This is a genomic window from Symbiobacterium turbinis (genome assembly GCF_055383075.1).
Window position 1 is genome coordinate 57,672 of sequence record NZ_AP042433.1, and the last position, 918,770, is coordinate 976,441.

Genomic DNA, 918,770 nt, shown 5'->3' on the forward strand with positions numbered 1-918,770 from the left:
TTCGGCGCCAACGACATCGACGGCACCGTGCGGGAGGAGCGCATCTACCACATGGCCGGGGCGCAGACCGCCCAGTACACCGAGCTGCAGCAGCTGCTGCGCATGATCTGGGAGGCCGGCCGCATCCCCGCCGAGCGGAACACCGTGTACGAGGTGATCCGGGAGTTCCCGCCGGAGCCCGAACCCGAGCTGGTGGCCGCCGGCGCCATCCACGGGTACACCGCCGAGACCGTGCACCTCTCCCTGGCCGAGCGGGCCATCGCGGCCGGCACGTTTCACCGGGGCGGGCGGAGGCGGCACGGCGCCGAAGGGAGGTCCTGAGCCATGGAGGAGATGGATCAGCTGGAGCAGGTCCAGGCCGCCCTGGCGCGGCCCGAGCCCACGCCGGCGGTCGAGCGCATCCTGCACAAGGCCCTGGACGGCCACCGGCTCAGCTACGAGGAAGGCTGCGTGCTGATGCGTGAGGGCGATCTGGGATCGCTCGGCCTGGTGGCCGGGGAGATCACGCGCCGGCTCCACCCCGAGGGCATCGTGACCTTCGTCGTGGACCGGAACATCAACTACACCAACGTCTGCGTCACCGACTGCAAGTTCTGCGCCTTCTACCGGCACGAGCAGGATCCGGACGCCTGGGCGCTGAGCCACGAGCAGATCCTGCAGAAGGTGGGCGAGCTGGCCGCCTCGGGCGGCACGCAGGTGCTGATTCAGGGCGGTCACCACCCCAAGCTGCCCTTTGAGTACTACACCGAGATGTGCCGGCTCATCAAGCGGCACTACCCCCAGATCGCCATCCACTCCTTTTCGGTGTCCGAGATCCGCCACTTCGCCCGGGCGTACAAGATGCCGGTGCGGGAGGTGGTGGAGCGGCTGCGGGAGGCCGGCCTCGACTCGGTGCCCGGCGCCGGCGGCGAGGTGCTGGCCGACCGGCCCAGGCGGATCATCGCCCCCCTGAAGGACCCGGCCCGCGCCTGGCTGGAGACCTACGAGATCATCGCCGACGTCGGGCTGCGGGGCTCCTCCACGATGATGTTCGGCCACGTGGAGACGCTGGAGGAGCGTGTGGAGCATCTCCTCAGGCTCCGGGAGATCCAGGACCGCACCGCCGAGAAGCACGGGCAGGGCGTCTTCTGGTCCTTCATCTGCTGGACCTTTCAGCCCGGCAACACCCCGCTGGTGGCGGAGGGGCTCCATAACGGCGTGACCACGTCCAGCTACGAGTACCTGCGGACCCTGGCGGTGGCCCGGATCTTCCTGGATAACATCGAGAACATCCAGGCCTCGTGGGTGACCCAGGGGGTGCGCATCGGCCAGATCAGCCTGGACTGCGGCTGCAACGACTTCGGCGGCACGATGATGGAGGAGAACGTGGTGGCGGCCGCCGGCACCGTCTTCTACGCCACGCCGGCCGACGCCATCCGCCTGATCCGTGACGCCGGCCGGATCCCCGCGAAGCGGAACACGTTCTACGAGATCCTCGAAACGTACTAGGAGGGCGAAGCAGCATGGGTGACCAGCGATTCAGCGCCGGCTCCGGCCTGCCGGCCGGGCGCCGCACCGGCACCGCGGCGCCGGAGGCCCCTCCGGTCCGGCTCGGTTACATCGACTACCTCAACTGCCTGCCGGTGTACTTCGGCATCGAGCAGGGCGCGGTGGAGCTGGACGTCACGGTTGAGAAGGGGCCGCCGTCCGTCCTCAACCGGGCTTTCCTGGAGGGCCGGCTCGACGTCACGCCCATCTCCAGCATCGAGTACGCCCGGCACGCGGAGGACTGTGTGATCGTCCCCGGGCTCTCCATCAGCGCCGATGGGCGCGTGGCCTCCATCCTGCTGTTTCACCGGCGGCCGCTGGAGGAGCTGGACGGCCGGCCGGTGGCGCTCACCGCCGCTTCGGCCACGTCGGTGGTGCTCACGCGCATCATTCTGGAACTGCGGTACGGGGTGCGGCCGCAGTACCGGATCACGCCGCCGGACCTGGAGGCGATGCTGGCGGAGCACGACGCCGCCCTCCTGATCGGCGACGACGCCCTGTTGGCGGCAGCCAGGCGCCCCGAGATCCCGCACGTGGACCTGGGGGCCGAGTGGAAGGCCCTCACCGGCCACCCCATGGTCTACGCTCTCTGGGTGGCCCGGCGCGAGCTGGCCGACGCCGACACCGCCGCGTTGCGCCGGCTGACGCGGGTGCTGCACGCCTCCCAGGAGTACGCCTGGGACCACCGGCCGGCCATGGTGGCGGAGGCGGTGGCCCGCAGGGGGCTTCCGCCCGCCGTGGTCGACGACTACTTCGACCTGATCCGGCACGAGTTCGGGCCCCGCTACCGCCGGGGGCTGGTCGCGTTCTACGAGCACGCCCGCCGCGTGGGCGAACTCGAGGCGGTGCCGCCGCTCCACGTGTGGGGCGAGGACTGAACATGGCAAGTGGAAATCCCCCTCCGGTTGGAGGGGGATCGCTCAATGATCACTTACTTGTCGCTGTGCAGGAGGGTCAGCGTGCCCTCGCCGCTCTCACCGCTCCACTGGACCGAGACGATGGCCGAGTGGGTGTCGGATTCGGCGGCCATATAGATGACGCGGTCGTCGTCGATCTCCATGTCAGTGCGCGCAACCTCGAATCCGCGCTCCTGCAGGAGCTGCTCGTAATAGTCGGCCAGCTCCGTCGCATCGCCTTCAAATGCGAACGACGCGCTGTAGGTGGTCTTGCCGTTGGCCGTCAGCCGGCCCGAATCGTCCACCGTGAGCCGGCTGTGGACCGGGAGCGGAAAGCCCTCCACCAGCCTGCCCTCCTCACCGGCGCCGCTGATGGTCACCGTCTCGCCGTCCTCGCTGGTGAAGGTGATGGCCCCCTCGTTGGTGTCTACCTTAATCCCCGTCGCCTGTTCCACCAGATTTTCGGTCGCCCTCTGCACCGCCTGGTCGACCGCCCGGTCGACCGCCCGCTCGGCCAGCCCGCACCCCGTCAGGGTCAGGACCGCCAGGGCGGCGGCGAGCAGCGTTCGCCATCGCTTCATGACACTCGCCCTCCGTTTCAACAGAACCATCCTATGCTTCCAGAAGAGTATGATGCTCTTTCCTTCCGCCGCACAGGGTGGTACACTGGCGATTGACTATCTCACTTATCCGAATTGCCTGGACCGGAAAGGAAAGAGCCATGCGGATTCACGATCTGATTCTCGAACGGCAGCGCAGCCTGTTCGTCGGCCGGGCGCGCGAGCTGGCGATGCTCCGCGACCTGGTCAACCAGCCCCGGGAAGACTGGCACCTGCTGCATATTCACGGTCCGGGAGGCATCGGCAAGAGCACCCTCCTGCGCCTTGTGGCCGGGCGACTCGGCGGCAGGCGGGCGATCCTGGTGGACGGGAGCTGGGGCTTCGCCCGGCCGGAAGATGTGCTCGCGCGGGTCCGGCAGGAGCTGGCCGCCCGCGGCGCGGCGGTCGCCGACTGGGCCGACGGCGCGCCGGACGACGTCACGCGCGCCCTCAACGCGTACGCCGCAGCGCAGGGCGGCATCCTCCTGGCGCTGGATGCCTTTGAGAAATGGGGCCTCGTGGAGGACTGGCTGAGAGACGAGTGGCTGCCCGGCCTGGACCCGCTGGTGCGGGTCTGCACCGCCGGGCGCCAGCGGTTGGTGGGCCCGTGGCAGGCGGGCGGCTGGAACCTGCTGGTCCGGCAACTGGAGCTGGCGCCGCTCTCCCGGCGGGAGGTGGCCCAGTACGGCCAGCGCATCGGCATTCTGGACGAGGGCGCTCTCGAAGACCTGAGGCGCATCTCCGGGGGCCATCCGCTCGCGCTGTCGCTGGCCGGTCCGCTGATCGCCCGCCACGGGCGGCTGGGCGGCGTGCAGAGCGAGGCCCGCGCGCTGATGCAGCAGCTCATGGGCCAGGTTCTGGCCGACGTGACGGACCCGATGCTGCACCGCTGCATCGAGGCCGTCTCGGTGTTGCGCCGCTTTGACCAGGAGCTGCTGGAGGCGGCCCTGGGCGAGCCGATCCCGGCCGAGCGGTTCAGGGCGCTATGCGGTCTGCCGTTCATCACCGGGTACGGCGAGTACTGGATGCTGCACGATTCGGTGCGCCAGTGGGCCCTTGCCGACGTGAAGGCCCGCAGGCCCGAGGCCTACGCGCTGTACCGGGCGCGCGCCCGGCAGGTGGTTGACGCCCGCATCGCCTCCGGCCCGGTCCAGCCGTCCGAGTGGCTGTTCGACCAGCTCTACCTTTCCGGCAGCGACTTCATGCACGGCCTGCTGTTCGGGCAGGGGGACGAGGTGGAGATGCACGGCCTCTCCGCGCGGGAGGCGGATGAGGTGGAGCAGCTGTACCTGCGCTACCTGCAATCGACGGGCAGGCCGGCGCACGATCGCGGCGTGTTCGCACTGATCCGGCCGCTGCTGGCCCTGACGCTGGAGTGGTTCGGCACCCTGCGAAAAGGGGGCCGGATCCTGGCCTTCTGCGCGGTCGTCCCGCTGACCGAGAAGACGGTGCCGGTACTGGCCGCCCATCCCGTTGCCGAAGCCGCGGCGCGTGTGTACGCGCCCGGGCAGTCCCAGTACTATCTGGGGCTGGGCGGCTACGATCCCGACGGGGCCAGCGGGCTGGACGCGCTCATGGCCCGCGACCTCCTGCGCCTGCTCCCCCAGGAGGGGCTGGTGCTGAGCCAGCTCGACGAGGCCCGGTGGGGAGGGTTTCTGAGGCTGATCGGGTCTGAGCGGGCGCCGTGGCTGGACGTCGCACGCCCGGATGGGACGGTCTACCAGGGCCACGTGCTGGACCTGCGCGCCGAGCGGCTCCACACCAAGGTGCTCCACCTGCTGGGGGCAGCCGACACCCTGCCGGCCGGAGCCCCTCCGCCTGAGCGGAGCGCGGAATCCGCAGCGGATCTATCCGTCGCCGCGCTGGCCCAGCGGCTCCGGAAGGCCCTGCGCCACTTTGAACGGCTGTACGCCCATCCCGAACTGGTGGAGCCGCTGCGCTTCCTGGTCGGCGATGCAGCGGAGGAGGAAGCCGGCGGCCCGGCCGCCGCGGTGCAGGGGCGGATCCGCCGCGCCGTGGCGCAGCTGGAGACGGGAAGCGAGGCGGAACGCCGGGACGGGCTCATCCTGCGCCGCGCCTTCCTGGAGAAGCAGGGCAGTCACGAACTGACCGCCGAGCGCCTCCATCTATCGGTTCCCACCTACTACCGCCACCTGCGTCTGGCCGTCCACCGGCTGGCGCAGGAGCTGCTCCGGACGGGACCCTCATGATCGTCGCGCCCGATGCGGGGTGTCGCAATATCAGAAACCTATCGAAAACGTTTCGGTCTGCGGCGGCTCGCCGGAGGGACGCCTCTGTCGTCTGGAGGCCGCGCCCGCCGGCAGAGGCCGCGGCGGCGCCTGCCAGATGTCAGAAGAGTAGGAAAAACAAAATGTGAAGAGCGGCACATTCCACGCCGCTCTAGCATTTCGTCGATTTTACCGCGACAACTCGGTAATTCGCCGAAATCTCTTCGATTTTGGCTAGAGGAGTTTTTGCTCCCCCAGAGAATATACACTAGCTAATATACGGGGAATCCCGTGACAAGACAGACGAGAGGGGAAACAGAGGAGGGGGTCAGCATGAAGCGCCTACTGGTTGGACTTCTGGCGGTTTCCATGCTTGTGCTCGCGGCTTGCGGGGGCACGCAGGCTCCGGGCAGCTCTTCGGGACCCACGTCGAGTTCGTCGGGCACCGGGTCCGGCTCCGGTGACAAGGTGATCAAGATCGGCCTGATCGCGCCGCTGACGGGCAACGTCAAGACCTTCGGCGAGTCCAGCAAGAAGGGCTTCGACCTCGCGCTGGAGCAGGCCGGGTACAAGGCGGGGGACTGGACCATTGAGGCCGTCTCCGGCGACGACAAGGGTGACTCCACGGAGGGCGTGAACCTCGCCACCCGCATGATCACCCAGGACGGCGTGAAGGCCATCATCGGCTCCGTCACCTCGGGCGTCACCATTCCCGTGGGTCTGGTGGCCAACGAGAACAAGATCCCCATGATCACCGGCACCGCGACCGCCGAGGGCGTGACGGTGCACGAGGACGGCACCCGCAAGGAGTTCGTCTTCCGCGCCTGCTTCATCGACCCGTTCCAGGGCCAGGTGGCGGCCCGGTTCGCTCTGGAGGACCTGGGCGTGAAGACGGCGGCCGTCTTCTACGACAAGGGCAACCCGTACACCGTGGGTCTGGCTGAGGCCTTCCGCGCCGAGTTCGAGGCGGGCGGCGGCCAGATCGTCGCCTGGGAGTCGTACGCCGAGGCCGACACCGACTTCTCCGCGGTGATGACCAACGTCGCAGCCCTGCAGCCCGAGATGCTCTACCTGCCCGACTACTACAACAAGGTCTCGCTGCTGGCCAAGGCGGCCAAGGAGAAGGGCCTCGACGTGCCCATGCTGGGCGGCGACGGTTGGGACTCCGAGGACCTGGATTTCGAGGCGCTGGCGGGCAACTACTTCACCGCCCACTACTCGGCTGACGACCCGAGCCCGGCGGTGCAGAAGTTCGTCCAGGAGTTCGAGGCCAAGTACGGCCACAAGCCCGACTCCTTCGCCGCGCTGACCTACGACGCCACCAACATCTTGCTGGAGGCCATCCGGCAGGCCAACACCGACGACACCGACGCCATCCGGAAGGCCATCCAGGATCTGAGCGGCTTCCAGGCGGTCGGCGGCTCGATCTCCTTCGACGACAAGGGCAACCCGATCAAGGCCGCGACCATCCTGAAGGTCAGCGCCGACAAGTCCTACGAGTTCGTCACGACCGTCAACCCGTAAGCAGCGAATCAGGTTCGTGCCAGGGCCCGGCCGAAGGCGGCCTGGCCCTGGCGCACCGCATTGATAAGGAGGCGGGCCTATGGGCCAGTTGCTAGAACAGGTGGTCAATGGCCTCCAACTCGGATTTGTCTACGCCCTGATCGCGGTGGGCTACACCATGGTCTACGGCATCATCAAGCTGATCAACTTCGCCCACGGAGACGTCATCATGGTGGGCGCCTTTGTCACCTTCTTCGGACTGGTCCGGGGCATTCCCTGGCCCGTCGCCATCCTGATCGGCATGATCGTCTGCGCCGTATTGGGCGTGGTGATCGAGCGTCTGGCCTACCGGCCCCTCCGAGAGAAGGGGGCGCCGCGCATCGCCGCGCTCATCACCGCGATCGGCGTGTCGCTGTTCCTCGAGAACTTTGCCAGCCTGCGCATCGCCTTCGGCCCCGACTTCCGCCAGTTCCCGGCAATGGTCGCCCGCGCGCAGTGGAACATTTTCGGCGTGACCATCAGCAGCATCCAGGTGCTGATCGTAAGCATCACGATCCTCCTGGTGCTCATCCTGCAGGTGGTCGTCTACCGTACGAAGATCGGCAAGGCGATGCGGGCGGTATCCATGGACATGGACGCCGCCCGGCTGATGGGCATCAACGTCAACATGGTGATCGCCTTCACCTTCGCGATCGGCTCGGCCCTGGCGGCGGCAGCCGGCGCCCTGTGGGCGGCTGCCTACCCGCAGATCTGGCCGTACATGGGCATCATGCCCGGCCTGAAGGCCTTCACCGCCGCCGTGCTCGGGGGCATCGGCTCCATTCCCGGCGCACTGCTGGGCGCGGTGCTGATGGGTCAGGCTGAAGTGCTGACCGCGGCCTACCTGACCACCGACTTCAAGGACGCCGTCGCTTTTGCCATGCTGATTCTGGTGCTCTTGATCCGTCCGGCGGGCCTGCTCGGCAAGGCCGGGCCGGAGAAGGTGTAGGGGGGTGGCGACCGTGCGGAGAAACAGCATCATCTCGGCCGGGCTCATCGTCGCCCTCTTCATCGTGCTGTACGTGATGCGGCAGCAGGGCCTCATGTCCGCCTACTGGGCCATGATTCTCGATCTGGCCTTGATCACCACGACGTCCGCCATCGGGCTCAGCCTGATCTATGGCTTCACCGGCCAGTTCTCGCTGGGGCACGCGGCCTTCTACGGCATCGGTGCTTACGTCGCGGCGTTCATCACCAAGTCATACGGCGCCACGACGCTGAACTTCACGCTCGCCCTGCTGGCCGGCGCCCTGGCCGCGGCCGTGGTCGCCTTCCTCGTGGGTCTGCCCATTCTGCGCCTGCGGTCGGACTACCTGGGCATCGCCACGCTCGGCTTCGGCGTGATCGTCAAGGTCTTCTTCGACAACAGCGACAAGCTCTCCAAGCTGCTGGGCGGCTCCATGGGCATGACCGGCATCCCGCGCATCACCACCTTCCCGTGGGTCTTCTGGTCCGCGGTGCTCGTGATCCTGGTCGCCCGCAACCTGGTCAACTCCAGCCACGGGCGCGCCTGCATCACCGTGCGGGAGGACGAGATCGCCGCCGACATCATGGGCATCGACACCACCCGGTTCAAGATGCTGGCGTTCACCCTGGGCTGCGCCATGGCCGGGCTGGCCGGCGGGCTCTACGCCCACCTGTACGCCTTCCTGCACCCCAAGAGCTTCGAGTTTCTGAAGTCGTTCGACGTGCTCCTGATCGTGGTGCTGGGGGGTCTCGGCAGCCTCACCGGAACGGTGGTCGCCGGCATGGGCGTCGTCTTCCTGCAGGAGGCGCTGCGGGACGTGCTGGGCCAGGAGTTCCTGGAGTGGCGAGGCGTGGTCTACGCCCTGCTCTTGATCGTGCTCATGATCCTGCGCCCGCAGGGGCTCATGGGCGGCTGGGAGTTCAGCCTGGACCGGCTGCTGCTGCGCCGGGGGAAGGGAGGGAAGGCCCGTGGCGCTGCTTGAATGCCGTAACGTCTCCCGCCACTTCGGCGGCCTCCGGGCCCTGGTGGATTTTGACCTCGCCCTGGAGAAGGGCGAGCTGGTCGGGCTGATCGGCCCCAACGGCGCCGGAAAGACCACCGTCTTCAACGTGATCACCGGGGTCTTTCCCCCTACGGCCGGCGAGGTGGCGCTGGAGGGCCGGGTGATCAACGACCGGAAGCCCTACCAGATCACCCAGATGGGCATCGCCCGCACCTTCCAGAACATCCGGCTGTTCAAGGAGATGACGGTGCTGGAGAACGTGATGGCCGTCATGCACCCCCGGTGCGGCTACGGCCTGATCGACGCCTTCGTCCGTTCGCCGCGCTTTTCCCACCGTGAGCGGGCCCTGCGGGAGGAGGCCGAGGCCCTGTTGGAGCCGGTCAACTTGGCGGACCGCCGCCACGAGAAAGCCGGATCCCTGCCCTACGGCGCCCAGCGCCGGCTGGAGATCGCCCGGGCCCTGGCGACGCGGCCGAAGGTGCTCCTGCTGGACGAGCCGGCCGCGGGCATGAACCCGTCGGAGGTGGGCCAGCTGGTGGAGCTGATCCGCCAGGTGAAGGAGCAGTTCGACCTGACCGTGCTGCTGATCGAGCACCAGATGGGGCTGGTGATGAACCTCTGCGAGCGGTTGGTGGTCCTGGACTTCGGCCAGATCATCGCCAGAGGCACGCCGGCGGAGATCCAGTCCAACCCGCGGGTGCTCGAGGCCTACCTCGGAAAGGCGGTGGGCGGATGATCCTGCAGGTGGAGGACCTGTACGTCGCATACGGCAACATCGAGGCCCTGCACGGCGTCTCCCTGGAAGTGAACGAGGGGGAGATCGTGACGCTGATCGGCGCCAACGGCGCCGGCAAGTCCACCACGCTCCGGGCGATCTCGGGGCTGAACCGGCCCCGCAGCGGCGCCATCCGGTTCCAGGGCGCCGACATCACCCGCGCACCGGCCCACAAGATCGTGGCGATGGGCATCGGCCACGTGCCCGAGGGGCGCCGGGTCTTCCCGGACATGTCGGTGCGGGAGAACCTGGAACTGGGCGCCTACATCGCGAGCCCGGCCCGCTTCCATCAGAACCTCGCGGAGGTCTTCGAGCGGTTTCCGCGCCTGAAGGAGCGGGAGAACCAGCGGGCCTCGACGCTCTCCGGCGGCGAGCAGCAGATGCTGGCCCTGGGCCGGGCGATGATGCTCCAGCCGAAACTGCTGCTGCTGGACGAGCCCTCGATGGGTCTGGCGCCGCGCCTGGTGCAGGAGATCTTCGAGATTGTCGCGGAGCTGAACCGGCGGGGCACCACCATTCTGCTGGTCGAGCAGAATGCGGCGATGGCGCTCTCCATCGCCCACCGGGCCTACGTGCTGGAGACCGGCAGGGTCGTGCTCTCGGGCCCCGCGGCCGAGCTGCGCTCGCATCCGGCGGTGCGGGAGGCCTACCTGGGCGGTGCTGCCCACGCAGACTGAAAAAAAGCGGGACGGGCCATCGGCCCGTCCCTGTCATACTTCTGCTTGCGACCTTCTGCTTGCAACAAGTAGTAAATTGTTCCTCTATCTGATGATTTTGTAGGCAAAAATAACTATATTTCGCAGAGGAACACCACGCGTTATTGGCGAAGCTTACCCGAAATTCAGTGGAAAGGAGTGAATACACGATGTACTCCCGTCGCATTGGCGGCTTGTCGATCGCCGTGCGGATCATCCTGATCACGCTGCTAGCGGTCGCCGTGCCGGCCGTCGGCCTGGTGGCGACCAGCGCGTATCTGAACCACGCCGTCAGCCGGGACATCGAGCGGCAGGCGGACACCGCCTTGCAGCTGGCGATGCAGGTGCACCAATCGGTTATCGAGGGCCGGCTGGAGGCGTTGTTTGCCTCGGCCTCCACGCTTTCCGCCAACGACGCCCTCGTCCTCGCAGCGGCCGGCGGCGAGGCCGACCTGAGGGCCCTCGACCGGATGGGCCAGTCGATGCGGGGGCACGCGGATGTTTTCCTGGTGCTGGATCAGCAGGGGCGCGTTCGTTACCGCTACGGTGGCTCCGGCGGCGACCGCATCAGCTTCGGGGGGCTGGTCGACGCGGTGCTGGCGCAGCAGCGCGTCCTCTCGTCGCCGGTACGGGTTGCAGGGACCGACCTGACCCTGGAGCGCGCCGAGGTGCGCCAGCAGGTCCTGATCGATGTTCAGGAGACCCCGAATGCCACGCACGAGCTGGCGGACAGCCAGCTCAGCGACGCGCTGGCCCTGGCCGCCGCGGCGCCCCTGCGCAGCGCTGAAGGCCGGGTGGTGGGCGCCGTGCTGGTGGCGGACATCCTGAACAACGACCCGGCGATTGTGGACGAGGTCCAGCGGCGTTCGCCGGACGGCACGCCCCTCACGGCGACCATCGCGCTGGACGGCATACGCATCACTACCAACGTGCGCCGCCCCGACTCTGTGGAGCGGGCCGTGGGCACCATCTACTCCGATGCCGTGATGGAGCGCATTCGCAACGGCGAGCCTTACCAGGGCCGGGCGATCGTGGTGAATGAGTGGCAGAAGACCATCTACACGCCGATGACGGACCTGAACGGCCAGGTCATCGCCGCGCCTTACGTGGGCATCCCCGAGTCGCACTTCGAGCAGGTGGCGGGCGCGTTCCGCATCGCCACCACCGCCGGCATCGCCCTCGGCATCGCCGGTCTCCTGCTCGGCGCCCTGCTGCCCTGGCTGCTGGCGCGGCGCGGGGTCAGCCGGCCGCTGCTCAGCTTCGCCGCGGCCCTGGACGCCGGCGATCTCAACACCACCTTCACGGCGCCGTCGCGGGATGAGGTCGGGCAGATGGCTGAGAGCCTGAACGGCCTTCTCGAGCGGGTCCGTCAGGCCACCTTCCGGGTCAGCGGGGCGGCCCGCGATGTGGCCCGCCTCAGCGCTTCCCTGGCGGCTTCGGCCGACCAGACGGCGGCCCTGGCGGAAGCCGTGGCCGAGCGCACTGAGAGCGGCGCCGCCATCGCCACCGAGGTGAAGGAGCAGTCGGCCCAGGTGGCGGAGGGCATGGGCGACCTGGCCCGGGCGGCGGAGGGAATCGCCCGCGGCGCGGAGGAGCAGGCTACCCATATCGACCGGGTGACGGTCATGGTGAGCCAGATCGACGAGAGCCAGGGCGAGAGCCTGGCGCAGGGCGATGCGGCGCGCCGGGCGGCCGAGCGCACGTTCCAGCTGGTGCGGGAGGGCGACGAGGCCCTGCGAGCCACCCTGGAGGGCGTGCAGCGCATCGCCGAGAACGCCGACCGCTCCGTCGCCCTGGTCGAGCGGCTGGGCGAGCACTCCCGGTCGATCAGCGACATCTCCTCGGCCATCTCCGAGATCGCGGAGCAGACCAACCTGCTGGCCCTGAACGCGGCGATCGAAGCCGCCCGGGCGGGCGAACAGGGGCGGGGCTTTGCGGTCGTCGCCGAGGAGGTGCGGCGGCTGGCGGAGCGCTCCAGCCAGGCGACCCAGGAGATCGGTCAGCTGATCAGCACGACCCTGAGCCTCATCGACCAGACGGTGGCGGCCATGCGAGAGGCCCGGGCGCTCGCCCAGGAGGGCGTGGAGTCGGGCAGCCAGGCCCGGGAGCGGCTTGACCAGATTCTGGCGGCCAGCCAGACCGCGGCCTCGGCGGTGGACCAGATCGTCCGGGAGGCCATCGAGGCCAACGCCGAGCGGGTGCGCGACATCGCCGGCGCCATGCAGAACGTGGCCGCGGTGGTGGAGGAGAACACGGCGTCCTCCGAGGAGATGGCCGCCGCTGCCGAGCGGGCCCTCGAATCGGTGGAGACCATCTCGGGCGGCATCGGTGAGGTCTCGGCGATGGTGGCGGAGATCCGGGACCAGATGGGCCAGGTGGCCCACGCCCAGGCCGAGTTGCGCAACCTGGCCGTGCGGCTCCAGGAGGTTTCCGGCGATCTGGCCGAGACCATCGCGGCCCTGGGCGCGGATGCCGTGCCCCTGCAGTAGGCCCGCCTAGTTGGCCAGGAAGCTCTCGATGAACTCACTCACGCCGTCCTCGTCGTGGTGGGCAAAAACCCGCGGCACCGCGGCCAGCACCGCCTTATGGGCATTGGCGACGGTCGCGCCGAGGCCGGCCCAGGTGATCATGGACAGGTCGTTGCGCCCGTTGCCGATGGCCGCCACCTGCGTGCGGTCGATGCCCAGGCGGGCGGCCAGGGCCCGGATGGTCTCGCCCTTCGTGGCGCCCGGCGCGGTGAGTTCGACCAGCGTGGGCTCCGAGCCGGTCACCTCAAGCCGGCCCGGCCACCGCTTGCGCACCTCCGCCTCCAGCGCGGGCGTCACGGTCTCGTCGGCCATGAGCACGATCTTGGCGGGGGCTTCCTTCACCGCTGCAGCCAGCACCGGCTCATGGCGGCACTGGGCGCCCAGCCTGCGCATGAAGGCGCGCGTCCGCTCCGTCAACTGGTTGACCAGGGCGATTTCGGTGAAGTAGACCCTCGCCGAAACGCCCTGGTCGTCGATCCACGCGAGCACCTCGCGCGCCAGGGCCAGGTCGATGGTCCGTGAGAGGAGCGGCTTCTCTTCGCCGGGTGCGAAGAGCTGCGCACCGTTGCTGGGAATCAACCAGATCGGCCTGCCCGGCCAGTACGCGAGGTAGGGCGTCGCCGCCGGGTAGAAGCGGCCCGTGGCCAGGACCACGGTGATGCCGCGGTCCAGGCAGGCCGCCACTGCCGCCTGGTTGCGGGGCGAGATGGTGAGGTCCGACCGGAGCAAGGTGCCGTCCATGTCCAGGGCCAGCATGCGAATATCTGTCATCATGTATGCCTCCTCACAAAGACCAGTCTATCTGTCGGGTCTGCCGGGGGTCAACCGGTGGGCCCGTTGGGGCGGACGGGTCCGCTGGGCCTGTGCGGAAGGAGGCGGGCCCGGCCGGGCAGAAGCAAGTTGAGGATGTAGCGGTTGCGCGTGCATGGCGCGGCAGAGGCGCAGTGGCTGCGTATGTGAGGCGCAGCGGTTCCGCATACGTGGCGCCGCGGTGGTGCATGTGTGACGCATGCGTGGCGCAGTGGCTGCGCATGTGAGGCGCAGTAGTGGTGCATGCGTGGCGCAGCGGTTGCGTATGTGATGCTCAGCAAGGAGGCGGCGTGCGTGAACGAGAGGAGATCCCAGCGGTTCACCGCGGTGCGGCAGGCCCTGCGGCAGCAGGGGATGGCGGCCGGCGTGGTGACCGCGCCGGTCAGCATGCGCTACCTGACGGGCTGGTCCAACCCCAGCAAGCGGTTCGCCGGGCTGGTGATTCCGGCCGACGGTGATCCGACGCTTCTCCTGCCCGCCCTGGAGGTGGAGGAGGCGCGTTCCGCCTCTTCCATCCGGCTGGTTGCGTGGCACGACGGCGAGGACCCCTTCGTCGCGCTGGCAGGGCTCCTGCGCGCGGCCGGGGCCGACAGCGGCCGCATTTCATTGGAGGAAGCCGATCTGCCTGTGGGCCAGCTGCGGCTCATGGCAGGCGCGCTGGGGCTGAAGCCCGCCGCCCTGATCGATGCAGCGGCCGACCTGACCCCCGTGCTCTCGGCCATGCGGGAGTGCAAGGACGAGGACGAGGTCGCCCTGATCCGGCAGGCCGCCGACATGCTGAACCCGGCCCTGGATGCCGCCCTGGCGTCGATCCGCCCGGGCGTGACCGAGCGGGACATCGCCCGCGTCCTGGAGGAGGCCATGCTGGCGGCCGGGGCCGACGGGGTCGCCTTCGAGACGCACGTGCTGTTCGGGCCTGCATCTGCCCTGCCCCACGGCTCCACCGGCGGGCGTGTCCTCGAGCGGGGCCAGGTGGTGCTCATGGACTTCGGCGCGCAGTACCGGGGCTACCGCTCCGATATCACCCGCACTGTTTGCTGCGGGCCGTGGCCGGACGAACTGGCCCGAGTTTACGAGGTGGTGCTTGCGGCCAACCTCGCGGCGATCGCCGCCGTGAAGCCCGGGGTTGCTCTAGACGAGGTTGACCGGGCCGCCCGGCGGGTGATCGAGGAGGCCGGATACGGCGAGTACTTCATCCACCGCACCGGCCACGGCCTGGGGCTGGAGATCCACGAGGAGCCCTACGTGGTGGCCGGCAATGGGAAAGTGCTGCGCCCCGGCCACGTGATCACCATCGAGCCCGGCGTCTACCTGCCCGGCGTGGGCGGTGTGCGCATCGAAGACGATGTGGTGGTCACCGAAACCGGCTGCAGCGTGCTGACCAGCTGGACGAAGGAACGGCTGTCGGTGGGGTAGTCTGACGGGCCTTCCGCGCTCTGGAAAGGGGTTGACGAGCGCGGCGTTTCGGGTTTAGGATGGTTTCAGAACCCGTACCCCGTAGGGGTACACTCATGTGCAGAGGGAGCGTGTGAAGCGGATGACCACGGTCAAGATCGCCGGAATGAGCTGCGGCCACTGCGTGATGGGCGTGAAGAAGGCCCTCTCGTCCATCCCGGGCATCGAGAACCTGGAGGTTGAGATCGGCGAGGCCCGGTTTGAGGGCAACGCGGACATCGAAGCGGTGAAGCGCGCGATCGAGGAAGAGGGTTACGAGGTCGTGGAGGTCGCCTGACCGGCGGCCTGCGAACCGAATCGAAAGACGGCCGGGCCCGGTGGTATAACCACCGGGCCCTCAAGCGTTGTCGGCGGTTGCCGGCCGGGGGTCCGAGGTTCGGCGCCGTTTCACTTCCGCTTCGCTGCCCAGGTCGAAAACTTACGGTTCCAAGTAGGCGGAGTATCCGCGATTGGTCCACCCCCCGTCCCGTGGGTGCGTTACGTCAACCTGCGAGCCGACTTATGTCACCACGACTGCACTCGGCGGCGGGCTCTGGGGCCACGGTCGTCCGTGAGCGCCTTGACTCTGTCTCCGCCATCTCGGAACCGTCGCTTTTTCACTTCCGCCCCCGGACCCGAAGTCGAAAACTTACGGTTCCCAGTCGGGGGAGTACCCGGGATCGGTTCGATCCCCGCCCCGTGGCGCGTCAGGTCAACCTGGTAGCCGACTTATGTCACCTAGACCATGCTCGTCGGCGGGGCTCTGGGGCCACGGTCGGCAGTGCGAGCCTTTGACCCCGTTTCCGCCATCTTGGAACCGTAGCTTTTTGACTTCCGTCCCCGGGACCCAAGTCGAAAACTTGCGGTTCACAGCCTGAGGACCGTCGGGAATCCCTGAGGCACGCCAGGCCGCAGCGTTACGTCAACCTGCGAGCCGACTTATGTCACCGCGACTGCACTCGGCGGCCGGGCTCAGCGGCCACGGTCGGCAGTGCGAGCCTTTGACCCCGTTTCCGCCAGGTCGCAACCGCAGCCTTTTCACTTCCGCCTCAGGTCGCAAGTCGAAAACTGACGGTTCCCAGTCTGGGGAGTACCGGCGAGCGGTCCAATCGCCGCCCCGTAGGCGCGTTACGTCAACCTACGAGCCGCTCTATGTCACCCAGACCGTGTTCGGCGGCAATACCCTGGCGCCACGGACAGCCGTGTGAGCTCTTGACCCCGTCTCCGCCAGGTCGCAACCGCAGCTTATTCACTTCAGCCTCCGGCTGCAAGTCGAAAACATGCGGTTCCGACTCGGGGGAACAACGGGAGTCCCGCAGGATCCCGCCAGGTTGCCGCGTTATGTCAATCTACGACCCGGCTCGTTCACCAGGACCACGCATGAATGCGGCGCTCGTGCCCCCCGGGGCGGCCACGCCGCACCCGAGCCCGATCGCAGGCCTCGTAGACCCGCAACTTTTCCACCTTCACCCGTGCCGCCGAGTCGAACCCGTGCGGTGCCGGCCACCCAGCATGCGAACACACCAGACGCGCTGTCTCCGCAAAAGCTGAGGCCCGGTGGAGTGACCACCGGGCCTCAGCGCATTTCCTCAAGCCTCCACATGAACCGGCACCCGCAGCGGCCGGAAATCGGCCCGAAGGCGGCGCAGCGCGTCAATCCAGACCACCTCGCCCTCCTGCACCAGGGCCACGGGGTACTCGGCCTCCCGCAGGAACTGGCTCACCCGCGGGTCTTCCAGCGACGCCGCGATCCTCGGATCATCGCGCTTGAAGAAAGTCTCCAGCACCACGCGGCGGCCGCGGCGCCACCGGCCGAACTCCACGGTGTGCGGGGTCTCTGCCACGTAGCGCCAGCTGCTGAACCAGGGCACCACCCGCGCCCGCAGGCTGCCTGCGCGCAGCAGCCCGTGCAGGAGCCGCCGCGCCGTCAGGTGCCGCTTGGCCACGTAGAGCCACATGGCCGCGAACGAGGCGCCCACCCACCGGGCCGGCAGCACGCCGGCTTCCGCACCGACCGCAGGCACGCCCAGCAGCAGCAGGATCCAGGGGTCCGTGATGTGCAGAATGCCCAGCTCCACGGTGCGCGGGCTGAGCGGCCAGAAGGGACGGGCGCCGAACAGGTTGAGGCAGTCCACCGCCAGGTGGGCCAGGGCCCCCAGCAGGGTCCAGACAAACAAGGGAGCGAGGGCCGTCCCGGGAAAGGCGGCCCGGAGCACAAACGCTGAGGCCGCGGACAGCGCCGCTGCGCCGAACAGGGTGTGGGTGTAGGTGCGGTGCAGCTGAATGCCGCGCCGCAGGAGGAGGCTCAGGGGCACATCCACGTCTGGCAGGGAGTTGCCCAGGAACGCGGCCCAGTAAACGGCAGGGCCGGCTTCCGGCGACACCGCCGCAGCCAGCGCACCCATGGCATGCCCCATCAGGACATGGGTAACCGAGTCCACGGACAACACTCCGATCGTGATGATAGATCATTTCAATTGTAAGAGGGGGCAGCCTGGCCGCGCCATGATCAATTCCTGGGTGTCGCGGCGGCTGGGCGCCGCAGGGCGGGGCTTGACAGCGTTGGGCCTGCACGGTATCTTAATACCGTACCGGGTATGGAGTAAGCGAAGGGTGGGAAGCCGGTGGATCGGCGTGACCAGACCTGCACCAGCGGAACCTGAGGCGCGCCCAGGAAGGGCAGGCGTGGCCTGCCGCCGGTGTGACCCGGGGTTATCGTGTGGCTCCTGGTAGGAGCCCTGTGGCTGTTGCAGTCGTTCTTCCAGAGATGATTCGAGAGAGGTGAAGACGGGTGCCGTTTTATCGCTTTGAATGCGAGAAGTGCGGTCACCGGTTCGAGGAGCTGGTGTCTTACAGCAAGCGCAGCGAGGTGACCTGTCCGACCTGCTCGGGCAGCACTCGGGTGCTGGTCTCCGCCCCTGCTGCGCAGGTGAGTGGCTCCGGGTCTTCGACCTCCGCCCCCGTGCCGCGCTTCACCTGAGCAGGCTGCTAACATATCGGGCCGTGCGCCCGATCTCGGAAACAGCGAGGCCCCTGGCAAACGGCCAGGGGCCTCGACTTATTCCACGCCGCCCTCGCTGGCGACGGCGAGCCTCAGCAGCGACTCGGTGACCGGCGATGGTGCGACGCCCAGGTGAGCTGCCAGGGCCGTCTTGCAGGCCCTGTACTGATGGCGCACCCTGTCGGTCTGGCCAGCTCCGAGATAGATGCGCATCAGGGCCTGATGGGTGGGCTCGTGGTACTCCTCGATGGCGAGCCGGCGCTGGAAGATCTGAATCGCCTTTTCGGGAGAGGCCGCGTTGAGCCAGTAATAGTAGCCGAGCCAGTCCAGCGCCTCTGTGCAGCGTTGCCGCCAGAGGTCGCGCAGGTCGCCGAGCGCGTACGGGTCATCGGCCAGCAAGTCGCCCTTGTAGAGCCGGCACGCCTCCTCCAGAAGGCGCGCGGCCTCCTCCAGGCGGCCCGCGGCGCGGGCGGCATCCGCCTGCTGCAGCGCCGTGCGGAACCGGTCAAGATCCACCGATACTTCCGGCTGCCGGCTGAACCAGATCAGGCCGCCCTCCGCCTGGATGTAGCGTGACCGGACCCTGCCGCCCAGATGCGGCTCCAGCAACCGGCGCAGGTGGTGGAGGGAGACCCGCAGCGACGTGTCGGCGGCGCTGGGGCTCAGGTCGGGCCAGAGCCGCTCGATGATCTGCTCCCGCGGCAGCGGGCCGTCGTGCGCAAGCAGGAGGGCCAGGAGCTCACCGCTCTTGCGCCGCTTCAGCGCCCGCACGTCCACGGGGGTGTCGCCGAGTTTGACGGCCAGGTGGCCGAGCAGCTGGATGGTCACCGGCGTCGGCCCCGAGGCCAGCACAGCCACCCGCTGGCGCTGCTCCGCGGTCAGCAGTGCGCCGAGCGCGGCCCTTCCGGCCTCGTCAGGCAGGGCCTGCCACGCGGCCGGAAGGGCGCGCAGCTCGCTGCCTGACAGCGCGATCCCCTGCTGCCGGACCGCCGGAGGGAGTTCCTCGGCCATGCGCCGGATCAGGTTCAGACAGTAATCCGGCTCTACCTCGTACGCCAGGCCGTAGATGACCACGGCGAGGGCCAGGTGCCACTCGTGGAGCACGAAGAAGTCGGCCCCGCGCCGCCGGCACTCGACCAGCCCCTGCTGCAGGGTCTGCACGGCCTCCGGCCGCGACTCGGAGCGGCTGATGCGAAACCGGGCCACCGCAAGGCTGAGCGTGAGGAGCACTCGCTCCAGGGCCGTGGCCTGCCCTTCGGGCGAGGCCAGGCCTTGCTCCGCAACCTGCGCGGCGGCGTGTGCGTCGCTTGTGGAGAACAGGTGGAGCAGGACCGCCTCGAGGCGGGCGGGGACGCGCGTGTGCCCGTGATCAAAGCCGGCGGCCACCTGCAGCGCCTCGTCGACGAAAGGCGCGGCCACCGACGCCTGGCCCGCCAGCCGGTAGAGCGACGCCAGCGCAACGGTGAGCCACGCGCGGAGGTGCGGAAGGTCGAGCTCCTCCACCAGCGCGTTTGCGGTGGGCGCCAGCGCCGCCGCCTCCGCGAACTCACCCAGGCGTATGTGGGCGTAGAGCAGGCAGAGGAGGGCGTACGCCCTACGCATCGCCCGCCGGGACGCCGTGGCGAGTGGCCGGCTGAGGCGGCACGCGTCGCGGAACCGGCCCACCTCGATGTACGCCCAGGCCAGGTTCAGACCCGTCTCGTGTTCCGGCAGGCCGGCGGAGCGCAGCGCGTGGGTCGAGCGCTCCAGCAGCCTGAGGCCGCTGCGGTAGTCGCCCCGGCGAACCCGCACGAGCCCCAGCATATCCGAAACCTCGGCCTCGCCGATGAGGTCGCCGGCTTCCACGTAGAGCGCGAGTGCCCGGCGCAACTCCGCCTCGACACCCTCGGAGCCCGTCCCGGCTATGAAGGCCAGCCCCGCACGCTTCAGGGCCAGGAGGGCGGCATCGTGCCGGAACCGGGGCACCAGGGTCTCGGCTGCTCGGTTCAGCTGCGCCTCGCTTTCGTCGAAGTCCTGGACCAGAAAATGCGCGTCGCTCAGCAGAACCCTGGCATAGAAGACGCCGCGCAGATCTCCGGCACGGTGGAAAGCCTGCAGGGCCAGCCGGCCCATGCCCAGCGCCCGTTCGGCCTGGCCGGTGCTCATCAGGTAGCGGGCTTCGCACAGGGCCAACCAGGGATACTGGGCCTTCTGCGACGGCGGCAGCTGCTGGACCACACGGCTCAGCCGGCCGGGCTCGGGGTCTGTGAGCCAGCCCGGCACCAGGCACTGCCGGCTCAGCCGGTTCAGGACCTCTGCCCCCCGTGCCCGCAGGTGCTCCAGCAGGAAGCGTTGAAGTAATGGGTGGTAGCGGTACGCCCCCGGAGCCACCGGGAGGAGAAGCCGGCAGACCCGGGTCAGCTGGTTCAGCATCTGCTCGCCGTCTTGCCGGCCCAGAATGGCCTCGCACGCCGCGGGCGTCACCACGTCGAGGATGGCGCTCTCCTCCATGAACGACCGGAAGCGCGGCTCGAGGCCGGCCACCACCTCGTCGGTGAGGTAGGCGATCAGGTCCTGCGGCAGGGGCGTGGCCAGGTCATCTGCAGTGGGGATGGCAGACAGCCCCCCGGCCCGGAGGGCGGCGGTGGCGAGCAGGACCAGGGCCGCGGGCCAGCCCTCGGTCAGCTGTTCCACCCGGTCCAGCACCTCGGCGGAAGGCGGCTCACCCGTGAGCGCGGCCAGCCATGCGGCGGCCTCTTCCCGGGAGAAGCGGAGATCTGGTTCGGCCACCTCCAGGGCGGCCTGGCTCACCTTCAGCCGGGCGGTCGGAAAGGGCAGGGCGCTGCGCGAGCAGATGAAGAAGTGCGTCCGCCTGCCTGCAGCCTCCACCAGCCGGCCGATCAGTTCGGCGAGCGGTGAGTTCCGGGGAACCCGGCCGAGGTCGTCGAGTACGATCAGATGGTCGCCGGCGATGGCGTTCAGGTCGGAGAGCAGGAGGGGGAGAGGGTCGTCGGGGAGCCGGCCGCCGTCGAGGGCGCGCAGGAGCGAAGCCCCGCCGCCCAGTTCCCGGGCGGTTCCCCGGGCCAGCCGGTGGAGGAACTGGCGCCATCCCATCTCGGCGGGCCTTTCCAGCCAGAGGGCGGGGATCTCTGTCTCCCGCACAAACTCCGCGAGCGCAGTCGTCTTGCCGTACCCCGGGGCGGCCAGGAGCACCGTCAGGCGCCGGGAGAGCCCCTCGCGCAGCAGGGCGGTGAGCCGCGGCCGCGGCAGCCTGATGCGGGCGGTCCGTAGCTCTTGAGTCTTCACGTCGACCCCCCTCGCAATCCGGGATGACGAACACCAGGTGTCCGCGAGCACGTCCGCGGTAATCTATCACAAAAATATTATAGTCAGATTATCGCCGTCTGAGCATATCCGGAAGCACACCGTCTGGCCCTGCTCACCGCCTCGCCGCCTTGGCATAGGCATATAAGAACGGTTCGAACGGAGGTGCTCCCCGATGGAAGAGATCCGGCAGCGAAGCCTGGCGACGCGCTGCATCCACGCCGGACAGCGTCCCGATCCGGTCACGGGTTCCATCGCGCCCCCCATCTATCAGACCTCCACCTTTGCCTTTGCCAGTCTCGAGCAGGGAGCTGCGCGGTTCGCCGGTGCGGAAACCGGGTACATCTACACCCGGCTGGGCAACCCGACGCAGGCGGCCCTGGAGGAGAAGATCGCCGACCTGGAGGGCGGAGAGGCCGCCGTGGCGTTCGGTTCCGGCATGGCGGCGATTGCGGGTGTGGTGACGGCGCTGGTAGGCGCCGGCGACCACATCCTTTTCGGGAGTCCGATCTACGGCTGCACGTACGACCTCCTGATGGACGTGATGCGCCGCTTCGGGGTGGAGGCCACGCCGGTGGACGCCGCCCGCCCCGAGCAGGTCGAGCGGGCCATCCGCCCGAACACCCGGCTCCTGCTGTTCGAGACGCCGTCCAACCCGACCCTGCGGCTGGCCGACATCCGGGCCCTGGCCGACCTGGCCCACCGGCACCAGATCACCGTCGTGGTCGACAACACCATCATGTCTCCCTACCTGCAGCGGCCGCTGGAGCACGGCGCGGATATCGTGGTGCACAGTGCCACCAAGTACATCGGCGGCCACGGCGATGTGGTGGCGGGGCTGGCCGTGGGCCCGGCCGAGATCATGGCGCGGGTGCGCAGCACCACCCTGAAGAACTTCGGCGGCATCATCTCGCCGTTCGATGCGTGGCTGCTCCTGCGAGGGCTGAAGACGCTTGCCGTGCGCATGGAGCGGCACAGCGAGAACGCGCTGCGGGTAGCCCGTTATCTCGAGCAGCACCCCTTAGTGATGAGGGTCTACTATCCCGGCCTGGAGTCCTCACCCCAGTACGAACTGGCCAGGCGACAGATGGACGGATTTGGGGGTCTGCTCTCTTTCGAACTATTGGGAGGCATTGAGGCAGGACGGACGCTGCTGAGCGCCGTACAACTGTGTACAGTGGCCGTCTCTTTGGGCGACACCGACACCCTGATCCAGCATCCCGCTTCCATGACCCACGCTGTGGTGCCGGCTGAGGCCCGCGCGGCAGCAAGGATCAGCGACGGCTTGGTAAGACTATCTGTGGGGCTGGAGGCTGCCGACGATATCATCGCCGACCTGGACCAGGCGCTCGCTGCGGTTGGACGGTCGCAGAGAATCGGTTGATACCACAACGAGGAGGTTGGCAAGATGCAGCAAACCCGTATCGAACGAGATCTGCTCGGAGAGAAACAAGTTCCGGCCGATGCCTATTATGGCATCCAGACCACCCGTGCCCTGGAGAACTTCCGCATCACCGGCCTGAAGCTGCACCCCGCCCTGGTTACGGGGCTGGCCCAGGTGAAGAAGGCCGCGGCGCAGGCGAACCACCAGTTGGGATATCTGCCGGCGAACGTCACAGACGCCATCGTGCAGGCGTGTGACGAGATCATCGCCGGCCAGCTGGCCGATCAGTTCCCTGTCGACCCGGTCCAGGGCGGCGCCGGAACCTCAGCCAACATGAATGCCAACGAGGTCATTGCCAACCGCGCCATCGAGCTCATGGGCGGCCAGAAGGGCGACTACAGCCTGGTCTCGCCCAACGACCACGTAAACTTCGCCCAGTCCACCAACGACGCCTTCCCGACTGCCCTGCGGCTGGCGATCATGGAGCGCGTGGACGTGCTGCTGGAGAGCCTGCGCGGGCTGGAGGAGGCCCTGCATGCGAAGGCGGTCGAGTTCGACGACGTGGTGAAGATGGGCCGCACGCACCTGCAGGATGCCGTGCCCATCCGGCTCGGACAGGAGTTCGAGGCCTGGCATACGGCGGTGCGGCGCGGGCGCCGGCGCATCGAGCAGGCCATGGAGGGTCTGTACGAGATCAACATGGGCGCGACCGCGGTGGGCACCGGCCTGAACGCCGACCCGGCCTACCCGCCGCTGGTCATCAAGCTGCTGAGCGAGAACACCGGCCGCGATCTGCGGGCGCCCGAAAATCTGGTGGACGCCACCCATAGCCTCGACCCGTTCGTCAGCCTGAGCGGCAGCCTGAAGGCTCTGGCGGTCACCCTCTCCAAGATCGCCAACGACCTCCGGCTCATGGCCTCGGGCCCCCGCTGCGGCCTGTACGAGATCCAGCTGCCCGAGATGCAGCCCGGCTCCTCCATCATGCCCGGCAAGGTGAACCCGGTCATGGCCGAGGTGCTCAACCAGACCTGCTTCCTGGTGATGGGCCTCGACCTCACGGTCACCCTGGCTGCCGAGGCCGGCCAGCTCGAGCTGAACGTGATGGAGCCGGTGATGGGCCATGCGCTCTTCACCAGCATCGATTCGCTGGCCAACGTCATCCGGCTGTTCACCGAGCGGTGCATCACCGGGATCAAGGCCAACCGCGAGCGCTGCGAGGAGATGGTCAGCAACTCCGTCGGCCTCGTGACCGCGATCAACCCCATCGTCGGGTACAAGAACGCCTCGGCGGTCGCACGCGAGGCCATCCTCACCGGTCGCCCGGTGCGCGAGATCGTGCTGGAGAAGGGGCTGCTGACGGAGGAGGAGATCGACGAGATCCTCTCGCCGAAGGCGCTGACCAGCATGGGCATCGCGAAGCGGAAGCAGGGCTAGTGAAGCCGCCTGTCTGAGAGCAACATAACGAGAGACCGTCGGGCCTGTGTTCAGCCCGACGGTCTTCACGTTTCGGAGTCAAGCGGAGCCCCGGCGCCCGAGAGCCACCGCAGCCCCTTAGGGTAGTGGTTCTTCAGGATTCCGCCGGACGCCTTGGCCCATCCCAGGGGAAAGCCCTCCACCGTGACGAGCGTCCAGCCGGATTCCCCGTCAGCCGGCAGGGTTTCTCCCCGGAGGTAGGCCAGCACGGCCGGGGAGTCCGCGGCCAGATCGCGCACCTGCCGGACGTGCTCGGGCCGCAGCGCCAGGGCCAGGGCGTGGGCCGGTTCGAACCGACCCTTGCGCGCACGCCCAAGCTGAAGGCCGGCGCGCGCCACGCGCAGCCCGATCAGCACGCTGCTGTCGTCGGGGGGAGCGAAGAGCCACTCTCCGTGCTGGCGCACCGCCGGCTCGGGCGGCAGCGCAGCCTGTGCGCCCGGGGCCAGCGCTTCGCGGCAGAAGGCACGGAAGGCGGCCAGGGCCTCCCGCGAAGGCTGCGGCCAGTCCGCATCTTCAGACGGGTGCCTTGCGGCTCCGTGGGCCTGGGGCCTCGCCGGTTGGCGCGCCTGGGGCCCTGCCGGTTCGTGCGCCGGAGGCGACGCAGGCCCTGAGGCTTTCTCCAACACCGCCACGAAGTGGCCCTCGCCCCGCACCCTGTGGGGCCAGAGCCGCCCGGCCAGCCCGATTCCCAGGGCGGCCGCGCGCGGCGGATCGCTCGTCCACTCCGGGCGCCCGGGCGCCAGCCCGGGAAGGGGGGGCAGGGGAACCAGCCGGAGATCGGGCTGGCAGGTGAGGAGGCGGAGGAGGACCTCCTCGTTCTCCTCCGGCGCGAAGGTGCAGGTGGAGTAGACCAGCCGCCCGCCGGGGCGGAGCATGGCGGCGGCGTGGGTCAGAATCTCCCCCTGCACGCGGGCGCAGGCGAGGGGAGCATCGGGCCGCCAGTGGCTCCGGGCCTCGGGCAGCTTGCGGAACATGCCCTCGCCGGAACAGGGGGCGTCCACCAGGATCCGGTCGAAGAACGCGGGCAGCCGGGCGGCCAGCCTCTCCGGCCGCTCGTTCAGCACCACGGCGCAGGTGGTGCCCATGCGCTCGATGTTCTCCACCAGGGCGCGCGCCCGGCCGGGATGGACCTCATTCGCCACCAGGAGCCCGCGGTTGGCCATGTGCGCTGCGAGCTGGGTCGCCTTACCGCCCGGGGCCGCGGCCAGATCCAGCACCCGCTCGCCGGGCCGGGCCCCGAGCAGCGGCGCGACGGCCATCGCGCTGGGCTCCTGCACATAATATAGGCCCGCGGCGTGGTAGGGATGGCTCCCGGGACGCAGCGACTCCGTATAGTAAAGGCCGTTCGGGTTCCAGGGGACCGGGTCGGCGGTGATCTCCAGGCGGGCCGCCAGCGCCTCCGGTGTGACCTTGAGGCGGTTGACCCGCAGACCTCTGGCCTGCGGCGCCTCGTACGCGGCCAGGAACGCCGGGAACTCGTCCTGCAGCAGGTCGGCCATGCGTGCGATGAACGCTTGGGGGAGCGCGTGACCCTCCAGGTGATTCACCCCCTTGCCAGGCGATTCGGACAACCATATAATAACAGCACAGGGAATGCGAGGTAAGGGGAGGCGTGATCGAGATGGCCCAGGCAGAAGAGGCTCTCAACAGCGTCGCGGAGCGGGCCCGGCGCGCACTGCGTGATAACGAGGCGGCGAACCTGCAGGCGCAGACCCAGCCGGAAGTCGCGAGGCCGGCCAGGGCGTCGGCAGCAGGCTCGCCGGCAGATCTCATCGCTCAGCGCATCCAGGCGATCGCCCGGGTGAAGGAACTGGAGCCCAGGCTGGCCAGTGCGCGGGCGCGGGCGGCGGAACTCTCCCAGCGGCTCACAGCCACGGCCACGGATTCGGTCCACTACGCCGAACTGCTCCGCTGGCTGGCCGAGGTGCACGTCCAGCTCCGGCAGCTGGAGGCGGAGTACGAGGAGGCCCAGCACATCATCCGCAACAGCGCCTGGGTCATGCAGCTTCTCGAGGATCCTGTTTCCAGGTGAGTCCGGGGCGGCCGGGCGTGCTGCGTTCGTGCGCTTGCGCCGGCCACCTGCGGATCCTGAACTGAGCGGACCGGAATGCGCCCACGCCTGGCTGTCCCGGTCCGCTTCTGCTTCCTAGATGCGGCGAAGCACGCCGCGAACCAGCTTCTGGAACACGGGCTTAGTGCGCTCGGCCGTCTCGAGAACCTCCTCGTGGGTCAGCACGACGGGGGCGTCGGGCAGCGCCATGTCCGTGATGCAGGCGATCCCCAGGACCTTCAGGCCCATGTGGCGGGCCGCGATGACCTCGGGCACGGTGGACATGCCCACGGCATCGCCGCCGAGCCGCTGCAGCATGCGCAGTTCGGCGCTGGTGTTGAACGACGGTCCCGAGATGGCGGTATAGACCCCCTGCTGCAGCGAAATGCCGATCTCCCTGGCGGTATCGAGGGCCAGCTCGCGCAGCTCCGGCGTGTAGGCGCCGACGATGGCGGGGAAGCGGGGGCCGAGCTGCTCCTCATTGGGGCCCCGCAGCGGGTCCTGCCCCATGGTGTTGATGTGATCGGTGATGAGCATGAGATCGCCGGCGGAGAAGGCCGGGTTCAGTCCGCCCGCGGCACAGGTGACGATCAGGGTCTCAATGCCCAGCGCGCGCATCACGCGCACGGGGAAGATCACCTGCTCCATGGTGTAGCCCTCGTAGAAGTGGATGCGCCCCTGCATGGCCACGACCGGCTTCCCTTCCAGGTACCCCAGTACCAGGCGGCCGGCGTGCCCGGGCGCGGTGGATACGGGGAAGTGGGGGATCTCGCGGTAGGGAACGTGCACAGGAGCCTGCACCTGGTCCGCCAGGTCGCCGAGTCCCGAACCCAGAATCAGCCCGATGGCCGGCTTCACGGCGCTCCGCTGGGCCACGGCCGCACGGGCCTCCTCGATGCGCTTCAGCAGGTCTGACACGGGTCAACACCTCACTTTGTAGGGTATCTGGCCGGCAGCCGGCTGATACGCCTGCGCCTGGCCAGCAACAGAGGATGTGCAACTTCTGTAGAGGAACCTAACAAAGGTTGCCTTCCCAAGAAGGAGATACCGCATCGGCGTGACGAATACCTGCAATTGTGCAGAATCCGGGGTCTGGCGCGCGGTCAGCCGGCGGGAAGGCCAAGGGGCATACTATGGCCAGTGCCCGGCACTGGAAGCGAAAGGACGAAGGGGGCCCGAACCCGGTGTGGACGGTCATCTATGTGGCGCCATCTCCGGAAGTCGCAGAACGGTTGCAATCCGTGCTGGCGCAGGAAAGCATCGCGGTGAAACTGCATCCCACGGGCCTCTCTTCCAGCGGGGGTGGGCCCAGCATCGAGCTGCTGGTCCCCCGGACCGAGGCGCGCGAGGCCGCAGAGGTGCTGAACCGGATGCTGGTGCGCATGAACAAGCGGAAGTAGCCGGGAGGGACGGTGAGAGAGTGCCCTTGATTCGCAAGATCGGCGTTCTGACCAGCGGAGGCGACGCGCCGGGCATGAACGCGGCGGTGCGCGCCGTGGTTCGCCGCGGGATCTCGCTGGGCGCGGAGGTGGTGGGCGTACGACGGGGTTACGCCGGGCTGATCGCCGGAGACTTCATGGAGCTCACGGTCAGTTCCGTCGGCGACATCATCCACCGCGGCGGCACCTTTTTGCAGACGGCCCGCAGCGACCACTTCCTCACGGAGGAAGGGCAGCAGGAGGCCCTGGCCTCGGCGCGGGCGGCCGGAATCGACGGCCTGGTGGTGATTGGCGGCGACGGATCGTTCCGCGGCGCCTTGCAGCTCACCCGGATGGGGCTGCCTTCCGTCGGCATTCCCGCCACCATCGACAACGACATCGACGGCACCGACCGGACGATCGGTTTCGACACCGCCGTCAACACCTGCCTCGACGCCATTCGCAAGATCCGGGACACGGCCACCTCGCACGAGCGCACCTTCGTGCTCGAGGTGATGGGCCGCGACTCGGGCTGGATCGCCCTGGCCGCGGGACTGGCGGGCGGCGCCGAGTCGATCCTGCTCCCGGAGCGGCCGCTGCCGATGGACGAGGTGGTGACCCGCCTGAAGCGGGGTGTGGAACGAGGCAAGCGGCACACCCTGATCATCGTGGCGGAGGGGGCCGGCTCCGGCTTCGAGGTGGGACGGGAGATCCGGGAGAAGACCGGTTACGATACGCGCGTGATGGTGTTGGGACATATTCAGCGGGGCGGTTCGCCCACCGCGCTGGATGCCATGCTGGCCTCGCGCATGGGGGCGAAGGCGGCGGAGGTGCTGATGGAGGGCCGGGGCGGGCTTTTCATCGGCGTGAAGAACGAAGAACTGGTGACGGCGCCGCTGGAGCAGGTGCTGGGCCGGCGCAAGGACATCCCCGACGAGCTGGTTGACCTCGCGGAGATTCTGGCGATCTGACTGGATGAGGTGAGTGCCCAGATGCTGCGCAAGACGAAGATTGTGGCGACCATCGGTCCCGCCAGCGAACAGCTGGACGTGCTGACGCGGCTGATCGAGGCCGGTGTCGATGTGTGCCGGCTCAACTTCAGCCATGGGACCCTCGATGAGCACAGGCAGCGGATCGAGAACATCCGCGAGGCCGGCCGGCGGGTCGGTAAGGATGTCGCGATCATGATGGACCTGAAGGGTCCGGAGATCCGCATCGGCACGTTCGAGCACGGCAAGATTCAGCTGCGGGAAGGCGATCTCTTCACCCTGACCACGGAGCAATGCGTGGGCAATCAGGAGCGGGTCTGGGTGCAGTACGAGGGGATTGTGCACGACGTATCCCCTGGCGGCTACCTGCTGCTGGACGACGGCAACCTGACGTTCCAGGCCGAAGAGGTGACGGCCACCGAGATCCGCTGCCGGGTAATCGTCGGCGGCACGCTCTCCGACCGGAAGAAGGTGAACCTGCCGGGGACCAAGGTCTCGCTGCCCGCGCTCTCCGAGAAGGACATCGCGGACATCCGCTTCGGGGTGGAGATGGGCGTCGACTTCGTGGCCGGCTCGTTCATCCGGAAGGCGCAGGACGTGCTGGAGATCCGGCGCATCATCGAGGAGGCGGGCGGCCACCAGCAGATCATCTCGAAGGTGGAGTCCCAGGAGGGGTTTGACAACCTGGAGTCCATCCTGCAGGTGTCCGACGGCCTGATGGTGGCGCGCGGGGACCTGGGGGTGGAGGTGCCCACCGAAGAGGTGCCGCTCATGCAGAAGCGGATGATCGAGCGGGCCAACGCCATGGGCAAGCCCGTGATCACCGCGACGCAGATGCTGGAGTCCATGGTCACCCGGCCCCGTCCCACGCGGGCCGAGGCCTCCGACGTGGCCAACGCGATCATGGACGGCACCGACGCCGTCATGCTCTCGGCCGAGTCCGCGGCCGGCCAGTACCCGGTGGAGGCAGTGCGGACCATGGCGACGATCGCCCGCCGGACCGAGGCTGCCCTGGACCATTACCAGATGCTGACGAGCCGCGGCCGCTTCGGCCGGATGGACAGCGTGACGGAGGCCATCTCCCACGCCACGGTGACCACGGCCCACGACCTGGGCGCCGCGGCCATCATCTCGGCCACGACCTCGGGCTTCACCGCCCGCATGGTGTCGAAGTACCGCCCGGCCTGCCCGGTCATCGCGGTGACCCCCGATCCGGCGGTCGCGCGGCAACTGCGGCTGGTCTGGGGGGTGGTTCCCATCGTGCGGCCGGAGGCCACGGGCACCGAGGACCTGACCCAGCGGGCCGTCGAGGGGGCCCTGATCTCCGGTCTGGTGAAGAACGGCGACCTGGTCGTGATCACCGCCGGCGTACCGCTGGGGGTCAAGGGCACCACCAACCTGCTGAAGGTGCACACGGTGGCCGACGTGCTGGCCCAGGGCACGGGGATCGGAAGGCAGCCGGTCACCGGGCGGGCCCGGGTGGTGCGGTCGGAGGCCGACCTGGAGCGGGTGCAGGAGGGCGACATCCTGGTCACCCGTTTCACCGACGCCGAGTTCATCCCCGCCATGGAGCGGGCCGGGGGCATCATCACGGAGGAAGGCGGCCTGACCTCCCATGCGGCGGTGGCCGGCATCTCGCTGGGCAAGCCGGTGATCGTGGGCGCCGAGGGTGCGACGGAACGCATCCCCGACGGCACGGTCGTCACCCTCGACGTGGCCCACGGGCTCGTCTTGCGCGGGGAGGCCACGGTCAAGTAAACTGGATGGTAACGGCGGCGGCGCTGGACACGGCGCCGCTTCCGCTGTGTCAGCAAGCGGTCCGAAACGGAGGCGGCCGAGTTGGTGAAGACGCAGGTGCGGGTACGCTACGCGGACACCGACGCCATGGGCGTCGTCTACCATGCGAACTATCTGGTCTGGTTTGAGGTGGGCCGGAACGAGCTGATGCGCGCCTGGGGGGCGCCCTACGTCGACTTCGAGCGGCGGGGCGTCCTGGTGCCGGTGACCGAGGCGCAGGTGCGGTGGGTGCACCCGGCCCGCTACGACGACCTGCTGGAGGTGGAGACGCGGGTTGAGCGGCTGACGCCGGCCCGGATCGTCTTCGCTTATCGCATCGTCCGGGCGGAGGACGGCAAGCTCTGCTGCGAGGGAAGCACCACCCACGGCTTCCTGGGGCCGCGCGGCCGGCCCGCCGCGCTGCCGAAGCTGGCGCCGGATCTGTGGAAGCTGTTCAGCGACCGGTTGCAGGCTGGAGCTTGATCCCGTGTTCAGGGCGGCGTTTGTCCCCGTATTCAGGCAGGCGCCGGTGGCCGTACTTGCGGCCGGTGTGTGTCTCGTATTCAGGCAGGCGCCGGTGGCCGTACTTGCGGGCGGTGTGTGCCCCGTATTCAGGCAGGCGCCGGTGGCCGTACTTGCGGCTGGTGTGTGCCTCATGTTCAGGCAGGTGCCGGTGCCCGTACTTGCTGCCGGTGCCGCCACGTCTAAAGGTTGTGGCGACGTGTGACCGGCGTCACGCCGTGCCTGGCTGAATCCGGGTATGCTGTTAGGTAGTGTGTTGACGAATTGCCCTCATCGGGCCCCGGGAGGAGAGCGAACAGAATGGCGATTACCCGTGAGCAGGTACTGGATGCGTTGAAGGTCGTCAACGACCCCGAACTGCACAAGTCCATTGTCGAACTCGACATGGTGAAGGATATTGAGATTGACGGCGGCCATGTGACCGTGACCATCAATCTCACGGTGCCGGGGTGCCCCCTGAAGCACCGGTTTGAACAGGACGTCGCGGCCGCCCTGAAGGACGTGCCGGGCGTGGAGCGGGTGACCACCCGCTTCGGCGCCATGACCGACGCGGAGCGGGCCGCCGTCGCCGCGAAGGTGCGGGGCAGCAGTGCGCCCCACGCCGACGCGCGGCAGTCCACCATGGCCCTGGCGACGCGCACCACCATCATCGGCATCGCTTCGGGCAAGGGTGGTGTCGGCAAGTCCACCACCACCGTCAACCTGGCGGTCGCCCTGAAGAAGCTGGGCTACAGCGTGGGCATCATCGACGCGGACATCTACGGCTTCTCGATTCCGCGCATGATGGGCAACATGTCCCGCCCGCAGGCGCTGGATGATCAGATGCTGCTGCCCGTCTGGGCGCACGACATCCCGTTCATCTCGGCCGGCAGCCTGGTGAACGAGGACCAGGCCATCATTTGGCGCGGCCCGATGCTGGGCAAGATGGTCGAGCAGTTCCTGCTGAACGTTCAGTGGGGCAAGCTTGACTACCTGCTGATCGACCTGCCGCCCGGCACCGGCGACGTGGCGCTGTCGGTGTCGCAGATGCTGCCTGGCACCGACCTCGTGCTGGTGACCACGCCGCAGGCCGCGGCCTCGCAGGTGGCCGCGCGGGTCGGCTCCATGGCGGAGCGCACCAAGCAGCGCATCGTCGGCGTCATCGAGAACATGGCCTACTTCCTCTGCGACCAGTGCGACAAGAAGCACTTCATCTTCGGCAAGGGCGGCGGCCAGGCCCTCGCCGCCAGCCTCGGCTGCGAGGTGCTGAGCGAGATTCCGCTCACGGCAGACGTCCGCCTGGGTTCCGACGTCGGCGATCCCATCGTCGCCGACAAGGAGAACCATCCGGCCGCGCAGGCCTACCTGGAGGCGGCCGGCAAGCTGGCGCAGCTGGCGCCGCCCAAGGTGTGGAGCGACGAACTCAGGGTGCTCTAAGGGGAAATGGGAGGGGGCGTTGCGCCCCCTTCTTGCGTGAGAACCGGGGAGGGGGGATATGCCCCCCTCATGCATGAGGAGCTAGGGGGGCGTGTTGCCCCGCTCTTGCGTGGGACGCAGACGGCGGGCGTCTTGTCCCGCTCTCACGAGCAGTAAGGAAGGCAGTCGCTGCGCCCGCTCTTGCATGGGAAGCAAGGGCGGGCGTTCTGCCCAGCTCTTGCACGAGCAGCGAGGAAGGGAGTCCCTGCGTCCGCTCTTGCATGTGAAGCAGAAGGGGGCGTTTGGCCCCGATGTTGCACGAGCAGCAAGGAAGGGAGTCGCTGCGCTCTCTCTTGCATGGGAAACAGAAGGGGGCGTTTGGCCCCGATGTTGCACGAGCAGCAAGGAAGGGAGTCGCTGCGCTCTCTCTTTCATGGAACCAAGAAGAAGGCGTCTTGCTCCCCTCCCACATGCGCGGGCAGGAAGGGCATATCGTGGGTCGAAGAAGGAAGTGTCTGACATCGAATGCACCCCGGGGGGTGAGCCCATGCGCTGTGAGATCCGATACCAGCCCAGCTACTCGCTGGCGGTTGTGCATCTGGAACCGGGCGAGGAGGTTCAGGCCGAGGCTGGGGCCATGGTGGCCATGAGCAGCAACGTGGAGCTGGAGACAGAGATGAAGGGTGGCTTCTTCGGCGCCCTGAGCCGGTCGGTGCTGGGCGGTGAGTCGTTCTTCACGTCGAAGTACCAGGCGCGGGGCGGCCCCGGTGAGTTGGCCCTCGCGCCCACCCTGCCCGGCGACATCGGCTACATCGAGCTGCAGGGCGAGACCTTCTATCTGAAGTCCGGCGCGTACCTGGCTGCAGACGCCGATCTCTCGATCGACTCGCGCTGGGGCGGCGCCCGCGGCTTCTTCGGTTCCGGTGGCCTCTTCCTGCTCCGGGTGCAGGGCACTGGCGGCCTGCTCTTCAACTCGTACGGTGCGCTTCACGAGAGGGAGCTCGCCCCCGGAGAGCAGTACAAGGTGGACACTGGCCACGTCGTCGGCTTCAGCGACGGCCTGAGCTTCAGCGTGCGGAAGGCCGCCAGGGGCTGGTTCTCCACGGTGGCCAGCGGCGAGGGGCTGGTCTGCGAGTTCACGGGGCCTGGCAGGGTCTACCTGCAGACCCGCTCGGAGGAGGCGCTGGTCAACTGGATGGCGGCGCGCATGCCCAGTAAGAAGGACTGAACGTGAGGACCCCGGCGCATTCCCGCGCCGGGGTCGACTTTTGAAAGTACATACCTACCCCTGACTCAACCATGTCCCGAGCACCGCTAAACCGGCGCTCGGGACCGGTGTTCTTTCACCTGGGTTTCCTGCGCCAAGTCGAATACTGCCGGTGGTCAGTCCGGGGATCAACTGGGATGCCGCAGCCCCCCGGCTCACCGACGTGTTACGTCAACCTGCGAAACGTCACCTGGACCGCGCCCGGAGGCGGCTCTCTGGCGTCGGAGGCGGCCACGCAGCCCTTCAATTCCACCGCAGCCATCTCGCATCAGGCGCTTTTTGATTTTCGCCTTCACGCCCGAAGTCGAAAACGTGCGGCTCCCAGACGGGGGAACAACGGGGCTCACGTAGCCCCCTGGCCAGAGACGCGTTACGTCAACCTGCGAGCCATCTTATGTCGCCAGGACGTCACCTCTACCGTGCCCGGAGGCGGCCCTCTGGCGTTGGAGCCGGCCACGCAGCCGTTCGACCGCACCGCAGCCGCCCTGGGTCCGGCGCTTTTTCGTGTTCGCCCTCGCGCCCGAAGTCGAAAACCTGCGGTTCCCGGACGGGGGGAACAACAGGGCTCACGCAGCCCCCTGGCCAGGGACGCGTTACGTCAACCTGCGAGCCATCTTAAGTCGCCAGGACGTCACCTAGACTGCGCCCGGAGGCGGCCCTCTGGCGTTGGAGCCGGCCACGCAGCCGTTCAACCGCACCGCAGCCGCCCCGAGTCCGGCACTTTTTCATTTTCGCTTTCACGCCCGAAGTCGAAAACCTGCGGTTCCCAGATGGGGGGAACAACAGGGCTCACGCAGCCCCCTGGCCAGAGACGCGTTACGTCAATGTGAGACCATCTTATGTCGCCAGGACGTCACCTAGACTGCGCCAGGCGACAGCTCTCCAGAGTCGGAGCCGGCCACGCAGCCGTTCAACCTCACCGCAGCCATCTCGCATCAGGCGCTTTTTGATTTTCGCCTTCACGCCCGCAGTCGAAAACCTGCGGTTCCCCCTGCGCCGGCGTACGTCCGGCGTGCGCTGACGAATGCGTCCAGCATGCGCAGCGCCGCCACAACAGACGCCTCTGCCCCAAAACCAAACCCCGGCGCCTCAGGCGCCGGGGTCGACTCTTCGCAGCGATTCGCGATTCGGCATTCGCCAGACCATCAGGAACGCGTCCACCTGGTCCCAGAAGGCCTCCGTTCCCATCGCGGCCTCCCGGGTGTCGTAGGAGTTGGGGCGGCCGATGCCGCCGCCACCCACGTCGATGATCTGCCCGTCCCGCAGGGCCAGGGTCAGGTACTGCACGTGGCGCGGCGTAACGGCCAGTCCCGTGCGGTCTGCCAGCCAGTTGGCAATCGTCTCGTGCGTGGCCACCAGCTCGCGGCGGCCGGCGGCCTTCCGCTCCTGGATCAGGTCGATGAACGCGTGCAGCAGCAGGGCCTCCAGGTCATCGCGCATCGCTCACGCCCCCCAGTCTTACGAATCGACCTTCCAGGCCGGGAAGCTGACGATGAAGCGAGACCCCCGGCCCGGCTGGCTCTCCAGCCGCAACTCGCCGCCGTGCTCCTCCACCATCGTCCGCACGATGGGCAGGCCCAGGCCGGTGCCGCCCACTTCTCGGACGTAGGGGTGTTCCGCCCTGTAGAACTTCTCGAAGATCCGCTTCTGGTCGGCGGGTGAGATGCCAATTCCCGTGTCCGTCACCTCGATCTCCACGCGGTCGTCGGCGGCAGAGACCGAGATGGTGACACCGCCTTCCCGGGTGTACTTGACGGCGTTGGAGACCAGGTTGGCGATGATCTGCGTCAGCCTGTCCTGGTCCGCCCGGATCGGCGGCACATCCTCCGGCACGTTGACCGTGAAGGAAAGCCCCTTCTGTTCCGCCTGCACCCGGAAGGTCTCCGCCACCTGCGTGACCACGCTCGCGAGCGACGTGGGAGTGAGCTGGACGGGTATCCGGCCCGACTCGATGCGCTGGATGTCGAGCAGGTCGTTGATCAGGTTGGCCAGTCGGTTGGTGTTCCGGGAGACCACCTCCAGGAACTCCCGCTGCTGCTCCTGCAAGGGGCCGGCCGTCCCCGCCAGCACCAGGCTGAGGTAGCCCATGATGGAGGTGAGCGGCGTGCGGAGTTCGTGGGAGACCGTGTTGACGAACTCGGACTTCAGCCGGTCCAGCTCCGCCAGTTCGGTGACGTCCTGGAAGGTGAACAGGCGGCCGACCCGGCTCTGGCCCTTGCCCACCGGCGCCGAGGACCACTGCAAGGTGTAGCCGGTGGTAAGCCGGAGCTGCCCCTCGGCCACGGCCTGCGGGTCGTGAATGAGGTCGCGCACGGTGTGGGGGAAAGGATCGCCCTCGGGCAGGACGGCGGCGATCTGCGCCAGCATCTGGTCCAGGGGCTCGTCGGCCACGGTCTCGCCGAAGAATTCCTGGAACATGGAGTTGGAGACCAACAGGTTGCCGCCGGTGTCGCAGAGCCAGGCGCCTGCCGGCATGGTCGAGACGATGGAGAGGTAGATGTCAAGCTGCGCCGCGGCACGGTCCCGCTCTTCCTCCAGCTGGGCGTTGAGGATCTCGATCTGCGCCGCCTGCTCCTGCAGGGCCGCAAAGGCCCGCTTCACCTCCAGGTGGTTCTGGGCGGCCGCGAGCGCGACGGAGGCCTGTCCGGCCACGGCGTGCCAGAGGGCCTCGGCCTCGGCGGCGGGCTCCGTGGGCTCAGCGAAGGCGATGACGACCACACCGATGGCCCGGCCGGTGTGGACGAGGGGAACGTAAACCTCCTGCGCCACCGGCATCTGCTGGAGCCAGACCGAGAAGCGGGTCTGCGTGTTCGGATAGCGGGCCACGACCACCTCGCGGAGCTCGACGCAGCGGGCGACGGGCCCCGACCGGGGAATGAACTGGCCCTTCAGGTCGGGCGAAAGCCAGCGTTCGGCCACCACCTTCAGGCGGTCGGAGTACTCGTCGACCATGAGGAGCGCGCCGGCCACGCCCCCGTACAGATCCAGGTACTCGTCGAGGATCAGCTTGGAGAGCTGGTCCATTTCGATGGAGCCGACCATCTTGCTGGAGAGGCTGTGCAGCCGGCTCAGGTGGCGCTCCTTCCGCTCCAGCTCCGCGGCGTGCCGCTGGACCGACTCCTGCTGGGCGAGCAACTCCTCGTTCTGGGCGATCAGCTGCTCCTGCTGGGCCTGAAGCTGCTGCTCCTGCTCCGCCAGTGTGACCGACATCTTGGCGAAGGCGTCCGCGACCACCTGGAGTTCGCCATCCAGGGGCGCTTCCAGCACCACGCCGCGCTCGCCCTGGGAGATCCGGTTGGCTGCATCGGCCAGGGCGGCCGTGGAGCGGGTGACGCCCCGGGCGAACACCAGGAAGCCGCCCAGGGCCAGCGCCGCCGCCAGCGAGATCGCCAGCCACGTGATGCGCACCACCTGGTCAGAGGCCAGTCTGGCCCTGGCCACGTCCTGATCCATGCGCACCGTCTCCGCATGGATGAAGTCGTCCCGGTACTTGTTGATCCGCTCGGTGTAGCTGACGCCGTCGTTCATGAGCAGGATGCCCACCTCGGATGACCCCTGCCGCATCATCGCGATCTCCGGCTCCGCCACCTGGATGCGCCAGGTCTCAATCAACTGCTGCAGTTGGTGGACCCGGCCGACCTGTTCGGTGTCGCCCGCCACGCTCTCTTCCAGCTCCGAGAGCAGCAGGCGCAGGTCATCCATCTTGGGGCCGTACGGCTCCAGCATGGCCTCGTCGCCGGTGACCAGATAGCCCCGCAGGGCGGCCGTCAGTTCGGCGTACAGGGTGGCCACCTGCTCCGCGCGCCGCACGTTCTCCTGGGTGAGCCGGGCGCGCTCCTGGAAGTTGTTGAGCTGGGTGAAGGTGAAGGTCAGGATAAGCCCCAGCCCCACCAGCAGGGAGAGCAGGAAGAGCAGCAGGCCGAAGACGCGCAGCCGCAATCCGGTATCCCAGCGGTAAGGCGACTGGCTCATCCGACCGCCTCCTTGACCGTGCGGATCAGGTGATCCAACTCGAAGGGCTTGACCAGGTAGGCCGCGGCGCCGGCCGCGATCCCGGCCTGCACGTCGGCCTGCTGGGCCCGGGCGGTCATGAGCACGACGGGGATGCCGCGCGTGGCCGGGTCGCCCTTCAGGGCCGTGAGGCACTCCAGACCGTCCATCCCTGGCATCATCCAGTCAAGAAGAATAAGGTCGGGCGACGTCTCCCGGGCGCGGGCCAGGGCCTCTGAGCCGTCGTGCGCCAGGGTCACTTCATAGCCGCTGTGCTTCAGCTGGAAGGCGACCAGTCGTGCGATGTCAAGGTCGTCGTCCGCGACCAGAATGCGTGCCATGCCTCTATCCCTCCATCTCAGGCGAGCGGGAGGCCCCTGAATGGTATACAGGGACCATGTCTTGAGTGTACCAGTATCCAAGGCATTTGTGTGGATATGTTTTGATCTACGGTCCGGACCTGATAGACCGTCACCGCACGAAAGGTCCGGCGCGGCATATACATAGGCGAAGCGGGCTGTAGGGGGAAAACCCTACAGCCCGCCTGCAAGCTGGTGCCGAAGGCGGGACTCGAACCCGCACGGGGGGTTACCCCACTCGATTTTGAGTCGAGCGCGTCTGCCATTCCACCACTTCGGCTTGAGTGCTTCGTTATGATAGCACATTGCGTGACTGGCTGGCAAGAACAGACGGTTGGCGAATCGTGCCACAGAAGCCCTGCGCGCAGGGAAACGTGATGCGTTTACCGAAGTATCCTCGCAGGTGTGCACCTGTACCCTGCGGCGTTTGCAGTATAAACAGTGTGCACGTTATAGTATTGGGTTGGAACTTCGTGCCCCACGACAGCGTTTGGAACATTGCCCCGCACAGGGGGAGGAGTGAAGTTGGTGTCCAAATCCCTCGACGAACTCCTGGTAGAGAGGGCCAAACGGGGGGACGTTGAGGCGTTTGAGAAGCTGATCAGCCAGCACGAGAAGACGGTGTACAATATCGCCTTCCGGCTGACCGGCAATCACGAAGACGCCTCAGATGTCGCCCAGGAAGCCTTCATTCGCGCATATAGTTCGTTGGCCGACTTCCGGGGCGACTCCTCCTTTGCCACCTGGCTGTACCGCATTGTGAACAATGCGTGTCTGGACGAATTGCGCCGGCGCAAGCGGCAGAAGGTCACCTACCTCGACCAGACCGTCGAAATGGAAGACGGCGAGGTATCCCGGCAGATCGCAGATCCCTCGGACGGGCCCGAGCAGGCCCTGGAGCGGGTGGAACTGCGGCGTGCGGTTCAGGAGAGCATCCTGCAGCTTGACGAGGAGTACAGGGTCGTTCTGGTGATGAGGGAGCTGCTGGGGTACTCATACAATGAAATCGCAGAGGCGCTTGACCTCAACCTGGGTACGGTGAAGTCCCGGCTCAGCCGGGCGCGGGGCGCCCTCAAAGAAAAGTTCATGAGCCTGGAACTTTTGTCGCCGAAAGTCGTCTACAGCCCTAGGAGGGGAAAAGCCCATGAACTGTGACGGAGTTCGTCCGCTCCTGTCCGCGTACATCGATCAGGAGCTGTCCGGCGGAGAGTTGCTGCGCGTGGAGCGGCACCTCCGGCGGTGCCATTGGTGCGCGGCGGAAGTGGACGCCCTCCGGCAGACGGTTGCACTGGTCGCTTCCCTGGATGAGGTTGAGCTTCCTGCCACGTTTCACGCAGAACTTCACCAGCGCCTGATCTCGGAGGATCCGCCCATCGCCAAGGCGCGCAGGGCGGGGCGGGGCCGCTCCCGGCTGCCTTCCTTCCGGCGCTGGGCGATTCCTGCGGCTGCAGCCGCAGCCCTGGTCATCGGCGTTGCCGGCCTGAACCGGTTGGCGCCGCCTGAACCGCAGGCAGAGCCGCGACACGGGGATACCGTCGCGGTTGTACCCGACGATCACGTGGCCACGGAAGAGGTGCCGGGCACGGTTTCGCCGCCCGACACATCGGACGTCACTGAACAACCGCATCATCCGGTGAACGGTCCCGAAGAACAGCCGCCGTCTAGCACCGGAGGAGTGAATAACCAGTCGGATGATCCGTTGACCGAACAGCCGGAGCCGGGCGCCCCCGGCGCGGGGGAGACCGACCTGCCGCCAGCTTCCGGTGAAGAAGGTCCCGCAGATCCGCCCACACCGCTGGGGCCCACCCGGCCCGGCAGCGGCGTGACGACCGCCTCAGTTTCCGGTGAGACCGGGGAGCAGGGCGAACTGCCGCCTGAGCCGCAGTTTTCCGCCATGGCCGAGGTGACGGTGGCCAACCCCGGCGCCGAGGCCGAGCAGGTGCGCATGCGGCTCGCCCAGTGGCGGGTACAGGAGAACGGGCGGATCGGCACCGTCGAGTTGCAGATCTTCGTTCCTGCAGATGACTTCCAGGAGGCCGTGGCGCTGGTGAACAGCGAGCTGTCGGCCTACGGCGCCCAGCTGGCGGTGCAGGAGAAGGATGTGGCCAGCCAGCTCGCCGAGACGGCTGAGCGTATCGCGGCGCTCGCGGAGGAGCGCGACGCCCTGGCAGCCCGCCTGGAGGGCGAGGGCGGTGAGGACCGCCTGGAGGAGCGCGAGCTGGCTGAACAGGAGCTGGCCGAGCTCGAGCAGCAGCTCGCCACGGAGCGCACCAACTACGAGAATCTGCGGGAGGCGGTGGAGACCAGCGTGATCGTGCTGACCTTCAAGCCTCAGCCCGCACAGTAACACCAGAAGAATTGAAGGGCTTCCGCCGGTGCGGAAGCCCTTCACGGTGCGTCTGCGGCGCATGCAAGGCGCCGCACATGAGGGCCCCGGGCGGGCCCTCATTCTTTCCTTCCCGACCCGGCCCGGGAGCCGGAAGGACTCACGGAAGGCCGCATTGAAATAAGTGCAGGCGCGCCCGGTGAAGCTACGAGGGTGCAGCAGAGAGGTGACCATCATGTCCAAGCCCGAGAAACTGCTCCTGTTGGACGGGAACAGCCTGGCCAACCGGGCGTTCTACGCCCTGCGGCTCTTCTCCACCAGCGACGGGGTGTACACCAACGCCGTCTACGGCTTCCTGACGATGCTGTTCAAGCTCCTGGACGAGGAGAAGCCCGAATACGTGGCCGTCGCCTTCGACAAGGGGCGGCAGACCTTCCGCACCGCCATGTACGAGGAGTACAAGGCCACCCGCAAGGCGCCGCCCGAGGAGTTCCGGCCGCAGCTGGACCTGCTGCGGGAGGTGCTGACCGCGCTGAACATCCCCTGGTTCCGGGTGGACGACTACGAGGCCGATGACATCCTGGGCACTCTGGCCCACCAGGCCGCCGAGCAGGGGCTGCAGACCCTGATCGTCACCGGGGACCGGGACGCGCTGCAGCTGGTCAGCGATCAGGTGACGGTGGTGATGACGAAGAAGGGCATCAGCGAGACCGTCCGCTTCGACCCCGAAACCCTGAAGGCGGAGTACGGGCTGGCGCCGGAGCAGGTCATCGACCTGAAGGCCCTCATGGGCGACGCGTCCGACAACATCCCCGGCGTGCCCGGGGTCGGCGAGAAGACGGCCCTGAAGCTGCTGGCCCAGTACGGCTCCGTCGACGGCGTGTACGCGCACCTGGACGAGATCAAGGGGGCGCTGCACAAGAAGCTCAGTGAGAACCGGGACAAGGCCGAGCTCTCCCGCGAACTGGCGACCATCGCCCTGGACGCCCCGGTCCGGTTCGACCGGGAGGAACTCCGCCGGCGGGAACCCAACTACGCGGAGGCCTACGCGCTGTTCCAGAGGCTGGAGTTCAAGTCGCTCCTGAGCCGTGTGACCCCGCCGGAGGGCAGCGCGGCGGCAGAGGCCATCGCGGAGGCGGCGGAGGCGGCCGCGGTGGAGGTCGTCACCGCTGAGGTGGTGGACAGGCCCGGGGCCGTGCGCCTCTCCGGCGACGCGGCCGTGCTGGCGCACATGACCGTCGACCCGGGCAACCCCGGCCGCCCGCGCCCGGTGGGCGTGGCCGTGGGCGATCCGCCCGCGTGGGTGGAGGGAGAGGCCCTGGCGGATCCCGCGGCGCTGGTGGATCCGGACGCCCGGCTCACCGGCCACGACCTGAAGCCCTTGTACAACTGGCTGTACGCCCGGGGGGCCGAGCCGCCCGCGCCGGCCTTTGACACGGCGCTCGCGGCCTACCTGCTCGACCCCACCCGTTCGACCTACGACCTGGCCGATCTCTGCCGGCAGCACGGTCTCGGTGAACTGCCCCCGGCGGAGACCCCCGACTTCTGGGTGACCCGGGCCTCCGTGCTGCCGGAGCTGCGCCGGCGCCTGGAGGCCGAGCTGGCGGCGCAGCGCATGGACCGGCTCTACCGGGAGGTGGAGCTGCCGCTCATGCCGATCCTGGCCGAGATGGAGGCCGTCGGCGTCGGAGTTGACCCGGCCGCGCTGCACGAGATGTCGGTGGAGCTGGAGCGGCGCATCCTGCACCTGAGCCAGGAGATCTACGAGCTGGCCGGGACGCAGTTCAATATCAGCTCGCCGAAGCAGCTGGGCGAGGTGCTGTTCGTGCAGCTGGGCCTGCCCCACGGAAAGAAGACGAAGAGCGGGGGATACTCCACGGACGCCGAGGTCCTGGAGGAGCTGGCGGTGGAGCATCCCATCGCCGCGCGGGTCCTGGACTACCGCACCCTGACCAAGCTGAAGGGCACGTACGTGGACGCGCTGGGTCAGCTCATCGCCCGGGACGGCCGCATCCACACCACCTTCACCCAGACCGTGGCCGAGACGGGCCGGCTTTCCAGCAAGGATCCCAACCTGCAGAACATCCCCATCCGCATCGAGGAGGGGCGGCGCATCCGCAAGGCCTTCGTCGCCCGCCCCGGGCACGTGCTGCTCTCGGCCGACTACTCGCAGATCGAGCTGAGGGTGGTGGCCCACTTCTCCGGCGACCCGGCCCTGCGGGAGGCCTTCCTGCGGGATCAGGACATCCACACCCGCACGGCTGCCGAGGTCTGGGGGGTCCCCATGGAGGCGGTCACCCCCGACATGCGACGGCAGGCCAAGGCCGTCAACTTCGGCCTGATCTACGGCCAGACCGACTACGGCCTGGCCCGTTCGGTGGGGATCACCCGCGCCGAGGCCCGGGCCTTCATCGAGACGTACTTCGCCAAGTTCGCGGGCGTGAAGCGCTATATGGAGGAGAAGAAGGCGGAGGCGCGGGAAAAGGGCTACGTGACAACCCTGGACGGCCGCCGGCGCCCCCTGCCCGAGATCACGCACCGGGTCTTCAACGTCCGGCAGAACGCGGAGCGCATGGCGATCAACACGCCGATCCAGGGCACGGCGGCCGACCTGATGAAGCGGGCGATGATCGCCGTCCGGCGGGCCATGCGCGCCGAGGGGCTGTCCGCCCGGATGATCCTGCAGGTGCACGACGAGTTGGTCTTCGAGTGCCCCACCGAGGAGCTGGACCGGCTGGCGCGGCTGGTGCGGCGGGAGATGGAGGGGGCCATGCAGCTGGATGTGCCGCTGAAGGTCGAGGTCAAGGCCGGGCTCGACTGGTATTCGGTGGAGCCGTACGAGGTGCGCCAGGATGCCTGAGCTGCCGGAGGTGGAGACGGTCCGCCGCACCCTGTACCCGCGGGTGGTGGGGCGGCGCCTTGAGCGGGTGGAGATCCTCACAGAGCGCCAGATCTTCCACCCTGATCCCGGGACCTTCCGCGCTGAGCTGGAGGGCGCGGTGTTCGATGACATCGAGCGGCGGGGCAAGTACCTGCTCTTCTCGCTGGGGCCCCTCCTGCTGGTCGCCCACCTGCGCATGAGCGGCCACCTCTTCGTCTGCGGGCCGGAGGCGCCCCGCCAGAAGCATCTGCACGTGGTCTTCCACCTGGACGACGGCCAGGAGCTGCGGTATGTGGATCAGCGGAAGTTCGGCGGTTTCCACCTGCTGGGCCCCGACCGGCAGGGCATGCCCCGGGGGCTGGCGAACTTAGGGCCGGAGCCGCTTTCGCCGTCCTTTACCCCGGATGTGCTGGCCGCTGCCCTGGCCGGACGGCAGACCTCGGTCAAGGCCGCCCTGCTCAACCAGGCCCTGGTGGCGGGGCTGGGCAACATCTATGTCGACGAGGCCCTGTTCTGCGCCCGCATCCACCCGGCCAGGCCGGCGGGCACGCTGACGGAGGAGGAGGTGGCCCGCCTGCACGGCTGCATCCGCCGGGTGCTGGCACGGGCGGTGGAGAAGCGGGGCACCACGTTCTCCCTCTATCGGGACGGGGAGGGCAACGAGGGCGACATGTACGACGAGCTGCAGGTCTTCGACCGGGCGGGCGAGCCCTGCCCCGCCTGCGGCACGACGATTCAGAAGGTGGCGGTGGCCCAGCGCGGGACCCACTTCTGCCCCCGCTGCCAGCCTGCGCCCGAGGGCGTCGCGCTCACGCCGGTGCGCGCCCGGCCGGGCAGGCGCGGCCGGAGCGTGCGGGTGGCGGCGGAGCCGCCGGGTACGTACGAGTGAGTCTTCCGGGGCCGGCCATCTGCCGGACGAGTATCGCTGAGTCGTCCGGGGGCCGGCGCAGCGGCGGCGTGCGGGTGGCCGCCGACGTTTCAGGCCGTACCGCTGCGCAAGTATAAAGCGGAGGGTGAACCCTGTGCAGTATCTGGTGTTCGAGTTTCCGAGCGAAAAAGAGATGCGCGATACCGTGAAGAAGCTGTGGGACGGCTACAACGTCTCCGGCGAGATGGCGATCAAGCCGCTGGGCGGCGGCAAGTGGCGGGTGGAGATGTACACGGAGAAGGAGCTGAGGGAGTCCACCCTGGACAAGTTCGCCGATTACCGCATCGAGGGCGACTAGAATGCGTATCATCGGGCTGACTGGCTCTATCGCCAGCGGCAAGTCCACCGTGTCGGCCATGCTGCGGGAGATCGGCGCGGCCGTGGTGGACGCGGACGCCATCGTGCACGACCTGCAACGTCCCGGGACGCCCGTGCTCGGGGCGATCGTGCGGGAGTTCGGGCCGGGGGTGCTGCGTCCCGACGGCTCGCTGGACCGCCAGGCGTTGGGGCGCATCGTCTTCGCTGACGCCGGCCGGCGCCGGGCGCTGGAGGCGATCGTGCATCCTGCCGTGCGGGCCGAGATGCGGCGGCAGATCGAAGAACACCGGAGGGCCGGCCGCCCTGCGGTGGTGCTGGACATTCCGCTGCTTTTCGAGAGCGGCTGGGACCGCATGGTGGATGAGGTCTGGCTCGTTTACGTGGACGGCGCGACGCAAAAGGCGCGGCTGATGGCCCGCAGCGGCCTTTCGCCGGAGGAGGCGGAGGCCCGCATCGCCGCCCAGATGGACCTGGAGGAGAAGGCGCGGCGGGCCGACCGGGTCATCGACAACCGGGGTTCCCTGGAGGAGACCCGGGCGCAGGTGCTCGCGGCCTGGCAGGCTGTCACGGAAAGGAAGGGCAGTGGGACGTGAGGCGGAGGGGCCGCATCCGGCGGCGGCTGATCGCCCTGCTTGCCCTGCCGTTGCTCGTGCTGGGGGTCAGGGCGGCGCTGATGCAGGGGTATCCGATCGCGTACCGGACCGTGATCGCGGACTGTGCGGAGGAGCACGGGCTCGATCCGTACCTGGTCGCCGCCGTGATCCGGGCGGAGTCCCGCTTCCGGCCGGAGGCGACATCTCCCCAGGGCGCCCGGGGGCTGATGCAGATCATGCCCGACACGGGGCGCTGGGTGGCAGAGCAGATGGGACTGCCCTACGACGATGCCTACCTCTACGACCCTGTCTATAACATCCAGTTGGGCTGCTGGTACCTCGCCGCCCTGCTCCGGGAGTTCTCCGGCGACCCCGTGCGGGCCCTGGCAGCCTACAACGGCGGCATGACGAACGTGTACAACTGGCTCAACGACCAGCAGTGGACGGGCGAGCGGGACACGCTCGGGCAGATTCCCTTTGCGGAAACCCGCCACTACGTGGCCAACGTGCTCCGGGATCAGAGGCGTTACCGCCTCATCTATGGCGTGTGGAAGCCAGCGATGACGGGAGGCGATGAAGATGCGTAACTCAAACACCGACGAACTGGCCCGGCGCAGGGCTGCCCGCGCCGGCCTGGCAGACGAGGAGGACCTGCCTCGGTTCACCTGGACCGACACGCTCGCGATGATCATCGCCGCCTACCAGGTGCTCATGCCCGTCGTCCTGGTGATGATCGGCGTGCTGCTGGCTGTTTACTTCCTGTTCCGCCTCGTCTTCATGTGACCGAAGACCGCATCTGTCTGCCCCGGTCGCGCAGAGGCCGGGGCTCTTCTGCGCCCTACTGTCCTCACCCTAGTCTGAAGAAGGGGCTTCCGGTGAGCAGCGTATTGAACCCCTTAGGCAATCGCACTAAACTCGAATTATCCCTATTGACTGTCGGTTTGGGGGGAGGGGGATTCTGGGGTGCGTACGCGGTCTCGCGACTGGCGTCCGCTGCTGTTCATCGTCCTCGGCGTGGGCGCCGTGCTGGCTTCACATTTCTTCCTGCACACCTGCCAGGATCACGGCCACATGGTGGAACTGGCGAACGGCGGCTTCGCGCCGATGCGCTGCCACTGGTCTGAGCGGGCGTTCCAGGGAGTGGGGGTCCTGGTGGCCTTCGCGGGCCTGGCCATGTATTTCTTCCCGGATGCGGCGCGCGGGCTCTCGCTGGCCGCGGCGGGCGCCGGCATTCTAATGATCATCATCCCGATGTGGCTCGTGCCCACGTGCGACATGCCCGGGATGGTCTGCAACCTCAGCTTCAAGCCCGGGGCTTACCTTACCGGCGGCATCACGACGCTCGCCGGGCTGATCGGTACGCTGCAGCTGCGCCGGCTTGATGCGGCGGGGGGAGAGCGGAGTGCGGTTTAGCGACAGACCGGGAATCCTTCGGCTGGCGGCCCGGAACCTGCTGCGCAACCCGGGCCGCACCCTGCTGGTGCTGCTCGGGGTCATGGTGGTGGCCGGCACCGCCTTCGCGGGCGGGCTGATCGGCCGCGGCGTGGCCCACGCGGTCGGCCTCGGTCTGGAACGGCTCGGGGCGGACCTCATGGTCGTGCCCGAGGGCGCGGCGGAAAAGACCCACACCGCCCTGGTCATGGGGCTGCCCGCAGCTTTCTACATGGAAGGCGCGTCCCGGCTGGAGGCGATTCGGGCGGTGGAGGGCGTGGAGGCGGCCTCGCCGCAGATCTTCGTGGAGACCCTGGCCTCTTCGGCCTGCTGTACGGGCCACCTGATGCTGGTGGGGTACGATCCGGACACCGACTTCACGGTGAAGCCCTGGCTGCGCCGGAACCTCAACCGTGAACTGGCCCCCGACGAAGTGCTGGTGGGCAACCACATCCTCGGGGTGACCGGCGATCCCCTGATGTTCTACGGCTCCACCTTCCGGTTGGCGGCCCGGCTCGACCCGACGGGCATGGGGATGGACGAGACGGTCTTCCTCCCGGCGCCGGCGGTCTGGGAGATCGCCGCGCGCTCGCACGAGCTGGCTGACGAGCCCCTGGAGATTCCCGACGGCCACGTTTCGGCGATTCTGGTGAAGCTCCGCGACGGGGCGAATGCGACCCAGGTGGCCGCGGAGATCGCGCGCAGGCTGGATGGCGTCACGGTGATTACCGCCGGTGAGATTGCCCGGTCGGTGGCCGACGATCTGGCCCTCCTCATGGCCAGCCTCCTGCCGGTCACCGTCTCGTTGCTGCTGGTGGCCGTGCTTCTCTTCGTGATCCTGTTCTTCGCCATCGCCCGGGAGCGGACCCGGGAGATCGGCCTGCTGCGTGCCATGGGCGCCACCGCCGGGCAGGCTACCGGCGCGCTGGTGCTGGAGGCGACCTTGCTCAGCGGTCTGGGCGGCGCCGCCGGGGTGCTGGGCGGGTCCGCGGTGTATGGACTGTTTAAGGAGGCCATCATGGTCTCGTACACCCTGCCGTTCCTCTACCCGCCCTCCCGCGAGCAGGCGATGCTGGCGGCGGCGGTGGTGCTCGTCGCGGCCGTGGGCGGTGCCCTGGCCGCTGCGCTGCCGGCCCGGCGGCTGGCCCGGCTGGAGCCCCACGAGGCCATCCACGCGCGCTAGAGGAGGAAGATGCCCCGTGATTCAGCTCTACGAGGTAACAAAGACCTATCAGACCCGAGCCCAGCGCGTCGTGGCCGTGGCGCCGCTCAGCGGCCGCATCGCGCGCGGCGAGTTCGTAATTGTGACGGGCCGTTCCGGGGCAGGCAAGTCGACCTTGCTCTCGCTGATGGGCGGGCTGACCCGGCCGGATGAGGGCAGGGTCACCGTGATGGATCAGGATCTCTGGGCGCTCTCGGACGCGGAGCGCGCCCGTTTCCGCGCCCGGCACATCGGCTTCGTGTTCCAGTTCGCCAGCCTGATTCCGACGCTCACCGTGCTGGAGAACCTGCTGGTGCCTGCCTCCTTCCTGCCCCCGGGGGAGGGGGGCGACCGAAAGCGGGCCCTGGAGCTTCTGGAGCGGGTCGGGCTCCCCGATTGCGCCGACCGGCTGCCGTGGCAGCTCTCCGGCGGGCAGCAGAAGCGGGTGGCCGTGGCCAGGGCCCTGCTGAACCGGCCGGAGCTGCTCCTGGCCGACGAGCCGACGGCCGACCTGGATGAGGAGACGGAGCGGGCCATCGTCGACCTCTTCCTCGAGGAGAACCGTGCCGGCACCACCGTGGTGATGGTGACGCACAGCACTGAACTGGTCCCGCTGGCCAGCCGCCACCTGATCCTGAGCCGGGGGCAGGTGCACCTTGCGTCCTGACATTCGACCGCCCGGGATGCGCGACCTGATCTGGGCGGGGCTGCGCCGCTCCCCGGGGCAGGCGGTCGCCGGCCTGCTGGCCGGCGTCCTGGCCGCACTGGCCCTGGTGGGCGGACTCAGCCTCTTCCAGGGGATGGCGCGCATGCTGGAGCGGGACCTGGAACAGCTCGGCGCGGACATGGTGCTGGCCCTGCCGGAGCACAGGCCGCTTGTGGAGCAGTGGCTGGCGACGGGCACCACCGATCCCATTCCGGCCACCATCGACGTGGCCGAGTGGCAGAGGGGCATCGACAACGCGCTGATTCTCGGGCTGATCGGGGTGGAGGCGGTGGATCTTTCCGCCGGGGGCCGGGGCGTGCCGGCCGGCGAGCGTGCGTCGGTCCTTGTGATGCGGCTGGAGTTCTGGGATTCGGCGATGATGGCCCGCGCGGCCCTGGCGGACGTGCTGCCGGAGGCCGACGCTGTGGTCGGCGAGCAGGCGACGCGCCATGTGCTGACGGACCTGCAGCCGTTGGTGCGCCACCTGGGCCGGGCGGCGGCCGTGGCGGCCCTGGGGTCGGCGCTGGTTTCGGGTCTCCTGGCCTCCATCCGGGTAGGCCAGCGGCGGGCGGAGCTGGGCATGCTGCGCGCCATGGGCGCCACCCGGGGGTATCTGGTGGCTCTGACGCTGGGGGAGACGGCCGCCCTGGCCCTGGGCGGCAGCCTGATCGGCGGCCTGCTGGCCGCCGGGGCGCTCTGGCTTATCCCGGCCACGGGGGAAGTGCTGCGGCACCTGGGCATCGCAGTGGTGCTCTCGCTGGTCGTCCTGGCGGCTGCGGCGATCACCCTGCTGTCGTCCGCGGCCTCCCTGCCCCCGGCCCTGCAGGCAGCCTGGCTGGACCCCCTGGAGGCGGTCCGGCGCCATCGGTGAGTGCGGCGCGTGTGGTTTGGTCGGTACCGTGAGTGTGCAGCCCGCGGCTTTGCTGCCGCGGGTGTCTGCTCTTTCCGGGGCAGCGCCGTTCGACCACGCACCTTAACCCCTGGCGGCTGCCCTCCGGTACCACTCTGCCCGCTGTTCGAGAAAACGGATGACGTGCCAACGCTCCTCTCTCATGCCTTTGAAGCGGAGACGATGGCCCAGCGCGCGCACGATTCCTTGACAACTCAGGTCTTTGGCCCAGAGGGGGATCACTTCAATGCCCTTCTCCTGGCACAGTCCCCGCTTGATGAGGTCCCGTTTCCGCCGTGCGTGGAACTCCTCGACGCTGGGGTAGCGTTCGGTTGGGCCCGCGTGCTGGTTTCCCTGAAACTCCACGCCGAGTTTGTGTGCCGTAGCGTACACATCGATCTGGAGCCGCCCACCGGTCTCGATGTTGTCGACACCGGTTATTTCTGCATTTTCGATAATCTCCACTCCGGGGAACAGCTCCCGAATCATGCGCGCGAGGATGTATTGGCCCTGCGAATAGCCGGGGGTATTCCTGGCGACCCGCAGACCGCGCTCCAGTTCACGCAGTTCCTGCGCACGCCCGATCGCGTGCGGGTTCGCTCCGCGAACCGAGTAGACCACGCGCCGCGCCTTGCGCTGCGGCCCGCCCACCAGCCACCGGTGCGCGAGCAACTGCCTGACGTGCTTGCTCAGGGTGTCCTGGCTGTACCCCGTGGCCCTTCGCAGGTCCCGGTACTCAAACCTGCCGCGCATGCGGAATATGAGCCCCCACGTCCAGCAGGCTCCCCGGGGGAGACGGTGGTCGAACAGGATGTCCGACGGCAGGACCAGGCGGGGCCCGGCCTCAGGCTGGACGACCTGGCAGCGGACGACCCGAAGGCTCACCCGCTCATATACGAGCCATCCGTGCCGGGACAGCACGGCCAGGTACTTGTGCAGGCTCGGGAGGCTGATGCCCGCGCCGCTGTACAGCTCCTTCAGCGTGAACTCGCTCCGGAGGTGCGTCAGGGCGGAAATGTAGCACCAGACCAGCTTGGCGCCTTCGGGTATCGCACGATCGGCCCAGAGGCGATCCGGAACCGTGACGAGCCGCAAACGCATGCCGATCACCAGGAGGGAATATTCGCCAGATCTGGTGCGAATTCCTTCTGCGTTTCGAGCGCGTGTTCGATTTTCCGGCGCTGTGTTCGGGCTGATTTTGTTCAACTGTTGATTATCTGTGCGATCATCGTGTCCAGGTTCCAACCGCTTACTGTGTTCCTTCGCGACCGGCCGAATTTCGTGTTCCTGTTCGGCGCGAAACTGGAAAACCCGCGGATGCCGCCACGGCGATGTGTTGTTCAAGCTCCGTTTGTGTCGCCCTGAAAGCGCGCGGTGCCGGTGTTCGGGTGTTGCGCAGCGACAGAATGTTGCCGGTAACCTGGCCGGTGAGCCCGTGTCGGCGCCGGTGTATGTTGGGTCGCCGTTGCAACCGTCCGGATTCGACTTCCTCGGTTCGAGCCAACTCGAAAACCAACGGACGCGACCACCTCGGTGCGTCTCGAAGCCCGGTTTCGCGTCGGCCTTCAAAGCTTCCCATTCGACCTGGCAGACGCCGTCTGAGGACCCCACGCGCGTCGGTTCCACCGGCTACAAGAACTCGTCCGCTTCGCGATTCTGTACGCAAACGATCAAAAACAGAATCGGGGCTGCCCCGGCAGATTGGGCGAGCCCCGCTGTTTCATCAAATACCGTACTTGGACCATCCCCACGGCAGGATCTTGAAATAATAACTGGGGATGAACTTCGAAAATCCGGAGAGCTTGGTGGCCGGAAACTTGGACCCGTAGAACATGTGGGGCCACCTCCTTCACGGGGCGTCGGCAGGATGCGCCATTGCAGTTTATGCTCCCACCCACCCGGTGGTCACCGCGGCAGGATGACCGCGGTGCGAGTCTGATCAGGGTCCGAGGTGGTGCGCGAGTTCGTCCCAGGCTGTCGCCGGCGGGGAGCACGTGAAGTTGCGGCAGACGTAGGCGGTGGGGCCGTTCGCGGCGCTCTTCCCGGCCCAGATGGGCGCGTCGTCCCGAGGCCCCGGGATGCAGGTCAGGACCAGGTTCGGCTCGTACCGACGCCCCAGCTCTGCCAGCCAGACCTCTGGCGCGTCGCCGACCAGCGTCACCTCGGTGGGGCTGCTCAGGTAGAGGTCGAGGGCCTGCAGCAGGGTGGCCATGCCGCCGGGGGCCCGGGCCATCAGGTCGCGGTGAGCGCGGAAGACGGCCTCGGCCACCTGGCGGAACTGGTCATCGCGGCGGTAAGGCTGCAGCCGGAGCAGGTTCATAACGGCCACGGCGGCGCCCGACGGCACCGATGCGTCCATGATGTCGCGGGGACGGTGAATCAGTGGCTCGGCCCCCGTCTGCGTCAGGTGGAACGAGCCATTGCCGTCGTAGAAGCGGCGCAGCGTCTCCTCGGTCAGCCGCAAAGCTTCCTGCAGGTAGCGCTCGTCGAAGGAGGCCTCGTACAGGTCAATCAGGCCGGCGGCCATGCAGGCGTGATCCTCAAGGTAGCCGGGGATGCCAGCCTGGCCGTCCTTGTACCTGCGCAGTAGCGCGCCCTGGCCGTCGGCGAGGTGCGCAAGCACGAACTCGGCCGCGCGGCGGGCGGCCTTCGTGTACTCCGGCCGCCTGAGGGCCCGGCCGGCCCTGGCCATGGCAGAGATCATCAGACCGTTCCAGCCGGTGAGGATCTTCTCGTCCCGGAACGGCGGCACGCGCAGGGCCCGTGCGGTCAGCAATCGGCGCCGGCCCTCGGCCAGCTGGCGCTCCACCTCCTCCAGAGGGAGGTTCAAGCTGGCTGCCAGGACCTCGGCGGGCTCGGCGATGTGCAGCACTGTCTTGCCGGTCCGCTCGAAGTTCCCCGCCTCCGTCACGCCATAGTGGCGGCAGAGAAGCGCGCCCAGGTCAGGGCCGAGGATGGCGATCACGTCCTGCCGGTCCCAGACGAAGTACCGGCCCTCCTCGCCCTCGGAGTCGGCGTCGGTGGCGCTGAAGAAGCCGCCATCGGGGTGGGTCATGTCCCGGATGACGTAGTCCAGGGTCTCCTCCACGATGCGCCGGAAGAGAGGCTCGCCGGTGGCCTGCCAGGCCGAGAGGTAGAGGGGGGGCAACAGCGCGTTGTCGTAGAGCATCTTCTCGAAGTGGGGCACGGCCCAGCGGGCGTCCACGGAGTAGCGGTGGAACCCGCCGCCCAACTGATCGTAGATGCCCCCTTCGGCCATCTTGCGCAGCGTGAGCGTGACGAGGCTCAGGAAGAGGTCGTCTCCGGTGGCCTTCCAGTGGCGCAGCATCAGCTCCAGGGCTGCTGTGTTGGGGAACTTGGGCGCGTCGCCGAAGCCGCCGTGCTTCCGGTCGACGCGTTCGGCCATGGCGCGGGCCGCATCGGCGATGAGCCGGCGGTCGGGAACCGGGCCGGTGGGGGGAGGCACGGCGTCCATCTGGACGATGCCCTGGGTCCAGTTCTCGGCAACCTGTTCGACCTCGCCGCGCTTCTCCTGCCAGGCCCGGGCGAGCGCGAGGAGCACCTGCCGGAAGCCCGGCCGGCCGTAACGCTCGGCGGGCGGGAAATAGGTGCCGACGTAGAAAGGCTTCTGGTCAGGGGTAAGCCAGACGGAGAGCGGCCAGCCCCCGGAGCGGGTGACCAGCTGGCAGATGGTCTGGTAGACGTCGTCGAGATCTGGCCGTTCCTCCCGGTCTACCTTGATGCAGACGAAGTGCCGGTTCATGATGTCGGCGATCTCCGGGTCGTCGAAGGATTCTCGTTCCATCACGTGGCACCAGTGGCAGCTGCTGTAACCGATGCTCAGGAAGATGGGTTTGTCGTCCCGTTTGGCCCTTTCCAGGGCTTCAGTCCCCCACGGGTACCAGTCGACGGGATTGTACGCGTGCTGCTGGAGATACGGCGAGGCCTCATGAATGAGGCGGTTGGGCTTGGCAGTCAGGGCGATCATACCCCCTCGTTGAGCGGTGGGCGGCGGGAAGTGAGATCTGAGCCGTGGGAAGTGTGAAGTGGGAAGTGGGAAGCGGCGTGTGAGATGCGGTGGTCAGCCGTTCGCAGTGTGCAATACGCCGCGCACGGGTCTGTCGGTAGCCCTTTAGACGAAAAAATGAGGCCAGTCGGTATTGGATTCCCTTGTCTGGTGTTCCAGTAAATAGAACCCGTTCGTGGCAGTGGCGGACGCCGGGAGCGCCGCCACTGCCGCTCCTATTCTGTGCAGCGGTACAAGAGCATCATCCATGGTCCACGTTGGGGCGGTGGTCGCGCACCGAGGGTGACGGTGTTGTGGGAGGGGAGTGGGCACGAAGCCGCCACAGCAACGCGGCCGCTGCAGTTCACATAACGCAGCAGGCTGGCTACGTACAGCCATCTCAACCGACCGTGCGACGTGCACCCGGAGGGTTTCGACTTCTGCAGCGACGCGGAAAGTGAAAAAGGACCGGTTCGGTGATGGAACACGGCCCCGTTACCCCCGCTCAGCTGCCCACGGCGGGCGTTTGACCCTTGCGTAGTGGCCCGAAGTTTACATAACGCACCTTCTGAGTCGGCCACTCATGGCCATCTCAGCAGACCGGCCGTCCCGCATCCGGCGGTTTTCGACTTCTGCGGCGACGCGGAAAGTGCAAAGGGGCCGGTTCGGCGATGGAGCCAAGCCCCGTTACCCCCGCTCAGCTGCCCACGGCGGGCGTTTGACCCTTACGAAGTGGCCTGGAGTTTACATAATGCACCTTCTGAGTTGGCCACTCAAGGCCATCTCAGCAGACCGGCCATCCCGCATCCGGAGGTTTTCGACTTCCGCGGAGACGCCGACGTAAAAAAAGGCCGGCGAATGCAACCGGCCTGCATCCTCGGGCGTGGCTGGCGGGCGCATCCCAGACCGGCTCTGCGCCGGTGAAGCTGATTGTTGGCCCATTAACGCGCGTCCGCTTACGCCCACGTATGCGCGCGCCTTCGCCACCTGCCCCCCGCCATTCACCGAGTCCGTTCCCCGCGGCATACCATAATACACACGCCCACGGGGAGGAGGGGAATGCCATAAGCCGCATCAAGACCACACGAGAGGACCTGGAACTGATGGCGCGGTTGATGCGGGCGGAGGCCGAGGGCGAAGGCGATCTGGGCATGCTCATGGTCGGAAATGTGATCACGAACCGCATCTTCGCCAACTGCGCCGAGTTTCAGGGGTTGCGCTCGGTGCGGGACCTGATCAATCGCGATCTGGCGACGCAGTGCGCAACGGGGTTTGAAGCGGTGTGCAAGCCCTACTTCTGGCAGGGCGCTCGTGAGCGCGACATTCGTCTGGCGGAGCGGAACGCCAGGGGTGAACGGCAGCATCCGGCCACGCATGCGCTCTGGTTCTTCCGGCCGCCGGGCCAGGCGTGTCCCGCCACCTGGTGGGGCAGGCCACTGGTCGGCCAGTATAAGAACCACTGTTTCTACCTGGCGGATCCCCAGGTGTGCCCACGAGTCTTTTCGTAGATGAGGAGGATTGTTCTGAGCGGAATGATGCCGATGGGCGGAATGGGTCAGATGGGTCAACCGATGATGCCCTACGGGCGGCCGGGCTGGCCGATGGCACCGCAGATGATGATGCCGCAGGGCCCGCCCCCCGAGCTGATCTTCGGCGGCCAGGTAGCCTTGCCGCAGGAGCAGAGCTACCTGGAGAACATCCTGCGGATGAACCGCGGCAAGATGGCGACCATCTACACCACCAACGACAACAACCCGGAATGGGCCGCCAGGGTGTTCAGAGGCGAGGTGGAAAACGCGGCGCGCGATCACGTCGTGCTGAGCGATCCGCAGACGGGTATGCGCTATGTCATCCTCATGGTGAACATCGACTACCTCACGTTCGATGAGCCGCTGCGCTACCCGGAAGAGATTTATCGCCCTCCGGGCGGGTACTGAAGCGAAGGAACCGACAAACGTCCAGCGGGCACCCCCGGGGTGGTGGGGGGTGCCCGCTGTGTTCCGTTATGCTCCGATAAGCATAACGCTTGCTCACATCATACTACGGCAGATGAGCCCGGTCAAGGTCCGTGAAGGTTGAGCTGTTCCCGGACCAGCGCGCGCTGCTTTTGGAGCAACGCGATAGCCTCCCCGCTGATCTCGTCCAGGTTCTCGTAGAGCTCCCTGGCCTCACGGGGATCGGCCTCCGCGCCGGACATGATCTGCTCGACGACCTCCCGCCGCTCATGACCGAGCCGGCGCAGCTCCTCGCCGATCTGTTCCAGCCGGTCCCAGCCCATCGGGTTCCCTCCTCCGCTACTGGAGCTTGCTGTCGGGGGGCATAGGCCGGTTGCCGGCCATGTCGTTCTGCCCGTCCAGAAGGTGCGTCATGCCGCGCACCAGAGTGTCGTCCTCCAGGACACTGTACAGGTGGTAGGCCAGGTCCTCCCGCTCGACCAGGATGTCCTCCAGCACCTCCACCGTGCCCCAGTCGCCCAGCTCGTGAGCCCTGCGGATCGTCTTGCGGAGCATCTCCTGGATCTTCAGCTCGTGCTCCAGGTCGTTGCGCAGGAAATCGCGCATTGTGAGACGGCCCTCGACCTCGTGCTTGATGTACGAGAGCTCGTGCTGGGTCACGGGGTGGGCGGTGGGCACGCCGCCCAGCCGCGCCACGCGCTCGCCGATGTCGTCGATGTGCTTGGACGTCTTCTCGATGTGCTCGTCCAGCAGGTGGTGCAGGCTGTGGAAGCCCTCGGCGCCCTCGCTCATCCAGTGGTGCTTGCGGTACTGGTGCAGGGCCACGTTCAGGGCGCACTGGTGGTCGTCGAGCTGCAGCGCCATTTCGAGCCTTGTCTCGTAGGGGAGCCCAATACCGGCGCCGATCTGCTTGACCGTGCGCGGCTGCTGGCGAACGATCATGTCATGGTTGGTGCCATGCCCCGGCATGTTCGGGTTGTAGCCCGACTTGTCGAGGTTGAACTGTCCCTGGAAGTTGGCCAGGTTGGTCATCGTGGCGGTGAGCTGTCCCGCCGGCGTGTTGGGAAGCTGGAGTTTGTTTGGCATCGGCTGTCCTCCTGTCGTGTGCTGCATCCTCCCCTATTGTGGGCGGACAGCCGCTTCCATATGTGGGCGGACAGCCGCTTCGGTATGTAGGCGGACAGCCGCTTCCGTATCCCGGCGCGGTTACGTAACGACAATGTTACAGAAGGAAGTACGTTACAACTGGGGGTAATGATCGTATGGATGCACAGGTGAAGAAGCAGGTACTGCGGAAGCTCACGTACGGCCTGTATGTGGCCACCGCCAAGCAGGGCGACCAGGCCGCGGCCGCCACCGTCAACTGGCTCTCCCAGGCCTCGTTCGAGCCGCCCCTCGTGATGATGGCCGTGAAGAACGACAGCGGGCTGCACGCCCTGATGCAGCAGGGGGCCACCGTCGCGGTCAACATCCTGGGCGCCGATCAGAAGGGCATGGCCGAGACGTTCTTCCGGCCGACCAAGCTGGAGGGCAACACGCTGAACGGCGTGCCGTTCACCGACGGCGAGACCGGTGCGCCGCTTCTTGAGGGCGTTCCCGCCGTGTTTGAGGCGAAGGTGGTGCAGACCGTTCCCGGCGGCGACCACACCGTCTTCGTGGTGGAGGTTGTGGCCGTGCACCTCCGCGACCCCCAGGCCAAGGTGCTGGAGATGTGGGATACCGGCTGGTTCTACGGCGGCTAGTCGGAACGGCCGGCAGCGGGTCACACCAGCCGCAGCATGCGGAACAGCATGATGACGCTGACGGGGATCAGCAGCAGGTTCTTCAGGGCCAGCAGCAGAGCCTGGCGGGCGCGCAGCGGGTCCAGCGCATCCAGTCCCAGTGACGACAGCAGTGCCTCCACGTTGGCCTCCCGCAGCACCGCGGCAAACAAGAGGTTCATCAGGCCGAGGACCAGGGCATAGCCGAGGAGTTCCCACAGAAACGCCTGCAGCGTCATGCGGCCGGCTCCCTGCAGGATCTCGATCCACGTGTCGCGGGAGCCCATCGCCCGCAGGGTTTTCCCGGCGCCGATTGCCAGCACCAGGACGTACTGGAGGATCCGTCCGCCCTCCACGAGCAGTTCTGCGGCCATGAAGGGCAGGCTCCATGCTGCTGCTTGGTAGCCCTGCCACATCCGCAGGAGCGCCACCGGCACCGAGAGCGCCCACACGGCCGGGTGCCGGAAGTAGAAGCCGAAGCCGAACGCCGCGGGCCCCATGATCCGCTGAAGCAAGGATATCTCCTCCTCGTTCGGGCGCTGCCGGCGTGCAGAGCACGCCACCCACTCATATGACCGTGCCTGACAGCGCCTTCACGCCAAATCGCCACGGGCTGCCTTGCACCAGCCCGTGGCGATTTGCGTGTCCTGCCCGCGCCCGCGCGTCCTGCCCGCGCACCCTAAGTCGTCCGCATGCCTGCCCGCAGGAGCACCCGGTTGCTGAGCAGGAGAAGGCCCTGCACGGCCATCAGCGCGCCGGTGCCCACCAGCATGGCCTCGATGGGGAACAGGTCAGCGAGCGGTCCGAAGACCAGCATGCCCAGGGGCATCATCGCGCTGGCGAGCATGTTCAGCACGCCGAAGACCCGGCCCAGCATGTTCTCGTCCACGTTCTCCTGCAGCAGCACCGTGGCCGGCGTGTTGAAGAGGGGCATGGTCACACCGCTGAGCCCCATGAACGCCAGGTAGACCCAGAAGTCCGGCACGACCCCCAGCGCGAAGGTGCACGCGCCGAACAGCAGGGTCGCCAGGGCCATGGTGTGCACCCGGTTCCGGAAGCCGCCCCACGCCGCGGCCAGCCCGCCGCCCAGGATCATGCCGACCGAGAATACCACCTCGATGGCCGTCAGGTGCCACACATCCCCGCCGAAGCTGCGCGTCACCTGCAGCGGCGTCAGGAACGACACGGGCGCCGCCAGCACGAAGAAGAGCGCACAGAAGGCGAAGAAGGCCTTGATATACGCCTGGCCCGCGATGTAGCGGAAGCCCTGCGCCATGTCGGCGAAGTAGCCGGTAGCCTGCGCCTCCCGCGCCTTGGCGTGCACCGGAACGTGAACCAGCGCCAGGAGGATGGCGATGGCGGCGGCGGCCGTCACGACGTCGATGAAGAAGATGGCCTCCAGCGGCGCCTGGGAGAACAGCGCCCCGCTGAGCATGGGCGATACGAGCGTCACGAACGCCTGAATGCTGCTGTTGGCGCCGTTTACCCGGGTCAGCTGCTCCTGCGGGACGATGTCGGGGATGAGGGCGCCGACGGCCGGCCCCTGGACGCCGCTGCCCACGGCCCGTATGGCCGACATCAGGTAGAGCAGCCAGAGCGCGTCGTACCCGGCCATGAAGAGCAGGGCGAGCACGAGCGTCGTGAGGGCGATGGCGGCATCCGACAGCGCGATGAGCAGCTTGCGGCTGTACCGGTCGGCCCACACCCCGGCGAAGGGGGAGAGGAAGAAGGTGGGGAGGAAGCCGCAGATGATGGCCACGGTCATCGCGGAGCCGGACTGGGTGGTCAGGGTGATGTGCCACAGGATCGCGTACTGCACCAGAGACGAGCCCAGCAGCGACAGCGTCTGACTGCCCAGGAACAGCACGATGTTCCGTCTCCAGCTGGTCTGCACCGCCGTATACATTCCTCCCGAAAAGAGTTCCCGGTCGCAACAGCGGGGCTGCCCCCAGGGGCAGCCCCGTTCACGCCATCACGACACCTGGATTCAGTGCACCGCCTCAAAACCGTTCTCTGCGAGCAGCGCATGAAACAGGCCCTGCAGCCCCTCTCCGGCGCGGTCGCCGAGATACTCCTTGATCTTCTCGGCGTCAAAGAGCGTTTCGGGCACCGGGTCGGAGGAGTAGGTGATCTCGAAGGAGTCCGGCCGGTCGTCGCACATGGAGAACCTGGCCAGGATGGTGCCCTTGCCGCGGCCGGCGCTGGCGCGGACGCACCACCTCAGGTTGGCTTCGTCCAGCCGCCGCTCGTACTCCTCAGTGGAGATGCCGGGCTCCCAGAGGGGGGGCTGGTCCTTATCCACCGGCTCCATGACCGGCTGGATGACCCAGCGCGACGACTTGGTGGGCTGTTCGGCCCTGAAGGGCTGCAGCCACTCCCGCACCATGGCCGAGGCCACCTTCCTGAGGGTCCAGCCTTCCGGCAGCTGATACGTCATGGTGGACCGGATGCTCATTCGGCATTCTCCCCTCTCCAGGACTTTCATAAGCGCACAAGACGACCTGATGCGTCGGCATCAGGTCGCAGCGTACACCGGGCGATGCTCGTCTTCGGCCATTGTACACTACCCCGGGGGGAATCGCAAGCAATGGAAACCGGCGGCCCGGCCGGGGGCACGGGCCGTCATAGACAGCCCGTCCGCGCATACCTCTTTCACATGAGGGAGGGAGGCGTGTGCACAGGGCACAGGTGGCTTGGGTGCTGTTCATGTTTGTGGTGGTGCTGCTGCTCAGGACGGGGCCGGAGGTGGTGAGCGCCTTCGTGCCTGCGGGAGACCACGCCTCCGTTTTCTGCGACGCGCGCCCGGTTCCCGGGCAGCCCCCCCTTCTGGCCATCGTCATCGACGACCTGACCACCGGGGCGGCGGGGCTGGAGGAGATGCTCGCCCTGCCGTATCCCCTCACGTTTGCTGTCCTGCCCGACCGGCCCGATGCCGGGGCCCTGGCGAAGCGCGTGAGCGCCCTGGGCCATGAGGTGATCCTGCATCTGCCCATGGATGCCGGGCAGGTCGACCCCCAGTGGTACGTGGGCCGGCCGATTTCCGGCCAGCAGTCCGATGCGGAGATCCAGCGGCTGGTGGCGGAGTGGCTGACCGCCGTGCCCGAGGCCCGCGGCATGAACAACCACATGGGCACGGTGGCCACGCAGGACGAGCGCGTGGTGCGGGCGGTGCTGGAGGTGGCCCGCCGCCACGGCAAGTACGTGCTGGACAGCCTGACCACCGAGAACACGGTCATGCCCCGGGCAGCCGCGGAAATGGGCGTGCCCTGCATGCGGCGGTCACTCTTTCTCGATCACGTGAACGGGAAGGAGGAGGTGGCCGCCCAGCTCTACAAGCTGGCCGACTGGGCACAGCGGCACGGCGCCGCCATCGGGATCGGGCATGTGGGCGTGGGGCGGCAGGGCACCGCCGAAGCCCTTGCGGAAGTGCTGCCCGAGCTGGAGGCGCGGGGCATCCGCCTGGTGACGCTTTCGCAACTGCTATCCTACCAGCAGGGAAATTAGACAATTTAGGTCGAACCATTTGGGCAGCCGGACGGATCCTATGGACAGGAGCTCCAAAACCGGTGCTTCTGGATCCCACACAAAGGAGGTCTGCGATGTGAACGTGGGGCAGGTCCTGCAGCGCTACTTCAACGACTGGCAGAAGTTTGCGCTGGTAGGATTGGGCGCGCTGCTGGTTGAACTGGCGTGGGGAATCATCACATTCTTCCTGAGCTTGCTGATGATCGGTCCCGCCGTGGTTTCGATGCTCCGTATGGACTATTACGGCCTCGAGTACGGCCCCGGCCAGGTCTTCGGCATGCTGGGGGCCCTGGGCGGGGTCGCGATCGTGGCCCTGATCGGCGGCGTTGTGGCCGTGGGCATGGCTAACGGCGGGCTGGTGGGGTCGGTCGTGGCCTACCGCCGGGGCGAGGACGTGGGCCTCAGCACGTTCTGGTCGTACGCCACCCGCTACTTCACCAAGATGATCCTGCTCGGCATCATCCTCTTGGCCATCATGCTGGTCAGCGCCATCGTGAACATCATCCCCATCCTCGGACAGCTGGTGTACGTTCTCTGGGCGCCCGTCGCGTTCGTGACGCTGGGCATCTATCCCGCCTACCTGGTCATCAACGACGGCTACAGCGTGGGCAGCGCCGTAGGACAGGGCTTCCAGATCCTGAAGTCCCAGTTCGGCCCGAGCGTGCTCGGCGGCCTCATCGCTCTGCTGTTCGGCGTCATCTTCGCGCTGGTCGGCTGGGTGCCGGTCATCGGCTCCCTCGTGGTCGTCATCTTCGGCCAGCCGCTGTTCCTCTACTTCTTCGTCGAGCGGTTTGAGCACGACGTGCGCCCGCACCTGGCTGCCTGATCCAGCTCAGAGCGCAAGGCGGCCCTCCCGGTGAACGGGAGGGCCGCCTGCGCGTCTACGTGCGCCCGGCCGCTGCAGGGCCCAGCGCGGGCGCCTTCCGCTTCCAGCGGCCGGTGGCGTAGTAGCCCAGGTGGAGCAGGAAGCTCACGACGGCCGAGATCAGGATGCCGGTCCAGATGCCCGCCGGCCCCATCCCCAGGTTCCGGGCCAGCAGGTAGGCGGCGGGCACCCGCACGACCCAGAGGCCGATGATCGTGAGCACCAGGGTGGCCATGGTGTCGCCCGCGCCCCGCATCACGCCGCCCAGGACGAAAACCAGGGCGAAGAAGATGTAACTCCAGCCGTTGATGCGCAGGTAGAGGCTGCCGGCCGCCAGCACGTCGGCCTCCCGGTTGAAGAGCGAGATCAGGATGGTCGGCTTCAGAATGGCCACCAGCGTCACCATGCCGGTGATCGCGACGCCCAGGGCGGCGCACCATCTGACGGCGGAGGCCACCCGGTCCAGCTTCCCCGCGCCCAGGTTCTGCGCCACCACCGAGGTGACCGCGAGCCCCATCGACATCGAGGGGAGGAAGGCGGCCTGGTCCAACCGCTGCGCCGCGCCGAAGGCGGCCACCACGTCGGGCCCGAAGCTGTTGATCAGGGCCGTGACCGTGACCATGCCGAAGGAGACCACCGCCTGCTGCAGGCCGGCGGGCAGGCCGATCCGGAAGATGCGGCCGGCCAGGGTCCAGTCGATCCGCCAGTAGTCGCGGCTGAGCCGGAGCAGGTCGGTCTTCTTCAGGATCCAGCGCACCAGCCAGACGGAGCTCGCGCCCTGCGCGATCACGGTGGCGATGGCCACGCCGGGCACGCCCATGGGGGGCAGGGGGCCCAGCCCGAGGATGAAGACGCCGTCGAGCACGATGTTGAGGACCGTCGCCAATGCCAGGGCGATCAGCGGCGTCGTGGCGTCGCCCAGGCCCCGCAGGATGGCCCCCAGGGTGTTGTAAAGGAACAGGGCGAGGATTCCGCCCATGAAGACGCCCAGGTAGGCGGCGGCGTCGTGGATGATCTCCTCCGGCGTGGCGATCAGTCTCAGCAGCGGGTAGCGGAGGATGATGCCCAGCACGCCCACCAGGGTGCCGAGGGCCGCCAGCAGGATGAGCGAGGTGCCGATGGTCCGCTGCACCAGCTCCTCCTTGCCGGCCCCCCGGTACTGGCCCACCAGGGTGGTCGTGGCCATGGTGAGGCCGATCACCAGCGAGATGAGGGCGAAGATGAGGGGCTGGGAGACCGACACGGCGCCGAGGGCGTGCTTGCCGATCACCTGGCCCACCCAGACGGAGTCGACGACGTTGTAGAGCATCTGCAGCAGGTTGCCGGCGAACAGCGGCAGCGAGAACATGATGATGTGGCGGGGAATGGATCCCTGAGTGAAATCACGCTGGGAACCGCGACGCATACTGCGCCTCCTTTGCCAAAGTCTGCCGGGGCGGGCGCCTTGCAGGACCTTCCCCTGCAGTGGTCCATAGAGTGGAGCAGACAGAAGTCCAGCCAGTCGGGAGGGCCGAAGACGCCAGATGCATAGGTGGTTTGCGTTACTCCTGGTTGTGCTTCTGCTCGCCGGCTGCTCGGCCAGGGGGGAGGGGCCGGAGCAGCCGGGTGCGCCGCCGGGTGAAGTCCGCGTCGGCTACATGCCCAATCTGACTCATGCCCAGGCGGTGCTCGGCGTGGCCGGGGGCACGTTCGCGCGCTACATCGGCGCCGAGGTGCGGCCGCGCCTTTTCACCTCGGGTTCGGCGGCGCTCCAGGCGCTGTTCGCCGGGGAGGTGGATTTGCTTTACGTGGGTCCTGCCCCGGCCGTAAGCGGCTACCTGCGCTCAGACGGCGCCGCGCTGCGGGTGATCGGAGGGGCGGCCTCGGGCGGTTCGCTCTTCGTCCTCCGGCCGGAGGTTGACCGGCACGATCTGCGCGGCCTGCGCCTGGCCACGCCCGGGATCGGCAACAGTCAGGACGTCGCCCTGCGCCACCTGCTGGCGCAGGAGGGCTGGCGCACCAGGGAGCGGGGCGGCGACGTGACGCTCTCGCCCATGGCTCCTGCGGAGATCCTCACCCTGTTCGAGCGGGGCGAGCTGGACGGCGCCTGGGTCGCCGAGCCCTGGGGAAGCCGGCTGATCCTGGAGGCGGGGGGCGTTCTCGCTATTGACGAGCGGGATCTCTGGCCCGAGGGGAGGGTGCCCACCACGCTGCTGGCGGTTCGCCCCGATTTCCTGAGCCGGCATCCGGAGACGGTGCGCCGCTTCCTGGAGGCGCACGTGGCCATCACCCGGGAGATCCAGGCGGACCCTGAAGGCAGCCGCGCGCGGGTGCAGGAGGCCCTGGCCGAGCTGCAGGGACGCCCCCTGAACGATGAGGTGATCGCATCAGCCTGGGCGCGCATCGACTTCACCATCGATCCCATGGCGGACGCCGTGGCCGAACTGGCCGACCGCGCGTTTGCTGCCGGGCTGCTCGGGGCCCGCCGGCCGGACCTCGCCTCCCTGTACGACCTGACCCTGCTTCAGGAGGTGGCTCCATGAGACAGCCGGCAGTCCAGCCGGTGCCGCCAGAGCTGACCCTAAGCTCGGTCACCAAACATTTTGAGACCCGCCGCGGGCGGATGAAGGTGCTGGACCGGGTGAGCCTGAGCGTGCGCAGGGGGGAGTTTCTCTGCCTGCTCGGCCCCTCGGGATGCGGGAAGTCCACCCTCTTCAACATCATCGCCGGACTGGAGGAGCCGGATTCAGGGGAGGTCCTGGTGGAAGGAGAGCCCATTTCCGGGCCGGGGCCCGACCGGGTGGTCGTCTTCCAGGACGGCGCCCTCTTCCCCTGGCTGACCGCCCTCGGCAACGTCGAGTTCGGCCTGAGCCTGCAGAACATTCCCCGGGCAGAGCGGCGCGAGCGGGCCATGGCGGCCCTGGAGATGGTGCGGCTTGCGCGCTTCGGCGACGCGTACATCCACGAACTGTCCGGCGGCATGCGGCAGCGGGTGGCCATCGCCCGGGCCCTGGCCCTGGAACCGAAGCTCCTGCTGATGGATGAGCCCTTCGCCGCACTCGACGCCCAGACGCGCAACCTCATGCACGAGGAGCTCCAGCGCATCTGGGCGCGCACGGGACAGACGATCATTTTTGTGACGCACAATGTGTCGGAAGCGATCCGGCTGGGCGACCGGATTGCCGTGCTCTCGTTCCGGCCCGGTCGCGTCCGGCGCGAGGTGACCATCCAGCACCCGCGCCCCCGCAAAGCCGACGACCCGCGCCTTCTGGAGATCCGCACCTTCCTCGTGCGCGACCTGCGCAGTGACGTCGAGGCGGCGGTGGAGGAGGAGCTGGGCGATGGCTAGGTGGAAGGCCGGCCTGGTTTCGGCAGCGCTGCTCCTCCTCTGCTGGCAGGGCCTCTGCTGGGCCGGCCTCTGGCCCCGCTACGTGGTCCCCTGGCCCGCGGACGTCGCGGCGACCCTGTGGCGGCTCATCTCCACGATGGAACTGGCGGTGGCCTTGCTTCACACCGTGAAGCGCATCGGTCTCGGTTTCGGCCTCTCGGCCGCGGGAGGCCTGCTCCTGGGGCTGGGTCTGTCACGGTCCCGAACGCTCAGCGACCTTCTGGGCCCCCTGGTGCAGGGGCTGCAGTCGATGCCCTCCATCTGCTGGTACCCGCTGGCCATCCTCTGGTTCGGCTGGAACGAGGGCGCCCTGCTCTTCGTCACCACCGCGGGTGCGCTCTTCGCCGTCGCCTCCGCCGCCGAGTCGGGGGTGCGGAACATCCCGCCGGGGTACATCAGGGCGGCGGCGACCATGGGCGCCCGGGGCTGGCGGCTCTACACGCGGGTCGTGCTGCCTGCGGCCCTGCCCTCGCTGCTGACCGGGCTCAGGCTGGGCTGGTCCTTCGCCTGGCGCTCGCTGATGGCGGGTGAACTGCTCTTCCTGAACCTGGGGCTGGGGCACCTGCTGGCGATGGGGCGCGACCTGGGCGACGCGGCCCAGGTGATGGCGGTGATCGTGGCGATTCTGGCCGTTGGCGTGCTGGTGGACCGCGCGTGCTTCAGCCGCGCCGAGGCCGCCGTGCGCCTGCGATTCGGGTTCGACAAGGCAGCATGAAGAATGGGCTGCCGCTCCTTGTGGGGCGGCAGCCGAACGCTTTTCAGGCCTTCTTTACGCTGTCCTTCTCTATGCTGTTCTTCTCCCGGCTATGTTGGCGGAACCACTGTGCAAGCTCTTGCAGATCGATCTCTCTCACCGCGAGGGCCCAGGCTGTCTGCTCCAGCTCCTGTTCCGATGCGGTGATCTCACGGCCGTTGAGCATCAGGAACAGGCACCCCGCCGCGATGGCCACCCGCTTGTTGCCATCCACGAAGGGATGGTTGCGGGAGATGCCCTCGGCCAGTGCGGCGGCCTTCTCCTCGAGGGTCGGGTAGAGCGCCCGACCGTCGTAGGTACGGAACGGGCGGGCCGCAGCCGACTGCACGCCGCCGCGGTCACGAACACCGTGAGGGCCCCCGGTTTCGGCGATGATCCGCCGGTGCAGCCCGATGAGGTGATCCGCGGTCAGGCAGATCAGCATGTGCCCAGCCGCTCCAGCACCCGGCGGTAGCGCTCGAAGAACGCCTCCACAGCGGCCTCCACCTCCTCGTCCGTTGCCGGCCGCATGTCGCGCTCGCCGGCACCCTGCGCCGGGGCTGTGTCTGCACGTGGCTCAGTCCCCCACACCACGGCAATCCCCCTTTCCCCTTTCCAGCGCTGTCTCAATGCTACCATCTGCGCGCCTGCCCCCTCAAGCGCACCCGTCACTGCCTGTTCCTAGTGAAAAGCCCGGCGGCGCTGCCCTGCGTGAGCGGCCACGGGTCCACCGGGGTGTTGCCCACGGTGGCCGTCCAGTGCAGGTGCGGGCCCGTGGAGAAGCCGGTGGAGCCCACGGTGCCGATCAGCTGCCCGGCCTCCACCCAGTCGCCGGGCTGCACATGGATCTCCTCACAGTGGTAGTACGCCGTGAAGAGGTTGAGGCCGTGGTCGATGACGATGGTCCGGCCGGAGACGATGAACTCCTCGGCGAGGATCACCTTGCCCCGGGCCGGCGCGTAGATGGGCGTTCCCAGCGGCGCGCCGAAGTCCATGCCGCTGTGCCGGCCGGTCTCGACGCCGTTGACGATGCGGATCTCGCCGAAGTAGGTGGTCACCCAGAGGTCGCCTTCCAGCGGCGGCCGGAAGACGTCGCGCCAGAGCGGTTCGGGTTCGCTGGTGGACCGCAGCCGGTACAGCTTCTCCCACTGCTCGGCCTGCCGGGGATCGTAGTAGATGTCCTCCTGCTCCTCGGTCACCTCCAGCCGGTCGACGGTGAAGTCCTTCTTCACGACTTCGATGGCGCCCTCCCATTCACCGCCGTCCCAGGTGAGTCGCACCGGGTAGACGCCCACCGGGGCTGCCGCGGGAATGCCGATGAAGGCGGTGGGCTGCCGGTCCAGCAGGAACAGCTTGGGCTGTTCGGCGAGGCCCTCCACGTGGAGGGCCGGCTCGCCGGGCAGCGGCTGGTCGACCCGCAGGACGGCGAAGTCCCCCTGCAGCACCTGCCGGGGCTGCAGGTCAACGACGGGGGGAGAAGCTGGGATTTGCAAAGTCTCCGCAGGGACAGGGCGGGGCCCCGTCGAAGTCTCCCCTGTGTCCACTGGGGCGGGGGCGCATCCGGTCACCAGGAGCGCGGCCAGCGCCAGCGACGCGGCCAGCGCCTGGCGCGCGGCGCATCGGTTCATGTTCATCGTTCTTTCCCTTCGAAGCGGGCGATCTGCGCCCGCAACTCTTGTGGAATGGGCACGGGGCGCTGCTGTTCGTAGTCGAAGTGCACCAGCACCGCCCGGCTGGTGGCGACCAGGCGCCCGCTGGTCTTTTCGATGATCTGACCGTCGATGACCATACTGGAGTTGCGGATCTCACTGACCCGCAGACCGATGAGGAGCCGCTCCCGGAGGTAGGCCGGCGACTTGTACGTGATGGTCAACTCTGCGAGGATGAAGGAGAATTGCTCCGACAGCTCGCGGGTGAGCTCGTGGAGATACTCCACCCGCGCGGTTTCGAAGTAGGTCGCGTAGACGGCGTTGTTGACGTGGCCCAGCATGTCAATATCGCGGAAGACGACCTGCTGCTCCATGACAAAGGGGAAACCCTCCAAACCGATGACCCTCCCTCTCGTCTCTCTCCACTCACTTCCATCCCGCAGTTGACAGATCCTGCCCAGAACCATTACAACGAAAAGGTCAAGGACTGACGCGGACAGGGGGGCTTTCCTGTGATCTGGTTCCTGTTGGCTGCAGGCTTGCTGCTCATCGTTCTCGGCGCATGGGGCGGACCCGCGACGCGCCGGCGCCCGGAGAAGGCCGAGCGCATTCCCCGGGAGGCCACTGTGCAGGAGGCATGGGATATTCTGACCAGCCCGGTAGAGTACGATGACGAATTGATCAAGATTCCCGATCACCGGCCGTGGTTCCTGCCGGGCAGCGACCGGCGCTTCCAGCGCGGGGTGCTGGTGGGCCTGGGCGCCGGCCTCTTGCTGTCTGCCCTTCTGATGCCCCTCTTCGTCCGCCCGGCGGCGCCCGACGTTCCGGAGCCCGGGGAGAACCCCGGCGTGGTGCAGGGCCCGGGGGAGGAGGAGCCCGGTGCTTCGCTGCCTGACCCCACGACCCCGCCGGCTTCGCAGCCCGAGGATGAGCCCGAACCCGGGGCAGGTGACGAGCCCCCCGCCGGGTCGGAGGAGGAGCCTGAGCCTCCCGAGGAGCCGGTCACCGTGACCGTCACGGTCGAAATGGGCTCGAGCTCGCAGGAGATCGCGGCCCTGCTCCGTGAGGCCGGTCTGATCGAGGCGGAGGAGGACTTCCTCGCCGTGGTGGCCGAACTGGGCGTGGAGACCCGGCTTCAGGCCGGCACTTTCGTCATCCCGTCGGACGCGACGCCCATCGAGATCGTTAACCTGCTGACGCAGTAACGGCGGCGCTGCGCCGGCGTGATCGCAAGCTGCTGACGCAGTGATGGCGGCCCTGCGCCGGCGTGATTGAGGCATCTACGGCGGCCCGCCGCTGTCGCGAGGAGCCTGCACTCCCACTCTTGCGGGGGTGCAGGCTTTCCGTTTGCATCAAAGATGCTCGGAACGCCGGCAAGAATGCTCGGGGAACCGGCCGGCAGGCTGGCCGCCGACCGTGCCCGTGCAGATCGGGTCTGCGAACAGGTGGCTCATTCCCCGTCCGCCAGCCGCTCGAACCGGGTGATCACGTAGTCGTGCTCGTGTTGCTCGACCTTTGCGAGAAACTGCGCGCTCCCCTCGGTGACGAGGAAGGCGCCCGGGGTGCCCTCCATCGGCTTTATGGAGTCCGGGCCTGTGTACCCGCCGGCGTGGAGCTCCTGGAGGAGCCCGAGGACCCCCTCCGCGGTTGCTGGATCGCGGAACATCGCCACAATGTCGGCCTCCCGGAGGAGCGGCGGACCCATGAGGCGGCGGATGAAATCCATCTCAGACCGCGCCCGGAACACCTGCTCTTCCGCCGGATCGGCGCGCATGGCCTCCCCGTCGAAGCGATAGACCTGGATCCGGGTGGGGTATCCGAGGAAGTCCTCGTGATGGAAGGCGCCGCCCGGTCCCCATCCGCCGTCTCCCGCCACCGCCTGCACTGTGCCGGCCTCCGACACCCAGTCCAGTTGCCGGAAGCGCCCCTCCTCCGGGTCGTACCGGAAGGCGGTGAATCGGTAGATCCCCCAGGAGCCCGGGTACAGGGTGTGTGCCAGCAGGTCGTGTTCGCCTGCGTCTGCCCAGTCGTACCAGCTTCGCCAGTAGACGTCCGGCGCACGGAAGAGCTCCTGCTTTCCGTCGAGGGTGGTGATCCAGTATTCGTCTCCGTCATCCCAGAGGAGCGCCTGCATGCCCGGCGCCAGCCGGCCGATGACGGCGGGCAGCTCCGGCTCCAGCATCAGCTCCCGCTCCGCGCGCCAGGAGAAGGACCCGTCGGTGTAGCCCACCAGGCCGTAGCCGGGCACCCACCACTCCGTGCCCGCGGACCAGCCGTTGCGCGTCACTTCGATGCGCGCGGCCTGCCGCACGCCGCCGGGAGTTTCCACCGGCTCGATGGCCGCCACGGTGTAGGTGTAGCCGTCGCCCATCGGGCCTGGAATCCGGACCGTCCAGATATCGCCGACCTGCACGGGCAGACGATGCAGAAGCGCCGGCTCCGCCAGAAGGCTGAACCCGCCCCTTATGCTGTTGACGCCATGCAGGTAGACGGCGTCGCCTTCCACCCGCACGTACGCCGTTCCCTGCCGCAGCCGCACGGGCTGGAGCGTCGTCCCTAACAGGTCAAGGGGGGCGTAGGCGAAGGCGGACCCGCGCCTCCCCTGCTCCCGCACCAAGTGGAGCCCTGGTTCGCCCCAGAGGGGGAGAGCGGGCAGCTGAGCGGGCGTGTTCTGGGATGGGTTGTTCTTCCGCTCCGCCGTCGCCGGTTTCTTCTCGGGCGGGGCCGTTCCCAGCTCGGCCGGAGCCGGTTTCACGGGTCGGTGGCCGGGGGGCGTTGCTTCGTGTTCGGGAGGCGTTGGTTCCTGTTCGGGAGACGCGGATTCGTGGCCGAGAGAAGCGTAATCCCCGCCGGGAGACGCAGATTCCCGCCCGGCAGCAGTTCCATACTCAGCTGCGCGGCAGCCTCCGGAGAGAACGGCGGCGGTCAGGAGGCAGGCGATGAGCTGACGGCGCATCCTAAGACCTCCTACAGGAAGATACTTCCAGTTTGCTTGCTATGACGTCTACGTACGGCCCTCGGTTGCGCCGCTCCAACCTGGTTGGCAGTTTCGCCGACCGTGGCTGTGCGAACAGGCGGTTATTGACTTTGGCGCAGGCGATGAAGCAAAAAAGCGTCGGTTGCGAGGTCGGGTGGGGCGCTTGTCCAGGTGTGGGTGCACGCCATCGCCCAGAATCTTACCCCGTGCCCGACGCTGACCCCCGTGTTACCCCGCGAACGGCGGTCGTCGGTTGACATAACGTGGCTTCTGGTCGAACAGCATGCCCATGTGCCGGACCGCAGCTGTGGGAATCGGAGGTTTTCGACTTTGGCGGAGGACGGCGAAGTAAAAGCGTCGGTGGCGAGGTCGGGTGGGGAGCTTGTCCCGGTGTGGGTGCACGCCATCACCCGAGATTGCTACCCCGTGAACGGCGCTTGCGCCCGTGTTGCCCGTGAACGACGCTCGCCACTTGACATAACGTGGCGTTCTGGTCGAACAGCATGGCTATGCCGTCGGATCCAACTGTGGGAACAGGTGGTTTTCGACTTTGGCGGAGGACGGCGAAGTGAAAAGGCGTCGGTTGCGAGATCGGGTGGGGAACTTGTCCCGGTGTAGATGCACGCCATCACCCGAGATTGCTACCCCGTGAACGGCGCTTGCGCCCGTGTTGCCCGTGAACGACGCTCGCCACTTGACATAACGCGGCGTTCTGGTCGAACAGCATGCCCAAGCCGCAGGACCGCAGTTGTGGGAATCGGAGGTTTTCGACTTTGGCGGAGGACGGCGAAGTAAAAAAGCGTCGGTTGCGAGGTCGGGTGGGGAGCTTGTCCCGGTGCGGGTGCACGCCATCGCCCGGGATCTTACCCCGCGCCCGACGCTGACCCCCGTGTTACCCCGCGAACGGCGGTCGCCGGTTGACATAACGTGGCGTTCTGGTCGCACAGTACGCCCATGCCGCCTGCCCGCAGCTGTGGGAATCAGAGGTTTTCGACTTTGGCGGAGGACGGCGAAGTAAAAGCGTCGGTGGCGAGGTCGGGTGGGGCGCTTGTCCCGGTGCGGGTGCACGCCATCGCCCGGGATCTTACCCCGCGCCCGACGCTGACCCCCGTGTTACCCCGCGAACGGCGGTCGCCGGTTGACATAACGTGGCGTTCTGGTCGCACAGTACGCCCATGCCGCCTGCCCGCAGCTGTGGGAATCAGAGGTTTTCGACTTTGGCGGAGGACGGCGAAGTGAAAAAGCGTCGGTGGCGAGATCGGGTGGGGAACTTGTCCCGGTGTAGATGCACGCCATCACCCGAGATTGCTACCCCGCGCCCGACGCTGACCCCCGTGTTACCCCGCGAACGGCGGTCGCCGGTTGACATAACGTGGCGTTCTGGTCGAACAGTATGCCCATGCCGCCGGACCGCAGCTGTGGCATTCGGAGGTTTTCGACTTTGGTGGAGGACGGCGAAGTAAAAAAGCGTCGGTTGCGAGGTCCGGTGGGGCGCTTGTCCCGGTGTGGGTGCACGCCATCGTCCGGAATCTTACCCCGCGCCTGACGCTGACCCCCGTGTTACCCCGCGAACGGCGGTCGCCGGTTGACATAACGCGGCGTTCTGGTTGATCAGCATGGCTATGCCGCAGGACCGCAGTTGTGGGAATCGGAGGTTTTCGACTTTGGCGGAGGACGGCGAAGTGAAAAAGCCTCGGTTGCCAGGTCAGGTGGGGCGCTTGTCCCGGTGTGGGGGTATCCCCTGGCCTGGGATCTTACCGAGTGACCGGCGCTCTCCTCCGCGCTACCCCGTGACCAACGCTCGCCACTTAACATAACGCGACGTCCTGGACGACCAGCCGGCGCATTCTGCTCGATCGCGGCTGTGGGACCAGGCAGTTTTCGACTTCCTCCCAGACGAGGAAGTGAAAAAACGCCGGCTCCAGATGTAGCGCGGGTGCAGGCGGCTCCGGGCTCGTGATTTCATGAACTTAGAGGAAATTGAATATAGTCCGAAGAAACAAGCTACTGACTTACCGGAGTAATGGGGGGAGGGTGCAACTGTATGGATGCGAAGCAATTTGCGGCGCTTCTCACGGAGGACCGGCGTTTTCCGCCGCTGCCTGAGTTTGCCGCCAGGGCCAACGTGGCGGACGAGAGCCTCTACGAGCAGGCCGCACAGGATCGGGAGGGCTTCTGGGCCGCGCAGGCGGAGCGGTTGCACTGGTTCCGGCGGTGGGACAAGGTGCTGGAGTGGAACCCGCCGTTCGCGCAGTGGTTCATCGGGGGCAAGCTGAACGTCGCCTACAACTGTATCGACCGCCACTTGCAGAGCGCCACGCGGACCAAGGCCGCCATCATCTGGGAAGGCGAGCCCGGCGACGAGCGGGTGCTCACCTACCTCGATCTGCACCGGGAGGTGAGCCGCTTTGCCAACGTGCTCCGGCAGATGGGCGTCGGCAAGGGCGACCGGGTGACCATCTACCTGCCGATGATCCCCGAGGCGGCCGTGGCCATGCTGGCCTGCACGCGGATCGGGGCCGTCCACTCGGTGGTCTTCGGGGGCTTCTCCGCCGAGTCGCTGCGCGACCGCATCAACGACAGCCGCTCGAAGGTGGTCGTCACCGCAGACGGCGGCTGGCGCCGGGGCAACATCATCCGTATGAAGCAGATCGTCAACGAGGCCGTGGTGGACTGCCCGTCGGTTGAGAAGGTCGTGGTCGTCAAGCGCATCGGCCACGAATCGCTGGTGGAGCACGGCTGGCACCCCGGGCGCGACCACTGGTACCACACCCTCATGCGCAACGCCCCGGTGACCTGCGAGGTCGAGGAGATGGACGCGGAGGATCCCCTCTTCATCCTCTACACCTCCGGATCCACCGGGAAGCCGAAGGGCGTGCTGCACACCACCGGCGGCTACCTCACGCAGGTGGCAGCCACCGCCAAGTACGTCTTCGACCTGAAGGATGAGGACGTCTACTGGTGCACCGCCGACATCGGCTGGATCACCGGCCACTCCTACGTGATCTACGGCCCCCTGGCCGTCGGGGCCACGACCGTGATGTACGAGGGCGCGCCGGACTACCCAGACCGCGGCCGGTTCTGGGAGATCGTCGAGAAGTATCGCGTTAACATCTTCTACACTGCGCCCACCGCCATCCGCTCCTTCATGCGCTGGGGCGAGGGCTGGCCCGCGAAGTACGACCTCTCCTCGCTGCGCCTCCTGGGCACCGTCGGCGAGCCCATCAACCCGGAGGCCTGGATGTGGTACCACAAGCACATCGGCGCCGAGCGCTGCCCCATCGTGGACACCTGGTGGCAGACGGAGACCGGCGCCATCATGGCGACGCCCCTGCCCGGCGCGATCGCGACCAAGCCCGGCTCCATCACGCGGCCGTTCCCCGGCATCGAGATGGCCGTGGTGAACGAGGAGGGGCAGGAGGTTCCGCCGGGCACCGGCGGCTACCTGGTGATCAAGTCGCCCTGGCCCGCCATGCTGCGCACGCTCTGGGGCGACCCTGAGCGCTACGTTGCCACGTACTTCAGCCGGTTCGGCGCAAACGTCTACTTCACCGGCGACGGAGCGAAGTGGGACGAGGACGGCTACTTCTGGATCATCGGCCGTGTCGATGACGTCATCAACGTCTCCGGCCATCGCATCGGTACCATGGAGGTGGAGTCGGCGCTCGTGGACCACCCGCTGGTCGCCGAGGCGGCGGTGATCGGCCGGACGCACCCGGTGAAGGGCCAGGCCATTGCCGCTTTCGTCACGCTGAAGGAGGGCCGGCGCGGCACGCCCGATCTGGCCAACGAGCTGAAGCAGCATGTGGCCGCCAAGATCGGCGCCCTGGCCAGGCCGGAGGAGATCTACTTCGCGGCCGACCTGCCCAAGACCCGTTCGGGGAAGATTATGCGCCGGCTGCTGCGGGATATCGCAGAGGGCCGGGCCCTCGGCGACACCACCACGCTCGCCGACCCGGCGGTGGTGGCGCAGCTTCGCCAGCAGTACGAGTCGGCGGAGGCCGGATAGCGCGAAGGGGAGGGGGTAACCCCTCCCCGTATCTTTCTCACCGGGCACGACGCAGGCGATCTGCCCGATGCCACCTCGCCGGGACGCCGATGATCTTCCCGATGCTCACCGGGCCGGGACGCAGATGATCTGCCCGATGCGCAGGTTGCGCGGGTTGACCCGGTTCATGCGCAGCAGGTTGGCCACGCTGGTCCGCCTGCCGTAGGCGATGTCGCCCAGGGTGTCGCCGGGCTGGATTTGGTAGGGCTCCCAGCCCCGGGGGCAGGGCCGCCGCGGCGGGACCGGGGGCGTCCGGCGCGGTATGCACAGGGGCTGGCCGATCCAGAGCGCCCAGGAGTTGGCCCCCGGGTTGGCCCTTGCGATGGCCTGGGGCGTCGTGCCGAAACGCCAGGCCAGGTTCCAGAAGTTATCGCCCGGCTGCACCGTCTACTGCCAGGATCCTGGTGGGCACTGGGGCACTGCGCTCACCTCGCATGATGGTCTCACCACCAACCTATGTTATGTCGAATGTAGCGGCCCCCGCGCCACCGGAAACTGCGCGGGCGTGCCGTCCGGGTCTCTGCCGCGCCGAGTTGGCGCCTGACGCTGCAGGAGAGATGTTCTAGATGAGGAATATACGACTATAGAAGCATTTCGATGAGTCAGCCATCGGTCGCTGTTGCCTGTGAACAGGGGTGAAGCCAGTGCTGTGGTGGAAGCGCGCGAAAGAGGGGGCTCCCGAAAGCCCCGGCAACCCCGGCGTCGCACAGACGCTGCCGGAGAAGCCCGCCGTCCCGGCCGCGGCGCCTGAGGAGCCTGCCGGGCCGGCCGCGGCGCCTGAGGAGCCCGCCGTCGATGTCGCCGTCGAGCCCGCCGATGAGGAGCCGGACTGGGACGCTGTCAACCGTGCACTCGACCACCTGGTGCAGGGAGACTGGATACGGGCCCGGGAGGAAGCCGAGGCCGTGCCTGAACCGATCAGGGATGGCATGGCGCGGCTGATCCGGATGCTACAGGGGGCCATGGCCGAACTGGTGGTCTCGGCTTCCGCCGCCATCGAGCAGGGCGCGCGGCCGCTGATTGCCGCGGACGAGCTGGTGGAGGCCACCCGGGCGCAGGCCACCGAGGTGAACCAGGTGGCCGCCCTGGCCGAGGAGCTGGCCGCCTCGGTGGAAGAGGTGGCCGCCTCGTCTGACGCCGCGGTCAACACCTCGCGCGAGACTATGAAGCAGGCCGAGGCGGGAATCGTACACGTGCGCGGCGCTCTGGACGGCATGACCTCCATCGCGGAGGGTATGGCATGCCTGCAGGAGAATGTCAACCAGCTGCTCAGCACCGTGGAGCCCATTCACCAGGTACTGGAGCTGATCGAGGAGATATCCGGGCAGACCAACCTGCTGGCCCTCAACGCCGCCATCGAGGCAGCCCGCGCCGGCGACCAGGGCCGGGGCTTCGCCGTGGTGGCGCAGGAGGTGCGGCGGCTGGCCGAGCGCTCCCACAGCGCGGTGCGCGACGTCCAGGAGCAGATCTCCACCCTGAGGCAGGGGGCCAACGCCGTCTTCGAGGCGACCGACCGGCTCGCCCGGCAGATCAGTGAGAACATCGAGCTGGCCACCAAGGGGCAGTCGGCCCTGGAGACCATCCGGACCTCCGTGGAAGAGAGCACGGCGCCGATGAGCGAGATCGCCAAGGCCGCGGAGGAGGAGGCGCAGGCGGTGCAGGAGACGGCCGCCAGTGCCAACCAGATCGCCGGCGCCATGACGAAGGTGCAGCAGGCGACTTCTGATCTGGCTGTGATGGTCTCTGACCTGCAGCGCGCGCTGCGCAGCACCCGCGCCCTCACCGAGAAGTTCCGGGTCGAGCTTTCGGATGTGGAACTGCTTCAGGCCGCCCGGGGAGACCACGTGCTCTGGGTGCAGCGCCTGCACGAGATGCTGCTGGACCGCGAGCAGATCTCGCCGCAGGATGTGGCAGATCACCGCTCGTGCCGGCTCGGTCAGTGGTACGAGCGCAACCGCGCGGCGGGCCAGTCCGTTCCCGCGTTCAACGCGCTGGAGCGGCCCCACCAGGAGATGCACGCCGTCGCCCGCCGTGCCGTGGAGTTTTACAACCGGGGGCAGTTGGAGGAGGCCAGGAAGGCAGTCCACCGGGTCATCGTGCTGTCGCAGGAGATCCTTTCGCTGCTGGGCGAGTGCCAGCAGGCCTGGTCGGGCCGCTGAAGCGGGTCGCCCAAGCGGACTGCGGAATGCGGACTGCGGAATGCGGACTGCGGAATGCAGACTGCGGGAGCCCGGCCGGAAGGAGGCCGGGCTCCCGCTTCGCTGGAACGGGCCGGGCCCGTCCGGCGTCCTACGGTTGAGAAGAGTCATTCCAAGGAGGGGGTTTGCTTGACCCTCAAGCGCCGCCGCTCGGTTGTCTGGTGCGTCCTGGCCCTCTTGCTCCTGGTCGGCTGCAGCGGCCGGGCGCAACCGGGGGATGCCATCGCGCCCCCGCCCCCCGGCGAGGAGGTGCAGTTGCCCGGTTCCCAGTCGGCCAGCGCGGAGCCCACCGCGCCCGGGGCGGAACCCCGGCCGGGGGCGGAACCCGGAGCAGGGGCGGAACCCCGGGCAGGGACGGAACCCCGGGCGGGGACGGAACCCCCGGCGGGGACGGAACCCGGACCCGGGCCGGGGCGCAGGCCGGAAACCGGGGAGATGGAGGCGTCCGACCCGGCGACCCCTGAGCGGCAGACAGCCCGCCTGCTGGCGGTGGGCGACCTCCTCATGCACCTGCCCCTGGTGTACGCATCGGCGCTGCCGGACGACCAGTGGGACTTCACGCCGCTGTTCGAGCCCGTCCGTCCCTGGATCGAGGCCGCCGATCTGGCAGTTGCCAACCTGGAGACCACCCTTACCGGGCCGGACTACCCCTGGGCCGGCTATCCCAGCTTCAACACTCCGCCCGAGCTGGCCCGCGATCTGAAGGCCGTCGGGTTCGACGTGCTGACCCATGCCAACAACCACTCGCTCGACTACTCCAAGCTCGGCATCGAAAAGACCCACGAGGCCCTGGAGCGGTACGGGATGCCGCACACGGGCACGGCACGCACCCCAGAGGAGCGGGAAGAGGTCCTGGTCGTGGAGCCGGTGCCGGGCATCCGGGTGGCGGTGCTGGCCTACACCGCGTCGACCAACTGGATCCCCCTGCCGGAGCCCTGGTCGGTCAACCTGGTGGACGATGAGCAGATGCCCGCCGACATTCGCCGGGCCCGGTCCCGGGAGGACGTGGACTTGGTGGCCGTCGCGCTGCACTTCGGCGAGGAGTACGCCCGGGAGCCCAGCGAAGAGCAGCGCTACTACGTGGACGTCGCGCTGCAGGCCGGAGCCGACATTGTGCTGGGCAGCCATCCCCACGTCATCCAGCCCATCGAGGTGCGCCAGGTCCGCGACGAGTTCGGGCGCGACCTGCCCCGGGCCGTGATCTACAGCCTGGGCAACTTCATCTCCAACCAGGAGGGGCTGTACCGGGAGGCCGGCCTCATGTTGCTCATCGACGTGGCGAAGGAGGACGGCGTCACCCGCATCGAGCAGGTCTCGTTCGTGCCCACCTGGGTGCACGGGTACCGGGTCGACGGGCAGCAGAAGTACCGGGTGGTGGCGGTGGAGCAGGCCCTGCGGGACTACGAGGCGGGCCTTGACCCGCTCCTCACCCCGGCAGACTACCAGCGGCTCCAGGAGGTGTGGGCGGACACGACCCGGCAGGCGGTCGGCAGCCCCGAGGTCTTCGTCTGGTCCGTCGACCAGCCCCGGCAGTACCCGGGCGCACAGGCCGCCGCTTCCGGAGCGTCATAGACTGGGGGAGAGTTCTGCGGGACACATAAGGGGGTAGGCGTTCTTGGCCGAGGCGAGACAGATGCGGTCAGAGGCGGACATCGAGGCGGTGATCGCGGCATCGCGGGAGCGGCCGGTGCTCGTGTTCAAGCACTCCACCCGCTGCCCCATCTCGGCGGCAGCCCACCGGGAGTGGCGGGCCTTCCTCGCCAGCCCGGAGGCCGCGCGCGTGGAGCATTACTGGGTGCGGGTGATCGAGGAACGGCCCGTGTCGTTGGGCCTGGCCCGCCGGCTGGGGGTGGTCCACCGGTCGCCGCAGGTGCTGCTGGTGAGAGATGGCCGGGCCGTCTGGCACGACTCGCACCGCGGCATCACGGCCCAGCGGCTGAAGGCCGCGGTCGCACGCTGAAACGGGCTGAAGAACACGCTAAAAAGCTGTCCAACCCGGGCCCCCCGGAGGCAACGCCTCCAGGGGGCTCGGCGCGCCTACAGCGAGCGCGGGTCTGCGGCAAAACTGGCCATACTACATGGAGTCGTTGATACGAAAAGGAAGGGATTCTGCCTTGAACGGGTCCGACAACCTCCACGCCTTGATCGGCGTGATCGCCGACGACCTGACGGGGGCGAACGCCACCGGGGTCCTCCTGCGCAAGCGGGGCTTCCGCACGGCGGCCCTCACCGGCATGGAGTGGCCCTCAGGCGGCCTGGCCGGCTATGACTGCGTGGTCATCAACACGGAGTCGCGCGCCGCGCACCCCCGGGTTGCCTACGACCGGGTGCTCCGATCCGCGCGCCTGATCCTGGCCAACGACGGCATGCCGCTGGGGAAGCGCATCGACTCCACCCTGCGGGGCAACCTGGGCCCCGAGATCGAGGCCGTTCTCGCCGCCCTGGGTCGCACCTCCATGGCCGTGCTCACCGGCGCCTTCCCGGCATCGGGCCGCACCACCCGGGACGGGGTTCACTACGTGAACGGCGTGCCGCTGGCCGAGACCCCCGTGCGGGACGATCCCCTGATGCCGGTCACCGAGTCGCACGTGCCCACGCTGGTCGCCGCCCAGACGGACCTCAGCATCGCGATCCTGGGCCTCGGCGCTCGGCGCCCATTCTGAACGACTTGGGGGTCAACCCGGTCTTCGCGGCGCAGGCCGCCGCCATGGGCGCCTTCGTCTTCAGCTACTTCAACGACTCCCTCTTCTGGGTGGTCAACCGCATGCTGGGCATCGAGGAGGCGAACGAGCAGATCATGACCTGGTCGGTGCCCACGACGATCATGTGGGCGACTTCGGGCATTCTGCTTGTCATCGTGAACGCGCTCTTCGGCTGATGGTCCCGGGGGTGCCCGGGCGATCCGGTCCCGGCGGCGCGCCGATTGGCAGTCCCGCCCTTGCGGCGAGACCGCCTATCCCGCGACCGCGGGCCGCCCCCGGAAGACCGCCTTCAGGAGCGGCGGGGTGAGCAGGGTCGTGCCCAGGCTGACGAAGACCATCGCTGTGTAGAGCTCCGCCTGCAGGAGCCCCTGGTCGAGGCCGATGGTGGCGATGATCAGTCCGACCTCGCCGCGGGCCATCATGCCCACCCCCACCGCGGTGGCGTCCCTCACCGGGAAGCGGGCCAGCAGCGCGCCGACGCCGCAGCCGGCGATCTTCGTCACCGCGGCCACCAGCACCACCAACAGCACGAAGAAGAGGAAGGGGCCGGTCATGCCGGCGAACGTGGCCGAGAGCCCCACGTTGGCGAAGAAGAAGGGCACGAAGAAGGCGTAGGCGATGTGCTCCACCTCGTGCATGATCTTCTCCCGCAGTTCAGTGAGGCTGAGCATCAGCCCGGCCAGGTAGGAGCCGATGATGCCCGCCAGCCCGGCGAACTCGGCCGCCCAGGCAAAGGCCAGCGCCACGCTGATGGCGACGGTGAGCAGCGGCAGGCTGCCTTCCATGCGGGCGACGGGCCGCATGAGCAGGGGCAGAAGCCAGTAACCCACGAGGATCGCGACCGCGAAGAAGCCCGCCATCCTGCCCAGCAGGAGCGGCAGAGGTGCGGCGCCGTGGCCGCCGTCTGCAGCCCCCAGGCTGCCCAGCACGACCGAGAGCACCACGATGCCCAGCACGTCGTCCAGCACCGCCGCGGCCAGGATCGTGACGCCGGGCCGGGACTGCAGGTAGCCCAGCTCCTTCAGGGTCTGGGCCGAGATGGAGACGCTGGTGGCCACCAGCAGCACACCGGTGAAGATCGCCGTCGTCGGATCGAATCCCCACAGGGTGGTGATCAGCCAGCCGCCGACGAAGGGGAGCGCGACCCCCAGGACGGCCACCAGCGTGGCGGCGAAGGCGTTGCGCTGAATGTCCTCGAAACGGGTCTCGAGGCCTGCGATGAACATGAGCAGCACGACGCCGATTTCCGCAATCTCGCTGATGAGCTGGCCGGGCTGCAGCCAGCCCAGGAGCGCGGGGCCGAAGAGCACCCCTACCAGCAGCTGGCCGAGCACGGCCGGCTGGCCCAGGCGCTGGCTCACCCGGCCGGCGGCCAGGACGCCGATCAGGATCACGCACGCTTCCAACAAGAAGTTCAATTTCAGACCTCCTTTGCAGTATTATGTGCAAAAGCCTCCGGCCCCTCGCCGCTGCGAGGGGCCGGAGGCTGCTGTATAATGCGGCGCGATCCGTCCAGTGAGGCTGGCTATTTCTCCAGGATGCAGACCACGGCCTTCATGAAGAATTCCGGGGCCAGCGCGGCCAGCGGCCGCAGGAAGGCGCGCAGTGGCACCAGCCGCCAGTGGGCGATCTTGAAGGGCGACTCCTCCACGATGTGCCGGAACCGCTTGATGGTCATGCGGTTGATGTAAGTGATCCTGGTCGTGTTGGTCTCGGGGTCGCCCAGGCGCAGGCGGAGCCGCATGTCGGCGTCGGGCAGCTCTTTCACCAGCTCGCGGTAGGCCTCGATCAGCACGGGCTCGCTGAAGAGGGCGTGGACCCAGGGAATGCCGATGACGTCGGAGAGGTGGGCGCCGTAGGGGTGGAAGTACGGCGGGAAGTTGGTGAAGAACCGGCCGCCGGGTTTCAGCACTCGGTGCGCCTCCCGCAGCACCGCCTCGGGTTCGGCGACGTGCTCCATGACGTCGTTGGCGATGATCACGTCGAAATAGTCGTCTGGAAAGGGCAGTGCGGTGGCGTCCCCGGTGAGGAACTCGGCCCTGTCGGTCAGGTTCTTCTCCGCGGCCATGGCCCGGGCCTCGTGCTCGTAGTGGGGAACGACGTCCACGCCGTAGATCTTCTTCACGCCCAGGGTGGCGTAGTAGAGGGTCTTCCCGCCCGCGCCGGATCCGATGTCCAGCACGGTCTTGCCCTTCATGATCTCCTCAGGCTCCATGAAGGGCCGGTAGTGCTCCAGGGTGAGGTGCCCGCGCTCGAACTGCCAGTCGGCGTAGCGCATCGTGCCCTGGTTGGCCAGGTTGAACGGGTGCACGGGCGGGGGGAAAAGCTTGTTCATGGCGAGCAGTGCCCTGGTGGCCAGTCGCAAGTGCGTCGTCACTCCTCTCTGTCCTTGGCCGGTTACGGCCGGAGCCTGGGTGCTCTCGCTTCCAGCGGGGGGGGCGTGCCTGATTCACGGCCGCGGGCGCGTGGGCCGCACCAGCGACAGCAGGGCGCTCAGCGCCGCCAGCGCCACGCCGACCGAGAGCGTCCCGCGGAAGGCGGCGAGGAAGTCCGTCTGCAGCCGCAGGTGCGCGAACAGGGTGCTGGCGATGGTGACGCCGGTGACCATGCCCACGTTGCGGGCGGCGGCCAGGAGCGCCGCCGCGACCCCCTGCCGGTCGCGGGGCGCCGCCCCCATGATGGAGCTGTTGTTGGGCGCGGTGAAGAGGCCGGCCCCCAGGCCGATGACGGCCAGGAAGGCTGCCACCTGTCCTGCGGACGCCGCCGGGCCCAGGCCCGCGACCGCCCAGAGCCCCGCGGCGATGGTGGCCATGCCCACCGTGGCGGGGATGCGGGTGCCGATGCGGTCGGAGAGCCAGCCGGCAAACGCGGCCAGGGCCACCATGGCGGCCGGCTGGGCCGTCATCACCGCGCCGGCCGCGGCCGGGCTGAGGCCGCGGTACTGCTGCAGGTAGAAGGGCAGCAGGAACGAGAGCACGAAGACCGCGGCGTACTGCAGCCAGGCGGCGGCCACACCGCCGGTGAAGGCGGGCTCGCGGAACATCCAGAGCGGCAGCATCGGCTGCCGGGCCCGCCGCTCCTGCCAGAGGAAGAGCAGGAGCAGCAGCGCGCCGCCGGCCAGCAACAGCCGGGTGCGGGCGTCGCCCCAGCCCCAGGTCTCGGCCTGGCTGAGGCCCAGCAGCAGGGAGGCCAGCCCGGATGCGAACAGCAGGGCGCCGGCGAAGTCGAAGACCTGGTCGCGCCGCCTCTCGGTCGGCCGGAGCTTGGCGAAGGCCAGCGCGGCCCCGATCGCGGCCACCGGCAGGTTGATCAGGAAGACCCACTGCCAGCCCCACTGGCCGGAGATGAAGCCGCCCAGGCTGGGGCCCAGCGTGAGCCCGGTGTAGGTGAGGGTGGCCTGCAGGCCCAGGGCGCGCCCCCGCTCGCTGCCGGGGAACGTGGTCGTGATGAGCGCCGGCGAGAGCGCCATGAGGATGGCGGCGCCCATCCCCTGGATCACCCGGCCGCCGATCAGGGCCGGGAGGGTGGGGGCGAGGCCGCAGACGAGCGAGCCCAGGCCGAAGACGAGGAATCCGCTGCCGAAGACCCACTTGTACCCCCACATGTCCCCGAGCCGGCCGACGGAGAGCAGGAGGGACGAGATGGTCACCAGGTAGGCGGCGGAGACCCAGCTGATGTCGCCCATGGTCGCCTGGTACTGCCCCTGGATCTGGGGGATGATGATGTTGATGATGCTGCCATCCAGGGCCGACATGAAGGCGCTGGTGCCGGCCACGATCAGGACGAGCCACCTGTAACCCTCACTGGCGGCCGCCCGGCCCTGCCCGGCCCGGGCGGCGGCCTGTTCCCTTGCCGTCACGTTCAACCTCCCCAAATCGACCTCTAGCATCATCCTGTTCGCCCCGCTTCCGCCGAATTCCCGCCTGCGGCAGGCGATTTCTGGCTTGCCGGCGCCAGCCCACCGGCCTTAAGATGAGGACAGTGCCTGTAAGCGAGGTGTTCGCTGTGCGCATCGCCATCTTCTCCGACGTTCACGGGAACCTGACGGCGCTGGAGGCGGTGCTGGCCGACATCGATCCCGAATCGGTGGATGCGATGGTCTGCCTGGGCGACCTGGCCTTCAAGGGTCCGCAGCCCGCCGAGTGCATCCGGCGGATCCGTGAGCTGGGCATCCCCTGCATCCACGGGAATACGGACGTGTTCCTGCTGATGGCCGCCGGCCGGAAGCCGAAGCGGCCGCTTCCGGGGGGCTTTTCGCTGCCCGATCCGCTGCCGCCCGCCATCGCCTGGCCGCTTCAGCATCTCACCGACGCCGACCTGGACTACCTGGCCGGACTGCCCTTCTCCCACCGGCTGGAGGCCGACGGACAGTCTGTGCTCTTCGTGCACGCCTCGCCGCAGGACGCGGCCACCGGCATCGTGCCCACCATGCGCCCGGACGAGATCCGGCCGCTGCTCAGGGGCGAGCAGGCCGACTGGATCATCGCCGGCCATGTGCACCAGCCGTACGCCTTCCGCTTCGGGGGGCGCTGGCTGGCCAATCCCGGGGCTGTGGGCTTCTCGCTGGACGGCGACGGCCGGGCGGCGTATGCCGTGCTGGACACCGAGCGGTCCCGGTTCGAACTCAGGCGGGTGGCGTACGACGTGGACGCGGCGGTGGCCGCGGCCCGGGCGCGGGACTTCTACGCCGATCCCGAGCGGTACGGCGCGGCGCTGCGGGCGGGCACCTGGCCGGCGGACCTGTAGGTGCGGGAACGCGGGGCGTGACCCTGCGGCAACGTGACCTCGCGGCGCCGACCTGTGGCGTGACCCTGCGGCAACGTAACCTTTCGTCGCCGACCTGTGGCGTGACCCTGCGGCCACCTGACCTTGCGGCGCCGACCGGTGCGCCGGCCTGAAGCTTTGCGAAAGGGGGCGATGGAGGCGTGGCTCACCTGACCGGCCCCGTGCTGACCCGGGCCGAGGCCGAACTGGGCAGGCCGCATGTCCTGCGCTGGCGGTACCCCATCGGTCCCGCGGAGATGGACATGGTGGTCTCCTCCACCCGCGGCCAGACTCGCCTGCACGACGTGACGCTGTTCATCTTCAACCCGGCGGGGCAGATCGCGCTGATCCGCAAGCACAACTACCCGCCCGGCATCTGGCGCGCCCCGGGCGGCGGCGTGGACCCCGGCGAGGAACTGGCCGCCGGCGCGGCGCGGGAGGCGCTGGAGGAGACCGGGCTTTCGGTGCGCATCACCCGGTACCTTCTGCGGGTCCATGTCACCTTCACCGACGGCGACCGCGAGCAGCCCTGGACCACCCACGTGGTGCTGGCCGAGGCGGACGGCGAGCCGGCCACCCGCGACCCCGGGGAGATCTCCGCCGTGGCCTGGGGCTCGCTGGATGAGCTTTCCGGCCCCATCGCGACGGCCATGCTGGCCACACCCCGGGGGCTCTTCACGTACCGCGCCGCCCTGCACCGGGCGGTGGCGGAGCGGCTGAAGTCCATAGGATGAGCGGAGTCCGGGAGCGTCCCTCACCGTGGTCGGGGGCGCTCCCTTTCGGCATTTTGGGGGTGCGTCTCTTTCCCGTGGTCGGAGGCGCTCCCTTTCTACATTGGGGAGCGTCTCCTTCGCGTGCTCGGGGGCGCTCCCTTTCTGCATCTGGGAGCGTGTCCTTCCTGTGCTCGGGGGCTTGCTCGCTTTCCGGTGTCCATATCGGATGTCCACTTTGGGCATCCGGCGAGTGCCCGCCTTTCTTTTGTGTCTATAGCACGTTCGAACAGGGGTCGGAGCATCGGACCGTACCGTTATGCCTATCCAAGGATGGGGGAGAGGTCGCGTTGACCGCCATCGCCTCGACGGTTGAAAATATAGGAGTAAGAAGTATTCTGCAGGTACCTTGAGTGGCGGGAACGGAGACGAGGTGTTGTCCATGGAGCTGCAGGGAACCGTCGTGCAGTGGCGCAGCGGGATCGCAAAGGTGCAGATCGCGGTGAGCGCCTGTTCCGCCTGCACGCACAACTGTTCAGCCCGGCTCGGAGACGGCGGGCGCTACCTGCTGGCGGAGGCGCCGTCGCCGCTGCTGCCCGGGCAATCGGTACTGGTGGACGTGGCCCTGCCCTCTCCGGCCCGTGCGGTGGCCCTGGCTTACGTGCTGCCGCTGGCGGGCTTCATGGCAGGGCTTTTCATCGGAAACGCCGCGTTTGGCGGCGCCCCTCTTCCGGCCCTGGGCCTGGGCCTAGCCGGGGGCGCGGTGGCCTATGGCGCGGTGGCCTTCCTGGAACGCAGCCGGCGCGCCCGCGTGGTTTCCACCGGCGTCGCAGCCGGCGCAGCCTGTCCGCGCGCAGCGGAAGAACCGGCCGATGACCCCTCCTGATACGCACGAGCATTCATCGTCCGTTCGAGTCACCGACACCTACGTAAGAGAGGGAGGCGTAACTCATGAATCTGTGGGCCCGCTTTCGCGGGGGAGTCCATCCCGATGCCCGCAAGACGACCGCGCAGTGCGCGACGCAGCCGCTGCCGCGCCCCGAGCGGGTAGTGCTCCCCCTGCGGCAGCATATCGGCGCTCCCTGCCAGCCGCTGGTGAAGAAGGGCGACGAGGTGGCCCTGGGCCAGCCCATCGGCGACGTGGACGCCCCGGTCTCGGCGCCGGTGCACGCCAGCGTCAGCGGCAAGGTGGTGGCCGTGGAGCCCCGGCTCACCCCCGGCGGACGCACGGAGCAGGCCGTGGTCATCGAAGCGGCCCCTGAGGATGTGCCCTGGGAGGGGCTTCCGGAAGGGCTTGGCTGGGACCTCGACCCCGAGTCGCTGGACCCGGCCTTCATTCGTGACCGCGTGCGGCAGGCGGGGCTGGTGGGCATGGGCGGCGCGGGCTTCCCGGCCGCCGTCAAGCTGACCCCGAGGCCGGGCTCGGAGCCCGACGTGGTCATCCTCAACGGCGCCGAGTGTGAGCCGGCCATTACCTCGGACCACCGGCTCATGCTGGAACAGCCCGAACAGGTGGTGCTGGGGCTCCGGCTCTTCATGCGGGCCTGCGGCGCCAGGCGCGGCGTCATCGGCGTTGAGGCCAACAAGCCCGACGCCGCCGCGAAGCTCTCCCAGCTGGTGGCGGGAGACCCCGCCCTTTCGGTGGAGGTCCTGCCGGTGCGCTACCCGCAGGGCGCGGAGAAGATGCTGGTCTGGGCCCTGCTCCGGCGTGCGGTGCCGGTAGGGGGCATCCCGCTGGATGTGGGCGTGGTCGTACAGAACGTGGCCACGGCCGCCGCGGCGGCGGTCGCCCTGGCCGAGGGCCGGCCGCTCACCCACCGCATCGTCACCGTCAGCGGCCGGGTGGCCAGCCCGGGCAACTGGCGGGTGCCGCTCGGCACTTCCTTCGTGGACCTGATGCAGGCCGCAGGCGGACTGACCGGCGCGCTGGCACGCGTCATCGCCGGCGGACCCATGATGGGCATCGCACAGCCCGACCTGGACGTCCCGGTGATCAAGACCACGGGCTCGGTGATCCTGCTGGGCCCGGAGGACCTGCATGAGACCCCTGCGGGGCCGTGCATCCGCTGCGGGCGCTGCGTGACGGCCTGTCCGATGGGCCTCCTGCCCGCCCAGCTCTGCGACGCCGCCATGGCCTCCGACTGGGCGAGGGCGGAGCGGTTCCACGTGCGGGCCTGCATGGAGTGCGGCAGCTGCAGCTACGTCTGCCCGGCCCGCCGTCCGCTGGTCCAATCCATCCGGCTGGCCAAGTCTGAACTCGGGCGCCGCGCCCGTGGAGGGAGGGGATAACGTATGGCCAAGACCGAAAGCGGTGAACTGCTGGTCGCATCGAGTCCGCACCTCTGGGCCGGCGTGTCCACCAGCCAGATCATGCGGGATGTCCTCATCGCCCTGGCGCCGGCTGCCCTCGGGGCGGTCTACTTCTTCGGCTGGCGCGCGGCGCTGGTCATCGCGCTCAGCATGGGCGCCGCCGCCCTGACCGAGTGGGGCTGCATGCGGCTGATGGGCAAGCCCTCCACCCTGGGCGACGGCTCCGCCCTGGTGACGGGCCTGCTACTCGCTCTGACCCTGCCGCCGGCCTCGCCCGTCTGGCTGCCCGTCCTGGGCGCCGCCTTCGCCATCGCCGTGGTGAAGGTGGCCTTCGGCGGCCTCGGGCACAACTTCGTCAACCCGGCCCTGGCCGCGCGCGCCTTCCTGCTGGCGGCCTTCCCTGCGGCGATGACCACCTGGACGAGCCCCTTTGACGCCGTCACCACCGCCACGCCGCTGGCGGTTCTCCCGACTCCCTTCGCCCCGGACGTGCTGGCGGGTCCCCTGCCCTCATACCGTGACCTCTTCTTGGGTACCGTGGGCGGCTCGCTGGGCGAGACCTCCGCCCTGCTTCTGCTGATCGGGGCGGTCTACCTGCTGGTGAAGCGGGTCATCGACTGGCGCATCCCCGTGGGCTTTCTGGGCACCCTGGCCCTGCTCAGCTGGGCCCTGGGCGGGCAGGCCGGCCTCTTCACCGGCGATCCGCTCTACCACCTGCTGGCCGGCGGCGCGATTCTGGGCGCGTTCTTCATGGCCACCGACTACGTGACCGGGCCGATCACGCCGCAGGGCCGCTGGATTTTCGCCGTCGGCTGCGGCCTGATCACCGTCCTGATCCGCCTGTACGGGGGCTACCCGGAGGGCGTGCTGTTTGCCATTCTGCTCATGAACGTGGTGACGCCCTTGATCGACCGGTTCATCGTTCCGGCGCCTTTCGGGGGGGTGAAACGCCGTGCGTGAGGCGTTGCGCATGATCCTGACGCTGTTAGTGGTCACCGTGGTGGCGGGCGGCGCCCTGGCCGGGGTGAACGGCTTGACGGCGCCGATCATCGCGGAGATGGAGGCGAGGGCCCTGCAGGCGGGGCTGGCCGAGGTGCTGCCTTCCGCGGCGTCTTTTGAGGAGGTCCCGGCCGAGGCGCTGGCCGGGGCGGGTGCGCCGGTGCAGGCGGCCTGGCGCGGGCTTGACGCCGCGGGCGAGCCCGTGGGCGTCGTCGTGCAGGCGGCTCCCGGCGGCTACGGCGGCCCGATCGTGATGCTGGTGGGTGTCGAGCCCGGCGGAACCGTGCACCGGATGAAGATCCTGAGCGCCGCGGGCGAGACCCCCGGCCTGGGCACCAAGGCCACCGAGCCCGCTTTCGTGGAGCAGTTCCTGGGGCTGAGCCCTTCCATTGAGCTCGTGCGGAACCGGCCCCCCGCCGGCAATGAGGTGCAGGCGGTCACCGGCGCCACCATCTCGTCCCAGGCGGTGCTCGACGGCGTAAATGCGGCGCTCGATGCCGCGCGCCAGCTTCAGACCGGGAGGTGAAGGCCGTGAACGAGTCCACTTCCAACGCCACGTTCGTCGGTGTCTTGCGAGACGGCCTCAGGCAGGCGCCGCCGTTCCGCCTGCTGCTGGGCCTCTGTCCGGCGCTGGCCGTCACCACGGCCATGGAGAACGGCTTCTGGATGGGCATGGCGGTGATCTTCGTCCTGGCCTGCTCTGAAATGCTCATCAGCCTTCTTCGCAAGGTGATTCCGGACCGGGTGCGCATACCGGTCTACATCGTGATCGTGGCCACGTTCGTCACCGTGGTCGACATGGTGATGAAGGCCTACCTACCCGAGATGCACGCCATCCTGGGCATCTTCATCCCGCTGATCGTGGTGAACTGCGTCATCCTCGGGCGGGCGGAGGCGTTTGCCTCCAAGCACGGCCCGCTGCTCTCGGTCGCGGACGCCGTGGGCGTGGGCGCTGGCTTCACCGTGTCGCTCATGGCCATCGGCGGCGTTCGGGAGCTGCTGGGCACTGGCAATCTCAAGCTATTCGGCTTCGCTCTGCTCGGGCCCGGGCTCCCGCTGGAGATCGTCGTGATGCTGCTGCCGGCCGGCGCCTTCTTCGTCATCGGGTTCCTGATGGCGGGGCTGGCGTGGATGCAGAATCGGCAGCAGGAGCGGGCCCGCCGGGCACAGGTCGGGGCCTTTGCGGGGGCGGGCGGCGCAGGGGCTGCCGGCGGCCCTGGTGGCCCCGGTGCCACCGGCGGTGCCGGAGGCGGAGAGGAGGCGGCTGTGTAAATGGAGTTCATCGCCATACTGATCGGCGGCATCCTGATCAACAACTACATCTTCTCCCGCTTCCTGGGGCTCTGCCCGTTCTTCGGGGTCTCCAACAAGCTGGAGACGGTCTACGGCATGGGCGCTGCCGTCGTCTTCGTCATGACCCTGGCCTCGGCCATCACCTGGCCCCTGCAGCACCTGCTCCTGGAGCCTCTGGGTCTGGGCTATCTGCAGACGGTGGCCTTCATCCTGGTCATCGCCGCCCTGGTGCAGACGGTGGAGATGGTGATTCAGCGGGTGAGCCCGCCACTTTACGCCGCGCTGGGCATCTACCTGCCGCTGCTCACCACCAACTGCGCGGTGCTGGGCGCGGCCCTGCTCAACATCACCCAGGACTACAGCTTCATGGCGTCGGTGGTGAACGGCTTCGCCTGCGGCCTTGGATGGACTCTGGCCACGGTGCTCTTCGCCGGCGTGCGGGAGCGGATCGAGGGCCTGCACATTCCGGAGGCGATGAGGGGTATGCCCATCGCCTTCGTGGCGGCCGGACTGATGGCTCTGGCATTCATGGGCTTCCAGGGTCTCTTCCGCGGGATCCTCTTCTAAGCGAGGTGTTTGCGCGATGATGACAGCAGCGCTTGTACTGGGAGGCACGGGTCTGGTGCTGGGTGCGGGCCTGGCCTTCGTCGCCGTGAAGATCGCCGTCCCGCCCGACCCGCGGGTGGCGGCCGTGCGCGAGCGGCTCCCCGGCGCCAACTGCGGCGCCTGCGGCTATCCCGGCTGCGACGGCCTGGCCGCCGCTCTGGTCAAGGGCGAAGCGAAGCCCAACGCGTGTTCGGCGGGCGGCCCGTCCACCGCTGCGGCAGTGGCCGACGTGCTGGGGCTGGAGGCGGAGGTGGGCGAGCGGTTGGTCGTCCACGTCCACTGCGTGGGTACGGACGAGAAGGCGAGGCGATCCTACGAGTACCAGGGCATCGACGACTGCCGCGCCGCGGCGATCATGCCCGGCGGGGGTCCGAAAGCCTGCTCTTACGGGTGCGTCGGGCTGGGCACCTGCGTGAAGGCCTGCCCCTTCGACGCCCTGTCGATGGACGATGCGACCGGCCTGCCCGTGGTGGACCGGGAGAAGTGCACCGGCTGCGGCATCTGCACGCAGGAGTGCCCGAAGGGCATCCTGGCCCTGGTGCCGGCCTCCCAGCCCACCGTGGTCTCCTGCCGGAGCCTTGACCGCGGCCCGCAGGTGCGCAAGGCCTGCACCGCCGGCTGCATCGCCTGCGGCCTCTGCGTGCGCCAGTGCCCGCAGAAGACCATCTCGATGGTGAACAACGTCGCCTACATCGACCCCAGCGGCTGCGATGGCTGCGGCGTCTGCGTGGAGAAGTGCCCGACCAAGTGCATCGTCGCCACGCAGGATGTGCCGGTCGTGCAGGCGGTGTAGAGGGGGAATCTGCCGTGCGTCGCAAGTGGGGGGACCGGCCAGCTCAGTCGCCGGTGGCCCGGTCGACGGCGGCCCGGTTGACGGTCGCCCGGTCGGCGATGGCCCGGTTGACGGTGGCCCGGTCGGCGATGGCCCGGTCGGCGATGGCCCGGTTGACGGCGGCCTGGTCGACGCTGGCCAGGTCGACGGTCGCCAGGTCGCTGGTGGCCCTGCTCGCGGCCACGGCTCTTCTGCTTGCACTCGCCAAGGTGCTCGGACCTGCGCTCGGGCATAGCCGGCTGGAGCGGGTCGAGCGAACGGCCCTGCTGATGGACACGCCGGTCAGAGTGGTGGTCTACGCAGGCCGCCGCGAGGCCGGGGCCGCAACTGACGCGGCGATCGAGCAGATCGCCCGGCTCGAGTCGCTGTGGCACCCCGGGCGGCCGGACAGCGATGTGGCGCGGGTGAACGCTGCCGCCGGGACCGAACCGGTGTCCGTCGCCCCCGAGACGCTGGAACTGGCGCAGATCGCCGTGCAGGTGGCCCGGGAGACCGGCGGCGCCTTCGACCCGACCATCGGCCCGCTCTCGGCGGCCTGGGGATTCGGCGAGGGCGGCAGGGTCCCAGGTGCGACGGAGCTCGCCTCCGCCCGGGCCCTCGTGGACTGGCGCGACTTGCACGTGGACTCGGAGGCCGGCACGATCTTCCTCGCCCGGCCCGGGATGCAGGTGGAGTTCGGCGCGGTGGCCAAGGGCCTGGCGGCCCGGCTGGTGCGGGATAATCTCGCGGAAGCGGGCGTTTCGGCGGCCCTCGTGCAGCTGGGCGGCAGCATCGCGCTCCTGGGGGAGCGGCCACAGGGCGGCCCGTGGCAGATCGCCGTCCAGCATCCGCGCGATCCGCAGGGCTTTCTGGCCACGCTGTCGCTGGAGGAGGGCTTCGCCGACACGGCGGGGGATTACCAGCGGTTCTTCGAACATGACGGCGTGCGCTACCACCACATCCTGGACCCCGCCACCGGCCTGCCGGCTGCGGGGATGGCCAGCGTCACCGTGGTCGCGTCCCGCGGCGAACTCGCCGATGCCTACGCCACCGCCGCCTTCGTCCTGGGGATGGAGGAGGGGTACCGCTTCCTCCTGGAACACGGCGTGGAGGGGCTCCTGGTGAGCGACTCGGGCGAGGTGCGCATGACCCCGGGCATGGCCCGCCTGGCCCGGGTGACGCCGGGGGAGTGATGGAGGGTTCCGTCAGGAGAACCCAGGCCGGGTTCACCAGGGTGAGTGGTTCATCACAGGGAGTGGGGGGTGGCCCCGCTGGATCGGAACTCGAACAATAGGCGAGCACAGACGGGGCGCCCCGGCACCACCTGCTCCTCCCAGTCAGGGCGCCACGACACCTGCTGCTCCACTCAGCCTGGGCACCACGATACCTGCTGTTCCACCCAGCCGGGGCACCACGACACCTGCTGCTCCACTCAGCCGGGGCACCACGACACCTGCTGCTCCACTCAGCCAGGGCACCACGACACCCGCTTCTCTACCCAGCATGGGCGGCCCAACACCCGCCGGTTGACCCGGCTGGGACTCCTGACGGCCGTGGGTCTTGCCCTTGCGCTGCTGGAACGGCAGCTTCCGCCGCCGGCGCCCGTGCCCGGGGTGCGTTGGGGGCTGGCCAACGCCGCCACGCTGGCCGCCCTCGCCCTGGACGGGCCGGGGGCGGGTTTTGCCGTTTGGGCCGCGCGCTTCGTTCTGACCCAGATCTTTGCCGGCACGCTCTTCGGCCCCGCCTTCTTCGTGGGCGGTTTGGGCGGGCTGCTGGCGTGGGCGGCCATGGCGCTCTTCGCCCGCAGCCGGCGTTTCGGGCCCGCGGGGGTCAGCGCGGCCGGCGCCGTCGCCCACCATGTGGGCCAGCTCGCCGCAGCCGCTGCGGTTACCGCCACCCCGGGCGTGTTGCTCCTGCTGCCGCTCCTGCTCGTGCTGGGCCCGCCGGTCGGGCTGCTGACGGGGACGCTCGTCGGCCTCCTCCTGCGGCGACTGCGGTCTGCCGGGGTCTTGGGGAGCGGCGAGGGCGCTGGGCGGGCACGACCGTGGATGATTCGTCCCGCCGACTTCGTGTTGGCCGGCGGGGTCGCAGCCCTGGCGCTGCTCCTCGTACTGGGCAGGACCTGGGGGCCCGCGGCCCGGAGCACGCCCTCCCAGGCCGTGGTCAGCGTGGGGGGAAACGCCTGGCGTACGCTGGATCTGCGCCGGGACGGCGTCTACCCCGTGGAACTTTCGGGCGGCCATCTGGTCGTGGAGGTGGCCGGGGGCGCGGTGCGGGTGCGCGAAGCTGACTGCCCCGATCAGGTCTGCGTGCTGACCGGGTGGATCTCCGTCCCCGGCGACATGATCGTGTGCGTGCCGCACCGGGTGGTGATCCAGGTTACCGGCGACGCCGCCGGTGGACCGGACGCGATACTGCGGTGACGCCAGGGCCTGGGCCCTGGCCTTATCGCCGGGGCCTGTGCAGTTGCCACGGTGACTGCGGGAGAGTTATGATTTGACCTGAACATTTCTTGTACCGTAGGGGAGGGAAGTGGAGATGGGGCGCATTCCGTTTCGTGAGGTCATCGGGGCGGAGGTGATCGAGGCCGGGCACGGCAGGAGCACCGTCCGCATGCCGGCCAGTGAGCACACGCAGAACAACCTGGGCATGGCGCACGGCGGGGCGCTCTGCACGCTGGCTGACGCGGCGCTCGGCACGGCCCTGCGCAGCGCGCTGAAGCCGGGCGACGCGGTGGCGACGATTGAGATGAAGGTGAACTTCATCGCCCCGGGCCGCGGCGATCTCCTGGCCCATGCGCGGGCCTTGCACGTCGGGGGCACCACCGCAGTGGGCGAGGTGGAGATCGAGGACTTGAACGGAAAGCTGGTCGCCAAGGCCCTCGCAACTTTCTACGTGAAGCGCGGGGCTGTGGAGCCGCGCCCCGGGGTGCGCACGGCGATGATCCCGGAGGTGGACGGGCCGGAGCCGCAGCCATAGCGGGCACAGGCCATCATTCAGACCGCCATCTTGCTCCGGGCTGTCGCCCGGTAGCGCTCCGAATGGCGGTACAGCGCCTGATATACGTAGCGTTCTTCGTCCGGGATGCTTCTCAGCGGCACCCCGGCAGCGCGCAGGAGTTCCGCGAGGCGGTCGAAGCTCAGGTCCTGGGGGAAGACCTCGATGAGCGTGATGCCGGCTTCCGCGCTTAACCGGCGTTTCAGCTGGTCCCGGCGCTGCTGCGCCCGCAGCGCGGCCTCGTCGGGGAACCGCTGCGTGACGCGGGTGTGCTGTGGACCCTGAAACTCGAGGGCCACACTGTATTTGGGTAAGAACAGATCGAACTGCATACGCCCACCGGTCTCGGGGTTGTCCAGGCAGCTGGCGGCCCCGTTTTCGATTACAACTGCGCCGGTGAGCATCTCGATCTTGCGCGCCAACAGGAACTGCCCCATCGAGTACGCCTTCCACTGCTCGATGACTGCCTTGCTCTTCTCGAATCTCGCCAGAGCTGCGAGCCGTCGGTGTTCCGCGGGGTTTGCGGGTGTGAGATCGAACGCCTTTCGCCTTCCGACTCTGCAGGTGAGCCCCGAAAGATATCCCTTTTCGCGAAGTATACGTAAGTACTTGGTCAGGCTGTTATGCGAATACCCGGTGTGCTTCATCAGCATCGCATAACTGAACCGCCGGCCCAGGCGGCGGATGACACCCCACACCCACCTGGCGGCGTGCGGAAGGCTGTGATCGAGCAGCAGGTCGTCGACCAGCACAATCCACCGGGAGGACTTCGGCCAGAGGGGATGCACCTCCACGGTGCGGCCGGAGCGGGAGTACCTCAGCCAGTCCTTGCGGGCCAGCGCGTTGAGGTGGCGGAGGAGGCTGTGCTGGCTGAGCCCGGTCCCTTTCCGGAGTTCCGCGAAGGTAAATCTGCTGCAGATGTCGCGCAGCATCCAGAGGTAGCACCACAGGTAGCGGGCTCCCTCGGTCAGGCCGCGGTCTTTCCAGAGGAGATCCGGAACCCGGACCTCCAGCGGCTTCTTCTGATGCAGGCGCAGTCTCGCCAACGCCTCCACGGCCATCCCTCCAATATTCTGAGTTCGACGCCGAACATACAAACTCCTCCTGTTCTGGGCTTGTTTGCCTGTTTGTTGCTTCGTCGACCTCTGGGCGAAACGCGCAAGTAGTTGGAGGTAGACCAGGCGGAGGCGCCGTCGAGCGCCTCCGCTGGCACGAAATCATGCGAATTTCGCAGGAACTGCTCGCCGCCGGGGCTGTTTACTGGCGGGTCGCAGCGGCAGGCTGGCGCGGGAGCGGCCATATGGCTCAGTTGCGGGGTTGGCAGGGGCGCCACTCGGGCTGTGACTCACACGAGTTGCGAGTTTTGGCCGTCGTGGTCTTGCGCCATGATCCAGTTGAAGCCCACGCAGAAATTGGGGCAAGGGGAACGTCAGCGGCACGCGATCTGCTGCGGCGGGGATCTTGTTCCGACGCTGGGGAGTCCATCGGGAGTTGGTTGCGGGCTCGGATGGAACTCGTCTCGGATTTGGCGAGGGTGGCCTCTCGGGGAAATGCGGGGGATGGTGGGGGAATGACGGGGGGATGGCGGTGGGAGGGCGGGGGGATGGTCTGGAAGCGTCGGGAAAACTCGCAAGTAGTTGGAGGTAGACCAGGCAGAGGCGCTGTCGAGCGCCTCCGGCGGCAAGAAAGCATGCAGATTTCGCGGGAACTGCTCGCCACTGGGGCTGTTTACTGGCGGGTCGCAGCGGCAGGCTGGCGCGGGAGCGGCCTTTTGGCACAGTTTTGGGGGCGGCAGGGGCGCCACTCGGGCGTTGACTCACACGAGTTGCGAGTTTTGGCCGTCGTGGTCTTGCGCCATGATCCAGTTGACGCCCACGCAGAGATTGGGGCCGGGGGGAACGTCAGCGGCACGCCATCCGCTGCGGCGGGGATTTCGTTCCGACGTTGGGGAGTCCATCGGGAACAGGTTGGGGGCTCGGATGGAACTCGTTTCGGACTTGGCGAGGCTGCGCCCGCGGGGGACTGGCGGGAGAAGACGGGGGAATGACGGGGGGATGGCGGGGGATGGTCTGGAAGCGCCGGGAAAACTCGCAAGTCGTTGGAGCCAAACCCGGCGGAGGCGCTGTCGAGCGCCTCCGCCGGCGTCAAATCGCACTGTTTTCACCGGAATCGCCCTGCGCGAGGGTCGGAGCACACAGACTTGGCGAAAAATCTGTGCCTGAGGGCCAGTGTCACGTAGACCCCACAGCATCAAGGGCGCCACTCCCGACGTAGCCTCACACGATTTGCGAGTTTCGCCCCGACCCGCACACGGCGCACAGAGCAAGACCCCCGACCGGAGCCTTCCGGTCGGGGGTCCTAACTCCTACAAATACTCCGCAAACCACTCCGCCAGCATCCGCAGCCTGTGTACCCGGTGCCAGGGCTTGCCCGTGCGGCTCATCCCGTGGAACTCCCCCGGGTACCTTACAAACTTCACGGGCTTCCGCTGATATTTCAGCGCCGCGTAAAGCTGTTCCGCCTGGTCGATCGGGCAGCGCAGATCATTCTCCTGGTGCTCGATGAGCAGCGGCGTGTTGATGTGAGACGCATGCACCAGCGGAGACTGCTTCAGGAACGGCCCCAGGTTCTCGACCTCCCACCAGTTCTCCACGCCGAACTGGCGCAGGCGGTTGTAGCCCAGATCGGATGTGCCCATCGCCGACCAGCGATTGACGACCGAACGCATCGTTACGGCTGCCCGGAAGCGGTTGGTGTGGCTGACGATCCAGTTGACCATGAACCCGCCGTACGACCCGCCGGCAACCCCGAGCCGGTCGCCGTCCACGTACGGAAAGCGCGCCACCGCCGCCTCGATGGCGGCCATGACGTCGGCGTAGTCCCGGTTCCCCCAGTCGGCCCGGATCGTGCGGCAGAAGTCGTGACCGTACCCCTGCGATCCGCGCGGATTGGAGTAGACCACCGCGTACCCCTGCGCCGCCAGCCAGTGGAACTCGAAGAAGAAGTTGGCGCCGTACATGGACATGGGCCCGCCGTGAATCTCCAGCACGGTGGGATACTTCTTGCCCTCCTCACGGTCCACCGGCGGCAGGATCCAGGCGTCTACGGTGGGTTCGCCCTCGCCGGCAGTCACCTGGAAGCGCTCGGGAACCGTCAACTCCAGTTCACCGAGCAGTTCGTCGTTGTGCGCCGTCAGCCGCACCTCACTGACGCCGCCGCCGCGCAGCACGGTGCCCGCGGCCGGCACGGACGGGGCCGGGGTCGGCTCGTCGAGCCGAGCAAGATAGATGTCTCCGGGTGAATGCGGCGTGGCGAAGGCCAGGGCGGCGCGGCGGCAGTCGGGCGTGAGGGAGAACGCATGGATCACCCGGTCGCCGCCCGTCACCGGCACGACCGCGCCCGTGGCGGCTCCGACCCGCACCAGATGTACCTGACCGCCGTCGGAGACGGTGCCGTAGATCCACCGTCCGTCAGGAGACCAGTAGAGCCGTCCCCCGCCCGGCGCGACCAGATCTGTCGACGCCTGGTTGCCGAAGGAGCGATCGAGCTCCGCCGCCAGTCGGCGGAGCTGGCCCGTGTTCCGCTCCAGCACGTAGAGGCCCGTGAGGCCGTAGCCGGATTCGGCGGGGTCGCTGGCCAGAAAGGCGATCGAGTTGCCGTCGGGAGAGGCGACGGGGCCGCTGCAGGTGAGGCTGCCGTCACCCGGGGTGAGGCGCACGGGTTCGCAGGCCGAACTGAGCGACTCGTTGTCGCCGCGGTGTACTGTCTCGTCGCCGTCCAGGGGAAGGTACCACAGATCGACGTGCCCCGGATACCAGTCCCGGTCCTCGCGTCGGTTGGCCGCGAACAGCAGCCCGCGCCCGTCGGGGGTCCAGCTGACGTCAAGATGGTTGTAGTCGCCGAAGGTGAGCTGCCGGGGCTCTCCGCCGTCGATGTCCACGACGCAGACGTGCCTGCGCTCATCGGTGTAGAAGCCCACGCCGTCCATCTTGTAATGGAGCCGGGTGATCACCTTAACGTCCTTGGTGAACTTCTTGTACAGATCCTGCTCCTCTTCGTCCTCACCCTCCGGCTGCAGACCCGCCTCCGTCAGGTTGGCCGTAAAGGCGATGGTGCGCCCATCAGGGCTCCAGACAGGGTTCTGGGCGCCGCCCTTCACCCGGGTGAGCTGGCGGGCCTCACCCCCCTCCAGCGACAGCAGCCAGAGCTGGTTTGACCCGCTGCGGTTGGAGACGAACACCAGGTGCCGGCCGTCGGGCGACCATCGGGGCTGCGTGTCCTTCGGCCCGCCCGTGAAGCGCACGGGATCGGCTCCCTCCCGTGCCAGCCAGATCGCTGAGGTGTACTCATTCTTCTTCCTGTCTATCTCCTGTAGCACATAGGCCACACGGCTGCCGTCCGGCGAAATCTGGCAGTCCCCGGCCAGTTTGATGGCGAGCAGATCTTCCGCCACAAGCCTCCGGCGGGTGGTCACGTACACTCCCCCTCGCAGTGCTTCGTTTCGCTAACAGTTGGCTGGACCGGTGTGCGATTCCTGCCCAGCCGGAGGCGAGGCATGCATCCGGCCCGGCTGGGGAAGGGAAGAGGAGCGGCACCCGGGCGGGACCGGCGCGCAGAAGTGCAGGGAGCCCCGCGTGCGGACCGCGTGCAAAAGCGAGAGCGAAAATGAAACGGGACGGCCTGATGCCCCCGTCTGACTGGGTGAAAGGCCCGCTGAGGCAGGTGCTGAGCAACTGAGTGGCGTAAACCTTCGTCAAACAGAGGATTCGATCCACGCGAAGGGAGACGCCTCGATGTCGCAGTCCGATAGGGCAGCCCTGCCGGCCGATCGAACGGCCGCGATCGACCACCTGATGCGGGAGTACGGCACCAAGGTACTCCATCTTGCCTATTCGTACCTCAAAGACCGGCATCTCGCCGAGGACGTGGCCCAGGAGGTCTTCATCAAGGCCTACCGCAACTGGGACTCGTTCCGGGGCGATAGCTCGGCCTATACCTGGCTGTACCGCATCACGGTCAACCTGTGCCGCGACAAGGCCCGCAGCGCGTGGTGGCGGCGGCTGCTGCCGACGGACGATCCCAGGGCGGCCGGAACGCCCGTCGAGCCTGACACCACAGGGGATGATCCCGAGGAGGCGGTCGTCCTCAGCGACCAGCGGGAGCGGCTGATGAATTACGTGATGCAGCTGTCCGACGCGTATCGGGAAGTGATTATCCTGTACTATTACCACGACCTCACCACGGTGGAGATCGCCGAGGTGACGGGCCAGAACGAGAACACCATCAAGACCCGGCTCTTTCGGGCGAGGAACATGCTGAAGCAGATGCTGCAGAAAGGGGGTGTGGCCCGGTGAGCGACTTCGACAAGGAGTTGCGTCAGCTCATCAAAGAAGATTTCGATCGGTCGCTCGCAGGCTGGACCTTCACCCCGGCCATGCGCCAGGCTGTTCTGGACCGCGTGACGAGGGAGGGCGAGCCCGAGGCCACTCCTGTCTCCACCCTGCCTAGACGTCTCAGGCCGGCTTACTGGGTCGCCGCCGCGGCCGCGGCCTTCGTGCTGGCCTTCAACCTCTGGCCGCGGGTCGCCAGCGATGGGCCCTCGTCCGGGTATGCGCCGGGCATGGCCTCCAGGGGGGCGCCCGAGAGCGCACCTCCCGCCCAGGATCCGTTGCCCGAGCCGACCGGGGGGAGTGAACTGCATGTGCTCATGACCGCGCCCACGGGGTCCGAGACCGGCGACGCTGCCATCGACCCCGCATCGGCCGACGCCGCAGATTTCGACACAGACCACGGAACGGCGCCCGAGGCCGGTGGCGAGGCCGGACCCGGCACCGTCGCCCTCGCGCCCGTGAAGCTGGTCCTCAGGGCGAGCGACCTCGCCGCCCCGGCGGAGGAGACGCGGGTGTCAGCGATGACCGCTCACATCACCGACACAAGCGGCCGTGAGCTCGGCGATCCCCAGGCTGAGGGGGAGCCGGTGGTACGCCTGATGGGGGCGTCGGCACCCGAGCCGCTGGACCTGAACCCCCTGCCCAACGGCAACGTGGTCGTGTACTACTCCACTTCGGTACAGGTGGTGGATGCGCACGGCGCCACGGTCCGCGAGGCGCCGCTGGAGCAGGCTCCCGCCATGGTGGCGTTCGGGCCGTCGGGCGAGTCGGCCCTGGTCACCGCCGGCGCCGTTGCCCGCTTCACGGCGGAGGGAGAGCGAGCAGGCTCGATCCAGGTGGATGAGATGCCTGCGCTGGTCACGGTCAGCCGCGACCGCACTGCCCTCGCCTATGCCAACACCGTTGAGGTGTACCACGCGGATGACCGGGTGCTGGCGCTGGAGGGGCTCCGGCCGCACGCCATGGCCCTCGCGCCGGACGGCGCCCTCGCCCTGCTCACGGGTTCGCCCCCGGATGCCCGGCTGCTGTTGTACGACGCAGATGGTGAGCTGCTCCTGGACCGGCCGGTAGTCCCGGACGGCGAGGGGTTCGGCTTCCTCGCTGACGGACGGAATGTGGCGGTGGGCAGCGCCGTGTACGACCGGGCCGGGCAGTCGCTGTGGCGGTTCCCCATCGCCCCTGCCCGCATAAGCGCACTGGCGGATGGCGAAGACGTGCTGGCCTGGAACCTGCAGCAGGCCGCGCTGGTGAAGGCAGATGACGGCACGGCGCGCTGGGCGGCAGAGGTGGAAGCGGGGAGCATCCTGCAGGCATCGGGCCCTGCCCGGGGCGATGGGGTTGTGCTCCTGACCTCGGATGAGGAGGGCGCCGCACTCTGGGTCATCGACGAGTCGGGAACGAAGCGCCACTCCGAGCGCCTGTCCGATGTGCCGGTGGACGCGGCAGTGTCCGGCGAGCAGCTTTTGCTCCTCACCGCCGAAGGGCTGAAGGTGCGGCCCCTGGGTGCCCTTGACCCGCTGGATTAAAGGCTCGCCTCCTGAAGCGTCGGCTGCCTGACGATGCGTGCCTGAAGCGCCCCCGCACCTCTGATGATACGTGCCTGAAGCGCCCCTGCACCTCTGATGATGCGTGCCTGAAGCGCCCCTGCGCCTCTGACGATGCGCGCCTCAATCGCCCCCTGCACCCCTGCCGGGACCTGGGGCTTGCCAAAGCGGCGGCTCCTGGGGGAGAATAGAAGCGCAACATGCGAATCTCCGGCGAGTAGGGGGGCTTCCAGTGAACTTCTGGCTGTGGGTCATCGGCTGGATCGCCGCGTCGGCGCTCGTCTTCTTTGCCCTGTCGATCAACGGGAAGACCGAGGACGCCCTCGACGACGGCCACGCGACAAGCCAGCACTAGGAACGCAGACAAGCAGCCCGCCGTGACAGTCGTGCCACGGCGGGCTTGCGTAACATTCCCCGGCCGGGTGGGAGGGCATTTCATGGAAGTGATCAAGATTACCCCGCGGGGGTATTGCCACGGGGTCGTCGGCGCCATACAGATGGTCCGGCGGGTGGCCCGGGATCCGAATGTGCCCAGGCCCATTTACGTGCTCGGACAGATCGTCCACAACCGCCACGTGGTGGAGGAAATGAATGAGCTGGGCGTGATCACGCTGGACGGCGAGGACCGCCTCAGCCTGCTGGAGCAGATCGATTCCGGAACCGTCATCTTCACCGCCCACGGCGTGTCGCCCGCGGTCAAGATCCGGGCCCGGGAGAAGGGCCTCCACGTGGTCGACGCGACCTGCCCCGACGTCACAAAGACCCACGAACTCATCGCCGAACTGGTGAATCGGGGGTACGAGGTCATCTACATCGGGAAGAAGGGGCACCCTGAGCCAGAGGGTGCCGTAGGGGTGGCCCCCGGGCGGGTGCACCTGGTGGAGCGGGAGGAGGATCTGGACGCCCTGACGTTCAGTCCCGCGCAGAAGCTGGCCGTCACTAACCAGACGACGCTCTCGCAGTGGGATACGCAGGCCTTGATGGCCAAAGTCAGGGGGCGCTGGCCCCAGACGGAGGTCTACAACGAGATCTGCCTGGCCACCCAGCAGCGGCAGGAGGCGGTGGCCAGGATGGCGCCGCAGGCCGATCTGGTGCTGGTGGTGGGCGACCGCCGTTCGAACAACTCCAACCGCCTCGTTCAGGTGGCCCAGGAGCTGGCAGCCCGCGAGGCGCACCTGGTGGACAGCGTGGATGAGATCGATCCGGCCTGGCTGAAGGGGAAGCGGAAGGTCGCCGTCACCTCGGGGGCCTCGACCCCGACGCACATCACCCGGGCTGTGATTCAGTTCCTGGAGCAGTTCAACGTCGAGGTGGAGGAGCGCTGAGGCATATGCGTACCGAAGGTGAGCTCCGCGCGCTGGTCAGCCTGCTCGCCGATGAGCAGGAAGCCGTCGCGCGGGCAGCCTGGGACGAGCTCCTGGCGGCAGGCGCGGCCGCAGTCCCCTTCCTGGACGCGGCGTTCGATGACCCGGACCCGCGCCTGCGCGGGCGGGCGCGCGCCCTGCTGGAGGAGCTGCGCATCGCCGCAGTGGAAGAGCAGTGGCGGCGCCTTGCCCGGCAGGACGACGAAGCCATCGGCCTGGAGGAAGGCTGTCTCCTCCTGGCTGCGCTGGGCGGGGCGGAGGGGCGGGAGCGCGCCGTGGCCTCCTTCCTGGATGCCGTGGCCGGCAGCGTGCGAGCGCACATGCCGTCTGTGGGCGGGCTGCGCGCGATGGGCGATGTGCTCTTCGAGAACCTTCGCTTCCGGCCGGGCGACCTCACCAACCCCGAGCATCACTTTCTGCCCAGCGTCCTGGAGCGGCGGCGCGGGGTGCCGATCGCGCTGGCCGCAGTGTACATCCTGGTCGGGCAGCGGGTGGGCCTGCCGGTCTACGGCGTGGCCATGCCCGATCACTTCCTGGCCCTTTACGCGCAGGCCGATCAGCCGGCGTACGTCGACTGCTCCAACCGCGGGCAGGTCTACCGGCACGAGACGCTCAGCCGGCTCCTGCACCGCCGGGGAGTGGTTGCGCCCGACCGCGTCCTCGCGCCGTGCAGCACCAGGGTGATCCTGTACCGCATGCTGAACAATCTGGAGCGGCTGTACACCAGGGTCGGCCAGGAGCGGCTGGTCGAGCGGGTGCGGCGCTGGCGCGAGCTCCTGGTGGTGAAGGGCAGGCAGTGATCGCGCGATCCTTCTGGGATCATCCATAGGAGACTGTTAAGGCGCCCCTGTGGACGGCCGAGGAGGCCGGCCTTCCCCGGGGGCGCTCGGCATGTGCGACCGGGCGCCTCCGCCGGGACGTTGGGCTTGTGTGGTCGTGCGCCTCAGCCGGGACGTTAGGCTTGTGTGGCCCTGCGCCTCCGCCGGGTATCTGGTGCGGAGCCCCAGGCGTCCAATATTCAATGGCCGGTGGTGGAGTCAGGCGAACAGACCACCGGAGGATTCAAAGCGGGTTTCCGGGAAATATTAGGTAAAGAGGGGCGTGAGCCCGTGCTGAAAAACCGGTTTCGCAAGTTGATCGGCCTGCTGGTCCTCGCGCTCTTTGGAGTCGCTGTGGCCCAGTATTTCCGGCAGATGGCGGGCAACCCTTACGTGCTGTCTGCCCTCGGATCTGGGATGTGGATGCTGCTACTCCTGGCCGCGGTCCTCGCTGCCGTCTGGTGGGCCGACCGGCGCTCCCGGGTCCGCGGAGAGTAGAGGAGGGGGTAGATGGGCTACCAGATCGCACCCACCCACGTCGCTGAGCTGCCCAACGGTTTGAAGGTGTACGTCCGGGAGATGCGGCATGCGCCCGTCGTCACGTCGATGGTCTGGTACGGGGTCGGCAGTCGCGATGAGGGCCCCGGGCAGACCGGACTCTCGCACTTCCTGGAGCACATGATGTTCAAGGGCACACCCCGCTTCCCGTACGGCGTGCTGGAAGAGGGGGTAAAGCGGCGCGGGGGCATGTGGAACGCGTTCACGTCGTACGACTACACCGCCTACTACGAGGTGCTGCCCGCGCAGCATCTGGAGTTCAGCTTCGAGGTCGAGGCCGACCGCATGGCGGGCATGACCTTCGACCCCGACCTCACCGTGCGTGAGCGGGGCATCATCGTGAGCGAGCGGGAGGGCAGCGAGAACCACCCGTCGTTCTGGCTGAGCGAGGCCTTCATGGCCACGGCATTCCAGGTGCTGCCATACCGGCACGCCATCATCGGCAGCAAGGCGGACATCCGCGCGACCACCGCCGAGGCCCTCACGGCGCACTACCGCCGCTACTACCGGCCGGACAACGCGTCGCTGGTGGTGGTGGGCGATGTGGAGACAGAGCGGGTGCTGCGCCTGGCAGAGCGCCATTTCGGCCCCCTCCCGCCGGGAGGGCCGCTGAGCCCGTTCACGGCGGTGGAGCCCGAGCAGGAGGCCGAACGGCGCGTGATCGTCAGTCGGCCGGGCCCGCATCCGATTCTGCTCGCGGGGTACCGGATCCCGGAGGCGGCGCATCCGGACCATCCGGCCCTGACGCTGCTGGCCACGCTGCTCTCCGGCAGCCCTGTCGGCGCAGGTGCGGAGATGGGCCGCTCCAGCAGGCTGCACCGGCGGCTCATCGACACCGGCCTGGCGGTGACGGCCCTGGCCTACGTGCGGGCGTTCCAGTACGCGGGGCTCTTTATGCTGTCGGCCACGCCCGCGCCCACCGTGAGCCTGTCGGCCCTGGAAGAGGCCCTGTTCGACGAGGTGGAGAAGCTGCGGGCCGGCGAGGTCAGCGCGGAGGAGTTCGCCCGGGCGAAAAAGCAGGTGCGCGCGAGCCTCCTGTACACGATGGAGTCGACGATGAACCAGGCCGTCCAGCTGGGCATGACGGCCCTGACCCGGGGTGTGGAGCGCTTCGACCGCGCCCTGGAAGAGCTGGAGGCCGTGACCCCGGCGGATGTGCTGCGGGTCGCCAGGCAGTACCTGGACGAGCGCCGCCGCACGGTCGCCCACTTCGTTCCGGAGGATGCAGCACCCGCGGGCAGGCCGCAGCCGGCCGCTTCGGCTGCGCCGGCGCAGGCAGAGAGCGGAAGCGGGCAGGCGCAGGCTGGGGCTGTGGAGGCCGGGAGCGGGCAGACACAGGCTGGGGCTGCGGAGACCGGGAGCGGGCAGACGCAGGCCGCCAGCGGGCAGGCGGAGGCCGGGAGCGGGCGGACGCAGGCCGGGGCTCGGGAGGCGGCCGGGGGGAGCACACCCGACTACCAGAAGCCGGCCGACCGGCCAGTCCCCAGGCCTGACGGAGGGCCTGCGCGCCCCGTGCTCACGGCGGACCGCGTCGTGCGCCGGCAACTGGAAGGGGGCGCGGCGCTGCTGATCCTGCCGGCCCACTCGGTGCCCAGCGTCTTCGTGCGTGTGCAGATGGAGGCCGGGGCTGTCCACGATCCCCCGGGGAAGGCGGGCCTGGCCCAGCTGGTCGCCGGGCTGCTCACCCGGGGCACCGCCGCCTACAGCGCCCAGGAGCTGGCCGTCATCACCGATGCGCAGGGGATGTCCCTGCGGGTCGACGTGGGCCGCGAGACGGCCGTCGCCTCGCTGAAGTGCCTGCCCGAGGACCTGGTGCAGGGTCTGGAGCTGCTGGCCGAGGTGATCCGCCGGCCCACCTTCCCGGCGGACGAGATGGAGCGGCTGCGGACCCAGATGCTGGTCGCCTTCCGGCGGTCGGAGAACGACACCCGGGCCGTTGCGGGCCGGCGGCTGATGGAGCGGCTCTATCCCGAAGGGCATCCCTTCCGGCACCCCATCGGCGGGACGGAGACATCGCTGACGGGGCTGCAGGCGGAGGACCTGAGGCGCTTCCACGAGACGTACTACGGGCCGGTGGGGACCGTGATCACGGTGGTCGGCGACGTCGATCCCGACGCCGTTGCGAACGCGCTGCAGGAGGCCTTCGCCGGGTGGAGCGGCGGGAAGGGGCGGGCGGCCATCCCGCCGGTGTCGCCGCCTCAGGGAGGCAGGCTGCACGTGCCCCTGGCCGGCAAGACCCAGACCGACATCGCCCTCGGCTGGCCGCTGGTGGAGCGGAGTCACCCCGATTACCTCGCGCTGGACCTGCTGGCCACCCTGTTCGGCGGCAACGGCACGCCGGCCAGCAGCCGTCTGTTCCGGGACGTGCGGGAGCGCCACGGCCTCTCCTACTACCAGTACACCCGGTTCAGCGGCACCAGCGGGCCCGGCTCGTGGTCGGCCCACCTGGGCGTGAATCCCGCCCGGCTGGAGTTCGCCGTCGAGACGGTGCTGGCCGAGCTGAGGCGCCTGTCGACCGAACCGGTGCCTGTACCGGAACTGGTGGCCCTGCAGGACTTCCTGACCGGCTACCCGGCGGTGCAGCACGAGTCTCCGGAGCGCATCGCGGCCCGGCTGGGCGAGATCGAGCGCTTCGGCCTGGGTCTGGACTGGCTGGAGCGGCTGCCGCAGGAGTTGGCGACCCTGACGCCCGAAGCGCTGCTGGAGGCAGCGGCCCGCCATCTGGTGCCCGAGCGGCTCACCATTGTCACCGCCGGACCGGCAGCATCTCCGGTAGACCTTTCGACGTCGTAGAAATTGAGAAGAGAGGGGCCTGAGGGGCCCCGGTCAAAGGAGAGTCTTTCATGAGCCCGCTGATTCCGATTGTCATTGAACAGACGAGCAGGGGCGAGCGCTCGTACGACATCTACTCCCGCCTGCTCAAGGACCGCATCATCTTCCTGGGTACCGGGATCGACGACCAGGTGGCCAACGCCGTCACCGCTCAGCTCCTCTTCCTGGAGAGCGACGACCCCGACAAGGAGATCAACATGTACATCAACTCCCCGGGGGGCGTCACCAGCGCCGGTCTGGCCATCTACGACACCATGCAGCACATCAAGCCCAAGGTGAATACCTACGCCATCGGCATGGCCGCCTCCATGGGCGCCGTGCTGCTGGCCGGGGGTACGGGCACCCGCTACGCCCTGCCCCACGCCCGCATCCTCATCCACCAGCCGTGGGTGAAGGGCGGCATCGGCGGCCAGGTGACGGACATCGAGATCACCGCGAAGGAGCTGCTCCACACGAAGGAGAAGCTGGCGGAGATCATCGCCAAGCACTCCGGCCAGCCGTTGGAGAAGGTGAAGGAAGACTCGGAGCGCGACCGCTGGATGTCGGCCGAGGAGGCCAAGGCGTACGGCCTGGTCGACGTGGTGGTCCAGCCCCGGGAGCGGAAGAAGGCGTAGCCGACCGAGGCGCGCAGAAAGGGGGCCGCTGGAGCGGCCCCCTCGTCTTTACGAAGCGATAAAGTGCCGGTACAGGATCTCGACGGCGCGGCCGACGGCCAGCACCCCCTCGTTGTCCTCCACCCGCCGCTCATCCTTGCAGTCCTTCGTCATCACGCTGTAGACGAAGCCCCGGCCGCCCTTCCAGACGGCCCCGACCTCGTGGCGGCAGCCGGTGACGCTGCCGAACTTGGCCGCGATCGTCGGCCCCTCGGGCAGCCGGTCGTACTGCGCGGCCCCGGGCAGGTAACGGGCCGCGTAGGGGCTCTGCACCCGCTTCATCACCGACAACATCTCGTCGCAGGCCGCAGGGGTCAGCACCTCGCGGCGGACGATCAGGTCCATCAGCTGCCCGAGCTGGGAGGGCACGGCCGAGTTGACCGGGTGGCCGGGCAGCGCCCTGAAGAACTTGAACCGGAGCCGCAGCCCCGTGAGGCCCAGCGCATCCATGGCCGGGTTGACCGATTCGAGGCCCACGGCGTCGATGCACATGTTCGAGGCGGTATTGTCGCTGATGGTCATCATGAGCGTCGCGAGATCCCGCAGGGGGAGCCGGATTCCCGGCGTCAGGTCGCGCAGCACGCCGCAGCCGGGCACCTTCTCCACTTCCTGCAGCTCCCGCATCTCGTCCAGGTCCAGCCTCCCCTCGCCGGCCTGGCGCATCATCTCGTAGAAGATCGCCAGCTTGATGGTCGAGGCGCTAGGGAAAGACTCGTCGTGCGCCCCGGCCTGAATGACCTCCCCCGTCTGCAGCGACCGGCCCCACACCCCGATCGTGCCGGAGAAGCCTGCCGCCAGGGACTCCAGCGCGCGCACAGGATCTGCCATCCTTTCGCCCACCTCCTCCAAGCTTCCGGCTCGCGTGATTCGCCGCGGCTGCCCCGAACTCCTATGCAGAAGAGGAGGGGGGTGACCCCCTCCTCGCAGATTCGTGTGGAGTTCATTCGTTCAGCGGCTCGACGCGGATCGCCGCAGGCTCCAGGATGCAGTGCTCCTCGCAGAGCCCGCAGCCTGTGCAGACCTCCGGGTCGACCACAGGCCGTATGGCACCCTCCAGCACCAGCGCCTCGCCCCGCAGCGGGCAGGCGTTGAAGCAGCTGCGGCAGATGTCGCCGTGGTGGGCCAGGCACCGCTCGGCGTCGACGACGGCCGTGCCCATCCGCACCGGCTCCCCGGGCTGCAGGTGGAGCGCCTGCGTGGGGCAGACGGCGGCGCAGGCAGGCTCCGCGTCGCCGCAGAGGTCGCAGGCTGTCTCCCGCGGGTTGATGTAGGGGGTGCCCATGGCGAACCCGTGCTGCAGCCCGCCCATCCGGACGGCCGAGCGCGGGCAGGCCTGAACGCACTGGCCGCAGCGGAGGCAGAGCCCCAGGAAGAACGCCTCGGGCAGGGCGCCGGGCGGGCGGAGCAGATGCCGCTCCGCAGGGGCGGCCAGCAGCGGCCGGGCCACGCTGACGCCCGCCACCACTACCGCACCTCCCAGGAGACCCAGCGCCTGACGCCGGTCGTACCCCGCTGTCCGGGCCGGCTTCTCCGCCTTCTGCACCGCCCAGGCGGGGGTGAAGGCGAGGCTGCCGCTGGGGCAGGCGTCGATGCAGCTGCCGCAGTTGGAGCAGATCCACGGATCGGCCTGCGCCGGCCCGCGTCCGGCGACCGTCTCCAGCAGCGTCTCCCGGCCGTTCATGGGGCAGGCCTGGATGCACTTGCCGCACCGGTCGCAGGAGGCGCGGTCGTGGCCCACCCGCAGCAGGGCCCAGCGGCCCAGGATGGAATAGAAGGCCCCGGCCGGGCAGACCGAGCGGCACCACCCCCGCCGCAGCACGAACAGGTCGAAGAGGAGGGCGGCGGCGACGAGGATGAGCTGCAGGCCGAGGCCAAACAGCAGCGAGCGCATGAGCGTAGCCTGGGGCGAGACCCACTCGAAGAGGGCCTGACCCGTGAGGGCCGAGAGGAGCAGGAGGAGGAGCGCGACGGCCCAGCGGCTCCAGCGGGGCCAGACGGCGCGGCGGGCGTGCCAGCGGTTTGGCAGGAGCTTCCCGCCGATCCAGTCCAGCCCCTCCAGCAGGCTGCCCAGGGGGCAGACCCAGGAGCAGAAGGCTCTCCCCAGGACCAGGTAAACCAGGCCCACCAGCAAGAGGCCGAGTGCGGCCGCCGCTGCCAGCCACGCGCCCCCGGCTGCCAGCACCTGCGCCGCGGCGAAGGGGTCCGTCAGCGGGAAGCTGAGGAACCGGGAGCCGACGTAGGTGCCGCGGAACCAGGGGAAGCCGATCAGGGGCAGCAGGAAGAGCGCCCAGAAGAGGGCCTGGGTGGCGAGGCGTAGCCTGCGCCACCCTATCCTTTTCAGCACGGCCCTCACCGCCTACGCCTTCTCAACCCGCACGGCGCAGATCTTGTACTCCATCTGCTTCGAGGTCGGGTCGACGGCGTCATTGGTCAGGAAGTTGGCGAGCCGCTCGATGCGGTCGTCGTGCATCAGCAGCATCACCATGCCCCTCTGCGGCACGGCGCGGCCCCCGATGCGCGCGGTGGCGATCACCTGCCCGCGGCGGGAGGTCAGCCTCACCTCGTCGCCGGTCTTGATGCCCAGCCGGGCGGCGTCGTCCTCGTGGATCTCGCAGTAGAACTCGCCCGCGCCCTTCATGATCTCGGGCACCCGCTTGGTCATGGTGATGGTGTGCCAGTGCTCGAGGATGCGGCCGGTGGAGAGGAAGAAGGGGTACTCGTCGTCGGGCATCTCGGCCGGATCCTGGTGCGGGCGGGCGTAGATGACCGCCTTGCCGTCGGGCTTGCCGTAGAAGTAGAGGCCCGTCCCCTCGGGCACGAAGGGGTCGTCGCCCTCGACGTAGCGCTGGCCCGTGCCGTTGGGCTGCTTGTCGTTCACCGGCCAGCGGATGCCCCGCTCCTCCTTGTAGCGGGCATAGGGGGCGTAGTCGTAGCCGGTGTTGCCGCCGCCCATCTTGCGGAACTCCTCCCAGATCACCTCGTTGGAGGTGTAGTGGTCGAAGTACTCGCCGTAGCCCATGCGCTTGGCGATCTCCAGCAGGATCCAGACGTCGGGCTTCGCCTCGCCCTTGGGCTCGATGGCCTTGGCCATGTGCTGAGTCCGGCGGTCGGTGTTGCCGTAGATGCCCTCCTTCTCGCACCAGAGGGCGGCGGGCAGGACGACGTCGGCCAGCTCGGTGGTGCGGTTGTGGAAGGCGTCGATGACGACCAGGAAGGTCTTCTCACACGAGGCCCGCACCGAGTTCAGGTTGGGCAGCGAGTGGGCCGGGTTGGTGCAGGAGACCAGCAGCGCCTTGACCCGCCCGTCGCCCGCGGCCCGGAAGAGCTCGATCGTGTGGTAGCCGACCTTGTCCGACATCCGGGTGTAGTCGACGCCCCAGACGGCGGCCACTTCCTTGCGGTGCTGCTCGTTGGTCACCGAGCGGCCGCAGGGGAGCAGGTGGGCCAGGCCGCCGCCCTCGCGCACGGAGCCGCAGGCCGAGGGCTGGCCGGTGAGGGAGAAGGGGTTGTTGCCCGGCTGGCAGATCTTGCCCGTGAGCAGGTGGAGGTTGTAGATGGCGTTGTTCAGCCAGGTGCCCACGGTGCGCTGGTTGATGCCCATGCACCAGAGCGACAGGGTCTTGCGGCCCCGGGCGCCGATCTCCCGCGCGGCGGCGCGGATGTCCTCGGGCGAGAGGCCGGTGATGGGGGCGACCTTCTCCGGGGTGTAGTCCTGCAGGAACTCGACATACTGTTCGAAGGTGATGGGGCCTTCGCCGTCCTGGAAGTTGGTGTGCCGCTCGATGAAGTCGGGGTCGTGCAGCCCCTCCTCGATGATCACCTGCGCGAAGGCGTTCAGCAGGGCCAGGTCGCTGCCGGGCCGGAAGGGCAGGAAGATGTCGGCGATGTCAGCCACCCGGTGTCTGCGGGGGTCGGCCAGGATCACCTTGACGTCCTTGCCCGTCTGCTTCCGGGTGGTGATGCGGGAGTAGACGATGGGGTGCGCCTCGGCGGTGTTGGAGCCGATGATAAAGAAGGTGTCGGCGTGCTCGATGTCGTCGAGGTTGCCCATCGGCTCGTCCTTGCCGAACGTGGAGGCGAAGCCCGCCACGGCAGAGGCCATGCAGGTGCGGGGGTTGCCCTCGACGTTGTTGGTGCCGATGCAGCCCTTGAAGAGCTTGTTGGCGATGTAGGTCTCCTCGGCGTGGTTCTGGCCGGAGCCGTAGAAGCCGACCGAATCGGGCCCGTACTGGTCGACCGCCTCGCGGAACTTCGTGGCCACCAGGTCCAGGGCTTCGTCCCAGGAGGCCTCGGTGAGCTGGCCGTTCTTGCGGATGAGCGGCTTCAGAATCCGGCCTTCCTCGGTGTTCATGATCCGGTCCAGGTAGTAGCCCTTCACGCAGAGGAGCCCCTTGTTGACCGGATTCTCCGTATCGCCCTTCACGGCCACCACCCGGTTGTCCTTGGCGGCGACCATGACGCCGCAGCCGACGCCGCAGTAACGGCAGACGGTCTTGTACCACGTGGCACCTTCCGTTTCAGGGTTCTCCTTCGGGGCAACGGGCTTCGGCGTACACCCGGCCGCCGCCAGCGCCGCGGCGAGGGCCGACGCCTTTACGAAAGAACGGCGGGAGAGCTGCATTTCCCATCCTCCTCAACGGCGTGAATGTAAGTCGGCATCACAGCGTAGACGCCCGGAATGGATCTCAGGCGGTGGAGCGTCTGAACCGACGCCTCGGTGCTGGGGGCTTCCAGGACGGCGGCCAGGTATCCGGGTTCGCCTCCCGGTGTGACGTCGGACAGCTCCGGCACGGCAGCCAGCTCGGCCGCGATGGCCTCGATCCGGGTGGGATCGCACTGGAAGACCAGACCGCTGATCACCATCTCCGGTCCTCCCTGACGCCGTGAGGGTCGTCGAAATGGCAGTTCAGACAGCCGCGGTTCTCCGGCGCTTTGACGTGGTCGGTATGAATGTGGCAGGCGATGCAGTTGTCCAGCAGGATCTGCTCGTCCTCCGGTTTCAACTCGATGTTGGCGTCGCCCGTTATGGTGGCCCACACGTGCTTGATCCCCTTCTCGTACTTGGCCGGGATGGAGGCGGCCCCGTGGGGCAGGTGGCACTCGGAGCAGGAGACGGTGGCGTGGACCGACTCAGCGTGGGTCGCGCGGAACTCTTCCATGCTGTGGCAAGTGGCGCAGGTCGCCGGTTCCGCACCGGTTGCGGTGAGGACTGACGGCCCTGCGAGGAGCGCGATGACAATCAGGGCTGCGATGGTGCTGATGATCCACCAGCGCTTCGTCACACAGATCCCTCCCGATGGCTGACTCTACACTCCAGGGTAGCAGGGAAGGATTGCACAGAGCTTACACGGATCTTGCGAGAACCTTGGAAGGGGTCAGAGAAAGTATCGAAAAAGGACGGGCCGATGGTCTACTACCTCCAAGTTCTGTGAATACTTATATCTAGTAACTCATCTTCATATTTCATGGATGTCGCGAGGGAAGGGATCCGCCTGAGAAGCAGCGAATGTAGACTTTTGAGCTATCGACACGGGTTCGACAGGCATCTGGTCAGGCGCCTGACCTAAGGTGCCGCTTGTATCCCCCGACCGATGGCGACAGGAAAGGGTGAGCGATGTGACACAGACACGAGAATACGCACCGGAGGTCGCGGAGGCATAGATGCGGCTGCTCTCGTACCTGCACAGCCGGACCAGCCTGTTCACCAAGGTGCTGGTGGCCAACGCGGCGATCGTCGTGCTGGGCGCGATCGGCGCCGCGCTCATCGCGACCCACTTCTGGCACAGTCAGGAGCACTCGCCCACATGGGAATTCGGCCTCATCGCCGTCGGCCTCGCCGTGTCGCTGGGGGTGAACTATGCCCTGCTGCGGGTGGCGTTCCGGCCGCTCTTCACCCTGCATGCGACCCTCGACAAGGTGCGGCGGGGCGACTTCTCCGCCCGGGTACCGATGGTGCCGGGCGACCCCGACATCGCCCGGCTGACCGAGATGGCCAACCTGATGCTGGACCGGCTGGCGGAGCACCGGAAGGCCGTGGCCGCGCAGATCCTGCGGGCGCAGGAGGAGGAGCGGAAGCGCATCGCCCGGGAACTGCACGACGAGACGGCCCAGTCGCTTACCTCGATCGTCGTCAACCTGGTGGCCGTCGAGCAGCTGGCGGGAGCCAGCGGTATCGATGAACCGCTGCGCGAGCGGCTCCGCCTCACCAAGGAGGTCGCGCAGCGTACGCTGGATGAGACGCGGCGGCTCATGATGGACCTGCGCCCCTCCGTGCTGGACGACCTGGGCCTGGTTCCTGCCCTGCGGTGGTTCATCAACCACCGGGTGGTGCCCGCCGGCCTGGAGGCCGACCTGCAGGTCTCCGGACTGAGCGACCGGCTCCCCGAGGAGCTCGAGACCGCTCTGTTCCGCATCCTGCAGGAGGCGATCACCAACGTGGTGAAACACGCCAACGCCAGCACCGTCATGGTGCGGCTGTACCGGGACAACGGCTCGATCACCGGGCTGGTGGTCGATGACGGCCGGGGGTTCCATGTGGTGCAGACCGTGGGACAGCCGGTGCGGGACCGGGGGCTCGGGCTCTTCGGCATGCAGGAGCGGGCGGCCCTGGTGGGGGGCAGGGTCGTCGTGGAGTCTGCACCGGGCAGGGGAACCACGGTGCGCGTGACGGTTCCGGATCGCATAGGGGGGGACGCACAATGAGTCCGATTCGTGTGCTGCTTGTGGACGACCACGCCATCCTGCGGGAGGGCATCCGGTATCTGCTCTCCGCCAGCGGTGAGGTGGAAGTGATCGGCGAGGCCCAGGACGGCATCGAAGCCCTGGAGATGGTAGAGCGGCTGAAGCCCGACGCGGTGCTGATGGACATCGCCATGCCGCGCATGAACGGCATTGAGGCGACCACGGAGCTCAAGAAGCGCCACCCCGACCTGCCTGTGCTGATCCTTTCGATGTATGACAGCGAGGAGTACGTTTTGCCCATTTTGCGGGCGGGCGCCGCGGGCTACGTCCTGAAGCGCGCCGCGGCGCAGGAACTGGTTTCAGCGCTGAAGGCGGTGACCTCGGGCCAGGTCATCCTGCACCCGGACGTGGCGCGCACGGTCATGGACAACCTGCAGGAGCAGGGCAGCGGGCCGGGCCCGGGACCGGCGCCGCGCGGCGCGGCGGAGGCCCAGGCGCAGCTGGCCCAGCTCACGGAGCGGGAGCGGGAGGTGCTGACGCTCATCGCCCACGGGCTCACCAACCAGCAGATCGCCGAGAGGCTGTTCATCTCCATCAAGACCGTGCAGGCGCACCGGGCGAACCTCATGGAAAAGCTCGACCTGCATGACGCGGTCGAGCTGACGAAGTTCGCCATCAAGAGCGGCCTGCTGCCGCTTGACGAGATCTGACCCGGTTTGCGGGACAGAGAGGCGCAAGTGGCAGCTGGCCACTTGCGCCTGAGGAGCGCTGTTCAGCGCGAGAGGCCGGGAGCCGTGCTGTGGACGGTGAACCGGCGCTGGGGCCGGACGTCGTAGACGAGCCCCTCGTAGAGCACCGTCAGGTTGCCCAGCGACACGGCGCGCAGTCCCGGCAGGAACTCCAGATCGTCCACGTCAAACCCCGGTTCCACGTGAATGGAGATGGTGCGGCCGTTCAACAGCTTGAGCTGCAGTTCCGTGTACACTTCTCCGCCTCCTCCCATGCAGAGCAGGGTATACGAGGACACCGAGGACACGGTTCTGTGCCGCGCGCGTTCAAACTCGCGGCCGGCCAGGGTGACATGAACGTCTGCGCCTAGTATCCCCCCTTTTCGTCACGCGGCCCGCGAGTAGCGCACTTACAGAATGGGTAAGACTAGGCTATAATAGTAATTGAACTAGCCAAGAGGGCTTGCCCGTAACTTTCCGACTAGGGCGTGGGATCGGTTGCCCGGTATTCCCTGTCATGATAAAGTTCTAACTGGAGAGGAGGGCACCCGAACGATGAAAGTCTTGATCGTAGATGATCACCTCATGCTTCGGAAGGGTGTACTGAGTGTCCTTTCGAATAGCGATCTTGAGGTCGTCGGCGAGGCATCGAACGGTCAGGAAGCCTTGGAGCTGGTCCCCAAGCTGAAGCCTGATCTCGTGTTGATGGACATCAACATGCCGGTGCTCGATGGTGTGGAAGCTACCCGGAAGCTGAAGCAGCAGTACCCCGACATCAAGGTCGTCATCCTTACGGTTTCGGAGATCGACAAGGATCTCTTCGAAGCGATTAAGGCCGGCGCGGATGGCTACCTGCTCAAGAACCTGGGGCCTGAGGAACTGGTCTCCTCTCTGCGCGCGGCCGCCTCGGGCGAGGCGCCCATCTCGTCGGTCATGGCGGCGAAGATGCTCAAGGAGTTCCGCCAGCCGCGCGCCACCACCGCAGGCAAGCAGCCTGGGCAGCAGCTCTCTCCCCGGGAGATCGAGGTGCTGCGCCTGGCCTCCACCGGCCTTACCTATAAGGAGATCGCAGCCAAGCTCTACGTGGCGGAGTCCACGGTCAAGAACCACATGCGGCACATTCTCGAGAAGCTGCATCTGCGCAACCGGTCTGAGGCCGTGGGGTATGCCATCCGTACGGGACTGGCCGGCGATCCCCCGCCCCGGTAATATAGATCAAGCGGACCACCTGTGCAGACAGGTGGTCCTTTTCTCTCTGTTGTGACTTGGCTCAGTCCGGAAATTAGTCTACATTAGAATCAGTCCAATGAACGATACCGGTCTATCCCCCGGCACGGCTATGATTCAGACAGGAGGATTGTGCTGTACCGGTGGGGAGCGGCACCCCGACGGTTTACATGGAGGAGGCGATGGGTCGTGAAAAAGATTCTGCTCGCGACCGACGGCAGCGAGAGCTCCCTGCACGCCGCCCGGGTGGCGGGTGAGCTGGCCTCGCTGAAGAATGGGCAGGTCATCGTGCTGTACGTGGCGCATGTTCCCCGCGCCTACTACGCCACCGATGAGTTCGGCAACAAGGTGACGCCCGAAGTGCCGATGGATGTGCTGATCCGCCGCACCGGCGAGCCCATCCTGCGCAAGGCCGTGTCCGCACTCGGCCTGCCGGAGTCGCAGGTGGTCACCGAGGTGCAGGTGGGCGAGCCGGCGGAGGAGATCGTCGACTACGCCCGGCTGGAAGAGGTCGACCTCATCGTCATGGGCAGCCGCGGCCTCAGCCCCATCAAGGAGCTGCTGCTGGGCAGTGTATCCGACAAGGTGTTGCGCACCGCCCCCTGCCCGGTGCTGATCGTCCGGTAGTTCCCTCATACAGGCTCACCCCGGCCGCCGGAGAAGCGCTGGCGGCCGGGGTATCCGTGTTGATACGAGGTACACTGAGGCAGGGGAGGTGCATCACAGTTGCAGCCCCAACACATCTACGCGCGCCGCGAGGCAGCCTACCGGCGGCTGGGCGACAGGCAGCGGCAGGCGGCCGTAAGGCTCAGCAACGCGCGCCTGGGGGTCGCGCTCGCCGGCCTGCTGCTGGCCGTGCTTCTGTACCGTGCCGTGGGCCCCCGGGCCGCGTGGGGCGCCGCTGCTCTGTCCGCCATCCCGTTTGCCTTTCTCGCGCGCCGCCACGGGCGGGTCCTGCGCCGGCTCCGGTACACGGAGACCCTGGCGGAGATCAACCGCACGGGGGTGGAGCGGATCGCCGGCCGCTGGGGCGCATTCCCGGACACCGGGGCGGAATTTGCGGACGACGAGCACCCCTTCGCCTCCGACCTGGACCTGTTCGGCCAGGGTTCCGTCTTCCAGTGGCTGAGCGCGAGCCACACCGCGCCCGGGCGCGCCGCCCTGGCCCGGCTGCTGACCGGGCCGCCCCCGGAACCGGGGGAGATTCAGGCGCGGCAGCAGGCGGTGGCGGAGCTGGCGCCGGCCCTGGGATGGCGCCAGCGGCTGGAGGCCGAGGCGCTCCAGGCCGCCGGGGAGCTGGGGCCTGTGGAGCCGCTGCTGGAGTGGGCCAGGCAGTCGCACCCGCTCTACGCGCACCCGCTGGTTCGGTTCGGGGCCTGGGCCCTGCCCGGCGCGGCGCTTCTGGTGATCGGGCTCTCCTTCCTGGGCCACCTGACCTGGCAGGCCCCTGTGGCCATGCTGGCCCTGCACTTCCTGCTCCTGCGCACAGGTGGCGCGGCGCGATCGCAGGCGCTGAACGCCGTCTTCCGGCAGGAGCGTGAGCTGAGGACTTACGCCAGCATGCTCCGGCACCTGGAAACGCGGACGTTCAGCTCCCCCTGGCTGCGGGACCGGCAGGCGCAGCTGCGGAGCGGAAGGGGAGAGGCGGCCCACCTGCAGGTGCGCCGCCTCTCCCGGATCGCCGAGCGCATCTCGAACCGGGCCAACGCCATGTTCCTGATCCTCAACATCGTCCTTCTGTGGGACATTCACTGCATGATCTCCCTGGAGGCCTGGAAGCGGGAGTCGGGGCGGCTGCTGCCGACCTGGCTGCGCACCCTGGGCGAGGTCGAGGCGCTGGCGAGCCTGGCCATCGTCCGCTTCGAGCACCCGGACTGGGCGTTTCCCGAGATCGCGGAAGGCCGGCGCGCCGGCATCACCGGGGCCGGGATGGGCCACCCGCTCATCGGGGACGGCCGCGTGTGCAACGACTTCGCGCTGGTCGAGCCGGTGCGCGTCGCGGTCATCACCGGCTCGAACATGTCGGGCAAGTCCACCTTCCTGCGCACGGTCGGCGTCAACCTGGTGCTGGCCTACGCCGGCGCGCCGGTCTGCGCCGCCCGGTTCGCCTGCCCGCGCGTCCAGCTCTGGACGTGCATGCGGGTGGAGGACAACCTACAGCAGCGCATCTCCGCATTCTACGCCGAGATCCTCCGCATCAAGCGCATCGTGGAGGCGGTCCGCGGCGGCGCCCGGGTCTGCTTCCTGCTGGACGAGATCTTCAAGGGCACCAACTCCCGCGACCGGCACACCGGAGCCAGGGCCCTCATCAGCCAGCTCCAGCGGGCCGGGGCGATCGGGCTCGTCTCCACCCACGACCTGGAGCTGGGCGAGCTGGAGCGCGAAAGCGGCGGGCGCATCATCAATTACCACTTCAGGGAGTACTACGAGGGGAACGAGATTCGCTTCGACTACAAGCTGCGGCCGGGGATCTCGCCGACCCGCAACGCGCTCCACCTGATCCGGATGGCCGGGATTGAGCTGGACGAGGAGGGCGCCCCCTAGCCCCAGAAGTCCCGGACGGCTCCGGTCAGCTCCCCGCCCTGGCGGCGCCCGGCCGTCAGGGCTTCAAATATGCGGGCGGGGTCCATCAGGTTGTCGCCGAACACCTGCAGGGTGGCCGCGTCGGGCAGCACCACCATCACCCGGGAGCCGGCGGCCTCCAGCTCGGCGCGCTCCTTCTCCAGCATTTCGTGTCCCAGCGGGTACTTCGGACCGCCCATCGGCGCGACGATCAGCACCCGGTCGTAGCCCAGCGCCTGGTCGGCGTGTGTGCCGGAGCGCGCCCCGCCGTCCAGGTACTGCCGCCCGTTGATGGTGACGGTGGGCAGCAGGTTGGGCACGGCGCAGCTGGAGGCCAGGGCCCGGGCCAGCGGCACCCCGGAGTCGCAGGTCCACATCACCGGCTCGCCCGTCTCCACATCCACGGCAGAGATGCGCAGCGGCTTCTCCGGCCAGGGCGCATCGCCCAGGGGGGCCTGGAAGATCCCGACCCACTCGTCCTCGGTGAGGCCGACGCCCGTTGCCACCTTGGCCACGGCGCCCGGCGGAAGGCCCATGCCGGCTTCCACCAGCGCCGTCAGCTGGGTGGGGTCGACCCCGTACCGGATCAACGTGCCGACCACCGAGCCGGCAGACGTGCCCACCACCAGGTCTGCCTGACCCAGGTCCACGTTCCCTTCCTTCAAGGAGGCGGCCAGCCCGACCATCCAGGCGATGCCCAGCACGCCGCCGCCTCCCATCACCAGCGCTCTCGTTGTCATGTCGACAAACTCCTTTCCCCAGCAGCAGTATGGCAATGATCAACAATGGAGATACTGGATCTGGCGCCGCGTATGTCGATAGCGCTGGGTCCTGTCTTGATAAAGTCGTAACTTTCAAGACGTAACCCAACTCATGTTCGCAGCGTCTCAATAACCGGAGTCCCTTAGATTGATTCTAAATATCAAGGAGGTCTTTGCTAGATGCGACTGGTTGGCAAGCCGGCTCCTGACTTCACGATGCTGTCCACCAAGGACCTGGAGAAGCTCGATCAGACGGTGAGCCTGGCCGATTACCGGGGCAAGTGGCTCGTGCTGTTCTTCTACCCCGCCGACTTCACCTTCGTGTGTCCCACCGAGATCACGGCCTTCAACGATCGGGTGCAGGAGTTCAAGGACGCCAACTGCGAGATCCTCGGCGTGTCGGTCGACTCTGTCTACTCGCACCGGGCCTGGATCAAGACCCCGAAGGAGGAGGGCGGCCTCGGCCCCGTCAACTACCCGCTGGCCTCCGACATCACCAAGGAGGTCTCCAGGGCCTACGAGGTGCTGATTGAGGAGGAGGGCGTTGCCCTGCGCGGCCTCTTCATCATCGACCCCGAGGGCATCGTCCGCTACCAGGTGGTCCACGACAACAACATCGGCCGCAACGTCGATGAGGTCCTGCGCGTGCTCGAGGCCCTGCAGGCCGGCGGCCTGTGCGCGGCCAACTGGAAGCCCGGCGAGTCTCTGCTCCAGGTTTAGCGAAGGAGGCCTGCTTCATGCCCATGCGCCTTGGCAGCCCGATGCCCCGGCTGGAAGGGGCGACCGGGTCCTATAACGCCGAAGGCTTCGACCCCAAAGCGCTGAACGGTCACCCGACGTTGGTGCACTTCTGGGCCGTCTCCTGCCACATCTGCCACGAGGTCATGGATCAGGTTTCGCAGTACCGCGACACCTACCAGCCGAAGGGGCTGAAGGTGGTGGCCATTCACATGCCCAAGGAGGAGGGCGACCTGGACACGGCCAAGGTCGAGCGCGACATCGAGCAGTACGGAATCACGCAGCCGGTGCTTCTCGACCACCGGCACGCCCTGGCGCAGGCGTTCCAGAACCAGTTCGTACCTGCCTTCTTTCTCTTCGACGCCCAGGGAAACCTTTTCTTCCGGGCCGCGGGAGACAAGGGACTCCAGAACCTCGGCCCCAAACTGGAGCAACTCTTGGGCTGATGCTTTTGGGCTATGGCGGCCGCCCCTTCGGGGGCGGCCGCTACTGTAACGGGCTTAGGGCAGCCGCTCCAGGGCGGCTGCGGCCGAATCGTTACGGGCACCGATGGGAGGCGGCGCCGGGTACGGGTATACTGACGCCAGGAGGGTGCGCGACGAGGGGGCGAGACGGGCCATGGGTTGGAAGACGGTGCGCGATCTCCTGCCGGCGCTGGTGCTGCACGTGGCCGCCGCGGCGGTGCACGTGGCGAGCACCGTGGGCCTTTCCGGGCGGCCGGGCGTCGTCTATGAGGTGGCGCTGGCGTTCCTGATGCTGGTCGTGCCCATGTCGGCGGTGCTGGCGCTGCTCTCTGGCCTGCGCCGGCTCGGCGCAGCACTATTCTTCCTGTCCTACCTGGGCGTCGCCGCGCTGACGCTGGTGGGTTACCTCGGCCTCAACTTCCTGGTCGTCGCGTTCTACGCGGACCATTCCGTCTCCCGGACGGCCTTCTTCGTCAGCGCCCTGATCATGCCGGTGATCCAGATCCACGGCATGCTGGAGGCGCTGCGGACGTGGGGGCTGATTGCCGAGCCCCAGCGCAACCGACTGTCGACCAAGTGATTGCAGGAGGCTCCCACCGCCGGGGTGGGGGCCTCATTGCGTCTTGTGACCCGCATCACCGGGCTGATCGATCGAATTGAGTTAGTGTTGTAGAAAAGCGCACGTCCTGACAGGAGGTCAACGCTGATGCACGCGGCCAGTGTCCTACTCAGCGCCTCAGCCCGTTGGCTGACGGTGGTGCTGCCCCTGGGCGTTCTGCTGCGCTCGGCCTTCGTGTGGCTGTACAACCCCGGCCCCTTCTACTGGGGGAACCTGATCCATGCCCACAGCCACACCGCCTACTTCGGCTGGGCGGGGCTCGGGCTGATGGGGCTCATCCTGCACGTTCTGCCGCGCTTCACCGGCCGGCCCGTGGCCGAATCGCGCCCCCTGATCTGGCTCCTGCGCCTCGCGCCGTGGGCGGTGGGCGGCGCCCTCGTCACCTTTGCGTGGTGGGGGTATGCCGGCCCTTCCATCGCCTTCGCCACGCTGAACGAGGCGCTCTGGGTGCTCTTCGCCATCGTCTTCTGGCGGGAGGTGCGGCAGGCCCCGGTGGCCGCGTGGCCCGCTCCGCTGCGGTTCATCGGTGCGGCGGTGCTGCTCCTCCTGCTCTCGATCTCGGGCACGACGCTGGTCATCGTGTCAGAGGCGATTCTGGACTCCGCCTTCCCCCTGCTCTACCAGGCCGGCGTCTACCTCTTCCTGCAGCTCTTCGGCGACGGCTGGCTGGAGGTGGGGCTGATGGGCATCGTGCTCGCCCTGGCAGGGGTGCGGGACGAGGCCAGGCCCCTGCTTACCCGCCTCGCCGTGGCTGCCCTCCTGCTCCAGGCCCCGGCTGCCCTCCGCATGCTGATCCCGCGGGGGCTGGAGGGGCCGCTGGTACCCGCCTCGCTGATCGCAGGGGCCCTGCAGGGGCTCGTGCAGCTGGCGTTCCTCGCCTTCGCGCGGAACCTTCAGCTGCCGGAGCACGCCCGCCCCTGGTGGCGGCTCGCGGGGCTCAGCCTGGCCGTGAAGGCCGCGCTGGAGTTCGTGCCGCTGCTGCCCGCCTGGTCCGGCCTGGCGCTGAACCGCAGCCTGGTGATCGGCTTCCTCCATCTGAAGCTGCTGCTGGTGGTCTCCGGCGCCCTGCTGGGGGCAATGGCGCAGGTGCGCGGCCCGGCCGGCCGGTGGGCGTTCCGGCTGTTCGCGTCGGGCTCCGTTGCCATGGTCGCTTTCCTGTTCGCGCACGGCCTCCTGTTCGACCGGGCGCCGGCCACCAGCCTGCCCCTCTACGCGCTCGCCTTTGCGGCCGCCTTCCCCGCCGCTATCGGCGGCATCTGGGGGGCCGCGCCGGCCGCCGCAGAGCGGCGAGCGCGCCTAGTGCACCGGCTCCAGCGGGTCCTGTCGCTCTGGTAGGGAACCGCCCGGCGGCTCCGCCGGGGGGAGCCAGCCGGGCTGCCACCGGCCCGCAAGCTCGGGAAACAGGCGCTCTTGCCGATCGGGCGCCACCAGCCCCAGCTGAACACCGGTGGCCCGGGCCAGCACCGGGTCGAGGGCGCAGAGGTCGGACTTGTTGATGTCCGCCAGGGCCGTGCGGCCCAGCGAAACCGCCACCATCTCCATCTCGGTGACACAGGCGTTCAGAAACCGCTGCAGGCTGCGCGCCGCCCGGTCCTCGTCCAGCTGATCGGTCAGCTTCCCGGTGTAGACCACCATGCTGGTCGGGGGTTCAAAGGGCAGGGCCTCCACGGCCTGGTCGCCGATGAGGGCGATGACGGCCGCGGTGCCGATGTAGACGGCATCTGCCCCCAGGGCCATGGCCTTCAGCATCTGCCCGGGGGTGATCAGGCCGCCGGCGGCGATCAGGCTGACGCCGCCGGCGGCCTTCTGGCGCACAAGGTAGTCCCGCGCCCGGGCCACAGCGTACAGCGTCGGCAGGCCCATGTCGTCCTGCAGCGTCGGGGCGCCGCCGTGGGTGCCGCCCTCGGCGCCGTCCACCGTCACGAAGTCGACCCCGGCCTCCAGCGCCACCGCCAGCTCGCGCTCCAGGTGGTGGGTGGCGGCGATCTTCAGCCCCACGGGCACGCCGGTTTCGGCCCGCAGCCGCCGCACCAGCCGGATGAACTCCTGCTGCGAGTTGACGCCGGGCAGGCGGGAGTGGATCACGGCGTCTTCGCCCTCGGCCAGGCCGAAGACCTCCCGGTAGTCGGGGCCGATGTTCCTGGCCCGGGTGCGCTGCGGGGTGGAGCCCTGCGCACCCTGGCCCAGCTGAAGCTCAATGGCGTCCAGCTGCCGGTACTGCTCGGGCGCGTTCAGCCATCCGCCCCGGTTGTACTGGCCGATCAGCAGCCGGGCTGCGGCGCGCTCCTCCGCCAGCAGGCCAGCTTCGCCCGTGTTGGTGGCCGTGCCCACGGCGGTGGCCGCCCGGGCCAGCGCGATCTTCGCCCGCTTGCTCAGGGCGCCGCCGAACGACATGCCGGCGATCAGGATGGGGATGGCCACCGTGAGCGGCCGGCGCGCCCGGGGGCCGATCGCCACGGCGGTGGCGACCGGCACGTTCTCTGGCGTCGGAAAGCGGCACAGATGCACCGGGTTGAAGAGGAGCTGCTCCCAGGGCGAGAACCGCTGGGGGCTGCCCAGCGGCCGGGGCGCCGGCGCGCCCTGCGCCGACCGCATGAGCAGCTCTGCGAAGCGGACGCCGCCCACCTTCTGCAGGGAGGGGAGCATCTCGGCGATCGATTCGGGATACTGGTCGCGCACAAGCCGGGTAAGCGCCTTGTCGACCGTCTCGTTGATGGCCGAGCGCAGCCAGTTCTCAATGAGACGAAGCATGCCCGGTCTCCCCCTGGCGTCCGACTGCCTGCTGGATTTCCGCCATCTTCTGAACCAGCTCTCCACAGACCTGCTTGACCATGCTGAGCTGTCGGGCGGCGCTCTGCTCCTCCACCGCCACGTCCAGCAGCTCCCGGTGGTCGAACCGGTTCAGGGTGTCGTAGTGCTCCCGCTCTATCATGGCGAGGGTTCCCGCCACCGTTTCGATGCGATTCAGCTCCGAGATGATGTAGGCGCACGCGTGGTTCAGATCCTCGTGTTGCATTGGGCTGACCTCCAGGCGATGTTCTGCAGCCTCAGTTTGCCCAACCGGAGCCCGCGGCAGTGGGCCGGCGGCCGTAAAGGAAATCCCCCTCCCGGCGCCGAATTCTGCCGCCAGGAGGGAGGCGCTGCCAGACATGGAACGGATCCTGCGCATAGACATGACAAGAGGCGAGGCACACCTGGAGCCGCTGCCGGAGGCGTACCGGCTTCTGGGCGGGCGGGCGCTCACGTCGCGGATCGTGGCGGACGAGGTCGACCCGCTGTGCGACCCGCTGGGCCCCCACAACAAGGTGGTCTTGGCCACCGGCCTGCTCTCCGGCACGGCGCTCTCCAGTAGCAACCGGCTCTCTGCCGGGGGCAAGTCGCCGCTCACCGGCGGCATAAAGGAGGCGAACGCCGGCGGCAACACCGCCCTGAGGCTGGCCCAGTGGGGAATCCGCGCCGTGGTGGTGGAGGGCGCCCCGCCGGACGGCCAGTGGCGCATCGCGGTCGTCGGGCCGGAGGGCTGCCGCCTGGAACCGGCCGGGGACCTGGCGGGGCTGGGAAACTACGCCGCGGCCGGGCGGCTGCTGGCCCGGTTCGGCGCGCGGGCCGCCCTGGCGCTCATCGGCCCGGCCGGCGAGATGCGCATGAACGTGGCGGGCATCGCGAACACCGACCCGGAAGGGCGGCCCAGCCGCATCGCGGCCCGGGGCGGGCTGGGCGCCGTGATGGGCGCCCGTGGGCTGAAGGCGCTGGTGGTGTTGGACCCGGGCCCCGGCGCCGGACCCGGCATGGCCGAGCCGCGGCGCTGGCGGGAGCACGCCCGGCCGTATCTGCAGGAGCTGAGGCAGAGTCCGGCCATCGCCCGGTACCGGAACTACGGCACCGCTTCCACCCTGGAGCTGGTGAACAAACTCGGCGGCCTTCCCATCCGCAACTTCTCCAGGGGGCAGGATGCGGCCACCGAGGCGATCACGGGCATCCTGATGGCCGAGATGATCGCAGAGCGGGGCGGCATGGTCAGCCATGCCTGCATGACCGGCTGCGCGATCCAGTGCTCGAACACCTGGGCAGGCCCCGACGGCCGCGAGGTGACCTCGGCCATGGAGTTCGAATCCAACACCCTGCTCGGCGCGAACCTGGAGATCTTCGACTTCGACGCGATCGCCCGGTTCGTGAGCGAGTGCAACGACCTGGGCATTGACACCATCGAGACCGGCGCGGCCATCGGGGTGGCCATGGCGGGCGGCCTCGTGCCGTTCGGCGACGTGGACGCCGTGCTCGACCTCTTCGCACAGATGCGGCAGGGCACGCCGGTCGGCCGGCTGATCGGCGCCGGGGCGGCCACGGTGGGCCGCGTGCTCGGCGTGCGGGAGGTGCCGGTCGTGAAGGGGCAGGCGATGGCCGCCTACGACCCGCGCACCATCAAGGGCAACGGTGTGACCTATGCGACCAGCCCGATGGGGGCGGATCACACCGCGGGCAACTCCATCGGCGCGAAGGTGGACCACCTCGATCCGGCCGGCAAGGTCGCGCTCAGCCGGGAGTTGCAGATCACCGCGGCCCTGCTCGATTCGCTGGGGATGTGCAGCTTCTCCCGGGCGGCGTACGCGCCCAACGAAGGCCACTTCCTGGAGCTGCTCAGGGCCCGGTTCGGCGCTGAGGTGACGGCGGAGGACCTGCGCGCCATGGCGCTCGCCACCATCCGGACCGAGGTGGCCTTCAACCGGCGGGCGGGCCTGGGGCCGGAGACCGACCGGCTGCCTGAGTGGATGCGGGAGGTGCCCCTGCCGCCCCACGGCGCGGTCTTCGACGTGCCGCAGGAGGAGCTGGATGCCATATGGCAGGAGGCGTGACCATTCACCTGGAGGTCTACGTGCCGCTGCGCGGGGCGCGCCGCTGGACGGGCACGGAATCGGTGCCCGCCGGCACCACGGCCGGAGAGCTGCCCGGCCTGCTGGGGCTGGACGAGCCCGAGCTGGCCGTGCTGGTCAACGGCCGGTACGCGCCGCCCGGCCGCCTGCTGGAAGAGGGGGACCGGGTGGCGATCCTGCGCCCGTCCGAGGGGGGCTGACCCTCCGCCGCTCCCAGTGATAACCATTCTCACCCAGAAAACAGCACTGGAAGCCTTGACTGCTAAGTGCTCGAACGGTATCCTTATAGTGTGTTTTGGATAACCCACATCGGGTTTGAGGGGCAACGTAACGATTCTGGCAGCACACCAACAGTAATGTCGGCGTGCGCCTCAAAGGAGGAGAAGAGTCCGTGGCCGTCAAGATTATCGATACTTGTATCTCGTGCGGCGCCTGCGAGCCGGAGTGCCCCAACGAGGCGATCAGCCCGGGCGACACCATCTACGTCATCGATCCGGAGAAGTGCACGGAGTGCTACGGCTTCTACAGCGAGTCCCAGTGCATCGCCGTCTGCCCGGTCGAGTGCATCATCCCCGATGAGGATCACGTCGACGACGTCGAGAGCCTGACGGCGAAGTTCAACAAGCTGCACCCGGGTGCGGAGCTGAAGAACACCGACAGCTGGGTGAAGCCCGGCTCCTAAGGTTCACATCTGCACGCGAAGGGGGCGGTCGTGACGACCGTCCTCCTTTTATATTTTGTGTAATCAGAATACTCCGTATATAACCGCATCCCCTGCGCCGCCCGCGGCGTCTGATGATTGAGAACGCGGTCAAAGGTGGGCAGAACGTGCGGCGTGCAGTGATTGCGGGAGTGCTGTGGGGCGTTGTGGGGCTGGCGGCGACGGCCGGCGGCGTCTGGCTGCTGGTCCGGTTGGCCGCGCCTGCGGCCGTGGTGGCGCCGCCGCAGGCAGAGGCGGCGGCGCTTGCCGAAACCGGGCCCGTGACGGCGGGACATGCGGGAGCCGGGCTCGTAAGGGCGGAACATGCGGGAGCCGGGCCCGTAAGTGCGGAACGTGTGGAAACCGGGCCAGTAATGGCGGGACATGCGGAAACCGCGCCGGTAACGGTGGGGCAGGAGGAGGCGGAAGCTGCGGAAGCCGGGAGCGATACGGCGGGCCAGCCGGACGCGGGGTCGGCGGAAGCACGATCCTCCCTGCCGCCGGCGACGCATCCGGTGGCCGACTACCAGCCGATGCACGTGGAGGCGGTGGAGCCAATCCTTCCAGACCCGCCGCCCGCAGTTCCCGACGAGTGGCAGCGGCTGCACGAAACGGTCTGGGCCGTGGCCTCCGAGTACCCGGGCCGCCTTAGCGTTGTGGCGGTGGACCTGACCACCGGAAGCCGGTATGAGTTCCGGGCAGGCGACCCGTACCTGCCGGCCTCCACCTTCAAGCTGCCGGTGACCCTCTGTGTGCTCCAGGCCATCGACGCCGGGGAGCTCACCTGGGACACCCTCATCACCTACACCGAGGCGGACTGGGAGCCGGTGGGGGCGGGGTACTTCGCGGAGGCCGCCTTCGGGAGCCAGTGGAGCGTGCGGAACCTGGTGGACCGCTCGCTCATCTCGTCCAACAACGTGGCGGTCAAGATGCTGGCCCGGACCCTCACCTGGGACGGGCTGCTGCAGTGCACGACGGAGATGGGAGGGCCGGTCACCCGCACGGAGGAGGGCTCCACCCCGGTCACGGCGGCGGATGAGGCTGCCTGGTGGCTGCGCCTCTGGGAGCTGAGCCAGGAGCGGCCGGAGCTGGCGGAGCAGCTCCTGGGCCCGCTCCGCCGGGTCACCTACCACGGGCGCATCCAGGCCGGCACCCCGCGCCCGGAGCTGGTCACCCACAAGTTCGGCACCTACGCCGGCTACGACCACGACGGCGCGATCGTCTGGGCCGAGCGGCCGTACGCGCTGGTGGTCCTGACCTACGGCGGGGGCGAGTACGCGGCCGACGTGGCGATCGCGCGCATCGCGGCCGCCGCCTGGGAGTCGCTCATGGGCCCGTGAGCCTGCGCAATTTCTGGCCGAAATGCCGCCCCTCTACGCAGGAATATGTAACTTAGGCGTAGTATCTCCTTTTTATCTCACTACTGTGGGAAAGTCGATGATTCGGTCGTTGGGGAGGGGCTTTCGGTCATGTGGAAACGTCTGAGTTCCAAGGTGGCGCTGCTTCTGGTAAGCGCCATGATCCTGGCCGCATGCGGGAGCGGGGCTCCTGGCGGCAGCAGCGCCGGCGGGACGGCCGATGCCCCGGGCACATCGCGGGGCGGTGCGCCGGCCGCGGGTGGGGGTTCAGGCGGCGGGCAGGCGCAGGATCCGATCAAGGTGGGCGCGATCTTCATCCTCTCCGGTCCAAGCTCGGGCTACGGCATCTCCCAGCGGACCGGCGTTGAGCTCGCGGTGGCCGACATCAACGCCGCCGGCGGCATCAACGGGCGTGAGGTGCAGGTGATCTTTGAGGACAGCCAGGGCAGCGGCGACGAGGCCATCAACGCCGTGCGCAAGCTGATCGACCGCGACGAGGTGGTGGCGGTCATCGGGCCCACGCTTTCCACGGAGATGTTCTCCGCCGGTCCGGTGGCCAACGACAGCGGTGTGCCGATCCTCGGGGTCTCCACCACTGTGCCGGGCATCACGGACATCGGCGAGTACGTCTTCCGCAACTCGCTGCCCGAGGCCAAGGTGATCCCGCACACGGTCGCCCGCTCCGTGGAGAAGTTCGGCATCAAGCGGGCGGCAGTGCTGTACGCCAACGACGACGACGTGTCGAAGGCGGGCGCCGAGATCTTCAAGGCCGAGCTGCAGAAGAACGGGGTCGAGATCGTCGAGGAGGCCACGTTCAGCGTGCAGGACACCGAGTTCGGCCCGCAGATCACGAAGGTGCTGGCGGCCGACCCGGATGCGTTCTTCATCTCCACCCTCTACAACTCCGCGGCCCTGCTCATGGTGCAGGCCCGGCAGGCCGGCTTCACGGGCCACTTCATCGGCGGCAACGGCTTCAACTCCCCGGCCCTGATCGAGGTCGGCAAGGACGCGGTGGAAGGGGCCGTGGTGGGCTCGCCCTGGTTCGCCGAGCGGAACGATCCGAAGGTGCAGAAGTTCGTGAGCGACCACATCGCCAAGATGGGCAAGGGCCCCGACCAGTTCGCGGCGCAGTCCTATGACGGCATGATGCTCATCGCCGAGGCCCTGCGTGCGGCCGGGTCCACCGATCGCGACGCGGTGCGCGACGCCCTGGCGGCCATCCGCGACTACGAGGGGGTCACGGGCGTGTTCTCCTTCGACGAGAACCGCGACCCGGTGATGACGCCGTTCATCCTGCAGATCAAGGACGGGAAGTACGTCGAACTCGACTAAGCCGCGGGCGGGGGCAGACGCCCCCGCCCTCATCGCCGGAGGGAGGTCCTTCTCCAGGTGTTTCTACAGCAGATTCTGAACGGCATCACCCAGGGGGGCACCTACGCCCTGGTCGCGCTGGGCTACACCCTCATCTTCGGCGTGCTGGAGATCATCAACATGGCCCATGGCGACCTGTTCATGATGGGGGCCATGGTGGGCTGGGCCCTGGTGACCCTGCTGGGCTGGTCGCTGGTGCCCGCCCTGATCGGCGGGATGGTGGGGGCGGCCCTGCTGGGGGTCGTGCTGGAGTTCACCGCCCTCAGGCCGCTGCGGCGCAAGGGCGGCACCAACCTCTCGCCGCTCATCTCCACGATCGGCCTGGGCATGGTGATCCAGAACCTGATGGTCCGGGCGACCAACGGCCAGCCGCTCTCCTTCCGGGTGCCCCTGAGCGAGGGGGTCATCAGGCTGGGCCCCCTGCAGATGACCACCGCGCAGCTGGTGGTGCTCGGCGTATCGATTCTGTTGATGGCCCTGCTGCAGTGGACGCTCTCCCGCACGCGCCTGGGCCGAGCCGTGCGGGCGGTCTCCGAAAACCCCGAGACGGCGGCCTTGCTCGGCGTGAACGTTTCGGGGGTGATCCTGGCCACCGTCATGCTCGCCGCCGCCCTGGGCGGGGCGGCCGGGGTGCTGGTGGGCCTCTCCTTCGTCTCGGTCTCGGCGACGATGGGGCTGCCGTACGGGCTGAAGGGCCTGGCGGTGATTATCCTCGGCGGCCTGGGCAACGTGAAGGGCGCCGTGGCCGGCGGGCTGATCATCGGCGTGCTGGAGGCGCTCACCGTCGCCTACGGGGGGGCGGGCTACAAGGACGCGGTGGCCTTCGGCTTCCTCTTCCTCATGCTGCTCCTGCGCCCGCAGGGGCTCTTCGGCATCAGCGCGGCAGCGGTGAGGAGGTCGTGACGTGGCGGTCCTGCTGAACAACTACTACCTGCAGGTGGCGACCTTCGTCAGCGTCAACGCGCTGCTGGGTCTTTCGGTCTACCTGGTGCTCTCCACGGGCCAGCTCACCCTGGGCAACGCCGGCTTCATGGCGCTCGGGGCGTACACGGCGGCCCTGCTGGCCACCAAGGCCGGGGCGCCGGTCTGGCTCACGCTGCCCGCGGCGGCTCTCGTGCCCGCCATCGTGGCGATTCCCCTGGGCTACGCCAGCCTCAGGCTGCGCGGGGTCTACCTGGCGATTGCTACGCTGGGCTTCACCGAGAGCGTGCGGGTGCTCCTCCAGAACTGGGAGTTCGCGGGCGGCGCCCTGGGCATCAAGAACATCCCCAGCCTGGGCCGCATGGTGCAGAACGGGCTGAAGGCCGCCCAGATCGCGCCCCCGGCCGGCCTCACGCACGCACAGCTGGCGAATCTGGTGGTGTTGCTCTTCGTCCTGCTGGTGCTGGGGCTGGCCCTGGCCTTCATCTACCGGCAGGCCGGCGGGCGAGTGGGGCGGGCCTACGCCGCCATCCGCATCGACGAGATCGCGGCCGAGGCGATGGGCATCAACATCACCTACTACAAGGTCCTGGCCTTCGTGCAGGGGGCCATGCTGGCCGGCCTGGCCGGCGGGCTCGTGGCCCACATCAACTTCTCCGTCAGCCCGTCTGAGTTCGCCTTCGGCCGGGCGGTGGAGATGCTGACCCTGGTGGTGGTGGGGGGTTCCACCACGCCCCTGGGTCCCGTGCTGGGGGCGGTGCTCCTGATCGGGCTCTCGGAGGGCCTGCGCGACTTCTCGCTCTTCGGGGCGCGCCTCTCCGACTACCGGCTGATTCTCTACGGGCTCCTGCTCATGCTGGTGGTGGCCCTGCGGCCGCAGGGGCTGCTCACCTTCGCGCCGCGGCGGAAGGGGGCGAGGGCATGACGCAGGAGGCGTCTCCGATCCTGGAGGTCCGGGGCCTCACCCGCACGTTCGGCGGTCTTGTGGCCGTCTCGGAGGTGGACCTGACGGTGCCGGAGGGGGCCATCTTCGGCCTCATCGGCCCCAACGGCGCCGGCAAGACCACGCTCTTCAACCTGATCACCGGCCTCCTGCCCCCCAGCGGCGGCTCGGTCAACTTCGCCGGCCGGCCGATCACCGGGCGGAAGCCGCACGTGATCACGCAGATGGGCATGGCCCGCACCTTCCAGAACATCCGGCTCTTCGGCGCTCTCTCGGCCCTGGAGAACGTGGTGGTGGGCACCCACTGCCGCACGAGCAGCGGCGTGTGGGGCAGTGTCTTCCGCACCCGAAGGGCGCGGGCGGAGGAGGACGAGGCGTGGGCGAGAGCCCGGGCGGAGCTGGAGTTCGTCGGGCTCGGCGACCTGATGGACGCTCCGGCCGGGGGCCTGGCCTACGGGCAGCAGCGCCGGCTGGAGATCGCCCGGGCCCTGGCCACGGGTCCGCGGCTGCTCTGCCTGGACGAGCCGGCCGCGGGCATGAACGAGACCGAGTCGCAGGAGCTGATCGACCTGGTGCGGCGGATTCAGGCCCGCGGCATCAGCGTGCTGATCATCGAGCACGACATGCACGTGGTGATGAACCTCTGCGACCGCATCGCCGTGCTCAACTTTGGCCGCAAGCTGGCGGAGGGGACGCCGGCGGAGATCCGCGCCAACCCCGACGTGATCGAGGCTTACCTGGGGAGGGACGACGATGCTGCGGATCAGGGGGCTTGAGGTCGCCTACGGGGCGGTGGCGGCGGTGCGGGGCGTCGATCTGGACGTGGCGGCCGGCGAGATCGTCACCCTGATCGGCGCCAACGGTGCGGGCAAGTCGTCCATCCTGCGCGCCATCTCCGGGCTGGTGCGCCCCCGCGCCGGGACCATCGAGTTTGAGGGGAAGCGCATCGACGGCCTGCGGCCCGACCGGGTGACGGCCCTGGGGGTGGCGCAGGTGCCCGAGGGCCGGGCGGTGCTGGCCCGGATGACGGTGCTGGAGAACCTGCTGATGGGCGCCTACCCCCGGCGCGACGGGGAGGTGCAGGCGGATCTGGAGCGGGTGCTGGCCCGCTTCCCCCGGCTGGCCGAGCGGCGCAACCAGCTCGCCGGCACGCTGTCGGGCGGCGAGCAGCAGATGCTGGTGATGGGCCGGGCACTCATGGCCCGCCCGAAACTGCTGCTGCTGGACGAGCCCTCCATGGGGCTGGCTCCGCTGGTCGTGGCGGAGGTATTCCGGCTAATCCGGCAAATCAATGAAGAGGGCACCACCGTCCTGCTGGTGGAGCAGAACGCCCGGCAGGCCCTGCGCATCGCCCACCGGGCCTATGTGGTGGAGACGGGCCGCATCCCGCTCTCGGGGGCGGCTGCAGATCTGGCGCAGGACCAGCGGGTGGCAGCGGCGTACCTGGGCGGGCGGTAGCCACGTTCGGAGGGAGGGTATCGCATGCTGGCCTTTGACCTGTACCGGCACTGGGAGACCGATCTGCGTCCGTTCACCGTAAGCGCCCTGCGCCGCATGACGCCGGAGCAGCTGGCCTGGAAGCCGCCGGGCTGGCACTCCAGCGCGTGGGAACTCGCCGAGCACATGGTGCTGGCCGAGTGGATCTGGATCTATCGCAACGCCCTGAAGCTGGCGCCGTGGGAGCAGCGCTGGGAGTACGGCCGGTTTGCGGACCTTGAGAGCCTGCTGGCGTACTGGGCCGAGATCCACAAGGTTACCGTTGAGTGGCTGAAGGACACGCCGGTCAACCAGCTGGGCCAGAAGCTGCCCATGCCCTATCCCGACATGCCCTGGGCGACGATGGACTGGGTGATCTACCACGTGATGGAGCACGAGATCCACCACCGGGGTCAGATCTTCATGCTGATGCGCATGCAGGGGATCGACCCGCCCGAGATCTGACGAGTCAAGGGGCCTCCTCACGGAGGCCCCTTGTCGTATGGGCGGGCTGGGTGGGGGAGGGGGCTGCGCAGGCTAACGGCGGCGTCAGTGCGGGAGTTACAGCCGGAGTGTTTCAATGGCGGGCGCTGTTGCAGGGGTCAACTCGGGTGGTGGGATGGGCCGAGACGGGGAGAAGCGCCGCACGCGACCTGGGAGCCGTCGCTTTTTCACTTTGACGTTGGGGGCGAAGTGAAAAAGCGTCTGCTCCCACTGTGGCGGTCGGGCGGGGTGGGCATGCAGGTCGACCAGAACGCCACTTCAAGCGTGGCGAGTGGGCGAATAGTGTGCGTCCACCGTGGCGGGTGTATGATAATGTATTGAAGTCCGGCGGTCCCGGGCAGGGACCGCCGGAACGCCCGTGGAGGAGGTGACCGCATGCGATCGCGCGCCCGGATGCTCGGCCGGTACGCGTCCTTCCTGGAGCGATTCCGGGGCCGGTACGACCTGGCCGAGACGTACTACCGGGGAGCACTGGCTCGGGACCCGGAGGACGCCCGCACCCGTTGGAACTACGCCGTGTTTCTGGAGACCGTGCGCCGGCGGTACGACGAGGCCGAGAAGCACTACCGCGCCGCGCTCCGCCTGGCGCCCAACAGTGCGGCGCTGCTGGGCGACTACGCCGACTTCCTGGAGCACGCCGCGGGGGATGTGGACCGGGCCGAGCGCTATTACCGGCGAGCGCTGGAGCGCGATCCGTTCCACCCGGGCAACCTGACCAACTACGCGACCTTCCTCAGTGAGGTGCGGGGGGAGCACGGGCGGGCGGAGGCGCTCTACCAGCGGGCCCTGGAAGTTTCGCCGCTCCATCGCAACGCCCTGTTCAAGTACGCGCTCTTCCTCACCGACGTGAAGCGCGCCTACGCCGATGCCGAGGCGCTGTACCGGGTGGCCCTGGAGGCCTACCCCGGCAACGGCGCGATCATGGCCAACCTGGCCGGGGTGCTGTTCCTCCGCGGAAAGGCGGCAGAGGCGCTCGCGCTGCTGGAGGAGTTCCTGGAGCACCCGGCCCTGCAGCGCCCCACTGCCGACGCCGCTGAGTGCTGGTTTTACCTGGTCGTTCACGGCGCTGACGACGAGCGCCCTGCGGCCCTGGCCGCCCTGCGCCGACTGCTCAGCGCAGGCGTACGGTCGCTCGGCTTTCAGCTGGGTCCGCACGTGGCCATCGCCCGGGAGCAGGGTCATCCCTGGGCGGAGTGGCTCGGGCCCCTGGCGGCGGTGCTGACAGACGAAGAAGCACCCGACGTGCTGGACGGCTGGGATGCCTGGGCGGCGGCCAGGCCAGACCCGATCCATTAGCCCCACCACCAGGCGGTCAGGCCCTGACCTCGACCCCCAACACTTCCTCAGCCGCGCCCCGCGACCGACCCCGGCAGTGCCGCAGCTGCGCCCCGTGCTCGACCCTCGAACAGTTCAGCGGCCGCCTCCCCCGGTTGGGGAAGGCGGCCGCCGGCGCTACCGGGCCGACCCGGGCAGATACGCCGTCGCCTGAATCTCCACCTTGGCGCCGAAGTGCAGCTCCTTCACGGGAACGATACAGCGCGCCGGCGGCACGGGAACGGCTCCCAGGACCTCCTGGTAGACCGCGTTGACCTCGGACCAGAGGGCGATATCGGCGATATAGATGGTGACCTGAACGACGTTCCCGAGGTCGCCGCCGGCCGCCCGCAGGATGGCCCGGATGCTCTCCAGGACGAACCGGGTCTGCTCCGCAGCGGACTCGGCGACCACCTGCCCTTCCCTCACCGGGAGCTGGCCGGAGACGTAGAGCATGGGACCGGCCTGCACGGCCTGTGAGTAGAAACCGTTGGGGGGCGGGGCATCCGGGGTCAGGATCGCTTGCTGCACGGGCAACGCCTCCTTCATGGCTGAACTGCCTCGCCGTCGTCAGTGCCCAGGTGTTCGATGAACTTGTCGGTGGCCTTGAGGCCCATGCCGGTCAACGCGACCACCACGCTCGACCCGGGACCCGCCAGGCCCAGTTCCGCCAGTTGCCTGACGGCAGCGGGGGCCGCAGCGGCGGTGGGCTCGACGTAGATGCCCTTCTCGGCCAGTGTGCGGGCCGTCGCCCAGATCTCATCCTCCGCCACGGTCAGGACGACGCCTTCGCTGTCATAGATGGCCTCCAGGATGCTCCTGCCCTTCACCGGCCGGGCGATGACGATGCCCTCGGCCGCGCTCTCCTGCTTGGCCACGGCCGGGACGTCGTCCAGCCGCTGCTTCCACGCATGGTAGACCGGGGCGCAGGCCGCCGCCTGCACGGCGGCGATGCGGGGCATCCGGGAGATGAAGCCGGTCCGCAGCAGGTCGCGGAAGCCCAGGTAGAGCCCCAGCACCAGGCTGCCGCCGCCGACGGGTGCGACCACCCAGTCCGGCGCCTGCCAGTTCCGCTGTTCGCAGATCTCGTAGGCGAGGGTCTTCAGCCCGACGACGAACCAGGGGCTCCAGTTGTGGCTGGCGTAGAAGGTCCGGCTGGCGGCTTCCAGGGCGGCCTGGGTTGTATCCTCGCGGGAGCCGGGCACCTTGACGAGGTTCGCCCCGTACATGCGGATCTGCGCCGTCTTTCCGGCCGACGTGTAGGCCGGCACGAAGATGCGCGCCGTCATGCCCGCCCGGCGCGCGTAAGCGGCGACCGACGCGCCCGCGTTGCCGGAGGAGTCCTCCACGATTTCGGTCACGCCCCACTCCTTCAGCTTGCTGATCATCACCGCAGAGCCGCGGTCCTTGAACGACCCCGTGGGGTTGAGGAAGTCCAGCTTCAGGAGGACGGGCTGGCCGAACAACGAGTCCGGGATGAGCGGCGTGAAACCCTCGCCCAGCGAAACCGTACTCTCGCTCCGTTCGATGCCAAGCGCCTCATGGTACCGCCAGAGGGTGGGGGGCCGGTGGTTCAGGGAGTCCCGGCTGAACATCCGGTCAGATTGCAGCAGCAGATAGGCCCCGCACTCGCAGCGCCAGCGCGGTTCGGCTTCCGGGTACGTCTGGTTGCAGCGACTACAGGCGAGCATGTTGCCACCTCCTGCCCCCAGTATAGGTGTAACCATTTCGTGGGTACAACAATACGTTCAAGCGTTGCGGTCGGAATCCTGACTGCTGCCGGGCCGGCCGTCGGCACCGGCAGCGCGCGCCGACCCCCAGGCCCGGCGGGCCCGGGGGTCGCAACCGTGTTCGAGCTGTCAGTCGTCGCCGCCCTGGGCTGGAGTAGCCGCCGAAGATCATGGCGCGGCCGATGCCGAAGGCCATGGTGAGCCGCACGCGGGCACCGGCTGCGCGTCAGGCCCGAACCTCCACCCCCGTGAGCTTTTCAAGCGGGCGGATCAGCGCGGCCTGGTCCTCGCCGCCGTGCCCGGCGGCCCTGGCTTCCTCCAGGAGTTGCTGCGTCAGGGCCCCGAGGACCATTCGCACATTCTCATCCTTCCCCAGTTCGACCGCCAGCGCGACATCCTTGTGCAGGTGATCGATGGAGAAGGCGGCTTCGAACTTGCCGGGGAAGACGAACTGCGGGATGTTGCGCTCGATCTGCGCCGAATGGCCGGTGGCGCCGGAGATGATCTCGTAGAGCGCCCTGGGGTCGAGGCCCGCCTTGGTGCCCAGCACGAAGGCCTCGGCCATCGCCGCGGTGTGGATGCCCACCAGGAGGTTGTTGCAGAGCTTGGCCACGGTGCCGGCGCCCACCGGTCCCAGGTGGTGAATCTGCTTGCCCTCGATCTGGAGGTAGGGGAGGACCGCCTCGAAGGCCGACCGGTCGCCGCCGCACATGATGGTCAGGGTGCCGGCCTCGGCGCCCCAGGGGCCGCCGGAGACCGGGGCGTCGATGAACTGGACGCCCTTCTCCGCGCACATCGCGGCGATGCGGCGGGCGTCGCTGACCCCGATGGTGGAGTGGTCGACGAAGATGTCGCCGGGCTGCGCCCCCTCCAGGGCCTGCCGCAGCATGCTCTCCACCACGTCGGGCGTGGAGAGGCAGGTGAAGAGCACCCGGGCGTTCCGGGCCACCTCCGCCGGGCCCGCGGCCCGCTTCCCGCCCTCGGCCGCCAGCTCGTCCACCGGGGCCTGGCTGCGGTTGAACAGCGTGACGGTGTGTCCGGCCTTGATCAGGTTGCGCGCCATGTGCCGGCCCATGCGCCCGAGTCCGATGAATCCCAGGTTGGCCATGTCTGCATCCTCCTCTGCCAGAACTGCAAGTCCATCCTATCACATCCGGGGCGACGCATGCCGCCGAATGTGGTACAGTGCAGGGGACGGGGGGAATCCTGAATGGCTGTTGACCTGCGCCTCATCGCCGAGGCCCGCCGGCTGCTGGCCGACGTGACGCCGCTGTCCTTTGACTGCGGCACGCTCTGCGGCCACCGCTGCTGCACGGACTTCGGCCCCGATGAGGGCGTTTACCTGGTTCCCGGCGAACTGCCGCTCTTCGACGGCAATGAGGAGTTCACAAGCTGGCAGTTCCACCGAACCGACGAGTACGAGTTTGCCCCCTCGTGGGAGCGGCGGTTTGACTCCGTACCCTTCCTGCAGTGCACGCGGCTGTGCGACCGGGCGAAGCGCCCGTTCGAGTGCCGCACCTACCCGCTCATGCCGTATCTGCGCCCCGACGGGGAGCTGGAGATGCGCTACTCCTTCCTGGCGCGGGGGCTCTGCCCGCTGCCGGAGCGGTACCGGGTGGACGAGCTGGATCCGGCGTTCGTCGACGCCGCCCGGAGGGCCTGGGCGGTGCTGATGCAGGACGAGGCGATGCGGGAGCACGTGGAGTGGCTCACCAGGCAGTTTGACGCCCTGGAGCTGCCGCCGCTGGACGATGACGGCGCCGGCGATGACGGTGAGGCCGGCGGTGAGCCGGCGTGACCCGGGCGCTGCCTGACTACCTGGCCCCGGGGCTGCGGGTGGTCTTTGTCGGCTTCAACCCCGGCGAGACCTCGGCGCGGGAGGGGCGCTACTACGCCTACCCCGGCAACCGGTTCTACTGGCTGCTGTGGCAGGCCGGGCTGACCGACCGGCTCTACGCGCCGCACGAGGACGAGACCCTGCTGCAGCTTGGGTACGGCCTGACCGATCTGGTGGGCCGGTCGACCCGATCCAGCGGCGACCTCAGCGCGGCGGAGCTGCGGGCCGGGCGGGAGGAGCTGCTGGGCAAGCTGGCCCGGTATCGGCCGCGGGTGGCCTGTTACAACGGAAAGGGCGTCTACGCGGCGCTGACGGGCCGCCGCAGGGTGGCCTACGGCCTCCAGTCGGCGTCGGTGGTGCCCGGGGTGCTGGACTTCGTGGCGGCATCGCCCAGCGGGCGGAGCCGGGAGCCCCTGGCGGAGAAGCTGCGGCTTTACCGCGAACTGCGGGCGCTGATTGCGGAAGGGGGATGAGGATGGGCGACTGGGGTGAGCACGTGCACGCGGTCACTGCGCAGATGGCCCTTTACCGGGAGTCGGCCCGCCGCCTCTGCGAGCTGGCGGAGCTGCGGCCCGGGATGACCGTGGTCGACCTGGGAGCCGGCACCGGGCTGACGAGCCTGGCGGCCCTGGATATAGTGCCCGCGGGGCTTCACCTCACGGTGGTGGAGGCCAGCCCCGCGCTGCTCGCCGCCGCCCGGGCCCGGATCGGCGAACGGGCGCTGGCGTACCACGCGGCCGATGCGGCCGCAGCCGCCGACCTGGTGCCGGGGAAAGTCGATCGGGTGCTCTGTAACCTCGCCCTGCTCTCGTTCCGCGACCCCGAGGGCGTACTGCGGGCCTGGCGGGGGAAGATCAAGCCCACCGGGCGCTTCTGCTTCTCGCTGTCGGGCACCTGGTTCAACGCCCTGCGGGACCAGGTGACGCCGCAGTACGTGTTCCTGCAGGAGCTCCACCGCCAGGGGGCGCTGAGCCGGCGGCCCCCCGGCGTGGACCGGCTGCCGAACCGGCGGTCCGTCGAGGGAACGCTGAAGGGGGCAGGGTACAAGCCGGACGGTTACGAGGTGCAGGAGATCCCCACCACGGCGCCCGAGACGGAGCCGGGGGGCGAGCTGTACAACCTGATGCGCATCCGCCCGGCGCTGCCCGGGCAGGACCACGCAGACGCGGTGGCCCGGACGCTGGCCGCCCTGCCCGGGGCTGCGGCGGCGATCGAGGCAGCGGGCGCCCGGTGGCGGGTGGTGCACTTCACCGCGCAGCCCGCCCTCACGCCGGAGGAGATCCTGCTGGAGCGGTTCGGCGGCAGGCTGCCCGGCTAGAGGTATCGCGCCCGCAGGAGCCGGTCCAGCTCCGCAGCAGCGCGGGCCGTGCGTTCGTCCCAGCCATCGGCTGTGCCGCGGCGGCGGACCGCCAGGGCCGCGTCGATCACCGGGTGCCAGCGGGGCTCAACGGTCCGGCGCGCCCATTCGGCGCCCTGGGCCTTCGTGGTGCGTTTGCCCGTCTCCAGCGCGCACAGGGAGCGGAGCAGGTCGAGCAACTCGTCGGCCTGCTCCTCGGGCCGTCGGGCGGGCTTCGGCTGTTCAGCCAGCATCGCTCGCACCGCAGCGCGCACCTGGTCGGGGCTGACCGGGGGAAGTACTTCCATGGGCGGCGGGCTGGCGAAGGCGATGCCGTTCTCCCGCATATTGCAGATGTTGTCGGCGGAGAGCATGATCGCGCCCACCTCCGGCACGAAGACGCCTCGCTTGCACCTGGGCACCGGGACCGTCGTGCCCTCGGGGATGAGGTACTCCCGCGGCGCGTAGTCGCCTTCCAGCCTCCGGGCCGCGGGGTATGCCGCCAGGAACTCCCGGTGGAAGACCTCCAGCGCCTGCAGCTCCTCCGGGGAGAGGCGCCCGGCGGTGACGACCAGGAAGTCCAGGTCGCTGCTCTCCTCACAGTAGTCGCCGAGCGAGATGGACCCGCCCAGGTAGACGCCCACCAGCCGGTCGCCCAGGACCCATCTGAGGCCGGAGGCGAAACTCTGCATGAGTTCTGCGACATCGGGGGGCAGGGGCCTGTTCATGTTCATCCTCCTTGGCAGAAGTTGTGCATGAGTCGGTGCTCGTCCAAATTGGACGGAGGCAGGCGCACCCCCTGTTTCAGCCGCCGACCGGGCCGCCAACTGGCCCGGCCTCCGGGTGCTGGGTTATAATGGGTCCCGCGATAGGAGGCGATTACATGAACCTGAAAGAGCTGGACCTGCGCCATCTGATACACAACGAAGTTCGCTTCCGGGACCTGGCCCGGAAGGGGACGACGGTCATCACCCGCGCCGAAGGGTCGACCATCTACGACATCGACGGCCGGGCCTACCTGGACGCGCAGGCGGGAATGGTGCTGGTCAACATCGGTTACGGGCGCCGGGAGCTGGGCGCGGTGGCCGCGGCCCAGATGGACCGGCTGATGTACTACCATACCTACTTCCAGTACTCCAACGAGCCGGCGGTGCGGCTCGCGGCGAAGCTGGCCAGCATCGCACCGGAGGGGCTCGGGAAGGTGTTCTTCACTTTGGGCGGGGCCGAATCGGTGGAGACCGCGGTGAAGATCGCCCGGCTCTACCAGCGGGCGCGGGGCCGGAAGGACGGCCACAAGGTCATCTGCCTCGACCTTGGCTACCACGGGAACAGCCTCGGGGCGCTCTCGGCGACGGCCTTTGAGGCACACCGGGCGTACTACGGGCCACTGGTCCCCGGGTTCGTGCACATCCCTTCGCCGGATACCTTCGAGGGGCCCTACCGGGCCGACGACCCGGAGGCCGGCAGCAAGTACGCCGCCCTGCTGGAGGAGCGCATTCTGGCCGAGGGGCCGGAGACCGTCGCGGCCTTCCTGGCCGAGCCGATCCTGGGGGTCGGGGGCATCATCGTGCCGCCAGAGGATTACCTGAAGCACGTGCGGCGGATCTGCGACAAGTACGGCGTGCTGCTCATCCTGGACGAGGTGATGACCGGCTTCGGCCGTGCCGGCACGATGTGGGCGTGCGAGCAGTTCGGCGTCGTGCCGGACCTGATGTGCGCCGCGAAGGGGCTGACCAGCGGCTACCTGCCGCTGGGGGCCGTGCTCGTGGGCGACCACATCATCGAGGGCATCGCGGAGGCCGACTTCCCCTTCGAGCACGGCTTCACCTACGCCGGCCACCCGGTCTCCTCCGCCGTCGCGATGGAGAACATCGCGATCATCGAGCGGGAGCGGCTGGCCGAGCGGGCCGCCCGCATGGGCGAACGGCTGAAGCAGGCCCTGATGGCCCGCGACAACCCCTACATCGCCGAGGTGCGCGGCCGGGGGCTGATGGTGGCCGCCGAGCTTGTGCGGGACCGGGAGACGCGGGAGCGGTTCGCCGAGGGGGAGCAGGCATTTCGCTTCGCCGTGGAAGCCGGATGCCTCCGGGAGGGCGTCATCACCGGCATCGCCCCGTACCGGGACACCCTGATGATCACCCCGCCGCTGGTGATCACCGAGGAGGAGATCGACCGGCTCGTGGACGTCTACGACCGGGTGATCCGCCAGGAGGGCGACCGCCGCAGGGGGTAGGGCGGGCTCCGACCGCCAGGGATAGGCTCAGGGTGTGCAACAGGATGGCCGCTCGGCATGAGCGGCCATCCTTCATGATCGCTTCTCCCTGCGACCGGTGATGGTGCCAGATCCTAGAACGGGGTCTTCAGGTCATCTGCTGTGTATCCGCTATTTTCAGGGTTCCATGCGATAAACAAGATGGGGCTGGCCGCCCGTCCATACTCATTCACAGCAACGGCATAGAACCCTGCGGTATCTCCGCCACTGGAGATTCCAGTCAACGCCCAGACATTTGGATTCTCTTCCGAATGTACAACCGGGCTGTACTCTCGTGAGTGCAAGTAGCCGTCATCGTCCGGGTTTGGAGTCTCTCCAGGATCAAAAGCCTGGAAGTAGACTTCATCAGCACCCTCGACCTCAGCTACCAACTTGTAGTTGATTTGAGGCACAATATACCACCCATTATGGAAGTCGAAATGGGAAATCTCCAGACGGCGAAAAACCGGCCGCTTGTCGGGATCGCCGGTGTTCCACTCAGACATGTCAGGCGCAGGAGGTGCTGGATTCTCCCACGCGTAAGGATCGGACTCCTTCCGTAATGAGCACCCGACAGCAACGAGTATCAACAACACGGTCACGGCGGACCGGATGAGTCGCCTCAACATAAGTCGCCCCCCTTTAGTCCCACTTGGTTGCCCCCTTTGTCCCACCCGGCGTTCAGCCCCGGTCCGGCAGCGGGCACCCGTTTTCGTCACACTGCCCCACAGGAACGATGGCCCGCCGGCGCGCGACGAAGTCATAGACGGGCTGCCCCAGACCGCTGAGCCCGGCCAGGGTCACCAGCGGCCAGAACGGCCAGAGGAGGGGGATGCGGGCGGTTATGGCCGCCACCGCCCAGATGCCCTCCGCCCAAAGGCCGGTCCGGGGCGAGTGCACGTGGAGGCGGGCCGCCAGCCGCTCAGGCGACACGCCCGCTCGTTCGGCCACGCCCTGCTCCCGGATGGAGACAAACTCCAGCCGCCCCAGCCAGTCCAATCGGGTCAGCCGCTCCCGGGCCTGCGTACACCGCGGACACCACCCGTCGTGGAACACGGTGATCGGCCCCACTGCCCGCACCTCCCGGTGTCGCCCAAATTCTCAGCCTTTGTGCCATTGTACACGCCGCGGCGCCGGGCGGCCAGCCCCGTCGCATGCACTTGCCGAGGCTGTGCCGGTGGAACTCCGCCACTCCGCCGCCCCGTCAAAACATTCAGAAGGGGTGATGGAGATGCGGAGGTCGGTCGCAGGTCTGCTGATTCTCCTGACGGCGGTCATGGCCGGCTGTGCGGGCCGGCAGGCGGCGGCACCGGATCCTGTGCCTTCCGGCGAGGAACTGCCGGCAGCGCAGGGTCCCGCGCGCCTGCCGGGCGCGGATAGCAACGCGGAGGTCGACAGCTCGCCGGACTCGGGCACAGGTGACGCCGGGGACGTTGGAGCCAGCGGCGAGGGGAGCGGCACACCGGCGCCTGTGCCCGCTCCGCCCGAGCTGGTGCGGGAGGAGATCCCCGGCGGCTTCCGCCTGGGTCCGTTCGATTCGGCGGGGCAGGTGTGGTGGTTGAACCCTGGAGTCGTCTGGATCCACGCCACGGCCGGAGGGGAGCACCACTACGGCATGGTGGCGCTGGAAGGGGGCGGGTTGGAGGCCGGCGCCGAGCACGACCCCGAGGGCATTCCGTATTGGGACCCCTGGCACTTCCTGCTGAGCCCGGACGGTGCGCGGGCGGTGCACTATGCGGGCAGGGCCGGCGCGCGCACCTTCATCAACCGGGAGACCGGGGCCGCCCGGGAGCCGGAGGCGCCGCGGTTCTACGGCAGCAACATCTTCGACTCGTGGTCGCCGGACGGCGCGCATTTCCTCGTCCAGTCCAACCGCACCGATCCGGTTCCGGGCTTCTACTTCCTGGACCGCGACGGCAACCCGGCGGGCACCTTTGCGGAACCCGGCCACTTCAGCCACTGGGGCGCCTGGTCCCCTGACGGAACCCGCGTCGCCTTCCTCTCGGTGCCGATGGACCTCCACTACGCGCGCAGCCCGGAGGAGTGGGAGGAGCCGCCCTACGGCGAGCGCATGGGGGTGCTGGACCTGAGGACCGGCAAGGCGACCTACTTCGGCCTGGAAGGGCAGACCTTCTTTGGAACCCCGGTCTGGTCGTCCGACGGCGCCCGGCTGGCCGCGGTGTGCGGCGAGCGGACGGTGGTTCAGAACAGCCACCCATTTGAGGAGTACGAGACGACCCGTCTCAGGGAGCCCCGGCCGTGCCTGGTGGATCTGGAGGCGGGCACGGTGGCGCCTGTCGGCGACGGTCGCAGCGGCGACGTCTTCCTCGCGGTTCTGGGCGTGACCGACGAGGCTGTGCTGATCGAGTACTTCGACCGAGGGGAGGGCGAATGGGGGTATGGCTGGACGCCCCTGGGCGGCGGCCCGCTGGTGGAACTGGGGGGAGAGCACTGGCAGGGAGCGCCTCAGCTCGTAGCAGGCGGCCGCGCCGCGCTGGTTTCGGAGCTGCTGCCCAACCGGCTGGCGCTGTTCGACCAGCGGGGTGAAGCGGAACGCATCCTGGCCGAGGGCACGATCGATGGGCTGGTGGCCAGCCCTGACGGGCGGCACCTGGCCTTCTACCACAACCGGTACCTGACGGTGCTGGAGGTACCGGAAGAATGACAGCGGGCCCGCCCCCGGATGAGGGGGTGGGCCCTTGCGGTGAGGTACTAGTTACGCCAGTTCGATGGGGATCTGCCTGCCGCCCCGGCCCTTCGCACGGGGCAGCCGGATCTCCAGCACCCCGTGGTGGTAGCGGGCCGTGATCTTGTCGGCGTCGACGCTGGGCGGGAGCGTCATCGACCGCTCGAAGGTCGCGACGCCCCGGGCGCCACCCTCGCCCTGGCCGGACACCGGGACCGAGCGGTGGATGGCACGGATGGTCAGCACGTTGCCGTCTACGGTAACGGACAGGTCCTCGGGGCTGATCCCCGGCACCTGGATCCGGATCACAGTGTCCTGCTCGCCCTGCTGCACGTCCATCTGCTCAACAGAGGGTACGGCAGGCCAGGCGCCACCCAGGACGTGCTGCTGCCACTGCGACATCATCCGATCGAACAGCTCGAACGGATTCCACTGACGCATCGGGTAGAACATCATCGCCATACCCCTTTCTCTTGTGTAGTTGGCGTGGGAGGGAAACGTTCCCACTGTTGGTTCCAGCACTATTCTAGCACCAAAGGTCAAAGAAAGTCAAGATCAAACCGGGTGAGAGGAACCTGCGGCTTTCCCCGTGGTGCGGGCGCGGGGGAGGAGGGTCATAGATTGGAGCGGGAGGTGAGCCCGGCATGGTGAAATCCGGAAGAGGAGGCGTGCCGGCGCCGCGAATGGTGACCGGCGGCGACGTGATCGTGGTGCGGCCCCGGGCCAGGCGGGAGGAGTCTGCGGCGCCGCAGACGAGGGCTCCGGCGGTGGGGCCGGGAGGAACGATTCGTACCGACGCAACCCGGGCCGGGGGGACCGCGGCCGCACCGTATACATCGGCCCCGCCTGTGCCGGAGTACGAGTTCGGTACCTGGCGGCGGCTGGGCGGGGAGGAGGGCTGATTCTCGAGGGGGCAGGCGGCTGCCCCCTTCTTGTTCACAAGGTAACTTGACGAAATAGCCAATTCGGTATTGACACACGTGAATGATCCAGTCAACACTATCGACAAGTCCCCGAGTTCCGCGGAGTTGTCGGAAAATCTGAGGGAAGGAACGGGGGCGGAGCGATGCTTGGTGGGTACATGGGGCGTATGCTGTGGGTGGACATGACCACCAGGGAGCTTCGTGAGGAGCCGCTGGACGAGCGACTGGCCCGTGACTACGTGGGTGGATACGGACTGGCCGCACGGATTGCCTACGACAGAATGCCGGCGGGTGCGGACCCCCTGGGTCCTGACAACATCCTCGGCATCGTGACCGGTCCGCTCACCGGCACCCCGACGATCGAGGGCAACCGTTTCATGGTCACGGCCAAGTCGCCGCTGACGGGCACCTGGGGAAATGCCAACTGCGGCGGCCGCTTCGGCCCGCATCTGAAGATGGCCGGATACGATGCCATCTTCGTCACGGGCCGGTCGGAGGAGCCGCTCTACCTGTACATCGATGAGGGGAAGGCCGAACTGCGGTCGGCCGCCCACCTCTGGGGCAAGGACACCATCGAGACGGAAGAGACCCTCCAGGCTGAACTGGGCGCCGACACGCAGGTGGCCTGCATCGGTCCGGCCGGCGAGAAGCTGTCGCTGATCTCCGGCGTGTTCAACGACAAGGGCCGCGCCGCCGCGCGCTTCGGCGTCGGCGCGGTAATGGGCTCCAAAGGCCTGAAGGCCGTCGCCGTGCGGGGGAAGCTGCAGATCCCCATCGCCGATCCCGAGCGGGCCAGGGCCTTGCGCCGGGAGTACATGAAGCGGAAGACCCCGGCCTACGACTTCCTCTCTCCCGGGACCATCGCCGGCACGGGCGTCTCTGCCCTGAACGGCGACTCGCCGGTGCGGAACTGGGGCGGCGTCGGGGAGGTCGAGATTCCCACCGCCGGGCAGAACCTGTCCGCCGAGCGCATCCTCAGCTACCAGACGCGGAAGTCGGGCTGCTGGCAGTGCACCATCGCCTGCGGCGGCCACGTCGAGGTGAAGGACGGCCCGTTCAAGTCCAGCGGCCACAAGCCCGAGTACGAGACCGGCGCCGCGTACGGCGTGATGTGCCTCATCGACGACTTCGAGGTCATCAACAAGTGCAACGAGCTGTGCAACCGGTACGGGCTCGACACCATCTCCGCCGGCACCGCGGTGGCCTTTGCCATGGAGTGCTACGAGCACGGCCTGATCACGAAGGAGGACACCGGGGGCATCGAGCTGGCGTGGGGCAGCGGGGAGGCCGCCGTCGCCCTGACGCAGATGATGGGCGAGCGCAGGGGCATCGGCGACCTGCTGGCGGACGGCGTGAAGCGGGCGGCCGAGCGCATCGGACGGGGGGCGGAGCAGTTCGCCGTGCACGTCGTCGGCTGTGAGCCGGGCATGCACGACCCCAAGCTGGCCCCGACCTACATGGTTTCCTTCGTGCTGGATGACGCCCCCGGCACGCACATGCAGGCCCTGTACGCCCCCGGGCTGTTCGCCAAGGGCATCGACCCGGCCCCGCCCCGCCAGGAGATGGCCGGCACAGGCGAGTTCCACCGCACCCTGATGGCCCTGGGGCACGTGGTGAACTGCGCCGGGGTCTGCGCCTTCGGCTACATGAGCTACGAGGTGGACTTCATCACCGACTTCCTCACGGCGGTTACGGGCGAACCCTGGGGCTTCGAGCGCTGGAAGCTGGCGGGCGAGCGCATCGCCAACATCCGTCACCTGTTCAACCTGCGGGAGGGGCACAACATGGCCGAGTGGACGGTTCCCGGCCGCGTGGCCGGCTCCCCGCCCCAGCAGGCGGGCCCCCATGCGGGCTTCACGGTGGATCTGGAGACGTTGCGGAAGGACTACTTCGCGGCCATGGACTGGGATACGCAGACCTCCCGCCCGTCGGCCGAGCGGCTGCGCCGGCTGGGCATGGAGGACCTGATCGACGCGATCGGGGCCGACTAAGGGGTGTGCAGAGATCGGGACACGACAGAAGGCAGGAGCGCTGCCCGGGGGCAGGCTCCTGCCTTTTGCTGAGAGGGCGAAGCCGTTTCTAGACCTTGAAGCGCTGGACCTCTGTCTGCAGGTTCTGCGCGGTCTGCGCGAGCTCCTGGGCCGAAGCCGCCACCTGCTCCGACGACGCATTCAGTTCCTCCACGGTGGCGGAAACCTGCTCGGCCGCGGCGGCGTTCTCCTGCGAGACCAGGGCGATGCGCCGCACGGCCTCGCTGACCTCGACCGCACTGGCTGCCATCTGTTCCGTGGCGGAGGTGCTCTCCGCCGTCGCATGGGCGACCGTCCGGAAGGTATCCAGGGCCCGGCCGGCGCTCCCCTGCACCTGCTCCACGTTCGCGGCCAGCCGCTCCATGGCGGCGGCCGCATCCTGGACCACGGTCAGGATGTCCTGCAGGGCCTGCCGGGCCTCGGCGGTCAGCCGGCTGCCCCGGGCGGCCCGCTCGGTTCCCGCCGTCATGGATTCCACCGCCGCCGCCGTCCTGCGCTGGATGCGGCCGATCAGTTCGGTGATCTCTCCGGCCGACGCGGCGGAGCGCTCGGCCAGCCTGCGCACCTCGTCCGCGACCACCGCGAAGCCCAGGCCGTGCTCGCCGGCCCTGGCTGCCTCGATCGCGGCATTCAGGGCGAGGAGGTTGGTCTGGTCCGCGAGCGCGGAGATGGTCTCGCTAATGCTGCCGATCTGGCCTGAGAGCTCCTCCAGCTCGCGGATCCGCTCTGCCGCCGCAGCCACGGCCTCGCCGATCTGCGCGGTCTCCTGCAGCGTGCGCTCCAGAACGTCCGCGCCGCCCAGCGCCCGGTGCGCTGCCTGGGAGGCCTGCTCGGCCGTGTCGTGCACGTCGCCTGCCATGCCGGTGAGATGCCGGGACATCTCCGCGAGCAGGTTCTCTGCCTCCTGAATGTCCTGCGCGGACCGGGTCGCCGCTGCGGCGATGCGGTCGATGGCGGCCTTCAGCTCGGCGACCGCCTCGTTCACCGCGGCCGTCTCCCTTGCCTGCTCCCCGGCGCCCGCGGCCACCTGTTCGATGGCCTGGGCCGTGCCTGAGGCGGCCTGTGCCATGGCCTCTGCGGCCTCTGTCAGCTGCTCGGAGGACGAGAGCACCGATTGCGCGCTCCCGCCGACCCGGCGGACCACGTTTTTCAGGCTCTCGAGCATGTGGTTGAAGGCGCGGGTGGTGTCTGCGACCTCGTCGTTGGCGGTGATGGCCAGCGCCTCCTGGCGCAGGTTGCCGGAGGCGATCTCGGCTGCGGCGGCCGCCATCCGCTGGATGGGCCTGCTCAGGCTACGGGCCATCCACAGGGCCACCGCCACCCCCAGGACCGCCGCAGCGACGGAGGCCGCGATGATGATCCGCTGCATCTCCTGCGTCCGGGCGACCGCATTCTTCAGGTCGATCGCGGCCATGGCGTCCAGGGTGTTCACCAGGTCGGAGACCGACTCCGTCATCCGCCTCGTGGACTCAAGCCCTGCCGTGCGCAGGAGATCCACGGCTTCGTGGTGCCGCTGGCTGTAGGCATCCGCCTGCACCTGCCCGAGCAGGGCCATGTAGCTCTCCTGCTCCGTCTGGATGGCGGAGAGATGGGCGCGCAGGGTCATGTCGCTGGTCATGGCCAGCAGCTGTTCGACCTGTGATGCGAGTTGCTCGCTGGCCTCTTCCAGGGCCGTGATGTACTCGGAGTCGCCGAACAGCATGTAGTTGCTGATGGCCGCAGACTGCTGCAGGAGGTCTGCCTGGATCTGCTGCGCGCCTTTGACGATCGCGTGACTCTGGTTGATCGTGTCGAACTCGGCCATCAGCGTTTCGGTGGCCAGGTAGCCCACCCGGCCCACCGCAATCAGCAGGAGTGTCAGGATGATGGGTGACGACAGAAGCTTCAGCGAGATCTTGATCCGCAAGCGTGTACGCATGGTTGGGCCCCCTCGTGCGTCGCTATTTCGAGAACTTCTGCTGCTGTGCTGCACACTCTGCGACGGCGCTTTGCTGTTTGACTTACAAGAATGATTGTTGGACATTGCCGCTTCATAACCTTCTTTGACTGGCGAAAAATTATCGTGCCGGACAATTTTTGAGCAGGAATAGCACCGCGGCGAGTCGCCCTGGGCTTGCTCGCCCCATCTGTGCGTCGAATTATGTAACCTAATCGACCCCCGCCATCATAGAGTGGGTTGGGCCCGCGGTGAGTGCCGGCCGCACAGCCGCAAGGGCCCGATTCTTGCCGCGGGGTGATCGGTGTGTCTGAGCACAAGCCCCGTAAGCCCATGTTCGACGGAGCCGATTTCCTTTCCGGCGACCTGACCAGCGACTCGCTCGGCCTGGCCCGGTTCTACGCCTGGTGCTGGCAGGCGCCTGAGGCCGAGCGGGTGCGGTCCCTGATCCCCCGGCTCTGCCATGCTGACCCGGCGCAGCCGCTGCTGATCCTGGAGCTCCTGCCCGATGCGGCGCCCCTGTGGCGGCGCTACCAGCAGTCCGGCCCCGAGGCGTTCCCGACCGGCGCGGCGGCGCAGGTGGGCCGGGCCCTGGCCTTTGTTCATGACGCCTTCCGGGGGCTCGACCCGGTAGGAGACCCGGCCCTGGCGTGGCTCGGCCGGGCCTTGCCCTGGAGCTTCACGCTTCACCGTCCCCGTCTGGAGACGCTGGCCGGCATGAGCGCCGCCAACCGGGAGATGGTCCGGCAGATGCAGGCGAGGCCGGAGGTCTTCGAACGCCTGGACGGCCTGCGCAGCCTCTGGCGGGCCGAAACGGTGATTCACGGGGACGTGAAGATGGACAACTGCCTCACGATCCCGAACGGCCGGGGCGGCGAGCGGCTGCTCCTGGTCGACTGGGAGCTGGTGCAGGTCGGCGATCCGGCCTGGGACCTGGCCGGCGCCCTGAACGACTTCCTCTTCTTCTGGGTGGTCTCCATGCCCCACGAGCGGCCGCTGCCCGAGATGGTGGCCGGCGCGCGCTTTCCGCTCCCGGTTATCCAGCCGGCCGTGCGGGCCCTCTGGCTGGCCTACGCCGCCGCCCGCCGGATGCCGGCGGCCGAGGCGGAGGGGCTGCTGGACCGGGCCGTGCGCTTCGCGGCCGTGCGGGCGCTGCAGACCGCCTACGAGATCGCCGGCCACTTTCCGGTCATGCCCGTCCCGTCGGTGCTGCTGTTCCAGGCGGGCATGAACCTGCTGGCCGACCCGGCGCGGGGCCGGGCGGAGCTTTTCGGACTGGGGGATCCGGCATGAGGGCGGCACAGTATTGCGCGGACATCAGGGCGGTGGCCGAGGCCGCCGAGGTGCTGGGGCCCATGCGCTTCGCCCTGCTGGGGGAGGTTCGCGACCTGACCCGGAACCCGGTGGTGGACCCGTCAGGCCGGGAGGTGCGGGATCCCCTTCTGCAGGCGCTGGAAAGCGAACTTTACCGGCGGCTCTACTGCCGGCCCCGGCCGGGCGGCGCCCCGGCGGGGACCGACCCGGCGGAGGAGCGGGCGTTCATCGGGGCGCTCTCCCGGGCCAACCAGGGCAGGGGCACGTGGGAGTCGGGCTGGCGGGTGGCCGGGGTCGAGCCGGACGGGCAGATCGCGGTGACGAAGGACCAGGTCACCTTCTGGGCCCGCCCTTCGCAGGTGCGGGTGAGCGGCGGCGCCGGGCCGCAGGGGCATGCGCCAGGTGCGCCTGAGCCTGGTGCGCTGTGTTCCGTCCGCCTGGGCAAGGAGATCCGCCACCTGTTCCCGGCGTTCTACATGGCCCTGGGCAACGCCCTCCCCGAGGGCCGCCCGCTGCTGCGCCTCTACTGGCACCTGACCCCCGAGGCCGCCGTCCGCTACATGCGGCTGGTGACGGAGGGGCTGGGCGGCGCGGGCATCCCCTTCAGGACCAAGGTCCTGTCGCACCCCCGCCAGTACCTGCGCGCGGACGCGGGGGTGCTCTACCTCGCCCGTTCGGACTTCGACCGGGCCCGGCCGGTGATCGCCCGGGTCTACCGCGAGATCCGGGCCCTGCTCCATCCGGCCGTGCCGCTGTTCACCCGGCCGCTGGCCCCGGGCCTGGGCCTGGCGGAGGATCCGGGAGGCGGGCTGAGCTTCGGGCAGTCCCGGTGCCGGATCGCCGCCGAGGGGCTGGTGCGGGCCCATGCCGAGGGCGCACAGTCGCCGGCCGCGCGGGCGGAGCGGATGGCGGCGGCCTTCCGGGAGCGGGGGCTGGACCCCCTGTGCCCCTACCTGGAGCCGGGGTCCCGCGACACCTACACGTTTGAGCCCGATGGGTGAGAGGGGGAGGGAAACGGGTGAGCACCTCACCGGATGTGCGGGCGGAACTCCTGCAGGGCGCGGCGGCCATCGGCCGCCGGCTGTGTGCGGAGGCCTGGTTCGACGCAGCGGGGCAGCAGTGCAACTGGATGGGGCGGCACGACATTCAGGACGGGCTGCTCGCGCGGTACTCCGTACGCTCGGCCGCGGTGGGGCCGGAGCTTTACGGCGGCAGCGCCGGCATCGCCCTGTTCCTGACCGAGCTCTACCGCCTGACCGGCGAACGGGACTGCCTGCGGACCGCGCGGGCAGCGCTCCGGCGCTCGGTCCGCTTCATGCAGGAAAGCCCCACCGGGGCCTCGCCGCTCTCCTTCTTCGCCGGCCATCTGGGGATGCTCTACGCCGCATGCCGGCTGGCCGACGCGGACCCACCCGCCGGGCCGGCCCGGGAGCCGGCTGGGCCGGCGGGGCTGGCCGGTGAGGTGGCCTGGCTGAGGGACGCGGTCCTGCGGGGGCTGGAGGGCGACCACACCCTGGACGTGATCAGCGGCAATGCCGGCGCGATCCCCGTCCTGCTGGCATTGAAAAAGCGCCGGGGCCTGGAGCCCTTCGGCGCCCTGGCGCTGGAGTGCGGCGAGGAGTTGCTGCGGGAGGCCCGGTGGTCGGGGGAGATGTGCTGGTGGGAGGCCAGCCGGCTGAGCGGCTCGCACACCGTGCCACCCGCAACCGGGTTCTCCCACGGCGCGTCCGGCTGCGGGCTGGCCCTCCTGCTTCTGTATGCCGAAACCGGGGAAGAGCGGTGGCTCCGGGCCGCCCGGGGCGCCTTCGCCTTCGAGGACTCGCTGTTCAGCCCCGCGGCCGGCAACTGGATCGACACCCGCTTTCCCTACCGAAAGGAGGGGGGCGGCCTGCGCGGGACCTTCCAGCGGGGCTGGTGCCACGGGGGGCCCGGCATCGCCATCGCCCGGATGTTCGCCGCCCGCCTGGACCCCGACCGGGCCGATGCGCACAGGCGCATGGCAGAGGTGGGGGTGCGGGTGGCGCTGTCGGCCATCGCGGCGCGGATGGCGGAGCCGGGTGGCGATGCGACGCTCTGTCACGGCATCGCGGGCCTGTCGGAGATCGTGCTGATGTACGGGGAGTGGTTCGACGGCGCGTACCGTGCGAAGGCGGCGGCGACCGCGCAGGCGCTGCTGCGGCGCTACGGGGCGAAGGGCGACTGGCCTTCGGGGGTGAACGCCGGGGGCCCGAACCCGAGCCTGATGATCGGCACGGCGGGCATCGGCTACCACTTCCTGCGGCTGTGCGATCCGGGGGTGCCGCCGGTGCTGGCCCTGACGGCGACCCGCTAAATCCTGAACCGCTTCACCTGCGCCTGCAGCGACTCCGCCGTCTGCGCCAGCTGCTGCGCCGCCTCGGCGACGTTCCCGGCCGAGGTGTTCATCTCCTCCACCGCGGCGGCCACCTGCTCCGCGGCCGCGGCGTTCTCCTGCGACACCTGGGCGATGCGGTTCACCGCGGCGGTGACCTGCGCAGCGCCCGAGGACAGCTCCTCGGTGGCGGCGCTGTTGGACTGGACCGCCTCCGCGACCGCCTCGAAGTTGGCCAGGGCCTCGGCGGCCATCGCCTTCACCTCGTCGACCGCCCGGGCCGCGTCCTCCATGTCGGCCGTCGCCTTGCGCATGGCCTCGAGGATCGCCGCCAGGGAGCCGCCGGCCTCCCCGGCCAGCTCGTTGCCGGCGGCCAGACGGGCCGTGCCGGCCTCCATGGCCGCGACGGCGTCGGCGGTGCCCTGCTGGATGCTGAGGATGAGCTTCGTGATCTCCTCCGCGGAGGTCGCAGACCGTTCGGCCAGCTTCCGCACCTCCTCGGCCACCACCGCGAAGCCGCGGCCGTGCTCGCCTGCCCGTGCCGCCTCGATGGCGGCGTTCAGAGCCAGGAGATCGGTCTGGTCGGCGATCTCGCCGATCGTCTCGCTGATCGTGCCGATCTGGCCGGAGAGCGCCTCCAGCTGCTTCAGCCGCTGCGCCGCCCGGGCCACCACCTGGTCGGCTGCCGCCATCTCCTGGAGCGTCCGCTCGACCACCCGGGCGCCGGACTGCGCCTGCTCCTCCGCCAGCGAGGCCCGCTCCGCCGTCTTCCAGACCCGCTGCGCCATCTGGTCGAGTCCGTCGGTCATCTGGTTCAACAGCGCCGTCGCCTGCCGGATGTCGGCCACCGACCGGGCCGCCGCGTCGGCGATGGAGCGGATGACGGCCTGCAGCCGCTCGACCGTGGTGTTGACCTCGGCCGTCTCCTCCGCCTGCTCCGAGGCGCCGGACGCCAGGTGCGCGATCGCCTGCGCGGAGGATTCGGCCGCCTCCGCCGACGAGCGGGCAGAGCCGGACAGCTCGGCCGAGGCCGCCATCACCGCTTCGGCGCTCTGGCTCACGCGGTGCAGGACGTCGTGCAGGTTCCGGGCCATCTGGTTGAACGCGCGGATGGTGTCGCCGATCTCGTCGCGCGAGGTCTCGGCCAGCTCCTGCCCGCGCAGGTCGCCGCCGGCGATCTCCGCCGCCGCCGCCGCCAGGTGCCGGATGGGCTGGCTGAGCCGGCGGGCCATGTACTGGGCAACCGCGAAACCCAGGATCACCGCCGCCGCCGAGGCGGCGATCACCCCGATGTCCATGATGCGCGCAAGCCTCCGGGAGCCGGAGAGGTCAGCCGTGGCCGCCTCCGTGAGCGACTCCACCAGGCTGTTCACGGCGGAGGTCATCTCCGTCATGGCGGGGACGGCCTCCATCCGCATGATGACGACCGCCTGGTGCTCGTCGCGGCCCCGCAGCTCCTGGCGAATTCTGTCCACCGTGTCGACGTAGGCCGCGTGCATCTCCTGGACTTCGCGGAACTGGTTCCGGGCCGCCTCATCCTCCACCGTTTCCAGGAGCATGGTGAGGGTAGCGGCCACCCGCTCGCGAGCGGTCAGGTACTGCGCGATGTCGCGCGAGTCGCGGTAGAGCACGTAGTTGCTGATGCCGCTGGCCTCCCGCAGCAGATCGGCCTGGAGCGACTGGGCCCCGATGGCTACCGAATAGCTGCGGTCGATGGCCTCCAGCTCGCCCAGCACCGTCTTGGTCACGAACCTGCTCACGAAGCTCATGCCGATGAGAAGCACGATCAGCACGAGGGGGGAGGCCAGCAGCTTCAGAGCAATGCGTGATCGGATCTTCCTGCGCATGGTGGTACCTCCAGGTGCTGTGTTGCGAGATGGGACTTGATCCTATTATGCCACGAGATGCGTACTATTTGGATGCTTAATGTCATATTACGCACCGTCCAGGATGACCGGCAGCGGCCCACCCAGGGTGGCGCCCTCCGGCGTCACGTGCATGACGAAGGCGTGGACCTCCACCCCGGCCCGTGCCACCTCCCGCAGGGTCTCGCCGAAGACCGGGTCGATCTCATCCCACGGCCCGAACGCCTCCGCGTCGTCCCGCTGCGCGATGAAGCAGACCGCCGCCCGGAAGCCCTCCCGCACGGCCCCGGCCAGCGCGCCCAGGTGGCGGGCGCCGCGGGCCGTGGGCGCGTCGGGAAAGCGGGCCACCCGGAGCCCGTCCGCATCGGGCAGCACGGAGGTGACGGACTTCACCTCCACCAGGCAGGGCGGCCGGTCCGGGGCCGTCAGCAGGAAGTCGATGCGGCTGTCGCCGTAGCGGTACTCCGGCCGCACCCCGGCGTAGCCGGCAAACGGGGGGCAGGCCCCTTCCGCCACCGCCCGGTGGAAGAGCTTGCCGGGAAGGGAGGTGTCCACGGAGACCCAGGTGGAGCCGGTGCGGACCATCAGCAGCTTGCCGGCGGTCTTGCGGCCCGGCTTGGGCGTCTCTGCCGGAGGCTGTCCCGGAGCCGGGGTGCCGGTGGCTGATGGCTCCGGTTCGGGCGCGTCCTCCCGCAGCGTCACGATCACCGGCGCTCCCGGCAGGAGCAGCTCCGCCATGCGCCCCGAGGAGGCCACGTGCACCGGCACCTCCCGTCCGTCCTGCAGGCGGACCCGCGCGACGAAGCGGTTGGGGCGCTCCAGGAAGGTTGCGGGGAATCGTCTCTCCGTCACGAGCAGTTCTCCTTTCGTCGTGCCCTCTGGCAGGAATCGACACCATCGGCAGGCACCATATGCCCATGCGACTTCGACTTCATGCCGCCCCATCCCTCTGCCGGTGCCGGCACCGCCGACGGATGCGCCCAGCACGGGCAGGGAGCGAGGGCCCCTCTGTATAACAGAGAGAGGGAGTTCCCGACAAAGGAGGATGCCACCTTGTCCGCAGCGAAGCGTCGGCTGATCCCGGAGGACCTGTACAAGTTCGTGACCGTGAGCGACCCGCAGATCTCGCCCGACGGCGAGGTCGTCGCGTTCGTGCGTACACACACCGACCCCGAATCCAGGGAGCCGCGGTCGCACATCTGGCTGGCGCCCGCGGGCGGAGGCACGCCCGTGCCCTTCACCCGGGGGCCCAAGAACGACAGCTCGCCCCGCTGGTCGCCGGACGGCCGCACCCTGGCCTTTGTCTCCGACCGGGGCGGCGACCGCCAGATCTGGCTGATCGACCGGCACGGCGGCGAGGCCCGCCAGCTCACCCAGATGCGCCACGGGGCGGGGGATCCGGTCTGGTCGCCCGACGGGAAGCACATCGCCTTCACCTCGGCCGTGGGGCCGGGGGACCGGCGGGAGCTCCTGACCCGGGCTAAGAACGAGGCGGACAAGAAGGCGGAGGAGAAGAAGGCCAGGGACGAGGCCCGCACCTTCACCGTGATGCGCTGGCGCAGCAACGCCGCGGGCATCAGGCCCGAGCGCTGGGCGCAGATCTGGGTTGTGCCGGTGCCGGCCCCGGACGAGCCGATGCCGAAGCCCATCCAGGTGACGTGGGGCAACTACGACCACGGCGGCGCGACCTGGTCGCCCGACGGGCGGCTGATCGCCTTTGGCGCCAACCGCACCGAGGATGAGTCGTTCCGGGTGCGCGACATCTTCGTCACGCCGGTGCCGGATGCCGACTCGCCCGCTGCCCGTGCCTCCGTGGCCCCGCCCGAGCCCGGGGCAGAGGAGCCGGGGGAGGAGGAGGCGAAGGCCCTCTCCGAACGGCTCCGGAAGGCCGCGGAGGAGGCCGAGGCCGCGTTCCGGCCGCAGAACATCACGGGCGGCATCGGCGCGTTCCAAATCGCCCGCTTCTCGCCTGACGGCGCGACGCTGGCCGTCATCGGCCACCAGAACGAGTTCCACAACGCCACGCTGCCCCGGATCTACCTCTACCCGGCAAGCGGCGGCGAGCCCCGCATCCTGGAGCACCGCGACCTGCAGATCGGCAACAGTGTCGGCGCCGACGTGCGGCCCGGCGGCCTGGGGATCGAGGCCACCTGGTCGCCGGACGGCCGGCGCATCTACGTGCCCGTCGTGCGGCGCGGGGCCTGCTCGGTCTACGCCTTCCCGGTGAGCGGCGACGAGCCGGAGCAGGTGGTCGGGGGCGAGCGGGAGATCTACGCCGGCACCTTCGACCGGAGCGGCGAGCGGCTGGCGTTTGCGGCCGGTTCCATGTTCGAGATCGGCGACGTGTACGTGCGGGAACTGGCCAGCGGCGAGGAGCGGCGGCTCACCACCGTGAACGAGAAGCTGTTCGCCGAGATTGAGTGGCCCGAGGTGGAGGAGCTGAACTTCAAGGCCCGGGACGGCTGGGACCTGCACGGCTGGCTCATGAAGCCGGTGGGCTTTGAGGAGGGCCGGAAGTACCCGCTGGTGCTCGAGATCCACGGCGGGCCGCACACCTGCTTCGGCCACGCCTTCTACCAGGAGATGCAGATCCTGGCTGCGGCTGGGTACGGCGTGCTGTTCATCAACCCCCGGGGCTCCACCAGCTACGGGCAGGTCTTCGTGGACGCCGTCCGCGGCGACTACGGCAACCGCGACTACAATGACCTGATGGACGCGGTGGATCACGCGCTGACCTTCGGCTGGGTGGACGAGAAGCGGCTGGCCGTGACCGGCGGCTCTTACGGGGGCTTCATGACCAACTGGATCGTCACCCAGACCGACCGCTTCGCTGCCGCCATCACCCACCGGTCCATCTCCAACTGGGTCTCCTTCAGCGGCACCCCGGACTTCGGGCCGTTCTTCAACCAGATCCAGCACAAGGTGGACGACCCCTGGTCGCCGGAAGGGGTGCAGGAGCTCTGGCGCATCTCGCCGCTGGCCTACGTGAAGAACGTGAAGACGCCGATCTCCATCATGCACTCCGAGTTCGACTTCCGCTGCCCCATCGAGCAGGCGGAGCAGTTCTACATGGCGATCAAGTTCTATGGGCAGGCGCCGACGGAACTGGTGCGCCATCCCCGGTCCAACCACGACCTCACCCGGCAGGGCCCGCCCGTCCTGCGGGTCGACCGGTTCCACCGGATCCTGCGCTGGTTCGGGAAGCACTGCCCGGCCAACCAGGGCTAGTGCGCGCGAAACTGGATAAACGCTAAGGCGGGGCCGGGTTCGGCCTCGCCTCGTGCGCAACATGGGGGTGATGGACACGTACCTGCGGGAGGTGTCCCTGCGGCGGGATCTGGTCCGCGACTGGAACGTGTACCCGTACGACATTCCGGCCATCCGGCATCTGGACCGACTGCGGTTCCGCACCAACGTGGTCTTTTTCGTGGGGGAGAACGGGTCAGGCAAGTCGACGCTCCTGGAAGCCATCGCCGGCCAGTGCGGCTTCAGCCCCGCGGGGGGAGGACGGTCTGACCTGCTGCGGGTGGAATCGGCCGAGAGCGCCCTGAGCGGCACGATCCGCCTCTCCTGGCTGCCGAAGATCAGCGAGGGTTTCTTCCTGCGGGCAGAGACCTTCTACCACTTCGCCTCCTACCTGGATGAGCGTGCCCGGGATCCCCTGAGCGGGGGCAGGCGCGTCTACGACCGCTACGGCGGGAGATCGCTGCACGAGCGCTCCCACGGCGAGGCGTTCCTGGCGCTCTTCACCCACCGCTTCGGCCGGAAGGGGCTCTACCTGCTGGACGAGCCCGAAGCCGCGCTCTCTCCTGCCCGGCAGCTGGCCTTCCTGCGGCTGATCCACGACCTGGGGCCGACCGCCCAGTGGGTGATCGCCACGCACTCGCCCATCCTGCTGGGATATCCGGGTGCGCAGATCATCTCGTTCGATGCGGCGCCGCCGGCGGAGATGGCGTACGAGGAGACGCCCCATTACCAGATCACCCGGCACTTCCTGGAGCGCCGGGAGCGGATGCTGGCCGAACTGTTCCGCCCCGACGGTGAGTCGTGAGCCGCCCGGCTTCCTGCGCATACCGGCAGCCCGCATGGGTGAAACTGGTCTCGGGTTCCGCGCGGACCAGACCCTGCCATGAACGGGATGTAGGAGGCGCGAGAGTGGTCAGAATCGCGATCATCATCGGCAGCACGCGGCCGGGGCGCAACGGCGAGGCGGTGGCCCGCTGGGTGTACGAGCACGCCAGCAAGCGGACCGACGCCCAGTTCGAGCTGGTGGACCTGAAGGACTTCAACCTGCCTGTGTACGACGAGCCGATGCCGCCGTCGTTCGGGAAGAACTACCAGCACGAGCACACCAGGCGCTGGTCGGAGAAGATCGACTCGTTCGACGGGTTCGTCTTCGTCACGCCGGAGTACAACCACGCCACATCGGGGGCCCTGAAGAACGCCATCGATTACCTCTACCTGGAGTGGAACAACAAGGCCGCCGGCTTCGTGGGTTACGGCAGCCTGGGCGGCGCGCGGGCCATCGAGAACCTGCGCGCCATCATGGCCGAGCTGCAGGTGGCCCACGTGCGGCAGCAGGTCTCGCTCTCGCTCTTCACCGACTTTGAGAACTTCAGCGTGTTCAGGCCCAACGAAGAGGTGCACCTGCCCGCCCTGAACACCATGCTGGATCAGCTCGTCGCCTGGAGCGCCGCGCTGAAGCGCGTGCGCCAGGAGGCCACCGGAGCGTAAGAGACACTGTGGCGCAGTGGCGGGCGTTCGGCCTCATCTTCGGGCTGATCCTGATCAACGCGTTCTTCGCGGCCGGCGAGATCGCCGTGGTCTCCTCCCGGCCTGTGCGCCTCCGGCAGCTGGCCGAACAGGGGAACCAGGCGGCCTGGGCGGTGCTTCAGCTCATGAAGGACCAGAGCCGCTTTCTGGCGACCATCCAGGTGGGCATCACGCTGGCGGGCTTCCTGGCCAGCGCCTCCGCGGCGGTGGGGCTTTCCGCCGACCTGGGGGCGGCGCTTCAGCGGCTGGGGCTCAGCCCGGCGGTGGCCGGCAGCGCGGCCGTGGTGGCGGTGACCCTGCTGCTTTCGTACCTCACCCTGGTGCTGGGCGAGCTGGTGCCGAAGCGAATCGCGCTGCAGTCCCCGGAGCGGGTCGCCCTGCTGGTGGCCCGCCCGGTGGTGTTTATCGCGCGCCTCACCCGGCCGTTCGTCGCGCTGCTCACGGCGTCCACCAATCTGGTGGTGCGCCTGCTCGGCGGCCAGGTCGAGCAGGCCGAGCAGGGGATCTCGGAGGAGGAGCTGCGGCTCTACGTCGCCGAGAACACGGGGCTCCAGGAGGCGGAGAAGCGCATGATCGCCGGCGTCTTCTCCTTCGGGGACCGCACGGTGCGCCAGGTGATGGTGCCCCGCACCGAGATGGCCTGCCTGCATCAGGACGCGCCGCTGCCGGACGCCCTCGCGGCGGTGCGCCGCCACGGCTTTTGGCGCTATCCGGTCTACCGGGAGGACTACGACGACATCGTCGGCATGGTCACGGTAAAGGACCTGCTGCGCCACGTGGACCGGCAGCGCGACGGCCCCCGGGTCGCGGAGGTCATGCGCCCCGCGTGGTTCGTGCCGGAGTCGAAGCAGGCCCTGAGCCTCCTGAAGGAGATGCAGGCCGCAGACGAGCAACTCGCCGTCGTCGTGGACGAGTACGGCGGCGTGTCGGGGCTGGTCACGATGGAGGATCTGCTGGAGGAGATCATCGGCGAGATCGCGGAGGAGCCGCTGCAGCCGGGGGCGGAGCAGGGCGAGATCGAGCTGGACGCCGGCGAACCCGTGGACGAGGTGGCCGAGCGGCTGCGCATCCCCATCCCCGGGAGCCCCAACTACGAGACCCTGGCCGGGTACATCCTGCACCACCTGGGCGCCATCCCCGCCGAGGGCGACGAACTGGCCGTCGGCGGCTGGCGCCTGCGGGTGGAGCGCATGGACGGCCACCGCATCGACGTGGTGCGGGCGGTGCCCGACAGGCCGGACGCGCCGGGCGCACCGGAGGTGCAGGAGCCGCAGCAGGAGACCCGGCCCCCGGCCCCGCCCGGCTGAGCCGGGGCCTGCCGGTCGGCCAAGGCGCTCCCGCCCTCGGCGTCGCCGGGTTGAGCAACCGCCCGCCCTACCTCCCGACAGGGGGCCAGCGGTCGGGCCGCATGTCCGTCCGCAGCCATCCCGCGGGCAACGGTGTGTAGGGGGTAAGCGCCATCAGCCGGCCGTCCCGCCACCTGGCCGCCCCGGCCCGAAGCATCTCCGCCACCAGGGGTTCCACGAACTCCTCGGGCTCCCGCTCGAAGACCCGGCGGCTGGCCTGCACGAACCAGGGGGCGTTCAGCAGGTACTCCCTGATCCGCTCCGCATCCATGCCCTCCTCCAGCATCAGGGCGTAGCCGAAGATGCGCTTGCACGCGTGCCAGCCGATCTTCTGCGGCTCCCGCTGCCACTTCTCGTAGCGGCGGCGGGCGGCATCCAGGGCTGCGGGGAAGTCCGTGATGCGGGGGCCGTGGCCGGAGCACGCCCAGTCCACCCGCAGGGCGGCCAGCCGGTCCAGAGTGGCCAGCATCCGGCCCAGGGGATCGGGTCCGTCAGCCATGAGGTTGAGCCAGGCCACGTCGTCCCGGTGAAAGACGTCGCCCAGCAGGAGCACGCGCTCCTCCGGCGCGTAGAAGGAGAGGTGCCCCGGTGTGTGGCCCGGCGTGGCCAGGACCGTGAGCACCACGGCGCCCGTGTCCAGCTCGTCGCCCTCCTGAAGCACCTGGCTGACCTGGTAGTGGCCTACCGGGTGGTCCAGGAACCAGGCGTCGCAGGCGTTGAAATGCCGGCCGTTCACCCGGGCGGCGTCCTCCGCGCCGGCGGCGACCGGGATGCCGTAGGCCTGCTGCAGGCCGTGGTTGCCGCCCGCGTGGTCCACGTGGGCATGGGTGTTGACGATGAGGCGCAGCTTCCATGGCGGCACGCCGAGGTCGGTGAGCAGCCGCTCGGTCTCGGGCAGGTCGCTGCCGAAGCCCGTGTCCACCAGGATCGGCCGCGGGCCTGTGACCAGCGCCATATTCGCGCTGGGAAACCGGCGCTGCAGCATGTGAATGCGGGGGTTCACCGGCATGGCGCTACCCCGGCGTGACGTCCGGCCCGTTGCGGACCGTCATCATCGTTGCCGACATGTTGACGATCAGCTTCTCGCCGTCCTCGCTCAGGGCGAAGACCTCGCCGTGGCACACGGAGAGGGTCTTGCCCGCCTTGACGACCGTTCCCCGCGCCCGGAAACGCCGGCCCCTCGCCGGCGCCAGGAAGTTCACCTTGAACTCCACCGTCAGCACCGACGCGTCCGGCGGCATCAGGGTGTAGGCGGCGTACCCGCACGCCGTGTCGACCACGGTGGTGACAATGCCCGCATGCATGAAGCCGTGCTGCTGCGTGAACTCGGCGCGGAAGGGAAACTCGATCTCCACCACTCCGGGCTCGACCCGCAGGAGTTGGGCCCCGAGGGTTTCCATTGTCTTCATGCGGTCGAACGTCGCTCTCACCCGCTCGCCCAGCTCAACCGGCATCGTGCCCCTCCTCTGCTCGCTGCAGTATCGCCTCTATTGTAAGAATAGTTATAGCTTAAGGTAAAGGAAGAAATGCGGATCGCAGCAACGGCGGCCCTGGCCCGATTCCGCTAACCCGGGCCCCCGGATGAACCGGGAGCCACGTTTCAGCGCCAGCACTGGGTTGGCCCGCGGGCCACCGCCTCGCTGCTAGCGCCCTGCGCCCGGTTTTCTTCTGTCGATTGCCGGGAGCACGGCGGCGTAGTCGGCTAACTGCGGCGAGTTTCCACTTCGCCCGTCTGCCAGGTGGAAACTCGCCGCTGTTCGCGCTGCTGCGCGCGTCGTTGCTTGACATAACGTGGCATTACGGTTGACCAGCGATCATCCCGCAGGACCGCGGCTGTGGGAGCAGGCGGTTTTTCACTTCGGCGCAGAGGGCAAAGTGAAATAACGCCGGTTCCGAGATCGCTGGCGAGGGTCCCGGGCGGTTGCGCGGCGCGATTGCCGCCGCAGCCTGCGGCCGACTCAGCCTCACTGTGAAGCGGTCCCCTCCCGCCGTGGGAGGGGACCGCCGCGTCTATGGCAGGGGACGAGCCGCATAGAGAGGGGTAGAGTCGGACTGCCCGGGAGGTGGCTGGCCGTGCGTGAGCCCGCACTGCCGCTGAAGTGCCTCTGGACCCTGCTGTTCGCCCTTGGTCTGGGACTGATTCTGCTGCTGCTCTTCGCCACCCTGGAGCCCCGCCCGCTGGATGGAGAAGCCCTGAACTACTTCCCCGCCGCCATGCTGGAGCAGGGACGCCGCTTCGCCAGGGAGGCCCGGCTGGCCGCCACCCTGAAGGCCCTCGCCTCCCTGGGCGCCCTGGCCGTGCTGTGCTTCCATCCCGCCGGCGCCCGCCTGCTCACCTGGCTGGAGGCCCGCGGCCGGGGCCGCTGGCCGCGGCAGGTCGCGTGGGTGGCGGTGGGGGTGGGGGCCATGGCCGCCGTGGTGGAGCTGCCTTTCGCCTACTACCTCGGCCACGCCCACGAGCGGGCGTACGGCCTCACCCGCCAATCGGCCTGGGCCTGGTTGGGCGACCACCTCCTGGGGGCGGCCGTGGGGCTGGTCTTCTCTGCGCTGCTCTGGCTGGCGCTCTACGCCCTGATCCGGCGGAGCCCGCGGCGGTGGTGGGCGGGCGCCAGCCTGGTCATGGCCGGGTACAGCCTGCTCCTGGCGGCGCTCTACCCCGTGCTCCTGCTGCCCCTATTCCACCAGGTGCGCCCGGTGGATGATCCGCAGGTGCTGGCGATGATTCACAGCCTGGCGGAGCGTGCCGGCGTGCGGGTGGAGAAGGTGGCCGAGCTGCGGGTGGGGGACGAGTCCAGCCGGCTCAACGCCATGGTCGCCGGGCTGGGGCCCACCAAGCAGGTGCTGCTCTACGACACCCTGCTCCGCGAGCTGTCGCCGGCGGAGGTGGAGGCGGTGCTGGCGCACGAGCTCTCCCACGCAGTGCACGCCGACCTGTTCCGGGGCTGGGCCCTGCAGGCGGCGCTGAACGCCGCGGCCATGTGGCTGGCCGCCTGGATGCTCCGCGCGATGCGGGGCGTCTCGCCGCTGGGGCTGCCGGCGGCCCACGCGCCCCGGGGCCTGGCCCTGCTGATGCTCTTCCTCAGTCTCTGCGACATCGCCGGCACGCCGGCGCAGGCGGCGCTCTCCCGCCGGGCGGAGGTCAGGGCAGACAAGTACGCCCTGGAGCTGACGCAGAACCCCAGGGCGCTGGTGCAGAGTTTCCAGAAGCTGGCCAGGGCCAACCCCGGCGATGTTGCACCGCCGCCTCTGGTGGAGGTGCTCAGCCACTCCCACCCGTCGATCATACGCCGCATCCGGGCGGCCGAGGGGCGCTAGGCGAAGCGGCGGAAGGCGAGCGACACGTTGGTGCCGCCGAAGCCGAAGTTGTTGCAGAGTGCCGCCTCCACGCCGCGGACCTCCCGGGCGGCGTTGGGAACGTAGTCCAGGCGGCACTCGGGATCGGGCTGCTGCAGGTTGATGGTCGGCAGCAGCACCTGATGGTAGAGGGAGAGGACGGTCAGAATCGCCTCGATGGCCCCGGCCGCCCCCAGAAGATGGCCGTGCATGGACTTGGTGCCCGAGACGGCCAGCTGCCGGGCGTGGTTGCCGAAGACCCGCTCAATGGCCAGGCTCTCCTGCACGTCGCCCAGGTCGGTGGAGGTGGCGTGCGCGTTGATGTAGCCCACGTCCTCCGGGTTCAGGCGGGCGCTGCGCAGGGCGCTCTTCATCGCCAGGACGGCCCCCAGGCCCTCGGGATGCGGGGCGGTGATGTGGTAGGCGTCCCCCGACATGCCGGCGCCGGCCAGCTCGGCGTAGATGCGCGCGCCGCGCCGCTTCGCGTGCTCCAGCTCTTCCAGCACCAGGCAGCCGCCGCCCTCGCTCATGACGAAGCCGTCCCGGTCCACGTCGAACGGGCGGGAGGCGCCTTCGGGATCGTCGTTTCGGGTGGAGAGCGCCTTGGCAGAGTTGAAGCCGGCGAAGGCCAGCTCCATGATGGTGGCCTCGCTGCCGCCGGTGATCATGACGTCGGCATCCCCGCGGCGGATGATGTGCATGGCGTCGGCGATGGCGTGCCCGGCCGACGCGCAGGCCGACACCGTGCCGTAATTCGGCCCGTGCACGCCGAACCTCATCGAGATCAGCCCGGCGGCGCTGTTGATGATACAGCGGGGCACGAAGAAGGGCGAGATCCGCCGGGGGCCGCGCTCCTTCAGGATGTGCGAGTTCTCCTCGATGCTCTCCAGACCGCCCATGCCGCTGCCGAACACGACGCCCGTGCGCTCGGCCAGCTCGCCCTCGAAGGTGAGGCCCGCGTCCTGCACGGCCTCCACCGCGGCGGCCAGGGCGTAGTGGATGAAGGTATCGTACCGCCGGGCTTCCTTCGGATCCATCACCGTCGCGGGGTCGAAGTTGCGCACCTCGCCCGCGAACCGGGTCTGCAGGCGCGAGGCGTCAAAGCGCGTGATCGGGCCGATGCCCGAGCGGCCGGCCACCGCCGCCTCCCAGTTGGCCTGTACGCTGTTGCCCAGGGGTGAGACCAGCCCCAGGCCGGTGACCACTACCCTTCGCTCCATTCGGTTCACTCCTTCAATAAGGGTTCAGGAAGCAAATAGGACCGGAGCATCGCCACCAGGCTCTGCCCCATGGCGTTCAGCTCGACGTCCGGCGTACCGGTCACCCAGTAGACCGCCACCCCGTCCGCCATGGCCAGCAGCAGGGCGGCCACGGTCTGCGGGTCGGCGTCCTGCCGGAAGCGCCCACGGGCGATGCCCTCAGCGATAATGCCCGCGACGTATTCCACCAGCCCGGCGAAGCGGTCGTGCAGCCCCTGGCGGATCTCGCCGTGCTGCACCGCCTCGGCCATGGTGACCAGCAGCAGGCGGCCAGTGCCCGGGTGGCGCACCCGCAGGGCGGTGGTGAACAGCTCCACGCAGCGCACCAGCCGTTCCCAGGGGTCGTCCACGCTGCGGGTCATCCGGGCGAAGAGCTCCGGCGCCCGGCCGAGCCGCTCGCGCACGAGCGCGAGCATCAGGTCGGCCTTCGTGGGGAAGTACCGGTACAGGGCCCCGACGCTGAGCTGGGCCTGCTGGGCGATGTCGCCCACGGTGGCGACCTGATAGCCCTTGGTGATGAACACCTCCATGGCGGCGTTGAGGATGGCCTCGCGCCGCCGCTCCTTGTGCGCCGGACTCACCTTGGGCATGGTGATCAACTCCTCCGATTGCGGCCTGTCCTGTGACGTCATGGGCGGCTTCGCCGGCCCGACCCGTGCCACAAACGTCCCCGCCGGCACGGGGTGGAGGTGAGGAGGGGGCGGGAGCCCCTCCTCACTTATAAAAAAGTGAGCGCTCATTCATTTATAACACGCCGCCGGGGACGCGCGCAAGCGCGCAAAGGCACCGGCTGCGAGCAGCCGGTGCCCTGCGCGGATCCCGTTACTGGCCTGACTTCTGGGCCGCACGCTGCATGGAGGCGGCGTTGCGCTTCTGGGCATGCTGGGCGCCGCTGACCCCGGTAATGTTGTTCCCCGAGAGCTGGGCGCCAGACTGCTGGCCGGCGCCCATGGCGCCGAACTCGTAATTGGCCTGACCGGCCTTGCCGGCCTTGCCGGCCGCCCGCTGCATGGCCGCAGCGTTGCGCTGCGCGCCGTGCTGCGCACCGCTCACGCCCTTGATGTTGTTCCCACTGAGCTGCGCACCCTTCGCCATCCTGAAACTCCCCCTCACATGCGATGTGTGGAGTCTCACCGGGACCGGTCTTAGTTTGAGCCGCCGCACCCGCAGGCAATCTGTATGTTGCCTGGGACTCTTGGAGGAATTTTCACCCGGCGCCCGGCTTTTGCTTCTGGGCAAGACTAAGGACAGATCATCTGGGCGAAGGGGTGCGCACCGTGCCCGAAACGACGGCAGATGCGAGCAAGCGAGTTGTTGTGCTGGGGGCGGGCTACGCCGGGCTGACCTGTTTCCTGGAACTGCAGGACCGCCTGCCCCAGGGCCACCAATTGGCGCTGGTCAGCCGCGACCGCTTCCACTGGTTCACCACGGAACTGCACACCTATGCGGCCGGTCACGAGGCCGACGCGGTCCGCATTCCCCTGAAGCGGCTGGTCGCCCCGCCCGGCCGGCTGATCATCGACCACGTGTCTGGGCTGCACCCCGCTCAGCGGCAGGTCGAGCTGAAGCTTTCCGGCAGCTTGGAGTATGACCTGCTGGTGTTCGCCCTGGGCAGCGAGCCCGAGTACTTCGGGCTGCCCGGCATTCCCGAGCACGCGCTCACCATCGGCAGCCCGCATGCTGCACGGGAGGTGCGGGAGCGGGTCCTGGCCCTGACGGACCGCGACAACTACACGGGGCATGTTCTGATCGTGGGCGGCGGCCTGACCGGCGTGGAACTGGCGGCGGAGCTGGCCGACGAGTACCCCCGTAAGCTGCGGGTGACGCTCCTGGAGGCGGCCCCCGAGATCATGGGCGGTTTCCACCCCGACCTGGTGAAGGTCGCCCGGCAGATCCTGGAGCGGAAGGGCATCCGCATCATCACCGGCAGCCCGATCGTCACCGCCGACCAGTACCAGGTCACTCTGAAAGACGGCGGCGAGATCGCCTACGACCTGCTGGTCTGGGCCGGCGGCGTGCGCGGCCACTCGCTGCTGGCCGAGGCGGGGCTGGAGCTGGGCGGGCGCGGACGGGCCAGGGTCGACGAGTTCCTGCGCAGCGTGAGCGACGACCGCATCTACGTGATCGGCGATTCGGCCTCCTTCATCGACGCCGCCTCCGGCCGCGAGATCCCGCCCACGGGCCAGGCCGCCGTGCAGATGGGAAGGGCGGCGGCCGACAACATCCTGCGCCGGCTCACCGGCCGCCCGGAGCGGCCGTTCGTGTTCCGCATGCGCGGTCAGTTTGCCTCGCTGGGGCCCCACGAAGGCGTGGGCATGCTCGGCCAGGAGGGGCTGGTGGGCCTGCCCGCCATGACGATCAAGCACTTCATCGAGGGTCTCCACGCGTGGGAGGTGGGGGGCGGCGTGATGCCCCTCGTGCGCAAGCTGCTCGCCGCGCCGGTGAACTACCTGCGCGGGCGGCGGCTCAGGGCTCGTCGGCGCCCGTACCGCGAGCTCAGGGAGCCGTCGCCTTGATGAACATGGTGGCGTACGCGCCCCTGGGCAGGGTGAAGCGGAGCGAGACCTTCTGGCAGCCGGGGTAGCGCTCGTCCGGCTGCGGCCCTTCCACCTGGACCGAGCTGGGCACCACCCAGGCCTCTCGGGGCGAGCTCTTCAGGAAGAGGCCCGGCAGCAGATCGGCCTCCAGCTGGCCGGGACGCAGGCGGCGCTCCCAGAGCACCTCCTCCAGGACCAGGCCGGCCTCGGGTGCGGGGAAGCGCATGCCCCGACCCGGCAGGGGGATGACCAGCTGCTGCAGCGCCGCCGTCGGCCGGACGAAGCGGTACGGCCCCGCGACGCCGGCCGCTTCCGCGGGCGGCTCGCCCTCCGGGGCCGCGCGGGCGATCAGGCGGCGCAGCACCTCATTCCACAGGAACGCCTGATAGGCCGAGAGCCACATCTCCAGCTCCTCCCGGCGGGCGGTGGCCAGGGCCTCGCGGAAGGCGCCGGGACGCTCCTGCAGCATGGCAAAGCAGCGCCGCTCGAAGGCGGTCTCCGCCAGGCTCAGGCAGGCGGCCCAGTCGCCCCAGACCTCCAGCAGCCGGCGCTTCCGCGCCTTCGCCTTGCTCTTCTCTCCGGGGTAGATGTGGGTCAGGGCGATCTGGATCGCCTGCTCCCAGCGGCCCCGGGCCATCTGCTCGGCGATGAACCCGCGCTCGCGGTCGTAGCTGCCGAAGCGCTGGTCGTCGAAGTAATTGGGGAAGCCCTCGGCGGCGACCCGCCGGGCCCCGCGAGCCAGGCGGGCGGCGGCCTCGGGCCTGAGCTCCCGCACGGTCACGGCGAAGTGGTTGGCCAGCACCCGCCCGGGCCCCATGGGCTCAGTGGCGTAGCCGATCGCTTTCAGCCGGTAGCCCGGGGTCTCCAGCGAGTGGTCGGCCTGGTGGTCGATGGTGACGTACTGGAAGGTGTGGCCGTGACGGTCCTTCTTCCCCCCGTAACGGATGCGGGAGAGCGGAAGGCGCCGCTGCCGGGCGATGGCGGCCACCGCGTCGGCCGTATTCCAGCCCTTCTTCTCCAGCAAATAGACCCGGTAGCGGGCCGGCTTCTGGCGGATGTGCAGGTTCACGGCCTCCCGCACCACGAAGTCCTCGGGCGTCGTCTTCAGGCGCACGTCTCGTACTTCCTTTCCTGGCTGTTCCGCGAAAATAGGGTACCCCGCGCCGGCCGTGCTGGCAACGGGTGGCTTGGCGGCGAGCGGCAGGCAGGCGGCGAGTGGCGGGCAGGCGGCGAGCGGCAGGCAGCCGCGGCGACGGAGGCGTGGGGGCAAGCGCCCTGCATTAGCAGAGACGCAGGCTCCCCACCGCCTCGTAGGGAGCCTGCGTCCTCGCTGCGGGGGCGCACCCCGCTTACTTCTTCCGCTGTTCGGAGCTGTGGCCGGGGAAGGCGGCCGAACCCGGGTCGATGAAGGCCTTGGCGTTGTTGACCGCGGTGGCCACCTCGCCGAAGCCCGTCGCGATCAGGCGGATCTTGCCCGGGTACCAGGAGATGTCGCCGGCCGCGTAGACGCCGGGGATGTTGGTCTCGCCCTTGGAGTTCACGACGATCTGCCGCTTGTTCTCGATCTCGAGACCCCACTCCAGCATGCTGCCCAGTGAGGCCTTGAAGCCGGTGCCGAGGATGACGTAGTCGACGTCGATGGTCGTCTCTTCGCCCGTGCGGTTGTCGAAGATGGTGGCCTTCTTCACCCAGTTCCCGTCGCCCTCGACCTTGCGCAGCTCGTAGTGCGTCTTCACGTGCACCCGCGAGGCGGCCAGCTTCTTCAGCGACTCCTCGTGGGCCCGGAAGCCCTCGCGCCGGTGGATGAGGGTGACCTCCTCCGCGATCGGCTCGACCATCAGGGCGTAATCGACGGCCGAGTCGCCGCCGCCGATGACCAGCACCCGCTTGCCCTCGAACTGGGGCAGGTTCGTCACGCTGTAGAAGACGCCCTTGCCCTCGTACTGACGGGCGGACTCGTTGGGAATGCGGTTGGGCTCAAAGGCCCCGATGCCGGCAGTGATGACGACAGCCCGGCTGTAATGCTGTTCGCCGGTGTGGGTGATCAGTTCGAAAGTGCCGTCCTCCAGCTTGTTCAGCCGGTCGACCCGCTGGTTGAACACGTAGGTGGCGTCCGGGTTGGCCAGGTCAGCCTGTTCCTTGCACCGTTCCACCAAATGCTTGGCGCTCACCCTGGGGAAGCCTGCGACGTCGAAGATGTCCTTTTCCGGGTAGAGGGCAGCCAGCTGACCGCCCACCTCGGGCAGGGCCTCGATGATCTTGGTCTTCATGCCGCGCATGCCTGCATAGAACACCCCGAACAGTCCCGTCGGCCCTGCACCGATCAGGGTCACGTCGTAAAGCTCTTTCGTACCGGACACGGTTGCCGTCATCCCCCTATCTGCCTAATCACTTGATGCCTGTTTGTGGTTCGGGAACAGGACCTTTGTGCCTATCCACAAGCGAGTATAACACAGACATCGCATCATTGGGCAGATACTTCAGAGTAAGTGTAATAACTCCCGGCGAATGGTCGGATTTTCGCGGCGGGCCGTCAGGCGGGCGCCGAGATGGCGGCCCCCAGCCAGTGAGCCAGCCGGCGCAGCAGGGGATGGTCGGGGCGCATCTCCTCATCGGGCAGGTTATGCCGGTCGACGATGAGGTAGACGGCGCCCTCAGGCGTCTCCACGACGATCAGCTGAAACTCGCTGCCGCCCATCTCGTCGAGGGTTCCGGCGATGCGGGGGAAATGGGGGTGGCTGAAGTCGAGACTGACCTGAAGCAGGACGTAGCGGTATCCCTTGATCTCCGTCAGGTCAGAGAGCCGGATGACGGCATCGAACGGGGTCCCTTCCAGGGCGGCGAGGTACTCCACCACGGCCTCTGCACGCTGCTGTTCGACCACGGCGGCCGTGGCTCCCCACTTGGAGGGGCGCTGGTCCGGACGGAAGCGCACGTGCTCACTCTCCTTTCCCGATTCGGGTTCGTGCCGGCGGCTGCCGGTTCCTGCAGGATGGCCCTGCCCCGGCGTGGAAAGCGTACGTGAGAGGAGGTCTGGCGCACGTGATCAAGGCGCTGTTCTTTGCCCCGCAGGCCCTGGCCTACGGGCCCGACGAACCGGACCTGCTGGCCGGCATCCTGCAGGGGGAGCGGATCGCCGCAAGCCGGGAGGAGGTGGCGGAGGCCCTGGCCGGCCTGCCCGCCGAGGTGCGGCAGGCGGGGCAGGCGGTGCGCACGCCGGAGCAGGAGCGGGCCTGGCACCGCACCCTGTGGTCGGCGCTGCTGCCCCTTCTGGGCCATGGCCGTCCGGACCCGGCCCTGGTGAACCGCCTGGGCGAGGCCCGGGACGAGTACGCCGCGTGGTGGTCCCTGCACGCCGAGACCCTGCCGGTCCTGGCCGAACTCCGCCGCCGGGGCTTCACACTGGGCGCGGTGGGCCGGTGGGCGCCGTCGCTGGCCCGGTTCCTGGCCGAGTTCGAGATTGCAGGCTACTTCCAGTTGATCCGCCCCTCGGCGGCAGCAGGCGCGTCCTGGCCGGACCCGGCCTTCCTGCGTGACGCCCTGGCTGAGACGGGCTGCGCCCCGGCCGAGGCCGTGTACTGCGCCGCCTCGCTCCGGGACGACGTGCCCTGCGCGCAGGCGGCCGGCATGGCAGCAGTCTGGGTCAACCGCACGGGCATCGCCACCGGCCACGAGGTCGTGGCCGTCAGCGACCTGCGCGGCCTCCTGGTGCTGCTGGGAGAGGGAGGGAGCGGCGCATGACGGCGGCGGAAACCCGTGAGCTTGCCGCGGCGACCCAGAAGCCTGCCGCGGCGACCCGGGAGCTGGCGGGCCAGGCGGCCCTGGTGACCGGCGCGTCCCGGGGCATCGGCCGGGCCATCGCCCTGGAGATCGCCGCCGCGGGCGCCGCGGTGATGGTGGCCTACCACCGGCAGCGGGAGAAGGCGGAGGCCGTGGCGGCGGCCATCCGCGCGTCCGGCGGTGAGGCGGCGCCCTTCCAGCTGGACGTGCGCGACCCGGCCGCCTGCGAGGCCGCGGTGGCGGCGACGGTCGACCGCTTCGGCCGGATCGACGTGCTGGTCAACAACGCCGGCACGGCGCTGGAGAAACTGCTGGTGGACACCACCCCGGCGGAGTGGGCCGACCTGGTGGCGGTGCACCTGACGGGGATGTACGCCTGCACCCGGGCGGCGCTCCCGCACATGGTGGCGCGGCGGTATGGTCGCATCATCACCATCTCGTCCATCTGGGGCATCACCGGGGCCGCGGGCGAGGTCGCGTACTCGGCGGTGAAGGCCGGTCAGAACGGTTTCACCCGGGCCCTCGCGCAGGAGGTCGGCGCCTTTGGCGTGACCGTGAACGCGGTGGCCCCGGGCGCCATCGACACCGAGATGAACAGCTTTCTACATGGGGATGACCTGGAGGAATGGCTCAGGCGGGTGCCGGCGGGGAGGCTGGGCACCCCGGAGGAGGTGGCGGCGCTGGTGCGCTTCCTCGCGGGCCCGCGCGCGGGCTTCATCACCGGCCAGGTGATCTCGCCCAACGGCGGCGCCGTGGTCTGACCTGGCAGCGCGGCGCAGCACATTTTCCCACTTCGCACATTGCGCAAACGAACCGACTGGGGACTCCGTCATGTGGACGGGAGGTCTGCATGACGATGAAACATCTGAAGCGCACCGCCGCGACGCTCGCGGCGCTGGCCGTTCTTGGCCTGGTGACGCCGCCCGCCACGCAGGGCGCCGCACTGTGGGACACCGCCGGCCACTGGGCGCGGGCCCAGATCGCCGCCGGCGTGTCTGCGGGATACCTCACCGGCTTTCCCGACGGCAGTTTCCGGCCGGACCAGCCAATCACCCGGGCCGAGTTCTTCACGATGCTCACCGGCGCGCTGGGGCTGAGGCCGCGCCCCGGCGACGCGGCGCCGTATGCGGCGGGCCACTGGTCGGCGCGGCAGGGCCACGTGCAGGCCGCCGTGGCCGCCGGCCTGCTCGATCCCACCAGTGATTACAACGGCTGGCTCGAGCCGGACCGGCCCATCGCGCGCCGGGAGATCGTGCTGGCCGCCGTGCGGGCGCTCGGCCACGCGGACCTGGTGGGGCAGCGCGCGCTCGCGGCCCCCGACGCCGCCTCGTACCCGACCTGGCTGCAGGCCTGGGCGGCGGAGGCCGTCCACCTCGGCGTGCTGCAGGGCTACGAGGACGGATCGGTGGGCCTGGAGCGCACCGCCACGCGCGCCGAGGCCCTGGTGATGGTGCAGCGCATCAGGGACCAGTTGCAGATGGACGCGGCTCCGACGCAGGACGAGCCTGCACCGGAGGCCCGGCGCTGGCCGGCTCCGGGCGAGCCCACCTGGACGGTCGACCGCACTTCCCCGAACCGGCCCCTCTTCTCCGACGGGCAGAGGGGCTACACGCTCGGCGCGTTCGAAGGCTACACGATCCTGCCGGCGCCCGGCGGGGCGGCCTGGGTGAACACCGTGGACGAGGGCGGGACCTACCGGCTGTACCGGCTGGCGGCCGGCTGCGCCCATGAGGTTGCGGCGGGCGCGGCGCCGATCGTCGCCCTGGCCGTGGGCGACGACGGCCGGCTCTGGTTCAGCCGGGGCGCCGACCTGGTCGCGGCCGCGGGCGACGGCCGCGTCCTGGAGCGGCACGCCCTCTCCGGGCAGGTGAGCCACGCCGCCCTCGACGAGAACGGCGTGCTGTGGGCCGTGGACGCAGGCCGCCTCTACCGCATCGCCGGCGGCCGGGTGGCGAGCCACACCCTGCCCGCGCAGCTGCTTTCCCGGGTGCGCTACGTGGCGCCGGCGCCGGACGGCTCCGTGTGGCTGCTCCTGCGCGGGGAACAGCCGGGCCGGGGGGTCGGGGCCGTGCGCATCCGCGCCGGCCGTGTCGTGCAGGAGGTTGCGGTCGTGGGCGGCGGGCCGAAGGGCGAGGCCGAATCCGTGCAGGCGGCCCTGCTGACCGACCGGGGAGATTCGCGGCTCATCCTGGTCACGGCGCCCGAGCGGATGGTGATCCGGTTCGACCTCACCACCGGCGCCGCGGCGCGCCTGGTGCCGCCCGCGGAGGCGGGTGACTGGGCGCAGGCGCTGCCCGCGCCGGACGGCGGCGCGCTCCTGGTGGACCGGCAGGGGCGCCGGAGGCGCATCGCTGACTGACGCGCGGTTCAGGAAGATTGTGGAATGAGGGTATTGGGCACTTCAGGCGACATAAGATGGGGATGGCTGGAGTTCCGTAAAGCCTTCCGGAGGTGTCGAGCGAGGTGACCATGCCCATGCCCATGGGAGGCCCGATGCGGCTTCCCGCGCAGGTGGCCGGTTCCATGTCCCGCATGCAGGGCCTGCTGCAGGCGGCCCAGCCCGAGATTCAGTCTGCTTACGCCGCCCACTGGCTCGCCGCCCGTCAGGCCGCGGGCGCCCCGCACTTCCAGGACCTGAGCCAGCACATGATGATGGGGCTGTACGGCACCACGGCGCTCGGCGGCCTGCTCCGCTATGCCCTGTCGGGCCGGGCAACGCCGGAGGTGGTCGGCGGGATCATCGACCAGGTGCAGCTGATTCAGCAGAGCTACGAGGGCGCCCAACAGGCTCTGGAGCGGTTCCTGGAGGAGGAGGACGTGCGGCAGCTGAGCGGCGTTCAGCTCATGGGCCGGACGCTCCCGCACCTGGACCGCTTCTACCAGCAGATGGAGCAGCCCGCTCAGGCGGTACTCAGTGGGGTGGACTGGCAGGAATCCGGACCGGTTCAGGGCTGGCCGGTGCGGCGGGCCGAGGTGGGCGGTTCAGGCCCTGGATGGCAGCCGCCCGTGCCGCGCTGGGAGTCGCCGGACGAAATGGACCGCATGGGCGGCGTGAGCGAACTGCCGCCGCCCGATGCGGACGCGCAGGAAGAGGGCTGATTCGCCAGGGGCCCGGGACGCGTTCCCGGGCCCTTCCGCGCACACGCGGGCCGAATGTCGGAAAGAGGGTGTGCAGGGCGGCGCGGCGAACCTCATGACGCAGCAAAGCGGAGGGAGCAGATGCACATGGAACAGATGCCGTACACCGGTGGCACCTTGATGGACGCGCTGGGCATCGTGCTGGAGGAGATGTCGCCCGGACGGGTGACCGCCACCATGCCCGTCGATGACCGCACGCGCCAGCCGTTCGGCCTGCTGCACGGCGGCGCCTCCGTGGCCCTGGCCGAGACCGTGGCCAGCATCGGCGCGGCGCTGAACGCCGGCGAGGGGCGCACGGTGGTGGGGATGGAGATCAATGCGAACCACATCCGGTCCAAGCGGGAGGGGACGGTGCGGGCGGTGGCCACGCCGGTCCACATCGGCCGCAGGAGCAGCGTCTGGGAGGTCCGCATCACCGACGAGGAGGGGCGGCTGGTCTGCATCTCCCGCTGCACGCTGGCGTTCATTGATCTGAAGCAGTAGCCAGGGAAGCAGAAAAGGGCGGAGGCTGGGGAGCTGTGCTCCTCAGCCTCCGCCGCGTCCGGGCGATCCCTGATCCGGCGGCAGCAGCGCCGCCGTGACCGGACCGAGCACGAGAAACGTGATCAGGAGCCCCGCGCCGGGGAGCAGTTCGACCGTGCTGTGCGCCCCGGGGGTGAGCGTCAGCAGGTAGTGGACGGTGAGGCCCGCACAGAGCCACGTCCCCGCCAGCAGCCCGACGCGGAGCCGGCGCTGCACGATGGCCGCCCCGGCGGCGCCTGCCGCCGTTCCGATGAGCGGGTAGAGCAGCATCAGGATCACGGGCATCTCGGTCAGCGCCCAGGGGCCGAACGCCACCATGCCGATGACCGTGACGATCACGCCGGCCGGCCAGACCAGGCGTGACAGGGTCGAGACGCCGCCCGCGATCACGACAATGAGAAGCCAGAAGACGCCGGAGGCTAATGGATCGGACCAGCTCAGATGGAGCAAGCGCATCCCCCCGACCGCCGGCGGTCCCGCCCGGCAGGACGGGACCGTGCCGGTTCATGCTACGACGTCTCCCCTTCGTCCCAGCGGCGCTGCAGCTCCTGGTAGGTTGCGGGGAACTCGGGCGTGTAGCGCAGGAAGGCGGGAATCGGGTAGCGCACGCCCCCCTTGTGCGTGCCCTCCAGCCCCTCCAGCAGGTCGCCCACCTGCGACCAGGGGATGGTGAACGCCATCTCGTGGTCCTGGGTCTGGCCGAAGATCCGGTCGCCCAGGCAGGGCAGGATGAACTGGGGCTTCCCCTCCCGGGCGGTGCGGATGACGATGTCGGCGCAGTCGGCCCGGGCCGTGGTGGTGGAGGTGAGCGCACCGCCGGTTTTCCACAGCGCGCCGGTGACCGCCCGCATCACCTGGGCCGAGTTGCCGTAGATGAGCAGGGTTTCGGGTTCGAACGTGCACCGGGCGAGCGGCGCCACCACCACCGTGCCCGCCTCTTCCGGCGTGAACTTGGGAACCTCCTGCTCCGTGAGGGCGCCCAGCCCGCACGTTTCCACGTACATGCCCGCCGCGAGATTGCCCTCGGTGTAGTAGGGAATCGCCGGCTGGAAACCGAAGGCTACCTGTGCGATGGGGCAGCTCAGATCCTCGGGCCCCATGGCGACCGCCCAGCCGTAGCGCCGGGCCATGCCGATGCCCTGGCAGATGGCGATCTTGATTCCCATATCGCGCCATGGCCGCCGCACCCGGTCGGGCAGCGGCTCGGCCCCGCGGAAGACCCGGATGCCCAGCGGGAACGTGTCTGTGCGCAGATGCCGGTCGAGCGCCGCAGCCACCTCACGGCAGTCCGGCACCCTTGCCGCATCCCCCATCGTGATCCCCCCTTTGACCCGGCAGTCTTCTCTATACTTATGCACATTTCCTGCAGAACGGCGGGGATTTATGGAAGGAACGGGAGGTGAGGAGGGAGAACAAGAAAACAAGAAAGTTTCGGGAGGTCACTTCGATGTTGCTGTTTTTCCTGATCGCGGCGCACGGCCTGATGCGCTGGATCGTCCTGATCGGTGCGGTGGCGGCGCTCGCCGGGGCCCGGCTGGCCGGCGACCGGGGCCTGGACGGGTGGGGCGGCCGGGCCGGCCTGTTCTATACGGTGGCCCTGGATGTGCAGGTGCTGATCGGGCTCCTGATCTGGGTGCTGGAGACCGGATGGAGGCTCAATGCCTTTTTCGCCTACGTCCACCCTGCGACGATGGTGCTGGCCCTGCTGGTGGCCCATTTCGGCCGCGCCCGGCAGAAGCGGGCCGTGCCCGCCTCCGGCTTCTGGGCCTTCGCCGCATCGCTGGCGCTGGTGGTAGCGGGCATTCCCTGGAAGGCGTGACGGGTTTTTCTCATAAATCCCCCTTCCAACGTGAAGGGGGTCTTTTGTCATCAACGTCGTACTTTCATAGCATAGGTGAACGGTTTCACCTTTTGGCGAACCATTCAGGCCCATGAACTGGTCTCACAAAAGGAATTGGCAGGGGAAACCTGTTCCTATTCTGTTTCGTCGTATAGGAGGTTGAGAGCGTGAGCGAGTCCATGCTGAACAGGAGTGGAGAACCGCGCATTTCGCCCTGGCGGGCCGTCGTGCGCGTGTTGACGGATCCGGCGGCGACCTTCCGGGCCATGGCTGCACACCCGCCGGTGCTGGTTCCCTACCTGGTCCACATGCTGGCGGGCGTGGTGTTGATGATCCTCGCCTTCGGTCCCACGCTGGAGATGACCGAGATGGTGCAGATGCAGACAATCAGCGCGATGTCTGCGGGCGAGGAGATCGACCTGGAACTCGCGCGCACCATGGCGCGCTGGAGCGTGGCGCTGACGCTGGGTTTCAACGCGCTGATCGGTCCCTGGCTCGCCGGCTTCTTTGTCTCTCTGGTCGCGATGTTCTTTGGTCAGTTCCAGGGGGGCGGCGTGTCGCTCAAGTCCTACATGGGGATGGTCGGCTACGCGCGCATGCCCCTGGCCATTCACAGTCTCCTGGCGGGGGTCTTCTCGGGCATCACGGGGCAGCAGCTCAACCTGAGCGCCGCGGCCTTCCTCCCCGACACGGCCAGCCTGGGGCTGATCGGCCTGCTCGGCGCAATCAACCCGCTGCACATCTGGTACTACATCCTGCTCGGCATCGGCTTCGCCGCCCTCTTCGACCGCGAGCCCCGCAAGGGGTGGGCCCTGCCGGTCACGCTGTTCGTGGTGACCACGCTCTTCAGCGCGGCGTCCGGTGCACTGGGCAGCGCCTTTATGACGATGAACTAAGGAGGAGCGGGCGTGAGACGTAAAGGATTGATCGCGGCCGCGCTCCTCGTGGCGGTGGCCGTGCTTGTGGCTGTCAACCTGAAGAACCTGCCTGCGGCGGGCGGAGGGCGCGGCTCGCAGGGGCCCGCCGGCGCCCCGCTTGTGCGGGTGCAGACCGTGCAGAAGGGCAGCCTCCAGCAGGAGGTGGTCGCACCGGGGATTCTCGAAGCCAGGGATGTGCATGAGATCCGGGCGCCCTTCGCCACCAAGTCGGTGACCCTGCAGGTGGGCATTGGCGACCAGGTGTCGGCTGGTCAGGTGGTGGCGATCCTGGACGCCACGGATCTGGCCCTTCAGGTCTCCGCGCAGGAGGCCCAGGTGGCCCGGATGGAGTCGTCGCTGGCGGCCCTGAGGCTGCAGCAGCAGGAGGCGCCGCTGCAGCTGAATCAGCGGCTGGCCCAGGCGCGGGCGCAGCTCCTGCAGGCCGAGGACAACCTCGAGACGGTTCTGCGGCAGGACGACCTGCTGCGCACCCGCCTGGAGCAGGCGCGCGTGAACCTGACGACGCTGCAGAATCGCAGCGCCGAGGGGGCGGAGCAGGTCGCCGCAGCGCGGGCCGCTCTGCTGGAGGCGGAGGAGGCCTTCAAGGCCGATCCCGCCAATCCGAGCCTGCGCGCGGCTTACGAACGGGCCCGGGCGGCCTACGACGAGGTCCTGCGACAGAGCCAGGAGGCGGCTTCACAGGCCGCTGCGCAGCTGCGGGCGGCGTATGACGAACTGGCGGCCGCGGAGGCCGAATACGCCCGGGTGAGCGGCGACAACCCGGTGGCCGTTGAGCTGGCCGCCAGCCAGGTGGAGGCGGCCCGCATCGCCCTGCAGCTCGCGGAGATGGAGGCCGCGAGCGGCGGCACGGTGGCCGAGCAGGTGCGGGCGGCCGAGATCGAGCTGCAGGCGGCGCGCGAAAGCCTGGCCGCCATGCAGGAGAAGCTGGCGCAGGCAGAGCTGACCGCCCCGGCCGCGGGCACGGTGCTGGCGGTGGCCATTCAGGACGGCCTGCCGGCGCAGGAGACGCAGCTTCTCCTCACCATCGGCGACCTGGATGCCCTGAAGGTGACGGCCCACGTGGATGAACTGGATATCACCAAGGTGCAGCCGGATCAGCCGCTCTCCGTTGAGACCAACGCGGCACCGGGCGAATGGTTCGAGGGGCGGGTGACCCGCGTGGCCGCGCAGGCGACGATGACCGGCGGAGCCCCGTCCTTCCAGGTGGAGGGCGAGGTGGCCAACCGCGACCGGCTCCTCCGGGCGGGTCTGAACGCCGAGGTGATCATCGCCACGGCCGAGCGGCATGACACGATCGTCGTCCCGGCGGCGGCGGTGCGCAGCGATAACGGCCAGCTGAGCGTACTGGTCGTGGAGGACTTCACCGTGAAGGTGAGGCCGGTTGTGGCCGGTCTGCGCACCGATGTTGAGGTCGAGATCCTGGAGGGGCTCGCGGAGGGCGAGCAGGTCATCGTCAGCCCCTTCACGCTGATTAACTCCCTGAAGGAGGGAGACGCGGTTCGGGTGGAGGAGGTGGACGAGACTTGGGGGAAAGCCCGATGATCAAGTTAGTCGAAATTACAAAGGTCTATAAGATGGGCGACAGCGAGGTTCATGCCCTGCGCGGGGTGAGCCTCGAGATCAACGCCGGCGAACTGGTGGCCATCATGGGCCCTTCCGGTTCCGGCAAGTCGACGTTGATGAACATCCTCGGCTGCCTGGACCGGGCCACCAGCGGGACCTACGAGCTGGACGGGCGGAAGATCGCCGCCCGGGACGAGTCGGAACTCGCCCGCGTGCGCAACCGGCAGATCGGCTTCGTCTTTCAGACCTTCAACCTCCTGCCCCGCATGACGGCGCTCCGCAACGTGGAGCAGCCGCTGCTCTACGCCGGCGTCGGCGCCCGGGAGCGCCGGCGGCGGGCGCGGGAGGCCCTGGAGCGGGTGGGCCTGGGCGAACGCATCCACCACCGCCCCAACGAGCTCTCCGGCGGCCAGCGGCAGCGGGTGGCCATCGCCCGGGCCCTGGTTACCCGGCCGTCGATCATCCTGGCCGACGAGCCGACCGGAAACCTGGACTCCCGCACGGGCGAGGAGATCCTGGCCCTGTTTCAGGAGCTCCATGCTGAAGGGGCCACCGTGATCATCGTCACGCACGAGCCCGACGTGGCCGAGCACGTGAACCGCATCATCCGCCTGCGGGACGGCAGGATCGTCAGCGACGAGCCCGTCGCCAACCCGGTGAGGGCGGTGGACCGCCTCGCGCAGATGGGAGGGCCCGAGGAATGAACATCCTCGAAACCCTCCGGGTCGCGTGGGAGGCCCTGCTCGCCAACAAGATGCGGTCGATCCTCACCATGATCGGCATCATCATCGGCGTCGGGTCGGTCATCGCCGTGGTGGCGATCGGCCGCGGCACCGAGGCGGCGGTGCTGGGCGAACTCCAGGGCCTCGGCGCAGGCACCTTCTACGTCATGCCGGGTTCGGCCTCGACCAGCGACGTCCTGAGCCGCGTCGAGCCGTTCCGGGAGCGGGACATGCGGATGCTGGAGTCCATGCTGCCCGACATCGAGGTCGTGGTCAGCGGCGACACGGTGGGCATCCGGGCGGAGTGGCAGAAGGAGACGCTCTCCACCTACGCCTACGCCGTCTCCCCCGGCTTTGACCGGGTGGTGAACGTGAAGGTCCTGGAAGGCCGCTGGTTCACCGAGGAGGAGATGGAGGGCGGCGCCCGCGTGATCGTCCTGTCCGAGGACGCGGTAACCCGGCTGTTCGGCGACCGCAACTACAACCCGGTCGGCGAACGCGTGAAGATCAACGGGCTCACCAACCAGGTGATCGGCGTCGTGGGCAACACGACGGGCGCGCTGTCGCAGAGCCTGGGGATGCAGGATCCCGCCGTCTACCTGCCGGTGGAGGCGGTGCACCGCATGACGGGCAGCACCGACAGCTGGATGATCATGGCGAAGGTGCGCCCCGGGGCCGACGTCCAGGCCGTCATGAACGACGCCGTCGCCCTGCTGGAGAAGACCCACAGCGGGGCGGGTTACATGGGCTTCAGCATGGAGATGATGACGGCGGCCCTGACCGCCGTCACCGGCCTCCTGACGGGCCTGATCGCCTCCATCGCCGCGATCTCGCTGCTGGTGGGCGGCGTCGGCATCATGAACATCATGCTGGTCTCGGTGACCGAGCGCACCCGTGAGATTGGCCTGCGCAAGGCGATCGGGGCGACCTACGGCAACATCATGACCCAGTTCTTGATTGAGTCGGTGGTGATCTGCATGGTGGGCGGGGCCATCGGCGTGGCGTTCGCTGCGGTGCCCGTCTGGCTGGTCGGCCGGCTGATGGGCGTCTCCATGCTGATCGATATTCCCACTGTGATTCTGGCACTCGGCTTCTCCGCCCTGGTCGGGGTGATCTTCGGCGTCTATCCGGCCTCGAAGGCGGCCCGGCTCGACCCCATTGAGGCCCTGCGCTATGAATAAGGAGGATGAGCGCGTGAACGGTTATGGTAGGAGAACCGCCGGGGCAATCCGGCGGAAGGCTGTGGCCGTGCTGACCAGTCTGCTTCTCCTGGCCGCGGTGGTCATGCCGGCGGCGGCCCAGGAGGCAGTAACTGAGGTGCTGCTGCGGGTGGCCGACGCCGCCGGGCGGCCGGTGCCCTCGGCCACGGTGGAGGTATACGAACTGGGCCGCGGGCTCGTGGCCCTGGACGAAACCGGTGCGGACGGCCTGCTGCGGGTGCCGTACGCGCCGGGGCGGACGCGGCTCTGGCAGGCCCGGGCCACCGCCCCCGGCTACGAGGTGCAGGAGACCGGCTGGTTTGACCCGGCCCAGGGCGGTGTGCGCACGATCACCCTGGAGCCGGTGGGCGGCGAGCTGCAGATCTACATCCGCGACGCCGACGGCCGCGCCGGCGCCAGCGTGACACTCCTGAGCAGCGCCGGGCGCATCGTGGCCCAGGGCACGGCGCAGGCCGGACGCTGGGTCGCCCGCGACCTGGCCCCAGGCGCTTACAGCGTGCTGGTCTCCGCCGACGGCAAGGCGCCGGTGGAGCGGGACGTCACGGTGAGCCGCGGACGGGTGACGGTGGAGGCCATCTCGCTGGCGACGGGCACCATCACCGCCACCGGCGAGGTGGTGGACGGCGCCACGGGCTCGCCGCTGCGCGGGGCGACGGTCGAGCTCGTGCGGGGCGACAACGTGGTGGTGGGCAAGGCCGAGACCGGCGTGACCGGCCGCTTCACCATCCGCATGGACCTGCCGGAGGACAACTACCGGCTGCGGGTCACCATGCCCGGCTACACCCCGGTGGAGACGGAGCCGCAGTCGGTCGCGGCCGGCGGGCTGCTTGACCATTCGGGGCTTAACCGGATCAAGATCTTCCGCACCACGGGCACCGTGGAGTCGGTGCTGACGACCATCGGCAACCGGCCGATCCGCACGGCGGAGATCGTCCTGGTCCGGAAGGGGCTGGGCGAGGTGGCCACGGCGCGGGTCAACTCCAACGGCGAGGTCCGCTTCGAAGGCGTGCCGGCCGGTGACGGCATCCAGTACCAGCTCATGGCATACAACGCCGTCGACAGCCTGACGGTGGATCACATCGACCTGGCCATCTCCGACTGGTTCACCGTGAAGCCCGGCGGTACCGTGCAGATCCCGCTGGTGGCGCAGCAGTTCAACGACCAGTCGCTGGTCCGGTCGACGGTCACCGGCACGGTGGTAGGCCCCACCGGCCTGCCGATCGAGGGCGCGACCGTGGAGCTGATTCGCCGCAGCCACGTGGCGTACAAGGCGACCACCGATGCCGAGGGCAAGTTCATCATCGAGCACGTGGACGCGAGCCAGGACGGCGGATCCGTTCAGTCACCCTACATGCTGCGGGTCAGCAAGGAAGGGTACGTGACCTCTCGCGAGGTCGTCGTTTCAGGCACCTCGACCACCACGTTCCACGTGCCCGGAGGCGGCCGTCTGACCCTGCAGGCGACGCTTCACCCGGCCCTGGCCACGGTGCAGGGGCGCATCGTCGATTCCCTGGGCCGTCCGGTGTCGGGGGCTGAGGTGAAGATGGTGCTGGCCGACGGCCGGGAGGTGGGCCGCGACCGCACGGACGGCGGCGGCTGGTACCGGCTCGGGTCCGTTCCCACGACCACGGGCTGGGCGGCGCTCTCCGTGACCGCGGAAGGCTACCTGCCCACGGGCCTCATCGACATGACGGCGGCGCTGAACGCTGGGGACGCGCTTCCCACCGTGCGGCTGATGCCCGCCGACACCACCCTGGACGGCGTGGTGGTCGACCTCCAGGGCAGGCCCGTGACCGGGGCGACGGTGCAGCTTCACCTCGACGGCGTCAAGGTGGCCGAGAGCCGGTCCGAGAGCGACGGCTACTTCGCCGTGAAGGCCGACGTGTCATCCGCCTCGCTGGGCCTCCTGCTGGTGGAGCGCGAGGGCTACAGCCAGGGCGGTGTGGTGCTCCGTGAACTGCCGAAGCCCGGCCAGACCCTCACGCAGGCCGTGATGATCTATGAGGAGACCGCCGCGATCGAGGGTCGGGTCCTGGATCAGAACCGGCAGCCCGTGGCCGGCGCCCGGGTGGAGCTGGTGATCGAGGGCAGCGGACAGGTCGCGTCGGTCCTGACCGACGCGGAGGGCCGCTACCGGCTGGAGCAGGCGCTGCCGAACGGGGCGACGTGGGCGTGGCTGCGGGTCCGGCCCGAGTCCGGCACCTTCGGCGGTTCGCTCACCCACTCGATGGACATGGCGCCCATCATCCGCCTTGCGCCGGGAGACACGGTGGTCACCGATCTGCTGGTTGACCGGTAGGTGTGAACGCGATATGGGGAAGGCCGCGGGCAGGAGCCCGCGGCCTGTGCGCTGCAGAAACGGACGCATTCTGTGTGCGCACATCGTCTGTGTCCGGACGCCGCACGCCCGACGCACCGGGTCTACAGTTGGCCGCCCGGGCGCGGCTCTCTTGTGCTGAAACAACCCTGCTGGGGGCTGCGTAGCTGGCGAACTGAGAGAAAGTTTCACTTCGCCCGCCCGACAAGTGGAGATCTGCCGCACGACAGGACCTGCGCCCGTCTCTCACAGAATCCTGATGATCACCTCCGTTGGGAACCGCAAGTTTTCGCTTTTATGCTGGGAGCGGAAGTGAAAGTGTGTCGGCTCCGAGAGGTAGTGGAGAGGCGCGCTCTTTCTGTTTGCGCCTATAACGGAAGAATCTAGAAAGAGGTAGAATGGAGGCAGCGCGATGGTGTGACGGAGGGAGCGGGGTGGGGGAAGGCTGGCTGAGATGGGTGCGGGCGGGGCTCTGGCTGGTGCCGGGGCTGCTCGTCCTCGGGGCGGTGGCGGCGCTCCTTTGGGGCGGCCCGCGTGCAGCGGGCTCGGCCGCATCGGGCTCCGCCGCTGGGGTGTGCGCACCGCTGTCGGGCATGGAACCCGTGGCGGTGAAGATTGAAGGAGAGTCTGGAAGCATACATGAGGCGACCGGCTACGCAGCCCCGGAAGGAGAGGTGCTGGTGCCGCTGCGCGGGCTGGTGGAGCACGCGGCGCCCGTCTACTGGGACGAGTTCGGTCGGACCGTGAGCCTCCTGGGACCGCAGGATGTGCTCTCGGTGCACTTCCGCGGGGACCGGGTGGAGACCCGCGCGGCGGTGCTGAACGGCGAAGTGATCGCGACGCGTGCGGTGCGATGCGAGAGGCAGGTCTACCTGCCGGCAGAGCTGGTCTCCGCCGTGCTGCACCTGGAGGTGGTGCTGCACCCGGCGGCGGACCTTCGTCTCGCACCCCGCGGCGGACCTTCGTCTCGCCCCCGCTGAGCGGCTGCGCTGAAAGGACCCCTTGCCAACGGCCTAACCTTGAAATTTCGCGTACCCCGATGGTATACACAAGGTGGAGAATTAAATCTGAACCTTGTGTTTGAGGATGGGGAAGGCGTATGGCAGGTTACAAGCCCAGAGGTACGTTCCACGTATTCCGCCTGCTGCTGATCCTCGCGCTGGTCGCCAGCCTGCTGGCGGCCGCCGCGGAGCTGCCGGCGGCACCTGCAGTGCCGCCGGCTCAGCACGGCGACCCCGGGGCGGAACAGGGACAGACGGCAGCCGCCGACCGCGTTCCGCAGACAGTGGAGGAGGAGCCTCAGCAGACAGCCGAAGTTGCAGAGCCTGACACCGCCGACCTGCGCCCATCCCATGCCCGAAACGCCGAAATTCCAGGGACCACCGGTGCCGCAGAGACCACCGGTGTCACAGAGACCACCGGCACTTCATCGTCCGCCGAGACTGACCAGGAACCGGAGATCCCGTCCAAACTGGATGCGGCGTCGCAGCGCGCTCCCCGGGTCTGCACAGCCGCAGTCCCGCTGGCCCGGGCGGCCGCGGCCGGCGACGCGCTCCCATACATGGCAGCCCCGGCCGAACCTCAGCCCGGCGCCCTGGCCGGGCTTGAACAACTCCTGGAGGCCTATCTGGCCACGCTGAACGGTACGTACGGGGTGGCCGTGACCGACCTGACCACGGGTGCGACGGCCGCCGTGCTGGGCGACCAGGTCTTCGTGGCGGCGTCGACCTTCAAGGTGCCGCTGGCCATGTACGTCTTTTCCCTGGTCGAAGCGGGCGAGGCCGACCTGGAGGAGCCGGTCTACTACGCGCCGGAGGACTGGGAGGGCGGCGCCGGCGTCCTGCACGGGGCGATTCCGGGCGACTGCTACACGGTGGCCGAGCTGGTCAACCTGGCGCTGACGGTGAGCGACAACATCGCCACCAACATGCTGCTGCGCCGGTTCGGGGACGAGAACGTCTTCGGGTACATGCGGGAGCTGGGCGGCACCGTGACCAACCTGGAGACCGGCCGCCGGGCCACGACGCCCCGGGACATGGCTCTGTACATCGAGCTGCTGTACCGCTGGGCCGCCCGTGAGGACGGCGGGCTGTACCGCACCCTGATGGGGCTGCTGACCCAGACCGCGTTTTCCGACCGCATCGCCGCAGGCGCCCCGGCCGGCGTGCCGGTGGCGCACAAGATCGGCACTTTGCCCGCGATGGTGCACGACGTCGGCATCGTCTTCCTGCCGGACCGGCCCTTCGCGATCGCCATCCTCAGCGCGGGGGTGAACGAGCAGGCGGCGGCCGCAAGGCTGGCGGATATCACCCGCATCGTCAGTGCATATCTGTCCGGTGAGGCCCAACCCGAGCCGGGTCCCGACGCCCCGGATGACCCCGACTCCGGCACGGGCGGCGGAGCTCCCGGTGTGCCGTCGGAGCCTGAACCCGGGAGCGATGATCCCGCTGAAGCGGGGGTCGAGCCCGGCCCAGAACCATAGAGAGATGACCAGAAAAAGGATGTCCAGTCCCATACTTTCTACAGTAGTGTAAACTAGAAAGTTGGGGGTGGTTGTCCATTGGATCTTCGCAGCAATTCGTTCCCCAGACCGGACTGGCGTCAACTGATTGCGCCGGTCCGGTTCTCTGATCTCTCCGTACTCATCCTTCTCGCACTGGTCATGCTGACCGGAGGCCTCACCGCCTTTGCGGTGCGCCTGTTCGAGTGGCTGGTCGACCGCCTGTTCACGCTGGGGTATGCGCAGATTCCGGAGTGGCTCGGCGCTGCCGGCCTGCCCGGCTGGTCCGCGTTCCTGTTCTTCCCCGCCCTGCTGGGGCTGTTGCACGCAGGGGTCAGGCGGCTGACGCCCCGCGCCGACCGGCACCACGCGATCCCGCTGGTGATCCTGACCCTGGCCCGGCGGGACGGTCGGCTCCGTCCGCTCTCGACGTTGCTGAAGACGGCCGCGTCCATCCTCACGCTGGGCGCCGGGGGTTCGCTGGGGCGGGAGGGGCCCGTGGTGCTCCTGGGCTCCGGCATCGGTTCGGCCCTGGGGCAGGCGGTCCCCATGCGGGCGCAGTGGCGGCGGGCACTGGTCGTCGCCGGCGCCGCGGCGGCCATCGCCACCGCCTTCCAGGCCCCCATTGCCGGCACCTTCTTTGCGATGGAGATCGTGCTGATCCAGTTCTCCTCGCGCGCCTTCGCCCTGGCCGCGCTGGGCGCGACCGTCGCCGCCGTGCTGTCCCGCTACCTGTCCGGCGGGCCGCCGTTTCCGATTCCGGCGTACTCGGTGGAGGATCCCTGGCAGATTCCCCTCTTCCTCGGGCTCGGGCTGGTCATCGCCCCGCTCTCGCGGCTCTACATTGCCGCCATCTACGGCAGCGAGGAGGCGGGCCACCGCCTCCCGCGCATCCCGCAGAGCCTGAAGCCCGCCCTGGGCGGCATTCTGTTCGGGCTGGTGGGCCTGCTCCTCCCCCAGACGCTGGGCGCGGGCCTCGACACCATTCAGGAGGCGCTGGAAGGACGGCTGCCGCTGCTCATACTGGCCGCGCTGCTGGGGGGCAAGCTGGTGGCCATTGCCCTCACCAGCGGCAGCGGCTGGACGGGCGGCACCTTCACGCCGGCGATGTTCCTCGGGGCGATGGCGGGGGGCGTGTACGGCCACCTGGCCGCGCGGGCCGCGCCCGGGCTGGGAGCCCAGCCCGGAGCCTACGCGGTGGTCGGCATGGCGGCGATGATCGCCGGGGCCACGCAGGCGCCGCTCACCGCCCTGGCCCTGATCTTCGAGATCACCCGCGACTACCGCATCGCCCTGCCCGCCATGCTGGCCTGCGGCGCCGCCGCCGTGCTCAGCCAGCGGATCAACCCCTACTCCGTTGATACTCTTCACCTTCCGGAGCAGGGCGTGCTGCTGCCGTGGCAGGTTCAGGACCTGCGGGATGTGAGGGTGGGGGAGGCCATGGCGCAGCAGGTGCAGGTAGCCAGGACCAGCATGTCCCTCAGGGAGGTCATCGCCCTGATGCGGGAGACGCGCCACGGCGGCTACCCTGTGCTGGACGAGGAAGGCCGCCTGGCGGGGATCATCACGCTGAAGGACGTGCGCGATGTGCCGCTGGAGCGGCGGCTGGCGACCCCGGTCAGCGAGGCGATGACGCGCTCCCTCATCACGGTGACGCCCGACCAGACCATCGCCGAGGCCGCCCTGCTGATGGTGCAGCATGGCGTCGGCCGGCTCCCGGTGGTGGCACCCGACGACCCCACACGCCTGGTCGGGGTGCTGAGCCGCACAGATATCCTGCGGGCCTACCCCACGCTGGCGCACGAAGGTGAAGACGCATAAAGGAGGCCCACCGGCAGCACGGCCGGTGGGCATATTTCGCATGCGTTCACTGGCTGTCGCCGAGCAGCATGCCGGCAAAGACGAAGAGCAGCACGGCCAGGGAGATGAGCCCGTAGACCACGTCGCCGAGTCTCAGGTAGATGACCATGGCTGCCGCCACCCGGAGGAGCGGCGTGCAGACGAGGGCGATGATCCCGGCCGTCACCAGCTGCGGACCAAACCCCACGGGCAGGTGGAAGAGGATCACCGCAAGGCCTGAGGCGATCAGGGTGGCCGCGACGGCGGTGCCCAGCCGCAGGAGGCGCGCGACGGCCGTCTCGACCCGTTCTACATCCTGGGAGACGGCTTGATTCCGGGTTTGCAGGCTGTCCACCTAGTAGGTCACCCCTTTCCAGGCCATCTGCAGGGCCACGTAGGCCAGCAGCGGGACGAACAAAAGCCGCAGGGTCTTCGCCTTCAGTCGCACCATCAGGCGGGAGCCCAGCAACGCCCCGCAGAGCACGCCCAGGGCCACCGGGCCCGCCACCAGGGGCTTCACGTCACCTCGCACGAAGTAGATCGTGGCGGAGGCGGCCGCCGTCACGCCGATCATGAAGTTGGACGTGGCCGAGGACACCTTGATCGGCAGCTTCATGACCACATCCATCGCGGGCACCTTGAACGTGCCGCCGCCCACGCCCAGCAGTCCGGCGAAGGCGCCGGAGACGTACATGAGCAGAAGGCCGGGGATGGCACCGGTGGCGTGGTAGGAGACGGTGCGGCCGAGGGCCTGGTCGTAGTACGATCCGCTGAGCTGCAGCCGCCGCGACAGCCTGTCGGGCACCACATTTTCGGGCAGATCCATGTTGCGGGCCCGGAACATGGACCAGGCCGAGTAGGCCATGAGGGCGGCGAAGAGGAGGAAGAGGAAGCGGGCCGGCACGTACCCGGCGATGAACGCTCCGGTGAGCGCGCCGAGGGTGGAGCCGATCTCCAGGAACATGGCGATGCGGGTGTTGGTGATGTGGTCTCGCAGATAGGCGACGGCCGCCCCTGTGGAGGTGGCGATGATGGCGACCGCGCTGGCGGCCACCGCCGTGCGGAAGTCGTACCCGAACACGAGCGTCAGGGCCGGAACGATGATGATGCCGCCGCCCAGCCCCAGCATGGAGCCCACCAAGCCCGCGACCAGCGAGGTACCGAGGATGGCGAGCGTAAGTGTGATGGGAGTCATGGTCATCTCCTTCGCTGGCGGGGTACTGACAAGCCAACTCTAAATATACACCTGAAGAGCATGCGGGGAAAGGCAGCTGGTCCGAAACGGGCAGCCATGCCCAGAGTTTACAGAATTGAAGGGAAATCACGAAGCGTGTCGAAACATCCTCCTATCCGCCTGGGGGATCCGCGGCAAGCGGGAGTGGATCCCCGGGTGAAGTGGGGTGGGAGGAGGTCGCACATGAACCGCAGGCGTTTACTGACGTGGGCACTGGCCGGGGTGATGCTGCTGGGCACTGCGTTCCCCGCGGCCGCGCAGTACACCGAACTGGTTCCGGATTCGAGCCGCGCGATACCGGTGGAATGGCCGGATGAGATGGTAGACGAGTCTCCGCGCGCCTGGTTTGTGGAGTTCACCGGTGCGCCGCTGGCCGACGGCGGCAGCGCGGCCACCGTGCAGAGCCAGCGGGCGCAGTTCCGGGCCGAGGCGGCCAGGCAGAACATCCGGTTTCAGGAGCGCTTTACCTACGACTCCCTGTTCAACGGCGTCTCCATCATGGCCGATGCCTCGCAGATCGGCGCCCTCAGCCGCCTGCCCGGCGTGAAGGCGATCTACCCCGTCATGGAGATCGCCCGGCCGGAGGTGGAGGAGCCCACGGATGACATCGACATGGTCACGGCCCTGGCCATGACCGGCGCGGACATCGTCCAGTCCGAACTGGGCTACACGGGCAAGGGCATCCGGGTGGCGGTCATGGACACGGGCATCGATTACCACCATCCCGACCTGGGCGGCGGCTTCGGCCCCGGCTACAAGGTCGCGTTCGGTTACGACTTCGTCGGTGACGACTTCAACGCCGATCCCACGCATCCTGGATACAACCCCGTGCCCGTGCCCGATCCCGATCCCGACGACTGCGCCATCGCCGGCCACGGCACGCACGTCGCGGGGATCGTCGGCGCCAACGGCCGCATCAAGGGCGTGGCGCCCGACGTGACGCTGGGCGCGTACCGGGTCTTCGGCTGCGAGGGCAGCACCACCGCAGACGTCATGCTCGCGGCGATGGAGCGGGCCTACAAGGACAAGATGGACATCCTGAACATGTCCATCGGTTCGGCCTTCCAGTGGCCCGGCTACCCGACGGCCGCTGCGGCAGATCGCCTGGTGAAGAAGGGCGTGGTGGTCGTGGCGTCCATCGGCAACAGCGGCGAGTACGGCCTGTACTCCGCGAGCGCGCCGGGCGTTGGGGCGAACGTCATCGGCGTTGCCGCCTTTGACAACTCGCACGCCACTCTGCCGATCTTCAGAGCGGCCGGCATGGCTATTGGCTTCACGCCCGCCAGCGCATCGCCCCGGCCGCCTACATCGGGTACGCTGCCCATCGTCAGCGCGGACGTGGGCATCGGCAACGATGAAGCCTGCGTTCCGCTCCCGCCCGGGAGCCTGAGCGGTGCGGCGGCGCTGGTGATGCGGGGCAACTGCACCTTCTATGAGAAGGCCCTCCACGCCCAGAACGCCGGGGCGGCCGCAGTCATCCTGTACAACAACACGGCGGGACGGGTCAACCCGACCGTAGCCGGTGACGAGGTCATCACCATCCCCGTCGTGGCCATCACCCAGGAGGACGGCCTGATGATCCGTGAGCGGCTGGAGGCCGGTGACGAGGTGACCCTGGAGTGGACGGACGAGCTGGATTCGTTCGAGAGTCCGACCGGGGGGTTGATCTCCAGTTTCAGCTCCTACGGGCTCGCCCCCGACCTGTCGCTGAAGCCTGACATCGGCGCGCCGGGCGGCGGCATCTACTCCACGTACCCGCTGGAGGCCGGTGGCTACGCGACGATCGGCGGCACGTCGATGTCCGCGCCCCACGTGGCCGGCGCCGCCGCGCTGCTCCTGGAGGCCAGGCCCAAGACCAAGCCCGCCGAGGTGCAGGCGCTGCTGATGAACACCGCTGAACCGAAGAACTGGTGGGGCAATCCGGGCCTCGGGTTCCTGGACAGTGTGAACCGCCAGGGCGCCGGCATGCTGCAGATCGACAAGGCGATCCTGTCCGGCGTGACCGTGGAGACGCCCAAGCTTGCCCTCGGTGAGACCACCGGCAAGGGGGCTTCCCACACCCTGACGATCCGCAACAACACCGGCCGGCGCATCACCTACGCACTGAGCCATGTGGAGGCGGTCTCCACCGGAGGCAACACCTACTCGCCCTCCTTCTACATCGGGGAGGATCAGGTCACGTTCCAGCAGAACACGGTGACGCTGTCGCCCAGGGGCGTCACGAAGGTGAAGGTCACCATCACGCCCGATCCAACGCTGCCCGACGGAACCATCTATGGCGGGTACCTCGTCCTCACGCCGGTCAACAACGACGGCCCGGTCCTGCGCGTGCCCTACGCGGGCTACAAGGGCGACTACCAGGAGAAGGCTGCGCTGACCCCGACGCAGTACGGCTTCCCGTGGCTGGCCCGGCAGGTCGGCGACACCTATTACAGGGAGGACGAAGGCGCGGTCTTTACCATGGCTGACGGTGACGTGCCGTATGTGCTCTTCCACCTGGATCACCAGTCCAGCCGCCTGCGCATCGGCGTGCGTCCGGCGGACGGCGGCGCCGTGACCTGGTTCGTCGACCAGCAGTTCCCCCGGAACTCGACGCCCACGGGCTTTTTCGCCATCGCCTTCGACGGCATCGTGATGCAGGGCAAGAAGGAGCGGCTGCTGGCCGACGGCGACTACGTGCTGGTCATCGAGGCCCTGAGAGCGCTGGGCGACTCCCGGAACGACGACCACTGGGACAAGTGGACCTCGCCCGTCTTTACGATTCAGCGTTCGGAGTAGGAACAGGCCGCACCGCTACCGCAGCCCGGGTCGTCTCAACAGGTGCAGGGGAATTCGGGCGATTCGCGGCGCGAGCGCAGATTGTTGACGCGCGGTGGATCGCACATGTTAAACTAGGAGACATGGGAGCAAAGGAGGGAACCACCCGTGAACATCACCCTGACCGAGAAGGCTTCGACCCGGCTGAAGGAGATCATCCAGTCCAAGGGTGAGAACCTGGCCCTGCGGGTGCTGGTGCGTCCCGGCGGTTGTTCGGGCTTTGAATACGGCATGGCTCTGGAGCGCAACCCGCGCCCCGACGACAACGTGGGCGAGTTCGACGGCATCAAGGTCGTCATCGACCCCGGCAGCCTGCCCTACGTGGACGGCTCGACGATCGACTACGTGGACAGCCTGATGGGCGGCGGCTTCGCGATCAACAACCCGAACGCCGTCACGAGCTGCAGCTGCGGCCAGTCGTTCCGCACGGCCAGCGCCGGCGGCGCCCCCAGGTCCTGCGGCAGCGGCGGTTGCTCTCACTAGAACGGCACCGTGTAGGGCCGGCGGAATACTCCGCCGGCCCGTTTCCATGCGCACCCGGCGCCGTCGCGCGAGCGGCCTCCGGGCACGTGCGCCGGCTGCGTGCCGGCGTGCCGTCGCCCGGGAGGCTACGCGAGGGCCCGGTAGCGCATGCCCTCCTTGCGCAGGCGCCCCTCCTCACACAGGTAGACCAGGTGCGCGAGCGTCTCCGCCATGGCGAAGCGAATCTGGTGGAGCGTGAGCGCATCGACCGGGAAGATCCGGCGGCAGATCTCCCATGCGGTGGCCCCCTCAGGGGCTGCCGAGGCGGCGCCGGCCACCCTTGCCAGCCGGTCGTCGTGGTGCGCGATGATCTCCCGCGCCCTTCCCGCGACGTCGCGGATGAGCGCCCGGTGGCCCGTCAGCGCCAGCCTGGCGCCCAGGGCCGCCATCCGCTGAAGCGACGACAGGTAGTCGGCCAGGGGGTTCGGGCGGCTGCCGGGCCAGACCGACACGTTGGGCGTGATGCCGGCCAGCAGCATGTCGTTGGCCAGCAAGATCGACCGCTCGGCGTTCCAGAAGACCGCCAGGCCGTCGGAGTGGCCCGGCGTCCAGATCACCTCGTAGGCGCCGTCGCCCAGGTGGATGCGGCTGCCCTCCGGCAGCGGCTGCAGTTCGGGCAGCGGCCGGACCCGCTCCACCTGCTGCAGGTGGTGCCTGCCGAGGGCCCGGGCGGTGGCGTCGTCCATGCCCTCCGCGCGGAAAAGCTCCGTGAGCCGCCGCGCCATGTCGCCCGTTTCGTCCGCCCAGAAGCGCTGGAACTGCTCCATCTCCGTCTCGGGCAGGAACGCAGGCGCGCCCGTGAGCTGCTGCAGCCAGCCGGCTGCGCCCACGTGGTCGGGATGGTAGTGGGTCAGCAGGATCTGCTTGATGTCCTGCGGGCGGATGCCCAGGTGCCGGAGGGCGCGCGACCAGGCGCCCATGGCCAGGCTGTCGTGGAAGCCGGTGTCGACCAGAGTCCACCCCGACGGGCCCCGCAGCAGGTAGCAGTTGACGTAGCGCAGGGGAATGGGAATCGGGATGGGCACCAGGAAAATGCCGGGGCTCACCTCGGTCGGCGGCTGCCAGGCAGGCGGCTGGCAGGCCCGGGGCTTGGCGTGCACGGTCTCGCAGTCCTCCTCTCGCGGGGCCGGCAGGCAACGGCGGAATCAGGGAGAATAGAGTCCTGTAAAGGTTATGTTCATTTTGACGATACACCGCGAGGGAGCGATATCCCCCGGTCCGCCGCCCTCCCGGCCGGGGCGGACGGCTTGTCGATGAGAGGTGAACGTGGGTGAACCGAAGGACGCGGGCGCTGGTGTTCGCCACACTGGCGGTGAGCGGGGCCATCCTGGTCTGGCTGGTGTGGGCGCGCCCGCCGCAGGCGGTGCTGTGGGCGGCCCTGGTCGTCGCGGCACAGGTGATCCTGGTGGCCGTGCTGCTGGGGAGGCACGATGACGAGGACGACCTGGCCCCGGCGGTCCTCGAGTCGATCACCAGTTTCGACACCTCGCTGCGCATCGGCGAGGAGACGATGCCCTACCTGAAGCAGGGCCTCAACTTCGAGTCGGCCCAGAAGATCTGCGAGATCATCCGGCAGATCACGGAGATGGATGCCGTGGCCATCACCGACGACAAGGTGATCCTCGGCTTCTCGGGCGTGGGATGCCGGCGGCACCAGCAGGGGGGCCCGATTCTCACGGGGGCCACCCGCTATGTGCTGGACACCGGCGAGGCCCGGGTGGTCAACGATCCGCGGGTGCTTACCTGCGATGAGCCCGGCTGCCCGCATCCGCTGAAGGCCGCCGTCGTCACCCCGCTGAAGTTCCGGGGGAAGGTGGTCGGCACGTTCAAGCTGTACCGGGCCACCAACGCGCCCCTGCCCACCTATGTGGTGCGGCTGGCCGCGGGCATCGCGGCGCTCCTGGGCATTCAGATGGAGCTGGCCGAGTCGGAGCGGCAGCGGCAGCTCGGGGTGAGGGCGAGGCTGGAGGCGCTTCAGGCGCAGATTCGCCCGCACTTCCTGTTCAACGTGCTGAACACCATCATCATGTTCTCGCGCACCGACCCCGAGAGATCCCGGGAGCTGCTGGTCAACCTGGCCCAGTTCTTCCGCCGCTCGCTCACCACCCGGGGCAACATGAACACCTTCCAGGATGAGCTGGAGTACATCAACATCTACCTCTCCCTGGAGCAGGCCCGCTTCGGCGAGAAGCTCCAGGTGAAGCTGAAGGTGGACCCCCGGGTCACCGGCGCTTCCGTCCCCGTGCTGACCCTCCAGCCGCTGGTGGAGAACGCCATCGTCCACGGCCTGGCGCCGAAGGAGGACACCGGCGTGCTGGGCATCCGCGCGCGGCAGGTCGGCGATCACCTGCATATCCTGATCGCGGACAACGGGATCGGCATGGACCGGGAGACGCAGCGCCGGGTCTTCGAGGAAGGCTTCGGCACCAACATGGGGCTCGGCCTCACCAACGTGAATGAACGCCTGATCTCCCTCTACGGCCCGGAGTACCGGCTGCGCATCCGCAGCTCGCCCGGGCGGGGCACGGCCATTCGGCTGCGCATCCCGCTGCAGCAGGCAACTCAGGGGGATTGAGCCGCGTTTCACGTGACATCTCTTGGCGTTCACCGGTCCGTCGTCTACAATGGTGAGGAAAGAGTCCCTGCTGAGAAGGAGCGTAGGTTGCCAATGGTGCTGAGGGCCCTGATCGTTGACGACGAATACCCGGCCCGGATGGAACTGCGGTACCAGCTCAGCCAGTTCCCCGACGTCGAGGTCATCGGTGAGGCGACCAACGCTCGCGAGGCAATGACCCTGATCAACGCGCTGGACTACGACGTCATCTTTCTCGACGTGCAGATGCCGGGCATGACCGGCCTCGAGCTGGCCAAGAGCCTGAAGGGTCGCCCTGTCGTGCCGAAGGTCGTCTTCGTCACCGCCTATGAAAACTACGCGGTGTCGGCCTTTGAGATCCCGGCGACGGACTACCTGCTGAAGCCGATCGAGGCCGAGCGGCTGGCCGAGACGATTCAGCGGCTGCGTGAGGCCAAGGAGGGCGGCGCCGGCGACGGCCGGGGGGAGGCGGGCGATTCCGCGGACCGGTCCGCCGCCGAGAGCAAGCCGCAACTCACGTTCCTCATGTGCGAGAAGGATGAGAAGCAGATCCCGCTGCCCCTCAATGAGATCGTCTACATCTTCTCCGAAGGCTATAACGTATACGTTCAGACCTACTCCGAGCGTCTTCTGACCCGCCACACCCTTCAGGAGCTGACGGAGCGGCTGCCCTCGTCGCAGTTCTTCCGCAGCCACCGTTCCTACTTGGTGAACATCTATCAGGTGAAGGAGATCAGTCCATACTTCAACGGAGCGTATATCCTAAAGCTGAAGGACAAGGAGCACTCCGAGGTGATCGTCAGCCGATCCAACGTCAAGCGCATGAAGCAGCTCTTTTCGATGGGCTGATGGGACATACGGGCCTGTTCGGTTCCCCGCGCGCCCTCAGTTGGGCGCGCGCATTTGGCCGTTCGGACCGGCAGGAGGAACGCAAAGTTTGGCGAAAAAGACCATGCCGAGGTGCGGAGAGGAGAGATGAACGTGGCCTACTTCGAGCGCCTGACCCCAACCCGCTGGCCGGCCGACGCGCACATCCAGACGCCCTGCGATCCGCTGGTCGCAGCGGCCGAGTTCAGCTATGCCAACCCTGACTTTTCAGGCCTTCTTGAGGTCAGCGTACAGGGGCTGGTAGGGGGGCGCCCGGTGCTCACGCCCGTTCTGGTGCAGGTCGACGGCCCTGGGCGCTGTCGGCTGGCTCCTCCCGACACCGGCGTCGTCGTGCCCACGCACGAACTCGTGTGAACACGAAAACAGCCGCCCTCCCACGCTGCGGGAGGGCGGCTTTTCTCATGCCCTATTTCAGGAGCCACGACTGGTCAGCCAGGACGAAGCCGTGATCCATCAGGCTGTAGGCCTCGCTGTACAGCCCGCTCCGGCTCTCGGCGCCGAGCAGCACGAGCAGCACCTCGCGGCCGTCGCGCCAGGCCGAGGCGACCAGCGTGTAGCCGGCCTTCTCGGTCCAGCCGTTCTTCACGCCCGTCGCCCCCGGGTACCGGAGCACGAAAAGGTTGCTGTTGGTGAGCAGCCGATTGCCGAAGGGGCCGGGGATCGTCCACTGCGGCGGGTACATGTAGGACCGGAACAGCGGGTTGTGGAGCCCCGCCAGGGAGATGATGGCCAGGTCCTCGGCGGTGGAGTAGGGATCCACCCAGTCGTCGAGCCCGGAGGAGGTGACGAAGTAGGTGTCGTGTGCGCCCAGCTCCGCGGCGCGCCAGTTCATGCGCTGGGCAAAGGCTTCCTCGGAGCCGGCGAGGTGTTCGGCGATGGCGACGGCGGCGTCGTTGCCCGATACCAGCATCAGCCCGTAGAGCAGCTCGCGCAGGGTGCGCTGCTCACCCGACCGCAGGTAGACGCTGGTGCCGGGCTGGTTGGCGGCGTTCCAGCTGACCGTGACCACCGCGTCCGGATCGCCCTGCTCGACCGCCAGGAGGGCGGTCATGATCTTGGTGGTCGAGGCGATCGCACGGGGGGTGCGGGCGTTGTGCTCGCTGAGCACGGCGCCGGTGGCCACATCCACCAGGATGAACGCGGGCGCGGCCACATCGGGCACGCAGGTGGTGCCGCCGGCGGAGCCCAGGGTGGCTGTGCGGGTGGCATCGGACCAGGAGAGGGGCACACCCAGGAGGTCCGCCACGTCGCGCGCGGCCACCAGCGGCCGGCCGCCGACCAGAAGCGGGGCGGCGGTGAGGGGGACCGGCTCATCGTTCAGGGTGGCATTCGTGGAATCCGGCGTGAGGACGAGCCTGCGGCCGCCCAGCTCCGCGGCGATCGCCGTGCCGTCGCCGGCGCGGCTGACCGAGCCGCCCAGGGCTTTCACCGTCTCCACCAGCGGAACGAAGGTCAGGCTGTTCACCAGCGGCACAGCCCCGATACAGCGCCCGCCGGCCTGAAGGTAGACCCGGTCCTCCAGCAAGTGGAGCAGCGGCTGAACCACCGGCTGGGTGTCCAGCGTGCGGGTGTAGCGGTTCGCGACCCAGCCGCGAACGCCGCCGGGCAGCGCCACCTCCGTCCACTCCGACCCCGGCTCCTCGCTGAGGATGTCGAGCCGGGTGCCCAGGGGCACCGTCGTCAGAATCGGGGCGGAGGTGCTGGGCTCCTGGCGCACATTCAGCGGTCCGTCGATGACCTCCAGCTGGCCCGGGGGCTGAGTCTTGACCGTGACGGTGCGCGTGGCGCCGTCGTAACCCACCTCGGCCCCGAGTCCTTCGGAGAGGAAGCGGAGGGGGATGTAGGTGCGATCGGCGATGAGCTGCGCCGGAACGTCCAGCGGGACCTCCTGCCCGTCCACCTGCGCGGTCATCTCACCGATCCTCAGGGATACCGTGCGCTCGCCCAGGGTGGCCGTGACCAGGTTGGGCGGCTCCCAGCCCACCTCCGCGCCGAGCGACTCGAGGTAGGCCCGCATGGGCACCAGCACGCGATCGTTCTGCAGAATCGGGGTCTGCGGAAGGTAAAGTTCCCGTTCATTCACATAGAGCGAGAGCGGCTGCGCGTCGGCCGCGAGGGCCGGCGCTCCGTTTACGAGCAGGGCCGTCGCCGCGAGCAGCGCTGCCACCTTATTGCGTATCGGCAAGGTGTGTCACCTCAATAACCATATCACTATGTGATTGGACGGGACGTGCCATATTTGGGTTCCGTCACTTCCGCAGGGTATTGGTGGAAAGGAGAAATCCTCCGCAACCGGCAGGTCGCGGAGGATTTCCTACACCGTGCCTCGGATGAGGGCCATCGCCTCGGCCCGGGTCGCTTCGCTGGTCTGGAACACGCCCCTCACCGCCGATGTGATGGTGGAGGCCCCGGGCTTGCGGACGCCCCGCATGGTCATGCACATGTGCTCGGCCTCCACAACGACGAGGACGCCCATCGGGTTCAGGTGCTCCATGAGCAGGTCCGCGATCTGCGAGGTCAGCCGCTCCTGGAGTTGCGGCCGCCGGGAGAAGTCCTCGACGATGCGCGCCAGCTTCGAGAGCCCCACCACCCGCCCGCTGCGCGGGATATACGCCACGTGCGCCTTGCCGAAGAACGGCAGCAGGTGGTGTTCGCACATGGATTCAAAGGAGATGTCCCGGACGATGACCATCTCCTCATGGTCCTCGTTGAAGATCGCCGAAAGCCGCTCAGCCGGGTCCCGGTGAAGCCCGGCGAACACCTCCTCGTAGAAATCGGCTACTCGCCGCGGCGTCTCCAGCAGCCCCTCCCGGTCCGGGTCCTCGCCGACCGCTTCCAGGATCATCCGTACCGCCTGCTGAATCTTTGCCTTGTCCACGGCCACCCGTGGTCACCGCCTTTCCGTGTCACGACGTCGCCGCCTGCCGGGGCGCGTTGAGGGCGGACTGCAGGGGTCCACCTCATCTTTGGACGGACGCTCTGTGTTGAGTGGTACTGCCTACATGAATGGTTCGCCTCCAGGAGGGCCCGGAGGCACCAAGTGTTTGACTTCTTCCCGTCTCACTCCGTATAATGCGCGTAAACGGGCGGCGCGAGCGCCGAGGGAAGGTGGGGATGAGTGATGGGCAACCGCTACTATACGCCAGCAGAAGTGAACCGTCTCATTCCCGAGCTGGAGCGCATCATCGCGTACCTCCGGCGCCTGGATGCCGAGATTCAGGAGAAGGACTGGCGCCTGAGGCAGCGGAAGGTGGAAGCCCGGCGGCGGGACGACAAGATTGACACCTACACCTTCCTGAAGGAGGAGGCTGAACTCGACTTTCTCAGGATTCTCTCCCGCGGTCAGTGCGACCGGATACGGGAGCTGGGTGGCGAGTTGAAGGGGGGCTACCTCGTGGACTTCCCGGCCATCATAGACGGGCAGGAGGTGCTGCTCTGCTGGCGGCCGGGCGAGCCCGAGGTGCGCTGGTACCACGGCCTGCACGAGGGGATGATGGGGCGCAAGCCGCTCCCGGAATATGTGGAGGAATCGCCGGAGGATCCGGAGGAATAGACGGCGGTCCCGCCTTGCCCGGCGGGACCGCCTTTTTCGGAGTCTCCCATGACCCGGCCGTCACGCCTCTTCGCCGGCGGGCGCGGCCTTGCGCACCGCCTCGGCGACGACGTCGGCGATGTGCCGCACCTGCACCTGATCGGCCAGGCCAGCCCGCTGGATGCCCTCCAGCATCTCCAGGTGGCACGGGGTGTTGGCCACCACCAGGGTCGAGGCGCCGGTCTCGCGGACCTTCTCGCTCTTGTCGTCCAGGATCCGGTCCGACATCAGCGCCTGCGTGATCATGTAGGTACCCGCAGCGCCGCAGCAGCGGTCGGCCTCAGGCAGCTCGACGAACCGGGCGCCGGGCAGGGCCTTCAGCAGGTTGCGGGGCGGGGCGGCCACCTTCTGCACGTTGCGCAGGTGGCAGGAGTCCTGGTACGTGTAGGTGCCCGGCATCTCGCCCATCGGGACCGGGCCCAGCTGCTCGACCAGTTCGGAGAAGTCGCGGCAGCGGGCGGAGAAGGCGCGGGCGCGGTCCGCCCAGTCCGGGTCGTCGGCCAGCAGCTTGTCGTACTCCCGCAGCGCGGCGCCGCAGCCGCCGGCCGTGCTTACGATGAAGTCGTAGCCGCCCGCCTCGAACGCAGCGATGTTCCGCTTGGCCTGCTCGACGGCCATCGCGTGCTCGCCGGCGTGGCTGTGCACGGCGCCGCAGCAGCCCTGGCCCGCGGGCAGCTCGACATCGCAACCCAGCCGGGTGAGCACGTCGATCGCGTTCTGGTTGGTCTCGAAGAAGACAATGTCCGAGAGGCAGCCCAGGAAGAAGGCGACCCGGTACCTGCGGGCGCCGACGGCGGGGTAGGCTGGCTTGCGGGCGGCCCGCTGCGCCGGCGAGGCCACCGGCGGGATGACCTTCTCCATGTCGGCCAGCCCCTTGCCGCCGATCTTCTCCACCAGGTTCAGGCGGCGGACCAGGCTGCTCAGGTGCAGCTTCTGGTAGAGCCACAGGGCCCAGGCGGAGAACTTGATGCCGCCGGGCGTTCCCAGGAGCCAGCGGTACGCCCAGCGCACGACGCCGGGCAGGGGCCTGACTTCGGCCAGCTGCGCCCGGCCCTGCTCCAGGATGGCGCCGTAGGTGACGCCCGCCGGGCAGGCGGGCTCGCAGGCGCGGCAGCCGAGGCAGGCATCCAGCGGATCGGCGATGTCCAGGATGTCCAGCTTGTCCTCCATGACCGCGCGCATGAGGGCGATGCGGCCGCGCGGGCTGGCCGACTCCACCTGCTTCTCCCGGTAGGTGGGGCAGGCGGGCAGGCAGAACCCGCAGCGCATGCAGTTGAGGACCAAGTCCTCTGAAATCTGCACCTTCACTGGCGCACCACCACCCGCTTCCGGGTCTCGCCCGCGAAGAGCTTGCCCGGGTTCAGAATGTGGTGCGGATCGAAGGCCTTCTTGATGTTCTTCATGAGTTCGATGCCCACAGGCCCGACCTTCCACTCCAGGTAAGGCGACTTCGCCTCGCCCACGCCGTGCTCGCCGGTGATGGTGCCGCCCAGTTCCAGCGCGGCGGCGAAGATCTCCGCAAACGCCTGCTCGACGCGCTCCAGCTCTTCCTTATTCCGCTCGTCGGTCATGCAGGTGGGGTGGAGGTTGCCGTCGCCGGCGTGGCCGAAGGTGCAGATATCCAGCCGGTACTTCTCGGCGATGCGCTGGATTTGGGCCACCATGGGCGCGATCTGGCTGCGGGGCACGGTAGCGTCTTCAAGGATGGTGGTGGGCTTGCGCCGGGCCAGGGCCGAGAGCGCCCACCGGCGGGCCTGCATCAGCCGGTCCTGCTCGGCCGGGTCGCTTGCGTGCTCGACGTTGGTGGCGCCCTCCTGCCGGCAGATCTCGGCGATGCGGGCGATGTCGGCGTCGCACACCGACGCCGGGCCGTCCTGCTGGATCAGCAGCAGCGCGGCGGCGTCAGTGGGCAGGCCGAGGCCGACGTATTCCTCAACGGCGCGGATGGTGCCGTTGTCCATGAACTCCAGGGTGCAGGGGATGATGCGCGCGGCGATGATCTTGCTGACTGCCCGGGCGGCGGCCTCCATGTCGGGGAAGGCGGCCAGGGCAGTCCGCTTGGTCTCGGGCATCGGCAGCAGCTTCAGGGTCACCTCGGTGACGATGCAGAGCGTGCCCTCAGAGCCGCAGATCAGCTTCACCAGGTCGTAGCCGGCCACGTCCTTCACGTTCTTGCCGCCGGCGCGGAAGATGCGGCCGTCGGCCGTCACCGCCGTGAGCCCCATTACGTAGTCCTTGGTCACGCCGTATTTCAGACCCCGCAGCCCGCCGGCAGACTCCATCACGTTGCCGCCCAGGGTGGAGGAGGTCATCGAACCCGGGTCGGGCGGGTAGAAGAGGCCGACCGCCTCCACGGCCTTGTGGAGGTCGGCGGTGATGACCCCGGCCTCCGCGGTGGCCGTGAGGTTCTCCTGGTCGATCTCCAGGATCTTGTTCATACGGTTCAGGGAGAGGACGATGCCGCCTTCCGCAGGCACTGTGCCCGCGGCCAGGTTGGTGCCGGCGCCCCGGGTGTGCACGGGAATGCGGTGCTCATGGGCAACCCGCATGACCGCGGCGACCTCCTCGGTGGTCCTGGGCAGAACCACAGCGTCGGGGAGCCGCTGGTAGAGCGGTGTGGCATCGTAGGAGTAGGCCACAAGGTCTGCCTTGCTGGTCAGGCACCACTCTTCGCCGACTGCCGCCTGAAGCGCGGAGAGGATTTCCGGCCTGAGCATGGTCTCGCCTTCCTTTCACGTGGGAGTTTACGAGTGCCACCGGTCTGATGGTCGGGCCTCTTACAGGCTAATCATAATACATGGCACGGTTCCTGTCCCGAGAAAAATGAAGAACGAGGAGCGTTCGGCTCCTCGTCGCTCGGGGGCTACTCGGCCTGCCCCAGGGACTTCTTGGCCAGATACGCGGCCATCATGCGGTCGAAGGTCGCCTGGCTGTATGGGTACGAGACAACGGTCATCAGGATCACGTCTCCACCGCTGCGCTGCAGGTGCGCCGTGTCGCACTGGGATCCGTCGGCCAGATCTTCCAGAAACGCCTCCATGACCGTCGTCGCCGCTTCCTCGGTGAACGGCTTCTCCAGCCCCATCTCCTGGCAGATCTTCTTGTACTGCTGCTCAGAGAGCTTCAGGTCCAGGTACTGCTGGATGTAAACCCGCGGTTTTCCCCGCTCGGTCGTGACGCCCTTCCAACGATCGCCGGCCACAGCGCAGGACCCCCTTTCCCCCTCAGTATAATGGCCTGCCGGACCCATCTCAACTCGAGTTGCGCAGGCCGGAGTCAGTTGAAGCGTTGCAGGAGCCGCAGTCGGCTCGGGCAGAGCATGAGGAATCAGCCCGGGCTGCGCATGAACCGGGCTCTGCCCCCGGCAGCGCACGAGCGGGAGTCAGCCCAGGCGGCGCAGGATCTCGGCTGACGGCATGCAGAGCAACTCGCGCATTGCAGATGTGCCGTACCGCTCCAGGAAGCGGCGGCAGAGCGAGTAACCCACCCAATATCCGCTGATGGGCGCGTCCACGGCGAAGTAGCGGGTGAAGGCGGCCATACCGCCCGTACCGAACTCCCGGGCGGCGGCGGCGAGAACCGCGGCATCGTGCGCCCGGTGCCAGGACAGCCGGGCCGGGTCCATGAACGTCGCCAGGGTCTCCCTGCCCAGCAGCAGGTCGGTGAAGAGCAGGGCGGTTCCCTCCAGCATCACCATGTCCAGCAGGCTCAGGCCCTGAGGGGAGGGGGGCAGGCCCAGGGCTTCCATCCGCACGGCGTGCGCCGCCTCGTGGGGCAGCATCTCCTCCACCTCATCCGGGCGGTACCAGTACCGGGGGCCCGGGGGCGGCGCGGGCGAGAAGCGCTCCAGGCCCAGGGCGATGGCGGGCCGCCCGCCGACCGAGATCGTCGCGGCGGGCGCGACGAAGAAGAGCGTCGCCAGGTAGACATCCGGCAACCGCCCGGGGAGCAGGGGCCGCAGCCTGGCCATGATGGACCGGACCCGCTCCTCCATGCGGTAGCCCGGGGCCGGGCTGAGGGCGAGGTGCAGGGCAGGCGCCAGGCGGGTGACGAGTGCGGGCAGCCCCTCCCGCCCCAGCAGAGCAGGTCCGTAGGTCTCAGCGAAGCCGTCGAAGTATTCCCGGTGCGGGCGGTAGGCCAAGTGGTGGAAGGCCGGCCACAGGGGTGACCCCCGCGCCGCCGCCTCCAGGCTGCGCAGGACGTCGCAGTACACGGGCGTGATGCGCACGCGGACCACCTCGGGCCCAGCCTATGCGGGGAAGGGGGGTGGCGCCCCCGCGGGTCGATCATGTGCCCTAACCGGATATTGATACGCTGGTGCCGTGCCGCGGGGAAGCAGGTGTGGTAAGGTGACACTGAATACTTCGCGGCGAAAGGAAGATACGCGGCATGAAACGTCGTCTGGTTGTCCTCCTGGCCGTGCTGCTGGTGGCTGCGGGCTGCGGCCAGCGGGGACCGGCGGGACCCGGTCCTGCGGACAGCGGCCCCGGCGCGGACCCCCGCAGCGGGGGTGGCGCGTTCCCCGGCGGCGGTGGCGGCGCGGCCCGCACGCTGACCGTCGCGGCGGCCTCAGACCTGCACTTCGCCTTCGCAGAGATCGGAGCGCTGTTTGAGGAGCAGACGGGGGTGGAGGTGACGTTCACCTTCGGGGCCAGCGGCAACCTGGCCAGCCAGATCGAGAACGGCGCCCCCGTCGACCTGTTTGCCGCCGCCGACACGAGCTACGTCGACCGGCTGATCGAGGCCGGGGCGCTCCTCCCCGAGACCCGGCGGGTCTACGCCCTGGGGCACCTGGTGCTGGCATCGAGCATCCGGGCCGGCGCGGAGGCGGACGAGCTGACCGACCTGCTCGACCCGGCGATCGTGCACGTCGCCATCGCGAACCCGGGCCACGCCCCGTACGGCCGCGCCGCCCGGGAGGCGCTGGAGAGCGCCGGGCTGTGGGAGGCCCTGCAACCGAAGCTCGTGCTGGGCGAGAACGTGCGGCAGGCCCTACAGTTCATCGAAACCGGCAACGCCGAGGCGGGACTGGTGCCGCTCTCGCTGGCCGATGTAGCCGATATCACCTACGTGGCCGTGGATCCGTCGCTCTACACGCCGCTGGAGCAGGCCCTGGCGGTGGTGGCCGGCAGCCCGAACGAGGCCGACGCCCGCCGCTTCGCCGAACTGGTCACGGGGCCTGAGGGGCGGGCGGTGCTGGAGCGGTACGGCTTCGGCCTGCCACCGGAGTGATGGCCGTGGCGGACTTCCGTGCGATCGACTGGTTCCCGGTGCTCCTCTCGCTGCGGGTGGCCTTCCTGGCCACCCTGTTCGCCGCGCTCCTGGGCGTGCCGCTGGCCTACGGCCTGGCCCGGCGGCGCCTTCCGGCGCCGGGGCTCCTCTCGGCGCTGACGACCCTGCCTCTGGTCCTGCCGCCCACGGTGCTGGGCTACTACCTGCTGCTGCTCATCGGTCGGCAGAGCCCGCTGGGCAGGCTGCTGGAGGGGTGGGGCATCAGCCTGGTCTTCACCTGGCAGGCGGCGGTGCTGGCGGCCACGGTGGTCTCGTTCCCGCTGGTGGTGCGTTCGGCGCAGGCGGCCTTCGAGTCGGTGGACCCGGCTCTGGAGGCGGCCGCGCGGACCCTGGGCCGGTCGGAGGCGGCCATCTTCTTCACGGTGACGGTGCCGCTGGCCTGGCGGGGCATCCTGGCCGGGGCGGTGCTCGCCTTTGCCCGCGCCATGGGCGAGTTCGGCGCGACGCTGATGGTCGCGGGCAACATCCCCGGCCGGACCCAGACGCTCTCCGTGGCCATTTACGACGCGGTGCAGGCTGGACAGTACTCCCTGGCCAACAACCTGGTGCTGCTGATCAGCATGGTGAGCGTGGGTGTGCTGGCCTTGCTGGCGCGCATTGGCGATGGGAGGGGGCGGTGAGGTGCTGACCTGTCAGATTGAGAAGCGATTCGGGCCGTTCCACCTGCAGGTGGACCTGACCGTGGGACGCCACATCACCGCCCTCTTCGGCCCCTCCGGCTCCGGGAAGAGCCTGACGCTGCAGGCGATCGCCGGGCTGGTGCGGCCTGACCGGGGCGTCATCCGGCTGAACGAGCGGACCTTGTTCGACGCCGCCGCCGGCGTCAACCTGCCCCCACAGTCCCGCCGGGTCGGCTACGTACAGCAGCACTACGCCCTCTTCCCGCACATGACCGTGCTACAAAACGTCGCCTACGGGCTGCACCGGCTGCCCGGGAATGAACGGCTGGAGCGGGCCGCCGCCGCCCTGGCCAGCGTCGGTCTGGCGGGCTTCGAAGGGCGGCGGCCGGCCGAACTCTCGGGAGGGCAGCAGCAGCGGGTCGCCCTGGCCCGTGCCCTGGTCACCCGACCGGAGGTGCTGCTGTTGGACGAGCCCTTTGCCGCGCTGGATGACGTGACGCGCCGGTCGCTCCACAGTCAGCTGCTCTCTCTGTTGGGGGAGCTGCAGATTCCGACGCTCCTGGTCACGCACCAGCTGCAGGAGGCCTACGCGCTCAGCCGGAGCATCGCGGTGTATGAGGCGGGCCGGGTCGTGCAGGTGGGGCCCCGCTCCGAGGTCTTCCAGCACCCCGCCACCCTGGGCGCGGCGGCCCAGATGGGCTTTCACAACCGGCTCAGCGGCGTGGTGACTGCGGCCGATCCGGCCGGCACCCGGGTCCGCGTCGGCGGCCACGTGCTGCTGGCCCCCGCAGGCGATCTGCGCCCGGGGCAGCACGTCGTCTGCGCCATCCGCCCGGAGCACATCATGTTCGTGCGGAAGGACCGGCCGCTCCGGGAGCCGGCGGAGAACCTGCTGTCGGGCGAGATCGTGGACGAGATCGACTACGGTGGCGACGTGGTGCTGTTTTTCCGTTCAGACCCGCCGGGGGTTGACTTGCAGGTGAGCCTGCCGGGGTACGTGTACGAGCGGCTGAACCTGGCGGAGGAGAAGCGCTGGGAAGTGGTGCTGCGGAGGCGGTATTTGAGGATTTATCGGGTGTGACGTGTGGGCAGTGGGCTGTGGGTTGCTCGCGGCTGATTGGGCCGTGGGTGTGAGCCGTTTGCGGTAAGAGGTGGGTTCAGCCGTAGGTGAGCCGCCCCCTCGAAGCGCGTCCGTAGACTCAGGGCCTCCGCAGGGCCGCTCGGAACCGTCACTTTTTCGCTTGCGATTTCTGGCCAAAGCGAAAAACTTGCGGTTCCCATCCGGGGGATCGCCCGGGGTGTCGCCCGCCCCGGCCCCGCCGCCGCGTTACGTCAACTCAGGGGCGATCTTATGTTACCTAGACGCTGCTTGGTCTTGTTGGTCTTGCTCTGCAGGCGGCGTCGGAGCCCTGCAGCCTCGCCTGAGTCACCTGGGAACCGTCACTTTTTCGCTTGCGATTTCTGGGCAAAGCGCAAAACTTGCGGTTCCCATCCTGGGGATCGCCCGGGGTGTCGCCCGCCCCGTCCCCGCCGCCGCGTTACGTCAACTCAGGGGCGATCTTATGTTACCTAGACGCTGCTTGGTCTTGTTGGTCTTGCTCTGCAGGCGGCGTCGGAGCCCTGCAGCCTCGCCTGAGTCACCTGGGAACCGTCACTTTCTCGCTTTCGATTTCTGGGCAAAGCGCAAAACTTGCGGTTCCCATCCAGGGGATCGCCCGGGGTCTCGCCCGCCCCGGCCCCGCCGCCGCGTTACGTCAACTGGAAGGCCATCTTATGTCACCATGACGCCGCTCGGCGTCGGCGTTTTCGAGTTGCAGGCAGCGTGGGAGCCCTGCAGCGTCACCGGAGCCACCTGGGAACCGTCACTTTTTCGCTTGCGATTTCTGGGCAAAGCGCAAAACTTGCGGTTCCCATCCTGGGGATCGCCCGGGGTGTCGCCCGCCCCGGCCCCGCCGCCGCGTTACGTCAACTGGAAGGCCATCTTATGTCACCATGACGCCGCTCGGCGTCGGCGTTTTCGAGTTGTAGGCGGCGTATGCAGCCCCTCAGCCCACCAGAGCCACCTGGGAACCGTCACTCTTTCACCTTCGCCTTCCGCCAGAAGTGAAAAATTTGCGGTGCCCAACCCAGGGGTCGCAGGATCCCACTGCCCGCCGCCAGGCTCCGCCCGTGACGCGTGGTCTACAGGTCATCCTCTGTTACGAGGTGGTGCCCACAACTCACACTGCAGACAAGGAGGGGGACTGCGCCCCCTCCTCGCGGCCTACCTATTGGGATTTCTGCCCGGGGTAGTTGGAGTAGTAGTGCTGGGTGATAGGGACCGTGCGGCGGACCTTCGTCATTCGCAGGTTCCCTTCCACTTTCTCCACGTCCACCGGGTTGTACCGCTGCCGGATCTCCCACTCTTCGATCTCTTGCCTGACTTCGGGTGGCAGAATCTCGGACACGACTGGCACCTCCCAATGAGAGTGAGGCCATGCATTAGCATGCCCCTGCAGCCCGCGCAGGAACGCCGGGCCGCGCCGCCGAAAAGACTTAGACATCTTGATATTGCGGGAAGAGGAGCGAGCAGCCATGCACAGACCTGCACCGGATCCGAGCCGCCGTATGGACACCCTGGCCGCGCACGCAGGCGACGATCCTTTTCGCTTCATGGGCGCCGCCGCGCCGCCCATCTTCGAGACCTCGACGTTCGTGTTCCAGTCAGTCGCCGACGCCATCGCCGCCTTTGCGAATGAGCAGGAGCACTATGTCTACACGCGGCGGCGGAACCCCACCGTGCGGGTGGTGGAAGAGAAGCTGGCGGCGATGGAAGGCGCGGAGGAGTGCCGGCTGTTCGCTTCCGGTATGGCAGCGATCTCCGCCGCGATCCTCTCGTGCGTCAGGGCGGGCGACCACGTGGTCTGCGTCGACACGGCGTACGGCCCGGCGAAAGCGTTCATCACCGGTTATCTCAGCCGGTTCGGCATAACGGCCACGTTGGTGGACGGCCGCGATCCGGCCGAGTGGGAGGCCGCGGTGCGGCCCAACACCCGGCTGTTCTACCTGGAGTCGCCCTCTTCCGGCCTGATGAAACTCCAGGACCTTGCCGCCGTGACGGCGGTGGCCCGGCGGCACGGCATCGCCACCATCTGCGACAATTCGTACTCGACCATGCTACTGCAGCGCCCGCTGGAACTGGGGGTCGACCTGGTCGTCTACTCGGGCAGCAAGTACTTTGGCGGCCACTCCGACGTGCTGGCCGGGGCCATCCTGGGCCCAGCGGAGCGGGTGCGCCAGGTCGGCGACGCTGAGATCCCGCTGCTGGGCGGCGTCATCGGTCCCTTCGAGGCCTGGCTCATCGGCCGCGGGCTCCGCACCCTCCCCGTGCGCATGCGGCAGCATCAGTTGAACGCTGCCAAGGTGGCCGAGTTCCTGGCCGGCCACGACCGGGTCGCCCGGGTGCATTACCCCGGCCACCCGTCTCACCCGCAGTACGAACTGGCCCTCAGGCAGATGCGGGGGGCATCGGGCCTGCTCTCCTTCGAGTTGGACACCCGGGACCTGGAGCAGGCCAGTCGGTTCGTGGACGCGCTGCGCGTTTTCCGGCTTGGGGTCTCCTGGGGCGGGTATGAGTCGCTGGTCTTCTTGCCGATCATCGGCGCGATGCACAAGGCGCCAGAGGCCAACTGGCCCAGCCCGGGCCTCGTGCGCATTCACGTGGGCCTGGAGGACGTGGCCGACCTTATCGCAGACCTGGACCAGGCCTTGCGGGCACTCTAGACCCGGTCCGGAGCGCACCAGCTCCAGACAGCGCGCCCTCAAGACCAGGACAGTGCACCCTCAAGACCAGGACAGTGTGCCCTCAAGACCAGGACAGTGTGCCCTCCAGACCCGGACAGCGCACCCTCCAGACCCGGAGAGCGTGCACTTCGACCTGGATAGCGGGCACAGCATTGTGCCCTGCCCACTCGCACGCAGCCGGGCCCCCTCGCTTCCGCCGGCGCATACTAGAGCGGAAGGGAGGGGGCCCCTTGGCATCCAGCATCTCCGGGGACAGGCGTCAGCAGCTCATCAACCGGGCGGGGCTGCTGACGATCGCCGTCAACGTCAACCTCACCGTGGCCCGCGGGATCGCCGGTTTTCTCGCCGGCTCCACCGCCGTCCTGGCAGATGCGGCCAATTCCGGCACCGACATCCTGGCCACGCTGGTGGTGATCGGCGGCAGCCGGATCGCCGCCCTGCCGCCCGACTTGAACCATCCCTACGGCCACGAGAAGGCCGAGCCGGTCGCGGCGAAGTTCGTGGGCATCATCGTGACCTTAGCGGGGCTGGCGACCGCCGCGGGCGCAGTTCAGGCGCTGCAGGCGGGGGGAGAGCCGGTCGGCCTGCTCGCGGCCCTCGTGACGGTGGTCTCCATCGGCGCCAAGGAGGCGCTGGCCCGGTACCTGACCGGGCTGGGCCGGCGGCTGGGCAGCCAGGCCGTGCTGGCCGACGCGGCGAACCAGCGCACGGACGTGATGGCATCCGCTGCGGCCCTGGCCGGCGCCCTGGGCGGCCGCTTTGGGCTGCCCCTGCTGGACCCGCTCATGGGGCTGCTGGTTTCGGGCCTGATCCTGCGTATGGGGCTCGGCCTGTACTGGCAGGCGGTTCGCGACCTGATGGACCGGGCGCCTGACCGGGAGACTATGGTCGCCATGCGGCAGGCGGCCCTGCAGGTGCCCGGCGTGCAGGTGGTGGGGGAGCTGAAGGCCCGGGTGTTCGGCCCCGGCATCTATGCGGAGTGCAAGGTGAGCGTGGACGGGAACCTGACCGTCGCCCAGGGCCACCGGATCGGCAAGCGGGTGAAGGGGGCCATCATGCGGGCTGTGCCCGAGTGCCGGAACGTGCTGGTGCACGTGAACCCGTACCCCGGGCTGCCGGAAGAGGAGGCGACTGCGAACGAGAGCGGCGAGATGCGCGGCGGGCCCCACCCGTCGGGCGGTGGGGAAGCGTGGGGCGGCGAGACCGATCGCCCTTGTTGACCTATTGTGCTATCATACAGGGCAATCAACCGATGACGAGGTGTTCCCCTGTGGCCGACTTCTCGTTTGATGTGGTATCGAAGGTGAACATGGCGGAGGTCGTCAACGCGGTCGACCAGACCCGGCGGGAGATGAAAGCCCGCTACGACTTCCGCGGCTCTGCCTCCACGATCAGCCTGGATGAGAAAAAGGGCGAGATCACCATCCTCGCCGACGACGAGATGAAGCTGAAAGCCATCATCGACATCCTGCAGACCCGGCTGGTCCGGCGCGGCGTGGGGCTGAAGGCCCTGGACTACGGGCGCGTGGAGGATGCCGCCGGCGGCATGCTGCGCCAGGTGATCGCGCTTCGCCAGGGCATTCCGCAGGAGAAGGCGAAGCAGATGACCGCCGCCATTCGGGCCTCCAAGCTGAAGGTGAAGGCCGAGATCCGCGGCGATGCCATTCGGGTCTCAGGCCCCAAGAAGGACGACCTGCAGGCTGTGATTCGGCTTCTGAAAGGACAGGACTTCGGGCTGGAACTGCAGTTCGTGAACTATCGCTAGGCCGAACCTCGCCAGCAGCCACGGCGAAGGCATTCGAGGATATGCAGCGCGCGGAAGGCCGGTGCGGCGGTGGTCGAGACCGTTCGGGCGGCCAGGCGCCGTTGCCTGAAGGGAAACGCTCCCATACATGTGAAAGGGGCTGTCACGGCAGTCTGCTCTGCCGTGACAGCCCCGCCGTTCTTACCGTTTACTCGGGCGGCAGCCTCAGATCCTCGGGCATGTTGAGCACCTGAATCCGGTTCTGCAGTTCGTAGGTGAGCGGCTCTTCCCCGGCCAGGGCCTTGAAGTGGTCAACCAGAGCGTCCAGCAGGACGATGCCCAGATCGACCTGCCTGTCCACCAGCTCCGCCAGGATGGCGAGGCCGTCGCCGCCGGAGGCCATGAAGTTGTTCACGACCACCTTGTAGGTGGCATCCGGGTCGACCGGCGTGCCGTCGGCCAGCTTCAGTTCGACCACCCGCTCACCCTCGGGCTTGCTGTAGTCCCAGGTGAAGGTGATGCCCGACACCTGCAGCGGACGGGGGCCGCCCTCGTTGTGCAGCCGCTTCACGTAGCCCTCCAGCCCCTGCTCCAGCAGGACCTTCAGCTCGCTGCCGGTCATGTCGACCAGCACCAGCGTGTTGCCGAAGGGGCTGGTGGTGTAGAGGTCGCCCCAGGTGATCATGCCGTTCTCGTCGGGGGTCAGGTGCGCCCGGATGCCCCCGCCGTTGGTGACGGCGATCTGTGCCCCGGGTGCGCCGGCCAGCATGGCGTCGGTGGTGAAGTCGCCCAGCACGCTCTCGCCGGACTGCTCATAAGTGCGGGAGAGCTGGTGGGCCAGCTTGCCCACCGGACGGGCCTTGATCGGCTCGATCTCGGCGGCCCACTTCGCGACCAGGTCTGCCGCCCAGGGGGTCGGGGCCAGCGCCTGGCTCGGGTTCCACACGTCGACGGCTGCCTTGGTCACCTGCTTGTCAGCCCGGTTGATGTAGAGGTCGATGCGGGCGAGGCCCGTGCTGTGGGCGCCCGACTGCACCGCCGGCACCTGGTTGCCATTGGCATCCAGCACATAGCCCGCGGCCATCTCGTGCGAGTGGGCGCCGGTGATGGCGTCAACCTGCTCCGTCACCTGGGCCATCCAGTCGGCGACCTCGCTCACGACCTCGAGCGGCTCCTCGCCCTGGTTGGCCGCACCGTGCGTGACCACCACCACCAGGTCGGCGCCCGCCTCCCGCAGGGCCTTCGCCTCGGCGTTGATCACCGGAGCGGGATCGGCGAACTCGAGTCCCTCCACGTTGGCCGCCAGCACGATGCCCTTCGTCTCGGGGGTGGTGATGCCGATGAAGCCGATGGTGTAGCCGGCCACCTCCAGCGTCGCGGTGGGAACCACCCATTCAGGCCGTTCCTGCGTACCCTCGACGAAGATGTTGGCGGAGATCACCGGATGCTCGGCCGTCTCCAGCAGCCCCAGCAGGGTCGGCACGTTCCAGTCGAACTCGTGGTTGCCCAGGGTGCTGATGGCGACGCCGACCTTGTTGCGCCACTCCTGCACCGAGGCCCCGTTCACCAGATTGGAGATGGGGGTGCCCTGGAAGGTGTCGCCGCCGTCGATCAGCACCGTGTTCGGGTTCTTCAGAAGCTGGCCGGCGATGGCGGTGGTGAAGCGGGCGGCGCCCAGTTCGGCTCCGTTCGGCTCCAGCCGGCCGTGGAAGTCGCTGTACACCAGGAGGCTGATCTTGTCGGTGCCCTCGGGCAGGACCTCCGGCAGGGCCAGGCTGATCAGCTTGGCAGCCTCACCGAAGGTGATCGGGGCGTCCAGGTCCAGCTCGCCCGTGTCGCGGCCCAGCACCACGCCGCGGAGCAGCAGGAACGCCAGGGCCGTGCGGGTGGCCTCGTCCGCCGCCGCTGCGTCGGCGTAGCCTTCCAGCACGCGCAGATCCGCGCCGGCCAGATCCTCACCGGCCACGGCCTGCGCCAGCATCCGCATGGCCTCGCCCCGGGTAAGCGGTCCCTCAGCCTGATCGGCCAGGGATGCGCCGGCCCGCTCCAGCAGCGCGCGGAAGGTCGGCGCGGCCAGTTGGGCGTTCAGATCGAGGTCTGCTGCGTCTTCGGTCGCGATGATGCCGCCTGCAATCAGCTCGCAGGCATAGGGTGCTGCCCAGTGGTCGCCCAGATCGCAGTCCGTGGCGGCTGCGGGCACCACCGGCGCCGCGTGCGCACCGGCGGGCAGCGCGAGAACCGAGACCATCAATGCAACGATTCCCGATGTGAGGAGCCGCATCAACCGGTTCATGGTATGCCTCCTTCTCCAGCGCCTGAGGCGCGCTGTATTGACAATGGATTGATACCACGGGAACGATTCCGACTCCTGCAGATCTTCCACTTCTACCCTGAACAGGTCCTTCGGGACGTGCCCGCGGGCATAACCTGTACTTCTGTGCCATAAGTAAGATCTGTGCCGGGCCGCTGGCGCCCGGGGCGTGGAAGGAGGCGGGGTACGGATGATGGAGCGGATTGCAGTGATCGGGGGCACCCCGGCGGGGGTGGAGATCGCGGCGCTGATGGTGCGGGCCGGATACGCCACCTGCCTTCACGAGTCCGATCCGGCGGGCCTGGCCGAGGCCGGCCGCCGTCTGCAGGACCGGCTCCAGGCGCTGGAGGGCGGGGGGAAGGCGGCGGTGGCACAGCTTTCGCGGGTGCGGCTGGAGCCCGCCCTGGAGGTGGCGGTGGCCGACGCCGACCTCATCCTCGAGGCCTCGTCCGTGGACCTGCCGGGCAAGCGGGAGCTGTTCGGGCGACTGGACGGGCTCGCGCCCGCCCACGCCATCCTGGCCACCTGCTGGCCCACCATCTCCTCGGCCTACCTGGCGGCGGCCACCAGCCGGCCCGACCGGGTGATCGCACTGGGTTTCTTCAGCCCGCCCCTGGCGCCGGAGGCGGTCGCCGTGCTGCAAGAGCCGCACCTCGCGCCCGAGGTGGTGGCGGCCGTGGCCGAGGTGGTCTGGCGGACGGGCCGGGAGCCGCTGCTGCTCCGGCGGGGCCGGGAACCCGAAGGGGTGGCCTGAGGCGCGCACGGAAGCGAAAGGGCGGCGCCCCGTGTTCCGGGGACGCCGCCGCACTACTCTTCGCCGATGTCTGCGTTCGTATACACGTTCTGAATGTCGTCGTGCTCTTCCAGGAGCTCCAGCATCCGGAGAAGCTGATCGGCCTCCTCGCCGGACACGGCCACCGTCGTGGTGGGCACCATGGCCACCTCGCCCTTCTCCACCGGAACCCCCGCCGCCTCCAGCTCCTTCAGCACCTGGTTCAGCGTTTCAGGCGCCGTGTAGATCTCGTACGTATCCTCTGCGGTGACCACATCCTCCGCCCCGGCATCCAGGGCGATCAGCATCAGGTCGTCCTCATCGATCTGACTCTGGGTGCGGTCGACCTCAATCACACCGCGCTTGTTGAACATCCAGCCGACGCAGCCCGTCTCTCCCAGCGAACCGCCGTGCTTGGAGAAGATGTGGCGCACTTCGCCGGCCGTGCGGTTCCGGTTGTCGGTGACGATGTTCATCATGATGGCCACACCGCCGGGGCCGTAGCCCTCGTACACGATCTCCTCGAAGCGCTCCGCGCTGTCGAGGCCGGCTCCCCGGGCGATGGCCCGCTGGATGTTCTCATTCGGCATGTTCGCCTTGCGGGCCGCGGCCACCGCCGTCTTCAGCAGGAAGTTGGTATTGGGATCGGGCCCGCCCTCCCGGGCGGCCTTCATGATGTCCTTGGTGATGCGGGAGAAGGTCGCCCCTCGCTGCTGGTCCAGCTTGCTCTTCGAACGCTTGATGTTCTCCCATTTTCGGCCCAAGGGTGAAACCCCCTCCGGTAAAATTCACATAGGACATTGTAGCACGCTGCCCAATGACCCGACAAGGCGCATCTGTAAATTGTGGCCCATTTATCCCCTTTCCTGGCACCGCGCGGAAGCGCGGATGACGGATCGCGAAAATGCGTCTATAATAGAGAGGAAGGAGGTGATGTGTATTGGCGCGTGCGGACATGATTGAGGTGGATGGTGTAATCGTCGAACCCCGGTCCAACGGCTTTTTCACCGTCAAGCTTGATCTGGAAAACCAGCCGGAGGTGATCGCCCACCTGGGCGGCAAACTGCGCCGGCACTATATTCGCGTGGTGCCCGGCGACCGGGTGACGGTGGAGCTCAGCCCGTATGACCTTACCCGGGGCCGCATCGTCTACCGCTACCGGAACTAAGAACCAGCGCAGAACCGACGGCACGAACCCATCGAATGGCGGTGCTCTTCGAACCGCCGGTTTTGCCCTGGTTTGCACAGGGGGAGCCTGATTGGGCTCCCCCTGTGCGTGAGCGGTCAACGGAACGTCAGAAGTTTACGCTGTCGATCTGGTCAATGCGGGTGGCACGGGCCACCCCGTTGGTATTGACCGTATAAACGACGCCGTTTTCGAAGGCCACCACCTTCTGATTTTCGATCACGACGCCATCCACGATCAGGCTTGTGTTAAACCCGCCGCCCCGCAGGTCCTCCAGCAGCTGGCGGATGGTCCTGTTTTGAGACATGTCCCGTCTCCTCCTCAGGCATGGGTTGAGCGAGCTACGGCATAGCTCTCCCATGTTTAGAGTATGCGTCCCTGCCCGCGGGTGTCCGGGATCGGGACGGGAAACGGGGGTGCACCCGGGTGGAGAACGCCTGCCGCTTCGTGCAGAGGAGGGTGCAGGTCGCGCCGTGGCGCGGGGGGCCCGCGCGCGGGCGGGCCGATGACGACAGCGGGTCACTCGCGGATGCCACCCGCCGGGCCGGCGTCGGTGCGATCCGCAGGGGCGGTGGAGATGCGATCCGCCGGGCCGGCGTCGATGCGGCACGCCGGGGTGGCGGAGATGCCATCGCCGACCTGCTGGCGGGGCTCAGGGGGCGGGAGGTGACTCTCCAGGTGGGGGAGCGGCTGCTCACCGGCAAGCTGCTCCTGGCCGACCCCGTGGTCCTCGTGGACGGCGCGGGCCGCGCCACATTCGTGCGGCCGGGGGCGGTCCTCGCCGTCACCTTCTGACTCCGGCCCGGGTTGGCCCCAGGTGAGCTCGGTCCTATAATGCGGATAAGGAAAACTATAATCTGGAGGCGATCCCCTTGACGTCTTCGCTGCGGTTTGCCATCTCGCCGTCCGCGGCCGGTCCTGAGCCCCATGAACTGGCGTACCAGGCAGAGTCCGTCCGGACCGCCCACCGGATGCTCCACGAGCGGACGGGGCCGGGGGCGGAGTTCACCGGCTGGCTCGACCTGCCCCGGCGCCACGACCCTGAGGAGTTCCGCCGCATCAAGGAGGCGGCCGCACGCATCCGCAGCGACTCCGACGCCCTGGTGGTCATCGCGATCGGCGGTTCCTACCTGGGGGCCCGCGCTGCGGTGGAGGCCCTGGGACACGCGTTCCACAACCTGCTTCCACCGGAGCGGCGCGGAGGCCCGCAGATCTTCTACGCCGGCACGGACCTGAGTCCGCGCTACCTGACGGAGCTGTTCGAGGCGCTGGAGGGCAAGGAGGTCTCGGTGAACGTCGTCTCCAAGTCAGGGACGACCACCGAGCCGGCCATCGCCTTCCGGCTGTTCCGCGCCTACCTGGAGCGCCGGTACGGGAAGGAGGGCGCCCGCCGGCGCATCTACGCAACCACCGACCGGGCCCGGGGCGCGCTGAAGCATCTCGCCGACGCCGAGGGGTACGCCCAGTTCGTCATCCCCGACGACGTCGGCGGCCGGTATTCGGTGCTGACCGCGGTGGGGCTCCTGCCCATCGCCGCCGCCGGCATCGACATCGATCAGCTCATGGCCGGCGCGGCCGATGCCGCGGCCGAGTACAGCGAGCCCGACATGGAGAGGAACCCGTGCTACCAGTACGCCGCTGCCCGCCACGCCCTGTACCGCAGGGGGCTGACGACGGAGCTGCTGGTGACCTACGAGCCGGCCCTGCGGGCGACGGCCGAGTGGTGGAAGCAGCTTTTCGGCGAGTCGGAGGGGAAGGACGGCAAGGGCATCTTCCCCGCCGCCGCCGCGTTCACCACCGACCTGCACTCCATGGGCCAGTACGTTCAGGACGGCAGGCGGATCCTGTTCGAGACGGTGGTGCAGGTGGAGCGGCCGGCGGTCGACATCCCGCTGACCGGCGGCGACGGGGCCGACGGGCTGGGGTTCCTGGAGGGGCAGACGCTCCACCGGGTCAACCACATGGCCTTCCTCGGCACGCGGCTGGCGCACACGGAAGGCGGGGTGCCCAACCTCACCCTCACCCTGCCGGAGCTGACGCCTTACCACTACGGCCAGATGCTCTACTTCTTCCAGAAGGCCTGCGCCATCAGCGGGTACCTGCTGGGGGTCAATCCCTTCGACCAGCCCGGGGTCGAGGCCTATAAGCAAAACATGTACGCCCTGTTGGGCAAGCCGGGGTTCGAGGCCCGGCGGGCCGAGCTGGAGGCGCGCCTGCGGGGCTAGGGGGCGCTGATTGTGGATCGCAGCGGCGGCTGGATGGCAGGCTTCCCGTGGCTGACCGCCGGACTGACGGCAGCCATGGTCGTGATCTGGGGTGCCATGGCGGTCACGGGCGGCGGGCCCCGGGCCACGGAGGACGCCGAACTGCTCTACCGGTGGGGGGCGGCCGCCCGGCCCCTCCTGATCGAGGAGGGGGAGCACTGGCGGCTCCTCACGGCGGGCTTCCTGCACATCGGCCTGCCCCACCTGCTGATGAACAGCTTTTCCCTCTGGTGGGTGGGGCAGGTGGCGGAGCCGCTGTTCGGGCGCGGGCGCATGCTCCTGATCTACCTGCTCGCGCTGGTGGCCGGCTCCGCCGCCAGCCTGGCGCTCGGCCCGCCGGTGGTGCTGAGCGCCGGCGCCAGCGGTGCCATCTTCGGGCTGCTCGGGGCCCTGGTCTGGTACCGGCTGGCGGCGCCGGAGCGGCACCGCCTGAGACACGTGCCCCTGCTGGCCGTCGTGCTGCTCAACGTGGGCTACGGTCTCCTGAACCACGACGCCATCGACAACTGGAACCACCTGGGCGGGCTGGCGGGCGGGTTCATCGCCGCGGCCGCGGTCGGCGTGCCCGGTACGGGCCCTGGCCGCGGACGGCGGCTGCTGCACGGGGCGGCCTCGCTGCTCCTGGCGCTGCTCGCCGCGGCCGCGGTCAGCGGGGCGGTCTCGCCGCCCGGCCCGTCGCAGCGGCTCGTCGAGGCCCTGGAGGCCTGGGAGGACGGGCGTCTGGACGAGGCGGCTGCGACGATGGAGGGCATCGCGGCTCGCTACGCCGACGTGCGGTTTGAGCTGGCCCTGGGCTGGATCTACTTCGAGCAGGGCAGGTTCGACGAGGCCGAGCGCGCCGCGGGCCGGGTGCTGCGGACCGATCCGGGCAATCCGGAAGCCCTGGAGCTTCTACATGCCATCCGGTACTTCACCGGCGGCGCCGACAGCGGCTGACAGAGAAGCGGCGCCCCCGCACAGATTGGGGGCGCCGCTGTGATTGTCGGTTTGAGCTTTACGCGCGAGCCGGACGGCTCTGGGCCAGGTTAACGGTCAGAACACGGCCGTTGTACAGCTGGCCGTTCCAGGCCTCGATGGCCTTGGCGGCCGCCTCCTCCTCCATGTCGACGAACCCGAACCCGCGGCTGCGGTTGGTCTCGCGGTCGAGGATGATCTTCGACCGCATCACCTCGCCGTAAGGCGCGAAGAGCGCATGCAGATCCTCATCAGTGGTAGCCCAGGGAAGATTCCCAACAAAAATGCTGACAACGGCCAAATCAGACAGCCTCCTAAGAAAGAGTCACGGACCCGGCATTACCTTTTCGCTCTCTCCGGTCAGAACCCTGCCGCCCTGGAAAATATTTTCGCAGACGCCCGGCCCGGGCCTAGCGCAGGAAGAACGCGCCGATGACCAGCGAGGCGACCACGCCGTAGATGGGGGAGAGCTTCAGGTAGTGGACCGAGATGAAAAACGCCGCAGCGATGCCGAAGGGCAGCCAGCTGAGCAGCCCCGTGCCCCTGGGCTGGAAGGCGAAGCCCGCAAAGTCCATGGCCAACATCGCCAGCATGACGAAGACCACGGGCCGGATGCCGTTGACCATGCCCTTCAGGATCGGGCTGTCCTTGAAGCGGAGCATCAGCCCCGCCAGCGCGATCATGATCAGGCCGACGGGCAGGGTGACGGCGATGAGGGCCACGATCGCCCCCGGCCACCCGGCCACGCGGTAGCCGATGTACATGGTCAGCTTGGTCGCGATGGGACCCGGCAGTGCGTTTCCAATGGCCAGCGCCGTGCCGAACTCCTCCCGGGTCACCCAGTTGAAGACCTCCACGGCCTCGTGCTCGTACAGCGGAACGATGGACGGCCCACCGCCGAAGCCCAGCAGCGTCGCGCGGCTGAAGCCAACGAACAGATCCAGCAACGTCTTCCACAACATCGCGACCAACCCTGCCTTTCACAGCTTTCAGGTACTCTGGGGACTGAAGGAAGCATATTACACCAACCCATTTACATTCCCTGCAGGTAAGTTTCAGGCCTGGAGCGAAGTTCTCCTGTCGATGCGAGGAGGAATGCAGCATGGGCGACCTCTGGGCGGTGCTTGTGGCCTTTGCCTACGTGGGCGCTGTGGTGGTGGTGGGAGAGGCAGGTTACCGGCTCGGCCTGCCGCGGCCGATCGCCCGCAAGGTGGTGCACGTGGGCGCGGGGCTCTGGATCATCGGCACCCTGCTGGTGTTCGAGAGCCGGTACCTGGCGGCGGTTCCGCCGGCTGTGTCGGCCGCCGTGAACTGGTTCGTGCACCGCCGGCGGCTGCTGGGCTCGGTGGAGGCCGACGCCGACAACCTGGGCACCGTCTGGTTTGCGGTCTCGTTCGCCCTGCTGGTCCTGCTGGCGTGGGAGCAGCCGGCCGCCATGCTGGGCGGTGTGCTCGCCATGACCCTGGGCGACGCCACGGCTTCCACCGTGGGCCTGCGCCTGGGCCGGCGGCAGTACGCCACGCTGGGAGGCCGCATCAAGAGCCTGGAGGGCTCGCTGGCCATGTTCGGCGTGACCCTGGTCACCCTCCTCGTCGTGCTCCGCCTCAGCGCTCCTGAGCTGGCGCTGCCGGCGCTTGCGGGCCTGGCCGCACTGGCCGCCGTGGCGGCCGCGTGCGCCGAGGCCCTGGGGATCAAGGGGCTGGACAACCTGTGGGTGCCCCTGGGCACGGGCCTGGCGCTCTGGGCCGGCCTGAACCTCCTCACGCCCTGGCTGCCCGCCCTGGGGCTGGGATCCGTCCTCGCGGCCCTGATCGGGCTCGTGGCGTGGCACAAGGGATCGCTCACGCCCAGCGGGGTGCTCGGGGCCATCCTTACCGGCACCGCGCTCTTCGGGCTGGGCGGATGGCCGGGCGGGCTGGCGCTGGTGGCGTTTTTCGTTTCGGGCAGCGTGCTGGCCAAGCTGTTCCGCCACCGGAAAGCCGCGGTGGAGGCCGACTTTGCCAAGACCGGCACGCGCGACCTTGGCCAGGCCCTCGCCAACGGCGGTGTGGCGGCCGCAGCGGCGGTGGGGTATTCGGCCACCGGCGAGGCCGCCTGGATGGGCGCCGTACTGGGCAGCCTGGCCGCGGCGGCCGCCGATACCTGGGCGACCGAGCTGGGGGTGCTCGCGAAGGCGCCGCCCCGCCTCATCACCACCCTCCGGCATGTGCCGCCGGGCACCAGCGGCGCCGTCTCACTCCATGGTACGCTTGCCGCCGTGGCCGGAGGGCTCTTCGTCGGGCTGGTGGGCGCCCTGGGCGACCCGATCTGGTGGCGCTTTCTGCCGTGGGTGACCCTGGCCGGCCTGGCCGGCTCGTTTCTCGATTCGCTGCTGGGGGCGACCGTGCAGGGCGTCTACTGGTGCCCCCGCTGCGAGAAGGAGACGGAGCGGCGGCTTCACGGCTGCGGCAGTCCGACCCGCCTGCACCGGGGGCTGCAGGCGGTGAGCAACGACCTGGTCAATTTCCTCGCCACCCTCGCGGGCGGCGCGGTGGGCTTCCTGATGGTGCAGGGATGACCTGCTGAAGGACATGCCGGGAGGGGGGCAACGGCGGCCCCCCTCCCGGCGTTTTTCTCGTGCGTTGTCAGAACAGGTCGATGACCGCGATGGCGCCCGTGGCCACTGCGCCGACCAGCAACCCGGCTACCGCAACCCCGACGGTCATGGCGACCGCCGTGAGCTGGACCGGCATGCGCATCAGGTTGGCCAGGGCGGCGCCCGTCCACAGGCCGGTGCCGGGAATCGGGATGCCGATCAGGAGGGCCAGCCCGACCCAGCCGTAGCGGCGCACCTGCGCCTGGTGCCGCTCCGCCGAGCGGTCGATGCGCTCCAGCACGCGCGCCGCCCAAGGCACCTGCTGGGCGATGCGCCGGAGCATGTACATGATGAAGATGATCAGCGGCACCTGGAGCATGTTGCCCACGACGCCCAGGGCGATGGCCCAGGCCGGCTGCAGCCCGCTCACGATGCCGACGGGAATGCCCACCCGCAGTTCGAGGAATGGAATGGCCGATATGCCGAGGACCTTCAAGGCAGCGGTCCAGTTGAACACCAGGAACCCTCCCGGGCTGGACTGGGTCGACCGCGGCGCCGCCGCGGTTACGAAACTACTTTACCAGCGGCTGCGCGTTCCGTCAACGCGGGCTCGGCGCCGCACCTTCCCTTTAGACGGGGTTGGCGGCGGCGCGGTTGCGCGCCTCCGGAGAGGCCTAACGCAGGACCCGGATATGGCCGTTCATGTCCACACCGTAGGTGCGGATCAGCTCGTCCAGCAGGAGGAAGCGGTAGCCCTGCTCCCTGAGGGACCGGATGATGGCCGGCAGCGCCTGGTCGGTCTGCTTGCAGGAGTCGCTGGCGTGCATCAGGATGATCGCGCCCGGATGCGCCAGCCGCACGGTGCGGTTCACGATGCGGTCGACGCCCGGGTTCTTCCAGTCGAGCGAGTCCACCGACCAGATGACGGTCGCGTAGCCCAGGTCCTTGGCCGCCTGCACCGAGGCCTCGTTGAAAGCGCCGTTGGGGGGCCGGATGTAGGTGGGATCGCGCCCCGTCAGCTCCTTCAGGATCTCGTGGGCCGCCGCGATGTTCTTGGCGGCGCCCTCTCGGCCCAGGGTGTTCAGGTCGACGTGGGCCTGGCCGTGCGACTCGATCTGGTGGCCGTCGGCCTGGATCTGCTTCACGAGCTCCTCGTGGTTCTTCGCCCAGGGGCCCGAGAGGAAGAAGGTGGCCGGCACCTGTTCCCTGCGCAGCACCTCCAGCACCTTCGGGGCCATCTGGTTGCCCCAGGAGATGTCGAAGGTGAGGGCGACCACCTTGTCGTCGGTCTTTGCGGAATAGATCGGGCGCAGGTTGGGCTGGAGCGAGGCGCTCACCGGCGCGGCGTCGTTGCGCTCCACCACGCGCGCCTGTGCCCGCGCTCCCGGGTGCAGCGCCAGGGCGGCCGTCAGCAGGGCCAGCGCGGCCAGACGGGCGCCCCTGCGGGTCCACGTGCGGTGCATGTCCATCCTCCTTACTTTGCAGCCTTGCCCAGAGTGTGCGTGGGTCGCATCTGCACCATACCCGGCCGCCTGCAGCGAATGTTGGCAGGTCTGGCAGGGTGCGGACAGGAACGGCGCAACGCGCGCAGAATAGTCAGTCCTGTACGAAGGTTGAAAGGGGAGCAGGAGATGAGCTTTGGTCATGCGGGGAAGCTTGTGGCCCGGGCGCTGCGAAACGAGGGGGTCGACGTCGTGTTCACCCTCTGCGGTGGTCACGTGATGTCCATCTACGACGGCTGCCTGGACGAGGGGATCCGGGTCGTTGACGTCCGGCATGAGCAGACCGCGGCGTTTGCGGCAGATGCGTGGTCCCGCCTGACCGGCCGGGCGGGCGTGGCCATTCTCACGGCCGGTCCGGGCGTGACCAACGCGGTGACCGGCATCGCCAACGCCTTCCGCGCGCAGTCGCCGCTGGTCGTGATCGGCGGGCAGGGCCCGAGCCACCTGTCTGGCAAGGGCGCGCTGCAGGAGATGGATCTGCTTTCCGTCATCCGGCCCATCACCAAGGGGCAGGTCTCGATCACGGACCCGGCCCGCATTCCGGAGCTGGTGGCCTGGGCCTTCCGGACCGCGATGTCCGGGGTGCCGGGGCCGGTCTACCTCGAGATGCCGCTGGACCTGCTCTTCGCGCCCTGGGAGACCGGAGGCCCCCGCCTGCCGGCGCCCTATCCCGGGCGGCCGGCGATGCCGGGGGATGCCGGCCGGGTGGCCGAGGCGGCCGCGCTGCTCCGGGAGGCGGACCGCCCGGTGGTGCTCATCGGCAGCCAGGTGCGCTGGTCCCCCAACTGGGAGGTTGCCCGGGAGTTCGCCGAGAAGGTGGGCGCGCCCGTCTACGTGTCGGGCATGGCCCGGGGGCTCCTGCCCGCGCGCTGGGTGCGCTCCCGCAAGGCCGCGCTGGCAGAGGCCGACGTCGCCCTGGTCTTCGGCACGCCGCTGGACTTCCGCCTGGGCTACGGCGGGGCCCCGGTGTGGCATGAGGACTGCAAGCTGATTCAGGTCGACCTGGACCCGGCGGAGCCCGGCCGCAACCGGGACGCGACGGTGGCCATTCCCGGCGACAGCGGGACGGTCATGGCCCAGCTCCTGGCCCAGGGCGACCTGGGCGCCGACCGGCCTGCGCGCCGCGAGTGGCTGGAGCGGCTGGCGGCGGTGGAGGAGAGCCGGCTGGCCGCCATGCAGCCTGAGCTGACCAGCGAGGCTGCGCCCGTCAATCCGCTGCGCCTGTGCGCCGAGATCGACCGGGCCCTGCCCGACGACGCGATCGTCATCGGCGACGGCGGCGACTTCGTGGCGACTGCCGCCAACGTGTTGCGGGTGCGCCGCTACCCGGCGGGGTGGATGGATCCTGGCCCCCTGGGTACCCTGGGCGTCGGCATGGGCTTTGCCATGGCCGCCCGGCTGGCGTACCCCGAAGCGCCCGTGGTGCTGCTGCTGGGCGACGGCACCGCGGGGCTGAACCTGATGGAGGTGGAGGCGGCGGTGCGGCAGAACCTGCCCTTCGTGGTGGTGATCGGCAATGACGCGGGCTGGACCCAGATCCGCCGGGGCCAGGTGCAGATGTTCGGCCCGGAGCGGGCGCCGGCGACCGCGCTCGACTACACCCACTACGAGCGGGTGGCCGAGGCCCTGGGCGCCCACGGGGAGTGGGTGGAGCTGCCTGAGGAGATCGGGCCGGCCATCCGGCGGGCGCTGTCGGCCGGTCGGGTGGCCGTGGTCAACGTGAAGATGGGCAGCAGCGACTTCCGCGCCGGGGCGATCAGCGTGTAGGCGCGGTCGCGGGCAGTGTGGCCCCCGTCCTGCTCCGGAGGACAGGACGGGGGCCTATTGCTTCGGTTTGAGGTGGCTCTATAGAAGTAGAACTGTTCTAAAGTACTATTAACGAATGGTCGTAGTTGTACTATTATAGGGTCTAGTAGGAAAGGAGGTGACCCCTGTGCCTGAAGCTGTTTCCTGCGGAAAGCGGACCCCGGGAATTGGGGTGATCCGGCCCGAGACGCGCGCTCCGGAAATCGAAGAGAAGTCCGAGAGGAGGAGTGACGTGACGACTGCGAGAGTGGGCCACGAGGCGCCCGATTTCAAGGCTGAGGGTTATTTCGACGGCGAGTTCAAGGCGTACCAGCTTTCAGAGTTCAGGGGGCAGTGGGTCGTCCTCTGCTTCTATCCCGGTGACTTCACGTTCGTATGACCGACCGAACTGGCGGCAGTTGCCGCCCGGTATGACGAGCTGAAGGAGCTGGGCGTGCAGGTTCTGGCGGTCTCCACGGATTCCCATTTCGTCCACAAGATCTGGCACGAGGAGGAGCTCTCCCACATGGTGGAGGGCGGCATCCCCTACCCGATGCTCTCGGACGCGAGTGGGGCCATCGGTCAGGTCTACGGCGTATACGACGAGGTGGGCGGCGTCGACATTCGCGGACGGTTCATCATCGACCCCGATGGCATCATTCAGGCTGCGGAGATTCTGACTCCGTCGGTGGGGCGCAACGTCGACGAGCTGATCCGCCAGGTGAAGGCGTTCCAGCACGTGCGCGCCTCGGGCAACACCGAGGTCTGCCCGTCCGGCTGGCGCCCCGGCGGCAAGACCCTCCGGCCGCGTCCCGACCTGGTCGGGAAGGTCTGGAAGGAGTGGTCGCCGAAGGAGGACCTGGTTCACGCATAGCGCGACATATCGAAATTGGCGAAGTTCACGGGAGCGGCCCGTCACATGGCCGCTCCCTTTTCTCATAGACATAGTATATAATATTCTGTAGCGTACGACGGTACTTGACCCTGCCTGAGCCCGCCACCGGTACCACCGTGGCGGGCTCCGCTGCTCCGGGGGAGGCGGTCGTGTGAACGAGCTTCAGCTGCTCTTTGAGGCTGTGACCCCGCTCCTGCCTGAGGCCATCGTGTCCCGGGTGCTGACCTACGCTGCGGTCACGACGGCCCTGGTGGCCTTGCTCAGGCGCATTCCGTGGTTTGAGGAGCGCAGGAAGGTGGCTGCGCCGGTCGCGGCCCTCGCGATCGGGCAGGGGTTCGGCTGGGTGGCCGTGGGATTCGACCCCGCCCAGTGGGCGACGGCCATCGGCGCGGGCCTGGTCATCGCCCTGGCAGCCGTCGGCGGGTACAGTGGTACGAAGAACGTGGCGCAGCGCGCACGAAAGGCCGCGTAGCGGGGCGCGCCGTGTCGCGCGCACGCGGCCGGGCGCGTCGCCGCGGGGAGAAACTGGAGGGAAAGAGACGCAAGATGGGCCGTCTGTTCCTTGTAAGGCATGCCAAGCCGATCATTGACCCGACCCGGCACCACTTCGAATGGGGCCTCGATCCCGCGGGCGAGCCGCTGCTGGAGCAGCTCGCCGGCCTTCCGCACTGGGCGTCTGCCTACCGGGTCGTCAGCAGCACCGAACCCAAGGCGTTGAAGACGGCGGAGGCCATCGTCCGGCGGCATCATCTGCCCGCGCCGGAGCCGATGGCGGCCCTCTGTGAGCTGCGCAAGGGGTCGTTCGTCTCCAATCATGCCGAGGTGGTGGCCAGGCTCTTTCAGTTTCCGGATGAACCGGCGGCTGAGGGGTGGGAGACCGGGAGCGCGGCGCTGGCCCGCTTCAGCGAGGCCGTCACGCAGCTCATCGAGTCCGCCCGGGGGCGGGACCTCATCGTGGTGTCCCACGGCGTCGTGCTCTCGCTCTACCTGAGCCGCCTGCAGGGCCGGAGCCGGGTCGATCCGGCCGAGTGGGCCGCCATCCGAATGCCAGATTACTGCATCGTCGACACGGGTACGATGCGCCTGGTGCAGCCCTTCGGGGCCTGGTGAGCGGTCGGCGACGGTGCGACGGAAGGGGGTGGAGACGTTGCCGCAGGATGTCCGGGTTCACGTCGAGCTGGCCCACCGGCTTCAGCAGGAGGGGCGGTGGGCCGAGGCGCTGCACCACGCGCGGAGGGTCATCGCGCTGTCGCCCGGCGGCAGCGTCCTTCACCTCTGGGGTTACGCGAAGGCGGCTACCATCGCTGCAGATATGGGCCGCGCTTCGCTGGTCCAGCGGTTCGCAGCCGCTTACCTCGCGCAGGCCGAGGGTGTTTCCGGCGTGGAGCAGTACACCCCCTGGGTGAAGCAGGCCCTGGGAATTGCCTGCTACCAGCGGGGGCGCTTCCAGGAGGCCATCGCCTGGTACCGACGGGCGCTGTACGGGTTTGACCGGTGCGGAATGCGCGAAGAGGCCGCCGTGGCCTCGTCGATGCTGGCCTTCAACCTGGCTCGCACCGGCAGACCCCAACTGGCGCGGGCCTGCCTGTCTGAACGCAGCGATTTTCCCAGCAACCGCTCGTACCTGTACGAATCTGCGATGACGGCGATCCTCATCGCGGAAGGGGACCTGGAGCAGGCAGTCCGGACGGGCCGCCGGGCGCTCGCGGCCTCCGGCAGACAGTCCTTTGACTTCGCTGACGCGGCGGCAGTCGCCCTTCTCGTCTCCCAGGCCCTTCGGGCCCTGGGCGAGAGGGGCGAGGCGACCGCCTTCATCCTGTCCGCTGCAAAGTTTGCGGTCCGGCAGCGGTGGCTAGTGCTGGTGTACCTGCTGCCCAATCTGGACCAGGGAGGAGGTGACTCCTCCCGTGAAGCGGCGGTCTCTCGTGGTCGCGGCAGTGCTGATCCTCGTGATGGCGCTAGCCTCTGCACTGGGTGCGGATAGCGCGAGTGCCTGCAACGGCGGCAGCGGTGGGCCTCCACCGCCTACCGGCAGCGGCTGCTAGCACAGAACGGGGCGAGGAGCCGTAGCGATTTCCTACGGCTCCCGCCGAGCGTTCTCATCACGAGGACCCCCGCGAACTACCGCTTTTCGCAGACTTCTCACCACAGACCTTCGCGGGGCCGATGCCACGAAGGAGGTCGCCCCAAGCAATGATCAACGCGCTGACGCGTGAGCAGATCGCCGGGTTGCGCCCTGCGGAACTGCAGAGCTACGAGGAGCCCTTTCACGAGATCGGCATTCGCCCGCTGGACGTGGAAGCGCGGGTTCCCCACCGCAAGCTGACCAGCCTCGAGGCGGCGCACCTGCAGGCGGCGTGTTGGGAAGCGGAGCAACACTTCGGTCGGGAGTTCGATGAAGTCTACCGCACCTTGGATGAGCTTCGGCAGCGCACGGAGGCGCAGGGCCCGCTGAACGAAGAGTGGCGCAGGGCCATTGATGCGGCTTTCAACCTGCACTACAACTTCGCACGCGCGCTGGGCGTTCTGGCCTTCCTCGCCGGGCAGCGGGAGGGCTTCCGGCTCGGGGCCGCCGCTGTGACCCGGGCGGCGCATGATCAGGCGATCGCGTCCGCCGTCATGGGCGCGCTCGTGGATGACAGGCAGCTGGACCGGCTGATCGGTCAACTGGCCACGGGCCGTGAGGACCCGGAGTACATCATCTGAGGTGACCGGACTAAAGTAACAGGGCGCTCCCCAGGGGGCGCCCTGTTGTTGGTGCGTTTGGGTTCCATCAGCCGCTCACTCGAAGCCGGCAGCGGCAAGGCTGTTGAGGGCCAGCCGGGCCCGCCGGGCAGCTGTGAATGCCTGCACATGTTCGCGATAGGCCTCCCGGCTCACGCCGGGCCAGGCTGCAAGGTCCGGCTGTTCGCTGTAACGTCGCAGTGCGGCGTCCCCGCTCTCCATATGGCGGGCGGCCGCCCCGAACTGGCCGGCAAACCACGGAAGCTCCGCGATGGGCTGTTGTAGGCGTCCTTTGCCGGCCCGATACCAACCACGCATTCATCCTTGCGCTTCTCCAGCGTTTCGACAACGATGTGCTCAGCCAGATTCCCGGTCCTGCGCGGTGCCCGGCTGGAGGCAGCGTCACGGATCGGCTCAGCCACCGCATGAAGCACGGCTTCAAGGATGTCGGCCTGCCCGACACCTTCGAGGGCCTTGAACCTGCGCTGAAGCTCTTTATCGCCCAGCACTTCCACGTTCACACCGCCCTTAGCCATCCGTCACCACCTCCCGGACCATCAACTGCAGTTCCTCATGCCGTTCCTCGGGGTCGATCACGGCCTGAATGTCAAAGACCCGCTGCCCGAAACGAACCCGCATCGTGGGCACCACGCCCGGCATGTAGCGAATCCGAATGCGCCCCGTGACCTCGGCGTTGTCCTGCGAGGCGCTGAAGAACTCCCTGCCCTTTAACGGCTCCACCGCCGCCCAGACCGTCGCTACCGGCTGCCACGTGACCAGCTCACCGCCATAAGCGTCACGGTTTGCTTCCTTTCGCTCCAGGGTCACGCGGTGCCGCAAGTCACCTGCTCGCATAGCCGCTCCCTCCTACCTCAGAAGGCGGTCCTGCCAAAGCAGGGCTTCAGCGGCCATGGGAAGCCGGTTCGCCACCGTTGCGACAACCACGTCTTCCCGGTTCGCGTACCAGTGCCCAACGATCAGCAGAATGGCCTGCTTGACCTTGGCTGGCACCTTCGTTGCGTCACCGTAGCCTGCCCGGTAGCGAATCTTCACGCCTCCGACCGGGGCCAGGGTGACGGCGGGCCATGATGCGCCATAGGCGAGTGCCAGCCTGCCCGAAGGAGCGTCCACAACGTAGCTGGAGGGGTCAACCGTGATTGTGGAGCCGTCGGCCAGAGTGCAGGTGATCGACTCCACGGCCTGGATGGGCGGCCTCGGCAGTTCGATCTCGCCCGAGATGGGGAAGCAGTCAAGCGTGAGTTCCAGCGTCTGCGTGACGAGTGCCCGCTGCTGGAATCCCTCCGCGTACTCACGGGCCGCGGTGATGAGGGCTGCGATCAGGGCGTCTTCATGATAGCCGTCAACGCGTAGGTGCGCTTTCGCCTCCTCCAGGGAGACGGGCTCCTCCTCGGGCGGAACCACCACGCGAACAAGCATCACCGCACCCCCCGGCGCTTGCTGCCCCGCACGGTCGCCGTCTCGAGCTGCACAACCGCCGCGTACTCGTCCCGCTCCTCGACCGCGAACCCTTCCGCCAGCAGTCGGTTAGCCGTCTCCGCGTCGATGGTGCGGCCTACGTGCAGGACGACACCTTCCGGCAGGATGCGCTCAGGCGCGTTCAGGGGCTTCACCATGCGTAGCTTCACCTAGATCACCCCTTCGAGCAGGAGGCGAGCCCGGTCTTACCCAGGCTCGCCCCTGTCGTCCCGTTGTGGTTACTCGGCCTTGTAACGTTGTGCTCCACGAAGAAGCGGTCGGCTTCAGAGTCATCGAACATGGTCGCGTTGATCGCCTGCTCGATGAGCACCAGCCAGGGTCGCAGGGTCTCAGTCAGGAAGGCGATCTGCTGTTGCTCGATGGACGCGTAAGAGGCGCCCTTCTCGACCAGACCCAGCTTGTGCGGGGGCATGTTGAAGAACCGCGCAACTTCTCGAATCTGGAACTCTCGCACCTCGACCAGCTGTGAGTTAGCCGGGCTCAAACCAATAGGCGTGAACTTCGCCCCGTTGCTGAGCACCAGGATTTCGTGAGCCTTGCTCAGCCCCTTCACCTGGGCAGCTATGTCCTCCGCCAACTGGCGCTTCTGTTCCGTGGTCAGGGGCATATCGGTTGTGACCACGCCGCCAGGGTTGGCCCCGCTACCGAAGAAGCGAGCCGCGTAACCCTCTGCGGCCATGAGCAGGCCCAGCGTCTCCCGAGCCTGATGCACCACCCGAAGGCCGTCCACACCGTTCAGGGTAAGCCCCGTGATGTGGAGTACTTCGCTCTGCCGCAGTCGCCGCACTGTGCCGTCCGGCAGGGTCGTGTCATACAGGAGTTGACCGCCGACCGCTACCGTGCGCGTCCGGTTGGGGAGGAGGGGCCAGAGGGCCTTGACCGTCCCGTCGCGCCCCCACTCGATGTGCGCAAATGCTTCGTTCCAGATTGCCAGGTGAAGCATCAGCGCCATGCGGGCCGTCGCAGCAGTCATCCATGGGTTGGCCCTGCGGTTCAGCACTCTGTACAGCGGGTGCTCGGTCGCCCGGCGCTTACCTTTCTCCAGCCGCTCATAGACGGGCAGGGGCAAGGTTCCGACGTTGTTCGCCAAGATCGCGGCGCACTGGTAGACCGCTGCGGTCTGAAGGGCCGTCTGCTCAGTCACGGTGATGCCTGAAACGCTCACCTTACGCGAAAGAAGCGCCGACAAGACCGAATCACTGGCCAGACTCGTCCGGCGCTCCCATAACTGGCTCAGCACACCCATTAACCTTGATCACTCCCACCCGTGCGCTTGCCTGCCGTCGCCCTGCTTGCCCAGACACCGAACCCGGCCAGAAGAGAGCCGGTGATGATCAAGGCCCACGGGGGCGACAACCACCATACACCGACGAAAACCATGATCAGCCCGAGAAGGGCCGTCACATCGAACAGATCAGGTTTCATGACTAGTAGACCTTCACCCCCGCTGCCTCCAGCACTTCAAAGCTCCTGGACTGCGCCTTCGTATGCCTCATGGCCCGGTCCAGCGCCATTACCAGGGCGACTATGCCGTCGATCTTCTTCTGCCGGGTCCTCTTGCTGGGCTTGAGGTCGCCAGCGGCGTTGCGCTCGACCTCAAGGTTGTCGAAGTTCCACCGGAGAATCGGGTTGCCGCCGTGGTGGACCTTGCCGGCCCGCAGTCGCCACTCGAACTCCTTCATCGGCATCGCCATGGACATGAACCCGAGCCCGAAGGGAACCGGGGTAAGCCCTTCTTCGGCCAGTTCCTGCATGAGCTGGTGCGCCTGGAAGAGCCGGTCAACGTTGAAGTCAACCAGGTTGAATGTGCTGGCGTCCTGGAGAATCTGCCGCTTGATGAAGCTGTAGTCCAGCACGTCGCCCGGCGTCGTCTGAAGGAAGCCTTCCTTGGCCCACTTCACATACTGCTCACGGTAACGATTGTGGCGGTCGTACAGCCTGTCTTCCGGCACCCAGAAGCGCGCCAGAACGTCGATCTCCTCCGGGTCGTCCTCATGCGGGAACACCATCACCCACGCGGTCAGGTCGCTCACGCTGGACAGGTCCAGTCCGCCGAAGCAGGTCCGGCCCTTCAGTTTCTCCTCAAGGATGATTCCCGGGGCCATGTCCCACACCGATAACGGCAACCACTTGGTTTCGGTCTGCACCCACTGGTTCAACCTGAGTTGGCGGAACAGATTCTCCTCCACCGGGTTGCCCTTGGCCCGCAGGTAAGCCTCCCGAACCCGTTCAAGGGTGATCGTGTGCCCCATGGACGGATTCGCCTTGATCCAGATCGCTTCGGACTCCCAATCGTCCTCATCACCCGCCGCGTAGATCACGGCCAAGAGAGAGGGGTCGTGCAACGTGCCATTGAGCACCTGCACGGCCCTTTCATGCAGTTCCCAGCCGATCCCTTCCCGCTTGTCACCCGCTGTCGTGATGGCGAACACCAAGGGTTGCCGCCGAGCATCGGACGCCCCAGCCGTGAGTACGTCCCAAAGGTGCCGGGTCGGCTGGGCGTGAACTTCGTCGAAAATGACCCCGTGGGGGTTGATTCCGTGCTTGTTGCGGATTTCCGCCGACAGGACTTCGTAGAAGCTGCCGGTATGAGGCACCACGATTCGCTTCTGCGAGTCGATCACCTTGCAGATTGACCGCAGCTTCTTGTCCTGCCTCACCATCTCCGCGGCGACGTTGAACACGATGCTCGCTTGCTTACGATCCACCGCGGCCCCGTAGATTTCCGCCCGAGGCTCGTTGTCGGCCAGGAGCAGCTTCAGGGCTATAGCCGCCGCCAGCTCGCTCTTGCCGTTCTTTTTAGGAATTTCGCAATAGCAAAGACGGTACTGGCGAGTACCGTCACTCCGCAACGTCCCGAACAGGGGCCGGATGATGTCGTGCTCCTGCCAAGGAAGTAGGGTGAACGGCACGCCCTTCCACTGGCCTATCGTGTGGCGAAGGCGTCTGATGAAGCGGACGGCCTTTTCTGCTTCCTGCTCGCTGAACGGCATCAATCAAGCAACCCTTCCCAGCCGTCGTCATCGTCCAGCCCCGGCACCGTGATGCGCCCTCGGCTGCTCGGCGTCATGCCGAACTCCGAGCAAAAAGCCCGAATCTGCTTCATCGCGTTGTTAGCGATGGAGACTTCGGGCTTCTGCTGCTCGTACCCGTTCGGCGTCTTGAAGGTTAGGCCGTCCTTCAGGGCCTCACGTGCTCGCCGGTAAGTCGAATAGGCGTCACAGTACAGCGCCAGGGCCATTCCGTCCGCTTCAGTGAGCAGCCCCAGCCGGTGAAGCATCGGGGCCACCCGCTCCCACTCGGCCTTGCCGTCCTCATCCAGCCAATCAGGGCATTCAGGCATGATCGGCGCGGGTTTCGGTTCGTTCTCAGGGAGGGGCCGCTTACCAGGGTTCCCCTCCAGCACCTTCAGATGAGTCGGCTTCGGCTTCCGTCCCGGAGTTCCCATGGTTCGAATCCCCCCCGTTCAATTCTGCGGAGTCTAACGCGGAGCCGCCGCCCCGGTCTCCAGGCCGCTCCCCGGAGACTTTCTGACCCCCCTACCCCCTACTGGTATCCGCCATCAAGTCCATCGTCTGTTTCAGATGCGGCAGGGGGGAGGGGGCGTTTGGTGCTCATTCTGTGTCTGCATCAACACATAACCGCTCTCTACTCCGTGACCACAACACGCTGCCGTCGCTCCTGGGATGTGCCCAAGGCATGGATCATAACCTTCGCGGGTTGGCATCCTGTTGCACTTGACGCACGGACGCTCAACCGTGACCGGGCTATCGTCATCAGCGTACAGCCACACCCTCTGAGTGGGATCGAAGTAGATGGGGTGGCCCCGATGGTGCGAAGTGAACAATCGTCTCACCTCCCGACCTTTGGAGCAGGACTATTCGCACCTATCAGGAACTAAAACCCGGAGGAGGTGAGACTATGCCGACTACGGGTGAGAAGCCCGGCAAGGGCCTCTACCAGTGCACCAAGTGTGGACAGACGGTGTATCTTGACAACCATGACGATACGCTGCCTCCGTGCCCACGGTGCGACGGAACGGACTTCCGAAGGATTGGCTGACTCTGCACCCCGCGAACGAGCCCAAGGCCAGCCTTGGGTCTCTTCGCGTATCGGGCTAGGAGCCTGTCTGAGTAAGCCAGTTCTGTAGGAGCAAAAGGGTTCGGTGTCCAATGTCTTCAGCATGAGCAAGAAGGCGTATCGACCGTATGAGCCCAATCAGCTGTTGCTGCTGCCCCCTGCCCTGCAGGACTGGCTTCCGCATGACCATTTCGCTTACTTCCTGAGTGATGTCGTGGACTCACTCGATTTAAGCCAAATCGAACAGACGTACGAGCGAGAGCTACGAGGTTACCCACCGTACCATCCGCGGATGATGGTCAAGGTGCTGCTGTACGCCTACTGCAACGGCGTCTACTCCTCTCGCAAGATCGAACGCCGGCTGCAGGAGGACGTAGCCTTCCGCGTCCTTGCGGCCAACAACCAGCCCGACTTCCGGACGATCAGCGATTTCCGGAAGCGGCATCTAAAGGCCCTCTCCGACCTGTTCCTGCAAGTGGTCAAGATCTGCAAGAAGGCCGGACTGGTTCGCCTGGGTCATGTGGCCTTGGATGGCACCAAGATCAAGGCCAACGCCTCCAAGCACAAGGCGATGAGCTATAGCCGGATGGTGGAGGAAGAACAACGCCTGAAGGCGGAGATCGCAGAGCTGCTCCAGAAAGCCGAGCAAGCTGACCAGGCCGAGGATCACCGCTTCGGCCCACATCGTCGTGGGGATGAACTGCCCGAAGAACTCCGCTTCCGTGAGCGGCGGCTGGCCAAGATTCAAGAAGCCAAGGCTGCTCTGGAAGCCGAAGCGCGCCTGAGGGCCGGCGCTGACGAACATGAGCCTCCCGAGGAGCCGGGACCCAAGGGGCCCAAGGGCGGTCGTCGGCGGAAGCGGCCGAAGGCAGAACCCGCACCAACAGCGCAGCGCAACTTTACGGATCCCGATTCCCGGATCATGAAAGGCTCTGATAAGCAGTTCATCCAGGGGTACAACGCCCAGGCCGTCGTCGATGCCGATACGCAGATTGTCGTCGCTGCTGCCGTAACAAACCAGGCGGCAGATGCTCCGCACTTGATCCCCATGATGGAGCAGGTCGAAACCAATGTCGATGAGATGCCGGAGGAGGTTTCTGCCGATGCAGGTGTGTTTGATAACCTAAAAGGGAGCCATTTGGGGGCCATTTGATCACGTAAAAGTGAGCCACCTCAATCTTCCAAACCTGTAAACTGGGATGTACCGCATTTCCAGTTTGCAGGGGTGAAAGGATTGAAGATCGAGATGGCTCATGTTGAGCGTATCAGATGGCTCCTTCATGTGGAAGGGAAATCGCAGCGACAGGTGGCGAAGGCGCTCGGAATCTCTCGGAAAACAGTCGCCAAGTACGCACAGCTGACTGAAATCCCGCGATACCAGCGGCAGAAACCGGCTCAGCCCGTGGTGCTGACCCCGGAGTTTCAGGCAGAGATCGAGCGGCGACTCGCGGAAGACGAGATTTTGCCCCGTAAACAACGGTGGACCGGAAGGACTATCTACGAGGACCTGGTTGCCCTGGGCTACCAGGGCAGCGAACCTACCGTCCGGCGTTACATCGCCAAGATCCGGAAGCTGAAGCGAGTGCAGCCGGCCTTCATCCCCCTCGCCCACGACCCCGGTGAGAGCATCGAGGTGGATTGGGGTGAGGCGGTAGTGGTCCTCGACGGTGCAGAAGTCACAGTCCAGATCCTGTGTGTCCGCTTACGTTGGAGCGGCATGCCGGTTGTGATTGCGTATCCGACTCAGCGGCAGGAAGCCATGTTCGACGGCCTCCGGCGGGCGCTGGAGCGCTTGAGCGGAGTTCCCCGCCGTATGACCCTGGACAACCTGAAGCAGGCGGTGAAACGAATCCTGGAAGGCCGCAACCGGGAAGAGCAGGATGCCTTCCTGAGCTTCCGCACCCACTACCTCATCGACAGCAACTTCTGCAACCCGGCTTCCGGTAACGAGAAAGGCTCGGTAGAGAATCTGGTCGGTCTCGCCCAGCGTTACATCGTCGGGCCACACCGGGAAGCCAGAACCTGGGACGAACTCAACGCCATTCTGTGGCAGCGGTGCCTGGAGTATGCCAGGCGTATCCCCCAGGGCTCGACGCAGTCCATCCTGGAGCGCTGGGAGGAGGAGAAGAAGTACCTGCGCCCTCTCCCTGCCCGGCCATTCGATTGCTGCAAGGTGGCGCTGGTTTCCAGCAACAAGGTGTCCTGCGTGACGTTCGAGACCTGCCGCTACTCCGTACCGGTTCAGTATGCGAACCGGCCACTGCAAGTGCGGGCCTACTGGGACCGGATCGACATTTACGCCGGGCAGGAGAAGATTGCCAGTCATCTCCGTTGCTACGAGCGCAACCGGGAGATCCTCGCTCTGGACCACTACCTGGAACTCCTTCACGTAAAGCCAGGGGCGCTGGAGCAGGCGAAGCCCTACCGGATGGCGCAGCTTCCGCCCGTTTACCACCAGTTCCGGGCCGAGATGCAGGCGCAGGGCCGCAGTGACCGGGAGTTCATCGAGATCCTCATGCTGCACCGCGCCTATTCGGTTTCAGAGGTAAGTACCGCTCTGGAGCTGGCCCTGGCCCAGCGAACGGCTTGCTACACGGCTGTCAAGCAACTCCTTGCTGTTCAGCCGGATCTTGGAGCCGAGGCATCGACCTCCACCGCCGGGGAACTGGCCGGCATTCGGGTCCAGCAACCCTCACTGGCCGAGTACAACCGGCTCCTGAAAGGGGGTGTGGTGCATTGAGCCAGGAACTCCTGCTGGACTACTACCTGAAGCGCCTGAAACTCCCCACAGTCCGGCGGCTGTACAAGGAGCTGGCGCGGGATGCAGCAGAGCACAACAAGACATTTGAGGAGTACCTACAAGCGCTCATGGAACAGGAGGTGATCCATCGGGAAGACAACCAACTCCAGCGCCGTCTCAAGGCTGCCGGCTTCCCTGTTCCCAAAACACTGGAGTCCTTCGACTTCACGGTCATGCCGTCCGTGAACAAGGCCAAGATCCTGGCGCTGAGCAAGAGTGAGTACATCCGGGATCGGGAAAACATCCTCCTTGTTGGAAACAGCGGGACAGGTAAGACTCACCTAGCTACAGCACTCGGCATCGCAGCGTGCCGGCAGGGCTACCGGGTTCGCTTCTGGCGCGTGGGCCAGTTCGTTGCCGAACTGCAGGAGGCGCAGAACGAGCACCGCCTCAGCCGCCTCGAAAAGCAGTGGCTACGGTTCGACCTCGTCGTGCTGGACGAGCTTGGCTATGTGTCCCTCAGCCGCCCGGCCAGTGAACTGCTCTTCCACTTTGTCGCCGCACGGTACGAGCGGGGCAGCCTGATCATCACGACGAACCTGGAATTCTCGGAATGGCCGCAGGTGTTCGGGGACCAGAAGATGACAGCAGCGTTGGCAGACCGTGTGACTCACAAGGCCCACATCATCGAGATGAATGGGGAGTCGTACCGGTTCCGTGAGACCCTTCGACGGCAGGAAGCTTTGAAGCACCACCCGGAAACACCGTAAGCCCCGCAGGTATAAACTGGCAACCCGCCAACTGGAAACCGCAATGGAAGCAAAAACAGCCCTGTAGGGCTGTCAGGTGGCTCACTTTTGGATGATCAAAGTGGCTCCCAATCTCTTGATCAAACACATGCAGGGTACTTCAGTGAGCAAAACGTTCAGTGGCTCTTGCAGCGGCGAATCAATCCCTACATTCCTCCGGAGAAGCAGCGGCACAGCGAACGTCGCCGTGCGAAATCACCACGCGGCCCGATTCCCAAGGGAGCAACGCTTCGGGATCGGATGCGGCGGAAACTGCAGCTAAAGCGACACGCCGAGCGCTACCGAAAGCGAGAGCAGAGCATTGAGCCGGTCTTCGGGCAGATCAAGGAGGCTCGTGGTTTCCGGCAGTTCCATCTCCGTGGACTGGAAGCAGTCAACGGGGAATGGCTTCTTGTGTGCCTTTGCCACAATCTCTTGAAGCTCTACGCTTTCAGCCAGGCCGGATAGACCCGAAATCTGCCTTCAGACAGCGCATGAAGAAGTAGGCACGATCGTTGATATCCAATCATTGGGAGTCTGCCCCTATCTCACGTGCGGTTACCCGGACAGGCTCCTAGGCAAATTAGCGACAGCCCAACGAAACCGTATGTCGACGATCCGAAGTATACGGATCCGGTCGAGAAGAAGTGCAAGAACGACTATTGCGGTGACTTTAAGAATAACGACCCTTCTAACTGGGCTGCGCGAACATCGTGGTAACCCAGATGGATCTGTTTCAACAGAATGCTCTGCTGGAACAGATCCTTACTATCTTCCTGGTGACCGGCACGTGCTCTCCTCTTCGCTCTCTGGCCTTACAAATACCCACGCGTACCGCGGGTTCTTGGGTATCCGTCTGCCTTCTCTACTCGTTATAGGAAGACGGGAGGGATTCAAAGTGGCTTTCCGCAAGCGGTTCTACCTGTTGCTACTTGTGCTGACTATCCTCTTGAGCGGTTGCACAAACTCAGAGGCAACCGACGGCCGCAATGTGTCTAGTGTGGAATCTGATCAATCAGAACACACCACCTCTGAGCACTCTATTCCGCCCGGCGTTTTCCATGCGTTAGCAAAGTACACGTTTTATGAGTTCAAGCAGGGCCGGATTCCGACTGATCTCATCTGGGCTGAGTCAGACAAAACCTACGCCTTCTTTGTTGGCCGTGAAGAACAGTTGCAACGTAGTTCCGTATTATGGGATGATGTCCAATTCGATTCCATCTTGGATTGGTTTCGAGCCCATCCTGACACAGATGTCAAATCCATTGAGATGTCGCCCGGGTCAACAGATAAGCGGGTTGTCATGAACATCGAGAGTTCCGATGGATTTTATGCCCGAGTGTCGTTTGTGGACTACGAATTGCGTGCATTCTTCATCTTTGAAGATCCGATTCCTTGGGAATAGTGTCATTGCCCTTCAGCGAACGGTATGGGCTAGGAGCCTGTCTGAGTAAGCCAGTTCTGTAGGAGCAAAAGGGTTGGGTGTCCAATGTCTTCAGCATGAGCAAGAAGGCGTATCGACCGTATGAGCCCAATCAGCTGTTGCTGCTGCCCCCTGCCCTGCAGGACTGGCTTCCGCATGACCATTTCGCTTACTTCCTGAGTGATGTCGTGGACTCACTCGATTTAAGCCAAATCGAACAGACGTACGAGCGAGAGCTACGAGGTTACCCACCGTACCATCCGCGGATGATGGTCAAGGTGCTGCTGTACGCCTACTGCAACGGCGTCTACTCCTCTCGCAAGATCGAACGCCGGCTGCAGGAGGACGTAGCCTTCCGCGTCCTTGCGGCCAACAACCAGCCCGACTTCCGGACGATCAGCGATTTCCGGAAGCGGCATCTAAAGGCCCTCTCCGACCTGTTCCTGCAAGTGGTCAAGATCTGCAAGAAGGCCGGACTGGTTCGCCTGGGACCGCAGCAGCCGACCGTCTTCGCGCCGGATGAAGCCCGGCGAATCCTTGAAGCTGCCCAGGAGGAGAGGCTGCACGCTTCGTTTGTGATAGCGATATATCTCGGGCTGCGAATCGGGGAACTGCTGGCGCTGGAATGGGGCGATGTGGATTGGGACGAGAAGACGATCACCATACGTCGGCAATTCAACGATGCCAACGGCAAGCTGATCCGGCAGGACTTCCCGAAAACGAAGTCCGGTTACCGAACACTCGACATGCCTGACGCTGTTGTCGCCGCCCTTCGCAAGTGGCGAGTGGAGCAGGCCAAGGAAAGGCTCCTAGTGGGCGAAGCCTGGGTGGAACCGAACTTGATCTTCACGACGCAGATAGGCACCCCTTACTTGCCCAACAACTGGCGGAAGAGGGACTATCGAAGGGTCTTGGAACGGGCCGGCGTTCCCTATCGCAAGCCGCACGCCCTGCGCCATACAGCGATCACGGCGATGGGAGCAGCCGGGCTTCCTGCGAGGACCGCGCAGGAGCTGGCCGGGCACAGTAATATCGGTGTAACATTAGGAATTTACTCGCATGTTTTTCGAGACGACAAGCGGGCAGCGGCGAAGGCACTCGACCAGTTCTGGGGGAACACGAAAGAAAGCCGGGGAAGTTAATCCCCGGCCTTCTCTTTGGCTGAAGTCTACTCCTGACACGTTCCTGACAGAAGCCTTGTTCCTATCAGTCGTCAATCGCTCCAGCCCTTGTGCTGTCTGGCGCGCCCGGGAGGACTCGAACCCCCGACCAACAGTTTAGGAAACTGCTGCTCTATCCTACTGAGCTACGGGCGCATGTGACTCATCCATTATACGGGCTCAACCGCATCTGTGTCAACTGTAGCAGCGCGGTGTCAGAACCTGCCGCGCCGCCTGGGGTCGTTGTCCACCAGGTTGCGGTCGTAGATGCCCAGGCCCGGTCCGTCCGGAGTCATCACCCAGTCGATGATCACGCCGTCCAGCATCCGGAGGGCGTGCGCATCGGCCTCCACCGGCACGCCGTTGACCACCATGGTCGAGAGGCCGCGCGGCACCAGGGTGAGCCGCCACTCGCCGCCGGTCACCGCCGGATCCGCGACGATCGAGAGCGCCAGGTTGCCGCCCCGCTCCTGCATGATCTGGTTCAGCTTCTGGGCCGCCTGGGGCGTGAACGTGAACACCGGTCTCACCGCCTCGTGATGACATGTTTCGCCACGCGGCACGCGATTTCCTCATGGACACCCTAAACATGACGAGAGAAAAAGGGGGGAGACGCCCGTGCGCCGCGCCCCGGTGTGGGCTCTGGTTGTGGCCGCGCTCGCGGCGCTGGTGCTCGTGCAGGTCCAGCGGCCCCGGCCGGAGCCGCAGTCCTCGTTTCAGGCGCCGGCGGCGGAGATGGCCAGGGACGCGCTGCCGGAGGTGCGGACGCCGGACCCGACGGTCGACCGGACCGGCTGGCCGGTGATCGTGGCCTTCGGCGACAGCCTGACGGCGGGGCACGGCGTCGAGCCCGACCAGAGCTACCCGAGCCAGCTCCAGGCGGTCCTGGACGGGCGGGGATACCGCTACCGGGTGGTGAACGCCGGCGTCTCGGGGGAGCTGACTGCGGGCGGTCTCAGCCGGGTGGACGCCGTGCTGGCCCACGGGCCCGAGATCGTCATCCTGGAGCTGGGCGCCAACGACGGCATGCAGGCGCGGCCCGTGGACGAGGTGCGGGCCAACCTCGCCGGCATCATCGCCCAGCTGCAGGAGGCGGGGGTGACCGTGGTGCTGGCAGGCATGCGGGCGCCGCCCAATCACGGCAGCGACTACGAGGAGGCCTTCGCCAGGGTCTACCCGGAGCTCGCGGCGGAGTACGGCGCGCCGCTCATCCCGTTCTTTCTGGAGGGCGTGGCCGGCTCGCCCTACCTGAACCAGCGCGACGGCATCCACCCCACCGCGCAGGGGTATGCCATCGTGGTCAGAACCGTTCTTGCAGTGCTGGAGCCGCTGCTGCAGCAGCCCTGAGCGGCAGTTCGGCGGTCACGCTGGTGCCCCGGCCCGGCTGCGCCTGCACCGTTACCTTTCCGCCGAAGGCGGCGGCCCGCTCCTGCATCCCGGTGATCCCCCGGCCCGGGCGCCCGGGCCGGCCGTGGCCGTCGTCCCGCAGGGTGAGCCGCACCCGGTCCTCGCCCAGCTCCAGGCGGACCCAGACCCGGCTGGCGTCGGCGTGCTTGGCGCAGTTGTTCAGGGCCTCCTGCTGGATGCGGTAGAGCGCCACCGCCATATCCGCCGGCGGCTCCGGTCCGGGGCTGAGCTCGTAGGAGACCTCCACGCCGTGCTCCTCGCCCCAGTCGGTGAGGTAGGCGCGCAGGCCCTCCGCCAGCCCCATCTGCTCCAGCAGGTGCGGGTGCAGGTTCTCCATGAGCCGCCGCAGCTCGGCGTGGGCGCGGCGCAGCGAATCGGCCGCCTCCTCCACGTGGGTGCGGCAGCGGTCGAGGTCGGACTGCCGGGCGGCAATCTCCAGCCGCCTGAGCGGCGCGATGATGCCCGTGCCCAGCCAGTCGTGAATATCGTTGGCGATGAGCCGCCGCTCGGCATCGCGCGCCTGGACCAGCTCGCTCACCCGGCTCTGGGCCAGGGCGACCGCCCGCGCGTGCGACTGGCGCTCGCGGGCGGTGGACCGGTCGACCACGTACGCCACCAGGAAGATCGTGCCGATGCGCATGAAGAGCAGTCCCCAGTCCAGCGGCGCGCCGAAGGGGTTGAGGAAGAGGTAGATCAGCCCGTAGGCGGTGACGTTGACCCCGAGCAGGATGTACGGCGCCACCCTTCTCAGCACCACCGGGGCGGTGAGCGACATCAGGATGTAGGCGGGCCAGACCTCGGAGCCCCGCCCGCCGGTAACCACCACCATCGCGGTCAGAAGCACCGACCACACGATGCAGTCGTACCAGAGGAGGTGCGGCCAGCCGCGGCTGCGCAGCCAGAGCTCCAGGAAGGCGGCGGCCGCGGAGAGGGCGAAGACGGTGATGACCGGCGGTGTGAGCAGTTCGGGCCGCCGCTCGGCGAGCAGGTAGATGACCACCAGCGCGCCCCAGGCGATCTGCGCCTTGTTCTCCACCGGAACGTCGGACCAGCGCATGGTCTGGTTGACCCCCTCATGTTAATATGATGTTCAGAACCATTTTACCGCTGTTCTGACGGCAGTCGGACGCGCGGCCTGCGCGGGCAGGCTGCAGGAGGTGGACGCATGAAGCTGCGGATCCTGCTGGTGGAAGACCAGACCGTGGTGCGTGAGGGGCTCAGGCAGCTCATCGAGAGCGACGCCGACATGCAGGTCGTCGGCGAGGCCGCCGCGGTGGGCGAGGCGGTGGCCCTGGCCGAAAGGCTGCGGCCGGATGTCATCCTGCTGGACCTGAAGCTGGCGGACGGCAGCGGGCTCGACGCTGCACGCCAGATGCTGCAGGGCAGCGACCCGCCGGCCGTCGTCGTGCTCTCCACCTACGCCGACGCGGCCCTGGTCCGGTCGGCCCTGGCGATGGGCGCCAGCGGATACATCCCCAAGACCGCCTCCTTCGCCGAGATCGCCTCCGCGGTGCGCACCGCGGCCCAGGGCGGGGTGGTCATACATCCCTCGCTGGCCGGGAAGCTGGCGGGCAGGGGGGAGGAGGCGCTCCGGGAGGAGGAGATCGCCATGCTCCGGATGCTGGCCGAAGGGGCATCCTACGCGGAGATCGGCAACCGGCTCTACCTGAGCGAGCGCACCGTCCGCCGGCACATGAACCTGCTCTTCGACAAGATGGGCGTGCAGAACCGCACGCAGGCGGTGGCGGAGGCGATGCGCCGCGGACTCCTGAACTAGGAGGATGGTTCTTGGTCCTTCGGCTGGGCTACGTCGGCATCAACCTCACGCTTCAGGGCCGCAAGGGCGGGCCGCGCCTGCGGTCCATTAGCGCGAAGCGGCTGGAGCCGATGCCTCCCCGCGAGCGGAGGCCGCTGCTCTACCAGGTGGCCCGCAGCAACCTGAAGACCCTGGAGGCGGTGCTCCGCTGGAACCACGAGCAGGGCATCCGCCTCTTCCGCATTACCTCGGACCTGGTGCCGCTGGCGACCCACCCGGTGGCGGCCGAATGGGACTGGGAGGCCGACCTGGCCGCCGACTTCGCCCAGGTCGCCAGGCTCGCCCGGGAAACGGGCATCCGCCTCACCCTGCATCCGGGCCAGTTCGTGGTGCTGAACGCCCCGGACCCGGCCGTGGTGGCCAAGTCGATGCAGGACCTGAGTTACCACGCCCGCATTCTCGAGCTGCTGGAGCTCGGCCCGGAGTCGGGGCTCGTCCTGCACATCGGCGGCGGGTACGGCGACCGGGCCGCCGCTGCCCGCCGCTTCGTCGCCAACTTCCACCGGCTGGAGCCGCGCATCGCCGGGCGGCTCTGGGTGGAGAACGACGACACGACCTGGGAGACCGAGGCGGTGCTCGCCATTGCCCGGGAGATTCGGCGCCCGATGGTCTTTGACCTGCACCACCACCGGGTCCTCAGGGAGGACGACTGGCTCCCCTGGCTGGAGCGGATTCTGCCCACCTGGGAGGGCGTGCGGCCCAAGCTGCACTTCTCTTCGCCGCGGGACGGCCGCCGTTCCCGCCACCATGCCGACTACATCGATCCGGCGGATTTCCGGTCGTTTGCCCACCGGGTACCCGACCTGGAGGCCGATGTGATGCTGGAGTGCAAGATGAAGGACAAGGCCCTGCTGGCCCTCCGGGAAGCGGTGCCGGGGCTGAAGTAGACAGAAAGGCCCGGGACGGGGAAACCCCCTCCCGGGCCTCACGATTCCGGCATGGCGATGGTCAGATTCAGCAGCCCCGATTCCGCGCTGAACGAGCGGATCTCGATGCGCCGGCCCAGGGCCTGGGAGATCATGTCGCTGATCGGCAGGACAAAGGCCGCCTGCCGGGCGTCGTATCCTCGCCACTCCGGCCGAATCAGATGGCCGGCCAGCCGGATCAGCCCCGGCGACACGGGCACCCTCCCCAGGTAGGCGCGGGTGATGCGGAAGTGGATGACGCCGGTCTCCGCGACCTCGGGCGCCAGTCTGAGCCGGAGTCCGACGGGCCCCGCGAGCCGCCGGGGAACCCGGTCGGCCGGCGGCTGCAGCACCGCCTCCACCAGGATCGCCCCGTCGTCCACCCCGCCGCGCACCCGCGCCAGCGGGCCCTCCGGCGAGCCGCCGCTCAGCAGCGCCGAGGAGAGCATGCCGCTCACCTCGGCCGCGTTCAGGCTGAGGTGCACATCGCCCTCCGTCCAGAAGGCGGCGGACTGGGCCCGGATCTGCGTGGCCACGGTCACGTACGCCTCGGTTCCGCCGGGGCCCTGCTCGAAGTCGGCCACCGGGGCCAGGAGCCCCGGCGCGCTCCACCAGAGCAGCAGCAGCGTGGTACAGAGGAGAGCCAGAGCGGGGCGCACGAAGGAGACCCCGCGGGAAACTCTGCGCCGCCGCTCCTGCGCAGCCGCGGTGGTGGCCTGCAGTGTCATGGCATCGACTCCGTTTCACGAGTTAAGTATACACATTAATTATATGGCCTTATAAGCTAAGGGTTCAACGTACAGACCCTGGTTCTCGTACGCCTCCCTTCCCCGGCGAAAAACATTGTGTATCCTGTAGGAATTCGCGGCAGAGCGCAAAAATTGTTTATGTAAGACTTGGGGGAGGTAGGTGAGCGGATGTCGGATTACGTTTGGCAGCCCGATGAGGCCTGGCTGACGAACTCCCGCATCGCGCGGTTCATCGCCGCCTGCGGCGTCGCCGGCCTGAAGGAGCTGCAGGACCGTGCGGCGGCCGATCCGGCCTGGTTCTGGGGGGAGGCCGTGAAGGACATCGGCATCGAGTGGTACGAGCCGCCGCAGCAGATCCTGGACATCTCTCAGGGTGTGCAGTGGGCCACCTGGTTCCGGGGGGCGCGCATGAACCTGGCCCACGAAGCCGTCGACAAGCACCTGAAGGCACGGCCGCATCAGTTGGCTGTTATCTATGAGGGTGAGGAGGGGACGGTCCGCACCTGGAGCTACCGGCAGCTCTGGGCGGAGTCGAGCCGGCTCGCAGCCGCCCTGCGCGGGCTGGGGATCGGGCGGGGCGACCGGGTCGGCATCATGCTGCCGCTCATCCCCGAGGCGGTGGCGGCCATGATGGCCCTGGCGCGGCTGGGCGCCATCTTCACCCCAATCTTCTCCGGCTTCGCGCCGGGGGGAGCCGCGAGCCGGCTGGCCGACTGCGAGGCGAAGCTCCTGATCACAGCAGACGGCTTCTACCGGAGGGGCAGGCTGGTCAATCTGAAGGCGGTGGCGGACGACGCGGCGGCGCAGGCGCCCTCGGTGAAGCACATGCTGGTGGTGCGGCGCACCGGCGCCGACGTGGCCTGGTCCCCGGAGCGGGACCGCTGGTACCATGAGCTGGTCGCCGGCCAGCCGGCCCGCTTTGAGACGGAGCCGATGGATCCGGAAGACCCCTGCATGATCATCTACACCTCGGGCACCACCGGCCGGCCGAAGGGCGCCGTGCACGTGCACGGCGGCTTCCCGGTGAAGGCGGCGCAGGACATGGCCCACTGCTTCGACGTGGGGCCGGGCGACCTGGTCATGTGGTTCACCGACCTGGGCTGGATGATGGGGCCCTGGCTGATCTACGGGGCGCTCTTCCTGGGCGCGACGGTCTACCTGTACGACGGCGCCCCCGACTATCCGGCGCCCGACCGGCTGTGGGACATGGTCGAGCGGCACGGCATCACCCACCTGGGGCTCTCGCCCACCGTCATCCGGGCGCTCGCGCCGGCGGGCACGGAGTGGGTCACCCGCCACGACCTGTCGAGCCTGCGGGTGCTCGGCGGGACCGGCGAGCCCTGGAACCCGGAGCCCTACCGCTGGTTCGTCGAGCACGTGGGCGGCGGCCGCTGCCCGATGATCAACTACTCGGGCGGCACCGAGATTTCCGGCGGCATCCTGGGCTGTGTGCCCATCCGGCCGATCAAGGAGTGCTCCTTCAACGCCGTCGTGCCCGGCATGGCGGCCACGGTGCTGGACGAACAGGGCCGCCCCGCGCCGCCCGGGCAGGTGGGGGAGCTGGCGCTCACTGCGCCCTGGGCGGGAATGACCCGCGGCTTCTGGCGGGACCCCGAGCGCTACCTGGACGCCTACTGGCGGCGGTTCGAGGGCTTCTGGGTCCACGGCGACTGGGCGTCGGTGGACGAGGAGGGCTTCTGGTACATCCACGGCCGCTCCGACGATACCATCAACGTCGCCGGCAAACGGGTGGGGCCAGCGGAGTACGAGTCGGTGCTGGTGGGCCACCCCCAGGTGCAGGAGGCGGCGACCATCGGGGTGCCCCACCCGGTGAAGGGGCAGGCGGCCATCTGCTTCGTCGTGCCCCGGCCGGACGCCGCGCCGGACCAGGCGCTCGCCGAGGAGCTGAGGGAGCTGATCGCCCGCGAGATGGGCCGGCCTCTGCAGCCCGAGGCCGTGCTGTTCGTGGGGGCCCTGCCCAAGACGCGGAACGCCAAGATCATGCGCCGGGTGGTCCGGGCGGCTTACCTGGGCCTGGAGCTCGGCGACCTTTCGGCGCTGGAGAACCCTGAGGCGGTGGCGGAGATCCAGCGTGCCCGAGGTGCGGCGGCGTCGGGCTGAGCTGCGGCGCTGGCGAGGGTGTGCGGCGTCAGCTCAGCTCCGGTGCCTGCGAGGGAGTGCGGTCTCGGGCTGAGCTGCGGCGCCGGCGAGGGTGCGGCGTCGGCGCAGGTGCTGTGCCGGGTTGAGTCGGCTGCCCGTGTGCAGCTGTGATATCATGAGCAAAGGGCGAGACCGGCTCACGAGGGAGGGAGCAGCGTTTGCAGTACACGTGCTGTGACACCAGTTTCGGCCCCATCTACGTCGCCTGGACCGCGCACGGCATCGCCTGCCTGTCGGGCGAGGAGCGCACCGACGAGGCCTTCCGGGCGCGCTGCCGGACCTGCACCGGGCAGATCCCGGACCGCGACGACAGCCGCCGGCCCGAGCTGCAGCGGATGCTGCAGGGGTGGCTGGAGGGCGAGCCTTACCTCGGGCCGGTGGACCTGTCGTCTCTCAGCCCGTTCGCCCGTGAGGTGCTCGCCGCCTGCCGGGCCATCCCCCGGGGGGAGGTGCGCACCTACGCCCAGCTGGCGGCAGCCGTGGGCCGCCCCCGGGCCGCCCGGGCGGTGGGGAGCGCCCTGCGCCGGAACCCGGTGCCGCTCCTGATCCCCTGCCACCGCGTGCTGCGGGGGGACGGGACCATCGGCCAGTACAACATGGGCGGGCCCGAGGTGAAGCGGCGCCTGCTGGAACTGGAAGGGGTTTTCTGAGGCCGCGCGGCGGTCTTGACCCTGAAAAAACTGGGCACACTATCCGTGCGCCCGGTGGTGTCGATCTTGAATGGTTCAAGATTAAGTAGTAAGATGATCCTGGTAGATGCTTTTCCACCGGGTACCAGCAGCAGAAAGGAGCTGAGTCGCAGTGAAGATGGAGTTCGTGGAGAAGGAGCTGAAGGGCTGGGGCGAGATCATGATCGTCACCTCGGCCGGCCAGAAGTTCGAGATTCACATCGGCGACACGGAGTTCGACTACGACGAGCGGGTGATTCGGCTGAAGACCCCCAATTCGCTGTTCGTCATCGACGGCGATTCGGTGGAGAGCATCGAGAAGCACTACGGTCACCTGGACTAGTTGACCGTCGGCCACACTGCGCAACCAAACAAGCGCGAGAAGGGCGAACCCTTCTCGCGCTTGTCTTCGTTTCTAGCCCAGCAACGCCTTCAGGTCTGCCTCCGGGGTGGTGGTCAGCCGCAGGTCGAACTGCTCCTGCAGCACCTTCAGGACGTCCGGGGTGATCCAGGCGGGCGGCCTCGGGCCCAGGTAGATGCCCTTGATTCCCAGCGACAGCAAGCTCATCAGCACGGCCACGGCCTTCTGCTCCATCCACGAGAGGACGATGGAGAGCGGCAGGTCGTTGACCTCGCATTCGAAGGCCTCGGCCAGGGCCGCCGCGATCTTGATGGCGGAGATGGCGTCGTTGCACTGGCCCAGGTCGAGCAGGCGGGGAATGCCGTCGATGGCGCCGAGGTCCAGGTCGTTGAAGCGGAACTTGCCGCAGGCCAGGGTGAGGATGATGCTGTCGGACGGGGTCTGCTTGACGAACTCCCGGTAGTAGTTGCCCAGCGAACCGGGCGCATCGCAGCCGCCGACCACGAAGAAGTGCTTGATCTTACCCGCCTTCACGGCCTCCACGATCTTGTCGGCCATCGGTAGGATGTTGGTGTCCGCGTAGCCGGTGGTGAGCGTCACCTCACCGGGCTTCTCCTCGCAGTGCGGCAGTGAAAGGGCCTTCTCGATGACCGGGGTGAAGTCCCAGTTCTCGATGTGCGGCACGTCCGGCAGCCGGCTCGCGCCAACCGTGAAGATGCGGTCCTTGTAAGCGTTCAGCGGAATCTGCACGCAGTTGGAGGTGCCCACGATCGCGCCGGGGAACTCGGCGAAGAGCTTCTTCTGGTCGCACCAGGCGACGCCCAGGTTGCCCTTCAGGTGGGGGAACCGCTTCAGACCGGGGTAGGCGTGGGCCGGCAGCATCTCCGAGTGGGTGTAGATGTTGATGCCCTTGCCCTCGGTCTGCTTCAGCAACTCGTAGAGCGCCTTCATGTTGTGGCCGGTGATGACGATGGCCGGGCCGGCGAAGGTGCCGGTGGGGACCGCGGTGGGCACCATCTCGCCGAAGTGCTCGGTGTGCGCCTTCTTCAGCATGGTCATGGCGCGCAGGGTCATCTGGCCCGCCTTCATGTTGAGCTCCAGAAAGTGGTTCAGGTCGAAGCTGACGTTGGTCAGGGTGGAGTAGAGCGCCTCGGCGAAGAAGGCGTCGATCTCGGGATCGGTGTACCCGAGCTCCCGCGCGTGGTAGGCGTACGCCGCAATCCCCTTCAGGGCGTAGATCAGGTTATCCTGAAGGGCCTGGATGTTTTCGTCCTTGCCGCAGATGCCCACCTTGGTACAGCCGGTGCCGTGGGCGGTCATCTCGCACTGGTTGCAGAACACAGGACCTCAGCTCCTTCGTGAAGAGATCGCTTTTCGGTTTCCTACGTTCGCACACCGGCCGGGCCGCGGCATGTGACGTTTTTCACAGTCTACGGGAGAATGAGCCGTTGGTGTGGGGGATGGGTGCGCGCGATAGTCCTTTTGTGCCAGCAGAGCATCGGGTGGCGGACCGGAAGGAGGGCCGGTGGTGCACAGAAGAGGCTCCGGGCGTGCCGAAAGGGGACTTCCCGGCTTCAGGCGGACAAGGTTTTGGGGTGAGCCGTCGAAACATGTAAGCGATGGAACCTGACGGATTAGGCTCCGTCTATTTTGGTATAAAGCTATTGAGGAGTGTCGGGCTTTGAAGCGAGTCGCCGCCGCGGCGTTCTTGTTGGCATTTATGTCGTCTGTGTCCGCAGAGGCTGCCACCCTGCGTCCCATCGACCATGACGGCCTCAACGTCCGGTCCGGTCCGGGAACCGAGTACGCCATCGTCGGGGGGCTCGGCTACGACCAGTGGGCCACGGTGCTGGGCCGGGAGGGCGACTGGTACCGGATCAGGCTCGAAAACGGCGTGGAGGGCTGGGTGGCGGGCTGGTTCAGCCGGATCCTGCTGGAGGACGAGCTCCGCTACGCCATCGTCGACACCGACATCCTGAACGTCCGGGGGGAACCGGGGCTGGATGCCCCGGTGCTGACGCGCATCTATCAGGATCAGTACGTCCGGCTGCTGGAGATGAACCCGGAGTGGTGGCGCATCCAGCTGGACGACGGCACCGAGGGCTGGGTCTTCGCCCAGTACGTCCGCCAGGCCGAGGCCCCGCCGCCGGAGGGCGAGCCCGGCCCGGACCCCGGTGCGCTCCCGGCGCCGGACCCGGGCCTTCCGCCTGTGGCTCAGCCGCCGGCGGCGCCGCCCGGCACCGTCCCTGACCTCACGTTCCCCCCGCCTGTCCACCCGGCGCCGCATCCGGGGAAGCAGGTCTCCGTGACCCAGGAGACCGGCATCTTCGCCGGCCCCAACCACGAGGCGCGCCGCACCGACACGGTGAGGCCCGGCGAGCCGCTCCGGCTGCTGGACGCGCGGGGCGGCTGGGTGCGCGTGGCGTCGCCGCGGGACCGCTGGGGGTGGGTGCGTGGCGAACTGGTGCAGGTGGCCGACGGTTCCCTGCGCATCCGGATGGATGAGTCCGGCTGGAGCATTGAGCGGCCGGCCGTCCGGCAGCCGGCTGCCGCGGCGCTGACGGTGGGCGATGCCGTGGTGGGGGAGCACGGCGCGACCCTGCATCTCATCCCGGCGACGTCGGCGCGGGTGCTGGGCGAGCTGGCGCCCGGGGAGCCGCTGGAGATCCTGGACCGGGATTCGCACTGGGTCAAGGTGCGGCTGGCCTCGGGCCAGGTGGGCTGGACCCGGGCGGCCCATCTGGAGCAGCCGGCTCCGGCGCCTGAAGAGAGCGCGCCGGGGCCCGCTGCAGCCGACGGCGGCTTCACGGTGAGCATGCGGCAGAGCGCCCCCGGCGTCTACACGCTGGAGCTGAACGCGCCGGGTCGGCGCTACGGCGCGCCCGTGCTGCAGGACGGCGCCCTGTGGGTTCCCTTCGCCACCGGGCTGGAGGCGGAGCGGTCGATGCCGCTGCACCACCTGGGGGTTGACGAGGCCGTGCTGACCGGAGAGGGGCTCCGGCTGAAGCTCGCCGGCGAGCCCCACGTGGAGGTGGAGTCCGATCTGAACGGCACGCTGCTGATGGTCCTGCGGCCCGTCGTATCATCGGTCCGGCAGGAGACCGTCGCCGACAAGGGGGTCGTACGCTTCGGCGTGCGCGGCGCGGTGGAGCCCCGGGCGCGGGCGGAGGGCGGCCACATCATCGTGGAGTTCCCCGGCGCCGTGCTGGGGGCCGCGGAGATTCCCGCCGGCGTACAGGTCCAGGAGACCGCCGTCGGGGTGCGGGCGGTCGTGCCCAGCAACCGGCCGTATGCCCTGAAGCGGTGGGACGGCGGGTACTACCTGGTGACCTACCCGCCGGGGCTGGCGGGCAAGGTGATCATGCTGGATCCCGGCCACGGCGGCGAGGACGGCGGCGCGGTGAGCAGGGAAGTGGGCGTGGTCGAGAAGGAGGTCAACCTGCAGGTGGCCCTGCGGCTCAGGGCCCTGCTGGCGGAGCAGGGGGCGATCGTCTACATGACCCGGGCTACCGACGTGCGGGTCGCGCCCGAGTCCTTCCTGAACAGCGTGAACGGCGAGCCCCGCGACCAGCTGGACCTGCAGTACCGGACCATGCTGGCCAATGAGCTGGGCGTCGACCTGTTCCTCTCCATCCACCACAACGCCGGCGAGCGGATTTCACAGGGCACCGAAGTCTACTACACCGGCCGGGCCCTCAACGGGGAGCGCTCCCTGGAGCTGGCCACGCTGCTGCAGCAGGAGCTGGTGGGGGCCCTGGGCACCCGGGACCGCGGCGTCTTCGACGACACCTTCTTCGTGACCCGCAACACCCTGGCGCCGGCCGCGCTGCTGGAGCTGGCGTTCGCCAACAACCCCGCGGAGGGCCCCCGCACCAAGGACCCGGCCTTCCAGGAGGCGGCCGCGCAGGCCATCGTGCGGGCCCTGGAGCGGTTCTACGCCGAGCGGTAGCTTCCCTGCAGTGCTTTCCAGCACTGCAGAAGAGGTGTATACTGCCTACTGAGGTATGCATACCCAGTAAGCAGGCCCAGCCGAGAGGAGTGGAAGCACCATGCGTCTGTCCGCCCGTGCCAGAACGCTCACGCCGTCGCCGACCATGGCGATCGACGCCAAGTCGAAACAGATGTTGGCCGAGGGCATAGACGTCGTCAACTTCTCGGTGGGGGAACCCGACTTCGACACGCCGGAGTCGATCAAGGCCGCAGGCATCGCCGCCATCCAACAGGGAAAGACCAAGTACACCCCTGCCGCAGGCACCCTGGAGTTGCGCAAGGCCATCTGTGAGAAGCTGGAGCGGGACAACGGCCTCCGGTACCGGCCCGAGGAGATCGTGGTCTCCAACGGCGGCAAGCAGTCGCTCTACAACGCCTATCAGGTACTGCTGGATCCCGGCGAAGAGGTGATCATCCAGGCGCCGTACTGGGTCTCGTATCCGGAGATCGTGCGTCTGGCCGGAGGTGTGCCGGTGGTGGTGGAGACCGACGAGTCCACCGGCTTCCGCATGACGGCCGACATGATCCGGGAGAAGCTGACCACCCGCACCCGGGTCATCAACCTGAACAGCCCCAGCAATCCCACCGGGGCCGTCCTCTCCCGCAAGGAACTGGAGGAGATCGCGGCCCTGGCCGTGGAGCACGACCTGATGATCGTCACCGACGAGATCTACGAGAAGCTGCTGTACGACGGCGCCGAGCACGTTTCGATCGCGTCGTTCGGCGAGGAGGTCAGGCGGCGCACGATCACGGTGAACGGCCTCTCCAAGGCCTACGCCATGACCGGCTGGCGCATGGGTTACACCGCCTCGGAGGCCGTCTTCGCCAAGGCGATGGCCGCCCTGCAGTCGCAGTCGACCTCGGGCCCCTCGTCGATCTCCCAGGCAGCGGCCGTGGAGGCGCTGAGGGGCAGCCAGGAGCCCGTGGAGCAGATGCGGCAGGAGTTCGACCGCCGGCGCAGGCACATGATGGAGCGGCTGAACCGGCTGCCGGGCTTCTCGGTGAAGGTGGCGCCCGAGGGGGCGTTCTACCTGTTCCCCAACGTGTCGGCCCTCTTCGGCGAGACCATCGCCGGCCGCAAGATCACGTCGGCTGACGACCTGGCGGGGGTCATCCTGGAGCGGGCGCACGTGGGCGTCGTGCCCGGCACGGGCTTCGGCGCTCCCAACTACATCCGCTTCTCCTACGCCACATCCATGGAGCGCATCGACGAGGGGCTGGACCGCATCGAGCGGCTGCTGAACGAGGGATAGAGGAGCAGGCGGCCCGACTGCCGGTGGACGGGCAGAGGGCCGCCTGAGCGTCGGCTGAAGGACAGAGGAGCGCACGGCAGGAGGTTGGCCGGAGTGAAGCTGCAGGAACGCGCGGTCGTCGTGGGAATCGGAATTTCCAACCTGGCGCTGATTCGGTACCTGGTGAAGCGGGGCGTCCGCGTCACCGCCTGCGACCGCCGCCCGGCCGGCCAGCTCGGCGACCGCGCGGCTGAGCTCGCGCGGCTCGGGGTCCCGCTGGTGACCGGAGAGCAGTACCTGGCGCCTCTGGCCGACCACGACCTCATCTTCCTGACCCCCGGCATGCCGAAGCACCTGCCGGAGATCGAGGCCGCCCGCCGGCGGGGGGCGACGATTTCCGGCGAGATCGGCCTGGTGCTCGACCTCTGCCGGGCGCCGGTGATCGGCGTGACGGGCAGCGCCGGGAAGACCACCACGACGACCCTGATCGGCGAGATCATGCGGGCCGCCGGCCGCGAGACCTACGTGGGCGGGAACATCGGCACGGTGCTGATCGAGAAGGCGGAGGCGATTCCGCCGGAAGCGGCGGTGGTGCTCGAGCTCTCCTCCTTCCAGCTGCAGCTGGTGCACCGCTCGCCGCAGATCGCGGTGGTGACCAACATCAGCCCGAACCACCTGGACGTGCACGCCAGCATGGAGGAGTACGTGGAGGCCAAGAAGGCGATCTTCCGCCGGCAGTCGGAGACCGACTGGCTGGTGCTCAACGCGGACGACCCGCAGGTCGCCGCCTTTGCCCGGGAGGCGCGCAGCCGGGTGGTGCTGTTCAGCCGCCGGGGCGACCCCGGGGGCCGCGACGCGGCGTTCGTGCGGGATGACCAGGTGGTCTGGCGGCGAAACGGCCGGGAGCTGCCGACCCTGCTGCTGGAGGAGATCAAGCTGCCGGGGCTGCACAACCAGGCGAACATCCTGGCTGCCATGGCGGCCTGCTACCTGGCCGGCGCGCCCCTCTCGGCGGTGCGCGAGGTGATGACGCAGTTCACCGGCGTGGAGCACCGCATCGAGCCGGTGCGGACCCTGGACGGTGTGAAATGGTACAATGATTCCAAGGCCACGTCGCCCGCGGAGGCGGTGGCCGCCCTGTCCACCCTGCCCGCGCCGATCGTGCTGATCGCCGGCGGGTCGGACAAGGGCATCCCCTTCGACCCCATTGCGCCCCTGGTGGCCGAGAAGGTCAAAACCCTGATCCTGATGGGGCCCACCGCCCCCAAGATCGAGGAGGCGGTGCGCAGGGGGGGCTACGCCGGGCCGATCCAGCGCGCCGCCGGCATGGACGAGGCGGTGGCCCTGGCCCGCGCCGCCGCTGCGCCGGGCGACTGTGTGCTGCTCTCGCCCGCCTGCGCGTCCTTCGACGCCTACCGGAATTTCGAGGAACGGGGGCGCCACTTCAAATCGCTGGTGGAGGCGTTGCAGTGAGAACGGACCTCTGGGTGATTCACCTGGATATGGACGCGTTCTTCGCCTCGGTGGAGCAGCGGGATAACCCGCGGCTCCGGGGAAAGCCCGTCATCGTGGGGGGCTCCCCCAGTTCCCGGGGCGTCGTCTCGACGTGCTCCTACGAAGCGCGCCGCTTCGGGGTCCGCTCCGCCATGCCCTCCCGGGAGGCCCTGCGGCTCTGCCCGCAGGCCGTTTTCATCCGGCCGAACCACGCCAAGTACGCCGCGGTGGGCCGCCAGGTGCGGGCGATCATGCGCCGGTTCACCGACGTGATTCAGCCGCTCTCGATCGACGAGGCGTTCCTGGACGTGTCGGGGCAGGACGCCGTGAAGGTGGCGCGGGAGCTGAAGGAGGCCATCCGGTCTGAGCTGCAGCTCACCGGCTCCGCCGGCGTCTCCTACTGCAAGTTCATGGCCAAGCTGGCCTCAGACATGCAGAAGCCGGACGGGCTGACCGTCATCACCTGGGAGCGGGCGCAGGAGCTGCTGCCGACGCTGCCGGTGCGCAAGCTCTGGGGCGTGGGGCCTGCCAGCGAGCAGGCCCTGAACGCGCTGGGCATCTACACCTGCGGCGATCTGCTGGCCTACGACCCCGACACCCTGCGCAAGCACTTCGGCAAGCGGGCCGACGAGCTGCGCATGCTCGCGCAGGGCATCGACCCCCGCCCGGTGGTGCCGCACCGCGAGGCCAAGTCCATCGGCGAGGAGAACACGTTCCCGGTGGACCAGACGGACCGGGAGTACCTGAACCAGCTGCTGGAGCGGTACGCGGACCACCTGTCCGCGGAGCTGAAGCGGCAGGGGATGGCCGCCCGCACGGTGACGGTGAAGATCAAGTGGAACGTCTTCGTGGAGGGCGGTCCCCGGGGCGGCGACTTCCTCCAGATCACCCGGAGCCAGACCCTGCCCATGCCCACCAACGACGCCCGCACGATTGGGCGGGTGGCCCGCGAGATCTTCGCCCGGGTGGAGTGGGAGGGGCGGAAGGTGCGCCTGCTGGGGCTCTCGGTGCACAACCTGGTGAAGAAGGGCGAGCTGTTCCAGGCGCATCTGCCGATTTAACCCAGTTGTCTGAGCCGGGCGCACCATGCTGCGGTTCCATCAGTCTCGGGGGGATCAGGCGGCGCTGCCGCCTCGACTGTATCAAGACTGAGGCGAGTGTATCATCTGAGCCACTGAACACATGCAAGGCTGGTGCTTGTTATGCACCAGCCTTGCACGTCGCGCGTGGCACCCCTGCAACAGGGGCAGCAGGGGCCGGCCTGAGCGCCGCGACCGTGCTCATCCCCGCTCCAGGAACGCCCGGATGATCCGGTTCGTCTCCTCCGGCGCGTCCTGGTTGGCATTGTGCCGGGCTTCGGGGATCACGTGCAGCGCGACGCCCTCGCTCCGGCCCCAGGCCGTCATCGCCTTCTTGATGTTCCCCGTCCGGTCGTGCTCGCCGAGGATCAGCAGGGTGCGGTCGGGGTAGCGCAGCTCGGGCCTGCACTGCACGAAGTCGGAGACGCGCACCATCACGTTGCAGAAGCGGGCCTTGCCCATGCGCCGCAGGCACGCCCGCACGTACTCCTGCACCTCAGGCCGGTGGGAGCACGCCCTGGCCGACGCGTCCACCAGCCATGCGAACGGCGTGAGCCGCAGCAGGGGCCCCGCCAGGGCCAGGCTGGCCGCCTCAAGCGCCGACAGCCGCTGGTTGTTGCGCGTCGCGTCGATCACCACCAGGGCCTCGACCCGGTCGGGGCGGCGCAGGGCGACCTCCTGCGCCAGGTTGCCGCCCATCGACTGGCCGATCAGGGTCGCGCGGTGCAGCCCCTCCCGGTCCATGACGGCCAACAGGTCCTCGACCAGCAGGTCCGCGGAAAAGCCCTCCACGCCCGCAGACCGCCCGTGGCCGCGGGCGTCCCAGGCGTAGAGGGCGTAGTCCTGATCGAATGCCCGATACTGCTCTGCGAACATGCGGTGGTCCAGCCCGGCGCCGTGGAGGAAGAAGAGGGGCCGGCCGGACCTGCCGTTGGTGAAGTAATACAAGGTACCGCCTTGGACTGTGAGGGTCCGCTCCTGCATCGGGTGCACCTCCCGTGCTTCCACCCAGCTGCTTCCGTTGCAAGGATTCCCTTCGGTACTGTGGTGCCGCCCTCCTCCAGGGCGGCCTACACCTCCTCCCGCAGGAGCCGGTCTGCCCGCAGCAGGCCGGCGCCCTGTGCCGACACGTGGATTTGGGGCAGCCACTCGGCGGTGTTCTTCAGGTGAGCCCGCACGGCGGCGGGGGTGAGCTCGGGGCGGGCGGAGAGCAGCAAGGCGGCCGCGGCCGTTACGTGCGGGGCGGCCATGGACGTGCCGCTCATGTAGCAGAACTTGCCCTTCGGGGCCAGCGAGAAGAGGCCCGTGCCCGGCGCCACCAGGTCGACCTCGGGCCCGCGGCTGGAGAAGCGGGCCAGCCGGTCGCGCCGGTTGATGGCCGCCACTGCCAGCACCTCGGGGTAGAGCCCCGGCGTATCCACCCCGCCGCCGCGGCCGTCGTTGCCGGCGGCGCCCACGAGGAGGATGCCGTTCTTCTCCATGGTGCGGATGGCCTCCGCCAGCTGGTCGCTGGCCCGGCGGTCGGTGCCGAAGCTCAGGTTGATGATCTCGCAGCCCTCCGCGAGGCACCAGGTGAGGCCCGCCACGATGTCGCGGATGCGCCCGTACCCCTGCCGGTCGAAGATCTTCACCGGCCGGATGCGCAGGGGCGGGGGCCAGATCGGCCGCTGCCCGCAGACGGCGCCTGAGGCCACCGCCAGGATGCCCGCGATGTGGGTGCCGTGGCCGTGCTCATCCTGGGGCGGCTCGCCCGGCGAGAGCAGGTTGATGCCGGGGCCGAGCAGGTCGCGCAGGTACGGGTGCGTGAGGTCCACCCCGCTGTCCAGCAGGCCGATTTCGACCGGCCTGCGCCGCCTCCGGCGCAGCCGCAACAGCCGCCAGGCTTCCGGGAAGCCGGTCCGCCGGATGTGCCAGGGGGGTGACCGCCAGATCGTTCGGCCCATGCAGATCGCTCCTCCCGCCGGAGTCTCAACCATCATTACGGCAGGAGGGCGGGGACTGCTACTCCGCACCTTTACTTTTTATGGCATCGCTCGTATAATAGCAAAGTTGGAGTTCACGTGGTGGGCTCTCACTTTCGTGGGCACACTTCGCCTGAGGAGCGCGATGAGATATGAAGCGGACGGACCTGCGCAATGTGGCGATTATCGCCCACGTCGACCACGGCAAGACCACCCTGGTCGACGGCCTGCTCCGCCAGTCCGGCACCTTCCGGGCCAATGAGCAGGTCGCGGAGCGGGTCATGGACTCGCATGACCTGGAGCGGGAGCGGGGCATCACCATCCTGTCGAAGAACACGGGGATCACCTACAAGGGCGTCCGGATCAACATCGTGGACACCCCCGGCCACGCCGACTTCTCCGGCGAGGTCGAGCGGATCATGACGATGGTCGACGGCTGCCTGCTCATCGTCGACGCGGCCGAGGGGCCGATGGCCCAGACCAAGTTCGTGCTGCGCAAGGCCATGGAGGCGGGCCTGCAGCCGGTGGTGGTGATCAACAAGATCGACCGGCCCGACCGGCGCATCGCCGAGGTGGAGGACATGATCCTCGACCTGTTCATCGAACTGGGCGCCGACGACGATCAGCTGGAGTATCCGGTGCTGTACGCCTCCGGTCGCAAGGGCGTTGCCACCTGCCGGCTGGAGGAGGAGGGGAAGGACCTGCAGCCCATCCTCGACACCGTCCTCGAGCGCATCCCCTGCCCGGAGGGCGACCCCGAGGCCCCCTTGCAGGCCATGGTGACCTCGCTGGACTACGATGAGTACGTGGGCCGGGTGGCCATCGCCCGGGTGCGGCAGGGCACCGTGCGGGCCGGCCAGCAGGTGGCGGTGGCCAAGCTGGACGGGTCTGTGGTCAAGTTCCGGGCGGCGCAGCTCTTCGGCTTCGAGGGGCTGAAGCGGGTGCCGATGGAGGAGGCCTCCGTCGGCGACATCATCGCCATGACCGGCCTGGAGGACGTGAACATCGGCGAGACGATCACCGACCCGGACCAGCCGCAGCCGCTGCCGCCGATCAAGGTGGACGAGCCGACGCTGCAGATGACCTTCCGTACCAATGATTCGCCCTTCGCCGGCCAGGAGGGCAAGTACGTCACCTCCCGCCACCTGCGGGCGCGCCTCTTCAAGGAGCTGGAGCGGAACGTGGCCCTGCGGGTGGAGGAGACCGACTCGCCGGATGTCTTCATCGTGTCCGGCCGGGGCGAGTTGCACCTCTCCATCCTTATCGAGACCATGCGCCGGGAAGGGTACGAGCTGGCCGTCTCCAAGCCCAAGGTGATCTTCCGGCACGACGAGGCGGGCAACCGGCTGGAGCCGCTGGAGCACCTGATCGTCGACGTGCCGGAGGAGTACATGGGCACGGTGATGGAGTCGCTCGGGACCCGGAAGGCCGAGATGACCAACATGATCAACCACGGCAACGGCAACGTGCGGCTGGAGTTCATCATCCCGGCGCGCGGGCTGGTGGGCTTCCGCTCCGACTTCCTCACCATGACCCGGGGCTACGGCATCATGCACCACGTCTTCCACGGCTACGGTCCCTACCGGGGCGACATTCCCACCCGCCTCCGCGGATCGCTCGTGGCCTCGGAGGCCGGCACGGCCACCCAGTACGCCCTGTACCAGATTCAGGAGCGGGGCACGCTCTTCATCGAGCCGGGCACCGAGGTCTACGTGGGCATGGTCGTGGGCGAGAACAGCCGGGGCCAGGATCTGGACGTGAACGTCTGCAAGACCAAGCACCTCACCAACATCCGGGCGGCGGGAGCCGACGAGAAGCTCCTCCTGGAGCCCCCCCGGAAGCTCACCCTGGAGGAGGCCCTGGAGCAGATCGGGGACGACGAACTGGTGGAGATCACGCCGAAGTCGATCCGGCTGCGGAAGCAGTACCTCGATCCGGTGATCCGGGCCCGGGTCGCCAAGGGCAAGGAGATCAACGCCGAGGTGCTGCAGCGGCTGCAGCAGGGCCGGTAGCGGCGGGAACAAGGGCTGGGAACAAACGATTCAGACATGCGTAAGACCGCACCAACCCGGTGCGGTCTCAACTCTTTGGCGGGCGGCGCACACCTACAGACTGAACTCCCAGACGGCCTCGCCGTAATCGGGATGCGTGAAGGTGTAGGTGTAGGTGCCCTCCATCTTCTTGGCCAGGAACCCCAGCCAGCCGGTGACCGACTCGCCCTGCTTCAGGGTCCCCTGAAGGCGGGGAGAGCGCACGGCCGTTGCCTGCAGGTTGTACGGCGCGTTCTTCTCCTCGGGGGTCTGCACCTTGTGCTGTTCGGTGGGGTTCACCGTGTAGGCGGCGGCGCCGCTGTTCTCCACCGTCAGTTCGACCAGGACGTAGGTGTACCCGGGCGCCGGGGCCTGGTCCACGGCCTCGATCTTGCTCACGGTGACGGTCAGCGGTCCCACCTCAGCGGTGTCGCCCACCGCCAGAGGCCCGAGCTGGACCTTTTCGGCCGGTTCCGGCGCGGTCCCGCCGTTGCTCGGTGTATCCTGGCCGCCGCCCGCCGTACCGGTGGAGCCGGAGGCTCCGGAAGCGGGGGCTCCCGGGCCGGTCTCGTCGGCGTGCTTACCGCAGCCGGCCGCCACCACGGCCAGCAGGACCGCTGTCAGCCAGATCAGGAGCTTACGTTTCCTCACAGATATCCTCCTCTGCCAGCTACTGCTTCAAGCGGGGGTCGAGCGCGTCGCGCAGCCCGTCCCCGATGAAATTGATGGAGAGCACGGTCAGGAAGATCATCAGACCCGGCGGCAGCCACGTCCATGGCTTGGTCTGCAGTACGGCCATGTTGTTTGCCTCGCTCAGCATGTTTCCCCAGGTGGGGACCGGCTGGCTCACGCCGAATCCAAGGTAGCTGAGCCCGGCCTCCGCGAGGATGATGCCCGCGACCTCCAGCGTCGCGTTCACGATCAGCGGCGCCATCGCGTTGGGCAGCAGGTGGCGCAGGACCATGCGGAAGGGACCGACCCCGGCGGCCCGGGCCGCCTCAATGAAGTCGCGCTCGCGCAGCGAGAGGAACTCGCCGCGGACGAGGCGGGCCGGCACCGGCCAACTGAGGAAGACGATGGCGAACACCAGGTTCGAGACCGATGGGCCGCGGATGGCGACGATGGTCAGCGCGAACATCAGGAATGGGAAGGATTGGATGACGTCGACCAGCCGCATCAGCACGTTGTCCACCCACCCGCCGAAGTAGCCCGCGACAGAACCCACGAGGATGCCCAGGGTCATGTAAACGACGACCGAACCCAGGGCAATCGCCAGCGAGACCCGTCCGCCGTAGAGCAGGCGGGTGAGGTTGTCGCGGCCGGCGCTGTCGGTGCCCAGCGGGTGGCGGGCGCTGGGTGCGGCCCGTATGTACCGGATGTCGATCTCGTCACGCCCCCAGCCCAGCGTGGCCTGGGTGATGACCGGGGCGAAGAGGGAGACGAGGATCAGGATGAGGAGGATGGCCGCCCCGATCATGGCCGCGCGGTTGCGGACGAACCTCCGGAGGACCATCCGGGCGTACGAGGTCTCGTGCGGCACCAGACCGTCAAACTGGGGCTGGTTCGGATTCGGTTTTGGATGGGTGAGGGCCACGGGAGAACCTCCTTAGGCGTACCGGATGCGAGGGTCGGCGATGGCATAGAGGATGTCCGCGAGGAGATTGCCGAGGATGACGAGCAGGGCGAAGAACAGGTTCGTGGCCATGAGCACCGAGTAGTCGCGGTTGTTAACGGCCTCAAAGGTCAGAAGGCCCATGCCCGGGAAGGTGAAGACCTGCTCGATGATCACGGCCCCGCCGAAGAGAGCAGGCAGGCTGAAGCCGAAGAGGGTGATGACCGGGATGAGGCTGTTGCGGAACGCGTGCTTGTAGATGACCAGCCGTTCCGCCAGCCCTTTCGCGCGGGCCGTGCGCACGTAATCCTGCCGCAGCACCTCCAGCATCGAGGAGCGGGTGAAGCGGGCGTATGAGGCCATGTCCCGCAGCCCCAGGGTGACGGCGGGCAGGATCAGATGGTGGAGCACGTCCCAGAACCCGCCCCCTCCCGGGGTGTGGATGCCGTTCATGGGGAAGATGGGGAGCTTCACCGCGAAGAAGTAGATCGCCAGGAGGGCGGCGAAGAACGAGGGCAGGGAGATACCCATGAAGGCGAACGTAGTGGCCGCGTAGTCAATCAGCGAGTACTGGCGGGTGGCGGAGATGACCCCGATGGGGATGGCGATGGCCAGTCCGAACAGGAACGAGCTGCCGGTAAGCAGCAGCGTCCTGGGGATGGCCTGGGCCAGCATGTTGATCACCGGTTCCTGCGTGCGGATGGAGTATCCCAGGTTGCCGCTCAGCGTGGTCTTGAGCCAGCGGACGTACTGGACCGGGATGGGGTCGTTGAAGCCCATCTCTTCCATGAGCCGGGCCCGCAGCGTGGGGTCGATTCTCGGGCCGAAGAGGTACGCGTAGGGGTCTCCCGGTGCAGAGTGGATGATGACGAAGACGATGATGCTGACGCCAAAGAGAATCGGGATCGTCTGAAGCAGGCGCCGCAATAAGTACCGGCCCACCTGTCAATCTCCTTTCTTCCCTGCGGCGCGCGGCCCGGGGGATTCAGCCCCCCGGGCCGCCTGCCACAGGGTAGTCAGCCGATTACTCGGAGAGCCAGATTTCCTCGATGTTCCACAGGTAGCCCTGCGGGCCGGGCTTGAAGTTCTGCAGGCGCTCGTTGGCCGCCAGCAGGGTGTTCACGGCGTAGAAGATGTAGGCGGGAGTCTCCTCGGTCCAGTGCCGTGCCCACTCATGGTAGATCTCGATGCGCTCCTCGATGTCGTTGGTGGCCTTGCCGGCGGCGATCAACTGCTCGGACTTTTCAGTCCACCACTGGCTGTCGTTGAAACCTCCGGGCTCCGTGGCCGCCTTGTCCCACAGACCCGTCGGGTCGGGGTCGGAGTTGCCCAGCGAGAAGCCGATGAAGTACATGTCGAAGTCGCGGGCGGCGCGCTTCTCGTCCAGCGTCGGCCAGTCGTAGCCCTCCAGGTGGACCTCGATGCCGACCTCCTTCAGCCACTGCTGCACGACCGGCGCGGTGGCCTGGCGGACCGGGTTGCCGACGTTGGGATACAATAGCCGCAGCGACAGCTTCTTGCCGTCCTTGTAGCGGTAACCGTCGCTGCCGAGGACCCAGCCGGCCTCCTCCAGCAGCGCCCGGGCCTTGTCAGGATCGTACGGGTACTGCTCGACGTCCTCGGTGTAGGCCCAGGTGAGCGGATGGATCGGGCCGTACATCGTGGACGCGTGGCCGCCCATCAGGTTGTTGATGATCGCCATCCGGTCGATGGCATGGTTGATCGCACGGCGCACCCGCACGTCGGTGGTCGGGCCCATCTCGCCCTGGGCGTTGGGGCCGGTGTTGTAGACCATCTCCTGGAAGACCAGGTCGGCGAACTCGTGGATCTTCACGTGCGGCATGGCCAGGTACGCGTCCATCTCGTTGGGGCTGAACTCGACGTAGTCCAGCGTGCCGCGCTCCATCTCGCCGACGGCGACCTCCGCGGCGACGACGCGCCACACCACCTCGTCGATGTACGGCCGGCCTGCCCAGTAGTTGGGGTTGGCCTCGAGAATGGCGTACTGGCCGTCAACATACTCCTTCATACGGAAGGGGCCGTTGCCGTTGGGGTAGATGTTGTACGGGTCGTTGGCCGTGCCCCAGTCCTGCACGGGGATGCTGCCGTACTTGCTGCTGTCCAGGATGCCGTAGGCGAGGTTGTACAGGAACGGCGCGTTGGGCTGCTTCAGCTGGAACACGACGGTGTAGTCGTCTTCCGCGTAGAGGCCGGGCAGGTTGCCGGTGGTCACGATGCCCCGTTCGAAGTTCTCGGGCGTTTCGCCGCTGATGCCGTTGGCGTACTCCTCGTACCCGAGCACGTCCTCAAAGCCGGCGTCGCGCGGGCCGATGTACTTGGGATGCCAGATCGCCTTGTACGTGAAGACGACGTCCTTGGCCGTCACCGGGGTGCCGTCGAAGAACGTCACGCCGCGGCGCAGGTAGAAGGTCAGCTTCGTGTTGGTGTCGTCCCACTCCCAGTGCTCAGCCAGGGCGGGCACGGGAATGAAGCGCTCGTCGTACTTCCAGAGGCCCTCGTACAGACGGTCGGCGATGTTGGCGCCGTAGGTGTCATTGACGATGATCGGGTTGAAGGCCCCGATGGGCTTGTTCCACATGGCCAGGTTCAGCCTGCCGCCGCGGCGCGGCCAGTTCGGGTCGACGATGCTGATCGCCGTGGTGGCGGCATCGTACTCCACCTCAGCGCCGAAGGCCTCGCTCACGAAGCGCAGGGGAACCAGCGTGCGGCCGTCCTGAATGAAGGGGGCGGCGTCCAGGGTGCGGGCCTGCCCGTTCACGCGGGCGGTGGTGCTGCCGATGACCAGCTGGACCGTGGTGTCCCCCCGGGTGGCCGTGACCGTGCGGGTTGCCTCATCCCACGCCACGTCCGCGCCCATCTTCTCGAAGATGGCCCGGAAGGGAACGAAGACGCGGTCATTCACGTTCACGGGCTCAACGTCGAACGTGACCGGGTGGCCGTTGAACGTGACCGGGTATTTCACCTCCGGGCGAGCAGCCAGCGCCGGCATGGCCGCTGTCAGGACCATCACGGTGGTAAGAATGAGAACCAGGAATCGCTTCACGCAACCCATACCTCCTTCACGGTTTTTTGTGATCGGAGCCAACTGCGGGCAGACTTCCTTATCTCGATCTTGCGCCTTTCACCTCCAGGCGTGTATGGTGAGTCTTACTATTCGCACTCAATGACAAAAATCCTCTATTCGCCCACGACGGAGTAAACACAAAACTCTACGGCGGCGTGGGAGTGCGGGTGGCACGAACAGGAACCCGGCAGCCGGCAGTCGAAGAACTCAGAGGGCGCACCGATGCCGAAGGAGGAGTCAACCCGTGCGCGCGTACGACATCATCTACCGCAAGCGGATGGGCGCGGAACTCACCACCGAGGAGATCCGGGCCCTGATCAGCGGATACGTTTCCGGCGAGGTGGCGGACTACCAGATGGCTGCCTGGGCGATGGCCGTCTGCTTACAGGGCATGACGCCGCGGGAGACCGCCGACCTCACCATGGCCATGGCCGAATCCGGGGACCAGATCGACCTCTCGGCCATTCACGGCCGCAAGGTCGACAAGCACTCCACCGGCGGCGTGGGGGACAAGGTGTCGCTGGTCCTCGTGCCGCTGGTCGCGGCGTGCGGCGCGCCGGTGGCGAAGATGTCGGGCCGGGGGCTCGGCCACACCGGCGGCACGATCGACAAGCTGGAGTCGATTCCCGGCTTCCGGGTGGAACTCACCCCGCAGGAGTTCATCGACCAGGTGAACCGCGTCGGCTGCGCGGTGGCGGGGCAGAGCGGCAACCTGGTCCCCGCCGACAAGAAGCTGTACGCCCTGCGCGACGTGACGGCCACCGTGGATTCGATTCCCCTGATCGCGTCGTCCATCATGGCCAAGAAGATCGCCGGCGGCGCCGACGCGGTCGTGCTCGATGTGAAGACCGGCGCCGGCGCGTTCATGAAGGACCTGGATGAAGCTTTCCGCCTGGCGGAGATGATGGTGGCCATCGGCCGCGAGGTCGGCCGGGAGGTCGCGGCCATCATCTCGAACATGGACCAGCCGCTGGGCCACGCCGTCGGCAACGCCCTCGAGGTGGCCGAGGCCATCGAGACCCTGCGCGGCTTCGGCCCGAAGGACCTGGAGGAGATCTGCCTGCACCTCGGCGCCCAGATGCTGCGCCTGGCCGGGGTGGCCGAGGACGGCCAGTCCGCCCGGAAGATGCTGCTCAGGGCCCTCAGGGCCGGTCATGGCCTGAACAAGCTGATCGAGATGGTGGAGGCGCAGGGCGGCGACGCCAGCTACATCCGGCAGCCCGTCAAGCTGCCCCGGGCGCGGAGGATCGTGCCGGTCGTCTCCCCCGGGGAAGGCTATGTGCAGGCCATCGACGCGCTGGAGGTGGGGGTGGCCGCCCTGCTGCTCGGGGCGGGCCGCGAGACCAAGGAATCTGCAGTCGACCTGGCGGTGGGCGTCGTGCTGCGCAAGAAGGTGGGCGACCCGGTGGCGGCCGGCGAGGTGCTGGCCGAGCTGCACGTGAACTCGGAGAAGCGGCTGGCTGAGGCCGAGGCGCGGCTCGCAGGCGCCTACCGCATCGGGAAGGAGCGCCCGGAAGAGCCGCCGCTGGTCTACGGACTGGTCACGAGCAGCGGCACGGAACGCTGGGTGTGAGACGCGGAGCAGGAGGGGGCCATGGGATGCCGCCCTCCTGCTGTTTATGGCACTTTTGGCGCACGACATAGTGATTGTGCGCCATGGGCTGTATGGTCCTGCGACCAATGGTGCGTTCGGGTAAGTGCAGGTATCATAAGAACCAGGGGGAGTGAGCCATGCGCAGCCTGACGGCCAAGTTCATGGTAGGCATCACCGGCCTGGTCCTGGCAGTTCTCTTTATTTCGCTCTCGTGGGATTTTGCCTATCAGCAGCGGCAGGCCGACGCCGACCTGCTGGCCAAGGCCAGCCTGGTCGCGAAGCAGCAGCAGGCGACGCGCGCGTTCATCTCCCGGTCCAGCGGGGACGAGTTCGTGCACGGCGGCGAGGCACGGCCCCTGGAACCGGCCGAGGTCGGCCAGGGGGTGAGCCACATCTTCGCGGACCTCTCCCGGTCGCAGGTGAAGCAGACCAACCTGAATCCGCGTATCCCCCAGAACGCGCCGGACGACTTCGAACGGGCCGCGCTGGAGTACTTTATGGAGGACGAGAGCCACAACGAGGTCTGGCAGCGGGTGACCCTGGATGACGGCACGCCGGCCTTCCGCTACGTGATGGCCCTCAGGGCCGAGGAGTCGTGCCTGCGCTGCCACGGCGAACCCAGGGGCGAGCTGGACCAGACCGGCTACCCGAAGGAGGGGCTCGCCCTGGGCGATGTGGCCGGGGCCATCAGCGTGATCCTGCCCATGCGGGAGACCCTCGCCATGGCCCGGACCGAGTCCATACGGCTGGCGTTTCTCCTCGTCTTCCTGGCGCTGCTCTGTTTCGTCCTGATCTGGCTGATCCTCTACCGGCAGGTGGCCACGCCGCTGGCCGACCTGGCCGAAGTGGCCACGCACGTGGGCATGGGCAACTTCGTCATCAGCCGGGAGCGGCTGCAGGCCCTGAAGGCCAACCAGGAGACCGCCGTGGTGGCCCATGCGTTCGAGCAGATGTCGGGCCGCCTGCAGGAGCTGTACGCCGGCCTGGAGCAGAAGGTGGCCGAACGCACCCGGGAGCTGGAGGAGGCCAACCGCCAGCTGGAGCGGGCCTCGCGCTACAAGTCGGAGTTCCTCACCACGGTCTCCCACGAACTGCGCACACCGCTCACCTCGATCATCGCCTTCACGGAACTCCTGCTGAACGATCAGCGGCTGGCCCCGGAACAGCGGGAGTCGCTGACGGAGGTGCTGGAGTCGAGCCAGAAGCTGCTGAACATGATCACCAACCTGCTGGACTACTCCCGCCTGGAGGCCGGCAAGGTGAAGCTGTTCCGGGAGATGCTGGACGTGCGCGACCTGATTCGCGACGCGGCGCGCACCGTGCATCCCCTGGCGGAGAAGAAGGGAATCGAGCTCACCGTCGACTGCGCGGCTGAGGCGCCGCTGGTCCATGCCGACCCGCTGCGGATTTCGCAGGTGCTGCTCAACCTGCTGGGCAACGCGGTCAAGTTTACGCCGGAAGGCGGCCGGGTGGCGGTGGAGTGCCGGGCCGATGCGCGCGAGGTGTACGTCACCGTGCGCGACACGGGCCCCGGCGTGCCTGAGGAGGAGCAGGAGCTGATCTTCCAGGCCTTCACCCAGGGCGGAGGGCGCCCTGAGGGCTGGGGGCTGGGCCTGCCCCTCTCCGCCTCTCTGGTTCAGGCGCACGACGGCCGCATCTGGGTCGAGTCGGAGCCCGGGCACGGCGCAGCGTTTACCTTTACATTACCGATCTGGATGGAGTGAGGGAGCGGTTTCGATGACGCAGACGAAGAAGCGAATCCTGGTGGTCGACGACGACCCGAAGATCCTGAAGGCTCTTGACCAGGCGCTGCAGCAGGAGGGGTATGAGGTCTACCGCGCCGAGGACGGCCTGGAGGCCCTGGAGATGGCGCGGAAGGTGAAGCCCGACCTGATGATCCTGGACATCATGCTGCCCAAGATGGACGGTTTCGAGGTGCTGGCGCAGCTGCAGTCGACGGGCAGCCCCCCCACGCTTATCCTCTCCGCGCGGGGGGAGGAGATGGACAAGGTCGTCGGCTTCAACGTGGGCGCGGACGACTACCTGGTCAAGCCCTTCCGGCTTTCCGAACTGCTGCTGCGGGTCCGGGCGATCCTGCGCCGCACGTCCGGCGCCGCGCAGCCCGTTGACGAAGACCGCCCGCTGAAGTTCAAGGACATCGAGATCAACCGCTCCTCACGCACGGTCGTGGTGCGGGGCGAGGCCGTGGAGCTGACGCCGAAGGAGTTTGACCTGCTCTGGCTGCTGGCCAGCCACCCCGGGCACGTCTTCAGCCGCGAGGCCATCCTGCAGCGGGTCTGGCACTCCGAGTACTCCGGCGATGAGGCCGCCCTCACCGTGTGCGTGCGCCGGCTGCGCGAGAAGATCGAGCGCGATCCCGGCCATCCGGAGCTTGTCAAGACCATTTGGGGCATTGGTTATAAGTTTGATGGATAACCTTTAGGATTACTTTGGTCCAAGTTAGGTTTGCGAAAGGACCGCGAAAGGATCGCGAAAGAAACGGGCGCTACCCTTGAGGTAGGAAATATCTATTCCACCCTCAGGGGGGTGCCCGACTTGACACACCTCTGCTACGCTGCTGGCCTGCAGCTGCTCTCGTGGTCGCTGGGCCTCGCGGTGACGCTGGTCTTGCTGGACAGCCGCAGCGGCCTGGTGCGCGATCACCCGCCGCTGGGGTGGCGCGTCGCGGGCATGCTGCTCGGTCCGCTCGCCGCCCTGAGCTTCGCCGCGGTGCTGCTGGGCGATGCGCCGCGCTGGGTGTCGCTGGGCCTGGCGCTCCCCTACACGCTCATGGCCCTGGCGGCCAGCTGGGTCTGGTACCGGGGCGCGGCGGCCGGTCTGCGGCGTCAGCGGGAGCGGGAGGCGGCCGTGCTCGGCGTGCTCGCAGTGCTGTTCGCCAGCCTGGCGCAGACGGGCGGGGACGGACCACCGGTGCTGTCGCTGGCCGCGTCGCTGGGCAGCGCAGCCCTGGTGGGCGGCCTGGGCATTCTGGCCCTGTGCGGCGCGCTGGGCGGCCGGCGGGATGAGGTGGAGGTGGACCCCAACTGCGACGGCATCCCGATCCGGGTGGCGGCCACCGGACTCGGCATTACCCTCCTCGCCGCCTCCGACGTCGGGAGAGCCCTGCTCACGGGCGAAGTGGCGCTGCCGACCTTGTTGGGGCTCTGGCTGGGCTGCTCGCTCCTGGTCCCGGTCCTGCTGCTGGCGGCGGGCCGCCGTCTGGCAGCGTGGAACAGGCCGCTGCTCTGGTGCGCAGCCTGGCTGGCCGTGGTGGTGGGGCAGCTGGCCCTGCAGACAAGCCTGGTCGCATGAATCATAAACGACAAACCGCCTGCCGGATGGGCAGGCGGTTCTTTTTCTGTCTCAGGCGTTGACAGGGAAGTGGCACGCCACGGAGTGGCCATCCTCGACTTCGGTCAGCTTCGGATCCTCCGTGCGGCACCGCTCCTGCGCATACGCGCATCTATTCTGGAACCGGCAGCCGGGGGGCGGGTTGACCGGGCTGGGCGGGTCGCCCTCCAGCAGGATGCGCTGCCGGGTGGTCTCGACCTTCGGATCGGGGATCGGCGCAGCGGAGAGGAGCGCCAGGGTGTAGGGGTGCATCGGCCGCTCGTACAGCCTGTCGCTGTCTGCCAGCTCGACGATGCGGCCCAGGTACATCACCGCGATGCGGTGGGAGATGTGCTTGACCATGGAGAGGTCGTGGGCGATGAACAGGTAGGCCAGCCCCAGCTGTTGCTGCAGGTCCTCCAGGAGGTTGACGACCTGCGCCTGAATGGAGACGTCCAGGGCCGAGATGGGCTCGTCGCACACGATGAACTGCGGTTCCACCGCCAGTGCCCGGGCGATGCCGATGCGCTGCCGCTGACCGCCGGAGAACTCGTGGGGGAACCGGTTGGCGTGCTCGGGCAGGAGGCCGACCAGGTCCAGCAGGTGGTAGATGCGCTCCATACGCTCCTTGCCCGAGGCCAGGTTGTGGATGTCAAGCGCCTCGCCGATGATGTCCGCGGCGGTCATCCGCGGGTCCAGGGAGGCGTAGGGGTCCTGGAAGATCATCTGCATCTTGCGGCGGTACGGCAGGAATTCGGACTGGGAGAGGTGGAGGATCTCCTGCCCCTCGAAGTAGACCTCGCCTGCGGTGGGTTCGTAGAGACGGAGTAGGGTGCGGCCCACGGTGGTCTTGCCGCAGCCCGACTCGCCCACCAGGCCCAGCGTCTCGCCGGGGGCGATGGCGAAGGAGACGTCGTCCACCGCCTGCACCGCGCCCACCTGGCGCGGAACCGGGAAGCCGCGGGTGATGGGAAAGTGCATCTTGAGGCCCTTGACCTCGATCAGGGGAGTTGCCTGCTTGGTCACGCCTCATTCACCTCCTGCGGGAAACGGACAGGCGGTGCGTCCGGGTGCAGGAGCCAGCACGCCGCCCGGTGTTCGTCGGAGATTGTGGTCACGTCGGGCGCCTCCTCCGCGCAGATGTTCATCGCATAGGGGCAGCGCGGGTGGAACGGGCAGCCCGAAGGCGGCTGGAGCATGTTGGGCGGGGAGCCGGCGATCGCCTCCAGCCGGCCGCCCTTCGCGCGGTCCAGCCTGGGAACGGCCCTGAGGAGCGCCCAGGTGTAGGGATGCTTGGGCTGCTCGAAGATCTCCTCCACCGTGGCCACCTCGGCAACGCGGCCGCCGTACATGACGGCCACACGATCGGCCATGCCGGCGACGACGCCGAGGTTGTGGGTGATGAGGACGACGGAGGTGTTCAGCTCCTTCTTCAGCCGCTTCAAAAGGTCCAGGATCTGCGCCTGAATGGTCACGTCCAGGGCGGTGGTGGGCTCGTCGGCGATGACCAGCCGGGGGTTGCAGGCCAGGGCGATGGCGATCATCACGCGCTGGCGCATGCCGCCGGAGAATTCGTGCGGGTACTGCTTCAGGCGGCGCTCGGCTTCAGGCACGCCGACGAGGTTGAGCAGCTCCACGGCGCGCGCGTCGGCTTCGGCCCGGCTCAGGCCCAGGTGCTGCATCATGCCCTCCCTGAGCTGCAGGCCCACCGTCAGCGTCGGGTTGAGGCCGGTCATGGGGTCCTGGAAGACCATGGCGATCTCCTTGCCCCGGATCTTGCGCATCTCCCGCTCCGGGAGGCTGATCAGGTCAACGCCGTCGAAGATGGCCTTCCCTTCAATGCGGGCGTTGTCGGCCAGCAGGCGCATGACGGAAAGCATGGTGACGCTCTTGCCGGAACCGGACTCGCCGACGACGGCGAGGCACTCGCCTTCCCGGACGGTCAGGTTGACGTCGCGGACGGCCTGAACGTCACCGGCGTATGTCTTGAACGTTGTGCGGAGTCCTTCGATGGTGAGAATCGGGTTCATGGCCGTCCCTCCTTATCGGCGGAGTTTCGGATCGAGCGCGTCGCGCAAGCCGTCGCCGATGAAGTTGAAAGCCAGCGAGACGATGATGATGGCCGCGGCGGGGAATGCCAGCTGCCACGGGTAGGAGCGCAGCCCCTCGAAGCCGTTGGAGGCCAGCACGCCCCAAGAGGCCATCGGCGCGCTGACGCCCAGGCCGATGAACGACAGGAACGCTTCGGTGAACATCGCCCGCGGAATCGAGAAAGTCAGCTCGACCACAATCGGCGCCATGGCGTTGGGGATCAGGTGGCGCAGGACGAGCCGCTTGCGGTTCGCGCCGAGGGCCCGTGCCGCGAGCATGAACTCCTGCTCCTTCAGCGAGAGCACCTGCGCCCGCACCAGCCGCGCCATGCTGGTCCAGTAGACGATGCCGATAGCGATGAAGATCGAGGTGAGCCCCTGGCCCATCAGCACCGCCAGCAGAATGACGTAGATCGTGAGCGGGATGGTGTCGATGATGTCGACGATGCGCATCATGATGTTATCCCACTTGCCGCCGAGGAGGCCGGCGGTGGCGCCGTAGGTCACGCCCACCACCAGCTGAAGCAGGCCCGCGAAGAAGGCCACCGCCAGCGAGATGCGGCCGCCGTACAGGGTGCGCTCGAACAGGTCGCGCCCGTGCGAGTCAGTGCCGAACCAGTGCTGGGCTGAGGGGGGCTGGTCCCGCATCGCCAAGTTCTGCGTGGTCGGGTCGTGCGCAGTGAGCAGGGGCCCGATGAAGCAGGCGATGAGGAATATCACCAGGGTGATCAGCCCCAGCACGGCCATCGGGTTGGCCTTGAAGCGGCGCCAGGCGTCGGCGGCAAAGCTGATCGGCGGCGTGGAGATGTGCTCGGCGGACGCCTGGCGGTCGGGGAGCGGTGCGAAGCGCTGGTCAACAGGAACCGCCATGGACTACCCCTCCTTCTCCAGACGTACGCGCGGATCGATGAACGCCAGCACGATGTCCGCAATCAGCGTGAAGCCCACCAGCAGCAGGCAGAAGAAGACCGTCATGCCCAGCGTCACCGTGTAGTCGCGGTTAGTGATGGACTGCACGAACTCCCGGCCGATGCCCGGGATGCCGAAGACGTTCTCCACGATGAAGCTGCCGGTCAGGATGCTGGCCGTCATCGTCGCCAGCGAGGCCACCACGGGTACCATGGCGTTCTTGATCATGTGCCGGCAGACGATTACCAGTTCACGGAGCCCCTTGGCCCGCGCGGTGCGGACGTAGTCCTGGTTGATGACCTCCAGCATGCTGGACCGGGTGAGCTTCACGATCCAGGCCAGGTTGTAGCTGGACAGGGCGAGAATCGGCAGGACGATGTACCGCAGTTGCCCCCCGCCCCAGGTGGCCGATGGGAACCAGCCCAGCTTGTACGCGAAGACGTATTGGAGCACGCCCGCGATGACGAAACTGGGCGCCGCTGCCGTCAGAATGGCGCCGCCGGATATGGCGCGGTCGCCGATGGTATTGTGATTCATCGCGCCCAGGATGCCCAGGGGGATGCCAACGACGATGGAGAGCAGCAGCGAGATGCCGCCCAGTTTTGCCGAGATCGGGAAACCGCGGTTGATGACGTCGTTGACCGTCAGACCCTTATACTTGAAGGACGGACCGAGGTCCCACACAATGACGCCCTTTACGTAGTCCAGATACTGCTCGTGCAGCGGCTTGTCCAGGTTGTACCGCCGTTCCAGGTTCTTCAGGATCGCCTCCGGCACGTTCCGCTCCGAGCTGAAGGGGCCGCCGGGCAGGGCCCTCATCAGGAAGAACGTCGCGGTCACCACGAAGAAGGCGACCAAGAACATCGTGATTATGCGTTGCATCAAGTAACGGGCCATCGTATCCCTCCATCTCATCAGGACGAATATTTGGGAAGCGCCACCGCGGTGAGCCACGGTGGCGCTTCCTGCACCGTCCTGGTTGCCGGGCTACTGCTTGATCGAGGCGTCCCGCAGGTTGAGCGGCGAGGTCAGGGGCATCGACCAGCCCTCAACATCCTCGGAGACCATGATGACCCGAGTGTAGAAGTAGATCGGGATGATCGGCATCTCGTCCATCAGAAGCGCTTCGGCGTCGTGCATGGCCTTCATCCGCTCAGCCTGGTCGGCGCTCCGCTTGGCGGTCTGGACCAGGTTGTCGTACTCGGGGTGGCCCCAGTTGGTGTCGTTGTTGCCGCCGCCGGTCACGAACATGTCGATGAAGGTCATCGGGTCGATGTAGTCGCCGATCCAGCCGGCGCGGGCGATCTCGTAGTCACCGCTGCTGCGGCTGTCGAGGTAGACGCCCCACTCCTGGTTGGTCAGCTCCACGTCGATGCCCAGGTTGTTCTTCCACATCTCCTGGATGGCCTCGGCGATCTTCTGGTGGGCCTCGGAGGTGTTGTACAGGATGGTCAGCTTCGGGAAGCCCTCACCGTTGGGATAGCCGGCCTCGGCCAGGAGCTGCTGGGCCTTGGCCACGTCCTCGGCGAAGAGGTCGCCGGCATTCTTGCGGAAGTCCTTCTCGGGACCCGTCTCATCCGGAATGCCGGGGGAGACCAGTGCGTAGGCGGGCATCTGACCGCCCTTGGTGATCTCGTTGACGATCGCGTTGCGGTCCATGGCGAGCGCCAGCGCCTGGCGGACTCGCTTGTCGTTCAGCGGCTCCTTCTCCACGTTGAGGAGGTAGTAGTACACGCCCAGGTCAGGCAGGATCAGCAGCTCGTTGGGGTACTCTGCCTTCAGGCGGTCCAGCTCGGCGATGTTCACGCCGGACTCCACGATGTCGAGCTCACCGGTCTCGAACATGGTGGTGACGGTGGACTCCTCCTCGATCAGGTAGAACTCGATCTTGTCCAGCTTGACCTCGTCAGCGCCCCAGTAGTTGGGGTTCTTCTCCACGACGACCTTTTCCTTATCGGTCCAGCTCACGATCTTGAACGGGCCGTTGCCGACGGTGGTCTCCGGGTTGCGGAACCAGGCCTCGGGGTTGGCCTCAACACTGGGCCGGTGGACGGGGTAGTAGGTGTGGAAGGAGGTCAGGGACAGGAAGTACGGCGCGGGCGCCTCGAGCTCAACCCGGAGGGTCTTCTCGTCGATGGCCGTGGCGCCGAAGTTCTCGGCGAGCCGCTCAAACTCGGCCGCGATCTCCTCGTCGCTGGCGTTCTCCCACTTGGGGTCGCTCGTGAAGGTGTTCATCTCCTCGGCGCCCTTGATGTAGTACAGCTGGTAGGCGTACTCGGAGGCCAGCAGCGGGTCGAGGGCGGACTTCCAGGCCCAGACGAAGTCCTCGGCGGTCAGCGGGTCGCCGTTGGACCACTTCAGGCCGTCACGCAGGTAGAAGGTGAATACTGTAGCGTCATCGTTGACTTCGTAACGCTCGGCCGCGCCCGGAATGGCGTTGCCATCCTCATCCAGCCGCATGAGGCCCTCCCACAGGGCGATCTGGACGTGGGCCTCAGGAAGGCCGGTGGTGACCCGGGGGTCGAGCGAGGGCGGGTTCGTACCGATGTTCATCCGGATAACCATCTCATCCGGAGCTGTTGTGGACTGTCCGGAACAACCGACGGCTGCCAGCATCAGCACAGCCAGCATGCCTGCGACGAAACGACGCATAGTGTGTAAACCTCCCTCAGCGCTTCTCTGTCTCTGTGTCGTCTGGTTCCCGAACTCTCATGGGATCGCGGTCGCCTGTCTGGCCGGTGTCCTCTGTTCACCTCCTCACCTTCACATCGGCACCGACCGAAACCCTAAATATAGAAGATTTCCACCAGTTCAGCAATAGGGCCAATCTCTCACCCTAACGCTTTACCTGGGGAAAACACCAAAGTACTTCTGTTCGAGAATCTATATCTCCTCTGCCCGAAACAATATCGCGCTAGAAGTTTGATTAACGGCATTAAAAGAAGAGGGAAAAATAAGAGGATCGACTACTCGTCGATCCTCTGTTTCCGGTGTTTGGTAACAAGCCGCTCTGTCAGCCAGGCCGCCCGGGCGGCGCCCAGGCTCAGCAGGGCGCCCAGCGCGAGGATGACCAGCACGATCAGGAACAGCGGCAGGGCCGCACGCAGGGCCTCCAGCGGTCCGACCCCGAAGACCCGGCCGATCCACCAGAACCCGACACCGGCGGCGATCACCCCCATGACCGCCGCGGTGATGCCCATCTGCCGGTGAACGCGCGCCTGCACCTCACGCTGCAGATCACGCCCCTCTGGGGACACCCTCCATCCACCCCCTGTGCGCCTAGACGGCCTCCACGGCCCGGATCTCCGGCACCTGCTGCCGGACGGCCCGCTCAATGCCCATCTTCAGGGTCATCGTCGACATCGGGCAGCCGCCGCAGGCGCCCATCATGCGGACGCGAGCCACGCCGTCCTCCACGGAGACCAGTTCCACCTCGCCGCCGTCCATCCGAATCGCGGGCCTAATCAGATCCAGCGCCCGCTCGACGCGCTCAAACAAGGTCTCTTCAGCCATTCATTCTCACCCCCGGTTCGGTGCAACTGACGGACACCAAGGCTTCGGACGCTTGACAGGATAAGTGTAACATAGCGGCGCGGTACTGAAAAGCCAGTCATACTGAGGGTTCATGCTGGGCAATAAGGTGACGCACCTGGGCGATGAGCACCTCGAGCCCGGGCTTGTTGTGTGCCCCCTCCGGAATGATGACATTGGCGTAGCGCTTGGTCGGTTCGACAAAGGCCTCGTGCATGGGCTTGACGGTTGAAAGGTACTGGTTGATCACCGAGTCCAGCGTGCGCCCCCGCTCGTTGATATCGCGCACGATGCGGCGCAGGATGCGCACGTCGGCATCGGTGTCCACGAACACGCTGAGATCGTACAGAGCCCTGAGCTCGGGGTTCTCCAGCACCAGCACGCCCTCGACGACGATGATCGGCGCGGGCTCGATCCGCACCGTCTCGGACTCGCGCAGGTGGGTGGAGAAGTTGTACACCGGCCGCTCGACCGCCCTGCCGGCCTTCAGCGCCTTCAGGTGGGCGATGAACAGCTCGTTGTCGAAGGCGTCGGGGTGGTCGTAGTTCAGCGCGGCCCGTTCCTCGTAGGTCAGGTGGCGGTTGTCCTTGTAGTACGCATCGTGGGGCAGCAGCGACACGTCATCCGGAAAGGCGGCGGAAATGCAGTTGGCAATGGATGTCTTGCCGGAACCGGTGCCCCCGGCGATCGCGATCACTGCCCTCGGGACTGGCATAGAGATAACCTCCTTACAGAAGTGCAAGCGGAAGCCCGAAGTCCCCGTACGATTATCGCCCAGGGGTGGGGAAGACTCAAGGGTCAGGCAGGCGCGGCGCACACAGGCGCAGCGGTTGGCCAACTTTTGGAGCGACAAAGTTGAAAATCCGGGTGGAATTCGGTAGGCTATCCAGCAGAGGCCATTCCCCTTCGCCAACATCTGGCGTCATAAAGAATGGAAAGGAAACTTTGAGGTTGAGTTAGGAGGGTTTGCACATGGCTTTCCAGCTTCCTGCGCTTCCGTATCCGACGAACGCCCTGGAGCCGTACATCGACGCCCAGACGATGGAGATCCACCACGGCAAGCACCACGCCGCGTACGTCAATAACCTGAACGCGGCCCTGGAGGGGCATGCCGACCTGCAGAACAAGTCGATCGAGGAGCTGCTGCGGAACATCGACAGCGTGCCTGAGGCCATCCGCACGGCCGTGCGGAACAACGGCGGCGGCCACGCCAACCACACCCTGTACTGGGAGATCATGACCCCCGGCGGCGCCAAGGAGCCCAGCGGCGAGCTGGCCGAGGCGATCAAGGCGGCCTTCGGCTCCTTCGAGAGCTTCAAGGATGAGTTCGCCAAGGCCGGCGCCGGCCGGTTCGGCTCCGGGTGGGCCTGGCTGGTGGTGACCAAGGACGGCAAGCTGGCCGTGTACTCCACCGCCAACCAGGACAGCCCGCTGATGCAGGGCGACACGCCCATCCTGGGGATGGACGTGTGGGAGCACGCCTACTACCTGAAGTACCAGAACCGCCGGCCGGAGTACATCCAGGCCTTCATGAACGTCATCAACTGGGACAAGGTGGCGGAGCGGTACGCGGCCGCCAAGAAGTAGCCACATAGCAGCGTCCTGACGGCGACCCGGCGGCGGGTCGCCGTCAGAGTATGCCGTGCATTCCGTCGCGCCATACTAAGCGCGAAGGAGGCGGAGCGGCATGGAGCATGACGCCCTTGCGGGCAGCGGTCCCGCCGGCGAGCGCCGGCTGACCGATCAGGAGCTGATGTTTGTAGGCCGCGCGCTGGACGGCGAGCTGCTGGCCCTGAAGAAGAACCACCATTACGCGGATGAGATGACGGACGAAAACGCCCGCCAGCTGATGCGGGAGCATGCCGACATCCACCACCGGAGGATCAACATGCTCCTGGCGCTGCTGGAGGCGCCCGGGGACATCACCAAACACGCGAAGCTCTTGCTGCAGTCGGGGGAAGGGGTGCGGCGACGTGCGGATGACTGACGCGGACCGTCTGCGCGACTGCCTCTGCAGCGCGAGGGAACTGGCGAAGCTCTACGCGGAGGCGGCCCTGGAGGCCAGCAACAACGGCGTGCGGGAATTCTTCCTGGGCATGCACGGAGAGGAGACCCACAACCAGGAGGTGCTGTTTCACTTCCTGCACACCAGGGGCGAGTACCCGACCCGGGCAGCGGCCCCCGGTCAGATTGCAGAGGTGCGCCGGCGCTATGCGGAGCAGTACCGCAGACTGGGGCTGACCGACGCCCCCTCGTTCCGCCGGTACCACACGGCAGACCCGACGATGCACCCGGCCGCCGCGCAGGCTCCCGAGCACTTCGAACGACACTGATTCCAGGCGCCTCTTGTGCCCCTGCCCGGAGGTACAGGAGGCGCCTGCTTCGCGCGCGGGGGGACCCGTGTTAATATGTAGCCGGAGGGAGGGAGCGAACGTGGCCAGGATCCGCGTCGGCACCTGTGCCTGGTCCGATCACGAGGCGTACTACCCGCCCGGCCTGCCGCCGCGCGAGCGGCTGTCGTATTACGCGCGCCATTTCTCTATTGTAGAGGTTGACAGCACCTTCTACCGCCTGCAGCCGGCCAAGTGGTTCGCCAGCTGGGCGGAGCGCACGCCGCCCGATTTCCGGTTCAACGTGAAGGCCTACGGCGCCATGACGAAACACCACCGGGAGCCCCGGCCGGGTGAGGAGGACGTGGTCGAAGTGTTCAGGCGGTTCGCCGCCTCGGTGGCGCCGCTCAGGGAAGCCGGGAAGCTGGGCGCGCTCCACTTTCAGTTTCCGCCCTGGTTCACCTGCACGCCGGTCGCGCGCGAGTGGGTGCAGTTCTGCCGGGAGTTCTTCGCCGACGACCTGGTCGCGGTGGAGTTTCGGCACGTCTCCTGGTTCAGCGGGGAGAACCGCGCGGCCACCCTGGAGTTCCTGCGCCGCCTGCGCGCCGTGCACGTCGTCTGCGATGCGCCGCAGCTGGGCTCGGGCACGGTGCCCCGGGTGGTGGCGGTGACCGACCCGCGCCTGGCGATCGTCCGGTTCCACGGGCGCAACGCGAAGACATGGTACATCCGCGGCACCACTTCTCAGCAGCGGTTCGACTACCTGTACAGCAGGGAAGAGCTGGCCGAGTGGCTGCAGCCGATCCGGGAGGTCCTGGCCCCCGCCGCCGCGGAGGTCCACCTGCTCATGAACAACAACCGATCCAACTACGCGGTGCGAAACGCGCTGGACCTGATGAGCCTGCTCGGCATGCCCACGCCGCCGCGCGATGCGCGCGGCGTGCCCCTGCCCCCTGAGGAGGCGCGGCGCCCGCAGCAACTGCGGCTGTTCTAGGAGGCCGACTTCTGTCACATTCATGTAACAGAAGTGGGACTCGTTCGCAAAATGGAGTGGCGTGGTGCAGAGGGATCAGGTAGAATAACTCTACCCATGACAGGTCAAAGGCAGAAAATTAGACAGAATATTTAGTCGTGAACAAAAGTGCCTTGGAAAAGGGGGCGGGATGAGCGGTGTCATGGCAGGCTGGCCTTGGCGCGCAGCCCCTCCGCACGGGGGATGACGAGGGGCGTCGCATCGTCCGCCGGCTGACGACGGGCGACGAGGAAGCGCTGGGCATGATGATGGAATCCTTCGGAGGCGCGCTGTTGCAATACGCTCACCGCCTCGTCGGCGACAGGCACGCCGCGGAAGAGATCTGTCAGGATACCCTTTTCAAGGCGTGGCAGCAGGGGGAGGAGTTTGACCAGGACGGTCACCTGAAGGCCTGGCTCTTCCGGGTGGCGCGCCACCGCGCCATCGACTGCCTGCGGCGCCGGCGCGGGGTCGTGCTCGAGCCCTACGGGAACCAGACGGCGGACGAGGTGGTGCACCCCGAGGCCGAGGCGGAGCGGGCATGGCTGACGGAGGCGATCCTCGACGCCCTGGCGGAGCTGCCGCCGCCGTACCAGGCCGTCATCCACATGCGGTTCTTCCACGACATGGGCTACCGGGAGATCGCGGAGCAACTGCAGATCCCGATCGGCACGGTGAAGAGCCGGCTCAACTACGGTTTGAAGGGCCTCGCGCGCATTCTCCGCGCGCGGCGCATCGCCCAGGACCTGCTGGAGCACTAGCGCCGGCACGGCGGGCTGCGCGGCCTGGGCTTCCCGGCCGGGGTCGCTCTGCTATAATGGGGCAGAGACGGGTGCGCGGGGGACGCACCACGAGGAGGCCGGGTATGCCCGAGGGAGCACGGCTGCGCGCGGCGATCTTCGCAGCAGGGGACGTCTTGGATCTGGATCGGGTCAGGGGCCTGGTGGGCCATCCTGACCTGGTGATCTGTGCCGACGCGGGCCTGCGCCACGCGCAGGCGCTGGGCCTTCGCGTCGACCTGCTGCTGGGCGATTTCGACTCCCTGGACGAAGGCGCGCTGGCGGACGCCCGCGCCGACGGGGTGGCCATCGTCCAGGTGCCGGTGGAGAAGGACAAGACCGACAGCCACCTCGCTCTGGAGGAAGCGCTGCGCCGGGGGGCGACCGAGATCCTCCTGGTGGGCGGTTCGGGCTCCCGGCTTGACCACACCCTCTCCAACGTCCTTTTGCTGCCGGAGTGCCCGGTGCCCGTGACGATGACCGACGGCAAGAGCATCGCGCGGGCCCTGCGGGACGGCCAGTGGCTGGAGGTGCGGCGCGAGTCCGGCGCCTACCTCTCCCTGGTGCCGCTCAGCCCGGTCGTGACGGGCGTCTGCGTGAGCGGGGTGCACTGGCCCCTGGCGGATGCAGTCCTGCGCTGGGGCGAGTCGCTGGGCATCTCCAACCGGGTGGTCGAGCCTGTCGCCCGGGTCTCCATCGGCGAAGGGCGCCTCCTGGTCGTCCAGGCCCGGGACTGAATGAAAAACGCGTGCCATCCAGGTCAGCCTGTCCGGCGGACCTGGATTCCGTTATGCCCGGGCTTGTGCTACCATTGCAGCATGAACATCAAACTCTTCGCCTTCGATCTGGATGGAACGCTGCTGGACCGGGCAGGGCGCATCTCTGCGGAGAATCGCCGCGCGGTGGCGGCGGCCCGGGCCTCCGGGGCCGAAGTGGTCCTCGTGACCGGCCGGTCGTGGCGTTTGACCCTTCCCTATTACCGGGAACTGGGGCTGACCGGGCCGGCGATCTGCTACCTGGGCGCCCTCATGGTGGAAAACGGGTCGGGCTGGATCGGGTACCACCGGCCGCTGGTGCCGGAGGCCTGGGTGAAGCTGCGCCGGCTGGCCCTGGCGGAGGGCCTCTCCATCACCGCGGTCTCGGCCGCGGATCAGGCCGTGTTCGGCTCGCAGCTGCCGCCGAAGGACCTGATGGCCAATGACACCGCCTTCGGCACGGAGCCGCCCGATGACTTCGCGTACTGGGACGAATGGAACCCCTACACCGAGATCGACCCCGGGCTGCACCGGTGCACCTCGCCGCCCACGATGGCCGCGGTCTACGGCGACCGGGCCGTCGCGCGGGTACTGGAGGCGTTCCCGGAAGGGCTTCCGGCCTCGCAGTTCGACCTGACCGACCGCCACCCCGGCGAGACGGTGCTGCACGTGTGGCACGAGGAGGTCGACAAGGGGCGGGCCCTGGCGCGGTACTGCCAGCAACGGAAAATTCCCCCTTCGGCGGTGATGGCCGTGGGCGACACCACGGTCGACGTGTCCATGCTCCGCTTCGCCGGGATCGGCGTCGCCGTGCCCGACGGCCACCCGAGGGCCCTGGAGGCGGCGGACTGGGTCGCCACGCCCCTCGAGGCCGTCGAGCGGGTCCTGGGCGCACGGGGGTGACGGGATGCGCCGGCTCGCGAACGCCCTGCGGCTCGGCTGGGGGAAACGGGTCCTGCCAGGCCGGTTGCGGCGCGCCCTGCCTCCGGGCGGGCGCGCCATTCTGGCCGCGCTGGCCGGGGCGGGGCACGAGGCGGTGCTGGTCGGCGGGGCGGTGCGCGACCTGCTGCTGGGGCTGACGCCTCAGGACTGGGACGTGGCCACCAGCGCGGGCCCGGACCAGATTCGCGCGCTCTTTCCCGGGGGGCGCCTGGTGGGCGCCGCCCGGGAGACCGGCACGGTGCTGATTCCCCGGGGCGGCACCACTTACGAGGTGACACCCTACCGGGCCGGAAGCCTGGCCGGCGACCTGGCCCGGCGCGACTTCACCATCGACGCGATGGCCCTCACCCCTGCCGGTCGGCTGATCGACCCGATGGGGGGCAGGCGTGACCTGGCGGCGGGGGTGCTGCGGGCCTGCGGGCGGCCCGAGGACCGGCTGGAGGAGGACCCGCTGCGAATGCTGCGGGCGGTGCGGCTGGCGGCGCAATTCGATCTGACCCTGGACCCCGCGCTTTCCCGGGCGATCGCCGCGCAGGCGCCGCGCCTGCAGGCGGTGGCCCCGGAGCGGATCGGCGCCGAGTTCGGCCGCCTCCTGGTGACCGACCGGCCGGCGTGGGGCATGCAGCGGCTGCGGGAGCTGGGGCTCCTCGCCCAGTTTGCGCCGGAGTTGCTGGAGATGGTGGGGGTGGAGCAGAACCGGTACCATGCGTTCCCGGTCTGGGAGCACTCCCTGATGGCCCTGGCGCTGGTGCCGCCGGTCCTGCACCTGAGGCTGGCCGCCCTGCTGCACGACGTGGCCAAGCCACGCTGCCTCTCGGTGGATGAAGCGGGCGACCGCCACTTCTACCGGCACGAGGTGGTGGGGGCCGAGATGGCCGACGCGCTGCTGCGGCGGCTGCGGTTCGACAACGCAACCCGCGCCCGGGCCGTCCACCTGGTGCGCCGCCACATGGACCTGCACCTGGACGGCCCAGCCACCGATGCGGCCCTGCGCCGGATGGTGCGGCGCATCGGGGTGGAGCACCTGGACGACTTGGTGCAGCTTCGACGGGCCGACCGGCTGGCCTCGGGCAAGCGGGAGGGCGACCTCGGGCCGGACACGATGGCCATCCTGGACGGCATCCGGCGGGTGCTGGCGGAGGACGCGGCCCTGAAGGTCACCGACCTGGCGGTGGACGGCCACGACGTGATGGCCGCCTTCGGCCGCGGACCCGGACGCTACGTGGGGCAGGTGCTGGAGGCCTTGCTGGAGGAGGTGCTGGAGCAGCCGGAGCGCAACCGGCGGGAGGTCCTGCTGCAGCGGCTGCAGGAGATGGCGGCGGGCGGCTGGAAAGGTTGCGGTTGAGGGCTGCGTGCGCAGCGCCGGCAGATGCAGACAGATCGCAACAGGGGAGGCGGAACAGGTGAGGGAGACGGATTTGCTGGAGTGGACCGCGGGCTTCGTGCCCTGGAGCCAGTGGGCGCGGCCCGTGGCCGAGTCGAAGGTGGCCCTGGTGGCGACGGCCGGTGTATACCTGAAGCACGGGCTTCAGGAGCCGTACGATGAAGGACGCCCGGGCGGCGATCCCACCTTCCGGGAGTTTCCCGTCGTCGTCCAGTATGAGGACCTGGCCGTCTCGGAAAGCCAACAGGCTGCGGCTGAGGCCGATCTGAACCTGGTGTTCCCGCTGGAGCGGCTGCGGGCCATGGCGGCATCCGGGGCGATCGACGCCGTCGCGCCCTTTGCCTACAGCTTCAGTGGGGCAGTTGCGGATCCGCTGCCCCTGCTGGCCGGTTCGGGGCAGTCGGTGGCCTACCGCATCCGCCGCATGGGCGCGGACGTGGCCCTGGTGTGCGCCTCGGGCGAGACGGGCTGGCTGACCGCCTCCCTTGTGGCCCGGCTGATCGAGCTGGCCGGCGTGCCGACGGTGGTCCTGGCCGCCGGCGCGGACGGCCTGCGCGGGGCGAACGTCCCCCGGGGCGTCCTGATCCGGCAGCCTGCCGAGCCCGGCGACGCCGAGGGGCAGGAGCGGCTGCTGCTGGCGGCTCTGGAGGCGGCGTGGAAGCTGGATGAGCCCGCGGTCATCGAGCTGTGAGCCGTGGGCGGTGAGACTGGCGGCGAGCCGTGCAGTGGTGGGCGGCTGACTGTGACCGGCGCTGTGGGCCGGAGGGCAGGAGGAATGGCCATGGATGTCGAGTGGGTTGAGGTCTTCAGGGCACCCGACCATATTGAGGCCGAGATCGTCCGGGGCCTGCTGGAGGCCAGCGGGATCCCCGTGATCACCGAGGCCCGCGGCGCTCAGGCGCTGCCTTACATCTTGGGCCCGGCCCGGGTAGGGGGGTACATCTTGGTTCTCGTACCGCCGGACCAGGAGGAAGCAGCCCGTGAGTTGTTGGCGGCCCGGGGAGAGCCGCCCTCGCCACCCGACCCGGATGGCGGCGATGAGGAGCAGGAAGGCTAGCAGGTATGCGGCGGCAGTCGCGCAGGGCGCGGACTGCCGCCGCTTGTGTTCTGCAAGCCGCCGGGGGTTGAGCCGGCTCCTCCGGCGGCTCCCCCGGTGCGGAACTTCTGGCGTGTGGAGCGAGTCAAGCGGTGTGGCCGAATAGGCGGTATATTGCGTACGGAGGGTATCCCATGCGCCGAGCTGTGGTGGCCTTTCTGCTCGTCTCCCTGCTCTGTGCGGCCTGTAGCAGCGGTCCCGCCGCCGAGCGGGCGGCCGAACCGGACCCTGCAGCGTCGGTCGCGGCAAGTCCGCCTTACGACGGAGCTTCCGGCACCCCTCCCGACCCGGCATCGGCGGCAATGTCGCCGGCGTGCACAGGCGGGTTTGGGGAGGACATCCGCCGTCTGAAGCCGGCGACGGGTGACGAGCTTCTGCGCTGTGCCGCCGAGGTGGCCGTGCGGCATCCGGAGTATCGGACGCAACTCGCCTTCTGGCTCTTGGTCAACAGGGACACGTACCCGGACGCCGGGAAGCCGGGCTACCGGGCCTTCGTCCAGACGACCCGGTGGAGGCCTTGGTCCCGGCACCCTGCTGGCGGTTGCCGATCCGGCCGGATCGCCTGCGGGCGTCGCCTACCATCCCGACACCGCTGCCTGGAGCGCTTCGCGGGGAACCTGACCCCGATGCAGTGGGAGGAGATGATCGTCCCGCCGTGGCTGGACCAGCCGTGGCGCCCGTACGCGGTTGTCCTGGTGACCCAGTGGCTTGACCGGCCGATCCTCGGCCACCCCGACGCGGGCACGCCCCAGCTCTTCTACAGGCTGCCCGAAGACGCGGAGCCCGTCTCGCTGATCTGTAGCCCCCGAGGCCTCGCATACGCTGTGGTGGAACTAAGGGATTCCGGCTGGAGGCGAACGTCCTGCGCTCGCTGCAGGATGACAGCGGCCCCCGTTTCCGGCTGCCGCTGGAGACGCCGCTGCTGGCTGTATCGGACGACGCCGTCACCACGGTCACCGTCAGCGATGCGACGGTGACGGCTAAGAACCACCTGACGGGCGACCGGGTGTCGTGGCGCCTGCAGGGCGAGATCCTGAACGTGCGGCTGACCGGCAGCGCCCTCCTCGTGGTGCAGGCGGATAGGGTGATGGTCGTGCCGTACCGCTTACTGAATGCAGATTAGACTGCGCGGCCCGGGCGCCTGCCGATACGCCATGCTGCCTTACCACCCGCATTCGAGAGCGGGCTCGAAGGGCCTTCCTGCGCCGCACCCCCGGGAGATATAGTCAAGAACGATCACGATCGGCCCGAGAACGGTGGTCCGCGTGTGGCACGATCTTCCTTACGAGCCCGCGCCACGGCCGGGCCAGGCGTGACGCCCCCGGGAAGCGCTGAAACCAGGACGCCGTGAACGAGGCGTCCTGGTTTCACACTGTGCAAGCTGGGTCAGCGCATACCTGCCCACCGTCGGACACCAATCACCACCAGCAACCCGCTGCCCCTCTCACAGCTCACATGCCACTGCCCCTCTCAGCTCACATCCCACTGCCCGCTGCGAAAACCCACCGCCCACAGCCCAGATCAACGGCTCAGCCGCGCGCTTACCTCATGCCACAGCAGGTTCAGTTGATCGCGCGACGACGTGGCATCCAGGATCAGCGCCGCCTTGGTGGCCTCCGAGAGCTCCACCAGCTTCTGCAGGTCCGGCTTGTCCGAGGCCGGCGCGGCCTCCAGCGCGTCCAGCAGCGTCTGGTGGGCGATGGCCAGCTCATCCCGGGCGAGCCCGCGGTTGCCCTCGGCCCAGTAGACCTGGGCGAGCAGCACCTCGCCCTGGGCCTTGATCAGGAGGCCCTTCACCGTCATCTCCAGCGACAGCGCGGCGGCCGTCTCCTCCTCCGAGGAGGCCAGCTGGTCCTTCACCGACTCCTCCAGGGCCTGCAGCTTGGCCTCCATCTCCTCGCGGGCGGCGCGCAGGTCTAGCTTCAGCGTCTCGATCTCCGCCAGGCGGGCTTCCAGGCTGGTCACGTCGCCCTCCTGCTCCAGCAGCACGCCGGCCGCCACCGCGGCCTCCTGAACCCGCTTCATCTCGGCCTGGAGTTCATCGCGCTGCCGCTGCACCTCAGCCTGGAGCGCGGCCGTGGCGTTCTGCAGCTCGGTCCGCAGTGCGGCGACCTCGTCGAGGGTCGTCTCCCGGAGCGCATTCAGGTCGTCCGCGGCGCTGGTCGCGGCGGTAGTGAGCGCATTCATGCGCAGCTCTACGATGAGAAAAGCGGTGCCCAGGCTGATGGCGGCCATCAGCACGAGGAGGCCCAGGCCGCGCAGCAGAGGCATCGCCAGACCGGGGCGTTGCGTAGTGTTTTCCGGTTCCGGTGCGGTCTCTGGCGTGTCAGGCGTGCCCATTGCGCCAACTCCTTTCAATTTTGTATATTCGCCAGCAGGTGATGGGCGATTTGCGGCGAAATTGGGTTAAATCATATACTGCGATTCTTCATCGCGGTAGAGAAAAGAAAAAGAGTGGAGGGTTCAACGGTGATGAGAAAGAGTTCCGCTTTGCTCCTGGTTATCCTGCTCCTGGCTTCGGTCGCACTGGCTGCGTGTGGGGGCCAGCAGCAGTCGGGTACGAGCCAGCAGAGCGGCAGCGGCGCTGCGACGCAGCAGCCGGCCGGCAGTGGGACTCAGGAGCCCGCCGACAGCGATGCCAAGGGGCCGGCCAACTCGCTGGAGCGCATCAAGGCCGAGGGCGTGCTGCGGGTGGGCATCGACGCCTCCTACCCGCCGATGGAGTTCGTCGATGAGGACGGCAAGACCCCGATCGGCTTTGACATCGACCTGGCCAACGCCGTTGCCGAGAAGCTGGGCGTGAAGGCCGAGTTTACCATCATCGACTGGGCCGGCATCCAGGTCGGTCTGCTTGGCGGGCACTACGACGCCATCATGTCCTCGATGACCATCACCGAAAAGCGGCAGAAGGAGATGGACTTCGTCCAGTACCTGACGATGGGCATCGCCTACGCCTCCCGCCCGGGCGTCGAGGTGAAGACCGATGCCGATCTGCACGGCAAGGTCGTCGTCGTCCAGGAGGAGACCACCGCCCAGTTCTACATCGAGGACCTCATGGAGAACGCCGGTATCCAGCCCGTGGAGCTGCGGTCTTTTCCCTACGCCACCGACGCCTTCCGCGAGGTGGCCAATGAGCGGGCCGACGTGGTCGCCATCGACGCCCCGGTGGCCGGCTACTACGCGCAGCTCGATCCCGAGCTGTACAAGGTGACCGGCATGGCGGAGATGGATCCCGACCCCATCGGCATCGCGCTGCGCAAGGGCGAGACCGAGCTCCGGGACGCCATTCAGAAGGCCGTGGATGAGCTGGAGGCTGAAGGGACCCTCCACGAGCTGAAGGTGAAGTGGTTCGGCGACGCGGCCGGCCAGTAGCCCTCGATGGGGGATCAGGCGGCAGCGCCTGCTACGCCCGCCGCAGTCTTGGAAAGTGGGTGATTCCGGTTGGCCAAGTTTATTAACCACACGATTAACATCCTGCCCGTGCTCTTCGAGGGCCTGGGCGTCACGCTCAAGCTCACGGTCATCAGCGCCATTTTCGGCACCCTCCTCGGGCTGCTGGCGGCGCTCGCGCGGATCTCCCGTAACCCCTTGCTCAGCGCGCCCGCGGCGGCCTACGTGAACCTGTTCCGCGGGACGCCGCTCCTGCTCCAGCTTCTCACCATCTACAACGCCCTGCCGCAGGTGGGCATCAAGATCCCGGCGTTCCAGGCGGCGGTGCTGGGCTACAGCCTGAACGCGGGGGCCTACATCGCCGAGATCGTCCGTGCGGCCATCCAGTCCATCGACCGGGGCCAGATGGAGGCCGCGCGGTCGCTGGGCATGTCCTACGGCCTGGCGATGCGCCGGGTGATCCTGCCCCAGACCTACCGGCGCCTGCTGCCACCCATGGTCAACGAGCTGTCGGCGCTGACGAAGGACACCTCGCTGGCCTCGACCATCTCCATCCTGGAGCTGATGAAGTACTCCAACCAGTTCGTCTCGCGCACGAACCTGGCGTGGCAGACCTACATCTGGACGGCGGCGTTCTACATGGTGGTCACCATGAGTCTGAGCGCCCTGGCCAGCCGCATGGAGAAGAAGCTGGAGGCGAGGGGATAGCATGGCCGAGCCGATCATCGTCATCGAGGGGCTGAAGAAGAGCTTCGGCAAGTTGGAGGTCCTGAAGGGCATTGACCTGACCGTCCACAGGGGTGAGGTGGTGGTCGTGATCGGCCCTTCCGGCTCGGGCAAGTCCACCCTGCTGCGCTGCATCAACTTCCTGGAGCAGCCCACCGCCGGTCGGGTGCTCTTCCAGGGGGAGGAGGTGGGGCAGCGGCTGGTCGATGGCCGGCTCGTCCCCCTGCCCGAGAAGGTCCTGGACGCGCAGCGGGCCCGCATGGGCATGGTCTTCCAGCGCTTCAACCTGTTCCCGCACATGACGGCCCTGGAGAACGTGATCGAGGCCCCGGTCCAGGTGCGCAAGATGCCCAGGGCCGAGGCCGAGCAGCTCGGCCTCCGGCTGCTCCGCCGGGTCGGCCTGGCCGACAAGGCCGGCCAGTACCCCAACTTCCTCTCCGGCGGCCAGCAGCAGCGGGTGGCCATCGCCCGGGCCCTGGCCATGGAGCCCGACGTCATGCTGTTCGACGAGCCCACCTCAGCCCTGGACCCGGAGCTTGTGGGCGAGGTGCTGCAGGTGATGCAGGACCTGGCCAACGACGGCATGACCATGGTGGTGGTGACCCACGAGATGGGCTTCGCCCGGGAGGTGGGGGACCGGGTGATCTTCATGGACGGTGGCCTGATCGTGGAGGAGGGCCCCCCGGAGCAGATCTTCGGCGAGCCCCGCCACCAGCGCACTCGGGAGTTCCTCTCCAAGGTGCTGCACTGAGTTGCCGCGCAAGAGGCCTGCCCAGGTCGGCCGGAAACGGCGGCTGCCTGGGCAGGCTTTTCCTTGTCTCCTGACCCGGCGCAGCGGGTGGCGGGTTCGAACTGCGGCCGATTTCCACTTGGCTCGTGGGCGAAGTCGAGAATCGCCGCGTTTGGCCGGCTGCACGACGCTGCACGGGGTGGTTGAAGCATGAAGCATGGGCGCGGGGTTCGAACTGCGGCCGATTTCCACTTGGCTCGTGGGCGAAGTTGAAACTCGCCGCACTTGCCGGGTTGCGCGATGCTGCACCGGGCGGTTGAAGCATGAAGGAGTCTGGTACCGGGTTCGACCTGCGGCCGATTTCCACTTGGCTCGTGGGTGAAGTCGAAAATCGCCGCACTTGGTCGGCTGCCCGACGCTGCACGGGGTGGTTGAAGCATGAAGCATCGGGCGCGGGGTTCGAACTGCGGCCGATTTCCACTTCGCTCGTGGGCGAAGTTGAAGATCGCCGCGTTTGGCCGGCTGCACGACGCTGCACGGGGTGGTTGAAGCATGAAGCATCGGGCGCGGGGTTCGAACTGCGGCCGATTTCCACTTCGCTCGTGGGTGAAGTTGAAAATCGCCGCACTTGGCCAGCTGCGCGATTCGGTGCCCCGGCGGTTGAAGCATGAAGAAGTCGGGTGCCGGGCGCGTGCAGCGTCCATCCGAGACCTGAGCAAAGGCCCGGCCCAGCGTGGGTCCGACAAATCTCGGACCGATGCCTCTCCTCGAAAGACAAGCGTGACCTGGAAGCCCGATCAGGCCCTCCAGGTCCTCGCTGCGCTCTGCACCACTTTCGGTTCACTGCTCGCGGCGCACCCTCCAGTGCGCATCGCCCACACCCCACTGCTCACCGACCACGGCGCACCGCCCACGCCGCAGCGCTCACCGAGCACGGCGCATCCACCACGCCGCACCGTCTACGCCCACGGCGCGCGACCCACGGCGCGTGGCCCACGCCGCAGCGCTCACCGAGCACGGCGCACCCACCACGCCGCACCGTCTACGCCCACGGCGCGCGACCCACGCCGCACCGCTCACCGCCTACATCTACTTCTCCCCGAACCGCTCGAACGAGTAGATCTCCTCCAGCGGCCGCCGGTTCCGCGCAGGCTGCTGCCAGCCCTCCGCCGGATGGCCCACGGCCACGACCCCGGCGAAGAGGTAGTCCGCCGCCGGCGCGCCGACGGCCGCCTTCACCTGCTCGCCGTCGAAGCCGGTCATCCAGAGGGTGGCCAGCCCGAACTTGGTGGCGGCCAGCAGCAGGTTGGCCACGGCGATGTACGTGTTCGGCAGCACCAGCATCTGCCGGTAGGTCTCGTCCTCCCGCAGCCGCTTCACCAGGGCCTCCCGCTCGGGCGGCGCCTGCCCGGCCCTGAGCTGCGCCTCGACCCGGTCCGCCAGGGCATCCGCCTGCCTGAGCGACGCCAGGCAGACCACCGACGCGCCAGCCGTCTGCACCACCTGGGCGTTGCGGCCTGAGGTGGCCCGGGCCAGGGCGGCCTTGGTCTCCGGGCGGCGCACCAGCACGAACTCCCAGGGCTGATGGTTCATGGCACTGGGCGCCTGGTGCGCGGCCTCCAGGAGCGCCAGCAGGGTCTCGTTGGAGACCGGCTCGGGCCGGAACTCCCGCACGCTGTGCCGACGGGCGATCGCTTCCAGGACGTCACAGGAACTCTGCTTCAGCTCAGACATGGGCACGACTCCTTTCGTTCAACATCAGTCTCCGGCAGCGAGGCCCTGCTTGATGCCGCGCAGCGGGATGGCCGAGAGGAGCAGCCACGCCCAGCCCAGCAGGGCCAGCAGGGCGCACCCGGCGGCGATGGCGCCGAGGCCGGTGACGAAGTTTGGCCAGGGCAGCGACGCCACCATCATGCCGAGTGATCCCATCGCAGTGTTCCCGAAATTGATCAGCGCCGAGGCGGAGCCGGTGTCGGTGTCCTGCTGGCTGAGCAGCGCGTCGGTGGAGACGGGCCGCAGGAGGCTGGAGCTGAAGGAGTAGGGCAGGAACGCCAGCAGGAAGGCCAGCGGCGCCACCCGGCCGACGAAGAGCACGGCCAGCCCGCCGCAGAAGGCGAGGCTGAGGGCGGCCGTGATGATGGTGCGGGCAGGCACCTTCCTGTTGTTGAGCGCGATGTAGGTGAGGGGGCCGAGCACGGAGACCGCTGCGTTGGTGGCGAAGAAGAGGCTGTACGCAGTCTCCGACAGGCCGAAGAAACCGACGTAGATGTAAGAACTGACGGCGATGTAGGCCATGAACCCGGTGGGGATGAGGGCCACGGTGAAGAGGAGGCTGGTGAACGACGGGTTCCGGGCGACCACGAACAGGCGGCCCAGGCTGCCCAGGACCGGGCCCCGGAGGCGGGATTCCGGCCCCAGGGGCTCCTCCAGCAGCAGCGCCGCGGTCAGGGAGCACAGCGAGATGCCCGCCAGCACCAGGAAAGTGGTCCGCCAGGAGGCGTACTGCACGATGAAGGCGCCGATGATGGGGGCCAGCATGGGGCCGATGACGCTCATCGACTGAATCGTGGCCAGAATGGTGCCCCGCAGCCGGCCGTCGAAGCAGTCCTTGACCAGCGCCGTGGAGACCGAGACCATGCAGCCCGCACCCAGCGCCTGGATGATGCGGAAGAGGATGAGCTGCCAGATGCTCCCGGCGGCCGCGCAGGCGAGCGAGGCGGCCACGTAGAGGCTGAGGCCCGCCACCAGCACCGGCTTGCGCCCGTAGCGGTCACTGAAGGGGCCGAAGAGCAGCATTCCCACGGCAAAGAAGAGGAAGAAGCCGACCAGTGTGAGGTTGAGCACGCTGGCCGGCACACCGAACTCCAGCATCATGGTGGGGAACGACGGCAGATACATGTCGGTGGAGAGCGGCGCCGTCATGTTCAGCACCGTGATCAGGGCGATGAGCCCGGTTTTCCCGAGATACTTCTGTTGAACGAGCAAACCGCGGTGCATCTGTGAAGCGGTCCTCCTGTCTAATCCGGGTTCTCGGTGTCGGCGGGGCGCTCCCTCACCACCAGCTGGCCGGCGCTGTCCCAGTGGCCCACCAGGTTCTCACCGATGGGCTGGGGATCGCTCCCGTCCCACCGGGCGGTGTAGAGCTGGTTCCCCTTGTAGAAGAGCACCTGGCTTCCGTCCGGCGAGGGGATGAGGTGGGTGGCCCCGGTGAGGAAGGGGCCTAGGGGCGTCACCGCTGCCGTGGCCGGATCGGCCTCCAGCCACCGCGACGCCGTGTCGCGCAGCAGCAGGGTGGACCGCGGCGTCCAGGTGAGCGGCGCCACCGGCTCCACCTCGATCGCCGGGGACTCGGGCGGGTTCGCCGGCGAATCCGCCGCGGTGGACGCGCCCGCCGGGTCGGCCCCCGGCGGGGTCGCCGCTCCCTGCCCGGCAGGGTTCCCGTCTAGATCCGGCTGAGCGGTACCTTGCGCGCCGCCGTCCGCGCCGCCTTCCGGGGGCGCAGGCGTTGCAGGCGGCAACGTGACCTGCCACAGCCAGGCCCCGTCGATGCGTGTAACCCAGATCTCGCCGTCCCGCAGGACGGCGCGGAAGAGCCCGTCGGGAGAAACGGGGGCGGTGGACAGCGCCTCCAGGGTGTCAGCCGCAGGCGGGCTCGCATAAAGTCCAGACAGAGAACGGCTGCCCAGCGGCGTCGGTTCACCGGGCAGCGGCAGCGCAGCGTGTCCGGCGGCCACCGGTGCCGCCGGATCGATGCCGTATTCCCGCACCGCATCCGCCGGGCCGGACCGTGCGCAGCCGGTGATGAGAAGCACAGCCAGTATGAGTGCGCCGTAGCGGGACCGACCTGGCATCACTGTGAACGACTCCCTCCTGCGAAGGAAACAGGCTGAACGCGGGGAATATAATCTAGGTTTGTCGCCATCTTGGCCAGAAACCGCACGTAGGCTCCATGAAAGAACTTAACATAAACCAAGGTGAGGGGGAAGGGCACCCACTCCCGGGAAAGTTGAGGGAGCGCGATGAACCTGCGATCACGAATGGCAGTCTGGATGGGCAAGGGCCTGGTGACCGCGACCCGCATGGCGGGCCGCGGCGGAACGACGTTGCCCGGCGCGGTGGCCCGGAAGGTGGCACCCGACCTGCTGCGCACCCTCGCCGCGCAGCCCAGGGAAGGCGTGGTGGCGGTGACCGGCACCAACGGCAAGACCACCACGGCCAAAATGCTCTCCTCCATCTGCGAGGCGGCGGGCTGGGGCGTCGCCCACAACCGGGCCGGGGCCAACCTCATCGCCGGCCTGACCACCGCCCTCATCCAGGCGGCAGACTGGAAGGGGCGCATCGACCAGTCCGTGGGGCTCCTGGAGATCGACGAGGCCACCATGCCCCGGGCCTGCCAGGAGGTGCGGCCGAAGGTCGCAGTGGTGACCAACTTCTTCCGTGACCAGCTGGACCGGTTCGGCGAACTCGAACACACCGTGGACCTGGTCGCCCGCGGTCTCGCCCACCTGGCCCCGGGCGGCCGGGCGGTGCTGAACGCGGACGACCCCAACTGCGCCCGCCTGGGAACGCGCCCGGGCGCCGAGCCGCTCTACTACGGCCTGGAGGTGGAAGGCGCCGGGAGCGGGTCGGCGTCGCAGGCTGCGGACGCCCGCCACTGCGTCCAGTGCGGCCATCCCTATGAGTACGCGGCGCTCTACTACGCCCACCTGGGCCAGTACCGTTGCCCCAACTGCGGCCACCGCCGGCCGAAGCCCCAGGTGTACATAGACCGGCTGTGGGACGTGGACGCCCGGGGATCCTCCTTCCGCCTGGTCTCTCTCGAAGGCGCCTGCGAGGTGCGGCTCCAGATTCCGGGCCTTTACAATGTATACAACGCGCTGGCGGCGGCGGCTGGCGCGGTGGCGCTCGGACTTCCGCTGCCGGCCATCCGGCAGGGGCTCGAGGCCACCACCAGCCAGTTCGGCCGGATGGAGAGGATCACCATCGACGACCGGCAGGTCTTCATGGCCCTGGTCAAGAACCCCGCCGGCTTCGACTCGGTGATCCAGACGGTGATGCAGGCCGAGTCCCGCAAGAACCTGGTAATCGCCATCAACGACCGGTATGCCGACGGCACCGACGTCTCCTGGCTGTGGGACGTGGACTTCGAGGCGCTGGCCGGCCACCAGGATGAGATCAACTTCATCATCTGCACCGGGCGGCGGGCGGAGGACATGGCGGTGCGGCTGAAGTACGCCGGCATCGACGTCGCCAAGCTGTCGATTGAGAAGGACCCCGGAGCGGCCGTGAAGCAGGGGCTTCGCTATATTCAGTCCGGCGACCTGCTCTACATCCTGCCCACCTATACCGCGATGCTGCAGATCCGCGACCTCATCGCCCGGAAGGGGCACACGAAGAAGTACTGGGAGGTGTAGGCGTGGAGCGCCCCCGCATTCACATCGGCTGGCTCTATCCGGAGTATATGAACCTCTACGGCGACCGGGGCAACATCATCGTTCTCACCCAGCGCTCCCGCTGGCACGGCCTGGACCCGGAGGTCACCCAGGTGCGGATGGGCGAGTCGGCCGACTTCGCCCGGTTCGACCTGCTGGTGATCGGCGGCGGGCAGGACCGGGAGCAGGCCCTCGTTGCCGAGGACTTCGTGCGGGTGAAGGCGCGGCCGCTGGCCGAGGCCATCGAGGACGGCCTGGCGGTGCTGGCGGTCTGCGGCGGGTACCAGATGCTGGGCAAGTACTTCAAGACCCACACGGGCGAGCTGATCCGCTTCAGCGGCATCCTTGACCTCTGGACCGAAGCCGGCCGGGAGCGCATGATCGGCAACTGTGTCATCGAGAGCGATCTGTTCGAGGGCACGCGCACCATCGTCGGGTTTGAGAACCACTCCGGGCGCACCTACCTGGGCAAGGGACTCCGCCCTCTGGGGCGGGTGCTGAAGGGGTACGGCAACAACGGGGCGGACAGGACGGAAGGGGTCGTGTACAAGAGCACCGTGGGCACCTACCTCCACGGCTCCATCCTGCCCAAGAACCCCCACCTGGCCGACTGGCTGATCCAGCGGGCCCTGGACCGGCGCTACGGCGGCCAGGTGAAGATCGGAGCCCTGAACGACGACCTGGAGATGCGGGCACACGAGGCCATCATCGCCAGGTTTGGGAAGTGAGCAGAGCTCATGAATTGGTCTTTCTGGCTGGTGTTCTCCGGTCTGGGGGAGAGAGGTGGAAGGGCGGCCGAAGGCCGCCCCGTCACACGAGACTTTCGGTTGACACATCATATCATGTGAGGAAGTTGTGCATGGCTGTCTTCCAACGAAGGAGTGAGCACAGTCCAGGTTGAACTTGGTTATAATTACTGTAAGACGGGGGGAGTGATGCTGGGATGGCAACTGCTGAGCAGATTAAGGCCTTGATTCGCTCTCATCTTGAGGATGATCGTGACTTGTTTATTACTACTGCTCTTCAAGTGGCCGCTCACGAGGCTCGGCAGGGCCATACTCAGCTAGCTCACGAAATCCGCCGACTTGTGGACAAGGCAAGGACTCCGGTTGTGATCAAACTTCCGGCCGATCTTAGCGGGCTGGTGATCACTGAACATCCTGACGTGCCCTTCCATGCCCTCGTCTTGGATGATGCAACAAAGGACCGCATACAACGCATCATTCTTGAGTATTACCAGAGGACCAAACTGAAGAGTCATGGTCTCAGTCATAGGCGCAAGATACTGCTTGCGGGCGCACCAGGGACTGGTAAGACGATGACTGCCAAGGTACTTGCGTGGGAGCTCAGACAGCCCCTGCACACAATTCAAATGGACCGTTTGATCACGAAGTTCATGGGAGAGACCAGTGCAAAACTGAGGCAGATTTTTGACCGCGTACGCGAAGTGCCAGGGGTGTATCTGTTTGACGAGTTCGATGCCATTGGCGGAGACAGAACTCTGGACAACGATGTGGGCGAGATGCGCCGTGTAGTTGCGGCTTTCTTACAGTTCATTGAGAACGACGTCTCGGACAATCTGATTGTCGCTGCTACGAATACTCCGCAGCTGCTGGATGCCGCCCTGTTTCGGCGGTTTGACGACGTGCTTTACTATGGCCTACCGAGTGAGAAGGAACGTAGCCGGTTGATGTTAAACGTCCTAGGAACGTATTATGATGAGACTCTAGATCTTGACAAGGCTGTCGAAGTTTCGGCAGGACTTAGCCATGCTGAGATCGACCGGGCTTGCAGGGATGCAATCAAAGAGGCTATCCTAAGCGACAAGCACACGGTGGAGTCGCAGAGCTTGGTGACCATGCTTAGAGAACGTCACGGAGCATATCTCGGCAACAGGGGAGGCTATGGTGAGTAATGGCACGGGACGCATTACCGCACCTTTTCATTACTACCGCTCCGACTGTGACTGAGTTTGCTGCGCCCGCAAGACCGGTTAAGCCTCGAATCCCTAACAGAAATCCGCAAGATCATAGCGCTTATCTAGCTCGTAGATTTGAAGAAGCCTGGGCGGCGGCTGAACGTGAACACGCCGTTGCTCAGGCTTCGCGCTCTGGTTTATACATAGAGGTTAAAGGCGAGCCGGGATATGATCTGATCACCAAGGGTCTAGAAGACATGCGTTCAAAGAAGGTGCGGTTGCTCAATATTAGGGTCGCCAGAGAGGGCAACGACACCGTCACGTATGCAACAGTGTATGTGGACAACGAGAAAAGACGGTTTTTCTTAAACAAGATAGAGGCGTTTGCCAGCGAAGCAACTCGGAGTGGCAGGCCCAAGTATGCTGACTTAATCAGTAGTATTTCGGACATTCGAAAAGCCGTGCTCATCTCCTTTTGGCAAGATGATCCGTCTTTGCTCCCGGAGGAGGAAAAGAAGTGGTGTGAAGTATGGCTAAGCAGTGATACAGCCGAGGCTGTCAATCGCTTTACAGGACTGTTAAGAACCCTACAACTTGATTCTGCTGATCGACGCCTGGTATTCCCGGAGCGGACAGTAACTCTCGTACACGCTAACAAGTACGATCTCGAAAACATCATAAGGCTCTCCGACGACGTAGCGGAGTTACGGTTGGCAAAAGAGACAGCCGCCTTTTGGCTAGAACTCGAAAACAAGGACCAAGCGGACTGGGTGAAAGATCTACAATCTCGCATTGAAGTTCGAGACGCCGATTCCACCTCTGTGTGCATATTGGATACGGGCGTCAACTCCGGGCATCCTCTTCTTCAGCCAATCATGCAGGATGCAGACTGTATGTCTGTCGATCCCTCTTGGGGAGCCTACGACCACCACGGTCATGGCACTCTCATGGCTGGTATTGCAGCATACGGGAACCTGCGCCAAAAACTGGAGGATAGGAGTCCCGTCGTACTCAGCCATTGCTTGGAGTCAGTAAAAATACTTCCGCCACCGCCGGGGGTGAACAAGCCTAGTCTTTGGGGACATGTCACGTCCCAGGCCATCAGCCGTGTCGAGATTCAAGCGCCATATCGAAACAGAGTAGTGTGCATGGCGGTATCGGCTGACGACACCAGGGACCGGGGACGTCCAAGTTCCTGGTCAGGTGCACTGGACCAACTAGCTGTCGGCGACCACGAGGAAGGGATTCGCTCAAGGTTAATTATCGTAGCTGCAGGCAACGCCCGAGATGACCAATTGGTAGCCAACACTTATCCTGACGCGAACCTGACCGATTCCATCCACGATCCTGGACAAGCATGGAATGTCGTCACAGTGGGGGCCTACACGCAACTGGATGCAATTCGGTCGCCAGCACTAAGAGGCTTCACCGCCGTCGCGCGGCGCGGCCAAGTATCGCCTTTTACCACTACATCGATAGACTGGGACTATAGATGGCCTGTGAAGCCAGATATAGTGATGGAGGGCGGCAATCTAGCTATTGACAGTAGTGGATTTGCAACAAGATGTGATGACCTGTCACTGCTATCCACAAATTACCGCCCTGATGTGGCCTTGTTTTGGGATTTCCAGATGACCAGCGCAGCAACTGCGGAAGCATCGTGGTTAGCTGCTCAGATACAGTCCCGATATCCCCAGGCGTGGCCTGAGACTGTTCGTGCACTCATGATACATTCCGCAGAATGGACTGACGCGATGCGCGAACAGTTCCTACGTGACCAAAGGAAAAGTTCATACGGTCGGCTATTACGGATCTGTGGTTACGGTGTACCTAGCTTGGAGAGAGCAGTTCAAAGTGCCACCAATTCGTTAACGATGATCGTGCAAAATCAAATTCAACCCTTTGACCGACGGCCAGGTGGTGGGTATAGGACTAAGGAAATGCATATTTACGAACTACCTTGGCCAAAGGAGGTGCTTCAGGCCCTCCCGTCGGAAATCGAGGTCAGAATGAGGATAACCCTGTCATACTTCATCGAGCCAAGCCCTGGACAAGTTGGCTGGAAAGATCGGTATCGCTATGCATCTCATGGACTGCGGTTCGATATCAAAGCACCAACCGAAAACCTCTTGCAGTTTCAACGCCGTATCAACAGAGCGGCACGAGAAGAGGACGATGGATTACCCCCCTCTAGAAGCGCGTCGCGTCACTGGGTTATTGGCCCTGAGCAACGTAACCGCGGGTCCATTCACTCCGATATCTGGATCGGTACCCCGCAAGAGTTGGCCAGCTCAAACGCAATCGCAATCTACCCAATCGTGGGCTGGTGGCGGGAAAGAGCTTACCTTGGTAAGTGGAACCGCCTTGCTCGTTACAGCCTGATCGTTACCATCAGTACGCCCGAGCAGAGTGTAGATATTTACACTCCGGTCGTGAACAAGATTCAGGTACCAGTGCAGGTTGCCACTCAAGGCTAACGACATGTGATATGGCCTTTGGGAGAAGCGGTGGGCTCTACGCACCGCTTCTCCCCTTTGGTACCACTAGGGACCGACAAGAAGTTACTTCCGCACCACCCGGAACGCGTCGGCGATCACGTAACCCGTGCCGTTGGTCCATCGGCTAACGGCGATGATCTCACGGTCGCCGGCCAGCAGCCGGAACGTGCCCAGGTGGACCCACCTGCCGCCGTTGGTCCGCTGGTTGACGTGCACCGTCACCGGCGTCGTGCCCGTGTTGTTGCTGTTGGCCTGCCAGATCACCACCGGAGTCTTGTCGTTGTAGCCGCTGTTGGTCGGGTACCACATGTAGATGTCGTAGTTGCCGGTGCTCGGGATGTTGAACTTGTAGTAGGCGGCGTCGCTGACCGGCGCCGGGTCGGCGAACCGGTAGTTGCTGCCGTAGCGCTGGCTGGACCAGGAGGAGGTGCCCCAGTTGCTGCTGGCCCGGAAGCGGCCGCTGGTGGTGTTGTCCACGATGGCGGACCAGGAGCCGGAGGACTGGGTGACCAGGCTCATGTAGTAGTTCCAGTCCCAGCAGCTGCCCGGGTCGGTGTGGGTGGCCCCCGGCACCTCGTTGTGGCCGATGATGTGGTTGCGGTTCATCGGGATGCCGTACTTCAGGGCGATGTTGCGGGCGAGCGCCGCGCTGGCGCGGTACATGGCGTCGGTGAACCAGGTGCAGTTGGACACCCAGCCCTCGTGTTCGATGCCGATGGACTGCGTGTTGTACGTCCAGTTGCCGGCGTGCCACGCGATGTCCTTTTCACGCACCATCTGCGTGATCGCCCCGTCGCTGGAGCGGATGACGTAGTGGGCGCTCACGTTGGAGCTGGGGTTCTGGAACCAGCTGATGGCCCCGGCGTAGGAGCCCTGGGTCACGTGGATGACGATGTAGCGGATGGGGTAGCTGCTGGGCCGGTTGGAAGCGGTGTAGTTGGAGGAGTGGGCCGGCACCCAGGCGGCGGGACCGTAGTCCTGCGACTGGATGGTGACCAGGTTCGCGTACTCGCCCAGGTCGGGCTCCACGGCCTGCGGCTCGATGCGGATCTCCTCGCCGTCCACCTCCACGTCGATCCCCCGGTTCAGGAACTCATACACCTGGAGGGCGTAGTCCCGGGCCGCCGCCCCTTCGAGCTGGCTGTACCGGGCCACCGCCTCGAACCAGTCGCCGGGTTCCATGGCCTTCACGGCATGCCCCAGGTCGGCCGCATAGCTGGCGAGCAGGGCCGCGCCGCCCATGATGTTGGCCGCAGTGTCGGTCTTCAGCTGCCCGGGGTCGAGCCCCGTGAGGCCAGCGGCCTTCTCCAGCGTGGTTACCTCTGGGTTGGAGACCAGGTGCATCACGCCGTAGCCCCCGGCCACGCTGGGCACGCCGTCGTGGTCATCCAGGCGCGTCTCGGCGTAGGCGAGCGCCACCAGGAGCTCCACCGGCACCCCGTAGGCCTCCGCCGCCTTCCGAAAGGCTTGTCCCATCGGGCCATCCAGCCGGTTGCCCCGCTCGAACTCCTCCGACGCCGCAAAGCTGGTCCCCACCAGGCTGAACAGGAAGAGCAGAAGCACCAGGAAACCCAGACCTCGACGTGTACGCATGTCGAACCCTCCCTTTCGGCTTGATGTAGGGAAGTTGTACAGCAATGTTTCAGAATAATCAATACTCTGACAGGAAAAATGTCGACTGTCGTCTGTGGACTGCTGCGAGAATGTCTATGTGTGAAGGAGTGCCGCCGGGACGGGGAGAACAAGAGTAGGAGTCTGCTGCAGTCCGAAGGAAGGGAGGGTTCCCATGCGCCGGAGGCTGCGGCTCCTCGCGCCCCTGCTCGCCCTCCTGCTCATCGCCGTAGCGGGCTGCGGCGGGCCCCGGTCGCAGGCGCCGTCCGCAGGCACTGACCCGGCCAGGGCCGACCAGGCCGGGGCCGAGAGCGAGCCGCCCGGTTCCGAAGACGGCGAATCCGACGATGAGGAGCCCCTGCTGACGCTGATCTACAGCCACCCCGCGACCGGCCTCACGCTCGGCGTGCCCGAGGGGTGGGCGGTCTACCCGCTGGAGGACGCCGTGGTGGCGATGATCAGCCCGCAGCGGGGGGAGGAGGACTTCTTCCGGGAGAACATCCTGGTCACCGCCGACGACCAGTTTGAGGACCTCACGCCGGACAGGTACGCCGAGGCCCTGGCTGAGGAGGTGCGCAACCGCTATCCGGATACGGAGACGCTGGAGAGCGGCGACATCACCATCTCGGGTGCCGAGGGCCGCTGGCTGGTCGACCGCTTCACCGGCCTGAAGGGCGAGGCGCGGGTCTACCGGGTTGTCCTGGTGCGCGAGGAGGTCGCCTACGTGCTGCACGGTACGGCGCCGGTGTGGACGTTTGACGACTACCGGCCGGTCTTCGAGGCCGTCGCACGGTCGATTACATGGGTCGAGCCGCCCGCGGATGACGAGGCGGCTCAGGAGATCGAGGACTGACGGGGAAATCGTAATCGGCGCCGGGAAAAGCCCCGGCGCCGATCCGTCAGCAAAGAAGTACGAACTGGACGGTCATACCCAGACCGAGAGCAGCAGCCCCAGCGCAAGCAGCCCGCCGAAGCCCGCCAGCAGCTGCGCCACGCCCTTCACGGCCGGGTGCAGCCGGACCTGCTCCCGCTCCCTGAGGAAGAGCCGCACCGGCCGCCAGGCCCGGGGCAGCGACAGGAGGATCAGCAGGGCCCACGGGGTGAGCCGCCCGGCCGCCACCAGGCCCAGGGTGATGCCGTAGGCCAGGACGAAGCTGCCGGCGAGGACGCCCACCGCGGCCTGCCGCCCGAGCATGATGGGCAGGGTGTGGCGGCCGCCGGCCCGGTCGGCCTCGATGTCGCGGATGTTGTTGGCCAGTAGGATCGCGCCGATCAGGAGGCCGATGGGCACCGCCACCCACAGGGCGGAAGCGGTCAGCCGCAGGGTCTGCGTGTAGTAGACCAGCAGGATCATGACCGGGCCCATGGTGAAGCCGGCCGCGAGCTCACCGAAGGGGGTGGAAGAGAGCGGCACCGGGCCGCCGGAATAGATGTAGGCGACGCCCAGGCAGAGCAGGCCCACGGCGAAGACCCACCAGGAGCTGGTGGCCGCGATGTAGAGCCCCAGCGCCACTGCCGTCGCCAGGAAGATCCAGGCCAGCGCGATGACGAGCCGGGGCGAGACGCCGTCGCGGACGATCGTGCCCGCGATGCCCACGTGATCGCGGGTGTCCAGCCCACGCACATAATCAAAGTACTCATTAAACATATTGGTGGCGGACTGAATCAGCACCGCCGCCAGCAGGAAGGCCAGGAAGCGGCCGGCGTGAAAGCCGCCATGCGCGTACGCCAGCGCGGTGCCGCCCAGCACCGGGGCCACGCTGGCCACCAAGGTGAAGGGGCGCAGCATGCGCCACCAGACGCCGAATCGGATCTGTGCTGTCATGACTACTCCTTCTTAGCTATTTCTATTCATCCCTATTATACTATCAGACCGCTGACCGAACGGCATGGAGACGTGGCCAGGTTGTCCCAAAACGGACACGCGCGCATAACCCGGGCCGGGCCCGGACATCATAGCCCGTGAGGATCGCAGCCCGACCAACGCAGGTGGGGCCGACCTCCCCGCAAAGGCGGCGGATACGCCCTATCGGGCCGCAGGGGGTTCCGGCGGCGCTCCGCCAATGCCGTTCGGACGGCCGGGCGCCCGGTACGTCCGTTGCGGGTGCCTGCGCCTGGAGCTGGTTCTCCAGGTTTCAAGCCGAAGGCGTGGACCCACCGGTCCGCGCCTTCGGCGCGCCCGGGCGCAAACTTGCCCCGGCATACCCCAGGGGGCATATCCATCCGATACCCGAACATCGTCTTAACTGATAGAATGGACGGGAACGGCGGCCGGTCTCGTCCAAACTCTTTCTGGAATTAGGGGGAAGCAGCTGTGCGTAAAGTCGTGATTCTTGGCACCGGACCTGCCGGCCTCACTGCGGCGATCTACACCGCACGGGCCAGCCTTCAGCCGCTCGTGATCGAGGGCAACGAGCCGGGTGGACAGCTCACCACCACCACGGACGTGGAGAACTTCCCCGGTTTCCCCGACGGCGTGATGGGGCCGGAGCTCATGGACAACATGCGCCGCCAGGCGGAGCGGTTCGGCGCGGAGTTCCGCAGGGGCTACGTGACCGCAGTCGACCTCTCCCAGCGCCCCTTCAAGATCACCGTGGATGAGACCGACGTGATCGAGGCGGAGGCCTTGATTGTCGCCACCGGTGCTTCGGCCAAGCACCTGGGCATCCCGGGCGAGGATGCGAACATCGGCCGCGGCGTTTCCTACTGCGCCACCTGCGACGGCTTCTTCTACCGCGGCAAGAAGGTGCTGGTGATCGGCGGCGGCGACTCCGCCATGGAAGAGGCCAACTTCCTCACCAAATTCGCCGACGTCACCGTGGTCCACCGGCGCAATGAGCTGAGGGCCTCCAAGATCATGCAGGACCGGGCCCGGGCGAACCCGAAGATTAGCTGGGTGCTCAATGCCGTTCCCGTCGAGGTCATCGCGGATGAGAAGGGCTTCAAGGCCCTGAAGGTGCGCGACAAGGACACCGGCGAGGAGAAGATCCTGGAGGCCGACGGCATGTTCGTCGCCATCGGCCACAAGCCCAACACCGACTTCCTGCGGGGCCAGCTGGACATGGACGAGGTCGGCTACGTGAAGACCGTTCCCGGCACCGCCCAGACCAGCGTTCCGGGGGTGTTCGCCTGCGGCGACGTGCAGGATTCCCGCTACCGCCAGGCGATCACGGCCGCCGGCTCCGGCTGCATGGCCGCGCTGGATTGCGAGCGGTACCTGGAGGAAGTGGCCGCGCAGGAGCGGGCGACCTTGAGCAAGTAACGGGGCCGGCCCGGCGGGGCGGGCCGGCGGGAAGGAGGGCGCCGTGAAGCACTACATCATTGGAACGGCCGGACACGTGGACCATGGCAAAAGCGCCCTGATCCGGGCCCTGACCGGCGTGGAGACCGACCGCTTCCCCGAGGAGCGGGAGCGGGGCATCTCCATCGATATCGGCTTCGCCCGGTTCCCCCTGCCCAGCGGCCGCCGCGCCGCGGTCATCGACGTTCCCGGCCACGAACGGTTCGTGCGGAACATGCTGGCGGGCATCACCGGCATCGACGCCGTCATCCTGGTGGTGGCGGCGGACGAAGGGGTGATGCCCCAGACCCGCGAGCACCTGGACATCCTGCGGCTGCTGGAGATCAAGAAGGGCGTCGTCGCGATCACCAAGATCGACCTGGTGGACGCGGAGATGCTGGAGCTGGTGCAGGCCGACGTCGAGGAGGCCGTCGCCGGCACCTTCCTGGAGGGCGCCCCGTGCCTGCCGGTCTCCGCGGTCACGGGGGAGGGGCTCGACGCCCTTCTGCGGGCCGTGGACGCGCTGCTGGAGGAGACGGAGCCGAAGGACACCACCGCATTTGCCCGGCTGCCCATCGACCGCGCCTTTGTGCGCCCCGGGTTCGGGACGGTGGTCACGGGCACCCTGGTGGGCGGCATCATGCGGCAGGGCGACCGGCTGGAGCTCCTGCCCCAGGGGCTGGAAGTGCGGGTGCGGGGCCTGCAGGTGCACGGCGAGCCGGTGGAGCAGGTCCATGCGGGGCAGCGGGTGGCCGTGAACCTGTCGGGCATCGAACGGTCCGATGTGAGGCGGGGCCACGTGCTGTGCGCCCCGGGGGCCCTGCGCCCCACGACCAGCTTTGCCGGCCGGCTCCACCTTCTGGAGTCGTGGCCGAAGGAGCTGAAGCATGGCGAGCGCGTTCACCTGCACACCGGCACCAGCGAGGTGCTCGCGCGCGTGCTCCTGCTGAAGGGGGACAGGCTGGAGCCCGGCAGCTCCGCCTTCGTGCAGCTGCGGCTCGAGGAGCCGGTGGTGGTGGGCCGGGGCGACCGGTACATCATCCGCTCCTATTCGCCCGTGCACACGATGGGCGGCGGCATGGTCATTGAGCCGCACGCCCGCTACCGGCGCTCTCAGGCCGCGGCGGCCATCGCCGAGCTGGAGGTGAAGGAGTCGGGCGGCACGGGCGGCGTCATCGCCGAGACCCTGGTGCAGTCCGGCATGACCCCCCTGGGCCTGGGCGAACTGGCCCGGCGCACCGGCGTGCCGGCGGAGACGCTGCGCGCCGAACTCCCCGGCCTGGGCGCAGACGTGCGGGAGCTGGAAGGCGGGCTCTGGATCCACCGCCGGGGTTTCGGCCAGTTCTGCCAGGCCGTGCGCGGCGAGCTGGAGGCCTTCTACAGCCGGCACCCGCTCCGGTCCGGCCTGGGCAAGGAGGAGCTTCGCCGCAGGCTCGGGCTCGGCGGCAAGGAGTTCGCAGCGCTGCTGAGCGCCGCCGAGGCGGCGGATGAACTGCGCGTGGAGCGGGACCGGGTGGCCCTTCCGGGGCACAGCCCCACCCTGAACGACGGACAGGCGAAGCTGGCCCAGCGGCTGCGCAGCGCCATCGCCGCGGCGGGTTACAGCCCGCCGACGGTGGCGGAGCTGAAGCAGCAGGTGCCGGGCCGCGATACGGAGGAGGTCATCATCTACCTGCTGGAACAGGGCGAGGCCGTGCGCGTGGGCGACGACCTCATCATCGCGGCCGCCGCCCTGGAGGAAGCCGTGCGGCGCATCCGCGAGCACCTGAAGCAGCACGGGAAGCTGACGGTGGCCGAGTTCCGGGACCTCCTGGGCACCTCGCGCAAGTACGCGCTGCCCCTGCTGGAGTGGTTCGATGAGCAGCGCATCACCCGCCGGGCGGGGGAGGAGCGGGTGCCCGGACCGCAGGCCCAGCTGGGCTGATGCAGCCCGCACAGATGATGCAGACCGCACAGATGGGGCAGAGTCGGAGGAGGGGGCAGGACCCCCTCCTCACTTCGCGCTCATGAGCCCCAGCCCGAGAAGGCCCAGGAGCAGCGCCATCAGCACCGCCCAGAGGCCGCCCATGGCCCGGCCCGGATTGCCCTGGTTCCGCCGGTGAAACAGGAACAGACCCAGGAGGGTCACGGCGGGCGCGACGAAGCCGACTCCGATGATCCACCAGATAATGGGGGGCATGGAATCCTCCTTTGGGCCTGGGTATGTGTAACTTTATGACGATTCCTGGCCGAGAGTGGTGATTGCTTCCTGATCCGCCCGTCTGGTGGCAGGAGTAGGTTCAAAAGATGCCGAAATATACAGTGACGGATGAAGCGATGGCGGGAGATGATGCCATGCGGCAAGCCGGGCGAGTACTGGTGGTGAACCCATCGCTCCTGGAGAGGCAGCGCATCGTCAGTGTGCTGGAGGCGGTGGGCTACGAGGTGGTGCAGGCGGCGAGTCTGAACGAGGCCGCGCACCTGCTGACCACCGCGGCTCCGCGCAGCATCTGCGCCGTGCTTACGGAGCTGGAGTTTGCCGACGGCACGGTCGATGACCTGATCCGCCAGATGCGCAGCGACCCGGCGTGGGTGCAGACGCCGGTCGTGGTGGTGGCCCCGGCTCCTCCCATTCCGCGGCTGATCGAGCTGGTCGCGACCGGGGTGAGCACGGTGGTCAACAAGCCCTTCTGCTCCCAGGTGCTCCTGCGCCGGCTCCACGAGAGCCTGGCGGAGGCCCGGGAGGCCGGCGCCGGTTCGGAATCGCACGGCTGGAGCCTCTCCGAGTACCTGCAGCGGGAGTTCAGGCGGGCCGACCTGGGCGGCTTCCCTGTGACGCTCCTGATCCTTCGTCTGTCCGGCAGCGTGCCGGAGCACCGGGTGCCCGGCCTGATCCAGTCGGCCGCCCGCACTTTGCGGGAGTCAGACCAGATCGTGCGCATCGCGCCCCATCTGGCGGCGGTGGTGCTGCCCGAAACCGGCGCCGCCGGCGGCGCCGCGGTGGGCCGGCGGCTGGAGGCGCTTCTCAAGGTGCCGTTCACCACTGGCGTGGCGGTATACCCGGACGACGAGACCGAACCCGACCGCCTGATCCGGCTGGCCTGGAAGCGGGCGGAAGCGGCGGTGTCCACAGTCTGACCGGGCGGCTGCAGCCGCCCTTTTTTGGTGGAACCGCCTGGGAGGGCCCGGCGTCTAACCTGTGTATGTCGCGAATCAATGAATTCCTGGCAGGAAGGTGAGCAGATGTCCCTCTCTACGAAGCAAGTCCGCCTGACCCTGCTGGCCCTGGCCGCTGCCGCGCTCGTCGTCGGCTGCACCCCCGGGACGCAGGCGCCCTCACCCGGAGACGACCCGGCCGTGGAGACGCCGGCCCCTGTGGACAACGAGCCGGAGCAGGAGGCTGAACCGGATCGAGAGCCCGTCGCCGAGGAACCCGAGCCGGCGGAGCCGGCCGAGGAGGGCGAGGGCGGGGTGAGGCTGGTCACGAACCCCGACGCCATCGACGTGCTTGTCAACAAGCAGAACGCGCTGTCGGCCGACTACGTGCCGCCGGATCTGGTGGAGCCCAATGTGCGGTTCATCTTCGACGAATGGCACGAGCGGCGCCTGATGCGGGCCGAGGCCGCGGCCGCCCTGGAGGAGATGTTCGCCGCGGCCGAGGAAGACGGCATCTACCTGGCCGGCGTCTCCGGGTACCGCTCGTACGAGTACCAGGAGCTGCTCTTCACCTCCTACGTGAGCACCGACGGCCTGGAGCTGGCGCAGCGGTACAGCGCCAGGCCGGGCCAGAGCGAGCACCAGACCGGGCTGGCCATGGACATCTCGGGCAGCACCGGCGAGTGCGCGGCGGACGACTGCTTCGCCGGCACCCCCGAGGCGGAGTGGCTGGCCGCCAACGCCCACAAGTTCGGTTTCATCATCCGGTATCCCGAGGGCAAGGAGCACATCACCGGCTACATGTACGAGCCCTGGCACGTGCGCTATCTGGGCAAGGACCTGGCGCAGGCCGTGTACGAATCGGGCCTGACCTACGAGGAGTATCTGGGACAGAACCGGTAACGGGCATCACTTATTGCGCCCATCGCCTCCGCCGCTTCCGGCGGGGCGGTGGGCGCTTTGGTTTCTGGGAATCGCTGGAGGCGGCAGGAGACCGGGCCGCGGCGATTGAAGACATTGTCCATCATAGTTAACACATGAAGGAGATTATGGGTGGGGCTGACAGGCAATCCCTGCATCTGGCACAGCCCTGTCCTGCACCCGATACCGAAGCAGATGGAGGCGGATGGACGATGCAACCTTCCTGGAAACGGCGGATCCTGGCGGCTCTGGCGCTCGCAGCGCTTCTGGGCACAGTCCCGGCGCCTGCCGGCGCCGCAGACTATAAGGTGATCAGCAACGGCGCCGTGGTGGCCGGCGCGCAGGCCGAGATGGTCAGCGGCCAGCTCATGACGGCGGTGCGCCCCTACGCCGAGAGCCTCGGCTACAAGGTGAGCTACGACAGCAAGAGCAAGATGATCACCGTCTCCAAGCCCGGCTACTGGCTGACCATGTGGATCGGGACCCACGTGGCCTTCCAGAACGACCGCCCCGTGTGGAGCCCGGTCAAGCCCTACATCAAGAACGGCCAGGCGATGGTGCCTGCCTGGTGGCTCGCGGTGCGCCTCGGCGCCGAGGTCTCCTACAGCAACTCCACTCTCACCGTCCAGAACGGCTACCAGTCCCCGAAGTCCGAGGCGGGCATCAACCCGAACCCCCGGCCCGACTCCCCCTTCGCCGATCCCACCTACGTCTTCCCGTTCCCGGAGGGGGCGACCTATTACGCCTACTCCGACACCATGGGCGCCTCCCGCTACTGGGACGGCGTGACCTTCGGCCACGACGGCACCGACATCCCGGCGCCGTACGGCACCCCCATCGTCGCGGTGGCCTCGGGAACCATCATCCGCTACGGCTGGAACACCCTGGGCGGATACCGCCTCACCATCGAGCTGGACGACCACCCCGGCTACAAGTTCTACTACGCCCACCTGAGCGGCTACGCGCCGGGCCTCTACGAGGGGAAGCACGTGAAGAAGGGCCAGCTGCTGGGCTACGTGGGCTCCACCGGCGAGGGCCCGGAGGGCACCTACGGCAAGTTCATCGACCACCTGCACTTCACGATCTACGACCGCAACTGGAACGCCATCAACTCCTACCCGCTCCTGAAGTACTGGGAGGGGAACAAGGCGAAGTTGTAATGCCAGAGGCACAGGGCTGCCCCGCCATTTCGGCGGGGCAGTGCGTTTTCTGGCGTTATGCGCATGTCTTTGGGCCGTTCCGGACAGGCAGCATCATTCCGGCCGCGGCAGGTCAAGAGATCGTATTTCCGCGGGTACGGCATCCACCCAGACGGTGACCCACACCTCGCCGCCCCGCAGCGCCTTCACCTCCCACATGGGAGATTCCGCTCCGATTCCGCCGGCGCCGGAGCCGGGGCCATCGCCATGGTACGTCGCGACCCACTGGTTCTCGCGACTCTCCGGGTACCGGGCCCTGGCGATTCGGATTGCAGCCTCCTCCGATACCTCGGCGGTCCCGCGCATGTGCGACCACATGGTGGTCATCCCGCCTGGTTCGTGAGTCGCAGAGAGACTGACGAACACGTCCCCTTTCCGGAAAAGCAGAGCCCCGTCGGGAGCGGGCAGGGATTCCCATCCCTGCGCCCGCATTTCCGCCCGGTACCACTCCAGCAGTTCGGCCGCGGTTACGCCGCCGGCCCGCGACAGGTAGCGGCCTTCCGAGTACGGCAGGTGATCCGCGAAGGCCGGATGGGTGGGGAAAGCAAACAGGGCTGGGTCGTTGGGCAGTCGGCGGGGCTCGTCCGCCTGCGTCACGCTGATGGCTTCCGCCGGAACCTCCAGGAAACGCTCGCCGCCGTCCCACACCAGACGCACGCGCAGCGGCCTTACGGCGAGCTGCCGCACTTCGTCCACCTGGCCCCAGTCTGGGAACGCAAAGGTCTGTCCGAGACCAAAGGACGGCTGCTCCGGCGTCAGATCATAGCTGCGCGGCGAGACCAGGTAGGGGTCGACATCCTGGCCGATTCGGGTGATCTCCTCCGGATAGAAGATCACCGTCCGTAAGTTTCGCAGATTCTTCCCGGACACAGATTCCACATTCACCATGAAGGAAGCCAGCCCGCCCCCCACGAGTTCATGATGCGGATGGAGCATGAGCTTCCCGGTGATCACAAAGCCTGACTCTGCGCCGGCAGGGACAAAATGTGTCTCCGCAGGAATGTTGGTAAGAGAACCCTCAGCCCGGGGGCTGCACCCGGCCAGCGCAGCAACCAAGAGCAGCGCCGCCGTCGTCCGCCTGATCTTCACTTGCTTCCTCCTCGCCGCGTCCTCTGCGGTGCCAACGGTGCCAAATCGGTGTGAACGACTCACGCATTAGACGGGCTGCACGTAGGAAATTTCCAAAGTTTACGGGTTATGCAAGGCTGGATTGCGTGATCCCGCCGGCGTCTGATGCTCCCGGTAATCGCCGCCGCAGGTAGGAGACCGGCAGGTTTCCCCCGAACTGGATGCGGGAGACTAGGGCGAGAGGAGATGAACCCCATGATCCTGGTGAGCGCCTGCCTGGTCGGCTGCCGCTGCCGGTACGACCAGGGGTCCAAGCCGCACGATCCCGTGATCGCCCTGATCCGGGAGGGGAAGGCGGTGCCGGTCTGCCCCGAGCAGATGGGCGGCCTGCCCACGCCGCGGCTGCCCGCGGAGATCGTCGGCGGCGACGGCGACGACGTGCTGGACGGCTGCGCCCGGGTGGTCAACTCGGCCGGGGAGGACGTGACGGCGCAGTTTCTGGCCGGCGCCCGGGAGGCCCTGCGCATGGCCGAGGCCGCCGGCGCGGCGGTGGCGATCTTGAAGGAGCGCAGCCCCTCCTGCGGCAGCGCGGCGATCTACGACGGCAGCTTCAGCGGCGGGGTGCGCTCTGGTGTCGGGGTTACCGCCGCCCTGCTCAGGCGGCACGGCCTGCAGGTGTACTCGGAGGAGAATTGGCCGGCACATACAGGAGAAAGCCGGTCCTGACGGCGAATGTACCAGGATATCACTGGAAAGAAGGGGCGACCGCGCGTTGGACATGACCCAACACTTGGCTGAACTGACCCGGCTCAGCAGCATCACCGGGCGCGAACGGGCGGTGGCGGAATACCTCCTGGAAGCCTGGGATCCGCTGGTGGACGAGGCCTACCTCGACCGCCTGGGCAGCTACGTCGGGCTGAAGCGGGGCGAGGGCCCGGAGCCCCGCCCGCGCGTGATGGCCGCGGCCCACATCGACTCCATCGGCGGCGTGGTGACCGCGATCGAACCCGGCGGGTTTATCCGGTTTTCCCCCGTGGGCGGCGTGGACCGGCGGCTCCTGATGGCGCAGGAGATGGAGGTGCACGGCCGCCGGGTGGTCCCCGGCGTAGTGGGCACGAAGCCGCCGCACGTCACCAGCCCCGAGGAGCGCAGGAAGCTGGTGCCGGTGGAGGATCTCTTCATCGATACCGGACTCCCGGAGGATGAGGTGCGGGAACTGGTGCAGATCGGCGACCCGGTGCTGTTCCGCTACCAGTTCCGGATCCTGCAGAACGGGCGCATCTCCAGCCGCTACCTGGACAACCGGGCCAGCCAGGCCGCGCTGGCCGTGGCCCTGCAGGAGCTGAAGGGGCTGCGCCACACGGCGGACTTCTACGCCGTGGGCACGGTGGGCGAGGAGTTCGGCGCCTACCCCGGGGCGGTGGCGGCGGCCTACGCCATCGAGCCCGACATCGCCATCGCCGTCGACGTCACCTTCGCCCGTCACCCCGGCAGCGAGAAGGATGCGTTCCCCCTGGGCGGTGGGCCCACCATCGGCGTGGGGCCGAGCTGCACGCCGGCACTGACGAAGTTGATCCGGAAGGTCGCCGATGAGGTCGGCATCGACTACCACCTGGAGGTGATGTCCGGCCCCTCGGGCACCGACGCCTGGGGCATGCAGGTGGTGCGGGGCGGGGTGGCCACCGGCATCATCTCGATCCCGCTCCGGTACATGCACACGCCGGTGGAGCTGGTGGACCTGGCCGACATCCGGCAGGCCGGCCGGCTGCTGGCGCAGGTGGTGGCGCGAATCGATCAGGCCTTTGTGGAGGAGTTGCGATGCTTCTAGAACGGCTGTCCAATGCCTGCGGCGTGTCAGGCGACGAGAGCGGCGTACGCGCCCTCCTGAAGGAGATCCTGGCGCCGCGGGTCGACGAAATGTGGACGGACCCCATGGGCAATCTGATCGTGCGCAAGGGATCGGGGCCCGTGCGGGTGATGCTGGACGCCCACATGGACGAGGTGGGCTTCCTGGTGGGCGAGATCACCGACGAGGGCTACCTGTCGCTTCGCAAGGTGGGCGGCCTGGACGACCGGGTGCTGCCCGGCCGGCAGGTCTGGGTGGGCCACCGGCGCATCCCCGGCGTCATCGGCGCCAAGGCCTGGCACCTGTGCAGCCCCGAGGAGCGGAAGAAGGTCATCCCGTTTGACGACATGTACGTCGACCTGGGCTGCCGCTCCCGCGCGGAGGTAGAGGCGCTGGGCATCGAGCTGGGCGACCCGGTCTACTTCGCCACCGAGTTCGAGCTGATGGGCGACCGGGTGGCCAAGGGCAAGGCCCTGGACGACCGGGTGGGCTGCACGGTGCTGGCACGGGTGCTCCTGGAGTACGACTTCCCGGGCATCACCCTGCTGGGGGCGTTCACCACCCAGGAAGAGGTGGGGCTCCGGGGCGCGCAGGTGGCGGCATACCACCTGAAGCCCGACGTTGCCCTGGCCCTGGAGGGGACGGGCTCGGCCAATGTGGCCGGGGTCGACCCGTTCGACACCATCACCAACATGGGGGAGGGGCCGGTGATCTCGCTGATGGACGCCTCCGGCATCCCCCACAAGCGGGTCTGGGACGAGCTGGTGCGCCTGGCCCGGGAGCACGGGATCCGGCACCAGTTCCGGCGCATGACCGCGGGCGGCACGGACGCCGGCGCCATCGCCCGGGCGCGGGAGGGCGTGCCGGTCTGCACCATCTCGGTGCCCTGCCGCTACATTCACACCAACGCCGCCCTCTGCCACCTCGACGACGTGGACGGCGCGGTGCAGCTGGTCCGGCGGTTCCTGGAAAGCGTGGAGAAGGGGGAGTTCCGCCCATGAAGGAGAAGCTGCGTGATCGCGTAAGGGAGCTGGCCGCGCTGTGGGGCCCCTCGGGGCGGGAGCAGCGGGTGCAGGACGCCCTGCGGGCCATGATCACACCCTACGTGGATGAGGTGCGCGCCGACCGGTTCGGCAACCTGCTGGCCGTGCGGAAGGGGAAGGAGGGCGGCCGCCGGGTGTTGCTCTCGGCCCACATGGACACGCCGGGGGCCATCGCCCTCAACGTGAGCGACAAGGGGCTGATCTACCTCGCCCCGGTGGGCGGGCTGAAGGCCCACCAGGTGGTGGGGCAGCGGGTCGTGTGGTCCAGCGGCGCCATCGGCGTGCTGCAGTATGAACACACCGACGAGCCGAAGGAACTGAGCTTCAAGAAGCTCTTCTGCGACATCGGCGCCACGTCGAAGGACGAGGCGCTGGAGCGGGTGGCCCTGGGCGACATGTGCACCCTGGCCGGGCCGGTGGAGGCGTGGGGCGACCTGATTGTGGGCCCCGGGCTGGACAACCGGCTGGGCTGCGCGGTGCTGCTGGAGGTGGCGGAGCACCTGGCGGACAGCGAGCACACGGTGCTGTTTGCTTTCACCGCGCAGGGGGAGGTGGCCCCGCGGGGCGCCGCAGTGGCGGCCTTCGGCGCCGAGCCCGACCTGGCCCTGCTGGTGGACTCGGCCCTTAGCGGCGACCAGTCCGGCGTGCGGCAGGTGGCCACCCGCCTGAGCGGCGGTCCGGCGCTGCGGCTGAAGGACTCCGGCTACGTGGCGCACCACGGCCTGGCGGAGCACATCGCGGCCGTGGCCGAGGCCGAGCAGATCCCGCTGCAGCGCAGCGTGAGCCCCACCGACAGCGCGGGCTGGACGGTGGCCCGGGTCGGCTCCGGGGTGCCCACGGTGGTGATCGACATCCCCGTGCGGTACCGGGGCACCGGCGGGGAGATGGCCAGCATCCGGGACGCGCACGGCGCGGCGGACCTGCTGCTGAAGCTGCTGGGAGGGTCGTTGGAGATCGGGTAGGCAGAGGTGATGAGGAGCAATACACGGGGGGCACCCGACGGCGCAGCCGTCGGGTGCCTGCGCGTTCGGCTTAGATTCTCCTTGACCAGAAAGTAAATACCTGTGAAGATGGTGTCGAGTCGGTTTTTTCATCTTCTTCCGCAGCTTGTTCGCATGTCGCCTCTGGCTTGTGTGAAGCTCAAGGCGACTGCGCGACCTTCACTGCCCCATATACGCAATACGGTCTACAGGAGGAAAATCGATGCGCTGGCTCAGTCGACTCAACCTCTTTGCCAAGGTTCTCTTGTCGCCGGTCATCGTCATGGTTCTGGCCGCCGTCGTGGCCACCACGACATACATGACGATGAGCCGTACCATCGCTACCCTCGAACACTTGGCCGCAGATGAGGTGCTGATCGAGGGAAGCCACGACATCCAGGCGGATCTCCTGCGGCAGCTAGGTTATATCCGCGACTACATCATCTCCGCGGATGAGGCGTCCCTGACCCGGGTGGCCGAGGCGCAGGCGAACCTGCTGGCCACGGTGGACCGCATGATGGAGACCGCCCCCGACGAGGAGACGCGCACACAGTTCCGCACCATCCAGGCGGAGCAGGAGCTCTACGCCGAGATCCTGAAGACGGTGGAGGCCGAGGTGCGCAGGGGCAACCGGGACCAAGCCGCAGCGGTCCTGCGTCTGCAGGCCTTCCCAAAGATGAACACGATGCTGGATCAGACCGAGCAGATCATCGCCCAGGTCAGCAGCGGTGCGGATGAGACCCGGCGCGCCCTGCTGTCGGGCGCGGCGGGCATGCAGGTCGTCCTTCCCGCCGCCATGCTGCTCGCCACAGTGATCGGGCTGGTCGTGGCCCTGGCGGTGGCCCGGGCGATCGTGAAGCCGATTCAGCGCCTGGCGGCTGCCGTCGCCCAGGTGGCCGACGGCGACCTGAGCATCGGCGAGCTGCCGGTCACCGGGCGCGACGAGGTCGGCCAGATGACACAGGCCTTCAACACGATGCGCTTCCGGTTCCGCAAACTGATACAGGGAGTCGGCGGGGCCCTGAGGGTGGTGCTGCGCGCGTCGGAACAGCTTTCGGCTGCCGCCGAGCAGGCAGCAACTGCGGCTGAGGGCACATCCCAGGCGATTGCGCAGGTCGCAACCAGCAGCGGGGAGCAGGCCACCAGTACGGCGGAAGCCAACTCGCTGGTGGAGCAGCTCCGGGACGCCATCCAGCAGATCGCCGCGAGCGCGGGCAATTCGGCCGTCGAAGTTAACGAGGCCGCCGCCCGCCAGCACGATATGGCCCGGGAGCTGGACGACATGTCCCGGATCGCCGCGGCCACCGCCCAGGTGTCGGCGGAGGCCGAACAACGGGCGCGGGCCGCCGCCGAGGTGGTGGCGCGGGCCCTGAAGGAGATCGAGCAGGTGGCCGTCGTGGTCGGGCAGTCGGCCGAACGCATAGAGGAGCTGGATCGGCTGTCGGAGCAGGTGGGCTCCATCACCGACGCCATCTCCAGCATCGCCCAGCAGACCAACCTGCTGGCCCTCAACGCTGCGATTGAGGCAGCCCGGGCGGGCGAACACGGCCGGGGGTTTGCGGTGGTGGCGGATGAGGTTCGCAAGCTCGCCGAGCAGTCGGCTGCCTCGGCCGGGGAGATCGCCGACCTGATCGGGAACATCCAGACCGGGACCGCGGAGGCCGTGAAGGCGATGACCCTGGGCACGGAACGGCTGGCTGCGGGCAACGAGCTGGCCGCGCGCGCGGGCGAGGCGCTGGAGGAGATCTTGACCGCGGTGAAGCAGGCGGCGGTCGAGGTCGGGCGGATTGCGCAGAAGGCCGGGCAGGTGAAGGAACAGGCGGTCGCGACGGTCCAAACGTTCAATAATGTCGCGGCGATGACACAGGAGAACACCGCGGCGAGCGAGGAGATGGCGGCCGGCGCCGCGGAGGTGACGAACGCCGTGAACCGGATCGCACGGCTGTCGGAGCAGAACGCCGCCGCGGCCGAGGAGGTGTCGGCTTCGGTGGAGCAACTGACGGCGTCAGCGGAGCAGGTGGCGTCGTCGGCCCGGAACCTGAAGACGGTGGCCACCAAACTGCAGGAGCGGGTCGGACGGATGCGCACATAAAGGAAGTTCAAGGCCTGGCGGCGCAACCGCCGGGCCCTTTTCTTATGGCTGCGGGCGACCAGGCGTGATGCGCGTCACCGCCTGGCGGCGCTGCAAGTGGTTAGATATGGGCAAGTTCGCTGGAAAAGGAGTGGTGCGGAGGTGGCTAAGAAACGTCCGGTCCTGGGTGACGCGGTGCATGCGGAGGCGTTCCAACTCTTCCGCCTCCTCGGGTTTGACAGCCTGACCGCCGCGCTGGGGATAGAGGGTGAGGAGGAGGACGAGGTTCAGTACATGGCCGGCATGTCCATGGGCCGGGCCCTGGTGCGGCGGGGCCGGGTCAGGGCGTACGGGCCCGACGAGGCGCACGGGCTCGACGGCCTCATGGCCAGCTTAGGGGAGCTCTACCGCCGCATGGGCCTGGGGATCATCGAGTACCGGACGGGTGAGGACGGCTCCCTGATCGTCTCCGTTGCCGAATGCGCGGGATGCCACGGCGCCGAGTTCGTTGACCGGCCGATCTGCTTCGTGGAGGCCGGGCTGCTCTGCGGGCTCCTCTCCGAGGCGCTGGGGGGCGAGTACACGGCCCGGGAACACAAGTGCATCGGCGGAAAGGGTGACGAGGTGTGCGAGTTCATCATCACCCGGGTGAGCGCATGACGGCCCTCCAGGGCGTGGCTCCTGACCAGTATCCGGCGTGGACGGCCGAGGCCGTCGCACTACTCACCCCCGCCCTGAAGATCATGGCCAGGCCCGTGGTACTGAACAACCTGAAGCGGGTGGCGCAGGATCCGGCCCATCCCACGCAGGACGAGCTGCGGTTGTTCGTGGAGAAGGTGCGTCGCGGCATCAAGACCTTCGGGAGCGCCGAACAGGCGGACCAGCTGGCCGGACAGCTGGCGTCCCGGCTCGGGGTGCGGTAGCCTCCACTTCCGAAACCCCGGGCGCCGCAGGGTGCCGGGTCCCAGAGAGAGGCTGTCCCCAATCCTCAGTGGCTGTACCCAATCCGGAGTGGTAGTCCCCTGTTCCGGAGTGGCTACCCCCCCGGCAGGGTGGGTTGACGTTGCCCTCACGGACGGGATACACTTCAGGGGTGAGCGGATACGCCTGAAGTCCAGGAGTCGCTCGGAATGGGGAGTATGGCAAGATGCACGATAAAGAGCAGACTTTAGTGGAGCACCTGACGGAGCTGCGGGAGCGCATCATCAAGTCGCTGATTGCCCTTGTGATCGGAGTATTCATCGCAGTATTCGTGTCGCAGCCAATCTTCAAGTACATCATGGAGCAGGCGAAGGCTGACGGTGTACAACTCATACAGTACACCTTTGCCGATACGTTCCTCACCCAACTCAGGCTGGCCATCGTGTTGGGGCTGGTGCTGGCCTTTCCGGTGGTCCTGTACCAGATCGTCGCCTTCATCCTGCCGGCGCTGAAGCCGGAGGAGAAGCGGCTGCTCTACATCGGCCTGCCCTTTGCCACGGGGCTCTTCCTGGCCGGCTGGGCGTTTGGCTGGTTCATCGTGGTGCCCATCACGAAGCAGTTCTTCCTGTCGATTGCCCGTTCGGTGGAAGTCGTGGACGCCATCACGCCCAGCAACTACGTCAAGTTCGTCCTGGGCATCTGCAACCCCCTGGGCATCGCCTTCGAACTGCCGCTGGTGGTGCTCATCCTGGCGCGCATCGGGCTGGTGACCCACCAGTTCCTGAGCCGGGTGCGCAAGTACGCCTTCCTGGCGCTCATGATTCTCGCGGCGGTACTCTCGCCTCCCGACGTGATCTCCATGACGATCTTCCTGGTGCCCCTTTACGGGTTGTACGAGTTCTCGATCATCCTGGCCCGGTTCGCGGCGCCGAAGAATCAGTAGGCCCGGCGTCGTGCCGATCCCGAGAGCCGAGGAGGTCCGGGAGTTCCTGGCGAACCAGTCCTTAGGATTGTGTATACGCACCGCCGTGCCCCCGTTCGGGGGCACGGCGGTGTTGTGTATGGGGGAGCACATTCGCTCCGGTGGAGACTGGGCCAGGTGGTGCGGCGGGGTGTACGCGGGCGGCCGACGGCGGTGGGAAGCGGCGGCGGTGAGAGGGGCGCCTGCGTTGGTAACATTGTGCAGTTTCGTGGAGTGCAGGTGGCGCAAGGGTTTCGGGATTCGCGGCCTGGGAACAGCTTGTGGGACAAGGGCTTGAGGAAAGTGCACATTCGTTCCGGTGGAGGCTGGGCGAGGTGGAGCGGCGGGATGTACGCGGGCGGTGGACGGCGGTGGGAATCGGCGGCGGGTAGAGTGGCGCCTGCGTTGGCAACATTGTGCAGTTTCGTGGAGTGCAGGCGGCGCAAGGGATTCAGGGTTCGCGGCTCCGGAAAAGCTTGTGGGACAAGGGGTTGGGGAAAGTGCACATTCGTTCCCATGAGTGCCGCCATGCGAGCTCACACTGCACCCCCGGGAACGCTGACAACCCCCGGGAGAGCAGGCACTTGCAAGCAATACCGCAGGAAATCACCCACGCCAGCCGAAAACTACGGAAACTGAAGGAAATCGGGCAGCAACCCCCTTGACGCCGCACCCCGCTGCTGGTAAGATGCCTTTAACATCCTAAAGGCGACGATGGGGAACAGTAGGGCGCACCTCCGCCGTGCAGAGAGCCCGGGCCCGCCAGTGGCGGCGCTGAGAGCCCGGGTCGGTACGAGACGCTCGAACCCGCCCCGGAGCCGGCGGCGATGAGCCGTCCCGGCCTGGCCAGCCGTTAGCGAGGGCCACGGGTCACAGCGCCCGGTTGAGTGGGTCGCCCCGCAGGCGGCCAATGAAGGTGGTACCGCGGAGGTTACATGCCCTTCGCCCTTCCGACAGGTTGGGCGAAGGGCGTTCTTGTTTACGGGGCTTTGGTCGGAGAGAGCGGAGGTGGAGCGGATGCTTACGGGTAATGTGGGATTCCTGGGTGCGGGCGCGATTGCGGAGGCCCTGATCCGCGGCATGCTGGACGCCGGGGTTGTGCGGCCCGAGCAGGTGCTGGTGAGCAACCGCTCCGATCGGGAGCGCCTGGCCGAGTTGAACCGGCGGTATGGTGTGCGCACCGCTGGAAGCAAGGGCTACGTGGCGGACGTCTGCCAGGTGCTGGTGCTGGCCTGCAAGCCGAAGGACGTGGCTGGGCTGCTGGCCGAGATCGGCGGCCGGTGCCGGAGGGGACAGATCATGCTCTCGCTGGCCGCCGGGATCTCTACGTCTTACATTGAAGAGCGGGTGCCCGCAGGCGTGATGGTGGTGCGGGCGATGCCCAACACGTCGTGTCAGGTGGGCGAGTCGGCCACCGCAATCTGCGCCGGCAGTGCGGCCACACCCGAGGCGATGCGGCTGGTTACTGAGATGCTGACCAGCGTGGGGCAGGTATATACGGTGCCCGAGGAGCACATGGATGCAGTAACCGGCCTCTCGGGTAGCGGCCCTGCGTACGTGTATTACATCGTCGAGGCGATGATCGAGGCTGGTGAGGCCGTCGGACTCGCCCCCGATGTGGCCCGCGCGCTGACGCTGCAGACGCTGAAGGGCGCGGCCCTGACTCTGGCCACCACCGGGGCCGATCCCGCCGTGCTGCGCGAGCAGGTCACGTCGCCCGGCGGCACCACTGCGGCAGGTCTTCAGGTGCTTCGGGAGGCAGGATTTGCCCAGGCGCTGATCCGGGCGATTGCCCGGGCGACAGAACGCTCCCGAGAGCTTGGCCAGACGCCGGCGGAGGCGGCCACCGAAGTCGGCGACTGACCGCCGAACCACCCAGCAGGCCTGGATCGCACCAACGAGGCAGGTAACAACGGATGGGCGGAGACCGCACCAACGAGGCAGAGGCAACATCGGATGGCGGAGATCGTACCAACGAGGCAGGGACAGCATCGGATGGGGCGGGATCTCACCAACGAACCCGAGACAACATCCAACGGGCCGGGGAAAAATACCCCCGGCCCGTTGTTTAGTCGCGCAGGGCCACGAACCAGTAGATCGTCGTCTTGTCCCACCCCAGGTCGAAGGGCACGTGGTACCGGTCGGCAGTATGGGAGTTGGTCACCGGGTAGCCCCGGCTGTCGAAGCCGGTGATCACGGCGGAGTGGGTCAGCTTCCCCTTCTCCTCATACGCCAGCACGTCGCCGGGCTGGAGGAAGGAGCGGAACCCCTCCGGCCTGCCGGCGGCGAGCTGCCATACGGTAGCGAAGTCGCCCTTCACCACCAGGTCGCCCTTGCCCGAATACCGCAGGTGCGAGACCAGGCTCTCGACCCGGGTGAAGCCGGGCATTTGCAGCTTGCCCCCGTACCGGAGCGATTGCGAGACGAAGTTGGCGCAGTCGCCGCCCTCGCCCATGTAGTTGCGCACCTTGGGGTTGTACTTGTTGTCGTTGCCGCATCCGGCGGCCAGGCCGCAGTACGTGTCGGCGTACTCCACCGCGCCCCTGCGGTCGTAGCGGTGCGCCGTTGCAGTAGCAGCAGTTGCAGCCAGCGTGCGAGACCCAGTATGCCTCCTGCCCCCGGACGACCGGGGCCGGGGCAGTTCCGCCGGCGTCTCTGTCTCATCGCCCAGGGGGTCGGAGTACCACTCCAGGCCGATCAGCCAGCGCCCGTCCTCCGCCCGGTGCAGTTCGACGATGTGCCGGCTGCCCACGCCGAAGCGGTTCACTGTCTCCTCCCCCGGGTACTGATATCCCAGCTCCAGCGACTGGGCCACGTAGAAGCGGGCCCGGTCCTCCGTCATCTTGAGCTCCTTCACCCAGATCTTCGTGCGGGCGTGCACGAAGCGAACGCCCCGGGCCTCCGCCCACGCCTTCACGTATTTGTACTTGCCCTGCTCGTGCAGCAGGGCCCACTGCGCGGTCTTGCGCCCCGGCAGGAAGTCCTCTTCGAGCGGCGGTCCCTGCCAGCCGTCCAAGAACATCTGGGCCCTGCGCTCGTAGATCTCGCGCAGCCGGGACGTGAGATCGGGCTTTTCCGGTTCCGGCGGCCTCTCCGGTTCGGACGGCGGTTGCTGGGACTGGGCAGTGGCAGGCGCTGCAGCCTCGGCAGACGGCCACCGGGCACGTTCGCCCACGGTCGACACACGCGTGCCGACGGCCGGCACGTATCCGCTCAGCGACACCGGCGGCGCGGCGCCACTGAGCAGGGCTGCCAACCACAGCGCGTGGAGGATCAGGCGGTACCGCCGCTTCATGACAGAAATCCCTCCTGGCGGGCCATCGTCCGTGCTCTATTCTGTCCACCTGCGGCAGGCGCCGTGCATCCTCTTTCTGTCACGCGCAGCAGCGCCCGACATACCTGCGGCGCGCCTGGGAAAACTACGGTGCAGACCAGCAGCAGACGGAGGGGCAGACGTGCGCAAGAAAGTGGCAGTACCCGTGCTTCTTCTTACCTTGATCGTGCTCGCCCTCGGGAGCCTTCTGCCCCGCGGGCCCGGCGAGGCGGAGGCCGCGGCGCGGCCGACCCTGCGGCGCGGGGCCTCAGGCGACGCGGTGCGGGAGGTGCAGCAGCGGCTGAGGGACTGGGGCTACTACGAGGGCGCGGTGGACGGCAAGTTTGGCAGCCAGACGGAGCAGGCCGTGCGGTTCTTCCAGTCGCGCAACGGCCTTACGGTGGACGGCGTGGTGGGGCCGCAGACGTGGGCCGCGCTCGGCTACAGCGGCGGACAAACCGCATCGGTCGGTCCGCAGCGGCCGGGGGTCAACATCGATCTCCTGGCGCGGGTGGTGCGGGCCGAGGCGGAGGCAGAGCCTTATGAAGGAAAGGTCGCGGTGGCCGCCGTGCTGCTTAACCGGGTGGCCGATCCCCGCTTCCCCAAGACCCTCGAAGGGGTCATCTATGAGCCCCACGCCTTCGAGTCGGTCAGCAACGGGCGCATCTACAACACACCGCCCACCGCCGATGACCTGCGGGCGGCCCGGGATGCCGTGAACGGCTGGGATCCCACCTACGGCTCGGTCTTCTTCTGGAATCCGAGCAAGCCGGTCACCCCCTGGATCTGGTCACGCCCGATCGTCACGCAGATCGGCAACCACGTGTTCGCTCACTGAATCGGAAACAACGTCCTCGCTCACTGAATCTGCGGCAACGTCTTCGCTCACTGCGGCAATCGCACTGGCGCTCACTGCGGCAATCACGTGTGCGCCCACTGAGTCTGGCACTTGCGTGTTCGCTCACTGAAATCGAAGTGCTGGAGCGGGCGCCCCTGATCGCAGGCGCCGTCACGTGCAGAAGGCAAAGGGGGATCGAGATGCGTCGGGGCAGGATGATCGGGGGAGTGATCGCCGGGCTCCTGGCGGCCGGGGTGCTGGCCGTCTGGGGCGCCTACACGGTCCAGCTGAACCGGCAGTACCGGGCCCTGGCCTACGAGCTGGAGGCCGAGCGGCAGCGCAACTTCGCCGAGATGATCAGCCACGTCGAGGCGATGCGCGGGCTGATGGGCAAGAGCCTGGCGGCCGGGTCCACCCGGCAGAACGCCCTGTACATGGGGGAGGTCTACCGGCGGGCCAGCCTGGCCGCGTCCAACTTCATGGCCCTGCCGCTGCCGCAGGAGCTGGGCACCGCCACGGGGAAGTTCCTGAACCAGATCGGCGACTTCTCCTACAGCGTGGTGCGGAGCGAGGCGGCCGGCCGCCCCATGGACGAGGCCCAGCGGGCGGAGCTCGCCCGGCTCTACCAGGCCGCCAGCGACCTCACGGCATCGCTGCGCGAGACCGGCCGGGCGGCGGCCAACGAGGGCTTCCGCTTCGCCAGGGCGGGGGCCGGACTTTCCGACCTGTTCTCGGGGTGGCGGCAGCAGCGGTCCGCGGGCGGAACCGACCCCACGCAGGACCAGGCGGAGAAGCACCTGCTTCCACCGGGACTGGAGCAGGTGGGCCCCCAGATGGACCAGATGCCCGTGCTGGTGTACGACGGTCCCTTTTCGGATCACCTGGCGGAGCGCGCGCCGGCCATGGGCGGGCCGGTGATCACGGCCGAGGAGGCCAAAGCGCGGGCCCTGGCCTACCTGCCCGAGGGGGTTACCGCCGATGTGCTGCAGGTGGGCGAGCGCAACGGCCGGGTGCCGGTCTGGGCGGTGCGCCTCTCGCCCGGACAGGGGCGGCCGGCGATCACCGTGGACGTCACCAGGGAAGGCGGCCACCTGGTCTCGTACATCAACGCCCGGCCGGCCGGAGAGCCCAGGCTCACGTTGGAGGAAGCCCGGGAGGCCGGGCTCAGCTACCTGGCGGCGCACGGGTGGACCGACATGGAGCCCACCTACGGCGAGGTGGCCGACGGCTTCGCCACGGTGCAGTACGTGGCCGCTCCCGGGGGCGTGCTGATCTACCCGGACCAGGTGAAGGTGCGCATCGCCCTCGATAATGGCGAGGTGGTGGGCGTCGATGCCCGCAGCTACGTCATGTCGCACCGGGAGCGCGGGGGCCTGACGCCGGCGGTGACCCGGGAGCAGGCGCAGGCCGCGGTGAACCCCGCGCTGGCCGTGGAGGAGGTGCGGCTGGCCCTGATTCCCACCGAGGCCGGCGACGGCGAGGTGCTCGCCTGGGAGTTCCGCGGCACGCTGGGGGAAGAGACCTATCTGGTCTACGTGAACGCCCACACCGGCCTGGAGGAGCGGATCCTGCAGATGCTGATCACGGAGAGCGGAACGCTCGCGCTGTAACGAACACTCGCGCTGCAACCTGCGTGCAGATGCTTGACAACCCGCGGACGTCGTGGTAATCTCTCCACGCAAGCATTAACGGGACCTCAGAAGCAGAAGCCACCGCTTCTCACCGTACGGCCGGTTGCCAGTACGGTTCGGAGGTTGAGTACGTGGATTCGTCGCCTTGGTGCGGCGCTACAAGCTCAGCTTTGGACGCGGGTGGCCACTGGCCACCCGTTTCTGCTGTGTGCTTTGGGACGAGGCTGCCCGTGTCAGCAGTCAGGAGGTGTTCGTGTATCAAGGATCAGGTCCGGGTTAACGAGATGGTCAGGGCCCGCGAGGTTCGGCTTGTCGACGAGACGGGGGCGCAGTTGGGGGTCTTCTCCGCGCGCGAGGCGTATCGCATCGCGCAGGAGCGCGGCCTCGACCTGGTAGAGGTCGCCCCTCATGCCAGGCCGCCGGTCTGCAAGATCATGGATTATGGTCGGTACAAGTACGAGCAGGCGAAGCGGGAGCGCGAAGCGCGCAAGAAGCAGAAGGTCATCACCATTAAAGAGGTCAAGATGCGGCCCAACATCGATGACCACGACTTCGCGGTCCGGCAGCGGCAGGCGGAGTCGTTCCTGCGGGACGGCGACAAGGTGAAGGCCACAATCATGTTCCGGGGCCGCGAGGTCGTTCACGCGCAGCTGGGCAAGGAGGTCCTCGACCGGCTCCTGGAGACGGTGAAGGACATCTGCGTGGTCGAGCGCGCCCCGCGCCTTGAAGGGCGGAACATGGTCATGATCCTCGCACCGAAGGCCAATCTCGAACCCAAGCAGGCCCAGCAGGGCCAGGATAAATAAGGAGGAGTAACCGACCATGCCGAAGATGAAGTCCCATCGCGGCGCTGCCAAGCGGTTCAAGCTGACGGGCAGTGGCCTGGTGAAGCATTACCCCAGCAACAAGCACCACAAGAACACCCACAAGCGGGAGAACCGGATCCGCGCCCTGAAGCGCAACACCGTCCTCTCTCCGTCGTTCCAGAAGACGATCCGCGAGATTCTGCCTCGCTAACCAATACAAGTTCGCGTGCTCCGGGGCGGGGGCTCCGGGACGTGTCATAGGAGGAGAGCAAAATGGCGCGCATTAAAGCCGGGAAGACCACCCGCGCTCGTCATAAGAAGATCCTGAAGCTGGCCAAGGGCTACCGGGGCGGCCGGAGCCGGCTGTTCCGGCCCGCAAACGAAAGCGTGATGAAGGCGCTCTACTACGCCCGCCGCGACCGGCGGCAGCGGAAGCGCAACTTCCGCCGTCTGTGGATCGCCCGCATCAACGCCGCCGCCCGCATGAACGGCATGTCGTACAGCCAGTTCATGAACGGCCTCAACAAGGCTGGGGTGCAGCTCAACCGCAAGGTGCTGGCCGACATTGCCGTCAACGATGCCGCCGGTTTCTCGGCTCTGGTGGAGAAGGCCAAGGCCAGCCTCTAGCAGGCTCCGACGCCCACCCGAGAGGGTGGGCTTTCGTCTTGGAGGGGAGTAGCCGACATGGCGAAGCGATATGCTGTCATTGGGCTGGGGCGCTTCGGCGCCAGCTTGGCGCGGGAGCTCACGGAGGCCGGCCAGTACGTGCTGTCGGTGGATATCGACGCCAACCGGGTGGACGAGCTGGCGCCGCTGCTCAACCGGGTCGTGCGGGCCGACGGCACCGATCCCGCGGCCCTCAGGGTCCTGCGCATCCACGAGTTCGACACCGTGGTCGTGGCGATCGGCGACAACGTGGAGGCCAGCGTCATCACCGTGCTCCACTGCCGGGACCTGGGGGTGCCGTACCTGGTGGCCCAGGCGCAGGATGAGGCCCACGGCCGGATCCTGAAGCGCCTGGGGGCCGACCGGGTGGTCTACCCCCAGCGCGACATGGGCATCCGGGTCGCCAGCAACATCTCCGCCGGCGGCATCATCGATTACGTCCGCCTCTCCGACGAGTACGGGCTGGCGGAGATCACGCCGCCCCGGTCGGTGCTGGGCAGGAGCCTCCTGGAGCTTGACCTGCCCCACCGCTTCGGCCTGAACGTGATGGCGATCAAGCGCGGAAACCGCATCATCGTCTCGCCCAGGGCCGAAGAGCGCATCGCGGAGGGCGACATCATGGTGGTCATCGGCAGCGCCGCCGGCATCGCCCGGCTCCAGAGCGAATAAGGGGAGGGCGGGGCATGACGCTGCAGAAGCGGTGGAAGGCGCCGGCCTTCACGCCGCCCCAGGCCCTGGCGGTGGGCTTTGCGCTGTTGATCCTCATCGGCACGGTCCTGCTGGCTCTGCCGGTCTCCCACGCGCCCGGGCAGCGGGTTGCGCTGAGCGACGCCTTCTTCATGGCCACTTCCGCCGTGTGCGTGACCGGCCTGGCGGTGGTGGACGTGTCCACCACCTTCAGCACCTTCGGCGAGATCGTCATCCTGCTGCTGGTTCAGGCCGGGGGACTGGGCATCATGAGCCTCTCGGCAATGATGTTCCTGCTCACCGGCCGTCGCATTGGGCTGCAGGAGCGGCTGATGATGCAGGAGGCCCTGGGCTTCTTCTCCATCGCCGGGGTGGTGCGGCTCACCCGCACCATCATCACCGCAACCCTGGCCGTGGAGGCGGTGGGGGCCGCGCTGCTCTTTCTACGCTTCCGCGCCTACTACCCCACGGGGCAGGCCCTCTACTTCGGCATCTTCCACGCCGTCACGGCGTTCAACAACGCAGGCTTTGACCTCACCTCCCACTCCCTGCGGCTGTTCCAGCGCGACCCCGCCGTCCTGCTGGTGATCGCCGGGCTGATTCTGATGGGCGGCATGGGCTTCGTCGTGCTGCAGGACATGTGGCGGCAGATCCGGTGGGAGCGCTTCAGCCTGCAGACCAAACTGGTGCTGGTGGTCACGGGGCTGCTGGTGGGCGCCGCCACCCTGCTGGTGCTCGCCCTGGAGTACGCCAACCCCGCGACGCTGGCGGCGCTGCCGTTCCCGGAGAAGCTCCTCAACGCCTTCTTCACCGCGGTCACCTTCCGCACCGCGGGCTTCGAGTCGATTCCGACGGCGAGCATGGCCCACGCGGCGCTGCTGGTGGCGATGGTGCTCATGTTCATCGGCGGCTCTCCCGGCGGCACCGGCGGCGGCATCCGCACCACCACGTTCGCCGTCATCTTTCTGGCCGTGCGGTCGACCGTGCGGGGCGCCGCGGATATTCAGGCGATGGGCCGGCGGCTGCCGCGGGAGCTCCTGGACCGGGCGATTGCCATCGCCGCCATGGCCCTGGCCGTGATCATCGTCGTGGGCGGCCTGCTCCTGGTGACCGAGCGCCACCTGGTGGCCGAGCCCGGAAACCCCTTCACTGTGGCAGACGTCCTATTCGAGAGCACCTCGGCCTTCACCACGATGGGGCTCTCCACGGGCGTCACCCCCCACCTGAGCCTCCCCGGCCGCCTGCTGCTGACCCTCACCATGTACGTCGGCCGCATCGGACCGCTCACTGCGGCGGTAGCCCTGGCCCAGCGGCGGCGGGAGCGGGTGCACATCGACTATCCGGAAGAGCGGGTGATGATCGGGTGACCAAGAAGACCATCATCGTGGTCGGGCTGGGCCGCTTCGGCTCCACCGTGGCCCTTCACCTGCAGAAGATGGGCCACGAGGTGCTGGGCGTGGATCTGAACCAGGACCTGGTCGACCACGTCGCGCCGGAGCTGACCCACGCCGTCGCCTGCGATTCCACCGACGAGGAGGCCCTGCGCGCCCTGGGCCTGCGCAACTTCGACGTGGGCGTCGTCGCCATCGGCAGCGACGTGGAGGCCTCCATCCTGACGACGGTGCTCCTGAAGGAGCAGGGGCTGCCCCAGGTGGTGGCCAAGGCGCGCAGCGAACTGCACGGGCGCACCCTGGAGAAGGTGGGGGCGGACCGGGTGGTCTACCCCGAGCGGGACATGGGCGCACGCCTGGCGCATTCGCTGCTCACCGGCAGCGAGATCGACTACATCGAGCTCTCGCCCGAGTACACCATCATGGAGATGCTGGCCCCGCCGGCCCTGGCCGGGAAGACGCTGCGGGAGGCCAACCTGCGGGCCCGGTTCGGCATCTCGGTGCTGGCCCTGAAGTCCGGCGACCACATCAACGCGGCGCCGCTGGCCACCGACGTGATCAACCCCGGCGACAACCTGGTGCTGCTGGGCAGCAAGGAAGGCGTAAAGCAACTGGAAAGGACGCTGCAGCAGGGATGACGAGAGAGGCAACACCGCTGGGCCCGAGGCACACGCTGGTCAGGCAGGCCCGCGCGCTCGCCCGGGAGCGGCGGGCGCGGGAGGAAACCGGCCTCGCGCACATGGAGGGCGTGCGGCTGGTGGAGGAGGCCCTGGCCGCGGGCGTGGACGTTCGCTACCTGCTCTACACCCCCGAACTGGCGGAGCGGGAGCGGGGCGCGGCCCTGCTGCGCGCCGCCGCGGCCGCGGGCGTACCGCTTCATCCGGTGACGCCGGAGGCGCTGGAGCGGGCGGCGGACACCCGTACCCCGCAGGGGGTGGTGGGCGTGTTCCGGCCCCGGCCCCGCAGCCTGGATGACCTGGGGCCAGGTCTGGTGCTGGTGCTGGACGGCCTGCAGGATCCGGGAAACCTGGGCACCGTGATCCGCTCGCTGGAGGCGATGGGCGGCGGCGGCGCCGCGGTCGCCGGCGGCGTGGACGCGTACAACCCCAAGGTGGTGCGCGGCGCGATGGGTTCCCTTTTCCGGCTGCCGGTCCTGAAGCTGCCCCTGGCCGAGGCCCTGGCGGGCCTGCGTGCCGCCGGCCGCCGCATCTACGTGGCCGACGCGGGCGGCGATCTCGCCCCATGGGCGGTGGACCTGGCCAGGGGCGCTGCGGTGGTGGTGGGCAGCGAGGCCGCCGGCCCCTCGCCGGAGGCCCGCGCACAGGCGGACGGCGTGATCTCCATCCCGATGGCCGGCCCCACCGAGTCGCTCAACGCCGGCGTGGCCGCCTCGCTGCTCGCGTACGAGGCCATGCGGCAGCAGACCGCAGGGCCGTCGCCCACCTCGTCCCGCTGACGCCCGCCTGGTCCCGCTGACCGGGCGGCAGGGAAAAATGAAACACTCTCGTAAAATACTTAGGACAGCCCGCGCGCTGGGGGTGACAGAGCGCCATGACGAAGAACATGCCCAACATCCTGCTTGCTGCCATGGCCCTGGACCTGGGCGGGGCAGAGACCCATGTGATCAGCCTCGCGCGCGAGCTGCACCGGCGGGGGCACCGCGTGGTGGTGGCCTCGGCCGGCGGCCGCATGGTGCCCATGCTCGAGGCGCGCGGCATCCCGCATATCGTCGTTCCCATGGCCAGCCGCAACCCGCTGGCCATGGCCCGCGCCTGGTGGCGGCTGCGCCGGCTGGTGGCCGAGTATGACATCGGGCTGGTGCACGCCCACGCCCGCATTCCGGCGTGGCTCTGCTCGCTGGCCCTGCGGGGCCGGCCCATCCCGCTGGTCACCACCTACCACGGCACGTACAACGCCGGCTTCCCGTGGAAGTACCTGACCACCTTCGGCCGGCGGGCCATCGCCGTGAGCGAAGACGTGCGCCGCCACCTGGAGGGCCCGCTGGGGGCGCCGCCGGACATCATCAGGGTCATTCCCAACGGATTTGAGACCGGCGAGTTCCGGCCGGGGCTCGACATCGAACCGCTCCTGGCCGAGCTGGGAACCGACCGCACGGGGCCCCACGTGGTGCACGCCAGCCGGCTCACCGACGAGTTCGCCGACACGGCTGTGGCCCTGCTGCAGGCCCTGCCCCGGCTGCAGGAGCAGTTTCCCTCCATCCGGCTCTGGATCCTGGGCGATGGCAACCGGTTTGCGGAGGTGGCGCGCCTCGCCGACGAGGTCAACCGCAGCCTGGGCCGCGAGGCCGCCCGGGCCGTGGGCCACCGCCTGGATGTGGCCGCCTTCTTCAACCTCGCCGACTGCGTGGTGGCCGTGGCGCGCACCGCCACCGAGGCGATGCTCTGCGAGCGCCCGGTGATTATCGCCGGCGAGGGGGGCTACCGGGGCATCCTCACCCCCGAGCGGATTCCGCTGTACGCCGGGGCCAACTTCACCGCCCGCGAGGGCGGCACACCCCTGAACCCGGCGGTGCTGGCGTCCGACATCGCCGGCCTGCTGGCTCCCGGGAAAGAAGCCGAACGGGAGCGCCTGGGGCGCGCCGGGCGGGAGTTCGTGGTGGCCAGCCTTTCCATTGAATCTGTGACCGCGCGCATTCTCGACGTCTACGCGGAGGTGCTCTGATGAAGCTGATCGACAACAAGGGCCGGCTCTTCGGCAAGATCAACCTGCTGGATCTGGTGGTGCTGCTGGCCGTCCTGGCCGTCGCGGGGCGGTTCGCCTACGGGAAGCTGTCGGGTCCTGCCGCGGCGCCCACCGGGCAGGACCAGGTGATCGAGATGACCTTCCGGCTGCCGGCCGTCACCCAGTGGACGGTCGACGCGATTCAGGTGGGCGACGAGGTGTACGACAGCAAGTCGAACACCCGGATGGGCAAGATCGTCGAGACCTGGACGGAACCGGCCGTGGTGGTGCGCGAGATGCCCGACGGCATCGTCCCCCACGTCTCCGACACCCACTTTGACCTGTACGTGACGGTGCGCGGACCCGCCCGGGTCTCGCCCAACGGCATCACCATGAGCGGGATCGAGGTGAAGGTGGGGCGCACCAACCAGTACAAGAGCGCCTACTGGGCAGGATCCGGCACGACGGTCGCCTTCAACCTCACTCCGCCCGAGCGCTAGGGGGCCGGGCGTATGGTTCGGTCACCCCTTTTGGACGTCTGGGAGACAAGCCTGATCGGGCGCCTGGCCGCCTGGTTCCTGGCGGTGTGGGAGGACAGCCTGCTGGGGCGCGCCCTCTCCCGACTCGGCGCCTTCGGCGCGCGCGTCTTCGCCGGGTCGGTGATCGGCCGCCTCTGGTTCTCCGACTGGCCGCAGGCGGAGGACGCCGGCGGGCTGACAGGCCGCGCCCTCAGGGGGCTCGGCCGCCTGGGTGAGGCCCTGGGCCGGGCCGTGGGGCCGTGGCTCCGGGGCCTGTGGGAGAGCAGCGCGGTGGTCGCCCTCGGCCGGCAGGTCGTCCGGGCGGTGGGCGGCCTCCTGGCCGGCAGCCACCTGTGGCGGCTGTTCTGGGGCTACAAGGACGATGTCGCGCTCGCGCCGGCTGAGGCGCAGGAGAGGCCCACCTCGCCGGTGGTCTACCTGCTGGGGCTGCTGCTGGGCCTGCTGCCGCTGGTGCCCCACACCATGTCGGGCCTCTCCACCGCCGCGATGGTCGTGGGCGTGTGGTCGCTGGCCGGCCTCGCGCTGCTCCTCCGGTTCGCCCGGGGCGACTTCCGCTGGCAGGCGCCGTCGGCTTTGCTGCCGCTGGTCCTCCTGCTCCTGGTGGTGGCCGCGGCGGCCGTGCAGTCGCTGGCCCCGGGCGCCAGCCTGCTGAACCTCGTCATCTGGCTCACGGCCGGACTGCTCTTCTGGCTGGTCGCCGACCAGGTGCGCACCTCCCGGGATGCGGCGGCGCTCCTGGGGCCGGTGCTCGCCGGCGCCATGCTCATGACCCTGTGGGCGGTGTACCAGGTGATCAACCCGCCGGAGATCGAGGAGTCGTGGGTCGACCCCGAGCAGGCGGGCGAGGTGATCCGCGTCTTCGCCAGCATGGGCAACCCCAACTACCTGGCCGAGTACATGACCCTCTTCCTGCCGCCGGCCATCGGCCTGTGGCTGCAGAATCCCCGCCGGCAGCTGCCCCTGGCCCTGCCTGTGGCGATGATGCTGCTGGCCCTGCTGCTCACCGGCTCCCGCGGCGGCTGGCTGGCGACGGCCGGCGCACTGGGCCTCTTTGTACTGGTGCGCTTCCGGCGCTGGACCGTCTTCCTGCTCTTCGGCGGGCTGGCCCTGCTGCTGTTGGCGCCTGACGCCATCCTGATGCGGCTGCTCTCCGCCTTCTCGCTGGAGGACACGTCCAACCTGTACCGGGTGAACATCTGGATCGGCGTGCTGGCGATGCTGCGCAAGTACTGGGTGCTGGGGGTCGGGGCGGGGGCCGAGGCCTTCGCCAAGGGCTACCAGGAGTTCATGCTGGCCGGGGCGCGGGCGGCCCACGCCCACAACGTGCCGCTGCAGATCTTCGCGGAGATGGGCGTACTGGGGCTCATCGCCGTGGTGTGGGCGCTCCTGGCCGCGGTGCGCCGCCCCTTCGTCGTGGGCGCGGACCGCCGCAGCAGCTATCTCCTGGCGGCGGTGCCCTGCGCCATGACCGGCCTCCTGGTGCACGGCCTGGTCGACTACGTGTGGTACAATCCTAAGATACTGTTCGCCTTCTGGGCCCTGGCCGGCCTGGGCGCCGGCCTTGCCCTGGGCCATAGAGAGGAAAGAGCAAGTTGATGGACGCAAACACAGGCCTGCCCCGGGTGCTGCACGTGTGCAGCGACACCAACATCGGCGGCGCGGGCCGATACGTGCTCACCCTGCTGACCCAGCCCCTCATCGCAGAGCGGTACGCGGTGGCGGCAGCCTGCCCCGAGGGGGCCCTGGCTGCCGCCCTGCGGCGCGCAGGCGTGCAGGTCTTTCTCTACCCCGGCGCCGACCGCTCGCTCTCCTGGTCCGGGCTCTGGCACCTGCTGGGGCTGATCCGGCGCTGGCGCCCGCACATCGTGCATACCCACGGCGCGCTCTCCGGGCGCATCGCCGCCCGGCTGGCCGGCGCCCGGGTCGTCTACACGAAGCACGGGCTGGCCGCGGCGGTGGAGGCGTCGGTGCAGGTGCGCAGCCCGGGGGGCTGGCTCCGCCGGCAGGCCGTCCGCCGCTTCGCCGACCGCATCGTGGCGGTGTCGGCCGCGGTGCGGGATGCCCTGATCGCGCAGGGGGCCGATCCCGGCGTGGTGCGGGTGATCCCCGGCGGCGTCGACCTGCGGGCGTATGCGGAGCTGCCGCCGCCGGTGCCGGGGGTGGTGGGCGCGCTGGGGCGGCTGGAGCGGGAGAAGGGCTTCGACGTGCTCCTGGACGCCATGGCGGAGCTGAGGGGCGAGGCCCGCCTGATCCTGGGCGGCGACGGCTCCCAGCGGCAGGCGCTCGCGGCACGGGTGCAGGCAGAGGAGCTGCCGGTGGAGCTTACCGGCTTCGTGGCCGACGTGCCCGCGTTCCTGGGGCGCACCGGCGTGTTCGTCCTGCCGTCCCGGTCGGAGGGGCTGGGCCTGGTGGCCGTGGAGGCGATGGCGGCCGGGCGGCCGGTGGTCGCCTCCTGCACCGGCGGCCTGCCTGAGGTGGTGGTGGACGGCGAGACGGGGCTGCTGGTGGAGCCGGAGGACCCGGTGGCGCTGGCACGGGCGATCCGGATGCTGCTGGCCGACCCGGACCGGGCCGCCCGCATGGGCGCGGCCGGGCGCCAGCGGGTGCGGGAGCGGTTCAGCGCCGAACGGATGGCGCGCGAGACCGCCGCCCTCTACGAGGAGCTGATGGCCCCATGACGGCCGGAAGCGCCCGCACGCTGGTGAAGGCGGCGACCATCATCTCGGGCGCCGCCGCCCTGAGCCGCATCCTCGGCTACGTGCGCGAGATGCTCCTGGCCGCCCGGTTCGGCGCGACCTACACCACCGACGCCTACCTGACCGCGCACGACCTCCCGTACTCCCTCTTTCTCACCGTCAGCGCCGGGCTGGTGATGGTCTTCATCCCCGTCTACCGCGAGGTGGTGCAGCGGCAGGGCGAGCGCGCCGCGGGGCGGCTGGTCGTCACCGTGACGAACCTGACCCTGCTGGTGGCCCTGGCCCTGCTGATCGCAGGCTGGGCCCTGGCCCCGTGGTTCGTGCCGCTGCTCGTGCCCCACTTCCCCGAGCACGCCCACGCCCTCACGATCTCGCTCACCCGCACCATGCTGCCGATGCTGCTCTTCATGGGGCTCGGCGGCGTGGCCACGGCGGTGCTCAACGCCAACCACCGCTTCACGGCGCCGGCGTTCGTCGGCCTGGTGAACAACCTGCCGGTGGTGCTGGTCCTGATGGTGGTCTCCCAGGCGGCACAGATCCGCTGGGTGGCCTGGGCGGTGGTGGCGGGGGCGGCGGCAGGGGCCCTCATGCTGCTCCCCGGCCTCCGGGGGCTGGGCCTCAACTGGCGCCCGTCCATCGACTGGCGGGATCCCGGTCTCGCCAAGGTGGGCCGGCTCATCGTGCCGGTGCTGGTTACCACGGGGATCATCCAGGTTCAGGATTTCTTCGACCGCTTTCTGGCCTCGGGCCTTGCGGAGGGGTCGATCTCGGCCCTGAACTACGCGGTGAAGGTGAACTCGCTGCCCTACGGGGTCGTCGGCGCGGCCATCGCCACCGTGCTCTACCCGACGCTGGCGTCCCAGGCCGCCGGCCGGCAGGCCGACGACCTGCGCGAGACCCTCTCCCGGGGCCTGCGCATGCTCAGCTTCGTGCTGCTGCCGATGGCGGTGGGACTCTGGGTCTTCCGGGAGCCCATCGTACAGCTCATGTTCCAGCGGGGCGCCTTCGACCCCGCGGCCACGCGGGCCACCGCCTATGCCCTGCTCTTCTACGCGCCGGGCATCCTGCTCTTCGGCTGGCAGGACTTCCTGAACAGGTGCTTCTGGGCCCTTCAGGACACCCGCACGCCCATGTGGGCGGCGGCCGGGCTGGTGGCCTTCGGCCTCATCTTCAAGCTGGCGCTGCTCCAGCCGCTGGCCCACGGGGGCCTGGCCCTGGGGCAGACGCTGGCCACGCTGGTTTCCGTGGGGTACCTGCTCTGGCGGCTGCGGGCCCGGCTCACCTTCATCGGAGGGCGGGAGATTCTGCGCAGCCTGGGCGTGAACCTGTTCACCTCTGCCGCCGGCGGGCTCGCCGGGCTGGCGGCCTTCCGGCTCATCGCCAACTGGGCTGCGGGCGACGGGCTGATCGCACAGGTCCTGCGGCTCTTCCCCGCCCTGGGCGTGGTGGTGGTCGTTCACGTGGCCCTCGCCCTGCTGCTGGGCAACCGGGAGGGGACAGAGGTGGTGTCACGGGCATACCAGCGGCTTGCGAGGCGAAGGGCATGAACAGGGCGGAAAGGAGGTGTCACCGTGGCTGAGATCCTGATCGCCGGGTACTACGGCTTCCACAACGCCGGCGACGAGGCGATGCTGGCGGGCCTGCGGCGCGCCATCCGGGAGCTGCGGCCCGATGTGACCTTCACGGCCATCTCGGGCACGGCGTCGCAGACCCGCAACCTGCACGGCATCCGCGCCGTCAGCCGCAGCGACCTGCGGGCGATCTGGGAGGCCATCGGCCGCGCGGACCTGGTGATGTTCGGCGGCGGTAGCCTGCTGCAGGACGTGACCAGCAGCCGCTCGCTCATCTACTACCTCGGCCTGGCGACCATGGCATGGCTCAGGCGCAAGCCGGTGATGTTCTGCGCGCAGGGCATCGGCCCCGTCACGCGCCCCCTGGGCCGGGCGATGGTGCCCCTCATCGTGAACCGCGCCGCTCTGATCACCGCCCGCGATCCCGAGGCGGCCGAGACGTTCCGGAGGCTGGGCGTCACGAGGCCCCCGGTCACGGTGACCGCCGACGCGGCCCTGGTGCTGGGGCCCGCGGACCGCGAGACCGGCGAGGCGCTGCTCCGGCAGGCCGGGGTGGAGCTGGACCGCCCGCTGATCGGCGTCTCCGTGCGCCCCTGGAAGCCGGGGCCGGAGCCAATGGAGCCCCGCCTGGCGGAGGCCCTGGACAAGCTCGCGCGCGAGGCCGGCGCGCGGGTGGTCTTCATCCCCATGCAGCAGCCGAAGGACGTCGATGCCAGCCGGGCCGTGACCGCGCACATGCGCGAGCCGGCGGTCGTGCTGAACGGCGCGCACACCTACGAGGACCTGCGGGCCGTGATCGCCCGGTGCGACCTGGTGGTCGGACTGCGCTACCACTCGCTGGTCTTCGCGGCGATGAGCGGCGTGCCGCTGGTGGGTCTTTCCTACGATCCGAAGAACGACGCTTTCCTGCGCCAGATCGGCATGGAGGCCGCGGGCAGCACCGAGAGGCTGGATCCGGCCGCGGTGGTGGCGGCGGGCCGGCGGGCGCTCGCGGAAGCGCCGGCCGTCCGCGCCGACCTGCTGCGCCAGATGGACCGGCTGGTTCCGCTGGCCAGGCTGAACGCCGAACTGGCGGTGGAGCTCCTGCAGGGCCGCTGAGAACGGGGCCCGGCAGGGGCTTTAACGCGGTTATGTGCTGCTGCCTTGCTGGAGCAGTGGGGCTGTGGTATACTTACAGCCATCAGGTAAATGGAACGAGGGTAGAGGGAGGGAGTGGCGGCATGTCCAATTCCGCTACCGCTGAGGTCTTCTGGACCATCTTCTCCAACACCGGTTCCGTTATCGCCTACCTGCTCTACAAGCGTTTTACCGTTCAATGACGAGCTCGTTGATTCATGGCAAGACGCACAGGCCTTGATGGAGGAAAGTAGCCGACACCGGCGGTGTCCAGGGAGGCCGCGCCCCGACTGAAAGCAGGCTCTCCGCCCGTCGTGCGAAGTTCCCTCCGGAGCCTCTCCGCTGAACGGCTGCTGTTCCCGCGGCGGCCCAGTAGGTGGAGACGGGGCCCTCCCGTTACAGAGGGGCGGCGTGATGGCGCCGGCGCGAGGGGAGCCCGCAGGCGGGCTCAATTCGGGTGGTACCGCGGAAGCGAGCGCTTTCGTCCCGACCGGGGGACGGAGGCGCTCGTTTTGTGTCAAGCCGTCAGGCTCTCGTTCCGTTCGCTCTCTAGTATTGCTGTTTTCTCGGAGGTGGCCTCATGAAGGACCAGTTGCTGAAGCTGCGGGATGAGGCGCTCGCCGCCATCGCCGGTGTGTCCGACGCCGGGGCGATCCAGGAGATGCGCGTGCGCTACCTCGGCAAGAAGTCGGAGCTGAGCCGCGTCCTGGGCGGCCTGGGCAAGCTGCCGACGGTGGAGGAGCGCAGGGCGATGGGCGCCCTGGGCAACGAGATCAAGCAGGCGATCACGCAGGCCCTGGACGCCCGGGAGGCGGAGCTGGCCGCCGCCGAGCTGGAGGCGCGGCTCGCGGCCGAGCGCATCGACGTCACCCTGCCGGGCGCGCCGGTGCGCCGGGGCCACCTGCACATCCTGTACCAGGTGATCCACCGCATCGAGGAGATCTTCATCGCGATGGGTTACGAGGTGGCCGAGTCGCGCCAGGTGGAGACCGACTGGTACAACTTCGAGGCCCTGAACATTCCCAAGGGCCATCCGGCCCGCGACGCGCAGGACTCGCTCTTCATCTCTGACGAGGTGCTTTTGCGCACCCACACTTCCAACACGCAGATCCGCTACATGCTGGAGGTGGCCAAGGGGCGGACTCCGGTGAAGATCATCTGCCCCGGCCGGGTCTTCCGGCGCGACTTCGAGGACGCCACCCACGCGATGATGTTCCACCAGGTGGAGGGGCTGGTGATCGACAAGGGGATCACCCTGGCCTCGCTGAAGGGCGCCCTCACCGAGATGGCCCGGGGCCTCTTCGGCCCGGACGTGGGCATTCGCCTGAGGCCCTCCTACTTCCCGTTCACGGAGCCCTCGGCCGAGATGGACATCTCGTGCATCTTCTGCGGCGGGAAGGGCTGTCGCACCTGCAAGGGCTCGGGCTGGATCGAGATCGGCGGCTCGGGCATGGTGCACCCCAACGTGCTGCGCGCCGGCGGCTACGACCCGGAGGAGGTTTCGGGCTGGGCCTTCGGCTACGGGCCGGAGCGGGTGGCCATGCTGATGTACGGCATCGAGGACATTCGGCACTTTGTCACCGGCGACATGCGGTTCCTGCGGCAGTTCTAGCACAGAGGGGGAGAAGGCACAGATGCGGGTATCGTACAACTGGCTGATGGACTACGTGGATGTGGACCTCTCTCCGCAGGAGCTGGCCGAGAGGCTGACTGCCCGGGGCGTGGTGGTGGAGAACCTGGTCAGCGCCAACCCCGGGGTGGAGGGGGTCGTGGTGGGCCGGGTCGTCGCGATGGAGCGGCACCCCAACGCGGACACGCTCTGGGTCTGCCAGGTGGACGTGGGCGGGGGCGAGGTGCTGCAGATCCTGACCGGCGCGCAGAACGTCACCGTCGGGGCCCTGGTGCCCGCGGCCGTTCCCGGCTCGAAGCTGCCGGGGATGACGATGGGCGTCAAGAAGCTGCGCGGGCTCGACTCCCACGGCATGCTCTGCTCGGAGGCGGAACTGAAGGTTGGCGACGACGAGGACGGCATCCTGATCCTGCCGCCTGAGGAGGACCTGGAGCCGGGCATGGACATTGCCGAGGTGCTGGGCCTGAACGACTGGATCCTCGAGCTGGACCTGACCGCCAACTACGCGGCCCACTGCCAGTCGATGGTCGGCGTGGCGCAGGAGGTGGCGGCGCTGGTGGGCGGCGAGGTGATCGCGCCCGAGACCTACACCGAGGACGCGCCCGACACCGACGTGAACGACCTGATCTCGATTCAGATCGACACCCCCGACCTCTGCAGCCGTTACGTGGCGCGGGTGGTGCGCGGGGTGAAGATCGGGCCCTCGCCCCAGTGGCTGCAGGCCCGGGTGCGGGCTGCGGGGATGCGGCCCATCAACAACATCGTCGATATCGCCAACTTCGTCATGCTGGAGATGGGCCAGCCGCTGCACACCTTCGACTACCAGAAAATTCGCGGCCAGAAGATCATCGTGCGCCGCGCGTTCGCCGGCGAGCGCTTCACCACCCTGGACGGCCAGGAGCGGGTGCTGGACGAGAACGTCCTGGTGATCGCCGACGCCGAGGGGCCAGTGGCCCTGGCCGGCGTGATGGGCGGCGAGGACTCTGAGGTGACCGACGAGACGGTGGACATCCTCATCGAGTCGGCTCACTTCGACAACATCAACAACCGGCGCACCGCCCTGCGTTACAACCTGATCAGCGAGGCCTCCAAGCGGTTCACCAAGGGGGTCGACCCCTCCGGCTGTGTGGCGGCGGCCGACAGGGCGGCGCAGCTGATCGCCGAGCTGGCCGGCGGCACGGTGGTGGCCGGCCACGTGGACGCCTATCCCCGCCCGACCGTGCCGTCCGTCGTCCTGCTGCGCACGGAGCGGGCCAACGGCCTCACGGGGCTGAAGCTCTCGCCGGAGCGGATGGCGGCCCACCTCCAGAGCCTGGGCATGGTCGTCCTGAAGCCCGCCGACCTGGCGGCAGACCTGGCCCTGGGCGCGCCGGAGACCGGCGAGGAGGCGGGGGAGGACCTGAGCGGCCGTCCCGTGTGGACCGCCATGCACCAGGTCTCGCCCGTGCCGTCTGACCCGGACGCCTACCGCACCTGGGCCGAGGCGGCCTGGGCGGAGCTGGAGGCCGCCGGCGAGCGGCTGGCATCGCTGATGGGCGCTGGTGTGGGCGCTGGTGCTATCGAGGGCGCTGGCGGCGGCCTGGTCGGCGCAGGCGACGCCGGTGAGATCCTGGTGGTCGTCGTGCCCACCCGGCGCAGCGACATTGCCATCGAGGTGGATCTGATCGAGGAGATCGCCCGCTGCGAGGGGTACGACCAGATCCCGCTGGAGCTGCCCGTGCTGCCCTCCACCCGCGGCGGGCGCACCCGCCAGGGCGAGGTGAAGCTGGCGGCCCGGCGGGCGCTGGCCGGCGCTGGCCTCACCGAGGTGCTCACCCACTCGCTGGTCCATCCCCGGGTTTACGACCTGCTGGGCCTGCCCGAGGACGACCCGCACCGGCGCTTCCTGACCCTGGCGAACCCGATGTACGACGACCGCTCCACCCTGCGCACCATGCTGCTGCCGGGCGTGCTGGACGTGGTCAGGTACAACGTGAACCGGCAGATCCGTGACCTGGCCATCTTCGAGATCAGCCACGTCTACCGGCCCGTGGAGGGCGAGCTGCTCCCCGAGGAGCCGCTGATGGTGGCCCTGGCGCTGACCGGCAACCTGGCGCCGCTGGGCTGGAACAGCCCTGAGCGGCCCGCGGACTTTTTCGCCCTGAAGGGCGTGGTCGAGCACCTGCTGGCGGAGCTGGGCGTGCAGGGGGCCCGCTTCGAGCGCAGCGAGAACTCCGTTCTGCACCCCGGCCGGCAGGCGGCGCTGCTGATCGGCGGCGAACCGGTGGGCTACCTGGGCGAGCTGCACCCGACGGTGCAGGAGCGCTGGGAGTTGCCCGGCCGCGTCTACGTGGCCGAGTTCGCCTTCGCCCCGCTGATGGACGCCATGCTTCCCCGGGCGGTGTACCGGCCCGTGCCCCGGTTCCCGGCCGTCGCCCGCGACGTGGCGATGCTGGTCGACCTCGACTTGCCCGCCGACCGGCTGGAGGCGGCGATCCGTGAGGCAGGCGGCGGCCTGCTGGAGGAAGTGCGTCTGTTCGACGTGTACCAGGGCGAGCGGGTGGCGGAGGGCAAGCGGTCGCTGGCCTACCACCTGGTCTACCGCGCCGCGGACCGCACGCTGACCGATGCCGAGCTGGAGCCGGTGCACAACCGGGTCCGGGAGGCGCTGAAGGCGCTGGGGGCGGAGCTGCGGAGCTAGCGGCGAGTGGGCTGTGGCTGCGGGCTTCGGGCTGCGAACTGGCCGCCCTGGGTCCTGAACCCTGAGCCCGGTTCTCTTCGGCATGGTCCGCACAATTCTGAGGAGGGGGTGTAGGCCCCCTCCTCAGTTCATAGAGACTGTGGCCCACCGCCTGCGACGGGAACCGCAGGTTTTACGCTTCCGCGTTCGAGCGAAAGCGAAAAACTTGCGGCTCCCAACCAGGGGGAGCGCCCCCGACCTCGCAGACCCCCGCCTGACCGGGTCATTATGTCAACCGAACTGGGGTATTATGTCATCTAACGGGCGCCCGCCGCCGGCGAACACGCAGCGTCGACACCTAGATCCTCCTTCAACCCGCCCGCCGCCACCTGGGAACCGCAGGTTTTACGCTTCCGCGTTCGAGCGAAAGCGGAAAACTTGCGGTTCCCACTGTTGACAGGGCTATTCGGCGTTCGAGCACGCCGAATAGCCCTGTCAGTTTTCATACTGCCTGATGATTATTGCCACCAACCGCCCTCAACACCGGCTGGCAAGAACGGCAGGGCGAAAGACATGCAACAACATGCGACAATGCGGGCGGGATGGTGAGCGCAGGGGCCTGCCGCACAGAGCCGGTGCGCAGGCATGCCTGGACATGGATTGGGAGATGCCCGCGGTGCGCTGGCCTTCTCTGACCGGCATCTGAAGCGAGCGCCGGTCCCGCTGCCGGATGGTTTCGCCGAGGCCTACCCGGAGGAAATCTCTGCGCGAAGAGGCGAAAGTGACCCTGGTCCATCTAGCGGCCCCAGACCGGGCATAATCATCTACCACCCTCCGTCGTCTTAATTCACTGGGAGGCCCGGGGGTCGGGTTCAGCGCAAGTTTCCCGCCGATTCCAATATCTGTCCGCCGCGCTGAAGGGGTTTGGCGGGGGGCCGTCGAATCCAACAACTTGTGCCCGTGCAGACAAGTTGGAAGCTGGCGCACGCCGCTCCTCGTGTGGCGTCGCGCCTGCTTTCTCCCGAGGCCCGAAAGACAAAGAGGAGGGGGATGAATTGGTGAAGCGTGGACGTTGGATCCGACTGGTGGCGACGGCCATGGCCGCCGGCCTGCTGGTGATGGCAGGTTGTTCGTCCGGGCAGAGAAGCGACAGCTCCGGCGACCGGCAGCAGGCAGAGGGCCGGCGCCTGTCCATCACGATTGACGCGTTCCAGGGTCGCGTTCCGGAGGCAGAAGCGGTGGCGGCTTATCTGCGCCAGATCGGTGTTCAGGCCGAGGTGCGCATTTGGGAAAAGAACGCGTTGCTAGAGGAAATCAAGCAGGGGACCCGGGTTGCCTACACCCAGGACTGGGGGAGTTCTACCTTTGATCCCTACGACCTGGCCGTGCCGAAGTTGAAGACCAACGACCGCGGCAACTATTCCTTCTACTCCAACCCCGAGGTTGACCGGTTGCTGGATGAGGGGTCTTCGGGGACGGATCCCGACGCACGCCGCAACGCATACCATCAGGCCCAGCAGATCCTGATTGAGGACGCGCCGTGGATCTTCGGCTACTACATGGACGTGGTCGAGGCCACCACCGCCGATGTCGTCGGCTTCACCCCGGCCATGGACAGCCGCATCAACCTGCACGACGTCAGCCGCACCGGCGCCGACTCGCTGGTGGTCGGGATGCGCGTGGACCGGCTCCAGTCGCTGGATCCGGCCAACCACCGCGACCGTGACACGGAGACCGTCATCCGCAACATCTACGACGGTCTGGTCACCCGCACCCCCAACGGCGAGATCGTTCCCGAGCTGGCGGAGTCCTGGGAGCAGCCGGATCCGACGACCTACATCTTCAAGCTGAAGCAGGGCGTGAAGTTCCACGACGGCACCGAGATGACCGCCGACGACGTCGTCTTCACCTTCGAGCGGATCATGGCGCCCGACGGCGTTGACGGCCAGCAGTCCCCCCGCCTGGGTCTGCTCGGACCCATCAAGTCGGTGGAGAAGCTGAGCGACTACGAGGTGAAGTTCACCCTGGAGCACCCGTTCCCGACCTGGCTCCAGCTGCTGCCGCACACCCAGATCGTGTCCAAGGCCCACGTGGAGCGGATGGGTTCCTCGCAGGCCCTGTCCGAGAACCCCATGGGCACCGGCCCGTTCAAGTTCGTGCGCGGCCAGGTGGACACCGAGATCGTGCTGGAGCGGTTCGACGACTACTACGGCGGGTCGGATGCGCTGCCGCCCGTGGGGCCTGCGCAGTTGAAGACGGTCACCTTCCGCATGATTCCGGAGCCCTCCACCCGGGTGGCGGCCCTGAAGGCCGGCGAGGTCCACATCATCCAGGAGGTGCCGGTTGACCAGATTCCGCTGCTGGAGGCCGACAGCAACGTGAAGGTGCTGACCACCCAGGGCACGCGGCTCTACATGATCGAGCTCAACAACAACATCCTCACCGACGCCCGGGTGCGCCGCGCCCTGAACCATGCCGTCGACTGGGACACGATTCTGCGCGAGATCTACGGCGGCCGGGCCCACAGGGTGGCGACGGCCATGCTGCCCAGCGGATTCGGTTTCGATGAGTCGATCGAGCCCCTGAAGTACGATCCCGAGCTGGCGAAGCAGCTCCTGCAGGAGGCCGGATACGTGACGGATTAACGGATTGGGAGGCGGATGGCGTGAAAGCGATTCGGATACTGGAGCGGGTGTTGACGGCCCTGCCGATGTCGCTCTTGATGCTGCTGCTGGTCTTTGTCTTTGTACGCCTCCTGCCCGGCGACCCGGTGGACATCATGATGGGTCAGGCCGGCAACGTCTCCCAGGCCGAGATCGACGCGCTCCGCCGCGAGCTTCATCTGGATCTGCCGCTGACGGAGCAGCTCTCCATCTTCGTGCGGGGGCTGCTCCGCGGCGACCTGGGGCTATCGTTCCGGGAGCAGCGTCCGGTTACCGACATCATCGCTGAGGCCTTCCCGGCGACGGTCGAACTGGCCCTGGCGGCCCTCACGTTCGCCCTGATGGTCGGCCTGCCCATCGGGGTGATCTCGGCGGTCAGGCGAAACTCCGTCTTCGACCGGCTCGCCATGGGCTTCTCGTTCCTGGGCATCTCGATGCCCGCCTTCTGGCTCGGCATCATGGCCATCATGCTCTTCTCCGTGCACCTGGGCTGGACGCCGGTGCAGGGCCGGCTCTCCGCGGGCATCGCACCGCCCGACCTCACCGGGCTGTACGTGCTGGATGCCATCCTGGCGCGGGACTGGGTGCTGCTGAAGGACGCCCTGCGCCACCTGGTGCTGCCAGCCGTGACGCTGGGCGCCGAACTCACGGCGATCATCGCCCGGGTGACGCGCTCCTCCATGCTGGAGGCGCTGCAGATGGATTACGTCATGGCGGCCCGCTCCCGGGGGGTGCCCGAGTGGCAGGTTGTGCTGCGGCACGGTCTCAGGAATGCGCTCATCCCCACGGTTACGGTCACGGGGCTCCAGCTCGGCGTGCTGCTGGGCGGCAACATGATCGTCGAAACCGTCTTCGGCTGGCCCGGACTGGGCCGGCTGGTCGTGGGGGCGATCTTCGGCCGCGACTACGCGCTGGTGCAGGGGGCAGTCATGCTGTACGCGCTGACGTTCCTGATTGCAAACCTGCTAGTGGACATCATCTACACGCAGCTGAATCCGAAGCTCGAACTCTAGAGGAGGTGGAGGATGGGTTTTTGGCGCCGCTTCGTGTCCAACCCCAGTGCGGTGGTTGGTCTGGTCGTCATCCTGCTCTATGCCTTCGCCGCCCTCTTTGCCCCAGTGATTGCGCCGTATGGCCCCCGTGAGATGGTGCTGGCGAACCGGCTGAAGCCCCCGGCGTTTCTCGAAGGTGGGAGTTGGAACCACCTTCTGGGAACAGATCAGCTGGGGTACGACATCTTCTCCCGCATCCTGTATGGCGCCCGGGTATCGCTCCTCGTGGGGCTGATCTCGGTGGCGATCTCCCTCGTGGTGGGCACCCTGCTCGGGTGCATCGCCGGCTACTGGCGGGGCTGGGTGGACCGCATTCTCTCCCGGTTCGCCGACCTGCTGATGGGCTTCCCCTACCTGCTGTTCACCATCTTCGCGATGGCCATCATCGGCCCCGGCTTCGGCAACCTCATCATCGCGCTCTGCTTCAAGGCGTGGGTGGAGTTTTACCGGCTGGCCCGCGGCGAGATGATGTCTGAGGGAACCAAGGAGTACGTGGAGGCCGCCCGGGCCCTGGGCCGGGGGCCGGTCGCGATCATCGTCAGCGAGGTGCTGCCCAACATCTACCATTCCCTGCTGGTGCTGGGCACGCTGCGCATGGGCTACATGATTATCATGGAAGCCTCGCTTTCATTCCTCGGGCTGGGCATACCGCCATCCATCCCCGCATGGGGGTCGATGGTGAGCGCCGGCCGCGACCAGATGCTGAACGCCTGGTGGGTCGCCACGATGCCGGGCCTGGCCATCGTGGGGCTCGTGCTGGCCATCAACCTTTTCGGCGAGGGGCTGCGCGAAGCGCTGGATCCCCGCCTGCGGCGGTGAAGGGGGGAAGCAAGTGGAGAAACTGCTGGTTATTGAAAACCTGTCGGTGGAGTTTCCCTCGCCCAGGGGTCCGCTGCGCGCGGTGGACGGCGTGAGCCTGGAGGTGCAGGCCGGTGAGATCGTCGGGCTGATCGGCGAGTCCGGGTCCGGGAAGTCGACCGTGCTGCTGGCGGTGATGGGCCTGATCGCCCGGCCCGGGCGCATTCTGCCGGGGTCGTCGGTGCGGCTGAAGGGGCGGGAGCTCACGGGGCTGTCGCCGAAGGCCTACCGGGCCGTCCGGGGCTACGAGATCGGCATGGTCTTCCAGGACCCGATGACCTCGCTGAACCCCTCCATGCCCATCGGTGAGCAGGTGCGGGAAAGCCTGCGGGTCCACCGGTACTGCAAATCAAAGGCCGAGGAGCGGGAGCGGGTCATCCAGCTGCTGGAGGCCGTGGGCATCACCAACGCCGCGCAGCGGTACCGGGCCTACCCGCACCAGTTCAGCGGCGGGATGCTGCAGCGCGTGCTGATCGCCTCGGCGCTCGCGTGCAACCCGCGCCTTCTGCTGGCGGACGAGCCGACGACGGCCCTGGACGTCACGATCCAGGCACAGATCCTGGACTTGCTGAAGGAAATCAACCGGGAGCGCAACACCGCGATCCTGCTGGTGAGCCACGACATCGGGCTGGCGGCCGAGTTTTGCGACCGCATCGCCGTGATGTATGCCGGGCGCATCGTGGAGGTGGGCCCGGCGGAGCAGGTGGTGAACGATCCGCGCCACCCGTACACGCAGGGCCTGGTCGGCTGCCTGCCCACCTTCGGCGGCCGCCGCGGGCGGCTGGAGCCCATCCCCGGCTCGCTGCCTGACCTGACCCAGCTGCCGCGGGGATGCGCCTTTGCCGACCGGTGCGCCCACGCCATCCCCCAGTGCCTGGATCAGGAGATTCCCCTGCAGGTGATGCCCGATGGGCGGGAGGTCAGCTGCATCCGCATCGAGGAGGTGATGGCCGGATGAGCGCGGCTCCCCTCCTCGAGGTCCGGGACCTGTACAAGCACTTCGTCCTGCCGCGTACCGTGCTGCACCGCCTGCTGACCGGCGAGGGCGATCGGGTGCTCCAGGCCGTGAACGGCGTGTCGTTTACCCTGCACGAAGGGGAGACGCTGGGGCTGGTGGGCGAGAGCGGCTCCGGCAAGTCCACCCTGGGCCGGACGATCCTGCGGCTGTACGAGCCGACCCGCGGTGAGGTCCTCTTCGACGGGCAGGATGTGTTCGGCCTGGACGCCGCCGGCCTCCGCCGCTTCCGGCAGCAGGCGCAGATTGTGTTCCAGAATCCGTACGCGTCGCTGAACCCGCGCAAGACGGTGCGGCAGATCCTCTCTGTGCCGCTTGCGCTGCGGGGCCTGCCGCCCAGGGAGCGGCGGGAGGAGGCGGCTGCGCTCATGGAGCGGGTGGGGCTCGCCCCCCGCCACCTGGACCGCTACCCGCACCAGTTCAGCGGCGGCCAGCGGCAGCGCATCGGCATCGCCCGGGCCCTGGCCATGCATCCCCGGTTGATCGTCGCGGACGAGCCGGTCTCGGCCCTGGATGTGTCGGTGCAGGCGCAGATCATCAACCTGCTGGAGGATCTGCAGCAGGAGTTCCGGCTGACCTACCTGTTCATTTCCCACGACCTGAGCGTGGTGCGCCACCTGAGCACCCGGGTCGCCGTGATGTACCTGGGGCAGATCGTGGAAATCGGGCCCACCGAGCCGCTCTTTGAGGAGCCGCTGCACCCGTATACCCGCGCGCTGCTCTCGGCCGCGCCGGGACAGGGGCAGCGGGAGCGGATCATCCTGCAGGGGGCGCCGCCCAGCCCGCTGGATCCGCCGCCGGGCTGCCCGTTCCATCCCCGCTGCCCGGCGGTTGTGGGAGAGGTCTGCCGCACCGTTCGGCCCGCGCTGATCGAGCGGCCCGGCGGCCGGTGGGTTTCTTGCCACATCCATGGCAGCCCGTCTTGACAAACCCTGGAAGAGGCTGTACCATCTTCATAAGTTTTGCGTATCGTTAAGTTCGGGGGCTGGTATATAGCCCTCGAACTCGCGCATTAGGGAGGACTGATGGCGGCATGACGGCCAGCAAGCTGACCCGGATCGGCGTCTTCTACGACGGGAACTATTTCTACCATGTGAGCAACTACTATAACTATCATCATTCCCGGCGCTCACGTATCAGCATCGGCGGGCTCCACGATTTCATCCGCCACAAGGTGGCCGACAGTGAAGGGTGCGATGTCAGGTACTGCCACATCGTAGACGCCCACTACTTCCGGGGTCGGCTGCGGGCCCAGGGGCTGGAGCTGCAGCAGCTCGTAAACGAGCGCAACTTCGATGACGTCCTGATCAAGGAGGGCGTGGTGACCCATTACCTGCCCATCACGGCCGGGGGCGAGAAGGGCATCGACGTCTGGTTGGCGCTGGAGGCGTTCGAACTCGCGGTCCACAAACGGTTCGACGTGGTCGCCCTCATCGCCGGCGACGGCGACTTCGTGCCGCTCCTGCGCAAGCTGAACACCATGGGCACGCGCGTCATGCTGCTCAGCTGGGACTTCAAGTACGTCGACCAGAACGGCAACGAGCGGGAGACCCGCACCTCCCAGAGCCTCCTGGACGAGGCCACCTATCCCATGATGATGCACCAGATCATCGACGACCGTTCGCTGCGGAACGACCCGCTGATCAACGGCCTGTTCGTGCCGCCCGCGGAAGCCCGCTTCACGTGGCCGGCAACGGGTTCGCGGGAGACGGGAACGGAGACCGGCGGGATGGCAACCGGTGGCCTGGAGACCGGAGGGATGGCGGTGGCGGAGCTCGGTGCCGTGGAGACCGCACCGGGGACGAAGACCGGTCGGATTCAGAACCTGCGGGAGGGCTACGGGTTCATCACGCCGGATGAGGGCGGCGAAAACCTGTTCTTCTACTGGCGCGCGGTGGTGAACACGGACTTCAACCAGCTGCAGATCGGTGATGCGGTGTCCTACGACGTGGGCAGCAACGACCGCGGCCCGTGCGCCGTGAACGTTCGCCGGCTGTAGCGCTGCGCCCCGCTTCGCGCCCGCCCCGCCGAACAGCGCGGCTGTCCGCCGAAAAGCGGGGCCGCCGGCCTGCCTGCAGGGTGCGACTTTGCAGGCAAGTGCTGCTTCAGCGGGGCGGGTTGCGAGATCGGCCCAGTTGCGGTATCATTATTCCTTGCCAGAGGGTGGCGAGCAGATTCCGGCATAGCTCAACGGTAGAGCATCCGGCTGTTAACCGGAGGGTTGTAGGTTCGAATCCTACTGCCGGAGCCAGTTGCGGGCGTAGTTTAATGGTAGAACGTCAGCTTCCCAAGCTGAAGGCGTGGGTTCGATTCCCATCGCCCGCTCCATATGGACCGCTAGCTCAATTGGTAGAGCATCCGACTCTTAATCGGCAGGTTGTAGGTTCGAGTCCTACGCGGTCCACCAGGGGTTGCATAATACCCGAAGTCCTGTTATAATTCGCTCTGTCCGCTGTCGCTCTATACGGAGGCGTGGTGTAGAGGCCTAACATGCGGCCCTGTCACGGCCGAGATCGCGGGTTCGAATCCCGTCGCCTCCGCCATATTTCTTCTTGGGCATGGGGCTATAGCTCAGTTGGGAGAGCGCGTGAATCGCACTCACGAGGTCAGGGGTTCGAATCCCCTTAGCTCCACCAGAGTCCGGCCGTCTGAGACCCCGGCCGGATGGCATGCGCCGGTAGCTCAGCTGGATAGAGTACCTGACTACGAATCAGGTGGTCGTAGGTTCGAATCCTGCCCGGCGCGCCAGCACCCGGAGAGGTGTCCGAGTGGTTGAAGGTGCAGCATTGGAAATGCTGTGTACGGGAAACCGTACCGTGGGTTCGAATCCCACCCTCTCCGCCAGGCCCGGGCCGGGAGTTCCCCGGCCTGGGCGCGCAGAATCGGGCTGTGGCGCAGTTTGGTAGCGCGCTTCCTTGGGGTGGAAGAGGTCGCAGGTTCAAATCCTGTCAGCCCGACCACTTGGATGGCAGATGTGCGCGGGCACATCTGCCATCCAAATGGGATCCGCTCACAACTGAATCGGGGTGTGGCTCAGCTTGGTAGAGCGCACGGTTCGGGACCGTGAGGTCGCAGGTTCAAATCCTGTCACCCCGACCAAATGATGGAAGAAGGGATGTGCTGACGCACATCCCTTCTTGCCCATTCGGAGGTTGCGGTGAGCCTGCTCCATCACTCGATGCGAGGTGTCGATTCCATGTATGAGGGCAAGCTGGTCCGGCTGCGCAGAGTGGATCCCGTCAAGGACCTGGACGATCGTTACCGCTGGATGAACGACCCGGCCGTGGCGAATACGCTCGGCATGCGGCCCGGCCGGCTTTCCCGGGAGGAGATTCGCAGCTACCTCGAATCTGCCGCGGCCTCTAGCGAGGCTTTCGTGGAGTGGGCCATCGAGGACCTGCACAGGGGGACCCACATCGGCGGCTGCACCATCCGGTCGTTCAATCATGTCGCCCGGTCGGCCGAGCTGGCCATCCTGATTGGCGAGGCCGAGTACCGCGGCAAGGGATACGGCACCGACGCCGTGCGCCTGTTGTTGCACATCGGATTTGATCAGTTCAACCTGAACCGAATCTGGCTCACGGTCAACGCACACAACGCGGCCGGACTGCGGGCGTACGAGAAGGCCGGGCTGGTCCGCGAGGGGCTGCTGCGCCAGTACGGCTTCATCAACGGATCCTACTACGACGCGGTGATCATGGCGATTCTGCGAGCGGATTACGAGCGGATGAGGCAGAAGGAGCTGTGACGGGTCCGGCGAGGACGTGCACCGCCATGCCCGCGGCGACGGGGCAGGATCATGCCTCACCTTGACAGTGGCTGCGCGGGTGACGTACCATAAACGTAATCTGTGTGAATTGGAGGAGAGGAGACCGCCATGATGCTGTTGGCCGTGCGTCCGTTCTAAGCCGTGCGCTCCCGGAGCAGAGGGGGGCGTGTGCCCTTTTTGACGGCAGGACGGGACGGCGACGGTCCAGCAGGGCGGTAAGCCTCTTCAGCGCGTATGCAGGCCGCCGCGGTAAGAGGGCTTACCCGCGGCTTTTGCGTGTTTGTGCGACACCTATCCCTGCCGTCTCCCGGACCCTCCATCACCCTGCTTGGGGATGACGGAAGGAGCGACTGACCATGGCGATTCTGACGGTGCAGGGGCTCTCCAAGTACTGGGGGGTCGAGCTGCTCTTCAAGGATATTTCGTTCCTGCTCAACGAGGGCGAGAAGATGGCCCTCGTGGGCCGCAATGGCACCGGCAAGACGACCCTGCTCCGGATCCTGATGGGCCGGCTGGAGTACGACGACGGGCGGATCATCATCCCTTCCGGCACCCGCATCGGCTACCTGAGCCAGGACCCCGATCTCACGCCCGGCCGCACCGTGCTCGCCGAGGCCAAGGCGGTCTTCAGCCACCTGGCGAAGTGGGAGCGGAGCCTGCGGGAGCTGGAGGCCCGCATGGGCCAGGCGGAGTCGGAGGAGGCCCTGCAGGCCATCATGGATGAGTACACCCGCGTGACGGCCCTCTACGAGGCCGCGGGCGCCTACGACGCGCCCGCCCGGGCGCGGGCGGTGCTCTTCGGCCTCGGCTTCACCGAGGAGGACATGGAAAAGCCGGTGGACGTGCTCTCCGGCGGCCAGAAGGTCCGCCTGGGCCTGGCGAAGATCCTCCTGTCGGAGCCCGACCTGATGCTGCTGGACGAGCCCACCAACCACCTGGATCTGCAGGCGGTGGAGTGGCTCGAGGGCTACTTCCGGCAGGTGAAGTCCGCGGCCATCCTGGTCTCCCACGACCGGTACTTCCTGGACCGGGTGATCAGCCGCACGCTGGAGCTGGATCACCAGACGTGTGACATCTACCACGGCAACTACTCCTACTACCTGGAGGAGAAGAAGCGCCGGGAGGAGGCCCTGCTCTCCGAGTACGAGCGGCAGCAGCGGGAGGCCGAGCGGCTGCGGGTCTTCTACGAGAAGTGGCGGAGCAACGCCCGGCGCAAGGGCCAGGCGATGGCCCGCAAGCGGCAGCTGGAGAAGATGGAGCTGATGGAGCGGCCGCAGGTGCGGAAGCGCACGATGCGGCTCGCCTTCGACATCGACTACGAGTCGGGCGACGACGTCCTGAAGGTGGAGGGGCTCACCAAGTCGTTCGGCGAGCGCACCCTGTTCCGGGATGCCGACCTCACGGTGCAGAAGGGCGACCGGGTGGCCTTGGTGGGTCCCAACGGCTCCGGCAAGACCACCTTCCTGAAGATCATCCACGGCCTGCTGGAGCCCACCGCCGGCTCCCACCGCTGGGGCGTCGGCGTGCAGCGGGGCTACTTCAGCCAGGACCTGGACGACCTGGATCCGGACCGCACCTGTCTGGAGGAGATCATGGAACTGCCGGGCTTCACCAAGTTCGACGCCCATTCCCTGCTCGGCCAGTTCCTCTTCTCCGGCGACGACGCGCTGAAGCGCATCGGCGACTGCTCCGGCGGCGAGCGCAACCGGCTGATCCTGGCCAAGCTCATGGTGAGCGGTGCGAATGTGCTGCTCCTGGACGAGCCCACCAATCACCTGGACCTGGAGTCCAAGCAGGTGCTGGAGGAGGCGCTGCGGGCCTACCCGGGCACCATCATCTTCGTCTCCCACGACCGCTTCTTCGTGGACCGCATCGCCACCCACGTCTGGGAGTTCGGCCACGCCGAGGGCATCAACGTCTACGAGGGCAACTACACGGCCTACCGGGAGGAGAAGGAGCGGCTGGCGATGCTGGCGGCCCAGGTGGCCGCCGACGAGGCGGAGGCCGGGGGCGCCGACAGCGGGCGGCGTGGCGGTGCGCAGGAGGCCGGGGCGCGCCGGGCGGGGGCGCGCTCCCGCAAGGAGGAGCGGAAGGCGGCGGAGGCCGCCCGCCGGCTGGAGGCGGCGATTCAGGAACTGGAAGCGCGCAAGGCCGAACTGGAGGAGCGGATGGCCGACCCCGACATCTACAAGAGCGCCACCGGCCGGGAGACCGTAGCGGAGTACAACGCCGTGCAGGCTGAGTTGGAGCGGCTCTACGTGGAATGGGAGGAGGTGGCCGAGCTCGCAGGCGGCTGAGCCCCGCGCCCCGTGCAACCGCGGTCCCCGGGGTATCCTATGGGAGCGGTCCGGCGGGACCCGCGGGAAAGGGGCGTTGTACTGAGGGTGTGGAGCCTGGCGCAGATCTTCACCGCCGACTGGGCGAAGGAGTTCTTTCAGCACGTGCCCGTGCTTCTGTCGCGCACGGTCCTGACGTTTGTGTTTGTGATGATTGTGGTCCGGTGGACCGGCAAGCGGTCCATCTCGAACCTGGCCCCGTTCGACCTGGCGATGGTGATCATGATCGGCGAGGTGGCCGCGATCCCCATCGGCGAACTGGATGTCGACTTCCTCCACGGCCTGATCCCCGTCGCCCTGATCGGCGGTCTGCACGTGGCTCTCACCACCATCAACCTTCACTGGAAGGGGTTTGAGCGGTGGAGCGAGGGCTCTCCTACACTGCTGGTGAAGGATGGCCGGGTGCTGAGGCGTAATCTTCTCAAAGAACGGGTGTCCATGGCCGACCTCATGACCGCCCTCCGCCACAAGGAGGTGGAGGACGTGTCGGAGGTGAAGGAGGCCTGGATCGAGCAGGCCGGGGGCATCAGCGTGATCCTGAAGCGGGAGGCGGGACCGGCGACGCCCCGCGACGTGGAGCGCGCGGTGGAGCAGGTGCTCGCCCGCCGGCTGCCGTCCCTGGTGCAGGACGCCGTCGAGCGGGCGCTCCGGCAGGGCCCCGTGAAGCGGGCGCTGCAGCAGGAAGTCGCAGAGCGGGCGCTGCAGCAGGTCGCCCGGGAGTTGCGGGACACCGCCGCCGAGGCGGCGCGCACCTCGCCCTCGAAGCCCGACGGCCGGAGGTGGTACCGTGAGGGTGATGATGTTCTTCATTGATGGGCTGGGGCTGGGCGACGACGACCCGGCCCGCAACCCGCTCATGACCGCGGAGATGCCGGCCTTCCGATCGCTGCTGGGCGGAAGGCCGCTTTGGCGCGGGGCGGTGCCCTATTCGGGGCCGAACGTGGCGGCCGTCGTCACCGACCCGAGCCTGGGCGTGCCCGGCCTGCCCCAGAGCGCGACGGGGCAGACCGCCATCTTCACCGGGCAGAACGGGGCCCGGGCGATCGGGCGGCACCTGAACGCCTACCCGACCCCCACGCTGAAGGCCATCCTGAACGAGCACTCGATCTTCAAGCGGGTGGTGGAGCGGGGGCTCACGGCCACCTTTCTGAACGCGTTCCGGCCCGAGTTCTTCGAGTGGGTGGCCGCGGGGCAGCCCCTGCAGGCAGACCGGCGCTACCGGCCCTCGGCGTCGACCGTCGCGGCGCTGGCAGCCGGCATCCAGGTGTTCCGGGATTTCGACCAGCTGCGGCGGGGGGAGGCGGTGGGCTTTGACATCGACCACCACGTCCTCCGGCAGATGGGCTATGACCTCGATCCGGTGGACCCCGCCGAGGCCGGCCGGAGGGCGGCCCGGGTGGCTGCCGAGCACCACTTCACGCTCTACGAGCACTTCCTCACCGACCGGGCCGGCCACGCCCGCGACATGGATGAGGCGCGGCGGGTGCTGGAGCGGCTCGACCGCTTTCTGGGCGGGCTGCTGGAGGCCCTGCCGGACGATCACCTGCTGGTGATCACCTCTGACCACGGCAATATTGAGGACCTGTCGGTGAAGCCGCACACGTTCAACCCCGTGGCCACCATCGTACGGGGCCCGGGCGCCGGAGATGTGGCCAGGCGCATCCGGTCGCTGCTGGACATCGCCCCGGCGATCCTGGATGTGGTGGGGTAACCCTGAACCTGTCGTGCGTGCTCAAGGCGCCGGAACAATCGCAGGGCACTGACGTCTAGACTGTACGGCGGCATTTTTGACTTGCTTATTCATGAGAGGAGCATCGACGCAACACCGCTATGGACGAACGCACGCTGCGAACCCTGGAGTTCGCCAAGATAAAGGAGATGCTGGCCGAGCGGACGGCGACCTCGCTGGGGAAGGAGGTCGTGGAGTCGCTCATGCCGGCGACCGACTTCCTGGAGGTGCAGCACCGGCAGGCCGAGACCACGGAGGCACAGCGGCTCTACCTCGGGGGCCACGCCATCCCGCTGGGCGGCCTGCACGACATCCGCGCGCACGTGCAGCGGGCGGTGCGCGGGGGCATGCTGGAGCCGGGCGACCTGCTGGACGTGGCCGACACGGCCGCGAGCAGCCGCCGGCTGAAGCGGTTCCTGGAGGAGCAGGAGGACCTGCCCATTCTGACTGCGCTCTCGCGCATGCTCGGCACCTTCAACCACCTGGAGGCGGAGATCCGCCGGGCGGTGGATGAGCACGGCGAGGTGCGCGACGACGCCAGCCCGGCCCTGGCGGAGATCCGCCGTTCGATGCGCACGCTGCAGAACCGCATGAAGGACCGGCTGGAGAGCTTCGTGCGGGGCCCGGCGGCCAAGTACCTGCAGGACCCGATTGTGACGATCCGTGACAACCGGTTCGTGGTGCCGGTGAAGATCGAGTACCGGGCCCAGGTGCCGGGCATCGTGCATGACCAGTCCAGCTCCGGCTCGACGCTCTTCATCGAGCCGCTGGCCATCGTGGAGATGAACAACGACCTCAGGGAGCTGGCTCTGAAGGAGCGCGAGGAGGTGGCGCGCATTCTGACGCGCCTCTCCGCCCTGGTGGCCGACGAGGCCGACGCCCTGACGGACACGCTGCAGGCCGTGGCGCAGATCGACTTCGCCTCGGCCAAGGGCAAGCTCTCGCTGGATCTGAACTGCGTGGAGCCCGAACTGGTCCGGGAGCCGCTGCTGGAGATCCGCAAGGGGCGGCATCCCCTGCTGAAGGGCAACGTGGTGCCCATCGACGTCCACATCGGCCTCACGTTCGACACCCTGGTGATCACCGGCCCCAACACGGGCGGCAAGACCGTGGCGCTGAAGACCATGGGGCTCTTCGTCCTCATGGCCCAGGCGGGGCTCCACCTGCCCGCCGGCCATGGCACCCGGGTGGGCATCTTCGAGCAGGTCTTCGTGGACATTGGCGACGAGCAGTCGATCGAGCAGTCGCTCTCGACCTTCTCGGGGCACATGACCAACATCATCCGGATCCTGGACGCGCTCGAAGGCCCTGCGCTGGTGCTTCTGGATGAACTCGGCGCCGGCACCGACCCCACCGAGGGCGCCGCCCTGGCCATGTCGATCCTGGAGCACCTGCACAAGCGCGGGGCGAAGACGGTGGCCACCACCCACTACTCGGAGCTGAAGACCTACGCCTACACGCGCAGCCGGGTGGAGAACGCCTCGGTGGAGTTTGACGTGGAGACCCTGCAGCCCACCTTCCGGCTGCTCATCGGGGTGCCCGGCTCCTCCAACGCCTTTGAGATCTCCCGGCGGCTGGGGCTCCCGCCGCACATCGTCGACCGCGCCCGGCAGTTCCTGACGAAGGAGCAGGAGCGGGTGGAGGACCTGATTCAGGGTATCCACGCCACCCGGGCGGAGCTGGAGAAGGAGCGCACGGAGGCCACCCGGCTGCGGGCCGAGGCCCAGCGCATGCGGGAGGAGTACGAGCGCCGCTATGGCGATGCGAAGAAGAAGGCCGCCGAGACGGTGGAGAAGGCCCGGGCCCAGGCGCAGCAGATCCTGTCCACCGCCCGGCGGGAGGCCGAGGCGGTGATCAGCGAGCTGAAGCAGGCCCTGCGCGAGCAGCGGGAGGCGGAGCGGATGCAGGCCATCCACACCGCCCGCAGCCGGCTCGCGCAGGCCCGCCAGGCCGTGCAGCCCGCCGCGGAGGAGCTGCGCCGCCGCAGCGGCGCGGTGCCGCGCGGGCTGAAGCCGGGCGACGCGGTGCGCATCGTGTCGCTGGACACCAACGGGTACGTGCTCACCGAACCCGACGCCGACGGCAACCTGCTGGTGCAGGCGGGCATCATCAAGATGACCGTGTCGGTGAATGACCTGGAGCGGGTGGAGGAGGAGCAGCCCGCGGCGAAGACCGGCGCTCTCGGCGGCATGCGGACCCGCGGGAAGGGCCTGGCCGCCGCCAAGGCCCGGGAGGTGCCGACAGAGGTCGATTTGCGGGGGCTGCTGGTGGACGAGGCCCTGGAGCGGGTCGACAAGTTCCTGGACGACGCCATGCTGGCCGGGCTGGACCAGGTGCGCATCATCCACGGCAAGGGCACCGGCGCCCTGCGCAAGGCCGTGACGGAGGCCCTGCGGCGCGACCGCCGGGTGGCATCGTACCGTCTGGGTGGCATCGGCGAGGGCGGCGACGGGGTGACGGTGGCGAAGCTGCGGGAGTGAGTCTACTCCCTCGTAGTAGGGCATCAATCGCTGCGCTTCGTCGATGTACTTCCAGGCCGCGGCTCGAACATCATCCAGCAGACCTGCGCCCCAGAGTGCCGCCGGTGATTTCGGCCCGGAAGGTGACGAAGAGGACATGCTCCTCCCCGACGCCCAGGGACCGCACGCCCAGGGATCCGCATGCCCACACGGCCGCCTGCAAACCAAAGGCGGTCCCGCCGTTTTGGCGGGACCGCCCAACGATATCCCCCGGCAAACTACCGGTACTCGCTCTCATACCCAAAGATCTTCTCGCACGCCCGGCGCACCGCGTCCACCTTCTCCGCCGGGCAGAAGACGTACGTGCGCCACAGGCCCTCGTACTGCCGCGCCATGGCGGCCACCTCGCCCGAGCGGTCCAGCTCCAGCAGCGGGCCGACGCCGTGGCGGGAGCGGACGGGCACCTGCACTTCCTTGAAGAAGCTGGCCTTCGGGCAGTAGACGATCACCTGGCCGGGCTTGAGCCGGGCGTTCTTCGCGATCTGCTCCTCCAGCGCCTCCCTGGCCTCCGACTGGCCGCCGTACCGGGCGATGAAGGCGTCGCGCGCGTCGCCCAGGCTGTCGCCCGAGAGCACGTAGGCCCGCTTGTACAGGCGCCGTTCGATGACGCCCTCCACCAGCTGCTGGATGATGCCCGGGCCGGGCAGCCGCGCAAGCAGGTCGAGGAAGGTCTGGTCCCCCAGGCCGTAGAGCGCTTCCTCTCGCAGGCCGGTGTGCCGGGTGTGCAGTTCGACGGCCTTGGAGATCATCGCCCCGGCGGCGATCTTGGCGTGGTGCAGGTAGAGCCGCTCAGTCAGCACGTAGCGCATGCGCAGCAGGTGGATGACCTCGGTGCGGGCGTCGGGCCGGTCCAGCCCGTGCTTCACCATGTTGATCAGGAGCCGGCCGTCCTCCTTGATGAAGTAGGAGAGGACCCGGTCGTCGTAGTTCATGCGCAGGCCCGCGAAGAAGGAGTCGCGCCGCAGGTAGTCCAGCAGGTCGGCGTCGATGGTGGAGGAGACGATCTGCCCCATCCACGGCACGGGCGGACGGCCGGTCAGGATCGCCTTCACCCCGTCCAGGTACCCCGAGGCGGCCAACGTGCGGCCCAGCTCGGTGTGAATGCCCAGGAAGTGCTCCAGCCGCGGGCCGGCGTCGTGGCGCGGGAAGATCTGCCGCTCATCCTCGAACGTGTGCCCGTACGGGATGTGCGTCACGTCGTGAACCAGGATCGCCAGCCGCACCAGCTGCGCATCCTCCGGGGCGATGGTGAATCCGTTCAGCCGGAGCGACTCCAGCATGCGGTGCGCCATGTGCAGCGCGCCGAGGCTGTGGTCGAACCGGGTGTGGACGCAGCCGGGGAACACCAGGTGGGCCGTGCCCAACTGTTTGATGGCGCGGAGCCGCTGCATCTCGCGGGTGTCGAGCACCCGGACCTCGACGTCGGTCAGGTAGATATCCCCGTGAACGGGGTCGCGCACTTGCATGTGATCACCCGAACGGTAGTTTCTGCCCCTGGCGCGTCGAACCCTGCCGCTGGCCGCAGTCGTGTTGCATGGCACCTTCCGGCGCGCCGGAGAATCGAGGCGGCCCGGGAGCAAAGCGCAGGGGGAACTGGCTGTCATCCAGTTCCCCCTGACTTCGTTTCGTGGCCACTGCACTACGGCCGAGTTCCACCGCTGTTCCCGGTCCCTCCGGGCGAGCCGCTCCCCGGGCCGCCTCCGGTGCTGGAACTGCCACCCGGGTTGGACGAACCCGACCGGTTGCTGCCCTGGGAGCCGGAGCCGTTGTGGCCGGTGCCGGACTCAGTCCCAGTCCCGGTCCCGGTCCCACTGCCAGAAGAGCCGTTGTTGCTGCCGGGTCCGGCGCCCTGGTTGCCCTGGTTGTTGCCGTTACCCTGGCCGTTGCCGGGGTTCCGGCCCGGAAGCGAGGGTTCCTTGCCGGGATCCTGCGCATCCTTCACCGGCGTGCAGTACTCGGTGGGCACTTCCTTCCACCAGTCTGCCGGCCAGTAGCGCCATATGTTGTTGGGGTTGGTGGGGTGCTTCACCCACGTGGTCGGCCGCTTGATGAGGGTGAGGGTCTCGGGGGTGCCCTCGCAGCCCTCCTGCCACAGCAGGTAGCGCTTGATCTCCCGGCCGTCGTCGGTGGTCAGGAACGGCACCTGCACGACCTTCACCTGCTGGAACCAGGTCTCCGGCTTGGGCTCGTGCCCCTGCAGGAACCAGTCGGTCTTCACCTGATCCTCCGGGCACCACACGGAGGGCTGGTTGCCGGTGATCTCGCAGTACTGCGCCTGCACAACGCCCCGGGGCCGCTCCCAGTCGGCCGGCGCTTCGTCGTAGAACTCGTTCATGATCGCCGTCCAGATGCGGGTGGGCGGTCCGGCGCCGGTCCAGTTCCGCCAGCCGCCTCCGCCGTGGGGCAGCCGCTTGCGCCCCTCGTCGTTGTCGTAGCCCGTCCAGACGCCGACGACCAGGTCAGAGGTGAAGCCGACAAACCAGGCGTCGTGCCAGTTTTCGGTGGTTCCGGTCTTGCCGGCGGCGGGCCAGCCGTGCCAGCCCTTGGTCTCGTAGGAAGGCGTCCCGCGCTGGATGACGCCCTTCAGCACATCGACCATCAGCCAGGCCGAGTTCCGGTCGACCACCTGCTCCACCTTGGGCCTGGCCTCCCAGATGACCTCGCCGTACTTGTTCTCGATGCGGGTGATGACCACCGGGTCGGTCTTCTGCCCCAGGCTGCCCAGCACGCCGAAGGCGGCGGTCATCTCGAGGGGGGTGACGCCCTGGCTCAGGCCGCCCAGGGTGAGGGCCAGGTTCTCGTCGTTGATGACCGGGTTCTCCTCACGGGAGACCAGGGGCAGGCCCAGCTTCCGGCCGTACTCCAGGCCCTTGGAGGGCGTCACGGCCTCCAGGGTGCGCACGGCGGCGGCGTTGCGGGACTGCTCGACCACCCATCGCATGGTCTTCAGCCCCTGGTAGTTGAACTCGTAGTTCTCGGGCCAGACGTTGGTTCCGTCCTCGTTCAGGCGGGGCGGGGAGTCGTCGATGATGGTCGCCGGCCCCCAGCCCAGCAGGTCGATCGCAGGCAGATAGGCCACCAGCGGCTTGATGGTGGAGCCGGGGTCGCGGCGGGCCTGGGTCGCCCGGTTGAAGCCCAGCATGTGCTTGTGCTCCATGCCGCCCACCAGCGCCAGCACGTGCCCGTTGGTGTGGTCCATCACGACCACGGCGGCCTCAGGCACCTCGGTATCCTCGCTGCCGCTGTACTCCACGGTGGCCGCGGGCATGATCTCCCACAGCTTCTCCTGCGCGATCCGCTGCTTCTCGGGGTCCAGGGCCGTGTAGATGCGCAGGCCCTTCTGGTACAGGTCGTCGGGGCTGAACGTGAGCAGATTGTACTTGGCCGCCTCCTCCGGATCGGTGAGGATCTGGATGACGTAGTCGACGTACCAGTCGCCGGTGAAGGTGACCGTGTTCGGGGTGATCTCCGCGCGCTTGATCTCGGGGACCTCGCGCTTCAGCCGCTCGGCCTCGGCGGTGTCCAGGTAGCCCTGCTCCACCATGAGGTCGAGCACGATCTCCCGGCGCTCCAGGGCGCCCTCCAGGTTGGTGAAGGGGCTGTACTCCGAGGGACCCTTTAGGATACCGGCCAACAGGGCCCCTTCGGAAAGCGTGAGGTCGCGGGCGGACTTGGAGAAGTACAGCTGCGATGCGGCCTCGATGCCGTAGGCCGTTCCGCCCCAGGCGACCGTGTTGAGGTACTTTTCCAGGATCTGATCCTTGGTGAAGCGCCGCTCCAGCTGGACCGCGATCATCATCTCCTGGACCTTCCGCTTGATGGTCTGGTCCAGGGTGAGGAAGGCGTTGCGGGCCAGCTGCATCGTGATCGTGGAACCGCCCTCCAGCTGCGAGCCCGGCACGCCCAGAACGTACTTGACGTCTGCCCACACGGCGCCGGCCAGCCGGATGGGGTCGATGCCGAAATGGTCGTAGAAGCGGCGGTCCTCGACCGCGATCACCGCATTTCGCACATCCTCGGGGATGTCTTCCAGGTCGATCAGGGTGCGGTGCTCGTCCATGGCCAGCTCGTACACTTTATTACCGTAGCGGTCATAGATCACCGACGTGAGGTCCGGGTCAAACTCGTGGAAGGTTGGCAGGTCCTGATACGCCTGGTAGACGTATGCGCCGGCCAACCCGCCGCCACCGATCATGACGCACAGGAAGAGCAGGAAGGCATAGACCAGCCAGCGGCGTCTGCGCCTGCGCTGCTTCCCGGGAGGCTGTTTCGGTGGTGAACCTTTAGGCCGTCGGGTATTCGGCAACTGAAACACCTCCAACAAAGGGAAAGGAATTCGCCTTCTGTGGCGAGACTCCTCTTGGGGCCCCCGGAATTGCATGGGTGGACGGGTTATGCTAGAATGTGGTGCAAATCGGCGATGATGGAGAGAGTAGGCGCTGGAGCCGCCTCCAGAGAGGGGTTGGGCGGTGCAAAACCCCGGGGCCCGGCGTTGAAGTACACTCCTGAGCTGCCCGCCGAGTCCATCGGCCTTCGGGCGCCTGGCAGGGCGCCTTACCTGGTTAGATGGATAGACCGGGCCGGAAGTTCCCCGTTAACGGAACGCGAGAGTGGGCCCTTCTCGGGGTCAACCAGGGTGGTACCGCGGCGTCGAGGCGGACGTCGTCCCTGGACACGACGACCGAGTCAGGGCGCTTTTTTCCGCCCTGCATGCACGGGAAGGACGGATGACAATGGGCTTCATGAGTGTCGATGAACAGTTGAAGATCCTGATGCGCGGCGTGGTGGACCTGGTCACCGAGGAGGAGATGCGGCAGAAGCTGGAGCGCTCGGTGAAGACGGGCAGGCCCCTGCGGGTGAAGCTGGGCATTGACCCCACGGGGAAGGACCTGACCCTGGGCCACACGGTGCCGCTGCGCAAGCTGCGGGACTTCGTCGAGTGCGGCCACCACGGCGTGCTGATCATCGGCGACTACACGGCGATGGTCGGCGACCCCACCGGGCGCAACGAGGCCCGGCCGCAGCTGACTCACGAGGAGACGACGGCGAACGCCCAGCGCTACCTGGAGCAGGCGGCCCGGGTGCTGGACGTCAGCAAGCTGGAGATCCGGCGCAACAGCGAGTGGCTGGCGCCGATGACCTTCGCCGACGTCACCCGGCTGGCCGCGCAGTCAACGGTCGCCCGCATGCTAGAACGGGAAGACTTCAAGAAACGTTACGATGAAGGTCGCCCAATTTACATTCACGAGTTCTTCTACCCGCTGATGCAGGGAACGGACTCGGTGGCGGTCCAGGCCGATGTGGAGCTGGGCGGCACCGACCAGAAGTTCAACCTGCTGACGGGGCGCGACCTGCAGAGGAACGCGGGGCAGGAGCCCCAGGTCTGCCTGATGACGCCGATCGTGGAGGGACTGGACGGCACCGAGAAGATGTCGAAGTCCCTGGGCAACTACATCGGGCTGGACCACTCGCCGGACGAGATGTTCGGCCGGACGATGTCGATTCCCGACACGCTGATCATCACTTATTTTACATACTTCACGGATGTCCCGCAGGCCGAGATCGACCGGATCCAGGCCGCCATGGCCGCGGGCGAAAACCCGATGGAGTTCAAGAAGCAGCTCGGCCGGGCGATCATCACCACCTACGGCGGCACCGAGGAGGAGGCCCGCCTGGCCGAGGAGCGCTGGGTCGCCCAGTTCTCCAGGGGCGAGCTGCCCGACGACATCCCCGACGTCGAGATCCCCGCGGCGGAGATGCCGATGCAGGCGGCCCGCGTGCTGTTCACCGCCGGCCTGGCCCCGTCGCTGAGCGAGGCCCGCCGGCTGATCGAGCAGGGCGGCTTTTCGGTGGACGGCGAGAAGGTGACCGACTCCAGGGCCGAGCTGACGTTGAGGCCCGGCCAGGTATTGAAGGCCGGCAAGCGGAAGTACGGCCGGGTGGTGCTGAAGTAGACGGGGCTCATGGGAAGCGGGCGGCAGCGATGCCGCCCGCTTTGGCGCGGCAGGGGCCTGGTCGGGATGGTTACGGTGCCGGCCCGGGTGTTGACAGGTTTCCGCGCCGTGCGGGCGCAGGCATGTTCCCGCGGCGAACAGGCATAGGCTGGCTATGTCCGGGAGGTGCACCCCGGAACGGGGGAGGGGGAGGACCATGCGCCGCTTCAGCCGACCACGGCCGCTCCGGAAGCTGGGCCGGAGCCCTGCGCGCCTCCGGCTCCGGTCCCGGTCCGTGCTGGGCTCTCGCACGGGGCGCCTCCTGCCCCGTCTGCGGCTGCGCCGCACCTGGCTGCGCAACCTCATCCTCGCGGCGGCGGTCATCTACCTCATGATCCGCATCGGCGACCTGCTGCTCCTCCAGCCCCTAAAGGCCGTGGCCGAGGTGGAGGCCCGGCGGCTGGGGGCCGCTGCGGTGAACCGGGTGGTGGCGGGCCAGGTGAGCCAGTCCCTCGCCGGCGCCCAGGTCGTGGAGTACGTGCGGGACGAGGACGGCCGCATTGCCGCCTACCATATCAACACCCCGCTGGTCAACCGGGTCGCCAGCGAGGCGGCGGCAGCCGTCCAGGAAGAGCTGACCCGCCTGGCGCAGACGCCGGTGCGGCTTCCGCTGGGCGCCCTAACCGGCTCCGCCCTGCTCTCCAACCTGGGCCCCAGGCTCTCGGTGCAGCTGGTGCCGGTGGGCGCCGTCGCCATCACGGTTCAACAGGAGTTCCGGGGGGAGGGCATCAACCAGACCCGCCACCGGGTCTGGCTGGAGGCCACGGCCACGATGCGGATCATCCTCCCGCTCACCACCCAGGAGGTCCCGCTGGTCCAGGAGCTGCCGCTGGCCGACACGGTGATCGTCGGCCCCGTGCCCACTTCCCTCTACGGCGGGAGCATCGGCGGGGTCACGCTCCCCGGCGGGCGGTAGAGAATGGTTCGGCTTGTTCTTTCCGCAATTTCGTGTTGACGCACGGGTTTGTCCGCAGCTATACTCACAGCCGGGAATCCGGAGACCCGCCACAAAGGCATGTAAGGAGGTCGTCGAGATGCTGACCAACACCATGATGATGCCTTCCCTGGGCGCTTTCACGTTCGCCTTCATCTCGCGGCCTGTCGCCGGCGGGCTCGGGTAGCATCGCTGCACCGAAGTCACGATCGGCCACAGGCCAGCGAGCGGCTGCCTGTGGCCTTTTCCAATGGGCCCCATCCTGAGTGGGCTCATTCCACATGGGAAGGACCATGGGCAGACCGCGCCCGTGGTCCTTTCTCATGTTCCGGTCTGCCTGACCGAATTCGAGAGTTGAGGTGAATTCAGCGATGTACTTCCATCCTGACAGTGCCTGGTTGATCGCCCGGAAGCGGCAGGCCGAGTGTAACCCGCATGCGGCGATCCACCGTTACGAGATCGAGGCCCAGGTGAGGGCCCGGCGGGCGGAGGCGGCGGCCCGGCGCCGGTTCTACCTGCGCTACCGGCTGCGGAGCATGGCGTACCGGCTGCTTCCGGGCCTTGCGCGGCGGCTGGCCCTCTAGCTTGCTCTGGAGGTTTGTGCCACGGGGTGGTAGACTGGTCTCGGACGAGGCCGGCGGGACCGCCGGCGAACGGTCGAACTTGAAGGGGTTTTGCACATGATGAACGCCTGCTTCACACCAGAGGAGCGAGAGCGGCTGGCCCGGGCCTCGGTGCTGCTCATCGGCTGCGGCGGCCTCGGCTCCCCCGTGGCGTATGAGCTGGCGGCCGCAGGGGTGGGCCGCATCGGCCTCTGCGACATGGATGAAGTGGACCTCTCCAACCTGCAGCGGCAGGTGCTCCACCATACGGCCGATGTGGGCCGGCCCAAGGTCGAAAGCGGCCGGGAGAAGATCCTCGCGCTCCGGCCCGGGACGCAGGTCGACCTCCACCCTGTGACCCTCACCAGCGAGAACGCCCTGGAGCTGTTCCGGCAGTACGACCTGATCCTGGACGGCTCCGACAACTTCGCCACCCGCTACCTGGTCAACGACGCCTGCGTGCTGACCGGCCGCCCGCAGGTGCACGGCTCGATCTTCCGGTTCGACGGCCAGGTGACCACGTTCGTGCCGGGGCAGGGGCCCTGCTACCGCTGCATCTACCCCACGCCGCCGCCGCCCGGCTCGGTGCCCTCCTGCGCCGAGGCCGGGGTCATCGGGGTGCTGCCGGGGTTCATCGGCAGCCTGATGGCCATGGAGGCTCTGAAGCTGCTGGCGGGGCGGGGGACCGGCCTGACCGGCCGGCTCCTGATCTACAGCGCCCTCGACATGGACGTGGCGGAGGTGCAGATTCGCCGCAACCCCGAGTGCCCGGTCTGCGGCGACCACCCGACCATTCACGAACTGATTGACTACGAGCAGTTCTGCGGGGGGGTGGGCGCATGAGCCTGACCGAACAGGACATCCTGCGTTACGCCCGGCACATCATCATGCCCGAGGTCGGCGGGCGGGGCCAGAAGCGCATCAAGGCGGCATCGGTCCTGGTGGCCGGTTTGGGCGCGGCCGGCTCCGCGGCAGCCCTCTACCTGGCCGCGGCCGGCGTGGGCCGGCTGACGCTCTGGGATCCGGCTGAGCTGACCGAAGCCGACCTGACGCAGGCCATTGCCCACGCCCGGAGCAGCCTGGGCCAGAGCCGCGCCGCCTATGCCCGCGAGAAGCTGCTGGCCATCAACCCTGACGCGGCCGTCGCCGCATCGGCGGATCCGGACGCCCTGCCGGACCTCGTGGCGGGCCACCAGGTGGTGGTCGCCACCGCCGGCGACTGGGAGTCGGTGCAGTCGGCCGTGCTGCAGGCCGGGGCTTCAGCGGTCTTCGCCGGGGTGCAGGGCGCCGCCGGCGCGGCCTTCGCCCACCGCCCCGGCACGGCGTGCCTGGGCTGCATTCCGGCGGAGGAGCGGGACAGGGCGGGCCTGCGGCCCGAGGGGGAAGGGTGCGCGGTTGCGGCCGCCGGCGGTGTCGTCGGCACGGTCGCGGCCACCGAGGCCCTGAAGCTCATCCTGGACATCGGATCGCCGCTCACCGACCGGCTGTGGGCCTACGACGGTTGGACGGCCCGCTTCCGGGAAACCGGCGTTTCCCGCCGCCCGGACTGCCCGCTGTGCGGGGGCGCTTAGCCCTGTATGCGATCACCCTGTGGTATCTTGGGGGACGGTGCACACCGTCCCCTATTTTACATTTTTCTTGCGATCGCGCGATTTTCTGCTGGACAGCGGCCCCGAGCGTGCTATAATTGGGTACGTAATCACCACATCTCCGATATGTTAACAAGGGAATGGGGAGGATTCACGATGGCCCGGATTTACGACAGCATCGCCGACACGATCGGGCGGACGCCCCTGGTCCGGCTGCAGCGGGTGACGGAAGGCGCGGCGGCGACCGTGCTGGCGAAGGTGGAGTCGTTCAACCCGGCTTCGTCGGTGAAGGACCGCATCGGCTATGCGATGATCAAGGACGCGGAGGAGAAGGGGATCCTGAAGCCCGGCATGACGATCGTTGAGCCCACCAGCGGCAACACCGGCATCGCCCTGGCCTTCGTCGCGGCGGCGCGGGGGTACCGCTGCATCCTGACCATGCCCGACACCATGTCGCTGGAGCGGCGGAAGCTGCTGAAGGCCTTCGGCGCCGAGCTGGTGCTGACGCCGGGCGCGGAGGGGATGAAGGGGGCCATCGCCAAGGCGCAGGAGATCCTGGAGACCACGCCGGGGGCCTGGATGCCCCAGCAGTTCGAGAACCCGGCCAACCCGGAGATCCACCGGAAGACCACGGCCGAGGAGGTCTGGGAGGACACCGACGGCCAGGTGGACATCTTCGTCGGCGGCGTGGGCACCGGCGGCACCCTGACGGGCGTTGGCGAGGTCATCAAGCCGCGCCGGCCGGGCTTCAAGGTCGTGGCCGTGGAGCCCGCCGAGTCGCCGGTCATCTCCGGCGGCAAGCCCGGCGCGCACAAGATTCAGGGCATCGGCGCCGGCTTCATCCCCAAGAACCTGAACACCGAGGTGGTCGACGAGGTGATTCAGGTGGCCAGCGAGGACGCCATCGCCATGGCCCGCCGGCTGGCCCGGGAGGAGGGGCTCCTGGTCGGCATCTCCTCCGGCGCAGCCGCCTTCGCCGCACTGCAGGTGGCCCGCCGGCCGGAGAGCGCCGGGAAGACCATCGTGGTCCTGCTGCCCGACACCGGCGAGCGCTACCTCTCCAGCGCACTGTGGGCCGACCTGACGGTGTAGCGGCGCGGCGTCAGCAACAGAGTACTTGACGGGTAGTCGCAGTTGTGCTACCTATCTGCTCGTGATTACGCGCATTCGTGAAGGGGGGCGGAGCCCGTGCTGAGCATCTGCAACGCGAACGGCTTCGCCCGCGCCTTCGTTCTGTGCTTCAAGGGAGGCTGCTGAGCCCCGGTCCCAGGGGGTACTGTGCCCTTTTTGGGGTCGGGCTCGGCCGGCTGCACCCTTCCCCGCTGTGCGCGGATGGGCGTCACCGGCGAGTCCGGTGACGCCTTTTTCGCGCGCACTTTACGGGAAGGAGCAGCATCTCCCGGGGCGGCAACCCGGGCTGGGCCGAGTCCGCCTTTCACCTGGCCATTCTGCTCGGTGAGGTGCCCACCGGCGTCGTGGCCGACCTGCTGGGCCGGCGGCGCCCGATGCTCATCGGTCTCGTGCTGACCGCCGCGTCGCTGTTCGCTTCAGAGCCTGGGCTCCAGCCTGCTGATCGCCGCGGCCTTTCCGGCAGCGGCCGCCCTTCCGTCTGTGTTCGCGATCTACGCCATCGTCGGCGGCCTGTTTGCCGCCGCATCCCTGCTGTGGGCGCTGCCCCGGGCCGCTGCACGGATTGGGCGGAGCGGCATAGGGTGGGGTTGAACCCCACACACAAAGGAGGCCGACTGAGCCGATGGCCGATAAGCGCTGGAGCCCTGAGGAGATCGCCGCCGCGAGCCGCGCCCTGGAGGGGCAGGGGCCCGAGGCGGCGCTCCGCTGGGCTTACGGGCAGTTTGCCCACGACGAGATCGCCTTTGCCTGCTCCTTCGGGGCCGAGGACGTGGCCCTGGCCCACATGATCAGCCGGGTGGCCCCCGGGGCGCAGGTCTTCTACCTCGACACCAACTTCCTCTTCCCCGAGACCTACGAGACCATCGAGGCCGTGCGGGCCGCCTACCCCCTGCGCATGTGGCGGGTGCTGCCGCGGCTCACGCCCGAGGAGCAGGCGGCGCAGTACGGCGACGAGCTGTGGCGCCAGAACCCGGACCAGTGCTGCCACCTCCGCAAGGTGGAGCCCCTGACCGAGGTGCTGAAGGGGCTGAAGGCGTGGATTACCGGCATCCGCCGGGAGCAGTCGCCCACCCGGGCGGGCGCCCAGGTGGTGGAGTGGGACCGGAAGTTCGGCCTGGTGAAGATCAACCCGCTGGTGGCCTGGAAGGACCGGGACGTCTGGAAGTACATCCTCGAAAACAATGTGCCGTACAACCCGCTGCACGACCGGGGCTATCCCTCCATCGGCTGCACGCACTGCACCCGGGCGGTGCGGCCGGGCGAGGACCCGCGGGCGGGCCGCTGGTCGGGCTTTGCCAAGACCGAATGCGGGCTGCATCAGTAGAGGGGGGAGCGGAGGTGGCTGCGCTGATTCCCCCCCACGGCGGCCGTCTGGTGGACCGGTGGCTGCGGGGCCCCGCCCGGGAGGAGGCCCTGGAGCGGGCGGGGCGGATGCGGCGGGTGCGGCTCGACGCCCGGGAGGCGGCGGACCTGGAGATGATTGGCGACGGCGCGCTTTCGCCGCTCACCGGCTTCATGGGCGAGGCCGACTACCGGTCCGTGCTGGCGGAGATGCGGCTGGCGGGCGGCCTGCTCTGGGCTCTGCCGGTGACCCTCGCCGTCAGCCGCGACGAGGCGGAGGCCATCCGGGAGGGCGACGAGATCGCCCTGGAGGATCCTGCAGGCCGGCTGCTGGCCCTCATGCAGGTCTCCGAGCGGTTCCTGTACGACCGGGAGGAGGAGGCGTTGCGGTGCTACGGCACGGCCGACGACAGACACCCCGGGGTGCAGCGGCTCCGCCGCCAGGGCGGGGTCTACCTGGGCGGCGACGTCTGGCTGGTGGAGCGCCCGCCCGCCCGGTTTCCGGAGTACCAGCTTTCCCCTGCTGAGACCCGGGCGGCCATCGCCCGGCGGGGCTGGCGCACCGTGGTCGGTTTTCAGACCCGCAATCCGGTCCACCGGGCCCACGAGTACATCCAGAAGTGCGCCCTTGAGATCTGCGACGGCCTCCTGCTCCACCCGCTGGTGGGCGAAACCAAGGCCGACGACCTGCCGGCGGAGGTGCGCATGCGGGCCTACGAGGTCATCCTCTCCGGGTACTTTCCCCGGGAGCGCACCCTCCTGGCGGTCTTCCCCGCCGCCATGCGCTACGCCGGGCCCCGGGAGGCCGTGTGGCACGCCATCTGCCGCAAGAACTACGGCTGCACGCACTTCATCGTCGGACGGGACCACGCCGGCGTCGGCAACTTCTACGGACCGCATGACGCCCAGCGCATCTTCGAGCGCCTGGACCCGGCCGAGCTGGGCATCACGCCGCTCTTCTTCGAGCACACCTTCTACTGCCGGGCCTGCGGTGCCATGGCCTCTCCCAAGACCTGCCCGCACGGGCCCGAGGAGCGGGTGTCGCTCTCGGGCACCCGGGTGCGGGAGATGCTCTACCGGGGCGAGGCGCCCCCGCCGGAGTTCACCCGCCCCGAGGTGGCCCGGGTGCTGATGGAGGGGGTTCGGGTCCGCGCCCGAGGTCCATCAGTGGAAACATAGACATTTCGAACCATCGCAGGATTCCTCCCGAGGTGTTAGGCTAAGACCGAGACACCTGGGAGGAGGGGGTGGCAAGTTGGCAGTCTTCGTCTGCACCGAGTGCGGCGCGGAACGGGAGGGGCGCTGCAAGCCGCGGAAGTGCGCCTGCGGTGCCACGGGCACGTTCGTCAAGAAGGAAGAGGCCAAGAAGGAGGAGTAGGCGCCTCCAGCCTGCGACGAAGGCCTGCTGCAACCCGGCAGGTCTTTGTCGCGGGCCCCTTGTGACAGAGATAACTTGTCATTTCGGCGGGCTCTGGGAGGAGTATCGGCAGCGGGGGCTAATCTTATCAAGCGGTCTGTACAACATTCAACCTGTAATGGGGGCTCACCATGGCACATATTCGCTTCGACAACGTTGTTAAACGTTTTGGCGATGTGACAGTCATCCCCGGATTCTCCGCCACAGTCTCCGACGGCGAGTTCCTCACCCTCCTCGGCCCTTCCGGATGCGGCAAGACCACGATGCTGCGCATCCTGGCCGGCTTTGAAAAGGTCACCTCGGGCGAGGTCTGGCTGGGCGACACCCTGGTCAGCAGCCCGACCGTCCACGTTCCGCCGGAGAAGCGGAATATCGGCATGGTGTTCCAGTCGTATGCCGTGTGGCCGCACATGAACGTCTTCGATAACGTCGCGTACCCGCTGCGCATCCGCCGGGTGCCCCGGGAGGAGATGCGTGAGCGGGTCATGCGCGCCCTGGAGATCGTCCACCTCCAGGGGCTGGAAAAGCGCATGCCCAGCCAGCTTTCCGGCGGTCAGCAGCAGCGCGTCGCCCTCGCCCGCGCGGTGGTGGCGGAGCCGCGAATGCTGCTCCTGGACGAGCCCCTGTCCAACCTCGACGCGAAGCTGCGCGAGGCCATGCGGTTTGAGCTGAAGGAGATCCAGCGCCGCCTGGGCATCACGGTCGTGTACGTGACTCACGACCAGGCGGAAGCGATGGCGATGTCCGACCGGATCATCGTCATGAATAAGGGCGTCATCGAGCAGGTGGCGCCGCCGGCCGAGATCTACGACCGTCCGAAGAGCCGCTTCGTGGCCGACTTCGTCGGCCTGGTCAACTTCCTCGGAGCGACGGTCGAGAACAGCGACGGCACCATCCGGATCGGCGACGACCTGGTGCTGAAGGTGGACCTGCCGGCCGGCGGGAGCCAGCGGGTACTGGCGGCCATCCGCCCGGAACACATCCGGATCGGGCGCGAGGGCAGCGGGGTGGGCACGGTGAAGGGCACCGTGCTGCGGCGCTACTACCTGGGCGATCAGATCGACTACTTCGTTCAGACGAGCGGGGGCGAGGTCCGGGTGACCGGCAACCCCCTCGATGGGATGTTCGCCGAGGGCGAACCGGTGGTGCTCCACATCCAGCATGCCTTTGCATTCCCGCTTTAGTCTCACACCCACACTTCTCAAAGGGGGATCTGTCATGAAACGGATCGCGGTTGTGCTCTCTCTCCTTCTGGCTCTGTCGGTCTTCCTCGCCGGTTGCGGCGGCAGCTCCGACACGGGGAACAAGGGCGGCACCGATTCCACTCCGGGTGCCACGACGGGTTCCAACACCGACTCCGAGCAGCCCGCCGGTGAGTCGGGTCCGACCGGGTCGCTGATGATCTACACCTCGATCTACCCTGACATCATCAACCTGGTCTCGCCTGAGCTGGAGAAGGCCTTCCCCAACCTGAAGATCGAGTGGTTCCAGGGCGGCACCGAGCAGGTGACCGCGAAGATGGCCGCCGAGATCCAAGCCGGCAAGATCGGCGCGGATCTGCTGATGGTCGCCGACCCCTCGTACTACATCTTCCTGAAGGGCGAGGACCTGCTGCTCCCGCACAAGTCTGAGCACTTCGACGCCGTGGCGGTGGACAAGGACACCGAGGACTACATGTACACCGGCGTCCGCATCTCCAACGTCGTCATCGGGTACAACACCGACCTGGTGAAGCCCGAGGATGCCCCCAAGACCTTCCGCGAGCTCACCGACCCCAAGTGGAAGGACCAGGTCGTCATCGTCGACCCCACGCAGTCCGGCACGGCCCTGAACTCGACCTACGCCCTGTCGCAGAAGTACGGCTGGGAGTACTTCGAGCAGCTGCGTGACAACGGCGCCGTCATCGGCGGCGGCAACTCCTCCACCGAGACCAAGCTGGTCACCGGCGAGTTCGCCGTGGCGATCATCCTGGAGGAGAACCTGCTGAAGGTGAAGGACCGCGGTGAGCCCGTCGAGATCGTCTACCCCGAGGACGGCGTGATCATCATCCCGTCGCCCATCGGCATCCTGAAGACCACCCAGAACCCCGAGGCCGCCAAGGCCGTCGTGGACTGGTGGCTCTCCCCCGAGGGGCAGAAGGCCATCGTGACCGGGTGGATGCACTCGGTGCGCACCGACGTCGAGTCGCCCAAGGGCGCCAAGCCGCTGGCGGAGTTCGCGCCGACGGCCATGGAGCTTGACTGGCACGACCTTGCGCCGCGCACCGGCGAGATCAAGGACAAGTTCGTGGAGATCATGGGGAACTAGGTATGCGACTGAGGTTTGACACCAAGAGCGTGGCCATCGCCCTCGCGGTGGCCGTGCTCCTTCTCTTTGGCATATTCCCGATCGTCCTGTTGGTCATCAACGCCTTCGTCGTGGACGGCCAGTTCAGCGTCAACAACTTCCGCGAGGTCTACGCCAGCAAGTCCAACCTGATGGCCGTCTGGAATACGGTGAAGGCGGCTGGTCTCACGATGATCATCGGCACGGTCATGTCGTTTCCGCTGGCCTGGCTGGTGGGGCGCACCGACCTGCCCTTCAAGAACGTCTTCCGCACCCTCATCGTGACGCCGTACATGATCCCGCCCTTCGTCGGGGCCATCGCCTGGGGGTACCTGGCCAATCCGCGGATCGGCTATCTGAACCAGTGGATCCGGGCGCTCTTCCCGGCCATCGAGCAGGGGCCGATCAACATCTACTCGATGGGCGGCATGGTCTGGGTGCTGGTGCTGTTCTACTTCCCGTTCTCCTTCCTTTCCATCAGCCGGGCCCTGGAGAAGATGGACCCCTCGCTGGAGGAGGCGGCCCGCATCTCCGGAGCCAGCCCGCTGCGGGTGCTGCGGGACATCACCCTCCCGCTGACGGCGCCGGCAATCGCGGCGGGCGCCCTGCTGGTCTTCGTCGCCGTGGCCTCGGCTTTCGGCGTGCCGTCGATCATCGGCGGCCAGGCCCGGCTCCAGGTGGTGACCACGCGCATCATCAGCTACGTGTACGTGGGCACGCCCGAGGCCATGCACGAGGCGACGGCCCTGGCGGTGGTGCTGCTGGCCCTCTCGGTGGTCGTGCTCTGGTTCTCCAACTGGTACTTGGCGAAGCGGGAGTACTTCACCCTTGCCGGCAAGTCGACCCGCCCCACGCTGGTGGAGCTGGGCCGCTGGAAGTGGCCGATGGTGGTCCTGTTCACCCTCATCTGCATCGTCTTCGCCGTCCTGCCCGTCATGGCGCTGGTGATGACCAGCCTGGTGAAGACCATGGGGCGCGGGTTCGCCTTCAACAACCTGTCGCTGGACGTGTGGAAGTCGGTGCTGCAGGACGCCGTCACCTGGCGCACCTTGCGGACCTCGCTGTACGCCTCGGTGCTCGCGGCCACGGGCGGCACCCTGGTGGGTCTGCTCATCGCCTACCTGAAGGTGAAGACCCAGATCCGCTTCCGCACGATTCCCGACTTCCTGGCCACCTTCACCAACGCCACCCCGGGCATCGTGCTCGCCCTCGGCCTGATCATCGCCTTCTCGGGCAAGTACGGCCTGAACCTCTACGGCACGTTCTGGATCCTGGTGGTTGCGTACTTCGTGCGCCACCTCTCCTACGCCGTACGGCAGGCCGCCGCCGCCCTGGAGCAGGTGCACCCCTCGCTGGAGGAGGCGGCGCTCTCCAGCGGCGCCGGCTGGGCCCGGGTGTTCAAGGACGTCACGATCCCGCTGATCGGCCCGTCGCTCGTCGGCGGCTGGTTCCTGGTGTTCATGCCGTCGTTCTACGAGCTGACGATGTCGGTCATGCTGTACAGCAGCCGCGCGACGCCGGTGGGCTACCACCTGTACCACCTGAACTCCTACGCCTCGCCGCAGTCCGCCGCCGTGCTGTCTGTGCTGATCCTGATCCTTGTCCTGATCGGAAACCTGCTCATGCGCTGGGCCAGCCGGGGCAAGGTGAGTCTGTAAGCAGGAGGCACCCGAGAGGGTGCCTCTTCTGCACACCGCACGGCGGCACGCGCTCGCTGCCGGCGCAGGGCAGACTAGCGGAATGACGGGCAGGCAGCAGGGGATCGCAGCCCCGGCGCTGTAGTACCCATACTGGTGAAGGCAGGGGAAGGAGGCCTGAGCAGATGTTGAGCAGGGAGCAGGTGTGGGAACTGGCCCGGTCGGTCCACGCCTACGGCAACGAGGTTCGGCGGCACATTCACCGTTACCCGGAGCTCTCGTTCGAGGAGCACGAGACGCACAAGTACCTGGCGGCGGAACTGCAGAAACTCGGGCACTCGTTCCGGTCGCATCTGGGCGGCGGAACGGGGCTGCACGTGGTCATCGAGGGCAAGCAGCCGGGGCCCGTTGTGGCCCTGCGCGCGGACATCGACGCGCTGCCCATTCAGGAGGAGACCGGCCTGCCGTTTGCGTCTGAGCGGCCCGGCATCATGCACGCCTGCGGGCACGACGTCCACACCGCGGTCCTGCTGGCCACGGCAAAGGCCCTGCAGTCGATCAAGGATGACCTGCCCGGCACGGTGGTGCTCATCTTTCAGCCGGGGGAGGAGAGGAACCCCGGGGGCGCCTCGCTGATGATCCGCGACGGCGTGCTCGACCGGCCGAAGGTCGACGCCATCTTCGGCCTGCATGTGGACCCCTACCTGCAGGTCGGGCGCATGGCGTTCGCGCCGGGGCCGGTGATGGCCGCGCCGGACGAGCTGCGGGTGACGGTGACCGGGCGGGGCGGGCACGGCGCCTGGCCCCACCGCACGGTGGACCCCATCGTCACCGCCGCCCAGGTCATCACCTCGCTCCAGCAGATCGTCGCCCGCAACGTCGACCCGATCCGGCCGGCCGTGCTGACCGTCGGCCTGATTCAGGGGGGCACCGCCCACAACGTCATCCCGGACGAGGTGAGCTTCGTCGGCACCGTGCGGACGATGCACGAAGAGGTGCGCCGCCTGATGCCGGAGCGGCTCGAGACGGTCATCCGGGGGGTGTGCGCTGCCGCCGGGGCGACGTACCGCATGGAGTATGAGCATGGCTACCCGGTGCTGGTCAACGACCCGGAGGCCACCGAGATCGGCCGCCGTGCGGCGATCGCCGTGCTGGGCGAGGAGAATGTCGGGGCGATGGAGCCCTCGATGGGCGGCGAGGACTTTGCCTACTACCTGGAGCGCGTTCCGGGCACCTTCGCCAGGCTCGGGGTCCGGTCGCCCGACAACCTCGCGCCCCACGGGCTGCACACCTCCCGCCTGATGATCGACGAGTCGTCCATTGCGGTTGGTGTGGCGTATTATATACAGGTAGTACAGAGTTTCCTGACGGGAGACCGATAGGGGGACGCAGCATGACGCAGCAGCACCGCGCGGCCTCGCTGGCCGAGCGAGCGGCCCGGGAGCGGGAGTACATGGCCCGCGCCGGCATCAGGACGTTGATCAACAGTATCTCCGGCGGCGTCGACTCCTCCGCGGTGGCCGCGATCAGCAAGCAGGCGGCGCCGGGGGGCACGCTGGGCCTGATCCTGCCCTGCTCCACCGAGGAGGAGCTTCAGGGGGAGCGGGGGCAGGACGTCGCGGATGCCGAGCGGGTGGCCCGGCACCTGGGCATCCCCGCGGTGACGATCGACCTGAGCGACCTCTGGCAGCAGGCGGTGGCGCTCTTCTCGGAAGCGGCCCGGGAACTCTCTGACCGGGCGGGCATCCCGCTGGAGGAGGAGCGGCTGCAGTGGGCTGTTCACAACCTGAAGCCCACCCTGCGCATCATGGCGGCCGGCTTCTTCGCCGATGCGTTCCGCGGCCTCATGATGGGCACCAGCAACGGCGTAGAGTACTTCCTCGGCTACTTCTCCATCCGGGGCGACGCCATGGCCGACCGGCAGTCGATCCGGGACTGCACCAAGGCGGAGGTCCGGGCGCTTGCCGCCGAGGCCGGGCTCTCGGATGACCTGGTCGACCGGGTGCCCACCGCCGGGCTCTGGCCGGGGCAGACCGACGAGAACGAGCTGGGGTTTGGCTACGCCGACGCCGATCGCTTTCTGGTCTGGCTCCTGGAGCGCCACCTGGCCGCCCCCTGCCTGAGCACCACCCTGACGGTGCGAGAGGAGGCGGTGGAGGCCATCCTGGCGGATCCGGACCTGCCCGTGGCCGCTGACGTGGCGCGGCGCATCATCGACCAGAACCGCCGGACGGAGTACAAGCGGCGGCCCGGCGACCTGGAGGCGCTCCTGCAGATGCGCGGGCTGGCGCCCAGCTGGGCGCCCGGGCAGGAGAGTTGAAGGAGGCGGACCTGTGCTCTGGTGGAGGCGGAACCGGCAGACGGCGCAGCCTCCGGCCGCGCCGCAGCGCCGGATTCTCATCCCGGAAAACATCTATCGCCGCATGATCAACCACTGCTATGAGGAGCGCCCGCTGGAGGCCTGCGGCCTTCTGGTGGGCGCCGCCGGCCACGTTTCGGCCGGCTACGCCACGGACAACCAGGCGCGCAGTCCAGTCCTGTACCGGGTGGACGACTACCAGCTTCTGGCCACGGCCGAGGAGGCCGAACGGCGGGGCCAGGAGATCGCGGCGATCTACCATTCTCACGTGACCAGCGACCCGGTTCCCTCGCAGACCGATATCGCCCAGGCCACCTGGCCCGAAGCCTTCTACATCATCGTGTCGCTGAAGGGCCGGCGGCCCCGGGTGCGCGCCTGGCGCATCGTGGACGGGCAGGTGTCGGAGCACCGCATCGTCGTCGTCCGCCACTACGACGGCGAGTGGTACGATCTGCGCCAGGCGGTGCGCTCGGCAGGCGGCTGAGCGGCACGGGGCCCGGGGGGCGGCGGAGCGGCCGCCCGAGCGCACCGGCTGCGGACGGTCGGGGACGTGCGGCGAGGGAGGGGATGGCGATTTCGGAACGCAGGCTGATCATCGGGCGGCGGCTGCTGCAGCGGGTGCTGGAGCACTGCCTGGAGGAGAAGCCGGTGGAGGCCTGTGGCATCCTGGCAGGGCGGGAGGGCGTCGTCACCTCCGTCTTCGCCACCGACAACGCGAGGCGGAGCCCCGTCTTCTACGAGGTGGATCCCGAACAGCAGGAGGAGGCCCTGCGGCAGATCGCAGAGCGGGGCGAGGAACTCCTGGGCATCTACCACTCCCACCCCAGGGCGCCGGCGGTGCCGTCCCAGAACGACATCGAGCAGGCCGTACATTACCCCGACGCGGTCCGGCTGATCATCTCGCTGAACGGGCCGACGGACGTCGGGGCGTTCCTCATCGCGAGCGGGCAGGCAGTGAAGGTGCCTCTCCAGATCATGGAGGGGCTGGAGGGCCAGTTCCACGACCTGCGCGTGTGGCGCGGGTGAAACGTGCGCGGCAGGGGCCGGAGATTCTCCGGCCCTTTGTCATGCCTCCTGGGAGGCGATTTGTCGTGCCCTTCGGGAAGCGATGACGCCCCTGCATCGTTACATAGGTGAAGGCTCGACAGGGGGTGATGCCGTGGAGTCCGCAAGCGCAGCCGGAGGTCCGGTGCGTGTGGGCAGCCGCAGTGCGGACAGTTGCACGGGCAGCCGCACCGTGAAGGACCGTACGCGCGACGAGGCGGTGGAGGTGTGGATCGACCTGCACGGCGAGGCCGTGCTCCGCCTGGCCTATGCCAGTCTGCTGAACCGGGCGCAGGCGGAGGATGTGTTTCAGGAGGTCTTCATCAAGGCCTACCGCCACGCCGACCGATTGCAAGATCCCGACCGGGTGCGGCCGTGGCTCCTGCAGGTGGCGATGAACGCCTGCCGTGACCTCCGACGCTCTTGGTGGTCGCGGCGGATCCGGGATGGGGTCGAACTGGACGGGATGACCACGGCAGGGCAGGGGCCGGAGGCCGACCCCGCCGCCGCGGCCGTCCGGGCGGACGTGAACGAGGCTCTGGCCAGGGCCGTCCGCACCTTGCCCGACGGTTTCCGCGAGACCGTGGTGCTCCACTACTTCGAGGGGCTTGCCGCGCCGGAGATCGCCCGCATCACCGGGGTGAGGGTGGGAACGGTGCACAGCCGGCTGCACAGGGCCCGGCAGCTCCTGCGTCAGCAACTGGAAGCATGGGGGGTTGAGCCGTGAGCGAGGCGAAGTGGTCGGATTCGAGGGTTGACCGCTGCTTGCGTTCGCTGTCCTTTGACGAGGCGCTGCCCGGCGCGCCGACCGTGTCCCCTGACCTGCGGGCGCGCACCCGGGCCGCGTGGCAGACCCGGCGCGCCTCTGTGCGGCGTAAGGCCGCCCTGTGGAAGGGTGCAGTCGTCGTGGCCGCGGCCATCTGCCTGCTGCTCGTGACCAACAGCCACTCCACTATGGCCGACGTGGCCGAGCTGATCCTGGGCATCCCCGTCAGGGTGCTGAACATGAGCCGGGAGGAATGGCTGCGCCAGGGGTTCAGCAACTGGCTGGCCAAGGGGCCGGACACCGCATTCCTCTCGCCTGAGGAGACCGCCGAGATCGCGCCCTTCCCGATCCGCACCCCGGCGTGGCTCCCCGAGGGCTTCGCGGTGATTCACGAACCGACCGGGGCCTATTCCTGGGGACACTACCCGGACGAGGGCTGGAAGGTGGTGGAGGATGACCGGTTCTTTTTCGTCACCCAGTCCTTCCAGTCGGAGGACGGCCGGCAGATCGGCATCATTCAATCGATCTACTGGAAGACCCAGGCAGTCGACCTGCCCCCCGATACAGAGATCCTCGAAGTGGTCGGCCACCCGGCGTTCCTGCGGCGGGACGTTCCGTATGCGCGTGCGGACGAGGAGAACGAGTTGCGGTCGAAGTCTGGTCTGCTGCCGGAGATCGTTGGGTACAGGAACGAGCTTGAGCTGTGGGTTTCAGAGGCTGACGGGCAGATCACCCAGATCCATATCTCGGGCGACGTGAGCCCGGAGGTCCTGGTGGGGATCGCGGAGTCGTTGTTTGAGGAAGGGGGCGGGGAGGCGTCCCCGGCGCCCTAGCGGAGGCGACCGGACACGGCGCTCCTTGTGCGAGCCGGCGGCGCATGGCCCCCGGTCACCCGCAGGAAGCGAATAGCCGACGTGAACCCCGTGGGCGGCCTGCGCCCACGGGGTTCGTCGTTAGGTCGTCGCTGACGTTGTTGCTCAGGGTGGGCGTCGGGATCCCTGTACTCCTACGGCGCCGTGACTGGGTCTGAGCGCTGGCCGTGGATGGGAACCGCAAGTTTTCCGCTTTGGTCAGAAGGCGGAAGCGAAAAAGTGGCGGTTCCCAGGTTGCGGCGGTGGGGTCGGCGTGGGGCTCCGGGTGTTGGTGCCGCGTGGTGGTCGGCGCCGAACGCTGGCTGGGTTACATAATATGGCGATTTGGTTGACATAACGTCCGGGTTAGGAAGCGGTCAGCGGGCCAGGGGTCGGTTGCCCTGGCTGGGAACCGCAAGTTTTCCCCTTTGGTCAGAAGGCGGAAGCGAAAAAGTGGCGGTTCCCAGGTTGCGGCGGTGGGGTCGGCGGGGTGGCCGGGGTGCTGCAGTGGGGTGGCGGGGAGACAGTTGTTGGTGCCGCGGGGCCGGAATCGTAGGCGAGACAGCACTAGGGTGTGAAGTCTGGAGCCGCCGGGGCAGTGGCCCACTTATGAGCATTTGTGAAGGTCGAGAGAACGCCGCGACCAAACAGTGCAGAAGAACCCCGTGGGCACCCCATGCCCATGGGGTTCTTCGCATGACCTATGTTACTCCCCCGGCTCCGCCGCCGGCGGCTGCGGGTTCACGATCAGCCGGTCGACCACGTCGGCCACGGCCTCCTCATCCGGCACCCAGACCCAGCCCCGGTGGTGTCCGGGGTCGTCGTAGCCGGGCAGGGTGACCATCTGCGTCTGGTCCAGATCCACCCGCAGGGCGGCGACGGCCAGGGTGAGGGCTGTCCGCACGTCGATGTCCGTGTCGACGTACTCCAGGCCGGTGCGGATGACCGCGGGCAGCCGGGTCAGCGACTGCGTCTCCTTCGCCTTCCGGGCCAGGGCCACCAGGAACTGCTTGGTCCGCTCGGTGCGGCCGATGTCGCCGGTGGCGCCCCGGTACCGCACGAACTCCAGAGCCCGCTGGCCGTCCAGATGCTGCGGCTCCTCCGAAGCCTCGAAGTGAATGTACAGCGGCGGGTCTGCGTAGGGGTCCTCGTAGTGCATGTCCTGGTCGATGACCAGGTCCACCCCGCCCAGCAGGTCCACCACCCGCTGGAACCCCTCGAAATCGACCCGCACGAAGTAGTCGATGTTCACTCCCAGCAACCGCTCCACGGCGGCGGTGGTCACCTCGGGCCCCTGCTCCCCGCCGTAGGCGTGGGCGTGGGCCAGCTTATCCGGGGTCACGCACCAGTCGCCCACGCGCTCGCAGTCGATCTCCACCAGCGTGTCCCTGGGCAGCGAGAGCAGGTTCAACAGCCCCTTCCGGGGGTTCAGGTGGGCGAGGACGACCACGTCGGTGCGGGTCTTGCCCTCGTCCAGCCCCATCAGCAGAACGTTTACCGGTCCCGTGCCGAACCAGGCCATCGCCGCCCAGCCGCCGATGAGCAGCAACAGGACGGCGGCGGCCACGGGCAGGATGCGGCGGCGCGTGCGGCGTCTGGTTGCCATGATCTGGTCCCCTCTCTGTTTGCAGTAGTTGAAGTATGGTTCGATGACCCCCTGAGAATAGCATGTACGTTCCCTGCGGTTCAACGGGAAATCCAACCGAGGGCAGGACATGCCCATTCGAACCCCGAACAGAACAACGGTAAGCCAACTGCGACTGAGGTGGTGGGCCCTTGCGGATTCTCGGCATAGATCCCGGCACGGCCCGGATGGGTTACGGCATCGTGGAGGACGCGGGCGCGGGCCGGGAGCGGGCGGTGGCGTACGGCTGTCTGGAGACGCCGTCCGACATACGGACCGAACTGAGGCTGCAGTCGCTCTACCGCGGCCTCATTGAACTGCTGGAGCGCTACCGGCCCGACGCGCTGGCCGTGGAGGAACTCTTCTTCGGGCGGAACGTGACGACCGCCATCCACGTCGGTCAGGCGCGCGGCGTCGTGCTGCTGGCGGCGGCGGATCGCGGCGTGCCGGTCCGGGAGTTCACGCCCATGCAGGTGAAGATGGCCGTCACCGGCTACGGGCGGGCCGACAAGACGCAGGTCCAGCGCATGGTGCGTGCGCTGCTGGGCCTGCGGGAGACGCCGAAGCCGGACGATGTGGCCGACGCCCTCGCGGTGGCCCTGGCGGCCCTGCACAGCGAGAGCCTCACCGCCCGGTTGGGAGGTCTGTCATAGCATGATCGCACACCTGCGCGGCGAGCTGGTCGCCGCGGGCGCCGATTCGGTGGTCATCGACGTGGCCGGGGTGGGCTACCGCTGCCTCGTTCCCGCCTCCACGCGGTCCCGGCTGCCCGCCCAGGGCGCGACGGTGCAGCTCTACACCTACCTGCAGGTGCGGGAGGACGCCCTGACCCTGTATGGATTCCTGACCCCGGCCGAGTACGACCTGTTCGAGCTGCTCCTGCGGGTGGACGGCATCGGGCCCAAGGTGGCCCTGGCGGTGCTCTCCACCACCGATCCCGAGTCGTTTCGCAGGGCGGTGGCCTTCGAGGACATCACCGCCCTCTGTCGTGTTCCCGGCATCGGCAAGAAGACGGCGCAGCGGCTGGTGCTGGAACTGAAGGACAAGATCGGGTCGCTGCCCGCTGCCCCCGGAATGCCCGACGGCCTGCCCGCCGCTGCGAAAGGACCTGCCGGCGACGCGTGGGCCGAGGCGGCTGAGGCGCTGTGCGCCCTGGGATACAGCCGCAGCGAGGCGGTGGCGGCGCTGGCCCGGGCGCGGGCCGAGGCGGGTGAGGAGCCGTCCGTGGAGACCCTCGTCCGGCTGGGCCTGAAGCAACTCTACCGGGGGTAATGCGGCATGAGTGAGGAACGGTTCGTCTCCGGCCACCGCAGGCCGGAGGACCTGCGCATCGAGGAGACGCTCCGCCCGCAGCGCCTGGCGGACTACCCCGGGCAGGAGCGGGTGAAGGAGGAGCTCTCGATCTACATCCAGGCGGCCAGGCAGCGGGGCGAGGCCCTGGACCACGTGCTGCTCTACGGGCCGCCGGGCCTGGGCAAGACGACCCTGGCCCACATCATCGCGCACGAGATGGGCGTGAACCTCCGCATCACGTCGGGCCCGGCCATCTCCCATCAGGGCGACCTGGCGGCCATCCTGACGCAGCTTTCCGAGGGGGATGTGCTCTTCGTGGACGAGATCCACCGGCTCAACCGGCTGGTGGAGGAGACCCTCTACCCGGCGATGGAGGACTTCGCCCTCGACATCATCCTGGGCAAGGGGCCGGCGGCTCGCACCCTGCGGCTCGACCTGCCCCGCTTCACCCTGATCGGCGCCACCACCCGGTACGGGGCGCTCACCTCGCCCCTCAGGGACCGCTTCGGCGTCGTGCTGCAGCTGCAGTTCTACAGCGAGGAAGAGCTGACCCAGATCCTGATGCGGGCGGCCCGCATCCTGAAGGTGGAGCTCGACCCGTCCGGGGCGCGGGAGATCGCCCGCCGCTCCCGGGGCACGCCCCGGGTGGCCAACCGGCTGCTGAAGCGGCTCAGGGACTACGCCCAGGTGAAGGCCGACGGCGTCATCACCCGGGAGGTGGCCGATGCCGGCCTCCGGATGATGGCGGTGGACGCGATGGGGCTCGACATGGTGGACCACAAGGTGCTGCTGACGATCATCCACAACTACGGCGGCGGCCCCGTGGGGCTCGACACCCTCGCGGCGGCCACCAGCGAGGAGCCCGAGACGATCGAGGACGTCTACGAGCCTTATCTGATGCAGATCGGCTTTCTGCAGCGCACCCCGCGCGGGCGCGTGGTGACCCGGGCGGCCTACGAATACCTGAACATTCCCTACCACGAACACCCCGACGAGCGCGAAGGGCCCGTTCAGCCCCGCCTGTTCTGACGTCCTTCGGCCCGCGGCGGTTTCCAGGACCCCCCTCATGCGGCTGCCCCCTCAAACTGTGCGGCGGCGTGCGAATCACTCTGATGAGACGAGAGGTGACGGACTTGCTGCTGACCTTTCTGCTGAGCCTCTCGGACGGCACGGGCCAGCGGGGCCCCTCGCCCGCGGAGCGGCTGCTCGGACCAGCCCGGTCCGGCGACGCGGCCGCCCGCGAAGAGCTGATCCGCGCCTACACGCCGCTCGTCCTGCGGGTGGGCAGCCAGGTCACAGGCCGGTACCTCACGGTGGGGCGGGACGAGGAGGTCTCCGTGGGCCTGATCGCCCTCAACGAGGCCATCGACAAGTACGACCCCGACAAGGGCGGCGCATTCGTCCCCTTCGCGGAATTGGTGATCAGGCGGCGGCTCGTCGACTTCTACCGGCGGAGCAAGGGCCGGGCGGAGGTGCCGCTCAGCGAGTTCGAAACCGAAGACGACGAGGGCAACGCCCTGCACGGGCTGGAGATGCAGGAGGCCATCGCGGAGCACCAGCGACAGGTTGAGGCCGAGGAGCGGCGGCAGGAGATCGCCCGGTACGCCCGGCGGCTGGCCGAATTTGGCATCCGCTTCAGCGACCTGGTGCAGGCCTCTCCCAAGCACGCCGATGCCCGGGAGCGGGCGATGGCCATCGCCCGGCTGGTGGCGGAGGATCCACTGCTCGCCCAGCACCTGCTGACCCGGCGTGAGCTGCCCCTGAAACAGCTGGAGCCGCGGGCCGGGGTCAGCCGCAAGACGCTGGAACGGCAGCGCAAGTACATCATCGCCGTCGCCTTGCTTCTCCTGGAGGACTTTGTTTACCTGCGCGGCTATATTGCGGTTTAGGTGCACGAGGAGGCATCGCTTATGCAGACGGGCATTCTGCTGGAGGTGGAGGGGAGAACCGGGATTGTCCTCACCCCCGAGGGCGAGTTCCGCCGCGTCCCCCTGCCCGCCGGCGATCCGGCGGTGGGCGATGAGATCCTCGTGCCCGAGGCCGGCGCCGAACCCTGGCGGTGGACCTGGGGCTGGGTGGCGGCGGCCGCCGCGGTGCTCCTGATGGTCCTCTCGCCCGTCGGCTACTGGCAGTGGAGCCTCGGCCAGCCGGCCGCGCTGGTGATGATCGACATCAACCCGAGCGTTGAGCTCACCGTGAACGGCCGGCGGCACGTCGTGGAAGCTCAGGGGCTGAATCCCGATGGGCAGGAGGTCCTCGAGCAGGTGGAGTGGCGGCGTCAACCGGTCGAGGATGTGGCAAGGGCCATCGCCGCGCAGGCCATTCAGCTCGGGAAGCTGAACCCCGCCGCCGATGACAGCGCCGTTGTGGTGGCGGTGGCGCCCCTGGGGGGGAGGACCCTGCCCGGCAGCCTTTCGCAGACGATCGTCGAGCGGTCGCGCACCGCCCTGCGGGAGGTGGTCGCGGAGGAGGCCGAGAGCCAGGGCGCGGCGCCCCAGGCGGGCGTGGCCGTGCTGGAGGCGACGGCGGACGAGGTGGAGGAGGCCCGCAAGCAGGACCTCACGGTGCCGAAGCTGCTCATCCTGGAGGAGGTGCAGGCCGATCATCCGGAGGTGACGGCTGACGCCATCCGGGCGGTACCCCCCGGGCAGTTCCTGAAATCGCTGGGCATTCACCCCAGCGAGGTGTTCAGCCGTGCGGAGCAGAGGCGCACCCAGGCGGGGCCCGGCAACCGGGCCAATGCGGACGACGACGATGATGACGACGACCGCGGCCGGCCGGGGCGGGGGAACCAGAATAACCCCGGCAAGGGCAATCCGGGTAAGGGCAACCCTGGCAAGGACAGCCCTGGCAAGGACAACCCGGGTAAGGACAAACCCGGCAAGGACAAACCCGGCAAGGACAACCCCGGCAAGGACAACCCGGGTAAGGACAAACCCGGCAAGGACAGCCCTGGCAAGGACAGCCCCGGCAGGGACAACCCCGGCAAGGACAATCCGGGCAAGGACAACCCCGGCAAGGGCAACCCCGGCAAGGACACCCCGGGTAAGGACAACCCCGGCAAGGACAACCCGGGTAAGGACAAACCCGGCAAGGACAGCCCTGGCAAGGACAACCCCGGCAGGGACAACCCCGGCAAGGACAACCCTGGACCTGGCAAGGACAACCCAGGCAAGGACAAACCCGTGAAGGACAACCCCGGCAAGAGCAAGCCCGGCCGCGGCGGCGATGACGACGACCGCCCCCGACCCGGGCAGGGGAACCAGAGCAATCCCGGCAAGGGAAACCCCGGGAAAGGCAATCAGGGCAGCCCCGGACAGGGGAACCAGGGTCGACCCGGGCAGGCAAACCCGGGCAACCCTGGCAGTGGCGCGAATCGAGGGAGGTAGGGGACCGGTCAGCCGGTCCCCTTTCTCTATCCCCCGGGAAGGAGAACATCTTTGACGGAGCGAACGATTGAGTCATGGATGTTACCAACCTGACACAAAGGCGGTGGCCCCCGTGCGAACGCGCTCTCCTGTGACCGCGGTGGTTCTCAGTCTGCTCCTCCTGGCCCTGACGGTCCCCCTGCCGGGACCGTGGCCCGCTGCTGCTGCAGCCGAGACCGCGGATGTGCCGGCGCCGCCGGACGAGATGCCGGTGCGCATCGGGCTGGCGTGGGGCCAGTCGGCGGCGGAGGTCAGCAGCAGCGACGGGCTCTGGATTGTCGCCGACGGCGCGGTGCAGGGAGAGGTGCCCGGAGGCGCGGCGGTGCGCGCGGAACTGTGGGACGGCGGCCTGTATGTGCATGCGGCTGAGGCGTGGTTTGCCGGGCCCGTCCGTCTGGTGCCGCAGCCGCCCGGGTATATTAGCTTCCAGGGAGGGGCATATCGCGGCGAGATCGAGCTGGTGCTCGCTGACACGGGCAAGCTCTCTGTGGTGAACGTCGTCAATCTGGAGGACTACCTGCTGTCTGTCGTCCCGGCGGAGATGAACCCCGCCTGGCCGGAGGAGGCCCTGAAGGCCCAGGCGGTGGCCTCCCGCTCCTATGCCCTGGCCAACCTGGGCAGGTGGGCGGAAGAGGGCTACGACCTGCGCAGCAACACCGACGACCAGGTCTACCGGGGGCTGGCGCAGGAGCGGCCCAGTACCACCGCCGCGGTCCGGGAGACGGCGGGTCAGGTGGTCACCTATGAGGGGCGTGTGGTCGCGGCCTACTACCACTCCTCCTCCGGCGGCCACACCGAGAACAATGAACACATCTGGACCGGCGGCTCCCCCAGGGCTTACCTGCGGGGGGTGCCCGATTACGATGCCCTGCCGGACAACAAGTACACCGCGTGGAGCAATACGTTCACGATAGACGAGTTCAGCCAGCGGCTGCGGGAGGCCGGCCACGGCGTGGGCCGCGTGACCGAGGTCATCCCCGGCAGCGCCGGGGCCAGCGGGCGGCCGACCACCTGGACGGTCATCGGATCCGAAGGTACGAAGCAGCTGACCATGCAGCAGGTGCGGACCGCCCTGGGGCTCCTCGCGCCCCCGCGGGAGATCGTGCTCACCGGTGCAGGCGGCCAGCCAACTGTGCCGGATCCGAGCCCGGCTCCGCCGCCGGACCCTGCGCCGGCGCCTGAACCGGAGCCGGAGCCAGGGCCAGAGCCTGAGCCTGAACCCCAGCCCGAACCAAAGCCGGAGCCGCCGGCTGCCCAAGTGGCGGTCCTGGCGGCAGACGGCCTCGTCAGGGCACGCCCGCTTTCAGGCAGCCTGGTCCTGGGTGCGACGGGCGTGGCGCGGCCGCTGGAGAGCCTTGCCGCGGTCACCTCTGCGGAGGCGCTGGCCGTCGTCGGCGTGGTGCCCCGGCCCGGTGGGACGCCCCCGGCGCGGGGCGAGACGCGGCCGCGGGACCCCGACCCTGCGCCCGCCCCTGCACCCAACCCTGCTCCCGAGCCCGCGCCCGAGCCCGCGCCGGAGCCCGGACCCGCTCCTGAGGCGGTCGTCGTCACCGGCAGCGGCCACGGCCACGGCGTCGGCATGTCGCAGTGGGGCGCGCACGGCATGGCCCTGCAGGGGAAGAGCTACATCGAGATCCTGACCCACTACTACACCGGCACGAAGGTGGAGACCCGCTGAAGTGCGACTTTCGGACTTTGACTACGACCTGCCCAAGGAACTGATTGCCCAGAAGCCCGTGGAGCCGCGCGACGCCTCCCGGCTGATGGTGGTGGATCGAAGCAGCGGTGCCATCGCGCACCGCTACTTCCGCGACCTGCCCGAATACCTGCGGCCCGGCGACGCCTTGGTGGTCAACGAGACCCGCGTGATGCCCGCCCGTCTCCTGGGCAGCCGGGAGCGCACCGGCGGGGCGATGGAGGTGCTGCTGTTGAAGCGGCTCAGCCAGAATCGGTGGGAGACCCTGATGAAGCCCGGCAGGAAGGCCAGACCCGGCGAACGGATCGTCTTCGGAGACGGCCTCCTGGTGGCCACGGTTGTGGGTCCCACCGATTTCGGCGGGAGGGTGCTGGACTTCCAGTACGAGGGCGTGTTCGAAAACCTGCTGGAGCGGCTCGGCCAGATGCCCCTGCCCCCGTACATCCACGAACAGCTGGACGAGCCCGAGCGGTACCAGACCGTGTACGCCCGGGAGTGGGGCTCTGCGGCCGCCCCGACGGCGGGGCTGCACTTCACGCCCGAGCTGCTGGACCGGCTCGCCTGGCTGGGGGTGGAGGTGCACAAGATCACCCTGCACGTGGGCCTTGGCACGTTCCGGCCCGTGGAGGTGGAGGACCCCACGCAGCACAAGATGCACAGCGAGTTCTACCACGTCTCGCCGGAGGCTGCGGCCGCCATCAACGCGGTGCGGGCCCGGGGCGGGCGGCTGGTGGCGGTGGGCACCACCACGGTCCGCACGCTGGAGACCGCGGCCGACGAGCGCGGCACGCTTTACCCCGGCGAGGGCTGGACGGATATCTTCATTTATCCCGGCTACCGCTTCAAGCTGGTGGACAGCCTGGTGACCAACTTCCACCTGCCCAAGTCGACCCTCTTGATGCTGGTCTCCGCGCTGGCCGGCCACGAGCTGATCATGAAGGCCTACCGGGAGGCCGTGGCCGAGCGGTACCGCTTCTTCAGTTTCGGTGATGCCATGTTCATTCTGTAACGTACCGTGCTGGCAGGTACCGCGCGGCTGTGGTACCATACCTGAGGAAAACTATGGGAGGCATGGCGTTGGCTGTTCGTTGGGAGCTACTCAAACAGGATCCGGCCTCGGCCGCGCGGCTGGGGCGCCTCCACACCCCCCACGGGGTGATCGAGACGCCCGTGTTCATGCCGGTCGGCACCCAGGCCACGGTCAAGACCCTGAATCCCGAGGAGGTCTGGGACCTGGGGGCGCGGATCATCCTCAGCAACACGTACCACCTCTACCTGCGCCCGGGCCACGATCTGGTGCAGGAGGCGGGCGGGCTGCACCGGTTCATGAACTGGAAGGGCGCCGTGCTCACCGACTCGGGCGGGTTCCAGGTCTTCTCGCTCGCCGATTTGCGCAAGATCACCGAGGAGGGCGTGCAGTTCCGCTCGCACATCGACGGCAGCACGCACTTCCTCACGCCGGAGAAGGCCACCGAGATTCAGAACGCGCTTGGGGCCGACATCATCATGGCGTTCGACGAGTGCACGCCGTGGCCGTGTGACCACGACTACGCGAGGCGCTCGCTGGAGCGGACCACCCGGTGGGCGGCGCGCTGCAAGGCCGCGCATGCCCGGCCCGAGGCCCAGGCGCTCTTCGGCATCGTGCAGGGTTCCACCTTTGCCGACCTGCGCCGGCAGGCCGCCGAGGAGATCGTCGAACTGGACTTTCCCGGCTACGGCATCGGCGGCCTCTCGGTGGGGGAGCCGAAAGAGCTGATGCACGAGATGCTGGAGGTGCAGGTGCCGCTCCTGCCGGCCGACAGCCCCCGCTACCTGATGGGGGTCGGCTCGCCGGAGGACCTGGTGGAGAGCGTGTGGCGCGGCGTGGACATGTTCGACTGCGTGCTGCCCACCCGCATCGCCCGGCATGGCACGGTCTTCCTGCCCGACGGCAAGATGACCGTGCGCAACGCCGAGTTCGCCCGGGACTTCCTGCCGATTCAGGAGGGCTGCGACTGCTACGCCTGCCGGAACTACAGCCGGGCGTACATCCGTCATCTCATGAAGGCGGACGAGATGCTGGGGCTGAGGCTCTGCTCCATCCACAACCTGCGCTTCCTGGTGCGCACGATGGAGGAGATCCGCGCCGCCCTGGCCGCAGGCACCTTTGCCGAATACCGGCGGACGTTCCTGGAGCGCTGGCACGCCGGCGAGGCGGAACGCCGCGCACGCATACGCACCGGCACCGGCCGGGCCGGCGGCCCGATGGGCCCTTCCGAGCCCGCTGTGCCCCAGAACCGCTAGAAGCGAGGGGGAGTCGAGATTGGCGATTCAGTACCGGGTTGCCGCCCGTGCCGACCTGAACCCGCTGTTGCCCCTGGTGGAGGCCTTTGCCCGTGAGCAGCAGGCCCAGCTGGGTCTGCATCAGCTGGCCGACGGATTCATGCAGTATGCTAAGACGGGGCTGGCCCAGGTCCTCGAACACCCCGCTGCGGTGGTGATGGTGGCTGAGGCCGATGGGCGGGAAGGCCCGGTGGGCTACTGCGTCGGCAGCCTGCAGGAGCCGCCCGCCCTGTTCCGGCCCGAGCTGTACACCTACATCTCCGATCTGTACGTCGTACCCGAGTACCGTCGCCAGGGCATCGGCACCGGGCTGGTGGAGCGGGTGCGGGGCTGGGGCTATTTGAAGGGGGCCTTCGCGCTGTCGATGATCGTGCCGATGGCCAGCGCCGCCGTGGGACTGGGCGAGCGGATCGGCATGCGGCCGATTCAGATGATGATGTACGCCGCCGGCCAGCGGTAGCCGGCCAGCCGTTCGGCGGAATGTGGACAGCCAGGCGTTTCACGAATGTACAGGCACCCAGCCCGCGTGATATAGTGAACCCATGAGACAGCGAGGAGGAAAAGGCCTTGGAATTTCTTGTGCAGTGGGGTCCCCTGATTCTGCTCTTCGTGCTGATGTACTTCATGATGATCCGCCCCCAGCAGCAGCAGCAGCGGAAGCGCCAGGAGATGCTCAACTCCCTCAAGGTGGGCGATGAGATCGTGACCATTGGCGGCCTGCACGGTGTGATTCAGGCGCTCGATGAAAGCAACAACACCATCAGGGTAAAGGTTGCATCCAACGTCGAGCTGACCTTCAATCGCAGCGCCGTCGGAAGCGTCCGCCGCGACAGCTGAAAAGGACCCGGTGACACGGTGACCACCCGGCTCTCGACAAAGCCGGGTGGTCACATGCTATATGACAGGCAGTTCTAGATAGAATAACATTTCTGTTGACTCGACTCAGGGGCATACGGTAGAATGAGTGATGAAATCGACCGAAATATGCGCTGAATGAGAAATGGGTATGTCGTATTTCTGTCGCAGAGAAGGTCGGGAGTAAGGCGCGGACGGGAGGAGCGCCCATGAGTCTGAAGGTACGGGAGCAGGTGTTCGATGCGGTCTCTCCGGAGGTTGTGGCCGACCGCCTGCAGCCGCTTCTGAGCCCGAGGGAGCTGGAAGTCGCCCAGCTTGCGCTGGCCGGGCTGCCAACGGCCGAGGTGGCCAGGCGGCTTTTTGTTACGGTGAATACGGTAAAGACCCACATACGCCACATCCTGCGCAAGACCGGCACCGACTCGCGTGCCGATCTGATCCGCAGGCTGGTGATGGAGGAGGAGCTGGCAGTCGCCGCGCTCGACCCGGTGACCGGGCTGCTGCCCCGCCGGGCCTTCCGGCACCGGGCGCTGGACCTATGGCGCAAGCACCGCGGCCGCGGGCTGTCGCTGATCTGGCTCGAAGCGCAGGGCCGGCATCACCTCTCGGCGGTGGAGCGGGTGGCGGCTGACCTGGCGGTGGCCGAGGCCCTGTCGGACGCCGTGCGGGCGCGAAGCCTGGCCTTCCGCTGGTCGGAGCATCAGTTCCTTGGCCTGCTGCCGGCCACGGACCGGGAGGTGGCGCGGGGTGTGGCCATGCGCCTCGGCCTCTGCCTGGGCCAGTGGGCCAGCACCAACGACTGCGATCTGCTCTTCTCGCTGGGCTGCGCGAGCTCGGTGGAGGGGCTGGCCTCGCCGGAGGCCCTGGTGGAGGCGGCGATGCGGCGCTCCTGCGCCAGCCTGCAAGACTCTGCGTAACGCAACGGGAAAGCCGGGCGCTGGCTCACAGCGCCCGGCTCGTCACGTCCTTGCCGGTGCAGGTGTAGAGGGTGCGCCGGCCGCCCAGCACCGTTTCCAGGTGCACCGGCCGCCGCCAGATGTGGTGCACGTGGCGCAGCGTGTGCGTGAGGTGCGTCACGTCAAGCTCGATGCCGTCGTACCCGTGGCGCAGGTAGAGCTCTCCCTGCTGCCGGTAGTTGTCGTCCTCGGCGAAGATGTAGGGCAGACCGCAGTTCTCCAGCTGGCGCACGAGCGCGTCCCGCACTGCTTCCCACCCAGTCGCCGTGACCTGCCACTGGCCGCCCTGCTCCGCGTAGACGTAAAGATTGAGTTGCTCGCACAGCTCCGGCGTCAGGTAGTTGCGCACCAGGGATACGTCGGTCTCGACCGCGCGTACCTCAAAGAGCCGCTCCCGGCCGTAGCGGGCCTCGATCGACTCCAGCAGGTGGCAGCCCAGCCGGTAGGGGTTCAGCCCGTGCGGGTGGGGACCCAGCACGGCGGCGTGCAGCCGCGCAAACTCCAGGGTGTCAGCGGGCGGCAGATCCATCTCCCGCAGGATGCGCGCGTGCCAGAGGGTGGCCCAGCCCTCGTTGAGGATCTTCGTCTCCATCTGGGGCCGGAAGTAGAGCGCCTCCTCCCGCAGGCTGGAGAGGATGTCCCGCTGCCAGTCCGCGAGCCCCGGGGCCCGCTCCAGCAGGAAGAGGGCCAGGTCGCGGCCGGGCTCGGAGCGCGGCCCGGGGAACGGGTCGATCTGCTCGGCCACCGCCAGGCCGGCGTCCAGGAACCGCTCCACCGGCTCGCGGCCCAGGCGCGCCTCGTAAAGGCGCACCCTTTCGGCGAATGCGCTCATCGTGTGCACCATCTGGCGGTTGGTGCCCTGAAAGCGCCAGTTGTGTTTGAAGAAGTCGGCGTGGGCCACGACGTGCGCGGCCACCAGCGTGTTCTCCAGCAGGCTGTTGGATTCCAGCAGGAAGGCGTAGCACGGGTCCGAGTTGATCACCAGCTCGTAGATCTTGGCCAGCCCCAGGTTTGCCTGGCTCCTCAGCAGGTAGTAGGCCTTGCCGAAGGACCAGTGAGAGAAGCGGGTGGGCATGCCGTAGGCGCCGAAGGTGTAGAGCACATCGGGCGGGCACAGCTCGTAGCGCATCGGGAAGAAGTCCAGGCCGGCCGCCCGGGCCCGGTCCATCACCTCGCCGATGGCGCCGGCCAGGCGGTCCAGGTCGCGGGCCATGCTACCCGGCCCCCCTTTCCCGCTCGCCGGCCGGCGGGAAGAAGGCCCGCAGGGCGGCGTAGATCTCCGAGCGGTCCCGGATCAGGGCCGTGACGAACCGGGGATGCTCGATCTCCTGCTGGTAGAGCGTCAGCAGGGTGTTGGGCTGATAGTAGGGCATGGCCATGTACTGCGGCTGCGTTTCGATTTGCCCGTAGCCCACCAGGGCGCAGCGCGCGAGCAGCTGCTTCAGCAGGGCCACCGCCCGGGGGTTGTCCGAGATCAGGTTGTCGCCGTCCGAGAAGTGGAAGGCGTAGAGGTTGTGCCGGTCCGGCGGGTACTGCCGCTCGATGAGCCGCAGGGCGTACTCGTAGGCCGAGGAGCACCGGGTGCCGCCGGACTCGCCCCTGGTGAAGAAGGCCTCTTCCTCCATCTCCCTCGCCTCGGTGGTGTGGGCGATGAAGTGCAGCTTTACGCGGTCGTAGCGGGTGCGGAGGAACCGGACCATCCAGAAGCAGAGGCTGCGGGCGATGTACTTCTCCCCGGAGCCCATCGACCCCGAGGTGTCCATCATCACCAGCAGCACGGCGTTGGCCTGCGGCGTCTCGGTGTCGTCCCAGGTCCGGAAGCGCAGATCTTCCCGGCGGAGCCCGGCCAGGGGCGGCCGGCCGGCCAGCCGGTTGCGCTTGATGGCCTCCATCAGGGTGCGCTTCTTGTCGATGTTGGCGTAGATTCCCTGCCGCCGCACGTCCCGCCACTCGTGGTGCTGGGTGGTGATGTGGGGCTCCTGCCTGGGCTCGAGGTGGGGGAGGGAGAGATCCGCAAACAGCAGCTCTTCCAGCTCCTCCACGGCAAGGTCGGTCTCGAACCAGTCCTCGCCGGCCTCCTCGCCAGGCCCGCCGCGTCCGGCCGCCTCGGCGGCCTCGTCTGAACGGGCGACCGGCTGCCCGGCGCTCACGGGGCGGCCCGCCTCGCCCACCCGGCCCTGCTTCTGCCAGTTCAGCCGGAACCGGTACTCCTTCATCACCCTGATCGGCAGGCGCACCACCTTCCGGCCGTCGCTCGCGATGATCGCCTCGTCGCTCACGATGTCGGCCAGGTTGGCCCGTATGGCCTCGCGGATGCGCGCCTGGTGGCGCTCCTGGTCCATCTGCCCCTGGCGGTGCAGCGACCAGTCCTCCCGGGAGATGAGGAAGGGTGTCTCAGGCATCGCGCACGCCTCCTCTGCCGTTTTCCACGCGCCCGCTGTGAGCTACCGGCTCAGCAGGGAGCCGACGTAGCGCAGCAGCTCGTGGGCGCACGAGGAACAGTAACCGTGCTCCCGCACAAGCCGGTCCGCCACCTCGTTCATCCGGCGCAGCTGGTCGCGGTCCGGCGCGCGGAGGGAGGTGGTGATTTTCACGACGTCTTTCAGGTCGGCGAAGAGCTTCTTTTCAATGGCCTCGCGGAGCCGCTCGTGGGAGGTGTAGTCGAAGGTGATGCCCCGACGTGCGTAGGAGGAGAGCCGGATCATGATCTCCTCCCGGAACGCCTTCTTCGCGTTCTCCGGGACGCCGATCTGCTCCTCGATGGCGCGCATGAGCCGTTCGTCGGGTTCGCGCAGCTCGTCGGTGAGCGGGTCGCGGATCTGCTGGCCCCCGCAGAATGCCTCCACGTTGTCGAGGTAGTTGGCCAGCAGGGTGCGGGCGGAGTCCTCATACGCGTGGGTGAACGCCTTCTGCACCTCCCGCTTGGCGATCTCGTCGTACTCCTGCCGGGCCATCGCGATGAGGGAGAGCAGCCGCTCCCGCTCCTGCGCGGTGATGGAGGGGTGCTGGTCCAGCCCGTCCTTCAGGGCGCGCAGGACGTCCAGGGCGGTGATGCAGGCCTTCTCGCTGTTCTCACCCTTGCGGATGATGGCCGAGGAGATGCGATTGATGACGTAGCGGGGGTCCACCCCGCTCATCCCCTCGACGCCGTCGAACTCCCGCTGCAGCTCGGCCACGTCCTCCGGCCGGAAGCCCTCCACGTGGGCGCCGTCGTACAGCTTCAGCTTCGTCATCAGGTCCATTCCCGCCCGCGTGGGCTCCTTCAGCCGGCTGAGCACCGAGAAGACGGCCGCGGCGTAGAGCGCATGGGGCGCGATGTGGACGTGGCCGGTGTCGGCCTGCCGGATCAGCTTCTCGTAGATGCGCACCTCGTCGGAGACCCGCAGGTTGTAGGGGATGGGGATGACGATGATGCGGCTCTGCAGCGCCTCGTTCTTCTTGTTGGCGATAAAGGCCCGGTACTCGGTCTCGTTGGTGTGGGCCACCACCAGCTCGTCCGCGGAGATGAGGGCGAAGCGGCCGGCCTTGAAGTTCCCCTCCTGGCTGAGGCTGAGCAGGTGCCAGAGGAACTTCTCGTCCAGCTTCAGCATCTCCTGAAACTCCATGATGCCGCGGTTGGCCTTGTTCAGCTCGCCGTCGAACCGGTAGGCGCGGGGGTCCGACTCCGACCCGTACTCGCCGATCGTGGCGAAGTCGATGGAGCCCGTGAGGTCGGCGATGTCCTGGGACTTGGGGTCGGATGGGCTGAAGGTGCCGATTCCCACCCGGTCGGCCTCCGAGAGCAGGACCCGCACCACGGGAACTGCCTCGATCCGCCCCCCGTACTCCTCACGCACCATCAGCCGGCAGTGGGGGCAGAGGTCCCCCTCGATGACCACGCCGAGTTCCTTCTCCAGCATGGGCCGCAGCTCCCGGGGAACCAGATGGAGCGGCTCCTCGTGCATCGGGCACCCGCGGATCGCGTACAGGGCCCCCTCCGGCGTGCGGCTGTACTCCTCCAGCCCCCGCTTCAGCATGGCGACGAGGGTCGACTTGCCGCCGCTCACCGGCCCCATGAGGAGCAGGATCCGCTTGCGCACGTCCAGCCGGCGGGCGGCCGGATGCAGGTACTCCTCCACCAGCCTTTCCAGGGCGCGGTCAAGCCCGAACAGCTCCTGGTCGAAGAAGCGGTAGCGGCGCACGCCGTCCACCTCCTCGACCCCGTGGGAGACGATCATGTTGTAGATCCGGGCGTGCGCGAACTGGGCCACCCGTGGGTTCTTGGCCACGATCTCCAGGTAATCGGCGAACGTCCCCTCCCAGCGCAGGGACTCCTCCTTCCGCCGGTACGCCTCAAGCTGCTGCAGCAGCGTGTTCATCCGTGCTCCACCTCCTGGGAAAGAGTTATACCCAGAGACGCAATCGTCGAAACATACGGCAGAGTGAGGCGGGGGGACGTGAGTACGTGAACCTTTCAGGTCTCACATACGTATAGGGGAGTAGAAGACGACGGGGCCAGGCCCCGATGGTGAGGTGGTTGGCATGGCAGCGAGCGCTGCGCCGCTGGATCCGCTGGCTTACGTGCAGACTGCGTCCGTTGTCTCCCATATCCTGCAGACCCGTTGCGACGGCTACCTGAAGCGCACCTACGGCCTGAGCTGGCCGGGCTTCACGGTGCTCCGGACCCTGCGGCAGTCGGGGCCGACTTCGGCCAAGCGGCTGACGGCGGCGCTGGCCTGTACCCACAGCAACATCACCGGCATCGTGGACCGCCTGGAACGGGACGGATGGGTGAAGCGGACCCGGTCGACGGAGGACCGCCGGGTGATCTTCCTGAAGCTGACGGAGAAGGGCGAGCAGATCGGAGAGATCGAGGAGGGGCTGCACCAGTTCCTCACCCTCAGCCTGGGGAACTGGTTCGGCGAGGCCCACCCGCTGTTCGAGCGGCTCCAGGCCCTGGAGACGCTGATGGAAGAGGGGCAGCCGGCAGAGGCGTAACGATGCCCGGGCGATTGCGCCAAGGCGGCGCTGGGCCCGGGCATCTTCCTGCTCGAGTGAACGGGCCGCCCACGGGGAACTCCCGTGGGCGGCCTTGCGGCAAGAGCCGCGCTCAGGACAGGTAGGACTGGTCCACCCCGACGCTCACCAGCTCCCGGGAAAGGTACTGCAGGCCGTTCCGCAGCCGGCTCTTCACCGTACCCAGGGGCAGGTTCAGCTCCTCGGCGATGTCGCGGTACGAGTAGCCCTCCAGGAGCCGCAGGCTCAACACCGACGTGTAGTGCGGCGGCAGCCTGTGCAGGGCATCGTGCAGCGCCTCCACGAAGGCCTTCCGCTCGAGTTCGGTTTCCGGCCCCGGCGTCGGATCCAGGAGATCCTCGGCCAGGAGCGACATCGTCTGGTGCCGTTGGCTGCGCAGCACGTCGAGGGCCGCGTTGCGCGTCACCTTGTACAGCCACGCCCGCAGCTGACTGGTGGGCTCCAGCGACTCCATGTGGCACCAGGCCTTGTACATGGCGTCCTGACAGACCTCCTCGGCGGTGAAGGCATCGCCCAGGAGGCGGTGCGCGTAGGAAAGGAGTGATCCCCCCATGACCTCCATCAGCCGCCCCAGCTGCTCGTCGTCATTGAGGCCGGGCTGTCCCCACAGCTCGACGTCTTCGCGCATGACCATTCAACCCCTCTCTATCTGCAGACAACAGATCAGTGATAGCTGCACAATATGGATAACCGGATGTTTCGGACCAGAGGGCGCCCCCTGTGCTCGTAATCATAGCACCATTATGTAAGAACAAACAAGGGTGATTGTTCAGTCGTTTACTCACACTCTATCCACGGGTATCTGTGCGAGGGGTGATGCCGCTCAGCTTCCCCCTGGGCGTACCGCCCTGCATGATTCGCGCAATCTCAGCGAAACTATGCACATTCAATTGCCGCCCGTGAACATTTAACGGTGGAGATACGTTATGACGGGTAGAGATACCAAGGATGGGGGTGGGTCTCCTGAGCCGGATCGACGTGGAAGCGCTGGAGCGGATCGCGTTGGTGAGGCGGATGGCCAGCAGGCTCGAACAGCAGTGTGAACGGTATCTGCGGTCGCAATATGGCTTGAGCTGGCCCCAGTTTCAGGTACTCCGGGAACTTTCAGTGGAGCGGCCGACCATGCTGCAGCGTGTGCACGATGCGGTCCACTGCACCCGCGGCAACCTGGCGGCCATCATCGACCGGCTGGAGCGGGACGGGTGGCTGGAGCGGTTCCGGCTCCAGGGCGACCGCCGGGTCGTGATGCTGAGCCTCACGGAGAAGGGGGCCCGGGTCCCTGCGATGGAGGAGGAGCTGCGCGCTCGCATCGGCGAGTGGCTGGAGCCGGTCTTGCCGGAGGCGCAGGAGATTCAACAGCACCTAAGCGAGTTGCTGAGAGATATGACAGATCCGCTCGCCTCGGAGGATGCGCTGAAGCCGGATGAGCGCCTCGTGGCGGTGAGCTGACCGGGGCGCCAACATAGCAGCGAGACAGGCCAGGGTCGTGGACCCTGGCCTGTCTCGCGCCGCTTATTCCACTTGCTCCAGATGCCTGAGCCGCTGGGCGGCAAGCTCCACCACTGACTGGGGGGTTCCCGAGCCCTCCGCGATGGTGGCGGCGCCCACGGCCGCCCGCATCCTCAGCCGCTTTCGCTCAGCCCAGCGCTTCACCTTGCGGATGAGGCGGTCAGCCACCTCTATGGAAGTGGTCCGGTCGCTTCCGGGCAGCACCAGCAGATAGAGATCGTCCCGCCAGGGCAGGAGGTGGTCCCGGCTGCGGATCGACGTGGCCAGCAGGTCGGTGAGGCTGGTGCCGGGCACTCGTGCCACCAGGCCGGACTGGAGGAACGCCAGGTGGAGAACGACCACGGTGCTGTTGATGCTGTCTTCCGGATCGGCGTGCAGTGCGGCGAAGATCCGTTCGAACTCGGCGGGCAGGTCTTCCGCCACCGACCCGATGCGCGCCGGCGCGCTGCCTGCCTCCATGAGCACCCGGTACAGCTCGACCCGGCTGCGGGTCTTGGTCTTGCGGTACAGATTCCGCAGGTGGGTTTTCACCGTGTTTTCGGAGATGAACAGTGCCGCCGCGATCTCCTGCGTCGAGCGTCCCGAAACCAGCAGACGGCCGACCTCAAGCTCACGCTGGCTGAGATGCGCCCCCCAGATTCGCTCCAAGGAGAAAACGGCCACTGACGCCTTGTCAGCCTGCAGGGTCCTCATTTTTCCGCACACCCCTCTATAGGATCACACAGTCCCTCAGCGTACGCACCAAAGATTCGACCGAAAAGTCATACCCTCCTGCTCACCCGGCGCGGGTGATGGCAAAAAAGACCGAATTCATCCGGACAGGTGATCAACAGTTAAATATTCGAATCCGAAATACCCGATCCGCGGCCGCCTGCCTCTTGCGAGCATGGCGGCCCGACTACATCCGCGCTGCTTCGACCAGGTGAGACACCCCCAGAATTTCATCTGCAAGACTGATATAGGGAATCATCCACGAATTCATGCCCAAAGGTGAGGCGATCCTGTGCCATAATCGGCGTCGGATGGGAGGTGATGCCCGCTGCGACGCATGACGCGCAAGCGCCGGCTGCGGCGGAAGGCGATGATGGCACTGGGGCGGCAGATCCGGGACTCCGGGAACAAGCTCCCCCACGTGCTCATCCCGGTGACGATCGTGATCTCCAGCCTTGCGGCCGGGCACGTGAGCGGTTCCACCTTCGCCCTGAGCCACGACACCGCGAGAGGGCCCCAGATCGAGTTCCAAACGCTCACCACCTCGCAGGTGCTGCGCTTCAGCTCGGGCCGGGTCCAGCTGGTCACGGATTCCGGGCCGGACCGGGTCGGATCAGAGGTCGTGCGCACCTTCCAGATCATGAACATCAGCGACCGGCACGTGTCCCTCTCCGTGGAACTGAGCGGCATCCCGTGGGCGCGGGCAGAGCTCTCCAGGACCGAGCTCGGCCCGGGCGAAACGGCGGACATCTTCGTCACCGGCACGCCCGATCAGGCCGGCGAGTACCAGGGCTACCTGACCGTGTACGGCATGGGCGGTTTCCTGGAGCTGGGCATGGAGTTCGTCGTCGTGGTGGTGCCCGCACCGGAACTGGATCCTTGCCTGGCCGATACTCCGGTTGAGTCTCCGGCGCGTGACGGCGGGACATCCGGCCCGCCGGCGCCCGCGGTGGAGGAGCCCGTCATGGAGTCCGGTGACGAGGACTCCGAGGAATCGCCCGCGTTCATCATCGGGCTTCACCCAGACCTCCTGGGCCTGCCGATGATCGGCGATGGCCCTGGTGACGAGGTTCCGCCGCCCATCGCCCGGCCCGAGGGCGAAGTCCCGCTGCCCGATACGGAACCGGACGATGAGACCGGCGGCGAACCCGATGTGCCTGGGTCGGAGCCGGACGATGCCGGCGAGACCGGAGCCACAGACGGCGACCAGGAGCCCGAGCCGGCCGCACATGAGGACGGCAAGTCGGATCCGTGTGACGACAACCCCGCCGTTCAGCCGCAGGATCCCGTCAACGACTGCGTGCTTCCCGCCGAGGAAGCTCTGACGGAGGAGAGCGACGACGAGGCTGAGGAGTCCGGCGAGTGCCAGCCGGCGGCACCTCCGCCTGAAGGCGACGGCGACATGCCCGACGAGGGCGAGACCGACGGGATGAAGGAGGAGGACGAAGAGACCGTCGAGGACGACGCTGACGACGAGTCGGACGGCGTGGATGGGGAGCCGCAGGACGATGTCGCTGCAGGCGAACCCGACGCGGATGAGTCCAACGGCGATGCCGACGACTCCGGCGAGCCGGATAGCGACGGCGATGCCGAGGATTCAGACGCTGGGCAGTCCGACGGCGATACCGATGGCGGCGAGTCTGACGATGCGCAGTCTGGCGGCGATGCCGACGGCGGTGAGTCTGACGATGCGCAGTCTGGCGGCGATACCGATGGCGGCGAGTCTGACGATGCGCAGTCTGGCGCCGATGCCGACGACGAGTCTGACCAGGATGAATCCAGCGGCGACACCGACAGCGGCGCGCCAGATGAAGAGTCCGGTGGTGACATCGACGGCGATGCGTCGGAGGAAGGGTTCGATGATGACGCCGATGACGATGAGTCGGATGAAGAAACCGGTGACATCGAAGGCGATGCCGTAGTGGAAGAGGAGCCCGACAGCGACAGCGACACCGGCGCAGAGGATCCTGAAGACGTCCCCGCCCCGGCCGACCGGCCTGCTGAGCCGGCGGACCCACCTGAAGAGGCAGGTCCGGGCGAGACGGCACAGCCGGAAGCCGAACCAGGCGAAGCAGATGACGCCGACGCGGGAGGGCAGACGACGTGAAGATCCTGTTGCGAATCCTCAGCGGCGCGGTGACCGCAGTGCTGGCCGTGGTTCTGGCCGGAACGGTGCTGCTCGTGCTGACCGAGCGCAGGGCGCCTGACCGCATGCCGTCGTTTCTGGACTACAAGGTTCTCAGTGTGCTGAGCGGCTCCATGGAGCCGGCGATCAAGACGGGCGACGCCATCATCGTCGAACCGCTGAAGCCCGAGCACGTGATCGCCGAAGGCGACGTGATCACGTTCCGGGCGCCCGATGCCCCCGATATGCTCATCACGCACCGGGTGATCGGCATCGTGCTCGTCAACGGCGAGCCGGCGGCCTACGTGACCAAGGGCGACAACAACGACGCCCCCGACCTCACGCCGGTCCAGCGGTCCCAGATCGTAGGCATCCAGCGGTGGCGCGTCCCGTTCTACGGCTACCTGTCAGAGTTTATGCGCACCAAGACGGGTGTCATTTCGCTCGTCATCGTCCCGGGCGCCCTCCTGATCGCCATGGAGATCCGCAAGATCTTCCAGGTGGTCATGGAGGAGGAGAAGGCCAAGAAGGCCGAGGAGAAGCCCGCGGATGTCCAGACCCACAGCTAGTCACCTGCAGTATGGCTGCAGTGCGAGGTTTGCTCAGCGAATGCTGGGCAAGAGCTCCGGCTCCAAGCCAACATCACGTCATATGGAGGATGAGACGAGATGAAGAGGATCCTGTTGAGCCTGGCTACCGTGGGTGCCCTGTCCGCCTTGATCACCGGCGCCACCTTCGCCCTGTTCACGGCGGAGAGCGAGAACCTGAACAACACCTTCACCGCGGGTACCGTGAAGTTCGGCGAGGACTTCGAAACCAGCTGCGATCTGAGCGCCAGCAACATCGCCCCCGGCGATTCCGGCACCTGCACCTACGAGATCGCGTACGTCGGCAGCCTCGAAGCCTTCGTTGGCGTTGAGCACAGCGCCTCCGGCGACCTGTTCGCAGGCACGCACCCCATGACCTACACCATCAACGGCTCGAGCGACAGCGGCATCATCCTTCTGGGCACCGCCAACAGCGGGGACACGGTGCCTGCCGACGTCGAGTGGAGCTTCCCGCTGGCTGCTGGCAACGAGTACCAGGGCAAGTCGGGCAGCATCACCCTGAAGTTCAAGGCCGTCCAGGTCCGGAACAACGACGACGGCTCTGGGAATCCGAGTTCCTGGAACTAAGACCGATACGGCTGAGCTGAGTCCAGCAGTCCCCGCCGGGATGGGAGACCTGTCCCGGCGGGGTCTCAGTAAGGAGGAGTCCCCGTGAACAAGAAGCTCCTGATGATTCTGGGTTCCACAACGGCCATCGCCGCCCTCTCGATCGGCGGCACCATGGCCCTGTTCACCGACTCCAGGGAGGTTTCTGGGGATTTCTTTACCGGCACGCTCTGCATCAACGCCGAGCGCAACGACGGCGATCCGGTCCCCGGGCCGATGTTCTACATCACCGCGGAGCAGGGCAAGACGCCCTCGGGTCAGTTGGGCACCATCCCGACCGGAGTATGGGCCCCCGGCGATGAGCACGTTCGGACCATGACGATTTACAATCCCGAGGAATGCAGCAGCATGGACGCCTGGATCACGCACGTCGGAGCCAGGCTCAGCGAGGGCTTCGAAGATCAGTACGAGCCGATGGCCGAGAAGTTGTACGTGGTGCTGAAGACCCCGCAGGGCGGCGGTCCCGACGTGGTTGTGGGTGAAGCACCGCTCAGCGACTTCCTGGCGGGGCGCGTGCCGATCGCCTATCCCGACGGCAGCAAGATCCCGGTCTACCTCACGAGCAACCGGCACATGAAGTTTGAGGTCACCTTCGACCTCGACGCCGGTAACGACTACCAGGACAAGACGCTCGTCGTCGATTTCATGGTCTACGCAGAGCAGATGCCGAACAATCCGTAGCGGGCGCCGTGCCCAATGATCGGGCTCAGGGAGCCCGGTCATGGACGGAGCCATCACATGACGTCGCTACTTTTCCTACGAGCGAAACCCTCATGGGCGAGGCGCTTGAGGGCCTGACCTGAGTTCTGAGCCGGCTGAGGGCAGGCAGGCTGACCATCACCGGGGGCCGGCCGGGCCTGTCCTGCCCGGGTCTTGGCTCGGGTCATCACGCAGACGGGAGGACGAGAACGGATGCTGCGCAAGTGGTTGCTTGTTGCCTCGATTGTGGCCGTCACCGCGGTCGGCGGGGCAGGCTTCACGATGGCTCTGTTCACCGATGCCGCGGACGTGGGCAGTGATCAGTTGGTAGCGGGTACGCTGCGAATTGAGGGCAACCGGGTGGATGAAACCCTCGAGGGCCCGATCTTCTACATCAGCAACACCGGAGACGGCGCGTCGCCGGTCGGCCCAGGCGGCAGGGAAACCGGCCTGTGGGCCCCTGGAGACTCTCACGTGCGTGAGTGGCAGATCGAGAACGTCGGCACGCTGGATGCCCGGCTGAAGGAGATCAAGGCGACGGAGACCGAGGCCATTCTGGGGCCGAATGGCGAGAACCTGGCCGACGTCCTCCAGGTGACCATCCGGGACGTCCACGACAATGAGCTCGCCTCGGGTACCCTGGCCTCCTTCTACGCCGGCCAGGCGCTCACGCCGCCGATCGTGCTCGAGCCCACCGACAACGTGGACCTGTACATCACGGTGGAGCTGCCCTTGGGCACGGGCAACGAGTACCAGGGCCTGAAGACGGTCGTGACGTTTACGGCTTACGCTGAGCAGGTCAAGAACAACCCGTAGTCCTGACGGGAGGAGGACTAATTCGTGAAGATGCCCTTCCGTAAACTGGTTTCCTCGCTGCTCGTGGCTTGCCTGTGGGCCGGTCTCACCGCCGTTCCGGCCCTGGCAGACGAGGCGGAGCCCGAGCCCGAGCCGCCGATCGAGGCCGAACCGATCACGGATGAGGGGGATCTGGCTGAGGTTGATCTGACCGTGGAGGTTGCGGACTCTGACATAGAAGGGGACTTTTCCATCCTCAATCTCGTGGTCCCGGGCAACACGACGTCGCAGCAACTGGCCATGGAAATCGTGGGCCCCCTGATCAACAACCAGACGAACCGGCTGCGCAATGTCGTCTACAGCGGCGGCACCCCGGCTTCGTCGGGCAGATTCTGGGGCGGCGGGGACATCATCAATATTGAACAGGGTGCCGTCCTCACCTCCGGCAAGGCCGTCGACGTAGGTGCGGCACCGAGTTCCACGTACAGCCACAACTCGGGGTCGGCGGGCGACAGCCTGCTCACCAGCATGCTCTCCGACACGAAGCAGACCTACAACCGCTCGGTCCTGGAGTTTGAGTTCCGGCCTGTGGAGAGCGGGACGATTTCCTTCGACTTCGTCTTCGGCTCCAAGGAGTACAGCCGGAGCGAGAACAAGCGCTACAACGATGGTTTCTACTTCCTCTTTGGCCAGGCCGGCAAGAACCTGAACGCCAGCCACAACATCGCCACGGTCCGGCCCCACAACAGCCAGGTCGTCTCGGTCAAGAATATCGATGAGAACACCAACAGCGATCTCTTTATCCCCAACCCGGCCAGAGGCGGCAAGAAGGTGGCCGTGAACGGCTTCACCAAGGTCATGACCACGAAGGCCGTGACGGTCGAGAAGAACAAGTGGTACAAGATCCGCGTCGCCATCGCCGATGCCCATCCCAAGGGCGACAAGGACCACAGCGCGAACCAGGAGCGCTGGAAGTACGACTCCGCCGTCTTCATCGGGCCCGGCTACTACAGGGACGACAAGGGACCGAAGTGGCCCAGGAACGCGAACCTCGATGTGATTGAGCAGTGCGGGATCGTCACGCTGAGCTGGCCGGCTGCCGATGACCCGTCCATCCCCATCGACTACGAGGTCTTCGTCAACGGCGCCAGCCAGGGCACGACCCAGTCGCTCAGCTACACCCTGAGCCTCTCCCCGGGCCCCTACAACTTCAGCGTCGTGCCTACGGACGCGAGGGGCAACGCGGGCAGCCCGTTGAGCCGTAATTACACCGTCACGACCGCGTCCGGCGGAGCAGAAGAGGTCACCTGGCTGGGTCCCGGCTACGTGGCCAACGGTGAGGTCTACGACATCCAGTTCGTCTACGGCGGCTGCGACGGCGGCGAGTTCAACAAGACCGTTGCGGTCAAGATCCGCGATATTCTGAACAACAACAAGCTCATCACCGGCTTCGTGTACGGCCAGAGTATCGAGTTCAACGAGGAAACCCAGGTCTACAGCCAGCTCTTCGACACCGCACGGTTCAAGATCAATGACACCATCGTCCGCATCTTCGTCTACTTCGACAACAAGCTGCGGGACACCAGGGACGTTATCGTCGGTTCGCCGTAGAAGTAGGCTCGTGAACTGAGTCCAGGCAGGCCCCCGGATCAGCAGACCCGCCGGAACGCCCATTCCGGCGGGTCTGCGCCGGGATTATCCACAGTCTGACAACACGACGTGAAGAGGCGTAGCACGCCCGGTCGCGGCATATAGTCAGAAAGGTCTATTCGAACCTTTTCCGTTTCTCGACCGTGTTTAGGGTAAAAGCAGGAAAGGTGGCGTCAACGTTGAGCGGGCACATGGTGAGCAGGGAGCTTGACAGGTCGAACATCCCGGCGTCGCTCGGGGTCTGGCTTCGGTACCAGGTTGAGTCCATCCCTCACATTGCCGCGAAAGACGGCCAGTTCTCGGCCCGCTGCGCGGCGGCCTCCCTCCGCGTGAAGCTCGGTGCGGCGCTCCGGGCCAACCTCATCGATCCCGCCACGGCAGCCGAGCTGGACAAGATGCTTGACCAGGTTGGTCGGATCGAGGAGCCAGCCTGACGGGCGCGTGAATTGCACATTGGGCCACCACGGGTAACGCCGGCGGTGGCCTTTCTATTTGCGCAAGAAGGAACTACGGGATCCGTGACGAAATAAAGAACATTTACGGTAGCGCCCCGTGAGCGAGAATAGGAAAAGACAGAATTGATGTGGCGCAGCAGACCGACCGTGTGCACGCTGAGGTGATGCCCCTTGTCCGACGCCCGTGACCGCATCGCGGCCGAGCAGGAGCGCTGGCACAAGCAGACCGTCGCTCCTGCTCTTGCCCGCTTTCCCGAACAGAAGGCCGAGTTTACCACCAACTCCGGCGTTCCCGTGCAGCGGCTGTACACGCCAGCCGACGTTTCGATCGACTACCTGCACGACCTCGGGTTCCCCGGGGAGTACCCCTTTACCCGGGGCGTACAGCCCACCATGTACCGCGGCCGCTTCTGGACCATGCGCCAGTACGCGGGGTACGGCACCGCCGAGGAGTCCAACGCCCGCTACCGCTACCTCCTGGAGAACGGCCAGTCCGGCCTCTCCGTCGCCTTCGACCTGCCCACCCAGATCGGCTACGACTCCGACTCGCCGTACGCGGAGGGCGAGGTCGGCAAGGTCGGCGTGGCCATCGACACCCTGGCGGACATGGAGACCCTCCTCGATGGGATCCCGCTGGACAAGGTCTCCACATCCATGACCATCAACGCCCCGGCTGCGGTGCTGCTGGCCATGTACATCGCCGTGGCGGAGAAGCAGGGGGTCAGGCCCTCGCAACTGGCCGGAACCATTCAGAACGATATATTGAAGGAATACGCCGCCCGGGGCACCTATATCTTCCCGCCAGAACCTTCCATGCGGCTGATCACCGACATCTTCGCCTACTGCGCCCGGGAGGTTCCCCGCTGGAACACGATCTCCATCTCGGGCTACCACATCCGGGAGGCCGGCGCCACCGCGGCGCAGGAGGTGGGCTTCACCCTGGCCAACGGCATCGCCTACGTGGAGGCCGCCATCCGGGCGGGGCTGCCGGTGGACACCTTTGCCCCCCAGCTTTCCTTTTTCTTCAACGCCCACAACGACTTCTTCGAGGAGGTGGCCAAGTTCCGGGCCGCCCGGCGCCTGTGGGCCCGCATCATGCGCGAGCGGTTCAAGGCGCAGAACCCGAAGAGCTGGATGCTCCGCTTTCATACCCAGACCGGCGGCTCCACGCTCACCGCACAGCAGCCCATGAACAACATCGTGCGGGTGACCCTGCAGGCCTTCGCGGCGGTATGCGGCGGCACCCAGTCGCTGCACACCAACTCCATGGACGAGGCCCTGGCCCTGCCCACGGAGGAGTCGGTGCGGGTCGCGCTGCGCACGCAGCAGATCATCGCCTACGAAAGCGGCGTTGCGGGAACCATCGACCCCCTGGCCGGCTCGTACTACGTCGAGCACCTGACGAGCGAGATCGAGCGGCAGGCGCAGGCCTACATCGCCAAGATCGACGAGATGGGCGGGGCCGTGCGGGCCATCGAGCGCGGCTTCATGCAGCGCGAGATCCAGGAGGCGGCCTACCAGTACCAGCGCCAGGTGGAGAGCGGCGAGCGGGTCATCGTCGGCGTGAACCGCTTCCAGGTGGAGGAGCCGCCGCCCACCAACCTGCTCACGGTCGACCCGGCGGTGCAGGAGGCCCAGCAGCGGAAGCTGGCGGACGTGAAGGCCCGGCGGGATCAGGCCGCCGTGGACCGGGCGCTCGCCGGCCTGCGGGCGGCGGCCGCCGGTACGGACAACCTGATGCCCCCCATCCTGGCGGCGGTGAAGGCATACGCCACCCTCCAGGAGATCTGCGATGTGCTGCGTGACGTCTTCGGAGAGTACCAACCCACGGAGGAGCTGTAAGGCATGCGGAAGATTCGCATTCTCGTCGCCAAGCCAGGCCTGGACGGCCACGACCGCGGCGCGAAGGTGGTGGCCCGGGCCTTCCGGGACGCCGGCTTTGAGGTGGTCTACACCGGCCTGCGCCAGACCCCGGATCAGATCGCGGAGGCCGCCCTGCAGGAAGACGTGGACGTGGTGGCGCTCTCCATCCTATCCGGGGCCCACAATACCCTGCTGCCCAGGACCGTGGCCGCGCTGAGAGCGCGCGGGCTGGAGGATGTGCTGGTCGTGGCCGGCGGCGTCATCCCCGCGGCGGACATCCCCGGGCTGAAGGCCGCCGGCATCGCCGAGGTCTTCACCCCCGGCACCCCCACGGGCGCCGCGGTCGAGTTCATCCGCCAGCGGGTCCGGCCGGCTTGATGACAAGATGTTAAGACTCGGTTTTAGGATCTGGTCATAAGAAGGGTGACGTGCTATGATGGTGGGGATCGATCATATCGGTATCGCCGTCCGTGACCTGGATGAGCAGATCGCGCTCTACCGGGACCGGCTGGGGCTGCGCTTCGAGGGCATCGAGGAGGTGCCGGCGCAGAAGGTGCGGGTGGCCTTCTTCGATGCCGGGGGCGCCCGCGTCGAACTGCTGGAGTCGACCTCGCCTGACGGGCCCATCGCGCGGCACATCGACCGGCGGGGGGAGGGGCTTCATCACGTCGCCTACCGGGTGGCGGATATCCGCGCCGCCATGGCGCAGGCCGCGGCTCAGGGGCTGCGGCTCATCGATGAGGAGCCCCGCCCGGGCGCCCACGGCACCCTGGTCTGCTTCCTGCATCCCAGGTCGACGGGCGGCGTGCTGACCGAGCTGGTGCAGCACATGGGGAGTGAGAGCTAGCGTGAGCATGGAGGACCTGGTGGCGGAGCTTCAGGCCCGTGAGGCCCGGCTGCGCCTGGGCGGTGGGGAGAAAGCCCTGGCCAAACGGAAGGAGCAGGGGAAGCTGACGGCCCGGGAGCGGCTGGCCCTTCTGTTTGACCCCGGCTCCTTCGTGGAGATCGACCTGCACGTGCGCCACCGCGGCACGGAGCTGGGCATGGAAAAGCGGGAGACCCCTGCAGAAGGGGTGGTCACCGGCTTCGGCACCGTGGACGGGCGCACAGTCTACGCCTTCTCGCAGGACTTCACGGTGATGGGCGGCTCGCTGGGGGAGATGCACGCCCAGAAGATCGTGAAGGTGCAGCAGATGGCCCTGAAGGCCGGCTGCCCCATCGTGGGGATCCAGGACTCGGGCGGCGCCCGGATCCAGGAGCACATCGACGCCCTGAACGGCTACGGCCGGATCTTCTTCAACAACACCCTGGCCAGCGGCGTCATCCCCCAGATCTCCGTCATCATGGGCCCCTGCGCCGGCGGGGCCGTCTACTCGCCGGGCCTGACGGACTTCATCTTTATGGTCGACAAGACCAGCTACATGTACATCACCGGGCCCGAGGTGATCAAGGCCGTCACGGGGGAGACGACGACTCACGACGCCCTGGGCGGCGCGCAGGCCCACGCCGAGCGCTCCGGGGTCGCGCATTTCCGGGCGCCGGACGAGCCTTCCTGCCTGGCGGCGGTCCGCCGGCTGCTCTCGTTCCTGCCGCCCAACAACGTGGACGACGCGCCCCTCGGGCCGCTCACCGATCCCATTGGGCGCGCCGAGGAGCGGCTGCTGCGCATCGTGCCGGAGAACCCCAACAAGCCCTACGACGTGCGGGATGTCATCACCGCCGTTGTCGACCACGGCGACTTCCTGGAAGTGCAGCCGGGCTGGGCGATGAACATGGTCGTGGGCTTCGCCCGGCTCGAGGGCCGCACGGTGGGCATCGTCGCCAACCAGGCCCGGGTGCTGGCCGGCTGCATCGACATCAACGCCTCGGACAAGGCGGCCCGGTTCATCCGGTTCTGCGACGCCTTCAACATCCCGGTGATCACCTTCGTGGACACGCCCGGCTACCTGCCGGGCACTGCCCAGGAGCACGGCGGCATCATCCGGCACGGCGCGAAGCTGCTCTACGCCTACTGCGAGGCGACGGTGCCCAAGCTGGTGGTCGTGCTCCGGAAGGCCTACGGCGGCGCCTACCTGGCCATGTCGTCGCAGTCGCTGGGCGCTGACTTCACCGTCGCCTGGCCCACCGCCGAGATCGCGGTGATGGGCGCTGACGGCGCCGCCAACATCCTCTTCAAGCCGGGGCCTGAGGTGGAGGACCCCCAGGCGGCCCGGGTCGAGTGGATCGCGAATTACAAGGAGAAGTTCAACACCCCATACAACGCCGCCGGCCGCGGCTTCGTCGAGGCGGTCATTGACCCCCGCCAGACCCGTCCCATTCTGGCTCAGGCCCTGAGAGCCCTGGGCACGAAGCGGGAGACCCGCCCGGCCAAGAAGCACGGCAACTTCCCGGTGTAAGCGTTTGAAGGAGGATTGCGGATGACCAGACGTTTTCGGGTGACCATCGGCGGCGTGACCTACAACGTGGACGTGGAGGAGCTCAGCCAGCCGGGGGTGGCTCCGGCCCACGGTGCGGCGCCCGCACCCGCTGCGGCTACCGGCTCCGCGGCGTTCCCGCCGGCGGCCCCTGCACCTTCCGGGGCTGCGGCCTTCGCCCCGGCGGCTCCTGCGGCTGCCGCGCCTGCACCGGCCACCTCTGCGGCGTCCAACTCTGCAAGTTCCGTCTCCGCAGTTTCCGCCCCCGCAGCGGCCCCCGCGCCCTCGCCGGCGCCCGCGGGCGCTGCTTCCACGGTAGAGGGACAGGCGGTCTGCGCACCCCTGCCCGGCCTGATCGTGAGCGTGCCGGTGCAGGTGGGGCAGCAGGTGCGTGAGGGCGACGTGGTGGCGGTGCTCGAGGCGATGAAGATGGAGAACGACATCACCAGCCCGTACGCGGGCACGGTGAAGCAGGTTCTGGTGAGCAAGGGTGCCTCGGTGGCCATGAATGACCCGCTGGTGGTGATCGGCTGATGGCAGGTCCGTGGCGTGCCCAGCTTCCGGCGGAGTTGGTGGCGGTGATCACCGCGGCGATCTCCGCGGCGATGGATCAGCCCGTGGGCAGTTTCGCCATCCGTTCCATCGAGCGGGCGGGTCCAGCGGGGGCAGGCGCTTTCGCCGCCGCGGGCCCGGTGGGGGCAGCGCCGGCAGCCAGCGGATGGGCGAAAGCCGGCGTGGTGCAGGCGCACCTGACCCGCGCGCAGTTCGGCGGGCGGACCCGCTAGCGGCGCCAGACCAGGGAGGGAGTGGGGCAGAGTATGTTTGAGAAGGTCCTGATCGCGAACCGGGGCGAGATCGCCATCCGGATTATCCGGGCCTGCCGGGAGCTGGGGATCAAGACGGTGGCCGTCTTCTCCGAGGCGGACCGGGAGGCGCTGCACGTACGCCTAGCCGACGAGGCCCACTACATCGGGCCCGCACCCTCCAACCAGTCGTACCTGTCGGTGCCGGCCATCATCACCGCGGCGACGGCCAGCGGGGCGGACGCCATCCACCCCGGCTATGGCTTCCTGGCGGAGAACCCCTTCTTCGCCGAGGCCTGCCGCCAGTGGAACATCGCCTTCATCGGCCCCAACCCCGAGGCCATCCGGGCGATGGGGATGAAGGACGCCTCCAAGGCCCTGATGAAAAAGGCCGGGGTGCCCACGATTCCCGGCTCGGACGGGCTGGTGGAGGGGGAGGACGAGGCCCTGGCGGTGGCCGAGGAGATCGGCTACCCGGTGATGGTGAAGGCGACGGCCGGCGGCGGCGGGCGGGGCATTCGCATCGCCCGCAACCCCGACGAGCTGGTGCAGGCCCTGCAGAAGGCGGCCAGCGAGGCCGGGGCGGCCTTCGGCAACGCCGCGGTGTTCGTGGAGAAGTACATCCAGGTGGGCCGGCACATCGAGGTACAGGTGCTCGGCGACCAGCACGGCAGCATCGTGCACCTGGGCGAGCGGGAGTGCTCGATTCAGCGCCGCCGGCAGAAGGTGCTGGAGGAGGCGCCTGCGCCGTTTCTGCCCGAGGAGACCCGGGAGCGCATCCGTGAGGCCGGCGTGCGGGCGGCCCGGGCGGTGGGCTACGACAACGCCGGCACGGTGGAGATGATCTACGACGAGCTGACCGGCGAGTTCTACTTCCTGGAGATGAACACCCGCATTCAGGTGGAGCACCCGGTGACCGAGGCCGTGACGGGGATCGACATCGTGAAGGCCCAGATCCGGGTGGCGGCCGGCGAGCCGCTGCCCTGGAAGCAGGAGGACATCGTCATCCGGGGCCATGCCATCGAGTGCCGGGTCAACGCCGAGGATCCCGACAACAAGCTCTATCCCTCGACCGGAACGGTCACGGCCCTGGAGGTCCCGGGCGGCCCGTGGACCCGGTGGGACGGCATGCTCTACCCGGGCTACCAGATGAAGCCCTTCTACGATTCGCTGGTGGGCAAGATCATCGTGTGGGGCGAGGACCGGGACGACGCCATCGCCAAGATGCAGCGGGCGCTATCCGAGTTCAAGGTGGAGGGCATCAAGACCACGGTGCCGGTTCACCAGCGGATCCTGGCGTCGCCCGACTTCCGGGAGGGCCGCTTCTCCATCGAGTGGCTGGAGGGATTCCTGGGCATGAAGTAGAAGAGGGCCGGGCAGCGCGCCCGGCCCTTTAGTCAAGTCAAATGAGATCCCGACACGGGAAACCACGTCCGAGGAGGCACCCTCCGTGGATATCAGCAAGGAAGAACTCCGCCGCCGGATGATCGCCGCCCGGACGGCGATGGACCCGGCGGACCGCGCCCGCAGCAGTCGCCTGGCGCAGCAGGCGGTGCTCGAGAGCCCGGAGTGGGCCCGGGCGCAGACAGTACTGCTCTACATTCCCGTGCGTGGGGAGGCCGACACCGCTGCCCTCGCCGGGGTGGCCCGGGCGACCGCGAAGCGGCTCCTCCTGCCCCGGGTGGAGCAGGCCGCCCGCCGTCTCTGGCTCCACCGGTGGGACGGCACCGCGGCGCAACTGGTCCGCGGCGCCTACGGCATCCCCGAGCCCCGGGCCGATCTGCCGCTGGAGGACCCGGCCGCCGTCGACCTGGTCATCGTGCCCGGCGTCGCGTTCGACCGCCGGGGCTGCCGGCTGGGCTACGGCGGCGGTTACTACGACCGGCTCCTGCCTCGCATGCTCCAGGCCGTGAAGATCGGCCTGGGTTACGCGTTTCAGCTGGTGGACTGTCTGCCCGCCGAGCCCCACGACGTGCGGCTGGATGGTGTGGCCACCGAGCGCGGGCTCTACCGCTTCCCGACTGCAGCGGACCCACAGCCGGAGTGACCCAGCAGGAGTGGCCCGCAGCAGGAGTGATTCGCAGCAGGAGTGACTCGCCCAGCGACGCGCTAACCCTTTGCCTCCGCGCGCTCGACCCAGCTGGGTTGCACGGCCACCGGGCCCTCCGGGAACACCGCGACCTGAGGGACGTAGTAGAACGACATTCGCGGGTTCCGGGCGAACCACGCCTTGACGAGGTCGGCCGACCAGATCGCGGCGGCCTGTTCCAGCGCCTCGCTGGTCAGGGGCACGATGGTGCGCCGGCCCTCCAGCTCGTAGGTCAGCAGTGCCCGCTCCGCAGGGAACTCCGCGACCGGGATGGCGATCCGCGTGCGGTTGTAGAGGTAGGAACCGGGCAGTTGGCGGAAGTCGATGGGCGTGAAGTAGACACCCGAGTTGCGGAACGGGCCCAGGAGCGGCTCGGCCCACTGGGCGTACAAGTCGCGGTACAAGGGTTCAGCCTTCTGCCAGCGTTCGGAATCGGGAAACGCGCTCAGCGGCAGCAGACCCCTGCTGAGGATTCCGGGCAGGGCCTCGTCCCCGCCCAGCAGGTAGTGGTACAGCGTGTCAGTTCGGCAGACGGTTCGCAATGTTGATTCACCTCACCTGTACTTGTACGATGACCAGCCGGGCGGTTCCTGCTTTTTCGGCTGCGTTCGGGGCGCCGGATTTCCCTGGCTGTTGGCGGGGCCTTTGGGCGTGGGGTGGATGGCCCCTTGCGCCAGGTATCCGTTCTGTTCTTATTCGGTGTGGGCGCGGGCTGGGCGCCCACCGGGCGTCCGGCGTCCATTCTGTTCGAATGTGGTGTTGGCCCGGTTGGGACGCCGCTCTGACCAGGGGATGGGCTTGCTGCCCATAGTGAAACCGAACAGAAAGGAGCCCGGGCTGGCCCACAGCAACAGCTGGGCCCACCCGCAGCGGAACCGAACTGAAAGGGTAGGGGGCCTACCCGCAGCGAAGGCGAACCGGAAGGATGGGTGGCCTACCCACAGCGAGGGCGAACAGATAGGATGGGTGGGCTACCCGCATCCGATCCCAACAGAGGAGATACCCGGATTGCCCACAGTAAGGCGGCAGACTGCAACAGGGCCGGGGGTAGGTCCCCCGGCCCTGATCGCGGTTGCCGGCAGTTGCAGCGTCGCGTGCTCACTCGGCGGCCCAGCTGCGGGCCCGTTCGACCGCCCGGCGCCAGCCGGCGTAGAGCCGCTCGCGTTCCTCCTCGGGCAGCGTCGGGGTGAAGCCCCGGTCCAGGGCCCACTTGTCGGCCAGCTCCGCCTGGCTGCGCCAGAAGCCCGTGGCGAGGCCGGCGAGGTACGCGGCACCCAGCGCCGTGTGTGTTTGATCAAGAGATTGGGAGCCACTTTGATCATCCAAAAGTGAGCCACCTGACAGCCCTACAGGGCTGTTTTTGCTTCCATTGCGGTTTCCAGTTGGCGGGTTGCCAGTTTATACCTGCGGGGCTTACGGTGTTTCCGGGTGGTGCTTCAAAGCTTCCTGCCGTCGAAGGGTCTCACGGAACCGGTACGACTCCCCATTCATCTCGATGATGTGGGCCTTGTGAGTCACACGGTCTGCCAACGCTGCTGTCATCTTCTGGTCCCCGAACACCTGCGGCCATTCCGAGAATTCCAGGTTCGTCGTGATGATCAGGCTGCCCCGCTCGTACCGTGCGGCGACAAAGTGGAAGAGCAGTTCACTGGCCGGGCGGCTGAGGGACACATAGCCAAGCTCGTCCAGCACGACGAGGTCGAACCGTAGCCACTGCTTTTCGAGGCGGCTGAGGCGGTGCTCGTTCTGCGCCTCCTGCAGTTCGGCAACGAACTGGCCCACGCGCCAGAAGCGAACCCGGTAGCCCTGCCGGCACGCTGCGATGCCGAGTGCTGTAGCTAGGTGAGTCTTACCTGTCCCGCTGTTTCCAACAAGGAGGATGTTTTCCCGATCCCGGATGTACTCACTCTTGCTCAGCGCCAGGATCTTGGCCTTGTTCACGGACGGCATGACCGTGAAGTCGAAGGACTCCAGTGTTTTGGGAACAGGGAAGCCGGCAGCCTTGAGACGGCGCTGGAGTTGGTTGTCTTCCCGATGGATCACCTCCTGTTCCATGAGCGCTTGTAGGTACTCCTCAAATGTCTTGTTGTGCTCTGCTGCATCCCGCGCCAGCTCCTTGTACAGCCGCCGGACTGTGGGGAGTTTCAGGCGCTTCAGGTAGTAGTCCAGCAGGAGTTCCTGGCTCAATGCACCACACCCCCTTTCAGGAGCCGGTTGTACTCGGCCAGTGAGGGTTGCTGGACCCGAATGCCGGCCAGTTCCCCGGCGGTGGAGGTCGATGCCTCGGCTCCAAGATCCGGCTGAACAGCAAGGAGTTGCTTGACAGCCGTGTAGCAAGCCGTTCGCTGGGCCAGGGCCAGCTCCAGAGCGGTACTTACCTCTGAAACCGAATAGGCGCGGTGCAGCATGAGGATCTCGATGAACTCCCGGTCACTGCGGCCCTGCGCCTGCATCTCGGCCCGGAACTGGTGGTAAACGGGCGGAAGCTGCGCCATCCGGTAGGGCTTCGCCTGCTCCAGCGCCCCTGGCTTTACGTGAAGGAGTTCCAGGTAGTGGTCCAGAGCGAGGATCTCCCGGTTGCGCTCGTAGCAACGGAGATGACTGGCAATCTTCTCCTGCCCGGCGTAAATGTCGATCCGGTCCCAGTAGGCCCGCACTTGCAGTGGCCGGTTCGCATACTGAACCGGTACGGAGTAGCGGCAGGTCTCGAACGTCACGCAGGACACCTTGTTGCTGGAAACCAGCGCCACCTTGCAGCAATCGAATGGCCGGGCAGGGAGAGGGCGCAGGTACTTCTTCTCCTCCTCCCAGCGCTCCAGGATGGACTGCGTCGAGCCCTGGGGGATACGCCTGGCATACTCCAGGCACCGCTGCCACAGAATGGCGTTGAGTTCGTCCCAGGTTCTGGCTTCCCGGTGTGGCCCGACGATGTAACGCTGGGCGAGACCGACCAGATTCTCTACCGAGCCTTTCTCGTTACCGGAAGCCGGGTTGCAGAAGTTGCTGTCGATGAGGTAGTGGGTGCGGAAGCTCAGGAAGGCATCCTGCTCTTCCCGGTTGCGGCCTTCCAGGATTCGTTTCACCGCCTGCTTCAGGTTGTCCAGGGTCATACGGCGGGGAACTCCGCTCAAGCGCTCCAGCGCCCGCCGGAGGCCGTCGAACATGGCTTCCTGCCGCTGAGTCGGATACGCAATCACAACCGGCATGCCGCTCCAACGTAAGCGGACACACAGGATCTGGACTGTGACTTCTGCACCGTCGAGGACCACTACCGCCTCACCCCAATCCACCTCGATGCTCTCACCGGGGTCGTGGGCGAGGGGGATGAAGGCCGGCTGCACTCGCTTCAGCTTCCGGATCTTGGCGATGTAACGCCGGACGGTAGGTTCGCTGCCCTGGTAGCCCAGGGCAACCAGGTCCTCGTAGATAGTCCTTCCGGTCCACCGTTGTTTACGGGGCAAAATCTCGTCTTCCGCGAGTCGCCGCTCGATCTCTGCCTGAAACTCCGGGGTCAGCACCACGGGCTGAGCCGGTTTCTGCCGCTGGTATCGCGGGATTTCAGTCAGCTGTGCGTACTTGGCGACTGTTTTCCGAGAGATTCCGAGCGCCTTCGCCACCTGTCGCTGCGATTTCCCTTCCACATGAAGGAGCCATCTGATACGCTCAACATGAGCCATCTCGATCTTCAATCCTTTCACCCCTGCAAACTGGAAATGCGGTACATCCCAGTTTACAGGTTTGGAAGATTGAGGTGGCTCACTTTTACGTGATCAAATGGCCCCCAAATGGCTCCCTTTTAGGTTATCAAACACAGCCGTGGTCTCGGCGATTTGCGGCCGGTCGACCGGCACGCCGAGAATATCGGACTGAAACTGCATGAGGAAGTTGTTGGCCACGGCGCCGCCGTCCACCTTCAGGCGGTTCAGGCGGATGCCCGAGTCCTTCTCCATCGCGCCCAGCACGTCGCGGGTCTGGTAGGCGATGGACTCCAGCGTCGCGCGGGTGATGTGGGCCCGGCCCGTGCCCCGGGTGAGACCCACGATGGTGCCGCGCGCGTACATGTCCCAGTACGGCGCCCCGAGCCCCACGAAGGCCGGCACCACGTAGACGCCGCCTGAGTCGGGCACGGAGAGCGCCAGGGCCTCAGAGTCGGCGGACCGGTCGAAGAACCGGAGCTCGTCCCTCAGCCACTGCACCGCCGCGCCGCCGATGAAGATCGAGCCCTCCAGGGCGTACTCCACGCGGTCGCCCAGCCCCCAGGCGATGGTGGTGAGCAGCCCGCTCTCTGACGGCACGGCCCGGTCGCCCGTGTTCATCAGCATGAAGCAGCCCGTGCCGTAGGTGTTCTTGGCGTCGCCGGGCTGGAAGCAGGCCTGCCCGAAGAGCGCCGCCTGCTGATCGCCCGCCACGCCGGCGATGGGGATGGACGCGCCGAGCACGTCGCTGGCGGTCTCTCCGTAGACGTGACTGGAGGGGAGGGCCTGGGGCAGCATCGACTGCGGGATGCCGAGCTCGGCCAGGATCTCCTCGTCCCACGCAAGCGTGTGGATGTTGAACAGCATCGTGCGCGAGGCGTTGGAGTAGTCGGTGGCGTGCACCCGCCCGCCGGTCAGGTTCCAGATCAGCCAGGCGTCGATGGTGCCGAAGCGGAGCCTGCCCTGCTCGGCCTTCTCCCGCGCGCCGGGGACGTTGTCCAGAATCCACTTTACCTTGGTGCCGGAGAAGTAGGCGTCGATGACCAGGCCGGTCTTTTCCCGGATGCGCTGCGCCCAGCCCCGCGCCGCCAGGTCGTCGCACAACGGCGCCGTGCGGCGGCACTGCCAGACGATGGCGTTGTAGACGGGTTCGCCGGTCTCGGCATCCCACACCACCGTCGTCTCCCGCTGGTTGGTGATGCCGATGGCAGCGATCTCGCTCAGCGTGATCCCGGTCTGGGCGAGCACGTCCTGCACGGCACTGAGCTGGCTCGACCAGATCTCCCTGGGATCGTGCTCAACCCAGCCGGGCTGCGGGTAGATCTGCCGGAACCCGTGGTTGACCTGGCCCACCGGCCGGCCGTCGCGGTCGAAGAGGATGGCCCGTGAAGAGGTGGTTCCCTGATCGAGTGCCATAACGTAACGTTGGGTCAATACAATAGCCCCCTCTCTGGCCGGCGCCGTGAGGCGTCCGGACCTAACTGGGCACCCAGCCCCGCTCGATCATGCCCGTGGCGAGCCGGTCCACGGCGTAGAGGTAGGCGCCCTCACGCATCGATACGTTGTACCTCTGGCTGTATGCCCGCACGGCGGCGAACGCTTCGGTCATGTAGGTGTCAAGCTGGCGGTGCACGGTCTCCGCGGACCAGCGCAGGCCGCCCTGCTGGCCCTGCACCCATTCGAAGTAGGAGACGGTCACGCCGCCGCCATTCGCCAGAATGTCCGGGACGTGCATGATGCCCCGGTCCGCCAGCACCTGGGCGCCCTCGGGGGTGGTCGGGCCGTTGGCGCCTTCCACCACGATGGGCGCCTTGATCTGCTCGGCCACCGGCGCGGTGATCTGCCCCTCCAGCGCCGCGGGGATCAGGACATCTACCGGCAGGGCGAAAAGCTGCTCGTTGGTGAGCGGCTCCACGCCGGGGAAGCCGGCCACGCCGCCGTGGGCCTGCACGTACTCCGTCAGCTTGGCGACGTCGAGGCCCTCCTCCCGGTACACGCCGCCGGTGATGTCGGTGACCGCGACGACCTTCGCGCCCAGGCTCGTGATGGCATGGGCCACGCCGCGGCCCACGTTGCCGAAGCCCTGTATGGCCACCCGCGCGCCCTTCAGCTCCACGCCCCTTACCTTGCAGGCCTCGCGCGTGACGTACGCGATGCCCAGGCCGGTGGCCCCCGCGCGCCCCTCAATGCCGCCCAGGTTCAGGCTCTTGCCGGTGAACACCGAGAAGTTGATGGCGTTGGTGGACTTCAGGTACTCATCCAGCATCCAGCCCATGACGCGCGCGTTGGTGTTCACGTCCGGCGCGGGAATGTCCGTCTCAGGACCGATCATGTCGCGCAACCCCCGCACGTAGCCCCGTGCGATCTGCTCGACCACGGAGAGCGGGAGTGCGTTGGGATCGCAGATGACGCCGCCCTTCGCGCCCCCGTACGGCAGGCCGAGCACGGCGTTCTTCAGGGTCATGAGCATCGCCAGCGCTTCGACCTCTTCCTTGGTGACGCTGGGATGGAACCGGATGCCGCCCTTGTACGGGCCGAACACGGCGGCGTGCTGCGAACGGTAACCCAGGAAAGTCTCAACCGAGCCGTCGGGCATCGTCACCGCGATGTGCACCTCGAGGGTGCGCCTGGGGTTGCGCAGTACCTTGTAGACGCCCTCCGAGTGGCCCAGTTTGGCGACTGCAGCGCGAATCGTCTCCTGGGTATCTCGGAAGAACTCCTGGCCAGTCATGTACGAGATCCTCCCTTCGATCCTTGCATACGGACACCCATGCCAGTATTCAGCAAATACAGGCGCCAGTCCTGCCTCCGGCAAGGCCGGGGGCGCTGCATTTCCGTGCATACCGTGCACGCCTTGTCCTGCGCTGAATACGGCCGGTTTTCGCTCCGATTTCTATGCAATCTTGGAACCTTGCGGGGACCTTCGGCGTCTACTTTATCAATATTTGGAGAGGAGGGGGGTTCAGGTATGACCGTGATTTCACGGGCTGCAGAAGGTGTTCCGCGTCCACCGCAAGCCGGAGTCGTCCTGGGCCCGCCTTCGGTCTGCGCTGCGTCCGCAGACTGTGCGGCTGGCCTTCCGCATCGGCTCGGTCTTCGGCCAGAAGTCCCAGCTCTGGCTGCACCTGCCGCCGGTGGACACCTTTAACCTGCTGGCCCGCATCTACGAGCTGGACTGGTCCGCGTACCTGAGGCGGCGGGCGGAACTGGCTGAGCTGTTCGAACTGGAGGAGATCATGCACACGCTGGCCCGGAAGCTGAGCCTGGGGCAGCGGATGCGCTGCGAGATCGCCGCCAGCCTGCTCCACCGGCCCGAGATCCTCTTCCTGGATGAGCCCACGATCGGGCTGGACCCGGTGGCCAAGGGCGCCATCCGCGACCTGATCCGCCGGGCCAACCGGGAGGAGCGGGTGACGGTCTTCCTGACCTCCCACGACGCCGGCGACATCGAGCACCTCTGCCGGCGGTGCGGGTGCTGAAGGCGAAGGGATACGGCCTGAAGCTGGCGGTGGACACCCGGGTCTCCCCCATCGAGGCGACTTTGAGCCAGCTGCTCCGGGCGTACCCGGTGCAGGACATCGCCATCACCATGCCGCCGATGGAGCGGGTCATCGCCGCCATCTACCAGGGGAAGGGGGTGTCCGGATGAGGCGCCGCCTGTTGAAGTACGTCGAGGTCGGGCGCATCTCCGTGCGGTCCGCCTGGGCGTATGTGTGGAACCAGCTGCTGGCCACCCTGTTCCTGGTGATCGTGCTCTACGTCTTCGTCCAGCTCTGGCGGGCCACGTTCGCCGCCGAAGGTGCGGTGATCAACGGCTACACCCTGCCGGCCGCCCTCATCTCCACCCTGCCCGTGGACCTGGTGCGGGAGTTCGACTGGCTCGGTCTCCTCGGGCTGGCCGGTGCCGCGGCGATCTTCATGGGGCTGGGGGTGTGGACGTTTCACCTGGGCCTGCGCCGGTACGAGTCGGGGAACCTGCTGAGCATGCGCTCCTGAGGCGGGGGGTTCCGGCATTGCCCCTGCCGTCCATAGTGTCTCACGGCGCCGGCCGCCGATTCAGGGCCCGCCCCCGCAGTGGGGGCGGGCTTCTTTGCAGGAAACCCTTGCCTTTTGCCCATTTCGTGGTACTATGGTGGTGAAGAGTGGTGGAAAGTGGGGCGCTGTCCCATTGAACGCCCGTTAGAGGGCAACCTCCCACCGCAAGCTCTTCACCATGCGGCCGGCGCTACTGCAGGGCACCAGGCAGCGGGGGAAGACAGCCATGTTCATGGGCGAGTTCCAGCACGCAGTTGACGCAAAAGGGCGGCTCATCATCCCGGCCAGGCTGCGCGAGGGGCTGGGCGAGCGCTTTATTGCCACAAAGGGGCTGGACCGCTGTCTGTTCGTCTTTCCGCTGGCCGAGTTCGAGGCCATCAGCCAGAAGCTGCGGGGCCTCGGGATGAGCACCAGCGCCGCCCGGGCCTTCAACCGGCTCTTCTTCTCGGGCGCCACCGAGTGCGAGCTGGACCCGCAGGGGCGCGTCCTGCTGCCCGCCAACCTGCGTGAGTACGCCGGCATCGTCAAGGAGTGCGTCATCCTCGGCGTCGAGAACCGGGTGGAGATTTGGGCGCAGGAGCGGTGGGCAGAGTACAGTGAGGAGGCCGACGAGCTGTACACGGAGATCGCGGAGAAGCTGGGCTTCTGACCGCAGACGTCGGGCCGAACCCCGCAGAGGGCTGCGAACCTGGAAGAAGAGGCGATTCCCGTGGCCTTTCACCACATCCCCGTGCTCCTGCACGAGACCATGGACGCCCTGGCCGTGCGGCCGGGCGGCACGTACATCGACTGCACGGTCGGCGGCGGCGGCCACGCGGCGGAGATCCTCCGCCAGTCGGCCCCCGACGGCCGCCTGATCGGGTTCGATCAGGATGACAACGCCCTCAGGGCCGCCGGCGAGCGGCTGGCGCCGTTCGGGGAGCGCGTCAGGCTCGTGCGGACCAACTTCGAGCACATCGCCGACGTGGTGGACCGGCTGGGCACCGGTCCCGTCGACGGCGTCTTGATGGACATCGGCGTCTCCTCCCACCAGTTCGATGAGGGGGAGCGCGGCTTCAGCTACCACCACGATGCGCCGCTGGACATGCGCATGGACCGCACGCAGCCGCTCAGCGCGGCGGTGCTGGTGAACGAGTGGGATGAGGACGAGATCGCCCGGGTCATCCGGGAGTACGGCGAGGAGCGCTGGGCGAGCCGCATCGCCCGGTTCATCGTCCGGGCCCGGAGCCAGGGCCCCATCGAGACCACCGGCCAGCTGGTGGAGATCATCAAGGCGGCCATCCCCGCCGCCGCACGGCGGGAGGGCGGCCATCCGGCCCGGCGCACCTTCCAGGCCATCCGCATCGCCGTCAACGACGAGTTCGGCGTGCTGGAGCGAGGGCTGGAGGGCGCCCTGCGGGTGCTCAGGCCCGGGGGCCGGCTGGCGGTCATCACCTTCCACTCGCTGGAGGACCGCATCGTGAAGCAGACCTTCGCCCGCTGGGCGAAGCCCTGCACCTGCCCGCCGGACATCCCGGTCTGCGTCTGCGGCCGGGTGCCGCTGGCCGAGCCCGTCACCCGCAAGCCGGTGCGGGCGTCGGCGAGCGAAGTGAAGGAGAACCCCCGGTCGCGGAGCGCGACGCTCCGGGCCGTCGTCAAGCTTCAGGGAGACGAGGAGGCGAACTGAGATGTCGGCTGCACCGCAATTGACTCGGGTTCCGAAGGTTCAGCCCGCTGCCCAGCCAGCGTCCGCGCCCCGGCAGGCCCCCCGGCCGGCGCCCCGCCCGGCGCGCCCCCGGATCAGCCTCCCTGCGGTGCTCGGGCTGGTCGTGGCCTGGCTGGCCCTGATGGTGATCGCCTTCTCGGTGGTGCAGACCAAGGTGGCCACCCGGAGCGTGGAGGCCGCCACGGCGCAGGCCCGGCGGCAGATCGCGCAGCTGCAGGAGCAGAACCACGCCCTTGAGGCCATGATCGCCAACGCCGCCTCGGTGGACGAGGTGGAGCGGTGGGCCCTGGCCCACGGTATGCTGCCCCCCACCGGCGTGGCCGAGACCCTGGAGGGGCGGGAGGAGGCGGTCGCGGTGCGCACGCCTGCCGCGCCCGAGGCCCCGGCCCCGCAGGTGACCGAGGAGGCGCCGACGCTCTGGCAGGCCCTGCTGGAGCGGGTCAACAACCGGCTGAACCTGTTTGCTGCGGATTGATTGCTGCAGGCTGACCGCCAGACCGGTCCCTGCGGACAAGCTGCTCCCAGGCAGACCGCGAAACCAGGCACACAAAGACCCCCTTGCCCGACGGGCGAGGGGGTTATTCTTCTGCGCGGACAACCTGCCGCATAGACTGCCTGTGTCCAACCCTGCCCGGGGAGGCGTTGCAGGCATGAGCGCAGGCGTGCTGCAGAGGCGGCGCACGGTCGCCCTGATCGGCATCTTCGGCCTCATCTTCACCGCCCTCATCGGCCGGATGATCTACCTGCAGATCGCGGCCGGCGACTTCTTCGCCGACAAGGCGTTCCGCTACCGCATGCGCCCGGTGCCGATCCAGGCGGACCGGGGGCAGATCCTCGACCGCAACGGCTACCCGCTGCTCACCAACCGGGTCTGCGAGTCGATCTACGCCGAACCCATCCTGATCAAGGACAAGGCGGCGGCGGCGCAGGCCCTGGCGCCCATCCTCAATATGGAGCCGGAGGAACTGGAGCGGCGGATGAGCCGGCACACCTTCTTCGAGTGGCTGAAGCGCAAGGTGGACCCCGAGGTGGCCGCGCAGGTGAAGGCCCTGAACATCACCGGCATCGGCCGGGCCCCCGAGAAGTGCCGCTACTACCCCGAGGATGAGCTGGCGGTGCACGTGCTGGGCATCGCCAACCTGGACCACCAGGGCATCGAGGGGCTTGAGCTGACCTACAACGAGTACCTGAAGGGGCAGAACGGCCAGATTCAGTGCGAGTACACCGCCCGCGGGCTGCCGATGGAGGACGGCGAGTGCCACGTGCTCTACGGCGCACCGGGGCACGACCTGGTCACCACCCTGGACGTGAACCTGCAGCGCATCATCGAGCGCGACGTGGAGCGGGCAGTCCTTGAGACCAACGCCCAGCGGGCCGCCATCATCGTGATGGACGTGAAGACCGGCGAGATCCTGGCCCTGGCCCAGTGGCCCCGCTACGACCCCGAGCTGGGCGGCAACTCCGACCCGCAGCTGCGCCGCATCTTCACCGTCACCGACGCCCTGAACCCCGGCTCCATCTTCAAGCCCATCACCGCCGCGGCGGCCCTGGACAGCGGCGTCATCGACCGGAACACCGTCATCCACGACACCGGCTGCATGACGGTGGAGGGCTGGTCCATCTGCAACTGGGACCACAAGGGGCTGGGCAGCGTTCGGATCGACACGGTCATGGCCAAGTCCTCCAACGTCGGCTTCGGCACCCTGGGCATGTGGCTTGGGGCCGACCGGTTCTACGAGTACCACGCCCGGTTCGGCCTCGACCGGCCCACCGGCATCGACCTGCCCGGCGAGGCCACGGGCCAGTATCGGCCCAAGAAGGAGGCCACCGCCATCGACCTGGCGGTGCAGGCCTACGGCCAGACCCTCACCGCCACGCCCATCCAGATGCTCACCGCCATCGCCGCCATCGCCAACGACGGCAAGCTGATGTGGCCCCACCTGGGCAAGGCCATCTACGACCACGAGGGCAACCTCGTGAAGGAGATCCAGCCCCGGGAGGTGCGCCAGGTGGTGTCGCCCGAGGTGGCCCGCTACGTGCAGGAGCTGATGGTAGAGGTGGTGGAGACCGGCACCGGCAAGAACGCCCGTGTCGCGGGGTACCAGGTGGGCGGCAAGACCGGCACCGCCAACAAGGTGATCGACGGGCGCATCGCCCAGGGCAAGTACATCGCCTCCTTCGTCGGCTTCGCCCCGTATCCCGACCCGCAGGTGGCGGTGCTGATCTCCATCGATGAGCCGGTGGGCGCATACTACGGCGGGCAGATCGCCGCCCCGATCTTCGGCGAGGTGATGGGCTCGGTGCTCGCCTACCTGGAGGCGCCCAAGTCGGAGGCGCCGCCCCGCAGGCAGCGGGAACCCTGGGAGCCGGAGCCTCCGCGGGAGCCGGAGCCGGCCCTGGTGCCCCCGCTGGTCAACCTGCCGGTCCCGGACGCCGAGCAGGTCGCCCGGGAGGCCGGCTTCACGGTCTCCTTCACCGGCGCCGGCAGCTACGTGGTGAGCCAGTTCCCCCTCCCCGGGGCCACGGCCTACAAGGGCGGCGAGATCGTCGCGAACCTGACCCCGCCAGGGCCCGGATCCCGCGAGGTGACGGTGCCGGCGCTGTCGGGCCTGTCGCTGCACGAGGCGGCGCGCACGCTGGCCGAGCGGGGCCTGCTGATGGAGGCGGAGGGCCGGGGGGCGGTCTACCGGCAGGATCCGCCCGCGGGCACCCGCGTGCCCAGCGGAACCCCGGTCAGGGTATTCCTGAAATTCCCAGAACAAAACAGTCGCTGATTTCGTAAAAGACTGCAGAATAGAGGAGGTATCTCACCACTATTATGTGGAAATAATGGGCAACAGAAGGTGCAACCTCCGGTAAAGTGAGGCGGATTGCACGATGCGGGTGAAGGATTGCCTGGTTGTGGGCCGGCTGCTTCAGGGAGACCCGGCGGCCGAGATCACCGACGTCGTCTACGACTCGCGGGAGGTTACGGCCGGCGCGCTGTTCGTCGCCCTGCCCGGGCGGAACGCCGACGGCCACGACTTTGCGGCCGAGGCGGTGCAGCGGGGGGCGGCGGCCCTGGTGGTGGAGCGGCCGGTCGCTGCGCCCGATCACGTGGCCGTCATCCAGACCGACTCGGCCCGCGCGGCCCTGGGCCGGCTGGCCGCCCTCCTCTGGCGCCACCCGTCGCGCCGGATGCGGGTCGTCGGGGTGACGGGGACCAACGGCAAGACGACCACCACCCACCTCATCAAGGCGGTGCTGGAGCGCCAGGGCCACCGGGTGGGGCTGACCGGCACGGTGCACACGCTCATGCCCGGGGAGCGGCGGCCCGCCAGGCTGACCACCCCCCAGGCCTCCGACCTCCAGCGGCTCTTTCACCAGATGGCGGAGGCAGGCTGTACGTACGTGGTCATGGAAGCCTCCTCTGAAGGACTCGACATGAACCGTGTAGATGATGTAGAGTTTGACCTTGGGGTATTTACGAATCTTACCCAGGATCATCTGGACTATCACGGTACGTTCAGCGCCTACCGGGAGGCCAAGGCCCGGTTCTTCCGCCTGCTGAGCCGTCCCGGCTACAAGGCCCGCAAGGCCGCCGTGCTCAACGCGGACGACCCCGCCAGCGGGTACTACCGCTCCGTCACCGAGGTGCCGGTCTACACCTACGGGATGCGCCCCGGCGCGATGGTGCGGGCGGTGGATGTGGACCTGAGCCCGGCCGGCACGCGGTTCCGGCTCTGCACCCCGCAGGGCGAGGTGCCGGTCGCGCTGCGGCTGGTGGGCCGGTTCAACGTATACAACGCCCTGGCCGCGGCGGCCGCCGGGGTGGCCGAGGGCGTCGACCTGGCGGTGATCCGCGCCGCCCTGGAGGCGGAGGAGGGGGTGCCGGGCCGGCTGCAGCCGGTGCGGGCCGGCCAGCCCTTCGGGGTCTTCGTCGACTACGCGCACTCGCCGGACTCGCTGGAGAACGTGCTGCGCACGGCCCGGGCCTTCACCCGGGGCCGGCTGATCGTCGTCTTCGGCTGCGGCGGTGACCGTGACCCCACCAAGCGGCCCATCATGGGGCGCATCGCCGGGTGTCTGGCGCACCACACCATCGTCACCTCGGACAACCCGCGGAGCGAGGACCCGGTCCGCATCGTCCAACAGATTGAGTCCGGCCTGGTGGACGGCATCCTGCCCAGCCATACCTACGAGGTGGTCATCGATCGGGCGGAAGCCATCCGCCGGGCGGTGACCATGGCGGAGCCGGACGATGTGATCGTCATCGCCGGCAAGGGGCACGAGACGTACCAGATCTTCAAGGACCGCACCATCCCCTTCGACGACCGGGCGGTGGCCCGCTCGTTGATTGAGGCGCGGGTCGGAAAGGGCGGATCGAGTTGACACATCTGTTTACCGCCGCCGAGATCGCCGAGCTCACGGGAGGCCGCGTGGCCGCGGGCGACCCGGCCGCGCGGGTGACCGGCCTGGCGTGGGACAGCCGGCGGGTACAGCCCGGCGACTGCTTCGTGGCCCTGGTGGGCGAGCGCGTGGACGGCCACGACTTCGCCTGGCGGGCTGCCGGCGCCGGGGCCGCCTGCATCCTGGCGGCCCGTCCGGTTGCCGCCGGAGGGGCGGCCGTCGTGGTCTGCCCCGACCCCCTGCTGGGCCTGGGGCGCCTGGGCCTGGCCCTGCGCAGCCGCCACCCGCGCCTGCGGGTGGTGGGCGTGACCGGGTCGGTGGGCAAGACCACCACCAAGGAGATGGTGGCGGCGGTGCTGAGCGAGCGTTTCCGGGTCTTCCGGACGGAAGGCAACCTGAACTCGGAGGTGGGCCTGCCGGCCTCGCTGGCCGGCCTCAGCGCCGACCACGAGGCGGCCGTGCTCGAGATGGGCATGCGCGCCCTGGGCGAGATCGCCTACCTGGCCTCCATCGCCCGGCCGCAGGTGGGTGTGGTCACCAACGTGGGCATCACCCACCTGGAGCTGCTGGGCACGCAGGCGAACATCGCCCTGGCCAAGTCGGAACTGGTGCGGGCCCTGCCGGCGGACGGCGACGCCGTGCTGAACGCCGACGACCCGCACGTGCGGGCGATGGCCGCCGCTACAAAGGCCCGGGTCTGGTACTACGGCCTGACGGCCCGGGAGGCGGCCGCGGCCGTGCCGGGCACGCCCGGCAGGGCGAGTCCGCCCGCTGCGGCGGGTGCGCCTGAGGAGGGCGCGGCGCGCTGGGTGACCGCTGCCGACGTGCGGCCCGACGGGCCGATGGCCCAGCGGTTCCGGCTGGTGAGCTGCATGGGAGAGGCCGACGCGTACCTGCCGGCGCCGGGGCCCCACAACCTCCTCAACGCCCTGGCCGCCGCGGCCGTGGGGCTCTCGCAGGGCATGGACCCGGAGGCGGTGGCCCGGGGGCTCGCCCGGTTCCGGAACGCCGGCAGCCGGATGCGGCTGGTGGAGGCAGGGGGCATCCGTATCCTGGACGACACGTACAACGCCGCCCCGGCCTCGGTCATCGCTGCGCTGGAGGTCATGCGGAGCCTCGCCGGCCCCGGCGGCCGCTGCGTCGCCGTGCTGGGCGAGATGTACGAGCTGGGCGAGATGGAGGTGGAGGGGCACCGGCAGGTGGGGGCTGCCGCGGCGCGGCTGGCTGACGAACTGGTGGCCGTGGGCGAACTGGGCCGCCACATCGCGGCCGGCGCACGGGAGGCGGTGGGCGGCGGGAGCGCCACGCAGGCCGGCGAAGGTGCGGGCGGTGCCGGGGGCGCCCGGCTCCGGGAGGTGCATGAGGTGCCCGGCAACCGCCAGGCGGTCGCCCTCCTGCAGGAGCGCCTCCGCCCGGGGGACACGGTGCTGGTGAAGGGCTCCCGCGGCATGACGATGGAGGAGATCGTACAGGCGCTCGCAGCACACCTGGACCGGCCGCAGCCGTAATCCCGGAGCGTCTGCTGCAGAACACGAGGAAAGGGCTCGATTTTATGGAACAGACCACGCTGCTTCGCCTGGCCGGCGCCGGACTTACCGCACTCATCGGGGCCCTCGCCCTGGGTCCCGTGGTCATCCCGCTCATGCGGCGGCTGCGGGCCGGGCAGACGATCCGGGCCGAGATGTCGGCCCGCCACCAGGCCAAGGCGGGGACGCCCACCATGGGCGGCATCATCTTCGCCATCCCCGCGCTGCTGGCCACCCTGATCTTCGCCCCCCGGGCGGGCGACGCGCTGCTCCGGCTGATCATCGCCCTGGTGCTCACCGTGGGCCACGGCCTGGTGGGCTTCGCCGACGACTACATCAAGGTGGTGCTGAAGCGGTCGCTGGGGCTCCGGGCCCGCGACAAGCTGCTGGCGCAGGTCGCGCTGGCGGCGGTGCTGGGCTACGGGGCGGTGGAGGTGCTGGACCTGGGCACCGCCGTGACGCTGCCTCTGGTCAACCTCACCTTCGACCTGGGCAAGCCGCTCTACTACCTGCTGGTGCTGGTCATGGTCTGGGGCACCGCCAGCGCCGTCAACTTCGCCGACGGGCTCGACGGCCTCCTGGGCGGACTCAGCGTCATCACCTTCGGCTTTTACGGACTCGTGGTCGCCCTGGCCGTGGGGCAGGTCGACATGGCCGTGCTGGGCACGGCCCTGGTGGGCGGGGCTCTCGGTTTCCTCTACTACAACCGGCATCCCGCCCGCATCTTCATGGGCGACGTGGGCTCGTTCGCCCTGGGCGGCGCCCTGGCCGCGATGGCGGTGCTCACCAAGACCGAGTTCCTGCTGGTCATCGTCGGCGCCGTCTACGTGATCGAGGTCATCTCGGTCATCCTGCAGGTGCTCTCCTTCCGGCTGACCGGCAGACGCATCTTCAAGATGGCCCCGCTGCACCACCACTTCGAGCTGCTGGGCTGGTCGGAGGGCCAGGTGCTCCGGCTCTTCTGGGGGGCTTCGCTGCTCTTCACCATCCTCGGCTGGCTCGCCCTGCCCGGGATGCTGGGCGCGCGGTAGCGGGTCTGCCCGGGGCGCCGCCCCGGAGGCCGGCCGGGCAGTGACAGATTGAGGGGGTCGGCTCTCGTGCAGGTACAGCGCAGGAGTCCGGACTACACCCTCATGGCAGTGGTTGCGTTATTACTCGGCATTGGAATTGTCATGGTGTATACGTCCAGTACCGCCATCGCGGAGGCGGACTTCGGCAACCGGTACTACTTCCTGGTGCGCCAGGTGATCTGGGTGGGGGTCGGCCTCGCCGCCATGGCGCTTTTCGCCAGCATCAGCCCGTGGTTCTGGCAGAAGCACAGCCGCACGGCCCTGCTGGTGGCCATCGCCCTGCTCGTCCTGGTCATCATCCCCGGCGTCGGCATCTCGCGCCTGGGCGCCCGGCGCTGGCTGGGCTACGGCCAGCTGGCGTTTCAGCCCTCCGAGGTGACCAAGTTCGCCTACATTATGTGGCTCTCCACCTACCTGGCCAGGTACGCCCGGGACGTGGGCGACTTCGTGCGGGGGCTCCTGCCCCCCGTGCTGGTGCTGGGCCTGCTCTTCGGGCTGATCATGCTGCAGCCCGACCTGGGCACGTCCATGACCCTGGCCGGCACCGGCGCCCTGATGATGTTTGCGGCCGGCGCCCGGCTTACGCACCTGGCGGGCCTGGGGGTGGTGGGGGCGCTCGGGGTCTTCGCCCTGGCGAAGATCGACGAGGAGCGCTGGAGCCGCATCACCACCTTCCTCAACCCCTGGGCCGACCCCACCGACTCGGGCTACCAGATCATCCAGGCCCTGCTGGCCTTCGGCTCCGGGGGGCTGTTCGGCGTCGGCCTCGGCGAGAGCAGGCAGAAGTACTTCTACCTGCCCGAGCGGCACACCGACATGATCTACGCGGTGCTGGGGGAGGAGCTGGGCTTCATCGGCGCCGCGCTGGTGCTGCTGCTCTTCTTCGCCTTTGCGTGGCGGGGCTACCGCATCGCGATCCAGGCGCCGGACCGCTTCACCAGCCTCCTGGCGGCGGGGGTCACCTCGCTGATCACCCTGCAGGCGGCCCTGAACATCGCCGTGGTCACGGCGTCCGTGCCCTCCACGGGCATCCCGCTGCCCTTCCTGAGCTACGGCGGCACCTCGCTCCTGATCACCCTCTCCGGGGTGGGCATCCTGCTGGGGGTCTCCCGGCACTGCCGCAACTAGCGGCCGCACGACGTGGCAACGCACTTGAAGGAGGTTCTCCCCATGCGCTACCTGATCACCGGTGGCGGCACCGGCGGCCACATCTATCCCGCCCTCTCCATCGCCCGGGCCCTGGCCGATCTGGACCCGGAGGCCGCGCTGCTCTACGTGGGCACGAAGACCGGGCGCGAGGCGTCCGTCGTGCCGCAGAGCGGCATCGACTTCGCCACCATCGCCAGCGGCGGGGTGATCAACCTGGGCCTTGTGCAGAAGGTGCGCGGGGGCCTGCGGGCCGCCCGGGGTGTCCTGGAGGCGCTGGGCCACATCCGCCGGTTCCGGCCCGACATCGTCATCGGCACCGGGGGCTTCGTCGCCGGCCCGGTGCTGGCCGCCGCCCGCCTGGCGCGGGTGCCCTCGGTCATTCAGGAGCAGAACGCCTTCCCCGGCGTCACCAACCGCCTGGCCGCCCGGTGGGCCACGGCGGTCTTTGTGCCGTATGAAGAGGCGCGCGCCCACTTCCCGCAGGGTGTGCGCCTGATCCGGGTCGGCAACCCCGTCCGCCCGCAGATCGCGGCCGCCTCCCGTGAAGCCGGTCGGGCGGCCCTGGGGCTCAGCGAGCGCGACCGGGTGCTGGTGATCATGGGCGGCAGCGGCGGGGCCCGCGACTTCAACCGGGTGGCGGCCGAGGCCGTCATGCGGCTGGAGGTGCCGGGCCTCAGGGTGGTGCACATCACCGGCGAGCGCTACTTCGAGCAGGTGAAGGCGCAGTACGGCGACCAGGCTCCGCACGTGACCCTGCTGCCGTACGCGCACAACATGCCCGAGGTCTACGCCGCCGCCGACGCAGGGCTCTTCCGCGCAGGGGCCCTTACCCTGGCGGAGATCCAGGTGCGGCAGCTGCCCAGCGTGCTCATCCCCAGCCCCAACGTCACCCACAACCACCAGGAATGGAACGCCCGCACCCTGGAGCGGCGGGGCGCGGCGGTGGTGCTGCGGGAGGCGAACCTGACGCCCGCCGACCTCTCGGATGCGCTGACCCGGCTGCTGACCGACGGCTCCCTCGCCGAGCGCATGCGCGCCGCCCTGGCCGAACTGGCCGAACCCGACGCGGCGCAGACCATCGCCCGGCGCATCATCGGCATCGCCCGGCACGCCGGTCGTGCCCGGTAGCGCGGGAAGGAGGCAAGCCCCATTGTCACCCATCGCAGGACGGCTGCGTAGCATAATCCGCGACCCGGGCCGCATTCGCCAGGCCGAACCCCTGAAGCGCCACACGTCCATTCGCATAGGCGGGCCGGCCGATTACCTGATTCACGTGGCCGACCGCCACGAGCTCTCCGGCCTGCTGCGCCTCGCAGGCGAGGAGGGCCTGCCTGTCTACATCCTCGGCAGCGGCAGCAACCTGATCGTCTCCGACGAGGGGGTCCGCGGGCTGGTGCTCCGCCTCACCGGCGAGTTCGGCCAGCTCGCCATAGACGGCAGCACGGTCCGCGTCGGAGGCGGGTGCAGCCTGCCGAAGCTGGCCCACCAGGTCTCGCAGCTGGGCCTGGGCGGCATCGAGTTCGCCTGTGCCATTCCCGGGACCGTCGGCGCCGGGCTGGTGATGAACGCCGGCGCGCACGGCGGCGACCTGGCACAGGTGGTCACCGAAGTCACGGTGATGTGGGGCGACGGGCGCCTGGAGCGCCTGGGCCCCCGAGAGATCGGGTTCGGATACCGGAGTACGCGCCTTCAGGGGACCTCGGCCATCGTGGTCGAGGTGGTGATGGCCCTGCGCCCCGCCGACCCGGCGGCCTTGCAGGGCGCGATGCGGCAGCATCTGGACCGGCGCCGCGCCACCCAGCCTCTTCAGCACCCCAACGCGGGTTCGGTCTTCAAGAACCCGCCGGGTGACTTCGCCGGCCGGCTGATCGAGCAGGCCGGGCTGAAGGGGGAGCGGGTGGGCGATGCGCAGGTCTCCGAGAAACACGCCAACTTTATCGTCAACCTGGGCCAGGCCACGGCGAAGGATGTGCTGACACTGATGGACCGGGTTCGCAGTACCGTGAAGCAGCGGTTCGGAGTGTGGCTCGAGGCCGAGGTGAAGATCTGGGGGCACAACCCCTGGTTCCTGCCCTGATGGGCCGGCCTCTGGGCACAGGGCTCCGGCCGCAGGAGGTCGCATGCACAGTGAAGCAGCATGAGCGCTACGTGGTCGCAGGGGGGTGCCGCCTTCATGGGCAGGTCGCGATCAGCGGCGCGAAGAACGCCGCCTTGCCGATTCTGGCGGCGGCGCTGCTGACGCCGGGCGAGTCGGTGATCCACAACGCACCGATGATCCGCGACGTGGCGGTGATGATCGAGATCCTGCACAAGCTGGGGGCCCGGGTGGAAGAGGGGCCCGAGGGCGTCTCGGGACGCACCCTGCGCATTCGGGCCGACGGACTCAACGGCCAGGAGGTCGGGGCAGATTTCACCCGCGAGATGCGCTCCTCCATCTTCCTGATGGGCCCGCTCCTGGCCCGCGTCGGCAAGATCCGAATCTCCTATCCCGGCGGCTGTGCGATCGGCCCGAGGCCGATCGATTTTCATCTACGCGGGCTGGAGATGCTGGGGGCCCGCATCGAGGAGCGGTTCGGTTACATCGAGGCCAGCGCTCCCAGGCGGCTCCGGGGAACCGAGATCTACCTGGACTTTCCCTCTGTCGGCGCCACCGAGAACCTGATGATGGCGGCCGTGCTGGCGGAGGGCACGACGGTGATCCGCAACGCGGCGCGGGAGCCCGAAATCGTGGACCTGCAGGCCTTCCTCAACAAGATGGGGGCGAAGGTGCGCGGGGCGGGGCTCGACGTCATCCGCATCGACGGCGTCCGCCGGCTCGGCTCGGTGGAGCACACCGTCATCCCGGATCGCATCGAGGCCGCCACCTTCCTGGCCGCCGCGGCGATCACCGGCGGCGAGGTGACCGTGCAGGGGGTGATTCCCGAGCACGTGGACGCGGTGACCGCCAAACTCCGGGAGATGGGCACGACCGTGCGCGAGTACGGCAACGCCATTACGGCCGTGGGGCCCCGGCGGCTGAAGGCGGCGGACCTGAAAACCCTGCCCTACCCGGGCTTCCCCACCGACATGCAGCCGCAGATGATGGCGCTGATGGCCGCGGCCGATGGGACGAGCATCATCACCGAAACGATCTTCGAGAACCGGTTCAAGGTGGCCGACGAGCTGCGCCGGATGGGGGCGAACATCAAGACCGAGGGGCGCACCGCGGTGGTGCAGGGGGTGCCGTCGCTCTCGGGGGCGACGGTGGTCTGCCCGGCCCTGCGGGAGGGGATGGCCCTCATCCTCGCCGGCCTGGTGGCCGAGGGCGAGACCACCATCGACGAGGTTTACCACATCGACCGGGGATACCAGCACCTGGACCAGAAGCTGACCCAGCTGGGGGCGACGATCGTTCGGCAGTAGGGAATCGGGACCGGCGCAGGCTGGTCCCGATTCCGCGCGTTTAAGCCTGTCCCCGCCCGCATATCTATTGGCAGGCCCATCGCGACGGACCGTGCGCTGAGGGGAAGGCGGCCCCCGGCACCCCGCGCGGGCTTACGGGCTACACCAGACAAAGGAGGGCCAGGTTATGGGACGCCCGCTCATCGAGATCGATCCGACCAAACCCATCTCGGAGTACCACGAGGTGCTCCAGAACCGCTGGCACCCGGACATCCCGGCTGTGGCCAGCGTGCGGCCGGGCGAGGTGTTCACCGTGGAATGCCCCGACTGGACCGGCGGACAGGTGCGGAACGACGACTCGGCCACCGACATCCGGGACATGGAGCTCTCGCCAAACCACCACCTCACCGGCCCCATCGAGGTGGCCGGCGCCGAGCCCGGCGACCTGCTCGTCGTCGACATCCTGGACATCGGCCCGCACCCGAAGCAGAAGTGGGGCTACACCGGCATCTTCTGCAAGCACAACGGCGGCGGCTTCCTCACCGACCACTTCCCCCATGCCCACAAGGCCATCTGGGAGTTCGACGGCGTGTGGGCCCGCTCCCGCCACGTGCCCGGCGTGCGCATCCCCTACCTGGCGCATCCCGGCATCCTGGGCACCGCGCCCTCGCACGAGCTGCTGGCCCGCTGGAATGAGCGGGAGCGCCGGCTCATCGCCCAGAATCCCGAGCGGGTGCCGCCGCTGGCCCTGCCGCCCGAGCCCCGCAACGCCGTGCTCAGCTCGCTGCGCCCCGGCACGCCGGAGTACGAGCGGGTGGCCCGCGAAGCCGCCCGCACCATTCCGCCCCGGGAGAACGGGGGCAACCGCGACATCAAGAACCTCACCCGCGGCTCCCGGGCCCTGCTGCCCGTACACGTGAAGGGCGCGAAGCTCACGGTGGGGGACCTGCACTACAGCCAGGGCGACGGGGAGATCACCTTCTGCGGCGCCATCGAGATGCCCGGCTACATCACCATGTGCGTCGACCTGATCAAGGACGGCATGAACAAGTACAACCTGCAGCATGCCGTCTTCCAGCCCAGTTTCACCGAGCCCCGCTTCTCCAGCTACATCGTGTTCGAGGGTTACTCGGTGGACGAGGAGGACCGGCAGTACTACCTGGATGCGCACGTGGCCTACCGGCGGGCCTGCCTGGAGGCGATCAACTACCTGAAGAGCTTCGGCTACACCGGCGAGGAGGCGTACATGATCCTGGGGACGGCACCCATCGAGGGCCGCATCAGCGCCATCGTCGACATCCCCAACGCCTGCTGCACGCTCTGGCTGCCCACGGAGATCTTCGAGTTCGACATCCGCCCGACGAAGGAAGGCCCTGTGCGGGTGGTGAGCGGCGGCAACCTGCCCACGGCGATCTGGAACGAAAGGTAAGATGTGGGGAGGCGGGCCCTGCACCTGGTGCAGGGCCCGCACCGTCTGTATCTGGGAGAGCGGTGGCCGCCCCGGCCGCCCGTGCCCGCGCCCGGGCCTGCGCGATCCCCTCCCCATGCAGGAAAATGCAGCCACTGGAGTGAAAACGTACTGCGAGCCGTGTGCCACGGAGGTGACGAGCCATGACTCGTGTATGCTTCATCGTCAACCCCGTTGCCGGGCGCGGGCAGGGTCTGGCCCGCTGGAAGAGAATCGAGCCGCTGGCCGCCCGGCTGGGAGAGTACGGCGTCAAGTTCACCGAGGGTCCCGGAGATGGCACCGAACTGGCACGGTTAGCAGTGAAGGAAGGATACGACCGGGTGGTTTCCCTGGGCGGCGACGGCACCCTCAACGAGGTGGGAAACGGCCTCGTGGGGACCGACGCGGCTCTGGCCGTCATTCCGGCGGGCACGGGCAACGACTGGGTTCGCACCACCGGCGTCCCGACCGATCCGGAGGCGGGCTGCCGGCTGGCGTTCGGGGGCCGGGTTGCCAGGATGGATGTGGGCGTGGCCCACGGCTACCGCTACTTCTTCAACGCGGCCGGCTTCGGCTTCGACGCGGAGGTGTGCGCACGCGTCAACACCTATGGGGAGCGGTTCCGGAAACTCAGCTACGTACGGGGGGTGTTCGACACCCTCTTTCATTTCACCGGTGTGCCGGTGGACGTGGAGATCGACGGCGAGAAGCGCCGCCTCGACCGCGTGCTGCTGCTCGCCGTGGGCATAGGCCGCTACTTCGGCGGCGGGATGAAGGTCTTTCCCGAGGCCGAAATCGCCGACGGGCTCCTGGAAATCGCCTGGGGCGAGGACCTCGGCCGGCTGGAGCTGCTCCGGCTCGTGACCTTGATTTACGGCGGCAACCACGTCGGCCACCCGAAGGTGCGCATGATGCGCGGGCGGAAGGTGACGGCCGACTCGCCCGAGCGGGTGGTCTTCCAGCTGGACGGCGATGTGATCGGCCACCTGCCGGTGAGCTTCGAGATCCTGCCTGCCGCCCTGAATGTGGTGCTGCCTGTATGATGATGATATGTCAGAATCTGAAGGGGTCGGCATGGAGCGGGGCTGGAGTATAATTGAAGCTGCGGTTCTGCGGAGAGGGGCGGTGACGGTGTGACGACGAGCGCAGTGCGGATGAAGGGGAAGGGGGCGGCGCGGCCGCGCAGCCGGTGGGGCTTCGTGATGGCCCTCGCCGTACTTCTGGGCATCTGCCTGTTCACCGCTTACCGCTCGGCCCTCTTCCGGCTGGAGCGCGTGCAGATCGCCGGGAACCAGCGGCTCAGCCAGGCCGAGGTGATGGCGATCGCGGGTGTGATGCCCGGCGACCTGAAGTGGGAGGTGCCGGAGGGGCGCGTCCGACAGCGGCTGCTGGCCGATCCCTGGGTGGAGTCGGCGCAGGTCACCTGGCGCGGCAACGCGCTGGTCATCACCGTTTCGGAGCGGGAGCCGCTGGCCCTGCTGCAGTACCACGGACGCTTCTACCTGATGCTGGACGCCGACGGGCGCGTCCTCGGCCAGCGGCTGCTGGAGGAGGGGGAGCGGCTGCCGGTGGTCAGCGGCGTGGCCGTGGACCGCGCGCTGCGCGGCGACGTGCTGGACGATCTGGGCCTGAAGGACGCCCTGACCCTGCTCTGGTGGACCGGCGATCCGCTGCTGGAGCAGCTTTCGGAGGTGCACGTGCGCGAGGACCGCTACCTGCGGCTTTACCTCACCGGCGGCACCACGGTGGAGGTCGGGATACTGCCCGACGACGCCGCCCGGCGGCAGGAGCACATCCAGACGCAGCTCAGGGGGCTGCTGGACCAGCTCGACCGGGTTCCGCCGTCCGCGCGCTCCACCTGTCAGATCGACCTCCGGGTGTTCGGCAAGGTGCTGGCACAGGGGTGCCAATAATGCGGGGGTGAGGCCATGACCACACAGCTGAGGAGGATGCCCTGGGCGACGGCACTGGTCGGGGTCGCCCTGGGTCTCATGCTTTCGATGCAGTTCAAGGTGCAGCGTCAGGTGGCCCTGGCCGACCTGGCCGCGGTGCAGCGCACGGAAGAGCTGGTCGCGCAGCTGGCCAGCGCCGAGGCGCTCCGCGACGAGCTCGCCGCAGAGGTGGAGTTCCTGCGCCAGCAGCAGCTCATCTCGGTCAAGACGCAGAACGAGTACCAGGCCCTGGCGGAGCGGCTGGAGCAGGCGCAGATCCACGCCGGGCTGCTGCCCCTGCAGGGACCCGGTGTCACGGTCGTCATGGCCGACTCGGTGCTGCCGGCCACCCCGGGGGAGAACGCCAACAACTTCATCATCCACGACGAGGACGTGCTGCGGGTCATCAACGAGCTGCAGGCGGCCGGCGCCGAGGCCATCGCCATCAACGGGCAGCGGGTGACGGGCCGGACCGAGATCCGCTGCACGGGTCCCGTGGTCACCATCAATGGCGTGCGCACCGCGCCCCCGCTCAACATCGTTGCCATCGGCAACCCGGACGAACTGGAGCGGGCCATCACGATGAAGGGCGGCGTGGCCGAGTCGCTGCGCTACTGGGGCATTCAGGTGTCGGTCAAGAAGGAGGCTGTGGTCCGGGTGCCCGCATATACGGCCCGGCTGCGGCTGGACTACGCCCAGCCGATCCTCGAGGAGGTCGCACCCTGACATGTGGATTATTATTGTAGGTTTCATCGCGGGGATTCTCATTGGCATCCTGTCGCCCTTCACGCTGCCCGTCGCCTACGCCCGCTACCTGTCCATCGCCGTGCTGGCGGCCCTCGACACCACCTTCGGCGGGCTGCGGGCCAGCCTGGAAGGGACATATGACAACACCATCTTCATCACCGGGTTCTTCACCAACGTGCTGCTGGCCGCCGGTCTGGTCTACCTGGGCGACCGCATCGGCGTCGAGAACCTCTACCTGGCCGGCGTGGTGGCCATGGGCATCCGGATGTTCCAGAACCTCGGCATCATCCGGCGGCTGGTCCTGCAGCGGTGGGGGTTCTTCCAGCGGGACGAGGAGACGCGTTCGCACCACGGCCTTCAGGACTGAGCGCGCAGCCCGGGCTTCTCCAAAGAAGCGGGCTGCGCGTTCCACCATCTGCTCCCAAGAATTATAGCGTCACCCATTATCAGGAGGAGGATTCGCTTCTCTGGCGTTGAATGAAGTTAAGAAGTGCACGCATGATGCCAGAGTGGAGGGGGCCGGCTCTGTGGCGGAGAACCTGGTTCTGGGTCTGGATGCCGGCAGCACCCACGTGGCGGCCGCCCTGGCAGAAGTGGCGGAGGACGGGGAGCCGCGGGTGATCGGCGTCGGACTCGTGCCGTCCACCGGGGTCTACCGGGGGCTGATCAGCGACCTCGGCGCAGCGGCGCAGGAGATGCGCAAGGCCGCAGAAGCCGCCTGTGCGATGGCCGATCGTCCGAAGGTAGACCGGGCCGTCATCTCCATCTCCGGCGCCCACCTCAGTTCCGAGGTCGGCGCGGCGGCGATCGCGGTGCCCCGGCCGGCTGCAGGGGTGACACCGGAGTTGGTGCGCCGGGTGCTCGACGCGGCGGCCGAGGCGGTGGAGCCCCGGGCGGGCCGTGAGCGGGTGCACGTGGTGCCCCGCAGCTACCAGCTGGATGGCAGCGTGCCCCTCCGGGATCCGATCGGCCTGTGCGGGCGGACGCTCGCCGCCGAGGTGCAGGTGGTCACCGGCGATGCGCTGCAGGTGCAGAACCACCTGCGGGCCGCCAGCGAGGCGGGCATGGAGGTGGCCGACTACCTGGTGGCCGTGCGGGCGGCCGGCGAGGCGGTGCTCACGCCGGAGGAGCGCGACGAGGGCGTCCTGCTGCTGGACATGGGCGGCGGAACGACCGGCGTCGCGGTTTACGAACTGGGACATCTCTTCCACCTGGCGGTTCTGCCCGTCGGTGGCGACCATATCACCCACGACCTGGCGACCGTGCTCCGCATTCCGGTGGAGACGGCCGAGCGGTTGAAGCGGGAGCGGGGCTGGGCCACGCCCAGCCTGGCGGCGGACGCCAGCGTTACCGTGCCCAGCCCTTCGGGGCTGAACACCCACGAAGTCAGTGAGAAATACGTGGCTGAGATCATCGCCTCGCGGGTGGAGGAGATCCTCCAGATGGCGGCGGCCGCGGTCAAGCGATCGGGCTACGCCGGCCTCTTTCCCGCCGGGCTGGTGCTCACCGGCGGTGGAAGCCGCCTGCGCGGGCTTGCCGCTTATGCCGGCGACTGCCTCAACCTGAAGAGCCGCATCGGCACGCCTGCGGATTCCCTGGCTGCCGAACCCGAGATGGCCGCGGCGGCCGGGCTCGCATTGTGGGGTGCGCGGGCCGCGCTGGAGGCCCCGGAGAGCGGGGAGCCAGGCGACCCGCCCGAGGCTCCGGCCCTGGCAAGGCCGGCGCGAGCAGGACGGTTACGGGACTGGCTGAAAGCCCTGTTCCACTAGCGCCACGTGAGGAGGATCACAGTCGTGAACGATTATGAGCCGGGGTTTGAGCAGTTAGCCTGTATCAAGGTCATCGGCGTTGGTGGCGGCGGCAACAACGCGGTCAACCGCATGATTTCGGCCGGCCTCCAGGGCGTCGATTTCGTCGCAGTCAATACGGATGCGCAGGCGCTGAAGAACGCGCAGGCCCCGACGCGGCTCCAGATCGGCGCCAAGCTGACCAAGGGCCTGGGGGCCGGGGCCGACCCGGAGATCGGCAACCGGGCGGCCGAGGAGAGCCGTGAGGAGATCGCCAACGCCCTGCGGGGCGCCGACATGGTCTTCGTGACCGCGGGCATGGGCGGCGGCACGGGCACCGGCGCGGCGCCCGTGGTGGCCGAGATCGCGAAGGAGCTCGGCGCGCTCACCGTCGGCGTCGTCACCAAGCCCTTCACCTTCGAGGGCAAGAAGCGGGCCATGCAGGCCGAGAAGGGCATCCAGAACCTGAAGCAGAAGGTCGACACCCTGATCACCATCCCCAACGACCGGCTGCTGCAGGTGGTGGACAAGAAGACCAGCCTGATGGAGGCCTTCCGCACGGCCGACGACGTGCTGCGCCAGGGCGTGCAGGGCATCTCCGACCTGATCGCGGTGCCGGGCCTGATCAACCTGGACTTCGCCGACGTGCGCACGATCATGTCCAACACCGGCTCCGCCTTGATGGGCATCGGCGTGGGCAGCGGCGACTCCCGCGCGGCCGACGCGGCCCGTGCAGCCATTTCGAGCCCGCTCCTGGAGACCACCATCGAAGGGGCCAAGGGCGTGCTGCTCAACATCACCGGCGGCGCCGACCTGGGGCTGATGGAGGTTAACGAGGCGGCGGAGATCATCGCCCAGGCCGCCGATCCCGAGGCCACTATCATCTTCGGCGCGGTCATCGACGAGTCGATTCAGGATGAGATCCGGGTGACGGTCATCGCCACCGGCTTCGGCGACGGCGAGTTCCCCGCCTGGGGCCGCCGTCGGCCCGGTCAGGTGGGCGAGGTCAAGCCCGTCGTGGACGAGCTGGACATCCCGGCGTTCCTGCGCCGCAAGCCGCAGTAGCAGACCGCAGCGTTGAGGGGCGCCCCCGCGAGGGGGGCGCCTTTTTCGCGCGTCTGGCGTGCGACGTACACGGGGCGCTGCCTGCGCGGCCGTTGAGGTGGTGCTGGGCGCCGATGGCCGGCGGGAGCGGGGCGTGATGCGCTTGGTGCGCTATCTGTTCTGTTCGTGCTCAGTGTGGGTGGGGCGGGTCGTGATGCCCCTGTGCGCGATCTGTTCTGTTCGTCTTCAGTGTTGCCCGGGGCGGGAGGAGAGACCCTACCGTGTCCGGCGCCCACCAGGAGATGCGAATAGATCCGTTCCGAGTGGGAGATGGGCCTGCGGTTGCGGGCCACAGCGAATGCGAACAGAGCGGGCGCTTACGAGAAAGACAGGCCAACCGGAGGTCACCCACAGCGAACACGAACAGAAAGGATAGGTCCGGGAGAGACAGGGCAGCCAGAGGCGACCCACAGGCCGGGGTGATTCGACAGAAAGCGTCAGGAATCCCCGCCAGGTTCCGACCACAAGCGACAGCGAGACTGGGCTAAGATGTTGGCATAAATCCGGGACTTGCTTCGTACTCTCGCGCTGCGGGACGGGGTGAGCCTGACGGGGGTGCCTGGTGTGCCCGGTCTGCCCGCAGTCCGCCGGCCGGAACTCCTGTTCATCATCAACCTGGCCCTCGACCTGGCCCTGCTCTGGTTCGCCGCCCGGGTGGCGAGGGTGCGCTACCGCGTGTGGCGCTTGTGGACGGCAGCGTTGCTCGGGTCGATCATGGCGGTGGTGCCGGTCCTGGTTCCTGCCGCACCCGGGGTCGGCTGGGGATGGCTTCTCTCCGCCGCGGGGCTGGTGGCCGGCAGCGCGCTGCTGGTGCTGCTCCTGATCTGGCCCGGCACCTGGTCGCAGTTCGTGGCTGTGTTCGGCTTCTTCTGGGCGGGCCTGATCCTGGCCGGGGGGCTGCTTCTCCTGCTGGCTGAACGCTACCCGGCGGTCTTCGCCTCACCGCCGGCTGCGCTGGTGGCCGGGGGGGTGGGCGTGGCCCTGGGCGGCGTGCAGCTGCTCTGGCAGGCCCACCGGGAGCGCGCCGAAGTGGACGACGGGCTGTATGAGCTCGAGGTGCGCGTGGGGGAGCGCCGGGCGGTCCTGGAAGCGCTGCTGGACTCCGGGAACCTGCTGCGCACGCCCATCAGCCGCCAGCCGGTGGCCGTGGTCGACCGTGAGCGGCTGCGCGGCTGCCTGCCGCAGGCGGTTCTGGACGCCGCGGCGGCCGGCCCGGAGGGGCTGGACGGGCTGCCCGCCGACTGGCAGAGCCGGTGCCAGTTGGTGCCGTATGCCGTCGTGGGCCGGGGGGACGCGCTGCTGCTGGTGATCCGGCCCGACGGGCTGTCGGCCCGCCCGCGGGGGCGGGGAGACTGGGTGGCCCTGGAGGGCCGGCTCGGCCTGGCGGCGGGTCCGCTGGACCCGGAGGGGCGCTACGCTGCGCTGCTTCCCGCGGCGATGGCGGCGGCGGTGCGCCGGGCGCAGGGCCGCTCCCGGGGGAGTCCCGTGGAGACACAAACCGGCGAGAGAGGAGAGGAGAGGCCCGATGTACAGGTTCGTTAGGAGGCAGTGGCAGGCGTTTCAGTGGGCTCTCTTCCGGGTGTCTGCCCGCGTGCTGCGCTGGCTGGCGGCCAGGGGGCTGATCCGGCCCAGAGCCATCTACTACGTCGGTTCCAGCGAGGCGCTGCCCCCGCCGCTGACCAGCGAGGAAGAGGCCGCACTGCTGATGCGCCTGACCGAAGGCGATGAGAGCGTCAAGAACACGCTCATTGAGCGCAACCTGCGCCTGGTAGTCTACATCGCCCGCAAGTTCGACAACACGGGCATCTGGGTGGAGGACCTGGTCTCCATCGGCACCATCGGCCTGATCAAGGCGGTCAAGACCTTCGATCCCTCCAAGCGGATCAAGCTGGCCACGTATGCATCGAAATGTATTGAGAATGAAATTTTGATGTACCTGCGCCGCGCGTCGCGCACCCGGAGCGAGGTCTCGTTCGACGAGCCGCTCAACAAGGACTGGGAGGGCAACGAACTGCTCCTCTCCGACGTCATGGGTACCGACAGCGACATCACCTACCGGGGCCTCGAGGAGGAGGTCGACCGGCAGCTCCTCCGCAAGGCGATGGCCAAGCTGACCGGCCGGGAGAAGCGGATCATGGAGCTGCGGTTCGGGCTCGTCGACGGCCGCGAGCGCACCCAGAAGGAGGTGGCCGACCTCCTGGGGATCTCCCAGAGCTACATCTCCCGGCTGGAGAAGCGCATCTTCAAGCGCTTGAAAAAGGAAATCCTGCGTATGGAATGACGAAGGGTAGATTATATTACATGATATGTAAGTGGTTCCTGAACACGGAATAGCGGTTCCCGGCCGTGGACATACTCCCATTTGAATGGGGCAGCCGTTCGGCGCCCATGGGGGAGGCATTGTCCCGGCATGATGATCAACAAAGTGGAGATCCCCGGGGTCAACACCGCCAAGCTTCCGGTCCTGACCAACGCCCAGATGCGGGAGCTTTTTGTCCGGATGCACAGCGGTGAAAGAGCAGCCCGCGACCAGTTGATCACAGGAAACCTTCGCCTGGTGCTCAGCGTCATCCAGCGGTTCAACAACCGGGGGGAGTACGTCGACGACCTGTTTCAGGTGGGCTGCATCGGCCTCATGAAGGCCATCGACAACTTCGACCTGGGGCAGAACGTGAAGTTCAGTACCTATGCCGTTCCCATGATCATCGGCGAGATCCGGCGCTACCTGCGGGACAACAACCCGATCCGGGTCAGCCGCTCGCTCAGGGACATCGCCTATAAGGCCCTGCAGGTGCGCGACACCCTCGTCAGCCGGCTCTCGCGCGAGCCCACTGTGCAGGAAATCGCCGACGAGCTGAAGCTTCCCCTGGAGGAGATCGTCTACGCCCTGGATTCAATCCAGGAGCCGGTGTCGCTCTTCGAGCCCCTGTACCACGACGGGGGCGACCCCATCTACGTCATGGACCAGGTGAGCGACGAATCTCAGCAGGACGCCCAGTGGCTGGAGGGCATCAGCATCCGTCAGGCGCTGCACCGGCTCAACGAGCGGGAGCGGCTCATCCTGACCCTCCGCTTCTTCGAGGGAAAGACTCAGATGGAGGTGGCAGAGGAGATCGGCATCTCGCAGGCCCAGGTAAGCCGGCTCGAGAAGGCCGCCCTGTCGCACATGCGCAAGTACGTATAAGATCCAGCGCGCAGGCCCCATCTCCGCAGCGGGGATGGGGCTGCTTGCTGCCCGCCTGCATGCTGCGCTGGCTGCCCGCCTGCGCGGCTCGCAAGTCGCATGCCGGGCGTGGGCGTGATTTATGTCAAGCTGGTTTAGATTATGGTTAACCTGGGTATAACTCTTCCCGAGAGGAAGGGGGCGGAGAGCCCCCGACGGGAGGAGCAACGATGAATCGCAAGGTGATTACCGGCTGGCTGCTGATCACCCTGGGCCTGATGCAGGTGGGCGGCGGGGTGCTGCTGGCCCGGACCGCCGGGGCCGGAGAGGCGGAGCTGGCCGATGCCAATCTGGTGCGGATCCATGTGATCGCCCACAGCGACGCGGTGGACGAGCAGGCGCTGAAGCTGGCGGTGCGGGATGCGGTGCTCGACCGGCTGCGCCCGGCTCTCTCCGGCGCACGCAGCCGCGCCGAGGCGGAGGCGGCGATCCGGGCCGTGCTGAACGAGCTGGAACAGGCTGCTGCGGCCGTGGTGGCCGACTGGGGCATGACCCATCCCGTGCGGGCCGAGCTGGGCACCTTCGATTTCCCGGGCAAGGCGTATCATGATCTCTACCTGCCGGCCGGAAGGTACCGGGCCCTCCGCATCCTGATCGGGGATGCCGCCGGGGCCAACTTCTGGTGTCTCGTCTACCCGTCGTTCTGCTATACCATTCGCGAGGTGCAGATGCCCACCGCCGCAGCTTCCGGGGTGAACGGCCAGGAGACCTGTGCGAGCGAGCGCCCTGACACCGGTGTAAACAAGTGCCTGGACGCCTGTACAGGCGGGTGTCTGGACGCCTGTGTAGGCGGGTGTCTGGAGATCTGCACGGGCGGGTGTGCGACGACGGATGCCAGCTTCACGCACGCCGGTCCGGCAAGCCACGTGGGCATCTCCCCGCTGTAGGCGCCGCGGATTCGGCCAAGCCCACTCCGCATAAGATTGGGTTGATGAGCGCGGAGGAGGGCGGTCACGGTGGCCAAGGCATCGGACCTGCGCAAGGACGTGATCGACATCCGGACCGGACGCCGGCTGGGTGAGCTGATCGACGTGGAGATCGACGAGAAGTCCGGCCGGATTACAGCGATCATCGTGCCGGGAGAGGGCCGCTGGTTCGGCTTGTGGGGCGGCGGCCCCGACATCGTGATTCCCTGGACGAAGATCGTCTGCATCGGGCCCGACTGCATCCTGGTCGAGATCGAGCGGCCGGCTCCGCTCTGAGGTGTAATCCGGCGCAGCGGCACAGCGGCCTGCTGAGGCAGCGTGGAGCGGTTCCCCGTCCCGCGGGCGAGCCGCTTCCTGCATTCTGACGGGCCGGTCCGCTCAGGATGGAGTCGCGCATGCGGTTTTCTGCTAAAATAGAGGCCATGAAAAGTTAAATTGCGAGAGGAGATGGCGCCGGGGTGAGCGTGGCCACGTGGGCGGAACATGAAGGAGTGCCCGTGCTGCGCCTGAGGGCGCTGGAGGCGCTGGGGGGCGTCCGGGCCATCTTTACGGGACGGCGCGGCGGGGTCAGCCCGCGCTGGGGCGACGGGCTCAACTGGAGCCTGAGCGTGGGGGACCGGCCGGAGCAGGTGCGGGAGAACCGGCGCCGCACCCTGGCCATTCTGGGGCTGGATCCGGGCGACGCCGTGATGGGCGGGCTGGTCCACGGCGATCGGGTCGTGGCCGTGGACAACGAGCCGCAAGGGATCCGCAAGCCCGGCGGGTCTGGCGGCGCGCAGGCGATGCCCAAGTCCGACGGGCCCGGCGGCGACGTGCAGGTGATCCCCAACGCCGACGGGCTGATCACCGACCGGCGCGGGCTCGCCCTGGTGATCACGGCCGCCGACTGCGTGCCCGTCTACCTGTATGACCCTGTCCGCAGGGTGATCGGCATGGTGCACGCCGGCTGGCGCGGCACGGTGGCCGGCATCGCCGCGGCCGCGGTCAGGGCCATGCAGGCCCATTACGGCTGCGACCCGGCCGACATCCACGCGGCCATCGGCCCGTCCATCGGACCCTGCTGTTACGAGGTGGATGAACCGGTGGCCGGACCCGTGCGCCGGCACTACGGCGCGCAGGCGTCTGCCCTGCTGCGCCCGGCAACCCGGGACGGCCGCTACATGCTGGACCTGTGGGCCGCCAACCGGCTGGATCTGGCGTCCGCCGGTGTGGGACAGGTTTACACCGCCGCGGTCTGCACCGCCTGCCAGCGCGACCGGCTCTTCAGCCACCGGGCAGAGGCCGGGGGCGCCGGGCGCGCCGCGGCCATCATCGTCATGTGCTAGTAAGTGAAGGGAGGATTCCCATGGGCTCCGTCACGCAACTGCGGCCACGGGCCCGGCGGCGGCCCCGCCGCCGGTGGCCCGCCGCATTCCTCGCCCTTGCCGCTCTGGGAACCGCCCTTTACATATGGAAGCCGGCGACGCTTCCCTCCGCCTCGCCCGCACAGCCCGAGCCGCTGGCGGGCGTGCGGCCGGGGATCCTGAGGGTGACGCTTGATGCCGATGCCGTCCTGGTGCGGCGTGAGCAGGTCTACCGGGCGCCGCAGCCGGGGAACGTCCGCCGGCTCGCCGAGGAGGGCGCCCGGGTCCGGGTGGGCGGCCAGGTGGTGGCGTTCACCGCCGGCGCAGCGCCGCCCGGGGACGCGCGCAGCCACAGCGGGGGATCGGCTTCCGCCCCGGAGGCGGCCCAGGGCGAACCCACTGCAGCCGGGAGCGAACCCACTGCAGCGCAGGGCGCAGCCGCTGCAGCCCGGGGCGCATCCCCTGCCGCGCTGCCACCGCCGGTCTCCCCTGTCCGGCAGGAGTACGACCGGCTGGCTGAGGAACTCTACGCCACCGCCGTGGCCCTGCAGGAGGCCCAGTTCCGGGGCGAGCCGACGGCCGCCTACCAGGAGCGGCTGGACGATCTGGCCCGGCAGCAGGCTGCCTTGTTGCCCGCCTTGCGGCAGGATATGGCCGGCGCCGGCACCGAGGCCGCCCCGCTGCCGCCGGAAGCGGGACAGGGTTCCGCTCAGGCGCCCGCCCCGGGGGAGGGGTCTCACATCCCGGCGGACCTGCCTGTGGGGACCGAGCAGGTGATCACCACCGATGTCTCGGGCGTGGTGCTCTACCAGACAGACGGGCTGGAGAGCCTGCTCACCCCGGAGGCGGTGGCCGGCTGGGGGCCGTCGGCGCTTTACGCCCTGCCCTACCCGGACGTCGGCGCGATCACCGACGGGCCCGTGGCTGCGGGCGCCCCGCTTTTCAAGCTGGTGGACGACCTCTCCGTGGAAATGCTGCTGCTGGTTCCGGCCGCCAGCCTTACGGAAGCCCAGCAGTCCGCGCTGCCCGGGCGGGAGGTGGAGCTGCAGGTCAGCGGGCGCGACCTGCCCCTCACGGCCAGGGTGCTGCGAGTCGCCGCAGGGGGGTCCGACCTGCTGATCCACCTGGAGGCGCCCCTCCCGTCCTCGGAGGCCCTGCGGCTCCGGCGGATGCGGGTGTCGCTGCTCCTGGCCGAGTACGAGGGCACCATCGTGCCCCGCGCGGCCATCGACGTGGATGAAGGGCGCACCGGGGTTTGGATGGCCCAGCGCGGCGGCTATCGGTTTGTGCCGGTGCGGGTGCTGGGCGGCACGGCCGACGAGGTGGCGGTGGAGGGGGAGCTGCCGCCGGACGCGCAGGTGCTGACCGACCCGCCGCCCCCGGGGCGGTGAGCGGCGGCCGGCGCCTTGCCCTGTGGTAATTCCATCCGTTATTGGAAGGGAAGTTGGTTCGTGGTGTCGAAGATCATGGAAAACGTAGGGTTGGTCCTGGAAAAGATCAGGGAGGCCGCAGAACGGGCCGGACGCGATCCCGGCGAGGTGCGGCTGATCGCCGTCACCAAGACCCGCACCGTCGAGGAGATCGAGGCGGCCCTCGCGGCCGGCATCCGCGACCTGGGCGAGAACCGGGTGCAGGAGCTGCGCAGCAAGGCGCCGTTCCTGCAGGACAAGCAGCCGACCTGGCACCTGATCGGGACGCTGCAGACCAACAAGGTGAAACAGGCCCTCGAATGGGCGGATCTCATCCACTCGCTCGACCGGCCCTCGCTGCTGGCTGAGCTGGCCAAGCAGGCCGAGCGGCGCGGCCGCCCCTGCGATGCCCTGGTTCAGGTGAACGTGTCGGGCGAGGCGTCGAAGCACGGATTGCCGCCCGGCGACCTGGAGCCGTTCCTGCGCCTGGTGGCGCAGCAGCGCTGGGTCCGGGTCCGCGGGCTGATGACCATGGCGCCCCTCTCCGACGACCCCGAGGACGCCCGCCCGCACTTCCGCCGCCTGCGGGAGCTGCGGGACCAGATGGCGGCGCTGGGTCTGGAGGGGGTCAGCATGGAGCACCTGTCGATGGGGATGTCCGGCGACTACGTCGTCGGCGTCGAGGAGGGCGCCACCTTGGTCCGTGTCGGCACGGCCATCTTTGGGCCGAGAGATTGAGCACCCGGGGAGGTAACCGATCAATGCCGAACAAGCCTGGCCTCTGGAGTCGACTGGTTGACTACCTGGGGTTCGGTCCGGAAGAAGACGAGTTTGAAGACGAAGAGTTCGAGGAGGGCACCGTTCCGACCGCGTACCAGGAGGAGATGCCGCGCCGCAGCGCGCCGGACCGGCGCGCCCAGGTCGTGCCGCTGAGCGCGGTGCCCGGCAAGCAGGGGGCCGTGAAGGTCATCGTCGTGGAGCCGCGCTCCTTCGAAGAGGTGCAGACGATCGTCGATCAGATGAAGGCACGGCGGCCTGTAATCCTCAACCTCGAATCGCTGGACAAGGACCTCGCCCAGAAGATCCTCAACTTCCTCAATGGCGCGATCTACGCGCTGAACGGCGAAACCCAGCGCGTTTCGGCAGGGATCTTCTTCTTTGCCCCGCCCGGCGTAGATGTGTCCACGATGGGACGGGGGCTGACCGGAACAGCCATCGGCGGCGGCGCCGTCGATCTCCCTCCGGGCATCCTGGAGAAGCTGACCGGTCAGGCCGCCCCCGGCAGCCAGGAGAGCGACCTGCTCGCCCGGACGGCCCGGCGGGCGGAGGACGGCGAGCGCGATGGCGTCGACCGGTCCAAGTTCGACTGGCGCAACCAGTAAGCGGCTGCCGACCGCGGACCGAGAGGAGACCGGACCTGGATGACGTTTCTCATCTACCAGACGATCAGCATCTTCGTGCGCATCCTGGAGGTGCTGATCTGGGCTCGTGTTCTCATGTCCTGGTTTCGCCCGCGTTATCGAACCAGCAGCAACAGCTGGTTCTTTACGATTGAGGACTATGTGTGGCGTGCGACTGAGCCCATGCTGGCCCCCATTCGCAACATCCTGCCCGATACGGGCATGATCGACTTCTCACCGTTCGTGCTCATGATCCTGCTCGCCCTGGTGCGCCGGCTGCTGTGGCAGTTGATGTTGGGATTGCCTCTATAACAGGGGCAGGAGGAGTGTAGAAATGGCGCTGACCCCCGTCGACATCGCCAACAAGGAGTTTCCCGTGCGGATGCGCGGCTACGACCGCGACGCCGTGGACGATTTTCTGGATCAGGTTGTCCAGGAGTTCGAGGCCCTCATCCGCGAGAACGCCAGCCTGCGGGAGCAGATCGAGAGCCTGAACGAGCGGCTGGAGCAGTACCGCAGCCTGGAGCAGACGATCAACCGCACGCTGGTGCTCGCCGAGGAGTCGGCGGAGGAGATCCGGGAGAACGCCCGCCGCGAGGCCGACCTGCTGCTCAGCGAGACCCGGGCGCAGGTGGAGCGCATGCTGGAGAGCGGCCAGGAGAAGGCGCGCCAGATTCTCGCGGATAACAGCGATCTCATCCGCGTGCTCGACACGCTGCGCACGCAGGTGCGGTCCCTGCTGAAGTCGCAGCTGGACGCCCTGGACGGGCTGCCCGACCCCTTCGCCCACGTGGCGGCGGCCCGGCTCAACGAGCCACGCGGTGAGGGCGGCCGCGGTTGAGCGGCCGGGCCCCAGCCCATGGCGGCGGGCCCCGGCCCGCGGCTTGACAGCCCAGCGGGGCCGTGGTAACCTAAGCCAATAACGCTTCCGGCGATGATGAGGACGAGTAGCAGGCAGGCGCGGGTCAGAGAGCCGGTCGGGTTGGTGTGAGACCGGCCCCGGATGCGGCCTGTGAACATCACCTCTGAGCTCCTGCCCGAAGCCCGCGGCGCCCATGGCCCGGGCGGTAGGCGCAGGCGGTCTCGCCCCCGTTAGACAGGCGGCAGAGTAGGCGGCAGGCCGCGGCGCGGCCGGTCGCTCAATGAGGGTGGTACCGCGAGCGCAGCCTCGCCCCTTGCCGGGGCGAGGTTTTTCAGTTCTTCCGGAAGGAGCGGCGCAGATGTCTGAGAAGATCGATTACAAGGCGACACTGAACATGCCCCGCACGGACTTCCCGATGCGGGCCAACCTGCCCAAGCGGGAGCCCGAGCAGCTGAAGGCGTGGGAGGAGATGGATCTCTACAACCTGGTCCAGCGCGCGACGGCCGGCCGGCCGAAGTTCGTGCTGCATGACGGCCCGCCCTACGCCAACGGCGACATTCACCTGGGCACTGCACTCAACAAGATCTTGAAGGACATCATCGTGAAGCACGCCACGATGGCGGGTTACGACGCGCCTTACGTGCCGGGCTGGGACATGCACGGCCTGCCCATCGAGCTGCGGGCCCTGAAGGACATGAAGATCGATCGCAAGCAGATCGATCCCCTGGAGCTGCGGGCCAGGTGCTACGAGTACGCCCACCACTGGCTGAACGTCCAGCGGGAGCAGTTCAAGCGGCTCGGGGTGCGGGGCGACTGGGAGAACCCGTACAAGACCGTCACCCCCGAGTTCGAGGCCAAAGAGGTCGAGGTCTTCGGCGCCATGGCTGCGCAGGGGTACATCTACCGCGGACTGAAGCCGGTCTACTGGTGCCCGCACTGTGAGACCGCCCTGGCCGAGGCGGAGATCGAGTACGCCGAGAAGACCTCGTTCTCCATCTACGTGCGCTTCCCGGTGGTGGATGCGCGCGGGCGCATTCCCGAGGGCAGCTACCTGGTCATCTGGACCACCACCCCGTGGACCATCCCCGCCAACCTGGCGGTGGCGGTCCATCCCGAGGTGGAGTACGGCGTCTACCCCACCGGGAAGGGCACGCTGGTCATCGCCAACGCCCTGGCCGAGAAGTTCTTCCAGGCCGTGGACCTGCCCGCGGTGGAGCCCGCGGCCACGCTGAAGGGCGCCGAACTGGAGGGGATCACCTACCGCCACCTGCTCTACGACCGGGTCTCGCCGGTGATCCTGGGCGAGCACGTCACCACCGAGGACGGCACCGGCCTGGTGCACACCGCCCCGGGCCACGGCCACGAGGACTTCGAGGTGGGCCAGAAGTATGGTCTTCCGGTGCTCAACCCAGTCAACGACCAGGGCGTCTTCACCGCGGAGGCCGGGCCGTTTGCCGGCATGTTCATCGAGAAGGCCAATCCGGAGATCGTCCGGGCCCTGGACGAGGCCGGTATGCTGCTGGGCCAGGGCAAGATCCGCCACCAGTACGCCCACTGCTGGCGCTGCAAAAACCCGGTGATCTACCGGGCGACGGTGCAGTGGTTTGTCCGGGTGGAGGGCTTCATGGACATCGCCAAGGAGGCGATGAACCACGTCCGGTGGATCCCCGAGTGGGGTTACAACCGCATGTACGCGATGATCGACGGGCTGGCGGACTGGTGCATCAGCCGGCAGCGCGCCTGGGGCCTGCCGATCCCCATCCTCACCTGCTCCAGCTGCGACGAGCCCTCCTTTGAGCCGAAGATGTTCGAGAAGATCGCCGAGATCTTCCGCGCCGAGGGCTCCGATGCCTGGTGGAAGCGCCCGGCCGAGGACTTCATGCCCGAGGGCGGGCTGACCTGCGCCAAGTGCGGCGGGCGTACCTTCCACAAGGAGAAGGACATCCTGGACGTCTGGTTCGACTCCGGCTCCAGCCACGCCGGCGTCCTGGAGACCCGGCCCGAGCTCACCTGGCCGGCCGACCTGTACCTGGAGGGCTCCGACCAGCACCGGGGCTGGTTCAAGTCCTCGCTGCTCACCTCCGTGGTCGCCCGCGGCGGGCGTCCGCCGTACAAGGGCGTGCTCACCCACGGCTTCACGGTCGACGAGCAGGGCCGGAAGATGTCGAAGTCGCTGGGCAACGTGGTGGACCCGGCCGACGTGATCAAGAAGTACGGCGCGGACATCCTGCGCCTCTGGGTGGCCTCCACCGATTACCGGCACGACATGGCCCTGTCGGAGAACATCCTGAAGCAGGTGGCCGACGCCTACCGCAAGATGCGCAACACCCTGCGGTACCTGCTGGGCAACCTCTACGACTTCAACCCCGAGACCGACATGGTGGAGCGGGACGACCTGCTGGAGATCGACCGCTGGCAGATGCACCGCCTGCAGGAGGTCATCGGCAAGGTCTCGGAGGCCTACCGGAACTACGAATACCACGTGGTCTACCATACCCTGAACAACTACTGCGCGGTGGACCTCTCGGCCGTCTACCTCGATATCCTGAAGGACCGGCTCTACACCAGCGGCGCCACGTCGCGGGAGCGGCGCTCGGCGCAGACCGTGCTCTACCACGTGGCCGATGCCCTGATCCGCATGCTGACGCCGATTCTCTCCTTCACCGCCGAGGAGGCCTACGGCTACCTGCCGAAGCCGGCCGACTCCCCGGCCACGTGCCAGCTCCTCATGATGCCCCAGGTGGATCCGACCTATCTCGACGAGGACCTGGCGGCGGAGTGGGAGAAGCTGATGGAGGTGCGGGACGCCGTCCAGGCCGTTCTCGAGCGGGCCCGGGTCGACAAGAAGATCGGCTCCAGCCAGGAGGCCGCCGTCCATCTGTACGCCAGCGGCGGAGAGGGCGCTTGGGCGGAGCTCCTGGAGAAGCACCTGGCCGAACTGCCGACGATCTTCATCGTCTCCGATGTGAAGCTCTTCGTCGGCGGTCAGTCGGCCCCCAGCGGCACCTACTTCGGCGAGGGCCCCGGTGACCTCACGGTGGAGGTCGTGCGGGCCTCGGGCGACAAGTGCGAGCGCTGCTGGAACTACCGTGAGCTCGGCGTGATCGAACAGCACCCGACGCTCTGCGAGCGCTGCGCCGGCGTGGTGCTGGCACAGAACCTCGAAGAGGCGTGATGTGGTTCGGGTCTGATGTGGTTCGCACTTGATGTGGCTGGCCCCGGGTCAGGGCGGTGCTGCGCCCCGGTCCGGGGCCGGTTCGCGCTAGTACGTGGGCCGGATGATTCAGGTCTATAAGGTTATCGGGTGCGGGGGTATGTGCGCCGGCGCCTTGTCGTCTGTTCGTGTTGGCTGTGGGTATGGTGGCCTTAGGGTCTGTTCGTGCTGGCTGTGGGTGTGGCTGCCTCAGGTTCTGTTCGTAGTGGCTGTGGGTGTGGCTGCCTTAGGTTCTGTTCGTGGTGGCTGTGGGTGTGGCTGCCTTAGGGTTTGCTCGTTCGGCGTGACTGTTGATGGACGGTGCGATGCCGTGTTCGTCGTGAATGTTGGTGCCGTTCCCGGCCGGCGCCGGTGGCAGCGCTGGACCTGTTACGCCCATGCACTTGGCGGCTGGCAACACCGACCACGAACAGAGCGGATGGGCGTCGACCAATGGGCATGGGCGGCGTCAGCGGGAACCGGGGCGCCGGCGGCCAGCCATCCACAGCAAGTACGAACAGAGCGAAAGGGCTGCGGCATGGCGCCGCAGCCCTTCCCATCAACCGGAACTACTTCGTCACGCTGTCCTTGACTTCCTGAAGCTCCTTCTTCACCTCGGCGATGTCCTCTCCGAGGCCGCCCTTCATCGCGTCCTTGAACCCGCGAATCGATTCACCGAGGGACCTGGCGAGCTGAGGAAGCTTCTTGGGGCCAAAGATCAGCAAGGCTACTACGAGGATCAAGATAATCTCGGTGGTTCCGAGCCTGCCCATAGTCGCACCCCCCGAAAGCGTCAACACCCGTTCCTGTCGTTAGTCTACAGGAAAATCGCGAGGTTGAACATTCGTCGTTCGGGCCATTCTCTGCGGGCCTTCGGCGTCGATCAGTTAGTCTTCCTATAGGGTATACCATCGGCAGCGGGGGCAACCGACTTGCCCACGAAGCCGGCCAGGATCAGCATGGTCAGCACGTAGGGCAGCATGTTGAAGAACTGCGTCGGAATGCCCTGGATGCCCATGAGCTGGAAGATGACGCTCAGCGACTGCGACGCACCGAAGAGCAGCGTGGCTCCCACCGCGCCCAGCGGGTTCCACTTGCCGAAGATCATGGCCGCCAGTGCGATAAAGCCCTTGCCGGCGGACATGCCGTCGACGAACCGGGAGAGGAGGCCGATCGAGAGCGAGGCCCCCGCCAGGCCGCCCAGCACGCCGGAGAGCAGCACGCCGGCGTAGCGCATCTTGAACACGTCGATGCCCAGGGTGTCGGCCGCCAGCGGGTGTTCCCCCACCGACCGCAGCCGCAGGCCCCAGGGGGTCCGGTACAGGGCGACCCACGAGACGATCGCCAGGATGAAGGCGAGATAGATCATGAAGTTGAGGGGGCCGATGTTGGGCAGCGAGGCCACCTCGGGCGAGCTGCCGGCCTGGCCCCAGATGCGGTTCAGCATGAACTCGGTGAAGCCCACGGCCAGCAGGTTGATCGCCGTGCCGCTGACCACCTGGTCGGCGTAGTACTTGATGGAGGCGACGGCATGCAGCCCGGCCATGATGACCCCGATGAAGACTGCCCCCAGCAGGCCGATCCAGGCGCTGCCGCTGATGAAGGAGAAGTAGGCCGCACCCCAGGCGCCGGCCAGCATGATGCCCTCCAGGGCGATGTTGACGACGCCGGCACGCTCGGAGAAGACGCCGCCCAGCGCGGCCAGCAGCAGCGGCGTGGTGGCACGCAGTGTGGCCATGATGAAGGTGAGGAGGATGGTACCAAAGGCGACCGTCATGCCGGCGTCACCTCCTTCTTGGCCCTGCGCCGCTGCAGGAAGCTCCAGAGCCCCTCAGCAGCGACGAAGAAGATCACGGCCGCCTGCACGATGGAGACGACCGCCTTCGGCACGCCGGCCATCGCCTGCATCAGGCCGCTGCTGGCCTGCAGCGCGCCGAACAGAAGCGCTGCCAGCACCACGCCCACCGGGTGGAGCCGGCCCACCAGGGCGACGGCGATGCCGTCGAACCCGTAGCCGAGCAGCGCCGTGGTCTCGTTGAACCGATGGTTCAGCCCCATGGTCTGCACCGACCCGGCCATGCCGGCGATGGCCCCGGAGATGGCCATGGTGATGATGAGCGCCCGGGCCACCGAGATACCGCCGTACTCCGCCGCACCCGGGGAGTGGCCGACGGCGCGAATCTCGTAACCCAGCGGGGTCTTGAAGAGGATAATCCAGACCACCACGGCGGTGCCCAGCGCGATCCAGATGCCGGTGTGCAGCCGGGAGCCCTCGATGAGCCCCTGGGACAGCCAGGCGGTCTGCTGCAGGTCGTAGGAGGCGGCCCGGCTGTTGTCCGGCCGCAGGTAGGCCTTCAGGAGCCAGTCGGCCAGGAACAGGGCGATCCAGTTCATCATGATGGAGTTGATGACTTCGTGCACGCCCTTCCAGGCCTTCAGCAGGCCGACGATGCCGCCCCAGATCGCGCCGGCGACCGCCCCGGCCCCCAGCGCGAAGATCGGGTGCAGCCACTCGAAGCCCTGGGGCGGCGTCCACCACACGCCCACGACGACGGTGGCGATCTGGGCCATGAGGTACTGGCCCTCCACGCCGATGTTGAACAGGCCGGCCCGGTAGGCGAACGCCACCGCCAGACCCGTGAAGATCAGCGGAATGGTGGAGACCAGGACGTTGCCGAACATGCGGGGCTCACCGGCGACCGCCCGGTAGAAGGCCTTGGCGGCCAGCACCGGGTCCTTGCCGGCGATGAGGATGCAGAGGATGCCGACGAGCAGGCCGACGATCGTGGCCAGGACGGGGATGCCGATGGCCCGCAGCCCGGCTTTCCACTTGGACTGATCAGGCACTCGCGCTCCCCCCCATCATCAGCAGACCGAGGCCCTCTTCGGTGGCCTCGTGGCCCGGCACTTCGGCCACGATCTGCCCCTTGTACATGACCAGGATGCGGTCTGCCAGATTCATGATCTCGTCCAGTTCCAGCGAGACCAGCAGGATGGCCCGCCCCGCGTCGCGCTCGGACACCAGATTGCGGTGGATGAACTCGATCGCCCCCACGTCGAGCCCGCGGGTGGGCTGGACGGCGATCATGAGGTCGGGGTTGCGCAGGATCTCGCGCCCCACGATGACCTTCTGCTGGTTGCCCCCGGAAAGCGACCGGGCCAGATAGTCATGGCGGGGAGGGCGCACGTCGAAGCCGCTGATGATCTCCTTCGCCTTGTCCACCATGCGCTGGTAGCTCAGCCATCCCCTGCGGGCAAACGCCCTGTGGTCGCCAAGGGCCGCATTTTCCGCCACAGTGAAATTCAGCACCAGTCCCCGCTTCTGCCGGTCCTCGGGGATGTGGCCCACACCCGCGTCCCGGATGCGGCGCGGGCTCTGGCCGGTGACGTCCTGGCCGTTGACCGTGACGGTGCCCGACGTGGGCTTGCGCAGACCGGTGAGGCAGGCGATCAGCTCAGACTGGCCGTTGCCGTCGACGCCCGCGATACCGACGATCTCCCCGGCCCGCACGGTGAAGGAGACGTCGCGCACCGCCTCCACGCCCCGGTCGTTCTTGGCGTGAAGGTTCTTCACCTCCAGCACCACCTTCCCGGGCTTGGCCGGTTCCTTGTCCACCGTCAGGATGACGTCGCGGCCCACCATCAGGCGGGCGAGCTCGGCCTCGGTCTGGCCGGCGGCATCCAGCGTGGCGATCTTCTTGCCCCGCCGGATCACGGTCACCCGGTCCGCGAGGTGCAGCACCTCTTTGAGCTTGTGCGTGATGATGATGATGGTGTGCCCCTGGGCGACCAGCCGCTTCATGATCTTACCCAGCTCCTCGACCTCCTGAGGCGTGAGCACCGCCGTCGGCTCGTCGAGGATCAGGAGCTCCGCGCCGCGGTAGAGCGCCTTCAGGATCTCCACGCGCTGCTGCTGGCCCACCGAGATGGACTCGATGCGGTCGTCGGGGTTCACCTCCAGGCCGAACCGCTGCGACAGCTCCTCAACGCGCTTCCGGGCTTCGTTCATGTCCAGGAAGCGGTTTCGGGTCACTTCCTTGCCCAGGGTGATGTTCTCGGCGACGGTGAAGACCGGAATCAGCATGAAGTGCTGGTGCACCATGCCGATCCCCAGGTCGATGGCGTGCCTGGGGTTGCGGATCTTCACCTCTTTGCCCTTCCAGAAGATGCGCCCCTCGTCGGGGGTGTAGAGGCCGTACAGGATGTTCATCAGCGTCGACTTGCCGGCCCCGTTCTCGCCGAGCAGGGCGTGGATCTCCCCCTGCCGGATCTCCAGGTCGATGTGGTCGTTGGCCACCAGCGACCCGAAGCGCTTGGTTATGCCTTCAAGTTTTAACAGCATCGTGATAGGCAAAGGGTGGGACCGGAGTCCCACCCTTGTTCCCCCTTTCTCTCCTGGGTAGTCCTGTGTGTCAGGATTTTACAGGGTCGGGGCAGTCCAGGTATCGGCCTCCTCAGGCGTCTCGGGAACGACGACCTTGCCGTCCTTGATCGCCTGAGCCCACTTGTCAACCTCTTCCTGCAGCCCTTCGGGCAGCTTGTCCCACAGGGTGCTGTCCGCGTAGCCCACGCCGTCCTCGGCCAGGCCCAGCCGCAGGGTCTCGCCGCCGGGGAAGTTGCCCTCGACGGTCTGCTTGATGACCTCAAACACGGCCACGTCGACCCGCTTGATCATCGAGGTGATGACGTTCTCCGGGGCCAGGTAGTTCTGGTCGGAGTCGACACCGATGGCGTAGAGGTTCCGGTCCTTGGCCGCTTCGATCACGCCCTGGCCGGTGCCGCCGGCGGCGTGGAAGATGATGTCGGAGCCGGTGTCGAACATGGTCAGGGCGATGTTCTTGCCCTTCTCGGGATCGTCAAAGGCGGCCGCGTAGACGACGTCAACCTGAACGTCGGGGTTGGCGGCCTTCACGCCGGCCCGGTAGCCGGCCTCAAACCGGCCGATGACGGGGCTCTCGACGCCGCCCACGAAGCCGACCTTGCCCGTCTTCGTGGACTTGCCGGCGATGTAGCCGACCAGGAAGGAGCCCTCCTGCTCCTTGAACAGCACGGAGGCGGCGTTGGGCTGGTTGACCACCTCGTCGACGATGCCGAACTTCTTGTCGGGATTGGCCTGCGCCATCTCATCGATGGAGGCCTGCATCATGAAGCCGACGCCCCATACGATGTCAGCGCCGCTGTCGATGAGGGTCTGCAGGTTGGTGATGTAGTCTTCCGGACGCTGCGACTCGATGATGACGTGGTCCGTGCCGAGCTCCTGCTGCGCGCGCAGGATGCCCCGGTGGGCGGCGGCGTTGAAGGAGTCGTCGTTCAGGCCGCCGACGTCCGTGGCCATGCCGACGATGAAGTCGATCTCGTTGGCGGGCTTCTCCGACTGCTGCGGCTGCTCCTGCGGCTGCTGGCTGGCCGGGGGCTGCGTGCTGGGCGTCTGATCCTGCGGCTGCTGCGAACCGCCGCATCCTGCCAGAAGAGACAGGGTGAGGGCCACAACGGCAACCTTGGCGAACCACTTTTGAGCCATGTCGATACCTCCTAGGATTGGTGTCGATCCGAAAACTCCAGGCCCGGTCCAAATCATACCATGTGGAATGTTGCATTGCTAGCTCCCAAAAAGGGCCAAGTCCTGGAGGAAGCAGGCACCGGCGACAGGAAGCCGGCGAAATTTCCCGTATCTCTCTTCAGTAACCAATTTCGCCAGCAGGGAGCGATTTTCCTATGTGCGCGTCCACAATCTTCATCGGCGGGAGAGTCTACACAGGCGATCTGGGCAGGCCGCCGGAAACCTGCCTCGCGGTGGCCGATGGAAGGGTGGCGGCGGTGGGCGACGAGGCGGCGGTACGCGCCTTTCAGCGGCCGGACACGCGCGTGATCGACCTGGACGGCCGGGCCGTGGTTCCGGGCCTCACCGACGCCCACCTCCACATCCTGGGCTACGCCCTGTCGCTCGATCAGCTCCAGCTCGCCGGGGTACGGTCCCTGGCCGAGATCCGCGCCGCGGTGGCGGACGCCGCCGGGCGGCGGGCGCCGGGGGAGTGGATCACCGGCCGCGGGTGGGACCAGGATCAGCTGGCGGAGCGGCGGCTGCCGACGAAACATGATCTGGATGAAGTATCTCCGCACCACCCCGTTTTCGTTCAGCGCAATTGCAACCATATTGCGGTAGTCAACAGCGCCGCCCTGCGCGCGGCGGGCATCGGCCGCGACACCGCCGATCCGCCCGGGGGCCGGATCGACCGCGACCCGGTTACCGGAGAGCCGATCGGCATCCTGCGGGAGAAGGCGATGGACCTGGTCACGCGGCTCATCCCCCCGCCCACGCCGGCCCGCCGGCGGGAGCTGCTCGCCCGGGCCCTGCGCGAGGCCCTGCAGCACGGCCTCACGCAGCTTCAGACCGACGACTGCCAGTACGCCGGCGGCCTGGGGCCCACCGAGGCGCTCTTCCGGGAGCTGATCGGGCCGGAGGCGATCCCCATCCGCATCATCCAGGCGATTCCGGCCGCGGACGTGGCCGAGGCGGCGGAACGGGGCATCCGCACCGGGCGCGGCGACCAGTGGTACCGCTGGGGCCACGTGAAGATCTTCGCGGACGGCTCCCTGGGCGGCCGCACGGCGGCCCTGCTGGAGCCCTACGCCGACGACCCCTCCACCGGGGGCATCTACATCCACGAGCGGGACGATCTCATCGAACAGGTGGCGGAGGCCCATCGCCTCGGCAACCAGGTGGGCTGCCACGCGATCGGCGACGGGGCGGCGGCCCTCTTCCTGGACGCCGTGGCGGAGAGCCAGCGGCGCCATCCCCGGCCGGACGCCCGCCACCGCATGATCCACTGCCAGATCCTCTCGGAGCCGCTCATGGCCCGGATGGCCGCCCTGGGCGTGGTGGGCGATATCCAGCCGGTCTTCCTGCGCAGCGACGGCCACTGGTTCGTCGACCGGGTCGGCCCCGAGCGGGCTGCCACCTCCTACTCCTGGCGGTCGATGCAGCAGCACGGCATCGCCCTCTGCGGCGGGTCCGACTGCCCCATCGAGCCGCTGAACCCCTGGTATGGCGTCCACCTGGCCGTCCACCGCCAGGACCTGACCGGCTTCCCGCCCGGCGGCTGGCAGCCCGCGCAGCGGCTCACGGTGGCCGAGGCCATGCGCCTGTACACCGCCGGCCCGGCCTACGCCGCATTCGAGGAGGCCTTCCGCGGCCGGCTCGTTCCCGGCATGGCCGCCGACCTGGCCGTGCTGGACCGCGATCCTTTCACCTGCGACCCGGCGGAGCTGAAGGACATCCGGTCGGCGCTGACCATGGTGGGCGGGGTCATCGGATACGAGGCGTAGGTGTGGAGCATCGTGCCAGGGCCCAGGGTGAGTGCGGGCCCGCGACTGCTTGAGCCCAGGACAGGGCAGCCGAAGCGCCCCTGTCCTGGGCCTTGACATGTCGGGGCGGGGCCGGCCTCTACCCCATGGTCTCCGCCAGGTAGTGCCAGAAGCGGTAGAGCGCCCGCATGCCCAGGTCGAAGTTCTCGAGGTGGAAGTGCTCGTCCGGGGCGTGGAAGTTCTCCTCCTCCAGGCCGAAGCCCATCAGGACGCACGGCGCGCCCAGCACGGCCCCGAAGGTGCCCACGATCGGGATGGATCCGCCGGTGCGGATGAAGCGGGCCTCGGCGCCGTAGGCCTCCGTAAGGGCCTTCATCGCGGCCTGGATGGCCGGGTGGTCGATGGGCGTGATGGCGGCCGGTGCGCCGCCCATGCGCCGGATCTCCACCTTCACGCCGGGCGGGCAGTGGGCCGTGAGGTGCGCCTCGATGACGTCCAGCACCTGCTCCGGCTCCTGGTCGGGCACCAGGCGGCAGGTGATCTTGGCGCCGGCCCGGGCCGGGATGACCGTCTTGGTGCCCTCGCCCTGGAAGCCGCCGAAGATCCCGTTGATCTCCAGGGTCGGCCGGGCCCAGAGCCGCTCCAGGGCGGTGTAGCCGGGCTCGCCGGGCAGGGCGTCCACGCCCAGTTCGGCCTTCAGTCTCTCCTCGTCGAAGCCCAGGGCGGCGAAGCCGTCCCGCTCCTCCTGGGTGAGCGGCCGCACCTGGTCATAGAAGCCTTCCACGGCGACGCCGCCATCCGGCCGGTGCAGGGTGGCCAGAAGCTGGACCAGGGCCTGCGCCGCGTTGGGCGCCGCGCCGCCGAAGGCGCCCGAGTGCAGGTCGCCCCTGGCGCCGGTCACGTGCACCTCCAGGGCCGCCAGGCCCCGCAGGGCGTAGGTGAGGGAGGGGACGCCCCGGGCGTAGAGCGCGGTGTCGGAGATGACGACCACGTCCGCCTTCAGGAGGTCCTTGTGCGCGGCGATGAACCGCTCCAGGTTCTCGGAGCCGATCTCCTCCTCGCCCTCAATCAGCAGCTTGATGTTGACGGGCAGCCGGCCCTCCACCGTCAGCAGCGCCTCGATCACCTTCAGGTGCATGAAGACCTGGCCCTTGTCGTCGCTGGCGCCCCTCGCGTAGAGCTTCCCGTCCCGGATTTCGGGTTCGAACGGCGGGGTGGTCCAGAGGTCCAGGGGATCGACCGGCTGCACATCGTAATGCCCGTAGATCAGGGCCGTGGGGCCGCCCGGGTTGTCCAGCCGCTCGGCGTAGACGAGGGGATGCCCGCCGGTCTCCATCACCTCTGCCCGGCTGAGGCCGATCCGGCGCAGCTCGGCGGCCAGCCACTCCGCCGCCCGCCGCATGTCCGCCCTGTGCTCGGAGAGGGCGGAGATCGAGGGGATCCGCAGCAGTTCCATCAGCTGCTGCAGGTGCTCGTCTCGGTGCTCGTTCAGGTAGGTTTCGCCCCGGTGCACATGCATCACGCTCCTGTCTGCTCATCGTGGTCCACTGATTCTTCCACGGTCAGTACCTGTCATTCCTCTTTCCGGCGCTTCCCTGCGACTCATGTGCCAAAATACTGAACACCTAGCAGTATCGAAGCGTCCAATAGGCGGAAACGCGCACAAAGGGCCGCCCGCGCCGGCAGCATTGAGAAGCGCCGGCCGCGCCTGCAGCACAGAGGGGGGACTTGTCATGCGAGAGAAGCGGAGCGTCCGCAGGTGGTGGGCGGCACTTGGGTCTCGCGCCGCAGCCGTGTTGACTGCGGCGCTCGTCCTGGCGGGCTGCGGGTCCCCGCCGCAGCCGGCCGTGTCGGGTGAGGAGCCTCAGGCGCTTTCGACCCTCACCTATACGACGCCGGGCGATGCGACCGTCCTGCTGCCCACGCTCACGGTGGACACCGCCTCCAGCTTCGTGACCGACTTTATCTACGACGGGCTGGCGGTGTACGACGACCGGCTGAATCCGCATCCGGCCCTGGCCGAGTCGTGGGAAGTGGAGGATGACCGGATCTACACCTTCAAAATCCGCAAGGGCGTCACCTTCCATGACGGCGAGCCGCTGACGGCGCACGACGTGCGCTTCACCTTCCTGACCATCGCCCACCCCGACTACCAGGGGGTGCGCTTTGGCGACTTCACCGCCATCCGGGGCTGGGAGGAGCTGGCCGAGGCCTACGCCGCGGCCGACTCGGCCCTGGCGGCCGGCGTCCTGACGGCGGCCGAGAGCCGGCAGCGGAAGCTGGAGGCCTACGAGCACTTCGTGCGGACCGGCGGTCTGCAGGTCCCAGATGACTACACCTTCCGGGTGGAGGCGGCCTACCCCTTTGCGCCCCTGTTCACCCGGCTGACCGGCTACGGCATCATGCCCCGGCACCTCCTGGAGCCGCACATGGCGGATCTGCTCGGCTCGCCCTACGCGACGGCGCCGGTGGGCACCGGGGCCATGCGCCTGGTGAGCTGGACCAAGAACAAGGAGATCGTGCTGGAGCGGAATCCGGACTGGCGCTGGTCGCTCACCGGCGAGCCGGCGAAGATCGACCGGCTCATCATCGAGATCGTGCCCGACCAGGAGGCGGCCGTCACCGCGCTGGAGCGGGGCGAGACCGACGTCGCGAACGTGCCGCCCGAGATGGCCGACCGCTTCCGGTCTGAGGTGCCGGACGTCAACCTGTACCAGTACGCCACCTTCGCCTACACCTTCCTGGGATACAACCTGAGCCACCCGACCTACGGCGACCTCCGGGTGCGGCGGGCCATCACCCACGCCCTGGACCGGGAGGCGATGGTCGCCGAACTCCTGGGTGGCCACGGGCAGGTGACCCACAGCCACGCCTCGCCGGCCCGGTGGGACTACAACCCGGATGTGCCCGCCCTGGCGTACGACCCGGCCGAGGCGGCACGGCTGCTGGAGGAGGCCGGGTGGCTGCCCGGTCCCGACGGGCTGCGCTACAAGGACGGCCAGCCCTTCGTCATGCACCTGGCCGTGAACGAGGAGAGCCTGCTGAGGCGGCAGGCCGCGCTGTTCATCCAGCGCGCGCTGGAGCCCCTGGGCATCCGGGTGGAGATCGAGCGGATGGGCTGGGATGACTTCCTGGCCCACATCAGCAGCGACGCGAAGGAGGCGTACCTGCTGGGATGGAGCCTCGGTTTCGACCCGGATCCGCATTCGATCTTCCACTCCCAGGGTGGGTTTCACGCGATCACCGGCTGTGCGGATTCCGAGATCGACCGGCTGATCGACGCGGGGCGGGCCACCACCGACCGGGTCTGCCGCAAGGAGATCTACGGCCAGCTCCAGGCGGTGCTGGCCGAGCGGCAGGTCTACACCTGGCTCTTCGCCCAGGAGACCGTGGTGGGCGTCAACCGCCGGGTGCAGGGCGTGCGCCACGGCTCGCCCCGGGGACTCTTCTGGAACTGGGAGGAGTGGACGGTGGAGCCCCGGGAGGGCGGCCGTTAATTCCGCCGGCGACAGCGCAGAATAGGAGGGCAGGATCTACTGAGGCCGGGAGGACGGCGCATGGCGCGGCGGTTCCGGGTGAAGCGGGTGACATCTACCGGTTTGACGCAAACGGGCTCGACGGCTGCCGGCTCACTGGCGAGCATGGTCGAGCGGCTCGCCCTCGCCCTGGAGCGGTCGAACGTGCTGGACTACACCATGCTGCTGCAGCGGCCCTGGCGGCTGCTCTGGATCAACTTCGTGGGCGGCATGGCCCGAGGGCTGGGGATCGGCATCGGTTTCACGGTGCTCTCCGCGATTCTCCTCTATATTCTGCGCGGCCTCATGGTGGCCAACCTCCCGTTTATTGGCGACCTGATCGCCACCATCGTTCGGCTCGTCGAGCAGCAGTTGCGCCCCTAAGATCGACATAATGCGGGCAGACTATCCCCGAGAGGGGGCAGTGACTGCATGCAGATTGACGCGTTGAGGCAGATGCTCCTGCAGGAGCGTGAGGCTTACGAGCGCCAGGTGGCGATGATCGAGGAGACCGGGCTGGGCACGTCGCAGGGCGACCAGCTCCAGGAGGACAGCACGGTCGACAACCACCCGGCCGACCTGGGCACGGAGACGTTCGAGCGCTCCAAGGACCTGGGGCTGCGCAGCAACGCGCTGCGCCGCATTCAGGAGATCGATGCCGCGCTGGAGCGCATGGCTGCCGGCACCTACGGGGTTTGCGAGGAGTGCGGTCAGCCCATCGACCCGGCGCGGCTGGAGGCCTTTCCCAGCGCGACCACCTGCATCGCCTGCCAGCAGCGCCGGGAAGCCCGGCCGGACCGGTTCGTGCGGCCCATCGAGGAGCAGGTGACGAGCCCGCCTTTTGGCCGGACGTTCCGCGGCCGCACGGGCGACCCCGGGTACGACGGCGAGGACGCCTGGCAGGAGGTGGCCCAGTACGGCACCTCCGAGACGCCGCAGGATGTCCCCGGCGCCGTCTCCTATGAGGACATGTACAACTCGGATGAGGATGTCTACAGCATCGTCGAGCCGGTGGAAGCGCTGCTGGATGAGGACGGCGAGCCGCTGCTGCGGGACGACCGCGACTGGGACGGCGGCACCGTGCAGTACGCCGAAGGCCTGGAGGGGACGCTCTACGGCCCGGACGACATGGGCGGCGAGTACCGCTGGGAGCCCGGGCCGCTTTTCGAGACCGTCATGCCCGAGCGGCAGTTCCGCCGGGGCAAGTTCCCCCGCCGCCGCATGGGCCGCCCGGGTGAATAACGCCGGCCAGGGCCGCGCCCTCTGGGGCGTCCCGCCCTGGCCTTGTTGTCTGTTGCGGTCGGCCGGAGTGCGCCACAGCACTCCTTGGCACCTCCATCCAGCCTGTGGTAGACTGGGACAGGTGAAATGGGGGGCTGTCGAACTTGTTAAGCATCGTACTGGCCATCGTCGCCGTGGCGCTCGACCAGCTGACCAAGTGGCTGGTGGCGACCCGCATGGCCCTATTCAGCGAAATCGAGGTCATTCCCGGCTTCTTCTCGCTGCAGTACGTGTACAACACCGGCGCGGCGTTCGGTATGCTGAAGAACGGGCGCTGGTTCTTCGTCGCCGTGGCGGCCGCGGCGGTGGTGGGCATCCTCATCTACCTCAGGCAGCCCGAATCGCGCAACCCGCTGGCCAGAGTCGCCCTGGGGCTGGTGATGGGCGGCGCCGTGGGCAACATGATCGACCGCATCGTCACCGGCAAGGTGATCGACTTCCTGCTCTTCTACTGGCGCGATTACTATTTCCCGAACTTTAATGTGGCGGACATCTGCGTCACCGTGGGTGTCGGGCTGCTGTTCCTGCACCTCTTCATGGCAGAGAGGAAGAGTGAGGCGTGAGGGAATATCGGATCACTGCCGAGGAGAGCCACGCCCGCGTCGATGCCTTCCTGGCCGGGCGGGCGGAGTTGGGGCTCTCCCGGTCTCGCATTCAGGCGCTCATCGAGAAGGGGCACGTCACCCTCAACGGTGATGTGCCCAAGGCCAGACAGGCGGTAAATCCGGGTGATGTTATCGTCGTGCGGGTTCCGGAGCCCGAGCCGGTGGAGCTGGTTCCGGAGGACATCCCGCTCGATATCGTCTATGAGGACGAGGACCTGCTGGTGGTCAACAAGCAGCGCGGCCTGGTGGTCCACCCGGCTGCCGGCCACTGGACCGGCACCCTTGTGCACGCCCTGCTCGACAAAGTGGACGACCTGGAGGGCATCGGGGGCGAACTGCGCCCCGGCATCGTTCACCGGCTGGACAAGGACACCACCGGCCTGCTGGTGGTGGCCAAGAGCGAGCGGGCGATGGCCAGCCTGCAGGAGCAGCTCCGGGAGCACATCGCCCAGCGGGTCTACTGGGCCCTGGTTCACGGCAACAGCATGGCGGACACGGGGCGGATCGAGGCGCCCATCGGCCGCCACCCGCGCGATCGCAAGCGCATGGCGGTCAATCCCAAGACCGGGCGCGATGCCGTCACCTATTTCCGCGTGCTGGAGCGCTACCGCGGGTATGCCCTGCTGGAGTGCCGGCTGGAGACGGGGCGAACGCACCAGATCCGCGTGCACCTGTCGTTCATCGGCCACCCGGTGGTCTCCGATCCGCTCTATGGCCCCCGCAAGCCGCACCTGGGCATGCCGCCGCAGGCCCTGCACGCCAGGCAGCTGAGCTTCCGGCATCCGGCCACCGGCGAGTGGATGGAGTTCACCGTGGACCCCCCGGCGGATATGATGGCGGTGATCCAGCGACTGCGGGAGGAGGCGTGACGCCGTGGTTCAGAACTTCGCCGACCGGCTCTGCGCAGCCGTCAGGCTGCGCCACTCGCATGCGGTGGTGGGGATTGACCCCGTGCTGCCCCGGCTTCCGGAGTTCATCAAGCGGGAGGCGGCCGCGCAGCATGGGAAGACGGCCAAGGGCGCGGCCGCGGCCCTGCTGGCCTTCAGCCGGCTGGTCATCGACGCCGTCGCCGACCAGGTGGCCCTGGTGAAGCCCCAGTCGGCCTTCTTCGAGATGTACGGGCAGTGGGGCGTCGCCGCCTTCTGGGAGACGGTTCGCTACGCCCGCAGCAAGGGGCTGCTCACCATCGCCGACGCCAAGCGGGGCGACATCGGCTCCACCGCAGAGGGGTACGCCTCCGCCTTCTTCGGCCACCCGAACCCGCTGGAGACCTGGGAGGAGCCGGATCAGTGGGCCGACTCGCTCACCGTGAACCCGTACCTGGGCAGCGACGGGCTGGTGCCCTTCGTCAAGCGGGCGAGAGCCCGGGGCACCGGGGTGTTCGTCCTGGTGAAGACCTCGAACCCGTCGTCGGGCGAGCTGCAGGATCAGCCGCTCTTCTCCGGCGAGAGCCTGGCCCAGCAGGTCGCCAAGCTGGTGCACTCCCTGGGTGAGGAGGCGGTGGGGAAGTCGGGGTACTCCGCCGTCGGCGCCGTAGTGGGCGCGACGTACCCCGAAGACCTCACGCGCTACCGGTCCGAGATGCCCCGCGCGATCTTCCTGGTGCCGGGCTACGGCGCGCAGGGCGGCACGGCGGCGGACGTGGTCGGGGCCTTCAACCTCGACGGACTGGGAGCGGTGGTGAACGCCTCTCGTTCCGTGATCTATGCCTACGCGGGGACCGACCCCTCTCCGGCTGAGGCGGCTGCGGCGATCGCCGGCGCGGCCGCGGCGATGAACCGCGATATCAACACAGCCCTTCAGTCAGCGGGAAAGCTGGCCTGGTAGGGCCTTTTTCTGTGCATCGGCGACATGGTTCGGGCTCATGCTAGAATGCGTCGTTTGATTGGGCCGCGGCGAAAAGGAGGATGATCGCGTTGGCGCTTGTGACCTTGAAAGAGGCTCTGGCTGAAGCCGAGGCCGGGGGTTACGCCGTTCCTGCCATCAACGTGCACTCGCTGGAGGTCATGCCCGCCGTGCTCCAGGTGGCCGTGGAGGAGCGGTCGCCGGTGATCCTGCAGTTCACCGAGGGCACCCTGAAGTTCTGCGGCTACGACAACGTGCGCGCCTTCGCCGGCCACCTGGCGCGGGTGACGCCGGTGCCCGTCGTGCTCCACCAGGACCACGGCAGCTCGTACGAGGTGGCGGTGCGGGCGATTCAGGCCGGGTTCTCCTCGGTGATGATCGACGCCTCGCGCCTGCCGCTGGAGGAGAACATCGCCGCCACCCGGAAGGTGGTGGAGCTGGCCCACGCGTGCGGCGTGTCTGTGGAGGCGGAACTCGGGCGGGTGCCGGGGCAGGAGGAGGAGATCATCGTGTCCGAGGCCGAGGCCGCCTACACCGATCCGGCCGAGGCCGCCCGGTTCGTCGCCGAGACGCAGGTGGATGCCCTGGCTGTCGCCGTCGGCACGGCCCACGGCTTCTACAAGGGGGAGCCTAAGCTGGCGCACGACCGCATCACCGCGATCCGGGAGGCTGCGAACGTGCCGCTGGTGCTGCACGGCGGCTCGGGGGTGCCCGACGCCGAGGTGCAGCGGGCGATTCAGCTGGGCATCCGCAAGGTGAACGTCTCCACCGAGGCCAAGTGGGCCTGGGCGCAGGCTCTCCGCCAGTCGCTGGCCGATCAGCCCGACGAGTTCGATCCCCGGCCCATTCTGACCCCCGTTTTGAAGGCGGTGCAGGAAGTGGTGCGGGCCAAGATCCGCATGGTCGGTTCCAATGGAAAGGTGTGATGCAGCCCTTGACGGATCGGTACGTACTCACCGTTGCCCTGAATGCCGCCGTCGACGTGGCCTACACCGTGCCCGGCTTCGCAGCGGGCAAGATCAACGTCGCCGCCACTGTTGAGCGCGTCGCCGGCGGGAAGACGAACAACGTCGCGCGCGTGCTCAGCCGCCTGGGCGTGCCGGTCGTCGCGACCGGCTTTGCCGGTGGCGCCGCCGGCCAGTTCATCGCCGGTGACCTGCGGCGGAGAGGCGTCACCCCGGACTATGTGGAGGTGGCGGGCGAAAGCCGGACCTGCTTCGCCATCTCCGACCCCACGACCGGCACGGTGACCGAGCTGCGGGAGCCCGGGCCCGAGCTCACGTCCGCGGACGTGGAGCGGTTTCAGGCCCACTTCGACCGGCTGCTGGCCGGGGCAGATCTGGTGGTGATGTCCGGTTCGGTGCCGCCCGGCGTGGAGCCGGGCATCTATGGTGAACTCATAGAACGCGCCCGCCCCGCGCAGGTGCGGGTTCTGCTGGACAGCAGCGGGGCGCCCCTGCGCGCGGCCCTGAATTCCCGCCCCTTCCTGGTGAAGCCCAATCAGGCCGAACTGGCCGAGTGGGCGGGCAGCCCGCTCACGACGCTGGCGGAGGTGCTGGCCGCCGCCCGCCGGATGCGGGAGGCGGGGCCGGAGTGGGTGATGGTCTCGCTGGGGGCGGACGGCGCCCTGCTGGTGGGGCCCGACGATTCCGGCGGCACAGGCGGCCCTGGTGGCCCAGGCGGTGGTGGTGGGGTTGGCGGTGCCGGCGGGGTTGGCGGCCTCGGCGGCGCCTGGCGGGCGGTGCCGCCCAAGGTGCGGGCGGTCAACCCCGTGGGCTCGGGCGACTCGGCCGTGGCCGGGCTGGCGTACGGGCTCATGCGCGGCCTTCCGCCGGAGGAGCTGGTGCGCCTGGCCGTGGCGTGCGGCACGGCCAATGCCATGACCAGCGGCGTGGCGGATGTGGATCCGGCAGAGGTGCAGCGGCTGGCGCGGGGAGTGCGGGTGGAGCGGGTGTAAAGAGAAAGCGAGACGCCGGGGAGAGATCCCCGGCGCTTACCATATGGAGGGCCACAGGCCGAACCCGGACCCGACCAGGCCCAGCAGCAGCAGGAAACCGATCGCCTGCAGCGGCGTCCAGTTCCGCTTCACGAAGAGGAAGTAGAGCAGGAGCGTCAGCGTCAGGGGAATCAGCTTCGGGATGATGCCGTTCAGGATCTCCTGGATGTCGATCGTGACGGGGACCTCATCGTACTCGTTGTACGTGATCAGGAAGTCGCCGCTCTCCAGGGGCCGGATGCTGGCCCCGTCCGCGAGCTGCGGCTCGCCCTCGGCGTTGCGCACCACGTCGCCGTTCTCATCCAGTTCGTAGAGGAGGGGCTCGTACCGGTCCAGCTCATCGGCGCTGACGACCGTGGTGATCGGCGTGGCCTCGAAGGTGGTGCCGTTGGGGATCTGGACGTTCACCGTGGTGCCGCCGTAGAGGCTGGTCAGGGCGCCGACGACGAACACCCCGAGGATGGACGCGGCCCGGGTGAACTGGCGGGCGTTGGCCGTCAGGATGCCGATCGCGTCGGTGCCCAGCCGGTACGACCAGTGCATCAGCCAGTACCGGATGGCGAACTGGGCGACGTTGAAGATCAGCAGGAACAGGAACGGCGCGGCGATGTTGCCGGTGAGGGCCATGTTCGAGGTGATCCCGGCCGTGATGGGCACCAGCGTGAACCAGAACAGGGCGTCGCCGATGCCGCCCAGGGGGCCCATGGCAGACACCCGCACGGCGCGGATCGTGGCGATGTCCGCCTTGTTCTGCTCCAGCGAGAGCACGATGCCCATCACGAAGGTGACCAGGAAGGGGTGCGTGTTGAAGAACTCCAGGTTGTGGGCCATGGAGGCCGCCAGGTCGTCCTTGTTCTTGTGGATCTTCAGGAGGCCGGGCAGGATCGCGTAGAGCCAGCCGGCGGCCTGCATGCGCTCGTAGTTGAAGGATGCCTGCAGGAAGACCGAGCGCCAGGCCATGCGGTTCAGTGTGGCCCTGTCGAGCTTGGGAGCAGGGGTCAGGTCCTTGTACTGTGCGGGGATGCTAAATGCCATCGTCGTCACCTCCCATGGAGACCGCCGCGGCCTGCAGCGCGGTCTGCTGCTGGAAGTCCCAGAAGGCGAAGGCGAAGCCGATCAGCGCCAGCAGGAGCAGGGCCGAGCTGGCCAGCTCGGGGATTCCGGCCAGGACGTTGGCCAGGGCAAAGCCCATGAAGTAGAACCCCCACATCTCCCGGGAGACCATCACCTTGAGCAGGATGGCAAAACCGACGAAGCGCATCATGCCGCCGGCTGCGCTGAGGCCGCTCATCAGCCAGGTGGGGATGGCGCTGACCACCCGGTTGCCGAAGGTGGCGCCGCCCACGAAGAAGAGGGTGACGATGACGCCGAAGAGCAGTCCCAGCACCGCCATGGCGAAATAGTTGACCGCCACGATCTTGCCGGGGTTGGCCTCCTCGGCGGCCCGGTCGGCGTAGGACATCACCGGGGACATGGCCGTGAAAAGCAGGGTCACGGCGTACTGCCCCAGCAGGGAGAACGGGATGGCCGTGGCCACGGCCACGGTGGGCGTGAGCCCCAGCGTGATGGCCAGAATGGCGGCCATGATGCCGCCGATCACCGGGTTGGGGGGCTGGGCCCCGCCGACGGGCATGTTCCCGATGGTCATGAGCTGATAGGTGCCGCCCACCACCAGCCCGGTGGTCACATCGCCGAGGATGGCCCCGATGACGGGGCCCATCACGATGGGCTGGTACAAAGACTCCAGGAAGCTGAACTGGTCGATCGCGGCGATGAACGTGACGATGAAGACCAGGATGATCTGGAGGACGGTGATTTCGAGGTTCATCGTGCTGCGCGCCTCCCTTTCACAAACCCTACTTGATCGCAACCGCTGGTGGTTCCAACCCCTACCTGAACAGCTTGGACAGATCCTCCGGCGGGATCGAGGGCACCCGCTGGATCTCCAGCTCGACGCCCAGCTCCTGCAGCCGCCGGAAGGCGGCGACGTCGTCATCGTCCACGGCCACCGAGGTGGCCACCTGCCGCTTCCCCTCAGCCATGTGCATGTTCCCGATGTTGACCTTCTTGATGGGCACGCCGCCCTCCACGAGCCGGACCACGTCCTGCGGCGTCTCGCAGATGATGAAGATCTTCTGCCGCGGTGAGGCCTTGTGGATGACGTCGATGGTCTTCTGAATGGTGAAGTACCGGGTCGCGACGCCCGCGGGGGCCGCCATGTCCATGAGGCCCTGCCGCATCTTGTCGCCCGCCACCTGGTCGTTGGCGACCAGGATCAGGTTGGCGTCCACCGAGGAGCACCACTGGGTCGCCACCTGGCCGTGGATGAGGCGGTTGTCAATGCGCGTCAACACGATGTTGGGCATGCTGCTTCTCCTTCCTGACGATGGCAGAGATCGCGTAGCGGGAGACCGTGAGCACCGCGCCGGACTTCACCTGGATGTCCGCCGTGTCCTCGTACACCGCTACCGTGGTTCCGTAGATGCCGTTGCCGAAGGTCACGGTCTGCCCCGGCGCCAGCTCTGCATGCAGCCGGACGAAGTGCTCCCGGCGCCGCTTCAGCCCGCGGATCCCGACGACGTACCAGATGGCCAGGGTGGCCACCACGAAGGTCAGCATGACGATGGATGCGGCCAGAATGGACTCCCACATGGTCAGATCCCCTCACCCTCGTCTTCCGGCAGGTCCGCCTGCCCCTTCTGCTCGAGCCGGGCGACCTGAATGCCGCCCGTTCCGGCCTCCACCGCCTGCCGGGCCAGGGCGTGCACGTCCGACTCGGCGGCCCGCATGAGGCCGACTTCGATCAGCATGGGCAGGTTGGTTCCGGTCAGCACGGCGACGTTCTCGTGCCCGGCCGCCGCCAGCATCGCCGACCGGAAGGGGGTCCCGCCCAGCAGGTCCGTGAACACGAGCACCCCGTCGGTGCTCCCCAGCAGCCCCTGCAGGGCCGACTTCAGCCGCTCCGAGAAGGCGTCCAGGGACTCCGTCTCCCGGAACGGCACCACCTCGAAGTGCTCCTGATCGCCGGCGATCATGGCGACCGCCTGCGCCAGGCCGTTCGCAAACTCACCGTGGCCGGTGACGATACATCCGATCATACGCTCACCCTCACACCCGCCCGGGGAACTCATGGATGGTGACGCCCTTCACCACGCGGTTCACCGTGCCCGTGGGGCTCGGTGTGTCGGGCCTGTTCCCGAGTTTCACCGCCGCGTGCAGGGCCATGATCTGGCCGAATACGGTGAACGGCAGGGCCAGGTACCCGTCGGGGACGCCGGCGTACTCCCCCGGGAACCGGAACATCTTCGCCCCCGCCGGCGCACCGCCGTCCTGTTCTCCGGTGCCGCCGACCATCACCCCGCAGACCATCCGCGCGATGCCGTCTGCCTGCAGCTCGTGCAGCATGTCCAGGTCGTACTTGCGAGTGTAGGGATCGCTGGAGACCAGGACGAACGCGGCGGAGGTTTCATCCACGAAGGACTTGGGCCCGTGCCGGAAGCCCAGGGCCGAGTCAAAGGCCGTGGCGATTCTTCCGGCAGTCAGTTCCAGGATCTTCAGCTGCGCCTCCCGGGCGATGCCGGCCAGCGGCCCCGAGCCCAGGTAGATGATCCGCTGAAAGTCCAGGCCGGCGAGGGCCTGCACCTCCTGCTCACGGGCGATGACATCCCGCCCCATGGCGCAGATCTGGTCGACCAGCCGCGCCTTCTCTTCCAACGGGCGCCGGTCGAAGATCAAGAGGGTGGCCAGCGTCATGCACGTGAAGCTGCCGGTCATGGCAAATGCCTGGTCGTTGGCGCGCTCCGGCATGAGCCAGAGCAGGTTGCGGTCGTCGCCGGCGGCCTGCCTGGCCAGCTTCCCTTCCGGCGCGCAGGTGATGGTGATCTGGTACAGGTCCTGGACCAGCTGCTGGGCGAGGCTCACCGTCGCGGTGCTCTCGGGGCTGTTGCCGCTGCGCGCGAAGCTCACCAGGATGGTCGGGTGACTCCGCTTCAGGTAGCTGGCGGGGTTGGACACGATGCTCGTCGTGGGGGTCGCCTGGAAGTCGAAGGCGTCCTCGTCGCCCGTCAGCTTCACGAAGGGCACCGCGGTGTCGCCTACGTAGGCCGAGCTGCCCGCTCCGGCAAACAGCACGCGCACCCGCCCGTGCCGCTGGGTGATCGCGCGTAGGAAGTTTTCGATGCGAGCTTCCTGCTCCCGGTAGGCGGCAAAGGTTTCCGCCCACAGATCGGGCTGCTGGGCGATCTCCCGTGCGGTCAGCTCCGCCCCCAGCGCCCGCAGCTCCTCTGCCGATGCGGCGAGAATGTGAATCTCCCCCTTCCTTTTCCTGAACTAGAATGCGTCTATGGGTTTATCCGCATACCCGCACGGCGGCTGCCTGCACGGACGCCGGCCGCCAAGTGGCCGACCGGCGCATTCCGTCCGGATAAACTTTTCGGGAGTTTCATACGTCTCAAAGGGACAGAGCTTGCCCGGCCCCGCGCCGGGGCTGGAACGAGGAGGGAGGGCCCTGTGGAGTTCGAGTTGAGTCCGGAACAGCAGGAACTGGTCCGCCTGGTGCGTCAGGTCAGCCGGGATGTGATCGCTCCCCGGGCCGCGCAGGTGGATGCGGACGGCGAGTACCCGGAGGACTACTTCCGGGCGTTCAGGGAGACCGGGCTCCTGGGCGCGGCGATCCCGGAGGAGTACGGCGGCGCAGGCCTGGGGTGTCTCGGCCTGGTGCTGGCCGTGGAGGAGGTGGCCAAGCACTGCTGCTCGGCGGGCCTGATGCTCCTGCTCACCCGCCTGAGCACCATGGCGATCTCGCTGGCGGGCACTGAGGCGCAGAAGAAGGAATACCTGGAGGGCACGGCGACCGGCAGGCGCCGCGGGGCGTTCTGCCTGTCGGAGCCGGACGCGGGCTCGGATACGCAGTCCATCCGGACCCGGGCCGTGCGGAAGGGCGACCGGTATGTCATCAACGGCACGAAGAGCTGGATCAGCGGCGCCGGGGCCGCCGACTTCTTCATCGTGGCGGCCAAGACCCGGAACGACGTCCCCGGATCAAGAGGCTTTTCGGTCTTCGTCGTCGACCGGGACACCCCCGGCGTCACGGTGGGCAAGAAGGAGCACAAGATGGGCGTGCGGGGGCTGCCGGTGCACCAGGTCATCTTTGAGGATGTGGAGGTTCCGGCCGGTTCCCTGGTAGGGAAGGAAAACGAGGGCTTCAAGCTCATCATGCACAACCTGAACGCCGTGCGCCCGGTGGTGGCGGCCCGGGGCATCGGGCTGGCCGCCGGCGCACTCATGTACTGGGTGGAGTTCGCGAAGAGCCGGCAGACCTTTGGCAGGCCGATCATTGAGCACCAGGGGCTGCAGTGGATGGCGGCCGACCTGGCGGCCGAGATCGAAGCCTGCCGGCTGCTCACCTACCGCGCCGCCTCCCTGGTCGACCAGGGGCGCGTAGGAAGGGATGTGGCCCACTTCCTCTCCATGGCGAAGCTGAAGGCCACGGAGCTGGCGGTGAAGGCGAGCAACGACTGCCTGCAGATGATGGGCGCGGTGGGCTACATGGAGGAGTACCCGATGGCCCGCTTCGTCCGGGACGCCCGGCAGCTTACGATCGTCGAGGGCACCAGCCAGATCCAGAAGGGCATCATCGGGAGGGCCCTGGCGGATGGGATTCTTACCTGGTAACCCGGTCGGCGGTGCGGGAGCGGCGTCGGGCCCACCCCCGGCCCCGGCCCGGGTTGCGCACCCGCCCGATGCCCGGGCCGCAGGTCCCCTGGCGGGGATCCGGGTCCTCGACCTTTCCCGGGTGCTGGCAGGTCCCTACTGCGCCCAGATGCTGGGCGACGCGGGGGCCGACGTCATCAAAGTGGAGTCGCCCGCCGGCGACGACACCCGTGCCTGGGGGCCGCCCTTCCTGGCAGGCTGCGAGCCGCAGCCCGGCCGGCCGGGAGACAGCGCCTACTACGTCTCCTGCAACCGGAACAAGCGGGGGATTGTGCTCGACCTGGCCACCCCGCGCGGGCAGGAGGCGCTCTGCCGGCTGGCGGCGCGAGCGGATGTGATCATCGAGAACTTCAAGCCCGGCACCATGGAGCGGTGGGGGCTGGGCTACGAGGACGTGCTGCGCCCGCTTAACCCGCGGCTGGTCTACGCCAGCATCTCGGGCTACGGCCGCACGGGGCCGGACGCCGACCTGCCCGGCTACGACTTCGTGGCACAGGCTATGGGCGGCATCATGTCCATCACCGGCGAGCCGCGGGGCGACCCGATGAAGGTGGGGGTGGCCGTCACCGACCTGACCACCGGGATGATGGCCGCCTTCGCCATCTGCGCCGCCCTGATCGGCCGGCAGGCGACCGGCCGGGGTCAGCGGGTGGATCTCTCGCTGCTGGAGACGCAGGTGGCCTGGCTGGCCAACGTGGGTCAGGCCTACCTGGTGAGCGGCCGGCCCCCCAGGCGCTGGGGCAACGCCCACGCCTCCATCGTTCCGTACGAGCTGTTCCACGCCGCCGACCGGCCTATCGTGGTCGGCGTGGGCAACGATGGGCAGTTCGCGCGGTTCTGCGCTCTGCTGGGCGCGCCCGAGTGGGCGTCGGACGAGCGCTTCGCCACCAATCCCGCCCGGCTCCGCAACCGGCGGGAGCTGGTGGGGCTCATCGCACAGCGGCTGCGCACCCGCCCGGCGGCCGAGTGGCTGTCGGCCATGCGGGCGGCCGGCGTGCCCGGCGGGCTCGTGCGCACCGTGCCCGAGGTCTTCGCCGACCCGCAGGTGCTGGCCCGGGCGATGAAGGTGGAGTGCCGCCATCCGGCGGCGGGGATGATCTCGCTGATCGGGATTCCGTTCAAGTTCGGCGACACCCCGGCCACGGTGCGCCGGCCACCGCCCCGTTGGGGGGAGCACACGGCGGAGGTGCTCGCCGAGGTCGGATACAGCGAGGCGGAGATCCGGGAGTTTCTGATGTGAAAAGCGCGGCCCCCTTTGGCTCGGGGGCCGCGCTTCCTCATGGGTGGCGGGGGTGGGGGGTGTGGTGCCGTGGCTATCTGGTCTGTTCGCAACGAGATCTCGCCGATCTGCCCGTGCTCGGTCTCCACCCAGAGGTGCCAGGTCTGCCCGTTCCAACAGCTGACCGCCGACTCGCCGGGGCCGCGGCGGTACGTGGTCAGCCGGGTGCCGTTGGGCAGGTAGGCCCGGCAAGGCCGCAGTTCGCCCGTCTCCGTCGGCCGGGGCGTTCCCCTCCCGAGATTAATGCCCCGGCCCGCTGAAGGTTACGCGCCGCGGAAAATCCCCCTTGATTTCGCGTAGCCCGAGTGATATGTTCTTCGAAGGACATGCTACTTTAACCCAGTCCCGTGAGGCTGGTAAGGAGCAGGAATACTGAACCGCAGGCCCTGGCGCCGATCGGGCCGATCGCGCGCGGGCGCAGCCTGAGGCAGCAGTCCTCCTTGCCGGTACCGGGCAAGGAGGTTTTTTCATGCCCACGAGGAGGTGGCTTCCGTGACCCAGCCCAAAGCGATCCTGATGGACGCCGACCAGATGAAGCGGGCGCTGTCCCGCATTGCCCACGAGATCATCGAGCGGAACAAGGGGATTGAGCACGTGGCCCTGGTCGGCATCCGCCGGCGGGGCATCCCCCTGGCGCAGCGGCTCGCGGCCCGGCTGAAGGACTTCGAGGGCCGTGAGGTTCCCGTCGGGACCCTGGACATCACCCTGTACCGAGACGACCTCACCGAGCTGGCCGAGCTGCCGGTGGTCCACAAGAGCGAGGTCAACTTCAAGCTGCCCGGGCGGGTGGTGGTGCTGGTGGACGACGTCATTTACACCGGCCGCACGGTTAGGGCGGCCATGGACGCCCTGCTGGACATCGGCCGTCCGGCCGCCATCCAGCTGGCGGTCCTGGTGGATCGCGGCCACCGGGAGCTGCCGATCCGGCCGGACTACGTCGGCAAGAACGTGCCCACGTCCCGCCGGGAGCGGGTCGAGGTCAACGTGGTCGAGATCGACGACGACGACTTCGTTGCCCTCTTCGACAACGAGTAGGGTGAGCAACCCGGCGGGTCGGCTCACGACGCAGGATTCCGCGCTCACGAGGAGGATGAGCATGGCCAGACTGAAGCGGAAAGATATCCTGGGGCTTCAGGACATGACGGTCGAGGAGATCGACCTCATCCTGAACACGGCAGAGGCGTTGAAGGATCTGGCAACCCGGCCCATCAAGAAGGTGCCCACGCTGCGGGGCAAGGCGATCGTGACCCTGTTCTACGAGCCCTCCACCCGCACGGCCAAGTCGTTCGAGCTGGCGGGCAAGTACCTGGGGGCCGACGTCATCAACATCTCGGCCTCCACCAGCTCGGTCCAGAAGGGCGAGACCCTGAAAGACACGGCCCGCAACCTGGAGGCCATGGGCATCGACGCCGTCGTGATGCGCCACAGCATGGGCGGCGCGCCCCACCTCCTGGCCCGGGCCCTGCGGGCATCGGTCATCAACGCCGGCGACGGCCTGCACGAGCACCCGACGCAGGGCCTCCTGGACATGCTCACCATCCGGCAGAAGAAGGGCGGCTTCAAGGGGCTGAAGGTCGCCATCATCGGCGATTCCTACCACAGCCGGGTCGCCCGGTCCAACATCTACGGCCTGACCAAGTACGGGGCCGAGGTCTGGCTGGCTGGCCCGTCCACGCTGCTGGCCCACGGCTTCGAGGAGTACGGCGTGCGCACCACCACCCGGGTGGAGGAGGCGCTGGAGGGGGCCGATGTGGTCAACGTGCTCCGGCTGCAGCTGGAGCGGCAGGAGAAGGGGCTCTTCCCCACGGTGGCCGAGTACCACAAGTTCTGGGGCATCACCGAGGAGCGGCTCCGCCTCGCCAAGCCCGATGCGCTGCTGATGCACCCCGGTCCCATGAACCGGGGCGTCGAGATCGCCACGGCGGTGGCGGACGGCTTGCAGTCGGTGATCCTGGAGCAGGTGACCAACGGCGTCGCGGTGCGCATGGCCCTGCTGTATCTGCTGCTGGGAGGGGGTGAGGCGGCATGAGCAGCCTCTTGATTCGCGGCGGCCGGCTCCTGGATCCCGCGAGCGGAGTCGACCGGGTGGCGGACCTGCTGGTGGAGGACGGGCGCATCCGGGCGATCGGCGACGACCTGCCCGCCCCGGCCGGGGCGGAGGTCATCGACGCCGCCGGCAAGGTGGTGGCGCCGGGCTTCATTGATCTACACGTGCACCTGCGCGTCCCCGGCCAGGAGTACAAGGAGGACATGCGCACCGGCACGGCGGCTGCGGTGCGGGGCGGGTTCGTCGGCATTGTCACCATGCCCAATACCCGGCCCGTCGTCGACAACGCCCCGCTGGTATCGCATCTGGTGGATCTGGCCGCCAGGGAGGGGCTCTGCCGGGTCTGGCCGGCGGGCGCCATCACCAAGGGGTCGAAGGGGGGGGAGCTGGCGGAGATCGGCGAGATGTTCGAGGCCGGCGCATGCGCCATCACCGACGACGGGCGCCCCGTCGACCGGGCGGAGACGATGCGCCAGGCCATGATCTACGCCCGCCAGTTCGATCTGCTGGTGATGGACCACTGCGAGGACCGGTCGCTCGCGGGCAGCGGTGTCATGCACGAGGGGCGGGTTTCCTCCCTGCTCGGTCTGAAGGGGATGCCCCCTGCCGCCGAGGAGGTGCAGGTTGCCCGGGATATCCTGCTCGCGCTGGAGACCGGCGCCCGGGTCCACCTGCAGCACCTCTCCAGCCGCCGCTCGGTGGAGCTGGTGCGCTGGGGCAAGGCGCTGGGGGCCCGGGTGACGGCCGAGGCGACGCCGCACCACCTCACCCTCACCGACCAGGCGGTGGCCGACATGGTCTACTCCACCAACACCAAGATGAACCCCCCGCTCCGGGAGGAGGCGGACCGGCAGGCGATCCTGGAGGGGCTGAAGGACGGCACCATCGACGTGATCGCCACCGACCACGCCCCGCACCACATCGACGAGAAGGACGTCGAGTACCCCCTGGCGGCTTTCGGCATCACCGGGCTGGAGACGGCGGTGGGCCTGGCCCTGGACCGGCTGGTGCGCCCCGGGCTGATCAGCCTGGAGCAGCTCATCCTCCTGATGTCCACCCGCCCGGCCCGGCTGATCAACCGCACCCCGCCCGCGCTGACCGAGGGCGCGGAGGCCGACATCACGGTGCTGGACCTGGACCGCACCTGGACCGTCACCGCCGAGGAGATGGCGTCCAAGTCCAAGAACTCGCCCTTCATCGGCTGGACCCTCACCGGCGCCCCGTACGCTACGGTGGTGGGCGGCCGGCTGCGGATGCTGGAGATGAAGGTGATCGCGGAATGACGATGCGCACGCTCCGACAGACGCAGGTCCAGGCCGGGTGGGTGAGGGAGCGGGCACGGGTTCTGACCCACGACGGCGACGGCGAGATCTTCAAGCTGACCCTCGCCGCGCCGGTGGTCGCCCGCCGGGCGACCGCCGGGCAGTTCGTGCAGATTCACCCCCTGCCGGTGGGTCTGCCCGGGCAGCCGGGCCCGGCGCCGACAGGCCAGCCCCGCCCAGCGGCGGTCATGTCCAACGGGCAGCGCAGCCAGGCGTCGCCGCGTCCGGCTGCTCTCGATCCCCTGCTGCGGCGGCCGCTCTCCCTCTGCGAGATCCGGCCCGAGGCGGGTGAGATCAGCCTGATCTACCGGGTGGTGGGCCGGGGCACCCGCGCCCTGTCTGCCGTGCCGCCTGGTGCGATGGTGGATCTGCTGGGCCCCCTGGGCCGCTCCTTCCCCGACCCGCGCGCCGGGCAGGGCCGGCTGCTGCTCATCGGGGGCGGCCTGGGTATCCCGCCCATGGCGGCCGCCGCCCGTTGGGCGGTGCAGGGCGGGCGGCCTGTGGTGGCGATCCTCGGTGCGCGCACCGCACGCTATCTGGCCGGCGCCCGTGAGGTGGCGGCGACCGGCGTCCCGGTGATCACCGTGACGGACGACGGCTCGGCCGGCGAACGGGGTCTGGTCACCGATGCGCTGGATCGGCTGATCGGCATGAGCGAGCCGGCGTCGGGCGATCGTGCCGGAGCCGCAGCGACAGACAGAGGGCCCGGCACGGAGGACCGCATCGGCGAGGTCTGGGCGTGCGGCCCGGAGCCCATGCTGGCGGCGGTGAAGGAGCGGTGCGCCGAGGCGGGCATCCCGTGCTTCGTCTCGGTGGAGCGGTTCATGGCCTGCGGCTTCGGCGCGTGCCTGGGCTGCACGGTGCCGAAGGCGGGGGGCGGCTACCTGAAGACCTGCCAGGACGGCCCCGTCTTCCCGGCAGAGGAGGTGGTTCTGGGTGGGTTCTGAGAGCGTACGGCCCGCCGGCGGTTCCGGTGGCTCTGCGCCCGACCTCAGCGTGCGGCTGTTTGGCCGGACCTTCAAGACGCCCGTCTGGCCGGCGTCCGGTTGCTTCGGCTTCGGCCGGGAGTTTGCCGGGGTGATGGATCTCTCGCAGATCGGCGCGATCTGCGTGAAGGGCACGGCCATCGAGCCCTGGGACGGCAACCCGGGCATCCGCGTCGTCGAGACGCCGGGCGGCATGCTGAATGCCATCGGCCTGCAGAATCCGGGGGTGGACCACTTCCTGACCGTCGACTGGCCCTGGCTGCAGGAGCAGGGGGCGACGGTAATCGTCAACATCGTCGGCCGCACCGTCGACGAGTACGCGGCGGTCGCCCGACGCCTGGAAGGAACCGGCGTCGCGGGGCTGGAGCTGAACATCTCCTGCCCCAACGTGAAGGAGGGCGGGATGGCCTTCGGCACGACCCCCAGGAGCGCGGCCGAGGTGACGGCGGCGGTGCGCCGGGCCACGACCCTCCCCCTCATCGTGAAGCTCTCGCCCAACGTCACCGATATCGTCGAGATCGCCCGGGCCGTGGAGAGCGCCGGCGCCGACGGCCTTTCGGTCATCAACACCCTCATGGGCATGTCCATCGATATCCGCCGCCGCAGGCCGCACCTGGGCAACGTTTTCGGCGGCCTGTCCGGACCGGCGATCAAGCCCATCGCCCTGCGGATGGTCTGGCAGGTGGCCGGGGCGGTGAAGGTGCCGGTGATCGGCATCGGCGGGATCATGACGGGCGAGGACGCCGTCGAGTTCCTCATGGCCGGGGCCTCGGCGGTCCAGATCGGCACCGCCTGCTTCGTAGACCCCCGGGCGCCGCTCACGATCGCGGAGGAGCTGGCCCAGTTCATGGCCGAGCACGGCTACCGGCGCGTGGGCGACCTGGTGGGGGCGGCCCGCCTGCGCGGCGCGCTGTAGTGGGGAGATGTACAAGGAGGGAATCCGGTGACGCGACATCTGGAGCCCGATGCGGTGCTGGAGATCCTACGGGCCACGGGGACTCTGCTTGAGGGCCACTTTCGCCTGACTTCCGGCCGCCACTCCGACCGCTTCTTCCTCATGCCGCACACGTTCCAATACCCCGCCGAGACGGAGCGGCTCTGCGAGGGGCTGGCGTCGCTGTTCGAAACGGAAGAGGTAGAGACCGTGGTGGGCCCGGCGACCGGCGGCATCATCCTGGCCTACGAGGTGGCCCGGCAACTGAGCCGGCGGACCGGGGGGCCGGTGCGGGCCATCTTCACCGAGAAGACCGAGGACGGCGGCATGGCCCTGAAGCGGCAGTGGCACTTGCGGCCCGGTGAGCGGGTGCTGGTGGTTGAGGACGCCGTCACCACCGGCGGCTCGGTTCAGAAAGCGATCGCTGCCATTCAGGGATACCAGCCGGTGGTGGTGGGGGTCGGCTGCATAGTGGACCGTTCGGGAGGGCGCGTGGATTTCGGTGTGCCGCTGCGCTCGCTGGTGCGGGTGGACGTCGAGTCGTGGGAACCGGATGACTGCCCGCTCTGCCGGACCGGGGTGCCGCTGGTGAAGCCCAAAGGTTAGTTAGCACTCACCGTGCCGGAGTGCTAACTAACCCCTTGAATCTCCCCCTGTGCGCAGGTAAAATTGGTACGTCATGATTCTACAGCAAGGGGGGAGACAGGCATGCCGATCTACGAGTTTAAGTGCAACGCGTGCAGCCACCTCTTCGAGGAACTGGTTCCGGTGAATACCACGGGTGAGGGTCAGAAGTGCCCCGAGTGCGGTCATATGGGCGCAAGGCGTCTCGTCTCCGCCTTCGCTGCTCATGGTCTCGAGAACGGGCACATCGCGGTGGGGCAGAAGCTGACGAGCCTTGACAGGGCCAAGGCTTCGGGCAGTTCCGCGAGCAAGTCTTCGGAGAGCACGTCCTCCGGTGAGGGTTCCACGAAGTCGGCCTAAACACAGCCAGCAGGGGGAGACCGGTGGATGCCGGTCTCTCTTGCTGTTGTATTTCGTAAAGTTAAAGTGGTATGATGCTGTCAGGGAGGGGACAAAGGGATGCGGCGTATCAAGTACAAGAACGAAGAGTACCTGGTTCATACCCGTTCTGGCATGCGGCTGATCGACGCCCTGATCGAGCAGGGTATCCCGGTCACCTGCGACTGCGACGGCAAGTCGCATACCACCGAGCAGTGTCTGGTGCAGTGGCCGAGGGACACGGCCTTCCTCCTGACGGAGCCGACGGCGTTTGAGCGGCAGCAGCTGGGGGACCGCCTGGAGAAGGGCAACCGGCTCGCCTGCCAGGCCTTGTTCAAGTGATCCAGCAACCGCACAGGCTATGCCACGATTGATCGGGAGCACCGACTTGTGTCGGCGCTCCCGTTTTCGTATGAGCCCCTGCCCGGGTGTTGATGAGGCCGCAGGCACTCCCGTGGCCGCTTTCATTCCTTCTGTTCGTGTTGACTGTTGATGAGCCCGGAGGCACTCCCGTTGTCGTCTGCATTCCGTCTGTTCGTGTTGACTGTTGATGAGGCCGCAGGCACTCGCGCTGCCGCTTGCATTCCTTCTGTTCGTGTTGACTGTTGATGAGGCCGCAGGCACTCCCGTTGTCGTCTGCATTAACGGGTTCCGCCATGGCGCGTTCGCACTGACTTGACCGGCGGCGGCGGCGGCAGCCGGACGAGTCCTGCACCAAAATCACCCCTGCGGGTGAGGCCGGAGACCTGGACAACGAACCAGCGTTCGGATAACATGACAATAGAATCCAGATGTGTGAGGTGCTGACATCATGGCAGCTGAGTCCCTCGGCCTGTCCCACACCGGCCCGCTTTCGATCGTCCCGTCCGTTCCCCCTGCGCAGGATGCACCCCCATCGCAGGCGCACGCCTGTACGGCTGAGCCCTGCGCGGAGGGCGCAGTCCCGGGAGTGGTCAGGGAGGCGATCCGGAAGGCGGTCCAGGGGGCGGTCCAGGAGGCTACCCCGGGTGCAGTTCCGGCTGAGCAAAGGCGCTGCCCCGCCTGCGGAGGAGCGCAGGTGGTCAGGCACGGCTCTTTCCGCATGGCCTCCGGGCAGCGGGTGCAGCGGTACCTCTGTAAGACCTGCCGGCGGACCTTCAGCCCCAACACGGGCACTCCTGCGTACCGGATCCGGAAGCAGGAGCAGTGGCGGGAGATGATCGATCTGCTCGTGGACGACCTGCCGCTGCGCCAGGTCGCATCCTGCCTGGGCATCGCCCTGTCTACGGCCTTCCACTGGCGTCACCGTGCCCTCGCGGCGCTGAGCGCCCGGCCCCGTGAGAAGCTGAGCGGTGACGTCCGGGTCGAAACCTTCCGTGTCAAGTACTCAGAGAAGGGGAGCAGGACCACCAACGGCCCCGGCAGCTGGGGCTACTGGAACATTGTGCGCCGGGGAATCGGACCCGGGGGACCCATGCGCCCCGGCCTGGCCCCTGCCGGCCGGAATGGATTCCGGCTGCTGATCGACGGCCGGCCGGTGAGTGTCATGGTGGCCGAAACCGACAGCGGATACGAGCTTGGCATCCTGGGGCAGGGCAGGCGCACCCCGGACCTGGTAGGGGAGGGCCTCTCCCGGATGGTCCGGCCCGGCTCCCGCGTGTACGCCTTCGGCGGGAGCGAATACGAGAAGGCTTGCGAGATGCTGGGATATGAATACCGCGATGGGATCGCCGCTGTGAGCATGTGTGCCGGATCTACCGCCGGAGAAGCGCAGGCTGAGGAAGCGCAGACTGAGGAAGCGCAGGCTGGGGAAGAGCAGGCCGGGGACGTGCGGGCTGGCGAAGCGCTGCACGAGCCGGTGCTGGGGGAGGCCGATGCAGTGGGGACCGGTACCGCGGAGACCTGTACCGGGGAGACCAGTACAGGTGAGACTGGTGCCGGGGAGACTGGAGCAGCGGGCGAAGCGAGCGCCGGCCCGATCCGGTTTCCCAATCTGCCGACCTGGTGGCTCCGGCAGTTCCGGGGCGTCGCCACGAAATATCTGGTCCATTACCTCGCCTGGTTCCGGGATATCGTGCGCATCGTGCAGTATCCGGACGGCGCCAACATCGCGCCGGTGGATGGCCGCGCCCTGCTGCGTAGTCCTGCATGCTGACGCCTCGCGAGCCTCAGTAGTCACAGGCGCTGCCCCTGGGCATGTACTCAGGGGACACTTATGAGCGGGCAAGGTGTGAAGCCCCAAAGAAACGGGTGAGCCAGGTTGCGACGACCCCGCTCGTGGGCGAGAAAGCAAGCGGCCGCACTCTTGGGCGCAGGTTAGCGCCTTCCGAGCTCCATAACGAGATATCCTGAGACGGGCTGCCGCCTTCCCGCGGGATGCTGCCCGCCTGGTTCTTCGCGCGCCAAATCAGGGTAAGCGCTCCGACTCGAAGTGAGGTACCCGCAGGGTTTGCCTGGCGCTCCATGAGGGTGACATGCCCTGCCTCGCCATCAACACCCACTGCAAACAGAAACAATGGACGGCAAGGGTATATGGCCCGAGACCAAGACCTGGCGGGGGCTTGGCCCACGCAACCGAACGGCCGTGCAGATGCAGTGAGCCGGGGCTGCCCGCGGAGCAAAATCCACTCACGGAGCGGCATCCCCATCGAGCACATGGCGCGGTGCTCCATGGGGATGCTATGGCATGGGTGATCGAGCTTTGGAGAAGACGAATCTGGAAGCGGTCTCGGTCGTCTCGGAGACCCGCTTCACGAAACGCATCTGCGTCAGCAATCCGCAGGTACTGGTCTTTGTTCTTACCTTCGCGCCGGGTCAGGAACTGCCCAAACACAAGCATCCCGGCTCGTCGCTGGTGGTGCACGTCACCAGCGGTTCCGGGGTGGTCGTGGTGGATGGCGGCGAGACGCCCGTTTCGGCCGGGGACATCCTGCTGGTGGAGGGGGAGGAGGAGTTCTCGGTTCGCAACACGGGCAGCGAGGCCCTGGTGCTTCTGGCCAGCCTCAGCCCCAATCCCTCTGACCCGCGGTACGCGCAGCCCATCGGGTGAAGCCGGCGCCGTTCTTGGCAGACTGAACATGGTGAGAGTCTCAGCTCAAGGAGAGGAATCTGATCTTGACCAGACTGATCGTTGCACCTGGCAAGTACATCCAGGGCCCGGGGGAACTGGATCGGTTGGCAGAGCACACCGGCCAGCTGGGTTCGCGGGCTTTTGCCATAGCCGACGAGTTCGTCATGAACCTGACACAGGAGCGCATCACCGCCAGCTACGCGAAAGCTGGGGCCACGGTGACCATGGAGCGCTTCCAGGGGGAAATCACTCAGGCCGAAATCGATAGGCTCTGCGGGCGCTGTAAGGAGTTTCAGGCCGACATCGTGGTGGGGATCGGTGGGGGGAAGACGCTGGACACCGCCAAGGCCGTGGCCTACTACACCGGCAACATCCCGGTGGTCATCGTGCCGACGATTGCATCCACCGACGCCCCGTGCAGCGCGCTGTCGGTGATTTACAAGGAGGACGGCTCCTTCGACCGCTATCTCTTCCTGCCCTCGAACCCGGCGGCCGTCATCGTGGACACGGCGATCATCGCCAACGCGCCGGCCCGGCTGCTGGTGGCGGGGATGGGCGATGCCCTGGCCACCTACTTCGAGGCGCGGGCGGTGCAGCGGGCCAATAAGATGAACATCGCCGGGGGGAAGGGCACCCAGGCGGCCATGGCCCTGGCGCGGCTCTGTTACGAGACTCTGCTGCAGGAGGGGATCAAGGCCAAGGCCGCGGCAGAGGCGCACGTCATCACGGAGGCCCTGGAGCGGATCGTGGAGGCCAACACGCTCCTGAGCGGCATCGGCTTCGAGAGCTGCGGCCTGGCGGGGGCCCATGCCATCCACGACGGCCTGACCGCTCTGGAAGACACCCACGGTGCGTACCACGGCGAAAAGGTGGCCTTTGGCACCCTCTGTCAGCTCGTGCTGGAGAACGCACCCCTCGACGAGATCGAGGAGGTCATCGAGTTCTGCCTGAACCTGGGTCTGCCGGTGACGCTGGCTGATCTGGGCGTCAAGACCATCCGGGAGGAAGAGATCCGCAAGGTGGCCGAACTGGCATGCGCTGAAGGCGAGACCATCTACAACATGCCCTTCGAGGTGACCCCCGAGAAGGTTTACGCCGCCATCCTGGCCGCCGACCGGCTGGGGCACCTGTATAAGGAAGGGTGAGGCGCGACGAGCCCACGAGCCCGGCCCACAGAGGGCCGGGCTCGTTCAGTCGTGGGGCGACGCCCCGGAGACCCACCGCTCACGCCGGTCAGCCAGCCAGAGTCTCCAGCGCGGATTCGCTCCCTTCCTGGATCTGCCGGCAAAGTTCCTCGTCCCGCAGCAGTTGAATCACCTCCACCCGGGAAGTCATAAGTACTACGACGCACCGCTGGCTATCGTTCACGGGCCGACCCCCGCAAGCCCGGCTAACGTAAAAGGGTTTGGCAGTCGCGTTGTGGAAAGTTGGAAGGCCGCACACTGGAACGTTCTGCCCCAGAGTGCGGCGGCACAACTTCCCGATGAGGGGGCTTTCGCAGCGTGCGACTCACCCGTATTTCGCGCCGTCTTTCCGCCGTTCTCGTGTGCTCCCTGCTCGCCCTGGTGGTCGGGACATCCCCGGCCGGTGCGCTCAGCCCGCCGTCGGTTATGGTTGCACCGCTCGTCCCCGCGCCTTCGGAGGTAAAGGGTGTTTATCTGACCGCGTGGAATGCGGCGAACCCCGGCTTCCTGGCGGGCATCCTGAACCTGATCGACCGGACCGAACTCAACGCCGTCGTGGTCGACGTGAAGGATGACTCCGGCCGGGTCACCATCGCCACCGACGAGGCGACAGCCGTCGCCGCCGGGGCGGTGCGGCCCTTCCTGACTGACCCACAGGCCTTCACGGCTGACCTTCACGAGCGGGGCATCTACGCGATCGCCCGCATCGTGGCCTTCAAGGATCCCATCGTCGCCCCCGCCAACCCCGACTGGGCCGTGCACAGCGCCGGAGGAGGGATCTGGCGAGACTGGAACGGCGTCGCCTGGCTCAATCCCTACAACCGGGAGGCCTGGGACTACGTGATCCGCATCGCCCGGGCCGCGGCTGAGGCCGGCTTCGATGAGATCCAGTTCGACTACGTCCGCTTCCCCACCGACGGCGACCTGAGCGCCACCCGCTACCCCGGCGCGGACGGCCGGGCGTATCAGCAGGTGGTGGCGGACTTCCTGGCCCACGCACGGGAGGAGCTGGCCCCGTACGGGGTGCTGGTGAGCGCAGACGTCTTCGGCCTGGTCACGTCCGTCCGGGACGACATGGGCATCGGCCAGCGGCTGGAGGAGATCGCCGGCGCCACCGACTACGTCTCGCCCATGCTCTACCCCAGCCACTACGAGCGGGGAAACCTGGGCCTGCCCAACCCCGACGCGATGCCGTATGAGACCATCTACCGGTCGCTGGTGGACGCCCGGGACCGCATCCTGGCGGCCGGGCTCGACACCCGGACGGCGGTGCGCCCGTGGCTGCAGGACTTCTCGATGGGCCACACGTACGGCGCCGACGAGGTCCGCGCGCAGATCCAGGCGACGTACGACGCCGGCTACACCAGCTGGATGCTCTGGAATGCCGCGAACCAGTATACCGAGGCGGCGCTGCTGTCTGGCGACACCGCGCCTGCCCGCCACCTCCCGCCGTCTGAGGTCGGCGCCCCGGTGACGGTGAGCCTGAACGGTCGCACGGTGGCGTTCACCGACGTGGTCCCCTTTGTCGCCCGCAGCACTGGCCAGACGCTGGTGCCGCTGCGGGACATGGCGACGATGCTGGGCGGCACCGTAGACTGGGATGCCGGGACCGGCACCGCCCGGATCCGCCTGGGCGGCCGCACGATCGCCGTCTCGCCCGGGCAGGCCGACGCGCTCGTGGACGGCCGTCCCGTGGTCCTGACCCAGCCCGCCGTGCTCTGGCAGGGGCGCACCCTGGTCCCGCTGCGGTTCGTCAGCCAGGCGTTCGGCGCGAGCGTGGACTGGGACGGGGAAGCCCGCCACGTGATGATCCGCACGGCGCCGTGATGGCGTGAGCGCCGTGGCCTGCATACAGATTCAGATCATGAACGTGAGGTGACGCGCAGCCTGTGAAGCTGTCGATTCTCGACCTATCGCCCATTCCGTCGGGCTCCACCGCGAGCGAGGCCCTGCAGAACACGCTGGAGCTCGCCCAACTGGCGGACCGGCTGGGATACGAGCGCTACTGGCTGGCGGAGCACCACAACACCGCCGCCATCGCCAGCGTGGCGCCTGAGATCATGATCGGCCAGGTGGCCCGGGTGACCCGGCGCATCCGGGTGGGGGCAGGGGGCATCATGCTGCCCAACCACTCGCCGCTGAAGGTGGCCGAGATGTTCCTCACGCTGGAGGCGCTCTTTCCCGGCCGGATCGATCTGGGGATCGGCCGGGCTCCCGGGACGGACCCGGTGACGGCCCGGGCCCTGCGGCGGACGGCATCCGCCGGGGCGGAGGACTTCCCCCGGCAGCTGGCGGATCTCTTCCACTTTTCCCGGGGCGACTTCCCGGAGGGCCATCCCTTCCGGGGGGTGCAGGCCACGCCGCCCGGGGTGCCGCTGCCGCCGGTCTGGCTACTGGGCTCCAGCGACTACAGCGCCCGGCTGGCCGCCCGGCTGGGACTGGCCTACAGCTTCGCGGCCCACTTCAGCCCTTACGACCCCGTGCTGCCCATGCGGCTCTACAGGGCGCAGTTCCGGCCATCTAAGCACCGGGCCGAGCCCCACGCCATCCTGGCAGTTTCGGCCATCTGCGCCGAGACCCGGGCGGAGGCCGAGCGGCTGGCCCGCACGCTGGACCTGTTCTGGCTGCAGATTCGCCGGGGGGAGCGGCGGCCGCTGCCCAGTCCCGAGGAGGCCGAGGCCTATCCCTGGACGGCGGAGGAGTGGGCGGCCGTTCAGGAGCACAGGCAGCTGCTGTTTGTCGGCGAGCCGGATGAGGTGGCGGCCGGGATTCGCTCCCTGGCGCTGGCCACCCAGGCCGATGAGGTGATGGTCACGTCGCACATCCACAGCCACCGGCAGCGGCTGCGCTCCTACGAACTGCTGGCCGAGGCATTCGGATTGAAATCATAGCTGTCTGGGGCACGGCCGGGATCTCCCGGTCGTGCCCGCCTGCATGATGGGGCGGACCGTATCCCGCGACGCGCAGCTCCGACTAACTCAATGGATACCATACGGGGTATCTGTATAAAGTTCCGAGGAGGCGTGTCTCATGGGTGCGACGCAGCCCCGCATCGTGGTGTTCACCACCCCGACCTGCCCCTGGTGCCGCCGGGTCACGCAGTACCTCAGGGAGAAGGGCTTCCGGTTCCGGGAGATTGACGTCTCCCGCGACGAGCGGTCGGCCCGGGAGCTGGTGCGGATGACGGGCCAGACGGAGGTACCGGTGACTTTGATCGGCAGCCGGCCGGTGGGAGGGCCCCAGCAAGACCTCTTCGGGCCTGTACCTGCCGGACACGGCCAAGGACAGGCCTCGCACGGGCGTGGTGGTCGCGGTGGGGACGGACGAGGACCTCCAGGAGAAGATCGCGAAGGGCGACCGGGTGCTGTACGCCAAGTTCTCCGGAGACGAGATCGAGCTCGACGGGAAGCCCCATCTGCTGCTCTCCCGGAACGAGATTTTGGCGATCGTGCGAGAGTGACCCCAAGGGCCGGCGGCACCATGCCACCGGCCGTTTTTGTGTACTTTTCCGTCATTTTCAGCAGGACTCGCCCCGCCCTCGCCCGAACACACCTATGTGCAAGCGCGCGGAAGCAAAGCGCAGCGGGGGGATGGGCCATGGCGGCCGACTGGAATGACTTTTTGCAGGAACACCAGTCCCGGTTCCTGGACGAGTTCCTCGCGCTCCTGCGGATCCCCAGCATCTCGACCGACCCGGCCGCGGCGGATGACGTCCGCCGGGCGGCCGACTGGGTGGCCGACCGGCTGCGGCAGGCCGGGATGGAGGAGGTCCGCATCCTGGAGACCGGCGGGCATCCGGCGGTCTACGGCGAGTGGTGCGGGGCTGGGGGAAAGCCAACCGTGTTAATTTATGGACATTTCGACGTTCAACCGGTTGATCCCCTGCACCTCTGGACCCACCCGCCCTTCGAACCGGCCGTGGTGGAGGATCGGGTCTACGCCCGAGGCGCGACGGACATGAAGGGCAATCTGCTCCTGCCGATCATCGCCTGCGAGGCCCTGCTGCGCACCGAGGGGCAGCTGCCGGTGAACGTGAAGTTCCTGCTGGAGGGCGAGGAGGAGATCGGCAGCCCCCACCTGGGCCCGCTGCTGCAGGAGCACCGGCAACTCCTGGCCTGCGACGTGATGGTGAGCGCCGACGGCGGCTGCGGCACGCCTGACCGTCCCGAGGTCTGGTTGGGCCCCCGGGGGCTGGTGGCGCTGCAGATCAACGTGCGCACCGCCGACCGCGACCTGCACTCCGGCAACGGCGGCCTGGCGCCAAACCCCATCCATGCCCTGGTGCGCCTGCTGGACTCCATGCGCGACGGCGAGGGACGCATAACGGTGGCGGGGTTCTACGATGCGGTCCGCCCGCTGAGCGACGCCGAGCGCGCCGAGATCGCCGCCGCCGCGCCCCCGCTGGCCCAGTACCGGGCCGCGACGGGCGTGCGGGGCTTCTTCGGCGAGCCCGGGTACACGCCCTTCGAACGGGCCTCCGCCCGGCCGACGCTGGAGGTGAACGGCATCTGGGGCGGCTTCACCGGGGAGGGGATCAAGACCGTCATCCCCTGTGAGGCTCACGCCAAGATCACCTGCCGCCTGGTGCCGGATCAGCGGCCCGCGGATATCCGCGAGAAGCTGCTGGCGCACATCCGGCAGCACGCGCCCGCCTACGCCGAGGTCACGGTGGACGTCCTGCCCGGCGAGGCCGATCCCTACCTGATCCCGGCCGACCACCCGGCGCAGAAGGCCCTGGTCCGGGTGCTGACAGCCCTCACCGGCCAGACGCCCCGGGTGACCCGCGGCTTCGGCACGGTGCCGGTGATGGGGATGGTGAAGCGCATCCTGGGTGTGGAGACGATCACCCTGGGGATGGGCCAGGCCGATGAACGGGGGCACGCACCCGATGAATTCTTCCGCCTTGATTCTTTTGTACGGGGCCAGCGTGCCTACGTCATGCTGCTGCACGAGTTGAGCCGACTGCGCTAAGATGCAGAAGCAATTGACACGCCTTTGTTACCTTGGAACAGTTGTGTTCTGTCGCCAAAGGGAGTAACCTATATAGTGGTTGGTCCGGTTGGTGAGCGGTGCGCGTCCGAGGTTTGCTCCGGGATCGTGTTCCCTCTCCACAGCAGGCAACCGCAAATTACCTGAAGTGAGGGAGGGAGAAAGATGATCAAGACTCTCTACTTCGGCAACCTCCCCTGGGCGGTTACCCCCGAGGATCTGGAGGCTGCTGTATCCCAGTACGCGGAGGTCAAGGCCGCCCGGGTGGCGACTGATCGGGAGACGGGCCGCAGCCGTGGCTTCGGCTTCGTGGAAGTTCCCGAGGAACAGGCGCAGGCCGTCATCGACGCCCTGGATGGCGCCGAGTGGGCTGGCCGCACCCTGACGGTGAACGAGGCCCAGCCGCGTCCTGGCCGTCGCTAAGGTTCGCTGAAACTACTGCAGGCACACACAACCGCCTGGCGCTAGCAGCCGCCAGGCGGTTGACTTTTTGAGTTGGGTGTTGGCACGGGGCCCGATCGCCCTTGCTGCTGGCGGGGGCTCAGCCGCCGCAGCTTACCCATCGACCCCGCAGCTATCCGTTCTGTTCCGGTTTGGTGTTGGCGTGGGGATTCTGCTGCCGCAGACAGCCCGGGCTCAGCCGCTGTGGCTCACGCGTCGACCCCGCAGCTATCGGTTCTGTTCGGGTTCGGTGTTGGCGCGGAGGCCCGGCTGCCAGGGACTGCCCGCCCACAGCGACGACGAACAGACGAGATAGTCGGGAAGAGGGACCGCGATGTCCCCCGGCGCCCGCCGGGACCTATCCGCCGGGCACCCCAGGGCGCCGGCCTGGCACGGTGGGGCCACCTGCTTGCACAGGGGTCAGGTGAGGCGCCGGAAGAGGTCCGGGCACTCGAGGACCAACCCGCAGGCATCCACGGTCATCACGGTGGTGAAGCCTCGGTCAAGCGCCTCGTAGCGGTAGCGCCCATTGCCCAGGAGAATGGGCAGCGTATTGGTGAAGGGCGTGATGGAGATGTCCACGTCGATGCAGCCCGCCAGGCCAGGGAGGAGGACGCCATCGCCGTCCCGCCAGGTCCCGCCCGAATCACGCTCCGGGTCGATCCGGGTGTCACCTTCCTGAACGGACACGCGCAGGACCTGCCAGTGGGTGTCCAACTCCAGATGGTACTCGACGCGGGCGCTCCCGTCGCCATACGCTCCGGTCACGATGGAGTCCGCGATGATCACGTCGCCCTCGGTCCGGAGGACGAGCTCTTCCGTCGCCGGCCACGCAATCGCTGTCCACCGCACTGAACGCCGCATCCCAATCCTCCTCTCGCCACGCCAATCTCACGGCAGATCTGCACGCCCATCGACCCGGGCAGCGCGCTCACTTGCACGACCTGCACGCCCTGCACGCCCGTTTACCCGGGCGTAGAACCCCCGGTTCCGCCGGTACAGCTCCTTGAACGCCGCAAAGCGCTCATCGTAGATCCGGCGGTGGGCCGGGGTGGGCTCGAAGGTCCGGGCGATGGCCACCAGGTCGGGCACGTCGGCAAAGCCCAGTTCGCCCAGGCCCACGAGGGCGACCAGCCCGGCGCCGCGCACGTTGGCCTCCAGGGGCCGGTCCACCTGGTTCACCGGCCGGTCCAGCACGTCTGCGTAGATCTGGCACCAGAGTTCCGAGCGGGCGCCGCCGCCGATGAGCCGCACGGGCTCCATCCGGCTCCGGACGAAGCCATCCACCGCCTCGGCCAGCCAGCGGGCGTTGAGGGCGACGCCCTCCAGCACCGCCCGCACCAGGTGGGCCCGGGTCGTGCGCAGCGTGAGGTTGTGGAAGCCGCCCCGGACCCAGGCGTCCTCCACGGGGGTACGCTCGCCGACGAGCCACGGTGTGAAGATCAGCCCGTCGCTGCCTGGCGGCGCCTCCGCGGCCAGGGCCAGCAGCCGGGGCAGGGCGTCCGCCCGCTGCCCATCAGGCAGGGTCGCCTGCGGGCCGCCGACGCCCGGGTCGGCAAGCAGCTCCCGCAGGTGGAGCAGGCAGGCGCCGGCGGCCTCCTGCTCGTTGGCGACCAGATAGCGGCCGGGGATGGCGGACGGGATGGACGCCATGTTGTGAAGCAGGTCGGTCTTCATGTAGGGCACGTGGGCCGAGAGCCAGGAGGAGGTGCCCACGTAGAGGTGGGGGTCCAGGTCCCGCGTGCCGCCGGAGCCGATGGCGGCCGCGTGCAGGTCCGGCGTTCCCGCCACCACGTGGGTCTCGGGCAGGAGCCCCAGCTCCGCCGCCGCCGCAGGCCGCAGCCGGCCCAGGACCGCCGTGGCGGGGAGCAGGTCCGGCAGCTTCGCCCGGTCCAGGCCCGCGGCGTCCAGCAGGTCGGGGTCGTAGCGGATGCGGTAGGGATCCCGGTTGTCGGTGACCCAGTGGAGCGTGATGGACTCGTACGTGGCGGCGAACTCGCCGGTGAGCCGCAGGTTCAGGTAGTCCTTCGGCTCCAGGAACTTGTGCGCGGCTTCGTACACATCGGGGCGGGCCCGGCGGATGTAGAGGATGTGGGCCAGCGAGTCCTTGCCGGCCTTGCCGGGGATGCCGCCGGTGCGGCGGATCCAGCGCCAGAGCTTGTCCACGCCGTAGCCGGCGATGGAGACGGGTCCGCCGGTGAGCCGGGCGACGTCCGGCGCGCCGCGGGTGTCCATCCAGCTGATGGCCGGCATCAGGGGGCGGCCGTCGTGGCCCACGGCCACGGTGGCGGACCACTGCGCCGTGCAGCCGATGGCGACCACCTGGTCCCGGGTGGCGATCCCCCGGGCCATGAGCCGGCGGGTGGCGGCGACGAGCGCGGCCCACCACTGGTCGGGGTCCTGCTCCGCCCCGCCCCCGGGCAGCAGCGTGAGACTGACCGGCTCGGTCTCCAGGGCCGTCACGGCGCCGGTGAACGAGACCAGGGCCGCCTTCAGGGCCGATGTGCCCAGGTCCAAGGCCAGGACGTACTGCTGGGCCATGGCGCCTACACCTCGTAGAGCAGGTCGATGAAGCCGGTAAGCACCTGCCGGACCAGCTCCGGCGGGGCAGAGGCGGCCACGCCGTAGATGGGGGCCATGCCGGTCTGCTTCGCCGGGTTGGCGGCCACATGCTCCGCCGCCGCCCGCAGGTCGGCCAGGAACCGGTCGACCACCCCGGGCTCGGCGTGCCGGAGGGTGAGGGCGATGTGGAAGGCCGGCGGCCGGTGCAGGCCGTTCAGCCGCCAGCCCCGCCCGGCCATCTCCTCCATCACCTGGTAGATGTTGAGGTCGTCGGAGGCGACGGCGATCACCCAGAGGGGGTCGCCCAGGATCTTCAGGCCGGGGATCTCCCGGATGCCCGCCTTCAGCCGGTCGGCCGCCGCCAGGATGCGCCGGGTGGCCTCCATGTAGCCCTCCTCGCCCATGGCGAGCATCGCGGCCCAGGCGGTGGCGCTGAGCGCCCCGGGCCGGCTGCCGGCGAAGGTGGGGGAGAAGTAGAGGCCGCCGGGCCAGTCGGCAACGGTGAAGTACTGGTGGTGCAGCAGCTCGCGGCTGCGGTAGAGGATGACGGAGGCGCCCTTGGCCCCGTAGCCGTACTTGTGGGTGTCGGCCGAGATGGAGGTGACCCCCTCCAGCCGGAAGTCGAAGGGGGGCACCGGGTAGCCCAGCCGCTCGGCCCAGGGCAGGACGAAGCCGCCCAGGCAGGCGTCCACGTGGCAGCCGATGCCGTGCTCCGCCGCGAGCGCAGCGATCTCGGGGATGGGGTCGATGACGCCGTGGGGGTACCCCGGCGCCGACCCGGCGATGACGACGGTGTTCGGGGTGATGGCCGCCCGCATTGCCTGGACGTCGGCCCGGTACCCGGCATCGAGCGGGGTGCGGATCAGCTTGATGCCGAAGTACTGCGCCGCCTTGTCGAAGGCCGCGTGCGCGCTGACGGGCACCACCGCCTCAGGGGCGGTGATGCCCTTCGTTTCGCGGGCCCAGTCCCGGTAGGTCTTCATGGCCAGCAGGAGCGACTCGGTGCCGCCGGAGGTGACGGTGCCGCAGACGGGCCCGCCCGCGGCGCCGGCCCCGAGCATCTGCGCGGTCATGGCGACGACCTCCGCCTCGAACTTGGCCGTGCTGGGCCAGAGGTCGGGGTGGAGCGGGTTGGACTGGGAGTGGAGCGCGTAGACTTGGTTGAGGAAGGCGATGTGGCCCTCATCGCCGTGGTAGACGGCGCCGGAGGCGTAGCCCTCCTGCCACGTGGGGGCCTCGGCCTCGTGCATGGCGGCGATCTCGGCGAGGATGGCCTCGCGGGGCCGGCCGGTCCGGGGCAGGCGGGGGTGGGACGGAAAGCGGTCCCGGTAGGGCTTCATCTGGTCTTTCAGAGAGGCGAGCAGATCCATGGGCGTCCCTCCTCGCAGGCTGGTTGCGTTTGAATTCCGCGAATGTCGCAATAGTCCTGCAGAGGAAGGCGGAGAATCGGCGGCATTTGCCGCCAGTCCGGGCGGGATGGAGGGAAGGATTCCTGGCGTCGATACCCTAATAGTTAAGACAAGAAAGCAATGCTGGGGCCCCCGTGGCCCCGGCAGGCGTCTTCAAGCCCCGCCTGCTTCCGCAGGACTGCAGCACTCCAGCGAAGGAAGGGACGCAGATGGCTACTGGCAAAGACCAGGGTTCCGATCGCGCGGCTGAAGGCTCCGGCACACCCCGGAGCAAGACGTTCGTCGAAGACACGCTCATCGGCCTCGCTGTGATCGCGCTGATGCTGACGTGGGGCGGATTCGGCGCCTTCTGGTTCTGGATCGCCATCGCGCTGGGCGCAGTGGGGGTCGGCCTGAAGGTCTGGCGTCAGGCGGCGCCCAACCGGCCCAGAGGCGGTGACTGAAACTGACCGACTACGAGGGGGGTGGCCACGCGTGCGCAAGGAACGGGTGCTCGAGGCCCTCCGGCAACTCGCGCCTGCCGGCAGTTCCCGCGGTGCAACCGCCAGCGAAGTGGCCGAGATGGTCGGCATTCGGCGGAACAACGCGAGCGCTGACCTGAACGAGCTGGTGAATGAGGGGCTGGCGCTGAAGCTGAAGGGGAGGCCCGTCCGGTTTGTTGCGGTGGACGAGGGCGCTGCCCAGGGCGCCGTCCCTCCCCTGGAACACGACCCGTTTCAGGAACTCGTGGGATGCCGCGGGAGCCTCAGCGCGGCGGTGGAGCAGGCGAAGGCAGCCATGCTCTACCCTCCCCGCGGGCTGCCCACACTGATTTCCGGCCCCACGGGCTCCGGCAAGAGCCGGCTGGCGGAAGCGATGTACCGGTACGCCGTGGCCGCGGGACGGCTTCCCCAGGGGGCGCCGTTCTGCGTGTTCAACTGCGCCGACTACGCGGCGAACCCGCAGCTGCTTCAGGCCCAGCTCTTTGGCTACGTGAAGGGCGCCTTCACCGGCGCGGAGCGCGACACGCCGGGCCTCGTGGCCGAGGCGGACGGCGGCCTGCTGTTCCTGGATGAGATCCACCGCCTGCCCCCAGACGGCCAGGAGATGCTCTTCCTGCTCATGGACCGGGGAATTTACCGGGCCCTGGGCGAGACGACGATGCGGCAGGCCTCCGTGATGCTGGTCGGCGCCACATCCGAGGATCCGAGCTCGTCCCTCCTGAACACCTTCGTCCGCCGCTTCCCCGTGGTGATCCACCTGCCCGAGCTCGACGTCCGGCCCATGGAGGAACGGCTGGCGCTGATCGAGGTCTTCTTCCGGGAGGAGGCGTCCCGCATCGGCATCCCCATCGCGGTGAGCCCCCTGGTCCTGCTGGCCCTGCTGGCCTACCGCACCACCGGCAACGTGGGGGAGCTGCGCAGCGCCATCCTCATGGCCTGCGCCAAGGCGTTCTTCGGGCACATGGCCGCAGGGTCGGGGGAGAGCGGCCCCATTTCCCTGGACCTCACCCACCTCTCACCGCAGATTCAGCTGGCCTACCTGCAGGGGCTCGAGCCCTCGGGCGATGCCGAGCGGCTGGTGGGCGTGGAGGATCGCGTGTACATGCCTTCGGCCCTGCACAGCGAGGGCAGGTACCCCGATGAGTACGTGCCGACGGACCTCTACGCGCAGCTCCACCGACGGGTGGCCGGCTACCTCAGGGCGGGCCTTCAGGAAAGCGAGCTCCGGCGGGTCATCAGGACGGACCTGGACTACTACCTGCGCCGCCTGCTCCACCGTGCCAACCGAACCGGCCTCGTTCCCAACCACCTGCTGAACATCGTCACCGAGTTTGTCCGCGATGTGGGAGAGGAGCTGAACGAGAAGTACGGGTCTGAGGTGGTGACGGGGCTCGCCCTCCACCTGGCCGCCAAGTCCGACCACGAACTCGACGCGGACCAGACGCTCGCCCTCGTCGCCCAGTGTCCGGCGGAGTACGCCGTCGTCAACCGGCTGGCCCCCCGGCTGGAGGCGCAGCTGGGCATGCGGCTGCTGCCCGGAGAGAAGAGCTTCCTGGCGCTCTTCCTGGCCGCCCACCGCCGGCGGAAGACGCCTTCGGGCCTCCAGGTCATGGTGATCGCCCACGGCGACACCACCGCCTCCAGCATGGCAGCCGTGGCCAACGAGCTGCTCGGCACTGACGTCGTGAGCGCCGTCGACATGCCGCTGGAGCAGAGCGTGCAGGCCACCGTGGAGCTGGCTGCGGCCCGCGTGCGGGAGGTCGGCAACGTGCGCGGCGTGGTGCTGCTGGTCGACATGGGGTCGCTGACCGGGCTGGGCCCGGTGCTGGAGCGTGAGACAGGCGTCCCCTTCGCGGTGGTGCCGCTGGTGACGACCCCGGCCGTGATCGAGGCGGCGCGCGTCGCCCGGGAGCCGGGCAGCGACCTCGCGGCCGTGCTGCGCGCGGTGCGCAGAGTCTACACCGGCCACGAGGAAGAGCCGGTGCTCTCCACCGACAAGCGGCTGGTCATCACCACCTGCCTCACCGGACAGGGGACGGCCCGGAAGCTGGCTGCCTTCCTGACGGAGGCCCTGCCGGGCGAGCTGCGGGAATCCGTCACGATTCAGGCCGTCGACCTGGAGAAGGGATCGGTCCTTCCCGGCCTGTTGGTGGAAGGCTGGCGCAAGAGCGTCGTCGCCGTGGTGGGCACCATCGATCCGCACCTGCCCGGCGTTCCCTTCATCGGGCTCGAGCGGATCCTCTTCGGCGACGGTCTGCAGGCGCTGGTGGATCTGCTCCAGGGGGAGGCTGCTTCCGTCTCCGAGCCGTCCGTCACGCGCGAGGAGGCCATGGAACTGGCCACCCGGTTCCTGGTCGACAACATCACATCTGTCGATGGAAACCGGGCCGGGGAGGACGCCGTGGCCGCACTGCGCCGCTTCGAGGAAAGCCTGGGCATGCAGATGAACACCAACCGGGTGGCCCGGTGGATCATCCACCTCGGGTTCGCCATAGAGCGGCTGGCGGGCGAAGGACTGGTTTACCCCTGCCCGGAGGAGGAATACCTGAAGGCCAGGCACGCTTCGCTGCTGTCCGCGATCGCCGAGGCGCTGGCGCCGATCGGGCAGAGCTGGGGGTTTTCGTTTCCGCCCAGCGAGATTGCGTACATGGCCCTCATTGTGCTGACCGAATGATGGGGACTGAGTGACGGGGACTGCACGGCGCCGGATGTGTCTTGAAAGTGTCTTGATAGTGTCTTGCAAGAGGTGGATCGCACAGATCCACCTCTTGCGCGTGTTCCCGGGGCCATCTGTCTTGGCACGGAACTTGCAGCTATATGACAGGCGAGAGCACTCATACTTTCACAACTCGAAAGGCGGAGGGATGCAGATGCCCATCGTTTTGGTACGTGTGGACGACCGTTTGATCCACGGGCAGGTGGCTGTCGGGTGGACGCGGACCGTGGGAGCGACGCGCATCGTCGTCGCCAACGATGAGGTCGCAAAGGACGCGACGCAGAAGGCGCTGCTGAAGCTGGCCGCTCCGGTTGGCGTGAAGGTCAGCATTCTGTCCGTGGCCGATGCGGCGGCCCTGCTGGCCGGACCCAAGGTGGCCAAGGACAGGGTGATGGTCCTGGTCCGTGATCCGCAGTCGCTCCTGGGACTCATGGACGGGGGCGTTGAGCTGACGGAGGTGAACGTCGGCAACGTCCGGATGGCGCCGGGGCGGGTTCGGCTCACGAAGGAGGTCGCCGCCAGCCCGGAGGAGCTGGAGGCCTGGAAGGAACTCGATCGCAGGGGCGTGATCCTGGAGGCGGTCTGGCTGCCCGGAGGTGCCGTCACCGATTTCAACAACGTCCTTCGGCAGCAGTAACCGCGTCCCCGCAGATTTCTGGGGGTGTGACAGAGCACATGATTGGATTACTCATCGTAACGCACGGTCGACTGAGCGAAGCCCTGCTTGAATCAGCCGCGATGCTCGTGAATGACACGGATCGGGTGCGCGCTGTGAGCTTCCTTCCGGGTCAGGGAATTGAGGACTTGAGCAACGCCGTCAGGGGTGCTCTCGATGAGTTGGCCGATAACGACGGTATCCTGGCGATGGTGGATATTCCCGGTGGTAGTCCCGCGCGCGTTGTCGGCGGCCTGACCTTGGAACGGCCAGGCCTCGGGCTGGTAACGGGCGTCAACCTTGCCATGGTGGTGGAGGCCCTCATGGCCCGTCAGACCGTCACCCTGTCCGAACTGGTGGACCTGGTGCTGCGGTCCGGGCGGGACAGCATAGGGGACCTGGCTTCCGCCATCCGCAACGAGCTGTCGATGGGGGGGTGATGCGGCAGGGAACTGGACGGAGAAGGTTTGAGGGATCCCTGTCACCCGCTGAACCGCTGTCAACGAGGAATGGGGGGTATCTGGCATGTCAGTAGGCACTGCGTTGGTGCTGGCATTCTTGGCAGGTTTCGCGTACTTCTCCCGTCGGTTCATGGGCGATTGGTATCTTGAGAGACCCATTATCCTGGGACCCCTTGTCGGCCTTGTGATGGGTGACGTTCAAACCGGTCTGATCGTCGGCGGAACGCTCGAGTTCGTGTTTATGGGCGCCGTGGACATTGGCGGATCGGTGCCGCCCAACTACGCGATCGGCGCCGTGCTGGGAACGGCGTTTGCCATCTCGACCGGCCAGGGCATCGAGGCGGCGCTGCTCGTCGCGATTCCGGCGTCGCTGCTCGGCTCCTTCTTTGAGGTGCTGGCCAAGACGTTCAGCAGCTTCTTCGTGAACGCAGCCGAGCGGTACGCAGACGAGGGGAATGACCGCGGCATTGCGATGCTCATGCATCTCGGCAACCTGTTCCACTTCCTGGCCTATGCGCTGCCCACCTTCATCGCCCTGGCGCTGGGCGCCACCGCCGTCCAGCGGATGGTGGAGTCCATTCCGGACTGGCTGAACAACGGCATCGGCACGGCTGGAAAGATGCTTCCCGCCCTGGGCTTTGCGCTGTTGCTGAACAGCCTCGCGCCCGGATCGCTGCTGCCGTTCTTCTTCGTGGGCTTCCTGGTGGCCGCCTACACCAACTGGGGCGTGCTGGCCATCGCGCTGCTGGCCATCCTGGTGGCCCTCATCATCCAGCACTACCGCACTGTTGATGAAGACGACGCCGCCGAACTCGATCCCGAGGTCTCGGCCGGGCTGGGCGACACGATCACCCGCGCTGACCTGCGCACCCTGTTCTTCCGGTCGTTCGCCCTGCAGTCCGCCTTCAGCTTTGACCGCATGCAGGCGCTGGGCTGGACCTGGTCCCTGATCCCGTTCCTGAAGAAGATCTACAAGGACCAGCCCGAGGAGTACAAGCGGGCTCTCCGGCGCCATCTGACCTTCTTCAACACGCACATGTGGGTCCACGGTCCCATTCTGGCCCTCACGGCCGACCTCGAGGCGCGCCGCGCCCGCGGAGAGGACATCGACGAGCAGGCCATTCAGGGCCTGAAGGGCAGCCTGATGGGCCCGCTGGCCGGCATCGGCGACTCCATGTTCCACGGCACGCTGCGCCCGATCATGGGCGGCATCGCTGCGGGCCTTGCCCTGCAGGGCAACCCGCTGGCGCCGATCATCTTCTTCGTGTCGGTGAACGCCGTCCACGTGTTCTGCGCCTGGTACGGCCTGTACAAGACGTACGACTGGGGCCAGACCGTGATCGCCCGCCTGGCCTCCGGCGGCCTGCGCCAGTTCCTGGAGGGCGCCAGCATCGCCGGCCTGATGGCGGTCGGCGCGCTGACCGGCACCTGGCTCAACGTGACCACGCCGCTGGCCTACACGGTGCAGGACGCCACGGTGTCGGTGCAGTCCATGCTCGACAGCATCATGCCCAGGATCCTGCCCCTGACGCTGGTCATGATCGTGTTCTGGTTCGTGCGCAAGCAGAAGAAGACGACCAACATCATGCTGGGCCTGATCGCAGCCGGACTGGTGCTGGGGGCGCTCGGCATCCATGGCTAGAACTCAGGCGGCGTCGGGCTCCGGGACAGTTCCCGGAGCCCGATGGCCCCTCTTAGGCAGGTGTATGTGAATGACCCACACGATCCCTGAGTCCATCCAGCAGGCCTTTGAACGCACGGAGCACCCGTTTCACATGTGGGAAGCGCTGCAGTCGACCCCGGAAGCGCTGGCCACCCTCTTCGAGGCCCCGGTGAAGGAGCAGATCGCCGAAGCCGCGGCGGCGCTGGCGGGCGTCGATTACGTTCACCTGCTGGGCTGCGGCACCTCGTACTTCTCCGGCATCGCAGGCACGTATGCCTTGCACGCCCTGACGGGCATTCCCAGCGCTGCGCACAACGCCTTCGAGTTCGCGGCGTACCCGCCCGGCAGGCTGGACCGCTCCGCCGTGGTGGCCATCTCCCACACCGGCTCCACCCGGGTTGCGCTGGACTCCGTCCACCTGGCGGCCGAACGGGGCGGTGTGACCATCGGCCTCACCGACTACCCCGATTCTCCGCTCGCCCGCGCGGTGGACTTTCCCATTCTGGGCGGCGGCGGCCGGGAGAAGTCCCTGCCCAAGACCAAGAGCTACCCGGTTTCGCTGCTGCGGCATTACCTGCTGGCGGCTCAGGTTGCGGCCAACAGCGGAGGCGGGGGCAGCGAGCTGCTGAAGGTCCTCGCTCAGGCTCCCGAGCATGCCCGCGCCCTGCTGTCAGACAGCTTCCCGGTCACCGAGGAGCTGGTTGCCGCACGCCTGCCGGCCAGCCAGATCTTCATCATCGGCAACGGTCCGAACGTGGCCACCGCGCTGGACGGCCGCCTGAAGCTCCAGGAAGCGGCGCAGGTGCCGGCCCACGCCTGGGAGCTGGAGGAGGCCATGCACGGTCCGTGGAGCATCATCAACCCCGGGGACTGGGTGTTCCTCCTGGCCATGCGCGGCCCCGGTATGGCCAAGGCCCGGGGGCTGGCCGAGGCCCTGAAGCACGTCGGCGTGAACCTGTGGGTGATCACCGACGATCCGAACAGCATCGCGGGCGCGCGCTACCGGACGCTCCTGCCGGCCGGCGTGCCGGAGATCTTCACGCCGCTCTTTGCCATCCTGCCGCTCTACCAGTTCATCTATCTGACCGCCCTCGCGCTGGGCAAGCGGCCGGACTGCATGCGGCTTGCAGATCCCCGGTATCTGCGGGCGCGCCTTGCGCTGCCCCGCTGACCGGGTGGTGAGCCCGATGTCGGCAGCAGTCTACCTGAAGGCGCTGACCGCCCTGCTGAGCCGCATTCAGGACAGCCAGCTGTCCGCGGTTCAGGCGGTCGGGGCGCGCATCGGTGAGTCCGTTGCGGAGGGCGGCGTGGCTCACCTCTTCGGCTGTGGTCACTCGCACCTCGCGGCCGAGGAGGTGTTCATCCGGTCGGGCACGCTCACCACCGTGCGGGCGATCTGGCCGGACATGATCACAGACAAGCTGGAGCGCGTGCAGGGGCTGGGCGCCGCGGTGCTGGCGATGGGCGACGTCCGGCCGGGTGAAGTGCTGTTCATTATCTCGAACTCGGGGATCAACCCGCTGCCCATCGATGTGGCCTATGAGGCCGGACGGCGGGGCGCCGTCACCGTGGCGGTGACTTCGAAGCAGCATTCGCTGGCGGTTCCCTCACGCCACAGCAGCGGCAGGCGGCTTTTCGAGGTGTGTGACCACGTCCTGGACACGTGCGTTCCCGCCGGCGACGCCCTCGTGGAGCTGCCGGGGTCGCCCGGACCCGTGGGGCCGGCGTCGACCGTCGGCGCAGTGGCGCTGATCCACGCGGCGATGGTGGAGGCGGCGGGCTGGCTGATCAGGCGCGGGATCGAGCCGCCGGTCCGGATCAGCCGGAACATGCCGGGCGGCGATGAGCACAACGACATGCTCGCCCGGCGGTACAGAGACCGCATTCCCGAACTGGGGTGAGTGACCATGGAACGACCGATTGCGCTGACCGGGGGCCGGGTTCTGACACCGGCGGGCGATCTCACGCCCGCCACGCTCCTGATCGCCGGAGAGGAGATCGCCGCTGTGGCCGCGCCCGGTGAGGCCCTGCCGCCGGACGTCGAGACGATCGATGTGTCGGGCTGCATCGTGGCGCCAGGGTTTATCGACAGCCACGTTCACGGCGGCATGGGGTACAACTTCATGCACGGCACACGGGAGGCTTTCGCCGGCATCTCCGCGCATCTGGCCCGGGGCGGAACCACGGCCTGCCTGGCCACGACGACCAGCGCCCCGCTGGAAGACATCGTGTCGGCGCTGGCGAACATCGCCGAAGCCAGCCGGGCGCCGCAGCCCGGGCAGGTGGAGATCCTGGGCGCCCATCTGGAGGGGCCCTTCATCAACAGGGAAAAGGCCGGCTCCCAGGCCCTGGAGCGCGTCCGCCCGCCGGCGGCGTCCGAGGTGCAGGCGCTGCTGGACGCCGCGGGAGGGGCGCTCCGGGTGGTCACCATGGCCCCCGAGCTGCCCGGCGCCAGGGAGGCCATCCGCACGCTGACCGGCCTGGGAGTGCAGGTCTCGCTGGGGCACAGCACGGCCTCCTACGAGGAGGCCCGGGAGGCGCTGGAGTGGGGCGTGCGCCGGGCCACCCACCTGTACAGCGCCATGCCGGCCATCCACCACCGCCGGCCCGGCGCCGTCGTCGCCCTGCTGGAGGACCCGCGGGTCTTCGTCGAGCTGACCGTGGACGGCATGCATGTGCACCCCGCCGTGGTGGCGCTGACCTGCCGCCTGGCGGGACCGGAGCGGCTCGTCCTGATCACGGACGGCGTCGACGTGGCCGGGCTGGGAGACGGGGTCTTCATGCGGTGGGAGAGCACGCCGGTGACGGTGCAGGACGGACGTTGCCGCACGGAGTCCGGCACCCTGGCCGGCAGCACCTTGCGGATGGACCAGGCGGTGCGCAACATGGTGCGGTTTGCCGGCATCTCCCCCGCGGCGGCGCTGCGCATGGCCTCGGAAAACCCGGCACGGGCGCTGGGCATCACCCGCAAGGGCGCGCTGGCCCCGGGCAAGGACGCGGATGTGGTGGTGCTCGACGCCGACCTGACCGCGATCCTGACCCTCGCGCGCGGGCGGATTGTGTACGACGGTCGTACGACACCTGAGCCGGAGGAATGAGAGATGGAAAGTCTGACGCTCCGCGAGATCCTCAGACAGCCCCATACCTGGCGGGAGGCCGCCCAGCGGGCCGCCGACGCCGCGCCGCAGACCGGCGACCTGCTGGCCCGCTCCGGGGCCGAGCTCGTGCTCTTCACCGGTTGCGGCAGCTCCTACTACCTCGCGATTGCGGCGGCGGGGTTCTTCCAGGAGGTGACGGGGCTCGCGGCCAGGGCGGTGCCCTCCTCAGAGCTGATTCTGAGTGCGGGCACCTACCTTCCCCGCAACCGGCCTGCCGCCCTCGTGGCCTTCTCCCGGTCCGGCACCACCACCGAGACGGTGACGGCCTGCCGCCTCCACCGCGAGGCCGGGCGCGGGCCCGTCATCGGCGTGACCTGCCATCCCGGAAGCGACCTGGAGCAGCTGGCGGACATCGCCATCACCCTCCCTGGCGCCGACGACCAGAGCGTGGTGATGACCTCCTCGTTCAGCAGCATGCTCCTCGCCGCCTTCATGGTGGCCGCGTCCCTGGGGGGCAGCGACGCGCTCCGTTCCGAGCTGGCCGCCCTCCCGGCGCAGCTGGAGCGGGACCTGGAAGCGCTGCGCAGCCGCGGGGAGACCCTGGGGGCCGACCGGCAGTGGTCGCAGTTCGTCTTCCTGGGCATCGGACCGTTTCTCGGCGTGGCGTATGAGGCCATGCTGAAGCTGAAGGAGATGACGCAGGTGCCCTGCGAGGCCTACTCGCCGCTGGACTTCCGGCACGGCCCGATCTCGATTGTGGGCAAGGGGACCATGGCCGTTCTGCTGGACAGCGACCGGGCGGCTGCGCATGAGCGGTCGGTGCTGGAGGACATCCGGCGCCTGGGGGGCGACGGCCTGATGCTGTCGGAGGCGGTCGGGCAGGGTCATTCCGAAATGGCCCGGAGCCTGCTCTACCTGCCCGTGGTGCAGTGCCTGGCGTATTACCGGGCGATTGCGGAGGGCAGGGATCCCGACCGGCCGCAGCACCTCTCGCGGGTGGTCGTGCTGGGCGAGCCGCTGGCGTAACCGGAAGAGGCCGGGCAGGAGCCCGGCCTCAGGCATTGGTGCGGTGGGAGCTACTTCGCGGCGCAGATGCGCGCGACCGCCAGGGCGAAGACGGCCAGGCTGTGCTGCAGGTCCGCCTCGTTGATGTCGAAGCGGGGGGTGTGGTGGCCGTCCACGTGGTCGGTGCCCATGTCCATGTAGAGCACCTTCGCGCCGCGCTGCGCGGCCCGGGCGCCGAGGATGGTGAAGTCGTCGCTGCCGCCGGTCACGTGCCCTTCGTTGTGGACGGTGAGGCCGGGCACGTGCGCCGCCTCCTCGGCGATGAGGTCCGCCAGCTCCTGACTGTTGTTGGAGCTGAGCCCGCGGCCCTGCACCGAGACGCTGAGCTCGACCTCCTGCGCAAGCGCGGCGCCCTCCAGCACCTTCCGGGCGCGGTCCTCCATGTACCGCAGGATCTCGTCGGTGGCGCCGCGCACCTCGATGGCCATGAAGGCCTCGGCCGGGATGACGTTGCGGCCCGTGCCGCCCCGCACGACGCCCACGTTGACCCGGGAGGTGCCGTCGCCGTGGCGGGAGATGGCGTAGAGCCCCTGAATCGCCTGGGCCATGGCCAGCACGGCGTTGCGGCCCGCATGGGGGGCGGAGCCGGCGTGGGCCGGGGTCCCGGTGAAGGTGACGTCGAGCTTGGAGGAGGCCAGCAGCCCGTCGATGCGGGTGTACAGGTGGCCCGAGGGCACGCCGCAGCCCAGGTGCACGGCCAGCAGGTAGTCGACGTCGTCGACGACCCCGGCCTCGGCCATGGGGTTGGCGCCGCGGCAGCCTTCCTCGGCCGGCTGGAAGATGAGGCGGATGTTGCCGCAGAGCTGGTCGGCGATCTGCGGGATGATCGCGGCGACGCCCAGGCCGATGGCGGTGTGGCCGTCGTGGCCGCAGGCGTGCATCTCGCCGGGATGGCGGGAGGCGAACCCTTCCTTGAAGGGCACGTGATCGGGATCGGTGCTCTCGGCGACGGGGATGCAGTCGATGTCAAAGCGCATCGCCAGGGTAGGCCCTGGGCGCCCGGTGCGCCACTCGCCGACGACGCCGGTGAGCCCCCCGCGCATGAGGGGCAGGAACTCGGGGTCGGCACCCTCGGACTCGGCCCGCTTGTAGGCGGCTTCCAGCTCTTCCTCGCTCGGGAGCCCCAGCACGGCGTCGGGGTCCATGACCTCCCGGCCGACCTTCACCTCGAAGCCCAGGTCCTTCAGGCGCCGGGCCACGAGGCTGGCGGTGCGGAACTCCATGTGGCCGAGCTCGGGGTACATGTGGAGGTCCCGGCGGGTGGCGATGACGTTGGGCATGACAGCGGAGACCAGTGACAGGATTTTCTCGCGCACGATCCGACCTCCTCACAGGTTGAGGTTTGTTAAGTACTTCGACAAAAGCGGCGCACTACCTGTGGTGCGAAAGTAGCTTTGTCCTGTGGGCGGTACGGTATTTCGGCGCTGACCCGAACGGGGCGGGTATAGCGAAATGGGACTGGCGGAGGGCGGCGGGCGGCGAGGGGACGTCGATGGACTGGCAGGACGGTGGCATCTGGCAGGTGGGAATCCCGGGGGAGCTGTCGTCTAACCAGGTGGAGGGATGGAGATGTTCACCGTTCTGCTGTGGATCCTGCTGCTGTTGATTGCCCCGCCCCTGGCTCTGATTGCGTTGTTGCTTTATCCGCTGGTGTGGCTGGTGCTGTTGCCGTTCCGCATTCTGGGCATCGCGGTGGACGGGGTGCTGAAGCTGGTGTGGGCGATTATCACCCTGCCGGCCCGGATACTGGGTTGGAGGGGGTAGAGCGCATCAGGCCCTGTTGCACCAGTGGTCGTGCACCGTATGAAGCTGGCCAATCCAGCACGCAAGCCTGTCCGATGTATCCAGGCCCAGTTCTCCGGCCAGGTCGTAGAACCCCATCCCCGGTTCCATATCGCCGTGCTTGTGAACCACGAGCGCGCTGATCATTCCGCGCCCGGCCTTATACTCCTCCGTGGAAAGCTGGCCCAGCAGGCGGAACAGCCGCATGTCATGGGCTGACAGTTCTATGGATGTGATCGCCTCGGCAACTTCCGAGTAGGTCATCATCCCGCGCACGCGCGCCCTTTCCACGAGCGCCGCTTTCGCTTCGTTCATCGCTGCCCGCCACATGCGGGCGGGAATCCCAAACCTGTTCATTCGTATCCCCCTGGTTAATGAGATCAAAACGGATCAAGCCCGCTCCGCTTCACCGGGGCGGGTCTTACCTTCGCCTTCGGTCGGGAAAACCGGAGCCGCTGTCCGGCCTGCATAGCCGCCACCGGGCACTTGCAGGTCGCTTCCGCTGGGCAACGGTGTCACGTGTTGCCGGATCGGGGAGCTGCGCTTCGACTTGGTGCAGCTCAGCTGAGCGAGGAGGCGCCACGACTCAAGCACTCCCAAATGGCACAGGTTTGCGACAAGTCGGTGTCGAAACCTTTCGGTACTGAATGGTGCAACACCTGCCACTGGGGGCCTGGGCATGAGAAGGCGCGAGCATCTTGACCGCTTCTACGAGCTGCTGCACGAACTGGAGGTCCGGGTCGGCGGGGCCAGGCTGCTGAGCGATCCGCATGCGAGGTGGGACCTGCCCCGGCGGGGCGTCTACTTCTTCTTCGAACCCGGCGAGTTCCGGGAGGACGGCCGGACGCCCAGGGTGGTTCGGGTGGGTACCCATGCGGTGGTCGAGGGCTCGCAGACGACGCTGTGGAAGCGGCTCAGCCAGCACAGGGGCAGCCTGCGGGGAGGAGGAGGCAACCACCGGGGATCGATATTCCGGCTGCACGTGGGCACTGCGCTGCTGAACCGCGGACTGGTGGATGTGGCTGCCTCTGTCCAGTGGGGGAGCAGCCGCCGGCCATCTGAGCCAGAACTACGGAAGGCTGAGCGGCACGTCGAGCAGATGGTGAGCCAGCACATCCGGTCAATGCCGATTCTGTGGGTCGCGGTGGAGGATCCGCCCAGCAAGACCAGCGACCGCAAGGTGATCGAGGCGAACGCCATCGGGCTGCTCTCCAACTGGGGTCGGGATCCTGTGGATCCGCCGTCGGCGGGATGGCTGGGTCGCTGGGCTGCCCGGCCGGCAGTGCGGGAGTCGGGGCTGTGGAACGTGGAGCATGTGGACGGGGGGTATGATCCGGCGTTTCTGGATTTGCTGGAGAGGTACGTAAAGGCCACTTCCGTGGGGAGGTGGCGGGAGTGAGAGTCTTCGAACCGGCGCTGCGGCACCTGCAGCCGGGGGAGTGGTCTGTGTTCGGGCCGACGTCGTTCCGGCGGTATCTAGAAGAGAACGGTTTCGGGAGCCGACGGATCGACACGGCCGCGATGATCTCCGTGGACTCCCTCGATCGCCTGGCGCCGGAGCTACGGGACGCGGGGGCGATGGTCTTACGGCTCGGCAAGGCGAATGACGGGCCGGGAACGCAGTTTGCCCTGGTCGGTACACCGGGTAGGGCAGAGGACTTCTTTCTGATCGACGAGGATATCTACACGCAGCACGATCCCGAGGCCTATTGCCCAGCTGGCGACCCACGGGATCTGTTACCTTACTATCTCCTGCCGAAGTTAACGGAGCGCTGTATGATCAACCTGGCGTTTGCATCTGGGCTGATAGGCTACGCCTTGAACTTGGACGAGCCATGGCCTACCACAGCGCCAGCTACGGGTGCCGGGACCTTCAGCTTCCAAGTGGTGCCGTACCCTGGAGCGAAGGCCCTGGAGCACGTCGCTGGACAAGTTGAGGTTGACGCTTTGTTTGTTGGCAGGCGGCGCGGGCAGGAGACGGTGTTCGTACTCGAATCGAAGATGGGGCCGCCAAGTTCACTGGCGAAGCACAAGCTTGTGTATGCGGCAAGAGCGGTCAGTCCTAGACTTGGAATGCCCCCCTTGGTGCCTGTGTACTTACGTTGTCAGGCTGAGGGATCTACGGTCCAATACGATTTTGTTGAGTGTGGCGAATGGGAAGGTCCACTTACACAAATGCAGGCTGTGCTACATCGGCGCCTAGTTCTGAATCTCTGAGTGGTGATATGATCGATGAAGACTGAGCGTTGCTGGAGGCGATAGACATGTCCGATGCCCTGACGCAACTCGCGTTAGTGATCGCGCGCGGACTCCCGGAACCACCTGGTGGTGTTCGCCCACTGCTAGAGGCGCTGTTCGGCGGCCGCTACCACAAGGCCGCCCAGCGCCACGCCGCGATTCGTGATCCCATGGGGCTCGATATTCCCTACGCTGGCTTCATCCACCCCGACAACCCCACATCTGGCGCCTACGGCGGGGCGAGTCTGGTCTGGTTCCCGAGCGAAGATGCCGGCTCCATCATCACGCTAGTGGTGGGCACGGCGGGTCTCTCCCCCGATGAGGGGCTGCTCAGCCGGCCGGGCCACCGGCGGCGCGTGCGGGCGCTGCGTCGGTACCTGACGAGTCACGGCATTTGGATGTGGGTGAAACCCGATCCGACCGCCCTGGGCGTGCCGGTACCCGACTTCGTTCAGCGCCGCCTGGAGAGGTTCCGGTCGGCGCTCCGGCGGTACGGCGGCGAACTGTATGCCATAGCCGAGGTGCCGCAAGAGCCTGAGCGCGCGCGTATCGTCGTCCAGGCGTTCTTTGATCTGTACGCGTACGAACGGGGATGGAAGGTCCTGAAGGATTATGAATCCGAGTTTAACGGTCTCATAGATGACATGCGGGCGGATCTCTTCGCCCCAGTCACCGAGGCGGAGGTGTTTGACCTACTCACCCGTCGCCACTTTGTGATCCTTCAGGGTCCGCCTGGCACGGGCAAGACGCGCCTGGCGGAGCGGGTGAAGCAGCAGTTCTTCCACGGTCGTGGTGCGACCGTACAGTTTCACCCCGCCGTTACCTACGAGGACTTCGTGGTGGGATTGTCGCCCAGGACGGACGGAGACGAGTTGCATTTCACCGTGCGTCCTGGTTGGCTGCTGGAGGCCGCGGCGGCCGCGAACGAGGGCCCGTACCTCCTGGTCGTCGACGAGATCAACCGTGCAGACCTTGGGAAGGTGTTGGGCGAGGCCATCTACCTCTTCGAACCGGGGGAGATCGGCGGGGACAAGCCGCGGACTGTGCAACTCCCCCATGCCGTAAACGGTGCCAAGTCCTTTACCTATCCGCCCAACCTGTACATCTTGGGCACGATGAACACAGCCGATCGGTCCATCGCCTCGTTGGACCTGGCCGTGCGCCGTAGGTTTGCGTTCATGACGGTTCGGCCCGATCCTGAGGTGGTGAAGGCAACTGGGCTTGAACTGGCCACACGGGCCTTCGCTGCACTCCAGGATGTCTTCGTCGAACACGCACCCGATGAGGCGCTCGACCTGCTCCCTGGCCACAGTTACTTCCTGGCCCAAGACGACGAAGAACTCAAGAAGCGGTTTCAGTACGAACTCTTGCCCCTTCTCGACGAGTACCTCCGCGAGGGCATGGTCGGCTCCTTCGCAGCCGAACTCCAGGCTGTGCGTGATCAGATTGAGGGCGTGATCGAACATGGCCGCTGGTCAGACTAGGCGTGTAGCACCACGGCAGGCGCCGCTGTACCACGCGGTAGACCACGGTCCGGCGATCACCCTGTCACCGGAGCTCTTTGCGCCGCAGCAGCGCGATGGCGGGTGGGGGCCTTATGCAGACGCCTTCCTCAGATTCAACCAACCCGCCTTCGGCGCCCTCGACGTGAAGGCCGAGGCGCATACTTACACTGGTGGCTTCTCCATCAGGGTCACCCCCTGCGGGAAGGCGGGGGCGATACCACTGCGTTCAGCACAGACCGGACGGGTGGTCGGTGGTCTCCTGGTCTCACCGCGCTTTGGTTGGTCGGGGGTTGGCCGCGTGTTGGTCGAAACTGGCTGGCCTGCGCTTCCCGAGTTTCTGCCACTCCCCATGGTTCCTGGTAGCGGGCGAGAAGTGCCGCCCTGGGTGCTGGCGGGACCTGTGCTCGCCCGTTTAGAGCTGATGCTTCGCCGGATGCAGCGGGGCTACCAGCAGCGCGAGGCGGTGCTAGGTAGTCCGCGCGGGCGTATCCTCTGCAACCGGTACATCTCCGAATCGCTCGTTCGAGGACAGTGGCATCGTGTTCCTTGTCGCTTTCCCGATCATGGGCCATGACCCACGCCTCCGGAGCTACGTACGATGGGTCCTCGAGCGTGTGCACGCTGACCTCGTGCGGGTCGGCCGCACTGACCCAGTTGCGGTTGGGTTGGCGACGGTAGCGAGAAATCTGCTGGAGACCCTGTTGGACGTTGAGCCGCAGCGCCCTCGGCGTCATGAACTGGATCACTGGGGACGGCATGGGCTTGCGGACGAAGCGCTGCGCCTCGGGATCGAGGCGATGGCATGGGTGGAGGAGGAGCGGGGCCTGGGTGGCGGTCGGGAGATGGACGGCCTGGCCTGGGCGCTATCGCTGGAGCAGCTTTGGGAAGCCTACGTGGAAGCCGTCGTACGCCGAGAGGCCAAACTGACCGGAGGCGAAGTGCGCGTCGGCCGACTCGGCGAGACCGTCGTGCCAATCGCCTGGCAGGACCCTGTGCGCAAGTCCCTCGGCCACCTGGTGCCTGACATCGTGGTGCGTCGCGGACGGTCTGTGTACGTGATCGACGCGAAATACAAAGCCCACTTCGCTGACCTAGACGAAGTGGGCTGGCGGCGTTTCACTGAGGAGGCGAAGGCGGCACACCGGGCGGACTTGCACCAGATCTTGGCGTATGCGGGTTTATACGATGCCGACGAGATCATCGCTGTACTGGTGTATCCGCTGCCCCAACGGGTCTGGGCGGACATGGCTGCGGCGTCGAGGGATGCCGTTTCGGCCGAAATCGTAAGGGGAGGCCGGCTAGTTCAACTGAACCTCATCGGTTTGCCGTTGGGACATTCACCCGGGAACATGAGTCTGTTGCCGGCGAGGTAGCTTGGAAGACAATGGCCCTTCTCAGTATTGTCGAAGCTAGGGCTCGATGCCGTGTGGGGTTGTTGATTAGCCAACAGTGCGGGACTCGTGATTCTGGGTAACCCATGGCCAGCGGGTAGCGGCATGATTTCAATGTGGCTGTGGCTAACTCTCATAGGGTTAACAAGTTAATTGAGCAGATTATTATTCGGTAAACGGCTTAGGAAGGTTCCCAATGACTCCAAACGATCCAACGGTATCTAACCAGCGACCGGCGGAGTTTCCGCCGGTTTTCCTATTGCACAGAAACGAGAGGTGGCAAGCAACATTAGCGACGCCAACTTTACATGCTCTATTGCTGTGGTGCTCTCAATGAAAGGGAGTCGTCTTTATCAAGAGGCTCCTTTACAGGAGATTCGAATTCTAATATTGAACCATCATGATACGAATCTAACCCAGTCGTGAGGGCGGGGTGAAGAGAGTGGACTACTTCCAGTGGGCGAAACGCTTGGTACGGCTAGTTCGGTCCATGGATAAACCACAGGGGACTTGGTATCTCAGGCCAAACGATGACCTAGTGAGCCCTGCAGAGATAGAAGATCTTTTCTCAGCTATTCGCACGTGGTGGTTGAGTGGCCTGAGGTCGCCGTATTCTGCGGCAGCTCTACGCGAACGACTTCGCCGGTTACGCCCTGCTGAAGCAATACCATTGCTGTACGCAATGAGTTATACGGCTAGGGCCTGGGGACGTGGGGCCAGCTTTTGGCCTCAGTTCTGTGAACATGTCCTGGCGGGCAAGGTGGACCTAGACGTGATCCGATCTGTAGCGCCCGAGTTTACCAATTTGTGGAAGCTAGTCCACAAGGCTAGTCATGGTACGCTGTACTACCCTCTAGAGGGCCGTTCTAACATTAAGTGGCCGCTAACTCATGCTGGGTTGCTCTCGGATGAGGAAGAGGTTCTGGATCGGTTTGGCCTTGACTTGGTGAGTGAATGGGGCATGGCTCAGTCGGATATTGACATTCATCCACTGCTACTTGCTGATGTGGACGAGTTTCAGACTGCCCTACTAACATGGCTCCACGAGGAAAAACTCGGGTTCCGCGTATTCGCCAAGCGACTGAATTCGGAACATATCGGCCTAACGGTGGCTATGATGGCGCAGCACTATCTGCGGCAGAACTGGGGCAGTTTGAAGCAACAGGAGGTATGCGACCGAGGACCAGTCCGCTCACGGTATCGACACATACGGCCGCGCTTTCGTTATGATGCTGAGACGAATCAATTACGCGTGGTACTTCCCGAGGCGCAGTGGCCGGGTCGCGTCGGGGGCGTTAAGGTTGAGCACGATGGTCGCAGTGAGATCTGGCCTATCTTTTATTCACCATCGTCCAACACTACGTTTTCGGAACCATTGGAAATTCCGGTGTCACATTCAACTTGGGGCCCCGTCTTAATAGTAAAAATTGACGATCAGACTGTGAGCTTTCCGTTAATACCTAGCCCCTTTTCCAAAGACCGAGGCGCCATGCTGTTTGATAGCTTGACGGGCATGCGAACGCGTACCGTCAAGCCGGGAGAGCCATATTTCTTGTTGCTCCCGACGTCACAGGTCGATGAGGAGTGGCGACGCGTTCTCTTTCCTGAGGCCATTTTTATGGGGAATCCTTTTCGAGATCACGGGTATGCTTTGCTGGAGGTTACTGCCTGTGAACTGTCAACGCTCCTGGATGAAGACCGGCTAGACCGCTTGAATGACGATTTAATTGACGCAGGCGCTGTATTCCGTCTTCCGCCTTTTCATGAGTTGACGCGTCCGCAGACGAGGCTTGTTGGCGGACTGCCGCTTGTGGATCGAACCTATTCTGCTCCTTTGTTTCACGTGGAGCAGCCGCCGATGTTGGAAGTGTTTGGGGTGTTTCCGAAGAGTTTGCCGATGGCACTCCAACGTCTAAGATCAGGGACCTACATTAACATTGCGTCGTTCGAGATTCCTGAATCCAGGAATCCTAGTCGTTTGGTCATCGACTTGTTTAGTAGTTGCAGTCCAGAACCGGGACGGTATCGGCTCTTGGTGGGCTCAGAGAGCATCGATTTTCGTTTGGGTCACGTACCGACCGCACCCCTTCACCCCTACCGTCTGAAGCTGACTTTTGACGCGGAATCGCAGACGGGTGACGGCACGGACTTTGGGTATCACTTATTGGCCCGCGGAACCTTTCGTGGGACTGCGTGGCCTGGCGCGGTATTAACCGTCCGTGTTCAGCGCTCCGGCCTGAGAACCGACCGGTTTACTCGTCAACTATATGCAGAGACTGATGGATCTTTCGCCTTTAGGTTAGCAGATTACTATCACGGAACCATTCCAGAAGCGCCTGTTGAGGTTGCGGTTGAGACGCAACTCGTCTGTTCCAACTCGATCGTGTTTACGGAACGCCCCTACTTTCGTCAGTGGACTACTCGACAGTCGGAATCGGGAGTTCAGTTGACGGGCCAAGTAGTGCAAGCTTCTACTCCCACGGAGGTCACGGCTATCGCTTTTGGTGAGGCTCCATGGAATGGCCAGATTTGGCATGCGCGCGGAACTGTCGACTCGTCAGGTGCGGTGTGCCTAACATTTTCTTGTCCTTCTAAAGAGGTCAGGTATGTTGCCGTAGCCGAACGAGTTGGGGAGGAGGATGAGTTGCGCCCCTGGTTAGCAGTCCGGGTCGCTGATGCTCCCCTTCACTCTAGTCCTCTACGTTTATCCCATGGGTTAACCTGGACGGATTGGGTCCCATGGATGCATTCCCTGGCTGAGTTCTCTGGTGCGGAGCCCGAAATACGAAAACTAGCAAAGTTATCCAGGGCGCGGTCGCATCTGGTGGACAATTTTCCCGGTCTGCACCCAACGAAAACAGTGTGGTCCCAACCCAATAGGGTACTGCAGATGGACCTGCCCATGCTGTTACAGTTTGACTCCGCACCGCGTGCCGCGTTGATCGCTACTGACAGGACACTGCCAGACGCTCATCCGTATGGTGATGACTCAGCAGCACCCACACCTGGGGTAGAAATCCCGCCAGAGTTCGTGGCAGCCTTGTTGAACGATAACCTGCCTTCGGGTGGATTGCCAATCATGATCACTGAGGGGCCGTGGCGGGTAGAAGGCATAGTCAGACAAGGTACTAGCCCACTGGACCTCTACCTAGAAGCAGAAGAACAGTTGGTAATCTGTCACGACTGTGGACGTATTCTGCCTCGTTATGGGTTTGATCATCATCTTCGACCGTCAATTTACAAGCACAGGTTGTGTCACACCTTGACGCCAGTCCCGCCTGGCAAGCAGGTCGCTGTAACCCTAGCCGTAGAATGTCACCCAGGCCGTCTGGCAGCTTGTGTTGCAGAGCTTTTCGCCTACACAAGTCGCAATCGACAGTTACCGCCGAATGCAAACACATCCCTCTTTGAGTGGTTCAAGCGCGTAGCTAGTCACTATCCCAGAGTTCCTGGGGGTCCGACGCCGACGCGATGGGGCCGGGAGGTTGCGACTGCGGCTGGTGATCTTGCGGCCCTCATCCTGTATCCGAATGTGCCTGTTAAGCCTGCCCGGCTCGTTCCCCTTGTTGCTGTATTCGAGCAACACCCGAATGCAGTGTCCGGAATCATAGCACGCTTGTTGGCGTGGATGGGCCAAGGGAGGGCGAGATAAATGCAAATCGTCACCGACGAGGCTTTGTCGAGCAGAATGTTGACTACACTCCCGAGAGTTCTCCTTTTTGCGATTGCGGCAGCGCCTGCGCACATTGGGCAACTAAAGCAGCGGATGCAGCGCTGGTGGCCGGGTAGCTCCCCGATCGGAGAACAAGTGGACGTTCTGGTAAGGGCGTACCTTGAACGAGGGGATGTGCAGCGCCGGAAGAACGGGGTCATTTCATGTGTCCCGCCCTTCGTAGTGGTGAAGGACGAAGCAGCGTCCACAATGGAGTTGTTTGGAAACCCTCTCATTGAGGACGTGCTGCGGGAGCTGGCACGGCCATCCGTTAGAGTACGATACTTCTTGGAGGGCAACTTTCCATATAGACGAGTTGAATCAAGAGCCGGTACTCTTCCCATCTCACTGCTCTCCGAGCACGGAGTCGCCGTCTTCACATACGCGGACGTTATTGAGCGGGTCCCCTTCGTATCTCGATTGAGCATGCCGTCTTCAGAGGAATGTCTCCCGTTGCCTGTTGATGGCAGGTGGGAAGTTTACGATCCCACGAACAGTTCTGCGGAGTTCCAGGGCGGGCGATGGATGCCATTCGAGCACACAGTTCAGGGCGGCTTCCTGGTTCGGCAGGTCTCTAGTGATCGGGCATCGGGGCGGAACATTGAGTACTATCTGTACGCCGGAATGGGCCGAGGACGTCACATCGACGAAGATGAAGCTAGGCTGTGGCAGTTTGCCATAGACTGGCGTGCGGATCGGCCTATTCCGTGGCGCTGGAACCACGGTGCGGGTGTTACCATTAACGGACGCTTGCCCGCACCTGTCGAAACCGCACTGCGCTTGATTTCCACTGGGCCAATCAGACGTGAAAAGTACCTGATTACATATCCGGTGCCATCCTCAGCCCGGCCGGCCGTCGACTCCCTGGCCATTCGTCTAGGCACTATGCTCGCATGAAACAACAGCAGGACGATATTTGCTCGAAAGCAAATTCTTCCGAGGTAGTTTCTTTGGTTTGCGCTACCAGTGCTAGTGCTGTACAGGGCTTGAGCGAAAGATGTCCGTGCCTCGTATTCTTAGCGACTGACCGCTTATCCGACATGCGACCAGAACCTTCGTTAGGTTTCAAACAGCTCGCGAGGCATCCGTGACTGTTCAGTAGTAGCGGAAAGATAATCCGTAATGGGGGGATATACGGTGAATCTGAGCCCTTGGGAATTTTACGAACATTTGAAAGAGATGCTCGTTTCGTACCTGGACACCACTTATAAGCTGTCACATCCGCAGGTGGCACAAGAACGCCTTCGACTCCTCGAACGTGACGGTGTAATTTCAAGGTATCCGTACATCGAAACCACGCCAGCCTTTGAAACGGGAGCAAAATTACGCGAATTGAATCCGACTCTGGCTGACTTGGTGCAGTTTGGACTACCTTATGAGCGCTTCCCACTCTACAAACACCAGCAGGCAGCTCTGGAGAACGCGTGGAGATCTGATGGATCGGTCGGCCATCTAGTCGTGGCAACAGGTACCGGTTCTGGTAAGACCGAAAGCTTCTTGCTGCCCATACTTGCGGATATCTTGAAAGAGGCGGTGAGTTGGAGTCCACCCAAGGGCGAACCCACAGAGGGGGCATTCGACAAGAAGACAGAGTCTTGGAGGCACTGCCGTTCGCACGAGACCCGCCCTGCGGCTATGCGGGCGATAATACTGTATCCCATGAACGCGTTGGTCAACGATCAGTTAAAGCGTTTGCGCCGTATACTTGGTAAGGATCAGGCCTTAGAATGGCAGCGGAAAAATTTGAACGGTAACCTGATCTATTTCGGGCGGTATACCGGTCAGACTGCTGTCCCTGGGAACTACAGGGTTCAACGAAAGCGCCAGGAGTGGGAGTCTTATAAACGCAAATTGATTCAAACTAGAGCAATTTTGACTCAGGACCAATTAGACGGTGGGGGTTGGCCGGTGGTCGGCGGCTCTGAAATGCTCTGTCGTTGGGACATGCAGGCGGCCCCTCCCGACATCCTCGTCACCAACTATTCCATGTTGGAGTACATGTTGGTGCGCCCGATTGAGTCTGAAATTTTCGACAAGACGAAGCGGTGGTTGAATGATGACCCGACCCGCGTTCTGACACTCGTGCTGGACGAAGCGCACACCTACACCGGAGCGCGAGGAACAGAGGTAGCCTATCTGATTCGTCGTTTATACGAACGGCTAGAGGTTCCACCCGAAAGAGTTCGGTGCGTTGCAACCTCGGCGAGTATGGGCGAAGGGGCGGAAGGTGAGAAGAACGCTAGAATGTTCGCCTCACGATTGTTTGGTCAGGACCCAGAACGCTTCACAATCATCACCGGACGTACCGTTGCCACCACCCCGCCTGAAGCACCTCCGTCTATTGATACGATGAAGGCGTTTGCTGGTTTCCAGAACGATCTTTCGAATGAAGACTTGGACGCGGCAGCCAAACGCTTGCTTGTGGCTCTAGGCAATACACCCGTTACTCGTTCACCCAAGGTGCAATTATACGAAGCGCTGAAGAACCATCCGCAGGTCCTGCATGTGCGCCACCTCACGGCCAGACGAGCTGTGGAATTGACCGATGTGGCGAGGGCAATCTGGGGCAACTTGGGCGAAGACGATGAGATTCGTACAGCTACTGCTGGTCTTCTAGCGGCTGGTACCTATGCCCGGCCTGAAGACAACGAGGACGTCCCTCCGTTACTACCTACCCGAATGCACTTGATGTATCGTGGGCTTCCTGGTTTGTGGGCCTGTGTAGATCCTAACTGTCCGGAAGTTCCGGAAGATCTTCGAGCCCCCGATCGGCCCTGCGGCGTTTTGTACGCTGAGCCGCGCATACGCTGCGAATGCGGGGCTCGCGTGCTTGAACTCTTTGGCTGCCATGTGTGTGGCCTTTTGCACCTGGGCGGTGTCAAGGACAAGAAGAACATGCTTTGGCCGTATGAGCCCGACTTTGACGGGGTTCCGCAAAGATATGAGGACTTCACCGTTTTCGTTGCTGAACCTCCGCACTCGGATAGCCAGTTGGCTGACAAAGATTACTTGGATGAGGCTTGGATATCTATCACCACTACCGCTCCTGCTATTGAGGGCCAGGAACGACGTAAGGTCTGGAGATACAAGAACCTTACGCCAAAGAAGCCTTATCCTACTCGGTGCCCCAGATGCGGGAGTACCAAGCGCGGAAAACGCCACATTATCGAACAATACAGGACGCGTGGGCACCAATCGTTCGCTGTGCTCGTTGAGGATGCCTTCAGGTTACAGCCTGAACGGCCCCGCCAGGCAACGGAAACTGCTCCGGAAGCGGTGAAATTGGGTGAAGAGAACCCGTTTACGTTTGACTTTTTTGTTGACGAAGAACAAGGGAAAGAGCCACTTACTCCACCAAAGGACGTTAACCAAGGTCGAAAGGTCTTGGCTTTCTCCGATAGCAGGCAGGATGCTGCACTCTTAGCCGCCGATCTGCAGATTTTTCACTACCAGGATGGATTTCGGCAACTCTTAGTACGGTGTTTAGAGGACCATGGGGAGCCCATCTTGCCGGTCCCCAAGCTGGTTAATGATCTCTTCAGGCTATCCATATCACGGGGAATTGACCCGACAGGAGGAGAGATCGAGGACTTTTTTCACCTGCTTAACGAGCTCGGAATCGATGAAATCAAGGAGAAGGCGGAGCTATATCTGTACGCGCGGATCCGGAATGAAATGGCTGGAAGGAACATCGCTATTGAAGCCGTAGGGCTTGCGCGTTGGATACTCACCCCGATCCCGGGTGTAACGCCTTCGAAGATTCCTGCGTTACCTCCTTTGAGCCCGGACGACACCCTAAGAATGATCGACACGTCGACCAGGATTTTGCTTACCGAGGATGTGATCTTGCCTCCGTCTCTGAACCCCGAAGCTTGGCCTGCTGGGGTTGTTCGTGATTACGAGCGCCGACTTATTGTCACGATGAGGTCTGAAGATGAGCAGACTATATTGTGGCCCCCGACAAAGCGAAATCGTCTACACCGGTATCTCACAACTGTGGCTAATAGGTTGGAGGTTGCAAATTCCGAAGAGTGGGTTGCCAAGGCACTTAATTACGTTTTCCATTTTCTCACGCACACTAAGCGACTCGTCGGAGCGACAGGCAAGCGGCCAGGTTTAGGAATTCCAATCCAAAAGCTTGCTTTGGCAACCATGCCGGACAGAGTTTACGTCTGCTCGTCTTGTGGGTACCTAAGTGCCGAGACGCTGGCATCGGTCTGCATCCGATGTGGTGGTACGTGTCGTTCCTATCCAAGAGAGCAATCTGGGCAGCGTCCAAACTATTATCGCCAACTGGCTGAGTTCGCGTCGACATCAAGCAAGTTTCACTATCCCGATCCGTTCCCCCTGCGCGCCATGGATCATACAGGAGCAATCAGCGCGGAAGACGCAGCAGACTTTGAACGGTGGTTCCAGGATAACTTCCTGGAAGGAGATAACGTTCCTGTTGACGTTCGGGAAACACCTAATGATTGCCGCATTGACATCCTCAGCGTCACGACGACTATGGAAATGGGTATTGACATTGGGGACCTAACAGCGGTTGGCCTCCGAAACATGCCGCCGTCCGTCGCTAGTTATCAGCAACGATCTGGTCGTGCTGGACGAAGAAGCGATGGTGTTGCGATCGTCATGACCTACGCCTTGCACCGTAGTCACGACCAGTACTACTTCCATCACGTTCCAGAGATTGTCACCGGAAAGGTTCGTATTCCCACCATCTATCTCGAGAACGAGGTTATTGCTAACCGACACATCAATGCAGTGGCACTTCAACGGTTTTTCCGCACGCAGCCCGGTCCGCACGATTCGAATCTGTTTGCGTCATGGGGGTACGTCGGGGAGTTTCGGGAGGCTGGCTTGGGGGACGCGCTTCGAGCCTTCCTCCAGCTGCCGGAGTTTGTTGACACCATGGAGCAGGCCGTACAGACAATACTGCCGCACTCCATGCACCACAAAGTCCCAGAATGGCTCGCAAAGCTTCCGGATGACGTTGAGAAAGTGATTCGAGCATCCCAGCCTAAAGACGAGGTGTTGACTGTCCTAATTAACAGCAACATATTGCCGCGGTATGCTTTTCCAATTGATGTCGTGGCCCTGTGGCGTTCCGATCCTAGTAGGTTTTTCAACCGGGGAGACGAGATACAGCGGGACCTACAAATCGGATTGACCGAGTTTGCGCCTGGGGCCGATGTGATCATGCAGCACAAGATTTACTACTGCGTCGGGCTCTACTCGCCCTTTGAGGAGTCACGCTACGAACCTAATGGGTGGTATTACGAATGCCCTAAGTGCCGCACCATAAAGGTCAGCAAGTCCCCGGGTCAAAAACCGGACTGGTCGAAGTGCGACGTATGTGGCACACCTGTCGGCACACAAGGGAAGTATCAAGTATTGCCATATATCCAGCCCAAAGGTTTTACTACGGACTGGCATGTTGAGCCGGAGAGGTATCGTGGAGGAGGTCGTGACCGGGCCGGATACACTACCGCAGCTCAGTTAGAGCCGGGTCAAAGTGCTGAAGCCGACCCCAACCATGAGTCATATTATGACGGCCGCCTGTGGGTCGCTGCCCGGAAAGGTACGCTGAGCGTCGTAAACTATGGCCCGATAACCAAGGGGCGCCCCGGTTTCTTCATCTGTGAAGAGTGTGGCAGGGCACTCTCATCACCGGGGGAAGGCCATAAGCGTCCCAGCAACGCTAGGTACGGCGGAGCCAAAGCAGGCGCACGGTGCAACGGTCGGGCTAAGGCCCAATCTATCCTCTATCACAGCTTTAACTCCGACATTGTCTTATTTGATGTCAACCTTCCCCCTGAAATGGACGCAGATGTACGCCTCCCGGTCGGTCGCGCGGCGTGGTACTCGTTTGGTACTGCTCTATTACGGGCTGCCTCGATGTATCTGCAGATTCAACCTGAGGAACTGGCGGTCAACATTCGTGCTTGGCAACGCAGCGTTGATCGAATCCATGCCGAAATCTTCCTATACGACACACTCCCCGGGGGAGCTGGTTACGCGCGAGACATTGCAACGAATCTCGCTGCGATTCTAGATGAAACTCGGAAACACGTCGTTTGTAGCAACCCGTCTTGTAGCGAAGCGTGTTACAGTTGTTTGCTGGATTACAATAATCAGCGTCTCCACCCGCTACTTGATCGGTCCCTCGCACGTGACGTACTCCATTTCCTACTGGCCGGCGCTGTACCTCGGTTGACCGAAGTCGACCAGGTGAAGAGTCTGACTCCACTAAGACATTTACTGGAGCAGCAAACCAACTACACTTTTGAAGCAGATGTTACCGTTGAGGGTCTTTGGCTTCCGGGGATCGTAAATCTGGATAGTGGCGTTCGAATTGCCTTGTGGCCCATCCACAATCTGTGGTCAGAGTCACACCCCGAGGTTGAAAAGGCCCGAGAAGAGGCGGAGAGTCGCGGGTTATTGTTCTCAGCGGTTCGTCCATTCGACTTAAGTCGACGCCCTGTCTGGGTGTGGGAAAATAAGGTTGTGTAGCCTTAGTTGCTTGCCCTCAACCCCGCCAAGTGGTGGGGTTGAGGGCCTCCTGTGACTGGATTGGCCGCATGGTGTGCGAAGAGCCCCATAATGCGGCTTGAAGGTCCTGGGGTGCACATGAAGAATCATGTTAGGTCAAGACTAGTGTCGGGAGTGGGGCTGGTTGTCACACGAAGCAATCGTCAAGTATTACGATGTTGTAAGCCGCCCACGGCGGGGACAAGTGGTACTTCGTAATTGTGAGTCGCATGAGGAGAAGCGACTTTCACTCAGTCCTTTTATCTACTTCACAGATGGAGATCGGCTTCGCATCACGTACGGATTCGACGGGTCAATTGTCCGCATAGATAAAGTCCTTCGCTTTCCTGGTCGGAACGATTCCGCGGATGAGGTGGCTATCTTCCCGTATTATGCTCACACCGAAACACTGCACCTGAGTACAGGCAGGGATATTCCGGTCCTGTTTAAGGAGGTGACCACAGCGCATGAGTTTGAGCAACTTAGGTTCCTCGAGCAGTTCCACTATTTACAGGCCAAACCGGCTTGGGGTCGCCAAATGTATCTTATCGCGACTCCAGAGATCGATGAGGTGCTTGGGACACCACTACCCAGTGTGTTAGGATGTGTGGTTCTTACGTCACCGTCTCTTTTGTCCGGCCCACGAAACAATTTACTCGGTTGGAACGATCGAGAAGTACTAAGCAACCACGTCGACCGGGTCGTTCGAATAGCTCGGGTTATTGTTCATCCTGAGTTTCGAGGGCTGCGCATCGGGACGAAGTTGGTACAGCATGCTATTGAATACTGTCGAGAACGCTGGAATGTCAAAGGGAAAAAGGCGTGGTTTGTCGAGACAGTAGCCGAAATGAGTCGTTATCACCCTTTCTTTGTTCAGGGGGGGCTCCATTACATCGGTGAAACCAAGGCGGAAGACGCTACGTTTTTCTTCGACAATAAGCCTAAACGTCTGGGTATTGACCAGGGTCAGGGTCAAGTCATGGCCAGCATCCGGAGGTTCAAGCAGAAAGTTCGCACGAGGAAGCCATATCTAATTGCATCCCTGTTGCCTCCTGATGACCCCTATACCCTTAGAATACAGGCGGCATCTTCCGTACCAAGCGCTTCTTCGGAAATAGACATTCTGGTTGAAAACCCATTGTATCAACCGATTACACTTGACAACGTCACGATAGGGTATACTGGGCGCACGGTCTGGGAAGAGCCTGAAGAGTTGGCTGCTAAATGGGTTGAAGCCTCACGAAGGTTCTCTTCTGACCTAAGCGCATACATGACCAAACTGAGCCATCTCGTCAACGACCTGTTGCGGGATGAGCTATGGCTGGCGGATGTTGGCGCTGGATCGATTCGCAAACTGTTGCCCATTATACGACGGATGGACACCAAGGTTCGCGATGGGTGCTCCCAGATCGAAACGATGGCTGGAGAAGGGTGTCAATTTGCATTTGGCCTTGGGTCGACACTTGACGCCATCGTTAAGTGTCGGAATGAACTATTAGGTGACCTTGTGGCTACCCGAGTGGCGGTGGAGGACGAAATTAAGCAGATCAACGAGACGGCTGAGGTGCTCCGGAGTCAACATACACGCCTCCCCCCCGAGTTGGCTAGGAGGCGCTCTTCACTCAACGAGTTGCGCACTCGGTTACAGACTGTTCAGTCCAAACTGGAACTCGGTGCTGTTACACCCCCACAGCGTTGGGTAACAGAGGCCTTTGGGGTGCGACCCGGGCAAGGGACAATCACACTTCGCAACTTTAACCTGGAGATCTGGCCAGGAAGTATTGTGTTGGTAGTAGGTCCTAGTGGCTCTGGGAAAAGCAGCCTGCTATCACTCCTCAGTGGATTACTTCGGCCAATGGCGGGAAAAATAACACCGACCGATATTGCAGACTACGTTGCCGTGTTGGATCTCGACTTTGACCCGTCCCAGCCACTGATCGATTTGGTCGGTAAAGACGAAAAGGAAGCTATTTACTTGCTTAATCACGTGGACTTGGCCGAATCCCATCTTTACATGAAGCGAAGGGACCAACTTTCCCATGGTCAGCGTTATCGCGCGGCGTTCGCCCAAATGCTAGCTCATCGACGCCCAGTTTGGGTAGCTGATGAATTCTGTGCTTTCCTTGATCCCGTGACTACGCTAACGCTGTGTAAGGGTATTCGCAAGCTGGTGAGGAGGCAGAAAATAACGTTTATTGCCGCGGCGGCTAAAGAGGACTACATTCGGGAGGCTCTCCAGCCGGATATCGTAATCCGAATCAACGCCGGGGGACAGGTTGCCCCTGCACCCAGACATCAGCACTGGCCAATAGCACCGACAGTCGAAGACGTGCGTCGTGCCATCAAGGGGCATCCGGATAGTGTATCTAAAGGCCTCGGGCGTTGGTTGCGTCAAATAGGTCTGATAGAGGAGGATCCACTGGCACTACGTGGTGTTAGGTGGAGTCATACGGCGCAACGTCTAATCAAGATTCAGGAGACGTCCCAGGATCAGTTTGCACTCATCCTGGCAGAGTACTTGTGGTCGTCCGATTGGATATTTCATCGCGTCTGGAACCGAATAACTCATCGCGATGCCTTTCCCGCAGGGGACAATTGGGCTGTAGGTGAGAGACCGTCGCAGGTGCGGTATAGGGAAGACCTGGCTCGTTCCCTTTGGGGTGGAATCTATTGAATCACGCATCCGATGGGTGCAACGGTTCAGGCCAGTCACCTGCAGGAGTGCAAGCATCGGAGATACGTGTCACTCGGACGGCTCTTGAGTCGATGTTGATTACCATCCTTGGTGATTAGACCGACTGGCTCCACAATCACTTCGGTTACGCCAAGAAAGCCGCGCATACCAACGGATACGCGGCTTTCTTATGTTTCATTCCCCCCCACCCCCTTGCCCCGTTTCCCCAAGATATGCTATTGTTTCATCCGGGAACACCCATGAAACAAACTGTTTCCCAGGGGGCGGACAAGGTGAAGCGGTGGTCCATCCGCGACGTCGCCAAAGTGGCCGGGGTCTCGCCGGCCACCGTGTCCAGGGTCCTGAACGAACATCCCACGGTCTCCGCCGACCTGAAGCGCCGGGTCCACGACGCCATCCGCACCCTCGAAGGGCGCGGGGCGAGCCCCCGGCGCATTGCCGTGGCCCTGCCCCAGCGGGAGGAGGGCGAGGACCCCGAGCCCTCCGGGTGGGCGCAGCTGCTCAGCGCCGCGCACCAGGTGCTCCGGGAGGCCGGCCACGAGCTGGCGCTGCTGCCCTACAGCCCGGCGGAGGGGGCGGAGGCGGTCGTGCGGGCGCAGCGGGACCGGTCCGATGCCTTCATCCTCATCGGGAACGGCGCGTCGGAGGAGTTGGCCCGTGAGGCGCAGCGCCAGGGCAAGCCGACGATTGTGATCGACCGGCGGGTGCGCGGGGTCGACTCCGTGGTCGCCGACGACCTGGGCGGCGGCGAGGACCTGACCGCGCACGTGCTGGAGCAGGGCTACCGCAGCCTGGCCTTCGTCAGCGAGTCTTTCGCCGACCCGGCCTCCGCCGCCCGGCGGCGCGGGTTCGAGCAGGCGGTGAGCCAGAGCGGCGTCCAGGGGCTCCGGACCCGCCACTGCGAGCTGGGGGCCGGCTGGACTTCCGCTGCGGAGGTGGTGGAGGAACTATGCGAGACGCTCAGGCCGCCCTTCGCCCTGGTGGCGGGCAGCGACATGACGGCGCTCCACCTCCTGGGAATCGTCAAGGCGAGGGGACTCTCCATCCCCGGCGATGTCGGCCTGGCGGGCTTCGGCGACATCCCGCAGGCCGGCCGGGTGAACCCGCCGCTCACTTCCGTGCGGGTGGACAGGGGGCAGATGGGCCGCCTGGTCGCGCGCCGGATGCTCGACCGGCTCGCCTCCGCCGACCTGACGCCGGTCACCATCACCATGCACGCCGTGGTCGTCGGCCGTGCGTCCACCGCTCTACGGAGAACCCGCTCGCAGGGGTGAACCCGCCCCCGCGGCGTTCTCATTTACAAGCATTTTTTGAGGAGGTATTGGGATGAGACGTACACCAAAACTCATCACTGCACTGCTGCTCACGCTCTCGCTGCTTCTCACCGCGTGTGGTGGCACTCAGACCGATAGCTCCGAGACGCAGGGCGGCAGCCCGCAGCCCGCGGCCGAGGGGAAGGCCGACGAGCAGTCCGCCTCCCGGGAGAAAGTGACGATTCGCCTGGCGACGTGGGCCGGCGCCCAGGAGGCCGCGGAGCTGGAGGCGATCATCGACGAGATCAACGCGGAGGCCGAGACCTTCCAGATCGTCCACGAGCCCGCACCGGCCGACTACTATACCAAGATCCAGACCATGTTCGCCGGCGGGACGGCGCCCGATCTGCTCTGGCTCGCTCAGGAGTACGTGGTGCCCTACGCCGCCCGGGGCGCGCTGCTGGACCTGACCGACCGGCTGGCGGCCGACGACCGGCCGGTGGCCGACCTTGACGATTACTTCCCGCTGGTGCTGGAGCACGCCCAGTACGAGGGCCGCACCTACGGCCTGCCCTGGGTCGCCCAGCCCGTCATCGTCTACTACAACATGGACCTGTTTGACGAGAAGAACATCCCGTACCCCACCGACGACTGGACGTGGGAGGAGTTCCGCGAGCTGGCCGCCCAGCTGACCGACAAGGAGCGGGGCATCTGGGGCACCTCCTTCAACGGCTGGCCGCCGGTGCACATGTTCATCTGGCAGGCGGGCGGCGAGGTCATCAGCCCCGACCTGAAGTCCTCGCCCATCGACTCGCCTGAGGCCATCGAGGCCCTGGAGTTCTACAACTCCATCATCTACAACGAAGAGGTCGCGCCGCCCATGGCCACGGTCAACGAGCAGGGCTTCAGCGAGATGTTCAAGGCCGGGAAGATCGCGATGTTCTTCGGCGGCGCGTCGGATGACCTGGACCGGGTGGAGGGCCTGCGGGTGGGCCACGTGCGGGTGCCGCAGGGGCCCAAGAACCGGACCACCTTCGCCTGGACCGCCTCGACGGCTGTGAACGCCAAGACCGAGCACCCCGACGAGGCCTACGAGGCGCTGATCGCCCTGACCGAGGGCATCCACAACTGGAAGATTGTGCCGCCGCGCAAGTCGATGGCGACAGCGGAGCAGATCATCAAGAACGAGCCCAGGAAGGAGAGCGGGGCCGAGACGATCATGCAGGCGGCGCAGGAGATGCGCGCCTTCCGGATCATCCCGAAGCACCAGGAGTGGGACACCATCTTCTGGGAGCAGGTGCAGGAGCCGCTGTACAGCAAGAAGGGAACCGCGGCGGAACTGGCCGGTAAGGCCCGGGCCAGCCTGGAAGAGGTGCTGCCCTAGCAGCGGACGAGTGCGCGGGCCGGTCTCCCTGGCAGCAGGGGACCGGCCCGCGGCCCTGTTCGCAAGAAGAGGGGGGAGTATCCGTGTCCAATCCGTATCTGTACACCCTGGTCCGCTGGCTGGCGGTCGGCGGGGCCATCATCCTGCTCATGTTCGCGACCTACGGCTTCCTCCGGGCGATGAAGGCGCGGCGCTCCACCGCCATCGGCTATGCCCTCATCCTGCCGTGGCTGCTGGGGCTGGTCATCTGGCAGCTCTTTCCCATCGTGGCCTCGCTCTTTCTCTCCTTCACGGAGTACGACGTGCTCACGCCGCCCCGCTGGGTCGGCCTGCAGAACTACCGGGACATGTTCACCAGGGATCCCCGCTTCTGGCCGTCGGTGCGGCTGACCGTGCTCTACTCGGTGATCAGCGTGCCACTGGGGATGCTGGGGGCCCTGGCCACGGCGACCCTCCTGGCCCGTGAGGTGAGGGGCGTGGGCTTCTGGCGCACGCTCTACTACGTGCCGGCGGTGCTGCCCGCGGCCGCCACCGCCCTGCTCTGGCGCTGGATGTTCGCCAGCCGGGGGCTCATCAACAGCCTGCTGATGCCCGTCTACAACCTGCTGGGCATGGAGCCGCTTTCCTGGTTCTCGGATGAGCGGCTGGTGCTGCCCTCCTTCATCATCATGTCGTTCTGGGGCGTGTTCGGCGCCAACACGGTCATCCTGCTGGCGGTCTTGAAGAACGTGCCGAAGGAGCTGAAGGAGGCGGCCCGGGTGGACGGGGCCAGCTCCTGGACCGTCTTCTGGCGCATCACCGTGCCCATGATCTCGCCGGCCCTGCTCTACGTGATGATCATGGGTATCATCGGCGCCATGCAGAACTTCACCGCGCCGCTCTTCATCAAGACCCCCGGCGGCGCAGGCACGTTCCTGAACGTGTACGTCTACCAGCAGGGCTTCACCCAGTTCAAGATGGGGTACGCCTCGGCGGTGGCCTGGTTCCTGATGCTCCTGATCATGATCCTGACCGCCCTGGTGTGGAAGTGGTCGGACGCCTACGTCTACTACGAGGGCGAGGTGCGCAACCAGTGAGGGGGAGGAGGGAACCGCGGATGAACCACAGGCTGTCCAACCTGCTGAAGGGCTTTCTGACCTACTTCCTGCTGACGCTCGGGGCGGCGGTGATCGTCGTGCCCCTGTTCTGGATGATCTCGACCTCGCTGAAGGGCACCGACGCGCTCTTCGCCTACCCGCCGGAGTGGGTTCCCCGGCCCCCGGTCTGGCGGAACTACATCGACGCGTGGCGCATGCTCCCCTTCGGCCGGTTCCTGCTGAACACGCTCTTCATCACCGTGCTGGCGATGGCCGCCGAGCTGCTCACCACGTCGCTGGTGGCCTACGGCTTCGCCCGCTTCCAGTTCAGGGGGCGCAACGTCCTCTTCTTCATCCTGCTCTGCACGATGATGCTGCCCGGCGTGGTCACCATGATCCCCAGCTTCCTCATCTGGGCGAAGCTGAAGCAGGTCGACACGTTCGTGCCGCTCACCGTGGGCGCCTGGTTCGCCTGGGGCCCGGCTTACATCTTCATGATGCGCCAGTTCTTCCTGACCATCCCGAGGGAGATGGAGGAGGCCGCGGTCATGGACGGGGCCAACGTGGTGCAGATCTACTGGCACATCATGCTGCCCCTCATCCGGCCGGCCCTGCTGGCCATCGGGGTGCTGGCGTTTCAGGGCAACTGGAACAACTTCCAGGGGCCGCTCATCTACCTGAACACGATGGAGAACTTCCCGATGATCCTGGGCCTGAAGTTTTTCGAGCAGTCGCTCTCCAAGGAGGCCCCCATGTGGAACTACATGATGGCCATGTCGGTGCTGATGGCCGTGCCCATCCTGGGCCTCTTCTTCGCCGCTCAGCGGTACTTCATTGAGGGGCTGAACGTGGGCGGGGTGAAGGGGTAGATGTGGAGCCCGGCGGCACCACGCCGCCGGGCTTGCTGGACGCCTACTTGTACTGATCCACCAGTTGCTGCCACACCGCCGGATCCACGGACCAGTCCTGGTTCACGATGCCCTCTTCCCGGTAGCCGGCCACCTTCGCCTCGTACGGCACCGAGTTCGGGTCCTCGTAGATGATCCCCGTCACCAGCTCCTCCGTCTCCATCAGCTTCTTCATCGCCGCGAAGCGGTCGTGCCGGTCGTAGTCCGGGTCCTCATCCAGGTTCACCAGGTTCTGCTTGAAGAAGTCGAACGTGTTCAGCTTGTTGAACGTGACGCAGGGCGAGTAGGTGTTCACCAGGGCGAAGCCCGGGTGCTGGATGGCCCGCTTGATGATCTCCACCAGCTGCTTCTGGTTGGCCGAGAAGCCGTTGGCCACGAAGCCGCAGCCCGAGGCGATCGCCAGCTGCAGCTGGTTCACCGGCTTCTCCACGTTGCCGGCCGGCGTGGAGCGGGTCGAGAAGCCGCTCTCGGAGGTGGGGGAGGTCTGCCCCTTGGTGAGGCCGTAGATCATGTTGTCCATCACGATATAGGTGATGTTCACGTTCCGGCGCAGGGCGTGCATGTAGTGCCCCATGCCGATGGCGAAGCCGTCGCCGTCGCCGCCTGCGGCGATCACCGTCAGCTCCCGGTTGGCCAGCTTCAGCCCCTGGGCCGCCGCCAGCGCCCGGCCGTGCACCACATGCAGGTTGTACGAGTTGATATAGTTGCCGATCTTGCCGGAGCAGCCGATGCCCGAGACCACCGCCGCCTTCTCCGGATCGATCTGCAGTTCGACCAGCGCCTTCTGCAGGGCCGCCAGCACGCCGAAGTCGCCGCAGCCCGGGCACCACCAGGACTTCTCGGAAGTCCGGAAATCCGCCATGGTAACTGCCATGTCGCTTACGCCTCCTTCGCCGCCAGCACGATGGTCGGGTCTTCGGTGGGCCGCACGCCCTGGCCGCCGCCGGTGACCAGGTACCTGGCCTCGCCGGCCAGCACCGCCCGGGCGCCATCGACGATGTCCTTCACGGTGAACAGGTTGCCGTCGTACCGGAGCAGGCTCGCGATCTTCTCCTGGTCGTAGCCGGCGCCCTTCAGCATGAAGGCGAACTGGCCGGTGGCGTTGGACTCCACCACAAGGGCCTTGCCGTCGCCGACGTACTTCGCGATCTCGGGCACGGGCACCGGGTAGATCAGCCGGATCTGCAGCACGCCCACCTTCTTGCCGGTCATCTCCTCGATGATCGGCTGGGCCTCCTTCGCCGCGCCCAGGGTGGTGCCGAAGGCCAGCAGCACCAGGTCGGCGTTCGGGCTGCCGAAGTAGCGCACCGCCTCGGTGTTCACCTTGGTTAGCCGGCGCAGGCGGCGGTTCATCATATAGACGCGGTTGGCGGGGTTCTCGGTGACCTTGCCCATCGGGCCGTGCTCGGCGCCGGTGGCCAGGAACTGGCCGTTCTTCATGCCCGGCAGCGAGCGGGCCGAGACGCCGTTCTCGTTCACCTGCTTGCTGTACCGCTCGAAGACGTCGCGCCCCAGGGCCGCCAGCTCCTCCGGATTGGCGATGGGCCCGCGGTCGACCTTGGGCAGGTTGGCGAGGTCGGCCGCGGCCGGCTCCACCGTCTGCTGGAAGAGCGCCAGGGCCAGGTCAGAGGCGATCAGCACCGGGCAGTGGTAGTTGTCTGCCAGGTTGAAGGCCTCGGCCGTCATGGGGATGCAGCTCCTCCACCGAGCCCGGGGCCAGCACGATGCGCGGGCCCTCGCCGTGGCCGCCGTAGGCCAGGGCGAGCAGGTCGGACTGCTCCTGCTTGGTGGGCATGCCCGTGGAGGGGCCGCCCCGCTGGGTGTCGACCACCACCACCGGCGTCTCGGTCATGGAGGCGAGGCCCAGGGCCTCCTGCATGAGCGAGATGCCGGGGCCCGAGGTCGCGGTCATCGCCCGCGCCCCGCCGAAGCCGGCGCCGACGCAGGCCACGATCGAGGCCAGCTCGTCTTCCATCTGCACCGCGACACCGCCCACCTTCGGGAACGCCTTCACCAGGTTCTCGGCGATCTCGGAGGCGGGCGTGATGGGATAGGAGAACATCAGGCGGCAGCCGCCGGCCAGCGCGCCGAGGGCGGCCGCGTCGTTGCCGGTCATGAGCAGGCGCTCCTGCCCGTCGGGCTGGGCAAGCTGGAGCCGCAGGTCGGGCCAGTGTTCCTCCACGTACTGGTAGCCCTGCTCCATGGCCTTATGGATAAGCGCCACAAACTCCTCGCCCCGGTTGCCCCAGCGGCGCTGGGCATAGGCCTTGAAGCCCTCCAGCGGCAGGCCCAGGAAGGCGGCCGAGGCGCCGAGCACGAGGTTGTTCTTCATGAGGGTGTTGCCCAGAGCCAGGGCCATCTTATTAAAGGGCATGGTCAGCAGCCTGGCGTCGATGCCTTCGGGCAGCTTGGGCTCGAAGGCCTCCTCCGCCAGGATGATGGCACCGGGGTAGACGTTGCGGGCGCAGAGATCGATCGACTCCTGGTCCAGCACGACCAGCAGGTTGACGCCGGCGGCCGGCGCGAGTACGCGCTCCACCGACAGCCGCGTGGTGAAGTCGGTGTGTCCGCCTTTGATGCGGGAGGCAAAGGTCTTGTACGCGTACACGTAGTAACCGGCCCGGCTGGCGACCGTGTTGAACACCTCGGCAGTGGAATCAAGGCCCGAGCCCTGTTCACCGCCGATCTGCCAGCAAACCTCCTTCAGCAACCTGGTCCCCTCCTTAAGTTGCATGCTTCGAGGGCAGGACTCCCGCCTGCCCCTGGTCGATGGTTGCTGTCGAGTGTGGGTCCTTTGCTTCCACTTCCAACTATACGACTTATTCGGGTATGATGAACATGCGTATTTGACATACCGCGAATACCCCCGGTGCATCGGGCGCCGGGTGTTCTGGAGGAGGCCGTGCCTGTGTTGCTACAGCACCTCACTACGTTCTGCCGTGTCGTGGAGACCGGCGGTTTCGCTCGGGCGGGCGCCCTGGTGGGCCTGAGCCAGCCGGCGGTCACCCGCCAGGTCGCCGCCCTGGAGGCCGAGCTGGGCGCTGAGCTGCTGGACCGCTCGGGCCGGCAGATTCACGTGACGCCGGAGGGCCGGCTGGTCTACGAGCGGGCCCGGCGCATCGTCGCGGCGGTGAGCGCGCTGAAGGAGGAGGTGGCAGACCTGGCCCATCCGGACCGGGGGCGCATCAACCTCGGCGCGGTGACGACCGTCGGGCTCCGGCTGCTGCCGCCCATCCTGGCCGCGTTCAAGAAGGAGCACCCCGGGATCCGGGTGCACGTGAAGGCCGGCCGCACGCAGGCGACGATCGAGCTGCTGCTGGAGGGTGAGATCGAGCTGGCGATTCTGCCGACGCCGGTGACGCACTCCCGGCTGCGCTCCGTACCGCTGGTGGAGGACCCGGTGGTGCTGGTCTGTGCCCCCGACCGCCGCCACGAGCTGCCCGATCCGCTGCCCTTGGAGCAGCTGGGCGAGATCGACCTCATCTCGTTTCAGGCCCCGTCGCGCTTCCGCACTTTCGTGGAGGCGATGCTGGAGCAGAGCGGGGTGTACCCCAACGTCACCATGGAGTTCGACTCGCACGAGGCGGTCACCCTCATGGTCGAGGCCGGGTTCGGCTACGCGCTGGTGCCCGCGTCTGCGGTGGAGCGGGAGCTGGCCCTGGGCACCCTGGTGCGGGTGGAGGTCGACCGGATGCCGCACATGGCCCGCATGACCAGCCTCGCCTTCCGGCATCCGAACCCCGGCTGGAACCCGGCCACGGAGCAGCTTTTCCACATGATCGTGGACTTTTTCAAACAGGGCGGATAAGAAGAAGGAATCGGGTGAGTTATGCCTAATTCATAGTACCTAGTCCTAAACCGCCCGGCGGTGGGTGTCGTGGCCAAATCGCCGCCTCCCTGCTGCGAAGGGAAACGTTCTTGCTATAATAGTCGTTGGTCTTAACCCAAGTTGTCATGGGGCCCCATGAAGGAGGCTGGTCCCCCCGTGGTTCAACGGCTGTCCAGTATGCGGCTGATCGTAAGGCTGGAGATTGAGAATACGGGTTCGATTTTCTCGTACATTGCGACTGCAATCGGCGCCAGCGGCGGCGATATCGTGGCGGTGGACCTCATTCAGTCCCGGCGCGACGTGGTGGTGCGCGACATCACCATCCAGGTGGAGAACCGGGCGCACGGCGACCGGATCGTCCAGGCCCTGGCGGCGCTGCCCGGCGTGAAGGTGGTCAACGTCTCAGACCGGGTGTTCCTGGCGCACCTGGGCGGAAAGATCGAGGTGAAGCCCCGGGTTCAGGTGAAGACCCGCGACGACCTCTCGGTGGTCTACACCCCCGGGGTGGCCGACGTCTCCCGGTCCATCGCCGAGGATCCGAACAAGGCCTTCACGCTGACCATCAAGCGGAACACGGTGGCGGTGGTCACCGACGGCACGGCGGTGCTGGGTCTGGGCGACATCGGCCCGGCCGCGGCCCTGCCGGTGATGGAGGGCAAGGCGATGCTGTTCAAGCAGTTCGCCGGCGTCGATGCCTTCCCGATCTGCCTGGACACCAAGGATACCGACGAGATCGTGCGCATTGTGAAGAGCCTGGCCCCGACTTTCGGCGGCATCAACCTGGAGGACATCTCCTCCCCGCGCTGCTTCGAGATCGAGCGGCGGCTGCAGGAGGAGCTGGACATTCCCGTCTTCCACGACGACCAGCACGGCACCGCGGTCGTGGTGCTGGCCGGGCTGATGAACGCGGCCCGGGTCGTCGGCAAGGAGCTGACAGACCTGAAGGTGGTCGTCTGCGGCATCGGCGCCGCGGGCATCGCCATCTCCAAGATGCTGATGGTCGCCGGCATCACCAACATCATCGGCGTGGACCGCGACGGCATCATCGAGCGGGGCAAGTTGTATCCCGACAACGTCATGTGGCAGTGGTACGCCCAGCACACCAACCCCGAGAACCGGAGCGGCACGCTGGAGGACGCCATCACCGGCGCAGACGCCTTCATCGGCGTTTCCGCCCCCGGCGTGCTGACGGTGGAGCATGTGAAGAAGATGGCCCGCGACCCCATCGTCTTCGCCATGGCCAACCCCATCCCCGAGATCGACCCCGACGAGGCGGCCCCGCACGTGGCCGTGCTCGCCACCGGCCGGTCGGACTACCCGAACCAGGTGAACAACCTGCTCTGCTTCCCGGGCATCTTCCGCGGCGCCCTGAACTGCCGGGCGCGGCAGATCAACGACGCGATGAAGCTGGCCGCCGCCCGGGCGATCGCCTCGGTGGTGTCGGACGAGGAGCTGCACGCCGAGTACATCATCCCCTCGGTGTTCAACAAGCGGGTCGTCGAGGCCGTGGCCCAGGCGGTGGAGCAGGCGGCCTACGAGACCGGCGTCGCCCGCCGGGAGCGGCAGCCCCGCCCCGGGGGAGACGACTGAGCGGTGGTTAGTGAATATGTTCGGCGGTCTCGTCCCCGTTGGCGAGGCCGCCTTTTTGACCGCAGACACTGTTGGCGGCAGATCATCACGATGCGTGCCAATTCAGGCAAGCGATGGCCAGCAGGCGCGTCAACACTTACCCACGGGCACACGCCGGATATTCCGTGGCTTCAGCCCAGAGTCCCCTCGGCGGACGCAACTTTACAACCTTTTCCTCCGTCTATGTACTCGGGAGGTGGTCACCGTGCGGCGGCGTATGGCGTGGCGTGCACTGGCGGCCATCGCCCTTCTCATTTTCTGGATCGAGACCGCCCTGGCGTTCTCCTACTTCCCCGCCGTGCCCCAGGGCGCGGTGGGCTGGGCGGCGCCCCGCATCGCGCAGCGGCTGAACCTGGAGCCCGGCGACCGGATCGTGGCGGTGGAGATGTGGCTGGACGGGCGGCCGGTACCGGCCCGGTGGGACGAGTCGGGGCTGGTGTACTACGACCCGCCCGAGCCGCTGGCGCCGGGCCGCCACCACGTGCGCCTGGTCATCCGCGTCGTGCCTGACCGTGAGGGTTACGTCTACGCCCCGGTCACCTCCGAGTTCGACTTCACGGTGGGCCGGGATGCGCTGTCCGCGCTGCCGGCGGCCGGGGCCGAGGAGCAGGCGGCCCGCGCGGCGGTAAACCGCTACCGCACCGCGGCAGGGTTGGCCCCGGTCGAGTTCGACCCGCGCCTGATTGCCGCTGCCGCCCTGCAGGCGAACTACCTGGTGCGCAACCCCGGACAGGTGGAGGTGGATGCGCACCGGCAGGTGCAGACGGCCCCCGGGTACACCGCAGAGACCCCCGGCGGGCGGGCCCGCTACTACGCCTACGACGGCGGCGTCGCCGAGGTGATCAACTTCACCCGGCGGGCGGAGGATGCCGTGGACGGCTGGATGGACACGCTCTACCACCGCATCGCGCTCATCCATCCCGGTATGACCGAGATGGGCTATGCCGTCGCCGGCGGCGGCCCCCTGTCGGCCAACGTGGCGGTGCTGGGCCCCTTCGGCGCCGCGGACCAGGTGGTCCGCTGGCCCGCGCCGGGGGCCACCGACGTGCCGCCGCTGTGGGAGGGGCTGGAGTCCCCCGACCCCCTGGCGCTCTATCCGGGGGTGCAGCGACCCGTGGGCTACCCGATCACCCTGACCTTCGGGAGCCGGCCCGTCTCCCTGCGCCTGCTCGACTGGAGGATGACGGGCCCCGACGGCCCCGTGCAGTTGCTTCCCTACGACCCGGTGCGTGATCCGGAGCTGGAGGACACGGTGGCCGTGATCCCGGCACGGCCGCTGCAGCCAAACGCCCGCTACACCGTGTACCTGGCCGGCGAGATCGACCGGGGAACGGGACCGGAGCGGTTTCAGTACACCTGGTCCTTCCAGACGGCCCCCGAGGCCCGGCCCGTCGTCGCCCGCCGCACGATCGTCTTCCGCCCCGAGGACGGTGGGATCGACAGCATTCGCCTGGAAGGGCACGCCTTCCCCGAGGGCATCCAGGTCTTCCTGGACGGGCTGCCCGTGGAGGGGCTGGTGCGGGAGTCCGCGTCGGTTCTCCGCTTCCGGCTGCCCCTGGGCTACCGGGGCGGCCCGGCCGACCTCCTGCTGGTGACGCCGGGCGGCCTGGAGACCGAGTGGCCGGGCTTCCTGACCGGGGCCGAGCAGGCTCAGCTGCTTCAGGCGGAACCGTTCCGCACCGTGCCGCTGATGGTGCGCGGCATGCCGCGGACCGGGCCGGCCCTGCTTCATCCCGGCGGGGCGGTGCTGGTGCCCGAATCGGCCCTGCTCGCCTGGGGCCTGGAGCCGGAGCGGCTGACATCGGTGGGGCGGACCTGGTGGCGTCTGCCGGAGCCCGCTGCAGGGCAAGGTCAGGAGCAAATGGCGGCAGGGCAGGAGCAGTCGGCTGCGGGGCAGGGGCAGGCCGCGGCAGGGCAGGAGCAGGTTACTGCAGGACAGGAGCAGGCTGCGGTGGGACAGGAGCAGGCTGCGGTGGGACAGGAGCAGTCCGCTGTGGGGTACGAGCAACCCGCGGCCTGGTCCCTGCGGGGCGAGTACAGCCTCGGCCGGGTGAGCGCCAGCGCCGCCGGTGAGGGGCTTCGGCTGGCCCTGCCGGTGCAGGAGCGGCTGGGGGAGGTCTACGTGGACGCTGCCTTCGTCGCGGCGCTGACCGGCGCGGAACTGTGGCAGGTAGGCGGCGCGTTCTATCTGGCCCGGCCGGTGGGGGGGCAGATCGATGTGGACGGCCACTGGGCCGAGGACGCGATCGCCCGGCTCTTGGATGCCGGGGTGCTCGCCGGCTACGGTGACGGCACCTTCCGGCCGGACGCCACACTGTCGCGCGCCGCGTTCGTGAAGATGCTGGTCGCGGGCCTGGGGCTCGACCTCCTGCCCGGAGACGCCGGGGGCTTTGCGGACAGTGCCGGCCACTGGGTGGCTGCGGACGGCTACCTCGGGGCGGCGGCCGCGGCGGGGATCGTCCGGCCTGGGGAGTACCCCGGCGGCCGCTTTGAGCCCGACCGGCCCATCCTGCGGGAGGAGATCGCGGTGCTGCTGGTGCGGGCCCTCGGACGGGAGGCGGACGCCCTGGCCGCTCCCCTGGAGCTGACCGACGGCGCGGCGGAGATCGCCGGCCGGTGGTTCGCCGACGCAGCACATTGGCAGCGGCCCCGGCACGTGGCCGAGGCCGTTCGGGCAGGACTGATTGCGGGCTACCCGGAGCCGGACGGGCGCTATACCTTCCGCCCGGACCGCACCGCCACCCGCGCGGAGGCGGCGGCGATGCTGGTGCGGGCGCTGGGCGACGCCCTCGGGCCGGAGCCCGGCAGCAACAGCGCGGATTAGCCTGGGCCCCGGGCCGGCCGGTACGATCGGCGTCCGGCCTAGCCGGTATGGCCGGACGCGGTGGGGCGCGGGGGGAAGAGAACGGGGGCCAGGGCGTCCCGGATGGCGATGTTGGCCCGCTGGTTGCGGCTGATCGCCCGTCTGTCCCGTGGTCCGGGGAACACCTGGGCGGACGAGAGGCTCCACTCGCCGCCGACGTCGGCCCCGACGATGCGCCGGTGCCGGGCCAGCGCCCCGAGCCAGTCCAGCAGTTCGCTCAGCGCCAGGTCGCCGGCGCCCCAGCTGGTGAAGCCGTCATCCGGCGCCAGCACATCCTTGTCGATGGAGATGTACACATCCGCCGTGGGAATCGCCCGGTCCGCCCACACGGCGAAAGGCTCGGGCGGCCCCGGTTCGGCAGCCCTCAGGATGCGAGGGTGGGGAAGGTAGAGCTGCATCTCCGGCCTTCTGCCTCCCACCCAGACCACGCGCCGGACCCAGGGCAGGGCGAGGGCGTGGCGGACCCAGTTTCCGCAGGTGACGACGCCATTCTGCAGCGGCGCCGCGTCGTGGTGGTGGTCGAAAAGCAGCAGCGTCACCGGCTGGCGCAGTGCCTGGAGCCGGAGCAGGGTGACGTAGTGGTACTCGCCGGCGCCCCAGTAGCACAGGGGGAGGTCCTGGTGCGGATGCAGGGCGGCGGCGATGGCCGAGATCGCCTCCGGCGTGGCATAGGCCTTCTTGCCTTCCACGTGGCGGAGGTCGATCCACTCGTGCGGGGCGGCCAGCAGCGCACGCTGCCAGCTCAGGGTGTCGTCGAGGTTGAGTACGAGGAAAGGTTTGTCCATAGATGATGTCACCCCGACTCCATTGTAGCAGAGTGCGGGCCGGGCGGGGGCCCACCGCGGCGGGAGCCGGGGTGAACGCAATGAAGGCCACTGATGCGCCGGTCACGCTGTCACCGGCGTATCAGCGACCTTCACCTCTTTTCGGTTCAGGCGTCCGCACAGGGCCGCTTCAGCACCACATGTGGCGCAGGAGCACGTCGCAGAACTGCACGAAGGTCAGGTCGTGCTGAATATCCCGCAGGCCCCGCCACAGCGAGGCGTCGTGGCGGTCCTTCGCGTTCTCGCAGAAGCCGGCTACGAAGCGCCGCAGGTCGGCCACCATGGCGGGATCCGGCGTGGCATCTGTAGGTGAAACATGCGTACGCATGTAGTGCCGGACCCTGGCGGCGAGCTCATCATCCTCGTGTTCCAGGGAGATGCCCCAAGCCCTGGCCAGTTCGGTCCAGTCGCGGCCTTGAAACTCGTACATGTGCGCCCTCCTGTTCCTTACAACGCGATTAGGCCTGGCGCGTTCAGAGCCGAGTCGCCCAGAGCGTGTCAGGCCCCGATGGACCAGCCCAATCACGTGGGCGGGTGCTCTTTATAGATGGTGCCGCAGTCTCGACGGAGAGTCAAGATGTCCGCAGGTCACTCCATCAGGTCCGGCCGGCCGAGGATGCGGCCGGCGAGGAGGAAACCGACCAGGGTCATCACGTACGCGTAGACCCCGAGGCCGAGCCAGATGAACGAAAAGGTGGACGGCTCCCGGGCCTTGGACAGCCCTCTGTCCGGCCTTGCCCCCGCTGGTGCCAGGTATCCGTTCTGTTCGTTTTCAGTGTTGCTCGGGTGGCGGCGCCGACCCCACCATGAGACGGCCCCGCTGCCCACAGCGAAGGCGAACGGAGAGGATGGCGCCGCTGCCCACAGCGAAGGCGAACGGAGAGGATGGCGCCGCTGCCCACAGCGAAGGCGAACAGAAGGCATAGCGCCGCTGCCCACAGTGAAGGCGAACAGAGGGGCCAGCGCCGTCACCGTAGCGCACTTGGCCGGGGGCGCAGCCTTGTGCCGTGCGGTTGAGGGTTGGAGGGAACAGGCGACGGTGGCGAAGTGCGGCGGATTGAGACTTGGCGTGCGGGCGAAGTGGAAATTGGCCGTAGTTTGCCGGCCATGCAGCCCTGCGCCCATCAACGAGGTTGCGGAACAGCTGGCGGGCCCGCCCCCCAGGGCCCACCCCCCACTTCCCGCAGTTCACTACCCACTACCCACTACCCACTACCCACTGCCCACTGCCCACTACCCACTGCCCACTACCCACTGCCCACTACCCACTGCCCACTGCCCACTGCCCACCGCTCAGTTCCCACCGCCCACGACCCAGTTCGTCGACTCCCGCACCACCAGCTGGCTCGGCAGCACGATCTGCCGCGGGCCCCGCACGCCCTGCGTCAGCGAGTCCAGCAGCAGCCGGGCGGCGGTGGCGCCCAGGTCGAAGACCGGGATGCGCACGGTGGAGAGCGGCGGGTCCAGCAGGGCCGTCAGCGGGTCGTCGTTGACCCCGATGACGGCCACCCGCCGGGTGAGGCCGCGCTCCTTCAGCGCCATCAGGGCGCCGACGGCCATGGCGTCGTCGGCGCAGAAGACGCCGGTCGGCGGGTCGGGCCGGGACAGCAGTTCCGCCATCGCCCGGTAGCCGCCGTCTTTGGTGAAGTCGCCCTCCACCACGTAGCCGGCGGGAAGATCCAGTTGGAAGCGGTCGACCGCCTGCCGGAAGCCCTGCTCCCGGTCGATGGAGACGGTGAGGTCCGCCGGTCCGTTGATCATGGCGATGCGCCGGTGCCCCCGGCCCACCAGGTGCTCCACGGCCATCTCGCCCACGGCCACGTTGTCGTTGTTGACCCAGCTGACGGCTTGGCCCGGCGCGGCCCGGCCGATCAGCACGAACGGGTACTGCTCGGCCGCCAGTTCCGTCAACAGCTCGTCGTGGGCGCGGGAGGAGGTGAGGATGACGCCGTCCACCCGCCGCTGCTTCAGAAGGCGCATGCAGGCCCCCTGCTCCTCGTCGGGCGCGGCGGTCATGCTCAGCACGAGGTCGTAGCCGTGCCGGCGCAGTTCGGAGCCGATGCCCCGCAGCACCTCGGGGAAGAAGGGGTTGGCGAAGGCCTGCTCCGCCGGCCGGGCGATGATGACGCCGATGGCGTGGGTCTTGCGTCGCACCAGGCTGCGCGCGTTGGCGTTGGGGTAGTAGTTGAGGGCCCTCATCGCCTCACGCACCCGGGCCTGGGTTTCGGGGCTGATGCGGCTGGATCCGGCGATCACCCGCGAGACGGTGGAGGGGGAGACGCCGGCGAGTCGGGCGACGTCCTTGATGTTGGCCACTGCAGCACCTCCTGGCATCGATCTCCCGCGCCCGGATTGCAAACGTTTGCGCTCACCCTTCACTTTCACCACTTGTGCACGGACTCCTGCCTGACAGGCAACGACTTGGCGGGGCGTGCAATTTTTCTGTTTTATTTGCCCCGGCGTGGCAGGAGTGCAGGGGCAGTTGGGCGAATACTCAGTGCACACGATTGCACGCGCTCGGCCCCGGCCGTCTGCCGGAACCGCGGCGTCCTCTTCCGGCCATCTGTGCAAACGATTGCACATCCGCAGATGATGGCCGTCCATATCCCTCAACCGGAGGTGCTCGCTGTGCAGCCACTCGGCCCGCTGCGCCGCCAAGAACACGCCCGCGGCTTCCTGACCCTTCACACCCATGGCGCCCAGCTTCGCCTGCAGTTCCTCACCCCTGAAGTGGTGCGCATCACCCTCCTGCCCGAGGGCGCGCGGCTGCGCCCTTCGGTCGCCGTGCTCCCGCGGGAGCAGACCTCTGTAGCCACCCGGCTTGAGGAGGGGGAGCGCAGCCTGCGCATCTCCACCGCCGCCCTGACTGTGGAGGTGGACCGGGATCCGCTGCGGCTGCGCATCTGCGACCCGGAAGGGCGGCTGCTGGCCGGGGACGCGGCCGGCGGCGGCCTGGCCTGGCGCTCCGGCGCCGTCTCCTGGGAGCAGGAAGCGCCGCCTGGCGCCCGCTACTACGGCTTCGGCCAGAAGCCCGGCTTCCTTGATAAGCGGGGCCGGGCGATGACCCTCTGGGCCACCGACGAGCCGCTGCACACCCCGGACCGCGAGACGCTCTACCAGGCGATCCCGTTCTTCATTGCGGTGCGGGACGGGCGGGCGCACGGCCTCTTCGTGGACAGCACGGCCCGGGTGCGCTACGACATGGCGAAGACCCGGCCCGATGCCTGCCGGATCCTGGTGGATGACGACTACCTGGACGCCTACCTCTTCGCCGGTCCCGCCATCAAGGACGTGCTGGCCCGCTACACGGAACTCACCGGCCGGATGGAGCTGCCGCCGCTCTGGGCCCTGGGCTACCACCAGTGCCGCTACAGCTACTACCCGGAGGCCCGGGTCCGGGAGGTGGCCGCCGAGCTCAGGCGTCGGGAGCTCCCCTGCGACGCCATCTGGCTCGACATCCACTACATGGACGGCTACCGGGTCTTCACCTGGGATCCGGAGCGGTTCCCCGACCCGAAGGGGCTGGTGGCCGACCTCGCCCGGCAGGGCTTCCGCACCGTCACCATTGTCGACCCCGGCGTGAAGGTGGACGGCCGCTACCGGGTGTTCCGGGAGGGCGTGGCGGGGGGCCATTTCATCGGCGTGTCGGAGCGGGAGCTGTGCATCGACCGGGTCTGGCCCGGCGCCTCGGCCTTTCCCGACTTCATGCGGGAGGCCACCCGCCGCTGGTGGGGCGACCTGCACCGGGAGTTCGTGAATGAGATCGGGATCGCCGGCATCTGGAACGACATGAACGAGCCGGCCGCCTTCAACGAGACCAGGACCCTGCCCGCGTCGGCGCTGCAGGGCGAGGACGGCGAGCAGGTGAGCCACTACCAGGTTCACAACGCCTACGGCCTCATGATGGCCCGGGCGACCCACGAGGGGCTCCGGCGCCTCACGCCCGACCGCCGGCCCTTCCTGCTCACCCGGTCCGGCTACGCGGGCATCCAGCGCTATGCGGCGGTCTGGATGGGCGACAACCACAGCTGGTGGGAGCACCTGCTGACCGCGGTGCCGATGCTCCTGGGCATGGGCCTTTCCGGCGTGCCCTTCGTCGGCGTGGACATCGGCGGCTTCCAGGGGGACTGCGACGGCGAGCTCTTCGCCCGCTGGGTCCAGCTCGGGGCCTTCCTGCCCTTCTGCCGGAACCACGCGGCCATCGACACCGCCGACCAGGAGCCCTGGGCGTTCGGCCCCGAGGTGGAGGAGATCGCCCGCCTGTACCTCACGCTCCGCTACCGGTTGCTGCCCTTCCTCTACAACGAGTTCTACAAGTCCAGCCAGACGGGGCTGCCGGTGATGCGGCCGCTCCTTCTGGAGTACCCCGACGATCCCGAGACCGCCAACCTCTCGGACCAGTTCCTGCTGGGCGAGGATCTGATGGTCTGCCCGGTCTACCAGCCGGGGGCGCGGGCGCGGATGGTCTACCTGCCCGCCGGGGAGTGGGTGGACTTCTGGACGGGCGAGCGCATCGCCGGGCCGGCCCGCATCGTGGCCGAGGCCCCGCTGGACCGGATGCCGCTCTATGTGCGGGCCGGGGCGATCATCCCCATGGGGCCCGCCCGGCAGTGGACGGACCAGCCTGTCCCCGCCGAACTGACCCTGCAGGTGTACGCCGGCGCCGGGGGCGCCCTGGACCTCTACGAGGACGCCGGCGAGGGCTACGCCTACCGGGAAGGCGGCTACGCCATCACCCCCGTGCGGGTGGCGGCGCAGCCCGGCGCCGTGACCGTGACCGTCGGGGCCCCGCAGGGGGCCTACCGGCCGGAGCGGGACCGGCTCCTGGTGCGGCTGTTCGCACCGGGCCGGGTGCGGGCCGCCCGGTGCGCCGGCCGGCTGGTGGCGTTCACCCCGGCGGCGGACGGCGCGGTGGAGGTGGCCATCGCCGACCGGCCGCTGGACGGGTGTGAGTTGCACTTCGAGATCGAGTCGTGATTCCCGGGCCCCCGGGCCCCCGGGCCCGATGTGCGGTGAGCAACAGGAAAATCTCACGTGTGGAGGGGTATGCATGCGCTCGAAGAAATGGCGTCTCGGCACCCTGGCTCTGCTGCTGACCCTGGCCCTGGCGGCGTGCGGCTCGTCCAGCCAGTCTCAGCAGCCCCGGAATGAGAGCGGCAACCAGCAGCAGTCGGCCGGATCCGGCGGCACGCCCGTGGAGCTGGTGGTCTGGTCGCACCTAACCACTCCTGAGGTGATGGAGGTCCAGAAGGTTGCCGACGAGTGGGCCGCCCAGACGGGCAACAAGGTGACGGTGCTGGAGGACCAGACCGGCTTCCAGGAATTCGCCGCGGCGGCAACGGCCGGGCAGGGGCCCGACATCATGTACGGGCTGCCCCACGACAATCTCGGCCCGTTCTGGAAGGCCGGCCTGCTGGAGGCCGTGCCTGACGGGGTGATCGACGAGTCCAACTACGAAAAGGTCACCCTCGACGCCGTCTCCTACGAGGGCCAGAAGTACGCGGTGCCCATCTCCTACGAGGCCGTGGCGCTCTTCTACAACAAGGCGCTGGTGGATGAGCCCCCGGCCACGTGGGATGAGTTCCTGGCGCTGGCCCGGGAGAAGGGCTTCATGTACAAGATCAAGGACTTCTACTTCTCCTACGGCTTCATCGCCGGCAGCGGCGGCTACGTTTTCAAGGACCGGGGCGGCGGCGACCTGGATCCCACCGACGTCGGCTTCGCCACCGCGGGCGGCGTCGCAGGCCTGACCCTGCTGAGCGACTTCGTCAACACGTACAACCTGATGCCCAGCGACGTCGACGACAACATGGCCAAGGCCGAGTTCCAGGCCAACCAGATCGCCTTCTACCTCTCGGGCTCCTGGGATGTGAAGGGCTTTGAGGATGCCGGCGTCAGCTTCGGCATCGCGCCGATGCCCACCATGCCCAGCGGCGAGCCCTTCCGGCCCTTCGTCGGCGTGCAGACGGCCTTCGTCAGCGCGGACTCCAGGCACAAGGCCGAGGCCTGGGACCTGATCAAGTACCTGCAGGAGAACGTGCCCGAGAAGCTCCTGGCCGTGGGCAACCGCATCCCGGCCCAGAAGTCGCTCTCCTCGGTGCTCCAGACCAACCCCTACCTGGCCGGTTTCGCCGCGAGCGCCCAGAACGGCCACCCCATGCCGAACATCCCCGAGATGGCCTCGGTCTGGAGCCCCGCCGCCAGCATGATCGAGCTGGTCGTGATGGAGCAGGCCACGCCGGAGCAGGCCGCGCAGCAGGCCGTTGAGGCGATCAACGAGGCCGTGGCGGCCCAGCGCTAGTCCCCGGAGCCGCCCCTGGGGAGGGATCACCGATGGCTGCGCTTCGCCAGCGCCTGGCGCCCTACATCTATTTGTAGCCGGCCCTGATCACCATCCTGATCCTGACGCTCTTCCCGATGCTCTTCACCATCTACCTGGCCTTCACCGACGCCAGCCTCTACACATTCCGCACCGGACCCAGCTTCGTGGGCCTGGCGAACTTCGTCGACATCTTCACCGGCTCGTTCTCCCGGGCGTTCTTCCCGGTGCTCGGGTGGAACATCTCGTACGCGCTCTTCAGCGTGCTGACGCAGTTCGCCTTCGGCCTCTTCCTGGCGGTGCTGCTCAACAACCCCCACATCCGGGAGTCGCACCTGTACCGCGCCCTGCTCATCATCCCCTGGGCGATACCCGGCACGCTGGCGGTGCTGGCCTGGCGGGGGCTGCTCAACACCAGCTCCGGGGCCATCAACGTGGCGCTGGGCGCGCTCTTCGGCCTGGACCCGATTCCCTGGCTCCAGGATCCGCACCTGGCCAGGGTCTCGGTGCTGCTGGTCAACCTGTGGCTGGGCTTTCCCTGGTTCATGACGGTCTGCCTCGGGGCCCTGCAGTCCATCGACGCCGGCCTCTACGAGGCCGCCGAGATCGACGGCGCCACCGTGTGGCAGCAGTTCCGGCACATCACCTTCCCGCTGCTGGCCCGCATGACCGTGCCGCTCATGATCAGCTCCTTCGCCCACAACTTCAACAACTTCGGCACGGCCTTCCTGATGACCGACGGCGGCCCGGTGCGGCTCAGCGCCTTCCAGGCCGGCTACACCGACATCCTGGTCTCGGTGGGCTACAAGCTGACGGTGCAGCAGTACCGGTACGGGCTCTCGGCGGCGCTCTCGCTGGTGCTGTTCGTGATCGTCGCGGTCATCAGCCTCATCAACATGCGGGTCACCGGGGCCTTTGCGGAGGAGGACTGAGGCGATGGCGCGTGAACGGAAGAAGCTCCGCCCCTACGAGCGGTGGCGGCTCTGGCTCTCGCGGGTCGTCATCTGGCTGATCATCGCCCTGGTGTTCTTCCCGCTCTTCTCGGTGGTGGCCTCGTCGTTCCAGAAGGGCGACGCCTTTGCGGTGAGGCGGCTGCTGCCCGACCCGGCCCTGTTCACCCTCGACAACTACCGGGAGCTGTTCGGGGAGAGCCGGTTCCCCATCTGGCTGAAGAACACCCTGCTCATGGGCACCGCCGTGGGGCTGCTCCAGGTGGCGGTCACGGTCACCTCGTCGTACGCCTTCAGCCGGCTGAGGTTCTGGGGGCGGAAAAACGGCATCCGCACCCTCATGATCCTGCAGATGATGCCCTCCATGGTCTCGCTTGCGGCGATCCAGTTCGTGCTGTTCAAGCTGAACCTGGCCAACCTCTGGGGCTTCCTGCTCTCCTCCATGGGGGCCAGCGCATGGTCGATCTGGCTGCTGAAGGGCTACATCGACGGCATCCCCCGCGACCTGGACGAGGCGGCGAAGGTGGACGGCTGCAGCGACTGGCAGGTTTTCCGGCTGATCATCCTGCCGCTCTCGGTGCCCATGCTGACCGTGCTGTTCCTGTTCAGCTTCATGGGCGTCTTCAGCGAGTTTGTCATGTCCAGCGCGCTGCTGAAGAACCCCGACCACTGGCTGATGGCCCAGGGGCTGCGCTCGTTCTCGGCCAACGCCTACTCCACCGCGTGGGGCAAGCTCTCCGCGGCGGTGGTGGTGACGGCCTTCCCGCTGGCCGGGGTCTGGATGCTGGCGCAGAACCTGGTGCAGTCGGGCCTCACCCGCGGCGCGGTGAAGGGCTAGAGGAGCGGAGGGAGGGATCGCCATTCAGCGCGCAGCACTGCAGCACCGCGCGACCCAGCCGTTCGCCTGCCCCGTGGGTGACGGCCACCTGTGGGTGATGCTGAAGGCCGCCGACGGCGACCTGGCGGCGGCAACCTGCGTCTACGGGGACCGGTATGCCTGGCCGCCTGCGGAGGACGCGGCCCTGCCCATGGCGCGGCTGGGCGGCGACGGCGTGCACGAGTACTGGGGCGTGACGCTGCCGGCCCCCGAGCGGCGGGTGCGCTACCGCTTCCGGCTGGAGGCCCGGGATGGCGAGGTGGTCTGGCTGGCCGAGTCGGGTCTGCACGACGCCCGTCCGGATGAGGGCTGCTTTGAGTACGCCTACATCCACCGGGCGGACCGCTTCCGGCAGCCCGGTTGGGTGAGCGGCGCGGTCTTCTATCAGATCTTCCCGGACCGCTTCTGCAACGGCGACCCGGCCAACGACCCGCCGGGCACCGGCCCGTGGGGCGAGCGGCCCACGCCCACTTCCACGGCCGGCGGCGACCTGGTGGGCATCCGCAAGCGCCTGGACTACCTGGCCGACCTGGGGGTCAGCTGCATCTACACCACCCCGCTCTTCCGGTCGCCCTCCAACCACAAGTACGACACGGCCGATTACTACCAGGTCGACCCGGCCTTCGGCACCAACGCGGACCTGGCTGAGCTGGTGACCGAGGCCCACCGGTGCGGGATCCGCTTCCTGCTGGACGCCGTCTTCAACCACAGCGGCGCCGACTGGCCGCCGTTCCGGGACGTGGTCGCCCGGGGAGCCGACTCCCCCTACCGGGACTGGTTCTACGACCTGCGGGGCTTCCCGGTGGACCCGGCGGCGTGCAACTACGAGACCTTCTCCCGGGGCGTGGCGACGATGCCCAAGCTGGACACGGGCCATCCCGACCTGGCCGCCTACCTGCTGGATGTGGCCGAGCACTGGCTGCGGGCGGCCGACGTGGACGGCTGGCGGCTGGACGTGGCCAACGAGGTGGACCACCGCTTCTGGCGAGCCTTTCGGGACCGGGTGAAGCGGGTGAAGCCCGACGCGTTCATCCTGGGCGAGGTCTGGCACGACGGTCTGGACTGGCTGCGGGGCGACCAGTTCGATTCGGTAATGGACTACCCCTGGCGGGACGCGACTCTGGCCTGGCTGACGGGGCGGGTGGACGCCCGGGGCTACGACCGCTGGCTCACCCGCCTGCGCTTCCGCTACAGCGCCGAGGCCAACCGGGGGCTCGTGCGCATGCTCTCGACCCACGACACCCCGCGGGTGCGGACGGTGGTGGGATCCCGGGAGCGGGCGGCGCTGGGCGCGGTGCTGCTGCTCACCGCCGAGGGCGTGCCGATGATCTACTACGGCGACGAGGTCGGCCTGGAGGGGGGACCCGACCCCGACTGCCGCCGATGCTATCCCTGGAACGACGAGGAGCCCCGTGACCTGGGGCTGCTCAGCCTCTACCGGCGGCTTGGGCGCATCCGCCGGGCCTTCCCCTGGCTGAACGACGGGGCCTGGGAGACGGTGCGGGCGGAGGGCGACATCCTGGCCTACCGCCGGTTGCCCGTGCCGCTGCATGTGCGGCGCGGCGCCCATCCCGAGGGCCCGGCCCGATCCAGCCCCTCCGCTGAAGAGGCGGGGCTGCTGGTGGTGCTCAACCGCGGGGCCGGGCCGGCACGGGTGACGCTGCCGCCTGCCCCGGAGCCCGCCGGCGTCTGGGTCGACCTGCTGGCGGGCGAGATGCTGGCCGGCGAGATGCAGGCGGGCGAGGTGCAGGCTGGCGAGATGCCGGCGGACCAGTCTGCCTCCGATCGGGGCACGGGGTCGCGGCCCGGACAGGGCAGGACCCTTCTCTTACCAGCCTGCGGTGCGGCCATCCTCGCGCCCGCGCGCCTGGCGGAGGAGGTGGGGGTATGACCCGGCGCCTCCGCATCCGCGCCCGCGTGCCGGCTGCCCTGCTGGTCGCGGCGCTGTGGGTTGCTGCGGGCGGCACGGCCTTTTCAGCAGACCGCACGTGGCAGGACGAAACCATCTACTTCATCATGATCGACCGGTTCCACAACGGCGACCCCAGCAACGACGGCCCGACCGACAGGAACAACCCCCGGGCCTGGCACGGGGGCGACATTCAGGGCATCATCGACAAACTGGACTACATCCAGTCCCTGGGCTTCAGCGCCATCTGGATCACCCCGCACGTGAAGAACGCGGGCAGCGACTACCACGGCTACGGCGCCGTAGACTTCTACCAGACCGACCCCCACTTCGGCACCAATGAGACGGTGCGGCGGCTGGTGGAGGAGGCCCACCAGCGGGGGATGAAGGTCATCTTCGACATCGTGGTCAACCACACGGGGCCTTCCAGCCCGCTGCTGGCCGAGCACCCGGACTGGTTCCACCCGCGGCGGCCCATCGTGAACTGGAGCGACGAGACGGAGGTTCAGGAGGGCTGGCTCTTCGACCTGCCCGACTTCGACCAGTCCAACCCCGCGGTGCGGGAATATATCCTTGACTACTCCCGGTTCTGGATCGAGACCACCGGTGTGGACGGCTTCCGCCTGGACACGGTGAAGCACGTGCCCCGGGAGTTCTTCACATGGTACAACGCCGAGCTGCAGAAGGTGAAGCCGGGCTTCTGGCTGATCGGCGAGGTCTGGGAGAACGCCGCCTGGCGGCTCGCCGCCTATCAGGAGGCGGGGGTGACCGCCGTGCTGGACTTCCCCACCAACGCCGCCGCACGGTCCGCCATCGCCCGGGGCGGCTCCATGCGGCAGCTCGCGAACCAGGTGCGGGCGGTGGGGGCCACGATGCCCGATCCGTATCAGATGGGCGGCTTCATCGACAACCACGACATGGCCCGCTTCGTCACCGAGGCCAGGGACCGGCCCATCGAGCGGCTCAAGCTGGGGCTCGTCTTCCTGTTCACCCAGCGGGCGATTCCCATCGTCTACTACGGCACCGAGATCGGGATGGCCGGTGGGAACGACCCCTACAACCGGAACGACTTCCCCTGGGGTGCGGAGGAGAATCCCGACGTGCTCACGCTGGTGCGCCAACTGAATGCCATCCGCCGGGCCCACCCGGCCCTGCGCAGGGGCTCTGTGGAAGAGTTGCTGGCCACGGATGCGCAGTACGCCTACGGAAGGGTGGCGGAGGGCGACCGGGTGGTGGTGGTGCTGAGCAACGCGACCGAACCCGTCGCCGGCCTGGCGGTGGACGTGACGCCGCTCGGGCTTCCCGACGGCGCCCGCCTGCGGGATGCGCTGTCGGGCCGGGAGGTGCGGGTGGCCGGCGGCCAGATCGTGCTGGACCTGGAGCCGCTCTCGGGGGTGATTCTCGCCGTGGGGCCCGCGGACCGGGGGCACGGCCTGCTCTACGGCGCCCTGGGAGGGCTGGCGGCGCTGACGGCCGGTGTCTTCCTGCTGCGTCGGCTGCCGGGCCGGTCTGGGGTGCGGTAGCCGGGGATGAGCGCGAAAGAAGCAGGGCGGTGCCTGACGGGGCACCGCCCTGAACTACTTCTTTTCTGCGCCGTGTCCGCGGCGCCGCGCAGCCGGATGCGGGGGCCACGCGGGGCTGGCGAGCGCGCAGAATGTGCGGCGAGGCGTGGCCGGTTGGTGTACATCCTGCGCGGAACCTGGTGTATGACCGGGCAGATTCGGGGGCTGCGGTCCGGCGCGGCCCTTGCGGGGGAGTCGGCCGAAGGCGCGACAAGGCCGTGAGGAGGCAGAATGTGCAGATACCCCGGAGCGACGGGTGCACATTTTGCCCGGAAGTGGTCGGGTAACCGGCTGAATGGGGGCAGTTGCCCGGCGCGGCCCTTGCGGGGGAGTCGGTCGAAGGCGCGACAAGGCCGTGAGGAGGCAGAATGTGCAGATAGCCCGGAGCGACGGGTGCACATTTTGCCCGGAAGTGGTCGGATAACCGGCTTAATGGGGGCAGTTGCCCGGCGCGGCCCTTGCGGGGGAGTCGGCGGAAGGCGCGACAAGGCCGTGAGGAGGCATAATGTGCAGATAGCCTGGAGAGCCGGGTGCACATTTTGCCCGGAAGTGGTCGGGAGACCGGCTGAACGGGGGGCAGTGACCCGGCGCGGGCCTTGCGGGGGAGTCGGCGGAAGGCGCGAGAAGGCCGTGAGGAGGCAGAATGTGCAGATAGACTGGAGCGCCGGGTACACATTTTGCCCCGAACGGGCCCGGACAGCAGATGAGCATGACGCCGTACGGCCTCCGTGGCGGCTGGGTTGGAAGCCCCAACCACAGCGCCCCTCAGAACTGGTGATAGTAGCCGAAGGCGCAGTCAGGCACGCCGAGCCTGGCGGCGGCGTAGCGGATGATCTCGGGCGTGAAGTAGTAGAGCCGCATGGCGGTGATCCTGTCCCCCTGCGTCTCCAGCGTGACCAGCTGACCCAGGGCCCTCCCGTGCGCATCGGTGCGGAAGTAGACGTAGACGACCGGCCGCCCGTCCAGTTCGCCGTACTCGGCCCACTGGGGCAGCGGATCCTTCGCCCAATCCTCCAGGGAGTACTTCCGGATGGTCTCCTTCCCGTACTCCACCCCGCACTCGACGATGTCGCAGGTGGCGCCGTCGGTCAGCAGGGCGGCGATGGCGTCGGGATCCCGCCGGTTGAACGCATCGAGGTAGGCGGCTACGACGGCACTGGGGGGTACAACCCGGGCCCTCGGCGGCGCAGGTTCCGCCGGCGCCGATTCCACCGATGCAGTGCACCCCGAAGCCGTCCGCGCCGATGCAGGCTCATGGGATCCACGTTCCCCGGAGGCCGCCTCCTTCAGCCCTGCGCGTGCACGGTGCAGCGCCGCCTTCACGGCTCCCTCGGTCGTGTGCAGCATGGCCGCCCATGTGCCAATGACATCGGGCTCCTCAGCCGCCGGCGCCCGGCTCTCGTCCAGTTCCACCGTCTCGATCCTGCGCCGGCGCAACCCGTCGATCCAGGTGTTGGACGCGATGCGGAACAGGTAGGGGCGCGCGTCCAGCGGCTCCCACCCGGTGAGCCGGGCGAAGGCCTTCATCAGCGTCTCCTGCACCAAGTCAGCGGCGTCCCAGGCCGATCCGGTCAGGCGCAGGCAGTAGCGCCACAGGTCGGCCCGGTGCGGCTCGATCAGGCGGAGAAAGGCCCTGCGCGCGTCCTCCACCGGGCGCCCCAGAGCCTGCAGCGTGTCAACAGTTTCCATGCTCGAATCCCTCCCGTCTTGTGCGGTCATCAGGTACCACGCACAACCGGGACGAAAAGATACGCCGGTCCCTACTCCTGCGCTACGTCGGCGAAGGCGCCACCGGTGGCCCGGGGCAGGTCGTCGACCCGGAGCCGCAGCAGGGCCTCGGGCACGCCGCCGCCCGCCCAGATGTCCGGGAAGCGCTTCAGGCTCTCGTCCAGCAGCACCGTGGCGGGCTTCAGCAGACCGACCGGAGCCACGCCCCCCGCCACGAAGCCCGTCACCGCCAGCACCTCATCCGGGCCGGCGAGGGTGACCTTGCCCCGGTCCAGCAGGGCCTTCACCTTCTTGCGGTCGACCCGCCGGTCGCCCGCGGCCACCACCAGCACCGGCTCTCCGCCGGCGAACATCAGGATGGACTTGGCGATGCGGCCCAGTTCCACCCCAAGCGTATCCGCGGCCGCCTGGGCGGTCGTCAGAAGGTCAGTGAAGGTCCGGATCTCGCCTTCCACACCGGCGGCCGCCAGTGCGGCCCGGACCCGCCTGATCGGTTCTGGTTCCATCGGCAGACGCTGCGTCAACGTTCACCCTCCCATCAGGTGCACGGGCCATCCCTTCACGGGGTCCAGTACGACCAAATATTCTATGTGCTTCAACACATCTTTCCCTACTCCTTCGTGGCGGATGCCCACGACGGCCACATGTATTGACATTCTTTGACCTTTACCGCACAATAAAAGGGAAGGACGGTGATGGCGCGATGCTCACGGTGCGCACGACGCTTTCGCTGGTCGCGCTGTTAGGGCTCGCCGCCCTGGTGGGGCTGACCTCGGTGGGGCCCCTGGGCGCGGGGGTGGTGATCGCGGCCTCGCTCCTGACCAGCACCGCGGCCTATCGCGGCCGGGCGCGGGCCTCCCTGCGGCAGATGGGGGGGCGCCCGATCCAGTGGTTCGAAGCCCCTGACCTGTACGAACTGGTTGACGCGCTTGCCCGGCGGGCCGGACTGCCGACGCCGCGCCTCTACCTCCTGCCGGGAGAGATGGTGAACGCCGTCGCGGTGGCCACCGCCAGCAGCAGCGCGATCGGCCTCACGCGGCCGCTCCTGCGATACATGCCGCCGGATGAGGTGGCGGCCATCATCGCGCATGAGCTCTCGCACATCCGGCACGGCGACCTGCCGCTGAACATGGTGGCGGCCGGCCTGGCCGGCGCGGCGGCGGTAATGGCCGAACTGGGCCGCTTCGGCGTGATCTTCGCCTGGCTCCTCGGCGCCCCGGTGGGGCTGGGGGAGCTGACCGCCGCGCTGATGGTCGCCGCGGGTGTGCCGGCGGTGGCGCTGGCCCTGCGGATGGGCATCTCCCGGGAGCGGGAGTACCTGGCCGACGCCGGCGCAGCCGCTCTGGTGGGTTCGCCGCGCCTGATGGCCCGGGCCCTCCAGCGCCTGGAGCGGCTCAACCAGCCGACCTGGTGGCAGCGGCTCCTGGGCTACCCGGCGCCGGTTGAGCCCACGGGCTGGGCCGCGCTGATCAGCAGCCACCCGCCGACCCGCCTGCGGATCGCCCGGCTGCTGGCGATGCGCACCCCCCGCCCTAACCTGGCGTACTTCGGATGAGCGACGGCGACACGGACCGCCCTAAACTGGCGTACCTCGGATGAGCGACGGCGACACGGACCGCCCTGCCCGGCGCAGGGCGGTCGGCGCGTGTGGGGGCGTGCGCAGAGGAAGTCTGTCCGGCCGCAGCGAAACAGGGAGGCAGGAGGGTCTGACGGAATGCCGTATACGATGTGGGATCGGTTCCCGGTTTTTGGCGTTCATGACGAGGACACCCTGGCCCAGCTGAAGCGTTGTGCCGAGGCGGGCCGTGCGGTCGGGGCGGCCCTGATGGCCGACGGCCACAAGGGCTACAGCCAGCCGATCGGCGGGGTGCTTTTCTACGAGCGGTTCATCTCGCCCTCGGGCGTGGGCTACGACATCGCCTGCGGCAACAAGGCGGTGCGGACGGATCTTGCCTACGGCGACATCAAGGCCGAGAAGGAGCGCATCGCCGCGGAGATCCACAGGCGGGTCGCGTTCGGCCTGGGCCGGAAGAACCCCGAGCCGGTGGACCACGAGCTGTTCGACGACCCGACGTGGCGGGACGTGCCCCAGCTCATGAGCCTGAAGCCAATGGCTCGCGACCAGCTGGGAACGGTGGGCGCGGGCAACCACTACGTCGACATCATGGCCGAGGTGCCGGCCGACTGGAAGCTGGGCGACCCGATCGCCGACGATGCGCCGGTCTGGGTGGCGGTTCACTTCGGATCCCGGGGCTTCGGCCACCGCACGGCGACAGGCTTCCTGAACCTGGCGGCTGGCCGCCCCTGGGACGCGTCTGCCCCCGGCGAGTCGATGGACCAGCCGCCGACGCTCATCCCGGCCGGTTCGGAGCTGGGCCAGGCCTACATCGCCGCCATGCGGCTCGCAGGCAGGTACGCCTACGCCGGGCGGGACTACGTGGTGGCCCAGGTGCTGCGGATACTCGGCGCCGAGGCCACGTTCACCGTGCACAACCACCACAACTTTGCCTGGTACGAGGAGCACGGCGGTGCCAGGGGCTGGGTGATCCGCAAGGGAGCCACCCCGCTCTTCCCGGGCCAGCTGGGCTTCATCGGCGGCTCGATGGGCGATGTGGCGGTGGTGGTGGAGGGCGTGGATCACGAGGAGTCCCGTGCGGCCCTGTACAGCACGGTCCACGGCGCCGGCCGCGTCATGTCCCGCACCCAGGCCGCGGGCAGGTGGCGGCGCCAGAAGGGGCGCCGGGTGCGGACGGGCGGCAAGGTGGACATGGACGCGGTCCGCCGGCGGCTCTCCCGGGCCGGGGTGGTCCTCTGCGGCGCCGACGCCGACGAGGCCCCGGAGGTCTACCGCCCGCTCCGGCAGGTGCTGGCCTGCCACAAGCCGACGATGAAGATCCTTCACGTGCTGGCGCCCGTTTGCGTGGTCATGGCCGCCGCAGACGAGTACGACCCGTATAAGGACTGAGGAGGTTTCAACCGATGGAGGTGCAACTCGACCCCCGCCTGCTCACGCTCGCCGCAGCGCTCACCGCCGGCGGCGCAAGGCCCCCTGCGGCGGAAGAGCATCCCCTGGTCACCGAGACCCGGAACCGCCTGGCGAGAGCGACGGAGCACGCGGCGGTGCGCTGGCTGCGGGAGGCGTTCGCCCGGCACGATCTGCTGGGCCTGGCGATGCAGGCGGTACAGCTCGGCCCGCCGCCGGACTTCGACGACAGCTGTCCCGACGGGGTGCCGGCCTTCGTGGAGGCCTGGTTCGCCGAGGTGGACCGGCCCGCCCTGGCCGACGCCCTGCGGTCTGCCTGGCGCGAGCTGCGCATCGGCGACCTGCTCCGGGATCAGGCCCCCATGTGGGAGGAGGTCGTCCGGGATCTGTCGCACCTCCTGGCGGACGCGCAGCTTGAGCCCTTCCAGCGGCTCTTCTGGGGCCGCTTCCCCTACGAGGCGGTCGCGGTGCCGCTGTGGAACATGAACGGCGCCGGGGCAAAAGGGGTCGGCGTGGCCAATGTGCGGGAGACATACGCCGTCTGCCTGCCGCACGGGGCGTCGCCACCCGCGCAGGCAGATCTGCTGGCGCTGGCGCAGCACGAGGCCAGCCACCCGGTGCTGGACGACATCCAGCGGCAGCACCCCGACGTAGCCGGCGACTGCGCCTTCATCGAGGTGGACTGCCCCCCGTCCGGCCGGTTCGCCCAGTTCTACAGCGACCCGACCTTCCGCTGGGTGGAGACCCTGATCCGCACCTCCACCTGCTTCTACCTGGAGTACCTGGGCCGCCCGGAGGACGCCGTTGCGTTCGCCGAGTCCCAGGTGGAGGAGGGGGTGACGGCCGTCCCGCTGTTCCGGGATGCCCTCCGCCCCTGGTGGGAGGCGCGCCAGCAGGGCACGGCGCCGGGGCTGGACCTGGCCCTGCCCCAGCTGCCGGCCTGGCTGCGGTCCGCGCTTGCGCATTAGCGGGGCGCGTGGCCGTCTGCTGGGCCGCCAACGCACCTACGCCCGGGTCGCCGCCCGGTACGCCTCCTGCAGGGCCCGCACCACCGGACCCACCTTGCCGTCGCCGATGGCCCTGCCGTCCACGGCGACCAGCGGCATCACCTCCGCGGTGGTGGAGGTGACGAACAGCTCCTGACAGCGGGTGAGGGCCTCCAGCGGAATGCCCTGCTCCCGCACCGTGTACCCCAGCTTCCGGGCGTCCCGGATGACCCGCTGGCGGGCGATGCCGTTCAGGATGTCGTTGCAGGCCGGATAGGTGACGATGGCGCCGTCGATGACGGCGAACAGGTTGCTGCTGCTGCCCTCGATGACGAAGCCGTCCCGCACGAACAGCGCCTCGTACGCCCCCTGCTCGGCGGCCTGCTGCTTGGCCAGGACGTTGGGCAGCAGGGAGACGCTCTTGATGTCGCACCGGGCCCAGCGCTGCTCGGGCACGGTGATGCCGGTCACCCCTTCATGCCGGCGCCGCTCGTTCTCGGCCAGGGCCTCGGGCGGCAGCGCGTGCGTGAGCACAAGCACCGTCGGCTCGACCGCCCCGGCGGGGAAGGCGTGGGCCCTGGGTGCGTGCACGCCCCGCGTGACCTGGTAGTAGACCGTGCCCTCACCCAGCCCGTTGCGCTGGATGAGCTCGTGCGTCACCCGGATCAGCTCCCCGGTGTCGGGCGCGGACAGACGCAGCTCCCGGGCGCTGCGGGCGAGCCGCTCCAGGTGCGGCTCCAGGTCGAACGGACGGCCGCCGTAGACCCGGACCACCTCGTAGATGCCGTCTGCGAACAGAAACGCCCTGTCCTCTACCGGGATCTTCGCCTCTGCGTAAGGAACGTACTCCCCGTTCAGATACACCGTTGACGACATGCGCCCGCCTCCCAAGTGGTGGAATCTTTTCGCAGATGATTACGGGATCCGCCCAGCGGTCTCCTGCCGGACCGGCTGTGCGGATCCCCGTGTTTTCTCAGCTGGCGTTGGCGCGCCGCCAGAACAGCCGCTCCAGCAGTCCGGGCTCGTTGCGCCTCACCGTCACCCTCAGCCAGATCTGCCCGTCCTGGTCCAGGGGCGGCGCCCCCGGCATGCGGACCTGGGCCCTCCTGTCCAGCAGGCTGAGCCGCAGGTTGGGCAGTTCGTCAACGACCTGCACCAGTTCGCCGAACACCGCCAGCACGATGGCCTCGGCGACGGCGTCGAGGAGTTCACGCCCGTTTACCACCGAGCGGACGACCTTGTATCCGGGCATGACCCGCTCCTCCGTGAGCCCGGTGCGGCGCACAAAGGTCAGCCAGATCTCATGGCGCCCCGGGCGCACCTTCGGGATGCCCACCTCGGTGACGATCGCCGCGGCCACTGTCCGGATCATCCTGTCCAGCTCCTTCTGCCCCATCTGACCACCCCCGTTTTAAGATGGGGAACAGCTCCGGATCCGGCGTCACCCACAAGGTCTTATGGTTGTCGTAGATCACCATGCCCGGCCGGGCGCCGTTGGGCTTGCGCACGTGCTTGCGGGCCGTGTAGTCCACCGGCACGCCCGACGACTGCCTGGCCTTGGAGTGGTAGGCCGCGAGCGCCGCCGCCTCCTGAATCGACCGCTCCGGCACCTCCTTTCCGGGCGGCACCCGCAGAATCACGTGTGAACCGGGAATCTCCTTCGTGTGGAACCAGAGGTCCTGCGGGCCGGCAAGTTTCAGGGTGAGGTAGTCGTTCTGCCGGTTGTTGCGACCGATCCAGATCTCCAGCCCGTCGGAGGACCGCAGGGTGATCGGCCGCAGGGCCGATGGCTGCTTCCCGTCCCCGGCCGTTCGGCCCCTGCCCGCGTCACCCGCCCGCCGGGACCTGCCCTCCCGCAGGTAGCCCTCGGCCGCCAGCTCCCGGCGGACCTCCTCCAGGTCGGGCAGCGACTCGGCCTGCTCCAGCGCCACCTCCACCTGCTCCAGGTAGGCCAGCTCGGCCCGGCTCCGAGAGAGCTGCTCCTGTATGGCCGCCAGGCCGCTGCGGGCCCGCTGGTAGCGGCGGTAGTAGGCCTGGGCGTTCTCGGTGGGGCTGAGGGCCGGGTCGAGGGCGATGACCATCTCGGCGCCCTCCGGGTCGTAGTAGTTCACGACCCGGACCTCCGTCATGCCCTTGGCGATCTGCCACAGATTGGCGGTGATCAGCTCGCCCTGCAGGCGGTAGGTCTCGGCCGACTCCGCCCTGGCCAGCGACTCCTCCTGCGCCCGGAGCTTCCTGCGCACCCGGGCGATCTCGTCGCGCACCAGTCTGGCGAGGCTTCCCCGCAGGGAGCGGAAGCGCTCCTCCTCGGCCCGCTGGCCGAAGTAGGCGTCGATGCAGGCCGAGACCGACCCGAACCCCGTCTCGGCCCGGCCGGGCCAGTGCCGGAGGGGGAGCACGTGAAACTCCTTCAGCCGCCCGTCGGCGTCGTAGAGCAGCCGCGGCGCCCAGTCCTCTGCGGCTGCCAGGTCGCGGGCCGCCGCTGCCAGCCGGGCGAGGTCCACCTCCCGCAGGGGGGCGTCCCCTCCGGCCCCCGCCCGGCAGACCGCCTCCCGTGCCAGGAGCGGTCCGAGCCCGTCCACCCGGTCCAGGAGGACCTGCCAGGCCGGCGCATTGGGGTCGGCCTCCGTCAGGTCGTCCGCCGTCACCGCCGCGGGATCCAGCTTGCCCGTGGGCGGCGGCGGCACGTACGGCAGGCCGGGCAGGAGCTCCCGGTGCCGGTTCACCTCCTCGGTGACGCGGCGGATGGCGTCCACGATGCGCCCCTGCGGATTGAGCAGCACGATGTTGGAATGCTTGCCCATCACCTCGGCGACGAGCACGTAGGTGACGGGGTTGCCCAGCTCGTCGGTGCTCCGGATGGAGATCCGGCAGATGCGGTCGCGCCCCGCCTGCTCGATGGCGACGATGCGGCCGCCCTCCACGTACTTGCGCATGAGCATGCAGAACATGGGCGGGGCCGGCGGGTTGCGCTTCTCGATCTGGGTCAGGTGCACCCGCGCGTGGCGGGGATGGGCCGAGAGGAAGAGCCGGTGGTTTTCCCCGCCCGCGTAGCAGAGCAGGGCCAGTTCGTCGGGTTCAGGCTGGTAGATCTTGCTGATGCGGCCGCCCAGCAGGCGCTGGTTCAGCTCAGCGACGACGGCCGCCATTACCTTGCTGTCAAAGGCCATCCAGTGGGCTCCTTCGTCAGGTCTGTCTCTACCTTAAGCTTACCATGCTCGCCCATCTCCTGTCATTGCCTGGATCGCCGCGCCCCTCGGGGAGAGCGCACCGCCCTGCCGTGTGCGGACTGGCAGCGCAGCCTCCAGTTGTGCACCTCCCGACAGGGTGCCGCACGGCAGCGCATCGCCCGGCCGGATCTGCCCCCGGGCAGACCTGAAGATGTACCTGGGGGCAGAGGATGCGCCGCCGCGGTCAGGGTAGAATGAAGACCAGCTTCTAATACGTGGATTCAAAGGGGTTGAACGATATGAACCTGCCTTCGCTGCAGGTCGGCAACAAGACCGCCCGGGTCTGCATCGTTCAGGGCGGGATGTCGGTGCGCATCGCGCTGCACCGGCTCGCGGCGGCGGTGGCGGAGTGCGGCGGGGTGGGCACCATCGGCGGGATGGGCATTCCGCCGGGCGAGCTGCGCCGGGAGATCCGTGCGGCGAAGGCCCTGACCGACGGGGTGGTGGGCGTGAACCTGATGTACGCCGGCTACCTCTTCGACCGGCTGCTGGACGTCTGCATCGAGGAGCGGGTGGACTACGTGGCCATCGGCGCCGGCTTCGCCCGTGGCCCCTTCAAGAAACTGCACGAGGCGGGCATTCCGGGCTTCTGCATCATCTCGTCGGTGAAGGCGGCCCGCATCGCCGCGCGCACGGTCGGCATCAGCGGCATCGTCGTGGAGAGCGGCCAGGCCGGCGGCCACCTGGGGCCTGACGACCCCGACATCACCATCTGGGAGCTCTTCCCGCCGGTGCGGGCGGCGCTGCGCGAGGCCGGCTTCACCGGGCCGGTCATCGCCGCCGGCGGCCTGCTCACCCGCCAGGACCTGCTGCGGGCCCTGGCCATGGGCGCCGACGGCGTGCAGATGGGCATCCGGTTCGCCATGACCGAGGAGTCGTCCGCCTCGCCGGAGATGAAGGCGAAGTGGCTGGCGGCCACGGGCTCGCAGGTGACCGACTGGAGCCCCACCGGCTACAAGAGCCGGGCCATCGTGCCGCACATCCCCTTCGACGCCCTGCCCCGCACCCGCGACAACGGCGGCACGTACAGCTGCACCAACTGCCTGAAGTACTGCCAGCACCGGGATGAGGGCCGCTCCCACTGCATCTGGAACGCCCTGAACAACGCCCAGCAGGGGCGGGTGGAGAACGGCCTCATCTTCTGCGGCGGGCGGATCGGCGAGATCAACGACATCGTGCCCGTGGCCGAGGTCTTCCGGCGGCTGACGACGCCGGCGGCGGACGAGGACGCGGCGGACTGAGGAGCGGGCAGCAACAGCCACGACGAACAGAGCGGATACCGTCAGCAACAGCCACCACGCCAAGAGGCTGCAGCACTTTGTCCACGCGCCCGGTCTACCCCCGGAAGCTGGTGCGTACGGTTGGACAGAGGTGAAGCCCGCATGTCCAAACCGTGGCACCAGATGGGGGCGGATGAAGTCTCGGCCGCCCTCGCGACGGACCCGTCCGCCGGCCTGGGCGAGGCCGAGTGCCGGCGGCGACTTGAGGAGTTCGGCCCCAACCTGCTGGAGGGTGCGCCCAGGGTTCCCTGGTGGCGCATCCTGCTCGCGCAATTCCAGGACTTCATGGTCGTCGTGCTCCTGATCGCGACCGCGATCTCCTACGGCATGGGTGAGACGGCGGACGCGGTCACCATCGTCGTCATCGTCGTGCTCAACGCCGTGCTCGGCTTCGTGCAGGAGTACCGGGCCGAGCGGTCGCTGGAGGCCCTGAAGGAGCTGGCGGCGCCCACCGCCCGGGTCATCCGCGGCGGCCAGGAGACGACCGTGTCGGCCCGGGACCTGGTGCCCGGCGACCTGCTCCTGGTGGAGGCCGGCGACCGCATTCCCGCCGATGCCCGCCTGGTGGACGCGCCGGGGCTGGAGGTGGAGGAGTCGGCCCTGACCGGCGAGTCGCTGCCCGTGCGCAAGTCGGCCGCGTGGGTGGGCGAAAGGGACGCGCCCCTGGGCGACCGGCGCAACATGCTCTACATGGGGACCACGGTCACCCGGGGCCGGGGCAGGGCCCTGGTGGTGGCCACCGGCATGGACACCGAGATGGGCCGCATCGCGGGGCTGATTCAGGAGGTGGGGGACGAGGAGACGCCCCTGCAGAAGCGGCTGGCCCAGCTGGGCAAGTGGCTGGTGGCCGGCTGCCTGACGGTGTGCGCCATCGTGGTGCTGGCCGGCCTCCTGCGGGAGGATGCGCTCACCGGGCCGGTCGTCTCCCAGCTCTTCATGGCCGGGGTCTCGCTGGCCGTGGCCGCCATCCCCGAGGGGCTGCCGGCCATCGTCACCGTGGCCCTGGCCCTGGGCGTGCAGCGGATGATCAAGCGCAACGCCATCGTCCGCCGGCTGCAGGCGGTGGAGACCCTGGGCTGCGCCACCGTCATCTGCTCGGACAAGACCGGCACCCTCACCAAGAACGAGATGATGGTGCGGGCCGCCTGGGCCGGCGGCCACCGTTACACCGTCACCGGCGACGGCTACCGGCCGACCGGCGAGTTCCTGCGCGGGGACCGGCCGGTGAGCCCCCAGGAGGTGCCGGATCTGGCCCAGACGCTGAAGTCGGCCGCCCTCTGCTCCAACGCGAAGCTGGTGCAGAGCCCGCCGGCCCGCCGCGAACGCATCTATACCATTCAGGGCGATCCCACGGAGGGCGCACTGGTGGTCGCGGCGCAGAAGGGCGGCTACCGCCCCGCGGTGCTGCACGACCGGTACCCGCGGCTCCTGGAAGTGCCGTTTGAGTCGGAGCGGCGGCGCATGAGCGTGCTGACCGAGGGCGACGGCGGCTGCGTGCTGCACGTGAAGGGCGCGCCGGACGTGATCCTTGAGCTCTCCACCCACATGCTGAAGGACGGGCGGGTCGTGCCGCTGACCGACGCCGACCGCCAGGCCATCCTAGACGAGAACCTGCGCATGGCCGACCAGGCCCTGCGGGTGCTGGCCGTGGCCTACCGCCCCCGCCCCTTCGGCGACGGCGAGGGTCCGGGCCCCTTGGCCGAGCTCACCACGGATGAGGTCGCGGAGCGGCTGGAGCGCGACCTGGTCTTCCTGGGCCTCCTGGGCATGATCGACCCGCCGCGGCCTGAGGTGAAGCGGGCGGTGGCGGCCGCCGGCCGGGCGGGGATCCGCACGGTGATGATCACCGGCGACCACCCGGCCACTGCCCTGGCCGTCGCCCGGGAGCTGGGCATCGCCGGCCAGGACGGGCGGGCGGTGACCGGACGGGAACTCGACCAGCTCTCCGACTCCCAGCTCATCGACGTCGTGCAGCAGTGCAACGTCTTCGCCCGGGTCTCGCCCCAGCACAAGCTGCAGATCGTCCGGGCCCTGAAGGCCCTGGGCGAGGTGGTGGCGATGACCGGCGACGGCGTGAACGACGCGCCGGCTGTGAAGGAGGCCGACATCGGCATCGCCATGGGCCGCACGGGCACCGACGTGACGAAGGAGGCGTCGGCGATGATCCTCGCCGACGACAACTACGCCACCATCGTCGCGGCGGTGGAGGAGGGGCGGGGCATCTATGACAACATCCGCAAGTTCATCCGCTACCTGCTCTCCTGCAACACCGGCGAGGTGCTCACCATGTTCCTCGCCGCCATCATGCGGCTGCCGCTGCCGCTTCTGCCAATTCAGATCCTCTTCGTCAACCTGGTCACCGACGGGCTGCCGGCGATTGCGCTCGGGGTCGATCCGCTGGATCCGGACGTCATGCGCCGCCCGCCCCGCCGGCCCGACGAGGGCGTATTCGCCCGCCGGCTCGGCATCAAGATCCTCGGCCGGGGCACGCTCATCGGCCTGGGCACGCTGGCCGCCTTCCTCATCGCCTTCTTCACCCTGCCCGGCACGCCCGGCGTGGCGCCCTTCGAAGACCCGGCCGTGCTCAACCCCGCCCGCACGATGGCGCTGGCCACGCTGGTCTGCGCCCAGCTCATCCACGTTTTCGACTGCCGGTCCGAGCGCCGGGCCATCTGGGAGACCCCGCTTTTTTCCAATCCCTGGCTGGTCGCCGCCGTCGCATCGTCGGTCACCGCCCTCCTCCTGGCCATCTACTGGCCGCCGCTGGCCGCGATTTTCGGCACCGCGCCGCTGCAGCTCTGGCAGTGGCTGGTGGTCCTGCTGCTGGCCGGCGCCGGCGAACTGCTGGTCGCCGTCCGCCGTCTGATTCTGTTCGGCCGGCCGATGCGTCTGCGGGCGCACATCGAGGAGGAAGCATAGCATTCACGACTTCCGGTCAACCTATCCGCAGGTCGCGTACGCAGTTGCGCACGGGCACACCGCGCGCAAGCTCTGTCGAGCAAGACCTGCAAGGAAGGGAGATCGGCCGTGAAACGCTTGCCGCTCACGTGGCTCGGGCTGGCCACGGTGGCCGCGATGCTGGCTTCCGGGTGCACGGCCCAGCCGCAGACAGGAAACCGGATCAATCAGAGCAACCTCTTCACCACCACCGGCGATGCAGACCTCTGTGCCACGGCCCTGGGCAACACGGTGGGCGCGAACGCCTTCTGGCGGGGCATGGCCGGCGTCAACGAGAACGTGACCGCCAACGGCGTCATCATCGGCAACGTGGCCCTGGTGGCGCTGCCGCGCGACTCGCAGAAGACGCCCGTGACCGGCGCCCGCGCGGGGACCGTGCCGGAGCCCGGCTTCTCCACCGGCCTGCAGCGTGACGGCGACGTCACCGGCAACCTGGGCACCCTGACGCCCCCGAACACGGTGGACACGACGCCCGACCGCGTGGGCGCCATCCCGGGCAACACCGGGGCACCCACCGGCGCGGGCCGGGCGACCGGCGACGCCCGCACCCGGACCGGCGCGGGCACCACGACCGGCGGCGGCACGGGGACGGGCGCCGGCACCCCCGGCGCGGGCACCAACCGCGCGTCCACCGGCGTGCTGGGGCAGCGCATTGGCCGCCGCACGGGCACTGCGGGGACGCCGGCGGAGAGCGGTGCTGCCGCGGGCATGGGCACGGCGGCGGGCACCCGAGTGGGGGCAGTGGTCAACGACCCGCTGGAGCGGGTGCGCACCGCGTGCCCGCGGGTGGCCGACATCCGTGTGGTCAACGACGAGAACGACCGGAACCGGCTGGCCGAGATCGCCGCAGCGGTGCGGGCCGGCCGCCCGATCACCGAGTTCATGACCGACCTGGCCACCATCTCGCAGCGGGCCACGTCGGCGGGCCCCGGCGCCAACGCGCGGCAGAACAACACCCCGCAGCGCAATATCCAGCAGGGCAACATTCAGAGCAACATGCGCCAGATTCCCGGACCCATGCCAGCGCCTGCCGCGCCGGGCACGGGCGGCCGTGCCGGCACTCCCGGCCGTGCGGGCGGGGGCACCAACGCTCCGGCCCGGGCGGGCGTCACGCCCACGGACCCGGGCACCAGCACCACCGACTGAACCGGTCTGGCCCCCCAACCTGTAAGAACCCCCTCCGATCTGCTGCGGAGGGGGTTGTTCGCCTGGATCGCCGGGGAGCTGCGGGGAAAACTGAGCAGGAAGGGGATCTGCGCACACCGAAAGGATATTGCAGGAGTTGGCAGAGAGACGCCGGCGGGATCCGCCCCGCGGCAGAGGGGGATGTGAAGCTTTTGGTGCGCAGCATGACCGGGTTCGGACGGGGCGAGGCCAGCGGCGACGTGGGCCGGGTGACCGTTGAGGTCAAGGCCGTGAACCACCGCTTTTCGGAGGTCGTCTTCCGCATGCCCCGCCAGTTCAGCGGCCTGGAAGACCGGGTGCGCAAGCTGGTTCTGGGCAAGGTGTCGCGGGGGCGGTTCGAGGTCTACGTCGCCTGGGAGCCCTCGGCCGAGGCCCGGGCGGTAAAGGTTGACAAGGACCTGGCGCTGGCCTATTATAATGCTTTGAGGCAGCTTGCAGGAGAGATCGGGAGCAATCAGGAGCTTTCGCTGGATACGCTGGCGAGACTGCCCGAGGTCCTCTCCCTTCAGGAGGGGGAACTGACCGACGACGAAATCTGGGCCCTGCTGGAGCCCGCGCTGGAGCAGGCCATGGCAGGGCTGATCGCCATGCGGGAAAGGGAAGGCGCTCTCCTGGCAGCCGACCTGGCCGAGCGGATCGACCGCATTGAGGCCTTCCGGTCCGCCGCCGCGGCGCGGGCGCCGGTGGTGGTGGAGGAGTACCGCCAGCGGCTGACCCGGCGGCTGGAGGAGCTGCTGCCGCCCACCAACCCGGTGGATCCGCAGCGCCTCGCGCAGGAGGTCGCGCTGTTTGCCGACCGTGCGGACATCACGGAGGAGATTCAGCGCCTGGCGAGCCACATCGACCAGTTCCGGCAGGCCCTCCGGTCCGACGAGGCGGTGGGGCGCAAGCTGGACTTCCTGGTGCAGGAGCTGGGGCGTGAGATCAACACCATCGCCTCCAAGGCCAACGACGCAGCGCTGACGGCGGCGGTGGTCGCGGCCAAGAGCGAGCTGGAGAAGATCCGCGAGCAGGTGCAGAATCTCGAATAGTGTAAGCATGAGGGAGGCCCGGGTTGTGGGTGAGATCAGGTTAGTCAACATCGGATTCGGCAACATCGTGTCGGCGAACCGCATCGTGGCGATCGTCAGTCCGGAGTCCGCCCCGATCAAGCGCATCATCTCGGAGGCCAGGGAGCGCGGTACCCTGATCGACGCGACCTACGGCCGGCGCACCCGGGCGGTGGTCATCACCGATTCCGACCACGTCGTGCTCTCCGCGGTGCAGCCTGAGACCGTCGCCCACCGGCTCACGGCCAGGGAGGCCAACGCGGCGCCGGCCGAGGAAGAGGGCGAGGCATGACGATGCCCACCAAGCCCAAGGGACTCCTGATCGTGGTCACCGGGCCGTCGGCCGTCGGCAAGGGCACCATCTGCCGGGCCCTGCTGGCGGAGACCCCCGGTATTCGCTTCTCGGTATCCTGCACCACCCGTCCCATGCGTCCCGGCGAGGTCAACGGTGTTGAGTATTACTTCATTTCCAAGGAAGAGTTCGAGCGCCGCATCGAGGCCGGCGAGTTCCTGGAGTGGGCAGAGGTCTACGGCAACTATTACGGCACGCCCCGGGCTTACGTGGAAGAGGTGACCGCCCGGGGTGAGGACGTCATTCTCGACATCGACCGGGTCGGCGCCCGGGCCGTGCGCGAGCACTATCCCGACGCCGTCTCCGTTTTCGTGATTCCTCCTTCGATGGAGGCCCTGCGCCAGCGCATCACCGCCCGCGGCACCGAGACGCCCGAGGCGGTGGCCCGGCGGCTGGCCGAGGCGCCCGAATGGATTCGGGAAGGTCTGACATATGACTATGTCATCGTGAATGACGACCTCGCGCGCGCGGTGGCCGAGCTCAGGGCCATCATCGTCGCGGAGAAGGCCCGCACGGCCCGCAATGGCGCCGCGCTGATTGAGAGGCTGCTTGAGAAGGGGGTGCTGACCGACGAATGATCAAGCCCTCTCTTGATCAACTGATGCATCTGGTCGATTCCAAATACACCCTGGTCATCCTGGCGGCCCGCCGGGCGCGGGACCTGCAGGACGGCAAGCCCAAGATGGTGGAATCGCAGTCGAACAAGCCTGTGACCATCGCCCTGGAGGAGCTCCATGCCGGCAAGCTCTTCTTCGAGCGCGGCAAGCCCACTCCCCTGGGCTGATCAGCGATCGATTCGCCCGTCGAGGGCGCCCGCCCCGGGCGCCCTCTTTCATACTATCCCGGCAACGCACTACCCCGGCTACGTGCCCATGGAAGGAAGGGTCGCCGATGCTTCACGGTAAGACGGTTCTCCTCGGGGTCAGCGGCGGCATCGCCGCCTACAAGGCGGTGGAGATCTGCTCCCGGTTGGTGAAGCTGGGCGCGGAGGTCCACGTGCTCATGACGGAGGCGGCCACCCGCCTCGTGGCCCCGCTTACGTTTCAGGCCATTTCGGGCAACCCGGTGAAAGTCGACCTGATGGGTGAGCAGGTGCACGGCCATGTGGATCACGTTACCCTGACCCACAGGGCCGACCTGCTCATAGTCGCTCCGGCCACCGCCAACACCATCGCCCGGCTGGCGGGCGGCCACGCCGGCGACTGGATCACCGTCACGGCCCTGGGCGTGCAGTGCCCCGTGCTGGTGGCGCCGTCCATGGAGGCGGAGATGTACGCCAATCCCCTGACGCAGCGCAACCTGCGCATCCTGGCCGAGCTGGGCTGGGAGGTCATGGAGCCCGAGGAGGGGCGGCTGGCTTCCGGGCTCATGGGCAAGGGGCGCCTGCCCGAGCCCGCGGCCATCGTGGAGCGGGCGCTGGCCCTCCTGAAGGCCCGAACCCGAGCGGACCTGGCAGGGCGCCGGGTGCTGGTGACGGCCGGCACCACCCGGGAGCCGTTCGACCCCGTGCGCTTCATCGGCAACCGCTCCACCGGCCGCATGGGCTACGCGATTGCCGGGGCCGCCCGGGACCGCGGGGCCGAGGTGGTGCTGGTAAGCGGCCCCACGCACCTGGAGCCGCCGCCCGGGGTGAGGCGGGTCTCGGTGGAGTCGTGCCTGGAGATGCTGGAGGCCTGCCTGGCCGAGTTCCCGGATGCCGACATCGCGGTGGCCGCCGCGGCCCCGGCCGACTACCGGCCCGCTGCGGTGGCGGCGTCCAAGATCAAGAAGGCGGGCGACGAGCTGACCATCACCCTGGTGAAGAACCCGGACATCATTGCCGAACTGGGCCGGCGCAAGCGGCCCGGCCAGGTGACGGTGGCCTTCGCCGCCGAGACCGACGACCTCATCGCCAACGCCCGGCGGAAGCTGGCGCAGAAGAACGCCGACTTCGTGGTGGCCAACGACGTGACGGCGGAGGGGGCCGGCTTCGGCACCGAGACCAACCGGGTGGTCTTCGTGACCCCCGATGCGGTGGACGAGCTGCCCCTGATGACCAAGCGGGAGGTGGCCGACCGCATCCTCGACCGGGCGGCGGCCCTGCTGGGCGGCGCCGGCGGCGCCCATGGCGGTGCCGACGGCTCCGATGGCGGTGCGGAGGGCGGTGGGAATCCGCATGCAGAGCGGTGAGCTGGCCCAGGTGGCGGTGGACGTCACCGCCGAAGGGACCGATAAACTCTTTACCTACCTCGTGCCCCGCTGCCTCTCGGGGCGCCTCACGCCCGGCCAATGGGTGCGGGTGCCCTTTGGCAGCCGCCGGCTGGTGGGCCTCTACGTGGGCCCCGCCGAGCGGGCGCCGGAGGGGGTGAAGCTGAAGGAGATCGCCGGGCTGCTGCCCGACATCCCGCCGATCCCTGCGCCCCTGGTGCAGCTGGCCCGCTGGACGGCCGACCGCTACCTCTCCACGTTCCCGGCCGCCCTGCGGCTGCTCCTGCCTCCCGAGGCCCGCCGGCAGGAGGTGCGCACGCTCACCATCACCAACTACCGGCTGAACGTGGACGACGTGGAGGCCCTGGTGGAGCAGCTTCAGCGCCGGGCCCCCCGCCAGGCCGAACTGCTGGCCTACATGGCGCGGGTGGGCGGCGAGGCCGAGCGGGCGCAGGTGCTGGCCGACCTGGGCGAGTCCATCGCCGGGCCGATTCGGGTCGCGCTGGAGAAGGGCTGGCTGACGGCGGGCCGGGTGATCCGGCGGCGGGATCCCTTCGCCGGTGAGCAGGTCGCGCCGCAGCCGCCGCCCGCGCTCACGCCCGAGCAGGCACAGGCCCTGGAGTCCATCCGCCAGGAGCTGATCGCCCCGCCGGCCTTCCGGCAGCCGGTGCTGGTTCACGGCGTGACCGGCTCGGGCAAGACCGAGCTCTACCTCCGGGCGATCGCCTTGGTCCGGGAGATGGGGAAGAACGCGATCTGCCTGGTGCCCGAGATCTCGCTGACGCCGCAGATGATCCACCGCTTCCGGGCCCGCTTCGGCGGCGACGTCGCGGTGCTGCACTCGGCGCTGGGGCGCGGGGAGAAGTTCGACGAGTGGCAGCGCATCCGCCGCGCAGAGGTCTCCATCGTCGTGGGGGCGCGCTCCGCGGTCTTTGCGCCCTTTGAGAACGTGGGGCTGATCATCATCGACGAGGAGCACGAGCAGTCGTACAAGCAGGAGTCGCCGCCGCCCGCCTACCACGCCCGGGAGGTGGCGGCGGAGCGGGCGCGGCTGGAGGGGGCCCTGCTGGTGCTGGGTTCCGCGACGCCGGCGCTGGAGTCGTTCCACCTGGCGCAGACCGGCGCCTACCGGCTGGTGTCGCTGGAGCACCGGATCGACCACCGGCCGCTGCCGCCGGTGACGCTGGTGGACATGCGGGAGGAGCTGCGGGCGGGCAACCGGTCGATCTTCTCGCGGGCCCTGGTGGAGGCGCTGGATGAGACCCTGGCGGCGGGGGAGCAGACGATTCTCTTTCTCAACCGCAGGGGTTACAATACCTTTATCATGTGCCGCTCCTGCGGCGAGGCGATTCAGTGCGCGAACTGTGCCGTCGCCATGACCTACCACCTGGGCGACGACCACCTGGCCTGCCACTACTGCGACCACACGGCGCCGGTGCCCACCGTCTGCCCCAACTGCGGGTCGAAGGCGATCCGGCACCTGGGGGCCGGCACCGAGCGGGTGGAGCAGGAGCTGCGACGGCTGTACCCGAACGTGCGGGTGGCCCGCATGGACGTGGACACCACCCGGCGCAAGGGCTCCCACGCCGCCATCCTGAAGCGGTTCGCGAACCGTGAGGTCGACGTGCTGGTGGGCACGCAGATGATCACCAAGGGGCTGGACTTCCCCGGCGTGACGCTGGTGGGGGTGGTGCTGGCCGACACCAGCCTGAACCTGCCGGACTTCCGGGCCGCTGAGCGCACCTTCCAGCTGGTGACGCAGGTGGCCGGCCGGGCAGGCCGGGGCGACCGCCCCGGGCGGGTGCTGGTGCAGACCTACCAGCCCGACCACGCCGCGCTGCTGGCGGCTTCGGACCACGACTACCACCGCTTCTTCGCCGAGGAGATCCGCTTCCGTGAGGAGCTGGACTACCCGCCGTTTGCGCACATGATCCACCTGGTGATCTCGGGCGAGGACGAGTCGGCGGTGGCCGCCACCGCCCGGAACGTGCACCGGCTGCTGGTGGACGGCGGGTTCCGGGGGCAGATCCTCGGCCCGGCGCCGGCCCCGCTGGCGAAGCTCCGGGGCAAGCACCGGCACCACCTGGTGCTGAAGGGCACGGACGTCTGGGCGATGGTGAGCCAGGTGAAGGCCGCCTTCGCGGGTGCCCGGGGGAAGTGGCGGGAGTCGCGGTCGGTCTCGCTCTCGGTGGACGTGGATCCTATGAGCATTCTCTAGATCTGATGGAGGGGCATTATACATGGCAATTCTGGAGATCGTGAAAGACCCGGCGGAGGTCCTGCGCAAGAAGGCCCGGCCGGTGACCAAGATCAACGCTTCGGTCCGCAAGCTGCTGGACGACATGACCGAGACGATGTACGCCGCCCCCGGCGTGGGCCTGGCGGCCCCGCAGGTGGGCGTGTCAAAGCGGATCATCGTCGTCGACCCGCAGGACGGGTCGGGCCAGCTGTACCAGCTCATCAACCCGGAGATCGTGAAGGCCGAGGGCTGGGTGGAGGGGACCGAAGGCTGCCTCTCCATTCCCGGCATGATCGGCGACGTGTGGCGCTACGAGAAGGTGCAGGTGGTGGCCCTGGACCGCACCGGCAAGAAGGTCTGGATCGACGCGGAGGGCTACCTGGCCCGCATCTTCCAGCACGAGATCGACCACCTGGACGGCATCCTGTACACTGACAAGTGCTCGAACCTGCGGCCGGTGCCCGAGGGCGAGGAGGAGGCCGAGGAGGCCAGGGCGGCGCAGGCCGCCGAGGCGTCCGCTGACGCGGGGGTGTCGGCTGAGGCGGAGGGTCAGAAGGCCGCTGCGGTATCGGCGGGCGGCGAGGGCGCTGAACCGCCCGCGAAGGAGGAATAGACTTGCTCAAGATCCTCTTCATGGGAACGCCGGAGTTCGCCGCGGTCTCCCTGCGCGCGCTGCTGGCGGCAGGCTATCCGGTCGTCGGGGTCGTCACCCAGCCGGACCGGCCGGCCGGGCGCGGCGGTAAGCTGCGGCCTTCCCCGGTGAAGGAGGTTGCGCTGGAGCACGACCTGCCCCTGTTCCAGCCCCGGCGGCTGCGCCGGCCTGAGGTGATCGCCCAGCTGAAGGAGCTGGGCGCGGACCTCACCGTCGTGGTGGCCTACGGGCAGATCCTCTCCAGGGAGGCCCTGGAGATCAGCCCCCTGGGGGCGATCAACGTGCACGGTTCGCTCCTGCCCCGCTGGCGGGGCGCGGCGCCGATTCAACGCGCCATCATGGCCGGCGACACCGAGACCGGCGTCTGCACCATGTGGATGGACGAGGGCATGGACACCGGCGACATCTGCCTGACCGCCCGGGTGCCCATCGGCCCGGATGCCACCGGCGGCGAGATCCACGACCAGCTGGCCCGGCTCGGGGCCGAACTGCTGGTGGAGACGGTGCGGCGGGTGGAGGCCGGCGACGCCCCGCGCATCCCCCAGCCGGAGGAGGGCGTGACCTACGCCGCCAAGCTGGGGCCGGAGGACGAGGTGATCGACTGGACCCGGCCGGCGGCGGAGCTGCACAACCAGATCCGCGCCCTGAACCCCTGGCCCGGCGCTTACACCACCGGCCCAAGGGGCAGGCTGAAGATATGGCGGGCCTCGGTGGCGCCGAACCCTGACCCGGGGGCGGAGCCCGGCACCGTGGTGGCCGTGGTGCGGCGGGAGGGCTTCACCGTGGCGACGGGCGACGGCGCCCTTCTGGTGCGGGAGGTCCAGCCGCACGGAAAGGGCCGGATGGATGCGCAGTCGTATGTCAACGGCGGCGGCGCCCAGGTGGGCACGCGTTTTTCGCCGTAATCTGGGCTGCGGCGCGAACCTCCGGCGGGCCTGGCATAGTCTTTATAAGAGAGAGCTTGGACACCCGGACGCAGATGGCAGACCGGGTGTTGGGTGACTCTGGTGCGTGAATGGGAGGGTCCTGGCTTGCCGTATTTCTATCCGTTCTTCGATCCGACGATGATCTTTCTGCTCCCCGCCATCATCCTGGTGATCTGGGCGCAGGCGCGGGTGCGGAGCTCGTTCAACGAGTGGTCGCGGGTCGGTACGCGCTCGGGTGTGACGGCGGCTCAGGTCGCCCGTGACATCCTGGACCGGCACGGGCTCACCGACGTGCCCATCGAGCGCGTGCGGGGGTACCTGAGCGACCACTATGACCCCCAGAAGCGTGTCGTTCGTCTTTCCGATTCCACGTATTCCAGCAACTCCATTGCCGCCATCGGCGTGGCGGCCCATGAAGTGGGGCACGCCATCCAGCACGAGTTCTCCTACATGCCGCTGCAGATGCGCAACCTGATCTGGCCGGTGGCCCGCATCGGCGACAGCCTGGGGCCGTTCCTGGTGATCATCGGCCTGATCTTCGGCGGCGCCTCGGGCAAGTGGCTGATGGACATCGGCATCCTGCTGTTCCTGGGGGCCGTGCTGTTCTACCTGATCACCCTGCCGGTGGAGTTCAACGCCTCCAGCCGGGCGGTGGAGATCCTGGAGACCGGCGGTTACATGACCCGGCAGGAGGTCGTGGGCGCCCGCAAGGTGCTGAACGCCGCAGCGCTCACGTACGTGGCCGGCGCGGCGACGGCGGTCATGAGCCTGGTGCGCCTGCTGTTCCTCCGGGGCATGGCGTCGGATGAGTAACCGGCAGTCCGGCTGAATAGATGGTTGACGCAGTGGTGCACGGGGGTGCACCACTGTTTTCTCTCAGGAGGCCAGGGGGCGGGTGCACCTGACCTGTCCCCGCCGAATGGGGTGATCCCGTTAAGCGCCCGGTGTAGGCCGTGCAGCGGCACACCGGGCGCTTTCCCGTGCCCCATGCCCTGCGGGTGGACGCAGCAGGGCCCGTGACCGTGCGGGCTGCCGCCCTCTGAATCTCCAAGGAGGCGGCAGAGGGGTCTCACGAGCAGTTCTGCCGGTTGGTTCAAGCGTGAACGGTGACGGAATGAGCCAGGGAGGCTGGAACGGGTGGCTCATTTGTTCACCATTCATGTCGCCGGGGGAGCTGACGCACCCAAGGCACCTGGAATCGAGGCGCAAAACCACTCGGACCCTTGATGCGTGAAGGAATGGGAAGCATGGGGCGAAGCGCGTTTCAGTCGGGGTCGACCAACGTGTAGACCTCACCAGCGTCTAGACCCAAAAAAGAAGGCCGAGTGGCGCGACGAACTGCACCACTGGGCACCTCCCGGTTCACCTTAACGCCGCTCTTCATCCCCGAACGCCGCCGGATCCCCCGGGCGCATGCCCTGGTTGTTGGGCATATTGCCGTGGGCCCTGTTCTCTCCCGTGGCCCCGGCTCCGTCCATGTACTGGGTGTGGCGCGGGCCCGCCCGGGAATCTGCCCGGGGCGGGCCCGCCTGCTTCCTGCGACCCTGATCTGCGCGCATGCGTACCCTCCGGTCATCAACGGTTGAACCCCTCCCGCGGCGGGCATCCTATGCCCACACATCCAGCGGGAGGGCGTCATCATGTACCATCCCCCAGTCTCCTTCCGAGTAACAGCCGCCGACGCAGATGAGGAACGCGTGGCGATCGAGATCCGGGGAATGCCCGCCGGGGAGGCGGTGATCCGGTACGACGACAACACGGCCATCGTCGATGCCCGGGTGGAGCTGGCCGACCTTCCGCAGGTGATCGTGGCACTGGACCGGTTCCATCATGAGTTTGCGGCCGAACTGCTGGCCTACGTCCTGGACCGGGGGGCGATGGCGCAGGAGTCGGACGGCTCGATCATCTACGACCTGGGCTCGGCCATGCACGCGCTCCCGCTGCCCGCGAACCACGAGGTGGGGCTGGGCTTCCCCAACTCGTGGTGAAAACCCATCCTTTGCCCATTGCCTCCAGTTGCGGTACACTCTGCAGAGAGTGACAACCCTACGCTGGAGGCGAGTTCATGCCGCGCCGCAAACCCGCGCCCCCGCGCACCGGCCGCGAGGCCGCCCTGCGCGCGCTGCGCGATGTCGATGTCAAGGCGGCCTACGCCAACCTGGCCCTCGATCACCACCTCTCCGGCAGCAAGCTGGAGGGGCGTGAGCGCGCCCTGGCCACGGAGCTGGCCTACGGGGTGACCCGGCGCCGGGCCACCCTCGACTGGGCGATCAGCCAGGTGGCCACGCGGCCGCTGGAGAAGATGGACCCGTGGGTGCGGAACATCCTGCGGGAGGCGGTCTACCAGATCCTCTACATGGACCGGATTCCCCACTCCGCCGCCGTGGACCAGGCGGTGGAGCTGGCCAAGCAGTACGGGCATGCCGGGCTGGCGAAGTTCGTCAACGGCGTGCTGCGCAACCTGATCCGCAGGCTGCCGGAGCTGAAGTGGCCCGACGAGGCGGCCGAACCCATCCGGGCGCTCGCGGTGAAGCACTCGTACCCCGAGTGGCTTGTCTCCCACTGGCTGGAGCGGTTCGGCCGGGGCGAGGCCGTGCGCCTGCTGGAGGCGGGGAACCAGGTGCCGCCCCTCACCGTGCGGGTCAACCGGCTGAAAGCGACCCGGGAGGAGGCGGCTGCCGCCCTGGCGGAGGAGGGGGTCCGCACCGAGCCCACCCGCCACTCGCCCCAGGGGCTGATCATCCGCGACCTCACCTCGGCCTCGTGGCTCGACCGGCTGAAGGCGATGAAGCAGGGGCTCATCACCGTACAGGACGAGTCGTCCATGCTGGCCGCCGCCGTGGTGGCCCCGCAGCCGGGCTGGACGGTGATCGACGTGGCCGCCGCCCCGGGCGGCAAGTCCACCCACCTGGCGGAGCTGATGGACAACCAGGGCCACGTGATCGCCCTGGACATCCACCCCCACAAGGTGGACCTGATCGAGCAGAATGCCGCGCGGTTGGGAACGACCATCGTGCAGGCCGTCTGCCTGGACGCCCGCCGGGTGGGCGAGATGATGCCGGAGCGAGCGGACGCCATCCTCTGCGACCTGCCCTGCTCCGGGCTGGGCACGCTCTCCCGCCGGCCCGACGCCCGGTGGCGGAAGAGCCCGGAGGACGTGGAGGCCCTGGTGCCGGTGCAGCGGGCCATCCTGGAGTCGGCGGCGAAGGCCCTGAAGCCGGGCGGGGTGCTGGTCTACTCCACCTGCACCATTCAGCCGGCGGAGAACGAGGAGCTGGTGGAGGCGTTCGTCGCCGACCATCCCGAGTTCCGGTTCGACAACATCTGGGGCTACCTGCCGGAGAGCATCGCGCGGGAGGGGCAGGCGGAGGGGTACGTGCAGCTTCTGCCCCATGTGCACGGCACCGACGGCTTCTTCATCGCCCGGATGGTGAAAACAGGGTAACGCCCGGGGTTGAAACGGGCGGCGGGACCCTCCCCGTCCAAGGGGCAGAGGGGGGGCATCGCGATGCGAAACTGGACACGGAGTTCACTGGTTGCCGGGATGCTGCTCGTCTCGCTCCTCGCCGCCGGGTGCGCCGCCTCTCCGGGTGAACGGGCGCTTTCGGGGGACGCACAGCAACCGGAGATTGCGGGCCCCTCGGGCATCGAGCCCGCCGGGGGCGCGCAGGGGGGTGTGGGCCGCGCGAAAGGCGCGGGCGGCGGGGCCGCCGTGGCGGATCCCGACGCGCCCGTGGCTGCTGTCGGCGGGGCCGCTGTGACCGATCCCGCCGCTCCTGTGGGTACTGTGGGGGCTCCCGCCGCACAGGTGGACCCCCGCACGCCTGTCGGATCGGCTGGCGGCGGCTTCGCCGGGATGGACGGCGGCCCGTCTCACGCTACGGCGCCGGGGTCGGAAGGGGCCGGTTCGAGCGCCTATCCCGGGATTGATCCTGTGCTGGTTGAGCAGTGCGGTGAGGACGGGAACGTGCGCGGCGAGGGGCGCAGCCCGGACCGCCGCAAGTGCCTGTGGGACGCCTACCTGGCCAACCGGCCGGCCACGTTCCGGACGGTGGTTTACACGGTGGAGGGCGACCCGATTGCCTTTGACGTGTCGGTTCAGCACCGGGACCATATCGCGGTCCGGGTCGACAGCGAGGACCGGTTCGGCGCGATGGGGCAGTTCGCCTACACCTGCACCGCGATGGAGTTCATCGATGACTCTAGGTTCGTGCTGAAGGGGTGCACGCCGAGCGACCCCGGCTCAGAGGGGGCCTTTGTGACCGAGGATGGCGAGCTGTACATTCGCTGATCCTGAAACACCTGGAAGGGAGAGACCTGGGGATGCGATACGCGCTGGGCGACAAGACGCCCAACATCGCAGACGGCGTGTTCATCGCCCCGAATGCGGTGGTGATCGGCGACGTGACGCTGGAGCCGGAGGCCAGCATCTGGTTCGGGGCCATGTTGCGGGGCGATGTGGATTCCATTCGCGTCGGCCGCGGCTCCAACGTGCAGGATGCGACCGTCGTGCACTGCGACGCCGGGTTTCCCACCCACATCGGCGCGGACGTGACCATCGGCCACTCGTGCATCATTCATGGCTGCACGATCGGCGACGGCTCGCTGATCGGGATGGGCTCCACCATCATGAACGGGGCGAAGATCGGCGAGAACTGCCTGGTGGGGGCCGGCTCCCTCATTACGGAGGGGAAGGAGTTCCCACCGGGGTCCGTGATCATGGGCCGTCCTGCCCGGGTCGTCCGCCAGGTGACCGAGGCGGAGCTGGAGGGGCTTCGGCGGTCCGCCGAGTGGTACCGCCGCAACGCGCAGCGGTTCGGCCGTGAGTTGCGGCCCCTGGATGCGTGAACCGAGGGATCGTGTGGCTCTGCTGAGGCCGCGGGCGAGTCTGCGCCCGCGGTCATCTGCGCGTTAGGCCAGCCGGGACGTGGTCAAATGCTGATCACCTCCCGGGCGCGGGCTCCGCTCGCGGTCTGGAGCGAAGGGGTGGGGCTGTCGATCGCCGTCGAAGAAGATGTGGACAGAACAGATACCGCCCACAGGAGGGGGGCACGAAACGTTTGCCCAACCGCCCCCCAGCGGTTAAACTCAAAGGTAGGCCCTGTCTCCAGTGGAATCTTTTCGAACAGGAGGACCCCTGAGTGCAGGAATCCGGCTATGTGCCGCTGAAAATCGCCGACCCGGCGCTGCTCTTCACCCAGCTCGGCCGGCAGCCCCTGCCGGGCATGACCATACATGAAATGGCCGACCTCATGGCGGATCTGGGCGAGCCCCGGTTCCGCGCCAGGCAGCTGTTCCAGTGGGTCTACCAGAAGGGGGTCAAGGACTTCGACGCCATGACCAACCTGCCGGCACGGCTGCGGCAGGAGCTGGCCCGGACCACCCTGCTCCGCCTGCTGGAGAAAGACACGGAACAGCACGACAAGCGCACGGGCACCACCAAGTACCTCTTCCGCCTGGCCGACGGGTCGCAGGTGGAGTCGGTGCTGATGCGGCAGTCGTGGGGCAACTCCGTCTGCATCACGACGCAGGTGGGCTGCCGCATGGGCTGCACCTTCTGCGCCTCCACCGTGGGCGGGCTGGTGCGGAACCTGACGGCGGGCGAAATCGTCGATCAGATTGTGATGATGCAGCGGGAACTGCCCGAAGGCGAGCGGGTCAGCACCGTCGTGCTGATGGGCTCGGGCGAGCCGCTCGAGAACTACGATCACGTGGTGAAGGCCATCCGGCTGATGCACGACCCCGAGGGGCTGAACATCGGCTACCGGCACATCACCATCTCCACGTCGGGCATCGTGCCCGGCATGCGCCGGCTGGCGGAGGAGGGGCTGCCCATCACCCTGGCGCTGTCGCTCCACGCCCCGAACAACGAGCTGCGCCGGCAGCTCATGCCCGTGGCCCGCATATGGCCCATCGAGGAGGTGCTCGCCGCGGCCCGGGAGTACGCGGAGAGGACCGGCCGCCGGGTGACGTACGAGTACATCCTCATCGACGGGGTCAACGACGGCCCCGCCGAGGCGCGGGAACTGGCCGGCCTCCTGAAGGGAACGCTGGCGCACGTCAACCTGATTCCGCTGAACCCCGTGGCGGAGCGGCCCCAGTACCGGCGGCCCCGCCCGGAGCGCATAAACCGCTTCAAGCAGATCCTGGAATCCAGCGGCGTTGCCACCACGGTTCGGCGGGAGATGGGCGGTGAAATCGACGCCGCCTGCGGCCAGCTGCGAAACCGTGCGCAGCGCAGACATATGGGGAGATGAGATCACCGTGAGGCTGGTGTACAGCGAGCGGACCGATCCCGGCAGAGTGCGGCCCAGCAACCAGGACGCCTACCTGTTTGAGCCGCTCTCCCTGCCCGGCGGCGGCGCCCTCCTGGCGGTGGCGGACGGTATGGGCGGCTACGACGGCGGCGAGATCGCCTCGCAGCTGGCCATCCAGACGCTGCGCGCCTACGTGCCACCGCGGGTGGAGACGTGGGCACGGGAAGGCACCGTCGGCGAAGGGCTTGTCGAGGCGATCCACGAGGCGAACCAGGCCATCCTGGACGAGCAGATGGCCCACCGGGAGCTGGCCCACATGGGCACGACCATGACGGCCGTGATCGCCATGGGACCGCGCCTCTTCGTCGGCCACGTGGGCGACAGCAAGGCGTTCCTGGTGGGGCCCGCGGAGGCGCGGCAGCTCACCTCCGACCATAACGTGCCGGGCGAGCTCCTGCAGAGCGGCCACCTGACCGAGGAGCAGGCTGCCCTGCACCCGCAGCGGCATGTGCTCACCCGCGCGCTGGGCGTCCGCCCCGACCTGCCCGTGGAACAGCGGGAACTGGAATGGTCGGTGGGCGACCTGCTCCTGCTCTGTACGGACGGGCTGTCCAACCTGGTCAGCCTGGAGGAGATCCGCGAGGCTGCGCTCCGGCTTGAACCCCAGGCCCTGGCCGACTGGCTGGTCAACCTGGCCAACAGCCGCGGGGGCTATGACAACATTACTGTGCTTGCCGCCAGGTGGGAGGGATAACAGCCCTTGATCGGCACAATTCTCGGCAGTCGATACAGAATTGAAGAGCGCATCGGCGGCGGCGGCATGGCCGTGGTTTTCCGAGCCACGGACCTTCAGCTGGGCCGGGAGGTTGCGGTGAAGACCCTCCGCGGCCAGTTCGGCGCGGACGACGAGTTCGTGCGCCGCTTCCGGCGCGAGGCGCAGAACGCCGCCAGCCTCTCCCACCCCAACATCGTGCAGACCTACGATGTGGGCGAGGATGGCGGAACGCACTACATCGTGATGGAACTGGTCGCGGGCAAGACCCTGAAGGCGCTCATCCAGGAGCAGGGGCCGCTGCCGGTGGCCGAGGCCGCGCGCATCGGCATCGCCATTGCCGACGCCCTGGCCCACGCCCACGCCCAGGGAATCGTGCACCGCGACATCAAGCCCCACAACATCCTGCTGGGCCGGGACGGGCGCGTGAAGGTGGCCGACTTCGGCATCGCCCGGGCGGTCACCACCGACACGCTCACCCGCACCGGTTCCTGGATGGGCTCCGCCCACTACTTCAGCCCCGAACAGGCGGACGGCCAGCCGGCATCAAGCAAGTCCGACCTGTACTCGCTGGGCGTCGTCCTGTACGAGATGGTGACGGGCACCGTCCCGTTCCAGGGCGAGAGCCCGATCACCGTTGCCCTGAAGCACCTGCGGGAGCACGTGGATGCGCCGTCGCTGCTCAACGCCGAGGTCCCGGTGGAGATGGACGAGATCATCCTGCGGGCGATGGAGAAGGAGCCGGAGGACCGTTTCGACACAGCGATTCAGATGCGGGACGCCCTGGCGGACTTCCTGCAGATGCACCTGGAGGGCAGAACCCACATGCAGAGCGACGACTTTCCCACGATGGACCTGCGGGCCGCCCGCAGCCGCATGGCCGGCCAGAAGCGGGAGCGGGCCCGGGCGAAGCGGCAGCGGGATCCGGAAGCGGCCGCGCGGCGCGCCCGCATCCGCAACATCATCATCGTCTCGGCGGTGCTGCTCGTGCTGCTGGGCGGCCTGGGCGCCGGGGCGTGGGCGATCTGGAAGTTCCTAGACGTGCCCGAGGTGCAGGTGCCGCCCATTGTGGGCGTGCACATCACCCAGGCCGAGGAGATGCTGGCCGGCGCCAAGCTGCAGCGCGCCATCGTATCCGAGCGGCACAGCGATCTGGAGCAGCTCTACATCATCGAGGCCCGGCCCGAACCCGGTTCCATGGTGAAGGAGGGCGCGGTGATCGAGCTGGTGGTCTCGAAGGGGCCGGAGACGGTGGAACTGCCTGACGTGGTGGGCATGCACATCGACGAGGCCACCGCCGTCCTGAAGACCGAGCGGTTCAAGGTCGGCCCGATCAAGGAGCAGATCTCCAGCCGGCCTGCCGGCGAGGTCATCGAGCAGGCGCCGGCGGCGCGCACGCCGCTGAAGGTCGGCTCCGAGGTGGCGCTCACGGTCTCGCTGGGGCCGCTGAAGGTGCCCGAGGTCGCCGGCCTGTCGCTGGAGGATGCGCGGAAGGCGCTGACCGATGCGGGGCTGGTGCCCGGCACCGTCACCGAGCGGGCGGACACCGAGCCCGAGGGCACGGTGCTGGCCGCCATCCCGGCCGAGGGCAGCCAGGTGACCCCCGGGCAGCGGGTGGATCTGGTCGTCTCCTCGGGGCCGGAGCTCCTGGGCACCGAGTTCAGCAAGCAGCTGGTCGTGCCCGGGCCGGCGACGCAGAAGGTGCGGTTCCAGGTGGTGCTGATCGACCAGATCGACGGCGCCGAGGAGCCGCGCGTCCTGGTGGACGAGGAACTGGCAGGCGGTCACCATGTGGTCGTTTCGGACAAGTTCTACGGCAGCAGCGCCTACCTGATCATCAACGTCAACGGCGTTGAGGCGGGCTGGGTTGAGCTGCCCTAAAAGAGAGGTGGGGTCGAAGTGTGCCAGTAGGCAAGGTCATCCGATCGCATTCGAACATCTACTACGTGCTGGTGGACGGCCATGAGGTGGAGTGCCGCCCCCGGGGCAAGTTCCGGCTGGACAGGCTCCAGGTGCGGGCCGGAGACGAGGTGGAGGTCACGCTGGCGCCCGACGGCGAGGGCCGCATCGAGAAGGTGCTGCCGCGGCGCAACTGCCTGGAGCGGCCGCCGGTGGCCAACGTGGACCAGTGCCTGGTGGTCTTCACCCTGGTGGAGCCCGACGCCGATTACCTCTTCCTCGACCGGGTGCTCGTTCACGTGGAGCAGGCGGGGGTCGAGCCGCTCATCCTGCTCAACAAGATCGACCTGGTGGTGGAGGAGGACGTGAACGCCTTCGTGCGGGCCTACCGCGACCTGGTGGGCTACCGGGTGCTGCCCATTTCCGCCCGGGAGGGGACGGGGCTGGACGAGCTGCGGCCCCACCTGGTGGGCAGGACGTCGGTTTTGGCCGGCCACTCGGGCGTGGGCAAGTCGCACCTGGTGCGCGCCCTGGAGCCCCACCGGGAGGACGTGCGGGTGGGGGCCGTATCGGCCAAGTCCAGGAAGGGCCGGCACACCACGCGCCACGTGGAACTGATCCCCCTCACGGGCGGCGGCCTCCTGGCCGACGCCCCGGGGTTTACCTATCTGGAGTTCCAGGACATCGACAAGTGGACCCTGCGGGACTACTTCCCGGAGTTTGCCCCGTACCAGTCGGAGTGTCGGTACGCCGACTGCCTGCACCGGGCTGAGCCCGAGTGCGGGGTGCGGGACGCGGTGGAGGCCGGGGCGATTCCCGAGAGCCGCCATCAGAATTACCTGGTGTTCCTCGAAGAAGTAGAGGCCATGAAGAGGTGGTAGTGCCCGTGTTCGATCCTGCGCGCCTGAAGGTTGCTCCGTCGCTGCTCTCGGCCGATTTCGCGGACCTGGCCTCCGAGCTTGCCGCCATCGAGGCGGCGGGGGCCGACTGGGCTCACCTGGACGTGATGGACGGTCACTTCGTGCCCAACATCACCTTCGGTCCGCCGGTGATCGCGAAGATGAGGCCCCGGTCGAAGCTCTTCTTCGACGCGCACCTGATGATCCGCCAGCCCGAGCGATACATAGCGGATTTCGTGAAGGCGGGGGCCGACCTGATCACCGTGCATGCGGAGGCCTGCGACCACCTGCACAGGGTGCTCGGCCAGATCCGGGAGGCCGGCGTGAAGGCCGGCGTCGCGCTGAACCCCCACACGCCGGTGGGGGTGCTGGCCCACGTGCTGGACCTGGTGGACCTGATCCTGATCATGACCGTCAACCCCGGGTTCGGCGGCCAGCGCTTCATCGAGGCCTGCCTGCCGAAGATCCGGCAGGCGAAGGACCTGGTGGCCGAGGCCGGACTGGCCGATAAAGTGGAGATCCAGGTAGACGGCGGCGTCGACCCCCGCACGGCCCCCCTGTGCGCGGAGGCAGGCGCCACGGTGCTGGTGGCCGGGACGGCGGTGTTCGGAAAGGAAGACTACGCGGCGGCCATCGCGGCCCTGCGGGGGCAGTAGCCCCGGTTGATGCGAAGGAGGTGGCAGCATGGCATCCCGCCAGTACGTGATCTTCCGCCTGGATGATCAGTGGTACGGTGCGGATATTGGGGTCGTGCGCGAGGTGAGCTACCTCATTCCGGTCACGCGCCTGCCCAACACCCCCCATTACGTGGACGGCGTGATCGACCTGCGGGGCGAGGTCATGCCGGTCATCGACATGCGCAAGCGGCTGGGGCTGCCCAGCCGGCCGGCGGACGGCGACAGCCGCATCATGATCCTCACCGTCGGAAGCGTGACCGCCGCCCTGGTCGTGGACGGGGTGGAGCAGGTGATGACGATCGAGGAGGAGGCCATCAGCAAGCCGGAGGCCGACCTGACGGTGGCCGGCCAGGACTACGTCTACGGCGTCGCCCGCAGGGGCGACAGGCTCGTGGTGCTGATCGACCTGGCCCGGATGCTCTCCATCGCGGTAGCCTGACTTCAGGGCTTGGCCCCCCCGTTTCCGGAGGCAAGTTTTCCCCTCAGCCTACGTATGTTGGGTGAAGAACGGGTTCGCCGGGACGGGAGGGGTCGCCGTGCGGATGGGGCTGGGCAGGCGGAAGCCGCCGCGCAGGGCGCTGGTGGGCTTCGTGCTGATCCTCGCGGGCGTGTCGATCGTGCTCACGGCACTGCCCGGCTTCGTCTACGCTGCGGTGATCGGGGGACTGATCGCCTACGTCGGCTACACGTTGATTGGCCGGTGAGCCATCGGTCAGGGAAGGGGGGCACCTGTGTGCGCATCACCGTCATCCGACTGCCGCGACCCTTGGGGCGTATGCTGATGGCCATTATGAAAGTGTTTTCCGGCAAGCGGGGGGAAGGCAGGGACGCCGCGTAGCGTGCACCGGGAGCACCTGCAGCCCGCGAGCCGGCCGCATCGGCCCGCAAAAGCCCACGCACCCCGGCGGTCGATTGCCGCCGGGGTCGATACTTGGCTATAATAGGGAAGACTTGCCGCTTGGAGGTAGAATGGATCATGGCCGATTACCTGGTGCGGGCGATCGGCGACGGCGGGAACGTGCGCGCCTTCGCCGCGGTGACCACAGACCTGGTGGAGGAGGCCCGGCGTCGCCACGACACCTGGCCCACCGCGACCGCCGCCCTGGGACGGGCGCTCACCGGTACCGCAATGCTGGCCGCGACCTTGAAGGATCCCGATGAATCCCTGACCCTGCGCGTGGCGGGCGACGGCCCCCTGCGGGGCATCATCTGCGACGCGGACGAACAGGGGCAGGTGCGGGGCTACGTGAACGAGCCCCACGTGGACCTGGACCCCACCCCGCAGGGCAAGCTGAACGTGGGCGGGGCCGTGGGCTCCGGCATGCTCTACGTCACGCGCCAGCTCGCACTGCAGGGCATTTACACCGGCTCCGCCGAGCTGGTCTCCGGCGAGATCGCCGAGGACCTGGCCTACTACCTGACCCGCTCGGAGCAGACCCCCTCGGCCGTGGGCATCGGGGTGCGGGTGGGCCCCGACGGCGCGGTGGTGGCCGCGGGCGGCTACATGCTGCAGCTCTTGCCGGCCACGCCCGACGCCGACCGGGACCGGCTGGAGGAGAACCTGGTCAAGCTGGGCTCGGTCAGCCTGGCAGTGGAGCAGGGGATGACGCCGGAGGAGATTCTGGCCGCGGTGCTGTCCGGCATCGACTACCAGATCCTCGAGCGGCGCGATCTGCGCTTCGCCTGCAAGTGCAGCCGGGAGCGGGCCCTGGGGGCCATCGCCCTGCTGGATGAGAAGGACCTGGCCGCCCTGGTGGAGGAGGACCGCGGGGCCGAGCTGACCTGCCACTTCTGCAACGAGGTCTACCGCTTCTCGGAGGAGGAGGTCCGCCGCGTGCGGGAGGGCATGCAGCGGACCCAGTAGCCGGCGGCGGGCGCAATGGCGAAAACCCGGCCGCAGGATGCGGCCGGGTTTGCTGGCGGACAGGACAGGCTAGATCGCGCGCTGCACCTTTCCGCTGCGCAGGCAGCGGGTGCAGACGGTGATGCGCTGGACGCGGCCGTCCACAATCGCCCGGACGTTCTGGACGTTGGGCGACCAGGAGCGCTTGGTCTTGTTCTCAGCATGGCTGACGTTGTGGCCGCGGGACACGCCCTTGTTGCAAACCTCGCAGCGACGAGCCAAGGTCGGACACCTCCTCCAGGCGGAGATCGAGCTCACCTCGTTTAAAGCACGATCCATATCATAACACAACGTGTGCAATCATGACAAGCGCGGGTGCGGCGGCCAATTCGGCTGATCCGGCAGGAATTCGACCATTCCAGGAAGAACATATCGCCGCTGGAAGGGGGGAGCCCCCTTGGGGAAGGAGATCATCACCGAGCGGGGCCGCATCTACGTCTCTAACGACGTGATTGCAACCCTGGCCGGCATCGCCACCACCGAATGCTACGGCATCGTCGGCATGGCCTCCTCCCGCTTTCAGGACGGCATCTCGGAGCTTCTGGGCCGCGAGAACCTGGCCCGGGGTGTCGCGGTGGAGGTCGATGGCGATTCGGTGGAGATCGACCTGTATATCGTAGTGGGATATGGTACCCGCATCTCGGAGATCGGGCGCAACGTCACCGAAAAGGTGCGTTACGTCGTCGAGAGCTACACAGGGCTGAAGGTGCGGGGGGTACACATCCATGTCCGCGGCGTCAAGCTCGGGCACGCCTGAGCAGACGCCGCTTCAGGTCCATACTACCAGCCCCGCTGCGGCAGCCGGTGGGGATGAGGAGGCACTCATCGTTGAGTATTCAGACCATCGACGGCAAGGCGTTAAAACAGATGATCCTCCGCGCAGCCGCCAGGCTCGAAGCCGAGAAGGACGCGGTAAACGCCTTGAACGTCTTCCCCGTACCGGACGGCGACACCGGAACCAACATGTCGATGACGCTCACCTCGGCCAACCGGGAGGTGGAGCGGGCGGGCGACCGCACGGTGGGTGAGGTGGCCGCCGCCCTGGCCCAGGGCTCGCTGATGGGCGCCCGGGGCAATTCGGGGGTCATTCTGTCGCAGTTGTTCCGGGGTTTTGCCAAGTACCTGGACGGCAAGGTGACCATCGACGGCCGCGATCTGGCCCGGGCCCTTCAGGAGGGCGTGGATACGGCCTACAAGGCGGTCATGAAGCCCGTGGAGGGCACGATTCTCACGGTGGCCAGGGAGGCTGCCGCGGCGGCCCAGCAGGCGAGCCGGAAGGACAGGGCCGCGGTGGCGGTGATGCGGGCGGCGGTGGAGGCGGCCGAGGAGGCCCTGGCGAAGACCCCCGATCTCCTGCCCGTGCTGAAGAAGGCCGGCGTGGTTGACTCGGGCGGCAAGGGGCTGACCGTGATCTACCACGGCTACTACGAGGCGCTCTCGGGCCACGCGTCCGACGTGGCGACCGTCGCCACGGAGGTCAGCCCGGCGGAGCCGGCCCCCGTCCGGCACGACACCTCGCCGGCGACGCAGGTGGCCTTCAAGGTCGACGAGGAGATCTCCGACATCCGCTTCCCCTACGACTGCGAGTTCTTCATCCGGCGGTACAAGGACGGCCCGCCGATCCCGATGGACGACATCGCCCGGGAGCTGGAGCAGTGGGGCGACTCGATCTACGTGGTTGGCAGCGAGGACCTGGCGAAGGTGCACGTGCACGCCTCGAACCCCGGCCCGGTGCTGTCGCTGGCGATTCAGTACGGCGACCTCATCGACATCGTCATCCACAACATGCGGGAGCAGCACGAGGACCTGCTGCGCAACGCCCAGCCGGCGCCCGAGGGCGTCGCCTCGACCGGGCTGGCGGGCGCGGCGGATCACCCCGAGGGCGCCGCACAGCCGGGCAACCCCGCGGGCGCTGCACATGCCGATGACCCCGGCCCGCAGGAGGAGCAGCCCACGGCCGTGGTCGCCGTGGCCGCGGGGGAGGGGATGGCCGAGATCTTCCGCTCCCTGGGGGTGAGCCAGGTCATCGAGGGCGGGCAGACGATGAACCCGTCCACGCAGGACCTGCTGGATGCCGTGGAGCAGTGCCCCAGCCGGCAGGTGTTCCTCCTGCCCAACAACAAGAACATCATCCTGGCCGCCGAACAGGTGGTGGCCCTGACGGAGAAGAAGGTCTACGTCGTGCCCACCCGGTCGGTGCCCGAGGGGATCTCGGCCATGGTGGCCTGGATGCCCGATGAGGAGGACGGCGAGCGGCTGTTCAGCAGCATGAAGCAGGCCATCGCCGGGGTGCAGACCGGCGAGGTCACCTATGCCGTGCGCGACACGGTCTACGAGGACCTCGAGATCAAGGAGGGCGACATCCTCGGCCTGTGGAACGGCAAGATCCGCCAGATCGGGAAGGAGCCCGAGGCCGTGCTGACCGCCCTGCTGGAGGCGATGGTGGAGGAGGAGGGCGGCGAGGTGATCGCCGTCTACTACGGCGACGGCGTCGATGCCGAGCGGGCCGAGGCTGTGGCCGAGCAGCTGCGTGAGCGCTTCCCCGACCACGAGGTCGAGATGCAGTACGGCGGGCAGCCGCTCTACCACTACGTGTTCTCTCTGGAATAACGCACGATGTGTGCCGGGCTGACCCGGCGGAGCAGAGGACTCCGCCGGGTCAGCCCTTTTCGCGCGCGGCGCCGCGCCCGGTTCCGGCGTGTGACCCTCCCGCCTCAGTTTACATAGTGTATTTGGAGCACTGCGTCTCTGCGGACCGGGAGGGGGAGCGGTGTCCGGCGGCCCAAAAGTCACGGTGGTCATTCCCACCTACAACACGGCGCGCTACCTGGCCGAGGCGGTGGAAAGCGCCCTCAACCAGACGTTCACCGACCGGGAGGTGCTGGTGGTGGACGACGGCTCCACCGACCGCACCCCGTTTCTGCTGGAGCGGTACGGCAGGGCCATCCGCATCATCCGCAAGCCCAACGGCGGCACCCCCTCGGCGCTGAACGAGGGCATCCGCCGGGCCCGGGGCGAGTGGATCGCCTGGCTCAGCGCGGACGACGCCTTCCTGCCCGAGAAGCTGGAGAAGCAGATGGCGTTCGCGGAGGCGCACCCCGAGTGCGCGCTCATCTACACCAACTGGTTCGTGGTGGACGCCAGGGGCGAGAAGATCTCCTACCTGATCTCGCCCACGTTTCGGACGCAGTCTGAGCAGATCACGGCCCTGCTCAGGGGCTGCGTCATCAACGGCTCCACGACCCTCGTACGCAAGGAGGCCTACGTGAGCGCAGGCCTCTTCGACGAGTCGCTGCCCCAGGCCCACGACTGGGACATGTGGCTGCGGCTCGCCCGGGACTTTCGCTTCGGCCACGTGGCGGAGCCGCTGCTCCGCTACCGCTGGCACGGCGAGAACATGAGCGCCCGGCCCGACGCGCTGGCCTACAACGACCGCGTGCTGGCCAAGGCGCGGGCGTATCTGGGGCAGCATCTGCCCCCGGAGGGAGGCGGCAGAACGTGAAGCAGCGGTCCAATCCCCGCCTGCTGGTACTGGCCTGTGACGGGCTCGATCCGTATCTGGTGCTGGCTTACCTGCACCGCTTCCCCTTCTTGCGCAGCCTCTGCCAGGGCGGCGGCTACGGGGTGGTGCAGTCGGCGGTGCACTCGTGTGACATCTGGACCACCTACTACACCGGCCTCACGCCGGAGGAGCACGGCGTCCAGCTGAGCCGGCTCGGCCTGGCCAAGAAGCCCGCCGACCTCAGCGCCGTGAAGACCGACCTCTTCCTGTGGGACTGGTTGAACCGGCACGGCCTCACGGTTGGCTTCGTCGAGCCCCTGCACGCCTACCCCGCCCCGAAGGTGGAGGGCTTTTTTGTCTCCGGCATGCCGCGGCCCGCCCTGTCGCAGACAGACCAGGCCGTTTACCCGCCGGCGCTGAAGCCGCTGATTGACCGGGAGTATATGCCCAGCATTCCCCGCCCGCCGAGCCTGCAGGACCTGGGAGTGACCCGCCCCTTCGCGGAGCTGACGGACGCCGAGTTGCTGGCGCTTCTTGACGGATACTTCGCCGACGCCCCGGCCCTCCTCAGGCCGCACCTGGAGTGGTATCTGGGCCTGATCGACCGGCTGTGGGCGCACAGCCCCTGCGATGTGCTGTGGGTCTACTTCATGGAGCCCGACGTGCTGGGCCACTTCACGTGCAACGCCACGCCGCCGGAGGCGCTGATTCAGGTCTACGAGGAGATGGACCGGGCGTTCGCCCGGCTGGCCCAGCAGCTGCGCCCGGAGGCGGTGATGGTGGTCTCCGACCACGGCATGGCCCCCATCGCCTCGCTGCTCACGGAGCCGCAGGCCACGCACCTGATGAAGATGCTGTCCATCGAGTACCGCGTGGCCGGCGCGCGGCTGCTCCGCCCCGACCTCGCCGTGGTGCAGGGGTTCAACAGCGGTCTCAGCACCGGCACGCACCGGGACAGGGCCTTCTACGCGGTGCGCAGCCCGGGGGTGCGGGCCGGCGTCAGGGCCGACATCCACTTCCACGACGTTTTCGGCTTGATCATGCGCGTGCTGAATCTCCCTCTGCCCCCCCGGCGCAGGCCGTACCGCGGGCCGCTGTTTCCCGCCGCCGGAGCAGCTCCGGTGCAGACCGCTCCGGCGGATGCAGGCACGGTGCAGGCCGGAGGTGCGGGAAGCGGCAGGGCGCAGTCCACTCCTGCGGCTGTTGGCCCGGCACAGGCCGGAGGTGCGGGAAGCGTCAGGGCGCAGTCCACTCCTGCGGCTGTTGGCCCGGCACAGGCCGGAGGTGCGGGAAGCGGCAGGGCGCAGTCCACTCTTGCGGCTGTTGGCCCGGCACAGGCCCCCGGCGCGGGCGGAGGCACGGGCGCCGCCGCACGATCCGCGCCGGGCAAAGGTTTTGTACCATCAAATCGGAGTACGGGGGTGCCACCGTTGCGCATCGGGATCCTCACCTACGGCATCCACACGGGCGGGCGCGGGCGCACGGTCGCCCAGCTGGCCGACGGGCTGGCCCGCCGCGGGCATCAGTCCTTCCTCGTCATGCTGGACGGGCAGCCGGTGGCCTACCCCGTGAGCGTGCCCGTCCACCGCGTGCCCCTCTTCGAGCCGCACCGGTATCCCCCTGCAGACGTGCTCATCCCGGCGTCGCTGGGGCTGATTCCCAGGGCCCTTGCCCGCCCCGACGCCGTCACCGTGCCGCTTCACTTCCGCTTCGAGCCGGACGTGGCCTACGACGTACGCACCGCCCTCCACGTGACGAGCCTGCCCTACCGCTCCATGGCCACCACGGGGTCCGTGGCGGCCCGCGTGCAGCAGCTGAGCGGCGTGCCCTGCCACCCGGTGCCGGCCGGGGTCGACACGGCGGTCTTCAAGCCGGGACCCCGCCCCGGCGGAGGCCGGAGGCGTGTGGGGTTCATCTACCGCCACCCGGCCCTGGGGTACGGCTTCAAGGGCGCGGACACCTTCTTTGCCGCCATGCAGCGGGTGCTGCACGAGGAGCGGGACGTGGAGGTCTGTGTGCTGAACCCCGACGGGCTGCCGGTGGACGCGCCCATTCCGGTGGAGGTGGCGGCCGCGGGGAGCGACGCCGAGATCGCCGAGTTCTACCGCAGCCTGGACGTGTTCGTCGCAGCCTCGGTGAGCGACGGCGCGCAGCTCGGGGTGCTGGAGGCCATGGCCTGCGGCACGCCGGTGGTGGCCACCGACGCCCGCGGAATCCGGGACTACGCCGAGCCGGGGGTCAACTGCTTCATGGGCTTGCCGAACAACGCGCAGATGCTGGGCAGCCTGGTGCTTGCGGCCCTTAGGGACCGGGACCGGGCTCGCCGCTTCGCCGACGCCGCCCTGCAGACGGTGCGGACCCGGACCTGGGACGCGTTCGTCGATCGTGTTGAGGCCGCGGTGCAGGCGGCCGCCGCCGAGCGGCGCAGGGGGGTGAAGCTGTGAAGGCGCCGCGCCTTCTGGTGCTGGCCTGCGAAGCCGCGGACCCCCACATCATCCTGGCCAACCGGCAGCGCCTGCCGACGTTGGATGCGCTGTGCCGGGACGGCAGCTGCGGCATCGTCGATTCGCTCCCCCGCGCCTCAGAGGTCTGGGCCACCTACTACACGGGGCTGCCCCCCGAGGTGCACGGTGTGCAGGCCCGCAGCCCGGCGCAGTCCGGGGAGCCGGCGGACCTCACCCGGGTGAAGGCGGACTTGTTCCTGTGGGACTGGCTGGGCCGCTGGGGGCTGAGCGTCGGCTTCGTGGAGCCGCCGCACACCTTCCCTGCGCCGCGGATTCACGGCTTCTTCGTCTCCGGCGCGCCCCGCCCGCCGCACCGCCGGACCGACCGATCGGTGCACCCGCCCGAGCTGCGCGCGCTGATCGACCGGGAGTACGGGGCCGGCATCCCGAAGCCGCCGACCCTCAAAGAGCTGGGTGTCGACCGCCCCTTCGCAGGGCTGTCGGATGAGGAGCTGAACCGGATCCTGGCCGGAGGCTACTTCGGCGACCTGCCCGAGCGCCTCCGGCCGCACCTGGAGTGGTACGCCGATTGGGTTCTGCGCCTGTACGAGCGCTGGCCGACCGACGTGCTCTGGGTCCACTTCCGGGAGGCGGACATCGCCGGTCGCTTCCTGATGCACGAGCAGCCGCCCTGCACGCTGGTGCAGGCATATGCGGAGCTGGACCGCATCTGCGGCCGGCTGATTGAGCGTCTCAGGCCGGAGAGCGTGCTGTTCCTCTCCGATTGCGGCGTGGTGCCGATCGCACACCTGTTGACCCGGGAACCGCCGAACCCGGCGATGGCGGAGGTGGCCCGGGAGTGCCAGCAGGCGGGCTGCCGCCTGCTCTCGCCGGACCTGGCCGTGATGGAAGGGCCGGACGGAGGGCTGTTAAGCGGCACGCACGCCTGGCAGGGCTTCTACGCCCTGCGGGGGCCGGGGGTCTACCGCGGGCAGCGCTGTGACATCCACTTCCACGACGGCTTCCGGCTGATTGCCCGCGCGGCCGGGCTGCCCGCGCCCCCGGACCGGGTGGGGCGCACTCCGCCCGTCTTCAACGAGTTCTCGCAGCGCCGGGCGGCCGAGTACGACCGGCAGCAGTGGGCCGCCAATCCCGACTACCTCTCCGCCTTCCTCAACTTTGCGGACCTGAAGCCGGAGCACCACGTGCTGGAGGCGGGAGTGGGCACCGGCCAGGTGGCCGCCGCGGGCGCGCCGCTGGTGGCGCGGTACGTCGGGCTGGACAACTCAGAAGAGATGCTGGTCCAGGCCCGGCGGAAGCTGCCGGGCCTGGAGCTCCTGCACGCGGACCTGCGGGCGGTTCCCCTGCTGGACCGGTCCTTTGACCGGGTGCTGGCCCGGTCGGTGCTGCACCACGTGACCCACGGCCTGGAGCAGGTGATGCGGGAGCTCTACCGGGTGCTGCGCCCCGGCGGCCGGCTGGTGATCGGTGAGGGCATCCCGCCTTCGCCGGAGTCGGTGCCCCACTTCACCGAGGTCTTCGCGCTGAAGGAGGAGCGGCTGGTCCTCCTGCCGGAGCACCTGGTGCGGCTCCTGGAGGCCGCCGGCTTCGTCGACATCCGCTTTGAGCGGTACGTGATGCCGCAGGTGAGCGTGCGGGGCTGGCTGGAGCGCTCGGACCTCTCGGACGCGCTGAAAGCCCTGCTTCTGGAGATGCACCGCTCCACGCCGCCCGAGGTGCAGCGGGCCTACCGCACGACGGTCACGGAGGACGACGTGCTGGTCGACTTCACGTTCGCGCTGGTGAGCGGGCGCCGCCCCGAGTGGTGAAGGGGGGAGTTGCACGGAGGCCAGGGGCTGAACGGCCCCCGGCCTCCTGCGCGCGGATGGGTCCCGTGAACGTGGCGCTGCAGGGCGCTGACCCGACGCGGGCCTCGTGCGGGCGCATGGTTCCCGTGCAAGAGGCGCTGCGGGGCGCTGGGCCGACGCAGACCTCGTGCGGGCACATGGTTCCCGTGCAAGAGGCGCTGCAGGGCGCTGGGCCGACGCAGGCCTCGTGCGGGCACATGGTTCCCGTGCAAGAGGCGCTACAGGGCGCTGACCCGACGCGGGCCTCGTGCGGGCACATGGTTCCCGTGCAAGAGGCGCTACAGGGCGCTGACCCGACGCGGGCCTCCTGCGTGCGCATGGGTCCCGCTGGAAAGGGCAGGATCGGGCGGCTGCCGGGTCGAATGGCCATATGGCACCCGTTGGCACGAATACGCCTTTCAGGAGGACCTGTTGAAACAGAAAGTCATTGTCCCCGAGTTAATTATCATCCGCGCCCTGGCCTGCCTGGCCGTGGTCTTCATGCACTCGATCACGATGCTCATCGGGGATCCGGACGCAAACCGCGGCCTCAACATCGCGCGGCTCCTGCTCCTGTTCGCCACGCCCACGTTCGCCTACATGTCGGCATTTCTGATCGGCTACTCCAAGACCCGGCGCACGTATCTGGAGACCATCCTGCTGCGGGTGAAGTACCTCATCCTGCCCTACCTCGTGTGCGCCGTCGGTTACGCCTTCTGGCAGCACTACCAGTGGGGCGCGCCCCTGCTGGACCGGATCTGGTACAACGTCAAGGGCGGCTACCACGGCTACTTTGTGCTGGTCGTGATGCAGTTCTACGTGTTCCACCCGCTGTTCCGGCCCATCCTGGAGCGGGTGCCGGCCTTGGTGGGCCTTTCGGCCGCGGGCCTGCTGAACGCCGCGTACCTGGGGGCCCTGAACCTGGGGCTGATCAGCCTGCCCTACCTGGGCTTCAACTGGTACCACTTCCTGCCCGCCTGGTTCTTCTACTACGTGCTGGGCTACTACTCCGGCCGCGACCGCGACCAGTTCCAGCTCGCGCTGCGCCGGTACTGGCCGCTTTCGGCGGCGCTCTTCATCGGCGGCGGGGCGCTCCTTCTGCGAAACGCCCTGAGCGGCTTCCTGCCGGATGTGACGTCGCAGCGCTTCGAGGTGGTGCTGTACGCGGCGGGGGTCATCCTCATCGCCTTCCCGCTGGCCGGCCGGGTCCGCCGGATTCCGGCGGTGCTGAACCACGTCAACCGGGCGTCGTTCGGCATCTACCTGCTCCACTGGTTCTTCCTGGAGCTGTTCCGCCGGTGGGTCGTGCGGATTCCGGGGCTGCCGAAGGTGGCGGGGATTCTCCTGCTTTTCGTCCTGGCCGCGGTGGCCTCGGCGCTCGTGACCTACGCCCTCAACCGCTTCCGGTGGGGCGCCTTCCTGGTGGGCCGGCTCGGGGTGGACGGCCGCAGGGGCCGGCTGGCGCCGCCGCCGGGGACTGCACAGACAGCCGAAGCAGCCGAGGCGGCCGCGGCGGGAGGCAGTTAGGGCTGCTGGGTCATCCGTTCGTTGCGGGTCACGGGGCCGGTTGGAACCGTTCATCCGCCAGCAGCCCTTCACGGAGAAGGCTGCCGCTTTCGTCGTAGAGCCGGAGGACGGCCCCATCAAGTTGAATATCGCCCGGGGAGGTCATGGCGACGAGCCAGAGGCCTCCCCGTACCGTTGCTTCCAGCACTTCCCCGTCCGCCAGCTCCACCGTGAGGCGCCCGGCCTGTGCGTCGGTGACCCGGCCGAACAAGGCCTGAATGAGGAGGTCCCTCTCCCGGTCCCACGGGGGGTTCAGGACAACCAGTTGGTGAAAGGGACCCTCCCGTGGGGGCCCGACGATGGTCACGCTGTTTGTACCCATCCACTCGCCAGCCCCGAGGTCGAGGGCGGCGGCCACTCCGTACTGGCGGGGTGCCGGCTGCCACAGCATGACCTGCCCGCCGATGAAGACGTCTTCGCCCACCCGTCCGCCGCCGAACGAAGACCGCAGCAGGACCTCTTCGGGGTGGAGTCCGACGGCCTTGCTGGACAGCGCATCGGCGTACAGCAGTTGGTCCGGCTGTGTGCCGGGGGACTGATCGGCCGGCGTGAACTGGACCTGGTTTGCATTCTGGCTGACGCGCTGTTCATTCTGGCTGACGGGAGGGTCACTCGGGCTGACGGGCTGTTCGTTCTGGCTGGCGGGAGCGGCATTCCGGCTGGCAGGCTGGGTGGCCGTTGCATCAGGGCCCGGTTCCGTTTCTGCATGTTGCGCCCCGAAGCTCTCCTCGGTGGCCGGAGCAGCGGCTTTCTCGGGGGAAGCGCAGCCCGCCACGACCAGGGCCATCAGCAACCAGGCCCAAGCCCACCTCATGACCAAGCCGCCAGACCTCATTGCTGTACCTCCTTCACGCATGCGTTCAGGTGGCATTGTAGTCGCCGACTGCCCGCCGATCCCGGTGCCTTGCGGGGGGAGGGGGCCGGCCTGTGCAGGGCTCCTGCACGTCTCAACCACCAGGCTCGCGTCCGGCTCTTACACGTCTCAACCACCCGGCCCGGGGCCGTGCCGGCGGGTAAGTGCGGCGGATTTCGACTTTGGCCAATCGCCAAGTGGAAATCGGCCGCAGTTCGTGCCCTGGGCCGGGCTCGTACATATCTCAACCATCCAGCCCACGCCCAGCTCCTTGACGTCTCAACGACCCGGCCCGGGGCCGTGCCGGTGGGTAAGTGCGGCGGATTTCGACTTCGGCCAATCGCCAAGTGGAGATCGACCGCAGTTTGTGTCGTGGGCCGGGCTCGTACATATCTCAACCATCCAGCGCGCGTCCAGGTCCCTGACGTCTCAACGACTCGGCCCGGGGCCGTGCCGGCGGGTAAGTGCGGCGGATTTGGACTTCGGCCAATCGCCAAGTGGAAATCGGCCGCAGTTCGTGCCGTGGGCCGGGCTCGTACATATCTCAACCATCCAGCCCACGCCCAGCTCCTTGACGTCTCAACGACCCGGCCCGGGGCCGTGCCGGCGGGTAAGTGCGGCGGATTTCGACTTCGGCCAATCGCCAAGTGGAGATCGACCGCAGTTTGTGTCGTGGGCCGGGCTCGTACATATCTCAACCATCCAGCGGGCGTCCAGGTCCTTGACGTCTCAACGACTCGGCCCGGGGCCGTGCCGGCGGGGAAGTGCGGCGGATTTCGACTTTGGCCAGTCGCCAAGTGGAAATTGGCCGCAGTTTGTGCCCTGGGCTGGGCTCGTACATATCTCAACCATCCAGCGGGCGTCCAGGTCCTTGACGTCTCAACACCCCGGCTCGGGGCCGTGCCGGCGGGTAAGTGCGGCGGATTTCGACTTTGGCCAATCGCCAAGTGGAAACCGGCTGCAGTTCGTGCCTTGGGCCCGGCTCCTTCATGTCTCAACAACCCGGCCCAGGGCCGTGCCGGCGGGGAAGTGCGGCGGATTTCGACTTCGGCCAATCGCCAAGTGGAAACCGGCTGCAGTTCGTGCCTTGGGCCCGGCTCCTTCATGTCTCAACGACCCGGCCCAGGGCCGTGCCGGCGGGGAAGTGCGGCGGATTTCGACTTCGGCCAACCGCCAAGTGGAAATCGACCGCAGTTCGTGCCGTGGGCCCGGCTCCTTCATGTCTCAACGACCCGGCCCGGAGCCGTGCCGGCGGGGAAGTGCGGCGGATTTCGACTTCGGCCAATCGCCAAGTGGAAATCGACCGCAGTTCGTGCCCGGCGCCGGGCTCGTACATATCTCAACCATCCAGCCCACGCCCAGCTCCTTGACGTCTCAACCACCCGGCCGGGGCATCACGGCCGGATAAGTGCGGCGGATTTCGACTTCAGCCAACCCCCAAGTGGAAATCCACCGCAGTTCGCGCCCGGCGCCCAGCTCCTGCACGTCTCAACCACCCGGCCCACTAGCCGCCCCACCGCTGACGAGAGACCAACGACATGGCGGCAGAATTGTTCGTCTACTACAACTCCAACTCCTTCTCCTGAACACACCGAAGCCGCCGGGTCCGGGAAACTCCAGACCCGGCGGCTCTTGCAGCCCGACCCTGCCGGCCCCGTGGCGCCACCCGGCGCCGCGGGGCCGGCGCTGTTTCACCATCGCCCGGAGCAATGCCCCTACACACTCGCGCCCCCGTCCGGCTCGATGCGCCCCTGCATGATCTGCGTCAGCGCGTCCTGCATCTGGTCGCCGTAGCGCTCCCACGTCCAGACCGACGCCGTGCGCAGGCCGCCCTCGATCAGCCGCGACCGGAGCTGGGGCTCCCTGAGCACGCTCAGGATGTACCCGGCCAGCAGATCGGGGCATTTCGGCGGGCAGAGCAGGCAGTTCTCGCGCGGGCGGGCGTAGTCGCGCACGCCGCCGCAGTCGGTCAGCACCACCGGCGTCCCGCAGGCCATGGCCTCCAGCGGGGGCAGGGAGAGGGCCTCAAACCAGGAGGCGAGCACGTAGACGCTCGCGCCGTTGTAGGCCTCGGCCATCGCTCTGTCGTCCTCCAGCCGGAGGGGGGTGAAGGGGAAAGGAAAGCTCGGGGGCTCGGCCCCGTACGCCCCGCTTTCGGTGACGGCCACCTGCACCTGGACGTCCGGCATGTGGCGGCGCACCAGCTGCATGGCGGCGCTGAAGTCACGGTTCCCCTTGTAGTGGTAGCCGTGCCTTTCGGATCGGTAGATGAAGAAGACCGTGCGGTCCTGGCCCGGTGTTCGTTCAAGGGGCCGGAAGACGCTTCCGTCCACGCCGGGCTGGGCCATGAAGCAGTCCTGCCCCGTTGCCTCCCGGATGATCTGCCGGTGGTGCGGCCCCAGGGCGATCACCGGAAACCCCTGCAGGTAGGTTGCGAGCGCTTCCTCTTTCCTGGGCACCCAGAGGGGTTCGAACCCGGTGCTGAGGCGGACGACGCGGCCCTTTCCGCTCTCTGCGGCAGGCTTCACCGTCGGCCAGAAGTTGGGCATGATCACGTCGGCTTCCGGCAGCACTTCCGGCGTGATCTGCCGCACCCGCTTCACGGAACACTTCAGCGGGTAGGCGATGGGCTGGCCTTCGAGTATGACCACGGTCACGTCATGCCCGCGCTCGGCCAGCTGGTTGGCCGCCTCCGCCACGACCCGGGGGCCGCCCCCGCGGTGGAGGCTGAGCACCGGAATCACGATGCGCACAGCAGACCCCTCCATGTGACTGGGTTGGTTCAGTCGCTCCGTGTGACTGCGCTCCTCCAGTCTATGGATGACCAAAGCGGGTTGTGTCGGCCGGTCACCTTATTATGTAATCCCACATACCCTGATTCAGACCGAACCGCCGGGGGGTGAACCATGGCAGTGCAGGTCTGTGTAGTGGGCGTGGGCAACATCGGATGCAATCTGCTGACCTCCCTTCGCCGGCGAGGGCTGAGGGCGGTCGGCGTAGAGATAAACCCGGACCGGCGGGCAGCCCTGGCGGAGTCCGGGGTGGACGGCGTCTATGCGTGCCCGGACGAGGCCGGTGATGTGGACGCCTGGATCCTCACCACCTCGACGGGGCCGGGGCTGAGCCACATCCTGAGCGCGGTGCGGGCCATCTCGCCCAAGCAGGGGGCCCTGGTGTCGGTGGAGTCGACGCTGCCCGTGGGGGGGACGGCCCGGCTGGCCGAGGCCTTCCGCGAGCGGGGCTTTGCGCCGGGGCGGGACTTCCACCTTGCGCACGTGCCCCACCGTATTCTGTTCGGCGTCGAGGAGACCGTGTTCGACGCCCCGCGGGTGGTGGCCGGGATGACGCCGGCGTGCCGGGACGCCGCGCTGACCTTCTACCGGTCGCTGGTGCCCCAGCTCTATGCAGTGGACGACGTGCGGGTTGCCGAGCTCGCGAAGATCGTGGAGAACGGGCTGCGCTACGTCAACATCGCCTTTGCGGAGGCGCTTTTCGGCTACTGCCTGGAGCAGGGGCTGGACTGGGCGCAGCTTCACGGCGCTGTCAACACCAAGCCGAACGTGGAGCTGCTGAACGTGGACTTCGGCATCGGCGGCGAGTGCCTGCCAAAGGACGTGGGCTTCCTCCAGGAGGCTATGCAGTCGCCCCTCCTGGCCGCGGCCATAGCCGCGGACGAGGCCCACCGGGAGCGGCTGCGCCGGCTGGCCGGCCCGTGCCGGCGGGTTCTGGTGAAGGGGCTGACCTTCAAGCCGGGCTACGCGGACACCCGGTTCAGCAGGGCGCGGGAGCTGGCCGAGGCGCTTGCGGCCGACGGCAAGGAGGTCTACGTGTACGATCCGGCCCTGGGGCCGGAGCAGGTGGCCCAGCTGGGCTTCCGGTGGGGGGAGCCGGACGAAAGGTACGACCTGATTTACGAGCGCCCCCTGGCGATTCGCTATACCGAGGAGGACGACCACCGTGGCCAGGATACTCGTGACGGGCAGTAAGGGCACCCTGGGGAGCCGGCTGGTGGCAGAGCTGGAGGCCAATGGCCACGAGGTCTGGCAGGTGGACACCCACCACCAGGCCGACGACCGCTACTTCCGCGCGGATGTGGCCAACTACCGGCAGCTGGAGCGGGTGTTCGAGCAGCCGTACGACTACGTGTACCACCTTGCGGCCGAGTTCGGGCGCATCAACGGCGAGGAGTACTACGACACGCTCTGGCAGACCAACGTGATCGGCACCCGGCACATCCTGGAGTTCCAGCGGCGGAAGGGCTTCAGGCTGATCTTCGCCAGCTCCTCCGAGATCTACGGCGAGACCCAGGCGGAGGTGCTGGACGAGGACCTGCCCCTGCGCCAGCCCATCATCCAGCACAACGACTACGCCCTCACCAAGTGGGTGAACGAGGTTCAGATCATGAACTTCGAGCGGCGTTACGAGGTGCCGGTGGTGCGGCTGCGGTTCTTCAACGCCTACGGCCCGGGGGAGCGCTACCACAACTACCGGAGCGTGGTCTGCCTGATGGCCTACCGCGCGCTCACCGGCAAGCCCTGGACCGTGTTCGAGGGCTACCACCGCACGTTCATGTACGTCGACGACTTCATCCCGACGCTGGCCCGGGTCGCCGACCGGTTCAAGGCCGGCGAGGTCTACAACATCGGCGGCACCGACTACCGGAGCGTGCGGGAGCTGAGCAACCTCATCCTCCAGCTCACCGGCGCCGATCCCAGGCTGGTCACCTACCTGCCAGAGGACAAACACAACACGGTGAGCAAGCGGCCCGACATCCGGAAGGCCGTGCGGGACCTGGACCACAACCCCAGGGTGACCCTGGAGGAGGGCCTCCCGCCCACCATCGAGTGGCTGCGCCGGGAGTACGGGCTGTAGGGGGGAGCGGCCGTGGGAGAGTGGCAGAACAGGCGGGTCCTGGTGACCGGGGGGACGGGCTTCATCGGCAGCCACGTGGTGCAGGCCCTGCTGGCGGAAGGGGCCCGGGTGCGGGTGCTCGCGCACTACAACGGCAACGGCCACCTGGGCAACCTGACTGAGCTTCCGCCCGGGGAGCGGGCGGAGGTGGAGGTGGTCTGGGGCGACCTGCGGGATGCCGACTCGGTGCGCCGGGCGGTGAAGGGCATGGAGCGGGTGCTCCACCTGGGCGCCCTGATCTCCATCCCCTACTCGTACCTGGACCCCCGGAGCTACGTGGATGTGAACGTGACCGGCACCCTGAACGTGCTCATGGCCTGCCGCGACCTCGGCGTGGAGCGGCTGGTGCACACCTCCACCAGCGAGGTTTACGGCACGCCGGACACGGTGCCGATCTCCGAGGCCCACCCGCTCAGGGGGCAGTCGCCGTACTCCGCCAGCAAGATCGGTGCCGACAAGCTGGTCGAGAGCTTTTTCTGCGCCTACAACCTGCCGGTGGTGACCCTGCGCCCCTTCAACGCCTACGGGCCGCGCCAGTCCACCCGCGCCCTGATCCCGACCATCCTCACCCAGGCACTCTGGGCCCCGGAGATCCGGCTGGGGAGCCTCTGGCCGCGGCGGGACTACACCTACGTGACCGACACGGCGCAGGCCTTCCTGAAGGCGGGCAGCGCGCCGGGGGTTGAGGGCATGGTGCTGAACGCCGGCTACGGCGCGGACATCTCGGTGGGCGAGCTGGCCGAGATGGCCATGCGGCTGACCGGCCGCCAGGTGCCGGTGGTGGAGGAGCGGGAGCGGGTGCGGCCCAAAGCCAGCGAGGTGGCGCGCCTGCTCTGCGACCGGTGCCTGGCAGAGCAGCGGCTGGGCTGGCGGCCCCGGGTCCCGCTGGAGGAGGGGCTGCGCCGTACCCTGGCGTTCATTGAGCGCAGGTTCACGCCGGAGATTCTGAACCAGAGCATCGTGTAGAGGGGGGGTGCGCATGCGGGCTGTGATCATGGCGGGTGGGGAAGGCCTGCGGCTCCGCCCCTACACCCGCATCCTGCCGAAGCCCATGCTGCCCCTGGGCAACAGACCGATTCTGGCCTGGCTGCTGGACCGGCTGGTGGCCGCGGGCGTGACGGAGGTCACGCTGGCCGTGCGCTACATGGGATACGTCTTCCGCAGCTACTTCGGCGACGGGAAGCAGGTGGGGGTGCCGGTGCGCTACGTGGAGGAGGCCGAGCCGCAGGGGACCGCCGGTCCCCTCCGGCTTATTCCGGACCTGGATGAGCCCTTTCTGGTGGTCAACGCTGACATCGTGACCGGGCTGGACTTCCGGGACTTCATCGCCTTTCACCGCAGCCGCGGCGGCTGGCTGACGGTGGCGACCCAGCTGCGCCGGGAGCGGCTGAACTTCGGCGTGCTGGAGGCCGACGGGGAGCGGGTGTTGGCCTACCACGAAAAGCCGGAACGGGTGGCGCGGCTGGGGCTGGGCATCTACGCCGTGGATCCGCGCGCCCTGGCCTATCTGCCGGAGACCGGGCCGGTGGATATGCCGGAGTGGATCGCCGGTCTGCTTGCCGACCGGCGGCCGGTGATGCACTACGAGACCGAGGCCCCCTGGTTCGACCTGGGCTCGCCCGAGCAGTACTTCGCGGTGATGGAGCGGTGGCCGGAGCTGGAGGGGCAGATGCGGGCGAGTGGAAAAGGGCGGTCGGGACTGGAGGGGCAGATGCGGGCGAGTGAAGAAGGGCGGTCGGAACTGGAGGGGCAGATGCAGGCGAGTGGAGAACGGCGGTCGGAACTGGAGGGGCAGATGCAGGCGAGTGGAGAACGGCGGCCGGAGCTGGAGGGGCAGATGCAGGCGAGTGGAGAACGGCGGCCGGAGCTGGAGGGGCAGATGCAGGCGAGCGGACAGCGGCTGCCGGGCACGGAATGGCGGGGGAGCGGGGAATGAGCCGCCGGGTCTTGATTACGGGCGTGACCGGGATGCTCGGGCGGGAGCTGGCGCTCTGCCTGCGCCGCCGGGGATACACGGTGTACGGGGCGGCCCGCCGGCCCCTGGACCGCTGGCAGGATGGGCTGGAGTGGCTGCCAATCGTCTGCGACCTGACCGACGATGCCGACGCCGCCCGGGCCGTGCGCCTCAGCCGGCCGGAGCTGATCTTCCACCTGGCGGCGGCCCAGGCCAGCGCGACCCGCAGCCCTTCCGCGCACGAGCTTCTCGAAGTGAATGTGTGCGGCACCCTCAGGCTCTTGAACGCGGCGGCCGAGGCGGCGCCGGGGGCGCGGCTCGTCATCGCCAGCACCGGCGCGGTCTACGGGCCCAACGCGGGCCCTCGCCAGCGGTGGCGGGAGGAGGCCCCACTGTGGCCGGCCTCACCCTACGCCGCCAGCAAGGCGGCGATGGAGCTGGCGGCCCGGAGCCTGGGGGACAGCCTGGGCATCGAACTCGTGGTGGCCCGGCTGTTCAACCTCATCGGGATCAGCCCCCGGAGCGACAGCGCCCCGGCCCACTTCGCCCGGCAGCTGGCCGTCATGACGGCTGAGGGCCGCCCGCGCCCCCTGGCGACGGGCAACCTGGACGCCGTGCGGGACTACCTGGACAGCCGCGACGCCGCCCGGGCGCTGGCCCTGCTGGGCGAGCTGGAGGGCCCCGATCCGGTCTACAACATCTGCTCAGGGCGGGGCGTGCGGTTGCAGTGGGTGGCCCGGCAGCTCTGGCGGCTGAGCGGGCTGCCCGAGCCGGAAGCGCCCGCGGGTACTGCGGCGCCTGGCGGGGCAGGCCGGGCGGGTACCGCTCAGGCGGGGGCAGGCCGGGCGGGTACCGCTCAGGCGGGGGCAGGCCGGGCGGGTACTGCTCAGGCGGGGCCAGATCGGGCGGGCTTTGCTCAGGCGGGGGCGGGTCGGGTGGCCGCCGATCGGCTGGTGGGAGACCCCCGGAGGCTCCGTGCCGCCACCGGCTGGGCGCCGGAGGTGTCGCTCACCCGGTCGCTGGAGCGGCTGCTTCACTACTGGCGCTCCCAGGTGGCCGCCGGGGGTTCGGAGGAGGAGGATGCGCCGTGAAGCGGGTGGCGGTCCTGACGCCCGCCTACCTCGGCCCTCGGGGCGAGCCGCCAGTGCAGGGCGGGGCCGAGCGCCACCTGATCGAGCTGTGCAGGCTGCTGGAGGACCGGGGCTGTGAGGTTACCCTCTTCCAGGCCGCCGCCCACGACTGGAGTGCCGTGCACGACGGGCGGGTGGTCCGGGGCCTCGGGCCGATGGTGGTCAACGGCGGCGCCTGGCCGGTGACGAACCGGCGCTTCCGAGAGGCGGCCGGCGGCTTCGATCACCACCTGTTCCACCTGTGGTCCATGGCCTACCCCGGGGCGCCGCCGGGCAGCGTGGGGGTCTCCCACTCGCTCTGGTGGGACGACGGCGGCGTGGCGCGGCGCCCCTTCCCCATCTTCACGCCCCGGCTCCGGCAGGCCCTGGAGAGCCTGGCGGTCGTGGTGGCCAACGACACCAACGTGATCAACTGGGTGCGGGCCACCTGGCCGGAGCTGGAGGGGCGCTTCCGGTTCATCCCCAACTTCGTCGACCTGGCGCAGTTTCCGCCGGGTTCGGTGCGGACGGGAGACGGGACATTTCGGGTGTTGGTGCCGTGCCGGCTGGAGCCGCAGAAGGGGCTGGAGCCGATGCTGCAGGCGGCGCTTGCGCTTACGGAGGGGCCGGGGGTCGAGGTTCACTTTGTGGGCGCGGGCCCCGAGGAGGCGGTGCGCCGGCTGCAGGGAGTCTCGGCAGAGCGGCCGGCAGTTCAGCACCGCATCCGGCCCATGGCGGAGATGCCCGCGGAGTACCGGGCGGCTGACCTCGTGGTCATCCCGTCGCTGGCCTCCGAGGGAACCAGCCTGAGCTGCCTGGAGGCGATGGCCTCCCGGCGGCCGGTGATCGCCGGCTGGGTGGGGGGCCTCTCCAACCTGATCATCCACGAGTACAACGGTCTGCTCGTGCACGCCACCGCAGAGAACCTGACGTCGGCCATCCGGCGGCTCTGGCGGGACGCCGACGCCCGGGCGCGGATGGCCCAGCGGGCGCTGGAGGTGGCAAGGGCGCACTCCCTGGCCCGCTGGCGGCGGGCCTGGGGGGAGGTGCTGGACGCCTGCTGGGGCTGTTGACATAACAACCCGGCGGCCTCCGGCATAGACTGAGTGAGGGAACCCATGGCCCCATGCCTGAAGGAGGGACCTGGATGGTTTTCAAGCTTCGCACTCGCAACGCCGAGTTTGAGACAGGCACGTTCATCCCATGGGTTGCCAGCGGTGACGCAACCGTGTCGGACGACGTCGCCTGCAGCGGTTTCTGGACAGCCCGCCTCGGGCCGGGCACCGGGTATATCCAGCAGGACGGCGTGGCCTACCCGAATCGCAGCTTCGAGATCGAGTTCCGCGTTGGGGCCGTCGGCGGTCTGGCCACCTCACCGCTGGTGGTGACGCTGGACTTCTACGACGAGCCCACGTTCGGCCAGTTCTTCCAGTGGGAGCAGCAGCGGGAGAGGAGCGGCGGCGCGTACCTTCCCCTTCCCGAACCCCAGCCGAAGGGGCGGTTGCTGCGCCGGTTCAGCTTCATGGTTCCTGCTGCCGACATTCCCACCGTCGGCGGCGCGACCCCTGTGGGCTGCCTGAAGTTCGACCTGGACGCGGGCCTCTCGCCCAATAACACCCGTCGCTTCCGGCTCACCTTCTCGAAGCCGGTCGCGGGCGGCGCCGACCTGATCGTGGATGCCATCCACGTGATCGAACGCACGGTTCCCTAGGCAGGCGTGGAATATCCCATCCCGTGGGGAGGCATACGCCTCCCCTTTCTTACTGCCCGGCTTCCTGCATGAGGTGCTGGCAGACCAGTCCGGTGTCGACCCAGGGCTGGTAACCGGCGGCCAGCGCCTGGCGGCAGAAGCCCTCGTCCTCGCCGGTGGGCCCCGGCTCGTAGCGGCAGCCGCTTTCCAGCACGGCGCGGGCGATGAGCACCGCGGCCCCCACCACGTCTACCGGCACGAGGGCGTCGGGGGGAAAGGCGCGGGGGTGGCGGAGCCGGCCCCGGTCATCCCTGCAGAGGAAGTTGCAGCGCCAGTGCTCGCCGGGCAGGTGCAGGTCGTTGGGGACCCGCGCCCCCACCAGCGGCCGCTCTGCGGCCAGCAGGCGGCGCAGGGCGTTGGGCGGCGGGAGCACGTCGCTGTCGACGGAGAACAGGTAGTCGGCGCCGGAGCGCAGCGCCTCGTCGATGAGCAGGTTGCGGAGCAGGGTCAGGTTCGCAAAGGAGTAGTGGCCCCGCTGCCACCGGGGGAAGTGCAGGTCGCGGCGCAGGAGCGCGGTCGGCCGCGCGCGGGCGAACTCGGTGAGGATGGCCTCGCTCTCGTCCGCCGAATCGTTCAGGACGAAGGCGAACCGCAGCCGGTCCGCCGGGTAGTCGAGGGCTTGAAGGGCCGCCAGGTACGCAGGCAGGGCCCAGGCGCGGTTACGCACGGGACAGCCGATGAGCACGAGCGGCAGCGGCACGGGACAGCCTCCTTTCACGCGCCATCCTTCACCGTCCGACTTCAAGCAGGTCGGCGAGCGCGGCCTGAAGGCGCGCAAAGCGGGCCGTCCAGCTGTTCTGCCGGGCGAGCCCCTTCCGCGCCTCCCGGCGCTCCGGCGTGTCGGTCTGCCGTGCGGCCTCGATGGCCCGGGCGAAGCCATCGGGCTCTGCCGCCACGGCCACGTGGTCCTGGAGCGGCAGCACTTCGGGGATGGGCGTGGCGACCACCGGGAGCCCCGCCCCCAGGTACTCCCACAGCTTCACCGGGTTGGCCGCCCGGGTGATCTGGTTGAGCTGAAAGGGGATCAGCCCCACGTCAAGGTGGTGCAGGTAGCTGGCCAGCTCACTGTGGGGTTTGTGCCCCAGGTGGTGGATGTTGGCGCCCCGCGCGGGCCGGCGGCCGTGGAGCGGGCCGATGACGGCGAACTGCCACCGGGGCAGCCGGGCGGCGACGGCCTCCAGGAGCCGCGCGTCGATCCACGGCGCCCAGGCCCCGACGAACCCGGCCACCGGCGCCGGCGGCAGGTCGGCCGGGCGAGGGGGAAGCGGCTCGCGGGCGAGGCGGTCGTCCCAGCCGTTGGGCACCAGGTAGACGCGGCTGTGTTCGCCCGAGAGCCGTTCGAAGAGGCTCCGGGCGCTTGTGACCACCGCGTCGGCCCGCTGCAGCATGGCGCGCTCGTAGGGCCGCCATTCGGGGAAGTCGTCCACCGCGTCGAAGACGACCGCCGCGGGGCGATAGAGGTCGAGGATGTCGTGGAGCTTGGGCCAGGAGCACCAGACCAGCCTGGGGCCGTCCGGCAGGCCGCCGGCGACGAACGCCCGGTGGTCGTGCACCACCCACAGGTTGGGGCCCGCGGGCTCAGGCGGGAGGCCGGGGCGCTGCGTCAGGTTGCAGAAGTAAGTAGGGTAGCCGTGCCGGGCAAACTGGCGCATGAGCTGCTGCGGCCGCTGCGTGAGCCAGGCCCAGTCCAGCGTGGGCGGGTAGATGACCGAGCAGGTCATGGCGGCCTCCTCTCCCCCAAAAGGTATCACCGAGGACCGGACAGCGCCCGGCCCTCGGTGCAGTTGGAAAGCGGGGCACGCCCGCTAGAGCGGGGGGGCTCAGCCCTTTTCCTGCGCGTGAAAGCCCAGACTGCGCAGCGCGGCGACCAGCTCCTGAGTAATCCCACGACGGGGTGTGTGAGTAACGTTTATCCTGCGGAGCGGGACATTCGTGGTGATCTGCTGGACGCCGTCGATTTGACGCAGCGCGTCGTACGCCAGTTGGGCTGCGGCGGCATTCCGCATTCCGTACACCTTCAGACTCGTCGCGACCAGGCTCCCCGGCATGGACTTTGCGCTCACCTCGCAGGGCGGCGGCTGGACCTAGCTGTTGCTGGCTTGCTGCGCTCTGCCGAGGGTGTTGGGTCCGCACCCAGGCGGCGGAGTGGTGGGAGGGGGGCACTGGAAGGGCTTCGGACCGGTCTCGCAGGCGTCCGGCACGCAGTAGTCGTTGATGTTGATGCTCACCGTCACGTCGGCCGTCACCTGGATGGACTGGCAGACGAAGAGTTCGACCTGCACGGCAGGCGTGCTGTTGATGACGGTCATGAAGGCCCGGGCCGCGGCGTCGGTGATCTCGCAGGTAAGCGTGGTGCCTTCGGGGGCGCAGACGCGGATGAACTCGTCGAAGAAGCGGGTGCGGGTCTGCGTCGTGACCTCCACGCCGTTCACGATGACGGGCACGGGATTGCCCGCGGCGTCGACGAAGGTCAGCTCGAAGGTCACCAGCCGCCGGATCGTCACGGCTGCCAGACCGCTCGGGTCCTGGTCGCGGTCGATCTCGGCGCACTCCACGTTGATGATGGCGGCCTCGATGCCCGCTACGGAGGCGGTATCCGCCGGGAAAACGATGTCCGGAAGCAGAACGCTGGTGGTGCCATTCAGGTAGCACCAGTCGTAGACCTGAGTGGTTCGAATGCAAATGGGTTCCAGCTGAGCTGGCTGCAGACGCTCCTCGGGCACAGTGGTCCCTCCTGACAGGTGTAGGATTGGTTCATTATGTGCGCCGGACGGGGGGAATGTTACACTGCCTGGCGCATAGGCTCTGGTAACGTCCCATACGTGTGCGCGGGGAAGGGAGGGCGGCCATGCGGTCGACCACAACGGCTGACGGGACGACGCTCCTGCCGCTGACCGGGCGGCTCCTGGCGCTGGACGTCCTGGACCACGGTGACGCGTCACCGCCCTGGGAGCAGGCGGTGCTGAGCATCGTGAGCTATACGGCCGAGATGCTGGAGGCCCACGGGGCATCCGTGCTGGTGACCACCGGCACCCCGGCCGCGGCGTCGGTGGCCAGCAGGGCCCGGAAGATCGAGGAGCACGGCGCCGAAGTGCTGATTTTCCTGCGGACCGGGAGCCATCCTTCCACCCAGATCCGCGGGGTGCGGGCCCTCGTCCCCAGTCCCTACGCCCTGGCCAGCCGCCGCCTGGCCGAACGGCTGCTGAAGCGCATCTGCGCCCGCACGGGGCTCCCGTCCCGCGGCGTGCCGTTCTGGTCCTGGTTCCCGGCGGAGCTCTCCGGCGTGATCAGGGGCCACCGGCCGGTGAGCCTGGTGGTGGAGTGCGCCACCCCCACCTGCCCGGCCGACGAACTCCTGCTGATGCGGCGCAGCTTCCAGCTGCGGGTGGCCCACGGCCTCACCGAAGGGCTGCTGGAGCACTTCGGGCTGATGGGGTACGCGGACCAGGTGACGCTGACCGACGGTGCGCAGCTTGGCAGCGGGCTCCAGCTTGGCGATGAGCTGCCGCTGCCCGATGAGGTGCAGCCGAAGGATGAGCTGCAGCTGGACGATGGGTTGAGGCTGGGCGATGAGCTGCAGCTGGACGGCGAAATGCAGCCGGACGATGGGCTGAGGGTGGGCGATGAGCTGCAGCCGGATGGCGAAATGCAGCCGGACGATGGGTTGAGGCTGGGCGATGAGCTGCAGCCGGAGGGTGAAAGGCAACTGGACGATGAGCTGATGCCGGACGGCGAAATGGAGCCGGACGATGGGCGGCAGCTGGGCGCTGAGGGGCAGGCGGACGATGGTCTGCACCTGGACGGCGAAACGCAGCCACACGACGAGCCGAAGCTGGACGGCGAAATGCAGCCGGACGATGAGCTGCGGCCGGGCGATGAGCTGCGGCCGGGCGATGAACTGTCACATACGGCGACTGCGGATGCCGATGACGCCCCCGCTGCCGCCCCGGCTTGCGCCGGGCTGCCGGCGATGGTGGTGACCGCCCGCCCGCCGGGACGCGGCGGGTTAGATGGGGAGAACCCTGTTGCGGACGAACCTGCCGGGCCATCCGGTGAGGCCGCCGCGGACGAACCAGGGCCGGAAGAACTCGTGCCGGTGGGGCCAGTCACCGGGGATCTGGTACCGGCCGCCGAGGGGCTCGCCGATAGGGAACGTCCTACCCGGGCGCGTACCGATCAGGAGCCTGCTCCGGAGGCTGTCCCCGTTGAGGGAGCGGCCGCGGAGGCAGTGGATGGGGAGGCAGGCGGTGCACGGCCTGATGCACGGCCTGATGCACGGCCTGATGCAGGGCCTGATGCAGGGTTGGCGGAGGCGGGTGGTGAGGAGGAGAGGCCGGCACAGAGATCCCGGCCCTACCTGGGCATCCACGAGTTTCTGATCACCGTCTCGCCGCCTTCGCCCCCGCAGTCTCCGCCTGCGGAGAAGTCTGGAACAGCCCGGCCGCTGTCCGCGGCGGCAACGTCCCGGCCCCAGAGGGCCAAGCCGGCCTGGGCCAAGTCCATTCTCGGGGTGTGGCCTTCCGACCCGAGTCAACCGGTGACGCGCACGGTGACGCCGGCGTGGCAGCAGCCGAGTTCCCCGATTCCGGCTTACCCGCCCCAGGGGCCGCCGTTCGGACCAGCACAGCCGATGGGTCCGTGGCCTCCGAGGCCGGCCTCGCACCAGCTGCCGCCCGGCCTGCAGGCGCCCTCGCCGCAGCAGGCACAGCGGCCGCAGGAGGTGCCGTCGCCCCAGCAAGGGCCGTTCACACAGTCGCCACCTCCCGGGCAGGCGCCGCCTCCGTCTCAGGTTCCGCCTCCGTCTCAGGCGCCGCCTCCGTCCCAGGCTCCGCCTCTGTCGCAGGCGCCGCTTCCGTCCCAGGGGCCGCCGGGCCCGCTGCCGTTCGTGGGCGGCCCCGGTCAGCCCGAGCCGATGATCGTGTGGCCGGACGGCTCGCTCGTCTCCCCCCGGGCCCAGATTTTGCTGCGGCTCCAGACCCGCAGCAGGGCGGATAAGCTGAAGAGAACTCCAGACAGCCCGCCGGATTCCTGATCCGGCGGGCCTGTTCTGTATTGGGACCGGGCCGCAGCGGGCACCCCCGAAGCGCCGCCCATAAACTGTAGCCATGGACTGCATCAGGTGAGGTGGGATGGCAGTGACGTGGGGCGCGCCCATCATGGGGCGAACGCGGGCCAGGCCTGAGCAGCTTACATCGTACACACGGCGGGAGAACCCGCATGCGCCCGATCTGGCACGTCTCTACCTGGGGGCGGGGGAGAGGCTGGGAGTGCGGGGAGATGTCGCCTACGCTCAGGCGCTGGTGGATACGAACTGCTTTCGTCTGGAAGGGCTGATGGAGCGGGGCCGCTACAATTTTGCCGGGCTCGGTGTAAAGCGCCTTGGCGAGGCCGGGGTCAGCTTCCGGTCGCCGGAGGAAGGCGTACTCGCACACGTGCAGGCGCTTTATCTTCAGGCTTCGGGGGAGCCCCTTCCCCCGGGTATGCCCAACCTGGTGCCCTTCCTGACCGGGGAGAGCAGGGACCGGATCACGCACGTGGGCGCCCTCCGGCGGCCGGGCTGGCCTGCCGATACGCGCTACGGCGAGGCAGTGGCCCGCGCCCTGGCCGCGATGCTGCTGGAACCGGTGGAGGGGGAGCCGTTTCGGATTCAGCAGGAGTTCCTGCCTCCCGGAGCGGCCGGCAGGCCCGGAGCCAGGGACGGCGCAGGAGCCTGGCGGGGCGTGGAGGGGATTGTGGTGCACCGTTCCGAGAGCCCCCGGCTGGACGGCGCCGGCATGCGGGCCGTGCTGGAGCGGGCGGTGGCCGGCGAGCCGCGCTCCTGTCACTTTGTCGTCGATGATCAGGCGATCAGGCAACTGGTGCCTGTGGGCGAGATTGCCTACCACACCGCTGGGCGCAACCACCGGGACATCGGCGTCATGATCTGCGAGCACAACTGGGGCACGCCCGATTGGGAGGAGAGCTACCGGCGGCTGGTCTGGCTGGTGGCGAGGCTCATGGTGGTCTTCGAGGTCGGGATCGATCGGCTGTCGGGCCGCTTCTGGTGGGATCCCGTCCAGCACCCCTACGACCCGACGCACCTCGGCTGGTGCCGGGAGGACGGTCCCGCCACAGGTCTGTTCAACTGGAACCGGTTCGTGGCAGACGTGCTGACCATGCAGAGGGAGGTGGAACGGATCCTGGCTTCCCCTCCGGCTTCAGCCCCGGGGACGGATGGCGCTTCCCGGAAACCGGTCATGGCACCGGCACCGGACGGGAACTGGGTCCAGGCGGCCGTCGAGCGGGTGAAGTCCAGGCGCTATGCCAGCCGGCGCCGGTGACGGTCCCGCCTGCCCTGTACCCCAGCGCCCGCGGGTATACCGTGTTCGCCTTCGCTGGTGATGGTGGCGGACCTGGCTGGCGCAAACCCCTGCCCCTGCCGACCGGGAAGCAGGGGTTTTCTCTTGTCGTCGCGGGGGCACCACCAGTGAAGCCGAACAGGCGGGATAGCTGGAGAGCAACACCAGCGAAGCCGAACATGGCGACCCGGGCTCCGCCACACTTCCGGGGGTTACGCGGTGGAGAGGGTTTACAGACTAGGCGCGTTATAGACTCAAGTCTGACAAAACGGGTATACTTGATGATGAAGCGGTGCACGGCCGACGGCTTCCTACCGCTCGCGGATCCCAACCGCAAGAACTGCGCCGCCTTCGACCTGGCGATTGTGGCCGAGGCCCTGGGCCTTTCGATCTCGCCGATGGCGGTGATGTTGCTGGCGATGTCGGCGCTCTTCGAGTTCGCCGGGCGGATCTGGGTCGAGAGCGCGCAGGCACATCGCTCCGGCTGCCAGCCGGCCTCGGCGGGCGGTCCCGCGCGGGGGCTGACGCTTCGGTGTACACGGCGTCGGCCCCCTTTCATCAGGCTCCGGACGGTTCGTATCGTAGCTGCTCGGACGCGCCTGCTGGCCTGAACAGGTACATGCTCAGCCGGCGACTCGGGGTTCAGTTGTGGTCGGCTGTCCGGCGTAGTCGCGTATATGGGCGCAGCCGGTACGCCTCGTAGGGCACCGTTCGTTCCGTCATCGCGTCCAGTATCATGGTCCGAAAGTGCGGGCGGGTGACGAAGTCGGCCAAATTGGACTCGTTCAGGCGGATGAACGCCACTTCGACGGTTTCGCTGGATGTGGAGAGGCGGCCGCCCACGGCGACGCCGTCACTCGTACAGGCAACAAGGACTCCGCAAGAAGCCGTTTCAGTTCGTCCAAGTTGCCCGGTTTAACCCGGTATGTCTCCCGCACGTGGATCACTGTGGCGCACCTCCCCGAACGCGTCATCCGTCAGACTGCGTTGCGGTCAGAGAAGTCTCGCAGGAATAACGCGAAGCGCCCGGCACCCTGCCGATGGCCAAACTGGGCCATCTTCGTGAGAACCCGGTCCGCTGTGCGGCCACAAGAGGAGCCTTTGTTACAGGATTCGTTCGCTCCGGCAGCGAACACGTGTCGTGAGGTGAGTTGGGTGACACCCACGAACGGCAACGATCCCAGGAGCAAGGCGAAGCGCTACTACGGCGACCCCCTGAACATGCCGGTCCAGTACCTGAAGGGCATCGGGCCGGCCCGGGCCCGTGACCTGGCCAAGCAGGGGATCGCCACCGTGCGCGACCTGATCGAGCGCGTTCCCCGGGCGTACCGGGATTACTCCCAGTTCAAGCACATCGCCCAGGCCCAGAACGGGCAACTGGAGTCGCTGATGGGCACGGTGGTGATGGTGGAGGACCGGAAGGTGCGGGGGCGGCTGCACCTCACCAAGGTGTTCATCTCCGACGGCTCCGGCACCGCCGCGGGGGTCTGGTTCAACCAGCCGTGGCAGGCCAAGCGCTTCCCCGTGGGCACCAAGGTCGTCTTCGCCGGGACGGTGGAGCGGCGGGGGGCGCAGATTCAGATCACTAACCCCGAGTGGGAGATCATCGACGACGAAACGTCCTCCGACCCGCTGCACGCCGGCCGGATCGTACCGGTCTATCCCCTGACCGGCTCGCTCAACCCCAGGGACGTGCGGCGGGCGGTGCATTTCGCCCTCCAGTCTGCCGCGCACCTGATGCCCGAAACCCTGCCCGAGGCGGTGCGGCAGCGGCAGGGGCTGATGCCCATGGCCGAGGCCTGGCGGGCCATCCACTTCCCCGCCTCTGAAGCGCAGAAGGAGCGGGCCCGGACCACCCTCGCCTTCGAGGAGCTGTTCGTGCTCCAGACCGGCCTGGCCCTGGTGCGGCGGCAGACGGTGGTGGAGCAGACGGGCATCGCCCACGGGCCGGACGGCGAGATCAGCCGCCGGCTGCGGGAGAGCCTGCCCTTCCGGCTGACGGCCGCGCAGGAGCGGGTAATCCGCCAGGTGGCGGCCGACATGGAATCGCCCAAGCCGATGAACCGGCTGGTGCAGGGCGACGTGGGCTCCGGCAAGACGATGGTCGCCGTCGCCGCCCTGGCCAAGGCGGTTGACTCGGGCCACCAGGGCGCCATGATGGCCCCCACCGAGATCCTCGCCGAGCAGCACTACCTGAACCTGCGCAAGATCTTCGCTCCGCTCGGGGTGCAGGTGGTGCTGGTGACCGGCAGTCTTACCAAGAAGGAGCGGGATGCCAACCTCGGGCTGCTCCAGATGGGCGCGGCCCACATCGCCGTGGGCACCCACGCCCTGATCGAGGACCGGGTGGCCTTCAAGGACCTCAGCCTGGTCATCACCGACGAGCAGCACCGCTTCGGCGTCCGCCAGCGGGCCCGGCTGCAGCAGAAGGGCGAGATCATGCCCGACACCCTGGTGATGACCGCCACGCCCATTCCCCGCACCCTGGCGCTCACCCTCTATGGCGACCTGGACGTGTCGGTGATCGACGAGCTGCCGCCGGGGCGGCGGCCGGTGGGGACCTACTGGCGGCCGGAGGCCCAGCGCCGCCAGGTGTACGAACACCTGATGCGCCGGGAGGTGCCGGCGGGCCGGCAGGGCTACGTGGTCTGCCCCCTGGTGGAGGAGTCGGACAAACTGCAGGCGCAGGCGGCCACCGAGTGGTACGAGCGGCTGCGGGAGCAGTACCCGGACGTCCGCCTGGGCCTTCTCCACGGCCGGCTGCGGCCCGCGGAGAAGGAGGCGGTGATGGATGCCTTCCGCGCAGGGGAGATTCAGGTGCTGGTGACCACCACCGTCATTGAGGTCGGCGTGGACGTGCCCAACGCCTCGATGATGATCATCGAGGGGGCCGACCGGTTCGGCCTGGCCCAGCTGCATCAGCTCCGGGGCCGGGTGGGGCGCGGTCCGCACCAGTCCTACTGCGTGCTGATCGCCGATCCCAAAACCGCCGAGGCCCGGGAGCGGATGATGATCATGCAGAAGTACAGCGACGGCTTCGCCCTGGCCGAGAAGGACCTGGAGCTGCGGGGGCCGGGCGAGTTCTTCGGCACCCGGCAGCACGGCATGCCCGACCTGAAGGTGGCCAACCCCATCGCCGACCTGCCCATCCTGGAGCGGGCCCGGACTGAGGCGATGCGGCTGGTCGAGGACGATCCGTTCCTCAGGCGCCCCGAACACCAGAACCTGCGGCAGGCCGTGAAGGAGCGGCTGGGCGAGCAGTTCGGCTTCATCCTGGTCAGCTGATCGAAGCGGATCTTTATAAATGTCGCGGACAGGGGTTAAAAAGTTGAAGGGGGGGCTGGAAGAAATGCGTCTAACAGGATGTCGGCACCGGATCGCCCTCCTGCTGGCGGCATGGCTGTTGTGCCTGCTTCCCGCCGCCGCGGAGGCCAACGCCGGTCCGCCCCGGGTCGGCGGCGACACAGGGGGCCCCCTGCTGCCGGGCCGGAGCGACCAGGTGCACGTGCTCGGGGAGAGCCTGCGGTTCGACCTGCACCCCGGGCTGGACAGGGCGACGGTGACCGCCCGGTACCGACTCGCCAACCGGGGGCCGGCCCTGGAGGCCCAGCCCTTCATCTTTGTTGTGCAGGACTCCGGCGAGCGCGTCGACCTGACGGCCGCCTGGCAGGGCCATCCCGTGCCGGTGACGATGGAGTGGGGGCCGTTCGCGCCGGACGAGCTGGCGGAGATGGCCGCAGCCTGGACCACCGTGGACGTGTGGCTGGACCCCGTCACCGGAGAGCCGTATTCGGACCACGTCTACGGGCAAGACACGGTGCTCCGCTACTTCCGGTTCACCCTCGACCTGCCCGCGGAGGCGGAAGGGGAGCTGGTCGTCACGTACGATCACGTCGCCGCCCGGGACCGGACCCGCTGGACGTACCCGGTGTACCAGTACCACTACCTGCTCCTGCCGGCCCTCGGCTGGGCCTCCTTCGGCCCGCTGGAGATAAGGGTCGCCGCCCCGGAGGGGACCCGCTGGTACTTCGCCGGCAACCTCGACTTCCGGCAGGAGGGCGGCGAGTACGTGGCCGAGTACCCGGGCCTGCCGGATGCGAACCTGGCCTTCGCCGTCATGAACCGATCCGGCCTCTTCCTGGGCCCGCGCCCGGCGCCGTACTACTGGCTGGGCTGCGCGGTGGTGCTGCTGCTGGCGGCGGCCATCGGCGGCGGGATCGGCTGGCTGGCCGGGCGGCTGCCGGGCCGGGGATGGGCAGCCGGTGTGGGATCCCTCGGCGGCCTGCTGCTCGGAGGCGCTTTGGACGTGTGGCTGGCGGTGAACCTCCTGGTGGCGATCCCCGCCCTGCGGGAGCAGGCGTACGGCCCGGCCTTCGTCGGCATCGGCGGGGGGCTGGCAGGGGCGGTGGTGAGCGCCATCGTCGCGGGCCGCGTGGCCAGGCGGACCTGGCTGGCCCGGTCGGGCGTGATGCCGGCCGGAGGCGGGAAATCCTGATTCTGGCGAACCTTTCGGCCGTACCATGAAGTCTTTGGAACGGAGATGGCCCTTCGGGAGTAGGGAGGCTGGTGGATGCGCCCGGCGTGGCTGGAAGATCTGATCTTCAAGTACAGAAGCTCGATTGCCAACCTGTTCGTACTGCACTTCAACGTGAACGACTACGCCGGCCCGGACAACCGGCGGGTGCGCGACGTGGTAATTCAGGACTTCCTGGAGAACCCCGATTTCGCCCCCGGCCGGAAGCCCCGCCGCGTGGTGGCCATCTACAACCGGGCCGAGGGCATCACGTTCGCCCGGCCGGGGATGCGGGAGGAGTTCATCCGCATCCTGACGGGGGAGCGGGTGCGGCCGGAGGATGACATCAAGCTGCCGGTGGCCCCGGGGCAGGCGTTCGCCCTGCTCGACAAGCTGATCTACAAGGAGCCGGCGGCGGTGCTGATCGAGCAGGCGGAGACGATTCTGCCCGTGGAGGAGCTGGCCTCCATGGACCAGGAGGAGCTGCGGGCGCTCACCTTCGTGAAGAAGTGGGCCGGCGACATCCGGCTCAACCGGATGGGCAGTCCCGTGGTCATGCTGGCCGGGTCGCTGGCGGAGCTGCACCCGCACCTGCGCCTGGCCTCCACCAAGATCGAGCAGATCATGGTGCCGCTGCCCGACCTGGAGGCCCGCCTGACCTACATCGAGTCGATGGTGGAGAAGCGGAAGCTGCAGCTGGCCGTCGAGCCCGTGGAGCTGGCCAACGCCACGGCCGGGCTCTCCCGGATCCTGATCGAGGACATCGGCCTCAGGGCCGAGGCCACCGGGCAGCCGATCACCCTAGACTTCGCCCGGGACCGCAAGGAGTCGCTGATCCGGGCCGAGTTCGGCGACGTGCTGGAGATTGCCGAGCCCCGCTTCGACTTCACCGCCCTGGGCGGCCTAACCGAGGCGAAGCTCTTCGCCGTCAAGAACATCGTGGTGCCCCTGCGCACCGGCAACTACCGGCGGGTGCCGCTGGGAGTGCTGCTCACCGGCCCCTCGGGCACCGGCAAGTCGGCCTTCTTCTACGCCCTGGTGGCGGAGGCGGGGGTCAACGGGGTCAAGCTCAACTTCGGCAAGATCCTGGGTCCCTACGTGGGCCTCTCGGAGCAGAACCTGGAGAAGGCGCTGCTGGGCATCGAGTCGCTGGCGCCGTGCCTGGTGCTGATCGACGAGATCGACCAGCTCCTGCAGCGGGGCAATGGCGGCGACTCGGGGGTGCAGCAGCGGCTCTTCGCCCGCATGCTGGACTTCATGTCGAACCCGCACAACCGGGGCCGCATCGTCTTCATCGCGGCGACCAACCGCCCCGACCTCATGGACCCGGCCCTGAAGCGGCCCGGCCGCTTTGACCGGAAGATCCCCTTCCTGGTGCCGGGCTGGGCCGAGCGGGTGGCGATCCTGCAGGCGGTGCACCAGCGCTACGGCATGGCCGGCGAGCCCGATTGGGAGAAGGCGGCCAGCCGGACCGAGGGCTACACCGGCGCCGAGCTGGAGTCGGTGGTGCTGAAGGCCTGGGAGCTGGCCGAGGATGCCGGGCGGTCCGAGATCACGCAGGAGGACATCGACGGCGCCCTGGAGCGGATCCGCCCCTCCACGGCGCAGGTGGAGTTCATGAGCGACCTGGCGATTTTGGAATGCGACGACAAGGATGTGCTCCCCCCGGAGTACCGGGACCTGCTGGACGACCGGAAGGCCCTGGAAGAGCGGGTGCAGCGCTTTAAGTTGATGAACCTTCGTTAAGCGAGCCAAAGGAGGATGAGGTAGATGGGCTTCTTCGCACGTTTGGGCCGGTTGATCCGCGGCTTCTTCTCCCTGTTCATCGGTGGGCTGGAGGAGAAGAACCCGAAGGCGATGCTCGAGGACCTGAAGAACCAGCTCAACGCCGCCAAGGTGCGGTACAATTCGACCACGGCCAACATCATCGCGCGTGAGAAGGTGGCGGCGGCCAAGCTGAAGTCCGCCGAGAAGGAGCTGGAGGACTGCCGCCGGCTGATTCAGGAGGCCAAGCGGCAGAACGACCGTGAGCTGGCCCTGCAGCTTCTCATTCAGGAGGAGCATCTGGAGGCGGCCTACAACACCGCGCTGGAGGCCTACAACGCCATCAAGGCCGAGGCAGACCACGCCCGCCAGGAGTTCGAGAACTTCCAGGCCGAGATGTTCCAGAAGATGAGCCAGATCGAGCAGTTGAAGGTGCAGGCCGACCTGGCCGACCTGAAGAAGGAGATGAACGCGCTCCGTTCCAACTTCGCCACCGAGCACGGCGCGGGCAAGATCAACGAGGGGCTGAAGCAGGCCGAGGAGCTGATTCAGACCAAGCTGGCCAAGGAAGAGGCCATCGCCGAACTCGGGACCAACTCCGTGGAGTCCCGCATGCGGAGCCTGAAGGCCTCGGCGGCGCGCAGCCGGGCGGAGGAGAAGCTCGCCGCGCTGTTCGGCGACGAGCCGGCGCAGACCGAGGAAACCGGGCGGGTCGTGAAGGAGAAGACGCAGAACTGAGAGCGAGCATAACAGGACCCCTGCCGTTGAATGCGGCAGGGGTTCTAAATTTGCGTTCAGGATGCCACCCGCGCTAGGTGCGCCGCGTTTCAGCGATCTGGTTCCGTCGCTGGCGGCGAGTCGTGGGCCGGATGAGCCTGACTCCGCCCTTGCCGTCGGACTCGATCTCGACGTTGCGCGTGCGCGGGGCCAGGATATGGCACCAGTTGCCGATGCGCACCGGTGTGGGCGTCAGCGCCGTGCCGATGCGTATCCGGCCGCCTTCCGGCACCTCCAGCACCAACGCGCTGCGCAGCGAGGCCGCCACCGTTTCCGCACTGATCGAAGAGCCGGCCTCCACCCGACAGTCGCGCAGGCAGGTCGCATCAGGTCTGCCCGGGGTGGGCAGGCGCCCCGAGGCGACCTGCACCCTGACGCGGCCGGGGTCCTCCAGCGCATTGCGGATCTCGTGTTCGTGTATGCCGCGGACGACGCCGGCCTTGTGGAGGGCGTGAACGATCTCGGCAACGGTTGGGTTCCTTTGAAGCCCCGGCAGCGGTTCAGCCACGAGGGTAATGGTGCGCGCCGGGCCGCTTTCTCTGACGCGATAGCCGGGCGGACCCAGCGCTGCGAGGGAGAGGTAGGCCGCCATTCCGTCAGGGGCGATCTCGATGTGAAACTCACGAACCGAACTCGCCGACTGGCGCGGCCGCACCTCGGCCTTCATTCCCAACAGCAGCGACACTGGCTTCGAAACCTCGAGCCCGTCGATGGTGAGAACCACGGAGTCATCCGGGACCAGAACCGGAGGCAGCCCGTCTCCCACAGGTGGGGTGATCAGGAACTCCCCGTCCCGAAATGCGACCTGGCCATCGACAACCTGCTCAACCCCCTCGGGCAGCGCTGGTGGTGCGGCTGGGCTGTCATGCGAACCTGTTGTCGATTGCAACTCAGCTAAGTTGTTTTCTTGCGATTGATCGGGTCCTGCTGCGCTCTGGTTGTGGACACGAAGTCTGCTCCCGCGAATGGCTGTTCTCAGCCAGTGAATGAATGCCGACATATCTACTCCTCCTGCTGCGACTGACTTGACTGCGCTTGTTCCGTCCATACAAGTATGAAGTAGCCGAATTTATTCTGTCTGCCTTGTTCAGGATATAGCAATCGCTGTGTAGCTGCCAACCTGCTCGAAGAGACTATGCTGATCGACTCCTTCGTTCCATTCATTATATACCCCTGTGAGAGTTGACGGCCACGTAGAACGACACACCTGCCCCTCGCACCCGGTGCCATATCTGCGTGCGCATGGTCCGAACGAAGACCTATTGACAACGGATCCAGTCAGCCCCTACAATCAGTCCCAACCGAATCTAAGTAAACCAGATCGGGACACTCGGAATTACGGGAGGGGTAGCGGTGATCGGGGTTGTATTGGCAGGGGGACTGACTGGGGTTCTGTTCGGCTTCGTGCTGCAGCGGGGGCGGTTCTGCATGACCAGCGGGTTCCGGGACCTCTACCTGACCCGCGACGCCACGCTGTTCAAGGCCTACGTGCTTTCGCTGGCCATCCAGTCCACGGGCATCTTCGCCCTGCACGCGGCGGGTGTCGTCCAGTTCCGGCCCGACTCGTTCCAGTGGCTGGCGGCCGCGCTGGGCGGGCTGATCTTCGGTCTCTCGCTGATCCTCTCGGGCGGCTGCGCCTCGGGCACCTACTACCGCATCGGCGAGGGGATGGTGGGATCGCTGGTGGCCGCCGTGTTTTACGGCATCGGCGCCCTGGCCTCCCGGGGCACCGGGGCCCTGGCGTCGCTGACGCAGCAGATCCAGGGGCCCACCGCCACGGTGAACGGCTCGACCAGCCTCTACGGCGCCCTGGGCGTGAGTCCGTGGCTGCTGGTGGCGGCTTTGTGGGCGGTCGCCCTGCTCTTCCTGCTGCGCGCCCGGCGGGCCCCCGCCCCGGCCTGGCGGGCGCCGGTGGATCCGAGCCGGTCGCCGCTGTGGCGGGCGGTCTTCGGCCGGGGCTGGTCGTGGCAGGTGACGGGCGCCGCGGTGGGCGCCGTGGCGATCCTCGCCTGGCTGACCTCCATCAGCACGGGCCGGATGGCCGGGCTGGGCATCACCGGCGCCACGGCGGGGCTCCTCAGATTCCTGGTGGCCTCCGGCGACGTCTCGGCCCTGGACTGGAACACCTTCCTGGTGCTGGGGATTCCGCTGGGCGGCTTCATCGCCGCAAGGGGGGCGGGCGAGTTCCGGCTGCGGGCGCCCGGACCGGCCCGCATGCTCCAGCACATCGTCGGCGGTCTGGGGATGGGCTTCGGCGCCACCCTGGCCCGGGGCTGCAACATCGGCAACGGGCTGGTGGCCGTCTCCCAGTTCTCGCTGAACGGCTGGACGGCGACGCTCTTCACCATCCTGGGCACCTGGCTCGGCGCTTACCTGTTCCTGGTGCTGCCTTCGCGGATGGCGCAGGCCCGGCAGCCGGCGGCCCCGGGAATCGCCCACGGGGACTGACGGCCGGATGAACCCGACTCGGCCCAGGCGACTGACGACGCGATGAGGAGGATGAGCGATGGCGCAGGAAGTGCGTTTGGATGTGCTCGGTGAGCCCTGCCCCTACCCGCTGGTGATGGCCAAGCAGAAGATCAACCAGGTGGCCCCCGGCGGCCGGCTGGTGGTCGACTTCGACTGCACCCAGGCCACCGAATCGCTGCCCCGGTGGGCCGCGGAGGCCGGGCATATCATCGAGGAGTTTGCCAAAATTGGCCCGGCCCAGTGGCGAATCGTCATCCGGCGGCAGGGGGATGCGGCGGAGCGCATCCGGCCCGAGGACTACCACTGCACGATTCCCAGCGAGCGATAGGGGGAGGCAGGTTTGAAGATTCTCCTTCCCGAGCCAACCAGAAGCGGGAAGGAGGTGCCCCCCGATGCATCCCCAGATCGAGTCTGTTCTCACCCGGGCCCGGACCGTGCGGCGTCTGATCCTCGCGGAGGTTGAGCGGGCCACGCCTGACGAGCTGGATCACCGGCCCGGCGGGCGGTGGTCCGCGCGCGACACCCTGATCCACCTGGCCACCTGCGAGGAGATGGGCACGCGCGTGCTGCGTCACGTCATCCTGGGCGAGCCCATGCCCCACGGTGAACTCCTGCCGCCGGACGAGTGGAACGCCATGCAGCTGGCCCGCTTTCCCCACCTGGATGGCCCCGGCGCCATCGCCTATGTCACCGAGACCCGCCGGGCGCTGGAGGAGGTGGTGGCCAGGGCGGCAGAATCCGACGCCGAGCGGGTCGTGCGGGAGGTCGGGATGATCGCCGTGCACGAGACCGGCCACCTGCACCAGATTCGCGAAGCGCTGGCCAGGGCCCGGGGAGATGCCGTGGCCGGCGAACTGCACGGGCTTGCCTATGCCCGGCACCAGGTGCTGGAGCTGCTCCACCTGGGAAACTGGCCGCTGGCTGCGCTGGAGTGGCGGTCTGAACCGGGCAGGTGGTCGGTGAAGGAGACGCTGCTGCATCTTGCCGCCTGGGACCGGTTCACCGCCGGGGTCTTCGCAGCCCTGGCTGACGGGCGGGACCTTCCGGCGACGCCCTTCGCCGAGGGCGAGCTTGACCGCTGGAACCAGGCGCAGGTGGCGGCTCGGTCATGGATGTCGTGGACGGAAGTGCTGCACGAGCTGGGTGAGGCCCGGGGCGAGATGGTGAGTCAGCTGAGGCGGGTATCGCCTGCGCAGTGGGCCTCCGAGCGGGCCGCCGGTTGGAAGGATTACCGCTTGCACGATCTGCACCACGTGGGCACCATGCGGTCCACCTTGCGGTCGTGGCGTGCCCTTCACGGCAACTAGTTGAGGGAATTCTACGAGAAGTCAGCAGGGTGCTCCCGCCCCTGTGGCGAAGTCAGCACACGTACCCATGATGATCATTCGTGAAAGGAGTCGATCAGATGGGCGCGAAGAAGATCCTGTTCATCGTCGGCGACTTCGTCGAGGACTACGAGGTGATGGTTCCTTTCCAGGCCCTGGCGGCGGTGGGTCACACCGTGCACGCCGTCTGCCCCGGCAAGAAGGCCGGTGACAAGGTGCGCACGGCCATTCACGACTTCGAGGGCGATCAGACCTACAGCGAGAAGCCCGGTCACAACTTCGCGCTGAACGCCACCTTTGACGAGGTGAAGGCAGAGGACTACGACGCCCTGGTGATTCCGGGCGGCCGGGCGCCTGAGTACCTGCGGCTCGACGAGCGGGTGCTGGCGATGGTGCGCCACTTCGCCGAGGCCGACAAGCCCATCGCGGCCATCTGCCACGGCGCCCAGCTCCTGGCGGCGGCCGGGGTCCTGAAGGGCAAGTCCTGCTCCGCCTACCCGGCCTGCGCGCCCGAGGTGGGGCTGGCCGGCGGCGAGTACGTCAACATCGAGGTCGACCAGGCGCACACCGACGGCAATCTGGTGACCGCTCCGGCCTGGCCGGCGCACCCGGCGTGGCTCGCCCAGTTCCTGAAGGTCCTGGGGACGAAGATCGAGCTGTAGTGGGCACACAATCAGGCCCTCCGCCCCGAACCGTGGGGCGGAGGGCCTTCTCTTAGCTCTCTGCGGGCAGATCGGATGTACAGTGGGCGCACCGCACGGCCTTGATCGGCACGGAGGAGAGGCAGTAAGGGCACTCCCTCGTCTTCGGAGGCTCCGGCGGGGGCGTGGGCCGCCACCGGTTGACCTGGCGGACCAGCAGGAACACCGCAAAGGAGACGATGAGGAAGTTCAGCACGTTGTTGATGAAGAGGCCGTACGCGATGACCGGTGCGCCGGCTTCCCGCGCTTCGGCCAGGGAGGCGTATGGGGTACCGCTCAGGTTAAGGTAGAGGCTGGAGAAGTCTGCCTTGCCCACGATGAATCCCAGCGGCGGCATCAGCACGTAGTTGACGAGCGAGTTGACGATCTGGTTGAACGCAGCGCCGATCACCACGCCCACAGCAAGATCGAGCACGTTTCCCTTCAGCGCGAACCGCTTGAACTCAGCCAGCAATAGGGGGGCCTCCTCTGTGCGATGTGTACTCTCAGTCTAGCACAGCGGCGGGCTAAAGCTGCACCAGCTCCTCCGGGAGCGGCCGGCCCGCCACGTGCGCGTCCACCGCGCGGGCGAAGAGGTCCGGGTCGTGGAGGCACCAGGTGTGCCCGGCGCCGGGCACCAGGTATGCCCTGGCGTCAGGCATGGTGCGGACAAGGTCGCGGGCGCAGGCGCGCAGCAGGCGGATCTCCCGCTCGCCCACCAGGGCCAGCAGCGGCACCGGCGAGGCGGCCAGGGCCTCCGGCAGGCGGAAGGACATATTCTCCGCCACCACGGCCTCCAGCCCGGCGGCCGTCGTCTGCAGGGTGTCAGACCGGAACTGGGCCTGGTAGGCCGGCGGGATGCCGAACTGGCGCGCGTTGGCCCTGATCATCCACTCCCGGTGCGCCAGGGGAAAGGTCAGCCTGAGCAGGGCCCGGTAGGGACCGATGCCCGGAAGGGAGCGGGTGAGGGTCCCCGACACCACGGCGCGGCCCAGCAGCTGCGGGTGGCCGGCGATCAGGCGGAGAGCGGTCTGCGCCCCGAGCGAGAGGCCGACGACGTGCACCGGCCCGCCGCCGGCTTCCGAGCGGATCAGGTCGGCCAGGGCCGCCACGGCGCGCGCAAACGAGAACGTCTCGTGGGCCATCCGCCCGTGGCCGGGCAGGTCCGGCACCAGGCAGCGGTAGCGGTCCTGCAGGCGCTGGGCCACGGGCTCCCACATCCACCCGCTCACGCCGCCGCCGTGCAGGAAGAGGATGGCGGGGGCAGAGGCCGGTCCGGTGATCTGGCAGGGCAACGACATGGCGAACATCCCCCCTCGGAGTGGAGTTTCCACATCCGCCCCGCATCTCCCTGGCGAACGTCTGCCGCCCTATGCGCCTGGCGGCGCGGCGGGTCAGCCGCACCTCCCCTTGATCTGTTGCGCTGCTTTGAAGGCCAGCCAGCCGATGAGGCCGCCCGCCGTGTTCAGGATGAGGTCATCCACGTCGAAGCCGCCGAGCCCGGTGAGGAGCTGGATCACCTCCAGCAGCAGGCTGGCGCCCAGCGCGAGGGCCCCCACCTGTATGACGCCCGTGAAGCGCGGGCGGAGGAGGGGGACAAAGAAGCCCAGGGGGGCGAACAGCAGGACGTTGCCGGCCAGGTTCTGCACGGCGGCGGCGGTGTTGGGGTGGCCGCCGAGGTAATAGCGGATGCTCTTGAAAGGTATAAAGTTGGCGTACCACTGCAGGCGGAACTGGATGTCGGCCAGCGACATCTTGACGTGCAGCACGTCGGAGAGCCGCTTGAACAGGACGAACTTGAGGAGGACCGCCACGTAGGCGAGGAAGAGCCACCGGACGATTCGCCGGCGCCCGGGGTTGAGTTCGATGGTTACTCTCTCCCTTGCTCATCTTGCTGGCATGCGCCATCGGATGCACAGCACCCAATGGACGAGCGGGCTGGGGCGCCGGTTCGCTGTGCTGGCCGTTCACCGGGCAGAGCCACCGCCGGGACGCGGGCGGTGGCTCTGCCTCGGTCACTCTGACCCCGGTCACTCAGCCGGGGCGACCTGCCAGGCGGGCGTGTCGATGGAGTCACGGTCATCGATCACGCTGAACAGGCTCGGCAGGCTGCTGTGGTCGCCGGTGACGGCGCTGCCGCCGCTCAGCGACTTGCTCTGGCTGCCGAAGCCGATCAGCAGGTTGGTGCCGATGGTGAAGGCGGACGAGGAATCGATCCCGTTAACCTTGATCATATGGATGTGAAACTCGACGGTCACAGCGACCCCCCTTTCCTGTCACCATATGTCGGTGCCGCATAGTGTGGAGATAGCAGTGCGAGCCGCAGCGCACGGGGGGTGGGGGAGGTTGGACCGTCTGAACATCGGGGCGGTGGAAATGGTGGCCGTCTCCGGCGTGGTTTCCGTTGGCTGTGCGTACATCCGCCGGTGCCGCACGACCGAAAAGGGCACCGTGGGCAACTGCGCCATCGTCGGCGACTACGGGCTGGCGCCGATGGGATTCGGCGTGGTGATTGACTCCGACGGGATCGACGCGCCCGTGTGGTGGACGGCGGCCGGGAGAGGCACGGCATGATGTACGGGTTTGCCCCTGTACTGCCCGCGACTGCCCCCCTGTATGCGGCGCCGGTGATCAACGTCTGGTGGTATGAGGTCACAAACGTGAGCAGCGGGGGCGTTGTCACAACGGGCGTGCTGGACATGGGCCTGCTCTCCAGCAACAGCAAGGGCAACTCCCTGGTGGATCTGGCGGGCGACGCCGGCTACAGCGCCATCTGGTACGGCCTGCTCAACGACTCGGATTGGGCCGACACGCCCTACGCCAACATGGCCGGGTTCCAGGTAGGGGGGTGAGGGTCCTGACGTTCCCGTGCTGGCTGCCCGACCTCCAGTCTGCCGCCGTCAACATCGGCCTGATCAAGGTCAAGGGCATCAGCGGGGGCTCGGTGAACTTCGGCGTCGCGTCGATCGTTGGAGGCGCCGGCGGGGGCGGGGGAACCGCCAATCAGTTGGTCAGCATTCAGGGGGACTGCGGGAAGTCCTGGATCAACCTGGGGCTCATCTACTCGGTGTCGGCTGACGGCGCAGGGAACGGTGAAGCGCCGGGCGCCTCCTCCGGCGGAGAGGCGCAACCTGCGGGCAGGGCCGGGGCGGCGCCTGCCACCTTCCGCTTGCGGTGGGACGGCCAGGGCGCCGAGATTCGCACCGGTGAGGCGGCGAAGGGGGGACGTCATGCGCGCGGACCGGCCACAGCCCCCCGCAGAGCCGGGCAGACTCTCCCCGGCCGAACCTCTGTCGGAGAAGCTCGATAGAGCGATCCAGGCGCTCAACCGCCTGGCGCAGGCCCTGGAGGAGTTGGCGGCGCGGCCGCCGGTGCACCTGCAGGTGGAGCGGCTGGAAGTGCAGACCCTGGCGTTCCACCTGGGCGACATCGACGTCGAGGACCTGCAGGGCCAGCTCAACATCGGGATCACGCACAGCCTGAAGCTGGAACCCCCGCCGCGGGCCAGGGACCCTGAACCGGGCCCCGCCGAGCCCCGACAGGCCCGGACCGCGCATGCCGATGGGCACCCGCAGGCCGGTGGGGCGCAGCGGCAGAGCTTGTCGCCTGCCGGAGCGCAGAGGCGGAACCTGTCGGGCGGCGAAGCGCAACGGCAGAACCTGTCTGGCGGTGGAGCGCAGAGGCGGAACTGGTCGGGCGGCGAAGCGCAACGGCAGAACCTGTCTGGCGGCGGAGCGCAGAGGCGGAACTGGTCGGGCGACGAAACGCAGCGGCAGAACTTGTCTGGCGCCGGGACCCAGAGGCGGGACTCGTGGGGCGGGAGGGCGCCAGGCGGGCCGACCCACAGCGACGCCGAGCAGGGAGGCCTGGCGCGCCGTGCGCTGCGCAACAGCGTTGTCAGCCGCTGGCTGACCCAGGGTGCGCGGGCGGGTGCGGCATCGATGGGGCCAGGCGGGTCAGCCCAAACGGCGCCAGGGGGTGCGGCATCGATGGGGCCAGGCGGGTCAGCCCAAACGGCGCCAGGGGGTGCGGCCTCGATGGGACCAGGCGGGTCAACCCGGGCGGCGCCAGCGGGGGTGGCCTCGATGGGGCCAGGCGGGTCAGCCCAAACGGCGCCAGGGGGTGCGGCCTCGATGGGGCCAGGCGGGTCAACCCCGTCGGCGGCAGCGGGAGCGGCCTCGATGGGACCAGGGTGGTCAGCCCAGTCGGCGCAAGGCGGCGGACCGGGGGCGCAAGCAGGTCCGGCCGCGAGTGCGCCGTCCGCCTCGGGTGAGGCGGCACAGGCGGAGGCGGCGAATCGGGCAGAGTCCCTCCCGCGAGTGCAGATCTGGCCTCCGCTGAATGCTGAAGGGAGCGAGTCGAAGGATGAGGGCGAAACAGGAGCGGCCCGCTGAGCGTGCGGGCCCCCCGGTCGATCTCGTTCGCCGGGGCGACCGCCTGATTCTGCTGGCCTCGCTGCCGGGGGTGAAGCCCTCCGACTTGCGGGTGTCCATCGTGGGGGACCGGCAGGTGCTGCTGGAGGGGGAGGTTGCCTACCGGCATCCGCTGCCCCGGGAGAATCTTTCCCTGGGCGAACGCATCTACGGCCCGTTCGCCCGCACCGTGCACCTGCCCCTGCCCGTGGATCCCGGCGCCGCGGCCGTCGCTTTGCAGGACGGCGTGCTAACCGTCGACATGCGCGTGCGGGCGGAGGCCGTGCATCTGACCTGGCAACCGAAGGAGGCGCAAACCGGTGAGCGACCCTGGTAATGTCGTCCAGCGCATCGCCGAGCAACTCGAGGCATTGAGCGACGCGTTCGGCGAGGACCTGTGGCGCGAGCTGGGGCGGGCGCGATCCCCCCGGCAGAAGGAGCAGCCCCGGCCGAAACCGGGGAGCGCATCCAGGGCCGGCGCCGCGGTCGGGCCGCCGCTGGACATCTACGTGACGCCCCACGAGGTGGTGGTGGAGGCGGTCCTGCCCGGGCTGACCGGCCCCCATCAGGTGACCGTCAGCCTGGCGGGCGCCACCGAGCTTCTCATCGAGGCGTTCCTGCCCGACCGGCTGCCCGACGGCCTGTACATACAGCGGGAGCGCTTCTCCGGCTACTGCTCCCGCCTGGTGACACTGCCAGCCTCGGTGCGGCCGGTGGCGGTAGCCGGGTACCAGGAAGGCATCCTCCAACTTCGGTTTCAGCGGACCAGCCCGGGTTCCGGGAGCCAGGGAGTGGCGGTGTTGCACGTGCCGCCATCTGCCAGCTGAGGCCCTGGAGCTCGTGCATCTCCGGCCCTGGCGGTGATCCGGTTGAAGCCCGAACGTTGGTTGGGGTAAACTTCCCTCAGACGAATCGCCTGGGGGAGGTTGCCATGACGTCACGCACCGCACCCGAGCTCCTGTCCCTGCTCAGCGCCGCCGAAGGGGGCTGGGTGAGCGGCGCAGAGATTTCCCGCCAACTCGGAGTGAGCCGCACCGCCATCTGGAAGCACGTAATGGCCCTGCGCACGCAGGGGTACCAGGTGGAGGCGGCCCCCCGCAGGGGCTACCGGCTGGTCTTCAGGCCTGACCTGCTCACGCCTGAGGAGGTGCTGGCGGGTCTCGCCACCCGGCGGCTGGGCCGGCTGGTGGAGTACCGCGAGACGGTGGGCTCCACCAATGACCTGGCGAAGGAGATGGCCCGGCACGGCGCGCCGGAGGGTCTGCTGGTGCTGGCGGACCAGCAGACCGCGGGCAAGGGGCGCCTGGGAAGGTCATGGGCCACGCCGCCGGGGGCGGCCATCGCCATGTCACTGGTGCTGCGGCCGGACCTTGCGCCCCATGAGGCGCCCCGCATCACGCTTGCGGCGGCGGTCGCCGTGGCCCGGGCGGTGCGGGAGGTCGCCGGGCTGGCCGCGGGGATCAAGTGGCCCAACGATGTGCAGGTGGGCGGGCGCAAGCTCTGCGGCATCCTGACGGAGATGGAGGCCGAGATGGACCGCATCGCCTTCGTGGTGCTGGGCATCGGGCTGAACGTGACCCTCCGCAGGGAGCAGATGGACCCGGCGTTCCGGGACACCGCGACATCGCTGGCCCTGGAGGGCGCCGCCGAGGTTCGGCGTGCCGCCCTGGTGCAGGCGATCCTGGCCCGGTTCGAGGGGGCGTACGACCACCTGCTCGGGGGGCGTTTCTCCGTGGTGCTCGACCAGTGGCGGGCCCTGTCGGTGACCCTCGGGCAGGCCGTGCGCGTCTTGGGACTGGACGGGCAGGTCACGGTGGAGGGCGTCGCCGAGGCGGTGGACGAGGAGGGGGCGCTCCTGGTGCGGGACGGCGCGGGCGAGGTGCACCGGGTGCTGTCGGGGGAGGTCTCGTTGCGGTCCAGTTAGGCGTGGAGGGAGAACGGGACACTGGCGAGGGGTCGGCTTGGTTGGATTGGCCTTAGCGTGTCGTCTCGGCCCTGCGCCTGGCTGGTTAGGGCGTGAAGGAGTGGGCGGCGGTGCCGCCCTGCGCCCGGGTGGTTAAGGCATGAAGGAGTGGGCGGCGGTGCCGTCCTGCGCCCGGGTGGTTAAGGCATGAAGGAGTGGGGCGCCGGAACGAAGTGCGGCGGATTTCGACTTGTTGGTGTGGACGAAGTGGAAGACCGCCGCAGTTAGGCGGCCGCGCGGTCCTGCGCCCGGTGGTTAAGGCATGAAGGAGTGGGGCGCCGGAACGAAGTGCGGCGGATTTCGACTTGTTGGTGTGGACGAAGTGGAAATTCGCCGCAGTTAGGTGGCGGCGCGGCCCTGCGCCCGGGTGGTTAAGGCATGAAGGAGTGGGGCGGCGGTACGAAGTGCGGCGGATTTCGACTTGTTGGTGTGGACGAAGTGGAAATTCGCCGCAGTAGGGAGGCCGCGCGGCCCTGCGCCCGGGTGGTTAAGGCATGAAGGAGTGGGGCGGCGGTACGAAGTGCGGCGGATTTCGACTTGTTGGTGTGGACGAAGTGGAAATTCGCCGCAGTAGGGAGGCCGCGCGGCCCTGCGCCCGGGTGGTTAAGGCATGAAGGAGTGGGGCGGCGGTACGAAGTGCGGCGGATTTCGACTTGTTGGTGTGGACGAAGTGGAAATTCGCCGCAGCTAGGCGGCGGTGCCGCCCTGCGCCCGGGTGGTTAAGGCATGAAGCAGTCAGGCGTCGGAGCGAAGTGCGGCGGATTTCGACTTGTTGGTGTGGACGAAGTGGAAGATCGCCGCAGTTAGGCGGCGGCTCCGCACTGCGCGCGATGGTTAAGGGGTGAAGGAGAGGAGCGGCGCGGCCCTGCGCCCGGGTGGCAAAGGCGTGAAGGAGTGAGGCGGCCGAGCCACGTGCGGCGGATTTCGACTTGTTGGTGTGGACGAAGTGGAAGATCGCCGCAGTTAGGCGGCGGCTCCGCACTGCGCGCGATGGTTAAGGGGTGAAGGAGAGGAGCGGCGCGGCCCTGCGCCCGGGTGGCAAAGGCGTGAAGGAGTGAGGCGGCCGAGCCACGTGCGGCGGATTTCGAGTTGTTGGTGAGGGCGAAGTGGAAATTCGCCGCAGTAGGGAGGCCGCGCGGCCCTGCGCCCGGGTGGTTAAGGCATGAAGGAGTGGGGCGGCGGTACGAAGTGCGGCGGATTTCGACTTGTTGGTGTGGACGAAGTGGAAATTCGCCGCAGCTAGGCGGCGGTGCCGCCCTGCGCCCGGGTGGTTAAGGCATGAAGCAGTCAGGCGTCGGAGCGAAGTGCGGCGGATTTCGACTTGTTGGTGTGGACGAAGTGGAAGATCGCCGCAGTTAGGCGGCGGCTCCGCACTGCGCGCGATGGTTAAGGGGTGAAGGAGAGGAGCGGCGCGGCCCTGCGCCCGGGTGGCAAAGGCGTGAAGGAGCGAGGCGGCCGAGCCACGTGCGGCGGATTTCGACTTGTTGGTGTGGACGAAGTGGAAATTCGCCGCAGTTAGGCGGCGGCGCGGCCCTGCGCCCAGCGGTTAAGGCATGAAGGAGTGGGCGGCGGAGCGAAGTGCGGCGGATTTCGACTTGTTGGTGTGGACGAAGTGGAAGATCGCCGCAGTTAGGCGGCGGCTCCGCACTGCGCGCGATGGTTAAGGGGTGAAGGAGAGGAGCGGCGCGGCCCTGCGCCCGGGTGGCAAAGGCGTGAAGGAGTGAGGCGGCCGAGCCACGTGCGGCGGATTTCGAGTTGTTGGTGAGGGCGAAGTGGAAATTCGCCGCAGTTAGGCGGCGGCGCGGCCCTGCGCCCAGCGGTTAAGGCATGAAGGAGTGGGCGGCGGAGCGAAGTACGCCTAGTCGTTAAGGTCTGAAGGAGTCGCGCTGCGGTTAAAGCGTGAAGGCGAGGGGCGCGGGCGCAAATGCGGCAGATAGCGCTAATACTCAAAAGGGCGCCTACAGTATGTGGAGTACTGCAGGCGCCTTTGACGTCTCACCTCCTGAACCCCCTCGTCGCGGATAACCAAGACCAGAGGAGTGATCCCCGCGATGCAGACCGTTCGTAGCCGTCCCCGCGCCGACGGCCCCGTGATCGCCGCGGAGACCCTCACCCGCGAGTACCCCACCGAGGCCGGCCCTGTGCGCGCCCTGCGGGGCGTGAGTCTCGCAGTGAAGCCGGGCGAGTTCCTCTGCCTCCAGGGACCCAGCGGCAGGGGCAAGTCCACGCTGCTCTCACTGCTGGCCGGGCTCGACCGCCCCACCCGGGGGCGGGTGGCCATCGCCGGAAACGACCTGGATGGATTGGACGAGACCGGCCTGGCCCTGCTGCGCCGCCGGCACGTGGGCTTCATCTTCCAGTCCTTCAACCTGATTGCCAGCATGACGGCCCTGGAGAATGTGGAGCTGCCTGCCCGGTTCGGCCCGGCTCCCCTGCGGCAGGTGCGGGCGCGGGCGAAGGAGCTCCTACGGCTCGTCGGCCTGGCCGACCGGCTGCACCACCTGCCGGCGCAGCTCCCGGGCGGGCAGCGGCAGCGGGTGGCGATCGCCCGCGCCCTGATCAACCGGCCGGGCCTGATCATCGGCGACGAGCCGACGGGCAATCTGGACTCCGAGACCGGGCAGAAGGTGCTCGACCTGCTGGATGCCATCCGCCGCCGTGAGGGCTGCGCCCTGATCCTGGCCACCCACGACCCGCGGGTCGCGGCCCGGGCCGACCGGGTGATCACCCTGCAGGACGGCCGCATCCTGCGGGAGGAGGTGAACCGCTGATGCTGGTCCACCTCTCGGCGGCGATCCGCTCCGTGCGCCACGGCCGGCTGCGCAGCGCCATCACCGCCCTGGGCATCGCCGTGGCCACCGCCTTCGCCGCCACCGCCGCCACCGCCGCCTGGACCTACCAGTCCGCCGACGCCGTGCTGGGGGCCGATGCCCGGTCCAACCTGGGGGCCGATGCCCGGTCCAGCCTGGGGGCCGATGTCGTCTGGTCCATGACGGTCCGCCCCGGCGACGAGGTGCAGCTGGCCGAGGCGCTGGACAGGCCCGGGGTGGCCCAGTGGACCCCGGCCCTGATCGGCCGCACCTACATCCGCTCTCCCCGGCGCTCCTCCATCGTCTTCGTGAAGGGCATCGACCCGACGGCCTACCCCTTCTATGGCCGGAGCCGGCTGGACGGCCCGGGGGACGGCCTGCAGCCGGGTGAGGTGGCCCTTACGCAGAACGTTGCGGACCGGCTCGGGGTGACTGCCGGCGACATGGTGGAGCTGCACGACGGGGCGGCGAATCACACCTTCCGCGTGGCCCACGTGGTCAGCCTCTACACGGAGCAGGCGCAGGACGCCAACATCTTCGGCGTCGCTTACATGAACCTGGAGGAGGCCCGGGGCCTGCTGCGGGCGGCGCCGGGCGCCGTGCACCAGGTCCTCATCCGGGCTGACGACCCGGCGGCCCTGGAGGCGGCGCGGGCGGAGCTGGAGGCCGCACAGCCCCTCTCGAAGACCCACTCCGCCGTCGAGGAGCACCGGCGGCTCCGGGCCCGGGTCGATGACCTCATGCTCTTTCTGCACATCTTCGGCGCCGCAGCGGTGCTCATCGCCTCCATCGGCGTCGCCAACACGGCCCAGATGCTGGTGCGGGGCCGGGTGCGGGAGATCGCCACCATGAAGGCCGTGGGGGTCAGGCCCCGTCAGGTGCTCGCCCTGATGCTCACGGAGGCCGGGGTCATCAGCAGCGCAGGGGTACTGCTCGGCCTGCTGCTCACCCTGGCGGTCAGCGGCGCGGCCACGCTCTACCTGGGGCGCTTCCTGCAGCTGGACCTGGCCTGGCAGATGCGCCCGGCAGCGCTTCTGCTCGGCGGGGCGGTGGGCCTCGGAGCGGCGCTGGTGGCCGCGTGGCTGCCCGCGACGGCGGCGGCCCGCATCCCGCCTGCCCTCGCCTGGCGTGAGGACGGAACCGATGCCGCCGCCCGTGCTCTGCGGCCCTCGCTGGGCAACCGCCTGCAGGTGCTGCTTTTCGTCGGGGTGCTGGCCGGCGTCTACCTCCACCCGCTCCGGGGGGCCGACGCCTCGATCTGGGACAGCCTGCTGCGCGGGTTGTTCGCCGCCCTGGGCGGGGCGGCCGTGCTCAACCTGCTCGCGTGGGTTTCGGGACTGCTCCTGCGACTGCTGGGGATGGGCAAGGGGCTCGCACGCCGCACCGCCTACCTGGCCCTGCACGACCTGCGGGCGGGCAGCCGGCGCAACGCCCTGACGGCGCTCTGCCTCACCGTGAGCGTTCTGGCGGTGGGGCTCAGCGGGCTCATGGGACCGGCGTTGAAGCAGGGACTCCGACAGCAGCTGGCCACGCAGAGCGGCGGCAACCTCTTCGTGGTCGCGCCGGCGGACGCCGAGGCAGAGGTGGAGGCGGTGCTGCGCCGGATGCTCCCGGCCGGAAGCGTCGCCCGGGCGGTGAACGTGGACGCTGCCCTCATCACCGTTGGCGACCGTCCCGGGGAGGAGGCCCAGGCGGAGGCCATCGCTGCCGGGGCCGAGTACCTGGCGGACCCGGCCTTCCGCCTGCAGGGAATGGACCTGGCGGGCGAGCGGCCGTCCTACGTGATTACGGCGGGCCGCGACCTGACCGCGGCTGACGCGGGCAGACCCGTCCTGCTGATGCTGGATGCCATGGCTGCCGACCTGGAGATCGCCGTGGGCGACGAGGTCGTGCTGGGGCTCGGGCCGGAGCATGTGGCCTTCGAGGTGGTCGGCCTGATGAAGACCGAACTGGTGAAGACCGCCTTCATGCGCACATCGGCGGACATGCTGGAGCGGGTCGGCCCGCGTTCGGTCTCCTTCACTGCCCAGGTGCCCGCTGACGAGGTCCTGGAAGCGATGAAGGACCTGAACGACGCGCTGTCGTCCGCGGCCTACGTGCTGCACGTGGACGACCAGCTGCTGGCCGTCACCCAGACGCTGGACTTCCAGTCGGCCATCCTCGGCATCGTCTCGCTGCTCTCGCTGGTGGCGGCGCTGCTGCTCATCCTGAACGACGTCAGCCTCAGCATCGCCCAGCGGCGACGGGAGCTGGCCGTGATGAAGGTGACCGGCATCGCGCCGGGCCACCTGCTGGGCGGCGTGGCCGTGCAGTACGGCCTGATCGGGGTCGTCGGCGGCGTGCAGGGCGGCCTCCTGTCGGTGCTGGCGGTCGCCGTGATCGCGGGGATCATCCTGCAGACCCGTGTGTATGTGGATGCGCTCGCGCTGGCCACTCCTCTGGTGACGGGCGCCGTGGCCGCGGCGACCGCCGCCCTGGCCGCCTGGCCCGGGGTCGCACAGCGGCCGGACGTGATCCTGCGCACCGGGTAGGCCTGACTGGGCCGGACTGAGCCGCATGAGTCGGACTGGGCCTGACTGGGCCGGACTGAGCCGCACGGATCGGACTGGGCCGGACTGGGCCACACGGGCCGGACTGGACCGGATGGGCCGGCTGCCGGGCAGGGATCAGTCCCGCTGCTGCCGAAGCGCACAGCTTAGCGCACAAGCAGGGAGTGGACAACTTGGGCTACCAGCCGCCGGTGGGCGGATTCCGGATCTTCGTGATCCTCTGGGCTTCCCAGTCGGTCTCCGTGCTGGGCACGGAGATCACCCTCTTCGCCCTGAACGTGTGGCTGGCGACGACGGCCTACCCGCTGGCGGAGCACAAGTCGCAGCTGGCCTGGGCCCTGGCCGCCGCGGGGATGGCGATGGGCGTGGCCAGCCTCATCACCACGCCCATTGCCGGCGCCCTGGCTGACCGGATGGACCGGAAGCGGCTGATGCTTTCCATGAACCTGGTCAACGGCGCGGTGATGACCCTCGCCGCGTTCCTGGCGGCCACCGGCCTCCTGGAGGTCTGGATGGTGGTGCTGACCGCCGGGCTGCTGGGCATGACCGATGCCGTGCACAACTCGGCCTTCGACACCTCGTATGCCATGCTGGTCCCGGACGAGCAGCTTCCCCGGGCCAACGGCATGATGCAGACCATCTGGTCGCTCTCGGGGGTGCTCTCGCCCGCCCTGGCGGCCTCGATCATCGCTCTGCCGGCGCTGGCCCGCAGCGGCGTGCTGCCTTCCGGCCCGGGCGGTCTGCTGGGCCGGCTGGAGAGCGGCGTTCCCCTGGCGTTCGGCGTGGATGCCGCCTCGTTCCTGTTCGCAGGCGCCGTCCTGCTCTTCCTGCGCATCCCCTCGCCGCGGGGTATGCGCCGGGCCGGCCAGGCGGAGCCGCCCACCTCGCTCTGGGCCGACGTCCGCTTCGGCGTGGAGTACATCCGCCGGCGGCCGCCCCTGCTCTGGCTGCTGGCCACCTTTGCGGTGGCCAACCTCTGTCTGCCGCTGGGCGTCTTCCTGCCCCTGATCGTGAAGGTGGAGTTGGCCGCCGACTGGATGGCCAGGGGCATGACGTACGAAGCCGCCCTGGCCACCCTGAACACGATGATGGCGGTGGGCGGCCTGACTGGCGGGATCCTGGTGAGCCTGTGGGGCGGCGCGCTTCGGCGTCGCGTGGTGGTGCTGTTCCTCGCCATGATCCTGGGCGGCATCGCCCAGATGGGGCTCGGCCTTCTGCCCGGCCTCTACCTGGCCGGGGCGGCCGCGTTCTTCGTCAGTTTCTCGGGCCCCATGGCCAACGCCCACTCCCAGGCGATCTGGCAGGGGCTGGTGGCCCGCGAGTACCAGGGGCGCGTCTTTGCGGTGCGCCGGGTGATGGCGCAGTCGCTGGCGCCGCTGGGCCAGGTGATGGCAGGGTGGCTGGCCGCCCGGGTGGACCCCGGCGTGGGCCTCGCGCTGCTGGGGGCCGTGATCGCGGTGGTCACGGGCGCACAGTTCTTCAACCGGCAGGTGATGCGGGTGGAGGACAGGGCCTACGTCGATGCGTTCGCCGGCGGAACCGGCGTCTGACACCGCCTGCGGCGGCCAGAGCCGGGGTCTCGTACCTCCGCGCCGATGGCGGTTCTGCGGCTTATCAGTTAAGCTATGGGGTGACCAATCTGATAAGGGATGGGTTGCAGTTTGCAGTATGATCTCGTGATTTCCGACATGGACGGCACGCTGCTGCGGGACGACAAGACCATCTCAGAGCGCACCAAGGCGGCCATCAGGCGCTTTGAGGCTGCCGGCGGCCGGTTCTCGTTCGCCACCGGGCGCGGGGTGGAGGCGTCGGAGCGGTATTTCCGCGACCTGCAGATCCGGACGCCCCTGGTCCTGCTGAATGGGTCGCTCCTCTACGACCCCACCACCGACCGGGACCTCGTGGTCCACCCCATGGATCCCGAGGCGGTGGCGGCGGTGTGGCCGCTGCTGGAGGAGGCGGGGCTGCACCTGGTCGTCCACGGGACGCGCCGGGCGGTGGTCCGGGAGATCACGCCCACCATCGACACGCACCTGCGCCTCGACGGCATTACCGTCGGCGTGCAGCCCGACCTCTCGCCGGCCACCTGCGGCACCATCATGAAGATCCTGACCATCGGCGAGCCGGAGCAGCTGGACCGGGCGGAAGAGGCCATTGTGGCGGCCGACCTGCCGGTGAAGCTGGTCCGCTCGTATGAAGCCTATCTGGAGGTGCTGCCGCCCACCGGAGGGAAGGGGGCGGGCGTGCAGGCGCTGCTGGAGCGCCTCGGCATCCCGCGGGAGCGCTCCCTGGCGATCGGCGACTTCCTGAACGACCTCGACCTGCTGGCCGCCGCCGGCCTGGGGGTGGCGATGAAGAACGCGCATCCCGGCCTGCGGGCCGTCGCACAGCGGGAGACCCTCTCCAACATGGAGGACGGGGTCGCCGCGGTGCTGGAGGCGCTGCTCGATGGGCGGGAGGTCGGCCGGCCGATCGAAGCGTAAAGGGATTGCGTCACCGACCTCCGTATGTTAACCTATTCCCCAAGGTAGGTTGACATATGGAGGGTGGGGGTTGCATGCGCACATCACGACTGCGGAATCTGGTGCTGGCCGCCGTGATGGCGGCGCTGATCGCCGCCGTCGCGCCGGTCCGGTTCTTCCTGCCCGGCGTGCCCGCGGTGCCGGTGACGCTCCAGGTGCTGGTGGTGCTGCTGGCCGGCGGCCTGCTGCGTCCCGCCTGGGGGGCCGCCGCCATGGGGCTCTACCTGCTGCTGGGGGCCGTGGGGCTGCCGGTGTTCGCCGGGGGCAGCGCCGGGCTGCAGGTGCTGGCGGGGCCGACGGCGGGTTATCTGTGGAGCTATCCGCTGGCGGCAGCCGTCGTGGGGGCGCTGGCGCCGGCGGGAACCGGGTTCGGGCGCCTCGCGGGCGCGATGCTGGCCGGCCTCGCGGTGATCTACGCCGGCGGGGCCGGCTGGGCGTGGCTGATCGGAGGCCAGGGGCTGGCGGCCGTGCTGACGGGCTGGGTGCTGCCTTTCGTGCCGTTTGACCTCGCGAAGGTGGCCGCGGCGGCGGTGGGGGCCGCAGCGGTGCGCCGCGCCCTGGCGCGGACGGGGCTGCTCGCCGTGTAGGGAGCGCGCCGCTTACGTCCGCTCACCGGGAGGCCAGCGAGAAAAATGGAATCCACCGGTAACCTTACCGGTGGGTTTTTCGTTGTGGAGGGTGTGGAAGCACTTTATCCCGTATGGAGGTCATGCACTGTGAAGCGCGTTATTCGTCTGACCCTGGCCCTTGCTGCCATCCTGGCCTGCTCGGTGGGCGCGGCCTACGCCGCCGCCCGGCCGGTGCCCGAAAACCTTCCTGACGTGGCCCTGCAGGACACGACCGAAGCCGGGCTGCCGGGAGACGTGGCCGCGCTGGAGGCCGCGCTGGCGGCCGAGGGGCCCGTACAGTACAAGATCCTGGTAATCGACAGCACAGAGGGGGAGGACCCCACCGCCTACCTGGACCGGGTCGCGGCCGAATGGGGCGTGCCGGGGCCTGATACGCTCTACCTGATCATTTTCACCGGGGACAACTACAACATGCGCTTCTACATGGGCGCCAACTTCCGCGCCGCCGGGGTGGACGTGGACGAGATGCTCGCCCTGGTGCGTACACATTACCTGGCCGGCAAGCGGGAGGGCGACGTGGCCGGTGCGCTGGCCGACCTGATCGGCGCGGTGAACCTGCGCATGGAGGCCGGCGCTGCGGCGGGCGAATAAACCGTGCAGTTCGCGCCCGGGCGGTGACGGGCCGCGAACCGTATCGAACGGCGGAGGCGCCGCCAGCCGGGCAGCTGGCGGCGCCTCCGGCGCGCAGGACAGGGTGGCGCAGGGCAGGACGGCGCGGGGCAGGCTGGCGCCGGCGCAAGGGTTCTCCCTTCACCGCCGATCCTGCGGGGTGGTAAACTAGGGGCTGTGCTTGTCACAACTGGAGGGACCAGAATTGAACGTGCGCGCACGAGTCGCTGCCCTGTTTGACAGCCACCCCCGTATGCTCTGGTTCCTGGCCTTCGGCAGCTTCCTCAACGCCACCGGCATGTCCTTCATCTGGCCGCTGACGACCGTGTACATCCACGAGCACCTGGGCCGCTCGATGACCGTCGCGGGGACGGTGCTCCTCGTGCACTCCGCCGGGGCCATGCTCGGCCAGCTGGTCGGCGGCTGGCTCCACGACCGCACGGGCGCCCGGCCCGTCATGCTCACGGGGCTCATGGGCGCCGCCCTGGCCACCGCGCTGCTGGCCGCCACGAGCGCGTGGCCGGCCTACGTGGCGGGCATGATTCTGTACGGTTTCACCGCCGCCATGGCGGTGCCGCCGGTGAACGCGATGGTCGCGCGGGCCTGGCCAGGCCAGGGACGCCGGGCGTTCAATTTCAACTACGTCGCGAGCAACATCGGCGTGGCCGTGGGCACCGCCCTGGGCGGCGTGTTGGCCGACCGCTCCTTCGCGCTGGCCTTCGGGGGCGCATCCGTCCTGTTCCTGCTCTACGCCCTGTTTGCCGCGGCCTTCATCCGTGAGGAGCAGCTGCCCGCAGAAGAGGCCGGGGCGGGTACGGCCGGCAGGGCCGCGGACGGCCACGCGGGCCCGATTCCCTGGGCGCCCATCGTCGCCCTGTTCGTTGCCTTCGTCAGCCTCACGGTGGTCTACAGCCAGTGGCAGACGGGCAACTCGATCCGGACGCAGCAGCTGGGCTTCGGCCTCTCCGCCTTCTCTGCGCTCTGGACGCTGAACGGGGTGCTCATCTTCGTCGGCCAGCCGGTTCTGGGACTGATGGTGCGCCTGCTCCGGCGCGCCACCGCCCAGATGGTCGCCGGCACGGTGCTCTACGCCCTGGCGTTCGGCGTGTTGCTGACCTCCGACCGCTACGGCGTCTTCGTGACGTCGATGGTGCTGTTGACCTTCGGCGAGATGCTCCTCTGGCCGATCTTCCCCGCCACCGTGGCCCGCCTCTCTCCGCCAGAGAGGCGCGGCTCGCTGCAGGGGTTCATCCTTTCCGGGCAGACCATCGGGCGCATGATCGGCCCGCTCCTGGGCGGCATGCTCTACGACGCCGCCGGCTACGCCGCCCAGATGAAGGTGATGACCTCCGGCCTCATCGTGCCGCTGCTGGCGATTCTGGTCTACGCCCGCACCCGGCGGCCGGCTGAGGGGGCGCGGCAGCGGGATGCCGTGTGACGGCTGTTCAGCACCCGCCGGTGACGTTGCACCAGGAGATCACCTCTCGCACCGCGGCGGTCACCAGGAGCAGCAGGGCCACCGCCAGCAGCAGCCAGTCACGCCGCCGGAGGGGTGACGGTTCCAGCCGCTCGGCCCAGCCGGACAGCCATTCGAGCTGGTTCACCCGCCCGGTGGAGGCCGTGGCGATGGCCGCCAGCAGGTAGGCGCTGAGCTCCATGACCCCGGGCCGCAGCAGGAACCCGTCCAGCGTGGGCCGCAGGGGAGCCGGCCTGGGCACGCCGAACGAGTTGGTGCCCAGCAGCAGGCCGAAGATCAGCCACATGGCGTTGACGGCGGTGAGCCCCAGGGGCCAGCGCCGCACCTGAACCCTGTTGGCCCACACGGCGAAGAGCAGCATCCAGAGCAGGTTATAGCCGATGACCGCCAGGGTGCGGGGCAGGAACGGCAGGTGGTCGATGGGCAGCTGGGCGGCGATCAGCTTGCCCCGCAGGATGCCCTCGGGCAGCCAGAGGTATCCGATCCACCAGGCGCCCCAGAAGAGCGCCTGGCACCAGAGAACGGCCCGCAGCCAGAGTGGCAGGGAAGGCGCGAGACCGGGCCCGGCGCGCGGGCCGGCCGGCTGTGGGCGCATGCTCATGAGGCGATCCTCCTCTAGAAACACGGTTTTGACAATTCATTCGTACCAGCCGCCTGAGTCTGTGTCAACGGGCTGGCAGCAATTTCGCACAACAGGTGTTGACAGGCGGCCCAGAGCCGTGCTAATGTCTTTGTCAAACCAGAGCGACTTGCGGCGATGAATGGGGAGAGTACCCAGACCGATCCGTCTCAGCGAGCCGGCGGGGGCAGGCGCCCCAGGGTGTGAGGTCCGGTACGGAGGAGTCTGGCGAATGGTCCCAGGAGCTTGTCGGCCGAACATGCGCCGCCCTGGCGCATCAGTAGGCGGGCCGGTGTCTTCCACCGTTATCGGGTAGAGGGTATGATGGTACCCGCGAAAGAGCGCGCCTGCACTGCAGGCGAATTGGGGTGGCACCGCGTAGGCTGTATTCAATGGCCTTCGTCCCTGAAGAGGGGACGAAGGCCATTTTGCATTGTCAACCCGAGGGAGCGTGAGCGCAATGGTCCACCCCAGTCTGGGGACTTATCAGAGCCTGGCCAGAGAGTACAACCTGATTCCCGTCTGCAGAGAAATCCTGGCCGATCTGGAGACGCCGATCTCCGTCTTCATGAAGCTCTGCCTCGACGAGCCGGGCGCCTTCCTGTTCGAGTCGGTGGAGGGCGGCGAGCAGGTGGCCCGCTACTCCTTTCTGGGCTGCCGGCCGTTCTTCACCCTGGCGCACAAGGACGGCGTCAGCCGCCTCCTGTCGGGGGACGAGGCGGCTGAGTACCGCACCGTCGGCATGGTGACCGTGGGCGAGCGGGGCGAGCGGCTCGAGGGGGATCCGCTCGGGCACCTGCGGCAGGTGATGGGGCGCTTCGCCGTCTACCAGCCGCCCGGTCTGCCCCGGTTCGCCGGCGGTCCGGTGGGCTACCTGGCCTACGACGCCGTGCGGGCCTACGAGCACCTGCCCGGGGCCGCACGCGACGACCTCAACCTGCCGGACGCGCTCTTCATGGCCCCGGAGCTGGTGGTGGTCTTCGACCACCTGAAGCACAAGCTGCTCCTGATCGCCAACACGCTGCCGGGCGACGAGCCGACAGTGGCCTACCGGCGGGCGCAGGCCCTGCTGGACCGGGCGGTGGAACGGCTGCGGGGGCCGGTGCCGCTGCCGGCGGGACTGCCCTGGGGCCGGCCCCGGCCGCTGGAGGTGCAGCCGGCCCAGACCCCGGAGGCGTTCGCGGAGGCCGTGGAGCGGGCGAAAGACTACATCCAGGCCGGCGATGCCTTCCAGGTGGTGCTCTCGCAGCGGTGGGAGACCCGGGTGCGCAGCCGACCGCTGGACATCTACCGGGCCCTGCGCATGCTCAACCCGAGCCCGTACATGTTCTACCTGGCCTTCGGCGACCTGAAGGTGATCGGCGCCTCGCCCGAGCTCCTGGTGCGGGTGGAGGACGGCGTGGCGACCACACGCCCCCTGGCGGGCACACGGCCCCGGGGCGCCACGGAGGCGGAGGATCAGCGGCTGGAGGCGGAGCTGCTGGCGGACGAGAAGGAGCGGGCCGAGCACGTGATGCTGGTGGACCTGGGCCGCAGCGACCTGGGCCGGGTCTGCGCCTACGGATCGGTGCAGGTGAACCGGCTGATGCAGGTGGAGCGTTACTCCCACGTGATGCACCTCGTCAGCGACATCCGGGGCGAAGTGGCCGCCGACCGGGACGCCTTCGACGTACTGGCCGCCTGCTTTCCGGCGGGCACGCTCAGCGGGGCCCCCAAAGTGCGGGCGATGGAGATCATCGACGAGCTGGAGCCCGTGCGCAGGGGGATCTACGGCGGGGCGGTGGGCTACTTCTCGTGGGGCGGCGCCATGGATACGTGCATCGCCATCCGCACGATGGTGATGCAGGGCGACCGGGTCTTCATTCAGGCCGGCGCCGGCATCGTGGCCGACTCCGACCCCGCGGCGGAGTACCGGGAGGCCCAGAACAAGGCCCGGGCCCTGATCCGGGCGCTGGAGATGGCAGAGGAGGGGCTCTGATGATCGTCGTGATCGACAACTACGACTCTTTCACCTACAACCTGGTCCAGTACCTGGGCGAGCTGGGGGCGGCCCAGGCGGTCTACCGGAACGACCGCATCACCGTCGAGCAGGTGGCCGGCCTGCAGCCGGAGGCCATCGTCATCGGCCCCGGGTCCTGTGCGCCCGAGGAGGCGGGCATCACCCTGGAGGTGATCCGCCGGCTGGGGCCGACCACGCCGATCCTGGGGGTCTGCCTCGGCCATCACGCCATCGCCCGGGCCTACGGCGGGCGGCTCGTACCGGCCCCCAGCCTGATGCACGGCAAGGCCAGCCGCCTCAGCCACAGCGGCGAGGGACTCTTCGCCGGGCTCCCCAGCCCGTTCACGGCGGCCTGCTACCATTCGCTGGTGGTCGAGCGGGAGAGCCTGCCTGCGGAGCTGAGCGTGACGGCCGAGACCGAGGACGGCCTCGTGATGGCCGTGCAGCACCGGCGGGATCCGGTGTACGGGATCCAGTTCCATCCGGAGTCGATACTGACTGAGGGCGGCCGGCAGCTGCTCAGGAACTTCCTGCAGCTGGCCCGTGTGGCGGCAGCCTGAGAGGGGAGGGGATGTGGCCGTGGAGATGGACATGAAGACCCTGCTGGCCCTGGTGGCGGAGGGGAAGGATCTGACCGAGGCCCAGGCGGAGACCGCCATGAGCCTGATGATGAACGGCGAGGCCACCCCCGCCCAGGTGGCGGCCTTCCTGATGGCACTGCGCATCAAGGGGGAGACGGTGGCGGAGATCACCGGCGCGGCCCGGGTGATGCGGGACCGGGCCACCCGGGTGCACCACAGCCGTCCCATGGCCGTGGACACCTGCGGCACGGGCGGCGATGGCTCCCACTCGTTCAACATCTCCACCACCGCCGCCTTCGTGGTGGCGGGGGCCGGGGTGGCGGTGGCGAAGCACGGCAACCGGGCTGCGACCTCGCTCACCGGCTCCGCGGACGTGCTGGAGGCCCTGGGCATCAACCTGGACCTGACTCCGCAGCAGGTGGGCCGCTGCATCGACGAGGTGGGCATCGGCTTCCTCTACGCCCCGGCCCTGCACGCCAGCATGAAGCACGTGGCGCCGGTGCGGCGGGAGATCGGGCTCAGGAACATCTTCAACCTGCTGGGGCCGCTGACCAACCCCGCCATGGCCCAGGCGCAGCTGATGGGCGTCTACGACCCGAACCTGACCGAGCCGCTGGCCCGGGTGCTGGGCAACCTGGGGGTGCAGCACGCCCTCGTGGTGCACGGCACCGACGGCGTGGACGAGATCTCGATCTCGGCCCCGACGGTGATCTCGGAGATGCGGGACGGGTTTGTGCAGACCTACCGGATCGTGCCGGAGGATGTCGGCCTCAGCCGGGCGCCCCGGGAGTACATCCGGGGCGGCACGAAGGAGGAGAACGCCCGCATCACCGAGGCGGTGCTCTCGGGCGAGACCGGCCCCCGGCGGGACGTGGTGCTGCTCAACGCCGCCGCCGCGCTGCTGGCCGCCGACCGGGTGCGCACGCTGCGTGAGGGGGTTGAGCTCGCGGCGCAGTCGATCGATTCGGGCGAGGCGCTGCGGGTGCTGGAGCGCATGCGGGAGCTGACGCAGCGGCTGCGGGCGGAGTCGGCCTAGCGAGTTGCACCCGGTTCCCTCACATCGAATCCGCCGCAGTTCGGGCCCTGCCCCCAGTTCCTTCACGCCAAAACCACTCGGTGCCGGGGCGCAGCGCCGGCGAAGTGAGGCGAATTTCGACTTCGCCGGTGTGGCAAGTAGAAATCCGCCGCAGTTGGCCCCCTCGGCTGATTGCGTCAACTCGAGAACGACCCGGCGCCGACCCGTGGCGCCCACTACTGCGAAACCAACTTCAGCAAAGTCACCTCCGGCGGGCAGAGAAGGCGGATGGGGAGGTGGGCGGTGCCCACGCCCCGGGTGGTGTAGACCTGACAGTGGGCGGCCTGGTAGAGCCCGGTGTGGTACTGGCGGCCCCCCGGGGGCAGGAGCACCGGGCCGATGAAGGGCAGGCGGACCTGGCCGCCGTGGCTGTGGCCGCTGATCATGAGCGCCACCCGGTGCTCGGGTCCGACCAGGCGGTCGGCGTAGTCGGGCTCGTGGCAGAGCAGGATGCGCACGGCCCCGGACGGTGCGCCGGCCAGGGCCCGGCCGACGTCGGGCTGTCCCAGGCTGGGCTCGTCGACGCCGCCCACCCAGAGGCCGTCGGCGGCCAAAACCCCCCGGTTCTCCAGCAGGTTCACGTTGGTGAGCGCCCGCCTGATCTGCGGGTCGTAGTAGTCCCAGTTGCCCAGCACGGCCAGGGCCCCGCGCACCGGCTCCAGGCACCAGTTGGCGGCCTCGACGCTCTCGGGGCTGCCGATGAAGTCGCCCACCGCCACCACCAGGTCGGGCTGCCGCTCAGCCAGCCGCTGGGCCACCTGCCGCACCCAGGCCGCAGGGGTCGTCGGCCCCACGTGCAGGTCGCTGAGCACCCCGATGGTGTATCCCTCCAGGTGGCGGGGCAGGCCGGGGATGCTGACGGTGCGCTCCTCGAACCGGACCCGCCGGGTCTCGACGAACCGGCCGTAGCCGGCGAGCCCCAGGGCCAGGCCGGCGATCCAGACCGCAGCCCTGAACAGAAAGTGCCGGCGTGTCAACGCAGGGTTCCCACCTCTCTGAGGGAATTCCAGGCATTTGACGAACCGTGATGCACCGGAGTTGTCGGCGGCGCTCACGCCGCGTGTGATCATCCCAAAGCCAACGTACAAAGGAGTGGACGTCTTCATGAGCACCAGGCCGATCAAGACCGTCTTCTCGGGCATGCAGCCCACCAGCGGGGTCACCCTGGGCAACTACCTGGGGGCCATGCGCAACTTCGTCAAGCTGCAGCACGAGGCCAAGTGCTACTTCTGCGTGGTCGACCTGCACGCGCTGACCATCCCCAAGGATCCGGCCGAGCTGCGCCAGAACACCCTCGACATGGCCCGCACCTACGTGGCGGCGGGCATCGATCCCAAGGTGGCCACGATCTTCGTGCAGTCCCACGTCCCGGCGCACGCCGAGATGTCCTGGCTGATGGAGGTCAGCTCGTATTACGGCGAGCTGCAGCGGATGACCCAGTTCAAGGACAAGGCGGCCAAGGCCGAGGTGGTTACCACGGGGCTCTTCACCTACCCCGCCCTGATGGCGGCCGACATCCTGCTGTACGACACCACCCACGTGCCCGTGGGCGACGACCAGAAGCAGCACCTGGAGCTGACCCGCGACATCGCCGTGCGGCTGAACAACCGGTTCGGGCGGGAGCTCCTGGTGGTGCCCGAGCCGTATATCCCGCCCCGGGAGGCCGGCGGCCGGATCATGTCGCTTCAGGAGCCAACCCAGAAGATGTCCAAGTCCGACACCAACGAGCTGGGCACCATCTACCTGATGGACCCGCCGGACGTCATCCGGAAGAAGATCAAGCGGGCCGTCACCGACCCCGGCCGCGAGGTGCGCTACGACCCCGAGAACAAGCCCGGCGTTTCCAACCTGATGGTGATCCTCTCGCTCTGCAGCGGCATGTCGCTGGAGGAGATCTCCGAGCGGTACGACGGCTACGGCCAGTTCAAGAAGGACGTCGCCGAGGCGGTCGTCGCCGTGCTGGAGCCCCTGCAGAAGCGGTTCAAGGAGCTGTCTGAGCCCGGCGTGATCGAGGAGATCCTGGCCAGGGGCGCCGAGGAGGCCGAGGCGGTGGCCACCCCGGTGCTCCGCCGGGTGCAGGACGCCCTGGGGCTGCTCCCCCGGAGGCGGCCATGATCCTTGCCGAGATCCTGGCCGCCAAGGAGGCGGAGGTGGCGGCGGCCCGGCGGGAGCGTCCGCTTGCCGCGGTGATCGCCGCCGCCCGCCAGGCCCCGCCGACCCGGGGATTCCGCCGGGCCCTGGAGGGAGAAGCCATTCAGGTCATCGCCGAGGTGAAGAAGGCCAGCCCGTCCAAGGGGCTGATCCGGCCGGATTTCGATCCCGTCGCCGTTGCCCGGGCGTACGCGGCGGGCGGCGCCGCCTGCCTCTCGGTGCTCACCGACGAGCGCTACTTCCAGGGGTCGCTGGAGTACCTGAGGGCGATTCGGCAGGCGGTGGACCTGCCCCTGATGCGCAAGGAGTTCATCATCGATGAGTACCAGGTCTTCGAGGCCCGGGCGGCGGGGGCGGACGCCATCCTGCTCATCGTGGCGGCGTTTCACGGCGAGTGCGCGGGCACCCGCACCCCGGCCGATCTGAACCGGCTGGCGGCCCTTGCCCAGGATCTGGGTATGGACGTCCTCATGGAGGTGCACACTGCCGAAGAGCTATCCCTGGCGGTGGAGTCCGGGGCCCCGGTCATCGGCATCAACAACCGGGATCTGCGCACCTTCCACACCACGCTGGAGGTGACGGAGCGGCTGGCCCCCCTGGTGCCGCCCGACCGGCTGCTGGTGAGCGAGTCGGGCATATGGACCCACGCCGATCTGCGCCGGGTGGCGGAGGCCGGCGCCCGGGCGGTGCTGGTGGGCGAGTCGCTGATGCGGCAGCCGGACGTGGCCGCCGCCCTCCGGGCCCTGCGGGGAGTCGAATAACGAAAGGAGCGAATGCCGCATGTGGGTGAAGATTTGCGGCTTGCAGTACATGAAGGACGTGGTGGCCGCCGTGGAGGCCGGGGCCGACGCGGTGGGCTTCGTCTTCGCCCCGAGCCGGCGGCAGGTGACCCCCGAGCGGGTGGAGGCGATCGCCAGCGGGTTGCCGCCCGAGACGGTGACGGTGGGCGTCTTCGTGGACGCCCCGATGGAGGAGATCCGCCGGGCGGTGTACCTGGGTGGCCTGAAGGCGGTGCAGCTGCACGGCTCGGAGCCGCCGGAGGCGATCGACCAGCTGGGGGTGCCGGTGATCAAGGCCTTTCGCATCAAGGGGCCGGACGACCTGGCCCGGCTGCCGGACTACAGGAATGCCGCCGGCCTGCTGCTGGACCCCTACGTGGAGGGGCAGCACGGCGGCACGGGCCAGACCCTGGACTGGACGCTGGTCCGCTGGGCGGCCCAGACCCTGGAGCGGGCCGGCGTTCCGCTGGCGGAGCCCGGCGAGCCGCTCACCCCCGGGAAGCCCCGGCTGATCCTGGCCGGCGGGCTGACCCCGGAGAACGTGGCTGAGGCCATCGCCCAGGCGAGGCCTGGCGGGGTCGACGTCTCCAGCGGGGTCGAGAACGGGGGCGTGAAGGACATCAACAAGATCTACGCCTTTGTGGCGGCGGCAAAGGGGGCGGAGCGATGAGCAACGCAGTGCCGGATGCCCTGGGCCACTACGGCCCCTTCGGCGGCCGCTACGTGCCCGAGACGCTGATGGCCGCCTGCATCGAACTGGAGGAGGCGTATCGCCGCTACAAGGACGACCCGGAGTTCCTGGAGGAGCTCACCTACTACCGGAAGCAGTACGTGGGCCGGCCGACGCCGCTCTACTTCGCCGAGCGGCTCACCGAGTACGGCGGTGGGGCGAAGATCTACCTGAAGCGGGAGGACCTCAACCACACCGGCGCCCACAAGATCAACAACGCCCTGGGGCAGGCCCTTCTGGCCCGGCGGATGGGCAAGAAGCGCATCATCGCCGAGACCGGCGCCGGCCAGCACGGCGTGGCGGCCGCGACCGTGGCGGCCCTGTTCGGCGTGGAGTGCGACGTGCACATGGGCGAGGTGGACGTGGCCCGCCAGGAGCTGAACGTCTTCCGCATGCGGCTGCTCGGCGCCCGGGTGATCCCGACCCGGTCGGGCTCCCGCACCCTGAAGGACGCCACGAACGAGGCGATCCGCGACTGGGTGACCAACGTGGAGACGACCCACTACGTGATCGGCTCCGCGGTGGGGCCGCACCCCTACCCGATGATCGTGCGGGACTTCCAGGCTGTGATCGGCTTCGAGACCATGAGCCAGATCCAGGAGGCCGAGGGGCGGCTGCCGGACGCCATCGTCGCCTGCGTGGGCGGCGGCTCCAACGCCATCGGCATCTTCCACCCGTTCGTGCCCTTCGAGAGCGTCCGGCTGGTGGGCACCGAGGCCGGCGGGATGGGGCTCACGAGCGGCAAGCACGGCGCCACCATGACCGGCGGCGGGGAGGTCGGCGTCTTCCACGGCGCCAAGACGTACCTTCTGCAGGATGCGTACGGCCAGGTGCTGGAGGCCCACTCCATCTCCGCCGGGCTCGACTACCCCGGCGTGGGACCGGAGCACTGCTACCTGCGGGACACCGGCCGGGCGGAGTACGTGGCCGTCACCGACGAGGAGGCCCTGCAGGGCATGCAACTGCTCAGCCGGACCGAGGGGATCATCCCGGCGCTGGAGTCGAGCCACGCCGTCTACCACGGGGTGCGGATGGCGGCCGAGATGGAACCGGACCAGATTGTGATCATCAACCTGTCGGGCCGGGGCGACAAGGACATGGCCGAGGTGGCCCGCATCCTGGGAGGTGAGGGGGCATGACCCGCATCGCCGAGCGGTTTGCCGACCTGCGCCGCCGGGGCGAGAAGGGGCTGATCGCCTACCTCGCCGCCGGCGACCCCTCGCTGGAGACCACCCGCAAGCTGGTGCATACCCTGGCGGAGGCGGGGGTCGACATGGTGGAGCTGGGCCTGCCCTTCTCCGACCCGCTGGCGGATGGTCCGGTAATCCAGGCGGCCAGTCAACGGGCGCTGGCGGCCGGCGCCAACACCGACAACGTGCTGGAACTGGTCGCGACGCTGCGGGCCGACGGGCTGCAGATTCCGCTCCTGATCATGACATACTACAACCTGGTGCTCCGCCCGGGCGTTGGGAACTTCTGCCGCCGGGCGGCCGAGGCCGGCGTGGACGGCCTGATCCTGCCCGACGTGCCGATGGAGGAGGGCGACGAGATTCAGGCCGCCACGCGGGAGGCGGGGCTGGACCTGATCCAGTTCGTGGCCCCGACCTCGCCGCCGGACCGCATCCGCCGGGCGGCGGAGCTCGCCCGGGGGTTCATCTACGCCGTGTCGTCCACCGGCGTCACCGGCGTGCGTGACGCGCTGCCGCCGAAGATGACCGCTACGGTAGAGGCGGTGAAGGCGGTCACGGATACACCGGTCGCCGTGGGCTTCGGCATCTCCCGGCCCGAGCAGGTGCGGCAGGTGACGGCCGTGGCCGACGCCGCGATCGTCGGATCGGCCTTCGTGCGCCACTGCGGCGATGACCTGCCGGAGCACGTGCTGATCGAGCGGGTCCGGATTCTGGCCGAGGAGCTGAAGGCCGGAACCCGGCCGTCGCTGCTGGGGATGGGTTAGCCGACTTGTGAAAAAAGGGGCTTGACGACACCGTGGTACCGGTGTAAACTTGGCTTCAATAACTTAAAGCGATGAGCGGGAGAAGTAGACCCAAGGCCGGAGAGCTGCAGAGAGCCAGCGGTTGGTGCAAGCTGGCGCCGAAGGCGGGATCGAATACACCCGTGAGTGCAGGCTGAAAGACCTGCCCGAAGGTGGGCGGCGCACGCCGAACCGGGCCGGTCGAGTAGGTACGCCGGCACGCCCCCGTTATCATGGGCGCAGGGGATGATGGTCCCCGGTAAAGAGTGGGTTCGCAGCGCGCGGGCCAAGCAGGGTGGTACCACGAAAGCCTTTCGGCTTCCGTCCCTACACGGGATGGAAGCCGATTTTGATTTCCCGTGAAACCAGTAGGAAGGGCGAGGTGTTGAGCGGTGATCATCGTCATGCGGAAGGGCGCCACCGAGGCGCAGGTAAACGACATTGTGGAGCGGGTTCGTGAGGCGGGATTCGGCGTGCACCTCTCCCAGGGGGAAGAGCGGACGATCATCGGGGCGATCGGCGGAGACCGGCGCGTGCTGGCCGACCTGAACCTGGAGGCCAGGCCGGGCGTCGAGCGGGTGACCCCGATCTCGAAGCCCTACAAGCTGGCTTCGCGGGACTTCCATCCGGAGGACACGGTGATTCGCATTGGCGGGGCCACAGTGGGGGGCAGCGACTTCTGGGTTGTGGCCGGGCCCTGCTCCGTGGAGGGCCGCGAGCTGCTGCTGGAGTCGGCCCGCCTGGTGCGGGACGGCGGCGCGCATGCGCTGAGGGCCGGCGCCTTCAAGCCCCGGACCAGCCCGTACTCCTTCCAGGGTCTGGGTGAGCTGGGGCTGAAGTACCTGGCCGAGGCCCGGGCGGTGACCGGCCTGCCCATCGTCACCGAGGTGATGGACACCCGGGATGTGGAGCTGGTGGCCGAGTACGCCGACGTCCTGCAGATCGGCACCCGCAACATGCAGAACTTCAGCCTGCTGCGGGCCGTCGGCCGGACCAACAAGCCGGTGCTGCTGAAACGGGGCATGTCGGCCACCATCGAGGAGTGGCTGATGGCCGCCGAGTACGTGATGAGCGAGGGGAACCACCAGGTGATCCTCTGCGAGCGCGGGGTGCGGACCTTCGAGACCGCCACCCGCAACACCCTGGACCTGTCGGCCGTGGTCGTGGCCAAGTCGCTCACCCACCTGCCGGTGGTGGTGGACCCGAGCCACGGCGTGGGCAAGCGGGACTTCGTGGTGGCCCTGGCCCGGGCCGCCGCGGCCGCCGGCGCCGACGGGATTCTGGTGGAGGTGCATCAGCGGCCCGACGAGGCCAAGTCTGACGCCGCCCAGACCATCGGCCCCGCCGCCTTCCACCAGATGATGCACGACGTGGCCGCGATCCTCCACGTGCTGGGGCGGCGGCTGCCGGTCGCTGCGTCGGTCCATGTCTAGCGGCTTTGGCACGGTTGTCATCTGGGGCGTCGGGCTGATCGGCGGCTCCATCGGCATGGCCCTGCGGCAGCGGGGCCTTGCCGATGAGGTGATCGGCATCGGGCGGCCCGGCGGCGCCGCTGCAGAGGCAGCGGCGGGCCCGGGCACGGGCGGCGCGGGGGAGGCGGACGCGGGCGCCTGGCAGGTGCCGGAGGCGGTGCGGCTCGGGGCGGTGGACCGCATGGTCACCGACCCCGCCGCCGCCCTGGCCCGGGCCGACCTGGTGATCCTGGCCATGCCGGTGCAGGCGATGATCGACCTGGCCCCCCGGGCCGCCCGATGGTTCCGCCCGGGCACGGTCGTCACCGACGTCGCCTCGGTGAAGGAGGCCGTGGTGGCGGCGTGGGAGCGGCACCTGCCGGACGGGGTCGCCTTCGTGGGCGGCCACCCGATGTTCGGCCGGGAGCGCTCGGGCGTCGCCCACGCCTCTGCGGACCTGATCCCCGGCTGCCGCTGGGTGCTGACGCCGGGGGAGCGGGCGACGACGCTGCTGTCGGCGGGGCGAGGCCGCCGGGAGGTGCCGCCGCTGGAGCGCGTGTGGGAACTGGTGGCCGCGCTGGGGGCCGAGCCGGTGCAGATGTCGCCCGCGGAGCACGACCGGCGGGTCGCCGCGGTGTCTCACCTGCCGCAGCTGGTCGCCACCGCCCTGGCGGCGGCGGCCCGGGATCTGGACGAGGCGCAGCCCGGCACGCTGGACCTGGCGGCCGGGGGGTTCCGGGACGCCACCCGCATCGCCGACAGCCCGTCGGGCCTGTGGCACGAGATCTGGGCCAACAACCGGCCCGCGCTGCGGGAGGCCCTGGCGGCGTTCAGGGGGGCGCTGGCAGAACTGGAGGCCGCGGTCGACGCCGGCGATGCCGGCGCGCTGGCCGCCGTGTTCGAGCGGGCCCACGCCGCCCGGCGGCGAGCGACCGGCCCAGTCGGCCGTCGTGCGTGAGTCACAATAGAGCAACCGGCCTGTGCGGCCCCGGGGCTTCGCCCGACGGGGCGCCGGGCCGGTGACGTCGAGAAGCCGGCAACAGGGAGTGATGGGATGGACGTCAGGGTATACCCGGCCAGCCGGCTGGAGGGCGTCGTCAACCCGCCGTCCTCCAAGAACTACATGACGCGCTACCTGCTCGCCGCCGCGCTGGCGGAGGGCGAGTCGCTGATCCGCTACCCGGCCGAGAGCGAGGACGCCGCGGCCCTGAAGCGCTGCCTCACCGACCTGGGGGCGGTGCTGACCCCCGAGGGCGAGCACCTGCGGGTCCGGGGCTTCGGCGCCCGTCCCCGCAGCCCTGGGGTCCTGAACCCCGGCAACGCCGGGGCGGTCCTGCGGTTCCTGATGGCGGTCTGCGCCGCCACCCTGGATGAGGTCACGTTCGTCACCGACTACGCCGAGTCGCTGGGCAAGCGGCCCCAGGCCGACCTGCTGGACGCCCTGGCACAGCTCGGGGCCGAGGTGGAGAGCCGGGACGGGAAGCTGCCGATCACGATCCGCACGGGTGGCTCTGCGGCCGGGGCACGGAGGCCCGGCGGCCGGCTGCGGGGAGGCACCGTGCGGGTGAGCGGCGCCGTCTCCAGCCAGTACACGTCGGCGCTCCTGTTTGCCGCCCCCCTGATCGGCGAGGATGTCACCATCGAGGTCACGGGCGACATGAAGTCCCGCCCGCCCATCCGCCAGACGCTGCAGGTGCTGCGGGAGGCGGGGATCCGGGTGGAGGCCAGCGACGATCTGCGCCGGCTCTACATCCCCGGCGGACAGCGGTACCAGCCCCGGGAGTACACGGTGCCCGGCGACTACCCGGGCGCGGCCGCCCTCATGGCTGCGGCCGCGGTGGTGCCCTCTGACGTGACCATTCCCCGGCTCTTCCGGGACGAGCAGGGGGAGCGGCAGGCGATCGACGTGCTGGCGGCGATGGGGGCGGACATCGCCCACGACGGACGGCAGGTGCGGATCCGGGGGGGCAGGCCCCTCCGGGGCGGCCGGTTCGACGGGGATCCCTTCACCGACGCCGTGCTGGCCCTCACCGCCGCCGCCGTGCTCGCGGAGGGGGAGACGGTTTTTTATAATGTAGAGAATCTGCGCTACAAGGAGTGCGACCGCATCTCCGACTACCGCGCCGAGCTGAACAAGCTCGGCGCCCGGGTGGAAGAGGAGCGGGACAAGCTGATCATCACCGGCCGGCCCGAAGGGGTGGAGGGCGGCGTGACGGCGGAGAGCCGCATCGACCACCGGGTGATCATGGGGCTGACGATCGTGTCGCTGCGGGCCCGGGAACCGGTGGTGATCCGGGACGCGCACCACGTGGCGAAGTCGTACCCGGCCTTCTTCGACGACCTGCGCAGCCTGGGGGCGCGGGTGGAGGAGATGTGATCGGGCTGCGCCGTCATCTTGCCGATGTACAGTGCCCTGGGTGTGTTTCGAGCGGCGGGGTGATGCGGCACCACCCGGGAACCGCTCGAAACCCTTGTGGCTGTAAGGCAGAGGGGATTTGAGAGGTGGCGGAGAAGGAAATATCAGGTCGATTTTGGGGCGCTGCTTGGGACCGCTCGAAAATGGGTCCGGAAAGCCTTGTGGCACAAGGGCTCCAGGTGGGCGCTGTATCCACGGCTGAACAGCCGTGGCTCCATTGAAGCCCCGGAAATGTGAACACTGGGCTGGCAGGGAGTACGAGTATCCACGGCTGAACAGCCGTGGCTCCATTGAAGCCTGCGGATCCGCCCCTCCGCCAGAAGCAGGGAGCCGGAGTATCCACGGCTGAACAGCCGTGGCTCCATTGAAGCGAGATCGAAGCCGATGATCGGCACTCCCACGCCAACTGTATCCACGGCTGAACAGCCGTGGCTCCATTGAAGCGATCACGGGAGCGGGGCGAACTGAGAGCGGAGGCGTCGTATCCACGGCTGAACAGCCGTGGCTCCATTGAAGCCAGCCCGCCGGAGGCGGGCCCACCAGCTCGCTGCTGGTATCCACGGCTGAACAGCCGTGGCTCCATTCAAGCCAGAACCTGCGCGAGGTCAAGACCAACCGCTACCCGGTATCCACTGCTGAAAGGCCGTGGCTCTGTCTAGCTCAAGTTTCACGCGAACAACTCGACATTCGTGGTGTTAAAAGGGCGTATGGGTAGGGAGTGGCCCGGTTCAGGGTAATCTCAGCTCCAGCCAGGGGAGTACCCCGGCTGAACACCAACCGCAGCGTGTCGCCGAGGCACCGAATGGTTGCTCGGCACCGGGCCGCTACTCGTACCAAGAGTCGACTCCCCGCCTCGGCCAGTTTGGGCGAGTTCGTGCTCAGAAACCGCCAAGCCCAGCGCACCAGGTTGAAGGCGAACAAGACCAGCTGCGTGAAGGCGGCGTTGGCCTCATACTTCCGCAGCCGAGGAGTACCAAAGTGGAACGTTCCCTTCCACTCCTGGAACCCGGCTTCGATGGTCTGCCGTCCATGGTAGAGCTTGACGACCTCTGTCGTGGTGAGCTCCTCAGGCTGGAGCGTAGTCAGGATGACGCTGCGGACCTCCCGGCCATCGGCGTCCCAGCGGCGCATGGCGACCAGTCGCACCGGATGCGGTGCGAGCAAAGTGGGGCCAGGTACGGTAACGGCTTCGGAGGCAAACCGGTTCTTCTCGACTTCAACCCAGTTCTCTGCCGGTACAGCGTCGAAGAGGTGCTTGTAGGCGACGTTGCTCCCGGAGTAGGACTTGATGGTGAACTCATACCCCAGTTCCAGCAGGCGCTGGATCACTTCCGGCGTGCCAAAGGCGCTGTCAGCTCGCAGCAGAATACGGAGGGGAGCCAGGTTCGTCCGATTCTCCTGCCGGTACTGCCGGAGTCGCTGGTTCACTTCACGGAGGTGCTGAACCTCCTCCTGGAACTCACGCTGCAGCTTCTGCTTCCGGCGGGCGCTGCCCTTGCCTGATACCGTCTGCAGTTGCTGATACAGCTGCCTGACCCGAGCCTTCTGCTGAGCCAGGCATGCCTCGACCCATTCGACTCGCCGCAGGGGACGACCAATCCGGGCTTCGATCCTGGGAATCAGTTCGAGCAGGCAGGCGCCGGAACGGCTGTTGGCCTTGCCGGACTTGAGAAGGCCGTCGATGGCAAAGCGCTGCTGCTTCCCGCTGAGGAAGGCGGCTGCGATCTGATAGCCTCGGGCCAACTTCCCCTGGATGTAGCCGAAGTCGGTACCGGTGTACTGCCTGGTTGTTGTTGCCCAGATTATTTGTCAACATGTGCTGAGCATGGTGCGCTTGTGTAGGACAGAGAATATTGAAGATAGAATTATCAGGAGAGGGGCTGTCCTCTCCGTTTTCGTACGACAGGGGACAAATATGAGAGCCTGCCCAGGCCTGTGACTTGGCCGTCCACCTGGGCAGGCTCTCCCCACAGGGCGGAGTGCACCTGTGTATGTGTATCTTACTTCCCCTGGGCCAGAACGTCCAGACCTATCTTCGCAAATATGGCACTTGCGGGCCGGACCTGCCCCTGCACTGCCCAGGTTGCGGTGGTCGAATGCGGCGGCATGGGCGGTACTGGCGCTGGGTCTTTACTGCGCACCAGAAGGCGTACATCCCGATTTACCGCTGGTGGTGTCCAGGGTGCCGTAAGACGTGCGCCATCTTGCCTGACTTTCTGAAACCGTACGCCCGATTCATCACGCTGGTGCGAGAAGCCGTGGTTCGCGGGCGGGTGCGGCGGGGGCTGCCCTGGAGCACCCTGGCCCGGCGACTGAGCAGCCCGACGGTCAGCTGGCTCTCGGAAAAGACGCTCAGACGTTGGCTTGTCAGGGCGAGAGCGCTGGCCGGAGAGTGGAGCCAGTACCTTGCCGAACGGGTTCTGCGCTTCTGGCCGGACACAGACCTCGATGCCCTCACCCCCCGGCGGGAAGGTCCGGACGCCGCGCTCCACTTCCTGCTGGATGTGGGGGACTGGTACCGCCGTCAGATGGGGCGGCGGCCGGAGGAACACGGCGGAGTGTTTGCTGCGCTGAACCGGCTGGGTGAAGGCACGGCTTCCCTCTAGCACACCACAGAGTCTGTCCGTCGCCTTCCCGCAGGCTGGCGTGCCACAATGGCGCCAACCTGGCAAGGGAGGGACTCACCATGGACGAACAGCAGCGCGACGAGATTGCCGCTTTTCGGTGGCAGCTCATCGCACCGGTTGTGGCGGAGGATGTGACCCGGCTCGAACGGCGGCGGATTCTGCAGCAAATCGCCCGCCAGCACCACCAGATTCCGCACAGCGACAAGACCCGGGTCAGCGTTCGCACCTTGGAGCGTTGGATCGCCGCCTACCGGCAGGCCGGCTTCGACGGGCTGAAACCCAAGGTGCGGGACGACGCCCGCAAGGGCCGTGTCATCACACCGGAGATTCTGGAGCACGCCATCGCTGCCAGGCGGGAAGTGCCGGAGCGCAGCGTGCAGCAGATCATTGACACCCTGGAGAAGGCCGGCGTAGTTCCACCGGGGCTGCTCCGGCGATCCACCCTGTCGCAGCATCTGGTGCGGGCGGGCTACAGCCGCAAGGCTATGCTCAGCCGCAAGCGCAGGGCGACCTTCCGGCGCTTTGAAGCGGCCCACCGCAACGACTGCTGGCAGGGCGACGTGTGTCATCTCCTGAACCTGCCGCATCCGGACAGGCCCGGCAAGACCCGCAAGGTCTACCTCATCGCCTTCATCGACGACTACAGCCGCATCGTCTACGGGCAGATGTACTGGGAGGAGAAACTGCCCCGCCTGGAGGACTGCCTGAAACGCACCATCCTGCGCTACGGTCTCCCCCGGCGTATCTACGTGGACAACGGGGCGATCTATTCCGCCCGGCACCTGGCGCGCATCTGCGGCCGGCTGGGCATCCGCCTCACCCATTCCCGGCCATATCGACCGCAGGGGCGAGGGAAGATCGAGCGTTTCTTCCTTACCGTACAGAAGAGCTTTCTGCCGGAGGCACAGCAACTCATCGCCGCCGGCCAGCTTGCGACCCTGGAGCAGCTCAACGAGCTGTTCTGGGCCTGGCTGGAGGTGGCGTACCACAACCGGGTGCACGGCGTGACCAAGCAGACGCCGCGGCAGCGGTTTGAGAGCGACACGGAGCCGCTGCGGCGAATTGACCCCAGTGCACTCCGTGAGGTCTTCCTCTGGGAGGAGGAGCGCGTGGTGGACCAGACGGGCTGCTTTTCGCTCTACCGCAACCAATACGAGGTCGACCCGGCCCTGGCCCGCCGGAAGATCACGCTTCGCTACGACCCGTACGACCTCAGCCAGATCCAGGTCTGGCACGAGGGGAAGCGCTTTGCCGACGCCGTCCCGCTAAAGCTGCACCGTACCCGGCACCGGTCGGTATCCCCCGCAGCCGAACCAGCTGCAGCAGCACCCAAGACCGGCCTGAACTTCCTCACGCTGGCCAAGAAGCAGCATGACACCGAAAGGCGGAGGCGGCTGGGTGAGACCGCCTACACCCGGCTGACGCAACCGAAGGGGGGCCAGAACTGAGTGCTGGCCGAGTTCTTTGGCTTTCGCGTCCTGCCCTTCAGCAAGGAGATCCCGACCGCCGACCTGTTTCCGTGTGCACAGCACCAGGAGCTGCTGGCCAGGCTCCAGTACTGCGTGCGCCACCGGGCGTTCGGCCTCATCACCGGTGAGGTGGGATCCGGCAAGACCACTGCGATCCGTACCCTGTACGACCTGCTGGATCGCAGCCGGAATCCGTTTGTCTACATCGCCGACTCCAAGCTCACGCCCACGGCCTTTTACCGCGACGTGCTCACCCAGCTCGGTGTCGCCGCACCCTACCACTTCCTGAGCCGAGAGGCCCGCCGGCTGTTTGAGCAGACCATCCTGGACGGCTACCGGCTGCACGGGCTGCAGCCCGTCATCGTCTTGGACGAGGCCCATCTGCTGCCGCAGGCCATGCTGCAGGAGGTGCGGTTCCTGCTCAACTTCCACTTGGATTCGGCCTGTCCCATGACCTTTCTGCTGGTGGGCCAGTCCGAACTGCGCGGCATGCTCCGCCTGCGCACCTTCGAAGCCATCGCCCAGCGCGTTCAGGTGCGGTACCATCTGGGGCCGCTGAGCGAGGAAGAAAGCGTCGCGTACATCCGGCACCATCTGCGCCGGACGGGCGTCGACCACGACATCTTCTCGGAACAGGCGCTGCAGAAGATCGCCGCCGAGTCCCGCGGGCTTCCCCGGGTCATTAACACACTCTGCACCAACTGCCTGCTGGACGCCTGCTCCCGTGAACAGCGCTTTGTGGACGAGGCCAATGTCGACCGGGTTCTGTTTGAGCTGCAGGATCTGCAGACCGCCAAGGGCAGCAGCCCGTGGTAATGGAGGGATGACTCGTGCTGGCCTCACTGCGAGTGACCGTGCTGCCTCAGTTTACGGTTGAGGTCTACTTCGATTGTGAGCCGGACTGCCGGACGCACGCACGTTACGTACTCGTGCTCCGGGATGGAACGGCTGGTGCCGTCGAGCTGGAGTTCGCCAGCGCCCGAGATCTTCGTGCATTCCTCGCCAGGAGCCGCCAGGCACTCACGGAGTGCCGGAGGACGGCACGGATTCACCGCAGCCCAAGCAAACGGGTCGCATCCGGAAGTGTACAAGCTACACTGTTCTAAGCTCAGCAGGGGCGGCCGGCTGGCCGGCCGCCCCCGATCCTGGCGACAAACCAACGCGTCAGTTGACGAACGACACTGTCGCCAGTCAAGTCACTGCCAAATAGCGCGGGCAACAACACCTGGTCTCGCCCCGAACCTTCTGGCCGGTGAGGTCAATGTCGACGATGACCATTCCGGAGCGGTCTGGACCTGCTACGGCAGCCACCTCCTGCTGAAGCAGCGGGGCCTGGATCTCAGCGAGTGCGTCGGAAAGCTGCTGAACGTTCTCCTCCGTCAGCTTGCTGAAGGTCGCACAGACGGTGGAAAAGTGAGCAAAGCGTTCCTGCCCCCAGGCTTGAGCTACGGCAGGATCGGCAACCAGCGGCTCAGGGTCGAAGTTGAGATCCTTCATGTAGCGACAGTTGCCGAGAATGGCAACCAACGCCTCGACCACCTTGTCAACCGGCGTGTGGGCGTAGGTCTTCTGCTTGATGCGCAGGTGCCGATTCAGGATCTCAACCAGGTTGAGCCTTTGAGCTACCCAACCAAGAGCGACAAGAAAACCATGCCGGGTGGTGGATTTGATGGCTTGCGCAGTGACTTCGGGCGTCGTACCATGAGACTGCATCAGTCGAACCTCCACATGGTGGTTTACGAGGGGCAACTCCCACCATGTATCATTGGTTCTGACTGATGCTTTTTCAATGGGTTTCCATTGTACGGAGTGCGGGTTATTCACGCGAAACTTGAGCTAGAGCCGAATGAAAATTCCACCGCCCCACCGAATCAGAGACACCGAATCCCTGGCAAGGGGCGGTGTCTACATCAGGTTGAAAGAGAAGAAGCGAGCAGGTCTCTTTGCGCCTTACCCGTCTGCCCACCGTGACCCTGAGCGCTAGGTAGACATCTACGCGTGCCTGTAAGGAGGTGATTCCAGCCTTGCTGCAAGGGGTGGGGAAATTTCAGTCGGCCTACATGGGTGAAATTTCGTCCGGCCGTGACACTTTCATTTGGTGACAGTTGGAGTGAGGTCTGCCGTGTGTAACGTTTCCGTCAGATCTGTCGTTAGTCTTATCTGAAAGAGGAGTGAGGGAGGGTATAACTGTGGTCAGGATCGCAAGGCTGTTACTTGCCGTGATGTTAACACTCATGTTTGCGGGGTGCAGCCGAGCAAGAGACGATGTCTCTGGAGAGAAGAACGAGTATAGGAATGCCTTCATTCCATCGGTCCCCACTGCAACTGCTTTTGTGAACGAAACCCATGGCTGGATCGGTGCTACGGACGGGATCTGGTACACCGAAGATGGTGGCAGGACATGGACCCATCAGCTCCCCAGCCAGGCCCCGGTCATCCGGGTGGAGTTTCTGGATTTTCAAAACGGCTTGGCCCTTACACAGGCATCTACCGTTCTTAGCACGAAAGACGGCGGAAAGGACTGGGTCACGGCAGAGATTCCAGGAGTGTCGCTGCGGGCCGTTGATTTCGTAAGTCCGGGTCATGTGGTCGCAACCGATGCAAACGGCCTTCTCGTCAGTCGAGACGGTGGCACGACCTGGGACAGGATCGGCTCGCCTCTTGCTCTTGCCGACCTGGACTTTGTAAGTGAGGAAGAAGGATGGGCAGCTGGGGAGGGAAAGATCTGGCACACCCGCAATGGCGGGAAATCGTGGAGCGCGCAACTCACGCTTCCTGAACCCGACAAGTGGCTGGGCCACACCTTTGTGCGTTTTACAACGGAGAACGCCGGCTGGGTTCTGTTCTCTCTTGGTCAGGGCGCCGGATCCCAGGAGCCCTATGTCCTCTACAGCACAACTGATGCGGGCCAGACTTGGATACCTCAACTGATCGGTGACTGGCCGTGGCCGTTTGAGGTGGAAGCGCCAGGGGCTCCGCAAGGCCCCGGTGGGTATCCGGTCGCTTTTGATGCGTGGGCCGACACTGCCTGGGTGGCGGTCTACTCACCGGCTGCTGGCCACCTGGAGGTGGTACGCGTCACCATTGGAGAAGCACCTGTCGCAAGCGATAAGATCCCCATTGGCGACCCTCGCAAGCCGACAGTTGATATTTCGTTTGTGGATACGAAAACAGGCTGGCTGGTCGTGAGTGATAGCGAGCATAGGAAGACTGCCATTCTACGCAGTGACGATGGCGGAAATTCCTGGCTCGACGCAATCGAACGTCCAAAGTAATCGACCGAAGTAATCGACCGCCACCCGCGGATGGGAACATCCCGGGTGGCGGTACGTAATATTTGGTGCAACTTAGGTGGACCGGGGGCCACACGTGGGCAGACCCCTGTTGCTCATCTGAACGGTATTGTAGGGCTTGCCCCAGCTTTCGATCTTGTCAACATACGGCTTCAACGGGCACTCGGCGTAATATGCGCAGAAACCTTTGATGTTGCTCCCGGAAACGAACGGCTCGTTGTTGAGGATCGGGCTGATGGCTACGAAGGCTGGCAGGCTGAGAGACGAGAGCGAGTAGGTCTGGTACTCCCACTGGTTGCAGTAGAATGCGACCCTGTTCTTCAGCACATCGTACGTTGCGAGGCCAGCAGCCCAACCGTTGGTGAAATCCCTCCACTGCTGAGCGCTGCTCGGTGCTCCATTATAGCCCTCAGCATCCAAGATGACATAGTTTGGTTTGCTAAAGGTCGCACAGACGGTGGAGAAGTGAGCAAAGCGTTCCTGCCCCCAGGCTTGAGCTACGGCAGGGTCGGCGACCAGCGGCTCGGGATCGAAGTTCAGGTCCTTCATGTAGCGGCAGTTGCCGAGAATGGCAACCAACGCCTCGACTACCTTGTCGACCGGCGTATGGGTGTAGGTCTTCTGATTGATCCGCAGGTGCCGGTTCAACACGTCAACCAGGTTCAGCCTTTGCGCTACCCAACCAAGAGCGACAAGAAAACCATGCCGGGTGGTGGATTTGATGGCTTGCGCAGTGACTTCGGGCGTCGTACCATGAGACTGCATCAGTCGAACCTCCACATGGTGGTTTAAGAGGGGCAAATCCCACCATGTATCATTGGTTCAGACTGATGCTTTTTCAATGGGTTTCCATTGTACGGAGTGCGGGTTATTCACGCGAAACTTGAGCTAGAAGCGCAGCGGCCGCGCGATGCAGCCCCGAACCCACAGTGCAAGCAGTGCAAAGCATTCCCACATCACCGGCCAACCGGAACAACCCTGGTGTCCACGCGAACACAAACAGGAAACGGGGGCTGTCCCAAGCAGAAACATTGGGACAGCCCCTCTACCGCGCCAACTCTTATTATCGCCGGCCGGCCTGAGGGGGTGGACGGCAACGTGACGACGGAGAGCCGCATCGACCACCGGGCGATCATGGGGCTGATGCTCGTCCCCCCGAGGGCCCGTGAGCCGGTGGTGATTCGGGACGCGCCCCTCGTGGCGAAGCGGGACCCGGCCTTCTTCGCCGACCTGCGAAGGACGCCCCGGTGACCTGGGGGTGGATGGCGGCCACGCTTCAGTGGAAGATGACCGTCAAGGGCATGATGGCGGGGTGTTTGGGGTTCGCCAATGAAAACAGGAGGCCCGCAGATCGGGTCTCCTGTTTTGCAGTCCAAGAACGGAAGTCGCTGCGAGCTTCGGATATGAATGGCGTCGAGATCAAGCACGCCATTCGCTAGGCCAATCATCCTGCTTCAAGTAAGCCGAAGCTCGCAGCGTCTATTAGTATATCACCTCATCGTGGTTGCTTGACAATGACTTCAGGATCATTGGACTAGAAAGTAGAGAGAGCTCTTTGAAGGACATGTATCGCGTGTATCTGCCCACAGAGCAGCGCATTTCCATCAGGGGACTGCGAGTGACAGACTGTTGTCACTGGTCAACGTTACAATAAGGATAAGCCCACCTTGGGTACTGCTTGCCTGACCTTTGGAACCGCTCAGCCCGCCCAACGCCAGACCGTGTAGAGGAGGTAAGGTGATGGCGTGGTCCAGCTATTGGGATTTCTTTACCTACATGACTGGCGGTAATCATCCATTCAGGTACCAGTGTCGCCTAGCCGAGGTCCCGGAGTTACCAGCACTGGTCCGTCTCCCCACTGGGGTCGGCAAGACCTGGGCGGTGTTGCTCGCGTGGGCCTGGCGTCGGCTGTACCACCCCGATCCAGCAATCCGGGATGCTACGCCCCGACGCCTGGTGTACTGTCTGCCAGCACGCAATCTTGTGGAGCAGACTGTGGCCGTTGCCAAGTCACTCAGGCTGGACATTCCGGTTTACACGATGATGGGCGGCGAAATCGAGGAAGGTTGGCACCTCTACCCTGAGCGCGAGGCTATTCTCATCGGGACGATCGATATGCTGGGGAGCCGCGCCTTGAATCGGGGATACGCCATGAGTCGTTACCGCTGGCCCATCGCCTTCGGTCTGCTCAATAACGATGTGCTCTGGGTCATGGACGAGGTGCAGTTGTTCGGGGTGGGTCTCGAGACCTCCGCTCAGCTCCAGGCCTTCCGCAGCAAGCTGGGCACCTTCGGCCCGGCCCGGACGATCTGGATGTCGGCGACCCTGCAGCCCGAGTGGCTTGGCACGGTAGATCACCCTGTCCCGGAAGCCGTCTTTGAACTAAAGCCCGACGAGGCCGAAGAACTGGCCGAACGGCTTCAGGCACCAAAGCGCCTGGTCCGGCTCGACACCGGCAGTGTGACGGACAAAGGCTACGCGGGCAGGCTGGCCAAGTCCGTTCTGGAACACCACCAGGCCGGGACCCTGACACTGGTGATCTGCAACACCGTTGAGCGGGCCACCCAGGTCTTCCGCGAGCTTGAGGGCAGGAGCCAGGCCGATCTGGTGCTGCTGCACTCCCGTTTCCGGCTCCCGGAACGGACAGCGCAGCTGGCCCGCCTCTCGGCACCCATGCCTCCGGCCGGCCGCATCATCGCGGCGACGCAAACGGTGGAGGCGGGGATGGATTTGGACGCACGAACGCTCATTACCGAACTGGCTCCGTGGTCTTCCCTCGTTCAGCGCTTCGGCCGGTGCAATCGCAAGGGCACCTGTTCCGAGGCCACGGTGCTCTGGGTAGATGTGTCGGAGCGGCCCAGACCGTACACCGCCGAGGAGCTTGAGGAAGCCCGCGGCCACCTTGTGCGCCTGGAGCGTCGTTCTGTCGCCCCAGCCAACCTTCCACCTGTCTCTCCGTGGCGTCCTGAGGTGGACGTTCTGCGCCGTCGCGACCTCATCGACCTCTTCGACACCACTGCCGATCTCCTGGGCAACGACATCGACGTCTCGCGCTTTATCCGGGAAGGAGATGAGCACGACCTTTACCTGTTTTGGCGCAACTGGCGAGATGACGCCTCCCGGCAGGACCAGCCAGCGCCTGACAGGGCTGAGCTCTGTCAGGCTCCGGTAGTGGCGGTACGTGAGTGGTTGCGCCGCAAGGGGGAAGGGACAGCCTGGGTTTATGATCACCTGATGGACCGCTGGCGGCAGGCGGGAGCCAGGGACATTCGCCCCGGGGCCATTCTGATGGTACCGGCCGCAGCGGGCGGCTACGATCCTCTGACGGGTTGGGATCCCAACGCGCGAGGGCCCGTGCCGCTGGTACCGGTGTCCTCCGGTGAGGCGCCGGAAGGATACGGTGGGGATCCGATGTCGGGCACCGGTCACCCGCAGAGCATCGCTGCGCACACCGACGAGGTGGTTGCCGTCCTGCGTGAGTTGCTTGATCACCTTCCCTGGTTGGCGCCTGTGGCCGAAGACCTGCTCGCGGCAGCTCGCTGGCATGATTGCGGCAAGGGACACGAGATTTTCCAGGAAACGATGCGGGAAGGCCTTCCAGCGGAACTCCTGGACAAACCCGTCCTGTGGGCCAAGACAGAGAAACGCGGTTTGAAGCACCGCATTCGCGGCTTCCGGCACGAGCTGGCGAGCGCCCTGGCGTTCTGCGATGTGCACCCCGATCGTTTCCTGCCCGCCTACCTGATCGGCGCTCACCACGGGCGGGTCCGGCTCAGCATTCGCAGCCTGCCCGATGAGCGGCTGGACGAAGGCGGGCAGCGGGTGATGGGCATTACGCAAGGGGACGTATTGCCTCCCGTTGACCTGGGCGGCGGGCATCGTTACCCGGGCGGCACCCTCGACATTACCGCAACCTATCTGGCCGGCGACAGGCCGGCCTGGACCGAGCAGGCAGTTGCCCTGCGCGACCGACCTGACCTCGGACCGTTCCGACTGGCCTACCTGGAAGCCGTGCTGCGCGCGGCAGACCAGCGGGCGAGCGCACGTACGGCCGATAACGAAGCCGAAAGGGGGTGAACGCTGTGCAAGCTGTCTATCGAACTCGCCTTTCCGGTTGCCGCCCCGAGCCTTTGAGCCACTACCTGAAGGGAGCGGGCGTCCTGCGCATCCTGGGAAACCAGTTGGAGGGGGCCACTGTTCGGGCGTGCTGGATCGGAGATGAGCTGTACCTGGAGGCACCCCTCAGCGCTGAGGAACTCGTCAACTTCTTCCTTGACCAGTACCGGCCCACCCCGGTTATCGCCCCATGGAACGGTGGTGGCGGTTTTTGGGACCAGCGGGCGGCCGGCGAGGCGCTGGAAAGGGTAGAAGCTTCCACGACCCCGCGTCTGGCTCTTTACCGTGAGGCCATCCGCGCAGCCCGGAAGGCGGCCGCCTCACTCGGGCTCGAGGCCGCGCCGAAAGATGCCATGAAAGCCCGCCTCCTGCGTCTGCTCAGGGCCACTCTGCCCGACGAGGCGCTGGACTGGCTGGACGCCGTGGCCGTCCTCACCGCCGATAAGCCGCAGTTCGCCCCCATTCTGGGCACCGGTGGCAACGACGGAAATCTCGATTTCAGTTCGAACTTCATGCAGCGCCTGGCCGATGTGATGCCGTTCGGTGACGACTGGGCGCCTCCCGGGCGCCGGCCGCGCAAGGGACAGGGTCCGTCGCGGGAGCAGAGCGAAGCATGGCTCAGGGCGGCACTCTTCCGGACCAGAGACGTTCCCCTCGTCCGGGCGGCCACTGGCCAGTTCCATCCAGGCGGCGTGGGCGGCCCCAACGCCACGGCGGGCATGGAAGGCGACTCCATGGTCAACCCGTGGGAGTACATTCTGATGATCGAAGGGGCGCTGGTCCTGGCTGCTTCGGTCACTCGCCGCATGGGAACCGACAGCACCGGCAAGGCTTCGCTCCCCTTCACGGTGAGTGCCGTAGCAGCAGGCGCCGGAAGCCTGAGCGACGCCGATGAGGACAAGGCCCGGGCCGAGATCTGGCTACCGCTGTGGCGGCGACCCGCCACCTGGGGCGCAGTTCGCCAACTCTTCGCGGAGGGCCGCGCGGAGGTGGGGCGAAGGCAGGCCCGCAACGGCCTGGACTTCGTGCGGGCGGTGGTTTCGCTCGGCGTTGACCGGATGGTGGACGAGTTTCAGCGCTACGGTGTACTCCAGTGGTACGGCAAGTCGCACCTCGCCGTTCCGCTGGGTCGGATCCGGGTGCAGGTCCGGCCGTTGATCCGCCTGGTGGACGAGGTGGAAGGTTGGCTCAACCAAGTGCGCTCCGTGTCTGCGGATGCGCCCCATGCCCTGGGCCAGGCGGTGCGGAGAGCGGAAAGAGCAGTGTTCGCCTATGCCCAGCGGGAGGAACGCAGAGCACTGCTCGAGGTGCTCGTTGCCCTGGCCGAGGCGGAGATGGTGGTGAGCCGGAGCCGGAAGCTGCAGGAACGCGTTCCTCCGATCCCCCGGGTTTCCTCCCGGTGGATCGAGGCCACTGACGATGGGTCGCCTGAGTTTGCCATTGCGGCTGCCCTGGCATCCATTCTGGATCCGGCGGCCGGTCCCCTGTGGTTCCACTGGCTGCCAGTCGCCGAGGACCGGGGAAGGCTCGTCTGGCTGGACCCGGCGGATCGTGATGTCACCCTCACCCATCTCCTGCCGGACCTCGTGACGATGCTGCACCGCCGCCTGATGACAGTGGGGCAGCGCCGGGTGCCGCAGGTACCCGCCAGGGAGGGAGCGCTGCCCGCGCAGCCGGACGACGACCAAGGTGGCCTGCAGTGCGTGCCCATCCGGGCGAAGAGACCGCTCTCTCTGGACCACGTCGACCAGTTCCTGGAGGGGCGGGTGGACGACGGACGCATTCTGCGGCTGCTTCCGGCCCTGTCCCTGATCGACTGGCAGCACGAATCGTTCCGCTCTGCGGGAATGAAGCGCGAACCGATGCTCAACCGTGCCTATGCCCTTCTGAAGCCCCTCTGTATGCCCGAACCCCTGCGGCCGGATCAACTCGAAGGTCAGCAACTGACACTGCGCCTTCCCCTGGAAGTGTTGGTCCGGCTGCGTGCCGGCGACATGGAGCGGCCCCTCGACCTGGCTGCGCGCCGCCTGCACGCGGTGGGCCTTACGCCCATCGGATTCCGCACCCGGCAGTACGTGCACCTCAAACCACCTGCCGGATCGCCCCTCCGGCTGGCGGCTGCGCTGCTGCTGCCCATCGAGAGCGCTCAACCCCTGCTCGATCTGGTCTTGCCCGAAAGCGTTAAGGCGAAGAAAGGAAGGGATCTGGTGTGAATCTGACCGCGACGCTGGCTCATGCCCCTCGCCTTCTCATGCAGGCTCCTCTCCGCCCCGTGCAGGGCGAGCGGTTCCAGCCCACCGGTTTTGCTGACCTGGGGCCGGCTACCTACAAGGTCCCGGTGCGGGCGGAAAACGGCGAATGGCGAATCGTGGACAAGCTGCTGGTCGAATCCGTGCAGTCGGTGGCCAACCGGCTTGAAGCGGTCTGCTGGGATCCGGATGCAGACGAACTGGTGCAGCCGCTGCGCGGGCTGCCCTACGTGCGGGTGGAGCGGAACGGCAAGCACCTCACCAACTCGCTCCTCGAGGCGCACCGCATCAATTCGCCGTACATCCTGGAGGGCTCGGGTGGCGCTTTCTTTGAGACACTGAAGACGGAACTGGTGGTGGAAGAGGAGGCCCCTGTCGACCTGCGGCACGCGGCACGGGTCATTTTCCGGTACGACCCCAACAGCGTGCTGCACGGCGTGTTCCTGGCGAACAAGGAGATCGCCGGCGGGAGGATCCGACTGCAGCGGCTGCCATCGGGCTTTATCGAGGCGACAGACGTGTTCCCCGTGGAGAGTGGAGGCGTGAAGAACGACCGTATCAACCCGAGCGGGGACGCGGCGGCGGGCTATGGGAACGTTCCGTATCACCGCACGGAGTATGTCGCGCGGGAGATTACGGCCTTCTTCAATCTGGACCTGGCGACCCTGCGTTCATACCGGTTGGGCCCCGAGGCCGAGGAACTCCTGATCGCACTCGCACTGTGGAAGATCCAGCGGTTCCTGCAGGTGGGACTGCGTCTGCGCACGGCCTGCGATCTTACCGCCGGCCCGCTGACCGCAGATGCGCTCACCGAACTGCCATCGGTGCAGGCACTGGAAGAGCAGTTGCCGGCGTTGATCGAACGGGTCCCGCTGTGGCGCGAGCCGCGGGTCACCGTCATCCAGGGGGAGCCGGAGAAATCGCGGCGGAAGGCAGCGAAGAAGGAGGCATGACGGCCGTTGCACTGCGCTTCCTGGCCGGCCGCTTTCACGCCACGCCCTGGGGGCACCATGTGAATGAAGGGGTTCCCGAGTGGCCGCCCTCCCCCTGGCGGCTCCTGCGGGCGCTGGTGGCCACCGCGAAGCGCACCATGCCCGAACTTCCGGACGAACGGTTGGCGGAGTTGATGTGGCGGCTCGCGGCGCCTCCGCACGTGATGCTGCCCCCGGCCTGTCCAGGCATGAGCCGGCACTGGATGCCCTGGTTCAAGAAGGGGCCGCGCGACCGGACCCTCGTTTTCGACAGCTTCCTGGCGCTGGACCCGCGTGCCGAAGTGGTGTTCTCTTGGCCGGGGCAGGTTCTGAGCGAAGCCGAGCGTGACTTGCTGAGCGCGATTCTGGCCGGCCTGACGTACTTCGGAAGGGCGGAATCCTGGGCCGAGGCCCGGCTGGTGGAGGACCCTGACTCTCCGAACTGCGTGCCTGTGGCATCCGACAGATCCATACCGGCAGACGCTGAACTGGTGGAGGTGCTTGCTCCGGCCGATACCGACACCCCCATGGAACTGCTCCGCGCACTGCTGGTTGATACCGGGGCCATGCGCAGCTCGAACCGGTTGGTGCCGGCAGGCAGCAGGTGGGTGACCTATGCCCGCCCGTTCGGGGCGGTGTGGACCGATCCGGTTCCGCGGCCGCTGCCGGCTGCCGCGCCGCCCGTTCATCTGATCCGGTTCGCACTGAGCGGCAAGCCGCTGCCCCCGCTCACCGACGCCCTGCGGATCGGTGAGCTGGCGCGCCGGGCTGTGCTCAAGGTGGTTAGCCAGACGAAGGGGGAAACGCCTTCCCCGGTGTTGACGGGTCATGACCTCCCGGCGAATGTGCAACACCAGCACGCGCACTTCCTAGCGGAGGATCGCGACGCTGATGGTCGGATCGACCATCTCTCCATCTGGATTCCGGCCGGCCTTGACCTTGCCGAGGCCCGTGCGGTGCTGCGCGGCATGCGTCTTTTCCGTAACTGGCACGAGCAAGAACTCGAGCTGCTATTGGAAGGCTACTGGTCAGCGGGCGAACTGGGGGCGAATCCCGGCGTTGTGGGGTGCTCTGCGGTCTGGGAGTCCGAGACGCCCTATGTGCTGACGCGCTTCCCCAAACGAACCCGCACGGGCGTTCCAAAGCTGACGGAGCTCGGGGAGCAGCGGGACGGACCGGAAGACCAGGTCCGGCGCGAGTGGGCCCTGCGCCGAGCGGCGGATCCGTCGTTGCCTGAATTGGTGCGTGTGGAGCGTGTACCCTATCTGGAGCGGGGCAGCCGTACCCTCCGCTGGATTCAGTTTCGCCGGTGGCGGGAAACTGGCGGTGGGCCGGCCACCGGCATGGCGTTCGGCCTGCGCCTGTACTTCGCGGCGCCAGTTCGCGGTCCCCTCGCTCTTGGATATGCCTGCCATTATGGGTTGGGTCAGTTCCGCCCGGTGATCGTGTGAGTTCGGCGGTACCTGACCTGCTTCCGGCCCGCATGCTGAATGAGTTCGTCTACTGCCCCAGACTGTTCTATCTGGAATGGGTGCAGGCAGAGTGGGCGGAGAGCGCTGACACGGAAGAGGGCCGCCTCTACCACCGTCGAGTGGACGAGGAACAGGGGAGACTCCCCGAGGCAGAGGCCACGGGCGGCGACGACCCCGTCGTCGCCCGGTCAGTGATGCTTTCCTCCGAGTCACTGGGATTGATCGCCCGTATCGATCTGGTTGAAGCAGACGGTTCGTGCGCCATTCCGGTGGATTACAAGCGTGGGGAAGTGCCGGACACCCCAGAGAGTTCTTGGGAGGCGGACCGTGTACAGCTCTGTGCCCAGGCCCTTCTTCTGCGTGAACACGGTTACCGGTGCGATCGCGGCATTCTCTATTACGCTGGTTCCCGGCGGCGGGTGGAGGTACCGATCGATGATTCGCTTGTTCGGCGAACGCTGGCCCTGGCGGCGGAAGCCCGGGCCACGGCAGTCAGCGGGGTGGTCCCGCCGCCGCTGGTCGACTCCCCCAAGTGCCCCCGCTGTTCACTGGTTGGTATCTGTCTACCTGACGAAACCGTGTATCTGAAAACAGGCGGCTTACATCAGGAGGAGCCGCGGCGCATGGTTCCCGCCCGCGACCTGGCCCTGCCGGTATACGTACAGGCGCAGGGGACTACAGTTACCAAGCTGGGAAACCGGCTGGTGGTCCGTGAGCGGCATCAGGTGATTGAGGAAGTCCGCCTGTTGGATGTGTCACAGCTCTGCGTATTCGGAAACGTGCAGGTAACCACCCAACTGGTCCGCGAGCTGTGTGAACGCGACGTTCCGATCTGCTATTTCAGCCATGGGGGTTGGTTCTACGGCTTTACGCACGGGATGGGCCACCGCAACGTGGTCATGCGACAACTCCAGTATGCAGCCAGTGCGGATCCCGCACGTGCGCTGACACTCGGCCGGCGGTTCATCGAGGCCAAGATCCGCAATTGCCGAACGCTCCTCCGGCGCAACGGCCAGGGCGTGCAACCGGAGGCACTCCAACAGCTGAGCGAACTGGCGGAACGGGTTCGACAGGCCGACGATCCCGGGCAACTCTTGGGGCTCGAGGGGCTCGCGGCACGAGTGTACTTCGGTGAGTTTCCTTCTATGCTGCGCCCGCGGTCCGGCGATTCTCTGCCGTTTGATTTCGGGAGTCGTAATCGGCGGCCGCCCCGAGACCCCGTCAACGCGCTCCTGTCCTTCGCCTATGCCCTTCTCGTGAAAGATCTGACGGTAATCCTCCAAGCAGTGGGGTTCGACCCCTATCTGGGGTTCCTACATACACCCCGGTATGGCCGGCCCGCCCTGGCACTTGACTTGATGGAGGAGTTCAGACCTTTGATCGCCGACTCGGTGGTGCTGAGTGTTGTGAACAACGGGGAGATCACCCCGGCGGACTTTGTGCAACGCGGCCCCGCCTGCGCGCTGAAGCCTGAGGGACGCAAACGCTTTCTCGCGGCGTACGGGCGCCGAATGGACACGCTAATCACACACCCGGTGTTCGGGTATACCATCAGCTACCGTCGCGTACTCGAGGTCCAGGCGCGTCTGCTGGGCCGCCACCTGGCCGGCGAGATTCCGGAGTACCCACCGTTCCTGACGCGGTGAAGGGAGGGGGTCTGATTGCGCAACCGTTATCTTGTCGCCTACGACATCAGTGACGACAAACGTTGGCGGAAGGTTTACCGCTGCATGAACGGGTACGGCGATCCGGTGCAATACTCCGTGTTTGTGTGTGACCTGTCTGACCGGGAGCGGGTGTTGATGGTGGGCAGCTTGTTACCCCTAATCAACCAGCGTGAGGACCGTGTGATGATTGTTAACCTCGGGCCGGCCGACGGCCGGGCGGCGAAGGCAATCGAGTTCCTCGGTCGGTCGTTACCCATGCCAGAGCGCGGGCCTGTTATTGTGTAATGGCTGTTGAGCGCATTTACGGTTGTTCACAACGGGCACCCGGGGCGAACACCCCGTTCAGCTCAGGGGTTGGCCAACGTGATGTGGATGTCAGCGCAAGCAGCTCACCTTGACGGGCGTAGAGGTTCCGGCGGTGCCGCCCCTCGTGCCTGCGGACTTCTTTTCCATGGACAGATGGTACTCCACGGTTGACGCTGATCCGCGAGGAGTGGTTTTCCGACATGTACTCGCCCCGAGGGCGCGCTCCGGTTTCTCTGGCACTGCTGAGCAAAGTCCTGCTGCTGGTGTTCCATGACAACGTGTGGGTTCGAGCGGCGGAGTGATGTAGTAAACCCCGGGGACCGCTCGAAACGCTTGTGGCTGTAAGGTGGGAGGGGAATTTGGAGGTGGTGGAGAAGGAAATATCAGGTCGATTTTTGGGACATGTTACGGACCGCTCGAAAATGGGTCCGGAAAGCCTTGTGGCACAAGGGCTCCAGATGGGCGCTGTATCCACGGCTGAAAAGCCGTGGCTCCATTGAAGCGCCATCGCCCCTCGCCGCCTGCGGGTGAGGTTGTAGGGGAGGTATCCACGGCTGAAAAGCCGTGGCTCCATTGAAGCGGGTGCTCCTGCGGCATCGGTGCGCCGTCGGTGAGCCGTATCCACGGCTGAAAAGCCGTGGCTCCATTGAAGCCGGCTGATATGGGCCCGTCCACGTCAGGGTGTCGTACGTATCCACGGCTGAAAAGCCGTGGCTCCATTGAAGCAACGAGCTGCGACAAGAGATTACCGACGAGACGAAAACGGTATCCACGGCTGAAAAGCCGTGGCTCCATTGAAGCTAGTCCCACGCATCAGGCCCGCCATTATAGGCCGCAAGTATCCACGGCTGAAAAGCCGTGGCTCCATTGAAGCCGATAACCTGGCGATCACGGAGGTCTGGCAGTTCCACCGTATCCACGGCTGAAAAGCCGTGGCTCCATTGAAGCATCTCCGACAACGAGCGCACCGCCATGCTCCTGTTACATGTATCCACGGCTGAAAAGCCGTGGCTCCATTGAAGCCCCTGAAGGCCGTCAAGGACGCTGATGCTCGGTAAGCGTATCCACGGCTGAAAAGCCGTGGCTCCATTGAAGCCGCGTGACCACTGCCTTCCGCGCGCACCAGTCCGTCACGTATCCACGGCTGAAAAGCCGTGGCTCCATTGAAGCTTGCCCTCGGAGTCCATTTCCACCCTGGTAAACCCGTATCCACGGCTGAAAAGCCGTGGCTCCATTGAAGCGGGTGATCAACAGGACGAAGAAGGCTGCCAACGGGGCGGTATCCACGGCTGAAAAGCCGTGGCTCCATTGAAGCTAGGTCCAGGCAATAACCTCAGGCATCACTCTTCGACCTGTATCCACGGCTGAAAAGCCGTGGCTCCATTGAAGCAGATCATCAGGTCGGGATCGGTTCCAGAGTGCTTGAAGTATCCACGGCTGAAAAGCCGTGGCTCCATTGAAGCAGGTTCATCTGGCACGGCACGTCGAACTGGGGTTTTGGTGTATCCACGGCTGAAAAGCCGTGGCTCCATTGAAGCCAGGCCGGCTTGTGGCGATGCCGCGAGTACAGCTTGCGTATCCACGGCTGAAAAGCCGTGGCTCCATTGAAGCCGGTCCTTGATGACGTACTGGTTCGACACGGTTCTGGTATCCACGGCTGAAAAGCCGTGGCTCCATTGAAGCGTACAGAAAATCGTGGTAGCTCCTCCTGTCCTCGTGGCGTATCCACGGCTGAAAAGCCGTGGCTCCATTGAAGCTGGTGAGCAGGGTGCAGGCGATGCGCTCTGCATCACCGAGTATCCACGGCTGAAAAGCCGTGGCTCCATTGAAGCCTGGCTTTTCGGCTCCGGTGTCGGCCATAACAAAGTAGACCGTATCCACGGCTGAAAAGCCGTGGCTCCATTGAAGCTGCGAGTGGTCCTCGACGATGGCGAACTTGCCCGGCTGAGTATCCACGGCTGAAAAGCCGTGGCTCCATTGAAGCCGAATCCTGAGCATCGCCATGTGGACGTTTACCTGGGAGTATCCACGGCTGAAAAGCCGTGGCTCCATTGAAGCCGCAGCCGTCGCACAGAATGCGCTCATCCTCGTGCGGGGTATCCACGGCTGAAAAGCCGTGGCTCCATTGAAGCCGGATGGCACCCTCGGCAACACCTGGTACGGTACGACTGTATCCACGGCTGAAAAGCCGTGGCTCCATTGAAGCAGGAACCAGTCGGTGACGAGGCGGTAGTCGACCCTGTTGTATCCACGGCTGAAAAGCCGTGGCTCCAATTAGGAGCGCAACAGCCGCACGATGTAGCCTCGAACCTGACACTGCCAGCAGTGTGCCCAGATTCCCCCAGGTCCCGGCCAAACTGAACAACTCTGGCGTCCACGGGAAAGCAACACGAAAGAGCCGCCCGGTCTACATAACCGGGCGGCTCTACCGCGCCAACACAGCCACCGGATCAATCACCACCGGACCGTCGGGCGCCACCCGCACCACCGGGTGCACGCCCGGCGGCACCGTCAGCAGCCGTTCGCCGTCCACCGCGACCACCCCGGGACCTGGCCCCATCACCACGGCGGCGCCGAAGTCCACGCGCCGGTGCGCCGCGACCGAGAGCGTCTCAAAACGGCCCGGCGCAATCGGCGCCCGCACGGCCGAACCTGGCCCGAACACGACGTGCACCGCGCCGGGCTCTGACCGGTCCAGCGGGCAGACCTGCCCTACCACGGCCGAGAGGCCGATGGCGTGCGGCAGCCCCTGGGTGGCGACCAGCTCCCGCAGCCTCTCCGGCTCCCAGATGGCACCGGCGCCCGTGTGGTCGCCCCGCAGGAGGGCCACATCCACCAGGGCGATCTCCGCGCGGCCGCCCACTTCCACCCACAGCCGTTTCTCCCTCCGGAGGCCCTCCGCCGCCCCCAGGGCCACCCGGCCCGCCGCCAGGCCGGCGATGGTCGGTTCCACCCAGGTGGGGAAGGCGTTGTTGGTGCCGGTGGAGAGCGGCATCAGCGGTACCGAGCCGGCCACCGAGGCCACCAGCCGGTTGGTCCCGTCGCCGCCCAGGGTGATGATCACCCGCGTGCCCAGCGCCACCATGCGGACGGCCGCCTGAACGGTGTCGGCGGCTTCGCCGGCGATCTCCGCCAACACCGGCTCCAGCACCATCCCTTCCCGGTCGGCAGGGCGCAGGCCTTCATAGGCGGCGGGCAGGAGGGCGAAGGGGTCCGGCATGTAGCGGACCAGCCGGACCCCTGCCTCGCGCAGTCCCACCAGCACACGCTGCAGGATGCGCACCTTGCTCAGATTGTCCACGGTGGCGCCGTAGGCGACCAGCCGGCGGATGTCCTTGCCCGAGTACGGGTTCGCGATGATCCCCACCGCCGGGACGGCTTCCGCGGCCGCCCGGCCGCCGCCGGTCGGGCTACCCACCGATCGCCCACTCCTCGGGCGCCTCCAGCAGCTCCGCCAGGGTCGCGAGGAACGCCGCCCCGTCGGCGCCGTTGATCACCCGGTGGTCGATGGTGAGGCTCAGCGTCAGGAACTGGGCGGGCTCGATGGCCCGGCCCCGGAACACCGGGCGCTCCACCGTGCGCCCGACCCCGAGGATGGCCGGCTCAGGCGGGTTCAGGATGGGGGTGAAGTGGTCGATGCCGTGGCCTCCCAGGTTGCTCACGGTGAAGGTCCCGCCCTGCAGCTCCAGCGGGGAGGCCTTTCCGGCCCGGACCGCCTCCGTCAGCCGCATCCGCTCGGCGGCCAGCCCGGCCAGGTCCAGCGTGTGGGCGCTGCGGATCACCGGCACCAGCAGATCGCGGTCCCGGGCCACCGCAAAGCCCAGGTTGACGCCGTCCGGCACCCGCAGGCGGGCGTTCCGGGACGGCGCACCGCCCTCCTCCAGCCGCGCCTGCATGTACGGGTGCTGCTGCAGGGCGATCACCACGGCCCGGTGAATCAGGTCGTTCAGCGTCACCGGCGAGGCCGCCCGCTTCAGGCGCGCCCGCAGCGCCACCAGGGCGGTGACCTCCACTTCCCGGACCAGGGTGAACTGGGCCGTCTCCCGCAGGCTGAGCAGCATCCGCTCGCCGACCACCTGCTGGGCGGGGGAGAGCTTCTCCAGCTGCCCGGAAACCGGCGGCGCCGGGGATGCAGCGGTGCCGGCCGGTGCCGCAGCCGCCGGCTGGCGGGAGGGGGTAGACGCCGGCGCCGCGGACCGCGCCTCAGCAAACCGGCGGACGTCGGCCTCGCTGATCCGGCCCCCCGGGCCCGAGCCGGTGACCTCGCGGATGTCGACGCCGAGCTCCCGGGCCAGCCGCCGGGCGGCCGGCGTCGCCCGGGGGGCGTCGGGGCGGGGTACGGCCGGGGCGGGCTGGACCGGGTCGCTTCCGGCCGTCGCGGCCGCCTCGGTCGTCGCCGCTGCCGCGGCCGTTGCCTCAGCAGCCGTTCCCGCCGCCGCAGCCTCAGCCGGGGCGATCAGGCACAGCGGCTGCCCGACCCGCACCGGTTCCCCCTGGGGGGTGAGGATCTTCGTGAGCACCCCGTCCACCGGCGCCTCGATGGCGCTGGTCACCTTCTCGAACTGCACCTCCAGGAGCAGTTCACCCTTCTTCACAGGCTGTCCCTCGTCCTTGAACCAGTTGACGACGAATCCTTCGGCCTCGGGTTCTGCCACGGCCGGCAGACGAAACTCCATGGTCATGCCGCTTCGCCTCGATTCCTCACGATGCCATCAGCTCCCTGACGGCGGCGACGATCTTGGGCGCATCGGGCAGCACGGCCTGCTCCAGCGGCCGGGAGAAGGGAATGGGCACGTCGGGCACGGCCAGCCGCTTCACGGGCGCGTCCAGGTACTCCAGGGCCCGCTCGGCCACCGTGGCCGCCACCTCGCCCGTCATGCCGTAGCTCAGGTAGTCCTCGTCCACCACCAGCAGCCGGTGGGTCTTCTTCACGGACTCGACGATGGCGTCCCGGTCCAGGGGCACCAGGGAGCGCAGGTCGAGGACCTCCGCCGAGATGCCCTCCTTCGCCAGCTCCTCGGCGGCCAGCAGCGCCTGGTAGACGCCCATGGAGACGGATACGATGGTGACGTCGGTCCCCTCCCGCTTGATGTCGGCCTTGCCGATGGGAACCGTGTAGGGCTCTTCCGGCACGGGACCGGTGGCGTCCTTCACCAGGGTCATCCAGCCCAGGCCCATGAGCCCCTTGTGGAAGATGTAGAGCACGGGGCTGTCGTCGCGGATGGCCGAGATCATCAGCCCCTTGGCGTCGTAGGGGGTGCTGGGCACCACGACCTTCAGGCCCGGCAGGTGCGCGAACATGCCCCAGAGGCACTGGGAGTGCTGCGCCGCGTCGCAGTACCCGCCGCCGGCGCCGGCCATCAGGACCAGCGGCATCTTGACGCTTCCGCCGGACATGTACGTGTTCTTGGCGATGTGATTGAAGATCTGGTCGAGACAGACGCCGGCGAAGTCGATGAACATGATCTCGGCGATGGGGCGCATCCCTTCCGCCGCGGCCCCCAGCGCGGCGCCCACGAAGGCGGTCTCCGAAATGGGGGTGTCCATCACCCGTTCGGGCCCGAACTTCTCCAGCAGTCCGGTCGTCGCGCTGAAGATGCCGCCGTAGACGCCGATATCCTCACCCATGACGAAGACGCTGGGATCCCGCTCCATCTCCTGAGCGATGGCCTCGGAGATCGCCCGGGCCATGGTGAGCTTACGCGCGGTCTGAACGGTCATGTGAGCTTCCCCCTTTCCTATTCGGCAAAGACGTGCAGGAGCGCCTCAGACGGGTCCGGATAGGGCGACTCGCGCGCGAAGGCGAAGGCCTCGTCGACCCGCTGCTGCGCCTCGGCCTCCAGGGCGGCGATCTCCTCGTCGGTGCAGATGCCGTTTTCCTTCAGATACTTCCGCATCCGGTCGATGGGGTCGTTCTTGCGGAGCGTGGCCACCTCGTCCTTGGGGCGGTAGACCTCGGCGTCGCCCTGGAAGTGGCCGTAGTACCGGTCGGTCTTCACCTCCATGAGGGTGGGCCCTTCACCCCGGCGGGCACGGGCGACGGCCTCGCCGGCGGCCTCGTACACGGCGATGGCATCGTTCTCGCCGACGTAGATCCCCGGAATGCCGTACGCCGCTGCCCGGTCGGCGTTGGAGGCGATGGCGGTGGACGCCTTCTTGGGCACGGAGATGGCGTAGGCGTTGTCCTCCACCACGAAGATCACCGGCAGCTTCCAGAGCGCGGCCAGGTTCAGCGACTCGTGGAAGGAGCCCTGGTTGGCGGCGCCCTCGCCGAAGAAGGCGACGGCCACCCGCGGCTCATTCCGCTTCTTGAAAGCCAGGGCCATCCCCGTCGCCTGTGGGATGCCCGCCCCGACGATACCGCTGCAAGAGAAGTGGGCGTCGGTGTCGAACAGGTGCATGTGGCCGCCCTTGCCCCGGCCCAGTCCCGTGACCTTGCCGAAGATCTCCGCGGTCATCCGCTTCAGGTCCACGCCCTTGGCGATTGCGAAGTGATGGGGCCGGTGTGTGCCGGCGATGGCGTCGTCCTTCTTCAGGTGTGCACAGATGCCGACGGCCACCGGTTCCTGGCCCGCCGCCAGGTGCATCTCACCCGGCACGGGCCCTGCGGCGATGTTGAAGACGGGCTGCTTGCCTTCCAGGTAGGCCTCGGCCATCGTCTCCTCGTACCGGCGGATCGTCACCATGTCCCGGTACATCTGGAGCAGGGTCGACCTCGGGATGTTCACGGCTCATACCTCCTCCGCATGAGAGTTGGCTCCAGATTCCATGTTATCTGCCGCAAGGTGCAGAATAGAATCGCCGGGCCCTTACCGGGCCCGGCGGTGCGGTGAGCGGTACAAGAATGGGTTTGAGCGGTCAGAACCGGAGGAGGCGCCGCAGCGCCGCCGTGCGGCGGCGCGAGACGGGGATGGCCGTACGGTGGCGGTCGGCCATGATCAGCGTGGCGGTGCGGTTGAACATCGGGTGGATCTCCCGCACGCGGCTCAGGTTGACCAGGGTGCCCCGGTCGGTCTGGAAGAAGGTACCGTCGGGGAGCTGCCGGGCGACCTCGCGGACGGAGCGGTACGGGGTGGGCCACCGGCCGGAGTCGGTGAGGATGTGGACGCGGCCGTCCTCGGCGGAGAGGGCCAGCACGTCCCGCGGATCGAACAGCACGGCCCGGCCGTCGCGCCAGGCGACGAGCTTGTGCAGGGCGGGCGGCGTGTGCGGCGCTGCGTCCGGCTCGGAACGGGCCGGGACGAGGACGACGTGGCCCAGCACTTCGGCGCCCTGGTGAAGCGGAATCGAGAGGCAGCGGGTGCCGTCGGCGAGTGCGACCTCCCGTTCTTCCGGCCGGTCGCCCCATCCGGCCGGGAAAACGTCCTGCGCCAGTTGCTCCAGCAGGCCGGGGGGGACGGGGCCGGCCGTCCAGACCACGCGCCCCTGGGGCGTCAGGGCCAGCAGGCCGCTGTCCGGGAACCAGCGCCGAAGCTGGGCAGCTCTTGCCTGCAGCAGGGCGATCTGGGCGGCGTGCATCTGACCGACCTGTGCGGCGAGGGTCCCGGCCACCTCGGTCACCCAGGGGAGCATCGCCTCGTCGACCTGACTGCTGCGCGTCACCAGGGCGACCGTCCCCAGCACGGTTTCGCTCGACGGGGAGCGGATGGGGGCAGCGAAACAGGCCCAGTCGATCCAGCCCGCCGACCAGTGCTCCGCTGCGCAGAACTGGACGGGCCGCCGGACGACCAGCGAGGTCCCAACCGCGTTGTTGCCGACCAGGTCTTCCCGCCACGAGGCCCCCGGCAGGCTGCCGACGCGCTCGGCATGGCGGAGCATGGACCGGTCGCCGCCGGTGTAGAGCACGAGCCCCGATGCGTCGGTCAGGACGATGGCGCATCCGGTGTTTTCGAGCAGGGCTGCCGCCGCCCGGGCCGCATGACGTCCGGCCCGGTAGATGTCGTGGGTTCGTTGGTATTCGTGCAGCTCCGGCCCCTCCAGAAGCAAGGGAACATGCTTCAGCTCCGGGTCGACCCCGGCCGCTCTGGAGCGGACCCAGGCCGACCTTACCTCCGGGCGGAGGCCGGGAAGTTCAAGCGTCTCTCCAGCGAGGAATGCCTCTCGTGCGACATCAACGGACTGTTTGTCTGCGGTGGAAGCGGTGTGATGCGGGAGCATGGACCACCCCTCCTCAGCGAGCACAAACCACTCCTTTTCCGGTTGTCGCTACCTGATCAACACTTCTTTATCGTCAGGCGAACCCCTGCCGGGCCACGCGGGGCGAGTTTCCGGTCTGCACACGGCTGGTCTTCCTCTGTGCGTCATCCGGCTGTGTGCTCGCTTTGCCGATACGTACTGTACTTGTCCATTTGGGCGCCGACGTGGTGCAGCGACTCCGGTCGTGCTGGAAGCCCGTGCGGCTGCTGGGCAGGAGGGGAAGGGATACGGGGAGAAGAAGGAACGAACAGGTCGATCTGGGGCGGGTCTTGGCAGCAGTCAGGAATCGCGGCCGGAAACGCTTGTGGTACAAGGGCTCCAGGCGGAGGCTGTACCCATTCTCACGGCCGGCCCGAAGGGGTGGAGGGCGGGGTGACGGCGGAGAGCCGCATCGACCACCGGGTGATCCGCTGACGATCGTCTCCCTGCAGGCCCGCGGTGGTGATTCGGGACGCGTACCACGCGGCGAAGTCGTACCCGGCCTTCTTCGCCGACCTGCGCAGCCTGGGGGTGCGGGTTGAAGAGCTGTGATCGGGCCGTGGTGGTCTGGGCCGGCAGCGTGCCGATCTGCAGTGCACCATGTGTGTTTCGAGCGGCGGGGTGATGCAGCGACTCCCAGGGACCGCTCGAAACGCTTGTGGTTGTAGGGCAGGAGGGGAATTGAGAGCTGCCGGAGAAGGAAATATCAGGTCGATTTTTTGCCGTTGTTGGGGACCGCTCGAAAATGGGTCCGGAAACCCTTGTGGCACCAGGGTTCTAGGTGGGCGCTGTATCCATGGCTGAAAAGCCGTGGCTCCATTGAAGCGGGATTCGGACGATAGAGCCGTCCTCCGATACCACCAGTATCCATGGCTGAAAAGCCGTGGCTCCATTGAAGCCCTTCGAGAGGAACTTCAGGACACGGCCCTGATGCGGTATCCATGGCTGAAAAGCCGTGGCTCCATTGAAGCTCCCCTTTGGATCATTGCGCAGTTTGGGGGGCATGTTCTGGTATCCATGGCTGAAAAGCCGTGGCTCCATTGAAGCCCTTACCACTGCTTGAACAGGTTCTTCCTCACCAGATGTATCCATGGCTGAGGCACCGTGGCTCCACTGAACTGCGCGCCAAAGCAGAACGGTACCAACCGCTGGGACGAATCTAAGACAAACGGGGCAGCCAGCACCAGATGCTGGCTGCCCCGCCCTGTTCCCCCGCCGAACAGATAGTGTCCATCAATTGGGAAGGAAACTTGCTAACATCAGTGAAGTCTATATATTGATCTTAGACTACCGAACCTCTTATCTCCGTTGCATCGTTTCGCGAAGGGGTGATGCGGGCGTGCAGTCCCTGGAATGGTCCCCGGATTGCGGGGCCGAGTCGGCTCGGCTGAGCTCTCCTTGCCCCGGCGATCTCATCTGGGCCGATGCGCTCACCGGCACCTGCTGGCATGTCCGTCAAACCGTGGCGCAGGCGGCGCTGGCGCCCGCCGTGGCCGAACAGAAGCTTCAACTCCCGCGGTCTCGGCACCCACTAACGGTCGAGGACCGGGCGGTCACCCGCTGGCCATCGGGCCGAGGCGGCAAGGAAATCACTCTTATGATCCAGAAGATATATGCATTAATACTACAGCGATTCCGTTTACAAGTTGTACGAAAAGGATTTAGTGAAAGGGCTGGTCGAAGTGGATGCCATCCTGATCGCAAACGTCGGCAACAGCGACCTGCAGATCGCAACCGAGGTTGAGACTCCCGACGGGGTGGTGCTTCCGACAGAGGACCCCAGGGGCTACAACTACCGGCAAGCCACTGAACGCCTACTCAGCCTCGAGGAGGTTCCGGACGGGGTGGAGTTCCCCCTGATGCAGAAGTACCTCCGGTTCATCGAGTTGGAGGGCTACAACCTGAAACGCGTCTACCTCTTCGGTACCGACCAGTCCGCCAATCCCCTGGTGCATGAACGCTTCAAAGCCCAGGACACGATTGCGGCGGCCCAGCTACTCCAGAAGTGGCTGATGACCATCAGGCCTGGGCTTTCCGTTAAGGTCCTCCCTTGTACCGAAGACCCGTCCGACTGGGATTCGATGCACACCTTTTTCTCCCAGCGGTTGAAGCGGATCCGCACCGACAACGAGACCTGCCTGGTGGCCATCACCGGCGGGCCCCAGGCGATGAACGCGATGCTCCTCCTGCATGCAACCGACCTGCTGCCGAACGTGATTCTTGTCTCTGTGTCCAAGTCCCAGGAGGTAGCAGCGGCAAATCGACTGGGCTGGGAGTTGAAGCGGCGGGATCTGATCCGTCAGGTGAGTTCCCACCTCCGGCAGCAGGACTATTTCGGTGCACTGACACTCCTGGATGATGGCGAAGAACTGATCGTCGAAAAGGACCGGTTCCGGCTGGCCCGCGCATTGGTGGAATATGCCCACCTTCGCACCGCCTTCCGGTTCCGCGAAGCGGCAGCCACAGCCAACCGTGCCCAGCGGGATGCCAGGGCAGACGCCCACCGGAACTTGCTGAGCCGCCTCACCAATCAGGCCGTATGGCTGGACCAGGTACTGCTCGATCCACAGAAGAAAAAGGACGAGCAGTTGGCTGCCTTCCGCCTGCACGAGATCGTCGACCTGGCCGGGTGGTACGAACGCCGGGGCCAGCTGTTGGTGGTTGTGGGGCTGGTCTACTCATTCACCGACGTCGCGGCGAACGTCGCCCTCAACCAGTATGGAGCCGCTAGGCGCAAGGGATCCCTCCGGCTGGACCCAGAGTGGGTCGCGGGTCATCCGGATCTGGCGGAGTATCTGGACCAGGCGGGAATCCGGTGGCGGGAGCTGAACATCAACCCGCGCATCGCCGTCGCGGTGCTGTCCTGGTTCGGGCAGCAGGGTGACACCCGAGCCACCGGCCTGGCCAGGGCGCTGGAGGACTACCAACCCGTTCTCAGCCTGCGCAATCGCACGCCGGTCGCGCACGGCACCCAGGGCATTGCGGCAGAGGACATTGACTACGACGGCGGCATCCCGGCGCTTCTGGAGTCGATGCGTCAGGTTGCCGAGGTGTTGTCGGGCCCTGCGCCCGAGCCGTGGGTGCCGGATCTGATTCAGGCGGTGGAGGAGCTGCTCGGCGCATGACCGCCCTCCAGCAGTACTACCTGACGCTGACGCCCCCGGCCCCGAATCCATCGCCGGAAGAGGTTTACGGCCTGCTCCTGCACTACTCCGGCTCCGTACTGGCAAACTACCCCGGCGCACGCAAGCCGCTTTCCCTCGCCCAGGTGGAGAGCAGCGAGGGCCGCACTCGTTTCGTGGTGGGAGTCCTCACCAGAGAGCTGACCGCTGCCCTGTCGGACCTGATGTGTCTGCGGGGCCAGGTGGTTCCCTTCGGCAGCGGCAGTGCTGTGCTTCACGCGCTGGAGCCCGTGCACCCCCAGCCGCTCACCTACCAGGCCCTCTTTGACCAGGAGGAGACCCCCCGCCATTTCGGGCTCCAGTTCCTGACCCCCACCCATATCCACCCTGACCGAATGCTGCCCGACCCGGCCACCCTGTTCAGCGCCATGCTGGCACGGTTCAACATGTACAGTCCGATCCAGTTTCCGGCTGAGGTTCTGACCGACCTCGGGCGGCTGCGGATCACCCGCTATCGTCTGCGTACCCGGGCCGTCACCTTTCCCACCCACCGTATTACCGGTTTTGTGGGCGAGGTGGTCTACAACGTGCCCGGCGGCTGCCCACCCGAGACCGCTAACCTCGCGCTGGCGCTGCTCCGGTTTGCATGCTTCAGCGGCGTCGGTGCCCGCACCCACCTTGGCCTGGGGCATGTCGCCCTGACGCAGAAAGAGGTGAGAACATGACCCTGGCCCGTGAGGCATCGCTGGCGGTGCTGTGTCAGGCAGTGCTGGACCTTGTCGGACCAGAGGCCGCCGCCGCCCGTCCAGTGCGCGGCCGATTGGCTGAGATCGATCCCGCTGCGCGGGCAGCCGCTGACCGCGCCCGGGCCGCGACGGGCTTCGCGCCCCCTGATCTGACCCAGCCACATGAATCGATTTTTTCCATGGTCCATCGTGATTCCGACCGCTCCCCGCTGCTGCTGCTTCCGCAGGAGCTCTCGCTGCGGCCCGCCTACCCCCTGCAGGACCGGCCTGACGCTCGCACACTGCGCACAGCGGCAGCCGCGCTGCGCGCCCGGCTGGCGGCGGATCTGTCGGTGCTGCCGCCGGAGCCGAACGCGCTGCTTTTCGTGCTGGAGAAATACGCCTGGGCAGTCTCGGCCGGTGCCCCCGGCCTTGCATTCGCAGACCTGGCGCGGATAACAGCCGCTGCGGCCGGGGCGCTGGCGCACGGAACCGACCGGCTGCTTCTGGTGGGCGGGGATCTTTCGGGGGTTCAGCGCTTCATCTACACCATCAGCGCCAAGGGGGCGCTCAGAAGCCTCCGGGCCCGCTCCTTCTTCCTGGAGCTGATCGCGGAGGAGGCAGCCCGCCGGCTGCTGGACGGGCTGGGGCTGACCCGGGCCAATCTGGTCTACCTGGGGGCCGGCCATCTTTACCTGCTCACGCCTGACACGCCGCGAGCCCGCGACTGCATTCAGTCCGTACACGCGGAGCTCAACCAGTGGCTGCTCGGCGAACTGGGCGGGCGCGTTTACCTGGCGATGGGCTGTTCCGAGTTCGATCTCGCCGCGCTCGCCCCAGGGTCGGAGGCGGTGCCGGAGATCTGGCGCCTGGTCTCGCAGCAGCTGCGTCAGGACAAGAGCCGCAAATTCCACCAGGCGGCGCTGCACCCCGGTTTCTGGGAGCCCCGGCCCCTCGGGCGCGCGGCCTGCTCCGTCTGCCAGCAGGAAACCGACGAACCGGAGCCGCTGGACCGGGATCCGGATGAGGAAGAGGTGCTGGCCTGCCCTCTCTGCCTGAGCGTTGCCCGTGCAGGTGGTCGGTTACCCCGGACACGATACCTGGTCGCAGCTGCCACAGAAGGAGCGGACCTCGTCATCGCCGGCACCGGGTACCATTTCTGCGACAGCGCGGCGGCGGTCGCGCAGATCCCCGAGCGCCGGGCGGTCATGGCGCTCAACGCGCTGAAGGCAGACGCCCTGGCGATCGGGGAGGATCCCTATCCGGTCTGGCTGGGCACCTACGCCCTGAAGTCTGCTCAGGGCGACGGCATGATCACCTTTGCGGAGCTGGCGGAGCGGTCGACGGGCAAGCCGCTGCTGGGCGTGCTGCGCATGGATGTCGACCGGCTGGGGCAGCTCTTCAGCGGTGGGCTGCCGGAAGGCTGCCGGGATTTCTACCGTACCGCCGGCCTCTCGGGAGCGCTGACGCGCTTCTTCAAGCTGCACCTCAACAGCATCTGTGCCGGTGATCTCGGCAAGGGTCTGGAGCCGCTCCGGCTCACGGTAGCTGCAGGACCCCGGCCGGTAGTGGTGGTCTATTCCGGCGGCGATGACCTCTTCATCACGGGTGCGTGGGATCAGACGCTCGCACTGGCCTTTGACATCCGGAGCGCCTTTCACCGCTTTACCGGCGGTCGGCTCACTCTCTCCGGCGGCATGGTGGCCGCAGATTACCATCAGCCCATCCACCGGCTGGCCGAGATGGCCGCCGAGGCCGAGGAGGCAGCGAAGCAGAACCGGGGCCCGGATGGTCAGGACCGCGACAGCATTGCCCCGCTGTTCACCGGCAGCCCAACCCCCAGAGTCACGCCGCACAGGCGGAAGGCTGCACTGAAGTGGGATGAGGCCCTTGCGCTGATCGAAGGATTCGTGAAGCCGGCGCTCGGACCGCTGGGTCTGCCGGACCGCCCGGGAACCCGCATTCCGCGCCGGATCCTCTACGGATTGCTGGGCCTCGTCGACTACTGGGAGGAGCACGGTCCGCTCTACCTGCCCCGGCTGGCGTATTTGCTCACCCGAGTGGACAAAGAGCTGAGCAGAGACCCGGTCTGGGAGGCGTGGCGCAAGTTCGTGATCGAATACCCAGCGGCGATGGCGCCGTTTGCCCCGTTCGTGCAGTGGATCGATCTGATCGGGCGAGGAGGTACGGCGAATGAATGATCATAAGCTCCCACCACTCGGCGGCACCAGGAGCCGCGCGGCTCAGTCCCGGCCCCAGGGGGGCGGCGGGTCAAACCGGGAACTGGACGTATCGGCACACGTGGCCTGGATCGAGTCCATCAAACCGGAAGAACATCTGTCCCAGCTGGATTCGGCGGCCCTGGTTGAGCATGCGGACAAGCTGGGCCGCTTGCTGAGCTCTGAGCTCAAAGCGAACCAGCTGCGGCGTCTGCTGACAAGGGTCAACGCCCTGAGCGTCAAGTTCGCCCATGGTTTCGAGCCTGACGACGTGCCGCTTCTCAAGGTGCAGCTGGCCTATGCCGCTGCCCGGCAGCGGCGCTCGGTGGGCGCGCTGGCCAAAGTCTTGATGCCCGCCATCGATCGGATTCACAACGAGGAGGACTTTCGCTGGTTCGCCCGGTTTGTCGAGGCAATTGTCGCTTACCACAAGTATTACGGCGGCACGGACTGAGGGGGTAAGGGAAGATGGATGCAGTTCAGCAGAAGCCGCTGCTCGGCAAGGTTGTGATCGCAGGCAAGATGTACTGCGAGACCGGCCTGCACATCGGTGCCCAGGGAGGCAGCGCCGAAATTGGGGGCATGGACAACCCGGTGGTGCGGGATCCCATCACGCGGCAGCCGTATGTTCCGGGCTCCTCCTTGAAGGGAAAGCTCCGGGCCTTGCTTGAACGCGCCCATGACCTGGAGTTCAACCATCGTGGTGCCCAGGGCATATACCGGCACGAGTGCAGAGACACCCGGTGTCCTGTCTGCCGCCTGATGGGCTCTTCGGGTATGGAGACGGGGCGCAGCGCGGCGCCCATTCCGGCTCGTGTGCTGGTCCGCGACCTCCGGCTGACCGAGGACAGCGTCAGGAAACTGTCCGAGATCGACACGGGCCTGCTGTACACCGAGTGGAAGGTGGAGAACAATCTGGACCGCATCACTTCAGCGGCCAATCCGCGGTCCATGGAGCGGGTTCCCGCCGGGGCGGAGTTCGGGTTCGAAATCATCTACAGCGTGGATGTCAGCAGTTCCGCTGAGATCGCGGAGGATCTCACCAACTTGCTCCGGGCGATCGAACTGCTGGAGGATGATGCCCTGGGCGGCAGCGGTTCCCGCGGGTACGGCAAGGTGCGCTTCGAGTTCGAGCGCTTCGAAGGGCGGCGGCTTGAATACTATGCCGGTCAGCGGGAGGCCCGCATGGAACTGCAGGTAGCAGACCGGAACTGGGCGGAGCATACCCGCATAATCGCACGGTACTTTGCACAGTAAGGAGCGATCGCCGTGCAGCACTGGTTGGTCAGGCTGTGGTTTGCGGGCCCGATCCACTTCGGCGAGGCTGGCATCGGCGACGAGACCACCAACGTGACCCTGCGGTCCGATTCCCTGTACAGCGCCATCTGGAGCATCTGGGGCCGGTACGGCCTCCAGCCTGCCATCGACGATCTGCTTGCCCGCTTCACCGGGGAGGGAGAGGCCCCCTTCCTGCTGAGCAGCACCTTCCTTTTTGAGGGTGACACCTACTACCTGCCCCGACCTTCACTGCCGGCGCAGGGGCTGGAGCAGCACGGCAAGATCGTGAAGCAGACCCGCTGCGTGCCCCTCGCGCTGTTCCGGGCATGGACGAGCGGCCTGCCTGTGGACCCGGAGGCCCTGGAGAAAGCCAACCAACGGGTGGATGAGCTCTACGCCCGGAACCTGAGGCCGCGGGTCCATCTGGACCGCGTGAGCGAGCGAGCCCAGCTGTACCAGGTGGCGCAAGTGACCTTCGCGGAGGGCGCAGGGCTCTGGTTCCTGATTCGGGTCAGGGATGCCGGGGTGCTGGCGCCGCTTCGGCAGGCGGTGGCGCTGCTGGGTGAGGACGGCCTCGGCGGGAGGCGGTCCGCCGGATACGGGTGCTTTCGCCCCGAGTGGGAGGATGTGACAGCCCATTCTGACTGGCGGGCGCTGTTTGGGGATAATGAGGCGGACGGCCCGCACTGTCTTCTCTCGGTGTGCAATCCGGAGCCGCCTGAGCTGCCGGGGCTGCTGACGGATGCGAGTTACGAAGTCGTGGAACGGACTGGATGGGCGTCATCCGGCGACGGCAGGGCGCAGGCTCCACGTCTTCCGGTGCGGATGCTGGCGGAGGGGTCGGTGCTGAGCGGGCGTCCCCGCGGACGGGTGGTGGATGTGACCCCGCCCGCCTTCCTGGAGTTGGCAGGCCACCGGATCTATCGGAGCGGTTTGGCCCTCGCCGTCCCGGTACGAAGGGAGGCGCGCACATGAGCGGCCACCTTGAGACGAAACGACTCACCCTGCACTTGCGCAGCCCCGTGCATATAGGTGCCCGAGTCCGAGAGTTTACCCCCATGGAGGCGGTGCCCTTTGGTGGGCGCATTTACGTGGTCCAGGAGGACCGCCTGGGCCGCTTTCTTGGCGAACATCATCTGCTCGATGCGTTCGTGTCTGCGGTCACTCAGGAGGGTGAGCGTTTTGACCTGCGCTCCTTCCTGGAGCAGCGGCGGCTGCTTTCCCGTGAGACGCTGGAGGCTGTTGCCAGCTTCAGCGCCCGGGCGCCGGAGGGGATCCCTCACGTAAGGCAGGCTGCCTTCCGTCCTCTGATCCGAGGCGGCCTCGGTCAGGCCTACGTGCCGGGTTCCTCCATTAAGGGGGCGCTTCGCGGGGCCCTGCTCAATCGGAGGATTGCGGGCATGGGTGAGGCGGGACGCAAGCAGATTGCGCAGGCGGTTGAGCGGCAGATCCGCGAGCGGGCGAAACGCACCGAATTTGATAGGCCAGTGATCGGCCGGCTGCTCAGGGGGCAGCTGCCGTCCGGCCCCGCAGGCCGCCGCAAGGCGGCCGCACCCAACCTGGATCTCCTGCGCTGCCTTAAAGTCAGTGATGCCGTCTACGAGGGTGATACGGTCGTCCTTCCGGTGGAGGTGCTCAGCCTCCGGCGGGGCGACGACACCTTCTACCTGAAGGGGCAGATGCTCCTGGAGTGTATACCGGAAGGGGCTGCCCTTACCTGTACGCTCACGCTGGATCATGGGCTCTTGGGTGAGTTCGGCAGAGGGGGGACCAGTCTGCCTTTCCGCAGCCTGGATGAGCTGCTGACCCAGGCAGAAGAGCACGCGGAAGAGGTGCTGGATGACGAACACTACTTCTTTCAGGGGCTTCAGGGCGCCGAGGCGCTGCTCGAGTTCTACGATATGACCGATGCCAACCTGCGCATCGGCTATGGCAGCGGTCTTCCGGCCACCTCCATCCTGCTCAATCTGCCTGAGGAGCAGCGTTTTCGGCTGCGCGACACGGTGCTGCGGGCCCGGCGGGACAGCCTGCTCTTTCCCAAGTCGCGCAAGGTGGTTATGCACCACGGTCGGCCGGTCGCGCCGCTGGGTTGGGTCCGGTGGGAGGTCGCGGAATGAGCGGTAGTTGGAGGCCCCAGGTGCTCCGCTACGCGCTGGTATCCGGACCGTTGCCGCCGGTCACCCGGACCCTGGAGGTCGGCGAACTGGCCCGCCGCGCCGCCCTGGCCTGCTATGGGGGGCCAGGGAAGCGGTCTGCGCCGCCACTGCTCAGCGGCCACGACGAGCGAGGTCCGGTACACTCTAACCACCAGCACGCCTTCTTCCTGCCTGTAGATGAGGACAGGGACGGCCGCATCGATCACCTTGTTCTCTACACACCCCAGGGGTTCGAGCCAGAGATGGCGGCCGCCTTGGAAGCTCTGGAACGCCTTTTCCCGGGCGACGGCGCACCTGGTTGGCCGCTCCGGTTCGAGGAGAAGCAGACGGCTGCCCGGTTTCAGGGCGGGGACGGTTCATGGGCGCCCGCAGCCGTGTGGGAGTCGTTCACGCCCTATGTGCTGGCACGTTATCCCAAGCAGTACCGGGATGGAACACCGAAGCTGAACACCCGGGGCGAGCAGCGGGATGGACCGGAAGATCAGGCCCGCCGGGACTGGGCGTTTCTGCAGGTCGGTGACCCGACGCTTCCGGATCTGCTGGAAGTCGAGCGGGTGCCTTTCTGCCTGATTCGAGGACGGGAGCTCGCGTGGCGGGAGTTTCAGGTTCGCCGGCGCTGGGGTACTGAGAGCGGCACGGGCTTTGCCTATGGTCTGCGCCTTCGGTTCGCCGCGCCCGTGGCCGGGCCGGTGCTTCTGGGGTATGGCCGCCATTTCGGCCTCGGACAGTTCCGGCCTGTTGGTTGATCGATCGTAGAATCTGTCCGACCGTCGAAGGGTGTTGATGAAGTGGGGCTTGGCGTCGGAAAACCTTGTGGCACAAGGGCTTCAGATGGGCGCTGTATCCACGGCTGAAATGCCGTGGCTCTATTGAAGCACCTCCTCCGGCACGAGGCGGTAGCCGGGAGGGATGGTATCCACGGCCGGCACGCCGTGGCTCCACCGCGAGACTATCCGCAAACCCACACAAACAAAACAAGTTCGTTTGTTCTCCCTTGCCACCCACCAAAAGCCCCTGTTATCATGATCATAAACAGCCCTTCTTGGGGGGATGGGGCGTGGACCGGCGGCTGTGGTGGAGGGCGCGGATGTACCGGTGGGGGCAGGCGCACGACCGGTGGCTGCGGGCGGGGATGGCGGCAGGATTCGCAGGACTGGCGATCACACTGGCTCTGCGCAGCTTCGCGCCGCAGCTGTGGCCCGGGTGGCAGCTGCTCGCGATGGGCGGTTCGCTGGTGCTGGCCGGCGCAGGCCACGCGCTGCTGGGGGAGCAGACGACGGTGGCCGCCTACGCGCGGGGCGAGACCGACCAGCTCCCCGCCGTCTCCCGGCTGGCCAGCGGTCTGCTGGCCTCCCTGGGCGGGGCGCTGCTGGCCATGACGGGCCTGATGAAGATGTTGGGCTAGCTACTCGTGCTCATGGGAAAATAGGGTGTGGGCCGGAGGTCGCACGGGACCTCTGGCCATTTTTCTTACCGGTCACGCAGCAACAGGGCGAGCAACCGATATACGGCCGCAACATTTCGGGTAGTAGTCGGAACGAACATGAGCATAAAGTGTTATTGTGGTCGAAGGTCGGTGTGTGGCAACCTTCCGTTAACAAGTTGACGTTATAATGGATGAACGAATGCGCAGTTCCACCCACCCCCGTTCCGCCTAAGGAGGGACGACGATGAAACGGAACATCCCCGTTACACAGATCGAACACGACTACCCTGCAGAAGAACGCCTCATCTCCGAAACCGACCTGAGAGGCATCATTACCACCGCAAACGCTTCTTTCTGCGCCGTTTCCGGCTACACCGCCGAGGAACTGGTCGGCAAGCCCCACAACATCGTGCGCCACCCGGACATGCCGCGCGCGGCATTCAAGGACATGTGGCAGACGATTCAGGCCGGAGAACGCTGGGTTGGGCTGGTCAAGAACCGGTGTAAGAACGGCGACCACTACTGGGTGAAGGCGTTCGTCTCGCCGGTGGTGGTCGACGGGAAGATCGTCGGCTACCGCTCAGTGCGGCGGAAGCCGACCCGTGAGGAGATCAAGGAAGCCGAGGAGCTCTACCGGCGGATGAACGCCGGCGAGGAGGGGCTGCTGAACACGCTGGCCCGCCTGCGCCGGCGGGAGAGCCGGGGCGAGCGTCTGGGCGCCTTCGGCCACGTATCGCTCATGCTGGCCTGGCCAGCGGCTGTCGCCATCGCCATGGCCGTGGTGGGCACGTTGGGCCTGCCGCCTTTCCTGCTGTGGATCATCGCCGGCGTGGGCGGGCTGGTGGGCGCGTTCCTGGGCGTCTTGATCTACCGCTGGCAGACCGAGCCGCTGGAGGCCGTCGAGAAGGTGGCGAAGGCCTTCGAGCGGGGCGACCTGACCGCCCGCATCGATCTCCCGGGAAGCTCCCGCTATGCGCAGATTGCCCGCTCCATTAACCTGGCGCTGGACGGGGTGGAGGTCGCCCTGGCCGACACCAGCCAGATGCTGGACGGCCTGAAGCGGGGCGACCTGGGCCGCCGGATCACCGTGACGCTGCCGGGCGAGCTGGGGCGCATCAAGGAGTCGGCCAACCGCATGGCCGAATCGATCGAGTCCACCATCGCTGCGCTGAACTGCCAGCTGACCGCCCTGGCCGATGGCCAGCTGGATGCGTGCCGGCAGACCATCACGGGGGAGGGCCAGTTCCGTGAGGCCCAGGAGAAGGCAATCGTCGCCGCATCCCGGCTGGCGGACCTGCTGAAGGAGATGGTGGAGTCCGTGAAGGCCCTGGCCGACGGCGACCTGACCCGACAGATCCGGCAGCAGGCCAGGGGCGAGCTGGCGGTCCTGGCCGGCCAGTACAACGAGGCGCTTGCCGCGCTGTCGGAGACGCTCACCAACCTGCAGCACCATGCGACGCAGGTGGCCTATGCGGCCGAGGAGAACAGCAAGGCGGCGGCGCAGATCGCCTCGGGCGCGGAGGATCAGATGATCACCGTGGAGGAAGTGACCCGCGCCGTTCAGGAGTCGGGCTCCACGGTCGCCAGCCTGGCGGCGGATGCCGAGACGGCCAGCGGCAAGTCCAGTGAGACGGTGACCATCGTCCGGGCCAGCCGTGAGGCGATGGAGAAGATGGTCTCAATCGTGCAGGCCATTGCCGCCAGCAGCCAGCAGATCAGCAAGTTCACCAATGTGATTGAGGAGATCGCGTCGCAGACCAACCTGCTCTCGCTCAACGCGGCCATTGAGGCCGCCCGGGCGGGCGAGCACGGCAAGGGCTTCGCGGTGGTCGCCCAGGAGGTCGGCCACCTGGCCGCCAACTCCAGCAAGTCTGCCCAGGAGATCAACGTCCTGGTGCAGCAGGCGGTGGAGGAGGCCCAGCGTGCCGCGGAGAGCGTCGCCGCGGTCAGCGGCGAGATGGACCGCATCGAGCAGGCGGCCCGGGAGAGCCACGAGCTGCTGGCGCGCATCGCCGCGGCCATCGAGGAGCAGGGAGCGACCATGCAGCAGATCGGCGAGCACGCCCGGCACCTGTCCAGCATCGCCGAGAACAACGCCGCGGCCACGGAGGAGCTGGCCGCCTCCGCCTCGGAGCTGGCCGGGATCGCCGAGGCCGCCTCGGCCGAGGTCGCCCGCTTCCGGCTGCAAGCGGCGCGGCCCGAGCAATTCGGCGAGGCCGCAGAGGACCAGCTCAGCGAAGCCTCGGTCGACCAGCCCGGGGAGGCGCAGGAGGCGCAGCCGGCGCAGGAGGAACTTGTGTAGGTGGAGTGTGCATGAACCCCTCACGAAGCATGGGGCCGTCCCGCGAGTCATTGAGGATGACTCACGGGACGGCCCCGTTTCGCACGGCGCCGCCGGGCCCACACGGCGCGGCACGCAGCCAGCGCTGCCGCGGCCTCGTTCACCAGCTGCTCGAGCTGACTGTACGGCACACCGTTGAGCCAGAGCCCTTCGAATCCCCCGGTCAGCGTCACCAGGAAGACGGCCTCCTGGCCTGACAGCGCCTGCAGCGCCTTCACCTCGGGCCTCTCCTCGCCCAGCCAGAGCAGCAGCCCTTCCCCCGGGCTCTCGTCCAGGACGCTGGGTTTGAGTACGGCGGTGACCGTGAGCGGAAAGCCCACCACCCGGCTTCTCCAACCGTGTGGCTGCTTGTGCTCACGGACGTCACCGGGTTCACCGACTCTGGCACGTACGACGCGTGGGTTTCGTGCCGCACGACATCCCAGGAAGTGCAGCAGATGACCGAGGTGGCAGCGGCCGGCCTGCCCGGGCCTGCGATCACGCTGCCAAGGGCCAGGACGACCCCGATCACCAGCAGTCGGGCCCTGTGATTGTACGCACCGCCCATGACGCCCCGCCTTTGTGTGTCGATTTCGACGAGGAGGGGCGTCGGCGGGTTTCAGGCGTCTACACCAGCTTCCGGATCCACGCCTCCCGGTCGCCCGGCAGGAAGTCGACGACCGGGATCTCGATCATCGTATAGCACCCGGGCTGCTGCCGGGCGGCGGCCCGCAGCGCGGCCACCATCACCTGCGCCGTGAGGGCCGGGTTGTTGATGCGCATCTCGAACCGGAACTGCTGGTTGTGGGTGGCGCCGGAGACGCCCCTGCGCTCCATGACCACGCCGTGGCCCACGTCCACCAGCTGGCTGACCGACTCCACCTGCGTCACCCGGGTCTCGTCCTTGACGAAGTACGGATCGGTCTTGATGGCCTGCTCCACCGCCGCGAAGTCGGCCCCGGGCTCCAGCTCCACGTAGACGGCCCGCTTATGTACGCCCATGCCCGCGGGGATCGTCACCGACAGCGCGTCCTTCACGCCCGGAATCGCCTTCACCGCCACCGAGTGGCCCATCGACATGCCGGGGCCGAAGTTGGTGTAGGTGATGCCCTTCGGTGCCATGAACTCCAGCAGGGCCCGGATCATCGAGTCGGTGCCGGGGTCCCAGCCGGCCGAGATCACCGCCGCGGCGCCGTGCGCCCTGGCGACGGGGTCGAGCCGGCGGCGCAGGTCGGCCAGCTCGCCGTGCACGTCGTAGCTGTCCACCGTGTGGACTCCCCTTCGGAGCAGCTTCTCGGCGTACTCCGGCACAGACCGGGTCGGCACGCAGAGCAGCGCCCCCTGTACCCCTTCCAGGTCGCCGATGTCGGTCACCACCCTGACCCCGGTCAGCTCGGGCGGAACGGCGGCCAGAACCTGACGGCGCACCAGTCCCGCCAGTTCCATGTCCGGTGCGGCCTGCACTGCTTCCACGGCGTAGCGGCCGACGTTGCCGTAGCCGACCACGGCCACACGTAGCTTGCTCATTCCTGAAAACGCCTCCTCGATTCTGACTAAGGCCATTCTACCGTGCCGGCAAGGGTTGTTCCAGCCGCAAGACCCGCTGCAAATAACTGCGCTAAACAGGTAATTTGGAAGGTGCGGCGAATTCTCTCCGTTACCGACCAGGCAGAGGGAGTGTTGTCATGAACATTCCGGTCCGCCGGTACCTGCGGCTGCTGGTGCGCTACCTCAGGCCCCAGTGGACACAGATGGCATGGCTCGCGCTGCTGCTGGTCCTCAGCATCGGCCTGCAGCTGGTTAACCCACAAATTCTGAGGCGGTTCCTGGACACGGCGGCCGGTGAGGTGTCGGGCGGGCCGTCCCTGGTCGTCCTGGCGCTGCTGTTCATCGGCCTGGCCTTTGCCGTTCAGGTGGTGACCGTGCTCGCGCGGTACCTGGGCGAGGTGGTCTCCTGGCGCGCCACCAACGAGCTGCGCGCCGACCTGGCCGACCACTGCCTGAGGCTGGACCTGGGCTTTCACAAGAGCCGGACGCCCGGCGAGATGGTCGAGCGCATCGACGGCGACGTGACGGCGCTGTCGCAGTTCTTCTCGCAGCTCTTCATCGGCGTGCTGGCCAACCTGGTCCTGATGGTCGGTATTCTGCTGCTTCTCTTTCGTGAGGACTGGCGGGCCGGCGTGGCGATGACGTGCTTTGCGGGCTTCACGCTGTGGCTCCTGTGGAGGATTCAGGCGCTCTCGGTGCCGGTGTGGGCCCGGCAGCGGCAGGCGTCTGCCGAGTTCTACGGCTACCTGGGCGAGGTGCTGTCGGGCACCGAGGCGATTCGGGCCAGCGGGGCCCGGAGCCACGCGCTTCACCGCTTTCTGCTGCACGTGCAGAACTTCTACCGGCACAACCTGGCTGCCAGCCTGATGTTCTGGCTGATGTGGGGCTCCTCCATCATTACCTTTGCCCTGGGCGCCGCGCTCTCGCTCGGTGTCGGCGCGTGGCTGTACTCCCGCGGCGCCGTGACCGTGGGCACGGTCTACCTGCTCTTCCACTATACCGAGCTTCTGCGCCGCCCCATGGAGCAGGTCCGCACGCATCTGCAGGAGCTGCAGCGGGCCGGGGCGGCGGTGGACCGGGTGGAGGAGCTGTTCGCCCTGCGCACCCGGGTGCAGGACGGTCCGGGGCAGCCGCTGCCCCCCGGGCCCCTCTCGGTGGAGCTGGACGGCGTTTCGTTCGCGTACGAACCGGGCGCGCCGGTGCTGAAGGACATCGACTTCCGCCTGCAGCCGGGCGAGGTGATGGGTCTCCTGGGCCGCACCGGCAGCGGCAAGTCGACGCTGGCCCGGCTGCTGCTGCGCTTCTACGATCCGGACGAGGGCGCGGTGCGCCTGGGCGGCGTGGACCTGCGGGAGGCGACCGTCGCCGGGATCCGGTCGCGGGTGGGGTTCGTGACGCAGGACGTGCAGCTGTTCGCCGGAACGGTGCGCGACAACCTGACCTTCTTCTCCCGGGACATCAGCGACGAGCAGCTGCTGGCCGTGCTGGAGCAGCTGGGCCTGGGCCCATGGCTGCAGTCGCTGCCTCAGGGGCTGGATACGCCCCTGGAGTCGGGGGGAGGGGGGCTCTCGGCGGGCGAGGCGCAGTTGCTGGCCATGGCCCGTGTCTTCCTGGCCAACCCCGGCCTGGTCATTCTCGACGAGGCGTCGTCCCGCCTGGACCCGGCCACGGAGTCGCTGGTCGAGCGGGCGGTGGACCGGCTCCTGGAGGGGCGCACGGGCATCATCATCGCCCACCGGCTCGCGACCGTGGAGCGGGCTGACACCATCCTCATTCTGGAGGACGGGCGCGTGGTGGAGCAGGGAAGGCGGGCCGCGCTGGCGGCGGATCCGGGCTCCCGCTTCTTCCGCCTGATGCGCGCGGGGCTGGAGGAGGTGCTGGTCTGATGTCCACCTGGCGGTTCGTCTGGGGCCTCATTACCTACCGCCCCTGGGTCTACCTGGCGACCGTGATCTGCTTCACCGCGGGCTACGCGCTGCCGGTGGTGCCCGGCCTCCTGACTCAGGCCTTTTTTGACCGGCTGACTGGGGCCGCGCCCGTGGGGCTCGACCCCTGGTCCATCATCGCGCTGCTGGTGGCCGTGGCCCTGGCGCGCGCCGCCGCCCTGGCCGGCGGCTTCGTGGCCTCGGCCACGGGGCGGGAGTCCATGGCGAACCTGCTGCGCCGCAACGTGCTGGAGCGGATCCTGGAGCTCCCCGGGGCCGCGGCCCTGCCGGAGTCGCCGGGCGAGGCCCTGAACCGGCTGCGGGACGACGTGCTGCAGGCGGAGGAGACGGCCGACTTCATGGTGGACGTGGTGGGCCAGACCACCTTCGCCGTGGTGGCGTTGTCGGTGCTGCTCCGGATTGACGCCCGGCTCACGGTGCTGGTCTTTCTGCCGCTGTTGATCGTGCTGCTGGTCACCCGGGCGGTGGGCAGGCAGATCCTGCAGAACCGGCGCTGGAGCCGGGAGGCCACGGCCCGCGTGACGGGATTGATCGCCGACCTGTTCGGCGCGGTGCAGGCGGTGCAGGTGGCGGGCGCGGAGGACCGGGTGATCGGGCACCTCCGCCGGCTGAACGACGAGCGCCGGGAGGCGATGGTGGCCGACCGGCTGCTGACCCAGGTTTTGGAGTCCATCGCCCTGAACGCCTCGTCGTTGGGCACCGGCCTCATCCTGCTGCTGGGGGCGCGCACCATGGCCTCCGGCCAGTTCAGCGTCGGGGACTTCGCGCTCTTTGTGTACTACCTGGGCTATGCCGCGGACTTCACCCACTTCGCCGGCCGCTGGCTGGCCCTGTACCGGCAGACGGGCGTGGCGAAGGACCGGCTGCTGACCCTGCTTCAGGGCGCGCCGACCGCCCGCCTGCTCCAGCGCACTGAGATCCGGCTGCGGGGGCCGGTGCCGGTTCCGCCGGAGCCGCCGCCGCCTCCGGCGGAGCCCCTGCGGGAGCTGCGGGTGGAGGGGCTGACCTACCGCTATCCGGACGGCGGCCGGGGCATCGAGGACGTAAGCCTCACGATCCGCCGGGGCAGCTTCACCGTGATCGCCGGCCGGGTGGGTTCGGGCAAGACGACGCTCCTGCGGGCGCTCATGGGTCTCTTGCCCGCGCAGGCCGGCACCATCTACTGGAACGGCGAGCCGGTGGAGGATCCGGGGGCCTTCATGGTGCCGCCGCGGTGCGCCGCCACCCCGCAGGTGCCCCTGCTGTTCAGCGACACCCTGGCGGGGAACATCCGCATGGGGCTCGATGCCACGGAGGCTGAGGTGGCCGCGGCGGTCTACGACGCGGTGCTGGAGCGGGACCTGGCCGCGATGGAGGAGGGGCTGGAGACCCGCGTGGGCGCGCGGGGCGTGCGCCTCTCGGGCGGGCAGATTCAGCGCACCGCCGCCGCCCGCATGTTCCTGCGGCGGCCGGAGCTCCTGATTCTGGACGACCTTTCCAGCGCCCTGGACGTGGAGACCGAGCAGATCCTGTGGGAGCGGCTGTTCCGAAAGGAAGGCGTGACCTGCCTGGTGGTCAGCCACCGGGAGGCGGCCCTGCGCCGGGCCGACCAGATCATCCTGCTGAAGGACGGGCGGGTGGCCGACCGGGGAACCCTGGACGAGCTGCTGGCCCGGTCGGAGGAGATGCGAACGCTCTGGCAGGCGGGCGCCGCCAGTCAGGGGGGCGGGGGGTAACCCCCGCCCCTTCGCCGTCTAGTCGTCGTCATCGCCCGAACCGTCGTCCAGGAGGCCGACGAGGGCGCCCTGATCGTCGCGGGAGAGAGCGAAGAAGACCACTGCCAGGATCAGGTTCTCGGACACGCCCGCCCGGTCGAGCCGGCGGACGATGCGGAACAGCTGCCGCAGCTGGCGCAGGAAGCTCCTGCTCGTCACGTGCACCTCTCCCTTGCGCGGTGGTCGGCGCGCCCTTCCGGGACAGCGTGCACGCCCGTGGGCGCACACGCGCCGGGGTGGGCGGCCGCCGGTGCTAATGTTATGTAAACCTGGGCCGATGTGTGCATGGCTTCGCGCGAAGAATGGGAGGGGGACCCCCAGAAAGCGGTTTGCGGAGCACGAATCCGTCTAGTGAAAGAGGTCACAGGAGGGAACACTGCATGCGTACGAAGTTGCTGCCCTTCACAGCGCGCAGGGGCATCGCCGTGGCCACCGCCCTGACCGTGGCTGTGGCCATCGGGGCCCCCGCTGTGCTGGCGGCTGATGGCACTGGACCCGCTGCTCCCCGGAACCTTGTGCTCACACCCGAACGGGTGACGGAAGACGGTCACGTGGAACTGGCCTGGGTGCGCCCCCGGGGTGGCGCCGTCAGCCACTATGAGGTGCACCGGCACTACGGCCGCGCGGCTTCCGGCCCGGAGGCAGACGAGACCACTTTCTGGATGACGACCACCGATCTGGCGGCCGCAGACCAGCTTGCGGTGGAAGGTGTGTACCGCTACGCGGTCGTCGCCGTGGACGCGGACGGGAACCGGAGCGATGCCACGGCCTGGAAGTCCGTGCGCTACGACGACCCGGCCAACGGGGACCGGCTCGCGGAGGACACCGCCGGTCCGGCGGCGCCCACCGGCCTTGCGGCAGAGCCGGCCATTACCCGGGACGGGACGGTGACGCTCACGTGGGAAGCCCCGGACGCCGATGACCTCCACCGGTATCTGGTGTACCGCTACCGGGGCGATGAGCGGGCCACCTTCCTGGGCTATGTGGAAGCGGGGCTTACCTACTTCGATGATCAGCTGAGCGAGGACGGCACATACTGGTACACGGTGGTCGCGCAGGACCAGGTGGGCAATCTGAGCCGGCGCGCGGAGCCGGTGCAGGTGGTCCGCGACAGCACGGCGCCGCAGGTAGTCATCCGCACCCCGGCGCAGGACAAGGTCTACCGCCCGGAGGGCTCGCTCAACGTGCGGATTCGGGTGACGGAGGAAGGCGCCGGTTACGATGAGGATGCGGCCCTCTACTTCCTGAACGGCAAGCTGCTCGACACGCCGGTGATTCCGCTTGGCGAGCTGGCCGACGGGTCGCATGTGCTGGAAGTGCACGTGGTCGACCGGGCCGGCAACGTGGGCACCGCCACCGCGACCTTCGCCGTGGACAGCCGCCTGCTCAGCGACGCGCCGGTGATGCGCACGAAGTCGGGTTTCACCAACAATAAGACCGTGAGCTTTGCGTGGGACGCGCCGCAGGCCGAGGGCGTGACCGGCTACAACATCTATCGGGCCGAGGGCGATGACGACTTCGCGCTGATCGGCACCACCGCGGCCTCCGTCACCGAGTATGAGGACGTGGTGCCGGGCGAGGGCCGCTGGTCCTACCAGGTTGCAGCCCGCTACGGAAACCGGAAGGGCGAGCCTTCGGGCGCCGTCGTGTTCACCGTGGACCAGACCGGCCCGACCGTTCACATCACGTCTCCCGCCGACGGCGAGACGTACCCGGCCGAGGGTGAGCTCGCAGTCGCCTACCGGGTGCGCGACCGGCTGGCCGGCGTCGACGACGGACAGGTTGTGGTGGAGCTGGACGGCGCGGTCATCACCGTATCCCAGCTCAGCCTGGCGAGGCTGGCCGAGGGCGAGCACACCCTGACCGTGCGCGCGACCGACCGGGCGGGCAACACCGCCAGGGCCCGGGTCACCTTCAACGTGGTGGCCGTGCCGGATCCCGGCCAACCGGACGACCAGCCGGGCGGCGACCGTGAGGCCCTTAGGCAGCAGATCCTGCAGGTGCTGGAGAAGTGGGAGGGCAAGATCCACCAGGGTCAGCTGCAGGCGCTGAAGGCGAAGCTGATGAACGGCAACTGGGTCTCCTTCGTCCACCAGGTGCAGAAGTTCTCGGGCAAGTTCATCCACCCGGAGGCTGCGAAGGAGCTGCTCGCGCTCTTTGACAGCGATGACCTTGACGACTGGACCTGCCCGTGGGGCAATGCGGGTCCCATCGGCCGGAACGAAGGTTGGAAGGACGGCTGGAAGAAGGGTTGGGGCGACGCCCGGGACGACGACGATGACGACGACTGGAACGATGACTGGGACGACGACGATGACGATGATGATGATGACGACTGGTCCCGCCGCAAGCCCGGCAAGGGCAAGAACCAGAAGGCCCGCCGCGGCAACAAGTGGAAGTAGCAGTCCCGCGTGAGAACAGCGCCGCTGCAGCGGAAAAGCCCGCCGCAGCGGCGCTGGCGCGTCTTCAGGGGTTACCCCTGCCCGGTGCGACCGCCGCTGCCGGTCGATGCGATCAAGCCCGCACAGCGGCGACGGCGCGCCCCTGGTAACAGATTCCTTGCATGAGGTTGACCACTTCGATGCAGATTACAGGCAACGACATAACAGGAGGCAGAGATCGATGCCAGGCAACAATAACTCGATTCTCGTTTCGCAGGCCCGTGCCGCGCTGGAGCAGATGAAGAACGAGACCGCGGCGGAACTCGGCATTCAGAATTACGCCCAGCAGTACAAGGGCGACCTGCCCAGCCGGGTGAACGGCTCGGTGGGCGGGTACATGGTCAAGAAGATGATCGCCCTGGCCGAGCAGCAGCTGGCCGGCGGCAGCGGCACCTTCCAGTAACGCCTTGCGGCGTTGACCCACACCAACACCTGAGGAGGCTAGTTTCATGCCTAACAACAGCAGCAGCAATCAGATCCTGGTTTCCCAGGCCCGCGCCGCGCTGGAGCAGATGAAGAACGAGACCGCGGCGGAACTCGGCATTCAGAACTACGCCCAGCAGTACAAGGGCGACCTGCCCAGCCGGGTGAACGGCTCGGTGGGCGGGTACATGGTCAAGAAGATGATCGCCCTGGCCGAGCAGCAGCTGGCCGGCGGCAGCGGCACCTTCCGGTAAGGGCGCCTCAGCAGCACACACGAGGAGGAGCAGTCAGCATGGCCAACGTGTTCGGCACGGGTACCACCGGTCAGACGGGTTCGCAGACGGGCGGCAGCAACAACCAGATCGTGGTCGCCCGGGCCCGGGCCGCCCTGGAGCAGCTGAAGCAGCAGACCGCTGCTGAGCTGGGCATCCAGAACTACGACCAGCAGTACAAGGGCGACCTGCCCAGCCGGGTGAACGGTTCGGTGGGCGGGTACATGGTCAAGAAGATGATCGCCATCGCCGAATCGCAGCTGGCGGGCGGCACCACCGGTCAGTTCTGAACGGGTACCGGAGGCAGGAGCGGGGCACCGCTTCTGCCTCCTTAATTGATGTACCGGAGCAGGTCCTGGGCGGTGACGCTGGTGTGGAGCACGGCGTTCAGGCTGCCGGCGATCAGCTTGGCCATGTCGTCGGTGAGCTCGTCGATCTCCTTCGGCGTCACCACCAGTTCGCCCACCGTGGGCGAGAGGACATCGCTGAGCAGCTTCTGCCGCTCCTCCCGGGAGTTGAACAGCTGGAAGAAGGGCTTGGTGCCGGCGAAGCTCTGGGCCACGGCCTCGAACGCGTCCTGCACGATGGTGGTTGCGTGCACCACGGTGGGCACGCCGATGGCGATGACGTCGACGCCGAGGGTCTGCCGGTTCAGGGCCATGCGCTTGTTGCCGATGCCCCCGCCGGGGGCGATGCCGGTGTCTGCGATCTGGATGGTGGTGCCGATCCGCTCGACGGAGCGCGCGGCCAGGGCGTCGATGCAGATGACGACCGCGGGGTTGATCCGCTCCACGATGCCGTGGATCACCTCGGCCGTCTCGATGCCGGTGATGCCCAGCACGCCCGGCGCGATGGCCGCGACCGCACGCAGGCCGCCGGCCACGTCAGCCGGCACGAACTCACGCAGGTGGCGGGTCACCATCAGCTTGCCCGTGACCCGCGGCCCCAGGGCGTCGGGCGTCGCGTTCCAGTTGCCCAGGCCCACCACCAGGACGGTATCGTTCTCCTGCAGGTCCAGCAGCCTGGCCAGCTGCTCCACCAGGATCTTTCCGACCTTCTCCTGCAGGTCCCGGTTGCGCCGGCGGAGCTGGGGCGCGTCGATGGTGATGTAGTTGCCGGCCGGCTTGCCGATGGTCTGTTCGCCGATGCCGTCCAGCACCTGGACCCAGGAGACGGTGGCGACGTCGTGCCGCTCCTCGCGCACGACGACGCCGGGCAGCTCCGTCCGGGCGTCGCCCCGCACCGCAGCGGTGGCCTCCAGGGCCAGGTCAGTAAAGGGGTTCAGATAATCCCGCGCCTGCACATCTTTCCCTCCCGCTTCGGTGGGTTTCAGCACCTGCGGCTATTCTCTCCTGGGCAATGGCTGCCCATACCTGCCTGACGGCCCGCCGCCCGGGGCCGATTTCTTTACGCTGTTGATTGGTTCGGATATAGTAGTAGGCAGCATGGCGCAGTGGGGGGGTGGCAGCGACGACCTCGGAGCGGAAGGGGCTGAAGCCCCACCACATCGACATGGGCGAACGGGGCATCTACCACACCGACAACCGGCTGAACGACCTGACGGGCAAGGAGTGGGTCTTCGCCACCCGGTCGGTGATCAACAAGAGCTTCCCGCCTTCCTTCCAGTTTGCGCTGCGCAGCCAGCACGGCGGGCAGAAGCCGCCTGAGCTGTGCGCGGACCTGATCCGCACGTTCACCAAGGCCGGCCAGCGCGTGCTCGACCCTTTCATGGGCGTGGGCGGCACGCTCATCGGGGCGACCATCTCGGGGAGGCAGGCGGTCGGGGTGGAGATCAATCCCCGCTGGATCGAGATTTACCGGGAGGTCTGCCGCCTGGAGGGGCTGGAGGAGCAGCAGGCCGTCTGCGGCGACAGCCGCACGGTCCTGAAGGAGTTTGAAGAAGAGTCCTTCGACCTGGTGCTGACCGACGTGCCCTACTGGAACATGGACCGGCGGCGCCGGTCGAAGGGGAAGTTCAAGCGGGCCGACGGCCCCGCCGTGGAGCGGCGCCGGTCCAGGCTCTCACCCTTCACGGCCGACGAGGCCGCCGCCGACGTCACCGGCATGGAGGGGAAGGAAGCGTGGCTGGCCACCATGCGCGACGTCTTCGCGGCGTCGCTGCGCCTCCTGCGGCCGAGGCAGTACATGGTGGTCTTCATCGGCGACATGTACCACTCGGGCCGCTACCATATGCTGTCGGCGGAGCTGGCCTGGCTGCTGGAGTCGCTGGGGCTGGTGCTGAAGGCCAACCTGATCTGGTACGACGTCGCCAAGAAGCTGCACGTGTACGGCTACCGGTACGAGTTCATCCCGTCGATGATCCATCAGAACATCCTGGTGCTGCGCAAGGAATGAGCGGAAGAGGAGGGGCCCGGTGAAGCCGCTGTGGGTGCACAACCGCAAGTACATCGGCAGCAAGCAGAACCTGCTGCCGTTCATCGAACAGGTGGTGACGGAGCGGGCGCCTGACGCCCGGTCCCTCGCCGATCCGTTCACCGGTTCGGCAGCGGTGGCGTACCACTTCGCCGCCAGGGGCCTCGCCGTCACGGCGGCGGACAACCTCTACCACAACTACATCGCCGCCCGCTGCTTCCTGGGCGGCCGGCCCGGCGATGTCCGCTGGGACCGGGTCGCCGAACTCCTGGCCCGCCTGAACGATCTCCCGCCGGAGCAGGGCTACTGCTGGCGCGAGTTCGGCGGCACCTACTTCACCGAGGAGAACGCCGGCCGCATCGACGCGATCCGGGAGAGCATCGCCCGCTGGCGGGAGGAGGGGGTCATCGGCGAGCAGGAGGAGGCGGTGCTGCTCACCAGTCTGATCTACGCCGCCGACAAGGTGGCCAACACCTGCGGCCAGTACGACGCCTTCCTGAAGCACCTGGGCGCCGAGCCCTACGCCCCGGACGGGACGCACCTGGTGGACGCGACGGTCTACAAGCCGCTGGAACTGGGCCTGCCGCAGGTGGTGGAGTCGGAGGCCAACCGGGTCTTCTGCGGAGACGCGGATGAGCTGATCGACCACATGGAAGCGGACGTGCTCTACCTGGATCCGCCGTACAACGGGCGGCAGTACATCGACAACTACCACGTGCTGGAGAACATTGCCCGGTGGGAGAAGCCCCGCCTTTACGGCAAGACCCGCAAGTTTGCCCGCGACGGGCTGAAGTCCGCCTATTCCCGGCGGGCGTCGGCCGGGCAGCACCTGACCCGGCTGATCCGGCGGGCGCGGGCGCGCCACATCCTGCTCTCTTATAACAATGAAGGCATCATTCCGGACGAGGTGATCTGGGCCGCGCTGGAGCAGCGGGGTCCGGTGGAGCTGTTTGAACAGCGCTACGCGATCTTCGGCAACGGCGCGGGGCGCTCTGGCCGCCGGCCGATTGTCGAAAGACTGTTCTACTGTAGAGTGGTGCGATAATACAACTTTAGAAGGATCGTGGGGTTGCATGTGGAATTCCTCCTTCATCCGAACCAGGATGAAGGAGGAAGTCATGTCTAAGAGATGGATGACCGCCGTCGCGACGGCGCTGCTTCTGGTGAGCAGCAGTGTGGCTCCCGCAGCCGCCGCCGGCCCCGAGGAGCCGGCGCCCGTCGCTGACCCTTCCTCGCAGCCAGGCTCGCAGCAGCCTCCCTCGTCCCCGATCGAGCAAACCGAACCAGAGCTGCCTGGCACCGAACCGGCGCCGGAAACGGGCGGTTCGCATGAACCGGAACCCGGGTCTGACCCTGAAGCGGAGGCCAAGCCGGAAGCTGAGGGCGAGCCTGACGCCGAACCGGAAGCTGAGGGCGAGCCTGACGCCGAATCGGAAGCTGAAGGCGAACCTGAGGGCGAACCCGAGGCTGAACCTGAGCCTGAGGCAGAAGCCGAGCCCGAGCCCAGGCTCTTCGCGGATCTGCCGCCGCACCACTGGGCTTACCCTGAGGTGGAGCGGCTGGTCGCGGCCGGCGTGATCCACGGCGACCCGGAGGGGCAGTTCCGCCCGGACGCGCCCGTGTCGCGGGCCGAGTTCCTGAAGATGCTGCTGACGGCGCGGCGGCTCGACCCGGCCGGGAACTGTTCCGGGATCTTTGCCGACGCCCAGTGCTGGACCTGGTACGCGCCGTACGTGGAGCTGGCCTACCGGCTGGCCATTCTGGAGCCCGTCACCGATACGGTGGATGACGATCCCGTTGAGTACTACGATCCCGAGGGGGCCATCACCCGGCAGGAGGTGGTGACCGCCCTCGTCCGGGCGACGGGCAAGCGCTGGACGGCCCAGCAGATTCACTGGAGAGACGCCTCGGACATCCTGCGGCAGTTCAGCGACGGCGCGGACGTCGTGGAGCCGCACCGCAAGACGATGGCCCTGGCGCTCACCGAGGGGCTGATCCGGGGATTCGGCGACGGGACGCTGCGGCCCTGGAGCCAGGTGACCCGCGCCGAGGCGGCGGCCCTGGTCAGCCGGGTGCTGCTGGACGCGAGCGGCCTTCCCACGGTGCACCAGGACGGCCGGGAAATCGTATACCTGGAGAACCGCGAAATGCGGGCGACCAAGTACACGGTGGGCGAGCCGGGCGTGGGCACGGTGACCCGCACGGGCGTCACGGTGCGCCACGGGGCGGTGGCCGTGGATCCGGAGGTCATCCCCCTGGGAACGCTGCTCTACGTGGAGGGCTACGGCTACGCCGTGGCGGTGGACACCGGGGGCGCGGTGAAGGGCAACATGATCGACCTGTTCGACTGGATCCCCACCCGGGAGGCGTGGACGTTCGGCATCCAGACGCGCGAGGTGTGGGTGCTTCCGTAGTGGATAGAAAAGGAGCGGCCGCAAGGCCGCTCTGAGAGGAGAAGTGGGAGAGGAAACGGAACGGAGAAAGAGCCCATCCTGTGGGGTGATTACCGCTCAACTCGGCATCGGCTCTCACTGATCGTTAGCATACCCACAGCCGACGCCGCTATACAGGATGATCCGGGCGATTTCGGGGAAGAAGAGCGAAAGGTGAGTCGCGTGCGTGTGATCACAGGGTCGGCAAAGGGTCGGCCGCTGAAGGCGCTGAAAGACCGCTCCGTTCGGCCCACCAGCGACCGGGTGAAGGAGTCGCTTTTCAACATCATCGGGTCGCGCGTGGTGGATGCGGATTTTCTGGACCTGTTTGCCGGATCAGGCAGTGTGGGCATCGAGGCGTTGAGCCGCGGCGCCCGCTCCTGCGTTTTTGTCGAGCTGCAGACCGCGCACCTGCGGGTGGTCGCAGAGAATCTGCAGACGACGGGGCTGCGGGATCGGGCGGAACTGATTCGGCGCGACGCCCGCGCCGCCCTGAAGGACCTGGGCAACCGGGGCCGCCGGTTCGACCTGATCTTCGTCGACCCGCCCTACGGGCAGGAACTGGTGCCGCAGTCGCTGGCGCTGATCGATGACTGCGGCGTCCTGGCGGAGGGCGGCTGGGTGATCTGTGAGCACCACGGAAAGGACCAGGTTCCTGACGCGGCAGGAGGTCTGCACAGATTCAGGGAAGTAGTGTTTGGAGAGACCGTGCTATCTATCTATCGGGCCGAGGCCCGAGACGCCGGGGGGCAGATTTCGTGACGAAGGCAATCTGTCCCGGGAGCTTTGATCCCGTGACACTCGGACATATCGACATCATCGAGCGCGCCGCCCGCACGTTTGACGAGGTGGTCGTCGCTGTGCTGACCAACCCGCGCAAGGCGCCGCTCTTCACGGTGGAGGAGCGGGTGGAGATGCTGCAGGAGGCGACGAAGCACATCCCCAACGTCTCCGTGGCCGCCGCGAACGGCCTGCTGGTGGATTTCGCCCGCGAACAGGGCTGCCGCGTCATCGTGAAGGGGCTGCGGCCGATTCAGGACTTCGAATACGAGTGGCAGATGGGCGCCGTCAACCGGCAACTGGACGACAACATCGAGACCTGCTTTTTCATGAGCCGCATCGAGTATGCCCATCTCTCCTCGAGCATCGTGCGGGAGCTGGCCTACTTCGGCCGCTCGACGGAGGGGCTGGTGCCGCCGTTCACCGCACGCCGGCTCCGGGAGAAGTTTGGCAACCCACAATCCTGACGCGGGGAGGTTAGTCCCGTGGAGATCATGGCCCTCATCGACCGCCTGGAAGAGATGGTGACGCAGGCGACCCGGGTGCCGCTCACGGGCAAGGTCCTGCTGGATCCGGACGAGTTGCTCGCGCTGGTCGACGAGATGCGCGAGGTGGTGCCCCAGGAGATCCGCGAGGCGAACCGCATCGCCCGCGACCGGGAGGCCATCCTCGCCGAGACCCGGGAGCAGGCGGAGGAGATCCTGCGGGAGGCCAGGGCGCTGGCCGCACAGCTCACCAGCGAGGCCGCGGTCACCAAGGAGGCGCAGACCCAGGCCGACGAGCTGATCGACCAGGCCAAGCGCGTGGCGCGCGAGATCCGGCAGAACGCCCTGGAGTGGGCGGATGAGCTGTTTGCCCGTACCCAGCCTGACCTCGAGCGCATCGCCGCCGATACGCAGCGGGCGGTGGCCGCCGTGCGCAAGGCCCGGGAGGAGCTGCAGAACCAGCTCTAGCCTGCGAGGGGGGAGCCCATTGCGGGTGGTCGTCCTGTGGTTTCGCCAACTCGACGCGTGGGTTCGACGGCTCTTTTTGCTGTCGAGCCTGATTGCTGTTGTGGGCGCTGTGCTCGTGTATACGCCGACGCAGTACTACGTGACCGCACCCGGAGCCGCCATCGACACGAGCCGGCTGGTGACGGTGGAGAACGGCGACGTCCACAGGGGCCATCTGTACTTGCTGGTCGTCAACACCCAGCCCGCCAACCTGTTCTGGTACCTCTACGCCCAGGTGGACAGGCGGGCCGTGCTGGAGACCCGCGAGCAGTACCTGGGCAGCTTCGAGACATACGCGGAGTACGTGGACTGGAACCGGCAGCTGATGAGCAACAGCCAGCGCACGGCCCGCGCCGTGGCCTTCCAGCAGCTGGGCTTCGGCGAGGGGGTGCGATCGGTGGGAGCCCGGGTCGTCGGCGTGCTGGCCGACAGCCCGGCGCGCGGCCTCCTCAGGGCCGGCGACATCATCGTCGCCCTGGAGGACGGGCCGGTCACGGGCACCGCCGCGCTGCGCAGCATCCTGGCGGAGATTCCGGGGGGCGCCGAGGTGCGGGCGACCGTACTGAGGGGCGCAGAGGAGCTGACCCTGACGCTGCCCACCCTCGCGTCGCAGGAGGCGGGCCGCGAGGGGACGGCGATGCTGGGCATCACGATTCAGGACGAGCTGGAGTTCGACGACGACGCCGTGCCGGTGGAGATCCGGTCCGGTTCGATCTTCGGGCCTTCCGCCGGCCTCATGTTCACTTTGCAGATTATTGATCAGCTGACCCCCGGCGGGCTGACGGACCTGGTCGTGGCCGGCACCGGGACCATCGAGCCGGATGGCCGGGTGGGCCGCATCGGTGGTGTGCAGCAGAAGGTCTACACTGCGGAGGCCGCCGGGGCGGACCTCATGTTCGTTCCCCGGGGCAACTACGAGGAAGCGGCCGCCGTGGCCACCCGGGTGCAGGTGGTGCCGGTCGACCACGTGCGCGACGCACTGGAGTGGCTCAGGGCATCGGGCGGATAGCGCCCGCCCGTTCCGCAGAGAGTATGCGGTGTGGGCGGCTCCTTACGTTACATGGATTCGTAATCGTTGACAAGGAAAGGCATCCGTCGATATAATACTGCTTGTGCCCGCGCAGCACGCCCGGGCGCGGGGCCAGGATTGAGGTGGTTTCCCGTGCGCATCGATGTAGCAGACATCAAACAGGAGATCGGGCTTCAAAAGCGGACCGACCTTTCGGTTACCCTGGAGTCGATCGAGTTTGGTGGTGCGGAGGTCCGGTTCGACCGCCCGTTCACCGGCACGGCAGAGATCTGGAACCTGGGCGATCGCTTGCTGCTGAAGGCGGAGTTGCAGGGCGAGGCCAGCCTGGCCTGCAGCCGCTGCCTCAGGCGGTACACAGAGCCGCTCTCCGTGGCCTTCGACGAGGAGTTCGTGGAGAGGCAGGATGCCGGCGGCGAGACGGCGGAGGAGGACAACGCCGAATCGGGTCGGACCGTCTCGTTCTACAGCGGCGATGAGGTGGACGTGACGGATGTGGTGCGCGATCACATTCTGCTCGCGCTGCCCATGAAGCCGCTCTGCAGCGAGGACTGCGAGGGGCTCTGCCCCCGGTGCGGCAAGGACCTCAACGAGGGGCCCTGCGGCTGCGGGGAGTCGGATGAAAGCGTTGATCCCCGGCTGGCGGTGCTGAAAGACCTGCTCCGGAAGCCGGATTCCCATTCCTAAAACTATTCCCCCCGGGACCGGGTCTCGGGTCCGTCATCTGAACTGACGGAGATGTGAAAGGGGTGTAATTCAGCATGGCGGTTCCGAAGAGAAAGACGTCCAAGGCCCGCAGGGATTCGCGGCGCGCCCAGACCTACAAGCTGGTGGCGCCGAACCTGAGCCCGTGCCCGAACTGCAGGTCGCCCAGGATCCCGCACCGGGTCTGCCCCACCTGCGGCTACTACCAGGGCCGGCAGGTGATCCAGCAGGAGGAGGCCGCGCAGTAAGGGGAGTCGGGCCGTAAGGCCCCGTGAATTGGAGCGAACATGAACAGTCCCCGGGTACCGCCTGTCGGCGGTCCCGGGGACTGGTGCTTTTCCTGAATCGCAGATCGCTATTGCCAGCCCTACCCACACTCGCTATAATTGTCACCAGATCATATAACCTCGTTTTAGCAGCGGATATCCACAGCAGCTTTTATGACCGGGTGGCGCGGCCCGGTGCCACCCATCGCAGGAGAATGGCGAGGTGGTTCTCTGTGACGCCCGGATTGCGGAAGCGGGACCGGCAGGCTGCCCTGCGCGAGAAGATCCGCGAAAACCCCTTCCTCAGCGATGAGGAGCTGGCGCAGATCTTCGGCGTGAGCATCCAGACCATCCGGCTCGACCGGCTGGCCCTGGGCATTCCCGAGCTCCGGGAGCGCACCAAGTCGGTGGCCGAGCGCACCTACGGCATCGTGAAGTCCATGGGCTACAAGGAGATCATCGGCGAGCTGATCGACATCACCCTGGGCGAGCGGGGCATCTCCATCCTGGAGACCACCGAGGACATGGTCTTCGAGCGGAGCCGGGTGGTGCGGGGGCAGTACATCTACGCCCAGGCGGAGTCGCTGGCCATCGCCTTGATCGACGCCGACGTGGTGCTGACCGGTCTGGCCAACGTGAAGTTCAAGCGGCCGGTCACCGTGGGCGAGAAGCTGGTGGCCAAGGGCGAGGTCATTCGCCGGAGGCGAAACCAGCACGTCGTCCTGGTCGAGACCCGCGTGGGTACCGAGAACGTCTTCCGCGGCAAGTTCTCCGTGTTCGAGGTGGATCCCACCAAGGTCGGGGGAGGGGCATAGCAATGAGCTTTCGCATCGCAGTAGACGCCATGGGCAGCGACGCCGCACCCGCCCCGGAAGTTCAGGGTACCATTCAGGCGGCCCGCGAGTGGCCGGAGCTGCGCTTCGTGCTGCTGGGCGACGAGACGCGCATCCGGGCGGAGGCGGAGAAGGCCGGCGGGCTGCCGGAGAGCGTCGAGGTCCGGCACACCACACAGGTGATCACCGCCGACGAGGAACCCACCCGGGCCGTCCGGTCCAAGAAGGACGCCTCCCTCACGGTGGCCGCCCGGATGGTGAAGCAGGGGGAGGCCGACGCCCTGCTGAGCGCCGGCTCCACCGGGGCGCTGGTGGTCGTGGGCACCCTGGGCATCGGGCGCATGAAGGGCATCGACCGGCCGGCCCTGGGGACCATCATGCCCACCGTGAAGCAGCCGGTCTTCATGCTGGACGTGGGCGCCACGCCCGACGCCCGGCCGGAGTGGCTGGTGCAGTTCGCCCTGATGGGCGACATCTACGCCCGGGAGATTCTTGGCCTTAGCCGGCCCCGGGTGGCCCTGCTGAGCAACGGCACCGAGGCGGAGAAGGGCAACGCCCTCGTCAAGGCCACCTACCCGCTCCTGCAGAAGCTGGAGTCGATTCACTTCACCGGCAACATCGAGGCGCGGGACGTGCCCTTCGGCGAGGCCGACGTGGTGGTGGCCGACGGGTTCCCGGGCAACGTTCTTCTGAAGACGTACGAAGGCGTGGCGATGGCCCTGTTCAAGGCCATGAAGGAGGCGCTCACCGCCTCGCCGCTGACGACCGTCGGCGCCGCCCTGGCCAGGCCGGGGCTGAAGAAGATGGCGAAGCGGTTCGACTACACCGAATACGGCGGCGCCCTGCTGCTGGGCCTGAAGGCGCCTGTGGTGAAGTGCCACGGCTCTTCCAACGCCCATGCGATCAAGAGCGGCATTCGGGTGATGAAGCTGGCCCTGGAAGGGCGCGTGACCGACCGGCTGGCCGAGGCGATCGCCCGGCTGGCCGCCGCTGACAAACCGAAGGAAGAGGGGGATTCCCCGGCATGAGCATACGCCCCGTGGGCATCACCGGCCTCGGCATGGCGGTGCCCGAGCGGGTTCTCACCAATCAGGACCTGGAACGGATGGTGGAGACCTCCGACGAGTGGATTCGGACCCGCACCGGCATCCGCGAGCGGCGGATCGCCGGGGACGACGAGGCCAGTTCGGACTACGCGGTCCGGGCGGCCCGGCAGGCCATGGCGCAGGCGGGGGTGACGCCCGACGACGTCGACCTGATCATCTGCGCCACGGTCACCCCGGACATGCCGATGCCCGCGACGGCCGCTTTGGTCCAGGCGGCTCTGGGCGCACACCGGGCTGCCGCCTTCGACCTTTCCGCCGCCTGTCCGGGCTGGATCTACGCGGTGGTGATGGCGCAGCAGTCCATTGCCACGGGGCTCTACAACTGCGCACTGGTCATTGGGGTCGAACTGCTCTCGAAGATGGTCAACTGGCAGGACCGCACGACCTGCGTCCTCTTCGGCGACGCGGCCGGGGCAGCCGTGCTGCAGCCGGTCCCGGAAGGGCGCGGCATCCTCTCCTCCGTGCTGGGGGCGGAAGGAGCGGGTGCCTGCCACCTGTACACGCCCGCGGGCGGCTCCCGCCGGCCGGCTTCGCCGGAAACGGTGGAGCAGGGGCTGCACTTCGTGCACATGAACGGTCCTGAGGTCTTCAAGTTCGCGGTGCGGGTCATGAACGAGGCGACGGTCCAGGTGGTGGAGAAGGCCGGCCTCACCGTGGGCGATATCGACCTGCTGGTGCCGCACCAGGCGAACGTCCGCATTATCGACAGCGCCGTCAAGCGGCTGGGCATCCCGCCGGAGAGGGTGGTCGTCAACCTCGACCGCTACGGCAACACGTCGTCTGCGTCGATTCCGGTCGCCCTCACGGAGGCGCTCGCGGAGGGGCGCGTGCGCGACGGCGACCTGATGGTCTGCGTTTCGTTTGGGGCCGGACTGGTTTGGGGCGCCCTGGCCCTGCGCTGGGGGAGATAAGGCAAAGGGGGAGCACGGCAAATGGGGGTTCGTATTGTCACCGACAGCACCGCCGACCTGCCGAAGGAGCTCTGCCGGGAGCTGGGCATCGAGGTGGTGCCGCTCACCGTCCGCTTCGGGGAGGAATCCTACCTGGACGGCGTGACCCTGGAGTCTGACGGCTTCTGGGCCAAGCTGAAGGAGAGCCCGCACCATCCCAGCACCGCGCAGCCGGCGCCGGGCGATTTCCTGGAGGTGTACCGGCGCATCCACGAGGCGGGGGATGAGATCGTCTCGATCCACATCTCCTCCAAGATGTCCGGCACGGTCAACTCGGCGGAGATCGCCGCGCAGATGCTGCCGGAGGCGGGCATCAGCGTCGTCGACACCCGGTCGGTCTCGCTGGGGCTCGGCATGGTGGCGCTGGGCGCCGCCCGGATGGCGAAGGAGGGCAAGAGCCGCGAGGAGATCGTCGCCTGGGCGAACCGCACCTGCGACAAGATGAACATCCTGTTTACCATCGATACCCTGGAGTTCCTGCGGCGCAACGGCCGCATCGGCAAGGCGACCGCCCTGCTGGGCGGGCTGCTGGGCATCAAGCTGATCCTGCAGGTGGACCAGGAGGGCGTGGTGGCCCCCGCCGACAAGGTGCGCGGCCGCTCCCGGGTGCTGGCCCGGGCGAGGGAGATCATGCAGCAGCGGGTCGCCCCGGGCAAGCGCATCCGGCTCGCGGTGGTGCACACCCAGTCGCTCGAGCAGGCCCGGGCCTGGGGCGAAGAGGTGAAGCAGGGGTACCAGGTGGAGGAGTACCTGGTGGGTGAGCTGGGGGCCGTGGTGGCCTGCCACGCGGGCCCGGGTGCGCTTGGTATTATATTCCACGAAGTTGACTAGAACAGGCAGACATCGGTCAATCCTTACAGCCAAGAAACCTTGAAGAGAGGCCTGACTGAATGGCGAAGATCGCATTCCTCTTTCCGGGCCAGGGGGCCCAGTATGTCGGGATGGGGCAGGAGCTCGCCCGGCAATACCCCGAAGTGGCCCGCCGGTTCGAGCAGATGAACGAGCTGGTGGGGTTCGACCTGAGAAAGCTATGCTGGGAGGGGCCGGAGGAGGAGCTGAAGAAGACCGCCAACCAGCAGCCCGCCGTGCTGGCCTTCTCGGTGGCGTGCCTGGAACTGCTGACCGGTGAGGGCATCCGGCCGGATGTGACCGCGGGCCTCTCGCTGGGCGAGTACAGCGCGCTGGTGGCCGCGGGGGCGCTGACCTTCGAGGAGGCGGTGCCGCTGGTGCGGCGCCGGGGCACGTACATGCAGGAGGCGGTGCCGCTGGGCACCGGGGGCATGGCGGCCCTGCTCGGGCTGACCGGCGCCCAGGTGGACGACCTGTGCGCCCGGGCCGCCCGGGAGACGGGGCGGCACGTGGAGGGCGCCAACTACAACTGCCCTGGCCAGGTGGTGGTGGCCGGCCACACGGAGGCCGTGGAGCGGTGCATGGAGCTGGCCGCGGAGGCCGGGGGCCGCGCCGTGCGGCTCTCGGTGACCGCGCCCTTCCACTCGCGCCTGCTCAGGCCGGCCGGCGAGCGGCTGGCCGAGGCCCTGGAGGGGATCCGGCTCAGGGAGGCGCAGGTGCCGGTGGTCTCCAACGTCACGGCGGACTACGTCACCCGGCCCGACGAGATCCGCCGGCTCCTGGTCGAGCAGGTCTCCCGCCCGGTGCTGTGGGAGGCGTCGATCCGGCGGATGATCGCCGACGGGGTGGACACCTTCGTGGAGGTGGGCCCCTCCCGAACGCTCACCGGCTTCGTCCGGAAGATCGACAAGGGCGTCCGGGCGATGCACGTGGAGGACCCGGCGTCGCTGGGCCGAGTGCTTGATTCCCTGGGGAGGGTTTGCTAAGATGAACCTATCTACGCAGGTGGCAATTGTTACCGGTGCCACCGGCGGGCTGGGCCGGGAGATCTGCCTCGCCCTGGCCCGTGAGGGCGCCGCAGTGGTGGTGAACTATGCTCGCAGCGCGGACAAGGCCGTCGCGCTCGTCGAGCAGCTCACCGCCCTGGGGGCCGAGGCCCTGGCGGTGCAGGCAGACGTGGCAACGCCGGAGGGCGCCGACGCCCTGGTGAAGGCGGCCCTGCAGCGCTTCGGCCGGGTCGACATCCTGGTGAACAACGCCGGCATCAACCGCGATACCCTGATTATGCGGATGAAGGAGTCGGATTGGGACGACGTGCTCGACACCAATCTGAAGGGCGCCTTCCTCTGCATCAAGGCGGTGGCCCGGCCGATGATGAAGGCCCGGGCCGGGCGCATCATCAACATCGGCTCGGTGTCGGGGCTGGCGGGCAACGCGGGGCAGGCCAACTACGCCGCCGCCAAGGCGGGCCTGGTGGGCCTCACCCGGGCGGTGGCCCGGGAGCTGGGCAGCCGGAACATCACGGTCAACTGCGTCGCCCCCGGCGCCATCGATGCCGGCATGCTGCTGGAACTGAACGAGGAGCAGCGGAAGAACTTCCTCCGGCAGATTCCCCTGGAGCGCTTTGGCAGGCCCGAAGATGTCGCCGCGGCGGTGGTCTTCCTGGCCGGCCCGGGTGGTGCGTACATCACCGGGCAGACGCTCGCGGTCGACGGCGGCCTGACCATGTACTAGAATTTCCGCGGCAAGGTGCCGATCCCCTGAGAGGAGGTGAACCTGCCCATGTCCAACGATCCGATTTTCGAGAAGGTGAAGGCCATCATCGTCGACCAGCTTTCGGTTGAGGAGGAAGAGGTGACGCTGGAGGCCTCGTTCATCGAGGACCTCGGCGCCGACTCCCTCGACATCGTGGAGCTGATCATGGCCCTGGAAGAGGAGTTCGAGCTCGAGGTGCCCGACGAGGACGCGGAGAAGCTCACCACTGTTGGCGCAGCGGTGAACTACATCAAAGAGCACAAGTAGAATTGCCAGGGATTGAGAGAACACCCGGAGTCCCGTAACGACGCTCACTGATGTAGCGCCGGTGCGGGGCTTTTCCTCTGTGAGGAGGGATGGGCCGTGTCCGTGCTGGACCCGGAGCTGCGCGCCTGGTGCGCCGAGGCCCTCGGCCACCGGTTCCGCGACGAGGCGCTCCTCCTGGAGGCCTTGACGCACACCACCTACGCCAATGAGCACCCGCGCGCCCGCGCCAACGAACGGCTGGAGTTCCTGGGCGACAGCGTGGTGGGCATGGTGATTGCCGCGCACCTCTACGAACGCTATTCCGACCTGCCCGAGGGCGAACTGACCAAAATTCGGGCGGCCGTGGTGTGCGAACCCTCGCTGGCGAGCCGCGCCCGCGCCCTGGGGCTGGGCAAGTACATGCGGTTTGGCCGGGGCGAGTCGGTGACCGGCCGCGACCGGGACTCGACCCTGTCTGACGGGTTCGAGGCGCTGGTGGGGGCGCTCTACCTCGATGGCGGGCTCGAGGCGGCGCAGCGGTTCGTCCTGCGTGAGCTGGGGCCGCTGGTGGAGGCGGCGCGCAAAGGTCTGGTGCGGGTCGACTACAAGACGCAGCTGCAGGAGCTGCTGCAGCGGCAGGGGGCGGCCGCCCCGCAGTACCGCCTGCTGGTGGAGGAGGGGCCGGCGCACCTCCGGCGCTTCCAGGTGGGCGTCTACTTTCAGGGCCGGCTTCTGGGCACCGGCTGGGGGCGGAACAAGAAGGAGGCGGAACAGGAGGCGGCGCGCCAGGCGTTGATGCCGGAGCACCACCCGGGCTGACCAGTCCCGGGTGGTGCCGGCGCGCGGGAACAGCGTTTTGTTGAACAGGTCGCTAAATTCCTAGAGGAATCTTTATGGCGACAGAGGGAAATAGCTGTTTGGTATAGAATGCACAATCAGAGTATCTAACTATTCGGCAGCGCTGTTCTGGTCAGTTTGGGGGGGATTTCAGGATGGAAGCACTAAAGGTCTCAGCATCTTCGAACCCGAAATCGGTAGCAGGCGCTCTGGCTGCTGTTCTGCGTGAGAAGGGCAGCGCTGAGGTCCAGGCCGTGGGAGCGGGTGCGGTAAACCAGGCCGTGAAGGCCATCGCCATCGCCAGGGGTTACGTTGCGCCCAACGGAATCGACCTCATCACCATACCGGCCTTTGCGGAGATCGCGATAGAGGGGGAGGAGCGGACCGCGATTCGGTTCATTGTGGAACCCAGGTAGAATCGAGAAAGGACAGAGAGTGCGCCACTCCCAGCCGTGCAGCGGCCGGGAGTGGCGCGTTGTTCTTCGGGCAGCAAAGGAGAGTCCTGCCCTGGCGTCGAATACCAACCGACGCAGCGGCGCCGGGCTTTCTCTTGGTCCGGCGCCTTTGGAAGGGGCCGCGGCTCCTTCCGGCTTTGCTGAGGAGGCAGCACAGATTGTACCTCAAACGACTGGAAATTCTGGGATTCAAGTCCTTCGCCGAGAAGACAGAGCTGGAGTTCACCCCGGGCATCACTGCGGTGGTCGGGCCCAACGGGTCGGGCAAGTCCAACGTCTCGGACGCGATTCGTTGGGTGCTGGGTGAGCAGTCGGCGCGCGCCCTGCGCGGCGGCTCGATGGCCGACGTCATCTTCGCGGGCAGCGACGGCAAGCGGGCCATGGGCTTCGCCGAGGTCTCGCTGGTGCTGGACAACAGCGACGGCGCGCTGCCCATCGACTTCACGGAGGTTATGGTCACCCGCCGGGTCGACCGTTCCGGCGAGGGGGAGTACTTCATCAACCAGGTGCCCTGCCGGCTGAAGGATGTGCACGAGCTCTTCCTGGACACCGGCATCGGCAAGGAGAACTACTCGATCATCGGGCAGGGGCGCATCGATGAGATCCTCTCCTCCAAGCCCGAGGACCGGCGGGCGCTGTTTGAGGAGGCCGCCGGCATCTCCCGCTACAAGACCCGCAAGCGGGAGGCGCAGCGGCGCCTGGAGGAGACCGAGCAAAACCTGCTGCGCATCACCGACATCATCGGCGAGCTCACGAACAACATGGACGCGCTGGCGGAGCAGGCCGAGAAGGCCAGCCTGTTCACCGAGCTGGACGGCGAGCTGACCCGGCTCGACGTGGGCCTCCTGGCCCGCCAGCTGGCCACGGTGGTCGCCCGGCTGGAGGAGCAGCGGGCCGCGGGCGCCGTGCTGGCGCAGAAGGTAGCCGACATCGAGCAGCGGATGCAGACGGCGGAAGAGGCGGCCGAGGTGGCCCGGCAGCTGGTGGCCGCGCTCGACGAGGAGCTGAACGTGCTCTCCGTGCGGCTGACCGAGGCCGCGAGCCGCCAGGAGCGGGCCGAGGGGAGGCTCGCCCTGGCCGGGCAGCAGCGGGAACGGCTGGAGGCCGACATCGCCCGCCTCGCCCGTGAGCTGGAGGGGCTGGCGGCCAAGCTGAAGCAGGTGGACGCCGAACTGGCCGGCCTGCATGAGCAGGAGGCGCACGTGGAAAAGGAGGGCCGGCTCCTTGCGGAGGAGCTGGCTGCGCTGGAAGCGGCCTGTCGGACGGCTGAGCAGGCCAGCGAGGCCGCCCAGGCCGAGGTGGAGTCCCGCAAGGACCGCATCATCGCGATCCTGCAGCTGGAGGCGGAGAAGCGCAACGGGGTGCAGGCCGCCGAGAGAGCGGCCGAGGAGGCGGCACGGCGGCTCGCGCGCCTGACCGAGGAGCGGAGGCGGGCCGAGTCCGACGCCGCCGAGACCGGAGAGCGAACGGCCGCGCTGGCGGCGGCTGCGGCCGAGCTCCGGCAGCAGCGGGAAGCGCAGCTCGCTGAGCTCGCGGACCTGAACGCCGAGCGGGAGGCGGCCGACGCGGAGCTGCGGGCGCTGCAGGCCCGCCACGCGGAGCTCCGGGAGCAGATTCAGGCCGCTTCCTCGCGCCTGAGCACCATCGAGGAGCTCATCAGCGGCTTCGAGGGCTACCAGCGGGGCCCGCGCACCGTGCTGCAGGGGCGCGAGAAGGGTGCGCCGTGGGCGTCCGACGTGCTGGGGGCCGTGGCGGAGGTCGTGCGCACGGAGCCCCGGTACGAGAAGGCGATCGAGGTCGCGCTGGGCGGCGCCGTGCAGCACCTGATCACGGCCACCGACGCCGGGGCCAAGCGGGCCATCGAGCACCTGAAGCGCTCGGGCGGCGGCCGGGCCACCTTCCTGCCCCTGAACACCATCCGGCCGCACGGGTACCGGCCCGAGGAGGAGCGGGAGTTTCGCGGGGCGCCGGGCATACTGGGGGTAGCCCTGGACCTGGTGCGCTTCGAGGAGCGGTTCCGGCCGGCGATCGCGTCGCTGCTGGGGCGGACCCTCATCGCCGAAAGCCTGGACGCCGCGCTGGCCCTGGGGCGGAAGACCGGACAGCGCTTCCGGGTGGTGACGCTGGACGGCGACGTGCTGGCCGCGGGCGGCGCCATCACGGGCGGGGCCGCGGGCGGAAGGAGCAGCGGCCTCCTGGCGCGCGAGCGGGAGCGGGACGAGCTGACGGCCCGCATCGCGGCGCTGCGGGCGGAGCTGCAGCAGGTGCGGCAGGCGCACGACGAGGCCGGGGCCCGTCGGTCGGCCCTGCTCGGGCGCATCGAGGAGGCCGGGGCGCGGCTGCGGTCCCTGGAGAGCCGTCTGACGGAGGCCGAAAGCGATGAGCGCCGGCTGGCGGACGAGGCCCGCCGCTGGGCGCAGCTGCTGGAGACCCACGCCCAGGAGGCGGCGGCCGTCGAGGCCGAGATCGCCGCGGCCAGGGAGGGCGCGGCCCGGCTGCGCGGGGAACTGGCGGAGCTGGCGGCCGAGCGGGAGGCGCTGGAGGAAGAGGTTCGCCGCCTGACGGCGGAGGGGCAGGAGCGGGACGAGGCCCTGGGCGAGCGGCGCCGGGCCCTGACGGAGGTCCAGGTGCGCCTGGCCGGGCTGCACGAGCAGCTCCGGTCGCTGCAGGCGCAGCGCCGCCGTGCGGAAGGCGATCGTCAGGCCCTCGAGCACGAACGGGCTGAGCGTGAGCAGGAGCGGTCGGCCCTCTCGGCCCGGCTCGAGGAGACGTTCGCCGAACTGGAGGCCGCCCGGGCTGAGGCGGAGGAGGCTGCGGCGGCGCGGGCGGCCCTGGCCGCCGAGCGGGACCAGGCGCAGGCCCGCAAGCTGGCGGCCCAGGAGCAGGTGAACGCCCGGGAGCGGGAGCTGCGGTCCTTGCGCCGCGCGCTGAGCGATGCACAGCACAGGTGTCAGCAGGGCGAGGTGGAGGAGGCCCGCCTGGAGCAGGAGCAGGAGGGCCTGGTGGCCCGGCTGGCCGAGCAGTACGAGCTGACGGCCGCGGAGGCGCTGCCCCGGGCCCTGCCGGAGGAGGAGACCGAATTCGCCCGGGCCCGCATCGCCGCGCTGCGCGAGCAGATCCGGGAGCTGGGGCCGGTGAACCTGCAGGCCATTGAGGACTACCGGACCGCCCGGGAGCGGCTGGACTTCCTGCAGGCGCAGGAAGCCGACCTGCAGGAGGCGAAGGCTTCGCTGTACCGGGCGATCAGCGAGCTGGACAAGCGCATCGAGGCGCACTTCTACGAGTCGTTCCAGGAGATCCGGCAGGCGTTCCAGCAGGTGTTCACGGAGCTGTTCCAGGGTGGGAAGGCCGACCTGCGGCTGGTGGATGAGAACGATCTGCTGGAGACGGGCATCGAGATCATCGCGCAGCCGCCGGGCAAGAAGGCGCAGCCTCTCAGCCTGCTCTCGGGCGGCGAGCGTGCGATGACGGCCATCGCGCTGCTCTTCGCCCTGCTGAAGGTGCGGCCCTCGCCCTTCGTCGTGCTGGACGAGGTGGAGGCAGCCCTGGATGAGGCGAATGTGGAGCGGTTCGGCCGCTACCTGAGGAATGCGGCCCAGAAGACCCAGTTCATCTGCATCACCCACCAGCGGGGCACCATGGAGGTCGCGGACGCTCTCTACGGCGTGACCATGGAAGGGACCGGGGTTTCGCGGATCGTCTCGGTCAGGCTGGTCGACCTTGAAACGGAGGCGAGCTAGATGTCGAAGGAGGATATGCGGCTTGACGAGACCGGGCGGCCAGTGGAGCAGGATGAGGGCAGGCGGCTGCCCGGGTGGGTTTACGCGCTGCTCCTGGGCCTCCTGGTGGTCATCCTGCTGGGTGTCGAGTCGATTCTGAACCGGCTCCTGCCCTGAGCGGGTGAGCTCGGTTTGAATTACTCCTGCCCTGAGCGGGTGGGCCCGATCTGAACTGGCACCTGCGCGGGCGGAGTCTTGGTGGAGGAGAGAGCCCTGTGGCGTTCTTTGATCGGTTGAAGGCGGGTTTGCAGAAGACGAAGGAGGCGCTCATCGGCCAGGTGAACACCGTGATGAGCGTCTTCCGCAAGATCGACGACGAGCTTTTCGACGAGCTGGAGGAGGCCCTGATCCTCGGCGACGTGGGCGTGACGACCTCCACCCGGCTGGTGGAGGAGCTGCGCAGGCGGGCGCGGCAGCGGGGCCTCAAGAACGGCAACGAGCTGCTGCCGCTCCTGAAGGAGCTGGTGGCCGAGCGGCTGGGGGACGGCATTGCGCCTCTGAACCTGAACGAGGGCGGGCTCACCGTCATCTTGGTGGTGGGCGTCAACGGCGTGGGCAAGACGACCACCATCGGCAAGCTGGCCCGCCACCTGCAGGAAGACCGGGGCCTGAAGGTGATTCTGGCCGCGGCGGACACCTTCCGGGCGGCCGCCATCGACCAGCTGAAGGTGTGGGGCGAGCGGGCCGGCGCCGAAGTCGTGGCCGGGCCCGAGGGTTCCGACCCGGCGGCAGTGGCCTTCGACGGCGTGAAGGTGGCCCGGGAGCGCGGGGCCGACGTCCTCATCGTGGACACGGCCGGCCGGCTGCACAACAAGGCCCACCTGATGGACGAGCTGGGCAAGATCGCGCGGGTGCTGGGCCGGGAGGTGCCAGGCGCACCGCACGAGACGCTGCTCGTGCTGGACGCCACGACCGGGCAGAACGCCCTCCAGCAGACGAAGCTCTTCCGGGAGACCGTCCCCGTCACCGGCATTGCCCTGACGAAGCTGGACGGCACCGCCAAGGGCGGCGTCGTGGTGGCCATTACGGACACCGAGCAGGTGCCGGTGAAGTTCATCGGCGTGGGCGAACGGCTGGACGATCTGCAGCCGTTCGACCCGAAGCAGTTTGCAGAAGCGCTGTTCGCGGAGTAGTGGACCACGGCGATTAGAAGATCAACCCTATTGGAATGTGAACGCCATCAGAAGAGCGCAGCGGCCGTCTGGGTTGACAGGCGGCCGCTGCGCGTTTATACACAGTCTTCAGATAGTCTTTTGCCGGTTCGGCGAGAAGCAGGGGAGGTTTTCCGGTGGCGAAGTTCGTGCCGGTTGCGCTGCGCGAAAGCGCCTGGCGCCTACAGGCGCTGGCGGAGCGGGTCGCTTTCCTGTATGCCGGTGTGGGCGCACTGCTGGGGTTCGTGGGTGCGCTGGTGGCGATGGCCGCATTCGTCTGGCTCGACAACGTCGATCCTGTCTGGTGGAAACCGAACAGGGTCGAACTGATCCTCGTGGGCCTGGTGGGCGCCGCGTTGGGCGGGCTACTCGGCTGGCAGTTGGGGGCGGTGCAGGCTGAGCGACTGCGCGTGGAGGCGACCACCGCGCTGTATCGGGCGCAGAACGTGAAGAATCCCGGGGCTTCCGGCGCTGTCGGGGACGGCTTCTGAGGCGGTGTCGAGCGCCCGGAGGTGCGTTCCGTGCATTACTTCCCTTCCCGCCGGTCGCAGTAGATCCGCATGGCTTCGCTCAGGAAGGCGGCCAGGCCGGGCTTCGTCTTGTCGATGTTCTTGGTGAACCGCTCGTCCTGCACGTACATCTCACCGAGCCCCCGGAAGATCTCCAGCGAGCAGTCGTAGTACCACTTGCTGATGTGCTCGTGCCAGCGGCCGACCCACTCCTGCACCTCCGCGTCGCCGGGGTCCCGGTCCATCAGGCTGGCGATGGCGCTGTAGATCTCGCCGGCCTCATTCTGGATCTTCAGCCAGTCCGCCTTGGTGTACCTGCGGGTGCGCGCAATGGACTCCTGAAACTCCCGGGAGCCGCCCCAGCGCTGTCTGGCCTCATCCTCGTACTCGGTGGGGTCGAATCCGTCGAACAGCTCCTTCATCTCATCTTGGGTCATCGGGGCATCCTCCCTTTCCATGGCTTTCAGTGTGCGGTCGACCGTCTCGATCAATCGCTCGATGCGGGCCTTTCGCTGCAGCAGGGCCTCCCGGTGCGCCAGCAGGGCCTGCCGCCGGTCGAAGCCGGGGCTGTCGATGATCGCCCCGATCTCCTTCAGGCCGAACCCCAGCTCCCGGAAGAAGAGGATCTGCTGCAGCCGTTCCAGGTCCTCCTGGGAGTAGAGCCGATACCCCGCCGCCGACTGCCCGGCCGGCTTCAGGAGCCCGATCTCATCGTAGTGGTGCAGGGTGCGCACGCTGATGCCGGCCAGGTCGGCCACAGCCCTCACCGTCAGGGTCATCTGCTCACCTCCTGCTTCGTAGCATAAACCCTCACGCCGCGTGAGGGTCAACAGGGAATTTGGATGACATAGGTGCAGGTCGGGAGAACGACTCGCTCATCTGGCCCGTCTGTGAATAGGCAGACAGCCAGCTGCTCGATCACGGCCAGGTTGTCGACGGCGACCTGCCAGCGCAGCGGCGTGCGGGAAAGGTGTGCCACGACTTGGTCCAACGCGGCGGGGCTGACGTCCTCCTTCGCCAGCGTGATGTGCGGCCGCCGGGCCGCGGGGCTGTAGTAGGGGCTCTCTCCCCGCCGGTATGATGGCCGCGGGTAGAGGGTTCGGGCGGCGGTGGTCGCAAAACCATCGCCGGTTCTTCGTCGGTTTGGGCCGGGTCGAGAACCAGACCGGCTTTCGCACGCGTCATATCAATGGTGCTCATTTTTTGAAGGACTGGGCGGCGCCTGGTACGTCACACTATATATGAGCAAACTAGTCGCGTCGAACCTGCGCTATAGAGGGAGGTTGAACGGCATGGCCCGGCTGGACGCACTCTTCTTCCAACACGTCCCGCCGCTGCGCGCTGCGGCGGTCGCGCTGCCCGAGGGGGGTGTGCTCTTCTCGGACGGCGGTTTCGAGGACTTCCTGCGCGAGGGGCGGGTTGCGGTCGACCCCGCCGGACCGCAGGTGCTCTCCACCGGCGCCAGTTGGGAGGAACTGCGGGCGGTCTGGAGCCGTGTGCTGCCTCTGGAGTCGGTCTCGCACGAAGGGTGGCTTTCCCACCTGCAGACGTATGCCAACCTGGACTGGAGCGGCCTCGATGCCCTGGGGCTCGATCTGTAGCGGGGAGGTGCAGACATGCAGGAGATGATCTTTCCGGCCGTGGGCCGCTGGGTGAGCGCCCAGCGGGAGTGGGACGACCTGGTGGCCGAGATGCGGCATGAACTGCCCGAGCGGCTCTGCACCGATCTGATCCAGCGTGCGCAGACCCGCGCGCAGCAGGCGAGCTGGGCATTTGCAAAGCGGATGGCGCACCGCTTCAAGGAGATCGAACACGCACGCCGCAAGGAGGCCAAGAAGCCGGGGCGCAAGGCGGAGATGAAGGCCCTTCGCCGGCGCCTGACGCTGATGAACCCTGCGGCGGTCGCGCGCGACCTCGCTGCGGGCCTGACGCCGCCCGACCTCTCCGAATACAACCAGATCGTCGCCGATCTGGCGCGCACCATGCCCCACCCGGGCATTGCCACGCGGTACACACTGCCTCCCCAGGCCCTGCGGGCCCTGTCCGACCAGATCGCCGCCGCCGGGCGGCCGGTGGCGCAAGCGCTCACCGAGCACGCGCAGAACCTGAAGCAGTACGCCGAACTGGTCGACCGGCTCCGTTCACAGCCCCTGGTGCAGAAGGGCGCCCGCATCATCGGCAGCGCGGTGGCCTCGGCCCTGGAGCCCCTGGTCGGCCGGGAGACCGCGGCGCAACTCATGGGGGTGGACCAGTCGCTGGACCGGGCGCTCGTGCAGGTGGAACAGGGCTGGACCGCGTTCCAGCAGGAGTACGCGGAGTTCGTGCCCGAGCGGCAGCGCCGCCACCAGCTCATCTACCTCAGCCTGGTGGGCGGGCTCTTCCTGCGCGTGCAGCGGGACCTCAGGCGGCTGGGCTGCGAACTGGCCGTGGACGCGGAGGGCAACTGCCGCGTGGCGGCCACCCCCGAGCGGCAGGCGCGGCTCAGGCAGCAGCTGCGGGCGGCAGCCCCGGCGGTGAAGGCTGCCCTGGAGCAGGGGCGGAGCGAGGACGCCGAAGCGATGGCGGCCCGGCTGGTGGCCCAGATGGTCACCGATCCGGTGGCGGCCCGGACGCCCGTGGACGGCAAGTCCGTGGGCTACGTGGCCTATGCCCTGCACCTGAGCGCCGTGCTGGCCCGGGCCCGGGAGCTGTGGGGGAAGGGGAAGCCCGAGGAGGCCGCCGCCATATGGCGTCAGGTCTTCACCGAGTACCCCTGCCTGGTGGCCGATGCCGACCTGCACCCGGTTCCGGGCGAGCCGCTGCCGCTGGTGACGGCCGGCTTCCGGCTGGCGGCCTACGCCGAGTGGGTGCGTCAGTCGAACCGCAGCGACGAGGCCGACGCGCTCCTGATGGCGCAGGTCAGGTTCGCGGAGCGGCTCTCGAAGCTGAACCCGGAGCACGCGCTGCCGGGCGAGACGCTGTCGCCCGAGATGCGGGAGTGGGCGGCGACCCTCTCCGCCTACCTGCGCCGTTCGGCGGCGGATCCCGAGGCGCTCGACCTGCCCGAGGGGGCCGTGCCGCTCTCCCGCTACCCCACGGTGATGCGCCGCTTCCGGCAGGCCGTGGGCAACAGCCTGGAGACCTCGCCGCTGGACCGCTACCTGCGGGGCCGGGTCAATTTGCTCCGGGGCGCCGCTGCGGCCGCGGCCACCGGTGGCGTCGGACTCCTGGCCACCCTCGCCTGGCTGCTCCTGTAGCCAGGCTTCTGCTGTAGGGGGGTGAAGGAGTGGAACTGCGGGAACTGCAGCGGGAGGTCGACCGCTGGATTGCGCCCTTCGGCTACTGGGATCCGTTGGCCAACCTCGCCCGGCTCACCGAGGAGGTGGGCGAGCTGGCCCGGGAGATCAACCACCGCTGGGGGCCCAAGACGAAGAAGCCCACGGAGGACACCGGCGACGTGGCCCTGGAGCTGGGCGACATCCTCTTCGTCGTCGCGGTGCTGGCCAATCAGATGAACATCGACCTGGAGGACGCCTTCCGCCGGGTCATGGAGAAGTACCGGTCGCGCGACGCCGACCGGTGGCAGCGGAAAGGCGGTGCAGGGACAGACGAAAATCCTTGACAGCGGCCGGCCCAGCCCATATACTCATACCCGTGACGAAGCTGTCAAGGGGATTACCTTGACAGCATCATCACGCCGGGGGAGGGCGGTTTCGGATGAAGGACGTGTCGCGGATCGCCCTGCTCTTCGACTTCTACGGACCGCTGCTCACCGAGCGGCAGCAGGAGCTGGTTCGGGCCTACTACCTGGAAGATCACTCGCTGGCGGAGATCGCGGACGCCGACGGCGTGAGCCGGCAGGCGGTGCACGAGCTGATCCGCCGGTCCGAGGCGGCCCTTCAGGAGTACGAGCAGCGGCTGGGCTTCATCGCGGAGCACCACCGGCGCAGGGCGTTGCTGGACCAGCTGGAAGACGCCCTGAACCGCGCCGACCTCGGCGCCGCCCGCCGCATCCTGGCAAAGCTGCGGGCGGAAGCGTGACCGCGACCCAATCCTTCCACACGGAGAGGGTGACAAGCCTTTGTTTGAATCCCTTCAGGAACGCCTTCAGGAGGCCTTCAAGCGGCTCCGGGGCAAGGGGAAGCTGACGGAGTCCGACGTGAATGAGGCGCTCCGTGAGGTGCGCCTGGCCCTCCTGGAGGCCGACGTCAACTTCCGTGTCGTCAAGTCGTTCGTCAACCGGGTGAAGGAGCGCGCCATCGGCCAGGAGGTCCTGGAGACCCTGAACCCGGCCCAGATGGTGATCAAGATCGTCTACGAGGAGCTGGTCGCCCTGATGGGCGGCGAGAACGTCGGCCTGAACATGGCCGACCGGCCGCCGACCATCATCATGCTCTGCGGCCTGCAGGGCGCCGGTAAGACGACCCATGCGGCCAAGCTGGCCCTGAAGCTGAAGAAGGAGGGGAAGAAGCCCCTCCTGGTTGCGGCCGACGTCTACCGGCCGGCCGCCATCAAGCAGCTGGAGGTCCTGGGCAGCCAGGTGGGCGTGCCGGTCTACTCCGAGGGCGACCAGGTGAGCCCGGTCGACATCGCCGCGCGGGCCGTGGAGCACGCGGCGCAGGAGCGGCGGGATGTGATCATCGTGGACACCGCCGGCCGGCTGACCATCGACGACGAGCTGATGGCAGAGCTGCAGCAGATCAAGGAGCGGCTGAAGCCCCACGACACGCTGCTGGTCCTCGACGCGATGATCGGCCAGGACGCGGTGACCACCGCTGAGCACTTCCACGGCAAGCTGGGGATCGACGGCGTGATCCTCACCAAACTGGACGGCGACACCCGCGGCGGCGCGGCGCTCTCGGTGCGGGAGGTGACCGGGCGGCCCATCAAGTTCGTCGGCGTCGGTGAGAAGCTGGACGCCCTGGAGCCCTTCCACCCCGACCGCATGGCCTCCCGGATTCTGGGCATGGGCGACGTGCTCACGCTCATCGAGAAGGCCCAGGAGCAGGTGGACCGGAAGCAGGCTGAAGAGATGGCCAAGAAGATGCTGAAGGCCCAGTTCGACTTCGAGGACTTCCTGGAGCAGCTCAGGGCCTTGCAGCGCATGGGTCCCCTGCAGGACATCCTGAAGATGCTCCCCGGCGTCGGGGCGCAACTGAAGGATATCAACGTCGACGAGAAGGAACTGAAGCACGTCGAGGCGATCATCCTTTCCATGACGCCCAAGGAGCGGCGCAACCCCGACATCATCAACGTGCGGCGGCGGGAGCGCATTGCCAGGGGCTCCGGCCGGCCCATCGCCGAGGTGCACCGGCTGATCAAGCAGTTTGAGCAGGCCCGGAAGATGATGAAGCAGCTCGGCGGCATGGAGAAGATGATGAAGCGGGGCAAGATGCCCCGGCTGCCCGGCGGCGGCTTCGGCGGCCTCTTCGGCCGGCGCTAGCACGGTGTTTGCGGTGCCCCATCTCCGTCCCCCCGGGCGGAGGTGTGCACATATAGATATCGCATGCAATTTTCGAGGAGGAATGAACCGAGATGGCTCTGAAGATCCGCCTGAAGCGCATGGGGATGAAGAAGTCTCCCTTCTACCGGCTGGTGGTCACCGAGGCGACCTCGCCCCGCGACGGCCGGTTCGTGGAGGAGATCGGCTACTACGATCCCACCAAGAACCCCGTGGTCCTGAAGGTTGACGAGGAGAAGGCCCTGAACTGGCTGATGAAGGGCGCCACCCCCACCGAGACGACCCGGGCGCTGCTCTCCAAGGCCGGTGTGCTGAAGAAGTTCGACGAGGCGAGGAAGTAAGGGGGCCAACCCGACCCCCCCAGAGAAGGGGGCGTTGATTCATGCTGCAGCGGCTGGTGGAAATCCTGGTGACGGGGCTCGTAGAGCATCCTGACCAGGTGAGAATAACGGCGGTGGAGACTCCCCGCGCCGTCACGTTCGAGGTCCGTGTGGCCGACAGCGACATGGGCAAGGTGATCGGACGGCGGGGCCGGGTCGCCAAGGCGATTCGCACGGTGGTCAAGGCGGCCGCCGTGAAGGATGGCCGCCGGGTAATGGTGGAGTTCATGTCATGAGTCTTCAGATTGTGCGTCCCGTGACGATCAAGGCCCGGGTGACCGAGAACCTGAAGGCCCGGCTGACCGCGGAGCTGAACGCGGCGATTCAGCAGCTGGACAACGAGATGGCGGAACTGGAGAGCCAGGTGAAGCGCGCCCAGCTCACGGCCACGATCAGCCCGCAGCAGCAGATGCAGCTGCGCCAGCTGGTGGAGCAGGAGCGGGCGGTGCGCGCCGAGAAGAAGGCGCAGCTTCAGGAGGAGATCAACCGCGTTCAGTCCCTGCCGCTGGGGGCCGAGGTGGTGCAGGGCACCGTTCAGGCCTCGGCCACGCTGAAGGTGGGCGATGACCTGGAGGCCCTGATGAAGGCCGAGATCGTCGTGGAAGACGGAAAGGTGATCGAGATTCGGGGTGAGGTGTAGTGGCCGGTCGGTCCAGGCCGGACCTGATCCGGATCGGGCAGGTGACCGCCCCCCATGGGGTGCGGGGAGCGGTGCGGGTTTACCCGACCACCGACTTCCCCGAGCGGTTCACCACCCTGCGGCGGGTGTTCCTGGATGACCCTGACCGCCCGGTCGGGGTCAGGTTCCGCGGCTTCGTGAAGAACCTGGTCATCCTGGAGCTGGAGGGGATCACCGACCGCACTGCGGCCGAGCGCCTGCGCGGGGTGAACCTCCTGGTCCCGCGCGCCGAGGCCCATCCCCTGCCCGACGGCTACTACTACGACTTCGACCTGATCGGCATCGACGTGGTGGACCTGAACGGGACCTTCCTCGGGCGGGTGGTGGAGGTGGACCACAACATCCCGGTCCACGACCTGTACGTGGTGGAGACAGCGCCGGGAAAGCGCTACATGGTTCCGGCGGTGCGCCAGTTCGTCAGGGAGGTCGACCTGGAAGCCGGCCGCATGGTCATCAACCCGATCCCCGGCCTGCTGGAGGACTAGCCCGATGCTGATGCAGATCCTGACGATGCACCCGGCCATCGTGGCGCCGGTCTTCCGGGAGTCGATCCTCGGCCGGGCCAACGAGGCGGGGATCATCGACCTGCGGGTGGTCAACATCCGGGATTTCGCCCTGAACAAGCACCAGCAGACCGACGACTACCCCTACGGCGGCGGCGCCGGCCTCCTGATGAAGCCGGAGCCGGTCTTCGCCGCAGTGCGGTGGGCGGCGGGAAGGGCACCCGCAGGCGCCAGGCCGCCGCGCGTCATCCTCATGGATCCGCAGGGGCGCCGCTTCGACCAGCGCTGTGCGGAGGAACTGGCAGAGGAGGATCACCTGATCCTGATCTGCGGAAGATATGAGGGGTTCGACGAGCGCATACGCGCCATCGCCACCGATGAACTCTCCATCGGCGACTACGTGCTGATGGGCGGCGAGGTGGCGGCCCTGGTGGTGGTGGAGGCGGTGGCCCGGCTCATTCCGGGCGTGCTGGGCGATCTGGAGTCCAGCGTGGCCGAGTCGCACAGTTCGGGCCTCCTGGAGGGGCCGCAGTACACGCGCCCCGTCGAGTTCGAGGAGATGCGCGTGCCGGAGATCCTCACGTCGGGCAACCACGGCGCCATCGCCCGCTGGCGGCGGGAGCAGGCCCTGCGCCGCACCTTTGAGCGGCGGCCCGACCTGCTGGAGACCGCCGATCTCACGCCCGAGGAGCGGCGTCTGGTGGAGTCGTGGCGAACTGGGCAGCGTTGATATTGCCACCCGTCATCCGCCTTGGTATAATGGTTTTCGTGTGATCACGGACGGTCCGCTGCCGGACGGCTTGCACGCTCGGAAGCGCCGGCATGAACGTCTCGTACAAGGGGTGAAATCATGTCCAACGTTATCCGCGAGATCGAGCGCGAGTACCTGCGCGATGATATTCCCGTCTTCCGGCCCGGCGACACCGTCCGGGTGAACGTGAAGGTCGTGGAGGGCAACCGTGAGCGCATCCAGGCCTTCGAGGGCGTGGTCATCAAGCGGCAGGGCTCGGGAATCAACGAGACCTTCACGGTCCGGCGCGTCTCCTACGGCGTCGGCGTCGAGCGCACGTTCCCCGTGCACAGCCCGCGGCTGGCCTCGATTGAGGTGGTGCGCCGCGGTGTGGTCCGGCGGGCCAAGCTCTACTACCTGCGGGAACGGGTCGGCAAGGCCGCCCGCATCCGGGAGCGGCGGTTCGTCCGGCCGGAGAATGCCTAACATCGAGTTCGGTATCTGGTCGCTCCGCTCGACTCCCTTGCCGGGTTGAGCGGAGCGTTGCACTATGCCCCGGAAACCGGCTGCGGGGAAGAGGCCCGCGCCGGGACATCGGAGTGGAGCGGGGAGGAGAGGCTGGATGGCAGACGTCTCGGATGAGAGACCGGCCGTCAAGCGGAAGTCGCCCCTGCGCGAGGTGTTGGAGACCCTGGTCCTGGCCCTGATCTTCGCGTTCCTGATTCGCACCTTCGTCGTGGAGGTGTACCAGGTCTCAGGAAGCTCGATGACCAACACCCTGTACGATCGGGAGCGCGTCCTGGTGAACAAGTTCGTCTACAAGGTCGTGCGGGAGCCCCAGCCTGGCGACATCATCGTCTTCAAGTACCCGCGTCAGCCTGAGCGCGATTTCATAAAGCGGGTCGTGGCTGTGGCCGGGGATACCGTGGAGATGCGCGGCGGCGAGGTGTATGTAAACGGTGCCCCGTTTCCCGAGGTTCCCACGGTGCGGCTGAGCGCCGGAGACTACGGCCCGCGGGTGGTCCCGCCGGACTCGGTCTTCGTGCTCGGCGACAACCGGTCCAACAGCGAGGACAGCCGCTATTTCGGCGAGGTTCCGCTCAGCCACATCCGGGGCCTGGCCGTCGCGCGCATCTGGCCGCTTACCGAGATCAGCGCCCTCGCCCCACCGGCACCCGAAGGGCGCTGGTAAGGGAGGGAGCGCCGTGCCGGTGATTCAGTGGTTTCCGGGCCACATGGCGAAGGCCCGCCGCATCCTGCGGGAGAACGCGCCGCTGGTGGACGTGGTGCTGGAGATCGTCGACGCCCGGTGCCCGCTGGCCAGCCGGAACCCGGACCTGATGGCCCTGGTGGCGCACAAGCCGCAGGTGCTCATCCTCAACAAGGCCGACCTGGCCGATCCCGATGCGACCCGCGCGTGGGTGCAGCGGCTGAACGAGCCGGGCCGGCCTGCCGTCGCGTTGGACGCGGTGAAGGGGGCCGGCGCCAGGGAGGTGCTGGCCGCGATCCGGCGCGCCTTCGCACCCGTGCTGCGGGCCTGGACGGCGAAGGGCCGCAAGCCCAGGCCGGCGCGGGTCATGGCGGTCGGCATCCCCAACGTGGGCAAGTCGTCGGCGATCAACCGGCTGGCCGGAGCCCGGCGGGCGCCGGTGGGCGACCGCCCCGGGGTGACCCGCGGGAAGCAGTGGGTCCGCATCGGCGCGGATGTGGAACTGCTGGACATGCCGGGGATCCTCGTCCCCAAGTTCGAGGACCAGCGGGACGGCATCTTGCTGGCAGCCACCGGGGCGATCAAGGACGAGGTCTTCGACCAGCGGGAGGTGGCGGGCCACCTGCTCGCGCTCGTCTGGGAGCCGCTGGGACCCGCGATCGCGGAGCGCTACGGGCTGACCCGCCTGGATCCGGAAACCATCGTGAACCTGGAGGCGATCGGCCGCTTCCGGGGGCTCCTGCGCGCGGGCGACCAGGTCGACCTGGATGCGGCGGCCCAGCTGGTGTTGCGCGAGTTCCGGGAGGGGCGCCTCGGGCGTGTGACGCTGCAGTGGCCCGAGGACCCGCCACGGACCAATGACCCTGCTCACTGACACTATTGTGTGTATATGATGAAATCCCCACTGCTCTTTATGCCTACAGGAGGATTTTTCTCACAGACCGCCGAATTCACATGCACGGCTTAACTGTGCTGAAGGCCTAAAGGGTGTGGATCAGGCGGGACCGCAACCTGGCCTCTAAAGAGGGTGGGGGTGTACAGGTGAGACGAATCATCCTGAAGCGGATGAGCTTGAAGCGCCTACAAGCACTGATCGCAGAGCAGGGACCCGACATTTACCCTGAGGTCATTGCAGCGCTGCAGGACGATCCCCGCGAGGGTGCCCAACGGCTGGTACGGCAGTGTCAGACCTACCTGAAGGAGCGGGAGCGGCAGCGCGCTGTGCTCCAGCGGATGTACAGCTATGAGCGGCAGCTCTGGTCCATGGGCTACCGCCACGTCGCAGGGCTGGATGAGGTGGGCCGGGGGCCGCTGGCCGGACCCGTGGTGGCGGCCGCCGTCATCCTTCCCGGGGAGGTGGAGCTGCCCGGCATTGAGGAGGCGAAGCGCCTTTCCGGCCGGAGGCGGATGGAGCTCTACAAGCGCATCCGCGAGGTGGCTGTGGCGGTGGGGGTCGGCCTGGTGCAGCCCGAAGGCCTCGACGAGGCCAGCGTGGTGGTGGCCACCTACAAGGCCTTCATGAAGGCGGTCAACGACCTGCCCGTCACGCCGGATTACCTGCTCATCGACGGCGTGCATCTGCCGGGCGTCACGCAGCCGCAGGTGCCCGTGGTGGGCGGAGACACGCTCTCCTGCTCCATCGCGGCGGCGGCGGTGGTGGCCAAGGTGGTGCGTGACGAGTACATGGTGGAGATGGACGCAAAGTATCCCGCCTACGGCTTTGCCCAGCACAAGGGCTACGGCACCGCTGAGCACCGGCTGGCGCTGGAGCGGTACGGCCCCTGCCCGATTCACCGGAAGCCCTCTGACGGCACGCCGGCAGGCGCGGCGCTGCTGTTCACGGAGGGCTAGGTGAACCGCCGCATCGGCGAGGCAGGCGAGCAGGCAGCCGCGGAGTTCCTCAGGTCACTGGGGTACCGCATCATCGCGCGCAATGTGCGCTTCCGCGCGGGCGAGATCGATCTGGTCGCCCGGGATGGGGGCGTGCTGGTCTTTGTGGAGGTGAAGACCCGGCGGGGTCGCGGGTTCGGGTCGCCGGGCGAGGCGGTGACCGTTGCGAAGCAGCGGCGGCTGATCCGGCTGGCGTCGCTCTATCTGGCGCGCCTGGGCGGCGAGCCGCCGCCCTGCCGCTTCGATGTGGTGTCGGTGGAGCCCGGGCCCGACGGGCGCCTGCGCTGCCGTTTGATCAAGGGTGCGTTCACAGCGTGAGCGGAGCCGTTCCGGTGGATGACCGGGACGGCTCCGCACGCGCGTCAGGAGATGACCGTGCCGCCGAAAGTGGAGATGTCGGAGACCCCGCCCTCGACCTCGGCGGTTCCGGTCACCTGCACCTGCGTCCCCTGCCCGCTGACGATGCGGTTGGTCGGCGGGATGGTGGTGGGGATGCCGGGGTTGAGGACCCCGGGGAAGATGAGCGTCGGGCCGATCCAGGTGCCCGGCAGCAGGCCCGGGCGTGCCCGCGGGATGGTGGGATTGTTGCCGCCGCCCAGGAAGAAGCCGGTGGACCTGCGCGGCGGGCAGATCCCGGTGCGGTTGTTGTTATTGCCGTCGATGACGACGCCGGCCCCGCTGCCGGTCCCCGTGACCACGCCGCCGCCGCCCATCGAATCGGTGACCACATCGCGCACGACCTTGACGCACAGGAAGACAATGGACTTGTCGACCAGCGCTGTGAAGGTGCCGTTGGCCTGGATGTTGGCCGGTTCTTCCTTCTCGCCCTCGACGAAGGCATGCAGCACGACGCACTTGTCACCCGGCTGCGCGCCGGGCACGGGAATCAGGGCGTTGAAGCTGATCTCAACGTCGACATCCTGAATGGGCCCGCTGGCGGTGGCGGTGATGCCTGTGCAGCCCCGAACGGATCCCGGAATAGGGAAGCCTGTTCCGGCTTGCTTAAACATAATGTCCTTGCGCAGCCGGCCGTCCACGATCACCTTATCGAACACGACCATGCAGTTGTCTACGATGACCGTCTTGCTGATCTGCTTGATCTCCTCGACGGGAACGTTCAGGTTGATCGTCTGGCAGAGCAGCTGCTGCACGCTGCCGGAACCGACTACTTGCTCGACTTCGAACGCCATCGGCCACCCTCCTGTGCCGCCGGACTGAGGCCGCGCCGGCCCGGTAACAGGATATGTTTACATAAGGCATCCCGTGCCCCCGCGACGGCGCAGCGCGTGAAGAATGACCGTGAGAAAGGAACTTATTGACAAAACAGAGAAACCGTGGCATGATGAAGCGTGTCCGGGCGAACATCTGTTGGCGGGGGTGCGTTCGGTGTTTGTGCGGGTGTGGAGCTTTGCCCTTCAGGGGATCGAGGCCTTGCCGGTGGCGGTGGAGGTCGATGTCAGCCCGGGCATTCCCTCCTTCGACATCGTCGGGCTGCCCGACGCGTCGGTGCGGGAGGCCAGGGAGCGGGTGCGGGCCGCCATACGCAACGGCGGGTGGCCATTCCCCCTGCAGCGGATCACGGTGAACCTCGCGCCGGCGCACACCCGCAAGGAGGGTGCCGGTTTTGACCTGGCCATCGCCCTCGGGGTGCTGGCGGCGGCGGGGGCTTTCGACTCTGCGGCCCTGGAGGAGATCGCCGTGGCCGGTGAGCTCGCCCTGGACGGCGGCCTGCGCCCGGTGCGCGGCGCCCTGGCCATGGCCCTGGCGGCGGAGGGTGGACGCCGCCTGGTCCTGCCCGCCGAGAGCGCCCGCGAGGCCGCAGCCTGCTCCGCCGGCACGAACGTTCTGGCGGCGCCGCATCTGGCGGACCTGATCGCACACCTGCGGGGTGAGCGGCGGCTGGAGGCGCCCGATCCGGTCCGGCCCGCGGAGGCCGCCTCCGCCGCCGATGTCGACCTGGCCCTGGTGCGCGGGCAGCTCGTCGCCCGCCGCGCCCTGGAGGTGGCGGCAGCCGGGGGCCACAACGTGCTGATGGTGGGCCCACCAGGCGCCGGCAAGAGCCTCCTGGCCCGCTGCCTTCCCACGATCATGCCGCCCCTGGATGACGCCGAGTCGCTGGAGGTCAGCCGCATCTACAGCGTGGCCGGCGAGCTGGCGGGCAGCGGGCTGATCCGCAGGCGGCCCTTCCGGGCGCCGCATCACTCCACCTCCCGGGCTGCGCTGCTGGGCGGGGGCAACCCGCTGAAGCCGGGCGAGATCACGCTGGCCCACCGCGGCGTGCTGTTCCTGGACGAGATGCCCGAGTTCCGGCGCGATGTGCTGGAGGCGCTGCGGCAGCCGCTGGAAGACGGCGTGGTGCGGCTCGCGCGGGCCCACAGCCACCTGACCTTCCCGGCGCGGCCGACCCTCGTGGCCGCGGCCAACCCCTGCCCCTGCGGGTACCTGGGCGATCCCCTGCACCCGTGCACCTGCACCGCGTCGGCCGTGCACCTCTACCGCAGCCGGCTCTCGGGCCCCCTGCGCGACCGGTTCGACCTGCAGCTTTACCTGCAGCCGGTAACCTATTCGGAGTACCAGGCGTCGACGGCCGGCGAGTCCTCGGCTGCGGTGGCCGAGCGTGTGCTGCAGGCGCGGGAGCGGCAGCGGCGCCGCCTGGCCCCTTTCGGGCTGAGCAGCAACGCCGAGATGGGTCCTGCCCTGATCCGGCGCTTCTGCCGCATCCCGCCGGGCGGCGAAAGCCTGATGCGGGAAGCGATCGACCGGTTCGGCCTGACCCTGCGGGGCCACGACCGCGTCCTGCGCGTCGCCCGCACCCTGGCGGACCTCGACGGATCGGACGCGATTCTGGTCCGCCACCTGGCGGAGGCGCTGCAGTACCGCGGGGTCGGCTCGGAGCCGGTCAAGCGGTGGGCGTGAGGGCGCATCGCGCCATGCCGGCGTGGTCTTGACGGCCCATCGCGGCACACTGGCGTGGTGTTGAGGGCATGCCGCGGCATGGTGGCGGCGGCCCATCCTGCACATGCTAAGGGCTGACCGCGGTCGGCGGTCAACCTGTGCACAGGGAGGGAACAGATTGGCAAAACAGAACGGCTACACGGTTCACGAGGGACCCATGGCCGACCGGCGGGGCACGGGCTGGCGGCAGGACGCCGCGCGGCTGGAAGCCATGGCGGAGCGGCGGCGGGAGAACCCCATGCAGACCCTGCCCAACAACCTGACGAGCATCGACAAGGCGCACGCGGCGCGGACCAAGTCGGACGAGGGCACGATCGATCCCCAGGCCGACCTGGCAGGGGGCGGTGCCGGAGGAGGCGAAGAATAGGGGAAACCGGTCGGGGAGGCAGGCACCGTCGGCCTCCCCGCTCCATGGACCGGGTCTCAACGTACCAGGAGGGAGAACGATATGTCGTCATCTGGCTCAGTCGCCCTGCCGCAGCCGGACCGAGTCATCGATCTGCGCGGAGACGTCTGCCCGGTCACCTTCGCCAAGACCAAGATTGCCCTGGAGGAGATGCGCATCGGCGAAGTCCTGCTGGTGCGGCTCGATTACGAACCCGCCTCCCGCAACGTTCCCCGGAGCGCGGCGCTGTACGGCGATGAGGTGCTCGCTGTCCGGCAGGCCGGGGAGAGCGAGTGGGAGGTTCTGCTTCGCAAGCGGGTGGACTGAGGAGACTGTAACGCTCTTTCCAAACGTTGGATCGTCAGCTATAATCGGAGATTGAACCGCAAAAGGGGCGATGTCGCATGATCCTGGGGCACCCGACTGCCCACCGCCTCGTTGCTGAAGCAGAACTTGCACTCCCGGAACTCGTGCGGGAGGTCATCTCCGTCTGCGAGATTCCGGCCCCAACGTTTCAAGAAGCAGAGCGAGCTGCTTACGTCGAGCGGCGGATGCGGGAGGTCGGCCTCACCGAGGTCCGCCGGGACTCGGTCGGCAACGTAGTCGGCCGGCTCCCCGGGAACGGCACCGGGCCCAACCTCCTCATTGCGGCGCACCTCGACACGGTATTCCCGGCGGGCACCGACGTGACGGTGCGCCGGGACGGCGATATCCTCCGTGCCCCCGGCGTGGGTGACAACTCGTCGAGCGTGGCGACGATGCTCCACGCGGCCCGCCTGCTGGTGAAGCACGAGGTTCGCCCGGCGGGCGACGTGATCTTCGCCGCCACCTGCGGCGAGGAAGGGCTCGGGAACCTGGAGGGCATGCAGGCCGTCGTCGATGCGCTGAAGGACGAGATCGACTACGTGATCGCCCTGGACGGCAGCCTGGGCGGGATGGTCCGGGAAGGGGTGGGCAGCCGCCGCTTCCGGCTGGTGGTGACCACCAGCGGCGGCCACTCGTGGGGCGCATTCGGCGCGCCCAGCGCGATCCACAGCCTCGGGCGGATCATCGCCCGCATCAGCGAGCTGCGGGTGCCGCACTACCCCAAGACGACGTACAACGTCGGCGTCATCTCCGGCGGAACCTCCGTCAACACCATCGCCGCACGGGCCGAGGCGCTCATCGACCTCAGGTCGCTGGACCGGAGCGAGCTGGTCCGGCTGGAGCAGCGGGTGCTGCGCATCGTGCGGTCGGAGGAGCGGGAGAGCGGCGTGAGAGCCGTCTTGGAGCTTCTGGGCGACCGGCCCACCGGGTCGATTCCCGACGCCCACCCCCTCTGCAACCTGGTCCGGCGGGTCCACAGGGAGCTGGGGCTGCAGACCCGCAGCTACCCCTCGTCCACGGACGGCAACGTGCCGCTGTCGATGGGGATCCCGGCCGTCACGGTGGGCGTGACCCTGGGGGGAAACGGACACCGACTGGACGAGTACATCTATACTCCCCCGCTCGCTAAGGGGCTGGCCCAGGTCCTGCTTCTCGTACTGGGGGCACAGGAACTGCCGCAGCGGGCCCGGTAGCCGTGCAGCCGGGCTTTTCGTGTGACAGGCACGGAGAGTAGGCCGGCAGCCACCCGTCAGCCGGCAGTGTGGGGGAGAGCGGCATGGAGAGCGCTCTGGTCTGGCTGATTTACCAGCGCGCCCCGGGCGTGGGCCGGCGGCGCATGGCCGAGCTGATGCGGACATATCCCAATCCTGAGGAGGCGTGGCGGCTGGGGGCGGCCGAACTGGCCGCCGTGCGGGGGTTCAGGCCGGAGACCGTGCAGGCCCTGCTGGCGGTGCGGAAGAGCGCGGAAGTGCGCCGGGAGGCCGAGAGGGAGCTGGAGCGTGCCCGTCGCGCCGGCCTCCGCGTACTCTGCTATGGGACCCAGGGGTATCCCCGGCGGCTGGCGGAGATTCCGCTGCCGCCGCCGGTGCTTTACCAGTATGGGCCGTGGGAGCCCGGCGACGGGGACGGGCGCCCGGTGGTGGCCGTCGTCGGCACGCGCCGTCCCACCGCGTACGGCCTGGCCGTGGCGGAGCAGCTGGGCCGCGAGCTCGCCCAGCTGGGGGCGGTTGTCGTGAGCGGCATGGCCCGGGGCATCGACACGGCCGCGCACCGCGGGGCGCTCAGTGCGGGGGGAACCACGGTCGCCGTACTTGGCGGCGGCGCCGATGTCTGTTATCCTCAGGAGTCGGCGGCCCTGTATCGGAAGATGCGGGAATCGGGCGCAATCCTCTCGGAGCAGCCACCCGGCACCGCCCCGCGTCCCGAGAACTTTCCGGAGCGCAACCGGATCATCAGCGGGCTCAGCCACGGGGTGATCCTGGTGGAGGCCGGGGAGAGATCGGGCACCCTGATCACGGCTGCGCACGCCACAGAGCAGGACCGGGACCTGTTCGTGGTGCCGGGGCCCATCACCAGCCCGCTGTCGCGGGGCCTGTACAGGTTCGTGCGGGACGGCGCGGGACTGGCGGTGAACGCCGCCCAGGTCCTGGAGGACATGGGCTTCCTTCCCGCGGCGGAAGGACCGCTGCACTTTACGCCCCGCGGGCTCACAGAGCTGGAGCAGCGGGTGCTGGGCTGGATGGGCAGCGCGCCCTGGTGGCCGGGCGATCTGGCGGAGACCAGCGGTCTCTCGGTGCCCGAGGTGCAGGCGTGCCTGACGATGCTGGAGATTCGCAGCGCGGTTCGGCGGCTGCCCGATGGGCAATACATTCGTATTGGATAGACCACTAGCGGAAGGAATAGTCTAAGGAGCACGAGCGTTGTCTCGCGGCATGTCACACGGGGGTGTGGACTGGTTGTCCAAGAGCCTAATCATCGTCGAGTCCCCGGCGAAAGCCAAGACGATCGAGAAGTTTCTCGGGCGGAAGTATACCGTGAAGGCCTCAATGGGCCACGTGCGCGACCTGCCCAAGAGCCAGCTGGGGGTCTCGGTGGAGAATAACTTCGAACCTAAATACATCACGATTCGCGGCAAGGGTGAAATCCTGAAGGAGCTGCGCGACAGCGCGCGGAAGGCTGAGCGGGTCTACCTGGCCACTGACCCCGACCGGGAAGGCGAGGCCATCTCGTGGCACCTGGCCCACGTGCTGAAGCTGCCGCTGGATGAGCCCCTGCGCATCGAGTTTCACGAGATCACCAAGGACGCGATTCAGCGGGCCATCAAGCAGCCCCGGCCCATCGACCTCGCCCGCGTGGAGGCCCAGCAGGCTCGCCGCGTGCTCGACCGGTTGGTGGGGTACAAGCTGAGCCCGCTGCTCTGGCGCAAGGTGCGGCGGGGCCTCTCCGCGGGACGGGTGCAGTCTGTGGCCGTGCGGCTGATCGTCGACCGCGAGCGGGAGATTCAGGCGTTCGTCCCGGAGGAGTACTGGTCCCTGGCCGCCCGGGTGAAGGCCGACTCCGGGCAGCCGTTCACGGCCAAGTACTGGGGTGTGAACGACCGCAAGACCGAACTGAAGGCGCGGGAGCAGGTTCAGGAAGTGATCGGCGCCGTGGCCGGAGGTTCCCCCGCGGCCTCCGGGGTGAGCGGGGACGGGACGGTGAGCAGCCCGACTGCGGAGGTCTTCGACCTCTCCGCGGCCGGCATTGCGATTCAGGTGCGCAGCGTGAAGCGGCGCGAGAAGAGGCGCAACCCCGCGTTCCCCTTCACCACTTCCAGCCTGCAGCAGGAGGCCGCCCGCAAGCTGGGGTTCACCGTGCGGCGGACGATGGCCGTCGCCCAGCAGCTCTACGAGGGGCTCTCGCTGGGCGAGGCGGGCCATACGGGTCTGGTGACCTACATCCGCACCGACTCCACCCGCATCGCCGACGAGGCCGCGCTCGCCGCCGGGGAGTTCATTGAAAGGACCTACGGCAAGGAGTACCGCCCCGAGCAGCGGCGTGAGGCCGAGCGGCGCGCCGGGGAGCAGGGGGCCCACGAGGCCATCCGCCCCACCGATGTGAACCGCACGCCGGAGTCGGTGAAGCCCTACCTCACGCCGGATCAGTACCGGCTGTACCGGCTGATCTGGGAGCGGTTCGTCGCCAGCCAGATGGCCCCTGCCGTGCTCGACACGGTGTCGGTGGACCTCGCGGCCGGGGAGCACGTGTTCCGGGCCAGCGGGCAGAGCATCCGCTTTCCGGGTTTCATGAAGGTCTACATTGAAGGAGAGGACGAGGAGGGCCAGCGGGAGGAGAACGGCGGCCTGCTGCCGGAGCTTGCGGAGGGCCAGTGGGTCACCCTGCAGGCGCTGGAGTCGCGGCAGCACTTCACCCAGCCGCCGCCCCGGTACTCGGAGGCGATGCTGGTCAAGGCCCTGGAAGAGCGGGGCATCGGCCGGCCGTCCACCTATGCGCCCATTATTGGAACGATCCAGACCCGCGGATACGTCGAAAAGCGGGAGAAGCGATTCCATCCGACGGAACTGGGCATATTGGTGACAGACATCCTGAAGGAGTACTTCCCCGACATCATCGACGTTGAGTTCACCGCGCACCTGGAGGATAAGCTGGACGCGGTGGAGGAGGGGCAGGCAAACTGGCGCGAGCTGATCAGCCGGTTTTACGGCCCCTTCGAGGAGACGCTGAAGCAGGCCGAGGAGAAGGTCGGCGGTTTCGAACTGGAGGATGAGGTCTCCGACGTGCCCTGCGAGAAGTGCGGGCGCATGATGGTCGTAAAGTACGGCCGGTTCGGCAAGTTCCTGGCCTGCCCCGGCTTTCCCGAGTGCCGGTCGACCAAGCCGATCCTGGAGGAGACCGGCGTCAGGTGCCCCGCCTGCGGCACGGGCCGCATCGTGGAGCGCAAGTCCAAGAAGGGCGGCAGGCGCTTCTACGGGTGCACCAACTACCCCGACTGCAACTTCGTGTCGTGGGAGAAGCCCGTCAACCGGCCCTGCCCGGAGTGCGGCGCGCCGTACCTGGTGGAGAAGCGGGTGAAGGAGCTGGGCCTGAGCCACGTCTGCAAGCAGCCGGAGTGCGGGTACGCGGAGTCGGTGGAGGGTATGGAAGAGGTGCATGCCTGAGTGGATCAGCCCCACGTGACCGTCATTGGCGCCGGCCTGGCCGGGTCGGAGGCGGCCTGGCAGGCCGCGGAGCGCGGCGTGAAGGTGACCCTGTACGAGATGCGCCCCCAGGTTTCCACGGCCGTGCACCGTACGGGGCTGTTTGCGGAACTGGTCTGTTCCAACTCGCTGCGCGGGGCGAGCCTGGAGAACGCCGTCGGGCTGCTGAAGGAGGAGATGCGGCGGCTGGGCAGCCTGATCATGCGGGAGGCCCTGAAGAACGCCGTGCCGGCGGGCGGCGCGCTGGCGGTGAGCCGCGAGGAGTTCGCCGCGGGCGTGACGGCCGCCCTGACCGCGCATCCCAACATCGCGGTGGTGCGGGAAGAGGTGCGCGCGATTCCCGAGGGCGGCATCGTGGTCATCGCCTCCGGGCCGCTGACGTCCGCGCCCCTGGCCGAGGCGATCCGCCGTTTCACCGGAGAGGAATCGCTTGCCTTCTACGATGCGGCTGCGCCCATCGTCAACATCGAAACCGTCAACATGGACAAGGTGTTCCGCGCCAGCCGCTACGGCAAGGGCGACAGCGATGACTACCTGAACTGCCCGTTCACCAGGGAGGAGTACGAGGCGTTCTACCATGCCCTGGTGACGGCGGAGAAGGCTATCCCCCACAACCCGGAGGATGAGCAGGTCTGCTTCTTCGAGGGCTGCCTGCCGGTGGAGGAGCTTGCCCGCCGCGGGCCGGATGCCCTCCGCTACGGCCCGATGAAGCCGGTCGGCCTCATCGACCCCCGCACGGGGCGGCGCCCTTGGGCCGTCGTGCAGCTCCGGCAGGACAACGCCGCCGGAACGCTCTACAACCTGGTGGGCTTTCAGACCAGCCTGAAGTGGGGCGAGCAAAAGCGGGTCTTCCGCATGATTCCCGGGCTCGAGGATGCGGAGTTCGAGCGGTTCGGGGTCATCCACCGGAACACCTTCATGAAGTCCCCGCGGCTCCTCCATCCCACGGGCGAGTCGCGGCAGCGCGCCGGCCTCTTCTTCGCCGGTCAGATGACCGGGGTGGAGGGGTACGTGGAGTCCGCAGCCGGCGGACTGGTGGCCGGCATCAACGCCGCGCGCCGGGCGCTGGGGCAGGAGCCGGTCGTCTTCCCGCAGGAGACGGCCATCGGTTCCCTGCTGCACTACATCACCCATGCCGACCCCGACCACTTTCAGCCCATGAACATCGCGTTCGGGCTGATGCCCCCGCTGGAAGGGCCCAAGATCAGGGACAAGCGGGCGCGCAAGCGGGCGCTTTCGGAGCGCGCGCTGAAGGCGCTCTCCGATTGGGCGCCGCAGCAGCTGGGCATTGATCTGCTCGCCTGAGGAGGGCGATGCGGCGGACCTTTTCCGCCGTTCATCCCCCAAGTGGTGGCAGACCTGAACGAATGTAACCAAACTGTCATCTTTGCGGAAAATACTGGATTGCATGTGCTAGCTCGTGAAATAAAGAGCAAGGGACGCCTAGTGTGCGAAAACCGGAGAGCGGAAATTGTGGGCGGATAGGGATATTTTCTGAATTGTGGTCTTGCCTTCGGGGCACACTCTATGCTAGGATAAAGACCGGTTGGGTAAGCCGTGTTAACAAAGTGCACAGCAGGGGGTGGAGGCGGTGACTGCCCAGTCGAAGGGGGACAACCTCGGTCCGGAAGTCGCCGGTTTCCTCGCCAGCCTCGCTGTGGAGAACTCGGCTTCCCCGCACACCCTGCGCAGTTACCGACTCGATCTTGCGCAGTTCTACGCCTGGCTGGGCAGCGGGGGCACGTCTGCGCCCGTCGTGGGCGGGCGGGAATCGGGCCGGACCCGCAAGCATGATTTCAGCGCGGTGCAGGAGGAGGCGCAGCGGCAGGTGGGCCTGGACGAGCTTCGCTCGGTCACCCACCTCACCATCCGCTCGTACCTCGCCTTCCTGCAGCGTCAGGAGTTCAGCAGGCGGACCATCGCCCGCAAGCTGTCCTGTCTCCGCTCGTTCTTCAAGTACCTTGTGCTGTCTGATCTAGTCGCGACCAACCCAGTTGCAGGTGTGCACACCCCTAAACTGGAGCGGCGGCTCCCCGTCTTCCTGGACGAGGAAGAGATCGGGGGGCTGTTATCACAGCCTGACACCGGTACGCCGCTGGGGCTGCGTGACCGGGCCTTGCTGGAACTGCTGTACGCCACAGGCCTGCGGGTGGGCGAGCTGGTGGCTCTGAACCGGGGCGACATCGACTACAGTGAGGGCTGGGTGATCGTCCTGGGGAAGGGGCGGAAGGAGCGCGCGGTGCCGGTGGGCAGCGAGGCGCTTCAGGCCCTGGGCCAGTACCTGAAGGAAGGATGGCCCGTGCTGCGCTCCCGGGCGCCGGCGGAAGAGCAGTCGCTTCCCGAAGCGCAGCAGCCGCTTTTCCTGAACAAGCTGGGCGGCAGGCTGAGCGACCGCTCTGTGCGCCGTCTGGTGGACCGGTACATCAGCCAGCTGGCCCTGAGCCGGCAGATCAGCCCGCACAAGATCCGCCACACCTTTGCGACCCACATGCTCAATCACGGCGCAGATCTGCGGGCGGTGCAGGAGATGCTGGGCCATGCCAGCCTGTCTACTACGCAGATCTACACCCACGTGACCACGCAGCGGCTGCGCGCCGAGTACCTGCGGGCGCACCCGCGGCAGCGGCGGGCCCCGCCGCCGGACGAGCGATGAAGACGAAGCACGTTTGGGCGTGCCGGTTGGCACCGGCCCCGCGCCCAGTTACACTTATTGCGACATTCTCAGCGTGGAGGCGATTGAACTAGCGGAGTAGATGGGTATCATTAGCGAAGAGCCTGAGTAATTGGTGCATCAGTGTACGCCGAGGGGAGGGCCGTCGCTGTGGCCGTCGGGGGTACGCAGGGCCGCAGCACAGCTCATCACATACGAAAGACTGAAATGGAGGCAGATTTCCATGAAGACACTGCTGGAGAAGACCCGTCGAATCAATCGCCTGCTTCAGAAGAGCGCAGGTACCCAGGTGAACTTCAATGAGTTGGCCGGTGTTCTGGCCGACCTGCTCGGGGCCGATGTATACGTCGCTTCCCGGAAGGGGAAGATTCTCGGACTCGGGCTGACCACCGGCGACGCCGAGCAGTACCAGAACATCACGTTCACTGAGGAATACAACAGCGCCCTGATGAAGGTGGACGAGACCACGGCCAACGCCGAGCAGGGCGACCTCACCGTCCTGCGGGAGGGCGAGGAGGTCAGGATGCGGGGCGGCCTGGTGACCATGGTGCCCGTCAACGGCGGCGGCGAGCGCCTGGGCACCCTGGTGCTGGTGAGCAACGAGAGCTTCACCGATGAGGATCTGATCCTGGGTGAGCTGGCCGCCACGGTCGCCGGCGTCGAGATCCTGCGGGCGCATGCCGGCGAGCTGGAGGAGGAGGCCCGGAAGAAGGCCGCCGTGCAGATCGCGCTGGCCACGCTCTCGTACTCCGAGCTGGAGGCGGTGCAGCACATCTTTGACGAACTGGACGGCACGGAGGGGCTGCTGGTCGCCTCCAAGATCGCCGATCGCGTGGGCATCACCCGCTCGGTCATCGTCAACGCCCTGCGGAAGTTCGAGTCGGCCGGGGTCATCGAGTCGCGGTCGCTCGGCATGAAGGGCACCCATATCAAGGTGCTGAACGACCGGCTGCTGGAAGAGTTGCGCAAGCTCCGGAGCTGATCGGGAAGCGCGGCAACCCTGGCAACGCCGGCAGCGGAAGCCCCACGCGTCGATCGCGTGGGGTTTTTTCGCCACCCTTATCATTCAGGAGGGAAAAGCGCAACCAGGGACGAACTGTTACGCGGTGGCAAGCATCACAGAACCGTCTGAAGGGTGAGGAGGGCGAAGCGGTGTGATCAAGCTGCGGCGGTTCAGGTCACAGGGTGGGGAGTTCGTGGTCAATGCAGACCTGATCGAGACTGTGGAGGCAACACCCGACACGGTTGTCACACTGACCACCGGTCACAAGCTGATCGTTCAGGAGAGCGTGGACGAGGTCATTCAGAAGGTGGTCGAGTTCAAACGCGCCTGCCACTCGCCGCTGCTTGGCAGCCGTGAGCCCGTTGAATAGTTCTATCGCAGTTCGAGGAGGGCAGGGCCGGTGCGTCTACCGACGATCAACCAGCGACTGACGATTTATATCCCCACTGGATGGTGGAAGGGCCGATACTCGACATATTTGGAGGCACTGGAGGACTCAACCATTCGGGTGGCACACCCGATGTTTGGCTCTGCCTTGATACCCCTGATGCCCGGGGACGAGGTGGTGGTGGAGTACCTTCACGATGGCGAGCGCGTGGGCTTCCCCGCCCAGGTCCTGCAGCGCGTGGAGGAGGAAACGCCGACTTTGGTCCTGACGAAGCCGGAACCCGGCGAGATCCGCCGGCAGCAACTGCGCAGCTATTTCCGGATCGACGTGAGCCTACCCATTGAATATAGCCCCAGCGGCCGCAAACGAGCCGGTGAAGACGGAGTGGAGCAACCGGAGCTTCTGCCTGGGCGCACGGTGAACATCAGCGGTGGCGGGGCGCAGATCGTCACCGGTGAACTGTATCCGCTGGGCACGCGGCTGGACATGGTCATTCACCTGCCGGATAAAATGATTCCCGCCGAGGTGGAAGTGGTGCGGCACGTTCCTGTCGCGGTGGTCCCGGGTTCGGGCGATCCCGTAGAACCGAGGATGGGGGTGCGGTTCACGCAGATTGAGGAGCGGGACCGGGAGCAGATCGTCCGGTTCATCTTCGCCGAGCATCGGCGGCGGAGGCGGATGGGTCTGGAGTGATGGGGGTGATGGAGGCGTGCGCGAACCGCAGGAGAGCATGGACGCCGACCGGCCTGCGCCGCGCGACGCGGAGCTGGTGCTGACGGTAGCCCCGGGCGCCATGTCGGTGGAGGCCAGGATCGTGCCTCCGGAGCCCGGCGGCCGGCACATCACCCGTGAGCAGGTGCTGGAGGAACTGGCCAGGCACAAGATCGTGTTCGGTATCGACCACGAGGCGATCGACCGGCTGGTGGAGATGGCGGAAAAGGGGTTCCCCATGGCCCGTGAGGGCATCGTGGTGGCCGAGGGCCGCCGCCCCGTGGACGGTGAGGACGGCGCCATCATCCACCACGAGCTTCTGCAGACGCCCGCCGGGTATCCGCGCCTCACCAAGGACGGCCGGGCGGACTTCTTCGACCTGAACCTCGTGCGCAACGTGACCAAGGACACCGTGCTGGCGACGAAGAAGCCGCCGACGCGCGGCGAGCCGGGCACGGACGTCTACGGCCGGCCCGTGAGGGCCCGCGACGGGCGGGAGGTCCGCCTGCGGGCGGGCCCCGGAACCCGCCTCTCGCCAGACGGCCAGTCGGTCATCGCCACGGTGGAGGGCCACGCGTCCATCTCGCACAGCGGCGAGGTCACGGTCTCCCCGATCTTCACGGTGCCCGGCGATGTCGGCTACGGCTCGGGCAACATCGACTTCGTCGGCACGGTCGTCGTGCAGGGCGACGTGACCCAGGGCTTCAGCGTGAAGGCCGGCCAGAATGTCGAGGTGCACGGCGGCATCATGGGCGGCACCGTGGAAGCCGGCGGCGACGTCCTGGTGCGCTACGGCATCGTCGGCGGCGGCCGGGGCCGGGTCAAGGCCGGCGGCAAGGTGCGCTGCCGGTTCATCGAGTTGGCCGAGGTGGAAGCCGGGGGCGACGTCGTGGTGTCCGATGGCATTCTGGGCTCCCAGGTGTCGGCCGACAGCGTGACCGTCACCGGGGGGCGGGGCTCCATCGTCGGCGGGCGGATCCGTGCCCGCCGGGAGATCAGCGCTCAGACCCTCGGCTCGGCGATGGGAGCGCCCACGGACCTGCAGGTGGGCGTGCCCCCCGCCGTGCGCGCCGAGCTCGAGCACATCCGCGAGCAGCTTTCGCGGGTGGAGGACCGCTTCGGCCACGCCACGCGGACGGCGACCTACCTGACCTCGTCCGGCGCGGCGCAGACGGCGGGCATCTCGCGGGAGTTCGCCGAGAAGAGCCGGCGCCTGACCGGCGCGGAGCGGCAGCAGCTTTCGGCCCGGATGGCCGCACTGCAGGCGCAGCTGCAGCCGGAGCCGGGCGCGTGCATAAAGGGCTACGAGGCGGTCTACCCGGGTGTGCGCATTACCATCGGCGCAGAGCGGCATGTGGTGGTGGACCAGTCGACCAACAGCTGCTTCGTCATCGGTGAGGACGGAGAGATCACCCTGATTCCGGCCTGGTAAGGCGACGGACCCGGCCTCGCGGATGTGAAGCGGCCGCGGCGTTGGGAGGTGTCTGACGATGGCGGTGAGACCCATTGATTCGCTGACGATGCTGCCGCGGCTTGCGGAGGCGGGGCGTGCGGTGCATCAGAGCGAGCAGTTTCCGCATGCCTTTCAGCAGGTGCTGGGCGCCCAGGTGCAGCAGGAGGGTGAACGCAGCCAGAAACAGGTGCGGCGGCGCACGGAAGTGGAACAGCCGCTGGTCACCCCGGATGGGCGGCGGTCCGGCGGCCAGGCCACGCAGGGGTCGGGCGGAGAGGGCAGGCGTCGCCGCCAGCGGCAGACCCTTGCCGAACGGGGTGATCCGCAGCCGGGCACGGGCCGGCTGGATGTGAAGGTATGAGGCATGTCCGCAGGAGGCCCCGGCATACCCATTGGGGTGGCCGGGGCCTCCTGTATGTGTGGCGGCCGGTCTCAGGCAGGGGAGGAATGCGGGATGGGGAGCGTTGTGTCCGGGGCGGACAGGCAGGCTGGGCAGTTCTGGCGCGGGCTGCTGGTCGGCGCCGGCTCCGTGGTCGCCGCGCTGGCGATGTGGCTGGGCTACCTGACGCGCGCCGGGATTACGGTGGCGGTGGCGGCGGAGCCGCTGGCCGACCGCGTGGCGGCAGAGGTGGAGGCGGCTGTGCGGCGGGAGCTGCCGGCAGCTTTGCTGGAGGCGCGGGCAGAGTGGCCGGCGCGGGCGCAGGAGGCGGCCCGCGGGCAGCTCGCCGATCTGCGCGTGGAGGTGGCGGGGCTCACGGTCGAACTGCCCCAGCCGGTGCGGGAACAGGTGGAAGAGGCGGTCGCGCAGGCGGTGCAGGCCGCGCTGGAGGCGGCGGGGGACGGCGCGCACGTTCAGGGCCTCACGGACCGCATCGGCCGCCGGGCCGGCGAACTGGCCCGGGAACGGCTGCCTTCGGCCCTGGCGGGGCAGCAGTTTAACGTGCAGGTGGCGCCGGGGGTCGCGGTGCCGGTTCGGCTCGAGATCCGGTGAACCCGCCTGCCCGCGCCTGCGTTTGTAGGGTTGAAACCGTGTGCGGGAGTGGATGGCGGGTGCAGTGGTTGACGGAGCGGCAGCTCCTGGAGCAGGCGGGCCTGAGCCCGGCACAGCTCAGGTGGTTTCGCGAGCGGTTTCCCGCGCAGCTGAAGTGCCTCACCCGGCGCGGTCCGCTGGGTGAGGCGCGGTACGCGCCGGATGCGGTGGTGCTCCTGCGCAGCCTGGCGGCCATGGTGGCCCGGGGCGCGACGCCGGAGCAGATCAAGGCCTGGTACGGTCTCTGACCGCGGCCTTTAAGTGCCGAAAACCCTTTGCCAGCGCCCCCTGTTTGTGCTAAGATATCGTCTGGTGTGTGTGACTACACACGTTCGCGGACGGCTGCGGGGATGCTGCTCTGGCAGTTCCGCAGCGGGATGAGGCGGACGGAGGTCCCAAAATCTGCGGAGGTGAGTCTTGACGTGTCTGTGATCACGATGAAGCAGCTCCTCGAGGCGGGTGTCCACTTCGGTCACCAGACCCGCCGGTGGAACCCGAAGATGAAGGAGTACATCTTCACCGAACGGAACGGCATCTACATCATCGATCTCCAGAAGACCGTGCGCATGGTCGAGGTGGCCTACAACGCCGTGCGCCAGATGGCTGCGGACGGCGGCAAGATCCTCTTCATCGGCACCAAGAAGCAGGCCCAGGACGCGGTGCGGGAAGAGGCTGAGCGCTGCGGCATGTTCTACGTCAACCAGCGCTGGCTGGGCGGCATGCTGACCAACTTCCAGACGATCAAGAAGCGCATCGCCCGCCTGAACGAGCTGGAGGAGATCGAGAGCACCGAGTACTGGAGCAAGCTGACCAAGAAGGAGCAGGCGCAGCTCCAGCACGAGAAGGAGAAGCTGGAGAAGAACCTGGGCGGCATCAAGGGCATGAAGAGCCTGCCCGACATGGCTTTCGTCATCGATCCCCGCAGGGAGCGCATCGCGGTGGCCGAGCTGCGCAAGCTGGGGATTCCGATCGTCGCGATCGTCGACACCAACTGCGACCCGGATGAGATCGACTACGTCATTCCGGGCAACGACGATGCCATCCGCGCGGTGAAGCTGCTGACCAGCAAGATCGCAGACGCCGTGATCGAGGGCCGCCAGGGCGCGGACGCTTCCGTCATGGCCGACGAGGACGAGGCGGAGGCTGCCGACGACGTCGAAGCGGCCGAGGATGTCGAGGCCGACGCCGACGCCGAGGACGAGGTGGAGTAACAGCGCGGGAGCATGAGCGGGGCGGACTCGAGGAAGCCTATCCCTATTGATGGGATCGACGCCTCGGAGCCCCGCTCTTCTGGCGATATAGGAGGCCGATGCACGGGGGGAGGGTGCAGACCGCCCGCTTCCCCCGTTCAAGCATGACCGTCCGAACCAAAAACTGGGGATCGCCTTTCCACTGAGGTGGGCACCTAACCAACAGGGGGTATTTTGAACATGGCCGAGATTACCGCAAAAATGGTTGCAGAGCTGCGGGCCCGGACCGGAGCCGGCATGATGGACTGCAAGAAGGCGCTGGTGGAGACCGGTGGTGACCTGGACAAGGCCGTGGACCTGCTCCGGGAGAAGGGCCTGGCTTCTGCCGCGAAGAAGGCCGGCCGCGTGGCCGCCGACGGCCGGGTCCACGCCATCGTGGAGGACGGGGCCCGCCACGGCGTGCTGGTCGAGCTGAACTGCGAGACCGACTTCGTGGCCAAGGGCGAGCAGTTTATCAACCTCTGCAACCACGTGGCGGAGGTCATCCTGAAGACCAGGCCGGCGTCGATGGAGGCGCTGCAGGAGACCCTGGGCGACACCGTGAAGGAGGCCGTCGCCAAGATCGGCGAGAACATCCAGGTGCGCCGCTTCGCCCGCTACGAGGTGGCCGACGCGGGCCGGGTGCACGCGTACATCCACGGCGAGGGCCGGGTGGGCGTGCTCATCGAACTGGAGACCTCGACCCCGGAGCTGGCGCAGAACCCCGAGGTGGAGTCGCTCTGCCACGAGTTGGCGCTGCAGATCGCCTCGATGAAGGCGCAGTACGTGAAGCGCGAGGACGTGCCGGCTGAAGTGATCGAGCACGAGAAGGAGATTCTGAAGGCCCAGGCCATCAACGAGGGCAAGAAGCCCGAGATCGCGGAGAAGATGGTCGCCGGCCGCCTGAACAAGTTCTACCAGGAAGTCTGCCTGCTGGAGCAGGAGTGGGTGAAGGAAGCCAAGAAGACCGTCGGCCAGCTGGTGAAGGAGGTCGCCGAGAAGGTCGGCGGCGAGATCACCGTGAAGCGCTTCGTCCGCTACGAGAAGGGCGAGGGCATCGAGAAGCGGCAGGACGATTTCAGCGAAGAGGTCATGCGTCAGGCCGGTCTGAAGTAAGCCTGGATGAGGCGGGAGGCGTAAGCGGCCTCCCGCCTTCTGAGCAACAGGGCGTGTTCTCCAGGAATTACGGCAGTTGCTGGAGGAAACGCTTTGTAAGACGTAGAAACGGTTTTTGACCGGCCCGACGCGGCCGGCAGCGAACTGGAGGCCTGAGGATGCAGACACCGAAGTACCGCAGGGTGGTCCTGAAACTCAGCGGCGAGGCGCTCGCCGGACCCAACGGGTTCGGCCTTGACCCGCAGGTGCTGGCCGCCCTGGCGCGGCAGATCAAGGCGGTACACGACATGGGCGTGGAGATCGCCATCGTCGTCGGCGCCGGGAACTTCTGGCGGGGCCGCCTGGGACAGCAGATGGGCATGGACCGTGCTTCCGCCGATTACATGGGGATGCTGGCGACCGTCATGAACTCCCTCGCCCTGCAGGACGCGATTGAGAAGCTCAGGGTGGATACCCGGGTCATGAGCGCCGTGGAGATGCGCCAGGTCGCGGAGCCCTTCATCCGGCGCCGGGCGATCCGGCACCTCGAGAAGGGGCGGGTGGTCATCTTCGCCGCCGGCACGGGCAATCCGTACTTCACCACCGACACCACCGCCGCCCTGCGGGCGGCCGAGATCGAGGCCGAGGCGATCCTGATGGGCAAGCAGGGGGTGCAGGGCGTCTATGACTCCGACCCCCGCACCAACAGGCATGCGGTCAAGTACGACGAAGTAACCTATCAGGAGGTTCTGGCGAAGAATCTTCAGGTTATGGACGCCACGGCCACGGCGCTCTGCATGGATAACCGCATTCCGATCGTCGTCTTCGACATGATGGGTCCTGACTACATCGTGAAAGTCGTCCTCGGTGAGGACGTTGGTCAAACCTACGTCAGGGGGGAATAACCAGTGACCAAGGAAATCATTAGGGATGCAGAGGAGCGCATGAAGAAAGCGGTCGAGGTGTTTCGCCAGGATCTGGCCGGCATGCGGGCCAACCGCGCCACGCCTGCGCTGCTCGACAAGGTGCGCGTGGATGCGTACGGCTCGGCCGTTCCGGTGAACAACGTCGCGACGATCGAGGTGCCCGACCCCCGAACGCTGGTCATCAAGCCCTGGGACCGCTCCCTGATCAAGGCAATCGAGAAAGCGATCAACACCTCCGATCTGGGTCTGAACCCCACCAATGACGGTCAGGTGATCCGCCTCAACATCCCGCCCATGACCGAGGAACGGCGCCGGGAGATGGTGAAGGTCGTCGGCAAGCGGACCGAGGAGCAGCGGGTGGCCATCCGCAACATCCGCCGGGACGCGAACGACCAGATTAAGAAGATGGAGAAGGAAAAGGCGGTCTCCGAGGACGAGTCCAAGCGGGCGCAGGACGAGATCCAGAAGCTGACGGATAAGTACATTAAGGAAGTCGATCAGATTATGGCCGCCAAAGAGAAGGAGATTATGGAGGTCTGACCGGTGGAAGGCGGTTCATGGCGGTGGGATCTGGTCGGCCTCCGCTGGACGGAGGCAGAGGCGATTCTGCAGGGCCGCGGGCTGACCTACACGTGGTCGGTCACCACCCCTCCCAACCGCCCGGTCGGGATCGGCGAGCTGCGGGTCGTCGCGCAGCGTGAGACCCCTGCGGGACTGGCCTTCGTGCTGGCGCACCGGGAATATGCGCGCCGGGAGCAGCCGGCGGGGTAGGGGAGGTCGTGGAGGGGCGTGTTGGACGACTTGCGCGAACTCGTTGGGCTGAAGCGGGCGGCGCCCCGGAACACGGCACCGCGGGAGGAGTCGTACCTTCCCCGCCACGTGGCCATCATTATGGACGGCAACGGGCGGTGGGCGACACAGCGCGGGCTGCCCCGCACAGTGGGGCACCGCGCCGGGGTGGAGGCCCTGCGCGGGGTGGTGAAGGCCGCCCCCGACCTGGGCATCAAGATCCTGACGTGCTATGCGTTTTCGACCGAGAACTGGAAGCGCCCGAAGGACGAGGTCGACACGCTGATGAACCTTCTGCTCGAGTACTGCAGGCTGGAGGCGGAGACCCTGCACAAGAACGGCGTGCGGATCAACGCCATCGGGCGCATTCACGAGCTGCCTGCAGCCCAGCAGCAGGAGATCGCACGGGCAGTGGCACTGACGCGGGAGAACGACCGGCTGATTCTCAACCTCGCGGTCAACTACGGCGGCCAGGCGGAGCTGGTGGACGCCTTCCGCAGCCTGGCGGCCGAGGTGAAGGCCGGGGGACTGGAGCCGGAGGCGATCGATGCCGCGGCCGTGAGGCGGCACCTCTATACGGCCGACCTGCCCGATCCGGACCTGGTCATACGAACCGCCGGCGAGATGCGCCTCTCGAATTTCCTCTTGTGGCAGTCGGCCTACGCCGAGATCTGGGTGACCGATGTGTACTGGCCCGACTTCACGCGGGAGCATCTGGAACAGGCCTTGCGGGACTATGCCCGGCGTGAGCGGCGCTTCGGCGCCGTGTGAGCCCGCAGGGGGCCGAGGACCGCGGCGGCCGCAGTAAAGCAGGTGACGTCGTGCTCGTTCGTATTCTGACGGGCCTCGTGGGTATACCGGTATTCCTGGGCCTTCTCTATGTCGGGCAGTGGCCCTTCCTCGTGCTGGTGGCGGGGATGGGCCTCATTGCCTTCTACGAGTATGCGCGGCTGATGCGGGCGATGGGCCATCGGCCCGCCCTGCCCCTGGGGGGCGCAGCCACCGCGGCCATCGTGCTCGCTGCGGGGCTGCTGCCGCCTCACGGCGCGCACGCGGGGGCCGTCGCCGCGCTGGCGACCCTGGCGATCCTCGCCTGGACGGTCTTCCGGCCGGAGGGCTGTTCGGCGATGGACGGCCTGCTGACGCTGGCGGGCGTGTTCTACGTCGGCCTTCTGAGCTACCTCGTGCTGCTTCGCCGGCTGGGCGGCGGCGCCGGGTGGGACGCCGGCCTTATGTGGGCGGGAATGGCCTTCCTGTGCACCTGGGGCGCCGACACCCTGGCTTATTTCGTGGGCATCACGTGGGGGCGGCACAAGCTCGCCCCGAAGATATCCCCGCAGAAGTCGGTGGAAGGGCTGCTGGGCGGGATTGCCGGCGCGGCCCTCGCCGGCCTGCTCTGGGGCCCGGCCATTCCCCTGCCCCGCTGGCAGGGCGCGGCGCTCGGGGCGGCGATTGCCCTGATCGCCACCGTGGGCGACCTGGCCGAGTCGGCCCTGAAGCGGACCGCCGGGGTGAAGGACGCCGGGCGGCTGCTTCCGGGGCACGGCGGCGTTCTCGACCGGTTTGACAGTAGCTTGTTCGTGCTGCCGTTCGTCTACTATATAGCGACCTTGCTCTACGGTGTGTCGTAACCCGGCATGGTGGGGGAGGTGAGCCCCGATGGACCGGGCGTGGCTGTTCTCCGTACTGGGTCTCGCGGCCTTTCTGATCGTTGCGTGGGCCCTGCTTACCTATGGTCTGCCCGTGGTGCTGCCGTTTGTGCTGGCCTGGCTTATCGCCGAGTTGATGGATCCGCCCGTGACGTGGCTGGTGCGCCGGGTCCGGATGCCCCGGGCGCTGGCCGTGGCCATCGTGCTGCTCATCGTGGTGGGCGTGATGGGCGCGCTGTTCACGGTGGGCATCGCCTACCTGGTGGGCGAGATCCGCTCGCTGATCGGCAACCTGCCCTACCTCTACGCGGCGGGGCTCGATCTCTCCTCGCAGCTCCTGGTCTACCTGGAGGAGGCGGTCGGCAACCTGCCGGAGTCGATCCAGGTGCAGATCAGCGAGAACCTCAGCAAGCTGCAGTCCAACCTGGGAGGATACCTGGAGGCCCTGGCGCGGCGTCTGGGCTTTGTGACCTCGGTTCCGGGCTTCCTGATCAACGTCATCATCACCTTCGTTGCGACCTTCTTCATGGCCCGCGATCGCCGGGAGATCGGCCTCTTTCTGCTTTCGCTGTTTCCCGCCAAGTGGCGGGACCAGCTGCGCCAGGTGAAGATGGAGGTCTGGAACAACGCCATCGGGTGGGCCAAGGCGCAGGCCATGCTGATCACGATGACGGCCGTGGTCTCGACCATCGGCTTCGCCATCATCGGGGCCAATTACGTGGTGCTGGCCGGGCTGGCCGTCGGCCTGCTGGACGTGCTGCCCATCGTTGGCCCCGGCGCCCTGTACGTCCCGTGGATCCTCTATTCGGCCTTCACCGGCAGCTGGGGGTTCGCGGTGAAGCTGCTGATCGTGTACGCCTCGGTCAGCGCCCTCAGGCAGATGCTGGAGTCGAAGGTCGTCGGCGATCAGGTGGGGCTGCACCCGCTGGCCGTCCTTCTGGCGATCTACCTGGGCATCAAGTTCTTCGGCGCCCTCGGCGTGCTGTTCGGCCCCCTGATCACGATCCTGCTGAAGGCGATGATCACCTCCGGGCTCCTGCCCATCTTCACGGACGAAGGCCGCAAGCGCTGACACCATCACGAAGGAGTTCTGTCTTTAGATGAAGAGAGGGATCGCGATCCTTGGCTCCACCGGCTCCGTTGGCACCCAGGCGCTGGACGTGATCGATCACCTCCCTGACCGCTTTCGCGTGGTGGCCCTGGCTGCCGGCCGGCAGGTGGAGCGCCTTGCCCAGCAGGCCTGCCGGCATCGGCCGGCCCTTCTCTCTGTCGCGGACCGGGACGCGGCCGCCGCACTGCAGGGCATTCTCCGGGCGGAGGCAGGCGACTACCGGCCAGAGATCACCTGGGGCGAGGAGGGGCTGCTCCGGGCGGCCACGCACCCGGAGAGTCACCTGGTCCTGACCTCCGTGGTCGGGGCCATGGGGGTGGAGCCCACCCTCGCGGCCATCGAGGCCGGGAAGGATATCGCCCTCGCAAACAAGGAGACGCTCGTGGCCGCCGGCGAGCTGGTGATGACGGCTGCCCGGTCGCGCGGCGTAAACCTCATTCCGGTGGATTCGGAGCACTCGGCGATTTTCCAGTCCCTTTCCGGCGCGGACCCGGGGTGGGTGCGCCGGATCCTGCTCACCGCCTCCGGCGGGCCGTTCCGCGGGCGGAAGGACCTGTCGGGCGTGACGCGGGAGGAGGCCCTGCGCCACCCGCGCTGGGTGATGGGGGCCAAGATCACCATCGACAGCGCCACGCTGATGAACAAGGCCCTTGAGATGATCGAGGCGCACTGGCTCTTCGGGGTGCCCATGGAGAAGATCGAGGTGATCGTGCACCCCGAATCGATTCTGCACTCGGCGGTGGAGTTCTGCGACGGCAACGTGATCGCGCAGCTCGGCCCCACCGACATGCGCCTGCCCATTCAATATGCCCTCTGTTACCCCGAGCGCAGCCCGGGGTTCGTGGAGCCGCTGGACCTATTCGCGGTCGGGTCGCTGACGTTCGAGCGGCCCGACGAGGAGACCTTTCCTTCCTTGAGCTACGCGCGCAGGGCCGTTACAATGGGAGGGACGATGCCGGCCGTGTTGAACGCCGCCAACGAGGTGGCGGTCGAGCGGTTCCTGGCCGGCGAGATTCCCTTCACGGGGATCTTCCAGGTGGTCTCCGGGGTGATGGATCGCCACGACGTGGTTCAGCGGCCTGACCTGGCGGCGATCATCGCCGCAGACCGCTGGGCGCGGGCAGTGGCGCGCAAACAGGTGGTGAGGGCATGACCCTGATCGACTGGCTTTGGGCAATACCCGTCTTCGGGTTGATGATTTTCATGCACGAACTGGGTCACTTTGCGGTGGCCAAGTTCTTCGACATCCGCGTGCACGAGTTTGCGCTGGGTTTCGGCCCCCCGATCCTGGGGTTTGACCGGGGCGAGACCCGGTACAACCTGCGCGCGGTTCCCCTCGGGGGTTTCGTCCGCATGGCGGGTATGGACCCCACCGAACCGGAGGACCCCAGGGGGTTCAACAGCAAGCCGATCTACGCGCGGGCCCTGACGATCTTCGCCGGGCCGTTCATGAACTTTCTCCTGGCCTCCCTCCTGCTGTCGGCGTTTGTCTACGCGCAGGGGGTGCCGGTGACCGAACCGATCTTCGGCCAGGTGCTGTCCGACTGCGCCGGCCAGCCGTGCCCGGCGGCGGTGAGCGGCCTGCAGCCGGGCGACCGGGTGCTCACCATCGCCGGGAACCCGGTAGAGGGTTGGTCCGACATCCTGGCCCACGTCGGGAAGTCGGAAGGGGCACCGCTGGAGATCCGCTTTGAGCGGGGCGGCCAGGTGATGAGCACCGTGGTCACGCCGGTCTGGATGGACGACCGCTGGATGATCGGCGTCCAGCAGGCCACCCGACCGGGTTCGCTGTGGAAGGCCCTGGCGCAGGGGCCGTCGATCACGTACGACTACTCCAGGACCTGGGTCAAGTCGCTGCTGGAAGCCGTGTCGGGCCGCACGGAGGTGCAGCTCTCCGGCCCGGTGGGCATCACCCGCGAGATCGCGACGCAGGCCTCTGCAGGGCTGACGAACCTGCTGTGGCTGACCGCGTTCCTGTCGATCAACCTCGGCCTGTTCAACTTGCTGCCCATTCCGGCCCTGGATGGCTCGCACCTGCTCTTCATGGCCGTGGAGGCCGTGCGGGGCCGCAAGCTGGACCCGGAGCGGGTCAACATGGTGCACTTCTTCGGCTTCCTGCTGCTGATGGGGCTGATCCTGGTGGTGACGTACGGCGACCTGCGGGCCGTGATCCTGGGGCAGTAGGTCAATCGGACCTGGAAAGGAAGCAAGTGCGGGAAATGGTGGAACGGCGAAAGACGAGGGCCGTACGGGTAGGGCGCGTGCAGATTGGCGGCGGCGCGCCCATCTCTGTGCAGTCCATGACCAAGTGCGATACGCGCAACGTGCCCGAGGTCCTGGCGCAGATCCGCGCGCTGGAGGAGGCGGGCTGTGACATCGTGCGGGTGGCGGCGCCGACGATGGAGGCCGCCGAGCGCTTCAAGGAGATCCGGGAGGGCTGCGTCATCCCGCTGGTGGCCGACGTGCACTTCGATTACCGGATCGCCCTGAAGGTGCTGGAGGCCGGCATCGACAAGCTGCGCATCAACCCCGGCAACATAGGCGCCCGGTGGAAGATCGAGGAGGTCGTCCGGGCCTGCAAGGACCGCGGGGTGCCGATTCGCATCGGCGTCAACGCGGGGTCGCTGGAGGACGAGTTCCTGGAGAAATACGGCTACCCCACGGCCGACGGCATGGTGGAGTCGGCCCTGAAGCACGTGGCCATTCTGGAGGAACTGGACTTCCAGGACATCGTGATCTCGATCAAGTCCTCCCGGGTGGACCAGATGATCGAGGCCTACCGGAAGCTGTCCGCGAAGGTGGACTACCCGCTGCACGTGGGTGTCACCGAGGCGGGCACGCCGTTTGCCGGCACGATCAAGTCGGCGGTGGGCATCGGCGCCATCTTGGCCGAGGGCATCGGCGACACCATCCGGGTCTCGCTCTCCACCGACTGCGTGGAAGAGGTGCGGGTGGGTTACGAGATCCTGAAGGCCCTGGGGCTGCGCACCCGGGGGATCAACATCATCTCCTGCCCCTCCTGCGGCCGGGTGCAGATCGACCTGGTGCGGGTGGCCAACGAGGTGGAGCGGCGGCTGCAGCACATCGATGTGCCGCTGAACGTGGCGGTGATGGGCTGCGTCGTCAACGGCCCCGGCGAGGCGGCCGAGGCCGACGTGGCGCTGTTCGGCGGCAAGGGCGTGGGCATGCTCTACGTCGGCGGCGAGCGGGTGCGCAAGACCACCGAGGAGGAGATGGTGGAGGCCCTGGTCGAGCTGGTGGAGCGGAAGGCCGCCGAGATCAAGGCTTCGGGTCAGGTGCCGGCCGGGTACGCCCGGCACGGGCAGAGATAAGGTTCACCCGCTTCAGCCCGAGGACGCGCAGATGGGAAGGCACGGGGTCAGGCGGACCGATCAGATCCTTAGTGACAACGAACTCGGTGCCGGTCTGGTTCGGCGTCAGGGCCGGGTGCACGAGGCCGCTCGGACGGGGCGGGGCGATAAGGCCCCGGTTGGCCTGGATCACCTCAGCGGCGGTGAAGTCCGCGTCGTCCGCCATCATCGCCGCCACCGCAGCCTCATCTCCTGCGGTCACCGCGACCCAGAAGTCATGGGCCGCCTGACGGGCCTGTGCCGTAGGGGAGAGGCTGTTCGACCAGTACCAGGCCCCGGCGGCGACGGCCAGGAGGAGCAGGAGCCACAGGGCGAAGCGAGCCCGGGCGTCCTTGCGCGCGTGGTAGGTGATGGGAACTGCCACCTTGCCGACCTCGGCGCTGTACGCACCAGGGGTGGGATAATTCTGACATAGACAGCGATACCACAGGAAGGCCCGGCAAGCAACGCCACTTCTGCCCGCGGGAAGCTGATGCAGAGTGCCGTGCATTCCAGACCAGCCCTACGGCAGCGATGATCACCTGCCACGCAGAAGGTTCCTGCCTCTGTCAGAGGGCCGCATCCTCGTCGGTCACGAAGCCTTCCCGCACGTAGGTGACGAGCTTCCGCGCCTCCCGGGGAACCCGCCAGGCGGCATCGGGGTGCTCCCACCAGCGCTCCGGCTGGAAATCCGGGAGATCAGCCGGGCAGGCGATGGGCTCGATCCACCGCGGCATGTACGTCCGCAGGGCCAGCATCGCGCGGCGCATGTGCCAGGGCATCGTGACCGCAAGTGCTCGGCGGATGCGGTGGAGCCCCACACTGCGGTGCAGCACCACCAGCGAGCAGAGCACGTTTTCCACCGTGTGGTTGGACTCCGTCTCGATCAGGATCGCCTCCGGCGGGACGCCCAGGCGCAGCGCCTCCTCACGCAGTGTGATCGCCTCCGGCGGGTTCCGCTGGCCGAACTTGGTGCCGCCGGAGAGGAGGAGGAGCGGGGCCTTCCCCTGGTGGAACAGCGCTGCCGCATGCCCCACCCGCTCCAGTGCGGCGCCGCCGAACACGAAGATGAGGTCCGCCGGTTCCGCCTGGCCGGGTGCATCGCCCATGACCAGGCGGCCAAGCTGGCGCCTGGTGAGCGACTCCGGGTTGATCGCCGAGATGCGCACGGTCCGTTCCCCCCCCACTGCTCTCTGATCGGTATAACGACGAACGCAGGGACGGGTTACGCACCGGACGTCGGCCTGTGTGCGCGGTCGGGCCAGGAGCCTGTGCCCGGCCTGCCCGGCGCATGACGGGTGCGGCGGGAGCCGTCCTGCCGAGCAGGTTGACAAGCGCACCATCAACTGGTAGTCTAAGCCCTAGCAAAAGGCGTTGATGGGGCCCGCCCCGCACGACCTGTCCCAGAGAGCCAGCCGGACCGGTGCAAGGCTGGTACAGCGTCGGCGAGGGCTACCCACCCTGGAGCTGCCGGCGACCGCCCCGCGTGGGTCTAAGCCGTGCCGGGTTTCCCGCCGTTACCGGGGCACGAGCGGATCGGGCGCGGCCCGGTCAATGAGGGTGGTACCACGGGAGCGATGCCCCCGTCCCTGCAGAGGGGACGGGGGCTTTCTGCGACGGGACGGTGGGCCGCCATCCTCCCGATGTCGAGCGAAGGAGAGAGAGTAGGGCATGAAGGAAGAGAAGGGTTTCGTGAAGGAGATCACACCCCAGTCGGAGGACTTCTCCCGCTGGTACATCGACGTGATCCGGAAGGCCGACCTGATGGACTACACGCCGGTGCGCGGCTGCATCGTCTTCAAGCCCGACGGCTACGAGCTCTGGGAGCGCATCCAGGCCGGGCTCGACCGGCGGTTCAAGGAGACCGGCCACCGCAACGCCTACTTTCCGATGCTGATCCCCGAGTCCTTCTTCCAGAAGGAGAAGGAGCATGTGGAGGGGTTCAACCCCGAGCTGCCCTGGGTGACCGAGGCCGCCGGCGAGAAGCTGGAGGAGCGGCTGGCTCTGCGGCCCACCTCCGAGACGATGATCGGCCACATGTACGCCCAGTGGATCCAGTCCTACCGCGACCTGCCGGTGCTGATCAACCAGTGGGCCAACGTCTTCCGCTGGGAGAGGCGCACCCTGCCGTTCCTGCGCACCTCTGAGTTTCTCTGGCAGGAGGGGCATACCGCCCACGCCACCGAGGAGGAGGCCCGGGAGGAGACCATGCGGATGCTGGAGGTCTACCGCGAGTTCGTGGAGACCGAGATGGCGATTCCGCTCTACGTGGGCCAGAAGACCCCGTCGGAGAAGTTCGCCGGCGCGGTGGACACCTACTCCATCGAGGCGATGATGAAGGACGGCAAGGCGCTGCAGGCCGGCACCTCCCACTACCTGGGCCAGAACTTCGCCAAGGGGTTCGACATCAAGTTCTTGGATCGGGACAACCAGCTGAAGTACGTCCACACCACGTCGTGGGGCGTCTCCACCCGCCTGATCGGTGCCCTGATCATGGTGCACGGCGACGACCGGGGCCTGGCCCTGCCGCCGCGCCTGGCGCCGGTGCAGGTGATCATGATCCCCGTCGGCCCGCCCAAGTTCCGGGAGAAGGTCATGGCCCGCTTCGACCCGCTCTTCGACGCCCTGAAGGCCGCCGGCGTGCGGGTGAAGGCCGACCTGCGTGAGGAGACCCCGGGCTGGAAGTTCAACGAGTGGGAGATGCGCGGCGTGCCCATTCGGCTGGAGCTGGGCCCGCGGGACGTTGACAGCCACCAGTGCGTCCTGGTGCGGCGCGACACCGGTGAGAAGCTGCCGGTCTCGCTGGACGAGGCGGTGGCGCGGGTGCAGGCGCTGCTGGAGGAGATCCAGCGCAACATGTTCGAGAAGGCCAAGGCCTTCCGCGACGCCCACTCGCACCTGGACGTCGACACGCTGGAGAAGCTGAAGGCGCATATCGCCCGCTGCGAGGAGGCCGGCGAGCTGCCCGGCTTCGTTCTGGCCGGCTGGTGCGGCGCCGACGAGTGCGAGGCGAAGGTGAAGGAGGAGACCAAGTTCACCTCCCGGGTCATCCCCTTCGACCCGCCCCAGCAGAAGCAGACCTGCATCCACTGCGGCGGCGAGGCGAAGCACACCCTCTGGTTCGCCCGGGCGTACTAGCACAAACGAACCTGGCTGCGATGACACCGCGGCCAGGTTTTTTCTTTGGAGCTTACGAGTCGGCTGCACCTCATGTGCGGCGTGCAAGCCAGAGGCCCAGCCCGAGGGCGAACACGACCGTGGTCAGCAGGCTGTTCTCAGGGCCGTACCCGGCCCCGGTGAGCCAGGCGGCCCCGACCGGCTGCAGGATGAACCAGCGCCCTCCCACGGGGCCGTACATCGGAAACCCCAGCAGGGTCCACTGCACCAGGTTCCAGCCGTAGTGGAAGCCGACGGAACCGCCGAAGCCGAAGCGGAGGTAGAAGAGGCAGGCGGTGAGCGAGTAGAGCACCGCATTGAAGAACGTCAGCACGGTCTGGCCCCCGTTGGGCACGTGGAGCAGGTAGTCCACGGCGATGGAGAGCAGAACGCCCACTGTGACCGTGGTCCTGCCAGATACCCAGCCCACCAGGAAGGCGCGGAAGAACAGCTCCTCCAGCGCCACGACCGCCAGCATGAACAGGGGGTTGGTGAACAGCAGGTAGTTGGAATCGACACCGTCCGGCACCGGTGACACGACGACCGCGCGGAGGGCCAGGAGCCCCGCCGCGACGGCCAGAACGGCCCCGCGATGATGAACCCGCTTGCCTGCTGCATGTGCGACCTCCGGCGCCCGCTGCCGCCGCCCCGGGCGCGTGCAAGGCTGTACAACTTGCAAGGATGGTTATACGCAAGATTCTGATATTCCTTTTCGCTGGTAGATTAAACGCTGAGGGGCCGGCGCAGTGGCCGAAGGGCCCGGCGCACGGCGAATTCCCTCAGCCAGGCGTGGGTGGCCGGGTCCGCGAAGAAAGCTTCGGCGGCGGCCCGCCCGCGCTGGCACAGCTCCTCCTTGCCCCCGGCATCGATGTCGAACTGCGTGGTGCGGTACGGGGCGGTCTCGATGGGGATCACGCGGGCGTAATCCTGGTTTTCACGGTCGCTCAGGTCCCGGGCGCTGAGGATGGTGTTCACCATGGCCTGCACCAGCTCCAGGGGCGTGTCGGTCGCCTGCGGCCCGTCGTCTCCCCCGCGCAGGTCGAAGCCAAAGGTGGGCATGCAGGCCGGGCCGCCCACCGGCTGGAACAGGTGCACCGGGAAGTTGGAGAGCAGTCCGCCGTCCACCAGGGTCGCCCGGACCCCGTTGGGGAGTTCCAGCCGGTACGGCTGAAAGAAGAAGGGGATGGCTGTGGACGCGCGGACGGCGTCGGCCACGGGAAAGCCGTAGGGGTCTTCCAGCGAGTAGGGCGGCCGGCCCAGGTCGTGGGGGAAGACGAGCATGCGCCGGTGGGTCAGGTCTGTGGCCACGATCTGGCAGGCGACGGGCAGATCGCGGAACGTCACCCGCGGCCGGCGGAGCCGTTCGGAGAGCAGCCGATCGACCTCGGCCAGCAGCTTCTCTCCCTTGAAGATGCCCTCGTGCAGCAGCAGGCTGGCCACCTTGAATCCCGACGAATCGCCGAAGCTGCGGAGGTCCAGCTCGTGGATGATCTCCCTCAGCGCGCGGGCCGGGTACCCGGCGGCCACCAGGGCGGCTACCATTGCGCCGGCGGATGTGCCGGCCACGGCCCGCCAGCGCCAGCCCAGCTCCTCCGCGACCGCCAGCCCGCCCACCAGGGCGATGCCCTTCACCCCGCCGCCCTTGAACACGGCCTGTGCCAGACGCACCATGCGCACACCCCCGGGGCCCCCTTGCGGGGGCTTTGCCGCATTTTACGCCCTGGCGCCCGCGGAAGTACCGACTCCTTTCCCCTGCGGGAGGAGATACTGTGACCGAGCGGCGCACAGTACGACGCGAAGGAGGCACGCTTGTGAAGCACTGGTTGCGATGGGCAGGCGCATGGGTGGCGGCCGCGGTTCTGCTGGCCGGCCCGACGGGCCGGGTACAGGCCGCGGAGGCGGGAGCGCCCGCGCTGCAGGAGCGGAACGACACCGCAGAGGTTGGGCCGCCCACGCTGCAGGAGCGGATGGAGACCGCCCGGGAAGCGGCGCCGGAGATCCTGGCGGCGGCGGCGGCCGGCGACCTGGAGCGCTTCCGCACGGCCTACGACCGGTTCGCCGAGGCTCTCGACCCGGTGCTGCCTGCCGTCAGCATGCAGGATCCCGGCCTGGCCGCGCGCATGGCCAATGCCAGCAGCACCATCCGGGGCCTGCTCCTCAGCGGCATCCTCTCCGAGGAGGACGTCGCGCGGGAGGTGGCGGTCATCCGCGACGCCCTGGAGGAGGCCCTGCGCAGCATGCCCCGGGCGGACGAACCGGCACGGCGGTTCACCGTCGTGGCCCGGGAGTACCGGTTCCAGCCGGCGGAGCTGCGGGCGAGGGCGGGCAGCGAGATCGTGGTCCGGCTGGAGAACCGGGGGCGCGTTCCCCACGAGTTCCGCATCCCGGAGCTGAACGTGCTCATCGGCCCCGTGGAGCCCGGCCGGAGCGCCGAGGCCGCCTTCACGGTGGAGAAGCCCGGCACCTACAGCTACGAGTGCCACGTGGACGGACATTACCAGAGGGGCATGCGGGGGCGACTGGTGGTCGAGTGATCCCGCAATTCCGCACGCACCGCCGGCGCACGGTTGGCGGTGCGTTATCGTACTGCGAATGAGAATCGCTCTTGACAAACCAGCCTTGCGTGCCGCACAATACCAGCATAAGGGCAAGAGTTTCCCTGGGGAAAAACTCTTTCCCGCAGGAAAACGGAGCGGGTGTCCGCTCCGTGCTTTCGGTCACAAAGTTGGTCTAGGCTAAGATTTTTGGCCTGGAGACAAACCGGGCCGGCTGGAGGGTGAAGATGTATGTTACGACGACTGCGCCTGGGGCTTGCGCTGCTGGCACTCGGGATCGCCGTGGTGACCGCCGGATGCGCAACCGGCCAGGCGGGCACGGCGGCGGGGGACCGCATTCCGGTGGTGGCGACGACGGGCATGGTGGCCGATCTGGCGCGGAACATCGGGGGCGACCGGGTGGCGGTGACGGCCCTGATGGGCCCGGGCGTCGATCCGCATCTCTTCAAGGCGTCGGAGGGCGATATCGCCCGCCTGCAGCAGGCCCGCATCATCTTCTACAACGGACTGCACCTGGAAGGGCGCATGGGCGATATCCTGGTGAAGATGGCCCGGGAGAAGCCCACCGTGGCCGTGGCGGAACGCATTCCCGAGGAACGCCTCCTGATCACCGAGGACGGGGTGGAGGACCCGCACATCTGGTTCGATGTGTCGCTCTGGATGGAAGCCGCCGCGGTCGTGCGCGACAGCCTGGTGCAGCTGGATCCCGAAGGGGCGAGCACGTACCGGCAGAACGCCGAGGCCTACCTGGCGGAGCTGAAGGAGCTGGACGAGTGGGCCCGCGCCGAGCTGGCCACGATTCCCGCGGGGCGGCGGGTGCTGGTGACCGCACACGACGCCTTCGGCTACTTCGGGCGGGCGTACGATATTGAGGTGGCCGGGCTGCAGGGCATCTCCACGGCGACCGAGTACGGGCTCGCCGACCTGCAGCAGATGATCGACCTGCTGGTGGAGCGGGAGATCAAGGCGGTCTTCATCGAGTCCAGTGTGCCGCGCAGCTCCATCGAGGCGCTGGTGGAGGGCGCCGCCGCCCGGGGCCACCAGGTGAGCATCGGCGGGGAGCTGTTCTCCGACGCCATGGGGCCGGAGGGCACGCCGGAGGGGACGTACGTGGGCATGATCCGGCACAACGTGCGGGCGATCGTCGAGGCCTTGCGGTGATGGCAGGACGGACAGGTGGGAGGAGGGAGAGCATGGCGAGGGAGCACAGCGCGCGGGACGACGACCTGCCGGTGGTGGTGCGCAGCCTGACGGTGGCCTATCAGCAGCGCCCGGTGTTGAAGGACGTCAACCTTTCGCTGCCCCCCGGGCGGCTGATCGGCGTGATCGGGCCCAACGGCGCCGGCAAGTCGACGATGATCAAGGCGATTCTGGGCATGGTTCCCCGGCTCTCCGGCGAGGTGCGCATCTTCGGCAGGCCGGTGGCGCAGGCCCGGCGGGAGGTCGGCTACGTGCCCCAGCGGGCCTCGGTGGACTGGGACTTTCCCACCGACGTGCTGGACGTGGTGATGATGGGCCGGTATGGCCACCTGGGGCTGCTGCGCCGGCCGGGCGCCCGGGAGCGCAGCCTGGCGATGGAGGCCCTGGAGAAGGTGGGCATGGCGGATGTTGCCCGCCGGCAGATCAGCCAGCTTTCCGGCGGGCAGCAGCAGCGGGTCTTCCTGGCCCGGGCCCTGGCGCAGGACGCCCGCATCTACTTCATGGATGAGCCGTTTGCCGGCGTGGACGCGGCCACGGAGCGGGCCATCATCGGCCTGCTGACCGATCTGAAGGCCCGGGGGCGCACGGTGGTGGTAGTGCATCATGACCTGCAGACCGTGCGCGAGTACTTCGACTGGCTGGTGCTCCTGAACGTGCGGGTGCTGGCCGCCGGCCCGGTTGAAAGGGTCTTCACCCCGGAGAACCTCACGCACACCTACGGCGGACGGCTGGGCAGCCTGGCGCTGCTGGCCGGGGCGCAGCCCCCCGCACGCCGGTCGCTGGGAGGGGACTGACCGGTGTTCGCCAATGCGCTGTGGGTGATGAGCGGCACCGCGCTGCTCGGGCTGGCCAGCGGGGTGCTGGGTGTCTTCGCCCTGCTCAGGCGCCGGGCCCTGATGGGTGACGTGCTGGCGCACGCAGCCCTGCCGGGGATCGTCCTGGCCTACATGGTGACCTCCGCCAAGGCGGCGGGGCCGCTGCTGGTGGGCGCCGCGGCCACGGGGGTGCTGGGCGTGCTGGCGATGCTCGCCATCACGCGCCACTCCCGGCTGAAGGAGGACTCTGCCATGAGCCTGGTCCTCACGGTCTTCTTCGGGCTTGGCATCATGCTGCTCGGCGTGGTGCAGCGCATGCCCGGCGGAAACCAGAGCGGCCTCGACAAGTACCTCTTCGGGCAGGCCGCGGCCATCGTGCCCAGCGACGTGCGGCTGATCACGCTGATCGCGGCGCTTCTCTGCCTGATGGCCCTGCTCTTCTACAAGGAGTTCAAGCTGCTGGCCTTCGACCCGGGTTTCGGCGCGGGTCTGGGCTTCCCGATGACGGCGCTGGATCTCTTGCTCAACCTGGGGATCGTCGTGGCCGTTGTGATCGGACTGGAGGCGGTGGGGGTGGTGCTCATGGCCGCGCTGCTGACGACGCCCGCCGTGACGGCGCGGTACTGGACCAACCGGCTCTCTGTGATGCTGCCGCTGGCGGGGCTGTTCGGAGCCCTCTCCGGCGTAGCCGGCACGCTGGCCTCGCAGGTGGGTCCCCGCATGCCCACCGGCCCCCTCATCGTGCTGGCGGCGAGCCTGTTCTTCTTCGTCTCCCTCCTGGCCGCCCCGCAGCGGGGGCTGCTGGCCCGTCTGGTGCGCTTTCTGCGGACCCGGGCGCGGACCCGGCGCAGCCGCCTCCTGGAGGCGCTCTACGACCTGGCCGAGGAGGCGGCGTGCCCGCAGACGCTGGCGGCGGCCTCGCCGGAGGCGCTGTCTCGCCGCACCGGGGTGCCGGTGGGAGCCGTGCGGCGCCACCTGGCCCGGCTTTCCCGGGAGGGGCTGGTGGACCGGGTGCCGGCGCCCGCCGGCCTGGCGGGTGCGGACGCCTGGAAGCTCACGGCGGCGGGGGTCGCGGAGGCCTATCCGCTGGTGCGGGAAGAGCGGCTCCACCTGGTCTGCCGCATGCATGAGGCCGATCTGGACGGCGTGCAGTGGGATGCGGGAGGGCGGCTGGTCGCTGCGCCGGAGACCCTCAGGCAGCTGGAGGCCCTGCTCGTTCAGCACGGTATGCAGCCGCGGCTTCACCCGGGTGATGGGGCATGACGGCCTCGCTGGTAATCGTCGCCGTCGGGGCGCTGGTGGCCGGATCGGCCGGCCTGGTGGGGTCGTTCCTGGTTCTGCGGCGCATGACGATGCTGGGCGACGCCATCAGCCACGCGGTGCTGCCGGGCATCGCCCTGGGATTCCTGTTCACGGGCAGCCGCGCAGCCCCGATCATGGTGCTGGGGGCCGCACTCTTCGGCCTGCTCACCACCTGGCTGGTGCAGGCGCTGCAGCGGGCCGGGGTGCAGGAGGACGCCGGTATGGGCGTGACCTTCACGGCCCTGTTCGCCCTGGGCGTGGTGCTCATCTCGGCCTTCGCGGGCCGGGTGCACCTGGACCTGGAGCACGTGCTGTACGGCGAGATCGCCTTCGCCCCCTGGGACCTGTGGCTGGTGGGGGATGTGAGCCTGGGGCCCCGGGCCCTGTGGACGATGGGCGCCATATTCGTGCTCGATCTGGTGGCAGTTCTCCTATTCTTCAAGGAACTGAAGATCTGCGCGTTCGACCCCGAGACGGCCTCTGCCCAGGGCATCAACGTCACGGCGTTCCACTACCTGCTGATGACCCTGGTCTCCATCACCACCGTGGGCGCCTTCGACGCGGTGGGCGCGATTCTGGTGGTGGCCATGCTGGTGCTGCCCGGCGCGACGGCGTACCTGCTCACCGACCGGCTCTCCGTGATGCTGGCCCTGGCGGTGGGGATCGGCGTGCTGGCCAGCGTGCTGGGCTACCTGCTGGCCCGCGCCACCGACACCCCCGTGGCCGGGGCGATGGCGGTGGCCGGGGGAGCAGTGTTCGCAGTGACCTTCGTGATCCGCCTGCTCAGGCAGCGCCGGCGCAGGGCCTGACGGGTTCGGCTGATTTGGGGCAGTCCTACCATCAGAGGGGGGCTGCCCCTGTTCCGCCTGGGTAGGCCTGACGCCGATGGGGCAGTCTAGCAACCGGCAGCGTTTGGAGGAGGAAAAAGGTCACCGTGTACGGAATACCTTACCCCAGAAAAAGCGGTTCACGTGGCCGCGCAGACTTTGAACTTGGGCTGCTCCAATCGGAGGTCAATGGCGTTATGAGAGTCGCTGCGGTGATCCCCGCGTATAATGAGGAGTCAACGATCGGTTCGGTGGTCACTGCGTGCAGGCTGGTGCCGGAGATTAGCGAGATCATCGTGGTGAGCGACGGCTCGACAGACGAGACAGCCACCCGGGCCCGTGAAGCGGGAGCTACCGTCATCGAACATATGGAGAACCGGGGCAAGGCTGCGGCGATGAAGTCGGGCTTCGACGCGACGACCGCCCCGGTCCTGCTTTTTCTGGATGCCGATCTGATCGGCCTCAGCCCTGATCACCTGCGGCACCTGCTGCACCCGGTCCTCAGCGGCGAGGCCGACATGAGCGTCGGGGTCTTCGGCGACGGCCGGGTCGCGACCGACCTGGCCCAGCTGGTGGCGCCGTACCTCTCGGGCCAGCGGGCGGTCCGGCGTGAGGTCGTGGCGGATCTGTTTCAGGAAGAGCCCGGTGCAGATCAGGCCCGGTTCGGCATCGAGGTGGCGCTGACCAAGTACGTCAAACAGCACGGCTGCCGCGTGGTGGAGGTCGTCCTGGAAGAGATGAGCCACCGGATGAAGGAGGAGAAGCTGGGCTTAGTCAAAGGCACGGCTGCGCGCCTGAAGATGTATTATGAAATATTGAAATACGTACAGAAGGGATAGTGACTTTGCTAGACTTGGAGTTTATTCAGGCGAACCTGTACACGTTCGCACAGCAGCTCGTAGATAACCTGATTCCCCTGCTCGTCGCCGCCATCGCCGGCGGCGTGGTCGGTCTTGAGCGTGAGTCCCACAACCGGCCCGCCGGTCTTCGCACCCACGTGCTGGTGTGCGTGGGTTCGGCCCTCATCATGAAGGTCTCGCTCAGCATGTACGACATCGTGGTGGCAACCGGGTTCGGCAACGGCGACCCCGGGCGCATCGCCGCGCAGGTCGTGAGCGGCATCGGCTTCCTGGGCGCCGGTACGATCATGCGGGAGGGGGCGACCATCCGCGGCCTTACCACGGCCGCCTCGCTCTGGGTCGTCTCGGCCATGGGCCTGGCGGTGGGCGCGGGGCTGTACATGCAGACCTTTGTGGCCGTGGTCCTGGTGATGCTGACCCTGAAGACGCTGACAGAGGTGGAGAATCGCTTCTTCGACCACGGGGCCTACCGGTCGCTGATCGTGCAGGTGACCGACACGCCCGGCCAGCTGGGCGTCGTGGCCTCCACCTGCGGCCGCTGGGGCTGTACCGTCAAGAACGTCGCCATGCGCTCGGGGGCCTTCCCGGGCACCATTGAGATTCGGTTCACGGTCAAGCCGCAGGGGCGCAATGTCGACATGACCGGGTTGATCGCCGACTTGATGAGCCGGGAAGGGGTCATCTCGGTCACTGAAGAAGACATATAGCCAACGGCCCGCGGGCGCACTGGGTCAACCAGGGCGCTCGTCGGCTTCTTGTGGCCGCCGCGCCCGGTTCCCGGGCGCACAGGCGCAAATATCTGAGCTATGAGGTGAGCCGCCTAGATGTCACCGCAGTCCGACTGGCTCTCGCTCATCGACGTCGCCGAACTACCGCCGCAGGTTCAGGCGTTCCTGGAAGGGGCGCGCCCGGTTCGCGTGGAGGTGAACCGCCGGAGCCGCAGCGTCATCCTGCACCTGGCGAGCCCGGTGCGGCTGCCCCTGGACCACCGGCCGGCGCTGGCGGACGCCGTGGCCGAGCAGTGCCTCGGGGGCCTCGCCGCTTCGGTGACGGTGGTTCCGGTGCGCGACCCGGACCCTGAGGCCGATCCGGCCCAGCGGGTGGCTGAGGCGTGGCCGGAGATCCTGAAGCAGCTGAAGCAGGTCCTGCCGCTGGTCAACGGGCTTCTGGAGAAGGCCCGGTGGCAGGTGGAAGCCCCCCGCCTGATCGTGGAGCTGCCCACGGCCGCGCAGGCCGAGGTGGTGGAGCAGCGCGGGGTGGTTCCCGTTATGGAGCGGCTGGTCCGGAGGGAGACGGGCTGCGCGCTGCAGGTCCGGGTGACGGCGCGCCCGGCCCCGCGGCCGGCGCGCGCGGATGCAGCCGGCGAGGCAGCTGAGGCCTTCTTCACCGACGGGGACGAGGAGGTCCCGCTGCCGCCCGAGCCCATCACCGAGGAGCTCGGCTACGCCGACGAGTACTTCGAGCAGTGGATGCAGCGCCAGTCGGCGTTCGGCAAGAAGGAGGCCGCGGCGACGCCCCCGCCGGCCGAGGGGCCGCTGAAGGGGCGCGCCATCCCGGCGGACGCGCCGGTGCGGCCGATTCAGACCATCACGGAAGAGGAGAACCGGGTCATCATCGAGGGCGAGATCGTCGGGCTGGAGAGCCGCGACCTGCGGAGCGGCCGGCAGCTCATCTCCTTCGGGGTGTGCGACCTGCTGCGCGCCGCGGACCCCGGTGGTCTCGGCGACACGCTTCCGGTGAAGCTCTTCCGGGACCCCCAGAAGGAGCCGGACTACCTGGCCGTGCTCAAGAACGGGACCTGGGTGAAGGTCAGGGGCAACGTGCAGGTGGACAGGTTCTCCGGCGAGCTAACGATGCTGGCCGACGACCTGATGGTGGGCAGGCGCCCGGCCCGCGAGGACACCTACGAAGGGCCCCTGAAGCGGGTGGAGCTGCACGCGCACACCACCATGTCGGCCATGGACGGCATGATCGACCCGGCCGAGTTGGTGAAGACGGCGGTGAAGTGGGGCCACAAGGCCGTGGCCATCACCGACCACGGCGTGGTGCAGGCATTCCCCGCCGCCAGCAACGTGAAGGTGCCCGAGGACTTCCGGGTGATTTACGGCTGTGAGCTCTTCCTGGTCGACGACGGTGCGGCGGTCATCCAGCGGCCCCCGGAGGGCGTGCCGCTCGGCGACGCCGAGTTCGTGGTGCTGGACATCGAGACGACGGGCTTCTCGCCCATCGGCGACGACATCATCGAACTGGGCGCCGTGCGCTTTCGCGGCGGCGAGGTGCTCGACACGTTCCAGAGCTTCGTGCGCCCCACCAAGCCGGTCCCGCCGGAGGTGCAGAAGCTCACGAACATCACGCCGGATATGCTGGAGGGCGCCCCGGAGCCGGAAGAGGCGCTGCGCGCGTTCTTCGACTTCGTGGGCGACGCGATCGTCGTGGCGCACAACGCGCAGTTCGACTACTCGTTCCTGCGCTACCACCGGCAGAAGTACCTGGGCGAGGAGTTCGCCAACCCGGTGCTCGACACGCTGACGCTCGCCCGCGCGGTGCTGCCCCACATGCGGAGCCACAGCCTGGCGGCGCTCACCAAGGAGCTGCAGGTGCCCCTGGTGGACCACCACCGGGCCGACGCGGACGCGAAGACCGCCGCGATGGTGCTGGCGAAGCTGCTGGAGCGGGTGAACGGCATCGCCACCGTCGCAGACCTGAACAGCCTGAGCCAGGACATCAACGCCGAGCAGCTCCGGCCCCACCACGCCACCTGCCTGGTGAAGACGCAGGCGGGCATGAAGAACCTCTACAAGCTGATCAGCCTCTCGCACATCGAGTACTTCAACCGCACGCCGCGGGTGCCGCGCTCGGTGCTGGAGAAGCACCGGGAGGGGCTGCTCATCGGCTCGGCCACCTACGGCGGCCACCTGTTCGACGCGCTCCTGCGGGGCGTTCCCGATGAGGAGCTGGAGCAGCTGGCCTCCTGGTACGACTACCTGGAGATCCTGCCCCGGGACTGCCTGGCCTTCCTCCTGGAGTCGGGCCAGGTCAACTCTGAGGAGCAGCTGCTCTCGCTCAACCGGCGCATCTACGAGCTGGGGAAGAAGCTGGGCAAACCGGTCTGCGCCGTCTCCGACGCGCACTTCCTCGAGCCCCACCAGCAGATCTTCCGCCGCATCCTGAAGGGCGGCATCGGCTTCCGCGACGAGTACGACGCGCCCTTCTACCTGCGCACCACGCAGGAGATGCTGGACGAGTTCGCCTACCTGGGCGAGGAGGCTGCCTACGAGGTGGTCATCGCCAACCCCAACGCCGTCGCCGAGCAGATCGAAAAGGTGAAGCCGGTGCCCGACAAGCTCTTCCCGCCCGTGCTGGAGGGGTCGGAGGAGGAGACCCGCCGGCTCTCGTGGGAGAAGGTGAAGCGGGTCTACGGCGACCCGGTGCCCGAGAAGATCGCCCAGCGGCTGCAGCGGGAGCTGGACGCGATCATCGGCAACGGCTTTGCGGTGTCGTACTACATCTCGCACCTGCTGGTGAAGAAGTCGATGGAGATGGGCTATCTGGTGGGCTCCCGCGGCTCGGTGGGCTCCTCCTTCGTCGCCTGGGCGATGGACATCACCGAGGTCAACGCGCTGCCCCCGCACTACATCTGCCCCGAGTGCAAGTACCTGGAGTGGCACGACGACGGCAAGACCGGCTCCGGTTTCGACCTGCCGCGTAAGGACTGCCCCCAGTGCGGCACGCCGCTGGACCGCGACGGGCAGGACATTCCCTTTGAGACCTTCCTGGGCTTCAAGGGCGACAAGGTGCCGGACATCGACCTGAACTTCTCCGGCGAGGTGCAGGGCCGCATCCAGAAGTTCTCCGAGGAGCTGCTCGGGGGCGACAAGTACGTCTTCAAGGCGGGCACGGTGGGCACCATTGCCGAGAAGACGGCCTACGGCATGGTGCGGGGCTGGCTGGAGGAGAACAATATCACCGGCATCCGGGAGGCGCACATCGGCTACCTGGCCGCGGGCGTGGCCGGCGTCAAGCGCACCACCGGCCAGCACCCCGGCGGCATGGTGGTGGTTCCCGTCGGCATGGAGATCGAGGAGGTCACGCCGGTGCAGTACCCGGCCGACGACCGGAAGTCCGGCGTGAAGACGACCCACTTCGACTACCACGCCTTTGAGCAGGCCCTGATGAAGCTGGACATCCTCGGCCACGATGACCCGACCATGCTGAAGATGCTGCAGGACCTGTACCGGGAGAAGACCGGCGACCCCGACTTCGACGTGCGGAAGGTGCCGGTGGACGACCCGGAGGTGCTGGCCCTCTTCAGCCCCGGCGGCAACCGGGTGCTGGGCATCGATGACGGGCGGCTCCAGTTCGACCTGGGCACCATCGTGCTGCCCGAGATGGGCACGCGGTTCGTGCGGCAGATGCTGATGGAGACCAGCCCCCGCAACTTCTCGGACCTGGTGCGCATCTCCGGCCTCTCCCACGGCACGGACGTGTGGACCAACAACGCCCAGGAGCTGGTGAAGAAGGGGATTCCCTTCCAGGACGTCATCGGCTGCCGCGACGACATCATGGTGCAGTTGATCTACTGGGGCGTGGAGCCGGCCACCGCCTTCAAGATCATGGAGTCGGTGCGTAAGGGCCGGGGGCTGACCCCCGAGATGGAAGAGACGATGCGGGCCTGCAATGTGCCCGACTGGTACATCTGGTCCTGCAAGCAGATCAAGTACATGTTCCCGAAGGCCCACGCGGCCGCGTACGTGCTCTCCTGCCTGCGCATCGCCTGGTTCAAGGTGCACGAGCCGCTGCTGTTCTACGCGGCGTACCTGAGCGTGCGGGCCGGGTCGGTTGACGCCAACCTGCTGGTGCAGGGCCCCGAGGCCGTGCGCCGCTACGTGGCGGAGATCGAGGCCAAGGGCCGGGACGCCTCGCCGAAGGAGAAGGAATCCCTCACGGAGTACGAGCTGGTGGAGGAGGCGTTCCTGCGGGGCATCCGCTTCAACCGGGTGGATCTGTACCGCTCGGAGGCGACCCGCTACCTGATCGACGGGGAGAACACCCTGCTCTGCCCGTTCAACGCGCTGCCCGGCCTGGGCGACAGCGCCGCGCAGGCCATCGTGGAGGCCCGGGCCCAGGGCGAGTTTCATTCGAAGGAGGACCTGAAGAACCGCGCCCGCATCAACAAGGCCGTGCTGGAACTCCTGGAGAACCACGGCTGCCTGGAGGGGCTGCCGGAGGGGAACCAGCTGGTGTTCGGGTTCTGATGAGCGGCAGGCGGTGAGCGGTGAGCCGTGGGCTGCGCGTTTTCCGTGGATGCACACGGCCTACATCCCGTGCGGGAGGACCATCATGCAGATCCAACCCTTGCCCTACGACGCGGTTGCACTCGAGAGGTTCAGGAAGGAAGGCCCCTTCATCTGGCTCTGGGAGCCCGAGCGGACGGAGGCGGTGCTGGGCGCCGGCACGCCCGAGACGGATGTGGACCTGGCGCGCTGCGCCGCCGACGGCGTGCCGGTCTACCGGCGCCGGGGCGGGGGCGGGGCGGTGGTCCTGGCGCCAGGATGCCTGGTGATCACCGCGGCGTACGAGGCCTCCCGCCGGCAGTTTGCGACGCAGTGGATCGGGCCCATCGCCGAGGCCGTTGCCCGCGCCCTGCGCGGTCTGGGGCTCACCGGCGCAGCGGTGCGGGGGATGGGCGACGTGGCGATCGACGACCTGAAGGTGCTGGGCTCCAGCCTGTACGCCAACCGGGAGGTGGCCCTGTACCAGGGCTCGCTGCTGGTGGATCCGGACCTGGACGAGATCGCCCGCTACCTGCCGCACCCGTCCCGGGAGCCCGACTACCGGCGGGGGCGCAGCCACGCCGACTTCCTGACCTCGCTGGCGCGGGCGGGCTGGCGCGGCACCATGGCGGCCCTGCGGTCGGCGCTGGCGGCGGAGCTGGAACGGGTGTAGCGGACGGGGATTGCAGAGGAAAGAGGCAGGAGTTAACATTGTCAAGAGTGTCCCGTGGTGGAGAGGTGTTCGCTTGCAGTACCGCCTGATCGCCCTCGATGTGGACGGCACCCTGTTCTGCAGCCGTCATCAGGTGTCGCCCCGCACCCTGGCCGCTCTGGCGGCGGCGCGGCGGCGGGGCGCCATTACCGTCATTGCCACCGGTCGCACGCCCCACTCCGCGCTGCGCATCAGCCGGGAGATCGGCGGCGGGCCGGTGATCTGCTGCAATGGCGCCGGCCTCCTGGACGACAGCGGGGGCGTGATTCACCAGTGGGGCATTCCGACCGAGCCGCTGGTGAGGACCCTGGCCCTGGGCCGGCGGGCCGGCGTCCTGATGCACTGCTACACGCCCGAGGGCATGGTGCTGGACAGGCCCCTGGCCCACCTGGTCAACGCCTATCAGTGGCTGCGCGCCGGAGGCGCGGCATTTCAGGCTGCGCTGGGCGTTGCCCGCATGTGGGGCGCCAACCAGACCCGCCTGGTGCCGCGCCTCGCGCGCTGGGCGGCGGCCCCCGGCAGGCCGCCGGTGCTGAAGCTCATGCTCTTCGGTGAGCCGGCCCGGCTGCCTGCCCTGGCCGAGCAGATCCGCCGCGAGGTGCAGGGCGTGGAGGTGACCTCATCCGGCGCCGACAACCTGGAGGTGACCGCCGCGGGCATCTCGAAGGCGAGCGGCCTCAGGGCGCTCGGCGAGCGGCTGGGCATTCCTCCCGAGGCGATGATCGCGTTCGGCGATTCCGATAACGACGTGGAGATGCTGCGCTACGTGGGGCTGGGCGTCGCGATGGGCAACGCCGCTCCCCATGTGAAGGCCGCGGCGGACCGGGTGGCGCCGCCGTGCAGCGAAGATGGCGTGGCACGCGTCCTGGAGGAGGTATGCGGAGGATGAGAGTCCTGGAGGCCGCGACCCAACTGTTGATGGGACTCTGGGTCGGCGCTGCGGCCGGCTTCGCCCTGGGCGCTCCCAAGATCTTCGCCGCGTTCGGTCCCGACAGGCAGTCGGCCGGGGACCTGGCCGGCGACATCATCTACCTGCTGAACAACGTCGGGCTGCTGCTCGGGGCGGCAGCGCTCCTGACCCTGCTGCCCCGGCTGCGGAGCGGCGTGAACAAGGCGCGGCTCGTGCTGCTGCTGGGCTGCCTGGGCCTGGCCCTCACCACGTGGCTCTACATCTTTCCGCAGATGGAGCGGGCGCAGCCGCCCGAACCGGTTCAGACCTACGCCGAGACCGACCCCGTGCGGGTGGAGTACAACCGCTGGCACAAGATGTCGGAGCGGGTGTACGGCGCCGCGATGGTGCTGGGGGCCGGCGTGATCGTGCTGGGCCCCTTCGCCGAACAGAAGGGGGGCCGGCGCTAGGTGGACTGGGAGCAGCGCATCCTCCAGGCCCTGGAGGCCTCCCGTGCCGACTGGGACGAGCCCCCCGACTGGCGGGCCGCCCTCGCGCTCTACGAGGGGCTGAGCCCCGCGGAGGCGGGGGAGCTGGACCGCACCTTCGTCCGCATGATCGACGTCTATTACCGGAATCCCCACGCTGCCCTCGAGCCGCAGCCCTTCGACCAGATCGTGACGGGCCTGCCCTCGGGCATGTCGCCCGGGGACCTGCTCTGCATCGAGGCGGCCGTGCTGGTGGCGGCCGAGCGGGGGCTGGGTGACGCCTATTTCCCGTTCCTCCGCCTGATGAGCCTTCCGGCGTGGCACGTGATTCAAGGGCGGCTGACCTGGCTGCACCGCGAGGGGTTCGCCGCGCAGCGGAAGCTCAGCCTGACCCGTGCGGGCCGCGGCCTCGGGGCCATGCTGGGGATGGCGGTGGCCGACGCGCTCGGCTGCACGGTGGAGTTCATGAGCCGCGAGGCCATTTCGGCCCGCTACCCCGGCGGCCACCGGGAGATTGTCGGCGGCGGCCCCTTCGGGTTTCCCGCAGGCGCGTGGACCGATGACACCGCCATGGCGGTGGCGGTGGGCCGTGGGATCGTGGAGAACCCCGACGACCCCGTCGACGCGGTGGGGCGCCACTTCGTCGCGTGGCTGGAGTCGGGCCCGCCCGACGTGGGGAACACCTGCCGGACGGCGATCCGCGCCTTCATGCGCCTGGGGTCGTGGCAGGCGGCCAGCGAGGCCGTCCGGGCGGAACTCGGCGAGTGGGCGGCCGGCAACGGCGCACTGATGCGGACCCTGCCCACCGCACTGGCCTACGGCCCTGACCCGGCCGAGGCCATCCGCATCGGCCGCATGACCCACCCGCATCCGGAGTCCGATGCGGCGATCGCCATCTACCACCGCGCGGCGGACGCCCTGCTGGACGGGGCGACGCCGGCCGACGCCCTGGCGGCCGGGCTGGCGCCGCTGCGCGGGGCCGCGCCGGACGTGCAGGCGGCGATCGCGGACCTCGCCCGGAGGTTCGAGGGCCTGGCGGACCGCCCGGCCGACCGGATCCGGTCGGGCGGGTACGTGGTGGAGACGCTGGAGGCCGCGTTCTGGGCGTTGCTCCGGACCGACTCGCTGGAGGAATGTGTTGTGGCCGCGGTGAATTTAGGGGATGACGCCGATACCGTCGGTGCGGTGGCCGGAGGGCTGGCAGGCGCCGCGTACGGCCCCTCGGCCGTGCCCCGGCGGTGGAGCCAGGCCCTGCGGGAGCGGGCGGTCATCGACGAACTCGCGGCCGGGCTCTATGCGGTCTATCGGTCGCGCCGGCTCGACACTAGCGAATGATGGAGGTGTGGCGGCGGCCCGCAGCAGGACGGGCCGCCGCAGCGAATGACAGCAGAGACGAAGAAGACGGAAAGTATGCAGTTCGGCCTGACACTGGTGCAGAAGATCCTGTACGGCCTGTCGCTCGTGGCGGCTGCCGCGCTTGTGATGATCCTAAGCCCGATTTTCACGGGCCCCGGCGGCACGGTGTTTTTCGTGTTGTACGGCGTGCTCGTCGGCGTGCTTTCCTGGTTCGTCTCATCGGGATGGGTGTTCAGCGTGGAGCTGACCCGGCGGGAGGTCCGGGTGCGGGACGCCGGCCGGCTGACGGTCATTCCCCTGGATAAGGTGGGGATGGTGCTGCGCGGCGGGCGCAACCCGCTCTTCCCGGCGATCTGGCTGGTGCTGCGCGGCGTCGACGTCGGCCGCGAGCTGCCGGAGAAGGGCATTCACCCGGCGGCCCGGGAGATGCTGGACAACTTCCGCCACCGCAACCCCGGGAAGAAGATCACCTTCGTCCCGATTCCGGTGGCCTACCTGCGCTCCACGGGCGGCTTCGTCGGCGAGCTGAAGCGGCGCATTCCGCCGCTGACGGTCGATGAGCGACTAGGCGGAAAGTAGGCCCGTCATCCCTTGTCACGGGCGGCATTGTGTGCTATGATGAGCACCGAGGTAGCTGTTCCGTGTCCTAAGGAGTGGGTGTCAACCCACTCTTTTCAACGTCCGAGGTCTCGGCGTTGGAGTGCGGGTTCGCCAACGAGCCGGTGCGAGCCGGCTCATTTGGTGCCCGAAATCGGGAAACAGTAGTGCTGCAGGCGTGCCGCTTCGGCCGCACGGCATCATTCGATCGGAGGTCTGGTCCTGTTTGGCGAAGAGCGGTAAGCGTCTCGAGGAGTTGGTGGAGGAACTGGCTGCCCCCCACGCAGCGGCGCTGGGGCTGGAGCTGGTGGGGGTCGAACTGGTCAAGGAGGGAGCCCACCGCTATCTCCGGGTCTACATCGACAAGGAGGGCGGGGTTGGATTTGACGACTGCGAGGCGCTCAGCCGTGTGGTTGACGCCCGGTTGGACGAAATTCTGCCCAATCCACCGTACGATTTCTTCGAGGTCTCTTCGCCCGGGCTGGAGCGGCCCTTAAAGCGCGAGGCAGACTTCGCCCGCTACGCGGGGCACAAGGTGGTCGTGACCACCTATGCCCCCGTGGACGGGCAGAAGTCGTTTGTGGGTGAGTTGAAGGGGCTTGTTGATGGCCGCGTGACCCTGACCCTGACTGAGGGGAAGGAGCGGGGTCGGACCATCGCCCTCGACCGCAAACAGGTGGCGAGCGCTCGACTTTATGTTGAGTTTTAGGAGCTTGAGAGGGGACTTGAGGGATGAGAGCCGAGATTCTCGAGGCGCTGGATGACCTGGTGCGTGAGAGAGGCATCGCGCGGGAGGTCCTGATCGAGGCGATCGAGGCGGCGCTGATTTCCGCCTACCGCCGCAACTTTGGGGCTGCCCAGAACGTGCGCGTCTTCTTCGATGACAAGACCGGCGACTACCGGGTGTACGCGCAGAAGGAGATCGTGGAAGAGGTGACCGACCCGCGGCTGCAGGTCAGTCTCGAGGAGGCTCGGATGAAGAACCCGAGCTTGCAGCTGGGCGACATTTTCGAGGTAGAGGTTACTCCGCGCGACTTCGGCCGCATCGCCGCGCAGACCGCCAAGCAGGTGGTGGTGCAGCGCATCCGCGAGGCCGAGCGCGGCATGATCTATGAGGAGTACTCGAGCCGGGAGGGCGAGATCGTCACCGGGCTGGTCCAGCGCCAGGACCCCAAGACCCGGACGGTCTACCTGGAGCTCTCCCGCGGCGTTGAGGCCGTGCTCACGTGGAACGAGCAGATCCCCGGCGAGCGCTTCGTGGAGAACCAGCACATCAAGGCCTACGTGATTGAGGTCAAGCGCACCACGAAGGGGCCGGCCATCGCGGTCTCCCGGACCCATCCCGGCCTCCTGAAGCGGCTGTTCGAGCTGGAGGTGCCCGAGATTCACGACGGCACCGTCGAGATCAAGGGGATCGCGCGGGAAGCCGGCTCTCGCTCGAAGATCGCGGTGATGGCCCGTGAGCCCAACGTCGACGCGGTCGGCGCCTGCGTCGGCCAGAAGGGGCTGCGGGTGCAGAACATCGTCGACGAGCTGCAGGGCGAGAAGATCGACGTGGTGGAGTGGTCTCCCGACCCGGAGGTCTTCGTGGCCAACGCCCTTTCCCCGGCCAAGGTCACCAGGGTCATGTGCGACGAGGCGAGCCGCACCGCCCGGGTGATCGTTCCCGACTACCAGCTTTCGCTGGCCATCGGGAAGGAAGGGCAGAACGCGCGCCTGGCGGCGAAGCTGACCGGGTGGAAGATCGACATCAAGTCCGAGTCGCAGGCGGAAGCCGGCGTCTGGGACGAGATGAGCGAGGACGACATCGAGTAGTACCGGGCACGCGCCGTGCCCGCCCGGGCCGTGAAGGGAGGTGGTGGCGATGGCCAGAGGGCGGCAGCCCAAGGTGAAGAAGGTTCCCCAGCGCATGTGCGTCGGCTGTGGGCAGATGCGCGCCAAGAAGGAACTGATCCGGGTCGTGCGCACGCCCGAAGGCGCCATCGAGCTCGACACCTCTCCCTCCGGGAAGCGGCCGGGGCGCGGCGCCTACCTCTGCCCGAACAGCGAGTGTCTGGCCAAGGCAGTGAAGGGCAAGCGCCTGGAACGGTCCCTGGAGCAGCCGATCTCCGACGAGGTCTGGGCCCAGCTCGAGGCAGAAATGGGGATGGTGAAAGCTGAGTGATTCCGCCATCGCTGCATTCGATGCTGGGGCTCTGCCAGCGGGCAGGGCAACTGGTCTCCGGAGAAATGGCTGCCGAGCAGGCCCTGCGCCGCGGGCACGCCCACCTCGTGCTGGTGGCCGGGGACGCGAGCGAGCGGACCCGGTCGCGGTTCGTCCACCTGGCGGCGCAGACGGGCGCCCCGTGCTACATCGTGGGCACCCGTGCAGCGCTGGGTGAGGCCATGGGCAAGGCAGGGCGTGCAGTCGTGGTGGTACAGTCCCGAGACTTTGCCAGGGGGATCCTCGGGATCCTCCGGCGGGAGGGCCTGGCGCCTGTGACAGGACGGGGGTGATCCGTTGGAGCCCAGGCTTCGCGTATTTGAACTGGCTAGAGAGTTAGGAGTGGACTCCAAACGAGTACTGGAGGTCCTTCAATCTTTGAACGTGGATGTGAAAAACCATATGAGTACCATCGACCAGAAGACAGCAGAGAAGGTGACCGACGCGGTAAAGCGCACCGGCGCCCAGGAGGGCGAGGGTGCGGCCAAGTCTGCCGCGAAGGCCGCGAAGCCGGCTGCTCAGCAGAAGCCGGTCCGTGAGGCGAATCCGGCGAAGGCCTCGCTCCTCGAGGACTTCTTCGGGTCCGGCACCCGTCCGAAGCGGCCGGTGTCCGAGAAGCGGGAGCGCCGGCCGCTGGCCGAGCGGCGCCCGCTGGCGGAGCGCCCGGCGGCCGAACTCCGGCCAGGCGCTCGGCCCGCTGCGGGCCGCCCCGCTGCGGAGGCGCCGGCAGCTGCGGAGAAGCGTCCGGCTGAAAAGGCCCAGGCGCCGGCAGCGGCCGCCCCTGCCGCCGAACGCCCGCGCGCCGAGGCGCCCGCGGCGCAGCCCGAGCGCGCCGCCGTGACGCCGCCTGCGGCTGAGGCGGCCGCAGAGGCGAAGCCCGCGAAGGGCGCCGCCGGCGCGGCCGACCAGGCTGCCGCGAGCGCGCCGGCGAAGCCGGCCCGCGAGGCGGAAGCTGCGCCTGGTGCGGAGGCGAAGCGCCCCGCGCCCGCCGCGGAGGCGGAGGAAGCGGCCCAGCAGGAGGCTGCAGAGCAGCGCGGACCGAGCCGGCCGGTTCCCGCCGGCCCCGGGCAGCCGGCGCGGCCGGTGACGCCCGGCCTCGGTCTGCCCGTCAAGCCGGCTGCGTCCGGGAGGTCGGGAATCGGTCTGCCGACCAAGCCTGCCCAGCCGCGGCCCTCTGGCTCCGGGATCGGTCTGCCGATTCCGGCCGGGCAGCGCGGCGCGCGCTCCGGCGGGGTCGGCATGCCGCAGCGGCCGCGGTCCGGCGGGCCACGCCCCGGCGGCCTCGGCCTGCCGCAGCGGGGAGGGCGGCGCGGCGGTCCGCTCACCATCCCCAAGGTCGACCCGAAGGTGGCGGAGCAGGCCAAGCCCGCCGAGGGCAAGCCCCGCGTCGGTCAGGGAGGCGACCGCAAGCGCGCCGACTTCTACTCCCGGCGGGAGCAGGCCTCCCGGCCTTCTGAGGAGAAGCTGTTCGGTCACCGGCCGAAGCGCAAGAGCGCGGTGGTGGAGCGGCGCAACCTGAAGCCGATCACCGTAAGCGGCCCCATGTCGGTCAAGGAACTGGCGCACGAGATGGGCGTTACGGCGGCCGAGGTCATCAAGAAGCTGCTCACCGGCTTCGGCATCATGGCGACCATCAACCAGGAACTCGACGTCGACACCTGTGTGCTGGTCGCGTCGGAGTTCGGCGTGGACGTCACGGTTGAGGAGAAGGAAGACATCACCGAGGTCTACGACCGGGTCGAGGATCCGGACGAGCCCGAGGAGCTGAAGAAGCCGCGGCATCCGGTGGTCACCATTATGGGCCACGTGGACCACGGCAAGACCTCCCTGCTTGACGCGATCCGGGAGGCGAAGGTGGCGGCCGGCGAGGCCGGCGGCATCACGCAGCACATCGGCGCGTACGAGGTGGATCTGGACGGTCGGAAGATCACCTTCCTCGACACCCCCGGCCACGAGGCCTTCACCGCCATGCGGGCCCGCGGCGCGAACGTCACCGACATCGCCGTGCTGGTCGTCGCTGCGGACGACTCGGTGATGCCGCAGACGGTGGAGTCGATCAACCACGCCAAGGCCGCCAACGTGCCGATCCTGGTCGCCATCAACAAGATCGACAAGGAGACGGCCAGCCCGCAGCGGGTCATGCAGGACCTGACCAACTACGGCCTGGTGGCCGAGGAGTGGGGCGGCGACACCATTATGGTACCGGTGTCCGCCAAGCAGAAGACCAACCTGGACCTGCTGTTGGAGAATATCCTGGTATTGGCAGAAGTGGCCGAACTGAAGGCGAATCCCGACAAGCCGGCGGCGGGCACCATTCTGGAAGCCGCGCTGGACAAGGCGCGGGGCCCGGTGGCCACCGTGCTGGTGCAGGCCGGCACCCTGCACACCGGGGACGTCTTCGTGGCCGGAACGGCCTGGGGCCGCGTGCGGGCGATGTTCGATCACCGCGGCCGCAAGCTGAAGTCGGCCGGCCCCTCCACGCCTGTGCGCATTCTGGGCTTCGACTCGGTGCCGGCGGCTGGCGATGTGTTCCGCGTGACGCCGGACGAGAAGACCGCCCGGTCCATCGCCGAGAAGCGCATCGCCAGGGCCCAGGCCGAGCGGCAGGCCCAGAAGGCGATCTCGCTGGATGACTTCATGAGCCAGGTCGCCCAGGGCGAGATGAAGGACCTGAACCTTATCGTCAAGGGCGACGTGCAGGGCTCCGTGGAGGCCATTCGCGGCCAGCTGGAGAAGCTGCGCAACGAAGAGGTCCAGGTGAAGATCATCCACACGGGCGTCGGCGCCATCTCCGAGTCCGACGTGATGCTGGCCGTCGCCTCCAAGGCGATCATCATCGGCTTCAACGTGCGTCCCGACGACCGGGCGTCGCGCGCGGCGGACGAGCAGGGCATCGACATCCGCACCTACAGCGTCATCTACGACATCGTTGACGATATTGAGGCCGCCATGAAGGGCATGCTCAAGCCCAAGATCGAGGAAGTCATCCTGGGCAAGGCCGAGGTGCGGGAGACCTTCAAGGTGCCCAAGGTCGGCGTGGCCGCCGGGTGCATGGTCATCAGCGGCAAGGTCACCAGGAGCGCCCGCTACCGGCTCATCCGCGACGGCGTGGTGGTGTGGGACGGCGAACTCAACGCGCTGCGCCGCTACAAGGACGAGGTGAAGGAAGTGGCCGAGGGTTACGAATGCGGCATCACCCTCGCCAACTTCCAGGACTTCAAGCGCGGCGACATTCTCGAGGCTTACGAGCTTCAGGAGATCAAGGCCGGCTAGGCCGGTATCCGGCGAAGGCCGGTGGCAGGGCCACCGGCCTTCAGTTGACCAGAGGATCCCTTTGATTTGGTCCTGCAGGAGGTGTGTTCCCCATGGCCGGGAACCCGCGCGCCGTCCGTGTGGGCGAGCAGATGCGCGACGAGTTGGCCCAGCTCTTGCGCGATGAGGTGAAGGATCCGCGCATCGGATTTGTCTCGATCGTCAAGGTGGAGGTCTCGCGCGACCTCCGGCACGCCAAGATCTACGTCTCGGTGCTGGGCGACGAACAGCAGAAGAAGGACACCATGGCCGGTCTCGCGTCTGCGACGGGCTTCCTGCGCAGTGAACTGGCGAAGCGGCTGCGCCTGCGTTACACGCCCGAGCTGCATTTCCACCTGGACGAGTCCATCGAACATGGGCAGCGCATCGCGCAGCTGCTGGTCCAGGTGCGGGATGAGGAGAAGGGCAGCCCCCGGGAAGAGGGTGAGTGACCTGCAGATCGACCTGGCGACGGCGAGCCGGATGATCGCCGAGGCGCAGCGAATCCTCTTTTTCATGCACGTACAGCCCGACGGCGACTCCATCGGGTCGACGCTGGGCATGATCCGCGCGCTCAGGCAGATGGGCAAGGAGGCCATCATGGTGGGGGTCGACCCCATTCCGCCCATGTTTCACTTCCTGCCCGGCTGGGACGAGTACCGGGTGCCGTGGCAGGAGGTGGAGGGGGAATGGGACCTCTCCTGCTTCCTGGACTGCGGCGACCTGGAGCGGGTGGGCGCTGCCCTGCCCGCGGTCAGGCGCGGGCGCGTCACACTGAATGTGGACCACCACGCGACCAACACGTCCTTTGCCGACTACAACTATCTGGACTTCTCGGCCGCAGCCGTGGGGGAGCTGGCCTTCCGCATCCTGCGGGAGATCGGCGCGCCCATTGACGCCGAGACCGCGCTCTGTCTCTATACCTCGCTGGTGACCGACACCGGCGGGTTCCGCTACGACTCCACCGGTCCGGGCACCCACCGGGTGGCGGCGGACCTGATCGAGCTCGGCGCCCGGCCCTACGACGTGGCCCAGGCGATCTTCGAGACCGAGTCTCTTGCGCGGCTGGCGCTGCTCGCGCGCGCCCTGCAGACCCTGCAGCTGGATGAGACCGGCCGGGTGGCGTGGATGGTGGTCACCCGGAAGCTGCTGGCCGAGGCCGGCGCGACGGACCACGACGTGGAGGGCGTGGTGAACTACGCCCGGTCTGTGGCGGGGGTCGAGGTCGGCATCCTGTTCAAGGAGACGGAGGACGGCGGCGTGCGGGTGAACCTGCGCTCCCGCCGCGTTGTGGACGTTGGCGCCGTGGCGCAGCGGTTCGGCGGCGGCGGCCACGCGCGCGCCGCCGGCTGCACCCTGAATATGCCCGTTGCGGACGCTGTTGCACAGGTCGTGGCGGCGGTGAAGGTGGTGCTGTGACGATGGCCCGTCAGCAAAGCGGGGCCGCCCCCGCAATCGACGGGGTGCTCAACCTGTTGAAGCCGCCGGGCATGACGTCGCACGACGTGGTCGCCTTCGTGCGCCGGACCCTGGGCGTGAAGAAGGTGGGCCACACCGGCACGCTGGACCCTGGCGTGGCCGGCGTGCTGCCGGTCTGCGTCGGACGGGCCACCCGGCTGGCGGAGTTCATTGCGGGGAGCGACAAGGCCTACCGGGCCGAGATCACCTTCGGCGCGACCACCAGCACCCAGGACGGCTTCGGCGAGGTGCTGGAGGAGGCCGACGCATCGCACCTGACCCGGGGCGACCTGGCCTACGCGCTCACCCGGTTCCACGGCCCGATCGAGCAGGTTCCGCCGATGGTCAGCGCGGTGAAGGTGGGCGGGAAGCGGCTTTACGAGCTGGCCCGCCAGGGCGTAGACGTGGAGCGGAAGCCGCGGCGGGTCTTCATCCACAAGCTGCAGCTGCTGGATTTCCGGCCCGGGCCCCGTCCCGTGGCCTACGTCGACGTGGTCTGCTCGAAAGGGACGTATGTACGTGCGCTCGCCCACGACCTGGGGCAGTTCCTGCGGGTGGGTGCCCACCTCTCTTACCTGGTGCGGACCCGGTCAGGGCAGTTTGCGCTGGCCGACGCCGCCACACTGGAGGAGCTTGCGGCGGGGCAGGCGCCGCTTCTGCCTCTGACGGCGGCCCTGGGCGACATGCCGCGGGTCACGGTGACCGGACGCGATGCCGCCCGCGTGCTCCACGGGGTGGCGCCGCCTGCGCGCGTCGCGCATGCGGACGGTACGACGGTGGCCCTGGTCGCCGACGACGGCACCCTGCTGGCGCTGGCCGAGGCCGTCAGGGGGCGCCTGCGGCTCCGGAAAGTCTTTTCATAATGAGGTAACGACATGGAACTGGTAACACGCATCGCAGACGTCCCGGTCCGGGGCACGGGAAACATCATCGCCATCGGGAAGTGGGACGGGGTACATCTGGCCCACCAGGCCATCCTGCAGGCCCTGGTGGCGGAGGCCCGGCGGGTGGGGGGCCAGTCTGTGGCCATCGGCTTCCACCCGCTGCCGATGCAGGTCCTGCGCCCCGACGTGGCGCCGCCCATGCTGCAGACGCTGGAGGAGCGTGCCGAGGCGATGGCGGAGCTGGGCGTCGATGTGCACCTGGCGCTGCCCTTCGACAAGGAACTCGCGGACCTGACGCCGGAGGCCTTCGTTCATCAGGTGCTGGTGGCGCAGCTGCGGGCGCAGCAGGTGATGGTCGGGTTCAACAACACCTTCGGGCGGGACGGCAAGGGCACGGCCGAGACCATGCGGAAGCTCTGCGCGCCCCTGGGGATCCCGGTGCACATCTTCCACCCGGTGCGGGTGGACGGCGAGAACGTCTCCTCCACCGAGGTCCGGTTTGCCGTTGCCAAGGGGCGCGTGCAGGCCGCAGCCCGCCTGCTGGGCCGGCCTTACTCCCTGCGCGGAACCGTCGTTCACGGGGACAAGCGGGGCCGGCAACTGGGCTTCCCCACGGCCAACATCCGGCTCGACGAGGGGCGGCTCCTGCCGCCGCACGGCGTCTACACCGTGCGCGTCACGGTGCTGGGGGAGCCCCGGCAGGTGCAGCCGCCGGCGACGGTTGCGCCTCGCACCGGCCCGGCGCACGGGGCGATGCTCAACCTGGGCGTGCGCCCGACGGTCGGGGGAACCGAGCTGCGGTGCGAGGCGCATCTGTTTGACTTCAGCGGCGACCTGTACGGCCGGGAGGTGCAGGTGGAGTTCCTGGAATACATCCGGCCGGAGCGCGCGTTTCCGGACCTGGACGCGCTGGTGGCGCAGCTTCAGGCGGATGAGCGGGCGGCGCGGGAGCACCTGGCCCGGTGGCAGGGGGCGGGGGGCTGATGGCGCGGGTGCGCCTGGACCGGCTGCTGGGCCACATGGGGTTCGGCAGCCGGCGGGAACTGCGGGGCCTGCTGAAGGCCGGCCGGGTGACGGTGGACGGCGCCGTGATCACCGACCCGCGGACCCTGGTGGACCCCGGGGAATCGGCGATAGAGGTGGACGGGGAGCCCGTGCGCTTCCGGCGGCACTTTCACGTGCTGCTCCACAAGCCGTCCGGGGTGATCACCGCGACGGCGGATCCCCGCCAGCCCACGGTGATGGATGCGCTGCCGGAGGAACTGCGCCGGGGGGATCTGGTGCCCGTGGGCAGGCTGGACAAGGACACCGAGGGGCTGCTGCTCCTGACCACAGACGGCACGCTGGCTCACCGGCTGCTCTCGCCCCGCTGGCACCAGCCCAAGCGGTACCTGGCCAGGGTGGACCTCCCCCTGGAGCCGGCCGACCAGGAGGCGTTCGCCGCGGGGGTGGCCCTGCGGGACGGCTACGTGACCCTGCCGGCGCGGCTGGAGATCGTGGGCCCGCAGGAGGGCATGGTCACGATCCACGAGGGCAAGTACCACCAGGTGCGGCGCATGTTCGCCGCCCGGGGGAAGCGGGTCGTCTACCTGAAGCGCGTCGCCATGGGTCCGCTGATCCTGGGCGACCTGCCCCGGGGGGCGGCCCGCCCGCTGACGGAGGAGGAGGTGGCCGCGCTGTACCGGTCGGCGTCCCTGCCGAATCCGGATGAGGACGACGCTTCGCCGCTTGCCCGCCCGCCCGGCGTGTGATAGACTAGTCGTTGTCGAATAACCGGCGACTCGGTCTGCCGCTGACTCCGGCGGTTTACTGGGTCACCGGCGTTTGCCCAACTCAGGAGGAGGTTGAATTCCGTGCCGCTTACTCAGGAACAGAAGCAGAGGATCATCGATGAGTTCAAGACCCACGAGAGCGACACCGGGTCTCCCGAGGTCCAGGTGGCGCTGCTCACCCACCGCATCAACGAGCTCACGGAGCACCTGCGGGTCCACAAGAAGGACCACCATTCCCGCCGGGGTCTGCTGAAGATGGTCGGCCAGCGCCGCGCACTGCTGGTCTACCTGAACAAGATCTCCCCGGAGCGGTATGCCAGGCTGATCGAGCGGCTGAACATCCGTACCGTGATCAGGTAAGCAGAGAGGAGACCGGCCCTGCAGTGGGTTCGGTCTCTTTCTTGCCTCTGCCGGGGTGTTCCGAAACTCGCGCGCGGCAGAATGAACGATTCGCGGCGGACAACCGGTCTGGTAGGTAGAGGTGGTGAACAGGTGGCCAGAACTGACACTGCGCGCCGGGAGGCATTTGCGGCTTTGTTCTCCCAGATGGCGCCCCGCCTTTACCGCACGGCCGTGGGCATTCTCGGCAACCCGCATGATGCCGCCGATGCCCTGCAGGAGGCCGGGCTGAAGGCGTTCCGGTATTTCGATTCGCTGACCGATCCCGTCGCAGGGCCGGCCTGGCTGAACCGCATACTGATCAACACCTGCTACGACGTCGGCCGCCGGCGTTCCCGCGCCATTCCCACGGGCCTGGGGATCGTGGAGAGCCCAGGCGGCTACACCACCCCGGAGACGGACTGGGCGCTCCTGGAGGCGCTCCAGGTCCTTTCGCCCGAACAGCGGACCACGGTGGTGCTGCGCTTCTTCCAGGACCTGACCATCCCGCAGATTGCCCAGGTGATGGCGGTGCCCGAGGGAACGGTGAAGTCGCGGCTGCACGCCAGCATGGCCAAACTGCGCGCGGCCCTCACCTCATCGGAAAAGGAGGGTGTGCAGTGAGACCCTACGTGATCGGGGGCGCCTGCGACCGGGTGCGCCGGTGGGTGGACGCCGCTATGATCGAAGGGGAGCTGAGCCTGCCGGCCGCCCTGGCCGCGCATGTGGTGCGCTGCCCCCACTGCAGCGCGGAGGTGCGCGAGGTCGAGACGCTGCTGCAGCGCCTGCGCAGTCTGCCCGCCAGCCTGGACCTGAGCCCGGTGCCCGCGGCCGTGGACCGGGTGCTGCAGGCGACGGCCGCGAGCCTGACGGCTTCCCACGGTGCGGCTTTCGCCGGCGAGCCCGCGACCGCCGCGGCGAGCCCGAAGCGGCGGCGTGAGCCGCAATGGCGGTGGGTGTTGCGCCAGGTGGCCGCGGTGGCGGCCGTCATCCTCATCGCCGCAGGGGGGCTGACCCTCGTCAGCTTCGGGATTCACGGCGCGGTGAAGGGCAGCGACCCCGGCCGCATCGTAGAGCGCTGGATTTCGCCGCTGCGCGACTGGACGCAGGCGCTCTTTGAGAACGTACGGTAACCGGCGCCGCAGGCGCCGGCGCAGAGCCTGTCCTGCCCGCATCCTGCGGGCCGGGCAGGCTCCCCTGTTCTATTTGCGGATGCTGCCGTAGTGCGGACCGCCCGGCGCTCATATTTCCTTCACCAGGAAGGAGATGCTAGTCAAAGTGTGGAAACCAGAGAGGTTAGGAGAAAAAGTGCCAAAGGGAGAAGCCGCTGGGTAGCGGCGACGGGCGGTGTGCGGCCGGAGACGCGGCCGTGGTGGAAACCGCCCGGTGCACCAGACGGTCCTGGGGCACAGAAGGAGGACCAAAGTGACCGCTTCGTTTTCGATGGAACTCGGGGGCCGCACGATGACCCTCGAGACCGGCCGGCTGGCCAAACAGGCCGGCGGGTCCGTGTTGGTGAGGTACGGGGAAAGCGTCGTGCTCTGCACTGCCGTGAGCAGTGCCGCCCCCAGAGAGGGAATTGACTTCTTCCCGCTGACCGTGGACTACGAGGAGCGCATGTACTCGGTGGGCCGCATTCCCGGCAACTGGTTCCGGCGTGAGGGCCGGCCCACCAGCAAGGCGATCCTCTGGGCCCGGCTCACGGACCGGCCGATCCGGCCGCTGTTCCCCGAGGGCTACCGCAACGACGTGCAGGTGATCTGCACGGTGCTGTCGGTAGACCCCGACCATCCGGTAGAGATCATGGGGATGATCGGCGCCTCGGCGGCGCTGACCATCTCGGACATTCCCTTCGAGGGTCCCATCGGAGGCGTGCTCATCGGGCTGCTGGACGGCGAGTTCGTGGTCAACCCGACGGCCGACCAGCAGGAGCGCAGCGAGATGCACCTGGTCGTGGCCGCCACCGAGGAGGCCGTGCTCATGGTGGAGGCCGGCGCCAGGGAGGTGCCGGAGGAGACCATGCTGGAGGCCATCCTCTTCGGCCACGATGTCATCAGGAACACCATCATCCCGACCATCAAGCAGATGCAGGCCGAGGTCGGCAAGCCCAAGCGGGAGGTCGTCCTCTTCACGCCTCCGCCCGAGCTGGAGGGGGCGGTGCGGGAGGCCGCGACCGTCCGCCTGCGCGAGGCCGTCCGCAACCCGGATAAGCTGGCCCGCGAGGAGGCGGTGGCCGGAGTGGGCGAGGCCGTGCAGGCCGAGTTGGCCGAGCAGTTCCCCGATGCGGAGAAGCACATCACCGCCCTGCTGAAGAAGGTGCTGAAGGAAGAGGTGCGCCGCGCGATCATCGAGGAGGGCATCCGCCCCGACGGGCGCGGTCTCTCCGAGATCCGGCCCATCGAGTGCGCGGTCGACCTGCTGCCGCGGCCGCACGGCTCGGGCCTCTTCCAGCGCGGGCAGACCCAGGTTCTCTCCATCTGCACCCTGGGCACCCTGGGCGACATGCAGAAGCTGGACGACCTGACGCTGGAAGAGACCAAGCGTTTCATGCACCACTACAACTTCCCGCCCTACTCCGTGGGCGAGACGCGGCCGCTGCGCGGCCCCGGCCGCCGGGAAATCGGGCACGGCGCCCTGGCCGAGCGGGCCCTGGAGCCGGTCATCCCGCCGGAGGAGGAGTTCCCCTACACCATCCGGGTCGTGTCTGAGGTGCTGGAGTCCAACGGTTCGTCCTCCATGGCGTCGGTCTGCGGCTCCACCCTGGCCCTCATGGCGGCCGGCGTGCCCATCAAGGCGCCGGTGGCCGGCGTGGCCATGGGCCTGGTGGAGGATCCCGAGAGCGGGCGGTACGCCGTGCTGACCGACATCCAGGGCATCGAGGACGCCCTGGGCGACATGGACTTCAAGGTGGCCGGCACGAAGAAGGGCATCACCGCCCTGCAGATGGACATGAAGATCTCCGGCACCAGCCGCGAGATCCTGGAGAAGGCCCTCAGCCAGGCGCGCGAGGGGCGCATGTTCATCATGGAGAAGATGCTGGCCTGCATCTCCGAGCCGCGCAAGGAGCTGTCGCCGTACGCGCCGCGCATCATCACGATGAAGATCCATCCCGACAAGATCCGGGATGTCATCGGCAAGGGCGGCTCGACCATCAACAAGATCATCGACGAGACCAAGGTGGGCCACACCAAGGTCGAAATCGACATTCAGGACGACGGCACCATCTACATCGCCGCCGTCAACCTGGAGGCCGGCGAGCGGGCCCGCCAGATGATCGAGGCCCTGGTGCGGGATCCCGAGCCCGGCATGGTCTATACCGGCCGGGTGACGCGCCTCATGCAGTTCGGCGCGTTCGTCGAGATCCTGCCCGGCAAGGAGGGGCTGGTGCACATCAGCGAACTCTCCGACAAGCGGGTGGACCGGGTGGAGGACGTGGTGAACATCGGCGACGAGGTGACCGTGAGGGTCACGGAGATCGACCGGCTCGGGCGCATCAACCTCTCCATCAGGGACGCCATGCGGGATCCGGGGCGGTCCGACTCGTCCGGGCGGAAGCCGGAAGGATCCCGGCAGGCTCCGGCGAAGTCAGGCCAGGGCAAGCCGGGTCCGGCGAAGGCGGGTGCCGGCAGGCCGGGTCCCGGCAGGGGGCCGGGCAGGCACGGTCGTTAGAGCCCGTCGGTCCAGAAGGACGCGAGGGGGGCTGCGGCCCCCCTCCGTGGTTTTGCAGGAGGGTAGGCGAGTGACCTTTTACCGGAAGACGACGTTGCCCAACGGCCTGCGGGTGGTCACCGAGACGATCGGTCACGTGCGGTCGGCAGCGGTGGGCGTGTGGGTGGGCACGGGCAGCCTGTACGAGACTCCGGAAGAGATGGGCGTCTCACACCTGATCGAGCACATGCTGTTCAAGGGAACGGAGCGGCGCACGGCCCTGGAGATCGCCCGCGCGATCGACGGGCGCGGCGGAGCCCTGAACGCCTTCACGGCGAAGGAGTACACGTGCTACTACGCGCGGGTGCTGGACGAACACCTGCCCCTCGCCCTCGACGTGCTGGCCGACATGATCCTGCACTCCCGCTTCGACCCCGAGGACCTCGCGCGGGAGAAGGACGTCATCTGCGAAGAGATCAAGATGTACGACGACGTGCCGGATGACCTGGTGCATGACCTGTTCGCCGGTGCGCTCTGGCGCGGCCATGCCCTGGGGCGGCCGATCGTGGGCACGGCGGAGCGGGTGCAGGCCCTCACCCGCGAGGAGATCCTGGCGTACAAGGCCCGCCACTACGTGCCTTCCAACATGGTGGTGGCCGCCGCTGGCCACCTGGAGCACGAACGGGTGGTGGAATGGGTGGCCGGGCTGTTCGGTTCGGCGCCTCCGGCGTCCGATAACCGGCAGGCGCCCGGCAGGCCGCAGGACCCCGACCGACCCGCCATCCTGGTGCGGCAGAAGGAGATCGAGCAGGCGCACCTGGTGCTGGGCACGACCGCACTGCCGCTCACCGATCCCAACATCTACGCGCTGTACCTGCTGAACGCCATCGTCGGCGGGTCGAGCTCCAGCCGCCTCTTCCAGGAGGTGCGGGAGAAGCGGGGGCTGGCCTATTCCGTGTATTCCTACCATTCCGCGTACCGGAACGCCGGCTCCTTCGGGGTCTACGCCGGCGTCTCGCCCCGCATGGTGGATTCGACGCTGGACCTGGTGGTCGGACTGCTCACCGAGCTGGGACAGCAGGGCGTGAGCGAGGAGGAGCTCACCGAGGCCCGGGAGCAGCTGAAGGGGCAGATGATGCTGGGGCTGGAGTCCACCTCCAGCCGGATGAGCCGTCTGGGGCGGGGCGAGCTGACCCGGGGCTTTGTGTACAGCCCTGACGAGGTGATCGCCCGCGTGGACGCGGTGACCCTGGAGCAGGTGAACGAGCTGGCGCACCGGCTCTTCGTGGAGGAGTGCCGGGTGCTGGCCGCCGTGGTTCCCCACACGATGCAGCACAATTTCACACGCTACGGGGAGGTTCTGCATGACTGAGCGACGTTTTGCGCCTGTACGCGCGTACGAGGGCCGTGTGCGGCTGCCCCAGCGCAAGACCCGCCACTCGGCGGGGTACGACCTGGAGGCTGCAGAGGAGGTTACGGTTGAGCCCGGTCAGGTGGCCCTGGTGCCCACCGGGCTGAAGGCGTACATGGGCGAGGGGGAGGTTCTGCTGCTGGCCGTGCGCTCCAGCCTCGCGGTGAAGCGTCGGCTCGCCCTGGCCAACGGCATCGGGGTCATCGACGCCGACTACGCGGACAACCCCGACAACGAGGGGCACATCCTCGTCGCGCTGGTCAACCTGGGCGACGGGCCGGTGACCATCGCGCGGGGCGAGCGTGTGGCGCAGGGGATCTTCGTGAACTACCTGACCGTGGCCGGCGACCAGCCGGGGGGCCGGAGGGTCGGCGGCATCGGGTCGACCGGGCGGACTTAGTGGGGGGAGCTGTTGTGGAGGCAGAGCGTGAGACCCGGGCACGCATTGAGGAGCTGCGCCAGCGGCTGCACCGGGCGGCGCAGGAGCCGCTGACCCGGGGGCAGGTGAGCGGCCTCCTGCCCATCAGCCAGGAGATCGACCGGCTGGCGGTGGCCCTCATCCGCAGCCGGTGGGAGCGGGGGGCGGGCGGGCCCCAGCGGGCAAACTGATCCGGTATGCAGCAGGATTTCGCTCCCATGGTGTTGAAGGAAGGCTTACATATTTTAGTCATGGTAGTGTCGCATCGGTAGGGCGCACCGAACGGAGGTACAGCCATGGAACGGGTAACGGCGGCAGATGAGCAGGTGGTCGTCTTCACCATCGGCGGCCAGGAGTACGCGTTACCGATCTCGGGTGTGCGGGAGATCATCACCTGGACGGCGCCGACGCCGGTACCCGAGGCCCCGCCTTACGTGGAAGGGGTCATCTCCGTGCGCGGCGAAGTGCTGCCCGTGGTGGATCTGAGCCGCCGCTTCGGCCTGGTCAGCGATCGGGCCGAGGAGCAGCGCCGGATCATCATCCTGGAGATGGACGGGCAGAGTGCGGGGCTCATCGTCGATGACGTGGTGGCGGTGGAGAGCGTGGCCGCGGGAAGGCTCGCGCCGCCCTCGCCGCTGCTGGTGAACATCGGCGGGCTGAACGACGCCGTGGTCGACGGCATTCTGCAGCTCGGTGAGAACCGCCTGGTGGTGGTGCTTGGCCCGGCCCGGATGCTGGAGACGGCTCTGCAGTAGCGGCGCCTGATCAGTCGTGAGGAGGGTTTCAGGTGGTCCAGGACCAGCGTGAACAGCAGGCGATCAGCCAGATCGTTGTCTTTCAGATGGACAACGAGTATTATGGAGCCGACATAGCCGTTGTCCGCGAGGTCGTGCCCCTTCAGCGGGTGACCTACGTGCCCCGGACCCCCGAGTACGTTCTGGGTGTGATCAACCTGCGCGGGCGGGTGATTCCGGTCATCGACCTGCGCCGCCGGCTCGGGCTGCCCGCAGGGGCGGTGACGAAGGCGACGCGCATCGCCATCGGTGAGGTGGACGGCGACCAGGTGGGCATGGTGGTGGACTCGGTGGAGGAGGTGGCCCGGGTACCGGCGGATGCGGTGGAGCCCCCGTCCTCGCTGCTGTCCCAGCTCGACCGGGAGCACGTGCTCGGCGTGGCCAAGGTCGGCGACCGCCTGATTACCCTGCTCGACCTGCGGCAGATCCTGATGCGCGAGGAGCGCAAGACAGCTGTCGCTCAGTAGACCGATGATGACGCCGGCGGTCCGCCTGCCGGAGGCTGACCGACCTGCTCCCACCCAGGAGGGATAGCCACAGATGGGCTCTGGTTTTGACATCACCGCAGAAGATATTCGGGTCTTTCTCGACGAGGCCGAGGAGCTGCTCCAGGCGATGGAGGCCGGAATCCTCCGGCTGGAGAGCGAGGCGTCGGATCCGGACCCGGAGGTCATCCAGGACATCTTCCGGGCGGCGCACACGCTGAAGGGCTCGTCCGCCACCCTGGGGCACCAGCGCATGGCCGAGCTGACCCACGCCATGGAGAACGTGCTGGACCGGCTGCGGAAGGGGAAGGTCAGCGTCACCACGCCGCTGGTGGACACGCTCTTCCGCTGCCTCGATGTACTGAAGATCTTCAAGGACGAGATTGCGACCGGCGAGCCTGCCGCCGTCAACACCGACGAGGTCATGCGTGAGCTGGCCGCGCTGGAGGGGACGGCCGATTCGGCCGAACCCGCGGCGCCCGCCCCGGCGGGAGGGGATGTGGCCCTGCCCGCCCTCACTCCCGAGCAGCAGGCGAAGCTCGAGCAGGCGCAGGCCCGGGGCCTGAAGGCCTACCAGGCCCAGGTCGCGCTCTCGCCGGAGGCGGCGATGCCTGCCGTGCGGGCGTTCCAGGCCCTGCTGGCGGTGGCCGATATCGGCCAGATCGTCCTCTCCGTGCCGACGCAGGAGGAAGTGGAGAACGACCAGGTCGGCGCAGATCTGAAGCTCCTGTTCGTGACTGGCGAGAGCGTGGAGAAGGTGCACGAGGTCCTCCGGGAGGTCCCCGAGATCGCCATCCAGGTCCTGGCGCCGTACCAGCCGTCGCTGCCTGCGGCCACGCCCGGCCCCGCTGAGGAGGTCGCGGCCGCGGCGATGGCGCCGCCGGCGAGCAGGGCTGCGCAAGCGGCGACCGGTGCTCCGCAGCCGGCGCCCGGGGCTGCGCCGCCCGCCGAGAGCAACAGCGGCGGGCCGGTGCGCACGACCCGCTCAGGCCTGCGCACGGTGCGGGTGGACGTCGAGGTGCTGGACAACCTCATGAACACCGTCGGCGAGCTGGTGATCGAGCGCACCCGCCTGCAGCAGGTGCTGAGCCGTCTGGAGGTCGAGCGGGAGGGCGATGAGCTCTCGCAGGTCATGTCCTCGGCGCTCGCACAGCTGGGGCGGCTCACGGGCAACCTGCAGGAGGAGATTCAGCGGGCCCGGATGCTGCCGGTCGAGAACCTGTTCAGGAAGTTCCCGCGGATGATCCGCGATATCGCCCACAAGGCGGGCAAGGAGATCAACTTCATCGTGCGGGGCGAGGAGACCGAACTGGACCGCTCGGTCATCGAGGAGATCGGCGACCCGCTGATGCACCTGCTCCGCAACGCCGTCGATCACGGCATCGAGTCGGCGGAGGAGCGCCTGGCAGCGGGCAAGCCGGCGGCCGGCACGGTGATTCTGGAGGCCTTCCACGAGGAGAACCACATCATCATCTCTGTGCGCGACGACGGCCGGGGCGTGGATCCGGAGAAGATCCGGGCCAGCGCGGTGCGCAAGGGCATCATCTCCGAGGAGGCCGCCCGGCGGCTCTCCGACCCGGAGGCGGTGAACCTCATATGGGCGCCGGGCTTCTCCACCAAGCAGGAGGTGTCTGAAGTCTCCGGACGCGGCGTCGGCCTCGACGTGGTGCAGAAGAACATCGAGCGAATCAACGGCTCGGTCGAGATCCGCAGCACCGTGGGCCAGGGTACCGAGTTCCGGGTGAAGCTGCCGCTCACCCTGGCGATCATCCGGGCCCTGCAGGTGGAGCTGGTGGGCACCACCTACTGCATCCCCCTGGGGTCTGTGGTTGAGACCGACCGTATTCCCACCAGCGAGATTCAGACCGTGCGGCAGCGCGAGGTCATCGTGAAGCGGGGTGAGGTGATTCCCCTTCTGCGGCTGGCCGAGGCGTTCGGCCTGCAGCGGCCAGAGGGGTATGAGGAGCCGGAAGAGATCTTCGTCGTCATCGTCGCCGTCATGGGCCGGCAGATCGGCCTCGTCGTGGACTCGCTCATCGGCGAGGGCGACGTGGTGATCAAGCCCCTCGGCCGGTTCATCGGGGAGATTCCCGGAATTTCGGGCGCCACTATCATGGGTGACGGCGACGTGGCCATCATCCTCGATGTTTCCAGCCTGGTGGACTCGGTGCAGGGAGAGGCCGGACGGCTGGAGACCGTGGCGCAGTAGGGGGACAGCAGATGAAGCTGCAGCCCAGCCAGTGGAAGGCCCTGGAGGACATGGTCACCCAGGCCCTTGCGGAGAGTTCAAGATCGTTGTCCAAGATGACGACGGGAGAGATCAGGCTCGATGCTCCGCACCTTTCGTTCCTCCCCCTGAAGGATCTGCCCGGGGTTGCAGGCGGCCCTGACGCCGTGGTGACCGCGGTCTACGTTGGCATCGAAGGCGAGCTTCAGGGCCATTTGATCCTGCTCTTCCAGCCGCATGAGGCGCGCGCGATGGTGGATCTGCTGCTTGGCCATCCCGCCGGCACGTGCCGGAAGCTGGACGAGCTGGGGCGGTCGGCCCTGGCTGAGGTGGGTAACATCTGCGGTTCCGCCTTCATCAACGCCATCGCGGATCGGTCCGGTCTGGAGGTGAGGCCGACGCCGCCGCTGCTGGTTGAGGACATGGCCGGGGCCATTCTGCAGACGGTCGCCACCGACCTGCTCCTGACCGGCGACGAGGCGCTGGTCATCACCACCGCCTTCAACGGCGCGGTGCCGGGCCACTTCCTGCTGATGCCCACCACAGAGTCGATGGCCCGGCTCATCACCACCCTCGAGGCGATTCGATGAACGGTCGCCAGATGGAAGCGGTGGGTCTGGGGGAACTGAAGGTTGCGAACAGGCCTGATCAAGTACTGGTCTGCTATGGTTTGGGATCCTGTGTGGGGCTGGCCCTCTACGATCCGGTCGTCCGGGTCGGGGCCATGGTACACGTGGTGCTGCCGGAAAGCAGTATGGGCAGAGGGCGGGAAGCGCCGCCTGGAAAATATGCGGATACCGGGGTTGAGGCGGCACTGGCAGCGCTCGTTGACGCTGGCGCCTCACGGTCTCGCCTGATTGCCAAGGCAGCGGGAGGGGCCCGCATGCTGAGGTTGGCCGGATCAAACCCGAGGCTGGATATCGGGGCTCGCAATACAGAGGCGGTGCGGGCTGCACTGGCCAGACATCAGATTAAGTTGGTAGCCGAGGACATGGGCGGGACCTACGGACGCACGCTCCAGCTCTACATTGAGACGGGTCGGGTACTCGTCAGCACGGTGGGGCGCGGCGAACGCGAGTTGTAAAGGGTCCCAAAACGCGCAGGAGGGAACCGAATGCCCAAGATTCTGTTGGTCGACGACGCTGCCTTCATGCGGATGCGTTGCTCGAAATTGCTCACCGAGCATGGTTTTGAGGTGGCCGAGGCCGAGAACGGCCAGGAGGCTATCGCCATGTATCAGAGCTACCAGCCTGACCTGGTCCTGATGGACATCACGATGCCGGTGATGGACGGCATCACCGCGACCAGGGAGATCAAGAACATCGATCCCGACGCCAAGGTGGTCATGGTCTCTGCCCTCGGACAGCAGACGATGGTCATCGAGGCCATCAAGGCGGGCGCGAAGGACTTTGTCGTCAAGCCCTTTGAGCCCGAAAAGATCCTCGCTACGGTCAGGAAGTTCGTTGGCGAGTAGCGAGATGCGCGGGCGAGTGCAGCGTCCGATCCGCGCGCTGGTGGTCGACGACTCCGCCTTCATGCGTAAGGTGCTGACCGAGCTGTTGGAGTCCGATCCCCTGATCACCGTTGTCGGTACCGCCCGCGACGGGCAGGACGGTCTGGAAAAGGTGCTGGAACTGCAGCCTGACGTGGTGACGCTCGACATTGAGATGCCCCGGCTCGACGGTTACGGCACGCTCAGGGAGATCATGGCTCGGCGGCCCACGCCGGTGGTCATGGTTTCGAGCCATACCCAGGAAGGGGCGGAGGCCACCATTCGGGCTCTGGCCCTCGGCGCGGTCGACTTCGTGGCCAAGCCGTCGGGCTCGATCTCGCTCAACATGCACGTCACCCGGGATGAACTGGTCGCGAAAGTGAAGGCGGCCGCCTCGGCCACGCCGCGCGTGCGCAGCGCCGCGCCGGCTGCACCTGTGGTTTCGCCGAAAGCGAAAATGCAGGCGCTGGCGGGACTGCGCCGGCAGATGGCCGCGGGCGACAGGCCCCCGCGCCGGCTGGTGGTGATCGGCTGTTCGACCGGCGGACCGGGCGCCCTGCACCAGATCATCCCCCGGCTTCCCGGCGACCTGCCGGCCGGGGTGCTGGTGGTGCAGCACATGCCGCCGGGGTTCACGCGGTCGCTGGCCCAGCGGCTGGACGAGCTGTCTCCGATTGCGGTCAAGGAAGCGCAGGCCGGCGACCGGGTCCGTCCGGCCCAGGTGCTGGTGGCCCCGGGCGGGTACCACATGGTCGTCGACGCCGACGGGCGCATCGCCCTGGACGAGGGTCCGCCGGTGCACGGCGTGCGCCCTGCGGTGGATGTGACCTTCGACTCCGTATTGCCCATCTGGAAAGAGCGGCTGGTGGGGGTCATTCTCACCGGTATGGGCTACGACGGGGCAAAGGGCATGGCCCGGCTGAACAAGGCCGGAGGCTGGACTATCGCCGAGGACGCCTCGACCTGTGTCGTCTATGGTATGCCGAGGGTTGTGGTGGAGATGGGGGCGGCCCGGGAGGTGCTGCCCGTGCAAAGCATCGCCGATGCGATCACGCGCGCTGTGGGAGAGGGTTAATCGTGAATCTACCGGGCTACCCGGTCTTTCAGCGTACCGTGCTCCAGCTGACCGGGATCGACCTGGACTGTTATAAGGGTACACAGATGGAGCGCCGGCTGCAGACCATCATGCGGCGGGCCGGCGTGAGTGACCTGGCCGCCTACGCCCGGCTTCTGCAGACGACGCCGGCGCGGGTGAAGGAGTTCCAGGACTTTCTGACGATCAACGTGTCGGAGTGGCTGCGTAACCCCGACAAGTTCGAGGAACTGAAGCAGGTCATTCTGCCGGAGTTGTTGAAAAGGAATCCTGTACTGCGAATCTGGAGCGCAGGCTGCGCCAACGGCGCGGAGCCCTACTCGGTGGCCATGCTGCTCGACGAGCTCGATCCGATCGGGCGGCACCAGATCTGGGCCACCGACCTGGATGGGGAGATCCTGAAAGTCGCCCGCGCCGGGATTTATCAGGAGAAGGACATCAAACACGTTTCGCCGGCGCGCAGGGCGAAGTACTTCACCCCGGTCGAAGACGGCTTTGCCGTCACCGATCGGCTGAAGGCCCGGGTGCGGTTTGAGCAGCACAACCTGCTGTCGGACCCCTTCCCGAAGGATTTCGATCTCATTCTTTGCCGGAACGTGGTGATCTATTTCACCGAAGAGGCGAAAGACGAGCTCTACCGCAAGTTCCACGCCGCGCTGAAGCCGGGTGGCATCCTGTTCGTAGGCGGAACCGAGAGTTTGCTGAAAGCCAGGGAACTGGGCTACGCCAGCGCTTCGCCCTTCTTCTACCGAGCGGTAAAGTGAAGGGAGACATGAGGCAGCGCCATCAGTGCAGAAGGGAAGGAACGCGTACGTGAAGGCAGAGTTTGTCAACCCCTTCCTGGTATCGGCCGGCCAGGTATTGCAGACCGAGGCAGGCACTGACGTCGTGCAGGGGCAGGTGCGTCTGGAAGAGTCCCCCCTTGAATCGGACGAGGTGACGGTGCTCATCGGCGTGGTCGGCCGCGCCCAGGGCCTGGTCCTCTACGGCATGTCCGAGGAGACCGGGCGGAAGCTGGTCGAGGCGATGACGGGGGAGGAAGTCCCCGTGTTCGACGAGATGTGCGAATCTGCGGTGGCTGAACTGGGCAACGTGATCACCGGCCTCGCGTCCGGCGAGCTCGAGGCCGCGGGCTACCCTTGCAAGATTGCCCCGCCTTCGGTGGTAATCGGCAAGGGCACTGCCATTTCCACGCTTGCCATCAAACGACTGGTGATCCCCCTCGAGACGCAACTGGGGTCGATCACCGTCCATGTGGCATTGCGGGAAACTTATTGACAGGGCCTGCCGGCAGGGGTATTTTATAACCACTGCACGGGCCGGTCACCATACCGTAGCCAGTGGAGCGGCTAGCGATCAAGCCCCGGTTGGGCTTTGTTCGCGAGCCGTTTTGTGTTACCTATCAGCCATTCCGACACAGAGGTGAGTAGGGTTGCAGCCGATTCGCGCAGTGCTCGCAGGTGCGACGGGCAAGGTGGGGCAGGTTCTGGCCCGGGCCCTGGCCCAGGAGCCGGGGTTCAGCCTGGTGGGCGCGGTCGCCCGGGAGGGGGTCGGCCGAAACCTGTCCGAGCTGGTAAGCCTGGGCGGCCGTTCGGGGCCCGTGATCCACGGCTCGCTGGAGGAGTTCGTGGCGGCCGGCGGCCAGGCCGACGTGCTGGTCGACTTCACGGTCGCCGAGGCGGCACGCCGCACCATCCCGGCCGCCATTGAGGCGGGGATCGCGCCGGTGGTGGGAACCACCGGGTTCCGGCCCGGAGAGACCGAGGCCTGGGCGGAGGCCTGCCGAAAACGGGGGCTGGGCGGCGCATTCATCGCCAACTACGCGGTGGGTATGATGCTGCTCATGCGCTTTGCCGAGGAGGCGCGCCGGTTCTTCCCGGACGTGGAGATCATCGAGATGCACCACAAGACCAAACTGGATGCGCCCTCGGGCACGGCGCTGCGCACCAAAGCGCGCCTGGAGCGCGGCCGGGGCGACCTCTCCGCCCCCGAGGTGCCGGTGCACAGCGTCCGGCTGCCCGGGCTCGTGGCCCACCAGGAGGTCATCTTCGGCGGCCTGGGGCAGACGCTCACCATCCGGCACGATGCGCCGACCCGGGAGGCCTACGTGCCCGGCGTGCTGATGGCCTGCCGCTGGGTGCTCAGGGAGAAACGGGTGGCCTTCGACCTGGAGGAGGTCGCCTTTCCCCGGGCCTGACCTTACCCGCCGCATCCTGGCCGGGTGGCCGCTCCGCATCGGGCCCGACCTGCCCCTCCGCACCCTGTCTGAACCACATCCATAGAATGGGATGAGGTTCGGTAGGATTGGAGGACTGGCTGGATGAGCGTGTACGGCAAGAACATCGCCGTCATCGGCGGGGACCGGCGCATGGCGGAGGCGGTGCACTTCCTGCTCCGGGCCGGCGCCCGGGTCCGGGTGGCGGGCCTGGAGTGGGACGACCGGTTCGCCGGCGTGGAGGTCTGCACCTCCGGGGCCGACGCCCTGACCGGGGCCCAGGTCGTCATCCTGCCCGTGCAGGGGGTCAGCCCGGACGGGACGGTCTACACCGAGGGCGATGTGCCGACCTGCGTGATCAACCTGGAGGGTCTGCGCCGCGTCGCCCGGGGGGCTCCGGTGTTCGTCGGCCTGAGCAACCCGCATCTGAACAAGCTCTGCGAGGAGGCCGGGCTGCCGCTGATCGAGTACCGGGAGTCGGACCACTTTGCGACGTGGAACTCGATCCCCTCGGCCGAGGGAGCCATCCAGATGGCGATGGAGTCCACTCCGTTCACGATTTTCGGCAGCCGCTCGCTGGTGCTGGGCTTTGGCCGGACCGGGAGGGCGATCGCCCTGCTGCTGAAGGGGCTGATGAGCGAGGTCTCCGTGGCCGCCCGCAGCGAGCTGGACCAGGCCCGCATCTGGGCCGCGGGCCACCGTCCGGTGGAGTGGGTCCAGCTGGCCCGGGCGGTGGAGGAGTCGGACATCATCTTCAACACGGTGCCGGCCCTGGTGCTGACCCGAGAGGTGCTGGGCCGCGCACCCCGCCACGCCGTGATCATCGACGTCGCGTCTGCCCCCGGCGGAACCGACTTCGAGGCCGCGGGAGAGCTGGGGCTCACGGCCCGGCTGGCGCCGGGGCTGCCGGGCATCGTCGCCCCGGTGACCGCGGGGCGCATCATCGCCGAGCTCGTCGTTCGCCACCTCCGACGGACCGACGCCATGGAGGGGGAGCGATGAGCGTGCTACAGCTCGCCGGCAAGCGCATCGGCGTGGCGATGTCTGCCTCGCACTGCAACCTGGGCCGGGCGATGACGCAGCTCAGGATGCTGCGGGACGAGGGCGCCGAGATCATACCCATCATCTCCGCCAACGTGCGGACCACCGAGACCCGCTTCGGGAAGCCTGATGACTGGATCACCCAGATCGAGCAGATCACCGGCCGCCTTCCGCTGATGACGATCCCGGAAGTGGAACCTTTCGGGCCGCAGGGCAAGCTCGACTGCCTCGTGATCATGCCCTGCACGGGCAACACCATGGCCAAGCTGGCCAACGCCATCAACGACACGCCGGTCTGCATGGCCGCCAAGGCCCAGATGCGCAACCACCGGCCCGTGGTCCTGGCCGTCACCACCAACGACGGCCTGGGCATGAACGCCCGGAACCTCGGCGCCTTGCTGGTGGCCAGAAACATCTTTTTCGTGCCCTTCCGCCAGGATAATCCCGTCGGCAAACCCACCTCTATCGACGCCGACATCGAAAACTATCTGCTGCCCACTATCCTCGCGGCGATGGAGGGGCGGCAGGTGCAGCCCCTTCTCCTGGGGCCGAAGGAATCGTAGTCCGACCGGGCGGGCCCCCGGCGGAAGGGCAAAGGAACTCAGGGAAAGGAAGGATTCGCATGAAGAATGTCGCTGTGGTCGGGGCGACCGGCGCCGTCGGCCAGGAACTCCTCGCCCTGCTGGAGGCCCGCAATTTCCCCGTCGGTCAGCTGCTGCCCCTGGCGAGCAGCCGCAGCGCCGGCTCCACCATCACCTTCAAGGGTGAGACCATCACGGTGAGGGAGGCCACCCCCGAGGCCTTCGCCGGCATGGATCTGGTCTTCTTCGCCGCGACGGGCTCGCTCTCCCGGGAGCTCGCGCCTGCGGCTGCCCGGGCCGGGGCGGTCGTGATCGACAAGTCGTCGACCTGGCGGATGGACCCCGAGGTTCCCCTGGTCGTGCCCGAAGTCAACCCCGAGGACCTGCGGAAGCACAAGGGCATCATCTCCAGCCCCAACTGCACCACCATCGGCCTGGTGATGGCCCTGAAGCCGCTTCACGACCTGTCGCCCATAACCCGGGTGATCGTCACCACCATGCAGGCTGTGTCGGGCACCGGCAAGGAGGCCATCGAGGAACTGGAGCAGCAGACCCGGGCCTGGGCGGAGGGGCAGGAGGGCGAGTTGCCGCATACCGTCTACAAGCGGCAGATCGCGTTCAACGTGCTGCCCTACGCCGAGACCTTCACCGAGAACCTGTACACGACCGAGGAACTGAAGCTTTCGGCGGAGACGCGCAAGATCATGGGCCTCCCGGATCTGCCGGTCACCATGACCTGTACGCGTGTGCCGGTCTTCGTCGGGCATTCGGAGTCGGTGCTGGTGGAGTTTGAACGGAAGGTGACCCCCGCCGAGGCGCGGGAAGCCCTCAGCCGCTTCCCCGGCGTGCGGGTGGTCGACGACCCGCATCAGTTCGTCTTCCCCACGGCCATCGACGTGGCCGGCACCGACGATACGCTGGTGGGCCGCATTCGCGAGGACCTGACCAACGAGAAGGGGCTCTGGCTCTGGATCGTCAGCGACAACCTGCGCAAGGGCGCGGCCACCAACGCCGTACAGATCGCAGAGAAGCTCCTGGAAATGCAGCTCATCTAGGCTGCGCCCGTGCCGGGTTCGCTTGATACCGGAAAGGAGTGACGGCGGCTCGGCATGCGGATCATCGTTCAGAAATTCGGCGGCACCTCCGTCGCCACGCCGGAGGGGCGCGAGGCAGTCGTCCGCCGGGTGCGGCAGGCGCTGGACGACGGCTATGCGACGGTCGTCGTCGTCTCGGCCATGGGGCGCCAGGGCGACCCTTACGCCACCGACACGCTGATTCAGCTGGCGCAATCGGCGGCGTCCGACCTGGCGCCCCGCGAGATGGACCTGCTGCTCTCCTGCGGCGAGATCATCTCCAGCGTACTCATGGCCGCGACGCTCACCGCCGCGGGCATTCCCGCCGTGGCCCTCACCGGCGGCCAGGCGGGCATTCAGACCGATGAGAACTACGGTTCCGCCCAGATCGTAAAGGTGGACCCGGCCCCGGTGCTCAGCCGGCTGCGCGAGGGGCTGGTGGTGGTGGTGGCCGGCTTCCAGGGGGTGAACGCCGCCGGCGAGGTCACTACGCTGGGCCGGGGCGGGTCCGACACCACCGCGGCGGCCCTGGGCGGCGCGCTGCGGGCCGAGGTGGTGGAGATCTACACCGACGTCGACGGCGTGAAGACCGCCGACCCCCGCCTGGTGGCCGAGGCCCGAACGCTGGCGGTCACCACCTACGACGAGATCGCCCAGATGGCCCACTACGGGGCCAAGGTGGTCCATCCCCGGGCGGTGGAGATCGCCATGCAGCACCGGGTGCCGATCCGCGTGCGGTCCACCTTCAGCGACGGGCCGGGAACGCTCATCACGTACAGCGCCGAGGCCGGCGTCATCTGGAGCGAGCCGTTCTCCGACCGCATCGTCACGGCCGTGACCCACGTGGTCGGGCTCGCCCAGGTGGTCGTCAAGACCGGGCGGGACTGGGCGACGCCCCGGCTCTTCCGGCGGCTCGCCAACGCCGGCATCTCGGTGGATCTGATCTCGGTCTCGCTGGAGTCCAGCGCCTTTTCGATACCGGAGTCGCGGGCGGGTCAGGCCGAGGTCATCCTGACGGAGCTGGGCCTTGTGGACCTGCAGGTGCGCCACGGCTGCGCCAAGGTGACCGTGGTGGGCTCCGGCATGCGGGGCCGGCCCGGGGTCATGGCCACCGTGGCCGAGGCGCTCTACGCGGCCGAGGTGCCCATCTGGCAGACGGCCGACTCGCACGTGACCATCTCCTGCCTGGTGCCGGCCGCGGACGTGCAGCGGGCCGTGCAGGCCCTGCACGATGCATTCGAACTGGGCAGGATATGAAAGGACCTAGAGTGAACGTCCCATTCTGCTGAGGAGGGATTCCCGTGCCGACCTTTGGACGGCTCCTGACCGCCATGGTGACCCCGATGAAGCCCGATGGTGCAGTAGACTACAAGCGGGCGGCGGAGCTGGCGAAACACCTGGTGGCGGCGGGGTCCGAGGGCCTGGTGGTCTCCGGCACCACCGGCGAATCGCCCACGCTGTCGTACGAGGAGAAGCTGCGTCTGTTTGAAACGGTGGTCGATGCGGTGGGCGACCAGGTGGCGGTCATAGCCGGGACTGGGTCGTACAACACTGCGGAGACGGTCCGCTTTTCACGGGAGGCCGCACGCACCGGCGTCCACGGGCTCATGCTGGTCACGCCGTACTATAACAAGCCCCCGCAGGAAGGGCTCTACCGCCATTTCCGGACGGTGGCGGAAGCGGTTGAACTCCCGTGCATCCCCTACAACGTGCCGTCGCGCACCTCGGTCAACATGCTCCCCGAGACCACCCTGCGCCTGGCGCGGGACGTGCCGAACATCGTCGGCATCAAGGAGTGCGCCGACGTGGGCCAGCTGGCCGACATCCTGAACGGGGCGCCGGAGGGGTTCCGGGTCTGGTCGGGCGAGGACGCCAACCTGCTGCCCTACCTGACGGTGGGCGCCTACGGCATCATCAGCGTCGCCGCGCACGTGGTGGGCCCGCAGATGCGGGAGCTGATCGACGCCTTCCTGAAGGGCGACACCGCCCAGGCCGCCGCCTGGCACCGCCGGCTGCTGCCTGTCTTCCGGGGGCTGTTCGCCGTCACCAACCCGATCCTGGTGAAGGCGGCGCTGAAGTTGACCGGCTTCCCGGTGGGCCCCGTGCGCCTGCCGTTGGTGGACGTCACGGAGGAGCAGGAGGAGGCCCTGCGGCAGGTGCTGGCGCAGGCGGATGTGCTGTAACGGGCGGCGGGCGGTGAGCAGTGAGCGGTGAGCTGTGGGCTGTGAGCAGTGAGCGGTGAGCTGTGGGCTGTGAGCAGTGAGCAGTGAGCAGTGAGCGGTGAGCGGTGAGCAGTGAGCGGTGAGCGGTGAGCTGTGGGCTGTGAGCAGTGAGCAGTGAGCAGTGAGCGGTGAGCGGTGAGCTGTGAGCAGTGAGCAGTGAGCGGTGAGCTGTGAGCAGTGAGCGGTGAGCGGTGAGCTGTGGGCTGTGAGCAGTGAGCAGTGTACTGTGAGCCGTAAGCCGTGAGTGGTGCGCCGTGCCCGTGCGCCGTGTGCACCGGGCGGTCGGCTGTGTGACGCCCCCGCTGAGAGAACAAGCTAGATAACCTGGCTGTGTGTCACAGAGCTCAAGGAAGGCGGTCCCGCCGAAAGTGGCGAGACCGTCTTTTTTCCGCTCTCCGTCAATTGTTGTGGAGGCAGTGAACGCCGCCACGTCACCATCTTTGAAACTGGAAACTAGGCAGCCAGCAGGATCTTCCGGCGGAAGTTCTCGAAGGAGCGGAATCCGTAGGCCTGCCGCTTGATCACCTTGATCTTGTTGTTCAAGCCTTCGGTGATACTGTTGGAGATTCGGTAGCGATGGTAGTTGGCGAGCTCTCTCTGCCAACGGAGAAAGGTTGTGGCCAAGTGCTTCAGTTCAGGCACCCCGGAGGCCAGTAACCAGGAGATGAGTTGGGCCAGGCGGTGGCTTGCGTTCTCTGTGGTGCTGGTGTTGTACCAGCGACGGAGGCGCTCCTTGGCAGCGTAGGCCGCCCGCAGCTCGGGGGATAGGGCAAGGAGTTGCGATAGGCGCTTACGCTGGCTGGAACTCAAGTCTTCAAAGTTTCGAAGCAGGACGCTCCGGCTGCGGAAGATGGGGTGCGTTCTGTCGCCCTTGATCTGACGCCGGACCCGTTTACGGACGGCGTTGAGGGCGTAGTTGGCCAACCGGATCACGTGGAACTTGTCGGCCACGATCTCTGCCTCCGGTAGCGCTTGACGCACCGCCTGACGGAAGGCTTCATTCAGGTCGATGCACACTGCCTGGACACTCTTCTCATATTGCTTTAGGTGCTCTCGGACGGGCTTCTTCTCCCTGGTCTCGACAACATCGAGAATCCTGCGCTCCTCCAGGTCAACGAAGACCGTGTTGTACACCTGTCCCCGCTTGGCAGCGAACTCGTCAACGCCCAGAAACTTCGGCTTCGGCTGCGGACGTGACTGCACCTCCCGATCTCCCAGCCGCTCCAAGATTCGCTGTACGCGGCTGCGTTTGATCAAGAGATTGGGAGCCACTTTGATCATCAAATAGTGAGCCACCTGCCAACCCTACGGGGCCGATTTTGTTTCCATTGCGGTTTCCAGTTACCTGGCAACTTCTGGGGGTGCGTGCGGGACTTACGGTATCTCCGCGCGTTGCTTCACGGCTTCCTGCCGTCGGAGGGTCTCACGGAATCGGTACGACTCCCCGTTCATCGCGATGATGTGGGCCTTGTGGGTCACACGGTCGGCCAGTGCCGCTGTCATCTTCTCGGATCAAGTCCCGTCAAGTGGTGTAAATCGGGTTCCAGCATTGTAGTTGCTCTAGTCGGCACTCAGCGGCAAAAGTTCAGGACGGCCGAGGCTCGGGTCATGGGCGTACAGTTTCGCCATGGACGCCTGGCTGAAGTATCTTCGTGGGGCGGTCATCCACTCTTCCTGCTGCTCGATCATGACGGCTCCGGCCAGGCGGATCAGAGCTTCTCTGTTGGGGAAGATGCCCACGATCTCCGTCCGCCGGCCGATCTCTCTGTTGAGCCGTTCCAGGGGGTTCGTGGAGTGCAGTCGCCGCCAGTGCTCAGTCGGGAAAGCCATGTAAGCCAGAATGTCCTCCTCGGCATCTTCCAGCAGTTGGGCCGCCCGGGGGAACTGTTTCCGCAGGTTCTCGACCACAACGGCTAGCTGAGACTTCGCTGCCTGCTGGTCCGGCTGTGCGAAGATGGTCCTCACAGCAGCCGACACCATGGACTGCAGGTTCTTGGGCACATAGCCGAGCAGATTCCGCATGAAGTGAACCCGGCAGCGCTGCCAGCTGGCGCCACTGAACACAGTTCGGATCGCTTCACGCAGACCGACGTGGTTATCACTGATCACCAGAAGCACGCCCTTGAGGCCCCGAGCGACCAGCTGCCGCAAAAACGCGGTCCAGAAGGCCCCATCTTCGCTGGGACCCACGTCTAGCCCCAGAATCTCCCGTTCGCCATCCTCTCGTACACCCATGGCGATCACCAGGGCCATGCTGGAGACCCTGCCGTTCTCCCGAACCTTCTCGTACTTGGCATCCAGCCAAACGTAAGGGTAGCGCCCTTCCAACGGTCGGTTGCGAAAGGCCTCAACCACCTCGTCCAACTCGGCGCAAAGCCGGGAGACCTGGCTCTTGCTCACGCCGGTCATCCCCAGGGCCTGCACCAACTCATCTACCTTCCGGGTGCTGACCCCCTGAATGTAAGCCTCCTGAACCACAGCCACCAAGGCCTTCTCGGCCCGTCGGCGAGGTTCGAGCCAGCTTGGCATGTAGGACCCCTTCCGGAGTTTGGGGATCTGCAGATCGATCGTCCCGACCCGCGTATCCCACTGACGTTCCCGATAGCCGTTGCGGTAGTTGCTGCGCTCAGACGACCGTTCGTACCGCTCAGCGCCAATCTGCTGCGATACTTCCAGTTCCATGAGACCCTGAGCCAGCACCCGAACTCCTTCCCGGAGGAAATCCACGTCGTCCACACCGGACTTGCGCAGAAGCTCCTCCAATGCGATCCTAAAGTTGGTCACCTGCGGGTTCCCCCTTTGCGATGTATTGCTCCTACTTCGCATGGAACCCAAAGGTGGCCACTTATGTCAAGCAGCCCCTCCCACCGGAAGGTCCGGGGAATTTACACCACTACTTTGGACTCTAACTCTTCTCGTCTCCGAATACCTGCGCCCATTCCGAGAATTCCAGGTTCGTCGTAATGATCAGGCTGCCCCGTTCGTAGCGTGCGGCGACAAAGTGGAACAGCAGTTCGCTGGCGGCCCGACTGAGGGACACATAGCCGAGTTCGTCCAGTACCACCAGATCCTGACGCAGCCACTGTTTCTCGACGCGGCTGAGCCGGTGCTCATTCTGCGCCTCCTCAAGTTCGGCCACAAGCTGGCCCACTCGCCAGAAACGAACCCGGTAGCCTTGCCGGCACGCGGCGATGCCCAGCGCTGTGGCCAGGTGCGTTTTGCCGGTGCCGCTGTTGCCAACGAAGAGCACGTTCTCCCGATCCCGGATGTATTCACCCTTGCTCAGTGCCAGGATCTTCGCCTTGTTCACGGACGGAATGGCCGTGAAGTCGAAGGATTCCAGGGTCTTGGGAACCGGGAAGCCAGCAGCTTTAAGACGGCGCTGCAGCTGGTTGTCCTCCCGGTGGATCACCTCCTGCTCCATCAGGGCCTCGAGGTACTCCTCAAAGGTCTTGTTGTGCTCTGCTGCATCCCGCGCCAGTTCCTTGTACAGACGCCGGACCGTGGGGAGCTTCAGGCGCTTCAGGTAGTAATCCAGCAGCAGTTCCTGGCTCAATGCACTACGCCCCCTTTCAGCAGCCGGTTGTACTCGGCCAGCGAGGGCTGCTGCACCCGGATGCTGGCCAGTTTCCCGTCCGTGGAGGGCGGTGCTCCAGCTGCAAGATCCGGTTGAGCGCCAAGGAGTTGCCGGACCGCTGCGCAGCAAGCCGTACGCTGGGCCAGGGCTTGCTGCAGAGCCCTGCTGACCTCAGAAACCGAGTAGGTGCGGTGCAGCATGAGGATCTCGACAAACTCCCGCTCACTGCGACCCTGCGCCTGCATTTCAGCCCGGAACCGGTGGTAAACGGGCGGAAGCTCTGCCATGCGGAAGGGCTTGGCCTGCGCCAGCGCCCCGGGCTTTGCATACAGGAGTTCGAGGTAGTGGTCCAGATCGAGGATCTCCCGGTTCCGTTCGTAGCAGCGCGGATGACTGGCGATCTTCTCCTGCCCAGCGTAAATGTCGATTCGGTTCCAGTAAGCCCGCACCTGTAGTGACCGGTTCGCATACTGAACCGGAACGGAATAGCGGCAGGTCTCGAACGTCACGCAGGACACCTTGTTGCTCGTGACCAGCGCCACCTTACAGCAGTCAAATGGCCGAGCAGGCAGAGGGCGCAGGAACTTCTTCTCATGCTCCCAGCGTTCCAGGATGGACTGTGTCGAACCCTGGGGCACGCGCCGGGCATACTCCAGGCACCGCTCCCACAGGATGGCGTTGAGTTCGTCCCAGGTTCTGGCTTCCCGGTGTGGCCCGACGATGTAACGCTGGGCGAGACCGACCAGATTCTCTACCGAGCCTTTCTCGTTACCGGAAGCCGGATTGCAGAAGTTGCTGTCGATGAGGTAGTGGGTGCGAAAGCTCAGGAAGGCATCCTGCTCTTCCCGGTTGCGGCCTTCCAGGATTCGCTTGACCGCCTGCTTCAGGTTGTCCAGGGTCATGCGGCGGGGCACTCCGCCCAGCAGCTCCAGCGCCCTTCGGAGGCCGTCGAACATGGCTTCCTGCCGCTGAGTCGGGTACGCAATCACAACCGGCATGCCGCTCCAGCGTAAGCGGACACACAGGATCTGGACCGTGACTTCTGCACCGTCGAGGACCACTACCGCCTCACCCCAATCCACCTCGATGCTCTCGCCAGGGTCGTGGGCAAGGGGGATGAATGCCGGCTGCACTCGCTTCAGCCTGCGGATCTTGGCGATGTGGCGGCGGACAGTGGGCTCGCTGCCCTGGTAGCCCAGGGCAACCAGGTCCTCGTAGATCGTCCTCCCAGTCCAGCGTTGCTTGCGGGGCAAAATCTCGTTTTCCGCCACCAGGCGCACGCCCCCCAGCCCCCGCCGCACCAGGCTGCGGAGGAAGGTCACCCAGAACTCATACGTTTCAGCCGGCCCGAGGTCGAACCCCAGGACCTCCCGGTCCCCTGTGGTGCGGACTCCCACAGCCACGACGGCCGCCATGTTCACCACCCGGTCGTTCTCCCGGGTCTTGACCGCCTTGGCATCCAGCCACACGTAGGGGTACTCCCCGTCCAGGGGGCGGTTGCGGAACTGGGCCATCTTCTCGTCCAGCTCCTGGCAGATGCGGGAGACCTCACTCTTGCTGACGCCTTCCAGGCCCAGGGCCTGAACCAGGTCGTCCACCTTCCGGGTGCTGACGCCGTGGACGTAAGCCTCCTGGATGACGGATAGCAGGGCCCGTTCGGCCCGCCGGCGCGGCTCCAGGAAGCAGGGGAGGTAGCCCCCCTGCCGCAGCCGCGGGATTCGCAGCGCAATGGTGCCGACTCGGGTGTCCCAGTTCCGGAGGCGGTACCCGTTACGGTAGTTGGTGCGCTCGGAGGTACGTTCATAGCGTCCGGCGCCGACCTTCTCCGTGACTTCGAGTTCCATCAGCGCTTCAGCCAGAAGCTGAAGCCCTTCCCGGAGCATGTCCTGGTCGGGCTGGTACTTGCGCAAGAGCTCCATCAGCGCGATCTTCAGATCGGTCATCGGCGTCGTGACCCCCTTCGGGTGGTTGGTCGTGCTTCTACTCGAAGGGAACGCGCCGGTGACCTTTTCTGTCAACCCCCGCCCGGACTCCCCGGCATTTTACACCCTACCTGGGACACTAACAGTGATTCAGCTATCCGAGCTGTTGCGAGCAAGCGAGGGGGGCGTCTGTTCGATACTGAGGACGTGACAATCTAATGCCGCAGGACAATCAGTTCGTCAGCTGCAGTACGGCCGGGCAGAGACGCGGCTCTTTCGGGTTTCTGAATGTCTTCCGTTAGGGATAGGTCCTGAAGGAATGCGAGAGGGGGTTGTGCCTAAGGGCGATGGGAATTGATGCCCCAACCCCTTCACGCTTCTACCATTGCTACGGGAGGGCTTAATGAAGGGCCCTCGGATTACTGATACCACTGTGCCTGAATGGTAAACAACTTGGCGTATCGCCCTCCGCGTTTCATCAGTTCAGCGTGTGAGCCCTCCTCCACGATCTCTCCGTTTTCCATGTAAAGGATGCGGTCTGCCAAACGTGCCGACCCAAGTCGATGAGAGACCAGGATGGTGGTCTTGCACTCAGCCAGCATTGCAAAGCGGTCAAACACTTCCGCCTCCGCCATCGGATCCAGGCTGGCTGTAGGCTCGTCAAGGACCATGAGCTGTGCTGTGTCATGCCTCATCATGGCGCGCGCGATGGCGAGTTTCTGCCACTGGCCCCCTGAAAGGTCAATCCCGCCAAAGCTCTTTCCAAGTTGTGTGGCTCCCTTTTCCGGGAGAGACGCGATGAGGTCCTCGATGCCGGCCATTTCCGCCGCCCTCATGATGGTGTCCTGGTCGTGCATCTTCCGGATGTTGCCCAGGCCGATGTTCTCGGCAACGGTGAGCTCGTACCGCACGAAGTCCTGGAAGACGGCGGCAGAGTGATGACGCACCTGCACGGCCTCCACGGATTTCAGACCGCCACCCCAGTGGATCACACCAGCCGTTGGCGGATAGAGTCCGAGAATCAGCTTCATCAGGGTTGTCTTTCCGGCGCCGTTGGGGCCAACCACGGCAATTCGCTCACCGGGCCGGATGGTAAGATTGATGTTCCGCAAAGCCGGCTGCGACGCACCGGGATAGGAAAACGACACTCCCCGGAGCTCCACACCGCCGTTCGGTACCGTTTCGCGTGCGGCGCCGGCCGGCCTTTCGATGGGCGCGCGGTCAAGAAGGAAAAAGAGATCCTCGAAAAAGAGATTCTCCTCCTGCAGCGAAAGAAGCGCCCGAACCATCGTTTGCAGTCCGGCCTGCAGCTGCACGGCTGCGCCCAGAAGCACCACGTAGTCGCCTGCCGTTGAGCGGCCTGTCGCGGCCAGGAAGGTAAGGTAGCCAAGGGCCAGAATGTAGATCATCACGTTCAGGGCATCGGCACCCAGGCTCTTGATGATGGCCGATCGGTCGGCTCTGAGGCGTGCTTCCCACAGCGCTTTGAAGCGGTCACGCCAGGAGGAAAGCAGGTAGTCTCCTATTTCCAGCAGCCGGATCTCCTTAGATGCTCTGACATTTGCGAGCAGTCCCTCCAGGTATCTCACTTTCCGCTCGTTGGTGGTCTGAGATCGATAAACCCGGGCCCGTTCGGATACGGCCTGCACCTTTGCGACTGCTGCCGCCCAAGCACTGCCGAGCAGCAGGGGGACCAGCAGCCAGGACTGCACGGCTGCCGCGGCCAGGAGGCCCAGAATCTGAACCAGCGTCTCGCTCATGGTGACGAAACGCCGGAGCAGCAGCAGGAGCCGCCCCCGGACAACCGTGCTGGCCCGCTGAAACTTGTCGTGAAACTCCGGCTGCTCCAGGTGATCCAGGGGCACGGTGGCGGCACGCTCCAGCAGCGCTCCCTGAAGGTACAGTTCTGCCTTGATCCGGAGATGGTCCTCAACTAACCGCGTAATCCGCCAGAGAAGCCGGCCGGACATGCCAAAGAGGACCCAGATCCAGACTGCCGGCGCCGCGTGCTGAAGCGTCGACAGGCCGTGCTGCAGTGCGAAATGCAGACGATCGACCACCAGCTTGCCCATCCACAGGTGGACGGCGGGAGAAATGCCGCCAGCTGCGGTAAGGAGCAGCCAGGTGAGCAGCGTGGGAGGGCTGGCCCGCCAGAGGTAGGTCAGAGTTCTTCCGGTACCGAGCACTCGTCGAAGGCTTATCTTCATGCTCCAACATCCTCCCGGTCGGCGTACCAGTGCGCCTGGGCGCGGAACATCCGCGCATACTCCCCGCCCAGACGCACCAGCTCGTCATGCGTTCCCTCCTCGACGATCTGCCCCTCCTTCAGGACAGCGATGCGGCTGGCAAGGCGCGCGGATCCCAGACGATGGGTGACCATGAGCACAGTCCGGCCGGCGGCCAGCTCTGCAAAGCGCGCGTAGAGCTCCGCCTCCGCCAGGGGATCCAGGGCTGCTGTGGGCTCGTCCAGCACGACCACGGAAGCATCCCGCAGGAAGGCGCGGGCGATGGCGATGCGCTGCCATTCACCGCCCGAGAGATCGGCCTCGCCCATCTCCTTGCCCAGCACGGTGTCCATGCCGTTTGGGAGGCGGTCGACCAGGGACTCTGCCCCGCTGGCGGAAAGTGCGCGACGGAGTGCGAGATCATCCTGCATCTGTGCCAATGACCCAAATCCGACGTTTTCCCGCAAGGTCAGGTGGTACTGCGTGAAGTCCTGAAATACGGCCGTCATGGCTTGGTTCCGGGCTGACTGGGAAATGTGTTGGAGGTCCACCCCATCGATGAGGATGCGTCCGGCGGTTGGCTTGTAGAGGCCGAGCAGCAGCTTCACCAGGGTGGTCTTGCCGGCGCCGTTTTCACCCACCAGGGCCAGGTGTTCGCCGGCCCGAATGTGCAGGTTGATGCCCTTCAGTACCGGTACATCGCTGCCTGGATACGAAAAGTGCACGTTTTGAAAAACGATTTCCCAGGTAAGGATGAAGGGGTTGACCGCACCGCGGTCGGGCACTTCCTCTGGCAAGCCGAGGAATTCCCGGAAGTCGCTGCAGAACAGCAGAGTCTCCCGAAGGCGGGAGGCGGTGAAAACACCGTTGTCCAGCTCCTGTCCGAAACGCAGCAAGGCGGTGACCAGCACGACATGTTCGCCGATGGTCAGTGCGCCGTCCGACACCTTTTCCAGGAGCAACAGTGCCCCAGCGAGTGAGATGCCGGCTGGCAGCAAGCTCGCCAGAACCCTCCGAAACTCATTCCTGCGCAGTGCGGCCAGTGTCTGCCGGTGAACGCCTGCCATGAGGTCATGCCAGCGCTGCCGGAGATACGCGGCAAGGTCATACAGGCGTATCTCATGACCTGCTTTGTGGTCAACCATCAGGTCGGACAGGTAGTTCGCACGTCTGACTTCCGGGCTCTGTCCGCGGTAGACCTGCCAGACGTTCTGCGTCCCCGTGCTGTAAGCCCAGTACATCACCGGCAGAGTCAGCACCATGATCGCTGCCACTGCGGGGTGGGCGAGAACGACGATGCCAACCAGGGTGAAAGCCGTGGCGATATGCAGGCTGGCAGTGAGGGTCTGCTCTACGGCATCTGCGACCCGCGATGCGGCTGCCTCCCGGGCCCGCTGGAGGCGATTGTGGAACTCGGGATTCTCCAGGTCGACCAGCGGGATCGCCACGCATTTCCTGGCGATTCGTTCGTAGAGGTGCCCTCCCACTTCCGCACGCGCAGCGGTATTCAGGTAGGTGGAGGCGGCGCCGAATGCGTATCGAAGAAGCGCTGCAGTCGCCAGCACCAGAACGGCGGGGGCAGCCTGCGCCAGCATAGCTATGGCGATTGCCGAGTACTGTGTAGGACTCTCCCACTGGGTTACGATGTCAACCAGGTATCGCAATCCGTGGAGTTCGAGAGGCGTGAGGCCTACCTGGATGACGGTGCAAGCAATCAGTGCGACCAGGCGTCGTGGTGATGCCCGGATGGCTGTCGTCAGGGTCCACAGCAGTAGGTTCCGTCCCCATCGCATGGTCATGTGTCCCTCTTACTCTTTTTCAGTTCTTCCTTGACTCGTTTAATAGCCTCGCTAATCCGAGATTCGGGCGCAGTCCGGTAGTCGTACAGAGCGACACACCCTTCGAGCTGGTATATTTCCGGGCGTACACCCGTAAAGAGATGCTCTCCCAGCGTGACAATGTCATGTGCGAATGGACTACCGCTTGGAATCGCTGCTGCTTGAAATACGGGTATATCTAGTTCCGGTGAGAAGTGGCGAGAAAAAAGACTACGTGCCGCTTGCAGCCAATCCAGCAGCTGATCCATGAGATCGTTTTCGCTCAGTGTGGTGGGAATCGCAATCCAGCAGTAGAGGTTAAGAGAGAATCGACAGGCCCAGTTATTCGATGAGTCCGGAATCAGTCGTGCCGGGCAGGTCTCAAGCATCCATGCAACGGTTAGTTCGATAAGGAGGTTGGCCGTCAGGTGGTCGAGAGCCCGGTTGAGAAACCCGAGCTTGCCTAACTTTTGACCGGTGGGCAGGGTGTAGGTTCCGCCGTCCAGTGATGATGCCATTCTGATGAACTGCTCACCACCGAACAGGGGCCTGATGGCGATTAGGCTGAGCGCGACAGGTTGGGGGAGGTTCGCGTCTGCGAGGAACGTATCGAGGGGTGCTGCGCTCTCGGGCGGCGAGATGGCGCTGGTGTTCACCAGCTGCCAGATTGTCGCGCGGAGGTGATTCGCTGCCAGTTCGCTGCATGGATTACTCAGGCTGCGGCGAACGATATACACCTCCCCCTGCCTCCCGGTCTTCTTTTGAAGGTGAATTTCGCGCTCACAGTTCACGCAAGCAGCCCAAAGACGCGGATGGAAGGTGCATCCGGAACAGTGGTCCGTTGAGCAAACAGCCGCGGTGAATCCCAATTCGCTTCCAGGAAAGCGATGTTCCACTTCTTCTCCGATTGCACGCTGAGCCTGCCGCAGGGCTACAACCAAGCGCTCAGGATTGCTGTGCCGACATAGGATCAGCATTTCGTCAAAGGACGACTGGAGTATGACGTACTCATCAATGTCAGCGCGCCGCAGGCAATCCTCAACGCGGCGTCGGCACATTTCGGTTATCGCATGTGTCGCGACGGCGCCGTGCCTGTTGAGGAATTTTCCCATTTGGTCGAAGTCAATACTCGCCACAATGAGCCCATCATGTGAAGCCATTTGAGTGGCCTTTTGAACGAAGCTAATCGCCGAGGCGGTTGAGACCATCACGTGATTTGTTCTCCCTCCCTCCGGCTGTCACGGGCTCGTCGCAGAAGATTGACTCCTGCTGGGGAAATGAGAACTCTGTCTCCGTCTTGGAATCGTCTGGTTGCATCCGGGACGATAACGGCCGGCACGCCTTTTTCCCGGAGCACAATAGCAGTATGACATAGCAGCGAACCGCGCTCGAAAATGAATCCCCGGACCCATCTGGTCAGTTCAATCAGTCCTGTGGATGGGTATTCGGCCACAACGATATGGTCATGGTCTGGCTTCATCAGCCTTTTCAGACTGCCTACGAGAAAGGATGGAATGACATCCGGCTTGATCTCGGAATTGACCACACTGATTCCGTGCGCTTCCGCCATTTCGTCCCAGATCCTGATATCCCGAAGTATGACGATGTCTCCCTCGGCGGTGCCTGAAGAGATGATCCCGTCTTCCGCAACCTGAATGGGTTGGTTTTCGATGCTGAGATCCTTGACGAACACCTGACCATTGCTCAAGTACCACTCCAGGCGAACTTCGCCGAACTGTTCGCAAAGAAGTCTGGTGATCTCTGCGATTCGTGCCGCCTCAGCAGGTGATAGCCGGACTGTGTATGGCGGCACCGTTTCCAGCCGCCATCTGTCCGTGGTCGGGTCGAGTCGGGCGATGCGATCGTATGCAGGGCAGGTGCCCAGACTTACCTCGCCACTTGCTGACACCATGATGCGGGTGGGCGGAAGGCTGCCTTCCTTGATGCCCGGGATTTTGGCGGGAAATGCCTCGATGAGCACCTCGTTGCCTTTCCAGATAGTCGCAAACCCTTCCCGATCCGGCACGATCACCTCAGCAACCTCAGCGCATGTAAAGGTACCCACCTGGTTGCGTCCGATCCCGGCCTTCAGCGTGGATAGCAAATGCGTGCGGGAACAGAGGGCTTTTTCATCTCCCCACCGAATGCGCACGAACTCTGTTGCCAGAGCCTGTACAAGTTGCTCTCCGAGATCCTCCAGGCCTGATTCATCATAGAATACGTACAGTGTCTTGAATGTAGGTATACCAGCTTGCTGGCAGAACCGTCTCAGCCAGACCTTTTTCTGCATTAACCTGATGAGGAAACGCTGGCACTTGCCCAGGTCGTATTCCCAGAGTGACGGGTCATCGAGATGGAACCAGGCTGTGGAGTCAGGACAGCATTGCCGCGTGCGACCGGCGGGCCTCACCTGTAAGTAGTGAAGCTTGTCCCCATCCCATGCCCACTCCACATCGGCCGGGCCGCCGACAAGCCCTTCTGATGTTGTCGCGGCTTCTGCGAGTGCGGATTTCAGTCGTGGATCCAGCGCAGATGCTCCAGTACCATCAAGTCCAAAACTGTAGCGACTGGCTTGTCCCTTTCCGCTTGTCACCGCGTCCGTGCTGTAAGGCGCCAGCTCCACCAACCTGTATGGATCCACGCCGCTCAGGCCGCGAGTGAACATGACCCCGGCCACCTTGGCCTTGACCTGGCGCTGCACGATTACCGCCATATCGGTTTCACCTAGACCGCGTGTATAAAACCATGCTTTATCTGTGAAGAGGGACATCCAGCAGCGCCGAATTGCTTGGATTACCTCTGCTGCCGAGGTAAGGTCGATCTCGGAATAGTAGATTCCAGCGTGGGAATGTTGCCTGCCATCCTCCCGTGGGGACGATGAGCGAACCACGACGGGGCCGCCATTCAGAAGCGGTGTTACCGCCTTTGTAATGGCGAGCTCCGCTTCCTGCGGAAGCGGAGCTGCGTGGAGCAAGGATCGGATTTGTTCAAGCAACTTTCCGGTGAGCACAGCGTTCTCGTGGATTTTATCGAGACGTTTCCGAATCTCGGATTCAAGGTTGTTATGCTGAAGCACTGCGCGAAATAGATAGACTGGAAAGCATACGCCTTCCGGTACATTCAGTCCTTGCTTCAGCAGCCTGCCTAGGTTGTGGGCTTTTCCGCCTACGATATCTGGCCCCCAATCTCCGCATGTCTCCAATGGAAGCCAGAAGGGGGCGGGTGTGCTACGTTGGTCCGGCGTTAGAAGATGCGCCAACAAACTCACTCCCTAGCTCGTTTTCGACAATCGTCATCACAGTTCTGTGAATGATCTCAGGATCGAGTACAGCGGACAGAGTCGTTACACCAACTCCTGCTTCTTTGAGCAGCTGAACTCCGTGCGTGGTGTCATCCAGGTAGACAAGCAGCTTTCGTAAGAATGTGATCTGCCTGCGCTGTGCGGCTTCTTCCCCTCTTTTTTCGACCTCTCGTGAGTATTGACGCGCCAGTGATAGATGAACCTGCTCAGGCGCAAATGTCAGATGAACTACGTGAGTGTGGATGGGAAGAGCAGTCTTGAGGTAGGCGCGTGCCGGTTCGGCTCCGCGTGGGCAACCGTCCATGGCGACCAGCGGGACCGATGCGCGCCCAATTGATTTGAAGAGTAGTTCGTCAAGCTGAATCGGCGCCAGCACCCCGGCCTCTTTGGCGCGATGCGCAGCATTTAGATGCTTATTCAGCTCCATGTGCTCATCTGTGGTCAGTAGTGCCATCAAGTCCGGCTCGCCGCGCATCAGGCGAGGCACTGATGCGATGAGCACCTGGGATGCACCCAGCACACTGCGCAGCATCATGATCTGGGTTGTCTTTCCGCTTCCGGGTGGCCCGATGAACGCAACATACTTCGTCACGGGCTCACCTCCGTGTCTGGATCCGGGTATCCTACGACCTCACGGTAATCTGCGATGAGGCAGCGAATCTCTTCTGCGTATTGTTGCCTGCTTACTACGGCCACTGCCTCTGCGGCAACGTTCATGGCAACGAGTGGTGCACTGCGAACCTCCGAAAGAGTGATTCCCTGTACATCGAACTCGGGAAACTGTTTGGTGAGGACTTGTGTCATTTCGGCAAGGTCCCCTTGTCCCTGATGCACGATAAGCAGATACGGCCTCACGCTGCTGCACCGCCTCTCAGGATTCCATGCCGGCAATGACAATCTGCTCCAGCAGCGGTGTGAGCGGCAGCAGCCAGCGTAGCGCCGGAACGGATCCGATGTCTGCCTGGTAAACCGTGCTCATCAGCTTGAGGCCCTCCATGACATCCCCGGTCAGGGCCCTTGCCTCATCGCGAATCTCCTGTGGAGAGTACGCTCCGCGGTATTCCGGATTCATGATGCCGCGATCCATCAGTCCCAGCATGTCATGTGTGCGAACCAGGCCAGTAATCAGCTCGGCTTCCCAATCGGTAATCCATTTGGGACGCCACTTGTGCCATATCTTGGCCCCGATCAGGGCATGGCAGCCAGGAGTCCAAATGTTGTGCAGCTTTCCAATATCATGAACCGCCATGGCTACCCGCAGCGGCCGCCGGTAAATGGCAGGGAGGTGATCAGTTTCCAGCACGAGCATGGAGCAGATAGCATGCTGGTATACCTCCCATCCCTGGTGGCTTGGCTTCTGCTCACCGCGCTGGTGATAGAGCACCTGCATAAGCCATGGGTCTTTGGGGGTCCGCGGGACCTCAAGCATGGTCTTGTCTAGTACCCATTCGCGGAACTCCGCGTCAGGTGCCGTCCAGGGGTCACCGGACGGAAGATTGGCGCGTGGAGGCATCGGAAGCGGGAGAATGGTGGGCTTGGTAACTTCGTGCCAGCGCCGGATCTCTTCTGCGTACTTTTCCTCCGCCGGGAGCAGTTCGATTCGCTTGCGCGCACCACCAAACTCACCTTCGCGGATGATGCGGTGAATCTCCTCGAAGGTGTCGTAGAGCGTCTTGCCTTCCAGGTGGATGAATGGCGCCTTGAGACCCGGATATGCACTGACAAGCCGCATGGCTTCTGCGCTGCTTGTCTCGGTCGAATCGCCCGATGGCAGAATCAGTCCCTCCTCCAGGTGCCTTGCTGTATCGCGATGGGTAGCGTAGAGTGTCGGAAGACCGTTGCGGAGGCAAAGTCCGCCCTGTCCTACGATGAGCGCTGCTTTGGAGAGATGTCGTGCCCACCAGGGTTCGTCGTTATGGTTGTGTCCTGGCGCAGAGTCGGCCACGATCACTCTGAAGCGGAGTGATGAGTCGGCCTCTTCCAGGGCGGCTCTTACTGAAGAGGCGTCTTCGTGTGCGGGCACCAAGACTTCTACCTCTGGCGGCAGAACCGTGGGCCCACATCGGCCAGCAAAAAAAGCCGCATAGTATGCCTTACCAAACAAGGAGATACTCTCGCAGAACTGACGATAGCAGCCTCAGGTAATCGACACACCATGCGGGTACGTTGTGGAGAACCTGAATCCGTTGAACCATATCCCTCACTACACCTCCACGATCCTGGACAGGTTGCCTAGCCAGGGACATGGTTATTCTCAATATACAATCTCGCCATTTCAATTGCAATAGTTAATTTGTTCGATCGATTCTCTTAAAATGAAATCCAGTCTTGATGCACTAACTTGGGAGCGCTGACACGGTGAGAATAAGGCCCGTCGATTATGCAGAAACAGCACGCGTGTCTCGATGGATGGTAAGTCAGATACAGATAGAGCTGCCTCCAGCCGAATGGGAGTCATGCGACTCTGCTGCTCTCGAAAAGGTGTGTGCAGATGCGCTGCGAGCGGCTTTATCTGGGACAGAGGGCATGGCCTTGCTGGCAGAGGATCATGAACAGATCCTTGCAGTAGGGCTGCTACGCGTGCAGGAGGATTATGGTCAGCGGACTGGCTACCTTCATTACCTACTTGGAGCACAGCATCCCGCTGCGGTTGTTGAACTGATAAAGGCCTTTCGCCCCATTCTTGTCTCCCTGGGGACTACCTGGGTTCATGCTGAGCTCACTCCAAAGTTTCCGCTGCAGGTCATTTTCGACCAGGACCCTGATTGGCGGGTCGAGTCTTATATGGTTCGGAGGTACCTGCAGCGACACGAGACAGCTCCGCAGGCCCCGGAATGGATTCGTGTGCGCGGGCTTCAAGAATCGGATACGCCGCACGTGTTGCACGGATTGCTCTATGCCAGCTGGAATGGCCTTCAGGTCCGGCCCGCAAGTGCCATATTTGCGAAGATAGGTCTGGACGTTCTGACCCAGGGGAAGTAAGATACACATACACAGGTGCACTCCGCCCTGTGGGGAGAGCCTGCCCAGGTGGACCGCCAAGTCATAGGCTGGGCAGGCTCTCATATTTGTCCCCTGTCGTACCAAAACGGAGAGGACAGCCCCCTTCCTAATGATTATATCTTCAATATTCTCTGTCCTGCACAAGCGCACCATGCTCAGCACATGTTGACAAATAATCTGGGCAACAACAGCTCTGAACTTCGCCGAGTCCTACCGGATGCCTCCTTATTTCCAGCGCTGGCGGTAGTGCTCCACAACAATTACGGTAGCATCCTTTTTTCTTGTGATCAGGTGGCCGTCAGGCCCGGACCCGAAGCAAGAGAGGCCGTTGCAGGAGAGGCAGCAGCTTGACTCGCGCGGCCCTTACAACGATCTCCGCCAGGGGGCAGGGGTCGATGTCGGGGGCGATGCGGGGTTCTTGCGCTTCTCCTGCTCATCGCCGATCTTTTCGGTGCGGCATCGGCGCCGCACCCCCGGCCGGTTCAGGCGGCCCGCGCCGTGGAACAGCATTCGGGAGGCCAACCGGATGGGCGTGACGGTCTTCCTGACCACCCATGTGATGAAGGAAGCCGAGGCGCTGGTCGACAGGGCCCCGCTGCCGGAGCTCGCCGGCGCCGGCCGCAGCATGCAGGGTACCAGTCGAAGTGCTCGGGCCGAAGCGGTAGTATCGCAGCGCCCGCGAATTCCCGCCCCAGATCTGCCGGAGGAGGTGCTGTAGGGCGGGGTCGTCATCCGGTCGATAGTACCGCATCTGGGTCACGGCCGGTCCCTCCCATATAGCGCTGCGGGCAGCGCACTCGGCGCTGCCCGTCACCCTAGACCGCTTCCTCGATCTGCTCATCCGGCTCGTCCGCTCCGGCCGTCTGCGCCGGCGCTGCCGTCCCTGCAGGCGCCTCAGGCTGCTGAGCCGCCGGGGGCGTGTAGGGCAGCACGTACCGGTTCACCAGCCAGCCGATGACGAGCCCCACTACCGAAGACGTGAACCGGAACGCGGCGAACAGGAAGCCCCGGTCGGCGTGCTCCAGGATGAAGAGGGCGTTGGTCACCCCGCCGATGGCCGCAGCCGGGTAGCCGAGTCGGGTGTAGAGGAGGATGACCACCATCACCACCGGGCCGGTGAACCACGGTGCGTAGCCCAGCAGCCAGCCGGCCACGGCGCCCGTGAGGACCCCGAGGAATGCAGCCAGGAACTGGTTGCGGGCCCACTGCCGGCCCACGTGCTCGTCCGGCGCGATCATCAGCGCGGCCGAAACGCCAGCTCCCACCAGCCCCTTCGTCGGATCCACGAGGGACATCAGCCCGCAGGCCAGGCTGACCGCAATCCCTGTCTTGATCAGACGGGGCCCCACCAGACCAAACACCCTCCGCCGCAAACCCTCGACCACCGAAACACCTCCGGCCATGATGCTGCAAGCCGCCTCTCCGGGCGGCCCATACGAACCCAAATTATACATAACTTTTCACTAAGCGTCAAATGCTCCGGACCCTGCGCACCGTTCGCGCCGTGAAGCGTGTTCCGCCCTCGCCGATGGAGCGGGATGTACCAGATGTCCTCATCGTCTGGAAGGAATTGCGTCGAAACTCTCGCCACCTCGGGAGCGTCTAATATCGCCGTGACGATCTCACGAGGAGTTGACACAGAATATGGACATTCAGCCGCTGATCTGCACTCAACCCGCGGATTACGCCCCCATCGCCGCGATCCTGAACGCTGTCCGCCCTTTCCGGACCACCTCGGCCGAGCTCGCCGGAGAGCGGGCCCGGTGGCCTGAGGGATCCATCGCGCACCTGGTGGCCGCCAGGGACGAGGGAGGGCGGCTGCTGGGTTTCGCCGAAGCCTATCGCTTTCCCAACACCGCGGCAGGCAAGTTCTACGTTAACGTGGCCACGCACCCGGCGTCCCGCCGCCAGGGCGCCGGGAGTGCCCTGCTGAAGGCGATCGAGCGATTCTGTGATGACCAGGGGGGCCGCCGGTTGGTAGGCGAGGTGTCCGATACCGACGCAGAGTCTCTGGCATGGGTGCAGCGTCGGGGGTACGCCGTGAAGCGGCACGCCTTCGACTCCGCCCTGGACTTGGTCGGTTTCGACGAAGCCGCGTTCGACGGCGTGGTGGAGGGGGTAGTCCAGAGGGGGATCCGCTTCTTCACCCTGGCTGAAGCCCCCCAGGCGCTGCAGGCCCTCTATCGGCTTTATGAGGCGACCATGATCGATATCCCCGGTTACGAGGCGCAGTCCTTCATGACCTTCGATACCTGGCGTCGGGTGCTCATCGAAGGGGAGGGCGCCCGCCCGGACTGGGTATTCGTGGCCGCCGACGGCGAGCAGTTGGTTGGGGTCACGCAGCTGGTGGCGCACCAGGATCACGTGTATACCAATCACACCCTCGTCGACCGCGCCTACCGCGGGCGCCGCATCGCTCTGGCGCTGAAGCTGTTGGCCATCCGGGCTGCACGCAGGCACGGGGCCCCATACATGCGCACGGGAAACGACTCTCTGAACGCCCCCATGCTGGCGGTGAACCGGAGACTCGGTTACCGTCCGCTTGCCGGGCAGTACGAGGTCGTGCTGGATCTGGCCGCCCACAGGCCACTGGGGCGGGGGCAGTGACCGGTCCGAGATGGGGGACCGATGCATACCCCTATGCCGATCCGGCAGTATGCAGACCGGCCGCTGCGTGCTAACGTAGTGGCGGAGGTGGGCGACTGGATGACGAACGCACAGGACGGCCTGGTCAAGCAGCAGGTGCGCCGGCAGTTCGGCGCGGCGGCTTCCCGGTATCTCACCAGTGCCATTCACGCGGCGGGGGCCGACCTGGCCCTGCTGCCGGAGGTGGCCGGGCTCACCGGCGCGGAGGAGGTGCTGGACGTGGCCACGGCCACAGGCCACACCGCCCTCGCGCTGGCGCCCTGCGCGCGCCGGGTGGTGGGCGTCGACCTCACGCCCGAGATGCTGGCGGTCGCACGGGAGCAGGCGGAGCGGCGGGGGATCGGCAACGTGACGTTCATGGAGGCAGACGCGGAAGCGCTCCCCTTCCCGGCGGCCAGCTTCGACGTGGTGACGTGCCGCATCGCCGCGCACCACTTTCCCGCGGTGGATCGCTTCTGCCGGGAGGCCGCCCGGGTGCTGCGCCCCGGCGGCCGGCTTGTGGTGGTGGACAACGTGGCCCCTGAGGAGCCGGAACTCGATCGGTTCATCAACGAGCTGGAGCGGCTGCGAGATCCGAGCCACCACCGGGCGCACCGCATCGCGGAGTGGCGGCGCTTCGTGGAACAGGCCGGCCTGGCGTTTCGCGTGGCCCACCGGTTCACGACCTGGGTGGACCGGGAGGACTGGCTCTCCCGAGCGTCCACGCCGCCGGATGCCGCACGGGAGGTGCGGTCCCGGCTGGCCGCGGCGCCCGCTGCCGCGCGGGACCGGTTCGGCATCACCGCGGACGGCTTCGTGCTGCACAAGGCGATCGTGGTCGGGTTCAAGGCCGCGCATCGGGGGTGACGAGCGTGATCCTCGGGCTGCACCACATCCTGATCGCCGCGCCGCCGGGGTGCGAGGCCGAAGCCAGGGGGTTCTACACAGGGCTGCTCGGGATGCCGGAGATCCCGACGTCTGAGAACCTCCGTGGGCGGGGCGGCGTCTGGTTCCGCTCTGGAGGGCAGGAGATCCACGTGGGGGTGGAGCAGGAGTGGAGTTCTTGCAGCCGCGAACCTCTTAGCCGGCAACCTCATCGAGCCGACCGCGCCACGGTGGTGCGGTCGGCTCGTCTGCCATTTATGGCACCTTCGCTTGTAAGCGCATAGGCTTTTGGGTATAATCCGAAGGAAGGTCTGTTGAACGGCGAACCAGGAGAAGAGAAGGGCGGCTGGTCAGGAGTGCCCCTCGCACCGGGACGGCGGTGGTGCGTTGCGGCAACGGTCGCCTCAACCCAGGCGGTTGCTCTTCCTCCTGATACCCCTTTCAGCCTCGGCGCAGGGCGCCGCGGTATGGCTTTTATTGCCATGATGACGGGGGTTTGTTTTGCTGTGCAATTATCAGAGAGCGGACCCCCGGAGGGTCCAACAAAGGGGGAAAAAATTCGTTTGGCGCGTCAACGCGGTAGAACAGAAAAACTGTACGTCATCCCTCTGGGAGGGCTGGGGGAGATCGGCAAGAACTGCATGGTCATTCAGTACGGTGACGACATCATCGTCATCGATGCCGGTCTCGCGTTCCCGGAGGAGGAGATGCTGGGCATCGACATCGTGATTCCGGACTTCACCTACCTGCTGGAGAACCGGGACAAGGTCCGTGGCATCCTGATCACGCATGGACACGAGGACCACATCGGCGCTGTTTCGTACCTGCTCCGCAGCATCAACGTCCCGGTCTACGCGACCCGGCTCACGCTGGGCCTCATCGAGGGCAAGCTGGCGGAGATGGGCATGCGGCTGCCGGCGGAGTCGAGGGCAGTCCGGGCCGGCGATCAGGTCAAACTGGGTCCCTTCACGTGCGAGTTCATCCGGGTCAACCACTCCATTCCCGACGCTTGTGCGATCGCCGTCAGCACACCCGTAGGGACCATTCTGCACACCGGGGACTTCAAGTTTGACCAGACGCCCATCGACGGCGAGCCCACCGACTACCGGCGGCTCACCGAGCTGGGGAAGAAGGGCGTTCTGGCCCTGCTGTCCGACTCCACCAACGCCGAGCGGCCTGGCTACACCCCGTCGGAGCGGTCGGTGCGGCCGAACATGGAGAGGGTGTTCCGGGAGGCCAAGGGACGCATCCTCATGGCGACGTTCGCCTCCAACGTGCACCGGCTGCAGCAGGCGATCTCGCTGGCCGCGGAGATGGGCAAGAAGGTCGCGGTCGTTGGCCGGTCCATGGAGAATACGGTGAAGATCGCGCTGGAGATGGGGTACCTCAACGTGCCCGAGGGCACCATCGTCACCATCGAGGAGCTGCGCCGGGTGCCGCTGCAGAACCAGGTGATCCTGACCACCGGTTCGCAGGGCGAGCCCATGGCCGCACTGAGCCGCATGGCCGTGAACGATCACAGGGCCGTCGAGCTGTTCCCCGGCGACACCGTGCTCTTCGCCGCCACGGCGATTCCGGGAAATGAGAAGTCCGTGGCGCGGACGATCAACAACCTCTACCGGCGCGGGGCCGAGGTGATCTACGACCGCAGCGCCGGCGTGCACGTCTCGGGCCACGGCAGCCAGGAAGAGCAGAAGCTGATGATCAACCTGACCCGGCCGAAGTTCTTCGTGCCGATCCACGGTGAGTACCGCATGCTCCTGAAGCACAAGCAGCTGGCCGAGGCGTGCGGCATCCCGAGCGAGAACATCCTGATCGGCGAGAACGGCACGGTCTTCGAGTTTACCCGGAACTCCGCCCAGATCGCCGGCAAGGTGACATCGGGGCAGGTGCTGGTGGACGGGCTGGGTGTGGGCGACGTCGGCAACATCGTGCTGCGTGACCGCAAGCAGCTGGCCCAGGAGGGCATCCTCATCGTCGTCGTGGCCGTGGACCGCGAGGCCGGCACCATCGTCGGCGGGCCCGACATGGTGAGCCGTGGCTTCGTCTACGTCCGGGAGTCCGAGGGCCTGCTCGATGAGGCGAAGGAGCGGGTCAAGCGGACCCTGGCCGAGCAGGTGGAGCGGGGCCTGCCGGAGTGGGCGGTGCTGAAGAGCTCCATCCGGGATGCGCTTTCCCGGTACCTGTACGAGAAGACCCACCGCCGCCCGATGATCCTCCCCATCATCATCGAGGTCTAGGCGGGTGCGGTTGACGGAAATCGGGCAACCTATCGGGGCGAGGGTAACCTCGCCCCATTCTGTCGTTTCGGGAGGGTTGCTTCCGCATGCCGAACTTCCGCGAGTTCACCCCGTCGGAGATCATCGCGCAGATGCCGGAGGCGCGCACCGTCCTGGCCAAGCATTTCGGCAGGGAGGGGATCAGCACGGCGTCCGGGTTCCGCCTGCGGGACCTGGCCCGGGAGAAGGACGTGGAACTGAGCGAGGTCATCCGTGACCTGAAAGACGTGGCCCGGGCGACAGGCACCGTCTGGTAGGCCGCTTCCGAGGCGCCCTCCTTCCCCGGGGGGCGCCTCCGGGCATGCGATGCCCGGGACGTCGGTGGCGCGGCCGGCCCGGCGGGCGCTTCGGCGCAGGCAAGGCGGCGGATGGACGTCCGGCAGTAGGCGGATACTACCCCCTGAGGAGTGTGACCGATCTTGTTCAGGAACGAGGGCCCACCGCCTGCCCACATCCCCGGCGTGTCGCCGGGGCCCGACCCCGAAGTGCCGGGGCAGCGCCCGGCGCCTGCCCCTGCCCCGAACCGGGCGAGGAAGAACGCACCCCTGGAGAACCTGGAGGCCATCGGCACGACGCGGGTGCCGCAGGTCTCGCCCAACATTCACCTGCTGACCATCATCGGACAGGTAGAGGGCCACCTCACCCTGCCGCCCCAGAACAAGACCACCAAGTATGAGCACATCATCCCGCAGCTGGTGGCCGTGGAGCAGAACCCGGAGATCGAAGGGCTGCTGCTGGTGCTCAACACCGTCGGCGGCGACGTGGAGGCCGGGCTCGCCATCGCGGAGATGATCGCGAGCCTGTCGAAGCCCTCAGTCTCCCTGGTGCTGGGCGGCGGGCACTCCATCGGGGTGCCGATTGCCGTCAGCACCAGCTACTCCTTCATCGCCTCCACCGCGACCATGACCATCCATCCCATCCGCCTCACCGGGCTGGTGATCGGGGTTCCCCAGACGTATGAGTACATGGACAAGATGCAGGACCGCGTCATCCGCTTCGTGGTGAGCAACTCCCGGATCAGCGAGGAACGGTTCCGGGAACTGATGTTCCGCACCGGCGAGCTGGCTCGGGACGTGGGCACGGTGGTGGTGGGTCCCGACGCCGTTCGGGAAGGGCTGATTGACGAGGTGGGCGGCCTGTCGGCCGCCGTGGCGAAGCTGAACCAGTTGATCGCCGACAGGAAGCCGGCCCAGCCGGAGGTGATCCAGTGACGGAGTGCGGTCCGGGCGTCCTCTGGTCGGTGGTTCCTGTCGAACTGGTCATGGAAGGGATGGACGCGGCGCCGCCGTTGCGGGAGGCGGTGGTGGACGGGCGGCTGGTGCAGGTTGCGCCCGGGGGAGATGGATGGGGCACCGTGGTGCGCTTGATCTCAGGACACGCCCAGGACTATCTGGATGCCCGCTTCCAGCCGGGCGCGAGGGTGATGCTGGGGCCGGGTTAGGAGAGGAGACCAGGTCAGCGGGCCTGGTCTTTCTCGCGGGCGGCCCTTGTATTTAGAATGATTCTCGTTTACTATGAGAAGTAGGGACGGTCAGGAGAAGGAATCCAGCGCACCTCGCCCGAAGTGTGCAGGTGCAGGGCTGGAGAAAGAGGTGAGCTGAATGGCCCTGATGTTGAAGGACATCTATACCAGACTGCTGGAGCGCGGCCATAAGCTGACGCCGCAGCGCTGGGCGATTATTGCCATCTTCCTGATGAACAGAGGGCGCCACCTCTCCGCCGACGATGTCTTCGCGATGCTGAGGGAGACGCACCCCAACAACGGCATCGCGACGGTGTACCGTACGCTGGAGCTGCTGGAGGAAATCGACGTTCTGAAGAAGCTGGACTTCGGCGATGGCCGGGCCAGGTACGAGGTGCGAGATGATGACAACCATCATCACCACCACCTCGTCTGCCAGCAGTGCGGGAAGATCACCGAGTTTGAAGACGACCTCCTGATCGCCCTGGAGGCGGCCATACACAAGAAGACGGGGTTTCAGATCACCGAACACGTGGCCAAGTTCTACGGCGTTTGTGCCGAATGCCAGCAGAAAGCAGAAAATGGGTAATTCCACCGGGCCGGGCGCACCGCAGCGCACCGGCCCTTTGCTGTGTGGTATAATGAAACCATGTTATCCAACCTTTGGAGATTCGGAGGGGTCGGGTGTGGCGCAACGACGGTCTGCCGGGAAAGCAGGTAAGGGCAACTCCGGTGGGACGGGCCTCCACCAGGAAGTGCGCGGCCTCCTGATTGCCGCCCTCGGGGCCTGGTTCCTGCTTTCGCTGGCCGGCAAGGGCGGGGGCGCTCTGGGCGACTTGCTGAGCCTGGGCCTGATGGCCCTGGCCGGAGAGGTGGGCGCCTGGGTGCTGTCAACCCTGCTGGTCTGGTTCGGCCTGTACCTGGTCTACCTGCGCTACCACCGGCGGCCGTTTGCCTGGGGGCGGCAGGCCTGGGGCCTGGTGCTGCTGCTGCTGGCCTTTGAGCTGGTGCTCCAGCTGGTGACGCAGGGGCATGTGCCCGGTGGCGGCGACCTGGAAAACGCCCGCAAGGGGCTGGGCGGCGGGCTGATCGGTCTCGGCCTGGCCGTCCCGCTGACGCGCGCGTTCGGAGAGGCGGGGCGCTGGATCTTCGTGGTGACCGCCGCCCTGATCGGGCTCGTGCTGAACACCAACCTCTCGCTGGGTGCGGTGCTCGAGTGGGTGAAGGCGCGCTTCGTCGCCGGTGCCCGGGGGGCCAGGGAGATGGCCGACGACTTCGTCGAGCTCGTGAAGCCGCAGCCGGGCGAGGAGGAGGCGCTGGACGAGGAGCAGCCCCGCCGCAGGCGGAAGGCAGCGACGGAGGAGCTGAACACCATCGGCGACCTGAAGCGGGAGCCTGGTGCGCCCCCGGCTGAAGAGCGCCCGCTCCCGATCATCCGGCAGCCCGGTTCGGCCGCCTCCGCGCCGGAGTCGGCGGGCAGCGGCTCCCTGGATGCGGCCGGCAGGGCCGCCGCTGCTGGACAGTCGACCTCTGCTGGTCAGGCAGCTGCGGTTGGACAGGTGCCCGGCATTGGACAGGCCCCCGCTGCTGGACAGGCGTCAGCTACTGGACAGGCGTCTTCTGTTGGACCAGCGCCTGCTGTTGGACAGGCGCCCGTCGGTGGCAAGGCGTCCGCCGGGGGGAAGGCCGGCGCCGTGGGGATGGGCGCTTCTGCAGGGATGGCCGCTGGTGACGGCGGCGCCGCAGCGGCAGGTGAGGGGCAGCCCGTTCCCCTCGTGGAGGGCGAAAAGGGGCAGCTCGCCATCGATCCCGCGAGGCTGGGCGAGTCGTACCAGCTTCCCTCCATCACGATGCTTTCGAAACCGCAGCACAAGGGGCAGGCGAGTCATCAGGACCACCTGGCGCGGGCCCAGCTGCTGGAGAACACGCTGCGCACGTTCGGGGTCGAGGCCCGGGTGGTGGAGATCAGCCCAGGCCCCGCCGTTACGCGGTATGAGCTGCAGCCCGCTCCCGGTGTGCGGGTCAACAAGTTTACCGCGCTGGCCGACGACCTTTGTCTGGCCCTGGCGGCGGAGCACATCCGCATCGAGGCGCCGATCCCGGGCAAGGCCGCGGTGGGCATAGAGGTGCCCAACAAGGTGCGGCTTCCGGTCCATATCCGGGAGGTCATGGAGACCCCGGCCTGGCTGAACTCGACGGCCAAGCTCTCGGTGGCCTTCGGCAAGGACCAGGCGGGCAACCCCGTGGTGGGGGACCTGGCCAAGATGCCGCACCTGCTGATCGCAGGCGCGACCGGGTCCGGTAAGTCGGTGTGCATGAACACCATCATCTGCTCGCTGCTGTTCAAGGCGCGGCCGGATGAGGTCAAGATGATGATGATCGACCCCAAGATGGTCGAACTCTCGATCTACAACGGGATTCCGCACCTCATGGCGCCGGTGATCACCGATGCGAAGCAGGCCGCCGGCTATCTGAAGGGCGCCGTGAAGGAGATGGAGAGCCGTTACGAGCTCTTCGCCGCCGTCGGCGTGCGGAACATCACCCAGTACAATCAGCTGGTGCGCGACGACCCCGGTCCCGACCCCGACAACCCCCGGAAGCCCATGCCCTACGTGGTCATCTTCGTGGACGAGCTGGCCGACCTGATGATGGTCGCACCGGTGGACGTCGAAGACGCCATCTGCCGGCTGGCGCAGATGGCCCGGGCGTGCGGCATCCACCTGGTCATTGCGACCCAGTCGCCGCGGGTGGACGTGATCACCGGCCTGATCAAGGCCAACATCCCCTCGCGCATCGCCTTCGCCGTCTCGTCGCAGGTGGACTCCCGGGTGATTCTGGACTACGCCGGCGCCGAGCGGCTCCTGGGCAAGGGCGACATGCTCTACCACCCGGCAGGCAGTTCCAAGGCCATCCGGGTGCAGGGGGCCTTCATCCACGAGCGGGAGATCGACCAGATCGTCAAGTTCGTGAAGGCGCAGGGGCAGCCTGTGTTCACCGCGAAGGAAGTGGAGGTGGAGGTCACCAGCCGCCGCGGCCACGGGTCCGGCGATCGTGAGCCCACCTCGGCTTTGGACGAGGCCTTCCCGGATGCCTGCCGCATTGTGGTGGAGCACGGCCAGGCGTCGGTCTCCCTGCTGCAGCGGCGCTTGCGGTGCAACTACACGAAGGCGGCCCGCCTGATCGACATGATGGAGGAGCGGGGCTTCATCGGCCCGCATCAGGGTTCGAAGCCCCGGGAGGTCTACCTGACCATGCCCCAGTGGCAGGAACTGTTCGGCGAGCCGGCCGCACAGGAAGAGGTGGCTTCTACGGGGGAACAGTAGGCGTGGATGGACGCTGCCTCGCCTGCCGATGAAGCAGCAATCGGCGGCAGGTTCGAGCGCAGGTCCTGATCAGGCCGCTCCGGGTTACGCGCCTGGGCAGGCCAGGCCGGCGACCGCTGCGCGGTACGCCGCCGCCTCTTTCTCGAGCAACTCGTACAGATGCGACGCGGTCCGTGGCTCTGCCCTGAGCGGCACCCCCGCTTCACGCAGCAATTGGGCCAGACGTTCGAAGGAGAGGTCCTCGGCCCGCACTTCGATCAGGCGAATGCCCAGGGCTGTGCTCAGCTTGCGCTTCAGGCGATCGCGCTCCTGCTGCGCCCGGAACTGAGCCTCATCGGGGTAGAGTTCTGTGGGCCGGTCATGTTGGGGCCCCTGAAACTCGATGGCCACCCGGCTGCGTGGCAGCAGGATGTCGTACTGCAGTTTGGCGCCGGTCCTGGGATTCACCAGACCCCAGGGCTGTGCGTTGGAGATGATGATCTCCTCCGGCACGAGGAGGAAGGTCATATATGTTGCGTAGAGCTGGCCGATGGAGTCGCCGATGCGCTTCTTGGCCAGCTTTTTCGCGCGGTGAAACAGATCCAGGTCGGCCTGCCTGCGTTCGTGGTGCGGGTTCGCAAGCTTGATGCGAAAGCGCTTCTTGCGATCTGCCCTGGCCGCGTCACCCCGCAGCCAGCGCTTTCGTAAGAGCAGGTTCACATACTTGGCCAGGGTATTGCGAGAGTAGCGCGTCTGGCGAATCAGTTCGTCGTAGCCGAACGCCCCTTGGAACCTGGTGATCGCTCCCCAGATGAGCTTGGCCGCCGCGGGAATTTCCCGGTCGCAGATCAAGTCTACAGGCAGGCGGAACGCTGGGCGGCCGCGCTTCCAGATAGTCTTGAAGGTGAAGGAATGGCGGCTTCGGCGGTAATCCAGCCAGCCGGACTGGCTCAGCTCCTGGAGATATTTCAGGATGGAGTTCTGGGCGAACCCGGTGCTCTGCCGCACCTGTTTGAACGAAAGTTGAGTATTCCCCGTCGTGCGCAGATAGCACCAGAGCATCTTCGCCCGGTCTGACACACGCCAGTCGCGCCAGAGGGCATCGGGTACACTGACCGCAGGGGAAAACACGATCGCTCACCTCGGAACATATATTCGACCCAAGTCTGGGTAAATCCTGCTGGACTGACATAAACTGGTCTAGTCAGAGGGAGACCAGTCCGGCACCGTGGATGGCTCTGGCAGTGCCCCGCAGGTGTAGCACGAGCTGCTGCCAGCGCCGGCGTAGGCCACGTGAACCCTCCTCCTGCCCGCGCCGGGGGAGGGCAACTGTCTTGCACACGATTTGAGACCCGCCGGAACCCGCGCCGCGCAAGGCCCGCGGCGCGCGACCGCCGCCGCATGCGGGACAGCGGCGGTCTCAATTCGTGGGAACTTCAAGCCTGTAGTGCCCCGGGCTGGAACACCCGCGCAACCTACTCCGGCTACTACGGCACCGGAGAAACTCCCGAAACCAACCCCGGCCACCTCGGCTGCAGGACCGAATCCTGCGATGAACCCCTGCCACGCCGGTGCGGGCCATGGCCACTCTCCTCCTGCCCGCGCCGGCGCAGGCCACGGGAACCCTCCTCCTGCCCGCGCCGGGGGAGGGGCAACGGTCTTGCACACGATTTGAGACCCGCCGGAACCCGCGCCGCGCAAGGCCCGCGGTGCGCGACCGCCGCCGCATGCGGGACAGCAGCGATCTCAACTCGTGGGAACTTCAAGCTTGCACTGCCCTGGCGCGGGAACACCCGCGCAACCTACTCCGGCTACTACGGCACCGGAGAAACTCCCGAAACCAACCCCGGCCACCTCGCCTGCATGACCGAATCCCGCCATGAACCCCTGCCGCGCCGGCGCAGCAATATCCCTGCAACCACCCCCTGCCACTCCCGCGCAGGAACACCCCCCAACCAACACCGGCCACCCAGCCGACAGCCCTGGCCATCCCCGGACCAGACTGCCAACCCGTGTCCGGAACCGGACAGCCTGAGCCCGGCGCGTTGATGCAGCGCCGGGTTCAGGCTACACTGGAGAGCGACTTGCGCCAAGGTTCAGATGAGGGGTTGAAACCACGTGGCATTCCGCGACCTCCACGAATTTGTCGCCGCATGCGAGAAGCGGGGCTGGCTGAAGCGCATCAGGGCGCCGGTGAGCCCGTACCTGGAAATCGCCGAGATTACCGACCGGGTTTCGAAGATGCCCGGCGGCGGTCCGGCGCTGCTCTTCGAAAACGTCGAGGGCTCCCAGTTCCCGGTGCTGACCAACACCCTGGGCTCCATGGAGCGCCTCTGCCTGGCCCTGGGTGTGAACCATCTAGATGAAGTCGGCCAGCGCATCCGCGAGCTCCTGAAACTGCCCGCGGCCGGCAGCGGCCTGTTCGACAAGCTCGGCCAGGGGCTGAAGCTGCTGGACGTGGCCAAGGCCGCCGCGCCACGCATGGTCAGCCGTGCCCCGTGCCAGGAGGTGGTCCTGACCGGCGACGACGTCGACCTGTACAAGCTCCCGGTGCTGACCACGTGGCCGAAGGACGGAGGTCCCTTCATCACCCTGACCAACGTGATCACCCGCGACCCCGCGACCGGGGGGCGGAACATCGGCATGTACCGGATGCAGGTGTATGACAGGCGCACCACGGGGATGCACTGGCACAAGCACAAGGACGGCCAGCGCCACTTCGAGGCGTACGGGGGCACCCGCATGCCGGTGGCCGTGGCGCTGGGCGGCGACCCCGCCACCATCTACAGCGGGAGCGCGCCGCTGCCTCCGGTGATCCCGGAGCTGATGTTCGCCGGGTTCCTCCGGGGCGAGCCGGTGGAGCTGGTCAAGTGCAAGACCATTGACCTCGAAGTCCCGGCCCACGCCGATTTCATCCTGGAGGGTTACGTGGACACGTCGGAGCCCCTGCGGCCGGAGGGGCCCTTTGGCGACCACACCGGCTTCTACAGCCCGGTGGATCCCTATCCCGTCTTCCACGTCACCGCCATCACCCACCGCCGGAACGCCATTTACCCGGCCACGGTGGTGGGCAAGCCGCCGCAGGAGGATGCCTACCTGGGCAAGGCCACCGAGCGCATCTTCCTGCCGCTGCTCCAGCTCTTCATGCCCGAGATCATCGACTACAACATGCCGGTCGAGGGCACGTTCCACAACTGCGTGCTGGTCAAGATCAAGAAGCGCTACCCGGGCCACGCCCGCAAGGTTGTGCACGGCCTCTGGGGACTGGGGCTGATGATGCTGGCCAAGTGCATCGTGGTTGTGGATGAGCACATCGACCTCAACAACTACAGCGAGGTCTTCTGGTACGTGTCGGGCAACATTGACCCCAAGCGCGACATCTTCTTCGCCGACGGCCCCGTGGATGACCTGGATCACTCCTCGCCGGTCTGGCGGTACGGCTCCAAGATGGGCATCGACGCCACCCGCAAGTGGCCCGAGGAGGGGCACCCCCGCCCGTGGCCCGAGGAGATCGAGATGTCGCCTGAGGTGAGGGAGCGGGTGACCGCCCGCTGGAAGGAATATGGCTTCTGACCGCAGGAAGGGGCGGCCGCTGTCGTGATCTCCGGCCTGAAGAGAGTGAAGACCTTTGCCGAGCTGGTTAAGTTTGAGCACACCGTCCTCAACCTGCCCTTCGCCTACCTGGGGGCCTTCCTGGCTGCAGACGGGTGGCCGTCTTGGTCCCAGCTGCTGTGGATCACGGCCGCCATGGCCGGGGCCCGCACCGCCGCGATGGGCATGAACCGCCTGTTCGACGAGGAGATCGACCGGAAGACGCCCCGCACCGCCACGCGCCATCTGCCGGCCGGGAAGATCAGCCGGGGCGAGGTCTGGGTCTATGTGATGGTGGCCCTGGCTCTGCTCCTGCTGGCCGCGGTCAAGCTGCATCCCCTGGCCCTGAAACTGTTCCCGCTGGCCGTGCTCACGTTCACCATCTACCCGTTCACCAAGCGGTTCACCTGGCTCTGCCACCTGTGGCTGGGTCTCAGCGTCTCGTGGGGGGCCTTCGGGGCGTACGTGGCTGTGCGCGGCGCCGTCGGGACGGAGATCCTGGTTCTGGTGGCGCTCATCACGCTGTGGAACGCAGGGTTCGACATCATCTACGGCACGCAGGATCTGGAGGCAGACCGCCGCAACGGGGTCCACTCGATCCCGGCACGCTTTGGGCTCGCCCCTGCGCTGCGGATCGCCCGGGCCCTGCACCTGGCCGTCGTGCTTCTCACCGGCCTGCTGGGTCTGGCGGTGGGACTCCTGCCCACCCCGATCTGGCCGCCGTCTGTGTGGCCGGCGTCCTCGTGGATCTACCTGGGCGCGTGGGCATTGGTGGCCGGGCTGCTCCACTACGAGCACAGCATCATCTCGCCCTCGGACATGAGCCGGGTGGGGACCGCCTTCTTCAACGTCAACGGCTACCTCAGCGTGGCCTTCTCGCTGCTGGCCGTCGCCGCGCTGGTGCTCAGGTAGGTGAGGCGTAGAACTCCCACCAAGAAAAAGTCCCCGTCGACACCGACGGGGACATCTTGTTTAGTGCGCAGGCTGTTCGAACCAGCGGACGCCGCTCCGCCGCAGGGCGACGACCAGGCCCAGGGCGATCACGCCGTCCATGGCGTGGTGAAGGGCGGTGCCCCAGAGCGTGATCAGGGCCATCGTCAGGTTTCCGCCCAGGATCCAGACCACGGCCATCTCGAACACGGCGTGGAAGGGAAGGGCGATCAGCAGCACCAGCCACAGGGGCATGCCGCGGTTCCAGGCGATGTTGCCGACCCAGGCGAACAGGGCGTGAGACAGTGCCCGGGCCCCGATGGCGGGACCGACAAACACCGTGAAACCCAGGGCTGACCCCAGCCCGACCCCGATGGCCGCAAACGGGCCCATCAGCATCGCCAGCATGCTGGGCACGTGCGACATCAGCGTGGCGGTGAAGAACGGCGGAATGGTGATCCGCAGGAACGTGAACACGATGGGGATCATGAGCGCCAGGGCGGTAAGAATACCAGTGGCAGCAAGGTCCCCAACACCTATACGGCGCCTCACAAGATCCCATCCTTTCTGTTCTGCATTCGACGCGCTTCTATAAACATATAATCTAGCACCGTTTCGGGCCCGTGTCAAAGGGCGCCGGGCCGCGGGGCCTGTCAAGCCAAAGTGGGTACGTCTCACTTCCAAAAGTGTTCTGTATAAATCTGGTTCTTGAACGGACGCTGACTACCGTTCTCGTTTTTTACCTGGTCACCAGACCCGCAAACCCCCTGAACGTCTTGGAGTATCCTCCGCTGTTGTTGCGACCGGCGTTCAGGATCGGCATGCGTGCATGCCGGGCAGCATCGACTCCCCGGCCTACGGTCTCACGAACCCGATGGCGCACTTTCTCCGCAGCCGCGTTCACAGATTCAAGCCCCAACGCACGCTCAACGTACTGTACGGCCCCCCGTAAAGCGCCGCGATAATATGCTGCCATCACCTGCAGCATTGCCATCAGGCCACTTTCCGACCAGCTCCGCCCCACCTTCCGCAGCCGTGCCGAATACCGCTCCACCGCCCCTTCCGCGGCGCCCACGCCGCGTAACCCCTCAACGTTGACGCCCCGCTCTTGCAGCCGAATACGGTAATCTCGAATTGACTCCGGCATCGTCCTGAGGTCGGCCAGCAGCCGGCGCATCTTCCCACGACGATCCGTGTCGGTCTCGGCTTTATGCGCTTCATCCAGCACCGCCAGCAACCGTCCAGCATCGTTTGCTTCAAGTGCAGCGTGTGCCTGCTCTAAGCGCTGGGGCCGGTGGCGCAGCACATGGTTTAACTCCCGCTTCAGGTGGAACCGATCGATCTGGTACAGCGCCTTGGGAAACCACGTCACGCCCTCCCGGATCCACAACGCCCGGTCCCCGTTGATGATCACCCAGGTCTCGCTTAGGTCGTACTCGCTCTCCAGAAGCTCGCTCAACTGCTCCCAGCTATCCCTGCCCGGTTCGGGCACGAAATCGCGCCGGTTCACCAGGCTGTACTCCTTACTACCTGGGCCTCGCTGGATCCAACCCTCATGAATCACAAACAGCCGGACTTCTGCCTTCTTGCCACGCTGACGAGCTGGCCAGAACCCGTCTGCCTCGATGAACAAGACCCGCACACGTCGGGTACCGGCCAACGTCATCTGCTGCTGTTTTTCCGCCGCTGCAAGCGCCCTTCCGGTCTGCAGGTTCCACTGCCGAATCGCTTCATGGCTGACAAACACCTGGCAATCCCGCCGCTCCAGCTCTGCCGCAGCACCCCGGTACGATCCAGCTGTCACAGACGCTTCAACCGCATCTGCCCTTACCGAGTCACTCACCCGCTGCCGTTTCGCTATTCCCAACACCTCATCCAGCAGGAACACGAAACGCTCTTCCTCGCGGTCCCAGTAGTAGCGGCGCTGGAACGTGATCGGCCCGAACTTGGTGACGACGTTTCGGGACCGCATTTCCTTGTACACATACCGACTCGGGTCTCCGCTCTCGTACAGCGCCGTGTCAATCGCAGAGAGCGCCTCGACCAAAGCCTCGCGGAAGCAGTCGAGTGTCTGTTGCCAAGCCAAACGTTCAATCTCCTGAAAGGAGAAATCCACCGCAGCACGAATTTGCTCCATGACGAGAGATGACCCTCCTCGTGTTGGTATTGGCCAATCTCAACACTTTGGAAGGGCACATCTCTCGTCCTGCTATTTCAGGAGAAAAAATGTGTTGTACCCACGAAAACTTTACTCACACCGGGCCGCGCTGGGACCCCCTGCCTACCGGTCGCATAGTATCTAAGCGACATCGGAAAGGAGGGGGTGGATTGTGTCCTACGTGGTCCAGCCCGGCGACACCCTCTGGGCCATCGCCGCGCGCCTCGGCGTGAGCCTGCCGCAGCTGCTCGCGGCGAACCCGCAGATCCGCAATCCGAACCTGATCTACGTGGGCCAGCGGCTGACGGTGCCCGGCGGCGGGCAGTACGTCGTCCAGCCGGGCGATACCTTCTACCGCATCGCGCAGCGCCACCGCATCAGCGTCGAGGCGCTGGCGGCCGCAAACCCCCAGGTCGAGAATCCGAACGTCATCCGGCCGGGGATGGTGCTGTACCTCCCGCCCCGGCCCCCGCAGCAGTACATCGTACAGCCCGGCGATACGCTCTGGGCCATCGCGCAGACCTTCGGCACCACCGTGGCCGCGCTGCGGCAGGCCAATCCCGGCGTTGACCCCTACCAGCTGCGCATCGGGCAGCGGCTCACCCTCCCGGCGGCCGCCGGCGGCGGGCAGGAGATCGTCGTGCCCCGGGAGGACTACGGCTACGACGAGATGATGGCCGATCTCGCGCGCCTGCAGCAGCGCTACCCCTTCATCGAGGTCGGCTCCATCGGGAAGAGCGTGCTGGGGCGGGAGATCCCGGTGGTGCGGCTGGGCGCCGGGCCGAAGGAGGTTCACTACAACGCGGCGATCCACGGTGAGGAGTGGCTCACCGCCGTGCTGATGATGAAGTTCATCGAGGTGTACGCCCGGGCCCGGGAGCGGGGCGAGCGCATCGGGAACTTCGACGTGCCTGCCCTGTGGGAGCAGACCTCTCTCTACATTGTGCCCATGGCCAACCCGGACGGCGTGGAAATCTCGCAGGAAGGGGTTACACGCGACAATCCCTACTACGACTTGCTCATCCAGGCCAACGGAGGCTCCACCAACTTCCGCACCTGGGCGGCCAACGCCCGGGGCGTGGATCTAAACAACCAGTTCCCGGCCGACTGGGAGCGGGAGGCCGCCAGGGGGCCGCGAAGCCCGGCTCCCCGCAACTACTCCGGCAGCGGCCCGCTGACCGAGCCCGAGGCGATCGCCCTGGCGGAGTTCACCCGCGCCCACGACTTCCGGCTGGTCATCGCCTGGCACAGCCAGGGGGAGGAGATCTACTGGGGCTACGAGGGGCTCGAGCCGCCCGAGTCCGAGCAGATCACGAACCTGTTCGCGGACATTACCGGCTACCGGCCGGTGCGCTACCTGCAGAGCTGGGCCGGGTACAAGGACTGGTTCATTCAGGACTGGCGCCGGCCCGGCTTCACCATCGAGGTGGGGCGCGGGGTGAACCCGCTGCCGATCGAACAGTTCTGGCCCATCTGGAGCCGTGCCATCGGCGTGATGCTGTCAGGGCTGGCGGTGTAACCGCCAGCCCTGACAACAACTCCGGCTAGCCCGGCCGGGTGAGCGAATCCATGTACCAGTACACGGCCTCGGCGATGCGGGCGATGGCCTCCTCGGCCTGCGCCTCCAGGAGCCCCTTGGTAAACACCGAGATGGCGAAGGAGCGATCCGGCGCGTAGACGAGCCCGACGTCGTGGAACTCGTCCTCCCGGCTGCCGATCTTGGTCGCCACCACGGCGGTCTCGGGCAGGTAGCGGGGGATGCGCTGCCGGAAGACCGCCTCTTCCATCCACCGCAGCAGCATGCGGGTCGACGCCGGCGAGAGGCCGGAGCGGCCCGTGTCCAGGGCGATGAGCACCTGGTTCATGCCGTACGGCGTGACAGGGGTCTTCAGCGGGTCGTACGCCGGCGCCACGCCCAGCGACAGCATGTAGTTGCGGATGGTCCCGCTGCCGATGAAGCGCTCCAGCATGTTGCGGGCGATGTTGTCGGAGACGGTGATCATCAGCTCCAGCAGGCGCCTAATCGTCACCTCGTCGCCGGGGCGGATCGTCGCCTGCAGGATGCCGGTGCCCGCCTCGTAGTCTTCGGGCCGATAGGCGATGGTCTGGTCCAGGCTGAGCCGCCCCCGGTCAGCCAGCCAGAGGACGGCCATGGCGATGGGCACCTTGATGGTGCTCGCGGCGTAGAACTCGGCCATCGGGTTGATGCCGGCCGAGCGGCCGGTCATCAGGTCGGTCACATACACGCCGATCGTGCCGGGCAGTCCGCTGACCGCACGCTCCAGGATGGCGGTCAGGTCTTCCGGCCGGAAGGGTCTCAGTCGCGGCATGGGCTCCATCCCTCCGTCCGCCAGGTCGCGTCACAGGAGTATACGCCGGCGGCGGGGGATGATGGCCCCTACTCGATGGTGAAGTCCGATTCAGCGGTGATCAGGTGCGCCCAGGTGGGTCCCGGGGCCAGCAGCGGCAGCTCGCCCCCCTCCGGCGGGTAGAGGACGAACCCGCCGGGCTCCAGCCGCCAGGTGCCTTCGTACCTGTGGCCGGCCACCAGCACCGTCGCGGGGCCGCCGTCCCAGAGGTAGAGGGTCCAGCCGAGTTCGATGCCCCGGTTGACGCCGCCCACCTCCAGGAAGAGCAGATTGGCCGCCGTGAGCGGGCTGCCGTCCTCGTCCACGTGGAGCGCGCCGTCGGTGTAGCGGACGTAGCGGCCCTCCTCCCACACCCAGCGGGCGTGGTTCAGCCGGTGCCAGTCGATATCGACCACCGTATGCTCGCCGACGGTCGGGACGGCCGCGGACCGCTCCGTGGTGGGCACGGTCGTCATCTGGATGCCGCGGTCGACGATCGCCTGCCCGAGCAGGTCGGTGTTGGTGTAGAGGTTGTGCGGGGGCTCGCGGTCAGCGGTGCGGTAGAAGTAGCCCCCTGCGGTGTAGATCTCGTCCAGGTTGCGCGGCCCCCACGCAGCCTGGAGCATGGCCAGGGCCTCGGCGCTGCCGCCGGAGTGGGCGAAGGGGGTATTGTAGGCGTCGGCCATGTCGACGAACCCCTGGCGGGCGCTGCGCACGGGGCCGATCTTCCCGGCTGGAGCAGACCAGTAGAGCGCGAAGAAGCGGGTGATCTCGGCCTCGGTCAGCGTTTCGACCACCAGATCCGCCTCGGCCAGCCCGGCCTGAGGCCGTGCGCTGGGCGAGTTCTCGACCACGACGGATACGGGGCCGGCCCACAGGGCGTTGGGCGACGGCGCCAGCGGGTAAACCGGGTCGCGGGTCAAGGTGGGCGGAACCGGTTCCGGTTCGGGCTCCGGTTCAGGAGCGGGATCGGGTTCAGGATTGGAGGCAGGCGGCGCCGGGGGCTGGCCGGCGGACCCCTGCGGCGTCTGCTCTGCGGGAGCCGGGCTCCCGCCGCCGCAGCCGGCGAGCAGCATCAGCATCAGCAGGATGGGCAGGCATCGTCTCATCAAGAAATCACCCCGTGGGGTGATTCAAGGCTGACATGCCTTTCCCCTGCGGGCAGTGACTTCCAGTGACAATTACAGCCTGGGATCGTAAGAGCCGATGAGCACCTGCGGCGCCGGATGGCCGACGGAGGTGGCCACGGAGCGGTCCTCGGCGGTGATGAGGATGGTGTCGCAGCGGTTGAGCGGTAGCCCTTCCGCCTCGAAGCGGAAGTTTTCGCCCCAGACCCGCTCGCAGTAGCCCGCCGGCGTGCGCATCTGGTTCTTCTGGTTGATCAGCCAGACGCGGTAGGCGTTGAAGGGCCGTCCGCTCTTGCGGTCGCGGCCGAGCGCCGTCGGGCTGGGCAGACCGCGCAGGGTGAGCGTGAGGTGGCCCCGGCGCAGGTTGATCGTCGCCGTCCCAGTGGCGCGCGGCGTCATCGGGTGGCGCTGCTCGAGCTGGACCTGCACGGCCAGCGGGTTGACGTGGCGCGGCGCCGGCTGGGTCGGGGCCGCCGGGGGCTGGGCAGAGGTGTCTGCGACTGCCTCCCCGAGATCGGCGGAGCCGCCGGCGGCAGCACGGCCGGCCGACTCGGGCAGCACGCCCACGGGGCCGGCGGAAGGGGCGGGGGCGTCGACTGCGGCGCTGCTGTCAGAGGGCCCTGCCGGATCCGCCACAGCGGTGCTGTCAGACTGCCCTGCCAGATCCGCCACAGCGCTGCTGTCGGACTGCCCCTCTGGATCAACCGCTGTGGTGCTGCCCGGAAGCCCTGCCTGGTCGACGGCCGCGCTGTTGCCGTGTGCCCGGGCCTGATCCCCGCCGGCGTTGCTGGCGGACTCCGCCTGGGGCTCGCCCGAAGCGCTGCGCGGGTGTACGTCTGGATCGCTGGTTGCAGGGCCGCCCGCCGGCTGCGCCAGAACACCGACCGCGCCACCCCCGAACTGGGCGGCCGGGGTGCCCGTGGCGACTCCGAACTGGGCGGCCGGGGTGCCCGTGGCGGCACCTCCGAACTGGGCGGCCGGGGTGCCCGTGGCGGCTCCGAATGGGGCGGCGGGACTGCTCACGGCGCTACCCCCGTAGTGTGGGCCCGGGTCGCCGGCGGCCTCCGAAGACCGGCCTGCGCCACCTGCGCCGTCTGCCTGCTGCTGGCCGGCCGCCCCGTCGGCTGGATCCCCCGGCGCCACCGGCCTCGGCTCAGGGGTCGGCGCCAGCGGTGCGCCGCCGTGGGAGGCGATGCCTGCAACACCGGCCGCGGTGTCGAGCCAGATCAGCTTGCCTTCGAGCACCGCGATGGCGCCGTCCCTGCTCCCGCCGAAGGGTTCCGCGGTGACCCGCACCAGTTCCGCCCGCCCGGGCTGCGCCTGCGAGGCCGCCACGACGCGGGTGGCGCTGCCGCGGCCATCCGGACCGACGTTGAACGCGCCCAGGCTCACCACGCCGCCGGGGCCTACCAGCCAGCCTTCATAATAGAAGCCGCCGTGGCCCGAGCGGTCGGTCAGGGTCTGTCCATTCTCCACATGGAGCGTGACCCTGCTGAAACCCGAGTCCGAGGTGATGAGGCAGAACCCCTCCATCGGCTTGCCGTCATGGTAGCGGTGGGACCGGGCCGGTCTCAGTTCCGTCAGCCTGGCGACGGCCAGGCCGGCTGCCTGAATGACTGCCAAGGCGATTCCCTCCCGTTTACTCACTTCCCAAAGACCTTATGCGGACCGGCCTCCGGTCATGTGATGTGACGTTTTTCAGCCGACGGCGCATATTTTGTCACATGCGGCAGGAATCTCTTCAGGGGAGTGCGAATAAGCGAACATTAAACACTAGGTAAACGGTTCTGGCGTGGCCATCAAAGTGGGGAAGGAAGGGGCGGTGGGATGAGCCTGAACTTCGACCTGAGCCAGGAGCAGCTGCTGATTCGCAACCTGGCGCGCGAGTTCGCCGAGGGCGAGGTGGCCCCCGGCGCGGCGGAACGGGACAAGACCGGCAGGTTCCCGGTCGAGCTGGTGCGCAAGATGGGCGAGCTGGGGCTGATGGGCATCCCCTTCCCGGAAAAGTACGGGGGGACGGGAGGAGACACGGTGGCCTACGCCCTGGCGGTCGAGGAGATCAGCCGGGTGGACGGGTCGCTGGGTATCACTCTGGCCGCGCACTGCTCCATCGGCATGGGGCCGGTCTACTACTTCGGCACCGAGGATCAGAAAAAGCGCTGGCTGCCGGGAGCGGCGCGGGGCGAGTACCTGGCCTCCTTCGGGCTGACGGAGCCCGGCGCCGGGTCCGACTCGGCCGCCACCAAGACCACGGCGGTCCGGGACGGCGACGGCTGGGTGCTGAACGGCGCCAAGATCTTCATCACCAACGCCAACTACTGCGGCTACATCGTGTGCACCGCCGTCACCCAGCCCGGGCAGGGGCACCGGGGCATCAGCGCCTTCATCGTGCCCAACCCGACCCCGGGATTCACCATCGGGCCGGCGTACGACAAGATGGGGCTGCGCTCCTCGGACACGCGGCCGCTCTTCTTCGAGAACGTGCGGCTGCCGGCCGACGCTCTGCTGGGCCGTGAGGGGGAGGGCTTCCGGCAGTTCATGGTGACCCTGGACGGCGGCCGCATCTCCATCGGCGCCATGGCGGTGGGCATCGCCCAGGGCGCCCTGGACGCCGCCCTGGCCTACGCCAGGCAGCGGGTCCAGTTCGGCCAGTCCATCTCCAAGTTCCAGGCCATCCAGTTCAAGTTGGCCGACATGGCCATGGAGATCGAGTTGGCCCGGAACATGGTGCTGAAGGCCGCCTGGCTGAAGGACCAGGGGCGCCCGTTCACCCGGGAGGCGGCGATGGCGAAGCTCTTCGCCTCCGAGACGGCGGTGCGGGCCGCGAACCAGGCGATCCAGATCCACGGCGGCGCGGGCTACATGGAGGATCTGCCGGTCTCCCGCTTCTGGCGGGATGCGAAGCTCACCGAGATCGGCGAGGGCACCAGCGAGATCCAGCGGCTGGTGATCGCCCGGCAACTGGGGTGTTAGGGCGTGGCGTCTGGCGGCTGGGCGAGCGGGTCTCCCGGCTGGAGGCGGCCGTGCGGGACCGACTCGGCCTGCCCGAGGACGACCCGTACCGGGCGACGACATCCGGCTACGAGGCGGAGCAACGCCGAATCCGGGCGCGGATGGCGCAGCACGCAAGACAGGCAAAGGAGGAGGAAAAGCAATGATCAGGGCGAGCATGGCGGGTACGGTCTGGAAGGTGCTGGTGAAGCCGGGGGATGCCGTGACCCCCGGCCAGGACGTGGTGATCCTCGAGTCGATGAAGATGGAGATCCCCATCACCGCCGAGGTGGGCGGCACCGTGACGGCGGTGAAGGTGGGCGAGGGCGACTTCGTCAACGAGGGCGACGTGGTGGTCGAGCTCGGCTGAGGGGAGGGGAAGCCTTTGCGCACCGTTCGCATCGGCGCCGGGCAGGGGTTCTACGGCGATTCGCTCCTGCCGGTGCTGGACGTGGCCCGGTACGGCGACGTGAAGTACATCAGCTTTGACACGCTAGCTGAGCTGACGCTGGCCATCCTGGAGAAGGGGCGGCGCAAGGACCCCACCGCGGGCTACACCCGGGACGTGGTCCCCATGATGCGCAACCTGCTGCCCATCGCGAAAGAGAAGGGCATCCGGCTGATCACCAACGCCGGCGGCATCAACCCCCGGGGCGCGGCCCGGGCGGTGGCCGAGGTGGCCCGGGAGCTGGGGCTCTCGCTGAAGGTCGCGTGCGTCACGGGCGACGATATCTACGACCGGCTGGACGAGCTGGCGGCGCAGGGGGTCACCTTCGCAGACAGGGAGACGGGCCAGGCCCTGGGGGACATCCGGGACCGGGTGCTCTTCGCGTCGGTCTACCTGGGGGCGCAGGTGGTGGCCGACGCCCTGGCCACCGGGGCGGACGTGGTGATCACCGGCCGCACCACCGACACCGCCCAGTTCCTGGGGCCCTTGATTCACGAGTTCGGCTGGGCGCGGGACGACTGGGACCGGCTGGCCCAGGGGATCGTCCTCGGCCACCTGATGGAGTGCTCCGGCCAGGTGACCGGCGGCAACTACCAGGTGGGGTGGGAGGAGATTCCGGACCTGCACCGCATCGGCTTCCCCATCGCCGAGGTGAGCGAGGACGGCAGCTTCGTGCTGACCAAGGCGCCCGGCACCGGCGGACGGGTGGACCTGAAGAGCGTGAAGGAGCAGTTTCTCTACGAGATCCACGACCCGACCACCTACATCACGCCCGACGTGATCTGCGACCTGACCACCACCCGGCTGGAGCAGGTGGGCGAGAACCGTGTCCGGGTGAGCGGCACCACCGGCCGGCCGGCCCCGCCGACCCTGAAGGCCCTACTGGGGTACGCCGACGGCTGGATGGGGGAAGGCTACATCTCGTTCAGCTGGCCGAACGCTTACAGCAAGGCGAAGCGGGCGGCGGAGATCATCCGGAAGCGGCTTGAGATGCACGGGGTGCAGCCCGAGGAGATCCACGAGGAGTACATCGGCATCAACTCTCTCTGGGGCGCCCTCGCCCCCGAGCCGGCGGATGAGGACCGGGTGAACGAGGTGCGGCTGCGCATCGCCATCCGCACCCGGAACAAGAAGGACTGCGAGATCCTGGCCCGGGAGTTCCCGCCCCTGCTCCTCTCGGGCCCGCCCACGGCCTCGGCGGTCGCGGGCACGCCGCAGCCCCGGGAGCTGATGGGTCTGTGGTCGACGCTGATTCCCCGGGAGCTGATCGAGCCCTACGTGCAGATCCAGGTGGAGGAGGTGTAGCCGGTGGCGAGGCGGATTCGGCTGATAGAGATCTGCCACGCGCGCTCGGGCGACAAGGGCGATGCCTCGGACATCTCGCTCTTCGCCAACGACGACGCGGCCTGGGAGATCATCCGCAAGCACGTGACCCGGGAGAGGGTGGCCGAGTACTTCAAGCCGGTCGCCACCGGGCCGGTGGAGCGGTGGGAGGTGCCCAACGTCCAGGCGTTGAAATTCCTGGTACACGGCGCCCTGGGCGGCGGCGCCCCCCGGTCGCTGCGCAGCGACAACCTGGGCAAGACCTTCGCCGCCGCCCTGCTGCGCATGGAGATCACGGTAGAGGAGTAAGTCTTTGTGGCACTTCCGCAGATCGATGTGGCACGGGCCAGGGCTTTCGTCGTGGCCCACGGGAACGCAGTGGATGCAGCACGCCTGGAAGGGATCCTGGGCAGGCATCAGCCTGACCGGGCGGTGGTGCGGGCCCTGGAGGGGCTGCAGAACCCGGACGGCGGCTTTCCGGCCTCGGTCCTGACCTGGGGCGGCGGAGAGGAGCCGGGCGCAGGCGAGTCATCCGTCGCGGCGACCTGCACCGTGCTCGCCTGGCTGCGGGACATCCCGCCGCTGGCCGGATCGCCGATGGCCGGGCGGGCCGTCTCCTTCCTGCGCCGGTCGCAGCAGGTGGACGGATCGTGGCTCGAGGCGGACCGGCCGGGGATCCCGTCTGCGGAGGCCCACCCGGCCGCGCAGGCCCGCCTCACGGCCCTGGCGGCGTATACGCTGCAGGTGATGGAGCCCGACCATCCGGACCCCATCGCCCGGGGCGTGAAGTGGCTGCGGGCCGCGCTGGCCGGCGGCCCCGACCGGGCCTGCAGCCGCACGCTGATCCTGGCGGCCGCGCTCCGGGGCCTGCCGCCGGACGGGGCCCTTGCGCTGCTGAAGGGCCGCACCCTGTCGGCCGGTGACCTGGCCCTCTGGCTCACGACCTACGCCGAGCTGGAGCTGCCGGCGCACCGCCTGCCCCTGGCGGTGGAACTGCTGGAGCGGCTGGCCGGCATGCAGCAGCCAGACGGCGGCTGGCCGGCGGTGGAAGGCGGTTCGCCCGGCGGGGAAGCCGGTGGGTCCGCCGGCGGGGACCGGCGGGCGGAGGCGACGCTGGGCGCGCTCCGCGCCTTCCGTGGGTTCGGGCTGATCCTGCCGGCGTAGAAGGAGGTGGCGTGTGGATGGAGAAGGTGCGCCTGACCCGTGAGGGACCCATAACCTGGCTCGCCCTGCACAACCCGGAGCGGCACAACGCGCTCTCGCGCCAGGTCGTGCGGGATCTGCAGGCGGCGGCCAGCCAGCTGGCCGTCGATCCGTCGGTGCGGGCGGTGATCCTGCACGGCGGCGAGGCCAAGTCCTTTTGCAGCGGGGCCGACCTGAAGGAGCGGCAGGGGATGGACGAGCCGGCGGTGCTGGACACCGTGCACGCGCTGCGGTCGGCCGTGAACAGCATCGCGCAGCTTCCCATGCCGGTCATCGCCGCCATGCACGGCATGGCCTTCGGCGGCGGGCTTGAGCTGGCCCTGGCGTGCGACATCCGGGTGGCCGCCGACGATGCCCAGATGGGCCTCACCGAGGTGGGCTGGGGCATCATCCCCGGCGCCGGCGGCTGTGCCCGGCTGCCCGCGCTGATCGGGCCGGCGAAGGCGAAGGAGCTGATCTTCACCGCCCGCCGCCTCACCGCGGCTGAGGCCCTGGCTCTGGGGCTGGTGAACCGGGTGGTCAGCCGGGCGGAACTGCTGGATGCCGCGCGGGCCCTGGCGGAGGAGATCGCCCGGCAGGCGCCGCTCGCGGTGCGGGCCGCCAAGCGGGCCATCGACGCCGGCCACGGCCTTGCTTCAGCCCTGGCCGCCGAGTGGCAGGAGTACCGGTCCATCGTGCCGACCCGGGACCGGCTGGAGGGGCTGCGCGCCTTCGCCGAGCGCCGCCCGCCCGTCTACCGGGGCGAGTGAGCGCACCGGGCGGGAGGGCGCACGCGCCGCGCCGGGCATGAGGCAAGCAGACGTACGAGGCAAGTACACGCACTGGTGGAGGGAGAACGTTGCTGCTGAAGGACGCTGCTTTGATGGAGCATCGAGTCACACTCGTGGGGGCCCTGGGCGGGCTGCTGGCCCACGCCGGGCGCCGCATGGAACCGGCCTATCTCATGGGCGTCACCGGCCATGCCTTCCGGCTGACGCTGGATCTGGTCATCTCGCCGTCGGCGCCGCACGAGCTGAACTTCCACGACGTGTTCCCGCTCTGGGAGCGGCTGGGGGCCTGGTTCAAGCGGGTCGCCGCCCGCCCCGCCGACCCGGGCTACGCGGACGTGCGGGCCGAGGTGATCGAGCGTGTGGAGCGGGCCGTGGCGGGGGACCGGCCTGCCATCGTGTACGACCTGCTGGCTTCCGGCGAGTACGGGCTGGTGGTGGGTGTGGAAGGCGGACGCTGGGCCTGCCTCACCCCGGACGCGCCGGCAGAGCCCCGGTGGATGGACGTGGCCGACTGGCCGCCCGCCGCCCACGCGGCGTTCACCCGGGCCGAGGTGATCACCCTGCTGGACCTCGCCGCCGAGTTCGACCGACGGGCGGCGGAGGCCGCGTCGCTCCGGTTCGCCGTCGACCACTTCTGGGCCCCGGCGTCGCGGGACATGTGGCTGCAGCACGGCCGGCAGGCCTACCAGTTCTGGCGCACGACCCTGGCGACGGCCGGCCTGCCGCTGCACGGGCCGGAACCGGGGCGGGGCCACAGCTACAACCTGGGCGTCCTGCACGCGGCCCGCGCCGATGCGGCCGCGTACCTGGCGGACCTGGCCGGGCGGTATCCGGAGGCAGGCACGCTGCCCCGGGCGGCGGAGGCCTACCGGCGGGTGGCGGAGGCCCTCGCGGAGGCGGTGTCGCTGGTGCCCTACCCGGGTGAGGGGCTGGCCGGGCGCCGGAGCGAGGTGGCCGCCTGCCTGGACCGGGCCCTGGCGGCCGAGACGGAGGGGATCGAGGCCATCGAGCGGGCCCTGCGGGCGCTGCGTTAGCCCGGGAGGATCGCCGGAACGGCGCGCAGGTGGGCACACAGGAGAATCGGCAGAGGGGGAGAGGACGATGAGCCTGGATGCTGAGCTGAGGGCGCGGGAGGAGCGCATCAAGCAGGGGGGCGCGCCCAGGTACCACGAGCAGGCGCGGGCCCGGGGCAAGCTGTTCGCCCGGGAGCGGATCCGGCTGCTCGTGGACGCGGGCTCCTTCGTGGAGGATGGCCTGTTCGCCAACTGCGAGGCGGGGGACCTGCCGGCGGACGGCGTGATCACCGGGCTGGGGCGGATCGACGGACGCCCGGTGGCCATCATGGCCAACGACTCCACCGTGAAGGCGGGATCGTGGGGGGCCCGCACGGTGGAGAAGATCCTTCGGATCCAGGAGACCGCCGAGCGCCTGCGGATCCCGATCTTCTACCTGGTGGACTCCGCCGGGGCGCGCATCACCGACCAGGTGGAGATGTTCCCCGGTCGGCGCCATGCCGGCCGCATCTTCTACAACGAGGTGCGGCTCAGCGGCCTGGTGCCGCAGATCTGCCTGCTCTTCGGCCCCAGCGCGGCCGGGGGCGCGTACATTCCCGCCTTCTGCGACGTGGTCTTCATGGTGAAGGGCAACGCCTCCATGTACCTGGGATCGCCCCGCATGGCGGAGATGGTGATCGGCGAGAAGGTGACGCTGGAGGAGATGGGCGGGGCGGAGATGCACACGGCGGTCTCCGGCTGCGGCGACCTGCTCTGCGAGACGGAGGAGGAGGCGATTCAGCTCGCCCGCCGGTACCTGAGCTACTTCCCGCAGCGCACCGGCGAGCGGCCGCCGGCGGTCGCGCCGGTGGAGCCGAAGCCCGGCCGGCCGCTGGAGGAGATCGTTCCGGTTAATCAGAACGCCGCCTTCGACATGTACGAGCTGATCGACAGGATCATCGACGAGGGCTCCTGGTTCGAGATCAAGAAGCGCTTCGCGCCGGAGCTGATCACCGGCTTCGCCCGCATGGGCGGCCGGGTGGTGGGGATCGTCGCGAACCAGCCCCGGGTGAAGGGGGGCGTGCTGTTCGTCGACTCTGCCGACAAGGCCGCCCGGTTCATCTGGCTCTGCGACGCCTTCGAGATTCCGCTGCTGTTTCTGGCCGACGTGCCGGGCTTCATGATCGGCACGAAGGTGGAGCGGCAAGGCATCATCCGGCACGGGGCCAAGTTCATTGCGGCGGTCAGCGAGGCCACGGTGCCCAAGATCTGCCTGGTGGTGCGGAAGGCCTACGGCGCCGGCCTCTACGCGATGGCGGGCCCCGCCTTCGAGCCGGACTGCACCCTGGCCCTGCCCACGGCGTCCATCGCCGTCATGGGCCCGGAGGCGGCGGTCAACGCCGTGTACGCCAACAAGATCGCGGAGCTGCCGCCGGAGGAGCGGCCGGCCTACGTGGCCAGGCTGCGGGAGGAGTACAGGCGGGACATCGACATCTACCGCCTGGCGTCGGAGCTGATCGTCGACGCGATCATCCCGTTCGAGCGCACGCGGGAGGAGTTGCTGGCCCGGTTTGCCTTCTACGAGGGAAAGAAGCAGGACTGGCCGGCGAAGAAGCGCGCGGTCACGCCGGTGTAGTGCCGCAGGGCCGTGGCGCGGGCCGGAATCGCGCAACAGGCCGGGGGTGGTGCGCGGGCTGCGCACCGCTTCTTTCGTTGGCGGGAAACGAAAGAACCGTGCGAAACGTCCATTGGGCAGGACGGAAGTCCGCAGAGAGGGGTTGCTCCGGATGAGAAAGAGAAGCATCTGGCTCGCGCTCCTGGTGATCCTGTCCCTGGCCGTGAGCGGCTGCGGCGGCTCGGCCTACGAGGCGGCGCCGCAGTCCGGCGGGGCCACGGGCGCGCGCGGCGGCAGCGCGGTTGCGCCGTCCGTCCCGTCGGCGCAGGCCCCGATGCCCGTCGGCAGCAGCGCTCTCAAGGTCGCTGACGCGAGCGGCAGTGTCGTCGGTGGCGAAGCGGCCCCGGCGGCCGACCGCAAGATCATCCAGAACGCCGAGGTTGAGCTCAGCGTCAAGGATGTCGACGAGGCCCTGCGGGCGATCAACGCCGCGGTGGCCGAGGCCGGCGGGTACGTGCAGGACAACCGGGTGTCGGGCACCCGGGAGCAGGGGCGCCGCGTGGCGATGAAGGTGCGGGTGCCCGCCGGCAGCTACGGCTCGCTGCTCGAACTGCTCGATGGCCTGGGCGAAGTGCTCAACCTGCACCAGTGGACCAACGACGTCACCGAGGAGTACCTGGACCTGGAGGCGCGCATCGAGACCGGCGAGGCCCATCTGGCCCAGCTCAGAAGGCTCTATGAGCAGAGCGGCACGGTCTCGGAGATGATCGAGCTGGAGCGGGAGATTGCCCGGGTGACGGCGGATCTGGAGTCGCTGAAGGGCCGCTACAACTTCCTCGCCAACCAGGTGGCTTTCAGCACCATTACCATCAACCTGTATGAGCCCGGGGTTCCCACGCCGTCCCGCAGCCCGCAGACGCTGGGCGAGCGGATGCGCGACAGCTTCCTCTTCTCGTGGAACGCCACCATCGATGCCGCGGAGAACCTGCTGGTCGGGCTCGTGGCCCTGATTCCCGCCCTGCTGTTCCTGGCGGTCCTGGGCGGCATTATCGGCGGCCTGGTCTGGCTCATCCTGCGGGGCCGGCGGGGCCGCTCGTCCGGAGAGGGCAGGCCGCAACCGCCGCCGAGCGGGGGTAGGCCGCAACCGCCGCAGAGCGGGAGCAGGCCGTCTGCGCCTACCGAGCGCGGGGGTGAGTCCGGCCATCCCCTGTACACCCCGCCCACGGCCGGGAAGGCCGGGGCCGGGCCGGAGGAGGGGCGGGGCGCGAAGCCTGCAGCGCCGTCTGCGGAGGAGGCGGACGACCCGTCCGGGCGGTGATCCGCCGGGCTGAACGCGAACGAAAGCCAGACCGGCGACCGCTGCTGCTCAGCGGTCGCCGGTCTTCTGTTCCCTCTGCCCGGGGCTACGGCCCCTCCAGGCTGTTCCTGATGATGATCGGGGTGCCCAGCTCAACCCGGTCGTAAAGCTGCTCCACCTCACCGTTGCTCATGAGCACGGACCCTTCGGAGTTCCACCTTCCCAGGGACTCGGGAGCGTTGGTCCCGTGGATGGCCCAGAGTGCCCCCCCATCGCCGTCAAACACGCTGAAGCCGATCCAGCGGGTGCCAAGGGGGTTGGCCGGGTCCAGGGCCCGGATCCCCTCCTTGTAGTACGGGACGCCGGGTACCATGCGGGTGACCGTGAACTCGCCCACGGGGGTGAGGAGGTTCTCCGTCCAGTTGTCGGCCGACGGGGCCGGACCTGCGATGTGGCGGCCGGTGGACACCCGGGCTGTCTGGACCAGGTCGCCGCCCTCGTAGTACCACAGCACGTTCAGCCCCTTGTCGACCAGGATCACCGTGGGTTCCGGCGGCGTCAGGGGCGCCAGCGCCGCGTAGTAATCTGCCGGCACCAGTCCGTGCTCTGGATCCAGCTGCCAGGCCCGGTATACGGGCTCCCCGCCCCGGGCTTCCAGGGCCTCCTCGCCGCCCACGGTGACGGCGACGGGCTCGCCCTCGCCCGGCAGGGTGCCGCGCCAGACCACCACGTCCTCAGCCCGGGGAAGGTCCATCAGTTCGACCTCGCCCTCCGACACGGTGACCACGTGTCCCACGAGCGGTGCGTCGCTCCCGGCCCCGGTGACCAGCGCCAGCTGCATCCGGCCCGCCTCGCTAGCCGAGACCGCGAGCCGTTCAGGCTCGCCGTCTCCGTTGAGGTCCGGAACCGTGAACTCCCGGGCGGGCGTGAACGGCAGGCCTTCGGAAGCCGGCTCGGCCGGGTCGGTTACGGCGGGCGCATCCGCCGGGGGCGCCACGGCCTGGCGGATCCGGATGACGGCCCAGCGCACGCCGAAGCCCAACCCCACGATGAGTCCGATCAGAACGAGCAGAGCCACCGCCCGCCTGCGGGCGTAGCGCCTGCGCCTTTCCTCCCGCCGACGCCACTCCCGCCGGGCAGAGCGCCGCGCGTCCGGTTCGTACAGGTGGGACATGGGCATCCCTCCTCGGCCGCTTCCTATGTTGTCTTGATTATAACCTATCTTCTAGTTTAGACTCCATTCATTTGCAGGACGAGGCGCGACCCGTGGCGGGACGGGGCGGCGCGCCGCCGGTTCGCTGCGTGAAGCGCCGGCGCCGGAGGCACACTGCAGGAAGAACCGCATATCTGTCGAAGCAGGATGAAACCTGCCGGAAAGGTCTGGCAGCGAATTGGGGGTCAGGCTTTGATTCACATCGTCACCGACGGCAGCGCGGGCATCCCGCCTGACCTGTGCGAGGCGCTGTCCCTCACCGTGGTCCCCGTGCCCATCCACTTCGGATCGACGGTCTTCAGCGGCGGCGTCGAAGACGCCGGGCGGTTCTACGAGCTGCTCGCCGCCGAGCCGCCGCCCTCCACCTCGACGCCGGCCCCTGCGGAGTTTGAAGCGCTCTACGGCAGCCTCACCCGCGGCGGAGACCAGGTGCTGTCGATTCACATCATGGAGAGCAAGTCCGGGCTGATCAACGCCGCCCGCATGGCGGCGGCCGCGCTGCCCGAAGGGGCGGTGACGGTGGTGGACTCGGGCTCGACGTCGATGGGCATGGGCCTGCAGGTGCTTGCGGCTGCCCGGGCCGCCCGGGATGGCGCAACCCTGGCCGAGCTTGCGCAACTGGTGGAGCGGATTCGGGAGCGGGCTGCGCTGTACGCGGCGATCCCGCAGCTGACACAGCTTCGCCGGTCCGGCCGGGTGTCGCTCAGCAAGTCGCTGGTGGCCGGCCTCCTGGCCATCAAGCCGGTGCTCTACGTGGGGCAGTCCCGCATCGAGGTGGTGCGCACCGTGCGGGGCTGGCGCCAAGCCGTGGAGCAGATGGTGGCCCTGGCCGAGGCGGGGGCGGGGGGACGGAAGGTCCACCTGGCCGTGGTGCACACCAACGCCGAGGCGGCGGCCCGCAGCCTGCTGCAGGAGATCGCAGGCCGGTTCAACTGCGCCGAGGCGCTGGTGGCCGAGGCAGGGCCGGCCCTGGCGACGCACGCGGGCGAGGGCGCGCTGGGCATCGCCACGCTGGCGGCAGATTGAACGGGTTGAAAAGGGGGCGTCCCGCCCGGGCGCCCCCAATTCGTTTTTCAGATTGGCCTTTCGCGTGGTATCATCAGGGAAGATGCTGATGCCATTCAGGAGGAACATCTGCTATGAAATGGGTTACCGTTGATCGTCTGCCGCAGCACGAAGGCGAGATGGTAGAGCTGCGCGGCTGGGTGCAGAACTACCGGAGCTCGGGCAAGATCCAGTTCATCATCTTCCGCGACGGCACGGGCGTCTGCCAGGCCGTGCTCTTCGTAAAGGACGTGCCGCCTGAGGTCTTCGAGGCCGGCAAGCGGCTGACCCAGGAGTCTTCGATCATCATCCGCGGCACGGTCCGCAAGGATGACCGCGCTCCCGGCGGCTACGAGATCGGCGTGAAGGAGCTGGACATCGTCCAGATCGCCGACGAGTACCCCATCACCAAGAAGGAGCACGGCACGGAGTTCCTGATGGACCACCGGCACCTCTGGGTGCGCTCCTCGCGCCAGGTGGCGATTCTGCGGATCCGCAATGAGATCACCATGGCGATCCACCAGTTCCTGCAGGAGAACGGCTTCATCCTCACCGAGTCGCCCATCCTGATGGGGACGGCGGCCGAGGGGGGCGCGACCCTGTTCGAGACGACCTACGTCAACGACGAGCAGGCCTTCCTCAGCCAGTCGGGCCAGCTTCACGTCGAGGCCACCGCAATGGCCCTGGGCCGGGTCTACACCTTCGGGCCCACCTTCCGGGCGGAGAAGTCGAAGACCCGCCGCCACCTGATCGAGTTCTGGATGGTGGAGCCGGAGGCGGCCTACTTCACCCATGAGGACAACCTGAAGCTGCAGGAGGAGATGGTCACCTACGTCGTCAGGCGGGTGCTGGAGCGCCGGGCGGCCGAGCTGAAGACCATCGGCCGTGACACCACGCTGCTGGAGAAGGTGGAGCCGCCCTTCCCGCGCATTACCTACACCGAGGCCGTGGAGATGCTGAAGAAGCTGCACAAGCCCGGCGACGAGTGGGAGCCCATCGAGTGGGGCGAGGACTTCGGCGCACCCCACGAGACGGTGCTCACGCAGCAGTTCGACAAGCCGGTCTTCGTGGAGAAGTTCCCGGTGAAGATCAAGGCCTTCTATATGCAGCCCGATCCCGAAAACCCCGAGGTGGTGCTCGGTGCGGACCTGCTCGCGCCCGAAGGCTACGGCGAGATCATCGGCGGCTCGGAGCGCATCCACGACCCGGAGCTGCTGAAGCGCCGCTTTGAGGAGCACGGCCTCGACATGGAGACCTACGGCTGGTACTACGACCTGCGCCGGTTCGGCTCGGTCCCGCACTCCGGCTTCGGCCTGGGGGTTGAGCGGACCGTGGCCTGGATCTGCGGCCTCGACCACGTGCGCGAGACCATTCCCTTCCCGCGCCTTTTGAACCGCCTGCATCCGTAACGGGGCAGCGCGGCCAGTCGGAGACAGAGAGGAGGGGCCCCCGATGGCTAAGCGAGCGCTGTTTGTGATCGATACCCAGGTCGATTTCAACGACGAGCAGGGCAGCCTGACCAGCTTTCAGCGGTCAGACCCCAAGATGCAGCGCATCGCGGATCTGATGGATGAAGTGCACCGGGAGGGCGGGTTTATCGTGGCCACTGCCGACACCCACCCGCCGCTGCACCACCCTGAACACCTGGTGACTTACCGGCGCATGCTGCAGGAGACGATGGGGCCGGACCGCTTCGAGGCATACATGGACAAGGCCTACGAGGCCTACCGGGAGGAGCTGAAGATCTACCCGCCCCACTGCGAGTACGGCACGCCCGGGTGGCAGCCCACGGCGGCGATCGCGGCCGCCTTCGAGCGGCTGGGGGACGACCTGATCTGGATCCAGAAGCCGACCTACCGCCTGGTCGACGGCTGCGTCATGAAGGGGCCCGCCGCCCTCATGGGCCGCACGGGGGTTGAGGTGCTGGATTACCTGAAGGAGCAGGGTGTGGAGGAGGCGATTGTGACCGGCCTGATCACGCCTGTCTGCGTGCTTGCGACTGTGGAGTCCGCACTGGGCGTGGGCTTCCGGGTCACGGTCGACGAGCGCCTGGTTGATTCGTACGACGAGGAGAGCCACCGTCAGGGTCTGGAGCGGATCGCCGCCGCGGGCGGCGTCGTGGTGCCGGCCGGCGACGGGGAGTAGTATGCTCATTCACGCATCCTTCCACCTGGCGCTCCATTTCACAAAGCTGTGACAGGCCGGGAGGGATTTCGCCCGTTGCTGGAGAAGATGGGTGCAACTGGAGTTTCCCAGAAACCACCCGGGGTCGGCTCTGCAACGGGAGGTTGATGAGATGGAGGAAATCGGCCGGCGTTTGAAGGCGGCGCGTGAGGCCAAGGGGATCACGCTGCAGGAAGTGGAAGAGGAGACCCGCATCCGCAAGAAGTACCTCGAGGCGCTCGAGTCGGGGCGGACGGTCCTCATTCCCGGGGAGGTCTATGTGAAGGGTTTCCTCCGGAGCTACGGCAACTTCCTTGGCCTTGACGGCGATGCCCTGGTGGAGGAGTACAAGGCCCTGAAGGCTCGCCCGCCGGTAGAGGACGCGGATGGCGTCGACGGAGGCGCCGCCGGTGCCGTCGGTGCCGCCGGAGAGGCTGAGTCTGCCCCGGCCGGCTCCGATGCGCGCCTGGCTTCCGCCTCCCGGGAGCCGGCCTTCGTAACAGCCCCCCGCCGGTACGGGCGGAGCCGGGCGAAACGCCGCAGGGGTCGGCCCGGTCCGGGCGTCTACTTCGTCCGCCGCCTCGCGGTGGCGCTGGTCATCATTCTGCCGCTGGCGGGGCTGGGCTACTGGTTCTGGAGCCGGCAGGCCGCGGCGCCGACGCCGCCGTCTGATCCGGCGGTGCAGGGGCCCGGGCCGGTGGTGACGGAGCCGGAGCCCGAGCCGGAACCTGAACCCGAGCCGGAGCCGACGCCCGAGCCGCCCCAGCCGCCGAAGCCGGTCATCACCGTGGGCGCCCCGGTGGGCGAAGAGGTGGAGATCACCGTCGGCGCGCAGACGATCGACCTGCAGATGAACTTCACGGCCGACACATGGCTGGAGGTGTACGACCCTGCGGGTGAGCGTTTGTACTGGGGTAAGGCCAACGGCGCCGTGGAGCTTCAGGGCGAGGCGTTCCGGATGCGCCTCGGCCACGTGAACGCTTTTGAGCTCACGCTGAACGGCGAGCCCGTGGACCACGGCCTGGCGGGCGGCCCGTACTGGATCAACATCAAGACAGAATAAGCTTGCGTCCGGCCTTGCAGGCCGGACTTTTTTGTGTTTGCGGCGGCGGCAGGCGCGAAGCCCCCAGCGGAAGCGCTGGGGGCTTCCTCGGGGCCCCGCGGGGGTTGGTGGCGCCGTGGGCTGCCTGGGCAGCTGGCGTGTTCCCTGCCCCGGGGCCATCGTGTTGCACACGTTTTGAGAGCGCCCAGAAGCCGTTGTCTGCGCGGGTTTGCTGCGGAGTCCCTGTGGCACAAGGGCTGGAGCCGGTCTCAAACCGTGGGAACTTCAAGGTTGAAGCTGTGCCGGGGCAGGGCGAACCCGGGGGAGCGCTGGGGCAAGGGGGAACCCCAGCTGGCGCGGTGAAGGGCTTTTCGTGTTGCCAGGGGCTTCCTGGGGGTCTCCTAGGGGTCTCTCGAGGGCGTTGGTGGCCCCGGGGGTTGTTCGGGCAGCTGGCGTGTTCCCTGCCCCGGGGCCATCGTGTTGCACACGTTTTGAGACCGCCCCGAAGCCACAGCCTGTGCGGGTTTGCTGCAGGGTCGCTGTGGCACAGGGGCTGGAGCCGGTCTCAAACCGTGGGAACTTCAGGTCTAAAGCAGCCTGGGATGGCCCCGACGTGACGCGCCGGAGGAGTTTGGGATTGAAGCATTACCTTGGCACAGCGTAATTACGTGGGCCGGTCGGGTGGACTTTGCGCAATCACGGTCCAGGGAGGGTTCGTGGCTGCGGGATCGTCGTGTTGCACACGTTTTGAGAGCGCCCCGAAGCCACAGCCTGTGCGGGTTTGCTGCAGGGTCGCTGTGGCACAAGGGCTGGAGTCGGTCTCAAACCGTGGGAACTTCAAGGTTGAAGCTGTGTCGAGGCAGGGCGAACACCGGGGGAGCGCCGGGGCAGGGGCGAACCGCATGCCGAGCCGGCAGAATCCTGCGAGCGCACGCGGATAGCGCCGCGCCGCACCGCCCCATACTAGCCGGTGGAGGTGGTGCGTCGTGAAGCAAATCCTTCGAGTGATGGCCGCGCTGCTGCTTGCCGCCGGCGCCCTGCAGACGGCGGCGCCGCTGGCTGCGGCTGCTCCGGAGCCTGCAGCGCGTCCGGTGCCGCTGATAGAGCACTACCGGGACGCTGTGGAGTCGCCGCCCAGGCTGTGGGCGCACGGCGCCATCCTGATGGACGCCGCCACGGGCGACGTGCTCTGGGAGCACAACGCGCACGTGCGGCTGCACCCCGCCAGCACCACGAAGGTGCTGACGGGGCTGATCGCCCTCGAACGGGGCGACCTCGACGCCAGGGTGACCATCTCGAAGCGCGCCGCGCAGACGCCAGGAAGCTCCATGTACCTGCGGGAGGGGGAGGTGCACACCCTCTACGACCTGGTGCACGGGCTCCTGCTGCGGTCCGGGAACGACGCCGCGGTCGCCATTGCCGAGGCCATCGCTGGATCGGTGGAGGATTTCGCCGTTCTCATGAACGAGCGCGCCCAGCGGCTCGGAGCGAGGAACAGCCACTTCGTCAACCCCCACGGGCTCACCCACCCGGACCACCTCAGCACCGCGTACGACCTGGCCATCATCACCCGGGCGGCCCTGCAGAACCCGCTGTTCGCCGAGATCGTGGCTACGCCGGCCAAGGAGCTGACCTACGAGGAGCTGGGCCGCAAGGTGGTGCTGTACAACACCAACCGGCTCCTGCGCGGCCTGCCCGGCGCAGACGGGGTGAAGACGGGGACCACCGGGGCAGCCGGCCCCTGCCTGATCGCGAGCGCCACGCGGGATGAGCAGAAGCTGATCTCGGTGGTGCTGAATGCGTCGAACCGCTGGCGGGAATCCTCGGCCATCCTGGAGTGGGGCTTCCGCAACTTCGCGGTGGCGCGGCTGGGCAGGGCCGGCGAGGTGGTGACGCACCTGCCGGTGCGGGGCGGCAAGCGGCGGGCGGTGCCGCTGGCCCTGCGTGAGGAGCTGGCGGTGGTCGTGCCCCGCAGGGATGGCGAGGTGCCGGCGCTGCAGCTGGATCTGGCGGATTCCCTGCGCGCGCCGCTGCGGCAGGGGCAGGTGGTCGGGCGGGCGTGGGTCGAGACGCCCGGGGACGGCCAGCGGCGGGTTGATCTGGTGGCGGCCGAGGCACTGCCGGCGGCAAGCTGGGTGGACCGGATTTACCAGGGTCTCCTCGCACTGGTTGAGTTGGAGGGACAATGGAACTTGAATGTTATGGGCCATTAACGGTAACATTTATATTGCCCATTACCCTTGATAATGCACGGTAGTCGGCGGCAGACGATCCACAAGCGGTAAGGACGGGCGCTATGCCCGTTTTTTGCTTGGGAGCCCATTCACAAGACTAATGACATTTGATATGGCACCTTGGTATACTGTCAGGGAGAGTCGGTCCTACTTTTGACCTGTCTGAGCCTCGACCGAGTTGTGGGCCCGATTCGTGCCGTGGTTCACAAGCTTCCGCATGAGCAGAAGGTGCTTCCTGTACCAGGATGTGCTACTGTCCGTAGTAGCTGATAGCTTCCTGCAGCAGGATCTGCTACTGTCCGTAGTAGCTGATAGCTTCCTGCAGCAGGATCTGCTACTGTCCGTAGTAGCTGATAGCTTCCTGCAGCAGGATCTGCTACTGTCCGTAGTAGCTGATAGCTTCCTGCAGCAGGATCTGCTACTGTCCGTAGGTGTGAGTAAAGTTTTCGTGGGTACAACACATTTTTTCTCCTGAAATAGCAGGACGAGAGATGTGCCCTTCCAAAGTGTTGAGATTGGCCAATACCAACACGAGGAGGGTCATCTCTCGTCATGGAGCAAATTCGTGCTGCGGTGGATTTCTCCTTTCAGGAGATTGAACGTTTGGCTTGGCAACAGACACTCGACTGCTTCCGCGAGGCTTTGGTCGAGGCGCTCTCTGCGATTGACACGGCGCTGTACGAGAGCCGAGACCCGAGTCGGTATGTGTACAAGGAAATGCGGTCCCGAAGCGTCGTCACCAAGTTCGGGCCGATCACGTTCCAGCGCCGCTACTACTGGGACCGCGAGGAAGAGCGTTTCGTGTTCCTGCTGGATGAGGTGTTGGGAATAGCGAAACGGCAGCGGGTGAGTGACTCGGTAAGGGCAGATGCGGTTGAAGCGTCTGTGACAGCTGGATCGTACCGGGGTGCTGCGGCAGAGCTGGAGCGGCGGGATTGCCAGGTGTTTGTCAGCCATGAAGCGATTCGGCAGTGGAACCTGCAGACCGGAAGGGCGCTTGCAGCGGCGGAAAAACAGCAGCAGATGACGTTGGCCGGTACCCGACGTGTGCGGGTCTTGTTCATCGAGGCAGACGGGTTCTGGCCAGCTCGTCAGCGTGGCAAGAAGGCAGAAGTCCGGCTGTTTGTGATTCATGAGGGTTGGATCCAGCGAGGCCCAGGTAGTAAGGAGTACAGCCTGGTGAACCGGCGCGATTTCGTGCCCGAACCGGGCAGGGATAGCTGGGAGCAGTTGAGCGAGCTTCTGGAGAGCGAGTACGACCTAAGCGAGACCTGGGTGATCATCAACGGGGACCGGGCGTTGTGGATCCGGGAGGGCGTGACGTGGTTTCCCAAGGCGCTGTACCAGATCGATCGGTTCCACCTGAAGCGGGAGTTAAACCATGTGCTGCGCCACCGGCCCCAGCGCTTAGAGCAGGCACACGCTGCACTTGAAGCAAACGATGCTGGACGGTTGCTGGCGGTGCTGGATGAAGCGCATAAAGCCGAGACCGACACGGATCGTCGTGGGAAGATGCGCCGGCTGCTGGCCGACCTCAGGACGATGCCGGAGTCAATTCGAGATTACCGTATTCGGCTGCAAGAGCGGGGCGTCAACGTTGAGGGGTTACGCGGCGTGGGCGCCGCGGAAGGGGCGGTGGAGCGGTATTCGGCACGGCTGCGGAAGGTGGGGCGGAGCTGGTCGGAAAGTGGCCTGATGGCAATGCTGCAGGTGATGGCAGCATATTATCGCGGCGCTTTACGGGGGGCCGTACAGTACGTTGAGCGTGCGTTGGGGCTTGAATCTGTGAACGCGGCTGCGGAGAAAGTGCGCCATCGGGTTCGTGAGACCGTAGGCCGGGGAGTCGATGCTGCCCGGCATGCACGCATGCCGATCCTGAACGCCGGTCGCAACAACAGCGGAGGATACTCCAAGACGTTCAGGGGGTTTGCGGGTCTGGTGACCAGGTAAAAAACGAGAACGGTAGTCAGCGTCCGTTCAAGAACCAGATTTATACAGAACACTTTTGGAAGTGAGACGTACCCACTTTGGCTTGACAGGCCCTGTCCGTAGTAGCTGATAGCTTCCTGCAGCAGGATCTGCTACTGTCCGTAGTAGCTGATAGCTTCCTGCAGCAGGATCTGCTACTGTCCGTAGTAGCTGATAGCTTCCTGCAGCAGGATCTGCTACTGTCCGTAGTAGTTGATAGCTTCCTGCAGCAGGATCTGCTACTGTCCGTAGTAGTTGATAGCTTTCTGCACCAGGATCTGCTGCCCGGACCAGCTGACACTGTTTCGCGCACCAGGTTCTGCTGGCACCCGCACCGGTTTCTCGTGCTCCCTGCGCAAGTTTCTTTTCTAGCGCTTCCTGCGCAAGTTTCTAGTGTTTGATTGTACCCAGAAGGAGGCTGGCGCATGCACCCGTATCTGCCCCTGCTCATCTACCTGCTGGTCGCGCTGGTATTCGCCGCGGCCATGAGCATCCTGGGCACCAGTTTTGGGCGGAAGAAGCCCGAACCGTACAAGTTGCAGCCTTATGAATCCGGACATCCCACGGCTCCGTTTGCAGGGCGCTTCCCGGTGAAGTTCTACCTCGTGGCCATGCTGTTCGTCATCTTCGACGTCGAGGCGGCGTCGTTCTACCCGTGGGCCGTGAACCTGCGTGAACTGGGCGCCTTCGGCCTCATTGAAATGATTACGTTTATGGCGGTTCTGGCCATCGGGTACGCCTACGTCTGGAAGAAGGGAGGCTTCAACTGGCGATGAGCGCGGACGGCGTGTTCAAGGACCAGGGTGGCTTCCTGACCACCACCGTCGATTCGTTCCTGCGCTGGGCGCAGTCCAACTCGATCTGGCCCCTGACCTTCGGTCTCGCCTGTTGTGCCATCGAGATGATGAACCTGGCCTCCGGCCCCCGGTACGACATCGCCCGGTTCGGCTCCGAGGCGTTCCGTTCATCCCCCCGGCAGGCGGACCTGATGTTCGTTTCCGGCCGCGTCTCCAACAAGATGGCCCCGGTCATCAAGCGGGTGTACAGCCAGATGCTTGAGCCCAAGTGGGTCGTCGCGTTCGGCGCGTGCGCTTCCACCGGGGGCATCTTTGACAACTACGCGATCATGCAGGGTGTCGACAACATGCTGCCGGTCGACATCTACGTGCCGGGCTGCCCGCCGACCCCCGAAGCCGTGATCTACGCCGTGCAGAAGTTGCGTGGAGAGATCCGCAAGGATGACCCGAGGGGAGGCATCATCATCCGTGGCTAACACGATGCATGAGCGGGTGGCTGCCGCCCGCGAACGTGTGAACAACGAGGTGATCCCCGCCCTGCTGGAGGCCTTTCCTGGCAAGGTCGAGGTCATTCCCCCGACCAATGACCAGATTCCGCAGGTCTACGTAGCCAGCGACGCACACGAGCCTGTGGCCAGGTGGCTGAAGGCGCGGGGCTTTCACATGCTCGTCGACATCACCGCAGCCGACTACTACCCCAAGCGGGAGCCGCGGTTCGAGCTGGTCTACCACCTGCGCGAGATGCCCGAGAAGGACCCGAAGGGTGAGAAGGGCCTCGGCATGATCCGGGTGCGGGTGAAGCTCACCGAGAAGGAGCCAGTCCACACCCTGAGCCACATCTGGGAGATGGCCAATGCTGCGGAGCGGGAGATCTGGGACCAGTTCGGCCTCAACATCGTCAACCATCCGAACCTGACCCGCATCCTGAACCCCGACGACTGGGAGGGCCACCCGCTGCGCCGCGACTACCCGCTGCGCGGCCCGCGCGCCCTCATCAACCTCGAGATGCCCGCCGACGAGAACCGGTACCACCCCTTCGTCGACGCGGAGCCCGCAAAGGAAGGAGAGTAGGGTGATTATGGCAGAGGACCTGCACCTGGAAGAGCAGCGCCCCGAACGCATGACGCTCTCCATCGGGCCGCATCACCCTGCAACGCACGGCGTCCTGCGGGTGAAGCTGGAGCTCGAGGGCGAGACCGTGATCAAGGCGGAGCCCGAGACCGGCTTCCTGCACACCGGCATTGAGAAGACGGCCGAGCACCTCACCTGGAACCAGGCCACCACGGTCATGGACCGCATGGACTACCTGGCGCCGATCTCCAACAACACCGGCTACGTGATGGCCGTGGAGAAGCTGCTCGGCATCGAGGACCGCATTCCCGAGAAGGCCCGGGTGACCCGCGTCATCCTGCTGGAGCTGAACCGCATCGCCTCCCACCTGGTGGGCCTGGGCACCGGCGGCCTCGACTACGGCAACATCGGCACGCCCATCTTCTGGGCGTTCGAGCTGCGCGACCGCATCCTCGACATCTTCGAGCACACCACCGGCCAGCGCATGAACCCCTCCTACATGCGGGTGGGCGGCCTGGCCTACGACCTGCCGCACAACTTCAAGGAGATGGTCGAGGACTTCCTGAAGATCGCGCCCAGCCGCATTCAGGAACTGAAGGACGTCATGCTCAACAACCCGATCTTCGTCGACCGGGCCAAGGGCGTGAGCGTCATCACCTACGAGCAGGCCCTGCGCTACGGCCTCACGGGGCGCAACCTGCGGGTGACCGGCTCGGACTACGACGTGCGCAAGTACTACCCGTACCTGGGTTACGAAAATTATGACTTCGATGTGCCTGTCTACACCGACGGCGACTCGTGGTCGCGTACCGCGATCACCTTCGACGAGATGTTCGAGTCCCTGAAGATCGTCCGGCAGGCGCTGGACAACCTGCCCTGGGACGACCGGCACATCATCGACGACCGGAAGCTGGTGCTGCCGCCCAAGCAGGAGGTCAAGCACTCCATGGAGGCGCTGATCCACCACTTCAAGCTGGTGCAGCACGGCTTCGACGTGCCCGCGGGCGAGGTCTACCAGGCGATTGAGTCGCCGCGCGGCGAGATCGGCTTCTACGTGGTGTCCGACGGCGGCAACAAGCCCATGCGGGTGCGGGTGCGTCCGCCCTCGTTCTACGCCGTCTACTCGCTGCCGGTGCTCCTAGAGGGCTATATGCTCTCGGACGTGGTCGGCGCCATCGCCACCATCGATCCCATCTTCGGGGAGGTGGACCGCTAAATGGCTGAGCACGAGAAGAAGGCGACGATTCAGGAGGTCCACCCGCCCCGCTGGCCGGAGACCTGTAAGGACGAGGTGGAGGAGATCCTCCGCCGTTACCCCGAAGGCCGCGAGCAGTCGGCCATCCTGCCGCTGCTCCACCTGGCCATGCGCGAGCGGGAAGGCCGGTACATCGCACACTCTGACATCGAGGCAGTGGCCGAGATCTGCGGGGTGACGCCCGCGTACGTCCACTCGGTCTGCTCGTTCTATACCATGTTCAAGCGCCAGCCCGTCGGCAAGTACCTGATCACCGTGTGCGGCAACATGGCCTGCCACCTTCTGGCCGGCGGCGACAAGCTGGTGCAGCACATGGAGGAGACCCTGGGCATCAAGGTGGGCGAGACCACGCCGGACGGCCTGATCACCCTGGAAGTGACCGGCGAGTGTCTGGCGGCCTGCGATCTGGCCCCAGTCATCCACGTCAACACCGAGTACGCGGTGAAGATGACGCCGGAGAAGTTCGACGCCCTGGTGGCGGCCCTGCGCTCCGGCGAGGGCCCCGACCGCTTCCTGGAGAAGCTGCCGCTCATGAACGGTGAGAGCCAGGATGAGTGGCCGGGCTTCGTCGACAGCTCCTGCGCCTGCCAAGCCGAGGAACCTGCCCCCGAGGCCGCGGCTGAAGCCGCTGCGGCCGAGTCCGGCGACAAGCCTGCCCCCGATGCCGCGGCCGAGGCCGCTGCAGCCGCGGCGGCCGAATCCGCCGAGTCTGCGGAGTCCGCGGCACCCGCCGACGAGGCTTCCGGGAAGGTAGAGGGCGAGTAACAAGGAGGCAGAGAAGCGATGCAGTTTGAACCTGTGCTCACGAAAGGCATCGGGAAGGTCGACCTGACCAACATCGATGTGTACGAGGCGCAGGGTGGGTATCAGGCGCTCCGCAAGGCCCTCACCTCCATGGAGCCGCAGGCGATCGTGGAGGAGGTCAAGAAGGCCAACCTGCGGGGCCGCGGCGGCGCCGGCTTCCCGGCCGGCGTGAAGTGGGGCTTTCTGCCGAATGACGGCCGGCCCCGCTACCTCACCGTCAACGCGGACGAGTCTGAGCCCGGCACCTGCAACAACCGCACCCTGATCTACGCCAATCCGCACCAGCTCATCGAGGGCATCATCATCACCGCCTTCGCCAATCGGATCTCGCAGTCGTTCATCTACATCCGCGGCGAGTTCAAGCGCGGCGAAGCGATCCTGATGAAGGCCATCGAGGACGCCCGCAAGAAGGGCTACGTGGGCAAGAACATCCTGGGCACCGGCTTCAGCCAGGAGATCACCGTGCACCGGGGCGCCAGCGCCTACATCTGCGGCGAGGAGTCGGCCTTGCTGAACTCGCTGGAGGGCCGGCGCGGCGAGCCGCGGGTGAAGCCGCCGTTCCCGGCGGTGGTGGGCCTTTACGGCTGCCCGACCATCATCAACAACGTGGAGACCATCTCCAACGTGCCGCACATCGTGAAGAACGGCTGGGAGTGGTACACCAAGATCACCGCCAACCCCGACAACCCCAAGTCCTGCGGGCCCAAGCTCTTCACCGTGTCGGGCTGCGTGCAGCGCCCCGGCAACTACGAGCTGCCCATGGGCGTGAAGCTGCGGGACGTGATCGAGATCGCCGGCGGCCTCCGGCCCGGCCGGAAGCTGAAGGCGGTGCAGCCCGGCGGCTCGTCGACGCCGATGCTCACGCCCGAGCACCTGGACGTGCCCATGGACTTCGAGTCCGTGGCGGCCGCGGGGTCGCTGCTGGGCAGCGCGGCGGTGATCGTCTACGACGACACCGTTGACCTGGTGGACGTGGCGCTCTACTGGACGCGGTTCTACTCCCACGAGTCCTGCGGCCAGTGCACGCCGTGCCGCGAGGGCACCCACTGGCTGGAGCGGGTCTTCGCCCGCATCAAGGCCGGCGGCGGCACCGAGGGCGACCTGAAGATGATCGCCGACATGCAGACCCAGATGGCCGGCACCACGATCTGCGTGCTCCCCGACTTTGCGGTCACGTTCCCCGTCTCCCTGCTGAAGCTGTTTCCCGAGGAGCTCGAGCGCTATATCAACCGCGTGAAGGAGGTGCGGCCGGCGTGAGCGAGCAGCAGCTTGTCACCGTGACGATTGATGGTCGCACCGCAAAGGTTCCCAAGGGAACGCTGCTGGTGGAGGCGGCCAAGACGGTAGGGATCGAGATCCCCGTCTTCTGCTACCACCCGAAGCTGGATCCGGCCGGCGTCTGCCGCATGTGCCTGGTTGAAGTGGAGAAGATCCCCAAGCCGCAGCCGGCCTGCACCACGCGGGTCACCGACGGCATGGTGGTCCACACCCAGACGCAGCGGGTGAGCGACCTGCGCCGGGGCGTGCTGGAGTTCCTGCTGCTGAACCACCCGCTGGACTGCCCGGTCTGCGACAAGGGCGGCGAGTGCGATCTGCAGGACCTGACCTTCGCCTACGGCTCGGCCACCAGCCGCCTGCTCGACCCCAAGATCCGCAAGGACAAGGCGGTGGAGCTGGGCAACTTCATCATCCTGGACAACGAGCGGTGCATCCTGTGCCGCCGCTGCGTCCGGTTTGACGACGAGATCGCCACCGAGAACACGCTCATCATCGAGGAGCGCGCCCACCTGAACACCGTCACCACGATGGACGGGCAGGAGTACAACTCCTACTTCAGCGGCAACACCATCGAGCTGTGCCCGGTGGGTGCCCTGACCTCCGACCTGTACCGCTTCCAGGCCCGCCCGTGGGACCTCTCGAAGGCGGACGCGATCTGCACGGGCTGCTCGGTGGGCTGCAACGTGCACCTGGAGTTCCGGCACGGCCAGCTGCTGCGGGTCACCTCCCGCGAGAACGACGACATCGACAACGGCTGGCTCTGCGACCGGGGCCGCTTCAACTACATGTATCTCCAGAACGACGAGCGGATTACCCGCCCGCTGGTGAAGCGGGACGGCGAGTTCGTGCCCGTCTCCTGGACCGAGGCCTTCAAGGTCATCACCGAGAAGTTCAAGGCGATCGCCGCCGAGAAGGGCGGCAGCGGCTTCGGCGTGATCGGCGGCGGGAGGCTGGCCAACGAGGAGGCCTACCTGCTGTCGAAGTTCGCCCGCCTCGTCCTGAAGACCAACAACATCGACCACCGGGTGGACGGCCGGCTGGCCGCCTCCGTGGGGGCGTACCCGGGCCGGCAGACCGACCTGTCGGCGGCCGAGGCGATCCTCATCGTGGACACCGATCCCGCGGAGACCGCGCCGGTGATGGATCTGCGCATCCGCCGGAAGGCCGACCGCAAGGAGGCCAAGATCGCGCTGATCGGCTCGGTCATGCCCAAGTACCGCGGCCGCCACGCCCGCATACAGCTGAAGCCGGGTGAGACCGCCGGCGTGCTCCGGGCCCTGGCCGCGGCCGTGAGCGGCGAGAAGAAGACCCCGGCCTCTGCGGCCGATCCGGAGGCCGTCGCCCAGATGGCGGCCCTGATCGGCGGCGGCAAGCGGGTCGCCGTGGTCTGGGGCGGCGAAAATGCAGAGACCGGCCAGGCCCTGCTGGAGCTGGCGGGCGCCCTGAAGTCCGCCGGCAACCGGGTCGCGCTGTTCGTCCCGGGCGCGCAGCACAACAGCCGCGGCGCCGAGGCGATGGGCGTCCTGCCCGGGTACCTGCCGGGCTTCGCGGGCGTCAGCGAGAAGCGCGGCCGCGAGGCCGTGGCGCAGGCCTGGGCCACCCGCCAGCTGCCCACCGACCCCGGCCTCGACACCGCCGGCATGCTCCGCGCGGCCGCCGAGGGCGAGATCGGCGCCCTTTACCTGGCCGGCGCCAACCTGATGAACACCTACCCGAACCGCAAGCTGGTCGAGGCGGCCCTGGAGAAGGCCTTCGTGGTCGCGACCGACCTGTTCATGAACGAGACCGTCGCCCTGGCCGACGTGGTGCTGCCCGCAGCGGCCCTGGGCGAGAAGAGCGGCTCCTTCACCGCGCTGGACGGCACGGTGCAGACGTTCAAGGTCGCCAAGCGGCCCGAGGGCCAGGCCCAGCCGGACGGCGACATCCTCGTCGGCCTGGCCGCGGCCCTGGGGGTCAAGCTGGCCGCCTCGCCGTCGCAGACCGCGGCCGAGATCGCCCGCCTGGTCGCCAAGCTGGAGGACGGGACCGTGCTGAAGGGCGCGCCGCTCTCCCTGATCCAGGGCGCCGAGGCCCCGCAGGCGGCCCGCGCTCCCGAGGAGGAGAACGCGCTGTGGCTGGTACCGGTCGACCGGCTGTACGCCGGCGGCTCCACGGCCCAGTTCGACGGCGAGTTCAACCACGTGCAGCCCCGGCCTGTCGCGCTCTTCAATCCCGCCGACGCCGCCCGCCTGGAGCTGAACCCGGGCGACATGGTGGAGCTGGCCGCCGGCGAGGCGAAGCTGGCGCTGCCGGTGGCCACCGACCGGCGCGTGGTGGCCGGCACCGTTCAGGCGATCAGGGGACTGAGCGCCGCTCCCGTGAACCTACTCACCGCAGGCTCCGCCCCGGTGGCCGTGACCGTGGCGAAGCTGGCCGTGGAGGTGGCGGACTGACATGGACATCTGGATGACTCTGCTGATGCTGGTCGTAAAGGCGCTCGTGCTCGCGATCTCCGTGACCCTGGCCGTCGCCGTCTTCCTGCTCTTCATGCGGAAGGTCCTCGGCTACTTCGCCTACCGGGTGGGCCCGGTCAAGGTCGGCCCCTGGGGCGTGCTGCAGCCGATCGCCGACGTGATCAAGATGCTCTTCAAGGAAGACATCATCCCCGTGCAGGCCGACCCGCTCATCTACCGGCTGTCGCCGATCATCGCCTTCTTCTGCGCCCTGGGCGTCTGGGTGGTCATTCCCTGGGCGCCGCGCGGCTCGTTCTGGTCATCCATGTCCGATCCCAACGCGGGCGTGCTGGTGATGCTGGCGATCGCGGCCATGGGCGTGTACGGCGTCGCCCTGGGCGGCTGGGCCTCGCAGAACAAGTACGGCCTGCTGGGCTCCATGCGTGCCACTGCCCAGATGATCTCGTACGAACTGGCGATGGCGGCCTCGCTCCTGGGCGTCATCTTGTGGACCGGTTCGGTGAGCATGTTCGACATCGTCGACAAGCAGCGCGAGGTGATCAACCTCTTCCCGCAGTTCCTGGGCTTCCTGGTCTTCTACACCGCGAGCCTGGCCGAGGCGGCCTGGACCCCGTTTGACCTGCCCGAAGGCGAGACCGAGCTGGTGGGCGGTTACCACACCGACTACGGCGGCATGCGGTTCGGCCTCTTCTACCTGACCGAGCTGACCCACGCGGTCAACTCCGCCGTGCTGACCACCACCTTCTACCTGGGCGGCTACAACCCGTGGTTCGGCCTCACAATGATCCCGGGCTTCGTCTGGTTCCTGATCAAGGTGGCCCTGCTGGTCTTCGTGCTCTACTGGATCAAGTGCACCTTCCCGCGCTTCCGCTACGACCGGCTGATGGTCTTCGGCTGGAAGGTGCTGCTCCCGGTGGCGGCCCTGAACCTGGTGGGCACGGCCATCTACGTAGCCCTGTGGGCGTAGCCCGCAGGTAGGGGAGGTGTTCTGACGTGAAAGGTGTTGTGGCGATCGCCAGGGGAATGGCGACGACGCTGAAGGTCTTCTTCCGCAAGCCGGTCACCATCGACTACCCGCGGGTGAAGCGTGAGCGGGCGCCGCGCTTCCGGGGCCGGCACGAACTCCGGACCTACGAGAACGGCCTGGAGATGTGCGTGGGCTGCGAGCTCTGCCAGGTGGCCTGCCCGGCCGCGGCCATCACGGTCATGGCGGCGGAGAACGATCCGGACAATCCCCACAGCCCCGGCGAGCGGTACGGCTACAAGTACCAGGTGGACCTCCTGCGCTGCATCTTCTGCGGCATGTGCGAGGAGGCCTGTCCCACCGAGTGCCTGCACCTGACGCAGGAGTTCGAGCTGGCCGACTTCACCCGTGAGGCCCTGATCCTGCAGAAGGAGCAGCTGGTGAACCGGAATCCCTCCGGCTTCAAGGTGCCCCTCAACGTCTATCCCCCCTTCCGGCGGAAGGCGGTGAACTCATGAACGTGGTGTTTATTGTCGCGGGGCTGATGGCCATCGCCGGCGTGCTCGGGGTGATCCTGGCCAAGCAGCCGGTGTACCAGGTGATCTCTACGGTCTTCAGCTTCCTCGGGCTGGCGGCGCTGTACCTCAGCCTGCAGAGCGAGTTCCTGGCCGTCATTCAGCTCATCGTGTACGGCGGCGCCATCATGATCCTGTTCCTGTTCGTCATCGCGCTGCTCTCCGCCCGGAAGGATCCGGTGGAGAAGGACGTGGGTCAGCTGACCCGTCCAAAGCTGCTCGGGTACTCCGTGGGCGGGGCCCTGCTGGTCATGCTGGCGATCGTCGGCCTGTTCGGCCACGAGGGCCGGCTGGACTGGGCGCAGGTGCCCGCGGACTTCGGCCAGGTGAAGGCCTTCGGCTACCAGTTGCTGACGACGAACGTGTTCCCGTTTGAAGTGCTCGCATTCATCCTGATGGTGGCTGTGATCGGGGTCATGATCCTCGTCGGCCGCCACCGGGCGTAAGGGAGGGGGAGAGCCATATGCCTGCATTCTCGCTGAATGCCTACGTCGCACTCTCCGCCGTCCTGTTCGCCCTCGGCGGTATCGGCGTGCTGGTGCGGCGCAGCCCGCTGGCCATGCTCATGTCCATCGAGCTGATGCTGAACGCGGCCAACCTGCTGTTCGTCGCCTTCGGGCGGGCGCACGGCGGTTACGAGGGCCAGATCATGGCCTTCCTGGTCATCACCGTGGCGGCAGCGGAGGTGGCCATCGGCCTGGCGCTGACGGTGCTGCTGTTCCGGCGCCGCCCGGAGGCAGACGTAGACCAAGTGAACGAGCTGAGACTCTAATCCACCCGGGAAGGAAGTGTGACCATGGACCTCGCCTGGATGCTGCCGGCCATCGTCGTCGTCCCGCTCCTGAGCGCGGCGATCGTGGGCTACTTCCGGAACACCTGGTCGAAGACCACGGTGTCCTGGGTGGCCTGTGGCTCCGTCGCCGCCGCCTTTGCGATGGTGGTGGCCCTCGCGGTGCAGTACTGGGGCGCCGCAGCAGCCGAACCGATCCGCTCCGGCCTCACTTCGTGGGGGAGCCTGGCCAGCCTGGGGCTCGTCGCCGACGGGCTGTCGCTCTGGTGGGCCCTCGTGGTGACCGGGGCCGGCCTCCTGATCCACATCTACTCGACTGCGTATATGCGGGAGGACGAGTCGTACGGCCGCTTCATGGCCAAGCTGAACTTCTTCATCTTCGCCATGTCGCTGCTGGTGCTCTCCGACAACTTCATCGGCCTGGCCATCGGCTGGGGCTGCGTCGGTCTCGCCTCCTACATGCTGATCGGTTTCTACTTCACGAAGCCCGCGGCGCAGAACGCGGCCATCAAGGCGTTCGTCATGAACATCGCCGGTGAGGCGGGGCTTTTCGCCGGCATCGCCTTCATCTATGCCAACTTTGGCTCCTTCAAGTTCGATGAGGTGTTCGGCGCCATCGCCCAGGGGCAGGGCGTTGCGGCCCTGAACCTGATCGGCATCCTGCTGCTCATCGGCGCGGTGGCCAAGTCTGCGCAGCTCCCGCTGCACACCTGGCTGCCCTACGCGATGGAAGGCCCGACCCCGGTGTCGGCGCTGATTCACGCCGCCACCATGGTCACGGCCGGCGTCTACCTGGTCTCCCGGGCCTACCCGATCTACGAGGTGGCCAGCGGTGCGGCCATGACCGTCGCGTGGGTGGGCGGCCTCGGCGCCCTGTTCGGCGCCCTGGTCGCGGCCGGCCAGTTTGACATCAAGCGGGTGCTGGCCTTCTCGACCCTCTCGCAGATCGGCTACATGTTCCTGGCCAACGGCCTCGGGGCATACGTGGCCGCAGACTTCCACTTCTTCACCCACGCCTTCTTCAAGGCTTGCCTCTTCCTGGCCGCCGGCATCGTGGTGCATCACTACAACGGCGACCAGGACATCCGGCACATGGGCGGCCTCTGGTACCGCGACAAGTTCGCCGGCCTCACCTTCGGCGCCGCCGCCCTGGCCCTGATCGGCCTGCCGCCCTTCGCAGGTTTCTTCTCGAAGGATGAGATCCTGCTCGCGGCGTTCAGCCAGGGGCAGTGGGCCCTGTTCACCATCGCTGTACTGGCTGCCGGCATGACGGCCTTCTACAACGTGCGGCTCTTCAGCCTGGTCTTCCTGGGCGACGCCTACGTGGCGCCTGTCCGGCAGGTCGGCAAGAAGCGGAGCCGGAAGCAGGCGGAGGCCGCCGGCGCAGATGCGCAGGCCCACGCACACGCGCACGAGACGCCGGCTGCCATGAAGTGGCCGGTGGCCATTCTGGCCGTGCTCTCGGTCGTCTCGGGCTGGCTCTTCTTCGGCCACGTCCAGCTCACGGCCCTGGCGCCGTCCTTCCCGACGCTGGATCTGCACGCCGAAGCGATCAACCCCGTGGTTGCCGGGCTCTCGGTGGCGGTGGCCCTGGTGGGCGGCCTCATCTCCTGGTACCTTTACCGGCCTGAGGGGGCCCGCCGCGCGGTGGAGCTGAATCCGCTGCACAAGCCGGGTATCCTGTACAACATGTTCTATGTGGACACCCTTTACGACTTCCTCTTCGTGCGACCCGCCAAGGAGACGGCCCAGTTCATCGGACAGCTGTTCGACCCCCGCGGGATCGACGGTGTCGTCAACGGACTGGGGGCCCTCGCCCGGGAGCTGGGCGGCGTGCTGCGCCGCTGGCAGAACGGGCTGGTCCGCTCCTACGCGCTGACCGTCTTCGCCGGCGTCGTGCTGGTGGTCGCCTACTACGTCTTCTACGTCTAAGCACCCGGTGGTCATGTAAGGAGGGGCTCGCGTGCCTGTCGATCTCAACTTCACGATAGCGGCGCCGCTCCTGGCGCTGGCCGCCGGGGCGCTGCTGATCCTGCTGCTCGACCTGTTGTTCAAGTACGAGACGATTCAGGGGCCGATGTACGTCGCCGCCATCGGCGCGGTGCTGGTCGCCGGCTGGTACCTGGTGCCGCTGTGGCAGGGCGCCGCCGACCCGTCGGGCTTCGCCGGCATGCTGGTGATGGACCGGTTCGCCGCCGTTTACGGCGGGGTGCTGCTCATCGCTGCGCTCCTGGCCATCCTGCTCTCGATCGGCCGGGCGCGGGAGGACCAGTCCGGCTACCTGGCGCTCCTGCTCTGGGCCGCCATGGGCATGGTGCTCCTGGGCGGCGCGGGCAACCTGATGGTGATCTTCCTGGGCATCGAGCTGCTGTCGCTGGCGCTCTACGTGATGATCGCGTTCGCGCCCAGGCGCATGGCGGCCCGGGAGGCGGCTTTCAAGTACTTCATCCTGGGCTCGGTGGCGGCCGCCTTCCTGATCTTCGGCTTTGCCCTGATCTACGGCGCCACCGGGACGATGTCCATCGCGGGCATCGCGGAGGCCGCCCGGTCGTTCACCAGCGAGGGCGCCTGGGCCGTCGGCCTCTACTACAAGGTGGGCGTGGGCCTCGCCATCGTCGGCCTGGCCTTCAAGATGGCGCTGGTGCCGTTCCACATCTGGGCGCCCGACGTGTACCAGGGCGCGCCGACCCCGGTGACGGCGTACATGTCCATCGGCACCAAGGCGGCCGCCTTCGCCGCCATGGCCCGCCTGCTGGTCGCGGCCGTGCCCGAGGCGTACCAGCCGTCTTTCCTGCTGCCGCTCTCGATTCTGGCCTTCGCCTCGATGATGCTCGGGGCCTCTGCGGGAATCTGGCAGAGCGACCTGAAGCGGCTGATGGCCTACTCGGGCATCGCCAACGCCGGCTACCTGATCATGGCGATTCCGGGCCTGGGGCTGGACGGGCTTTCCGCCGCCGCCTACTACCTGGGCGCTTACGGCTTCGCCACGATGGGCATCTTTGCCGTGGTGCGCATCCTTGAGGCGGACGGGGTGGACGGCTCGCAGATCGCCAACCTGAAGGGGCTCTTCTACCGGCAGCCCTGGGTCGGCGTCTGCCTGGCCCTGCTCTTCTTCGGCCTGGCGGGCATTCCGCCGGCGGGTGGCTTCGTCGGCAAGTTCCTTCTGGCGATTGCCGCCGTGAGGGGCCAGGCCTGGATCGTGCTGGCCGGTCTCATCCTCTCCACGGGCATCTCCGCATACGTCTATCTGAAGGTGATCGGCACCGCCTTCACGCGCACGAAGGAGGCGCCGCAACCGGAGGAGGGCGCGGAGCCCCACGCGCCGACCCGCACCGCCGCCCAGGTGGTGCTGGTGATCGCCGCCGTGGGCACCCTGGTGATGGGCGTCCTGCCCGGGCCGGTGTCCGAACTGGTGCGGGTGGCCCTGGCCGGAATGTAAGCGGGTACTGACGAAGCCCGGGTGAGCTTGGCGCTCACCCGGGCTTTCGCGCGCCCTGAAACCGGCCGGTGACTTTCTTGATACTGATAACCGTTATCAAGTATAATGTGTTTGACGTTTACCCGATGAGGGGAGATGCCCATGTGGGATGGACCCGGGCCCCCGGGCCTGCGCTACCTGGGCGAGCGGCGGGTGCCGCTGGCTGCGCGGCGCACGGTCGAGGTGCCGTCTGTCCGCTCCGGACGGCTTCTGTGGACGGAAAACGGAGGCCTGCTGGCCGTGGGCGACGGCGTGCGCGGGCGGTGGAGCTGCCGGCTTGCCCCCGGCGAGCTGCTGCTGCTCTGCCCCGCCGAGCAGGTGTGGGTAACCAGCCTGAGCGACCATGCGGGCGAGCTGCGGCTGTTTCAGTTTGAAGCGATTGAGGAAGGGCGCGCCCGGGGTATGGCGCAGTGGATCCCGCCGGTGCCTGTGCGCGTGCCCGGGGTCGAACTCGCCCTGCAGGCGCTGGCCGGGGCAGGCGGGAACGGCGCCCCTGGCGGGAACTGCTTGCCGGCCGGCCACGGTGCGCACGGGCCGGGCACAGGCGCCCTGATCGACTTCTTCCGTACCCAGGCGCAGTTCTACGAGCTGATGGCGGCCTACCTGAGCGGCGCGCGCCAGCGCCGGGCGCAGGGTTCGCTGCTGAGCTATGCCGACCAGGTGCGCAGGCAGATGGCCGCGCACTGCGAGCGGGAGTACAGCATCGAGTTGATCGCCCGGAACTCGGGGGTGAGCCCCCACCGGTTCTACCAGGCCTTCCGGGCGCTCACCGGCCTCACGCCGCACAAGTACCTCTCGGCGCTCCGGCTGCGGAAGGCCCTGCGGCTTTTGGCCGGCGACTTCCGGTCGGTGGCGGAGGTGGCCCACGCGGTGGGCTACGCGGACGAGTTCTACTTCAGCCGGGTGTTCAAGCGGGAACTGGGACTTGCGCCCAGCGCCTTCGTGCGGCTGGTCCGCGCGCGGCCGGAAGTCGAGGCCATGGCCGGCGATCTTGCGATCTTCGGCCTGGCCGCGCCGCCGGATGAGGCGGCGGCGCCGGTGGCTGACGCAGGCACCGACGACGCGGGCGCCGGCCCGAGGGGCGACGCCGCCGAGGCCCCGTGGACCGAGCGGGTGCAGCGGCTCGGGCTGGCGCTGGGCCTGGAGACCGTGGCCGGCCACTGGCTCGCCCTGATGGACCGGCGGCTCTGCCACCTGAAGTCCCTGGTGCGCCGGCGGTTTCAGGACGCCCGCTTCGTGGTGGTGGGGGTGGGGCGCGACGGCTACCGCGTGTTCGGCGCACGCCACCCCGGACTGGGCGACCTGCTCTACCTGTCCGCGGGGTTCATTCCCTGCAGGGGCGTGCGCGGACTGCGGGAGTCGTCCGCAGCCTCGCTGGCCGAAGTCGCCGGCTTCGGGTGCACGGCGGCGCTCTTCCTGGTGCAGGGGGAGGACCGGCCAGCCCTTCAGGCGGAGTGGGCCGACGCCGTTCAGGGGGACGGCGCCCGCTGCCTCGTGGCGGGCTGGTCGGGGGCCGACGACGCGACCGCGTACGAGCGGCTGGTGGAGCAGCTGACGATGCAGCTCCTGGAACCCGATCTCGCAGAGGATACGCGCGGATAAGGAAGTTCCATGTCGAATTAAGGAAGGTCCATTTCACCGCTCGCCGGGATGCGCTATGATCGAGTCGGTGAGAATGATTATCGCTCTCACGCAAGGGGACGACGCCGAGATGGATGTGGGCTCACTGTGAAAAGACCGCTGCTTGTCCCGCTGCTAACGGCACTGCTCGTGATCCTCACCATCAGCTCGCTGTTCATCGGCGTGTCGGACATCAGCCTGACCCAGCTCTTCCGGCTGACCGAGGACCAGCGGATGGTGCTGCTGACGAGCCGGGTTCCCCGGACCGCGGCGATCATCCTGGCCGGGGTCGGCATGGGGGTCTCGGGGCTGATCATGCAGCAGCTCTCACGCAACAAGTTCGTCTCGCCGACCACGGCAGGGACTGACGACTCGGCCCGGTTCGGCATTCTGGTGGCGATGATCCTCTTCGGCTCTGCGACGATGCTGCAGAAGATGATCCTCGCCCTGATCTTCGCACTGGCCGGGACGTACATCTTCATGACGATCCTGGACCGGGTCAAGCTGAAGGATGCCGTCTTCATCCCGCTGGTGGGGCTGATGTTCGGCAGCATTGTGAGCTCCATCACAACGTTCTTCGCCTACCGGTACGATCTGCTGCAGGCCGTCACCACCTGGCTGCAGGGCAATTTCGCCCTGGTGATCAAGGGCCGCTACGAGCTGCTCTACCTGACGGTGCCGGCGGTGATCGCAGCGTACGTCTACGCCAACCGGTTCACCATCGCCGGGATGGGGGAGGACTTTGCCACCAACCTCGGGGTGAACTACCGCCGGGCCGTGAACATCGGTCTGGCGCTGGTGGCCCTGGTCTCCGCGCTGGTCATCCTCACGGTGGGGATGCTGCCCTTCCTGGGCCTCATCATCCCCAACCTCGTCTCCATCTTTCAGGGCGACCACCTGCGGCGCAACCTGCCGCTCACGGCTCTGGTGGGCGCCGTCTTCCTGCTGGCCTGCGACATCGTGGGGAGGCTGATCATCTACCCGTACGAGGTGCCGATCGGCCTGACCGTCGGGGTGATCGGAAGCGGGATGTTCCTGTACTTGCTATGGAAGGGACAGCGAACCAGTGAAGCATAAGCGGAACCTCATCATCCTGGGCATTCTCCTCCTGCTGGCGCTCTTGGTGGTCTGCCTCTACCTGTTCGTCCCGCTGCGCGGGAACATCCAGTACATCCTGAAGCTGCGCACCAACAAGGTGCTGGCCATCGCCCTCACCGGAGCGGCGATCGCCTACTCGACGGTCATCTTCCAGACCATCACCAACAACCGGATCCTAACCCCGTCCATCATCGGGATGGATTCGGTCTACCAGCTCTTCCAGACGGCCATGGTCTTCTTCTGGGGCTCCACGACCCTGCAGTTCGTCGACCAGCAGATCAATTTCATCCTGACCGTGGTCCTGATGATCGGCTTCGCCCTCGTGCTCTACCAGGTGCTCTTCCGGAAGGATGGCACCAACCTCCACTTCCTGCTGCTGATGGGGATCGTGATGGGCACGCTGTTTGGGAGCCTCACGACCTTCCTGCAGGTGCTCATCGACCCCAACGAGTACAGCGGCCTGCAGGCCCGCCTGTTCGCCAGCGTGAGCCGGGTGAACACCAACCTGCTGCTGCTGGGCGGCGGGCTGATGATCCCGGTGATGCTCTACGGGCTGCGGTACGTGCGGATCCTGGACGCCATCGCCCTGGGGCGGGATCACGCCATCAACCTGGGTGTGGACTACGGGCCGATGCTAAAGCGCATGCTGATCATCGTGGCCGTCCTGATGGCGGGGTCGACCGCCCTGGTGGGGCCGATCACCTTCCTGGGCCTCCTGGTGGCCAACGTCAGCTACCACATGCTGGATACCTACCGACGCGGACCGCTGATCGCAGCGGCGGTGGCCGTGAGCGTGGTCTTCCTGGTGGGTGCGCAACTCATCATGGAGCGGGTCCTCGCGTACACCACGCCGGTCAGCGTGATTGTGAACTTCATCGGCGGCATCTACTTCCTCTACTTGGTCTTGAAGGAGAGAACGGCATGGTAAAGGTGAGGGGCGTATCCAAGTCCTTCGGGCCGAAGCAGGTCCTCCACGACGTCTCGCTGGAGATCGAAAAGGGCAAGGTGACCACGCTCATCGGGCCCAACGGGGCGGGCAAGAGCACCCTGCTCTCCCTGATGTCGCGGCTGCTGCCCAAGGACAGCGGCCAGATCTTCATCGACGGCCGGGAGATCGGCCAGTACCGGTCCGAGGAGCTGGCCCGCCGGCTGGCCATCCTGAAGCAGACGCACCACCTGAACATCCGGCTGACGGTGCGCGAGCTGGTGGAGTTCGGCCGGTTCCCGTACACCCAGGGGCGGCTCACCAGGCAGGACCGGGAGCTGGTCGATGAGGCCCTCGCCTACATGGACCTGCAGGACATCGCGGGCAAGTACCTGGACCAGCTCAGCGGCGGGCAGCGCCAGCGGGCGTTCATCGCCATGGTGCTCGCACAGGACACGGAGTACGTCCTGCTGGATGAGCCCCTGAACAACCTGGACATGAAGCACGCGGTGCAGATCATGCGCATCATGCGCGGGATGGCGGACGACCTGGGCAAGACGGTCGTGCTGGTGCTGCACGACGTCAACTTCGCCTCGGCGTACTCCGACCAGATCGTCGCCCTGAAGGACGGCCGGGTGGCGGCCGCGGGCACGCCCGACGAACTGATCCGTTCCGACGTGCTGGGCGAGATCTACGAGATGGAGATCCCCATCGAGACCGTGGGTGGCTGCCGGGTGTGCATCTACTTCACCGGGGAGCAGGCCGCGGGGCTCTAGGCACCAGAACGCAGAACCGAAATCCCTACAACAACGCACGAGGTGGTTTCTGATGAAGCGCACGGTTTCCCTGGTCAGCACGCTGCTCGCCCTGACCCTTGCTGTGGCCGGATGCGCCGGCGTCGCAAGCACGGATGCCAACGGCAGTGCCGGCGGCAGCACCAGCCCCGTCCAGACGGCCGAGCCGCGCCCCGAGACCCAGGACACGATCTTGATCACCCACCAGCTGGGTGAGACCCCCGTTCCGGTGAACCCCGAGAAGGTCGTCGTCTTCGACTTCGGCATCCTGGACACGCTGGACCTGTTGGGCGTCGAAGTCGCGGGCCTGCCCCAGGGGAACGTTCCTCCTTATCTCAGCCAGTACACCCACAGCCGGTACACCAACGTCGGCACGCTCCAGGAGCCCGACTTCGAGGCCCTGAGCGCCCTCGACCCCGACCTGATCATCATCTCGGCCCGTACCTCCACCCACTACGAGGCGCTGTCGGAGCTGGCGCCCACCATCTACCTGGCCGTGGACACGAGCCAGTACATGGAGTCCTTCAAGCAGAACATGGAGCACATCGGCGCCATCTTCCAGAAGGAGGAGCAGGTGGCGGCCGAGCTGAAGAAGATCGAAGACCAGATCGCCGCGGTCCGCGCCAAGGTCGCCGGCGGCAGCGAGAAGGCGCTGATCCTGCTGTCCAACGACAAGTCCATCAGCGCCTACGGCCCGGGTTCCCGCTACGCCCTGATCCACGACGTGCTGGGCTTTCCCGCCGCCGACCCGACCATCGAGGTGAGCACGCACGGCCAGCAGGTCTCCTTTGAGTACGTGAAGGAGAAGAACCCCGACTACATCTTCGTCATCGACCGGGCGGCGGTCGTCTCCGGCGGCGGCCAGTCGGCCAAGGACACGCTGGACAACGACCTGATCCGGCAGACCAACGCCGCCCAGAACGGGAGGATCATCTACCTCGACCCCAACTACTGGTACCTCTCCGGCGGCGGGCTCGTCTCGGTCTCCCAGATGATCGAGGAGGTCGCAGCGGCCGTCCGGTAGCGGCGCGGAAAACCAACCGCCAGATCTGCAGCGGCAGGTCTGGCGGTCGCATTTTCCGCATAGGCTAGGCCGTTACGAATCAGCCTGTGGCTGAGAGGAGTGTGGAGACCATGACGCAGCCTGGCGCCATCAGCCATTACTTCGCCGGGGCCAACACCCCGCGCGGGTTCTACTCCCGGTACGAGCAGATCGCTCCGCCCGACGCCGCGAAGGTCATCATCCTGAAGGGCGGGCCCGGCACGGGCAAGTCCACGTTCATGCGGCGCATCGCCGAGGAGCTCCTGGCCAGGGGGCACGACGTGGAGTACTTCCACTGCTCCGCAGACAATGAGGGCATCGACGCCATTTACATCCCGGCAGCCGATGCAGCGGTGATGGACGGGACCGCCCCGCACGTGATGGACCCCCAGTTCCCCGGCGCCGTGGAGGAGATCATCAACCTGGGGCAGTTCTGGAACGAGGCGGCGCTGCGCTCGCCCGCTGTGAAGGCGGAGATCATCCGCCTGACCCGGGGCTACAAATTCTGGTTCCAGCGGGCCCGCGACGCCCGCCGGGCCGCGCTGGCCTGGCTGGAGGAGTGGTCGGCCTACCATCGGGAGTGCCTGGACATGGGGCGGGTGTACGCCGCCAGCGAGGCGATCATCGCGCAGGTGCTCCAGGGGACCGCTTCCGATGGAGGGCGCAGCGCCGCGTCCGGCGCAGCCGACCCCGGAGATCCCGCACCCCGCGGCGCCGAGGCCCGTGCCGGCCGAGCCCGCCGGCTCTTCGCCTCGGCCATTACGCACGGCGGTGCGAAGAGCTGGCTCGGTCCGATTTTCGACCACCTGCAGCGGCGCATCGTCCTCCAGGGCCCGCCGGGCACCGGGAAGAAGACGATCGTGGAGCGGCTGGCAGACACTGCCCTGGCCCGGGGGTTTGATCTGGACGTCTTCTACTGCACCATGTACCCCGAGCGGGCGGAGCACGTGCGGCTCAGGGGCACGGGGGTGATCACCTCGTTCTGGCCCCACGAATACGCCCCGCAGCCCGGCGACCAGGTGATCGACACGGGTGAGTTCGTGGACAGGGCCAGGCTGGCGGACTACGCGGAGGCCATCGCGGGCGCGGAGGCGGCCTTCCGCGCGGCCGTGGAGCGCGAGATGCACCACCTGGGCCAGGCCAAGGCCTGGCACGACGAGCTGGAGCGCTGCTACATCCCGCACATGGATTTCGCGGCGATGGAGCGGGTGCAGAAGGAGACCCTGGAGCGGATCCTGGCGCTGATCGCCGAGCGAGGCGCGTAGCTGCGCCACGCCGCGTGCGCAGCGAGTTGGAGTGAGCGGCTTCCCTGGCGGCCGGGCGCAGCCCCCGGCCGCCAGGGAAGTTTGCGTAAGGCTGCGCCATCCTTCCTTGCGCTACCCGCCCGGGGCAGCATCCCGCAGGTGGCGCTCCAGGGCCCGCTCCAGGTCCAGCAGGGCGCCGACCATCTCCTCCCGCAGCCAGTGCCGGGTGCGGGAGTGGTGGAAGTAGCGCACGGCCAGCAGCGCGGCCTGCGCCGCGGGCAGGGGGATCTGCAGCTCGGCGGGGCGCACCGAATTGGGTATGGCGCCCAGGAGGCCACGGATCTCCTCGATCTCGGCGTTGGCCAGGTCCATGCGGGCCACCTCCAGGACCACCTCCAGGGATCCCCTGAGCACGAACGGGTTCCTGACCCTGACCGACAGCGTGGACATGAAAAAACCCTCCCCTGGTAGGAGGGTATGTCCATTTGTGCCCTCCAGATGCCACCGGCCGCTCAGCAGGGGGATCGGGGAGGGAACGGGAACATCATTTAGGAACGCCCGCCAGCCCGCGCGGCGTGGCGCAGCAGGTTGGTGAGGGCCCGTGCCTCCTCGCTGCGGGGCTGGGCGCGCATCAGGAGGGCCCGCAGGCGCGCGGCCGCCTGCGCGCGGCGGGCCGGACCGCTGCCGGGGTAGAGGGCCTGGAGCAGGTCCTCCACCGCCGCAAACAGCGCCTCCCGCTCCTCGCCGGTGGCCAGCGGGGCGATGGCGCCGGTGGCCGGCGGGGCAGCGCCGCCGGGGACAGCCGTGGCGGCGGGGCCCGGGGCCCGCCGGGCGGCCGTGCCGGGCGTGACGGGGGCGTCTGGCTGGGAAGCGTCCAACAGCATGGCGGCCGTCCACAGCTCGTAGGCGATCACCAGGGCGGCCTGCGCCAGGTTGAGGGAGCGGTTGAAGGGGTGCGTCGGTATCGTGATGACGCCGTGGCACCGGTCCAGGGCGTGGTTGGGCAGCCCGTCCTGCTCCGGTCCGAAGAGGATGGCGACCCGCTGTGCCCGGGCATGGGCCAGCACCTCGGGCGCGGCCTCGCGGGGGAGGTACACCCGCCGCTCGGTCTCCCGGGGGCGGCCGGTGGTCCCCAGCGTGAGCCCGCAGTCCGCGAGGGCGTCGTCCAGCGTGGGAAAGCGCCGGGTGCGCCGGATGAGCGGTTCGGTGTGGTGGGCGATGCCCGCGATGCGGTAGGGGTCGAACGCGGCGGGCTCCACGAGCCGCAGGTCGGAGAGGCCGAAGTTGGACATAACGCGGATGATGGCCGCCACGTTGACCACGTCCTGCGGCTGGTAGAGCACCAGCGTGACCCCGTCGAGCGGTGAAGGCTGCATGGGCATGTTCCTCTCTCCTGACGAAGCTTATGATTGCCCATTTCGCTGGCCGGTGTTTCCTGGCCTGCCGAACCTTTCTGGGCGCGGGCGAATCTATCGGTTTGGAGTGACGCATAATGAACTACCTGGTCGTGATTCTGCTGGCCGTAGCGGCGATCACCGCCGTGACCCTCATCCGCACCCGCCACGACAGGCAGCTCCTCACCGACGAGGTGCGCCGCCGGGGCGGCGAGGTGGTGCAGCTTACCCGGGTGCGGCGGGGCAGCCCCTTCCCCGACACCGGGCGGGGCTGGTGGGCCTGGAAGGTGGAGTGGCGGGACGCAGGGGGGGAACGGACCTCCTGGGCCCTGACGACCAGAGACGGCCTGGGGGAGTGGAGGGATTGACGTGCTGCGGGCGACTGGGGTGACCCTGACCCTGAGCGTGACCGATCTGGAGGAAGCCCTGGCCGGATTCGCCGCCGGGGCCGTTCACGATCTGCGGGTGGAACTGGAGAGCGGCGCCGTCGTGGTGCGGCTGCGGGTGCCGGTGGACGCCGTGCGCATGGCGGTGCCCATCGACCTGCGTTTCAGCGTGCTGGCCGCCGCCGGAAGCCTGGTGAAATTGGGCGTCACGTGGACCAACATGGGCCTACTGCCCGCCTTCGTCAAGGAGAAGGCCCTGCAGAAGGCCTTCGAGGCCCTGCCCGGGGAGTACCGGGACGGCATCTACCGGCTGGACCTGGGTGAGGCGCTGGAGCACGTGCCGGTCAGCTTCCGGCTGAAGGGGGTGCACGTGGACCGGGACGGCATCGTGGTGGACTTGGCCGACGTGATGCTGTTTCCCATCGACACCTCGGGCCTGGGGGCCGTGCAGCCCGGCGCCCTGGTGCCGGTTCCCAGCAGCGAGGAGCAGACGATCCCCGAGCACCAGGGCTTCTACCAGAAGCTGCGTGAGCAGGTGCGGCGGTACGCCGCCGCCAGGGCCCCCCAATGGGCGCAGCCCCTCATCCCCTGGCTGCTGGCGGTGCCCGACTTCTTCGTGATGCTGGTGCGGCTGACGCGGGACCCGCGGGTGCCGGCCTCGGCCAAGATCATCGCCGGGGCCACGGTGGCCTACTTCGTGTCGCCCATCGACCTGATTCCCGATCCCATCCCGCTCATCGGCGAGATCGACGACCTGGGGCTCGCGCTGCTGGCGGTGGAGCAGATCGCGAAGATCGTGCCGCACCACGTGGTGCAGGAGGCGTGGCCGGGCGAGGGCGATGTGCTGGAATTGGTGCGCGAGGGCACGAACCTCATCACCCGGGTGCTTCCCAACCGTGTGCTGAAGGCCCTGAAGAAGGTGTTGGAGCAGCCGGCATAGCCCGGTCGCACCCTCTCCCGTTTGACGGATGGCCGCGCGGGCAGGGATGGAATGGCAGCGAGGGCGAATCATGAACCATACGAACCGAATGAAGGAGGTTCCCAACATGGACCGCCCCGATCAGGGTCAACTGCTCACCGAAGGTGTCGTCGCCAAGTTCCTCAGGTACGTGCAGGTCGACTCGCCCTCGGGCGAGGGCGAGGGGGTGCCCAGCACCCCGGAGCAGTGGGACATGGCCCGGCTCCTGGAAGCTGAACTGCGGGCCCTGGGCCTGAGCGACGTGAAGGTCGACGAGCACGCCATCGTCACGGCCACGCTGCCCGGGAACAGGCCCGGCGCCCCGGCCATCGGGCTGCTGGCCCACTTCGACACCTACCCCGGCACCCCGGGCCGCGGCGTGAAGCCGCTGGTGCACCGCAACTACGACGGCGGCGAGATCCGCCTGCCCGCCGGGCCGGTGATCCAGCCGGAGGAGCACCCCGACCTGCGGCGCTGCATCGGCCACGACATCATCACCTCGGACGGGTCTACGCTCCTGGGCGCGGACGACAAGGCCGGGGTGGCGATCATCATGGAGATCGTGAGCCGCCTGCTCCGGCAGCCGGACATCCCGCACGGGCCCATCCGCATCGGCTTCACGCCCGATGAGGAGACCGGAAAGGGCATACGGCGCTTCGACGTGGCCGCCTTCAACGCCGCTGCCGCGTACACCTTCGACGGCAGCGCGCTGGGCGAGGTGGAGAGCGAGAACTTCAACGCCCGGAACCTGGAGATCACGATCACCGGGCGGAATGCGCATACCGGCAAGGCAAAGGGGCAGATGATCAACGCCGTCAGCCTGGCCGCGGAGTTCTGCATGGCCATTCCGCCGACGATGCGCCCCGAGACCACCCAGGGGTACGAGGGGTTCATCCACGTAAACAACATCAGCGGTTCCGTGGAAGAGGTCACCGTGAAGATCCTGCTGCGCGACTTCACCGATGAGGGGCTGGAGCAGAAGCAGGCCATCGTGGAAGGGCTGCTGGCCGGGCTGGAGCAGCGGTACCCCGGGGCCCGTACCGCCCTGAAGCAGACCGGCGGCTACCGGAACATGAAGACGGGGGTCGCCAGGGACCCCCGTGTGCTGGAACTGGCCCTGCAGGCCGTGCGGGACGCCGGCCTGGAGCCGGTGCAGAAGCCCATTCGCGGCGGGACGGACGGCGCCGTGCTGACCGAGATGGGCCTGCCGTGCCCGAACCTGTTCACCGGCGGCGTGAACTACCACAGCCGCACGGAGTGGGCGTCGGCGCAGTGGATGGAAAAGGCCGTCGAGGTGGGGCTCCACCTGGTGCGCCGCTGGGCGGAAGAAGAGGCCCTGCCGACAGCGCAGGCCTGAGCCCTGTGTCTCAGGCGCCGCGCTTCTTGGGCTTCTCTCCGCCGACGAGCGTGGAGGGAATCTGCGCCCCGGTGGCCAGCCGCAGCACGGCCGGCTCGCCGGGCAGCACCTCGCCCCGGATTCCCAGCCAGCGCAGCGCTTCCTCCACGGCCTTCCGGTCTTCCGGCGTTTCGACGTAGAAGGCGAGGACCTCGCCGGTCTCCCTGCTGGCGGCCAGCAGGAGAACCCAGCCGTTGCCGGAGCGGCGGCACAGGCGGTACGTCTGGGGCGGGGCATCCGGGTTCGGGTGGCGGAAGGCCCAGTAGAGGCCCCTGGGGCTGGATCCGGTAAGCCGTGCTGCGTCCAGGACCTTGCGGACGAGCGATGCCATCGGCGCATACCTCCCGTAGCTTGGTGGGCAGATTAAGAGGTTGATATTATCACTTTAGCAAAAGAAGTCGCACGGGGAAAGCCCCGTCGGCGTGAAGGAGCTGACAGGCAGTGGGTGTGCACGACCACAAGGAAGAGGCGGCCAGGGAGATCCGGCAGCTATCCGCGGGAATCATAACGGTGAGCGACACGCGCACCGAGGAGACCGACGAGTCGGGCCGGCTGCTGCGCGAGCTGCTGACGGGCGCCGGCCACAGTGTGGAGGCGTACGCCATCGTCAAGGATGAGATGGCGGCCATCCGGCGCACCGTGCTGAACTTCGCGGAGCGCGTGGACTTCATCGTCGTCAACGGCGGAACGGGCATGACCCCGCGCGACGTCACCATCGAGGCCTGCCGCCCCCTCTTCTCCAAGGAGGTGGAGGGCTTCGGCGAGCTGTTCCGCATACTCTCCTTTGAGGAGATCGGCTCGGCGGCGCTGATGTCGCGGGCCGCCGCGGGCGCCATGGGCCGCACAATGCTCTTCTGCGTGCCCGGATCGAAGGCCGCGGTGCGACTGGCGACGGAGCGGCTGATCCTGCCCGAGATCAAGCACCTGGTGAGCCATATTCGCAAGGGATAGGCGGAAGCGGCCCGTGCCCGTGGCGCCAACCCTACCGATGGCGTGAGGTTGCAGGAAACGTGACAGACACGATTTGTTTGGGTAGAATATATCGGTGCATGGAAGCACAACACGTGAATCGGGAACCGACCCCGCGGGTTGGTGGCACACGAGGAGGATGGGAATGAAGCGTGGAGATTGGCTGATCGAGGAACAGACCCCCAGTTATCAGACCCGGTGGCGGGTGAAGGACGTGCTCCATGTGGAGCAGACGCCTTACCAGCTGCTTCGCCTGGTCGAAATGGAGGACTTCGGCCGCGCCCTGGTGCTGGACGATGCGGTGCAGACCACCGTGGGCGATGAACATATCTACCACGAGATGATCGCGCACGTTCCGCTGTTCACCCACCCGAATCCGGAGCGCGTCCTGATCATCGGCGGTGGCGACGGCGGCACGGCGCGGGAGGTCTGCCGGCACGAGTCGGTGACGAAGGTGGACATGGTGGAGATCGACCGGGCGGTCATCGAAGCCTGCAAGAAGTACCTGCCCGAGACCGCCTGCGGCATGGATCACCCCAAGGTCAACCTGGTGGTGGGCGACGGCCTGAAGTGGGTCGCGGACCACACCGACGAGTACGACGTCATCATCGTCGATTCGTCCGACCCCGTCGGGCCCGCGACGGGGCTGTTCAACAGGGCGTTCTATGAAAACGTTTACCGGGCGCTGAAGGCGGAGGGGCTGTTCGTGGCCCAGGTGCTGTCGCCGTTCTTCCATCAGGATCTCATCCGCGATGTGTACGGCGTGGTCTCCACGATCTTCCCCATCACCATGCCCTATCTGACGGTGGTTCCCACGTATCCCAGCGGCCTGCACTGCTTCATGCTGGGCTCCAAGAAGCACAGCCCGCTGCGGGAGGGCATCGGCAAGCCGTCCTGGCCCACCCGCTGGTACACGCCGGCCATTCACCGGGCCGCGTTCGAGTTGCCCCCGATGGTCGCCGAACTGGTCGAGCCGGCGGGTGTGCAGACCGGCCAGTAGCCGTTTGCATCCGGGCGGTACGCCTCGCACGTGCGAGGGCGTACCGCCTTTTCGCGCCAGTGCGCGGCCTGTCGGGCGCCCTTGCACCGCCTGGCCGCACATTCCGGCGTAGTCACGGGCCCCTGCGCCGGCCTTTCGGCGCGCGGGTACTTCTTCTGGGCTCCTCCGGACGGAGGAAAATGCTTCAGTTCCACATATTTTTGGCCAGTCGAAAGGAATTCGCCTTTGGTCGGAGAATATGGGTTCCTCAATACCTAAACGTCAGGGTGGCGAAAGACGTAGAATATTAACAATCGCCAACCCTGCAGGATTGAGGGAGGGGCAGCACACGTGAAAAGGATCCTGACGGGTTTCCTGGCGGTCTCTCTGTTTGCGCTTGCGGCTTGCGGTGGTGGTGCCCCTGCCGGGGGCTCCGGGGGCGGTGCGGACACGATCAAGATCGGGTGGATCGGGCCGCTCTCCGGTGAGAACAAGACCTACGGCGAGTCGACGAAGCGGGGTGTGGAGCTCGCGCTGGAGGAGATGGGCTACAAGATCGGCGACAAGACCGTCGAGCTCATCGCCGGCGACGACCGCAGCGACTCCACCGAGGCGGTGAACCTGGCCACGAAGATGATGACGCAGGACGGCGTGGCGGCCATCATCGGCCCGGTGACGTCCGGCCCGGCCATCGCAGTGAGCGCGATGACCGAGACCTACAAGGTCCCGATGATCACGGCCACCGCCACAGCGCCCAAGGTGACGGTGAACGACGACGGCGCCCGGAAGCCCTTTGTGTTCCGTGCCTGCTTTATCGACCCGTTCCAGGGGCAGGCGGCCGCGAACTTTGCCAGCGAGGAGCTGGGCGCCAAGCGGGCCGCGGTGCTCTACGACAAGGGCAACGACTACACCATCGGGCTGGCCGAGGCCTTCCGGGCGACCTTCGAGGCCAACGGCGGCGAGGTGATCGCCTGGCAGTCCTACGGCGGTGACGACACGGACTTCTCGGCCATCATGACCAACGTCTCCGCGCTGAAGCCCGATGTGCTCTACCTCCCGGACTACTACGGCCGCGTTTCGCTGATCGCCAAGGCGGCGAAGGACAAGGGCATCGACGTGCCGATGCTCGGCGGCGACGGCTGGGACTCGCCCGACCTCGATTTCGAGACCCTGGCCGGCGGCTACTTCACCGCACACTACTCCGATCAGGACGAGCGTGAGGCCGTGCAGAATTTCGCCACCAAGTTCCAGGAACGCTATGGTGAGAGGCCCGATTCCTTCGCCGCGCTGGGCTACGACGCGGCCAAGCTGCTGATGGGCGCCATCGAACGTGCCGGCAGCACCGACGGCGAGGCGATTCGGGCCGCGCTGCAATCCACCCACGACTTCCCCGCCGTGGGCGGCCAGCTCACCTTCGACGAGTGGGGCAATCCGATCAAGTCTGCCGTGCTGCTGCAGGTTCAGGCCGACGGGACCTACAAGTACATCACCAACGTGGACTAGCCTACGTCGGGCCAGGGCCAGTCTCTGCAGGCTGGCCCTGGACCTGTTTTCCTGGAAGGGGGCGAGCAGATGGAACACCTGTTGGAACAAACGCTGAACGGGCTGCAACTGGGCTTTGTCTACGCCCTCATCGCCGTCGGCTACACGATGGTTTACGGCATCATCAAGCTGATCAACTTTGCGCACGGGGACGTCTTCATGATCGGCGCGTTCGTGGCGGTCTTCGGGTTCACGTCCTGGGGGCTGCCCTGGCCCTTGGCCATCCTCGTGGCCATGCTCGCCTGCGCGGTGCTGGGCATGGGCATCGAGCGGCTGGCCTACCGGCCGCTGCGGATCAAGGGCGCCCCGCGCATCGCAGCGCTCATCACCGCCATCGGCGTCTCCCTGTTCATTGAATACTTCACCAGTCTCGATTTCGTCTTCGGCTCCGATTACCGGAATGTGCCCCGGGTGCTGCCTGAGCGGCGCTGGGAGATCTTCGGCGTCAGCATCAACAACGTTCAGGTGCTGGTGCTGGTCACCGTGCTGGTGCTGGTGGTCTTCCTGCAGCTGGTGGTCTACCGCACCAAGGTGGGCAAGGCCATGCGGGCGGTTTCACAGGACATGGACGCCGCCCGGCTGATGGGCATTGACGTCGACCGGATCATCGGCTTCACCTTCGCGCTGGGGTCTGCCCTCGCGGCGGCGGCCGGCGCCCTCTTCGCCATGGCCTACCCGCAGATCCACCCGTTCATGGGCATCATGCCGGGTCTGAAGGCGTTCACCGCCGCCGTCCTCGGCGGCATCGGCTCCATTCCCGGCGCGCTGCTGGGGGCGCTGGTGATGGGTCAGGTCGAGGTGCTCACCGCGGCCTACCTCACCACCGACTTCCGGGATGCCATCGCCTTCGCGCTGCTGATCCTGGTCCTGCTCTTCCGGCCCACCGGCCTGCTGGGCAAGACCGCACCGGAAAAGGTATAGGAGGTGCTGCCTGTGCGGAAAGAGATGCTGCTCCCGGCCGCGGCGGTGGCGCTCCTCTACCTCGTGCTGGCCCTGCTGCGGCAGGCGGGAGTCATCGGCATCTACTGGGGACAGATCATGGATCTCGCCCTGATCACCACGATCCAGGCGGTGGGGCTGAGCCTCATCTACGGCTTCGCCGGCCAGTTCTCCCTGGGCCACGCCGCGTTCTACGGCCTCGGCGCCTACGTCGCGGCCTTCATCACCCGGACGCAGGGGGGCACACCGCTCACCTTTGCGCTGGCCCTGCTGGCGGGCGCTGCGGTGGCCGGAATCGTCGCCCTCATCATCGGCCTGCCGATCCTGCGCCTGCGCTCGGACTACCTGGGCATCGCGACGCTGGGCTTCGGCATCATCGTCAAGGTGATGCTCGACAACGCCGACAAGCTGTCGCCCGTGCTGGGCGGGGCCCGGGGGATGGCGGGCATTCCGCGGCTCACCACGTTCCACTGGGTCTTCTGGCTGGCCGTGCTTACCATTCTGATCGCGCGCAACCTGGTCAATTCCAGCCACGGCCGCAGCTGCATCGCCGTGCGGGAGGACGAGGTGGCCGCAGACATCATGGGGATCGACACCACCCAGTTCAAGACGCTGGCCTTCGTGATGGGCTGCGCCATGGCCGGCCTGGCCGGCGGCCTCTACGCCCACCTGTACAGCTTCCTGCACCCCAGCAGCTTCGACTTTCTGAAGTCCTTCGACGTGCTGCTGGTGGTGGTGCTGGGCGGGTTGGGTTCGCTGACGGGCACCGTAGTCACGGCGATCGGCTGGGTCTTTCTGCTGGAGGGGCTGCGCGATGTGCTGGGCCAGCAGTTCCTGGACTGGCGGTGGGTCGTCTACGCCCTCATCCTGATCGCGGTGATGATCGCCCGCCCTCAGGGGCTCATGGGCGGCAAGGAGCTGAGCCTGGACATGCTGCTCAGGCGTAGGGCGGCGCGGGGAGGTGCGGACCATGGCACTGCTTGAGTGTCGTAACGTCTCCCGCCACTTCGGCGGCCTGCGGGCCCTGAGCGGGCTGGATCTGGCCCTGGAGCAGGGTGAGGTGGTGGGCCTGATCGGCCCGAACGGCGCCGGCAAGACCACGGTGTTCAACGTGATCACCGGCGTGTTTCCGCCCACCGAGGGGGAGGTGCTGCTGGAGGGGCGTGTGCTGAACGGGCTGAAGCCCTACCGCATCACCCAGCTGGGCATCGCCCGCACCTTCCAGAACATCCGGCTCTTCCGGGAGATGTCGGTGCTGCACAACGTGCTGGCCGCCATGCACCCCCGCTGCGGGTACGGCCTCGTGGACGCCCTGCTCCGCACGGCCCGGTTCGGGCGGCGGGAGCGGGAGATGCGGGACGAGGCGCTCGCGCTGCTGGAGCGCATGAACCTGGCCGACCGGGCGCACGACAAGGCCGGATCTCTTCCCTACGGCGACCAGCGCCGTCTGGAGATCGCCCGGGCGCTGGCCACGCATCCCAAGGTGCTGCTCCTGGACGAGCCCGCCGCGGGCATGAACCCCGCGGAGGTGGATGAGCTGGTGGAGCTGATCCGCGGCATCGCAGGGGACTTCGGGCTGACCGTGCTGCTGATCGAGCACCAGATGGGGCTCGTGATGAACCTGTGCGAGCGGCTGGTGGTGCTGGACTTCGGCGAGGTCATCGCGAAGGGCACGCCGGGCGAGATTCAGCGGAATCCCCGCGTGCTGGAAGCCTACCTGGGCAAGGGGGTGGTGTGATGCTCCAGGTACAGGACCTGCGGGTTGCCTACGGGAACATTCAGGCCCTGCATGGGATCTCGCTTTCGGTGGCGGAGGGGGAGATCGTCACCCTGATCGGGGCCAACGGCGCCGGCAAATCCACCACCTTGCGGGCGATATCGGGGCTGGTGCGGCCCCGGGCGGGGAAGATCGTGTTCCAGGGGCAGGACATCACCCGGACGCCTGCGCACAAGATCGTGGCGATGGGCGTGGGCCACGTGCCCGAAGGCCGGAAGATCTTCACGGAGATGACGGTACAGGAGAACCTGGAACTGGGGGCGTACATCGCTGATCCGAAGCGGTTCCACGAGGACCTGAACGCCGTGTTCGAGCGGTTCCCCCGGCTGCGGGAGCGGCGGCGTCAGTCCGCATCCACCCTCTCCGGCGGCGAGCAGCAGATGCTCGCCCTGGGCCGGGCGCTTATGCTGAGGCCGAAACTGCTGCTCCTGGACGAGCCCTCCATGGGCCTCTCGCCCCGGCTGGTGCAGGAGATCTTCGAGATCATCGTGGAGCTGAACCGGTCTGGCACGACGATTCTCCTGGTGGAGCAGAACGCCGCCATGGCGCTCTCCATCGCCCACCGGGCGTACGTGCTGGAGACGGGCAGGGTGGTGCTGGATGGCCCTGCGCAGGAGCTGCAGAACCACCCTGCCGTGAAGGCGGCCTATCTGGGCGGGGGCCAGAGTGTGAATGGGTGAGCCCTGAGGGGTGTTGACAGGAAGACATACAGGCTCCAGGCCATCGAGGCTGCGGGGTGGATCTCCGCATGCTCTCGGTGGCTTCCCTGCTGGGGGCGTCCAGGCACCCAGCGCGCTCTGGAACGCCGCGTGCCGTCGTAGTGCACACGTATTGAGACTCCCCGAAACCCGCTGCCTACGCGGGTTTCCCGTAGAACCCCCGTGGCGCAAGGGCTGGAGCTGCTCTCAAACCGTGGGAACTTCAGGGTTCAACCAGCTCCGGCGCCCTGGCTGATCCTCCGGAGGAGGGACCCGGGCCCCCGGCGTGTTCCAGGCTGGCGGGGGACCGTCGTAACGCGCACGTGTTGAGACTGCCCGAAACCCGCTCCTTACGCGGGTTTCCCGCAGAATCCCTGTGGCGCAAGGGCTGCAGCCACTCGCAAACCCTGAGAACTTCACTGCTGAACCAGCACCGGGTCAGAGCTGACCCCGGGGGGCCGTGCCGCGCCCGGGCGCGGCGAAGAAAGGCGGTCCCGCCACGCCGGCGGGACCGCCTTTTCGAAGCATCCCCAACACAGATCCCCTACGGTTCCGCCCGCAGGCGGGGGAAGAGGACGTTGTTCTCCAGGTGCACGTGCTGGAACATGTTGGCCTCCAGCTCCTGCAGCTTCTGGAAGGTCATCGCGTACGTCCCGCAGGCATCGGCTGGCAGCGTGTAGTTGCGGGTGGTCTCCCGCATGGCGGCCAGCAGGTCGCCGGCCCCCTGGTGCTCCTGCTCCAGCTCATCGAGGCACGCGAGGGCCTCATCCAGCTCCGCACGCGACCCGGTCTTCTCATACGCCCGCACCCGGGGGAACACCCGGGCCTCCTCGTCCTGGATGTGCATGTCCAGCTCCATCTTCAGCTGGTGAAACTGCTGGTACAGCCGGGCCAGTTCCGGGTGGTGCGGGCCGTGCACATGGAAGATCTTCGTGACGTACGCGCTGATCACCGGCAGTTCGGTCCTCAGGTACTGGTGGTGCACGCCGACGATCTGGTCGATGAGCTCGCCGTACGGGGCCTTCCGCCAGTCCACGGCGCTGGGGTCTGCCTGCTTCTGCGCGGTGGCGTAAGCGGCCTCCAGCTCAGCCAGAAACTGATCGGCGGTGATGCCCTTCTGCTCCAGGGCCGCCCGCAGCGGGCGGTTGCCCCCGCAGCAGAAGTCGATGCCGTAACGCTGGAACAGGTTGCTCGCAGGCGGACACTCGGCGACGATATCGCCGACCTTCTGATCTAGGTGAAACGTCATCGCACACGCCCCCTTACTGGCCCCATCTTAACGGGGATGGATCGGGCGCCGCCGTGACGCGGGTCACACGTCAATAGCCCCTTCGTCCCATGCCAAGTCGGTACAGTTGGCGGGTTCGGCGCTTCAGTACATACATTAAAATGTTTGTATAGGCAGTTTGGGGGGATGGCCGCATGACTGGACCCGGGAGCGAGGGGCCCTACATCCGCACAGCGCCGTTGGCGGTAGAGGAGAAGAAGCAGTCTGGGGCCATGCCGCGCCGCATCGTCTGGGAGCTGACCCAGGAATGCAACCTGGCATGCCGGCACTGCAGGACCGTGACCTTTCCTTTCCTCACGGGGAAGGATCTCTCCACCGCGCAGATCCTCCAGGTCATCGATGACATCATCCACGTCTGCCGGCCGACGTTTGTCTTTACGGGCGGGGAGCCCCTGAAGCGGCCGGATTTCTTCACCATCGCCGAACACGCCCGGCAGCGCGGGGCGCTCGTGGTGCTCGAGACCAACGCCACCCTGGTCACGCCAGAGGTGGCAGGGCGCATCAAGGAGGCCGGCGTGGCCGCCGTGGCCGTGGCCTTGGACGGCGCGACGGAGGAGACGCACGATGGCTTCCGGGGCACTGAGGGCGCCTGGAAGGACGCGTGGCGGGGAATCGCGAACCTGAAGGCCGCCGGCGTGCCGTATCACCTCAAGTTCACGGTGGGCGTGCACGACAAGCAGCAGGTTCCCGCCATGGTTCGGCTGGCGGAAGAGCAGGGCGCCGCGGGGGCACACCTGTGCGCGCTGTTCCCGACGGGCTGCGGCATGCACCTGGAGAGCCAGGAACAGCTGACGCCGGAGGAGATGGAGTCCCTTCTGGGCTGGCTGTACGCGAGCTTCGAGCGGACGACGACGGAGGTGCAGGCCACCTGTGCCCCGCAGTACCAGCGTGTCCTGCGCCAGCAGGGCGGCGCTGCCGCTGTGGAGCGGCACCGGAAGCTGACGTTCACCGGACCGGGCGAGGGCTGTTCGGCCGGCATGTCCAGCTGTTTCATCACCCATGACGGTCACATCCAGCCCTGCCGGAACCTGCCCCTGTCGGTCGGAAACGTCCTGCAGCGCAGCTTTCCGGCGATCTGGGAATCAGCCCCCCTGCTGAAGCAACTGCGGGACCGCGATCTGCTGGGCGGCAAGTGCGGGGAGTGCGAGTACCGGGCGGTGTGCGGCGGCTGCCGGGCGCGGGCCTACGAGGTCTACGGCTTTCCCATGGCGCAGGATCCCACCTGTCCGTACCAGCCGGGCACGTGCGGTTTCTGACCGAAGAACGGCACGGACCGCGCCCCTTGCGGAAGGGCGCGGTCTTGTGTACGGTGAAATTGCGGGGCGGGGAGCCCGTCTCCCCGATGTGGCCCCGCGTGGAAGGGGGATGGGGATGCGCAATCTGCTGGCCGTCGCCGGCGCGGCCGTCGTCATCTTCGTGCTCGTCACCGTGGTGCTGCCGGTAGTCGGGTTTCTGCTGGCGGCCCTGCTCGCCGTCCTGGGGCTGGGAGCGGTGGCGTTCTTCGCCGCGCCGGTGCTGGCGCGCCTGCCCTGGTTCCGGGACCGCATCCACGTGGAAGAGCACGCCTTCGGACGCACCATCCGGTTCGGCGGCAGCGTAAACCGGCGGGAGCCGTCCCGCACCTCGGGCGACTTCATCGACGTGGAGGGCCGCACGATCGGGGTGGAGGAGGAGTTCCTGCCCCCGATCGATGACCGGGACTGAGGTTGAGCGTGGGCTAAGGCTGTGTGTCATCCACCGGCACCAGGTCGGATACCCGCACCACCTTGAAGCCCCGGCGCCGGAGCCCCTCCAGAATGCGCGGCAGCGCCTCCGCGGTCTCGGTCGCAAAGTCGGAGGCCGTCAGCCGGATGATGTCTCCCCGCTGGGCCTTCCGCACCACCCGGCGCACGATCTGATCGGCCGTCAGGCCGAGGTGATCCTGGCTGTCCAGGGCGTAGGTGACCGTGACCAGCCGGGCCTGGTGCGCGGCCCGCAGCACTTCGGGCGCGGCCTTGCCGTTGGGCGGCCGGAAGTAGCGCACCGGCCCGCCCAGGATCTTGGCCAGCGCAGATTGGCTGCCCAGCAGGTTCGAGACGATCTCGGTCTCCGGCAGGCCCGACAGGTCCCGGATCTGCTGCCCCAGGGTGCCCACCTCATGCCCCCTGCGGCTGATTTCTTTCACCATGTCGGGGTAAAGCTGCAGGAAGGTGCCGCCCACGAAGAAGGTGGCCTTTACCCCGGCGCGGTCGAGCACATCCAGGATCTTCGTCAGTTCCTCCTTCTGCCAGGTGACATCGAAGGTGAGCGCCACCCGGTCGTCCGGCGAATCGGCCCGGGTGAGCGGGCGGTCGGCCTGCCAGGCGGTGGCCGACGCCGGTTGGAACGCGGGGCTTCGCAGGAAAGAGATCGTGAAGAGCGCCAGGCAGAGCGTCGCCACGGCGGCGCCTCGGCGCACCAGCCAGACCCGGTCGATGAACAGCATGGTACAACCCCCCGGACAAGAGTATGTCCGGGGGGTTCTGCCTTATGAGGACTGGCTGCCCCGCTTCCGGCGAAGCCGCTGCAGCCGGTGCTGCACTTCCTGGTACTCCCGCACCGCGCGGGCGCCGCCGAGCGAGCGCCGCCGCTCGACCACCGCCAGCGCCCTGACGGTGAGGCTCTCCGCCAGGTCGTACCGGCGGGTGACGTGCTCGTGATACTTCGCCAGTTCGATGTAGGGGAAGAGCGACAGGCCGCCCTCCGCGACCATCTGCTCCCAGATGGCGATGGCCTGCGGGTGCGCCCGGGCCCGCTTGTAGGCAAACGAGAGGCGGCGGAGCAGCGCCGTCTCGGTGACCGTGCTGATGCCCCGCTCGTGGGCGCCCTCGTAGCAGGTGAGCGCCTCGGCCAGCCGCCCGCGCGCCTCGAAGAGCCGGCCGAGATGGTAGAGATCGTCGCCGCAGAGCAGCTCGCCGTCGGGCGTGGGCCCCAGCGGGTCGGCCACCATCTGGCCCATCCAGCCGGCCAGGGCTGCCAGCGACAAAATGTCGAGTCGGTTGTGCTCCACCACCGCGACCAGGGGCGAGGCGTCGCCCGAGTGCAGGTAGTCGAAGTAGAGGGCCGGAATGCGGTAGCCGGGCACGTCGCCCTCCCGCACGACGCCGAGGATGGCCCGCTCCAGCTCCTGCAGGCTGCACCCCTCCAGACGGGCGCTCCACAGGCGCCGGGCTGGATGGAGCAGGTCCAGGTGCGGGGCGCCGCTCAGCGGCGGCCGGCGGCGGGCCAGCCGGAACCGGGTCTCCAGCAGCGGCAGGTCGAAGGACTTGCCGTTGAAGGAGACGAGGCACGTGTGGGGGGCGAGGTCGGCCGCGATGGCGCTCAGCATGGCGTCCTCCTCGGGGAAGTCCCTGAGGAAGTACTGCCGCACCACGAACTCGTCGCCCTGGTAGAAGCCCAGACCCACCAGGAAGGCGTAGGTGCCGGTGCCGCCGGCCAGGCCGGTGGTCTCGGTGTCGATGAAGACCGCACGGCGCGGAGCGAAAGCCGGCGAGACGCGCCCCACCAGGGGCCAGACCCCGGCGGGGAGTCCGAGCGGCCACCCCAGCGGCAGCGGCCCCCGGAGGAAATCGAGGGAGTACCGGCGCTCCAGGCGGAAGGTGAACCCGGCCTCCGTGGCCACCAGGTGGCCCTCCAGCCCCTCGCAGAGCGACGCCGGCCGCGCGTCTGACGGCGGCGGCTGCAGCCCTGAAGTCGGTGGCAGCGGCCACGCAGCGGGTCGCAGCGGCCCGGAAGGCTGCGGCTGCACCGCGGGCGCGGGCCGTGAAGCCGCCCGTTCCTCTCCGGCCCGGGCGGCCCCGGCCGCCTTCAACAGCCGCAGCCGCTCGCGCAGGTTCACTCCGCATTCCCCCTGTGTTATTGCGACCGGATCAACTGCTGCACCTCACCCTTTTCGGGGAACCGGCCCAAGTTCTTCTTCGAGAACACCAGCCTGCCGTCGGCCACCACCTCGAACACCCCGCCCGAAGAGGGGATGAGCTCGACGGTGGCGTCCGCAAACTCTGCCCGAAGCTCCTCCGCCAGACCGGCGGCCCGCTTGTCATAGCCTCACGACGTGCAGTACTCGATGGTCACCCTTTCGATCCTCATGATGGACCCTCCCTAAATGAATCATCCTCAGGTTATTGTCCGTCCGGAGACGGAACAGTGAGCTCTACTGCACTCCCGAGTTTCCGTGACCGGATGAGCCGTGCCACCTCACCCTCTTCGGGGAACCGGCGCAGGGCCTTCTTGGAGAACACCAGCCTGCCGTCCGCTACCACCTCGAACACGCCCCCCGATGAGGGGATGAGTTCGACGGCGGCATTCGGAAACGCATCCCGGAGCTGCGCCGCCAGACCGGCGGCCCGCTGTTCAAAGCGTCAGACCACGCAGTACTCGATGGTAATCCGTTCAACCGTCATGTGCATTCGCCTCCTGCGTCCCATGCTGCGGTCCTGCCATGAATGTTGTGCCGTCCATACACGGCGAAGCCTACTGGAGATCCCGGTGCGCCAGAGCCCGCTCCAGGATGCGGACGACCCCCGGCTTGGCGCCGGTCAGGTTGCCGGTTTCCGCCGCCGGGCCGACGCAGGCGGGGCAGCCCGCCTCGCAGCCGCAGGCGCGCACCCGCTCGTAGGCGGTGGCCAGCAGGTCGCTGTGCAGGTCGTAGCACTTCTCCCCCAGGCCGATTCCCGCCGGGTAGGCATCGTAGAGGTAGATGGTCGGCGCCTCCTCGAAGGGCGAGCGCACCTGCACGACCGACCGCAGGTCGGCCGGATCGCACATCAGGAAGAGCGGCGCCAGCCCCCGCAGCAGGTGGCCCAGGCCGGCCAGGGCAGACTGCAGCTCGTCCTGGGAGAAGCCCTCGCACATCGCATCCGGCAGCGAGAGCCAGTAGGCCGCGGTGTGCATCTGGTACTCGGGCAGGTGGATGGGGCCCCAGCCCAGGTTCTCGTGGGTGTGGAGCCTGATCTTCTTGAAGATCGTCGCCTTGGCGGTGGTCATCACCTCGCCGAAGCGGACGCGCAGCCCCAGCTCTTCCTTTTCCTTCAGCACGTCCAGCGGCTTGATGGTCACCGCCAGGTTGGCGTCGGTGTAGTACTCCACGTCCACCCGGTGCACGTAGGCCTTCTTCTCATCCCAGTCCAGCCTGTCCACGTGGTACTGTTCCGCCTGGTGCAGGTAGATCGCGTTGGTGTGGACCATCGTCATCGCGCCGAGCTGGTCGATCTCCCCCAGCACCCGGGTCCTGCCCGGCTCCGACTGGTCGATGATGACCACGTTCTCCGCATCCACGCTGCGCAGGCTGATGCTCTCGGCCGGGAAGTTCTCCGCCGACCAGTGGTACTTGCCGCCGACCTTGCGGAGGATGCGCTCCTCCTCCAGGTAGTCCAGGATCTCGGCGGTGGTCTCCACGCCGAACCGCTCGCCCTCCACGAAGGGCAGCTCGAAGGCGGCGCACTTCAGGTGGCTGACCAGGATCAGCAGGTTGTCGGGGTTGATCAGCGCCTGTTCTGGGGCACGCTCGAAGAAGTACTCCGGGTGCTCCAGAATGTACTGGTCCAGGGGCGAGGACGAGCCCACCAGCACCGTGAGGGAGGTGGAGGAGCGCCGTCCGGCCCGCCCGGCCTGCTGCCAGGCCGACGCGATGGAGCCGGGGTAGCCGGTCATCACGCAGGCCTCCAGCTGGCCGATGTCGATGCCCAGTTCCAGGGCATTCGTGGAGACGACGCCGAGGATCTTCCCCTCCCGCAGGCCGGCCTCGATCTGCCGCCGCTCCAGCGGCCGGTAGCCGCCCCGGTAACCCATCACCCGGCCGGACCGTCCCGGGCCCACCCGCTCCTTCAGGTAGGTGGTGAGCACCTCCACGTTGTTGCGGCTCCGGGCGAAGACGATGGTCTGGATATCGTTCTTCAGGAGTTCGCCCGCCACCCGGGCCGAGGTCTTCACCACCGGCTCACGGAGCCCGTCGCGGGTGACCACCGGCGGGTTGACGAAGACGAAGTGCTTCTCGCCCCGCGGCGCGCCGTTCCGGTCGATCAGCCGGACCGGCTGTTCGATGAGCCGCTCGGCCAGCTCCTGCGGGTTGGCGATGGTGGCGGAGGAGCAGAGGAACACCGGACGGCTGCCGTAGAAGTCACAGATGCGGCGCAGCCGGCGCAGCACGTTGGCCAGGTGGGAGCCGAAGACCCCGCGGTACTGGTGCAGCTCGTCGATGACGACGTACCGCAGGTTCTCGAAGAGCTTCACCCATTTGGTGTGGTGGGGCAGCACGCCCGTGTGCAGCATGTCGGGGTTGGTGATGACGATGTGGCCCGCCTGCCGGCACACCTGCCGCACCTGCGGCGGTGTGTCGCCGTCGTAAACGTAGGACTTGATCTCCGCCCCGAGCCGCCCTGCCAGCGACTTCACCTCGGCCACCTGGTCCTGGGCCAGGGCCTTGGTGGGGAAGAGGTAGAGCGCCCTGGCCGCCGGCTCCCGCAGGATGGTGTGCAGGACGGGCAGGTTGTAGCACATGGACTTGCCGGAGGCGGTGGGGGTGACCACCACCGTGTTCTGGCCGGTCAGCGCGGCGTCGATGGCCTCGGCCTGGTGGGTGTAGAGCTGGTGGATCCCGCGCTCCTTCAGGACCGCAGCCAGGCGCGCGTCCAGGGCCGCCGGCCAGTCCGCGTAGCGGGCAGGGGCAGGCGGCACCGTCTGCCAGTGCACGATGTTCGGCCCGATGGCAGGATTGCTCCGGAGTTGATCGAGAAGTTGTTCAAGATTCATGCGCATGACCTCCCGGACGAAATCCGCGGAGACGGACGTCTACATAATTCAGCGGTTCGGGTGTCAAACCCTGCAGCCCCTCACTCCAGTACCGATCGGAGGCTTGTGGCATGCGTATCGGCATCGTCTGCTACCCCAGCGTCGGCGGCAGCGGCATCGTGGGCACGGAGCTGGCCGTGCAGCTGGCCCGGCGCGGGCACGAGGTCCACCTGATCTCCTCCGCCGTGCCCTTCCGGCTGAGCCAGTTTGAGGAGCGCATCTGGTTCCATCAGGTGGAGACGCCGACATACCCGCTGTTCCGCGAGCCCCCCTACGTGCTGGCCCTGGCGAACAAGCTGGTGGCGGTGCACCGTATGGCGGGCCTCGACGTCATCCACGCCCACTACGCCGTGCCCCACGCGACGGCCGCTTACCTGGCGCGGGAGATCATCGGCCCCGGGGCGCCCCGGGTGGTGACGACGCTGCACGGCACGGATATCACCCTGATGGGAACCGACCCGTCGTTCACCGAAATCATCGCCTTCTCCATCAACCGGTCGGACGCGGTGACCGCCGTCTCGGAGTCGCTGCGGACCGACACGGTGAGCCTGCTCTCCATCGACAGGGCCGTGCGGGTGATCCCCAACTTCCTGGACTGCAGCCGCTGGCGGCGGCAGGAGCCGGCCGGGCTCTGCCGGCGGCTGGCCCCGGAGGGGGAGCGGGTGCTGATGCACATGTCGAACTTCCGGCGGGTGAAGCGGCCGTGGGATGTGGTGGAGGTCTTCGCCCGGGTGGCACGCGAGATTCCCAGCCGGCTGATCCTGGTGGGCGACGGCCCCGAGATGGCGCCCACGCTGAGCCTCGCGGAGCGGCTGGGGGTGCGGGACCGCATCGCCGTCCTGGGCAACCAGGAGCAGGTGGTGCCGCTGCTTTCGGGGGCCGACCTGTTCCTTCTGCCCAGCGAGCAGGAGTCGTTCGGCCTGGCGGCGCTGGAAGCGATGGCCTGCGGCGTGCCCGTGGTGGTCAGCCGCACCGGCGGCCTGCCCGAAGTGGTGGTGGACGGGGAGACGGGCTTCCTCTGCCAGGTGGGCGACGTCGAGTGCATGGCCCGGCGGGCTCTGCAGGTCCTGCAGGATGAGGAGCTGCACCGGCGGCTCAGCAAGTCCGCGGTGGAGCGGGTCAGGGCGCACTTCTGCGCGGAACGGATCGTACCGCAGTACGAGGCGCTCTACCGCGAAGTGGTCGAACGGCCGGCTGCGACGGTCGGCCTGACGTGAGAAGGCGCCTGCGTCCCCGCACAGGGGGACGCAGGCGCCGTCGGCATGACCGGGTCGTTTACGCTGCGCCGCGCGGCGTCGGGCGGGCTCTCAGCACCCGGGTGGCGTTAAGGATCGCCAGCAGCGCCACGCCGACGTCCGCGAAGACGGCGGCCCACATGTTGGCCATGCCCAGCGTGCCCAGGAGCATCACCAGCACCTTCACGCCCAGCGCAAAGGCGATATTCTGGCTCACGATCTGCCGGGTGCGCCGCCCCAGGGCGACGCCCACGGCCAGCTTGGCGGGGTCGTCGTCCATGATGACCACGTCCGCGGCCTCGATGGCCGCATCCGCGCCCAGGCCGCCCATGGCCACGCCCACATCGGCCCGGGAGAGCACCGGCGCGTCGTTGATGCCGTCGCCGACGAAGGCGAGGGCGCCGCGCCGGGGGCCACTCCGGCGGTCGCCAGCCTGGTGGGCTCCGCCGATCTCCTCGACCGCGGCCACCTTGTCCTCGGGCAGCAGGTTGGCCCGCACCTCGTCCAGGCCCAGGCTCCGGCCCACGGCCTCCGCAACGCGGCGGTCGTCGCCGGACAGCATGACCTGCCGCCTCACCCCCAGGCCGCGGAGCAGCGCCACAGCCTCGGCCGCCGTGGCCTTCGCCCGGTCGGCGACGGCGATGCGGCCGGCCCACATCCCGTCCACCGCGACGTGGACCACGGTGGCGGCGGCCTCATCCCCCGCCGGCGCCGCGATGCCCTCCTGCGCCAGCAGCCGCTCGCTGCCGGCCAGGACCCGCCGGCCGTCGATCCGGGCGCGCACGCCGTGGCCGGCGATTTCCGCGTACTCGGTGAGGATGCCTTGGTCCACCGGGTGGCCGTACGCCTCCAGGATCGCGGCGGCGATGGGGTGGGAGGAGTGCAGCTCGGCGTGGGCGGCCAGCTGCAGCACGTCGGTGGCCTCGAGCCCCTCCGCGGCGGTCACGGAGACCACCCTGAACTGCCCTTCCGTGAGGGTGCCGGTCTTGTCCCACACCACCGTGTCCACCTTCGCCAGGGCATCCAGATAGTTGCCGCCCTTCACCAGCACGCCGGCCCGGGAGGCCGCCCCGATCCCGCCGAAGTAGCTGAGCGGAACCGACACGACCAGTGCGCACGGGCAGGAGATCACCAGCAGCACCAGGGCGCGGTGCAGCCAGTCGGCGAAGGCGGCTCCGGGCAGGAGCAGGGGCGGGGCCAGAGCGACGAGCGCCGCGAGCCCGACCACCGCCGGGGTATACCAGCGGGCGAACGCGGTGATGGCCCGCTCTGTCGGCGCCTTGCGCGCAGCCGCCTCCTCGACGAGCTGCAGCACCCGGGCGATGGAGGAATCGCCGAAGGGCCGGGTCACCCGGACGGTGATCAGGCCGCGGGTGTTCACCGTGCCGGCCAGCACGGTGTCGCCCACACCGGCGGCCCGCGGCGCCGACTCGCCCGTCAGCGCAGAGGTGTCTACGTAGGTGAAGCCCTCGATGACCTCGCCGTCCAGCGGAATGCGCTCGCCGGGGCGCACGACGATCTCCTCCCCGACGCCGACGCTCTCGGGGGCCACCCGGACCAGCTCACCGCCCCGCCGCACGTTCGCGTGGTCAGGGCGCACGGCTAGCAGGGCCCGGATGGAACGGCGGGAGCCGGCGACGGCCCTGTCCTGAAAGTACTCGCCCACCGCGTAGAAGAGCATGACCGCCACGGCCTCGGGCAGCTCATGGATGGCGAACGCACCCAGCGTGGCGACGGTCATGAGGAAGTTTTCGTCGAACAGCTGGCCGCGGCCCAGGTTGCGCAGGGCGGCGAGCAGCACCCCCCGCCCGACCAGAAGATAGGCCGACACGAATACCGCGTACTCGGCCCAGGGCCGGTCGTGGAGCGCGTCGTGGTACACGGCCCCGGCGACCAGCAGCGCCGCCGCCACGGCCATCTCGGCGACGCGGCGCCAGCTGGGGGCGCCGTCATCCTCGGCGGCCTCTTCCCGGGGGGCGGGCGCGGCCGGCGGCAGCACGGTGACATTGGGATCCACCTGCCGGATCACATCCCTGGCCCGGTCGAGCTGGTCGGCCGGCACGACGAGCTGCCCCGTGGCGAAACTCACCACGGCATCGGGCATCCCCTGCCGGCGGAGCGCATCCTCGATCTTCGCGGCGCAGTTCGCGCAGTCCAGCCCCTGCAGGCTGCAGCTGATCTTGTCGGCCATGGCGATTACTCCTCCTGGTAGTGTTCCTGCGCGGTCTGGATCAACTGCAGCACGTGGTCGTCGGAGAGGGAGTAGTAAACGTGCTTGCCCTCCCGCCGGCTCTTCACGAGCCGCATCAGCCGCATGAGACGCAGATGGTGGGAGATGGTGGGAAGCGTGAGGTCGAGAATCTGCGCCAGGTCGTGAACGCAGAGCTCCTCCGCGGCGAGCAGGTAGAGGATCTTCGTGCGGGTTTCGTCGGCGAGCACGCGGAACAGCTCCGACAGGCCGGCCACCTCCAGCACGCGTTCCCGCAGCGCCTCGAGCCGGGCCTCGTCGGAATCGGAAGAGAGGCAGGGGTTACGCACCTGATCGTCTGTGCGACGTTCCATGCGGCGCCCTCCCTTGCAAAGACGATTAGATAGCTGTCTAAATGTATGATACGTCTCCCAGGTCCTGGTGTCAAGAGCACACCTATGGGGTGGCCCGGCAGACCCAAGAAGGAGGGAAGACCCGCATCGTGAAAAAGGGGCTGACCGCAGCAGGCGGTCAGCCCTCCGCGCCCGTGTCCCGGGTCATCCCCCGTGCCACGGCCGGTAGTTGTTGTAGGGAAGCCCGAACATGCCGAGAATGCGGCCGGTCAGGTGGTCCAGCACGTCCTCGATGGTCTGCGGGCGGTTGTAGAACGCCGGGACGGGCGGCAGGATCGTACACCCGTTGGCGTGCGCCTTCAGCATGTTCTCCAGGTGGATGCCGCTGAGGGGCGTCTCGCGCGTCACCAGGATGAGCGGCCGCCGCTCCTTCAGCATCACGTCGGCGGCCCGCAGCAGCAGGTTGTCCGAGTAGCCGCTGGTGATGCCCGCCAGCGTCTTCATGCTGCACGGCGCCACCACCATGCCCGCGGTCCTGAAGCTGCCGCTCGCGATGCTCGCGCCGATGTCCTGGATGTCGTGCACAACCTTGGCCAGGCTGGTCACCTGATCGACGCTGTAGTCGGTCTCATCGAGGATGGTGCGCTCTGCACCCTTGGTGAGCACCAGGTGGGTCTCACAGTCCGGATGCTCCGCCAGCGCCTCCAGGAGCCTGATCCCGATCAGCGCGCCGCTGGCTCCGGACATACCGATTACAATTCGCACGTGTGCAACACTCCTATCTATTACAGCCCAACGGGAAGGGCGAAGTTTCACACTCGCACACCCGAAGTAGGGCAATTCATAGCGGTTGAGATTCGTGCTGATGTCGCTTTCTCCTGTCAAGATGTTCAAGAGCATATTATTTACGCAAGTAGACTACCCGCGTTCGACGGGTCGCGACGCTTGCCGCGCCGGGTGAGGCCTGAAGTATGGAATGGTGACCATGCCAACCCGGAATACCGCGCCACGTTGAAATACGACCGCTGTCGTATATACTGAGGATAGAGGTGACGGAAGTGTCTGACACCACAGGGTTCGATCTGGGCCCCCTGGAAGCCGAGGTGATGCGCCTTGTCTGGGAGAAGGGCGAGGTGCAGGTGGAGGACGTCCACCAGGCCCTGCTGCAGGACCGGGAGATCGCCTACACCACCGTGATGACGGTGATGAGCCGGCTGGCCGCCAAGGGATGGCTGAGCCGCCGGAAGCAGGGCCGGGCCTACCTGTACCGGGCGGCCCGCCGGCGGGAAGAGACGGCGGCGTCGACCCTGCAGGAGTGGTCCAGGCGCTTCTTCGGAGGGCGGGTCATGCCGGCGATCAGCTTCCTGCTGGGCAGCGAGCAGCTGAGCCCCGATGAGGTAGCCGAGCTGCGGCGGCTGGTGGAGCGGCTTGAGGAAGTGGAGGAAGGGGGAGACGGCTGATGGGGGCACTGGTCACGCTGGGGATCTGGCTGTTCGTCGTGACGCTGTTCCTCGCGGACACCGAGATCACGCTCCGGTTCGTGGGCCGCTACGCCGACCCCGCCGTGCGGCTGCGGTGGGAGGCGGTTCTCCTGGTGGTGCCCGTCGCCACCCTCCTGGTCTCGCCGCTGTGGCTGTGGGCCGCGGCGGCCCTGACGCTGACCACCCTTGTGGCGCTGGCGCTTCATGGGGTGGCGTACCGGAGCCTGCGCCGGCGGCTCACCACCGCCCCGGCCGATGCGGCTGAGCGGATCCGGAGCCTGGCTGAGTCCTTTGGGTTGAGGCGGCCCTTTGCGATCCTCTACGACCCCGTCGACCAGCTGGAACCGGCAACGGTGGGGCTCATCCGGCCTGCGCTGGTCATCACGCCGTCGGCGCTGGCGCTGCCCGAGCCCGACTTCCGGGCGGTCATGGCCCACGAACTGGCCCACATTGCCCGGCGCGATCCCCTGCGGCTCTGGGCGTGCGGCATCTCCCGCGCGCTCCTGGGCTGGCACCCGCTGGCCCGCCGCGCGGCCCGTCTGTTCGCCCTGGAGGTGGAGATGGCCGCCGACAGGCAGGCCGCGGCGTGGACAGGCGACCGGCGCGCGTACGCCCTGGCCCTGGGGCGCTGGGGCCTCAGGCGGCACGGCGGCGCGGGGGCGATGCGGGGCGTTGCTTTCGCCGGCGTCTCGGCGCACATCGTGCAGCGGCTGACGTACCTGGTGGATGTGCATGGCCCGGCGCCGCATCTGGAGCCGCCTCTGGGACTGGCCGGCGCCGGCCCCCGCAGCCGGTGGACTGGTTCCCTGCGCTGGGCTCACCTGGCGATGGGCCTGGCGTACACGCTGCTGTTTGCGGTGATGGCCCGCCTGCCCTGAAGCGGGCACATCGTTGGGCGAAATACTACAACCGTAGTAGAGGTGGTGTCCCAAATGGAACGCTTCACGTATACGCGCACCGGTCAGGCCCTGAAGAACAAGTTCCACTCCCTGATGCTCCTCGGACTCGTGGACCTGGCCTCCTGGATCATCCTTCCGTTTCTGCTCCGGCCGTGGGGCCTCTGGATCGCCCTGGGCGGCCTGGTGATCAGCGCCGCGGTCTACTGGTGGCTCACCGCCAGCCTGCGGACGTTCCACACGCTCGATGGCGGGCGCCTCTTGCTGCGGATGGGGCGCCATTCCCTGGCTGTCGACCTGGCTGACGTGGCCTCTGCCCAGATGGCCGGCCACCTGTTGCGGGGCGCGGGCCACGCAGGCGTGATGTACGGGAGCCGCACCGACACGGTCTACATGGTGGCTGACCACAGGCAGCTGGTCGCCCTGAAGCTCTCCCGGCCTTATGAGATGAATGTGCCGAGGCAGGGGCTCTGCCAGTTCACCCGCATCGTGCTGAGCCTGGATGAGCCCGAGCGGTTCCTTGCTGCGCTGGGGCGGGAGGAGGATGGGCTGCGGCCGCAGCGCGCGGCGGCCGCAGCATCCCCCACGCCGGCCGTGCCCGCAGCCGGGGCGCACTGCGTGTCCTCACCCCGGGCGGACCGGGCATCCTGCCCGGCGGCTCTCCAGTTGCAGGGGCTGGTGAAGCGATTCGGCGGCTTCACCGCGGTGCGGGGCGTCGACCTGGCGGTGGACCACGGCGAGATCCTGGCGTTCCTGGGCTCCAACGGCGCCGGCAAGTCGACCACGATCCGCATGGCCACGGGCCTCGTGCGGCCCACCGCCGGCCGCGTGCTGGTGGAGGGGCGCGATCTCTGGGGCGAAGGGGCCCCTGTGCGCCGCCTGCTGGGCTACGTGCCCGATGTGCCGCTGCTGCACGAATCCCTCACCGCCCGGGAGTTCCTCTGGCTGATGGCGGGCCTCTACAGCCTGCCGGAAGGCGAGGGCAGGCAGCGGGCGGAGGAGCTGCTCAGGCAGATGGGGCTCACGCAGTGGGGCGACCACCCGATCCGCTCCTTCTCGCTGGGCATGAAGCGGAGGATGGCCATCGCCGCCGCGCTGGTGCACCGGCCTCGCGTGCTCCTGCTGGACGAGGTGACCAACGGCCTGGATCCCCGGGCGGGCCGGGAGGTGAAGGACTTCATCGTGCAGGCCGCACGGGAGGGCGCAGCAGTGCTGCTGACGACACACGTCCTCGAGGTGGCGGAGGAGCTGGCCCACCGCATCGCCATCATCCACGAGGGCGAGCTGCGGGCGGTGGGCGACCTGGCCGCGCTGCGGGCAGCGGCGGGGCTGCCGCAGGCGGGGCTGGAGGAGCTTTTCCTGGCCCTCACCGCCGAACCGGTGCAGGAGGTGACGGCATGAAGGAACTCCGTTCGGCTGTGAAGGCGCTGCTGGGCGCAGAGTGGCGGGCTGCGTACAACGACGGCTGGCGCTTCAGCCGGGGAAAGGTGGGCCTGTTGCGCCTGCTCCTACAGATCGCGCTGGCGGGCCTGGGAATGTGGCGAGTGCTCAGCCGCCCGCCGGCGCTGCCCCCGGGGAACGTGCTGCTCCTGGGGTTTGTGGAGGGCTGGTTCGTGGCGCTCCTCATGGCGCTGTGGCGCGGGCGTGAGCGGCTCTTCACCGGGCCGCTGGTGAGCCTGGTTCACCTCTCGCCGGCGCCCGCCCAGGCGGTGGTGCTGCTGCACCTGGCCAGGGGCCTGCCCGGCCGGGCCTGGTTCGCGCTGCTCCTGGGCTGTGCCCTCTTCCCCGCGCTGGACCCATGGGGGACGTCAGCCGGCGGGTTTGCGCTCCGGGCGGCAGGGCTGCTGTTGGCGATCTGGATGGGCGGGGTGCTGGGCCAACTGGCGGGGATCGGCGCGCTGCTTGGCATGGTGCGGCGGTGGCCCTCCGCCCTGGTGGTCCTGCCGGCCATCGCGATGCTGCTCCTCCTCGGGCTGATCGGCTTCGCCTTCTTCCTCTTCACGGCGGGGCTGTGGCAGATGGGCGCGACGGCAGAGGTGGAAACGCCCCCCGGCTCAGGCGCCCTCGGGACGGGGGAGGCGGTGCTGGCCGCGCTGCTCGCACTCATGGGGCTCCTGGCGCTGGTCGCGGTTCTGTCGCCGGGGGGTCAGCGGCACCGGCGGGGCGAACGGCATGCGTACCGCGAGTCGTGGCTCGCCGTGCGGGAGGCCCTGTTCAGGCGGAGCCGATCGCTGCGGTCCCGCTGGCCGGCGCTGGTGGGCGGGCCGTCCGGCGCTGTACAGTCCCTGGCCTGGCTGAACGCCTCGCGCAACTGGTTCAGCCTGTTCCGGCTGGGGTTCCTGGCCGCTGGGCTGGCGATGCCCTTCCTGATGCCGCTCAATAGCGCCAGGATGGACCCTGCGAGGGCGGACGCATTCTATATCGGCATGGGCCTCGCGTTTACCGTCTTCAACTACGGCGAACAGGCGGCTGCCCTCTTCTCAGCGGAGGGGGAGCGCGCGGTGCTCCCGCTGCTGGCGGGGATCTCGCCGGGTCACCTGCTCGCGGGCAAGTGGCTGGCTGCCCTTCCCCTGCTGCTGGCAGCCCCGCTGACGACCTTTGCCTGGGCGGCGGCGGGCGGGCGCGGCGTCAGTGAAGCCGCTGCCCTGGCCGGGTTCAGCGGGGCGATCGTCCTGGCTGCGGTCACCTGGCTGGTGGGCGCGGCCGCCTTCGACGCGGCGCCCCGTACGGGCGGGCTGTTTGCGCCGGGGGAGACGATGGCCGCCGCGTTCGAGCAGGTCCCGACCCGGCTCGGCGGCATCGTGGGTCTCGCCGGCGGGGCTCTGATCGCCGGCGCAGGCACCTGGCTCTACCTGACGGATCCGCGGTGGATCGCCGCCCTGGCGCTGCCGGCCGGTGCGGCGGCCGTGGCCGGCTGGCGCTGGGTGGACAGGCTGTGGCGGCGGGGCGCCATGGGGTAAGTGGCCGCCGGGGCTGACCGGCGCTTCATATGCAGGGAGGAGCCGCGGCGGCGCCGAAAGGGGAGGTGCAGCGAGGGAAGGAGGCCTGCACAGTGAAAGGACTGGTGCGCATCGGGGCGGTGATCGCGGCGCTGCTGGCGCTCGGCGGAACCGCCGGGGCCGCCTTTGGCCACTGGGAAACCATCCGGGTGCTCCGCAACGGTTTCACCTTCACCGTGAACGGCCGGGAGGTGGCGGCGGACGGCTTCCTGCTTGATGACCGGGCCTACGTGCGCCTGACGGACGCCGCCGCGGCGATGGGGATGACGGTCACCTGGGACCCCGCCACCCGCACGGCCGCCGCCCGGCCCCGCTCTGCCTCCATCCGGCTCACGGCGCCGGTGGATCCTTTCCGCCCCGTCATCGACCTGACGAGCCTGGGCGTACAGGCGGACGACGTGGAGGCGGTGGGCCTCGAAACGGCCGGCGCGCCTTACGTCTCGCGGCGCTTCACCCTGGCCTGGGATGAGCTCGTCATCGCCGACGACCAGGCGGCGGCGGAGGGCCGGCCGGTGCTCGCGCTGAACACGGAGTACGTGCTGAAGCTCTTCACCCGGAGCGGCGGGATGCTCCGGGCCAGCTTCACCACCGCGGGTCTGCCGGAACTCACCCATGCGGGCGAGCGGCAGATCGTCCTGGTGCCGGCCATGCCGGAGCGGGGCTTCCACTGGCCCTACTTCCTGGTGCTGCCCAGCGAACGGCACCGCGCGGCCAACGAGGGGCACAGGCGGTATCTCGTGGTGGACATCAACAATACCGGCCCGAGCAACAGCGCGGCCGAGACCCTCGCGCGCGCCCGCGCCGAGGTGGAGCGGGGGCAGCAGGTCTCCATGCGGCTGGCGGAGGAGCTGCTGGGCGCCGCTCATCATGCCGGCGATCCCCCGGCCGGTGATCACCTACCGTCTCGGCGGCGAGGAGAACACCCTCTTCACCCACGCCCTGGACCGGGACGCGGCGACCCTGCACCTGAAGATGCAGGACCCGGCGGCGGCCGCCGTGCTGGAGCGGCAGTTCCGGCAAGCCGGATTCACCGTCGAGAGCCTCATGCACCTGGACGGGCAGGTGGTGGCGATGATCGAGCACGCCGTCGCCTACCTCAACCAGTACGGCCACGGGGTGGAGGAGCAGGTCTTCCTGGTGGGCTTCTCGGCCTCGGGCACCTTCACCGACCGGCTGGCGGCGCTGCACCCGCACAAGGTGAAGGCCCTGGTCTCCGGGGCGACCCTGGACAACATGCTGCTGCCCCTGGCCGAGCACGGCGGCGAGCGGTTGATCTTCCCCATCGGCACCGCCGACTACGAGGCCATCACCGGCCGGCCCTTCGACCTGGAAGCGCACAACCGGGTAGCGCGGCTGATCTACATGGGGGAGGAGGACCCCAACAACACCCTGCCCTTCCGCGACTCGTACGGCGACGAGGAGCGGCGGATCATCACGAAGCTCTGGGGGGAGGAGATCCTGCCCCGCGCGGAGGCCCTGACCGCCCTCTACGGCGAGGCCGGCGGCCAGGGGATCTTCATCCTGGACCGGGGCATCGGGCACGACTACTCCGATGCGATGTACCAGTACCTGAAGGTGTTCCTGCAGGCGAACCGCGACGCCGATGCGCCCGTCTATCCTGTACCCGGGGATGCGGAACAGCTTCGGTTCACCATCTTCCCGGCGGACCGCGACGGTGCCGCCGGGGCCGTGACGGAGGAGTGACGGGGATATCAGCGCGGCTGGTGCTGAGAAGCGGAGCCTGGCGCCCCCACTTGCGCGGGGCGTCAGGCTCCTGGTGCATGGGCCGGGCCAGTCACTGCTGCGGCGGCAGGGTGTGGCGGCCGTTGATGTCGGTGTAGTCGATGCTGACGATGTCCTGCTGGTTGTACCTGTCGAACACCAGGCCACTGCTCGCCGCATGCTTGCCGTCCTCCCACTTGCCGCCAAAGACCAGGCCGCCGCATTCGAACCCCTCGTTGTTGAAGAAGATGAGGCCGGCCTGGGGGACGATCAGGGACCGCGGGTAGATCTTGCCGTTGATCTCGGCATCGGGCACCTGATGGGAGATCACTAGCCGCACCGTGCCGTCCGGATTCCGCACGTTGATCCGCTCGACACTGATCTCGGTGAACCTGGCTTTCGCCTGATCCGCCACTGCTCACACCCCTTGACAGAGACTCATTCAATATACAATACTGCAAAGGTTGATACAGCTTTCCGGGCGGTACCCGGGGGATCATTTGGGCGGCTGTAGGCAAGGAGGTCTGTGTGCATGTCCAGAGCGCAGGCGATCGTGGTTCGCGGCCGGGAGATCCTCATGGTCAGGCACCGGCAGGGGAGCAAGGAGTGGTGGTGTCTCCCCGGCGGGGCGATTCTGGAGGGGGAGTCGCCTGCGGATGCTGCGGTCAGGGAGTTGGAAGACGAGTGCCGTGTGCGAGGCCAGGTGATTCGTGAAACCAGCGTGGTCACCTACGGCCCAAATGACGGGCATTACACGTATCTGGTCGATATCGGCGACCAGGAGCCGGCGCTGGGGCACGACCCGGAGTACGACAGCGACGGGCAGATCCTCGTGGACGTGCGGTGGATGCGGCTGGACCAGCTTTCCGAGCGGGACCGCGCCTTCCTGTGGGCGGCGGGGCTGCTCAGCGTCCCGCCCTTCGGGGAAATGGTCCTGGGCTGGGGCGACGCTGTGAGCTATCCGGCCCGCTCGCCTAACGGCGGTGCTGAAGGGGCGAACTTGCGCATCATCGAGCACCGCCGCCACACCAGGCGGGTCAAGCCGGGTCAGCACCTTTCGCAGCAGGGGGTTGATCTGGCGCGCAAGGCGGGGAAAGGGCTGGCGCCCTTCCACCTGGTGGTGACGAGTAATCTGCCGCGCGCCTACGAGACCGCGATCGCGATGGGCTTCGCAGTGGACGAGCAGGTCGCCTGGCTTGCGAGCCTGCCTGAAGGCTTTGAGGATGAGGTACCGTGGAATGCCGGGATCGGCCGCATCGCGGCGGCCGCAAGGAGCAATCCCGAAGGGGCCGTGGCGCAGTTTGCGCGGAGGCTGGGCGAGTTCCACCGCGAACTGGCCGCCCGGCTGCCGCCGAACGGCCGGGCCCTTGTGATCTCCCACGGCGGCATCGTGGAGGCGAGCGCAGTTGGCTGCAGGCCCGATGAGGACTACGCCGCGTGGGGACCGGCGTTCAGCTACTGCGAAGGTGTGCGCATGTACTTCCGGGGAACCGTGTGCGTGCGGATCGAGCCAATCAGGGTCAAGGTTGAAGGTTAGCGCGCAGGGGCGAGCCTACCGGTCCCGCTCGCCGGCCAGCACCCGTGCCAGCACCTCCGGCGCGATGTTGCCGCCGGTGAGGACCAGGGCCACGCGCTTGCCCTCACATTCGTGCCGGAGCGACAGGAGGGCCGCAAGGGCGGCTGCAGCTGCCCCTTCGGCCAGAAGGCTGGCCTTATCCACCAGCGTGATGATGGAACGCGCGATCTCATCTTCCGAGACGGTGACCATCTGATCCGTGTAGCGCTGCGCCATGGCCAGGTTCAACTTGCCGACCGCCTTGACGACCAGCTTGTCCGCCAGGCTGTGGGGGTCGGTCAGCTCCACGATCGTTCCGGCCTGCAGCGAGGCAGTCATCGCTGCCGCACGCTCCGGCTCCACGCCGATGACCCGGGTCTGCGGGCGGAGGGACTTCAGCGCGCTCCCCGCCCCGGCCAGCAGGCCGCCCCCGCCGACGGGGAGGATCACGACATCCACGTCAGGAAGGTCCTCCATGATCTCGAGGCCGATGGTGCCCTGCCCGGCGATGATCAGGGGATCGTCGTAGGAGTGAATCAGCGGTCTGCCGGTCTCTTCGCTGATCTGCTCCGCCAGCCGGGATGCGTCGTCGTACACCCGGCCCTGCACGATCACCTCTGCGCCGTAGCCGCGACAGATATCTTGAAGGTTCCGGGGGCTGCGTTCGGTCATGACGATGGTCGCCGGGACGCCCAGGCGGCGGCCTGCTGCAGCCACACCGGCCGCGTGGCTGCCGCCAGACGCCGCGACCACGCCACGGGAGCGATCGGCCTGGGGAAGGGCCATCAGGAAGTTGGTCGCGCCCCGAACCTTGAAGGCCCGTGTTTCCCGCATCATCTCGAGCTTCAGGTAGACTTCCGCCCCCGTCAGATCGCTCAGCGCAGGGCTGTGCTCCAGGGGCGTACGCTGCACCAGGCCGGCCATGCGGCGGCGCGCCTTGTAGATGTCGGCAATCGTGACCATGGTCAACTCTCCTCCCGTCGGCAAGTAACACGGATAGACGGTAGATTCGCACTATCTACGACGGCTTCCTGTGGGGATTCGAGCCGTCCGCCGCACTTCGGGGCCCGGTTGCCCTTCCTCCCATGGTCTCGCCGCCCACAGCCCACAGCCCACTGCTCACGGCTCACGGCTCACGGCTCACCGCCCACCCCTCATGCGGTAGACAACGCCTGCCCGTCTCTGTAAAATAGGAGAGTCAGATCTACCCATTCCAGAGGCCACCGCATCCCACCGGCGGCCTCTTTCGCATAGGAGGCGACACGATTTGACCGACCGCCCGACGACCGCCCTGCCCGGCGCCCAGGTCGCCGGCCGCCCGGTGAAAGTCGGCTTCATCTCCCTCGGCTGCGCCAAGAACCTGGTGGACACCGAGTCGATGATCGGCCTGCTCCAGAACACGGGCTACCAGATCACCAACCGCGCGGAGGAGGCTGACGTCCTCGTCGTCAACACCTGCGGGTTCATCGAGGAGGCGAAGCAGGAGAGCATCGACGCGATCCTGGAGGCCGGGCAGCACAAGACCGCTGGCAAGTGCCAGGCCCTGGTGGTGGCAGGCTGTATGGTTCCCCGCTATGGGGAGGAGCTGGCCCGGGAGATCCCCGAGATCGACGCGCTGGTGGGCACCGCTGACTACCCCCGCATCGGCGAGGTGGTGGCCGGCATCCTGGCCGGGCAGCGGGTGCAGCAGATCTCTGATCCTGACGCCATCACCGACTGGAACTTCGAGCGGGTGCTGGCGACCCCGGGCTATACTGCCTACATCAAGATCGCCGAGGGCTGCGACTGCGCCTGCGCCTTCTGCTCCATTCCGCTGATGCGGGGGCGCCACCGTTCCCGGCCCGTGGAGTCCATCGTCGACGAGGCCCGCCGCCTCGCCCAGATGGGCGTGCGGGAGCTGGTGGTCATCTCGCAGGACACCACCTACTACGGCATGGATCTGTACAAGAAGCCCATGCTGGCCAGCCTGCTCCGGGAACTGGCGAAGGTGAACGGCATCCGCTGGATCCGCGTCCACTACTCCTACCCGACCCGCATCACCGACGAGCTCATCGAGGTCATCGCCACCGAGCCCAAGGTGCTGAAGTACCTCGACCTGCCGCTGCAGCACGGCTCGAACCGGGTTCTGCGGCTGATGAACCGGCCCGCCAACGCCGAGGGCTACCTCCGGCTGGTGCAGAAGCTGCGGGAGCGGGTGCCCGACATCTGCCTGCGCTCCACGTTCATCGCCGGACACCCCGGCGAGACCGAGGAGGACTTCCAGATGCTGCTGGACTTCCTGCGGGCCTGCGAGTTCGACCACGTGGGCGTGTTTGCCTACTCCCAGGAGGAGGACACCAAGTCGGGGCAGATGGAGCAGATCCCCGAGGAGGTCCGCCTGGCCCGGCGCGACCGGGCCATGGAGGTGCAGCACGAGATCGCCCGCAAGCGGAACCAGGCCCAGGTGGGGCGGAAGCTGGAGGTGCTGGTGGAGGGCCGCTCGCCGCGGGGCCGGGGCTGGTTCGTGGGCCGCTGCTACCGGCAGTCCCCGGGTATCGACGGGGTCATCCTCTTCCGGGCGCCGGCCGGGGCGCAGCTCAGGCCGGGCGACATGGTGCAGGTGGCCATCACCGGCGTGCAGGACTACGATCTGCTGGGGGAGACCACGGAGCCGCTGACGGTGGACGGGGTCGCCCTGGATGAGGACCTCTCCCTGCCCGTCTTCACGCCCTCGC

Annotated in this window: 853 protein-coding genes, 11 tRNA genes, 12 pseudogenes and 3 CRISPR repeat arrays (2 of these 879 cut by a window edge); of the genes and pseudogenes, 653 read left to right on the top strand and 223 right to left on the bottom strand. The window is 67.8% G+C overall.

Annotated elements, in window-relative coordinates; translation table 11 throughout:
• The 3 genes in view from ACZ45O_RS00250 to ACZ45O_RS00260 are tightly spaced (at most 14 nt apart) and all read left to right on the top strand, a layout consistent with a single transcriptional unit that may run on beyond the window.
• A protein-coding gene (locus tag ACZ45O_RS00250; protein WP_464854970.1) for a hypothetical protein crosses the window boundary here: on the top strand, positions 1 to 321 show its end. The gene continues 435 nt to the left of window position 1, outside the view; the window shows 321 of its 756 coding nt (coding positions 436–756); its start codon lies beyond the left edge, outside the window; its stop codon occupies positions 319 to 321.
• A gap of 3 nt (positions 322 to 324) precedes the next feature.
• Positions 325 to 1,488, top strand: coding sequence for a cyclic dehypoxanthinyl futalosine synthase (mqnC, locus tag ACZ45O_RS00255; protein ID WP_464854971.1), 1,164 nt, complete (start codon positions 325 to 327; stop codon positions 1,486 to 1,488).
• Positions 1,489 to 1,502: 14 nt separating this feature from the next.
• Positions 1,503 to 2,405: a menaquinone biosynthetic enzyme MqnA/MqnD family protein gene (locus ACZ45O_RS00260; protein ID WP_464854972.1), complete on the top strand. Its 903-nt coding sequence runs from the start codon at positions 1,503 to 1,505 to the stop codon at positions 2,403 to 2,405.
• A 53-nt stretch (positions 2,406 to 2,458) separates the two neighbouring features.
• On the opposite strand, the gene ACZ45O_RS00265 is transcribed toward ACZ45O_RS00260, so the two are convergent.
• Complete coding sequence (locus ACZ45O_RS00265; RefSeq protein WP_464854973.1) at positions 2,459 to 3,004, bottom strand: hypothetical protein; 546 nt, start codon at positions 3,002 to 3,004, stop codon at positions 2,459 to 2,461.
• A gap of 140 nt (positions 3,005 to 3,144) precedes the next feature.
• Between ACZ45O_RS00265 and ACZ45O_RS00270 the strand changes: the two genes are divergently transcribed.
• The 7 genes from ACZ45O_RS00270 to ACZ45O_RS00300 all read left to right on the top strand — a co-directional run bounded on the left by ACZ45O_RS00270 (position 3,145) and on the right by ACZ45O_RS00300 (position 12,721).
• Positions 3,145 to 5,232, top strand: a complete 2,088-nt coding sequence (locus ACZ45O_RS00270; protein WP_464854974.1) for an AAA family ATPase — start codon at positions 3,145 to 3,147, stop codon at positions 5,230 to 5,232.
• Positions 5,233 to 5,583: 351 nt separating this feature from the next.
• Positions 5,584 to 6,774 (top strand): ABC transporter substrate-binding protein, encoded by a 1,191-nt coding sequence (locus ACZ45O_RS00275; RefSeq protein WP_464854975.1) that lies wholly within the window; start codon positions 5,584 to 5,586, stop codon positions 6,772 to 6,774.
• Between the two features lie 79 nt (positions 6,775 to 6,853).
• Entirely contained in the window at positions 6,854 to 7,741 is an 888-nt protein-coding gene (locus tag ACZ45O_RS00280; RefSeq protein ID WP_464854976.1) for a branched-chain amino acid ABC transporter permease, read from the top strand.
• Between the two features lie 13 nt (positions 7,742 to 7,754).
• Positions 7,755 to 8,741: a branched-chain amino acid ABC transporter permease gene (locus tag ACZ45O_RS00285; RefSeq protein ID WP_464854977.1), complete on the top strand. Its 987-nt coding sequence runs from the start codon at positions 7,755 to 7,757 to the stop codon at positions 8,739 to 8,741.
• The gene (locus tag ACZ45O_RS00290; protein WP_464854978.1) at positions 8,728 to 9,498 is read left to right on the top strand and encodes an ABC transporter ATP-binding protein; all 771 of its coding nucleotides are present in this window, start codon (positions 8,728 to 8,730) and stop codon (positions 9,496 to 9,498) included. Before ACZ45O_RS00285 ends, ACZ45O_RS00290 begins: the two co-directional genes overlap by 14 nt.
• The gene (locus tag ACZ45O_RS00295; RefSeq protein ID WP_464854979.1) at positions 9,495 to 10,214 is read left to right on the top strand and encodes an ABC transporter ATP-binding protein; all 720 of its coding nucleotides are present in this window, start codon (positions 9,495 to 9,497) and stop codon (positions 10,212 to 10,214) included. Before ACZ45O_RS00290 ends, ACZ45O_RS00295 begins: the two co-directional genes overlap by 4 nt.
• Before the next feature lie 188 nt (positions 10,215 to 10,402).
• Positions 10,403 to 12,721: a methyl-accepting chemotaxis protein gene (locus ACZ45O_RS00300; RefSeq protein WP_464854980.1), complete on the top strand. Its 2,319-nt coding sequence runs from the start codon at positions 10,403 to 10,405 to the stop codon at positions 12,719 to 12,721.
• A gap of 6 nt (positions 12,722 to 12,727) precedes the next feature.
• Here the strand turns inward: ACZ45O_RS00300 and ACZ45O_RS00305 are convergent, their stop codons facing one another.
• On the bottom strand, positions 12,728 to 13,531 hold the full coding sequence (locus ACZ45O_RS00305) for an HAD family hydrolase (protein ID WP_464854981.1): 804 nt from the start codon (positions 13,529 to 13,531) through the stop codon (positions 12,728 to 12,730).
• A 333-nt stretch (positions 13,532 to 13,864) separates the two neighbouring features.
• Between ACZ45O_RS00305 and ACZ45O_RS00310 the strand changes: the two genes are divergently transcribed.
• Together ACZ45O_RS00310 and ACZ45O_RS00315 are read left to right on the top strand one after the other, a co-directional pair.
• Positions 13,865 to 14,986: a M24 family metallopeptidase gene (locus ACZ45O_RS00310; RefSeq protein WP_464854982.1), complete on the top strand. Its 1,122-nt coding sequence runs from the start codon at positions 13,865 to 13,867 to the stop codon at positions 14,984 to 14,986.
• A 97-nt stretch (positions 14,987 to 15,083) separates the two neighbouring features.
• Entirely contained in the window at positions 15,084 to 15,302 is a 219-nt protein-coding gene (locus ACZ45O_RS00315) for a heavy-metal-associated domain-containing protein (RefSeq protein ID WP_464854983.1), read from the top strand.
• A 1,291-nt stretch (positions 15,303 to 16,593) separates the two neighbouring features.
• On the opposite strand, the gene ACZ45O_RS00320 is transcribed toward ACZ45O_RS00315, so the two are convergent.
• Entirely contained in the window at positions 16,594 to 17,445 is an 852-nt protein-coding gene (locus ACZ45O_RS00320; protein WP_464854984.1) for a metal-dependent hydrolase, read from the bottom strand.
• 350 nt (positions 17,446 to 17,795) lie between these two features.
• On the opposite strand from ACZ45O_RS00320, the gene ACZ45O_RS00325 reads away from it, so the two are divergent.
• Positions 17,796 to 17,984, top strand: coding sequence for an FmdB family zinc ribbon protein (locus tag ACZ45O_RS00325; protein WP_464854985.1), 189 nt, complete (start codon positions 17,796 to 17,798; stop codon positions 17,982 to 17,984).
• Positions 17,985 to 18,062: 78 nt separating this feature from the next.
• On the opposite strand, the gene ACZ45O_RS00330 is transcribed toward ACZ45O_RS00325, so the two are convergent.
• Positions 18,063 to 21,290, bottom strand: coding sequence for an AfsR/SARP family transcriptional regulator (locus ACZ45O_RS00330; protein ID WP_464854986.1), 3,228 nt, complete (start codon positions 21,288 to 21,290; stop codon positions 18,063 to 18,065).
• A gap of 193 nt (positions 21,291 to 21,483) precedes the next feature.
• Here ACZ45O_RS00330 and megL point away from each other — a divergent pair, with 193 nt between their 5' ends.
• Together megL and aspA are read left to right on the top strand one after the other, a co-directional pair.
• Positions 21,484 to 22,692: a methionine gamma-lyase gene (gene megL, locus ACZ45O_RS00335; RefSeq protein ID WP_464854987.1), complete on the top strand. Its 1,209-nt coding sequence runs from the start codon at positions 21,484 to 21,486 to the stop codon at positions 22,690 to 22,692.
• A 24-nt stretch (positions 22,693 to 22,716) separates the two neighbouring features.
• Positions 22,717 to 24,126 carry an aspartate ammonia-lyase gene (aspA, locus tag ACZ45O_RS00340; protein WP_464854988.1) on the top strand — a complete coding sequence of 470 codons (1,410 nt, stop codon included), beginning with the start codon at positions 22,717 to 22,719 and terminating at the stop codon, positions 24,124 to 24,126.
• A 65-nt stretch (positions 24,127 to 24,191) separates the two neighbouring features.
• On the opposite strand, the gene ACZ45O_RS00345 is transcribed toward aspA, so the two are convergent.
• Positions 24,192 to 25,736, bottom strand: coding sequence for an RsmB/NOP family class I SAM-dependent RNA methyltransferase (locus ACZ45O_RS00345; RefSeq protein WP_464854989.1), 1,545 nt, complete (start codon positions 25,734 to 25,736; stop codon positions 24,192 to 24,194).
• A gap of 50 nt (positions 25,737 to 25,786) precedes the next feature.
• Here ACZ45O_RS00345 and ACZ45O_RS00350 point away from each other — a divergent pair, with 50 nt between their 5' ends.
• Positions 25,787 to 26,197, top strand: a complete 411-nt coding sequence (locus ACZ45O_RS00350) for a hypothetical protein (RefSeq protein ID WP_464854990.1) — start codon at positions 25,787 to 25,789, stop codon at positions 26,195 to 26,197.
• 114 nt (positions 26,198 to 26,311) lie between these two features.
• Here the strand turns inward: ACZ45O_RS00350 and ACZ45O_RS00355 are convergent, their stop codons facing one another.
• Complete coding sequence (locus tag ACZ45O_RS00355) at positions 26,312 to 27,133, bottom strand: purine-nucleoside phosphorylase (protein WP_464854991.1); 822 nt, start codon at positions 27,131 to 27,133, stop codon at positions 26,312 to 26,314.
• A gap of 266 nt (positions 27,134 to 27,399) precedes the next feature.
• Between ACZ45O_RS00355 and ACZ45O_RS00360 the strand changes: the two genes are divergently transcribed.
• The 6 genes from ACZ45O_RS00360 (at position 27,400) to ACZ45O_RS00385 (ending at position 33,543) form a co-directional block, all read left to right on the top strand.
• Positions 27,400 to 27,615 (top strand): glutamate decarboxylase, encoded by a 216-nt coding sequence (locus ACZ45O_RS00360; protein ID WP_464854992.1) that lies wholly within the window; start codon positions 27,400 to 27,402, stop codon positions 27,613 to 27,615.
• Between the two features lie 29 nt (positions 27,616 to 27,644).
• Positions 27,645 to 28,604, top strand: a complete 960-nt coding sequence (gene pfkA, locus ACZ45O_RS00365) for a 6-phosphofructokinase (RefSeq protein ID WP_464857598.1) — start codon at positions 27,645 to 27,647, stop codon at positions 28,602 to 28,604.
• Between the two features lie 21 nt (positions 28,605 to 28,625).
• The gene (gene pyk, locus ACZ45O_RS00370; protein WP_464854993.1) at positions 28,626 to 30,380 is read left to right on the top strand and encodes a pyruvate kinase; all 1,755 of its coding nucleotides are present in this window, start codon (positions 28,626 to 28,628) and stop codon (positions 30,378 to 30,380) included.
• Positions 30,381 to 30,464: 84 nt separating this feature from the next.
• Complete coding sequence (locus ACZ45O_RS00375; protein WP_464857600.1) at positions 30,465 to 30,881, top strand: acyl-CoA thioesterase; 417 nt, start codon at positions 30,465 to 30,467, stop codon at positions 30,879 to 30,881.
• Between the two features lie 339 nt (positions 30,882 to 31,220).
• Entirely contained in the window at positions 31,221 to 32,336 is a 1,116-nt protein-coding gene (locus tag ACZ45O_RS00380) for an Mrp/NBP35 family ATP-binding protein (RefSeq protein WP_464854994.1), read from the top strand.
• Positions 32,337 to 32,862: 526 nt separating this feature from the next.
• Positions 32,863 to 33,543: a TIGR00266 family protein gene (locus ACZ45O_RS00385; protein ID WP_464854995.1), complete on the top strand. Its 681-nt coding sequence runs from the start codon at positions 32,863 to 32,865 to the stop codon at positions 33,541 to 33,543.
• Between the two features lie 1,128 nt (positions 33,544 to 34,671).
• Here the strand turns inward: ACZ45O_RS00385 and ACZ45O_RS00390 are convergent.
• The 4 genes from ACZ45O_RS00390 to ACZ45O_RS00405 all read right to left on the bottom strand — a co-directional run bounded on the left by ACZ45O_RS00390 (position 34,672) and on the right by ACZ45O_RS00405 (position 38,211).
• Positions 34,672 to 35,022: a hypothetical protein gene (locus ACZ45O_RS00390; RefSeq protein WP_464854996.1), complete on the bottom strand. Its 351-nt coding sequence runs from the start codon at positions 35,020 to 35,022 to the stop codon at positions 34,672 to 34,674.
• An 18-nt stretch (positions 35,023 to 35,040) separates the two neighbouring features.
• The gene (locus ACZ45O_RS00395; protein WP_464854997.1) at positions 35,041 to 37,554 is read right to left on the bottom strand and encodes an ATP-binding protein; all 2,514 of its coding nucleotides are present in this window, start codon (positions 37,552 to 37,554) and stop codon (positions 35,041 to 35,043) included.
• Positions 37,551 to 37,913, bottom strand: a complete 363-nt coding sequence (locus ACZ45O_RS00400) for a response regulator (protein ID WP_464854998.1) — start codon at positions 37,911 to 37,913, stop codon at positions 37,551 to 37,553. The genes ACZ45O_RS00395 and ACZ45O_RS00400 overlap by 4 nt, the downstream gene beginning before the upstream one ends.
• Before the next feature lie 211 nt (positions 37,914 to 38,124).
• Positions 38,125 to 38,211: transfer RNA gene (locus ACZ45O_RS00405), tRNA-Leu, on the bottom strand.
• A gap of 248 nt (positions 38,212 to 38,459) precedes the next feature.
• Between ACZ45O_RS00405 and ACZ45O_RS00410 the strand changes: the two genes are divergently transcribed.
• The 12 genes from ACZ45O_RS00410 to ACZ45O_RS00465 all read left to right on the top strand — a co-directional run bounded on the left by ACZ45O_RS00410 (position 38,460) and on the right by ACZ45O_RS00465 (position 49,186).
• Positions 38,460 to 39,086 (top strand): RNA polymerase sigma factor, encoded by a 627-nt coding sequence (locus ACZ45O_RS00410; protein ID WP_464854999.1) that lies wholly within the window; start codon positions 38,460 to 38,462, stop codon positions 39,084 to 39,086.
• Positions 39,076 to 40,278, top strand: a complete 1,203-nt coding sequence (locus ACZ45O_RS00415; RefSeq protein WP_464855000.1) for an anti-sigma factor — start codon at positions 39,076 to 39,078, stop codon at positions 40,276 to 40,278. The genes ACZ45O_RS00410 and ACZ45O_RS00415 overlap by 11 nt, the downstream gene beginning before the upstream one ends.
• Before the next feature lie 214 nt (positions 40,279 to 40,492).
• Positions 40,493 to 43,117: a DNA polymerase I gene (polA, locus tag ACZ45O_RS00420; protein WP_464855001.1), complete on the top strand. Its 2,625-nt coding sequence runs from the start codon at positions 40,493 to 40,495 to the stop codon at positions 43,115 to 43,117.
• Complete coding sequence (gene mutM / locus ACZ45O_RS00425; RefSeq protein WP_464855002.1) at positions 43,110 to 44,027, top strand: bifunctional DNA-formamidopyrimidine glycosylase/DNA-(apurinic or apyrimidinic site) lyase; 918 nt, start codon at positions 43,110 to 43,112, stop codon at positions 44,025 to 44,027. The genes polA and mutM overlap by 8 nt, the downstream gene beginning before the upstream one ends.
• Positions 44,028 to 44,160: 133 nt before the next feature.
• Positions 44,161 to 44,364: a hypothetical protein gene (locus ACZ45O_RS00430; protein WP_464855003.1), complete on the top strand. Its 204-nt coding sequence runs from the start codon at positions 44,161 to 44,163 to the stop codon at positions 44,362 to 44,364.
• A 1-nt stretch (position 44,365) separates the two neighbouring features.
• Positions 44,366 to 44,977, top strand: a complete 612-nt coding sequence (gene coaE / locus ACZ45O_RS00435) for a dephospho-CoA kinase (protein WP_464855004.1) — start codon at positions 44,366 to 44,368, stop codon at positions 44,975 to 44,977.
• Positions 44,974 to 45,564 carry a lytic transglycosylase domain-containing protein gene (locus ACZ45O_RS00440; RefSeq protein WP_464855005.1) on the top strand — a complete coding sequence of 197 codons (591 nt, stop codon included), beginning with the start codon at positions 44,974 to 44,976 and terminating at the stop codon, positions 45,562 to 45,564. The genes coaE and ACZ45O_RS00440 overlap by 4 nt, the downstream gene beginning before the upstream one ends.
• Entirely contained in the window at positions 45,557 to 45,760 is a 204-nt protein-coding gene (locus ACZ45O_RS00445; RefSeq protein WP_464855006.1) for a hypothetical protein, read from the top strand. The genes ACZ45O_RS00440 and ACZ45O_RS00445 overlap by 8 nt, the downstream gene beginning before the upstream one ends.
• Positions 45,761 to 45,940: 180 nt before the next feature.
• Positions 45,941 to 46,390, top strand: coding sequence for a DUF4418 family protein (locus tag ACZ45O_RS00450; RefSeq protein ID WP_464855007.1), 450 nt, complete (start codon positions 45,941 to 45,943; stop codon positions 46,388 to 46,390).
• A complete protein-coding gene (locus ACZ45O_RS00455; RefSeq protein WP_464855008.1) occupies positions 46,380 to 47,591 on the top strand; it encodes an ABC transporter permease in 1,212 nt (403 codons plus the stop codon). Before ACZ45O_RS00450 ends, ACZ45O_RS00455 begins: the two co-directional genes overlap by 11 nt.
• A 16-nt stretch (positions 47,592 to 47,607) precedes the next feature.
• Positions 47,608 to 48,276, top strand: a complete 669-nt coding sequence (locus ACZ45O_RS00460; protein WP_464855009.1) for an ABC transporter ATP-binding protein — start codon at positions 47,608 to 47,610, stop codon at positions 48,274 to 48,276.
• Between the two features lie 16 nt (positions 48,277 to 48,292).
• Positions 48,293 to 49,186 carry an FtsX-like permease family protein gene (locus ACZ45O_RS00465; RefSeq protein WP_464855010.1) on the top strand — a complete coding sequence of 298 codons (894 nt, stop codon included), beginning with the start codon at positions 48,293 to 48,295 and terminating at the stop codon, positions 49,184 to 49,186.
• Positions 49,187 to 49,288: 102 nt separating this feature from the next.
• On the opposite strand, the gene ACZ45O_RS00470 is transcribed toward ACZ45O_RS00465, so the two are convergent.
• Together ACZ45O_RS00470 and ACZ45O_RS00475 are read right to left on the bottom strand one after the other, a co-directional pair.
• Positions 49,289 to 50,305, bottom strand: a complete 1,017-nt coding sequence (locus ACZ45O_RS00470; RefSeq protein ID WP_464857602.1) for a helix-turn-helix domain-containing protein — start codon at positions 50,303 to 50,305, stop codon at positions 49,289 to 49,291.
• An 838-nt stretch (positions 50,306 to 51,143) separates the two neighbouring features.
• Positions 51,144 to 53,192, bottom strand: a complete 2,049-nt coding sequence (locus ACZ45O_RS00475; protein ID WP_464855011.1) for a thioredoxin domain-containing protein — start codon at positions 53,190 to 53,192, stop codon at positions 51,144 to 51,146.
• A 1,121-nt stretch (positions 53,193 to 54,313) separates the two neighbouring features.
• Here ACZ45O_RS00475 and ACZ45O_RS00480 point away from each other — a divergent pair.
• Positions 54,314 to 54,718: a cell wall hydrolase gene (locus tag ACZ45O_RS00480; protein WP_464855012.1), complete on the top strand. Its 405-nt coding sequence runs from the start codon at positions 54,314 to 54,316 to the stop codon at positions 54,716 to 54,718.
• Between the two features lie 51 nt (positions 54,719 to 54,769).
• Positions 54,770 to 55,147 carry a spore coat protein GerQ gene (gene gerQ / locus ACZ45O_RS00485; protein WP_464855013.1) on the top strand — a complete coding sequence of 126 codons (378 nt, stop codon included), beginning with the start codon at positions 54,770 to 54,772 and terminating at the stop codon, positions 55,145 to 55,147.
• 122 nt (positions 55,148 to 55,269) lie between these two features.
• On the opposite strand, the gene ACZ45O_RS00490 is transcribed toward gerQ, so the two are convergent.
• Both ACZ45O_RS00490 and ACZ45O_RS00495 read right to left on the bottom strand, forming a co-directional pair.
• Positions 55,270 to 55,488 carry a hypothetical protein gene (locus tag ACZ45O_RS00490; protein WP_464855014.1) on the bottom strand — a complete coding sequence of 73 codons (219 nt, stop codon included), beginning with the start codon at positions 55,486 to 55,488 and terminating at the stop codon, positions 55,270 to 55,272.
• A gap of 16 nt (positions 55,489 to 55,504) precedes the next feature.
• Positions 55,505 to 56,251: a Dps family protein gene (locus ACZ45O_RS00495; RefSeq protein WP_464855015.1), complete on the bottom strand. Its 747-nt coding sequence runs from the start codon at positions 56,249 to 56,251 to the stop codon at positions 55,505 to 55,507.
• A gap of 176 nt (positions 56,252 to 56,427) precedes the next feature.
• Between ACZ45O_RS00495 and ACZ45O_RS00500 the strand changes: the two genes are divergently transcribed.
• Complete coding sequence (locus ACZ45O_RS00500) at positions 56,428 to 56,907, top strand: flavin reductase family protein (RefSeq protein WP_464855016.1); 480 nt, start codon at positions 56,428 to 56,430, stop codon at positions 56,905 to 56,907.
• 20 nt (positions 56,908 to 56,927) lie between these two features.
• Here the strand turns inward: ACZ45O_RS00500 and ACZ45O_RS00505 are convergent, their stop codons facing one another.
• From ACZ45O_RS00505 to ACZ45O_RS00515, 3 genes are all read right to left on the bottom strand, one after another.
• Complete coding sequence (locus tag ACZ45O_RS00505) at positions 56,928 to 57,440, bottom strand: hypothetical protein (RefSeq protein WP_464855017.1); 513 nt, start codon at positions 57,438 to 57,440, stop codon at positions 56,928 to 56,930.
• Between the two features lie 164 nt (positions 57,441 to 57,604).
• Entirely contained in the window at positions 57,605 to 58,831 is a 1,227-nt protein-coding gene (locus tag ACZ45O_RS00510; RefSeq protein WP_464855018.1) for an MFS transporter, read from the bottom strand.
• An 81-nt stretch (positions 58,832 to 58,912) separates the two neighbouring features.
• Positions 58,913 to 59,380, bottom strand: coding sequence for a hypothetical protein (locus ACZ45O_RS00515; protein ID WP_464855019.1), 468 nt, complete (start codon positions 59,378 to 59,380; stop codon positions 58,913 to 58,915).
• A gap of 218 nt (positions 59,381 to 59,598) precedes the next feature.
• Between ACZ45O_RS00515 and ACZ45O_RS00520 the strand changes: the two genes are divergently transcribed.
• Both ACZ45O_RS00520 and ACZ45O_RS00525 read left to right on the top strand, forming a co-directional pair.
• Positions 59,599 to 60,429, top strand: a complete 831-nt coding sequence (locus ACZ45O_RS00520; RefSeq protein ID WP_464855020.1) for a divergent polysaccharide deacetylase family protein — start codon at positions 59,599 to 59,601, stop codon at positions 60,427 to 60,429.
• Between the two features lie 97 nt (positions 60,430 to 60,526).
• Positions 60,527 to 61,276 carry a hypothetical protein gene (locus tag ACZ45O_RS00525; protein WP_464855021.1) on the top strand — a complete coding sequence of 250 codons (750 nt, stop codon included), beginning with the start codon at positions 60,527 to 60,529 and terminating at the stop codon, positions 61,274 to 61,276.
• A 55-nt stretch (positions 61,277 to 61,331) separates the two neighbouring features.
• Here the strand turns inward: ACZ45O_RS00525 and ACZ45O_RS00530 are convergent, their stop codons facing one another.
• Positions 61,332 to 62,720, bottom strand: coding sequence for an MATE family efflux transporter (locus ACZ45O_RS00530; protein WP_464855022.1), 1,389 nt, complete (start codon positions 62,718 to 62,720; stop codon positions 61,332 to 61,334).
• Positions 62,721 to 62,838: 118 nt separating this feature from the next.
• Here ACZ45O_RS00530 and ACZ45O_RS00535 point away from each other — a divergent pair, with 118 nt between their 5' ends.
• The 3 genes from ACZ45O_RS00535 to ACZ45O_RS00545 are packed head-to-tail and all read left to right on the top strand — an operon-like array spanning position 62,839 to position 65,397.
• On the top strand, positions 62,839 to 63,837 hold the full coding sequence (locus ACZ45O_RS00535; protein WP_464855023.1) for an ABC transporter substrate-binding protein: 999 nt from the start codon (positions 62,839 to 62,841) through the stop codon (positions 63,835 to 63,837).
• Complete coding sequence (locus ACZ45O_RS00540; RefSeq protein ID WP_464855024.1) at positions 63,834 to 64,643, top strand: ABC transporter ATP-binding protein; 810 nt, start codon at positions 63,834 to 63,836, stop codon at positions 64,641 to 64,643. Before ACZ45O_RS00535 ends, ACZ45O_RS00540 begins: the two co-directional genes overlap by 4 nt.
• On the top strand, positions 64,636 to 65,397 hold the full coding sequence (locus tag ACZ45O_RS00545) for an ABC transporter permease (protein WP_464855025.1): 762 nt from the start codon (positions 64,636 to 64,638) through the stop codon (positions 65,395 to 65,397). The genes ACZ45O_RS00540 and ACZ45O_RS00545 overlap by 8 nt, the downstream gene beginning before the upstream one ends.
• Positions 65,398 to 65,440: 43 nt before the next feature.
• Here the strand turns inward: ACZ45O_RS00545 and ACZ45O_RS00550 are convergent, their stop codons facing one another.
• The 3 genes from ACZ45O_RS00550 to ACZ45O_RS00560 all read right to left on the bottom strand — a co-directional run bounded on the left by ACZ45O_RS00550 (position 65,441) and on the right by ACZ45O_RS00560 (position 67,438).
• On the bottom strand, positions 65,441 to 65,860 hold the full coding sequence (locus ACZ45O_RS00550; protein ID WP_464855026.1) for a type II toxin-antitoxin system death-on-curing family toxin: 420 nt from the start codon (positions 65,858 to 65,860) through the stop codon (positions 65,441 to 65,443).
• Between the two features lie 223 nt (positions 65,861 to 66,083).
• Positions 66,084 to 66,860 carry a M23 family metallopeptidase gene (locus ACZ45O_RS00555; RefSeq protein ID WP_464855027.1) on the bottom strand — a complete coding sequence of 259 codons (777 nt, stop codon included), beginning with the start codon at positions 66,858 to 66,860 and terminating at the stop codon, positions 66,084 to 66,086.
• Between the two features lie 185 nt (positions 66,861 to 67,045).
• Complete coding sequence (locus ACZ45O_RS00560; RefSeq protein WP_464855028.1) at positions 67,046 to 67,438, bottom strand: acyl-CoA thioesterase; 393 nt, start codon at positions 67,436 to 67,438, stop codon at positions 67,046 to 67,048.
• 138 nt (positions 67,439 to 67,576) lie between these two features.
• On the opposite strand from ACZ45O_RS00560, the gene ACZ45O_RS00565 reads away from it, so the two are divergent.
• Positions 67,577 to 68,269 (top strand): hypothetical protein, encoded by a 693-nt coding sequence (locus ACZ45O_RS00565; protein WP_464855029.1) that lies wholly within the window; start codon positions 67,577 to 67,579, stop codon positions 68,267 to 68,269.
• A gap of 245 nt (positions 68,270 to 68,514) precedes the next feature.
• Here ACZ45O_RS00565 and ACZ45O_RS00570 read toward each other — a convergent pair whose 3' ends face one another.
• Positions 68,515 to 69,819, bottom strand: a complete 1,305-nt coding sequence (locus tag ACZ45O_RS00570; RefSeq protein ID WP_464855030.1) for a hypothetical protein — start codon at positions 69,817 to 69,819, stop codon at positions 68,515 to 68,517.
• A 2,266-nt stretch (positions 69,820 to 72,085) separates the two neighbouring features.
• Between ACZ45O_RS00570 and acs the strand changes: the two genes are divergently transcribed.
• The gene (acs, locus tag ACZ45O_RS00575) at positions 72,086 to 74,050 is read left to right on the top strand and encodes an acetate--CoA ligase (protein ID WP_464855031.1); all 1,965 of its coding nucleotides are present in this window, start codon (positions 72,086 to 72,088) and stop codon (positions 74,048 to 74,050) included.
• A 105-nt stretch (positions 74,051 to 74,155) separates the two neighbouring features.
• On the opposite strand, the gene ACZ45O_RS00580 is transcribed toward acs, so the two are convergent.
• A complete protein-coding gene (locus ACZ45O_RS00580; protein ID WP_464855032.1) occupies positions 74,156 to 74,473 on the bottom strand; it encodes a LysM peptidoglycan-binding domain-containing protein in 318 nt (105 codons plus the stop codon).
• A 260-nt stretch (positions 74,474 to 74,733) separates the two neighbouring features.
• On the opposite strand from ACZ45O_RS00580, the gene ACZ45O_RS00585 reads away from it, so the two are divergent.
• From ACZ45O_RS00585 to ACZ45O_RS00605, 5 genes are all read left to right on the top strand, one after another.
• On the top strand, positions 74,734 to 76,248 hold the full coding sequence (locus ACZ45O_RS00585) for a methyl-accepting chemotaxis protein (RefSeq protein ID WP_464855033.1): 1,515 nt from the start codon (positions 74,734 to 74,736) through the stop codon (positions 76,246 to 76,248).
• Between the two features lie 168 nt (positions 76,249 to 76,416).
• A complete protein-coding gene (locus ACZ45O_RS00590; RefSeq protein WP_464855034.1) occupies positions 76,417 to 77,859 on the top strand; it encodes a CapA family protein in 1,443 nt (480 codons plus the stop codon).
• A gap of 43 nt (positions 77,860 to 77,902) precedes the next feature.
• Positions 77,903 to 78,247, top strand: coding sequence for a bacillithiol system redox-active protein YtxJ (gene ytxJ / locus ACZ45O_RS00595; RefSeq protein WP_464855035.1), 345 nt, complete (start codon positions 77,903 to 77,905; stop codon positions 78,245 to 78,247).
• A 154-nt stretch (positions 78,248 to 78,401) separates the two neighbouring features.
• Entirely contained in the window at positions 78,402 to 78,950 is a 549-nt protein-coding gene (locus ACZ45O_RS00600) for a four-carbon acid sugar kinase family protein (RefSeq protein ID WP_464855036.1), read from the top strand.
• A gap of 5 nt (positions 78,951 to 78,955) precedes the next feature.
• Positions 78,956 to 79,165, top strand: a complete 210-nt coding sequence (locus ACZ45O_RS00605) for a GntT/GntP/DsdX family permease (RefSeq protein WP_464855037.1) — start codon at positions 78,956 to 78,958, stop codon at positions 79,163 to 79,165.
• A 75-nt stretch (positions 79,166 to 79,240) separates the two neighbouring features.
• On the opposite strand, the gene ACZ45O_RS00610 is transcribed toward ACZ45O_RS00605, so the two are convergent.
• The 3 genes from ACZ45O_RS00610 to ACZ45O_RS00620 all read right to left on the bottom strand — a co-directional run bounded on the left by ACZ45O_RS00610 (position 79,241) and on the right by ACZ45O_RS00620 (position 82,848).
• Positions 79,241 to 80,407: a cation:proton antiporter gene (locus ACZ45O_RS00610; protein WP_464855038.1), complete on the bottom strand. Its 1,167-nt coding sequence runs from the start codon at positions 80,405 to 80,407 to the stop codon at positions 79,241 to 79,243.
• A 107-nt stretch (positions 80,408 to 80,514) separates the two neighbouring features.
• Positions 80,515 to 81,324, bottom strand: a complete 810-nt coding sequence (locus ACZ45O_RS00615; protein ID WP_464855039.1) for a class I SAM-dependent methyltransferase — start codon at positions 81,322 to 81,324, stop codon at positions 80,515 to 80,517.
• Positions 81,325 to 81,438: 114 nt separating this feature from the next.
• The gene (locus ACZ45O_RS00620) at positions 81,439 to 82,848 is read right to left on the bottom strand and encodes an MFS transporter (RefSeq protein ID WP_464855040.1); all 1,410 of its coding nucleotides are present in this window, start codon (positions 82,846 to 82,848) and stop codon (positions 81,439 to 81,441) included.
• Positions 82,849 to 82,961: 113 nt separating this feature from the next.
• On the opposite strand from ACZ45O_RS00620, the gene ACZ45O_RS00625 reads away from it, so the two are divergent.
• From ACZ45O_RS00625 to ACZ45O_RS00665, 9 genes are all read left to right on the top strand, one after another.
• Entirely contained in the window at positions 82,962 to 83,735 is a 774-nt protein-coding gene (locus ACZ45O_RS00625) for a metallophosphoesterase family protein (RefSeq protein ID WP_464855041.1), read from the top strand.
• A gap of 179 nt (positions 83,736 to 83,914) precedes the next feature.
• Positions 83,915 to 84,487: an NUDIX hydrolase gene (locus tag ACZ45O_RS00630; RefSeq protein WP_464855042.1), complete on the top strand. Its 573-nt coding sequence runs from the start codon at positions 83,915 to 83,917 to the stop codon at positions 84,485 to 84,487.
• Positions 84,488 to 84,905: 418 nt separating this feature from the next.
• The gene (locus tag ACZ45O_RS00635; RefSeq protein ID WP_464855043.1) at positions 84,906 to 85,349 is read left to right on the top strand and encodes a SoxR reducing system RseC family protein; all 444 of its coding nucleotides are present in this window, start codon (positions 84,906 to 84,908) and stop codon (positions 85,347 to 85,349) included.
• A 65-nt stretch (positions 85,350 to 85,414) separates the two neighbouring features.
• A complete protein-coding gene (rsxC, locus tag ACZ45O_RS00640; RefSeq protein ID WP_464855044.1) occupies positions 85,415 to 86,752 on the top strand; it encodes an electron transport complex subunit RsxC in 1,338 nt (445 codons plus the stop codon).
• Positions 86,753 to 86,755: 3 nt separating this feature from the next.
• Entirely contained in the window at positions 86,756 to 87,733 is a 978-nt protein-coding gene (locus tag ACZ45O_RS00645) for an RnfABCDGE type electron transport complex subunit D (protein WP_464855045.1), read from the top strand.
• Positions 87,726 to 88,298, top strand: a complete 573-nt coding sequence (locus ACZ45O_RS00650) for an RnfABCDGE type electron transport complex subunit G (RefSeq protein WP_464855046.1) — start codon at positions 87,726 to 87,728, stop codon at positions 88,296 to 88,298. Before ACZ45O_RS00645 ends, ACZ45O_RS00650 begins: the two co-directional genes overlap by 8 nt.
• Positions 88,299 to 88,303: 5 nt before the next feature.
• Positions 88,304 to 89,044, top strand: coding sequence for an electron transport complex subunit RsxE (gene rsxE / locus ACZ45O_RS00655; protein WP_464855047.1), 741 nt, complete (start codon positions 88,304 to 88,306; stop codon positions 89,042 to 89,044).
• Positions 89,045 to 89,632, top strand: a complete 588-nt coding sequence (rsxA, locus tag ACZ45O_RS00660; RefSeq protein ID WP_464855048.1) for an electron transport complex subunit RsxA — start codon at positions 89,045 to 89,047, stop codon at positions 89,630 to 89,632.
• A 19-nt stretch (positions 89,633 to 89,651) separates the two neighbouring features.
• Positions 89,652 to 90,464 (top strand): RnfABCDGE type electron transport complex subunit B, encoded by an 813-nt coding sequence (locus ACZ45O_RS00665; protein ID WP_464855049.1) that lies wholly within the window; start codon positions 89,652 to 89,654, stop codon positions 90,462 to 90,464.
• Between the two features lie 43 nt (positions 90,465 to 90,507).
• On the opposite strand, the gene ACZ45O_RS00670 is transcribed toward ACZ45O_RS00665, so the two are convergent.
• Positions 90,508 to 90,687: a hypothetical protein gene (locus tag ACZ45O_RS00670; protein WP_464855050.1), complete on the bottom strand. Its 180-nt coding sequence runs from the start codon at positions 90,685 to 90,687 to the stop codon at positions 90,508 to 90,510.
• A 25-nt stretch (positions 90,688 to 90,712) separates the two neighbouring features.
• Here ACZ45O_RS00670 and ACZ45O_RS00675 point away from each other — a divergent pair, with 25 nt between their 5' ends.
• The 3 genes from ACZ45O_RS00675 (at position 90,713) to ACZ45O_RS00685 (ending at position 93,461) form a co-directional block, all read left to right on the top strand.
• Entirely contained in the window at positions 90,713 to 91,675 is a 963-nt protein-coding gene (locus tag ACZ45O_RS00675; RefSeq protein WP_464855051.1) for an FAD:protein FMN transferase, read from the top strand.
• A gap of 360 nt (positions 91,676 to 92,035) precedes the next feature.
• Positions 92,036 to 92,905: a Gx transporter family protein gene (locus tag ACZ45O_RS00680; protein WP_464855052.1), complete on the top strand. Its 870-nt coding sequence runs from the start codon at positions 92,036 to 92,038 to the stop codon at positions 92,903 to 92,905.
• Between the two features lie 115 nt (positions 92,906 to 93,020).
• The gene (locus tag ACZ45O_RS00685; RefSeq protein ID WP_464855053.1) at positions 93,021 to 93,461 is read left to right on the top strand and encodes a PaaI family thioesterase; all 441 of its coding nucleotides are present in this window, start codon (positions 93,021 to 93,023) and stop codon (positions 93,459 to 93,461) included.
• A 17-nt stretch (positions 93,462 to 93,478) separates the two neighbouring features.
• Here the strand turns inward: ACZ45O_RS00685 and ACZ45O_RS00690 are convergent, their stop codons facing one another.
• Together ACZ45O_RS00690 and ACZ45O_RS00695 are read right to left on the bottom strand one after the other, a co-directional pair.
• A complete protein-coding gene (locus ACZ45O_RS00690) occupies positions 93,479 to 94,534 on the bottom strand; it encodes a hypothetical protein (protein WP_464855054.1) in 1,056 nt (351 codons plus the stop codon).
• Between the two features lie 1,310 nt (positions 94,535 to 95,844).
• A complete protein-coding gene (locus tag ACZ45O_RS00695; RefSeq protein ID WP_464855055.1) occupies positions 95,845 to 97,953 on the bottom strand; it encodes a S9 family peptidase in 2,109 nt (702 codons plus the stop codon).
• Between the two features lie 319 nt (positions 97,954 to 98,272).
• Between ACZ45O_RS00695 and ACZ45O_RS00700 the strand changes: the two genes are divergently transcribed.
• From ACZ45O_RS00700 to ACZ45O_RS00735, 8 genes are all read left to right on the top strand, one after another.
• Entirely contained in the window at positions 98,273 to 98,833 is a 561-nt protein-coding gene (locus tag ACZ45O_RS00700; RefSeq protein ID WP_464855056.1) for a sigma-70 family RNA polymerase sigma factor, read from the top strand.
• Positions 98,830 to 100,395: a YncE family protein gene (locus ACZ45O_RS00705; RefSeq protein ID WP_464855057.1), complete on the top strand. Its 1,566-nt coding sequence runs from the start codon at positions 98,830 to 98,832 to the stop codon at positions 100,393 to 100,395. Before ACZ45O_RS00700 ends, ACZ45O_RS00705 begins: the two co-directional genes overlap by 4 nt.
• A gap of 250 nt (positions 100,396 to 100,645) precedes the next feature.
• Positions 100,646 to 100,768 (top strand): hypothetical protein, encoded by a 123-nt coding sequence (locus ACZ45O_RS00710; RefSeq protein WP_464855058.1) that lies wholly within the window; start codon positions 100,646 to 100,648, stop codon positions 100,766 to 100,768.
• A gap of 82 nt (positions 100,769 to 100,850) precedes the next feature.
• Positions 100,851 to 101,738 carry a 4-hydroxy-3-methylbut-2-enyl diphosphate reductase gene (locus ACZ45O_RS00715; protein WP_464855059.1) on the top strand — a complete coding sequence of 296 codons (888 nt, stop codon included), beginning with the start codon at positions 100,851 to 100,853 and terminating at the stop codon, positions 101,736 to 101,738.
• A 5-nt stretch (positions 101,739 to 101,743) separates the two neighbouring features.
• Positions 101,744 to 102,577: a transglutaminase-like domain-containing protein gene (locus ACZ45O_RS00720; protein ID WP_464855060.1), complete on the top strand. Its 834-nt coding sequence runs from the start codon at positions 101,744 to 101,746 to the stop codon at positions 102,575 to 102,577.
• A gap of 309 nt (positions 102,578 to 102,886) precedes the next feature.
• Positions 102,887 to 103,093 carry a hypothetical protein gene (locus ACZ45O_RS00725; protein ID WP_464855061.1) on the top strand — a complete coding sequence of 69 codons (207 nt, stop codon included), beginning with the start codon at positions 102,887 to 102,889 and terminating at the stop codon, positions 103,091 to 103,093.
• Positions 103,094 to 103,105: 12 nt separating this feature from the next.
• The gene (locus ACZ45O_RS00730; protein WP_464855062.1) at positions 103,106 to 105,946 is read left to right on the top strand and encodes a M16 family metallopeptidase; all 2,841 of its coding nucleotides are present in this window, start codon (positions 103,106 to 103,108) and stop codon (positions 105,944 to 105,946) included.
• A 50-nt stretch (positions 105,947 to 105,996) separates the two neighbouring features.
• Positions 105,997 to 106,599, top strand: coding sequence for an ATP-dependent Clp protease proteolytic subunit (locus tag ACZ45O_RS00735; protein ID WP_464855063.1), 603 nt, complete (start codon positions 105,997 to 105,999; stop codon positions 106,597 to 106,599).
• Positions 106,600 to 106,647: 48 nt separating this feature from the next.
• On the opposite strand, the gene ACZ45O_RS00740 is transcribed toward ACZ45O_RS00735, so the two are convergent.
• The 5 genes from ACZ45O_RS00740 to ACZ45O_RS00760 form a co-directional block, all read right to left on the bottom strand.
• Complete coding sequence (locus ACZ45O_RS00740) at positions 106,648 to 107,466, bottom strand: serine hydrolase (RefSeq protein ID WP_464855064.1); 819 nt, start codon at positions 107,464 to 107,466, stop codon at positions 106,648 to 106,650.
• A 112-nt stretch (positions 107,467 to 107,578) separates the two neighbouring features.
• The gene (locus ACZ45O_RS00745; RefSeq protein WP_464855065.1) at positions 107,579 to 108,982 is read right to left on the bottom strand and encodes a 4Fe-4S dicluster domain-containing protein; all 1,404 of its coding nucleotides are present in this window, start codon (positions 108,980 to 108,982) and stop codon (positions 107,579 to 107,581) included.
• Between the two features lie 12 nt (positions 108,983 to 108,994).
• Positions 108,995 to 111,259, bottom strand: coding sequence for a molybdopterin oxidoreductase family protein (locus ACZ45O_RS00750; protein ID WP_464855066.1), 2,265 nt, complete (start codon positions 111,257 to 111,259; stop codon positions 108,995 to 108,997).
• Positions 111,232 to 111,501, bottom strand: a complete 270-nt coding sequence (locus ACZ45O_RS00755; RefSeq protein ID WP_464855067.1) for a chaperone NapD — start codon at positions 111,499 to 111,501, stop codon at positions 111,232 to 111,234. Before ACZ45O_RS00755 ends, ACZ45O_RS00750 begins: the two co-directional genes overlap by 28 nt.
• Complete coding sequence (locus ACZ45O_RS00760; protein WP_464855068.1) at positions 111,495 to 111,920, bottom strand: NapC/NirT family cytochrome c; 426 nt, start codon at positions 111,918 to 111,920, stop codon at positions 111,495 to 111,497. The genes ACZ45O_RS00755 and ACZ45O_RS00760 overlap by 7 nt, the downstream gene beginning before the upstream one ends.
• Positions 111,921 to 112,299: 379 nt before the next feature.
• Between ACZ45O_RS00760 and ACZ45O_RS00765 the strand changes: the two genes are divergently transcribed.
• A complete protein-coding gene (locus ACZ45O_RS00765) occupies positions 112,300 to 113,340 on the top strand; it encodes a sensor histidine kinase (RefSeq protein ID WP_464855069.1) in 1,041 nt (346 codons plus the stop codon).
• The gene (locus ACZ45O_RS00770; protein WP_464855070.1) at positions 113,337 to 114,029 is read left to right on the top strand and encodes a response regulator; all 693 of its coding nucleotides are present in this window, start codon (positions 113,337 to 113,339) and stop codon (positions 114,027 to 114,029) included. Before ACZ45O_RS00765 ends, ACZ45O_RS00770 begins: the two co-directional genes overlap by 4 nt.
• Positions 114,030 to 114,091: 62 nt before the next feature.
• Here ACZ45O_RS00770 and ACZ45O_RS00775 read toward each other — a convergent pair whose 3' ends face one another.
• Positions 114,092 to 114,304 (bottom strand): hypothetical protein, encoded by a 213-nt coding sequence (locus tag ACZ45O_RS00775; RefSeq protein ID WP_464855071.1) that lies wholly within the window; start codon positions 114,302 to 114,304, stop codon positions 114,092 to 114,094.
• Positions 114,305 to 114,602: 298 nt separating this feature from the next.
• Between ACZ45O_RS00775 and ACZ45O_RS00780 the strand changes: the two genes are divergently transcribed.
• From ACZ45O_RS00780 to ACZ45O_RS00790, 3 genes are all read left to right on the top strand, one after another.
• A complete protein-coding gene (locus ACZ45O_RS00780) occupies positions 114,603 to 115,256 on the top strand; it encodes a response regulator (protein ID WP_464855072.1) in 654 nt (217 codons plus the stop codon).
• A gap of 207 nt (positions 115,257 to 115,463) precedes the next feature.
• Positions 115,464 to 115,901, top strand: coding sequence for a universal stress protein (locus tag ACZ45O_RS00785; RefSeq protein WP_464855073.1), 438 nt, complete (start codon positions 115,464 to 115,466; stop codon positions 115,899 to 115,901).
• Between the two features lie 99 nt (positions 115,902 to 116,000).
• Complete coding sequence (locus tag ACZ45O_RS00790; protein ID WP_464855074.1) at positions 116,001 to 117,818, top strand: MutS-related protein; 1,818 nt, start codon at positions 116,001 to 116,003, stop codon at positions 117,816 to 117,818.
• Here ACZ45O_RS00790 and ACZ45O_RS00795 read toward each other — a convergent pair.
• Positions 117,815 to 118,576, bottom strand: a complete 762-nt coding sequence (locus ACZ45O_RS00795) for a patatin-like phospholipase family protein (RefSeq protein WP_464855075.1) — start codon at positions 118,574 to 118,576, stop codon at positions 117,815 to 117,817. The genes ACZ45O_RS00790 and ACZ45O_RS00795 overlap by 4 nt on opposite strands.
• Positions 118,577 to 118,777: 201 nt before the next feature.
• Between ACZ45O_RS00795 and ACZ45O_RS00800 the strand changes: the two genes are divergently transcribed.
• The 4 genes from ACZ45O_RS00800 (at position 118,778) to ACZ45O_RS00815 (ending at position 121,753) form a co-directional block, all read left to right on the top strand.
• On the top strand, positions 118,778 to 119,317 hold the full coding sequence (locus ACZ45O_RS00800) for a peroxiredoxin (protein ID WP_464855076.1): 540 nt from the start codon (positions 118,778 to 118,780) through the stop codon (positions 119,315 to 119,317).
• A 17-nt stretch (positions 119,318 to 119,334) separates the two neighbouring features.
• The gene (locus tag ACZ45O_RS00805) at positions 119,335 to 119,781 is read left to right on the top strand and encodes a TlpA disulfide reductase family protein (RefSeq protein WP_464855077.1); all 447 of its coding nucleotides are present in this window, start codon (positions 119,335 to 119,337) and stop codon (positions 119,779 to 119,781) included.
• Positions 119,782 to 119,953: 172 nt separating this feature from the next.
• A complete protein-coding gene (locus ACZ45O_RS00810) occupies positions 119,954 to 120,379 on the top strand; it encodes a hypothetical protein (RefSeq protein WP_464855078.1) in 426 nt (141 codons plus the stop codon).
• A 126-nt stretch (positions 120,380 to 120,505) separates the two neighbouring features.
• Positions 120,506 to 121,753, top strand: coding sequence for a hypothetical protein (locus ACZ45O_RS00815; protein ID WP_464855079.1), 1,248 nt, complete (start codon positions 120,506 to 120,508; stop codon positions 121,751 to 121,753).
• Here ACZ45O_RS00815 and ACZ45O_RS00820 read toward each other — a convergent pair.
• Both ACZ45O_RS00820 and ACZ45O_RS00825 read right to left on the bottom strand, forming a co-directional pair.
• Positions 121,715 to 123,169 (bottom strand): FMN-binding glutamate synthase family protein, encoded by a 1,455-nt coding sequence (locus ACZ45O_RS00820; RefSeq protein WP_464855080.1) that lies wholly within the window; start codon positions 123,167 to 123,169, stop codon positions 121,715 to 121,717. The genes ACZ45O_RS00815 and ACZ45O_RS00820 overlap by 39 nt on opposite strands.
• A complete protein-coding gene (locus ACZ45O_RS00825) occupies positions 123,153 to 123,434 on the bottom strand; it encodes a hypothetical protein (protein WP_464855081.1) in 282 nt (93 codons plus the stop codon). Before ACZ45O_RS00825 ends, ACZ45O_RS00820 begins: the two co-directional genes overlap by 17 nt.
• 133 nt (positions 123,435 to 123,567) lie before the next feature.
• Between ACZ45O_RS00825 and ACZ45O_RS00830 the strand changes: the two genes are divergently transcribed.
• The 11 genes from ACZ45O_RS00830 (at position 123,568) to ACZ45O_RS00880 (ending at position 133,858) form a co-directional block, all read left to right on the top strand.
• Entirely contained in the window at positions 123,568 to 125,271 is a 1,704-nt protein-coding gene (locus ACZ45O_RS00830; RefSeq protein ID WP_464855082.1) for an aldehyde ferredoxin oxidoreductase C-terminal domain-containing protein, read from the top strand.
• Positions 125,256 to 125,489, top strand: a complete 234-nt coding sequence (locus ACZ45O_RS00835; protein ID WP_464855083.1) for a MoaD/ThiS family protein — start codon at positions 125,256 to 125,258, stop codon at positions 125,487 to 125,489. The genes ACZ45O_RS00830 and ACZ45O_RS00835 overlap by 16 nt, the downstream gene beginning before the upstream one ends.
• A 191-nt stretch (positions 125,490 to 125,680) precedes the next feature.
• The gene (locus ACZ45O_RS00840; RefSeq protein WP_464855084.1) at positions 125,681 to 125,971 is read left to right on the top strand and encodes a YfhL family 4Fe-4S dicluster ferredoxin; all 291 of its coding nucleotides are present in this window, start codon (positions 125,681 to 125,683) and stop codon (positions 125,969 to 125,971) included.
• Positions 125,972 to 126,117: 146 nt separating this feature from the next.
• The gene (locus ACZ45O_RS00845; RefSeq protein ID WP_464855085.1) at positions 126,118 to 127,329 is read left to right on the top strand and encodes a serine hydrolase; all 1,212 of its coding nucleotides are present in this window, start codon (positions 126,118 to 126,120) and stop codon (positions 127,327 to 127,329) included.
• Positions 127,330 to 127,458: 129 nt separating this feature from the next.
• Positions 127,459 to 128,679 (top strand): ABC transporter substrate-binding protein, encoded by a 1,221-nt coding sequence (locus ACZ45O_RS00850; RefSeq protein ID WP_464855086.1) that lies wholly within the window; start codon positions 127,459 to 127,461, stop codon positions 128,677 to 128,679.
• Between the two features lie 57 nt (positions 128,680 to 128,736).
• Positions 128,737 to 129,621: a branched-chain amino acid ABC transporter permease gene (locus tag ACZ45O_RS00855; protein WP_464855087.1), complete on the top strand. Its 885-nt coding sequence runs from the start codon at positions 128,737 to 128,739 to the stop codon at positions 129,619 to 129,621.
• Position 129,622: 1 nt separating this feature from the next.
• A complete protein-coding gene (locus ACZ45O_RS00860; protein ID WP_464855088.1) occupies positions 129,623 to 130,564 on the top strand; it encodes a branched-chain amino acid ABC transporter permease in 942 nt (313 codons plus the stop codon).
• On the top strand, positions 130,561 to 131,358 hold the full coding sequence (locus ACZ45O_RS00865; RefSeq protein WP_464855089.1) for an ABC transporter ATP-binding protein: 798 nt from the start codon (positions 130,561 to 130,563) through the stop codon (positions 131,356 to 131,358). The genes ACZ45O_RS00860 and ACZ45O_RS00865 overlap by 4 nt, the downstream gene beginning before the upstream one ends.
• Complete coding sequence (locus ACZ45O_RS00870; protein WP_464855090.1) at positions 131,336 to 132,040, top strand: ABC transporter ATP-binding protein; 705 nt, start codon at positions 131,336 to 131,338, stop codon at positions 132,038 to 132,040. The genes ACZ45O_RS00865 and ACZ45O_RS00870 overlap by 23 nt, the downstream gene beginning before the upstream one ends.
• Before the next feature lie 24 nt (positions 132,041 to 132,064).
• Entirely contained in the window at positions 132,065 to 132,523 is a 459-nt protein-coding gene (locus ACZ45O_RS00875; RefSeq protein ID WP_464855091.1) for a DinB family protein, read from the top strand.
• Between the two features lie 414 nt (positions 132,524 to 132,937).
• Positions 132,938 to 133,858 (top strand): tetratricopeptide repeat protein, encoded by a 921-nt coding sequence (locus tag ACZ45O_RS00880; protein ID WP_464855092.1) that lies wholly within the window; start codon positions 132,938 to 132,940, stop codon positions 133,856 to 133,858.
• Positions 133,859 to 134,014: 156 nt separating this feature from the next.
• On the opposite strand, the gene ACZ45O_RS00885 is transcribed toward ACZ45O_RS00880, so the two are convergent.
• The 3 genes from ACZ45O_RS00885 to ACZ45O_RS00895 all read right to left on the bottom strand — a co-directional run bounded on the left by ACZ45O_RS00885 (position 134,015) and on the right by ACZ45O_RS00895 (position 136,714).
• Positions 134,015 to 134,407 (bottom strand): RidA family protein, encoded by a 393-nt coding sequence (locus ACZ45O_RS00885; RefSeq protein ID WP_464855093.1) that lies wholly within the window; start codon positions 134,405 to 134,407, stop codon positions 134,015 to 134,017.
• Between the two features lie 14 nt (positions 134,408 to 134,421).
• Positions 134,422 to 135,567 carry a threonine synthase gene (locus ACZ45O_RS00890; protein ID WP_464855094.1) on the bottom strand — a complete coding sequence of 382 codons (1,146 nt, stop codon included), beginning with the start codon at positions 135,565 to 135,567 and terminating at the stop codon, positions 134,422 to 134,424.
• A 265-nt stretch (positions 135,568 to 135,832) separates the two neighbouring features.
• On the bottom strand, positions 135,833 to 136,714 hold the full coding sequence (locus tag ACZ45O_RS00895; RefSeq protein WP_464855095.1) for an NAD(P)-dependent oxidoreductase: 882 nt from the start codon (positions 136,712 to 136,714) through the stop codon (positions 135,833 to 135,835).
• Between the two features lie 102 nt (positions 136,715 to 136,816).
• Here ACZ45O_RS00895 and ACZ45O_RS00900 point away from each other — a divergent pair, with 102 nt between their 5' ends.
• From ACZ45O_RS00900 to ACZ45O_RS00910, 3 genes are read left to right on the top strand one after another with little or no spacing between them, the layout of a single operon-like run.
• Positions 136,817 to 137,404 carry a hypothetical protein gene (locus ACZ45O_RS00900; RefSeq protein WP_464855096.1) on the top strand — a complete coding sequence of 196 codons (588 nt, stop codon included), beginning with the start codon at positions 136,817 to 136,819 and terminating at the stop codon, positions 137,402 to 137,404.
• Positions 137,401 to 137,916 carry a mismatch-specific DNA-glycosylase gene (locus tag ACZ45O_RS00905; protein ID WP_464855097.1) on the top strand — a complete coding sequence of 172 codons (516 nt, stop codon included), beginning with the start codon at positions 137,401 to 137,403 and terminating at the stop codon, positions 137,914 to 137,916. The genes ACZ45O_RS00900 and ACZ45O_RS00905 overlap by 4 nt, the downstream gene beginning before the upstream one ends.
• A gap of 2 nt (positions 137,917 to 137,918) precedes the next feature.
• Positions 137,919 to 138,761: a class I SAM-dependent methyltransferase gene (locus ACZ45O_RS00910; RefSeq protein WP_464855098.1), complete on the top strand. Its 843-nt coding sequence runs from the start codon at positions 137,919 to 137,921 to the stop codon at positions 138,759 to 138,761.
• Here ACZ45O_RS00910 and ACZ45O_RS00915 read toward each other — a convergent pair.
• Positions 138,758 to 139,507, bottom strand: coding sequence for an aminoglycoside adenylyltransferase domain-containing protein (locus tag ACZ45O_RS00915; RefSeq protein WP_464855099.1), 750 nt, complete (start codon positions 139,505 to 139,507; stop codon positions 138,758 to 138,760). The two genes, ACZ45O_RS00910 and ACZ45O_RS00915, sit on opposite strands and share 4 nt — an antisense overlap.
• Before the next feature lie 155 nt (positions 139,508 to 139,662).
• Here ACZ45O_RS00915 and ACZ45O_RS00920 point away from each other — a divergent pair, with 155 nt between their 5' ends.
• Positions 139,663 to 141,012: an aminotransferase family protein gene (locus ACZ45O_RS00920; RefSeq protein WP_464855100.1), complete on the top strand. Its 1,350-nt coding sequence runs from the start codon at positions 139,663 to 139,665 to the stop codon at positions 141,010 to 141,012.
• A 113-nt stretch (positions 141,013 to 141,125) separates the two neighbouring features.
• Here the strand turns inward: ACZ45O_RS00920 and ACZ45O_RS00925 are convergent, their stop codons facing one another.
• Positions 141,126 to 141,536 carry a hypothetical protein gene (locus tag ACZ45O_RS00925; protein WP_464855101.1) on the bottom strand — a complete coding sequence of 137 codons (411 nt, stop codon included), beginning with the start codon at positions 141,534 to 141,536 and terminating at the stop codon, positions 141,126 to 141,128.
• A gap of 175 nt (positions 141,537 to 141,711) precedes the next feature.
• Positions 141,712 to 142,101, bottom strand: coding sequence for a thiol-disulfide oxidoreductase DCC family protein (locus tag ACZ45O_RS00930; protein WP_464855102.1), 390 nt, complete (start codon positions 142,099 to 142,101; stop codon positions 141,712 to 141,714).
• A gap of 160 nt (positions 142,102 to 142,261) precedes the next feature.
• Between ACZ45O_RS00930 and ACZ45O_RS00935 the strand changes: the two genes are divergently transcribed.
• Complete coding sequence (locus ACZ45O_RS00935; RefSeq protein ID WP_464855103.1) at positions 142,262 to 143,695, top strand: hypothetical protein; 1,434 nt, start codon at positions 142,262 to 142,264, stop codon at positions 143,693 to 143,695.
• 51 nt (positions 143,696 to 143,746) lie between these two features.
• Here ACZ45O_RS00935 and ACZ45O_RS00940 read toward each other — a convergent pair whose 3' ends face one another.
• A complete protein-coding gene (locus ACZ45O_RS00940) occupies positions 143,747 to 144,157 on the bottom strand; it encodes an Hsp20/alpha crystallin family protein (protein WP_464855104.1) in 411 nt (136 codons plus the stop codon).
• A 227-nt stretch (positions 144,158 to 144,384) separates the two neighbouring features.
• Here ACZ45O_RS00940 and ACZ45O_RS00945 point away from each other — a divergent pair, with 227 nt between their 5' ends.
• Both ACZ45O_RS00945 and ACZ45O_RS00950 read left to right on the top strand, forming a co-directional pair.
• Positions 144,385 to 144,618, top strand: coding sequence for a hypothetical protein (locus tag ACZ45O_RS00945; RefSeq protein ID WP_464855105.1), 234 nt, complete (start codon positions 144,385 to 144,387; stop codon positions 144,616 to 144,618).
• A 164-nt stretch (positions 144,619 to 144,782) separates the two neighbouring features.
• Positions 144,783 to 146,630 (top strand): aldehyde ferredoxin oxidoreductase family protein, encoded by a 1,848-nt coding sequence (locus ACZ45O_RS00950; RefSeq protein ID WP_464855106.1) that lies wholly within the window; start codon positions 144,783 to 144,785, stop codon positions 146,628 to 146,630.
• Between the two features lie 88 nt (positions 146,631 to 146,718).
• On the opposite strand, the gene ACZ45O_RS00955 is transcribed toward ACZ45O_RS00950, so the two are convergent.
• Positions 146,719 to 148,587, bottom strand: a complete 1,869-nt coding sequence (locus ACZ45O_RS00955) for a methyl-accepting chemotaxis protein (protein ID WP_464855107.1) — start codon at positions 148,585 to 148,587, stop codon at positions 146,719 to 146,721.
• 324 nt (positions 148,588 to 148,911) lie between these two features.
• On the opposite strand from ACZ45O_RS00955, the gene ACZ45O_RS00960 reads away from it, so the two are divergent.
• The 3 genes from ACZ45O_RS00960 to ACZ45O_RS00970 are packed head-to-tail and all read left to right on the top strand — an operon-like array spanning position 148,912 to position 152,251.
• Positions 148,912 to 149,898 carry a phosphotransferase gene (locus ACZ45O_RS00960; RefSeq protein ID WP_464855108.1) on the top strand — a complete coding sequence of 329 codons (987 nt, stop codon included), beginning with the start codon at positions 148,912 to 148,914 and terminating at the stop codon, positions 149,896 to 149,898.
• The gene (locus tag ACZ45O_RS00965) at positions 149,895 to 150,920 is read left to right on the top strand and encodes a T3SS effector HopA1 family protein (RefSeq protein ID WP_464855109.1); all 1,026 of its coding nucleotides are present in this window, start codon (positions 149,895 to 149,897) and stop codon (positions 150,918 to 150,920) included. Before ACZ45O_RS00960 ends, ACZ45O_RS00965 begins: the two co-directional genes overlap by 4 nt.
• Before the next feature lie 17 nt (positions 150,921 to 150,937).
• Complete coding sequence (locus tag ACZ45O_RS00970; protein WP_464855110.1) at positions 150,938 to 152,251, top strand: lanthionine synthetase LanC family protein; 1,314 nt, start codon at positions 150,938 to 150,940, stop codon at positions 152,249 to 152,251.
• On the opposite strand, the gene ACZ45O_RS00975 is transcribed toward ACZ45O_RS00970, so the two are convergent.
• Both ACZ45O_RS00975 and sfsA read right to left on the bottom strand, forming a co-directional pair.
• Positions 152,248 to 154,116 (bottom strand): methyl-accepting chemotaxis protein, encoded by a 1,869-nt coding sequence (locus ACZ45O_RS00975; RefSeq protein WP_464855111.1) that lies wholly within the window; start codon positions 154,114 to 154,116, stop codon positions 152,248 to 152,250. The genes ACZ45O_RS00970 and ACZ45O_RS00975 overlap by 4 nt on opposite strands.
• An 87-nt stretch (positions 154,117 to 154,203) precedes the next feature.
• The gene (sfsA, locus tag ACZ45O_RS00980) at positions 154,204 to 154,986 is read right to left on the bottom strand and encodes a DNA/RNA nuclease SfsA (protein WP_464855112.1); all 783 of its coding nucleotides are present in this window, start codon (positions 154,984 to 154,986) and stop codon (positions 154,204 to 154,206) included.
• Between the two features lie 201 nt (positions 154,987 to 155,187).
• Here sfsA and ACZ45O_RS00985 point away from each other — a divergent pair, with 201 nt between their 5' ends.
• The 4 genes from ACZ45O_RS00985 to ACZ45O_RS01000 all read left to right on the top strand — a co-directional run bounded on the left by ACZ45O_RS00985 (position 155,188) and on the right by ACZ45O_RS01000 (position 160,214).
• Complete coding sequence (locus ACZ45O_RS00985) at positions 155,188 to 157,362, top strand: S9 family peptidase (protein WP_464855113.1); 2,175 nt, start codon at positions 155,188 to 155,190, stop codon at positions 157,360 to 157,362.
• Between the two features lie 61 nt (positions 157,363 to 157,423).
• Complete coding sequence (locus tag ACZ45O_RS00990; protein WP_464857604.1) at positions 157,424 to 158,185, top strand: AAA family ATPase; 762 nt, start codon at positions 157,424 to 157,426, stop codon at positions 158,183 to 158,185.
• A gap of 104 nt (positions 158,186 to 158,289) precedes the next feature.
• Positions 158,290 to 158,868, top strand: coding sequence for an NADPH-dependent FMN reductase (locus ACZ45O_RS00995; RefSeq protein ID WP_464855114.1), 579 nt, complete (start codon positions 158,290 to 158,292; stop codon positions 158,866 to 158,868).
• Positions 158,869 to 158,876: 8 nt separating this feature from the next.
• Positions 158,877 to 160,214, top strand: coding sequence for a hemolysin family protein (locus ACZ45O_RS01000; protein WP_464855115.1), 1,338 nt, complete (start codon positions 158,877 to 158,879; stop codon positions 160,212 to 160,214).
• 67 nt (positions 160,215 to 160,281) lie between these two features.
• Here the strand turns inward: ACZ45O_RS01000 and ACZ45O_RS01005 are convergent, their stop codons facing one another.
• Both ACZ45O_RS01005 and ACZ45O_RS01010 read right to left on the bottom strand, forming a co-directional pair.
• The gene (locus ACZ45O_RS01005) at positions 160,282 to 161,256 is read right to left on the bottom strand and encodes an MBL fold metallo-hydrolase (protein WP_464855116.1); all 975 of its coding nucleotides are present in this window, start codon (positions 161,254 to 161,256) and stop codon (positions 160,282 to 160,284) included.
• Between the two features lie 10 nt (positions 161,257 to 161,266).
• On the bottom strand, positions 161,267 to 161,707 hold the full coding sequence (locus tag ACZ45O_RS01010; protein ID WP_464855117.1) for a PaaI family thioesterase: 441 nt from the start codon (positions 161,705 to 161,707) through the stop codon (positions 161,267 to 161,269).
• Between the two features lie 619 nt (positions 161,708 to 162,326).
• Between ACZ45O_RS01010 and ACZ45O_RS01015 the strand changes: the two genes are divergently transcribed.
• Positions 162,327 to 163,568 (top strand): M48 family metalloprotease, encoded by a 1,242-nt coding sequence (locus ACZ45O_RS01015; RefSeq protein ID WP_464855118.1) that lies wholly within the window; start codon positions 162,327 to 162,329, stop codon positions 163,566 to 163,568.
• Here ACZ45O_RS01015 and fabF read toward each other — a convergent pair.
• The 3 genes from fabF to ACZ45O_RS01030 all read right to left on the bottom strand — a co-directional run bounded on the left by fabF (position 163,565) and on the right by ACZ45O_RS01030 (position 165,940).
• Complete coding sequence (gene fabF / locus ACZ45O_RS01020; protein WP_464855119.1) at positions 163,565 to 164,806, bottom strand: beta-ketoacyl-ACP synthase II; 1,242 nt, start codon at positions 164,804 to 164,806, stop codon at positions 163,565 to 163,567. The two genes, ACZ45O_RS01015 and fabF, sit on opposite strands and share 4 nt — an antisense overlap.
• A gap of 5 nt (positions 164,807 to 164,811) precedes the next feature.
• Positions 164,812 to 165,435: a TetR/AcrR family transcriptional regulator gene (locus tag ACZ45O_RS01025; RefSeq protein ID WP_464855120.1), complete on the bottom strand. Its 624-nt coding sequence runs from the start codon at positions 165,433 to 165,435 to the stop codon at positions 164,812 to 164,814.
• Positions 165,436 to 165,667: 232 nt separating this feature from the next.
• On the bottom strand, positions 165,668 to 165,940 hold the full coding sequence (locus tag ACZ45O_RS01030; protein ID WP_464855121.1) for a hypothetical protein: 273 nt from the start codon (positions 165,938 to 165,940) through the stop codon (positions 165,668 to 165,670).
• Positions 165,941 to 166,122: 182 nt separating this feature from the next.
• On the opposite strand from ACZ45O_RS01030, the gene ACZ45O_RS01035 reads away from it, so the two are divergent.
• Complete coding sequence (locus ACZ45O_RS01035; protein ID WP_464855122.1) at positions 166,123 to 167,361, top strand: NAD(P)/FAD-dependent oxidoreductase; 1,239 nt, start codon at positions 166,123 to 166,125, stop codon at positions 167,359 to 167,361.
• Here the strand turns inward: ACZ45O_RS01035 and truD are convergent.
• The 3 genes from truD to ACZ45O_RS01050 all read right to left on the bottom strand — a co-directional run bounded on the left by truD (position 167,342) and on the right by ACZ45O_RS01050 (position 170,317).
• Positions 167,342 to 168,496, bottom strand: coding sequence for a tRNA pseudouridine(13) synthase TruD (truD, locus tag ACZ45O_RS01040; RefSeq protein WP_464855123.1), 1,155 nt, complete (start codon positions 168,494 to 168,496; stop codon positions 167,342 to 167,344). The two genes, ACZ45O_RS01035 and truD, sit on opposite strands and share 20 nt — an antisense overlap.
• Positions 168,497 to 168,731: 235 nt before the next feature.
• Positions 168,732 to 169,742 carry an NAD(P)/FAD-dependent oxidoreductase gene (locus ACZ45O_RS01045; protein ID WP_464855124.1) on the bottom strand — a complete coding sequence of 337 codons (1,011 nt, stop codon included), beginning with the start codon at positions 169,740 to 169,742 and terminating at the stop codon, positions 168,732 to 168,734.
• Positions 169,743 to 169,915: 173 nt separating this feature from the next.
• A complete protein-coding gene (locus ACZ45O_RS01050) occupies positions 169,916 to 170,317 on the bottom strand; it encodes a hypothetical protein (RefSeq protein ID WP_464855125.1) in 402 nt (133 codons plus the stop codon).
• A 107-nt stretch (positions 170,318 to 170,424) separates the two neighbouring features.
• Here ACZ45O_RS01050 and ACZ45O_RS01055 point away from each other — a divergent pair, with 107 nt between their 5' ends.
• The 5 genes from ACZ45O_RS01055 (at position 170,425) to ACZ45O_RS01075 (ending at position 174,783) form a co-directional block, all read left to right on the top strand.
• Positions 170,425 to 171,123 carry an HAD family hydrolase gene (locus ACZ45O_RS01055; protein WP_464855126.1) on the top strand — a complete coding sequence of 233 codons (699 nt, stop codon included), beginning with the start codon at positions 170,425 to 170,427 and terminating at the stop codon, positions 171,121 to 171,123.
• Positions 171,120 to 171,923 carry an elongation factor P 5-aminopentanone reductase gene (gene ymfI / locus ACZ45O_RS01060; protein ID WP_464855127.1) on the top strand — a complete coding sequence of 268 codons (804 nt, stop codon included), beginning with the start codon at positions 171,120 to 171,122 and terminating at the stop codon, positions 171,921 to 171,923. The genes ACZ45O_RS01055 and ymfI overlap by 4 nt, the downstream gene beginning before the upstream one ends.
• An 89-nt stretch (positions 171,924 to 172,012) precedes the next feature.
• Positions 172,013 to 173,521, top strand: a complete 1,509-nt coding sequence (locus ACZ45O_RS01065; protein ID WP_464855128.1) for an S-layer homology domain-containing protein — start codon at positions 172,013 to 172,015, stop codon at positions 173,519 to 173,521.
• Positions 173,522 to 173,685: 164 nt separating this feature from the next.
• Positions 173,686 to 174,261, top strand: a complete 576-nt coding sequence (locus ACZ45O_RS01070) for a hypothetical protein (protein ID WP_464855129.1) — start codon at positions 173,686 to 173,688, stop codon at positions 174,259 to 174,261.
• Positions 174,262 to 174,387: 126 nt separating this feature from the next.
• Positions 174,388 to 174,783 carry a hotdog fold thioesterase gene (locus tag ACZ45O_RS01075; protein ID WP_464855130.1) on the top strand — a complete coding sequence of 132 codons (396 nt, stop codon included), beginning with the start codon at positions 174,388 to 174,390 and terminating at the stop codon, positions 174,781 to 174,783.
• 42 nt (positions 174,784 to 174,825) lie between these two features.
• On the opposite strand, the gene ACZ45O_RS01080 is transcribed toward ACZ45O_RS01075, so the two are convergent.
• Positions 174,826 to 175,278 carry a hypothetical protein gene (locus ACZ45O_RS01080; RefSeq protein ID WP_464855131.1) on the bottom strand — a complete coding sequence of 151 codons (453 nt, stop codon included), beginning with the start codon at positions 175,276 to 175,278 and terminating at the stop codon, positions 174,826 to 174,828.
• Positions 175,279 to 175,331: 53 nt separating this feature from the next.
• Positions 175,332 to 176,135 carry a DUF169 domain-containing protein gene (locus ACZ45O_RS01085; protein ID WP_464855132.1) on the bottom strand — a complete coding sequence of 268 codons (804 nt, stop codon included), beginning with the start codon at positions 176,133 to 176,135 and terminating at the stop codon, positions 175,332 to 175,334.
• 134 nt (positions 176,136 to 176,269) lie between these two features.
• Here ACZ45O_RS01085 and ACZ45O_RS01090 point away from each other — a divergent pair, with 134 nt between their 5' ends.
• The 9 genes from ACZ45O_RS01090 (at position 176,270) to ACZ45O_RS01130 (ending at position 187,743) form a co-directional block, all read left to right on the top strand.
• Complete coding sequence (locus ACZ45O_RS01090; protein WP_464855133.1) at positions 176,270 to 176,641, top strand: hypothetical protein; 372 nt, start codon at positions 176,270 to 176,272, stop codon at positions 176,639 to 176,641.
• Positions 176,642 to 176,829: 188 nt separating this feature from the next.
• Positions 176,830 to 177,558, top strand: a complete 729-nt coding sequence (locus ACZ45O_RS01095) for a YIP1 family protein (protein ID WP_464855134.1) — start codon at positions 176,830 to 176,832, stop codon at positions 177,556 to 177,558.
• 12 nt (positions 177,559 to 177,570) lie between these two features.
• Positions 177,571 to 179,142, top strand: a complete 1,572-nt coding sequence (locus ACZ45O_RS01100; protein ID WP_464855135.1) for an efflux RND transporter periplasmic adaptor subunit — start codon at positions 177,571 to 177,573, stop codon at positions 179,140 to 179,142.
• Complete coding sequence (locus tag ACZ45O_RS01105; protein WP_464855136.1) at positions 179,139 to 179,867, top strand: ABC transporter ATP-binding protein; 729 nt, start codon at positions 179,139 to 179,141, stop codon at positions 179,865 to 179,867. The genes ACZ45O_RS01100 and ACZ45O_RS01105 overlap by 4 nt, the downstream gene beginning before the upstream one ends.
• The gene (locus tag ACZ45O_RS01110) at positions 179,864 to 181,066 is read left to right on the top strand and encodes an ABC transporter permease (protein WP_464855137.1); all 1,203 of its coding nucleotides are present in this window, start codon (positions 179,864 to 179,866) and stop codon (positions 181,064 to 181,066) included. Before ACZ45O_RS01105 ends, ACZ45O_RS01110 begins: the two co-directional genes overlap by 4 nt.
• 13 nt (positions 181,067 to 181,079) lie before the next feature.
• On the top strand, positions 181,080 to 183,404 hold the full coding sequence (locus ACZ45O_RS01115) for a carboxypeptidase regulatory-like domain-containing protein (RefSeq protein WP_464855138.1): 2,325 nt from the start codon (positions 181,080 to 181,082) through the stop codon (positions 183,402 to 183,404).
• Between the two features lie 452 nt (positions 183,405 to 183,856).
• Positions 183,857 to 184,402, top strand: a complete 546-nt coding sequence (locus ACZ45O_RS01120) for a hypothetical protein (RefSeq protein WP_464855139.1) — start codon at positions 183,857 to 183,859, stop codon at positions 184,400 to 184,402.
• A 119-nt stretch (positions 184,403 to 184,521) separates the two neighbouring features.
• Complete coding sequence (locus ACZ45O_RS01125) at positions 184,522 to 185,904, top strand: serine hydrolase (protein ID WP_464855140.1); 1,383 nt, start codon at positions 184,522 to 184,524, stop codon at positions 185,902 to 185,904.
• 180 nt (positions 185,905 to 186,084) lie between these two features.
• Positions 186,085 to 187,743 carry a chloride channel protein gene (locus ACZ45O_RS01130; protein ID WP_464855141.1) on the top strand — a complete coding sequence of 553 codons (1,659 nt, stop codon included), beginning with the start codon at positions 186,085 to 186,087 and terminating at the stop codon, positions 187,741 to 187,743.
• Positions 187,744 to 187,789: 46 nt separating this feature from the next.
• Here the strand turns inward: ACZ45O_RS01130 and ACZ45O_RS01135 are convergent, their stop codons facing one another.
• Together ACZ45O_RS01135 and ACZ45O_RS01140 are read right to left on the bottom strand one after the other, a co-directional pair.
• Positions 187,790 to 188,116: a DUF1634 domain-containing protein gene (locus tag ACZ45O_RS01135; RefSeq protein ID WP_464855142.1), complete on the bottom strand. Its 327-nt coding sequence runs from the start codon at positions 188,114 to 188,116 to the stop codon at positions 187,790 to 187,792.
• Positions 188,117 to 188,956, bottom strand: coding sequence for a sulfite exporter TauE/SafE family protein (locus ACZ45O_RS01140; RefSeq protein WP_464855143.1), 840 nt, complete (start codon positions 188,954 to 188,956; stop codon positions 188,117 to 188,119).
• Positions 188,957 to 189,178: 222 nt separating this feature from the next.
• Here ACZ45O_RS01140 and ACZ45O_RS01145 point away from each other — a divergent pair, with 222 nt between their 5' ends.
• The gene (locus ACZ45O_RS01145; protein ID WP_464855144.1) at positions 189,179 to 191,773 is read left to right on the top strand and encodes a S8 family serine peptidase; all 2,595 of its coding nucleotides are present in this window, start codon (positions 189,179 to 189,181) and stop codon (positions 191,771 to 191,773) included.
• A gap of 147 nt (positions 191,774 to 191,920) precedes the next feature.
• Entirely contained in the window at positions 191,921 to 192,295 is a 375-nt protein-coding gene (locus tag ACZ45O_RS01150) for a HesB/IscA family protein (RefSeq protein WP_464855145.1), read from the top strand.
• Positions 192,296 to 192,420: 125 nt separating this feature from the next.
• On the opposite strand, the gene ACZ45O_RS01155 is transcribed toward ACZ45O_RS01150, so the two are convergent.
• The gene (locus tag ACZ45O_RS01155) at positions 192,421 to 193,434 is read right to left on the bottom strand and encodes an MBL fold metallo-hydrolase (protein ID WP_464855146.1); all 1,014 of its coding nucleotides are present in this window, start codon (positions 193,432 to 193,434) and stop codon (positions 192,421 to 192,423) included.
• Positions 193,435 to 193,604: 170 nt separating this feature from the next.
• Here ACZ45O_RS01155 and ACZ45O_RS01160 point away from each other — a divergent pair, with 170 nt between their 5' ends.
• The 3 genes from ACZ45O_RS01160 (at position 193,605) to ACZ45O_RS01170 (ending at position 196,169) form a co-directional block, all read left to right on the top strand.
• On the top strand, positions 193,605 to 194,909 hold the full coding sequence (locus ACZ45O_RS01160; RefSeq protein WP_464855147.1) for a histidine kinase: 1,305 nt from the start codon (positions 193,605 to 193,607) through the stop codon (positions 194,907 to 194,909).
• Between the two features lie 93 nt (positions 194,910 to 195,002).
• The gene (locus tag ACZ45O_RS01165) at positions 195,003 to 195,776 is read left to right on the top strand and encodes a LytR/AlgR family response regulator transcription factor (RefSeq protein ID WP_464857606.1); all 774 of its coding nucleotides are present in this window, start codon (positions 195,003 to 195,005) and stop codon (positions 195,774 to 195,776) included.
• A gap of 111 nt (positions 195,777 to 195,887) precedes the next feature.
• On the top strand, positions 195,888 to 196,169 hold the full coding sequence (locus tag ACZ45O_RS01170) for a hypothetical protein (RefSeq protein ID WP_464855148.1): 282 nt from the start codon (positions 195,888 to 195,890) through the stop codon (positions 196,167 to 196,169).
• Positions 196,170 to 196,221: 52 nt separating this feature from the next.
• On the opposite strand, the gene ACZ45O_RS01175 is transcribed toward ACZ45O_RS01170, so the two are convergent.
• Both ACZ45O_RS01175 and folE read right to left on the bottom strand, forming a co-directional pair.
• On the bottom strand, positions 196,222 to 197,982 hold the full coding sequence (locus ACZ45O_RS01175) for a stalk domain-containing protein (protein ID WP_464855149.1): 1,761 nt from the start codon (positions 197,980 to 197,982) through the stop codon (positions 196,222 to 196,224).
• A 147-nt stretch (positions 197,983 to 198,129) separates the two neighbouring features.
• Complete coding sequence (gene folE, locus ACZ45O_RS01180; protein ID WP_464855150.1) at positions 198,130 to 198,693, bottom strand: GTP cyclohydrolase I FolE; 564 nt, start codon at positions 198,691 to 198,693, stop codon at positions 198,130 to 198,132.
• Between the two features lie 243 nt (positions 198,694 to 198,936).
• On the opposite strand from folE, the gene ACZ45O_RS01185 reads away from it, so the two are divergent.
• The gene (locus ACZ45O_RS01185; protein WP_464855151.1) at positions 198,937 to 199,368 is read left to right on the top strand and encodes a DUF2203 family protein; all 432 of its coding nucleotides are present in this window, start codon (positions 198,937 to 198,939) and stop codon (positions 199,366 to 199,368) included.
• 60 nt (positions 199,369 to 199,428) lie between these two features.
• On the opposite strand, the gene ACZ45O_RS01190 is transcribed toward ACZ45O_RS01185, so the two are convergent.
• From ACZ45O_RS01190 to ACZ45O_RS01205, 4 genes are all read right to left on the bottom strand, one after another.
• Entirely contained in the window at positions 199,429 to 200,715 is a 1,287-nt protein-coding gene (locus ACZ45O_RS01190; protein WP_464855152.1) for a (Fe-S)-binding protein, read from the bottom strand.
• Entirely contained in the window at positions 200,712 to 202,124 is a 1,413-nt protein-coding gene (locus ACZ45O_RS01195; RefSeq protein ID WP_464855153.1) for an FAD-binding oxidoreductase, read from the bottom strand. Before ACZ45O_RS01195 ends, ACZ45O_RS01190 begins: the two co-directional genes overlap by 4 nt.
• A gap of 146 nt (positions 202,125 to 202,270) precedes the next feature.
• Positions 202,271 to 202,609: a hypothetical protein gene (locus tag ACZ45O_RS01200; protein WP_464855154.1), complete on the bottom strand. Its 339-nt coding sequence runs from the start codon at positions 202,607 to 202,609 to the stop codon at positions 202,271 to 202,273.
• A gap of 180 nt (positions 202,610 to 202,789) precedes the next feature.
• Positions 202,790 to 203,635, bottom strand: coding sequence for a DUF2268 domain-containing putative Zn-dependent protease (locus ACZ45O_RS01205; protein WP_464855155.1), 846 nt, complete (start codon positions 203,633 to 203,635; stop codon positions 202,790 to 202,792).
• Between the two features lie 161 nt (positions 203,636 to 203,796).
• On the opposite strand from ACZ45O_RS01205, the gene modA reads away from it, so the two are divergent.
• The 3 genes from modA to ACZ45O_RS01220 are packed head-to-tail and all read left to right on the top strand — an operon-like array spanning position 203,797 to position 206,400.
• Positions 203,797 to 204,639: a molybdate ABC transporter substrate-binding protein gene (gene modA, locus ACZ45O_RS01210; protein ID WP_464855156.1), complete on the top strand. Its 843-nt coding sequence runs from the start codon at positions 203,797 to 203,799 to the stop codon at positions 204,637 to 204,639.
• Positions 204,639 to 205,319: a molybdate ABC transporter permease subunit gene (gene modB, locus ACZ45O_RS01215; RefSeq protein ID WP_464855157.1), complete on the top strand. Its 681-nt coding sequence runs from the start codon at positions 204,639 to 204,641 to the stop codon at positions 205,317 to 205,319. The genes modA and modB overlap by 1 nt, the downstream gene beginning before the upstream one ends.
• 1 nt (position 205,320) lies before the next feature.
• Positions 205,321 to 206,400, top strand: coding sequence for an ABC transporter ATP-binding protein (locus ACZ45O_RS01220; protein ID WP_464855158.1), 1,080 nt, complete (start codon positions 205,321 to 205,323; stop codon positions 206,398 to 206,400).
• Positions 206,401 to 207,586: 1,186 nt separating this feature from the next.
• On the opposite strand, the gene ACZ45O_RS01225 is transcribed toward ACZ45O_RS01220, so the two are convergent.
• A complete protein-coding gene (locus tag ACZ45O_RS01225; RefSeq protein WP_464855159.1) occupies positions 207,587 to 207,766 on the bottom strand; it encodes a hypothetical protein in 180 nt (59 codons plus the stop codon).
• A 127-nt stretch (positions 207,767 to 207,893) separates the two neighbouring features.
• Here ACZ45O_RS01225 and ACZ45O_RS01230 point away from each other — a divergent pair, with 127 nt between their 5' ends.
• From ACZ45O_RS01230 to ACZ45O_RS01240, 3 genes are all read left to right on the top strand, one after another.
• Positions 207,894 to 209,081, top strand: coding sequence for a trans-sulfuration enzyme family protein (locus tag ACZ45O_RS01230; RefSeq protein WP_464855160.1), 1,188 nt, complete (start codon positions 207,894 to 207,896; stop codon positions 209,079 to 209,081).
• Positions 209,082 to 209,332: 251 nt separating this feature from the next.
• The gene (locus tag ACZ45O_RS01235) at positions 209,333 to 210,322 is read left to right on the top strand and encodes a cation diffusion facilitator family transporter (RefSeq protein WP_464855161.1); all 990 of its coding nucleotides are present in this window, start codon (positions 209,333 to 209,335) and stop codon (positions 210,320 to 210,322) included.
• A 32-nt stretch (positions 210,323 to 210,354) separates the two neighbouring features.
• Positions 210,355 to 210,867: a YajQ family cyclic di-GMP-binding protein gene (locus ACZ45O_RS01240; RefSeq protein WP_464855162.1), complete on the top strand. Its 513-nt coding sequence runs from the start codon at positions 210,355 to 210,357 to the stop codon at positions 210,865 to 210,867.
• A 187-nt stretch (positions 210,868 to 211,054) separates the two neighbouring features.
• Here ACZ45O_RS01240 and ACZ45O_RS01245 read toward each other — a convergent pair whose 3' ends face one another.
• Entirely contained in the window at positions 211,055 to 213,139 is a 2,085-nt protein-coding gene (locus ACZ45O_RS01245) for a bifunctional metallophosphatase/5'-nucleotidase (RefSeq protein WP_464855163.1), read from the bottom strand.
• A 211-nt stretch (positions 213,140 to 213,350) separates the two neighbouring features.
• Here ACZ45O_RS01245 and ACZ45O_RS01250 point away from each other — a divergent pair, with 211 nt between their 5' ends.
• Positions 213,351 to 213,911: a 3-hydroxyacyl-CoA dehydrogenase NAD-binding domain-containing protein gene (locus ACZ45O_RS01250; RefSeq protein ID WP_464855164.1), complete on the top strand. Its 561-nt coding sequence runs from the start codon at positions 213,351 to 213,353 to the stop codon at positions 213,909 to 213,911.
• Between the two features lie 53 nt (positions 213,912 to 213,964).
• Here ACZ45O_RS01250 and ACZ45O_RS01255 read toward each other — a convergent pair whose 3' ends face one another.
• Positions 213,965 to 214,693, bottom strand: coding sequence for a YebC/PmpR family DNA-binding transcriptional regulator (locus ACZ45O_RS01255; protein WP_464855165.1), 729 nt, complete (start codon positions 214,691 to 214,693; stop codon positions 213,965 to 213,967).
• A gap of 176 nt (positions 214,694 to 214,869) precedes the next feature.
• Here ACZ45O_RS01255 and infA point away from each other — a divergent pair, with 176 nt between their 5' ends.
• The gene (gene infA / locus ACZ45O_RS01260) at positions 214,870 to 215,097 is read left to right on the top strand and encodes a translation initiation factor IF-1 (protein ID WP_464855166.1); all 228 of its coding nucleotides are present in this window, start codon (positions 214,870 to 214,872) and stop codon (positions 215,095 to 215,097) included.
• Positions 215,098 to 215,224: 127 nt separating this feature from the next.
• Here infA and ACZ45O_RS01265 read toward each other — a convergent pair whose 3' ends face one another.
• Positions 215,225 to 215,422 carry a hypothetical protein gene (locus ACZ45O_RS01265; protein WP_464855167.1) on the bottom strand — a complete coding sequence of 66 codons (198 nt, stop codon included), beginning with the start codon at positions 215,420 to 215,422 and terminating at the stop codon, positions 215,225 to 215,227.
• 119 nt (positions 215,423 to 215,541) lie between these two features.
• On the opposite strand from ACZ45O_RS01265, the gene ACZ45O_RS01270 reads away from it, so the two are divergent.
• The 3 genes from ACZ45O_RS01270 to ACZ45O_RS01280 all read left to right on the top strand — a co-directional run bounded on the left by ACZ45O_RS01270 (position 215,542) and on the right by ACZ45O_RS01280 (position 218,315).
• On the top strand, positions 215,542 to 215,910 hold the full coding sequence (locus ACZ45O_RS01270) for a hypothetical protein (protein ID WP_464855168.1): 369 nt from the start codon (positions 215,542 to 215,544) through the stop codon (positions 215,908 to 215,910).
• Positions 215,911 to 215,987: 77 nt separating this feature from the next.
• On the top strand, positions 215,988 to 217,340 hold the full coding sequence (locus tag ACZ45O_RS01275) for a glucose-6-phosphate isomerase (RefSeq protein WP_464855169.1): 1,353 nt from the start codon (positions 215,988 to 215,990) through the stop codon (positions 217,338 to 217,340).
• A 12-nt stretch (positions 217,341 to 217,352) separates the two neighbouring features.
• Positions 217,353 to 218,315 carry a rhomboid family intramembrane serine protease gene (locus tag ACZ45O_RS01280; RefSeq protein ID WP_464855170.1) on the top strand — a complete coding sequence of 321 codons (963 nt, stop codon included), beginning with the start codon at positions 217,353 to 217,355 and terminating at the stop codon, positions 218,313 to 218,315.
• Positions 218,316 to 218,373: 58 nt separating this feature from the next.
• Here ACZ45O_RS01280 and ACZ45O_RS01285 read toward each other — a convergent pair whose 3' ends face one another.
• Positions 218,374 to 218,634 (bottom strand): RNA recognition motif domain-containing protein, encoded by a 261-nt coding sequence (locus tag ACZ45O_RS01285; RefSeq protein ID WP_464855171.1) that lies wholly within the window; start codon positions 218,632 to 218,634, stop codon positions 218,374 to 218,376.
• 109 nt (positions 218,635 to 218,743) lie between these two features.
• Entirely contained in the window at positions 218,744 to 219,295 is a 552-nt protein-coding gene (locus ACZ45O_RS01290) for a chromate transporter (protein WP_464855172.1), read from the bottom strand.
• A 140-nt stretch (positions 219,296 to 219,435) separates the two neighbouring features.
• Between ACZ45O_RS01290 and ACZ45O_RS01295 the strand changes: the two genes are divergently transcribed.
• Positions 219,436 to 220,890 carry a DUF92 domain-containing protein gene (locus ACZ45O_RS01295; RefSeq protein WP_464855173.1) on the top strand — a complete coding sequence of 485 codons (1,455 nt, stop codon included), beginning with the start codon at positions 219,436 to 219,438 and terminating at the stop codon, positions 220,888 to 220,890.
• 67 nt (positions 220,891 to 220,957) lie between these two features.
• Here ACZ45O_RS01295 and ACZ45O_RS01300 read toward each other — a convergent pair whose 3' ends face one another.
• Positions 220,958 to 221,425 carry a COG2426 family protein gene (locus tag ACZ45O_RS01300; RefSeq protein ID WP_464855174.1) on the bottom strand — a complete coding sequence of 156 codons (468 nt, stop codon included), beginning with the start codon at positions 221,423 to 221,425 and terminating at the stop codon, positions 220,958 to 220,960.
• 157 nt (positions 221,426 to 221,582) lie between these two features.
• A complete protein-coding gene (gene pdaB, locus ACZ45O_RS01305; protein ID WP_464855175.1) occupies positions 221,583 to 222,371 on the bottom strand; it encodes a polysaccharide deacetylase family sporulation protein PdaB in 789 nt (262 codons plus the stop codon).
• Positions 222,372 to 222,539: 168 nt separating this feature from the next.
• Between pdaB and ACZ45O_RS01310 the strand changes: the two genes are divergently transcribed.
• The 6 genes from ACZ45O_RS01310 to ACZ45O_RS01335 all read left to right on the top strand — a co-directional run bounded on the left by ACZ45O_RS01310 (position 222,540) and on the right by ACZ45O_RS01335 (position 227,796).
• Positions 222,540 to 224,177: a thiamine pyrophosphate-binding protein gene (locus ACZ45O_RS01310; protein WP_464855176.1), complete on the top strand. Its 1,638-nt coding sequence runs from the start codon at positions 222,540 to 222,542 to the stop codon at positions 224,175 to 224,177.
• 286 nt (positions 224,178 to 224,463) lie between these two features.
• Positions 224,464 to 225,069 carry a thioredoxin-dependent peroxiredoxin gene (gene prxU / locus ACZ45O_RS01315; RefSeq protein ID WP_464857608.1) on the top strand — a complete coding sequence of 202 codons (606 nt, stop codon included), beginning with the start codon at positions 224,464 to 224,466 and terminating at the stop codon, positions 225,067 to 225,069.
• Between the two features lie 172 nt (positions 225,070 to 225,241).
• Positions 225,242 to 225,562, top strand: a complete 321-nt coding sequence (locus tag ACZ45O_RS01320) for a hypothetical protein (RefSeq protein WP_464855177.1) — start codon at positions 225,242 to 225,244, stop codon at positions 225,560 to 225,562.
• 74 nt (positions 225,563 to 225,636) lie between these two features.
• Positions 225,637 to 226,200 carry a histidine phosphatase family protein gene (locus ACZ45O_RS01325; protein ID WP_464855178.1) on the top strand — a complete coding sequence of 188 codons (564 nt, stop codon included), beginning with the start codon at positions 225,637 to 225,639 and terminating at the stop codon, positions 226,198 to 226,200.
• A 37-nt stretch (positions 226,201 to 226,237) separates the two neighbouring features.
• Entirely contained in the window at positions 226,238 to 227,074 is an 837-nt protein-coding gene (locus ACZ45O_RS01330; protein WP_464855179.1) for a tetratricopeptide repeat protein, read from the top strand.
• Positions 227,075 to 227,283: 209 nt separating this feature from the next.
• Positions 227,284 to 227,796 (top strand): hypothetical protein, encoded by a 513-nt coding sequence (locus tag ACZ45O_RS01335; protein WP_464855180.1) that lies wholly within the window; start codon positions 227,284 to 227,286, stop codon positions 227,794 to 227,796.
• A gap of 170 nt (positions 227,797 to 227,966) precedes the next feature.
• Here the strand turns inward: ACZ45O_RS01335 and ACZ45O_RS01340 are convergent, their stop codons facing one another.
• Genes ACZ45O_RS01340 through ACZ45O_RS01375 form a run of 8 tightly spaced genes read right to left on the bottom strand, consistent with a single transcriptional unit; the run spans position 227,967 to position 232,654 of the window.
• Entirely contained in the window at positions 227,967 to 228,350 is a 384-nt protein-coding gene (locus tag ACZ45O_RS01340; protein WP_464855181.1) for an HK97 gp10 family phage protein, read from the bottom strand.
• Positions 228,343 to 228,669 (bottom strand): phage head closure protein, encoded by a 327-nt coding sequence (locus tag ACZ45O_RS01345; protein ID WP_464855182.1) that lies wholly within the window; start codon positions 228,667 to 228,669, stop codon positions 228,343 to 228,345. Before ACZ45O_RS01345 ends, ACZ45O_RS01340 begins: the two co-directional genes overlap by 8 nt.
• A 12-nt stretch (positions 228,670 to 228,681) precedes the next feature.
• On the bottom strand, positions 228,682 to 229,251 hold the full coding sequence (locus ACZ45O_RS01350) for a head-tail connector protein (RefSeq protein WP_464855183.1): 570 nt from the start codon (positions 229,249 to 229,251) through the stop codon (positions 228,682 to 228,684).
• Complete coding sequence (locus ACZ45O_RS01355; protein ID WP_464855184.1) at positions 229,251 to 229,460, bottom strand: hypothetical protein; 210 nt, start codon at positions 229,458 to 229,460, stop codon at positions 229,251 to 229,253. Before ACZ45O_RS01355 ends, ACZ45O_RS01350 begins: the two co-directional genes overlap by 1 nt.
• Positions 229,461 to 229,465: 5 nt before the next feature.
• Positions 229,466 to 230,557: a phage portal protein gene (locus ACZ45O_RS01360; protein ID WP_464855185.1), complete on the bottom strand. Its 1,092-nt coding sequence runs from the start codon at positions 230,555 to 230,557 to the stop codon at positions 229,466 to 229,468.
• Positions 230,557 to 230,736 (bottom strand): hypothetical protein, encoded by a 180-nt coding sequence (locus ACZ45O_RS01365; protein ID WP_464855186.1) that lies wholly within the window; start codon positions 230,734 to 230,736, stop codon positions 230,557 to 230,559. Before ACZ45O_RS01365 ends, ACZ45O_RS01360 begins: the two co-directional genes overlap by 1 nt.
• A gap of 2 nt (positions 230,737 to 230,738) precedes the next feature.
• Complete coding sequence (locus tag ACZ45O_RS01370) at positions 230,739 to 232,304, bottom strand: terminase large subunit (protein ID WP_464857609.1); 1,566 nt, start codon at positions 232,302 to 232,304, stop codon at positions 230,739 to 230,741.
• Positions 232,304 to 232,654, bottom strand: a complete 351-nt coding sequence (locus tag ACZ45O_RS01375; RefSeq protein WP_464855187.1) for a phage terminase small subunit P27 family — start codon at positions 232,652 to 232,654, stop codon at positions 232,304 to 232,306. Before ACZ45O_RS01375 ends, ACZ45O_RS01370 begins: the two co-directional genes overlap by 1 nt.
• Positions 232,655 to 233,232: 578 nt before the next feature.
• Here ACZ45O_RS01375 and ACZ45O_RS01380 point away from each other — a divergent pair.
• The 7 genes and pseudogenes from ACZ45O_RS01380 to ACZ45O_RS01410 form a co-directional block, all read left to right on the top strand.
• Complete coding sequence (locus tag ACZ45O_RS01380; RefSeq protein ID WP_464855188.1) at positions 233,233 to 233,373, top strand: zinc ribbon-containing protein; 141 nt, start codon at positions 233,233 to 233,235, stop codon at positions 233,371 to 233,373.
• A gap of 121 nt (positions 233,374 to 233,494) precedes the next feature.
• Positions 233,495 to 234,508 (top strand): annotated as a pseudogene (locus ACZ45O_RS01385) (IS1182-like element ISSyth1 family transposase); the annotation flags it as partial.
• A 129-nt stretch (positions 234,509 to 234,637) separates the two neighbouring features.
• Positions 234,638 to 236,131 (top strand): IS21 family transposase, encoded by a 1,494-nt coding sequence (istA, locus tag ACZ45O_RS01390; RefSeq protein ID WP_464857611.1) that lies wholly within the window; start codon positions 234,638 to 234,640, stop codon positions 236,129 to 236,131.
• Entirely contained in the window at positions 236,128 to 236,901 is a 774-nt protein-coding gene (gene istB / locus ACZ45O_RS01395) for an IS21-like element helper ATPase IstB (RefSeq protein WP_011196820.1), read from the top strand. Before istA (ACZ45O_RS01390) ends, istB (ACZ45O_RS01395) begins: the two co-directional genes overlap by 4 nt.
• Positions 236,902 to 237,030: 129 nt before the next feature.
• Positions 237,031 to 237,387 (top strand): annotated as a pseudogene (locus tag ACZ45O_RS01400) (transposase); the annotation flags it as partial.
• Positions 237,388 to 237,817: 430 nt separating this feature from the next.
• Positions 237,818 to 238,324, top strand: coding sequence for a hypothetical protein (locus ACZ45O_RS01405; protein WP_209468309.1), 507 nt, complete (start codon positions 237,818 to 237,820; stop codon positions 238,322 to 238,324).
• A gap of 95 nt (positions 238,325 to 238,419) precedes the next feature.
• Positions 238,420 to 239,397, top strand: a pseudogene (locus ACZ45O_RS01410) (transposase); the annotation flags it as partial.
• Positions 239,398 to 239,581: 184 nt separating this feature from the next.
• Here ACZ45O_RS01410 and ACZ45O_RS01415 read toward each other — a convergent pair.
• Positions 239,582 to 239,658: transfer RNA gene (locus ACZ45O_RS01415), tRNA-Arg, on the bottom strand.
• Between the two features lie 59 nt (positions 239,659 to 239,717).
• Positions 239,718 to 240,023: a hypothetical protein gene (locus ACZ45O_RS01420; RefSeq protein ID WP_464855189.1), complete on the bottom strand. Its 306-nt coding sequence runs from the start codon at positions 240,021 to 240,023 to the stop codon at positions 239,718 to 239,720.
• A gap of 97 nt (positions 240,024 to 240,120) precedes the next feature.
• Between ACZ45O_RS01420 and ACZ45O_RS01425 the strand changes: the two genes are divergently transcribed.
• On the top strand, positions 240,121 to 240,849 hold the full coding sequence (locus tag ACZ45O_RS01425; protein ID WP_464855190.1) for an arylesterase: 729 nt from the start codon (positions 240,121 to 240,123) through the stop codon (positions 240,847 to 240,849).
• Here ACZ45O_RS01425 and ACZ45O_RS01430 read toward each other — a convergent pair.
• Positions 240,803 to 241,966 (bottom strand): sensor histidine kinase, encoded by a 1,164-nt coding sequence (locus tag ACZ45O_RS01430; RefSeq protein ID WP_464855191.1) that lies wholly within the window; start codon positions 241,964 to 241,966, stop codon positions 240,803 to 240,805. The two genes, ACZ45O_RS01425 and ACZ45O_RS01430, sit on opposite strands and share 47 nt — an antisense overlap.
• A gap of 108 nt (positions 241,967 to 242,074) precedes the next feature.
• Here ACZ45O_RS01430 and ACZ45O_RS01435 point away from each other — a divergent pair, with 108 nt between their 5' ends.
• Both ACZ45O_RS01435 and uvsE read left to right on the top strand, forming a co-directional pair.
• Positions 242,075 to 242,686: a response regulator transcription factor gene (locus tag ACZ45O_RS01435; protein WP_464855192.1), complete on the top strand. Its 612-nt coding sequence runs from the start codon at positions 242,075 to 242,077 to the stop codon at positions 242,684 to 242,686.
• A gap of 11 nt (positions 242,687 to 242,697) precedes the next feature.
• On the top strand, positions 242,698 to 243,612 hold the full coding sequence (gene uvsE, locus ACZ45O_RS01440; RefSeq protein WP_464855193.1) for a UV DNA damage repair endonuclease UvsE: 915 nt from the start codon (positions 242,698 to 242,700) through the stop codon (positions 243,610 to 243,612).
• Positions 243,613 to 243,650: 38 nt separating this feature from the next.
• Here the strand turns inward: uvsE and ACZ45O_RS01445 are convergent, their stop codons facing one another.
• Positions 243,651 to 244,358 (bottom strand): hypothetical protein, encoded by a 708-nt coding sequence (locus ACZ45O_RS01445; protein WP_464855194.1) that lies wholly within the window; start codon positions 244,356 to 244,358, stop codon positions 243,651 to 243,653.
• Between the two features lie 189 nt (positions 244,359 to 244,547).
• On the opposite strand from ACZ45O_RS01445, the gene ACZ45O_RS01450 reads away from it, so the two are divergent.
• From ACZ45O_RS01450 to ACZ45O_RS01460, 3 genes are all read left to right on the top strand, one after another.
• Positions 244,548 to 246,500 carry an AMP-binding protein gene (locus ACZ45O_RS01450; RefSeq protein ID WP_464855195.1) on the top strand — a complete coding sequence of 651 codons (1,953 nt, stop codon included), beginning with the start codon at positions 244,548 to 244,550 and terminating at the stop codon, positions 246,498 to 246,500.
• 197 nt (positions 246,501 to 246,697) lie between these two features.
• Entirely contained in the window at positions 246,698 to 247,189 is a 492-nt protein-coding gene (locus ACZ45O_RS01455) for a methylated-DNA--[protein]-cysteine S-methyltransferase (RefSeq protein WP_464855196.1), read from the top strand.
• A 157-nt stretch (positions 247,190 to 247,346) separates the two neighbouring features.
• On the top strand, positions 247,347 to 247,550 hold the full coding sequence (locus ACZ45O_RS01460) for a hypothetical protein (RefSeq protein WP_464857613.1): 204 nt from the start codon (positions 247,347 to 247,349) through the stop codon (positions 247,548 to 247,550).
• A 72-nt stretch (positions 247,551 to 247,622) separates the two neighbouring features.
• Here the strand turns inward: ACZ45O_RS01460 and hcp are convergent, their stop codons facing one another.
• Complete coding sequence (gene hcp / locus ACZ45O_RS01465) at positions 247,623 to 248,909, bottom strand: hydroxylamine reductase (RefSeq protein WP_464855197.1); 1,287 nt, start codon at positions 248,907 to 248,909, stop codon at positions 247,623 to 247,625.
• A gap of 388 nt (positions 248,910 to 249,297) precedes the next feature.
• Between hcp and ACZ45O_RS01470 the strand changes: the two genes are divergently transcribed.
• The 4 genes from ACZ45O_RS01470 to dinB all read left to right on the top strand — a co-directional run bounded on the left by ACZ45O_RS01470 (position 249,298) and on the right by dinB (position 255,345).
• Entirely contained in the window at positions 249,298 to 251,517 is a 2,220-nt protein-coding gene (locus ACZ45O_RS01470) for an SH3 domain-containing protein (protein ID WP_464855198.1), read from the top strand.
• A gap of 100 nt (positions 251,518 to 251,617) precedes the next feature.
• On the top strand, positions 251,618 to 252,811 hold the full coding sequence (locus ACZ45O_RS01475) for a pyridoxal phosphate-dependent aminotransferase (RefSeq protein WP_464855199.1): 1,194 nt from the start codon (positions 251,618 to 251,620) through the stop codon (positions 252,809 to 252,811).
• A 93-nt stretch (positions 252,812 to 252,904) separates the two neighbouring features.
• Positions 252,905 to 254,263: a UDP-N-acetylmuramoyl-L-alanine--D-glutamate ligase gene (murD, locus tag ACZ45O_RS01480; RefSeq protein WP_464855200.1), complete on the top strand. Its 1,359-nt coding sequence runs from the start codon at positions 252,905 to 252,907 to the stop codon at positions 254,261 to 254,263.
• On the top strand, positions 254,260 to 255,345 hold the full coding sequence (gene dinB, locus ACZ45O_RS01485; RefSeq protein WP_464855201.1) for a DNA polymerase IV: 1,086 nt from the start codon (positions 254,260 to 254,262) through the stop codon (positions 255,343 to 255,345). Before murD ends, dinB begins: the two co-directional genes overlap by 4 nt.
• A 219-nt stretch (positions 255,346 to 255,564) precedes the next feature.
• Here dinB and ACZ45O_RS01490 read toward each other — a convergent pair whose 3' ends face one another.
• Both ACZ45O_RS01490 and ACZ45O_RS01495 read right to left on the bottom strand, forming a co-directional pair.
• Positions 255,565 to 256,347, bottom strand: coding sequence for an alpha/beta fold hydrolase (locus tag ACZ45O_RS01490; protein WP_464855202.1), 783 nt, complete (start codon positions 256,345 to 256,347; stop codon positions 255,565 to 255,567).
• 86 nt (positions 256,348 to 256,433) lie between these two features.
• Positions 256,434 to 257,306, bottom strand: a complete 873-nt coding sequence (locus tag ACZ45O_RS01495; protein ID WP_464855203.1) for a S8 family peptidase — start codon at positions 257,304 to 257,306, stop codon at positions 256,434 to 256,436.
• 170 nt (positions 257,307 to 257,476) lie between these two features.
• On the opposite strand from ACZ45O_RS01495, the gene typA reads away from it, so the two are divergent.
• On the top strand, positions 257,477 to 259,336 hold the full coding sequence (gene typA, locus ACZ45O_RS01500; RefSeq protein ID WP_464855204.1) for a translational GTPase TypA: 1,860 nt from the start codon (positions 257,477 to 257,479) through the stop codon (positions 259,334 to 259,336).
• A gap of 93 nt (positions 259,337 to 259,429) precedes the next feature.
• Here the strand turns inward: typA and ACZ45O_RS01505 are convergent, their stop codons facing one another.
• From ACZ45O_RS01505 to ACZ45O_RS01520, 4 genes are all read right to left on the bottom strand, one after another.
• Positions 259,430 to 260,005, bottom strand: coding sequence for a DUF4352 domain-containing protein (locus ACZ45O_RS01505; protein WP_464855205.1), 576 nt, complete (start codon positions 260,003 to 260,005; stop codon positions 259,430 to 259,432).
• A gap of 19 nt (positions 260,006 to 260,024) precedes the next feature.
• On the bottom strand, positions 260,025 to 260,948 hold the full coding sequence (opp4C, locus tag ACZ45O_RS01510) for an oligopeptide ABC transporter permease (protein ID WP_464855206.1): 924 nt from the start codon (positions 260,946 to 260,948) through the stop codon (positions 260,025 to 260,027).
• A 12-nt stretch (positions 260,949 to 260,960) separates the two neighbouring features.
• Entirely contained in the window at positions 260,961 to 261,893 is a 933-nt protein-coding gene (locus ACZ45O_RS01515) for an ABC transporter permease (protein ID WP_464855207.1), read from the bottom strand.
• Between the two features lie 97 nt (positions 261,894 to 261,990).
• Positions 261,991 to 264,030: an ABC transporter substrate-binding protein gene (locus ACZ45O_RS01520; protein WP_464855208.1), complete on the bottom strand. Its 2,040-nt coding sequence runs from the start codon at positions 264,028 to 264,030 to the stop codon at positions 261,991 to 261,993.
• Positions 264,031 to 264,295: 265 nt separating this feature from the next.
• On the opposite strand from ACZ45O_RS01520, the gene ACZ45O_RS01525 reads away from it, so the two are divergent.
• From ACZ45O_RS01525 to ACZ45O_RS01540, 4 genes are all read left to right on the top strand, one after another.
• A complete protein-coding gene (locus ACZ45O_RS01525; RefSeq protein WP_464855209.1) occupies positions 264,296 to 265,624 on the top strand; it encodes a pyrimidine-nucleoside phosphorylase in 1,329 nt (442 codons plus the stop codon).
• 158 nt (positions 265,625 to 265,782) lie between these two features.
• The gene (locus tag ACZ45O_RS01530) at positions 265,783 to 267,369 is read left to right on the top strand and encodes an ATP-binding protein (protein WP_464855210.1); all 1,587 of its coding nucleotides are present in this window, start codon (positions 265,783 to 265,785) and stop codon (positions 267,367 to 267,369) included.
• A gap of 13 nt (positions 267,370 to 267,382) precedes the next feature.
• Entirely contained in the window at positions 267,383 to 268,081 is a 699-nt protein-coding gene (locus ACZ45O_RS01535; RefSeq protein ID WP_464855211.1) for a response regulator transcription factor, read from the top strand.
• A gap of 120 nt (positions 268,082 to 268,201) precedes the next feature.
• The gene (locus tag ACZ45O_RS01540; RefSeq protein ID WP_464855212.1) at positions 268,202 to 268,957 is read left to right on the top strand and encodes a hypothetical protein; all 756 of its coding nucleotides are present in this window, start codon (positions 268,202 to 268,204) and stop codon (positions 268,955 to 268,957) included.
• Positions 268,958 to 269,008: 51 nt separating this feature from the next.
• Here ACZ45O_RS01540 and ACZ45O_RS01545 read toward each other — a convergent pair whose 3' ends face one another.
• From ACZ45O_RS01545 to udk, 8 genes are all read right to left on the bottom strand, one after another.
• Complete coding sequence (locus tag ACZ45O_RS01545) at positions 269,009 to 269,956, bottom strand: ABC transporter ATP-binding protein (protein ID WP_464857615.1); 948 nt, start codon at positions 269,954 to 269,956, stop codon at positions 269,009 to 269,011.
• Between the two features lie 41 nt (positions 269,957 to 269,997).
• Positions 269,998 to 271,005 (bottom strand): ABC transporter ATP-binding protein, encoded by a 1,008-nt coding sequence (locus tag ACZ45O_RS01550; protein WP_464855213.1) that lies wholly within the window; start codon positions 271,003 to 271,005, stop codon positions 269,998 to 270,000.
• A gap of 12 nt (positions 271,006 to 271,017) precedes the next feature.
• Complete coding sequence (locus tag ACZ45O_RS01555; protein ID WP_464855214.1) at positions 271,018 to 271,935, bottom strand: ABC transporter permease; 918 nt, start codon at positions 271,933 to 271,935, stop codon at positions 271,018 to 271,020.
• 3 nt (positions 271,936 to 271,938) lie between these two features.
• Complete coding sequence (locus tag ACZ45O_RS01560; protein WP_464855215.1) at positions 271,939 to 272,889, bottom strand: ABC transporter permease; 951 nt, start codon at positions 272,887 to 272,889, stop codon at positions 271,939 to 271,941.
• Between the two features lie 72 nt (positions 272,890 to 272,961).
• On the bottom strand, positions 272,962 to 274,626 hold the full coding sequence (locus tag ACZ45O_RS01565) for a peptide ABC transporter substrate-binding protein (protein WP_464855216.1): 1,665 nt from the start codon (positions 274,624 to 274,626) through the stop codon (positions 272,962 to 272,964).
• Positions 274,627 to 274,940: 314 nt separating this feature from the next.
• Positions 274,941 to 275,231, bottom strand: a complete 291-nt coding sequence (locus ACZ45O_RS01570; protein ID WP_464855217.1) for a hypothetical protein — start codon at positions 275,229 to 275,231, stop codon at positions 274,941 to 274,943.
• 22 nt (positions 275,232 to 275,253) lie between these two features.
• A complete protein-coding gene (locus ACZ45O_RS01575) occupies positions 275,254 to 275,487 on the bottom strand; it encodes a NifU family protein (RefSeq protein WP_464855218.1) in 234 nt (77 codons plus the stop codon).
• 97 nt (positions 275,488 to 275,584) lie between these two features.
• Positions 275,585 to 276,220, bottom strand: coding sequence for a uridine kinase (gene udk / locus ACZ45O_RS01580; protein ID WP_464855219.1), 636 nt, complete (start codon positions 276,218 to 276,220; stop codon positions 275,585 to 275,587).
• Between the two features lie 257 nt (positions 276,221 to 276,477).
• Here udk and ACZ45O_RS01585 point away from each other — a divergent pair, with 257 nt between their 5' ends.
• From ACZ45O_RS01585 to ACZ45O_RS01635, 11 genes are all read left to right on the top strand, one after another.
• Positions 276,478 to 277,092 carry a superoxide dismutase gene (locus ACZ45O_RS01585; RefSeq protein ID WP_464855220.1) on the top strand — a complete coding sequence of 205 codons (615 nt, stop codon included), beginning with the start codon at positions 276,478 to 276,480 and terminating at the stop codon, positions 277,090 to 277,092.
• A 100-nt stretch (positions 277,093 to 277,192) separates the two neighbouring features.
• A complete protein-coding gene (locus ACZ45O_RS01590) occupies positions 277,193 to 277,492 on the top strand; it encodes a hypothetical protein (RefSeq protein ID WP_464855221.1) in 300 nt (99 codons plus the stop codon).
• Positions 277,485 to 277,838, top strand: a complete 354-nt coding sequence (locus ACZ45O_RS01595) for a spore coat protein (protein WP_464857616.1) — start codon at positions 277,485 to 277,487, stop codon at positions 277,836 to 277,838. Before ACZ45O_RS01590 ends, ACZ45O_RS01595 begins: the two co-directional genes overlap by 8 nt.
• A 100-nt stretch (positions 277,839 to 277,938) precedes the next feature.
• Positions 277,939 to 278,829, top strand: a complete 891-nt coding sequence (locus tag ACZ45O_RS01600; protein WP_464855222.1) for a DUF72 domain-containing protein — start codon at positions 277,939 to 277,941, stop codon at positions 278,827 to 278,829.
• Positions 278,830 to 279,005: 176 nt separating this feature from the next.
• Positions 279,006 to 279,608, top strand: coding sequence for an RNA polymerase sigma factor (locus tag ACZ45O_RS01605; protein ID WP_464855223.1), 603 nt, complete (start codon positions 279,006 to 279,008; stop codon positions 279,606 to 279,608).
• Between the two features lie 104 nt (positions 279,609 to 279,712).
• Positions 279,713 to 280,363, top strand: coding sequence for a thiamine diphosphokinase (locus ACZ45O_RS01610; protein ID WP_464855224.1), 651 nt, complete (start codon positions 279,713 to 279,715; stop codon positions 280,361 to 280,363).
• Between the two features lie 81 nt (positions 280,364 to 280,444).
• Positions 280,445 to 281,284, top strand: coding sequence for an HAD family hydrolase (locus ACZ45O_RS01615; RefSeq protein WP_464855225.1), 840 nt, complete (start codon positions 280,445 to 280,447; stop codon positions 281,282 to 281,284).
• 4 nt (positions 281,285 to 281,288) lie between these two features.
• Complete coding sequence (locus ACZ45O_RS01620; protein ID WP_464855226.1) at positions 281,289 to 282,668, top strand: CCA tRNA nucleotidyltransferase; 1,380 nt, start codon at positions 281,289 to 281,291, stop codon at positions 282,666 to 282,668.
• 58 nt (positions 282,669 to 282,726) lie between these two features.
• A complete protein-coding gene (locus ACZ45O_RS01625; RefSeq protein ID WP_464855227.1) occupies positions 282,727 to 283,398 on the top strand; it encodes a hypothetical protein in 672 nt (223 codons plus the stop codon).
• A 90-nt stretch (positions 283,399 to 283,488) separates the two neighbouring features.
• Entirely contained in the window at positions 283,489 to 283,764 is a 276-nt protein-coding gene (locus tag ACZ45O_RS01630) for a putative signal transducing protein (protein ID WP_464855228.1), read from the top strand.
• Between the two features lie 1,012 nt (positions 283,765 to 284,776).
• On the top strand, positions 284,777 to 284,926 hold the full coding sequence (locus ACZ45O_RS01635; protein WP_464855229.1) for a hypothetical protein: 150 nt from the start codon (positions 284,777 to 284,779) through the stop codon (positions 284,924 to 284,926).
• Positions 284,927 to 285,324: 398 nt separating this feature from the next.
• Here the strand turns inward: ACZ45O_RS01635 and ACZ45O_RS01640 are convergent, their stop codons facing one another.
• On the bottom strand, positions 285,325 to 286,074 hold the full coding sequence (locus tag ACZ45O_RS01640; RefSeq protein WP_464855230.1) for a hypothetical protein: 750 nt from the start codon (positions 286,072 to 286,074) through the stop codon (positions 285,325 to 285,327).
• A gap of 201 nt (positions 286,075 to 286,275) precedes the next feature.
• Here ACZ45O_RS01640 and ACZ45O_RS01645 point away from each other — a divergent pair, with 201 nt between their 5' ends.
• The 3 genes from ACZ45O_RS01645 to ACZ45O_RS01655 all read left to right on the top strand — a co-directional run bounded on the left by ACZ45O_RS01645 (position 286,276) and on the right by ACZ45O_RS01655 (position 288,670).
• Complete coding sequence (locus tag ACZ45O_RS01645; protein ID WP_464855231.1) at positions 286,276 to 287,175, top strand: ABC transporter substrate-binding protein; 900 nt, start codon at positions 286,276 to 286,278, stop codon at positions 287,173 to 287,175.
• A gap of 69 nt (positions 287,176 to 287,244) precedes the next feature.
• The gene (locus ACZ45O_RS01650; protein ID WP_464855232.1) at positions 287,245 to 287,901 is read left to right on the top strand and encodes an amino acid ABC transporter permease; all 657 of its coding nucleotides are present in this window, start codon (positions 287,245 to 287,247) and stop codon (positions 287,899 to 287,901) included.
• Between the two features lies 1 nt (position 287,902).
• Positions 287,903 to 288,670 carry an amino acid ABC transporter ATP-binding protein gene (locus ACZ45O_RS01655; RefSeq protein ID WP_464855233.1) on the top strand — a complete coding sequence of 256 codons (768 nt, stop codon included), beginning with the start codon at positions 287,903 to 287,905 and terminating at the stop codon, positions 288,668 to 288,670.
• Positions 288,671 to 289,738: 1,068 nt separating this feature from the next.
• On the opposite strand, the gene ACZ45O_RS01660 is transcribed toward ACZ45O_RS01655, so the two are convergent.
• Genes ACZ45O_RS01660 through ACZ45O_RS01670 form a run of 3 tightly spaced genes read right to left on the bottom strand, consistent with a single transcriptional unit; the run spans position 289,739 to position 292,500 of the window.
• Positions 289,739 to 290,383: a nitroreductase family protein gene (locus ACZ45O_RS01660; protein ID WP_464855234.1), complete on the bottom strand. Its 645-nt coding sequence runs from the start codon at positions 290,381 to 290,383 to the stop codon at positions 289,739 to 289,741.
• Positions 290,384 to 290,407: 24 nt separating this feature from the next.
• Entirely contained in the window at positions 290,408 to 291,646 is a 1,239-nt protein-coding gene (locus ACZ45O_RS01665; protein WP_464855235.1) for an MFS transporter, read from the bottom strand.
• 20 nt (positions 291,647 to 291,666) lie between these two features.
• Positions 291,667 to 292,500 (bottom strand): hypothetical protein, encoded by an 834-nt coding sequence (locus ACZ45O_RS01670; RefSeq protein ID WP_464855236.1) that lies wholly within the window; start codon positions 292,498 to 292,500, stop codon positions 291,667 to 291,669.
• Positions 292,501 to 292,686: 186 nt separating this feature from the next.
• On the opposite strand from ACZ45O_RS01670, the gene ACZ45O_RS01675 reads away from it, so the two are divergent.
• From ACZ45O_RS01675 to ACZ45O_RS01690, 4 genes are all read left to right on the top strand, one after another.
• A complete protein-coding gene (locus tag ACZ45O_RS01675; RefSeq protein ID WP_464855237.1) occupies positions 292,687 to 294,063 on the top strand; it encodes a MurT ligase domain-containing protein in 1,377 nt (458 codons plus the stop codon).
• A gap of 2 nt (positions 294,064 to 294,065) precedes the next feature.
• Positions 294,066 to 294,809, top strand: coding sequence for a type 1 glutamine amidotransferase (locus tag ACZ45O_RS01680; RefSeq protein ID WP_464855238.1), 744 nt, complete (start codon positions 294,066 to 294,068; stop codon positions 294,807 to 294,809).
• Between the two features lie 215 nt (positions 294,810 to 295,024).
• The gene (locus ACZ45O_RS01685) at positions 295,025 to 295,996 is read left to right on the top strand and encodes an AAA family ATPase (RefSeq protein WP_464855239.1); all 972 of its coding nucleotides are present in this window, start codon (positions 295,025 to 295,027) and stop codon (positions 295,994 to 295,996) included.
• Between the two features lie 47 nt (positions 295,997 to 296,043).
• The gene (locus ACZ45O_RS01690) at positions 296,044 to 298,476 is read left to right on the top strand and encodes a S8 family peptidase (RefSeq protein WP_464855240.1); all 2,433 of its coding nucleotides are present in this window, start codon (positions 296,044 to 296,046) and stop codon (positions 298,474 to 298,476) included.
• 84 nt (positions 298,477 to 298,560) lie between these two features.
• Here the strand turns inward: ACZ45O_RS01690 and ACZ45O_RS01695 are convergent, their stop codons facing one another.
• Entirely contained in the window at positions 298,561 to 300,090 is a 1,530-nt protein-coding gene (locus tag ACZ45O_RS01695; protein WP_464855241.1) for a golvesin C-terminal-like domain-containing protein, read from the bottom strand.
• A 193-nt stretch (positions 300,091 to 300,283) separates the two neighbouring features.
• Here ACZ45O_RS01695 and ACZ45O_RS01700 point away from each other — a divergent pair, with 193 nt between their 5' ends.
• The gene (locus ACZ45O_RS01700; RefSeq protein WP_464855242.1) at positions 300,284 to 300,961 is read left to right on the top strand and encodes a hypothetical protein; all 678 of its coding nucleotides are present in this window, start codon (positions 300,284 to 300,286) and stop codon (positions 300,959 to 300,961) included.
• 72 nt (positions 300,962 to 301,033) lie between these two features.
• On the opposite strand, the gene ACZ45O_RS01705 is transcribed toward ACZ45O_RS01700, so the two are convergent.
• Complete coding sequence (locus tag ACZ45O_RS01705) at positions 301,034 to 301,933, bottom strand: 1,4-dihydroxy-2-naphthoate polyprenyltransferase (RefSeq protein ID WP_464855243.1); 900 nt, start codon at positions 301,931 to 301,933, stop codon at positions 301,034 to 301,036.
• Positions 301,934 to 302,422: 489 nt separating this feature from the next.
• Here ACZ45O_RS01705 and trxB point away from each other — a divergent pair, with 489 nt between their 5' ends.
• Together trxB and selB are read left to right on the top strand one after the other, a co-directional pair.
• On the top strand, positions 302,423 to 303,370 hold the full coding sequence (gene trxB / locus ACZ45O_RS01710) for a thioredoxin-disulfide reductase (protein ID WP_464855244.1): 948 nt from the start codon (positions 302,423 to 302,425) through the stop codon (positions 303,368 to 303,370).
• Positions 303,371 to 303,413: 43 nt separating this feature from the next.
• Positions 303,414 to 305,312: a selenocysteine-specific translation elongation factor gene (gene selB / locus ACZ45O_RS01715; RefSeq protein ID WP_464855245.1), complete on the top strand. Its 1,899-nt coding sequence runs from the start codon at positions 303,414 to 303,416 to the stop codon at positions 305,310 to 305,312.
• Positions 305,313 to 305,381: 69 nt separating this feature from the next.
• On the opposite strand, the gene ACZ45O_RS01720 is transcribed toward selB, so the two are convergent.
• Positions 305,382 to 305,567 carry a hypothetical protein gene (locus tag ACZ45O_RS01720; RefSeq protein WP_464855246.1) on the bottom strand — a complete coding sequence of 62 codons (186 nt, stop codon included), beginning with the start codon at positions 305,565 to 305,567 and terminating at the stop codon, positions 305,382 to 305,384.
• A 107-nt stretch (positions 305,568 to 305,674) separates the two neighbouring features.
• Here ACZ45O_RS01720 and ACZ45O_RS01725 point away from each other — a divergent pair, with 107 nt between their 5' ends.
• The 3 genes from ACZ45O_RS01725 (at position 305,675) to ACZ45O_RS01735 (ending at position 308,604) form a co-directional block, all read left to right on the top strand.
• Positions 305,675 to 306,505: a hypothetical protein gene (locus tag ACZ45O_RS01725; protein ID WP_464855247.1), complete on the top strand. Its 831-nt coding sequence runs from the start codon at positions 305,675 to 305,677 to the stop codon at positions 306,503 to 306,505.
• Positions 306,506 to 306,610: 105 nt separating this feature from the next.
• Positions 306,611 to 307,426 carry a M15 family metallopeptidase gene (locus ACZ45O_RS01730; RefSeq protein ID WP_464855248.1) on the top strand — a complete coding sequence of 272 codons (816 nt, stop codon included), beginning with the start codon at positions 306,611 to 306,613 and terminating at the stop codon, positions 307,424 to 307,426.
• Between the two features lie 230 nt (positions 307,427 to 307,656).
• Positions 307,657 to 308,604: a stalk domain-containing protein gene (locus ACZ45O_RS01735; protein WP_464855249.1), complete on the top strand. Its 948-nt coding sequence runs from the start codon at positions 307,657 to 307,659 to the stop codon at positions 308,602 to 308,604.
• Between the two features lie 93 nt (positions 308,605 to 308,697).
• Here ACZ45O_RS01735 and ACZ45O_RS01740 read toward each other — a convergent pair whose 3' ends face one another.
• Positions 308,698 to 309,480, bottom strand: a complete 783-nt coding sequence (locus ACZ45O_RS01740) for a hypothetical protein (protein WP_464855250.1) — start codon at positions 309,478 to 309,480, stop codon at positions 308,698 to 308,700.
• A gap of 486 nt (positions 309,481 to 309,966) precedes the next feature.
• Between ACZ45O_RS01740 and ACZ45O_RS01745 the strand changes: the two genes are divergently transcribed.
• The 9 genes from ACZ45O_RS01745 (at position 309,967) to proC (ending at position 319,396) form a co-directional block, all read left to right on the top strand.
• On the top strand, positions 309,967 to 310,437 hold the full coding sequence (locus tag ACZ45O_RS01745; protein ID WP_464855251.1) for a 2-thiouracil desulfurase family protein: 471 nt from the start codon (positions 309,967 to 309,969) through the stop codon (positions 310,435 to 310,437).
• Between the two features lie 64 nt (positions 310,438 to 310,501).
• Positions 310,502 to 311,539, top strand: a complete 1,038-nt coding sequence (locus tag ACZ45O_RS01750; RefSeq protein ID WP_464855252.1) for a M20/M25/M40 family metallo-hydrolase — start codon at positions 310,502 to 310,504, stop codon at positions 311,537 to 311,539.
• Complete coding sequence (locus ACZ45O_RS01755) at positions 311,530 to 312,558, top strand: M42 family metallopeptidase (protein ID WP_464855253.1); 1,029 nt, start codon at positions 311,530 to 311,532, stop codon at positions 312,556 to 312,558. Before ACZ45O_RS01750 ends, ACZ45O_RS01755 begins: the two co-directional genes overlap by 10 nt.
• Complete coding sequence (locus ACZ45O_RS01760) at positions 312,555 to 313,562, top strand: M42 family metallopeptidase (RefSeq protein WP_464855254.1); 1,008 nt, start codon at positions 312,555 to 312,557, stop codon at positions 313,560 to 313,562. Before ACZ45O_RS01755 ends, ACZ45O_RS01760 begins: the two co-directional genes overlap by 4 nt.
• 241 nt (positions 313,563 to 313,803) lie before the next feature.
• The gene (locus tag ACZ45O_RS01765) at positions 313,804 to 315,672 is read left to right on the top strand and encodes a methyl-accepting chemotaxis protein (RefSeq protein ID WP_464855255.1); all 1,869 of its coding nucleotides are present in this window, start codon (positions 313,804 to 313,806) and stop codon (positions 315,670 to 315,672) included.
• 141 nt (positions 315,673 to 315,813) lie between these two features.
• Positions 315,814 to 316,311, top strand: coding sequence for a V4R domain-containing protein (locus ACZ45O_RS01770; RefSeq protein WP_464855256.1), 498 nt, complete (start codon positions 315,814 to 315,816; stop codon positions 316,309 to 316,311).
• Complete coding sequence (locus ACZ45O_RS01775) at positions 316,308 to 316,574, top strand: hypothetical protein (protein WP_464855257.1); 267 nt, start codon at positions 316,308 to 316,310, stop codon at positions 316,572 to 316,574. The genes ACZ45O_RS01770 and ACZ45O_RS01775 overlap by 4 nt, the downstream gene beginning before the upstream one ends.
• Positions 316,575 to 316,822: 248 nt before the next feature.
• Positions 316,823 to 317,515: a twin-arginine translocase subunit TatC gene (tatC, locus tag ACZ45O_RS01780; protein WP_464855258.1), complete on the top strand. Its 693-nt coding sequence runs from the start codon at positions 316,823 to 316,825 to the stop codon at positions 317,513 to 317,515.
• A gap of 1,035 nt (positions 317,516 to 318,550) precedes the next feature.
• Positions 318,551 to 319,396, top strand: coding sequence for a pyrroline-5-carboxylate reductase (proC, locus tag ACZ45O_RS01785; protein ID WP_464855259.1), 846 nt, complete (start codon positions 318,551 to 318,553; stop codon positions 319,394 to 319,396).
• 205 nt (positions 319,397 to 319,601) lie between these two features.
• On the opposite strand, the gene ACZ45O_RS01790 is transcribed toward proC, so the two are convergent.
• Positions 319,602 to 320,828 (bottom strand): amidase domain-containing protein, encoded by a 1,227-nt coding sequence (locus ACZ45O_RS01790; RefSeq protein WP_464855260.1) that lies wholly within the window; start codon positions 320,826 to 320,828, stop codon positions 319,602 to 319,604.
• A 160-nt stretch (positions 320,829 to 320,988) separates the two neighbouring features.
• Between ACZ45O_RS01790 and sleB the strand changes: the two genes are divergently transcribed.
• The 37 genes from sleB to ACZ45O_RS01975 all read left to right on the top strand — a co-directional run bounded on the left by sleB (position 320,989) and on the right by ACZ45O_RS01975 (position 355,660).
• Positions 320,989 to 321,684: a spore cortex-lytic enzyme gene (gene sleB, locus ACZ45O_RS01795; protein WP_464855261.1), complete on the top strand. Its 696-nt coding sequence runs from the start codon at positions 320,989 to 320,991 to the stop codon at positions 321,682 to 321,684.
• 200 nt (positions 321,685 to 321,884) lie between these two features.
• On the top strand, positions 321,885 to 323,294 hold the full coding sequence (gene ypeB, locus ACZ45O_RS01800; protein ID WP_464855262.1) for a germination protein YpeB: 1,410 nt from the start codon (positions 321,885 to 321,887) through the stop codon (positions 323,292 to 323,294).
• Between the two features lie 227 nt (positions 323,295 to 323,521).
• On the top strand, positions 323,522 to 324,121 hold the full coding sequence (gene infC / locus ACZ45O_RS01805) for a translation initiation factor IF-3 (protein WP_464855263.1): 600 nt from the start codon (positions 323,522 to 323,524) through the stop codon (positions 324,119 to 324,121).
• A 16-nt stretch (positions 324,122 to 324,137) separates the two neighbouring features.
• On the top strand, positions 324,138 to 324,332 hold the full coding sequence (rpmI, locus tag ACZ45O_RS01810) for a 50S ribosomal protein L35 (RefSeq protein WP_464855264.1): 195 nt from the start codon (positions 324,138 to 324,140) through the stop codon (positions 324,330 to 324,332).
• A gap of 62 nt (positions 324,333 to 324,394) precedes the next feature.
• The gene (rplT, locus tag ACZ45O_RS01815; protein WP_464855265.1) at positions 324,395 to 324,748 is read left to right on the top strand and encodes a 50S ribosomal protein L20; all 354 of its coding nucleotides are present in this window, start codon (positions 324,395 to 324,397) and stop codon (positions 324,746 to 324,748) included.
• Between the two features lie 57 nt (positions 324,749 to 324,805).
• Positions 324,806 to 325,456, top strand: a complete 651-nt coding sequence (locus tag ACZ45O_RS01820; protein WP_464855266.1) for a potassium channel family protein — start codon at positions 324,806 to 324,808, stop codon at positions 325,454 to 325,456.
• 14 nt (positions 325,457 to 325,470) lie between these two features.
• Positions 325,471 to 326,841 carry a TrkH family potassium uptake protein gene (locus ACZ45O_RS01825; protein ID WP_464855267.1) on the top strand — a complete coding sequence of 457 codons (1,371 nt, stop codon included), beginning with the start codon at positions 325,471 to 325,473 and terminating at the stop codon, positions 326,839 to 326,841.
• The gene (locus tag ACZ45O_RS01830; protein ID WP_464855268.1) at positions 326,838 to 327,503 is read left to right on the top strand and encodes a potassium channel family protein; all 666 of its coding nucleotides are present in this window, start codon (positions 326,838 to 326,840) and stop codon (positions 327,501 to 327,503) included. The genes ACZ45O_RS01825 and ACZ45O_RS01830 overlap by 4 nt, the downstream gene beginning before the upstream one ends.
• On the top strand, positions 327,500 to 328,321 hold the full coding sequence (locus ACZ45O_RS01835) for a TrmH family RNA methyltransferase (RefSeq protein WP_464855269.1): 822 nt from the start codon (positions 327,500 to 327,502) through the stop codon (positions 328,319 to 328,321). The genes ACZ45O_RS01830 and ACZ45O_RS01835 overlap by 4 nt, the downstream gene beginning before the upstream one ends.
• A gap of 95 nt (positions 328,322 to 328,416) precedes the next feature.
• Positions 328,417 to 329,547 carry a glycosyltransferase family 4 protein gene (locus ACZ45O_RS01840; RefSeq protein WP_464855270.1) on the top strand — a complete coding sequence of 377 codons (1,131 nt, stop codon included), beginning with the start codon at positions 328,417 to 328,419 and terminating at the stop codon, positions 329,545 to 329,547.
• Positions 329,547 to 330,047, top strand: coding sequence for a DUF4330 domain-containing protein (locus ACZ45O_RS01845; RefSeq protein WP_464855271.1), 501 nt, complete (start codon positions 329,547 to 329,549; stop codon positions 330,045 to 330,047). Before ACZ45O_RS01840 ends, ACZ45O_RS01845 begins: the two co-directional genes overlap by 1 nt.
• A gap of 12 nt (positions 330,048 to 330,059) precedes the next feature.
• The gene (locus ACZ45O_RS01850; RefSeq protein ID WP_464855272.1) at positions 330,060 to 331,682 is read left to right on the top strand and encodes an O-antigen ligase family protein; all 1,623 of its coding nucleotides are present in this window, start codon (positions 330,060 to 330,062) and stop codon (positions 331,680 to 331,682) included.
• The gene (locus ACZ45O_RS01855; RefSeq protein ID WP_464855273.1) at positions 331,682 to 332,764 is read left to right on the top strand and encodes a glycosyltransferase; all 1,083 of its coding nucleotides are present in this window, start codon (positions 331,682 to 331,684) and stop codon (positions 332,762 to 332,764) included. Before ACZ45O_RS01850 ends, ACZ45O_RS01855 begins: the two co-directional genes overlap by 1 nt.
• Positions 332,761 to 334,329, top strand: coding sequence for a murein biosynthesis integral membrane protein MurJ (gene murJ, locus ACZ45O_RS01860; RefSeq protein ID WP_464855274.1), 1,569 nt, complete (start codon positions 332,761 to 332,763; stop codon positions 334,327 to 334,329). Before ACZ45O_RS01855 ends, murJ begins: the two co-directional genes overlap by 4 nt.
• Positions 334,330 to 334,353: 24 nt before the next feature.
• Positions 334,354 to 335,451 carry a polysaccharide pyruvyl transferase CsaB gene (gene csaB, locus ACZ45O_RS01865; protein ID WP_464855275.1) on the top strand — a complete coding sequence of 366 codons (1,098 nt, stop codon included), beginning with the start codon at positions 334,354 to 334,356 and terminating at the stop codon, positions 335,449 to 335,451.
• Between the two features lie 598 nt (positions 335,452 to 336,049).
• A complete protein-coding gene (gene pheS, locus ACZ45O_RS01870) occupies positions 336,050 to 337,081 on the top strand; it encodes a phenylalanine--tRNA ligase subunit alpha (protein WP_464855276.1) in 1,032 nt (343 codons plus the stop codon).
• Between the two features lie 22 nt (positions 337,082 to 337,103).
• On the top strand, positions 337,104 to 339,779 hold the full coding sequence (gene pheT / locus ACZ45O_RS01875; protein ID WP_464855277.1) for a phenylalanine--tRNA ligase subunit beta: 2,676 nt from the start codon (positions 337,104 to 337,106) through the stop codon (positions 339,777 to 339,779).
• A 1,037-nt stretch (positions 339,780 to 340,816) separates the two neighbouring features.
• Positions 340,817 to 342,403 carry an ABC transporter substrate-binding protein gene (locus tag ACZ45O_RS01880; RefSeq protein WP_464855278.1) on the top strand — a complete coding sequence of 529 codons (1,587 nt, stop codon included), beginning with the start codon at positions 340,817 to 340,819 and terminating at the stop codon, positions 342,401 to 342,403.
• 20 nt (positions 342,404 to 342,423) lie between these two features.
• On the top strand, positions 342,424 to 343,434 hold the full coding sequence (locus ACZ45O_RS01885; RefSeq protein ID WP_464855279.1) for an ABC transporter permease: 1,011 nt from the start codon (positions 342,424 to 342,426) through the stop codon (positions 343,432 to 343,434).
• A 12-nt stretch (positions 343,435 to 343,446) separates the two neighbouring features.
• Positions 343,447 to 344,292, top strand: a complete 846-nt coding sequence (locus tag ACZ45O_RS01890; protein WP_464855280.1) for an ABC transporter permease — start codon at positions 343,447 to 343,449, stop codon at positions 344,290 to 344,292.
• 13 nt (positions 344,293 to 344,305) lie between these two features.
• Entirely contained in the window at positions 344,306 to 345,289 is a 984-nt protein-coding gene (locus tag ACZ45O_RS01895; protein WP_464855281.1) for an ABC transporter ATP-binding protein, read from the top strand.
• On the top strand, positions 345,286 to 346,272 hold the full coding sequence (locus ACZ45O_RS01900) for an ABC transporter ATP-binding protein (RefSeq protein WP_464855282.1): 987 nt from the start codon (positions 345,286 to 345,288) through the stop codon (positions 346,270 to 346,272). Before ACZ45O_RS01895 ends, ACZ45O_RS01900 begins: the two co-directional genes overlap by 4 nt.
• A 107-nt stretch (positions 346,273 to 346,379) precedes the next feature.
• The gene (locus ACZ45O_RS01905) at positions 346,380 to 347,345 is read left to right on the top strand and encodes an NYN domain-containing protein (RefSeq protein WP_464855283.1); all 966 of its coding nucleotides are present in this window, start codon (positions 346,380 to 346,382) and stop codon (positions 347,343 to 347,345) included.
• A 177-nt stretch (positions 347,346 to 347,522) separates the two neighbouring features.
• Positions 347,523 to 347,597: transfer RNA gene (locus ACZ45O_RS01910), tRNA-Asn, on the top strand.
• Between the two features lie 3 nt (positions 347,598 to 347,600).
• Positions 347,601 to 347,674, top strand: a tRNA-Gly gene (locus ACZ45O_RS01915).
• 3 nt (positions 347,675 to 347,677) lie between these two features.
• Positions 347,678 to 347,753: transfer RNA gene (locus tag ACZ45O_RS01920), tRNA-Lys, on the top strand.
• 59 nt (positions 347,754 to 347,812) lie between these two features.
• Positions 347,813 to 347,889, top strand: a tRNA-Asp gene (locus tag ACZ45O_RS01925).
• Between the two features lie 17 nt (positions 347,890 to 347,906).
• Positions 347,907 to 347,982: transfer RNA gene (locus ACZ45O_RS01930), tRNA-Ala, on the top strand.
• A gap of 35 nt (positions 347,983 to 348,017) precedes the next feature.
• A tRNA-Arg gene (locus ACZ45O_RS01935) sits at positions 348,018 to 348,094 on the top strand.
• 6 nt (positions 348,095 to 348,100) lie between these two features.
• Positions 348,101 to 348,190, top strand: a tRNA-Ser gene (locus ACZ45O_RS01940).
• Positions 348,191 to 348,229: 39 nt separating this feature from the next.
• A tRNA-Pro gene (locus ACZ45O_RS01945) sits at positions 348,230 to 348,306 on the top strand.
• Positions 348,307 to 348,368: 62 nt separating this feature from the next.
• Positions 348,369 to 348,445 (top strand) — tRNA-Pro (locus tag ACZ45O_RS01950).
• Positions 348,446 to 348,542: 97 nt separating this feature from the next.
• On the top strand, positions 348,543 to 349,094 hold the full coding sequence (locus ACZ45O_RS01955; protein WP_464855284.1) for a GNAT family N-acetyltransferase: 552 nt from the start codon (positions 348,543 to 348,545) through the stop codon (positions 349,092 to 349,094).
• Between the two features lie 377 nt (positions 349,095 to 349,471).
• The gene (locus ACZ45O_RS01960) at positions 349,472 to 351,412 is read left to right on the top strand and encodes an ABC-F family ATP-binding cassette domain-containing protein (protein ID WP_464855285.1); all 1,941 of its coding nucleotides are present in this window, start codon (positions 349,472 to 349,474) and stop codon (positions 351,410 to 351,412) included.
• A gap of 87 nt (positions 351,413 to 351,499) precedes the next feature.
• Entirely contained in the window at positions 351,500 to 352,264 is a 765-nt protein-coding gene (locus tag ACZ45O_RS01965; protein WP_464855286.1) for a DUF421 domain-containing protein, read from the top strand.
• Positions 352,248 to 353,162 (top strand): alkaline phosphatase family protein, encoded by a 915-nt coding sequence (locus tag ACZ45O_RS01970; RefSeq protein WP_464857618.1) that lies wholly within the window; start codon positions 352,248 to 352,250, stop codon positions 353,160 to 353,162. Before ACZ45O_RS01965 ends, ACZ45O_RS01970 begins: the two co-directional genes overlap by 17 nt.
• A 119-nt stretch (positions 353,163 to 353,281) precedes the next feature.
• Positions 353,282 to 355,660 (top strand): endonuclease MutS2, encoded by a 2,379-nt coding sequence (locus ACZ45O_RS01975; protein ID WP_464855287.1) that lies wholly within the window; start codon positions 353,282 to 353,284, stop codon positions 355,658 to 355,660.
• Positions 355,661 to 355,917: 257 nt separating this feature from the next.
• On the opposite strand, the gene ACZ45O_RS01980 is transcribed toward ACZ45O_RS01975, so the two are convergent.
• A complete protein-coding gene (locus ACZ45O_RS01980) occupies positions 355,918 to 357,165 on the bottom strand; it encodes an HD domain-containing protein (protein ID WP_464855288.1) in 1,248 nt (415 codons plus the stop codon).
• A 173-nt stretch (positions 357,166 to 357,338) separates the two neighbouring features.
• On the bottom strand, positions 357,339 to 359,894 hold the full coding sequence (locus tag ACZ45O_RS01985) for a transglycosylase domain-containing protein (protein WP_464855289.1): 2,556 nt from the start codon (positions 359,892 to 359,894) through the stop codon (positions 357,339 to 357,341).
• A 532-nt stretch (positions 359,895 to 360,426) separates the two neighbouring features.
• On the opposite strand from ACZ45O_RS01985, the gene tyrS reads away from it, so the two are divergent.
• The 18 genes from tyrS (at position 360,427) to ACZ45O_RS02075 (ending at position 377,670) form a co-directional block, all read left to right on the top strand.
• Positions 360,427 to 361,653, top strand: a complete 1,227-nt coding sequence (gene tyrS, locus ACZ45O_RS01990; RefSeq protein ID WP_464855290.1) for a tyrosine--tRNA ligase — start codon at positions 360,427 to 360,429, stop codon at positions 361,651 to 361,653.
• Positions 361,654 to 361,849: 196 nt separating this feature from the next.
• Positions 361,850 to 362,608 carry a sporulation protein YunB gene (yunB, locus tag ACZ45O_RS01995; RefSeq protein ID WP_464855291.1) on the top strand — a complete coding sequence of 253 codons (759 nt, stop codon included), beginning with the start codon at positions 361,850 to 361,852 and terminating at the stop codon, positions 362,606 to 362,608.
• A 389-nt stretch (positions 362,609 to 362,997) separates the two neighbouring features.
• The gene (locus ACZ45O_RS02000; RefSeq protein WP_464855292.1) at positions 362,998 to 363,210 is read left to right on the top strand and encodes a hypothetical protein; all 213 of its coding nucleotides are present in this window, start codon (positions 362,998 to 363,000) and stop codon (positions 363,208 to 363,210) included.
• Between the two features lie 96 nt (positions 363,211 to 363,306).
• Entirely contained in the window at positions 363,307 to 364,071 is a 765-nt protein-coding gene (locus tag ACZ45O_RS02005) for a HesA/MoeB/ThiF family protein (RefSeq protein WP_464855293.1), read from the top strand.
• Positions 364,068 to 364,799 (top strand): HesA/MoeB/ThiF family protein, encoded by a 732-nt coding sequence (locus tag ACZ45O_RS02010; RefSeq protein ID WP_464855294.1) that lies wholly within the window; start codon positions 364,068 to 364,070, stop codon positions 364,797 to 364,799. Before ACZ45O_RS02005 ends, ACZ45O_RS02010 begins: the two co-directional genes overlap by 4 nt.
• A gap of 174 nt (positions 364,800 to 364,973) precedes the next feature.
• Positions 364,974 to 365,909, top strand: a complete 936-nt coding sequence (cysK, locus tag ACZ45O_RS02015; protein WP_464855295.1) for a cysteine synthase A — start codon at positions 364,974 to 364,976, stop codon at positions 365,907 to 365,909.
• A gap of 661 nt (positions 365,910 to 366,570) precedes the next feature.
• Positions 366,571 to 367,272, top strand: a complete 702-nt coding sequence (locus tag ACZ45O_RS02020; protein WP_464855296.1) for a phosphoadenylyl-sulfate reductase — start codon at positions 366,571 to 366,573, stop codon at positions 367,270 to 367,272.
• 14 nt (positions 367,273 to 367,286) lie between these two features.
• Positions 367,287 to 368,468 carry a sulfate adenylyltransferase gene (gene sat, locus ACZ45O_RS02025; protein WP_464855297.1) on the top strand — a complete coding sequence of 394 codons (1,182 nt, stop codon included), beginning with the start codon at positions 367,287 to 367,289 and terminating at the stop codon, positions 368,466 to 368,468.
• 76 nt (positions 368,469 to 368,544) lie between these two features.
• Positions 368,545 to 368,667, top strand: a complete 123-nt coding sequence (locus ACZ45O_RS02030; protein ID WP_464855298.1) for an RCKP-type rubredoxin-like domain-containing protein — start codon at positions 368,545 to 368,547, stop codon at positions 368,665 to 368,667.
• A gap of 215 nt (positions 368,668 to 368,882) precedes the next feature.
• Positions 368,883 to 369,890 (top strand): ABC transporter ATP-binding protein, encoded by a 1,008-nt coding sequence (locus ACZ45O_RS02035; RefSeq protein ID WP_464855299.1) that lies wholly within the window; start codon positions 368,883 to 368,885, stop codon positions 369,888 to 369,890.
• Positions 369,891 to 369,924: 34 nt separating this feature from the next.
• Positions 369,925 to 371,013 (top strand): ABC transporter substrate-binding protein, encoded by a 1,089-nt coding sequence (locus ACZ45O_RS02040; protein WP_464855300.1) that lies wholly within the window; start codon positions 369,925 to 369,927, stop codon positions 371,011 to 371,013.
• 2 nt (positions 371,014 to 371,015) lie between these two features.
• Complete coding sequence (locus ACZ45O_RS02045) at positions 371,016 to 372,689, top strand: ABC transporter permease (protein ID WP_464855301.1); 1,674 nt, start codon at positions 371,016 to 371,018, stop codon at positions 372,687 to 372,689.
• Between the two features lie 164 nt (positions 372,690 to 372,853).
• Positions 372,854 to 374,050, top strand: coding sequence for a M20 metallopeptidase family protein (locus ACZ45O_RS02050; protein WP_464855302.1), 1,197 nt, complete (start codon positions 372,854 to 372,856; stop codon positions 374,048 to 374,050).
• 11 nt (positions 374,051 to 374,061) lie between these two features.
• Positions 374,062 to 374,988 (top strand): NAD(+) synthase, encoded by a 927-nt coding sequence (gene nadE / locus ACZ45O_RS02055; RefSeq protein ID WP_464855303.1) that lies wholly within the window; start codon positions 374,062 to 374,064, stop codon positions 374,986 to 374,988.
• A gap of 13 nt (positions 374,989 to 375,001) precedes the next feature.
• Positions 375,002 to 375,511 (top strand): M67 family metallopeptidase, encoded by a 510-nt coding sequence (locus ACZ45O_RS02060; protein ID WP_464855304.1) that lies wholly within the window; start codon positions 375,002 to 375,004, stop codon positions 375,509 to 375,511.
• Positions 375,512 to 375,594: 83 nt separating this feature from the next.
• The gene (locus tag ACZ45O_RS02065; protein WP_464855305.1) at positions 375,595 to 376,053 is read left to right on the top strand and encodes a M67 family metallopeptidase; all 459 of its coding nucleotides are present in this window, start codon (positions 375,595 to 375,597) and stop codon (positions 376,051 to 376,053) included.
• A 133-nt stretch (positions 376,054 to 376,186) separates the two neighbouring features.
• Complete coding sequence (locus ACZ45O_RS02070) at positions 376,187 to 376,798, top strand: RNA polymerase sigma factor (RefSeq protein WP_464855306.1); 612 nt, start codon at positions 376,187 to 376,189, stop codon at positions 376,796 to 376,798.
• Positions 376,795 to 377,670 carry a hypothetical protein gene (locus ACZ45O_RS02075; protein ID WP_464855307.1) on the top strand — a complete coding sequence of 292 codons (876 nt, stop codon included), beginning with the start codon at positions 376,795 to 376,797 and terminating at the stop codon, positions 377,668 to 377,670. The genes ACZ45O_RS02070 and ACZ45O_RS02075 overlap by 4 nt, the downstream gene beginning before the upstream one ends.
• Before the next feature lie 724 nt (positions 377,671 to 378,394).
• Here ACZ45O_RS02075 and ACZ45O_RS02080 read toward each other — a convergent pair.
• Complete coding sequence (locus ACZ45O_RS02080) at positions 378,395 to 379,294, bottom strand: LCP family protein (RefSeq protein ID WP_464855308.1); 900 nt, start codon at positions 379,292 to 379,294, stop codon at positions 378,395 to 378,397.
• Between the two features lie 170 nt (positions 379,295 to 379,464).
• Between ACZ45O_RS02080 and ruvC the strand changes: the two genes are divergently transcribed.
• The 11 genes from ruvC (at position 379,465) to ACZ45O_RS02135 (ending at position 389,823) form a co-directional block, all read left to right on the top strand.
• Positions 379,465 to 379,965, top strand: a complete 501-nt coding sequence (gene ruvC / locus ACZ45O_RS02085) for a crossover junction endodeoxyribonuclease RuvC (protein ID WP_464855309.1) — start codon at positions 379,465 to 379,467, stop codon at positions 379,963 to 379,965.
• 1 nt (position 379,966) lies between these two features.
• On the top strand, positions 379,967 to 380,584 hold the full coding sequence (gene ruvA / locus ACZ45O_RS02090; RefSeq protein ID WP_464855310.1) for a Holliday junction branch migration protein RuvA: 618 nt from the start codon (positions 379,967 to 379,969) through the stop codon (positions 380,582 to 380,584).
• Between the two features lie 6 nt (positions 380,585 to 380,590).
• The gene (gene ruvB, locus ACZ45O_RS02095) at positions 380,591 to 381,634 is read left to right on the top strand and encodes a Holliday junction branch migration DNA helicase RuvB (RefSeq protein ID WP_464855311.1); all 1,044 of its coding nucleotides are present in this window, start codon (positions 380,591 to 380,593) and stop codon (positions 381,632 to 381,634) included.
• A gap of 95 nt (positions 381,635 to 381,729) precedes the next feature.
• Entirely contained in the window at positions 381,730 to 382,494 is a 765-nt protein-coding gene (sigI, locus tag ACZ45O_RS02100) for an RNA polymerase sigma factor SigI (RefSeq protein WP_464855312.1), read from the top strand.
• A gap of 21 nt (positions 382,495 to 382,515) precedes the next feature.
• Positions 382,516 to 383,994 carry an anti-sigma factor domain-containing protein gene (locus ACZ45O_RS02105; RefSeq protein ID WP_464855313.1) on the top strand — a complete coding sequence of 493 codons (1,479 nt, stop codon included), beginning with the start codon at positions 382,516 to 382,518 and terminating at the stop codon, positions 383,992 to 383,994.
• Between the two features lie 130 nt (positions 383,995 to 384,124).
• A complete protein-coding gene (locus ACZ45O_RS02110; RefSeq protein WP_464855314.1) occupies positions 384,125 to 385,711 on the top strand; it encodes a SpoIID/LytB domain-containing protein in 1,587 nt (528 codons plus the stop codon).
• A gap of 1 nt (position 385,712) precedes the next feature.
• Entirely contained in the window at positions 385,713 to 386,738 is a 1,026-nt protein-coding gene (gene queA / locus ACZ45O_RS02115) for a tRNA preQ1(34) S-adenosylmethionine ribosyltransferase-isomerase QueA (RefSeq protein WP_464855315.1), read from the top strand.
• 68 nt (positions 386,739 to 386,806) lie between these two features.
• Positions 386,807 to 388,012 carry a tRNA guanosine(34) transglycosylase Tgt gene (gene tgt, locus ACZ45O_RS02120; RefSeq protein ID WP_464855316.1) on the top strand — a complete coding sequence of 402 codons (1,206 nt, stop codon included), beginning with the start codon at positions 386,807 to 386,809 and terminating at the stop codon, positions 388,010 to 388,012.
• A gap of 19 nt (positions 388,013 to 388,031) precedes the next feature.
• Complete coding sequence (locus ACZ45O_RS02125) at positions 388,032 to 388,511, top strand: GNAT family N-acetyltransferase (RefSeq protein WP_464855317.1); 480 nt, start codon at positions 388,032 to 388,034, stop codon at positions 388,509 to 388,511.
• Between the two features lie 107 nt (positions 388,512 to 388,618).
• The gene (yajC, locus tag ACZ45O_RS02130; protein WP_464855318.1) at positions 388,619 to 388,888 is read left to right on the top strand and encodes a preprotein translocase subunit YajC; all 270 of its coding nucleotides are present in this window, start codon (positions 388,619 to 388,621) and stop codon (positions 388,886 to 388,888) included.
• A 227-nt stretch (positions 388,889 to 389,115) separates the two neighbouring features.
• Positions 389,116 to 389,823: a LuxR C-terminal-related transcriptional regulator gene (locus ACZ45O_RS02135; protein ID WP_464855319.1), complete on the top strand. Its 708-nt coding sequence runs from the start codon at positions 389,116 to 389,118 to the stop codon at positions 389,821 to 389,823.
• A 25-nt stretch (positions 389,824 to 389,848) separates the two neighbouring features.
• Here ACZ45O_RS02135 and ACZ45O_RS02140 read toward each other — a convergent pair whose 3' ends face one another.
• From ACZ45O_RS02140 to ACZ45O_RS02150, 3 genes are read right to left on the bottom strand one after another with little or no spacing between them, the layout of a single operon-like run.
• Positions 389,849 to 391,075: a SpoVR family protein gene (locus tag ACZ45O_RS02140; RefSeq protein ID WP_464855320.1), complete on the bottom strand. Its 1,227-nt coding sequence runs from the start codon at positions 391,073 to 391,075 to the stop codon at positions 389,849 to 389,851.
• A gap of 1 nt (position 391,076) precedes the next feature.
• Positions 391,077 to 392,264, bottom strand: coding sequence for a sporulation protein YhbH (gene yhbH, locus ACZ45O_RS02145; RefSeq protein ID WP_464855321.1), 1,188 nt, complete (start codon positions 392,262 to 392,264; stop codon positions 391,077 to 391,079).
• A 42-nt stretch (positions 392,265 to 392,306) separates the two neighbouring features.
• Entirely contained in the window at positions 392,307 to 394,220 is a 1,914-nt protein-coding gene (locus ACZ45O_RS02150; protein WP_464855322.1) for a PrkA family serine protein kinase, read from the bottom strand.
• 163 nt (positions 394,221 to 394,383) lie between these two features.
• Between ACZ45O_RS02150 and ACZ45O_RS02155 the strand changes: the two genes are divergently transcribed.
• On the top strand, positions 394,384 to 394,839 hold the full coding sequence (locus ACZ45O_RS02155; RefSeq protein ID WP_464855323.1) for a MarR family transcriptional regulator: 456 nt from the start codon (positions 394,384 to 394,386) through the stop codon (positions 394,837 to 394,839).
• A gap of 112 nt (positions 394,840 to 394,951) precedes the next feature.
• On the opposite strand, the gene ACZ45O_RS02160 is transcribed toward ACZ45O_RS02155, so the two are convergent.
• Positions 394,952 to 395,506: an RNA polymerase sigma factor gene (locus ACZ45O_RS02160; RefSeq protein ID WP_464855324.1), complete on the bottom strand. Its 555-nt coding sequence runs from the start codon at positions 395,504 to 395,506 to the stop codon at positions 394,952 to 394,954.
• Positions 395,507 to 395,892: 386 nt separating this feature from the next.
• Between ACZ45O_RS02160 and ACZ45O_RS02165 the strand changes: the two genes are divergently transcribed.
• Positions 395,893 to 396,327: a MarR family winged helix-turn-helix transcriptional regulator gene (locus ACZ45O_RS02165; RefSeq protein WP_464857620.1), complete on the top strand. Its 435-nt coding sequence runs from the start codon at positions 395,893 to 395,895 to the stop codon at positions 396,325 to 396,327.
• A gap of 63 nt (positions 396,328 to 396,390) precedes the next feature.
• Here the strand turns inward: ACZ45O_RS02165 and ACZ45O_RS02170 are convergent, their stop codons facing one another.
• The gene (locus tag ACZ45O_RS02170) at positions 396,391 to 397,035 is read right to left on the bottom strand and encodes a LuxR C-terminal-related transcriptional regulator (RefSeq protein WP_464855325.1); all 645 of its coding nucleotides are present in this window, start codon (positions 397,033 to 397,035) and stop codon (positions 396,391 to 396,393) included.
• A 400-nt stretch (positions 397,036 to 397,435) separates the two neighbouring features.
• On the opposite strand from ACZ45O_RS02170, the gene ACZ45O_RS02175 reads away from it, so the two are divergent.
• The 15 genes from ACZ45O_RS02175 (at position 397,436) to ACZ45O_RS02245 (ending at position 411,163) form a co-directional block, all read left to right on the top strand.
• The gene (locus tag ACZ45O_RS02175; RefSeq protein ID WP_464855326.1) at positions 397,436 to 399,205 is read left to right on the top strand and encodes an MSCRAMM family adhesin; all 1,770 of its coding nucleotides are present in this window, start codon (positions 397,436 to 397,438) and stop codon (positions 399,203 to 399,205) included.
• Entirely contained in the window at positions 399,202 to 399,792 is a 591-nt protein-coding gene (locus ACZ45O_RS02180) for a signal peptidase I (protein WP_464855327.1), read from the top strand. The genes ACZ45O_RS02175 and ACZ45O_RS02180 overlap by 4 nt, the downstream gene beginning before the upstream one ends.
• Before the next feature lie 99 nt (positions 399,793 to 399,891).
• Positions 399,892 to 400,398, top strand: a complete 507-nt coding sequence (locus tag ACZ45O_RS02185; RefSeq protein WP_464855328.1) for a TasA family protein — start codon at positions 399,892 to 399,894, stop codon at positions 400,396 to 400,398.
• A gap of 84 nt (positions 400,399 to 400,482) precedes the next feature.
• Entirely contained in the window at positions 400,483 to 401,118 is a 636-nt protein-coding gene (locus tag ACZ45O_RS02190) for a SipW-dependent-type signal peptide-containing protein (RefSeq protein ID WP_464855329.1), read from the top strand.
• A 231-nt stretch (positions 401,119 to 401,349) separates the two neighbouring features.
• Complete coding sequence (locus ACZ45O_RS02195; RefSeq protein ID WP_464855330.1) at positions 401,350 to 401,952, top strand: hypothetical protein; 603 nt, start codon at positions 401,350 to 401,352, stop codon at positions 401,950 to 401,952.
• A 30-nt stretch (positions 401,953 to 401,982) separates the two neighbouring features.
• Positions 401,983 to 403,542, top strand: a complete 1,560-nt coding sequence (locus ACZ45O_RS02200; protein ID WP_464857622.1) for a choice-of-anchor L domain-containing protein — start codon at positions 401,983 to 401,985, stop codon at positions 403,540 to 403,542.
• Positions 403,543 to 403,760: 218 nt separating this feature from the next.
• Positions 403,761 to 404,015: a hypothetical protein gene (locus ACZ45O_RS02205; protein WP_464855331.1), complete on the top strand. Its 255-nt coding sequence runs from the start codon at positions 403,761 to 403,763 to the stop codon at positions 404,013 to 404,015.
• Positions 404,016 to 404,207: 192 nt separating this feature from the next.
• Positions 404,208 to 405,878: an acyl-CoA mutase large subunit family protein gene (locus ACZ45O_RS02210; RefSeq protein WP_464855332.1), complete on the top strand. Its 1,671-nt coding sequence runs from the start codon at positions 404,208 to 404,210 to the stop codon at positions 405,876 to 405,878.
• 3 nt (positions 405,879 to 405,881) lie between these two features.
• The gene (locus tag ACZ45O_RS02215; protein ID WP_464855333.1) at positions 405,882 to 406,277 is read left to right on the top strand and encodes a cobalamin B12-binding domain-containing protein; all 396 of its coding nucleotides are present in this window, start codon (positions 405,882 to 405,884) and stop codon (positions 406,275 to 406,277) included.
• Positions 406,278 to 406,335: 58 nt separating this feature from the next.
• A complete protein-coding gene (gene mce, locus ACZ45O_RS02220) occupies positions 406,336 to 406,746 on the top strand; it encodes a methylmalonyl-CoA epimerase (protein ID WP_464857624.1) in 411 nt (136 codons plus the stop codon).
• Between the two features lie 7 nt (positions 406,747 to 406,753).
• Positions 406,754 to 408,295, top strand: a complete 1,542-nt coding sequence (locus ACZ45O_RS02225; RefSeq protein ID WP_464857626.1) for an acyl-CoA carboxylase subunit beta — start codon at positions 406,754 to 406,756, stop codon at positions 408,293 to 408,295.
• 21 nt (positions 408,296 to 408,316) lie between these two features.
• On the top strand, positions 408,317 to 408,847 hold the full coding sequence (locus tag ACZ45O_RS02230; RefSeq protein ID WP_464855334.1) for a biotin/lipoyl-containing protein: 531 nt from the start codon (positions 408,317 to 408,319) through the stop codon (positions 408,845 to 408,847).
• Positions 408,847 to 409,098 (top strand): hypothetical protein, encoded by a 252-nt coding sequence (locus ACZ45O_RS02235; RefSeq protein WP_464855335.1) that lies wholly within the window; start codon positions 408,847 to 408,849, stop codon positions 409,096 to 409,098. Before ACZ45O_RS02230 ends, ACZ45O_RS02235 begins: the two co-directional genes overlap by 1 nt.
• Before the next feature lie 33 nt (positions 409,099 to 409,131).
• Positions 409,132 to 410,481 carry an acetyl-CoA carboxylase biotin carboxylase subunit gene (accC, locus tag ACZ45O_RS02240; protein ID WP_464855336.1) on the top strand — a complete coding sequence of 450 codons (1,350 nt, stop codon included), beginning with the start codon at positions 409,132 to 409,134 and terminating at the stop codon, positions 410,479 to 410,481.
• 85 nt (positions 410,482 to 410,566) lie between these two features.
• The gene (locus ACZ45O_RS02245; protein ID WP_464855337.1) at positions 410,567 to 411,163 is read left to right on the top strand and encodes a 5-formyltetrahydrofolate cyclo-ligase; all 597 of its coding nucleotides are present in this window, start codon (positions 410,567 to 410,569) and stop codon (positions 411,161 to 411,163) included.
• A gap of 62 nt (positions 411,164 to 411,225) precedes the next feature.
• Here ACZ45O_RS02245 and ACZ45O_RS02250 read toward each other — a convergent pair whose 3' ends face one another.
• The 6 genes and pseudogenes from ACZ45O_RS02250 to ACZ45O_RS02275 form a co-directional block, all read right to left on the bottom strand.
• On the bottom strand, positions 411,226 to 411,747 hold the full coding sequence (locus ACZ45O_RS02250) for a hypothetical protein (RefSeq protein ID WP_464855338.1): 522 nt from the start codon (positions 411,745 to 411,747) through the stop codon (positions 411,226 to 411,228).
• 556 nt (positions 411,748 to 412,303) lie between these two features.
• Positions 412,304 to 412,489 (bottom strand): annotated as a pseudogene (locus tag ACZ45O_RS02255) (glycerol kinase); the annotation flags it as partial.
• Between the two features lie 129 nt (positions 412,490 to 412,618).
• Positions 412,619 to 413,392, bottom strand: a complete 774-nt coding sequence (gene istB / locus ACZ45O_RS02260; protein ID WP_011196820.1) for an IS21-like element helper ATPase IstB — start codon at positions 413,390 to 413,392, stop codon at positions 412,619 to 412,621.
• Positions 413,389 to 414,882 (bottom strand): IS21 family transposase, encoded by a 1,494-nt coding sequence (istA, locus tag ACZ45O_RS02265; RefSeq protein ID WP_464857611.1) that lies wholly within the window; start codon positions 414,880 to 414,882, stop codon positions 413,389 to 413,391. The genes istB (ACZ45O_RS02260) and istA (ACZ45O_RS02265) overlap by 4 nt, the downstream gene beginning before the upstream one ends.
• A 93-nt stretch (positions 414,883 to 414,975) precedes the next feature.
• Positions 414,976 to 416,334 carry a glycerol kinase GlpK gene (gene glpK, locus ACZ45O_RS02270; protein ID WP_464855339.1) on the bottom strand — a complete coding sequence of 453 codons (1,359 nt, stop codon included), beginning with the start codon at positions 416,332 to 416,334 and terminating at the stop codon, positions 414,976 to 414,978.
• Positions 416,335 to 416,377: 43 nt separating this feature from the next.
• Positions 416,378 to 417,631, bottom strand: coding sequence for a Glu/Leu/Phe/Val family dehydrogenase (locus ACZ45O_RS02275; protein ID WP_464855340.1), 1,254 nt, complete (start codon positions 417,629 to 417,631; stop codon positions 416,378 to 416,380).
• Positions 417,632 to 417,896: 265 nt separating this feature from the next.
• On the opposite strand from ACZ45O_RS02275, the gene ACZ45O_RS02280 reads away from it, so the two are divergent.
• The 33 genes from ACZ45O_RS02280 to ileS all read left to right on the top strand — a co-directional run bounded on the left by ACZ45O_RS02280 (position 417,897) and on the right by ileS (position 451,509).
• Complete coding sequence (locus ACZ45O_RS02280) at positions 417,897 to 418,379, top strand: ATP-binding cassette domain-containing protein (protein ID WP_464855341.1); 483 nt, start codon at positions 417,897 to 417,899, stop codon at positions 418,377 to 418,379.
• Positions 418,367 to 418,549: a hypothetical protein gene (locus ACZ45O_RS02285; RefSeq protein ID WP_464855342.1), complete on the top strand. Its 183-nt coding sequence runs from the start codon at positions 418,367 to 418,369 to the stop codon at positions 418,547 to 418,549. Before ACZ45O_RS02280 ends, ACZ45O_RS02285 begins: the two co-directional genes overlap by 13 nt.
• The gene (locus ACZ45O_RS02290) at positions 418,546 to 418,896 is read left to right on the top strand and encodes a hypothetical protein (protein WP_464855343.1); all 351 of its coding nucleotides are present in this window, start codon (positions 418,546 to 418,548) and stop codon (positions 418,894 to 418,896) included. The genes ACZ45O_RS02285 and ACZ45O_RS02290 overlap by 4 nt, the downstream gene beginning before the upstream one ends.
• A 265-nt stretch (positions 418,897 to 419,161) precedes the next feature.
• Positions 419,162 to 419,584, top strand: a complete 423-nt coding sequence (gene mraZ / locus ACZ45O_RS02295; RefSeq protein ID WP_464857628.1) for a division/cell wall cluster transcriptional repressor MraZ — start codon at positions 419,162 to 419,164, stop codon at positions 419,582 to 419,584.
• A gap of 60 nt (positions 419,585 to 419,644) precedes the next feature.
• Positions 419,645 to 420,601: a 16S rRNA (cytosine(1402)-N(4))-methyltransferase RsmH gene (gene rsmH, locus ACZ45O_RS02300; protein ID WP_464855344.1), complete on the top strand. Its 957-nt coding sequence runs from the start codon at positions 419,645 to 419,647 to the stop codon at positions 420,599 to 420,601.
• A 127-nt stretch (positions 420,602 to 420,728) separates the two neighbouring features.
• Complete coding sequence (locus tag ACZ45O_RS02305; protein ID WP_464855345.1) at positions 420,729 to 421,115, top strand: hypothetical protein; 387 nt, start codon at positions 420,729 to 420,731, stop codon at positions 421,113 to 421,115.
• 175 nt (positions 421,116 to 421,290) lie between these two features.
• The gene (locus tag ACZ45O_RS02310) at positions 421,291 to 423,414 is read left to right on the top strand and encodes a penicillin-binding transpeptidase domain-containing protein (RefSeq protein ID WP_464855346.1); all 2,124 of its coding nucleotides are present in this window, start codon (positions 421,291 to 421,293) and stop codon (positions 423,412 to 423,414) included.
• Positions 423,415 to 423,517: 103 nt separating this feature from the next.
• Positions 423,518 to 425,011 carry a UDP-N-acetylmuramoyl-L-alanyl-D-glutamate--2,6-diaminopimelate ligase gene (locus ACZ45O_RS02315; RefSeq protein ID WP_464855348.1) on the top strand — a complete coding sequence of 498 codons (1,494 nt, stop codon included), beginning with the start codon at positions 423,518 to 423,520 and terminating at the stop codon, positions 425,009 to 425,011.
• The gene (locus ACZ45O_RS02320; RefSeq protein WP_464855349.1) at positions 425,008 to 426,537 is read left to right on the top strand and encodes a UDP-N-acetylmuramoyl-tripeptide--D-alanyl-D-alanine ligase; all 1,530 of its coding nucleotides are present in this window, start codon (positions 425,008 to 425,010) and stop codon (positions 426,535 to 426,537) included. Before ACZ45O_RS02315 ends, ACZ45O_RS02320 begins: the two co-directional genes overlap by 4 nt.
• A 44-nt stretch (positions 426,538 to 426,581) precedes the next feature.
• Positions 426,582 to 427,586, top strand: coding sequence for a phospho-N-acetylmuramoyl-pentapeptide-transferase (mraY, locus tag ACZ45O_RS02325; RefSeq protein WP_464855350.1), 1,005 nt, complete (start codon positions 426,582 to 426,584; stop codon positions 427,584 to 427,586).
• A 141-nt stretch (positions 427,587 to 427,727) separates the two neighbouring features.
• Positions 427,728 to 428,753, top strand: a complete 1,026-nt coding sequence (gene ftsW, locus ACZ45O_RS02330; protein ID WP_464855351.1) for a putative lipid II flippase FtsW — start codon at positions 427,728 to 427,730, stop codon at positions 428,751 to 428,753.
• 42 nt (positions 428,754 to 428,795) lie between these two features.
• The gene (gene murG, locus ACZ45O_RS02335) at positions 428,796 to 429,902 is read left to right on the top strand and encodes an undecaprenyldiphospho-muramoylpentapeptide beta-N-acetylglucosaminyltransferase (protein WP_464855352.1); all 1,107 of its coding nucleotides are present in this window, start codon (positions 428,796 to 428,798) and stop codon (positions 429,900 to 429,902) included.
• A gap of 22 nt (positions 429,903 to 429,924) precedes the next feature.
• Positions 429,925 to 430,851, top strand: a complete 927-nt coding sequence (gene murB / locus ACZ45O_RS02340) for a UDP-N-acetylmuramate dehydrogenase (protein ID WP_464855353.1) — start codon at positions 429,925 to 429,927, stop codon at positions 430,849 to 430,851.
• The gene (murA, locus tag ACZ45O_RS02345; protein WP_464855354.1) at positions 430,851 to 432,176 is read left to right on the top strand and encodes a UDP-N-acetylglucosamine 1-carboxyvinyltransferase; all 1,326 of its coding nucleotides are present in this window, start codon (positions 430,851 to 430,853) and stop codon (positions 432,174 to 432,176) included. Before murB ends, murA begins: the two co-directional genes overlap by 1 nt.
• A 166-nt stretch (positions 432,177 to 432,342) precedes the next feature.
• The gene (gene fmdA / locus ACZ45O_RS02350) at positions 432,343 to 433,584 is read left to right on the top strand and encodes a formamidase (protein WP_464855355.1); all 1,242 of its coding nucleotides are present in this window, start codon (positions 432,343 to 432,345) and stop codon (positions 433,582 to 433,584) included.
• 182 nt (positions 433,585 to 433,766) lie between these two features.
• On the top strand, positions 433,767 to 434,645 hold the full coding sequence (locus ACZ45O_RS02355; RefSeq protein ID WP_464855356.1) for a diacylglycerol/lipid kinase family protein: 879 nt from the start codon (positions 433,767 to 433,769) through the stop codon (positions 434,643 to 434,645).
• A gap of 90 nt (positions 434,646 to 434,735) precedes the next feature.
• On the top strand, positions 434,736 to 435,515 hold the full coding sequence (locus ACZ45O_RS02360) for a cell division protein FtsQ/DivIB (RefSeq protein ID WP_464855357.1): 780 nt from the start codon (positions 434,736 to 434,738) through the stop codon (positions 435,513 to 435,515).
• Between the two features lie 15 nt (positions 435,516 to 435,530).
• Positions 435,531 to 436,259: a DUF881 domain-containing protein gene (locus ACZ45O_RS02365; protein ID WP_464855358.1), complete on the top strand. Its 729-nt coding sequence runs from the start codon at positions 435,531 to 435,533 to the stop codon at positions 436,257 to 436,259.
• A gap of 1 nt (position 436,260) precedes the next feature.
• A complete protein-coding gene (locus ACZ45O_RS02370; RefSeq protein ID WP_464855359.1) occupies positions 436,261 to 436,647 on the top strand; it encodes a small basic family protein in 387 nt (128 codons plus the stop codon).
• Positions 436,648 to 436,807: 160 nt separating this feature from the next.
• Entirely contained in the window at positions 436,808 to 438,049 is a 1,242-nt protein-coding gene (gene ftsA / locus ACZ45O_RS02375) for a cell division protein FtsA (protein WP_464855360.1), read from the top strand.
• Between the two features lie 24 nt (positions 438,050 to 438,073).
• Entirely contained in the window at positions 438,074 to 439,132 is a 1,059-nt protein-coding gene (gene ftsZ, locus ACZ45O_RS02380; RefSeq protein WP_464855361.1) for a cell division protein FtsZ, read from the top strand.
• A 549-nt stretch (positions 439,133 to 439,681) separates the two neighbouring features.
• The gene (gene spoIIGA / locus ACZ45O_RS02385; protein WP_464855362.1) at positions 439,682 to 440,713 is read left to right on the top strand and encodes a sigma-E processing peptidase SpoIIGA; all 1,032 of its coding nucleotides are present in this window, start codon (positions 439,682 to 439,684) and stop codon (positions 440,711 to 440,713) included.
• Complete coding sequence (gene sigE / locus ACZ45O_RS02390) at positions 440,697 to 441,452, top strand: RNA polymerase sporulation sigma factor SigE (protein ID WP_464855363.1); 756 nt, start codon at positions 440,697 to 440,699, stop codon at positions 441,450 to 441,452. The genes spoIIGA and sigE overlap by 17 nt, the downstream gene beginning before the upstream one ends.
• A 129-nt stretch (positions 441,453 to 441,581) precedes the next feature.
• Positions 441,582 to 442,355 carry an RNA polymerase sporulation sigma factor SigG gene (gene sigG, locus ACZ45O_RS02395; protein ID WP_464855364.1) on the top strand — a complete coding sequence of 258 codons (774 nt, stop codon included), beginning with the start codon at positions 441,582 to 441,584 and terminating at the stop codon, positions 442,353 to 442,355.
• Positions 442,356 to 442,564: 209 nt separating this feature from the next.
• Positions 442,565 to 443,281: a stage II sporulation protein R gene (gene spoIIR / locus ACZ45O_RS02400; RefSeq protein ID WP_464855365.1), complete on the top strand. Its 717-nt coding sequence runs from the start codon at positions 442,565 to 442,567 to the stop codon at positions 443,279 to 443,281.
• A gap of 69 nt (positions 443,282 to 443,350) precedes the next feature.
• The gene (locus ACZ45O_RS02405) at positions 443,351 to 443,596 is read left to right on the top strand and encodes a YlmC/YmxH family sporulation protein (protein WP_464855366.1); all 246 of its coding nucleotides are present in this window, start codon (positions 443,351 to 443,353) and stop codon (positions 443,594 to 443,596) included.
• Between the two features lie 182 nt (positions 443,597 to 443,778).
• Positions 443,779 to 444,645, top strand: a complete 867-nt coding sequence (gene pgeF / locus ACZ45O_RS02410) for a peptidoglycan editing factor PgeF (RefSeq protein ID WP_464855367.1) — start codon at positions 443,779 to 443,781, stop codon at positions 444,643 to 444,645.
• Between the two features lie 20 nt (positions 444,646 to 444,665).
• On the top strand, positions 444,666 to 446,054 hold the full coding sequence (locus ACZ45O_RS02415) for a biotin/lipoyl attachment domain-containing protein (RefSeq protein WP_464855368.1): 1,389 nt from the start codon (positions 444,666 to 444,668) through the stop codon (positions 446,052 to 446,054).
• Positions 446,055 to 446,117: 63 nt separating this feature from the next.
• The gene (locus ACZ45O_RS02420; RefSeq protein ID WP_464855369.1) at positions 446,118 to 446,810 is read left to right on the top strand and encodes a YggS family pyridoxal phosphate-dependent enzyme; all 693 of its coding nucleotides are present in this window, start codon (positions 446,118 to 446,120) and stop codon (positions 446,808 to 446,810) included.
• Positions 446,811 to 446,833: 23 nt separating this feature from the next.
• Positions 446,834 to 447,454: a cell division protein SepF gene (locus ACZ45O_RS02425; RefSeq protein WP_464855370.1), complete on the top strand. Its 621-nt coding sequence runs from the start codon at positions 446,834 to 446,836 to the stop codon at positions 447,452 to 447,454.
• A gap of 39 nt (positions 447,455 to 447,493) precedes the next feature.
• Positions 447,494 to 447,784 carry a YggT family protein gene (locus tag ACZ45O_RS02430; RefSeq protein ID WP_464855371.1) on the top strand — a complete coding sequence of 97 codons (291 nt, stop codon included), beginning with the start codon at positions 447,494 to 447,496 and terminating at the stop codon, positions 447,782 to 447,784.
• A 22-nt stretch (positions 447,785 to 447,806) separates the two neighbouring features.
• Complete coding sequence (locus ACZ45O_RS02435; RefSeq protein WP_464855372.1) at positions 447,807 to 448,313, top strand: DivIVA domain-containing protein; 507 nt, start codon at positions 447,807 to 447,809, stop codon at positions 448,311 to 448,313.
• 379 nt (positions 448,314 to 448,692) lie between these two features.
• Positions 448,693 to 451,509 (top strand): isoleucine--tRNA ligase, encoded by a 2,817-nt coding sequence (gene ileS, locus ACZ45O_RS02440; RefSeq protein WP_464855373.1) that lies wholly within the window; start codon positions 448,693 to 448,695, stop codon positions 451,507 to 451,509.
• A gap of 587 nt (positions 451,510 to 452,096) precedes the next feature.
• Here the strand turns inward: ileS and ACZ45O_RS02445 are convergent.
• The 5 genes from ACZ45O_RS02445 to ACZ45O_RS02465 form a co-directional block, all read right to left on the bottom strand.
• Entirely contained in the window at positions 452,097 to 452,300 is a 204-nt protein-coding gene (locus ACZ45O_RS02445) for a twin-arginine translocase TatA/TatE family subunit (protein WP_464855374.1), read from the bottom strand.
• A gap of 110 nt (positions 452,301 to 452,410) precedes the next feature.
• A complete protein-coding gene (locus ACZ45O_RS02450) occupies positions 452,411 to 453,304 on the bottom strand; it encodes an ABC transporter permease (protein ID WP_464855375.1) in 894 nt (297 codons plus the stop codon).
• Positions 453,301 to 454,374: an ABC transporter permease gene (locus ACZ45O_RS02455; protein WP_464855376.1), complete on the bottom strand. Its 1,074-nt coding sequence runs from the start codon at positions 454,372 to 454,374 to the stop codon at positions 453,301 to 453,303. The genes ACZ45O_RS02450 and ACZ45O_RS02455 overlap by 4 nt, the downstream gene beginning before the upstream one ends.
• Positions 454,367 to 455,869, bottom strand: a complete 1,503-nt coding sequence (locus tag ACZ45O_RS02460; protein ID WP_464855377.1) for an ABC transporter ATP-binding protein — start codon at positions 455,867 to 455,869, stop codon at positions 454,367 to 454,369. Before ACZ45O_RS02460 ends, ACZ45O_RS02455 begins: the two co-directional genes overlap by 8 nt.
• A 78-nt stretch (positions 455,870 to 455,947) precedes the next feature.
• Positions 455,948 to 457,048: a BMP family lipoprotein gene (locus ACZ45O_RS02465; protein ID WP_464855378.1), complete on the bottom strand. Its 1,101-nt coding sequence runs from the start codon at positions 457,046 to 457,048 to the stop codon at positions 455,948 to 455,950.
• A gap of 194 nt (positions 457,049 to 457,242) precedes the next feature.
• On the opposite strand from ACZ45O_RS02465, the gene ACZ45O_RS02470 reads away from it, so the two are divergent.
• A complete protein-coding gene (locus ACZ45O_RS02470; protein WP_464855379.1) occupies positions 457,243 to 458,853 on the top strand; it encodes an amidohydrolase in 1,611 nt (536 codons plus the stop codon).
• Positions 458,854 to 458,971: 118 nt separating this feature from the next.
• Here the strand turns inward: ACZ45O_RS02470 and ACZ45O_RS02475 are convergent, their stop codons facing one another.
• Complete coding sequence (locus tag ACZ45O_RS02475; RefSeq protein ID WP_464855380.1) at positions 458,972 to 460,345, bottom strand: dipeptidase; 1,374 nt, start codon at positions 460,343 to 460,345, stop codon at positions 458,972 to 458,974.
• A 220-nt stretch (positions 460,346 to 460,565) separates the two neighbouring features.
• On the opposite strand from ACZ45O_RS02475, the gene ACZ45O_RS02480 reads away from it, so the two are divergent.
• The 8 genes from ACZ45O_RS02480 to ACZ45O_RS02515 all read left to right on the top strand — a co-directional run bounded on the left by ACZ45O_RS02480 (position 460,566) and on the right by ACZ45O_RS02515 (position 468,035).
• Positions 460,566 to 462,329, top strand: coding sequence for a peptide-binding protein (locus ACZ45O_RS02480; RefSeq protein WP_464855381.1), 1,764 nt, complete (start codon positions 460,566 to 460,568; stop codon positions 462,327 to 462,329).
• Positions 462,330 to 462,389: 60 nt separating this feature from the next.
• Positions 462,390 to 462,731 (top strand): DUF5665 domain-containing protein, encoded by a 342-nt coding sequence (locus tag ACZ45O_RS02485; RefSeq protein WP_464855382.1) that lies wholly within the window; start codon positions 462,390 to 462,392, stop codon positions 462,729 to 462,731.
• 48 nt (positions 462,732 to 462,779) lie between these two features.
• Entirely contained in the window at positions 462,780 to 463,589 is an 810-nt protein-coding gene (locus ACZ45O_RS02490; RefSeq protein ID WP_464855383.1) for a yteA family sporulation protein, read from the top strand.
• A gap of 143 nt (positions 463,590 to 463,732) precedes the next feature.
• Positions 463,733 to 464,191, top strand: a complete 459-nt coding sequence (gene lspA, locus ACZ45O_RS02495; protein WP_464855384.1) for a signal peptidase II — start codon at positions 463,733 to 463,735, stop codon at positions 464,189 to 464,191.
• Positions 464,188 to 465,102, top strand: coding sequence for an RluA family pseudouridine synthase (locus ACZ45O_RS02500; RefSeq protein ID WP_464855385.1), 915 nt, complete (start codon positions 464,188 to 464,190; stop codon positions 465,100 to 465,102). Before lspA ends, ACZ45O_RS02500 begins: the two co-directional genes overlap by 4 nt.
• 4 nt (positions 465,103 to 465,106) lie before the next feature.
• On the top strand, positions 465,107 to 466,060 hold the full coding sequence (gene pyrF / locus ACZ45O_RS02505; protein ID WP_464855386.1) for an orotidine-5'-phosphate decarboxylase: 954 nt from the start codon (positions 465,107 to 465,109) through the stop codon (positions 466,058 to 466,060).
• Positions 466,061 to 466,149: 89 nt separating this feature from the next.
• Positions 466,150 to 467,004, top strand: coding sequence for a class II fructose-1,6-bisphosphate aldolase (fba, locus tag ACZ45O_RS02510; protein WP_464855387.1), 855 nt, complete (start codon positions 466,150 to 466,152; stop codon positions 467,002 to 467,004).
• A gap of 8 nt (positions 467,005 to 467,012) precedes the next feature.
• Positions 467,013 to 468,035, top strand: a complete 1,023-nt coding sequence (locus ACZ45O_RS02515) for a 1-phosphofructokinase family hexose kinase (RefSeq protein ID WP_464855388.1) — start codon at positions 467,013 to 467,015, stop codon at positions 468,033 to 468,035.
• Between the two features lie 36 nt (positions 468,036 to 468,071).
• Here the strand turns inward: ACZ45O_RS02515 and ACZ45O_RS02520 are convergent, their stop codons facing one another.
• The 6 genes from ACZ45O_RS02520 to ACZ45O_RS02545 all read right to left on the bottom strand — a co-directional run bounded on the left by ACZ45O_RS02520 (position 468,072) and on the right by ACZ45O_RS02545 (position 472,211).
• Positions 468,072 to 469,109 carry a PTS system mannose/fructose/sorbose family transporter subunit IID gene (locus ACZ45O_RS02520; RefSeq protein WP_464855389.1) on the bottom strand — a complete coding sequence of 346 codons (1,038 nt, stop codon included), beginning with the start codon at positions 469,107 to 469,109 and terminating at the stop codon, positions 468,072 to 468,074.
• Positions 469,099 to 469,902 carry a PTS mannose/fructose/sorbose/N-acetylgalactosamine transporter subunit IIC gene (locus ACZ45O_RS02525; protein WP_464855390.1) on the bottom strand — a complete coding sequence of 268 codons (804 nt, stop codon included), beginning with the start codon at positions 469,900 to 469,902 and terminating at the stop codon, positions 469,099 to 469,101. Before ACZ45O_RS02525 ends, ACZ45O_RS02520 begins: the two co-directional genes overlap by 11 nt.
• Before the next feature lie 61 nt (positions 469,903 to 469,963).
• Positions 469,964 to 470,440, bottom strand: coding sequence for a PTS N-acetylgalactosamine transporter subunit IIB (agaV, locus tag ACZ45O_RS02530; protein WP_464855391.1), 477 nt, complete (start codon positions 470,438 to 470,440; stop codon positions 469,964 to 469,966).
• On the bottom strand, positions 470,412 to 470,726 hold the full coding sequence (locus ACZ45O_RS02535; protein ID WP_464855392.1) for a preprotein translocase subunit YajC: 315 nt from the start codon (positions 470,724 to 470,726) through the stop codon (positions 470,412 to 470,414). The genes agaV and ACZ45O_RS02535 overlap by 29 nt, the downstream gene beginning before the upstream one ends.
• Before the next feature lie 2 nt (positions 470,727 to 470,728).
• Complete coding sequence (gene agaF / locus ACZ45O_RS02540; RefSeq protein WP_464855393.1) at positions 470,729 to 471,172, bottom strand: PTS galactosamine/N-acetylgalactosamine transporter subunit IIA; 444 nt, start codon at positions 471,170 to 471,172, stop codon at positions 470,729 to 470,731.
• 10 nt (positions 471,173 to 471,182) lie between these two features.
• Positions 471,183 to 472,211: an SIS domain-containing protein gene (locus ACZ45O_RS02545; RefSeq protein ID WP_464855394.1), complete on the bottom strand. Its 1,029-nt coding sequence runs from the start codon at positions 472,209 to 472,211 to the stop codon at positions 471,183 to 471,185.
• Positions 472,212 to 472,583: 372 nt separating this feature from the next.
• Here ACZ45O_RS02545 and ACZ45O_RS02550 point away from each other — a divergent pair, with 372 nt between their 5' ends.
• The 20 genes and pseudogenes from ACZ45O_RS02550 (at position 472,584) to ACZ45O_RS02645 (ending at position 491,001) form a co-directional block, all read left to right on the top strand.
• Positions 472,584 to 473,747 carry an acyl-CoA dehydrogenase family protein gene (locus tag ACZ45O_RS02550; protein WP_464855395.1) on the top strand — a complete coding sequence of 388 codons (1,164 nt, stop codon included), beginning with the start codon at positions 472,584 to 472,586 and terminating at the stop codon, positions 473,745 to 473,747.
• Positions 473,728 to 475,026, top strand: coding sequence for a CaiB/BaiF CoA transferase family protein (locus ACZ45O_RS02555; RefSeq protein ID WP_464855396.1), 1,299 nt, complete (start codon positions 473,728 to 473,730; stop codon positions 475,024 to 475,026). The genes ACZ45O_RS02550 and ACZ45O_RS02555 overlap by 20 nt, the downstream gene beginning before the upstream one ends.
• Positions 475,027 to 475,095: 69 nt before the next feature.
• Positions 475,096 to 475,248 carry a hypothetical protein gene (locus ACZ45O_RS02560; RefSeq protein WP_464855397.1) on the top strand — a complete coding sequence of 51 codons (153 nt, stop codon included), beginning with the start codon at positions 475,096 to 475,098 and terminating at the stop codon, positions 475,246 to 475,248.
• Between the two features lie 309 nt (positions 475,249 to 475,557).
• Positions 475,558 to 476,100 carry a bifunctional pyr operon transcriptional regulator/uracil phosphoribosyltransferase PyrR gene (gene pyrR / locus ACZ45O_RS02565; RefSeq protein ID WP_464855398.1) on the top strand — a complete coding sequence of 181 codons (543 nt, stop codon included), beginning with the start codon at positions 475,558 to 475,560 and terminating at the stop codon, positions 476,098 to 476,100.
• A 61-nt stretch (positions 476,101 to 476,161) separates the two neighbouring features.
• Positions 476,162 to 477,094, top strand: coding sequence for an aspartate carbamoyltransferase catalytic subunit (locus ACZ45O_RS02570; RefSeq protein ID WP_464855399.1), 933 nt, complete (start codon positions 476,162 to 476,164; stop codon positions 477,092 to 477,094).
• Complete coding sequence (locus ACZ45O_RS02575) at positions 477,091 to 478,395, top strand: dihydroorotase (protein WP_464855400.1); 1,305 nt, start codon at positions 477,091 to 477,093, stop codon at positions 478,393 to 478,395. Before ACZ45O_RS02570 ends, ACZ45O_RS02575 begins: the two co-directional genes overlap by 4 nt.
• Positions 478,392 to 479,381: a dihydroorotate dehydrogenase electron transfer subunit gene (locus ACZ45O_RS02580; RefSeq protein WP_464855401.1), complete on the top strand. Its 990-nt coding sequence runs from the start codon at positions 478,392 to 478,394 to the stop codon at positions 479,379 to 479,381. Before ACZ45O_RS02575 ends, ACZ45O_RS02580 begins: the two co-directional genes overlap by 4 nt.
• A complete protein-coding gene (locus ACZ45O_RS02585; protein WP_464855402.1) occupies positions 479,371 to 480,336 on the top strand; it encodes a dihydroorotate dehydrogenase in 966 nt (321 codons plus the stop codon). The genes ACZ45O_RS02580 and ACZ45O_RS02585 overlap by 11 nt, the downstream gene beginning before the upstream one ends.
• Positions 480,337 to 480,363: 27 nt before the next feature.
• Positions 480,364 to 480,960, top strand: coding sequence for an orotate phosphoribosyltransferase (pyrE, locus tag ACZ45O_RS02590; RefSeq protein WP_464855403.1), 597 nt, complete (start codon positions 480,364 to 480,366; stop codon positions 480,958 to 480,960).
• 102 nt (positions 480,961 to 481,062) lie between these two features.
• Entirely contained in the window at positions 481,063 to 481,338 is a 276-nt protein-coding gene (locus ACZ45O_RS02595; protein ID WP_464855404.1) for an FmdB family zinc ribbon protein, read from the top strand.
• Positions 481,339 to 481,437: 99 nt separating this feature from the next.
• Positions 481,438 to 481,698: a hypothetical protein gene (locus tag ACZ45O_RS02600; RefSeq protein ID WP_464855405.1), complete on the top strand. Its 261-nt coding sequence runs from the start codon at positions 481,438 to 481,440 to the stop codon at positions 481,696 to 481,698.
• Between the two features lie 469 nt (positions 481,699 to 482,167).
• On the top strand, positions 482,168 to 483,490 hold the full coding sequence (locus ACZ45O_RS02605) for a transposase (RefSeq protein ID WP_464855406.1): 1,323 nt from the start codon (positions 482,168 to 482,170) through the stop codon (positions 483,488 to 483,490).
• Positions 483,491 to 484,021: 531 nt separating this feature from the next.
• Positions 484,022 to 484,384, top strand: a complete 363-nt coding sequence (locus ACZ45O_RS02610; protein WP_464855407.1) for a cupin domain-containing protein — start codon at positions 484,022 to 484,024, stop codon at positions 484,382 to 484,384.
• 65 nt (positions 484,385 to 484,449) lie between these two features.
• The gene (locus tag ACZ45O_RS02615) at positions 484,450 to 485,550 is read left to right on the top strand and encodes a glycerol dehydrogenase (RefSeq protein ID WP_464855408.1); all 1,101 of its coding nucleotides are present in this window, start codon (positions 484,450 to 484,452) and stop codon (positions 485,548 to 485,550) included.
• Positions 485,551 to 485,907: 357 nt separating this feature from the next.
• Complete coding sequence (locus ACZ45O_RS02620; protein WP_464855409.1) at positions 485,908 to 487,416, top strand: putative glycoside hydrolase; 1,509 nt, start codon at positions 485,908 to 485,910, stop codon at positions 487,414 to 487,416.
• Positions 487,417 to 487,478: 62 nt separating this feature from the next.
• Positions 487,479 to 488,480, top strand: coding sequence for an LLM class flavin-dependent oxidoreductase (locus tag ACZ45O_RS02625; protein WP_464855410.1), 1,002 nt, complete (start codon positions 487,479 to 487,481; stop codon positions 488,478 to 488,480).
• A 139-nt stretch (positions 488,481 to 488,619) separates the two neighbouring features.
• Positions 488,620 to 488,802: pseudogene (locus ACZ45O_RS02630) on the top strand (glutaredoxin family protein); the annotation flags it as partial.
• Positions 488,803 to 488,836: 34 nt separating this feature from the next.
• A pseudogene (locus tag ACZ45O_RS02635) lies at positions 488,837 to 489,049 on the top strand (co-chaperone GroES); the annotation flags it as partial.
• A gap of 137 nt (positions 489,050 to 489,186) precedes the next feature.
• Positions 489,187 to 490,560, top strand: coding sequence for a dipeptidase (locus ACZ45O_RS02640; protein WP_464857630.1), 1,374 nt, complete (start codon positions 489,187 to 489,189; stop codon positions 490,558 to 490,560).
• A gap of 183 nt (positions 490,561 to 490,743) precedes the next feature.
• A complete protein-coding gene (locus ACZ45O_RS02645; RefSeq protein ID WP_464855411.1) occupies positions 490,744 to 491,001 on the top strand; it encodes an RNA recognition motif domain-containing protein in 258 nt (85 codons plus the stop codon).
• A gap of 438 nt (positions 491,002 to 491,439) precedes the next feature.
• Here ACZ45O_RS02645 and ACZ45O_RS02650 read toward each other — a convergent pair whose 3' ends face one another.
• Genes ACZ45O_RS02650 through ACZ45O_RS02660 form a run of 3 tightly spaced genes read right to left on the bottom strand, consistent with a single transcriptional unit; the run spans position 491,440 to position 494,951 of the window.
• Positions 491,440 to 491,883 carry a putative glycolipid-binding domain-containing protein gene (locus tag ACZ45O_RS02650; protein WP_464855412.1) on the bottom strand — a complete coding sequence of 148 codons (444 nt, stop codon included), beginning with the start codon at positions 491,881 to 491,883 and terminating at the stop codon, positions 491,440 to 491,442.
• Positions 491,884 to 491,910: 27 nt separating this feature from the next.
• Entirely contained in the window at positions 491,911 to 493,560 is a 1,650-nt protein-coding gene (locus ACZ45O_RS02655; RefSeq protein ID WP_464855413.1) for a xylulokinase, read from the bottom strand.
• Between the two features lie 5 nt (positions 493,561 to 493,565).
• Positions 493,566 to 494,951 carry a pyridoxal phosphate-dependent decarboxylase family protein gene (locus ACZ45O_RS02660; RefSeq protein ID WP_464855414.1) on the bottom strand — a complete coding sequence of 462 codons (1,386 nt, stop codon included), beginning with the start codon at positions 494,949 to 494,951 and terminating at the stop codon, positions 493,566 to 493,568.
• 248 nt (positions 494,952 to 495,199) lie between these two features.
• Here ACZ45O_RS02660 and ACZ45O_RS02665 point away from each other — a divergent pair, with 248 nt between their 5' ends.
• The 9 genes from ACZ45O_RS02665 (at position 495,200) to ACZ45O_RS02705 (ending at position 505,091) form a co-directional block, all read left to right on the top strand.
• Positions 495,200 to 495,433: a hypothetical protein gene (locus tag ACZ45O_RS02665; protein ID WP_464855415.1), complete on the top strand. Its 234-nt coding sequence runs from the start codon at positions 495,200 to 495,202 to the stop codon at positions 495,431 to 495,433.
• A 31-nt stretch (positions 495,434 to 495,464) separates the two neighbouring features.
• Positions 495,465 to 498,146, top strand: a complete 2,682-nt coding sequence (locus ACZ45O_RS02670; RefSeq protein WP_464855416.1) for a sigma 54-interacting transcriptional regulator — start codon at positions 495,465 to 495,467, stop codon at positions 498,144 to 498,146.
• 196 nt (positions 498,147 to 498,342) lie between these two features.
• Positions 498,343 to 498,825, top strand: a complete 483-nt coding sequence (locus ACZ45O_RS02675; RefSeq protein ID WP_464855417.1) for a PTS sugar transporter subunit IIB — start codon at positions 498,343 to 498,345, stop codon at positions 498,823 to 498,825.
• Between the two features lie 38 nt (positions 498,826 to 498,863).
• Positions 498,864 to 499,283: a PTS sugar transporter subunit IIA gene (locus tag ACZ45O_RS02680; protein WP_464855418.1), complete on the top strand. Its 420-nt coding sequence runs from the start codon at positions 498,864 to 498,866 to the stop codon at positions 499,281 to 499,283.
• 85 nt (positions 499,284 to 499,368) lie between these two features.
• A complete protein-coding gene (locus tag ACZ45O_RS02685) occupies positions 499,369 to 500,946 on the top strand; it encodes a PTS system mannose/fructose/sorbose family transporter subunit IID (RefSeq protein WP_464855419.1) in 1,578 nt (525 codons plus the stop codon).
• A 70-nt stretch (positions 500,947 to 501,016) separates the two neighbouring features.
• Positions 501,017 to 502,138 carry an SIS domain-containing protein gene (locus tag ACZ45O_RS02690; protein ID WP_464855420.1) on the top strand — a complete coding sequence of 374 codons (1,122 nt, stop codon included), beginning with the start codon at positions 501,017 to 501,019 and terminating at the stop codon, positions 502,136 to 502,138.
• 16 nt (positions 502,139 to 502,154) lie between these two features.
• Entirely contained in the window at positions 502,155 to 502,868 is a 714-nt protein-coding gene (locus ACZ45O_RS02695) for a sugar isomerase domain-containing protein (RefSeq protein WP_464855421.1), read from the top strand.
• Between the two features lie 6 nt (positions 502,869 to 502,874).
• Entirely contained in the window at positions 502,875 to 504,065 is a 1,191-nt protein-coding gene (nagA, locus tag ACZ45O_RS02700; protein WP_464855422.1) for an N-acetylglucosamine-6-phosphate deacetylase, read from the top strand.
• 3 nt (positions 504,066 to 504,068) lie between these two features.
• The gene (locus tag ACZ45O_RS02705; RefSeq protein ID WP_464855423.1) at positions 504,069 to 505,091 is read left to right on the top strand and encodes an SIS domain-containing protein; all 1,023 of its coding nucleotides are present in this window, start codon (positions 504,069 to 504,071) and stop codon (positions 505,089 to 505,091) included.
• Between the two features lie 50 nt (positions 505,092 to 505,141).
• On the opposite strand, the gene ACZ45O_RS02710 is transcribed toward ACZ45O_RS02705, so the two are convergent.
• Positions 505,142 to 506,446 (bottom strand): amidohydrolase, encoded by a 1,305-nt coding sequence (locus tag ACZ45O_RS02710; protein WP_464855424.1) that lies wholly within the window; start codon positions 506,444 to 506,446, stop codon positions 505,142 to 505,144.
• Positions 506,447 to 506,699: 253 nt separating this feature from the next.
• On the opposite strand from ACZ45O_RS02710, the gene ACZ45O_RS02715 reads away from it, so the two are divergent.
• Complete coding sequence (locus ACZ45O_RS02715) at positions 506,700 to 506,894, top strand: hypothetical protein (RefSeq protein WP_464855425.1); 195 nt, start codon at positions 506,700 to 506,702, stop codon at positions 506,892 to 506,894.
• Positions 506,895 to 506,900: 6 nt separating this feature from the next.
• Here the strand turns inward: ACZ45O_RS02715 and ACZ45O_RS02720 are convergent, their stop codons facing one another.
• Positions 506,901 to 507,269 carry a hypothetical protein gene (locus ACZ45O_RS02720; protein ID WP_464855426.1) on the bottom strand — a complete coding sequence of 123 codons (369 nt, stop codon included), beginning with the start codon at positions 507,267 to 507,269 and terminating at the stop codon, positions 506,901 to 506,903.
• Positions 507,270 to 507,591: 322 nt separating this feature from the next.
• On the opposite strand from ACZ45O_RS02720, the gene ACZ45O_RS02725 reads away from it, so the two are divergent.
• The 10 genes from ACZ45O_RS02725 to ACZ45O_RS02770 all read left to right on the top strand — a co-directional run bounded on the left by ACZ45O_RS02725 (position 507,592) and on the right by ACZ45O_RS02770 (position 529,566).
• On the top strand, positions 507,592 to 508,311 hold the full coding sequence (locus tag ACZ45O_RS02725) for a hypothetical protein (protein WP_464855427.1): 720 nt from the start codon (positions 507,592 to 507,594) through the stop codon (positions 508,309 to 508,311).
• Positions 508,308 to 509,129, top strand: coding sequence for a DUF6997 domain-containing protein (locus ACZ45O_RS02730; protein WP_464855428.1), 822 nt, complete (start codon positions 508,308 to 508,310; stop codon positions 509,127 to 509,129). Before ACZ45O_RS02725 ends, ACZ45O_RS02730 begins: the two co-directional genes overlap by 4 nt.
• 47 nt (positions 509,130 to 509,176) lie before the next feature.
• A complete protein-coding gene (locus tag ACZ45O_RS02735; protein ID WP_464855429.1) occupies positions 509,177 to 510,634 on the top strand; it encodes an McrB family protein in 1,458 nt (485 codons plus the stop codon).
• 584 nt (positions 510,635 to 511,218) lie between these two features.
• Positions 511,219 to 512,028, top strand: coding sequence for a 5-methylcytosine restriction system specificity protein McrC (locus ACZ45O_RS02740; RefSeq protein WP_464857632.1), 810 nt, complete (start codon positions 511,219 to 511,221; stop codon positions 512,026 to 512,028).
• Positions 512,029 to 516,895: 4,867 nt separating this feature from the next.
• Positions 516,896 to 522,271: a DEAD/DEAH box helicase gene (locus ACZ45O_RS02745; RefSeq protein WP_464855430.1), complete on the top strand. Its 5,376-nt coding sequence runs from the start codon at positions 516,896 to 516,898 to the stop codon at positions 522,269 to 522,271.
• A 391-nt stretch (positions 522,272 to 522,662) separates the two neighbouring features.
• On the top strand, positions 522,663 to 524,963 hold the full coding sequence (locus tag ACZ45O_RS02750; protein ID WP_464855431.1) for a GNAT family N-acetyltransferase: 2,301 nt from the start codon (positions 522,663 to 522,665) through the stop codon (positions 524,961 to 524,963).
• 293 nt (positions 524,964 to 525,256) lie between these two features.
• The gene (locus ACZ45O_RS02755; RefSeq protein WP_464855432.1) at positions 525,257 to 526,258 is read left to right on the top strand and encodes a LacI family DNA-binding transcriptional regulator; all 1,002 of its coding nucleotides are present in this window, start codon (positions 525,257 to 525,259) and stop codon (positions 526,256 to 526,258) included.
• A gap of 52 nt (positions 526,259 to 526,310) precedes the next feature.
• Positions 526,311 to 527,621: an ABC transporter substrate-binding protein gene (locus tag ACZ45O_RS02760; protein WP_464855433.1), complete on the top strand. Its 1,311-nt coding sequence runs from the start codon at positions 526,311 to 526,313 to the stop codon at positions 527,619 to 527,621.
• Between the two features lie 83 nt (positions 527,622 to 527,704).
• Positions 527,705 to 528,697: a carbohydrate ABC transporter permease gene (locus tag ACZ45O_RS02765; RefSeq protein ID WP_464855434.1), complete on the top strand. Its 993-nt coding sequence runs from the start codon at positions 527,705 to 527,707 to the stop codon at positions 528,695 to 528,697.
• A 20-nt stretch (positions 528,698 to 528,717) separates the two neighbouring features.
• Positions 528,718 to 529,566 (top strand): carbohydrate ABC transporter permease, encoded by an 849-nt coding sequence (locus ACZ45O_RS02770; protein WP_464855435.1) that lies wholly within the window; start codon positions 528,718 to 528,720, stop codon positions 529,564 to 529,566.
• 43 nt (positions 529,567 to 529,609) lie between these two features.
• On the opposite strand, the gene ACZ45O_RS02775 is transcribed toward ACZ45O_RS02770, so the two are convergent.
• Genes ACZ45O_RS02775 through ACZ45O_RS02785 form a run of 3 tightly spaced genes read right to left on the bottom strand, consistent with a single transcriptional unit; the run spans position 529,610 to position 532,315 of the window.
• Positions 529,610 to 530,479, bottom strand: coding sequence for a 2-oxoacid:ferredoxin oxidoreductase subunit beta (locus ACZ45O_RS02775; protein WP_464855436.1), 870 nt, complete (start codon positions 530,477 to 530,479; stop codon positions 529,610 to 529,612).
• Positions 530,480 to 530,484: 5 nt separating this feature from the next.
• Positions 530,485 to 531,291: a hypothetical protein gene (locus ACZ45O_RS02780; RefSeq protein ID WP_464855437.1), complete on the bottom strand. Its 807-nt coding sequence runs from the start codon at positions 531,289 to 531,291 to the stop codon at positions 530,485 to 530,487.
• A complete protein-coding gene (locus ACZ45O_RS02785; RefSeq protein WP_464855438.1) occupies positions 531,230 to 532,315 on the bottom strand; it encodes a 2-oxoacid:acceptor oxidoreductase family protein in 1,086 nt (361 codons plus the stop codon). The genes ACZ45O_RS02780 and ACZ45O_RS02785 overlap by 62 nt, the downstream gene beginning before the upstream one ends.
• A gap of 198 nt (positions 532,316 to 532,513) precedes the next feature.
• Here ACZ45O_RS02785 and ACZ45O_RS02790 point away from each other — a divergent pair, with 198 nt between their 5' ends.
• From ACZ45O_RS02790 to ACZ45O_RS02800, 3 genes are all read left to right on the top strand, one after another.
• A complete protein-coding gene (locus tag ACZ45O_RS02790) occupies positions 532,514 to 533,413 on the top strand; it encodes a LysR family transcriptional regulator (RefSeq protein WP_464855439.1) in 900 nt (299 codons plus the stop codon).
• Positions 533,414 to 533,590: 177 nt separating this feature from the next.
• Positions 533,591 to 535,024, top strand: coding sequence for a malic enzyme-like NAD(P)-binding protein (locus ACZ45O_RS02795; RefSeq protein ID WP_464855440.1), 1,434 nt, complete (start codon positions 533,591 to 533,593; stop codon positions 535,022 to 535,024).
• Between the two features lie 244 nt (positions 535,025 to 535,268).
• Positions 535,269 to 537,887: a CAP and S-layer homology domain-containing protein gene (locus tag ACZ45O_RS02800; protein WP_464855441.1), complete on the top strand. Its 2,619-nt coding sequence runs from the start codon at positions 535,269 to 535,271 to the stop codon at positions 537,885 to 537,887.
• A gap of 38 nt (positions 537,888 to 537,925) precedes the next feature.
• On the opposite strand, the gene ACZ45O_RS02805 is transcribed toward ACZ45O_RS02800, so the two are convergent.
• The 4 genes from ACZ45O_RS02805 to ACZ45O_RS02820 all read right to left on the bottom strand — a co-directional run bounded on the left by ACZ45O_RS02805 (position 537,926) and on the right by ACZ45O_RS02820 (position 541,066).
• The gene (locus ACZ45O_RS02805; protein ID WP_464855442.1) at positions 537,926 to 538,711 is read right to left on the bottom strand and encodes a hypothetical protein; all 786 of its coding nucleotides are present in this window, start codon (positions 538,709 to 538,711) and stop codon (positions 537,926 to 537,928) included.
• A gap of 169 nt (positions 538,712 to 538,880) precedes the next feature.
• Positions 538,881 to 539,180: a hypothetical protein gene (locus ACZ45O_RS02810; RefSeq protein WP_464855443.1), complete on the bottom strand. Its 300-nt coding sequence runs from the start codon at positions 539,178 to 539,180 to the stop codon at positions 538,881 to 538,883.
• Between the two features lie 158 nt (positions 539,181 to 539,338).
• Entirely contained in the window at positions 539,339 to 539,578 is a 240-nt protein-coding gene (locus ACZ45O_RS02815) for a hypothetical protein (protein WP_464855444.1), read from the bottom strand.
• A gap of 465 nt (positions 539,579 to 540,043) precedes the next feature.
• Positions 540,044 to 541,066, bottom strand: a complete 1,023-nt coding sequence (locus tag ACZ45O_RS02820; protein WP_464855445.1) for a LacI family DNA-binding transcriptional regulator — start codon at positions 541,064 to 541,066, stop codon at positions 540,044 to 540,046.
• 312 nt (positions 541,067 to 541,378) lie between these two features.
• Here ACZ45O_RS02820 and ACZ45O_RS02825 point away from each other — a divergent pair, with 312 nt between their 5' ends.
• From ACZ45O_RS02825 to ACZ45O_RS02850, 6 genes are all read left to right on the top strand, one after another.
• Positions 541,379 to 543,727, top strand: coding sequence for a glycoside hydrolase family 31 protein (locus ACZ45O_RS02825; protein WP_464855446.1), 2,349 nt, complete (start codon positions 541,379 to 541,381; stop codon positions 543,725 to 543,727).
• A 73-nt stretch (positions 543,728 to 543,800) separates the two neighbouring features.
• On the top strand, positions 543,801 to 545,051 hold the full coding sequence (locus ACZ45O_RS02830; protein ID WP_464855447.1) for a sugar ABC transporter substrate-binding protein: 1,251 nt from the start codon (positions 543,801 to 543,803) through the stop codon (positions 545,049 to 545,051).
• A gap of 116 nt (positions 545,052 to 545,167) precedes the next feature.
• Positions 545,168 to 546,001 (top strand): carbohydrate ABC transporter permease, encoded by an 834-nt coding sequence (locus ACZ45O_RS02835; protein WP_464855448.1) that lies wholly within the window; start codon positions 545,168 to 545,170, stop codon positions 545,999 to 546,001.
• Positions 546,002 to 546,005: 4 nt separating this feature from the next.
• Positions 546,006 to 546,857: a sugar ABC transporter permease gene (locus tag ACZ45O_RS02840; RefSeq protein WP_464855449.1), complete on the top strand. Its 852-nt coding sequence runs from the start codon at positions 546,006 to 546,008 to the stop codon at positions 546,855 to 546,857.
• A gap of 37 nt (positions 546,858 to 546,894) precedes the next feature.
• Entirely contained in the window at positions 546,895 to 548,787 is a 1,893-nt protein-coding gene (locus ACZ45O_RS02845) for a glycoside hydrolase family 13 protein (protein ID WP_464857634.1), read from the top strand.
• Complete coding sequence (locus tag ACZ45O_RS02850) at positions 548,784 to 550,328, top strand: alpha-amylase family glycosyl hydrolase (RefSeq protein ID WP_464855450.1); 1,545 nt, start codon at positions 548,784 to 548,786, stop codon at positions 550,326 to 550,328. Before ACZ45O_RS02845 ends, ACZ45O_RS02850 begins: the two co-directional genes overlap by 4 nt.
• Positions 550,329 to 551,132: 804 nt before the next feature.
• On the opposite strand, the gene ACZ45O_RS02855 is transcribed toward ACZ45O_RS02850, so the two are convergent.
• Complete coding sequence (locus tag ACZ45O_RS02855; protein ID WP_464855451.1) at positions 551,133 to 552,056, bottom strand: sigma factor; 924 nt, start codon at positions 552,054 to 552,056, stop codon at positions 551,133 to 551,135.
• A 71-nt stretch (positions 552,057 to 552,127) separates the two neighbouring features.
• On the bottom strand, positions 552,128 to 552,619 hold the full coding sequence (locus tag ACZ45O_RS02860; RefSeq protein WP_464855452.1) for a YbaK/EbsC family protein: 492 nt from the start codon (positions 552,617 to 552,619) through the stop codon (positions 552,128 to 552,130).
• Between the two features lie 179 nt (positions 552,620 to 552,798).
• Here ACZ45O_RS02860 and ACZ45O_RS02865 point away from each other — a divergent pair, with 179 nt between their 5' ends.
• The 3 genes from ACZ45O_RS02865 (at position 552,799) to ACZ45O_RS02875 (ending at position 556,046) form a co-directional block, all read left to right on the top strand.
• Complete coding sequence (locus ACZ45O_RS02865) at positions 552,799 to 553,650, top strand: M48 family metallopeptidase (protein WP_464855453.1); 852 nt, start codon at positions 552,799 to 552,801, stop codon at positions 553,648 to 553,650.
• A gap of 159 nt (positions 553,651 to 553,809) precedes the next feature.
• On the top strand, positions 553,810 to 555,060 hold the full coding sequence (locus tag ACZ45O_RS02870; RefSeq protein ID WP_464855454.1) for an RtcB family protein: 1,251 nt from the start codon (positions 553,810 to 553,812) through the stop codon (positions 555,058 to 555,060).
• A gap of 14 nt (positions 555,061 to 555,074) precedes the next feature.
• Positions 555,075 to 556,046, top strand: coding sequence for a hypothetical protein (locus ACZ45O_RS02875; RefSeq protein WP_464855455.1), 972 nt, complete (start codon positions 555,075 to 555,077; stop codon positions 556,044 to 556,046).
• A gap of 36 nt (positions 556,047 to 556,082) precedes the next feature.
• Here the strand turns inward: ACZ45O_RS02875 and dat are convergent, their stop codons facing one another.
• From dat to ACZ45O_RS02890, 3 genes are all read right to left on the bottom strand, one after another.
• Positions 556,083 to 556,940 (bottom strand): D-amino-acid transaminase, encoded by an 858-nt coding sequence (gene dat, locus ACZ45O_RS02880; RefSeq protein WP_464855456.1) that lies wholly within the window; start codon positions 556,938 to 556,940, stop codon positions 556,083 to 556,085.
• A gap of 97 nt (positions 556,941 to 557,037) precedes the next feature.
• Positions 557,038 to 557,436, bottom strand: a complete 399-nt coding sequence (locus tag ACZ45O_RS02885) for a hypothetical protein (RefSeq protein ID WP_464855457.1) — start codon at positions 557,434 to 557,436, stop codon at positions 557,038 to 557,040.
• Positions 557,366 to 559,234, bottom strand: a complete 1,869-nt coding sequence (locus ACZ45O_RS02890) for an Rqc2 family fibronectin-binding protein (RefSeq protein WP_464855458.1) — start codon at positions 559,232 to 559,234, stop codon at positions 557,366 to 557,368. Before ACZ45O_RS02890 ends, ACZ45O_RS02885 begins: the two co-directional genes overlap by 71 nt.
• A 299-nt stretch (positions 559,235 to 559,533) precedes the next feature.
• Between ACZ45O_RS02890 and ACZ45O_RS02895 the strand changes: the two genes are divergently transcribed.
• The 12 genes from ACZ45O_RS02895 (at position 559,534) to ACZ45O_RS02950 (ending at position 572,935) form a co-directional block, all read left to right on the top strand.
• Positions 559,534 to 560,535 (top strand): NAD(P)H-dependent flavin oxidoreductase, encoded by a 1,002-nt coding sequence (locus ACZ45O_RS02895; RefSeq protein ID WP_464855459.1) that lies wholly within the window; start codon positions 559,534 to 559,536, stop codon positions 560,533 to 560,535.
• 141 nt (positions 560,536 to 560,676) lie between these two features.
• A complete protein-coding gene (locus ACZ45O_RS02900; RefSeq protein WP_464855460.1) occupies positions 560,677 to 563,493 on the top strand; it encodes a cation-translocating P-type ATPase in 2,817 nt (938 codons plus the stop codon).
• Positions 563,494 to 563,601: 108 nt separating this feature from the next.
• Entirely contained in the window at positions 563,602 to 564,678 is a 1,077-nt protein-coding gene (locus ACZ45O_RS02905; protein WP_464855461.1) for a hypothetical protein, read from the top strand.
• A 191-nt stretch (positions 564,679 to 564,869) separates the two neighbouring features.
• Positions 564,870 to 565,748, top strand: coding sequence for a YicC/YloC family endoribonuclease (locus tag ACZ45O_RS02910; protein WP_464857636.1), 879 nt, complete (start codon positions 564,870 to 564,872; stop codon positions 565,746 to 565,748).
• A gap of 25 nt (positions 565,749 to 565,773) precedes the next feature.
• Positions 565,774 to 566,058 (top strand): extracellular matrix/biofilm regulator RemA, encoded by a 285-nt coding sequence (gene remA / locus ACZ45O_RS02915; protein WP_464855462.1) that lies wholly within the window; start codon positions 565,774 to 565,776, stop codon positions 566,056 to 566,058.
• A gap of 2 nt (positions 566,059 to 566,060) precedes the next feature.
• A complete protein-coding gene (gmk, locus tag ACZ45O_RS02920; RefSeq protein ID WP_464857638.1) occupies positions 566,061 to 566,696 on the top strand; it encodes a guanylate kinase in 636 nt (211 codons plus the stop codon).
• The gene (gene rpoZ, locus ACZ45O_RS02925) at positions 566,693 to 566,902 is read left to right on the top strand and encodes a DNA-directed RNA polymerase subunit omega (RefSeq protein ID WP_464855463.1); all 210 of its coding nucleotides are present in this window, start codon (positions 566,693 to 566,695) and stop codon (positions 566,900 to 566,902) included. The genes gmk and rpoZ overlap by 4 nt, the downstream gene beginning before the upstream one ends.
• 107 nt (positions 566,903 to 567,009) lie before the next feature.
• Entirely contained in the window at positions 567,010 to 568,287 is a 1,278-nt protein-coding gene (gene coaBC / locus ACZ45O_RS02930) for a bifunctional phosphopantothenoylcysteine decarboxylase/phosphopantothenate--cysteine ligase CoaBC (RefSeq protein ID WP_464855464.1), read from the top strand.
• Positions 568,223 to 570,523 (top strand): primosomal protein N', encoded by a 2,301-nt coding sequence (gene priA, locus ACZ45O_RS02935; RefSeq protein ID WP_464855465.1) that lies wholly within the window; start codon positions 568,223 to 568,225, stop codon positions 570,521 to 570,523. Before coaBC ends, priA begins: the two co-directional genes overlap by 65 nt.
• A 22-nt stretch (positions 570,524 to 570,545) precedes the next feature.
• Positions 570,546 to 571,157 (top strand): peptide deformylase, encoded by a 612-nt coding sequence (gene def, locus ACZ45O_RS02940; protein WP_464855466.1) that lies wholly within the window; start codon positions 570,546 to 570,548, stop codon positions 571,155 to 571,157.
• A 2-nt stretch (positions 571,158 to 571,159) separates the two neighbouring features.
• A complete protein-coding gene (gene fmt, locus ACZ45O_RS02945; protein WP_464855467.1) occupies positions 571,160 to 572,101 on the top strand; it encodes a methionyl-tRNA formyltransferase in 942 nt (313 codons plus the stop codon).
• 159 nt (positions 572,102 to 572,260) lie between these two features.
• Positions 572,261 to 572,935 carry a zinc metallopeptidase gene (locus ACZ45O_RS02950; RefSeq protein WP_464857640.1) on the top strand — a complete coding sequence of 225 codons (675 nt, stop codon included), beginning with the start codon at positions 572,261 to 572,263 and terminating at the stop codon, positions 572,933 to 572,935.
• Positions 572,936 to 573,489: 554 nt separating this feature from the next.
• On the opposite strand, the gene ACZ45O_RS02955 is transcribed toward ACZ45O_RS02950, so the two are convergent.
• Complete coding sequence (locus tag ACZ45O_RS02955) at positions 573,490 to 573,681, bottom strand: hypothetical protein (protein WP_464855468.1); 192 nt, start codon at positions 573,679 to 573,681, stop codon at positions 573,490 to 573,492.
• A 138-nt stretch (positions 573,682 to 573,819) separates the two neighbouring features.
• Between ACZ45O_RS02955 and ACZ45O_RS02960 the strand changes: the two genes are divergently transcribed.
• From ACZ45O_RS02960 to hslO, 12 genes are all read left to right on the top strand, one after another.
• The gene (locus ACZ45O_RS02960; protein WP_464855469.1) at positions 573,820 to 574,110 is read left to right on the top strand and encodes a hypothetical protein; all 291 of its coding nucleotides are present in this window, start codon (positions 573,820 to 573,822) and stop codon (positions 574,108 to 574,110) included.
• 77 nt (positions 574,111 to 574,187) lie between these two features.
• A complete protein-coding gene (gene rsmB, locus ACZ45O_RS02965; protein ID WP_464855470.1) occupies positions 574,188 to 575,567 on the top strand; it encodes a 16S rRNA (cytosine(967)-C(5))-methyltransferase RsmB in 1,380 nt (459 codons plus the stop codon).
• Between the two features lie 63 nt (positions 575,568 to 575,630).
• Entirely contained in the window at positions 575,631 to 576,413 is a 783-nt protein-coding gene (locus ACZ45O_RS02970; protein ID WP_464855471.1) for a hypothetical protein, read from the top strand.
• Positions 576,414 to 576,445: 32 nt separating this feature from the next.
• Entirely contained in the window at positions 576,446 to 576,970 is a 525-nt protein-coding gene (locus tag ACZ45O_RS02975; protein ID WP_464855472.1) for a gamma carbonic anhydrase family protein, read from the top strand.
• Positions 576,971 to 577,263: 293 nt separating this feature from the next.
• Complete coding sequence (gene rlmN, locus ACZ45O_RS02980; protein WP_464855473.1) at positions 577,264 to 578,379, top strand: dual-specificity RNA methyltransferase RlmN; 1,116 nt, start codon at positions 577,264 to 577,266, stop codon at positions 578,377 to 578,379.
• Positions 578,380 to 578,386: 7 nt separating this feature from the next.
• Complete coding sequence (locus tag ACZ45O_RS02985; protein WP_464855474.1) at positions 578,387 to 579,133, top strand: Stp1/IreP family PP2C-type Ser/Thr phosphatase; 747 nt, start codon at positions 578,387 to 578,389, stop codon at positions 579,131 to 579,133.
• 6 nt (positions 579,134 to 579,139) lie between these two features.
• Positions 579,140 to 581,032, top strand: coding sequence for a Stk1 family PASTA domain-containing Ser/Thr kinase (gene pknB / locus ACZ45O_RS02990; protein ID WP_464855475.1), 1,893 nt, complete (start codon positions 579,140 to 579,142; stop codon positions 581,030 to 581,032).
• A 20-nt stretch (positions 581,033 to 581,052) separates the two neighbouring features.
• On the top strand, positions 581,053 to 581,931 hold the full coding sequence (gene rsgA, locus ACZ45O_RS02995) for a ribosome small subunit-dependent GTPase A (protein ID WP_464855476.1): 879 nt from the start codon (positions 581,053 to 581,055) through the stop codon (positions 581,929 to 581,931).
• 5 nt (positions 581,932 to 581,936) lie between these two features.
• Entirely contained in the window at positions 581,937 to 582,605 is a 669-nt protein-coding gene (gene rpe / locus ACZ45O_RS03000; protein ID WP_464855477.1) for a ribulose-phosphate 3-epimerase, read from the top strand.
• 28 nt (positions 582,606 to 582,633) lie between these two features.
• The gene (locus tag ACZ45O_RS03005; protein ID WP_464855478.1) at positions 582,634 to 583,065 is read left to right on the top strand and encodes a chemotaxis protein CheW; all 432 of its coding nucleotides are present in this window, start codon (positions 582,634 to 582,636) and stop codon (positions 583,063 to 583,065) included.
• Between the two features lie 97 nt (positions 583,066 to 583,162).
• Positions 583,163 to 583,330 (top strand): hypothetical protein, encoded by a 168-nt coding sequence (locus ACZ45O_RS03010; protein ID WP_464855479.1) that lies wholly within the window; start codon positions 583,163 to 583,165, stop codon positions 583,328 to 583,330.
• A gap of 272 nt (positions 583,331 to 583,602) precedes the next feature.
• Positions 583,603 to 584,490, top strand: a complete 888-nt coding sequence (gene hslO / locus ACZ45O_RS03015) for an Hsp33 family molecular chaperone HslO (RefSeq protein ID WP_464855480.1) — start codon at positions 583,603 to 583,605, stop codon at positions 584,488 to 584,490.
• Between the two features lie 69 nt (positions 584,491 to 584,559).
• Here hslO and rpmB read toward each other — a convergent pair whose 3' ends face one another.
• Positions 584,560 to 584,751: a 50S ribosomal protein L28 gene (rpmB, locus tag ACZ45O_RS03020; protein WP_464855481.1), complete on the bottom strand. Its 192-nt coding sequence runs from the start codon at positions 584,749 to 584,751 to the stop codon at positions 584,560 to 584,562.
• Positions 584,752 to 584,926: 175 nt separating this feature from the next.
• Here rpmB and ACZ45O_RS03025 point away from each other — a divergent pair, with 175 nt between their 5' ends.
• The 6 genes from ACZ45O_RS03025 to ACZ45O_RS03050 all read left to right on the top strand — a co-directional run bounded on the left by ACZ45O_RS03025 (position 584,927) and on the right by ACZ45O_RS03050 (position 593,849).
• A complete protein-coding gene (locus ACZ45O_RS03025; RefSeq protein WP_464855482.1) occupies positions 584,927 to 585,286 on the top strand; it encodes an Asp23/Gls24 family envelope stress response protein in 360 nt (119 codons plus the stop codon).
• A gap of 71 nt (positions 585,287 to 585,357) precedes the next feature.
• A complete protein-coding gene (locus tag ACZ45O_RS03030; protein ID WP_464855483.1) occupies positions 585,358 to 587,139 on the top strand; it encodes a DAK2 domain-containing protein in 1,782 nt (593 codons plus the stop codon).
• A gap of 160 nt (positions 587,140 to 587,299) precedes the next feature.
• Positions 587,300 to 588,031: a glycosyltransferase gene (locus ACZ45O_RS03035; protein ID WP_464855484.1), complete on the top strand. Its 732-nt coding sequence runs from the start codon at positions 587,300 to 587,302 to the stop codon at positions 588,029 to 588,031.
• Positions 588,028 to 590,475: a glycosyltransferase gene (locus ACZ45O_RS03040; RefSeq protein WP_464855485.1), complete on the top strand. Its 2,448-nt coding sequence runs from the start codon at positions 588,028 to 588,030 to the stop codon at positions 590,473 to 590,475. Before ACZ45O_RS03035 ends, ACZ45O_RS03040 begins: the two co-directional genes overlap by 4 nt.
• The gene (locus tag ACZ45O_RS03045) at positions 590,472 to 592,304 is read left to right on the top strand and encodes a methyltransferase domain-containing protein (RefSeq protein ID WP_464855486.1); all 1,833 of its coding nucleotides are present in this window, start codon (positions 590,472 to 590,474) and stop codon (positions 592,302 to 592,304) included. Before ACZ45O_RS03040 ends, ACZ45O_RS03045 begins: the two co-directional genes overlap by 4 nt.
• A gap of 450 nt (positions 592,305 to 592,754) precedes the next feature.
• Entirely contained in the window at positions 592,755 to 593,849 is a 1,095-nt protein-coding gene (locus ACZ45O_RS03050) for an acyltransferase family protein (protein WP_464855487.1), read from the top strand.
• A 28-nt stretch (positions 593,850 to 593,877) separates the two neighbouring features.
• Here the strand turns inward: ACZ45O_RS03050 and ACZ45O_RS03055 are convergent, their stop codons facing one another.
• Positions 593,878 to 594,681: a hypothetical protein gene (locus tag ACZ45O_RS03055; RefSeq protein ID WP_464855488.1), complete on the bottom strand. Its 804-nt coding sequence runs from the start codon at positions 594,679 to 594,681 to the stop codon at positions 593,878 to 593,880.
• Between the two features lie 1,775 nt (positions 594,682 to 596,456).
• Positions 596,457 to 597,494, bottom strand: a complete 1,038-nt coding sequence (locus ACZ45O_RS03060) for a glycosyltransferase family 4 protein (protein WP_464855489.1) — start codon at positions 597,492 to 597,494, stop codon at positions 596,457 to 596,459.
• A gap of 153 nt (positions 597,495 to 597,647) precedes the next feature.
• Between ACZ45O_RS03060 and ACZ45O_RS03065 the strand changes: the two genes are divergently transcribed.
• The 7 genes from ACZ45O_RS03065 (at position 597,648) to ACZ45O_RS03095 (ending at position 604,426) form a co-directional block, all read left to right on the top strand.
• Positions 597,648 to 598,727 (top strand): UDP binding domain-containing protein, encoded by a 1,080-nt coding sequence (locus tag ACZ45O_RS03065; protein ID WP_464855490.1) that lies wholly within the window; start codon positions 597,648 to 597,650, stop codon positions 598,725 to 598,727.
• Positions 598,699 to 599,613 carry an NAD-dependent epimerase/dehydratase family protein gene (locus ACZ45O_RS03070; protein WP_464855491.1) on the top strand — a complete coding sequence of 305 codons (915 nt, stop codon included), beginning with the start codon at positions 598,699 to 598,701 and terminating at the stop codon, positions 599,611 to 599,613. Before ACZ45O_RS03065 ends, ACZ45O_RS03070 begins: the two co-directional genes overlap by 29 nt.
• A 12-nt stretch (positions 599,614 to 599,625) precedes the next feature.
• On the top strand, positions 599,626 to 600,618 hold the full coding sequence (locus ACZ45O_RS03075; RefSeq protein WP_464855492.1) for an SDR family NAD(P)-dependent oxidoreductase: 993 nt from the start codon (positions 599,626 to 599,628) through the stop codon (positions 600,616 to 600,618).
• Positions 600,619 to 600,631: 13 nt separating this feature from the next.
• Entirely contained in the window at positions 600,632 to 601,588 is a 957-nt protein-coding gene (locus tag ACZ45O_RS03080; protein WP_464855493.1) for a nucleotidyltransferase family protein, read from the top strand.
• The gene (locus ACZ45O_RS03085) at positions 601,585 to 602,697 is read left to right on the top strand and encodes an NAD-dependent epimerase/dehydratase family protein (protein WP_464855494.1); all 1,113 of its coding nucleotides are present in this window, start codon (positions 601,585 to 601,587) and stop codon (positions 602,695 to 602,697) included. Before ACZ45O_RS03080 ends, ACZ45O_RS03085 begins: the two co-directional genes overlap by 4 nt.
• The gene (locus ACZ45O_RS03090) at positions 602,694 to 603,788 is read left to right on the top strand and encodes a glycosyltransferase family 4 protein (protein WP_464855495.1); all 1,095 of its coding nucleotides are present in this window, start codon (positions 602,694 to 602,696) and stop codon (positions 603,786 to 603,788) included. Before ACZ45O_RS03085 ends, ACZ45O_RS03090 begins: the two co-directional genes overlap by 4 nt.
• Positions 603,789 to 603,862: 74 nt before the next feature.
• The gene (locus tag ACZ45O_RS03095; RefSeq protein WP_464855496.1) at positions 603,863 to 604,426 is read left to right on the top strand and encodes a hypothetical protein; all 564 of its coding nucleotides are present in this window, start codon (positions 603,863 to 603,865) and stop codon (positions 604,424 to 604,426) included.
• A gap of 49 nt (positions 604,427 to 604,475) precedes the next feature.
• On the opposite strand, the gene ACZ45O_RS03100 is transcribed toward ACZ45O_RS03095, so the two are convergent.
• From ACZ45O_RS03100 to ACZ45O_RS03115, 4 genes are all read right to left on the bottom strand, one after another.
• Complete coding sequence (locus ACZ45O_RS03100) at positions 604,476 to 605,165, bottom strand: glycosyltransferase family 2 protein (RefSeq protein ID WP_464855497.1); 690 nt, start codon at positions 605,163 to 605,165, stop codon at positions 604,476 to 604,478.
• A 28-nt stretch (positions 605,166 to 605,193) separates the two neighbouring features.
• Positions 605,194 to 606,186, bottom strand: coding sequence for a glycosyltransferase family protein (locus ACZ45O_RS03105; RefSeq protein WP_464855498.1), 993 nt, complete (start codon positions 606,184 to 606,186; stop codon positions 605,194 to 605,196).
• A gap of 99 nt (positions 606,187 to 606,285) precedes the next feature.
• Complete coding sequence (locus tag ACZ45O_RS03110) at positions 606,286 to 606,528, bottom strand: hypothetical protein (protein ID WP_464855499.1); 243 nt, start codon at positions 606,526 to 606,528, stop codon at positions 606,286 to 606,288.
• Between the two features lie 21 nt (positions 606,529 to 606,549).
• Positions 606,550 to 607,188, bottom strand: coding sequence for a hypothetical protein (locus tag ACZ45O_RS03115; RefSeq protein WP_464855500.1), 639 nt, complete (start codon positions 607,186 to 607,188; stop codon positions 606,550 to 606,552).
• Between the two features lie 125 nt (positions 607,189 to 607,313).
• Between ACZ45O_RS03115 and ACZ45O_RS03120 the strand changes: the two genes are divergently transcribed.
• The 7 genes from ACZ45O_RS03120 to ACZ45O_RS03150 all read left to right on the top strand — a co-directional run bounded on the left by ACZ45O_RS03120 (position 607,314) and on the right by ACZ45O_RS03150 (position 617,818).
• Entirely contained in the window at positions 607,314 to 609,497 is a 2,184-nt protein-coding gene (locus tag ACZ45O_RS03120; RefSeq protein ID WP_464855501.1) for an N-acetylmuramoyl-L-alanine amidase, read from the top strand.
• Positions 609,498 to 609,594: 97 nt separating this feature from the next.
• A complete protein-coding gene (locus ACZ45O_RS03125; RefSeq protein ID WP_464855502.1) occupies positions 609,595 to 610,785 on the top strand; it encodes an N-acetylmuramoyl-L-alanine amidase in 1,191 nt (396 codons plus the stop codon).
• Between the two features lie 299 nt (positions 610,786 to 611,084).
• Entirely contained in the window at positions 611,085 to 611,414 is a 330-nt protein-coding gene (locus ACZ45O_RS03130; protein WP_464855503.1) for a hypothetical protein, read from the top strand.
• 544 nt (positions 611,415 to 611,958) lie between these two features.
• On the top strand, positions 611,959 to 614,088 hold the full coding sequence (gene recG, locus ACZ45O_RS03135) for an ATP-dependent DNA helicase RecG (RefSeq protein WP_464855504.1): 2,130 nt from the start codon (positions 611,959 to 611,961) through the stop codon (positions 614,086 to 614,088).
• Positions 614,089 to 614,152: 64 nt separating this feature from the next.
• Positions 614,153 to 615,298 (top strand): hypothetical protein, encoded by a 1,146-nt coding sequence (locus ACZ45O_RS03140; protein WP_464855505.1) that lies wholly within the window; start codon positions 614,153 to 614,155, stop codon positions 615,296 to 615,298.
• A gap of 75 nt (positions 615,299 to 615,373) precedes the next feature.
• The gene (locus ACZ45O_RS03145) at positions 615,374 to 617,062 is read left to right on the top strand and encodes an ATP-binding protein (RefSeq protein ID WP_464855506.1); all 1,689 of its coding nucleotides are present in this window, start codon (positions 615,374 to 615,376) and stop codon (positions 617,060 to 617,062) included.
• 24 nt (positions 617,063 to 617,086) lie between these two features.
• A complete protein-coding gene (locus ACZ45O_RS03150; RefSeq protein ID WP_464855507.1) occupies positions 617,087 to 617,818 on the top strand; it encodes a PspA/IM30 family protein in 732 nt (243 codons plus the stop codon).
• A 73-nt stretch (positions 617,819 to 617,891) separates the two neighbouring features.
• Here ACZ45O_RS03150 and ACZ45O_RS03155 read toward each other — a convergent pair whose 3' ends face one another.
• Positions 617,892 to 618,857, bottom strand: coding sequence for a flagellar assembly protein A (locus ACZ45O_RS03155; protein ID WP_464855508.1), 966 nt, complete (start codon positions 618,855 to 618,857; stop codon positions 617,892 to 617,894).
• Between the two features lie 353 nt (positions 618,858 to 619,210).
• On the opposite strand from ACZ45O_RS03155, the gene ACZ45O_RS03160 reads away from it, so the two are divergent.
• From ACZ45O_RS03160 to ACZ45O_RS03175, 4 genes are all read left to right on the top strand, one after another.
• Complete coding sequence (locus ACZ45O_RS03160) at positions 619,211 to 620,305, top strand: YeeE/YedE family protein (protein ID WP_464855509.1); 1,095 nt, start codon at positions 619,211 to 619,213, stop codon at positions 620,303 to 620,305.
• A gap of 58 nt (positions 620,306 to 620,363) precedes the next feature.
• A complete protein-coding gene (locus ACZ45O_RS03165; protein WP_464855510.1) occupies positions 620,364 to 620,654 on the top strand; it encodes a sulfurtransferase TusA family protein in 291 nt (96 codons plus the stop codon).
• A 64-nt stretch (positions 620,655 to 620,718) separates the two neighbouring features.
• Positions 620,719 to 621,633: a DinB family protein gene (locus ACZ45O_RS03170; protein ID WP_464855511.1), complete on the top strand. Its 915-nt coding sequence runs from the start codon at positions 620,719 to 620,721 to the stop codon at positions 621,631 to 621,633.
• Between the two features lie 98 nt (positions 621,634 to 621,731).
• Entirely contained in the window at positions 621,732 to 622,313 is a 582-nt protein-coding gene (locus tag ACZ45O_RS03175) for a DJ-1/PfpI family protein (RefSeq protein WP_464855512.1), read from the top strand.
• 52 nt (positions 622,314 to 622,365) lie between these two features.
• On the opposite strand, the gene mscL is transcribed toward ACZ45O_RS03175, so the two are convergent.
• The 4 genes from mscL to ACZ45O_RS03195 form a co-directional block, all read right to left on the bottom strand.
• The gene (gene mscL / locus ACZ45O_RS03180) at positions 622,366 to 622,806 is read right to left on the bottom strand and encodes a large conductance mechanosensitive channel protein MscL (RefSeq protein ID WP_464855513.1); all 441 of its coding nucleotides are present in this window, start codon (positions 622,804 to 622,806) and stop codon (positions 622,366 to 622,368) included.
• Between the two features lie 52 nt (positions 622,807 to 622,858).
• Positions 622,859 to 623,632, bottom strand: coding sequence for an alpha/beta fold hydrolase (locus ACZ45O_RS03185; protein WP_464855514.1), 774 nt, complete (start codon positions 623,630 to 623,632; stop codon positions 622,859 to 622,861).
• Positions 623,633 to 623,725: 93 nt separating this feature from the next.
• On the bottom strand, positions 623,726 to 624,145 hold the full coding sequence (locus ACZ45O_RS03190; RefSeq protein ID WP_464855515.1) for a VanZ family protein: 420 nt from the start codon (positions 624,143 to 624,145) through the stop codon (positions 623,726 to 623,728).
• 216 nt (positions 624,146 to 624,361) lie between these two features.
• Positions 624,362 to 624,589 carry a hypothetical protein gene (locus tag ACZ45O_RS03195; RefSeq protein WP_464855516.1) on the bottom strand — a complete coding sequence of 76 codons (228 nt, stop codon included), beginning with the start codon at positions 624,587 to 624,589 and terminating at the stop codon, positions 624,362 to 624,364.
• Between the two features lie 88 nt (positions 624,590 to 624,677).
• On the opposite strand from ACZ45O_RS03195, the gene ACZ45O_RS03200 reads away from it, so the two are divergent.
• From ACZ45O_RS03200 to ACZ45O_RS03260, 13 genes are all read left to right on the top strand, one after another.
• On the top strand, positions 624,678 to 624,905 hold the full coding sequence (locus tag ACZ45O_RS03200; RefSeq protein ID WP_464855517.1) for a hypothetical protein: 228 nt from the start codon (positions 624,678 to 624,680) through the stop codon (positions 624,903 to 624,905).
• Entirely contained in the window at positions 624,902 to 625,183 is a 282-nt protein-coding gene (locus tag ACZ45O_RS03205; RefSeq protein WP_464855518.1) for a hypothetical protein, read from the top strand. Before ACZ45O_RS03200 ends, ACZ45O_RS03205 begins: the two co-directional genes overlap by 4 nt.
• Positions 625,180 to 625,641: a hypothetical protein gene (locus tag ACZ45O_RS03210; RefSeq protein ID WP_464855519.1), complete on the top strand. Its 462-nt coding sequence runs from the start codon at positions 625,180 to 625,182 to the stop codon at positions 625,639 to 625,641. The genes ACZ45O_RS03205 and ACZ45O_RS03210 overlap by 4 nt, the downstream gene beginning before the upstream one ends.
• Positions 625,642 to 626,696: 1,055 nt before the next feature.
• The gene (locus tag ACZ45O_RS03215; RefSeq protein WP_464855520.1) at positions 626,697 to 627,080 is read left to right on the top strand and encodes an Hsp20/alpha crystallin family protein; all 384 of its coding nucleotides are present in this window, start codon (positions 626,697 to 626,699) and stop codon (positions 627,078 to 627,080) included.
• Positions 627,064 to 627,570 (top strand): Hsp20/alpha crystallin family protein, encoded by a 507-nt coding sequence (locus tag ACZ45O_RS03220; RefSeq protein WP_464855521.1) that lies wholly within the window; start codon positions 627,064 to 627,066, stop codon positions 627,568 to 627,570. Before ACZ45O_RS03215 ends, ACZ45O_RS03220 begins: the two co-directional genes overlap by 17 nt.
• Before the next feature lie 104 nt (positions 627,571 to 627,674).
• Positions 627,675 to 628,667, top strand: coding sequence for a biotin--[acetyl-CoA-carboxylase] ligase (locus tag ACZ45O_RS03225; RefSeq protein WP_464855522.1), 993 nt, complete (start codon positions 627,675 to 627,677; stop codon positions 628,665 to 628,667).
• Between the two features lie 2,090 nt (positions 628,668 to 630,757).
• Entirely contained in the window at positions 630,758 to 631,477 is a 720-nt protein-coding gene (locus tag ACZ45O_RS03230) for an ABC transporter ATP-binding protein (protein WP_464855523.1), read from the top strand.
• The gene (locus tag ACZ45O_RS03235) at positions 631,477 to 634,047 is read left to right on the top strand and encodes an FtsX-like permease family protein (RefSeq protein ID WP_464855524.1); all 2,571 of its coding nucleotides are present in this window, start codon (positions 631,477 to 631,479) and stop codon (positions 634,045 to 634,047) included. The genes ACZ45O_RS03230 and ACZ45O_RS03235 overlap by 1 nt, the downstream gene beginning before the upstream one ends.
• Before the next feature lie 191 nt (positions 634,048 to 634,238).
• On the top strand, positions 634,239 to 635,615 hold the full coding sequence (locus ACZ45O_RS03240) for an MFS transporter (RefSeq protein WP_464855525.1): 1,377 nt from the start codon (positions 634,239 to 634,241) through the stop codon (positions 635,613 to 635,615).
• A gap of 111 nt (positions 635,616 to 635,726) precedes the next feature.
• Entirely contained in the window at positions 635,727 to 636,548 is an 822-nt protein-coding gene (locus ACZ45O_RS03245) for a Cof-type HAD-IIB family hydrolase (protein ID WP_464855526.1), read from the top strand.
• Positions 636,549 to 636,622: 74 nt separating this feature from the next.
• Positions 636,623 to 637,174 carry a biotin transporter BioY gene (locus ACZ45O_RS03250; RefSeq protein WP_464855527.1) on the top strand — a complete coding sequence of 184 codons (552 nt, stop codon included), beginning with the start codon at positions 636,623 to 636,625 and terminating at the stop codon, positions 637,172 to 637,174.
• Positions 637,175 to 637,303: 129 nt separating this feature from the next.
• Positions 637,304 to 637,807 (top strand): TPM domain-containing protein, encoded by a 504-nt coding sequence (locus tag ACZ45O_RS03255; protein WP_464855528.1) that lies wholly within the window; start codon positions 637,304 to 637,306, stop codon positions 637,805 to 637,807.
• Between the two features lie 229 nt (positions 637,808 to 638,036).
• Entirely contained in the window at positions 638,037 to 639,263 is a 1,227-nt protein-coding gene (locus ACZ45O_RS03260; protein WP_464855529.1) for an MDR family MFS transporter, read from the top strand.
• Positions 639,264 to 639,270: 7 nt separating this feature from the next.
• On the opposite strand, the gene ACZ45O_RS03265 is transcribed toward ACZ45O_RS03260, so the two are convergent.
• A complete protein-coding gene (locus ACZ45O_RS03265; protein WP_464855530.1) occupies positions 639,271 to 639,903 on the bottom strand; it encodes a hypothetical protein in 633 nt (210 codons plus the stop codon).
• A gap of 478 nt (positions 639,904 to 640,381) precedes the next feature.
• On the opposite strand from ACZ45O_RS03265, the gene trpE reads away from it, so the two are divergent.
• The 3 genes from trpE to trpD are packed head-to-tail and all read left to right on the top strand — an operon-like array spanning position 640,382 to position 643,537.
• The gene (gene trpE, locus ACZ45O_RS03270; RefSeq protein WP_464857642.1) at positions 640,382 to 641,899 is read left to right on the top strand and encodes an anthranilate synthase component I; all 1,518 of its coding nucleotides are present in this window, start codon (positions 640,382 to 640,384) and stop codon (positions 641,897 to 641,899) included.
• Positions 641,899 to 642,480 (top strand): anthranilate synthase component II, encoded by a 582-nt coding sequence (locus ACZ45O_RS03275; RefSeq protein WP_464855531.1) that lies wholly within the window; start codon positions 641,899 to 641,901, stop codon positions 642,478 to 642,480. The genes trpE and ACZ45O_RS03275 overlap by 1 nt, the downstream gene beginning before the upstream one ends.
• 31 nt (positions 642,481 to 642,511) lie before the next feature.
• Entirely contained in the window at positions 642,512 to 643,537 is a 1,026-nt protein-coding gene (gene trpD / locus ACZ45O_RS03280; protein ID WP_464857644.1) for an anthranilate phosphoribosyltransferase, read from the top strand.
• 215 nt (positions 643,538 to 643,752) lie between these two features.
• Here trpD and ACZ45O_RS03285 read toward each other — a convergent pair whose 3' ends face one another.
• On the bottom strand, positions 643,753 to 644,553 hold the full coding sequence (locus ACZ45O_RS03285) for a metallophosphoesterase (protein WP_464855532.1): 801 nt from the start codon (positions 644,551 to 644,553) through the stop codon (positions 643,753 to 643,755).
• A gap of 127 nt (positions 644,554 to 644,680) precedes the next feature.
• On the opposite strand from ACZ45O_RS03285, the gene trpS reads away from it, so the two are divergent.
• The 8 genes from trpS to aroA all read left to right on the top strand — a co-directional run bounded on the left by trpS (position 644,681) and on the right by aroA (position 653,036).
• Positions 644,681 to 645,691, top strand: a complete 1,011-nt coding sequence (gene trpS / locus ACZ45O_RS03290) for a tryptophan--tRNA ligase (protein WP_464855533.1) — start codon at positions 644,681 to 644,683, stop codon at positions 645,689 to 645,691.
• The gene (trpC, locus tag ACZ45O_RS03295) at positions 645,688 to 646,488 is read left to right on the top strand and encodes an indole-3-glycerol phosphate synthase TrpC (protein ID WP_464855534.1); all 801 of its coding nucleotides are present in this window, start codon (positions 645,688 to 645,690) and stop codon (positions 646,486 to 646,488) included. Before trpS ends, trpC begins: the two co-directional genes overlap by 4 nt.
• 19 nt (positions 646,489 to 646,507) lie before the next feature.
• Positions 646,508 to 647,176, top strand: coding sequence for a phosphoribosylanthranilate isomerase (locus tag ACZ45O_RS03300; RefSeq protein WP_464855535.1), 669 nt, complete (start codon positions 646,508 to 646,510; stop codon positions 647,174 to 647,176).
• On the top strand, positions 647,173 to 648,375 hold the full coding sequence (gene trpB / locus ACZ45O_RS03305) for a tryptophan synthase subunit beta (protein ID WP_464855536.1): 1,203 nt from the start codon (positions 647,173 to 647,175) through the stop codon (positions 648,373 to 648,375). Before ACZ45O_RS03300 ends, trpB begins: the two co-directional genes overlap by 4 nt.
• On the top strand, positions 648,372 to 649,190 hold the full coding sequence (gene trpA / locus ACZ45O_RS03310; RefSeq protein WP_464855537.1) for a tryptophan synthase subunit alpha: 819 nt from the start codon (positions 648,372 to 648,374) through the stop codon (positions 649,188 to 649,190). The genes trpB and trpA overlap by 4 nt, the downstream gene beginning before the upstream one ends.
• A 410-nt stretch (positions 649,191 to 649,600) precedes the next feature.
• Positions 649,601 to 650,641: a 3-deoxy-7-phosphoheptulonate synthase gene (gene aroF, locus ACZ45O_RS03315; RefSeq protein ID WP_464855538.1), complete on the top strand. Its 1,041-nt coding sequence runs from the start codon at positions 649,601 to 649,603 to the stop codon at positions 650,639 to 650,641.
• Entirely contained in the window at positions 650,634 to 651,617 is a 984-nt protein-coding gene (locus ACZ45O_RS03320; RefSeq protein ID WP_464855539.1) for a prephenate dehydrogenase, read from the top strand. Before aroF ends, ACZ45O_RS03320 begins: the two co-directional genes overlap by 8 nt.
• A gap of 96 nt (positions 651,618 to 651,713) precedes the next feature.
• Positions 651,714 to 653,036, top strand: a complete 1,323-nt coding sequence (aroA, locus tag ACZ45O_RS03325; RefSeq protein WP_464855540.1) for a 3-phosphoshikimate 1-carboxyvinyltransferase — start codon at positions 651,714 to 651,716, stop codon at positions 653,034 to 653,036.
• A gap of 227 nt (positions 653,037 to 653,263) precedes the next feature.
• Positions 653,264 to 653,664: a CRISPR direct-repeat array (repeat unit 36 nt; unit sequence GTATCCACGGCTGAACAGCCGTGGCTCCATTGAAGC).
• 71 nt (positions 653,665 to 653,735) lie between these two features.
• Here aroA and ACZ45O_RS03330 read toward each other — a convergent pair.
• Positions 653,736 to 654,818 carry a transposase gene (locus tag ACZ45O_RS03330; RefSeq protein ID WP_464855541.1) on the bottom strand — a complete coding sequence of 361 codons (1,083 nt, stop codon included), beginning with the start codon at positions 654,816 to 654,818 and terminating at the stop codon, positions 653,736 to 653,738.
• A 248-nt stretch (positions 654,819 to 655,066) separates the two neighbouring features.
• Between ACZ45O_RS03330 and ACZ45O_RS03335 the strand changes: the two genes are divergently transcribed.
• The 3 genes from ACZ45O_RS03335 to ACZ45O_RS03345 all read left to right on the top strand — a co-directional run bounded on the left by ACZ45O_RS03335 (position 655,067) and on the right by ACZ45O_RS03345 (position 657,987).
• Positions 655,067 to 655,681: a DUF6431 domain-containing protein gene (locus ACZ45O_RS03335; RefSeq protein ID WP_083765873.1), complete on the top strand. Its 615-nt coding sequence runs from the start codon at positions 655,067 to 655,069 to the stop codon at positions 655,679 to 655,681.
• An 80-nt stretch (positions 655,682 to 655,761) separates the two neighbouring features.
• Complete coding sequence (locus ACZ45O_RS03340; protein WP_464855542.1) at positions 655,762 to 657,150, top strand: transposase; 1,389 nt, start codon at positions 655,762 to 655,764, stop codon at positions 657,148 to 657,150.
• A complete protein-coding gene (locus ACZ45O_RS03345) occupies positions 657,151 to 657,987 on the top strand; it encodes an ExeA family protein (RefSeq protein ID WP_464855543.1) in 837 nt (278 codons plus the stop codon).
• Positions 657,988 to 658,395: 408 nt separating this feature from the next.
• Here the strand turns inward: ACZ45O_RS03345 and ACZ45O_RS03350 are convergent.
• A pseudogene (locus tag ACZ45O_RS03350) lies at positions 658,396 to 658,884 on the bottom strand (transposase); the annotation flags it as partial.
• 476 nt (positions 658,885 to 659,360) lie between these two features.
• Here ACZ45O_RS03350 and ACZ45O_RS03355 point away from each other — a divergent pair.
• Complete coding sequence (locus ACZ45O_RS03355) at positions 659,361 to 660,446, top strand: WD40/YVTN/BNR-like repeat-containing protein (protein WP_464855544.1); 1,086 nt, start codon at positions 659,361 to 659,363, stop codon at positions 660,444 to 660,446.
• A 453-nt stretch (positions 660,447 to 660,899) separates the two neighbouring features.
• Here ACZ45O_RS03355 and ACZ45O_RS03360 read toward each other — a convergent pair.
• A pseudogene (locus ACZ45O_RS03360) lies at positions 660,900 to 661,229 on the bottom strand (transposase); the annotation flags it as partial.
• A gap of 333 nt (positions 661,230 to 661,562) precedes the next feature.
• On the opposite strand from ACZ45O_RS03360, the gene ACZ45O_RS03365 reads away from it, so the two are divergent.
• The 8 genes from ACZ45O_RS03365 (at position 661,563) to ACZ45O_RS03400 (ending at position 671,547) form a co-directional block, all read left to right on the top strand.
• Entirely contained in the window at positions 661,563 to 661,715 is a 153-nt protein-coding gene (locus ACZ45O_RS03365) for a hypothetical protein (RefSeq protein ID WP_464855545.1), read from the top strand.
• Between the two features lie 489 nt (positions 661,716 to 662,204).
• On the top strand, positions 662,205 to 664,541 hold the full coding sequence (gene cas3g, locus ACZ45O_RS03370) for a type I-G CRISPR-associated helicase/endonuclease Cas3g (RefSeq protein WP_464855546.1): 2,337 nt from the start codon (positions 662,205 to 662,207) through the stop codon (positions 664,539 to 664,541).
• A 5-nt stretch (positions 664,542 to 664,546) separates the two neighbouring features.
• Positions 664,547 to 666,793 (top strand): type I-G CRISPR-associated protein Cas8g1/Csx17, encoded by a 2,247-nt coding sequence (cas8g1, locus tag ACZ45O_RS03375; protein WP_464855547.1) that lies wholly within the window; start codon positions 664,547 to 664,549, stop codon positions 666,791 to 666,793.
• Complete coding sequence (gene cas7g / locus ACZ45O_RS03380) at positions 666,790 to 667,782, top strand: type I-G CRISPR-associated RAMP protein Csb1/Cas7g (RefSeq protein WP_464855548.1); 993 nt, start codon at positions 666,790 to 666,792, stop codon at positions 667,780 to 667,782. Before cas8g1 ends, cas7g begins: the two co-directional genes overlap by 4 nt.
• A complete protein-coding gene (gene csb2, locus ACZ45O_RS03385) occupies positions 667,779 to 669,251 on the top strand; it encodes a type I-G CRISPR-associated protein Csb2 (protein WP_464855550.1) in 1,473 nt (490 codons plus the stop codon). Before cas7g ends, csb2 (ACZ45O_RS03385) begins: the two co-directional genes overlap by 4 nt.
• Entirely contained in the window at positions 669,248 to 670,918 is a 1,671-nt protein-coding gene (cas4g/cas1g, locus tag ACZ45O_RS03390) for a CRISPR-associated endonuclease Cas4g/Cas1g (RefSeq protein ID WP_464855552.1), read from the top strand. The genes csb2 (ACZ45O_RS03385) and cas4g/cas1g overlap by 4 nt, the downstream gene beginning before the upstream one ends.
• A 15-nt stretch (positions 670,919 to 670,933) precedes the next feature.
• Positions 670,934 to 671,224 carry a CRISPR-associated endonuclease Cas2 gene (cas2, locus tag ACZ45O_RS03395; protein ID WP_464855554.1) on the top strand — a complete coding sequence of 97 codons (291 nt, stop codon included), beginning with the start codon at positions 670,934 to 670,936 and terminating at the stop codon, positions 671,222 to 671,224.
• 188 nt (positions 671,225 to 671,412) lie between these two features.
• Positions 671,413 to 671,547, top strand: coding sequence for a hypothetical protein (locus tag ACZ45O_RS03400; protein WP_464855556.1), 135 nt, complete (start codon positions 671,413 to 671,415; stop codon positions 671,545 to 671,547).
• Positions 671,548 to 671,712: 165 nt separating this feature from the next.
• Positions 671,713 to 673,525: direct repeats of the CRISPR family, unit length 36 nt; unit sequence GTATCCACGGCTGAAAAGCCGTGGCTCCATTGAAGC.
• 145 nt (positions 673,526 to 673,670) lie between these two features.
• Here ACZ45O_RS03400 and ACZ45O_RS03405 read toward each other — a convergent pair.
• The 5 genes from ACZ45O_RS03405 to ACZ45O_RS03425 all read right to left on the bottom strand — a co-directional run bounded on the left by ACZ45O_RS03405 (position 673,671) and on the right by ACZ45O_RS03425 (position 679,231).
• A complete protein-coding gene (locus tag ACZ45O_RS03405) occupies positions 673,671 to 674,663 on the bottom strand; it encodes an NAD(+)/NADH kinase (RefSeq protein WP_464855558.1) in 993 nt (330 codons plus the stop codon).
• A complete protein-coding gene (locus ACZ45O_RS03410) occupies positions 674,656 to 675,927 on the bottom strand; it encodes a dihydrolipoamide acetyltransferase family protein (RefSeq protein ID WP_464855560.1) in 1,272 nt (423 codons plus the stop codon). The genes ACZ45O_RS03405 and ACZ45O_RS03410 overlap by 8 nt, the downstream gene beginning before the upstream one ends.
• A 19-nt stretch (positions 675,928 to 675,946) precedes the next feature.
• On the bottom strand, positions 675,947 to 676,966 hold the full coding sequence (locus ACZ45O_RS03415) for an alpha-ketoacid dehydrogenase subunit beta (RefSeq protein ID WP_464855562.1): 1,020 nt from the start codon (positions 676,964 to 676,966) through the stop codon (positions 675,947 to 675,949).
• Positions 676,967 to 676,983: 17 nt separating this feature from the next.
• Positions 676,984 to 677,973, bottom strand: a complete 990-nt coding sequence (locus ACZ45O_RS03420; protein WP_464855564.1) for a thiamine pyrophosphate-dependent dehydrogenase E1 component subunit alpha — start codon at positions 677,971 to 677,973, stop codon at positions 676,984 to 676,986.
• Between the two features lie 130 nt (positions 677,974 to 678,103).
• Positions 678,104 to 679,231, bottom strand: coding sequence for a LytTR family transcriptional regulator DNA-binding domain-containing protein (locus ACZ45O_RS03425; RefSeq protein ID WP_464855566.1), 1,128 nt, complete (start codon positions 679,229 to 679,231; stop codon positions 678,104 to 678,106).
• Between the two features lie 979 nt (positions 679,232 to 680,210).
• A CRISPR array of direct repeats spans positions 680,211 to 680,540; the repeat unit is 36 nt; unit sequence GTATCCATGGCTGAAAAGCCGTGGCTCCATTGAAGC.
• A 526-nt stretch (positions 680,541 to 681,066) separates the two neighbouring features.
• Here ACZ45O_RS03425 and ACZ45O_RS03430 point away from each other — a divergent pair.
• The 10 genes from ACZ45O_RS03430 (at position 681,067) to ACZ45O_RS03475 (ending at position 692,648) form a co-directional block, all read left to right on the top strand.
• The gene (locus tag ACZ45O_RS03430) at positions 681,067 to 682,545 is read left to right on the top strand and encodes a hypothetical protein (protein WP_464855568.1); all 1,479 of its coding nucleotides are present in this window, start codon (positions 681,067 to 681,069) and stop codon (positions 682,543 to 682,545) included.
• The gene (cas6, locus tag ACZ45O_RS03435; protein ID WP_464855570.1) at positions 682,542 to 683,267 is read left to right on the top strand and encodes a CRISPR system precrRNA processing endoribonuclease RAMP protein Cas6; all 726 of its coding nucleotides are present in this window, start codon (positions 682,542 to 682,544) and stop codon (positions 683,265 to 683,267) included. Before ACZ45O_RS03430 ends, cas6 begins: the two co-directional genes overlap by 4 nt.
• Positions 683,264 to 685,468 (top strand): type III-A CRISPR-associated protein Cas10/Csm1, encoded by a 2,205-nt coding sequence (cas10, locus tag ACZ45O_RS03440; RefSeq protein ID WP_464855572.1) that lies wholly within the window; start codon positions 683,264 to 683,266, stop codon positions 685,466 to 685,468. Before cas6 ends, cas10 begins: the two co-directional genes overlap by 4 nt.
• Positions 685,461 to 685,940 (top strand): type III-A CRISPR-associated protein Csm2, encoded by a 480-nt coding sequence (csm2, locus tag ACZ45O_RS03445; protein ID WP_464855574.1) that lies wholly within the window; start codon positions 685,461 to 685,463, stop codon positions 685,938 to 685,940. The genes cas10 and csm2 overlap by 8 nt, the downstream gene beginning before the upstream one ends.
• Positions 685,941 to 685,954: 14 nt before the next feature.
• Entirely contained in the window at positions 685,955 to 686,743 is a 789-nt protein-coding gene (gene csm3, locus ACZ45O_RS03450; RefSeq protein ID WP_464855576.1) for a type III-A CRISPR-associated RAMP protein Csm3, read from the top strand.
• 12 nt (positions 686,744 to 686,755) lie between these two features.
• Positions 686,756 to 687,739, top strand: coding sequence for a type III-A CRISPR-associated RAMP protein Csm4 (gene csm4 / locus ACZ45O_RS03455; RefSeq protein WP_464855578.1), 984 nt, complete (start codon positions 686,756 to 686,758; stop codon positions 687,737 to 687,739).
• 83 nt (positions 687,740 to 687,822) lie between these two features.
• On the top strand, positions 687,823 to 688,881 hold the full coding sequence (gene csm5 / locus ACZ45O_RS03460; RefSeq protein WP_464855580.1) for a type III-A CRISPR-associated RAMP protein Csm5: 1,059 nt from the start codon (positions 687,823 to 687,825) through the stop codon (positions 688,879 to 688,881).
• The gene (csb2, locus tag ACZ45O_RS03465; protein ID WP_464855582.1) at positions 688,878 to 689,666 is read left to right on the top strand and encodes a type I-G CRISPR-associated protein Csb2; all 789 of its coding nucleotides are present in this window, start codon (positions 688,878 to 688,880) and stop codon (positions 689,664 to 689,666) included. The genes csm5 and csb2 (ACZ45O_RS03465) overlap by 4 nt, the downstream gene beginning before the upstream one ends.
• A 311-nt stretch (positions 689,667 to 689,977) precedes the next feature.
• Positions 689,978 to 690,325, top strand: coding sequence for a hypothetical protein (locus ACZ45O_RS03470; RefSeq protein WP_464855584.1), 348 nt, complete (start codon positions 689,978 to 689,980; stop codon positions 690,323 to 690,325).
• A gap of 265 nt (positions 690,326 to 690,590) precedes the next feature.
• Positions 690,591 to 692,648 (top strand): methyl-accepting chemotaxis protein, encoded by a 2,058-nt coding sequence (locus tag ACZ45O_RS03475; protein ID WP_464855586.1) that lies wholly within the window; start codon positions 690,591 to 690,593, stop codon positions 692,646 to 692,648.
• 47 nt (positions 692,649 to 692,695) lie between these two features.
• On the opposite strand, the gene ACZ45O_RS03480 is transcribed toward ACZ45O_RS03475, so the two are convergent.
• Positions 692,696 to 693,007, bottom strand: coding sequence for a hypothetical protein (locus ACZ45O_RS03480; protein WP_464855588.1), 312 nt, complete (start codon positions 693,005 to 693,007; stop codon positions 692,696 to 692,698).
• An 18-nt stretch (positions 693,008 to 693,025) separates the two neighbouring features.
• Between ACZ45O_RS03480 and ACZ45O_RS03485 the strand changes: the two genes are divergently transcribed.
• Positions 693,026 to 693,217 (top strand): hypothetical protein, encoded by a 192-nt coding sequence (locus tag ACZ45O_RS03485; RefSeq protein WP_464855590.1) that lies wholly within the window; start codon positions 693,026 to 693,028, stop codon positions 693,215 to 693,217.
• A 76-nt stretch (positions 693,218 to 693,293) separates the two neighbouring features.
• Here the strand turns inward: ACZ45O_RS03485 and ACZ45O_RS03490 are convergent, their stop codons facing one another.
• A complete protein-coding gene (locus ACZ45O_RS03490) occupies positions 693,294 to 694,193 on the bottom strand; it encodes a diaminopimelate dehydrogenase (RefSeq protein WP_464855592.1) in 900 nt (299 codons plus the stop codon).
• 158 nt (positions 694,194 to 694,351) lie between these two features.
• Between ACZ45O_RS03490 and ACZ45O_RS03495 the strand changes: the two genes are divergently transcribed.
• Positions 694,352 to 696,100: an ABC transporter ATP-binding protein gene (locus ACZ45O_RS03495; RefSeq protein WP_464855594.1), complete on the top strand. Its 1,749-nt coding sequence runs from the start codon at positions 694,352 to 694,354 to the stop codon at positions 696,098 to 696,100.
• On the top strand, positions 696,100 to 697,875 hold the full coding sequence (locus tag ACZ45O_RS03500; protein WP_464855596.1) for an ABC transporter ATP-binding protein: 1,776 nt from the start codon (positions 696,100 to 696,102) through the stop codon (positions 697,873 to 697,875). The genes ACZ45O_RS03495 and ACZ45O_RS03500 overlap by 1 nt, the downstream gene beginning before the upstream one ends.
• Positions 697,876 to 697,893: 18 nt before the next feature.
• Here ACZ45O_RS03500 and ACZ45O_RS03505 read toward each other — a convergent pair whose 3' ends face one another.
• A complete protein-coding gene (locus ACZ45O_RS03505) occupies positions 697,894 to 698,073 on the bottom strand; it encodes a hypothetical protein (RefSeq protein ID WP_464855598.1) in 180 nt (59 codons plus the stop codon).
• 221 nt (positions 698,074 to 698,294) lie between these two features.
• On the opposite strand from ACZ45O_RS03505, the gene ACZ45O_RS03510 reads away from it, so the two are divergent.
• From ACZ45O_RS03510 to ACZ45O_RS03525, 4 genes are all read left to right on the top strand, one after another.
• Positions 698,295 to 700,316: an Ig-like domain-containing protein gene (locus ACZ45O_RS03510; protein ID WP_464855600.1), complete on the top strand. Its 2,022-nt coding sequence runs from the start codon at positions 698,295 to 698,297 to the stop codon at positions 700,314 to 700,316.
• Between the two features lie 220 nt (positions 700,317 to 700,536).
• Positions 700,537 to 700,758 carry a small, acid-soluble spore protein, alpha/beta type gene (locus ACZ45O_RS03515; RefSeq protein ID WP_464855601.1) on the top strand — a complete coding sequence of 74 codons (222 nt, stop codon included), beginning with the start codon at positions 700,537 to 700,539 and terminating at the stop codon, positions 700,756 to 700,758.
• A gap of 46 nt (positions 700,759 to 700,804) precedes the next feature.
• A complete protein-coding gene (locus tag ACZ45O_RS03520; RefSeq protein ID WP_464855603.1) occupies positions 700,805 to 701,032 on the top strand; it encodes a small, acid-soluble spore protein, alpha/beta type in 228 nt (75 codons plus the stop codon).
• A gap of 38 nt (positions 701,033 to 701,070) precedes the next feature.
• A complete protein-coding gene (locus tag ACZ45O_RS03525; protein ID WP_464855605.1) occupies positions 701,071 to 701,340 on the top strand; it encodes a small, acid-soluble spore protein, alpha/beta type in 270 nt (89 codons plus the stop codon).
• Positions 701,341 to 701,381: 41 nt separating this feature from the next.
• Here the strand turns inward: ACZ45O_RS03525 and gpr are convergent, their stop codons facing one another.
• A complete protein-coding gene (gpr, locus tag ACZ45O_RS03530; protein WP_464855607.1) occupies positions 701,382 to 702,353 on the bottom strand; it encodes a GPR endopeptidase in 972 nt (323 codons plus the stop codon).
• 158 nt (positions 702,354 to 702,511) lie between these two features.
• Between gpr and ACZ45O_RS03535 the strand changes: the two genes are divergently transcribed.
• The 22 genes from ACZ45O_RS03535 to ACZ45O_RS03640 all read left to right on the top strand — a co-directional run bounded on the left by ACZ45O_RS03535 (position 702,512) and on the right by ACZ45O_RS03640 (position 722,077).
• Positions 702,512 to 703,405 (top strand): DNA methyltransferase, encoded by an 894-nt coding sequence (locus ACZ45O_RS03535; RefSeq protein ID WP_464855609.1) that lies wholly within the window; start codon positions 702,512 to 702,514, stop codon positions 703,403 to 703,405.
• Between the two features lie 19 nt (positions 703,406 to 703,424).
• Positions 703,425 to 704,468 (top strand): DNA adenine methylase, encoded by a 1,044-nt coding sequence (locus tag ACZ45O_RS03540; RefSeq protein WP_464855611.1) that lies wholly within the window; start codon positions 703,425 to 703,427, stop codon positions 704,466 to 704,468.
• Positions 704,469 to 704,541: 73 nt separating this feature from the next.
• Positions 704,542 to 705,837, top strand: a complete 1,296-nt coding sequence (locus ACZ45O_RS03545; RefSeq protein ID WP_464855613.1) for an S-layer homology domain-containing protein — start codon at positions 704,542 to 704,544, stop codon at positions 705,835 to 705,837.
• A 192-nt stretch (positions 705,838 to 706,029) separates the two neighbouring features.
• On the top strand, positions 706,030 to 706,617 hold the full coding sequence (gene rsmD / locus ACZ45O_RS03550; protein WP_464855615.1) for a 16S rRNA (guanine(966)-N(2))-methyltransferase RsmD: 588 nt from the start codon (positions 706,030 to 706,032) through the stop codon (positions 706,615 to 706,617).
• Entirely contained in the window at positions 706,614 to 707,102 is a 489-nt protein-coding gene (coaD, locus tag ACZ45O_RS03555) for a pantetheine-phosphate adenylyltransferase (RefSeq protein WP_464855617.1), read from the top strand. The genes rsmD and coaD overlap by 4 nt, the downstream gene beginning before the upstream one ends.
• Before the next feature lie 18 nt (positions 707,103 to 707,120).
• On the top strand, positions 707,121 to 707,588 hold the full coding sequence (locus ACZ45O_RS03560; protein ID WP_464855618.1) for a hypothetical protein: 468 nt from the start codon (positions 707,121 to 707,123) through the stop codon (positions 707,586 to 707,588).
• Between the two features lie 109 nt (positions 707,589 to 707,697).
• Positions 707,698 to 708,636: a YlbL family protein gene (locus tag ACZ45O_RS03565; protein WP_464855620.1), complete on the top strand. Its 939-nt coding sequence runs from the start codon at positions 707,698 to 707,700 to the stop codon at positions 708,634 to 708,636.
• A 153-nt stretch (positions 708,637 to 708,789) separates the two neighbouring features.
• A complete protein-coding gene (locus ACZ45O_RS03570; protein WP_464855622.1) occupies positions 708,790 to 709,341 on the top strand; it encodes a YceD family protein in 552 nt (183 codons plus the stop codon).
• Positions 709,342 to 709,415: 74 nt separating this feature from the next.
• Complete coding sequence (gene rpmF / locus ACZ45O_RS03575; protein WP_464855624.1) at positions 709,416 to 709,607, top strand: 50S ribosomal protein L32; 192 nt, start codon at positions 709,416 to 709,418, stop codon at positions 709,605 to 709,607.
• A 233-nt stretch (positions 709,608 to 709,840) separates the two neighbouring features.
• Complete coding sequence (fapR, locus tag ACZ45O_RS03580; RefSeq protein WP_464855626.1) at positions 709,841 to 710,440, top strand: transcription factor FapR; 600 nt, start codon at positions 709,841 to 709,843, stop codon at positions 710,438 to 710,440.
• A gap of 2 nt (positions 710,441 to 710,442) precedes the next feature.
• Entirely contained in the window at positions 710,443 to 711,486 is a 1,044-nt protein-coding gene (plsX, locus tag ACZ45O_RS03585) for a phosphate acyltransferase PlsX (RefSeq protein WP_464855628.1), read from the top strand.
• Positions 711,483 to 712,475, top strand: a complete 993-nt coding sequence (locus ACZ45O_RS03590; RefSeq protein WP_464855630.1) for a beta-ketoacyl-ACP synthase III — start codon at positions 711,483 to 711,485, stop codon at positions 712,473 to 712,475. The genes plsX and ACZ45O_RS03590 overlap by 4 nt, the downstream gene beginning before the upstream one ends.
• A gap of 21 nt (positions 712,476 to 712,496) precedes the next feature.
• Positions 712,497 to 713,345 carry a DegV family protein gene (locus tag ACZ45O_RS03595; RefSeq protein ID WP_464855632.1) on the top strand — a complete coding sequence of 283 codons (849 nt, stop codon included), beginning with the start codon at positions 712,497 to 712,499 and terminating at the stop codon, positions 713,343 to 713,345.
• A gap of 59 nt (positions 713,346 to 713,404) precedes the next feature.
• Entirely contained in the window at positions 713,405 to 714,349 is a 945-nt protein-coding gene (gene fabD, locus ACZ45O_RS03600; protein ID WP_464855634.1) for an ACP S-malonyltransferase, read from the top strand.
• A 1-nt stretch (position 714,350) separates the two neighbouring features.
• A complete protein-coding gene (gene fabG, locus ACZ45O_RS03605) occupies positions 714,351 to 715,097 on the top strand; it encodes a 3-oxoacyl-[acyl-carrier-protein] reductase (protein WP_464855636.1) in 747 nt (248 codons plus the stop codon).
• 48 nt (positions 715,098 to 715,145) lie between these two features.
• Entirely contained in the window at positions 715,146 to 715,385 is a 240-nt protein-coding gene (gene acpP / locus ACZ45O_RS03610; RefSeq protein ID WP_464855638.1) for an acyl carrier protein, read from the top strand.
• A gap of 96 nt (positions 715,386 to 715,481) precedes the next feature.
• A complete protein-coding gene (gene rnc / locus ACZ45O_RS03615) occupies positions 715,482 to 716,183 on the top strand; it encodes a ribonuclease III (RefSeq protein ID WP_464855640.1) in 702 nt (233 codons plus the stop codon).
• A 173-nt stretch (positions 716,184 to 716,356) separates the two neighbouring features.
• Positions 716,357 to 716,617 carry a stage V sporulation protein S gene (locus ACZ45O_RS03620; protein WP_464844510.1) on the top strand — a complete coding sequence of 87 codons (261 nt, stop codon included), beginning with the start codon at positions 716,357 to 716,359 and terminating at the stop codon, positions 716,615 to 716,617.
• A gap of 197 nt (positions 716,618 to 716,814) precedes the next feature.
• Positions 716,815 to 720,396 carry a chromosome segregation protein SMC gene (gene smc, locus ACZ45O_RS03625; protein WP_464855642.1) on the top strand — a complete coding sequence of 1,194 codons (3,582 nt, stop codon included), beginning with the start codon at positions 716,815 to 716,817 and terminating at the stop codon, positions 720,394 to 720,396.
• A complete protein-coding gene (locus ACZ45O_RS03630) occupies positions 720,397 to 720,552 on the top strand; it encodes a hypothetical protein (protein WP_464855644.1) in 156 nt (51 codons plus the stop codon).
• Positions 720,553 to 720,650: 98 nt separating this feature from the next.
• Positions 720,651 to 721,568 carry a signal recognition particle-docking protein FtsY gene (gene ftsY / locus ACZ45O_RS03635; protein WP_464855646.1) on the top strand — a complete coding sequence of 306 codons (918 nt, stop codon included), beginning with the start codon at positions 720,651 to 720,653 and terminating at the stop codon, positions 721,566 to 721,568.
• Positions 721,569 to 721,723: 155 nt separating this feature from the next.
• Positions 721,724 to 722,077, top strand: coding sequence for a hypothetical protein (locus ACZ45O_RS03640; RefSeq protein WP_464855648.1), 354 nt, complete (start codon positions 721,724 to 721,726; stop codon positions 722,075 to 722,077).
• 35 nt (positions 722,078 to 722,112) lie between these two features.
• Here the strand turns inward: ACZ45O_RS03640 and ACZ45O_RS03645 are convergent, their stop codons facing one another.
• Positions 722,113 to 722,874, bottom strand: a complete 762-nt coding sequence (locus ACZ45O_RS03645; RefSeq protein WP_464855650.1) for a MerR family transcriptional regulator — start codon at positions 722,872 to 722,874, stop codon at positions 722,113 to 722,115.
• A gap of 513 nt (positions 722,875 to 723,387) precedes the next feature.
• Between ACZ45O_RS03645 and ACZ45O_RS03650 the strand changes: the two genes are divergently transcribed.
• The 15 genes from ACZ45O_RS03650 (at position 723,388) to ACZ45O_RS03720 (ending at position 733,245) form a co-directional block, all read left to right on the top strand.
• Complete coding sequence (locus ACZ45O_RS03650) at positions 723,388 to 723,696, top strand: hypothetical protein (RefSeq protein ID WP_464855652.1); 309 nt, start codon at positions 723,388 to 723,390, stop codon at positions 723,694 to 723,696.
• Between the two features lie 15 nt (positions 723,697 to 723,711).
• Positions 723,712 to 725,331 carry a hypothetical protein gene (locus ACZ45O_RS03655; protein WP_464855654.1) on the top strand — a complete coding sequence of 540 codons (1,620 nt, stop codon included), beginning with the start codon at positions 723,712 to 723,714 and terminating at the stop codon, positions 725,329 to 725,331.
• 29 nt (positions 725,332 to 725,360) lie between these two features.
• Positions 725,361 to 725,696, top strand: coding sequence for a nucleotide pyrophosphohydrolase (locus tag ACZ45O_RS03660; protein ID WP_464855656.1), 336 nt, complete (start codon positions 725,361 to 725,363; stop codon positions 725,694 to 725,696).
• 95 nt (positions 725,697 to 725,791) lie between these two features.
• Positions 725,792 to 726,115, top strand: a complete 324-nt coding sequence (ylxM, locus tag ACZ45O_RS03665) for a YlxM family DNA-binding protein (RefSeq protein ID WP_464855658.1) — start codon at positions 725,792 to 725,794, stop codon at positions 726,113 to 726,115.
• A gap of 40 nt (positions 726,116 to 726,155) precedes the next feature.
• Complete coding sequence (ffh, locus tag ACZ45O_RS03670; protein WP_464855660.1) at positions 726,156 to 727,517, top strand: signal recognition particle protein; 1,362 nt, start codon at positions 726,156 to 726,158, stop codon at positions 727,515 to 727,517.
• Between the two features lie 92 nt (positions 727,518 to 727,609).
• Positions 727,610 to 727,876 (top strand): 30S ribosomal protein S16, encoded by a 267-nt coding sequence (rpsP, locus tag ACZ45O_RS03675; protein ID WP_464855662.1) that lies wholly within the window; start codon positions 727,610 to 727,612, stop codon positions 727,874 to 727,876.
• A gap of 41 nt (positions 727,877 to 727,917) precedes the next feature.
• Positions 727,918 to 728,151: a KH domain-containing protein gene (locus tag ACZ45O_RS03680; RefSeq protein ID WP_464855664.1), complete on the top strand. Its 234-nt coding sequence runs from the start codon at positions 727,918 to 727,920 to the stop codon at positions 728,149 to 728,151.
• Entirely contained in the window at positions 728,148 to 728,555 is a 408-nt protein-coding gene (locus ACZ45O_RS03685) for a YlqD family protein (RefSeq protein ID WP_464855666.1), read from the top strand. The genes ACZ45O_RS03680 and ACZ45O_RS03685 overlap by 4 nt, the downstream gene beginning before the upstream one ends.
• On the top strand, positions 728,555 to 729,079 hold the full coding sequence (gene rimM, locus ACZ45O_RS03690) for a ribosome maturation factor RimM (RefSeq protein ID WP_464855668.1): 525 nt from the start codon (positions 728,555 to 728,557) through the stop codon (positions 729,077 to 729,079). Before ACZ45O_RS03685 ends, rimM begins: the two co-directional genes overlap by 1 nt.
• 4 nt (positions 729,080 to 729,083) lie before the next feature.
• On the top strand, positions 729,084 to 729,827 hold the full coding sequence (gene trmD, locus ACZ45O_RS03695) for a tRNA (guanosine(37)-N1)-methyltransferase TrmD (RefSeq protein WP_464855670.1): 744 nt from the start codon (positions 729,084 to 729,086) through the stop codon (positions 729,825 to 729,827).
• A gap of 120 nt (positions 729,828 to 729,947) precedes the next feature.
• Complete coding sequence (gene rplS / locus ACZ45O_RS03700; protein ID WP_464855672.1) at positions 729,948 to 730,313, top strand: 50S ribosomal protein L19; 366 nt, start codon at positions 729,948 to 729,950, stop codon at positions 730,311 to 730,313.
• Between the two features lie 136 nt (positions 730,314 to 730,449).
• Positions 730,450 to 731,019, top strand: coding sequence for a signal peptidase I (lepB, locus tag ACZ45O_RS03705; protein WP_464855674.1), 570 nt, complete (start codon positions 730,450 to 730,452; stop codon positions 731,017 to 731,019).
• A 13-nt stretch (positions 731,020 to 731,032) separates the two neighbouring features.
• The gene (gene ylqF / locus ACZ45O_RS03710; protein WP_464855676.1) at positions 731,033 to 731,911 is read left to right on the top strand and encodes a ribosome biogenesis GTPase YlqF; all 879 of its coding nucleotides are present in this window, start codon (positions 731,033 to 731,035) and stop codon (positions 731,909 to 731,911) included.
• A gap of 167 nt (positions 731,912 to 732,078) precedes the next feature.
• Positions 732,079 to 732,888, top strand: coding sequence for a ribonuclease HII (locus ACZ45O_RS03715; RefSeq protein ID WP_464855678.1), 810 nt, complete (start codon positions 732,079 to 732,081; stop codon positions 732,886 to 732,888).
• Positions 732,889 to 733,245: a YraN family protein gene (locus tag ACZ45O_RS03720; protein ID WP_464855680.1), complete on the top strand. Its 357-nt coding sequence runs from the start codon at positions 732,889 to 732,891 to the stop codon at positions 733,243 to 733,245.
• Positions 733,246 to 733,289: 44 nt separating this feature from the next.
• On the opposite strand, the gene ACZ45O_RS03725 is transcribed toward ACZ45O_RS03720, so the two are convergent.
• On the bottom strand, positions 733,290 to 734,117 hold the full coding sequence (locus ACZ45O_RS03725) for a DUF3794 domain-containing protein (protein ID WP_464855682.1): 828 nt from the start codon (positions 734,115 to 734,117) through the stop codon (positions 733,290 to 733,292).
• Between the two features lie 187 nt (positions 734,118 to 734,304).
• On the opposite strand from ACZ45O_RS03725, the gene ACZ45O_RS03730 reads away from it, so the two are divergent.
• The 26 genes from ACZ45O_RS03730 (at position 734,305) to ispG (ending at position 758,717) form a co-directional block, all read left to right on the top strand.
• On the top strand, positions 734,305 to 735,843 hold the full coding sequence (locus ACZ45O_RS03730) for a YifB family Mg chelatase-like AAA ATPase (protein ID WP_464855684.1): 1,539 nt from the start codon (positions 734,305 to 734,307) through the stop codon (positions 735,841 to 735,843).
• Between the two features lie 157 nt (positions 735,844 to 736,000).
• Positions 736,001 to 736,249, top strand: coding sequence for a hypothetical protein (locus tag ACZ45O_RS03735; protein ID WP_464855686.1), 249 nt, complete (start codon positions 736,001 to 736,003; stop codon positions 736,247 to 736,249).
• Positions 736,250 to 736,330: 81 nt separating this feature from the next.
• Positions 736,331 to 736,594, top strand: coding sequence for a sulfurtransferase TusA family protein (locus tag ACZ45O_RS03740; RefSeq protein WP_464855688.1), 264 nt, complete (start codon positions 736,331 to 736,333; stop codon positions 736,592 to 736,594).
• A 143-nt stretch (positions 736,595 to 736,737) separates the two neighbouring features.
• The gene (locus ACZ45O_RS03745) at positions 736,738 to 737,826 is read left to right on the top strand and encodes a M20/M25/M40 family metallo-hydrolase (RefSeq protein WP_464855690.1); all 1,089 of its coding nucleotides are present in this window, start codon (positions 736,738 to 736,740) and stop codon (positions 737,824 to 737,826) included.
• An 83-nt stretch (positions 737,827 to 737,909) separates the two neighbouring features.
• Complete coding sequence (dprA, locus tag ACZ45O_RS03750; protein WP_464855692.1) at positions 737,910 to 739,016, top strand: DNA-processing protein DprA; 1,107 nt, start codon at positions 737,910 to 737,912, stop codon at positions 739,014 to 739,016.
• 73 nt (positions 739,017 to 739,089) lie between these two features.
• Entirely contained in the window at positions 739,090 to 741,291 is a 2,202-nt protein-coding gene (topA, locus tag ACZ45O_RS03755; RefSeq protein ID WP_464855694.1) for a type I DNA topoisomerase, read from the top strand.
• Positions 741,292 to 742,635: a methylenetetrahydrofolate--tRNA-(uracil(54)-C(5))-methyltransferase (FADH(2)-oxidizing) TrmFO gene (gene trmFO, locus ACZ45O_RS03760; RefSeq protein WP_464855696.1), complete on the top strand. Its 1,344-nt coding sequence runs from the start codon at positions 741,292 to 741,294 to the stop codon at positions 742,633 to 742,635. It begins immediately after the preceding gene.
• A 286-nt stretch (positions 742,636 to 742,921) separates the two neighbouring features.
• A complete protein-coding gene (locus ACZ45O_RS03765; RefSeq protein ID WP_464855698.1) occupies positions 742,922 to 743,983 on the top strand; it encodes a tyrosine recombinase XerC in 1,062 nt (353 codons plus the stop codon).
• Between the two features lie 241 nt (positions 743,984 to 744,224).
• Entirely contained in the window at positions 744,225 to 744,983 is a 759-nt protein-coding gene (gene codY, locus ACZ45O_RS03770) for a GTP-sensing pleiotropic transcriptional regulator CodY (protein ID WP_464855700.1), read from the top strand.
• 172 nt (positions 744,984 to 745,155) lie between these two features.
• On the top strand, positions 745,156 to 745,374 hold the full coding sequence (locus ACZ45O_RS03775; RefSeq protein ID WP_464855702.1) for a flagellar FlbD family protein: 219 nt from the start codon (positions 745,156 to 745,158) through the stop codon (positions 745,372 to 745,374).
• Between the two features lie 30 nt (positions 745,375 to 745,404).
• Complete coding sequence (locus tag ACZ45O_RS03780) at positions 745,405 to 746,085, top strand: flagellar brake protein (RefSeq protein WP_464855704.1); 681 nt, start codon at positions 745,405 to 745,407, stop codon at positions 746,083 to 746,085.
• Positions 746,086 to 746,101: 16 nt separating this feature from the next.
• Positions 746,102 to 747,535, top strand: coding sequence for a DUF342 domain-containing protein (locus tag ACZ45O_RS03785; RefSeq protein WP_464855705.1), 1,434 nt, complete (start codon positions 746,102 to 746,104; stop codon positions 747,533 to 747,535).
• A 58-nt stretch (positions 747,536 to 747,593) separates the two neighbouring features.
• Positions 747,594 to 747,917, top strand: coding sequence for a hypothetical protein (locus ACZ45O_RS03790; RefSeq protein ID WP_464855707.1), 324 nt, complete (start codon positions 747,594 to 747,596; stop codon positions 747,915 to 747,917).
• A gap of 93 nt (positions 747,918 to 748,010) precedes the next feature.
• Positions 748,011 to 748,547 (top strand): hypothetical protein, encoded by a 537-nt coding sequence (locus ACZ45O_RS03795; protein WP_464855709.1) that lies wholly within the window; start codon positions 748,011 to 748,013, stop codon positions 748,545 to 748,547.
• Between the two features lie 59 nt (positions 748,548 to 748,606).
• Positions 748,607 to 748,834, top strand: a complete 228-nt coding sequence (locus tag ACZ45O_RS03800) for a MerR family transcriptional regulator (protein ID WP_464855711.1) — start codon at positions 748,607 to 748,609, stop codon at positions 748,832 to 748,834.
• Between the two features lie 174 nt (positions 748,835 to 749,008).
• On the top strand, positions 749,009 to 749,797 hold the full coding sequence (rpsB, locus tag ACZ45O_RS03805; RefSeq protein ID WP_464855713.1) for a 30S ribosomal protein S2: 789 nt from the start codon (positions 749,009 to 749,011) through the stop codon (positions 749,795 to 749,797).
• A 219-nt stretch (positions 749,798 to 750,016) separates the two neighbouring features.
• Positions 750,017 to 750,931, top strand: coding sequence for a translation elongation factor Ts (gene tsf / locus ACZ45O_RS03810; protein WP_464855715.1), 915 nt, complete (start codon positions 750,017 to 750,019; stop codon positions 750,929 to 750,931).
• Positions 750,932 to 751,089: 158 nt separating this feature from the next.
• A complete protein-coding gene (gene pyrH, locus ACZ45O_RS03815) occupies positions 751,090 to 751,815 on the top strand; it encodes a UMP kinase (RefSeq protein WP_464855717.1) in 726 nt (241 codons plus the stop codon).
• A gap of 3 nt (positions 751,816 to 751,818) precedes the next feature.
• A complete protein-coding gene (gene frr, locus ACZ45O_RS03820; RefSeq protein ID WP_464855719.1) occupies positions 751,819 to 752,376 on the top strand; it encodes a ribosome recycling factor in 558 nt (185 codons plus the stop codon).
• A 3-nt stretch (positions 752,377 to 752,379) separates the two neighbouring features.
• Complete coding sequence (locus tag ACZ45O_RS03825) at positions 752,380 to 752,607, top strand: PASTA domain-containing protein (RefSeq protein WP_464855721.1); 228 nt, start codon at positions 752,380 to 752,382, stop codon at positions 752,605 to 752,607.
• A 30-nt stretch (positions 752,608 to 752,637) separates the two neighbouring features.
• The gene (locus ACZ45O_RS03830; protein ID WP_464857646.1) at positions 752,638 to 753,396 is read left to right on the top strand and encodes an isoprenyl transferase; all 759 of its coding nucleotides are present in this window, start codon (positions 752,638 to 752,640) and stop codon (positions 753,394 to 753,396) included.
• 50 nt (positions 753,397 to 753,446) lie between these two features.
• Positions 753,447 to 754,256, top strand: a complete 810-nt coding sequence (locus tag ACZ45O_RS03835; RefSeq protein WP_464855723.1) for a phosphatidate cytidylyltransferase — start codon at positions 753,447 to 753,449, stop codon at positions 754,254 to 754,256.
• Positions 754,257 to 754,284: 28 nt separating this feature from the next.
• The gene (gene ytvI / locus ACZ45O_RS03840) at positions 754,285 to 755,346 is read left to right on the top strand and encodes a sporulation integral membrane protein YtvI (protein WP_464855725.1); all 1,062 of its coding nucleotides are present in this window, start codon (positions 754,285 to 754,287) and stop codon (positions 755,344 to 755,346) included.
• Positions 755,347 to 755,374: 28 nt separating this feature from the next.
• Positions 755,375 to 756,538: a 1-deoxy-D-xylulose-5-phosphate reductoisomerase gene (locus ACZ45O_RS03845; protein ID WP_464855727.1), complete on the top strand. Its 1,164-nt coding sequence runs from the start codon at positions 755,375 to 755,377 to the stop codon at positions 756,536 to 756,538.
• Positions 756,535 to 757,569: a M50 family metallopeptidase gene (locus tag ACZ45O_RS03850; RefSeq protein WP_464855729.1), complete on the top strand. Its 1,035-nt coding sequence runs from the start codon at positions 756,535 to 756,537 to the stop codon at positions 757,567 to 757,569. The genes ACZ45O_RS03845 and ACZ45O_RS03850 overlap by 4 nt, the downstream gene beginning before the upstream one ends.
• Before the next feature lie 26 nt (positions 757,570 to 757,595).
• Positions 757,596 to 758,717 (top strand): flavodoxin-dependent (E)-4-hydroxy-3-methylbut-2-enyl-diphosphate synthase, encoded by a 1,122-nt coding sequence (gene ispG, locus ACZ45O_RS03855; RefSeq protein WP_464855731.1) that lies wholly within the window; start codon positions 757,596 to 757,598, stop codon positions 758,715 to 758,717.
• On the opposite strand, the gene ACZ45O_RS03860 is transcribed toward ispG, so the two are convergent.
• Both ACZ45O_RS03860 and ACZ45O_RS03865 read right to left on the bottom strand, forming a co-directional pair.
• A complete protein-coding gene (locus tag ACZ45O_RS03860) occupies positions 758,665 to 759,120 on the bottom strand; it encodes a hypothetical protein (RefSeq protein WP_464855733.1) in 456 nt (151 codons plus the stop codon). The genes ispG and ACZ45O_RS03860 overlap by 53 nt on opposite strands.
• A gap of 184 nt (positions 759,121 to 759,304) precedes the next feature.
• Positions 759,305 to 759,904 carry a YdcF family protein gene (locus tag ACZ45O_RS03865; RefSeq protein WP_464855735.1) on the bottom strand — a complete coding sequence of 200 codons (600 nt, stop codon included), beginning with the start codon at positions 759,902 to 759,904 and terminating at the stop codon, positions 759,305 to 759,307.
• Positions 759,905 to 760,406: 502 nt separating this feature from the next.
• Between ACZ45O_RS03865 and proS the strand changes: the two genes are divergently transcribed.
• Positions 760,407 to 761,873, top strand: coding sequence for a proline--tRNA ligase (gene proS / locus ACZ45O_RS03870; RefSeq protein ID WP_464855737.1), 1,467 nt, complete (start codon positions 760,407 to 760,409; stop codon positions 761,871 to 761,873).
• A gap of 70 nt (positions 761,874 to 761,943) precedes the next feature.
• Here proS and ACZ45O_RS03875 read toward each other — a convergent pair whose 3' ends face one another.
• Both ACZ45O_RS03875 and ACZ45O_RS03880 read right to left on the bottom strand, forming a co-directional pair.
• On the bottom strand, positions 761,944 to 762,570 hold the full coding sequence (locus ACZ45O_RS03875; protein WP_464855739.1) for a lysostaphin resistance A-like protein: 627 nt from the start codon (positions 762,568 to 762,570) through the stop codon (positions 761,944 to 761,946).
• Between the two features lie 44 nt (positions 762,571 to 762,614).
• Complete coding sequence (locus ACZ45O_RS03880) at positions 762,615 to 763,562, bottom strand: patatin-like phospholipase family protein (protein ID WP_464857648.1); 948 nt, start codon at positions 763,560 to 763,562, stop codon at positions 762,615 to 762,617.
• Between the two features lie 140 nt (positions 763,563 to 763,702).
• Here ACZ45O_RS03880 and ACZ45O_RS03885 point away from each other — a divergent pair, with 140 nt between their 5' ends.
• The 45 genes from ACZ45O_RS03885 (at position 763,703) to dapA (ending at position 807,412) form a co-directional block, all read left to right on the top strand.
• On the top strand, positions 763,703 to 764,425 hold the full coding sequence (locus tag ACZ45O_RS03885; protein WP_464855741.1) for a cupredoxin domain-containing protein: 723 nt from the start codon (positions 763,703 to 763,705) through the stop codon (positions 764,423 to 764,425).
• A 252-nt stretch (positions 764,426 to 764,677) separates the two neighbouring features.
• Positions 764,678 to 765,607, top strand: coding sequence for a metal ABC transporter solute-binding protein, Zn/Mn family (locus ACZ45O_RS03890; RefSeq protein ID WP_464855743.1), 930 nt, complete (start codon positions 764,678 to 764,680; stop codon positions 765,605 to 765,607).
• A 32-nt stretch (positions 765,608 to 765,639) separates the two neighbouring features.
• Positions 765,640 to 766,440, top strand: a complete 801-nt coding sequence (locus tag ACZ45O_RS03895; protein ID WP_464855745.1) for a metal ABC transporter ATP-binding protein — start codon at positions 765,640 to 765,642, stop codon at positions 766,438 to 766,440.
• A gap of 3 nt (positions 766,441 to 766,443) precedes the next feature.
• The gene (locus ACZ45O_RS03900; protein ID WP_464855747.1) at positions 766,444 to 767,724 is read left to right on the top strand and encodes a metal ABC transporter permease; all 1,281 of its coding nucleotides are present in this window, start codon (positions 766,444 to 766,446) and stop codon (positions 767,722 to 767,724) included.
• A complete protein-coding gene (locus ACZ45O_RS03905) occupies positions 767,721 to 768,572 on the top strand; it encodes a metal ABC transporter permease (protein ID WP_464855749.1) in 852 nt (283 codons plus the stop codon). The genes ACZ45O_RS03900 and ACZ45O_RS03905 overlap by 4 nt, the downstream gene beginning before the upstream one ends.
• Before the next feature lie 215 nt (positions 768,573 to 768,787).
• Positions 768,788 to 769,429, top strand: a complete 642-nt coding sequence (locus ACZ45O_RS03910) for a glycosyltransferase family 2 protein (RefSeq protein WP_464855751.1) — start codon at positions 768,788 to 768,790, stop codon at positions 769,427 to 769,429.
• Positions 769,429 to 770,157: an MgtC/SapB family protein gene (locus ACZ45O_RS03915; protein WP_464855753.1), complete on the top strand. Its 729-nt coding sequence runs from the start codon at positions 769,429 to 769,431 to the stop codon at positions 770,155 to 770,157. The genes ACZ45O_RS03910 and ACZ45O_RS03915 overlap by 1 nt, the downstream gene beginning before the upstream one ends.
• A gap of 117 nt (positions 770,158 to 770,274) precedes the next feature.
• Complete coding sequence (locus ACZ45O_RS03920) at positions 770,275 to 774,705, top strand: PolC-type DNA polymerase III (RefSeq protein WP_464855755.1); 4,431 nt, start codon at positions 770,275 to 770,277, stop codon at positions 774,703 to 774,705.
• A gap of 85 nt (positions 774,706 to 774,790) precedes the next feature.
• Positions 774,791 to 775,396 carry a lipoyl protein ligase domain-containing protein gene (locus ACZ45O_RS03925; RefSeq protein WP_464855757.1) on the top strand — a complete coding sequence of 202 codons (606 nt, stop codon included), beginning with the start codon at positions 774,791 to 774,793 and terminating at the stop codon, positions 775,394 to 775,396.
• A gap of 73 nt (positions 775,397 to 775,469) precedes the next feature.
• On the top strand, positions 775,470 to 776,324 hold the full coding sequence (locus ACZ45O_RS03930; RefSeq protein WP_464855759.1) for a Cof-type HAD-IIB family hydrolase: 855 nt from the start codon (positions 775,470 to 775,472) through the stop codon (positions 776,322 to 776,324).
• A complete protein-coding gene (locus tag ACZ45O_RS03935; protein WP_464855761.1) occupies positions 776,321 to 776,794 on the top strand; it encodes a DUF4149 domain-containing protein in 474 nt (157 codons plus the stop codon). The genes ACZ45O_RS03930 and ACZ45O_RS03935 overlap by 4 nt, the downstream gene beginning before the upstream one ends.
• A complete protein-coding gene (locus ACZ45O_RS03940) occupies positions 776,795 to 778,147 on the top strand; it encodes an ADP-ribosylglycohydrolase family protein (protein ID WP_464855763.1) in 1,353 nt (450 codons plus the stop codon). It abuts the gene before it with no gap.
• A 45-nt stretch (positions 778,148 to 778,192) separates the two neighbouring features.
• Entirely contained in the window at positions 778,193 to 778,747 is a 555-nt protein-coding gene (locus tag ACZ45O_RS03945) for a hypothetical protein (RefSeq protein WP_464855765.1), read from the top strand.
• Positions 778,748 to 778,991: 244 nt separating this feature from the next.
• Complete coding sequence (locus ACZ45O_RS03950; RefSeq protein WP_464855767.1) at positions 778,992 to 779,474, top strand: ribosome maturation factor RimP; 483 nt, start codon at positions 778,992 to 778,994, stop codon at positions 779,472 to 779,474.
• A 23-nt stretch (positions 779,475 to 779,497) separates the two neighbouring features.
• Complete coding sequence (gene nusA, locus ACZ45O_RS03955; protein ID WP_464855769.1) at positions 779,498 to 780,580, top strand: transcription termination factor NusA; 1,083 nt, start codon at positions 779,498 to 779,500, stop codon at positions 780,578 to 780,580.
• 49 nt (positions 780,581 to 780,629) lie between these two features.
• Positions 780,630 to 780,929, top strand: coding sequence for an RNase P modulator RnpM (gene rnpM, locus ACZ45O_RS03960; protein ID WP_464855771.1), 300 nt, complete (start codon positions 780,630 to 780,632; stop codon positions 780,927 to 780,929).
• 20 nt (positions 780,930 to 780,949) lie between these two features.
• Positions 780,950 to 781,261 (top strand): L7Ae/L30e/S12e/Gadd45 family ribosomal protein, encoded by a 312-nt coding sequence (locus tag ACZ45O_RS03965; protein WP_464855773.1) that lies wholly within the window; start codon positions 780,950 to 780,952, stop codon positions 781,259 to 781,261.
• Positions 781,262 to 781,265: 4 nt separating this feature from the next.
• Complete coding sequence (gene infB, locus ACZ45O_RS03970; protein ID WP_464855775.1) at positions 781,266 to 784,241, top strand: translation initiation factor IF-2; 2,976 nt, start codon at positions 781,266 to 781,268, stop codon at positions 784,239 to 784,241.
• A 92-nt stretch (positions 784,242 to 784,333) separates the two neighbouring features.
• Positions 784,334 to 784,711 (top strand): 30S ribosome-binding factor RbfA, encoded by a 378-nt coding sequence (gene rbfA / locus ACZ45O_RS03975; RefSeq protein WP_464855777.1) that lies wholly within the window; start codon positions 784,334 to 784,336, stop codon positions 784,709 to 784,711.
• Positions 784,704 to 785,678 carry a DHH family phosphoesterase gene (locus tag ACZ45O_RS03980; protein WP_464855779.1) on the top strand — a complete coding sequence of 325 codons (975 nt, stop codon included), beginning with the start codon at positions 784,704 to 784,706 and terminating at the stop codon, positions 785,676 to 785,678. The genes rbfA and ACZ45O_RS03980 overlap by 8 nt, the downstream gene beginning before the upstream one ends.
• A 2-nt stretch (positions 785,679 to 785,680) precedes the next feature.
• Entirely contained in the window at positions 785,681 to 786,580 is a 900-nt protein-coding gene (gene truB / locus ACZ45O_RS03985; protein WP_464855781.1) for a tRNA pseudouridine(55) synthase TruB, read from the top strand.
• 12 nt (positions 786,581 to 786,592) lie between these two features.
• A complete protein-coding gene (locus ACZ45O_RS03990) occupies positions 786,593 to 787,585 on the top strand; it encodes a bifunctional riboflavin kinase/FAD synthetase (protein WP_464855783.1) in 993 nt (330 codons plus the stop codon).
• Entirely contained in the window at positions 787,585 to 788,352 is a 768-nt protein-coding gene (locus ACZ45O_RS03995; RefSeq protein ID WP_464855785.1) for a pseudouridine synthase, read from the top strand. Before ACZ45O_RS03990 ends, ACZ45O_RS03995 begins: the two co-directional genes overlap by 1 nt.
• Positions 788,353 to 788,454: 102 nt before the next feature.
• Entirely contained in the window at positions 788,455 to 788,733 is a 279-nt protein-coding gene (rpsO, locus tag ACZ45O_RS04000) for a 30S ribosomal protein S15 (RefSeq protein ID WP_464855787.1), read from the top strand.
• 81 nt (positions 788,734 to 788,814) lie between these two features.
• Positions 788,815 to 789,375, top strand: coding sequence for an RNA polymerase sigma factor (locus ACZ45O_RS04005; protein ID WP_464855788.1), 561 nt, complete (start codon positions 788,815 to 788,817; stop codon positions 789,373 to 789,375).
• Positions 789,372 to 789,884, top strand: coding sequence for a hypothetical protein (locus ACZ45O_RS04010; protein ID WP_464855790.1), 513 nt, complete (start codon positions 789,372 to 789,374; stop codon positions 789,882 to 789,884). Before ACZ45O_RS04005 ends, ACZ45O_RS04010 begins: the two co-directional genes overlap by 4 nt.
• A gap of 310 nt (positions 789,885 to 790,194) precedes the next feature.
• Positions 790,195 to 792,420 (top strand): polyribonucleotide nucleotidyltransferase, encoded by a 2,226-nt coding sequence (gene pnp, locus ACZ45O_RS04015; protein ID WP_464857650.1) that lies wholly within the window; start codon positions 790,195 to 790,197, stop codon positions 792,418 to 792,420.
• Between the two features lie 70 nt (positions 792,421 to 792,490).
• Complete coding sequence (locus tag ACZ45O_RS04020) at positions 792,491 to 793,771, top strand: M16 family metallopeptidase (protein WP_464855792.1); 1,281 nt, start codon at positions 792,491 to 792,493, stop codon at positions 793,769 to 793,771.
• Entirely contained in the window at positions 793,764 to 794,210 is a 447-nt protein-coding gene (gene dut, locus ACZ45O_RS04025; protein WP_464855794.1) for a dUTP diphosphatase, read from the top strand. The genes ACZ45O_RS04020 and dut overlap by 8 nt, the downstream gene beginning before the upstream one ends.
• Before the next feature lie 14 nt (positions 794,211 to 794,224).
• Positions 794,225 to 794,419, top strand: a complete 195-nt coding sequence (locus ACZ45O_RS04030) for a hypothetical protein (RefSeq protein ID WP_464855796.1) — start codon at positions 794,225 to 794,227, stop codon at positions 794,417 to 794,419.
• 105 nt (positions 794,420 to 794,524) lie between these two features.
• Positions 794,525 to 794,983 (top strand): chemotaxis protein CheW, encoded by a 459-nt coding sequence (locus ACZ45O_RS04035; protein WP_464855798.1) that lies wholly within the window; start codon positions 794,525 to 794,527, stop codon positions 794,981 to 794,983.
• 32 nt (positions 794,984 to 795,015) lie between these two features.
• On the top strand, positions 795,016 to 795,489 hold the full coding sequence (locus ACZ45O_RS04040; RefSeq protein WP_464855800.1) for a chemotaxis protein CheW: 474 nt from the start codon (positions 795,016 to 795,018) through the stop codon (positions 795,487 to 795,489).
• 73 nt (positions 795,490 to 795,562) lie between these two features.
• The gene (locus ACZ45O_RS04045) at positions 795,563 to 797,716 is read left to right on the top strand and encodes a chemotaxis protein CheW (RefSeq protein WP_464855802.1); all 2,154 of its coding nucleotides are present in this window, start codon (positions 795,563 to 795,565) and stop codon (positions 797,714 to 797,716) included.
• Between the two features lie 11 nt (positions 797,717 to 797,727).
• Positions 797,728 to 798,324 (top strand): chemotaxis protein CheC, encoded by a 597-nt coding sequence (locus ACZ45O_RS04050; RefSeq protein WP_464855804.1) that lies wholly within the window; start codon positions 797,728 to 797,730, stop codon positions 798,322 to 798,324.
• Positions 798,321 to 798,818 (top strand): chemotaxis protein CheD, encoded by a 498-nt coding sequence (locus ACZ45O_RS04055; protein ID WP_464855806.1) that lies wholly within the window; start codon positions 798,321 to 798,323, stop codon positions 798,816 to 798,818. The genes ACZ45O_RS04050 and ACZ45O_RS04055 overlap by 4 nt, the downstream gene beginning before the upstream one ends.
• A 30-nt stretch (positions 798,819 to 798,848) precedes the next feature.
• Positions 798,849 to 799,208, top strand: coding sequence for a response regulator (locus ACZ45O_RS04060; protein ID WP_464855808.1), 360 nt, complete (start codon positions 798,849 to 798,851; stop codon positions 799,206 to 799,208).
• 16 nt (positions 799,209 to 799,224) lie between these two features.
• Positions 799,225 to 800,301 carry a protein-glutamate methylesterase/protein-glutamine glutaminase gene (locus ACZ45O_RS04065; RefSeq protein ID WP_464855810.1) on the top strand — a complete coding sequence of 359 codons (1,077 nt, stop codon included), beginning with the start codon at positions 799,225 to 799,227 and terminating at the stop codon, positions 800,299 to 800,301.
• 2 nt (positions 800,302 to 800,303) lie between these two features.
• Complete coding sequence (locus ACZ45O_RS04070; RefSeq protein ID WP_464855812.1) at positions 800,304 to 801,083, top strand: CheR family methyltransferase; 780 nt, start codon at positions 800,304 to 800,306, stop codon at positions 801,081 to 801,083.
• Between the two features lie 49 nt (positions 801,084 to 801,132).
• Positions 801,133 to 801,597 carry a chemotaxis protein CheX gene (locus tag ACZ45O_RS04075; RefSeq protein WP_464855814.1) on the top strand — a complete coding sequence of 155 codons (465 nt, stop codon included), beginning with the start codon at positions 801,133 to 801,135 and terminating at the stop codon, positions 801,595 to 801,597.
• A 154-nt stretch (positions 801,598 to 801,751) separates the two neighbouring features.
• A complete protein-coding gene (gene dapB, locus ACZ45O_RS04080) occupies positions 801,752 to 802,516 on the top strand; it encodes a 4-hydroxy-tetrahydrodipicolinate reductase (RefSeq protein ID WP_464855816.1) in 765 nt (254 codons plus the stop codon).
• A gap of 123 nt (positions 802,517 to 802,639) precedes the next feature.
• A complete protein-coding gene (gene dpaA / locus ACZ45O_RS04085) occupies positions 802,640 to 803,536 on the top strand; it encodes a dipicolinic acid synthetase subunit A (protein WP_464855818.1) in 897 nt (298 codons plus the stop codon).
• On the top strand, positions 803,533 to 804,138 hold the full coding sequence (dpaB, locus tag ACZ45O_RS04090; RefSeq protein ID WP_464855820.1) for a dipicolinate synthase subunit B: 606 nt from the start codon (positions 803,533 to 803,535) through the stop codon (positions 804,136 to 804,138). The genes dpaA and dpaB overlap by 4 nt, the downstream gene beginning before the upstream one ends.
• Positions 804,139 to 804,197: 59 nt before the next feature.
• Positions 804,198 to 805,211, top strand: a complete 1,014-nt coding sequence (locus ACZ45O_RS04095) for an aspartate-semialdehyde dehydrogenase (RefSeq protein ID WP_464855822.1) — start codon at positions 804,198 to 804,200, stop codon at positions 805,209 to 805,211.
• Between the two features lie 54 nt (positions 805,212 to 805,265).
• Positions 805,266 to 806,486 carry an aspartate kinase gene (dapG, locus tag ACZ45O_RS04100; RefSeq protein WP_464855824.1) on the top strand — a complete coding sequence of 407 codons (1,221 nt, stop codon included), beginning with the start codon at positions 805,266 to 805,268 and terminating at the stop codon, positions 806,484 to 806,486.
• A gap of 44 nt (positions 806,487 to 806,530) precedes the next feature.
• Complete coding sequence (gene dapA / locus ACZ45O_RS04105) at positions 806,531 to 807,412, top strand: 4-hydroxy-tetrahydrodipicolinate synthase (RefSeq protein WP_464855826.1); 882 nt, start codon at positions 806,531 to 806,533, stop codon at positions 807,410 to 807,412.
• A gap of 492 nt (positions 807,413 to 807,904) precedes the next feature.
• On the opposite strand, the gene ACZ45O_RS04110 is transcribed toward dapA, so the two are convergent.
• From ACZ45O_RS04110 to ACZ45O_RS04165, 12 genes and pseudogenes are all read right to left on the bottom strand, one after another.
• Positions 807,905 to 808,732 carry an ISL3 family transposase gene (locus ACZ45O_RS04110; RefSeq protein WP_464855828.1) on the bottom strand — a complete coding sequence of 276 codons (828 nt, stop codon included), beginning with the start codon at positions 808,730 to 808,732 and terminating at the stop codon, positions 807,905 to 807,907.
• 93 nt (positions 808,733 to 808,825) lie between these two features.
• Positions 808,826 to 808,960: pseudogene (locus ACZ45O_RS04115) on the bottom strand (ATP-binding protein); the annotation flags it as partial.
• A gap of 51 nt (positions 808,961 to 809,011) precedes the next feature.
• On the bottom strand, positions 809,012 to 810,235 hold the full coding sequence (locus ACZ45O_RS04120; RefSeq protein WP_043713963.1) for an IS256 family transposase: 1,224 nt from the start codon (positions 810,233 to 810,235) through the stop codon (positions 809,012 to 809,014).
• 121 nt (positions 810,236 to 810,356) lie between these two features.
• Positions 810,357 to 811,007, bottom strand: coding sequence for an IS21-like element helper ATPase IstB (istB, locus tag ACZ45O_RS04125; protein ID WP_464855831.1), 651 nt, complete (start codon positions 811,005 to 811,007; stop codon positions 810,357 to 810,359).
• Positions 811,004 to 812,308 carry an IS21 family transposase gene (gene istA, locus ACZ45O_RS04130; RefSeq protein WP_464857652.1) on the bottom strand — a complete coding sequence of 435 codons (1,305 nt, stop codon included), beginning with the start codon at positions 812,306 to 812,308 and terminating at the stop codon, positions 811,004 to 811,006. The genes istB (ACZ45O_RS04125) and istA (ACZ45O_RS04130) overlap by 4 nt, the downstream gene beginning before the upstream one ends.
• Positions 812,297 to 812,971 (bottom strand): annotated as a pseudogene (locus ACZ45O_RS04135) (IS256 family transposase); the annotation flags it as partial. The pseudogene ACZ45O_RS04135 and the gene istA (ACZ45O_RS04130), both read right to left, overlap by 12 nt.
• A 398-nt stretch (positions 812,972 to 813,369) precedes the next feature.
• Entirely contained in the window at positions 813,370 to 815,157 is a 1,788-nt protein-coding gene (locus ACZ45O_RS04140; RefSeq protein WP_464855833.1) for an ABC transporter ATP-binding protein, read from the bottom strand.
• Complete coding sequence (locus ACZ45O_RS04145; protein WP_464855835.1) at positions 815,154 to 816,770, bottom strand: ABC transporter ATP-binding protein; 1,617 nt, start codon at positions 816,768 to 816,770, stop codon at positions 815,154 to 815,156. Before ACZ45O_RS04145 ends, ACZ45O_RS04140 begins: the two co-directional genes overlap by 4 nt.
• Positions 816,771 to 816,970: 200 nt before the next feature.
• The gene (locus ACZ45O_RS04150; RefSeq protein ID WP_464855837.1) at positions 816,971 to 818,203 is read right to left on the bottom strand and encodes a hypothetical protein; all 1,233 of its coding nucleotides are present in this window, start codon (positions 818,201 to 818,203) and stop codon (positions 816,971 to 816,973) included.
• The gene (locus tag ACZ45O_RS04155; protein WP_464855839.1) at positions 818,200 to 820,260 is read right to left on the bottom strand and encodes a PEP/pyruvate-binding domain-containing protein; all 2,061 of its coding nucleotides are present in this window, start codon (positions 820,258 to 820,260) and stop codon (positions 818,200 to 818,202) included. Before ACZ45O_RS04155 ends, ACZ45O_RS04150 begins: the two co-directional genes overlap by 4 nt.
• On the bottom strand, positions 820,220 to 820,885 hold the full coding sequence (locus ACZ45O_RS04160; RefSeq protein ID WP_464855841.1) for a hypothetical protein: 666 nt from the start codon (positions 820,883 to 820,885) through the stop codon (positions 820,220 to 820,222). The genes ACZ45O_RS04155 and ACZ45O_RS04160 overlap by 41 nt, the downstream gene beginning before the upstream one ends.
• A 279-nt stretch (positions 820,886 to 821,164) precedes the next feature.
• Positions 821,165 to 822,244 carry a hypothetical protein gene (locus ACZ45O_RS04165; RefSeq protein WP_464855843.1) on the bottom strand — a complete coding sequence of 360 codons (1,080 nt, stop codon included), beginning with the start codon at positions 822,242 to 822,244 and terminating at the stop codon, positions 821,165 to 821,167.
• A gap of 575 nt (positions 822,245 to 822,819) precedes the next feature.
• On the opposite strand from ACZ45O_RS04165, the gene ACZ45O_RS04170 reads away from it, so the two are divergent.
• Both ACZ45O_RS04170 and ACZ45O_RS04175 read left to right on the top strand, forming a co-directional pair.
• Positions 822,820 to 823,275, top strand: a complete 456-nt coding sequence (locus ACZ45O_RS04170) for a hypothetical protein (RefSeq protein ID WP_464855845.1) — start codon at positions 822,820 to 822,822, stop codon at positions 823,273 to 823,275.
• A gap of 472 nt (positions 823,276 to 823,747) precedes the next feature.
• A complete protein-coding gene (locus ACZ45O_RS04175) occupies positions 823,748 to 824,014 on the top strand; it encodes a hypothetical protein (protein ID WP_464855847.1) in 267 nt (88 codons plus the stop codon).
• A 97-nt stretch (positions 824,015 to 824,111) separates the two neighbouring features.
• Here the strand turns inward: ACZ45O_RS04175 and ACZ45O_RS04180 are convergent, their stop codons facing one another.
• Positions 824,112 to 824,681, bottom strand: a complete 570-nt coding sequence (locus ACZ45O_RS04180; RefSeq protein ID WP_464844682.1) for an FUSC family protein — start codon at positions 824,679 to 824,681, stop codon at positions 824,112 to 824,114.
• 259 nt (positions 824,682 to 824,940) lie between these two features.
• Here ACZ45O_RS04180 and ACZ45O_RS04185 point away from each other — a divergent pair, with 259 nt between their 5' ends.
• The 8 genes from ACZ45O_RS04185 (at position 824,941) to ACZ45O_RS04220 (ending at position 833,870) form a co-directional block, all read left to right on the top strand.
• Positions 824,941 to 825,903 carry an N-acetyltransferase family protein gene (locus ACZ45O_RS04185; RefSeq protein WP_464855849.1) on the top strand — a complete coding sequence of 321 codons (963 nt, stop codon included), beginning with the start codon at positions 824,941 to 824,943 and terminating at the stop codon, positions 825,901 to 825,903.
• Positions 825,904 to 826,002: 99 nt separating this feature from the next.
• Positions 826,003 to 826,788, top strand: a complete 786-nt coding sequence (locus ACZ45O_RS04190) for a class I SAM-dependent methyltransferase (protein WP_464855851.1) — start codon at positions 826,003 to 826,005, stop codon at positions 826,786 to 826,788.
• Between the two features lie 581 nt (positions 826,789 to 827,369).
• A complete protein-coding gene (locus ACZ45O_RS04195) occupies positions 827,370 to 829,046 on the top strand; it encodes a ribonuclease J (protein WP_464855853.1) in 1,677 nt (558 codons plus the stop codon).
• 86 nt (positions 829,047 to 829,132) lie between these two features.
• Entirely contained in the window at positions 829,133 to 829,342 is a 210-nt protein-coding gene (locus ACZ45O_RS04200; protein WP_464855855.1) for a hypothetical protein, read from the top strand.
• Positions 829,343 to 829,504: 162 nt separating this feature from the next.
• On the top strand, positions 829,505 to 830,296 hold the full coding sequence (locus ACZ45O_RS04205; RefSeq protein WP_464855857.1) for a ClpP family protease: 792 nt from the start codon (positions 829,505 to 829,507) through the stop codon (positions 830,294 to 830,296).
• The gene (locus ACZ45O_RS04210) at positions 830,293 to 830,526 is read left to right on the top strand and encodes a YlzJ-like family protein (RefSeq protein WP_464855859.1); all 234 of its coding nucleotides are present in this window, start codon (positions 830,293 to 830,295) and stop codon (positions 830,524 to 830,526) included. Before ACZ45O_RS04205 ends, ACZ45O_RS04210 begins: the two co-directional genes overlap by 4 nt.
• Before the next feature lie 160 nt (positions 830,527 to 830,686).
• On the top strand, positions 830,687 to 831,136 hold the full coding sequence (locus ACZ45O_RS04215; RefSeq protein ID WP_464855861.1) for a Fur family transcriptional regulator: 450 nt from the start codon (positions 830,687 to 830,689) through the stop codon (positions 831,134 to 831,136).
• A 97-nt stretch (positions 831,137 to 831,233) separates the two neighbouring features.
• Positions 831,234 to 833,870 (top strand): DNA translocase FtsK, encoded by a 2,637-nt coding sequence (locus tag ACZ45O_RS04220; RefSeq protein ID WP_464855863.1) that lies wholly within the window; start codon positions 831,234 to 831,236, stop codon positions 833,868 to 833,870.
• 84 nt (positions 833,871 to 833,954) lie between these two features.
• Here the strand turns inward: ACZ45O_RS04220 and ACZ45O_RS04225 are convergent, their stop codons facing one another.
• On the bottom strand, positions 833,955 to 834,980 hold the full coding sequence (locus tag ACZ45O_RS04225) for a hypothetical protein (RefSeq protein WP_464855865.1): 1,026 nt from the start codon (positions 834,978 to 834,980) through the stop codon (positions 833,955 to 833,957).
• Between the two features lie 987 nt (positions 834,981 to 835,967).
• On the opposite strand from ACZ45O_RS04225, the gene ACZ45O_RS04230 reads away from it, so the two are divergent.
• Together ACZ45O_RS04230 and ACZ45O_RS04235 are read left to right on the top strand one after the other, a co-directional pair.
• A complete protein-coding gene (locus ACZ45O_RS04230; protein ID WP_464855867.1) occupies positions 835,968 to 837,422 on the top strand; it encodes a menaquinone biosynthesis decarboxylase in 1,455 nt (484 codons plus the stop codon).
• 24 nt (positions 837,423 to 837,446) lie between these two features.
• Positions 837,447 to 838,352 carry a UbiA-like polyprenyltransferase gene (locus ACZ45O_RS04235; RefSeq protein WP_464855869.1) on the top strand — a complete coding sequence of 302 codons (906 nt, stop codon included), beginning with the start codon at positions 837,447 to 837,449 and terminating at the stop codon, positions 838,350 to 838,352.
• Between the two features lie 60 nt (positions 838,353 to 838,412).
• On the opposite strand, the gene ACZ45O_RS04240 is transcribed toward ACZ45O_RS04235, so the two are convergent.
• A complete protein-coding gene (locus ACZ45O_RS04240) occupies positions 838,413 to 838,859 on the bottom strand; it encodes a hypothetical protein (protein WP_464855871.1) in 447 nt (148 codons plus the stop codon).
• Between the two features lie 250 nt (positions 838,860 to 839,109).
• On the bottom strand, positions 839,110 to 840,507 hold the full coding sequence (locus ACZ45O_RS04245) for an ISLre2-like element ISSyth3 family transposase (protein ID WP_464855873.1): 1,398 nt from the start codon (positions 840,505 to 840,507) through the stop codon (positions 839,110 to 839,112).
• Between the two features lie 193 nt (positions 840,508 to 840,700).
• Between ACZ45O_RS04245 and ACZ45O_RS04250 the strand changes: the two genes are divergently transcribed.
• Positions 840,701 to 842,047, top strand: a complete 1,347-nt coding sequence (locus tag ACZ45O_RS04250; RefSeq protein WP_464855875.1) for a LysM peptidoglycan-binding domain-containing protein — start codon at positions 840,701 to 840,703, stop codon at positions 842,045 to 842,047.
• Positions 842,048 to 842,072: 25 nt separating this feature from the next.
• On the opposite strand, the gene ACZ45O_RS04255 is transcribed toward ACZ45O_RS04250, so the two are convergent.
• The 3 genes from ACZ45O_RS04255 to ACZ45O_RS04265 form a co-directional block, all read right to left on the bottom strand.
• The gene (locus tag ACZ45O_RS04255) at positions 842,073 to 842,858 is read right to left on the bottom strand and encodes a serine hydrolase (protein ID WP_464855877.1); all 786 of its coding nucleotides are present in this window, start codon (positions 842,856 to 842,858) and stop codon (positions 842,073 to 842,075) included.
• A gap of 68 nt (positions 842,859 to 842,926) precedes the next feature.
• Entirely contained in the window at positions 842,927 to 843,985 is a 1,059-nt protein-coding gene (locus tag ACZ45O_RS04260; protein ID WP_464855879.1) for a DUF3048 domain-containing protein, read from the bottom strand.
• A 72-nt stretch (positions 843,986 to 844,057) separates the two neighbouring features.
• Entirely contained in the window at positions 844,058 to 845,626 is a 1,569-nt protein-coding gene (locus tag ACZ45O_RS04265) for a hypothetical protein (RefSeq protein WP_464855881.1), read from the bottom strand.
• 204 nt (positions 845,627 to 845,830) lie between these two features.
• On the opposite strand from ACZ45O_RS04265, the gene ACZ45O_RS04270 reads away from it, so the two are divergent.
• The 10 genes from ACZ45O_RS04270 (at position 845,831) to ACZ45O_RS04315 (ending at position 854,663) form a co-directional block, all read left to right on the top strand.
• A complete protein-coding gene (locus ACZ45O_RS04270) occupies positions 845,831 to 846,976 on the top strand; it encodes an acyl-CoA dehydrogenase (RefSeq protein ID WP_464855883.1) in 1,146 nt (381 codons plus the stop codon).
• Positions 846,970 to 847,161, top strand: a complete 192-nt coding sequence (locus ACZ45O_RS04275) for a hypothetical protein (protein ID WP_464855885.1) — start codon at positions 846,970 to 846,972, stop codon at positions 847,159 to 847,161. Before ACZ45O_RS04270 ends, ACZ45O_RS04275 begins: the two co-directional genes overlap by 7 nt.
• Positions 847,158 to 847,364: an acetyl-CoA carboxylase biotin carboxyl carrier protein subunit gene (locus ACZ45O_RS04280; protein ID WP_464855887.1), complete on the top strand. Its 207-nt coding sequence runs from the start codon at positions 847,158 to 847,160 to the stop codon at positions 847,362 to 847,364. Before ACZ45O_RS04275 ends, ACZ45O_RS04280 begins: the two co-directional genes overlap by 4 nt.
• Before the next feature lie 15 nt (positions 847,365 to 847,379).
• A complete protein-coding gene (locus tag ACZ45O_RS04285) occupies positions 847,380 to 848,747 on the top strand; it encodes an acyclic terpene utilization AtuA family protein (protein WP_464855889.1) in 1,368 nt (455 codons plus the stop codon).
• Between the two features lie 3 nt (positions 848,748 to 848,750).
• Entirely contained in the window at positions 848,751 to 849,074 is a 324-nt protein-coding gene (locus ACZ45O_RS04290) for an AtuA-related protein (RefSeq protein WP_464855891.1), read from the top strand.
• Between the two features lie 6 nt (positions 849,075 to 849,080).
• Positions 849,081 to 849,929, top strand: a complete 849-nt coding sequence (locus tag ACZ45O_RS04295) for a prenyltransferase/squalene oxidase repeat-containing protein (protein WP_464855893.1) — start codon at positions 849,081 to 849,083, stop codon at positions 849,927 to 849,929.
• 17 nt (positions 849,930 to 849,946) lie between these two features.
• Positions 849,947 to 850,717 (top strand): enoyl-CoA hydratase-related protein, encoded by a 771-nt coding sequence (locus ACZ45O_RS04300; protein ID WP_464855895.1) that lies wholly within the window; start codon positions 849,947 to 849,949, stop codon positions 850,715 to 850,717.
• 113 nt (positions 850,718 to 850,830) lie between these two features.
• Positions 850,831 to 851,772 carry a hypothetical protein gene (locus tag ACZ45O_RS04305; RefSeq protein ID WP_464855897.1) on the top strand — a complete coding sequence of 314 codons (942 nt, stop codon included), beginning with the start codon at positions 850,831 to 850,833 and terminating at the stop codon, positions 851,770 to 851,772.
• A gap of 67 nt (positions 851,773 to 851,839) precedes the next feature.
• Positions 851,840 to 853,366 carry an acyl-CoA carboxylase subunit beta gene (locus ACZ45O_RS04310; RefSeq protein ID WP_464855899.1) on the top strand — a complete coding sequence of 509 codons (1,527 nt, stop codon included), beginning with the start codon at positions 851,840 to 851,842 and terminating at the stop codon, positions 853,364 to 853,366.
• Between the two features lie 151 nt (positions 853,367 to 853,517).
• Positions 853,518 to 854,663 carry a DUF4349 domain-containing protein gene (locus ACZ45O_RS04315; RefSeq protein ID WP_464855901.1) on the top strand — a complete coding sequence of 382 codons (1,146 nt, stop codon included), beginning with the start codon at positions 853,518 to 853,520 and terminating at the stop codon, positions 854,661 to 854,663.
• A gap of 85 nt (positions 854,664 to 854,748) precedes the next feature.
• Here ACZ45O_RS04315 and ACZ45O_RS04320 read toward each other — a convergent pair whose 3' ends face one another.
• The gene (locus tag ACZ45O_RS04320; protein ID WP_464855903.1) at positions 854,749 to 855,816 is read right to left on the bottom strand and encodes a L,D-transpeptidase; all 1,068 of its coding nucleotides are present in this window, start codon (positions 855,814 to 855,816) and stop codon (positions 854,749 to 854,751) included.
• 231 nt (positions 855,817 to 856,047) lie between these two features.
• On the opposite strand from ACZ45O_RS04320, the gene ACZ45O_RS04325 reads away from it, so the two are divergent.
• From ACZ45O_RS04325 to ACZ45O_RS04445, 25 genes are all read left to right on the top strand, one after another.
• A complete protein-coding gene (locus tag ACZ45O_RS04325) occupies positions 856,048 to 856,881 on the top strand; it encodes a DegV family protein (RefSeq protein ID WP_464855905.1) in 834 nt (277 codons plus the stop codon).
• A 113-nt stretch (positions 856,882 to 856,994) separates the two neighbouring features.
• Positions 856,995 to 858,308: an asparagine--tRNA ligase gene (gene asnS, locus ACZ45O_RS04330; RefSeq protein ID WP_464855906.1), complete on the top strand. Its 1,314-nt coding sequence runs from the start codon at positions 856,995 to 856,997 to the stop codon at positions 858,306 to 858,308.
• A gap of 43 nt (positions 858,309 to 858,351) precedes the next feature.
• Complete coding sequence (locus ACZ45O_RS04335) at positions 858,352 to 859,044, top strand: cysteine hydrolase family protein (RefSeq protein WP_464855908.1); 693 nt, start codon at positions 858,352 to 858,354, stop codon at positions 859,042 to 859,044.
• A gap of 151 nt (positions 859,045 to 859,195) precedes the next feature.
• A complete protein-coding gene (locus tag ACZ45O_RS04340) occupies positions 859,196 to 860,125 on the top strand; it encodes a helix-turn-helix domain-containing protein (protein ID WP_464855910.1) in 930 nt (309 codons plus the stop codon).
• 965 nt (positions 860,126 to 861,090) lie between these two features.
• Entirely contained in the window at positions 861,091 to 862,317 is a 1,227-nt protein-coding gene (locus ACZ45O_RS04345) for a D-alanyl-D-alanine carboxypeptidase family protein (protein WP_464855912.1), read from the top strand.
• 573 nt (positions 862,318 to 862,890) lie between these two features.
• On the top strand, positions 862,891 to 864,288 hold the full coding sequence (locus ACZ45O_RS04350) for an ISLre2-like element ISSyth3 family transposase (protein ID WP_011195728.1): 1,398 nt from the start codon (positions 862,891 to 862,893) through the stop codon (positions 864,286 to 864,288).
• A 443-nt stretch (positions 864,289 to 864,731) separates the two neighbouring features.
• On the top strand, positions 864,732 to 865,082 hold the full coding sequence (locus ACZ45O_RS04355) for an NADH-quinone oxidoreductase subunit A (RefSeq protein ID WP_464855914.1): 351 nt from the start codon (positions 864,732 to 864,734) through the stop codon (positions 865,080 to 865,082).
• Positions 865,079 to 865,579, top strand: coding sequence for an NADH-quinone oxidoreductase subunit B (locus ACZ45O_RS04360; RefSeq protein ID WP_464855916.1), 501 nt, complete (start codon positions 865,079 to 865,081; stop codon positions 865,577 to 865,579). Before ACZ45O_RS04355 ends, ACZ45O_RS04360 begins: the two co-directional genes overlap by 4 nt.
• Positions 865,572 to 866,174, top strand: a complete 603-nt coding sequence (locus tag ACZ45O_RS04365) for an NADH-quinone oxidoreductase subunit C (protein ID WP_464855918.1) — start codon at positions 865,572 to 865,574, stop codon at positions 866,172 to 866,174. The genes ACZ45O_RS04360 and ACZ45O_RS04365 overlap by 8 nt, the downstream gene beginning before the upstream one ends.
• A 7-nt stretch (positions 866,175 to 866,181) precedes the next feature.
• A complete protein-coding gene (gene nuoD, locus ACZ45O_RS04370) occupies positions 866,182 to 867,390 on the top strand; it encodes an NADH dehydrogenase (quinone) subunit D (protein ID WP_464855920.1) in 1,209 nt (402 codons plus the stop codon).
• On the top strand, positions 867,391 to 868,194 hold the full coding sequence (locus ACZ45O_RS04375) for an NADH-quinone oxidoreductase subunit NuoE family protein (protein WP_464855922.1): 804 nt from the start codon (positions 867,391 to 867,393) through the stop codon (positions 868,192 to 868,194).
• Between the two features lie 18 nt (positions 868,195 to 868,212).
• Positions 868,213 to 869,490: an NADH-quinone oxidoreductase subunit NuoF gene (gene nuoF / locus ACZ45O_RS04380; protein WP_464855924.1), complete on the top strand. Its 1,278-nt coding sequence runs from the start codon at positions 868,213 to 868,215 to the stop codon at positions 869,488 to 869,490.
• Positions 869,487 to 871,943: an NADH-quinone oxidoreductase subunit NuoG gene (gene nuoG, locus ACZ45O_RS04385; protein ID WP_464855926.1), complete on the top strand. Its 2,457-nt coding sequence runs from the start codon at positions 869,487 to 869,489 to the stop codon at positions 871,941 to 871,943. The genes nuoF and nuoG overlap by 4 nt, the downstream gene beginning before the upstream one ends.
• A gap of 1 nt (position 871,944) precedes the next feature.
• Entirely contained in the window at positions 871,945 to 872,931 is a 987-nt protein-coding gene (gene nuoH, locus ACZ45O_RS04390) for an NADH-quinone oxidoreductase subunit NuoH (RefSeq protein ID WP_464855928.1), read from the top strand.
• 26 nt (positions 872,932 to 872,957) lie between these two features.
• Positions 872,958 to 873,446, top strand: a complete 489-nt coding sequence (nuoI, locus tag ACZ45O_RS04395; protein WP_464855930.1) for an NADH-quinone oxidoreductase subunit NuoI — start codon at positions 872,958 to 872,960, stop codon at positions 873,444 to 873,446.
• A complete protein-coding gene (locus tag ACZ45O_RS04400; RefSeq protein ID WP_464855932.1) occupies positions 873,443 to 873,949 on the top strand; it encodes an NADH-quinone oxidoreductase subunit J family protein in 507 nt (168 codons plus the stop codon). The genes nuoI and ACZ45O_RS04400 overlap by 4 nt, the downstream gene beginning before the upstream one ends.
• A 17-nt stretch (positions 873,950 to 873,966) precedes the next feature.
• The gene (nuoK, locus tag ACZ45O_RS04405; protein ID WP_464855934.1) at positions 873,967 to 874,275 is read left to right on the top strand and encodes an NADH-quinone oxidoreductase subunit NuoK; all 309 of its coding nucleotides are present in this window, start codon (positions 873,967 to 873,969) and stop codon (positions 874,273 to 874,275) included.
• Positions 874,276 to 874,299: 24 nt separating this feature from the next.
• Entirely contained in the window at positions 874,300 to 876,225 is a 1,926-nt protein-coding gene (gene nuoL / locus ACZ45O_RS04410) for an NADH-quinone oxidoreductase subunit L (RefSeq protein ID WP_464855936.1), read from the top strand.
• A 31-nt stretch (positions 876,226 to 876,256) separates the two neighbouring features.
• Positions 876,257 to 877,732 carry an NADH-quinone oxidoreductase subunit N gene (locus tag ACZ45O_RS04415; protein WP_464855938.1) on the top strand — a complete coding sequence of 492 codons (1,476 nt, stop codon included), beginning with the start codon at positions 876,257 to 876,259 and terminating at the stop codon, positions 877,730 to 877,732.
• 135 nt (positions 877,733 to 877,867) lie between these two features.
• A complete protein-coding gene (locus ACZ45O_RS04420) occupies positions 877,868 to 879,373 on the top strand; it encodes a helix-turn-helix domain-containing protein (protein ID WP_464855940.1) in 1,506 nt (501 codons plus the stop codon).
• Positions 879,374 to 879,499: 126 nt separating this feature from the next.
• On the top strand, positions 879,500 to 880,468 hold the full coding sequence (locus ACZ45O_RS04425) for an ABC transporter permease (protein ID WP_464855942.1): 969 nt from the start codon (positions 879,500 to 879,502) through the stop codon (positions 880,466 to 880,468).
• On the top strand, positions 880,458 to 881,417 hold the full coding sequence (locus ACZ45O_RS04430; protein WP_464855944.1) for an iron chelate uptake ABC transporter family permease subunit: 960 nt from the start codon (positions 880,458 to 880,460) through the stop codon (positions 881,415 to 881,417). The genes ACZ45O_RS04425 and ACZ45O_RS04430 overlap by 11 nt, the downstream gene beginning before the upstream one ends.
• Positions 881,411 to 882,190, top strand: coding sequence for an iron ABC transporter ATP-binding protein (locus ACZ45O_RS04435; protein ID WP_464855946.1), 780 nt, complete (start codon positions 881,411 to 881,413; stop codon positions 882,188 to 882,190). Before ACZ45O_RS04430 ends, ACZ45O_RS04435 begins: the two co-directional genes overlap by 7 nt.
• A gap of 52 nt (positions 882,191 to 882,242) precedes the next feature.
• A complete protein-coding gene (locus ACZ45O_RS04440) occupies positions 882,243 to 883,232 on the top strand; it encodes a siderophore ABC transporter substrate-binding protein (protein WP_464855948.1) in 990 nt (329 codons plus the stop codon).
• A 110-nt stretch (positions 883,233 to 883,342) separates the two neighbouring features.
• The gene (locus ACZ45O_RS04445) at positions 883,343 to 884,515 is read left to right on the top strand and encodes a PRK06851 family protein (protein ID WP_464855950.1); all 1,173 of its coding nucleotides are present in this window, start codon (positions 883,343 to 883,345) and stop codon (positions 884,513 to 884,515) included.
• Between the two features lie 111 nt (positions 884,516 to 884,626).
• Here ACZ45O_RS04445 and ACZ45O_RS04450 read toward each other — a convergent pair whose 3' ends face one another.
• Positions 884,627 to 884,944: a hypothetical protein gene (locus ACZ45O_RS04450; RefSeq protein WP_464855952.1), complete on the bottom strand. Its 318-nt coding sequence runs from the start codon at positions 884,942 to 884,944 to the stop codon at positions 884,627 to 884,629.
• 98 nt (positions 884,945 to 885,042) lie between these two features.
• On the bottom strand, positions 885,043 to 885,876 hold the full coding sequence (locus tag ACZ45O_RS04455; protein ID WP_464855954.1) for an RNA methyltransferase: 834 nt from the start codon (positions 885,874 to 885,876) through the stop codon (positions 885,043 to 885,045).
• Positions 885,877 to 885,986: 110 nt separating this feature from the next.
• Between ACZ45O_RS04455 and ACZ45O_RS04460 the strand changes: the two genes are divergently transcribed.
• The 3 genes from ACZ45O_RS04460 to pepT all read left to right on the top strand — a co-directional run bounded on the left by ACZ45O_RS04460 (position 885,987) and on the right by pepT (position 888,589).
• Positions 885,987 to 886,256, top strand: a complete 270-nt coding sequence (locus tag ACZ45O_RS04460) for a hypothetical protein (protein WP_464855956.1) — start codon at positions 885,987 to 885,989, stop codon at positions 886,254 to 886,256.
• 1 nt (position 886,257) lies between these two features.
• Positions 886,258 to 887,214 (top strand): YkvA family protein, encoded by a 957-nt coding sequence (locus ACZ45O_RS04465; RefSeq protein ID WP_464855958.1) that lies wholly within the window; start codon positions 886,258 to 886,260, stop codon positions 887,212 to 887,214.
• A gap of 106 nt (positions 887,215 to 887,320) precedes the next feature.
• Positions 887,321 to 888,589, top strand: coding sequence for a peptidase T (gene pepT, locus ACZ45O_RS04470; protein WP_464855960.1), 1,269 nt, complete (start codon positions 887,321 to 887,323; stop codon positions 888,587 to 888,589).
• 10 nt (positions 888,590 to 888,599) lie between these two features.
• On the opposite strand, the gene ACZ45O_RS04475 is transcribed toward pepT, so the two are convergent.
• On the bottom strand, positions 888,600 to 888,959 hold the full coding sequence (locus tag ACZ45O_RS04475; RefSeq protein ID WP_464855962.1) for a hypothetical protein: 360 nt from the start codon (positions 888,957 to 888,959) through the stop codon (positions 888,600 to 888,602).
• A gap of 110 nt (positions 888,960 to 889,069) precedes the next feature.
• On the opposite strand from ACZ45O_RS04475, the gene ACZ45O_RS04480 reads away from it, so the two are divergent.
• The 7 genes from ACZ45O_RS04480 (at position 889,070) to ACZ45O_RS04510 (ending at position 895,514) form a co-directional block, all read left to right on the top strand.
• A complete protein-coding gene (locus ACZ45O_RS04480) occupies positions 889,070 to 889,579 on the top strand; it encodes a MogA/MoaB family molybdenum cofactor biosynthesis protein (protein ID WP_464855964.1) in 510 nt (169 codons plus the stop codon).
• A 163-nt stretch (positions 889,580 to 889,742) separates the two neighbouring features.
• Positions 889,743 to 890,597, top strand: coding sequence for a polyamine aminopropyltransferase (speE, locus tag ACZ45O_RS04485; protein WP_464855966.1), 855 nt, complete (start codon positions 889,743 to 889,745; stop codon positions 890,595 to 890,597).
• A gap of 330 nt (positions 890,598 to 890,927) precedes the next feature.
• Positions 890,928 to 892,079, top strand: a complete 1,152-nt coding sequence (locus ACZ45O_RS04490) for an ABC transporter substrate-binding protein (RefSeq protein ID WP_464855968.1) — start codon at positions 890,928 to 890,930, stop codon at positions 892,077 to 892,079.
• Between the two features lie 69 nt (positions 892,080 to 892,148).
• On the top strand, positions 892,149 to 893,039 hold the full coding sequence (locus tag ACZ45O_RS04495; RefSeq protein WP_464855970.1) for a branched-chain amino acid ABC transporter permease: 891 nt from the start codon (positions 892,149 to 892,151) through the stop codon (positions 893,037 to 893,039).
• Positions 893,040 to 893,051: 12 nt separating this feature from the next.
• Positions 893,052 to 894,041, top strand: a complete 990-nt coding sequence (locus tag ACZ45O_RS04500; protein WP_464855972.1) for a branched-chain amino acid ABC transporter permease — start codon at positions 893,052 to 893,054, stop codon at positions 894,039 to 894,041.
• Positions 894,028 to 894,795, top strand: a complete 768-nt coding sequence (locus ACZ45O_RS04505; RefSeq protein WP_464855974.1) for an ABC transporter ATP-binding protein — start codon at positions 894,028 to 894,030, stop codon at positions 894,793 to 894,795. Before ACZ45O_RS04500 ends, ACZ45O_RS04505 begins: the two co-directional genes overlap by 14 nt.
• Positions 894,795 to 895,514, top strand: coding sequence for an ABC transporter ATP-binding protein (locus tag ACZ45O_RS04510; protein WP_464855976.1), 720 nt, complete (start codon positions 894,795 to 894,797; stop codon positions 895,512 to 895,514). Before ACZ45O_RS04505 ends, ACZ45O_RS04510 begins: the two co-directional genes overlap by 1 nt.
• A gap of 562 nt (positions 895,515 to 896,076) precedes the next feature.
• On the opposite strand, the gene ric is transcribed toward ACZ45O_RS04510, so the two are convergent.
• Complete coding sequence (gene ric, locus ACZ45O_RS04515; protein ID WP_464855978.1) at positions 896,077 to 896,781, bottom strand: iron-sulfur cluster repair di-iron protein; 705 nt, start codon at positions 896,779 to 896,781, stop codon at positions 896,077 to 896,079.
• A gap of 173 nt (positions 896,782 to 896,954) precedes the next feature.
• Between ric and ACZ45O_RS04520 the strand changes: the two genes are divergently transcribed.
• Together ACZ45O_RS04520 and ACZ45O_RS04525 are read left to right on the top strand one after the other, a co-directional pair.
• Positions 896,955 to 898,076 (top strand): radical SAM protein, encoded by a 1,122-nt coding sequence (locus ACZ45O_RS04520; RefSeq protein WP_464855980.1) that lies wholly within the window; start codon positions 896,955 to 896,957, stop codon positions 898,074 to 898,076.
• Between the two features lie 115 nt (positions 898,077 to 898,191).
• Positions 898,192 to 898,524, top strand: coding sequence for a hypothetical protein (locus tag ACZ45O_RS04525; protein ID WP_464855982.1), 333 nt, complete (start codon positions 898,192 to 898,194; stop codon positions 898,522 to 898,524).
• Between the two features lie 13 nt (positions 898,525 to 898,537).
• Here ACZ45O_RS04525 and ACZ45O_RS04530 read toward each other — a convergent pair whose 3' ends face one another.
• The 5 genes and pseudogenes from ACZ45O_RS04530 to ACZ45O_RS04550 form a co-directional block, all read right to left on the bottom strand.
• Positions 898,538 to 899,284: a polysaccharide deacetylase family protein gene (locus ACZ45O_RS04530; protein WP_464855984.1), complete on the bottom strand. Its 747-nt coding sequence runs from the start codon at positions 899,282 to 899,284 to the stop codon at positions 898,538 to 898,540.
• Between the two features lie 42 nt (positions 899,285 to 899,326).
• A complete protein-coding gene (locus ACZ45O_RS04535; protein ID WP_464855986.1) occupies positions 899,327 to 900,676 on the bottom strand; it encodes a ribonuclease H-like domain-containing protein in 1,350 nt (449 codons plus the stop codon).
• A 17-nt stretch (positions 900,677 to 900,693) separates the two neighbouring features.
• A pseudogene (locus ACZ45O_RS04540) lies at positions 900,694 to 900,873 on the bottom strand (SelT/SelW/SelH family protein); the annotation flags it as partial.
• An 86-nt stretch (positions 900,874 to 900,959) separates the two neighbouring features.
• Positions 900,960 to 901,187: pseudogene (locus ACZ45O_RS04545) on the bottom strand (SelT/SelW/SelH family protein); the annotation flags it as partial.
• Between the two features lie 124 nt (positions 901,188 to 901,311).
• Complete coding sequence (locus ACZ45O_RS04550) at positions 901,312 to 903,588, bottom strand: DEAD/DEAH box helicase (protein ID WP_464855988.1); 2,277 nt, start codon at positions 903,586 to 903,588, stop codon at positions 901,312 to 901,314.
• Between the two features lie 110 nt (positions 903,589 to 903,698).
• Between ACZ45O_RS04550 and bshA the strand changes: the two genes are divergently transcribed.
• On the top strand, positions 903,699 to 904,844 hold the full coding sequence (bshA, locus tag ACZ45O_RS04555; protein ID WP_464855990.1) for an N-acetyl-alpha-D-glucosaminyl L-malate synthase BshA: 1,146 nt from the start codon (positions 903,699 to 903,701) through the stop codon (positions 904,842 to 904,844).
• Between the two features lie 58 nt (positions 904,845 to 904,902).
• Here bshA and ACZ45O_RS04560 read toward each other — a convergent pair whose 3' ends face one another.
• The 3 genes from ACZ45O_RS04560 to ACZ45O_RS04570 form a co-directional block, all read right to left on the bottom strand.
• Positions 904,903 to 907,053 carry a heavy metal translocating P-type ATPase gene (locus ACZ45O_RS04560; protein ID WP_464855992.1) on the bottom strand — a complete coding sequence of 717 codons (2,151 nt, stop codon included), beginning with the start codon at positions 907,051 to 907,053 and terminating at the stop codon, positions 904,903 to 904,905.
• Between the two features lie 5 nt (positions 907,054 to 907,058).
• Positions 907,059 to 907,424, bottom strand: coding sequence for an ArsR/SmtB family transcription factor (locus ACZ45O_RS04565; RefSeq protein WP_464855994.1), 366 nt, complete (start codon positions 907,422 to 907,424; stop codon positions 907,059 to 907,061).
• Positions 907,425 to 907,607: 183 nt separating this feature from the next.
• Complete coding sequence (locus ACZ45O_RS04570) at positions 907,608 to 908,168, bottom strand: UbiX family flavin prenyltransferase (RefSeq protein ID WP_464855996.1); 561 nt, start codon at positions 908,166 to 908,168, stop codon at positions 907,608 to 907,610.
• A 293-nt stretch (positions 908,169 to 908,461) separates the two neighbouring features.
• Between ACZ45O_RS04570 and ACZ45O_RS04575 the strand changes: the two genes are divergently transcribed.
• From ACZ45O_RS04575 to ACZ45O_RS04590, 4 genes are read left to right on the top strand one after another with little or no spacing between them, the layout of a single operon-like run.
• Positions 908,462 to 908,863, top strand: a complete 402-nt coding sequence (locus tag ACZ45O_RS04575; RefSeq protein WP_464855998.1) for a BlaI/MecI/CopY family transcriptional regulator — start codon at positions 908,462 to 908,464, stop codon at positions 908,861 to 908,863.
• Positions 908,863 to 909,762 (top strand): M56 family metallopeptidase, encoded by a 900-nt coding sequence (locus ACZ45O_RS04580; protein ID WP_464856000.1) that lies wholly within the window; start codon positions 908,863 to 908,865, stop codon positions 909,760 to 909,762. The genes ACZ45O_RS04575 and ACZ45O_RS04580 overlap by 1 nt, the downstream gene beginning before the upstream one ends.
• Before the next feature lie 54 nt (positions 909,763 to 909,816).
• Positions 909,817 to 911,181 (top strand): ABC transporter ATP-binding protein, encoded by a 1,365-nt coding sequence (locus tag ACZ45O_RS04585; protein WP_464856002.1) that lies wholly within the window; start codon positions 909,817 to 909,819, stop codon positions 911,179 to 911,181.
• The gene (locus tag ACZ45O_RS04590; protein ID WP_464856004.1) at positions 911,178 to 912,740 is read left to right on the top strand and encodes a hypothetical protein; all 1,563 of its coding nucleotides are present in this window, start codon (positions 911,178 to 911,180) and stop codon (positions 912,738 to 912,740) included. The genes ACZ45O_RS04585 and ACZ45O_RS04590 overlap by 4 nt, the downstream gene beginning before the upstream one ends.
• 265 nt (positions 912,741 to 913,005) lie before the next feature.
• On the opposite strand, the gene ACZ45O_RS04595 is transcribed toward ACZ45O_RS04590, so the two are convergent.
• Positions 913,006 to 913,143, bottom strand: coding sequence for a hypothetical protein (locus ACZ45O_RS04595; RefSeq protein ID WP_464856006.1), 138 nt, complete (start codon positions 913,141 to 913,143; stop codon positions 913,006 to 913,008).
• A 69-nt stretch (positions 913,144 to 913,212) separates the two neighbouring features.
• A complete protein-coding gene (locus ACZ45O_RS04600) occupies positions 913,213 to 913,389 on the bottom strand; it encodes a hypothetical protein (protein ID WP_464856008.1) in 177 nt (58 codons plus the stop codon).
• A gap of 257 nt (positions 913,390 to 913,646) precedes the next feature.
• On the opposite strand from ACZ45O_RS04600, the gene ACZ45O_RS04605 reads away from it, so the two are divergent.
• Positions 913,647 to 914,483: an alpha/beta hydrolase family protein gene (locus ACZ45O_RS04605; RefSeq protein WP_464856010.1), complete on the top strand. Its 837-nt coding sequence runs from the start codon at positions 913,647 to 913,649 to the stop codon at positions 914,481 to 914,483.
• A 91-nt stretch (positions 914,484 to 914,574) separates the two neighbouring features.
• Here ACZ45O_RS04605 and ACZ45O_RS04610 read toward each other — a convergent pair whose 3' ends face one another.
• Positions 914,575 to 914,916, bottom strand: coding sequence for a hypothetical protein (locus tag ACZ45O_RS04610; protein ID WP_464856011.1), 342 nt, complete (start codon positions 914,914 to 914,916; stop codon positions 914,575 to 914,577).
• Positions 914,917 to 915,033: 117 nt separating this feature from the next.
• On the opposite strand from ACZ45O_RS04610, the gene ACZ45O_RS04615 reads away from it, so the two are divergent.
• Entirely contained in the window at positions 915,034 to 916,038 is a 1,005-nt protein-coding gene (locus tag ACZ45O_RS04615; protein WP_464856013.1) for an NUDIX domain-containing protein, read from the top strand.
• Positions 916,039 to 916,053: 15 nt separating this feature from the next.
• On the opposite strand, the gene ACZ45O_RS04620 is transcribed toward ACZ45O_RS04615, so the two are convergent.
• Positions 916,054 to 917,019 carry a threonine ammonia-lyase gene (locus ACZ45O_RS04620; RefSeq protein WP_464856015.1) on the bottom strand — a complete coding sequence of 322 codons (966 nt, stop codon included), beginning with the start codon at positions 917,017 to 917,019 and terminating at the stop codon, positions 916,054 to 916,056.
• A gap of 304 nt (positions 917,020 to 917,323) precedes the next feature.
• Here ACZ45O_RS04620 and rimO point away from each other — a divergent pair, with 304 nt between their 5' ends.
• Positions 917,324 to 918,770, top strand: the 5' portion of a protein-coding gene (gene rimO, locus ACZ45O_RS04625) for a 30S ribosomal protein S12 methylthiotransferase RimO (protein WP_464856017.1). 11 nt of this gene lie beyond the right edge of the window; only the first 1,447 of its 1,458 coding nucleotides appear in the window; its start codon is at positions 917,324 to 917,326; its stop codon lies off the right edge, out of view.

Coding starts and splice junctions, on each gene's coding strand:
- ACZ45O_RS01075 (WP_464855130.1), top strand. CDS start 174,388: ATGGAACAGATGCCGTACACCGGTGGCACCTTGATGGACGCGCTGGGC.
- ruvA (WP_464855310.1), top strand. CDS start 379,967: ATGATCGCACACCTGCGCGGCGAGCTGGTCGCCGCGGGCGCCGATTCG.
- ACZ45O_RS04145 (WP_464855835.1), bottom strand. CDS start 816,770: ATGCTGGCGCAGGCTGCCCCCGCCGTTCTGGTGCTGGCGACTGCAGCG.
- nadE (WP_464855303.1), top strand. CDS start 374,062: ATGACGCAGCAGCACCGCGCGGCCTCGCTGGCCGAGCGAGCGGCCCGG.
- ruvB (WP_464855311.1), top strand. CDS start 380,591: ATGAGTGAGGAACGGTTCGTCTCCGGCCACCGCAGGCCGGAGGACCTG.
- ACZ45O_RS04280 (WP_464855887.1), top strand. CDS start 847,158: ATGATCAGGGCGAGCATGGCGGGTACGGTCTGGAAGGTGCTGGTGAAG.
- ACZ45O_RS01535 (WP_464855211.1), top strand. CDS start 267,383: ATGACGCAGACGAAGAAGCGAATCCTGGTGGTCGACGACGACCCGAAG.
- ACZ45O_RS03165 (WP_464855510.1), top strand. CDS start 620,364: ATGGCGCAGGAAGTGCGTTTGGATGTGCTCGGTGAGCCCTGCCCCTAC.
- ACZ45O_RS01105 (WP_464855136.1), top strand. CDS start 179,139: ATGATCAAGTTAGTCGAAATTACAAAGGTCTATAAGATGGGCGACAGC.
- ACZ45O_RS01575 (WP_464855218.1), bottom strand. CDS start 275,487: ATGGCTGAAGAGACCTTGTTTGAGCGCGTCGAGCGGGCGCTGGATCTG.
- ACZ45O_RS03895 (WP_464855745.1), top strand. CDS start 765,640: ATGGCGAGGGAGCACAGCGCGCGGGACGACGACCTGCCGGTGGTGGTG.
- ACZ45O_RS00925 (WP_464855101.1), bottom strand. CDS start 141,536: ATGTCTGAGTGGAACACCGGCGATCCCGACAAGCGGCCGGTTTTTCGC.
- acs (WP_464855031.1), top strand. CDS start 72,086: ATGGATGCGAAGCAATTTGCGGCGCTTCTCACGGAGGACCGGCGTTTT.
- ACZ45O_RS00765 (WP_464855069.1), top strand. CDS start 112,300: ATGCGGCTGCTCTCGTACCTGCACAGCCGGACCAGCCTGTTCACCAAG.
- ACZ45O_RS03630 (WP_464855644.1), top strand. CDS start 720,397: ATGTCGAAGGAGGATATGCGGCTTGACGAGACCGGGCGGCCAGTGGAG.
- ACZ45O_RS02275 (WP_464855340.1), bottom strand. CDS start 417,631: ATGACTGGCCAGGAGTTCTTCCGAGATACCCAGGAGACGATTCGCGCT.
- ACZ45O_RS00820 (WP_464855080.1), bottom strand. CDS start 123,169: ATGCTTCGTCTCATTGAGAACTGGCTGCGCTCGGCCATCAACGAGACG.
- ACZ45O_RS02450 (WP_464855375.1), bottom strand. CDS start 453,304: ATGACGGTCGCCTTTGGTACCATCCTCCTCACCTTCATCATGGCCACA.
- ACZ45O_RS02435 (WP_464855372.1), top strand. CDS start 447,807: ATGGCGCTGACCCCCGTCGACATCGCCAACAAGGAGTTTCCCGTGCGG.
- ACZ45O_RS03215 (WP_464855520.1), top strand. CDS start 626,697: ATGAGGGCGAAACAGGAGCGGCCCGCTGAGCGTGCGGGCCCCCCGGTC.
- ACZ45O_RS01250 (WP_464855164.1), top strand. CDS start 213,351: ATGGAGCGGATTGCAGTGATCGGGGGCACCCCGGCGGGGGTGGAGATC.
- pyrH (WP_464855717.1), top strand. CDS start 751,090: ATGCAGACACCGAAGTACCGCAGGGTGGTCCTGAAACTCAGCGGCGAG.
- trpB (WP_464855536.1), top strand. CDS start 647,173: ATGAGCAACGCAGTGCCGGATGCCCTGGGCCACTACGGCCCCTTCGGC.
- ACZ45O_RS01825 (WP_464855267.1), top strand. CDS start 325,471: ATGACGCTGCAGAAGCGGTGGAAGGCGCCGGCCTTCACGCCGCCCCAG.
- priA (WP_464855465.1), top strand. CDS start 568,223: ATGGCGGTGCCGACGGCTCCGATGGCGGTGCGGAGGGCGGTGGGAATC.
- ACZ45O_RS00950 (WP_464855106.1), top strand. CDS start 144,783: ATGCTTGGTGGGTACATGGGGCGTATGCTGTGGGTGGACATGACCACC.
- ACZ45O_RS00880 (WP_464855092.1), top strand. CDS start 132,938: ATGCGATCGCGCGCCCGGATGCTCGGCCGGTACGCGTCCTTCCTGGAG.
- dpaA (WP_464855818.1), top strand. CDS start 802,640: ATGAGCGTGTACGGCAAGAACATCGCCGTCATCGGCGGGGACCGGCGC.
- ACZ45O_RS01010 (WP_464855117.1), bottom strand. CDS start 161,707: ATGCCGGTTGAGCTGGGCGAGCGGGTGAGAGCGACGTTCGACCGCATG.
- csm2 (WP_464855574.1), top strand. CDS start 685,461: ATGAATGATCATAAGCTCCCACCACTCGGCGGCACCAGGAGCCGCGCG.
- ACZ45O_RS01185 (WP_464855151.1), top strand. CDS start 198,937: ATGGGCAACCGCTACTATACGCCAGCAGAAGTGAACCGTCTCATTCCC.
- nusA (WP_464855769.1), top strand. CDS start 779,498: ATGAGAGCCGAGATTCTCGAGGCGCTGGATGACCTGGTGCGTGAGAGA.
- aspA (WP_464854988.1), top strand. CDS start 22,717: ATGCAGCAAACCCGTATCGAACGAGATCTGCTCGGAGAGAAACAAGTT.
- ACZ45O_RS01970 (WP_464857618.1), top strand. CDS start 352,248: ATGATGTTCTTCATTGATGGGCTGGGGCTGGGCGACGACGACCCGGCC.
- ACZ45O_RS00920 (WP_464855100.1), top strand. CDS start 139,663: ATGAACCTGAAAGAGCTGGACCTGCGCCATCTGATACACAACGAAGTT.
- fabG (WP_464855636.1), top strand. CDS start 714,351: ATGAACCTATCTACGCAGGTGGCAATTGTTACCGGTGCCACCGGCGGG.
- ACZ45O_RS03725 (WP_464855682.1), bottom strand. CDS start 734,117: ATGGCGTTCGAAGTCGAGCAAGTAGTCGGTTCCGGCAGCGTGCAGCAG.
- sigG (WP_464855364.1), top strand. CDS start 441,582: ATGATGATCAACAAAGTGGAGATCCCCGGGGTCAACACCGCCAAGCTT.
- pheT (WP_464855277.1), top strand. CDS start 337,104: ATGCGGGTATCGTACAACTGGCTGATGGACTACGTGGATGTGGACCTC.
- ACZ45O_RS03905 (WP_464855749.1), top strand. CDS start 767,721: ATGACGGCCTCGCTGGTAATCGTCGCCGTCGGGGCGCTGGTGGCCGGA.
- ACZ45O_RS04270 (WP_464855883.1), top strand. CDS start 845,831: ATGAGCCTGAACTTCGACCTGAGCCAGGAGCAGCTGCTGATTCGCAAC.
- ACZ45O_RS02850 (WP_464855450.1), top strand. CDS start 548,784: ATGACCCGGCGCCTCCGCATCCGCGCCCGCGTGCCGGCTGCCCTGCTG.
- ACZ45O_RS00915 (WP_464855099.1), bottom strand. CDS start 139,507: ATGAACAGGCCCCTGCCCCCCGATGTCGCAGAACTCATGCAGAGTTTC.
- ACZ45O_RS03155 (WP_464855508.1), bottom strand. CDS start 618,857: ATGTCGGCATTCATTCACTGGCTGAGAACAGCCATTCGCGGGAGCAGA.
- ACZ45O_RS02040 (WP_464855300.1), top strand. CDS start 369,925: ATGAAACGGATCGCGGTTGTGCTCTCTCTCCTTCTGGCTCTGTCGGTC.
- ACZ45O_RS02470 (WP_464855379.1), top strand. CDS start 457,243: ATGTGCGCGTCCACAATCTTCATCGGCGGGAGAGTCTACACAGGCGAT.
- ACZ45O_RS00540 (WP_464855024.1), top strand. CDS start 63,834: ATGAGACAGCCGGCAGTCCAGCCGGTGCCGCCAGAGCTGACCCTAAGC.
- ACZ45O_RS00475 (WP_464855011.1), bottom strand. CDS start 53,192: ATGATCGCCCTGACTGCCAAGCCCAACCGCCTCATTCATGAGGCCTCG.
- ACZ45O_RS00300 (WP_464854980.1), top strand. CDS start 10,403: ATGTACTCCCGTCGCATTGGCGGCTTGTCGATCGCCGTGCGGATCATC.
- ACZ45O_RS01855 (WP_464855273.1), top strand. CDS start 331,682: ATGGACGCAAACACAGGCCTGCCCCGGGTGCTGCACGTGTGCAGCGAC.
- ACZ45O_RS01310 (WP_464855176.1), top strand. CDS start 222,540: ATGAGCTTTGGTCATGCGGGGAAGCTTGTGGCCCGGGCGCTGCGAAAC.
- rpmF (WP_464855624.1), top strand. CDS start 709,416: ATGGCGGTTCCGAAGAGAAAGACGTCCAAGGCCCGCAGGGATTCGCGG.
- asnS (WP_464855906.1), top strand. CDS start 856,995: ATGAAATGGGTTACCGTTGATCGTCTGCCGCAGCACGAAGGCGAGATG.
- ACZ45O_RS01125 (WP_464855140.1), top strand. CDS start 184,522: ATGGCAGGTTACAAGCCCAGAGGTACGTTCCACGTATTCCGCCTGCTG.
- ACZ45O_RS00465 (WP_464855010.1), top strand. CDS start 48,293: ATGCGCGACCTGATCTGGGCGGGGCTGCGCCGCTCCCCGGGGCAGGCG.
- ACZ45O_RS02225 (WP_464857626.1), top strand. CDS start 406,754: ATGGAGGACCTGGTGGCGGAGCTTCAGGCCCGTGAGGCCCGGCTGCGC.
- ACZ45O_RS04300 (WP_464855895.1), top strand. CDS start 849,947: ATGGAGAAGGTGCGCCTGACCCGTGAGGGACCCATAACCTGGCTCGCC.
- ACZ45O_RS01670 (WP_464855236.1), bottom strand. CDS start 292,500: ATGCCAGGTCGGTCCCGCTACGGCGCACTCATACTGGCTGTGCTTCTC.
- ACZ45O_RS03320 (WP_464855539.1), top strand. CDS start 650,634: ATGTCTAGCGGCTTTGGCACGGTTGTCATCTGGGGCGTCGGGCTGATC.
- ACZ45O_RS00270 (WP_464854974.1), top strand. CDS start 3,145: ATGCGGATTCACGATCTGATTCTCGAACGGCAGCGCAGCCTGTTCGTC.
- ACZ45O_RS03990 (WP_464855783.1), top strand. CDS start 786,593: ATGGAACTGGTAACACGCATCGCAGACGTCCCGGTCCGGGGCACGGGA.
- modA (WP_464855156.1), top strand. CDS start 203,797: ATGAAACGTCGTCTGGTTGTCCTCCTGGCCGTGCTGCTGGTGGCTGCG.
- ACZ45O_RS01340 (WP_464855181.1), bottom strand. CDS start 228,350: ATGGCTAAGGGCGGTGTGAACGTGGAAGTGCTGGGCGATAAAGAGCTT.
- ACZ45O_RS04450 (WP_464855952.1), bottom strand. CDS start 884,944: ATGTCCACGCTGTCGGTCAGGGTCAGGAACCCGTTCGTGCTCAGGGGA.
- ACZ45O_RS00830 (WP_464855082.1), top strand. CDS start 123,568: ATGGAACGGATCCTGCGCATAGACATGACAAGAGGCGAGGCACACCTG.
- ACZ45O_RS02080 (WP_464855308.1), bottom strand. CDS start 379,294: ATGGCAACCAGACGCCGCACGCGCCGCCGCATCCTGCCCGTGGCCGCC.
- megL (WP_464854987.1), top strand. CDS start 21,484: ATGGAAGAGATCCGGCAGCGAAGCCTGGCGACGCGCTGCATCCACGCC.
- ACZ45O_RS00810 (WP_464855078.1), top strand. CDS start 119,954: ATGGGTTGGAAGACGGTGCGCGATCTCCTGCCGGCGCTGGTGCTGCAC.
- ACZ45O_RS04110 (WP_464855828.1), bottom strand. CDS start 808,732: ATGATCAAAGTGGCTCCCAATCTCTTGATCAAACGCAGCCGCGTACAG.
- ACZ45O_RS00415 (WP_464855000.1), top strand. CDS start 39,076: ATGAACTGTGACGGAGTTCGTCCGCTCCTGTCCGCGTACATCGATCAG.
- pheS (WP_464855276.1), top strand. CDS start 336,050: ATGAAGGACCAGTTGCTGAAGCTGCGGGATGAGGCGCTCGCCGCCATC.
- ACZ45O_RS03170 (WP_464855511.1), top strand. CDS start 620,719: ATGCATCCCCAGATCGAGTCTGTTCTCACCCGGGCCCGGACCGTGCGG.
- nuoK (WP_464855934.1), top strand. CDS start 873,967: ATGCCTGCATTCTCGCTGAATGCCTACGTCGCACTCTCCGCCGTCCTG.
- ACZ45O_RS03795 (WP_464855709.1), top strand. CDS start 748,011: ATGGGGAGCGTTGTGTCCGGGGCGGACAGGCAGGCTGGGCAGTTCTGG.
- ACZ45O_RS00750 (WP_464855066.1), bottom strand. CDS start 111,259: ATGCAGCTCTCCCGCCGTTCTTTCGTAAAGGCGTCGGCCCTCGCCGCG.
- fabF (WP_464855119.1), bottom strand. CDS start 164,806: ATGGAGCGAAGGGTAGTGGTCACCGGCCTGGGGCTGGTCTCACCCCTG.
- ACZ45O_RS04305 (WP_464855897.1), top strand. CDS start 850,831: ATGGAGCATCGAGTCACACTCGTGGGGGCCCTGGGCGGGCTGCTGGCC.
- pepT (WP_464855960.1), top strand. CDS start 887,321: ATGGACCGCCCCGATCAGGGTCAACTGCTCACCGAAGGTGTCGTCGCC.
- ACZ45O_RS04455 (WP_464855954.1), bottom strand. CDS start 885,876: ATGCCCATGCAGCCTTCACCGCTCGACGGGGTCACGCTGGTGCTCTAC.
- ACZ45O_RS02645 (WP_464855411.1), top strand. CDS start 490,744: ATGATCAAGACTCTCTACTTCGGCAACCTCCCCTGGGCGGTTACCCCC.
- ACZ45O_RS03495 (WP_464855594.1), top strand. CDS start 694,352: ATGAACATTCCGGTCCGCCGGTACCTGCGGCTGCTGGTGCGCTACCTC.
- ACZ45O_RS02365 (WP_464855358.1), top strand. CDS start 435,531: ATGACCACACAGCTGAGGAGGATGCCCTGGGCGACGGCACTGGTCGGG.
- ACZ45O_RS04440 (WP_464855948.1), top strand. CDS start 882,243: ATGAAGCGCACGGTTTCCCTGGTCAGCACGCTGCTCGCCCTGACCCTT.
- ACZ45O_RS03085 (WP_464855494.1), top strand. CDS start 601,585: ATGAGCCGCCGGGTCTTGATTACGGGCGTGACCGGGATGCTCGGGCGG.
- ACZ45O_RS02775 (WP_464855436.1), bottom strand. CDS start 530,479: ATGGCAGTTACCATGGCGGATTTCCGGACTTCCGAGAAGTCCTGGTGG.
- mqnC (WP_464854971.1), top strand. CDS start 325: ATGGAGGAGATGGATCAGCTGGAGCAGGTCCAGGCCGCCCTGGCGCGG.
- ACZ45O_RS02605 (WP_464855406.1), top strand. CDS start 482,168: ATGGCAGCTGAGTCCCTCGGCCTGTCCCACACCGGCCCGCTTTCGATC.
- ACZ45O_RS00545 (WP_464855025.1), top strand. CDS start 64,636: ATGGCTAGGTGGAAGGCCGGCCTGGTTTCGGCAGCGCTGCTCCTCCTC.
- cysK (WP_464855295.1), top strand. CDS start 364,974: ATGGCCCGGATTTACGACAGCATCGCCGACACGATCGGGCGGACGCCC.
- ACZ45O_RS01080 (WP_464855131.1), bottom strand. CDS start 175,278: ATGCGCTTGCTCCATCTGAGCTGGTCCGATCCATTAGCCTCCGGCGTC.
- fapR (WP_464855626.1), top strand. CDS start 709,841: ATGGCGAGGTGGTTCTCTGTGACGCCCGGATTGCGGAAGCGGGACCGG.
- ACZ45O_RS02000 (WP_464855292.1), top strand. CDS start 362,998: ATGTACTTCCATCCTGACAGTGCCTGGTTGATCGCCCGGAAGCGGCAG.
- ACZ45O_RS04355 (WP_464855914.1), top strand. CDS start 864,732: ATGCACCCGTATCTGCCCCTGCTCATCTACCTGCTGGTCGCGCTGGTA.
- ACZ45O_RS00900 (WP_464855096.1), top strand. CDS start 136,817: ATGGCTGTTGACCTGCGCCTCATCGCCGAGGCCCGCCGGCTGCTGGCC.
- ACZ45O_RS02520 (WP_464855389.1), bottom strand. CDS start 469,109: ATGGCATTTAGCATCCCCGCACAGTACAAGGACCTGACCCCTGCTCCC.
- pnp (WP_464857650.1), top strand. CDS start 790,195: ATGGAACTCGGGGGCCGCACGATGACCCTCGAGACCGGCCGGCTGGCC.
- ACZ45O_RS02665 (WP_464855415.1), top strand. CDS start 495,200: ATGGCTACTGGCAAAGACCAGGGTTCCGATCGCGCGGCTGAAGGCTCC.
- ACZ45O_RS03205 (WP_464855518.1), top strand. CDS start 624,902: ATGATGTACGGGTTTGCCCCTGTACTGCCCGCGACTGCCCCCCTGTAT.
- ACZ45O_RS01375 (WP_464855187.1), bottom strand. CDS start 232,654: ATGCCTGAATGCCCTGATTGGCTGGATGAGGACGGCAAGGCCGAGTGG.
- ACZ45O_RS03500 (WP_464855596.1), top strand. CDS start 696,100: ATGTCCACCTGGCGGTTCGTCTGGGGCCTCATTACCTACCGCCCCTGG.
- dapG (WP_464855824.1), top strand. CDS start 805,266: ATGCGGATCATCGTTCAGAAATTCGGCGGCACCTCCGTCGCCACGCCG.
- ACZ45O_RS04595 (WP_464856006.1), bottom strand. CDS start 913,143: ATGACGGGGCGGAAAGGATCCACCGGCGCCGTGAGCCGGATGGAGGCA.
- ACZ45O_RS01345 (WP_464855182.1), bottom strand. CDS start 228,669: ATGCGAGCAGGTGACTTGCGGCACCGCGTGACCCTGGAGCGAAAGGAA.
- rsmB (WP_464855470.1), top strand. CDS start 574,188: ATGCCGCGCCGCAAACCCGCGCCCCCGCGCACCGGCCGCGAGGCCGCC.
- murA (WP_464855354.1), top strand. CDS start 430,851: ATGGGCCGGCCTCTGGGCACAGGGCTCCGGCCGCAGGAGGTCGCATGC.
- ACZ45O_RS02955 (WP_464855468.1), bottom strand. CDS start 573,681: ATGCGCGCAGATCAGGGTCGCAGGAAGCAGGCGGGCCCGCCCCGGGCA.
- lepB (WP_464855674.1), top strand. CDS start 730,450: ATGGCAGACGTCTCGGATGAGAGACCGGCCGTCAAGCGGAAGTCGCCC.
- ACZ45O_RS01530 (WP_464855210.1), top strand. CDS start 265,783: ATGCGCAGCCTGACGGCCAAGTTCATGGTAGGCATCACCGGCCTGGTC.
- ACZ45O_RS02480 (WP_464855381.1), top strand. CDS start 460,566: ATGCGAGAGAAGCGGAGCGTCCGCAGGTGGTGGGCGGCACTTGGGTCT.
- plsX (WP_464855628.1), top strand. CDS start 710,443: ATGAGCTTTCGCATCGCAGTAGACGCCATGGGCAGCGACGCCGCACCC.
- cas10 (WP_464855572.1), top strand. CDS start 683,264: ATGACCCTGGCCCGTGAGGCATCGCTGGCGGTGCTGTGTCAGGCAGTG.
- ACZ45O_RS01565 (WP_464855216.1), bottom strand. CDS start 274,626: ATGCGTCGTTTCGTCGCAGGCATGCTGGCTGTGCTGATGCTGGCAGCC.
- ACZ45O_RS04005 (WP_464855788.1), top strand. CDS start 788,815: ATGAACGATTCGCGGCGGACAACCGGTCTGGTAGGTAGAGGTGGTGAA.
- ACZ45O_RS03510 (WP_464855600.1), top strand. CDS start 698,295: ATGCGTACGAAGTTGCTGCCCTTCACAGCGCGCAGGGGCATCGCCGTG.
- ACZ45O_RS01595 (WP_464857616.1), top strand. CDS start 277,485: ATGACTGACGCGGACCGTCTGCGCGACTGCCTCTGCAGCGCGAGGGAA.
- ACZ45O_RS02525 (WP_464855390.1), bottom strand. CDS start 469,902: ATGAACCTCGAAATCACCGTCCTCCAGATCATCCTGGTCTTCATCGTC.
- ACZ45O_RS02150 (WP_464855322.1), bottom strand. CDS start 394,220: ATGAACACGCTGCTGCAGCAGCTTGAGGCGTACCGGCGGAAGGAGGAG.
- ACZ45O_RS00550 (WP_464855026.1), bottom strand. CDS start 65,860: ATGCTGATCTGCCTGACCGCGGATCACCTCATCGGGCTGCACCGGCGG.
- ACZ45O_RS00390 (WP_464854996.1), bottom strand. CDS start 35,022: ATGCGCGATGACCTGGAGGCCCTGCTGCTGCACGCGTTCATCGACCTG.
- ACZ45O_RS01745 (WP_464855251.1), top strand. CDS start 309,967: ATGATCCTGGTGAGCGCCTGCCTGGTCGGCTGCCGCTGCCGGTACGAC.
- dat (WP_464855456.1), bottom strand. CDS start 556,940: ATGTCGTCAACGGTGTATCTGAACGGGGAGTACGTTCCTTACGCAGAG.
- ACZ45O_RS02970 (WP_464855471.1), top strand. CDS start 575,631: ATGCGAAACTGGACACGGAGTTCACTGGTTGCCGGGATGCTGCTCGTC.
- ACZ45O_RS00260 (WP_464854972.1), top strand. CDS start 1,503: ATGGGTGACCAGCGATTCAGCGCCGGCTCCGGCCTGCCGGCCGGGCGC.
- ACZ45O_RS02870 (WP_464855454.1), top strand. CDS start 553,810: ATGCCGTATACGATGTGGGATCGGTTCCCGGTTTTTGGCGTTCATGAC.
- ACZ45O_RS01085 (WP_464855132.1), bottom strand. CDS start 176,135: ATGGGGGATGCGGCAAGGGTGCCGGACTGCCGTGAGGTGGCTGCGGCG.
- ACZ45O_RS01765 (WP_464855255.1), top strand. CDS start 313,804: ATGCGCTGGCTCAGTCGACTCAACCTCTTTGCCAAGGTTCTCTTGTCG.
- ACZ45O_RS01675 (WP_464855237.1), top strand. CDS start 292,687: ATGGCAGTCTGGATGGGCAAGGGCCTGGTGACCGCGACCCGCATGGCG.
- cas6 (WP_464855570.1), top strand. CDS start 682,542: ATGACCGCCCTCCAGCAGTACTACCTGACGCTGACGCCCCCGGCCCCG.
- ACZ45O_RS01845 (WP_464855271.1), top strand. CDS start 329,547: ATGAAGCTGATCGACAACAAGGGCCGGCTCTTCGGCAAGATCAACCTG.
- proS (WP_464855737.1), top strand. CDS start 760,407: ATGAAGGAAGAGAAGGGTTTCGTGAAGGAGATCACACCCCAGTCGGAG.
- yunB (WP_464855291.1), top strand. CDS start 361,850: ATGCGCCGCTTCAGCCGACCACGGCCGCTCCGGAAGCTGGGCCGGAGC.
- ACZ45O_RS04190 (WP_464855851.1), top strand. CDS start 826,003: ATGACGAACGCACAGGACGGCCTGGTCAAGCAGCAGGTGCGCCGGCAG.
- ACZ45O_RS00815 (WP_464855079.1), top strand. CDS start 120,506: ATGCACGCGGCCAGTGTCCTACTCAGCGCCTCAGCCCGTTGGCTGACG.
- ACZ45O_RS02740 (WP_464857632.1), top strand. CDS start 511,219: ATGGGCCATGACCCACGCCTCCGGAGCTACGTACGATGGGTCCTCGAG.
- ACZ45O_RS00445 (WP_464855006.1), top strand. CDS start 45,557: ATGCGTAACTCAAACACCGACGAACTGGCCCGGCGCAGGGCTGCCCGC.
- ACZ45O_RS03845 (WP_464855727.1), top strand. CDS start 755,375: ATGAAGAGAGGGATCGCGATCCTTGGCTCCACCGGCTCCGTTGGCACC.
- nuoH (WP_464855928.1), top strand. CDS start 871,945: ATGGACATCTGGATGACTCTGCTGATGCTGGTCGTAAAGGCGCTCGTG.
- ACZ45O_RS00795 (WP_464855075.1), bottom strand. CDS start 118,576: ATGACAACGAGAGCGCTGGTGATGGGAGGCGGCGGCGTGCTGGGCATC.
- ACZ45O_RS02215 (WP_464855333.1), top strand. CDS start 405,882: ATGCGGAAGATTCGCATTCTCGTCGCCAAGCCAGGCCTGGACGGCCAC.
- ACZ45O_RS00665 (WP_464855049.1), top strand. CDS start 89,652: ATGACAGCAGCGCTTGTACTGGGAGGCACGGGTCTGGTGCTGGGTGCG.
- ACZ45O_RS00305 (WP_464854981.1), bottom strand. CDS start 13,531: ATGACAGATATTCGCATGCTGGCCCTGGACATGGACGGCACCTTGCTC.
- ACZ45O_RS01620 (WP_464855226.1), top strand. CDS start 281,289: ATGCGCCGGCTCGCGAACGCCCTGCGGCTCGGCTGGGGGAAACGGGTC.
- ACZ45O_RS02890 (WP_464855458.1), bottom strand. CDS start 559,234: ATGGCCTTTGACAGCAAGGTAATGGCGGCCGTCGTCGCTGAGCTGAAC.
- ACZ45O_RS02690 (WP_464855420.1), top strand. CDS start 501,017: ATGACCCACACGATCCCTGAGTCCATCCAGCAGGCCTTTGAACGCACG.
- ACZ45O_RS00720 (WP_464855060.1), top strand. CDS start 101,744: ATGCGTACCGAAGGTGAGCTCCGCGCGCTGGTCAGCCTGCTCGCCGAT.
- ACZ45O_RS03410 (WP_464855560.1), bottom strand. CDS start 675,927: ATGACCATGGAGTTTCGTCTGCCGGCCGTGGCAGAACCCGAGGCCGAA.
- ACZ45O_RS02185 (WP_464855328.1), top strand. CDS start 399,892: ATGAAGAGGATCCTGTTGAGCCTGGCTACCGTGGGTGCCCTGTCCGCC.
- rsxC (WP_464855044.1), top strand. CDS start 85,415: ATGAATCTGTGGGCCCGCTTTCGCGGGGGAGTCCATCCCGATGCCCGC.
- ileS (WP_464855373.1), top strand. CDS start 448,693: ATGTCTGAGAAGATCGATTACAAGGCGACACTGAACATGCCCCGCACG.
- trpE (WP_464857642.1), top strand. CDS start 640,382: ATGGTCCACCCCAGTCTGGGGACTTATCAGAGCCTGGCCAGAGAGTAC.
- ACZ45O_RS00510 (WP_464855018.1), bottom strand. CDS start 58,831: ATGTATACGGCGGTGCAGACCAGCTGGAGACGGAACATCGTGCTGTTC.
- ACZ45O_RS01665 (WP_464855235.1), bottom strand. CDS start 291,646: ATGCACCGCGGTTTGCTCGTTCAACAGAAGTATCTCGGGAAAACCGGG.
- ytvI (WP_464855725.1), top strand. CDS start 754,285: ATGGACCGGGCGTGGCTGTTCTCCGTACTGGGTCTCGCGGCCTTTCTG.
- mutM (WP_464855002.1), top strand. CDS start 43,110: ATGCCTGAGCTGCCGGAGGTGGAGACGGTCCGCCGCACCCTGTACCCG.
- ACZ45O_RS01365 (WP_464855186.1), bottom strand. CDS start 230,736: ATGAAACCTGATCTGTTCGATGTGACGGCCCTTCTCGGGCTGATCATG.
- ACZ45O_RS02600 (WP_464855405.1), top strand. CDS start 481,438: ATGCGGCGTATCAAGTACAAGAACGAAGAGTACCTGGTTCATACCCGT.
- ACZ45O_RS04420 (WP_464855940.1), top strand. CDS start 877,868: ATGCCCATGTGGGATGGACCCGGGCCCCCGGGCCTGCGCTACCTGGGC.
- ACZ45O_RS00395 (WP_464854997.1), bottom strand. CDS start 37,554: ATGAGCCAGTCGCCTTACCGCTGGGATACCGGATTGCGGCTGCGCGTC.
- ACZ45O_RS02485 (WP_464855382.1), top strand. CDS start 462,390: ATGGCGCGGCGGTTCCGGGTGAAGCGGGTGACATCTACCGGTTTGACG.
- ACZ45O_RS03335 (WP_083765873.1), top strand. CDS start 655,067: ATGTGTATCTTACTTCCCCTGGGCCAGAACGTCCAGACCTATCTTCGC.
- ACZ45O_RS02720 (WP_464855426.1), bottom strand. CDS start 507,269: ATGAACAGGTTTGGGATTCCCGCCCGCATGTGGCGGGCAGCGATGAAC.
- rpmI (WP_464855264.1), top strand. CDS start 324,138: ATGCCGAAGATGAAGTCCCATCGCGGCGCTGCCAAGCGGTTCAAGCTG.
- ACZ45O_RS00625 (WP_464855041.1), top strand. CDS start 82,962: ATGAGGACAGTGCCTGTAAGCGAGGTGTTCGCTGTGCGCATCGCCATC.
- ACZ45O_RS00480 (WP_464855012.1), top strand. CDS start 54,314: ATGGCGCGGTTGATGCGGGCGGAGGCCGAGGGCGAAGGCGATCTGGGC.
- ACZ45O_RS01495 (WP_464855203.1), bottom strand. CDS start 257,306: ATGGGCCGAACGATCTGGCGGTCACCCCCCTGGCACATCCGGCGGACC.
- trpA (WP_464855537.1), top strand. CDS start 648,372: ATGACCCGCATCGCCGAGCGGTTTGCCGACCTGCGCCGCCGGGGCGAG.
- ACZ45O_RS02780 (WP_464855437.1), bottom strand. CDS start 531,291: ATGACGGCCGAGGCCTTCAACCTGGCAGACAACTACCACTGCCCGGTG.
- ACZ45O_RS04170 (WP_464855845.1), top strand. CDS start 822,820: ATGGCCTTGCTGGCAGAGGATCATGAACAGATCCTTGCAGTAGGGCTG.
- ACZ45O_RS02725 (WP_464855427.1), top strand. CDS start 507,592: ATGAGAAGGCGCGAGCATCTTGACCGCTTCTACGAGCTGCTGCACGAA.
- ACZ45O_RS00400 (WP_464854998.1), bottom strand. CDS start 37,913: ATGGCACGCATTCTGGTCGCGGACGACGACCTTGACATCGCACGACTG.
- ACZ45O_RS02010 (WP_464855294.1), top strand. CDS start 364,068: ATGAGCCTGACCGAACAGGACATCCTGCGTTACGCCCGGCACATCATC.
- ACZ45O_RS00490 (WP_464855014.1), bottom strand. CDS start 55,488: ATGGGCTGGGACCGGCTGGAACAGATCGGCGAGGAGCTGCGCCGGCTC.
- ACZ45O_RS02885 (WP_464855457.1), bottom strand. CDS start 557,436: ATGATCCGGACAGTGGCCGCGGCGATCGTCACCGAGGTGGGCATCCCG.
- coaBC (WP_464855464.1), top strand. CDS start 567,010: ATGCTTCACGGTAAGACGGTTCTCCTCGGGGTCAGCGGCGGCATCGCC.
- ACZ45O_RS01980 (WP_464855288.1), bottom strand. CDS start 357,165: ATGCAAGTGCGCGACCCCGTTCACGGGGATATCTACCTGACCGACGTC.
- ACZ45O_RS01685 (WP_464855239.1), top strand. CDS start 295,025: ATGGCAACTGCTGAGCAGATTAAGGCCTTGATTCGCTCTCATCTTGAG.
- ACZ45O_RS01555 (WP_464855214.1), bottom strand. CDS start 271,935: ATGGCGGTTCCTGTTGACCAGCGCTTCGCACCGCTCCCCGACCGCCAG.
- ACZ45O_RS03945 (WP_464855765.1), top strand. CDS start 778,193: ATGACAGCAGAGACGAAGAAGACGGAAAGTATGCAGTTCGGCCTGACA.
- ACZ45O_RS01165 (WP_464857606.1), top strand. CDS start 195,003: ATGGTGCTGAGGGCCCTGATCGTTGACGACGAATACCCGGCCCGGATG.
- ACZ45O_RS01615 (WP_464855225.1), top strand. CDS start 280,445: ATGAACATCAAACTCTTCGCCTTCGATCTGGATGGAACGCTGCTGGAC.
- ACZ45O_RS02675 (WP_464855417.1), top strand. CDS start 498,343: ATGCCCATCGTTTTGGTACGTGTGGACGACCGTTTGATCCACGGGCAG.
- truB (WP_464855781.1), top strand. CDS start 785,681: ATGGCCCGTCAGCAAAGCGGGGCCGCCCCCGCAATCGACGGGGTGCTC.
- ACZ45O_RS04510 (WP_464855976.1), top strand. CDS start 894,795: ATGCTCCAGGTACAGGACCTGCGGGTTGCCTACGGGAACATTCAGGCC.
- polA (WP_464855001.1), top strand. CDS start 40,493: ATGTCCAAGCCCGAGAAACTGCTCCTGTTGGACGGGAACAGCCTGGCC.
- ACZ45O_RS03120 (WP_464855501.1), top strand. CDS start 607,314: ATGCGGTCGACCACAACGGCTGACGGGACGACGCTCCTGCCGCTGACC.
- ACZ45O_RS02050 (WP_464855302.1), top strand. CDS start 372,854: ATGTTGAGCAGGGAGCAGGTGTGGGAACTGGCCCGGTCGGTCCACGCC.
- trpC (WP_464855534.1), top strand. CDS start 645,688: ATGATCCTTGCCGAGATCCTGGCCGCCAAGGAGGCGGAGGTGGCGGCG.
- ACZ45O_RS00265 (WP_464854973.1), bottom strand. CDS start 3,004: ATGAAGCGATGGCGAACGCTGCTCGCCGCCGCCCTGGCGGTCCTGACC.
- ACZ45O_RS03925 (WP_464855757.1), top strand. CDS start 774,791: ATGCAGATCCAACCCTTGCCCTACGACGCGGTTGCACTCGAGAGGTTC.
- ACZ45O_RS00700 (WP_464855056.1), top strand. CDS start 98,273: ATGTCGCAGTCCGATAGGGCAGCCCTGCCGGCCGATCGAACGGCCGCG.
- ACZ45O_RS00835 (WP_464855083.1), top strand. CDS start 125,256: ATGGCAGGAGGCGTGACCATTCACCTGGAGGTCTACGTGCCGCTGCGC.
- ACZ45O_RS01350 (WP_464855183.1), bottom strand. CDS start 229,251: ATGCTTGTTCGCGTGGTGGTTCCGCCCGAGGAGGAGCCCGTCTCCCTG.
- ACZ45O_RS01130 (WP_464855141.1), top strand. CDS start 186,085: ATGCTGACCGGAGGCCTCACCGCCTTTGCGGTGCGCCTGTTCGAGTGG.
- ACZ45O_RS00800 (WP_464855076.1), top strand. CDS start 118,778: ATGCGACTGGTTGGCAAGCCGGCTCCTGACTTCACGATGCTGTCCACC.
- ACZ45O_RS02575 (WP_464855400.1), top strand. CDS start 477,091: ATGAGCAGCCTCTTGATTCGCGGCGGCCGGCTCCTGGATCCCGCGAGC.
- ACZ45O_RS01955 (WP_464855284.1), top strand. CDS start 348,543: ATGTATGAGGGCAAGCTGGTCCGGCTGCGCAGAGTGGATCCCGTCAAG.
- ACZ45O_RS00350 (WP_464854990.1), top strand. CDS start 25,787: ATGGCCCAGGCAGAAGAGGCTCTCAACAGCGTCGCGGAGCGGGCCCGG.
- ACZ45O_RS01450 (WP_464855195.1), top strand. CDS start 244,548: ATGTCGGATTACGTTTGGCAGCCCGATGAGGCCTGGCTGACGAACTCC.
- ACZ45O_RS01030 (WP_464855121.1), bottom strand. CDS start 165,940: ATGGCGAAGGGTGCGCAGCTCAGTGGGAACAACATCAAGGGCGTGAGC.
- ACZ45O_RS02175 (WP_464855326.1), top strand. CDS start 397,436: ATGACGCGCAAGCGCCGGCTGCGGCGGAAGGCGATGATGGCACTGGGG.
- ACZ45O_RS01460 (WP_464857613.1), top strand. CDS start 247,347: ATGGAGTTCGTGGAGAAGGAGCTGAAGGGCTGGGGCGAGATCATGATC.
- ACZ45O_RS00495 (WP_464855015.1), bottom strand. CDS start 56,251: ATGCCAAACAAACTCCAGCTTCCCAACACGCCGGCGGGACAGCTCACC.
- typA (WP_464855204.1), top strand. CDS start 257,477: ATGAAGCGGACGGACCTGCGCAATGTGGCGATTATCGCCCACGTCGAC.
- yhbH (WP_464855321.1), bottom strand. CDS start 392,264: ATGCCTGAGACACCCTTCCTCATCTCCCGGGAGGACTGGTCGCTGCAC.
- ACZ45O_RS04375 (WP_464855922.1), top strand. CDS start 867,391: ATGGCTGAGCACGAGAAGAAGGCGACGATTCAGGAGGTCCACCCGCCC.
- ACZ45O_RS02810 (WP_464855443.1), bottom strand. CDS start 539,180: ATGTACGAGTTTCAAGGCCGCGACTGGACCGAACTGGCCAGGGCTTGG.
- trmD (WP_464855670.1), top strand. CDS start 729,084: ATGCTGATGCAGATCCTGACGATGCACCCGGCCATCGTGGCGCCGGTC.
- ACZ45O_RS04140 (WP_464855833.1), bottom strand. CDS start 815,157: ATGAAGATAAGCCTTCGACGAGTGCTCGGTACCGGAAGAACTCTGACC.
- def (WP_464855466.1), top strand. CDS start 570,546: ATGGCAATTCTGGAGATCGTGAAAGACCCGGCGGAGGTCCTGCGCAAG.
- ypeB (WP_464855262.1), top strand. CDS start 321,885: ATGCGTCGGGGCAGGATGATCGGGGGAGTGATCGCCGGGCTCCTGGCG.
- ACZ45O_RS01265 (WP_464855167.1), bottom strand. CDS start 215,422: ATGTCTCAAAACAGGACCATCCGCCAGCTGCTGGAGGACCTGCGGGGC.
- ymfI (WP_464855127.1), top strand. CDS start 171,120: ATGACGGCGGCGGAAACCCGTGAGCTTGCCGCGGCGACCCAGAAGCCT.
- ACZ45O_RS02705 (WP_464855423.1), top strand. CDS start 504,069: ATGGAAAGTCTGACGCTCCGCGAGATCCTCAGACAGCCCCATACCTGG.
- ACZ45O_RS01490 (WP_464855202.1), bottom strand. CDS start 256,347: ATGCAGGAGCGGACCCTCACAGTCCAAGGCGGTACCTTGTATTACTTC.
- ACZ45O_RS02830 (WP_464855447.1), top strand. CDS start 543,801: ATGCGCTCGAAGAAATGGCGTCTCGGCACCCTGGCTCTGCTGCTGACC.
- istA (WP_464857611.1), top strand. CDS start 234,638: ATGGCTCATGTTGAGCGTATCAGATGGCTCCTTCATGTGGAAGGGAAA.
- ACZ45O_RS04360 (WP_464855916.1), top strand. CDS start 865,079: ATGAGCGCGGACGGCGTGTTCAAGGACCAGGGTGGCTTCCTGACCACC.
- ACZ45O_RS04255 (WP_464855877.1), bottom strand. CDS start 842,858: ATGCCGCGACTGAGACCCTTCCGGCCGGAAGACCTGACCGCCATCCTG.
- ACZ45O_RS03995 (WP_464855785.1), top strand. CDS start 787,585: ATGGCGCGGGTGCGCCTGGACCGGCTGCTGGGCCACATGGGGTTCGGC.
- ACZ45O_RS01890 (WP_464855280.1), top strand. CDS start 343,447: ATGGGTTTTTGGCGCCGCTTCGTGTCCAACCCCAGTGCGGTGGTTGGT.
- ACZ45O_RS01705 (WP_464855243.1), bottom strand. CDS start 301,933: ATGACAGCACAGATCCGATTCGGCGTCTGGTGGCGCATGCTGCGCCCC.
- ACZ45O_RS03740 (WP_464855688.1), top strand. CDS start 736,331: ATGTCGTCATCTGGCTCAGTCGCCCTGCCGCAGCCGGACCGAGTCATC.
- rpoZ (WP_464855463.1), top strand. CDS start 566,693: ATGATCAAGCCCTCTCTTGATCAACTGATGCATCTGGTCGATTCCAAA.
- ACZ45O_RS00735 (WP_464855063.1), top strand. CDS start 105,997: ATGAGCCCGCTGATTCCGATTGTCATTGAACAGACGAGCAGGGGCGAG.
- ACZ45O_RS01245 (WP_464855163.1), bottom strand. CDS start 213,139: ATGAACCGGTTGATGCGGCTCCTCACATCGGGAATCGTTGCATTGATG.
- ACZ45O_RS00780 (WP_464855072.1), top strand. CDS start 114,603: ATGAAAGTCTTGATCGTAGATGATCACCTCATGCTTCGGAAGGGTGTA.
- ACZ45O_RS04215 (WP_464855861.1), top strand. CDS start 830,687: ATGGCCCTGATGTTGAAGGACATCTATACCAGACTGCTGGAGCGCGGC.
- ACZ45O_RS00805 (WP_464855077.1), top strand. CDS start 119,335: ATGCCCATGCGCCTTGGCAGCCCGATGCCCCGGCTGGAAGGGGCGACC.
- ACZ45O_RS01025 (WP_464855120.1), bottom strand. CDS start 165,435: ATGCCCAAGGTGAGTCCGGCGCACAAGGAGCGGCGGCGCGAGGCCATC.
- ACZ45O_RS01430 (WP_464855191.1), bottom strand. CDS start 241,966: ATGCGCTGGTCCGACGTTCCGGTGGAGAACAAGGCGCAGATCGCCTGG.
- ACZ45O_RS02715 (WP_464855425.1), top strand. CDS start 506,700: ATGTTCACCGTTCTGCTGTGGATCCTGCTGCTGTTGATTGCCCCGCCC.
- ACZ45O_RS01720 (WP_464855246.1), bottom strand. CDS start 305,567: ATGCCCCCCATTATCTGGTGGATCATCGGAGTCGGCTTCGTCGCGCCC.
- ACZ45O_RS02680 (WP_464855418.1), top strand. CDS start 498,864: ATGATTGGATTACTCATCGTAACGCACGGTCGACTGAGCGAAGCCCTG.
- ACZ45O_RS00825 (WP_464855081.1), bottom strand. CDS start 123,434: ATGCAACACGAGGATCTGAACCACGCGTGCGCCTACATCATCTCGGAG.
- ACZ45O_RS03515 (WP_464855601.1), top strand. CDS start 700,537: ATGCCAGGCAACAATAACTCGATTCTCGTTTCGCAGGCCCGTGCCGCG.
- ACZ45O_RS00515 (WP_464855019.1), bottom strand. CDS start 59,380: ATGAGCATCCGGTCCACCATGACGTATCAGCTGCCGGAAGGCTGGACC.
- ACZ45O_RS00730 (WP_464855062.1), top strand. CDS start 103,106: ATGGGCTACCAGATCGCACCCACCCACGTCGCTGAGCTGCCCAACGGT.
- ACZ45O_RS04240 (WP_464855871.1), bottom strand. CDS start 838,859: ATGATCCCCATCGTGTTCACGTTCCTGCGGATCACCATTCCGCCGTTC.
- ACZ45O_RS03910 (WP_464855751.1), top strand. CDS start 768,788: ATGAGAGTCGCTGCGGTGATCCCCGCGTATAATGAGGAGTCAACGATC.
- ACZ45O_RS01700 (WP_464855242.1), top strand. CDS start 300,284: ATGCGCCGGAGGCTGCGGCTCCTCGCGCCCCTGCTCGCCCTCCTGCTC.
- ACZ45O_RS02355 (WP_464855356.1), top strand. CDS start 433,767: ATGACTCGTGTATGCTTCATCGTCAACCCCGTTGCCGGGCGCGGGCAG.
- ACZ45O_RS00470 (WP_464857602.1), bottom strand. CDS start 50,305: ATGCGTTTGCGGCTCGTCACGGTTCCGGATCGCCTCTGGGCCGATCGT.
- ACZ45O_RS01660 (WP_464855234.1), bottom strand. CDS start 290,383: ATGTCTGAGCTGAAGCAGAGTTCCTGTGACGTCCTGGAAGCGATCGCC.
- ACZ45O_RS03890 (WP_464855743.1), top strand. CDS start 764,678: ATGTTACGACGACTGCGCCTGGGGCTTGCGCTGCTGGCACTCGGGATC.
- ACZ45O_RS02895 (WP_464855459.1), top strand. CDS start 559,534: ATGAACCTGCCTTCGCTGCAGGTCGGCAACAAGACCGCCCGGGTCTGC.
- ACZ45O_RS04585 (WP_464856002.1), top strand. CDS start 909,817: ATGGAACGCTTCACGTATACGCGCACCGGTCAGGCCCTGAAGAACAAG.
- aroA (WP_464855540.1), top strand. CDS start 651,714: ATGGACGTCAGGGTATACCCGGCCAGCCGGCTGGAGGGCGTCGTCAAC.
- ACZ45O_RS04400 (WP_464855932.1), top strand. CDS start 873,443: ATGAACGTGGTGTTTATTGTCGCGGGGCTGATGGCCATCGCCGGCGTG.
- rplT (WP_464855265.1), top strand. CDS start 324,395: ATGGCGCGCATTAAAGCCGGGAAGACCACCCGCGCTCGTCATAAGAAG.
- ACZ45O_RS00535 (WP_464855023.1), top strand. CDS start 62,839: ATGCATAGGTGGTTTGCGTTACTCCTGGTTGTGCTTCTGCTCGCCGGC.
- ACZ45O_RS01090 (WP_464855133.1), top strand. CDS start 176,270: ATGTTGCTGTTTTTCCTGATCGCGGCGCACGGCCTGATGCGCTGGATC.
- ACZ45O_RS00940 (WP_464855104.1), bottom strand. CDS start 144,157: ATGCGTCAGTGGAATCCGTTCGAGCTGTTCGATCGGATGATGTCGCAG.
- ACZ45O_RS02760 (WP_464855433.1), top strand. CDS start 526,311: ATGAGACGTACACCAAAACTCATCACTGCACTGCTGCTCACGCTCTCG.
- ACZ45O_RS01140 (WP_464855143.1), bottom strand. CDS start 188,956: ATGACTCCCATCACACTTACGCTCGCCATCCTCGGTACCTCGCTGGTC.
- ACZ45O_RS02200 (WP_464857622.1), top strand. CDS start 401,983: ATGCCCTTCCGTAAACTGGTTTCCTCGCTGCTCGTGGCTTGCCTGTGG.
- ACZ45O_RS03340 (WP_464855542.1), top strand. CDS start 655,762: ATGGACGAACAGCAGCGCGACGAGATTGCCGCTTTTCGGTGGCAGCTC.
- ACZ45O_RS01325 (WP_464855178.1), top strand. CDS start 225,637: ATGGGCCGTCTGTTCCTTGTAAGGCATGCCAAGCCGATCATTGACCCG.
- mce (WP_464857624.1), top strand. CDS start 406,336: ATGGTGGGGATCGATCATATCGGTATCGCCGTCCGTGACCTGGATGAG.
- ACZ45O_RS03590 (WP_464855630.1), top strand. CDS start 711,483: ATGAGCATACGCCCCGTGGGCATCACCGGCCTCGGCATGGCGGTGCCC.
- ACZ45O_RS02105 (WP_464855313.1), top strand. CDS start 382,516: ATGCAGACGGGCATTCTGCTGGAGGTGGAGGGGAGAACCGGGATTGTC.
- ACZ45O_RS02570 (WP_464855399.1), top strand. CDS start 476,162: ATGGCCAGACTGAAGCGGAAAGATATCCTGGGGCTTCAGGACATGACG.
- ACZ45O_RS01290 (WP_464855172.1), bottom strand. CDS start 219,295: ATGTTGTGGAAGACGTTGCTGGATCTGTTCGTTGGCTTCAGCCGCGCG.
- rnpM (WP_464855771.1), top strand. CDS start 780,630: ATGGCCAGAGGGCGGCAGCCCAAGGTGAAGAAGGTTCCCCAGCGCATG.
- ACZ45O_RS04350 (WP_011195728.1), top strand. CDS start 862,891: ATGGAGCAAATTCGTGCTGCGGTGGATTTCTCCTTTCAGGAGATTGAA.
- codY (WP_464855700.1), top strand. CDS start 744,225: ATGAAGACACTGCTGGAGAAGACCCGTCGAATCAATCGCCTGCTTCAG.
- ric (WP_464855978.1), bottom strand. CDS start 896,781: ATGACGTTTCACCTAGATCAGAAGGTCGGCGATATCGTCGCCGAGTGT.
- ACZ45O_RS00890 (WP_464855094.1), bottom strand. CDS start 135,567: ATGCTCGCCTGTAGTCGCTGCAACCAGACGTACCCGGAAGCCGAACCG.
- ACZ45O_RS00275 (WP_464854975.1), top strand. CDS start 5,584: ATGAAGCGCCTACTGGTTGGACTTCTGGCGGTTTCCATGCTTGTGCTC.
- ACZ45O_RS01360 (WP_464855185.1), bottom strand. CDS start 230,557: ATGGGTGTGCTGAGCCAGTTATGGGAGCGCCGGACGAGTCTGGCCAGT.
- ACZ45O_RS01760 (WP_464855254.1), top strand. CDS start 312,555: ATGAAGGAGAAGCTGCGTGATCGCGTAAGGGAGCTGGCCGCGCTGTGG.
- coaE (WP_464855004.1), top strand. CDS start 44,366: ATGCGTATCATCGGGCTGACTGGCTCTATCGCCAGCGGCAAGTCCACC.
- ACZ45O_RS00685 (WP_464855053.1), top strand. CDS start 93,021: ATGGGGCGCATTCCGTTTCGTGAGGTCATCGGGGCGGAGGTGATCGAG.
- ACZ45O_RS02465 (WP_464855378.1), bottom strand. CDS start 457,048: ATGGCTCAAAAGTGGTTCGCCAAGGTTGCCGTTGTGGCCCTCACCCTG.
- ACZ45O_RS03415 (WP_464855562.1), bottom strand. CDS start 676,966: ATGACCGTTCAGACCGCGCGTAAGCTCACCATGGCCCGGGCGATCTCC.
- ACZ45O_RS03145 (WP_464855506.1), top strand. CDS start 615,374: ATGCGCCCGGCGTGGCTGGAAGATCTGATCTTCAAGTACAGAAGCTCG.
- ACZ45O_RS01850 (WP_464855272.1), top strand. CDS start 330,060: ATGGTTCGGTCACCCCTTTTGGACGTCTGGGAGACAAGCCTGATCGGG.
- ACZ45O_RS00965 (WP_464855109.1), top strand. CDS start 149,895: ATGAGGGCGGCACAGTATTGCGCGGACATCAGGGCGGTGGCCGAGGCC.
- ACZ45O_RS04495 (WP_464855970.1), top strand. CDS start 892,149: ATGGAACACCTGTTGGAACAAACGCTGAACGGGCTGCAACTGGGCTTT.
- ACZ45O_RS03125 (WP_464855502.1), top strand. CDS start 609,595: ATGGCAGTGACGTGGGGCGCGCCCATCATGGGGCGAACGCGGGCCAGG.
- ACZ45O_RS01585 (WP_464855220.1), top strand. CDS start 276,478: ATGGCTTTCCAGCTTCCTGCGCTTCCGTATCCGACGAACGCCCTGGAG.
- rbfA (WP_464855777.1), top strand. CDS start 784,334: ATGGCCGGGAACCCGCGCGCCGTCCGTGTGGGCGAGCAGATGCGCGAC.
- ACZ45O_RS01775 (WP_464855257.1), top strand. CDS start 316,308: ATGACGGCCCTCCAGGGCGTGGCTCCTGACCAGTATCCGGCGTGGACG.
- ACZ45O_RS01445 (WP_464855194.1), bottom strand. CDS start 244,358: ATGACACTGCAGGCCACCACCGCGGCTGCGCAGGAGCGGCGGCGCAGA.
- bshA (WP_464855990.1), top strand. CDS start 903,699: ATGCGTATCGGCATCGTCTGCTACCCCAGCGTCGGCGGCAGCGGCATC.
- ACZ45O_RS02855 (WP_464855451.1), bottom strand. CDS start 552,056: ATGGAAACTGTTGACACGCTGCAGGCTCTGGGGCGCCCGGTGGAGGAC.
- tyrS (WP_464855290.1), top strand. CDS start 360,427: ATGACAATGGGCTTCATGAGTGTCGATGAACAGTTGAAGATCCTGATG.
- ACZ45O_RS04520 (WP_464855980.1), top strand. CDS start 896,955: ATGACTGGACCCGGGAGCGAGGGGCCCTACATCCGCACAGCGCCGTTG.
- ACZ45O_RS01145 (WP_464855144.1), top strand. CDS start 189,179: ATGAACCGCAGGCGTTTACTGACGTGGGCACTGGCCGGGGTGATGCTG.
- ACZ45O_RS00975 (WP_464855111.1), bottom strand. CDS start 154,116: ATGCGCAGGAAGATCCGATCACGCATTGCTCTGAAGCTGCTGGCCTCC.
- ACZ45O_RS00500 (WP_464855016.1), top strand. CDS start 56,428: ATGGATGCACAGGTGAAGAAGCAGGTACTGCGGAAGCTCACGTACGGC.
- ACZ45O_RS02425 (WP_464855370.1), top strand. CDS start 446,834: ATGCCGAACAAGCCTGGCCTCTGGAGTCGACTGGTTGACTACCTGGGG.
- ACZ45O_RS02660 (WP_464855414.1), bottom strand. CDS start 494,951: ATGGATCTGCTCGCCTCTCTGAAAGACCAGATGAAGCCCTACCGGGAC.
- ACZ45O_RS00770 (WP_464855070.1), top strand. CDS start 113,337: ATGAGTCCGATTCGTGTGCTGCTTGTGGACGACCACGCCATCCTGCGG.
- ACZ45O_RS02770 (WP_464855435.1), top strand. CDS start 528,718: ATGAACCACAGGCTGTCCAACCTGCTGAAGGGCTTTCTGACCTACTTC.
- udk (WP_464855219.1), bottom strand. CDS start 276,220: ATGCCAGTCCCGAGGGCAGTGATCGCGATCGCCGGGGGCACCGGTTCC.
- ACZ45O_RS03225 (WP_464855522.1), top strand. CDS start 627,675: ATGACGTCACGCACCGCACCCGAGCTCCTGTCCCTGCTCAGCGCCGCC.
- fmdA (WP_464855355.1), top strand. CDS start 432,343: ATGGGACGCCCGCTCATCGAGATCGATCCGACCAAACCCATCTCGGAG.
- rplS (WP_464855672.1), top strand. CDS start 729,948: ATGTCCAACGTTATCCGCGAGATCGAGCGCGAGTACCTGCGCGATGAT.
- ACZ45O_RS04460 (WP_464855956.1), top strand. CDS start 885,987: ATGAACTACCTGGTCGTGATTCTGCTGGCCGTAGCGGCGATCACCGCC.
- ACZ45O_RS00865 (WP_464855089.1), top strand. CDS start 130,561: ATGACGCAGGAGGCGTCTCCGATCCTGGAGGTCCGGGGCCTCACCCGC.
- ACZ45O_RS04310 (WP_464855899.1), top strand. CDS start 851,840: ATGAGCCTGGATGCTGAGCTGAGGGCGCGGGAGGAGCGCATCAAGCAG.
- cas3g (WP_464855546.1), top strand. CDS start 662,205: ATGGCGTGGTCCAGCTATTGGGATTTCTTTACCTACATGACTGGCGGT.
- ACZ45O_RS04560 (WP_464855992.1), bottom strand. CDS start 907,053: ATGGCCGACAAGATCAGCTGCAGCCTGCAGGGGCTGGACTGCGCGAAC.
- trpS (WP_464855533.1), top strand. CDS start 644,681: ATGAGCACCAGGCCGATCAAGACCGTCTTCTCGGGCATGCAGCCCACC.
- ACZ45O_RS02140 (WP_464855320.1), bottom strand. CDS start 391,075: ATGGCCCGCGACCTGGACCGCCTGGCCGGCGCCATCGGCGAGGTGATG.
- ACZ45O_RS04335 (WP_464855908.1), top strand. CDS start 858,352: ATGGCTAAGCGAGCGCTGTTTGTGATCGATACCCAGGTCGATTTCAAC.
- ACZ45O_RS03095 (WP_464855496.1), top strand. CDS start 603,863: ATGGTTTTCAAGCTTCGCACTCGCAACGCCGAGTTTGAGACAGGCACG.
- ACZ45O_RS01230 (WP_464855160.1), top strand. CDS start 207,894: ATGCACAGACCTGCACCGGATCCGAGCCGCCGTATGGACACCCTGGCC.
- ACZ45O_RS00740 (WP_464855064.1), bottom strand. CDS start 107,466: ATGGCAGATCCTGTGCGCGCGCTGGAGTCCCTGGCGGCAGGCTTCTCC.
- ACZ45O_RS01545 (WP_464857615.1), bottom strand. CDS start 269,956: ATGCACTTTCCCATCACCCGCGGCTTCCCGGTTCCGCGCCAGGTGGGC.
- hslO (WP_464855480.1), top strand. CDS start 583,603: ATGGCCGATTACCTGGTGCGGGCGATCGGCGACGGCGGGAACGTGCGC.
- ACZ45O_RS04525 (WP_464855982.1), top strand. CDS start 898,192: ATGCGCAATCTGCTGGCCGTCGCCGGCGCGGCCGTCGTCATCTTCGTG.
- ACZ45O_RS02805 (WP_464855442.1), bottom strand. CDS start 538,711: ATGGACAAACCTTTCCTCGTACTCAACCTCGACGACACCCTGAGCTGG.
- ACZ45O_RS02840 (WP_464855449.1), top strand. CDS start 546,006: ATGGCGCGTGAACGGAAGAAGCTCCGCCCCTACGAGCGGTGGCGGCTC.
- ACZ45O_RS04530 (WP_464855984.1), bottom strand. CDS start 899,284: ATGCTGTTCATCGACCGGGTCTGGCTGGTGCGCCGAGGCGCCGCCGTG.
- ACZ45O_RS02735 (WP_464855429.1), top strand. CDS start 509,177: ATGTCCGATGCCCTGACGCAACTCGCGTTAGTGATCGCGCGCGGACTC.
- csm5 (WP_464855580.1), top strand. CDS start 687,823: ATGGAGGCGGTGCCCTTTGGTGGGCGCATTTACGTGGTCCAGGAGGAC.
- ACZ45O_RS04035 (WP_464855798.1), top strand. CDS start 794,525: ATGGAACGGGTAACGGCGGCAGATGAGCAGGTGGTCGTCTTCACCATC.
- nuoL (WP_464855936.1), top strand. CDS start 874,300: ATGGACCTCGCCTGGATGCTGCCGGCCATCGTCGTCGTCCCGCTCCTG.
- ACZ45O_RS01790 (WP_464855260.1), bottom strand. CDS start 320,828: ATGAAGCGGCGGTACCGCCTGATCCTCCACGCGCTGTGGTTGGCAGCC.
- ACZ45O_RS02875 (WP_464855455.1), top strand. CDS start 555,075: ATGGAGGTGCAACTCGACCCCCGCCTGCTCACGCTCGCCGCAGCGCTC.
- murG (WP_464855352.1), top strand. CDS start 428,796: ATGCGCTACCTGATCACCGGTGGCGGCACCGGCGGCCACATCTATCCC.
- ACZ45O_RS01820 (WP_464855266.1), top strand. CDS start 324,806: ATGGCGAAGCGATATGCTGTCATTGGGCTGGGGCGCTTCGGCGCCAGC.
- ACZ45O_RS04050 (WP_464855804.1), top strand. CDS start 797,728: ATGAAGCTGCAGCCCAGCCAGTGGAAGGCCCTGGAGGACATGGTCACC.
- accC (WP_464855336.1), top strand. CDS start 409,132: ATGTTTGAGAAGGTCCTGATCGCGAACCGGGGCGAGATCGCCATCCGG.
- ACZ45O_RS03655 (WP_464855654.1), top strand. CDS start 723,712: ATGCAGGAGATGATCTTTCCGGCCGTGGGCCGCTGGGTGAGCGCCCAG.
- ACZ45O_RS03650 (WP_464855652.1), top strand. CDS start 723,388: ATGGCCCGGCTGGACGCACTCTTCTTCCAACACGTCCCGCCGCTGCGC.
- ACZ45O_RS02195 (WP_464855330.1), top strand. CDS start 401,350: ATGCTGCGCAAGTGGTTGCTTGTTGCCTCGATTGTGGCCGTCACCGCG.
- ACZ45O_RS01730 (WP_464855248.1), top strand. CDS start 306,611: ATGTCCCTCTCTACGAAGCAAGTCCGCCTGACCCTGCTGGCCCTGGCC.
- ACZ45O_RS03850 (WP_464855729.1), top strand. CDS start 756,535: ATGACCCTGATCGACTGGCTTTGGGCAATACCCGTCTTCGGGTTGATG.
- ACZ45O_RS00875 (WP_464855091.1), top strand. CDS start 132,065: ATGCTGGCCTTTGACCTGTACCGGCACTGGGAGACCGATCTGCGTCCG.
- ACZ45O_RS04340 (WP_464855910.1), top strand. CDS start 859,196: ATGGAGGAAATCGGCCGGCGTTTGAAGGCGGCGCGTGAGGCCAAGGGG.
- ACZ45O_RS04615 (WP_464856013.1), top strand. CDS start 915,034: ATGTCCAGAGCGCAGGCGATCGTGGTTCGCGGCCGGGAGATCCTCATG.
- pyk (WP_464854993.1), top strand. CDS start 28,626: ATGCTGCGCAAGACGAAGATTGTGGCGACCATCGGTCCCGCCAGCGAA.
- trpD (WP_464857644.1), top strand. CDS start 642,512: ATGAAGACCCTGCTGGCCCTGGTGGCGGAGGGGAAGGATCTGACCGAG.
- ACZ45O_RS01755 (WP_464855253.1), top strand. CDS start 311,530: ATGCTTCTAGAACGGCTGTCCAATGCCTGCGGCGTGTCAGGCGACGAG.
- ACZ45O_RS02045 (WP_464855301.1), top strand. CDS start 371,016: ATGCGACTGAGGTTTGACACCAAGAGCGTGGCCATCGCCCTCGCGGTG.
- ACZ45O_RS00895 (WP_464855095.1), bottom strand. CDS start 136,714: ATGGCCAACCTGGGATTCATCGGACTCGGGCGCATGGGCCGGCACATG.
- ACZ45O_RS01240 (WP_464855162.1), top strand. CDS start 210,355: ATGACGAGGTGTTCCCCTGTGGCCGACTTCTCGTTTGATGTGGTATCG.
- ACZ45O_RS03595 (WP_464855632.1), top strand. CDS start 712,497: ATGGGGGTTCGTATTGTCACCGACAGCACCGCCGACCTGCCGAAGGAG.
- tsf (WP_464855715.1), top strand. CDS start 750,017: ATGGCCGAGATTACCGCAAAAATGGTTGCAGAGCTGCGGGCCCGGACC.
- nuoF (WP_464855924.1), top strand. CDS start 868,213: ATGCAGTTTGAACCTGTGCTCACGAAAGGCATCGGGAAGGTCGACCTG.
- ACZ45O_RS01725 (WP_464855247.1), top strand. CDS start 305,675: ATGCCGAAATATACAGTGACGGATGAAGCGATGGCGGGAGATGATGCC.
- ACZ45O_RS02900 (WP_464855460.1), top strand. CDS start 560,677: ATGTCCAAACCGTGGCACCAGATGGGGGCGGATGAAGTCTCGGCCGCC.
- fabD (WP_464855634.1), top strand. CDS start 713,405: ATGGCGAAGATCGCATTCCTCTTTCCGGGCCAGGGGGCCCAGTATGTC.
- ACZ45O_RS03935 (WP_464855761.1), top strand. CDS start 776,321: ATGAGAGTCCTGGAGGCCGCGACCCAACTGTTGATGGGACTCTGGGTC.
- csm3 (WP_464855576.1), top strand. CDS start 685,955: ATGGATGCAGTTCAGCAGAAGCCGCTGCTCGGCAAGGTTGTGATCGCA.
- ACZ45O_RS02290 (WP_464855343.1), top strand. CDS start 418,546: ATGAGGCGCCGCCTGTTGAAGTACGTCGAGGTCGGGCGCATCTCCGTG.
- csb2 (WP_464855550.1), top strand. CDS start 667,779: ATGACGGCCGTTGCACTGCGCTTCCTGGCCGGCCGCTTTCACGCCACG.
- ACZ45O_RS04055 (WP_464855806.1), top strand. CDS start 798,321: ATGAACGGTCGCCAGATGGAAGCGGTGGGTCTGGGGGAACTGAAGGTT.
- mraY (WP_464855350.1), top strand. CDS start 426,582: ATGGAACAGACCACGCTGCTTCGCCTGGCCGGCGCCGGACTTACCGCA.
- ACZ45O_RS01560 (WP_464855215.1), bottom strand. CDS start 272,889: ATGAGATGGAGGGATACGATGGCCCGTTACTTGATGCAACGCATAATC.
- ACZ45O_RS04435 (WP_464855946.1), top strand. CDS start 881,411: ATGGTAAAGGTGAGGGGCGTATCCAAGTCCTTCGGGCCGAAGCAGGTC.
- ACZ45O_RS02415 (WP_464855368.1), top strand. CDS start 444,666: ATGGGCTCCGTCACGCAACTGCGGCCACGGGCCCGGCGGCGGCCCCGC.
- ACZ45O_RS02235 (WP_464855335.1), top strand. CDS start 408,847: ATGGCAGGTCCGTGGCGTGCCCAGCTTCCGGCGGAGTTGGTGGCGGTG.
- ACZ45O_RS04260 (WP_464855879.1), bottom strand. CDS start 843,985: ATGAGACGATGCCTGCCCATCCTGCTGATGCTGATGCTGCTCGCCGGC.
- rsxA (WP_464855048.1), top strand. CDS start 89,045: ATGGAGTTCATCGCCATACTGATCGGCGGCATCCTGATCAACAACTAC.
- ACZ45O_RS03235 (WP_464855524.1), top strand. CDS start 631,477: ATGCTGGTCCACCTCTCGGCGGCGATCCGCTCCGTGCGCCACGGCCGG.
- ACZ45O_RS02370 (WP_464855359.1), top strand. CDS start 436,261: ATGTGGATTATTATTGTAGGTTTCATCGCGGGGATTCTCATTGGCATC.
- ACZ45O_RS04620 (WP_464856015.1), bottom strand. CDS start 917,019: ATGGTCACGATTGCCGACATCTACAAGGCGCGCCGCCGCATGGCCGGC.
- murJ (WP_464855274.1), top strand. CDS start 332,761: ATGACGGCCGGAAGCGCCCGCACGCTGGTGAAGGCGGCGACCATCATC.
- ACZ45O_RS02640 (WP_464857630.1), top strand. CDS start 489,187: ATGGCGGCCGACTGGAATGACTTTTTGCAGGAACACCAGTCCCGGTTC.
- ACZ45O_RS00380 (WP_464854994.1), top strand. CDS start 31,221: ATGGCGATTACCCGTGAGCAGGTACTGGATGCGTTGAAGGTCGTCAAC.
- ACZ45O_RS01835 (WP_464855269.1), top strand. CDS start 327,500: ATGACGAGAGAGGCAACACCGCTGGGCCCGAGGCACACGCTGGTCAGG.
- ACZ45O_RS03965 (WP_464855773.1), top strand. CDS start 780,950: ATGCTGGGGCTCTGCCAGCGGGCAGGGCAACTGGTCTCCGGAGAAATG.
- ACZ45O_RS04320 (WP_464855903.1), bottom strand. CDS start 855,816: ATGTCCCACCTGTACGAACCGGACGCGCGGCGCTCTGCCCGGCGGGAG.
- nagA (WP_464855422.1), top strand. CDS start 502,875: ATGGAACGACCGATTGCGCTGACCGGGGGCCGGGTTCTGACACCGGCG.
- ftsW (WP_464855351.1), top strand. CDS start 427,728: ATGGTGTATACGTCCAGTACCGCCATCGCGGAGGCGGACTTCGGCAAC.
- ACZ45O_RS02610 (WP_464855407.1), top strand. CDS start 484,022: ATGGGTGATCGAGCTTTGGAGAAGACGAATCTGGAAGCGGTCTCGGTC.
- ACZ45O_RS00910 (WP_464855098.1), top strand. CDS start 137,919: ATGGGCGACTGGGGTGAGCACGTGCACGCGGTCACTGCGCAGATGGCC.
- ACZ45O_RS04245 (WP_464855873.1), bottom strand. CDS start 840,507: ATGGAGCAAATTCGTGCTGCGGTGGATTTCTCCTTTCAGGAGATTGAA.
- ACZ45O_RS04565 (WP_464855994.1), bottom strand. CDS start 907,424: ATGGAACGTCGCACAGACGATCAGGTGCGTAACCCCTGCCTCTCTTCC.
- acpP (WP_464855638.1), top strand. CDS start 715,146: ATGTCCAACGATCCGATTTTCGAGAAGGTGAAGGCCATCATCGTCGAC.
- ACZ45O_RS03130 (WP_464855503.1), top strand. CDS start 611,085: ATGATGAAGCGGTGCACGGCCGACGGCTTCCTACCGCTCGCGGATCCC.
- agaF (WP_464855393.1), bottom strand. CDS start 471,172: ATGATCGGATGTATCGTCACCGGCCACGGTGAGTTTGCGAACGGCCTG.
- ACZ45O_RS03300 (WP_464855535.1), top strand. CDS start 646,508: ATGTGGGTGAAGATTTGCGGCTTGCAGTACATGAAGGACGTGGTGGCC.
- ACZ45O_RS00280 (WP_464854976.1), top strand. CDS start 6,854: ATGGGCCAGTTGCTAGAACAGGTGGTCAATGGCCTCCAACTCGGATTT.
- ACZ45O_RS01735 (WP_464855249.1), top strand. CDS start 307,657: ATGCAACCTTCCTGGAAACGGCGGATCCTGGCGGCTCTGGCGCTCGCA.
- ACZ45O_RS03140 (WP_464855505.1), top strand. CDS start 614,153: ATGCGTCTAACAGGATGTCGGCACCGGATCGCCCTCCTGCTGGCGGCA.
- ACZ45O_RS03265 (WP_464855530.1), bottom strand. CDS start 639,903: ATGAGCATGCGCCCACAGCCGGCCGGCCCGCGCGCCGGGCCCGGTCTC.
- ACZ45O_RS00715 (WP_464855059.1), top strand. CDS start 100,851: ATGGAAGTGATCAAGATTACCCCGCGGGGGTATTGCCACGGGGTCGTC.
- ACZ45O_RS02155 (WP_464855323.1), top strand. CDS start 394,384: ATGGCAGCGAGCGCTGCGCCGCTGGATCCGCTGGCTTACGTGCAGACT.
- ACZ45O_RS03150 (WP_464855507.1), top strand. CDS start 617,087: ATGGGCTTCTTCGCACGTTTGGGCCGGTTGATCCGCGGCTTCTTCTCC.
- ACZ45O_RS03680 (WP_464855664.1), top strand. CDS start 727,918: ATGCTGCAGCGGCTGGTGGAAATCCTGGTGACGGGGCTCGTAGAGCAT.
- ACZ45O_RS03275 (WP_464855531.1), top strand. CDS start 641,899: ATGATCGTCGTGATCGACAACTACGACTCTTTCACCTACAACCTGGTC.
- ACZ45O_RS00615 (WP_464855039.1), bottom strand. CDS start 81,324: ATGAACAAGCTTTTCCCCCCGCCCGTGCACCCGTTCAACCTGGCCAAC.
- ACZ45O_RS02310 (WP_464855346.1), top strand. CDS start 421,291: ATGAGCGCAGGCGTGCTGCAGAGGCGGCGCACGGTCGCCCTGATCGGC.
- ACZ45O_RS02490 (WP_464855383.1), top strand. CDS start 462,780: ATGCAGATTGACGCGTTGAGGCAGATGCTCCTGCAGGAGCGTGAGGCT.
- ACZ45O_RS01070 (WP_464855129.1), top strand. CDS start 173,686: ATGTCCCGCATGCAGGGCCTGCTGCAGGCGGCCCAGCCCGAGATTCAG.
- ACZ45O_RS01975 (WP_464855287.1), top strand. CDS start 353,282: ATGGACGAACGCACGCTGCGAACCCTGGAGTTCGCCAAGATAAAGGAG.
- ACZ45O_RS01695 (WP_464855241.1), bottom strand. CDS start 300,090: ATGCGTACACGTCGAGGTCTGGGTTTCCTGGTGCTTCTGCTCTTCCTG.
- ACZ45O_RS02065 (WP_464855305.1), top strand. CDS start 375,595: ATGGCGATTTCGGAACGCAGGCTGATCATCGGGCGGCGGCTGCTGCAG.
- nuoD (WP_464855920.1), top strand. CDS start 866,182: ATGGCAGAGGACCTGCACCTGGAAGAGCAGCGCCCCGAACGCATGACG.
- ACZ45O_RS01985 (WP_464855289.1), bottom strand. CDS start 359,894: ATGATCGGTGGCGGCGGGTTGGCCGGCGCATACGTCTACCAGGCGTAT.
- ACZ45O_RS02580 (WP_464855401.1), top strand. CDS start 478,392: ATGACGATGCGCACGCTCCGACAGACGCAGGTCCAGGCCGGGTGGGTG.
- ACZ45O_RS01960 (WP_464855285.1), top strand. CDS start 349,472: ATGGCGATTCTGACGGTGCAGGGGCTCTCCAAGTACTGGGGGGTCGAG.
- ACZ45O_RS01380 (WP_464855188.1), top strand. CDS start 233,233: ATGCCGACTACGGGTGAGAAGCCCGGCAAGGGCCTCTACCAGTGCACC.
- ACZ45O_RS03685 (WP_464855666.1), top strand. CDS start 728,148: ATGAGTCTTCAGATTGTGCGTCCCGTGACGATCAAGGCCCGGGTGACC.
- ACZ45O_RS01645 (WP_464855231.1), top strand. CDS start 286,276: ATGAGAAAGAGTTCCGCTTTGCTCCTGGTTATCCTGCTCCTGGCTTCG.
- ACZ45O_RS04505 (WP_464855974.1), top strand. CDS start 894,028: ATGGCACTGCTTGAGTGTCGTAACGTCTCCCGCCACTTCGGCGGCCTG.
- ACZ45O_RS03545 (WP_464855613.1), top strand. CDS start 704,542: ATGTCTAAGAGATGGATGACCGCCGTCGCGACGGCGCTGCTTCTGGTG.
- ACZ45O_RS00870 (WP_464855090.1), top strand. CDS start 131,336: ATGCTGCGGATCAGGGGGCTTGAGGTCGCCTACGGGGCGGTGGCGGCG.
- ACZ45O_RS01065 (WP_464855128.1), top strand. CDS start 172,013: ATGACGATGAAACATCTGAAGCGCACCGCCGCGACGCTCGCGGCGCTG.
- ACZ45O_RS04095 (WP_464855822.1), top strand. CDS start 804,198: ATGAAGAATGTCGCTGTGGTCGGGGCGACCGGCGCCGTCGGCCAGGAA.
- ACZ45O_RS02695 (WP_464855421.1), top strand. CDS start 502,155: ATGTCGGCAGCAGTCTACCTGAAGGCGCTGACCGCCCTGCTGAGCCGC.
- dprA (WP_464855692.1), top strand. CDS start 737,910: ATGGAGAGCGCTCTGGTCTGGCTGATTTACCAGCGCGCCCCGGGCGTG.
- proC (WP_464855259.1), top strand. CDS start 318,551: ATGCTTACGGGTAATGTGGGATTCCTGGGTGCGGGCGCGATTGCGGAG.
- ACZ45O_RS02555 (WP_464855396.1), top strand. CDS start 473,728: ATGGGATTCTTACCTGGTAACCCGGTCGGCGGTGCGGGAGCGGCGTCG.
- ACZ45O_RS04315 (WP_464855901.1), top strand. CDS start 853,518: ATGAGAAAGAGAAGCATCTGGCTCGCGCTCCTGGTGATCCTGTCCCTG.
- ACZ45O_RS04445 (WP_464855950.1), top strand. CDS start 883,343: ATGACGCAGCCTGGCGCCATCAGCCATTACTTCGCCGGGGCCAACACC.
- ACZ45O_RS01195 (WP_464855153.1), bottom strand. CDS start 202,124: ATGCTCAGGCCGGAAATCCTCTCCGCGCTTCAGGCGGCAGTCGGCGAA.
- ACZ45O_RS04580 (WP_464856000.1), top strand. CDS start 908,863: ATGGGGGCACTGGTCACGCTGGGGATCTGGCTGTTCGTCGTGACGCTG.
- ACZ45O_RS00645 (WP_464855045.1), top strand. CDS start 86,756: ATGGCCAAGACCGAAAGCGGTGAACTGCTGGTCGCATCGAGTCCGCAC.
- ACZ45O_RS00990 (WP_464857604.1), top strand. CDS start 157,424: ATGGGGGTGATGGACACGTACCTGCGGGAGGTGTCCCTGCGGCGGGAT.
- ACZ45O_RS01900 (WP_464855282.1), top strand. CDS start 345,286: ATGAGCGCGGCTCCCCTCCTCGAGGTCCGGGACCTGTACAAGCACTTC.
- ACZ45O_RS01905 (WP_464855283.1), top strand. CDS start 346,380: ATGACGGCCAGCAAGCTGACCCGGATCGGCGTCTTCTACGACGGGAAC.
- ACZ45O_RS04200 (WP_464855855.1), top strand. CDS start 829,133: ATGCCGAACTTCCGCGAGTTCACCCCGTCGGAGATCATCGCGCAGATG.
- ACZ45O_RS02865 (WP_464855453.1), top strand. CDS start 552,799: ATGCTCACGGTGCGCACGACGCTTTCGCTGGTCGCGCTGTTAGGGCTC.
- ACZ45O_RS00755 (WP_464855067.1), bottom strand. CDS start 111,501: ATGGTGATCAGCGGTCTGGTCTTCCAGTGCGATCCCACCCGGATCGAG.
- ACZ45O_RS00295 (WP_464854979.1), top strand. CDS start 9,495: ATGATCCTGCAGGTGGAGGACCTGTACGTCGCATACGGCAACATCGAG.
- ACZ45O_RS02835 (WP_464855448.1), top strand. CDS start 545,168: ATGCTCTTCACCATCTACCTGGCCTTCACCGACGCCAGCCTCTACACA.
- ACZ45O_RS00560 (WP_464855028.1), bottom strand. CDS start 67,438: ATGGAGCAGCAGGTCGTCTTCCGCGATATTGACATGCTGGGCCACGTC.
- ylxM (WP_464855658.1), top strand. CDS start 725,792: ATGAAGGACGTGTCGCGGATCGCCCTGCTCTTCGACTTCTACGGACCG.
- ACZ45O_RS04475 (WP_464855962.1), bottom strand. CDS start 888,959: ATGGCATCGCTCGTCCGCAAGGTCCTGGACGCAGCACGGCTTACCGGA.
- ACZ45O_RS03185 (WP_464855514.1), bottom strand. CDS start 623,632: ATGTCGTTGCCCTGCCAGATCACCGGACCGGCCTCTGCCCCCGCCATC.
- speE (WP_464855966.1), top strand. CDS start 889,743: ATGAAGCGTGGAGATTGGCTGATCGAGGAACAGACCCCCAGTTATCAG.
- dut (WP_464855794.1), top strand. CDS start 793,764: ATGACTGAGCGACGTTTTGCGCCTGTACGCGCGTACGAGGGCCGTGTG.
- ACZ45O_RS04185 (WP_464855849.1), top strand. CDS start 824,941: ATGGACATTCAGCCGCTGATCTGCACTCAACCCGCGGATTACGCCCCC.
- ACZ45O_RS00955 (WP_464855107.1), bottom strand. CDS start 148,587: ATGCGTACACGCTTGCGGATCAAGATCTCGCTGAAGCTTCTGTCGTCA.
- ACZ45O_RS01630 (WP_464855228.1), top strand. CDS start 283,489: ATGGATGTCGAGTGGGTTGAGGTCTTCAGGGCACCCGACCATATTGAG.
- ACZ45O_RS02165 (WP_464857620.1), top strand. CDS start 395,893: ATGGCCAGCAGGCTCGAACAGCAGTGTGAACGGTATCTGCGGTCGCAA.
- gerQ (WP_464855013.1), top strand. CDS start 54,770: ATGGGTCAACCGATGATGCCCTACGGGCGGCCGGGCTGGCCGATGGCA.
- ACZ45O_RS04045 (WP_464855802.1), top strand. CDS start 795,563: ATGGGCTCTGGTTTTGACATCACCGCAGAAGATATTCGGGTCTTTCTC.
- ACZ45O_RS00635 (WP_464855043.1), top strand. CDS start 84,906: ATGGAGCTGCAGGGAACCGTCGTGCAGTGGCGCAGCGGGATCGCAAAG.
- spoIIR (WP_464855365.1), top strand. CDS start 442,565: ATGAATCGCAAGGTGATTACCGGCTGGCTGCTGATCACCCTGGGCCTG.
- ACZ45O_RS01370 (WP_464857609.1), bottom strand. CDS start 232,304: ATGCCGTTCAGCGAGCAGGAAGCAGAAAAGGCCGTCCGCTTCATCAGA.
- ACZ45O_RS00850 (WP_464855086.1), top strand. CDS start 127,459: ATGTGGAAACGTCTGAGTTCCAAGGTGGCGCTGCTTCTGGTAAGCGCC.
- ACZ45O_RS02005 (WP_464855293.1), top strand. CDS start 363,307: ATGATGAACGCCTGCTTCACACCAGAGGAGCGAGAGCGGCTGGCCCGG.
- ACZ45O_RS02230 (WP_464855334.1), top strand. CDS start 408,317: ATGACCAGACGTTTTCGGGTGACCATCGGCGGCGTGACCTACAACGTG.
- agaV (WP_464855391.1), bottom strand. CDS start 470,440: ATGCCCAACATCGTGTTGACGCGCATTGACAACCGCCTCATCCACGGC.
- ACZ45O_RS01295 (WP_464855173.1), top strand. CDS start 219,436: ATGGGCGACCTCTGGGCGGTGCTTGTGGCCTTTGCCTACGTGGGCGCT.
- ACZ45O_RS02650 (WP_464855412.1), bottom strand. CDS start 491,883: ATGCGGCGTTCAGTGCGGTGGACAGCGATTGCGTGGCCGGCGACGGAA.
- ACZ45O_RS01110 (WP_464855137.1), top strand. CDS start 179,864: ATGAACATCCTCGAAACCCTCCGGGTCGCGTGGGAGGCCCTGCTCGCC.
- ACZ45O_RS00530 (WP_464855022.1), bottom strand. CDS start 62,720: ATGCGTCGCGGTTCCCAGCGTGATTTCACTCAGGGATCCATTCCCCGC.
- ACZ45O_RS02460 (WP_464855377.1), bottom strand. CDS start 455,869: ATGCTGTTAAAACTTGAAGGCATAACCAAGCGCTTCGGGTCGCTGGTG.
- ACZ45O_RS03790 (WP_464855707.1), top strand. CDS start 747,594: ATGGCGGTGAGACCCATTGATTCGCTGACGATGCTGCCGCGGCTTGCG.
- ACZ45O_RS03525 (WP_464855605.1), top strand. CDS start 701,071: ATGGCCAACGTGTTCGGCACGGGTACCACCGGTCAGACGGGTTCGCAG.
- ACZ45O_RS04550 (WP_464855988.1), bottom strand. CDS start 903,588: ATGAATCTTGAACAACTTCTCGATCAACTCCGGAGCAATCCTGCCATC.
- ACZ45O_RS03880 (WP_464857648.1), bottom strand. CDS start 763,562: ATGGTGCGTCTGGCACAGGCCGTGTTCAAGGGCGGCGGGGTGAAGGGC.
- ACZ45O_RS01475 (WP_464855199.1), top strand. CDS start 251,618: ATGCGTCTGTCCGCCCGTGCCAGAACGCTCACGCCGTCGCCGACCATG.
- ACZ45O_RS04605 (WP_464856010.1), top strand. CDS start 913,647: ATGCCGGCGATCCCCCGGCCGGTGATCACCTACCGTCTCGGCGGCGAG.
- ACZ45O_RS02685 (WP_464855419.1), top strand. CDS start 499,369: ATGTCAGTAGGCACTGCGTTGGTGCTGGCATTCTTGGCAGGTTTCGCG.
- ACZ45O_RS02595 (WP_464855404.1), top strand. CDS start 481,063: ATGCCGATCTACGAGTTTAAGTGCAACGCGTGCAGCCACCTCTTCGAG.
- sigE (WP_464855363.1), top strand. CDS start 440,697: ATGTACAGGTTCGTTAGGAGGCAGTGGCAGGCGTTTCAGTGGGCTCTC.
- ACZ45O_RS02160 (WP_464855324.1), bottom strand. CDS start 395,506: ATGCGCGAAGACGTCGAGCTGTGGGGACAGCCCGGCCTCAATGACGAC.
- ACZ45O_RS02655 (WP_464855413.1), bottom strand. CDS start 493,560: ATGGCCCAGCAGTACGTCCTGGCCTTGGACCTGGGCACATCGGCCCTG.
- dpaB (WP_464855820.1), top strand. CDS start 803,533: ATGAGCGTGCTACAGCTCGCCGGCAAGCGCATCGGCGTGGCGATGTCT.
- ACZ45O_RS03080 (WP_464855493.1), top strand. CDS start 600,632: ATGCGGGCTGTGATCATGGCGGGTGGGGAAGGCCTGCGGCTCCGCCCC.
- ACZ45O_RS02950 (WP_464857640.1), top strand. CDS start 572,261: ATGATCTTTCTGCTCCCCGCCATCATCCTGGTGATCTGGGCGCAGGCG.
- ACZ45O_RS03520 (WP_464855603.1), top strand. CDS start 700,805: ATGCCTAACAACAGCAGCAGCAATCAGATCCTGGTTTCCCAGGCCCGC.
- ACZ45O_RS03920 (WP_464855755.1), top strand. CDS start 770,275: ATGTCACCGCAGTCCGACTGGCTCTCGCTCATCGACGTCGCCGAACTA.
- ACZ45O_RS03250 (WP_464855527.1), top strand. CDS start 636,623: ATGCGCACATCACGACTGCGGAATCTGGTGCTGGCCGCCGTGATGGCG.
- modB (WP_464855157.1), top strand. CDS start 204,639: ATGGCCGTGGCGGACTTCCGTGCGATCGACTGGTTCCCGGTGCTCCTC.
- ACZ45O_RS02975 (WP_464855472.1), top strand. CDS start 576,446: ATGCGATACGCGCTGGGCGACAAGACGCCCAACATCGCAGACGGCGTG.
- ACZ45O_RS01655 (WP_464855233.1), top strand. CDS start 287,903: ATGGCCGAGCCGATCATCGTCATCGAGGGGCTGAAGAAGAGCTTCGGC.
- ACZ45O_RS02445 (WP_464855374.1), bottom strand. CDS start 452,300: ATGGGCAGGCTCGGAACCACCGAGATTATCTTGATCCTCGTAGTAGCC.
- ACZ45O_RS03065 (WP_464855490.1), top strand. CDS start 597,648: ATGGCAGTGCAGGTCTGTGTAGTGGGCGTGGGCAACATCGGATGCAAT.
- ACZ45O_RS02135 (WP_464855319.1), top strand. CDS start 389,116: ATGAGTCTGAAGGTACGGGAGCAGGTGTTCGATGCGGTCTCTCCGGAG.
- pdaB (WP_464855175.1), bottom strand. CDS start 222,371: ATGCACCGCACGTGGACCCGCAGGGGCGCCCGTCTGGCCGCGCTGGCC.
- csb2 (WP_464855582.1), top strand. CDS start 688,878: ATGAGCGGTAGTTGGAGGCCCCAGGTGCTCCGCTACGCGCTGGTATCC.
- ACZ45O_RS04060 (WP_464855808.1), top strand. CDS start 798,849: ATGCCCAAGATTCTGTTGGTCGACGACGCTGCCTTCATGCGGATGCGT.
- ACZ45O_RS02535 (WP_464855392.1), bottom strand. CDS start 470,726: ATGTGGGAGTCCATTCTGGCCGCATCCATCGTCATGCTGACCTTCGTG.
- ACZ45O_RS01550 (WP_464855213.1), bottom strand. CDS start 271,005: ATGAACCCGATTCTCACCATCGAAGGACTCCGCACAACGTTCAAGACA.
- ACZ45O_RS02020 (WP_464855296.1), top strand. CDS start 366,571: ATGGCCGATAAGCGCTGGAGCCCTGAGGAGATCGCCGCCGCGAGCCGC.
- ACZ45O_RS03175 (WP_464855512.1), top strand. CDS start 621,732: ATGGGCGCGAAGAAGATCCTGTTCATCGTCGGCGACTTCGTCGAGGAC.
- gmk (WP_464857638.1), top strand. CDS start 566,061: ATGCCCACCAAGCCCAAGGGACTCCTGATCGTGGTCACCGGGCCGTCG.
- ACZ45O_RS03105 (WP_464855498.1), bottom strand. CDS start 606,186: ATGACCTGCTCGGTCATCTACCCGCCCACGCTGGACTGGGCCTGGCTC.
- ACZ45O_RS03005 (WP_464855478.1), top strand. CDS start 582,634: ATGGCATCCCGCCAGTACGTGATCTTCCGCCTGGATGATCAGTGGTAC.
- mraZ (WP_464857628.1), top strand. CDS start 419,162: ATGTTCATGGGCGAGTTCCAGCACGCAGTTGACGCAAAAGGGCGGCTC.
- ACZ45O_RS01840 (WP_464855270.1), top strand. CDS start 328,417: ATGACGAAGAACATGCCCAACATCCTGCTTGCTGCCATGGCCCTGGAC.
- istA (WP_464857611.1), bottom strand. CDS start 414,882: ATGGCTCATGTTGAGCGTATCAGATGGCTCCTTCATGTGGAAGGGAAA.
- ACZ45O_RS01435 (WP_464855192.1), top strand. CDS start 242,075: ATGAAGCTGCGGATCCTGCTGGTGGAAGACCAGACCGTGGTGCGTGAG.
- ACZ45O_RS00385 (WP_464854995.1), top strand. CDS start 32,863: ATGCGCTGTGAGATCCGATACCAGCCCAGCTACTCGCTGGCGGTTGTG.
- ACZ45O_RS01335 (WP_464855180.1), top strand. CDS start 227,284: ATGATCAACGCGCTGACGCGTGAGCAGATCGCCGGGTTGCGCCCTGCG.
- ACZ45O_RS03645 (WP_464855650.1), bottom strand. CDS start 722,874: ATGACCCTGACGGTGAGGGCTGTGGCCGACCTGGCCGGCATCAGCGTG.
- ACZ45O_RS03475 (WP_464855586.1), top strand. CDS start 690,591: ATGAAACGGAACATCCCCGTTACACAGATCGAACACGACTACCCTGCA.
- ACZ45O_RS02315 (WP_464855348.1), top strand. CDS start 423,518: ATGCGGGTGAAGGATTGCCTGGTTGTGGGCCGGCTGCTTCAGGGAGAC.
- ACZ45O_RS03490 (WP_464855592.1), bottom strand. CDS start 694,193: ATGAGCAAGCTACGTGTGGCCGTGGTCGGCTACGGCAACGTCGGCCGC.
- ACZ45O_RS01610 (WP_464855224.1), top strand. CDS start 279,713: ATGCCCGAGGGAGCACGGCTGCGCGCGGCGATCTTCGCAGCAGGGGAC.
- rpsP (WP_464855662.1), top strand. CDS start 727,610: ATGGCTCTGAAGATCCGCCTGAAGCGCATGGGGATGAAGAAGTCTCCC.
- ACZ45O_RS03620 (WP_464844510.1), top strand. CDS start 716,357: ATGGAAGCACTAAAGGTCTCAGCATCTTCGAACCCGAAATCGGTAGCA.
- ACZ45O_RS04590 (WP_464856004.1), top strand. CDS start 911,178: ATGAAGGAACTCCGTTCGGCTGTGAAGGCGCTGCTGGGCGCAGAGTGG.
- ACZ45O_RS02430 (WP_464855371.1), top strand. CDS start 447,494: ATGACGTTTCTCATCTACCAGACGATCAGCATCTTCGTGCGCATCCTG.
- ACZ45O_RS03230 (WP_464855523.1), top strand. CDS start 630,758: ATGCAGACCGTTCGTAGCCGTCCCCGCGCCGACGGCCCCGTGATCGCC.
- ACZ45O_RS01590 (WP_464855221.1), top strand. CDS start 277,193: ATGGAGCATGACGCCCTTGCGGGCAGCGGTCCCGCCGGCGAGCGCCGG.
- ACZ45O_RS00935 (WP_464855103.1), top strand. CDS start 142,262: ATGCGGAGGTCGGTCGCAGGTCTGCTGATTCTCCTGACGGCGGTCATG.
- ACZ45O_RS01640 (WP_464855230.1), bottom strand. CDS start 286,074: ATGCCTCTGCTGCGCGGCCTGGGCCTCCTCGTGCTGATGGCCGCCATC.